The organism is Caldifarcimen microaerophilum (genome assembly GCF_055387105.1).
In genome coordinates, this window is record NZ_AP038914.1 from 973016 (window position 1) to 1885205 (window position 912190).

Sequence of the window (912190 nt, forward strand, 5' to 3'; positions counted from 1 at the left end):
CCTGCAAGAACGGGTGGGTGGACATCTCCGGTCTCCGGGCGTCCACCCTGAGGGAAGACCTTCGCCGCCGGGACTTCACCGTGAACGCCATCGCCTTTCGCCTTCCGGAGGGACGGTGGGTGGATCCCTTCCGGGGCCGGGAGGATCTCACCCGGCGGGTGCTCCGAACCCCACGCCTTCGCAACTTTCTGGACGATCCCCTCCGGATTCTCCGGGGACTCCGCCTTGTGGCCCAGCACGGGTTCTGGGTGGAGGCCTCCACCCTTCAGGCCATGATCCGGTATGCATCGGAGCTTCCCCGGGTGGCTCCCGAACGCATCCGGATGGAACTCCTTCGCCTGGCAGCCGGCGAAATGGCCGACCGTGCTTTCCGTCTGGGCTTTGAAAGCCGAATTCTGGACAGCGTGCTTCCCGAAGTGGCCGCCCTCCGGGAGGTTCCCGAAGTGGACGTGCTGGACCACACCCTCACCGCCCTCCATTATCTCGTTCGGGATCTCACCTTCCCCGAGCTTGCCCCCTGGGCATCTCTGGAACACGATCCGGGAGAGATCCCCCGGAACCTCCTGGTTCTCGGGGCCCTCTTTCACGACGTGGGCAAAAAAGACACGTACAGCCGGGATGAAAAGGGAATCCACTTCTACGGGCACGATCGCCTGGGGGCCCGCCTGACCCGGAAACGCCTGGAAGTCCTCCGCTTTTCCCGGGACGAACAGGACTGGCTGGCTTCCTTTGTGGAACGCCACATGTATCCCCATCTCCTCGCCCACAGCCGGGATCGAACCCCCCGGGCGGTGGCCCGGTTCATTCGCAAAACCGGAGATCTTCTGTTCCCTCTCCTGTATTTCGCCATCGAGGACGCCCGGGCCTCGCCCCATGTGGGCGGGGGCATCCAGGACCACCTTCAGCTCTTTCAGGAAGTGCTGGACATCTTGCACGCCCGGAAAAACCGCCCGCCCCGTTTGATCACCGGTCATGATCTTCTGGCCATGGGCTATCCCCGGGGCCCCCTTTACCGGAAAATCCTCACGGAAGTGGAAGAGCGGGTCCTGGCCGGCGAACTCACCACCCGGGACGAGGCCCTGGCCTGGGTGCGCACCCACTATCCCCTGCACAGCGATGAAACGACCTGAACCCCTGGTGATCCAGAAAACCGGAAGGGGGAGCCTGGTGTTCCTTCACGGAGCCGGCGGCAACCACTCCGTCTGGTTCCCCCTCTCCCGGATGGACTGGCCCCTGGACGTGGTGCTCCTGGACCTTCCCGGCCACGGACGCCTGCGAGATCATTCTCCCCTCCTGTCTCCGGAAGAGGCGTTCTCATGGCTTGAAGGTGTGCTCCGGGACCTTCCCGAACCCCGGGTGGTGGTGGGACATTCCCTGGGCGGTGCCCTGGCCCTCGGTGCGGCGCCGCGTATCCGGCTTGCGGGCGTGGTGGCCGTGGCCAGCGCACTGCGGTTTCCGGAACGCACCTCGCCGGGTCCGCCGAACATCGCCTGCCGGCGCCTTTTCCACCGGCCGGACTTCCGGAGGCGGTGTGAAGAGCATTTCGCCCGTTTTCTGGATCCCCGGACGGTGGAGGCCGATCTGCGTCTGGCCTCTCAACTGGACCTCCGGCCCGTGGCTCCCCGGGTCACCCCGCCCGTTCTCCTTCTCTGGGCGCGCCACGACGCTCTTCTCCCCTATTCCCTTGCGCTGGAGGCCCGAAACCTCCTGCCGGATGCCCGGCTTGAGGAAATCCCCGGAGGGCATATGGTGGTGCTGGAACATCCCGACCGCGTCACCGACGCCCTCCGGGCCTTTCTGGAGGAGATTCTTTGACGAAGCCCGCCTGGCTTGCTCACCTGCCCCGCTTTCTGGATGACCGGCCCATTCACCCCTGGCCCGATGTTACTCTACGCAGGGAGGCAGGCATCCTGGTTCCCCTGGGCGTGGATCCCGATGGGGGCGTGCATCTCATCTTCACCCGGCGAAGTCCGGACCTTGCCATCCATGCGGGGCAGATCTCCTTTCCCGGAGGCCAGCGGGAGCCGGGCGAAACCCTGGAAGAGGCGGCCCTGCGGGAAGCGGAGGAAGAGATCGGTCTTCCACCGGAAGCGGTGCGTCTCCTGGGTCCGCTGGGGAAAACCTTCTCCCCCTTTGACATCGCCGTTCAGCCCTTTGTGGGTCTCGTGGACCTTCCCCACCCCTTCTCGCCCAATGAAGAAGTGGCCGAAGTGCTGGTGATCCCCCTGGAAGCGGTGGAACGGGGGCGTCCCCGGGTGGTGGTGTGGCAGGTGTATGGGGTGGTGGTGCCGCTTTTTTCCTATCGGGTCGGAAAGAACGTGATCTGGGGCATGACGGGCCGGGTGGTGGCCGATCTTCTCATGCGGATTCGCCGTGCCCGGCAGGCCGTGTCCCCATCTTCCCGCCACTGAGGCGTTCTGTCTCTTTTTCCCGCAGAAAAGAGGCCCATCTCCGAGCGGTTTTGGAGAAGCAGATACGAACGGCACGAGCGGGTTTATTGCCTGGGCGGACAGCACGTGGAATCACATTCCGTTCGGCACCGGAACGAATGCCATCTTGAAGTTCCAGTTATGGTCGGGGAGGGGGGCTTGAAGTTTCGTGGAGAGACATTTAGGATTTGACACGGGGGGATAATGATGCGCAGACGATGGACGCTGGCTTCTCTTCTTCTTTTGGGTAGCCTCTGCCATTCACCCACCTGTCCGGATGTAGGGCAATCTTCCGAAAAACCCGGTCGAGTCATACCTTTTCCCGAAAATGCAGGCTTTATGGCCATGATAGGTGATCCGTAAGGACGGGAGGAAGAGATGAGGAAGGGCCTGGTTCTGGTGTTTCTGGCGGCAGGACTATCCGGAAGTCTTTGCCAGAAACCCACCGAAGAGGAGATCGTCACCGAACTTCCGGGTGTGAAACAGCTACAAAAGGAATGCGGATGGGTTGACAGTCTACTTCCTCCCAATTTCCCGCGCTACTATATCCAAGGAAGGTGCACGGGAAACATCTGGCGCTCTCCACATGTTTACACGCTTCTTAGTAACCCTGGAGGAAGTTTTGGAGACGGAGGGTACGCATACGGAGTGTACCGCTACACTTTGACAGATGATACACTTATCCATGAGGAACGAATATACCCCGTGGGAGATTCCGATACAGCTTATGTCAATCTTTTCGACATTTCTCCCGACGAGCGGTGGCTTGCAGTGACCCTTGGGCGGCTGGAAATGTGGGGAGATTACTGGAGAACCGAGTCCCTCAAAGTCGTCCTGGTGGACCTTCAAACCGGAAGAGAAGACACCCTTCCCTCTCTCTGTTCCCACATGCTGGACCCTCAATTTTCGGAAGACGGGAAGCGGTTGTATGTGTATGGGCGGTACAGCGAATACGATCTCTGGCCCTGTCAGGATGGGAGCATGGAAGGTGTGTGGGTGTGGGATCTTTCGGGAGGGGGATGGATGGGAAAGCTACCGTTGATGAAGGGGGACTGGCGGGGTTCAGCTTACGGGAGTTATATGGTGGAGCGGGACACAGCGTGGTCCAGCTGGGGATGCTGGGAGGGATTTGTTTTTCCCTCTGTGAATCCCTGGGATCGAGACCGTGTGGTAATGACGAGTTATTTTGGCGCCATGATGGGAGGGAGGCTCCTAGTCTGGGAGCGAGGGGAGGGGAAGATTTATGAGGTGGACATTCCAAAATCGGTGTTTTTCCCGTACAACCTGGACAAATGGGGGTCTGTTTTCTTCGCTCCGAAATGGATGAACGAAACCACGCTCGTGGTGTCTCACTGGATCAACGGGGGAGCGGAAGCGGGGGTGGGAGAGAATGGAATCTGGAAGATCGAACGTCCTGAACGATTTTACAAGGAGGTTCAGTCATGTTCACCGTAGGGATGTGGGTCCTTCTTGCCACAGCACCCGCCGAACGAGTGCTGTATCGGGTGTGGAGTGAACGTGATCTGGATACCAGGAATCGAGTCAAGTATATCAGAAACACGGGACTTTCTTTGTGATTCGCCGACTGGCTCAATTTGAAATTTCGAAGAGGTCGATGTAGGATTTCGTGATGATGACGGGATTTGTGTCTCTCCTCCTTCTTTCGGCCCTGCAGGTTCAGGGCGTGGCCGGGAAGAAGGGGGTGATGCTTGTCTTCGACGCCTTCGAGCCCGCAGGCATCCAGGAAGTGGGACTTCTGTTCCTTCTCTCACGGGGGAAATCCTCTGGCGATCCTCTGGCCCGGAAGGTGTGCACCCTTTCGGGGAAAACCTCTCCCATCTGTGCCCGCGCCCACACGGTGAGGGTGAAGCGTTTCCCTCTCCCTCCGGCGAGGCTTCAGGATACGGTGATGTGGGTGATGCGGGATGGGTGGAAGCGCGGGGCGGGAGAGGTGGGGTTGTGGGTTCGGGGAGTGGATGGGAACGTGGAGGTGGGGTGGTTGAAGGAAGGGGTGGGCTTGCAGGTGGTGGGGGACACCTTCCGCTGGCCTTTTGCGGGGTATGATCCGGGGCAAAGTTACACCTATCCATGGGGCGTGTATCCCGATGTGAACGTGCAGTGGTTCAAATTCTGGACATGGGGACATATGTTTGTGACCGAAGTGAAATCGGCGGTGAGTGATGGAAGGCTGTATATGGCGAATGGAGGGGAGGTGCTGGAGATGATGGATGTGGAGACGGGTGAGGTGGTGGATTCGGTGGAGATGGTGTCGAATGTGAATGCAGCGGTGTTGATTGGGGATTCGTTGCTGGTGGTGGCGAGCACGTTTGGGACGCTGGAGCCGGAGAAAGACACGACGCTGAAGCTGTTTCGTTTGCCGGATCTGGAGCTGGTGTGGGGGATGACGGGGTTGAAAGCGGTGCAGTCGGTGATGGTGGTGGGAGACACGATTGTGACGGGAGGAGCAGGAGGGGTGAGGGCGATCACAGTGGACGGGCGGATCATTCAGCGCTGGCCGTTGTTTGGATGGATTCAGGTTCCGGTGCTGGTGTCGGACACGGTGCTGGTGGGATGGGGCGAGGGGGGGAATCTGGTGTTTTACCGGTGGCCCACGGAGGATACGCTGTGGGTGGTGAATCTCAACATTGGAGGTGGGTGGCTTCGGGTGCTGCCTTCCTATCCAGATATCCTATGGGTGATGGAATACAGTGAGCCGTTGTTCGGCCTTGTGCCGGCGAGCCGCCAGATTCTGGAAATCCCTACATCTCCTGAAGTTGCGGTGGCCACGGTGGGATGGCGAGATACGTTGCTGGTGATGGAAGCGTTCTGGGAATGGAACAGTCACGTCCTGGGGAGCACCCTGAAGGTGTGGGTTCCAGAGGGGGAGGGATGGAGGCTCGGCAGAAAGGTGTATATGCACTTGGGAGCGGGAGGAGGAGGACTGCCTGCGCTCAGCGGTTTGGGGGATTCCAGCGGTGCACTGTGGGTCGTCGCGCAATACGGATATGTGGTGGACCCGCAGAGGTTCACGGTAAAACGTTTGGGAGAGATGCCTGGAAATTGGGATGACTGGCAATATGCCGTGCCCACCTCGTTTTTCTATCCGCTGTTCTATAAAGACCTTGTCATTCATGCCAACCGGATGGGGCGGTTTGTGTTGCGGGGGCAGACACAGCCTCCTCCGGGATGGGGGGAGGTGTCTCCGCCTCTCCGGCTGGTTTTCCTTTCCCATCGGGTTCGGGTGGAACACATGCCCGAAGCGTGGGAGGGGGCGTCCTTCTGGCTTCAGGACATGCTGGGTCGCAGGGTGGTTTCGGGAACGGTGCGGGGAAGGGTGCTGGAGGTGGGGCCGTTGAAGCCGGGGATGTATCGCCTTCGCATCGGCAACACCTGGATTCGGAAGGTTGTGGTTTTCTGAAACAGGAGGATGGTCATGAAAAGGGTGGGAGCGCGGGGGTTTGAATTTATGAGGATCTTTCTTTCATTCCAACATGGCAAAACGGTGGAGGGCTCTGATCCTGGTTCGGATGGTTCTTTCTCCTGACATGCGGGAGGAGGAAGGAAAGTGATGAAGCGCTTTGTTCCGGTGCTCGCGCTTTCGCTGATCTTCGGATCCTGTCAATACCTTCCCTTCTGGCCTTTCGGTCGGGAGGAAGAAAAACCGTCGGAAGATGTGGTGCATCTTGCGAGCAACTTCTGTGGCGTGCTCGTGCCCGATCGAGGAAAACTGTACGGTTGCAAATGGTATCGAGATTCAACCTATAACAATGAACTCACCCGATGCCTTGGCATATGGGAGCGGAATGTGGAGACCGGAGAAATGCGAGAGGTGTGGGGCGATACGACTTTCAACGTGATCGGATATCAGATTTCTAGAGATTTTCGTTACTTGATGTTTGTGGCTACGACCCCCACACTTCAGAATGTGATCTTTCTTCTGGACCTCAAAACGATGGAGATCGCGGATTCGGTTCATCCCGTTTTTGCTCCTGCAGGTCCCATTTATGAGATTTCTCCCTACACCTCGGAGGTTTTCTATTTCATTTCTTATGAAAATTGGGGGAACACTTCGGTATTGTGGAGACTGGATTTTCGCACACATGAGATGACATCGTTGAAGCGAGGGGGGCTTCAAACAGGGTATCATGTCCTTCCCGGGAAAGGGGACAGTGTTGTGAGCGTGGAAGGATGGGGAGGAATTCAAACGGCGAATCACAGATTGAAGCTGCTGGTAATGGATGGATGGCTTCCTGATTCGTTTTTGTTGAGAAATTACGAGACGGGAAAGATGTATCGTCTGGTGGCTGTACCTCCACGGGAAATGTACTGGTTTGCAGACAGGGACTGGTGGGTTCATGATCGGGATTCGTTGTTGATTTGTACGGATTGGGGGGGATATCATTATCCTAAGCGATATGATCTCTGGCTTATCAAAAATGTGACGAAACATTTACAGGAGGTGGTGGGATGACAGAAAAAAACTGGGAAGTCTCATTTCTTTTGATATGGATAATGTACACGATCTTCTCTATCGGGTGTGACTATACTCCGTGGAGAAAACAACGGTACGATGAACAAGGAGCTGAATCGCTGATCAAAAACATCGTGGGGGTTTATTTCCCTGAGAAAAACGAAGTTTACGGCTGTCGCTGGAGGGAAACAGAATGCTACGGGTTCTGGATCCAGAACATCTCGACAGGCGAATTGATTCCTGTTCGAGATACCGATCGTATGACCGGTGACTTTACGGTATCGGTAAATGGAGAATATCTCATCTATGTATCCTTCAAATGGGATTCAACCGGAGTACCTATGCGTACCTACTACCGTATCCAGGTGAATAATCCAGACCAAATTGTGGATTCAATTGTTGGAGTACCGGGCAGCGGAGCCGTTCCATCCCCAAGAGACCCCGAAATATACTATGTGGCGTCGTCATCACAATGGGGAGAAATAAAAATTCTATGGCAACTGGATTTTAAAAGAGACACGTTCGTAAGGGAAACAAGTGTAACGTTTCCTAAAGGAATGTTTATCATTCCCGGAAAACTGGGAGATAGCGTGGTGGTGATGGATGGACTTGGGACACTTCAACCGGTTGAATACACTTATGGACGCATTGCAGTGGATTTTACAGACAGAAGGTATCTGGTTATCTTGAACTACCGTACGGGAGAACGATATCTTTTAAATATCGATTTGTCCGCCCTGGAAGAAGACGCCATTTTCTCCGGCATCGAGTGGATACACGGCTATGATTCACTCCTCATTGATATGGAATATTTGGGCGGATCGGGTTTGAATCCTCAAGAAATTCACACCTGGTTGATTCCGAATGTAAGTAAACGGCTGATCCCGCTGGGTGAAACAAAAAAGAGGTAAGCGATGAAGCATCCACACTGGATGAACTATCTCCTGCACCTGTTATGGGCATCCAGTCTGTGGGCGGGTTTGCGAATTCAAACAAAGGTTGACACAGCGGGAACCAAAGTGGGACGCACCGCAACCTTTCACCTCAGCATTGAAGCTGTAGATTCGGCGGTTGGCCCTGTGGTGGTGGGGATGGTCCTCCCCGCGGGAACTTCGCCTGCAGGCGGTCAGGGGAGGAAAACCATGGCCCTTGCTGCAGGAGAGTCGGATAGTCTAAATGCCGTGGTCCAATTCAACCTCCCCGGTTACTATCGAATGGACTGGGTCATCATGCCTCTCAAAGACACCCTGGGTCCAGGTGAAGTCCTCTGGATTCCCACCTATCTCTGGGTGGACTCTCAGGGGGTGATGGTTTACGATTCCATGCCTGCAGAGATCCCTTCGGAGTTCTGGAACGCCTATCATCACCTCCCGGAATCCACAGGGGCGAGCGTTCAGTGGATTCAGGGTGGAGATGGGATTCTCCAGGGCAGGATAGAATACCCGTATCGTCAGGGGACTCGTCCTGCGCGGGTCAGAGTGTGCGCTGCTCGAATTGACGGGAGAGGCGAAAAGAGGTGCACAGAAACCGACAGTCTTGGCCGATACACTTTAAATTTGGGATCTAACCTACAGGGGAGATGGTTGTTTACGGTAGGCGCCAAACACGGGATTCATGAGGTTCATCGACCATGGAGGGTGGAAGTTTATACGCTCATTGTCGGAGGATACTATAAATTCAATGCATCCACAGGAGTTCGAAACTTGCTTACCGTGGAATTCTCCCCTTTAGAAAGCGAACCAGTGTACCTCGTCATTCGTGGGAGTGAAGAAACAAAAGCGGCTCACGCGCTTAAGGTACTTGAGCGGAATGAAAGGTTTATACGGTCACTTGGGTATTCAAATCCACCACGGATACAGGTGGATCTTGCGAGTGGAACCAAGATCTGTGTATGGGGGATATGCGGATGGTATGACTGGGGAGACGAGGCATTTGCTGTGGATTTTCGTGCAGCGAGTTACGTTATGGTGGAAATCCCCACCGGGATCCATATCACCCATCTGGACTTCGGACAAACCCCCTTTCATGCCGTGGTTTCGCAACTTAACCCAATAGAAGACCCATTTCCTGTATACAATCGTGTCCTCTCACACGAGATCGGTCATCTGGTCCAATTTTGGAGAATGGGACGTGTTCCTGCAGGAGATGTCCTCAATCCTCACACATGGTTTACGGTTTCTAATCCTGGCCACGCGTTTCGCGAGGGCTTTGCCGAGTTCTGGGCTTATGCACTATGGCCGGGTGACAGTGTGTACTGGAAAGCAGAGCATTTTTATGCTACATACAACGCTCGAACCGGGAGTTATGAACCGCTTTTCAAAGGAGAACCACCAGACTTTACAAACCCCGATGGAAGAGTGGTAGAAGGTGCAGTCACTCAGTTTCTATGGGATCTTATTGACAGTCCAGGTACCCGTGATAATAGACCTTTCCAGGACGACGAAGGTTTCCAGGTGCCATTACGTGCAATTTTGGACGCGCTATCCGATGTGGGTCAGGAGCTAACGGAGCAACACCCTGTCGGGATATCTTATCCTCCCGGCAACGAAAACCCTCCACTTCAGGTTGTCGTCACTGCCTGGCGGTTTCCAAATACCCCGAAGTTCCGATTTTTGGACGAACTCCGGGAGAAGATAGAAAATCGGATTCCTTCACTCAACACCACGACCCTATACAATGTGGTGGTGCATCCTTTTCAGGATACGGCGCGGTATCTCCTGGCTGCGCCTGTGATCTGGGGCGGAGGAGAAGAATCCGAAGGCGTGCGGGTGAACTGGAATCGGGTGGAAGGCGCGGGGATGTATACGGTGTCCTACCGGAGGCTCCCTTATGGGATCTGGCATACACTGTATGTTTCAGGCGAGTCCACGGGTGTGACGGTTCCGGTGTTTGCCGTTGGGGACTCGGTGGAAGTGTGGGTTCGTTACACGCTGGCCGATACATCCCCGTGGGTAAGAGACACGTTCGTCGTCAACCGCCTCACCCCTCCCGGCAATCCTCAGCTCACCATCACCGATTCGGGACTTTCTTTCACCTGGCTGGATCGCTCGTCCTATGAGACACAATATTCGGTGAGGTTCTGGTTAAGAACGTGGCGTGGAGACACCCTTGTGTGGGACGAGAAGATTGCAGATACGAACGGCACGAGCGGGTTCATCGCGTGGACGGACAGCACATGGAATCACATTCCGTCCGGCACCGGAACGAATGCCATCTTGGAGTTCGTTCCGCGGTCAGAGCGCGGGAGCTTGAATTTTCGGAAGTTTTTCTTTACCTTCCAGACATGACGAAAAGGTGGGGATGGTTGGTTCTGGTTTTGACGGTTCTTTCTCTCGGTATGCGGTGTTCTGCGCCGACGAAGGAGGAACCTTCAACGAATCAGGGCTGTCTGAACGGAGATCCCATCAACGTGTCGTGTGATACGCTATATTCCGCGTCTCCCGATATGGTTTCAGACTCGGGAGGGAATCTTTATCTCGTTTGGGGATCGACGACGTCAGCGTATGATTACGGCAATCTGAGGTGTGTTTTTCGTGCACGGATTCAGGGAGAATGGACAGATGTGGATACAGTTTCAACGGGACCGACATGGGGGTGTTTTGTCGCCGTGGACCGGTGGGGACGGGTGCATGTGGTGTGGGAGGAGGACAATCTTCAGGAAAACGTTTCCGCCGCGATGTATCGTATGAGGGATGAAACGGGCGTGTGGAGCAGTCCGTATCGGCTTTCAGAATGGAGCAACGATGAGAAGCAGGTTCGCGTGGGTGTGGATCCGACGGGGCGGGTGCATGTGATCTGGGGAGGGCATTATGCCTCAAGGTCGCCCGATGGGGTGTGGGATGTGTATGAAGAAAACGTTCCCATCGGACTGAATCCCTTCATGACCGTGGACTCAACGGGCGGGGTGCATGTGGTGTGGGGAGCCTCGGGGTTGGGGGATGTGCTTCAATATTCGGTTCGCACACCATCAGGAACATGGGAAACCTATCCGGTGGGGAGAATGGATGCGGCACCTCACGGGATCAGCCTGTTTCAGGGACGGGTGTGGGTTTGTGGCCTGCTCCGGGGTACAGATCCCACGCCGAGGGATGTGGAAGTGGTGTGTTACTGGGGGCAAAAGGGAGATTGGATCGAGGTGCCGAGACCGGCGAATTACGGGGCTTATGACGTGGCGACCGTGGGAGGAGAAAGAGAGGCCGTTGTGGTGTACTGGGGTCATGTGGAAGGGGCCGATGGGGATACGCTCAACATGGCGGTGCGATTTTTTGATGGATCAGGCTGGAGCCCTGCGCGGGTCATCCGGAAGTTTGATCAGGGAAGACCGCCGGTGGTGTTTCAACCGGCGTGGGATAGCGTGGGGAGGCGATTTGCGGTGGTGTGGACAGAAAATCTGTACGATGAGGCGGAACGGTTTGGGCAATGGGATGTGTTGTTGACGTTTGTGGAACCGGGAGGTACACCATGAGGTCATGGGGTGTGTCTGTCGGTATGCTCCTTGGAGGGATATCGATTCTGAATGCATGGAGTCTTCCCGAACACGTTTATCTTACATGGAAGACGCCCGAGGTATGGCAAAGTGTTGATCCTGAGTTCTACCAGGCCTTGATGGACCTGTGGAGTGGAGACTACTGGACTCGATTTAATGCGGTCATGACGTGGCACGCCTATCTGTGGGGGGCGATGTTGCCCGATCTTCTGGATGAAGCGAGTCAACGGGGAGCTGCGAAGATCGTGAAGAATTTGTATGAGATTCAGGCTCCGTGTGTGGATGTGGAGGCTCCTCTTCGGATCAAAGAGAACACCTATTCCACCCTGGTCGACAGGCAAAACACCAATCGGCTGCGGCTGATTCGTTTCAATGACCCCAATGATCCGCCGCCGAATGCCAACGTAGCCAGGTTATGGCAGATGGTGCAGTATGCGCGGTCACGCACGGACTGGTCCCCCAAGAAGAAGGCCCTGATTTATGGCGCCTATGCTCACGTGATTCAGGATTTGTTTGTGCATATGGTGTATCAGCCTGCTCATGCAGGTTATGGGTATAACCTTCTTGGGTTTGTTCCGGAAGACGGGAACAGTTTCCTTGAGATCTACGAGATCTTTTTTGAGACGATGTCGCCAAGTTTTATTCCTCCTTCGGAAGTGGCAACGCCATTGAAGCTGATGTGGATCAATCTGATTACCAATGGATCCATTGTTCCCGGGGAATACGGGCCGATGGAAGTGTACAGGCGCGATGGTCGGCACTGGATGTCCATGTATCAGGATACGATTCTTCCATGGGTGCAGGGTTTTGTGGAAGCATTTCATGGGGTGGGATATCGTGCGAGCGGGATGACAGCGGAGCGGTTGTCAGCTCTTCTTGAAGGTTCAGCGATTCTGGCATTTCTTGTCATGGGTTACGAGAAAACGAATGCAACAGATGTGACGAACGTGGGATGGGCGATGCTGCATCCGGAGTGGAGTTTTTGGGATGTGAAAGAACACGAAGCCAATCGTTTGGCTCCTTATGTGGGTACCAGTGATCTGTGTTGGGGTGCTCTGGTGGGATGGGTCTCGAGATTTTTGCCTCCGCCGTATTCAGGAGCTTTGGCTACCTTGGGTATGGTGGCGTATCTTGTGGACAAGCTTCTGCACGATGAGGTGATCGAATATGGTCTACGGAACATGACCCTTCCGATTCAGCCTTTTGCGTTGAATTTTGACTGTATTGATGATCTTCCTGGAGGGTGGATGAGTTATTTGTCGGACACGACCAAATTTGACCAGCTTGCGTCGTGTGCGGTGGATCTGGATCAGGAGGAATACCAGCGGTATCGACGACATATTGCAGCGTGGCAGCGTTACAGCACGGTGTTGCCTCCCAATCAGCGATCGAGTTATCAGGGGCAATATCAGCTTCTTCTTTCTCCGGGGTGGAAGGCGGTGTATATGGATCGTTTTGCGTCGGGGCCGTCATCGGAAAGGTATTTTGACTATAATGGGAGGTGGGTGTTTTCACGGAAAGCGGGGGTGCTTGGAGGGATGTGGGATGTGCAGGGGAATGTGTTTCCTCAACCGGGGGTTTTTCGTCTGGATTTTCGAAGGTATGATCCATCGTCGGGTCGGGCGAAGTTGAGATACACGAACACCCCTGTCTATGTGGAAGACACACAGAACTGGCGGAAGGAAGTTAGATTGAATTATGATCTGATCACGTTTGGTCGAACCAAGCTTTACGCGGTCACGTATTCCGGTGACACGCTTGCCGATACGCTCTTACGGGATCCTCAGAGGTATCGAGGAGAACTGGTGATGGATCTCTCGGGCTGGCTTGCCCCTCAGGGACCGCCTGCAAAAAGGGATACCTTGTTCTGGGAAGTGAAAACGGCGGAGATCAACAACTGGTCGGCCTTTCATCCTATGCTGAAGTCGGATTATCGTGGACCATATCAGACGCGTCCGGAGATCCACAACAACGTGTTTTATCAGACGTATTTCAAGAACGGTGACCCTGTACGTCGCCCGGGCGAAGATCCCCTTCGGGACCCGAAACACTACTGGCCCTACGTTCTTCCCGTGGAACCCAAACTCAATGCCCCCGGCAATCCTTCTCTCACCATCACCGATTCGGGGCTGGCGTTTTCGTGGATCGACCGTTCGTCCTATGAGACGCGGTATTCAGTGGCCTTCTGGTTGAGGACGTGGGATGGGGACACGATTGCGTGGGGTCAGAAGATTGCAGATACGAACGGCACGAGCGGGTTCATCGCCTGGACGGACAGCACATGGAACCACATCCCACCCGGCACCGGAACAAATGCCATCCGCATTGGCCTGTACGCTGCACGGGATGAAGCTGCCGACACCTTCTTCTCCGACGTGGTGTGGATCGATACTCTCATCGTCCCCAACCCCACCCTCGACGCCGCCACCATCACCGACTCCGGCATCCAGATCACCTGGAAAAACAAACCCTCCTGGGCCGTTCACGTCGCCGCAAGTCTCAAAATGGCCGGTGCGGAAAAAGGTGGCTATATCCTGGGCACCTCCTCTTCCGGAACCGGCACCATCCCCTGGAACATCCCCCTCTGGAACGCCTTCCCCACCCTGGATGACACCGTCATCCTCTACCTCTATTCCCGCCGACCCCTCGGCCCCAGCGGAAACCGCGTGCTCACCTCCGGACCTCCACCCACCCGCGAAACCCTCCGGATCCTCGACCCACCCGGCCATGTTCCCCTCTGGAGCAACTGCAGCGATTCCACGAAGATCAACATCCGGCTGGCCTATTACCCCAACGTTGCCAAAGGAAGCGGATTCGTGATCGAACGCACAACGCCGGGCGGGAGTTCCTGGAGCGTGATCGACACCGTATGGAGTTCCACGGCAACGCTGGTTCAGGACATCCTTTCGCCGGGCCAGGCCTTTGAATACCGTGTTCGGAGTTTCCGGGCGCTCGGGCCGGATACCGCGTTTCGGCTTGCGCTTTCGGGGCCCAATTTCCGGAACGTGGGGTATGCGGAACACGCCCTGGACGGAGAGATCGGCCTGCCCAGTGCCGAACGGTTCACAAGGAACGCCCTGGCCTTTGCCTGGGTCAACCAGAACGCACCGGCCTATTCATATTTCGGGTATCTCATGAGTTTCAAAAACAGCCGTCCCCGGTGTTTCAACTGGCCGGTGTGGGTGTCGGCAGGCGTGGCCACCCGGGTGGATTCCCCCTGGGTCCCCATCCCGCCTGTGGTGGCCGAGAGGCGCGATACCGTGTGGGCAGCCCAGCTCCTCGGGAACGGGAACCTCTATATCCGCCGGTACGAGCGGAACGGGAACACGTGGACGGGGGTGGCCGATACGTCCCTCCCCCTGACGGGGCTTTCCGGTGTTCGTGATCTGGGACTGGGTGTGGATGGACAGGGCCGGGTGTGGGCGGTGGTGAGCACCTCCACCAGGGTGGTCGGCATCGTGTGGGATGGAAGCACGGTGGGGTCGTCCACGTTGTATATCGTGCCATCTTCCGCATGGGAGATCAGCGGAACGGTGGGCGTGTGGAGCCGGGGCGGGCACGTCCTGGTGAGCGTGCCGGTGTATAAGGTCAGTGACACCAAAATCACACGGGTGGTCGTGGTGGAGGTCGGAGGAGGGAGGACCACCGTGGTGGACCAGGGAGGGTATGCGGGAGAACCCCGGTACCACTACACCGACGTGGTGGGCCTTTCTCCCGGGATCGGGGTGGTGTATGGCTCCTCAACGAACGGCTGGCACTATCAGACCGTGGGACAGACCCCCCTTCTTCTTCCTGGCTCTTTCCGTGCCTGTGATCTTGAGGAGGCGGTGGGGTATGCGGTCGTGGTGTGCTCGCCGGAAGATTCCACGGCCAGCGTCCAGGCCTTTGTGATCGATGTGGCAAACAACCGGGTGTATCGAACCGTGGACCTGGGCCTTCCGGGCCTGGCCCATGCTGAGGTTCAGCCGGTGTATGCGGGGATGGACTTCCGGACCGGACGGACCCGGTATCGCCTGGACCTTTTCACCGCCCGCCGCCGACCGGGCCTGTATGGCGGCGTGGCCATCGACAGCACAAGCCTTGGCTATGTCTGGAGCACCTCCCCCGCTCCAGCGTCTCGCCAGGAAGGGCCTCCTTCCCTTCTCGGCGGAAATCCCGATACGTCCTGGGTCGGGCTGTGGCGGGTGTCCACGCTGAACGATGGGGAAAACACCCGGCTGGTGGTGGAGGAAGCCGGGAAAGGCGGGTTTGTGGTGGCTGTGGCCCCCAGGATTCAGATCGGGACGGTGCTTCCGGACGATTCGGGTCTGGTGATCCACGCGGGCTTCGGCGGGGTGAAGGGGTCGATGGTGTGGGGCGATCTCCCTGTTCCCCTTGAAGGTTTCCGGACCGACCGGGTGGCGTATGAAGTGCTCGGTGGAGAAACCCCTTCTTCGTGGCTTGTGGCCCGGGACGGAACGTCCGGTGGGGAGGCGTTTGGACAGGACGTGGGGGATACGCTGGTGTATGGGATTCCGGTTTCGGGCTTTGAGGGCGTGGTGGATCTTTTGATGATGAAGGTGGAGAGCGACACGGTGTGGGCGGAAGTTTCGGGGTGTGGGGTGGAGGCGATCCCGGTGGAATCGGGTGTCTGGAAGGGCGTACGGCTGCCGGTGTGTGCAGGCGCGGGGGACACGCTGAGGCTCCGGTTGTGGGGTGAGGAGGGGAAGGCGGTGGGCCTTCGTCGGATTGCCCTGTTCGGGAGTGGTGAGGTTCTGGCGTCGGTGGGGCGTGGAGAAGAACGGAGCGGGGTGATGGATGAAGACGTTCGTCCGGTGATCCGGTTCGGGTGGGATCGGAGTCGGTTGATGAGGTCCGGTGTGCTGCGGGTGGGTGTGCCTGGAGGTGGGGAGGTGTTGATTCGTGTGTGGGATGTGGTGGGTCGGAAGCGGTTTGAGGAGCGTGTGGAGATGCGGGAAGGGGGGTATGTGGAGCGGGACCTCGGGAAAGTGCTGAAAGGCGGTGTGCACGTGGTGGAGGTGCGGTGGGGGGACCGTGTGGATCGGGGACGGATCGTGGTGCCGTGAGCGGAACAAAACACTCCGGAGAACCCAAGAGAGCGGGGGTCAGAGGCCCCCGCTTTTTCGATCCAGGCCTTTCCTTCAGGGCACGAAGATGCCCTTCAGCACGTCCATGCGTTCATAGGCCTGGAGAAAGGCCTCAAGGGAATCAAAAGAGAACCGGTGGGTGATGAGGGGGCGGGGGTCCAGGCCCTCCCGGAACTTTTCCATCGCTTCCTCCATCATCCGGAAGGGTGCGGAGTGGGTGCCGATCACCCGGAGATCCCGGTAGTGCAGGTCGTTGGCGGAGAGGGTGCCGTTTTCACGGTAATAACTGGAAAACAGCACCACCTGTCCCCCATGACGGGCATGGGCAAGGGCCTCGTGCAGGGCCTCCCGGGCTCCCGTGGCCACCACCACCAGGTCCAGATCACCGTCCGGCTCCAGCTGATTCACATAGGCGCGGGCCGTTTCTCTCCGGGAAGGACGGGGATCCACACCCGTGAGGTCCACACCCCACCGGGACAGCACCATGGCGTGAAGGAGACCCATGGGCCCCAGGCCCCAGATCCCGGCTTGCTCCACCTCTCCCCGGTCTACCCGCGAAAGGCCCCACAGCACTGTGGCGAGCGGCTCGGCGAACACAAACCACTCCGGGTCGTCCACCGGGGCAGGGACAAAGAGACGGGAGGGCGCCACCACATGGGTGGCGAATCCCCCGTCCCGGACGTATCCCAGACTCTGTTTGTTCTCACAGTGATGGGTGAGTCCCCGGGAACAGTTCCGACACCGCCCGCAAAACACGATGGGATAGAGGCTACCCCGTGTCCCTGGCGTCCACCGGCCGGTGGGATCGTCCACCACCTCCACTGCGATTTCGTGGCCGGGCACCACGCTGGAACGTACGGGCTTGAGTCCCAGATAAATTTTCCAGTCGGAGGCGCAGAAACCCGTGCGTAGCACACGGAACAGGGCTTCCCCCTCCCCCGGCGCCGGGATCTCCCGATCCACGACGTCCCAGTGTCGGGGATGCCGATGAACAATGGCCCTCACCGGTTATGCTCCAGGCGAAATTGAAGGACCGCCGTCTCCACAATGGGCCCCAGGGATTTGGAAGCCTGAACGGGAAGGCGAATGCAGGGGAAGGTGCGGGGTCCGAGCGCCATCGTTCCCCGCGAGAAGGTCTCCCGATCCGAACTCAGGGTGGTGGAAGGGATGTGCATGAGCTCCACGATGAGATCCACCCCCACCTCCTGCTTGATCCGTGCCCATCCAAAGAGCGCCTGCATATCCACCACCCCCAGCCCCCGGATTTCCGCCCGGGTGAGGAGTCCGGGGTCCCGGCTTCCGGAACGCCCCATCGTTTCTTCTGGCAGAAGAACGATCTCCACGAGATCGTCGGCCACGAAAAAATGGCCCCGGTGAAGGAGATCCAGGGCACATTCCGTTTTCCCCACCCCGCTCGGCCCCACAAGGAGGACCCCGATCCCGAAGACCTCCACCAGGGTTCCGTGAACAAACACCCGGGGAGAAAGAAGGGGGGCAAGTTTCCGGTCCAGGGAGGGAAAATCCAGAGAAGTTGCAAACACCGATGTCCCGGCGAACAATTGTTCCACACCCTCCACAGGCCGGTCCAGGATCACGACAGGCGGGCGATACGTTTCAAAACGTTCCCGAAGGAGAGGGATCTCCCAGGCCCGATGGGGCACATACCACCACCCGCCGGAAGGCGGTTCCACACCGGGAATCAGAGCGTGCAGGGCGTTCCAGAGAGGACCCGGGGGGAGCGGGTCAGATGTTGCCGAAAGGGCGTTCAACCCCACAGCCTCGAGATCGGTCCGATGCACCTCCGGGTGCACCACGGACACCACCGGCGTCCACCGCGCCTCCCCCGTGTCCATGCGACGTTGCGTCAGGCTCTTCTGCGCCGTTCCCGGAGCTTTTCGTTCTCTTTCTCAAGCTGGCGCTTCACAATGTCTTTGATTTCATCCACCAGCTCCAGGGGATCCTTCTTCCCGCTCGTCTCCACCTTCAGGGTTTTTCCTTTGATCTTGAGCAGAAACTCACCACCATACTGCCCGCGTTCTTCCCACAGGACGAGCTGGGGATCCCCCACCACCAGTCCCTGGGCATAACGCTCCAGTCCCGCAAGGCGTTTCTCGGCATAGGACTGGAGACCGGGCGTGATGTCCACATTGCGTCCGGTGATCCGGAGCTTCATCGCTTCACCTCCTGTCTCTCAAGATACCGCCGGGCCACCGCCGAGGCAAGGCGGCGCACCCGGGCGATATACTGGGCCCGCTCCGACGGGGAGATGGCTCCCCGGGCGTCCAGAAGATTGAACGTGTGAGACATTTTGATGACGTGATCATACGCGGGATACACCAGATCCTTTTCAAGGAGCCGGTGGCCCTCCCGCTCCAGCACATCAAACTGCTCCCGCAAGAAATCAATCGGTGCTTCTTCAAAGTTGTATACGGAAAACTCCCGCTCAAATTCCCGGTACACATCCCCCCAGGTCACCCCCTCGGTCCAGACGATGTCAAACAGACTGGATACCCCCTGCACAAACATGGTGACCCGCTCCAGCCCATAGGTGATCTCCACCGGAACGAGTTCGAGGTCGATGCCCCCCACCTGCTGAAAATAGGTGAACTGGGTGATCTCCATCCCGTCCAGCCACACTTCCCATCCCAGACCCCAGGCCCCGAGGGTGGGAGATTCCCAGTCGTCCTCCACGAAACGCACGTCGTGGCGGGAGAGGTCCAGTCCCAGGGTTTCCAGCGATGCGAGATACAGGTCCTGAACGTCTTCGGGTGCGGGCTTGAGGATGACCTGGAACTGGTAATACTGCTGAACGCGGTTGGGGTTTTCGGCATACCGTCCGTCCCGGGGACGGCGGGTGGGCTCCACATAGGCGGTCCGCCAGGCCCGGGGTCCCAGCACCCGGAGAAAGGTGGCCGGGTTGAAGGTCCCCGCCCCCACCTCGCTGTTGTAGGGCTGGAGGATCACACACCCCTTCTCCGCCCAGAAGGTCTGAAGCCGGAGAATCACGTCCTGAAACGTCAGCACCGGTGTGCGGGCCATGGGCTATCCCATCCGGGCGTCCATCCGGGCCTGGTCTTCCTGAGCGCACCGCTGACACAGGGTGGTGGTGGGAAGAATCTCCAGGCGCTCTTTTTCAATGGGGTTTTTGCAGCGCTGGCAAATCCCGTAGGTTCCCTCCCGGATACGACGAAGGGCCTCCTGAATCTCCTGGAGCTCCCGTATTTCCCGCTCGCTCAGCAGGCGAAAGATCTCCTCTTCCTGGGTGAAGGCGGCGACGTCCTCAAGATCCGAGGGCTCCTCCCAGTTCTCCAGGATCTGAGAGCCGGTGTCCAGTTTGGCTCTCAGGCGTTTGAGAATGGCCTCCCGCTCTTCCAGGAGGCGCCGTTCCATTTTCTTGACGAAGTTGCGATCAACCATACCGTCCCCTATTTTTTGAATTCCACGCCCATCTCCCGGGCAAAGTCCCGGAGAAGGTTCCGGGCGATCACAATCCGCTGGATTTCGGACGTCCCCTCATAGATCTCCGTGATCTTGGCGTCCCGGTAATACCGCTCCACGTTGAATTCCCGGCTGTATCCCACGCCCCCGTGAATCTGGATGGCCTTTCGGGTGATCTCCACCGCAGACTCCGAGGCAAACAGTTTGGCCATGGACGCTTCCTGGGTATAGGGTTCACCGGTCTGGAGGGACTGCATCTTTTTCCAGGCGGCCTGGAGGGTGAGGAGTTTCACCGCCTCCAGCCGGGTTCGCATGTCGGCAAGATAGAACTGGATGGCCTGAAACTGCCCGATCAGCTGGCCGAAGGCCTCCCGCTGGAGGGCATACCGGGCGGCTTCCTCATAGGCCGCCTCCGCGATCCCCCACGCCTGGGCCGCAATCCCGATCCGACCTGTATCCAGAATGTGCATGGCGATTTTGAAGCCCTGTCCTTCTTCCCCCAGCCGTTCGCTCACGTGGGCCCGGTAGTTCTCAAAAATAATCTCCCCGGAGTGGGCGGCCCGGATGCCCAGTTTCTTTTCCACCTTCCCCACCGAAAAGCCTTCCCGCTTCGTGTCCACGATGAAGGCCGTGATCCCGTGATGGCGTTTGGATTTGTCCGTGACGGTGAACACGATGATGTAATCCGCGTGGGGACCGTTGGTCACCCAGGCCTTCCGGCCGTTGATCACATACGCATCCCCATCCCGCACCGCGGTGGTGAGGAGGTTGGAGGCATCGGACCCCGCCTGGGGTTCCGTGAGGGAATAGGCCCCCAGCTTCTCACCGGAGGCGATGGGCACCAGGAATTTGCGTTTCTGCTCCTCCGTTCCGAACTTCCACAGGCCATAGGCCACCAGGGAGTTCTGGACGGACATGATCACCGCATGGGAGGCGCACACTTTCGCAATCTCTTTCAGGGCCAGAACATAGGAGATGGTGTCCGCCCCGGCACCGCCGTACTCCTCCGGGATCTCAATCCCCATGAGCCCCAGTTCCCCCATCTTCCGCACGGTTTCATGGGGGAACCGCTCCTCTTCGTCAATCTCCTTGGCGATGGGGGCGATCTCCCGCTCGGCAAACTCCCGGGCCATCTCCTGAATCATCCGCTGCTCTTCGGTGAGCCGGAAGTCCATCATTGCTCCTCCAGCACAAGATTCAGAAGATACCGGACCCCCTCATCCACCCGGGCTTCCGCACGGGCTTTGAGCTCTTCCACGCGGGCAAGGCCTTCCTTCAGGCGACGGGCGGCCTCTTCTTCAATTTCTTTTCGCGCACGTTCCAGATAGGCCTGGGCGGCCCGTTCGGCCTCTTCCTGCCCCCGCTCGAGTAAAGCGTGGGCTTCCCGATCGGCATCCTGCAGGATCCGCTGGGCCTTTTTCCGGGCCTCTTCCACCGCCCGGTCCACCTCCTTCTCCCGTTCCAGGAGTTCCGGAATGATGGTGGGCTCTTCAAAGCCGTTCGCGTGATGTCCACTCATGATCCTCGCCCCCAGTTTATGAGCCTTTCCACCGAAAGTTTCTCCACCTTCGCGTCCTCCAGGCCCGGGAGGGTGGGATCAAAGTCCTCCGGGACCACCAGGACCAGCACAAAATTGTCCACATCCAGATAGCGGCGGGCCGCGTCCCGCACCTGCTCCTTCGTGTAGTTCTGGCTCTCTTCCGCTTCTTTGATCCAGTAATAGTCGGGAAGCCCGTGAAGGGTCTGGTTCACCAGGGCTCCCAGGATCTGCCCAAAGGTCTCCGTCTGGCGGGGGAGACTGCCCAGGATATAGGATTTCGCATCCCGGAGTTCCTCCTCGGTGGGACCTTCTTCCCGGTAGGTCCGGATCACGTCCAGCATGGAACGCACGGCGTCTTTCGCCGTTTCGATCTTGGTCTGCATCCCTCCCCGGAACACACCGGGCACCAGATATCCGGGGTAGAAATAGGCATAAACTGAATAGGCATAGCCCTTTTCATTGCGCACGATCCGGAACAGACGGGAGGCAAATCCTCCACTTCCGAGAATATAACTCATCAGACGGACCAGGGGGTAATCCGGATCGTTCCGCCGGATCCCGAAGTGACCCAGGGCCACAAAAGCCTGGTTCACCTGCATGGGCACCACCACGATTCGCTTGCCGTGAATCTCCGGAAGGGGTGGAAGTTCGGGGTGGGACGGTGCGGATCCCTTCCAGTCTCCAAAGGTCTGTTCCACCAGCGACCGGACCTCTTCGGGGGAGAGGCTGGACACCACCACCAGGAAAGCGTTGCTGGGAACGTAATACCTCCGGTGGAAGGCCACCACCTCATCGCGGGTGAGGGCTTTCAGAGAAGCCGGGGTCCCCTCGGGCGGACGCCCGGCAGGATGCTGTCCATACAGGGCATAGTGGAAGGCATCATCCAGGACGTTGTCCGGATGGGAAAGGCTCTCCTGAATGGAGGCGATGATCCGGTCCCGGGTGTGCTCAAACTCCTCCTGGGGGAAGGTGGGATGGAGCACCACCTCCCGGAACAGAGCAAAGCCATCGGAAGCCTTGGGGGAGAGAACATCCAGGGTGATCTGGGTGGTGAAGGTGCCCACATCCACGTTCAGATTGGCTCCCAGCCCTTCCACCGCCTCGGCCAGGGCCTCGGCGGAATAGTTTTGCGTTCCCTCGGTGAGGAGTTCCCCGGTGAGATTCGCCAGACCCCAGCGGTCTCCTTCATCCCGGGCACCGGCAAACACCACCAGTCGGGCCAGGGTGAGGGGAAGGTCCTGCTTGGTGGCCACCACCACCCGAAGGCCGTTGGGGAGCTCAAACCGGGTGATGGGAAAAGGAGTCACGGTTGCCGCCATCATGATCCAGAATCCCTCCATTTCTGTCCTCCATCAACGGCGAAAGGTTTTGGACGCCGCTTCCTGCATCTTTTTCATATAGGCCTGCACGTCTTTCGGAGGCACGGGAATGAGTTCGCCCACCGTGATTTTGTCGGGGTCAAAATACGTTCCGGCCACCCGTTTCACATCTTCTGCGGTTACGGCAAAGAGCTTCTGGGGCCACTCCAGTGCGGCTTCGGGGTCTCCCGCCAGGATGTCAAACATCCCCACCAGGATGCCCTTGGACACCACAGACTGCTGGCGCCGAACGAAGGTGGCGGTCACCCGGTTTTTCGCCTTGTCGAGTTCCTCATCCGTGGGCCCTTCCTCCTCAAGACGGGAGAGCTCTTCAAACACAATGGATTCCACCCGGGAAGGATCTGCCTCGGGTTTCAGGACCACCCACACAAAGAACAGTCCGGGGTCTTTGTTCTGCTCGGCGAAAGCGGAGACGTTGATGGCCAGACCTTCATCTTTCACAAGCCGACGGTACAGCCGGGAACTTTTCCCTCCCGCCAGAATGTCCGACAGGATTTCCAGAGCGGGAAGATCCGGATGTTTGCCTTCCGGGATATGGAAGGCGCCCACCCACATCCGGGAAAAGCCTTCCCGCTTCAGGGCCACATAGCGACGGCCTTCCTGTTCGGGCTCCCGGGTGCGCACCGGGGGAGGATCCGGCCTGCGGGGGATTTTCCCGAAGGTCTTTTCCACCAGCCTGCGCACTTCGTCCACGGTCACGTCACCCGCCACCACCAGCGTCATGTTGTTGGGCACATAGTAGGTTCGGAAATACCGTTCCACATCCTCCCGGGTCAGGGCCTGCAGGTCGCTCATCCAGCCCACCACCGGATGGTGGTAGGGATGGGCGAGATAGGCGGTGGCACGCACGAGCTCATAGAGGGTGCCGTCCGGAGAGTTTTCCGTGCGCCACCGGCGCTCTTCCCGGACCACCTCGATCTCCGATTCAAACTCCCGGAACACGGGGTTGGTGAAGCGGTCGAACTCGATCTCCAGGATTTTCGGAAGATACTTCTTGTGGAGGACAGAAAAATAGGCGGTCCCGTCCTCAAAGGTGAAGGCGTTGTCGGTGCCTCCCCATCGCTGGATGGTGAGGGAATATTCCTCCGACGCCATCGTTTCCGTGCCCTTGAACATCATGTGCTCCAGAACGTGGGAAATGCCAGTGATCCCGGGCACTTCGTTCCGGCTTCCCGCGTGGACCCACACCTGGACCGACACCAGGGGGGCGCTGTGGTCCTCCACCACCACCACCTTCATCCCGTTGGGCAGGGTGAAGGTTTCCACCGGAAAGTCCAGACGAACCTGCTGGGCCAATGCCACCATCATCCAGAAACCTCCCATGGTTCCCTCCACGGTTCACACAAACCCATTGCTGGGACGGGTATTATACGAACTCCCGCACGTTCCATCAAAAAGGCAGCGCCCAAAGCCCCCGTCCTGCCTCTCTGGCTCCCATTCCTTCATTGTGAGGTTGTGCCCGAAAACCGCGCGAAGGTTCGATCTCCACGCCATTCCCCCTCAACCTTCTGGAGGTATCGGAACCAGGGGAACCCTGTCATGGAGGGATCTGCGCGAAAGCCGTTCCATCCGGGCAGAACGTATCCGGGAAAACGGTCAGGATTGCCGGCGTTTCGCAAGGCGTGCCCGGAGCTCCTCCAGGGACAGGGTGTTCCATATGCGCTCCGGCGGCAGCCAGGCTCGCCGGGCCTGCCCCACCCCCAGCCGCATCATCCACATTTGACCGTGGTGGTGGGCATCCGTACCCAGCACGAACTCCACCCCGGTGTCTTTCACCTGGAGGATGGACGTGTCGTTCAGGTCCATCCGCTCCGCATGGGCGTTGATCTCCAGGGCCACCCCCACCTCTGCCGCCTTTCGGGCCACCTTCTCCAGGTCCACCCGGTAGCCCTCCCGGCTGGCCACCAGGCGCCCGGTGGGATGGGCAATGGCGTGGACATAGGGATTGTCCATCGCCTTCAGAATCCGCTCGGTCACGTCTTCGTCCTTGCGCCACTGGTGAATGGCCGCCACCACATAATCGAGCTTCGCAAGCACCTCATCGGGATAATCCAGGCGGCCATCCGGGAGGATGTCCACCTCCGTTCCCGCGAGGAGCACCCGACCCCGGAGGGTCTCATTCAGTTTGCGGATTTCGGCAATTTTCTTCTCCAGACGCTCCACCTCCAGGCCCCGGGCGTATTTCACGGACCGGGAGTGATCGCACACCGCCACATAGGCATACCCCAGACGGCGGGCTTCTTCGGCGATCTCCTCCAGGGTGGAGTTGCCGTCGGAATAACGGGAGTGAACATGAAGGTCGCCTCGAATCTCTGCATAGTCCACAAGACGGGGCAACGCCCCCTGAAGGGCCGCCTCAATCTCCCCCCGATCCTCCCGGAGTTCCGGGGGAATCCAGGGCATCCCCAGGGCCCCATACACCTCCTCTTCGGTCGCACCGGCGATCCGATCGTTTCCGTGGAACACGCCGTATTCCGAAATCTTGAGCCCCCGTTCCCGGGCAAGGCCCCGCAGATGGACGTTGTGGTCTTTGGACCCGGTGAAATACTGGAGGGCTGCCCCCCACGATTCCGGAGGAACCACCCGGAGGTCAATCTGAAAGTCCTCCAGAATCACCGAACCCTTTGTGTCTCCTGCTGCAAGCACCTTCTCCACGCCGGGAAGGTTCACAAAGGCGTCCACCACGTCTTTGCCCCGGTTGCTGGCCACCAGCACGTCCACATCCCCCACCGTTTCCTTCATCCGGCGAAAGGAACCGGCCGGTGAAATTTGAAGAACGTGGGGATGATCGGCAAGGGCCTCCACCACCCGCATCACCAGAGGATACACCAGACCCAGGGGAATCCGTTCCCGTAGGCGTTTCACGAGTTCAAGACCCTGACGGATGTTTTCCACCTTTTTCGGCCCCATCCCCGGGAGACGTTCCACCTTCCCCGAATCCAGGGCCTGTTTCAGGGTGTCCAGGTCCACCACCCCCAGCTCTTTCCAGAGAAGGTGAACGGTGCGGGGTCCCAGCCCGGGGATATCCAGAAGGTCCAGCAGTCCCGGGGGAATCTGTTTCATCACCTCTTCGTGTTTGGCGATGCGCCCTTCGGTGAGATACTGAACGATTTTGCTCGCAATGCGCTCACCGATGCCGGGGATCTTTTCCAGTCCGGCAAGGCCTTCCACCTCATAGATTTCCCGGACATCCTGGGGGAGGTCCTGGAGGACCCGGGCGGCTTTGCGATAGGCGTTCACCTTGAAGGGGTTTTCCCCCAGGATTTCCAGGGCATCCGCCAGCTCTTCCAGCAGATGGGCGATTTTCCGGTTGGTGGTGGTCATCTCAGATCACCCGTTCTCGCATGAGGTCATGAAGATGAAGAATCCCCACAGGCCGGTGTTCGCCGTTCACCACGATCAGGGCGTTGATGCCGTGCTGGGCCATGCGCTGGGCGGCCTGGGCGGCCAGTTCCTCTGGACGGGCGGTCTTGGGGTTGGGGTTCATCACGTCCCGCGCCCGGAAGTGGAACACCTCATGCTCCCGCTCCAGAAGCCTTCGCAGGTCCCCGTCCGTGAAAACCCCCACAAGGCGGCCTGATCCGTCCACGACACTGGTGATCCCCCGTTTGGACGTCATTTCCAAGATTACGTCCCGCATGGGGGCATCTTCCGAGACGATGGGCACATGCTCGGGCCCCGTGAGCATGAGATCCCGGACCCGAAGCCAGATCTTCTTCCCAATGGCTCCGCCGGGATGGAGGGCCGCGAAGTCCTGAACCGTGAACCCCTTGATGCGCAGAAGCACATAGGCCAGGGCATCCCCCAGGGCCATGGTGACCGTGGTGGACACGGTGGGGACCAGGTTGCCCAGCATCGCTTCCTGATCGCCCGGGATCTGGAGCACCACATCCGCGTTCTTCCCCAGGTCACTCTCCGGATTGGCCGTGATGGCGATCACGGGGAGGCCAAATCGTTTCAGCAGGGGAATGAGGAGCTGGAACTCGTCGGACTGCCCGCTTTTGGAAATGGCGATCACCACGTCCTCGGGATGGACGATGCCCAGGTCCCCGTGGAGGGACTCGGTGGGATGGAGAAAGATGGCAGGGGTTCCGGTGCTCGTGAAGGTGGCGGCGATTTTCTTGGCCACGATGCCCGATTTCCCTACGCCTGTAAGAATCACCCGTCCCCGGCATCCGGCCAGGATCTCCACCGCCCGCACGAACCGTTCATCCAGAAGTTCCTCCAGACGCACGAGCCCCTGCCGCTCCGTTTCGAGCACTTCCCGGGCCCAGGCGAGGTACGTCTCCCTCATCTCCCCAGGCGAACGGTGTGGAGGGGCGTATACTGCGGTCCCCGGGGTGTGAGCACGCTTTTCACGAGCACCACTTCCTGAAGGGTCCATCGATAGTGACCTCCTGGATGTTCCGGGACGGGCCGGGGTCGCCCTTTCACCCGGGCAAAGGTAATGTGGGGGTGAAAGGGTTTGGAATCCCGGAATCCCAGCCGGGACAGACGGGTTCGGACGGCTTCGGCAAGGCGATAAAGTTCCGGAGGAGGAGAGGAGAGGGTGAAAAACCAGACCCGGGCGGCTTCCCTCGAAGGAAAACCTCCCGAACCCTCCACGTCCAGCGTGAAGGGGGGAATCCCCTTCACCGCCTCCTCCAGGGCCTGCACCACCAACGGCACCCGGGAGGCTTCCACATCGCCCAGAAAGAGGAGGGTGATGTGAAACTGCCCCTGCCGAACCGTTTTGGCACCCCGTGCCCCCATGTTTTCCAGCCACCCTGTCAGGATGCGCTGTCCCTCCTCCGGGACCCACAGGGCCACAAACAGCCTCAGAGGTGAGGGATGTTCAGAAATCATGGATGTGAGGAGGGCTTATTCCAGGTCTTTGCCAAAGAGAAGTTCGTAGAGGGTGGTTTTGTGCCGTTCCAGGTGGCTTTCTGAATCCAGAAGGCGTTCGTCCACGGTCTTCTGGAGTTCGCTCCGGATCCGCTCGTCCGGATACACAAGACGCTCAAAATCCTCTCCTTCCATCTCCAGCACAATGGCATCGGTGAGGGCGATGATGGAGGCGGTGCGGGGGATGTGATACATGGCCCCCACTTCCCCAAAGAAACTCCCCCGCTCGTGAAAGTTGGCCACGATTTCCATCTTTTCCCGGTCCACCCGGAGCACCACGGCCACCACGCCGTCGGCCAGGATGAAAAACCGGTGATCGTCCTCCCCCTGGCGAACGATGAAGGCACCTTTGGGGTATTTCCGGGCTTTGAAACTCCGGGCAATCTCCTCCAGCCGCTCGGTGGGAAGATGGGAAAACAACCGGTGCGTCCGCAGAAAATCCACAATCTTCATCCCTCACCTCCTTTGGACGTTCCCTCCAATTATACATAGACCCCGCTGGATTTTCAAATCAGCCCTTCTCAACCAGCACGTCCTGTTGAACCTGCGCCCGGATCCGGTCCAGCCGGTCCGCGCCATACCGCTCCAGAAGGGCATCGGCAAGAACCAGGGCCGTCATGGCCTCGGCAATGATGGCGATGGAAGGCGCCACGCACAGATCGCTCCGGACATAGGGCGCCCGGCGGGGCTCACCGGTTTCCAGATCAAAGGAAGGAAGACCATCCGGCTGGGTGGGAAGGGGTTTGACATAAAGCCTGAGAAACAGGGGCATTCCGCTGGTCATTCCGCCTTCCACCCCCCCGGCCATGTTGGAGGCCCGCCATCCGGAACCGTCAGGAAGAAAGGCGTCCTGAACCTCCCGGCCGGGTAAGGACGAAGCCCGGATGGCTTCGCCGATCTCCACACCCTTCACCGAAGGGATGGACATCAGCATCCCCGCAAGGCGCACGTCCAGACGGAGGTCCCACTGCATGAAACTTCCCAGCCCCACCGGAAGGTGAGCCGCCACCACCGCCACCACGCCTCCCAGAGTGGTCCGCCCGGACCGGGCCTGATCCACCGCCTTCTGAAACCGCGCGTTGGCCTCCGGCGTGAGGGCGAGGGTGGGTTGCTGATTCCGGGTTTTTCGATATGCCTCCAGGAGATCCGGGAGATCCCGGCGGTCCCAGGGCCAGGCAAAGGGGACCCGCTCCGGCCCCACGCCTTCCACATACCCCAGCACCCGGATGTCCAGGGCATGCAGGAAGAGAAGGGCAAGTCCGCCCAGGGCGGTTCGGATGGCCGTCTCCCGGGCGCTTCCCCGCTCGTTGGCCGGACGGATGTCGGAAAGTCCATATTTCCGCACGCCGGCAAAGTCCACGTGTCCGGGGCGGGGGACGGTCCAGGGATCCTCGGCTTCCACATCCCGGGCACCGCGGTTTTCGATGCGCAGGGCCACGGGAGCCCCCGTGGTTTTTCCCTGAAAAACGCCGGAGAGCACCTCCACCCGGTCTTCTTCCATGGCCCGGGCCCGCCCTCCCCGGCCATAGCCGGAACGCCGGAGGACCAGGAGTTCGTGCAGGGCCTCCGGATCCACCGGCACACCGGCAGGTAATCCGTCCAGAATGCCCACCAGATCCCGTCCGTGGGATTCACCGGCCGTGAGCACACGCAGATGGCGGAGCATCATGCAACCTTCCCGAGCACTTGTTCGTAGGGGATCTCCCCTTCCCTTCCCAGGAACACCACCTCCGGGAGGAGATCCACCCCCGTGGCTTCCAGAACCTTCCGGTGCAGCATCCGCACAAGTTCCACGACTTCGCGAGCCGTTCCCTCGCCCCGGTGGACCAGGAAGTTGGCGTGGACCTGGGAAACCTCCACACCGCCCACCCGGAACCCCTTGAAGCCCAAGGTGTCCAGGATCCTTCCGGCCGCGTCATGGGGCGGGTTCCGGAATATGCAGCCGGAGGAATGGATGCCGTAGGGCTGGGTGGACGTCCTGCGACGGTAGATCTCCTTCATCCGGGCCAGAATGGACACCGCATCCCCCTCCCGAACTCGGAGGGCCACCCGCCAGATCACACCCATGTGCCGAACGGCGCTGTCCCGATACACAAATCCCGCCTCATCCCGGGACACCCGCAGAAGTTCCCCTTCCGGCGTGATCACATCCACCCATTCCACCGCCTCGGCGATTTCCTGACCGAAGGCCCCTGCGTTTTTCGCCACCGCTCCGCCCACCGTTCCGGGAATGCCATACAATCCTTCCAGCCCTCCCAGTCCCAGATCGGCAAGCCTGCTTAAGAGACGGGTGAGCACCCAGCCCGCCCCCACGATGGCCAGGCCGCCTTTCACGGAGAAGTCCCGGGCACCGGCGGGATGGAGAATGGCTCCGTCGAACCCCTCGTCCGAAGGGATCACATCCGATCCCCCTCCCAGGGGATAATAGGGAAGTTCGGCTTCCTGGAGCACCCGGAACACCGCCCGGGTGGTTTCGGGATCGGGGAGATCGATCCAGAAGCGTGCCGGCCCCCCCACGCCCATGGTGGTGTGATGGCGGAGGGGTTCGTTTTCCCGAACCGCCACACCGGGGGGAAAGGGAACGACCTTCATGCCGGACTCGGGGTGAGGTTGCGCATGCGGAGGAGGGCCTCCCCGTGGCGATACACGGGTCCCGCGCCCAGGGTGAGGAGGAGATCCCCGTCCTGGACGGTTTCGTTCAACCAGCCGGGGACATCCTCCACCCGTTCCAGCACAACGAGACGGGAACCCAGAACGGGCTCGAGCAGGTCGCCAATGAGATGATGGCTCACGCCCGGAATGGGAGATTCCGCTGCGGGATAGATGGGCAGAAGTCCCAGAAGATCGGATTTCCCAAGTCCCCGGGCGAACACCTCCGCAAATTCTCGGAAAAGTTCCTGGGTTCGGGTGTAGCGGTGGGGCTGGAACAGAACCACCTTTCGTCCGGTGTGGAAGCGCGCCGCCGCCTCCAGCACCGCCTGGATTTCGGTGGGGTGATGTCCGTAATCGTCCACCCACACAAACGCCCCCCGGTGGCGGATGTCAAACCGGCGGGCCACGCCCTCAAACGAAGCCAGAGCCGAGGCCGCCTCCTGGAGATCCAGATCCAGCACCCAGGCCACGGACAGGGCGGCCAGGGCGTTCTGCACGTTGTGCAGGCCCGGAACAGCCAGGCGGACCCGGGCCACGTGCATTCCCCGGATCACCAGATCAAAGGACGACCCCAGTTCGGCAAGGCGCACGTTTTCGGCCCGGACCAGGGCATCCGGACTCTCCACGCCATAGGGGATCACCCGGCGCTCCACCTCCGGCAGAATGTCCCGGATATACCGGTTGTCCAGGCCCACCACCGCCGCACCGTAGAAGGGCACCCGGTTGAGGAAATCCAGAAAGGCTTCCTGGACCTTGAGGACGGAGCGGTAGGTGGCGAGATGCTCCCGGTCGATGTTGGTGGCGACGGCAATGGTGGGATAGAGTTTCAGAAAGGAGCGGTCCGACTCGTCCGCCTCCGCCACGAGGTACGGTCCACTTCCCACCACGGCGCCAGAGCCGTAACCCCGGAGAATGCCACCCACGATGGTGGTGGGGGCGAGGCCCATCCGGTGGAGCATGTGGCCGATCATGGAGGTGGTGGTGGTTTTGCCGTGGGCGCCGCTCACGGCGATGGCGTATTTCATCCGCATGAGCTCGGCCAGCATCTCCGCCCGGGGAATCACCGGAATCCCCCGGCGAAGGGCTTCCTGGAGTTCCGGGTTGGACAGGGGAACGGCGGAGGAATACACCACCGCCTGGGCATCCCCCACATGGGCGGCGTCGTGGCCATAGAACACCCGGACGCCCAGGCTCTCAAGCCGCCGGGTGGTGGGGCTTTCCTGGAGGTCCGACCCCTGGACCCGGAAGCCGAGATGGTGAAAGATCTCGGCAAGCCCGGACATCCCGGACCCCCCGATCCCCACAAAGTGGATGTGACGATAGCGTTCCGGAATCAGCATGGTGCCGTAAGGATAAAGCCCGGCTTCCGGTGCATCAAACGGACACCCTACACCGAGGGGCGGAACCGCCGGAGGGTGAGGGCGTTGGTGACCACACTCACCGAACTCAGGGCCATGGCCATCGCGCCCCAGGCCGGTTCAAACACCCGACCGGTGAGGAGATAGAAGCCCCCGGCGGCCAGAGGGATCAGGACGCCGTTATAGATCATGGCCCAGAACAGGTTTTCCTTGATTTTGCGATAGGTCGCCCGGGCAAGGTCCAGGGCGACCACCACCCCGGTGAGATCGTCCCGCATCACCACCGCATCCCCCGCCTCCACCGCGATGTCTGTGCCTCCGCCCATGGCGATGCCCAGATCCGCCTGGGCCAGGGCCGGTGCGTCGTTGATGCCGTCCCCCACGAACGCCACCCGGTGTCCCTTCTCCTGGAGTTCACGGACAATGCGCTGTTTGTCCTCCGGGAGAACCCGCGCGTGCACGGTGGAGATGCCCGCCTCCCGGGCCACGGCTTCCGCCGTTCGGGGATTGTCACCCGTCACCATCCGGACTTCGATCCCCCGTTTGCGGAGGGCCTCCACCACCCGGGGGGCTTCCTCCCGAAGGGGGTCGGCCAGGGCAAGCACACCCCGCATCGCGCCGTCCACACCCACCGCCACCACCGTCCAGCCCCGGCTCTCCATCTCCTGGATCGTGGAGCGAACCCCCTCTGTATCCCCAAATCCCAGCGACGCCAGAAAATCCGGTCGGCCCACCGCAACCCGGTGGTCCTCCACCCGTCCCACCAGTCCCTTCCCCCGGTGCTCCTCCACATCGCGGGGAGGCTCCAGATCCAGGCCCTCGGCCCGGGCTTTGTCCACGATAGCCCGTGCCAGGGGATGGGTGGAGGCCTGTTCGAGGGATCCTGCAAGACGAAGAATTTCAGGATCTGTAAAGGAAACCACTGCGGGCTTGCCCCGGGTCAGGGTCCCCGTTTTGTCCAGCAGAATCTCATCAATCCGGTGGGCCACCTCCAGGGCCTCCCCGCCCCGGAAAAGAACCCCCAGCTGGGCCGCCCGGCCCATGCCGGTGGTCACGGCGGCCGGGGTGGCAAGCCCCAGGGCACAGGGACAGGCCACCACCACCACGGCGATGAAGGTGAGAAAGGCCACGAAAAAGGACCCGGTGACCGCATACCAGACAAGCCCAGAAACGATGGCAATCCCCAGGACAACCGGGATAAACCAGGCGACGATCCGGTCCGCCAGGCGTTCGATGGAAGGACGGGCCGAAAGGGCCTGGCGAACCGCCTGAACCATCTGATCCAGGACGGTTTCGCCGGCCGGATGGGTGATCCGGATCCGGAGGAGGCCCGAAGTGTTCAGGGTGCCCCCCACCACGGGATCACCGGGACCTTTTCGCACGGGCATGGGCTCCCCGGTGATCATGCTCTCGTCCACAAAGGCTTCTCCCTCCATCACCTCTCCGTCCAGAGGGATCTGCTCACCCGCCCGGACCTCCACCACATCGCCCCGCCGGACATCCGTGACGAGCACCTCCACCACCCGGTCGTTGCGGACCACCCGGGCCTGACGAGGGCGGAGTTCCATGAGTTTCCGGATGGCTTCGCCCGTACGCTCCCTTGCCCGATGTTCCAGAAACCGGCCCAGGTTGAGAAAGGCGGCCAGAAAGACGGCGGACTCATAAAGAACATAGGAGGTGGGGATCACCCCGAAGGTGGCAAGCACACTCGCCAGGGTGGCCGCGGAAATCCCCAGGGCATACATCACATCCATCGTGAGGTTCCGGTGGCGCAGCGCCCCCAGGGCTTTCTGGAAGATGGGGCTCGCAATCCACATCAGGGTGGGCAGCGCCACAAGGGCCTGGATCCAGGGCGAGATTCCCATCCGCATGGCGAGGAAAAGCACCACCCCCGCCGCGAATCCTGCGGCAGCCCGAATGCCCAGCGCCCGGCTTTCCCGGGATTCTTCCGGCGCGCGTTCCTCCATGAGCCCCTCAAAACGATAGCCGATGTCCTCGATGGCACGGGCAAAGTCTTCCAGACGCACCCGGGATGGATCGAACACCACGGTTGCGGTTTCGGTGGCCAGATTCACCCGGGCGTCCTCCACACCGTCCACGGAAAGAAGGGCGCCCCGAACGGCCCGGACGCAGGCCGCACAGGTCATGCCTCCCACCCGGATCTCCACCTGTTCCCGGGGGAGTTCCGCCTCATAGCCCACTTCTTCCACGGCCCGGGCCAGCTCCTCCAGCCGGACCCTGGACGGATTCAGCACCACGGTGGCGGACTCCGTGGCCAGGTTCACCCGCACATCCTCCACCCCCTCCACATCCCGGAGCACGTGCTCCACCGTGCGCACGCATGACGCGCACGTCATCCCGCGAATCCGGAGCTCCTTGACCGTTTTCTGCCCACTCATTTCAGGAACCGGTTGAGGGTTTGCATGAGTTCTTCGATGCGACGGTTCCGCTCTTCCTCGCTCCCTTCTTCAAGGGCATGGACCAGATGCTCCCGGATATGGGCATCCAGGATCACCAGGGCCAGGCTTTCCAGCGCTCGTCGCACCGCCGTGATTTGCTGGAGCACCTCAATGCAATACCGCTCATCCTCGATCATCTTCCGGATGCCCGTCACCTGTCCCTCAATCCGCCGGATCCGGGGCAGGGCTTTTTCCTTCGCTTCTCTGGCCAGTCGCATGGCTCACCTCCCTGTACCTGTACAGGGTATGGCATGGGCCGGGAACATTCAAGTCCTCGCTTCCGGCTTCCGAGCTTCGGTGGGGCATTTCATTCCACTCTTATCCCCCCTGAAGTTCTGACGAGGGGAAGAGCGTGTGGACGTGGGTTGAAAGGACAGCCAGGAGACTGAACATTGATCTCCTGAATCCATTTAAGCCAGGCGCAGGATAAGGACCTTTATTCCGTATATCGCTGAAGGGGGTGCGTCATGATGCTGATGGCTTTTCTTCTTGCCCAGACGTTCAACATGGACCGGGGACCCTGTTTTCGCCTGATTTCCGGGGATGGAGTGGAAGTGACCACCTGGGTGCACGTGGAGAAGATGGACTCCGTCCGGTTCCGGTATGTGTATGGCGTATTCAATCACCCCCAATCCACTCAGTCGTTGAAATCTTTTGATTTGATCATGCCGGAGGCGGACACGATTCAGGACTTTCTCTTCGCTCGCCTTCCCTTCGACGAAGGGGATACCCTCTACCGTCCAGACTCCACGTGGAGAACTTATTTCACGGGATTCCGGTCCATTCCCCGGGTTCCGCCCTATCCGGTCCCCTTTGTCCATCCGGAGACGGGGGTCCGGGAATCCGTCATCGTCCTCCCCGAACCCCTCCCCGACTCCCTGAAACAGGATTCCCTGGGATGGTTTAATGGTATTCATCATTGGGCGTATCGTATCAGTGTCGACACCACGTGTCTTCCGCCGGGAGACACGGTGATCGGGTTCGGGGTGGTGGTGAACCGGCCGCCGGATGTGGGGAAGATCTATGTGGAAGGCTATCACCCTGCACCCTCCATGTGTGACGATGCGGATTCCATTCCATCCTATGTGCCTCCCGCCGACAGTGCGGCTCGTCTGATGCGGGCGTACCGCAACCTCACCCCCTACGGTCCCGGGAAAATCTATGCCGGCGTGGTGCCCGGTCACCCCATTCCGTCCTTTCCCGCTGCCTTCACGGATCTTCTGCGGATTTCGGCACGGGTGGATTCGGTGGGGTGGTATCTCGATCCGTCCCTCCGTCAGGAGGTGGACAGCCTGATCCATGCGGCCCACACCCACTGGAAGTTCCGCCGGTATATAGATGCCTATCGGGCGCTTTCCCTCGCGTACAGCAGGGTGGTGCCGGGGAGGGGAACGCGAATCACTCATGAGGGGTTTGTGGTGATGGGGTGGCGGTTGCGGGAGACCCGGGACCGCCTGCCCGGCCCCACGGCCATCGAAAGTCTGGACCGGCGGTGAGGGGACGGCTGGGGCTGGCATAACGGGCCAGCCCCCTCTTCCCCCTTTTCGGAGGGGAAGAAGAGAACGTCCGCAGGGTTTCCCGTACAGACGTTGAATATCCGGATGCGTCCAGAACCGCTGGGGGATATCCCTGTATTGCCCGCGCCCACGAGACACATTTTTCTCCGCACCCAGAAACCCGAACACGCGAAGCCTATCTCCTTAAACAGGATTCCCCGCGCTTTTGAAACAACCGCGCGGGGAGTTTTTCCAGGTTCCCCTGGCGTTCTTTCGGAAACCGGCGGGGAACTTACGGAGATTGTTTGCGAATCTCGATCGGCGAAGCCGGAAGTTTCTCCCTTGCCTCCAGAAAGCGGTAATACAGCACAAAGTATCCCAGATCGTTGATCCGCGTCCCTCGTCCGGCATTCAAGCGGTTCAGAGCTTGAGAGAGTTTCCGGAAGGCGTCCAAACCATTCCTGCGCTTATAGGCCTCATACGCCGCGTTCAGGTCCTGTTCCAGTTCTGTCCGGAGGGCAGAATCCAGAAACCAGCCCAGGGAATCCACCCGCTGGATGCGATCCACGAGATGTCCATAGGCCGAAGGCCAGCCCGGAACAGGCCAGCCGGGTCCCACACCATCATACACCTTCCCATCCCCATACGGCGTGAGATACCTCATGGAATCCTCGATGGCCATCTGGAGATCCGCCACCGACTCGGGCAACTCATCCGGTCTTTCCGCCCACAAACCCACCCCTTCCACCCTACCAAAACCCGATACGAACCAGTGGACATGGTCAGGCGGGTACCGGCTGAAAATCCGGAACCCTGAAAGGGAATCGCCTGGATGAACATCGTTGCCAAAACCCGCTGTCCACTGGATATACCCGTCCCGGACAACGCGCAGCAGGGGTTTCCAGAACTCGGGTGGGACGGGCACCCAGGCGGTCTCACCCGTGAGGGGATCGGTGTAGATCAGGGGCAGGGTGGTCTCAGGCGGTGTGCCCAGGGATGTGTCCACCACAAAATAGGGCTCCAGCGTGGGACACTGCCAGCCCGGTGGCGTGTGGACGGAGTCCAGGAAAGCAAACTTTGAATTCACGTCTTTCCATCCAATCTGGTAAAGCGCGAATTCCATCAGGGATTGCGAACTCGCAGGGTCGTTGGTCAGGGTGTAGGCGTACACGTAGGTGCTCCCCGACCGGGACACCTCCAGGCGGACATGCACCTCCAGCCCATCATCACTTTCCTCGTGAATCAGGGTGTCCCCGGCCGGTGTGACATAGACCAGACGATAGGTGGGCTGAATCTGCCCCACCAGAAGCGCAGTCAGAAGGATTGGGGCACACATTCCGGATGCCTCCTCATGTATTCCGCGAACCGATCCCACCGCCCATCCGACCCCCTCGGATGGAGCCACAGGTGGACGTGGGGACCGGTGCTGACCTTGCGTTCATTGGTGTAGAAAAAGCACACCTCATACTCTTTCATGTTTTGAAGGCGATCAAGTACATAGTTAATCTCAAAAATCGTGAGGGAAACACCCTGACGGGTTACGGGGTTGACCTTCCGGTAAGGGATGTCCACGTTGCGGAGGGTTCGATGGGTGAGATGAGGGCCTTCCCAGTCCCCGTAGATATCAAACCTCCCGCCCCAGGGAAGGGATGCGTCATTCACGGGGATCAGCCAGGTCAATCCAACCTCTGTCGTGTCCAGCTCAAAACACGGGAGAGACCCCCAGGTGGGGTCATCAATACAGTGGGGGTTGAAGCGGACCTGGGGAAACCCGGACAGAAAATTGAGAGCGCGGGCCATGGTCTGGGTGATTTTGTGAAAGAGAGGCCACACAAGAGGCGAAAGACCATGATTGAGATCGGTAAGACCGCACCGGGAAGGCCGGCCGGACCAGGGGGAGAGAGGGCCATAATGCTTGCACGTTCCCCCCACAAGAAGTTCATGGGGAGAAGGATAGATGTGCCCCGGGTTAGGGATACTTACCACGATATACTCGTGAAACACGTGTCCCACCGCCTCCAGCTGGACATCCACAATCCCGGCAAACTCCGGTGCCGCATAGAAGCCCACCCACTTCCCGCTATCATCCAGCGTGACGGTCAGCACCGAATGGAATCCCGTGTCCGTCACCAGGCCTCCCACCGGTTTGAGGTCCAGGTTTTCCTCCTGGTGGGAGTGGCCAAAGTAGTGAATACAAAAGGGTTCGGGATCGGTGTAGCATCCCAGCACATCGTTGAAAGGGAGAAGAGAGATTCTCACCGTGGCTCCCGCCATGGGCCAGCCCGTGTCGCGCACAGGATCATAAAACCAGCCCCCCACGGTGAAAAAACCTTTGCTCAAACTGTCCGAGTATTCCCACCCCATGGGATTGTCCCGCCCCCGAAAGGCACTGACCCTGTGAGACGTGTTCTCCATGTTGAGCGGCCGGGGAAGGATATAGGCATCGGGAGCCGGTAGCGGGGTGCTTTTCCACCCTCCAAGGCCCAGCGCTTTTGCCCGATGATCCATGTGCTTTCGCATCTTTTCGGCCCGCCCATAGAGTTCCTCCGGGGAAAGGGTCTTCCCGGGCGGGGAAGCCAGAGGCGCAAGACCGATGTTCACACAGGCATACACCGATCCATGAGGGACACAACAGTCTGCATCGGTGGGTGGACAGGCCTGAACCTTCCCCACCCGCACGGTGTCGTGATACACCGGACCCGCGAGACTCACCAGGACGCTCATGAGCACACCCATCATTCAGCCTCCTTTCTGAACCGTCCAGCCCTCACCGGAGGACCACCCATCGCCCTTTCCATGTGTGCTCCCCCTGCTTCACCTGCCAGAAATACACGCCCTTCACACCCCGGAAAGGTCTCTTCACCTCTTCCCCTCCCGGAACCCGGAAGGACATCACCTTCCGCCCCAGGGCGTTGAACACCGCCACATCTGCCGGACCGTCCGATGTCACCCGGAGAAAAGGCGCCTGATAGCGCACCTCCACCGGCCGCACCCGGCGCAGGTCATACGTTCGCCGGGCCATCACCTTTCCGCCGGACAGGATCTCCACCTCCACCCGGGCGTTTCCCCATCCTGTCCACACCACCGGGAAGTTCACCGCTTCACCCGGCGTCCACACCTCCCGGCTCTCCGGAATCCCCACCTCCACCGGACCCGAGGTGTGGACGCGGAAGGAAACGTGGGAAAGGGGACGGGGAGACTGAAGGTGGAGGACCAGGGTTCCCTCCGCCTCCTTTCCGAAGAGGAGGGGCAGGGCGAAGAGAAGATATCCCATGAACCACCTCCTGGTTGCACGGACGGTCTCAAGGATACGGGGGGGGGGGGGTAAATTGTCAAGGGGCTGTGTTTGCTGGCCTCCGGACAAGAGTTCAGTCCCCCATGGACCCCAGACGAACGTGGAGAGTTTGAGAGTTCTGGACAATACTCAATGCGCCGACACCCGTTGAGACACAACCCCGCCGTTTGACGAGCCGGGGGCAGACCTCTATGCTTGTCCTGTCCATACAGGAGGTTTTTCATGGTCCGGCCACTTCGCGGGCTCGTCATCCTGTTCGGTGCAGTGGCCCTGCACGCCCTCCCACCCCTCCAGGATGTGACCCTGACCCCGGAGGGTGCCTGGCTCACCTTTTCCGTCACAGTGACCGGAGACTCCGTGGTGCTGGACAGCCTCCCCTATCCCGTGGAAGAAGAGCGCCTTCGCTTTCAGGGACAGGGGGTTCAGGTGGAGGGCTGGCGTCTTGAAAGCCTCATGGCTCCACCCCCTCCGGTTCGGGACCTTGCCCGTCTTCGCCGGGAACTCACCCGCACCCTCCACGGCCTTGAAGATTCCGCCGAGGCCCGGAACCAGGCCCTTCAGGCCCTCAACCGTTATGCCACATCCGAGATCCGGTCCGTGGAGGAACTTCAATCCTATGTGAACTTTCTCCTGGAACGCAAACCCGTCCTGAAAGCCGAGCGCCGGGCCATCCGGGACCGGCTCAAGGAGGTAAGCGACCGCCTCCGGCAGATTCCCGACGTCCCCACCCGCATGACCCGCCTGGTGGTGTTTGCCCGGGGAAGAGGGCCCCTGCGCGTGCAGGTGTTCACCCCCCTCGCCGGGTTTTCGCCCCGGGTGCGTCTGCAGGTGGACCCCCGCACGGGAGAGGTCACCCTGATCCGGGAGGTGGAGGTGTGGCAGAACACGGGATGGACCTGGCGCAACGTGCCCTTCCTCCTCACCACCCGGGAAGCCTCTTGGGCCCTGGGGGATCCCCCTCCGCCCGCACCATGGGAGCCCTTCCCCATGCGCCACCCCCGGCGGAAGGATCTTTCGTCCGCTCCGATGTCCGAGCACCTCCATGCCCGAACTTCGCCGTCTGAAGTCGAGGCCGGCGCCGGACTGGACCTCCAGATCCGATTCCCCCGAAAAACCCTCCCTTCCTTTCGGCCCCTCCGCTGGGAGGTGGACCGTCAAACCGTGCGAGGGCGGGTGTTCGTGGAGGTTCGCCCCCAGGAAGACCCGAAGGGGTGGCTTCAGGTTCACGTTTCCAATCCTTTTGAAACTGCCCTTCCGGGCGGTGAGATCCAGATCGAGGTGGCGGGGACCTGGAGCGGACGGGGGAACATCACGCCCTGGCCCGCGGGGGCGGATCGGGATCTCCGGGTGGCGGAACTCCCGGAGGTGCGGGCGGGTTTCCGGAAGGTGGATCGCAAAACGGGACGATTCCTGAAAACAGCGCGCAACGTGTATGAAGCCTGGGTGGTTCACCCCCACGGAGAAGCACGGGAATACCGGATGGTCCTCTCCCTTCCCTCCCGTCTCTCCCGTCTCTCCCCCCAGGATCTTCATTTTGATCCCCGCCCGGATTCCCTTCTCCCCGGCGATCCCCGAACGGCGGTGTGGTGGAAAACCCTGACCCCCGGCGAGACCCTCCGGGTCCGCCTCAGCCTCCCCGAACCGGCGACTCCCCCGACGGGGGGTTGACAGAAAGGGGCGGGATGCCTATATATAGTTATGAGCAAGGAGGGACGCCATGAGACGGGTCCTGAAGAAGTGGGACGAGAAGGGCACCGCAGTCCTTGAATATGCGGTGGGACTGGCCATTCTGCTTTCCTTCACCTTCTTCACCTGGCGGCTTCTTCTGTGGGTGTATGCCTGGAACCTGTACATCATCCGCATGTCCGTGCAGGGGCCTCAGCCATGAAGACCCTCCAGCATCTTGTTCGGGACGAATCCGGGGTCACGGCGGTCGAATACGCCATGATCATCGGTTCCATTGCCCTCGCAGCCTACATGGTGGTCCGTTATGTCGGGGTGAAAGCCTCGCGGGCGCTCATCGAATATCTTGTGTATGAATACCTCTGGTAACGGGAGGGGAGCATGCATCGCCTGATGCGTCGGGGGAAGCAAAGAAAGTCCATGAGCCTCGGCCAGATCCTGGTTGAGGCGGCCATTGCCCTCCCGGTGTTCTTTTTGCTGGTGTTTGGAACACTGGAAGTGGGCAAGATCATCTTTCGGAAACTCCAGGTGTCCTATGCGGCCTACACGGTGACCCGGATGGCTGTGGTGAACGATGGCCAGTATATGGCAGAAGCCTTGAGACGGATTTCCCCGCGTCTGGACACCCAGTATGTGTCCATTCACCCCATTTATGACCCCGCCAACGACTTCTACTGGGTGACCCTGGAATACAAAGGTCCCGGAACCTGGCGGACCATCGGCATGGTGCCGGAACACACCTTCCCCATCATTGAGGCGGCGGGGATGAAACTGGGTTCCAGCCGGAACCGCCACGACACCCTCACCTATCGGGGGCAGAGTTCCTTCCCGGGCTACAACGGTGGCAACGTCACGGCCGTGCAGTATGAAATGTCCCGTCCCATCGCCCAGTTCGCTTCCTGGGAGACGAACGGAAGGAAGGACGGCCTTCCCGGCAACGGTGTGGTTAGCCGGTGGCGGCCACCGACCAGCCGTCTTCTCCAGTTTCAGGGCGGGTGGAATGGGATGTACTCGTCCTATGCATGGAAGGTGAACACCATGACAGCCACGGGCTGGAATACACCTCAACGTTCCCCAGATTGGGGGTGGAGCCAGCGCATGATGGGAGTTGTTTCCAGCCCTTATTATATGGGGCATCTTCTGGGGAAAAAAGGCCTTCAGGGGAACCCGGAGTTTATCGCAACCCTTTTCCCTTATATGACAGGAAGCGCTGTGGTTCAGGACTTCTTTAACCTCCTTTCCCTGTTTGGATGGCAAAATCCCTATGCGGAGTATCCCCTGGCCCGTGGCAGCATGGGTGCCGCGTACGGGAAGGGAAGGGACTACGGAGGTTACATGTGGACTTATACCTGGTTCGGGAAACCTCCGGTGGTTTACAAAGAAGGGCCGTGGGCGGATCCGTGGACATACCAGTCATATGCAATGCAAAAGGGCTGGAACACGGAAGGATTCATGTACCTGTTCGGCATGGGTGCGGTCGAATGCGTGATCGAAACGCCCTCTGGATGCATCTGGTATAACAATGATCTTCCCGGCCCCATCTGGGGTTACGGGTGGAGCGGTCAGGCGATCGGATGGGGTGGAAGCAGACCCCAGACCTGGAACTTCTACTGGGCAGCGTATTACACAGCGCAGGAAGTGGAGATCGTGAACAACGTGGCCAATCACCCTCACACCCACAACATTGGAAACAGCTGGAGTGACTACGAATACGTGTTCGATGTAGGGTGGGGAGGAGATCCCTGGGCCCCAGGTCAGGGAGAGTGGGAAACCTTTACGGGTTGTCTAGACGGTCCCTGTCGAAGTAACCCCATTGTCTCCACCCTTGAAATTTCCAACTATGACGCCCATCTGGATCAGAACATTCTGGACGAGAAAGGGCACGGATTCCACTGGTCCTATGTTGAAGACCGCAACGACCACACGGACCCCAGTCCGGGGTGGAGTCACTGAGGAGGGCGTCATGGTGAAGAGAAAACGTCAAAAAGGTTTCGTGGCGGCCATCGGGATCTTCATGATCGCCATTCTGGTGAGCACTCTGGCCTATATCTTTGAGGTGGGGCGCCTGCTTTCCGCCAAAATCGAGGCCCAGAACGCCGCCGACGCGGGGGCTCTGGCGGGGGCTTATGTGTTCGCCGGCCTTCGAAACACCATGATCCTGGAAAACGCCCTGATGGACCTCTGGATGGAGGTGGCCGAGAACGCCGCCCACAACCAGGCCAACTTCTTCTGGGCCGCCACGGGCGGCGTGGGGTTTGCTCCCGGGGCAGATTTTGTGCCGGGGGGCTATCAGCTTGCCGACGAAGACGTGGGGGATATGAATCGCGACTCTTTCCTGGTGGACATGCGCCGGATGTATCACCGGGCCTTCCGGGTCCAGGATGCGGCCGTGTCCCGGTTCCTGGCCGTCCATCAGACCCGGGTCCACCAGTTCCACAACGGTGTGGGGATCTATAACCCCGCCGAAATGCGCCGGGAACTCCGAACCTATGTTCAGGACGTGGTGCGCCTGAACATCTTCAAACCGGGGATGACCAACCCTTTCCGGTGGCTGGGTTTGCTGTTCTATCCCCAGCAGGGCCTCATGGACTTTGACATGGGTGGGTTTCCCAACTTTTACGATATCAGCGGGTTTACCCCGGGCTTCAACGTCTCGGTGAACCCGCCCAACCCTGCACCGGGCTGGGTTTCGGACAACAACTACCAGCACAGCTATCAGACCGAATTCAACCTGGACAGCCTGGGGCGGGTGTATGTCCGGGTGCAGGCCCCCCTCCAGCCCTCCACCATCATGCGTCTCATCCCCCTCAACTGGTTCGGAAACGCAAGCGCCATTCAGACCCCCCTCAACTTTCAGTTCGGCGGGTGTGCAAGTAACCAGCAAAACACAAGTTACCTGATGTTCCCCGGGTTTGTCTGGCGAGGGGGATACATGGTCCTTCCCCAGCGCAACCCTCTGACGAGCGCCCTCCCCGCACTCCTGTTCACCGCACCCAACAAGGTGTGCGCCGATGCGGCCGCGGGTGTGAAGAAATATACGGGAGGCTATCTCCGTTTGACCGACCTCCACCTCTACGCCAACTTCAACACCCGCTATTTCGGCCTCGGGCTACCCTTCGCCGACCGGAAGTGGACCTTCTGGCCCTGGGTGGCCCACTTCTTTGATTTCCTGCGTCAGGATCTCGGCGATGGGCTCGTCACCCGCCTGTTCTTCGCGGGCAACCCCCGGATCGACAACCTGGAGTGGTATCACGCCCAGCTCATCCCCACCGTCAAAACGGAATATGGGCCCATTTCGGACCTGGAACCCTATCACTGAGAGGGGGTGAATCATGAAACGCCAGAAAGGAAGTGCCCTGATTGAGCTTTTGATGGTTCTTCCCATCCTGTTTGTGCTCCTCGCGGGGGTGTTCCACGTCGGACGTCTGGTGTATGCCCATCAGAAGGTGATCATCGCCTCCCGCATCGCCGCCGAGCGGGCTGCCAATATGATCAATCCCAGCGCCGCCAACGCCCGGGGGGCCATGTTCTATCCGTACGATTACAATGGCGCACCTGTGACCCTGGCCCTCCGACTTTTCTTCCGTCGTCTTGCCAACATAGGTGGCGATCGGACCACGCCCCCCATGCTGGCGCAGGTGACAGATGTTACCGGCTGGATCGGTTTCCCGGGGAAAAATCCGGCCACCCAGATGGCCAGGCAATACCTTGCCTATTCTCTGGGCATTGACCCTTCCTGGGTGACGGTGGAATATCGGGCCGTCCCCTACATCAAATACCTCCGCAGGAACCGGAACGGTCCGGATTCCATCGCGGTTCAGCGTGGGGGAATGGCCAACAGCGTGGGGTATCTTCATCCGGGTGAGGTCCCGGACAATCAGGTGGACAACCTGACCCGCCGGTGGTGGGAAGAGGACGCACAGCGTGAAAACAGCGGCGGCGTCAACGATCCCCGCCGGATCACCCGATACGAACTTCCCTATGGTACCTGGCTGATCGCCGCCAAGGTGAGCGTGCGGTATCCGGTGACCCCCATGACGCGAGCCCTCATCGGGGCGGCCAGTGTCCTCCTTGGAGGCATTCAGCTTGCCCACAACGACGAGGTCATCATCTCCCACCTCACCGTGTTCCCCGCGCCCCTTTCCGCCATTGACATCATCGACGCCACCCAATCTCTGCGGCTTGCCATGTTTGACACGGATAGAGATTACCCGGACGATTTGGGCGTGATCAACTTCGCCAATCCACCGTCCACCTGGGACGAATGGTGATGCGCCGGATCCCTCTGCTCCTGCTCCTCATCACGGTGGCCAGCCTGAGCTGCCGTCGGAGGACGGGGGACACGGGGGACATCATCGGACCTCCTGGCGTGGGCACCATCCACCTTTATGTGGAAGAGCAGGTGGTGGGAGACTCGGTGGACGTGGCGCTGGTGTTTTCATCCGAGGCGTGGGGCAGGGGATCGGCCCGCGCAGTGAGATATGTTGAACTCAACGGAACACCTCTGTCCCCTATTGCTGACGGGTATTATTTTGTTGCTGTGCCTCTGTCGGTTCCATCAGCTCAGGTTTTGTTTGAATATGATGGAAACGAACACCGTGCCACAATCCCCATTGACACCCTTACACCACCCCGTTTTCTATCCCCCTCCACGGATACACAACTTTCAGCCGAAGACACCCTTCTTGTTATTCTTTCACGAGAGGCCTTTCTCCGTGTCGAAGACACCGCGGGACAGATCCTGTTTCAACTGGATTCTACAATGGACACCGTGTGGGTTCCTCTGAGCACACAAGGGCAATTTCGCCTGGAAGCGTATTTGTGGGATACGTTGCTCGTGACTGCCGCGGAGTGGGGGGGCATTGAGGCGCGAACGGGGGGATCGGAAATCCGCTGGGTAACCGTGGGTGACACTTCGACCTGGTCCATCGTTGCAGATACTCTGTCTCCGGGATGTTCTGGCGCTTTGCCTTGTTTTTCCTGGATTCCCGACGATTCTCTTCTGGCTTTTGGAATCTGGCGTGTTGTTCGTTCTAATCAGGAGGATCCCGTCTGGTATATTCAGGGGATCCGTGACCCTCAGGACACAACACAGCGAATTCCGTTTGCACCGCCTGTTGTGATGGGACGGGAGGATCCACTGCGTTATGAGGTGGTCATCGCGCTCCGGGACACGATCATCCCCGGTGCGCGCTATCGATTCTACGGCAACCGGAGTGGGGATGTCGTTTTTCTGGGAGAATGGCAGCGACCATGAAAGAAAACAATATTCATAAAAGGAGGTTGATCATGCGTGTGTGGCGCATGGTTGCATTGGGAATCCTGCTGACGGCAGGGGCGTGCTCTCGCCGTCAGCCAACCGGTTCGGTCCCCCCCCCTGTATGGGAGGGAAGCATCCATGTGAGCGAACAGGGAGGAGAATCTCTCGAATCTCCTCATGGTGTTCTGATCGGCGTGGAAGGGCTGGTTTTCCAGGATAACGCCGTTCTTGAAGCGACAGTAACCCCCGAATTACCCCCTGAATTGGCTTTTCTTGATCAAAATCAGGCTTCAGATGTGGTCATTCTTCGGTTTCGGCGTGGTGACCTTCTGTCGATTGCCCCCGATGTACTGGAAAACCTGATGTATGGAGTGGTTCTCTCCTTTCCTCTGAAAAAACCTATTTCCGCCGAATGGGGAAACGTTGTTGTTCTGGTCAACCATCGGTATTTCACTGCCATGCCTTTTGCAGAGGCAGCATCCTCAGGGGAAGAGGTGGCCGTTCGGCTTCCGGGAGGCTTTTTGCGGGATATGGCGACAGAAGATGTCAACGAACTCGTTGTCTTCTTTGTGGAAGGTGAAGAACCAAGGGTGAATTCTGAGCTGATCCTGAAAGGTCTCCCTTCTGAATTGCGAGAAAAGGTGAATCCCGTGCAACTCCAGGCACTGTGGGATCCTGCAGGTTACCCTTTCCGACTTGAAATTTCGGGGGGTCAAGTTAAAGTGGGGAACGGTATGATCCCTTACTCGGCCGGCATTGTGGTTGGAAAACGCTATGGTGTGTTTGATCCTGTGGCAGTTTTCTTTAGTGGTGGTTTAAACATCGCGGGGTGGCCCACGACGGTGAATCCGTATCCCTGTACACCGGGGTTTTGCGGAGGTGTGCACAAACAGCTCAACGCGATCTATCAGGCTCTCAAGAGGAATGTGATGGTGGACGAGCAAATCCTGAAAAAACTTGTCGGGTTTTATGCATTTGAGCACTCAGGGCACAGGGGTTTTCTGGAACCTGCGGAAGTTCTCTGGCAAAAAATGGAGCGCTCCTACATTGATGCAGGGGCACTGGACAATGGCTTCCGCGGTGTTGTTTTAACAGGCTTTTCAATGGGCGGTTTGATCTCCCGAGCTGCTGCAGCCATTCATCCTTTCCGGGTTACCGCGCTGGGATCGATCAACACCCCTCACCTGGGAAGCATCATTGCGGATCTGGTTACCTATCGGGACTCCAAGGGCGACCTGATTGACACCCTTGCTCGATATGTTCAGCGGAGGATGGGATGGACGCCTTCAGATCCGGGATACCGAAGTTTTGAAAACGATCTTAACGCTAACCCCCATCCTTTTTATCCTGTGGACATTTCCGATGCCAATGAAGTGTTCCGGTATGGTTCGATCGGAAACGTGATTTTGGCTCCGGCCGGTGCGGTCAAACCCCTGGTGTATCAGGAGCCGCAAGGTCACCCGTACATTCGCGTGTGCGTGGGTTCTGCGGGTCAGATCGTTTCGTTCCCCGACCCCCGTCCTGGAGACGAGGATGTTGTGACCCTTCACCGAGATGAAGAAATCGCTTATTCGGGGGGAACGGTTCAGCGTCCTCTCTACCTCTATATGACGGGCAATCTTCCCCGCCGTACGTCCTGGCCCCCCACAAGCGCTGTTCTCTGGGTTTTGGGGCGCTTTATGGGTGCCCTTGAATATTCTGCACCTTCCTGCAATGGCCTCTACCCCTCAAGCGATGCTTATTATAACAACGACGGCGTCGTCTCGAGGACATCCGGTCTCTTTCGGTATCCTGCGTACCGGGATCCTCTGTTTGCTGTCCAGGAGTTTTATAACTCGACCCGTCGCTTCCACCTTGATGCGCCGGAGTATCCTGACGAATATCGTAACTGGGCAGATCAACTCGCCATCGAGATTGAAGATTTCCTTCTCAACCGGTGGATGGTGGAGCATCACTTCCTGTATGAGGTGGCATGGGAGTACCTCTTTTCCACGTCCAGCATTGATGTGGAGTTCTATGCCCTCTTCCGGGATAACAACCTGACCCTGGATTATCTCCGGGCGGATCCCGTTCGCCGGTGGCAGGAGTTCTATACCTACAGCGGCATCGGTCAGGTGCGTCACGGGATGATCGGGACCGGGAGCTCCCGGAACGCAGGTCCAGAAGGTATTGCTCTGGAGCGGAATGCCACCACCACCCCCAAAGTGTACCTGGTGGCCGCCGTGAAAAACCCCCCATTGGTTTCGCTGGATCTCAAGGTGAAATTCCACATGTTTGAGAAGCCGAATGCCCGGAATCTCGTCGGTGTGAAGGACACCCTAATTGAGACCACCAAGCGGTTCACCCGCTATGCCAGCGACCTCTACTGGATCATCGGCGAACTGGACCAGTCTGGGAAATTTGTGAAGAAGATCGATCGCTGGGTGGGGGTGAAGGAGCTGGATGACACCACTCGGAACGGAAACGTCACGTGCTATTGGAAGGTGCGGGTGCTGGATTATCAGGATGCGAACGGGATGCCCATCAAGGACAACTACCCCATCCTCCAGCCCGGTCTTGCAGCCCCGGTTCAGCAGGTCCGGTGTGACACGGCGGCGGTTCAGGTGGCCGCACAGGAGGTGGCTCTCCACTGATGCGACGGATCGCGCTTCTGGCCCTTGTGGCCCTGGTGTTTTCCATGTGCCGGCGGGGAGGAACGACCTCCCCGCCGGGACCTCCGGGGGATGGTGGATCTGATTCAACGAGTGTACAGTATTTCGTGCTCTCCCACGCTCAACTCGTGGGACAGGATTCTCTGGCAGGATATATTGTTGTGTTGCGCGTGGGCGGAGACACCCTCCTTCCGAACCAGCTGTGGGTAGAAGAAGAAACCCTATCTGCGTTTGGAAACCTGTTTTTCTGGGGTCCGCTCCCCTTTACAGACACCCTCCATGTAGGCTTAAAGATGGGAGGCATGCAGGCTGAAACCTCCCTGGTCATGGCGAGGGTTCCTGCCCCTCATTTCCGCATACCTGGAGGTGATACCTCCATCCACCGCGGCGATACGCTGATCATTCACATCGCCACACAGATCCTACCTTTGCAATTCGTGGTCACCGATCCCGTGGCGCATCAGGTCGTGCTCGTTGATACAATTCTGCAGGATAGCATTTTCCCCCTACCTGACACCGTTCGAAACACGACAGGCCGTTATCGACTCGTGGTCGAGGGGTGGGACACTCTGTCAGACTTCGACCTCCAGGCCTTCCGTTTCATCAGCCTCATGGGTGGGGGCGAGGAGCGATATTTGGACGTTGTGGAACCACCGGGAACCGGTCTCACGCTCGTCGTGGATACCGCCGATCCTGATCCCACAGACACTCTGTACGTTCGCCCATCATGGCCCCTTATTCGCTGGACCCCCGATTCTGTGGGTGTCGATCGGCTTTGGGTGACCACGGTTACCGGGATTACCATGTGGGACATTTATGCCCTTGATTCCGCCACACTGATCCTTCCTCCGGTTTATTACGGACGCCATGGCACGTATGCCGTTGATCCTTGGTTTGATCCCCCCGATTCCCTCACGCCGGGGGACACGTTTTTGATCCGCGTGGAGCGCAACAACCAGGTGCTGGACTCCGTCCTCTACGTGCCGTGAAACCGCAGATTCTTCGGTGGGTGCCCTATGGGATGCTTGTCCTCGGGGCAGGTGTGGCGGGTGCGGTGGGGGGAATGGTGTATTCCCTCATGGGGATCCGCCTTGTTCTGGTGGTGGGGATGGTGTGGGCGGTGCTGGCCACGGCGCTGTGGGCCATGCACGTGATTCTGTGGCCATCCTTTGAGGGGACCCTCCCCTGGCGGTTTTTCTTTCGCCCGGCTGCCTGGATGGCCGGGCTTCTCGGCATCCGGATGGCCCTCCTGCCCCTCCTTCCCCCACCCTATTCCCCCTTCGTGTGGATTCCCGGTCTTCGCTGGCTTGCGCCCGCCACCGACATCCTGTGGATGCTGGGCTTTGTGGCGGCCTGGTGGGAACTTCGCCGGGCCCTGGAACCCGAACACGCCGTGGGCGTGCCCCTCGCCCTCTGGGGACTTGCGGGCCTGGTGATGCTCCCCGTCCTCTGAGATGCGACAGCGATTTCTTGCACTTCTTGTCCTGCTCTTCTTTGCGGTGGTGACACCGCGGATGCTCTATTTCAACCCCTTCGAGGTCCTCCGGCAGCCCACCCTGACCTTTCCCTTCCCCGCGGTGGACCTCAAGGGTGACACGGTGCTCCTGGTGCCCGCCCGGGATCGGCCCACCGTCCTGGCCCTCTTTCCTCCATCCATGGTGGAACGAAGGAACGAACTTCTGGCCCTTCTGGACAGCCTTCACCGGTATCCTCCGGAAAGCGTGGCGGTGGTGGTCCTCCTTTCCCCCGGCATTGCGGTGCCCGAAGAAGCCCGCACGGGAAAAGACACCACACTGCTTTATTTCTATGACAATTTCGGGGTGATTCGGCAGGTGGGGGACCCCCGCCATCCCACGATGGTGGTGGTGGACAGCACAGGCCAGATCCGTCAGCGCCTGGTGGTTCGATGATCCCCTCCTTATCCTTCCAGAAGATACGTGAACAGCGTGTCCTTTTTGTAATCGTTTCCCTGCTGTGGGGTATCTTCCTCGGATGGGAAGCAGGGCGATATCTAGTCCCCTTTCTATGGTTGCCTTTTCTGTATGCCCCTTCTTTTCGAGATCGTCTGCGTCTTATAGCCGGCGTTGCACTGGTGCATGTTCTTGCTTTTGAAGGATTTGCTTTCCATCCCGCTGCTCGAGCCCATGCTATAGCCTTTGTCTTAATGGTGCTGGTTGGCTTGCTGGTGGGTTTGCTTTATACGCTTTATCGCGTGTGGCCCGTACTCTTTTTTCCCCTTTCAACCAAGCATTCTGTCTGGAAGATGGCGATATGGCTGGGGTTGGCACTCCTCACGGAATGGTTTATGGAACGATACCTCAGCTCGATCGGTGTTCCTGTGTTTTTTCTGACAGATGCTGCCGGAATGAAACCTCTTTTGTGGGTATCCCGGGTTTGGGGCCCCTGGGCAGGGGTGTGGCTGGGTGCACTGGTCATATGGGGAGGCCTGTTTGCGCGTACCAGAGAAGGCCAATGGGCACTCTTCGTCGGTATGTTTGGGACTCTGATCTCCCTGGTTCTTCAACCTCCTTATGCCCTTAAGACCTTGCGAGGACACCGTCTGGTCTTCCTTTCCCCCGGAATCTTCTACCGCGCCCCCCTGGAAGCCTATCTTGAACGTTACCGGGACATGATCGATGCCCTGAACCGCACCCTCCGAGACAACGATACCCTGTGGCTGATTTTCCCTGAGAATACCTTTGGCCCTGCACCCCTCATGGGTTCCAGAGAGAAAAAGATTCTGGAATTTATTGAATGGATAGACCGCACTGTCCCATCTCCCCACGGGCAAGTCTGGCATACCATTGTGTGGACCCCCGAAGGCCTGCTTTCACGGGTGTACATCAAGTCACCCCAGGGAGATACGTCAATCTATCACAAGCGGCTGCTGTTTATTGGAGGAGAGAAATACGTTCCCGTTATCACAAGTTTCTTTGGCGTACGTCGGACAGGGGGGAACGTAGACGACCCCGGTTACCGCGTGATGGCCCCAGGGTGGGCAATGCATCTTCAGGTCTGCAATGAAGGCCTGTATCCCTATTTGACCAAACCCTCGCCCGTTGGCCGCGGCATGATCCTTTCGCCGGCCCAGTTTTCCTGGCTTCATGTCTCTGTGTTTTTAAGGGCTATTGAGGTACGTCACCGGCTGGTAAGTAACCTGACAGGACTGCCTCTTTGTACGGTACAGAGAGAAGGGGGAATGGCTTGCTATCTACCGGAGAAGAAAGGCATCCGGGTGATTGGTAACCCCTGGAGACAGGGGCCCGGTGTGTTTGCTCCTCCCCTGCTGGTGGGCAAATTCAATCCCTGGATGAGATACGCTTCCATTTTTTTCTGGATGTGGCTGGGGATTTTTGGCGTCGGTGCATCTCTGTTCCACATCACAGACATATTTCTACGGACTCGGGGTCTGCCTGCTCCTCACACCGGCAAAGGGATCCGGTCCAGGATCTCTTCCAGGATATAGGGCAGGGCCTCCCCTTCCACCGCCAGGAGTCGGTGGAGCAGCACAAAGGGGGCGAGGTGGCGGAGGTCTTCGGGAATCACGTAATTCCGATCTTCCAGCAGCGCCCAGGCCCGGGCCAGGGCCACCCACTGAATCACCCCCCGGGTGGACAGCCCCACCGCCAGACGGGGATCCTCCCGGAGGGCCTGGGCCACGCGGGTGGCATAGGCAAGGAGGCTTTCATCCACCCGCACCCGCGACGCCCGATCCTGCAGGTTCACGACGTCCTCTGCCGAAAGCACGGGGCTGAGGGCGCGGGCCTTTTCCATGGGATTCCCCATACGGAGGATGTCCAGCTCTGCCTGGGGATCGGGATAGCCGAGATGGAGACGGATGAGAAACCGGTCCATCTGGCTGTGGGGAAGGGGGAAAGTTCCGGCGGCATCCACCGGGTTCTGGGTGGCGATCACGAAAAAGGGGCGGGGGAGGGGATAGGTGTGGCCCTCCACCGTGACCTGACCCTCCGCCATGGCTTCCAGAAGGGCGGACTGGGTGCGGGGCGTGGCCCGGTTGATCTCATCGGCCAGGAGGATATGGGTGAAAATGGGGCCCTTCTGAAAGCGGAACTCCCCCGTCTGGGGGTCGGGCACCGAGGCCCCGAGAATGTCGGCAGGCAGGAGATCCGACGTGAACTGGATGCGCTGGAAGGACAGCCCCAGGGTTCGGGCGGTGGCCAGGGCCAGGGTGGTCTTCCCCACACCGGGCTGATCCTCAATCAGCACATGCCCCCGGGCGAGAAGCCCCGCAAACACCAGCCGCACAGCCCGGGATTTGCCCCGGACCACCCCCTCCACCTGTTCGATGGCTCGGGCAAGGGGTGTCATGGTGTTTTGATGATACAGCCCTCCTGATGAAATATCTGCCTCACAGGCCGGGTCCTTCAGAAATCGAGGGGAATGGCCTGGACGTCCCGCCCCTTGCGAAGAAGAAGGCGATGGCGGTCCTCCTCCCGCGTCCCCTCTGGGAACGGCTTGCCAAAGGGCACGTCCCACCGGGGGTGCTCCGGCGACACTTCCTGAACCAGCCGGGGCGTGCAGGCCGCCAGAATCAGACCCACCAGCCCCAACCACCGGCTCATCTCCGCACCCGCCTCCCGTCACACGTCCACGTCCGCGCATCCAGCGCCAGGGTTTTGAAGAGAAAGAAGATGCCCGTCGTATCCCCATAGGCACAGATGTGCAGGGTATCCGGATCGTTCTCCGCGTATTCGATTGCAAACACCGGTTTTCCCCGGTCTGCGTACCCCACCCGGAAAGTATCACACCAGCCTTCTTCAAAACAGCTCTCCAGAATGGCAAAATCAAAATCCTCGGCAAGGTCCCGGGCAAGGGACGGTGCATTTTTCTGAGCCACCCACAGACCTCTGCGGTGTGCCTGCTCGGCCACCCAGCGGTTATACCGGATCTGGTCTTCCCGTGAAAGGGGAAAGCCCGTGTTGTTCTCAAATCCGTCCATGTTGTCCGGATGGATGCCGTCAAACCCCTTATGGTGGGCAAGATCCAGTCTCCCCTCCATGATAGGTCCCAGGAGATCCAGACGTCGAATATCCAGCCATCGCTCACCGGGCCAGCCCGCATAGGCATTGCCCAGCACTTCGGGCGGAAATGCGTCCGCATCGGGACGCCAGTCTTCCAACGCCCCCACATTCACATACGCGATCACGACTTTTCCCAGACGATGGAGGCTGTCCACAACCTCCGGGGGCGTGCCGAAGAGATCCAGATCATACACCTCTTCCGGACGGGATAGATCCAGGGTCCCGGTATACTGGATGAAATAGGTCCTTCCGGGAAACGAAGGCGCGGGAATGCTTCCTGCCCGTGTGCAGGCAAGAACGGACACAAGCCCGACCGGGACTACAACGAGGCCGATCCGTCCCATCGCCATACAGCAACGGCCCATTTTGCCATGATGCGCTGGCGATGCCGCACGGCTTCTTCATTCCACGTATCGTATTCGGCAACCATTCGGGTGATCTCAAATCGACTCCTGCGATAAATCTCACGTTTTTTCTCAAAAGATAGGTTCTTCGCCTCTCGGTTCAGGTGTTCTTCCAGTAGCGTGAGGTTTCCAATGCGGTGAACCCATGAAACCCCTTCTTCCCTCCACGTTTGCTGCGGGAGAATATGCTCTACCGTGATTTTTGGATCATCCAGACTTTCCACTATGGGTGAAGGACTTTTGCGGGCATGGGCTTCCAGCCCCAGAAGCAAACGTTTGACAACACGGGAGGACTTTCGATTCGGGTTTTGCGCGACGGCAAAAGTTTCTTCAAAGGTCTCATCGTCCAGATAAACGTGGAACCCCAGGAGAACGCGAAAGATTCCATGGGCGTCGGTGGCCTGGTTTTGTCGCACAGCATAGGCTGCTCGCGTAAATGCCTTTTCCAGTTGATTTGGATTTCTTCGGCCAATGGTGAGATACCGCACGGTAACCACAACGGCAAGTCGGACCGCCTGCATCAGCACCTTCCGCCATCTTTCAGGATCTTCCAACCACTTTTCATACAGAGCCAGCAGCAGGGGTGCGGCCTGATGGGCTTGAAAAACATTCAAATCCTGTACGTGGGGAAAACCCCGCTCGGGAAATTCTGCCCAGACTTCGTGCTCGGGCGAAGAGAGGGCTTCGTAAAACCCCGCCACATGCTCCAGTCGTTCAAGGAGCTCCAGTGCATCCTGCGCAGAAATGATCGACTTTCGCAAGGTTCTGTATAACCGCTCCTTGCGCTCTGGATCTTTTCTCTGGCTGTTGACAAAATAGCGTAAAAACTTGGGGAAATCCCTTTCTCCCACAATACTCACGATTCGATTCCACTGCTCCTGCACGAGATCCAGGTCAGCCTCCTGCATCAGAGAAAACAGATAGTTTTTCAGCAGATCCGTGGGTGTGAGTGCAATCCCACGGGCATTGAGGGTTTCGAAAATCACATAGGCACTCAGATCATCGGGGGTGAGAATCTGAGTAAAAAGGGTGAGCTGAAGAACCATTTCCAGAAATGCTGCCACGTCACTTCCCGTATCCTCTGCGAAAGACTCTCGAACCTTCTTCTGGAAAAACTGAAACCCCTTCCACAGCAGTTTGTGAGATGGGTGTCGGGACTGCGTACCGGAAGGAGGCTTCTGGCGTTTCAAAATGTACTGGTTGAAAATCCCGTGATCGGTTCGATTCAGCCGCAGACGCGGTTGGAACAGAAGCTGCACAGGTTCTTTTTCCCCCACAAATCTACGTGTGAAAATCTCCCGACGCTCCCGATTTTTTTCAACATCCACCCCTTTCTGTTCCAGGTGTTCCAGAAAATCGATCACTCCAAGAGCCAGAAGTACAAAGGTTGCAAGACGTTGCTGGCCGTCCACCACCACAAGTGCATCCTGACTTTGCTGGAAGAGCACCACCCCGATGTAGTGATAGGGTTCTTCTCTCTGCCAAAGTCTCCAAAGATCTTCCCACAGGTCTTCCCATTGAGGCTCATCCCAGGAATAGTTTCGCTGGAAGGGGGGCACGTGATAACGCCGGGCATTGCCGAAAATCTCGTGAAGTGTCACCGTGTCCGCCTGAAGAAGGGGCACCGACATCACACGATCACCTTTTCCTCATACACCCCATACACCGATTTCAGGGTTTCGATGATCTCCCCTTCCGTGGCATACACCCGGACGGCATCCAGAATGAAGGGCATCAGATTCCGCCCCTCCTGGGCCGCTTTCTGGAGGTTCTCCAGCGCCCGCCGGACCGCATCGTTGTCCCGCTCGGACTTCACCTTCTGAAGAAAGGCAATCTGCTCCTTCTGAACCTCCATGGGGTCCACCTTGAAGGGCGGAACCTCGATTTTTTCATCGGGATCCACGTATCGGTTCACCCCCACGATCACGAATTCTCCGCTCTCCACCCGGCGCTGGAAGTCATAGGCCGCATCCGAAATCTCCTGAACGAAGAAGCCCTCCTCAATCCCCCTCAGCACGCCGTCCAGGAAGGAACCGTTCCCCATCTCCAGAATCCGGTCAAAATAGGCGTAGGCCTGGCGCTCCATTTCGTCCGTCAGCGCCTCAACGTAATAGCTTCCCCCCAGGGGATCCACCACCTGGGCCACACCAGACTCGTGGGCAATCACCTGCTGGGTCCGGAGGGCGATGGTCACCGCCTTTTCGCTTGGGAGCTGAAGGGCTTCGTCAAAGGAGTTGGTGTGGAGGGACTGGGTGCCCCCCAGAACGGCGGCCAGCGCCTCCAGGGCGGTCCGGACGATGTTCACCTCCGGCTGCTGGGCGGTGAGGGACACACCCGCCGTCTGGGTGTGGAACCGGAGCATCCAGGACCGGGGCTTTTTCGCCTTGTAGCGGTTTTTCATCTCCCGTGCCCAGATCCGCCGGGCCGCCCGGTATTTGGCGATCTCCTCAAAGAAGTCCATGTGGGCGTTGAAGAAGAAAGAGAGTTGCGGAGCGAAGTCGTCCACGTCCATGCCCGCGCGGATTCCAGCCTCCACATAGGCAAAACCGTCGGCCAGGGTGAAAGCGAGCTCCTGGGCCGCGGTGGAACCGGCTTCCCGGATATGATAGCCCGATATGGAAATCATGTTGAACTTCGGCGTGTGGGTCCGGGCAAAGTCCAGCATGTCCGTGATGATCTTGATGGAGGGCTCGGGCGGGAAAATCCACTCTTTCTGGGCGTGGTATTCTTTCAGAATGTCGTTCTGCAAGGTCCCCCGGAGTTTCTGGCTGGGCACGCCCTGTTTTTCCCCCACCAGGATATACATGGCATAGATGATGGCGGCGGGGGAATTGATGGTGAAGCTGGTGGACACCTGGTCCAGGGGAATGCCGTCAAAGAGCACCTCAAAGTCCGCCAGGGTGTCCACGGCCACCCCTTCCACCCCCACCTCCCCGTCGGCCATGGGGTGATCGGAGTCGTATCCCATGAGGGTGGGCATGTCAAAGGCGGTGGAGAGCCCGGTCTGGCCCTGCTCCATCAGGAACTTGAACCGGGCGTTGGTGTCCTTCGCCCGGCCAAAGCCCGCAAACTGGCGCATGGTCCAGACCTTTCCGCGGTACATGTTGTAATACACCCCCCGGGTGAAGGGGTATTCCCCGGGGAATCCCAGGTTTTCCAGATACCCCTTTTCCGACGTGTCCACATCCAGGGGGGTATAGAGGAGTTTCACCGGCACGCCGGACAGGGTGAGATACCGCGGCGCCTGATCCCGGGAGTTCTCTTCCCGGCGTTTCTTCCATGCCTCATAGGCTTTTTTCAGTTCCTCCATCCCGGAACCTCCTTCCTGCTTGCTTGAATTCAGAAACGAACCCGGATCTCCCGAACCGGTTTGTGTCCTCCCAGTTCGACGGGAAAGTTGTAGATCTCCATCACCCCTTCTTCCAGGGCGTGCTCCAGGAGATACCACCCCAGTGCCCACAGGAAGGGGATCTTGAACTCATAGGGTTTTTCCCAGTAGAGATGGACGGTGGCCCGACGGGCGAACTGGACCAGACTGGCTGCGGCCACCAGCCATCCCTCCATCCGCAGAAGGAAGAGTTTGAGCCACCCTTTCTGGGCAAGGAGGGGATACACCATGGAGAGAAAGGCGCGGTCTATGAAGGAAAGGTCCAGGGGATCCAGGAAGAGGTCCAGTGCCTCCATCACCGCACCCGGAGAGACCAGGATCTCGAGCTCCACATCCCGTAGGCGGGCGGCTTTCAAAAACTTTTTCCGGAGATGGTGGTTGCGGATCTGATAGGCGAGCTGATCCACGGATCCCACATCGCCGAGGCTGGAGAGCACCCGCACCTGACCGATGGCGTGGTTGTCGATGTTCTCCAGGGCCAGCGCCTCATCCCACACGGGCAGGAGGATCTCGCCCTGGGGATGTCCGGCCAGGGCCAGTGCATGATCCCACAACGCCCGGAGAGTGCGGGGGACGTCCCGGTTGGGAACGGGCAGGCGCCAGAGGGGCGAAAGGGGATAGGGCGCCAGCGCCGGAACCACCTTCCAGGTTCCGTCTTCGGCTTCCAGAAACTCAATCAGGAAATGCTGCTCCCCCACCCGGGTTTCGGCCCGGGCATGGAACAGGTCCCCCGTGTATCCATACAGATCCGCGGACATCCCCATCCACTGGGGGCTCATGGTGAAATACACCGCCTCCTCCTGGAGGCGAGAGAGCCCCTCCTCCCAGCGGGGGGCCACCTCCCAGATCTCATCCAGGGAAACCACACGGGAGAGATGGAGATTCATGGCCCTCAGAAGCGGAGATCCTCCGGCTTCAGACCGGGATTGAGTTTCACATCCCGGTACCGCACCTGGTGGGTCAGGTTCCCTTCCGCGTCAAAGGCTTCAAATCCAAGGGGAAGGTGGGTTTTCGCATCCAGATAGAGTTTCATGGTCGTCTCTTTGTACGGATTTTCCGGAATGCCCGTGGCGAAGAGCACCAGCGTGTCGCCTTTCTCCTCCAGGGCCACGCTGTCCGCTTTGTCCACATATTCTTTCCAGGAGTCCAGCAGGAAAAACCAGGACGTTTCGTCAATCCGGTGACCCCGGACACTTTTCACCCGTTTGTCATCCGGGGTGAGGGTGAGACGGACCACGGAGAGCAGACCGGGCTTCCGTCCCCGGACCTTGCCAGTGGTGGGATCATAAAAGGCTTCGCCCGCGGGTCCCTTGATGACCTTCATCTTGACATACCCGGGCTTCACAAAGGAATATTCATAGGTTTTCCGCTCTTCCTCCCCGTTGAATCCGAGGGCAAAACTCTCCAGAATGCAGGTGTAGGATTCCACGCCCGAAAGGGCCTGTTCCATGGCGGCCACGGCCTCCCGAACCTTCGCCCTCGGATCCGGAGCCGTATCCGATGCGGGGGCCGCTTCCTGCAGAGCGGCGAAAAGGAAAAGTGCGGTCAGGACTCCTCCCATGGTTCACCTCCTGTTGGGTCCGAACCGGACCCTTTCAGGGCCCGGAACCGTGTTTCGTCCAATCTCCCAAAACCATGTCTCATGCACCCGATCATCTTCCTGATCCCATGCACCCCCAGGGGAAAGAAGGTTCCCCGATGAGACAACGCTCCGTCCGGTATTCCCATGGGGAGCGCGTGAGATTGCAAACCCGGTGTCCCGTCGTCTTCCGCCGGAGAAAGAACCAGGCCCCTCTGCGGCGAGGAGAAGGGCAATCCCGCCAGCAAGGCCCTTCATTCTCTCTCCTCCGGATGATCCCCCCGCGCCCGGTTCACGAGCCACAGGCCCAGGGAAGCCACGCCCACCGCCACCCCCAGGGCAGCCCATGCGAGGATACGGGACGGCTTTTCTTCCCGCAGAGGGTCATAAAACACCCGGAGGACCATCTCATCGCCTTCCATCCGGGTCCAGACATGGGGACGGAGGGTGCTGGAATCCAGGAGCACCTCGTCGGTGATGTCCTCCTCCCGGTGGCGGAGGCGAAGGAGTGCCGCGTCCTCCCGCAGCACCTCCGGCTCGTTCCAGGAGCGAATTCGCCGAAGAAGGGCACTCCAGGTGAGGTCCTCCAGTCGGATCCCCCTCGCGACCTGGGGCGAGAGGTCGGCGATTTCCTCCCGGAGGGGATAGGAGCGGGACACCCTCCAGAACAGACCCCCGGCATCCCGGATCCAGGTTGCCCCTTCCCACGGTCCTTTCGTCACCCGGAAACGCACCTCGCCGATCCCGGGAAATTCCTCCAGAATGGCCTCCAGGCGAAGCCTGCCCCGCAGGGTCACACCTTCGGCGCGCACCCGGCAGGTGTATGGACGCAGAAGGTTCTGAGCGTTCAGCCGATCAACCACCGCGTGCATAGACCCTCCTCCCGGAAAGGATACTGGCTACCGCAAGAACTGTAAAGAAGGCAAGAGCCACCGGCCATCCCGCAAGGCTCACAAGAAGCACCACCCCCCCCGCGGTCAGCACCCCCAGGCTGAGGGCGAGAGCAGCCGGACGAAAGGGAATGCCCAGCACATGGGCCACCAGGCTCCCCGTATAGAGGCCGGTGACGGGTAGGGGCACGGCCACAAAGAGGAACAGCCCCACCAGGCCCCACCGGCGCACGCCTTCCGACTTTTCCCACGCCCTGCGCTCCAGCATCCTCCGGAGGGTGTGCCCTCCCGGAACACGGTCCAGCAGGGCAAACACCAGCCGCCAGCCGGGCAGCAGAAGGGGAAGGGGGAGCAGGTTCCCGAGAACGGCGAGACCATAGGCGGTGAGAGGATGGAAATCGTATCCCCACAGAGCCAGGGGAATGGCGCCCCGGAGCTCGGAGATGGGCAGTGCCGCGAGAACCAGAACCTGAAGGGCTTCAGGCATCCTCAAAGGTGGTCCCGGTTTCAAAGATCTTCTTGTAGCAATACACCACGAGGCCGATCACCACACCCCACGAGAGGAGCATGAACACCAGGGCATCCACACTCATGCCGTCACCTCCTTCCGGGAAAAGGCCCGGTGAACCAGAATTCCGCCCACAAGCAGGATGGTGAGAATATACCCCCGGGTGAGCCAGATGGCCGCGCTGGCCGTGGTCATTTTGCTCCACCATTCCGTGGCAAACCAGCCCCCGATGATGGCCAGGAGCATGAGGGGGGTGACGTATTTCAGGACGGGTTTGAAAAAGGCGGGCATGGGGATATCCGCGCCCTTTTCGATTTCCGCAAAGGCCCGTTCCGCACCGAAAATCCAGATGAAGACGATCACCTCAATCAGGGCGAACAGGGTGATGAAAAAGGTGCCCATCCAGAAGTCCAGTTCGTCCAGGGCTCCATTCACAAAGATGGGAAGATGGGCGGACAGAAACACGAAGGCTCCCACCGTCCAGGCGGCTTTTCTGCGGGAGAATCCGAGTTCGTCTTCCAGAAAGGCCACGGTGGGCTGAGAAAGGGCCACGGATGAGGTGATGCCGGCAAAGAACAGCAGACCGAACCACAGAAAGCCGAACACGTTGCCCAGGGGCATCTGGGAAAGGACGGCCGGCATGGAGAAGAAGCCCAGAGAGAAGGCACCGCTCTGAGCGATGGCCACCGCCCCGGCCACCCCAAAGAAGGCCACGGCTGCAGGAATGGCGATGGAAGCGCCCAGCACCACCTCCACAAATTCGTTCGTAGCCGCCGTGGTGAGACCGGAGAGAACGATGTCGTCTTTCTCCCGGAGATAGGAGGCATAGGTGTGGATGGCGCCCATGCCCACCGAAAGGGTGAAAAAGATCTGACCGGCCGCCGCAAGCCAGATCTTCCAGTCCGTGAGTTTATCAAACTGGGGTTTCCAGAGAAAGTCCATTCCCGTCCAGGGACTCACGTCCGGGGACACGGGATGGCCCAGGGTGAGCACCCGCACCGCCAGGATGATGGCAAACAGAAACAGCGTGGGCATGGCCACTTTGGCCAGGGCTTCAATGCCCTTCGAGATCCCCCGGGCAAGCACCCAGACGTTGAGACAAAGGGTGAGCACAAAAATGCCATAGGCCCAGAGTGAGGGGTGGGCGAAAAACCCGTCCCCGAATCCGGAGAAACTGAGGAAGAAGGCCTTGAACGGTTCAAGAACCTGGGTTACATCCGTGGTGGGGGGAACCTCAGGAAACTTTCCGAACAGAGAAAACAGGGCAAAGGCCAGGGTCCAGGATTCGATGTAGGTGTAATACACCACAATCAGGAGGGGCCCCACAAAGCCGATCACCCCCAGATATTTGGCCACCGGGTGTCCCCACAGGCGGTGGAGCATGCCCGGCGTGCTGCCGTGTCCGAAGGTTCCACCGTATCGCCCGATGGCCCACTCCACCCACATGAGAGGGATCCCCAGAAGGAGAAAGGACACGAAATAGGGGATCATGAAGGCGCCGCCCCCGTTCTGGGCGGCCTGGACCGGGAACCGCAGAAAGTTCCCCAGGCCCACGGCGTTCCCCGCCATGGCGAGGATCAGTCCGATGCGTGTGCCCCACCGCTGCCTCATGCAAACACCTCCCGTTTCACCCACCGGAACAGGGTATCCTTTCCGAGATGCAGAACTTCCTGAACCCATCCATCCTCAAAGGAGAACCGCACCCCCTCCATCCCAGGGCCTTCCCCTGCAATCCAGGGAGCGGAAAACCACAGCACTTCATCCACCACGTCCTCTGAAAGGAGGGACGTCGCCAGTCGGGGGCCCCCTTCCACCAGCACGCTCTGGACCCCCTTCTCTTCCGCAAGCCGACCCAGCACCTCCGGGAGGTTGTGGGGATCCATCGTCCAGATTTCCACACCCTGGGGCTTGCGGGAAGGGGAAGGTGAGATCCAAAGGGTGGGCGGTGGTGTCCGGAAGAGATGCAGGTCCGGAGAAAAGGACGACCCCCCCAGGAGGATTCGGAGGGGAGGACGGAAGGCATAGACAGCCCGGGGGGTGAGCTGTGGGTTGTCCGCCCGTGCCGTCCCGGCCCCCACCATCACCGCGTCCACCTCTCCCCGGAGCCGGTGGACAAAGGCCCGGGCTTCCCCAGAGGTAATCCACCGCCTGTGGGGGGAGGCCAGGCGTCCATCCAGGGTGACGGCGAGTTTCAGGATAACATAGGGGCGCTTTCGCTCGTGAAAGGTGAAGAAATACCGGTTCTGATAGCGGGCGATGGGATGACCCAGCCCCACCTCAACGGTGAGGCCTGCCTCCCGCAATTCCTGAACACCCCGTCCGGCCACGCGGGGATGGGGGTCCAGGGTGGCCACCACCACCCGCCGGATTCTGGCGTCCCGGATGGCCCGGGTGCAGGGCGGGGTGGTGCCGTGAAAGTTGTGGGGTTCCAGGGTGACGAACAGGTCCGCCCCCCGGGCGTGTTCCCCGGCCTCCTGGAGGGCCCGGATCTCGGCATGAAGATCGCCCTTCTGACGATGGTAGCCCACACCCACCACCCGGCCTTTCTGCACCACCACCGATCCCACCAGGGGGTTGGGAAACGTGCGGCCCCTCCCGAGTTCAGCAAGCCGAAAGGCAAGACCCATGAACTCGACGTCAGGTGACCAGGGTGAAGGCGGCCCGCTCCAGTTTGCCCACGCCCCGCCGGGGCCGGAGACGATCCAGCGGTCCAGGTTTGAAAAGCTTGCGGAGTTCATCCAGGTGTTCCTCGGCCTCCATCCGCCCTTTGAAATACAGATATTGCCAGAGATCAAATTCGTGCCAGGCCACATCCCCAAGTTCGGGCTGGAGGAGGAGATCGGCCTGGGAAAGGTCCTCCAGAACCAGACGTTCGCTGGCGAGATCCCTTACACGGTTCAGAATTTCAAACGCGGAAGAGAAGGTCTCCTGCAAGGGGGGATGATAGGAAACGTCCACGGCGAGCACCCGATCCGCTCCGAGAGACCGGGCAATCCGCACCGGAACCTTGGCCGTAATTCCGCCATCCACCAGGAGAAACCGGTCGATTTCCACCGGCGGGAAAATCCCCGGAATGGACATGCTGGCCAGGACTGCCCGGGCCAGCGGACCCGATCGGAAAACCACATCCCGGCCCGTCCGGAGATCCAGCGCCACCGCCGCGAAGGGAATCTTGGTGTCCCGGAAGGTGGCATGTCGGAACAGCATGTCCAGGCTGGCCTCCACCGCGGGGTCCTCCATCACCCCCTTTCGGGTGAGGGTGGGAAGAATCATCAGAAATCGCCGGGCAGACTCAAGAGGAGCGGTGACGGCCAGACCGGAACGGGGCGGTGGCTTCCGGGAAAGGCGGTCCGCCTTTCGGACCACGATCCGGAAAGTTTCCGAATGGAAGAGGGTGCGCAGACGAGCAAAGGCTTCCTGCACGCTCCCGGTGAGGGCATAGAGCCCCCCCACTATGGCGCCGATGCTCGTGCCGATCACCGCGTCCGGCTGGAGCCCCTCCCGTTCCAGCACCTCCAGCACCCCCACATGGGCCATTCCCCGGGCGCCCCCACCCCCGAGCACCGCAACCACGCCGCCAAACGGTCTAATGTCCTCCATGGCCCATCACGGCGATCACCTTCACCACGCCCCAGGCCAGCGCGAAGAGCACCAGCTGCCCCACCACATAGCCGACATTTTTCAGCCCGTCCATAGCCTGAACTCCTTTTTTCCCGATATTATACCCGAGGACCACCGGACCGTCGAGGGCAAGAGCTGAAGTTCACCCATGAGTTCGGACACCCCCACCGAATGCACTCCACGCGGTTTTCTTCGGAAAACCGCGTGGAGACTCCCGAACGTAGAGGATTTCTCCTGAACGCTAACGGGGTATCCCCCTCCCCTGGCGGGAGGGGCTGGGGGAGGGGGCCGTGAACGTCTTCGATCGCGAAATCCGGACCCGGATTGTGAGCATCGTATCCAAACACATGGTGAACTTCAGCCCGCAGTTCTTGACATTTCCTTATTGCTTCGATATCATATTAATTGACAAGAAACATCCACTGAACAAGGAGGTGAACCATGGCACGGGACATTTTTCCGGTGGATCCCTTCCGGGAGCTCATGAGCATCCGGGAGGAACTGGATCGTCTGTTCAACACCCTGGCCACGGGACGCCCGACCCGGGAAGGGCGGGAGGCCCTGTGGCTTCCGGCGGTGGATGTGGAGGAAACGGAAGATGCGGTGATCGTGCGGGCGGAGATTCCCGGGATGGAGAAAGACGACATCAAGGTGACCATCACGGACGACACCCTGGTGATCTCCGGCGAACGCCGGGAAGAGAAAGAGGAAAAGGAGAAAAATTACCATCACCGGGAGATCTATTACGGCAAGTTCTACCGGGCGGTGCGCCTGCCGGTGGACGTGGACCGGGAGAAGGCGAAAGCCTCCTACAAACAGGGCATCCTGGAGATCGTCCTTCCCAAGAGCGAGCGGGTCAAGCCCCGGACCATTGACGTGGAAGTGAAGTGAAGCGTTCGTTGCACGCGATGAGGGTGGGGTCCTGTGGACCCCACCTTTGTTTTGTGTGAGATAAATCACACACACGGCGGGCTCAAATGCGTATAATAGACACATCCAGATGGGTTCATGCTGTTGAGGGAACCGCACAAGGAGGTCACCATGCGAAGCGTTTCCCGAACCCTCTGGATCTCCCTTCCCCTCCTCGCAGGGGCACTTCTCACCGCGTGCAGAGGAGAGCAGCCCGCAGAAGAAACCTCGGAACCCTTCCGAACCCTCGGATACATGATCCTGGCCGGAACGGGCACCGGCGTTCGAGGAACGTGGACGGCGATCCCCATCCTGCTGCGAAACACCCGTGTCCTGACCGCGTGCGGCCTCCCCGCCGACACTCTGCAAATTCAGGATGGAGATGGAGACGGCCTTCCCCGGGAAAGCATCACCTTGCACGTACAGTGCGACACGCAGGTGGACCTGGACATGGGTCTGACCCTTCAGATCACCCTGGCAAACCCTTCCGGTGGCCCTGTCACCCTGTTGCTTCAGGATGACAACGATTCGCTGTTCGGCTTCGGACGCATTTTGTTGAGGGACACCCTTCAGGGATCGTATCGTCTTCTGGGGGGAGATTCCCTCGATGTGCAGGCAACGTTCCAGTTTGCTCCCGTGGACTCAGGAGGAGGTTGGGTTCTCAGCGGGTTGGAAGAAGACTCTCTCGGACCCTGGCTTGCCTATGAGACTCAGCGGTTGACCATCACCATGGATCCGGGATTCTCTCCGCTTCAGCATTTTGTCCTCCATCCCGACTCTCTGGTGATTCGCATCGCCCCCCAGCCGGATCGGGTGGAACCTTTTGAGGGCGCCCTCACCTTTTTCGTGAGTGGGAAACTTGGGGAGATCCGCCGCGGACCGGTGGGCGGACACCCGGAATACACCGCACAGGACCTCTCCATCAGGCTGCAGTCCCTCCAGGCCATGCCCACCGATTCCCGCGGCGTGGTGCAGGGAGGCACGGTCCGCATGGAAGTGATGCAGGGAGAATCGCGGACAATACGAGAAAGCGATATCTACGCGATCATTGAGAATGGATCCTCACAGGCTTAACCCTCCTGCAGGAGGCAGGGGCTTCAAACAAGGAGGTGGATGATGGTAGGGGTTGCCTCGCTCATCCTCCTCGCCTGGGGAGGGCTGTCGGGAGGGGAACGCGTCCTGGGAGGCGTCGACTCCCTCAACGTCCACACCGTCAGCACCTGGGGAAGCCGGGGAGGCCCCTATGCCCGGGTCGTGGATCCCGGAGGAACACGGCTGATCACCACAGCCAACCGAAGTGTGGAAATCTGGGATCTCACCCAGCCGACATCTCCCCAGCGAGTGGGAACGATTCAGCGGTGGCCGGTGATCCGCGGCGTGGCCTATGATGCTTCTCGAAATTTTCTCTTCCTCGCCCTTGAGGATTCCACCCTCGAAGCGTGGGATGTCTCCGACCCGGGTGCCCCCTCAAGGCTCACCGTTTTCTCCGTTCCCTACCTGCCGATGGACCTCGCACTGCTTGGAAACAACGGGGTTGTGGTGGTTGCAGCGGGAGACTCCGGTCTGCGCATCGTTCAACTGGTGGATGTCAACAACCCCTCCAACCCTCCCACAGAACTCGGATCCTGGCTCCCCTCGTCCGGTCTGGTGGTGCGGGTGGAAACCCTCGGGGACACCGCGGTGGTGGGAACGGCTTTTCCCGATCAGCTGAACACTGTGGACCTATCTTCGCCTGCTTCCCCCTCTCTGCTTGGTAGCCTTGCCCTCACCAACAGTCCGGTGGATATGGCGGTGTCCGGGACCAGAGCGGTGGTAAGCGGGACCACCGAACTCGCCATTGTGGACCTGAGCAACGTGAATGCACCTTCCATTGTGGGCACCTATTCAGGAAGCTTTGCCGACATTGCTCTCCGGGGGGACACCGTGTTCACCCGAAAGGCAGGCCAATACCCCTCACCGGATAGCCTTTTCGCACTGGATATCATCCATCCATCATCGCCCACGCCACTCTGGGCCCTGGAAGGAGGGTTCTTCTTCCTGCGTGTTCACCCCAGCGCCCCCGTGCTGTACGCAACGGAGTTTATCCCTTTGATCTCCTCCTATCGGATTGTTGCCCTGGATTTCTCGGGTGCACCCGTGGCCATCCAGCCCTTTGGCTCGCACATCGCCTCACCCGCCGGCGCTGCCCTTGGCGGAACCCGTGCTCTGGTGTGCGGCTATTATGATCCCTTCGTTGAAATCATCGACCTTTCCGACACGTCACAACCGGCGGATCTGGGGGGGTTCCAGACGGGCTTTCTGGCACAGTCCACCTGTGAATACGATGGCAACCGTGCGGCCATCGCTGGGTTCAAAAACGGCAATCTGGACGTGGAAATCTATGATCTTTCCAATCCCGTATCTCCTGCACTTCTCGGTTCCTTCTCCCTCCAGAACTCCAACGTTCTGGGCCTTTTCCTTCGAGGCAATCGGCTGTACGAAAGCGGAGATGCGGGCATCTTTATCTGGGACGTGACCGATCCTTCCCAGCCCACCCTCCTCGGTCAGTATCCGGTGGTGGGAGGGGTGGCTCAGCTCCGTTTCTGGAAACCTGACACCCTGGTGGTGGCTTCCTTCAATGGGGTGGTTGAGCTCGTGGACGTGAGTGATCCCACGTCACCGACCCAGGTGAGTGTGGCGTACAACGCGGGACAGCAGGTGTATCCCTTCTCGGTGGGGATCGATGGGAACCGCCTTCTCGTGGGTGTGGACACGGAACTGGTGGTGGTGGACATCTCCAATCCATCGTCCCCTCAACCGCTGGGGTCCACCGTTCTCCCCTACAGGCTGTACGATGTGCAGGGGGGTGGACATCCCGGTGTGTCCTATGCCTATGTGGCCGCAGGGGACTCTGGACTTCGGGTGCTTGACGCGTCCAGCCCTTCCGCTGTCCAGGAAGTGGGCCACTTCAGGGTGGGTTCTCTGTGGTTTGGGCGTCTCCTGAAGGTCCAGCCTTCTTTCCGCGTGTGGGTCTGGGGCGATATTCTGCATCTCCTGGGTCTGGATCCCACGCCGGTGGCGGAACGGGGACAGCGTTTTGAGGGGAAGGTCCAGGTGGTTCGGGGGGCTCTGACGGTGCAGGGCGTGCAGGAAGGGACCTTCTGGGTGATGGATGCGCTGGGTCGGAAGGTACACCGTTTGTCGCTCGAAGGAGCGGGTTCCCGCACCCTTCGCCTTGCACCGGGTGTGTATTTCTGGAAACTGGAAGGAAGGACGGGAGCTCGTCGAGGAAGGGCGGTGATTCTGCCCTGATGGCCATCCGGGGGTGGGGCCTTCGCCTCACCCCCCCTTCTCCGAACCGGATCGTTTGTTCAAACAAGGAGGTGTGAGATGGTCCGCAGAAGCCTGAAGGTTGGAGCCCTGATGCTCCTCGCCGCCCTCGCCGCCTGTCAGCGGGACACCGCACCGGAGACCTCCACGCTGGAGGAACCGTTCCGGACACTGGTGTTCCTCATCTATGAACATCTGGGGACCGGACTTCGGGGAACCTTCTTTGTTCCCGCCACCCTGGTGCGGGACCCCCGGGTCTGGCAACAATGCGGGATGGACAGTCTGGCCGTGATGGACCTGGACGGTGACGGCATCCCCCGGAACGCACGCTTTTCCCTGAACTGCCAGGGAAGTGTGCAGGATTCAACCGTTCAGGTGGACTTCACCCTCCGCGGGACCTTTGAGACCCGTGACAACGACAGCCTGTATGGCGAGGGGTGGATCCGTCCTGTGGACACCGTCCGGTTTTCTGCCCACATCCGGGTGGGTGACGTGGCGTGGAGTGATTCCGGTCAGGTGATCCCCCTGGATACCCTGGCCGGATGGTCGGTGGGACGACCGGAATACGGTGCCAATGAGATCGTGATCGGTGAGGATTCCGAAGGCCTCCGGTGGGAATTCTTTTTTGACCGCCTGGTGACTCAGCAGATGGGGGTGGATGTGGATTCGGTGAAACGCACTTTGTATGTGTATAAGGACACCACCCTCATTTCCCTGGACGACTTCTATCAGCCCCTTCAAAAAATTGACTTTCATATGGCCGGTCACATGCTGTCGATCCGCCGGGGCGACTACAAAGGAGATGGAGGATATGAAGGCGGTGACTTCCTCTTTCAGGTCTACTCGGTGGACGGTCCGATGCTCACCCGTGAAGCCGGCGCACCGTATGAAGGTCTGGTGACCCTGGGGGTGAACGAGCGCACGGACGGATCCGACAACGAAAACTGGCGGTTCATCGAGGGAGAACCCATCGTCCAGGATATGATCGAATGATCGGCAGGGCCGGGGACCTCCGGGTCCCCGGCTTCGTTTTTCAGAACGTCTTCTCTTTCTCCTCCTTCCCGTTCCCTCACGACGGTGGGGAAACATCCAGCGTTTCGGCACGCGTTCTGGGGGTCGTTTTCCCTTTCCCGACACCCGCCGGGCCCGTCTTTGAAGGTCTTTCCCGGGCGCGGTATACTTCCCCCCACACGGGAGGTGGACCATGGGATGGATGCTCACGGCCTGGTTTGTCGGAGTGAACCTTCAGGGGAGCACCTTTCAGGGTAACAGCGAGATGACGGTTCTGACCGCCCGGCTGGAAGGGGGCTATCAGGTGGGCCACACGAAGTTTTCGGGGTTTGTCCGAACCGGATACAGTGTCCAGGACACGGTGGTGGTGGCCAACGTGCTGGAAAGTGCCATACAGTTCGATGTTCCCCTCTCTTCCCGGATCGAACTTTTTGCCCTGGCAACCTATTACGCCGACCCCGTGGCCCGTGTGTCCTATCGAAGCGACGGGGGCGCCGGCCTGAAATACCGCTTTCTTGAGGCGCCGGACCGGGAAATCTCCCTGAGCGCGGCCCCTCTTTATGCGGTGGAAAAATACGCGGGCACCGAGCCGAGCCGGGACGTTCGTCTGTCCATCCGTCCCAAGGTGGAGTGGCAAACGGAACAGGGCGTCCGTCTGCTGGGACTTCTCTTCTATAAGCCGGCGGTCTCCACGTGGTCAGATTATCTCCTCCTGGCCACCCTCCGGGTGGAGGTTCCTCTCGGGGCAGGACTTTCCGTGAGTCTGGAGGCCGAGGACCGCTACACCTCCCGCGTTCCTGAAGGCGTGAAACCCAACGATCTCCGGGTCACGGCAGGGATCGCCTGGCGAATGGAACGGGAATGAGTGCCCCCCTGCGTGTGCTTTCCACGAGGGTTTCCCGGGTCGAGCGGGACGGAACCTATCTGCTCCTCGAACTGGAACACCCGGACTTCGGGTCCCTGCTGGAGCCGGGGCAGTTCGTCAACCTTGAAACCCGGGCGGCCGAAGCGCTGGATCCTTTCCTTCTCCGTCCCTTCAGCGTGATGGACGAGGAAGACGGGCGGATCCGGTTGCTGGTGCTCCTTCGGGGGCGGGGAACCCGCTTTCTTTTCGCTCGAAGGCCCAGCGACACCCTCCGCCTTCTGGCCCCTCTTGGGCGTCCTTTTCCCCCAAAGGGCCCCGTGGACCTGGTGGGGGGAGGGAGCGGCATCGCCCCCCTGGTGTTTTTCACCCGGCGGTATCCCGAACGGGTGGCCCGGCTCCGGGTGGGCTTCCGGACCGCACCCCCTGGATTTCTTCGCGAAATCCTGGACGGCCTTCCCGTGCCCGTGGAGATCACCACCGAGGACGGAACTGCGGGGATCACAGGCACCGTCCTGACGGGATGGGAACCCCGGAGTGAGGTGGTCTTCACCTGCGGTCCCCTCCCCATGATGCAGGCGGTGGCGAGGCATGCGGGTGATCGAGAGGTCTGGGTCTCCCTGGAAGAGACCATGGGGTGCGGTTTCGGCATCTGCATGGGCTGCGCCACACCCCTCCGGGAAGGCAGATATGCCCGGACCTGCACCACGGGACCGGTGTTTTCTGCTCACTCGGTCAAGCTTGAGGCCTTGTCCCATGGATAAGGAACGGTTTGCCCGGCAGATCGTTCTGGACGGTGTGGGGGAGGAAGGGCAGAAGCGCCTCCTTTCCGCCCGGGTGGCCGTGGTGGGTCTGGGAGCCCTGGGAAGCCTGCAGGCCGAGCTCCTGGCCCGATCCGGTGTGGGGCATCTGGTGCTGGTGGATCGGGATGTGGTGGAGCGAAGCAACCTTCAGCGCCAGCACCTCTACACGGAGGAAGATGTGGGACTCCCCAAGGTTCACGCCGCCGCCCGGCACCTCCGGGCCATCTGGCCGGAGGTGACCCTGGACCTCCACGCCGTGGATCTTTCGCCCGACAACCTGGACCTTCTTTCCGGCGTCCAGGTGATTCTGGACGGGACGGACAACTGGCCCACCCGGTGGCTTCTCAACGATTTTGCGGTGAGGGAAGGGATCCCCCTGGTGTACGGCGCGGCCCTCCAGCACGAGGGCCTGGCCATGCCCGTGCTGCCCGGTGAAGGTCCCTGTCTGGCCTGCGTGTTCCCTGAGCCCCGGGAAGGCGATGTGGACACCTGTGACCGGGTGGGGGTGCTGAACACGGTCACCACCCTGGTGGCCACCCTCCAGGTCCAGATGGCCCTGCACCTTCTCCTCGGCTGGCCCGTGACCCCCCGCCTGTTTCGGGTGGACCTGAAAACGCTGGAGATTCGCACCTACGGGGTGCATCGCCGGAAGGACTGCCCGGTCTGTGTTCACCACCGCTTTGCGGCCCTTGAGGGCCGGGTTCACGCCCGGAGTGTGTATCTCTGCGGACGAGACACCTTTCAGATCCGCCCCCCTCGCCCCCGATCCCTGGATCTTGCCCGGCTCCGGGAATCCCTCGCTCCCCACGGTTCGGTGGACCTGCGGGAAGGGGTGCTCCGGTTCCGGGTGGACGATGCCGAGATGCTGATTTTCTCGGACGGACGGGCCCTGATCCGTGCCCCTCACATCACGGAAGCCCGTGCCCGAAGCCTGTATCAGCGCTGGGTGGGAGAATGAACGTGATTTTTTTCACGTTCCGTTCGTCCGATCTCGCGTATCTTTTGATGGACGGCGAAAAGAAACAGGAGGATGACCATGCGTGGACTCACCCTCATCCTGCTTCTCCCCGCGGCCCTGCCCGCGGCCCAGACCTTTGACCCCGGAAAGGATCCCTTCCCGGTGGTGACAGAGCTTGCCCTAGGGACCATCGCAGGCCTTTCGGGGGGATTCTATGGCTATGCCTATGCCCGGGGCCGGTGGGGCCGGGGCGTGGACCGGTACAACGATCCCCTCTGGCGGTTTTTCTCCTCCACCGCGAGCATCGGGGGCTTTGCCATCGGCGAGATCTTCGGATCGTCCCTGGGGGTCACCCTCACCGCCCGCTACCTGTATGGCTACCGGTACGGCTCCTTCACCGAGGACTATCTCCGGGCCTTCGGCGGTGCCACAGTGGGAACGATTCTGGGCGCCTTTGCCGGCGCCACCGGGTATGATTCCCGTTCCCTCACCCTCCTCGTGACCGCCTTCATCCTGCCGGCCACCGGCGCCATCGTGGGCTATCACTGGGACTATTTCCGGGATGTGATCTTCGGAAGCGACAACACGTCCACCGGAAGCGGTTCGGTTCAGAACGCGAAGGGACCCATTGTGGTTCCTCTGTTCTCCGCACGGTTCTGATGATGGACCTCGTCGTGGGCGGAGGGGGGCGGACCCTGGAGGTGGTGGAGGCCCTCCTCCGCCAGGGTCGTTCGGTCCGACTCCTGGATGACTTCACCCGGACCCGGTGGGGCGAGGTGGAGGCCCTTCTGTCTCGCATGGGGGAGGGGGTGCGGCGAACGGACGGGGATCTCTGGGCGGTTTCCTGGGGCGAGGTGGCCCTGGAGATTTACCCCGTTCCACCGGACGATCCCTATCACATGGATAAGGTGCTCCGGGGAATTGCCCGGGCCATCTGGGTTCGTCCCATGAACGGCGCGCGGGGACTGTTTCTCGCCCAGGCCGAGCGCTTCTGGAGCCGGGTGCTGGAGGGGAAGGTGGAGGCCCTCTGGATCAGCCCTCCACCCCTTGCCAGACTCCTTTTCGGGGACCTCCCCATCCGGTTTGTGGACAGCCTGGATCAGGGGTCCCGGTAAAGAAGCCACAGGGCCAGAACGAAGAACAACCCGTTGGCCCACCACATCCCCACCACCGGCGGAATGAGCATCCGGTCTCCCAGCTCTTCCCCGGAGATGAGCAGCACATAATACACCACAAACACGAAAAACGCCACGCCGAAGGCCGTCCCGAAGCCGCCCCGCCGCAGGCGCACCGCAAGGGGCGCTCCCAGAAGGACGAACACCAGACAGGCCACGGCCAGGGCGTATTTCTTGTGCACTTCCACCCAGAGCTGAGCGATGCGCTTTTTGTGAATGTTGCGAACGTTGTCCGGAGCCGTGGCCAGTTTCTGTTCGCTCTCCCGGATCTCCTGCAGGAGCATGGCGGTGGTTTTCTCCCGGTCTCCCCGGTAGGCCCGTTCCCGGCGAACCATCCGGGTGTCCAGATCAATCCGGATGCGATAGTGCCCGAAGCGGACGGTGCGCAGGCGATCGGGCATGTCCACATCCGTCTCATAGATCTCCCCCCGGTAAAGGTCCAGGAAGATGGCCTCGTCCGGCAGGGTATAGAATTTCCCGGAATCGGCCATCACCACCCGAAGCCCCTCACCAGGAAGGGGAACCTCCACCACCACCCGCCGGAGCTCCTGGGTCCGCTCATCCACCTTTTCACTGTAGAGGTTCACCTCGCCGATCCGGACAAACACCCCCGGACGGAGCTGGGCCGCGGGCTTTTTCTGATGGACGTCCAGCAGGAGGTTTTTCAGACGGTGATTGGCTTCGGGGAGGATCCGGTCGTTGAAGAAGGCCATCCCCACCGCAAGCGTGATCCCCCAGAGAAGGGGGGCATTCAGCACCCTTCGCAGGGGGATTCCCGCCGCCTTCAGGGCCAGGATCTCCAGATCGGCGGCCAGACGCCCGAACACCAGAAGGGTGCCCACCAGCACCGCCATGGGTATGGTGAGGGCCAGGATAAAGGGGAGGGAATACAACAGGATCTGGAGGACCACCCCCACCGCCACCCCTTTCTTCAAAAACAGATCCAGGAGTTTCACGATCTGGTCCAGGAGGAGGATCATGGTGAACACCGCGAGGCTCCCCAGAAAGGGAAGGGGCATCATCCGGAGGAGATAGCGATCCAGGGTGGTGAACAAGGGGACCCTCACCGTGGACGGAAGAAGAAAAACAGCAGGTTCAGGATCACGGTGAGGAGAAGGGAGACCAGGATGGAGGTTCCCAGGGGAATCCAGACGGTGACCGTGTCCTTCCGGATCACGAAATCCAGCGGGAGACGGCCCCCGACCAGGGAGACCAACCACACCACCGCCCCTGCCAGGAGCAGGAGGGCACCCAGCGCCATGAGCCACAATCCGAGGGAGGTGCCTTCGTTCATCATGCCTCAAAGATAGCCGCTCGCAAGGGAACCGTCAAGGTCCACGCATTGAATGTTCACCTCCCGCGCCGTATCTTTCGGGGGCTATGCACGGAACCCTCACCCTCACCACAGCCCTGGGCGCAGGGGTGCTTTCCTTCCTTTCCCCCTGCGTGTTGCCCCTCATTCCGGGGTACGTGTCCTTCATTACAGGACTTTCAGTGGACGAACTCCGGGGTCGGCTGCCGTTACAGATCGTTCTGGGACGGGTGCTCCTCCGGAGCGTGACTTTCGTGCTCGGTTTCACCCTGATCTTCGTCCTCTCCGGTGCTGCGGCCACCACCCTCGGGCAGTTCCTTCAGGCCCACAAGACCCTCTTTGAAAAAATCGCCGGCGTGGTCATCGTGATCCTGGGCATCCACCTCACGGGCCTCATCCAGATCCCCTTCCTGAACTATGAGAAAAAAGCCTATCTCCAGGGCAACGCCGGCCTGCCCATGGCCTTTCTGGTGGGCATGGCTTTCGCCTTTGGGTGGACTCCCTGCATCGGACCCATTCTGGTGGGCATTCTGGGCCTTGCCGCCACCCAGGACACCGTGCTCCAGGGTATGGGGCTTCTGGGGGTCTATTCCCTGGGTCTGGGCATTCCTTTCATCCTCTCCGCCCTGTTCATCCAGGGATTCTTCGCCTTTTTCGCCCGTGCCCGCCGGTATCTCCGCTGGGTGGAAATCGGCGCGGGTGTGCTTCTTGTGCTGATCGGCCTGGCCATCTTTTTTGGCCAGCTCCAGGTTATCCTGGGATATCTCCCGTCCTGGACCTACAACTTTGTCAAGTGAATTCCGCGGAGGGGTGCCCGAGCGGACGAAGGGGCGCGATTCGAAATCGCGTAGGGGGCGAAAACCCCCTCGAGGGTTCGAATCCCTCCCCCTCCGCCTTCCCGTTCCATGAAGCGGGTTCTCGTTCTCAACGGCCCCAACCTGAACCTCCTGGGTGAGCGGGAGGTGGAGGTGTACGGCCGGGACTCCCTTGAGGCCATCTGCGTCCATCTGGAAGCGCGGGGTCAGGAACTCGGCCTTGCGGTGGAGTGCCGGCAGTCCAACCATGAAGGAGAGCTCCTGGACTGGATCCACCAGGCCCGGGGGACGTTCGACGCCCTGATCATCAATCCGGGTGGGCTTTCCCACACCAGTGTGGCCCTGCGGGACGGCCTCCTTGCCTTTCCCGGTGTGGTGGTGGAGGTCCATCTCTCCAATCTGTGGAAGCGGGAAGCCTTCCGTCAGAACCTTGTGACGGCGGGAGCCTGTGAGGGGGTGATTGCGGGCTTCGGTGCCCTTTCCTATGAACTCGCCCTCTATGCCGTGGCCCGCCGGCTCGGTCGGATGGGATGAAGCTGGGTCTCTCGTTCCTTCGTCCCCCCCGAGCCCTGCCCGAAGATGTGGACCTCCTGATCCTTCCCGCACGGGACACATGGGGGAAGACCTATGACGTGCCCCCGCATCCCCGTGTTCGAGCCACACTCTCGGTGTTCGCCGCCACTCCCCTGGTGAAAGGGGACCCGTCCTATCGGGCCATCTCCCGGGAGGGCCTGCCCGCTCTGCCCGGCGAGGCCAATCCCCGGGATGGCCTGGCCTGGGGATGGGTGTGTCCCCGCCATCCCACCTATCTGGAGGAATATATCCTTCCGGTGCTGGATGGGCTTCAGGTTCCGGTGATCCTCCAGGACTTTCAGTACCCGAAGGAAAACTACTGCTTCTGCGAGCGTTGCCGGGAGGCCTATGCCCGTCGGGGAGAGGTGGACGCCGTGCGGCAGGACACCCTCCACCAGGTTTTTGAGCTTCTTCGCGAACGGATTTCAGGCGAATGCTGGCTCACCCTCCATCCCGCCCCCTGCATTCTGGACCGGTTCGGGCTCCCTCTGGACCTTCTGGAGGCAGTGGACGGTGTGATCGTTCCCATCTATGACCTCACCTATCGCCTGACCTACTGGATGGACGACATCCTGTTTGCCCTTTTCCGGACGGTCCGGAAACCCATCTGGATCGAGATCTACGGGGTGGAGCCGCCGCCGGAGGGCCTGGCCCGGGCGATCGCCACCGTGGCCCGGTATCCCGTGGAGGGTGTGGTGATTTACGGGAACGATCTCAACCGGCTCCGGGAGGTGGGGACACGCCTTCTGGATGACCCCCGAGCGGAAAGGTTTGGCCCGGTCCTGCGGGGCGTGGGAGAGCGTCTCAAAAACCTTTCGCGGGCCTGACCGGATAGGTCCAGAACATCCCGAAAAAGAGCACCGCGATGAGCCCCACCGCGAGCAGGATCTGACCCGCGGGCACGGAGGCCCCGAGATAGCGGGAAAGCAGGGCGGCGAACAGGGTCCCCCCCGCGGTCAGGGACACCACCAGGAGACGCCAGGCGGGAAGCAGGCCCTGCGGAACACGGGTGCGGGCAAGAAAGGTGGCCGCCCCCATGTCCGAGAGAAGGAGGATAACACCCACCACCCCGGCAAGCCAGGACGGAAGGGTGTCCTTATGGGGGATCCAGGTCAGAATCCACAGACCCACGGTGAGAGGGAGAACCCCGAAAAGGAAGGTCTGGGCATAGCGGTTCTCCATCACGTTCATGTCAGCGCTCCCGGTAGGGGGAACCGGCGATTTCCACCGTGTAGTTGGGGGCTTCCCGGGTGATGAGGACGTCGTGGGGATGGCTTTCCCGAACCCCCGCATGGGTGATCTGGATGAACTGCGCCCGCTTCCGGAGCTCGTCCAGGTTCCGTGCCCCCACATAGCCCATGCCGGACCGCAGGCCTCCCACAAGCTGGAACACCACGTCCGACACATGCCCTCGATAGGGGACCACGCCTTCCACTCCCTCGGGAACGAACTTCTGGGTCCCTTCCTGCCCATAGCGGGCCGCACCGCCCTCCGCCATGGCTCCCAGTGAGCCCATGCCCCGGTAGGTTTTGAACCGCCGGCCCCCGATCAGGGCGACCTCACCGGGCGCTTCGTCCGTTCCCGCAAGCAGGCTTCCCAGCATCACGCTGTCGGCACCTGCCGCCAGGGCTTTCACGATATCTCCTGAATAACGGATCCCTCCATCAGCAATGAGGGGAATGCCCGCATCCCGAACCACGCGGGCCACGTCCATGATGGCCGAAAGCTGGGGCACACCCACCCCCGCCACCACCCGGGTGGTGCAGATGGACCCCGGACCCACCCCCACCTTCACCGCATCCACACCCAGCTTCACGAGATCCCGTGCGGCTTCCTCCGTGGCGATGTTCCCCACCACCAGATCCACGTGTTCGGGGAGCAGGGGCCGAAGTTTCTTCACCGTGTCCATCACCCGGCGGGAATGGCCGTGGGCGGTGTCAATCACGATGGCGTCCACACCGGCCATGAGGAGGAGGGGAACCCGCCGCTCCGCGTCCTCTCCCGTGCCCACTGCCGCCGCCACCCGCAGATGGCCTTCCCCGTCCAGGGAAGCGTGGGGGTGTTCCATCTTTTTGAGGATATCCTTCAGGGTAATCAGGCCCTTGAGCCGCCCTTCCGGATCCACAACGGGGAGTTTCTCAATGCCGTGCCGGATGAGCATGCGCTTGGCTTCGTCAATGGTGATCCCCTCGGGTGCGGTGATCACGTCCGTCTTCATCAGGTTGCGCAGGGGGGTGGATTCCTCCGTAATGAACATCACATCCCGGCGGGTCACCAGGCCCACCAGATGCCCGTTCTGAACGATGGGGATGCCGGAGATGCCCTTTTCCCGAATCAGACGCAGGGCATCCCGGACGGTGTGATCGGGGGAGAGGGTGTAGGGGTGTTCGATAATCCAGCTTTCCGAACGCTTCACCTTCCGGACCTCTTCTGCCTGACGTTCCGGTGAGAGATTCCGGTGGATGACGCCGATGCCGCCGAGCTGAGCAAGGGCAATGGCCATGTCCGCTTCTGTCACCGTGTCCATGGCCGCAGAAACGATGGGGAGATGCAGGGAAATGGACCGGGAAAAGCGGGTGGACACATCCACCTCTCCCGGAAGGACCTCTGAATAGCGAGGCAAAAGGAGCACGTCGTCAAAGGTGAGGCCGACCTTCATGGGAAAACGCTCCGGTTTGGAAAGGCACCCGTGGTGGCGGCGGGCGGATTCGAACCGCCGACACAGGGCTTATGAAACCCCCGCTCTGCCACTGAGCTACGCCGCCCCGTGAAAAGAGAGAAAAAAGAAATTGCGGTCAAAAAGGTTGCGGGGGCGGGATTTGAACCCGCGACCTCCGGGTTATGAGCCCGGCGAGCTACCTGACTGCTCCACCCCGCGATGTGTTGCATGGGATAGTATATGCGTTTCCCCGTGGAGCGTCAAGCCCCCGCATTGCCCCATTCAAAATCTACACGAAAAGGCACCGTTGCCTGCCTCATCCCATGGGAAAAAATCTGCGACTGTACCATGAAGCCCCGAAAAACATGTCCAATATTTTCGGACGTACACGTTTCGGGGTTTCCATCAAACTCTACCAGGAATTGCATGGGTAAGTGTATCGAAATCCTGCACGCCCGAAAAACCGTCCCCTTCCGCACCCAACAGCCCACGTATCCGGGCCGTCGCCACTCCCTTCCTCATCATCCAGCCAATGGGGTTCTGCCAGGGCGTTCACTCGGAGCCGGATTCCCTTCCGGAAACAGCACGGCACCACGCCTGAAGTCCGGACACTCCCCCCTCCCCCAGCATGGGCACCGCCACCCCTTGACAGAAACCGTCACCCCCGGTATAATTTAAACCTAACGGGAGGTTTAAGATGGAAAGGCGCTGGTCGGTGGGTGAGGTGGTTTCCTATCTGCGGAGGTGGTTCCCGGACGTGCGGGCCTCCCAGATCCGGTTCTGGGAGAAAGAGGGGCTCATCGAAGCCTATCGCACAGAAGGGGGGCACCGTCAGTATTGCCCGGAAAAGGTGGAACGGCTCCGGCGGATCCTTTTGCTCCGGCGATGGTTCCGGCTTTCCCTTCCCGAAACCCGCGAACTTCTTCCCCTCCTGGACGAGCCGGGAGGATGGCTTCTTCTCCTGGAAAAGGGCACCATGGGCATCACCGAGCGCCCGGAGAACGGAGATCGCCTGCGCAGGGGTACGGCGGTGCTGGAGGATCTGGGACTTGAACCAGTGTGTCCGGTGACGGGGGAACCTGTGGAGGAAACCCGCCACCTTGCCCCGGTGCTGGATCAGATCCTTGAAGAAAGCGCCCTCTCGGCGGAGGATTTTCGTCCATTTTTCCGCAAAATCCAGGAACTCGTGGAACTGGAAGCGAACCTTGCCCGTCGCTCCGGGATGGACCTGGAACGGTTCTGGGAGCTCCTCCGCAGGGTCCGGACCTGGGTGCATCTGTATTTTGTTCGCAAAAAACTCTTTGAAGCAAACGGGGTTCCTCAAAACCAGGGAGGTGAACCATGAAAGTTCAGGTCAAAAAGAACGGCCCCATCGTCATCATGACGAACGGGACATACGTCCTCCGGATCGAGGGACAGGAAAAGGTGGAGGAAAAGCAGGTGGTGGCCCTCTGCCGGTGTGGAGGCTCATCGAACAAACCCTTCTGCGACGGGACCCACGCCAGAATTGGTTTTGAGGCGCCCGAAGCGGAAATTGAAATTCAGTAAGCAGGAGGAAGACCCATGAAAACGTTGATTCTGGGACTGGTTGCCCTGTCCGTTTCCACCGGAACGGCGCTTGCGGAGCGCCTGCGGTTTGAAGTGGACCCCGCTCACACCAGCGTCACCTTCAAGGTCAAGCACATGGCCATTGCCACCGTGACCGGGACCTTTGACCGGGTGGAGGGGTGGATTGAACTGGATCCCGCCGATCCCACCACCGCCCGCGCGGAGGGGATCGTGGATGTGAACTCCATCAACACCCGAAATGCGAAACGGGATGCCCACCTCAAAAGCGACGATTTCTTTGCGGCGGACAAATACCCCACCATGAAGATGGTGCTCAAAAAGGTCTATAAGAAAGGGGACGAATGGTGGGCAGACGTGGATCTCACCATCCGGGGCATCACCAGAACCGTGTCCTTTCCCTTCACCCTGACGGGTCCCATCACCGATCCCTGGGGAAACAAGCGCATCGCCGTGGAGGGAAGCTTTACGATTGATCGCTTCGACTTTGGGCTCAAGTGGAACAAGGTTCTGGAGACCGGCGCCCTGGTGGCGGGGCGGAAGGTGAAGGTGGAACTCGCCGTGGAAGCCGTCCACAAAGCCCAGTAATCCGAACCCGAACGATTCTGCCGGGCGGGGCAATGCCCCGCCCGGTTTGTTTTTGGTCTGACGTTCGGGACCTCCGGGATGCTTCGGATCTCCTGACTTGACCGACCCCCTTCCTTCCCCTATCGTTTCTCCTGATTCAAACCGGGAGGTGGGGATGCGCTGGTTGGGCATGTTCTGGATCCTGTTCGCGGGATGCCTGTCCCTCGGGGATTATCGTGGAGCCCGCGTCCTTCCAGAAGACACCTGGGAAGTGGGGATGGGAAGTCCCCTGGTCATCTCGGTGGTGGACACCTCGGGGGTTGAGACAAGCCCGGGGGTCTATCCGGAGGTTTTCGTTCGCTATGGACTCCTGCACAACCTGGAAGTGGAGGGACGGGTGGTGACGCTCTTTCCCCTCACGGGCGCGCTGGGTGGAGGGTTTCGCTGGGGCCTTCGGGATTCGGGGGTGATCACCACCCTCGGTCTCCATGGCATGATCTTCGCCCTGGGCGACGCCACGTCTTCCTTCGCGCTGTTTTCCCTGTATCCGGGGATCTGGGTGGGGAAAGGGAACGTCCGTGCTTCCGCCCGCCTGCTGTGGCTTCTTTCTTCCGTCCAGGACAACACCACCGGGTCCACCGACTTTGCGAGCCCGGGACTTTTTCTGACGGCCGGACTTTCGGAGCTGGCCGACGTTCCTTTCCTCCAGCTCTATCCGGAAGTCACCGTGTTCTTGCCCTTTTCAGAACCCTGGTTCTGGATCACGGTGGGACTGGGCATGTCCTTCCGGGTCTCTCCCCCCGTTGACAAACACCCCTCCCGGGTGTATCTTTATCATGGAGCGAAACCGGGAGGTGGATCATGAAGAAGCGTGAAGAGGGAAGGAGTCTGCGGGAACTCTATGCCCTCCACCTCCAGCTCGGGTTCACCCTGGCCCTGGTTCTGGTGCTCGGTCTCTTCCTCACCGTACGGAACCTGGACGTCGCCCCCCTGAAACCCTCCCCTCCTCCGGACTTCCCCCGGGAATTCACGAACGTTCACATCCAGGACGTGGAGGAACCCCTTCCCCCTCAGTCGCGGCCTTCGGTGGACGAAGGGGCCGACGAGATCGAGGAAGGTCCATCCGAGACGGTCTCCGAAATCCCGGACCTCACGCCTCCCCCTCTGCCTGAGACGCCCCTGGCCGCACCTGCGCCTCCAGCACCCACCGAGCCCGTGCCCTATTACAAGCTGGAGGTGAAACCCCAGGTCATCCATCAGGTCACCCCCCGCTACCCGGAGCTCGCCCGGAGGATGGGCCTGGAAGGCCGGGTGGTGGTGAACGCCCTGGTGGGTGAGGACGGACGGGTGCTCCAGGCGGAGGTGGTGAAGGGGAGTCCACCGGGGGTGGAGGAGATTCTGGGGCCGGCTGCGGTGGAAGCGGTGCTTCAGTTCCGGTTCCGTCCGGGCATGCAGCAGGACCGCCCCGTCCGGGTGTGGGTGGCCATTCCCGTGGATTTCCGGCTTCGTTAAAAAACGGGGCGGGCGTTGCCCGCCCCGCACAGTCTCAATCGTTCTCCCCATCAGGGGAGTACAATGCGTCCCTCGTGCCGGGTGTCTCCCTGCACCAGACGCCAGAAATACGTCCCCGGCGCAAGATCCAGACGGACGCTCCGGCTTCCGGAACCGACAAAGGACCGGGAAAGCATCTTCCGCCCCAGGCTGTTGAAAAGCACCAGCCGGGCGGGCTCCGGAGAGGACAGGTTCAGGAGGAGGGTGCGACCGGCAAGCCGGAGGGTGGGGAAAGCCGGTGTGGAAGTCTCGGCCACGCCCGTCGTGGGGCACTGGGGTGCGTCATAGTTCACCCCGGTGACCACCACGTCATCCACATACCAGCCATCCGCCGTCACCGAAACATCCGTCACCAGCCGGAACCGGAGATACACCACACCGCCCGCAAAGGGCGTGAGATCCAGGTTCACCGTCTGCCATGCGCTCTGGGTTCCCGTGTAGGAGGCCAGGCGGGTCCAGGAGTTCCCGTCCGTGGAGGCTTCAACGTAGGCATAGTCCCAGCCATTTTCGATGTCATACTGGTGGGAGAAGGTCAGCGTCGCACCGGTGTAGCCGGTGAGGTCCACCGTGGTCCAGACATACGTGTCCCAGTTGTTGCTGTAGCTCCCCCCGGGAGAGTCCTGGAGGCTTGCGGATCCCGTGGCGCCGGGAGCGGCGGTGCCCCAGGCACCCCCCGTTCCCCCTGTGCTCCAGGAAAGTCCGGACTCAAAGCCCTCCGCAAGCAGCGTATCCGGTGTGGCCTGCCCCAGATTCAGGACAAGGGGATAGGGCTGGACCACCCCACCTCCCAGGTCGAAGTTCAGGACAAAGCGGTATTGCGCGGACGGCGTGGTGTCCTTCACCACCAGCGAAAAGGGAACCCACACCGAATCCGGAAAGGGCGACGTGGACACCGGCGCGGGAAGGTCCAGAACCTCCGAACAGCCCACGCTGGCCGGATCCGATGCCCCCGGATCCACCGAGGCCTGGGCCGAGACACCGCCCCCCACAAACAGGTTTTTCACGAGCACCTGGACGTTCACGGTGTCCCCGGGCTGATAGGCGGTGGGGCTGGCCTGCACGTCTTTGACTTCCAGATAGGGCCCAGCCGCCTTCATCACAAAGAGGTTCATGGGGAGGTTTTCGTTGAACTGCTCCACGATGATCGTCGTGTCCGGCTGCCAGAAGTCCTCCCCCACCTCCGGCGTGAAGGCAAACACCCTGGGGTGGGATGTGGTGTCGCCATACATCCAGTCGTCCGAGTCGCCGTTCACCGTGTAGAGGAGTTCCCAGCCGGTGCCGTAGGTGTAGCCGTTCGCCCGGGTCATCTCCTGGCTCATGGCCCGGAAGAGGGCATCGTCCGGGGCATACACACCGTTTTCGTAGCCGTACGGGAAAATCAGGAGATTGGAATAACTGTGATAGTTGAGGGCGATCACGGGCTGGGTGGCGTTCACCAGGTCCCGGATGGCCTGGGTCTCCGGCTCCGAAAAGGGACCGGTGCCCCGATACGTATTCGACGTCGGATCCGGAGACGATCCCACGTCATCATAGCCCCAGAGATAGCCGTAGTTCCGGTTGAGGTCCACGCCGTCACAGCACTCTTCAAAGATTCCGTTGTTGTCGTTGTCCCGCTTGTTTTTCCGCCAGTAGCCGCTGGAGGTTTCGTTGTAGGTGTACCCGTCGGGGTTCACGACGGGGACCACCCAGAGCACCCGGTGGTCCACCAGGAACCGGGCGGTGGGGTCGGTGGCGTAGTGATCCAGGAGCCAGGCGCCGAACTCCAGGGTGATATACGCCCCGATGGGTTCCCGGGCGTGGTGAACGCCGGTGAGGAGAATCGCGGGCTCCCCTTCATCGGCGTTCACATTGTCCGAGATCCGGAAGGCGAGGATGGGCCGGCCCTCCACCGAATAGCCGATCACCGTGTCCTTGATCAGGTTCTGGGGGCCATACTGGTTCACAAGCTGCTGGAGGCGGGCCTGGACTTCGGCAAAGGTGTAATAGGGGCCGAAGTTGATCTTGAAGTGCCTCTGCCAGGTGGCGGCGAGATCATAGTCCATCACCGTGTAGGTGAACCCGGCCTGCACGAGTTTCTCCAGGTCTCCGTCCTCCAGAATCACGTGGGCCAGGCCCTTCTCCAGGTTGACATAGGGTACATCGAGCCCCATGGAGATGAGATTCATCGCGTCCTGAGGGCTCTGGAGGGGGACCTCCACCCGCATGAGGGCAGCGACGAGCATCCAGATGTTCATCGAACATCCTCCTTTAAGGTTCAGGAAAATCGGGATAGATTTCGTCAACAATGCCGTTTTTATAAGGGATGAGTTCCCTTTTTAATCGATTCGCCACAATAGCACTTTCTTTTGTTGGCACTGTAGTTTGAATCACAAAAATACGCCGTCGCGATTTCAGGGGACGGGTATCCTGGCACAACGAAAGAAGAATACAGAAGCTTCCCCACATTTTCTTCACGTTTTCCTGTACGAACTCTACAAACTTTTCCGATTCGACATCCACAGCATAAATTTCTGTTTTTTCTACAAAGTGAATCTCATCCTGATCGGTAATTTCCAGCCAGTCGCAGTGTGGCAAACTGAATCCTGAACCTCCTTCAAACATACGGGATAGCTTTTCAAAGTCATACACCCCTGTTTCGATACATGAGATACGGTCCATCTTTCCCTTATGGCATCAAAATACGTTCCACCTCTTTCGACAGACGAACCGTATCCAAGTAAGGCCCTGTCAGGGTGCGATCATCGATCAGACGATCTCTGGAGGCTTCATAACACACCGGAAGAAGGTTTCCTTCTTTATCCCTCTGAATTTCCCATACACTCACGCGTTGATCCGTGATCTCCATCCACCGGTTGAGAGCGGCAACCAGAAGGTCTGAATGAGTCGCCAGAAACACCCTCGTACCCTTTTCGACAATATGGGAGAGAATCCCCACAAAACGCAAGATATATTCTGGGTGAAGGTGAACTTCCGGTTCATCGGCAAGAAAAACAGCATTCTGGAGCATTCCACCTTTCCCCAGCAGATAAAGCCAGCTCAAATTCTTCAATCCGGACGCAGCTCGCTCCGCTTTGAGTTTTTTCCCTTTTTCGTACACATAGATTCTCTCACGTTCGACAGAGAATTTCAAATCCTCTCCGAAAAGACGATGGAAGGTGTTCATGAATGACGGGTCCACATCTCCTTCTTCAGCAATGAGGATCATGCCAATTAGATCGCTCACCGCTTCGGAAATGACCCGCCACCTTGAGAAAGATTTCGACACAAAGGAAAGCGCTTTGTAATGGTCTCCAAGCCCAGCGGGTGAATAATATATCGGCATTGGGGATTCAAAACCCAGAGGAAGCTGTACGGTCCTTGCCGACTTAGGGAGGGGATACCGAAGATTGGTGACAACATCCCCCCATGAAAAACGGACCCAGAACCCCTCTTTTTTGGGTGTTCCCCATCGGCGCAGGTCATCGGACTTCCGCACAAGAAATGTGTCCAGGAACAGGTTCCCCAGGGAAAGAGAGCCCTCCTCCAATCGGGTCTGGGACCAGAGATATTTGTAGAAAACGTATAACGCAAGGAGAATATGCGTTTTCCCTGTGCGGTTGGGGCCCAGAATAAGGGTGATTGGAGACGCAGATTCCCACACGGCATGAGGAAACACAAGAAAGTTCTTGAATTCCAAGGTCAGGCGATCGCTGTTCACGGATTTAAGATAAAGGGTTTTGGATGAACCATCTCCAAAACCCGGGTTGAGCGAGCGTGCGCCCGCTCAACCCGGCAAATCCTTACCGCACCAGAATCACCTTGCCCGCCGCGGCAGCCGGACCTTCCAGTCGATAGAAATAGAGCCCCTTCGGCAAATTCAGTTCGAGGCGGTAATTCGTGTCCCCCGCCAGACGTTTCACGAACACCTTCCGCCCGGCCACGTTGAAGAGCACCACCCGCACAGGCGCCGTCGTGGAGGTGAGGAGCCGGAGACCCCGGGCATCCGGAAGAAGACGCAGGCGGAGTTCTCCTGACGTTCCGGGCGATTCGGACACCGCCACCGGACTCAGGAGGTATTCCGCGATGTTCTCCAGCAGGTTCACCGCGGTGGTCTGGTCGGTAATATAGAGGTAGGCGATGGACAGGAACACGGACGCTTCGCCGGTGGAGGGATTATGGTAGGCCACCAGACCCACATCGCTGGGGCTGGAGCTGGTGTTGTACACCACCATGGCATCGGCGGTGGGGACAAGGGCGTCATGATCACCATAACCGGTTCCAGACGAAAGAGGCAAATCGGTCAGAACGTTGGGATAGGAAGCGATGGGGTGGGCGGGACTTGCAAGCACGAGCTGAGTCCCGGCATCATCGGAATTCCAGTCGGAGATGTGCAGGGCCTGCTGGGCGAAGGTGAGGTCGTATGCCTGGGCGTCGTATCCCAGCTCCCCGCCTTCAAAGAACACGCGGCCGCCGCTGGCGAGATAGTTCAAAAGCGCCGCCCGCAAGGCGTCGGCATAGGCCGGTCCCCCCGAGCCGCTTGCCTGTCCCACACTGGTCACGTCTTCCCCTGAGCTCCACACGATGAAATCATAGCTGGTCCACTGATTGGTATCGGTGACCGCTGCATCTTCCTGGGTGACGGCAAAGCCGAGCTGGGTGAGCCAGGAGACCAGGGAGTCCGCGACTTCCCCTGTGGCGAATTTCCCGTACCCTGTGCCTCCCTTCTCCGGTGCCTTGCGGTCTCCGGAATCGTCGTTGATCACGAGCACCACACCCCGGGTCTGGACAATGGTGAACGTGTGGTAGCCCGTGGCTGGGTCGGTGGCCTGGTTGGCGTTGGAAGAAGCGTCCACCGCCACAATGCGATACTGGATCGTATCGCCGATGTTGACGGAGGCAAGGGGAAAGGCGCCCTCATACCATCCACCCGCGAGGGTGAGGCCGAAGGGGGCCTGGGCGGTTCCGTTGTGCATCCACTCCACAAACACCGTGTCCACACCGATATTGTCCGTCACCTGCGCCCGAACCACCGCAGGCCACTGGCTCTGGGGAAACTGGGACCGGATGGGGGTGTGGGTGATGGTCGGGGGCGTCACGTCCGCACCGACATGAAACTGGTGATAGGACGAAGGCGCACCGGCAGGATGGGTGCTGAAAGCCCCGGAGGTGTCCACGGCGTAGATGTAATAGAAGATATCCGCCTCCTGCCCCGGACCCGGAATCTGGGCGTGGAAGGAATCCGCCCCCACCGGGGGCATCTGCACGGAGGTGGTGGTGCCGGGGTTGAGGGACGTCCAGAAGAACAGGATCACGCTGTCAATGGGATGCGCTCCCGGAGTCACCTGGGCATACACGTCATAGGGTCCGTTCACGTTCTCGTTGTCCGGGAGGGGGGTGTGGGTGATGGTTGGCACATACTGACTCATGTCGATGAGTCCCCGGGCATCGAAGGCCGGAAGAATGAAAGAGAGGTGGGCCCCGCCGAAATCGGTCTGGTCCACCTGGATGATGGCCTGGGCCGCTTCGGGCATGGTGGCGCTGGACGTGAGCAGGGTGTGGTGTTTGAGCACCAGGTAGTCCATGATGTGGCGGGCGGAATCCACCGTGTAGCCGGCGTTGATCATGGCCCAGACCACGTCCAGCAGCGCACTGCACCACAGCTCGCCGTCCGCGTGCACGCTTCCCACCAGGCTGTCCGGATAGATCTTGCCGGTGTTGCACCGGCGTCCGGACCAGAACTCGTTGTGCCCGTCCCAGGTGAACACGTCATGCCACCGGAAGGTGTCCACGGACATGGACCAGGTGGTGGCGAGGTAGTCTCCAAACCCCTCACCCATGGCTCCGGCATCGCCCCCCGCTCCCCATCCGGGCACAATGTCGTCCTGGATGGCATGGCCGTATTCGTGGACGATCACATCGGCGTCCTCGGCATCGTCCACCCCGCCTTCTCCGAAGGCGATGTAATCCGACGACGGCACGTAATAAGAGTTGTCCGCACCGTTCAGCCCGTGAGGATCCACGTTCTGAGGCTCGGCGTTGGCAAAGGTGATGCCCAGGGTGGTCTGGAAATAGCGCTGCAGGCTGTCAAAGTGGAAATACACCATCACCGCTTCAAATTCCTGCTGGGACCGGGTGAACACAAAGGCGGTGGAGTCGGCCGGAGCGGGCAGAGGACTGTTGGGAGATTCGATGGACTCATCCAGCCAGGCCCAGGGGCCGCGAAGAACGTAGCCCCCCACATTGGCATCATAGGTGATCCCCCGCAGGGGAACCGTCACACGCTGGTTGTTCAGGGAGTCATTGTCCGCATCGTTGTTGTCCGCCCATTCGGGGGTATCGTTGTAGTAGTGTCCGGAGGTGGTGAGGGGATCGGGGAACCAGACCATTCCGGAACCGTCGGCGTATTTCGCCTGATCCCGGAGGAAAAACACCTCGCCGGTGTGGGCGTCCACGAAGATCTCCCAGTCCCCGATGGGGTCCAGGGAGGGGATGACCACCCGCCAGGCCAGGCGTCCCTTGCCTTCCGGATACACCACCAGTTCTGGATCCAGCCGTTTCTGGATCTGCTGGAAGGGAAGCTGTCTCTGAGCGATGGCATAGGCTTCCTGGGCCGAAACCTTCGGGGTGACATTCACGTCCAGGTTGGGGAAAAAGCGGCTGTGAACCCACATAATGCGCTTGCTCGTCGCCTCCCGCATCACCACCACTTCGCTTCCGAAGACGGGAACACCCCGTACCGTTTGACGGAGCCGAACCACCTCCGTGTTCCGGTGGGCGAGGGTCCGGGTCATCTGAAGATTCGGAACGGCCTCCGGTGGGATGCCGAAGGATGTCCCTTCCTGTTTGAGAAACTGCCGTACCGCATCGTCCACACGTCCTGCATAGACGGGACCGTGTTCCAGGCGCCGGGTGAGCACCCGACCGGGGGTACGCACCTCGCCTTTCCCGTACACCATCGGCCCCACCAGCGGATGGGACCGGTTCCGGAGGTCCCGATACGGATCCTCCGGTCCCCACGGCCTGGCCGCAAAGAGGGGGGCGGCCAGGAGCATCAACATCCATCGCTTCATCCTACACCTCCTGAAAGGATCACGTTTCAAAGATCACGGAATAGAGCATGGCGTTGTACCGCCGCGCTCTCTGATAGGCGTCCACCATGCTCCAGATCCAGATCACAGGAACGATGAGCAATCCGATGAGAACCAGGGCAAGAAGCCAGCCCACAAGGTAGAGCACAAGCATCAGGACGCCCATGCCGACCTCACCCATGACGATCTGCCCGAGGCCGGGAACAAAAAACGACAGGATCACGCCGACCCACTCGTTTTTCTTTTTGGATTCATACAGGGCCAGTTTCTGGGCCTCCGAGAGACCCTGGGCCTGACGCCTCAGCATGTCCATTTCCTGCGGGTTCATACCGTTCCTCCCTGTTCAGGGGACAAACAGCCGGAGGGTTCCGATTTCTCCCCCCGTATACCGGTACCGAAGGAGATACCATCCTTTCGGGAAACGGGGCGGCAAGGTGAGTCGCTCCACCCGCACCCGGTGATCCCGCCTTCGTCCCGAGGCATCCAGAAGGACAACGGTTGCCGGACGGGGGAACACCACGGTCCGGGATGCGAGCATCAGGCGCGGGCGAAGGGCGCTGGATCGTTCCCCCACGGGCGTACCCACATCCACACCCGCCATGGCCACCACCAGGGCCGCCACCCCCCGGATCACCTCCGTGGCATACCCCACGTCCATGCTGTCCATCACATCGTTCGGGGAATGATAGGCGGAATTCCAGTGGTATTCAAACACGCCGAAGGTGACATAGCCTTCGGCCTCCAGGGGCATGTAATCGGAGGCATAGATGGGACCGAATTCCACGCCCAGGGGCGTGTAGAGGGCATAGGCCTGGGCCAGGCTGTCCCCCAGGGCCTGGGAAGGGGCATCGTTTCCGGACTGCTGGTTCCCCTGGTCCACCTCCACGATGATGGTGTCGTTCACGTCATCTGCATCCCCCCCGATCATGTCGGCGTTGAGATAGAAGAGAAAGGCATCCCCTGCGGATGAGGCCTGCTGGGCATAGTGGCCGGAACCCACCAGACCCGGCTCTTCCGCCGCAAAGGCCACAAACTCCACTGTGCGTTTCAGAGGAACGTCCCGGAGAATCCGGAGGAGTTCAAGAAGGAGGGCCACGCCGGAACCGTTGTCGTCCGCACCCGGTGCGGTGATTTCAGGAGAGAGATAGGACGTGGCATCGTAGTGGGCGCCAATGACGATCCGGAGGCTGTCGGGGCACAGACCCGCTTTCCGGGCGATCAGGTTGGCCTGGGGATACCCGTTGTAGGTGAAGGGCTGTTCGAAGACCGTGTCGGCCCCTCTTTGCTGAAACTGAGAGAGAATCCAGCCACGGGCAGCCTGAAGGGAGTCGGTGGTGTAATAACGGGTGCCGAACTCCTGAAGGCGCTGGATCACCGCCCGGACGCTGTCCGAATCCACCGAAGCCACGAGGGGAGCGATCACCGAATCCGCGGTCAGGGGAAGGTGAAGGGTGTCACACAGTGACTGAGCTCCCACAATTCTCCCCGCCAGAAGGAGAAGAACCATCTGCATCCAGAATTTCACTACACAACCACCTTTTGTCTAAAAGGTACGGCCTGTTCCAGGACATGTCAAGGGCATGTGTCCCGGAACGAAACCTCTCATCCCGAACGGACATCCCGCATCTTTATTTGAAAGTCTGACATTCATGCTATAAAATTTTCTTACAACATCAACCAGGAGGTGGACCATGCGGTGGATGATCACACGGGATATGCTGGTGGACCTTCACAACGTGAGCGATGGGAAAACCCCGGTGGTGAGTGTGTATCTCTCCACGCTGCCCTACCGGGAAGATCCGGTGAAGCGAGGGGATGCCCTGCTCGTGAACCTGGACGGAAAGGGGGTGGAAAAGGAAATCGAGCGGATCCGGACCTTCCTCCATGAGGACCTCCCGGGACTGCTCAAGTCCCGGGAACCCTATGAGGTTCGCGGGCTTGCCCTTTTCGCCTCGGCGCCGAGAAACTTTTTCCAGGTCTATCCCCTGCCCCATTCCGTTCGGGACATGGCCGTGGTGGACACCACCCCTTATGTGCGTCCCCTTTCCACGCTTCTGGATGAGTACAAGCGGTATCTCGTGGTGGTGGTGGACCCCAAAAAGGCCCGCTTCTATGAGATGTTCCTGGGTGTGATCACCGATGCGGAAAAACTTCAGGGCATCCGGCCCTATGAGCGGGTGAAATCCCCGCCTCCCCGTCGTCAGCGCCATTATGACTACGCGGTGGCCGAGCACTACAGGTCCGTGGCCGAATACGTGGCGGACCTGATGTTCCGGAAACCCTACGATCTCCTCATCATCGGGGAGCCCCGTGCCCACCGGGGACGCTTTGAACTCTACCTCCCCTTTTCCCTCCGGAACAAAGTGGCGGGGACGTTTGAGGCGGATCCCACCGATGACATCGCGGTGATTCTGGATCGGGCACGGAAGGTGGAGCGGGAGGTGGAGAAGCGGGAAGAGGAGGCCATGCTGCAGACGTTCCGGAAAGCCCTGGAAGAGGGCGGGCCTGCGGTGGCCGGACTTCCGGCCGTTCTGGACGCCCTGATGCACAACCAGCTCCAGACCGTCCTCCTCGCGGAAGGCTTCCGTCGGGAAGGTGTGCGCTGCCCCTCCTGCGGTTTCCTCGGGCTCTCTGAGTCCACCTGCCCGGTGTGTGGAACGACCACGGTGAAGGTGCCCGACGTGGTGGACGACCTTGTGGAAGAGGCCTGGGTCCAGGGTGTGAACGTGGAGCACGTCCTGGACGGCGAACGCCTGAAGGACGTGGGATACGTGGGAGGACTCCTGCGGTTCGTGGAAGGATGAAGCCGGGGCGGGCGAAGGCCCGCCCCTTTTTCTTTTCAGGGCATGGGAACCACCAGGTGAAGGGCGAGGGTAGGGGTGGGGGTGTCAGGCTGAAAGGCCTCCCGGAGATAGGGCCAGGCATAGGTGACCGATGCCCCCACCGATGCGAAGAAAGAGGATGAGAGGAGCGCCAGAAACTTCCCTTCTCCCCGGGTGAGCATGGACGGGGGGATCAGGAGGGTTCCGAAAAACCCGCCCACAAAACTCCCGGCCAGCACGGAGGGATAGGTCACCCGGGCGGGAAGATCCATGAGTTTCCCGAAGGGATAGGCCACCAGGGACGCTCCGAAGGAGGCCGCCGTGGCCATGACTGTGACCGTGGCCATGTGCCGGATGAAGTTGTAGGGTTCGTCCTGTGTGGGAGAAAAGTTGGCGTGGGCATAGGCATAGCCCACCAGCCCCGTGGCCGCCCCACCCAGGGTGCACAGCACCACCGGACAGGCCACCAGATAGGGCACCGGATCCGGCTCCTCCATCGGAATCTGTGCGGCGAGAAGGAGCATGCCCAGCGGGATCATGGCTCACCTCAGGATGGTTTCCAGTTCTTCTTTGGAATCCGGAAAGGTGAAGGCTTCGTAGATGCGGTGTCCCTGATCCTTGTCCAGCACCCGGGGCCACAGGATGCGCACCGCCTCCAGCCGGTCGTCTTCAAAGGAGAACACGGGGAGGATCTGGAGGACCTGGTCCACGGTGAAATAGGAACGGGCGGCCACCGTCCGGAGCACCCGGAGCCGATCGTCCGAGAAAGACTCCTTCTTCAGGGTGGCGATCAACCCCTCGAGTTCCGGCTCGGAAAGTGGCCGGGGAGCCGGAGGGGCCTCCTCTTCCGGTTCCTCAATCCGGATCACCACCGTACCCGACGAGATATTCTCTTCCAGCAGAGCCACCATGGCCCGGAGTTCCCGGAGAAGTTGTCTCGCCCGGGGTCGCCGGGGCGCCGACATATAACGGACCATGTGTTCCAGTGCCTGGAGACGACGATCCATGGCACGGAGCACCACCTCCGGGGCGATCTCCGCCTCGTTCTCGTTCTCCGGAACCTCCACGTCCTCAAAGGTGAGGGTCACCTCCCCTTCTGGCGTGGTCACCCGGATCGTGGGTCCACTCAGGGAGAGAAGAAAGGCGAGCCACAGCATGTCCCCACCTCCTGCGTTTTTTCAGGACCGGGGCGCCCCGAACGGGGCGCCCCATCTCCTCAGCCCATGTGGTCAATGATGGCCTGGGCGTATTCGCTGCACTTGAGCTCCACCGCGTCGGTGACCCCTTCCGCCTTCCAGCCCCGCACCAGGTCATAGGTTCCCATGTGTTTGCTCAGGGTCTTCCGGATGCCCTCCTCGATGAGGGTGGCCGCCTCGTTCCAGCCCATATACTGGAGCATCATCACCGCCGAAAGGATGAGGGAGGAGGGGTTCACCTTGTCCTGCCCGGCATATTTGGGAGCGGTGCCGTGGGTGGCTTCAAACACGGCCACATAATCCCCGATGTTGGCCCCCGGAGCCATCCCCAGACCGCCCACCAGGGCCGCCCCTTCGTCGGAGATATAGTCCCCGTTCAGGTTGGGCGTGACGATGATCTGGTATTCCCCGGTGCGGGTAAGGAGCTGCTGGAACATGTTGTCCGCGATCCGGTCGTTGAGGAGCACCTTCCCCTCGGGGATCTCGCCGTTGTAGCGCTCCCACAGCTCGTCTTCCGTGATCACCCGTCCCGCGAACTCCTCTTCCTTCGCCACCTCATAGCCCCAGTTCCGGAAGGCGCCCTCTGTGAACTTCATGATGTTGCCCTTGTGCATGAGGGTGACCCGGTTGTAACCGTGCTCAAACGCCCAGCGGAGGGCCTTGCGGACGTGGCGTTTGGTGCGCTCCGGAGAAATCGGCTTGATCCCGATGCCCGCCGAGGGAACAACCACGTTCTCCGAAATCCCCAGTTCCTCGTGGAGAAACCGGATGACCTTGCGGGCCTCCTCACTTCCGGAAGGCCACTCCACGCCGGCATACACGTCTTCCGTGTTTTCCCGGAAGATCACCAGGTTGACCTTAGAGGGATCTTTGAGAGGGGAAGGGCTTCCCAGCCACTTCACAGGACGGACGCAGGAATAGAGATCCAGACGCTGCCGGATGGTCACGTTGAGGCTCCGGATTCCCCCGCCCACCGGAGTGGTGAGGGGCCCCTTGATCCCCACGATGTATTCCCGGAAGGCCTCCAGGGTCTCTTCGGGGAGATAGTTCCCGGTGGCCTGAAAGGCCTTTTCACCGGCGAGCACTTCCTTCCACTCGATGCGGCGCTTTCCGCCATACGCTTTCTCCACCGCCGCATCCACCACACGGATCATGGCCGGCGTGATGTCCACGCCGATTCCGTCCCCTTCGATGTAGGGGATGATCACCTCATCGGGCACCACCAGCCTGCCGTTTTCCACACGAATCTTGTCCGCCATGACTATTCTCCTTGTTCATCCAGCCATGCCTGAAGCAGTTCGTTTTCAAGGCGCCTGCGTTCGTCCGGGGAAAGGGGAACGCCCGGATCCTGCGCGGATCGGAATCGCCGGGCTTTTTTCCGCTGGCGGGGCGGTCCCTGGAGAAACACCCGGGGGGACATGATCTCGGCCCCCAGGGCGCGGGCCCGATCGGCCAGGGGCCGATCTCCTGTGACCACGACATACGCATGCCCCGGATGGTTCCGGATATACCGGATGATCCACTCATCCGCCGTGGATTCCCGGGCAAACACCGCCCCTGAGAACGCCGGCGGGAAGGGCACATCCTTCCGTCCGTCAAACACCACCAGCACCCGGTTCGGATGCCACACCCGGGCAAAAATCACCAGGGATTCCCGGGCTTTCTCCATGGGAAGTTCCCGGAGTTCACTCCCGAAGATCACGTTGTATCCGTCAACCAGCAGGAACCGCATCCCGGGTCTTCCTCAGGGTTTCCCTGTAAAAGTTTTCCACGGCTTTGGCCACCACATCCCAGGCATAGCGGGTGCGCACCACCCGGAACCCCACCTCCCGCAGACGATGGGCAAGATCAGGGTGTTCATAAAGTTCCAGGAGGGCCCGGGCCAGGTGGCGGGGGGAACGGGGCGGGACAAGGATCCCGTTTTCGCCATCGCGGATCACCTGGGCATAGCCGGGAATGTGGCTGGCCACCACCGGGGTTCCGCACGCCTGGGCTTCCAGGAGGACAATGCCGAAACTTTCGGCACCGGTGGCAGGGGAGACAAACACATCCGCGCTCACGTAATAGCGGGGGAGTTGATCCCGGGACACCCGGCCCACGAACACCACCCGGTTGCCGATGCCAAGACGGGCCACCTCCCGGTGATAGAAGGCCCGCAGCGGTCCGTCTCCCACCACCACAAGCCGGAGGGAGGGGATCCGATCCCGCAGGAGATACACCGCGCGCAACAGATACAGAAGCCCTTTCCGGGGTTCAAACCGCCCCACGAACAGCACATGAAAGGCCGGGCTCTGAGCCATCCAGGGGATGGGAGGAAGGTCAGAACGGAACCGCCGGATGTCCACCCCGTTGGGAATGATGGTGTATTCCCCGGGAAAATACCGTGACACGCTCTCGGCGGCCACCCGGGACACCGCAATCCGGCCGTGGAGTTTCCGGGCATACCGCTCCAGCACGTTCTGAAACACGTCATACAGAAACAGGTTGCGGTGGGCGGCATGGAAGGTCCCGATGTTCACGGTCTCCGAAAGGTGAAGGAGGGCCAGGGGAATGGACGGCGACAGGGGGGGATGAAGGTGAAGAATGTCATAGGGTTTGGCGTCCAGCACCTTTTTCAAACGGGCCAGAAGCCGGGGGGCCAGGGTGATCCGGCCGATGGACTGATTGATGGGCACCGGAATGGTCCGCCCGATCCGGATCACATAGGGGGGATCAGCATGGGGTTCCCGGGTGCCTGCGGTGACCACGTCCACGTCGTGGCCCCGGGCCCGGAGATATTCGGCAAGGTACGCCACATGCTCTCCGATCCCGCTGGGCATGGGCGGGAAATAGTCGCTGCCCAGGAGGATGCGGAGAGACATGGTGTGTTTATGGTACAGGCTGCGGACAAGACCTTCAAAACGGTGAATTCGCTAAGGTCGCAGGGGGAACCCCACCTCCACGCCCAGGGACCACAGAAGGCGACCGGCAACCAGCGTGCTTCCCCCAAGCCGCGTCTGAACGGTTTCCCCGAACCGGACACCCCCTGTGAAGACGGGATACACCCCGTCCGACGCCGCCCCGGAAAAGGAAAGGCGAAGCCAGGAAAGCCCCACCCCGCCCTCCAGAAACCGCCACCGCCCCCCCACCACGCCGTCCATCCGGGAGAGGCGCAGACTGGACCCCTCCACCCCCTGATACTGCACCATCCGCACGTTCAGGGCCAGGGGAGGACGACCGGCCTCCAGGGCAAGGGAGGCGCCCCCGGTGAGGGAGAGCGCGGACGAGATCACGGGCCAGAACCCCAGAAACACCCCGAAGCTCACGGCACCACCACCCGCAGGTTTCTCCCGTCCACCCGGAGAAGATACACCCCCGGACGGACCCGCCAGCGGACCTCGGTGCGCCCGGCTGCCGGGAGAACCCGGAGGGGAACCCGGCGACCTGTGGCATCCAGGGCGCGAACCTTTTGCACGGGAACCGAAAGCACAAGCCGGAGCCGGGAGACCTCCACCGGACGGAGGGATACTCCCGCCGGGCCGGCTTCCTCCACCGCCACGGAAGGATCCAGGGTTTCCCGGTTCAGAATCCAGTTCCCGTCGTCCAGGATCACCTGGCTCACCGTTTTCACAACAGGAACGCTGAAGGTCTGCTCCCGCACCGCGTCGTTCCACAGAACGAAGGTGGTGTCAGTGTTGTCGGAGAACACCACCCGGAACCGGATGGGCATTCGGAAAAAGGGGGCCGTGGAGGCCACCGTGGAATCCTGGATCTGGCGAATGGTGATGAAGAGATCGCCCCCGCTCTGGTTCCATCCCCAGCGGTAATGGGGAAAACCGGGACTCGTGATCCATTCATTGAAAAACCAGTCCAGGGGCGCGCCATACACGCTCTCCATCACCTGCCGGAAATCGTCCGTGAGGGCGTTTCCAAAGGCGAAGGTCTGCCCATAGAGCCGGAGACCTGCGAAAAAGGCCGAATCCCCCACCACCCCGCGGAGCATGTGGAGGACCAGACCGCCCTTCGTGTAGGTGTTGCACGAGGAAAACAGATAAGCCGGCGGGAGAATGGGATCACCCCAGCGGGACTGGCACTGGTTCAGGTAATAGCTCATTTCATCCGCCACGTAGTCATCATAGGCACCGGCGTTGGAGAGGCTGTCCCGGTGGCCGATGTAGAGGGCTTCGGTGTAGGTGGCAAAGCCCTCGTTGAGCCAGATGTGATCGAAATCTCCCAGGGTCACCCAGTCCCCCCACCACTGGTGCCCCAGTTCGTGGGCGATGATCCAGTCCCGCGCCCCCGGCGTGGAGGAAAGGCTTGCCAGATAGGCGGTCATGGTCTGGTTCTCCATCGCCCACCCGGAAAGAACGCAGGTGTGGCCGTATTTCTCCTCGTGGAAGGGATAGAGTCCAAACACGTCGGAGAGATACTGGAGCATGTCGGGGAGGTGGACGAATTCGGAGGACGCCCGTGACTGTTCGGAAGTGTAGACGTAATTCCAGATGGGGAGGGCCAGGGAGCCGTTGCCCGTGTCAATGACGGCAGTGTCTGTGAGGATAACAAAGTCGTTTGAGGCCGCGAAATGGATGAGGTAACTGGCAATGGGATACTGGCTCTGCCAGGTGTAGGACCACGTGGTGGGGTTGGTGGTGTCGGCAGACACCAGGAAGCCGTTGGCCCCCGCCTTCCAGCCAGAAGGTACCTCGACAGTGAGCTGAAGAAGGACCTTGTCGTCCGGTGCGTCCAGACCGGCAAGCCATTTTCTCAGCCCATAGGGCTCATCGTCCGTGAACACGGTGTGGACCGGGTTGCCTTCAAAATACATGCCACCCCCCAGCCAGGAAGGAGGCGGCGGTGCTCCCCGATACCAGATATCCACCGTGTCCTCCAGCGCACCGGACAGGGCGAAAAACAGGGTGTCGTTCCGACGGGTAAAGGAGGCATCCACGCCGTTCACCCGGAACGAGTCAATCGTGTAATTCATGACGAGCATGAGATAGGCCGAATCGGCAAACAAACGCTGGATCCGGATGCGGTTGTGGACCTGGATCTGCTGGAGAGAAGGGTCCACCTGGACGGTAGCCGTGTAACTCTGGACATCAAACCCGCGGTTTTGAGGTGTTTGCAGGGCTTCCCCCAGAATCCGGGTCCGGGCTTCCAGGTGAAGGGGAAACGCCATCCCGAGTTTCGCGAGTTTGTGGGGGGCAGGAATCCCCACCAGCAAAAGGGCAAAACCCAGCATGCTCAACCTCCGGTCTTTCCAAGGAACTGTCAAAGTATACAGGCCCCCGGGGGACGGGACAACGTGGGGACGGCAAAATCCGAAGGATGTTTCGGGCAAGGAAGCACGAAGGGCGAGGATAATCGCTCACTTCCCGGCCTTTCTCTTGTCCACAAGGGCAGGAAAAGATGAGACCATGCGGGGGCTTGACAATTTACCCCCCCCCCCCTTTTATAATTGACGCCAGCCGATGAATGGGTCTAAACAACCTAACAGGAGGTCGCATCATGAAAGTGCGGATCCTGGAGCGCCGGGAAGCGCCGACGGGTGTGGCCTTTGCCACGGTCTTGATCCTCACGGACGTGCGCGCATGCTGCTGTTGCAACTGCAACTGTAACTGCTGCACGTTTATTTCGTAGTCGGAGGAAGTGACAAGGCCCGGGTGGGTGGTGCTACTCATCCCGGGCCTTGCTGCAAGGGAGGTGATCGAATGAAATGGTGTGGAGTTCCAGGGTTGCGCATTATTGTTGAAAAGGGGCGAGTCGTGCTCGCGCGTGTCCCTCTGCACGCTTTTGAGATATCTTTCGACTCTGAGAAAACGCAGCGAGAAGTTGTGAACCTGCTGGAAACGCTGTTGTCAGGAGGTAGTATAGTAACATCTCGCCAGGAAGAGGTAAACTGGCTGGAATCTTTTGAAAAACAGGGTCTGGTCTATCATGCCGGTGACATCTGGGAGAAAATCCGAAACGAAGTGGAATTTGTTCTTTTGTGGGCGCAACAGCCTTCGGAGGTCGTTGAAAGGATCGAACGTCAAATTCATCTTCATGGAAGACTTCTCGAAGTAGCCGTTCCTCATGGGTGGTCTTTTACGAAATCCATGCCGTCGATCGTGGAATGGGTATCATGGGATCGGACCGATGCTCTTTTGTCTAAAATCGAAGGATCCAAACTGCCCATGATTGTCCTTGCACCCATGGGATCATTCCTCGTGGAGGTGGTGCAGAGTGCAATAAAAAACGAAAAGCAACTCATGCCTGTGACCTGGTTTGACGGGGGAACGCACTGGGTCATGGGGCCTGTGATCAAACGGGATGAACCGTGCTGGTATTGTTTCTTCCGACGCTACCTCTCTCACTCATCTATGGGTTCATTGATGGAGACGTTTCTCCATTCCCTTCCTTCCAGCAACCCGTGGGGAATCCAGGGGATTCTTGATATGTTTCTTCCTTCCTGGATCCTATGGGCATGTGGTTTAGACAGACTTCAGCTTACAGGACGGGTTCTTTTCGTGGATCGAATTTCCCTGGAAACCCGGGGTGAATCGGTCCTTCAGGTGCCCCACTGTCCGGTATGCGGGTATGAAACGGAGGATAAGGAGGGGTTCTGGAATGAAAAGCGCAGGCTCTACAGCATTTACGCTTACTGATGTGGTGGGATTGAATACGGGTATCGTCCGGAACCTGTATGTGGGGAAAGTCATGCCGGAGGATGTGGTGGTCTTTAATTATGGGGCGCACATGGCCAACACTGAGGTGTTGTGGGGACAAAATTGCAATCAACGCAACGGTGGCGCGGGATGGACAAAAGAGCAGGCCCTTGGTGCAACCCTGGGAGAAGCCCTTGAACGATATGCTTTGTCGTATTGTCCATATAAGTACCTTGTTTCCGCAACCTGGAAGGAGCTTCCCGACCGAGAGCGGCCTCCTCATCCCTCTCGATGGCCTCAATTTTCGGAAGAACAAATAGAAGAGTTCAGACTGAAAAACTCCCCATTCCAGCCTTTTCAAGAAGATACTTTCATCCGGTGGACGCTGGGATGGGATTTGTTTCGTGCTCGTCCTGCATGGATACCTGCTCAAACGGTATACATTCCCTACCGAAAAGCCTCTGATGAAGCCCATGTGTATTACGCGATATCCACAGGGGCGGCATTTCATGTATCTCTCGAAAAGGCACTTCTCACAGGTCTACTGGAGAACTTTGAGCGGGACGCATTTTCTATATGGTGGCATCGAAAAGTTCACGCCCCTTCGATCTCTGAAACGGATGTATTACGGATTTTCCCTCGTGCGGAGGAGATTTATCAAAAAGCGGACCGAATATGGGTCAAATACATCACGATGGATCACAGGATTCCCATTGTAGTCGTTTTGGTTCTGACCGATTACTATTTCCCTTTCATCAATCGGCGGAAAAAGGTTCTCTTAATGGGGGCCTCTGCGCGTATGACGCTCAGAGAAGCGTTATCCAAGGCGTTTCTGGAGATCGCACAGACAGGTCCCTTTTATCGTTACGTGGCCGTGCAGAATCCAGATCTTTTCTCCTCCATCATCCTTCCAGAACATATTCATAACTTTGACGATCATGTGAAATACTGGATACAGAACACAGATCAACACGTTGCGCACCTGGACAAATGGCTATCCAAGGGAGGAGAAGTGCACGAAAGAGAAATCGCCTCCATCCACGCGTCGGATGACCGAGAAGCGTTACATTCGCTTTTGAACGTTGCCCAAGAACTCGATATATCTCCTCTGTGGGTGGAACTTACCCCACAAGATATCAAACGGATCGGATGGGCGGTGAAAGTTGTTGTCCCTGAGTTTATGCCCCTTGAAGGCGCACATACATTAAGGTATCTGGGGGTCAGGCGCTTATGGGAAGTTCCCGAAAAAATGGGACTATTGTCTGAACGCGAACTCAATCCTTTACCTCATCCTTCTCCGTAAACGAGATTAAGTCCACGTCGCGAAGGGAGGGTTGAGATGAGGAGAAACCTGTCGCTACATGAATGGGTTAACCTTCTGGACGAAGGGCTTCCTGAAGATGCAGATCCCCGCGTGGGAGAAATGTTTATGGAAAACTCTTCTTTAACTCCTGAACGCGGAAAAATTCTTGGATTTCATATTGCCGCCCTTTCGAATCCGTATTTCAAACTACGGTTCTTCCACCCCTTCTGGTCCTTTCGAGGAGAAGAAATCGTACTGGAATATCATACAGAAGAAGACCTGCGGAACGCGAACGTTTTATCTGCGATTACTCGCCGAAGATCGCCTCACAAGGGGCTGAAAGATCGGGCTATATCGATGAAGAGCCTTGGCACTATACTGTTTTATTCGTATGGTGTTACGGGAAAAGAAGAGATTCACCTTGAAGGGGAAAAGGGTCAGCCGATCAAAGTGGAACGTCTGCTTCGTCCTATCCCTTCAGCAGGTGCATTGTATCCTTTGGAGATTTTCCTGGTGCCGATGCGGGTGGAAGGTCTTCATCCCGCACTCTATCACTATATGCCTGTTCGAAACACATTAACACGCGTTTCCGAATATATGAAACCCCATCACATAAAAACCCTTCTTTCTCTCATTCCTGGATTGCCTAAGGATTTCCCCTGGGCTGCTGTCATCCTGGTCTCTGCTGTTCCCATGCGCCAAACCCTGAAATATGGCGAGCGGGCCTATCGCTTCATCCTTCAGGAGTCAGGGCATCTTGCACAGAACATAGCGATTGTATCCACAGCCCTTGGCCTGTCTGTCCTTCCTGCGGGTGGATTTTACGATCGCGCTCTGCTAAGACTTCTTCACGACTGGATCGGAGAACCCGTTCCCATGAGGGTGATCTACCCCCTGGGACTGGGTACACCAGCTGGTAACGAACAGGAAATGGAGCGTGGAGATGCTGGAGAGATTGTATGACTTCGCAGCATCCATGTACGGCAAAGCACTGGAGGGTTTCTGGAAGCGTCAGTTCGAGGGATTAAGAAAGTCCATACGAGATACTTTGCAATCCATTCAGCCTCCAGAAGACGTGATGGTAGAAGATTCATGGACCATTCTGGATCTGGGTACAGGCACCGGGCTGGTCATTGACGTTCTGCACGAAATGTTTCCAGATAAACACCTTTTTGTTGTGGGGGTGGATTTCAGTGAACACATGCTGGAAGCGGCGGCACGAAGGTTTCGGCAATCTTCCAAAATCCACTTTGTTCCTCTGAAAGCCGACGTACGGGACGAATCAACATGGCGTCAGATTGATCGGGCCGTTCACGATACAAATCATGTGTTCGACTGGGTGTTCTCATTCTACATGCTCCACTGGTTGACGAACGAAGAGGCCTGCGACGTCATCCATCGATCTTTTGAACGGATCCGCCCCCGTGGACTTGTCGTGGGTTCAGCCATGGGATCCATGGAGTTCCAGGAAATCTGGAAGGACATGAAAGAAATTCTTCGTGTTTGGATGACCTCTCATGCGCTTTCTACACTTTTCAGCCCATGGAATCCAAAACCCCCAGGTTTTTTCTCAACGCTCCAAAATCCACGTTTATGGATTTGCCAGGAAATATCTTACCTTATGCGCACGGAATTGTCCCCTCACGAAGTCACATCGATTCTGCAATTTCAGTATCCCTTCTGGAAACTCCAACATAACATCTCCCCGGATAAAATCCTGGAAATGATCCGGGAAGACGGGCCACGCACGGTCACCCGCCATTTTATTCATTTTGCCTACTACACGGCATGAAATGGATTGTCCTTCGTCAGAATGTTCGGGTGTGGAAAGAGGGAGAGCGGTTTCTTGTTGAAGGGCGAGATGGCGTGGTGGTTGAACTCGATCCGGAGGCATGGGATTTTCTTCAGAGACTGCCCGTGAGTTCCCGGGAGGTTGGGGAAGAAGAGAAACCTGTGGTGGGGCAACTGGTGTCTGTGGGATGGCTTTCGGTATCTTCAGACCCCGCCTCTCACCGTCCGCTTCCTCCTCCCAGGACGTGTTCTTTACGGAAGGGACTGGGCATCCCTTCAGGCCTGGTGTGGGGTATCCTGTTCCTTACGTGGTTGTGGATCGGGGCAACCGGGTTTGCACTTTTGACCTACCGATCTCCCCGTTTCTGGGAATTTCGGGACCTTGCGGGTGGGTTTCTTCTCTCTTTCGTGTTCAATCTTCTCCACGAGATCGCCCACGCGGTGACACTGTTCGGCTATACGGGCGTTGTCCCCCCGATTCGTTTTCGCTTTTCCCTCTGGCCTCCCTTTCTGAATCTGCGAACCCGTATGTCCTTAACCCACTGGCTCCATGCTTCTCAGGTACGTACCGCCTTCATCGTGGGCATCCTCACCGATCTCATCACCGGGAGCGTTCTTCTCATTTTACTCCTCTTCTCCTCCGATCCACTTTTCGCCGTCGCTCTGCTGTCCCACCTGTTCTCTGTCGTCTCCAATGCCCTTCCTGCACCCCAAACCGATGCAGGATGGGCCCTGAAGTTCTCAGGACTTCCTGAACGCATCTTCAACCGATTACGGTGGGTCCGTGCTATCTTCTGGGGGGGCGTGGCCACCACCATGGTCCTGTTCGTTCCATCGATGGGGATCTGGATAGCCACGATCTTCATCGGCGTTTTCCTCTACCACTTCTTCCGTCATTTCTTCCGCCATCTACGAAATCCCAAAAGGTTCCAACTGCATTGACAAGAGAAGCAAAGAAAAGGGAGGGAAGAGGATGCTCGGGATCGCCCTTGTTGCGCTTGCGCTGGAACCCGTGTATTTTCCCGATACTTCAACGAATGCATGGGTTCCGGTTCGGCTTGAGGTTGACAGCACAGACGTCCAGGTTACACCTGTTCATCCCCAACGTCCCCCTCACCTCTACGCGCTTCCCCTGATCCTCGACCATGCGGTCTTCTTTCAGGGAAGTCCAGGAGGAAACGCCTGGGAGCAGGAATTTTCGCCGCTGGCCCGAAGACAGGCGGCTCTCGCCCTTCTGCGTTGCGGGTTTGTGGCTGCCGAAACCCTCGTATGGGTCTGGCCACGAACCCATGACGCCCTTTCCCTCACCCCGTACGGTCTGGAACAATGGAACCCTTTCATTTTCTTTCAAAAAGCCCCACCCGGTGCCGGAACGCCCGGTTCATTCTTCCAGGGTTACCTCTGGGTTTACGCCGATTCCTCCCCTTCCCTCAAGCACCCTTCGGCTTTGTGGACCGACGGGGTGGTCCAGGATACGGTGGATCTGGCGTTCACCCCCTCCCCACCTCAGAACACACCCTTCCGATTCTGGGTGCCCCGGGATCTTCGAGGCTTGCCTCCCTCTGACCCGATCCCCTGGATCTACCGTGCTTCGCTCCAGAACCCCTACAGTTTTCTCTCATCCGAACCCTGGCAGTCCGTCAGGATGGAAACTCCCCCTTACGAAGCCCTGAAACACACGCCTGCGAAGTTTGGAAGTTATACCGGATTCCCCGGACGCTGGCCCGGCCTTGCGGGATGGATGACCTTTCAAGAATGGCGAAAAGTTCTGGGCGATTGGGAAGCGCTGAAACGCGTCTGGCCTGAACACCTCATGGGCGTGGTCCTCTATGACCAGAACCCCTTCGAACTCCCCGATAGCCTGGTCTGTTCCAGCGTCGGTGTCCTTCGAACCCATCCATCCCCGTCTCTTGTATATCCTTCCTATCTGATCTGGCACGTCGATTCCCTCCCCTCCGGTGTCTTCTCTTACGGTAAACCTTCCCTTCTCATCCGAAACCTTCAGGACAGCCTCAATCCCTGGGGATTCCCTCAGCATCACGCCTTTTCGTCCCAGTGGAAACGGGGATTTATCCGGGATTCCTGCGTGATCGACACGGGCCTGACTCCTTCCACCCTGTGGGGTGCCGGAGCGGTCCTCACCGTCGGTCCAGCAGACAGCGGTCTGGATCTTCGCTTCCGGGATACCTTGATCTTTCAAGGGGTGACAACAACTCAGCCTTATCGCATCTACCTCCACAGCGCTGCAACGCCCCGGAAGGATTCCCTTCTTGTCCCTGAAGCCCAAGATACCACCCTGTATTTCCCCTTGAAAGGACCATGGGCACGCAACCTGTGGGCCATCGAAATCGTTCCCACTCAACCGGCTCAACACGCATCATTCTGTGTCCAGCAAGTTCGGGTGAATGAGCCGAACTTTTCTCTTCTGGCCCGGGTTCTCCGCGAGAAAACCGACCAGGTCAGAAACCTGGGTCCAGAAGGTCTCCACCATCTCAAAACTCTTGTGAAACTGGTTGAAAATGTACCTTCCCCGTCGGAGGAACTACGCTATGCAGGGGTGTACGCCATCTGGAGAATGCTTCCTCTCCTTCCAAAGAATGAACGAATATCCTGGATCCGTAAGGCCTTGAAGTGGACTGAAGCGTCTTTCAACATGGAAATGAAAGTCCTGCGGTATTCTCTCCTGGGGTGGCTTTCCTCCCTGTCCACATGGGAAGCGATCCGAAAAGGAGGGGAAATGAACCGGCTTGCAAAGAAGCTGGAGCAGAGTCAGAATCCCCGCGCCTTCCTGGTTCTGGGGGTTTCCAAACTGTTCACCCCCACCATGTTTGGAGGAGACCCGGAAAAGGCGGTGGAATATTTTCACAGTGCCCTTGAACAAATGTCTGGCTGCGAGGAACCGTTGTACTGCTGGGGAGAGGACGATGCCTATGCATTCCTTTCTCAGGCCTACAGGAAGACTGGACAGAGAGAAGCCGCACAAGACGTGCTCCGCGAGGGGCTTGCGCGTCACCCCGAATCGGGATATCTGTGGCGCCTCTTTTACGAACAGATCCTGGAAGACTGAAATGAAGGCAAGAACGTTGATTCTCCTTGCCCTCGTCTCTTGCCTTCGCGCCTGGGAAATTCACGGGGTGATCCAGGATTCTGATGGAAAACCTCTCCCCTGGGCTTCGGTTGAGATCGTGGGGCTGCGACGGGGGACCGCTTCCGACGAAAACGGCCGGTTTTTTCTGGATGTTCCGGACTCGCTGGGTTCCGTTGATCTGCGGATCAGCTATGTTGGATACCGTGCAGAAACACTCCGCGTGACCCCTCAGACCCCTCCTCTGGAAGTTACCCTCTCCCTCGACGTGGTCCAAACGGGAACCGTAACGAGTTATGCCTCCTACCAGCTCTCATCAGAAGAAAGCCGGGTGGAAGTGGAAGCCCAACCGATTGACGTGTACACCACACCGGGCTCAGCTGCAGACCCTCTTCAGGCCCTGAAAGCCTATACGCCGTTTGCAGGGAATCCAGACATTGCCGCCCTGGCCATTCGCGGAGGGCGCACCGATGAAACCCTGGTCGAAATCAACGGAATTCTCTATCCCCGCCCCTATATCTTCAGCCTCTCGACCGGTGGACTCTTTTTCTCCATCCCGGTCGAAGCCGTGAGAAAACTGGAAGCCTATCCCGGTATCATGCCGCCTTCCATGGGGTTCCACCTCGCAGGAGGCGTGACCATGGGATTGGAAACCCGGCCCCTTGCACCTTCCCTCACGCTGAGTACAGGGGGAGGAAACTTTTCCTTCTCGTCCCCTCTCGGAAATTTCTGGGGTCATGTGATGTCCTACCGGCTGATGGCAAAACTTAACGGAGATCCCGTCCGCTACTCCGTGTATCCTTCCTCCTATTCCGCAACGTGGGTTCTCGGGAAAGGGGGCAGGTTGGAATGGTCCGCCATCGCCCACGGAAACTACGCTTTATCCGAAGGAAGACTGAAGGGAGAGAGAAACTTTGGCAATCACGAACTTCAGGGCCTTGCGGGATTGCGTCTTGTCTGGAGCCCTTCGATTCGGACCCGGTATCGTATCGTTGTGGGAGGAACGCTGCGTCAGGACACGCTGGTATACCGTACACCCGAGCAGAGAATTGATCTCCATGAACGTCAGCGCACGTTTCAGATTCGAGGAGACATGATGCAATGGATGAATGAACGGCTTTTCTGGACCCTGGGAGGAGAGGGATTCAGGGTCAGCAAGCGCTTTTTCGGGGCGGCACGCTCCTCAGAGGATTCAACATCCTGGTCGGACGCCCGTGAAGATACACTGGTCGCAGGATTTGCTGCGCTGAACCTTGCGGGGGCGGATCAGGACCTTCGGGGAAGCGTGGGGGTCAGGATTGAGCGGCGAACGCATACTCCTTGGAAAAACACGCAAATCAGTCCGCGGTTGTTCCTTCAAAAACCTCTTGGATCCTGGTCGGTTCTGGTGAGTGCAGGGCGTCAGGCGCAGTGGCGAGAAGACGCATGGGTTCACGGATGGCTTGTGGAGAGCGGGGTGAGAAAAGATAACGTTCACCTGACTCTGTACCAAAGATGGTTTTCCGATCATCGGGATGTCACGGGGATGGAAGGGGGCTTCCCGGTTCCTGGAGGTGAGCTCCGATTCTCCTGGATGCAGGGGAAACAGAAAGGGCAACCTTTGCCCGAAGAAGTTCCGTGGAGGGTGATTTATGTGGCGCACGGTATGCTTGGGAACTGGTTTCGATGGGGGGTGAAGATTCATCTGGCTGAAGGAAGGCCCTATCAGGACGCAGAGGGGAACTGGAAACGCATGCCCTGGTATCGACGAGTGGATTTGCAGCTGGGAAGGGGTCTTATGTGGGGAGAGGGACGAGGATATCTCTTTCTCGAAGTGTATAACCTGCTGGACCATCCGAACGTCACCGATGTGGTGGTGGAAAACGGAGAAGAAGTTCCTGTGGTGATGATTCGGAGGCTATGGGTGGCGGGGATCGCCTGGAGGTGGTGACGCGCTGTGGAGCCCTGTTTCCCGTGAATCTCATCAACACCGCCTTCTTGGGACGTTTTTCCCTGAAGGCTGAACGCTTTTCTCCGTAGGCACGTCTCCGAACCTTAACATCTCGGAGGGTGCAGTTCATTGATGATTTTCTGACCAACCTCACGGTATCATAGCCCATTTTTAGCCTTTGCCTGCTTTCGGGCAGTGCCGTAAGGTACCCTGAAATGACTATTCACGGTCCTCCTTTTTGACAGACCGTTTTTGAATTCGTATACTCTTGCCATGCGAACGGTGCGCGTGGGCCTTGCCCAGCTCGAAGCCCCCCTCGGCCACATTCAGGGCAATCTCCAGTCCATCCTGGAAGCCTATGAACAGGCCGACGCCGCGGGGGCGGATCTGGTGGTCACCCCGGAACTGGCCCTCCTGGGGTTCGGGGCAGGCGACATTTATTTTGACAAGGTCCAGCAAAACCTGGAGGCCCTGGAGGTCATCCGGGAAACCTCCCGCTCCCGGCACGCCTGGATCGCCGTGGGCTTCGTGGAACGGGATGATCACGGCTTTCTGTATAACGCCGTGGCCCTGATCGGAAAGGGAGCGATCCACGGCATCCACCGGAAAGTCCAGCTCGTGAACTATCGCCTGTTTGACGAAAAACGCTATTTCCGGCGGGGACGGCGCTTTGAGGTTTTCTCCACCCCCTTCGGTCGGGTGGGCTTCCTGATCTGCGAGGACGCCTGGTTCAGCGAACCCGCACGAATCCTGGCCTTCCGGGGCGCCGATCTCCTGGTGGTTCCCTCCGCCTCCCCCTATGATCGGGGAAAACCCGAGGTCTGGGAAGACTTTCTCCGGGTCCGGGTGCTGGACAACCAGCTTCCCGTGGTGTTCGTGAACATGGCCGGCATCCAGGACGGCGTGGCCTATTGGGGAGGTTCGATGGCCTTTTCTGCCCGGGGCGACCGACTCTTTCAGGGACCTTTTCTGAAACCCCACCTGGAGGTGGTCACGGTGGACCTTGAGGAAAGCCGCCTCCTGCGGCGCCGGGACATCCGCCTGCGGGAGATCACCTCCGCCCTGGTGGACGATTTTGTCCGGGCCTACCGGGAATTTTCGGGAAAACCCCGTGATTGACCTCCACCTCACCGAGCGAGAACTCCGGGAAGTCCGGGAGGTGATCACCGCCTCCATCCGGAACCGGGTGGAGAAGGTGGGCCTTCAGGGGGCGGTGGTCGCCCTTTCGGGGGGCATTGACTCTTCCCTGGTTCTGAAACTTTCAGCCGAAGCCCTGGGTCCGGACCGGGTTCTGGCCCTTCTCATGCCCGAGATGGGGGTAACGCCCGACCGGGACCTCCAGGACGCCCGGGAACTCGTCCGTCTCCTGGGGGTGCCCCACCGGGAAATCCCCATCAACGACGCCGTAGAATGGTTTGCCCAGTTCCTTCCAGGTTCGCCGGAGGAAGGGGCCTTCCGGATGGCCCTGGCCAACGTGAAACCCCGCATCCGGATGATTCTCAATTATTTCTTTGCCAACCTGGACGCCCGCCTGGTGGTGGGCACCTCCAACAAGACCGAACTCCTCCTCGGCTACGGCACCAAATACGGGGATATGGCGGCGGACATCTATCCCATCGGAGACCTCTACAAAACCCAGGTGTGGCAGCTTGCGGAATTCGTGGGCATCCCCACCGACATCGTCCGGAAAGCCCCCACCGCGGGACTGTGGAAGGGGCAGACGGACGAGGCGGAGCTGGGTTACACGTATGAGCAAATCGACCGGGTGCTCTATGCCCTGGTGGACCTGGAACTTTCCATCCGGGAAGCCGCGACCCTTCTGAACCTTCCGAAAGAAGCTGTCCGGGACATCTTTCACCGTGTCCGGACGTCCGAGCACAAGCGAAAAATCCCCACCATCACCCGGATCTCCCGGATGTGCCTGGACAAGGACTGGCGCTACCCGGTGGAACGCTTCTGACATGCCCCTGGTTGAGGCCCGCCACCTCACCAAAATTTACCGCGTCCCCGAAAAAGACCCCGGATTCCGGGGAACCCTCCGCTATCTCATCCACCGGCGCCATCGGGATGTGCGGGCGGTGGTGGATGTGAGTTTTTCCATTGAGGAAGGTGAGGTTGTGGGGTTTCTCGGGCCCAACGGTGCGGGGAAAACCACCACCCTCAAAATGCTGTCCGGCCTGATCCATCCCACATCCGGGGAGGTTCGGGTGGCGGGGTTCGTTCCCTTCCGTCGTGAACCGGACTTTCTGCGGACCATCACCCTGGTCATGGGTCAGAAACAGCAGCTCCTCTGGGATCTCCCCGTGCTGGACAGCCTGCGGGTGAACGCCGCGGTGTATGAAATCCCGGAAGACACCTTTCGCGAACGGGTGCGCACGCTGGGCGAGATGCTGGACATCCTCCATCTCCTTCGCACACCGGTGCGCAAACTTTCTCTGGGCGAGCGCATGAAGGCGGAACTTCTGGCGGCGCTGCTCCACAGTCCCCGGGTGCTGTTTCTGGACGAACCCACCCTGGGTCTGGACGTGACGGCGCAGGTGGCCGTGCGGGAGTTCCTGAGGGAATACAACACCCGGTTCGGGGCCACCCTTCTCCTGACCAGTCACTATATGGCGGACATCGCTGCCCTCTGTCCCCGGGTGATGGTGATCCATCACGGAAAACTGATCTATGACGGTGCCCTTGCCTCCCTCCGGGAAAGGTTTTCTCCCTACCGGGAAATTTTCGTTGAGCTCGAAAATCCTGTGGAAGCCTCCGAGGTGAACGGGATCGGGGAAGTGGAGTCCTGGGAGGGGGTGCGGGGCCGGATTCTGGTGCGCAGGGAGAACCTCACCCGGGCGGTGGAGGCCCTGCTCCGGGCCTTTCCGGTTCGGGACTTTACGGTGCAGGATCCTCCGCTTGAGGAGGTGATTCGCCGGGTGTTTGCCACAGGCAATCACGAAGTGCAAACAGGCTGAACGCCCTCCCCCGCATTGCCTCCTCACACCCTCCCTGCCGGAGCGTCTCCACCAGTCCCCTGTCCCGTGCCCTGTGAAGGAGGGCATAGTCCACCCGGTGATGCGCAAGAAAGGCCAGGGCGCGGGATCCTCCCTGCGGGATCTCCTGGAAAGGCCGGATCACCTTTTGGGTGATTTCTTCCCATTCGTGATCGTTTCGGGCAATCCCGAACTGGAAGGTTCCATACATCCACTGAGAAAGCCGGGGGTTCAGCCAGCACAGGGTGTTGGCCACCTTGAGGGTGGCAAACACCCGACCGGGAGGAAGGGATTGGAGCGTCCACAAAAACGTTTCTGTTTCTTCCATCCCGGTGTAGCCTGTCCGGAGGAGGGCGGGGAGGTGCACACCCCATCCCACCAGGGCGAGAACGAGATGAATCACCACCAGGAACCGGGGAATCCGGAATCCTCTTCGGGCAAGACGGTGCCCCGCCAGCGCAGCCGCCGCATTCAGGGCCCAGACCACCTGCCGGACATGACGAATTCCCCCGATTCCGAACCCCACAACCAGGAGAGAGAGAAACAGATCCCACCGGGTGAGGGGCGCCGGGATGACGAGGGGAGCGAGGGAAAGCACAAAGGGCAGGCTCGCCACCAGTGCCACCAGCAGCAACGGCTCACCGTAGGTGTGCGAAAGATTTTGAACAACGGCCGGCAGGCTCTGCCACTCCCAGATAAAGGTGGGAGGATGGCGCAAAATCAGGACGTGGTCCACCCAGTTCTGGGGTGCATAGGGATGGAGAAGGGTGGCCACGAAAGACAGCCCGAGGGCGCCGGCAAGCACACGGGAAGGCCGCAGCATCAGCGCAAGGGTGATCATCCCCAGGGGGAGGAAGAATCCTCCCTGAAACCCCGCCCAGAGGAAGATGATCAGGGGGAGGCGCCAGAGGGTGGATCGGGGCGGCGTCTTCTCATCCAGGGCATCCCGGAGCCAGACGAGAAGCCAGAAAAACAGGGCGATAGCCCAGATCTGTCCCCGCTGGGTCTGTCCAGCCCAGGAAAGGGCGCCCACCCAGCCGATCAGGACCGCCCGCACCCAGGGATGCAGACCTTCCCGGACAAAGAGGCGCCAGAGAGCCAGCGCGGCCAGTCCGCCGGCCACCAGGGCATCCATCCACACCCACAAACGGGCTCCCCCCAGGGAGAGCCAGAGAAAAGTCCACAGGCCATACAGCCAGTCCGGATGGTGGAAGGTGTATCCCGAAAGGGCAAAGGAACCCAGCACCTCCCGGGGAATTCTCCCGGTCTGGAGCCATTTCCGGGCATAGCAGGCAAGCCACCACCCATCCCCGCCGGTCAGGGTGAGAAGACGGGCGTTGAGAAGCCAGAGGCCGGAAATCAGGAAAAGCTGGAGGAACCGGGGCAAATGGAGAACCCCCCGCACACCCACCTCGTCAGGGTTTTGCGGGGTGTGTGCGGGATACGGCGGACCGCCTCACGGGATCAGACCACTTTCTCCACGCGGCGGAGGCACTTGGTGCACACATACACCCGGGCCACTTTTCCGTTGATCCGGGCGCGCACCTTGTGGAGGTTGGCCTTGAACCAGCGCTTGTTCACCTTGTGGGAGTGGCTGATGGACCGTCCCGCAATGGAGTGCTTTCCACAAAGGGCACATTTCGCCATCGCTTCCCTCCGGGGTTCTGGATGCTGGCCTGAAGGATATGGGATGGATGCTGAATTTTCAACGAGGGGAGCTGGGGTTGACAACGTGGGCCCTGGGGTGTATGCTTGGTTCGTCTCTGGAAAACCTCGAGGATTTCACGAGACACAGGACGTACTCTCCCCACGGAGAGGAGTAAGATGGACCCGGCTGAGGCCGGGGAGCCCCGGAAGGGGGCTGGAGGATAGCAGGATGATGTACAGAGGACGCGTGAAATGGTTCAACGGGCGGAAAGGCTACGGCTTCATTGCCCGTGACGACGGCCAGGGAGAGGTGTTCGTGCACTTCTCCGACATCGTGGACCAGTATGGATACAAGACCCTGGAAGAGGGTCAGCAGGTGGAGTTCCGGGTGGAGAACACCCCCCGGGGTCCCAAGGCCCAGGAAGTCCGTGTGATCGGGTGAGGCAGCGCTTCACAACGACACAGGAGGGGCGGCCTTCGGCCGCCCCTTTTTGTTTCCATCCTTGATACACCCTGTCCTTCCGGGTATACTCATGCAAAAACAGGAGGGCATCATGCTTCGGGCTGTGGACATCATCCGGAAAAAGCGGGACGGAGAGAAACTTTCGGCTGAGGAGATCCGGTTCTTCGTGGACGGCGTGGTGAAGGGCACCGTTCCCGATTATCAGACCGCCGCCTGGCTCATGGCCGTGTTCTTCCAGGGCATGAACTTCGAGGAAACCACCCACCTCACCCGGTGGATGATGGAATCAGGCGAGGTCCTCCGGTTTGATCTCCCCGGTCCTATCGTGGACAAACACTCCACCGGGGGCGTGGGCGACAAAATCTCCCTTCCCCTTGCCCCCCTCCTGGCCAGTCTGGGGATGTACGTTCCCATGATCAGCGGGCGGGCTCTCGGCCACACCGGCGGCACCCTGGACAAACTCGAATCCATCCCCGGGTTCAACACCCGGCTCGCTCCGGAAGCGATGCAGCCCATCCTCCGGGAGGTGGGGGCGGTGATCGTTGGCCAGACGGAAGCCCTGGTTCCGGCGGACCGCAAGCTCTATGCCCTCCGGGACGTGACCGCCACCGTGGAAAGCATCCCCCTCATCGCCTCCAGCATCATGTCCAAAAAACTCGCGGAGGGGCTGGACGCCCTGATCCTGGATGTGAAAACGGGAAGCGGAGCCTTCATGGCCAAGGAAGACGATGCCCGCGCCCTGGCACGCACCATGGTGGAAATCGGCAAGGGTATGGGCGTGAAGGTCCGGGCCCTCCTCACCGACATGGACCGCCCCCTTGGCAAGATGGTGGGGAACGCCCTGGAGGTGGTGGAAAGCGTGGAGGTCCTTGAAGGAGGTGGACCGGAGGACGTGCGGGCGCTGGTGGTGGAACTCGCCGCCCACCTCTATGCCATGGTGGGGATGGGCGACGTGGACGAAGGGCGGAACCGGGCGAAGGAGCACCTGGATTCAGGAAAAGCCCTGGAGAAGTGGAACGCCATGGTCCGGGCCCAGGGAGGCGATCCTGATGCCATCCGACGGGAAGACTTCACGGCCGTGCGGTATGTGGAGGCGTTCACCAGTCCGGCGGACGGCTTCGTGGTGGGGATGGACACAAGGAAGGTAGGGCTTGCCGCCACGGTGCTGGGGGCCGGCCGGGCCAAAGCCGAAGACACAGTGGATCCAAAGGTGGGCCTGGTGGTCCACAGGAAAACGGGGGACGCCGTGCGCAGGGGAGACGTCCTTGTGGAAATCCGGGCCAACGACCCGGATCGGCTGGCGAGCGCGCGGAAACTCCTGGAAGAAGCCTACCGGTTTGGCGACACTTCACCTGCCCATCGGCCTCTTGTTCTGGATGTGATCGAATAAGCGGGAGGAGACCGATGGTGGCTTTTCTGATGGCGTGGATTCACGCGGGATGCGGTCTGGGTTACGCCACGTATGCGTTCGACACGGGTTTCGACCTGTTCAAGGTCGAGACGCAGGACATCGCGTGTACTTTGGAGGGTGGAAGGGAGATCTGGGGTCTTGCGGGCGTCCAACTCCTCCGGCAGCGCATCGAAATCGATACGACAGAGACAAACCAGAATCCCTATCAGATCACCCTGGGGATCGGGTTTCAAAAAGATTCGCTCCTTACCCGAATGGGCTTCCGGTATCGGGCACCCTATGATGACGCCCTTCGGGATCGGGAGGTTTTCGTGGATGTCCGCCAGAAGAGCGCCGGCTTTCTCGTGGCGGCGTGGGAGCGTCGGGGAACGGTGGGCGGGGTGGTTCGGATGGAACTGGAACATGCGGGATCTTTCGGCCCGGTTGTTCTGGGCGTCCGCTGGATTGCGGAATTCCGGAACCGCCGAACAGGGGAGATTCACAGCACGGGAAGCCTTCTTTCCTTTGCTCCATTTCTCCGCATGGAATCCGGACCGGGAATGGTGGAACTCGCCCTTCTTTCTCCTGGATGGGAAGGTCCGGTGGGGCTACCCGTGATCACCTCTGACGGACTGTTTTCAGACTTTTTCTGGGGGATCCGGCTCGCAGGCTCTTGGAGTTTTTCATGACCCGTTTCTTTTCGGAGATCCACCCATGAAAGGCCCGGATCGGTTGTCCGCCCTGTTCGTGCTGGGAATGATGGTTTTTCTCTTTTCGTCAGGCCGTCTCCAGGCCTATGGAGGGGATGGTGACAAAGACCCGATTGATCTCCAGCGGGAGGCCTGCATCGAGCAGAATCCAACCACCGTCGGGATGGTGGAATGCACGGTGGAGGCTATGGAAGCATGGGACCAGGAACTGAACCGGGTCTATCGGGAGCTTCTGAAACGTTTGCCCCCGGAAGATCAGGACGCCCTGCGCAAAGCCCAGCGAGCGTGGCTTGCCTGGCGGGATGCAGAGTTTCGTTTGATCGAACAGGTGTATGATCGTCAGGAAGGCACCATGTTTGTTTCCCTCATGGCTGCAGAAAAGATGAAGCTTGTTCGTGCACGAGCGCTGCAGCTTCGAAGGCTTCTCTGGCTTGTGGGAGAGTGAAGGAATCCGCATCAAACGCTGGCTCCCAGCGCAGGTTCCCGTGGATCAGGGCACACATGCGCGCGTACATACAGAATTACAGAAAGAAAGATTGGAGAATTGTGGAAGGAGGGGTGGGCGCCCTAAAGGAAAGAAATCCACGACCATCCCCGGTTGCAACCACGGCCTGCTTGACAGCTTAACAGATATACAGAAAGACAGAAACAGATGGGACACCGGAACACCATGCGCTCCGGAAATCAGAAATTCAGGGGGATGGCCTGGAAGTCCCGCCCCTTGCGAAGGAGAAGGCGATGGTGGTCTTCCTCCAGGAGGGGATGGTAAAAATGGAGGATCTCCGCACACCGGTCCCGCCACACCGGGTCTCTGCGGAGGGCGTACCGGTGAAGGGCCTTTTGGAGGCGTTGTTTGGGATAGGTGATACCCCAGGCGATTATCCCTGCACCAATTCCCAGTGCGAGTACTGTGCCCATAAAGCTAGCAGATTTTGCTGCTGCACAGGCCATGGCTTCCATCATTCCAATGAACAGTCCGACTCCGATCCAGGGGAGCCAGATCTCGGGAGATGTATCCACGCTTGAATCAGGTGGAGGAATTGGTGTCGGATCACAGGAGGAGGATGTCGCGTGAGCGACAAGGCCGAGGAAAGCGATCCCGCCGCCCATTCCAATGGTTGCAAGGGACTGAATACCGATCTGCCAGGGGAGATAGGAGTCAGGGAGACGGTAGGCCACACAATCCACTTCCGACAGGGCAAACGTCCGGTCCGCCACCTGAAGCCCGCCCTCCCGGGCCACCAGAGGTCCCACCCACAGCGTATCCCGGGCCACCACCATCCCCCGCGTCCCCTTCGGGAACGGCTTGCCAAAGGGCACGTCCCACCGGGGGTGCTCCGGCGACACCTCCTGAACCAGCCGGGGCGCACAGCCCGTAAGAAGAAAGCCCAGCAACCATCCGACGTAATGTTTCATGGGAACTCGTCCAGAGGCGGATAAAATTGCTTTCGGGAGGATTCGGGTTTGGCAGATACAGGAGGACGGCAGGGTTTCCCTCCTGGAAGTTTCACTACCCAGCGATTGAGATTTCGCCATGACAGGTTCCATTGTTTGATCGGAACTTCCATGGCTGCGGCGAAAGATCCCAGGAGTGCCGGGACAACGACCCACGCCCAGAGGGGATCGTTTCGATCCATGAGCAAGAGGGTGGGGATCAGTCCGAACAGGTATGCCCGAACCGGAGAAAAGTAGAAATTCATGGGAAACATTGGGTCTCCTGGTCCCCTCTCGACCATGCGGATCTCCCGAATGCTATCTCTTGAGAGTCGAATGACGCGCCCTCGTTCATCTCGTAGGAACAAAGTCCGATAGCCAAGCCGTTCCCAGGTTCCTGTCATCTCCTGTCCGTTGCAGAGAAAAATTCTGACAGAGGTTCCTTTGATCAGGGGCGAAAATCCGGAAATTCGGGGTAAGAGGGTGCCGGTCTCCATACGATCCAGCACCACCGGACGATAGATGCACCCGGTGAGCAACACAACCAGAAGGCCGGGCCATGCCCCCCACCGTCCTTTCATGGACAAAATGGTATGGTTTCGGTGCTGGACGGACAAGGGCGCTGTTGCCTTCTTCCTGGGTCATATCCCTTACAGACATTGCGCCGGGCAGGCAACAAAACCTTGGCCACCGGAGAAGGCATGGCCTTTCCGAATCCGAACAACCGTTGTGCGTGAAAGTCCCTATCGCCGGGGTTTGGGCCCCCGGGGCAGACGCCGGATGGTCGCGGCCAGTTCCGGATCGGGTTCCGGCAGGACTTTGCGGATGAGGGCTTCCACCAGGGTGTTCATGGTGGTGTCGGCCTTCAGGGCAGCCCACCGCAGCCGGTTGTGCACGCTTTCGGGCAGGTGGACGTTGATCCGCCGGGTTTTCCGAACTTTTCGGGCTTCCTCAAGATCGCCCTCCTCCAGATCGTCAAGGTGGGCGGACAGCGCCACCACCACGTCCCGGAGCGTTCGGTTCTCCACAAAGCAAAACACCGCAAGCCGTTTCCACCCTTCGGGACTCAGGATGAGGGTGGTGCTCACCGGAAGATCCTCACCAGCCGGACGGGACGGACCCTCCGGGAGTTTCTCCTGACGCGGGGGGCGCTGTCCTTCGTCGGCGGACGTGGGTCCAGGGTCCTCGTCCCCCACCAGGTGGGTGGCCGGGGTGTTTTTCCGGCGATGAAGGAGGCGTTTCAGAGCCTCTGGGTCCTGACGTTCAGACTTTTTGCGAGGCATACACACGCTCCTGGATTTCCCGGGCCAGGGCCCGGAAGTTTTCCGCTCCGGTGGAGGTGGGATCGTATTCCAGCACCGAACGGGTGAAGGCCACCGACTCCGGAATTCGGGTGTTGATCCGGATTTCCGTGGAAAGAACCCGCTCTCCATACACGTTGCGCAGGAGTTCCACCACCTCCCGGGTGTGCCGGGTCCGCACATCCACCCGGTTGAGCACCAGCCCCAGAAGTTCCACTGGCTTGCGGAGACGACGCTGGACCTTGGCAATGGCGTCCAGAATATCCTCGATCCCCATGATGGCCAGAGAATGAGGCTCCACCGGCACCAGCACCCGATCGGCTGCAGCCAGCCCGTTCAGGGTCAGGATCCCCAGGTTGGGCGGACAGTCGATGAGGATGAAATGATACCGTTCCCGATAGGCCCCCAGGGCTTCATCCAGCACGAGTTCCCCACCCACCTCACTCGCAAGATTCTTCTCCATCGCCGCCAGACGCCCCGTGGACGGAAGGATCTCCAGCCCTTCGGGAGAAAGGGCAAGGGGACGGGGCTGTCTCCCCTCCAGCAGGAGACTCACGTCTTCATCCGGCTCCCGGTCAGGCCCCAGAAGCCAGCGGGTGGCACTCCCCTGGGGATCCAGGTCCAGGAGAAGAACCCGAAATCCATCCAGGGCAAGCGCCGCCGAGAGATTCACCGCCAGGGTGGTTTTTCCCACCCCTCCTTTCTGGTTCGCCACAGCCATCACCATCCCGATCACCTCCTGTGCCTGTATGTGTTGTTTTTCCCGCGACCCGAACGCGTATCCCCCTCAGGGGACCGCGTGCACCGATCTTCCCAGCCGGATTCCGGTACCGATGGCCTTACGTCCATCCATGACCCAATCCTATCCGGCCTTCCCCGCACGCCCCATCAGGGGCCACCATCGCCGAGTTTGTCCTGCCATCCATCCCATTTCACCCCACCCATAACCACCCCCCTTCCGCGTCGTCCTCTTGCCCACCCCGCCACCCTGTCATTCTGCCACCTCGCCATTCCGCCGTTCTGCCTTCCTGCCATCCTGCCATTCTACTATTCTGCTCTTCTGTCCTTCTTCTTTTCTGTTTTTCTGCCTTCCTGTTTTTATTCCTTTCTGCTTCCATACCTTTCTTCCATGCTTGCTTTGTATCATCTTTCCTGTCTTTATGCATGTGTAGCTTGATTCCATGATGTTTTGCTTTCTTCTTTGAATGATGTAGGGATGTCTTCCATCGTTCCCTCATTTCTCTCTTGCTTCCTGTCAGGATGGATGTCTTTCATTCTTTCTTGCTGTCTGTATGATAAAGCCCGGGGGTGTAACCATCAAGCCCCTCCTTCCCGAGCTCCAGACATGGATTCGCACACCCCCGTCCCACCCCCAAACGCACCTCACGCGGTTTTCTCTGAAAAAACCGGGGACCCTTTGCGCGGGCGAGGCCCTGCCCACATCCCTCCCAGCCTGTCCCATGCCTATCATTCAGGACCTATCCTCCCATAAGCACACACTCTCTCCATACTACATGGTGCACCAATATTCACTGGAAAATAAGGAGGGAAAACATGCGAAAACTCGAGATCATCCTTGAAATCCTGATACTCCTGGATGCGATCTGTCTCGCCTGCGGATTGCTTCATGGGCATATAAGTCTCGGCCATCTTCTGCTATCTCTGTTTCTGCACGCTGCCAAGGCCTTTGTTGGGAGGCATGCGAGGGGAACGAGGTCACCCAAAGCAAACAGCAGGCAAGGGAGGCCGTAGGGCAACCACGGACAGAGGGTTTGTGCCTCAACGCGGGGCGTCTTCTCCCCCCGGGAAGGGACGGGGTGGGGGAAATGACCGAACGTCAGCATCTCTACAAGCACGCGGTGGAGCCTGTGCTGGAAGATCTGAAGCGGGGACGAAAAGAAGCAAAGCATAAGCCCCCACGGAAGCTCAGGAGATCTATGCCGAGGAAGACCCGCTGGAGCGCAACGGAACTAAGGTCGAGAACAGCCCCCCGAGCCCCATCCCCCCAAAATAGAGGGTGCCGGCCAGGCCCACCCGCCACGGCTCAACCAGCCAGAACCGGGATGGGCTTCCGGGGAGTGATGCGGAATCACCTGGAAGGAGGGCTGCAAGAAGGACAGCGCCAAGGAAATACGCCACCGAAAGGCCCCAAAACAGCGCCGCCCGCTGGGTCATGGGACGGGTTCCTCCAAACCGAAAGTCCAGAAACCGGTTGCCCACCAGGATCCAGAACCCCACAAAGGGCCAGAGATTGCCGACCAGAAGCACGCTGAACGTGCCCACCACCACCGCAAGAAGGGCCAGGACGCCCGCCACGGACGGGAGAGGCATCACGGGCGAACCATCCGGTCTCCGAAGTCCCATGGCATGGAGACCAGGGGCGATCTGGAGGGCAAACAGCTCCATGAGCAGGACGATGGAGAGCTCCAGAGCATGCGCCTGACCGAATCCCCCCGGATCCGTCCAGGCCCGGAGAAAAGGAACGGCAAACCCCAGGTCCGGAAGCACCCGGAGCATTCCGGAGAGTCGTTCGGTGCCGGGCATGGACCAAGCATACAGCCTGAAAGGGGAACGGTGAAGGCTTCTGTCAGGAACAGGATTGGGTACGGAGGGCAGGGTCCGAAAAACCCCCGGTATCTACTGGATTTCCGGGGTCTTGACAACCCGGTGCCATGAGATTATAATATATGTGCTCGCGAAGATTATCTGACTGGTCTTTGGAGGGAAGGTGAACGGAAGGGACGCACCGAACAGGAGGTGGAGCCATGAAAGGGACCCTGATGAAACGGGAAACCCTGGGCTACACCTCTCCGGTGTCCCTCATCCGGGAGATTGACCGGGCGCTGGACGATATCTTCCGCCGGTTCTTCGGAGCCTATGAACCGGCGGCGGTGACGGAGTCCGGTGAGATGGTGTGGACCCCTGCGGTGGATGTGGTGGAGACGCCCGATTCCTTCGAGGTGTACATGGTGCTTCCCCATGCGGATTCCAACTCCCTGAAGGTGCGGGCGCAGGACAATGCGCTGGTGATTTCGGGTGAGACCCGGGTGCCCTATGAGCTGAAGGACGACACCACGGTGCTCTATAACGAGGTGCTGTGGGGTCGGTTCCACCGGAGCATCCAGCTTCCGGCGCCGGTGAACTGGGACAAGGTGAAAGCCGAGTATCGGAATGGCCTCCTCCACGTGCATCTGCCGAAGGCGGAGGAGGTGAAGACCCGGGAGATCCGGATCGAGGTGAAGTGAGGTGGGGAGGATGAAAACCCAGGGGCGGGGCCTGTGGCCCCGCCCCTTTTGATTGAGGCTTTTCCAGAGTCCCCCATTCCCTGACAGACCGGAGCGTCCGGTGTATACTATCGGGCAAAAAGGAGCAGGCACATGAAATGGCCGTCCCACGTCTTTCGGAAATACGACATCCGCGGCATCGCCGGTGAAGAGATCACCGAGGACTTCGCCCACACCCTGGGCCTTGCCTTCGCGCAGTACGTCCGTCCCCGCAACGTGGAACGGGTCGCCGTGGGCGGGGACGTGCGGACCCACACCCCTCCCCTCAAGGAAGCCCTGATCCGGGGCCTGCTGGAGGGAGGACTCAACGTGGTGGATCTGGGGACGGTGCCCACGCCGGTTGTGTATTTCAGCCTCTTCCAGGGCGGAGTCCAGGCAAGCATCCAGGTAACCGCAAGCCACAACCCCGCCCCCTACAACGGCTTCAAGATGAACCTGGGTCCGAAAAGCATCTATGGGGACGCCATTCAGGAACTCCGGAGCCTGATGGAAGCGGGGCCTGAACGGGCCGCCACCCCCGGAAGCCGTACCCTCCGGGACATCGTTCCCCTCTATGTGGAGGACCTCACCCGCCGGGTGAACATCACCCGGGATCTTCACCTGGTGCTGGACACGGGCAATGGAGCCACCGGACCGGTGATGACCCGGCTTCTGGAACGGTTTCCCTCCGTGAAGGTGGACGGACTGTATCTGGAACCGGATGGGCGGTTCCCCAACCACCTGCCGGATCCCACCGTGGTGGAGTATATGAAGGACGCCATCGCCCGGGTGAAAAAAACCGGCGCCGACCTGGCGGTGGGTCTGGACGGAGACGGCGACCGGATCGGGGCCGTCACCCATGAGGGGACGCTGCTCTTTGGCGACCAGCTCCTGGGGATTTTCGCAAAGGACGTGCTGGAACGCTATCCGGGTGCCACGATCATCTTTGATGTGAAGTGCTCTCAGGGCCTGGTGGAGGCCATTGAGCGATGGGGCGGGAAGCCCCTGATGTGGAAAACCGGCCACGCCCTTCTCAAGGCCAAACTGGCTGAAACGCCCGAGGCTCCCCTGGCCGGAGAGATGTCCGGACACATCTTTTTCCGGGACAACTTTTACGGTTTTGACGACGCCCTGTATGCCACCCTTCGCCTGCTGGACATCCTCTCCCGCACGGGAAAAAGCCTTGCCGAACTTGCGGCCGAAATCCCGTCCTATCCCTCCACGCCCGAGATTCGGGTGGGATGTCCGGACGACCGGAAGTTTGCGGTGGTGTCGGACCTGGTTCAGCGGGTGAAGGAAGCCGGCTACCGGGTGATCGACATCGACGGGGCCCGCATCCAGTTCGACGACGGTTTCGTGCTGGTCCGGGCGTCCAACACCCAGCCGGTGCTGGTGGTCCGGGCGGAAGCCCGCACCCCGGAGCGTCTGGAGGAGCTCAAAGACTTTCTGAAGTCCCTTCTGTCCCGGTATCCTGAGGTGGATCTTTCGGCGCTGGAGGCGGTCTGATGCCTGCCCGCCGGCTTCGTATCGGCGTGCTCACGTCGGGTGGGGATGCCCCCGGCATGAACGCCGCCATCCGGGCGGTGGTGCGAACGGCCCTGGAGGAAGGCTTTCGCGTGTTCGGCTTTTTCGGAGGTTTTGAAGGCCTCGCAGAGGGGAGGTTCCGGGAACTGGAATATGAGGATGTGGGGGGCATTCTCCAGCGGGGTGGAACCGTTTTGTATACTTCCCGTTTCCCCAAATTTCGTGAAGAGGCCACCCGCCGGCAGGCCCTGGACGTGATCCAGGACCTTCAGCTGGATGGCCTTGTGGTGATCGGGGGGGAAGGGTCCATGAAAGGTGCGCACGCCCTGTCTCAGATGGGGGTGGCGGTGGTGGGAATTCCGGCCAGCATTGACAACGACGTGTGGGGAACAGACGACACCATCGGGGCGGACACCGCCCTGAACACCATTGTCCGGGCGATCGATCAGATCAAAGACACCGCAAGCTCCCATCACCGGGCCTTCGTGGTGGAGGTGATGGGAAACCGTTCCGGGTATCTTGCCCTGGTGGCGGCCATCGCCTCGGGTGCCGAGGCCGCTGTGATCCCCGAAGCGCCGGTGGACTTCGCCGCCCTGGCCCGGGAACTCAACCGTCGTGCCCGGGAGGGGAAAACCAATTCCATTGTGGTGGTCTCCGAAGCCGCCGCCACCGCCCAGGAGGTGATGGCCAAACTCCGGGAAAACGGGGTGGACTACGAACTCCGGGCCACCGTGCTGGGACACCTTCAGCGGGGTGGGAGCCCCACCTTCTATGACCGGATCATCGCAAGCCATTTTGGCATGCAGGCGGTCTTTGCCCTCCGGGACGGCCAGGCTGGCGTGATGATTGGCAAACAGCACCTGTCCTATGTCCAGGTCCCCCTGGATGAGGTGACCGCCCGACGGAAATCCATCCCTCAGGAATACCTGGCCCTGGCCCACACGCTGATGTGGGAGGCGTAACGTCCCGTGCCCCGGGCCTTTGGTTTCCTGGGCAAAGGCGGCGTGGGCAAAACCACGCTTTCTCTTGCCCTGGGTCGGGTGCTTGCCCGAAAGGCGCCCACGCTGGTGGTGTCCCTTGACCCCGCCCACAACCTGGGGGATCTTGCGGGGGTCGCGCTCACGGATGAGCCCCGCGAAGTGGCCCCGGGACTTTTTCTCCAGGAGGTGGATTTTGAGCAACGCCTTCAGGGGATTCAGGACGAAGTCCGCAGGCTGATCCGCACCCGCTTTCCTCGCCTTCTCTATCTTGCCGAACCGCTGAAGGAAGGGGTGGGATTTCCGGGAGACGAAGAAGAGGCCCTTCTTTCCGCCATGCTGGAAGCCGTGGACCGGGATGTGACCAATGTGGTGCTGGATATGCCCCCCACAGGCATGGCTCTCCGCCTGCTCCGGTGGGCTGACCAGCGAAAGGCCTGGTTGTCTGCCCTCCTGGCCTGGCGGAGCGACCTTGCAAGCCGTCGCGCACGGGTGAGCCGCCTGTGGGGAACGTCTCTGGAGGATCCCGTGCTCAACCGGCTGAAAGCCCTGCACGCCCGGGAGGAAGAACGGCGCTCACGGCTGGCCACCATCCAGTGGTGGGTGGTGGAAACGCCGTCTCCCCTCGCCCGGGAAGAAGCCCGGCGGATTCGGGCCTTTCTGGAACATCACCGCTGGAATCTCGCCGGCGTGGTGGAGAACATGAGCCCAACTGGGGTCCCCCCCTCCCCCGATCCCCTGAAGGCGGCCGAAACCTTCTGGAAGCAGCAAAACGTCTGATTCAGGCGCCCCCTTCCAGCCCCGCCATCTTTTTCGCATAGGGGGCCACGATGGGGATCTCAAACCACTTGCCCTGAAAGGCCTGAATCAAACACACGATCCAGAGCACAAAAGCCACGAGGGGGAGAAGAAGACCCAGAATCCAGCCCACCAGCGGCACAAACCCGATGACAAACTGCAGGATGAATAGGCTTCCGAAAGCGATGAGGGACTGGGCGGCGTGGAATTTCACGAACTCACTGTCCTTCTCGGCCAGGAAGAAGATGAGCCCCGTGACCCAGCCGAGTACATACGAGAGCCCCGCCGCGATGTTGGCCTCCATTCCCAGAGACGACTTCTTCAGCTCCATACCAGCCCTCCTGTTTTGAAAAACCCGTATGGAAGGATACAGGTCACGGGGGAACCTTGCAACCCGACGCATTGCCTCATTTAAAATCTACACGAAAAGCCATGGTTGCCTCACGAAAGAATCTACATGAAATCTCCCGTACCCTCTCTCCTGAAAAGCATCACCGACAAGGAGGGAGGGTACCATGCCGAACAAGGAGCCGGATCTCATGACCCGCAAAAATATCACCGTCCAACTCGCAAGGAGGTATCGGAAAGCCTCCAAAAAGGAAAAGTCCAGAATCCTGGACGAATTCTGTTCCCTCACCGGCTACAACCGCGCCTACGCCTCTTTCCTCCTCCGAAATGCCCGAAAAACCGTCACCTTCCATACCCCCAACGGCCCTCGCATCCGCGTCGTCGCTGACCCCCACATTCAAATCCAGCGAAAACGCAAACCCATCTACGGCGAAGACGTTCGAAAAGCCCTCGTGGCCGTATGGACCATCCTGGACTTCCCATGCAGTCGCCTCCTCAAGGCCGCCCTCCCCTGGATCATCCCCAAACTGGAAGAAGAAGGATACCTTAAGATCACCGATACCGTCCGACAGAAACTCTTCTCCATCTCCCACTTCGCACATCCGAAAAGCCCTCAAGATTTTTTCGGGGTCCCCACGAAATCTCCAAGAGATTTCGTGGGGTGATCCTGCCCGTCCGGGAAAACATCTCAAACACCAGATCCCCATCCGAACCTTCGCCGACTGGAACGAAGCCGAGCCCGGCTTCATCGAAATCGACCTGGTGGGGCATGATGGAGGAAGTGCAAAGGGCGATTTTGCCCTGACTTTAGTGGCAACAGACGTCCATACCGGCTGGACGGAGATGCACCCTGTGAAAAACCGCGCCCGGGTATGGACCCATCAGGCGCTGGAAATTCTTGTGGAGCGATTTCCTTTCCCCATCAAGGGCATTGACTGCGACAATGACAGTTCCTTCATCAACCATCATCTTATGACCTGGTGCAGGGAGAAGGGGATCACCTTCACCCGATCCCGGCCCTATGAGAAAAACGACAACTGCTATGTGGAACAGAAGAACGGCCATGTGGCGCGGAGACTGGTGGGGCATTTCCGGTATGACACGCCCCAGGCACTGGAGGTGCTGGAAGAGGTGGAGCGGTTGTATTCCATTTTCGTCAACTTTTTCAAACCGACGATGAAGCTGGTGGAGAAAGAGCGGGTGGATTCGAAAGTCCGGAAGAGGTATGACACGCCGAAGACACCCTATCAGCGTGTGCTGGAAGATCCGAGGGTACCGGAGGAGGTGAAGGAGAAACTTCGGGAGCGATTTGCTCAGCTCAATGTGGCTCAATTAAGGAAACGGATTCTCTCGCTACAGGAGCGTCTTTTCTCCCTTGCGACCCCTCCAGAGCCTGCGGAGGAAGATCTCCATGTGTTGGGATAGATTTTCTCATGAGGCAACGACTCAGGTTCGAATAGATTTTCTCGTGAGGCAATACGCCCGAGGCATCGGTTCCACATGACATTCTGTCCGTCCGCGCCCTGTCGTCCCCCCACTGTTCGGGAAGGGCAACATCGGGGAGGGAGACCACAACGCCGCGGATTTTTCTCCACCGGTTCGGTCCGGACAAAGGGGCGGCCGTTTCACAAATGAGACCTGACCGCCTGCCTTTTTCTTAACATTGGGACGTTTGGCACCGTTTCCCCTCTGGAACAGAATGTTCCAACCCCCTTCCCCGTGGCAACGTTTTTGCGGGAATTTTCTCGGAAAGCGAACAGGAGGTTTACCATGAGGGCACGCTCCTGGCTTCTGGTCCTTATCCTGGGTGTGACCCTTGGGGCGGTGGGATGTAAGAAGAGCGCCACCACCCCGGAACCCACCCTTTCGCCTGAAGAAACCCTTCCCACGTCCCTCCACGGAACAACCCGGGGCATGCAGTGGTGGTATGAACTGGCCAGCCCCCAGGGATTTGTCCAGTTCACCAACGTCCCCTATGATTCTCTGAACTGTTATTCCTGCCACATTGACGTGGAAGCCAACGGCTGTGCTCAGTGCCACGATACGCCCGGGGACAAACCTGCCCCGGACAAATGCTTTGCCTGCCACGGGCGCCAGAAGAAGGAAAGCATGTTCTATTCCGATGTCCACCGGGATGCAGGCATGGTGTGCGCCGACTGCCACAAAGGAGAAGAGGTCCACGGAGACGGGCACACCTACAACTCCATGTATGAAAGTCCCAACCATCCCGACTGTGAAGACTGCCATACACCTCCCGATACAGTCACGGAACACGCCCTTCATCTGGACGAACTGGACTGCACCGCCTGCCATGCCCAGAGCGTGATCACCTGCTACAGCTGTCACTTCCAGTCGGAGATCGATCACGAGATCAAACTGGCCTATGGCGTCCTCAAAGACTGGCTCTTCCTGGTGAACAACCCCGAAGGCAAGGTTCAGGCCGGGATCCTCATGCCCATTCAGATGGGCGCGGGCAAAACCTTTATGGCGATTGGCCGATATGTGCCTCACACCATTTCCCGGGAAGGCCGCCACTGCTCGGACTGCCATAACAACCCCGTGGCGCAGGAATATCTGAACACCGGCGAGATCGTCGCCACCTGGTGGGATCCCGATTCCGGGAAGATCATGCACAAGACCGGTGTGATTCCCATTCCTCAGGACTATGAGAACGCCATGAAATTCACCTATGTGGAATGCACCAGTGGGTGCGATGATCTCCAGGCTCCCCACACCTGGCAGCCCATCCAGCCGGAAGGGGTGACCAACGCCTGGCAGATGTTCTTTGCTTCCCCGCTGACCCAGGCCCAGATCCAGAAGCTCGCCGAACCCCACTTCTGAGACCATGTGGGTGCTCCTTTTCTCGGTCTGGACCGCATGGGGCACTCTCGGTCTGGAGGGAGAGGGATACGCCCCGGATGACTCCACCCATGCCGGGGTGCTGTCTCCCTCCCTCCAGATGGTGGTGTACCACCCCGCAGGCCTGCGCGCCTCTCTGAACCTTCGGGGCTGGGGAGGGGTGGGGATCACCCTCCCCTACCCGGATCTCCATGTGCAGGAGGCATGGATCGCATACACACCCCCGGCCCTTCCCTTCTCGCTGGGTGCAGGGCGGCGCTGGTCTCCCCTCGCAGGCGGGCTGATGGACGGGCTCCGCACCTCCTTTCACGGGTCCTGGATGGAACTCGTGGTTCTTGCCGGACGCCGTCGCGCAGGATTTCTTGCGCGAACATATGCCGACAGCCTCTTGGTGGAAGGCGATGTGATGGCCACACGCATCACGGTCCGGCCGATCCGTGAACTTCGCGTTGCCGCTCAATATCAAAATGACCCCGAGGGGCCCCGGGTGGACGTGGCCGCAAACCTGCGTGCCCGGCGATTTCAACTTCACATGGAAAGCCAGGGTGATCCCCGGAAGGGCTACGTGGAGGGAACCCGCGTCTTGGTGTCCTGGACGCAGGGGGACGTCCGGGTGTATGGAGGCTATCGGTACCGCGATCCCTGGAGGCTGTTCTCCCGGCTGATTTTGCCCGGGTGGTTGCGAGAAGACCCGAAGCGGTACAGTGTCCCTTCCCATCGGCTGGATGGGGAAGTTCTCTGGACCCGGGGATCACTGGCCACAGGCGTGGGCGGGGGATGGCTCTGGAATGCCCGGGATTCCCGGCCTCAACTCTGGCTTCGCGGACGGTGGAACCGCGCACGGGCAAGGTTCTGGCTGGAGAAGGAATGGGAAGGCACGGTGGTGGGGCTGGAAACGGGGATTGAAACCGAGTGGAAACAGCGCCTCACATGGGACGTGCATGCAGGATGGCTCAAAAGCGAACGCTATGACACCGGCGTCTGGACCGCCCGGATAGGCGGACGGATCACCCTTCCCCACGGAACCCTTCAAGGTGAACTCAGGGCGTGGCGCGGACCGGGCATCGATCATGAAATCCGGGGGTATCTGGCTCTCCAGGTTCCCTTTCGCTTTTCCGGGAGGACACCATGATGGGCATGGGCGGCCTGGTCCTTCTTCTCGCGCTGTTTCCCCACACACCCCACGTGGTGGACGAGGAGATGGCCTGCACCGACTGTCATGAAGCCACGACCAGTACATCGGCTCAGGACCTGCTCCTTCCGGCCCGGGATCTCTGTCTGGATTGTCACGAAGAAGAAGACATCGAACTCTATCAACCAGCGGCCCGGGAGGCATGGATTGCGGTGTTCTCCCACAAGGAGCACTGGAACCTCTCGGATCTTCGGACATGCACCGCATGCCATGCAGATTCCACCGATCCTGTCCTCCCCCGAATGGATGCGTGTGCCACCTGCCACGATCATGCACGGGCCCCGGCATCCTGCCAGACCTGCCATGGAAAGGAGGACCGTCGTCTGGTGTTCTATCATCCCGTCGGCTGGCGAGCGTTCCATGGTATGGAAGCGCGGGCAAATTCCAGCGCGTGTGTCATGTGCCACCGCCCTGCGATCGAAGCCAATCCCGCTGGTTCCTGTCTGGATTGCCATGAAGGAGACAACCTCCGGTTCACCGTCCATCCCCCCCAATATCGGTGGGCCCATGCCCAGGATGTGAGTCTTCGGAATCAGGCCTGCGAGACGTGCCACGCCGGGTTCGCGGACTGCCAGACGTGCCATCGTCATGAGGCCCCCATCCCCCAGGATCACCTGCTCCCATCCTGGAAGGAAGAAGATCACGGGATGGAGGCCCGGCTGTATCCCGATCGCTGCATCATCTGTCACAATACAGGGGAAATCACCTGCAAACGCTGTCACCGATAGGCCCCGGGGTGTGACCCCGGGCAGGAGGGGGTCAAGGAAAGGGAGATCACCGGTCGGTGGATCCCAGTCCCCTTTCTCCTCGGAGTTGAGCCCAGTCCTGCTGTGGACGCCCTTCTCTGAGTTCGACGGTCAGCACCCGCACAAACCGGATCTGGGCGATGGCCTTTCCCTTCTGGATGCGCTCTTCAAACCATTTCCGGGTGTCCTTCAGGTTGTGGACGCTGTGAAGAAGAACCCACAGAACCCCCCGGTAACCGGGATCAATCCGTCCGCCCACCGCGTCCACACCATCCCAGGCCGCACCGGACCGGCTCTCCACCAGGGCACCCACACCCGGCGGCAGGAAAAGGCGGAGGCCAGAATGGACCCGCACCCGAACACCGTGAGAGAATGACCGGAATTCGGCAATCTCCTCAAGCGGGGCCTCAGGGGCAAAGAGATCAAAGGCGAGATCTTCCCCCGGATGGGCCATCCGGGGCAACCTCGCGCCGGGGAGCAGGCGCTCCACGTGGATTGTCCCGTCCTGCATGGCCTCAAGGATACAGCCCGGGGGACGGATGGTGAAGTTCAGGAACGGGGAAAGGGGAAGCGGGGGGAAAGAAGACGTTCCATGCCCCGACCGGCCTTCCGGCGGGTTTTCCGGAGAAAACGGATGTAGGTCCGGGCAAGATCGTCAAACACGGGACCGTCAGCCGCGTTCATGCGATCCAGTTTCCGGAGGGTCCGCTCCAGCATCCGCTGGGCACGGGGGAGGTCACCTTTGTTCTGATAGATCCGGGCGCGCACCCGGCAGGCATGGACCCAGTCTTCCAGTCCGTCCACGGCCTCCGGAGACAGGGGCTCAAGAAGGCGCAGAGCCCGTGCGGAATCCCGCAGAGCGGCGGTCCACTCTTTCATATCCGCGAGCAGTTCAGCCCGTTCCAGCAACGCTGCCGCCAGATCCGCTCCCGCATCCGGACTACCTTCCCGCCGCCAGCGTTCCTGATGGATCCGAACCGAACGATCCAGGGCCCGTTTGGCATCCCCCATTTTTCCCACTGCCTGGAGGGCCAGGGCCAGGAGAAGGAGGCTCTGGGCATAGTCCCGCCGGTGAGGGGAGTTCCTGCGCCGGGCAAGGGATTTTCGGGCAACCACCGCCTTCTGCGCTGCATCCAGGGCAGCCGGCATATCCCCCAGAGCAAGGAAAATCAGCGCCTTCCGGTGGAAAAGATGTCCCGCCCACCGCCGGCGTTCTTTCCGGTCCCGGATCTGGTCCAGCAGGGGAAGGGCCTCCTGGAGATGCCGGAGAGAACGGCGAAGTTCCCCGTTTTCCCGCTCCACCCGCGAAAGGAGATCCAGCACCCGGATGCGGAGCAGGGTCCCCGCATCGGGGTCCCGGCGGGAGATCTGGCGGGCAAGCCGGAGGGCCTCCCGGAGATAGGGCAATCCCTCCACCGGAAACCCGTCGGCCAGGCTGATGTGCCCCAGCCGCAGCAGGAGATGGGCCTGCTCAAGACGAAAGGCCGAACGGACTGTTCGGCTGGCTTCCCGGAGGACCTCCTCCAGGACTTCCAGCGCAGAAAGATAGGTCTGGAGGGCTTCTTCCACCGCTCTCCTCTGGAATTGTGCCTCGGCATGGAGAGCGAGAAGCCAGGCCTGGAGACGCCGAGCCGGAAGACTCCGGGGGATGAGGGATTCAAGCAGGTCAAGTCCCTCGCCGGCATGCTTCTCCACCTCGTCCGGCCGGTTCTCCATGAGGGACAGGGCCGCCCGGGCTCCCAGAAGAAAAGCCCGGAGCAGGCGGGTGTGAGACGGGGAGAGGACTTCCAGATCCATCTGGTCTTCCAACGCGGTTATGGCCGTCCGGACCGCCGAAAGATTTCCCTCCTCCAGGGCATCCCGCACACGGGCCACGGATTGGCCGAGGGGGAAGAGTTCCGGTTCCCGGAAAGCCTCCTGAACAAGGGAAAGATCGGGAACGAGAAGGGCGTGATCCTTCACAGGTCAGCCTCCGGGAACGGGTTCCCCTTCATGGGAAAAGATTGTGGAGCATGGACGGGGGTCCTTCAAGCCCCACCCACCGCCCCCCCTCTTCAACCCTCAGAAAGCGCATCCGGAGATCGGCCCGCTCCAGAAGGTCCGGGGCCTTTTCCGCCCACTCCACCACCACATACCCCGCCGGATCGGAAAGGGCTTCCTCAAGTCCCAGAAGGGCGAGTTCTTCCGGATGGTCCAGGCGGTACAGATCCAGATGATACAGGCGCACGGGACGCCCCTCCCGCACACCCTGATGAACCATCATCACCACAAAGGAAGGACTCCGGATCTCCCGGATGCCCAGCGCCCGGGCCATTCCCCGGACCAGTTCGGTTTTCCCTGCTCCCAGTGGTCCGGAGAGGGCGATGAGGGCGGGTGGGGGAACGACCTCCACAATCCGCATCCCCAGATTCCATGTGGCCTCCACATCCTTCAGGAAGAGGGTGTGGTCCATTCCTGAAGAAGCCTCCTGTACACTTCGCGTATCGAAGGAGGAAGGCCCTCGTTCATCGCCTGCCTGCGCAGAACCTCCAGAAGGGGGTCCAGGGCTTCTCGCTCCGGTGGGACGGGGGTAAAGGGCTTCCCGGGCGTGGAGCGGCGACGGGCACGGAAGGCTTTCCGGTGCATGGCCCGGAGGGCCTGGAGGAACTTCTGGGTGGCCTGTTTCTGGCGTTCCACATCGGACCGGGAGAGATGGCCGGATCGGAGTTTCCGGAGGTTTTCCTCCAGCGCCCGGGAAAGATCTCCCAGCGCGTCCCGGGCGGGGCTGCCCTCCCCCAGTTCCTGACGAAGGGCTTCTGCCTGCTGGCGCAGGGCCTCCATCTCCCGGGCCAGCGCCTCCAGGGTCCCCTGACCTTCCCGGGGGATGGGGACGGGAAGGGGCATCATCCCCTCCATGGCCTGCTGGGATTGCCTCAGCCCCTGGAGAAGCTGCTGCACCATCTGCTCGAGACTCTTCGCCCCCTGGGCAGGTTGCTGGGCCATCTGGTTCTGGACCTCCAGCAGAGCCAGAATGGCAAGATGGACCAGGCGGCGGGCTGCGGGGTGGTTCCCCTGGTTGAGATCCTGCACCGCCTGGGCCAGGGCCTGCCAGACCCGGAAAGCCGAGAAAAACAGGAGAGGCGACGCCTCCCGCACCTCCCGGACAATGCCCTCCACCACCGTGGGGGCCACCCGGGTGGTCTCGGCGTGGAAGGACGCGAAACCCAGAAGGCGCCACCGGGCCTCCTCCAGCGCCCGGTGGGTTTGCTCCACCAGGTCTTCCGAACGCGCCTGCATTTGTCGTTCCATCGTTTTCTGTAAATTATCCAGCGCTTCACGGGCCTCCCGCGCGTGAACATTCGCCTGGTTTCGATCTCCCTGACGCATGGCGGTCTGGGCCTGCTCCATGGCCCGGAGGGCCTGATCCATCGCCCCTTTCAGGGAGTCTGGAAGGCGGGGTTTCATGCGGGCAGCCTGCCGGGCGATCTCCGCCTGACGGGCGTGGAGACTGTCCAGAGGTGTGTCTCCCAGCGTCTCGCTTTCCACCTGAAACTCCCGGTTCCGGAGTTCCCGGATCTCCTTGCTCAGCTTCTCCATCTCCCGGAACTGCCTGAGCTCTTGAAGGAGTTCTTTGAAGGCCTGGAGCCGTGCCAGGGTCTGCTCCTGGGCTTTCTCCAGGGTTTCCAGGGCCCGGCTCATCGCCTCCGGAGAAGGTTTTTCTCCCAGTTCCCGCCGGACATCCTCCAGCGCCTTCCGCAGTTCCTCCGTCATGGTCTCCCGGAGAAGTTCGGCCACCGCCTGGAGCTCCTGAACCAGCCGGGGATCCAGCTGCTGAAGGCGGGACAGGGCTTCCAGCGCCTGGGAAAGTTGCTCTGCCCGCTTCTCCAGGGACTCCACCACCTGTTCCTGCCGCTCTGCAAGGGATTCCAGGGCCTCCTGAGAGGATGGAGAAACTTCTCGCCGGGTGAGGATTTCTTCCCGGAGACGCCGGACCTCCTCCCGGGTGCGCTCCAGTTCGCTCTCCGGCGCGTCCAGATCCTGTTCATCGGGCAGTTCGGCCAGAGAAGCCAGATCCGGATACACCACCCGGAGGGTTTCCGGCGCACCCGTCTTGCCCGCCACATCCACCACCGCATAGATCCGGAACAGGGTGTCTCCGGGAAGGAGGGCCAGAGCGGAAAGGTTCAGCGTATCCCGGCCCTGCCACTCCGTCGCTCCGGGTAGACGCCGGACGCTTCGCCGGTTTCCCCAGGGCCCTTCCTCCTTCACCACCATCCGCCGCAACCCAAAGTCGTCCACAGCCACCAGATGAACCACCAGGGTCTCCACCTGATCGGCCCGAACAAAAACAGGGCTCACGGTGATCCGGGGGGGACGGTCCCGGAGGGTCCGGATCACAAGGGGCGGGGCTTCAAAGGGTCGGGGTCCCTCAAGGGACCACCGCAGGATCAAACTGTCCTTTTCCAGCGTCCGCAGAGAGAGGGTGTCTTCACAGGGACAGGACCACGTCCACACCGTGTCCATGGCCACCCGGAGTTCTTTCCACAACGTGTCGGTCACCCGGACGACCACCTGGAGGGTGGTCCCCTCCGGAAGATAGGCTTCACGACCCGCCCGATACCGCGAGGGGGAGAGCCCCGTATAGCGGGGAGGCCGGGCAAGAAGCAGCACCTGATCCAGGGAAGGCCGGGGAAGCACCCGGAGTTGAAGACGGGTGGTTCGTCCCTGAATCTCATACCATCCCGGGCCGGGGGGACGAAACCTGTACACCGCCCGCCCCTCCCGAAAGGAGGGGTGAAGTTCCCGCTCTCCCACCCGGATGGAGAGACGTTCCGGCGGCGTTCGCCAGATCTCCACCTCCTCCCCTTCCAGGGCCACCGGAGGGACAACCTCGATTCGCTCGGCATAGAACAGAACGTCGTCCTGAAAACGCTCCATGCGGGCACCCGCCCCCACGAGAGCGAGGCCCACCAGGAGTACGCCGAGTTCCCGGTGGAAGGGAGGAGGCACCCGATGGGGGAGGGGATGTTTTTCCATCAGACGGGCCAGATGCGCCCGAAACAGAGGAGGAGGCGGATGTTGCGCAAACTCCCGGGCGGTGGCCAGGAGATCCGCCCACCGGGGATCCCTCTCCGCCACCCGCCGGAGAAACACACGAAACCGGCTTTCCAGCCCCAGGGCCACAAACCCCAGCACCAGGTTCATCCCTCCCACAACCAGGGCCCCCTCCACCGGGAAGGTGAAGACCTCCAGAAAGCCCCCCAGCACAGCCCCAAAACCCACCCCCAGAGCCAGGCCGCGAAGCAGGAGTTCCCGAAGATACCGCCGGTAGAGCGGGTGGTTCATTCCTCCATGCCCCCCAGGTACGTCTTCGGCGCAGCAGGCCGTGAACATCCCAAAAGTTCGCCCAGCACCACGGAAAAACCCAGCCATCCAAAGTCCCGGAGGGTGTGGGAGAGGGGAGATCCCAGGTTCTGAAGGGCCATCTGGAAGGAAAGGGCCATCAGGGCCGAAAGACTGAGCACCGGGGAGAGCCGATCCAGGCGGGAAAGGCTCAAGGTATACACGGCATACACCAGAAGCCATGCCTTCACCAGGTCCGGGGGAAAGGCATAGAGCCCGAAGGACAGGGGAATGAGGGCAAGCATCTGGAGGATGTCCCGCAGGCGAATCCGCAGGCCCATGCTCTGGAGGACGGTGGCAATTCCTCCCGCCACCGCAAGGTCCAGTCCCACCACAAACAGGGCGATCAGGCGTCCTCCACCGGCCGAAAAAGCCTCCACATCCCGAATCACCACCAGGAGGGGAAGATGATAGAGCATGAAGGCACCGGCCAGGAGAAGGCCCGGAAGGCGGTCCAGGATGCACGCCATCCGCTCACGCACCTCCACCTCCTGCTTCCGCCGGCCGAACCTGGGGGCCCACCACCCGGTCCCGGCCAGCCCGTTTGGCCTGATACAGCCGCTCGTCCGCCCGCTGAAGGAGCATGCTCGGGGTGAACCCATCCAGGGGATACACCGCAAGGCCGATGCTCACTGTCACATGAAGGTCCTGAAAGGCGTTGCCCACCAGGATCCGGATGGGTTTCTCCCGCATCGCCTCCAGGATCCTTCCGGCGATGAGCCGGCCGCAGGAGATGTCGCAATCCGGGAGGATGAGGACGAACTCCTCGCCCCCATACCGGTAGAAAAACCGCTGGTCCTCATGGCGGAGCACACCCCACACGCGCTGAACAAATTCCCGGAGCACCAGGTCCCCCACCGCATGGCCGTAGGTGTCATTCACCGCCTTGAAATGATCCAGATCCATCATGAGCACGGCGAAGGGTTCCCCGTGGAGGGCCGACGTGGACTCCCGCTCCCGGAGGAGGCGGTCCAGGTCCTTCTCCATGTCTTTGCGAACCCGTGCCCCCGTGAGGGGATCCCGCTCCAGGGACGCCACCTCATACTGGGACAGGGCCATGGACTGGACAAAACGGAGATAGCGCTCCAGCAGGTGAAGGGTCCGGCTGGGAAGTCCCCGATCCCCTGGATGGCGGAAAAACAGGAGGTGGAGGACCTGCTGATCTTCCAGGGGGAGAGAAAGACGCCGGGCCAGGAGAAATCCCGCCGCTCCCATGCGGCCCAGAATTTCACCCACTTCCTCCCCGATTTTTTTAGGGAAATGGGGCTCACGCGTGGCAAAGGCGACCCGGCGCTGTTCGCCGGTGGCCAGGTTCTCGATCACGGCCACGGCAGCCGGAAGGGAGAAGAACTGGAGGGCATATTCCAGAAGCCGCCGGACGGTGAAGAAGAAATCCCGCTGGCGCCACAGACGCTGGAGTTCTGATAGAAGAACCAGGGTGGTTTCCAGACGCTCCCGGAGACGCTGGGTATGAAAGGCAAACACCAGACCCGCAGCCAGAAGACCGAAACTGAACAGAAAGAGCTGGAGCACGGTGGTCACGGGATCCCGGGCCAGAAAGCCCTGGAGCAGAAACTGCGGGGTCAGAAAAGCGAGGGAAAAAAGGATGAAATAGGGCTTGGCCTGGGGTTCGGACTGGGAGGCGATGAGGAGGAGGGCATAGAGGAGAAAGGCCCCGAACCAGAGGGTGGGGACACCGGGAGGGCTGTACCACAGGAGGAGCGAAATATGCAGGATGCCCAGGGCCGTCTCCAGAAGGTGAAAGGTGGACCGGTGGAGATCCGGCACCAGCCAGGAGAGTCCCCAGAGAAGTCCTCCCCCGGCCCACAGGGGCAGGATGGCCAGAAGCCAGAAGGAGGGATCCAGGGCGCCCACCCAGGCGATCAGGAACATCCAGGGAAGGAAAAACAGGGTGAGCCCCAGCACACCCCAGAGAAGGCCGGCGGCTGCCTCCCGGGGATGTTCCCAATCCACCGCTTTCCCGGCGTTGCGCAGCAGGAAAAGCCACGCCCACCGGATCCGCCGAACCGCCCGCCTAAGCTTGCGCAAGGATCCCCCTCAGTTCCGGATAGAGCGGAAAGGCTTCCACCAGTTCCCGGACCTCCTTCCGGATGCGCTCTCGCAGGCCTGAATTGTCCGGATCCTTCAGAATGGACGCAATCCAGCGACCGATTTGTTCCATCTCCGGTTCCTTCATCCCCCGGGTGGTGAGGGCCGGGGTGCCGATCCGGATCCCGCTTGTCACCGTGGGTTTTTCCGGATCAAAGGGAATGGTGTTTTTGTTCACGGTGATGCCCGCCTCTTCCAGCAGTTTCTCGGCCACTTTCCCCGTGAGCCCCAGGGGACGGAGATCCACCAGCATCAGGTGGTTGTCCGTTCCGCCGCTCACGAGACGAATTCCCTCCTCCTGGAGAATCCGGGCCAGGGCCCGGGCGTTCCGGACGATCTGGCGGGCATAGTCCCGGAACGCCGGCTGAAGGGCTTCGCCGAACGCCACCGCTTTGGCGGCGATCACGTGCATGAAGGGCCCACCCTGAATTCCGGGGAAGACCGCCTTGTCCACCACTTTCGCGTGCTCCGCATCCGTGAGAATAAACCCGCCCCGGGGACCCCGGAGGGTTTTGTGGGTGGTCCCGGTCACAAAGTGGGCGATCCCCACGGGGGAGGGATGTTCCTCTGCCGCCACCAGACCGGCAATGTGGGCGATGTCCGCCACGAGATAGGCCCCCACCTCATCCGCAATCTCCCGGAATTCCCGGAAGGGAATCACCCGGGGATAGGCGGAATATCCGGTCACGATCACCTTTGGACGGTGTTTGCGGGCGAGGTCCCGCACGAGATCCAGGTCAATGCGTTCTGTCTCGGGGTTGACGGTGTAATACACCACCTGATACTGGGTTCCCGCAAAGGACACCGGGCTTCCGTGGGACAGGTGTCCACCGTGGGAGAGGTGCATGGACAGAAGGGTTTCGCCGGGCTTCATCACGCCATAATACACCGCCATGTTGGCCTGGGTCCCCGAGTGGGGCTGGACGTTGGCGTGGTCGGCTACGAAAAGTTTTTTCAGGCGTTCCCTGGCAAGGTTTTCCACCTCGTCCACAAAGGTGCAGCCTCCGTAATAACGCCGGCCCGGATAGCCCTCAGCGTATTTGTTGTTCATGGCCTGGGCCATGGCGATGAGAACCGCCGGCGAGGCAAAGTTTTCCGACGCAATCATCTCCAGGGTTCCGTGCTGCCGTTCAAACTCCCGCTGAATGCTCCCGAACACCTCGGGATCCTGGGCCTTAAGAAGCCTGAAAAGATCCATGATGCACCTCCTCATAGGGTAAGGGCCAGGAAGGTAACGCCGATTCGGTCAGGGGTGACACGTCTCCCCGGCGGGAGAACCGGAGCCAGCCCGCCAGGGCGATCATGGCCGCGTTGTCCGCGCAAAACCGGGGTTCCGGTAAAAACACCCGGATGTTTTGTTCCTCACTCCAGCGCTGAAGTTCCTCCCGCAGGCGGGAATTGAGGGCCACCCCACCGGCCACCACCACGGAGGGAACGGGATACGCTTCATATGCACGGGAGAGACGGTCCAGAAGCTGGGCCACCGCGGCCTCCTGAAAGGCCGCGGCGATGCGGGGGCGTTCCGATTCCAGGTCTTCGGGCCTCAGGCGTTCCACATCATACCGCACCGCGGTTTTCAGACCGCTGTAACTGAAGTGGAACGCGGGGGTCCGGGGAAGGGGGAAGCGAAGATCTCCCGGATCCACCCCCCGGGCCAGCCGGTCAATCTCCGGGCCCCCGGGATAGGGCAATCCCAGCAGTTTGGCCACTTTGTCAAAAGCCTCTCCCACCGCATCGTCCAGGGTATGTCCGAGCAGTTGATAAGCGAACCAATCCTCAACCAGGAGGAGTTCGGTGTGGCCCCCCGAAACGATCAGGGCGAGAAAGGGAGGTTCGAGGTCGGGCTGGGTAAGCAGGGGAGAGTAGAGATGTCCTTCCAGATGGTGGACGCCGATGAAGGGTTTACCAAGAAGTCCGGCCAGGGATTTGCCGAAGGTGTGTCCCACCAGGAGGGCGCCGATGAGGCCCGGACCACGGGTGGCGGCGATGAGCTCGATATCTTCAAGTTGCACACCCGCCTCTTCCAGCACCTCGCGGGTCATCACCTCGATCACGTTCACATGTTCCCGGGCGGCGATTTCCGGCACCACGCCACCGTATTCGCGGTGGATCATCTGGGAAAGCACCCGCATGGAACGCAATCCATGCACAGACGACCACACCGCGACGGAGGTTTCGTCGCAGGATGTCTCAATGCCGAGCACGTACATGCGGGCTAATTCTATGGCGCGGGGCGGGATGCGTCAAGAATTCGCCCCCGGGATGGGGATCAGGGGCGTTCCCCGGTGGAAGACGGCCGGGACTGTTTGCGGGTTTTGGCCTGGTAGAGCCGGGTGTCCAGGCGGTGCAGAACCTCCCGGAGGTTGGTGTTGGGGGTGAGGGGGTCACTCACAGCAAGGGAGGCCCGAACCTGAATGGGCCCTGCCGAGGTCTGGATGGGATCCTGCAGAACGTCCCGAACCCGGTCTTCGGCGTCGGGAGCACGGGTGGCCACCCCAAACTCGTCTCCCCCATACCGGATCACCAGATCATCCATCCGGAAGCGATTTCGAAGCCGTGCCCCCAGCGCCCGAAGCACCTCGTCCCCCACCGCGTGCCCCCACGTGTCGTTCACCTTCTTGAAATCATCCAGGTCCAGGAAAACGAGACGATAGGGAATGCCCTTCCTGACCTCCTGCACCAGGAGCCGAAACCCGATCCGGCGATTCCACAGGTCGGTGAGGGGATCCCGTTCTCGTCGGGTGAATTCATGATAGAGAATGGATCCCAGAAGGGGGGTGATGCCCAGACCCCCAAGGTGGATCAGAAGAAGGTGCACCGGGACGGGAACCAGGAGATGAACAAGTCCAAGGAGGACCCAGCCATACAGGGTGAACAGGCCTGCCACCCGGGGATCCCAGATTTCCAGATGAACGCCGTAGAGGGAAAGGATCTTGAGATAGAGGATGAACAGGAACGGACTCTGGAGGCCCCCGTTGCGGAGAGGAGGGACACGATCAGGGCGCCATCCATCAGGAAGCCCAGGGGGTCCACCCAGGGGGGGATCGGGAGATGCAAGAAGGATGAGGCCCCAGAAGACCGCCGTGAGGGACCACAGAACCCCTGCACTTCCCGCCGGGGGATAGCCCAGAACATGAATCCCCGCAACCCCGATGCCCGCCCACAGCCAGGCCCAGCCCGCTCCCCGCCGCGCAACACGGTCGGATGGCCGAACCGGAAGAGGCGTCATGTGTGAATATTATACAGCCTGTTCTTGCGAACCCGCGAGCCGGGGGACTGAAGTTCACCCATGAGTTCGGACACCTGGGTATAGGGATTGGATGAACGTGTGGTGGACACGTTGAATCAAGGATCTCCATTCTTTGGGTGGCAATCGCCATTTCTTCTCAAGCAGGACAAAAGGCCCGGAGAAGCGTTTCCATCTTGCAGAGCCTGTACGACGGAGAAGTTCCTGGCGCACCTCTCCTCCAAGAAGCAGCACAATGCCGTAGACCAGGAGCATAAATCCTACCAGCTTTTCCATCACCGCTTGTTTCTTGCTCATCACATCTCCCAACCCCAGCAGGCTTTTCATGTCCCGGAACGATTCCTCAATCTCCATCCGCCTGCGGTACAACCGCAGCGCTTCTTCAGGCTCCAGTGTGGTCATCAGCCACAGGGGTTCCTTCTGGCCCCACTCCCACACCCCGATAACGTTGACCTCCACTTCCCCACGGTATCGCAGCCCCCGAAAGACCACTTTTTCTCCAACAGGACATGTGAGATGGACCTTTCGTCCCTCGGCGTCCAGAAAAACCGGAGGACGGGATCCCATTCTCAAGCGGATCACGAAATTCATCCCCGCTTCCCGCAGATGGCGCAGGAGAGTCGTATAGCTGAATTCCCGGTCCATCACAAGGGGACGATTTCCAATGAGCTCCTTCCAGGAAAGAAGCGTCTGGATGTGGACGGCATTTCGTGAGCTTCCCGTATCTTTGAAGGTTCTTGAAGAGAAGGTGGTCATGGCAAAGGGGATGGCGCGTCCTCGCAGAGGGGCGGCGAGAACGAGGAGCCAGAAGCCGCGGGTTTTGCCATCTTTCAGGGTTCCGACGTATTCTGTCTTGCGGGCCTGGGGTCTTTCGATTTCGGTGACGTCAGCGATCACGAAGGGAGCGGTTTCGGGGAAAAGCCTCCAGAGGGTTTCATGGGGATTAAAATGTTCGAGGAAGCGCTGGATACGCTTATACGCGGCGCTTTCAGAAACGCCTTTCATCTTGCGAGCCATGGAAGAGATACGGAGTGACCGGGCGTCCAGGAGAGCATATCCGATTTCCGTTGCTCGTTCTGCAAAGCGAGGATCCGGAAAAAGAACTTGCATGAACGACTTCAGGGGTATAAACTTCCTCATGGGGATCCTCCTTTCTTTTCGTTGTTTCTTGTTCAGCAGGGAAAGTATACAGCTTTCCCCCGGAGGATCCCCACCTCCCTTTCACCCCTGTCCGAACTCTTGTCCGGAGGTCAGGGGGGATGGGCAGGGTTCCCGGTTCCCGCGAAACCTGTGCGTGGTTCACCCTGCCTCCGGGATCAACAACGTGTCCAGTTTGGGGATCACGCCCGATCTGTCCCACGCCGGAACTCGACCGATGGACCGCGAGGGCACAAACACGGGATCCACAGCGGAAGAGAAAACTTCGCGGAACTTTCTTGACCGGGCACCGGAGAATGCCTACAATTGGGGGGATACCTGGGTCCAGCAACAACATACACTATGGACACAGATCGGGAGCGATGTGGAACATCTTCTTCTTCCTCTGGACGCAGCCCCTCCCCTGCACGGTGGACACCTTTGTGCTGAACCGGGTGATGGGGGATCGGAAAAGGCATGCCTATTTCGCAGGAAACGCGCTGTTTCTGGAAACAACAGTGGGCACGGCCATCTATTCCCTTGCTCCCCCCAGACCCGATCCCGTGGCCTTTCTTCGAGGATGGCATGTGTTCGCGCGCTCCTGGTTTCAGGGGTCCGAGATGCCTCCCGCAGTCTACCGGTACACCGGGGATCCACCGTCTTTACAGGTGGCCGAGGTGGATCCCCGAAGGGGCCTGATCACGGACAGGGTCACCGTACCCGGCATTCCCCTGGTGGATGTGGTGGAAGCCTTCCCCCTTCTGAACGACCGGTTTGTTCTGTCCATCCGCTCCCCTCTGCCAGGGGGCAGGTTCACCACCCGGTTTCTCCTTTTCTCCCTTCATCCGCTCCGGTTTCTGGACACCCTCACGATCGGCGCAGGCAAGCCTTCCTGGACCACCCCTCCCCGGATCTGGACGGAAAGTGCGGCCTGGATCCTGACCTCCCACGTTCCTTATAACCGGGGGAGGCCCGCCCGGGGATCCCGGGACGATCTGGGAAGCGCGATCCTCCTGTCGCCGGATGGAAGGGTGATCCGCTCCCGGCAGTTCCCCTGGCCCCTCTTTTCCATGCCCCATGTTCTGTGTCGCTTCGCGGAAAGCCATTGCGTGATGAGCGCCGTCCCCGTGTGGGCCAGTCCCCCCGGTCTCCCCACAAGGGTCTGGATCCTGCACCTTCCGGACCTGGCGGTGGAACGCTCCTTTGACCTGCCCGGCCAGGCTGTCGCCGCTCTTCTGGAGGACGGGATGCTCATCCTGGAGGTTGAGAAAGCCCGGGCCCGCATCCTCCGGGATGGAGAGACCCTGACCGTCCACCTTCCGGAGTCTCTGCGGGACGACGCCCTCGGCACCTCTCATCTGGACGGGAGGGGGGTGTGGTTTCTCCTCTGGGAGCGCCCTCCTCGCACACCTGACCCCCGGTGGACCGATGGACCGCCCCGTCGCTCGGACGTGCTGTATCTTTCCCCCAAGGGCTATTTTTTTCAGCGGTTTCCCTTCCTTTTCTCTTCCGCCTTTGTGCCCGAACCGGGTGTGCTCCTCCATCCCCTCCGCGTCTCATCCCGCCGCATCGAAATGGGACGTTTCGATTGTGCTTCGGGAGGTTCGCCATGATGCTCATCCTGGGACTCCTCGCGTTCTGGAGCGATCCCCTCCCCTGCACGGTGGACACGTTTGTTCTGGCCGGGGTGGGTGAGAGCACGGTCTGGCGCGTCTACACGGTGGACGATATCCTCTTCCTCGGATCGGATGTGGGAACAGCCTTTTATCGCCTCGGGGATCGGAAAGGGGGGCCTTTTGCCATCGTGGGGGGATGGTTTCCCCCCCTGATCCGGGGGTTTGTTCAGGAGGCCCTCCCGCCGGTGCTGGTCCGGTTTTCCTCCCAGCCCTCCTCTGCCCTCCACGTGGCCCGGGTGGATCCGGCGTCGGGGGTGATCCTGGACTCCCTTTCCATCCCCGGTGTCCCCGTCACCCCGGTGGTGGACGCAAGCCCCATTCTGGACGGTCGATTCCTGCTCATCCTGCGGGCGGTGACCCCGGAAAAGCGCTTTGTGACGCGGGCTTTCCTGTTCCGGCTGGACCCCTTCGCCCTCCAGGACACCTTTTCTCTCGGTGTCGGTGGAATCTCCTGGGGAACGCCCGTTCAGGTGTGGGAGGAGGGACGGGCCTGGGTGCTTGCGCCTGCCGTGCCCCACAACCGGGGCTATCCCGGCCGGGGGGGACGGGACGATCTGGGAGGTGTGGTCCTTCTCTCACCCGGGGGGCACATCCTCCGGAACCGCCTTGTGCCCTGGCCCCTTTTTTCCGTACCCTTCCTCTTCTGCACCCACCACCGGTGTGCGCTGAACGCGGTTCCCAGTCCCTGGACACCTCCGGGGGTGAAAGGTCGAATCTGGCTCGTCTCCCTCCCGGGTGTGGAGATCCTGGAGAGCCGGGTCACACCGGACCGGACCCTCTGGATTCCCCGGGAGGACGGAAGGCTGGAGGTGAACCTGGATCGGGCCGAGGGGCGATTTGTCCCCCGGACCGGCCGGGCCGTGACCTTCCCCCTCCCCATCCCCCGGAGACTGGCTCTCCTCGGTGCCAGACCGGACGAGGGAGGTATCTGGATGCTCCTTCGTCCCTCTTCTTCCCGGATCCGGGACCCCCGGAAGCCGGAAGGACCCCCACCTCATCTGTATCTTGTCCGTCTTTCGCCCCGGGGCACCTGGGCCCGGCGATTTCCACAGCCCAGGGCATTTCATCATTTTTCCCTCCGGAACAACAGCCTTCTCTGGGCAGGATGGCGCATCCCCCAGGGTATTCAGATGCGCCGGATCCGCTGTCCCTGATCCCCGAGGTCCCATCGTGGGACATCCCGCGGATACCGGTAAGCCGGGGCGGACCGTTCAAAAGTCAGCGCACACCGGGAAAATCGGGATCGATGCCCGCCCCACCCCTCCCGGTTGAAGCCCATCCGGGGGTTCCGTATAATTCCGGTGGCGCCCCGGGCCTCCGGGCGAAGGGAGACGGGACAACATGATCTTCCTGATGATGGCTTCTCTCTCCTGGTTTGCGGGCAGGGGGGTGAACCTGCCCGCGCCGGTGCTTCATCTCCACCTTCTCGGAGACACGGTGATGCTGGTCCAGCCCCGGGCCCTGGTGTGGGGGATCCCCGGGGACTCCTTCGAGATTTTTCACCGTGTGGACCTTCCCTTCCGGGTTCAGGGCGCCGTGTCCCTCGAGGACCGGGTGATCCTGGCCACGTCCCGGGGGGTGATGGTGCTGGATCCCCGGGAGGGGACGCTCGCGACGGTGGAGGTGGAACCGGTGGACACTCTGTTCACCGCCCTGGGAACCGCCTGGGTCCGGCGGGGCCTTCGCCTTCAGGAGGTGGCGGGGTCCCGCCACCTGTCCCTGCCGGAACCGCCCCGCTTTCTCTGGGGGCGGCCCTGTGGCATCGCGTGGTCTGGGGCTTCGGCCTTTGGCTGGAGTCCGGATGGCGCAACGGTGCACACGCTCCGGGTTTCCCCCTCCCCACGGGCAGCGTGGGACTGCTCGGGCGACACCCTCCTGTTCGCCTGGGGCGACTCTCTCGCCACCCGGGTCCTGGTGCGCACGGTGAATGGAGACACCCTCCTTCTGGACCGGGTGCGGGGGACCCTCCTGTGGGGGCAGTTTGTCGAAAGCACGCCCGTGGCTTTTTTCAAAGACACCCTCCTGTGGAAAATCTGGATCGAAGGGCGCCGGGTTTCCTGGCCCGCCCGGCTCCTGTGGTTCCAGCCCTATGCCCCCGGTGTGTGGTGGGGCATGGAGCTCTATCCCCTCCAGATCGTCCTCTTCCGCCCGGAACCGGGTCTTCCCGAAATCCAGGCCGAGGGAATCCATCTCTTTCCCCCCTACGGCTCCATGTATGCCCCCCTGGAGGTCCATGCCCGGGACCGGGATGGGGACGGAGACCTGGATTTTGCGGTGCTCATGCGGAGCACGGCCCGAATCCCCGACAGCCTGAAGGGACACGGCCTTCTTCTTCTGCGCAACATGCACCGGGAGATCCTGGCCTGGCAGGACAGCGTGGCCGCCTCCTTCTCCACGTCCTTCTGGCCCCCTTCCCGGGTGCAGGAAGACCTGCGCAACGCGGAGGTGGCCCTCTATTTCGGCCAGATGCTCTGGCCGGAGACCTGGAGGACCTGGTGGGACCGGCGCCTCCGTGCCCTCCGGGTGCTGCGGATGTACCGCTGGCTGGAGGAACTGCAAAAACGGGCGATCGGCTGGCTGATCGCTTTCGCCGCCGGACTCCTCCTCATGTTCTGGGTGGCCCACGAGGAGCGTCACAAACCCCCGCCCCCCGCCGAGGCCGTCCAGAAACTCCTGGGGGTGAAGTTCTTCCACGACATCAAATATCTCCTGCCGGAATACACCCTGGACGAAGGAACCGTCCAGCATCTGGACGCGGTGAGCCGGGAGATGATCGAAACCCTCCATCTGGTGAGTGGGGGATTCCGGGTGGCTTCCTGGCCCTGGCGATGGTGGCGGATCCGAACCCTCTGGCGGCTCTATTTCTTCCGCTGGTGGCTTCAGCATCCGGCGGTTCACCGCTGGATTTCTCCCGCCCGGATGTACCGGTTCCTCCTCTATTCCCGCAAAACCTGGAGGGATCTCCTTGCACAACCCGGGGTGATGGAGGACCTGCCGGACATTCTCCAGGAGGTGTCCACCCGACTCCAGGGGCTTTTCCCGGACGTGGACGTGGTCCTTCGCATCGGGGAAGCCTTTGAAACCTCCTGCATGTTCTTCACCTCCGACATCCGGATGCTCCGCCGCCTGCTTATGGCCCTCATGGAAAATGCCGTGGAAGCCGGCGCCACCACCCTGACGGTGGAAGCGGCGGCCACGGAGGAGGGGCTTGAACTCACCCTCACGGACGACGGGGAGGGGCTTTCCCCCGATCTTCTGGCCCTTCCCTCCCGGGACCGGGTGGTTCAGATTTTCACCTCCGGCTATTCATCCCGAAAGGACCAGGGCCTCCATCAGGGGCGGGGCCTGACAGAAGATATGCTCGCCTGGATGGAACAGCAGGGAGAAATCTGGATCGAACCCCGGGAGAACGGAGAACGGGGCACCCAGGTGGTGCTCCTCTTTCGCCATTGCCGGAAACGAACCTGAACCGGGAGGTTTGCATGGCAAGGCCACGCATTTATGTGCTGGACGACGAACCCACCCTCCCCCGTCTGGTCCGGGAGATCCTTCCCCACGCCTCGGTGGACCATTTCACCGCGGGGGAGGAGATGCTCCGGGCCATGGAACGGGTGTGGCCGGATGCGGTGGTGTGCGATCTCGCGGTGAACCGGCCGCGGGAGGGTTTTGAAGTGCTTCAGACCATCTTCACCCGCTGGGCCCGGCGCAAGATCTTTGCCCTGCTGGTCACCCGCTATTTCTCCCCGGACCTCTGGAAGGCGGTCCACCGGTGGGGGGTGGACGCCCTGGACATTTCGGACCTCAGCCTGGAGGGTGCGCGGGAAAAGCTCTCCCGGGCTCTGGCCCGGTTCGTGCCTGACACCTGGGAATTCCAGCAGCACCTGGTGGAGGTGTATGAGGAGGAGGGCTATATCGCCCGCTCCCCCCGGATGCTGGAACTGCTGGTGCAGCTCGAGCGGTGGAAGGACGGGGACCACCCCATCGTGCTCACCGGGGAAACCGGGGTGGGCAAAACCTTTCTCGCCCGGATCCTGGCCCGCCGCTCCCGCACGGGATCTTTTCTCGAGGTGAGCGGTCCCCGCCTGGGGGCGGACATGGCCCAGTTCCCCGTGGAGTTTTTCGGGGAAGAACCGGGGGTCCATGCCACCCGACCCGATCAGGAGCGGAAGGGCTATGTGGAAATGGTGGGCGAAGGGACCCTGATCCTGGAGGAGTTCTGTTCCCTTCCCCTGTCTCACCAGGCCATGCTCCTTCGCCTGGTGGAGGAACGCCGGTATGAAAAGCCGGGGTCCGGACGGGACCACCTCTTCATGGGCCGGCTCATCCTGATCACCGGTGCGGACCCGGGGCGTCTCGCGGCCGAAGGGCGCCTCCGGGCCGATCTGTGGAGCCGGCTCCAGGCCTACACGGTGGAACTCCCCCCTCTCCGGGAACGCCCCGAAGACGTGGAGCGCTTTCTGTTCCTCCACGGCAAACACCTGATCTGGAACGTGTCCGCCCGGGAGTTTTTGCTGTACGAATACCGCCATCCCTTCAACTTCCGGGGTCTGCGCCACCTGGTGGAACAGCTCACCCTGGAAGGGGCCACCCACGTGGGCCTGGACGACGTGCTGCGTGTCCTGGGGGCCGAAATGGCCTCATCTCCGGCCGGAGGCCCCACCGTTCCTGCGGGGGATTTTGTGGAACAGGTGATCGCCTGGATGACCCGGGAGGGCCTCACGGTGGACACCCTCAAAACCTTCCTGGTGCAGTATCTGGAACGCACCCGGGGCACCTTTGACCGCCATCCCAACCTGTATCGCAAACTGGGAATTTCCCGCTCCGCCTATTACCGGCACCGGGAGCAGAAAGGGCCGTCCCGCGTGTCCTGACGTCGACAATTCGCCCTTCATAGGGTATAATCCCCCGGATGTCGGGAAGGTGGTTCTGTGCGTGGAAACGGGAGGTTCCCAGTGTTCCGGTATGATGTGATCGTGGTGGGAGGGGGGCATGCGGGCGTGGAAGCCGCCCTGGCCGCCGCCCGGATGGGCGGACGGGTGCTCCTTCTCACCCTGAACCTGGACACCATCGGCCAGATGTCCTGCAACCCGGCCATTGGAGGCATCGGCAAGGCCCATCTGGTGAAGGAGGTGGACGCCCTGGGTGGGGAGATGGGGAAAGCGGCCGACGCCACCGCCCTCCAGGTCCGGATGCTCAACACCTCCAAGGGGCCCGCGGTCTGGTCCCTGCGGATGCAGAACGACCGCAAGGCCTATCGCACCTATATGCGCCGGGCAGTCGAAAGCGTGGACAACCTGCACCTCCTTCAGGAAGAAGTCGTGGAAATCCTTGCAAAAGACGGCCGGGTTCAGGGGGTGCGCACCCACACCGGCATGACCTATCACGCCCCGGCGGTGGTGATTACCACCGGAACCTTTCTCCGGGGACGGGGCCACATGGGCCCCACCCAGTTCGACACGGGACGGGCCGGTGAACCGCCCGCCCGCCACCTCTCCGCATCCCTCAAGGCCCTGGGGCTTGAACTGGGGCGGTTCAAAACCGGCACCTCTCCCCGGCTGGACGGCCGAACCATTGATTTTTCAGCGATGGAGCGTCAGGACGGGGATCCCATTCCCCGGGGGTTCTCTTTCCGGAACCCCGTCCTTGAGGGGCTGGAACAGATCCCCTGCTATGTCACCCGGACAAATCCGGAAACCCACCGGGTGATCCGGGACGTCCTCCACCTTGCGCCCATGTTCACCGGTCAGATCCGCTCCCCCGGTCCCCGGTATTGCCCGTCCATCGAACAGAAACTCGTGATGTTCGAACACCAGGAATCCCACCGCATCATCCTGGAGCCGGAAGGTCGGGACACGTGGGAGGTGTATGTCAATGGGCTTTCCACGTCCATTCCCGTGGAGGCCCAGTGGCGGATGCTCCGGACCATCCCGGGGCTGGAACATGCCCGGATCGTCCGGCCCGGATACGCCATTGAATACGATTTTGTCTTCCCCCACCAGCTCCACCATACCCTGGAAACCCGTGCGGTGCGGGGGCTTTTTCTCGCTGGCCAGATCAACGGCACCACGGGCTATGAAGAAGCCGCCGCCCAGGGGATCCTCGCCGGGATCAACGCCATGCGGTATGCCGCGGGAGAATACGGGATCGTCCTGAACCGCAGCGAAGCCTATATCGGTGTGCTCATTGACGACCTTGTCCGGAAAGGCACCGACGAGCCCTACCGCATGTTCACCTCCCGGGTGGAATTCCGGCTCTCCCTGCGGATGGACAACGCCACCGACCGCCTCCTTCCCCTGGGGCACCGTCTGGGACTGATCCGGGATGAGGAATACCGCGCATGGCGAGGAGAAAAGGAGCGGGTGGACGCCGTCCTTGCCCACCTGGAAAACACGCGGGTCCACGCCCGGGAGATCAATCCCCGCCTTCGGGACATCCCGTCTGCGCCCATCCACGATACCCTCTCCCTGGAAGCCCTCCTTCGCCGTCCGGAGATCCGGTATGAACACCTGGTCCGGTGGGGCCTTGCCCCGGACCTTCCCCTCCACCTTGCCGAGAAGGTGGAGATCGAGGTGAAATACCGGGCGTTTGTGGAGCGGGAAGAGCGTTCTCTTCGATTTTATCGCCACATGGAAAAAATCCGCATTCCCGAGGATCTGGATTTCTGGGCGCTTCCAAGTCTGAGTTACGAGGCCAGGGAAAAGCTGTCCCGGCTTCGCCCCCGAACCCTGGCGGAAGCCTCCCGGATCCCGGGGGTGTCGCCGGCCGATCTCCTGGCCCTTCATCAGCACCTTGAACGCACAGGAGTTTCCTCATGAATCGGGAAGATGAAGTGATCCGGACCCTTGTGCAATACTACGAACCCCATCCCCGCCTGCCCCTTCCGGCAGGGAGTGACGATGCGACCGTGATCACGGAGATTCCCGGGCGCAAACTCGCCCTGTCGGTGGATGCCCACATGGAAGGGGTCCACTTCATCCGGGGCATGATGGGATACGGCGACATCGGATACCGTGCCCTGGCCGCAGCCCTTTCGGACCTTGCCGCCATGGCCGCCCGTCCCCTGACCTTCCTGGTGAACCTGGAGGTTCCCCTGGACCTGTCCCTTGCCGACATCAGCGAGATCTATGAAGGGTTCCGGCCCCTGATGAAAAAGTTCTGCATTTCCCCATCGGGCGGAAACATCACCCGGAGCGAGCGGATCGGGCTTGTGATCACCGTGGTGGGGGAGTGCCTGGAGGGATCGGGTCTTCTGCGAAAAGCCCGGGAAGGCGATCTCCTGGCGGTGAGCGGGGACCTGGGCCGGAGCTTCGGCGGTCTCCAGATTCTTCTGAACCGCACCCTGGAAGGCCGGGTGGGGGAGCTTGCCCAGGACCTCATTGACAAGTTCCTCCGCCCCGTTCCCCGGATTGAAGAAGTCCTCCGGCTGTATGCGGAAGAGATCCGGCCGGTGGGGGGCATGGACATCTCCGACGGCCTGGGACTGGACGCCTTCCGGCTTGCCCGGGAAAACCACGTGGAAATCGTGATCGACGCCGATCGGCTCCCCATCCACGAGGCCACCCGCCGGTTTGCCGAGGTGGCCGGGCTGGATCCGGTGGAGGTGGCCCTCGCAAGCGGAGAGGAGTTTGAGGTGCTCCTCGTCATTGATCCGGAAGACCGCGAGCGGGTGGAGCGGTTCGGATGGACGGTGATCGGGGAGGTGCGGCCGGCCTTTGAACCCGGTGCCTTTGTGATCCGGGACGGACAGAAGCGGTCGGTGGCCCATCTGGGCTATGACCATCTCGTGGCCAGTCTTGAAGAAAACGGAGGAGAGGCATGGAACTCACCGTAAGCCAGCAAATTTTTGCGGAATTCCTGCAGGATCTCTCCCGGGTGATTGCCCCCCGGTCTCCCCAGACCGCCCTCCGCTATGCCCTGCTTTCCGCAAAGGGCGATCTCCTGGTGGGGCGGGCCACCAACCTGGAAGTGTATCTGGAAGAGCACATCCCCGCCCAGGTCCAAGAAGAGGGGATGGCCACCCTCCCGGCGAAGGAAGCCGCGAGTCTGGTGGCCACGCTGGAACCCGCCCTGCTCCGGGTGAAGGGAACAGAGGAGGGCATCCTGACCCTGGAGCACCCCGTGGGACACTATCAGTTCGCCGGTGTGGACCCCGCCGATTTTCCGGACTTCCAGCCGCCCCCGGAAGAGGACGGCGTGGTGGTGGAACTCGCCCCCTTCCTGGAGGGTGTGAAACGGGTGGATTATTGCCGGGCGCCCCGCACCCACGAACCCCAGTTTCTCGCCGGCATCCTTCTGGAGGTTCGCCCCGGTGAACTCCGGCTCGTGGCTTCGGACGGACATCGCCTGGCCCTCTATCGCCGGAACGCGGAAGGGGTGAACACCTCCTTTGACGCCATCGTCTATCCGGAAGCCCTCCAGTTCCTCCGCACCCGCACCGATCTGGCCGTCCGGATCCAGGTGAAAGGGCGGATGTGCTGGTTCCGGTTCGACAACGGGTGGGTGGCCAGCCGCACCCTGGAAGGACCCTATGCCCCCTATGAGCAGGTCATTCCCCAGGGGGAGGGGATGGTGCTGGAAGGTTCCACCGAGGAGATGGCCGCCCTCCTCCGCCGGATGGAGTTCTTCGCCGCCCCGCCTCTCCACCGGGTGATTTTCCGGTTCTCGCCGGACGGCGTGGAGGTGGAAGCCTCCAGCCAGGATCAGGGGCAGGCGGTGGAGCGGTTTTCAGGAACCTATACGGGTGAGGAGATGATGGTGGCCTTCAACCACCGGTATCTCCTGGATGCCATCCGGAACCTCCCCACCGAGCGGTTCCGCCTCACCCTGTATGAACCCCAGCGTCCCGTGAAGATCGAGCCCGTGGGGCTGGAGGAGGACGAAGAACTCCTCTATCTCGTCATGCCCATCGCCCTGGAGTGAGCCATGAAGGACTACGGAAAACTCCTTTTCGGTCCGGCGGGGGTTCCCCATTCCGCCCCGAAGTCGTCTTCGGAAGCCGGTGTGCGACAGGTTCACGCCCTGGGACTGGAGGCGATGGAACTCGCCTTCGTGCGCGGGGTGAAGATGGGAGAAAAGACGGCGGAAAAGGTGCGAAAGGCGGCGGAGGAAACCGGGGTGGTGCTCACCGTTCACGCCCCCTATTATATCAACCTCCTCTCCACCGAAAAAGACAAGGTGGAAGCCTCCATGAAGCGGATCGTGGATGCCGCCCGGGTGGGAAGCTGGTGCGGCGCGGTGAGCGTGACCTTTCATCCGGGAACCTACGGGCCCTACAGCCCGAAAGAAGCCCTCCACACTGTGGCGGAACGGATGCGGGAGATCCTGGACGTGCTGAGGGACGAGGGCATCGCGGTAGACATCCGCCCGGAAACCCAGGGAAAACCGGTTCAGTTCGGCTCCCTTGAGGAATTGCTGGAACTTGCCCAGCTCGTGCCGGGGCTTTCGGTGTGCGTGGACTTTGCCCACCTCCACGCCCGAACCAACGGGCAATACAACACGCCGGAGGAGTGGCACCGGGTGCTGGATCAGGTGGAGGAGGCCCTGGGACCGGAGGCCCTCAAAACCATGCACATCCACATCTCCGGGATCGTGTATTCGGCGAAAGGAGAGCGCCACCACGTGAACCTGGAGGAATCGGATTTTCGCTTCCGGGAGTGGATGGACGTCCTGAAAGAGCGGGACGTTCACGGGGTGGTGATTTCGGAAAGCCCCAACCTGGAGGGTGATGCCCTTCTCCTCCAGAAACTCTATGCTGCCAGCTAAATTCGTGTTGCTGCCTGCCCTTCTTCTTGGTCGAGGGCACTCCTCTGTCCCTGACCTGCGCCCATGGCTTCAGGAGATCCTTCGCCCTCCTCATCAAAGTGCCATAACCCTTTTCCCCGAAGCCATCCGTTTGCTGGTTCGTCAGGAGGCGTGCGGCCTCAGAATGCTGGACCAGGACGGAGACGGTTTTCCCCCGAAGGGGGGAGGAAATCTAACGTGCCACATGAAGGGGGAGGACCGGGGGCGTGGGCCAGAAGTGCAGGGGCGTGTACAGATCACTGATCAGGACACCTTACCGGGAAAAGCCTCTCTGATTCTGTTGAACAGTATGGCGACCCGGGTCGTATGGGACCATCGAGAGGTACGTTTTCGCTCCTGCAGGGGAGACACCCTTGCCCAATGGAAATACGAGGACGAACGTCGGGGACTGGTGGAGGTGAAATGGCAGGCATGTGGCCTTCAGACCCGCTGTTGCATCTTCGAGGGAAGCGGAACATTTGTGTTTTTCCCCACGAGTAGCACCACAGGATCAACCGCATGGCGTCTTCGGTTTCACATGGAAGGGGTGCTCCGTTTTCCCGGAAACGGTGCCTACGAGATCCGAATCATGGCCCCAGAACCTCTTGAAGTTTTCCCGGAAAATTCCCCAAAGGGAAGGGTCCTGGTGGCTTTTCGTTCTACTGGTGACAGGACCTGGAATTATCTTCATCTGGAAGATCCGTGACCATGCGCGTCCTTGTGTTCTCCAGCGGTCCGTATGGACAGGCGGTGCTGGAGCGGCTGGATGCAGAAGGGTTCCGGCCTGTGGGGATCGTCACCACTCCGCCGGCTCCCCGGGGCCGGGGAAAGAAACTCCAGCCCACCCCTCAGGCGGTGGTGGCCCGGGAGCGGGGACTCCCCCTCTTTGAGACCCGAAAACCCCACGATCCAGAGGTTCTGGAGGCCCTCTCCCGTCTGGAACCGGACTTCCTGCTGGTGTGCGACTATGGGGTGATCCTGAAGCCCGCGGTGCTGGAACTTCCCCGGCATCTCCCCCTCAACATCCACCCTTCCCTTCTTCCCCGCTGGCGGGGTGCAGCCCCCATGGAGCGAAGCCTTCAGGCAGGGGACGAGGCGGTGGGTGTGACCCTGATGGTGATGGATGAGGGGATGGACACGGGGCCCTGGCTGCTCATGGAGGGCTGGCCCCACGACGTTCACCTCACGAAAGGGGATCACTGGGACCGGTGGGTGGAGGCCGGGGCCCGGCTGTTTCTGCGGTATCTTGAACTCTTTCAGGCGGGCAGGGCCCCGGAGCCCATGCCCCAGGAGGGGGAACCGACCCTTGCCTCCAAAATCCGGCCGGAAGAGCGCTGGGTGGACTGGGGGGAAGACCCCGAAGCCCTGGCCCGGCGTATCCACGCCTTTTCACCCCAGCCCGGTGTCCGGGCCCGGGTGCGGGGAAAGGTGTGGAAACTTCTCCGGGTTCGGGTGATCCCCCGCGAAGGCTTCCCCCATCCGGGGGTGGGGGAGCCCGCACGGGTGGGGGATCGGCTGGTGCTGGGTCTGGAGGATCCGGACCGTGTGCTGGAAGTGCGGGAACTCCAGGTGGAAGGCAGGCGTGCCATGACGGCCGAAGAATTTCTGCGGGGGTTCCGGGGATGAAGGCGTCCATCACGGTGAAAGTCCGGCCGGGTGCGGGGAAAACCCGCATCCGTGAGATCCGGGAGGACGGGATGATCCTGATGGATGTGGCCGCCCCTCCGGAGAAAGGGAAGGCCAATCAGGAAGTCCTCCGCTTTCTGGCCCGGGTGCTCGGGGTGGACCGATCGGACCTCCATCTCGTGCCCTCCACCCGCACGCGAAGAGAAAAGGTCATTCAGGTGTCGGGGCTGTCGGCGGAGGCGCTGAAGGAGAGGATCCAGCGGGCGGTTTCCCGCTGATCCTGAGGGGGACAGGATGCTGTTCACGGTTGTCCTGCTTCTTGTCGAGTTGCAGCGTGATGCCTCGTCCCCTCCTCGACGCAGTGAACCCGCTTATTTTCGTGAAAAAGCAGTCTTTTATGAACGGCTTATCCCCTGGCATCGCCCCAATCATGTTTTATCGGATAACCACAACCTTTCGGGGGCGCACACGCCCCTTTTCGGAAAGCAGAAAATAAGAACCAGGCCTGAGATGAGAATGGCGGACCGGTCGGCCCAGAAGGTCCACAAGGCGGCCCCCATTGGGGAGGGACGCATCCTGTCGAAGAACCAGCGCATGAGGGATTTCCCGAACGCCCGTCTCTGTAAAGTGCAGGATCGCCATGCCCCGCTCGCGACGGGCAAGGTAAAGGTATGGAGGGACAAGAGCAACACGCTCAATCTCCCCTCCGTCACTGTACGAATTCAGTATCCGGGGATCTGCCGGATCCGAAATGTCCAGAAGATAAAACTCCGTGCGGTTCCAGATCACCCCATAGGGTGGGGCAACCTCCATCCCTTCGGCGGGCACAGGGAGATGGGCCACCTTGATGGGAAGAGTGGGGTTGACAAGGGAATACACCTGAAGTCCTGCTGATCCGTCCGCAATGTAAAGAACGCTCCCCAAAAGTGTTCCTGTGCGCGCTTCCCCGCCCGTATGGATCACGCTGAGAAGCTGTGGATGTTCGAGATCACGCAAACTCAGGATTCCGACCCCGGTGGTCCCGGCCATTGCCACACCCAGCGTGTCCTGGAGTGCAAGCGTACGGCAGGGAAAGGGGAGCGTGGCTTCGGCCAGCAGGGGGAAGGGGGGATTGGATTGGAGGGAAAACACCACAAGGGAATCCCCCCGCAGCACCACAAAGAGAGAGTCCCCCGAAACCGCGTATCCCTGGATGTTGAGGGGATAGGGGTCCAGGCTCCATTGCCCCGCGGGACCCGAGGTATCGCGGACGTCCAGCGCCACCAGTTTTGAGAAATACCCCATATCCGGATCAAAAGACCACACCACCGAAAACAGCCAGGGTCCGTGAATGGACAGATGGAACATATTGCCTCCGTAACTGGAAAACCAGCGTCCCAGGGATCGGGGCCATGCGGGATGGGAGAGATCCAGAATCTCAATGCCCGCTCCGCCTTCTGAGAGGTAGGCCCAGCCATCCTTCACCGCAAGATCCAGCGTTCCCCATCCCGGCGAAGGGAGATCACCGACAGATTGCAGGCCTTCCAGGATATGGAGGTTCCCATCCACCACAAACGCCTTGCCACCCGCAGCAACCACCCGCCGGGGAATCACCATCATCTGGTTGATGGCGCCGTCCAGAACGGAGACGGTCGGGAGCGTGGAAAGGTCCAGCAACCAGTACCCCGTCCACACTTCGATCCAGCCGCGCCCTCCCCCGCCTGCATAGGCGGTGTCTCCTGAGAGGGCCAGATGGGTGGCATACAGGAGAGGGATCTGATTCAAAAGCACGGGAGATGCCGGTTGGGCGATGGAATACACCGACAGGGTTTCGTTGGCAAGGACCAGCAAAAAGGTGTCCCGCAGGGCGAAATCGGGGCGATGGATCACCCATGCAAAATCCAGTGTGCCGGAGAGGGTCGGTTGATCGGGGTTGGAAACGTTGAGGAAATACAGGGTGGCACTCTGCGGTGAGGGGCTCCCCAGGAGAACGGCGATCGTATCCCGAACGTCAAGATCCACGACGGGCTCGGGCGGGGTGAAGGTCCCTCTCCAGGAAGGATTGGAAGGATCCGAGACGTCCATGATCTTCATGCCGGAGGTGCCCAGGGCAAGGTAAGCCAGAGACCCTTCAAGGTCCAGTGCATATCCCCTTTGAGGAAGTGACGTGCGGGAAAGAAGCCCGGGGGTTTCCGGACTGGAAACATCATAGATGTTCAGGGAAGAGGAGAGAACAAACAGGTGCTGGAGGGATGGATCCTGTTTCAGGTCGCCCACCACGTCCCCGATGTCCCGGATTTCGCCGATGCGGTGATAGGTGTTGCCTCCCGGGCTCTGGAGAACCCACACCCCGGCGCCTGAGCCAAGGAAGAGGGTGGAATCCGAAGGATCGGGGGCCACGGCGTTGAAGGCGGCGTAGGGCCAGACCCCCACCGGTTCGATCACCGCAAAGAGAACCATCCACATGGCCCACCTCCTGCTTGGTTCCAGAAAAGTATAGCCTCTGGAAGGAAAATCATCAAGGTTGAACCGAGATCGGGACAGCGAACCTCCCCGAGGGCCACGCCGGGCATCTTGAAACTCCGCAGGGCGCGGGATTTTACAACACACGGGGGGCTGCCGGAAATGTAGCGCTGTATAACGCCCTCGGACAGAAAATCCTCGACCTTCCCGTCTCCCACGAAACAAAAAGCAAGGTGATTTCTCTTCAGGGCCTCCCCTCCGGCGTGTTTTTCCTGAAGGTGGGCGGAAACGTCAAGGGAAAACTGGTTCTCCCCTGACCTGAATTGCGAAAGTATTTCTCCGGGGCGGGATTCATCCCGCCCCGGTTTGTTCAAGGGGGTTTTCTACCGGTAAAACTGCTGAAACGCCCTCAAGTTCGGACGTCAGGTCCCGATCGTGACCACACGGGAGGTGTGCTGTATACTAACGCCACACGGCACAACGCGGGAAGGAGCGGTGTATGCGCGAACATATCCGGAATTTCTGCATCATTGCCCACATTGACCACGGCAAGTCCACCCTTGCCGACCGGTTTCTGGAGATCACCCACACCCTCCACCTGGGGGAAGGGGAGGAGCAGGTCCTGGACGCCATGGACCTGGAGCGGGAGAAGGGGATCACCATCAAAATGCACCCGGTGCGGATGGAATACGAAACGGGTGGCCAGCGTTTCGTCCTGAACCTGATTGACACGCCGGGGCACGTGGACTTCACCTATGAGGTGTCCCGCTCCCTCGCCGCGGTGGAGGGGGCCATCCTGCTGGTGGACGCCACCCAGGGGGTGGAAGCCCAGACCCTGACCAACCTGTACCACGCCCTGGAACAGAACCTGGTGATCATTCCGGCCATCAACAAGATTGACCTGCCCAACGCCGAAGTGGACCGGGTCCGCCACCAGCTGGAGGACCTTCTCGGCGACGACGAGATCTATCTGGTGTCGGCCAAAACGGGCCAGGGGGTCCGGGAACTCCTGGATGCCGTGGTGAAAAAGGTCCCGCCCCCCCAAGGGGAGGAAGACGCTCCTCTCCAGGCCCTGATCTTTGACGCCCGGTTCGACGAATACGTGGGGGTGATCCCCTACATCCGGGTGGTCCAGGGGGTGCTGAAGCCCGGGATGACCATCCAGTTTGCCTCCACCGGAAAACGCTATGAGGTGACGGAGGTGGGGGTGTTTCGCCCTGGAAAACTGGAGCGCAAAGACGCCCTGTATCCCGGCGAAATCGGCTATTTCTCCGCGGCCATCCGGGAGATCCGGGATGCCCGGGTGGGCGACACCGTGCTGGATGCCCGCAACCCCACCGATCCCATCCCCGGTTTCCGGGAGCCCAAACCCATGGTGTATGCGGGGTTCTATCCCCTGGTCCCCTCCGACTTCCCCCTCCTCCAGAAAGCCCTGGAGAAACTGCGCCTGAACGACGCCGCCCTCTATTTTGAAGGAGAGAACTCCCCTGCCCTGGGGCTGGGGTTCCGGGTGGGCTTCCTGGGCATGCTCCACATGGAAATCGTGAAGGAACGCCTCAAACGGGAATTCGGCCTGGAGATCCTGGTCACTTCCCCCAACGTGACCTATCGGGTGAAAACCCGGAGCGGGGACCTGGTGGAGATCCACTCCCCCAAGGATTTCCCCAACGACTACAAGGAAGCCTATGAGCCCTTTGTGCATATGCAGATCATCACCCCGGCGGAATACGTGGGAAACGTGATGGAACTCGCCCACAAACGCCGGGGAGTGCAGAAAACCATGAACTACGTGGATGAGCGCACCGTTCTGCTGGAATACGAACTCCCCCTGGCCGAGGTGATCTTCGACTTCTTTGACAAACTCAAAAGCCTCACCCGGGGCTATGCCTCCATGGATTATGAGCCCCTGGATTTCCGGCCGTCCGACCTGGTCCGTCTGGACATCCTTCTCAACGGGGAACCGGTGGAGGCCCTGGCGGTGGTGGTCCACCGGGAGAAAGCCTATTACGTGGGCCGGGAACTGGTCTCCCGCCTCCGGAAGGTGGTGCCCCGCCAGCTCTTTGAGGTGAAGGTGCAGGCCGCCATCGGCAAAAAGGTGATCGCAAGCGAACGGATCCCGCCCCTCCGGAAGGATGTGACCGCCAAATGCTATGGAGGCGACGTGACCCGCAAGCGCAAACTCCTGGAGCGCCAGAAAGAGGGCAAAAAGCGTCTGAAGAAGATCGGGAAGGTGGAGCTTCCCCAGGAAGCCTTCACCGCCATTCTGGAGGTGGAGTCGGGATGAGGAAAAGCGAGGCCCTGCTTCTGCGTGCCCGGCATCTGGAAGAGCGGGGCGAGTGGCTGGAAGCCCTGAAACTCTATCTTCAGGCCGCGGACCTGGCCGAGGAAGAGAAGGCCCCCGTCATCCGGATCACCGCCTATTTCTCCCTGGCCGACTTCCTCTCCGAACGGCTGGGGGAATATTCCTTTGCCCTGAAGGTGCTGGGGAAAATCTATCGGGAAAACATGCCCGGAACCCGGAGTCGCCTGGGCTGGCGGGCCCTCCGGGCGGTGCGGATGATGCGGGACTGGTCCAAACTCCCCGCCTATGCCCGCTACACCCTCCACTACAGCCGGTTTGAACGCCGCCCCGGTTCCCGAATCCGGGCCCTCCGGGAGATCGGTCTGGCCCTTCTCGAGGGGGGATCCAGCGGCGGACTCTATGCCCTGGCCCGAACCCTCCAGCACGGCGTGCGCCTGCGGATGCGGCATCTGGTCCCTCTCCTGCGGGCAGACATGGCCATCGCCCTGGCCCTGGAAGGGCGCACCCGGGAAGCCCACACCATGATGGGGCGGGCCATCTCCCAGGCCCTCCGGCTGGATCACGATCCCCTTCTTGCCGAGGTGTATCTCCGGTATGCCCTTCTCAAACCCCATCCCTGGGAGGAACTCGGCCTGCGGCTGGCCCACCGCCTGCGCAACCGCCGGATGATGGACGAATACCACCATCTGCAGCGAGCCTTCGCCCGGCACCGGGCCGGAATCTGACCCCGTGAAACTCCTGGACCGCTATCTCCTGCGGCGGTTCTATTCCGTGTTCATCGTGGTTCTTGCGGGGATCCTCCTCCTCTATCTCGTGGTCCACTTCTTTGAGCGGATCGACACCTACATTGACAAAAAGGCCCATCCCCGGGATCTCCTGGTGTATTACGCCACGCTGGTGCCCTATCTTTTCGTTCTCCTCCTTCCCATGGGCGAACTTCTGGGTGTGTTCTTTTCCATTGGGGAAATGGCCCGGCGGTTTGAGATTCTGGCCATCCGCAGTGCGGGGGTGTCCACCCTCCGGATCTTCTTTCCCCTTTTTCTGGCCAGTCTTCTCCACACCCTCCTCGCCTTCGGGGTGGCCGACCAGATCACCCCCCGGGCCACCCGGTTCGGGGAAGACTTCAAAAACGAGCGGATTCTGAAGCGAAAAACCCCGCGGTTTCTCAAAGAGGCCCGGGAGGTCTCCTTTTTTGACCGGGCGGGACGCATCTATTATTTCGCCTATCTGGATGCCACGAAAAACTGGGGCCGGGGGGTGATGATCTATGAGATCCAGAACGGACGCCTCCACCGGGTGCTGGTGGCCCGGGAAGGCCGTTTCCAGCCCGATTCGGGCCACTGGCGCCTCTTCGCCGGGACCGTCCAGCACTACGGGGACACATCCTTCGTGGAGCGCTTTCCCGTCCGGGACTTTCCCGAACTCACCATCACCCCCGGGGAGATTCTGAAGCGCCCGGATGAACTGGAGGAACTCACCCTCCGGGAGATCCTGGACGTGATCCGTCTCAAACAGGCCGCGGGCCTGGAACGCCACGCGGAATGGGTGGCCTTCCACATGCGGATCGCCTTTCCCTTTGCCAACGTGATCCTGATGCTCTTTGCCTTTCCTCTCGCTCTGGAAAGCCGGGGGCGGGGACGCTCCTGGGGCTTCGGTGTGTCCCTGATCTTTGCCTTTGTGTACTGGACCCTGCTCCAGACCTCTCAGATCATCGGCCAGACCGGCCGGCTTCCCCCCTTCGTGTCCGCCTGGCTCCCCAACGGCGTGTTCTTCCTGCTGGGGGCGGTGCAGTTCTATCGCATCCACCGGAGGTTCTGATGGTTCGCCTCGCCCTCTGGGGCATGATGGGGACGGGCAAAACCACCGTGGGCCGTCGTCTCGCCTCTTTCCTGGGGCTTCCTTTCGTGGATCTGGACCGGGAGATCGTGCGCCGGACCGGGCGGTCCATCCCCGCCATCTTCCGGGAAGAAGGCGAACCCGCCTTCCGCAGCATCGAAAAGGACGTCCTCCGTTCGGTGCTGGACCGGATGGTAGACGGCGCGGTCCTCAGCCTGGGGGGCGGGACCCTGGTGGCCCCCGAAAACCGGGAAGCCCTGGACCGGGCGGGGTTTTCGGTGGTGGTGCTGGAGGCCCCCCTCTCCGTTCTCCAGAAACGCCTTGCCGGACGGAAAGACCGTCCCCTTCTTCCGAAACTGGAAGAGCTCCTCCACACCCGCCGGCCCCTCTATGCCCGCTATCCCCGGGTGGACGCTTCGGGCCCCCCCGTTCGTACGGGGGCTTCGGTGCTTGCCCGTCTGCGCCTCAAAGACGCCGAGACCGTCACCCGGGATCCCCACCCCGTGGTCCTGGGGGACCTGGAACGTCTTGACGGGATTCTCCTCACCCATCCCCACCTCCACCGCCTCTGGGCGGGGCTTCTCTCCGCTGAAAACGTGATCCTCTATCCCCCGGGAGAGCGGTTCAAATCCCTGCGGGGGGTGGAGCGGATCGCCGCCGAACTGGTCCGTCGGGGGGCGGACCGGCGCACGCCCTTCGTGGTTGCCGGAGGCGGGGTGCTGGGAGATCTGGGCGGGCTGGTCGGGGCGCTGTTTGCCCGGGGCATGCCGGTGGACCTCGTGCCCACCACCCTCCTGGCCGCGGTGGACGCCCACATCGGCGGAAAAACCGGGGTGAACCTCCGGGGGAAAAACCTGCTGGGCGTGGTGCGTTTCCCCCGGACGGTGCATGTGGACCCCCGGTTCTTTTTCTCCCTTCCCCGGGTATACTGGCTGGAAGGGGTGGTGGAACTGCTCAAGGGCCTGGCCCTCACCCGGTCGGATTTTCCGGACCTTGCGGAAGAGGTGGTGCGGGACCTCCGGCAGCCTTCCTATGCCGGTGCGATCCGCTGGGTCCCCCTGGCGGTGGAGGCGAAACTCTCCTTTGTCCGGAAAGACCCGTTTGAGGAGACCGGGGAACGCTTTGCCCTGAATCTGGGGCACACCCTGGGGCACGCCCTGGAGGCGGCGTCGGGTTTCCGGATCCGCCACGGCCATGCGGTGGCCTGGGGAATGGTGGCAGAAGCCCGGCTGGGGGTGGAGCTGGGGATGACCGATCCCGGAATTCCGGAGGTGCTGGAGGATCTCTTCACCCGGCTCGGTGTGCTCCCCGACGCCGACCGGAAGGGGGTTGCCTCCTTTGTCGGCATGGACAAGAAGCGCACCGGAGAGGAGGTGAGCCTTCCCCTCCTCCGGCGGTGGGGGGAACCCGTCCGTGTTCCCGTGTCGGTGGACACCCTCCGTGCGTTTGTTTCTCGGCCGGAAGTTCGGACATTTCCCCCTCCCCCAGCCCCTCCCACCAGGGGAGGGGAGAAAACACCTTGAAACCGTAGGTGGATTTGTACTCCCTCCCCCGTCGAGGGGAGGGTCGGGGTGGGGGGTCAGAACTTTTGTCGAAGGTCAGTTACCCTGGTTGAAAAGTCCGGGATGGGGATGTATGATTTTGCCCGGGAGGTGAGAACATGGGCAAGGTGACCATCCACATGCGAAAATATCTGGAAGAAAGGGTTCGGGACCTGTCGCGAAGGACCGGGATTCCGCTCAGTCAGTTAATCGCGGAGGCCGTGGAGAGGTATTTCCAGACCATCCAGCGGGAGAAAGCCCTTGAAAAGCTAAAAGCCCATGTGGGTTCGCTTCAACATATCAACACGGAAGAAATTCTTGAGGATCTGGAACGTGCATGCAACGATCGCAGAGTTTGACACAGGAATTCTGTGGATTTTGCTCACCGATCCGGATCGAGGGCAGAGAATCATGGATATTCTTGAACATCAGGAAAGGGCTCCTGTGCTTTCTATTTTGAGCATTGCAGAGTTTTACCGTATTGGCTTCCGTCAGGGTGTGCCAAAGAAGAAATTGAAAGAATTTGTGGACACAATTTCTCTGATTTTTCACATCGTGAAGATGGAGGATGGTGCTCTGGCTCAACGGGCCGCAGCCACATCTCACTCGTTACAGATACCCCTGATGGACGCACTAATTCTGGAGAGTCTCATTTATGGGGGAGCAACCGAGATCTATACCACGGACCGGGATCTTCTCAGGGCATCGAGGCGAGGGCTCCAAATCCAAATCATGTAGACTTTATGCTTCCCATGTTTCCGGGAAAGAAAAGAGATCGCTCGTTTCTTCATCCATGCCCTCTCCTGAAAAATGGGTGGATCACTCTATCCGCCTGTCCAGTGCCTGCGCCGCGATGGTTTTCTATCGGAAAAGCCATAAGGAAAAGGATTAGCTCCCATGCCCCGTAAGCGCATTCGGGACCTTCCCGCCTTCAAACGCCCCCGGGAGAAACTGGTGGAGCGGGGTCCGGAAGCCCTGTCCACGGAGGAACTCCTGGCGGTGCTCCTCCGAACGGGCGTGAAGGGGAAAAGTGCCCTGGACCTCGCCCGGACCATCGTGGAGAAGGCGGGCCCCGATCTTCCCCGGTGGCGGGTGGAGGACTTTGCACAAATCCCCGGCGTGGGAGAGACCAAGGCCGCCCAGATCGTGGCGGCCTTTGAACTCGCCCGTCGGTTCCAGGGGGTCCGTCCCCGCATCCTGAAACCCGAAGACGCCCTGCCCTATGTGTTCCACATCGCAAAGCGGAAGCAGGAGCACGTCCTGTGTCTCACGCTGAACGGAGCCCATGAGGTGCTGAACGTCCACGAAATCTCCCGGGGACTCCTGAACACCTCCCCCATCCACCCCCGGGAGGTGTTCGCCCCGGCCATCGCGGATCGGGCAGCAGCCATCATCCTGGCCCACAACCACCCCTCGGGGAGCCTCACCCCTTCCCGGGAGGACCTGGCCATCACCCGCCAGATGGTGGAGGCCGGAAAACTCCTGGATATCAAAGTGCTGGATCATATCATCGTGACCGCGGAGGGCTGGATCTCCTTCCGGGAACAGGGCTATCCCCCGTTCAACGCGTGAACGAATTTTTGATGGGACATCCAGACCTTGACAACCCCACATGCGCCGGGTATAATTGGGGCGATGGGCGATCACACCCGGCGTGAGGTCAGGAACAGGGACGAGGGCGTGTCCCATCGGACTTCTGTCGCACCGGATCACGAACCCCCCGGGAGGAACCCCGGGCTCCCGCTGGAAGAAATCCGCACCAGACTGCGGGCACTCCTTCCTTCGCTGCGAGAAAAATACGGTGTCCACTCCCTTGAAATTTTCGGATCATATGTGCGTGGAGAAGCAGGACCGCAAAGTGATCTTGACCTCCTGGTTACGTTTGAATCTGCCCCCACGCTATTCCAATTGATCGCCCTGGAGCTCTTTCTCAGCGAAACACTGGGAGTGAAGGTGGACCTTGTGATGAAAGAAAACCTCAAACCGGAACTCCGTGAATCCATCTTGCGCGAGGCGCAGGAAGTATGAGCAAGCAGCGCAACTTCAGGACCTACATACGAGACATGCTGGCAGGCGCTCAAAAAGCACTGAATTTCGTTGAGGGGATGGACTATGCGGCGTTTGAGGCAGACGAGAAAACCCAATTTGCGGTGATCAGGGCACTGGAAATCATCGGAGAAGCAGCCAAAAAAGTGCCCCAGGAATGGAAAGAACGTCACGCCGAGGTACCCTGGCGAGTAATTGCCGGAATGCGGGACAAGCTGATTCACGATTATGCTGGGGTGAATCTTAAGGTTGTATGGCGCACACTCCAGGAAGACCTTCCCGGTTTGATAGAAGCCCTGGAGAGAATGCTGGATGAACTCAACCACTGAAGCGGGGTGTTGTGCGTATATCCCGCAGACGTGGTTTTGCCGCGCGCCAATGTCGGAGGAATTTCGGGTGATGTTGGCTTCGCCAGCGGTGGTAACAGGACGGCGACGCCGCGCCGCTGACGCTGTTGTTGGACGCAATGGAACCATGGAGGCAAGTAATGCACAAAATTGATACAACACAGATGGTACCTTTCACAATCCACGAACTGAAAATTTTTGCTCCTGCCCGGGTGAATGGTCACGACACATTGGCTCAATTGGATACGGCTGCGACATTTGCGACTGTATCGCCAACGGTGGCAAGCGGATTGACACGAGAAGGAAAGGTTACAGTGCGCAGTGCATTTGGGGATCGAGACTTTGAGATGGTTTCTGTGGATATTGAGTTTATAGGGCTCACCTTGTCAAAGGTACGGGCACGAGTGTACAAAGACGAGGGCGTGCTTCCCTTTGAGGCCGATATCGTGTTAAGCGGGCAAGAATTGTTTGGTCAAGGGGTGATTTACGATTTCCGTCTTCTGGGGTGTTTGCCCTGTGAGAGAATTGAAGGCACAGGTTGGGAAAGAGTAGCGGCAGAGTTTCTCGAGAACGGCTTGTGTATCATAAAGATGGAGGCAGCGGGGAAGTCGGTCAATGCCCTGTTTGACACTGGGGCCGGGATATCGCTGATCAATCATGCTCGTGTCAAGGGAAATGACCTTCAAGCGGAGGCGGGGTATGAAATGGAGGTCAGAGATGCTACCGGTGCTCAACACATGCAGGTCATTCACTCGTATAGCGGATTACGGATGGGAGAGATTGAAATCCCCTCATTTGATGGAATTCCCGTGAACTTGAGCAATGTGGAGGAAGCAGTGCAACGACGGATAGATATCGTTTTTGGAGCAAATGCTATGCTAAAGAGTGGTTTGCGGTGGTGGTTTCATAAGCGGGAAGGGGAGGTGTTCGTTCTTGCGTAATTGCCCCACCCTGCGTGCAGCGGACGCGGCTGCGCCTGGCGCCAATGTCGGCGGCATTTCGGGCGATGTTGGCTTCGCCCATGGTGGTGGAAGGACGGCGACGCCGCGCCGCTGACGCCATGGTTAGGCTTATTGTACCTATGGGAGGAAAGGGATGGGCCTTTCAGATGAACACGTCAGGAGCTTTAACTTACCATCTCCTCGTAACCCTTTGCTCGAGAGAGCTCATCTGATACTGCAGTATACGCATGATTCTACTCGCGCATTGTTAGATGCTTTGCGAAAGGTAAGAAAGGAAAGGAAAGCTGGTCGTGGTGCATTGACTGATGAGGAGCAAGACCTTTTACGTGCCATGCTGGTGATGGCAGCCTCTGGCCTGGATGCCATGACAAAAGAAATTTTGCGGAGTGTACTTCCGTCTTTGTGCAAAAAGGAAAGGGAAGCGAGGTCTTCTTTTCAGAAGTTTGTTGAAAGGAGATTAAAAGGGGATAACAGTGAGAAGTTTTTGGCCCTTATACTAACGGCCGAGAACGTCCAAGAAGGTTTGATAGAACAGTATGTTGAAGAATTAACAAAGAATAGCTTGCAATCTGTAGAAGCATTGTCAAAAGCAGTAGATGCACTTGGGTTGTCTGGAGTGTTTGACCAAGAAAATGTGGGGCGCGATGATCTTCAAAGGATCTTTAGTGAACGAAACAGAATAATTCATGAATTGGATATCGATTTTGAGGCTCCCCGACGAAATCGTAGAAGTAGACGGATAGGCCACACAGTGCAGGATGCTAACAGGTTACTTGTAGTTGCGGAGAGAATTTACGAGAAGAGTAGGAAGAAATTAGAGGAATTGGCGGAAGTCCCTTAAGACATGCCTTTTCTGCCTACCCAACCCTGTGTCCTGCGGATACGTCTGCACCATGCCCGAAAGCCGCGGGATTAATGCCTGAAAAACACGCGCAGGTGACCATGGAAAGACAGTGACGCTGCACCGCTGGTGCCATCAACAGGAGGACACCCATGCAATTCACCATCTGCGTGCCCCATGTTTCCGACATGGAAAAGGCTCTGGCCTTTTATCGAGATACGCTGGAGCTTCCCCTGCGGTACACCTCGGAAGCCTGTGTGGAGTTCGACCTTGCGCCGGCCACGCTGGCCCTACACCCTACCGACCACCCTGAAGCGAACACTCGTGGAGTCGGGCTCTTCCTCGTGGTAGACAATGTGGACGCCTTTGCCGCCCAATTGCAAGAAAAAGGCCTGACGCCTATCCAACCCCTGACTGACCAGGAGTTCGGTTCCCGCACGGTTATGTATATGGATCCCTTTCACAACGGTCACACCGGCGATCCGGGACAAAACGGGATCACGATGTGAAAGAACGCCTGATCAGCAAGTCGGAAGCCCGCCGATTTCTCCTGGCGTATCACGGATTGTGGCCGCCGAGGGCGCTGCAGGGTCAGCAGGGAATCCTGGCCTTCCTGCGCAGGGTTGGCTGTGTTCAGTTTGACCCGGTGGACGTGGTGGGGAGAAATCCTGATCTCGTGCTTCAGTCTCGTGTTCGTGATTACCGCCCGGCCATGCTGGAAGAATTGCTTTATGGTTCACGTCAATTGTTTGACGGCTGGGACAAACAGGCGTCCATTTATCTCCGCGAAGACTGGCCCTATTTCGCTCCACAACGAAGGGCTTTCGAGGAGCGCTTTCAGCAGCAGGAGAGAAAGATTCACCAGTTCACTGACGAGATCCTGCGCCGCATCAAGGCCGAAGGACCGCTCAGTTCGCTGGACTTCAAAAGCACAATCAGGGTCGAGGAGGGCTGGGGGCGGACCCGGGCCGTTCGTATCACGCTGGAAGCACTCTACCAGACAGGGAAACTCGGCATTCATCATCGAAAGGGTCATCGGCGTTATTTCGACCTCATCGAACGATTGTTGCCGGAAGAATTCTTGTCCGCTCCCGACCCCCATGTGGATGAGCACGCCTACCACGACTGGCATGTCCTGCGACGTGTGGGAAGCATGGGACTTGCTGCCCCCAACGCGGGCGAGCACTGGTCGGGTATTGTCGGTGCCCAAAGCCGCGAGCGGAGGGAAGCGCTTGCCCGATTGGTGAAGCACCATCGACTCGTTCCGGTGAAAGTGCAGGGGATCAGCCGGTGGACGTTTTATATGCGTACGACCGACCTGCCCCTGCTGGAGCGGGTTCAGCAGCAGACACCCCCGGAGCCCCAGGTCGCGTTTCTCGCACCGCTGGATAACCTGTTGTGGAACAGGAAAATGATCGCGGCGCTGTTCGATTTTGAGTATGTGTGGGAAGCCTATGTCCCCAAAAGCCGCCGGCGATATGGACATTATACGCTTCCTGTCCTTTATGGCGAACATTTCGTGGCGCGTCTCGAATTTCAGTTTGACAAGAAGACCCGCTCTCTGCGGGTCAGACACTGGTGGTGGGAGCCAGACATCAAACCCTCCGCCCCCATGCGAACAGCCTTCGTGCATGCTCTGGAAGCGTTCGCCAAATACCTTGGCGCCCAGGATGTTCATCCCATTTCCACATTTCTGTAGCGACTCTGGTGTGAAACCTGTAATCCAGCGGACACTGCCCACACACCCGTGTTGCCCGAACAGAAGAGCAGCTTTTCATCCCCACCCCATCAGGGGCTTCCTCTATCCGGGGTTACCCGCTCTCCTCACGGCATGTGGGTGGGGGAGAGGACCCACACCTCCGTGGATTCAGGAAGATCGCCCTCCGACAGGGTGACCTTCCCTTCCGGATAGCGTTTCACCGGAACGCCGTGCTCTTCGGCGATCTTCAGAAAAGCCTCCACCCCCGCAATGGGGAAGTCCACGGCGGGCGTTTTGTAGTGCATGGGGATCACCACCTTCGGCTGGAGGGCTTCCACCACCTGCCAGGCCTCTTTCGCGTCAATGGTGAAGTGCCCGCCCACCGGCACAAGAAGCACCGCAACTGGACGGAGCTCCTTCACCTGATGTTCCGGAAGAAGATGGCCCAGGTCGCCCAGGTGGACCACCCGGAGGCCCTCCGCATCCAGCGCAAACACGATGTTGGGTCCCCGCTCTTTGCCCTGCGACTTATCGTGGAAGGTGGAAAACCCGATCACGTGAATGCCGTCCACCGTGTGTTCACCCGGTGTGTCCACGACGTTGGGATTCCCCGGAACCTCGTTCACCCCGTCATGATCGGCGTGGTGATGGCTCACCAGGGCCACATCGGCCGGGGTGGTGAGGGCGCGATATTTGAGGGCCCCTCCGAAGGCGTTGGGCCGGTAGGGGTCCATCACCACCACCTTCCCGGACGCCAGGGTGATGATGAAACAGGCATGGCCCACAAATTCAATGGTCATGGCACACCTCCTGTTCAGCGGAGAATCACGATCCGTTCACGCTCCCTCCAGTTCCTCCCCTCCACCTGAAGCACATACACACCCGGTCTCAACGCAAGGGGAAAGCGCACCCCTTCGGGTCGAAGGATCAGATGGGTCCTGCCCACAGCGCGCCCCAGCATATCCCAGACCTGGATGCGCACCGCTTCCTGTCCGGAAAGATACAGCCGGGGACCATTCATCCTGAGGCGCACCCTTCTTCTTTGCGCTCGCGTTTCCTCCACCCCCACCCCGATCTGCCAGTGCCGTGTGTCCTGGAGACCATCCAGACCGCCCCACACGGGAGGCGCAAGTTCAGGGTGAAGGGGATCCGTTCCCGATCCTGCATAAAAAGCCCGGAGTCCCAGCCCCACGAGCTGATGGAGTCCGAGGAGAAATCCCGTGTTCCAGACGGTGTCTTCCATCCCCACAAACCCGCCTCCCACCGCTTCCATCACCACGAACCGGAGGGTGTCCCCGGCTGCAAGATCAAAGGGTCCCGCCGAATGGTGGAAGCGGTGGTCGTAAGCCCCGAAATCAAAATAGGCCGGGTCAGGGGCGATGCGAAACCCTCCCCGGGGCTCCCAGATTCCTCGCATCATCTGGTAGACCACGGTGTCCGTGACTGGATCATTAACCCACGTCCACCACTGGTGGGCAAGGGGGCGGATCATCCGCCGACCTGCCCACACCGAATCCGACGGTGAGGGGGGCGCCCACAGGAGGGCGAACCCCACCGCACCGCTTCGTCCCCCTTCCAGCGAATCCCCTTCGGGTGTCAGGGGGTCATCGCCGTCCAGAATGATGGACACGTTCACAGGGATGAGATACCCCACCACCGTCACCGGCGTTCCGTTCCGGTTCACCACAAACGTATCCCCTTCCCCGGGGAGCACAAACTCGTCTGGATCATCCCCCCAGATGAGAAGGTGATCGGGGACGCCATCGGGTCCGGGATACGCCGTGTCTCCCAGAATCGTCCATTCGTCCTTCGGCGTGAAGGGCGAATCCCGCCACCCTTCATAGGTGACCCAGTCATCCCTCTGGGGCATGTTCAGATCGATCCCGCTCACGTCGGCGTCCATCGTCCATCCCACCACCACGTCCCGGAGGGTGTCGGGGCAAGAGGGCAGGGTGCATTCGGCAGGATCGTAAAAGACGAAGTATTCGTGGAAGTAGATCTGGCTCAGGGGCCCCTCACTCCAGTGAAGGGTGCGCATCCAGACGCCGATTCCCGTTCGATAGGGTCCCGGGTTGTATGGATTGTCGGCAAAGTCGTCAAAGGCCACCACCAGGTCATGGGGGCTTTTGCCAGGTCCTTCATAGGGGATGGTATCGGAGGGCCATCCCCACCGGGCAGGATCGGATGGCCCCCATCGCCAGTCGTTGTATTCGCAGTTCACCACCTGGAGAAAAGGTTCACCCACGGAGATCAGGAACCTCCCTTCCCAGAGGTGATAGTTGTTGAAGGACTGCGAGTCTCCCGGCCAGGTGAGGGAAGGAAGGACGCTGTTGGGGTCCCCCAGCGAGCAGTCATTGGACACCGTGTGGGCCACCTGGCCCCCGTAGATGGGTACCTTTGCCCGTGGAGGGCGGGCGGCAAAGAGAACCAGGGCAAAGAGAACGGTCATGGCCTTCCTCCTGTCAGGGGATCAGAACTTTCCAGACGCCCCGGGGCTGCTGCATCCGCACCACATACACACCCGGTCGAAGATCCACCCGCATCCCCGGCACACCCCGGGAAGAAAACCACACCTTCCGCCCGAGAAGGTCCCGAACCTCCACAGATCCCCTTCCCTGAAGCACCATGCCCCCTGGAAGAATCCGGAAGGGCAGGGCTTTTACCGTCTTCTGCTCCTGCACGCCCACACCGGAGAGCACCCACACCCACACCTGCCGGTCATCCCGAACCCGAACCTTGCCCGCCCGTGCACGGATCTCGGTGGGGAAACGCCCGGCAGGGAGAGGTAGTGCGCTTTCGTAGGAAAGATCCGGGACACGGAGAATGGCAACCTCCTCCGGAGGATCCAGGGCAAAGACATGACCCCCCTCCAGGGCCACATCCACCGGTGCGGAAAGGGGGAAGGAGGCGAGGTTCACAAGGCCCGTATCGTAGAGGGCCACACCCGCATAGGTGACCACCACGACATAGGAGGATTCCGCATCCACGCCCAGAAGGTCGGTTCCGGTGGTGATCCAGGAGGCCTGTGGCGATGCGGGATCGCGCCAGTCGATCCGAAAGAGGGTGTCCCCGCAGATCCCATAGGTGAAGGGCGGATCGTGGGCAAAATCACGGACATTGCAGGGGGCCGTGGCGTTGCCCGACAGAGAAAGGGTGGAAAGGTCCACGAGGTACAGGGTGGAACCGATGTTGCGTTTCACCACCGCCTGAGTCTGCTTGCCCCGGATCTGACCGGGCCTGATCCGGGATGACCAGATTTCCTGGGGGCTGGTGGGGTCCGAGATGTCCCACACGCGAAAATACAACAGATCTGCCGTTGCAAGATAGGCCCCGTTCCCGTAAACATAGACATCCCGGTAGAACGTGTCCGTTGGAGGAGGGGGAAGCCGGTAAAAAGGAGGGTTTTCGAGCGAGTCGTTCACAAGCAAAACTCCCCAGGATTTCACAGAAAACACCAGCGTGTTTTCCGCATCCATCGCAACGACCCGGGGAGACCGCAGGGCGTGTCCGGCGGTCGTTCCCACACATCCTCCCGACGCCGCCGCCAGCGTGTCCCCCAGAAACCCCATCACATCCGGCCGAACGGGAAGCGCAACATCGCCCATTCTGCACTGAAAAAGGTCCTCGAGAGGGATGCCCCCTATCTGAGGAAAGGGTACAGTATCCGCTTGATATAGGTCCGCACGTCCTCTGGAACCCCTCAGCACGGCAAGCTTGTTTCCTCGCGGAACCATGGAAAGAACGAAATCATTACCGCCAAACATTCTCATTCCCCGGAGAAAGGACCGGTCGCTCAGGCGAAATACGGCCACGCTGTCTGGCCAGAATGCGGCAAACAGAAGGGTATCCCCCACCGCAACACGCCGGGGTCGGAAGGACGGGTCCAGGCTCCAGCCTGCAGGATTCCCCCGGGGAAGCACCACCAGTCCCGAATCGGTGGCCACATAGAGCGACTCCGAAGTCACCGCCACATCCCGGATCCGGGAAGGCAGTGCAAGGGGGCCCAGGGGCATGAGGCCGGGCAGAGAAAACCGCAGGAGTTCGGATCCCATGGGAAGCCAGAGGGTGTCGGAGGTTGACAGCAGAAGAGCCCGGAGGGGATCCTCTGAAGGCGGAAGAGGAAAAGAAGCCGTCCAGTTGAGAACGGGATAGGTGCTCACGTCGGCCACGTACAGGGCGGGTTCATCGGTGAAAAGGACAAGGTAGGGATCGTGCCAAAGGAGGTCCACGGGTTTGCCCGTTCCGGGAAGGGGATAAAACCGCACCGGATCCACCAGGGTGTCCCGGAGGGTGTCCGCCCAGAGGGTCCGGTCCGTCGCTGCCCAGAGCACGCGACGCACGGTATCCACCTCCAGGGTGCGAAAGGGCGTGATGGAAAAATCGTACGCCAGGGCCAGGACCATCCCTATGAGGCCCATTCCCTCACCTCCTGCTTAAGGGACTGAACCGCCGGCCGGTCTCAAGGTCCAGAAACGTCCCCCGCCCCAGATAAAGGGCGGGGTCCATGGCTTCCACCACCAGGCCCCCCTCTTCGTCCAGCACCCCCGCGGTGTGAAACCCGTCCACCACTTCCCCCACCACAATCTCATGGTCTCCGGCAGGATAGCGTGCCTGGATGCGGCATTCCACCACCGCATAGGCTCCCCGGATCCAGAACCCCTCCACCGTTCGGGCCGGGGCGACGGGAAGATGAAACTGCTGGATTTTGTCCACCTCCCGTCCGCTCACCCGCCCCGTGCGCATAATCCAGTCCGCATGACGGAGGGGAAAGAACTGGATCACGAACGCGTCGGTTTTCTGGAGGAGTTCGTGGGTATACCGGGCATAGCCCACCGCCACCGCCCACATGGGAGGCTCGTGGGAGACCGGCATGTGCCAGCCCGCCGGCATCACGTTTCTCCGTCCCCCGGCTTCCACCGTGATGACCGCCACCACCCCCGGATAGGTGAATCGCAGAAGGCCCGCGAGTTCCTCCGGAGGTCGGGCCGCGGAAACCTGGACGTCTGTGGTGGGCTTCGTCTCACGGGCGGGGCGTTTTTTCCGCTTTTTCCGGGCCATCCTTCACTCCGGTTTCCGGGCCACCACCACCATCCGTTTCGCCGTGTGGTCATAGGGCGTTCGGGCCAGACTCCCATACACCGCGATGTCCTCAAACCCCGCATCCTCCAGCATATCCCGGAGTTCCCGGGCAGAGTAGAGACGAAGCCGAAAGGTGTATTCTCTGCGCTGTCCCTCCGGAGTGACCACGATCCAGCGGGTTCGTGCCCCCTCAAATCCGTTTTCGATCACCACGTCCTCAAGAAGCAGCGTGCCGTTTCCCTCATACCAGGTGGAAACGGCCGGACAGGTGCGGGCGAACACCTCTTTGCCTTTCATCTCCAGGAGCAATCTCCCGCCGGGGACAAGGGAGGCCCACAGGTTGTCCAGCACCCTCCGGTCCTCCTCCCGGGTTTCAAAAAAGCCGAAGGAGGTGAAGAAAAGAAAGGCACCGTCAAAGGCTTCTTCCCGGCGGAAGGCCCGCATGTCGGCCACCCCCCATTCGATGGCAAGCCCCTTTTCTTCGGCCCTGCGTCGACCTTCCTCCACATAGGCCTCCACCAGATCCACAGCCGTGACCTGGAAGCCCCGGCGGGCGAGCTCCAGGCTGTGCCGACCCACCCCGCAGGCCAGGTCCAGCACCCGCGCCGGTGGTCGAAGACCCAGAAGGTCCACGATGGCACCGGCTTCCTCCTTCCCCTGCTGGACTCGATCTTCGCTGAACAGAACCGGGCGAACCACCTCCCAGAAGGCCCTGTCTTCAAACCATGGGCCCTTCATGCCAGATACCAGTCCCTTCGATCCAGCATGCGATATTGCAGGGCTTCAGCCACGTGGGGCGTCTCGATTTGATCGCTTCCCGCCAGGTCCGCAATGGTCCGGGCCACTTTCAGGATCCGTCCATAGGCCCGGGCCGAAAACCCCAGCCGCTCCACCGCCTGAAAGAGAAACTGTTCGGTCTCGGGGGGCATCCGGACAAACTGTTTGATCTCCCGGGTGCCCATCTGGGCGTTGGCGTACATCCCTGGACGGTTCTTGAACCGGGCCAGCTGACGCATCCGGGCCTCCACCACCCGCTCCCGGATCACTTCCGAAGGCTCCCCGTCCTCCTTGCGACGGAGTTCCTCCACGGGCAGGGCGGGGACCTCAATATGCAGGTCAATCCGGTCCATGAGGGGACCGGAGATCCGGGCGTGATAGCGGTGGATCTGACCGGGCGTGCAGGTGCATTCCTTCACGGGATCGGTGAGATAACCGCAGGGACAGGGGTTCATGGCGGCCACCAGGGTGAACCGGGCGGGATACTGCACCGTCATTCTCGCCCGGGTGATGGTCACAAAACCGTCTTCCATGGGCTGGCGAAGGACTTCCAGCACGTTCCGGGAAAACTCCGGGAGTTCGTCCAGAAAGAGCACGCCGTGATGGGCTAGGCTCACCTCACCGGGTCGGGGAACGCTCCCTCCCCCGATGAGGCCCACGCTGGAAATGGTGTGGTGGGGCGCCCGGAAGGGACGGACGGCCACGAGCGGTCCCCGAAGGAGTCCCGCCACGGAATGGATCTTCGTGACCTCCAGGGCTTCCTCCAGGGTGAGGGGCGGAAGGATGGTGGGGAGTCTCCGGGCCAGCATGGTTTTGCCCGATCCCGGTGGGCCCACCATCAGCACGTTATGCCCGCCCGCCGCCGCGATCTCCAGGGCCCGCTTGGCGTGGAGCTGACCCTTGACCTCGGCAAAATCCACATCGTATTGCGCGGCCTCGGAAAACAGGGCATTCAGGTCCACCCGGACCGGTTCGGCCTCCTTCTCCCCCTGAAGGAAGTCCACCACGTCCGAAAGGTGATCAAAGCCAAACACCGTGGCCTGCTGGACCAGGGCGCCTTCGGGGGCCACGCGGCTGGGGGCCACCAGGGCATCCACCCGGTCGGCCAGTGTCAGGGTGATGGGGAGCATCCCCCGGACGGGCCGGAGACGCCCGTCCAGAGCGAGCTCCCCCACAAAGGCATGCCGGGATAGCGCGTCCTCGGGCAGGATGCCAAGGGCCGCGAGGATCCCCAGGGCGATGGGCAGGTCAAAGCCCGAGCCTTCTTTGCGCATGTCCGCCGGTGCCAGGTTCACCGTGATGCGCTTCATTGGAAGGCTGAACCCCGCGTTTTTCAGCGCAGCCAGCACCCGCTCTTTGCTTTCCTTCACCGCCCCTTCCGGAAGGCCTACAATCGTAAAGTTGGGAAGCCCCTGAGAAAGGTCCACCTCCACCGTCACGGGGATGCCATCCACCCCCTGCACCGTCGCAGAAAGCACCCGGGCATACATGATCAGGACTCGTCCGGAAGTCCCCCGTATCGCTCCATGGGGATCACCAGGTTGTGCTTTCGAGCTGTTTCGATGGCAATCTCATAACCCGCATCCGCATGCCGGATGACCCCGATGCCCGGATCGTTGGTCAGTACCCGCTCCAGGCGCACGTCCATCTCCTTCGTGCCGTCCGCCACGATCACCATGCCGGCATGGAGGGAATAGCCGATGCCCACCCCGCCTCCGTGGTGGAAGCTCACCCAGGAGGCCCCGCTTGCCACGTTGAGCATGGCGTTCAGAATGGGCCAGTCCGCAACGGCGTCCGAGCCGTCCTTCATGGCTTCCGTTTCCCGATAGGGGGAGGCCACCGATCCGGTGTCGTGGTGATCCCGCCCGATCACGATGGGAGCGTCCAGTTCACCCTTGCGCACCATCTCGTTGATGGCGAGTCCGAACTCCGCCCGTTCCCCCTGGCCGAGCCAGCAGATCCGCGCGGGAAGGCCCTGCCACTTCACCTTCTTCTGGGCAAGTTCGATCCACTTCCGGAGGTGGTCGTCGTGGGGGAAAAGCTCCAGCACCTTCCGGTCCGTTTTGAAAATGTCTTCCGGATTCCCGGAGAGGGCCACCCACCGGAAGGGTCCCTTCCCCTGGGCGAAAAGGTCCCGGATAAAGGCGGGCACATACCCCTGGATCTCAAAGGCGTCCGACACACCGTTGTCATAGGCCAGCCGGCGGAGGTTGTTGCCGTATTCAAACGTCACCGTGCCGTCCCGGAGATAGGCGAGCATGGCCTCCACATGACGGGCCGCGGATTCACCCACCGCCCGGAGATATCCCTGAGGGTCTTTCTTCCGGAATTCTTCCGCTTCTTCCACGGAGTAGCCGGAGGGGATGTAGCCGTTCAGGGGGTCATGGGCAGCGGTCTGGTCGGTGAGCACGTCGATTTTCACGCCCCGCCGGTGCATTTCGGGGAGCACATCCGCGATGTTCCCGAGAAGCCCGATGGAGAGAGGTTCTCCCTTGCGCAGGGCCTCGTCGGCAAGCCGTAGGGCTTCGTCCAGGGAATCGGCCCGGGTGTCCAGATAACCGTGCTTGATCCGTCGCTCAATGGCCCAGGGGTTCACCTCCACCGCGATCATCACCCCGTCGTTCAGGGTGGCCGCCAGAGGCTGGGCGCCCCCCATTTCCCCCAGACCCGCGGTGACCACCAGTTTGCCCCGGAGGGTGCCGCCGAAATGTTTGAGGGCTGCCGCATAGAAAGTTTCATAGGTCCCCTGGAGGATGCCCTGGGTGCCGATGTAGATCCAGGAGCCTGCCGTCATCTGGCCATACATGATGAGGCCCCGCTCCTCCAGTTCCCGGAAATAGTCCCAGGTGGCCCATTTGGGGACCAGGTTGCTGTTGGCGATGAGCACCCGGGGCGCCCATTCGTGGGTTTTGAAGATGCCCACCGGCTTGCCGGACTGCACCAGAAGGGTCTCGTCGGGTTCCAGTTCATCCAGGGCGCGGACAATCGCCCAGAAGGCCTCCCAGTTCCGGGCGGCCCGCCCGGTCCCTCCATACACGATGAGGTGGGCCGGGTCTTTGGCCACCTCGGGGTCCAGGTTGTTCATGAGCATCCGTTTGGCGGCCTCCGCATGCCAGGTTCTCGCGGTTTTCTCCCGGCCGCGGGGCGCCCGAATTTCATAGCGGACGGCCATGGATCATCCTCCTTTTGTCAAATTAACGAAACGTGCGGGCCACGTCCACCACCCGGAACCGGAGATCCCCCAGTGGGGTGGAGACGTGGGCAAACCCCTCCACTTTCAATCGGGCCGATTTTTCCCGGATGGCCCGGGCCAGGCCTGAGGAAAGGCGGGTCCAGGGGACAAACACGTCCAGGGAAAGATCCGCGCTTTTCCGGGGCTCCACCGCGAGCGGTTCGCTGGTTTCGCCCGTGGCGATCCGGACGTCGTTGCCATAGAGGTCAAAGGAGAACCGGTCCAGCACCGCCCGGACGGCGTTGGGGTTGTAGGCCGAAAAAGAAAGGCGCAAACGGGCCCCGGAGAGGGAAACCTCCTGAAGAGTGGCGGATGTGAAGGTAATCCGGAGATCGCGAACGGCGAGACGTTCCCGGAAGGCCGTGCAGGAAAGAAGCACCCCTCCTGAAAGAAGCAACACCGGAAGCATGCGTTTCATGTTATGATGCTATGCCGGGAAGGACGGACCTTCAAGGTGGGGGGCACTCCTCCAACCCGAACCCTTGATGGGCCGGAGCGGAGGCGGTATACTTATTCCGGAACCCGAAAAAACCGAAGGGGGTGAGTTGCATGACGGGTGTCCGGCTGAGGGACGGTGAGTCCTTTGACAGCCTGATGAAGCGCTTCCGGAAGGCCGTGGCGCGGGATGGCATTCTGCAGGAGGTGAAGCGCAAGTCCGTGTATGAGAAGCCTTCCGAACGGAGGAAGCGCGAGGAGCTTGCCGCACGGCGTCGGCTCCTGCGCAAACTTCGGCGCGAACGTGAACTTGCCTGAGGTCCTGGAACGCCTGGATGTTCCTCTCTGGATGAAGGACATCCAGGCGTTTGCTTTTTCGGAACGGGCCCGGCGGGATCTCGTCTCCTGGCTGCTGGATCCCGGGAAACGGGCCGAACGGGAAGAGCTTTTCCGGTCTTTCCAGGGGGTGGAGGACCTTCCCCCCTTCCACACCGTCCCGGATGTGGCCGGGATTCTGGACGAAGCCCGGAAAGAGAAGGTGCTCCCAGGCCAGGCCCTTCGCACCCTGGGCGTGTTCCTCTATGAATACGAAAAGCTCTTTGAGCGGATGATCTCCACCCCTCTTGCAGACCTGTTTCCCGATCCCCTTCCCCTCCGGGTGCTCCGGCGCACCCTGATGGAGAGTTTCCTTGACGACGGAAGCATCAACGAGCGAACCTATCCCGAAATCCGGAGGCTCCGGGAAAAGGCCCGGAAGGAGGAACAGGAACTCCTTGCCCGGCTCGAAGCCCTGCTGGACCGGTATGCCTCCCGGGGATGGGTTCGGGAACGGTTCGTCACCCAGCGAAACGGACGGTATGTGATTCCCGTGGCCTCCCACGTCTCCCCTCCCGGGGTGGTGCACGCCCTGTCCAACCGGGAAGCCACCCTTTTCGTGGAGCCCTTTGAGGTGGTGGACCTTCAGAACGCATGGATCCGGACCCGGGAGACCCTCCGGGAGGAAGAGCAGCGCATCCTGCAGGAGCGCTCCCGCGATGTTCACCGGGCCCTCCCCCTCCTTCTGAAGATCCACGAGGTGCTGGTGCAGGCGGAGCGGGTGAGCGTGCTGGTGCGCTATGCCCGGGAGCGGGGCGCCGTCTGGCCCGAGGAGGCGTCTTCCTGGGATCTTCAGGAGGTGCGCCATCCGGTCCTCCTGGTCCTCCAGGAGACCGTGGTGCCTTTCAGCCTGTCGGGGAAAGACGTTCAGGGCGTGGTGATTTCGGGTCCCAACGCGGGCGGGAAGACCGCCGTTCTCAAAACGGTGGGCCTGGCCGCCCTGGCCATCCGCCTGGGCATCCCCTTCCCGGGGAAACGGGTGGCCGGTCCGGTGTTTCAGGAGATCTGGACCATTGGCTTTGAAGACCCGCAGAACATCGCCTTCGGGGCCTCCAGTTTCACCGGGATTGCCCGGGAGATCCGGGAGGTGCTGGAACATGTGGCCCCCCCGGCGCTGGTCCTTCTGGATGAACCCTTTGCGGCCACGGATCCCCAGGAAGGCTCGGCCCTGGCCTATGCGGTGACCCGTTCTCTGCTGGATCGGGGCGCCCAGGTGTGGATCACCACCCACCTCTCACCCCTCAAGATCCTCCTCGGTCGGGACCCCCGGGTGATCCAGGCTGCCATGCAATTTGACGAAATCACCGGAAAACCCCTGTATGAAGTGGCCTGGGGCGAGATGGGTGCATCCCACGCCCTGGAAATCCTGGAACGGGAAGGCTTCCCCCCGGACATCCTGGAGGAGGCCCGGCGGGCCCTGGTGGCCATTGACGAGGAGATCGGGCGCCTCCGGGAGGAGATCCACCGGAAAGCCGAAGAGGCCCGGCGGATGCTGGAGGAGGCCGAGGCCACCCTCCAGCGGGCCCGGAGCCAGGCCGAAGAGATTGTGAGCCGGGCCCGGGATCAGGCCTACGCCCGCCTGGAAAAAGCGGATCGTACCGTGCAGAAGGCCCTGAAGGCCCTCCAGAAAGAACTCCGGACCCGGGAGGACCTGGAGCGCCTCCGGAAGGTGCGGAGAACCCTTCGGGAGGAAAAGCAGGAGTCCCTGGCCGTGGAGGAAGGGGAGGCGGTGGAACGTCCCGAAGTGGGACAGATCTACGCCGTCCGGGGATTCGGGCTGAGGGGGCGTCTTGTGGAGGTCCGGGGACGACGAGCCATTCTGGATGTGAACGGTCAGCGCATGGAAGTCGCGCTGGAGCTTTTGCGCACCGTACCCGCCTGAGGTTCCCGGGAGTTACCCATGGCGATGCAGGACCTGTATGAACGGATCCTGGAGCGAATCTCGCCTCTTGAGGTGTATGGGGAGTTTGTCCGGCTGCGCCGGTCGGGCAAGTCCTATGTGGGTCTGTGTCCCTTCCATGCGGAGGACACCCCTTCCTTTCATGTGGACCCGCAGCGGGGGCTCTTCCACTGCTTCGGGTGCGGAGAGGGCGGGAACCTCCTCACCTTTGTGGAGAAAATCCAGCGGGTTTCCCGTCAGGAAGCCCTGCGGTGGCTTGCCCAGCGGGCCGGGATTCCTCCGGAGGAACTGGAGGATCGCCGTCCGGCGGCCCGGCTGTCCACCCTGCTCCAGATGGCGACGGACATCTATCACCGGGCCCTTCTGGAACGCCCGGATCTGCTGGAATACCTTGGGAGGAGGGGCCTCTCCATGAACACGGTGGTGACCTTTCAGCTGGGCTATGCCCCGCCCGGGAACGAGCTTCAAAACCTTCTCCTCTCCAGAGGGTTCAGCCGGCGGGACCTGGTTCAATCGGGTCTCTTTGTGGAACGGGGGGGAAACCTTGTGGAACGGATGGCGGGGCGGATCGTGTTCCCCATCCGGAGTCCCTCGGGCCGGGTGGTGGCCATGGGGGGGAGGGTGGTTGACAAAACCGCCTCGCCGAAGTATATTAACTTTGAGAACACCCCTATTTTTGAAAAACAGCGCGTTCTCTATGGGTTCTGGGAAGGCCGACGGGTGGTGGAGGAACGGGAGTTTGTGATGGTGGTGGAAGGGTATATGGATGTGCTGGCCCTGCATGAAGCCGGAATCGGAGGGGCGGTGGCGCCCCTGGGGACCTTTCTCTCTCCCCTCCAGGCCGCGTTGTTGAAACGCGTGGTGGGGAAAGCCCGGCTGGTGTTTGACGGGGACGAGGCGGGTCGATCGGCCGCCCGGCGAAGCGCCGAGGTGCTGCTTCGATCCGGTCTGGAGGTGGAGGTGGTCCTCCTTCCCGAAGGGAAGGATCCGGCCGACCTCCTGGTGGAGGAGGGGTCAGAATCTCTGCAAAATCGGATTGCAGAGACGGTGCCGTTCTGGGATTTTTACACGGGACACGACTTTTCCCTTTCCGGGATCCGGAAGGGAATTACCCTGTTGCGGGAGGTGAAAAGCCCCGTGCTTCAGGAGATCATGCTGTCTCGTCTTGCGGCGGAGAGCGGCCTGGGTGTGGATACCCTCCAGAAAGAGCTTGCGGGGGTTCGTTCCGGGGTCTCTCGAAGGAAAGACCGTCAGGACCGCTTTCTTCCCTACCGGGTGGCTGCGCTGGCCTGTGTGGACGAAGGGGGGGACTTTCGTTCAGCCTTTGTGCAGGTGTTTGACCGGGTCCGCCCCTGGGTGATGCAGGACGAGCGGATGAGCGCCCTTTTCAGGATGCTGGAAGGGAATCGTCTGGACGATCCCTGGGTGGAGGCCCAGCTGGCCCGGGCACGGTTTGAGGAGATCCCGGCGGACGAAGACGAACAGTGGGATCTTCTCGTCCGGGCCCTGCGAGAGTATGTGCGGTTTCTTTTTCAACGAACACGGGATGAAACGTTGCTTCACCTTTATCAAACCATGGTGAGGGAGGGAATCCATGGCAGCAACCAAGAAGGCTAAGATGAAAATCCGGACCCGCCGGAAAGGGACCGGGGATTTGGAGACGGTCCTTCAGAACATTCTGGACTTCGCGAAACGGCAGGGGGGGATCCTGTCGGAACGGCAGCTCCTGTCCCTCCTGCCCACCCGGTTTCAGGCCGAGGAGACCCTTGGAGACATTGCCACCCGTCTGATCGAACAGGGGGTGGACATCCTCACGGATGAGGAATTCGAGGAGCGGGTGGCTCACCGGAAAATCCGGCGGACAGCCAACGGGGAAGACGATATTGAGATCCAGCTCTACGCAGAGGACGAAGACCTCTTCACGGGAGGCGATCCGGCCAAAACCTATCTGAAGCAGATCTCCGATCTCGGCCTTCTCACAAAAGAGGAAGAGCAGTTCTACGCCCGGGAACTCAACGAAGCCCGGAGAAACCTCACCCGCATGATCATGGAAACGCCGTTCGGCTGGCGCCACCTCCTGGAACTCCTGGACCGCGTTCCGGTGGATCACAGCCCCCGGGAAGGAGAGAAACTCCTGGAAGAGGTGGTGGAGGTGGATTCCCAGTTCTGGACCAGCCGGAAGGTGAACGAGCGTGAACGGGCACGGGTGCGGGAGGCCTTTGAAACCCTGCGCGAGACCCTCCAGGCCCTTCTTGAACTGGAAAAGGAACCCCCTTCCCGGAAGCGGGACAACCGGCGAAAGAAACTCCTCGAAGCCGTTCTCTCCACCCTCAATCTGGTGGGGGAAGAGGATCGAGAGCGGGGCATCATCCTCCAGTTCCATCCCGTTCTGGATATCATCGAAACCTTTCTGGCCAAAGCCCATGAAGCCCTGCGCCACCAGAGGGAAGGCCGCCTGGAAGAGGCCCGGGCTCTCAGTCAGGAGCTCGGTGTTCCCCTGGAGGATCTTGAGACCATGGTGCACACCATGGAACGGGAACTGGAGCGGTATAACCACGCCCGGGATACCCTGGTGAAGGGGAACGTGCGGCTTGTGATCGGGATCGCCAAACGGTTCTCCAACCGGGGTCTGGAGTTCATGGACCTGGTGCAGGAAGGGAATGCCGGGCTTATCAAGGCCGTGGAAAAATTTGACTACCGGAAGGGGTACAAGTTCTCCACCTATGCCACCTGGTGGATCCGCCAGTCCATCACCCGGGCTATTGCGGATCAGTCCCGGACCATCCGGGTGCCCATCCATATGATCGAACTCATCACCAAAATTTCCCGGGTGACCCGGGACCTTCTCCAGGAACTGGGGCGGGAGCCCACCCCGGAGGAGGTGGCCCGCCGCCTGAAGGTGTCCACCGAAAAGGTCCGCCAGGCCATGAAGGCGGCGAAAGATCCCATTTCCCTGGATCGTCCCATCGGCCACGACAAGGAAAACCACATTGCGGAGTTTGTGGTGGATGACGCCTCCCGGCGGCCGGATGAGGCGGCCTTCCTGTCCGTTCTGCAGGAACGCCTCCAGGAAGTGCTCAACGCCCTGCCCCTCCGGGAACGTCAGATTCTGGAGATGCGGTTTGGGCTCACCACCGAACGCCCCATGACCCTGGAAGAGGTGGGGGACCGGTTTGGCGTGACCCGGGAGCGCATCCGCCAGATCGAAAACAAGGCCCTGCGCATGCTCCGAAGCCCCGAAATCGCGAAAAAACTGGAAATCTTTTTGAAATACATCGATCAACTCTGAGGAGGGTAGGATGCTGACCCAGCAAAACACCCGGATTCTGCAGCTTCTTCTCCGGGCGGGGCGGATTTCCAAGGAGGATGCAGAAGGGGTCCTCCAGCGGGTCCGCTCCGGAAACATCCCCGTGTATGAGGCCATCGTTCAGGCGGGGCTCATGAGCGAGGAGGAACTCGCCAAGTTCCTGGCCCAGCAGCACCGGGTTCAGTATGTGGATCTCCAGAAATACGAGGTCAACGAAGAGTTCGTCAAGCGCTTCCCTCAGGACTTTCTCCGAAAGCACCTGATCGTTCCCCTCCGCCGGAAGGGCCGGCGTCTCACCGTGGCCGTGGCCGACCCCACCAACCTCCAGCCTCTGGAAGACCTGAAGTTCACCACGGGAGCCGACATCCAGATGGTGGTGGCCCGGCCCTCCGACATCCAGGAAACCCTGGACCGGATCTTTGGAACCGCTTCCGCTGACCTCGTGGAGGAGGCCCTTTCGGAGGCGGTCGCGGAAGAGGACATCGAAGTCACCGAAGAGGAGCAGGAAGTCGGAACCGTCGACATCCTCCAGCAGGCCCAGGCCGCCCCGGTGATCAAATTTGTGAACGGGATTCTGGCCCAGGCCATCAAACTGGGGGCCTCGGATATTCACATCGAACCCTATGAAAAAGACCTCCGGGTGCGCTTCCGCATTGACGGCGTGCTCCACGAGATCGCCCATCCCCCTCTCCGTCTGAAAGACGCCATCGTGTCCCGTGTGAAGGTGATGTCCAAACTGGACATCGCCGAACGGCGCCTGCCCCAGGACGGCCGGATCCGCATCAAGGTGGGCGGCAAAGACGTGGACATCCGTGTGTCCACCGTGCCGGTGGTGCATGGCGAGAAGGTGGTGATGCGTATCCTGGACAAGTCCGCCCTGAACGTGGACCTGGAAAAACTCGGGTTTGAGCCGGAGGCACTGGAACTCTTCCTGGAAGCCATCCACAAACCCTATGGCATGATCCTGGTGACCGGTCCCACCGGGTCCGGGAAATCCACGACCCTGTATTCCGCCATGCAGATCCTGAACAAACCCGAAGTCAACATCATGACCGCCGAGGATCCGGTGGAGTTCAACTTCCACGGTCTCAATCAGGTGAACATCCGGGAAGAAATCGGGCTCACCTTTGCATCGGCCCTCCGGGCCTTCCTCCGACAGGACCCCGACATCATCCTGGTGGGGGAGATCCGTGATCAGGAAACCGCCTCCATCGCCATCAAGGCCGCACTGACGGGGCACCTGGTCCTCTCCACCCTTCACACCAACGACGCCCCCTCCTCCATTCCCCGACTGGTGGACATGGGGGTGGAGCCCTTCCTTGTGGCCGCCTCGGTCATCCTGGTGGTGGCCCAGCGTCTCATGCGGAAGATCTGCACTAACTGCAAGCGTCCTGTGGAATACCATCCGGAAGACCTCCGGGAAATCGGCATCGATCCGGAATCCCTCCCCGGGGACCAGGTGTTCTACAAGGGCGAGGGGTGTGAGGTGTGCAAGAACACAGGCTATAAGGGCCGAATCGGGATCTATGAGGTGATGAAGGTCACCCCCGAAATCCGCGAAGCCCTGGTGGAGGGGGCAAGCGCCACAGAAATCCGGGAAATCGCGCTGGAACAGGGAATGATTACCCTGCGGGAAGCGGCCATCCGGAAGTTCCTGGCCGGAGTCTCCACCCGGGAAGAAGTTCTTCGCGTCACCATGGAGGAATAACATGAGCCAGACCCAGCTTCCGTTCACCATGCGCACCCTCCTGGAGGAGATGACCCAGCGCAAGGCCTCAGACCTCCACATCGTGGCCGGATCCCCCCCCATTTTCCGAATTGATGGAGACCTGGTGCGGTACGGAGACACCCGGCTCACCCCGGAGATGGCCCGGGCGCTTATCTTTTATCTCCTGAACGACGAGCAGCGCAAAAAGCTGGAAGACGAAAAAGAACTGGATTTCGCCGTGTCTGTTCCGGGCCTCGCCCGTTTCCGGGCCAACGCCTTCTTCCAGCGGGGAACGGTGGCCCTGGCCATCCGGTCCATCCCCTTTGAGATCCCGTCTCCGAAAGAACTTCGTCTGCCGGACATTGCCCTGGAACTCATCAAGAAAAATCAGGGGCTCATTCTGGTCACGGGGCCCACGGGCTCGGGAAAGTCCACCACCCTGGCCTCCCTCATCAACGTGATCAACGAAACCCAGAACAAGCACATCATCACCATCGAGGATCCCATTGAGTTCCTCCACCGCAGCAAAAAGAGCCTGATTTCCCAGCGCGAGGTCCACGTGGATACAAAAAGTTTTGCCAACGCGCTCAAGTCCGCCCTGCGCGAGGATCCGGACGTGATCCTGGTGGGGGAGATGCGGGACCTGGAAACCATCGGGGCCGCCCTCACCGCCGCGGAAACCGGTCACCTGGTGTTCGCCACCCTCCACACCCCCACCGCGCCGGAGGCCATCAACCGGATCGTGGACGTGTTTCCTCCCCATCAGCAGACCCAGGTGCGGGTACAGCTGGCCGCGGTGCTGGAGGCGGTGATCACCCAGCGCCTGCTGCCCACCCGTGTGGGGAAAGGAACCGGAAAGGGCCGGATCCTGGCCACCGAGGTCCTGCTCGGCACCCCGGCGGTCCGGAACATCATCCGGGAAAACCGGATTCACGAGCTCTACAGCGTGATGCAAACCAGCCAGAAAGAGGGCATGCACACCATGAACCAGTCCCTCTATCGCCTCTATCGGGAGGGACATATTTCCTGGGAAACCGCCATCCAGTACAGCCCCAACCCGGCGGATCTGGAGCGCCTGGGAAGCCGGGAGGGGCCGGTTCGGGCCGGCACACGCCGGATGTAAGACAACAAGGAGGCTGCCATGCCAACGTTTGAATGGGTGGGGCGTGACCCCTCGGGGAGGCTTGTGAAGGACACGATCCGGGCCGCCAGCGAAGACGAGGCCCGGGAACTCCTCCAGCGCAAAGGCATCTCCCCCCAGTCCATTAAGGCCAAGTCCCTCCTTCAGATGGAGCTTAAGCTGAGCTTCATGGAGCGGATCGGACTGCGGGATCTTTCAATCTTTGCCCGTCAGATGGCATCCATGCTGGACGCCGGGATTTCCGTGGTGGAGGCCCTGGCCATCTATGCCGATCAGGTGGAAAAGGAGAAGTTCAAGAAGATCGTGAACGAGATGCGGGCGGATGTGGAGGGAGGAAAACAATTCTGGGAGGCCATGGACAAACACAAAGACGTATTTGGTCCTCTCTTCGTGAGCCTGGTCCGGGCCGGGGAAGAAAGCGGAAACCTCCCCAAAACCATGCAGTCCATTTCACTCTATTTTGAGAAAATGGAAAAACTCATCGGGAAGATCAAATCCGCCATGGCCTATCCCATTCTGGTGCTCATTGTGGCCATCGCCGTGGTGATCGGGCTCATGACCTTTGTGGTCCCCCGCTTCGTCAAGATCTTTGAAGAGGCTGGCCAGGCGGATCAGCTCCCCGCCATCACCAAGGCCGTGATGGCCGTGAGCGCCTTCATGACCTCCAAGGGCATGATCGTGCTCATCGCTGCGGTGGTCGCCACCATTTTCGTGTTCCTGCGCTTCATTCGCACATCCCGGGGACGGGCCCTCTGGCACCGGTTCATCCTTCGCCTGCCCGTGTTTGGAGATCTGGTGATCAAATCCTCCATCGCCCGCTTCACCCGGACCCTGTCCATGCTGATCTCCGGGGGGGTGGATCTTCTCCACGCCCTGGAGATCACGGCAGAGAGTTCGGGGAACGTGGTGATCGGCAACGCCCTCAGGGAAACCCGCAAGGTCGTGGAAGAGGGGCGTCCCCTGTCCTCCGGACTCCGAAAATATCCCCGGCTCTTTCCGCCCATGGTGGTCCACATGGTGGCCATCGGGGAGAAATCCGGTCAAACGGCCCCCATGTTTGAGAAGATCGCGGACTTTTATGACGACGAGGTGGACCGGGCGGTGGAAACCCTGACCTCCCTGATCGAGCCCATGCTCATCATCTTTCTGGGAGGCATCGTGCTCGTGGTGCTCCTGGCTATCTATCTGCCCATTTTCAAAATGGCGGGAGCGGTCTCTGGAGGTGCCTGAGGTCCGTGCGGGAACTCCGCCGGTTTTTTGAACTCCTCCACCTGGGTGTGTGGGTCCTCCTGGGTGGAGGGGTTCTTTTCATCGGGCCCACCCCCTTCCGTGTGCTGTGCGTGACCCTCCCCCTGGGTCTGGGTCTCCTGGTCTTCCGGTTTCCCCATGCCATGAGCCGGTGGCTCCGCCTGGGAGCGGATCTTTTCGGAATCACGGGTCTCGTGGCAACCACGGGAATGGGAACGTCCCCCTTTGCCATGTTCGGTATCCTTCCCCTGGTGGAGGGAGCCTTTCTCTTTTCCCGATCCCTGGCCCTCCTGCTTCTCCTGGGGGCCCTCGGGTTCCTCGCCCTGGTGGACGGAGACCTGACTTCGCGGTATTTTCTTGCCGGACTGTATTTGCTGGCCACCGCCCTGGGCCTCTATATTCGGGAACGGGTCTCCACCCTGAGCACCCTGTACGAACGGATTCGGCTGGATCGCCGTGCCATCCTGGAAAGCCTGGAGAGCGGGGTCATGGCCTTTGACCGGGAGGGGAACCTGCTGTACGACAACCCGGCGGCCCGGAGGCTCTTGACCCCAGGGGCATTTGAGGCCTTTCGCCGGGAGGCACGCCGGGCTTTCCGGCAGGGGATCCGGGAGTCCGAGATCCGCGTCGGGGAACGGATCTATGGAGTGGGCTGGACCCCCCTCCCGGAAAACCGGGGGATCCTGGCCATTTTTCAGGACATCACGGAAAAGCGGGTCATGGAAGCACGCTTGCGGGACCTGGACCGGTGGGCCACGGTGGGGAGTTTTTCCTCCCACCTGGCCCACGAGATCCGTTCCGCCGTCATGACCCTCCGGGGAGCCCTGGAATTGTGGGATCGCTCTCCGGCCGAGCGGCAGGCCCGCTATCGTCACCACGTGGAACGGGCGCTGGACCGGCTCCAGAATCTGGTGGAGGCCTTTCTCACCTATGCACGGGTGGGGTCCTCCCCCTCCCTACAGGACATCGAACTGGACGAACTGGCCCGGCTTCTTTCCCGGGAGATCGGCTTCCCCCTCGAGCTTCAGGGAAGGGGAAGGGTGATCACCGACGTCCAGCGGGTGGGATGGATGGTCCGGAACCTGGTGGAGAACGCCCGCCGGTATGGGCGGAACGTTCAGGCGGTGGTGCTGGGTCCAGCGGCGCGGTTTTCGGATCCTCTCACCCAGGTTGAAACAAAACCCGAAACCTGGGCAATCCTGGTCCGGGATGACGGCCCCGGGATCCCCGAAGACCGGAAAGCCCATATCTTTGAGCCTTTTTTTACCACAGAGGCGGACGGGTTCGGCCTGGGACTGGCCATCGTGAAGGAAACGGCCGAGCAGCTCGGCGGAAGGGTGGAGGTTCACTCCCGACCGGGTGAGGGAACCCTCTTTGTGGTGACCCTTCCCGTGCACCCCTCCGCGTCCGCACCCTTCTCTCCCCGGGAGGTGGTTCATGCCCCGAACAGTGGTGATTGAAGACAGTGAAGGCATCCGGGATCTGATCGCCGATTTCCTCTCCGGTCATGGCTTCACCGTTCAGGTGTTCGCCCATCCCGAAGACGCCCTCAAGAACCTTGAGCAGGAAGGGCCGCCGGACTGGGTGCTCCTGGATCTCCGCCTGCCGGGCATGCACGGCATGACGGTGCTGGAGAAGATCCGCGCCCAGTATCCGGATCTTCCCGTCGTGATCATCACGGCCTATGCCGATCTCGAATCGGCCGTTCAGGCCCTTCGTCTGGGCGCCACAGATTATCTCCGCAAGCCTTTTGAGCTCAAAGAACTTCTGGTGGTCTGGGAACGCATTGAGAAAGTCCGGGCCCTCCGGGAGGAAAACCGCCGTCTCCGGCAGGGCCAGATGGCCTCCCGGTTCGTCCTCACCTCCCGCAACCGCCGGATGCAGGAAATCCTTGCCGAAGCCGAGCGGATCGCTCCGGTGGACGTGCCCGTTCTGATCCTGGGTGAGAGCGGAACGGGCAAAGAAGTCCTGGCACGCTATATCCACAGCCTTTCCCGACGCGCGGACAAGCCCTTTCTTCCCGTCAACGTCTCCGCCCTTCCCGCAGACCTCGTGGAGAGCGAACTCTTTGGATACCGGAAAGGCGCGTTCACCGGCGCCGACCGGGATAAGCCGGGCCTGTTTCAGCAGGCGGAGGGCGGGACCCTCTTTCTGGACGAAATCGGGGACCTGCCCCTCCCTCTCCAGCCCAAACTCCTCCGGGTCCTGGAAAACCGGGAGGTCCTCCCCCTGGGAGACACCCGTCCCGTTCCGGTGGACGTGCGGATTGTGGCGGCCACCAATCAGAACATCGAGGAGAAGATCACCCGGGGGGCTTTCCGCCAGGATCTCTTCTATCGCCTGAACGTGATCACCCTGCGCCTCCCTCCCCTTCGGGAACGCCTGGAGGATCTTCCCCTCCTGGTGGAGCACTTTCTGGATCTTCACAGCGAGCAATACGGTATGCCCCGCAAACGTCTTTCCCGGGAGGCCATGGAATTCCTCCGGGCCTATGAATGGCCCGGCAACATCCGGGAACTTGCCCACGTGCTCGCCCGGGCGGTCCTCCTTTCGGAAGGGGAGGAGATTCCCGCCCACCTGATCCGGCGGATTCTGGAGCGGGAGTCCCCGGGGGATGCGGGTCTTTTCCTGCCCCTCCGGGAACTGGAACGCCGCCATATCTTCCGGGTGCTGGATGCCGTGGGGGGCGACAAACGGAAAGCGGCGGAAATCCTGGGCATCGATCTTTCCACCCTCTACAGAAAACTGGATCGCTACAGGAAGGAGGGCCATGGCCCGGTTCAAGACACATAATCCCCGAACCGGTGAGGTTCTGGCGGAGGTGGAGGTCACCTCACCGGAAGCGCTGGAAGAAGCCGTCCGCCGTGCGGTCCGGGTTCAGGAAGTCTGGGCGTCCACCCCCCTTTCCCACCGCGTGGATCTCTTCCGGAACCTGCTGGACCGGCTGGTGGCGCATGCCGTGGACCTTGCGGATCTCATCTCCCGGGAAGAGGGAAAACCCCGGCAGGAAGCCCTCCTCGCCGATGTTCTGCCCGCTGCGGAGGGCGTGCGATACCTGATTCACCGGGGTCCGGACATCCTCCGGAGACGGCGGATGCCCCATGCCGTCCCTCTGTTTCGAAATCGCCGTGCCTGGCTGGAACTCCGCCCCACCGGGGTGTGGGGGGTGATCGCCCCCTGGAACTATCCCTTTTCCATCCCCTTCCTCCAGACGGCCACCGCCGTGTTGGCCGGGAACGCCGTGGTCCTCAAACCCTCTCCCCTCACCCCCCTCACGGGAGAACAGGTGGGGGCGCTCTTCCGGGAAGCGGGGTTTCCCGAAGGCCTGGTCACGGTGGTGCAGGGGGGAGCCTCGGTGGGGGAAGCCCTGGTCCGGCATCCGGATGTCCGGGGGATTCTGTTCACGGGAAGCGTGTCCACCGGAAAACGGGTGATGGAGCTTGCTGCCGGGGGACCGAAAAAAGTGGTCCTGGAGCTGGGAGGAAACGACCCGGCCCTGGTGTTCGGGGATGCGGATCTTCCCCTCACGGCGAAGGGGATCATCTGGAGCGCCATGACCAACGCGGGACAGACCTGTGCGGCGGTGGAACGGGTGTATGTGGAGCGCTCCGTGAGCCTGGAGCTTTTTGACCTTCTCGTGGAAGAAGCCCGGCGTATCCGGCCTGGAGAGGACATGGGTCCTCTGGTGGCGGAGTTTCAGCTTGCCAAGGTGGAAGCCCATGTGGAGGACGCCCGCGAAAAAGGGGCTCTGGTGGCCACCGGCGGGAAGAAACGGGAGGATCTGGGGCCCCTGTTCTACGAACCCACGGTCCTGCTCTATGCCACCCACGAAATGCAGGTGATGCAGGAGGAAACCTTCGGCCCGGTGGTGGCGGTTCAGGTGGTGGACAGCGAGGATGAGGCGGTTCGCTGGGCCAACGCGACACCCTATGGTCTCACCGCCTCGGTGTGGACCCGAAATTCAAAGCGGGCCCGGCGGGTGGCCTCCCGTCTGGAAGCCGGGGTGGTCACGGTGAACACCCACACAGACACCTTTGCAGAACCGGAGTTCCCCTGGGGCGGCGTGAAAGCCTCCGGCATCGGCCGGACCCACGGCGTGTGGGGCCTTCTGGAGGTCACCGAACCCGTGGTGGTGGACGTCCAGATCCCTCCCCGTCCCCTGGCCTGGTGGATCCCCTATCCCGCGTTTCTGGAACATCTGTTCCTGGATTATCTGGATCTCCTCCGTCTGGACGGTCCCCGCCGGGTGATGCGCTCCTACCGCTTTCTTCCTTATCTGGGATTCCTCCGCCGGCGGATCCCTGTGGGGGCTTTCCTTCGCTGGCTTTTCCGGGGACGCTAAGGGTGTTTTCCCGCGCACAGACCTTTCCCTTTCTTCTGTACGGGCTTTTGCTCTTCCTTCTTCTTCCCGCGGTCCTTCACCGCACGGGGGGAACCTGGGTGTATCCCCTGGACGATGCGTATATCCACATGGCCGTGGCCCGCCATTTCGCCGAAGACGGGGTGTGGGGTCTCACCCCCTACGCCTTTTCTTCCACCACGTCTTCCCCCCTGTATACCCTTCTTCTTGCCGGCCTGTTTGCCCTTTTCGGCGTGAAGATATGGATTCCTTTAATGGTCGGGATCGCAGGGGGTGTAATGACCCTCCTGGTGATGGACCGGATGCTTCGGGATCTCCCTCACCGTCTTCGGGGAATGGTGAGCATGGTCCATGTCCTGGTTCTGCCCCTTCCCGTCATGGCCGTGCTGGGGATGGAACACACCCTTCACATTCCGGCCATCCTGCTCTTCTTTTCCCGGGGTCTCGCGTGGCTGGAGGGCCGTTCCCGAACCCCGGTGGTGCTCTTCCTTGCGGCTCTCTCCACCGCCTTGCGGTATGAAAGCCTGTTTCTCGCCGCCGCGTTTGTGCTCCTTCTTTTCCTTCGGGGCCGGTTCCGGGATGCCCTCCTTCTCGCCGGCGCGGCGTGGCTCCCCGTGATCCTGTATGGCCTGGTGACCCTGGTCCACGGGTGGGGATTTCTTCCCCCCACCGTCCGGCTCAAGGGGGCCGTGCTCACCCTTCCCGGGATCCTGTCCAACCTGCTCACCAACGGGGAAAAAGCACCGGAACTTGTGGTCCTCCTGCTGGTCCTGGGCGGCGTGCTGGTCCGGCGGTGGAAGGAAACGGGAGGTCTCCTCCCCGTCCTGAACGACCGGACGGCTCAATCCGCCTTTTCGCTGGTGACCCTTCTTGTTTTCCACATGGCCCTGGCCCAGACGGGGTGGTTTTTCCGGTATGAGGCCTACTTGATCAGCCTGGGCTTCGTAGCCCTGGCACCCCTGTTCCCCGCGCTGCAACCACCCGCGCGCACCCTGTTCCTCCTGGGGCTTCTCCTGATCCCCTCCCCACGGATCCTGGCCCTATTCCTCACTCCCCAGGCCGCGGGCAACATCCACGACATGCAGGTCCAGACCGCCCGCTTTCTGCGGACTTATTACACCGGTCAACGCGTTGCGCTGGGGGACGTGGGGGCACCCAACTTTTTTGCCGATCTGGAATGTGTGGATCTCGTGGGGCTCGGGGATATCACGGTGGCCCGGATGCGCCTCGCGGGAGAACCCTGGCGAATTCCAGCGTATGTGGAGGAGAAGAGGGTGAAGGTGGCGATCTTTTATGAAAAATGGTTTCCGGAGCTCCGGGGGAGATGGACGCGGGTGGGAACCTGGACCATCCCGAACAATCTGATTGCGGGAGACAGCGTGATCTCCTTTTTTGCCGTGGATTCCACCGAACTTCCCCGCCTTCGGAAAGTGCTGGAGGCCTTCTCCCGGGACAGTCTGCCTCCGGATGTCCGCTGGCGCCTGGACCCCTGAGGTGGAGCCTCCGGGCCCCAACGTGTATGATAGCTCCACATCGAGACACATCATGAGACAAACGCCCATTGAGGAGGGAGTGGCCTTTGCCCGCCAGGTGTTTGGGCGGGCCCGGGTGATGGAGAAGCGCATTGTGGGCACCATGAGCCTGGTGGCCGCCCCCCTCTACACCTATTACGCCTGGATGGACTTTCTGGAAGGCTCCCGGCTGGTAGCCTTGCTCCAGGGAGCAATGATCCTTCCTTCTTTCCTTCTTCCCGTGGCTCTCTGGAGGGAGTGGCGCGCCGAACGTTTCCTCCGGTATCTCATGGTTTCCGGCCTGGCCCTGGTGTTCTATATGGCCATCTGGGATGAACTGCCCCACGACATCTCGTCCCTGGTGTGGCTTCCCGCGGTTCCCCCTGTGGCCTATCTGGGCCTCCGGAGGGGATGGCCCTTTGCCCTTCTTTTCGGTTTGCTGTATTACCTCACCGTGGCCGGGACCTATCTGGCTCGGGGCGTGGCGGTGGCCCATTTCACAGAGTCCATGTTCACGTACATCATCACCACCATCGCCCTGGAACTTTTTGCCCGGGTCACCGGGATGTATGAGGAGGCCTGGGTGGCCCTCGCCCACGCCGACGCCCTCACCGAGCTGCCCAACCGGCTGGCCTTCTGGGGAGATGTGGGCAGTCTGATCCGAAAAGGAACACACCCTCTCAGTGTGGTGATGTTTGATCTGGACGATTTCAAGCGCATCAATGACTCCTTCGGGCACGACCGGGGAGATGCCCTTCTCGTGGCCTGCGCCCGGACGGTCCGCTCTTTTCTCCCGCCGGACGCCCGGATCTACCGGTGGGGCGGTGAGGAATTCATGGTGCTGGTTCCGGTGGACCTTCCCGGTGCCCTGGCCCTGGCGGAGCAGATCCGTTCTGCCCTCGCTTCCCTCCGGATGGAGGGCCTGCCACCCGTCACCGGGAGTTTCGGGGTGGCCACGTATGTGCCCGGCGAGGAACTCCGGCGGTTGCTTTCCCGGGCTGACCGCGCCCTGTACCAAGCCAAAGGGGATGGGAAAAACTGCGTGCGGGTGGGCCGCGTGCTGGAAGGATGAAGGATCTTCTGATTCTGGATGGAAGAATAGGCGAAGGGGGCGGCCAGATGTTGCGCCTGGCGGTGGTGGTGAGCACCCTGACCGGGCTTCCCTTCCGGATGGTGCACATTCGGGCGGGACGGACAAAATCCGGGCTGAAACGCCAGCACCTGGCCATTCTGGAGATCCTCACCCGGTGGACCGGCGCCCGTGCGGAACCCCTTGAAGTGGGGGCCACCGAACTCACCTTCACACCGGGAAAGCCCGCTTCCGCTGACCTCTTCTTTGACCTTCACACCGCAGGCTCCATCCCCCTCGTTCTCCAGAGCCTGCTTCCCCTCGCCCTTTTTGCACCGGGACGGGTGCGGTTCCACCTCAAAGGGGGCACGGATGTGCCCTTCTCCCCCACCATTCTCTGGGTGAAGGAGGTGGTTCTGCCCTATCTCCAGGCGTGGGGAAGAGTGGAACTGGAGATCCGCCGGCACGGGTTTTATCCCCGGGGTGGAGGAGAGGTGGTGGTGACGGTGGATCCCCGTTCGGGCCCTGTCCCGCCCCTGGAGCTGTGTCATCCCCTGGATGCGATCGCCATCCGGGGCGTGTCGCTCGCAAGCGAGGACCTGGCGGGACGGAAGGTGGCCGAGCGCCAGGCCCGGTCCGCGCGGCATACTCTGTCCGCAACGGGCCTTCCCGTGGACATCGCCATCCGGTATGTCCGAACGCGCAGCCCCGGGACCAGCCTGACCCTCTGGGCCGAAACCCGGGATGGTCTCCGGCTCGGCGCCGATGCCCTGGGCAAACGGGGAAAACCCGCCGAAGGGGTGGGGGAGGAAGCCTCCCGAAAACTCCTGGACGCCCTTGCCCGGAAAACGGTGGACGAGCACCTGGCCGATCACCTGCTACTCTGGCTTGTTCTTCAGAGAGGATGTCTGACGGTGCCCCGGTGGACGGGACATCTGGAAAGCGGGGTGTATGTGCTGTCGCAGTTTTTCGGTCCCGGCGTCCTGATGCAGGAGGGCCAGATCCTCCGCTCGCCGGGGATTTCCGGGCACCTTAACCGGTCCTTCGCGTGAGGGGTGTATCCTGAATCCATCCAGCAGGGAGGAGGATGGAGAACAGGCCCGCACAGGGACGAAAAACAAAAATCCGGGTTCTCTTCGTGTGCACCCACAACAGCGCCCGGTCCCAGATGGCGGAGGGTCTTCTGAACGCCCTCCTGGGGGACCGGTATGAGGCCGCGAGCGCCGGCACCGAACCCCGGGGGGTCCATCCCCTGGCCATTCAGGTGATGGACGAGATCGGCGTGGACATCCGGCACCACCGGAGCAAATCGGTGGAAGAATTCCGGGACGAATGGTTTGACGTGGTGGTCACGGTGTGCGATCACGCCCGGGAGACCTGTCCCTTTTTCCCCAACGCCCACCGGCGGATACACCAGGGTTTTCCGGACCCTTCGGCGGTGGAAGACCCTCAGGAGCAACAGGAGGCATTCCGGAAGGTCCGGGATGCCATCCGGGACTGGATTCTCGCAACCTTCGGTTCATGAAGGACCTCACCTTTCGTGTCCAGGCCCGTGGGACAGGAAGCGAATGGAATTTCTCCACGTCCTGAAAGGCGAGAACGGAGATCTCCTCGCCCTCGCCCGCACGGCTGGGGGAACTTTGTAAGGCGCATCTTTTCCCTCCATCCTTCGTACGGCAAAGGTGACGTCCGTGACCATCCCCCTGAAGGGCAAGGAAAGCCAGGGAGGTCTCACGCATATCCGGACCGCAATCCTTGAACGTTCACGGGGGGGGGGTATATCCTTCTCCTGACCTTGAAAAAGGAGGAGGGCGGATGAAGCGGTGGATGCTGGTTCTGGGCCTGCTGACCGGGTTTGCGGGGTGTGGGAAAAAAGCACCCGTGGAAAACGGACCGGCTTCCGGTGCTCCGGAACCTGTTCAGGCCTATCTGGACAGCCTCCGTCAGAGTGAAGATTCCCTTTCGGTCCGTCTGTTTGAAGCCCTTGTGGAAGAGGGCCTGGGCGAGGTGCTGTTCTATCACCTCTTCATGGACACGGTGCTGCGGGATTTTGCGGATTCCGTTCTCTCCCCGGACCTTCGGGACAGTTTGCACGCCTTCCTGGCCAGTCCGCCTCCGGAGAGCCTCCAGGCCGCCTATGTGGTGGCGGTGGACAGCATCTGGGATGCCCTTCTCCACCCTCCCGCACCCAAGCAACCGCTCTATGATACGCTGGATTATGACAAAATGATCACCCCGGACCTCCTTCCCTTCCCCTACAATGTTCTCAAAAAGCTGGGCTTGTTGCGGTTCGGGAAAAAGATCGAGAAGATGGAGGACAGCACGTTTTCGGCTTGTTTCCGGATGAACAGCAGCCAGTATACCCGCCTGCGCTCCACCGTGGGGACCATCGTGTCGTGTGTGAACTATGGTCTCAAGTACCGAATTTTTAGTCCGCAACCTGGTGTGTACAAGCGATATCGTATGGGGATCCTCGATTTGTCACAAACACGCCTCACGATTTTGAAGGTTACTCCCCCCGGGTCCCCCTTCCCTATCACGAGCTGTGCGGACGAGGGGAGGGGGTGTGCGGGCTGGGTCAGAATCCTGGACCGGTGGATGACGCCCAACCAGTTCCATCCTTCTCAACCTCCTGAGAGTGATTTCTTTCTCACCTCACGGAAACGAATTCCCAAACTCCATCCCCTCGCCATTCTCTGTTCCGCTCTGGGAGGCGGCCTTTCCGGCATTGCCTGCGAGGTGTTCCGCGAACTTCGAGACGTTCAGATTCCCCCTGAAGACATAGAAATCTTCGGGTATGAGGCTGACGCCGTCCGCATGGGCACCATGAAGGACACCGTGGACTTTTACCCCCGGGATCCCATCGTGGACGAACTGATGCTCACCTGGCAGATTCATCTGTATCGCCCGCCCGACACGTCGGACTGGGTGATTCACTGTGATGTCCACAAGCAGTTCCGTGTCCCCGGGGGTCCCACGGATCCAACCCGGAGTCTGGAGTGTGCGACGCTGAAAGAAACAGGAGATAAAAACTCCCGTCGTTAAGAGGAAGCGTCCAGGCCGGAGGGATGGATCGTCACCCTTGGTGGTGAGAACCCGTAAGGTGTGGCCGTGGCCGCACACCCCACAGAGGCAAAATTTTCCCGCATCCGTCGGAGGAGGGGGTGGGGGTCTGAAGTTCGGACATTTCCCCCTCCCCCTGCCCCTCCCACCAGGGGAGGGGAGAAAACACCCCGTCACTTCAGGGAAAATTTGCATTTTCGGGGTCCCCACGCGGTTTTCTCCGGAAAACCGCGTGGGGTGCGTTCGGTGAGGGTGTCCTAACGTATATCCGGAGCTCTGCCCGCAGATCTTGAACATTCACCCTTTCCGGTTTATGGTTTTTCCATGCTGTTGCTCCCGATCCTCCTGATCCTCTCCGATCTGGGGGCGATCACCCTTCCCCGCGACGTGGTGGATTGGGAAGAGGGGAGCGGGTATTTCATTCACCTCCCCGACACCACCCTGGGTCCTTTCCAGGCGCTGGACCTGATGATGAATCCAGCCGACGAATGGGGTCCGCTCATCCCCGGTGTGATCCGCCCGTGGGGTTATGCCTTTGCCGCCGCCGACACGGGGCACGGGGCCTACTGGGTGGTGAGCCCCCGTGGATACCGTGGGCCTTTTGGCGCGGTCCTGTTCGTGGACCTCTCCCCCCGGGGGGACGTGGGGTTCACCTGGATTCCCCTCTCCGCCATGAAACGCTTCGGGAAATCCTCCGGGGGAGAGAATGTTTACCGTCCCTGGAAGGAGGTGGGACGAAACGTCCGGGTGCAGGTGGAAGACCGGGTGTTCGGCCCCTTTGACGATGCCTTCGGACCCTGGTTTTCCCCCGACGGACATCATATGGCCTTCCGCTATCGCCTGGGAGAGCAGGAGTTCGTCCGGGTGGACGGGGACACCTTCGGTCCCTTCTTCCCCCTGCCCTTGTACCAGCGCCGAACTCACCGATCGGCCAACCTCCTTGTCTCCGGAGAGCTCATCAACCTGGACCGAACCTATCTGGGTCTGATCGTGGCCCACGATACGTGGCATTTCATGGCAGAACCCTGGCTGTGGGATGCCCTGCTGGATGAGGCCATTCCGGTGGCGTGGAGCCCCGGCGGCGCCTTTGCCTTTGCCTTCCGGAAATCCCCCCACGCCCGGCGCGATAGGATCAGCCTGGAGGGTATGACCCCCGGACCCTACTGCATCTCGGACGTGTGGATCATGACCCCCCACGACACCCTGGGACCGTTCTATGTGGCTTATCCCGTCTGGGCCGGAGAGGACCTCCTGATCCTGGAAGAAGGCTGTCCCCACCTGTGCTGTTTTCCCACCGAGAAGATGCGTTTTGTCCTCCGGTGGAGGGACATTCCCATCCGCTGGCTGTCGGAAGTAGGGCTGGAGGAGATCTTCGAGACGGATTCCGCCCTTCTTGCTGTGGACCGTGCGCGGAAAGAGCGGGTGGAGGGCGCCACGCCGGCACCGGGAGGCTTCCGGGTTCCGGGAGGCGTGGTGATCGGGGGCCTTCGCCTCCCCTATGATCGGCTCCAGCTTGCGGGGGATTCGGTGCGAGCGTTTTCGGGGGATCGGGAAGTGGCCCGGTTTTCGCTCCGGAATCTCATTCGCGGAGATCTGCGGTGGTTCCTGGATTTCCGGCTGATGCGTCCGGAAGAACGGGGGGCGGTGATCCGGGTGGTCGCCCGGCCGGAAAACCTGGAGATTCCCGACCCCTCGGGCTTTCGCCTCCTCCACTGGGCGGTGTGGGACGGCGATTCCCGGCTGGTGAAGATGTTGCTCCGGGAAGGCGCTTCCCTTCTCTCCACTGTGGATCGACCGGAATCGCCGCCTGTTGCCCCTGACGTGTGCACGGAATTTGGTCAAGACTGCACTGACCGGGGGCCCGGCCTGGTGGTGGCCCAGGAGAAAGACGGCGATCTTGCCCGGCCGGTTCCCATCCCGCGAAAAAAATCCCTTCAGGGGTTCTCGGTGTTCAACCTCGCGGCCTATCGGGGGCACAAGGCATTGCTCCGGATGCTCGTGAGGAAGGCCATCCGGCAGGGGCATGGGAACTTTGTTGCGTTTGACGGAAAGAACCTGGTGCACTTTGCGGCCTTTGCGGGAGATACGGCGGCCATCCGGTTGCTGGTGGGCATGGCGGTGAACCCGGTGGAACGGGATCGGTACGGGAACACGCCCCTTCACCTCGCCGTGATGGGGGGAGAGAAAGCGGCCCTTCAGGTGCTCCGGGAACTCGGCGCGCAGGTCTCCACCACCTCCCTGTGCCGGAAGGCCCGAACCGGGGACATGCGCCGATTCTTGAGGTGCGGGAACTGACTCATCGCCGCCGCAAACGGGCGGCAAAGGCAAAGTCCGCCTGGAGCTGGTCTCCGGCGATCCGGTAGATCCCCGGTGTGACTTCCTCCACCCCTTCAGGAAGCTCTTTCACGGGTCCGGGGACAAACTCCGGATGGCGCCGGAGAAAGGCCTCCACCCGCTCCTCGTTCTCTTCCGGTTCCGTGGTGCAGGTGGCATACACCAGCAATCCCCCGGGGCGGAGGTGGTTGGCGGCGTTTTCAAGCAGTTTCTCCTGAATCCCGGCGAGTTCCTCCAGACGCCCCGGATGCATGCGGAGAAGCACCTCCGGCTTGCGCCGAACCGGACCCAGGCCGCTGCAGGGGGCATCCAGCAGGATCCGGTCAAAACCAACCCGGAAGGCCATGTTCGTCCCATCCGCCACCAGAAGACGCACGGACGAAAGGGCGTGAAGGCGGTTGAGGACCCCCCGCATGGCGTTCACCCGGGAGCGGTGGAGATCGGTGGCCACCACCCGGACCCGTCCTCCTGTCCGGGCCACGATGTGGGCGGTCTTCCCTCCCGGCGCTGCCGCCATATCCCAGATCCGCTCACCCGGCCGGGGGTCCAGCAGGTGGACGATGAGCATGCTGGAAAGATCCTGGAGATAATACCAGGACGGGGGAAGGTTCACCTCCCAGGGATGGAGATGCACCCGGAGGGCTTCGGGGAGAACGGTGTCCTCCACCGTCCCGCCCCAGGCTTCATACCACGCCCGGATCCGCTCTTTCAGGGCATCCAGACGGCCTTCCAGCGTGTTGATCCGGAGATACAGCGGGGGAGGGGCAGAAAGCCACGGGAGGATCCGGGGAAGCCATCCCCGATCTTTCCAGCGCCGATACAGCCATTCCGGGAGACCGGTCTGCACGGACGGTGGTGGGTCGGAGAAGGATGTGCGGGTGTAGGCGCGGAGCACCGCGTTGACCAGTATCGCCCCGCCCGGAGAGTGGCGTTTGGTGATGGACACCCATGCAGACACTACGGGGGGAGGCGGGTGGCCTTCCTCCAGTTCCGCCGCCCCCAGACGGAGCGCCGCCCGAACTGGCGGCTCCAGATCCGGAAGGGGCGTGTGGAGAAGCCGGGCCAGTTTCCAGTCCAGAAGGGGAAGACGCCGGAGGGCGGCATAGACCAGATGAGCGGCAAACCGCCGGTCCTCCGGAGAAAGATCGTCCAGGACGGCGGGGGCCAGGCGGTTCACCCACCGCCCTTCCTCCGTGGCGGCGAAAAACAGGGAAAACGCCGCCTCCCGCTTCCGCGGGCGGCGGCTCTTCCGGCGAGGGCTCATCCCGCCCGGACTTTCCGGAGTCGGGTTTCCACCTCCCGGATATATTCCTGGGCGGTGTACACCGCGATGGTGGCGTCTCCTGCCGCCGTGGTCACCTGACGGATGGGGGTGTTCCGGAGATCCCCCGCGGCAAAGATGCCCGGCACACTCGTGCGCATGTGCTCGTCGGTGATCACGTGCCCCTGCTCGTCCAGGTCCACCAGGCCCTTCACCAGATCCGTGTTGGGAATGTGTCCGATGAAGATGAACACCGCCTCCACAGGGATTTCTTTCACTTCCCCGGTTTTGAGATTCCTCACCCGCACGCCCCGCACCTTGGAATCGCCGAAAATCTCCTCCACCACGCTGTTCAGAACGAATTCGAACCTGGGGTTGTGTCGCGCCTGTTCCACAAAGATAGGGGCCGCCCGGAATTCGTCCCGCCGATGGATCAGGATCACCTTGCTCACGATTTTGGAAAGATACAATCCCTCTTCAAAGGCCGAGTCTCCTCCCCCCACCACCGCCACGGGCTGGTCCTTGAAAAAGGGGCCGTCGCACACGGCGCAATAGGAAACCCCCCGTCCTCCGAACTCTTTTTCTCCGGGAACGTTCAGGGTCCGGGGACGGGAACCCATGGCCAGGATCACCGCTTTAGCGTGATAAGGTTCTTTTTCCAGTCCCCACAGGTGGAAGGTCCCGTCGTCCAGGGGCTCGATCTTCTGGATCTCTTCCAGGACAACCCGGGCCCCGAAGTTTTCGGCGTGTTTGCGGAACCGGTGGATCAGGTCTGCCGCGGAAATCCCTTCGGGGAAACCGGGGTAGTTGTCCACCCGATCGGTGAGGGTGAGCTGGCCGCCGATGGTGCCCCGGTCAAAGATCACCGTGGAGAGCTGGGCCCGTCCGCCATACAGCCCGGCGGTCAGTCCGGCCGGTCCGGCACCGATGATGGCGAGGTCAAATTCCCGCTGTTTTTCCTCCACACCCGAAGGTCCGGCCTCGTCCACACGAAACTCCAGCATGATCCTCCTCCTCCTTGTTTTCTGTCTGTGTATATGTGCGGTGTGCAATTATGATACGGCTCAGGGTTCGGAGATGCAAACCTGTCGTCGACCTCCGGTGGTGCAAAAAGTCCGGGGGGTCGACGACAGGTGGGGGAGGGTGAGAAAATCCTGAAGGGAAGGGGTGTTTGACCTTTCCGGACTCAAACTATATGATAAGAAAACGCAGGGTCTTTTGAACTGAGAGTGGATGTGAGGAATCCCGCCGGGATCGGGGGTGCTGGCGGTTTCGAGCCTACCTATAAGGGATGGAAACCCCTGGGCAACGAGCACACCGGCATGCACCCGGTGTGTTTCGAGCCTACCTATAAGGGATGGAAACGGGGGCAATGCTTCCGGGGCTTCTTCCGCAAGCCGTGGTTTCGAGCCTACCTATAAGGGATGGAAACCCTTAAAGGATGCAGTTCCCAACGTCCAGATATTGAGTTTCGAGCCTACCTATAAGGGATGGAAACCGCGCCCGCGGGATGTTGCCCCTTGAACCACAGGAACTGTTTCGAGCCTACCTATAAGGGATGGAAACACGGTGTAAGGAACAAGGAAGGGCCGGATATAGAAAACGTTTCGAGCCTACCTATAAGGGATGGAAACGAATATCATTGTAGATGGCCTCCAGCCCCTTCTGTGTGTTTCGAGCCTACCTATAAGGGATGGAAACCCCTTCAGGGAAAGGAGGTAAGGCTATGGATAAGGAGTTTCGAGCCTACCTATAAGGGATGGAAACGAAATTCCCGGGATCCCGCGGAAGACGGAGAAGGTTGTTTCGAGCCTACCTATAAGGGATGGAAACTTTCAAAGGCCCGTTCGGCCGAAGAGCGGGTCCTGTGTTTCGAGCCTACCTATAAGGGATGGAAACATATACACCTCCATGGGAACCCTGACCCCGATGAGGTTTCGAGCCTACCTATAAGGGATGGAAACGCGTTTCCCCCGCCACAATCTCAAAGGACGTTAAGGGTTTCGAGCCTACCTATAAGGGATGGAAACCCGGATTGCAAAGACGTTCAGGTTTTCCGCTGCCCACCGTTTCGAGCCTACCTATAAGGGATGGAAACGAACGCCTGAAGGTGGTCCGGGTGGATCCGCCCGTTGTTTCGAGCCTACCTATAAGGGATGGAAACAAAGGCCGCAATGAAGTTCGGCCGGCAATCGGGATAGTTTCGAGCCTACCTATAAGGGATGGAAACCTGGTTTCAAGCCCGAGCAGCTTGTCCCGGCGTTCCGTTTCGAGCCTACCTATAAGGGATGGAAACACGGCACGGGTGGCCTTGAGACCGTGGTCCCGGGGACGTTTCGAGCCTACCTATAAGGGATGGAAACCAGTTGGTCTCCCATGGGACAACGGATGGTTCTGGGTCCGTTTCGAGCCTACCTATAAGGGATGGAAACCGGTATCCGGTTCCCCACCGCGTGGCTCGCACGGCAAGTTTCGAGCCTACCTATAAGGGATGGAAACCCCGCCCCAGCACGTCTTCCCACAGGAAGGTCCGATCCGTTTCGAGCCTACCTATAAGGGATGGAAACGTGTCATAACGACCCCATCCTCCGGACCCGGGCTGGTTTCGAGCCTACCTATAAGGGATGGAAACCGGAGCAGGAGATAGCGGAGGCGCGGCGGTCCATGCCGTTTCGAGCCTACCTATAAGGGATGGAAACTGCATATGCCATTCTCAACCTTATGACCGTGGCGAAGTTTCGAGCCTACCTATAAGGGATGGAAACCGCAGGGCGGTGTGCAGCGGCGCAACCTCCTCGGGGTGTTTCGAGCCTACCTATAAGGGATGGAAACCTTGCGAAAATCGGGAAGTGGATCGGGCTGGAAAAAGTTTCGAGCCTACCTATAAGGGATGGAAACCGCCTCCGTTCCTCAATTTCCGTCTTCCTATTCCGGTTTCGAGCCTACCTATAAGGGATGGAAACTGAAGTCAACCGGGGTGAGGAGCGCGACGTGCTCGGTTTCGAGCCTACCTATAAGGGATGGAAACGGCCCCGGCTTCCATAAGGCTTTGAAGAGCATCAAGGTTTCGAGCCTACCTATAAGGGATGGAAACTCACCTCCCACGTGATGATCCCGAGCCCAAACCCCAGTTTCGAGCCTACCTATAAGGGATGGAAACTGAGGTTTTGGCGTATGGCTCCGGGGGCGTGAAAGTGTTTCGAGCCTACCTATAAGGGATGGAAACCGTACACGGGATAGCCGAACAGCCGGGGGTTGGGCCGTTTCGAGCCTACCTATAAGGGATGGAAACGCCATGTCCGCACCTCCTTTTTCATCTTCGGCGTTCTGGTTTCGAGCCTACCTATAAGGGATGGAAACCCGCCTGCAGCACGTCGTCCGACAGCGTGCTGGAGGGTTTCGAGCCTACCTATAAGGGATGGAAACACTTAAATGTTTCGCGCTATGACAGCAACTTCGCATAGTTTCGAGCCTACCTATAAGGGATGGAAACAGATAGATCCTGAATCCCATCACCTCGATCACGATGTGTTTCGAGCCTACCTATAAGGGATGGAAACCGTACACCACCGCCACCAGGTCCCCCATTTCTGCCAGGGTTTCGAGCCTACCTATAAGGGATGGAAACCCGCCTGCAGCACGTCGTCCGACAGCGTGCTGGAGGGTTTCGAGCCTACCTATAAGGGATGGAAACACCGCTATGCTTCCGTCCCGGAGGTTCTATCCTGTGGTTTCGAGCCTACCTATAAGGGATGGAAACTGTATGAGGGAATGGAGGGCAAGGCGCACCTTTACCGGTTTCGAGCCTACCTATAAGGGATGGAAACGGTTGGATGGTTGCCCCGTGTGCGCTTGGTTGTGCCGCGTTTCGAGCCTACCTATAAGGGATGGAAACCAAAGAGTTCCCGCTTGGTATCCTCAAGAACCTTAGCCAGTTTCGAGCCTACCTATAAGGGATGGAAACGCAATCTCGCAATATTGCTCTGAAATATCAACACAAATAGTTTCGAGCCTACCTATAAGGGATGGAAACGCGAACTGACGACCGGCTACCTTAAGAAGGTTAGCAGTTTCGAGCCTACCTATAAGGGATGGAAACCCCAGCTCGATCGCAACGTGGGCCGAGGCGCTTGTTGTTTCGAGCCTACCTATAAGGGATGGAAACACCGCCGGGGCCAGGCGGATCCTTCCCTGTGGGCGGTTTCGAGCCTACCTATAAGGGATGGAAACAAAAGTGGCGGCGCAAGATCGGGCAGCGTTGCTCTGTGCGTTTCGAGCCTACCTATAAGGGATGGAAACTGGGTGAGGTGGGTGGCGCTTTGCGCGCGCGGGCGGAGTTTCGAGCCTACCTATAAGGGATGGAAACGTACGTGTTTGGCGTTGACTGGGGGCGGAGTAACGAGTTTCGAGCCTACCTATAAGGGATGGAAACCGCGGATGCTGGCGATGCTGGCAGGTCGGGCGCTGGGTTTCGAGCCTACCTATAAGGGATGGAAACTCGAAATATCTTTCCCATCTTACAACATCATCGTAGGTTTCGAGCCTACCTATAAGGGATGGAAACCTGACTTCCACGACGAACGGGTGGGAGAAGAAATCCGTTTCGAGCCTACCTATAAGGGATGGAAACCCCTCCAGGTCCCTCCATACGCCTCCGCGAAGGCAGGTTTCGAGCCTACCTATAAGGGATGGAAACGGTCGCGTGGATGCTTGGCAGTATGCACCGGAAGAGAGTTTCGAGCCTACCTATAAGGGATGGAAACTCCCGGCCACCACCACAAGGAGCACCAGGGCGACACGTTTCGAGCCTACCTATAAGGGATGGAAACCAAACTGGCCCGTCTAGGATGGCGCGGGATGGTCTGGTTTCGAGCCTACCTATAAGGGATGGAAACCAGGTGTTCACGGTTGACATCAAGCCCAACATCCTGCGTTTCGAGCCTACCTATAAGGGATGGAAACGGCAGTTCGCCATCCGCAACAGAAAGGACGACGGCCGTTTCGAGCCTACCTATAAGGGATGGAAACCGCGCCCGCTCTCGCTCACCCGGAGAAAGATCTGTCGTTTCGAGCCTACCTATAAGGGATGGAAACTCCTTTAGCCGCTCTTCCTGCTCCCGAACGAACTGGCGTTTCGAGCCTACCTATAAGGGATGGAAACTTCTCACAAATGACATAATGTCCACGGCAGGTATAACGTTTCGAGCCTACCTATAAGGGATGGAAACATCACCTCCCACCCTTTTTTCCCCCACCCCTGAATCACCGTTTCGAGCCTACCTATAAGGGATGGAAACGTGCAAGAGAAATCACATTCTTGACACGTCCTCTTGTGTTTCGAGCCTACCTATAAGGGATGGAAACGATACTAGACTCCCAAAATAAAATAAAAAGGAAAAGGTTTCGAGCCTACCTATAAGGGATGGAAACGACATCGGGATAACATTACCATCTTCATCAACAATCCGTTTCGAGCCTACCTATAAGGGATGGAAACGGCCGCGCCGAAGGTTTCAAGGGGGACGTGGTGGTGTTTCGAGCCTACCTATAAGGGATGGAAACAGCAAACTGGTGAGCATGCAAGGATCATGTTTCGGGTTTCGAGCCTACCTATAAGGGATGGAAACATATCCCCTTTGTCACACCACATGGCCGACCCTTCCGTTTCGAGCCTACCTATAAGGGATGGAAACGGGTGGCGGGTTGTCCGGTGTGATACCTTTATAAGAGTTTCGAGCCTACCTATAAGGGATGGAAACTCCATCCCGCGCGCAATGGCGGAAATGGGGGACCTGTTTCGAGCCTACCTATAAGGGATGGAAACCGTGGATGGGGTGAGGGTGGCGAAAGGCCCCATGCGTTTCGAGCCTACCTATAAGGGATGGAAACCCGAGAGTTAGAATGGGTTGTAAAGTACGGACGGCAGTTTCGAGCCTACCTATAAGGGATGGAAACGGGCCTCGAGCACATCTTGCAGGGTTGCGTTTTTCAGTTTCGAGCCTACCTATAAGGGATGGAAACCTGATCCTCCTTGTTTGAGCGTTGGTCTGTTGGACCGTTTCGAGCCTACCTATAAGGGATGGAAACCACAACAAGTGATGCAAATTCGCACAACAAGTTGTGCGTTTCGAGCCTACCTATAAGGGATGGAAACAAATTGGCGTGGACCGCATGGATGAGCGTGTGTTCCGGTTTCGAGCCTACCTATAAGGGATGGAAACACCAGTACGAACATTTCCATCAGGGGAAACAACAGCGTTTCGAGCCTACCTATAAGGGATGGAAACCATTACTGTCAGACCCGGCGACCGGCCGGCGCAGTTGGTTTCGAGCCTACCTATAAGGGATGGAAACCTTTTTTGAAGGGCGGGAGATGAAAGCGGAGGTTCTGTTTCGAGCCTACCTATAAGGGATGGAAACCGGATGGAACGCAGACTTTCCGCGTCCGGACTGAGCCGTTTCGAGCCTACCTATAAGGGATGGAAACCAGGGAGGCGCTTCAAGGATACCCTACAAACTCCGAGTTTCGAGCCTACCTATAAGGGATGGAAACCGTTTCGGGTTGTGCAGGTAGATGTTTCCCCTCCAGCGGTTTCGAGCCTACCTATAAGGGATGGAAACGAGGAACGGCGGGAACGCTATGGTCCTGAAAAAGTGTTTCGAGCCTACCTATAAGGGATGGAAACAAATACGAACGACGCCTTTCTTGTGGACGTGCTACACGTTTCGAGCCTACCTATAAGGGATGGAAACTACTCCACGAGAATCTTCCTCCGGCGGAAGGAAACCGGTTTCGAGCCTACCTATAAGGGATGGAAACTTGAACACGATCCAGAAACAGGGCGGATCCTTATCGGGTTTCGAGCCTACCTATAAGGGATGGAAACACTTTTTCACCTCTCCCAGCCTCCGCAGAAATTCTGCAGTTTCGAGCCTACCTATAAGGGATGGAAACCAAGGTCCTGAAGTTCCCGCTCCGCATCCAGAAACGTTTCGAGCCTACCTATAAGGGATGGAAACAGTAAATCTTTTTCTTTCTTTTTCCCTCGATTGTACGTTTCGAGCCTACCTATAAGGGATGGAAACTCCACGGCGACCTGGGTGATCATTCAGGTGTTGATGGTTTCGAGCCTACCTATAAGGGATGGAAAGAGCCACCCCACGAGGTTTTCAACACCAAAAACCTCGTGGGGACCCCGACATGAAAAAACATCCTGAAAACCGTAAAATCTCTGGAGTTTATCGGGGTCCCCGCAAAGTTTCTGACGGAACCCCCGTTCCTTGAAAGAACCATCCCTCCCCCCTATAATTTTCCCCGCACCACTGAGGAGAACGATGTCCAGGCGAACGCTGGTCACCAGTGCCCTTCCCTATGCCAACGGTCCTCTCCATCTGGGCCATCTGGCGGGTGCTTATCTGCCCGCCGACATCTACACCCGCTTTCTCCGGCGCATCGGAGAGGACGTGATCCACATCTGCGGCACCGACGAGCACGGCGCCGCCATCACCCTGGCCGCCCAGAAAAAGGGCATCTCCCCGAAAGAACTCGTGGACCACTACCACGAAGTGATCCGCAAAGATTTTGAGGACTTCCACATCGCCTTCACCCACTTCTCCCGCACCTCCCGCCCCATCCACCACGAAATGAGCCAGCAGTTCTTCCTCCGGCTGTATGAACGGGGGGACATCGAAAAACGCCCCGTCATCCAGTTCTACTGCTCCACGGATCAGGTGTTCCTGCCAGACCGGTATGTGGAGGGGACCTGCCCCTATTGCGGTGCCCAGGCCCGGGGCGATCAGTGCGAGTCCTGCGGGCGGTGGCTGGAGCCCTTTCAGCTCGTGGAACCCCGTTGCGCCCTGTGCGGAAACCCGCCCGAACCCCGGGAGACCTTTCACTACTACTTCCGGCTCTCCCGGTATGCTGAACCTCTGAGGGCCTGGCTGGAGAAGAAAACCCACTGGAAGCCCCACGTTCGCAACACCGCCCTCTCCTGGATCCGGGAGGGCCTGCAGGATCGCCCCATCACCCGCGACCTCTCCTGGGGCGTGCCCGTTCCCCTGGAGGAAGCCCGGGGCAAGGTCCTCTATGTGTGGTTCGACGCCCCCATCGGGTATATCTCCGCCACCCGGGAATGGAACCCGGAGGCCTGGGAAACCTGGTGGAAGGATCCCGACACCCGCCTGGTGCACTTCATCGGGAAAGACAACATCATTTTCCACGCCATCGTGTGGCCCGCCATGCTCATGGCCCACGGAGAGTTGGTGCTCCCGGCCGACATCCCGGCCAATCAGTTCCTGGTCTTCCGGGGGGGTGAGAAGTTCTCCACCAGCCGGGGCACGGCCATCTGGCTCCGGGATGCCCTTTCCGCCTATCCCGCAGACTACTGGCGGTACGTTCTCACCGCCATCATGCCCGAAACCAAGGACAGCGAGTTCGATCTGGACATCTTCCGGGAGCGGGTGAACAACGAGCTGGCCGATACCTTCGGGAACTTCATCCAGCGCACCCTCTCCTTCATCACCCGCCACCTGGGAGGAAAGGTGGAGGCGGTGGAATGGGGAAGCGAGGAGGTGGAGGCCCTGGGGCGCCTGCGGGAGCTGGGAACACAGATCCGGGAGGCCTATGGCGAGTTCCGCTTCCGGGACGCCCTCTTCGGGGTGATGGAGGTGGCCCGCCTGGGGAACCGGTATCTGGACCAGAAAGAGCCCTGGCGCCACCGGAAGACCGAACCCCGGAAAGCCCATCAGGCCCTCTACACCTCCCTCCAGATCCTCCGGGCCCTCATCACCTGGGCGGAGCCCGTTCTTCCGGAAACGTCCGCACGGGTGGCGTCCTGGCTGGAGATGGACCTTCCCGCGTTTGATGATGCGGCCATCCCGGACCCGGGGCTGGCCGGACGGACCATCCACGAACCGGAAGTCCTTTTCCCCAAAATTGAAGGGCCGGTGGTGATCGGCCAGAAGAAAGAGACGGCGCCGGCGAAGGAGGAGAAGACGGTGGAGCACAAACCGGAAATCACCTATGACGACTTTGCCCGGCTGGAGATCCGGATCGGGCGCATCCTTTCGGCCGAACCTCATCCCAACGCGGACAAACTCCTTGTCCTGAAGGTGTCGGTGGGGGGAGAGGTCCGGACTCTGGTGGCGGGGATCCGGGATGCCTATGATCCGGAAGCCCTGGTGGGCCGCCAGGTCCCGGTGCTCGTGAACCTCAAACCCCGGAAAATCCGGGGGGTGGAGTCCCAGGGCATGATCCTGGCGGCCACGGACCCGGAGGGGCGGGCCGTTCTCCTTTCGCCCGACCGCGAGGTGCCTGAGGGCAGCGAGGTGCGGTGAGTCCCGAAGCCCGGATGCATCAGTTCATGCGTTCCCTGCGGGATGGGCTTCCCGGGGATCGCGTGTTTGTGTTTCACGGTCCGGAGCGGTATATCTGGCGGAAGGCCCTGGAGTATCTCCAGACCCACACCGGAAAGGTCCTCACCCGCCTGGATGCGTCGGAGGCTGGACCGCAGGAGGTATCCCTGCATCTTTCTCAGGGACTGTGGGGGGATCTCCCCCTCCTGTGGGTGGACCACGTGGAGGCGTGGAAAGAACGGGAATGGACCGCAATGGCTCGTGTTCTGCTTTCCCCTCCCACCCACGTGGTGTTCACCTCCGAAAAGGAACTTCGCCTCCCCAGGGATTTTCCGGCTCAGGTTGTCCTTTTCCCGAAACTCTCCTATCGCTCCCAGGAACAATGGCTCCGGGCGGAAATCCGCCGGCGCAAACTCTCCCTTACCACGGAGGCCTATCGGCTTCTGTGGACCCACCTGCGGGGCGAGCCGCTGGAAAAGGCCGCCCGCGTTCTGGACGTCCTGGAACTCTATCGGGACACCCTGGATCTCCCGGCCCTCATGAACCTGCTTCCCGGTCTGGAAAGCCGGATCTATGCCCTGGGGGATGCTCTGCTCAACGGCGACGGTCCCACCCTGGCCCGGGTGCTGGAGGATCACGGGATGGATGAACAGGTGATCCCTGCTCTGAAGCACACCGCCCTCAAGGACCTCCTCGCTCGCAAGACGGGGCGGGAGGTCCGCCTTGCCTGGAAGGCCCGTGTGTATGAGCGGTGGAACCAAACCTACACGGAAAAGGACCTTCTTCGGCTGTGGCACCACCTTTCAGCCGTCCAGGTGGTCGCCCGGAACCAGGGCCGGTTTTCCCTGGCCCTCCGTCATACCCTGCTCGCCGCCCTGAACCGGCCCTTCCAGAACCTGACGGAAAAGGGATCATGACCGTATTTCTGTGGCTCCTCGTGCTTCAGGTGGACCCCATCACGGTCCAGCTGGATGCCGAAAATCTCCTTCAGGCCGGCAAATGGAAAGAAGCCCGGGCCCTCCTGGAGCGCGCCTTTCGGGAAACGAACGACCCCTATTTCCTGCGCATGCTGGCCGAGGCCGGATTTGACGCCCGGGATTACGCCTATGTCCTCCGGGTGGTGGAAGAGGCGGAAACCCGGGGGGATTCCATTCCCCCGGAGGCCTGGGACCGCGCCCTCCGCGCCGCGTTCATGCTTCAGAAGAAAAACTGGATTCTCAAGCGAGAAAAGCGCATCCTCGCCATGAACAACCCGGACCTCCTCCGTCTCCTGGCGGACATCCATCAGAACTGGGACGATTACGAAACGGCGGCCCGCCTTTACGGAAAGGTCCTGGAACACCAGGAAGATCCAGACGTGCTGAATTATCTGGGCTATGCCCTCCTTCAGACCGGCAAGCCGGACTCCGCCCTCGCGGTGTTTGAACGTCTCCGGGAAGCGGGGGACACCCTCCGGGCGGCCAAAGGGATGGCCCTGGTGTATGAGCGGACGGGGAAACTGGAGGCGGCGGTGCAGGCCCTGGAGGAGGCCAAACGGGCCTCGCCCGGGGATCCGGAGGTGCTCTATCGTCTGGGCCTTCTCTATGTGCGGATGGGAAAATATCAGGAGGCCTATCCCCTTCTCGAAGCCCTGGTGAACTTTGATCCCTTTGCCTATCCCTACCGCCTGCTTCTTGCCCGCACGTATTTTGAAGATCGGCGATACCGCCGGTCTCTGGAACACCTGTCGGTGCTCAAATCCTTTTATCCCCGGAGTGCCGAGGTGCGGGATCTCCTGGCCCGGACCCTCTGGAACCTCCGCCAGCCTGCCCGGGCCCTCGAGGAAGCCCGGGCGGCCGTTCGCCTGGCCCGCACACCGGAAAAACGACGGACCTACCGGACGTTTCTCGTGTTTCTTCTTCTGGCCACCCAGCAGCCCCGGGAGGCCATCCATCTCCTTTCCGGGATCCACCCGCCCTTCCTTTCGGACACGGAGATGATCTTTCTTTCGGAAGCCTACATCCAGGCGGGGAAACCCTGGAAAGCCCGGGAACTCCTCACCCGCGCCATCCGGTTCCGGAAGGACACGGCCTTTCTCGCCGCGGCGGCCGAGCAGCTCTATGCCATCCGGGCCTATCGGGAAGCCCAGGAGGCTCTGGACCGCCTGCTCGCCCTGGATTCCCTCAACACGCAGGGGCGGTTTCTCCGGGCCCTTCTGGCCACCGAGCAGGGGGATGTGGCCACCGCCCGCAGAATGTATGAAAGCCTGCTCGCAGACACCACCCAGACCGACTCGGCCCGGGCCACCTATGCCAACAACCTGGGATACCTGATCCTCACCACCGGAGGGGATCCGGAAGAGGCGAAGCCATACATCGAACTTGCCCTGAAACTCCGGCCGGATGTGCCCGCCTATCTGGATTCCATGGGGTGGTACTACTTTCTCGTGGGAGACCTGGGACAGGCCAAAGCCTATCTGGATCGGGCCTACGTGAACGGCGGCAAGGACGATCCGGAGATTCTGGAACACCTGGGGGATCTGTACCACCGGCTGGGAGATAGCCAAAAAGCCCGCCGGTATTACAGAGAGGCCCTCCGGGTGGCTCCGCCCGAGGACCGCTCCCGGATCGAGAAAAAACTTCAAGAACTTTCCACAGGAGAAGGAGGGCGATGACACGGCGCAAGTTCACCATCGGGATCACCGGAAACGCGGGGTCCGGCAAGAGCACCGTGGCCCGGATCTTCCGATCCTACGGGGCCTATCTGGTGGATGCGGACGCCCTCGCCCGCGAGGTCCTTGCCCGGCACGTTCCGGAGATCGTGGAAACCTTCGGGCCGGATGTGGCGGGGGAGCACGGGATTGACCGGAGAAAACTTGCGGAAAAGGTGTTTCTGGAAGGACGGGCCGATGAGCTCACCGAGATCCTGGCCGAGGACATCATTGAGGCCCTCCAGACCCGGGTGGAAAAGGCGCCCCCGGGGCCGGTGGTGGTGGACGCCCCCCTGATCTTTGAATATCGGATGGAGGACGCCTTCGACATCCTGGTCCTGGTCACCGCCCCCCGGGAGGTGCTCATCCAGCGCCTCATGGAACGGGCCGGATACAGCCGGGAACTGGCGGAAGCCATCCTGGCAAGCCAGATCCCGGATGATGAGAAGCGGGATCGGGTGGATTTCGTGATCACCAACGACGGAACACTGGACGACCTGGAGCGGGCTGCACGGAAGGTGTGGGAAGCCATCATGGAGGGGGACGGGGAGGAGGACGAAGACGAATACGATTTCTGAGGGCGGTGGGGAATGATGCTCTGGGCGCTCCTCCTGGCCCCACCGGCCTTTTCCCTTGAGGCTCCCGACCTGGAGATCCAGGCCCTCCACGGGGTCCGCGTGGTCGTGCTCCGGGGTTCCTTCCGTCTAGTCACCCCCGAATGGGTGCTTTCGGGGAGTCAGGGACGATACGTGGAAACCGGGGGAATCCACGAGGCGTGGGACGGGGTGTCTTTTGCGGACACCCTCCGAACCATCCGGGCCCTCCGGCTCCTCCTCATTCCCGACCGGGACACCTTCACGCTGTTCCGGGATTCGGTGATGTATCAGGACTCGTCCGTCGTGCTCCACACGGACTGTCTGGTCCTCGCCGGAAAAGAGGCCCGCTTTTCCCCGGTTCTTCTGGACGTTCCCCGGCACAACGCGCGGGTGGTGGGGCGGGAAGGGTGGCTTGTGGAGGGCGGCGTGTATGTGTGGGGCCTGCCTCTTCCGGAGATGCATCTGGTTTCCGGCGAAGAGACCCTGCGGGTGGTGGCAGGGGTTCTGAGACTTGAGGAGAACCGGGTCTTCGCCGATTCCGCCGTGGACGTGATTCATCCGTCCTATCGGGCCCTTGCGGTCAGCCTGATCTACGAGCCCGAAGAAGGTCGGGGAGAGCTTCTGGGAGACCCGGCGCAACTGGTGTATGGCGACGGGGAGGTGACGGGACGGCGGATCCGGTTTATCCTCAAAGACGGACGGGTGGAGGAGGTGGAGGTGGAGGAGAACGCCCGGCTTAAACAGGAGAACCTGGAGCTGACAGCGGACCGTCTGGTGGCCTGGTTTGCCCCGGATTCGGCCCGGGTGGCCCGGGTGGAGGCCCTGAACCGGGTGGAAGGCCTCTTCCAGCCCACGTCCGAGGAAGGTTTCCATGGCGACGCTGAAAGCCCTTGATCTCGTGAAGGTATACCGCCGCAAACGGGCGGTGGACGGGATTTCCCTCGAGGTGAACACCGGGGAGGTCGTGGGCCTTCTCGGTCCCAACGGCGCGGGAAAAACCACGACCTTCTATATGGTCATGGGCGTGATCCGTCCCACGTCCGGCCGGGTGCAGGTGGACGACGTGGATATCACGGGATGGCCCATGTATCGCCGGGCCCGACTGGGGCTGGGTTACCTTCCTCAGGAGCCCTCCATTTTCCGCAAACTTTCGGTGTTTGACAACGTGTACGGCGTGCTGGAGATCCGGGGGGTCCCGAAAGAAGAAGCCCGCGAGCGGGCAAAGGAAGCCCTGGAGCGCATGGGGGTCTGGCACCTCCGGGATCGGGTGGCGGAAGTCCTTTCCGGTGGAGAACGCCGGCGGGTGGAGATCGCCCGGAGCCTGGCCCTTTCTCCCCGTTTTCTCCTCCTGGACGAGCCCTTCACCGGCATTGACCCCAAAACCCGGGAGGAGATCCAGGACATCATTCGCCAGCTCGTCGACCTGGGCATCGGCGTTCTGATCACGGACCACAACGTGAGGGAAACCCTCCAGATCACCGATCGGGCCTATATTATCTATCAGGGCCAGATCCTGCTGGAAGGCCCGCCCGAACGCCTCATGGAAGACGAGCGGGTCCGGGAGATCTATCTGGGCGAGCGCTTTTCCCTCTGAGGTGGATCATGATCCGCTGTCCCCACTGCGGTGAGACCTGGCCCGAGAAGATGCGGTTTTGCGGGCTGTGCGGCACGCCTCTGGAAACCCTCCGGCAGGAAGAAGAACGCAAAATCGCTACGGTGATGTTTGTGGACGTGGTGGGCTTCACCCGCCTTTCGGAACAGATGGACGTGGAGGAGGTGGAGGCGCTGCTGGATCGCTTTTTTCAGGCGGTGGATCAGGTGGTGCGTGCAGAGGGGGGTGTGGTGAACAAAATGATGGGGGATGCCGCCCTGGTCCTGTTCGGCGCACCTCAGGCCCTGGAACATCACGCCCTCCATGCCGTTCGGGCGGCCTTTGCCCTCCGGACCTGGGCCGAAAGGGAAGGGATCGGCCTCCACTTCGGCATCCACACCGGGGAGGTGCTCCTCACCCTCATGGGAAGCGGGCAGGCCCAGGATTTCACCGTCCTGGGGGACACGGTCAACGTGGCCCAGCGCATCCAGAGTCTGTCCGGGGCCAACGAAATCTACATCTCCGAAACCACCCACGCCCTGGTGGAAGAGCGGGTCCAGGGAACGTTTGTAGGGGAGACGAGGGTCAAAAATCGGGAACAGCCTGTCCGGATCTTCCGGGTGGACGCCCTGGTGGAGCCCACGCGCCCCTCCCGCCGGTGGCGCCTTCCTTTCGTGGGACGAGAAAAGGAAGTGCAGCTCCTTCAGAACGCGCTGGATCGGGATCGGGTTCTGGTGGTGGTGATGGGGCCAGCGGGGGTGGGGAAAACCCGGCTGGTGGACGAGGCGGTAAAGAACCGGCCTGTTCGCCTTCTTCGAACCTTCCCTGGTGAGGAGGTTCTCCGCGCGTGGCTTGAAGCCTACCCCCGGGGTGTGATCTGGGTGGAAGACCTTCAGTGGCTGGATCGGCCCTCCACGGAAAAGCTGGAGCAAACTTTCTTTCACCTGGGCAGCCGGCCGCTTCGGGTGGTGGTCACCGTCCGTCCCGAAGGGGAAGACCTGGCTCGCCGCCTGGAAGGCAGCCTGGCCTTCCTGGGATTTGACACCCGGTGGGTCCGGCTGGAGCCCCTTCCCGCCGAAGCCATCGAACGCCTCCTCGAAGAGACGGATCTGAGCCCGGCGGAGCGGGAGAGCATCCTCGCTGAAAGCGGGGGAATTCCCCTGTTCGTGGAGGTGGCCCTTCAGGCCGCATCCCGGGACGGAACCCGGCGATCCTTCCGGATGGAAAGCATCTTTGCAAGCCAGGTGGACACCCTTCCCCGGAAGGAAAAAGAACTTCTCAAGCGGATATCGGTGCTGGGGGCCACTTTTTCCAGGAAGGATCTTTCCCTTCTGGATCTTTCGCCGGACGATCCCGTGTTTCAGGCCCTTTTGAACAAAGGGGTGATCCAGAAAGAAGGGGAAACCTATCGTTTCCGCCATCCCCTGTTGCGGGATGTGGTCTGGAACATGATGCTCCAGCGTGTGCGCAGAGAACTCCACGCACAGGTTTTTCATCGCCTTCTTCAGGGGAAAGGGGCTCCGGATCAGCTGGCCCTGCATGCCTTCCACGCCGGGTTATGGGACCGGACGGTCCTTTTCGGAGTGATGGCGGTCCGCCATCTTCTCAGGACAGGGGAAACCCGGCGGGCCATGCGCCTCCTGGAGGTGATTCGCAAAGCCCTGGAGGAACATCCCGATCCCGAGCGGGAACGGGAAATGCTGTATCTGGAAGCCCGGGCGCTGTATGGCCTGGGCGATCGGGAGAGGGCGTGGCAGGTGGTGAGGGACCTTCTCGGCAGGGGAGGAGTCTCTCCCCTCCTCCGGGAACAGGCCGCCCTTCTGGGGGCCGAACTCCTGGGGCTTTTCGGTCGGGTGGACGAGGGACTACGGTTTCTCGAAGAACACATCCCCCCGGTTCCGGCCCATCCCCACCGGGTGGCCCTGACCCGTGCCTCTCTCCTGGTGGAAGGCGGAAAGATCGAGGAGGCCCGGAAAATCCTGGAGGGACTCCGGGATGCCGGGGGAGGTGGGATGGCAGAAGACGTGTGGGTGGAACTCGCCCGGGTGTATGCCATCGAAATGGATCTGGATGCGCTGGAGGATCTCGTGCGGGAAGCGTTCCGGGGCAACCTTTCGGCCCGGGGGCAGGCGTATCTTCTCCACTGGCTTGCCTCCGCCCGACGCCTTCAGGGCAAGGTGGAGGAAGCCCTGAACCTTCACGCCCGGGCGCTGGAATTTGCCCGGGAACACGGGATCCGGGAATCCTGGCCCCTGTTTCTGTTTGAATACGCCCGGACCCTGCGAAAAGCGGGAAAGGTGGAGGAAGCGGAAGAGCTCTTCTGGCGGGTCGTTCGGATGGGAGAGGCGTATCAGGATCCCAAAATCGTGATCAAGGCCAAAATCGAACTGGGGATGCTCCTGATCAATGATCGCCTGGACATGGTGGGGGGACTGGCACTATGGGAAGAAACCCTTGAGAGCGTTCAGGGGGAGGATCCCTATTCTGAACTCGGCCTCTTACACAATCTGGGTATACTCTACCTGCTCGTCATGGGAGACCTGGATCGCGCACTTGTGTATCTTGAGAGCTGTTCCCGTCATCCTCTCTTTGAGGAAGATGTCACCATCCGTCAGGTCACCCGGATTTTTCTCGCCCTCCTCCGGAGGCTCCAGGGAAGTCCTTCGGAACCTCCACCGGATGCCCTGGCCTGGCTCGAGGAGGTTCCGAGCGTGGTGGCCCATTCCATTGTGGCCTGGGTTTTTGCCCTTCCCATGCCCCACGCCCTTCCTTTCCCCGAGCCTTTCACTCCGGAAAGGTGGCGGGAATTTTTGAGAGAACTCCTCGAACAGCGCCTGTTCCGGCTCCTCCGTTTTGCCCTGTGGAAAGCTCGGCACTCGGCTCCCCACCTCTCCCCCCTCCTCCAGGAGATCTTTGTCCAGGAGGTGAAGGCGTTCAGCCTTCCAGAGGATTACCTCAGGGATATCCCTTTCAAAACCCACCGGGTCCGGGATGCCGGATCCTCCACCACAAGCACATAACGCCCTGGAGGAAGCCTCAGCTCCCGCAGGCCCTTTCCGGAAAGCATATGTCTCCCCGAAAGATCCAGCACGTGGATCCGGTGGGCGGCCCTCACACCCTCAAGACGCATCCCTCCGGGGATCACCCGAAGCCGCACGGGGTCACCTGCTGCGGGGATGGGGTTTTCATGGACAGAAACGATATTGTCCAGCGCCATGCTGCTGTTGAACGTCTGGCTCTGCGCCGCCTTACCTCTTGCGACCAGGGGGGTGAGGGTGCGATAGACGGAGTCCTTCACGATGAAGCAGCCGGGGACCATCCAGTAGTGCCGGTCCAGGTGGAGAAGCATGTCCGAGCCGTCCCACATTCGCACCGTGTCTTCAAACACGAGGTGATATTGATGGACGGTGGAATCCGTGGGAACGCACGTGGCCGGATAGGGAACCAGACTCACAGGAAGGGTGTCCTCCAGAATCAGCGCAAAGGGCTCGGTTCCCGCGATCCAGATGGTGTCCCATTCTCCGGTTGCATACGTGTGGGTGGGATCCAGGAGAACCTGCAGGGGATAGGCCGTATCAAAATATCCCGCAAGGGGGAGGGTGTCCGGAAGGGGGTTTCCGACAGGGGAGAGTTCCATCGCCACGGGCACGTGAAGGCTGGCCGGGGACAGCGTGGTGTCCCGGACATCCATAAAGGGAAAGAATTCCAGGGTGAGCGTGGTGCGGAACAGGGTGTCCGTACGCATGGGTTGGTTGGAAAGGGAAAAGTTGAACCCGGGAAAGTTCGTTGTGTCGGAACGGGTGAGTGAGTACTCGTATCGCCCCTGAGCCTCATCCAGGACCATGCTGTAGAAATAACTCACCGGGCCCGTGTATACGGGCACGCCGCCTACGGTCAGGTTGGCAGTTCCCGTGTAGGAAAAGTTTTTCCCCATCAAATTGACGGAAAGCCCCGTCCAGAATTCCACCAGGGGATCCAGTTGGGCGTGCAGTCCCCCCGGTGCAAAAAGCAGAAACATCATCCACGCCATCCATTTCATACTCCACCTCCTGTTCGGATCGTCCACGTATATTATACGCAGATTCCCCCGTCCGTGCGTGAGGAATATCACACAAAAAGCGGGCGGGGCCAGAGGCCCCGCCCAACCGTGCCCACACAAGGGGATCAGAATGCCGTTGGGAGGGGGTTACCGTTGTAAGTCGCCGTCCACTGGTTGCAGGACGACCAGGTGATTTCCAGCACGTTTGCACCATCCGTGATCCGGAGGGTGCCTGCCACGGGATCACCCCCGCAGGAGGCCGAAAGCTGAAGGGGCACGGGGGTAGACACCGTGAGGGCCCCCACACCGTCCAGGGTCCAGGTGGCATTCATTGTCAGCTCTCCATCCGGGGTCTCGCTCTGACCCGGATTCCAGGTGGGATCCGAGGGGGTGAAGGTCAAACTGCCCTGGTAGGTCAGGGCAAGGGTTTCCGGGTTCATCCCGTCGTCCTGGCGCATATAAAGATCCATGTCCACCCGATTCCCAAACGTGTTCCCCTGATGGGTGGCTTCAACGAAACCTTGAATCCGGCTTTCCGAGGCGTAAGCGTATTGAGGACCTGTTTCTTCCATCAGCATTTCGAACGGTCCGTTCCCCCCCAACCCGGAAAAGGCCACCCGTCCCACCCAGGGATCGCTGTCGTTGGCGTCGGTGGCCTCCACTCGACCCCGAACCATCTGACGCATGGTATACATGGAATCCGCCATCGTGGTGTCGCAATCCACCTCCGTGCTCACGTTCACCGGAACCCCGTCCTGGTCCGCATCGGTGGTATCCCCCGTCCAGGTAATGCTGCACGCCTGGAGGGGAGCTTTCCCCGCGCCCCCCACGAACCCCAGCATCATGCCCGGACCAAGGGGTGTGAGGGGGAGATTCCCCGTCTGAAGATCCTGGACGATCTCGCTTGCCGCATCCTGGGTGAGGCCGCTCCCTTCAACCGGTGGCGTGGTTTTGTCCCCTTTCCCACATGCGGCAAGCGCCAGCCCTCCGAGGAGGATGAGGAGATATCCCTTCCTCCGCATGGCCATACCTCCTGTTTTTATATGGTGACCCATCATCGTGTTGTGTCAATTAAAAGTGTATGGCATGATCTCCGACCTGTCCGTGAGATTTGTCACGCGTTTCACCGGATGGAGCCAGGTTATGGCGCTGATGTTCACTCATGAATTTGAACATCACGTTCGCAGTTCCAAGGATGACGCAAGCGAAGACGTCCATGGCCCCCTCCTCCAGCCCCTCCCGTGAGGGGGAGGGGAGAAGACAGGTCTGAACTCGTGTCCAGAGGTCAGCACGAAGATATTTTGATGGTTTTTCAAGAGGGCCGTACAATTCCCCCATGCCCGGCGAAGCCTCTCCTGTCCGATCTGAACTTTCCCGGGACCTCACCACCTTCGACATCACCATGGTGGGGGTGGGCGCCATGATCGGTGCCGGGATTTTTGTCCTCACCGGCATCGCCGCCGGCACGGCCGGTCCTGCCCTGATCCTGGCCTTTCTCCTCAACGGCCTCATGACATCGGCCACGGCCATGACCTATGCCGAACTGGGGTCCGCCATCCCCGAGGCCGGGGGTGGGTATCTCTGGGTCCACCGGGGGCTTTCTCCTGCCCAGGCGTTTCTGTCGGGATGGATGAGCTGGTTTGCCCATGCGGTGGCGGGGAGTCTCTATGCCCTTGGGTTTGGCGCCTATTCCACCCTCATGCTCCGGGTGCTGGGCCTCCCCACCCCTCACGGAGTGGAGCTCCTTCTCCACAAGGTGCTGGCCGCCGGTGTGATCCTGCTGTTTGCCTGGATCAACTTCCGGGGTGTTTCGGAGATGGGGAAGGCGGAGAACATCGTGACCCTGGCCAAGATCGTGATTCTGGGCCTGTTTATCGCAAGCGGCCTGGCGGTGATCGTGAAGGACCCCTCCCGCCTCCAGCACTTTCGCCCCTTTTTTCCGAAGGGGTGGAGCGGCGTGTTGATCGCCATGGGCCTCACCTTCATTGCCTTTGAGGGGTATGAAATCATCGTCCAGGCCGGGGAGGAGGTGAAAAACCCGAAGAAGAGCATTCCCCGTGCGGTGTTTCTGTCTCTCCTCATCGTCCTTCCCATCTATCTCCTGGTGGCGTTCGTGAGCCTGGGGGCGGTCACCCCCGACGTGCCGGGCATGCCCACCTGGCAGTGGCTTGCAGAACATGCGGAGCTGGGGGTGGCCATGGCCGCCCGGCAGTTCATGCCCCTGGGGACCTATCTCCTCCTTCTTGGTGGCCTGCTCTCCACGGTGAGCGCCCTGAACGCCACCCTGTTTTCCTCCACCCGGGTGTCCTTCGCCATGGGGCGGGATGAGAACCTCCCTTCCTTCTTCGCCGACGTACATCCGAAAACCCGCGTGCCCCACCGGGCCCTCACCTTCTCCACCCTTCTCATGCTCGGGATGGCGGTGTTCCTCCCCATTGAGGATGTGGCGGCGGCCACGGACCTGATGTTCCTGCTCCTCTTCCTCCAGGTGAACCTGGCGGCGGTGCGCATCCGTCAGCGGTGGGGCAATGAACTGGATTACGGTTTCCGAACCCCCCTCTTCCCCTTCGTCCCCTATGCGGGAGCCCTGTCCCAGATCGTGCTGGCGGTGTTTCTCCTGTTTTATTCCCCTCTCGCCTGGCTTTCTGCCCTGCTCTGGGTCGGCGTGGGGGTGAGCCTGTTCTATCTCTGGGTTCGGCCCCGGATCCGGAAAAAAACCGCCACGCCGGTGGTTCTCCGGGAGGTGCACAGGGTGGAGGAGACCGCCCGGCGAAAGGTGCTCGTCGCCCTGGCCAATCCGGCCACCCTTCCCCTCCTCACCCGGTTCGCCGCATCCCTCACCCGGGACAACGAACCCGCCGAACTCATCCTCCTTCACGTGATCCAGGTGCCCCACCAGCTCCCCCTTCGTTCCGGTGAGCGGTATCTCCCCCGGGCCCGGGAGCTCCTGGAAACGGCGCGGGCGATCGCACAGGAGGCGGGGGTGGAACCCCAGCTCCTTGTGCGGATCTCCCATCAACCGGCACGGGCCATCCTGGACACGGTGGAGGAGGAAGGGGTGGACACCCTGGTTCTGGGCTGGCGGGGAGAGGGGAAAAGTTCTCAGTCCCTTCCCGGACGGGGAATGCTGGACATCCTTTCCCGGGCCGATGCCCACGTGATCGCCCTCCGCACGGGAAAAACCGCCCCCGCGCACTCCCGGAAGATCCTGATCCCCGTCTCCTATCCCCTCCAGCTTCTCCTGATGCTCCGGGCCGCCCGTGGAGCCTGCGAAACCTTCGGGGACTGCCAGACGGTGGAGGTGATTCACTTTTACCCCACCGATCTTTCCCCGGAAGAGCGGGAAAATCGGCGACGTGCCTTTGAAGCCACGCTGAACGAACACGCCCAGGGGCTTTTTCTCCAGTTCACCATGGAAGCCTCGGATCATCCCTTCCGGGAGATCCGTGCCCGGAGCGGGGATGCGGATCTCGTCATTCTGGGCACGGGACGTCAGCGCTGGCTGGAGCGGCGGGTCCTGGGACTGCCCCTGGCGCGACTTCTCCACGGGATCCAGGCCCCCGTGATCCTGGTCCGGGGGAAGCACGCCCCCTTTCTGAAACTCCTTCGGGAAGTCCGGATCTTCCTGTTCGGAGAGGATTGATCGTCCCTCCTCCTTCCGCCATACTGGATGCATGACACCCCGGGAACTGGGCGTCCTTCTCCTCCTGCTCATGGTGCTTCTCCTCGGCCTGGGGACGCTGGGTTGTCCCCTTGCCAACCGGCTGTTTCCCCGAAAGCCCGGTGTTCTTCGTTACACTCCCTGCTTTGTTCTCCGGAATTTTGCGGGTCTCTCCATCTCTCTCCTTCTCCCCTACGGCTACGGGGCGGTGGGGCAACGACCCCTTTCGGCCGGATGGCTCGCCCTTTTCGGCGCACTGGCCCTGATGTTTCTGTGGGCTCTGGTGGAAAGCCTTGCCGAGCGTTTTCACCTGACGGACAGCGGTCTCGTGATGTTCCGGTATGGAAAAACGGAAAATATATTCTGGTCAGATGTGGCCCGGGTGAGTTTTTCTCCGGCCATGGGGTGGTTTGTCCTGCACCTTCATTCGGGGAAACGCCTCCGGATCTCCCTTCTCCTCCAGGGCATCGAAGACTTTGCCCGCCATCTCCTCCAGCGGGTTCCTGCCGACCGCGTGGATCCCCATGCCATGGAGGTCCTCCAATCCACGGCCGAGGGGCACCCTCCTCTGCCCCCCGTTGCCCGGGGATAAACGCTTATTGGGCCGGAGAAGCCCCTTCCCCTGACAAAAGCTCCAGGATGGCCCAATGGGTGGCTTCCACGTCCGCCGCTTCCGCGGTGGAGTCCACCACAACGACCGTGACTGCGCCCTCAAGGGGTCTGCCTTCTCCGTAGAGATGGGGCCGGTCTTCTTCCCGCCGGTGAGACGCGCTCACACCCAGGGCCTCGTTGTTCAAACGAACCCTGCGGCGCCCTGGGACAACCGTATGGCGTTCCACATACACCAGCGGATCGGGACCTTCCACATCCACGTCCCACACCCCCCTGACCCGAATGGAACTGCCCCCAAAGGAGAGATAAACAGCGGGAAGGTCGGGCGGGATCCGGGAGAATAACCGGTCCACGATATAGCCCTTCAGAAACGCCGAAGGGTCCCACCGGCACCCTCCGCGAAACGTCCAGCGACGGGGGGCCGCTCGTGTCGCCGTGCACTCCGGCGTTCTGTAAAAGGGATCCACCACGTCCCCTGTTTGTTTCCGGATCACCACACTTTTCTCGAGCAATGTGTCCACCAGCCCCGATACCTCCAGAACCCCCTCAAGGGAGCGGAAATACAGCGGAGAGACCTCATCCACCACCTGTCGGGCTTCCTCATAGAGATCCTGCACAAGGTCGGAAAGCCGGGCGGAGTCCGGTCCCACCAGGGTGATCTCCAGGAGGGTGCCCATCAGGAAAAAGACCCGGGTCAGGGTGTCCGCCACCACGGCATCACCGGAAGAAGGAGAGGGTCACCAGCCCTCCCGTGAGCCCCACGCCCAGGATGAGGGAAAGCCCGCCCAGATATTTCACAAAAACGAGTCCCACCGGACCGTATCGCAAAAGCCAGGGATCCAGAAGGAGGAGGGTGATGCCCACCATCCCGAGAAAAAGGGCAAACCACCGCAGGTTTCGGGGGAAGGGGGTGTGGGGGAGAGGCCAGGCGAGGGCGGCAAAGAGGAGAGGCGCGATCATGGCGTGGAAATGGGACGTTTCGGCAAGTTGAAGGGGAGATTTGGCCATCCGGAAGGCATCGGGATTTCCCCGGTAATACTCAAGGAGTTCCCGGGGAAAATGGCCGATTTTGAAGGCGATGATCAGACCGGCAAACACAAGACCCGCCAGGGCACCGGAATACAGAAAGGCATAAAGCACCTTCCATTCGGCGGGCCACTCACGGGGGGGACGGTCCACCGTCTTTCCTCCTTTCGAGGAATTCAAGAAGCCACAACGCCCGTCGAACCCCATGGGTGAGGGCGTTCACCGAGATGGTGGCCCCGGCGATCCGGGGGATGTCCTTTCCGGGACGAAGGGGATGGCCGGAGGTTTTTCCCCGATACCGCTCCAGAAACCGGGGGTTCTGGATTTCTCCGCCATAGGGCTCCCGGTAAGCCAGCACCTCCACAAAACGCACGGTGTCGTTTTGGATCCCCACGGCAAAGGTGATGGGTTCGTGCTTGCCCAGCACGTCGTCCACCACCACCTTCAGGGTGTCCTCCTCTGCATGCGCCGTATACACCCACACCGTCTCCCGCAGGAAAGGGAGAATCCCCGCGTTCTTCAGGGATTCCTGGAGGGCGGGGGTGACCACCACCGGAAGGCTGTCCAGCACGGCCACCCCCGGGAGAACCCCCGCGACGAGAAGCCCGATCATCAGAACGTGATCCCCAGGATAGAACGGATCATCATCCGGCTGTGCGTTTCCACGTCTGTGAGCTGCGGGAATACGGTCAGTGTGGCCCACACTTTCGGTGCGGAATAGTGAAGAGAGGGGCCAATGAAGAGAGCGGTGTGCTCGGGAGAACCCCCGGGAAGCGTCCGATCGGGCCATTCCTGATGGGTCATGAATTCGAGTCCCAGGGCATAAGAGCGCGTGAGCGCAAATGACACACCTCCTGTGAGAGACAGCACCCCCTCTTTCTCCCGGTGCCGTTCAAACGCCGTCCCGGTGTTCTCCCACTCGGTTTCAATCTCCTGTTCCAGAATAAGGTTCAGCCCCGCGTTGACCCGGTCGGAAAACCATTTGCTCAGGATCAGCTTCTCCTCAAACTCCGTTTTGGCCCCTTCGTGCGTAACCTCCAGATAAAGGCCGCTTCCAACCCAATCGGTCCTCGGGTTGGTGAACCGTTGAAACGCCACAAAAGAGATGCCTTCAAAGGTGGACCGGGAAAGAGGGCCCGTGGTGGGGTCCACGGAAAACACCCGGGCACTGTTCAGATAAAGGGCAAAGGTGAGGGTGGGGGTGAAGGCGTACTCGATTTCCAGCCGGGTTTTCCATGCCCAGAAATCCAGCGTCCCCTTCCGTCCAGTTTCATAGGTCACCCAGGGCTCCACCTCCACAAGCCCCTTCGGCACCGGATCCGTGTCATACACGAAGGTCCACATCCGCTCATGGGCCTCACCCCATCCTGCAAGGAGCGCCACACCTGCCACCATCATCCACCGCTGCATGGTTCATCCTCCGTGTTTGATGTTTGTAACGGGCCTGCCACCGGTGGCAATCTTGACCCTCACAGTCAAGATTAAGGATACGCCTTCCGGTTCGTCCCGTCAAGGCAACAGTACGCCATATCTTGACCTTCCGATCTCCCCTGTGCAGAATGAATCCGTCGTTTGGAGGGGCGATGGTGGTGGACAGAGACGGCCGGGTGCGGGCCGAATCTCCCCACGGACCCGACCAGATCCTGGTGGTGGATGTCTGACGTCCGAAGCGTTATTCTTTCAGCCCGCTCCGGGCATAGCTTTCCATGATATGGCGCTGGGCGATGAAGAAGAGAATCACCAGGGGAAGGATGGCCAGGGTGGACGCGGCCATCAGGGCGGGATAGTTGGTGCTTTCCCCCTGGGCAAAATAGGCAAGCCCCACCTGAATGGGACGCATGTGATCGCTGTTCGTGACCATGAGGGGCCACATGAAGGCGTTCCAGGAGCCAATGATGTCAAAGATGATCACCGTCACAAGCACCGGACGGGACAGGGGAAGGAGAATCCGGACCAGGAAGTCCAGGTGGGAACACCCATCCAGCACGGCGGCATCAAAGAGATCCCGGGGAAGGCTACGGAAATGCTGCCGGAGGAGAAAAATGGTAAACACGTTCACCATCCAGGGCACGGTCAAAGCGGCAAAGGTGTCCATCCACCCCCAGCTCTGGATCATGACATAGAGGGGGATCACATACACGGGCATGGGAATCATCATCACCGCCAGAAACAGCATAAACAGGCTCTCCCGCCCCCGAAAATGAAGCCAGGAAAAAGCATAGGCTGCCAGGGTGGACGTCATCAGCACCCCCGCCAGGGTGAGGGCGGTCATGATGACCGATACCTGGATATACCGGAGAAAATTCAGTTTGGTGAAAAGTTCCCTGTAGCCATACAGGGTGAGCTGATGGGGCCACCAGGTGGGCGGAAACAGAATGGCCTCCGCCGGGGTTTTGAGGGACGTGACGAGCATCCAGTAGAAGGGAAGCACCATGAACACCGCGCCGGCGGTGACCACCAGATAAAGGACCAGGCGTCCGGCACTAAACCTCATAATACACCTTCTTCTCCAGATAGAGCTTCTGGAAGAGGGTGATGCCGATCATAAAGACGAAGAAGAGAAAGGCGATGGCGGAGGCATAGCCCACCTGGTATTCCTCCACCCCTTTCTGATAGAGATAATAGATCACGACGTTGGTGGACCCCAGAGGGCCGCCCGGCGGTGGGCCGGTCATGGTCCAGACGGGGGCGAACACCTGAAAGGACACGATGGTGGTCATCATCAGCACATAAAAGGTGGTGGGAGAAAGGAGGGGCCAGGTCACGTTCCAGAAGGTGTGCCACCGTCCGGCTCCGTCCACCTTCGCCGCATCGTAATACACATCGGGAATGTTCTTGAGCCCGGCGAGAAAGATAACCACGTTATAGCCCAGGGATTTCCACACGCTCATCAGGACCAGGGAGAAAAGCGCCAGGCTCGGCCCCTCCAGGAACCAGGGGAGATCCAGCCCCGTGAGGAGTTCCAGAAGCCCCCGGTGCTCCTCCAGCCACCGGGGATGAGGAGATCCGGGGAGGAAGGAGAGGAGATAGTTGAAAAGCCCTCGATCGGGGTGATAGAGCCATTTCCACACCACCGACACCGCCACGATGGAGGTGATCACGGGGAGGAAATACACGGTCCGGAAAAACCCCAGTCCCCGCAGGCCCCGGTTGAGGGCCATGGCCACGGCGAGAGCGGTGAAGAGGGAAAGGGGCACGGCCATGAAGGTGTAAAGGAACGTGTTCCAGACGGCCTTCCAGAAGAAGGGATCTTCAAGCAGCAGGCGATAGTTCGCAAGCCCCACAAACCCCCGGGGACCGGCGATTCCCCAGGCATAGAAACTGGTTTTGAAGGCAAGGAGGATAGGCCAGATCTTGAACACCAGGAGCAGAGCCAGGGCGGGAGCCAGAAAGAGAAGAGCAAGGATCAGGGTGCGGGCAGGGGATCGGTCCATCGCCTCACAGGATCTTCTGGATGATGAACAGGGTGACCAGGACCATCAGGATGGCAAACACCGACACCTGAAAGGTGAGGCCCAGGGTGAATTTCACGAGCAGGAGGTTGAGATGGACGGGGGGATCCAGCCCGAACACCACCGGCTTGAGAACCACCTCTTTCAGGGGACCCGCCGGCGCCAGGGCCAGAAGAATGCGGTTGGCGAGTTCGCCCACCACAAAGGCGAACACGATCAGGACAAAATGAACCGGATGATAGCGTCTCATTGCAGCCCCCTGCCGGGGGCGGGACTCGAACCCGCACGCCCTTTCGGGCAAGGGATTTTAAATCCCCAGCGTCTACCGTTCCGCCACCCCGGCGGAAAAAGAGGCGGCGGGGGGAATCGAACCCCCGTACGCGGTTTTGCAAACCGCTGCCTGGGCCACTCGGCTACGCCGCCCCGTGTTCCCCCATATTGTGAGGTTCCAACAGGGAATTGTCAATGTGCACACCCGTGTTGACCGTCCCCCCCGGGGCGTGGATCATAGCATCCGTATGGAGATCCCGAACTCGCCTTTTCTCTTCCTGATGGTGGGCCTTCCCGGTGCGGGAAAGAGCACCCTGGCCCGGCATCTCGCCGCATGGCTGGGTGCGCGGGGGGTGCATCTGGAATCCGATCGGATCCGGAAGGAACTCGCGGGGTTGGACCCGGCCAGGCCCATGCCTCCCGAGATGTACACCCCCGAACTCAACCGTCAGACCTTCCGCGTCATGGAGGATCGGGCCCGGCAGGCGCTCCGGCAGGGGCGTTCCGTTGTGATGGACGCCACCTTCCTGCGCAGGGCATACCGCAAGCCCTGCGAACGGCTTGCCCGGGAAGAGGGGGCCGCGTTTCTTGCCCTGTATGTTTGGGTGGACGACGAAACGGCCCACCGACGGCTCACCCACCCACGGGACGGCTTTTCGGACGCCACGGTGGAGGTGTATGAGGCGATGAAGGCCACGGCCGAACTCCCGCCGGACGATGTGCCCTTCCTCCACCTGGACGGACGCCGTTCTCCAGAGGAGAATCTCCGGATGATGCGCTGGGCCCTGCGATTTATCGGAGATCGGGCGGGTTCCAGGGCGCGATAACGATCAGGTTTCCTGGTTCGAAAATCTCGAACGCCTGATCTTTCTCCGGGAAAGGATAGAACCACCCCACAACCCTGTGAATGCCGAGGGCCAGCGGCTTTATGAAGGAAACCCCATGGGGCGCGTTTGGGATAGGTCTAGGGGAATTCCAAGACCCTCCATAACAACGTGACGAAATGCAGATCGGCGTCTGCGCTGCCCGGGTTCAAGGGGGGCCGTGGACCCCGGGACAAAGCCCATCAGGATCAGGTCTTTTCTTCCTCCTGCCCCGCACCTTGTGACCAAAGGATCCTGTATTCCTCCAGGAGTTCCTGGAGATCCGCAGGAGCTTTCTTCCGGGTGGTTTTCAGGAGATCTTCATACAGATCCACCAGTTCCTTCATCACTTTTTCGTTCACGGATCTGCCGAAGACCACGTGCGGAAGCAGTTTGCGAAGGCCCTCTTGAACTTCCTGCAGCGCTTTTCTGGGGGTTTGACTTTTCAGATAACTCCCGCGGTAGAGATACGCCCACCCATAGATGTTTCGTGCAAGAAAATCAAACTCGAGACCCTCTTCCACCAGGCGGGCACACTCCCGGGCATACCGCGCCGCTTGATCCTTTTTCCCCTGCCTGTCTTTCAGATCCACCAGCATTCCGTGGGCATGGGCAGCCTCCGCTCCGAACCCGGGGAGCCGCTGGGAAGGGAGGATCTCCCCCTGGCCAATCTGCCGATACACCCGAGCCGCTTGCTCCAGCACCTCCTCCGCTTCTTTCTCCTTCCCCTGCGTTAGCAAAAATTCCCCCCAGGCCACTTGGAGACGCGCGGAAAAGAACGCTTGATCGTCCGGTCCCAGAAGTTCCCCCGCCGGTCCCTCCAGCCAGGAACGCACCGTTTCCACCCGTGAAAGGACCCGTTCGTCCCCCTGTTCCCCATACACCATGGTCTCCTCTGTGGCCACCGCCACCGTCCAGAACACATTCTCCCCCACCCACTCCGGGTCCACCTCGGCATTTTTGAGTTTCAGCACCTCTTCCATCACCGGCCGGACCCGCTTCAGCGCTTGTACCGCCTTATCCAGGAGCCCCGCGTGCCGGAGGGCCCTTCCCTCGTACCACGCCACCTTCAGGACCCACAGAGACCAGTGGTCCTCAGGAAATCGCCGCCGAAGCCGATCCAGCGCCTCTTTTGTACGCTTCGTCAGCGGAAGGATCACTTCTGTTTCCTGAAGTTCGGAAAAGATCCACAGAAGGGGATCCACGACGAGCACAAACAGATTCCCTTCCGAAACAGTACGAAACCGGATGTCTTTCGCAAACAGAAGAAAAGACTCCAGATGGTCAACCAGCCCCCTCATATCATAATCCCGGCGGATGGCCACCACACCCAGCACGCCGTGGGCCAGGGCGGCCAGGCGCTTCTCCCGGGGCGTGAGAGGCCGGTCCAGCCTGGCCATTTCCTCCAGAAGCGCCTCAAACACCCCTGTCACCTCCTCAAGTTCCTCATCTTCGACCTCCTCGGGGTTCATCACCATCTCCATGGGTTTGTCCATGGCGATCAGCACTTCGGCCAGTGTCAGCGTGTATTCCAGGGAATCCATCCCGCGGAGACGGCGCAGGAGGCGTTCAACGTCCTCAGCGATGTCCTCAAAGGTCACCTCCCCTTTCATCATGCTTTCCACAAGACCCCGGATCCGGTCCGCGACTTTTCTGGCTTCAGGGGCTTTCCTCATCCGATCCTTCCTGGTCAGAAGAAACCCCAAGGTTTTTGTATTCCTCCAATCGCTTTGCGATGTCCGGCGGAACCTCTTGCCCGACCCTCTCGACCAGGGTTTCATAAAGCGCCACAAGGGCGTCGATCGCCTTGTCCCGATCCTCCTCCCCAATCGCAGCGGGCAGGACATACCGTACGGCTTCTTCCGTCTCTTTCAGAGCTTTCTGGATATCTCCTCCTTTCTGGAAATGGGTTGCTCGAAAGGTCCAGGCCCACGCATACAACCGATTCGCCCGTTTATCAAAATCCATCGCGTCTTCCACCATATCGGCACATGCCCGGGCATATCGCAATGCCTGATCGATCTGACCTTCCTGTTCATGGAGCCAGGCCAGCCACCGGAGCATTTCCCCTGCCTCAGCATGGAACCCGGGAAATATGGGAAACGTTTCTGCCTCCACGTTCTTGGTGTAGATTCCTGCCGCCTGTTCGAGTGCAGAAATCGCCTTTTTTCTTTCCCCTTTGAGGGCATGGAACCACCCCTGAGCTGCATCCAGGCGGGCTCGAAACATCGCCTGGCTTTCCGAAGGCAGATAGTCCCGGGCCAGATTCTTCAGCCAAGAGTGAACCTGTGCAGCATACGCAAGCACTCTCGCATCCCCCATTTCCCCATAGCACCCTGCAAGTTCTGTTCCCACCATCATTGCCCAGTGCATCAGATAGGCCCACCCTTCCGGATCCTCGCCCATGTCATAGGTATCCCGGATATCTTCGAGGTTTTCCAACACCGAAGGTGCCCCCTCCAGCACGCTGACTGCGCGGTCCACCTTGCCCTCCCCCCGCAAAAACCGCCCGGAATACCACGCGAATTTCAAAACCCACGGGAGCAGCCAGTCTTCCTCGGGAAACCGCGCAACGAGGATGTCCAGCGCTTCCCTGGTCCGTCCAAGAAGGGACCCGAACATCCATTCATCCCGCAGATTTAGGAAAAAGGCGAGAAATCTTTCCAGAATCTCCAGGAAAAGGAACCCTTCTTCCGGCCAGCGAAACCGGATGTTTTCCCCATAGAGATCAAACTGACGCACGTGCTCCATCATGGCGGTCAAATCGTAGTCCCGCTCCAGAGAGATCACGCCCATCATTCCATGAACCAGGGCGGTCAGACGCCTCTCCCGGAGTGTGAGAGGTCGTTCCAGCCGGGCAATCTCCTCCAGGAGATGCTCAAATATCGCCTTTATCGCTTCAATGTTTTCCCCGGCTTTCTGTGGCGACTCCAGCACCTTCAGCGGTTCGCCAAGGAGGATCAACACCTCCACCTCCGTGAGGGCATACTCCAGAGAATCCAGCGCGCGGAGGCGGCGGAGATGTCGTTCGTATGCTTCCCTCACGTCATCCAATGAAGCCTTCCCCTCCAGGACCCTTTCCACGAGATCGCGGACCTGATGGGCGACCTTCTTCGCTTCCGAAAGTCCTTTTGTTCTTTTAGCCTTTCCCATGAGTTTTCTTGCCCGTGAGCGCCCGGAGGCGAAGGTCTTCCAGGTCCTCCCGGGTGAACCGGTAAGCCTCCTTGCAGAATTCACACACCACTTCCGCACCCCCATCCTCCTCCATCAGCGACTGGATCTCCGTGGCCCCCAGGGCCACCAGGACCGCCTCTGCACGGGCTCGGGAGCAGGTGCACCGGTAAAGGATCTCCCCCCGGGCCTCCTCCACGATCTCAAAGCCTTCCGTGAAATGCTCGACCAGGTCCTCTTCGGACCACCCTTCGGCCACCCGGAGGCTCACCCCGCCCAGTTCCCGCACCCGGTTCTCCATCACCCGGATTTCCTCCTCCGGAACCGGCCCCAGACGCTGAAGGATCACCCCGCCCGCCGCCTGAACCTCCCCCTCACGGCCCACGAGCACGCCCGCCAGCACCGCCGAAGGGGTCTGCTCAGAAACCGCAAAATAATAGGCCAGGTCTTCCGCAATGCCCCCGGTCCGGAGTTCCACCACCCCGGAATAGGGCTCGCCCACCCCCAGATCCCGGGTGAGATAGAGAAAGCCTCGCCGTCCCACCGCCCCTTCCACGTCCAGTTTTCCTTCCGGCCGGGGCGGGAGATGCAATCCGGGTGGACGGATATACCCCCGCACATGGACGGCTTCTTCACCGCCCGGCCGGGCCTGGGCGAAAATCTCCCGGATCCACCCTTCGGAGAGGATCTGGAGTCCGATGCTTTCCCGGCCCTTGAGGGACGTGCCCATCAGCCCCACTAAGGTGAGGGCCCGGCCCAGGGCCGCGGCGGTGGTGGGGGCAAGCCCGAGACGTCTTCGGGCTTCTTCCACCCCATCCGTGGTCACCCCCGCCACCACCACCCAGGAGGCCGTCTCTCCGAACACCGCCCGGCGAAATCGCCCCACGTCAGGCTCCCTCCATCACGGCCAGCACCTCCTCCGGAAGATTTTGACGGAACTTCTCCATATAGGCATCAAACTGCTCTTTGAGCTGCTCCACCTTCTCCCGGTATTCGTGGAGGTCCTTCCAGGTGGCCCAGGGTTTGAGCACCTCATCCGGAACACCGGGAACCCGGGTCGGGATGGTGAGACCGAAATAAGGTTCGGTTTCGAAGGGCACGTCCCTGAGCTCTCCCCGCTGGACCGCATGGACCATGGCCCGGGTGTAGGGGAGGGGCATGCGACGTCCTTTCCCGTAGGGGCCACCCGTCCAGCCCGTGTTGAGGAGCCACACCTCCACACCGTGTTTGTCCGCAAGATCGGCCAGCATCCGGGCATAGGTCGCCGGATGGTGCACCAGGAAGGGCGCACCGAAGCACGCGCTGAAGGTGGGCTGGGGTTCCTTCACCCCCCGCTCCGTCCCCGCCAGTTTGGATGTGTAGCCCAGGAGGAAATAATACATGGTTTGCGCCCGGTTGAGTTTGGCGAGGGGCGGCATTACCCCGAAGGCATCCGCTGTCAGGAAGAAGATCTGCTTCGGGTGTCCGGCCCTTCCTGAAAGATCCACGTTTTCCAGGCGTTTGAGGGAAAAGGCCGCCCGGGTGTTTTCCGTGTAGCGGTCATCGTCGAAATCCACATAGCCGTCTTCGTTCATCACCACGTTTTCCAGGATGGAACCGAAGGCCAGGGAGGCCCTGTAGATCAGAGGCTCGTGTTCGGCGGAAATCCGGATCACCTTGGCATAGGAGCCCCCCTCAAAGTTGAACACACCGTCTTCCGCCCATCCGTGCTCGTCGTCTCCGATGATGGTTCGCTCCGTGTCCATGGACAGGGTGGTTTTGCCCGTTCCCGAAAGGCCGAAGAAAAGAGATACGTCGTTCTTGTCCTTCCCGTAGTTCGCCGAGCAGTGCATGGAGAGCACCCCCCGCAGGGGAAGTTCATAGTTGAGCACCGTAAAGATGGACTTTTTCACCTCCCCGGCGTAGGGGGTTCCCCCGATCAGGATCTCCTTCCTGCCCAGATGAAGAATCACAAAGGCCTCGGAGCGAGTTCCATCCAGGGCAGGTGTGGCTTTGAAATAGGGGGCGTGAAAGATGGTGTACTCCGCGTCAAAGTCAGGATCTTCGGTGGCCGGCACGATAAACATGTTCCGGGCAAACAGGGCGTGCCAGGCGGACTCTGTGACCACCCGAACCCGGAAACGATGGGCCGGATGGGCCCCCGCAAACACCTCTTCCACAAAGATCCGGGGCTGGGCCTGAAGATAGGCCAGCACCCGCTTGCGGAGTTCCAGGAAAGCCTGCTCGGAAAAGGGGCGGTTCACCTCCCCCCACCACACATGGTCCTTGCTGGAAGGTTCCTCCACCAGAAACTTGTCGTTGGGAGAACGCCCGGTGTAGGGCACGGTGTTGGTGACCACCGCACCCGTGGACGTGATGCGAGCCCGTCCCTGTTCCATCATGTATTCATAGAGTGGTCCCGTGTGGGGATTCCACACGATCTTGTCCCCGGGAAGACCCAGGGCCAGGAGTTCTTCTCGTTTCATCATAAACCCTCCTTGAGTTGTCGGCTTACGCAATGCTCTGCACTTTCCACCGCCCCTTCGGCATAGCCCACGAAGGGGCTCATGTGATCCCCTGCAAGACACAAACCGTCTTTTCTGAACGTCCAGAGGCTCCGGATCGTGTTCAGACCTCCTGGGGGGATGTGGGGATAGGCGTGGGGCCAGAACACGGCTTTCCCGGAGAGAAAACGGTCCGGGGCTTCCGGGAACATCCTGGAAACCTCCTCCAGCGCTCTCTGAACCTGGGCATCCGGATGGTTCGGCCAGCGCTTCTGGAAATCTCCGGCCACCCACACGGCTAGGATTCCGTCTTCGCCCTCCTGAACGTCTGTTTCATCCCACACCGCACTCACGAAGGGATCGGGGATGTCTCCTTCCGGTGCCCCTTCCCGCCAGAACCTCCGGTCAAAGTGAAGAAAGATCTTGAGCACGCCTCCATAGGGAAGGCGGAGACGGGAAAGCCCTTCCGGAATGCCCCGGATGTTCTGAAGGTCGGGAAGGGGGAGAGCCAGGATCAGGCGTCGGGTGCGGATCCGGTCGGTGGGGGTGTGGACCTCCCACCCTTCCTTCTTGGGCTCAAGGGCGAGCACCGGCGTTCGGGACCACACTGCGCCTCCTTCGTCCAGAATACGGGCCACCAGCTCTTCCACCAGGGCAAACAGCCCCCCCCGAACCTTGAACCGGGCGCTTTCTCCGGGATGAAGCTCATACAGCCGTTCCTGAAAAGCCGCCCCCCACGCGGAGACGCCGTCCGGTTCGGCGGCCTCCAGGTTCAGGCAATACACCCGGAGAAGATCCCGGGCTTCCGGTGAAAACCCCATCTCCCGGGCAAGATCCAGAAGGCTTGTCCGATCCAGCGCCCGGATCTCGTCTGGGGCCTTCCAGGGGCGGGTGGGATCGGGGATGGTTTTTCCCAACCTTTTCAGGTGCTCAAACAGGTTGTGAAAAGCTTCCCGGGCTCCCCGGGAGAACCGTCGAGGAAGGCGCATCCAGGCCTGACGCTCGGCGACCTCCAGTCCCAGCCGATGAGCCAGGGCAAGGATCCGGCTGTGGTTGGTGTCGAGAAATTCCGCCCCCGTTTCCGCATACCGCTCACCGAACCAGATCCGTCCGATCCGCCCACCGGGTTCGTTTTTTTCCACGAGGAGAACGTCCATCCCCTCCTGTACGGCCTGATAGGCCGCCAACAGGCCGGCGATGCCTCCGCCCACCACCACAAGATCCCGGATCATCCCCACCGCAATTTCATCCGGAGCACGTCAAGGAAGCCGGGCGCCCAGGAGGTGCGCAGGATCGAAAGCCCTTCCGGCCGGACCGACACCTGGACCCCGGATCCAGGGGCGAGCACACGCTGAATCAGGCCGTCGGCGAGCACCAGGACATTTTCCCCGTGCTTACTCCACGCCCGGATCTCCAGGGTCGCCTGACCGGGGAGGACCACCGGACGGGCACTGAGGGTGTGGGCGGCCAGGGGCGTGACCACCACCCCATGCACCCCCGGGAAGAGCACAGGTCCCATGACCGAGAGGTTATAGGCGGTGGATCCCGTGGGGGTGGCCACAATCACCCCGTCGGCAAAAAAGTCAAACAGCCGTTCCTCTCCCACTGTGATCCGAACCCGGACCAGCCTGGACGGTCGAACAGACCGAACCACCAGGTCATTGTAAGCGGTCAGCCTTTCATCCTCGATCTGGATGTCCAGGGCGCTTCGTGTTTCCTGGGTGAACGCCCGTTCCCGGATGGCCTGAAGCAGTTCGGCAAACTCGTCGGGTCCATAAAGGGTGAGAAATCCCAGGGCGCCCAGATTCACGCCGGCGAGGGGGCGCCCCCGCGCAAGATGGGCCGCCCGCAGAAAGGTCCCATCCCCGCCCAGCACCAGAAACACCTCGCCCTCCAGTTCCTCCGGTTCACGCCAGATCACTCCCCCGGGTGCCCCCTCCCCCTGAAGGGTGCGCGCCACATCCATCCGATCCGGGGGATACAGCCCTTCCTCCACGACCCTGCGAAGGAGGGCCCGGGCGTCCTCCCGATCCACCCCCACCACCGAAAGGCGCGGGGGACGGGGACCTTCACCGGTCACGACGATCCTGCGGACGCTCCTTTGCGGAACCGGGTCCACTCATACACCAGATTGACCACGACAAAGATGGAGGAATACGTCCCCACGACCACACCCACCGTGAGGGCAAAGGCGAAATCAAAGATCACCGCACCGCCCAGCACAAGGAGGGCGATGAGCACGAGAAGGGTGGTGCCGCTTGTGAGAATCGTCCGGGAGAGGGTCTCGTTCACCGAGCGATTCAGAATCCGTCCAAACTCTTCGATGGATGGGGTTTTTCGACCGAGTTTCCGGAGGTTTTCCCGGACCCGGTCAGACACCACGATGGAGTCGTTGATGGAATACCCCACAATGGTCAGGAAGGCGGCCACGATGGGGATGGTGATCTCCCGCCCGGCGAGAGTATAGATCCCCAGGGTGATGATCACGTCATGAAACAGGGCAAGCACCGACCCCACTCCGAAGAGGAGGTTGAACCGGAACCAGATGTAGGCCAGCATGAGCACGAGGGAAAGGAGGATGGCCACGAACGCCTGCTGGCGAAGTTCTTTCCCCACCCGGGGCCCCACCGTCTCCACCCGGTCCACCCGGATGGAGGTCCCCAGAGCTTCCTGGAGTTTCTGTTCAAAGTCCGATTCGCTTGTGATCACCCGGGCCGTGCGGACCAGAAACTCATGGGCCTCTCCGAAATTCTGGACCTCAAAGGCCTCCCCGGGAAAAGCCTGGGCCAGAGCATTTCTCAGGGTGGCGATGTCCACCGGCGCGTTGAGCTGGATCAGGGTTCCCCCGGTGAAGTCGATGCCGTACTTTACCCCCTTCACCGCGATCACGCCGAGGGAGAGAAGAACCAGAATGCCGGACAGGGCAAAGCCGAGATACCGCCGGCCAATGAATTCAAACTGGGGATTGGACAGGAACTGCATCGTGTGCCTCCTTTAGATGGCAACCGCTCTGCGGGTTCCGCGGGCCAGAAGCCCCTCAAACACCCACCGGGTGAAATAGATGGCGGTGAAAAAGCTTGCAACAATACCGATGGACAGGGTGGTGGCGAAGCCCCGGATGGGACCGGTTCCGAAACGCAGGAGGACCAGGGCGGCGATCAGGGTGGTGACGTTGGCATCCAGGATGGTGATGAAGGCCCGGGAATAACCCGCCTGCATGGCGGCATAGAAGGATTTTCCGGAACGGAGCTCTTCCCGGATGCGCTCAAAAATGAGCACGTTGGCGTCCACCGCCATCCCCACGGTGAGAATGAGCCCTGCGATTCCCGGAAGGGTCAGGGTGGCGTGGAAGGCGGCGAGAGCGGCCAGCACCAGCACCAGGTTGAGCAGGAGGGCAAGGTCCGCCACCAGCCCGGCGGTTCGGTAATAGAGGGCCATGAAGATCACCACCAGGATGAATCCCACCACCAGGGCGCGGGTTCCCCGTTCAATGGAGTCCTTCCCCAGGGTTGGACCCACCGAACGTTCCTCTATGATCCGAAGGGGTGCGGGAAGGGCACCCGCCCGGAGAATGACGGCGAGATCCCGGGCTTCATCCAGGGCGCCGATCCCCTCAATCCGGGCCGCACCGCCCCGGATGGCCTGCCGGATGACCGGTGCGGACTGGACCACACCGTCCAGCACGATGGCCAGGCGTTTGCCCACGTTTTCCTCGGTGAGGCGCTCAAACTTCACCGATCCCCGCGGGGTGAACTCCAGGATGACGATGGGCTGGTTGGCCGCGGTGGGATCCTGAGGGGACCCGATGGTGTGATAGGCGTTGGCGATTTCCGCCCCGGTGAGGGGAACGCGCTTCTTCAGGAGAAAGAGACGACGGTATTTCTCACCGGAGATCTCAAAGATCCGTCCCCAGCGAAACTCATAGCCCGGGGGGATGGCCCGCCGGATGAAGGGAAGGGAAAGGATCGTGTCCACCAGGGGGACGTTGTCCACGCTCACCACATAATCTCCCCCCACCTGCCCCAGAAGGGAGAGGAACGGGTGATCGGGCGAAAGGCGTTCCCGGGCGTCCTGGAGGAGAGTTGAGTCCTGATCCAGGGCCTCTTTCAGGGCCTGATCGATATCCCGCAGGGTCTGGAGGGTGAGGTCCTGGTCCGCCACGATCCGAAATTCCAGGAAAGCGGTTTTCCCGATCAGGTTTTTCGCCCGATCCGGGTCCATCACCCCGGGGAGCTGGACCAGGATCCGGTCCGTGCCCATTTTCTGGATGGACGGTTCAAACACCCCCCACTGGTCGATCCGGTTCCGGATGATCTGGATGGCCCGGTCCACCGCACCTTCCACGTCCCCCTCCTTGAGCTTTTCCCGGTCCACCTCCAGGAGAAGATACATTCCACCTTTCAGATCCAGCCCCAGGTTGATGGCCCGTTTCTGGAGGGATTCCAGCTCCGAGGGGGGCAGTTTGGCCTGCTCTTCGGGCTTCATGGTGTACAACCGATAGGACGGCCAGAGACTCCAGAGGGCTGCGCCCAGCACAACAAGAAAAAACACACCTCGAACCTGCCAGTTGCGCACCGTCTGTCCTCCTGTTCCCAGAACGTCTGTGCCAGTGTGGATTATACCCCATCCTCTCCGGACGCACAAGAAACGGGGATTTCCTTCCTCGCCCCCACCCCAAACACGGTTCGTTGTTCCCAAAATTGAAGCACAATTTTGGGCGTTTCGTCCCGACTTTTGGAATGGTGATTCTCGAAAACCTCGTTTCCAACAATCGTCTCCGGACATGCCGTTCTGGCAATATTTTTGCAACACTTCTGTGCTGAACCCTCTCTCACGCAGGAGGTGCGCGATGAAGGAACTCCGCTTTCACGGGCGGGGAGGGCAGGGGACGGTGGTGGCGTCCAAAATTTTTGCGTCCGCCGCCTTTCGTCAGGGATTCTGGGTTCAATCCTTTCCGCAGTTCGGTGTGGAGCGCCGGGGGGCACCGGTCCAGGCCTTTTTGCGCCTGGGTCAGCCCGGCGAGCCCTTTGTGCGTTCGGGGATCCAGAATCCCGACGTCATCGTGGTGCTGGACCCCACCCTTCTCACCCTGGGGATCCTGAACGATCTCCGAAAAGGGGGGCTGGTGCTTCTGAACCTGCCTGAACCCCCACAAAGCCTGGCTCTTCCTGAAAACGCCCGGGTCTTCTGGGTGGATGCCTCGGCCATTGCCCGGAAGCACCGGCTGGGAAGCCCAACGTCTCCCATCGTGAACACCGCCATGATGGGGGCCCTGGCCCGAATTCTGGACGTGGACCTGGACCACGTGCTTGCCAGCATCGCGGAAGAGGTTCCCGTCCGGGTGGAGGACAACCAGAAGGCCGCCCGGGATGCCTGGGAGACGGTGCAAGAAGCGCATGTGAACGTCCTTTCCTCCAACGGCACGCGCAAAAAACGTCTTCCCACCGTGGACGAGCTTCCGGACGTGACCATCTCGTCCACCAGCACCCGGGAAAACCGCACCGGTTTCTGGCGGAACATGCGCCCCGTGCTGGACGAAAAGGCCGGTCCCTGCGAGAAGGCCTGCCCCCTCGGGACCCCCATCCCCCGGTATATGAACGCCATCCAGCAGGGCGATCTGGAAAAAGCCGCCCGCATCCTGCTGGAACGGAATCCCTTCCCGGCCGTCACGGGGAGGGTGTGTCCCGCCCTCTGCGAGGTGGGGTGCAACCGCCGCAAACTCGAGGGAAGCGTGAACATCAAAAACGTGGAGCGGTTTCTGGGTGACCGGTTCGGCCATCTCAAGGTCCTTCCGCCCCGGGAGGAAACGGGCAGGCGGGTGGCGGTGGTGGGAAGCGGTCCTGCCGGCCTGACCGCCGCCTATTTTCTCCGGAAGGCCGGTCACGCTGTGACCGTGTTTGAGAAAGACGACGCACCGGGGGGCATTCTGCGGTACGGGATTCCCGAATATCGCCTCCCCAATTCCGTGGTGGATCAGGAAGTCGCCCATCTTGAACGCATGGGGATCACCTTCCGAACCGGGGTCACCGTGGGGAAGGACCTCACGGTGGAAGACCTCCAGAAGGACCACGATGCGGTGGTTCTCGCCATCGGGGCTCATGAGGAACGCCACATGGGGATTCCTGGCGAAGAACACACCCTGTCCGGTCTGGAATTCCTGCGGGCCGTGGCCCGAGGGACCTGGAAGGGTGAAGGCCGACGGGTGGCGGTGATCGGGGGTGGCAACGTGGCCATGGACGTGGCCCGGGTGGCAAAGAAGCTGGGGCTGGAACCGGTGGTGCTCTATCGCCGGACCCGGAAGGAAATGCCCGCCATCGAAGAAGAGATCGCCCACGCCGAAGCCGATGGGATTCCCTTTGAATTCCTGGTCCAGCCCGTGGCCATCGAGAAAACTCCCGACGGCCTGCGGGTTCGGCTCCAGAAGATGAAACTCGGCGAAAAGGACAAGAGCGGCCGTCCCCGTCCGGTGCCCATTGAGGGTGCGGTGGAGGAACGGACGTTTGACATCGTGATCCGGGCCATCGGTGAACGTCCGGCCTTCGGGTATCTTCCCAGCGAGCTCCTCGGGGACGACGGCTGGATCCAGGCCGATCGGCACACCGGCGCCACCCGGCTTCCCGGCGTGTTCGCGGGCGGTGACCTGGTGGAAGGGCCGTCTCTGGTGGTGAAGGCCATGGCCTGGGGCTACCGCATCGCCCGGGCCGTGGATCATTACCTGGCCACCGGCGAACTCCCCGCGAAAGAACCCGTGCGGAAAACGGCCAGCCTGGCCTTTATCCGGCTGGACGCCTTTCTCCCCAAACCCCGACAGGAAGCCGAACGCCAGATCACGGTGGATGAGCACGGCGAACTTGCCCTCGCCCGGGAGGAAGTGCTCACCTGGGATGAGGCCCGGGTGCTCGAGGAGGCCTCCCGGTGTTTTGTGTGCGGCACCTGCAACGGGTGCACGGTGTGCGCCACCTTCTGTCCGGACGCCGTGATCACCATGAACGGCAAACCCGTGATTGACTATGACCACTGCAAGGGTTGCGGGATCTGCGTGGAAGAGTGCCCGCGGGCGGCGCTCTCCATGGTGGACGAACGGGTGGAGGTGCGGCCATGAGTATCCATGAAAAGGCACAGGCCCGGGTTGCCGGGACCTGGAAGGTGTTGACCGGAAACCACACGGTTTCCCATGCCGTCAAGCGGGCGAGGGTCCAGGTGATTTCCGCCTATCCCATCACCCCCCAGACCCACATCGTGGAACTCCTTTCGGAAATGGTGGCTTCAGGGGAACTCCCCGCCCGGTTCATCACGGTGGAATCTGAACACTCCGCCATGGCTGCCTGCATCGGGGCGGCCGTCGGGGGTGCCCGCACCTTCACGGCCACCTCGGCTCAGGGACTGGCCCTGATGCACGAACTGCTCCACTGGGCCGCCGGTGCCCGTCTCCCCATTGTGATGGTGAACGTGAACCGTGCCATGGCTCCCCCGTGGTCCATCTGGACGGACCAGAACGACTCGCTGTCCCAGCGGGATACCGGATGGATGCAGGTGTACGCCGAGTCCAATCAGGAGGTGCTGGACCTGATCCTCCAGGCCTACCGGGTGGCGGAAACGGTGCTTCTTCCGGTGATGGTGATCCTGGATGCTTTCGTGCTCTCCCACACCGCCGAACCTGTGTATCTCTATGATCAGGAGGTGGTGGACGCCTTCCTCCCGCCCCTGGACTATCCCTATCGTCTGGACCTTTCCAACCCCCGGTCGGTCGGAAACCTTGCGGACCCCTCCCTCTATTTCGAGTTCAAGGTCCGGCAGGAACAGGCCATGCAGAAGGCCCGCAGGGTCTGGAAAGACGTGGGGCAGGCCTTCGGGGAACACTTCGGGACCGCCTATGAACCCCTGGATCTCTACCGGGTGGAGGATGCCGACACGGTGTTTGTGATCGCAGGCGCCACGGCCACCACCGTCCGGGTGGCGGTGGATCAGTTGCGGGAGCGGGGAGAACGGGTGGGCCTTGCAAAACTCCGCCTGTTCCGCCCCTTCCCCTTTGAGGACCTCCGGAATGCCCTGCGGGGCGCGTCCCGGGTGGTCGTGCTGGACCGGAACATCTCCTTCGGTCATCACGGGATCTTCTTCCAGGAAGTCAAGTCCGCCCTGTATGGTCTGGTGCCGGCACCGGACGTGTATGGAGCCGTGATCGGTCTCGGGGGACGGGACGTGACGGTGGACACCATCCTGACGGTGTATGACCGTCTGGATGCCTGGGATCCGGCAGACCCCATCCCCCATTTCGTGGGGGCGCGCTTTCGGGAGGACGGGTCATGAGCGTGAAAACCGTGAACACCACCCAGATCCATTACGGTCTCCTTGACCGGATCGGGCGGGATGAGCTCATGGAACCGGGCCATGTGGCCTGTCAGGGGTGCGGTGCCACCCTGGCCATGCGCCTGGCTCTGAAGGCTCTGGGGGAGCGGACGGTGGTCACCGTGCCCGCCTGTTGCTGGACGGTGATCGACGGCCCCTTTCCCCAGCACGCCCTTCAGGTGCCCCTTTTCCACACCGCTTTTGAAACGGCGGCCATTGCGGCCACTGGGATCCGGGCGGCCTTTGCCCAGCGGGGCGAAAACGATGTGACGGTGATGGCATGGGCAGGGGACGGCGGGACGTATGACATCGGTCTCCAGGCCCTTTCCGGGGCGGCCGAACGCAACGAGGACGTGCTGTATGTGGTGTATGACAACGAAGCCTATATGAACACGGGAATCCAGCGGAGCGGTTCCACGCCGGTGGGTGCCTGGACCACCACCACCCCTGACGGTGCCCGGCGTCACGTCCTCAAGAAGGACATCGTGAACATCCTGGCTGCCCACCGCGTCCCCTATGTGGCCACCGTTTCCCCCGCCTTCCCCGAAGACCTGGTGAGAAAATTCAAGAAAGCACGGGAGATCCGGGGATTCCGCTTCATTCAGGTGTTCTCTCCCTGCCCGCCCGGATGGAAGTTTTCCTCCGAAAAGACCGTGACCCTTGCCCGTCTTGCGGTGGAAGCGCTCGTTTTCCCTCTGGTGGAGATTGAGGACGGCAAGCGGGTGACCGTGAACTACCGGCCTGAGCGTCCCCGGCCCGTGGAGGACTATCTCAAAGCCCAGGGCCGGTTCCGGAACCTTCCCGACGAACTGAAGGCAGAGATCACCCGTCAAATTCTCGAGCGGTTTGAGGATTTTGTGGAAGCCCACCGGAGAACCCACGGCACGGACGAGAACATCCCCACCCGCATCTCCTGACCCATCGCAGGCCTGAATGAGGGCGGGGGCCTCTGGCCCCCGCTCTCTTGGGTTCTCCGGAGTGTTTTGTTCCGCTCACGGCACCACGATCCGTCCCCGGTCCACGCGATCCCTCCACCTCACCTCCACCACGTGCACACCTCCCTTCAACACCCTCCCCAGATCCCGCTCCACATACCCCCCTTCCCGCATCTCCACACGCTCCTCAAACCGCTTCCGACCCACCACATCCCACACACGAATCAACACCTCCCCACCGTCCGGCACACCCACCCGCAGCACACCGGACCTCATCAACCGACTCCGATCCCACCCAAACCGGACCACCGGACGCACGTCCTCATCCATCACCCCACTCTGTCCTTCGCCCCGCCCCACCGACGCCAGAACCTCACCACTCCCGAACAGGGCAATCCGCCGAAGGCCCACCGCCTTCCCCTCCTCACCCCACAACCGGAGTCTCAGCGTGTCCCCCGCGCCTGCACACACCGGAAACCGGACACCCTTCCAGACACCCGATTCCACCGGGATCGCCTCCACCCCACACCCCGAAACTTCCGCCCACACCGTGTCGCTCTCCACCTTCATCATCAAAAGATCCACCACGCCCTCAAAGCCCGAAACCGGAATGGCATACACCAGCGTATCCCCCACGTCCTGTCCAAACGCCTCTCCTCCCGTCGTTCCGTCCCGGGCCACAAGCCACGAAGAAGGGGTTTCTCCACCGAGCACTTCATACGCCACCCGGTCGGTCCGGAAACCTTCAAGGGGAACAGGGAGATCGCCCCACACCATCGACCCCTTCACCCCGCCGAAGCCCGCGTGGATCACCAGACCCGAATCGTCCGGAAGCACCGTCCCGATCTGAATCCTGGGGGCCACAGCCACCACAAACCCGCCTTTCCCGGCTTCCTCCACCACCAGCCGGGTGTTTTCCCCATCGTTCAGCGTGGACACCCGCCACAGCCCGACCCAGGACGTATCGGGATTTCCGCCGAGAAGGGAAGGAGGCCCTTCCTGGCGAGACGCTGGAGCGGGGGAGGTGCTCCAGACATAGCCAAGGCTTGTGCTGTCGATGGCCACGCCGCCATACAGGCCCGGTCGGCGGCGGGCGGTGAAAAGGTCCAGGCGATACCGGGTCCGTCCGGTCCGGAAGTCCATCCCCGCATACACCGGCTGAACCTCAGCATGGGCCAGGCCCGGAAGGCCCAGGTCCACGGTTCGATACACCCGGTTGTTTGCCACATCGATCACAAAGGCCTGGACGCTGGCCGTGGAATCTTCCGGCGAGCACACCACGACCGCATACCCCACCGCCTCCTCAAGATCACAGGCACGGAAAGAGCCAGGAAGAAGAAGGGGGGTCTGTCCCACGGTCTGATAGTGCCAGCCGTTCGTTGAGGAGCCATACACCACCCCGATCCCGGGAGAAAGGCCCACCACGTCGGTGTAGTGGTACCGGGGTTCTCCCGCATACCCTCCCTGGTCCACCACGGTGGTCCTCCCTCCTCCGACCTCCACCACGACCACCCGTGTGATTTTGGTGTCACTGACCTTATACACCGGCACGCTCACCAGGACGTGCCCGCCCCGGCTCCACACGCCCACCGCCCCGCTGATCTCCCATGCGGAAGATGGCACGATATACAACGTGGACGACCCCACCGTGCTTCCATCCCACACGATGCCGACCACCCTGGTGGAGGTGCTCACCACCGCCCACACCCGGCCCTGTCCATCCACACCCAGTCCCAGATCACGAACACCGGAAAGCCCCGTCAGGGGCAGGGACGTATCGGCCACCCCCGTCCACGTGTTCCCGTTCCGCTCGTACCGGCGGATATAGAGGTTCCCGTTCCCGAGGAGCTGGGCTGCCCACACGGTGTTCCCCTGTTCGGCCACCACAGGTGGGATGGGGACCCAGGGGGAATCCACCCGGGTGGTCACGCCTGCCGACACCCACACCGGCCAGTTGAAACACCGGGGACGGCTGTTTTTGAAACTCATAAGATAGCCGAAATATGAATAGGCCGGTGCGTTCTGGTTGACCCAGGCAAAGGCCAGGGCGTTTCTTGTGAACCGTTCGGCACTGGGCAGGCCGATCTCCCCGTCCAGGGCGTGTTCCGCATACCCCACGTTCCGGAAATTGGGCCCCGAAAGGACAAGCCGAAACGCGGTATCCGGCCCGAGCGCCCGGAAACTCCGAACACGGTATTCAAACGCCTGGCCCGGAGAAAGCACGTCCTGGACCAGTGTCGCCGTGGAACTCCACACGGTGTCGATCACGTTCCAGGAACTCCCACCCGGTGTTGTGCGTTCGATCACGAATCCGCTTCCTTTGGCAACGTTGGGGTAATAGGCAAGCCGGATGTTGATCCTTGTGGAGTCGCTGCAGTTGCTCCAGAGAGGCGTGTGGCCGGGTGGGTCGAGAATCCGGAGGGTTTCGCGGGAGGGGGGAGGTCCGGAGGTGAGTACACGGTTTCCGTTGGGGCCGAGGGGTCGGCGGGAATAAAGGTAGAGGATGACGGTATCATCCAGGGTGGGGAAGGCGTTCCAGAGGGGGATGTTCCAGGGAATGATGCCGGTTCCGGAAGAGGCGGTGCCCAGGATATAACCCCGGCCGGAGTCGGCCATCTGGATGCTTGCGGCCACGTGAACGGCCCATGAGGGTTTGTTGCTCCAGGTGATCTGAATGCCGGAGTCGGTGATGACGGCGGCGTCGAGGGTGGGACGGGGGAGAAGGATTGCTGTGGAATCTGCAGAGGAAGTATTGCCATATCGTACAGATTCCACTTTCACGAGGATACGACGGTAAGTTACGCCCGAAGGTAAACTGTCCCACAGAGCGTCGTTCCACGAAACAAACAGCGTATCCGTGTCAGGGGGCAAAAGGCGTATCAGCGTGTCTGCTCCTCCGCCCCATCTTTCGCAAATCCACGAGACCCGATATCCCGTTTCCGCGGTTGAGAGATCAAACCATCGAAGGGCCATGCCCTGAGGCGTGACATCCACTTTTTTCAGGTACGGCTGGACATATGGTCCTGTCCGAATGAGTCGTGGCGTCGCATCGTCAGCCAGACGGTAAGACAGGCCGATTTCCATGATGTCCCATGGATCCACGCTTACCGTGGTCGTCTCCCGATCAGGAAGGAGGAGAATCTTTGATGATCCACCGGTTGAAGCGTTGTAAAGGTTGATTTGATAGTGGCCTTCTCCCACATGGTCTCGCCAGATCAGGCGAAATGTCTGGTTATCAATTTGCCGAACATCAACCAGATCCAGAACAGGGAGAGGGTAGGGGTCTGTTGTGGAATATGGATGGACAACCACCTCATACAGTTCCGACTGTTTGAGTTCCTGGTTGTTCAATTCATCCTCCAGTGCACGGACGAAATCGGTGGAAAGTCCCTGAGGCGTTTGCACTTTGTAGCCTTTGGCACGGATCGTTACGCGCAGCACTTCGATCGATCCCACATAAATTGCTGTGTCAAGAACCTGGAAGTTCCCTGCATATTGAAGATCGTTCCTCATCCGGTAATGCGCCTGAAGAATTTCCTGCAGGCTGTGAGCAAACCCGTCATCGTCCCATCCGGGCGTGTTATCGTCCTCAGAAGGGTCGTCCAGCAAATCCCACAAATACTGCATCACCGCCCCTTCCACCTTACGACCGTCGGAATTTAGTCCCCGCTCTCCCCCGTACATAGGTGTTCCCTGCGGTTCGAAGAACTCCACCTCGGCGGGAATATCCATTTGTCCCCGCCAGGATGCGAATTCCCAGAATTCTGCAAACCCTTCCCGAAACGCATGCCCGGGATTGGTCACTTTCCTGTAATAATGTTCCCGATCCAGATCCCCATAGGGCATTTTGCCTCCCAAAAGCACATATTGCACCAGATGACCAATTTCATGACTCACTTCGAGAGAATAAAGCGGATCCCATACGGACGCATGTTCGTTGATTACGGCGATGGCTGGATGGGCATAATGGACCGAAGGGGACATGTCATACGTTCCCAGGACGGTCACCCGGAAAATGCCTTTTGCTCGCATATCGATGGCAAACGAACTCCCCATCTTCAGAGGGTAACATCCTCCAAGATTGGTAAACCGGATATCAAAGCACACCACGGCGCTGTCCGGATAGTTGATCTGAACCGGTTGCCAGGGAATTCCAGCACCTGCCACAATTTCCCCGTGGTGGCGAATCAGGTCGACGAGTTTGGCCAGACGGGCCTCTTTTGAATACCAGGGGAAGAAGAAATTGACGGTTACGCTATCTCCCCCGCGCAAATTCAGCCACCGATACCCCAGCGTATAAGTCCCCGGACTGAGTTCGAAGCGCCGTCTCACCCAGCCATCCACCAGACTGTAAACGTATTCCCCTCTCCATGGTTGATGGACTTCACCCCATGAATTGGCCGTGCGCACCCACACACGATAGGGCTCTGCAAAGAACGAAGCCCCCGGAATTTGGAAAGAATAACGCCCCTGACCATCCGTGTGAGTACAGATGATATTGATTCCCCACTCATCAAGACACACTTCGATTTGCGCGCCATCCACGTTTCCCTGTGGTGATTCAAATTGCACCGTTCCGGAGATTTTTATCCAGTTGACCGGTCCTTCTATGTGGGTCGAGTCAACCGACAGCACATTCTGCGCATGGTTCAGATCGTTGTACAGCCCGCCCTTCTGAAGGAGGGTTTTGATTTGAGACGAGTCCAGAAAATAGCCCGTATCTTCACGAGAAACAAAGAATGTGGTCAGGTAGAACGTTTCAAATGGTGTGACGGTGTCACGATCGGCCGGCAAAATCAACCACCCCACGCGATACACACCCGGTTGGTTGATCCGCAGGGTCATCTGGACGGAATCCCGATCCCCGGGTGAAAGTGCAAGGGTTTTCAGGGTGTCCCCACCAAGGAACTCGAGGCCTTCCGGAAGATACGGTCCGATTCGAAAGGGGGCCACCTGATCGGTGGCATGAATCCGAACTTTGAGATGCAGAGTCTGTCCTGTTTTGGGGATATTTCCTCCCTGCACACCCCCATCGAAGTCAAACTGGAGGCTTTCCTGTGCCATCAGCCATGCAGGGAAAAGAAGAATCATCAGGGCACGGCTCTTCATGGAAAAACCTCCTGTGGTACCTGCAACCCTTTTTTGTTCGAGTTACATCCTTCCGAAGTCTCCACCAGATAACGACTCAGATTTCGAATCAACCACGCCTCCAGACGTTTGGGTCTCCCGGAACTGGTATGAATCTTGGCATAGAAAAGAAAACTGTCCCGTGTCCCCACCCATCCGCTCCAGGGCCACCACTCCCATCCCATCTCGGGAATCTTTCGGCGTAATTCGGAGGAATACGTGTACACCTTCCCCGATTGGTAATTTCTGAATCCGCACTCGTACAAAAGATGCAGTGTGGGATTGGAAGGGATGGCGGCGTAGGTGCTGTCCACCACGACCACGCTGTCTTTTCCCTCGGAAGAGGGGATCACGTAAAATCCCTGCCACCCGATCAAACTCTCGGCGGCTGAAATCTCTCCCGTCAGAAAGTTAATGCGTGCAGCAATGCCGCAATCTCCAAAACAGTCCCAGGCCTTCATATAACCCACCACCGGGTTTTCCCAGGATGGAAGAATGTGGTACGCCAGATTGAGCGTGGTTTCCGGAAAGGAAGACACAATCCTTTCTTCGGAAATGTCAAAAAGCATGAGTCGCATGGAACCTCTGATCCCATAATCCCCCTGAATCAGGATGTACTGTTCGTTTGAAGACAGGCTCATGGTGAAGATTTCGAGGGGGGAGGTGAAGGTGTCCACGATGGGGGTCATTGAGTCCGATGCGGGATCGTATTTCCAGAGCCCCCTGCATCGTTCCATCCGCCATCCATTGAAGGGGGTGGTCCAGACACACCCATACATCTGGCCGGTGGAGGGAACCAGGATGCCGTAGAAGTTGGTTGCAAGGTGGATGACGTCCGGACCTTCCTCCTGTTGCCGGTTGTTCAGAGGCCAGAAGGGAAGATATTGACAGGAACTGAAGATCAGCGAAAGTGCGAGCACCGGGACGAAGCGTTTCATCTACTTTCCTCTCTCCTCCCGCATGTCAGGGGAAAGAACCATCCGAACCAGGACCAGCCACCCCCGCCGTTCGGTCATGTCTGGAAGGTAAAGAAAAACTTCCGAAAATTCAAGCCCCCGCGCTCTGACCGCGGAACGAACACCGAGATGGCATTCGTTCCGGTGCCGGACGGAATGTGATTCCATGTGCTGTCTGTCCAGGCGATGAACCCGCTCGTGCCGTTCGTATCTGCAATCTTCTGACCCCACGCTATCGTGTCCCCATCCCACGTCCTCAACCAGAATTTCGCTGAATATCGTGTCTCATACGACGAGCGATCGATCCACGAAAACGCCAGTCCCGAATCGGTGATGGTGAGAGAGGGATTGCCGGGTTTTCGGAGCTTGTATCCGATGTCGTAATTGCTTGTGTCCTTTGCCATCAGTCCAAGTTGACTTGTAATCACACGGACCAAAACCCTTATGTGCTTACTCGGGATAAAATTTATCTCCCACGGAAGTGAGTCTATAATTTCGGTCGCTTCCTGAGGATAGTGATATCCAATTCTATATGGAAACGTAGAACCTCCATCAGTGGAAAGTCGTGCTTCAACTACGTAAATCCCATTAACCGCCATGGCATGATATCTAATTTGGTAAATTTGCCCTTCTTTAACGCTAATCCCTGGATCCGATGGCCATAAAAGGTGAATTTCGGGAAGAGGAGGATGAACAACAACAATGGGGATCGTCATAGTTATTTTTTCCCCAAAATTGTTCGCAGGAAACGCTTGGACTGTGATGGAACATGAGTTGCATGGGTCTGAAAAGGTGTACGAGGCATTGTACTCTAAATATCCTGTTGGTGAACTTGTGTCCAAAATAGAAATGTTTCCGGAAGGGGTATTTACTAAAACGTTTACGGCGATTGCTTTCCCTGAATCGTGCTCAACAATCCCTCTTATCGTTTGAGGGAAACCTGTATAAAGTGTATCATTCTCCTGTGGAAATATAGGCTGGATTCGGATAGGAGAATGGAAGTAAATTTCTAACATAATAACATTCCGCGTTAATTTCGCGTAAGCAGGTATTGACAGGTCGTCCCATCCGTATTCGTTCATCCGTACCGCGAGATTAACACCTTCTCCGGAATAGTTTTGCCTTATTATGCGAATTCTTTCTGCTACTTCTGGCATTGATACCCTGATAGTCCATGTGGTATCAAACACGTAAAAACTATACCAACCGCTGGCGTTGGAATTAAGTACTCCGAGTTCTTCATAGATCGTATCTGCATACCCTGTAAGTCGCACGGTATCTACCATCCCGACCAATATTTCTTCCGGGAAAAATCCTTGTTTATCTCCGATGGGAAAAACCAACGAGGCGCTATCAATCACAATCCCTCGTGGAAGAAGGGTGGTGTCTGTAAATACATAGCCTTCCCATCGAATTCCAAGGCGATAGTTCTTTGCGGATCGTAGGGAATCAATGTGGAGGACCTCGTAACCTACAGTGTCGAGGCTTCCGCCAGGAATGAATCCATATGACGTATACATGTTCAAGGTGTCTCCACTATCATTGACAATGAGATTGTAAGTTTTCCACACGTTAACCATCAGGCCGTCAATCGTGCCTGAAGAATCAACCATAAGTACGAGTTTATACCGCCCTGGACCAAGAGTATCGACCCTTGCAAGTGTTTGTGCGTTTAGGTGAAAGGCAACTATAATACTTCCTGCGATGCCCCACAGCAACCGATTGTTCCTACCTACCATGATCACACCTCCTTTCAGAAGAATCAGAAAATAACCATTTTTTCTTTAAAACCCTCAAACCAAATGTAAATTATACCAGGACGCGGTACGGACATAGTTACGCGCCCCCGTACTCTCGCTGTTCCAACCTTTCTTCCGGAGTTATCCCATAAGACTAATGTCCGAATTTGGTCATCCGGAAACTCTATGATCAATGAACGTCTCCCTGGAATGATTCGGTAAGTTCTGTGTGCCCATTCTTCTGGAGGAACAAAAGAAGCTTGTAACACAAACCGCCCCATCCGGTTGGAAAGAACGACGAAGTTCCGATAAAACAGCGGATAAAAGGGCGAATACGATACCACGCCTCCCCATTGATCCCAGTCTCCCGGTGTACGCTCACGTGAACATAATAGACTTCCATCCCAGCGAAGTGCATAGACATGTTCGCCCGCAACCCACAGGACGTCTCCCGCCATTCCAGCCGCAGTTCCCCCCTTCCCAAGGTCCAGCAACGTATCCTGATGAAATCCCCATTCATCCAGGCGAAAAATGGTGGTTTGCACCCGTGATCCATAGTCCACAATTTCGCTCTTCACGATCCACCGCCCTCTGTTCATATCCCGACTTACGAACACCCCACGAAAGGGAAACTCCCGAAGGGTCTTCCCCGAGCGGAGATCCAGGGCACGGAGACGAGGGTCTTTGAGCCATACAACAGTATCTCCTTCGTGGTAAGCACCAAAAAAGTAAATCCCGGGCACAGCCCACCGAACCCGCCCTGAGGGGAACTCCCGGGCGACAATCCAGGATGTATCCCAGCTGCCCCGGGTATGGATCATCAGCGTATCACCGATCATGAGGGGCCCACCCCCGGGAATTTCGGTTTCGAGGGGGTCGACCTCCCATGTGGAAAGCCGGATGCGATACAGTCCCTGCCCCCATATCAGAAGGTCTTCCCCAACCGTGATCATGCCCCCGACGTAATGCAGTCGGAAACCACGGATTTCTTTCATTTCCGGGAGCTCAAAGATCCGAAGGGTGGTGTCCTCGTCTGGCGTGATTCCGATCGTACCTCCCACAGCAAGAAGGGAATCCCCTATCAGAGCCGCCGACGTAACCCATGACGCCATCTCGATCGAGGTGTCCAGCACTTCTCCCGTCTCCACGTCGATCACTTCCAGGACACGGTCACCCCCGGGCATGTAGAGACGGCCGTTATCCGCGGCAGAGACGTTCATGGTCACAAAGGTATGACTTGCTCTCCAAGGTCGAAACCACTGCACGTTCACATCGGGATACACGCCCCACGGATAGGTGTAACTCTGTCCCGGATCATAGCCCGCAAAAGGCCAGCGGAAGGTGTCCCCCACCACCTGCAAGCCCACCCCCTCCTTCAACCACCCCACCTCCACCTTCCCATCCACCCCTCGAACCCACAGCCCCACCTCTCCCGCCCCGCGCTTCCACCCATCCCGCATCACCCACATCACCGTGTCCTGAAGTCTCGCCGGAGGAAGGGGGAAACGCTTCACCCGCACCGTGTGGGCACGGGAACACACCGAAGAGGTTTTCCCCGAAAGGGTGCACACCTTCCGGGCCAGGGGATCACCGGAGGATGTTCCCTGAGAGGGGAGGAACAGGAGTCCCACTTCCTGAATGCCTGCGGGCTCGAAGGCGTCGAAGACAAGCATCACCCCCTTCTTCCCGGCCACGCCCTGAACCTGGAGGGTCGAGAAAAGGAAGAGAGGCACAAATCCCGTCATCATGTGAAATCCTACATCGACCTCTTCGAAATTTCAAGTTGTGCCCCCCAGTGGAATGCATCGAGTCAACCGGCAACCGGAGGACTCCTTCAAAATTGGAACCCTACGGAATCCACAACGAACAGGTTCTCCACATACGGTGGGGAAGCCACCAGCCAGATGAGACCCCATCCTATTGCACCCATCATTGAACCTCCTCCTGTTGGGCGATGTAGTTTCTCCAGTTCATTAGGAAATAAATACCCATGGAACTCTGTGCCATCGACTCTGCGTCTCCTCCTAAAAACATACAGAGCACGATGCCTTGTCCCAGCTGCGGTATTTCTGCCCATCGCACATAGCTTTCATAATGGGGTTCAGAATCCCATGGCGGGAAGGGCAAATCCAGGGTATAGAGCACCCTTCCCACCCGGTCCCACACCACAAGTCCTCCCGGCGCAACGCCTGCGGGTCCATAATACTTCTGCATCACCACGAAACGGCCTTCCCACGGATCAAGATCCGGAAGCACGTTCATATCCACCGGATCCCCCTGCACAATCCACGCCGAATCCCCTTCCAGAATATATCCCGTGTAAATCGACCATCCCCCGTAGCGCGGTCCACCTGTGAACGTCAAAACAGAATCCACGTGGCCTGTTTCCCGGTCGTACCGCCACAACGTACCCCGACAGCGTGGAGACGGCCCCGAGGTAGCCACAAAAATATACCGGCCGGATACTGAAAACCTCGGATCAATGTAGGAGGCACACCCCCAGTGGAGGGTGTCCAGACCTCCGGTTCTGAAGTCATAGAGCATGAGTTTGTGGAAGGGATACAGGGTTGTATCGTTGGGTGGGACGGCGTAGGGGACACCGGTTGTGAAGACCACGAGGCTTTCGGTGTCCGCAAACCAGAGGTCATAGAAATTCACGCAGTTGTCGGGAAAGGAGTCGATCAACGTGGTGAAATCCAGAATTTCACGGGCGGGCCCATCGGGAAGCTCTTTGACCCACAGGCGATCTCCACAGAGCAGATCCCCTGCCGCCCGGCCCTTCACGTAGAAAAGACGGTCTCTCTGGAGTTTTGGGACGATGGGTTCGTAGGGATAGGGGTAAGGAAATGTATCGACCGGAACAAGGCGAACCAGATCCGGATTGGGAGACGGTTTGTTCTTTTTGGGCCAGAAGGGAAGATACTGACACGAACCGAAGATCAGCGAAAGTGCGAGCACCGGGACGAAGCGTTTCATCACTTTCCTTCCTTCTCCCGCATGCCGATAGAAAGAACCGTCAGAACCAGGACCAGCCAACCCCACCGTTCCGTCATGTTGGAATACTGAAGAAGGATCCGCGAAAATTCAAGGCGAGTCCGCCTGCCCCATGCCCCACTTTTCCAATGAACCCCGGTTTTCCGATGCAGAATAAGGCGAAAGAGGAGAAGATTCCCGGGATCGGGACATTTTTTCAAAGGCCCGCGGTACGAAACGAGTGGCCCGAAGGCTTTTCCTTGTGTGGATGATGTACAGAAATACATGATGACATATATGGGTCCCGACGTCATTCCCTCTCCTCTCCGCAGGACCCGTGCATATCGTTCTTTTCCCGGGCTTTATACTATGTATGCTTCCGCGCGCCCTCGTAGCTCAGCAGGACAGAGCGGCGGCTTCCTAAGCCGCAGGTCGGAGGTTCGAGTCCTCCCGGGGGCGCATCTCCCCGGTTTTGTTCGGCCGACGCTTCGTCGTTCCCCTTGCCCTCACCAATTCCACCGGAATTCCACCACCCCACGAAAACCCCGAAAAACCTGAAAAATCCATCCATGTATCCAATCTGGTGGAATCTTGTTTTCCACCGGTTTTCCAGCTCCGCATCTCCCCACGGATCGTCCCATCTCTTCACATGCTTCCAACGAGGGTACGCCGCATCATGGAAAGGTGGTGGAATTTGATTTCCACCGGATCCCCTGTGCGCGAGGTTGTGCAACGTGTGGAGAGATTTTCTGGATTTCTGAGAGATTCCACAGGCATCCTGCATTGTTTACCACCGAACTTTTGCTGGATATCCTTTTTTCACCAGATTTCCACCGAATTGCCGCCTTTCAGGTGGATTTTTTCCCCACCGGAATTCCACCACCCAAACGTGTGTTTATCCGGCCTACGCATTTCTCGAACACGCATAACGAAGGAGGGTCCACACGCATTCCACCGCGAGGTGGTGGAATCCCAGTTTCCACCGCTTTTCCTTCAAAACCTTGACGGTTTTTCCGGAAAGGCTGTATCTTTTGCCCATGCGGAAGGGTCGGTGGACGGGTCCCGTCCTCTGGGCGCTGTGGAGTGTGGCCTGCGCCTATCCTTATCTGCGCACGCCTCCGTCGCCCCATCCCGGCCAGGGGGAGGTCGGTCTGGAAGGCGGGGCCACCCCGGTGCGGGAGATTGTATACAGTTACCCCTCCTGTTATGGCATGCCGGAAGATCAGCGCACCTGGCGGGAAACCTATCAGTGGGCAACCGGGAGGGTCTGGCTCCGGAAGTGGATGCATGATCCTCCCCGTCTGGGACTCCTGCTGGGCCTGGGACATCTCGCCCTGTGGAGAAATATCGGTTCTCCTTATGATCTCACCTTCTGGGAGCACGGGTGGTTTGTGGAGGGAGAAGTCCTGGTGCTCATCCCGCGGAGAAAGACCCTGTCGTTTTATGGAGGAGCCTCGGTGGATGTGTTTCTGCACCGAACGCGTCCTCCGGAGGGGACGCCCACACCAGGACTGGATATGTTTGCAACTTCAGCAATTCCAGGATTTTTCCTGGTTCCCCGGCTGGAATTGACGTCAAATTTTTCTGTGGCGGCTTCGTTTTTCAGTCCAGGACTGGCGTTTGTCTGGCACAGGGGACCGTTTCAGGTGTCCGGATACGCGTCCACCAACGTGTACGAATCCACCGGGTGGACAATTGTCCAGATTGCCTTTTTGCCTTTGTTCCTTTTCTTGCCAACCGTGAACGAGTTTGACCGCATGATCGGACCGTGGATGGGACTGTCCCTCTCCTATCACTGGGGGACCGGGACGTCCAGTCCATAGGTGTTCTGGGATAAGATTATCTTGTTTTTTTCTTCTCTTCTTCTCCCGGTGGAATTGGTGGAAAGGCATGGAAAAGGGGCCTGTGGAGAGGAAATCCCGGGTGTGGAAAGGGCGGTGGAAAAGTGATGGAATCCAGCGCACGGGGCCCGGTATAAAGAATCCACGGGTTCAGATGGTGGAAATCCGGAGCCTTTCTGGTGGAGTTGGGGAAGGGCGCGGTGGGAACATGCTGGAGAGGCGGTGGAAATGTCCGGTGGGGTTGTGTATGCTATGAGCCATGCAGGACGTTGACATCAGCGTGCTCATCACCTCCATGGAAGGCCGTTCCCGGTGGCTTGCGGAAGCCCTGGACAGCGTGGCCCGGCAAACCCGCCTGCCGGATGAAGTGGTGCTGGTCCTGGAAGGGAACGATCCCGGATGGCCGGCCGTCCTCAAAACCTACGACCCTCTCAACCTTCGGGTGGTCCAGGTCCTATCGGTTTCGGGACGGCCCGGCCCCGGAAAAAACCGGGCCCTTCGGGAAGCCCGGGGGAGGTTTCTCGTGCTTCTGGATGACGACGATCGGGCCTTTCCGGACCGGATTGAAGGGCAGGTGGCCTATCTGGAAGAGCATCCCGATGTGGACTTTGTGGCCGCTCCGATGGTGTATGAGGGAAGGGGAAAGGACGGAACCGTCTGGCCGGACCCCGGGGAGGCAGGCCCTCTCACGCTGGAAAGGCTTCTTGCGGGGAATCGAATCCTCTATTCCTCGGTCACCCTGCGAAGGTCCGCCCTTGCCGGTTTTCCGGGATTCCCCGAAGACCGGGTGGTGGGGGAGGACTACTGGGCCTGGCTGACACTTGTGGCCTCCGGGAAAAAGGGGGTGCTCCTTTCCAAACCGTCAGGAATCCGGCGTGTGCACGACCGCAACATGTCCACACCGGGAGGGATGGACCTGGAGTGGGCATCCATCCGGATTGCGGAGGCGTTTCAACACCGCCTGAAAGACCCTTCACGAGGAAAAGATATCATCGAAGCTCGCTGGAGGCGTCTTGCGAAGAGGTTGCGTGCGGAAGAACGGGATCGGGAAGCTTCAGAAGCGTTTCTGAAGACCTATCACCACAGCCGGCGCCCCGGTGATCTGGGGCGGGCCTGCTGGATGAGGGTGCGGTCATGGATCCGGAAATCTCAGTGGTGATCACCACCATCCCCGGGAGGACGGCGTTCCTGGAAGAAGCCCTGGAAAGCCTTGAACGCCAGAGTTTTCCTCCCGATGAAGTGGTGCTGGTGATGGAAGGGGAGGACCCGGCGTGGGATCGCCTGGAAAGATGGAAGTCTCGTCTTCCTCTCCGGACCGTGCATCGTCCGGAAGTCGCAGGCAGAGCCGGTCCGGCCAAAACTCTGGGCCTGCGTACGGCCCGGGGGAAATTCGTGGCCCTTCTGGACGATGACGATCTTGCCCTTCCCCACCGGCTGGAGGTGGAGCGGAAATTTCTGGTGGATCACCCGGAATACGGATGGGTGTGCGCCCGTGTGGAGATGTTTCAGGACCCCAGGACCCTGGGCAACTGGCCAGAAGACCCTGCCGGTCCGGTGGATCTTCCCCGGCTCTTTCGGGGAAACGTGGTGGCCTATTCCACGGTGATGCTCACCCGGGAAGCGGTGGAAGCCCTGGGGGGGTTCCGGGAAGACCTGCCTCTGGCACCGGATTATGAGGCCTGGATGCGCCTTGCAGCCCAGGGGATCCGGGGGTTTTTGCTGGATGAGGTGGTGGGGCGATATCGGCGCCACGGGGCCAACCTGTCCGCCCGGGAACGGGTGCGGGCGGAGGTGGTGGTGGACCTTCTTCGTCGCCATCGGGACGGCGTGGACTCAAATCTTTCCCGGGAGGCCCTCCGGCGCGCTCTGCGGGATCTGGCCCGGGCGCTGGAACAGGAGGGGAAGGGCCGGGATGCCGCCCGGATCTGGTGGGAGGCCTGGAGGGAGGGGCGGAAGCCCCGGGATCTTGCAAGGAGTGTGATCCGGTGGATCTTCGGGTGATCATGGTGGCTCCCGGATTTCCCCCGGAACGCCTGGGGGGAGCGGAGGTGCACGCCGAGCGCCTGGCCCGGACCCTGGAAGAGATGGGGATCCCGGTGGAGCGGCGCAGGCCAGGGGATCCCCTTCCGAAGCCCGGGAGAGGAACAGTGCTTCATCTCCATGCCGCATCCACCCTCCTCCTGCCGGTGCTGTCTCGCCTGTCCGGGGAGTGGGTTCCGGTGATCACCCTTCACGACGTGACCTTCGCCTGTCCCCAGCTTTTTTATGCCCGGGCCACCGGAGAGCCCTGCACTGCCCGGGATGCACGGGTGTGCCCGGTGTGCATGCACCGGAGTGCGCTTTCGGCAAAGATTTTCTATCCCTTCCGTCGGCTGGGCATCGCTCCCTTTCCGGGTGGGGCCATGAACCGGTTGAGGGCGTGGCTGGCTTACCGGGACACCCTCCGGCGCCTCCACACCGGAGGAGCGCGGTTCATCTTTCCGAGCCGGTTTGTTCAGAGAACGTTTCAGGAATTGCTCGGGGAGCCGCCCCAAGGGGTGTATCTTCCCAACCCGCCGGGGGTGGATCCGCTGACGCCCGGGGAGCCGTCAACCCCACCCCGGGTGTTCGGATGGCTGGGGGCGCTGAGCCCGGGAAAGGGGGTGGACCTTTTGCTCGCCGGGTGGAAACGGTGCGGGCAGGAACGCGATCCGCAGGGAAGGCTGGTTCTCTGGGGCAAACCGGCACCGGGGCAGGAAGGCTGGTGGGAGAGGGTGTTTCGGACGTATCGAAAGGTTCCCGGACTGGAATGGCGCGGGGGGTTTTCTCCCGAGGAGGAGGGGACTCTTCTGGACGGGATGGACGTTCTTCTGTTTCCCTCCCGTGTGGCCGAAAATGCACCGCTGGTCGTGGTGGATGCCCTGGCCCGGGGCAAACGGGTGCTGGCTGCGAATCGCGGGGGAATGCCGGAGATTCTTCCGGAGGAGGCCCTCTTCCCTCCCACGGTGGAGGGGGTGTGTGAGGCCCTCCGTCGGGCCGATCGTCTCCGGCCTCCGGGACTGCCGGAACACATCCCCACCCGCGAGACCTACGCCCGTCGTCTGGTCAGGCTGTATGAGGAGGTGGCCCGTGGCGCGTGAGCGGATCCGGGTGGCCATGGTGCCCGATTATCGGGGGGGCAATCCCTACCAGCGTCTGCTCGCCCAGGCGCTACAAATGGAAGGTGTGGAGGTCACCTTTCCCCCCGTGGGACGCCCCCGGGATCTCCTCCAGGTGGAAGGGGACATCCTCCACATCCACTGGCTTCCCTTCTGGTTTCCCCACGAAACCTGGAAAGTTCCCCGCAGGATTCGGGCGTTCTTCCGGGTCCTGGACGGACTGCGGGCGCGGGGGGGTCGGGTGGTCTACACGGTTCACAACGAAAGGGATCACGAAAGCGTTGTGCGTCCCTTCTGGGTCCGGTGGATGGAAGGGAAGGCAAGAAAGGCCCTCCATGCCCGGGTGGACGGTTTTGTGTTCCACTGCGGGGACGTTCTGTGGAAGATTCGGGAGGCTGTAAGCCGCCCTTCGGTGGTATATCCCCATCCGGATCTCTCACCCGCCTATCCGGAGAAGCTGGGCAAAGTCGAGGCCCGAAAGAGGCTGGGGTATGCCAAAGGCGAACGGATCCTCCTCGCCCTCGGGCAGATCCGGCCCTACAAAAACCTGGTCCGATGGGTTCGGGCGCTGGAAAGCGCCCCGTCCCTCCGGCTGGTGATCGCCGGCGAGTGCCGGCTTCCGGAAGGGTGTGACCCCCTCCGTCGTCCAGGGGTGGACCTGGTGGACCGGAGGCTTTCCGAGGAGGAGGTGACGACTTATCTGAGCGCGGCGGACGGCGTTCTCATTCCCCAGTTCCGGATGCTCACCTCCGGTGTGGTCTCCCTTGCCCTTGGCTTCGGAAAACCCCTGGTGGTTCCCCGGGTGGGGTGCAATCCGGAGACGGTGCCTCTCGATGCGGGAATATGGGTGGATCCGGGAGATCCCCGGGGGCCCGAGCGGGCGCTTGCGGCCTTTTCCCGCCTGGATGATTCGGCGCTGGAAAGGATGGGAGAACGGGGCAGGGGGTGGATCCGGCGCTGGACGTTCCGGCGGTTTGCGGAATTTCATCGCCGGCTCTATGAGGAGGTGCTGGGATGGTAAGGGTGGTGATGGACGTGACCCCTCTTGCCCAGCATCGGGGCATGGGACGGTATGTCCGGGAACTCCTGCGGGAATTCCTGAAGATGGAAGTTCCGGTTCGGGGGAGCATCCGGATGGGCCGCCCCCTCCGGGGAGATATGATCCGGTACTGGAAGACCGCCCGGAGGTATGGGGTTCCGGTGATTCCGGGATTCGGGTTGGGCTGGCCGGGAGCGGATCGGGTGGGGGACGTGTTTCACGCCGTGGAACCCTCCTCCTGGAGGAGAACCCGACTTCCCGGCGTGGTCACCTTCCACGATTTTGCCCAGTTTCGTTCGGCTTCTCCCCGGTTTGCGCGCATCCGCCGGCTCCTCGAAACCCATCCCCCGGTGCGGGCGGTGGCGGTCTCGCACTTCACGGCCCGGGAAGCCAGGACATGGTTTCCTCAACTGGGGGATCGTGTCCGGGTGGTGTATCACGGAGTGCGGCCGGAGGTGTATCATCCCCGCACTCCGGAAGAGGTGGAAACCCTTCTTCAACGATGGGGTCTCTCCTGGAAGGGATATTTTCTTTTCGTGGGCGAGGCGGACCACCGGAAAAACCTTGGAGTGTTGCGGGCGGTGGCGGAGGATCCTTCCCTTATGCCCCTTGTGGTGGTGGGAACCCGGCCGGAGCGCGTCGCATCCTTCCTGAATCCCGGGGCCCCCAACCTCCGGATTCTGCCACCCCAGCCGGAGGAGGTGCTGGCGGGGCTCTATGCCGGTGCGCTGGCCCTTCTGTTTCCCTCCCGGGAGGAAGGGTTTGGCTTTCCGGTGCTGGAAGCCATGGCATGTGGAACGCTGGTGGTCACCACACCCTGTACGGCCCTTCCGGAAGTGGGGGGAGAGGTCGCGCTGTATCTGTCGCCGGATGATCCAGACGCCTGGAGAGCGATGGCCCACGAACTCGCAAAGGATAGAGGAGAATCCCACGTGGAGCGGATTCAGAAAGGGCTGAAAAGGGTGAAGGAATTCACGTGGGAAAAAACGGCAAGGGCAACGCTTGAGGTGTATCGGGAGGCGCTGGAGGCGAGCCGGTGAGGGTGGGGATTCTCCGTCCAGACCGCCTGGGGGATACGGTGGTCACCCTGCCGGTGGCCGGGCTTGTGAAACGGGAGGTTCCGGGGGCCCGGGTGGTGTGGATCGCCCGGGAGCCCTGGAGGGAACTCCTCTCTGGGCATCCCTGGGTGGACGAAGTGGCGGTTGCTCCGGCGGAGCAGCCCTCGCCGAAAGAAGCCCGGTTGTTCCTTCGGGGACTTTCGCTGGACGTGCTGATCCTGGCCTTCAGCAAGCCCGGCTGGGCGTGGGCGTCCTGGCGGGCGGGAATTCCGGTCCGGGTGGGGCCGGATCGCCTGTATGGTCGGGTTCTCTTCACCCACCGGGCGCGGTGGACGTTTGAGACCCATATGGTGGAGCGGGGGCACCGGCTGGTGGCCGCCTGGCTGGGAAGGTCTCCCGAACCCCTGCTTCCCGTGCTGCCTGTGGACCCTCGAACTCGGGACGCCATTCGGTCCCTGCTCCCTCCTCCCCCCCGGGTGGTGGTCCATCCCGAGACGGGCGGGACAGCCCGCACCTGGCCCATGGACCGGTTTCGGGCTCTTGCTGAAAAACTGGAACGCACCGGTATACATGTAGTTTGGACAGGAAAAGATGCCGGAGCGGATCCGGGCGTGGGGACAGATCTCCGGGGAAGACTCTCCCTGAAAGAGCTTGTGGCCACCCTTTCCCTGGCCGATGGGGTGGTGGTTCCGGCCACAGGCGTGTTCCATCTTGCCTGGGCCCTGGGCCGTCCGGTGGTGGCCCTGATGGACGCCCGACACCGCCGCCACGTGGACCGGTGGGGAAGCCTCCATCCGGCCACCGTCCATCTGGACCTCACCGACACCGCGCCTTCGGTGGAAACGGTGTTTGAGCGGGTGAGGGTCCTCCTGGGAAGAAGGTCAGCGTGACGAAAGGCGGTCAGGCCGGAGGGCTGGAGGCGGCGGGATGTCCGAAGGGTGGCGAAGAAAGCGAAAACACCCCTGATAGGCCACCCCCGGGATTTTCAGGCGGGGGCGAAGCCGCATGGCCGAGAAGATCGGCCGATTTCCGGCCAGAGCTTCTTCCAGAGCCTCATAGAAGGCCTCAAATTCGGTCCGGACCGGTTCCAGGGGAAGGTCAAACACCCGGTCCGTCCGGGATAGGTAGTCCCGGATCCGGGAAGAAAGGCGCCAGCACCCGTCCCGATGCCCTTTCTGGGCGTGGATGAGCAGGGCACAGAGCTGGATGAGCCCTTTCAGGGCGTCTTTTTCCGGAGAAGGGGGGAGGGCTTTCCACACCTCCTCCCACACCTCATGGGCGTGCCAGAAAAACCCGCGCCAGTAGAGAGCAAGGCCCCGGTGAAAGGCGACCTGGAGGGATCCGTTCACGAAGGAAACACCCGTTTCCACAGGTTTTCCAGCAAACCCCCAACCCCCCGGGCGCCGTTGGACGAACCGTAGCGGTAATAACCGTAATACCGGTCATACCCGTAGGCTTCGGAGGGATCAGCTCCGTTCACCACCACCCCCCGGAGTTTCTCTTTCGGAATGCTTGAAATCACGTGGGCGAGGAGCCGGAGGGGTGTGACCCCCACCCGGACCACCAGGATGATGCCGTCCACCAGGGGAGCAAGGAGCCCCGCATCACTGGTCAGCCCCATGGGCGGGCTGTCGATCAGGACCACGTCGTGATCGTTCTGGAGGGACCGGAGAAGTTCCTGCAATCGTCCGGAGCGAAGAAGGGGTGTGGGCGACGGGGAGAGGTTCCCGGAAGGCACCAGCGTGATTCCGTCGTGGGGGAAGAGGATGTCGTCCAGCGAGACGGTTCCCTGGAGATATTCGGTGAGTCCCGGGGACTGGGGGATGTCAAAATAGAGGTGGACGTGGGGTTTCCGGAGGTCGGCCTCCACCACCGCCACCCGGTGGCCCATCTCCCGGAAGGCCAGGGCGGTGTTGGCCAGGGCCAGGCTTTTCCCCTCGTGGGCGGTGGCACTCGTCCAGAGAAGGGCGTGGCCGGACTGGAAAGAGGGGAGGAGGGCGGTGTAGAGCTTGAAAAAGGCCTCCTGAAACACGTTGTCTTCGGGCAGCGCGGAGATCAACCGCTGGTGGGGAGGAAGTTTCTCCAGGCGGGGGCGGTTCGGGATCACGGTGAGAATGGGGGCATCCGTGAGGGAAGCCACGTCCTCCAGGTGGTGGAGGGTGGGGCGGCTCCATTCCTGAAGGAGGGCAAAACCCAGCCCGGCGAACAGGGCCAGGATCAGGGTCAATCCCCCTTCCAGCGCCCGTTTAGGACGGATGGGCGAAGAGGGAACCCGGGCGGACTCCAGGATCTGGAGGGGAGAGGTCCGGGATTCCAGGGCAATCCGGAGTTCTTCCCGTTTTTCTGTGAGCATCCGGTAGATTTTTTCCGCGATTTCCCGGTCCCGGAGAAGCTGGATGTATTGCTGCTCCATTTCCGGAAGGGCGGCGATCCGGGAACGCAGCGTCTCCCGACGGGCTTCCCACCACGCGATCTGCGCGGAAAGCACCCGGGACTCCACGTCCAGCCAGAACAGGGCTGTCCGGAGGGTGTCCGCCAGGGAGAGGGCGTCCGGGCGGTGAAGGGTGGAGGCAAGTTTCTCCTGGAGGGCCGTCCTGAGGCGCTCGATCTCGGCCTGGAGGTCTTTCATCCGGGGCTGGTCCGGTGTGAACCCCTGGGCCAGGAGATTTTCATAGGTGACCGTGGCCTCCACCAGCCGGTCCTGGAGTTCCCGCAGTTCGGAAGAAGCGGCGAGGCCCGCGGAATCCGCACGCACGGAAAGGAAAGACGCCCGGCGGTTCTCCACCTCATCCAGACGGGCCTGGAGGTCCTGGATCCGGCTCTCCACCTCGGTGAGCCGGGAAAGAAGGGCCTCGGACAGGGTGGAAAGGGTGATGCCGCCGTGCTGGCGGCGGAACCCCAGAAGCCGCGCTTCGGCCTGATTCAGTTCGTTTTGATAACGGGCCAGCTGCTCCTCCACATACTTCAGGCTCTGGGCCACATCCCTGCGCCGGATCCGGAGGTCTTCTTCCACAAAGGTCTGCATGATGGTGTTCACCACGGCGGCTGCCACCACCGGATCCGGATGGACGAACCGGAGGGTATAGACCGAGCCCTCCCGGGAACTGGTGATGCCCAGGTTCTTCCGGATGGTCCGGGCGATCGCCTCCGGGGTCAGGGTGTCGCCGCGAGCCATCCGCGTTTTGATGGAGTCAGGGAGGGCTTCAGCCACCCGGAGGAGGAAATCCAGGCTGGACAGGCGCTCCTGCCGGTTGGCGAACTCTGCCCCCACCAGCGCGGAAGACCCCATGACGTTCTCGGGAAGGCCGATGGAGGGGAGGGAGGAGATGGAGAACAGCACCTTGCCTTCGGCCTGATACAGCGGGGTGGTGAGAAACAGGCGGAGAAAGCCGGCGGCGGCGAGGAGAACGAAAATCAAGACCACGGTGCGCCACCGGTGGCGCACCACGAGCACCAGATCGTGAAGGCTCCATTCCTGCATGGGGTGACCTTATCATACAGTGTAGGGCCCATATTGTCCACTTCTGGGCGGGTACCCTGCGAACGGATCCGGTTCAGCCTGCACGATTTGTCAAGGCCTGGGGCCCATGGGGGGCCAGCACCCATTCGCAACCTGGAACGAGCAATCCCTCACATACCTGTCGTGGGGAGATTCCCCGCTGAAGTTCGGATGTTTCCCCCTCCCCCAGCCCCTCCCACCAGGGGAGAAAATATACCGAAACCACAAATGGATGCTCCCTCCCTACCCCCTTGAGGGGGGAGGGTCGGGGTGGGGGTGTCCGAATTTATGTCCGGAGCTCAGATTTCCCAGCCCTTGACAAGATATACCATAGGGGGTATACTATCCTCGCGAGATCGAACCAGGAGGAAAGCCATGAAATCGTCCGGTGTGGCAGCGTATTACCTCACGGAGGAGGAGAAAAAGCGCCTCCTGGCCCGGGTCCGTCGCCTCAAGGGGCAGGTGGCGGCTATCGAGAAGCGGATTGAGGAGGGCGTGTGCGCCGACGAGCTCATTCAGCTCGCCCTGGCCGTCCGGGGGGCCGCCGGGCAGCTGGCTGCCGAAATGGCCGCCCTCCACCTGGCCGACTGCGTGAATTCCTGCATGGTGGAGAAAACCCCGGATCCCGAGAAACGGATCGCCCGCCTGGTGGAGGTGATCCGCCTTCTCGCCCGGAACACATGAGGAGGCAGGCCATGAAGACCCAACGCCTTCGCGTTCGGATTGAAGGCATGACCTGCACCCACTGCGAAGAAACGGTCCGAAGGGCCGCAGAAGAAACGGGAGCGAAGGTGTTTCACATATCCTGGAAGGAGGGACTTCTGGAGGCCGAGGGTGATCCAGACTCCATTCGGCAGGCCATTGAACGCCAGGGCTACCGGGTGGTGGCCGTGGAGGAAACACCCCCTGAGGGAGAAAAAACACTGGACGCGCCCCTCTACGTGATCGGGTCGGGCTCAGCCGCCTTTGCGGCGGCGATTGAGGCCCGGAAACACGGGGCCCGGGTGGTGATGGTCACCGGCGACCAGTTCGGGGGGACCTGTGTGAACGTGGGATGCGTGCCCAGCAAGTTCCTGCTCTTTGAAGCCCATACCGCCTACACCCTTCGCCATCCCGCCGCCCCCTTCAAGCCCTGTCCGGCCCCGGTGGATATGGGGGCCATCCAGGACCTCCGGGAAAGGTTGATCGAAACCCTCCGGCGGGAAAAATACGAGGACGTGGCCGAGGCCTGGGGCATCGAGCGCATCCCGGGAAAGGCCCGGTTCACTTCTCCCACCACCTTCGAGGTCAATGGGAGAACCTATGCCTTTGAGCGGGTGGTTCTGGCCACGGGTGCAGAGCCCTGGATCCCGCCCATTGAGGGGCTCGAAGAAGTGGGATACTGGACCAGCACCGAGGCCCTGGCAAGCCGGCGTCTTCCGGAACGCCTTGCGGTCATCGGGGCCAATGCGGTGGGCTTGGAACTGGCACAGGCCTATGCCCGGCTCGGTTCCAGGGTGGTTCTCATGGAGGCCCAGCCCCGCATCGCCCCCTTTGAAGAACCCGAAATCTCTGCGGCGCTCAAAGAGGCGCTGGAAGCCGAAGGAGTCCGGATCCTGGAAGACGTCCGGATCCGGTGTGTGGAAAAAACGCCAAACGGAAAACGGATTCTGTGCCAGGACAGTCTGGAACCGGTGGAGGTGGATGAAATCCTGGTGGCCACCGGCCGGAGGCCCCGCACCCGGGACCTGAATCTGGAAGCGGCCGGTGTGGAAACCGATCCGCGGGGAGCGGTTCGGGTGGATCCGTATCTTGCCACCACCCATCCCCGGATCTACGCCGCCGGCGACGTAACCCCCCATCCCCAGTTCGTGTATCTCGCCTCCCGCATGGGCCAGATTGCAGCCCGGAACGCCCTGGGCATCGCCCGCGAAACCTTTGATGCCTCCCTGGCCCCCCGGGTGATCTTCACGGACCCGGAGGTGGCCGCCGTGGGGCTTTCTGAGGCTCAGGCACGGGAGAAAGGGATCCCGGTGAACACGGTGAGGATGGATCTGGATGTGGTGGCCCGGCCCCGGGTGGAGGGCCGGTGGGGGCTTGTGAAACTTGTGGTGGAAGAAGGAACGGGCAGGCTGCTGGGGGTCCATCTCCTCATGCCCCGGGCGGGGGAGGTGATCTATGCCGCGCAGCTCGCCCTGAAAGCGGGCATGACGGTGGAGGATCTGGTGGACAGCTTCGCTCCCTATCTCACCTATGCCGAAAGCCTCCGCCTGGCCGCCCAGACGGTGGAGGTGGACGTCCACAAACTGAGCTGCTGCGCCTGAAGGAGGTCCGGAATGAAGCGGTGGAACCGAACATGGATCGCCGTGGGCGGGGCCATTCTCGCCGGGATCGGAGCGTCGGCCTGCTGTGTGCTTCCAGTGGTCCTGGTGAGTCTGGGGATCACCGGAGCCTGGCTTTCCCATCTTCGGGTTCTGGAGCCCTTTCGTCCCTTTCTTCTCGCGGGCGCCTGGCTTCTCTGGGCCATGGCCCTGGAACGGGAACGGCGCAAATCCCCGGTGTGCGAGGTCGACGGGGCGTGTCGTCCCCGGTCTTTCAAAATGTTCTGGATCTCCGGAATTCTGCTGGGGATCCTCACCCTGAGTCCGTATGTTCTGAACCTGGTGGCCTGAACAGGAGATGGATCATGCTGGCGTTTGTCTGGCTGGTGGTGGGGTTGTCGGCCGCGGCGCCAGACACCCTGGATCTGGTGGTGGACCACGTGACCTGCGCCTCGTGCGCGGTTTCCATCCGCTCCGTGCTGAAAAAAGCCAGCGTGGACATTCTGGACCAGAACCTTGTCGCACCCTACGCCCGGGTCCGGATCGCCCTCCGCGAAGCGCCCAGCCTGAAAAAAGCCTTCAAAACGCTGGAATCCATTGGATACCCCACGTATGTGGTCCTCCGGGATGTGAAAGAACTTCCCGAGACGACGATCCAGACGGTCGTGGTGGATCGGGAGACCCTCCGGGTGATCCCGGCCGAAACATGGCTTTCTCTTCATGGGACAAAAGCAGCACAGGAGGAAAGCCATGAAGATTGAACTCTTTCGTGCGAACTGCAAACTGTGTGACCGAACGGAAGTGATGATCCGTTCCATCCTGCCCCCCGGTGTGGAGATGGAGGTCCACCGGGCCGAGGAATGCCGGGATGGATCCTGCTGTCGCCGGGCCGAAGCCTATGGTGTTCGGGCGGTGCCCACCCTCGTGGTGGACGGAACCGTCCTTCAGGTCGGGATGCCGGATGAGGAGCGTCTTCGGGAGATTGAAGAGGTCTTGCAATCTTTTGCGTAGTGTGGACAGTTGGGGGTAGAACGCATGGGATGGTTCCTGATGGCGACATGCCCGGCCTGTCTGGGGCTGGTGGGGAACCCGGTGGGAGGAGTGGCAACCACCACCTTCCTCCGTTCGTGGGACGGTTTTGTGGTGGTGGATTATACCCGACAGGAACGCGATCCTTTCTGGAGAAATCTGGCCCTTGCTTCTCTCACCGTATATCGGAATTTGGGCGGATTTTCCATCGGATTTCAGGTCCCCTATGTTCGGGCCCGGGGATGGATGGAGGACCGGGCTCTCCATCGTGTGGACGCGTGGTTCGGCCTCCGTATCCTCTTGCGAAAGTTTTTTCTTATGGCCCCCCTTTCCCCTCGTCGTCCTCTGGTTTCGGCGACGCTTGGAATCCAGGTGCCCGCTGGCCGGGTGATTCATGAAGATCATCCTCAAATTGCACCCCCGTGGGGCGTGATGGTCGCAGCCGGAGCTTCCTGGTTTCCCGTGCGCCGGATGCTTTCGGTCGTGGAAATTCAGGGAAGCCAGTATATCCCTGGAGAAACCTATGCATTCGGACGGAGGTTCCGGGCGGAGGTCCGGGAAGGATGGTGGATTTCCGGGAGGCATCAGCAGGCCTGGTTGATCTCGGTGTATGCAGGTGTGGGCTGGGCGGAAGGGGATGTTGGGCTGGAAGAAGAGACCCCGGCCCGCACCCGGTATATATGGCTGGAAGGAGGCCCGGGGGTGAGCTTTTATGGTCGTGCCATCCGTCTGGCTCTGGATCTGCAAACGTTTCCCTGGTTTCAGGCTGGAGGTCTTCCTTTTCGATGGGGGCTGCGTGCGGGTCTGGCCGCAGGTGGCGGAGCGTAAAAGGGGGCCAACGGGGGATTTTCCCGGTCTTTCGGGATTCTCGTCCCGGTGCTCTGATCCCCCGCACCACGTTGTGGCGGGCCCCCTCAACAAACACCCCTCACGATTCCGAAAAAGAATTGTGTGGGAATCCAAAAAATGGAACGTTTTCCTGAACTCTGACGGGGTAGATACCGGGGTCCCCATGGGATTAATCCAAAATCTCATGATAAAGGCCCTCGCCCAAATGCATTCCAAATAGACGGTTTTCCCTGAACTTGCGGGGAACCGCATGGGGTGTCTTATCCCTCCCCTGGCGGGAGGGGCTGGGGGAGGGGGCATGGAGGCCTTCGATGGCAAGATCCTGAAAGGCCTGAAACCATGGATCGTGAACGTGATGTACGAACTTGTGGGTGAACCTCAGGGATAGGAACCTGGTTCTTTCGCCCACCAGGCTGTATCTTTTCCCTCCACCCATGATCCGCCTTCCGCCTGCCCTGCGTCATCGAAAATTTGCCCTGTTTTTCACCGGGATGCTCGTTTCGGTGGCGGGCTCCCGGATGCAGTTCTGGGGTCTGTTGTGGCACGTGCGCACCCTGTCCGATGCCCCCATTGCCCTGGGGCTTGTGGGCCTGTTCCGGGTGATCCCCATCCTGGTGTTTTCCCTTCCCGGTGGGGTGGTGGCCGACACCCTGAACCGGCGAAAGGTCCTCCTGGTCACGGAAACCCTCCTGGGGCTTGTCGCCGCCGCCCTGGGCCTTGCCACCCTCAGAGGGCAGGACAGCCTGCGTCTCCTGTATGGCCTGACCGCCCTGCAGGCCACGCTGTTTTCCTTTGAGCTGCCCGCTCGTCAGGCGGTGATCCCCAACCTGGTTCCTCCACGGGACCTTGCCAGCGCGTTCAGTCTGCAGTCCATGGCGTTTCAGCTGGGGAGCATTCTGGGTCCCATGGTCAGCGGGCTGGTGATCGCCCATGCTGGACAGGCGTGGGTCTATCTCGCCAACGCCCTTTCCTATGGCGTGCTGGTGCTATCCCTGATCCTGGTGGGCCCCATCGTCCAGGAAACCCGTGTAACCGGCGGGCCCCCTGTGGATCTCGCGGCCATCCGGGAAGGCCTGTCCTTCATTCTCCACCAGCCTCTCATTCTGTCCTCCATGGTGCTGGATTTCTTTGCCACCTTTTTCGCTTCAGCCAGCGCCCTCCTTCCCATTTTTGCCCGGGATATCCTGAAGGTGGGGGCCGTGGGCTACGGGTGGCTTTCGGCCGCTTCCTCTGCCGGTGCCCTGGGAGCGGCCCTGGTGCTGTCTCAGATCCCGGATTTCCGCAGGCAGGGTCTGTGGCTCGTGGGTTCGGTGATCCTGTTTGGCATGGCCACGGTGGTCTTCGGAATCTCCCGGAGTTTCTGGCTTTCCTTCGGGGCCCTTGCAGTGGCCGGAGCGGCCGATACGGTGAGCACCGTGATCCGGGCCACCCTGCGTCAGCTCCTCACCCCGGACCGATTGCGGGGCCGGATGACCAGCATCAACCAGATTTTTTTCCTGGGAGGTCCCATGCTGGGAGAGATGGAAGCCGGGGCTGCGGCCCAGTTTCTGGGAGCTCCCCTCGCCGTGGTCACCGGCGGGGTGGGTTGTGTGCTCGCCACCTTCTGGGTGGTTCGCCGGTGGCCGGAACTGCTCCGGTATGACCGGGCGAACGCCTGATCAGCGGGCGAAAAGCCCCTGCATGCGCTGGAAATACACCTTGAGGGTGGCCGCCACCGGAACGGCGAGCAGAAGACCGAGAAGGCCGAAGAACTTGGCCCCCACCAGCACCGAAAGGAGGACCAGAAGGGGGTGGAGCTGGACGCTTCCTCCGATGATCCGGGGAGAGATGGCGGCTTCCAGGATCTGATTGGTGGCAAACACCCCCAGAACCTTGAAGAGCCCCATCAGGGGATCGGGTTCGAGGAGGCCGAAGAACAGGGCGGGAACAAAGGCGATCCAGAAGCCGATGTTGGGGATCAGGTTGGTGATGGCCACAATGGCCCCGATCAGAATCCCTGACGAAAACCCCAGAATTTCCAGCGTCGTCCCCACATAGATCCCCAGAATGGCGGCCACCAGGAGCTGGCCCCGGAAATAGCGGCGCAGGATCAGACCCAGTTCTTCCAGAAAGGGTTTGGCTTCCGGAAAATGCTGGCGGAGGATACTCTGAAGAGACACACCCACCCGGGGGGCGTCCACCGCGACGTAATAGGCCACAATGAAGGAAATGAACAGATAGAACAGGCGGCTTGCCACCGTTCCGAGCCCCGACCCCAGGGTTTTCAGGTTATGGAGAAGGTTCTGTCCGATCTGCTGGACAAAGCTCAGGATGTTTTCGGAAAACCGGGTGAGATCCACTTCCAGTCCGGAGGGGAGGAACCGGGTGAGCCATCCCTGCCAGGACAGGCCCCCGGCCGAGATCCGGGCCAGGAGCCGGTTGGTCTCCTCCACGATCTGGACCACCACGCCGCCCCCCAGGGCCAGAATCCCCGCAAGGAGCAGGAGCAGGATGGCCACCGCACTCACGGCTTTGGGAATCCTCCAGCCCTCCAACCGCTGAACCAGCGGGGCCACCAGGAATCCCAAGAGTCCCCCCACCACGAAGGGAAGGAGGACGGACTGAAGAAGAGAGAGCAGGGCAAAGAGGAACAGGAAACTCGCCACCCGGATGCCCCAGGCACTCCGGGGGCGTTCCTCCAGAAGAAGGGCCGCCACGAGAAGGGCAAGAAGACCCGCCATCACCTTCCCAAAGAGGAGAAAGGCTCCCAGGACCACGAGGAGAAGGCCAAGAATCTGTCGAAGGTCGTTCATGCTATTCCGCGGGGACCGCCAGAATGCCCATTCCCCAGGGGCCGATGTGGGCGGTGATGGCGGAGGTGGCCTGACCGGTGGCCTGACGGCGAACCTTCCGGTGGGAGGCGACGGCCTCCATCACCTCGTCCACGAAGACACCCAGTTCTCCCGTGTGGACCACGGCGACATCGTAGAGGACATCCGGACGCATCCGGGCCAGGGCCTCTCGAATCAGGCGTTTCCGCGCGCTCTGGAAGGGAAGAACGCGGGCCACAGGCCGAAGGGTTTCGTCTTTCCCGGAAAATTCGAGCACGGCCTTCATCCGCAACACCCGGGCAACCCGGGAAGCGCCGCCGGAGAGTCGTCCGCTCCGGATCAGATAGGTGAGATCGTGAACGGAAAGCACGATCACACTCCGTCGGGCCCGATCCTCCAGAAGGGAGAGCACCTCGTCCAGATCCCGGCCCTCCGCGAGAAGGTCATAGGCCTGCCAGAGGAGAAAACCACCGGCGAAACTGATGAGGTGGGTGTCCACCACCCGAACCCGGTCTTCAAGTCCCTGACTTCGCACCACCTGCTCGGCAGCCCGGACTGTTCCCGAGAGTTTCCCGGAGAGGTGGAAGCTCAGGGCCGTTTTTGCACGCTCCAGGGCCTTGGCATAGGCCTGTTCAAGGGCATGGGGAGTGGGCTGGGAGGTTTTGAGGGTTTTCCCCTCCCGCTGGGCCCGGAGCACGTCTTCGGGATGGATGGTCACCCCGTCTTCATACACCCGGTCTTCCAGGATCACCTGGACGGGGATCCGGATCACGCCGAGCTTGAAGGCCACATCCGCCGGAAGATCCAGGGTGGTGTCCATGAGAAAGGCCGGAAGGTCCTGCTTTCGCTGGGCTTCCATGTCGTCGGCTTTCGTTTCCACCAGAACGCCAAAACGCTCCATGCGGGCGAACACCTCATCGGGTTCGCTGGTGTGGATGTGGACGTGGATCCACCGGGGGGTGGCCACCACCAGGAGGGAATCTCCGAGATCTTCCAGCGTCCGGGCAATCTCCTCCCGGGAAGGGGGTGCTCCCTGCGGGCGAACCAGGGCTTCGGTGCAGAAGCGATAGGTGAGGGATTCCCCTTCTTTGCCGCCCCGCGCAAGACCCTCCCGGCGAATCCGGGCAAGGAGGTGTTCCAGGGCCACCCGCTGTCCCCAGAGGGCTTCCTTCATCCCTTCCACGAACAGGGTGAAGGCCTGGGCCCCGGCATCCACCACGCCGTGCTCCTGGAGGACCGGAAGGAGGTCCGGGGTTCGGGAAAGGGTACGTCGAGCCCGATCCACCAGGCGTTCAAAGAAGTTCCGGACATCCCGGATCTGGATTTTTTGCGCCTCTTCCGCCAATTCCCGTGCCACGGTCAGGATGGTTCCTTCCACGGGAGTGCTCACCACCCGATAGAGTTCCCGGGCGGCCTGATCCATCGCACGGGCGAAAGCCGGGACATCCAGGGTCGGGCTTTTCGGCAGAGCCTGGGCCAGGGAGGCAAAATACTGGGCAAACAGCACCCCCGAATTCCCCCGGGCTTCCCGGACCAGGGATTCGGCCCATGCCTCCATGAGCTCCCGGACGTCCCGGAAGGGATGGAGACGTTCCCGCTCCCTCAACCGGAGAATGGCCCCTCCAAGGGTCTGGGCAAGGTTGGTGCCCGTGTCCCCATCCGCCACGGGGAAGACGTTGATCCGGTTGAGTTCTTCCGCCCGGGCGAGAACCCGACCCACGCCCCCTTCCAGGGCCTCCCGCACCGTCTTCACCGAAAGTCCCGACACCGCTCCTCCTCAGGCTCGCTCCCGCTGGATGCGGGACAGGAGTTTCTGGGCCGCATCGTCCGCGGGATAGCGTTTCAGGAGTTCCTGGAGATACCGCAGGGCCTCGTCCTGATCCCGGAGGATCATGTGGATCATGGCCAGATAATACAGCGCATCCCGGTTTCCCGGTTCCCGTTCCAGCACCATTTCCAGGATTTTCCGGGCCACGGTATACTGGTGCATCATGAAGGAGGCTTTGGCTTCCTCCAGGAGGTCTTCCACCGGTTCGGGGACGTTGTTTTCTTTCATAGCATAGACCTCAGCCGTTCCAGGTCCTCCACACTTCCCAGAACCACCAGGATGTCCCCTTCCAGGATGGGGTCATCCGGCCCGGGAACCACCACCTTTTCTTCCGGATACACCTCGCCGGTGGGTTCGTCCACCACGGGCACATACCGGCGGATGGCCAGCACCGAAACGCCATAGCGTTTTCGGAGATCCAGTTCCCGGAGGGTTTTTCCGAAAAATCCCGGTGGGGCTTTGATCTCCTCAATCCGGTATCCGGGGGCGAGTTCCAGGAAGTCGAAGGGGCCCTTCCGCTGGAGGGTTTCGGCGATCCGGCGGGCCATTTCCCGTTCGGGGAACACGATCCAGTCCACCCCGAGCTTTTCCAGGATGCGGGCGTGAAGTTCGCTGGCTGCCTTCACCAGAACCCGCCGGGCCCCCAGTTCTTTCGCGAGCATGGCGATCAGGATGGAGGATTCCAGGTCCTCCGTGATGGTCACGAGCACCCAGTCAAAATCCTGGATGCCCAGGTCCTGCAGGGTTTTCTCGCTGGCCGCGTCGGCGATCAGGGTTTCGTCCACAAAGGGCTCGATTTTTTCAAGCTCCGCCTCGTCTCGATCCACCGCCACCACCCGGTGACCCCGACCGGAGAGCTCCCGGGCGAGATAGCTTCCAAACAGGCCCATCCCGATAATGCAGAAATTCATCCGACCATCAGACTCCGTTTCAGATACCGGATGCGCCGGACACCCTCCCGCTCCACAAAGGCGGACATCACTGTGAGGATGCCGATCCGGCCCACCAGCATGGTGAGTATCATAAGGGATTTTCCAAAGACGGAAAAGTCGGCGGAGAAACTCACCCGGGGATCCTGAAGGGAGCCCAGGGAAAGCCCCACCGTGCCGAAGGCCGAGACCACCTCAAACACATAGCGATACGCTTCGTCCAGGGTGGCATGAGGGGCTTCCACGGTGAGCAGGAGACCGAGGGCGAGGGCCACCCAGAGGAGGGCCAGGGTGGCCACGGCGGTGGCCTGTTCCACCGTTTCGGGGGAGATTTCCCGTTTGGAGGCGACAGGGGGCCGTCCCCGGAGAAATCCGAAAGCGGTGAGAACCATGGTAAAAACGGTGGTGGTTTTGATGCCGCCGGCCGTCCCCCCCGGTGATCCGCCGATGAGCATGAGGAGAATGAGAAGGGTGATGGAGAAGGGTGTGAGGCTTCCAAGATCCACGGTGTTGAATCCGGCCGTTCGGGGGGTGGCGGCCTGAAAGAAGGCGTGGACCAGTTTCTCTCCCCAGGAGAGGGTGCCCAGCCCCCGGTGGGCTTCCATGATCAGAATCAGCAACATGGGGACAAAGAGAAAGAACAGCGTAAGGCGAAGGACCCATCGGGTGTGAAGGGAAAGGCGGCCGGTGGGGTGCCGGCGCTGGAACCACAGGTGGAGCTCATCCAGCACGAAAAACCCCAGTCCTCCCAGGATCAGCAGGGCGGCGATCACCAGGGCCACGCCGGGATGGCGTCCCCAGGTCACCAGGTTGTCCGAATAGGGGGCGAATCCCGCGTTGGCGAAGGCGGACACGGAGAGAAACAGGGCTTCGGGGAGGGCCTTCATTCCCCGGTCGGGGAAAAGAGACAGAGCGATCAAGGCAAATCCGGCGAGTTCAAACACAAAGGTATAGGTGAGCACCCGGGGAAGGAACTCCCACAGGGTGTAACGGGAGAGGGTGGGCAGGCTCTCCAGGAGCATGGTGCGGAAACGGCGGTCCCGTCGGGACATGAGCACGCCCATCACGAAGGCCGCAAAGGTCATGTAGCCCAGGGCGCCGATCTGGATCCAGAGCAGGATCACCCCTTTGCCAAACGGGGTCCAGAAGGTGGCGGTGTCTTTCACGATAAGCCCCGTGACACACAGGGCGGAGGTGGCGGTGAACAGGGCGTCCACAAAGGACACCGGTCCCCGCCGGGCCACGGGGAGCATGAGAAGAAATGCCCCCAGGAGGGAAAGCCCCACATAGCCCAGGAGAATCCAGAAGGCCGGACGAAATCGCCGTCTCATGTGGCGTTAGTATGGAGAAGATGGCGTGGATGTTCAAAGGAGAGCGCGCGTGCGACATCCACCCTGGATCCTTTCCGGGAATAAACGTGACCCGTGGACGGATTGGATCAAGTTTGACAGCCCGTACAAGCTTTCTCGCTCCGATGAAAAGAGCAAGGACCACCCTGTGAAGCATTGACCCTGCCTGTAAAGCGAGAGATTTTTCCCCAAACGAGTTCCGACGGGCGGGACGCTGAAGACCCGGGATGCGTCCAGAACTGCTGGGGGATATCCCTGTATTGCCCGCGCCCAGGAGACACCTTTTTCTCCACAGGATCCCCCGGAACCCCGAACGCACGAAATCGATCCTCACTTTAACAGGATTCCCCCCGCGCCTTTGAAACAACCGCGCGGGGAGTTTTTCCAGGTTCCCCTGGTGTTTTTTCGGAACCGGCGGGGGACTTACGGAGATTGTTTGCGAACCTCGATCGGCGAAGCCGGAAGTTTCTCCCTTGCCTCCAGAAAGCGGTAATAGAGCACAAAATACCCCAGATCGTTGATCCGTGTTCCCCGTCCGGCATTCAAGCGGTTCAGGGCCTGGGAGAGTTTCCGGAAGGCGTCCAAATAATTCCTGCGCTTATAGGCCTCATACGCCGCGTTCAGGTCCTGTTCCAGTTCTGTCCGGAGAGCCGGATCCAGAAACCAGCCCACCGAATCCACCCGCTGGATGCGATCCATGAGATGCCCATAGGCCGAAGGCCAGTCTGGCACCGGCCAGCCGGGTCCCACACCATCATACACCTTCCCATCCCCATACGGCGTGAGATACTCCATGGAATCCTCGATGGCCATCTGGAGCTCCGCCACCGAGTCGGGCAAGTTATCCGGAGGCTGAGTCCAGAGGCCGGCACCTTTCAGTTTTTGAAAGCCGCTCGCGAACCAGTGGACATGATCAGGCGGGTACCGGCTGAAAATCCGGAACCCTGAAAGGGAATCGCCCGGATGAACATCATTGCCAAAGCCCGCTGTCCACTGGATATACCCGTCCCGGATGACGCGCAGCAGGGGTTTCCAGAAGTCGGGTGGGACGGGCACCCAGGCGGTCTCACCCGTGAGGGGATCGGTGTAGATCAGGGGCAGGGTGGTCTCGGGGGGTGTGCCCAGGGACGTGTCCACCACAAAATAGGGCTCCAGCGTGGGACACTGCCAGCCCGGTGGCGTGTGGACGGAGTCCAAGAAAGCAAACTTTGAATTCACGTCTTTCCATCCAATCTGGTAAAGCGCGAATTCCGTCAGGGATTGCGAACTCGCAGGGTCGTTGGTCAGGGTGTAGGCGTACACGTAGGTGCTCCCCGACCGGGACACCTCCAGGCGGACATGCACCTCCAGCCCGTCCCCACTTTCCTCGTCAATCAGGGTGTCCCCGGCTGGTGTGACATAGACCAGACGATAGGTGGGCTGAATCTGCCCCACCAGAAGCGTGGTCAGAAGGATTGCGGCACACATTCCGGATGCCTCCTCATGTATTCCGCGAACCGATCCCACCGCCCATCCGATCCCCTCGGATGTAGCCACAGGTGGACGTGACGACCGGTATTTGCATTCCTCTCATCCAGATAGAGAAAACACCTTTTCCATTCTCTCATTTGTTTAATCCGGTCCAAGATAAAAGCAATATCGACGTCGGACAGGGGAATACCCTCACGGGTTACAGGGTTGACCTTCCGGTAAGGGATGTCCACGTTGCGGAGGGTCCGATGGGAAAGGTGGGGACCTTCCCAGTCCCCGTAGATGTCAAACCTCCCGCCCCAGGGAAGGGATGCGTCATTCACGGGGATCAGCCAGGTCAATCCAACCTCTGTCGTGTCCAGCTCAAAACACGGGAGAGACCCCCAGGTGGGGTCATCAATACAGTGGGGGTTGAAGCGGACCTGGGGAAACCCGGACAGAAAATTGAGAGCGCGGGCCATGGTCTGGGTGATTTTGTGAAAGAGAGGCCACACAAGAGGCGAAAGACCATGATTGAGATCGGTAAGACCGCACCGGGAAGGCCGGCCGGACCAGGGGGAGAGAGGGCCATAATGCTTGCACGTTCCCCCCACAAGAAGTTCATGGGGAGAAGGATAGATGTGCCCCGGACCGGGGATACTGACCCAGATATACTCGTGAAACACGTGTCCCACCGCCTCCAGCTGGACATCCACAATCCCGGCAAACTCCGGTGCCGCATAGAAGCCCACCCACTTCCCGCTATCATCCAGCGTGACGGTCAGCACCGAATAGAATCCCGTGTCCGTCACCAGGCCTCCCACCGGTTTGAGGTCCAGGTTTTCCTCCTGATGGGAGTGGCCAAAGTAGTGAATACAAAAGGGTTCGGGGTCGGTGTAGCATCCCAGCACATCGTTGAAAGGGAGCAGAGAGATTCTCACCGTGGCTCCCGCCATGGGCCAGCCCGTGTCGCGCACAGGATCATAAAACCAGCCCCCCACGACGAAAAAACCTTTGCTCAAACTGTCCGAGTATTCCCACCCCATGGGATTATTTCGATCCTGGAAAATCCAAACCCTATCTTGTTTGTTGAGCGGCCAGGGAAGGATATAGGCATCGGGAGCCGGTAACGGGGTGCTTTTCCACCCTCCGCGGCCCAGCGCTTTTACCCGACGATTCATGTGCTTTCGCATCGTTTCGGCCCGCCAATAGAGTTCCTCCGGGGAAAGGGTCTTCCCGGGCGGGGAAACCAGAGGCGCAAGACCGATGTTCACGCAGGCATACACCGATCCATGAGGGACACAACAGTCTGGATCGGTGGGTGGACAGGCCTGGACCTTCCCCACCCGCACGGTGTCGTGATACACCGGACCCGCGAGACTCACCAGGACGCTCATGAGCACACCCATCATTCAGCCTCCTTTCTGAACCGTCCAGCCCTCACCGGAGGACCACCCATCGCCCTTTCCATGTGTGCTCCCCCTGCTTCACCTGCCAGAAATACACGCCCTTCACACCCCGGAAAGGTCTCTTCACCTCTTCCCCTCCCGGAACCCGGAAGGACATCACCTTCCGCCCCAGGGCGTTGAACACCGCCACATCTGCCGGACCGTCCGATGTCACCCGGAGAAAAGGCGCCTGATAGCGCACCTCCACCGGCCGCACCCGGCGCAGGTCATACGTTCGCCGGGCCATCACCTTTCCGCCGGACAGAATGTCCACCTCCACCCGGGCGTTTCCCCATCCTGTCCACACCACCGGGAAGTTCACCGCTTCACCCGGCGTCCACACCTCCCGGCTCTCCGGAATCCCCATCTCCACCGGACCTGAGGTGTGAACGCGGAAGGAGACGTGGGAAAGGGGGTGAGGGGACTGAAGGTGGAGGACCAGGGTTCCCTCCGCCTCCTTTCCGAAGAGGAGGGGGAAGGCGAAGAGAAGATATCCCATGAACCACCTCCTGGTTGCACGGACGGCCTCAAGGATACGGGGGGGGAGTAAATTGTCAAGGCTTCGGGGCCTGTCAAAAATTGGGCGATGCACCTCACCCTCCAGAACGCGAAAGAAACTTGTCCCCAACCCGCCGGTGTGTGTTGGTTCGTGAAAAGGTTCGTATAATAACCCCGTCCGCAAGCGTGCGGAACCACGTCCCGAAGGAGATCATCATGGTGCGCAGGAACAAAAAGAGGAAAAACTACCGCAAAATCGAAAAGAGCGTGCGGGCCATTCTGGAAGCGGTGGGTGAAAACCCCGATCGTCAGGGGCTTCAGGGGACCCCCGAGCGGATCGCCCGGATGCTCCTGGACGAGGTGCTGGTGGGCTACGATCAGGACCTTGAGGACATCGTGAACAACGCCATTTTTGACATCGAATACGACCAGATGGTGGTGGTGAAGGACATCGACGTGTACAGCATGTGCGAACACCACATGCTTCCCTTTTTCGGGGTGGCCCACGTGGCCTATATCCCCAGGGGGAAGATCATCGGCCTGTCCAAAATTCCCCGGATTGTGGACCACTTCGCCCGGCGGCTCCAGGTCCAGGAACGCCTCACCGTCCAGATCGCCACCGCCCTTCAGGAACTTCTCCAGCCCCGGGGGGTGGCGGTGGTGATCGAAGCCATCCACCTGTGCTCCGTGATGCGGGGGGTGCGCAAGCCCCGGAACAAGATGGTGACCAGCGAGGTCCTGGGCCTGTTCCGTTCGGATCTCCGGACCCGTGAAGAATTCATGGCCCATATCGGCAGACACTTTACGCTGAACGATTGAGGAGTGCCATGGCCAGGAAACGGGAGAAAAACCCCTATCAGGACACCCTGAACCTCCCCCGCACGGACTTTCCCATGCGGGCCCGGCTCGCCGAGCGGGAGCCGGAGTTTCAGCGGTTCTTCAGGGAACACCGCATCTATGAACGCATGCTGGAACGGCGCAAAAACGCCCCGGTGTTTGTTCTCCATGACGGCCCCCCCTATTCCAACGGGCACATTCACCTGGGACACGCCCTGAACAAGATCCTGAAGGACATCTTCGTGAAATTCCACGCCCTTGTGGGCTACCGTGCCCCCTACGTTCCCGGATGGGACAACCACGGCCTGCCCATTGAAAACGCGGTCAAAAAAGAGAATCCCGAACTCCAGAAACTCCTGGAAGACCCCTCCCGGCTGGATGACACCGTACGTCTCAAAGTGCGGAAAGCCTGCCGCGCGTTTGCCCGCCGGTGGGTGGAGATCCAGAAAGAGGAATTTGAGCGGCTGGGGGTGTTCGGAGAGTTTGACCGGCCCTATCTCACCATGGATCCGGAATACGAGGGGCGGGAGCTCCTGATCCTGGCGGATCTGGTGGAAGAGGGGTATGTGTATCGCAAGCGGATGCCCATCCACTGGTGCCCTCACTGCCGGACCGCTCTGGCCATGGCCGAAATCGAATACCGGGACAAAACCTCCCCGTCCCTCTGGTTCCTTGCCGAAGCCCGGGAGGTTCCGGACGAACTCGCGCCCTTCAGGCCCTTTTCCCTGCTGGTGTGGACCACGACACCCTGGACCCTGTTTGCCAACCGGGCCTTCGCCTTCCATCCCGATGCCACCTATGTCCTGGTGGAGGCCGGGGGACGGCGCTTCCTCTTTGCGAAAGCCCTCCTGGAGGACCTGAAGGAGAAGTTCTGGCCGGATGAACCGGTCCGGGTTCTTGCGGAGGTCCCCGGACGGGTGCTGGAAGGAGCCCGGTTTGCCCATCCCTTCCTGGACCGGGAAAGCGTGGGGGTGCTTGCGGAGTTCGTGTCGCTGGAGGAGGGGACGGGCATCGTGCACATCGCCCCCGGCCACGGCCGGGAGGACTTTGAGGTGGGGGAGCGCTATGGCCTGGAGGTCTTCTCCCCGGTGGACGAGGAAGGACGATTCACAAAGGACGTGCCGGAATGGGCGCAGGGGCTCACCACGGACGAAGCCAATCCCCGGGTGATCCGGACCCTGGAGGAAAAGGGCACCCTCTTCCACGTGGGGGAAGTTCGCCACAGCTATCCCCACTGCTGGCGATGCCATAATCCTCTGATCTTTCGGGCCACGCCCCAGTGGTTTCTCTCTGTGGACCACAAGGACCTCCGGAAGCGGGCCCTGGAATCCATTGAGAAGGTCACCTGGTATCCTCCCCCGTCCAGGGAACGGATCCGGGCCTCTGTGGAGGAACGCCCGGACTGGGTGCTCTCCCGTCAACGAATCTGGGGAGTGAACATCCCCGCCTTCCGGTGTCAGGCGTGTGATGAGGTGATCCTGGATCCGGCCGTGATCCGCCATGTGGCCCAGATCTTCCGGAAAGAATCGGCGGATGCCTGGTATGCCCGCCCCACAAAGGAACTCCTCCCCCCGGGATACCGGTGCCCGAAGTGTGGAGGGGAGGCCTTTCAGAAGGAACACGACATTCTGGATGTGTGGTTTGATTCGGGGGCCACGTCCCTCATCGTGCTTCCCCTGTATGACCTTCCCTGGCCGTCGGACATGTATCTGGAGGGACCGGATCAGCACCGGGGCTGGTTCAACGCCTCCCTGATGCTGGCGATGGCCGAGAAGGGGGAACCACCCTACCGGGTGGTGATCACCAACGGGTGGACGGTGGACGAAACGGGCCGGGCCATGCACAAGTCCCTGGGGAACGTGGTGGCTCCCCAGGAGGTGATCGAGAAATACGGCGCGGAGATCCTCCGGCTCTGGGTGATCTCGGCGGATTACACCCAGGACATGCGGATGGGCCCGGAGATCCAGAAGCGGCTGGTGGATGCCTATCGCAAGCTCCGGAACACCCTGCGGTTTCTCCTGGGGAATCTGTATGATTTTGATCCCGAAAAGCACCCGGTGCCGCTGGATGCCCTGTTTCCGCTGGATCGCTACATGCTCCACCGCCACGAGACCTTCAAAGAAGACGTTCGGAAGGTGTATGAAACCTATGAACTCCACCGGCTTTTCCACCTGTTCATGAACTATATGGGGGTGGATCTGTCCAGTTTCTATCTGGACGTTCTGAAGGATCGGCTCTACACGTGGGCCCCGGATTCTCCCGGGCGGCGGAGCGCCCAGACGGTGCTGTGGGTCATTCTCCGGGACCTTCTGGTGATGCTTGCGCCGGTGCTCACCCACACCGCCCAGGAGGCCTGGGGCTTTCTCCCGGGCGCCCCTTCGGATAGCCCCTTCCTGGAGGACTGGCCCGCGTCCCGACCGGAGCACCGCGCTCCCGAACTGGCCGGGGACTTCGGGCGCCTTCTTGCGGCGCGGGAGGCTGTGCTCCTTGCGGTGGAGGAGGCCCGGCGGCAGGGGGTGATCCGGGATCGCCTGGAGGCACGGGTCCGTGTGGTGGCGCCCTTTGAAGAACTTTTGCGTCGCTATGAAGAGCACCTCCCCGAACTCTTTATCGTATCCCAGGTGACGTTTGAAGACGAGGATTTTCCGGTGTGGGTGGAGCGGGAAGGGGTGAAGGTGGGGCTCGGGAAGGCGCGGGGGGAAAAGTGCGTCCGGTGCTGGATGTGGCGGGAGGATGTCCATGAGGGGGTGTGTGGAAAATGTCGTCCGGTTCTCCAGTCGGTGAGTCCCTGAAAATCGCCGTGGTGGGCGCGGGTCTCCGGGCGGGCATCCTCCGTTCCCTGGTGCGAAAGGATTATACCCTGGTGGACCGCCCCGAAGAGGCCGATCTGGTCCTCGTGGACATGGGTCAGGCCGACGCCATAACCGTTCTCCGGCAGACCCTTGCACGTCACAGCAGGGTGGTGGCGGTGATGGATGCGGACGAAGCCCTGGATATGGGGGCCGGAGTGATCGAGATGGGGGTGGCCGGTGTGCTGTATGCCCCCTTCCGGTCCGAACAGCTTCACGCCCTCATCCGGCAGCTCTTTCTTCCCGAAACCCTTGAGGCGGAGGTGGAGGATTCCTTCCGGGCCCTCCGGGTGGCGGTGGCCCATCACGTGCTCAACGCCCTCACCCCCATCAAACTCAAGTCCACCTCCATCCTGCGAAGGCTCCAGAGCGGAGAAGCCATTCCAGCAAAGGAACTGGAAGAGACCTTTACCCGGTTTCTGCGGGCGGTGGAGCGGGTGGAGACCTTTGTCCGCGATCTCCGGGAAACCCAGGCGCGGGATCGGGAGACCTATCACGGTCAGGAAGACATGATCCGTATCCCCCGAAAAGACGAAACCCCATGATCTCCCGTCTCAAAGATCTCGAATCCACCCCCTTCGCCGGCACCACCGGCACAGTGGAGATCCGTCCGGGCCGGTTCCGGGAGGAGGCCGTGTTCGCCTTCCGGTGGAAAGGTGAGCTTGTGGCGTCGGGCCTTGCCTTTGCCGGTCGGGGATCCATCCGGCCCTGGCTGGATTTTGATTTTTTCCCGCCCAGTGAGTGGACGCGTGAGGACTGGCAGACCTTCTTTCGGTTCTGTGCCGGGGTGGTGGGGGAGGGTGGACGGGTGATGGTGGGGTATGAAGCCCTGCCTGACACCCTGAACGCCCTCCAGCGGGGGGTGCCCCCGGTGATCACGCCTCTCGGTGAGATCCTGGCGGAAGCAGGTTTCTGGGCCTTCAAGGACTGGTATTATCCGGAAGGCTGGGCAGAAGGGGGGCGGAAACTCCAGGCAGAGCGTCCCCTTGCCCGGGATCGAACGCGCTTTCAGCGCCTCCGTGCCTGGGAGGTGCGGGAAGCCCTTCCAGCTCTCCAGGGCGAGGATCGGGAGCGGGCGCTGAGATTCCTGAACAATCTTCCTCTGCAGGCCCGGATCGCGGGGGTGTATCTGGTCACGGATCCCCGGTATTTTTCGTCGGCCGAAGACTGGGTCCGAAAGATCGAGGCGGCCCTGGAGGGAGGCGTGGATCTCCTCCAGTTCCGGGTGAAGGACGAAAAGCACCTGTATGATCGGATCGGAGAGGTTCTTCGGGAACGGGCGGCCTGGTGGGGGGTGGCCTTTGTGGTGAACGACGATGTGGACCGGGCGGTGGGGCTGGATGCGGACGGGGTGCATGTGGGGGCGGAGGATCCGGATGTGGAGGAGGTGAAGGCCCGCTTTTCGGGGTTTGTGGGGGTGTCGGCCTATGGGGATCTGGACCGTGCCCGTCGTCTGGTGGCGAAAGGGGCGGACTATGTGGCCTTCGGGGCCGCCTTTCCCTCGCCCACCAAGCCGGATCGTCCCGTGCTGGACTGGACGGTTTTGCGCCGAGCCCGCGAGGATCTCCCGGTCCCCGTGGTGGCCATCGGCGGGATCCACGCCGGCAACGTGGAGGATCTCCTCCGGGCCACAGGTGTGGACGCGGTGGCGGTGATCTCCGGGATTCTCGCCAGACGGACCCCGGAGGAGGTGCGAGATCGGGCCCGGGCCCTCAAGGACGCCGTCGTCCGGTTTGTGCGGAAGGGATCAACCCCCTGATCCCGGCGCATGGAAGGTGATTGACGGGGCGAAACGGCAAATCCCGGATCGTCAGGCAAGCTGACCCTTCAGCTCCCGCAGTTTCTCCAGAAACTGTTTCTTCAAAGGAGAAAACACAGGGGATCGAATCTCCCTTTTCCAGATGGGCAAGCACCCCTGCAGCACCACTGTAAGCCCGGAGGTATAGCGTTCGATTTTCTCGATGCTTTCCAGCATATCGGCAAGGAACAGACGAAGATCCCGCTTCGACATGGACCAGATTTTCACGGACGCTCTGCCACAGGCGCGGTTTGCGACGTAAAGTCTCTTCGGTGACCAGGTCCACCGGGATGCCCAGCAATTTATCCGGGTCATCGTGCAGGTCCACGACTTCCCGGCCCAGGGGGTGCCCCGGTTCCGGGGATGTATACACGATGTTCATGAAACGACCCGGTTGCCAAGTCTTCCTCCATAAGTTTCAACGTTCCCCTGACGCCGGGCGGGTCCCTCCCTTCCATCCGAACACCACGACCGCGGCCAGGGCCTGGGCAAACACCACCGTGAATCCCGTGGGAAGATCCAGCGCAAAGGGAGCCTCTGGAACGCCATGCGAGGAGGTGGATCGTGCTGATCAGGCACAGGACCCGGGAGGATCAGACCATTCCCGCCCGGACGACCTGGCTCCGGCCCTTCTGTTTGGCGAGATACAGGGCGCGATCGGCCCGTTCCAGCCAGTCCCGGGGGGTATGGTCGGTGGGAAGGAGTTCGGCCACGCCGATGGAAACCCCGAGGGAGACCCCCGCATCCCCGAAGGTCCGCTGTTTGATCCCCTCGAGAAGGCGATGGGCCAGGCGGAGCCCCCCGGTTTCATGGGTGTTGGGGAGGAGGATGCAGAACTCGTCTCCCCCATACCGGAACACCAGATCCCCCCGGCGCACCGTGTCTTGGAGAAACCGGGCAAACTCCACCAGCACTGCATCTCCCACCTGATGACCGTGCTGATCGTTGATATCTTTGAAATGATCCAGATCCAGAAGAAGTAGGGTTGCGGGAATGCGGTGGCGGGCATGATGGGCAATGGCTTCCTGAAGACGATCCTCCAGATGGCGCCGGTTATACACCCCCGTGAGGGGATCCAGCATGGCAGCCTGCCGAAACTCTTCCAGCCCCCGCTGGAGCTCCCGGGCCACGTCCAGGGCGGCTTCGGCATTCACCCACAGGACCACCTCTCCCAGAAACCGCCGGTCAATCTTCACCGAACTGCGACGTTCCAGAACCACCACCCGGCGCCCATTCAGGAGACACCGGATCACCCGCATATCCGGGATCTGCAGGGGTAGGTGTTCATACAGGAAAACCTCGTGAAAGGGGAGTCCCAGAAGTTCCTCGTCCAGGTGGAACATGGAAAGGAGGGCCGGAGAATACAGGCGGATGGTTCCCCGCTGGTCCAGAAGAAGGATGCCTTCCTGAACGGAGTCGAACACCGCCTCCAGAACCCCGGGGCTGTCGGGCCGGAACACCTGATACCGCACCACCCCCACCGCGATGATCAGGCTCATGAGAAACGTGCCCACAAAGGCAAGGCCCGGGATGGGAAAGGTAACCCCGCTCACCATGCCCCACAGGGGAAGAATTCCGTTGATCAGGAGGGCAGGAACATAGGGCATCAGGGCGCCGGCGATGATGATCCAGATCTGTCGGCGCTGTTCATGGGAAAGGGTGGTCCGGGCTTTCTGGAAAAGCACCCATAACCCCAGCAGGGGAAAGATCCCGAAATATGCGGTGGCGAAGGGCCAGAGGATGCCCTCATTGACCGCCCATCCCCACCACATGGGACGGGGGTCCCGATAGAGGAGGTCGTCCACATAGGCCGAGGCAATGATCAGGAAGGGGAGAGCCCACAGCCACCGGAGCCACCGCGCCTTTCTCCAGGGGTGATGGGTGAATTCCAGGGAAAAGAGGAAAAAGAAAAAAGGGGGCCACACCCATGCTGCGGGGAGAAGGGTGGACCAGAACCGGGCGGCCCCCAGATCCGGAGCCGTCCGGAGTTCAAACTCCAGAAACCCCCAGAAGGCGGTGGTCAGAACGGTGAGGGCAAACAGGCGGGTGGCACGGTTGCGGGGCCCCTGGGAGAGCACCCAGAAGGCAAGCAATGCCGAAGCGACCGCCCCCACTCCTGACGAAGCCCAGACAAGAAAACGCAGCCCCTCCATACAATGAATAGCATACACAATGGGCGGGAGAACGTCAATGTTTGGGCGCGTGGTGCGGAAAATGCCGTTACTTTCAGGGGTTGCGTAATTGTTGACTTCCTGTGGGTCCCAGGATGGGATGCCTGTCCTGCTGTACCTTGCCAAGAGATGTGGACCCACCTGGAGGAGGGATGGATCCGAGCAGGGAGGTGGTTCATGAAATGGGTGGACCGTACGGCAAGAGAACTTCATAAACCTCCCCTGTACGCACAGGTGAACGTGAAACGTACAGGGGAGGTGAAGCCATGTACACGTATCAGGAGGTCTACACGATGATTCACAAAGATCCCAGAGAAGCTCTTCTTCAAGCCCGTATGAAACTCATCAAAGAACTCGAAAGCGGGAAAAGTATACGGCAGGTTGCGCGGGAGTACAAGGTCGGCCGAAACACCCTCCGTCGACTCTGGAGACGCTATCAGGAAGAAGGTCCTGAGGGGCTCTACGAGCGCTCCCGTAGACCCCACCGGATGCCCCGGAAGTCTCCCGAAGACCTGGAACAGAAGGTTCTGGAAACCGTCCGGAGCGAACCCACCTATGGATGCTTCCGCATCGCCGGAGAACTGGAATTCACGGTTTCTCCATGGACGGTCCGCCATATTCTCCGGAGGCTTCGTGAGAAGGGGCTTTTGCCTGCAAAAAAGAAGAAAAGGTCACGCAAAGGGTATCGGGACGAGCGTACGATTCGGGCATGGCGAAAGCGTATAGGCCTTGAGAACGCAGTATGGGTCCAGGTGGATCGAAAGACGATTGCAGACAAGAAGTCTCTTGGAAAGGAGCAGTATGGACATCTCAAGGAAGCGGGATTCCCCCTGTATCAGTGGACGGCCATCGTGGAGGATGCGCGGCTGCGGATTGTAGCCTTTTCGTACCGGGGAACGCAGGATGAGGGGCGGCTGTTTATGGTGCTGGTGGTGGCATGGCTGAGGTCCCTGGGGATTCGGAAGCCTATTGTGCTTCAGACAGATCATGGAGTGGAGTTTGGGTGGAAAGGAGAGAAGGGGATCCATGGCCGGTGGGAGATTCGCGATCTTGGGTTTCTTGGAGCGTACCATGTGCGATACCCTGTGGGGAAGAAGGAGTACAACGGGCGGGTGGAACGAAGGGGGTCCCCGAACGGTTTCGGAGAAACCGTTCGGGGAGATACTGGAGGAATTTTACCGTCAGAGGCTTCTGGAGTTTGGGGATGTGGACGAGTTTTTACGGGGAGCGCTGGAGTGGGTGGTGAAGTACAACGTGAGGCGGAAGCATTATGGAGTGGAGCGACGAAGACGCCTCTGGAGCGGTTCTGTGAGCTGTATGGGTGTCCGGAGGTGGTGGAATTTCCCGTGGTTTTGCTGGATGATTTAGCGACACAGTATGTCCTTACCTACCTCCCCTGGCCCGAAGAAGGGGGGTGGGTCCCTATGTGTCGGCAAAATACATGCCGGCTTGAACATTTCCCTCCGGATGTCTATACTTTCGCCCATGCGGGATGCGGCCCTTCTTGCCTGGACGCTGATTCCCGGGATCGGCCCCCGGCGGTTTGCCCACTTTGTCCACACCCTGGGACTTGATGAGATGGCCCGGGTGTTTGCGCACCCCCGCAGCCTCCGTGCGCTCCTGGATCTCCCGGGTGTGCGTCTGGACGAGCCCCCTTCCCGTTATCTTCGGGAAGCGGAACACCGGATCCGCCAGGCGGAGGCGCACGGGATCCGGTGGGTGTTTTATGGGGAAAAAGCCTATCCCCCTCCCCTTCAGGGACTCTCCACCGCGCCCCCCGTTCTTTTCTTCCAAGGCAATCCGGATGGACTGGAGCGTCCCCTTGTGGGGGTGGTGGGCACGCGGCGTCCCACCGACTATGGACGCACCCAGGCCCGGCGGTTCGGACGGATGCTCGCGGAGGCCGGCGTGGGGGTGGTGTCCGGCGGTGCCCGGGGGATTGATCGGGAAGTCCATGAGGCGGTCCTTTCCGCAGGAGGCTACACGGTGGCGGTTCTGGGCACGGGTGTGGACGTGGCCTATCCCCGGTCCCACCGGAGGCTGTTTGAGACCATCGTTCAGGAGGGAGGCCTCCTCCTTTCCGAGTTTTCCCCCGGGACCGGTCCGCAGAAGGAACATTTTCCCCGGAGAAACCGGCTCATCAGTGCCCTGTCCCGAGGTGTGCTGGTGGTGGAAGCCCCGGAGGCCTCCGGAGCCCTGAACACCGCGTCCTGGGCGGTGGAACAGGGCAAGGAGGTGTTTGTCCTTCCCGGGCCGGTGCACTATCCCACCTTTGCCGGAAATCACCGTCTCATCCGGGAAGGTGCACGGCTGGTTTCCTCTCCAGAAGAACTTCTGGAGGACCTGGGCCTGGCGAAGGGGAAGATGTCCACCCTTCCCTCCCTTTCCCCGGAAGAAACGGCGTTCCTTCGCTCGTGGCCGGTGGGGGAGGTCCTTCAGCTGGAAGACCTGTGCGATCACACCGGCATGGAGCCTTCCGCCCTCCTTCCCCTTTTGCTCAATCTGGAACTCAAGGGGAGGGTGAGGCAGCTCCCCGGAAAGCGCTTTGTTCGGGAGGTGTGATATGGCGGGAGAGGCGTTTCAGAAGCTCTGGGATCTGGTGGTCCGCCTGCGAGGTCCGGACGGGTGTCCGTGGGATCGGGCCCAGACCCTCGAGACCATGAAGAAGGAGCTGCTGGAAGAAGTGTACGAACTTCTGGATGCCGTGGACGGCGGGGATCTCCGGGCGCTGGAGGAGGAGCTCGGCGACGTCTTGCTCACCCTCACCATGATCCTCCGGATTGCCCAGGAGACCCGGGGGGTGGACCCGGAACGGGTGATGGAGGCCACCGTCCAGAAGATAATCCATCTCCATCCCCACGTGTTCGGAGAAGCCCGGGCCCGCACGGCGGAAGAGGCGCTGCGTCAGTGGGAGCGCCTCCGCCGTCGAAGCGGGAAAAAGCGCCTGATAGAGGTCCCGCGCACCCTTCCGGCTCTCCTTCGGGCCCAGAAACTGGGGGAGCGGGCGGCGCGTGTGGGGTTTGACTGGCCGGGCCCCAAAGAAGCCTGGGAGAAGGTCCGGGAGGAGGTGAAGGAGGTGGAACACGCCCCGCCGGAGCGCCAGCGTGAGGAGCTCGGGGATTTGCTGTTTGCCCTGGCCCAGTGGGCCCGGCTCAGAGAATGGACGGCGGAAGAGGTTCTCCACCGGGCCTGCGACAAATTTGCCGTGCGGTTTGAACGGATGCAGGCCATGGTGGAGAAAGCCGGAAAAAGTCTTGAGGAAATGGATCTCCCGGAGCTGGAAGCCTGGTGGCAGCGGACGAAAACCGGGGAACGTTAGACGTCGAACGCAAGACTTTCCGCAAAATCATAGAAGGCTTCCCGCTCCAGAATCCGCTCCAGGTCTTCCTCGGTGAGAACATGCAACCCCACGTCCAGTGGGGGGCCAAAGGGATAGCCCAGGAAGGGAAGCACCAGCACAAATCCCATCAACTCTTCCTCTTCCCGGATCCCCGCCGCCACGGTGTCGGTGGCGAGACGGGCCAGGAGAGCCCGGATTGTCTCCAGCGCCTTCACAGCCGGACGTCCAGGGTCCCGCCCGAGGCCGAAGCCACCTCGTTCAGGTCGGCCATCAGGGCATCCAGATCCTTCACGCCGTATTTTTCGGCGTTTTCCCGGATGGTGCCCCAGATGGGCGCACCGCAGGAGATGGCGGGAATGCCGTGCCGGAAAAACACCGACACCGTCTCGGGAAACCGGACCACCACTTCCTCGATGGTCATGTCCGGTGTGATCTTCATCGCGCTCATCCCGTGCCTCCCCGGGGGCGGGATGCCCCGCCCCCGACCGAAAGTTTATCCTTTATGGGTGCTGATGTTGAAGGGTTTGTAGAGCGGGCAGAAACCGATGGCACCGGTGAGAAGGGGCACAAGTCCCACGATGACAGCGATCCAGCGTCCACCACCCTCCAGGCCCAGGAATCCCCAGGCGATGAGGGCGAGACCCACCACGATACGGAGCACACGATCCCATCCCCCCACGTTCTTCATCATGGCGAACCTCCCGGTTCGGCCCCCTCAAGGGGCAGTTTCACCACCACCACGCCCCGAAAATCTCCCTTACGGTAACCCCGGGCCCGATCGTGGGGATACAGTTTCCGCAGGGCCCGGTCCACCTCCGGGGAAAGGTTCTCTCCGTGACACGTGAGGCACACCCCCTGCACGGTGAGAGGGCGAGCATACCGGAGCACCTTCTGACCGTTCAGAACCAGGGTATCCACCCATTCGGAAGGCAGTTCCCCCGATGCGGCGCGTTCTTCCAGCACCATGAGAAGGCTGTCTTCGTCGGGGGTGGGGATGTCGGCCGGGTTGCGCCACTTCCGGCTCACCCGACGAATGTAAATCTGTCCGTGGGCGCGGGATACCTTCTGGAGGAGAACCTGGGCGGTGTCCCGGCACACGGCGAGGGCCCCCACGGGCCCGTGGGTCTGGAGTTCGGCTTTCAACGTCGCCTGGAGGGTGGTCAGCAGGTCATTCACCGCCCTCCGGGCGGTCTCCACGGGCGAAACCATCACCAGGGCCACAAGCCACATCATGGCCGGGATACCTCCAGTTCCAGGGCTTTGAGAAAGGTGTTCACGGATTGCGCTCCCACCCAGGCTTGGCGAATCTGGCCCCGTTCCACATAGAGATAGGTGGGGGTGGCAAACACCCCGAGTGTTCGGGCAAGGGCCTGACGGCGAGAGAGGTCCACCTCCACCACCGGAAGATGTTCCCGCAGACGCTGGAGCATGGGCCGCTGGGCCTTGCACACCGAACAGGTGGGGGAATACAGGAAAAGAAGCGCCCGGGGCGGAAGCCCCCTCACCAGGGTGGGAGGCAGGGTTTTGCCCACCATCCCCTGGGCCCGGACGTGCTTGAAGCGCTGGATGAAGAGGATGCCACCTCCCACCACCGCAAGGAAGAGAACAAGGGCAAGGAAACTGCTCATCTCACGCACCTCCCGCGTTCAAACGTTGCACAAGTTCCTTCAGGGTGCTGTCCACCGGCAGAGGGCTCACCAGGTCCCCCTCATGGAGTCCCACCACCTTCCCCTGCGGGTTGACGAGATACACCTTCACGTCGTGGGCGAAGGCATAGCCGGTGTGTCCCGCATGGCCGGAAGATGCACGGTGGAGTTTCCGGAAGGAAAAGGAAAGGGACCGGGTGAGCTCCTGGAGGGGAAGTGCCTCCAGACGACCGAAGAGAAGCATGGAATCGGCCCGGAAACTCTCCGCATACGCCCGCAGTCGGGGAAGGGTGTCCCGCTCGGGATCAAAAGAGAGCAAGAGAAGCCGGATCCGGTCCGGACCGATGCCGCGGGCTTTCAGGCTGTCCCGGAGGACCATGAACCGCTGGGCGGTGAGAGGACACACGTCCGGGCAGTGCGTGTAGATCCAGCCCACCACCGTCCACCCTCCCCGGAAATCATCAGGGAAGGTGAGGGTGTTTCCGGTGTGAAGGACCACGGGCACCGGGGGCGCCTCGATGGACACCTTCTTGAACCCCCCTTCCTGGGGCCGGCTACACGCCGCGAGGATCAGGGCGAGGAGGAAGCCGGCACCACCAGTTCGAATCCGGCCTTCTGCCACTGCAGAATTCCTCCTGCATTGAACACGTGCTTGAAGCCCAGGTCTTCCAGGGTCTTCTTGGCAACCCCCGCCCGTCGCCCGCTCCGGCAATACACGATCACCGTGTCCTTCTCCGGGTCCACCTTCAGGGAATCCGTGAGAAGGGTGTAACGCGCTTTGAGCACCTGGAGGGGGAGAAGGAGGTCGGTTCCCTCAATGAAACCGGCCTCGTGTTCGGCGGGTGTGCGCACGTCCACCAGCACGAAGTGGGCTTTCCCTTCCTCGCGCGCCGCAAGCAGTTCCTGGAGTTTCCCCGGCGTCAGGTCCATCCCCCACAGGGGAAGGGCCAGGAAAAGTCCCAACACCGTCATGCCTGCACGTTTCATCCTTTGCCTCCTTGTGGAGTTTACCCCTACCCTTGTGCATCATTGTACACCTGGAGGAACAGACTGTCAATATTGACAAAGTGAAAATTTGAAGGCATGCGATGGGGCCTGTATACTCTGTGGCAATTCCAGCTCCGTGGAACAGGGAACAGTCATGGTCCTTGAGGTGGTGGGTGGCGTGACGGCCGGGTTTGTGGCGGTGGAGGTGGTGCGGTATGTCCGACATCTCCGGCATTTGGTGCAGATTCCCCACCGGATCCATGTGAACGGGAGCCGGGGGAAATCATCGGTTACCCGGTTGATCGGGGGAGCCCTGCGGGCGGGGCCTTTCCGGGTGGTGGTGAAGACCACCGGCACGGCACCCCGTTTCATTACCCCGGAGGGTCGAGAAATCCCTGTTTTTCGCCCCGGAAAGCCCAATATTATCGAGCAGATCAAGGTGGTCCGGGAGGCGGCCCGGCTCGGGGCGGATATCCTGGTGACGGAGTGCATGGCCATCACGCCGGAATACATCCAGACCCTGGAGGATCGTCTGATCCGGAGCACGGTGGGGGTGATCACCAACGTCCGGGAGGATCACCTGGACGTGATGGGACCGACGGTGTATGATGTGGCGGTTCACCTCGCCCTGAGCCTTCCTCGCAACGGGATCGCCTTCACCACCGAACGCCGCTTTTTCTCGGTGCTGGAGCGGGAGGCCCGCAAGCGGGGCACCCGTCTCGTTCCGGTGGAAGTGGATGTGACCCGTGAGGAACTGGCCCGGTTTTCCTACATCGAACATGCCGAAAACGTGGCGCTGGCCCTGGCGGTGGCCCGTCATTTCGGGATCCCCCGGGCGCAGGCCCTGGAAGGCATGCTTCAGATGCCCCCGGACCCCGGTGTCCTGCGGGAATGGGTGCTGGACCTCCATGGGCACACCGTGTGGTTTTTTGACGCCATGGCGGCCAACGACCCCGATTCCACGCTCAAAATCGCCGGGATGGCCCGCAACCGGCGTCCCGGTGTTCCGCTGGTGGTCCTGCTTGTCCTCCGTCCCGATCGGCCTCAGCGAACAGAGGCCTTTGCCCGCCTCCTCGGGGATCGGCTCCAGGCCGAACGGTATCTGGTGGTGGGATCTCCCACCGCCTATGTGGTCCGGGAACTCCGCCGGAAGGGGGTGGACGAACCGACCATCCAGGCCCTGGAAAAACCCGAGGGGACGGAGGTTGTGGAGACTCTGGGCCGGATGCTCCGGGGGGACACCCTGGTGGTGGCCATGGGAAACCATGTGGGTCTGGGGGAGGCCATTGTGGAAGAACTGAGCCGGTACCGTAAGGACGTTCAAAAAGCGGAGTCGTGCTGATGCAGGGACCTGTGTTGACCGAGGCGGTGGCCCTGGGCCTGCTGTTTTCCCTGTATGCGTCGGAAAGCTTGGGGTATGTGGCGGGGGGACTGGTGGTGCCGGGCTATTTCGCGGTGATCTCCACAAGCCCGGGGATGCTGGTGGCCACCCTTCTGGCAAGTCTCCTGTCCCTCGGTGTGCTCCGGCTCCTCTCCCGGGTGATGCTCCTCTATGGACGGCGGCGGCTCATGCTCGCCGTGCTCCTGGGGTTCCTGTTTGCCGAACTCTCCCGGAGGCTGGTGGTGTGGGCCCCCGAACCGTGGCTTCTTCATCTCCAGGCTTTCGGATTCATCATCCCGGGACTGCTTGCCTACTGGATGGACCGGCAGGGGGTGGGGGCCACCCTGGCGATGCTGGCGGTGAACGTCACCCTGATCCGGTTGGTGCTCATCCTGATCCACGGCGGGGAGGTGGTGGTCTGATGCGCATCTTCCGGAAACACCGGCTCACCCCTTCCGAACTCTTCCTCCTTGCCGCGGTGGGGGTGGGAATCATCGCCCTATCCGGACGGAGCCAGCAGGTGGTCCGGGTGTCCTCTTTTGATCTCCGGGTGGAGGCTGCCCGGAAAACCCGAAAGGCGTTTGAAATCCTGAAAGAAGAGCGTCTGCGCCGGGGAATCCCCATTGACGACTTCACCGATCCAGCCGAGAGTGGCCTGATCGGCGCCCACACGTCGCCCATCACCACCGTCCCCGGCGACTACACGGCCAAACTCACCACGGTGAACCCGAACTGGGCGGCCTTTTTCGTGGAGATGTTTGAAGAGGCGGGTCTGAAGCTCGGCGACACGGTGTGGCTCAGTTTCACCGGATCCTTCCCCGCCCTGAACGTGGCCGTCCTGGTGGCGGCCGAAACCTACGGTCTGGAGCCGGTTTGGGTGGCTTCCCTGGGCTCCTCCACCTATGGGGCCAACCATCCCGACTGGACCTGGGCGGACATGGAACACACCCTCCTCCAGAAGGGACTTCTTTCCCGGCGGGCCCTGTTTCTCTCTCTGGGAGGGAACAACAACGTGGCGGCGGAACTGGATTCCCTGGGACGGGCCCTCCTTGCCGACGCTGCCCGGCGGAACGGGTATGATCTTCTGATCCTCCTTCCTCTTCAGCGGGCGGTGGATACGGCCTGGGCGCGCCTGGAAGCGGCATCCGGGGGGCTCCCCCGACTGTTTGTGAACATCGGGGGAGGGGTCCTGGCGTTGGGAACCACGGAGGTGGGTGAGCGTCTGAGGGCCGGCCTCAACACCCCCCGGGTGCTGGGGGATCTGGACGAAGTGCCGGTGGAGGGGCTGGCAGTTCGGGCCCTTCGCCATGGAGTGCCGGTCCTTCACGTGGAGCGGGTGACCACCCTGGCCCGGCGGTGGGGGCTCCCGATCGCACCGGGAGCCCTGGCCTTGCCGGGGGAGGGACCGCTGTATGAGCGGGCGCGCTATCCCCTCGCCCTTCACGCCGGCCTGCTCGGGGCCTATGTGATCCTGATTTTCCTGACGGTGAACGGGTTTCTTGCCCGGTGGTTGCCCAACCCACGACACGAAGAGAATGAGGAGGAGATGCTATGAATCGCTGGATGGGCCTTCTGGTTTTGCTTCCCGTCCTGGCCCATGCGGACTGGGTGGACATCACAAAGCGAATGGAGGGTCCCCGGACGGGGGACGGAAAACACCTGGTGATCGCTCCGGGTCACCCCATTATCTACACCACCTCCCGCCGGGTCAGCCTGCGGTGGGTGTTCACCGTCACCCGGCCCGGTTCTCTTTTTGTTCTGAAAAACGGAGACACCCTTTCCCGGTTCTTTCTCCATCAGGGTCGTCAGGTCCGCCGGTTTGCGCTGGAGCCGGGGCGGTGGACCTGGGTGGGCCGGGCGGAAGGAGAGGCCCGGGTGTTCCGGTGGCGGGTCCGGCGCTGGAAGGCCCTCACCCCGGTGGGGGGCGGGTTTCCGGTGGTTCTGAAGCATCGTTCTGGAAGGAAATATACCTACAGCATTGTCCGGGCCGGGCAGTCTGTCCATTACCGGGTGAAAGGACCCAACCGGGCCCATATCCTCCTCCGTGTCCCCCTCCAAAAACGGGAAAAACGGGGACAGGCCACGGTAGACATCCTTTTGAACGGACGACTTCTCCAGCGGGTGGCGCTAAAGGAAAAACGCTCCCGCTCCATGGTGGTGAACGACAGGGGAAAACCCGTCTCCCGTGCCCGGGAAGTGGTGATCCCGCTTGACAAGGGAGTTCACACCCTGCAGGTTCGGGCGGTTCATGGGACGGTGTTGGTGAAGGCCTATCGGGAGAAGCGGAAAAAACACCGGAGGAAGCGCACCGGATTCAGGCCGGGTCTGCGGTGGTGGGGGCAGGTGGGGACAACCTATGATGACAATCCCTTCCGGTTCTCTCCAGCCGCCCGGGACACGTATGAACTGGGCGTGGCCCCTTATCGCTATCCCGATGTGGCAAGCCTTTCGGACATATGGCTGGACACGCGGATCGGCGTGAAGCAACAATTTCGCCGGTCCCGGTATCTGCAGGGGGACATTCGGGTTTGGTTCCCTCTTCGCAACCGGCGTCTTCTCCGGTTTTCTCTTGGGATCCGCGGACGCCGGGACCGCCTGGAGGGCGGGCTGGTGTGGGTTCCCCGCTTTCCCGTTCGCCCCACCTACGCCGGACCCCGAACCTATGTGATGCTGGAGGAGCAGGTGCTGCGAGGATGGACAGGCTTCCGGTTCAGTCCGTCCTTCCGGGTTCGGCTGGAAGGAGGGGCGTACCGGTTCAACGCCCCCTTTGACGGGCTGAACGCCCTGTTTGCCGGTGTGTCTCTCCCCCTCCGGAGGGGACCCCTGGGTCTGACCCTCGCGGTGCGGCGGGTGATGGATGGGGACACCGCTGGTGGAGATTTTTCCCACTGGCGGTGGGGGGTGCGCCTGTCCGCCCGTGCATCCCTGACGTCCCGTTTCCGATGGTCAGGATCAGCCCGGCTGGAGGGTTACACCTACACCGCCTCCCCGGGAGACCCCCGCCACGGGAGATCCGACCGGGTGGTGGAGATCGGGATCACGCCTGCCGTTCGTGTTTCCCCCATCCTGGACCTCGTTCTTCCGATGGGGTTCCGGACGCGGGCCACGTCCTCTCCTTCAACCTATCAGGACGTGTTCAAGGACTACAGCACCTGGTGGGTCGGGCTGGCCCTCCGGATGCAGAAGGTGTAACGCCCGCTCTCAATACCGATACCCTTCCCGTTCTTCTTCCGACTCCAGGGGAATTCCCAGACCCAGGACGATCCGGTTCACGAAGTTGAAATAGGCTGCGATCAGAACGACGTCCAGAATGGCCCGGTCGTCATAGCCCATCCCACGGAGCCGGTCCACGTCCTCCGCGGACATCCGGGCCGGCTGGAGGGTGAGCTTTTCGGCAAGCGTTGAGACAGGGGGCTTTTCCCGTACATCAGGGTGAGATAAAGCTCCATGTGGGCCACCAGGCTTTCAGGGGTTCAGGCTGTGGATCTTGTGGACCTCGGCCAGGCGCCCCCGTTTGGCCAGGGTCTCCTCATCGATGTCCCGGAGGCGGCCGGTGGCTTCTTCCGGCTGGATCCCCCGGATCCAGGGCTGGGATCGTTCGCGCATGCCCTGAATTGTATGGGCCCCGGCGTGAACGGACGAGAAATGAAAAAGGGGCGGCCGAAGGCCGCCCCGGATGTCTGTGCTGCTGGACGCTTGCTCAGGGAATCACCACGAAGCGCCGGGTCTCGGTGCGGTGGGGATAGTGCACCTGCAGGAAATAGACCCCCGCCCGGGTGGGGGCGCGGAGCCCCAGATGGGTTCGGGCCTGCCCCTCAAACACCACTCCCTGGCGCCGCCCGTCCACGGAAAGCAGGGTGATCCGGACCTGTTCCCGTGCGGGGAAGGTCAGGCTCAGCATCCCCCCGCGCCGGACCGTGGTGCGGTCAAGCCGCACGCCGGCCACCGGGGTGCTCTCCACCGGCTCCGCCACATCCGTCCATGTGGATGCCATGAACACCGCTTGAAACCCAAGGCCTCCATCCACGGCGAGGAATCCGTAGGCGCCTCCCCCCATGGAGACCAGGTCATGATCGGAAGCGGAAGTGAAATAGTCGTACGGGAAACTCCAGGGGGAACTCCAGGCCGCGTTGCCCACAGGGCGGGTGCGATAAACGATGGAGTCGGGCTCGGCGCCCGTGTTGATCCAGGAGACGGCAAAGGTTCCATCATGCTGAATGGCCCGGGGATACCCCTGAGATTCACCGGATGTGGCGATGTTCCCGCTCAAAAAGGACGCGGTGTCGCCGTACATGATGCGGTAGCGCACGTAATACGCGGCGCTGTCCGGGTTGTAATAGTCATACACCACGATCACGGTGTCAGCCTGCGCGGCCACCGCCGTCTGCCGAACACTGTTTACGGAGCCTCCCGTGAAAAAGGTTCCTCCAAAAGCCGTGCCCAGGGTCCTCCAGCGAACAAAGAGCGTGTCCCGGGCCGTGTTGGTGTAGGCGAAAAGCACCGGACCGATCTGTCCGCTCACATAGGTTCCGGAAAGCCCCCCCCTGCGTTGGTGACGCCGGTGGCATAATTGCTGAACGAGGGCGTGCTCAGGGAAGAGAAGTAGTAGTCCACCGTGCCATCGGTGTGGAGATAGAGGAAGTATCCCAGGTTGAACGAAGGGGAGGTGAAGGCGGAGAGTTCTTTCAGGGTGTCCGTGGCCGTGAAGATCGGGTTGTTGCCGAAAGCGATGTCGTAGTCCCCGGTGCTCATAGAAAAACGCCGGAGACGGGCGAGCTGGGTTCCGTAGATGTCCGCAAGATAAGCGTAGGTGGTTCCGGATACTTCGGCAAAGAAGGCGTCAATCTTGTAGGGGTACGCACCGGTCCAGTTGTAGGTCTCCACCCATGTGTTCCCTCCGTCGGTGGACATGAGGGTGAGCACGCGGTTCCAGGATTCGGAGGCCAGAAAGGCCAGCATGTTCCCGCTGGACGGGTCCACGACCAGCTCAACGTCCTGAACGTCCGTGGAATCCGAAATGGGGATGGGCCCTCCGTTCACATTGAGCCGGGCATAGGGTCGGGGCTGGAGATACTTCAGGCCAAACTCCGGAAGGGCCTTTCCGGCGGCCTCCAGCGCCTCAAGTTCTGCGCGGAAGGCATCCGCATCCTTCCGGTTCCACGCATCCTCCAGGGCCCGGAAGGCGGGATCGGGGTCGGGAATCACCAGATGGGTGTTCCCGAAATCCTGCGACATCCGGTCCAGGAGGGTCTGAGACAGAGACGGGGTTACCCCCGCCACCAGGGTTAGAAGAGCAACGGACAACATCATCAACCTCCAGTTTTGTTGGGGGAAAGCAAAGGGACAGACTTTCGCTCTGTCGACTCTGAATTCCCCTCCTTTGACCCAGTATACACTCCCGAGGAAAGTTTGTCAATGAAGGCAAACCGAGAGGCCCCCCCGCGGTGCCTCGGGACACCACGGGGGGTACACCCCCTCCTGCCCTCAGGGAATGAGGATTTTTCGGCGTTCCCAATGGTCCTGACTCCGCACCCGCAGAAGATACATCCCCGCCGGAAGGGCAAGGTCTTCCCGATGCGTTCCGGCCGGGACAAAGCCGAAGACCTTCAGCCACCGGAGCCGACCGGCCACATCCCGCACCTCCAGGGCCAGATACCCCGGTGCAGACGTGGTGAGGGCCACCGTCCGTCCCGTGATGGAAACCGCCAGGGGGGACGGGAGATCCTGTCGGCCTTCGGACACGGCAACCTCGCTCCCGGGAAGAAGGCTCACGAATCCCCGCCGGCCCGTGTTTCCGTTGCCATAGAAATACATCGGCGGGTTCTCCGCGAAGTTGGACGGAGCCCCCACGTACCCACCCACCACGAAACCGAAGGGAGAGAGATCCAGCCCGTTTCCCTGATCATAGCCCGAGGAAGCCAGCACCGCTGAACCGTGGTGGACCATGAGGGAGGTGTCCAGAACGGTCACATACACGTCCGGCCCCCCCAGGGTGCCGTAAATCTGACGATTCGGGGCAAAGGTCTGGGGATCATACACCTTTCCAGCGAGGATCACCCGATCGGCCGTGACCACCAGTCCGGTGGCACCGTTCCCGCTTGCCCCGGTGAGGACGGCCTGGTCCAGCACCTGAAGGGTGGGATAGGTTTTCACCACGAAACTCCCCCCAAACCCGGAGGGAGGAGGCCCGTGCACGTGGGCCTGGATACCGGTGAAAAGGGAGGCATCGGATGTGTAGCCCGCAAAATAGATCCAGCTCCAGCTGGGGTCGGGCACCACCCGCCGGCTGAATTCGTCCGCCGAGGTTCCCTCCACCCACGTATCCACGGAGGTGAAGTCGGTGGGGAGACTGGCGTAGAAGGCGTCGTATCCGCCGAGACTCCCGTTGTATCCCCACCCCGGAACCTGGGGCCCACCTGCAAAGGCCGAGTCGGCCGTGGTTTGTCCGGTGGCATAGAGGAAACCGCCCTGGGGTTCGCGCACCAGATCGTCCAGCTCCTCGTCGCTGGTGGCCCGTCCACCCAGAACAGCTGAGCTCATCAGGGTGGGGGCGGGGTCCATGGATAGGCTCACCACGAAGGCGTCCCGTGCCCCCACGGTGCCGAAGATGTGGGGAGCGGTGGACACGGGCACGTTGTTGCCATCCCGGGTGAACCCGCCGGCGTAGATGTGGACGTATTCGTCAAAATCCACCGCCCAGAACTGATCCGTGTCCGGGGTGGCCACGATGAAGGTGTGGAACACCTGGGAAAGGGCAGAATCCATCACCACCACGAAGGCGTCCTGGCCCCCCTGGCTTCCGAACACGGTGGGGTTGGTGGCGAAATTGTATGAATCATCCGTCCACCCGGCCACCGCCACAAAGGAACTTTCCACCGCGAGATCCAGGGCGACGTCGTTGAAGGAACTGGCGAGAACCACCGTCTGGAGGTGGGTGGAGAGATCCGCACTCAGGCGGGTCACAAAGGCGTCCGTGCAGGGAGGCCCGCATCCCGGCGAGTTTGTGGTGCCAAACAGCATGGGATTGACGGAAAAGTTCACGTCAGGATAGCTGTACACCCCGCCCGCGGCATACACGCTGTTGCTGTCCGTGGACACCTTCACGTCCTTCACTTCCACCGTGTCCGAACCGGTGATCACCGCGGTGATGGGGTCGATCACCAGGGGGAGGGAGGGATCATACCCAATCACGTCAAAAGCGAGGCGGTTGGACTGGACGCGCACGTGAAGAGAGCGTTCCTCAAGGCCCTGGAAGGCGCGGAAACCTGAAAGGTGCATCAGGGTGTCGGCCTCCCGGACCACCGCGATGTCCTCGTGGTGCTGGACCAGCGTGGCACCGTCCACACGCAGAAAGGCCCGGTCCGGATCGGCCCCCGGCGGCAGAAGAAACTGAACTTCCAGACGGTCCGGGGCCAGTCCGATCACCCGGGCTTCGAGATCTTCTGTTTTCCAGCGGAGGCCCCGAAAGGCGGGGAGTGTGTGATCGTCTCCCGCGCCCACAAAGCGAAAGGTTCCTTCGGGATGGATCCCCTCGGGTCGGGCCTCAACCGGGAAGTGCAGGGTGGCATCGTCCAGAAGAATACCGGTTTCGTTCGCCACGACGGGGCTTCCCACCGCGTGAAAGGTGGAGGGGTTTCCTTCCACAGGAAGGAAAAGACTTCGGGCTGGCCCGATGAAGGCCAGCATCATGAGACTGACAGCGTGCACGGGGCACCTCCTGGTTTCGGGATACCCTTCAGAAGGCGCCCTCTCAAAAGCGGGACCGAGAGAACCCCCCTCCTGAAGCACATCCGGCTGGTTTGTTGTGTATGCATGGCTCAAGGATACACGCTGTCGCCCGTCCCGTTTGTGAGAAATGTCACGGACCTGTGGATTGGGTCGGAAATCCAGATCCAGGGGCGCCCCCATATGGCCCTGAATCCGGGCATTTTTTCCTTCTCCGGACCTCTTCTCCAAAGGGAGCAAAATCCAGTACGCGCGGATCCGGCGGAGGAATTTAATCGTCCCGGCGGTGGACGTTTCCTGACGTCCTCTGTATCATGCCGTCAACGACATGAGTATCCCATGGGGCGGGATGTTCGACATTTGCGGTTTCTATAATCCGGATAATGCAAGTTGCTTTGACGATAACCGTACGTATGGAGGGCATGGACGTCATCGTGTGGGCCTGGAAGTGGACATCCTGGGTTCAGGGACAGACGGACACACATTGAACGACGAGGTCTTTGCCAATCTGTATTCATGCGTAGCATTCCGCCTCGGGTTAACCGTCAGGAATGAACCTTTTCATCACGTTGGCCATTTTTCACATCTGGATCTGGAGGTGGGTCTATGGGTACAGGGCTGCTCCTTATGTTCTTCGCTGTCTTACGGGTTCAGGTGGACTCCTTTACGGTCCGGAGAAAAATAAGTTTGAACTTGCGATCCATGTATCCTGTCACGACTCCGTGCGCGGGAACACAATTGTACATGTTAACGTACACGCTGGTAAACCTGCCTCTCAGTCGGCAACCGGTTCGTTATCTACAGTTTTTCTTTGTACCCTTAGAGGTTAGCGATCCCAACGCATACGAACGACAGTATGTCCACAATCTTCCTGCGGAGTGGCTTGGAGTTGCAGAAGCAGGTCAGGTTCGGGTCATGGACCATCTTGCTCAATCCGCGAACAGCGTGGATTTCGAAAGTTTCGGTCCCGGAGATACAGTGTATGTCACCCTTATCACAAGATATTTACCAGACATTGCTTTCTGGTATGTCCGAGGGAGCGATTCCATCGCACTGGTGGAAATTCATGGAGGACAATCCGAAGACGAGGCAATGTGGCTGGTGGACAGCGTTATTGCGCCCATGTATTACAGACAAACCCCCTTTGGACCCGGCAAATACGGGCGGACGGTGGGTCCGGGACCGTTGCCCCCACAATCCCTGGACTCCATGGTGATCCACCTCCAGATCCGGAACGACACGACGTTCGCCATCGGGTGGATGAGTGAACGGGCGCATGATCGTCTCGCCCGGCTTCTTCAGCAGGCCCTTCGGTGGGCACGGGAAGAACGCCTGGATCGCTATCGCGCCACGCTGGAACGGTTTCTCAACACCCTGGAGCGTCTTCATAACCAGGGGCACGTTCAGGACGAGGCATTTTATGTTCTGTATTACCGCGCCCGGTATATCCTGAACACTTTCCCTTCCCGGAGGGACCGCCGGGGCGGATGGAATAGCGGGAACGGGTGATCCCGAAGATTCCCGGTAGAGCGACCCGCGGAAGGTGGAGCGGTCCTGAGCCCGTGGGAAGGATTCGGGACGAAGGGTGCGGCGGGCTTTGACTGGCCGCGGTGTAGGGTGATGCGAGTTCTCCTTCGATCATACCGGGAGGGAAAGGATGAAGGCCTGGCCGGGGACTGTGCGTCAGGGTCGGAGCGGCAACCTTTGCACAGTCACGGTTTTTTTTGTATAATTCAAACATGCAGGTGCGAAAACTGTTTGCCCTCAAAGAAGGAGAAGCCCTCCAGCGGCTGTGGGAGCCCCGGGACCTCGTGGAGGTGGAAGATGTGGCCCTGCGGGTGGCCCGGATTCAGGGAGAGTACCCCTGGCATGTCCATCCGGAAGGCCCGGAGGTGATCCTGGTGCTGGAAGGAGAAATCACGCTGGACACGGAAGAAGGTGAAATTTCCCTGGCGCAGGGAGAGGCGGTCCTGATTCCTGCCAATGTGCCCCACCGTAGCCGGGCGAAACGCCCGGCGGTGATCCTCCTGGTGGAACCCCGGTGGCTCAACACCCGGGGGGTCCAGGTGCCCCGATGACCCTCTTCCTTCTCGCCCTCCCCTACTGGGTTGCAGGCGGTCTGTCTCCCGAAAAGGTGGAGGCGCTGGGAGGCCGAACCCGGGTGGTCCTGGCCGACACCCTGTTTTCCGCCTGGATTCCGGCATCCACCCCGGCTTTCTCTCGCATGAAACAGGCCTGGCCCGTGCGTCGGGCCCGGCTTCCGGTGGACGGACAGGTCGTTTCCCTGAAAGATCTTCCCTATGGAGACGGGCGGTCCGTTCTGGAGCAGATCCGGGTGGTGGAAGCCCACGAGGCGGGCTACACGGGATCCGGTGTTCGGATCGCCGTCCTGGATGCGGGGTTCGATTCCACCTATCCGGGGATCGCCCACCTCTTCCGGAACGGTCAGGTTGTGGCCACCTATGACTTCCAGAGCGGGGACGCCCTCCTGGTGGACACCCTGGTCTGGCCCTTCTTTGACACCCTCCGGTTTTATATCCAGGATTACGATGCCACCCCCGTGGGCGACGTGGTCCTCACCGGAGCGACGGAGGACGAACTCAACCAGGTGACCACAGGGGGCTGGCGAACCTATCTCCTGCGGTTCACGGGTTCGGCTTGGGTCCCTCCGGTGGAGCTTGCAACCGGCTGGGTGGGCGGGTTCTCCCCCCGGATCCTTCGCCGGAACGACACCCTCTGGATCGCGGTGCAGCGCTCCGCCGAACACCGTGTCTGGCGCATCGCACCGGGGGACACCCTGGTCGTCTCGGAGCCCTTTGTCCTCTTCTTCCCGCAAATGGATCTGCGGGGCGACACCCTGGTGCTCTGGGGCGTGGACGCCGCCGGTCGGGTGATGGAAGAACGGCGCCAGGCCTCCTCGCTGACCCTCCTGTCGCAGAATACGGGTCCCCTCCTGCCCGCAGGACTCCGGTCGGCTTGCGTGGGTGAGACCACCCGGGCCCTGGCCGGTGACAGCCTGATGATCTTCACAGGGAGCCCCCTGGACACGGTGATCCACGGGGTGGAGCATCTCGTGTGCGAAGGATCTCGCTTTGCTTTTGTTCGCTCCGGTGTTCTCTTTCTGGATGAGAACGGCCTGGGTTTGGTGGAAGGCCGACCGGTGGGACTCTCGGGCGACACGGTGCTGGTGGCGGGTCCCATCGCCCTGATGGCCGTGTATCCCGGCGGTCAGGACACGCTGATGTATGGCCTGGTGGACCGGGCTCTCCGGCGGGGAGGACGGTGGTGGTTCCGCCGGCGGGGAGACCCGGATGTCACGCCGGAAGCCGGCATCACCCAGCATGGAAGCCGGATGCTGTCCCTCATCGCGGGCTATGCCCCCGGGACCTGGGTGGGGGTGGCGCCGGGGGTGGAGGTGGTGCTTGCTCGAACCGAACGGGCCACGGACGAATTTGAACACCAGGTGGAGGAGGACTTCTGGGTGGCGGGCCTTCTGTGGGCGGCGGCCTGGAAAGCCCGGGTGGTGTCCAGCTCCCTGGGGTATGGCCGATCGTCTCAGGGGGCCTGGTATGGGCCCTCCGACATGGACGGGGTCACGCCGGTGTCAAGCCGGGTGGCCTCCTCCGCGGCCCGGGCCTTCAACCTCCTGGTTGTCACCGCCATGGGCAACACGCCCCATGGTGCCGTTCCGTCCCAGGGAGACACCAGTCTGGTGGCGCCCGCGGATGCCCGGGATATCCTGGCGGTGGGAGGCGTGGATGCGTCCGGTCAGCCCGTGCCCAACATGGGGTTTGGCCCCACGGCGGACGGAAGGATCAAGCCGGAGGTGCTTGCCCCCTACACCGCCACGGTCCCCGGTCCGGAGGGAAATCTCACCATTTCCGGGACGTCTGTGGCGACAGCCCTGGCGGCGGGGGTGGCGGCGCTGGTTCTGGAAGCCCATCCGGAACTCTCCGCCCTGGACCTGCGGGACCGCCTCCTTCAGACCGCCCGGCCCGTAGAGGGCTTCCCTTCACCCAGCAACATCACGGGATGGGGGGTGATCCAGGCCTGGCCGGCCCTTCACGATGCCCCGTCTTCGTCCCTCCCGGTGCTGGAACTGGAGGTCCCCTATCCTCATCCGGTTCCGGGCGACCGTCCCGTTTCGGTGGTGTTTCCCTATCGTTCGGATGCCCCCCGTCTGGCACGTTTGTATATCTTCCGTCTGGACGGCCGGCGGGTGGCCCATCTCATGGATCTGACCCTCCAGGTGGGTCGGGGGGAGATCGTCTGGCGCACGCCGGGCGGGCTGGATCGGGGGGTCTACTGGGCGGTGCTGGTGGGTCCGGATGCCCGAACCCGGCGCATGTTTCTGGTGAAATGAAAGGCGAACACGCTCCGGTGGTGGTGCTCACGGCGGCCTATGGAAGCGGCCACCTCATGGCTGCCCGGGCCCTGGAAGAGGCCTTTGAGGAGCGGGGGATTCCCATCGAAATCCTGGATTCCACCCGGTTCTCCCGGATGGAGGCGCTGGCCGCGCGGTTTTACAGCGAACTGGCCGATTGGGGCCATTACCTGTGGCTGGGCATCTATGTGCTCGGAAAGTTCGTGCCGGCGGGGATGCGGCTCTGGATCGTGGGATTCCGGAGCCGCCGGATCGGAAAGGCCCTGAAAACCCTCCGGCCCTCGGGGGTGGTGTCCACCCACCTCTTCGGCGGGGACGTGGTGAGTTACCTCAAGCGCCGGAAGCACATCACCCCCTATCTCATCACGGTGGTCACCGATTTTGAAGCCCATCCCGCCTGGATCAACCCGGGCACGGATCTCTATGTGGTGGGGGCGGAAGAAACCCGCGAGCACTATCTCCGGATGGGCGTTCCAGCCGACCGTGTCGTGGACTGGGGGATTCCCATCCGGAAGATGTTCCGGGAGGTCCGGTCGGTGGATCCCCGGGATCTCCGGAAGGACCTGGGCCTTGCCCCCGACCGGTTCACCGTGCTCTTCCTGGCCGGTGCCCTGGGGGTGACGCCGGTGGAACGCTTTTTCCCCTATTTCCGGAAGATCCAGGCCCCGGTGCAGTGGCTGTTTATCACCGGAAAAAACGAAACCCTTCGCGGGCGTCTCGCGGAGGCCCTCCAGAGGGAGGGTCTTCCCGGGAAGGTCTTCGGGTTCCGGGAGGACGTGGCCCGGTTTATGCAGGCGGCGGATCTCCTTATCACGAAGGGGGGTGGGCTCACGGTGGCGGAGGCGCTGGCCCTGGGCAAACCCCTCCTTTTCGTTCACCCCATGCCCGGACAGGAACAGGGGAACGCCCATTTTGTCCAGCGGCACGGTGCGGGCTATTATCTCAAAAAGAAAGACGAGCTCCCCCGGATGGTGGAACTCCTCGCCCGGGACCCGGACTGGTACGGTCGTCTGGCCGAACGGGCGGCCGCGCTGGGTCGGCCGGACGCGGCACCCCGCATCGTGGATCACCTGAGCCGGCATCTGTCCCCGGTGAGGTCATGATCTCCCTCCTGGTGGCCGCTTGCCTGGTCCTCTTTGAAGTCTATCCCAATCCGGTGGGTCCGGAGAGCGGGGCGGGAAGCGCGGGGGACTGCCGGGAGTTTGTGGAGGTGTTCAACGCCTGTTCGGTTGCGGTGGATGCGTATGGCTATCGCCTTGCCGACAACGCCGAAACGGACAGTCTGGTCCCCTTCCCGGACAGCGCGATTCTCTCCCTCCACGGCGTGGTGATCGGAACCACGGTGATCCCGCCTCGAAGTTTTGCCCTGGTGCTGGATCCGGAATACGCCACCCCCGCCTGCAGCGCCCATCCCCTCCTGCCCGTGGAGGGTGGTGTGGTGGTGCTGGGGGTGAAGGACACGGATCTGGGAAACGGTCTCTCTTCCACGGACACCCTCCGCCTCATCGCACCCTCGGGGGAGGTGGACCGGGTGGGTCCCCTGAATCCTCCGGAAGGGCACTCCCTGGAACGCTGGCGGGTGGAGGATACGGTGTGGATGGTGTCGGACAGCCTCTCGCCGGGTGGGTGGAACACCGTTTCCCGGGAGGTGGACCCCGTGGTGGTGGGTTTTTCTGTGGGAGAGAGCCTTCGAATTACGGTGCTTCAGCGAGGCACGCTTTCGGGGACCGCCCGGGTGGGTTTGTGGATCCGCGGAAGCGTGGTGGGGGAGGATTCGGTCTTTCTGAGCCCCATGGACACGGTGGCTGTCGAGTTCTCCCTTGCGGACGTGACCCCCTGGGCGGCGGGGGAGATCCGGGTGGGGATGGGTGAAGTGGAAAGGCGGGTGCCGGTGTATTTCCCTTCGGCCACCGAGGGGATCCGCATCACGGAGATCCTGCCGGACGGTACGGTCGAGTGGGTGGAGCTCACCAACCTCGCACCGGACACGGTGGAACTGGAAGGTGCATTCCTTCAGGACCGGGCGGGCGTGAAAAGCAGCCCCCTGCCTTCTCACCGCCTGGCACCGGGAAAGGCGGTCGTGGTGGTCTCCGATTCCCTCCGGTTCGTTTCCCGGTGGGGCAATGGACCGATCGTGGTGCCCGAGGGGGCAGCCTTCCCCGTGCTGAACAACACGTCCGAGGCCCTGGTGCTGGTTTTCCCCGGTGGGGTGGTGATGGACAGCGTGGCGTATGATCGCGCACCCGGCTATGACACCAGTCTGGTGCGAACCTCTCCGGCGATGCCGGCGACGGCCGGCTTTTTCAGGGTGGAAGGGACCCCTACACCGGGGACCTACACGCCGCCGTCCCTTCCCTCACCGGGAAGCCTGGAACTTTCGGCCAGGGTGTTCCGGCCCCCGCAGGAGGGGCTTGAGATCCGCTATGCCCTTCCGGCCGGGGAGCGCCTGAGGCGGGTGGTGATCTTCAACGACCGGGGCCTTCCGGTCCGCACCCTCCTGAATGAATCGGGTGCCCCGAGCGGCGTGCTGGTGTGGGACGGGCGGGGAGATGGAGGCCGGGAACTCCCCGCAGGTCTCTATCTTGTTCTGGTGGAGGGCACGTCCACCCGCCTCCGGAAGGTGGTGGGGCTGTGGACACGGTAGTGTGACCTTTCTCACGCCCTGAGCGTTCCTTCTCCCGTATCTTTTCCCCAGACGGAGGAACGCCGTGATCCGGATGGTGCTGGGAATTCTCGTGATCGTCCTCGCCTGGCTGGGGTGGTGAAGGCGTCTGCAGCGGCTTACGTTTTCCTGATCCCGTCCGCCCCTCATCCCTTGAAACATCCCCCCTCCCGGCGTATGATAGGGATATAACCGACCGATCGGTCTCTTCGGGAGGTTCGCCCATGAAACACCGCGTTTTGCCCGGGATCCTTCTCCTGGTCCTGGTGGGGCTTGCGGGATGGATGGCCTTCCGGAAGGAGGCAGGCCCGTCCTCCTATGCGGGCTATGTGGAAGCCGATCTCTATCTCCTGGGGTTTGAGCTCCCCGGAACAATCCTCCGGGTGGCCGTGGAAGAGGGGGATCGGGTGAGGACCGGAGACACCCTGGTGGTCCTGGACACCACCGACCTCCATCTGGAACGGGTTCGCCTGGAAGAGGAGATGGCCGCGGGAAAACAGGGGCTTGTGGCCCTGGACCTCCAGCTGGACCTGGAGCGGAAAACCTACGCCCGGTATGCGTCCATGGATACGGGGAGTGTTCCCGCCGTTCAGCTTGAGGCCATGGAGACGAAGATCCGGACCCTGGAGGCGAAACGGACGGAGGCCCGCCACCGCCTTCAGGCGCTGGGGACCGCCCTTCAGGGGGTTCAGGAACGTCTGCGCCGGGCCGTTCTCACCGCACCCCGGGACGGTGTGATGCTGGACGTCCTTGCGCGGGAAGGTGAAGCTGTCCTGCCCGGCCGTCCGGTGGTGCGTCTGGGCGTGACGGACACGGTGGAGGTGATCGCCTTTCTCCCCGAGCCGGATCTTCCCCGATACCGTCCCGGCGACACCCTGTGGATTCGGGCGGATGGAATGACGAAAGCGCTGCCGGGCGAACTGGTGTGGATCGCTCCGGAGGCGGAATACGCATCCGGCTATGTCCAGACCGAAGAAAGCCGAAAAGATCTGGTGTTTCGGGCACGGATCCGGGTGGCCAATCCGGAGGGTGTGCTCAAACTCGGCATGCCCGTGGACGTGTTCCCGGCCCGGCCGTGACCACCCCCGTCCTCCGTTTTGACGACGTCCGCGTCCGGTTTCCCGGTGTGGAGCTTTTTCGGGGAGGGCTTTCCTTCACGATCCACGCGGGGGAATGGCTTGCGGTGTATGGGCCCGACGGGGCGGGAAAGTCCACCCTGATGCGCCTGGCGGTGGGGGAGTGCCGCCCTTCCTCCGGTAGGGTGGAGCTCTTCGGAGACGATCCCGTCCACCGGAGGGCGGTGGGACGGTTCGGGTATCTTCCCCAGGAATACGCCCAGTATGAAGATCTGACCATCCGGGAGACCCTGGCCTTTGTGGCACGCCTCCAGGGGCTTGCTCCGGAGGTGTTTCACGCCCGGATGGGGGATCTCCTGGGACGGGTGGGGCTTGCCGGGTTTGAGGACCGGCGGGTGGCCCATCTTTCCGGCGGCATGCGAAAGAAGCTCGCCCTGGTCACCCATCTCCTGTATGAACCGGAGCTTCTCCTCCTGGATGAGCCCACCCTGGGGGTGGACCCCCTGTCCCGTGCCGAAATCTGGCGATTCCTGCACGAAATCCATGCAGAACATCCCCTCACCGTGGTGTTTTCCACGGTGTATGCGGAAGAGGCGGAGCGGGCCGACCGGATTCTGATCCTGGACCCCCAGGAGCCCCCGGAAATGCTGGACCCATCGGAACTGGATCGCCACGTGGTGGTGACCGTGTCTGTCCCGGTCCCATCCGGGAAGGTGGTGGAGCAGACCCCAACCGGACTTGCCGTGCTCCTGCCCCGCACCGAGCTGGACATGGGGTCCATGCCGCCCGGCTCCATCCGTCCGGCCACGCTGGATGACTGGGTGATCGCCCGGACCGGCGGGCTGGTCCTGGAAGAGGAGCAGGAAGCGGTCCCCGCCCGAAAGGAGGCCACCATCACGATGGAACACGTCACCCGCCGGTTTGGGGACTTTGTGGCGGTGGACGGGGTGACGCTCACCCTCCGTGCAGGTGAAATCACTGCCCTCCTGGGGCCCAACGGTGCGGGCAAAACCACCCTGATCCGGATGATGGTGGGGCTTCTGCCCCGTTCGGAAGGGGTGATCCGGATCCTGGACCGGGACCCCCAGGCGGAGGGGGCCCGGGTTCGGCGCCAGGTGGGCTATATGCCCCAGATTCTCTCCCTCTATCACGAACTCCGGGTGGGGGAGGTGCTCGATATCTTCGGGGCGTTCTATGGCCTCCAGGGAGTGGAGCGGGACCGGAGACTCCGGGACCTCGTGGAGGCCTTTGCGCTGGAAACGTGGTGGCATCAGCCCATTCAGGACCTTCCCCGGGGCGTCAAGCAGCGGGTGGGACTTTCCCTCGCCCTGCTCCCCGATCCGCCGATCCTCCTGCTGGACGAGCCCACGTCCGGGGTTTCTTCCCGAATGCGCCGGGTGTTCTGGGGGGTGCTCCGCCGCCTTGCCCGGGAGGGCAAGACCGTCCTGGTGACCACCCATGACCTGCGGGAGGCGGAACAGGCGGATCGGGTGGTGGCCCTCTTCCGGGGCCGGGTGATCGCCGATGGCGCGCCCGAAGCGCTGAAAAGGGAAGGGGAATGCCGGGTGCTCCGGTTCCCGCGAGAGCGGGGAGACGAACTTCCCCGGCATCCGGCGTGTGCGGTCCTTCCCCGAGGACGTCTGCTGGATGTGGTGGGTCCCCCTGGGGTGGTGGAATCCGTGTATGGGGGCCTGGGGGGTGAGCCGGTGGAGCCGGAGCTGGAACATCTGTTCGTGTGCTGGATTCTGCGCCATGCGCTGGAAACGACTTCTGCCCATCGCCCATAAGGAGGTCCTGCATCTTCTGCGGGACCCCCGATCCCTGGCCCTTGCGCTGGGGATGCCCGCCCTGCTCACCCTGCTTTTTGGCTGGGTCCTCCGACTGGATGTGGTGGGACTGCGCCTGGCGGTGGTGGACATGGAGAGAAGCCCCGAAAGCCGGCATCTCGTGCATACCCTGGCCCATCAGAAGGAGTTTCGGGACGTGAGGGTCCTTCCTCCCCGGGAAGCGTCTGATTTTGCCCGGGGGGACCGGTTCTCGGGTGTTCTCTGGATCCGTCCGGATCCCCACGACACCTTTCCCCGGCTGGACCTCTGGGTGGACGGGCGGGATCCCTTAAAAGGCAAGGCGGTGGTCCGGGTGGTGCAGGGGGTGGCGTCCGGCGCACGTCCGGGGGGTCGGCCTATGGGGGTCCGGGTGCTGTATAACCCGGAACTCAAAAGCCAGATCGCCATCATTCCCGGGCTTGTGGCCCTCATTCTCCTCCTCGTCGCGGCCCTGCTTCCTTCCATCACCCTGGCCCGGGAGTTTGAACACCACACCTTTTCCCAGCTCCGCCTGATGCCCGTTTCCCTCCTGGACATCCTGATGGGCAAACTCCTCCCGTACCTTGTGCTGGGCTATGGGGAAACGGCCCTGGTTCTGGCCATCGCCACCGGGGTGTTTGGGGTCCCCATCCGGGGGGACTGGGCGGACCTTGTTCTGTTCGTCACATTGTTCCTGCTCACCGCCATCACCCTGGGGATCCTGTTCTCGGCCCTCACGAAAAATCAGCAGGCGGCCATGCAGTTTACCTGGCTTGCCACCTTCCTCCCCTCCTTTTTCCTGTCGGGCTTCGTGTTTCCCTTAGAGAGCATGCCCCGGCTTCTCCAGGGGCTTTCCTATCTGGTTCCGGCCCGCTATTTCATCCGTGCCCTCCGGGGGATCCTCCTGCAGGGTGCCACCTTTCAGGACCTCTGGGGGGAAGCGGCGGGGATGGTGGTGTTGCTCCTTTTGTGGATGGGCCTTGCCACCCGGGCTCTCCGGAGGATGGGGCGATGATCCAGGCGTTGCTTGCCTTCATGCGCAAGGAGGCCCTTCAGACCCTCCGGGACCCCCGGACCCGGTTCATCGTGCTGGTCGCTCCTTTGATACAGCTGGTGGTGTTCGGGTATGTGGTCACGCTGGATGTGAAAAACCTCCGGATGGGCGTGGTGATGGGGGAAAACCGGGTGGAAGATCGAGAGGTGGTGAACCGGCTTGTGGGTTCTGGCGTGTTCCGGGAGGTGGTGGGGTTGTCCACCGTGGCGGAGGCCGAGGTGGCTCTCCGGCAGAACCGGGTGGATGCGGTATGGATTCACCGGGGTCGGCCCGCCCTCTGGATCAACGGGGTGAACGCCCAGGTGGTGTTTGCGGTGATGGACGCCTTCGCCCGGGCCTTTCCGGGGGCGTCCGGACAGCGCCGGGTGGACCTCCGGATCCTGTATAACCCCGAGCTGAAATCCTCGTTCTTCATGCTGCCGGGTGTGGCCCTGATGATCGTGCTGATTTCGGTGTCCCTTCTCTCGGCCGTCGCCCTCACCCGGGAAAAGGAGCGGGGCACTTATGAACTTTTGCGGATGACGCCCCTTTCCACCCATGAAATCGTGATGGGCAAACTCATCCCCTACGCCATTGCCGGGGTGATCAACGCCTCCCTGGTCCTTCTCCTGGCCCATCTTCTGTTCCACCTGCCCCTGCGGGGGTCTCCGCTGGAGGTCCTGGCGGGGATTGTGCTCTATGTGTGGGTGGCCGGCGCCGTGGCCCTCTGGGTGTCGTCGTTTTCCCACACCCAGCAGCAGGCCATGCTCACCATCATGGGGGTCCTTCTTCCCATGATCCTGTTTTCGGGGTTGTTCTTCCCCATCGAGAGCATGCCCGCCCTCTTTCAGGTGGTGGCGGAACTGGATCCCCTCACCCACGCCCTCCGGATCCTGCGGGGACTGCTTCTCGGAGGGTTTTCCGCCCGGGATTATGCCCTGTCCTATGGGATTCTGTTCCTGTCCGCCCTGTTCTTTTCCTGGCTGGGTGGGCGAACCCTCAGGCGGATTGTGGACTGACCTCGGGGGAATACACCACCTCTTCCAGCGTGAGTCCGCAGGCGGGAACCGCCAGGGGGCGGATGGGCACGGGAATCCCCTGAAGGGCCTGGCGGAGGCTTTCCGGAGGAAGCAGGCCCTCCCCGATTTGAAGGAGGGCACCCACCAGGAGCCGGACGCTTTTGTGGAAGAATCTCCGGGCCTCCACCACGACCTGGAGTTCGTCGTCCTCCACAAGGAGTTCCATCCGGAAGCCGGAGGTGCGGGGATCGGGGGGGGCGGGTCCCGCGTGGAAGGCGGAGAGGTCGGCTTCGGTGGGAAGGTCCCGGAGGGCTTCTTCCATCCGGGACAGATCCAGATCTTTCCGGAACCACCAGGCATACCGGCGGCGCAGGGGTGAGGACCGGCGCAGGATGCGATACCGGTATCGCTTGGACAGGGCACTGTACCGGGCGTGAAAGGGAGGACGCCGGCGAAGGAGGGCATGGAGGGCGAGGTCCACGGGAAGCCGGGCCTGCCAGGCTGCGAGGAGGGTCTCCGGCGGCCAGGGAGGATCCTCCGGGAGATGGAGGGAAATCCCCATCCGGCGGGCATGAACCCCTGCATCCGTCCGGGACGACCCGTAGAGCCGGAAGGGAAGGGGGAGGAAGGAGGCCAGGGTTTCCGTCAGAACGCCCTGAACCGTACGGCGGGCCGGCTGGATCTGAAACCCCGAAAAGTCCGTTCCGTCAAACTCCACCCACCCGAGAAACACCACGGGGAGGTCTTTCCAGTGGTTCATCCCCTCACCAGAAGGAACACCGCCGTGATGCCCGCCAGATTCATCCAGAACCCGACGCGAAAGAGGTCTGCCACCCGGACCTTTCCGCTTGCAAACACCAGGGCATTGGGTGGTGTGGCCACGGGGAGCATGAAGGCCAGGGAGACGGAGAGGGTGGCGGGGAGCATGAGAGAAAGGGGAGAAACGCCCAGGGCGGTGGAGAGGCTTGCAAGCAGGGGGAGGAACAGGTTGGCCGTGGCCGTGTTGGACGTGAGTTCCGTGAGAAGCACCAGGCCGGTAATCACCGAAAGACGAACGGCCCAGAAAGGCCAGTGGTGCAGGGCGTCCACGTGGTGGGCGATGTAGCTGGAGAGCCCCGACTTCCCGAAGGCCGACGCCAGGGCGAATCCCCCGCCAAAGAGGAAGATCACCCCCCAGGGGATGCGCTCCGCGTCCTCCCAGGTGAGGAGAGGTTCACCGTTCCGGTTCCAGATCATGAGGATCAGGGCGCCGGCCATGGCCAGGGTGGCGTCGTGAACGGAAAGTCCTGCACGAATCAGAAGGGGACGGGTCATCCATCCCAGCACCACCAGGAGGAACACCAGGCCCACCCGCTTCTCCTCGGGCGAGAGGGGCCCCATCTCGGCGAGGGATTGGCGGAGCAGGGCGCGATCCACCTGCCGGCGGGGAACCCGGAACAACCAGACGAGGAGAACATACGCCAGACCGAACAGGACAAACCCCACGGGAAGCCCGACCCGGAGGAAGGAGAAAAAGGAGAGATCCTGTCCGAACATCTCCCGGAGCACGCCGGCCAGGACCAGGTTGGGTGGGGTGCCCACCAGGGTGGCCAGTCCTCCAATGGAAGCCGCATAGGCGATGCCGATGAAGAGGGCCTTTTCCAGGTTGGGTGAGACTTCCATGGAAAGGAGGCTCAGGGCGATGCTCACCATCAGGATGGCGGTGGCGGTGTTGGACATCCACATGGAAAGGAGGGCGGTGGCCAGCATCATCCCGAAGAGGAGGCCCCGCTCCCCAGGTGGGGCTTTCAGGGTGATCCAGAGGGCGATGCGCCGGTGAAGGCGATGGCGCTCAAAGGCCCGGGCGAGAAAGAACCCCCCCAGGAACAGGAACACGTTGGGGTTGGCAAAGGGAGCCGCAGCGGCTTTGGGGGAAAGCACGCCGAACACCGGGAAGACAACGAGAGGGAGGAGGGCGGTCACAGCCAGGGGAACCACCTCGCTCACCCACCAGAGGGCCATCCACAGGGCGGTGCCGGCGGTGACCCGGGCGGGGAAGGCCAAATCCCCCGGCGCTCTCCACAGAAAAAGCAGGAGAAGGATCGGTCCTCCCAGGAGGATGACCCTTCGTTTCATGGCAAACCTTCAGGAGAATCGGGAAAGAAGCTCGGTTTCGTTTTCGAGTGCCTCCTGGGCATAGGAGAGCAGGGCGTCTATCAGGGAAAATCCCTCCTCCGTTGCCCGGAAACGGACATTCCGTGCAAGCACCCACAGCCCGTCCTCCCGGGTGAGCATCCACAGGAGGGCATCAGGACCCCGGTGTCCGGGAGCAAGGGAGCGGACCACGAGACCTTCACGGCCTGCGAGTTCCCCTTCCCCCTCTTCCGTCCACACCCGGAGCATGAAGGGATCGTCTTCGTGAAGAAGGAGGAGAACGGTGTCCAGAATTCCGGTGCGGTCCACATCCCCGCCGGTTCGGGGACGCCGGAGAAAATCCTGAGCAATACGGGCCAGCCGGCGAAGCCGATCCTCCCGAAACAACACCCGGGTGGGCTGGGGAGGGAGTGCGGTGGTGAGGAACACCTCCCGGGTGAAGGGGGTGATGCGCTTTTCTCCCACACACACGAGGGGCAGGCGGTGTTCCAGGGCCATGCCCAGGGCTTCCCACCGGTGGGGAGCGTCCACGGAGACCACGATCACGCCCTGGTGATCAGGGGATTCAGGAAAGGTGTTCCAGTGCACAGAGGAGAAGGGGAGATTGCCCGATGTCATGTCGTCGAGCAGATGGTCCTTCCCGAAGAGGTACAGGGTTGTGAGGTCTGCAGTGGACATATGTATAGGATATGCGCCCGGAAAGGGGATGTCAACTCAATCCCCGCCAGGGGCGTGCCGAAAACCCCATCCCCATCTCGGCCCAGAGGAGCAAAACAGAGAAGGGGCACGCCCACCCCCCATCAGGATTCTCCGGCGCCCGGGAAACCGGTGAACAGTCCATGAGCCAGAGGGTTGGGAAAAGCATCCCGCCCATGACCAGAAAATCCCCTCCATCCTACCGTAAGTTTTCAAAGACCAGGGGGCCCCCAGGGGGAGGAGGAGAAGCCCCAGCGTCCCCGGGAGGGCGCACCTTCCACGTGAGTTCAGCGAGGGGGTCATCCCCATGGGCATCCCTTTCATGTGGGGTACCTGTCCCGGATCTCTTGCGCAGATCGGGCGGCCTTTTTCTTCACATAGAGCACTTTTTCCACCTCGTCCGCCACCTGGACGGCGAAACGGGGTTGCACGGACTGGCCGCCTTCGGCTTCGTGCCGGATGGCCTTGATGTCTTCATTTCTGGCTTCGAGCGCATACAGGGGCATGGGCGTCGTGTTGTGGAACCGCATGGTTTGATGGATTTTCCCCTGTGCCGTACAATACTGCCACAACGTTCCCCACTCCGGGGCAAGGAGGTGAAACCACGGCGTGAGTTTTGAGGACCGGATTGTGGGTCATGCGCTCCTTCCGGACATTCTGCGTGTGCTGGAGGAGCACCATGCGCAGCGGGTGCTGGTGCTGGCGGTGGGGGAGGTGGGAGCGGGATTCGCGGATTGGTTCGTGATTGCGGAGGGGTACACGCCCGATCACCTGCTTGCCCTGCGGGATGCCCTTGCGGCCGATCTTCCGCCCACCCATCAGGAAGGAGGCCGGGGACAGGACTGGCTGGTTCTGGACTACGTGGACGTGGTGGTCCACCTCATGCTGCCGGAGGCACGGGAGTTCTATAACCTGGAGGGACTGTGGGGGGATGCCCCCTCCTGGTCACCTGAGGAATCCAGAGAAAAGGAGGTTGAGTCATGAAACGGCATATCCTTTGGGCACTGGGGCTTGCGCTCTGGGCCTGCGCGTCGGGCAATCCCCATCTCACCAGCATTAAGCTGTATAACCAGAACAAGAACTTTGAAAAAGCCCTGGAGGAGGCGGACGCCTGGGCAAGCGAGATGCCCGGCGATCCCGAACCCTTTTACTGGAAAGGCCAGATCTACATGGCTCAGGCCGCCAGCACCCCCGGACAGAACAAAAAGCTGGAACTCTATGCCAAAGCGGCCGAAAACCTCCTCAAGGCCTGGGAGATGGACAAGGAGGGGAAGGTCCGGAACCAGATGGGCAAAAACGAGGCCATCGTGGCCATGAACGGAGCGATCTATTACAACAACCAGGGGGATATGGACAACGCCGTCCGGTTTGCCGAATTTGCGGTGACACTGGATTCGACCAATCCCGATTTCTATCTGCGTCTTGCCAGCATGTATGCCCGGAAGGGGGACAACGATAAGGTCCGGTCCACCCTGGAGAAGGGGCTGCAGATTGCCCCCAACAACCCGGATCTCCTCTATTATCTCGCCCAGACCTATCTTCAGGAAGGGGATGTGGCAAAGGCAAAGGAGACTTTTCTCAAGGTCCTGGAGGTGGACTCCACCCGGGCCAAGGCGCACTTCGCGGTGGGAACCCTCTTTTTCAATGAGAAGGATTATGCCAAAGCGGCCCTTCACTTCCAGAAAGCCGTGGAGCAGGATTCCACCCTCACCGATGCCCTGCTGAACCTGGCCTACACCTATATGGCCATGGAGGATTATGAGCGGGCTGCGGATGCCCTGGCCCGGTATGTGGAAAAGGTGGACAACGACTCGGAAGCCTGGATGAACTACGCGCGGGTCCTCTTTCAACTCAAGCGGTATGAAGACGCTCTGGAAGCCATTTCCAAGGCTGAACTCCAGGATCCCAACAACCCCGAGGTGTATTACATCAAGGGCACCATCTATAAGGAACTCGGCAAAACCCAGGAAGCCCTCTCCGCCTTCAAAAAGGCCCAGAACCTGGAGCGGAACCGATGAACAAACGCGCCTTTCTCTCGGTGCTGGATCTCACGCCGGAGGAGATCCAGGAGGTGATTCGCCGGGCGGAAGGGTTCCGGCGTCGCCGCCGGGAGGGAGACCGCACGGACACGGTGCTCGAGGGCAAGGCCTTTGCCCTGGTGTTTGAAAAGCCTTCCCTTCGGACCCGGATGTCCTTTGAGGTGGGGCTGAGAGAGCTGGGGGCCCGGTCCGTGACCTATCTGGCTCCCCAGGACATCCGTCTGGGCAAGCGGGAGCCTGTGAAGGACGTGGCCCGGAATCTGGAGCGATGGGTGGACGGCGTGATTGCCCGGGTGTTTGAACACCGGGTGCTGGAGGAGATGCGGGATGCCACCACCCACCTCGCCGTGATCAACGCCCTGTCGGACCTGGAACACCCCTGCCAGGCCCTGGCGGATTTCCAGACCATCCACGAGATCGCCGGGACCTTCAGGGTTCACCTTGCCTTCATTGGCGACGGGAACAACGTGGCCCATTCCCTGGCCCTGATGGCGGCTTCTCTCGGGGCGGATTTCACCATCGCCTGTCCGGAGGGGTATGAGCCCTCGCCGGCCATCTGGGAGAAAGCCCTGGAGGTGGCCTCCCGCACCGGGGCTCACCTCCGGATCGTGCATGATCCCCGTGAGGCCGTCCGGAATGCCCAGTTTGTGTATACGGATGTCTGGGCCTCCATGGGTCAGGAAGAGGAAGCGGAGATCCGCCGGAAGGTGTTTGCCCCCTTCCAGGTCAACCGGGAACTGCTCTCCCATGCGCCTTCTGATGTCCGGGTGATGCACTGTCTTCCGGCCCACCGGGGCGAAGAGATCACGGAAGACGTGCTGGAAGGTCCCCATTCTGTGGTGCTGGAGCAGGCGGAAAACCGCCTCCACGCCCAGAAAGCCCTGCTCGCCTTTATGTTCGGTGATTGACCCCGACCCCCGGGGAGGAGGTTTCCATGCGCTGTCCAAATTGCGGTCAACTCCTCCCCGAGGGGATGCGGTTCTGCGGATACTGCGGCACCCCCCTCCCCACCCTGGAAAAGGAAGAAGAGCGGAAGCTCGCCTCCGTGATGTTTGTGGATGTGGCGGGTTTCACCCGCCTTTCGGAACAGCGGGATCCCGAAGAAGTCAGCGAACTGCTTGACCGGTTTTACCGCGTGGTGGACGACGTGGTCCGGCGCCATCAGGGGCACGTGGACAAGCTGATCGGGGATGCGGCCCTGGTCCTTTTCGGCGTCCCCCGGGCCCTGGAGAACCCTCCCTACCATGCCATTCAGGCCGCTCTGGAGCTTGTGGAGAAAACCCCAGAACTCGGCATTCAGGTCCATGTGGGCATTCACACGGGGGAAGTCCTGGTCACCCATATGGGCGAAGGGGTGGCTGCGGACTACACCGTGATCGGGGACACGGTGAACGTGGCCCAGCGCCTGGAAAGCCTTGCCCGGGCGGGAGAGATTCTGGTGAGCGACCGGACCTGGCGCATGGTGGAGGGCCTGTTTGAAGGGGAATCGGTGGGGGAACTCACGGTCAAGGGAAGGACCCAGCCCATCCGGGTGTGGATGATCCACGGGCGGGCCGGTCGGGTGCTGAGGCGGGGGCTGGCGCGCAAGGCCCCCCTGAGGGGGCGGGATCGGGAACTCGCCCTTCTCACGGAAATCCTACAGGAAGAACGGGATGCCCTTGTGGCGCTGGTCGCGGATGCGGGGTTTGGAAAATCCCGGCTCCTGGACGAGTTGAAGGTCACGCCGGATCTGTTTCTCACCGCATCACCGGATCGGCCGGTGGGCGGAATGTTCCGGGGTGTGGTGGACGTTGAATCCGATCTGGATGAGGAACGGGCCTTTGCGCGGGTTCTCGAAAAGGTGAGGAAGAAGCGCAACCTGGTGGTTCGGGTGGAAGACCTCCACTGGACGGACGATTTTTCTCTGGGGCTCCTGGAACGCCTGGTGGTGGCGTTCACCGGCAGGTTGCTTCTTCTCATGACCACCCGTCCGGATGGAGAGGACGTCCTGAACCGGCTGGTCCGGGCTTTCCGGATGCGGGAGGGACGGGTGGAAACCCTCCGCCTGGAAGGCCTTCCCCGCCCGGTTCTGGAAACCCTTGCCCAGGACCTCGCCCCGGATTTGCCGGAAACCCTCAAGGACGCATTTGTGGAACGTGCCCAGGGGAACCCCCTGTTTCTGGAGGAGATGATCCGGACGTGGCTGGAAGAGGGGCGGGAAGACCTTCCCGAACGGATTGAAGGACTCATGCAGGAGCGGGTGGACCGTCTGCCCGCCGAACTGAAGGACCTGCTCAAGAAGATTTCCGTTCTGGGCCCCCGGTTTGGGGAGCGGGAACTTGCCCTGCTGGACCTGTCTCCCCATGACTTTGCCTTTCGCCGCCTGGTCCAGACGGGATGGTTGAGAGAAACGGCAGAAGGATGGGCCTTCCGGAACCCCGTGGTCCGGGATGCCGTGTACCGGATGCTGCTCAGGCGAGAACGCAAAATCCTTCATGAGCGGATCCTGGAAGCACTGGAGAAAGAGGGCGCCCCGGCGGAGGTGCTGGCCTTCCACGCCGTGGAAGCCGGGGCATGGGAGAAAGTCCTTCAATACGGCCTTGAGGCCGCTGAAAGGCTTCTTTCTGTCCGGGCCATCCGGGATCTGGGGCGGGTGGTGCGCTGGATGGGAAAAGCGCTGGAACAGGGCGCAGGGGATGAAGAGCAACGGCAATGGGTGGCCTATTACCGGGCCGAGTGGTTGCGGAATACAGGTGAAAGACCGGAAGCGCTTCAGATCCTTGAGCGTATATTGAACAGGGCAAAGGGCGAGGTTCACATTCGCGCACTCATGCTGAAAGTCGACATCCTGGCCGCCATGGGGCGCACGGAGGAAGCCATGAAACTCCTTGCAAAGTTTCGCCCCGCCGATCCAGATATTGACTGGCTAAAAACTGACGCAACGGTTCGTCTTCTTCGGGGAGAACACCTCCGGGAGCTTGCCCTTCGTCTGGATGAGGAAGTGACCCGGAGGATGAAAGAAGGACGCAAGGACGAGGTGCAGGTTCTTGCCCTGCCCTTCCTCCAGGCCCTCCGCTATGCCGGCGAGGTGGACCGGGCTCTGGAGGTGCTGGACGCGTTGCATACTGTGCTGTCCGAGCAGGGGATGGAGGGACTCCAGGCCCGGCTCTGGCATGAACAGGCCGAAATCCTTCGCCTGAAAGGGCGGTTTGAGGAAGCCCGCGAGGCCTTTGAACGGGCCCTGGAGCGGGTGGAGACGCTGGGAGATCGCTCCCTCCTTGGATCTGTGCTCTTCGATTATGCCCGTCTCCTCCGGTATCTTGGGGAGCCCGCGAAGGCCCGGGAGCTTCTGGAACGGGCCCTCCGGGTGGGGAAATCCCTGGAGAGTTTCGGGATCCAGTTCCATTCCATGGTGAACCTGGCGCTGAATGCCCTGGACGAAGGCGACCTTCCAGGAGCCTATCGCTGGCTGGATCAGGCAGAGAACCTGGCCCGGCAGTCAGGAAACAAAAGATCGGAAGGGATGGTGCTCCATCTCAAAGGCGCCATCCGGATGCTCTTTGAGGGCGTGGTGGACGAACAGGTGAAGGAAAACTTTGAACAGGCCCTGAACATTGCCCGGGATTCCGAAGAAGCCCCGGGAGTCGCCTCCAACGCGGTGCTGCTGGGCTGGTATCACCTGATCCGGGGTCAGCACCCGGAAGCCCGCATGCATTTTCAGCAGGCGGACACGCTGGCGCACACCCTTTCTCCCACTGCCCGGGCAGCCCTGTGCTGGGGTGAGAACGCCCTCGGCATTTCGGGGAACTGTGATCTGCCCGAACCCCTCCGTTTTCCCGAAGACCCCGGGGAGGTCCGGGAATATCTGGCTTCCCTGTGGCCGCGATACAAAAATCTCTGGCGGCAGGCCATCTGGATCCTGATGCAGAAAAAAGGCGAGGGGGTGATCCCCCTCGCCCGCGATCTTGGTGTGGAAATCGGCGTGCCGCCCTTTCTCCTCGCGAACCTCCCCTTCAGAGTGCGGGATTGAAGGGCTGACCGTCCAGATACACCTCCCGCTGACCGCATCCCGTCCATCGCACGAGGAGCGTGTGCCGGCCATCCGTGATCTCCACCTCGCCCGACACCGGATCGCCGCCCATGCCGTCGCCGTCGCCGTCACAGGCGGCCTCCAGCCGGAGCTGGGTGGGGGTGCTCACCAGAAAGACCTCCTCCTGCCCACCCGTGTTGAGATACACCGTGTCGGAAAGGCCGAGGTTTCCGGAGACCACGCTGGAGGAATCGGGCGTCCAGGTGGTGTCGTCCGGGGCAAAACGCACGTGGGCATAACGAGCATACACAACCGTGGTGTCCGAAGGGCCAATCTGTGTCCGCTGGAGGTACGTGAGTCGGTTTGAAAGCCGGAACACGCCGGGATCGTGGAGTGCACGTGCGGTTCCGTTGAGGCCCACTTCGTCCTCAAAACGGCCGTACGGTGCGTGATAGAAGAAGCCCATATAGAAGAACTGCGCGGTGTCAATCCCGTTCATGGTGGCCAGGGCCGTCCAGGGATCCCGGTCGTCGGGATCCTGGAAGTGGACCTCACCCACCATCACCACCCGGAGGGTTTCGATGGTGGCGGCGTTGCTGTCCAGGTCGCCAATCACCGTGGTGTCGCAGGCCACCTGCACATGGAGGGAGACGGGCACCCCGTCAAGGTCCGCGTCCGTGGTGTCCGGCGTTCCGATGAGGGTCACATAAGGAGCACAGAGATCCTCACCCTGCTTGAATTTCCCTTTGGCCTTTCCAAAGGCGTCAAACTCGCCCTTCAGGCCCTGGGGAGAAGAGTAGTAGATGCTCTCATACCCCCCATTCTCCGCCACGATGGAGAGGAGGACCTGGGCGGTGGTGGGATCGGAAAGGCCTCCCTGCGGAGGATTCTCCTCCGTGGGTTTCTGGCAGTTCGCGGCCATCAGAAAGAGGGCCGCGGTACCGAGCATCATCCAGCGTCTCATGGCAAACCTCCTGTTGGTTTCCCTATAAAGATATACGCCCTGAAGGCCGTACGGTCTGTGAGAAATCTCACACACGGGTTTCTTCCAGAATCCAGAGGGCGGCTAGGTGGAGCACCGCACCGGTGACCACCCACACATGCCAGATCTCGTGGTGATGGGGAATCCGGGGCGTGGCATAGAACACGAACCCCAGCGTATAGGCGATTCCTCCGGCCAGAAGGAGGGCAAAAGCCCATCGGGGCATGGCCCGAAACAGTTTCGGCGCCACCAGGATGCCCACCCAGCCCATGCCCAGATACAGCCCATAAGAAAGCACCCGGAAGCGTTCACCGTTCAGAAACTCCAGGGTGATGCCGATTACGGCCAGCATCCACACGGTGGCCAGGAGAAGCCACCGCTCCAGGCCTTCCAGAACCCGCAGCAGAAAGGGCACATACGTCCCGGCGATGGCGAGATAGATGGCGCTGTGATCCAGTTTCTGGAGGTGGGCCTTCCACCGGGAACGGCTGGGAGTTCCGTGATACAGGGTGGACGCGAGAAACACCGTGACCAGAGAGAGGCCGTAGATCAGAAAGCCCAGAGAGAGGGTGGGAGGACGCAGGGGAAAATACCGGATAAGGAGGATCAGGGAGCCCACCAGCATCAGGAGGGCGCCGGTCCCGTGGCTCGCGGTGTTGAACACCTCCTCCCGGGGGATGGGAAGGGTGCGCCTATCCCTCGGCATAGGGAAATTCTTCCACGGGATGGGGGGCTTCCCGGTGGGAAAGGGAAAACCAGACGAGCAGGATAAGGGCGATGGAGATGGCGCTGTCCGCAAGGTTAAACACGGGCCACCGGATCTGCCCCACACCCACATCCACGAAATCCACCACCGCCCCGATCCGGAACCGATCCAGAAGATTCCCCACCGCCCCACCCAGGATCAGGCCATACACGATCCGGAACCGGCGATGGGGTTCCCGGAGGGAGAGAAACACGAGAAAACCAATGGCCGCGAAGGCGAAGGTGTAATACAGTTTCACCGAGGGGATGGGAATGCCCAGGACCGCATTGGGATTCAGAACAAAGGTGAGACGCACAAAATCCCCCAGAATTTCCCGGCTTTCATGGAGGACAAAAGTCCCCGCGATCCAGACTTTCACCATCTGGTCCAGGGCCACCACGACAGCGCCTGTGAGGAAGACGTCCAGCAGTCGTTTCATCCTGCTCACACCAGATGGAGCCAGTTGTGGAGGAGGAAGTACATCCGTCCGATGAGAAGGGACACACGGGCCATCACGGTGTAGCCGAAGGATGCCCCGAAGCCGATCATGATGAAGATGATCCCCAGCCGGGCGAAGAGTCCCAGCGCACCTCTGTGCTCACTTGAGAAGTAAAAGTACACAAGGGTGGTGAGGGTCCCCACAATGATCACCCAGTTGTTGAAGGTGGCGAGAAAGGACTTATCCACAAGAGGCAGGATGGTGGCCTGGATCTGGGGCACCAGAAACCCTTGGAGGGCACCGGTGATCCCGAGCCCCGCACCGATCCCCACGGTGAAAGCGATGGCCCAGCGGGAGATCCAGATGATGTCCGGTGCCACATAGGACAGGAGGCGGGTGAGCATCATGAGGGACAGGATGGTGGGGATGATGAGGAGCCACTGGGAGGTGGTGATGGCGTCAAACTGGCCGTGGAAGATCTTGGAGAAGAAGGGGGTCCAGAGTTTGGGCCACACGTTGAAATACCAGATGTAGACGAAGGTAAAGGCTGCCGATCCGCCCACAAACACATGTTCGGCAAACTGATAGAAGGGATTGTCCCGCCAGAGAAAGCTGAAAATGGCCAGGGTGAAAAAGGCCGCCACTGTGGTCCAGAAGATTTCGGCCATCATGGTGTGCGCCTCCGGGTGATGAAGAAGGCCACGTTGCCAAGGAGAATGAAACCGATCACGAGGAGATGCACCACGGACTGGGCAGTCATCCCCACCGAGGCGTTCCCCACATACCCCACCAGGGCCTCATAGTCCGCCGCGCCCTTGAGTCCACCGATGATGCCCACCACCTGTCCGGCTTGAAGATAGGGATACAGATCCGGGGCCACCACCGCGGTGGCTCCCAGAATCACGGGGAAGTTATAGCGTGCCTGGCCATATTGCACCCAGGCATCCCCCACCGCCCCTGCCTCCAGACCGATGACGGCGGCAAAGGCGCTGTAGTCTTTGACGTTTCGGGCCACGGGGAGAGAATCCAGCGGGGTGCCCCGATAGTCCTCTGCAAACACGCTCCGGAAGTCCTTTCCGAGGTTGACGATCACGGCGGCAATGCCGGGGCGATACCCCAGGAAGGCATAGTCCACGCCGTATTGTTTGCCCGCCCGACGGGCCTCCTCCTCCAGGGCCATCTGTCCCAGGGGAAGCCCCAGGGGCCAGTGGCCCATCATCAGGACCCTGTGGTTTTTCCGGAAAAGGTGACGGAGCATGGCGTGGAGCATGGGCTGGAGCTCGGGCATGCTGGCTGCGTCGTAGTCAATGGAAATCAGGAAAAGGGAGCCTTCCGGTTGCTTTTCGATGAACTCATAGGCCCGCCGGACCTCCGGAGAGGGGTGAATGGCCATCCGCCACTTGAGGAGCATGGGGATGGCCACGCCGAGGGCCACCACCAGATAGATCACCCGGCGGTCCAGATTCTGTATCCGCACCCAGAAGTTCATGGCCTCACCTCAGATAGGAGCGTTCCATCCCCAGGATCACCCGAAGGGAAAAGGCGATGGCACCCAGGGACATGCCCAGGAAGATCCCCCGCTTGGCCGCAAGCTGGGGATAGCCCATGATCCAGTCGGAGAAGGCGGGAATAAAGGGATGGATCTTGTAGCCCACCGGTGTGCGCCCCAGCATCAGGATGGTGGCGGAGATGAGAAGAAGGGTGGCTTCCAGGGTCCGGGCCCGGAAGGCCCGGAAAGCCGCCGAGGCGATGAAGAAGGCAAGCAGGGCGAACATGGTGGCCTGGAGAGGGACGAAGATGTAGGTGTAGTAATACTGAAGGAAGCTCGCGTTGGGGGCGAAGGGGCTTCCCACCTTCCACCAGGAATAGAAGCCCCAGATGATGGTGCCGAAGAGGCTCACCAGGAGGGCAGCGCTGTGGAACCACCCCTTCCGGCGGAACTGGATTTTCTGGGCGTGGTGAACGATCAGGCTATCGAGACCCAGAATCAGCGTGAAACCGGCCACGATCTGGAACCAGTCCAGGAAGGTCTGTTCCAGATAGGAAAGGGCGGGAACAAAGAAGGAAACCACCAGCAGGGTTCCCGTCACAAAGGTGATGAAAAGCGGCACTTCCCGTTGCATCATCGAACCTCCTCAGAACAGGGCGAAAAAGTCGCGGATCACGTGGATGCCCAGCGTTTCCAGCACAATTCCCAGCAGGATGACCACGATAAAGGCCATTTTTCCAAAATCTTCCGCCTTGATGCTCGCCACTTCCACCGGCTGACGGGTGAGATAGGCGCTTGCCGCATACATTTCCTCACCGATGAGCGTGTAGTCACAGGCGGCGATGAAAAAGGGCAGCTGGGTGATGGAAGTGGTCCCGGCCACCTGGATGGCTCCCACCGAAAACCCGGTCTCGGCCAGGATCAGGGATTCCGCAAAGAAAATCCCCTGCAGAAAGACCGCTCCGGGGCGTTCTCGCACCATGATGCCGTCCACACCGGCCGCATACCCGAACTGGTCCTTGGTCAGGAAGAACACGTCGTCTTCGTTGTACAGATCGGGGCGGCCCGCTTCCAGATAGGCTTCCTTCACCACCTCCTGGGCCGCGGTCATCACGATGGGATCATAGTTGGGCACGATCAGGCGGGTTTCGTATTCGGCCACCTTTTTCGCCACCCGCTTGAGAATGGCCAGGGAGGCGATGGTGGCAAGGTCCTGCATCTCCCCAAGGCCAAACGTATAGAGAATGGGTCGCCCCATTTCGGTGGCCCGCCCCACCGCGTCGTCCAGGGCGTCCAGTCCCGGGATGCGGCGGATGAAGAGGCGAGTGTCCGTCTGGGCCCGACCGTAAAGATAGAAGAACACCAGGGTAAAGAGGACGAAGATCACGAAAGCACTGATGCGGCCCCGGTGAAACCAGGAACGGCGAGGGATGCCTTCCACGGCTTCCGAAGCACGCTGGATTTCGCTTTCGCCGAGGGCATACACCGCCACCGCCCGGTACCGGTAGGTGCGGTTGGCCCGCAGGCCCGTGTCGTGGAAATCTTCTCCGGGGGAGGTCTCTCCGACCGTTTTCCAGGTGTTGCCTTCCTGACGCTGGATGAGGAGGGTGCGAAGGCCTGACGTGTCCTGAACCTCCGCCACAATCCGGAGGGCAGTTCCATCATCGTTGGGGATATCTTCCACCACGATCCGGGGTGGAGGAGGAAGGGGCGGTGCGGAATCCGGAACGTCCACCGGTTGGGCAAGAGCCTGTGCGGCAAACACCAGCCATAGGATCATGTTCGGCCTCCTTCAACGCCCCTGATGATAAAGCCCCGTGCGGGATGCATCAAGTGACACGGCACTGAAGTTCACCCATGAGTTCGGACACCTGGGTATAGGGATTGGATGAACGTGTGGTGCACACGTTGAATCAAGGATCTCCATTCTTTGGGTGGCAATCGCCATTTCTTCTCAAGCAGGATAAAAGGTCCGGAAAAGCGTTTCCATCTTGCAGAGCCTGTACGACGGAAAAGTTCCTGACGCACCGCTCCTCCAAGAAGCAGCACAATGCCGTAGACCAGGAGCATAAATCCTACCAGCTTTTCCATCACCGCTTGTTTCTTGCTCATCACATCTCCCAACCCCAGCAGGCTTTTCATGTCCCGGAACGATTCCTCAATCTCCATCCGCCTGCGGAAAACCCTCTCCCAACCCCAGCAGGCTTTTCATGTCCCGGAACGATTCCTCAATCTCCATCCGCCTGCGGAAAACCCTCCGCTTCTTCAGGCTCCAGTGTGGTCATCAGCCATAGGGGTTCCTTCTGGCCTCACTCCCACACCCCGATCACGTTGACCTCCATTTCCCCACGGTATCGCAGCCCCCGAAAGACCACTTTTTCTCCAACAGGACATGTGAGACGGACCTTCCGCCCTCGGGCATCCAGAAAAACGGGAGGGTGGGATCCCATTCTCAAGCGGATCACGAAATTCATCCCCGCTTCCCGCAGATGGCGCAGGAGAGTCGTATAGCTGAATTCCCGGTCCATCACAAGGGGACGATTTCCAGAGAACCTTCCAGGAAAGAAGCGTCTGGATGTGGACGGCATTTCGTGAGCTTCCCGTATCTTTGAGGGTTCTTGAAGAGAAGGTGGTCATGGCAAAGGGGATGGCGCGTCCTCGCAGAGGGGCGGCGAGAACGAGGAGCCAGAAGCCGCGGGTTTTGCCATCTTTCAGGGTTCCGACGTATTCTGTCTTGCGGGCCTGGGGTCTTTCGATTTCGGTGACGTCGGCGATCACGAAAGGAGCCGTTTCGGGGAAAAGCCTCCAGAGGGTTTCATGGGGATCAAAATGTTCGAGGAAGCGCTGGATACGCTTATACGCGGCACCTTCAGAAACGCCTTTCATCTTGCGAGCCATGGAAGAGATCCGCAGTGATCGGGCTTCCAGGAAAGCGTATCCGAGGGGAAAGTATACAGCTTTCCCCCGGAGGATCCCCACCTCCCTTTCACCCCTGTCCGAACTCTTGTCCGGAGGCCAGACACGGCAGGGAGATTCATCATGCATTCAGCCCCCAGACTGGAAGCGGTTAAGGCCCTCTGGGCAGGAAAGGCCAGAGGAGAAAAGGCCCTCCAATGCGCAGGGTTGCACTTTCTGATGGCAATCCGTATAATAAACACCGCACGCCCCCATCGTCTAGCGGCCTAGGATGCCAGGTTCTCAGCCTGGAGACCCGGGTTCGAGTCCCGGTGGGGGCGCCTCAAACGCTGGGGGATCGTCTAACGGCAGGACGCCAGACTCTGGATCTGGTAGTGGAGGTTCGAATCCTCCTCCCCCAGCCATTTTTCTGTTATGCTGGATCGTCAGATTTTGCGCACTCCCGAAGGCGTCCGCCGGCTGAAGGAAGCCCTTCGTCGGCGGGGGATGGATGTGTCCGTGGTGGAGCGCCTGGTGGCGCTCGATGACCGCTGGCGGGAGCTCACCCGGGAACTCAACGAACTCCGGAAGGTCCAGAACGAGAAAGCCCGTCAGGTGGGCCGGCTCAAGCGGGAAGGCAAGCACGAGGAAGCCGAGCAGGTGATTCTCGAATCCCGAACGCTCTCCGAAAAGATCAAAGTGCTGGAAGAGGAACTGCGGAGCGTGAGCGAAACCTTTGACCAGCAATGGCTGCTTGTTCCCAATATTCCTCACGAATCCGTCCCTGTCGGGGAAGACGAAACGGCCAACGTGGTGGTTCGGACCTGGGGCGAAATCCCGTCCTTTGATTTTGAACCCCGTCCGCACTGGGAGATCGGTGAAATTCTGGGGATCCTGGATTTTGAATCCCCCCGGGTGATGTCGGGGTCCCGTTTCGTGGGATACCGGGGGCTGGGCGCCCGCCTGGAGCGTGCCCTCATCCAGTTCTTCCTGGATCTCCATACCACCGAGCACGGATACACCGAGGTGTTTCCACCCGTGCTGGTTCGGGAAGAAAGCATGATCGCGTCGGGTCACCTGCCCAAGTTCCGGGAAGAGATGTATGAAATCCCCGCGGATGGTCTGTTCCTCATCCCCACCGCCGAGGTGTCCCTGGCCAATCTCCACCGGGACACCCTGTTTGCAGAAGAAGAACTTCCCCGGTATTACACCGCCTATACCCCGTGTTTTCGCCGGGAGGCGGGTGCCTATGGGAAGGACGTTCGGGGGATGGTCCGTCTCCACCAGTTCAACAAGGTGGAGCTCTTCAAATATACCCTGCCCGAGCAGTCGTATGACGAGCTGGAACGCATGCTGAAGGATGCGGAGCGGGTTCTTCAGCTTCTGGGGATCCCCTACCGGGTGGTGGCCCTTTCCACCGGGGATCTCGGGTTTGCCGCCAGCAAGACCTATGACATTGAGGCCTGGGCGCCCGGACTCGGGCGGTGGCTGGAGGTTTCATCTGTTTCCAACACGGAGGACTTCCAGGCCCGTCGGGCCAAAGTCCGGGTGCGTCGCCGGAATGGCGAGGTCCAGTATGTCCACACCCTGAACGGTTCAGGACTGGCCACGCCCCGAACCTTTATCGCCCTGCTGGAGAACTTCCAGCAAAAGGATGGAAGTGTGGTGATTCCGGAGGTTTTGCGCCCCTACATGGGGGGGCTTGAGGTGATCGAACCTGCCTGAAACAGAGGAGTGAAGCATGCCGGCACCCAAACGCAGACATTCTCGCGCTCGTTCCCGCAAGCGCCGGACCCACTACAGGGCGGAGGCGCCCACCCTGGTCCGGTGTCCGCGGTGCAACGAGTGGAAACGTCCTCACCATGTGTGCCCGAGCTGCGGGTATTACAAGGACCGGCCCGTGATCATCGTGACGGGCTCGGGCGACTGATGTCCCCATGAAGCGGGTGAGGGTGGCTCTGGATGCGATGGGAACGGACCGTGCGCCCGTTCCCGAGGTGGAGGCGTCCCTCATCCTTGCCCGGGAAAACCCGGATATTGACGTGATCCTGGTGGGCGAGGAGGAGGAGATTCGCCGGGTTTTCCGGGAGCGCCACGAAGTGGTTCGGTGCGAGATTGTCCATGCCCCGGAGCGGGTGACCATGGGGGACAAGCCGGCGGAAGCCCTCCGGACCAAACGCCAATCCAGCCTGGCTGTGGGGATGCGGCTTGTGAAGGAGGGGCAGGCGGATGCCTTCGTGTCCGCCGGCAACACGGGAGCGGTGATGGCCTTTGCGCTGAAGATCCTGGGTCGCCTGAAAGGAATCCAGCGCCCGGCGATCGCTGCGGTGTTCCCGAGCCTTCAGGGACCCGTTCTGGTGCTGGACGTGGGGGCCAACACGGACCCCCGTGCCCGGCACCTGGTGCAGTTTGCGGTGATGGGGGAAATCTTCGCCCGGTATATCCTGAATAAACCGGATCCCCGGGTGGCTTTTCTCTCCATTGGGGAGGAGGACGTGAAGGGGAACGAGCGGGTGAAGGAAGCCCGTCCCATGCTGGAGCGGATTGAGCACCTTCGCTTTATCGGGAATGTGGAGGGGAACCATATCCTGGAAGGCCGGGCGGATGTGGTGGTCACGGACGGGTTCACCGGCAATGTCCTTCTGAAGTTCGGGGAGAGCGTGGTGTCGGTTCTCAAGGAGAAACTCAAGAACCGGATCAAGCGGAACCCCCTGGCCCTGACCGGGGCCCTTCTCCTCAAACCGGCTCTGGAGGGCCTGAAGAAGGAGATGGATTACGAAGAATACGGAGGCGCCCCCCTTCTCGGTGTGAACGGGGTGGTGATCATCGCGCACGGACGCTCAGGCGGGGCTGCGATGGCCAATGCGGTGCGGGTAGCGGCGCGGTTTGCACGGGAGGGGCTCAACGAGAAGATCCTGGCGGATCTTGAAAAGGCCCAGACGGAGGAGGCATCATGAAGCTCAGGAAAGACTGGTTTCTGGAACTCCTTTCCATTCCGAGCCCATCGGGATTTGAGGAGGACTTTTCAAAGGCCCTCCTTGAACGATATGCCCCCTATGGAGATCAGGTGCTCCGGGACGCCCACGGCAACGTGGCTCTGGTGCTCAATCCGGACGCGACCTACACGGTGATGCTTGAGGGGCACATGGACGAGATCGGCTACATGGTCACCCACATTGACGATAAGGGGTTCCTCGCCTTTCAGCCCATCGGAGGCCCGGACCGTCCCACCACGGAAGGGCAGCGGGTTCGGGTCTACAGTGAGACCGAAAAGCGGTGGGTCAAGGGCGTCGTGGGAGGCAAACCCATCCACCTCAAGGAGCGGGACGAGCGGGACAAGGCCCGCAAATTCGAGGAAATGTGGATCGATGTGGGGGCGAAAAGCCGGGAAGAGGCCGAGGCCCTGTTCCGGATCGGCGCCCCCGTGGTCCTGGACTGGGATGCGGAAGAGCTCCTGAATGGACGGATTGTGGGACGGGGGATTGATGACCGCGTGGGCGTGTTTCTGGCCTTTGAAGCCCTGCGGGTTCTCCGGGAGCAGGGGGTGAAGGACATCCGGGTGGTGGCGGTGGCGGCCGTGCAGGAGGAGATTGGCCTCCGCGGAGCCCGCACCATTGCCTATGAGATTTTCCCGGATGTGGCCCTTGCCCTGGACGTGGACTTTGCAACGGACGCACCTTCCCATGAGAAGGATCAGAAGCGGGTGGGGAAGGTGGAGCTGGGCAAGGGCCCTGCCCTGATGCGGGGTCCGAACATCACCCCGGCGGTGTTTGAGCGCCTGGAGGAGGTGGCCCGAAGCGAGGGGATCCCCTATCAGATCGTGGGGGCTCCGGGGGTCACCGGAACGGATGCGGCGGTGATCCAGGTGGCCCGGGGCGTGATCCCCACGGGACTTGTGGGGATTCCCAACCGGTATATGCACACCCCTGCGGAGATGGTGGATCTTGCAGACCTTGAACACATTGTCCGGCTTCTTGTCGGGTTCACGAAGAGTTTTGAGTCTCCGGATCGCCGGATCGTCCGGGGTCTTTTGGAAGTGAAGGACTAAGGGAGGAGAGATCATGTCCAAACCTCGCAGGAACCTGTCCGCGTTGAAACGGGTGCGTCAGTCCGAAAAGCGGCGGCTTCGCAACCGGGCGGTGCGGTCCCGCATCAAAACCATGATCAAAAAATTCATGGCCGCCGAAGGTCGGGAGGAAAAGGAAGCCCTGCTGAGGGAGATCTACAGCCTTCTCGACAAGGCCGCCCGCAAGCGAATCATCCACCCCAACACCGCCGCTCGCCGGAAGGCCAAGTTGGCCCGACTTCTTGCGTCATAGTCTGTTTTGGGCGGTTAGCTCAGCTGGTGAGAGCGCCGGCCTTACAAGCCGGAGGTCGGAGGTTCGAGTCCTCCACCGCCCACAGAGGGGATCCATTTCCCGGACAGAAGCGCCACCGGACCTTCCCAGGGCGAAGGTGTGAATGAAGTCCAGCATTCCTCCCCTTGATTTCGTGTGTGTGGGGGCCCCAAAAGCGGGCACGACCAGTCTGCACGCGGCGTTATCACGGCATCCCGATCTGTTCCTTCCCCATGGAAAAGAAATTCTTTTCTGGCACGACGATTTTTCCCTGGACCACTGGGAGCATCTGGTCAAAAAGTATTATGACCATGAGCGGATTCAGAAGCGTCTGTCCCGGGGAGATCCCATCCGGATCGGGTGGGTGAATCCCCGATTCTGGCTGGACCCCCGGTTCCCTCAGAAACTCCACCGGATCTTCCCGGACGTTCAGGTCCTGATTCTTTTGCGCAATCCTCTGAAACGCCTGATTTCCCATTATCTGGAACATCTAAGTCTGGGGGATTATCCGTTTGATTTCCCGGAGTTTATGCAGGTGGCGATGGATCCTGCGATGCGTGCGCGTGCCCGTGAAAGTCATCGCTTCTTTATTTCGGGCGTCCCGGAATACAAACCTGCGTATATCTTTGAGGCCAGTCTTTACGCGGATAAAGTGGAAGCGTATTTCAACATGTTCGGGAAAGAACGCGTCCATGTCTTCATCCTGGAGGAGGTATCTGCAGACTCTGTGGTTTTTTTGATGGAAGTCCAGAAAGTCCTGGGCCTATCTCGAATCCGCCGGCTGGAACTTCCAAAACGCCATTCCCGGCAAGAAACCTCGGTGTTGCGCCGCAATCTTGCCCACCTGCTGGAGCGGGGGGCAAACGTTCTCAAGCGAAACCCGATCGCAAAGCGTATGGTGAAAGTTGTGCTGGGACGACGTATCTATGACTGGATGTACTGGATGAACGAGCACGCTCAGAGGCACCCTGTGGACCTCCACACACATCCTTCGGTGGCCGATATCCCCGAAGAGGCCCGGTCCTGGATCCTGGAGGATGTGCGCCGCTTGGAGGAACTTTTGGGGCGAGAACTTCCCTGGTGAGGTTGTCCTGTGAAAATCTGTGCCATCGTGGTGACCCGCAACCGGAAAGAGCTCCTTGTCCGGTGTCTGGAAGCTCTGCGGTCCCAGACCCGTCCGCCGGATGCGATCCTGGTGGTGGACAACGCGTCTTCGGACGGAACGCCGGAAATGGTTCAAAAGGCTTTTCCCGATGTGGAAGTCCTCCGTCTGCCGGACAATCAGGGACCTGCAGGTGCCTACCATGAGGGGCTCAAATGGGCGTGGGAGCAGGGTTTTGAAGCTTTCTGGACATTTGATGACGATGCGTACCCCGAAAAAAACGCATTGGCGTTTCTGCTGAACTTTTGGAAACAATGTGACGTGATCGCCCCCGCAAATATGTCGTACGAGGAGAAAATGTATGGAATCGGTATCTGGCGCGGAGGACTTCACCCGGTCGTCCCCCGATCCCCGAAAGACGTCGTTCCGGTTCAGATGTTCATGTGGTCCGGCGTGCTCATTCATCGAAAGGCCGTTGAGCAAGCGGGATTGCCTCGAAAGGATCTGTTTATCTGCCGGGAAGACACGGAATGGGCCTTTCGCCTGAGGCGGGCAGGTGTGCGCATCTGCGGGGTCAATCCGCCTGAAGGTGCGAGGATCTTCCACCCCGCGCCCACCCGGCGGGTTGTCCGGTGGGGACGGGTCCGTTTCCGGGAGGCTCACCCTCCGTGGCGATATTATTACGACACCCGGAACACCTGGATCATGCTTGGGGATCTTCCGGCATGGGAAAGGGTGCGGGAACGGACGAGATTCCTCTGGAGGCTTGTTCGAAGAAGCCTGGGCGATATCGTTTATGGAACAGAACCGGGGCCCCGCATCCGCAACCGCCTGCGGGGACTTCTCGACGGCATCCGCGGGCGCACTGGAAAACGTGATGATGTCTGAAACGGGGTTTCGGGATGTTTCATCCTTCTTCCTGTATGATTGAAGCATCCACAGAGCGTAGAGAAGGAGAGTGAGAAGCGCTTCATGAGCCGTGTCATCGTCATCGGAGGAGGCCTGGCCGGTTCCGAGGCGGCCTATCAGGTGGCGCGGTGGGGCATTCCGGTGGTGCTCTATGAGATGCGTCCCCGGAAGATGACCCCCGCCCACCGCACGGGGTATCTCGCCGAACTCGTGTGCAGCAACTCCCTCAAGTCGCTGGAACTGACCAGCGCCCAGGGTCTGCTCAAATGGGAGCTTCGGGAACTTGGTTCCCTCGTCCTTGAGGCCGCCGATCACGCCCGGCTTCCCGGTGGAAAGGCCCTCTCCGTGGACCGGGAGAAATTTTCGCGTTATATCACGGAAAAACTCGAAGAGCACCCCCTCGTGGAGATCCGGCGGGAGGAGGTGACCGAGATCCCGGAAGAAGGGATCGTCATCATCGCCACGGGTCCCCTCACGAGCGAGGCCTTCGCCCAGGCCCTCCAGAGGCTTGTGGGAGACTTTCTGTCCTTCTTTGACGCCGTTTCGCCCATCGTGGATGCGGAAAGCCTTGATTTTTCCAAACTTTACTGGAAAGACCGTCACGGGTGGGACGATGAAAGTTATCTCAACGCCCCCATGACAAAGGAAGAATACGACCGGTTCGTTCAGGCCCTTCTTGAGGCTGAGAAACACGAACCCCACGATTTTGAGAAGTCTCTTGGGTTCTTTGAGGGTTGCCTTCCCATTGAAGAGATGGCCCGGCGGGGGCCAGAGACCCTCCGGTATGGCCCCCTCAAGCCCGTGGGTCTCGAACATCCCGAAACCGGCGAACTCCCCTATGCCGTGGTCCAGCTCCGCCCGGAAAACGAGGAAAAAACGGCCTTTTCGCTTGTGGGTTTTCAGACACAGCTCCGGATTCGGGAGCAGGAACGGGTGTTCCGGATGATTCCAGGGCTGGAAAACGCGCGATTTCTCCGGTATGGAGCGGTCCATCGCAACACCTTCATCAACAGCCCCACCCTTCTTCTCCCCACCCTGCAGTTTCGCAAAGATCCGCGGATTTTCTTTGCGGGGCAGATCACGGGAACGGAAGGCTATCTTGCCGCGACCGCGGGGGGATGGCTTGCAGGGTTCAACGCCGCCCGTCTGGCCCGGGGCGAAGACCCTGTGCCCATGCCCGAACACACCATGATGGGGGCGCTCTTCCGGTATATCGCCACCAGCAACCCCCGGTATTTTCAGCCCATGAACCCCAACTTCGGGCTCATGATCCAGGTCCCCCGGCACATCCGGGGAGGAGCCCGCCGACGGTTCCTTGCAGAGCGAGCCCAGGAGGCTCTCCGGCGATGGAAGGAGATCTTTTTGAGCGCTTTCTCCACCACCTCCGGGTGGAACGAGGACTGAGCCCCAACACCGTTGCCGCCTATCGGCGGGATCTGGAGCAGTTCCGGACCTTTCTTGAGGACGAGGGGATTCCCGTGGAAGAGGTCACCGTGCACGATCTCCAGACCTGGCTGTTTCATCTCCACGAACAGGGGTATGCCCGCACCTCCCTCCAGCGAAAAGTGTCAGCGGTTCGCCGATTTTTTCACCACCTGGTGGTGGAGGGGATTCTTCCGGCCAACCCGGCCACCCTTCTCGAACCCATGAAGGCACCCAAAAAGCTTCCGGAGGTTCTGCGGGAGGAAGATATCCAGAAGGTCCTGGATGCATGGCAGCCCGGGGATCCGGTGGGGATTCGGAACAAAGCCCTGGTGGAGGTGCTGTACGGTTCCGGCATGCGGGTTTCGGAACTCGTGTCCCTGCGGGTCCGGGACCTGGACCTGAGGGAAGGGATCGCGCGGGTGCTGGGGAAGGGACGGAAAGAGCGCATCGTTCCCCTGTCACCGAAAGCCCTGGAAGCCCTGAAACGGTATCTGGACGTCCGCCGGGAGTTCTCCCCCCAGACGGATCATGTGTTTGTGAGCCGGAGAGGGCGGCCCCTTGCCCGGCAGCGGGTGTGGGAGATCCTCCGGGAGGTGTTCCGGGAGCTTGCAGACGTGGAGGGGGTGTATCCCCATCTCCTTCGCCACAGCTTCGCCACCCATCTCCTGTCACGCGGGGCGGATCTCCGGGTGATCCAGGAACTCCTGGGCCATGCCCGGCTTGCCACCACCCAGGTGTACACCCACCTCTCGATGGACCAGGTGAAGCAGGCCTTTCGGAAGGCCCATCCCCGGGGGAAGAAAGCATAGGGAAAGAGGACCTGTGAAGCTATATGATGCGATTTATGGTACGATTTGTATGAGTTATACGTGCTCTTTTCGGTTTTTCCCGGGTCCAGTATAATAGGGTCTGCATCGGACTCTGTGAAGGAGTGTACAGAGCGTGAATCAAGAAAAGCGTGGAGGATAAGGTGTTCCGAGAAGAGGTAGCATGGGTTTTTTCCGTTTTGCGGCGCCAGTGGAAATGGGGGGTTATGGGACTTGCGCTGGGCATAGGCCTGGCATTTCTCCTGCTGCTCGCTCTGCCACGGCGCTTTTCCACAGAGATGCTGTTCCATTACCGTGAATCTCCTCCCCTTCTTTCTCCCGCCCTACCTGTGGAAGGAATGGGTGGACTGGGGGGATTGGGTGCTCTGGGGGGCTTTTTGGGAGGGGGAGGAACACCTCTGGACGACGAAATCACATATCTTTCCAGTGTGGAAACGTTTCTGCGAGCTGTGGAAAAACTCTCGCCGGAGGATGTCGCGTCGCTCACGCGTTCCAGTCCTTTGCGAAGGCCTGTGGACAAAATCAAACGACTTCTTGGTCTTGCGGGCCCCCCCCGACCCCGGAACTATCGGGCTGCATATCGTCTTCGGAAGCGAACGGAGATCCGTCCTGTAGGGCTTTCTCGAACCTTACGTATTCGGTATACCGACACGGATCCCGATCGGCTCGTTCGGATCCTGGGAGCCATCAAAGAAGCCGTGCTCGAACGGGAAAGCCTTCGTCAGGTTGCGTATTTTGGCAAAGTGTATCAAGCCCTCGAGGATGTGCAGCCTGTTGTGGAGGAAAGTCTTCTGGTGACTAAACGAACCCTCCTGGCGTTTATGGACAGTTTGGACCTTGTCATGGAACCCTTTCAGCAGATTCAAGGGTTTGCCGAGGCCCTGATGGAAACCGAAACGAAACGAGCGGAACAGGTTGCGCTCCTTGCGTCCCTTCGGGCGCAACGAAATCCGATGGACTCCCTCCGTGTGACTTCACTTCTTTCTCTCCAGGATTCTTCGTCTCTCCAGACCTGGTCTGCTTTCGCACAGTGGGATTCTCTTGTGGGGCTGTACACGCAGTATTACCAGTTGCTCATTCAGGGGAAAGACACACTTGACGTTTCCATGCAGGAAATGAAGGCACGGATTCAGAGGGCAAAGAATCTTCTTGCGCAACAAATTCGCAGTGTTCAGAAAGGGGGCCGATTTCCTTTCCCTTCGGAAGTTTTCGACACACTGTCAACCCGATCTGCCATGCAAGCCGTTCTCGAAGCTTCGGTTCGGGCACAACTGGCCGCCATGGACCAGATCAGAGACAGCCTTCAGAAAGAAATCCGTCGTCTGGGCCAGCCGTTGCTGGATTATACGCTTTTGAAAGCACGATACACCTTCTTCTCGGGCCTTCAAACGGCGCTGGAAACGCAGGCCTTTCAATTTCGAACCATGCGCGACCATCCTGTGGGGGCGCTCCATATCGTCCAGGATATCCACCCCCCCCTGGTCCCGGAATTTCCCCGTCCCCTGATCTTTGCCCTTCTGGGGATACTTCTGGGTGTGGTTCTGGGTGCGGGTGGGGTTGTCACCGCAGAGATCTTCAATCCCCGGATGGATCAGACGACACTCCGGCGAATGGGGATACCGGTCCTGGGAACATACACGGGGGATGCGAGAGATTTTCTGGTTGTTGCTGGGAGGGCAATCCAGTGGTTGAGGGAACAAAAGCAACCCGGTGTTCTTGGGATCATCGGGGTATGCTCTCCGGAAGTGCAGCGGCATTTCCTTGAGGCCATTCTCCCCGGTCTTACAGAAGCATACGCCGAAGTCTGGATTCCAGAGGCCCTGGCACCTGATCTCTCTGAGCCCCTGAGGGAGCGCATTCACATGTACGCTCCTTCCTCGCAAGCCCTTTCCCGCATCGCGCACCCGAAAAGTCTCCCACGTGCGGTGACCTATTTTTCCCCAGCGTCCGATGCATGGCTGGGAAGTCTCCTTGCGTCTGTTGACGCTGTGCTGGTTGTGGCTTCCGATGTCCTTGCTTTCGAAACGGTGGTCTCATGGCTGAACCGAACGGAACACACGGGTACCCCCGTGATTGGATGGCTGGTCATCCCTGAAGGAAAGTAGGGCCTGGTTCGATCGTACAATACGAAGGCGAACCGACACAGCAACATAAAGCACCCAGATCACCGTGGATGTTCCGGCGACGTTGAAAATGGTGCGTTCGGCGAACGTATAGAGCGAGAGAAAGACCCACAGTGCAAAGACCCAGGGAGATTGAGCATAGAGAGAAAGCCAGGCGGTTCGCAACCAGTGAACAACGAACAGCCCTACCGCAATCGCCCCTCCACTCAACCAGAGTTCGAGGAGACCATTGTGGGAATGGGTGGGAATCCAGAAGCCGGGAAAGTGCCGCCAGACGTCAAGAAGGGCGGCCCCCTCTCCGGACCAGAAGGCTTCAAATCCATAGCCTGTCCAGAACTGTTTCTGAATGCTTTTCCACACCAGGAACCAGATCAGGGTCCTTCCCGTGAGGGAGGGATCTCTTCCCATGAGTTGAAGGATCTGGGGAAGGTGCTTCCAGACCCAGATCCCCAGTCCTCCAAAAACCACAAGACCAAAAAGTAGCAATCCCCCCTTTTTCCATCCCCGACGGGCCACGAGACGAGGCAGATAGGGGGCGAGTAGAAAGAGCAAAACGGTGACGGCCTGGGCTGCACGGGAATAGGAGAACCAGAGAAGTGCGCCTCCACCTATGGCGTATAAAATTCTCTCAATCCGGGAAAAAGCGGTGGGGGCATAAAGCCAGAAGAGGAAACCCAGCGCAGTGATCATACCCAGACTGTTTTTGTGAACAAGGGCCCCGCTCCACACCTCTCCCCGGGGTTCAATGTATCGCCCCATTCCGGGGACCAGCAGGGCCATCATCAGGCTCAGCAACATGGTGATCCAGACAAACCGTCCTGCGAGCTTTGCGATTTCGTCCAAAGTATAGCGTGTTCCCAGATAAAATCCAAAGAGCGTGGTGCCTGTGAGACCGGCAAAACGCACAAGGGTCATGGAGGGAACGGAGGACCAGAGGAGGGAGGCATACAGCCAGCTTAGGATGAGAAGAAAATCCAGATTCCGTCGAAGTGAACGGAGAATCCTGTCTCGATGAATGATGGCCAGGATCATCGAGAGAGCATAACCGGAGACCGTCACGATCCGGATGGACGGATCCACCGATTCCATGCCCCGGGCAATGCTGCTCATGGGGACATTCCGGGTGAAGAAGTTCACATAGAGAACACGGCCCAGGATCAAAAGGATGAGGACGGTGAGCCATTCTTCAATTTGTTGGGCAAGGTTTTGATACAGGGCAAATTTTTTTCGTAAGATTTTCAATGGGCGATGGGGTGCCTTGTTCTCCTCACCAACTCGGTTCATGATCCTCCACCGAAGAGTACGTTCAGATATTGCTGAACCATTGCCTCAAGAGAAAACGAAAGGGATCGCTCTTGTGCTGCAAGGCCAAGGGCATTCGCTTCTTCCGGGTGCCGGTGAAACCAGGACAGGATGGACACGATCTCAGCCACATCCAGGGGTGAAAAATAGCGGATAGTGTTGTTCGCTATTTCATGGAATACGGGAAGATCACTTGCAGCTATTGCACAGCCGGAGCGCATCGCCTCCACGAGAACGAACGAAAACCCCTCATCAAGGGAAGGAAGAACGAAGACATCAAGGGCGGCATAGAAGTGAGCTAGCATGTGCCGGGGGAGTGTCCCGAGAAAATACACGCGGGAATTAAGGCCTAGGGTATGGGTTAGGGTACGAAGGGCGTCTTCTTCCGGTCCCTTACCCACAAGAGCGAGCACAGCCTCGGGTACATTCAGGCGGGACAGAGCCTGGATTAACACCTGTTGATTCTTGTTTTTATCCATTCGACCGACATGGCCCACAATCCATGCATTGGGAGGTAACCCCAGTTGTTGGCGCGCTTCTTTTCGGGTCAAACACGTGGGAGTAAATTCAAGCCCGTTGTACACCACCACACTCCGCTTGAGATAACGGCGAGGCGCGCTGCGGTAACTTTCCTTAACTGCATGCGAAACAAACACATTAGATGTATACACTCCGGCAGTTCCCCACAGGATATCCAGAAAATCTGCGATGCGAGGGGTGAGCGTTCGTGTATTCCGCTGTGTGGCCATCCGGCGCGGGATTCCCGCAAGCAGGGCAAGGGGCTGGACCAGCACATTGGCGTAGTAGGTGTAGGTGATGACACCCGCGGGTTTTGCCTTCCGGAGAGCCCTGAAAACCCGCCACAGGAGCGAAAGGAGTTCCCCGGGACCCGATGGGCGTCGGGGGGAGAAGGACCGGACGTACGGGACCCCTCCAAAGGCGGGCAGTTTGGTGTAGAGAAACCACACTTCGGAGTCGTACCCCAATTCGCGAATTTTTCTTGCAACTTCCACCGCCGCATTCTGTGCTCCTTCAGGAGCCATCTGGGTCACCACATTCAGGATGAGCTTACGGGACGCTGTGGAAGGCATGAGTTAACGTATCCGTATACAATTTTTCCAGTTTTTCTGCCACATCCCGGATATCGAAACGGGAAACAACCCATCGACGAGCAGCCTCTCCCATTTGATGCCTGAGATCAGGATGGGAGAGGAGTTCCCGTAGCGCCCGGGTGAGGGCCTCCACATCGCCAGGGGGCAGCAGGAAACCCGTTTCTCCTTGCCGGACAACCTCCGGAATACCCCCGGTTGCAAAGGTAACCACGGGAGATCCGCAGGCCTGCGCTTCCAGAAAAACCATTCCGAACGATTCCGTCTGACCGGTGGATACCGGGATGGAGGGCATGGAAAACACCCAGGCTCTTTGCATCTCCTGTCGCACTCTTTCCGGCGGTTGAGTCCCCAGAAAGCGAACACGGTTGGGGAGATGTTTCTCTGCCCACGCTTCAAGTCGTGACCGCTCCGGACCATCGCCAACCATCACGACATGCAGGTTCGGGAACTCCGTGATGAGCTGGCGTGCAGCTTCAAGAAGAAGGTGGGGCCCCTTAAGAGTGACAAGCCGACCCACAAACAGGATGCGGCCAGGAACCACGGCTTCAGGCTCAGGAAAGAAAAACCCCGTGTCCACGCCGTGAGGAAGATGGAGGAGTTTGTCTTCCGGATATCCCCGCTCCACGGCGACATTCCAGAGAAAGCGGGAAGGGACGATAAACCGACGGGCCTCACGAAAGAGGCGCTTTTTCCGGAGAAGATAAAGACGATGGGTGGGATATGAAGAACGGAAAACGTGAGTTTCTTTCATCGTAATGTCTGAACCCAGGAGGCTCACGATGAGAGGGATACGGAAACGATGTGCCAGGGGAAGGGACAGCACTCCGTCAGGGGCAAAATGGGCGTGGATCAAAACAGGTTGATGGTGCCGAAGCCAGGCCGTAGCGTCGGAGGGAATGTATCCGAAAAATTTGAACAACGCCTCACGCAGGCTTTTCCCCGATTTCTGCAAGGTGAAGACGTGATCAGCAGGGATGGAGAAATTCTGGACCCCATCCCCTTGTGAGGCGAATTTGGATCCGAAAAATACAGGCTCAAAAAATCTGACCCATTGATAGGGGCGATATACAAACGTTTCGCTCACGGCGAACAGATGATCCCGAAACACAAGAATTTTCTTTCGCTTTTGCATGTTTTCCGCCCACGTCGGGAGATCGTGCTTATTGTACGGGAAGACGTTCAGACGTTCCCCGCCCGGAGGGCGGGGAACGTCATCACCAGACCACAACTTTGCGGGTGATCCGGGTTGAGGGTTCCGCTTCAACCCGGATCAGGTAGATCCCTTTCTGAAGGCGGAATTTGAGGTTTTGTGTCGGCTGAAGAGAACCGGAAAAATGGCGGATTCGTCGGCCATCCACCGTATATACCGAAACATCGAGCGACGGGATTTCTCCGAAGGGTTCGACCAGTAGGACCCCTGATCCTGAGCGGATCTGGAACGCAACCATTCCGGGGGAAGCATTTTCTTTCTGGGAGGAAGTGGTCGCGTTGTATCCGCTGCATCCGAACACCTCGACGCCATACCAGGGCGTGGAGTCGTTCAGCGTGTTGATTTCCCAGATTGTGGGGGTAAAAGGTCGGCGTGATTCCGTGGCGGACAACGCGTGACGTTTTCCGTCTGTCAGCTTGGGTATGGGGATATACCTCCGGTACACGAGGGTATCTTTGGGATTTCCGACGGGGTCGAGGGGATAAACCCGGATGCTGTCACATTCCCACCGGGTATGGAAGCGAACGGACCGGAGATACACCGGAAAATGACCGGGATCCATCACCCAGCCGTCCTGGGTCTGGAGGCCTTCGGGTTGCTGTCCTCCAAACGCTGCCAGGAGGTAGGTGGGGGTCTCCTTTGAGAAAAGCTTCACCATCTGGAACGAAGAACCGAGGGTGTCGGTGGGATCGGCCACAACCGTGAGGAATCCGAACCGGGCGGTGTCTCCCTGAATCTTGCCAGAAAAGAGGAAAGCCTGGTTTCCAGGGCTTCGAACGATGAAAACAGGTCGTGTGCTCGTATCGCGCCGGAACTCAAAACAGGGGAAACGATCATTGCACCATTTCACGGTATTGGGCTGGAGAACGTGAGGGTCAAAGCCCGTCCATGCGAAGTGCAATCTTGTGTCCTGTGCATAAAACAGAAGGTCAATGGCGGTGTTGATTTTTGCCGAATCAACGGAAAAGTCATTCCGGTCGTTCTCTTCGATGGGGGGCATATCACCCCGGATGAAGCTGAGGGCCGCCATGCGCTGGAGGATGAAATCCTGGGGATTGCCGATGATGTCAAACTCGTGAACCGTATGGGTGTCATCCGCGTAATAACTGTAGTGGTGATGCAAAATCGCGTGTCGGAGCATGAGGTCATAGCCTCGCAGGCCGGCGTAGAGGGGGATGAGGAGGCCCGTGACAAATTCGGAGAAGTTGAAGGCCGTGTGATCCCATTCTGTGAGGGCATGGGGTTTGTCCTGGCTTGCAACACGGTTCATGTGGGTGAAAAATTTATTCATGAAACCGTCAGCTTCCCCCGTGCCAAAAAACTTGAAGTGGTGGCCCTTGGGGTAGCCTCCAAAGCCAGGGAACGGATAGTCGTAATACGCGTGATCATCGGTCATGTCCACGTAATTATGGGAGGCGAAATAGATGAGGGGGGTCTGCCACCGTTCGGTGGAGATGAGAAGGCCTCTGTAGCCCGAACGGGTTCCTCCAAATGGGGGTTTTGCCAGTGTGGTCTCAGGTGGAGTGTAAATAACCGAATCCCGGAGATAGGTTGCGAGATCACGGTAAAAATCCTCCTCCAGGGAGTAGAAGAACCGGATGAAATCCTTATGCCGTGCAGGGCAGAACTGGAACCGGTCTCTCCAGTGGTTGAGGGTGTAGAAGCGCAGGGTTTCCTCCCGGGAGTCATAGAGCGCAGAGGGATCCACCTGCTGAAGGCGCACCCGGTCAATCCAGATTTTGCCTGTGTCTATGCCCAGATTGAACTGAACCTGGATGGAGGAGTCCGACATGGGAGCGGCGAAAAGGAACTCAAACACCCGGGGGACAGTGTATACGGTGTCTCTCCAGCCTGCATAGACTGTGTAGGGAGAATATGCTTTTTGAACGATCACCGCGAAAGCCCGTGCCCGGTTCCCCCGGGCCACAAAGGTGAGGCGATAGACCTTTCCGCTGTCAATCCGGATGATGTTGGAATCAGAAGGATTTGTTTTGAAGGCAAAGTGCCAACCCGGAGTCGTGAAGGCGTGGTTTTCGGCAAAAAAGGCAGGGGCACTGTCACCGATGTTGATGGAATCGATGCCCCAGGAATACGTTTCACACGGGGGTGTGTCCACCATATGGAGCATGCCCCACCCGTGAGGGAGGGGGTAGTGGCGTGTGGTTATCGTGTCTCCGATGGAGCATCGCAGGTCGGCGGTGGTGGTGTGATCCATTTCACCGTTCCGGATGAGGTTGGGGAAGGTGTCGGGAAGGGTGAAGGGGCAGGATTCCTGCCTTCTCCATGCGTCGGCGATGGTGAAGAAGCAGCCATCGTGGAGAAAACCGACCTGCGGGATTCCGTGGAGGTATTTTGAGGCTTTGTTTCGTGTGGTGTCGCAATACCTGGCCTCAAGCCAGTGGTTCCACAGGGTGTCCAGATAGTTCCGGAAATAGGCAGGAAGATAGTATTTGTGGCGGCCAAATGTCCTGTCGTTGGGATTGTCCCAATTGCTCCACCAGAGGGGATCCAGGAGGGTTGCTTCGTTGACGGTGACCAGAAACGCGAGGGCAGGATCCTTGCCCAGAGGGTGGGATCCTAATCCTACCGGCCCGCTCAGGAGGTTGGTCAGGTATTGTTTGAGAAGTTTCCTTGCGTTCCGATGGAACATGAAAATTCGCTTGTTGCACTGATTTGCGATGCACCTGAACCTGGCTGGAGGGAGTCCGTTGATAGTGTCTATAATTTGGAACCACATGGTAGAATCGATGGAAAAATAGTGATAATCTCCGGGTCTGAACTGCATGAACTGGAGGGCGTCCATCATCACATAGATGCCCCGGCGTTTCAGAGCCTGGAACACCCATTTGAGTCTTCTAACCAGATCTGGCTTCAGTCTGTCGCCGTGGATGTCGTCCTGAAGTGCAAACTCAAAGTTGGTTATGCGAACCAGGTTGAAACCGAGTTTGGCGATCATCGCGGCAAAGATTTCTGCCTGGGCACTGTCCTGAGGAAGCCAGATAGAATCTCCCACGGTTCCTCCGTAGAAACGAATGGGGGTTGTAGTATTTCAACAGATCTTGACCCGCCCCCTCTGGCCTCCGGACAAGAGTTCGGACAGGGGCGAAAGGGAGGTGGGGATCCTCCGGGGGAAAGCTGTATACTTTCCCTGCTGAACAAGAAACAACGAAAAGAAAGGAGGATCCCCATGAGGAAGTTTATACCCCTGAAGTCGTTCATGCAAGTTCTTTTTCCGGATCCTCGCTTTGCAGAACGAGCAACGGAAATCGGATATGCTCTCCTGGACGCCCGGTCACTCCGTATCTCTTCCATGGCTCGCAAGATGAAAGGCGTTTCTGAAAGCGCCGCGTATAAGCGTATCCAGCGCTTCCTCGAACATTTTAATCCCCATGAAACCCTCTGGAGGCTTTTCCCCGAAACCGCTCCCTTCGTGATCGCTGACGTCACCGAAATCGAAAGACCCCAGGCCCGCAAGACAGAATACGTCGGAACCCTGAAAGATGGCAAAACCCGCGGCTTCTGGCTCCTTGTTCTCGCCGCCCCTCTGCGAGGACGCGCCATCCCCTTTGCCATGACCACCTTCTCTTCAAGAACCCTCAAAGATACGGGAAGCTCACGAAATGCCGTCCACATCCAGACGCTTCTTTCCTGGAAGGTTCTCTGGAAATCGTCCCCTTGTGATGGACCGGGAATTCAGCTATACGACTCTCCTGCGCCATCTGCGGGAAGCGGGGATGAATTTCGTGATCCGCTTGAGAATGGGATCCCGTCCTCCGGTTTTTCTGGACGCCGAGGGACGAAAGGTCCATCTCACATGTCCTGTTGGAGAAAAAGTGGTCTTTCGGGGGCTGCGATACCGTGGGGAAGTGGAGGTCAACGTTATCGGGGTGTGGGAGTGGGGCCAGAAGGAACCCCTGTGGCTGATGACCACACTGGAGCCTGAAGAAGCGCTGCGGTTGTACCGCAGGCGGATGGAGATTGAGGACGTTTTGGGACATGAAAAGCCTGCTGGGGTTGGGAGATGTGATGAGCAAGAAACAAGCGGTGATGGAAAAGCTGGTAGGATTTATGCTCCTGGTCTACGGCATTGTGCTGCTTCTTGGAGGAGAGGTGCGTCAGGAACTTCTCCGTCGTACAGGCTCTGCAAGATGGGAACGCTTTTCCGGACCTTTTATCCTGCTTGAGAAGAAATGGCGATTGCCGCTCAAAGAATGGAGATCCTTGATTCAACGTGTCCACCACACGTTCATCCAATCCATCTACCCAGGTGTCCGAACTCATGGGTGAACTTCAGGCCCCTTCCATTGAAACAACCCCGGGAATTTCATATAATAGCCCTGTCATGGCGGAACGGATTGGGATCATCGGCACAGGAGCCATCGGGGTTACGGTGGGCCTCCACCTTGCAGAAGGTGGGGTGGAGGTGGTGTTTTTCACCCGGAATAAACGACGCGCCCGGGATATCGAACGGGAAGGCCTCCGCCTGATCGTGGACCACCGGCAGCTCCACCTTCATCCCCGGGTGATGCCCCTTCCGGATGCGGAACCCCTCCAGATCGATGGGGTGGTGCTGGCGGTGAAGGCGTATGACACCGCACGGGTGGCCGAAACCGCTCCGGACTGGATGATGGACCTGCCCTGGCTGTCCCTCCAGAACGGTCTCCATCACTGGACCGGGTTGCTGGAACGGCTGGAGGCCGAGCGGTTCTCCCTGGCCGCCACCAGCATCGCCGCCTATCGGGTGCTCCCCAACACCGTCCGGCAGACGGCCACCGGCACGACCTATCTCGGACCCTACACGCCGGATGCGGGAACCGAAGGCGCAGGGTTCTGGGCGCGGATCCTGCAGGAGGCGGGTTTTCCCACCATCCTGGTCCGGGATGTGTGGCCCCACCTCTGGCGCAAGCTCCTCCTCAACGCGGTGGTGAATCCCGTGACCGCCCTGGCCCGGGTGCCCAACCGGGGGCTGGTGGACGTTCCCGATCTCCGGGAGCTCGCCCGGGATCTTCTCCGGGAGGCCCATCCGGTGGTGGCCTCCCGTCTCCTTCCGGAGTGGGATGAACACACCCTGTGGGAAGACCTTCTGAACCTCCTCTCCGAAACGGGAGAGAACCGTTCGTCCATGTTTCAGGACCTCCAGTTCGGGCGGCCCACCGAAAGCCCGTGGATCACCGGGGTTCTCCTGGACGAAGCCGCCCGGAAGGGGGTTCATCTGGTGAGGCACGAAACCCTCCAGCGCCTCCTGGAAGGCCTCCAGGTGTGGCAGCAGGTGGAGGGGGTGCATGCGCGTTGATATCCTGACCCTTTTTCCGGAATATTTCCACGTTCCCCTGCGCATCGGTCCCCTCCGGAAAGCGCAGGAAGCCGGGGTCCTTCAGGTGTTTCTCCACGATCCGGCCCATTATGCGGATCATCCCAAAGCGGTGGATGACGTTCCCTATGGCGGTGGCGCCGGGATGGTGATGCGACCGGAACCCATTGTCCGGATCCTCCGGAAACTCCCTCCGGGGGGACGGGTGATCTATCTCTCGCCGCAGGGTGTGCCCCTGTGCCAGAAACGGGTGGAAGGGCTGGCCCGGGAGGACCATCTGGTGCTGATTGCGGGCCGGTATCTCGGCCTGGATGCCCGGGTGGTGGAGGCCTATGTGGATCTGGAAATCTCCATCGGGGACTATATCCTTTCGGGGGGCGAACCCGCGGCGCTGGTGCTTCTGGACGCGGTGGCCCGCCTCCTTCCGGGGGCGGTGGGCGATGAGGCCTCCCGGGAACGGGATTCCTTCACGGATACGGTGGGTGGTCTTCTGGCCGGTCCGGTGTTCACCCGACCACCGGAGTTTGAGGGCATGGGTGTGCCCGAGGTGCTCCAGAGTGGAAATCACGCGGCCATACGCCGGTTTCTCCGCAAAGAGGCCCTCCGCAAAACCCTTCACCGGCGCCTGGATCTTCTGCGAAAGATTCCCCTCACCGAGGAAGATCGGGCGTTGATCCGGGAGATCGCCCGGGAGGAAGGATGGTCGTTCTGAAGTCCCGTGAGGAACGCATTCGAGAGGTGCTGGCCCGCCGGCAGCCCACCCTCCGGGTGTTCATGGAGGAGGTGGTAAACGAGCACAACTTCAGTGCGATTCTGCGTACGTGCGATGCGGTGGGGGTGCTTCACGTTCATTTTGTCTATTCCCGGGGAAGGGACCTCCCCATCCATCCCCGGATCACTCAGGGGACCCACCACTGGCTGGTTCTTCATCGGGAGGAGGATCCGGTGGTGGCTCTCCAGCGGTTGCGTGGGGAGGGGTTCCGGATCCTGGTCACCCGGGTGGACGGAAACGCCCGGGATTACCGGGAGGTGGATTACACCGGTCCGACCGTGATCGTGGTGGGCAACGAACACGAGGGGGTGTCCCCTGAGGTGGCCGCGCTGGCGGATGAGACCCTGTGGATTCCTATGGTGGGCATGGCCCGGAGCCTCAACGTGTCGGTGGCCACCGCCCTGGTGCTGTATGAAGCCTTTCGTCAGCGGGAGGCCCGGGGCATGTATGCCACCCCCCAGCTCACCCCGGAGGAGGAGGAAGCCCTCTTCCACCGCTGGACGCTGGAACGCCGTATCCAGGAGCACCGCCTCCGGCAATCTTGACATAACTTTTCACGCCAATTATAATAAAATCTGACATTGACCGGGCCTCCCCGGTCGTCCATTCCCTGATCCGTGAGACGGGAGGGTGGCGATGGCCCGAAAGCACTGGACCCAGCGAATCAAGGAAGAGAATGCCATGCTGAAAGAGGAAAACGAGAAACTCCGGGAGGAGATGGAGTCCTGGAAAGACCGGTATCTCCGGGTGCTTGCGGATTTTGACAACTACCGCAAGGCCCAGGAACAGCGGTGGAAACTCGCCGTGGACACGGCGAACGAACGCCTGATCCGGGATCTCCTGGTGGTGCTGGACCACTTTGAGCAGGCCCTGCGAGCCATGGAACAGGCCTCGGACGTGGAGGCCATCCGGAAAGGTGTGGAGATGATCTACCGTCAGCTCCGGGACCTTCTCCTCCGGGAGGGCCTGGAACGGGTGGATGGGGAAGGGACCTTTGACCCCTCCGTCCATGAGGCGCTGGATGTGGTGAACCGGGAGGATCTTCCCGATGGCGCCGTGGTGGAGGTGCTCCAGCCGGGCTATCGCCTGAAAGGGAAACTCCTCCGTCCGGCGCGGGTTCGGGTGAATCGAAGACAAGAAGGAGGTGATCAACATGGCTGAAAAGATTATCGGCATTGACCTTGGCACCACCAACTCGGTGGTGGCGGTGGTGATGGGGAAGGATCCGGTGGTGATTCCCAACCTGGAAGGGGAACGCATCACCCCTTCCGTGGTGGCTTTCAAGGAAAACGAAGTGCTCGTGGGAAGTCAGGCCAAGCGGCAGCGGATGCTCAACCCCGAAAACACCATTTACAGCATCAAGCGCTTCATCGGTCGGCGATGCGATGAGGTGGAGGACGAACGCAAGCGGGTTCCCTACAGGGTGGTGTGCGGGAAGAACGACCGGGTGGAGGTGGAGGTGCCCGCCCTGGGCAAAACCCTCACACCCGAGGAAATCTCGGCCCGCATTCTGATGTATCTCAAAAAGGCGGCGGAAGAGTATCTGGGGGAGCCGGTGACCAAGGCGGTGATCACGGTTCCCGCCTATTTCAACGATGCCCAGCGCCAGGCCACCAAGGACGCGGGACGCATCGCAGGGCTGGAAGTTCTGCGGGTGTTTCCGGAACCCACGGCGGCCGCTCTGGCTTATGGACTGGACAAAACCGATCGGACCATCCGGGTGGCGGTGTATGACCTGGGAGGCGGGACCTTTGACATCTCCATCCTGGAACTGGATCAGGGTGTGTTTGACGTGAAGGCCACCAACGGGGATACCCATCTCGGGGGGGACAACATCGACGAGCGGATCGTGGACTGGCTGATCGAGGAGTTTAAAAACGAGACGGGTGTGGATCTCTCCCAGGACAAGGCAGCCCTCCAGCGGCTCAAAGAGGCAGCGGAACAGGCGAAGAAAGAACTCTCCATCCGGACGGAAACCACCATCTCCCTGCCCTTCATCGCATCCGGACCCAACGGTCCCCTTCACCTGGAGAAAACCCTCACCCGAGCCCGTCTGGAAGCCATGGCCCGGGATCTCGTGGAGCGGACCATCCAGATCTGCCGGAAAGCCCTGGAGGATGCGAAACTTTCGCCGGCCGATATTGACGAGGTGATCCTGGTGGGAGGACAGACCCGGATGCCCCTCGTGCAGCAGATGGTCCGGGAGTTCTTCGGCAAGGAGCCCCACAAGGGGATCAACCCGGATGAGGTGGTGGCCATCGGCGCGGCCATTCAGGCGGCCATCCTGGGCGGCGAATATCGGGATCGGGACATCGTGCTTCTGGATGTGGTGCCCCTTTCCCTCGGCGTGGAAACCCTGGGCGGCGTGTTTGACGTGGTGATCCCCCGGAACACCACCATCCCCACCCGGAAGACCAAGGTGTACACCACGGCGGAGGACAACCAGACGGTGGTGACCATCCGGGTGTATCAGGGGGAGCGGCCCATCGCGAAGGAAAACCGGCTGCTCGGAGAGTTCAACCTGGAAGGGATTCCGCCCGCTCCCCGGGGTGTGCCCCAGATCGAAGTGACCTTTGACGTGGACGCGAACGGGATCCTCCACGTTTCCGCCAAGGACAAAGCCACGGGCAAGGAGGCGTCCATCCGGATCGAGGCCCGAACCGGTCTTTCCGAGGAGGAAATCGAGCGGATGATCAAGGAGGCGGAGGCCCACGCCGAGGAAGACCGCCGGCGGAAAGAGCTCATCGAGCAGCGTAACCAGGCCGATGCCCTGGCCTACAGTGTGGAAAAAGCCCTGAAAGAGTTCGGAGACAAGGTGGATCCGGCTGACCGGACACGGGTGGAGGAGGCCCTGAAGGCCCTGAAAGAGGCACTCCAGAAAGACGAGCTGGAGGCCATCCGGGAGAAGAAAGAAGCCCTGGAAAAGGTTTGGGGTGAAGTGGCGGCGAAACTCTATCAGGCGGGTGAAGGTGCCCAGACCGGGGCCCAGACCGGAACCCAGGGACCGAAGGACGGGGGCGATGACTTTCGGGTGAGTGATGCATGAGAGAGGTGGGGGCACCCGGTGAAGGAGCATGAGGACCGTGAAACGGGATTATTATGAGGTGCTCGGCGTTTCCCGGGATGCCACGCCCGAGGAAATCAAGCGGGCCTATCGTCGTCTTGCCATCAAGTATCATCCCGACCGGGTGCCCCCCGAGCAGCGGGCCGAAGCCGAAGAAAAGTTCAAGGAAATCTCCGAAGCCTATGAGGTCCTGTCCGATCCGGAGAAGCGCCGGCTGTACGATCAGTTCGGCCATGCCGGGGTGTCCCAGACCTTCTCTGGGGGGGACTTCTCCTGGCAGGACTTCACCCACTTCGACGATCTGAGGGACATTTTCGGGGGAGGCTTTGAGCGGATCTTTGAGGAGTTCTTCGGATTCAATCCCTTCTCCGGTGGACGTGTCCACAGCCGGCGGGGGGGCCGGGTTCGCCGGGGGGAGGATCTCGTGTTTGAGATCCCCCTCTCCCTTGCGGAAGTGTACCGTGGCGCCCGCAAAAAGGTGGAATACACAAGGCTTGTGCGGTGTGAGCGGTGCGGGGGCCGGGGTGCCCTGAAGGTGGAGACCTGCACCACCTGCGGGGGACGGGGACAGGTCCAGCGGATGAGCCGGAGTTTCTTCGGCACCTTCGTCCAGGTCACCCCCTGTCCCTCCTGCGGAGGCACAGGCCGGCGGACGAAAGACGTGTGTCCGGTCTGTCACGGGGAAGGGCGGGTTCGGAAGCGGGAAGAGGTGGTGGTGGAGATCCCGCCAGGCGTGGCGGACGGCGAGGTGTTCACCTTCCGGGGGAGGGGCAACGAAAGTCCGGAAGGATCCCCGGGGGATCTGAAGATCGTGGTTCGCACCCGGCCCGAACCCGGATGGCAGCGGGAAGGGCTGGATGTGTACACCACCCTGGAGGTGGACTATCCGACCCTGGTCCTGGGAGGGAGCGTCCCCCTCACCACGCCCTGGGGGAAGACGGTGGAGCTCAGGGTGCCTGCGGGCACACCCTCCCACGAAATCCTCCGTATCCCCGGGGAAGGTCTGGTGCGGGGCGGGCGAAAAGGGGACCTCTTTGTGCAGGTGAAGGTCCGGGTGCCGGAGAAAGTGAGCCGGAAGGCCCGGAAACTCCTTGAAGAACTTCGCAACGAACTTTCATCCTGAAGGTGCGGACCTTTCTCGCGCGGGTGGAGGGTTCCACCGGGTGGCTGGAAGGAGAGGAATTCCACCACGCCATCCGAGTGGACCGGTTTGGGGAGGGGGATGAGATCCGGGTGCTGGATGGGAAAGGCGGGGCCTTCATCGCCCGCATCCTTTCGGTGGATCGAAAGAAGCGCATCGCCCGTCTGGAGATGCTCGCCCCCGCGCCCGTGCCGGCGATCCCCCGTGACGTCAGGCTTGCGGTGAGCGTCCTCCGGCCGGAACGGATGCGATTTCTTGTGGAAAAAGCCACCGAGGTCGGTGTCTCCCGCATCCGGTTTCTCCACTTTGCCCGGAGTACGGAGCGGAACCTTCCCCTCCGGCGTCTGGAGCGGGTGGCCTGGGAGGCGGTGAAGCAGTGCGGGCGCGCCCTTCCCCCCGTTCTGGAAGGGCCCGTTTCTTTCCACGATTTTCTCGAGGCAGCCGGTGAAGTTCCCGTGATCGTGCTGGATCAGGAAGGGGATCCCGCCCTTGCCTTTCCCGGGAGTCCGGTCTGGGTGGTGGTGGGACCGGAGGGAGGCTTCACCCCGGAGGAGCTCGCCCGCCTCCGGGCACACGGCGCTGTTTTTCTTTCCCTTGGCCCCACGGTTCTCCGGGCGGAAACCGCCGCCGTGGTGGGGGCGTGGCGGCTGATCTACGGCTGAAGCGCCTGCCACAGGTTGTTCATATTCCCCCAGCATCATTGCCTGGTGTTTCCGGGGAATGAGCACCATGGGAAAACGAAACCGTCCTGCCCTGACCTGCACAGTCCGGGGGGTGTCCGGGAACACCACCCGGGAAAGCTGTCGGACCCATTTCAGCCGGCGAAGCCAGGCTTTCAACGTATTACCGCTCCCCGTTCTTTCCACCGACGGTTGATGCGCTCAAAGAAAGGATCCACCTCCACCCGCTCGACGCCTTCCGGTACCGACGGAAGAGCGTACGCATGGGTGCCATCACGAATCCAAATTCGGCGCACCGCAACCAGGCTGTCACCGGAAAACAGTCCCACGTCCACCGGTTCATGAAAGGCCACCGCCCGTTCGGAATCCCCTTCCACCACCGACTTCCGGGCATCCACCGTGAGGACCACGGTGTCCCCGGCGCGGACCGCCTCCCGGAGCACCAGGTCATCGATCACCACTTTCTCGTGCCAGTCCTGGATGACCGGACGAAGGGAATCCGGTGTGCGGGCATAGAGAACATCGAGATAATCCAGCACCGACGGATGGGGCGGGGGATCGGGGAAAGCCGCGAGAAGATCCCGGAGAATCCCGGCGTACCTTTCGTGCCCCAGAAGGTCCGCCGTCGCATAGGTGATCACCGAACCCTTCCGGTAATACACCGCGGGGTCTGTGGAAAACACGATGGGGCGTTCTTCCCGAACGGCCATTCGCCGGGCGCGGAGATACCGGTCCAGTTCGTGCTTGAGAAACATGGACCGAACCTGTGGGGGACGGCCTTCCTCCATCACCCGGATGGCCACGTATTCGCTGAAACTTTCCGTGATGAAGTGGGCTCCCAGAACCATGGCGGGGATGACCTGGTGAGCCCACCACTGGTGCCCCACCTCATGGGCGATCACGAACACCGGAAAGGGAATCCGGCCGGGGCGCAGGCGGGAGAGGAAGCCCATGCTCTCGCCATAAGGGATGAAGGAGGCCAGACTCTGGGCGTAATCTCCGAAGATGGACGGGAACTCTGCAATCCGCAGGACCGGATGGGGATAGGCTCCATAATGGGACCGGTGATACCGGAGGGAAGCCTTTGCGCCCGCGAGAATGGTGTCCACGTTCCAGAGATGGTCGGGATGGGCGAAGAGCTCCAGCACCACCCCGTCCGCGGTGTCCCGGAACACCCGGTAGGGCGCGATGGCAAAGGTAAGGTTCCCGATCCCCCACATGGCCGGATGATCCCCGCGGAATTCCACGAACCGCCGTCCCCCTTCCTCCCAGGTCCGGACACGTTCACCCCCGGTGACCACCTCCTGGGGATCGTCCTCCGGCAGGGAGACCACCGTGTGAAAGGTGAAGCGGGGGAGGCCGAGAAAGTCCGCCCGGGGGGCGTCGGGAGGGATTTCCACCGGCTCCGGCGGAAGGCCGTGTTTCTTCCGGAGTCTTCGTGACCCGAGCTCATGTCCGTTGTCATACCCGAAAAAGAGAAGGGGTCCCACGTGCACCAGGCTCCCCCGGGGGGTGACCTCGCAGGCATACGGATCGTCCTCGGTGATCAGGGGCGGCCGGCAGGCGTAGGTTGCTTCCACCACCAGCGTTTCGCCGGGCTGGAGGGGCGGGGTGAGGCGCCAGAGTTCCACACGGGGCATCACGCCCGAGTCCACAACCTGATACGCTCTGGAGAGTTCAAGACGACGAACGCGAAAAGGCGGGCTCTCGGGACGTTCCACCAGGAGGCTGTCCACCGGGAGAGTATCCCGGTTGACATACACCGCCCGAACGCGGGCCTCATACCCCTTCCAGGACGGAAAAAGGTCCACCGTCGCCTCCAGATGGGCAAGCCGGGGCACGGGAGCGAGTTCCAGATGTTTGTATCGCTTTTCATAGGCCGCCGCTTCCTTTTGCCGGGTTCCCCGGTTCCGGAAAGGCCGTTTCACATACAGTTCACGGTACATCCCCACAAACAGGACAAGAAACGCACCCCCCAACACCCCCATCCCCACCCCGTCGAGCCGGCGAATCCGGAACGGCCAGGTTTGAAGGCGTTGCCACCACCCTTCCAGAGGGGGCGTGGCGTTCAGGGTATGGGCAATCCAGAGAAGCACCCCTCCGGCAAGACCCCACAGAACCCACCAGACCGGACTCTGGGGGACATAGGGGCCGAAGCCTGCGAGATCGGAAAGTTCGCCAAAGGGGCCGAAGGGAACGAAGCCAAACTGGAAAAGATCCTGTTCGATCCGGAAGCTGTCCGCAAACATCACGAAAAGAAAGAACCCGAGAAACACCATGTGGGCCAGAAACTTCCGGGGGATCAGGGTGTGGAGAAAGGTGGCCAGGGCGAGATAGGGGAAAATCGGTGCAGCCAGCATCATCCCCACCCATCCGGCATAAAGGGAAAGATGGAGGGGGGTGCGGAGCCCCAGCTGGGCCAGGATGCCCAGTCCGGCAAAGAGAAGCAGAATCAGGGTCAGGGCTGTGAAGATGGCCGCAAAACGGGCGGGGATGGAAAGGGGATGGGCCAGGGTGAGGGAGGTCCACTCCAGGAGCCCCCGTTCCCGTTCAGACTGGAGGAGTTCGCCAGTGAACACCGCAAGGAGGATCACCACCAGAATCAGGGCGTTCCCGCTCATCAGGTTCAGGATGCCCGCGGTGGTGGGAATCTCCAGCTGGGTATAGGCCCCCCGCCCGATCACAAAAAAGAACAGGAAGTTGATGAGAGTGGCGCCCACGAACAGGAGGGTGAGCACCCGGAGCACCCACGAAGAGAGAAGAAGCCGGAGGGAAAGGCGAAACTCCGCCAGGAAAGGATGGAGGGATGACACCGCCTGAGGGGCCGGGGGAAGGGACGAGGGAGCCTCCAATGCGACCGCGTCAGGAAGCGCCTCTTGTCCTTCCCGGGTGCGTTCGGGGAGGAGCCTCATCCGGAACCGGAGGGAGAGCCAGAAAAGCACCACCAGGGGAAGGGCCACCCACAGGACACGGGAGAAAAGATACGGCACCGAAAGGGGAAGAAGCCGGGTGTTGAGTTCGTGGGGGGTCCAGTACCGGGTGACCAATCCCACGTAGGAAAAGCCGAAGGGCTCCGTCCAGAAGGCCAGGTGTTCCAGTTCCAGATTGGAGAGGATGAGGCTGCTCGTCATGAACAGGAAAAACATCCCCACGCCCCCCGCGATGGCCGCCCGGTGGCTCCGTTTCCAGAAGGCAAGGGCAAAGAGCAGGGAACCCGTGGAGAGGAGTCCGGGGAGAAGGAAGGCAACCACGAGTTCCAGATAGGCATCCGGGCGGAAGGGTCCCACCTTGTCCGGGTCCACCCAGGGCATCCGTGCGCCCACCTCGATCCCCACGGGAAGCATGAGAACCACCAGGAGGGAGAGGAGAAAGGCTCCGGCAAAACGCCCCCAGAAAAAGGCCCGGGGGGATACGGGAAGGGAAAACTCCCAGTCCGCAAATCCCTCCTCAAAAGCCCGGGCGGCGGATCGCCCGAAAAACAGGCTGGTGGCAAAGAGGGAAAAGAGGAGACCGGCCAGCCCTGCCTGCAGAACGGCCACGGGGCTGTTTTTGAACACGGAGGTGGCTTCACCGGCAATCCGGATGGCCTCGGAGGCACTCACCAGGAACCCCACGAGGAAGAACACGAACATCTGGAAAAACAGGGCGCGGGTATATCGCCAGTAGGCGAGTTCCGCCCGGATCATCCGCACCAGATCCATGGGGCCCTCCTATGCGTAGGTGAAGCCGGTGTGGAAGAAATACGCCTCTTCCAGGGTGGGCTGGACGGGTTCAAAACCTTCCGGGGGCTGCTCGCTGTACACCACCGCCTCAAACAAACCCCGGCGGATCCGGACGTTGAGGAGGCGAAAGCGGGAAGCGAGATCCGGGATCTCCTCTTTGCGGACCACTTTCCGGAAGACGTTCCCCGAAAGGGGGCGGGTGAGGTCATCCGGAGCACTCCGGGCCACCACCTGACCTTCGTGGAGGATGGCCACCTCCTGGCACATCTCTTCCACATCCGCCACGATGTGGGTGGAGAGAATCACCACACGGTTTTCGGCGATTTCGCTCAGGATCCGGAGGAACCGCCGGCGTTCTTCCGGGTCTAGGCCGGCGGTGGGTTCGTCCACGATCAGGAGGTCGGGGTTCCCCAGGAGGGCCATGGCGATGCCGAACCGGCGGCGCATCCCGCCGGAAAACGCCCCCAGTTTGCGCTTCCGCGCTTCCCACAACCGCACCAGGTGGAGGAGGTTCTGAACCGCTTCGTCCCGCGCCTTTCCGGTGTATCCCTTGAGTTCTGCGTAGTGTTTCAGGAAGGCCTCCGCGGGCATGTGGTCATAGAGGCCGAAGTCCTGAGGGAGATACCCCAGGCGTTTGCGGAGTTCCCGGGGGTCCTGGTGGACGTCCATCCCGTCGTAGAGCACCCGCCCGGTGTCGGGCTCCAGAAGGGTGGAGACAATGCGCATCAGGGTGGTTTTCCCGGCCCCGTTGGGTCCCAGAAGGCCAAAGACGCCGGGCCGGATCTCCAGCGACACGTCCCGGAGGGCCTGCACCCCGCCGGGATAGGTTTTGGACACGTTTTCCACAGTGAGCATCCTGATCTCCTTGTTGGATTATCCTTTCCGCCTATTGTACGCCCTTCCTCCCGTAGAGTCCCCTTCACCATCCCGTCTGAATTCCCCACTGGATTTTGAACACCGCCCGCCCGGTGTGGGAACGTCCTCGGAGCGTCCGGTTCACCGCCAGATACACCCCGGAAAGGTACGCCGGCTCCCACGCCACCACCAGGTTCAGGTTCCATCCGTCCTCTCCTGCACCTTCACACACCAGACGCCCGTCCCGGCAGGTTCGCTCCCAGGCCAGATAGGGTTTCACAAACAACCGGGGCGAAAGGGCCCACTCCCCGTACAGCTGAACCACCAGGGGATTCTGGCCCACCGCGGGCAGCCACACCCGGAAGGCCTCAAGGCCCGCATTGAGCCCGTAGGGCAGGCTTCTTCCCAGGGAAAACGCGGCATTGTAGGCCGCCTTCCCGCCATACCGCCCGAAGTCATACTGCACCTGCACCCGGTCCCATGTGCCTCCCTCCCGGTTCAGGTATACGCTGAAAAGGAGAAGGCGCGTGTCCGACAGGCCATATCCTTCCCGGAGATAGGCCAGGTCTTCCAGCGACACGCCGCCGCCCACCACCCAGGGATAGGGGCCCGCGAACCCTCCGATCCAGGCCTGACGGGAGAGCGCCTGGCCGGTGGACTTCACCCAGCGTCCGCGGAGGCTTCCGTTGAGACTGGCAAGCCACAGGGGGCGTTCCTGCACCGTCCAGGTCTGGTTGAACCAGACATCGCCCCGGACCATATCGTCAAAATAGAATTGGATCCGGTTGAGTTCCCCGAGAAACCCGGGATCCACCAGTTCCACATAGCCCCCGCCCTGGAAACCCATGAATGCGCTCCGCCACACTCCCACTTTCACATGGTTGCTCCGGCTAAGGAATTGTCGGGACACCTGCATATTGCCCGAAAGGCTCCATCGGGAGAGGGTCCAGGAAACATCCGCGGCCCCATAGGCCTCCCCGTTGTCACTCACGGCGCCGAACGTGCCCAGCGTGAGCGCCGGGGAAGGCCGGTACGTGTAGCGGAAAAGATCCGCATGGTAATATGCGGCGGTGTCGGTGATGAAGTTGGTTTGAAGGGCCAGGGCGATGAAGCTGGAGCGGGGGGTTGTGGCGTAGAACTTGGCGCCCCATTCGGGGAGATAGAAGTTCCTCGTGCGCACCAGGTCCCGGGGCTGGTCCAGAAAGGCCCGCCCTTCCACAAAGAACGGGCGCTTTTCCGGGTAGTTGACAGGAAGGAGCGAGAGGTCAAACTGCTGAATGTCCACGTCCACTTCCGAAAAGTCCGGGTACAGCGTGCCCTCAAACAGGCTTTCCTGCGAGCGGCGCGCCCGGAGGGTGAGCCCGGCCCGCAAACGGCTTTTTCGGAGGTCCGTCGTATCCGCCTCCAGACGAAGGGTGGGAATGGCAATGAGATGCAGCGTCCAGGGCCGCTGAATCCGGGAGAAGTCCATCTCCATTTCCGCAACCTGCGTGAAGTCCTCAAAGTTCTCCCGGGGCGTGAGGAGCTGGACGGCGCTGTTCGCATACACGATACGGGCGAAGTCCACGCCCCACGCGGTGCGGGCATAGGCCAGGTTCCGGAAAGGGATCTGCAGCAGCACCTCCCATCCCCACGGATGGATCCGGGTGTCCACGTGGACCTCCGTATCCCATTCGCCACCGCTGGAAAAGTCCGCATAGGCCCCCCGGGGATTCACGCTGATGAAATACAGATCTCCGCCCCGCCCGCTCGGCGCCAGGGCCACCGTGAACACATCTTCTTTGCCATACCGTATCCCCAGGGCATCCCGCCTGCGGGAAGGGGCATTGGGAGGTTTCATCTGATAACACCGGGCGTGGATCACCAGTTCCGAGGCGGTGTACCCGATGTGGACCACGGTGGAGTCCTCCGGGAAGGAGTCCCGGGTGGGGAAGACCTGGACCAGACGCACCGGGGTCCCCTTTTCGGCGACTTCCCGGGGATCCCCCAGATACGCCGGCCTGAGGGTGAGATGGGCAAGGACCATCATCCAGACCATCGTGAACCTCCGGGGTGCGAAGGATTTGGCTAAGATGCGTAATATACGACAAACGGGACCGGAGTGCTCCAGAAAATCAGGTCTGCTGATGATGGGTTATCCAGGGCCTTCATACCGTCTCACCAGGCGTTTCAGCCAGATCCGGCTCGCCCATATGTAAGCGAAAGGCAAGGGAAACAGCAAGATCAGGTATTCAGGATGGTGAAACGCTTCCACCGGAACGTTCGCAAGCCAGAGAAGGGGAATGCCCAGCAGGAAAAAGGCTTTCCAGAACGTGGAAGGAAGAATGTCAGCAGGATACGATCCATACGTGTAAAAGCTCTCCACCAGCGATCGCAACGTGTCCACACGAACCCAGAGAAGGGCAAGGCTTTCCACGAAAAGCGCCGTGGCATACCGCATCATCAACCCGAGAAACACCCCCACGCCAAAAAGCATCAGATTTTTCCAGTTCAGGATCCACGCAGAACGGGGCAAAGCGTACCCTGCAAGCAGGCATCCCACCAGTGCGGAGACCATACCTTCAAAAGACCATCGGCCGAGACTGATCATGACCTGAAGATCCACCGGGTAAAGCAACAGGCGATCCAGCGAACCTTCCCGGATATGCCTGGAAAAGTACCGGAGGTTGGGGGCGAAGAACGCCTGATACAAACCCTCCACCATCTGCAGGGTGCCCACAAGGACCAGGATCTGAGCGTAAGTCCATCCCCGAACGGTGGGGACATGTTGAAACAGGGCGTGGAAAAACACAAGGCTTGCAATCAACCAGGAAAGGTCCGAGGCGAGCCCAAGTCCGAAACTGACCCGGAACATGCTCCGTGCACGGAGATTCAGGACCATGTGTTTTCCAACCACCCGAAGTGTGCGCATTTCACCCCCCCGTTGCCGTATAGACCCGCAATCCCTTACGCCATATCATCCAGGCAAGAAGGACGCTTAGACCAAGCCATCCGGCGATCACAAGACCCACCTCCTGAGGAGCACGATTTCCGAGGGCCACCTGAATGGGATCATACACCATCCAGCGAAAAGGGAAAACGGCTGAAAGCCACGCGAGGGGTGCAGGAAGCAGGTCCAGAGGTATCACGAGTCCTGAAAGAAGGGGCACCGCCAGGTTCACGATCCGTTGAAGTCCCCACACATCTTCGAGAAAAAACGCGAGAAAACTCAGAAGCAAACTCAGCGTGATGCCCAGAAGCCATGCAGGGAAGAAAACAAGGAAAAAGCCGACCAGACCGTTCCAGGAAAGTGCCCAGTAAGAGCGAAAGCCCAGAACAAGGGCGAAGGTGATGGAGGTCACCACCATAAGATAGATGAGATGACCGCCGAGAAGAGAGAAGAAAGCGTACAGAGGGTAGGGGTAAGGGCGAAGGAGATGGGAAGAAAGCCCTCCCCATTTGATATCCTCGGCGATCTCTGCACGGACAGAGGGGAACGCAAAGTCATGGAGAAAAAGGGCAAGAACGTAGTACGTGACCAGTTCCGGAAGATGATAGGAACCGATGGTGTCTGTATTTCCTGTCACCGCTTTCCAGAAAAAAACTTGCAGGAAGAAGGGGAGGGCAATCACAAGGAAACTCAGCGCGAAATGGACGCGATAAGCGGAGAGGTCCCGGATGGTGAGGGTGAGGACCTTCCATCCCACCCGGAGTATGCGTAACCGGTCAGAGGTGAGCATGGTTTTCCTGCAAGAAGCGGGGAAGGACGATATCCAGTCCAGGATCTTCTTCCCGAATTTCGAGAAGCGTTCCTTCCTTCATCCACGTATCGATCTGTGCCTGAATGTTTTCCTTCTGGAGTTCGACACGTACATCGCGAATCTCTCCGCTGACGATGAGGCGTGCGCGGAGGATCCGCAGGTTCTGGAAAGGTCGGAGCAGATCCATCAGAGCGCCATCGAACAGGATCTGACCTTCGTGGATAAGAATCACACGGGAACACAGCGCTTCCACATCGGCAAGGATGTGGGTGGTGAGGAGGAAGGTTTTGCGGTGATCTCGATTGTATTCCCGAAGGAACGCCCGGATGGATTGCTGCGCAAGGATATCCAGACCGATGGTCGGTTCGTCGAGAAACACAACTTCCGGATCGTGGATCAGCGCGGCGATCAGTTCCATTTTCATCCGTTCTCCCAGGGAGAGGTTGCGCAGGGGTACATCCAGCAAGTCCTTCACCCGAAGACGTTCGGCCAGTTCATGGATTCTCCGGTTGAACGCCTGATCCGGGATGGCATAGATCTCTTTGAGGAGGGCGAAGCCGTCTTTTGGGGGAAGGTCCCACCAGAGCTGTTTTCGGCTCCCCATGACAAACCCGATACGGTGGAGAAAGGCGGGCTGGCGTTCCCAGGGAGTGTAGCCCAGAACCTGCACGGTTCCGGAGGTCGGATGGAGAACTCCGCTCAGGATTTTCAGGGTGGTGGTTTTCCCGGCGCCGTTGAGGCCGATATAGCCGACAAATTCCCCTTTCCGGACGGAAAAGGAAATTCCCCGGAGGGCAGAGATTTCCTCGTAGGAAGGGGCAAAAAGATCTTTCCAGAAGCCCTGGCTTTTCCGACGGCGGTAGATCTTGACCAGGTTGTCCACCCGGATGGCGACATCAGGTTCCATGGCTTCCTGAAAGGCGGGCATGGGTGGGTGTGAACGGAACCGTGTCACCGTGTCCCCTCCTCCCGATCCAGAAGGGGAAGGGTTTTCCCCTCGGGCGTGACGACGTATCCCGACAGGCGGTCACCTGAAAGCTCCAGGCGGAACCGCTCGGTTCCTTCGGGATCGTGCAGGGAGAACACCAGATCCCCCTGATCGGTGCGGGCCAGGGTGAGACGGGGAACGTGCCAGCGATCCCCGTAAGTTTGCTGGATCTCCTGCTCCACCGCCTTCCGCTGTTCGGGCGTGGACGCCTGCGCCATTTTCTGGATCAGCGCCTCAAACCCCTCCGGGTCCACCGGACGATCCACGAGATCAAACCGGACCCACCGTTTGCCGTTCAGCTCAGACACGCCAAGGATCAGCACCTCATTCTGGAGGTAGGGATCCACGCTCAACCGCCAGAACTGATGCCAGTCCTCTCCCTCTTTCCGGCCTCCCCACAGGAGTCCTCCCTGTTCCGTCCCCTCTTCGTTCAGGAAGAGAAAGCCGGCCGGGTCGAAGTCTCCACCGCCACTCCGCATCTCTGCAGGATAGAACTTTCCCCGGATCACCGGACCGGGGAGCTCTCTGCCGGCCGCCAGCACCAGCCGGGGGATATTGTGCTCGTCCACCAGGATCAGCTTCCGTAGGGTGAGATGGTGTTGCATACGACGGATCCGGTACAGGGCATAAGCCGAAAGTCCAGCAGACAGAAGGGCCAGGGCAAAAGCAAGAGCGATCCAGATCATCGGGGCACCTCCTGTGTGGTCACAGTCCCTTCCACCAGGAAGAAGACACCCGATGCGATTGCTTCAGGAATCACACGAGGACCTCCCACAACCCTCTTTTTCGGGGTCTCCACGGCGTTTCCGTTGGAAATGCTGTGGGGCAATTCTTCAGGGCCGGCGATCCCGTACACGTTGTCCCATCCCGCGGTTCGCTGGATGGTCCACAATCCGGATATGGATGGTGTCGCCTTGGGAGTTCGTGATGTCCATGCTTTCGCCCAGGCGGGGATCGTCCAGGAACTTGAGCAGTTGGTTGCGTTCCTCTGGAGAAAGTCCTTCGATTTCACCGTTTTTGAGCACGTTTCGGGCCACATCCAGATTGGCAAGAAGTCGAACGTTTTCCCCGTCGTTCTTTCCGGTCATTTCCAGACAGGGGCAGTGCATTTCAGGCGTTCCCATATACATGAGCACACGTTCAGAATCCCCTTCCACCCGGAAGAATCCGCCCCGGAAGGATCGGAGGGCGACCTTCAGGCTGTCCCAGTTGATGCGGGTGGCGCTGGTGTCTTCGCTTTTTTCCGCGAGGACCTTCAGGATGTCCATGCCCACTTCCATCCAGGCCAGGGGGATCTGGATGCGGGTGGTGTCGTCCGGTTCTTCGATCACAATGGTGAGATGGGTTTCTTCCTTCCCGGAGCGGCTTGTTTCACCCGTTCCCCCGCAGGCAAGGGCGGGGAAGAGGAGGGCCACCAGGCCCACGAGAGACACACGTTTCATGGCGTTTCCTCCTGATTCATGGAACTTTGCCCATCCGGGCGGTCACCTGCACGCCCTCTGCGGGTACCCTTACCAGCTTCACATCGCCCATATCCACCGAACCGCGTACCCTTTTCCCTTCCCGAACCCGGATGTCCCCCATGTTTACGGAAAAGGCAAGGTCCTGGACCCGGGTTGCGGTGAGGTCTCCCATGTTCAGCGCCACGTCCGCCTCCAGGATATCTTCCAGATCCACGTCCCCCATGTTGAGTTTCGCTTCCAGCATTCCGACGTTGTGTGCGGTGAGGTCTCCCATGTTGAGGGTGAGGGTGAGTTTCCGGAGGCGCGTTGCCTCCACGTGCCCCATGTTCACAGTGGCCACCAGCCGGGCGGTGTCTCCGCCCGTTACTGCAAGATTTCCCATGTTCACCGTGGTCTGGCCGGAGGCAGGGGTCAGCAGGGTGGCATCCCCCGCCCGGAGGATGAGGTCATAGGGCCGAGCGGGTCCGATGATCACCACCTGGATGCTGTCGGTTTCTTTCAGGGGAGGGCGGTGTTTTCCTCCGAAAAACCAGCCCAGCCAGCCGAAAGCGATCCGGAGACCCTCGATGAGCCCCGTTTTTCTTCGGTATCCCCGTTCGGCTCCCTCCATGTACACCCGGAGGGTCTCCTGCTCCAGGTGAACATCGTACGCCATGGTGTCCTCTCCGAGGACCACCCGATCCGGGAGGGTGTCGGGTTTGTGAATTTCCACCCGGATCAGGGTGTCTTCCCGGTGCCGGATCTCCACGTCTCCCACCGCCCAGATGACCTGGAGGCGCGCCACATCCCGGGCGGGGAAAGTGAAGACCTGACTCCAGGCAAGCAGCAACAGCCCCATCATGGCAGCCCTCCTGTGGGGAGTTCAAAACGGTAAAACCGTTGATGGACCTGGAGATACGGTTGCCCCGGATAGAAGCGAACAGCCCATGGGGTATAGTGACAGAGGAACGGCATAAAGAAAAAGGGCGGGAAGAACTTTCGGGGAGAAGAACAGGATTCCAGGGCGATTTCCGGAAGTTCAGGAAGTTCAAGGGCAAGCCATCCCTGAGGGGTGACCGCATAGAGCCGGGAGGGCGTGACCAGAAGGCTTTCCTCATTCACCGGGATCAGCAGGCTTTTTTCAAACATGAGGGTGGAACGCCGCGGAGGCACGACCCTGCGAAAGGTGAGCGTGCCCCTCCTGCATTCCGGAAGGATGCGCACGGAGGAGGGTACGGTGAACGTGGTCTCCCGCACCCCCTGATCGGAAAGGATGGCAAACCAGCGCTGATCCACGGAAGGGAAACTCAGGATGGCCTGTTCCCCGCAGATGCCGGCGGTGAAAGGGAGCGGATCGGTCACGAGGAAATCCGCAGACAACCCTCCTGGCGGAGAAAAGGGATAAATCCCGGAGGCGCAGATCCAGTACACGGTGTCCCTGAACGTGTCCCAGGGATAGTTCAGGAGGTATCCGGCGGGAAATTCTGCCAGGAGAAGGCTTCCCCGGGGAAAGCGCAGGGTGTCTTCTCCGGCGGAGACCCTCCACTGGTGATCCGCTTCAACAAAATCCAGATGGAGGAGCCATCCGTTTTTGGATAACAGAGTATCTCTGTGCTTCGCCACAGGAACCTGACGGGGGAAAACAGGGGGGCTGGAAGCCGGGTGATAGCGGACAGGAAAGGCGTCTGCAGGTGTGACCCGGATCCGGTGTTTGCGGGTTTTTTCGTTATCCCGGATTTCAAGGAGATGCCAGCCTGGAGGAAGATCCAGGGTGAGATGGTGGACGAAAGCCGTTTCGGGAAGGCGAACCGTCAGGGAACCGTCAACGGACAGCACGGCCGGGATGGGATTGAACGTGTCGGGGGTGATGGAGTAGGTCTTCATGAACAGGGGAAACTCCAGTGTCCATCCACCCCGTCCGCCCGCTGCCCCGACCACGACCTCCACGGGAGAGGTCACCCACGCCGAGTCCGGAGGTTCGAGGATCTTGACCTCCGTGTTGGTTTCGGGGACACCCAGAGCCACACAGGACAGGAGGAAATGGGCGGAAAGCACAATCAGCCCTGTTCGCCGCATCATGATGTTCACACCTCTGCCCGCCAGATGAAGAGTCCGAGCAGGCCTGCAGTCCACAGAAGGCCATAGACGCCCATGCCCAGGGCATATCCCAGTCCCGATTCGATCAGGTGGAACCTGTCAATTCCCACATCGAACACGCGAACCCACAGATCCATGAACCGGAACAGGCCATAGCCGTACGCCACAAACCCCAGAAGCACAACGAGCCCCCGGAAGCGGTTTACCAGCTTGCCGAACAGGGCATACAGGGCGGAGGCCCCGGACAGGAGCAACCCCATCAGGGCGAGGATCCCGGCAAATCGCAGGTGGATGGAGAGGACATTCTCGGCCTGGTATTTCTCAATGAGTTTCCGGGCTTCTTCCAGCGAACTCCCTGCGGATGTAACCTCCCTCATCACCACAAAGGCCACATACCGGTCCATGAGTTTCCAGGTGAGCAGGGCAAAGGCAAAGGTCAGGAAAGCGAAGAGAACGTAATGCACCAGGATTTTCACGGTGTAGGTCCACCCGCGGGGTACGGGGAGGGAAAAGAGGAAGGAAACGGTCTGCTCCCGCCATTCCCGCTGGAAACTGGCTCCCAGACCGAAGAAGAAGGTCATGGAGAGCACGGGGGCAAACACGAAGGGAATGAGCGCACTCCGGATGACGCCGGGCCGGACCACCACCCAGAGGTCCAGGAACAGCAGAACCAGGGCCACGGCTCCATAGAGCCGCATGTCCTCCCGGAATTCCTTCCAGGCCAGGGCCCGAAACTTTTGCCAGGTCATGCGTACACCTCCCGAAAGATCTCTTCCAGGGATTTGCCATAGGAAGCCCGGAGGTCGTCGGCGGCGCCGGAAAGGACAATCTCTCCTTCTTTGAGGAACATGACGTCGTCCAGAAAGGTTTCCACATCCCGGACCAGATGGGTGGAGATCAGGATGGTCTGTTCGCCGAACCGGTATTCCCGCAGGAGAAGATCCAGGATGTCCATCCGGGAGGCCGGGTCGATGCCGGAGAGGGGTTCGTCCAGGAGGAGGAGATCCGCGGGCCAGGCGAAGGCCAGGACGAGCTTCAGCCGGGCCCGCTGTCCTTTGGAGAGTTCCCCGATCCGCACGTCCGGGTGAAGGCGGACCCGGGAGAGGAGCTCCATGGCCTTGTCCATATCCCATCCCTCATAGAAGGCGCTCGCGAAGCGGAAGAGTTCGGGGATCCGCATCCAGCGATAAAAGGTGTCCACCTCCGGAAGATAGGCGATGCGGGCACGGGTTCGCCAGGACGGCGGTTTTCCGAACACGCGAACCTCCCCGCGGGTGGGTCGGGCCAGGCCCATGAGGATCCGGAACAGGGTGCTTTTGCCCGACCCGTTTTCCCCCAGGATCCCCACCACCTTCCCTTCGGGCACAGAGAAACTCACGTCCCGGAGGGCCCAGGTGTGGGGATATTTTTTCCACACGCTCTGAACCTCAATCACGGCCATGGGAATCCTCCTGGTTTTCAAGCAGGCGACAGAAGAGGAAGAGCCCGTCCGGACCGATCCCGAGATCGTTCAGGGTGGTGCGGACCTCCCGAGCCAGGTTCCGCAAAATGGCTTCCCGTTCCCGCTGGATGTCCTCGGGGGTGGCCTGAATAAAGGTGCCCTCGCCCCTCCGGGTCTGGACCCATCCCATCCGTTCCAGTTCCTGAATGGCCCGGGCGACCGTGTTGGGGTTCACCCGGAGTTCCTGGGCCAGAACCCGGATGGAGGGGAGCCGATCCCCTTCCTTCCAGACCCCCCGGATGGTCTCCCGGATCACCCATTCCACGATCTGCTGATAGATGGGCCGATCTTCTCGGAATTCCGCCATGTCCCGCTCCGGTTCAGTGTACTAATATGATAGTACACTATGACGGTGGGTTTGTCAAGGGCGGGAACCTGTCGGGGAGGAGGTGCGTCTATACCGGTGGACGAACCCAAAACGAACAGGAGGACAAACCATGAAACGCCGCACCATCCTGAGTCTGGCCCTCCTCCCCCTCCTCGCGGGCCTGGTGGCCTGCGAGAAGAAGGACGGCGCGGTCCTCTCGGATGAGGACGCCATCCAGGCGGCCGTGGAGGAAGACCTCTCCTTCCTCCTGGATGACCTGGGCAATCTGGTGAACGAGGATTCCACCTATGGCGGACTGGCCGCGGTGGGGCTCGCGTCACCCATCGAAGGCCAGCTCCGGGTGTGGTATCGCCGCATGGATCCCCGCACCCGCTCCCTGGACCTCCAGATCCATATCCAGAACGATACGGCCTGGGTGGACATCGGACGGCGTCACGAAGGAACCTTCAACCTGTGGTACAGCCCGCCCGGGGATACCGGTGCACCGGACACCCTGATTCGTTACAGCAAGCCTCTGGCGGACACCCTTTTCCGGGAGGTGATGCTGGTGCGCCGGGGTGCCCCCTCCGACCGGCACCGGGGCTGGCAGATCGAGGCCTACACCATCGGTCAGGGACACGCCCTTCCTTCCACGAATCTCCGGATCGACTCCGTGGTGGTCACCTTCTATGACAGCGTGACGGTGGAGGATGCGGACACCACCGATGGCCGGGTGGATCGGATCGTGTGCACCGGGAACGTCCTCCAGACCCTGGTGATCGAGGATCCCTCGGCGTGGATTTTCCGGGACAGCGTGCCCCGGGTGCCGGCCCGTTCCTGCGCCCAGGTGAAGCTCTACGGAAGCCCCGCCGGTGTGGCCCGGGCCTTTCTCCACTTCAACAACCGGGTGGACCGCCACGTTCGCCATCCCTTCGTCTGGGACGCGAACGAGAACGCCTGGGTGGGCCAGTGGTTCACGCCCTTCTTCATCCCCGGCACGTCCAACCGGTTCCACGTGGCCTTTGATCTGATTGCGGAGGAGTCCTTCACGGACGACGCGGCACCCTATGACGCCACCTTCTGGTTCATGCCCTACTGGGTGGTGGCGCCCTGAAGAGCGTGTCTGAAAATCGATGCGGGGCGGGGCCTGTGGCCCCGCCCCGCAGGTTTTTCACAAGGGGTTCACCCCCTCAGGGGGTTTTCTCTTTTTCCGTCGTTCCGGCCGGGAAGACCCGACGGGGATGGAGATAGCCGTATTTCAGGCCCAGGACGTCCAGGTATTTCGGGTCCTGAAGCAGTTCCAGACGGCTTTCATAGAAGATCCGCAGGCGATCCAGCCGGGCGATCTCCCGCTTCAGGGTGTGCATCCGCCACCAGGTGATGGCAAGCCCCGCCACCGCACCCACGGTGAAATACAACAACCACACCACCAGCACACCCCGGAGAAACCGGAGCATCACCGCCTCCGGATCAGGTCAAACCCCATATACTCGGCGTCTTCGCCCAGTTCCTCCTCGATCACCAGGAGGCGGTTGTATTTGGCAAGCCGGTCGGAGCGGGAGAGAGAACCGGTCTTGATCATACCGGTCCGGAGGGCGACGGCGAGGTCGGCGATGGTGGTGTCTTCTGTCTCCCCGGAGCGGTGGGACACCATGGCGCCATAGCCGTTGCGGAAGGCCATCTCCACCACCTCCACCGTCTCGGAAAGGGTGCCGATCTGGTTGGGTTTGATCAGGATGGCCGTGGCCACGCCGCCCGCGATTCCCCGGGCAAACCGTTCCGGGTTGGTCACGAACACGTCATCTCCCACAAGCTGAACCCGGTTCCCCAGGGCGTCCGTGAGGGCCTTCCAGGTCTCCCAGTCCTCCTCGGAGGCCGGATCCTCGATGCTCACCAGGGGATAGTTCGCCACGAGGTCTTCAAAAAACCAGATCCAGGCGTCCCGATCCAGACGCTTCCCTTCCATCCGGTAGTGCCCGTCGTCGAAGAGCTCCGTGGCGGCCACGTCCAGGGCCAGGGCGATGTCCTCCCCGGGACGGTATCCGCTCTGTTCAATGGCGGTGAGAAGGAGATCCAGCGCCTCCCGGGCGGAGGAGATCGGAGGGGCAAAACCCCCCTCATCCCCCACCGCCGTGGAAAGGCCTTTCTCTTTCAGGAGTTTCTTCAGGGTGTGGAACACCTCGGCGCCCCACCGGAGGGCTTCCCGGAAAGACGGCGCCCCACCCGGCACGATCATGAACTCCTGGATGTCCAGGGGGTTGTCCGCATGGGCCCCGCCGTTGATCACGTTCATGAACGGCGTGGGGAGGGTCCGTCCCCGTTCCCCGCCAATATACCGGTAGAGCGGGAGCCCCAGGGCGTTCGCCATGGCGTGGGCGGAGGCGAGGGACACCCCGAGGATGGCGTTGGCACCCAGCCGGGACTTGTTGGGGGTGCCGTCCAGGGCCCGGAGGATCCGGTCCACCTCAAAGAATCCGGAGACCTCCATCCCCACCAGGGCATCCCGGATCTCCCCGTTCACGTGGGCCACGGCTTTCAGGACGCCTTTGCCGTGAAACCGCTCATCCCCGTCCCGGAGTTCCAGAGCCTCAAAGGTCCCGGTGGAGGCACCGGAGGGCACCGACGCCCTTCCCCACCCCTCATCCAGATACACGTCCACCTGCACGGTGGGATTGCCCCGGGAATCCAGAATTTCCCGGGCTTCCACGTGCTCGATGAGAAACATGTTCCTCCTCCTGTCAGGAAACGGGTTTGAGCACCAGGGGCCGGTAGTCTTTCACCCCGCGGGGATCGGAGAGTTCCCGCTGGATGTCCCGGAGGAGGACCTGGAGAACGGTCTGGGCGTGACGGAGGGTGTAGCCCCGGAGGTCCAGGGTGGTGTCGGCCGGCGCCTCGTGGAGGGTTTTCTGGATGAGATAGACCGCCCGTTCCAGGGCGAAGGGTCCCTTCACCGTGCTGTCAGCCGGCAGGCCATAGATCAGGCTTGCAAGCTCCAGATCCAGTCCCAGTCCGGGCACGGGCTGGCGAAGCCGGAATTTGGGGGTGTGGACCACCTCCGGCCGATAGGCGGTGAGGGCTTCCTGCACGTCCTCAAAAGACTTTCCTTCCTCCAGGAGCTTCCGGGCCGAATCCATCAACGCGAGGGCTTTTTCCTTTTTGAGTTCCCGCACAAGATCCCGGACCACCCGGTCCTTCACGCTGTCCAGGGGAGGAATGCCGCCTGGGTCCACCTCCTTCAGGATGGCCACGGCGTAGCCACCGGAGAGCTCAAACACGGGGGAACGGTCCCCCACCTTCGCTCCGGCAAGCCAGGACAGCACGTCCGAACGGGCGCCGATCTGGGGGACATAGCCCCCATCCGGCGGAAAGAGGGGTGTGGTGAAGGTCCGGAAGCCCTTCTCTCCTGCCAGGCTGTCCAGGGCTTCAAGAGGGGTGGACTTCACAAACTCGGAAAGGGCGGTGTAGAGGCTTTCCCGGGTGGTGGAAGAGGGCTCCACGGCCACCGCAATGGCATACACCGCCACGCTGTCTTTCCCGCGGGGTTCGGCTCTGAACAGGGCATAACCCGGCGGGAAGGCCAGGGGTCCCACCATCTCACCCGGCCGGGCCAGGAGTTTTTCTTTCAGCGTGTCCGGAAGGGGGAGGGCGTCCCGGGCAAACACACCCATCAGGCCGTTCCGCTCTTTGAGCTGGGGCACTTCGGCGTAATACCGGGCCACCTCGCCAAAATCCCGCCCCTCCTTGAGCTCATCCAGAGCGGCCTGGATCTTCTCCCACGCCAGGGCGGAATCTTCGGGTGAGGGGGTGAAGGGGGCCTCCACAAGAAGCAGGCGGACCCGCTTTTTCTCCCGATAGCGTTCCCGGTTGCGGGTGTAATAGGCCTGGAGGTCTTCGTCGGTGTAGGAGACGGCCGAATCCGGCATCCGGTCATACACAAACCGGAACACCGACGCCTGCATCAGGGTGTTTTCCATCACCGCCCGGAACCGGAGCTCCTGGGGTCCATAACTCACGGCGGTGGCGAAATCCGTCCAGGTGATCTGCTGGGGAATCTCCTCCCGGAGGCGCATCTCGTAGTTCACGAAGAAGGGAGCGGCCTGCGGGTTCTGGAGGAGGGAGAGATAGGCCTGGTAATTGAAGCCGGTGGAATCCCAGAAGGTTGAGTCCTGCTGGATCTCCGGTGGGGGAATCCGGCGGATAAGTTCCAGCACGGTGGGATCGGACAGGGCCAGGCCCCGCTCCCGAACGAGTTTCTGGAGACGAACCCGGGTGAGCAGATCGGTCCACACCCCTTCGGCGATCCGGATCCGGTCGGCCGGTGTCACGTCCCGACCCCACGCCTTGGCCGAATCTTCAATGGCCTGCTGGAGCATCCGGGTGTAGATCTCATAGGTCACGGGTTCCCCCTCCACCTCCGCCACGATCCCCTGTTCATAGGGCTTGCCTCCCACGTTCAGCCGGAAGATGTCTGCGCCCAGTTCAAAGAGAATCCAGGCGACAAATCCCGCCATCACCACCCACAGGAAGGTTTTGGTCTGTTTGCGAAACCATCGCATCGTCATGCCCGTTTCCTCCTCCTTCTGCGCACAGGTTTGGGCGTTTCAGCCATCAGGTAGCGGTCAAACCACCCCTTGATTTCCTGCAGACGTTTTTCCCGGTTCAGGGGTCGTCCGGACCGGGAGAGTTCGTGGGATTCTCCCTCAAACCGGATGTAGCGGACGGTTTTTCCGAGCACCTTGAGGGCGACGAAAAGCTGGTCGGCCTGTTCCACCGGACAGCGGTAGTCCTCCTCGGAATGGATGATGAGGAGAGGCGTTTCCATCTGGGGGGCATAGGCGATGGGGGAGCGTTTCCAGAACTCCTCCAGGTTGTCCCAGGGAAGGCTTCCGACTTCCACCTTCGCGAAAAGCCAGCCGATGTCGGAGGTCCCCCAGAAGGAAAGGAAGTTGGAGATGCTCCGCTGGGTCACGGCCGCCTTGAACCGGTGGGTGTGGCCCACGATCCAGTTGGTCATGAACCCGCCATAGGAGCCTCCCGTCACCCCCAGACGGTCCGCATCCAGGTTTTTGTAGCGTTTGAGGGCGGCGTCCACGAATTCCATGAGGTCCTGATAGTCCCGCTCTCCGTAGTGCCGGGTGACCGCTCTGGCATAGTCCATCCCGAAACCGGCCGAACCCCGGGGATTGGTGAAGAGCACCGCATAGCCGTGGTGGGCCAGGAAGTGAAACTCAAAGATGAAGCTGTAACCATAGGTGGTGCGGGGTCCGCCGTGAATCTCAAGAATCGCCGGGATTTTTGAGGGTTTGCGGCCTTTGGGGAAGAGGACGAACCCGGTGATCTCCTGCCCATCGGATGCCTTGAAGGTGAACGCCTCCGGTTCGTGAAAGCCGAACTTCTGGACCACCTCGTCGTTGTAGTGGGTGAGCTGGATGGCCCGGGTTTTTCCGGGGGTGTAGAGATACACCTCGGTGGGGTGGGTGAAGTCCATCTGAGAAAGGAGAAGCCGGTCCCCGGACAGGGCAAGGCCCTCGATGGAGGCCCGGGGGGCATAGAGTTTCTGGAGGCTCCTGCTGTCGAGATCCAGGGCATACAGGGCGGAGGCCACCCCGTCCTGGATCACCATGAAGAAGCGTCGGTTTTTCCGATCCAGCACCACCTTGTGCCCGGCACCGCCCCGAACGTCGCTGTTCAAAGTGTTGCCGATGCTCCGGTCCAGGCCCTCCATCAGGTCCCGGGCCTCGCCCTTCGGATCCAGGAACCACAGGTGGGTGGGGGCGGCGAATTCGGCGCCTTCCAGCCGGGGGCTTCCGGCAAACACGATCCCGTCCTCCAGCCACCAGACCCGATCGATGTGTCCGTTCCAGTGGAGGACCTTGACGGGTTTGCGCCGTCCGCGCACCGAAAGGCGATACAGGTGGGTCACCCAGTCAATCATACCCGCATCGCCGTCCAGGTTACCCACCAGAAGGAGGTAGTTGCCGTCGGGACTGAAGGTGAGGGAGAAGAGGCTTCCGGGATAGGAAGACGTGAAGCGCCGGACGGCTTTCCGGGTCTCGAGATCCAGGATCACCACGTCCACTTCCTGGTCGTGGAGATAACCCCGGGTGTCCAGTTTGTGAAACAAGGTGTGGATCTCTTTGAAGGTGGGCCGGGGCTTTTTATCATTTTCCTTTCGCGGTTTCCGACCCACCAGAAGGGCCAGGGTTTTCCCGTCCGGACTGAAGGCGTGATCCATGATGCCACCTTCAGGCTCATACACCTTCTCCCGTTCTCCCGCCCGGTCCGGGGCGATGCGGTAGAGCACCGGGGGTTTGTTCTCCCCGTCTCTGGAGGAGAGAAAATACACCCATCTCCCTTCCGGATCCACAAAGGGGGCGAAGTCCCGGAAGGGACCGTCGGGCTGGGTGAGGGGACGGGTGGTGCGGTCCGTGAGATCCAGGAGTTCCAGGTGGGAGGGGTACCGGTTGTTCTCAAAGTCCAGGCGGGAGAGGGGGAACACCGCCCACCGCCCGCCGGGATCCGCCGCCACACCGCCCACCAGGCGGAAGGATGCAAGATCCCGAATCTGCACACGTCTTAAAGGCATGAAACGACCTCCTGTTATGTTTCGTCCGGGGAAATTTCTTTCGCAATGGAAAACACGTAGGTCTGCACCACGGGCCGGGCCAGGGCCTTCACCGTGTCTGTGGGCAGAACCTGGGAAATCTCCGCCACGTTTCCGGAGCGGAGAAGAACCCGGATGGGACTTTCCTCTTCGGGAGTATAATAGCGATAACCCACCTCAAACGCCCGTTTTTCCACAAGGTAATACCGGGGATCCAGGCCCCGCTGCTCCAGCGTGCGGGACAGAGCAAGAATCTCTCCGGGTGTGGGGTTTTCCAGGGTTCGGGGCAGACGCCGGCGGAGATACCGCCAGGCGAGATCGGCGAGCACCGGATCATCCGAACCCGACCACATCTTGATGCTCACGTCCACATCCGAATCGTCAATCATCACAAAGGCATCCAGAACGTCGGGATGAACCGGTTTCCCGGGATGGGCGTCCCACGCGTCAAGAAAGGCCTGAAAGGCGGGGGTCAGGGGAACGGGAAAACCTTCGGCCCGGAGATCCCGAACCCGGCGGAACATGGCCTCAATCAGCCCCTGGGCCGCCAGATTGGTTCGGTGATAATACACCGCCCAGTACATCAAATACCGGGCCATGAGATAACTTTCCACCGCCGTGGCCCCTTTCTCTTCCACCGCCAGGACTTCCCGGCCCCGTTCCGTGGCGGTGGTGAGGGTCTGGAGGATGCGGGCAATGTCCACCAGGCCGTGGGTCAGGCCGCAGAAAAAGGAATCCCGCCGGAGATAGTCCAGGCGGTCCACATCCAGCTGTCCGTCCAGAAGCTCATGAAAGAAGGGACGATCCGTTTCCCCCTTCAGAAACGCGAGGGCGCGATCGGTGAGGGTGTCGCCCACCACCGGGCGGACCATGCGGTCCATCAGGGCATAGGTGAGCTCCTCATGGGGGAGATCCACCAGGGTGTGTTCCAGGGAATGGGACAGGGGACCGTGGCCAAGATCGTGAACCAGGGCGGCAAGACGGAGGGCGTCCGCCTCTTCCCCGGAGATGGACACCCCTTTGTCCCGGAGCGTGTGGAGGGCCCGTCCGGCCAGATAGAAGGCGCCCAGCGCGTGCTGGAACCGGCTGTGATCCGCCCCGGGATACACCAGGGCCGCCGTGCCCAGCTGCTTGATTCTCCGAAACCGCTGGAAGAACGACTCCTCCACCACGGAGAGGAAGGGCTCCTCCAGAATGATGAAGTCCTCATACAGCGGATCGCGGATGTATTTACGTCGCATGAACAAGCTCCAGTATGGTGTGCCGGGGAGGGCGCTCCCCGGTGGCAAAGGACAGAATGCTCTCCACCACCGCCTGAAACATCCGGCGGCGGGTGGTCACCGTGGCACTTCCCAGGTGAGGAAGGAGGACGGTTCGGGGGTGGGACCGGAGGCGTTCGGGAACGAAGGGCTCCCGGGCATACACATCCAGCCCCACGCCGGCGAGGTGTCCTTCTTCGAGAAGGTCCATCAGGGCCTCCTCATCCACCACCGCGCCCCGGGCGGTGTTCACCAGGATGCTCCCGGGTTTCATGCGCATCAGGCGCTCCCGGGACAGAAGCCCCCGGGTTTCCGATGTGAGGGGAACGTGAACCGAGACGATGTCGCTCTCCTCAAGGAGCGTATCCAGGTCCACGAATCGCGCGCCGGTTTCCTTCTCAAAATGGGGTTTGGGAGTGCGAGCGGTGTAGAGGATGGAGAGGCCGAAGCCCACCGCCCGGCGCCCCACCGCCTGACCGATGCGCCCGGCGCCCACGATCCCCAGCGTTTTGCCCGCAAGCTCCATGCCCAGGAAGGCCCCCACCTGCCAGCCCTTCCAGGCTCCGGACCGTACGAAACGGTCCGCCTCCACCACCCGCCGGGTCGTGGCCAGAATCAAAGCCCAGGTGAGGTCAGCGGTGGCATCCGTCAGCACATCCGGTGTGTGGGTGGCCCAGATCCCCCGTTCCCGGAGGGCAGAAAGATCCAGGTGATCGTATCCCACCGAATAGGTGGCCACAAGCTGGAGGCGGGGAGCGTGGTTCAGAACTTCCCCGTCAATCCGGTCGGTGAGGGTGCACACGAGAATGTCCACGTCCCGGAGGCTGGAAAGAAGTTTTTCGCGGGGAAGAGGGGCATCCTGCTGTTCCATGCGGACGGACAGTTTCTCCCGTACGGGAGTCAGGAGATCCTCAAAGGGGAACGCCCGGGTGAAATACACCACCATCATGAGACTAATTGTACGGGAGATGAAAAGTAGCATCAAACGGAAGGAGGCCGTAAAAAAGGAGAAATTTCATGGTGATTCATCAATCTATTCCACCCTCAGGAGCTCCAGAAATAACTCATAAAGATCCTCATCACGATGATTGTATCGATACTCCAGTTCTTTCAAATAATACGGAAACCACCGAGATGATAACCCATGAAACTGCATCAGCCGTTCCTTCGCATAACTCCAGAAACCCTCAATCCCGTTGATATACACCTTCCCGTTCTTAAAACGCTTCCCATGGTCGATTCGCTCATGACGAAATCCGTACATCACCAGGCTGTCATAGCCTTTGAACTGATCCGTGTACACCAGACTTCCCCTTTTCACCTTCCGAATCGCCTCCCTTAACAACGTTTCTGCCTTCACATCCTTCACCACCTCCACTTTCACCTTCCCACCACGCTCCAGAATCCCAAACACCGGAATCTTCCCTTCCGCCCCCCTCCCTCTCTTGCCCTTCCTCCGACCTCCAAAGTAACTCTCATCCATCTCAATCTCCCCCCACAAAAGATCGTCTTTCGTCGCCTCTTCCACAATCTTCTTGCGAAAAAGCATGTACAAACGCCTCACCGTGTTGTACGCAAGCCCCAACTCTTTCGACGCACGCAAGACAGGAATCTCCAGCTCAAACATTTTCAACGCCAGCAAAAACTGGCCATATTTCACACCGGATCGCTCCAGCACACTCCCCTTCCTCACCCCCCATTCCCGCTTACATCCATAGCACTTATACGATTTCCTCCGCGCACGCTTCACCTTGTCGCTCCCGCAGTACGGACACGTGCGAAACGTCTTGAGAATTCCTTTCTCCCGTAAAAACGCTTCCGCCTTCTTTTCGTCCGATGCAATCTTGCTTAATTGAACCAGGTCCATCGTTTCCCTCTTCTGTTGCCTTTTAGTATACACTAATGGACCCGTTTAATCAATCACCAATTTCATTTTGGCACGGGCACGGGGTCGCCGGCCTCAGGATGGTTTGTGCCTTGGCCGTCCTGTGAGGGAGAGCGTCCGTCCCTCCACCCTTCCTTGCGGGGTCCCCGGGGATACCGTATCATAAAGGAAAATCCGAACGAAGTGGAGCGTTGCAGCCGATGAACCTTGAACGTCTGCCTCTTCCGGCACGGGATGAAATCTGGCGGGTGGAGGGAGAGGAGGTGCTGGTGGAATCCTGCCAGGTCAATGAACTCTGGCTTGCCCGGACCGCGCTGGTCCCGGCCGCCCTGGAAGGTAAAGGGTTCTGGGAGCGCCTTCACCCGGAAGATCGGGAGTCTCTTCGGCGACTTCTGAGGAGTGGTCGGGGGGAAGCTTTTCTTCGCCTGCAGGACAGGGAAGGGCGGTGGATTCCGGGGCGGGTGTATGTTGCGGCCCGGAAGAAAGGGGACGGGACGTTCCGGGTCCTGTCGCTCCACGCCTTTGAAAGTCCGGAAGACATCGAACAGTTTCTCGAATCGCCTTTCCGCACCGATCCCCTCACGGGTGCGCTGAACCGGGGGACCTTTCTGGAAGTGCTGGAAGGTTATCTTGCCCATGAGCCGGAATTCCTGCCCATCCTGGTGATGGACATCCATCGGTTCCATGAAATCAACGCATCGCTGGGTGTGGAGGTGGGTGATCAGGTCCTCCGGGGCGTGGTGGAGCGTCTGCGGGATGTCGCGCCGGACCAGGCACCCGTGGGGCGTCTGGGGCCCGACGAGTTCGGGATTGTGCTCACAGGGGTTCCCCATCTTCCGGCTCTCCTGAAAACGCTGGACGAACTGGATCGGGCTTTTGACCGCCCCCTGCCGGGGGACGAACCCGTCTATGTTTCCCTTCATATGGGGGTGAGCATCGCGCCCTTTGACGGAGAGGATGCCCACAATCTGGTTCGCCGGGCAGAGCTGGCGCTCGCCAGCATCAAACCCATGAGAGAAAAGGGAGTGGCCTTTTATTCCCGGCGGATGGAAAAAAACCTTCTGGAAGATGCTTCTCTGCGGAGTTTTCTGGTGGAAGCTGTCCACAACGAGACCCTGGACGTCCATTATCAGCCGATTTTCGACCTTGCCACACAGAAGGTGGTGGGTCTGGAGGCCCTTCTCCGGTGGCACCATCCGTATGTGGGCAATGTCCCTCCGGATCGGTTCATTCCCCTTGCGGAAAAACTCGGGCTGATGAGCGCCATCACCCGGTTTGTGATCCGAAGGAGCTTTGAAGATCTCCGGAAGATGGATCGGGATCTGTGGGTGAGCGTGAACTTTTCCCCCTCACAGTTTCACAGCCGTCAGGTTCTTTCGCTGGTGGAGGCCACCCTGGACAGCACCGGGGCGGACCCCCGGAGGCTGGTGGTGGAGATCACGGAGGCCACCGCCATGCGGGATCCCCTGCAGACCCAGAGCGTGTTCAGGGGATTCAAAGAAAAGGGGATCCGCATTGCGCTGGACGACTTTGGAACCGGGTATTCCTCCATGAGCCATCTCATCGATTTTGATCTCGACAAGATCAAGCTGGACCGAACGTTTGTAACCAACCTTCCCGAGAACCCGAAGGCCTTTTATGTGGCCCGGACCATTATCCAGCTCACCCACAGCCTGGAAGCCACCGCCGTGGCGGAAGGGATCGAGACAGAGGACCAGCTGAACCTTCTCCGGGAGTGGGGGTGTGACGAGGGGCAGGGGTTCCTGATGGGCCGTCCCATGCCTCTGGATGAACTGCAGGCGTTCCTGCGTGCCCATTGAGGACCCCCGGATCTTGACATCTCTTCCCGCACCGTCTATAATATGGGGGCTTACCGAAGCCGATCTTTATCAACTGAGGGTAAGCGTGGGTGAGGTATCGGTGATTGAGACAGGATTTCCCTATGGAGGGTTTGATCCTGGCTCAGGGCTAACGCTGGCAGCGTGCCTTAGCCATGCAAGTCGAGCGGGGGTTGTTCTCCTAGTGGGAGCAACCTTAGCGGCGGACGGCGGAGTAACACGTGACCAACCTGCCCCCCGGAGGGGGACAACCCTGGGAAACTGGGGCTAATCCCCCATACAGCCTCTGTGGGGCATCCCATGGAGGTGAAAGGGGGCCTCTGCGAAGCAAGCTCCCGCCGGGGGAGGGGGTCGCGGCCCATCAGGTAGTTGGTGGGGTAATGGCCCACCAAGCCGATGACGGGTAGCCGGCGTGAGAGCGCGGCCGGCCCGAGGGGCACTGAGACACGGGCCCCACTCCTACGGGAGGCAGCAGGCTGGAAATTTGGGCAATGGGGGAAACCCTGACCCAGCGACGCTGCGTGGGGGAAGAAGCCCTTCGGGGTGTAAACCCCTGTCAGGGAGGACGAAGGGAGGCAGGGCGAACAGTCCTGTCTCTTGACGGTACTCCCAGAGGAAGCCCCGGCTAACCCCGTGCCAGCAGCCGCGGTAATACGGGGGGGGCGAGCGTTGCCCGGAATCACTGGGCTTAAAGGGGGCGTAGGCGGCCGGGTGTGTCGGGTGTGTAATCCACCGGCTCAACCGGTGGGCTGCATCCGAAACTGCCCGGCTAGAGGGCGTCAGAGGGGACCGGAACGCCCGGTGTAGCGGTGAAATGCGTGGATATCGGGCGGAACGCCGGTGGGGAAGCCGGGTCCCTGGGGCGCGCCTGACGCTGAGGCCCGAAAGCCAGGGGAGCGAAGGGGATTAGATACCCCCGTAGTCCTGGCCGTAAACGATGCCCACTAGGTGTGGGGGAGAGAAGTCTCCTCCGTGCCGAAGGGAAACCGATAAGTGGGCCGCCTGGGGAGTACGCCCGCAAGGGTGAAACTCAAAGGAATTGGCGGGGGCCCGCACAAGCGGCGGAGCGCGTGGTTTAATTCGATGCTAACCGAAGAACCTTACCCGGGCTTGACATGCCGGTGGTACCCTGCCTGAAAGGGTGGGGGACCCCTTTGGGGAGCCGGCACAGGTGCTGCACGGCTGTCGTCAGCTCGTGCCGTGAGGTGTTGGGTTAAGTCCCGCAACGAGCGCAACCCCTGCCCTTAGTTGCCACGGCGGCTATAGGCCGGCTGGGCACACTAAGGGGACTGCCGGCGATGAGCCGGAGGAAGGTGGGGATGACGTCAAGTCCGTGTGGCCTTTATGCCCGGGGCTACACACGCGCTACAATGGGTGGTACAGAGGGAAGCGACCCTGTGAGGGGGAGCGGATCCCTAAAGCCACCCCCAGTTCGGATCGCAGGCTGCAACTCGCCTGCGTGAAGCCGGAGTCGCTAGTAATCGCCGATCAGCAAAGCGGCGGTGAATACGTTCCCGGGCCTTGCACACACCGCCCGTCACGCCATGGGAGCCGGCTTCACCCGAAGACGGCCCGCCCAACCCGCAAGGGAGGGAGGTCGTTGAGGGTGGGGTCGGTGACTGGGGCGAAGTCGTAACAAGGTAGCCGTACGGGAACGTGCGGCTGGATCACCTCCTTTACAGAGAAACTCCCCTCCTCACCTGCGCTTACCCTCAGTTGATCTTTTTTCTTTTCTGGTCTTTGTAACCGGGTTCCCGACACGGGTTATACCTGTTTGTCGGGGTCCCCACGCAAAAATCTGGGATTTTTGCGTGGGGTGATACAAGCGGGGACGTAGTTCAGCCCGGTTAGAACGCCGGCCTGTCACGCCGGAGGTCGCGGGTTCAAATCCCGTCGTCCCCGCGTTTTTCTTTTTGACCCTACCCTCCCTGTGACAGGATTCCGGCATTCCCATGACCTTCCTGCCCATAAGGTTCCCGTACGTTCTGGTTAGGGCAGTGCGGATCGGGATGGTTCCGCTGCTTCCGGAGGGATCAGGCCCCGCCCCCGGCCTTCCTCTTACGAATGCATGTCAGACCGGGGTTGTACGCCGTTGTTCCGACAGGGGAGGGGAAAAGAGGGCACACGAGATTTGAGCGGAAGAGCCCTTTGGCTATCCTGATCTTTGCGGACGGAACGGGCTCTAACTCGCCCGCCCCAGACACCACCTCCACAGCACGCAGGTTTCGCACCGGGGGCGGGGGCGGCAGGACGTCTGGGCATGGATGACAAACTGGGCGTGGAAATCCTGATAGATCGCCACATCCCGCGGAATCTGCGCCTCCACCCATGCCCGCAGTTCATCGTATCTCATCTTCAGAAATCGCCCCTCGCCATACAGCCGGGCAAGGATGCGCCGGGTGTAGGCATCGATCACAAAGATGGGACGATGGAAGGCATAAAGGAGAATGCTGTCCGCCGTCTCCGGACCGATCCCTTTCACATCCAGGAGAGCCTGTCGCGCCTCCTGAAGGGAACGTTTGGGGAGTTCGGGGAAAAGCCGGGCCAGGGCTTTCAGCGCTCCAGCCTTCCGGGCCCCGCTTCCCAGGGGACGGAGCAGGACCGCAAGCTCCTTCTCCGGGATGGCCAGGATTTCGTGGGGATTTTTCAGGAAGGGGTGGGTTTGAAGGAGACGGGCCACCCGTTTCCACTGGATGTTCTGGACCAGGATGGCCCCCGCCGCGATTTCAAACGGCGCTTCTCCCGGCCACCAGAACCGGTGACCATAGCGCTGAAACAATCGGAGATAGAGAAGGGGCAGGGGGAGCATCACCCTTCCCGGAGGGCGTCCACCACCTCCATCCGGGATGCCCGGAGGGCCGGATAGAAGGAAGCCAGAAACGCCACACCCAGAGCCACCACCCAGCTCGTGAGAATGTCCTGCAGGGAGAACCGGATGAACAGGTGCTCGATGAAATACACATCGGGAGGCAGGCGATACACCTGAAAGGTGTTCTGCACCCACGCCACCGCCAGGCTCAACCCGGTCCCCAGCAGAATCCCCGCTCCTCCCAGGGCAAGGCCCACCAGCACGAACACCCGCAGGATGGTCCGGGGTTCCACCCCCAGCGTGAGAAGCACCGCGATTTCCCGGGTGCGTTGCATCACGAGAAGCATCAGGGTGGACAGCATGGTGAAGGACGCCACCAGGGTCACCAGGGAAAGGATCAGGAACATGGCGATCTTCTCGAGTTTCAGAGCGGAAAACAGGGTTCGGTTCCACTCCTGCCAGGTGGTGATGCGGAAGGGATAGGGAATTTTCTCTCGGAGGGCTTCCGCCACCCGGTTGGCTTCCATGGGATCCTGAAGGGCGATCTCCACCCCGTGAACCCGGTTGCCCAGGCCCAGAAGACGCTGGAGGGTCGCAAGGTCGGCCAGGGCCAGGGTGCTGTTCAGGTCATAGAGCCCTGCGTCAAAAATCCCCACCACCTTCAGGGGAACCCGGCGAAACACCCGGCCGATGGGGGTGGCGAGGTTGCCTTCCAGCGCATAGAGGATCACGGTGTCCCCTGCGCCCACGTGGAGGTTGGAGGCCAGAACGCTTCCAAGGACGAGGCCCTTCTCTGGACGGAAGGACCCTTCCACCGTGAAGTGTTCAAAAAAGTCCCGGTGGATCATCTGCCCGGCGTCCACGCCCTTGACGATGAGTCCTTCCGTGGCGTTGTCGTGGCGGGCCAGCGCCCGGAGGATCACGAAAGGACCAAAGGCCCGGATGCCCGGGGTGGTCTGGATGGCGGCCAGAAGGGTGCTTTCGGGCGTGAAGGGCTCCTGGAAGAAGCGATCCACGGTGATGTGGGGCTGTGCCCCCAGGATCCGGCTTCGCACCTCGGCCTGAAACCCCTCCATGATGCCGTTCACGAGAAGGAGGGAGGCCACCCCCACCGTGATGCCGGTGAGGGCAAAGGCCCCCAGAAAGGCCACAAGCCCCCGGCGGGCGAGGCGAAGATAGTGTCCGAGGAGAAACCGTTCCAGCGGGGCGATCATTCCGGAAGGGTGAGGAGGGTGAGGCGGTCGTTGGTGTAGATGCACATCTCCGCGGCGATGAGGAGGGATCGCTCCACGATGTCCCGGGCGGAAAGATCGGTGTTGCGATACAGGGCTTTGGCCGCTGCCTGGGCATAGGGTCCCCCGGAGCCGATGGCCACGATGGGTTCTTCCGGCTCCAGCACGTCCCCACCCCCCGTGACGAGAAACATCCGTTCCGGGTTGAGGAGGATCAGGAAGGCCTCCAGCCGACGGAGGATGCGGTCCGAGCGCCACTGCTTGGCAAACTCAACCACCGCCTTTTCCAGGTTCTGGGTGCGCTCCAGAATGCGTTCAAAGTGGTCAAACAGGGTCAGGGCGTCCGCCACCGCCCCGGCAAATCCGGCGAGAACTTTGCCTCTGGCGAGTTTGCGCACCTTCCGGGCGGTGTGCTTCACAATCATGTCGTCATAGGTGACCTGTCCGTCTGCCCCGATGGCGGCCTGTCCGTCCCGGATCACCGCAAGCACCGTCGTTCCGTGCATGGCCATCCTCCTGTGATGCTGGGGATTATATAGCCCCCCCTGCGGTATTTCAGGCGCCCCCTTGACATCCCCTCCCCCAGGGTCTATCATAAAGACCGACCGGTCGGTTCACACGGCAGGAGGGTATCATGCGAGATCCTGAAACCACCCGGCAGAAGATTCTGGACGAGGCGTATCGGCTGTTTCTTCGGCACGGTTATCACGGAGCCAGCATGTCTCGACTGGTGGAGGCCACGGGTCTCTCCAAAGGGGCCATCTATCACCACTTCCGCTCCAAAGAGGAGATCTTTGTGGAGGTGCTCACCTCCCGGGTCCGGGAACTGATCGCGGAACTCAGAAACGTGCAGGACGGAGATCCCCGGGAAACTGCCCGGAAACGGTTTCACACCCTGGCCCACCGGTTCTTCACCCACCGGGAGGATATCCATCTCTTTGCCATCCACAGCCAGAATCTCCCCACCGCCCTCATCCAGGATGTGATCCGGGCCCTGAAGCCCCTGTTTGAAGACATGCTCAACCTCCTTTCAGAACCCCTGGCCGAACTGTATACCCGGAAGGAAGCCCGGCTTTTTGCCATTTTCGCCATCGGGGCCCTGCGGTTTTCCTTCATGCCCCACAACGCCAGGGAACTCCCCGAGCATTTTGAAACCTACTGGAAAACCTTTGAAAAATTTCTGGGAGGGATCCTATGATGTGGCTCCTGCTCTTTGCCCAGATGCAGCTTTCAGAGGCCGGGGCCGTGGAGATGGCCCTCGCGAACCATCCCCTGCTGGAGGTTTCCCATCTTCAGGTGGTCTCCAGCAAGGAAGATCGGTTCAAGGCCTGGAGCCGACACCTCCCCTTCGTGTCTCTCAACGGCCAGTTTCGCCACTCCAACTTCGAACTCACCATCACCCAGCCTGTGATCGTTGGTTTTGACCCCCAGACCGGCCAGCTCATCTATCGGGAGCAGCAGATCACCTTCGGCTATAAGGACAACTACAACCTCACCCTCCAGACCTCCCTCCTCCTCACCGGTTTCGGGAAGTCCCTGTATGCCGCCTGGATGATGGACAAACTGGTGAAGGCCCAGGAGGCTCGATCCCGCGCGGATACGGTGCGCCTGGCGGTGAACGTGCGCCAGGCCTATCAGGGCGCCCTTCTCGCCCGGGAGAATCTCGCCCTGGCCGAGGAGATGCTCCGGATCCAGCACCTCCACCTGGAGGATGCCCGAAAGCGCTATCAGGCCGGCCTGATCGGCGAAGGGGAGCTCCTTCGGGCGGAGCTGGCGGTGCGCAACGCGGAGGTGGAACGAGATCAGGCCAAAGCCCAGTATACCCAGGCCCTGGCGGCCCTCAGGGGGGTGCTGGCCCTGCCGGATACGGTGGAAATCGAACTTGTCGACTCTCTGAAGCCCTATCCTTATCCCGAAGACCCGGACAGCCTCCTGACCCTTCTCGATGCGCGTCCAGATTTTCGGGCCATGGAACATCAGATCCAGGCGATGGAGGATCAGCGGAAGATGCACCGGGCCCGGTATTTGCCCACCCTTTCGGCCTTTGCCTTTGCAACCTATCAGAAACCCTATGGCTTTGAGAACAAGTGGGGGGATCAGGAAGGCTATGGCCTTCAGCTCTCCTGGAGTCTGTTTGAAGGGGGAGGCATCCTCTCCGATTACCGGAAGGCCCGGATTCAGCGGGATATCCTGAGGAAAACCCTGCACTTTCAGAAGGTTCAGGCACGGAACGCCTTTCAGGGAGCCTATGAGAAGGTGAAGACGGCGTGGGAAGCCCTGAAACAACGGGAGGAGATGGTGAACTCGTCCCAAAGAATGCTGGAACTCACCCGGGAAGCCTATGAGAACGGCCTTCTCCGGGAGGTGGACTTTCAGGATGTGGCCCTGGCCTATCGCCAGGCGCAATTTGGTTATCTTGCCAGCATTGTCCAGTTCAATCTGGCCGTGCTGGACCTGGAGATGCTCGTGAAAGGAGGTGGAGCCCCATGAACCGGAACCTCGTTCGGACCGGGTTGATCATCGCCTTCCTTGGCGTGGTGGTTTCCTGCCGACCCTCAGGCCGGGACGAGGAGAAGGCCGAAGGACAGGCGCTCCGTGCGGCGGTGGTGAAGGTGGCCCGGGTGGACTCGGGGGAGGTGATCCGGCGGGTGACCTTCACCGGAACGGTGGTGGGAAGCCGCCAGGCCACCCTGATTCCGGAAGTGGCGGGGAAAATCCTGGAATTTCGCGCGGATGAAGGGGCACGGGTGCGCAAAGGGGACACGCTGGCGCTGCTGGACCGATCCCTTCCCGGCATGACGTATGAACCCTATCCGTTGCTGGCTCCCCTGTCCGGACGGGTGCACTGGGAGGTGCTCACCCCCGGCGAACCGGTGGGACCCCAGCGGCCGGTGGGTGTGATCGTGGGGGAACCTCTGGAAGTGCACTTCCGGGTGCCCGCAAGTGCCCAGGTCCGGGTGGGTGATCCTCTGGAGGTGACGGCCAAGGGCACGCGCCTTTCCGGACGGGTGGTCTGGGTGTCCAGTGTGGTGGATCCCCGGACCCAGACCCGGCTGGTCCGCGGCCGGGTGGAGGGGAGTCTGGACCTTTCTCCCGGTGCGGTGGTGAAGGTCCGGGCCGTTGTGGCCCGCGAAATGGGGTTGCGTGTGCCCCGGCAGGCCCTGCTCTATTCCCCCACCCCGTATGTGGTCCGGGTGCTGGAAGGAATGGCCCATCGCCAGCCGGTGGACCTGGTCCTTCTGGGCGATCGGTTTGCCCTGATCGCGGATGGCCTCCAGGAAGGTGACACGGTGGTTGTGGTGGGTCAGCGGGTGGTGGAAGAGGGTCAGCCGGTTCAGGTGGAGGCTTCGCCATGACCCGGTTTGCGGTGGAACGCCCCATCACCACGGTGGTGATGTTCGTGATCCTTCTGGCGCTGGGGGTTCTGGGGCTTTTGCGCCTGCCGGTGGACCTGTACCCCAAAATCTCCCTCCCCACAGCCACGGCCATCTTCTTCTATCCCGGAGCCGGTCCGGAGGAGATTGAGCAGAAGGTGATCAAGATTGCGGAAGACGCCATCGCCTCCGTGGCCGGGGTGAAGGAAATCCGCTCGGTGGCCTATGAGGGGATCGGGGCGGTGATCGTGACCTTTGACTATGGTACGGACATCGACAACGGGGTGAACGATCTGCGGGCCAGTCTGGACATCGTCCGCCGCCTGTTCCCTTCGGATATGGACCCGCCCACCATCTTCAAGTTTGACATCTCCCAGTTTCCCATTCTGGCCATCACCGCCACCACATCCGATCCCACCCTGAACCTCCGGGAGATCTATGAGCGGGAGCTGGCCGATGAGTTCAAAGCCATCCCCGGCGTGGGAGAGATCCAGTTCTGGGGAGGGGGACGAACACGCCAGATCAACGTGGAAATTCCTTTGGAGAACCTGGAACAGCACAACCTGAGCCTCCAGGAGATCGTGGGGGCGCTGAAGGCGGCCAATCTCAGCCTTCCTGCGGGCGAACTCTCCCGGGACGGGGTGAAATACCTCATCCGGGTTCCGGCCGACTTTCAGTCGGTGGAGGAAATCGGAGATGTGGTGCTCCGGGGAGGTGTGCGTCTCCGGGACATCGCCCGGATCACGGACGGCTATGCGGACACCAAAACCCTGGTACGGGTGAACGGGGAAAACGCCATCTTTTTTGCCATTTTGAAGCAGTCGGATGCCAACACGCTGGACGTGGCGCGGCGGGTGAAGGCTCTGCTTCCGGAGATCCAGAAACGCTATCCCGGCATCCACTTTGTGGTGGTGAACGACTTTTCCCGGTTTATCGCCTCCTCGGTTCAGAACCTCACCCAGAACGTGTTTTATGGTGCCTTCTTTGTGGTGCTTGTAACGCTCCTTCTCCTGCGCAATTTCACGGGAAGTCTCATCATTACCATGGTCATTCCCGTGTCCCTCATCGCGGGGTTTCTCCTGCTGTGGCTTGAGGGTTCGTCCATCAACCTGATTTCCCTCTCGGCCCTGGCCATTGCGGTGGGCATGGTGGTGGACAACGCCGTGGTGGTGCTGGAAAACATCTTCTTCCACCGCGCGCGGGGCGAGTCCCGGAAGGAGGCTGCCCTGTTTGGAACCCAGGAGGTGGGGGAAGCCATTCTCGCCTCCACCCTGACCACCGTCGCCATCTTTATCCCCATCGTCACGGCCAAAGGGTTCATCGGGGTGTTTTTCCGGGAACTCGCCTATATGGTGAGTTTCACCCTGTTCGTGTCGCTGTTCTCCGCCTATATGCTGGCGCCCGCCCTTGCCCGCCTTTTCCTGAGGCGCCCCCGTCCGGCCACCACCGCCTTCGGCCGCTGGATGGAGCGGTCGTGGGAGGCGCTGGAAAGCGCCCACCGGCGGACCCTGGCCTGGTCGTCCCGGCACAGGTGGGTGGTGTGGGTGCTGGGCCTGGGGCTTTTCGGGGTGAGTGTGGGTCTGTTTGCAACAGGAACGGTGAAAACCGAGTTCATGCCCTCTCAGGATACCGGAGAGTTCCGGGTCCAGCTTCAGCTTCCTCCGGGAACGCCCCTGGAAGTGACGGACTCGGTGGTGCGGATCGTGGAAGGCTGGGTGAAGGAGATTCCGGAACTCCAGCACTATGCGGCCCGGGTGGGACCCACGGAGTCCGGGTTCGGGGTAATCATGGGCTCCGCGGAAGGTTCCCATGTGGGCATGGTGTTTGTGCGGACGGTTCCGGTGGAAAAGCGGTCCCGCCGGATCGAGGAGATCGCCCGGGAAGTGGACCAGCGGGTCAAAAGCCTGCCTGGACTGGAGGCGGGGGGTGCCATGACGGGGAATGTGGGGAACCAGATCCTGTTTGGTTCCGGGAGCCCTATTGAGATCCGGATTTTTGGAGAGGATACCCGAACCACGGACTCCCTGGCCCGCCAGATGGTGGAGGTGCTCCGCTCGGTTCCCGGGGTGCTGAACCCCCAGATCCAGCAGCAGACGCCCCAGCCGGAGTGGCGCGTGGAGCTGGATCGGGACCGCATTGCCCGGCTGGGTCTTGTGCCCGCCTCGGTGGCCATGGAACTCCGGGCGGCCTTTCTGGGCGCGGAAGCCGGAAAGCTCCGGATCCGGGGAGAGGAATATCCCATTGTGGTGCGCCTTGCGAACGATGATCGGGAGCGGGATGACGTCCTTGAGGGTCTCACCGTGCCCAACAACGAGGGTCTGCGGATTCCCCTGGTGGAGGCAGCCCACCTCCGCCCCGCCGCGTCTCCCTCGGGCATTGAGCGCCTGAACCGGTTCCGGGTGGTGCGGGTCACGGCGGATTATGCCGGCCGACCCCTCGGGGAGATCATGAAGGATCTCTTCCGGGTGATGGACAGCCTGAGGGCACCCCAGGGCATCCGGTTTGAACTCGGGGGTTCCTTTGAGCAGCAGCGGGAGGCCTTCGGAGATCTCTCCATCGCCCTGATTCTGGGAATTCTCCTGGTCTATCTCGTGATGGTGGCGCTGTTTGAATCCTTCCTGATGCCCTTCGTGGTGATGTTTGCCGTTCCCTTCGGCATTGCGGGTGTGGGATATCTCTTTGCCCTCACCGGTGTCCCCCTGTCGGTGAACGCCTATCTCGGGATGATCATGCTGGTGGGGATTGTGGTGAACAACGCCATCGTGATGCTGGATTACATCGAACTCCTCCAGCACCGCGGGCGGGATCTCCTCACGTCGGTGGTGGAGGGGGCAAGCCGGCGCCTGCGTCCCATTCTCATGACCGCCTTCACCACCATCGGGGGCCTTCTTCCGCTTGTGATCTTCAGAACCGAGGGCTCGGAAGTGTGGCGGCCTCTGGGGCTTGCGGTGATCAGCGGTCTCATCTTCTCCACCTTCGTGACCCTTGTGTTCGTGCCGGTGGTGTATCTCACCTTTGAAGGAGCCCGCCGGCGCCTTGCCGGAATCTGGAGGCGTGGGGCATGAAACTGCTCTGGATCGTGTTTGACGAAGCCTTTGAAGACCAGGTGCTGGAAGCCCTGAAGAAGGAAGGGGTGGTGCACTTCACGCTCATGCGGGGAGCGATCGGCCAGGGGGCAAACTCCGAACCCCGGTGGGGCACCCACGTGTGGCCGGGTCACAACGATGTTCTCTGGATCTATCTTTCCGACGAGGAGCTTGCCCGGATCACCCCCACCCTTCAGAAGCTCAAAGCGTCCCTGAAGGGCCGGGGGTTCAAGGCCATCGTGTGGGAGGCCCGGGAGGTTTAGGGCAGCCGGAGCACGGGCATCCTGTGCCGTCCTTCGGGGGTGTGAATCACCACCCGATACCCCCCGGACCTGCATCCAGCACGAGGGGGTGGGTCCCCGGTTCCAGACGGAAGGCCCGGGAGACCCGCCCCATGGGGTTCAGAATCCGTGCGGGATAGGACCTCCCGGAACAGTTCTGGATCCACACCCTTCGTTGACGGTTTGCCGGGAGCCAGAGTCAATCTCCTCAGGTGTGCTCCACGATCCGGAAACGCGTTGTCGGCACAGCATGGGTGTGAAGGAAGGCAAAGCCTTGCGTGCGTTGCGTGGATGTGGACTCAGAAGAGAAAGGGATCACGTATCATTGTTCCGGAATAAACCGCCGACCGGTTTCGTCTTCCAGGACGTCGTGTTCGATGAAGGTCAGCACCTCTGAACTTCCGTCATCGTATACGAGAAACACCTTCCGGCCGATCACGAAAAAGGTTCCCCCCTGATTCCCATACCCCCCGGCCGCCATGCCGGGATCGCTTGCCATGGCCGCCCCCTGGAAGGTGAACCGGCCACTTGCGTCAAACGTATACCGCCATTCGGCGGAGGAAGAGAATTCGTTCAGCACATCGGTATAGCCGGATGCGGCCACCCAGGTGGTTCCGGCAAGGCGGGACGCCCCCTGCGGATCGGGCCGGGCAAGCTGGACGCTCCGGGCAATGGCGTCCATTTCCGGCTGGATCACAGAAAAGCTGGACGCTTCACACACCCCCAGAAGAATCACCCCAAAATGAGGCCCTTTGATCACATACACCCGGCCCCGGCTGGATTTTCCCTGAGCCTGTTCCTCAAAATCCCGATAGGCCCGGAGGACCTCTCCCCGGTCCTGCACCGTCCAGTCTCCGGTGAAGCGCACCTGGGGAAAGGCCTGCTGGAGGTCGGCGTCAACCCGGGAAAGGAAAGACGCTCCCCTTTCGGTGCCCCCAAAAGGTTGAAGAAGGACGGTGGCATCGTAGGCAGGGGTTCGCTGAAGCACATAGATCGGCTGGACGTCCTGCTGGATCACACGGGCTTCCCAGTTCGCGGGATAGGTGAGAGTGTAGAGGCCATTGGGTTCCTGGAAGGTCCCTGCCTTCAGGAAACCTGCCAGGACCAGGCCCGCGAAGATGAGAGCGCGATCCATGATCCCCCTCCTGTTGAATGCCCCACGGCGTTGTTTTGCGGGACCGCAGGGACGCCCGTTTTTCAGTTTCCCGTCAAAAACCGGATCCCCAGGGCGTGGGCATCCCCCACCACGCCCAGAGAGAGCCAGGAATAGGCGATTTCGTATCCCCGAATCCGGAATCGCACATGGGCGCCCAGACCCGCCAGGATATCCCCCCCGCTTCCCGTGGAAAAATCCCGGAGCCAGCTCCGGAAAGAAAGTCCCACCCCAAACTGGGGGTGAGGCCACCACAGGGCACCCGCGCCCACCCCGCTCTGGCTGGCCACGCGGAGAAGGAGATGGGCCCGGGTGGTGGGGCGGGAAAACTCCATGCCGAGAAGGGCTTCGGGCGAAAGGGAGAGAGAGCGGGAGAAACGGGAGTAGATTTCTCCCCCCAGGGGTCCCGCATACAGCACGGCGTCCAGAGGAACCGGGGGGAACATCCGGGTTCGAAACCCTCCGCCCACCGCCAGAGCCACGGCGGCATCGGGCCCGATCCCTTCATACAGCACCTGGGGTTCCAGCACCGCCAGAATATCTCGCTCCTGAAAGCGAAAACGATGAAAATACGACCCCGCAAGCCACACAAAGGAATACCGCACAGAGCCCACCAGGGCCCCGCTTGCGTCCCGCTGATCCAGAGAGGGGGTGGTGGAGCCCTGGAGGCTGAACCCGAGATCCCGGGTGTGGAAGCGCACGCGGAGGGCAGGGAGGTTGTCCGGATAGACCACCGTGGAAATCAGGCGCTCCATGGGGGAAGGAAGACGGGTGGACGGATGGAAAATCTCCCAGGGCCCGAAGGGGATCTGGGTGGCCAGAAAGCCAGCGGCGGCAACGATAAACAGTGTCATGGTCTCTCCAGCTGGGGCGGGAGGATTCGAACCTCCACGAAGGGATCCAAAGTCCCTCGTCCTGCCATTAGACGACGCCCCAGCGTCCCATCTATTGTACACAGCCCACACAAAACCGTCAACGGGCGCAGGGGAGGACCTTTCAGGGATAAGGGTGTATAATCCCCTCACACGGAGGGAAAAGATGAGTTCGGTGTGGCGCGTTCGGATGGATGCAGGAGAAAAAGAGGTGGAACTTCCCGAGGACCGGATGCGGGTGGATGCCCTGCTCCGGGCATTGAACCTCCGGCTGGAAGAGTATATCGTCATACGCAACGGTGAGGTGCTCACGGAAAAAGACTGGGTGTCCCGGGAAGATGACGTGGAACTCGTCCGGGTAATTTCGGGAGGATAGCGGTGTTTAAACGTCCCCGCAAACCGCAGGAACTCATGGAACAGCCGGACATCCCGGAAGGCCGGTGGATCAAGTGCCCGGGGTGTAAACATCTCCTCTATCGCACCCAGCTGGAGCGGGCCCTCTGGGTGTGCCCCTTCTGTGGCCTCCACTTCCGGATCCCGGCCGAAACCTATGCCCGGATTCTGCTGGACGAGGATCCCCCGCCGGAAGCCACGGATTTCGGGCTGGTGTCCGTGGATCCCCTGGGTTTTCCGGAATACGGTGAAAAGCTTGCCCGGGCGCAGAAACGCACGGGGCTCCGGGATGCGGCCATGGTGTATGGAGGAAACCTGGGTGGCATCCCGGTCGTCCTGTTCACCACGGATTTTCGGGTGCTGGCTGGCTCCATGGGGAGTGTGATGGGGGAGGTGTTTGTGCGGGCGGCCCGGAAAGCCATTCATGAGCGCAAACCCTTCCTGGCCCTGACCGCTTCCGGTGGAGGCGCCCGGATGCAGGAGGGGATTCTGGCCCTGATGCAGATGGCTAAAACCACCGTGGCCGTGCGGGAACTGAACGAGGCGGGAATCCCCTACATCAACATCCTCACCGATCCCACCATGGGCGGTGTGATGGCTTCCTTTGCCTCCCTGGGGGACCTTCTGATTGCCGAGCCCGGTGCCCTTCTGGGGTTCGCGGGCCCCCGGGTGATCCAGCAAACCATTCGCCAGAAACTTCCCAAAGGCTTTCAGCGGGCGGAGTTCCTGCTGGAGCACGGGATGCTGGACCTGGTGGTCCCCAGACACAAACTGAAAAACACCCTGAAAACGTTGCTGGAACTGGTGTGGAATCATGGCGGAAGTTCGGCTTGAGCAGGTGACCAAACGGTTCGGGGATGTGGTGGCGGTGGATCACGTGACCTTCACTGTCCCCGACGGGTCCTTCACCGTGATTCTGGGTCCTTCCGGCTGCGGGAAAACCACCACCCTCCGGATGATCGCGGGACTGGAGACACCCACCTCCGGCCGGATCTATATCGGTGGAGAGGATGTCACGGACCTCCCCCCGAAAAAACGCGACATCGCCATGGTGTTTCAGAACTACGCCCTCTATCCCCACATGACCGTGTATGACAACATGGCCTTTGGCCTCCGGATGCGGGGGATTCCGAAAGACGAGATTGACCGCAGGGTCAGGGAAGCCGCCCGGATCCTTGGGCTGGAGGGCCTTTTGAACCGCAAGCCCCGGGAGCTTTCCGGTGGGCAGCGCCAGCGGGTGGCGGTGGGACGGGCCATCGTCCGCCATCCCAAGGTGTTTCTCTTTGATGAGCCCCTGTCCAACCTGGACGCCAAGCTCCGTGTCCGGATGCGGGCCGAACTCGCCCGGATTCACCGGGAACTCCGGGCCACGTCCGTGTATGTCACCCACGATCAGGTGGAGGCCATGACCCTGGGGGATCAGATCGTCCTGCTGCGGGATGGAAAGATCCAGCAGGTGGACAGTCCCCTCCGGCTCTATCACCAGCCGAAAAACCTCTTCGTGGCAGGCTTCATCGGCTCTCCATCCATGAACTTTATCCGGGGCAGGGTGGAAAGGGGTCAGTTCGTCCACCCGGATTTCACCCTGGAGATTCCGGAGACCAAGCGTGCGCGGCTTTCGGAAGGAGACGTCATCCTGGGGTTGCGCCCGGAGCATTTTGTCCTGGTGCCGGACGGACCCATTCGGGCAGAGGTGGAGTTTGAGGAAACCCTGGGAAGCGAAATTTTCCTCTATGTGCGGCTTCCGGGTGGTGATTCCCTGGTGGTGCGCATCCCTCCGGAAAACCCGCCGAAGGCGGGCGATGTCGTTTCCCTTCGGCCCGAAATGCATCGGGCCCACTTCTTTGACCCCCAGACAGAGGAAAATCTCACCTATGAAGAAGCCGAAGAAACTGCTCCTCTTTGATCTGGACGGAACCCTGATCCTTTCGGGCGGTGCGGGGAGCCGGGCGATGGACCGGGCCTTTCAGGAGCTTTTTGGGGTGGAACAGGCCGCCCGGCACGTGATTCCGGATGGGAAAACGGATCTTCAGATCCTCCGCGAGATTTACGGGAAGGTGGTGGGACCGGACGCAGACCGGCATCTTCCTGCGCTGCGGGATGCCTATTTGAAGTATCTGGCGGAGGAGGTCCCCCGGTCCCCGGGATACCGGGTCCTTCCCAGAGTTCCGGAGGTCCTCCATGCCCTCCGCGACCGGGAGGATGTGGTGCTGGGACTTGCCACCGGAAACCTGGAAGAAGGCGCGAAAATCAAACTCTCCCGCACGGATCTGTGGCCGCTCTTTGCCGGGGGAGGATTTGGAAGCGATGCGGAAGACCGGGTTCAGATTCTGTGGGCGGCATACTGGAAGCTCAGAGATCAGGGTCCTTTCACCGAGATCTGGATCATCGGCGACACGCCCCGGGACATCTGGGCGGCCCGGCGGGCGGGCTACCGGGTGGCGGTGGTTCCCACCGGCCACTACCCCCTGGAGGAACTTCTTCGCTGGGAGCCCGATGAGGCCGGGGAGGATCTCGAGCAGGTGGTGAACCGGATTCTGGAAGGCGCAGGATCTGAGGCCGAACCTTCCATTCCCGAGGTGTCCCATGAATAAATCCTCCGCTCCGGGTCTTTTCACCCGTCTTCCCCGGAATGTGTGGGTGTTTGTGGGTTACGTGTTGCTTGCGCTGGTGTTTTATGCTCCGCTCCTTCCTTCCGATGTTTCCCCTGTGGCCTATGATCAGCGTTCGGCCGGCTATGCCCTTCGGGACTTTATGATTGAGGGGTGGAGACAGGGGGAGATGCGATGGTGGAATCCCGGGCTGGAGGGAGGAATGCCGACCGTTTCCGGACTTACGTTTGAGCTGTTTTACCCGGATCACCTCCTCTGGCTCCTGACTGACATTGACCAGGCCTTCAAATGGTCCTTTATCCTCCACACTGCACTGGCGGCCTTTCTCCTTTTCTGGGTTCTCCAGCGTATGGGGGTGTCATTCGTTCTTGCTCTGGCGGGGGGAGCGGTGACGGGGTTTGGTTATATCCCCGCCCAGGCCTATGCAGGTCACTTGGCCAAAGGCATTGTCCTCACCTGGCTCCCTCTCATTCTCTACTTCGTTGTGGAGAGTGTGCGCCGGAACTCATGGTGGCGGTCTCTTCTCTGGGGAGGGCTTCTCGGGATGCTCATCGGGGTTCAGCAACTGCAGATGGTCTATTACACCTATCTTGCCGCGGGTCTGGCCTTTCTCATGGCACTGATCCTGTTTGAGTCCCCTTCCCTTCTCTCGTGGGGCTCACGGGCGTTGAAATTCGTGGGTGGAGCCGTTTTCAGCCTTTTTCTGGGGGCAGCCCAGTGGTTCCCCGCGCTGTTTTACATTCGGCAGTTCACCCTTCGTCAATCCATGGGTATAGAGTATGCCAAGTCCTGGAGTGCGGACGTTCAGGATGTGCTTTCCCTCTGGTTCCCCCTTTTCTCGGGGATTTCCATTCCTTCTCCTCATTACTGGGGAAGCAATCCTTTTCGGCATGATGTGGCCTATCTCGGTGTCCTTGGATTTGCGGGAACCCTTGCGGTCGTTTATTTTCTTTGGAAACACTCTCCCCTCTTGAAAAGTGAAAACGGCCGGTGGATGCTTCTCGCGTTTGTCTCCGGTCTTTTCTTCCTCCTCGTCTCCATGGCAGGACGCACGCCTCTGTTTTACCTTCTGTATCATGGGCTCCCAATGTTTTCGAAATTCCGTGCCCATTCCCTGGCCCTCGGGTTTGCCCAGGTGTTTTTTGTCATGGGCGCGTTTCTGGCCCTGGAGATGTTAAAAACCGATGATCGGGCGAAGGGCTGGAAAGGGTGGTGGATCGCAGGGAGCATCCTGCTTGTTCTTGCGGGGATCGGGCTGGCTTCTCCAGGAAGTCTTGCGGGGATCCTGAAAACGCTGTTTCATTTGGCACCCGAAAAAGTCCGGGCCCTTCGCCTGCACATTCCACACCTGTCCCTGGCGCTCGGATGGGTGGGCCTTGCCACGCTCGTTCTGCCGCGGGCGCTTTCTTCCTGGGGCTGGCTTTTCCCCCTGGCCATTTTCGGCGAACTTTTCCTGATCACCCGGCCTTTTCTTCAGCCCGCACCTGCATTGAACAAAGAGATCCAGTCTATCCTTGCCCTAAAACCGTACTTTCCTCAGGAAGATAAGGAGGATCCCCTCCGCATTCTGCCGCTTTTCTATGAAACGGAAGGCTTCAACTGGTTCTATGCCGGTTTTCAAACAGCGGGTGGCGGTTTTCCCTTCGCGTCTCGTTATTATCTCCAGCTCATCGGCGCCCAGGGATTTGTCCTGTCGCCCGCCTCGTTTGGAAATCTGTATCGGAATCCGTATCTTCTCCCGGTGATGGACGTGGACCGGGTGCTCATGCCCATGCTTCCGGACACCGCCACCCTGGCCCGCCAGTATGGGCAACACCCTGCTTTTCCGCTCCTGATGTCCCTCAAGATGTTTCAGGATCAGTTGCTGCAGGAACGCCTGCTGAATGTGGGAAGACAGCCGATGGGCGTGTTTTCTCCACCGGAACCATCCCGCCGGGTGCGGTTTTACCCGGTGGCCGTTCGGCTTCCTGAGCGGGATACCCAGGCGGTGTTTACCCTGGTGCTTGCGGGACGAGGGGTTCTGGACACGCTTTATGTGTCCGCGGACACCGTGCTTTCGCCGCAGGCTTCCGATTCGGGACAGGTGACGGTGGAATCCTACCGTCCCGGCAGGGTGGAGGTCCGGGTTCAGTCCGGTGGAGGATGGGTGTTGCTGGCCGAAAACTACACGGATCAGTGGAAGGTCCGGGTGGATGACGGCCCCTGGGTTCCCGCGTATCGGGCTTTTCATGCCTTCATGGCCTATCCCGTTCCCCCCGGAGATCACCGGGTGACCTTCCAATATATCCCTTCCCGGGAGAAGCAGGGCTTTGCGATCTCGTTGATCACACTGGTTCTGGGGGTTGCGCTGGCAGGATTTTCCTGGAGAAGAGAGGGCTGAGGAACGCCTCCCCTTCAGTCCTTTTCAGGTGATGCGTTTGTTCTTCAGGAGTTGCTGATAGAGTTCCGCATACCGGCGGGCAACGTTCTCGGGAAGAAACGATTGGGCGTATTGCTTCCCCGCTTCCCCCATTTCCCGTGCCCGGTCAGGATGGCCAAGAATGAGGGAAAGTTTCCCGGCAAGGTCTTCCACGTTTTCGGGCTCAAAAAGAAACCCGGTTTGCCCCTCTTGCACAATTTCTGCGGGTCCCCCCATGCGGCTTGCAATGACGGGTGTGCCGTGAAGCATGGCTTCCACCAGGACGAGCCCAAGACTTTCCACCGAGACCCGAGGATCGCCCCGGGAAGGAAGAACCACGACAGACGCACGGGCGTATTCTCCGGAAAGCCTGTCCCCTCCAATCCATCCCAAAAATGTTGCCCGAACGCCCAGGTTCTGAGCCAGACGTTCCCATTCCGGTCTGGCTGGTCCATCCCCTGCGAACACCAGATGAAGATCCATCCCCCTTTGCTGCAACCTGTGGGCCGCCTGGATGAGAAGATCGCCCCCTTTCCAGTATACGGCGCGTCCCACAAAGAGAACCCGGTTGGGCTCGCGAGGAACACCGGCAGGCACGCGGGGCGTCCAGCCCACGGGCATAGGTATCACGGCTTCCTCCCCCGGGAGATCCCCAAACACCTCATGAAACCGTTCCCGGGTGAATCGGGAGTTGAACACCCGGATCGCGGCTTTCTGGATTAACTTTCTGAAGGGTTTTTTCAGAAAAGGGAACTTTTGAACCAGGGCGATTTCAGAGTGGTGAAAAGAAAGAATCCAGGGCCGTTCCGAGAAGGGGAGAGCCCAGAGAAGGTTGGGAACAGGCCAGTGGACATGGACAAGATCGGGCAGGAAGTGTCGGCGGAGTCGCCAGACCCGGATCATGCCTGCCGCCAGAAACTCCGGGACCTGAAGATACCGCCACTTCTCCAGCCGGATCCGCTCATAGGCAGCCACCTCGTGGGTCAGGTTTTCGATGGACTTTGGGGCATACCGGAAGCGGTAGACAGGGATACCTTCCCACGTTTCATCTCCCCGCCCGCGGTATGCGGATGTGAAAACCCGGACGTCGAATCCTTCCTGCTGGAGAGCCCGGAGGGTGGAAAGAAGCCAGGGGGTCACGTGGGGTGCATCTTCCGTGGGAAATGCGGTGGCAATGCACAAAACCGTGGGGGAAGCGGGCATGGTCAGGGATTTTTCTCGGCAAGGATATAGCTGGAAAATTGAGAGGAGCGCAAAGCAAAACCGTGGGATTGCAGGATTTCCTGAGCTCGCTGTCGCACAGATTCTTCCAGGGCTTCCATAACCACAAACCGGGTTCGCTGAAGGACTTGCTGACCGCCTTCCAGTGCCTGGATTTCTGCCCCCTCAACATCCAGTTTGATCAGGCCAATGCGTTCATAGGGTTCCAGAAGATCATCTAGGGTGATGGTTTCCACATCGCCGGAGGAAGAAGAATCGATGGAGGCCATGCCGAACTGGGCTTCAGGAGACCGGATCTGAACCCTGAGACCGGATTGATGCCACACAGCGCGATGAACAGGGGTCACGTTGTCGCACTGGTTCAATCGCAGGTTTGCAACAAGACTCTCAAACGTTTGAGGATGGGCCTCGACCGCGAGAGTGGGGATCCCCATGCGGGAAGCAAGGATTGTATAATATCCCACGTTGGCGCCCACATCCACAAACAGAGACCCCTCAGATCGAATACGTTTCAGAGCTTCCCGAATAAACAACTCTACGTCTCGCTCTCGCCAGGGCATCATAAAATAGAGGTCATCAGAGTGAGGTCGGGTGCGGAAGCGGACACCACTCGTGGTCCGGAGTTGGAGAGGAGGGTCCGCCCATGGGTTCCGGAGTGTTCGTGGATGTCGCAGGACCCGGGCGAGATCTCTTACAGATGCACCCAGGAGGGCCATCTCGTCACGCCACGTTTCTCCACGTATGCGCAACAGGATTAACAACCACCGCCCCCCAATGGAGATGAGAGGAACGCCCGCAAAATGCCGGGCCAAAAACCCGACAATCTGGTGAAATCGTGAGCTCACGAAACCTCCTGTCCTACCGGATTTTGAGACGCCACCAGTCCTGGGGGAAGGTGAGCTGGGGCGTCACGCCCAGTCCCACATAGAGATAGTCTCCCACAATTCCCCCGATCAGATTGTTGCGGCTTCCACCAGGAAAAGGAGGAAGCGGATTCCACTGATTCCGGGAGATGGACAGGTAATAGTATTGATTGGTAAATGCGTCGTAGGGAATGTGACCGCCAAGAAGGAAAAGGTGATCTCCGGATGCGATGGCCCAGGCATCATAGGTTGCGATGGGGTAATCGGCGAGCTGTTCCCATTGTCCGGTGGACAGGTTATACCGATAAACGTCTGAAAGATAGTCTCGAGAGGGCGTTCGTCCCGTTCCCGCGTAGAGATAGCCCTGATGATAAACCAGAAAAGGTCCCCATCGCCCCACCCCAGGAAGGGTCGTCAGGGTGTCCCAGCGGTTCTGTGAAGGGTCATAACGTAGGATGACGTTTTGCAGGGCGCCCCACATGTTCATGCCACCGAACACGTATCCATACGTTCCATCGCTGGTTCCGGGCGCGCCACTCAAGGCATAGGGGAGGGATGCCACGCCCTGCCAGGTGTCGGTGGAGGGGTCATACACATAGACGTCCTGGTAATAGGGTCGCAGGAGAAGGGAATCCCCACCTCCCACATAGATTTTGCCGCTAATCACAAAAGAAAAGGCCAGATTCCGGGGCTTGCCCGGGAAATCCGTCAACCTTTCCCACGAATCCGTGGAAGGATCATAGCGCCACCAGTCGTTATAGGCGTAATCGTTGTCGTTGCCGAGGCCCAGATAAATCATGCCGTTGACCGTTGCCACAACGTGGTTATTTCTCCCGGGGAGAGTCACCGGGGGTTGGGAGAGACTTTCCCATTGCCCGATGGACGCGGTGTCTCCTCCACCCCCTCCACCGCCACCATCACCTCCGCTGTCCGTGGGTGTTGTGCAGGTGGATCCATACCAGAGGAGTCCTCCGAAGAGGACCAGGGTGAGGGCAACCCGCCGCATGGTCAACCTCCTGTTTGGGCCTCCCTGAAGATACGGGGGCTTTTCGGGACCGTCAAGGATGGGCTTGACCGGCACAGGGGGGGTCTGCCTCGGATTTGGTCATTCCAGCCGGAACCGCCACCCGTCCACCGGGAAGGACATGTCCGGTGTCACCCCCATCCCGGCATACAGAACCCCGCCCACGAAACCTCCTTTCAGGTTGTTGCGCTCCCCGCCCGGGAAAAGCGCCATGGGGCACCAGGTTTCGGGGAGGAGGTTTTTGAGATCCAACGTATGGAAAGGATACAGGTAATTCAAGGCGGCCCGGGTTGCTCTCTGAACCGACGACCGGAAGGTTCTCAAGGTGTCGTTGACAGATTATAAAATATGCATTACCATTTTTGTGTTCAAAGGGGGTGGAGGATGCTGGAAAGGGTGCGGATCCGGGTGCTGGATTGGGCGGTCCGGGGGTTCCTGGCCTGGATGGTCTGGGTGGGTGGAGAGGTGATGCGGGCGCTGGGTCGGACGATGGCCCTTGCGGGATTTCTGCCGGGGCGGTGGTTCGCCCAAAGCGTGGCGTTCGTTCCGGCAGGGGGCGCCCACCGAAGGATCCAGGCCCTTCTGTCCCATCCCGCGGGCATACGGGCGATGGGACATGTTCTTGCTTCCTTTCCGGCGGGTGGACTGGTCTGGGATGCCCTTCGGGGACGGCTGGCTTTTGGAGTTTTCTCGGGGAAATGCACGATCGTCCCCGGGGGCTTCAAACAGGGAGGGAGTCTCATGGAGGAAAAACGGAAAATCCTGGAAATGGTGGCGTCGGGAAAGATCTCCCCGGAGGAGGGCGTGAAGCTCCTGGAAGCCCTGGAACAACCCGCCCGGCAGGCCATGAGCAACACCCGGGAGGGAAAAGGGAAGTCCCTCCTCATTGAGGTGCACGACCTTGAAGATGGTGACCATGTGATGGTTCGCCTGCCCCTGTCGCTGGTTCGGTGGGCGGTGAAGGCGGGGGTGGGGTTCAAATATCTCGCGGCCCGACAGGTGGAGGACCCCGAGGTCCGGGCACAGGTGGAACAGGCTTTTGACGCCCTCAACGAGCTGGATTTCGACCAGATCGTTCGGGACGCACAGGAACTGGGGGAACTGGTCCGGGTAGATTCCGAGGACGCTCAGGTGGTGGTCCGGATCGCGTGAACGCATTCCCCTTTGATCCGGTGAACCCGGGGAGGTTCGCGTGAAACCCATCTCACACGCCCCCGGCCTCTGTCCCTTCTGCGGTGGATCCCTCCACGCAGAGGTGCTCCGATGTTCCCGGTGCCGGACGCGGTTTGAAGGGCGGTTTGACCTTCTGCCTCTCCACCGGCTTTCCGGAGAGGAAGTGCAGTTCCTGCTCCGGTTTCTCCAGCACTGGGGAAATCTCTCCCGCCTGGCCCGGGAGATGGGGGTGTCCTATCCCACCGTGCGGGCGCGATACCGGGAGATTCTCCAGAACATGGGGCTTGAAACGGCGGAGGAAGAAGAGAACGGGCCAGAATCTTCTGCGGCAGAGGTGCTTGCCGCCCTGGAGCGGGGAGAGATCACGGTGGACGAGGCGCTGAAGCGCCTTTCGGGAGAGGGGTAAACTTTACCTCGGGCATCCCGGAGAAATGCGGAGTGGGTGAGGTGTTATCTCGATGTGGGGAGTTGTCGCATATCCTTGCAGCGGCACGGCTTTTGGATCGCTGGTGCCTATGGACTTTCGTTAAACACGTTGAACAAGCGATGTGCTGCGGGGCGTCGTTCAGACGGGAAAGATACCTTTGATGCAACATTCTGCACCCCTAATAAGGGAATCTTGACCTGAACTGACGGGGTGTTTTCTCCCCTGGTGGGAGGGGCTGGGGGGGGGGAAATGTCCCATTCAGTCGACAACCATCCAGGGGTATCTTTTCTCAGGCTGCACCCGAAGGCGGGGGCAGTGGTGCAAAGAACGGGGACAGGTTCAGCGTGAACCGGGTGGGCGGAAAGGAAAATGAACGTCCCCATCACCGGGACATGCGCACGTGGCGGACCTTCCGCCACCATTCCCGGACCTTTTCGATGGGTTCGGTGTAGCGCTGCTCCTCCCAGGGATCCCCGATGAGGTGATAGCCCCGCTCCTCCCAGAACCCGGGGATCAGATCGTCCAGAACCACCAGTTCCGTCACATATTTGGCGCTTTTCCAGGCATAGAGCTGGGGCACCACCAGCCGGGCGGGTGCGCCGTGCTCCTGGGGAAGCCAGGACCCGTTCAGCTTCAGCGCCAGAAGGCTGTCTTCTTCAAACAAAAACTCCAGGGGGATGTTGGTGGTGTAGCCGTCCAGAGAACGGGCCATCACCTGAACGGCACCCTCTCTGGGCCGGGCCTGTTCCAGAATCCAGGCGGTGGGGATGCCCTCCCACACCAGCGCCCGCTTGGACCAGCGAGTCACACAGTGAAAATCCGCCACCACCTCCACACCCACTTCCTCCAGAAGGCGTTCCAGGTCCTGAAACGTCCAGGAAAGGGGATGTTCCACAAGACCCGAGACGTCAAACCGGTACGTTGCCCGATCCACCTGCGGCCCGCCGGGAAGGATGTCATACACGGGGAAGGTGTCCACATACTGCTGGCCCGGCGGCAGGTCTTTCCGGAGGGTGACGCTTTGAATGCGACGCTTCGGCATGGGCTGATGATACGTCCACCGGGGCGAACCAGCAACTGTGGCCCCTCACCGCCGGACAAAAGCCGGACATTTTCCTTTTCGAGATTCCGCGGGGTCTTTGAAAGAGACCGGGGCACGATCTCATTCTGACTCCAGACGGATGATCGCCGAACGTCAGGCTCATGGGGTTCCTCCAGAGGGCGCACGATGTTTTTTGTCAAACCTGACACCCGCGCGCGCCAAAGTTTTCCCAGATTTGAGACGGACCTGGCCGGGAGGAAGACGGTTGGGGGCAGAACGAAAGGGAGGATACACGAATTTTGCGAACGAGGAGGATCTGGCAATGATCTTGCGGTTATGTTCGTAGCCTATATAGGCACAATGAACACAAAGGAGTGAAGCCATGAAACGCGTGGTGATCCTTGGAGGTGGCACCGCGGGAACCATGGTGGCCCATCGCCTTTCCCGGGAACTTTCCCCACGGGAGTGGAGCATCACCGTGGTGGATTCCAGCCCGGTCCATTATTACCAGCCGGGGTTCCTGTTTATTCCCTTTGGCATGTATGAGCCGAGGGATGTGATGAAACCCCGGAAATCCCTCTTCCCTCCGGAAGTCCGGTATGTCCAGAGTGAGATTGAGGCGATCGAGCCAGACAAAAACCGGGTTCGGCTCCGGGGAACCCCTGAGGCCCTGCCCTACGACTTTCTGATCATCGCCACCGGATCTCACCCCCGTCCCGATGAAACCCCCGGCCTTCTCGGAGACGCCTGGCACAAATCCATCTTTGATTTCTATACGCTGGAAGGGTCCACCGCCCTTCACCACGCTCTGGAACGCTTTGAGAAAGGGCGGCTGGTCCTGAATCTCGTGGACATGCCCATCAAGTGCCCGGTGGCTCCCCTGGAGTTCCTCTTCCTTGCCGACTGGTATTTCCGGGAGCGGGGCCTTCGGGAGAACGTGGAGATTGTGTATGTCACCCCTCTGCCAGGCGCCTTCACCAAGCCCCGGGCTTCCCAGATTCTGGGAGGCGTGCTGGAAGAGCGAAACATCCAGATCGTGCCGGAGTTCTATGTGGAACGGGTGGAAGCGGACAAGAAGGTGCTCGTCTCCTATGAGGAGGAAGAGGTTCCCTATGATCTCCTGGTCACCATCCCCATCCATTATGGAAGCGAAGCCATCCAGCGTTCAGGCATCGGGGATGAGCTCAACTACGTCCCGACGGACAAGCACACCCTGAAGGCCCGGGCGTTTGACAACATCTTTGTGCTGGGGGATGCCACGGACACGCCGGCCTCCAAGGCGGGGTCGGTGGCCCACTTCATGGTGGACGTGTTCGTGCCCAATTTCCTGCGCTATATTCGGGGCCTGGACCTCCTGCCCACCTTTGACGGGCACTCCAACTGCTACATCGAATCCGGCTTCGGCAAAGCCTTCCTCATTGACTTCAACTATGAGGTGGAGCCTCTCCCCGGCAAGTTTCCCCTTCCGGGGGTGGGTCCCTTCGCCCTCCTTCAGGAGTCCCGGATCAACCACTGGGGCAAACTCCTCTTCCGGTGGATCTACTGGCATGTGCTCCTGAAAGGCAAGCACCTTCCCATCCCGGCCCAGATGACCATGGCCGGGAAATGGGCGTGAGGAGGAGACCATGAGTGCCACGGGAAACCCGACACCGAGCCTCTCGCTGGAAGAGCGGCTGGATGCCCTCTCCCGGGATGTGGCGGAGATCGCCGCCTACATCCGGGAGGAGCGGGCCCGGCGGGAATCCCAGCGGGACCTGATGCGGGACCTGGAGCACATCCTGCCCGAGGTGTATGAGGTTCTGACGCAGGAGCTTCAGGATCTTGAAGGTTTTGTCCAGCTGGAGGATCTCGTTCACCTGGGCCGGGTCTTCCTCCGGAACGTCCGGAATCTGATCTGGCTTCTCGAGCAGCTGGAGAGCCTCCGGGATCTCCTGCGGGACGGTGAGCTCATCGTCCACGAAGCCGTGCCGGCCCTGATTCAGGAACTGGACAGCCTGGAGAAGCGCCAGTATTTTGCCTTCTTCAAAGAGGCTCTGCGGATTCTCGACAACATCCTGACCCACTATACACCGGAAGATGCCCGCCTCCTTGCGGACAACATCGTGCTCATCGTGGACACCATCCGGGAACTCACCCAGCCGGATGTGATGACCCTTCTTCAGGAGTTCACCGACACCTTCCGGGAAGTGACGGAGCAACCGGAGGCGGTGGATGTGTCCATACGGAACATTTTCCGGTTGCTCCGGGATCCCCATGTGCGCAGGGGGCTGGTGATCACCATGCAGACCCTGCGCCTGATTTCCATGGGGCGGGGCCAGATGCCCAAGCAGGCCCTTGCCTCTGGTAACGGTAAGGAAACCCCAAAAGAGGATTAAACAAGGAGGAGCCATCATGGCCACGAAGATGATTGCCAACAAAGAGGTGGAAGTCAACGATGAGGGGTATCTGGTGAACCCCGATGACTGGACGGAGGACATCGCCCGGGCGATGGCGGAAGAACTGGGGATCGAACTCACCGATCGCCACTGGGAGGTCATCCGCTTCGTCCGGAACTATTACAAAGAGCACGGCAAATCGCCCACCATGCATCAGATCAGCAAAGGGGCGGGGATTCCCACCAAAGAACTTTTCAAACTCTTTCCGAAAGGACCCGCGAAAAAGGTGGCCAGGATTGCCGGTGTGCCCAAGCCGGAGGGGTGCATCTAACGCTCCGGGAGAAACCAGCTGAAGCTGGTTTCTCCCGGAAAATGAGGGAGGGACACCATGGCTGAAGAAAGTGCCCGGAAGATGGCCTTCATCTGCTCCAAGGGGAACCTGGATATGGCCTATCCGGCCCTCATCATGGGGTGGGCCGCCCTCACCGAAGGGGTGGACGTCACCATCTTCTTCACCTTCTGGGGGCTGGATATGGTCAACAAGAAACGGGTGGACCACCTGAAGCTTCCTCCGGTGGGGAACGCCAGCATGCGCACCGGGATGATGGGCTTTCCCATTGACTTCGGGATTCCCCAGTGGATGGGCATTCTCCCCGGCATGACGGAACTGGCCACTGCCCTGATGAAGAAGAAGATCGCCGAAGTGGAAGCCCCGCCGGTACGGGAGATGCTGGAGATGCTCCACGACGCAGGAGCCGAGATATATGCCTGCAAGATGACGGTGGACATGATGGGGCTCAAGAAAGAGGATCTTCTGGACGTGGTGGACGACATCGTCACGGCCGGCCAGTTCATCGAGATGACCGAAGGAGCCCAGATCATCTTCATCTGATGCCCCCGGTGGGGGGCCTGTGAACCCGGGGCGGGGCGCGTTGCGCCCGCCCCGGTGTTCTGTTCCGATGAGAAGGTGTACAATATGCATGCGATGCATCCGGGAGTGGAACACCGCACCCCGGAATCACGCGGATGACGAGAGAAGCAGGCAGAAAGGACGGGCCGCACAGGAAAACCGTTTCAAAAGCCCGGACCCGTGCGCTGGATTCCTCCTGAGAACATGAAGGGAGAGCCGGGGGTGGACGATGTGTGAACGGGATCTTTTATTCTGCATGTTCTACTACCTTGGTTATGTCGCCCTGAGTGGGGCGGTGGTTGCCGGCCTGCTCATTTTTTACGACGGGTTCAGACGGAAGACAAACAGGGATCACCATGATGACGAGGAATAAGAACCTGGCAGAGATTGCCCGTGAAATCGAGACAGATCTTCAAAGGGGTCTATCGGAGCAAGAGGTTCGCGAAAGGCTAAAGCAATACGGCTTGAACGAGATTCCCGAAAAAGAGGAACCGCTGTGGCGCAGAATTGTTCGCCGTTTTTGGGGGCCCATCCCCTGGATGATCGAGACGGCTGCACTGCTTTCGGCGGCTGTGCAAAAATGGGAAGATTTCACCATCATTGTGATCTTGCTTTTTGTGAACGCTGGGGTTGATCTCTGGCAGGAGCACAAAGCCCTGTCCGCGCTGAAAGTGTTGAAAGAAAAACTTGCCCGAAAAGCCCTCGTTTTGAGGGACGGGGAATGGAAAGAAGTGGATGCGAAGTTCGTCGTTCCGGGCGACGTTTTGAAATTGAAAATTGGGGATATCGTGCCCGCGGATGTCAAGCTGGTCGCGGGGGACTTCATCCTTGTGGACCAGTCGTCTCTGACCGGAGAGTCTCTGCCCGTGACCAAAAAGGTTGGAGATCTTGTCTATGCAAACTCCATTGTGAAACAGGGAGAAATGATTGCCGTTGCCGTTCAAACAGGACAGAACACCTATTTTGGGAAAACGGTGAAGCTCGTTGCCAGAGCGGAGCGAGAGCAACATTCCCACTTTCAGGAAATGGTCGTGCGGGTTGGGAACTTTCTCATCATGCTGACCGTTCTGATCGTCGCCATCATGGTGCTGGTGGAGTTGAATCGAGGGGCAGACTGGAAAGAACTTCTTCGATTTACACTGGTTCTCACGGTGGCCTCCATCCCCGTGGCGCTCCCCGCTGTTTTGACGGTGACGATGGCTGTGGGGGCGCTGTATCTGGCCAGAAGGCGGGTTATTGTCAGCAGGCTGGCCGCCATCGAGGAACTTGCTGGCGTGGACGTTCTCTGCTCGGATAAAACGGGAACACTCACCCAGAATCGCATGACCATCGCGACCCCGTATACCCTGGAGGGATATACGATCGAAGATCTGATGGTGTATGCCGCTCTTGCTTCCAAGGAGGAGAACCATGATCCCATCGAGGTTCCCATTTTTCAGTGGTTGTGGGAGCATAAGGTCTATGAAAGGTTGAAACGCTGTGCGCAGGAGAAATTCGTGCCCTTTGATCCCGTGAGAAAGCGAACAGAGGCGCTTGTCCGCTGTGAGGGCAGCACCATTCTGGTCACCAAAGGTGCACCCCAGGTCATTCTTGACCTCTGCGACGAAACAGAATTGGATAAGGCGGGTGTTTATGCAAAGGTGGAGGAATTTGCCCGCAAGGGATTTCGAACCCTGGGGGTGGCCCATAAAACTGTGGATGAGGAAACATTCCATTTTGTCGGGCTAATCCCCCTCTTTGACCCTCCCCGTGAAGATTCCAGACAGGCTGTTCAGGAGGCCAAGCAATACGGCATCGATGTGAAGATGATCACAGGAGACAATATCGCTGTCGCAAAGTACATTGCAGGTGTCCTTGGAATTGGAGACAGGATCAAAAGCGCGAGGGAATTGAGAGGGGAGCCTTATGACGAGTATGCACTGCTGGCCCGCATTTTCGCGAAGGCGCTCCTGAAGGTTGAAGAAGGTCTTTCAGACGAAGAGGCCGATCAACGTGCGAAAAAAGTCGCGGAACTTGTGGGAGAAGAGGTGAAAGAGCGGAAACTCCTCGCCGGGTTCGTCAAGCATCATGAGTCGGAAATCATCCGAATGCTTGAAGAGGCGAACGGATTCGCCGAGGTCTTCCCCGAAGACAAATACTTCATTGTGGACAAACTCCAGAAAGCCGGCCACATTGTTGGCATGACGGGGGATGGGGTGAACGACGCGCCGGCGCTCCGAAAGGCCGATTGTGGCATCGCGGTTTCCAACGCCACCGATGCAGCCCGGGCAGCGGCTGATCTTGTCCTCCTGGCCCCGGGGTTGAGAGTGATCGTTCGATCCATCGAAATTGCCCGTCAGATTTTCGGGAGAATGGAAGCGTACACCATTTACAGGATTGCCGAAACGATCCGCGTCGTTTTCTTTATGGCGCTTTCCATCATGATTTTCCAGTTTTATCCGGTGACCGCTCTCATGATTATTCTGCTCGCCCTGCTCAATGATCTTCCCATTCTGTCCATTGCGTATGACAATGCGAAAGTCCATCCACGGCCTGTTCGGTGGGACTTTTACGAAATGAACATGATGGCGTTCTGGCTTGGCGTTGCGGGTGTGATTTCCTCATTTGTTCTCTTTTTCTTGCTGGAAACATACTGGAAACTCCCCCAGGACCTTATTCAGTCCATCCTTTTCACAAAACTCGTTGTTGCAGGGCACGGGACCATCTATAACACACGCATCAAAGACTGGTTCTGGAAACGACCCTGGCCCTCACCGATTTTGTTTGCGGCAACGTTCGGGACAAGGTTTCTGGGGACGGTGATCGCCGTTTATGGTTTTGGGCTCATCACACCGGTGGGATGGGGGTGGGCGCTGTTCATATGGGGATATGCCATGGTATGGTTCTTTTTCAACGACATCGTGAAAATGACGATTCTGACAATGTACAGGCAGAAAAAAATCGCTGGGCGTGTCCTGGGCTGACGCTCGCGGTTTCCATCATGCCGGGGTCTCCGGTACAATGCGGAATTGTGCTTTTTATGCCAGATCACATCCTTTAGGGAATCCGGGTCTGCTTGTTAGAGATCCTTAAGGGAACATTTCCATACCCAACCGCGATTACGCAGCATCTTTGTGATCCAAAGAGCGAAGGGACCCCTTCACCGGAAACTCCAGGAACGACCGTCCGTGCTCGCGGTTGTTCCTGAAGGAGCAGAAAAGGAGGAGGTGCGGATTGCTTCCGAGCGGTGCGTGTGGGTGGCGGCCGCCCTGCTTGAGCCCCGCGTCAGACGCCTGCCCCCCTTGCCGTGAACTCCCGTCCGAGAACCAGCAGCGCCATGATGTGAAGCGGCCAGACGGGCAGCGACCATCCCAGAAAGGAAGCGAAAAGGGGATGCCCTCGGTCCACACCCTGGACAACCATGGTATGAAGCCGGCTGAGGCCCGTCATGAGGAGAAAACCACCGAGCAAAAGATCAAACCATACGCGGGAATCCCGGTGCGCGTTCCCTTGCCAGAGCCGGAGTCCCGCCACAAACCCAGTCCATTCCATCACCACAAGGGGGAGAAGAAGCCAGGTTTGAGGGATGCCACTGGTTATGTTCATGAAGTAAAAGTCTCCGTGTGATCCCCGGAGGAGGGCGAGTCCGTCAGGAATCCAGCGCAAGCCGTTCACCAGCAGGAGAAGCACACCAAGGTCACGCTGGCGTGGGGTTGACCCCCGCAGGGCAAGCACCAGGCCCCCCAGGATGAGCACGAGATGTATGAGAGGTCCGGCCAGGAGGGTAACGAACCATTCCCCCTTTGCAAGATTCCGGGACAGACGGAACCACCCTTCTCCCACCTCGGGAAAGGATGCGTGGATCCAGCGCTCCGGATGAAGCGGAGGGTCGTTCCACTTCTGGACCAGCCCCAGCGGTCCCATCACCGGACGGGCCCCCAGCACCTGGAGCACCAGAGCGTGTCCGCCCTCGTGGAGGGCGATGCTTCCATAGATCACCGCCGCCACCACGAGGAACGCACGCATGCGGTGCTTCATGGCTTGATCAGGAGCCGGGCCACACCTCCACCCGATGGTCCACCGGGGGCAGACTCATCAGGTAGTCATAGATGGCGCCCAGGTCTTCCTCCGTCATGCCCGCGTAAAAAGACCAGGGCATCACCGTGTTAACCTCCACCTTCTGGCTGTGAAGGTGCTCCGGTGTCCGGCTCTTGAACAGGGCGATGAACTGATCCCGGGAGAGATGGCCGATCCCCGTTGTGGGATGGGGGGTGATGTTGGCGGAACGGACCTTCTGACCGCTGTGCAGGGTGAACTCATGGCCTCCCGCAAATTCAAGGCCCGGCAGGGGTCGTCCCCGGTCATCCATGGGGGTGTGACAGGTTTTGCAGCTTGCGAGGGTGGCGAGATATTCCCCATACGCCAGGCCGTCTTCGGGTTGGGGCGTGGATGCTTTGAGGGTCGCTGGCCGGGGAAGGGTGCGCAGGATGAAGTTCATGGGAAACTGGACCTGGCTTCGGGGAACGTCCCGGACACAGGGCTTGAGGGTGCGGAGATAGGCCAGGATGGCCCAGGCGTCTTCACGGGAAAGATGACGATAGTTTTCGTATGGCATGAACGGAAAGAGGGGCCTTCCGTTTCGATCCACCCCTTCGGTGATGGCCTGCAAAATCTCTCCGTCTGTCCAGGATTTCAGAGCATGGGGCGTGATGTTGGACGGGTAGATTTCTCCCGGGAATCCCTGTTCCGGACCGAAGCGCTCGCCCCCACACCCTTCGGTGCCCGGAAGGATGGGGGCGGTGAAGACCTGCCAGTCCCGATCTCCATGGCACTCCATGCAGGCGGCCACATGGTTGACCAGATAGGCCCCCCGTTCCACCCGTTCAGGCGTGACATCCACGGTGATCTCGTGAGGCGGTCCCACCCGGGGAAAGGTGAGATGGAAAATCCCCAGAACCCCCGCCCCTGCGAGCACGACCAGCCCTGCCACCACCAGGGCGCCCTTCACGGCGGTGTGACGTTTCATATCCCCCTCCTGGTTCGAGTAACCCTCGGCAAAGCATACACCCTTCCCGGGGCTTTGTCAAATTTGCGCATTGCCTCATTTAAAATCTACACGAAAAGACATGGTTGCCTCACGAAAGAATCTACATGAAATCTCCCGTACCCTCTCTCCTGAAAAGCATCACCGACAAGGAGGGAGGGTACCATGCCGAACAAGGAGCTGGATCTCATGACCCGCAAACATATCACCGTGCAACTCGCAAGGAGGTATCAAAAGGCCTCCAAAAAGGAAAAGTCCAGAATCCTGGACGAATTCTGTTCCCTCACCGGCTACAACCGCGCCTACGCCTCTTTCCTCCTCCGAAATGCCCGAAAAACCGTCACTTTCCATACCCCCAACGGCCCTCGCATCCGTGTCGTCGCTGATCCCAACATCCAAATCCAGCGAAAACGCAAACCCATCTACGGCGAAGACGTTCGAAAAGCCCTCGTGGCCGTATGGACCATCCTGGACTTCCCATGCAGTCGCCTCCTCAAGGCCGCCCTCCCCTGGATCGTCCCCAAACTGGAACAAGAAGGATACCTCAAGATCACCGACACCGTCCGCCAGAAACTCTTCTCCATCTCCCCTTCCACCATCGATCGCCTCCTCGCCCCCGTACGACAGAAGTCGACTCTGAAGTGCAAGTACCGAACCCGCCCTGGGAAACACCTCAAACACCAGATCCCCATTCGAACCTTCGCCGACTGGAACGAAGCCGAACCCGGCTTCATCGAAATCGACCTGGTGGGGCATGATGGAGGAAGTGCAAAGGGCGATTTTGCCCTGACTTTAGTGGCAACAGACGTCCATACCGGCTGGACGGAGATGCACCCTGTGAAAAACCGCGCCCGGGTATGGACCCATCAGGCGCTGGAAATTCTTGTGGAGCGATTTCCTTTCCCCATCAAGGGCATTGACTGCGACAATGACAGTTCCTTCATCAACCATCATCTTATGACCTGGTGCAGGGAGAAGGGGATCACCTTCACCCGATCCCGGCCCTATGAGAAAAACGACAACTGCTATGTGGAACAGAAGAACGGCCATGTGGCGCGGAGACTGGTGGGGCATTTCCGGTATGACACGCCCCAGGCACTGGAGGTGCTGGAAGAGGTGGAGCGGTTGTATTCCATTTTCGTCAACTTTTTCAAACCAACGATGAAGCTGGTGGAGAAAGAGCGGGTGGATTCGAAAGTCCGGAAGAGGTATGACACGCCGAAGACACCCTATCAGCGTGTGCTGGAAGATCCGAGGGTACCGGAGGAGGTGAAGGAGAAACTTCGGGAGCGATTTGCTCAGCTCAATGTGGCTCAATTAAGGAAACGGATTCTCTCGCTACAGGAGCGTCTTTTCTCCTTTGCCACACCTCCAGAGCCTGCGGAGGAAGATCTCCATGTGTTGGGATAGATTTTCTCATGAGGCAACGACTTGGGTTCGAATAGATTTTCTCGTGAGGCAATACGATTTGGGAGTGTGTGCCCTTGACCGGTCCCCGCCCGGCCTCTACCATTCCTTCGTGGGGGACTTGTGGTCTGGGTTTTCATCGCCGGGGGGATGCCCGGGTGTTTGCCCTCACGTTCGGGGCGTTTGGGGCGTTGCTCCTGTGGGTGGGATGGTCGGTGGGGGATGGAAGCCTCTGGGGCATGGTGGATGCAGTGATCCCCTTCGTTGTGGGCGGAGGCATGGTTGTGCTGGGTGTGGGGGTCCTGATCGGCACCTTTCAGGAGGGATAAGATGCGCTGGATGTTTCTGGGTGTGGGGGTGGTCCTGGCCGTCCTGGCGCTTGCGCGCGCCCGGGGGCGGCGGGCTCTTGTGCTTTTTGCCTCCGTGTTCTTCCTTGTGGGGATGCTCGTCATGGGCTATGGGCTGGAGACCTTCTGGCTGTCCATGAGCGCCCGGTCCTGGCCCACCGTGAAGGGGTCCGTCGTGTCCTCATGGGTCCAGGAAGAAAAGGATTCCGACGGGGATATCACCTATCGTCCCGTGGTGGAGTATCGCTACGCGTATCGGGGGAAGACCTTTACCTCCCGGCGTCTCTGGGCGGGAGGGGGATTGAGTGGAAGTCAGTACTGGGCGGAAAAGGTGGTGAGCCGCTATCCTCCCGGCAAAACCGTACGGGTGTATGTCCGTCCGGGTCATCCGGACTATGCCGTGCTGGAGACCGGGGCCACGCCGACGGGTGGTTTTTTCATCCTTTTCGGACTGGTGTTTGCCCTTGTGGGGGGCGGCATGCTCGCCTTTTTCACACTGTCGGATCGTGTCCGGATCGCCCCTCAGGATATGCCTTCTCTGTTCCTCACCGGTTTCGGCTTTCTCTGGCTTCTCATGACCCTGCCCCTTGCCCTGGAGACGGTGAGCAAAATCCGGGATGGACGGGTGGATCTCCTGGTGTTTGTTGGAATCGGCGTGGTTCTCATCGGGGTGGGGGTCCTGGGTGTGGGAGGCACCATGCTGGTTCGTCGTCTTCGGGGGTGGTCCATCGAGATTCAGGTTCCGGAACCGGTTCATCCGGGGGACGAGGTGTGCGCCCGGATCGTGCTCCCTCCGGGAAGGTTTGAACGGGCTCGGGTGCGCCTGTCCTGTCTGAGCCGCATCGTTCGGAAAACCAGCGACGGGTATACCACGGAGACGATGACGCTGTGGTCCCAGGAGAAGGTTGTGTTTCCCCACCAGGCTGTCCGGGGAACACGGGGAAGCCATGTGGAAGTGTGTTTTCTTCTTCCCTCCGATCTTCCCCCTTCCGGCGAACAGCCCCTGTCCGAAGCCACGCGCAGCATGTTGCTTGAAAACATCCGGAAAACGATGGAAAAGGTGCCCGGCGCTCTCCGGAATCTGGTCCCTGATCCGGAGTCCCTTCTTCCAGAGAAAGAAACCATCCTCTGGACGGTGGAGGTTCGGGTGGAACAGGGAGGCCCGGATGCCGTGAAAACCCGGATCCTCACCGTGATTTCTTGAAGGTTCCCGACCTGCTGAATATAATTGAACCATCACGTGCGCCGCTAGCTCAACTGGCAGAGCAGCGGATTCTTAATCCGCGGGTTCCAGGTTCGAGTCCTGGGCGGCGCACGTTTTTTGTTTTTCACGAATAACCGTAAGGAGGTTGTCATGTGGTGGATCCTTCCCGCCGTGATTGTCGTGGTCCAGAACGGCACCACCAACCAGCCCGTGCCTGATCAGCGGGTGATGATCCTCAAACCTTCGCCTCAGGGACCCCCGCAGTTTCTGGACACCCTCATCACCAACAAAAAAGGGATGGCCCGAACGGCGATTCAGCCCGATTCCATGACGCTGGTTGCGGCCGAGTATCTGGGAGAGCTCTATGCCCATCCCCTTCTTCCCGGCCTGGACACCCTCTTCCTCACCGTGTATGACACAGGGGCAGCCACCCTTGGAGCCCTGTCCTATCAGGGACTCTTTCACGCCCTGGGAGACACCCTTCCGGGGTATTTCATGATCGAGGCCCTGGAAATCCGGCTGGTGGAGCCCGTGCGGGGACGGGTGGAGGGGATCGCCTTTCCCATCCCCGAGGGAGCGCAGGTGCTCCAGGTTCTGCCCCAGGCGGGCTGGGACATGACGGATTCCGCCCTGGTGTTTTCGGGATACATCAACCCCGAACAACCGGTTCTTCAGATCCAGTGGGTGTGGCAGGAAAACACCCGGACCACCCTTCGCCGGCGCTTTCCGAAAGCCCTGAGCAGCGGTACCCTGTATGCCCAGCCGGGGTTCACCCTGAAAGGGGATGCCCTTGAGGGAGGCAAGGAGGTGACCTTCCCCCAGGGTACTTTCATACAGTATTCGGTCAAGCCGGTGGACGCCTTCACCCTGGAAATTCAGCCGAAGGGAGGGATTCCGGCCGCGCCCTATGCCATCCGGTGGATTCTTGGGGTGGGAGGCGGCGTCCTTCTCGCCCTGGCCCTCCTCCTCGCGCTTCGGAAACGATATGCGCAAGGTTCGGGTGAAGGGGAGGCCTGAGGCCTACGCCCTCCATCCCTGGATTTTCCGCCCCAGTCTGGTGGGGCCGGAGGTGGAGGCGGGGGAAGCGGTGGCGGTGTATACCGCCCGGGGGAAGCTCGTGGGGTCCGCCTTCTATGCCCCCACCAGCTTCATCGCCCTCCGCCTCTACAGCCGAAAAGAAGAGCCTTTCACCTTCCTCACCCTGAAGGAGCGTCTCCTGGAAGCTCAAAAACTCCGGGAACGCCTCTATCCGGGGTCCACCACCTATCGGCTGGCCTTCAGCGAATCCGACGGTCTGCCCGGCCTCATCGTGGACCGGTATGGCGAGGGGGTGGTGTTTCAGATCAACGCGTGGGCTTTTGAGGTGCGACGCCGGGATGTGGTGGACGCCCTGGTGGACCTGCTGGATCCGGCTTTCGTCTATGAAGACAGTGAATCCGCGGCACGAAAAAAGGAGGGCCTTGCTCCCCATCAGGAACTCCATCACGGCCACCTTCCCGAACGGCACACCTTCGAACTGAACGGGTTCACCTGGGAGATCACCTTTGAGGGAGGACAAAAGACCGGGTTTTTCCTGGATCAGCGGGACAACTACCGGGAAATCGAACGGCTTTCCGACGGCCGGCGAGTTCTGGACGTGTTCTCCTATGTGGGCGGGTTCACCCTCCATGCCCTCCGGGGTGGTGCGATGGAGGTGTATGCGGTGGACGTCTCCGAAGAGGCGCTGAACCGTCTCAAAGCCAATGTGGCCCGTCACTTCGAGAATGCACCCGTGCTCACCTTTCCCGGCAATGCCTTTGATGTGCTGGACCAGCTCATCCTCACCGGGGAGCGCTTTGACGGCATCATCCTGGATCCGCCTGCCTTTGCCAAGGAGAAAAAGGCCGTTCCCCGGGCGATGATGGGCTATGACCGCCTTCACGAAAAGGCCATGCAGCTCCTGGCACCCGGCGGGTGGCTGGCCACCTTCAGCTGTGCTTTCCAGATCAAAGAAGAGCATCTCCTGGAAAGTCTGGAGCGGGCGGCCGTGAGGACAAAAAAACGCTTTCGCATGCTGAAACGCCTCACCCAGGCAGGGGATCATCCGGTCCTTCTGGGGTTTCTGGAAAGCCACTATCTCAAAGGGGTGGTGCTTGAAGTTCTGGACGGGTAACCCTCACTCCATCTGAAGGGACACGCCTCCCATCAACATGCCCATTTTCCAGAAATCCCTGACGGAGGGGGGATCACCTTCCACGTCCGGATATCCCCAATACAGAGGCGGCATGAAAAAGAGCTGGAGATGGCCCCGGGGAAAGGACCAGGACAGGCCGCCAAATCCGGGGGCGGGCACGAGAAGGGGGTAGAGGTGGAGGTTTGGGGTGACGGCCAGGTCCGGGAGGAAGGACAGATACAGGCCAACCGGGAAGAGGGGGATGCGAAACAGGAAGGGGCTTGCCGGTCCAAGCCGGGAATCGGGCATGGGGGTTGTGCCCAGGGGGAGCATGATCCCCACGTCCATGGCCATGCCTCCTCCGGAGGGGTTTTCCAGGAACAGGGACAGGCCGGCGCGGGAGACGGACGTGACATCCCAGAAGGTGTGGTTGATGGGATACCCGGCGCTCCGCCACACGCCCTGGATGGCGGTTCCAGCGGAAAGGCCCAGGTGGACATGCCCGCGGCGCAGGATCCAGGTGCGTCCCCAGATTTCTGTGGCCGCCATCTGCCGGCGTTCCCGCCAGACGTAATATTCGGAATCTCCCGAACAGCCGGGCCGGGAAGAATGGCTGTCCAGGGAAACCTGATGGATCCCGCCGGCGGCCCCCCACACCCCGGCTTCGGTGCCAAACCGCGGATCGGGGGGTGGGATCACATAGGGGAAGGTGCAGCCCGCAGACCAGGCAAGCCAGAGAAAGGGTCCGAACCACCAGCCCGCTCGCAGGCGCATGGCTTCATGATAGCCAGCGGGAAAAGATCTGTCAAGGGTGCGTCTGTGTCCTGTCTGTCTCAGTCTGAAATTTCTTCCAGCATCTTCACAAAATGCTCACGGAGAGGCGGAATCTCCCGCGTGACGGGATTCCCGCAATAAAATCTTCAATGTCTTCGATGGAGGAAACAATGTCCAGGAGATAATCCTTGAACGTGCGTTTCATGCGGGAATCGCTTCTTTCATGATGTTCTGGAAGAGCCGAACACGGCCAGGAATCGAACATCGTACCGTTCTCTCAATTCCTCCCTGTGTTCAGCCGGGATCTTCCGGATGCTTTCGAGCGCATCCATCGACACGCTTCCTCCTTTTTGCGGGCATGCATCGTGTATAGGGTGCGTGCCGGGTCTGTCCGTCCTTGTCTCTCATTCCACTTCGGGGCGGGGGTGAAAAATTGGTTTGGGCTTTCCGTGAAAAGATTTGTGCGCCCGGCACGAAAACCCGGGATGAGACAGGATCCTCTGAAGGTTCGCCCGCGAGCGCCTATCCTTTTTCCATGATGCGATATGTGCGGATCTTGCAGGTGTTCTGGAGCACCGCCCTGCAAATGCACATGGAATACCGGGGGAATTTTCTCCTCGCCCTCCTCACCAGCCTGGGCATGTTCGCCGGGAGTTTCCTGACGCTGTCCGTGATGTTCCTGCACACGCCCCAGCTGGGCGGATGGAGCTTCGCCCAGGCCCTTGCCGTGATGGGCACCTTCATGGTCCTGAACGGCCTGTCCCTCTCGGTGTTCTCCCCCAACCTGAACCGCATCGTAGAACACGTCCAGATGGGCACGCTGGATTTTGTGCTCCTCAAACCGGTGGACACCCAGTTCTGGCTGTCTTTTCGCTATCTTTCCATCCAGGGCTTCCCCGAAATCCTCCTGGGGGGAGGGGTGGTGGGGGCGGTGTATGCCCACCTTCGCCCGGGGCTCTGGCCCACCCTGGCCGGCGCTCTCCTGTTTGTTGCGGCGGCGGTTCTTCTTTATAGCCTCTGGTTTGTTCTGGCATCCCTCTCCATCTGGTTTGTGAAGATCTACAACATCACCGCCGTGCTCCAGACCCTGCTGGAGGCGGGGCGGTTTCCGGTGAACGCCTATCCCCTGTTCTGGCGCTTTGTGTTCACCTTTTTGATCCCGGTGGCCTTCATCACCACCTTTCCGGCGGCCATGTGGGTGGAGGGTCCGTCGGGGCGCATGGTGCTCGCGGGCCTCGCGGTGGCCGGTGGAGCGCTCATGGCCTCCCGAAAGTTCTGGCTGTTTGCTCGAAAATATTATACGTCCGCATCAAGCTGAGGAGAAGTCTATGGACGTGAAAACCTATGTGGCCCGGGGACTTGCCCATCGGGTTGAGCGTCCCCCCGAGGGCTATGTGACGCTGGGTGAAGCCCACGAGGGCGGACACCGGGTGGCATTCTATGCCCGGGAAGAAAACGGGATCCTCAAGCACGTGGTGTTCACATCCACCCGGCGGTGCAAGAAACTCATGGCTCTGGCCGATCGAGTGTGCGAAATCCTTGAGGGTCAGCGGGCGGACACCCTGTCCCTCCAGCCCGAAGCGGTGCTCGCCTTTTTCGGTGAGGAGCGAGAACAGGACAAACTCCGAAAGCGGATGGATCTCATCCTCCGCGCCCTGCACCGGGATCAGGGGAGGAAGTGGTAGGGACCGTGTTCCCCGAATGCGGAAGGAGATGTCTATGGCCTGGAGACGGGCGCTCATCCTGGTCGGCCTGTTCCTCCTGGCGGGGCGTTGCGACAGCCCATCCCGCCCATCCGCTCCTCCCGAGGGATGGGTTGCACTCCTTCCTTCCGACACGTCTACGCATGGGATCTTCATCCAGGATCTGATTCCCCGCGCCTCCGATATCCTCGTGGGAGGTGTGCTCTCCAGCCATCAGGGGGTGCGGGCCTGGATCCGGAAACTCACCTGGTCGGGAGAATGGCTCCCCATGGACACACTGCCTCAGGGAATCGATCTTACCCGTATCGTCCCTCTTGGTGGGAACCGTTATGCCCTCACCAGCTTTTTCAACGAGGGATTTCCGTGTTTCGCCCCTGTGGTGGATGCCGAGGGTCGCTGGGTGGACACTGTGCTCGTTGTAGACCCACAGGCCTACACGTGTACCATTCTGGATGTCCTGCAGACGTCCGACGGGTGGATTGCCACAGGGTTCTCAGGAAACCTTTTCGACACCAGCCAACTCTTTGTCGCTCATGTGGCACGAAACCGCCAGTTCTGGTTTGTCCGAAAGGTCCATGGGTCGAACACGTTCAATGTCGGGGGACTCCTTCTCTCGACTCCCCGGGGATATGGGGTGGTGGGGGTCACCGGTGATCACCCGGGAGGTCAGAGCTTCCTCTGGCTCCTGGAAATCTCTCCTCAGGGAAGTGTGCTCCGGGATACCCTGCTGGCGAAGAACGAGATCACAAGTCTTGTTCGGAGGGAAAGCGCGGTGATGGGCGTGGCCCTTTCTCCTCAGCCATCCCTCTTTGCCTGGGATTTTCAAACCTTTTCTCTCGTATGGGATCGGCCCCTGCCTTCTGAAACCTGGATCGCCCTGATGGATGCAGAGGAAACATCGCCTCTTGGAACGCTGGTATGGATGGACGATTCTTCGGCCCTCTGGACGGCCCGGGTGGACGTTCGCACGGGTCAGATGCAGGGAAACCGGAAACTCTATGATCGGGCGGGATGGCTGATGCAGCTTCGGGAGGACTCCCGGGGGCTTCTCCTGAACATGTTGTTTCTGGACAGCGTTCATGCGTATACCGGCGTGGTGTTCGTCCCCCACGGGGGGGTACCGCCAGATCTTCCTGACTCCATCCTCCCATTGAACCGACCGGCGGTTCCCTTCCTTCAGCACGTCCAACCCTGGGTGTTTCGAGGAGGAACGGTCCCATGAGGTGGATTTTTCCGTTTATCTTTGCCCTGTTGCTTGGGGCGTGTCACCGGAACACGGGCCCCTCCAGCCCCCCTGTGGGCTGGTTCACGCCTGTTCGGGGATCTGACTCGACCTGGGGGTTGCTGGTTGCGGACTATCTCGTGGAAGGCGATGGCGTTGTGCTCTCCGGTCCGGGTTTCCTGGGCAAGCTCGCAGGACCTGAAGACTGGGCGTTCTTCGTGGACCTGTATCCATTCCATCCCACGCGCATCCGGGACCTGGCGGGCGTGTACGCCGTGATGGGGGACCACGGTTTTCTGGAACCTCCCTGCGAGATTCTGTTCTTTGATCGGACGGGTACGTTGATCCGCACGTTAACCCTCCCCGCCGACACAAGCCCCAACTGCAATGTCCTGGACGCCCTGGCGCTGGATCATGCCCTTTTCGTCACGGGTTTTGTGGGAGATCTGTACGGGCTGCGGGAGGTCTTCCTCGCCCGGTTTGACGGGAGTCCCTCGGCAGGCTACACCTTCACCTGGATGCGCCGGTTTCACCGGGGCTCAAACCCCTGGCAGGCGGGGATCCTGCTGGATACGGTGGGGAGCAGGATCCGTATCGTCGGTGGAACCGGAAGGGATTCATACGGAGGGGATTCTCTCTGGGTGATCCAGACAGATCTTCAGGGCAACCTCCGGAAAGATAGCACGTATGCTCTGGATATTCCACATCCATGGCATGGGGTTCGGGTGTCAGGGAGTCTGGTTCTTCACCTGTGGGATACGGGGCAACTGATCTGGCTCTCGCCGTCCGGGGAGGTCCTCCACCTGATGGAAGGCCCCTTTGCGGCTTTTCACGGATGGGACAATCGGGGTCTTGTGTCACGGTGGGAGGATTCGACATTTGTGGTGGAATTCCTTGATCTTTCGCGTGCTCGGATCACGGGAACGCTTAAAAAGATACAATCCGATCCTTACTGGGGTCTGGATCTCCGTACCGGACCATCCGGGTATGCCATCCTGTTTATTGACAACATCCCGACTTTCCACCTTCTTTTCGTCCCCTGGGGTGGGACCTGGCCTGAGCTTCCACCGGCGGAGATGACGGACAGGCGTCCCGTTCTCAAACGCCCGGTGACCTTTGATCCGCTCGGGAGGAGGGTGGGCTGAACGGCGCGTTTTCTTGATGGTCCGGAGGGGTCGGTGTACCCTTTCCCTGCATCCATCACGAAAAGGAGAAAGGTATGGTTCGTGTGCGATTTGCCCCGTCACCGACGGGATATCTTCACGTGGGCGGAGCCCGCACGGCGCTGTATAACTGGCTGTTTGCCCGTCACCACGGCGGACAGTTCATCCTCCGGATTGAGGACACCGACCGTACCCGCTTCGTGGAAGATGCGGTGGAAGACATCCAGGAGGGCCTGCGGTGGCTGGGCCTGGAATGGGATGAGGGACCGGTGTTCCAGTCCGATCGTCTTTCGCTGTATCGGGAACACGTGGAACGTCTGGTGGCTGAAGGCAAGGCCTATCCCTGTTTCTGCAGTCCGGAGCGCCTGGAAGCTCTGCGAGAGGCGCAGCGCCGGGCCGGAAAGCGCCCGGGGTATGACCGCCACTGCCGGTTTCTCCCTCCCGAAGAGCGGAAGAAACGCCTGGAGGCCGGGGAGCCCCACGTCATCCGTCTTGCCGTCCCTCTGGAAGGCGAAACCCGGGTGATGGACGCCCTCCGGGGCGAGATCGTGTTTGACAACCGGGAACTGGAAGACATCGTGCTTCTCAAATCCGACGGTTTTCCCACCTATCACCTGGCCAACGTGGTGGATGACCATCATATGGGCATCACCCACGTGATGCGGGCGGACGAGTGGATTCCGTCCCTTCCCTATCACGTCCTCCTCTATGAGGCCTTCGGGTGGAAGCCCCCGGTGTTTGCCCATCTCCCCGTCATCCTCTCCCCCGACGGCAAGGGGAAGCTTTCCAAGCGGCACGGCGCCACCAGCGTCCGGGAGTTCCAGCGGATGGGATATCTTCCGGAAGCCCTCCGCAACTATCTCGCTCTCCTGGGATGGTCCCCCGGCGACGATCGGGAAATCCTCACGCTGGACGAGATGATCGCGCTGTTTGATCTGGACCGGGTGCGAACGGCGCCCGCACGCTTTGATTATCAGAAACTCCTCTGGATGAACAGCGTGTATATCCAGAACATGGACGAGGAAGAACTCGTCCGGCGGGTTCGCCCCTTTGTGGAGGAGGCCGGATACCAGCCCGAAGACCAGGACCTCCGGGCGATGGTCCGCCTTTTGAAGGACCGGGTAAAGACCCTCCGGGAGTTTGTGGAATTCGGGCGGTATTTCTTTGAAGATCCGCAGGAATATGATCCGGACGGGGAGAAAAAGCACTTCCGGGACCCGGCGGCTGTGGCCGAACGGCTCCGGAAACTCCTGGAACGGTGGGAAGACCTGGGTCGATTTGATGCCGAAACCCTGGAGACCACCCTCCGGGACCTGGCCGACGAACTGGGCGTGAAAGCGGGAGCCCTCATCCACCCCGTTCGTCTCGCCGTGACCGGCTTCCGGGTGGGACCGAGCCTGTTTATCCTGCTCGAGGCACTGGGTCGGGAGCGGGTGCTCCGGCGCATGGAAAAAGCCATCCGCTATCTGGAGGAAAAGACCACCCATGAAGTGTGAAGTGTGCGGACTTCGGAGCGCCACCCATATCTTTGTGGAGGTGACCCGGGAGCACCGCCTGGAACGGCGGGTGTGCGAAACGTGTGCCTGGAAGCTGGCCATTGCCCTCCCCGAAGAGGCCGTCCTCCAGCCCGAACCCCGGAAGCGCCCACCTCTGCCCCCGGGGAAGGAGGAACTGGGTCAGCGATGTCCCCGGTGCGGACGGCCCTACACGGAGGTCAAGAAAACCCTGATGGTGGGGTGCGCGGAATGCTATGCAGCCTTTCTGGAAAATCTGAAAGCCTTTCTCAAGAAACTCCACGACACGGATGTGGTGTATAAGGGCCGGGCGTATGTCCACGATCCCCGAAGGCGAACCCTGATGGAGGAGCGCCAGAGCCTCCTGGAGCAGCTGGAGACGCTCATTTCGGAGGAGCGGTTTGAAGAAGCCGCACGGGTTCGGGATCGCCTCCGGGTGATTGAGGAAGAACTGGGATGGACTTCCTCGAAAAACTGAAAGAGCAGACCCCTTCCTGGCTTTCGGCCGAAGGGCCTTACCCGGAAACCATCCTGAGCACACGGATCCGGGTGGCCCGGAATCTGGAGGCGTACACTTTCCCGACGGGGGCAGGGGAGGACGAACTTTCCCGGGTGTGGGAACTCGTTCACGACATTCTTCCCGGGGTGATGGGGGACCTCACCTTTTTTGAAAACCTGACGCTTTCGGACCTGGAGCGCCACTTTCTGGTGGAACGGAAGCTGGCTTCCCCGGATCTGATCCGCCGAACGTTGCCCGGTGTGGGCGGGGCTTTCACACCGGACGAGCGGGTGTCTGTTCTCGTGAACGAGGAAGACCACCTCCGGATCCAGGTGTTTCGCCCGGCCTTTGCCCTGGACGAGGCGTTTCAGGAAGCCCTGGATCTGGATCGCGAGATCGGGGACCGTGTGGAATACGCCTTCCTGGGGGATTTCGGATTTCTCACCACATCCCTCACCAACACGGGCCTGGGGCTTCGCATCTCCGTGCTGGCCCATCTTCCCGGGATCGTGCTGTCCAAGAAGATCCCGGAGTTTGTGAACATTGTGCAGAAGGGCGGACTTTCGGTTCGGGGCCTGTATGGGGAGTGGAGTCAGGCCCGGGGCAACCTTTTCCAGATCTCCTCGGCGGAGACCCTCAACCGCTCGGAGGAGGAACTTCTGGAGCGCTTTCGCCTGGGCATGTCCCGGATCCTCAAACTGGAAAAGCGTACCCGGGAAGAACTCCTTGGGGACTATCGCCTGGCGGTGGAGGACAAAATCTATCGGGCCCTGGGCGTGCTCAAGCACGCCCGCTCCATCTCCTTTGACGAAGCGGCCATCCATCTGTCTTTTCTCCGCCTGGGGGTGGGGCTGGGACTCCTCATGGACCTCCCCCTCTCGGCTCTGAATGAAATGCTCTTGTTCAGTCAGCCCGCCCATCTCCAGATGGTCCTGGGTCCCACGGAGAGTGTGGAGGAACGGGATGCCCGGCGGGCAACCTATCTGAGAAGCAAGCTTTCGGCCTATTCCCTTTGAGTTTGACAAACAGGAGGTTGGATCATGCTGCAGATTGGAGACCGTGCGGTGGACTTCTCCCTTCCCGGTGTGGACGGGAAAACCTACACCCTGAAGGACTTCAACAAAAAACTCCTCGCCGTGATCTTCAGCTGCAACCACTGCCCCTACGTCCATGCCTGGGAAGACCGGATCATCCAGATCGCGAAGGACTATGCCGAGCATATGGACGTGGTGCTCATCAACGCAAACGATCCGGATCAGTATCCCGAGGATTCCTTGGAGAACATGAAGAAGCGGGCGAAAGAAAAGGGCTATCCCTTCCCCTATCTTTTCGACGAGTCTCAGGAGGTTCCCCGGGCCTATGGAGCCACCCGGACGCCGGAGGTGTTCCTGTTTGACGAGGAACGGAAACTCCGGTATCACGGGGCGGTGGACGACAGCACCGATCCGAACGCCGTGAAACAGCATTACTTTCGGGATGCGGTGGAGGCCCTCCTGAAAGGTGAAGATCCCCCGGTGGCGGAAACCCCGCCGGTGGGCTGCACCATCAAGTGGCGGCGATAAGGAGGCTGGACCAGTTTCTGGTTCGGGCGGGGGTGGTGAAGCGGCGCACCCTCGCCCAGAAACTCCTCAAAGAAGGGCTGGTGGAGGGGCCCGAGGGGCCTCTCAAACCCTCCACATCCCCCCGGGAAGGGATGGAGATTGCCGTTCACCGGGGGGTGTGGGTGGAGCGGTTCCGCATCCTTTCCGTGGATCCTCCCCGGGTGGAGAGTCTGGGGAAGTCCCGGAGCGAAACCCCACCCGTACGCCGCAAGCTGGACGAGCTTTTTGAACTCCTGGAGGAACCCTTCCTGCCCTGTGAAACGGATGAGGAATCATCATCATGAGCCGTACCGAGCACCCCACGCGGTTTTCTCTGGAAACTGGATGGGGTGTTTTCTCCCCTCGCCGGGTGGGAAGGAACATGCTGAAATCAACCCATGATGCGTAAAACTTCCCGGTTTCGTCTGCGCCGCCAGGCCCGGATCCGGCTCACCAAGGCGGGGTGGCTGTATGCCGCGTCCACCCTGGGGATCGGCCTTGCCGCGGTGAACACGGGGGACAACCTGCTGTATCTCGTGACGTCCTTTCTCCTGGCCGTGATGGCCACGGCAAGCCTCTGGGCCTGGCTCAACTACACCGGTCTCCGGGTGCGGGTGGAACTTCCCCAGGAGGCTTTCCGGAACCGGCCGATCCAGGCAGAGGTGGTGCTGGAAAACACAAAGCCCCTGCCTTCCTTTCTCATCCACGTCCTCCCCCGGGCACGGAAGGTGGGAACATCCCGACGGACGGAACCGAACAGCTCCGGGGAACAGGTGATGGAGACCGGGGGAGCCTGGGTGTTCCGGGTGCCTCCCGGAGGGTCTGCCCAGGTGGGCCTGCGCCTCCGGTTTCGCACGCGGGGACCTGTGGATGTCACGGCTGTCCGGGTGCGGTCGGCCTTTCCCTTTGGCCTGGCCTATCGGGAGGAGGTGCTCCCCGCACCGATACGCCGGGTGGTGGTGTATCCCGCCGTCCACCCCGTTCAGGGGGATCTTCCGGATCGCTTTGTGGCCCGTGCCTTCGGTGAGGAAAGCACGGGGCGGGAAGGTTCTGGTGGGGACTTTCTGGGGCTTCGGGCGTTTGTGCGTGGAGATTCCCCCCGGAGAATCTACTGGCGGGCCTTTTTCAAAGAGGGAAGCCTCCAGGTCAAGCGCTTTGCGGAGGAAGCGTCCCGGACGGTCATCCTCCACGTCCCCCGGCAGGCGAGGGAAGCCGAACTGGAGGAGGTGGCCTCATGGATCGTCCACCTCCTTGCGGCGGGTGATCGGGTGGGGCTGGTGGTGGAGGATACGGGTGAGACCTTCCCTCCGGCCTCGGGAGACCTCCATCGGCGTCTCCTCCTCCGGGCCCTTGCCTTCTATCCCCATCCCCTGGGGCTGCGGTCGCGAACCCATCCCACAGGGAGGTGAACATGGAGCGGATCAGGGTCCGTGCGGGGTTTGCCGACATTGTGGGGCACGGTGTGCTGTGGATGGTGCTCTCGGTGGTCACGCTGGGGCTGGCCTTCCTGGTCTGGCCCTATTACGCCTTCCGGTTTGTGCTGTCCCGGTCGGTGGTGGTGGATCCTTCAGGAAAGGAAGTGGGGCGCATGGAAGTGGAAGGAGGCTTTTCGGGCTATCTGGGGCATGCCATCCTCTGGATGCTCGGCATCCTGATCACCCTGGGCCTTGCCGCCCCGCTCTGGATCTATGATGTGTACCGGAAGGTCCTGTCCGAGACAAAGGTGGTGCGGGAGGGGTGATTAAAACAACTTCGCCCGCACTTTCATCCGCAAAAGCCAGTCCGTTGACTCCAGCCGGATGTTGTGATCCCGTTCCAGAAGAACGTAAGCTCCGGCAAGTCCTTTTTCATACGCCAGGTAGACGTAGTTTCGCCCACCGCTGTACAGGGCACTTAACGCAGGATCCGTGGTCAGCACATGAGAATATCCGATCTGGATCTGGCTTCCTGAAAGAGGGCTGAATCGCACCATCACCTCCCCCCGCCAGACGGGATGCTCTCCTGAAAATTGCTCATACGACACGCTCGAGCGAAACCGAAGGCCGGTTGCAAGAAGAAGGTTCCAGCTTGTCTGAACGGCGCTCCGGGAGGCGAGCGTATAGGTCCGGTAGTTCATATCCCGGCTGGTCCAGGAGGCGTTCAGGGTAAAGGTGTGGGGGGAGAGGTTCCAGCTTGTGGAAAGATGTCCTCCCCACGCCCGAAAGGCGGTATCCTTAAAGCTGCCGGTGGAAAAGTCCAGGGAGTACGCAGACGACTGCCCTCCGTTCAGGGCAAGGGAAAAGGTATGGCCGGAGGACGTAACGCCGAAAAGATTGACCGTTCCTTTCACCGAGGGGGAGAGGATTTCTTCGTCCCAGTAGTGGACCCCCGCGGACGCGGAAAGACTCATGAAGGGACCCTTCCGGTACCAGGTAGGTCCACCGCCAGCCTCGAAAAACCGGAGGTTTTGGTATGGGAAGAACGCAAGGTGAGATGCAGCCCACGCGCCGTTCAGATATGCAGTCCGCAGGAAAAATCCCCAGAAGGGGGAGGCGTATTGCACCGCCCCTCCGGCAAACCACGCGGTATCGCTGATCCCGCCCAGAACGTTCCACTGAAAAGCTTCCTTTTGCCCCACCTCATAGGCAAGAATCTGGCGTTCGTTGAGGGTATCCCGGCGATACAGACCAGCCTGGATCCCCATGACCCCGAGGGCCCCGGCTCTTTTGAGGGCCGCGTAGAAAAAATCTTCCGGAATTTCCGTCCGGGCATAGAGGACGCCCCCCATCCAGGGACCTCCCCGAAGAAGGCCCTTGGCCCCGCCGATGAGGGGGACCCGGGTGGTGGGTGCGGTGGAAAAGCCGGCCATCCCTGTGGCGGTGTCGCCAATGGCACGGGTGTAGAAGAAATCCATGAGGGGAAGTCCCGGAATGATGGGCGGGCGGAAGAGTTCGGCGTCATCGGTGAAAAAAGCACGGCGTTCCGGAAGATAGACGGCAAACCGGTCCAGCGTCACATACACCGGATCCACATCCGCCACGCCGTAATCGGGGAAGAGGGTGACCTGGAACCGGTGGAGATCCACCTGAAGGGTGGCATCCAGGCCACCCTGCCCCCGAATGTTCTGGTGAGGGCTCATGCGGCCTGTCACATGGGGATAGGCCTGAAAGGTGATGCGCAACGGAAGGTGAAGCCGAAGGAGGAGCAACTGTGGGCGCATCTGACCCGGTGGCGTGGGGGCAAGGGCACACACGGTTCCGGTTTTTGCGATATTCCGGATGACGTTGAAGCCCCAGGTCCCGCGGTGATAGGGAAGGCTCTGGAAAGGGATACGGAAGACCACGGTATAGGCCTGATCCGTCTGCTCGGGTTCTGCCTCCCACAGGGTGTTCCAGAAAGGATCCCACACGCCATTCTGAATGCGCTGGTCTTTCATGTTCCCTGCAGGGTCGGCACCCAGCCAGTAATAGGTTTCTCCACCGGTACCGGCGGGATCCAGCAGGACGGCGACAAAGTCCGGCCCCAGCCGATCGCGCTGTGTTTTTTCCACCACAAAGGGGCCTTCTGCGTGCACGCGGACCCAAAAAGCCTCGCGGGTCTGAAAGAGCTCCACGCTGGTGGGATAGGGGCACGGGTCGCCAAAGGTCGGAAATTCCGTCTGGAAGGGCCTCTCCAGATGGAGGGCTTCATCCCATTGAGGCGTGTCCAGGACAGGAACCGTCTGGATGCTGAGGAACATTAAAAGAACCATGGAAATCGCTCCCGGTTTCGGAGAAACCTTTCAAGCCAGGTGATTTCTTTCAAATTCATGGATGCGATCGACTGGATGGCCACGACCTTTCCGTGATATACGAGAATGAGGGCGGGCATCTGCGTCCACGGATTCCCACCCAGCATCCCCTGGAGAAGGGGAAGGGCGTGGGGAGGGGAAACCGTCTGGACAGGAAAAGGAAAGTTCATGGAACGAAGCCACAGAGACGTTTCAGGGAGGTCAGGGCGTGCAATGATCCAGCCAACCATTGGAACCCGGTGTTGCTGAACAAGGTTCATCAGGGCGTCCCAGGTTTGAACGTCCACAGCACACATATGGGGGCTGGTGACAAAGAGGAAAAAGGGATCTTCCTGAGCGGAAGAAGGGAGGATGGAGAGGTTCACAGGAGGAGCGTAGGCAAGAAGGTGATCCAGCGCGCGGGTTCGATGATACAGGAGAATTCCTGCCCAGATGGCAAGAAGAAGGATGGCTGTATCAGGGACGACGTCCTTCCACCGTGAGGGTGTCCCGTTTCCCTGTCTGATCCTGAACCACAAGGGACCAGCCTCCCTTTTGCCTTACCCAGCCTTCCACGTTCGGAAGACCGGTTTCCGGATAAACAGGGCGTTCCGGGTCGGCTTCGGGGATGCCAAGTTTTTTCTGAAGACCGCAGGAGATGGAGCGGACAGGTCCGGAGGGAAGGGCGATGTCATACACACAATCGCCGATGTTGAACACGGCCCAGATGCGGTTTGAATCCACCGTCACGATGTGCACGTGGAAGCCCCCCCTCCATCCCAGGCGGCGTATGGCCTCCGGAACGGGAAGGAGGGAGTGAAGAAAACGACCGGTGGTATCGTACACCTGAATCCAGGTCCCCCAGTTCGCCTGTTCCCGGATGGAGGGATCGTGGCGGTAAGCGACCATCACCCAGTAGGGCCCCGTCTGGATCATGGAGAAGGGTGGGGTGTGGTCCGAACGGATGAAGAACTTTCTGTGGATTTGCCAGGATCGGTCGAGAACGTAGATCACCCGGTAGTTCGCGTCGCCCACAAAGGTGAAGGAATCGGAGCATCCGGCTGTATACAGACGGGGCCGGGGTGCGGGGATGTCGGGATAATCGGGTGCCACGTGGAGGGGACCTTTCACAAGTTCCGAAGAGCGCTGTTGAAGAAGGCTCATCACTGAATCCGGAGGAGAAGGACAGGAAAAGGCCATCATAAACCAGAGTGCTACCATGGCTTGCTCCTTATGGGATCTTCGCGAAGCGCCCCGGAAGGGGCGCTTCGCGGGTTTCTATTTTACGGGGTCAAGGATGAACGGGTCACTCACGTCTGACTCCCGCCATCGATGGGAGCGATGATGCAAGCACAGTTCCCAACGCTTGTGGGGCAGAAACAACCGGCGCCTGATCCCCATCCAATATAGACGGTCGGAGGTTTCTGGGCGGCGTGGAGATAGGGGATGGCGACCTGGACACCGATGCCCCCGAGGAGGGCGAGGAGGGTGAGGATGCGGAGCATGGCACGCATGGTACACCTCCTGTTTATGGGATACCCCCGAAGACGAGCATGATTATATACCCCCCCCCCCCCCGTGATGTCAAGGTCCCGATATGCTCCCAATTCAAACTTTGTTGGAAATCCTGATTGCAAGGGCTAAAATTGAATCTGCAGGGATAGGAGAGGGGGTTTTCAAAAAGGGAGATATCCGCTCTTTTCCTCACCTCACAAAGTCATTCACGATTCTGTTGGTGAAGCGTGATGAAAAGATTATCCCCCGCCCTTATGATCCCTGACTCGTCGGCTATGAGGCGCCTTCCGGGCGTTCCCGATAGGCCCGGACCACGGCGATCACGTCCTCGTTGCCGTAGCCCGCGTTTTCCATGTTCTGATACAGCCCGAAGGCGGCGGCCCCCAGCACCATGGGAAACCGGTGGTTGAGGGCTTCCTGGAGAATGAGACGCAGATCTTTCGCCATGAGCCGGAGCCCGAACTGCTCTGAGAAATCACCCCGGAGGAGTTTGTCTCCCTTGATGGCAAGGTAGGGGCTTGCCAGGGCGCTTTCCTTCAGGGCCTCCACAAACCAGGCGGGGTCCAGCCCGAAACTCCGGGACAGGGCAAACCCCTCCGCCAGGGCGCCGTTCACCAGGGCGATCATCAGGTTGAGTTTGAGCAGGCACCCGTTGCCCAGGACGCCTGTATAAACCACGTGCTTGCCGATGGCCTGGAAGTAGGGTTTCAGGGGTGCAAGGCTTTCCTCGTCTCCACCGGCGAGGAGCACCAGGGCCCGGTTCTCCGCCTGTGGGCGGCTCCCCAGCACCGGGATGTCCACATAGAACCCGCCCCGCAGGATCACTTCCCGGTGAGCCTCCCGGGCCCATGCGGGCGGGTTGGTTCCGTGGTCCACCACCCAGACCCCTTCCCGGAGTCCCGAGAGCAGTCCGTCCTCGCCGTGGAAGACCGTCCGGGTGACCTCGTGGTTGGCGAGCACCACCCCCACGACATCCACGGAGGAAGCCAGTTCCCTGGGTGTGGCGGCCCAGCGGGCCCCCTCTTCCAGAAGAGGTCGGGCCTTGGCCGGGGTTCGGTTCCACACAAACACGTCAAACCCCGCCTTGAGGAGATTCCGGGCCATGGGAAAGCCCATCACACCCGTTCCGATGATGCCAACCCTCATGATGGATTCCCCCTGTTTTTGCGTAACCTGGGCAACATGCGCGCCTTGAGCCGGCGGATTTCCTGCATTTCGTGAGGATCCAGGGCGGCAAGCCCCCCTTCCCGAAGGCCTCCCAGGCCAATGGGTCCGAAACGGATCCGGACAAGCCGCTCCACTTCCAGTCCCAGGACCGCAAAAGCACGGCGGATCTCCCGTTTGCGCCCTTCCGTGATCCCCACCTCCACCGCCCGGGCCTCCAGAGGGTGGGCGAACACGGGCTTGAAAGGACCGTCCTCCAGTTCGAGACCCTCCCGGAAGGCCCGGGCCACATCTCGGGCATGCCGGTCCCCGGAAAACCAGACGCGATAGACCTTCAGCACCTCAAACCGGGGATGGGTGAGGATGTAGGCCAGGTCCCCGTCGTCCGTGAGGAGGAGAAGCCCCTCCGAATCCCGGTCCAGCCGGCCCACGGGCACCACCCCCCGGAGACTGTCGGGGAGCACGTCTTTCAGGGTGAGGGCCGCGTGACGATCCCGGAGGGTGGTGGTCACGCCGCGGGGCTTGTAGAATTTGAAATACCGGAAATATCGCCGGCGGCGCACCGGCTTTCCGTCCACCTCCACCCGATCGTTGTCGCCCACGTCCACCCAGGGTTCCCGGACCACCTTTCCGTTCACCCGCACCCGCCCGGCAAAGATCAGGGCATCGGCCTTCCGGCGGGAGGCCACACCGGCCTGCTGAAGATACCGGTTCAGGCGCATGGTACCTCCCTGAGATCTGTGAGTACAGTCCGGACCAGATTCCCCACGCGCTCAGGTTCAAGATCCCGCAGGCACGCGTGATCCCCGCGCCGGCAGGTCCCTTCTCCGTGAAGGCTGCAGGGCCGGCAGGCAAGGGGGAGGCCCAGGGAAAACACCGGTCCCCGGCCCACAGGGCGCATGCCCAGCACGGGATGGGTGGGTCCCCAGAGTTCCACCACCGGCACGCCCAGCGCCGCCGCGATGTGGGCGGCGGAGGTGTCCACCGTCACCACCAGCCGGGCGCGCTGGAGAAGCCCGACAAAATTCCGGAGATCGGTCCGGTTCAGGAAATTTCGGGACGGATCGGGCCAGTCCATCCCGGGGCCCTGTCCCGCCAGGGTTGCTGGAATGCCCTGATCGGTTAGATCTACGGCAAGCCGATACACATGGACAGCCGGCCAGTTCCGGAGAGGACGGCCTCCGAAGGGGACGATCACCACCCCCGGATCGTCGTGGGGAGAGGGATAGGATGGGATCAGGCGGGGGGGGGAAAAGGGGGCATCGGGGTGAAAACGGCGCAGCACCGCGTGCATCCGGAGGGACATGGGAATTTCCCGGGAAGGGACGCGGCGACGGATCAGCCACCACCGCCGCCGGAGGCTTGCTTTGCGGAGGGTTCCCTTCCGGCGGGCAGGAAGGTGCAGGGTCACCCACCGGGACAGGATCTTTCCGTGGAGATCCAGAAGGAGGTCATAGGGGCCGTTCTTTCGCAGATCCCGGATCACCCGGTCCATCCCCTCCCATGTTTTTCGGGAAAAATGCTCCACCCCTTCGATCCGGGGATCATCTTCCAGAAGGGGAGCGATGGCCGAATCGGTGAGGTAATGAACCCTGTAGCCCAGCTGGACCAGAGACTCCACCACACCGGTGGTCTGGACCACGTCCCCCAGAGCGGAAAACCGGATGATCAGGGCCTTCACTCCACCTCCTCCCCGAACTGCCACCAAGGTCCCGTGTTGTGCAGGAGTTTCCAGGCCCGGACGAGGTTCCGGCCGAGCTGTTCGGCATAGCGACGGGCCCAGACGTCTTCGTCCAGCGTGCGCCCCACCACATAACTGAAGCCGTAAGGGGGAACCCAGATTCCCATGTCATTCAGAATGAGGAAAAGGTGCTGGATCAGGGAGGGGGCGCCACCTTCCTTGCCGCTTGCCACCACGCCGGCGATTTTGCCGTCCAGGAGCTTTCCCGTGTTTTCCAGGGAGGTCAGGCGGTCCAGAAAAGTTTTGAGATGACCGGGAAGGCCATACCAGTAGACAGGGGTGGCGAAGAGAAGGACGTCGGCCAGGAGGAGTTTCTGGTGCAGGCCCTTCATGGCATCGTCCAGCACGCCGGTGGTGCACTGGCGGGGGTTGCAGGATGCGGGGTCTTCGGAATAATAGCCCATGCACGGTCGGATGGGGAAGTCAATGAGGAAGAGCTCCTCCACGCGGGCGTCTGGAGCCCTTTCTTTCAGGGCGTTGAGCACCAGCCGACCCAGGCGGGTGGAACGGGCGTGCTCCCGCCGGGGTGAGGCGAAAAGGGCAAGGACGGAAAGGACTTCCATTCAAAACAAACGACCCCACCGCCGGGCGGTGAGGTCCGGGAAGATTCCATGGGGAGGTTCAGGAGCGACGACGTTCGGGAATGCGAGCCGCCCGTCCGTAGCGTCCCCTGAGGTAATAGAGGCGGGCGCGGCGCACCCGGCCATGGCGGACCACCTCAATTTTGGCCACCACGGGGCTGTGGAGGGGAAAGGTCCGTTCCACCCCCACGTCACCGGAAATTTTGCGCACGGTGAACGTGGCTGAAAGGCCACTTCCCCGACGGCGCATCACCACACCCTCGAACACCTGGATGCGCTCCACCGTTTCATACGCCTTCTTTTTGCTGTTCCACCGGCGCTCCCGAATGCGGACGTGGACCCGGACCGTGTCACCGGGACGGAACTCCGGAATATCCTGACGCAAAAACTCCTGCTCGATCTCCCGGATCACCTGATGGGACATCGCCAACCTCCTCGCTTGATGTGGCGCAAAGTATACGCAACACACAGGGGTCTGTCAAGGTGCGGTGTCGAGAAGAAGGGGGGAATAAATGGAACGGGATCCCCGGCCGTTTTGCCCCCTGTTCAGCATTTGGGATTGTTCTGAGCCGCTTTCGTCCAGGATCGTATTGCCTCACGAGAAAATCTATTCGAACCCAAGTCGTTGCCTCATGAGAAAATCTATCCCAACACATGGAGATCTTCCTCCGCAGGCTCTGGAGGTGTGGCAAAGGAGAAAAGACGCTCCTGTAGCGAGAGAATCCGTTTCCTTAATTGAGCCACATTGAGCTGAGCAAATCGCTCCCGAAGTTTCTCCTTCACCTCCTCCGGTACCCTCGGATCTTCCAGCACACGCTGATAGGGTGTCTTCGGCGTGTCATACCTCTTCCGGACTTTCGAATCCACCCGCTCTTTCTCCACCAGCTTCATCGTCGGTTTGAAAAAGTTGACGAAAATGGAATACAACCGCTCCACCTCTTCCAGCACCTCCAGTGCCTGGGGCGTGTCATACCGGAAATGCCCCACCAGTCTCCGCGCCACATGGCCGTTCTTCTGTTCCACATAGCAGTTGTCGTTTTTCTCATAGGGCCGGGATCGGGTGAAGGTGATCCCCTTCTCCCTGCACCAGGTCATAAGATGATGGTTGATGAAGGAACTGTCATTGTCGCAGTCAATGCCCTTGATGGGGAAAGGAAATCGCTCCACAAGAATTTCCAGCGCTTGGTGGGTCCATACCCGGGCGCGGTTCTTCACAGGGTGCATCTCCGTCCAGCCGGTATGGACATCCGTTGCCACCAGGGTCAGAGCAAAATCTCCCTTTGCGCTTCCTCCATCATGCCCCACCAGGTCGATTTCGATGAAGCCGGGCTCGGCTTCGTTCCAGTCGGCGAAGGTTCGGATGGGGATCTGGTGTTTGAGATGTTTTCCCGGACGGGCAGGATCACCCCACGAAATCTCCTGGAGATTTCGTGGGGGCCCCGAAAGTAAGGGGGTCCCCGTGGTGTTTCCTTGAGGAAACAGCACGGGGTGAAGGCTGCACGGGAAGTCCAGGATGGTCCATAGAGCAACGAGGGCTTCCCGAACGTCTTCGCCGTAGATGGGTTGCGTTTTCGCTGGATTTTGATGTGGGGATCAGCGACGACACGGATGCGAGGGCCGTTGGGGGTATGGAAAGTGACGGTTTTTCGGGCATTTCGGAGGAGGAAAGAGGCGTAGGCGCGGTTGTAGCCGGTGAGGGAACAGAATTCGTCGAGGATTCTATACGCTCACCCCATGAAATTCCTGGCAGAATTTCATGGGGACCCCCGAAAAGCAGGCAAAGATTGATTTTTACGGGCCCCCCTGCGTTTCCGCGCGGAAACGCAGGGGGTGAAAGAAGGGTACGGGAGATTTCATGTAGATTCTTTCGTGAGGCAACCATGTCTTTTCGTGTAGATTTTAAATGAGGCAATGCGAGGATTTGACATCGATGTGGACAAGCCTGTATAATTTTACTGTAGAGAGGCGAAGGGTCGACTTCGCTTCTCTCAACGTTCAAACCAGCAGGAGGGGGCTTATGAAACAACCCAAACTGGGGCTCTTCGCAGCCCTTCTCCTCCCCGCTGTGCTCCCCGCTCAGGCCTTTTTCCAGGCCCGGTGGTCCGGCGTGGCGGTTCAGGCGTTTGCCGCACCGGACTCCTATTGCATCAACGGCTTCCAGGTTACCGGGCCGGATGGTCAGGGTTATGTGGAGCTCATCGCCCTGGGCAGTGACGGGTCGAGCGGGTCGGTGCTGCGGGCACGGTGGCAGGACGTGTCCGTTCAGCCCTTTGCAGGGGGAGGATGTCTGGTGGGATTCTCCGTGAGCGGTCCGGACCCGCAGGGATTTGTGACCCTCACGGCGCACGCGTCCGGAGGTGCAAGCGGTGACATCGTGATGACCCGGTGGCAGGGAATTGCCTTTCAGGGATACACCGCGCCGGCGGGTGCGGTGATCCAGGCTCTGTTCACGGGAGGACCGGACGGAAACGGCTATGTGACCCTGTCCGCGGACACCGTGGATGCGTCCACCGACGTGGATGAGGACGACGGGCCGGCGGTGGTGTTCGGCTTTGCTTCCCTCCCGGGAGTTCTTCGGGGGCGCACCACGGTGTCCTTTGGGCTCCCGGCGGAGAGCGATGTTCGTCTGGAGGTGTTCAACGCCCTGGGCCAGAGGGTGGCGACGCTGGCCCGTGGCAGGTTTTCGGCCGGGCTCCACGAGGTGGAGGTCCGGGCAGATGAAGTTGGGCGGGGGACCTATTTCCTTCGCCTTTCCACCCCCGATCGGGTGGTGGCCCGCAAGGTGATCTTTGCGGGTCGTTAAAAAAACAGGAGGGGAACCATGAAACGTTTGAGCCTTTTGGGTTTGACCCTGGTCCTTGCCATGCCCCTCAAGGCCCAGTGGACGGAGGGTGGGGCAAACATCGGTGCCAACCTGGATTCACTGAAGGTGACCTTCCAGGGATTGGGGACCGTTCTGGAACTTGTGTCCTCTAACAACGCAGGGTTGCTGATGGTGCTGGATCCGACGAACCCTTCCGCTGGGCTCTATATGCACGGAAACTACAACGATGGGGGCCGTATCGCACTGAGTGGTCCATATCCCATTGTTTTCCGGAGCTACACCACTTCTTTTGACCGCGTGGAACTCCCCCAGGATGCCATTCAGTCGTTTGAAATTTCCAACGAGGCTGGGGTGGTGTCCAGTTCGGAGGGGGTGAGCAGCGTTGGGCTTTCAGGTGGGGGCAGTCGGGACACGCTTCTGTTCCAGACCATCACCGCGCCCGACACGGGTTTTCTCCTGATCACTGGATCGGCACAGATCACCGTGAACCACACCAACGGTTCTTCGTCATCCGCCGATTTTGGCCTGATGGTGGATGGAACGGCTCCAGACAATCAGGATGTGGCCCTGTCTCTCACCAGTAATGCAGCCTCAGGGATTTACCGCTTTCCGGTGACGGTGCATCTGCTGGTTCCGGTTAGCGCAGGATCCCACAACGTGGTGTTCTGGGGAGATCAATGGTCAACAGGGGGGACATTCACCGTCTATGACATGCAGCTTTCGGTGGTGTATCTCCCCACGGCGTATGGGACGGTGGCGAAGGTGAGCACAAACAACGTGCCGGACGATCAGGCCCCCCGCCGGGTTGCGTCCGTGCCTGCCCATCAGATCCGTGCCGAAAGCCAGGCGGCCAATCAGGCCCGCATCCAGGCGGAACTCCAGCAGATCCGGGCGCGCCTGGCCGAGCTTGAGGCGGAAATGAAGGCCCACGAAACGCGATAAACAGGTGGAGGGGGCCGGCGGCGAAGCCGCCGGCCAGGAGGTGTGTGCGGGGGCGGCGAAAGCCGCCCCCGCCTTGTTTTTTGCTGCTTTTTACGTATGCTCGTTTCCCTTCTGATCCCCCGCCGGGATGTCCATCCCCGGGCCATCCTGTATGATTTTCTCCGATGAAGGATCCTCGTCCCCCGGGCCATCGCCGTGGCACCGCCGACCTTCCCCTCCACGGAGGGAAGGCCCCCCGGTGGCTGTTCCAGCGTATGGTCCGCCTGTCCCGGGTGATGGTGGAGGCCCTGGTGTCCGAGTTCGGACCGGAGGCCTTTCTCCAGCGCCTTGCGGATCCGGTGTGGTTCCAGTCCTTCGGCTGCGTGCTGGGATTTGACTGGCACTCCTCCGGTCTCACCACCACCGTGACCGGCGCCCTGAAGGAGGCGTTGAAGGACCTCCGGATCGGGGTGTATGCCGCCGGGGGCAAAGGGGGCACGGCCCGGAAAACCCCGGAGATGATCGTCCGCGTCGCGGAACGCACCGGACTGGACCCGGATCCCCTGATCCGGACGAGCCGGCTGGTGGCCAAGGTGGACAGCGCCGCCCTCCAGGACGGGTATGACCTCTATCACCACGTCATGTTCTTCACCGCACGGGGATCCTGGGCCGTGGTCCAGCAGGGGATGAACCCCGCCAACCGCATGGCCCGCCGGTATCACTGGCTTTCAGAAGGCCTGTCCTCGTTTGTGGACAACCCCCACAGCGGCATTGCGGCCTGGAGAAAGGAACGGCGCGTGGTGAACTTCATCACCCCCCGGGCTCGATCCGCCCGGCAGGCCCTCCTGACCCTGGTTCGGGACCATGCGCCCGAAGCGGTGCTTCAAACGTATGCAAAACTTCAGAAACGGAAACTCGTGATGCCCGCTCCCCACCCTGTGGGCGAGAAAGACGTGAATCCCCGGTATCTCCGGAAGGTGCTCCTCTCCACCTATGCCCGCCCTCCGGCCCAGTTTGAGGAACTTCTTCTAACGCCGGGGATGGGTCCGGCCTCCCTGCGGGCTCTGGCCCTGGTGGCGGATGTGATTTATGGCGCCCGGCCCTCTTTTGAAGATCCCGTGGTGTATACCTTCGCCCACGGGGGCAAAGACGGCTACCCCTATCCCGTGAACCGGGCGGTGTATGACCGGACGGTGGAGGTGCTGGAGCAGGCCCTCCGGGAAGCGAGGCTGGGGAGGAGGGAAAAACTCGAAGCCCTGAAGCGCCTCGCCCTTCTGTCCCGGGTGTGATTTCCGTTGACAATTCCCGAAAGGTTCTGCACACTTAAGCCATGTTGCGGGATATCGTCTGGTTTCTCGGGGGATATTTCGTGGGCGGGATCCCCTTTGGTCTCATCCTTTCCCGGTTGATCAAGGGGGTGGACCCGCGCACGGTGGGTTCGGGCAACATCGGAGCGACCAACGTCATCCGGGCTGCTGGTCCTGCAGTGGGCATCCTCACCGGAATTCTGGACATTGCGAAAGCGCTGGTTCCCGTGCTCCTGGCGAAACGATTCGTCGGTCCGGAGCTGGCCATCTGGATGGTTCTCGCGGCCGTCCTGGGGCACTGCTTCACCCCCTACCTGAAATTCCGCGGAGGCAAGGGTGTGGCCAGTGCTTTCGGGGCGTTTATCGCCTTTGACATCCGGATTGCCGCCCTGGCCTTCGGGATCTGGCTCGTGTTCCTGCTGGTGTTCCGGTATGTGTCCCTGGCGTCCCTGGCCGCTGCCCTCACCATGTTCCTGGCGACCCTCTTCCTCTATCCTTACGATCTGCGCTTCCCCTGGGTGGCATTTGCCGTGGCCCTGGTGATCTGGATCCGTCACCACAGCAACATCCGCCGGCTTCTTCAGGGGGTGGAACCCCGGGTGGGACAGAAGAAGTCATGAACGCGTGTCCGGTGTGTGAAACCCCCCTGCACGGGGGGCGGTGTTCTTCGTGTGGACTGCAGAAGGTCCTGGATCACGGGTTTGTCCGCCTGGTGGATTTCATGGGAGGGGATGGGGCGGTGGTGCAGGCGGCCCGGGTGTCCTATGGTCAGGGGAGCAAGGGAGAGGAAAGGGATCGCCGGCTGATCCACTATCTGATGCGCCACGATCACGGAACCCCGTTTGAAATGGCCGTGTTCAAATTCCACGTGAAAGCGCCGATTTTTGTCGCCCGCCAGTGGTTCCGTCACCGGATCGGCTCCTTCAACGAGATCAGCGGACGCTACACTGTGTATGAGGACACGGAATTTTATCTGCCGGATGTCCTCCGCAAACCCTCGAAGGAAAACCGGCAGGCCAGTGTCCCCACCGCGTTTGAAAACGAAACCCATCTGAAGACCCTGATGGAACAGGCCATCCGTCAGGCCTTTGCCGCCTATCAGGCTCTCCTGGAGGCGGGGGTGGCCCGGGAACTTGCCCGGATTGTGGTCCCCATGGCCACCTATACTCAGTTCTACTGGGGCGTGAATGCCCGAAGCCTCATGAACTTCCTGCGCCTGCGCCTGGCTCCCGACGCCCAGTGGGAAATCCGTCAGTTTGCCCGGGCGGTCTGGACCGTGTTTCAGGAGCGGATGCCCTGGACGGCCGAGGCCTTTCTCGAACGTCATCCCGAGCTTGCGGAGGCCCTCCGTGAACTGTCTGTCCGTGCTTGAGGACCACCGGACCGTGCGGGGCTTTCTTCCGGACCCCGTCCCGGAGGAGGACCTCAAGCGCATGCTTGTGCTTGCCCAGCGGGCTTCCACGGACGCCACGGCCCAGCTCTACAGCTTCATCCGGATCACCGATCACCGGCTGCGTCAGGAGATCGCAGATCTTGCGGGAGGCCAGCGTCACGTGCTGGAAGCGCCGGAGTTCTTCGTGGTGTGCGCCGACGTCCACCGTCTGGAACGCCTCCTTGCCTTTCGGGGCGTGGAGATGGCCTCCATCCCCCGGATCGCCTTTCTTTTTGGGGCGGTGGACGCCTCCCTCGCCGCCCAGAACCTGGCCGTGGCGGCGGAGACGCTGGGATACGGCATCGCCTTCATCGGAGGCATCCAGAACCGGGCGGACGAACTGGTGGAACTTCTCCGTCTGCCCCGGGGGGTCTATCCGCTGGTGGGACTGTGCGTGGGAAAACCCGCCCGGAGGCCGAATCGGAAACCCCGCCTTCCTCTGGAGGCCGTGCTTCATGAAAACGTCTATCATCCCTATGACGAAGACCAGCTTCAGCGCATGTTTGAGGCCATGGCTCCCGTTTCCCGAACGGGAGACTGGCTTTCCATTCTCCGGCGTTATTTTGGCAGGGGTGGACAGATGGATCAGAGAGAAAAGGTTGTGACCAGGGCGCTTGCGCGCCAGGGATTTGGTTAAGAGGAGGGCACCATGGAGTCACTCTGGCAGGAGATGATGGTTCGGTTTTACCGGGGGGAATCGCTGATTTCCACCCTGGCCTGGATCCGCTCGGCGCTGGAACACCTCTATCCCCTCCGGGGATGGGCCTTTCTCATGGACTCTGCGGACCTCCGGGAGGAGGTTGCCGCCATTCCCCAGCAGGATGTGCCCATCTCCATCGTGATGCGCCTTCGGGACACGGAATATCCGGAAATGGTGGTGGAGGAGCAGACCAAATATCTCCTCCTTCCCGTGAAAAGCGGCAAGCTCCGCCTGGGCAACGTGATCCTGATCTTCTCGGCCGGGGAGCTTCCTGACCCGGAACAGTGGATTCCCTTCGCGTCCCTTCTCTTTCTTTTCCTGGCGAGAAATCTCATTCATGCCCTCCAGGAAAAGGGCGGGGTGGTGGATCCCCTCACGGGACTCTATACCCGGAGCTATCTCCACCGCCGGCTGGAAGAGGAGCGCAAACGGAGTTTGCGGGGACAGACGGTGTTTTCCGTGGGACTGGTGGACATTGACCATTTTCAGAGTGTGGTGCGCTCCCACGGACCCTTCGTGGGGGATGAGCTCCTGGTCGCCGTGAGCGAGCTCCTGCGGGGGCACTTCCGGTCGACGGACATCGTGTTCCGGTATGAGAACGACCGGTTTGCCATTCTGTTCTCCGACACCTCTCCGTCCAACGCCTTTCACGCCATGGAGAGCTTTCGCCGCCTCATAGAAGAGAACCAGTTTGACCTGGAGGCCCTGGAAGAACCCATCCGGATCACCGTTTCGGGCGCCATCGTCGGTTTTCCTTCCCATGGCCTCACGGTCCAGGAACTTCTGGAAGAGGTGGAACGCGCCCTCCAGGAAGCCAAGAAGGCCGGGGGAAACCGCGTGGTGGTTCCGGAGGTGAGCCTCTGAAGTCGCCCATGGCCCGAAGACAGCCGCCCCCCCAGGAACGGGTGATCACCCTGGGATGCCGGGTGAACCAGTGGGATGGTGCCTGGATCGCCCGGATGCTGGAAGAAAGCGGGAAGGACGTGTGGGTGCTCAACACCTGCGCCGTCACCCACAAGGCGGTGCGGGACGGCCGGAAACTCCTTTCGCGAATCCGCCGGAAATATCCCGATGCCCGGGTGGTGGTGACAGGATGTGCGGCCCGGGTGGAGGACTGGGGGAAAGCGGAGGTGGTGGACAAGGAAGACCTCCCCCGGTTTCTCGGGGTGCGCCGGCCCTCCATCATCGATCCCCTGGGACACCGGACCCGTCCGGTGGTGAAGGTGCAGGATGGGTGCGACTTCCGGTGCACCTTCTGCATCGTGCCCCACGTTCGGGGGCGCTCTCGATCCCGGGTTCTTGAAGAGATTCTGGCGGAGGTCCGGAATCTGGTGGAACACGGCTATCGGGAAGTGGTGCTTGCGGGTGTGGAGCTCGGGAGCTGGGGGAAAGAGTGGCGCAGGGGGCTGGTGGATCTGGCCCGGGAGGTGGCCCGTCTGCCCGGGGATTTCCGGGTGCGGTTTTCCTCCCTTCTCCCCATCCACGTCACCGGGGATCTCGTGGCCCTGATGGCGGATCGGCCGGATCGCTTCGCCTGGCACTTCCATCTCCCCCTCCAGAGCGGTTCCGAGCGGGTCCTCCGGGCCATGAAGCGTCCTTATCACCTCCGGACCTATGTCCGGAAACTGGAGATGATCCTGGACCGCCTGTGGCCGGTGGGCATCGGGGTGGACGTGATCGCGGGCTTTCCCACCGAAACGGATCGGGACTTTCAGGAAACCTATGATTTTCTTGCCCGGTATCCCTTTGCCTATTTTCACGTTTTTGAGTTTTCCCCCCGGAAAGGGACGCCGGCGGCCGAACTTCCGCCCCTGCCGGACCACGTCCGCAGGGCGCGCATCCAGGCCCTTCTTGCCCTTTCTCGGGAAAAACGAAAAGCCTTTTTGCAGGACCTTGTGGGGCGGAAGGTGGACGTGGTGGTGGAACGCAAGAATCCGAAGGGGTTTGAGGGAACCACAGGAGAATACGCCCGGGCACGTCTTCCGGAAGGTGTCCCCGGAGCACGTCTCCGGGTCCGGGCCACCCGGGTGGACGAAGAAGAACTCGTGCTGGTGGCAGCACCGGAGTAAGGGAGGACGACCATGGAACAGAAGCGCCGAATCCTGGGCTTTGTGCTTGTGAGCCTCTTCACCTGGCTTGTGTATTTCATTTCCACCGCGCCCACCGTGGTGTTCTGGGATGTGGGCGAATTCCTGGCCGTTTCGGCCAACTTCGGCATTCCCCATCCTCCCGGAACCCCCTTCATGGTCATTATCGGACGGTTTCTGGGTTTGCTCCCCTTGCCCCTTGCTCCGGTGTACGAGCTGCTCACGGGATATGAAGCCAACAACTTCGTGCTGAAGGTCACCCAGGTGTCCATGATTCCGGGAGCCCTCTCGGCGGGTCTCCTCTATCTCATTGCCCTGGAGGTGATGGACCGGTGGGAGGGTTTTCGGGATCTTCCCTGGGGGATTCGCCACGGGGCGGCGGCGACCGGCGCCCTCCTGGGGATGTTCACGGCCACCGTGTGGAAAAACTCCATTGAAGCCGAAACCTACACCCCCACCTTCTTCACCCTGGTGCTCATCATCTGGATGGGCTTCAAGTTCTGGGACCTTGCCGACACCCGGAAGGGCCTGGCCTATCTTATCCTGATGCCCTATGTGTTTCTCCTGTCGGCGGGGATCCACCTCTCCATCGTGCCTTTCCTCCTGGGCTATCTCGTGCTCATTCTGATCGTTCGCAAGGAGCTTCTCCTCAACCTGGACACCCTGGCCGTCCTGGGACTCGGGTTTGCCTTTCTCACCTCCCTTTATTTCCCCTATGAGTTCACCGGACGCCTGGCCACCCTCCACCTGATCGCCCTGGGGGTGTCTTTCTTTGTGCTCACCCGGCGCACCGCCGACCTGGCCGGCGTGGGAACCCTGCTGTTCCTGCTTGGAGCGGTGGTTCAGTTTGTGGGAAGGGAGCACGCCACCGTGGTGCTGGCGGGCTATGCTCTGCTCCTCGCCGGCTATTACATCCAGACCGGTTTCTGGCGGGACTGGAAGGGCATTGCCCTCCTGATGGTCCTCCTGGCTTTCACCCCCCAGTTTTTCCTCATCAGCCGGGCCTATTACCTCCACTTCCATCCCAACGCCGCGTGGATCAACGAAGCGGATCCCTGGAACTGGCGGGCCTTTATGGACGTGCTCACCCGGAAACAATACGGTCCCACCGAGTTCTTCCCCCGGCGCATCCCCTGGGTGGACCAGTTCCGGGTGCTGGGTCTTTATCTTTCCTGGCAGTTTCCCAAACTCCTGTATCTGCCGCTCCTGCTTCTGGCCCTGTGGGGTCTGGTGGAAAGCTATCTCCGGGACCGGAAAACCTTTGTGTACGTTCTGACTTTCACCCTGATCGCCTCCGTGGGCATGGTCTTCCTGCTCAACCTGAAGGATTCCCCCACCTCCCCCGTGAATCCGGAGCATGTGCGGGCCGGTCTCACCGAGGTGCGGGACCGGGACTATTTTTATGCGTATTTTTACAGCCTTCTGGGCCTCTACTGGGCCTTTGCTCTGGCGGGCCTCATGGAACTTGCCTGGCGCCACGCCCGGGCAGGTCTCCGGCGGCTCGTCCAGTTCGGGGGCTATGTCGTGATGGCGGGGCTGGTGGCCGGCCAGCTGGGCATGACCTGGCCTTATGTTCACCGGCAGAACAACTACATCGCCGAAGACTATGCGTATAACCTTCTCATCTCCCCCTCCACAGGCGGCGTGATGTTCACCAACGGGGACAACGACACCTTCCCCCTCTGGTTCCTCCAGGAAGCCATGGGATTCCGTAAGGACGTTCTCATCGCCAATCTCTCCCTCCTGAACACGAACTGGTATGTCCGCCAGCTCAAGGCCTGGGGTGCACCCATCTCCTTCACGGACGAGGAGATTGACAGCCTGCCCCCCGCCATGCTTCTGGGGCGAAACCAGGTGATCTTTCTGCGGGATCTCGTGATCCGGGACATGATCGCCACCGCCACCGGATGGCGGCAAACCCTGACCGACCAGGATTTTGTCCTGGTCAAGGGGGTGCGGATCCCCCGGATGTACTTCCGGCCCATGGAAGTGTTCCGGGACAGCGTGCTCGCAGGGCGCGAGTTGTCCATCCCCATCTATTTCTCCATCACCTGTTCGCCGGAGGTGTATGCGGGGCTGGAACCCTATTTCCTGATGGACGGCATGGTGTTTGCCCTCAAAACCACGCCCCAGCCCATGGTGGAATTCCCGCCCTATCGTCTGGAAGCCGTGAACGTGGAAGAAACCCACCACCACCTCCACGACGGCATGGATCCGGAGGCGTTCTTTGCCCAGTACAGCGACACCCCTCACCCCGACTCCACGGTGTGGCGCTACCGGGGGATTTTTGATCACCGGCTCTACAAGGATGACACCCATCTGAAACTCGCCGTGAACTATGCCAACGTGGCCGTTCGGCTGGCCTTTTTCCATCAGAGCCGGGGAGAGCATGCGCAGGCGGTGAAGATGTATCTCCTGGCCCGGAAGTTTTACACGGACACCCAGAAGGAACTTCCAGAGCGGTATCTCCAGCAGGGTGAGCTTCTGGCCCTCCAGGCCGTCAATGCGGCGGTTGCGGGTGGGCTGTGGGATGAGGCCATCCGGATTGCGGAGGAAGCCCTCTCCGAAGGCGGACGTCCGGATTTCAACCTCTTCCTGGCCCAGGGATATCTTGGCAAAGGTGATACCACCCGGGCCCTTCAGGTGCTGGAAGGGCTGCGGATGACCGGCAGCCCTCCGGCGGATGCCATCCAGCTCCTGGCGGAGGTGTATGCCAGCCGGGGTGATACCGGTCGGGCCCTTCAGGTTCTGGAACAGTATCTGGCCAACCCCTCCCGGGACACCCGGAAGGACGCGCAGTTGAAGGGGCTGCTCCAAACCCTCCGGGGCTCGTCATGATCGTCGTCCCGCAGAACAAGGAACTCCGGATCAAGATCGTGTATTACGGCCCGGTGATCAGCGGGAAGACCACGAACGTGCTGTTCATCTCCAAATATTACCCCGGGCCGAAAGGACAGCTCGCCCAGTCGGAAGGGATCAAGGGCATGACCGTCGTGTTTGACCTCCTTCCCATTGAGGTGCCCCTGGTGAAAGGCTACCGTTCCCGCGTTTTCCTCTATACGGTGCCGGGGCAGTATTTCTTCAAGCCCATCCGGCGGATGGTCCTTCGGGGGGCGGACGGCGTGGTGTTCGTGGCAGACTCCCAGATGGACCGCATCGAGGAGAACAAACGGTCGCTCCTGGAGCTCTTTGAGGGGCTCAAGGCGTATGGGCTCACGCGGGTGCCCATTGTGCTCCAGTATAACAAACAGGACCTTCCCAACGCCCTGGCGCCGGCAGAACTGGACCGCATCCTGAACCCCTACCACTTCCCCAGCGTGCCCGCCGTGGCCACCAAGGGGAAGGGGGTGTTCAAAACGCTGGAGACGGTCCTCAAATACGTGGTCCGGTATGGCGTCATCCCCGCCATGCGGAAGACCCAGGGCACGTCAAGGACGACAGGCAAGGAGGCCGCCCGATGAAACGGTGGGTTTTCTGGATGTTTCCGGTGTTGCTTGCTTCCTGCATGCGCATTTATGTGTATGAGGGGCCGCCCCCGGCGCCCCGCAAGGCCGAAACAAAGAAGAAAGAAGAAAGGCCTCAGCGCTACAAACCCTGGTCAAAGGTCACGAAAGACGCGACAGAAGAGAAAGGGTTTCTGACCACCTATCTCAAGCCGGACCAGACCCTTCTTGTGGCCATTCCGAAGGATCTCCTGGGCAAGGATTTTGCCCTGGTGATGCACCTGGAGCGGGGGGCAGGGGACCTCAACCTGATCGAGGGCCTTCCTTTCAGCGGAACCCAGCTCCTCACCTTTGAGCGGAAAGGCGATTACGTCCTTCTTGTGAGGAAGAATCCCCGGTTCACCGCGGAGGGCGAGCCCGCAGCCCGGCACGCCCTGGAAGAAAACGTGAGCCACGTGGTGATCGGGCGGTTCAAGATCCAGAGCGAACATCCAGAGACTGGCGATTTTCTTGTGGACTTCACCTCTTTTCTCCTCTCCTATCCGGATTTTTCCCGCTACCGCTTTCTCTTTGAGGGGGGGAGCCCCTCGGTGGACCGGGACCTGTCCTTTGTGGAGCGGGTGCTCAACTTCCCGAAAAACACCGAGATCAGCGTGACCTATACCCTCCGGCTTCCCGGCCGGCCCCGGTGGGGGGGCGAATCCCTGGTGGATCCGAAAAGGGTGAGCATCGCCCTGCGCTGGTCGTTTTTTGCCCTTCCGGACGAGCCCATGATCCCCCGGTTTGCGGATGAGCGGGTGGGCTATTTCCTCACCACCGTGGAGGATTTTTCCCAGGACACGTCACTCTATCCCTATCGCCACATGATCCAGCGCTGGCGTCTGGAACCGGAGGACCCCCGGCTTCCGGTGAGCCGCCCGAAGAAGCCCATCGTGTTCTATCTGGACCCCTCCATTCCCAAACGCTACCGCAAATACGTCCGGGAGGCCCTTTTAGAGTGGAACCGGGCCTTTGAAGCGGCCGGTTTCAAAGACGCCATTGTGGTGAAGGATGCACCGGAGGACTCCACCTGGAGCCCGGAAGACATCCGGTATTCCACCATCCGGTGGACCTTTGCCCACCGGATGGGCTATGCCATCGGACCGTCCCAGGTGGACCCCCGCACCGGGGAAATCCTCAACGCGGACATCCTTCTGGACTGGAGCTTTATCCGGGGCTGGGTGCTGGATTTTGACGCCGAGGTGGACCCCCTGTCCCTGGTGGAGGAAGAGGAAAAACTCCGGAAGCTTGCCCGCGTGCTGGGCGAAGACCGCCTGTGCACCTTGATGCTGGGGATGCGCACACAGATGGCCATGGCCTATCTGGATCTCCTTGCGGCGGGCCGGATCCGCCCGGGCGAGCCCCTTCCAGAAGAGTACATCGGTGCGGCCATCAAGGACATCGTTCTCCACGAGGTGGGACACACCCTGGGGCTTCGCCACAACTTCAAAGCATCCAGCCGCTATCCCTTCGAGGCGCTGAAAGACACCGCCTTCACCCGCCAATATGGGATTGCGGCCTCGGTGATGGACTACATCCCCCTGAACCTGATGGCGGACAAACCCCAGGGGGACTATTTCATGACCGTCCTGGGGCCCTATGACATCCACGCCATCCGGTATGGCTATGCGCCCGTCCGGGTGGAGAAGGGACATGTGAAGGAAATCGTTACCGATCCCTGGAAGGAACTGGACACCTTGCGGGCGTGGGCCCGTCTCACCGATTCCACCCTGGCCTTCGGAACCGATGAGGAGACCGGCACGCTCTCGCCGGATCCCTACACCGCCCGGTGGGATCTCTCCTCGGACCCCCTGGCTTATGCCCGCAACCGCCGGAAGGTGGCCGAGAAGATCTTCCCCCGCCTGGAGAAGCTCTTCCTGAAGGGTCCGGAAGGATACCGCAATCTCCGGATCGCTTTCGGGGTGCTCTGGGCGGACCGGTATTACGCCTACAACCGTCTGGTGAAATACATCGGCGGGATCCGGATGGACCGGGTGAAGCCCGAAGACGGGATCACGCCCTTCCGGCCCGTGCCGGCCGACCTCCAGCGCAAAGCCCTGAAGGAGATCCTTGCCGGCATCTTTCCCCGTGAACTTCCAGAACTTTCCGGCGATCGTTTGCTCAAAATGGCGCCCAATTTCTTCGACACCTGGGCCCGGCCCATGGAGCCCCCCTATGAGTTTTCGCCCATGCGGGGCCTGGGTACGATCTATGCCTCCTACCTTTCGGATCTGTTCCATCCCGCCCGGCTCAATCGCCTGGTGACCTATCGCTACATTGCCCCCGGAGGTCTCACGCCGGACGAGGTGATGAGCCGGGTGGAGGATCATCTCTTTGGTGATCTTTCGGAAGTCCCGCCCCATCTCATGGTGGCGCAGGACCTGTATCTCCGGGTGCTGGCCCAGCTGGCCTATGGGACGGTGTCGTTCACGTCTACACCCTCTCCTGAAGTCCGGGCGCTGGCCCGGGCCCATCTGAAAGACCTGAGCCGGAAGCTCCGGAGCGCGGCGGAGAGAACGCCGGACCGTGCCCTCCGGGCCCACCTGGATGCCCTCGCGGACTTCGCTGACAAAGCCCTGAACCTCCAGATCCAGATGTCCCTGCCCGGCTTTGCCTCCTGGTACGATCCGGGGCGTTTCTGATGCTTTTGTTGATGCTTGTCACCCTGCCCTATCTGATCCCCCATGTCCAGGTGGTGGGGGAATCCCTTGAGGTTCGGGTGGCGTCGGATGAAAATCTCACCCATCTCCAGGTGTGGGTGGACCCGATGGACACCACCCTGAAGTCGCGGCATCGCCTTCCCTACCGGGACGATGCGGCCTGGGAGTTCTGGGATCGTAAAAACCGCACCGCCAGAGAACTTGTCCTGCGCTTTCACGTTCCGCCGGGGCATTACCGTCTGCAGGTGGCCGCCACCCGGGAGAACGGGGAGCGAATTCACTCCCGGTGGTACGCCTTTTCCTGGAACGGAAAGGTTCCGGGACCGGCCCTGGATCTCGGGCCCTATCTCTTCTATCCCGCATCCGACACCGCCGCGATCCGCACACGGTGGGTGAACGCTCGTCGGGCGTATGTGGAAACCCCGGAGACACGTGTGGATCTTCGTCCCACCGGAGAGTTTGGTTTTCAGGAAGCCCGGATTCCGGTGCGGGCGGGAAGGGTTCTGCGCTACCGGGTGTGCGGAGAAGGGGCCTTCCGGGTGTGTTCGGGGTGGTATGATGCCGAAACGCCCCCTCTTCCCGGTTCCCCCGTGGTGTTCGGTGCGCTGGGCGACACCCGGAGCGGCTGGCTGAACCCCGCCTCCACCGCCCGGATGAACCAGATCAACATGCCGGTCCTGCGGCTTGTCGTGCACACCCTGTACCGGGAAGGTGCCCAGGCCCTGTTTGCCCTGGGGGACCTGGTCCACGGCTACACGGAGGACACGACCTTTGTGCGCCTGCAGTATGAAACCTGGCTCCAGGCCACCGAGCCCGTGAGCGGTCTGATCCCCCTCTTCCCGGTGGTGGGCAACCATGACGCCACGGCCCCCTTTGTGCGCCTGCCGGGAAGAAACTTCCGGTGGCGGGAAGGTCCCTGGGCACCGGAACGGGTGTGGGCGAAGTTTTTCGTCCTTCCCGAAAACGGTCCTCGTGCCGGGAAGGAAATGCCGCCCTACCGGGAAAACGTGTATGCCGCCCGGTGGGGGGATGTGGTGTTCGTGGCGCTGAACTCCGATTATCGCTATGAACGGCTGGAAGGGAAATATACGGCCCGACGGGTGGAGGAAACCCAGCGGCGGTGGCTTCAGAAGGTGCTGACGAGCCTTCCTTCGAAGGTGATGCCGGTGGTGGGGGTGCACGAGCCTCTGTTTCCCACGAGCCGACACGTGGGCCGGTCCCTGGATGCCTGGCCGAAAGACCGGGATGCCCTGCTGGAGATCCTGCGCAAGTTCCGGGTTCCCGTGGTGTTTTCCGGACACGAACACCTGTATGCCCGTCTGGTGATTCCGGGGGAGGTGCCGGTGGTCCAGATCATCACCGGACGGGGAGGATCCCCCCTCTATCGGGACATCCTGGGCCCCCTTCAGGTCCCCTATCGGGACTGGGTGAAGGCCCGCTCTGCGGATGAGCACGGGGTGCTGTGTGAGGTCCGCCCACCCCACCTGTCCTGCCGGGTGGTGAACACGGCGGGGTTTGCGGTGGACGCCTTCACCGTGGATCGACCCTGAGATCCCCGTACCGCTGCTCGGTGGACCCATCCATATCCCCGATGCGGATACTTGACTGACCGGTCAGTAAGGTGTATGATAGGGGTATGATGGATGATTCGGGCCTCATCCTTCTCCGGGCAAATTTCAGAGATCTCGACCAGGAGGGCCGGGCCCGTATCCTGGATGCCCTGAACGCCCATCCTCCCGAGACCCCCCATGTTCTCCTGGCCACCTGCTATCGCGTGGAACTCTATGGGTTCTCCTTCCCGCCGGCCTACCGGGACCTTCCCTTCCAGGTGGAGCGCGGTGCGGTGAACGCCTTTCGTCATCTGGTTCGGGTGGCGGCGGGGATGGACTCGCCGGCTGTGGGCGAACCCCAGATCATGGCCCAGGTCCGGGAGGCCTTTCGGCGGGCCGGTGAACTTCCGGAACTCCTCCATCAGCTGTTTGAACGCGCCCTGGCGGCGGCCAAGCGGATTCGGACGGAAACGGACATTCAGAAGGGGGATCCCTCGGTGGTCACCCTGGCTTACCGGGAGGTCGTCCGCCGGGGATGGGGGGGGCAGGTGATGCTTGTGGGCACCGGCGAAATGGCCTGGCTTTCCGCCAAAGTTCTGACCAAACGGGGTATGCGCCCCGCCTGGGTGGTGAGCCGAACCCGGGCGCGGGCGGAGCAGCTTGCCTCCCAGATCGGGGCCGTCCCCCTTGTGCTCTGGAGTGAGGCCTTTCACCGGGCCCTTCGGGAGGCGGACGGTCTGTGGCTTGCCACCACATCCCCCCATCCCCTCATCCGACCGGAAGACTTCCCCGAAGGCTCTGAAATTCCCTGGATGGTGGACCTGTCCCAGCCTCCCGTGGTCCACCCCGATCTGGTTTCGGACCGGACCCTTTTCCTGGACTCTCTCCTTACCTCTTATGAGGCGGTTCGGGCGGCCAAAGCCCGGGCGCTCGAAGAAGGCGAGCGGATCGTGGGGGAAGAGACCGGAAAGTTCGTGGCGTGGCTGCGAAGCCGGGAGCGGCGCCACCTTCTGCGGGCCCTGGAAGAAAAGTCCCGGGTCCTGGAAACCCAGTTGCTGGAGGTTCTGAACCGCCAGTTTGACCTTCCCCCGGACCGGGCGGCGCCCATTGTCCGCCGGTATGTGCGCAAAGCCCTGTATCCCGCCATGGCCCTGCTGCGGGATGAGGACCCTGTGGAGGTGCTGGAGCGATGGCGTCTTTCGTGATCGCAGCGCGAGGGAGCCGTCTCTCCCGGATCCAGGCGCAGACCGTCGGCTCCCTTCTGGAGCGCCAGGGCATGGCGGTGACGTACCGCTGGGTGACCACAACGGGCGACCGGGACCGCTCCACTTCCCTGTCCGGGGTGGGGATCTTCGTCAAAGAGATCCAGCAGGTCCTCCTGAGAGGAGAGGCTGATCTGGCGGTGCACAGTGCCAAGGACCTCCCCACCGCATCTCCTGACGGTCTGGAGGTGGTGGCCTTTCTCCGGCGGGATACCCCCTGGGACCTCCTGATCCACCGGGATGGCTTTCGCCGGATCGGCACATCCAGTGCCCGGCGAAAAGCCCTTCTTGCCGGGATGTTTCCTCATGCCGACATCCATCCTCTCCGCGGGAACGTGGACACCCGGCTGCGCAAACTCCGGAAAGGGGAAACGGATGCGGTGGTTCTTTCGGCGGCGGGGCTGGAACGGCTGGGGCTGTGGCGGCCCGATCAGTCGGAGGTGGAGGGCTTCCCCGTTCAGGTGCTGAAGCCCCCGTCCTTCGTCCCTGCTCCTGCCCAGGGCGTGATCGCCGTGGAAATGCGGCAGGACCATCCCCAAAAGGACAACCTTCGCGCGCTCCTGAACCACCCCGAAACGGAAGAGGCGGTGCGGATGGAGCGCCATCTTCTCGCCGTGGCCCGGGCCGGGTGCCACGCCCCCTTCGGATGTTTTGTCCGCCGTACGGATGAGGGCTATGAGGGCCATCTGTTTTATCACACGCCCGAGATGCGCATCCACGTGACCGAACGGGCGGTGCGTCTGGATCTTTTGAGGGCACGACTGGAGGCAGCACTCCATGCGCATCAGGGATAGAGATGTCCTGCATCTCCCGCCCGACTGGCCTCCGGAACTTCTTCCGGAACCGTTGAAGGAGAGCATCCGGAGGGCTTCTGCCGTGGTGGCCGAAGAACCCACTCCCCTTCTCCTCCTTCACCCGGATGTTCCCTGGTTCATCGGGAACGTACCCGCCCCTTCACCGGGGCAGGTGGTGTTTTCACGGAAAAGTGCCTGGCGGGCTCCCGTTCTGCCGCGGGGCCCCCGCGTGGCCCTGTTCCGGGCGATGGACGACGCCCTTCGCACCGGGCTGAGCCTCCGGCTTGCGGGGTTCACACCGGTGTATTTTCCCCTTCTGCGCTTTCGCTTCCTTCCCGCCCCGCCCGATCTACCCAGGATTCTCGCCGAAATGGAGATGGCCTTTTTCACAAGTCCCCGGGGCGTGGAGGGTGTGTTCCGGTGGCTCCGGAATCTCGGCATTCCCTGGCCGTCCGCCGTGCGTACGGTGGCCATCGGTCCCTCCACCCGCAGGGCCCTGGAGGGATGGGGGGTGTTCGGGGTGTATCTCCCGGAACGGTTTTCGGCCGAGGGCCTGGTGGCGCTTCTGGATCATCTGGATGTTCGCGGAAAAACGGTGGTTCTGTTCCGGACCGGCGGGCGTGAACTCCTTCCGGATGCCCTTCGTGCCCGGGGCGCAGACGTCCGGGAGGTCCGCTCCTACGAAACCCTGCCCTTTCCGGACGATCGTCTTCATCCCTTTGAGCCCGATCTTCTGTCGGCCGAGCACTGGCTGTTCACGAGCCCCAGCACGGTGGAAGGAGTGGAGGCCTATCTGGCTCGCCGGGGCCTGACCCTTCCCCCGGGGGTGACCCTGTGGGCCATCGGCCTTGCAACCCGAAAAGCCCTGGAAGAACGGGGCTGGCCCTTCCGGGAAAGTCCGGTTCACACGCCCGAAGGGCTTGTGGAAGCCCTCATCACCCACCTTCAGCAAGGAGGTTCATGATGTTTCCGGTGGAACGACCGCGGAGGCTTCGCCGGAGTCCCGTCCTCCGGCGCATGGTCCGGGAGACCCATCTCTCCGTGGACGATCTCATTTATCCCCTTTTTGTGCAGGAAGGTCAAAACGTGGTGCAGGAAATCCCCTCCATGCCGGGGCAGTTTCGCTATTCTCTCGACCGTCTGGTGCCGGCCGTGGAGGAGGTGGTGCGTCTGGGGATTCCGGCGGTGATCCTGTTCGGGATCCCCGCCGAAAAAGACGAGGTGGGAAGCGGGGCCTATGCGGAGGAGGGGATTGTCCAGAGAGCCGCCCGGGCGCTCAAGGACGCTTTCGGGAAGGACCTGGTGGTGATTGCGGATGTGTGCCTGTGTGAATACACCTCCCACGGACACTGTGGCGTGATCCACGACCACGATGTGGACAACGACGCCACCCTGGAGCTCCTGGCCCGAACGGCGGTGAGTCTGGCGGAGGCGGGCGCGGACATGGTGGCCCCCTCGTCCATGATGGACGGGCAGGTGCAGGCCATCCGGGACGCCCTGGATCGGGCGGGGTTGGCCCACATCCCCATCATGAGCTATGCCGCCAAGTTTGCCTCTTTCTTCTATGGTCCTTTTCGGGAGGCGGCGGCGTCGGCCCCCCGTTTGGGGGATCGCCGGGGCTATCAGATGGATCCCGCCAACGGCCGGGAAGCCCTGCGGGAACTTCTCCTGGATGACGAAGAAGGGGCGGACATTTTGATGGTCAAGCCGGCCATGCCCTATCTGGACGTGCTGGCCCGGGCCCGGGAGGCCACCCTCAAGCCCCTGGCCGCCTATCAGGTCTCCGGGGAATACGCCATGCTCAAGGCGGCTGCCCGGAACGGGTGGCTTTCGGAACGGGAAGTGGTGATGGAAAGTCTCCTGTCCATCAAACGGGCGGGAGCCGATCTGATTCTCACGTATTTTGCGAAGGAGGTGGCAACGTGGCTGAAGTGAGGGTGCACGCCTTTGTCTATACCGAGCTGGACCCCCGAAACCTCAGCCGGAACGCGGTGGCCTCCACCCTGGAGACGCTGGAGAACCTTCCGGGGATGGTGGCCCTGTATCTGTACGATCTGGAAGGCCTGTATCCGGGGATGAACACCGGATTCTGGTTTGCCCTGGAGGACCTGGACGTCCTCCAGAAAGCCGGATGGACGATGCGCAGGGCGGGATGGCCCCTCCGGGAGAGCCTGTGGGGGTTCGTCCGACCCTCCCGCTACACCGGAAAGACCGGCATCAGCGTGCAGGTTCCCGGACCCCGCCTCCGGTATCTCGTGGTGTATCCCTTTGTGAAAACCCACGAGTGGTATCAGCTTCCGCCGGACATCCGCCGGGTGATGATGCAGGAGCACGCCCGGGTGGGCCACGCCTACAGGGACATCGAGCAGATTCTGGTGTATGGCATGGGCCTTGCGCCCTGGGAGTTCGTGGTGGGGTATGAGACGGACGATCTCGTCCGCTTCAGCGACCTGGTGATGGAGATGCGACAGACCCGCGCACGGATCTATACGAAACGGGACACCCCCATCTACACGGGGCGGCTTGTGGAAAAGGACGAATGGCTGGAGCGGTTCGCGTGAAACACCCTCACGGTGCCTCATCCCGGGTTCAACCGGTGCTCGCGGGCCCCGAACCCTATGAGGGGTTTGTGTTTCAGGAGGCGCCCCAGAACATCTACTGGGAGGTCACCCGGGCCTGTGACCTGGTGTGTCAGCACTGCCGGGCGGACGCCCAGGTGGAGCCCCATCCGGACGAACTGACCTTTGAAGAGGGGAAACGCCTTCTGGAGGACATCGCCGGAATGGGGAGCCTCCTGATCTTCACCGGCGGCGATCCGCTGAAACGGCCGGATCTGTTTGACCTCATGGCCCACGCCCGATCCCTGGGGATCCCCTTCGGGATCACCCCCAGCACCACACCCCTTCTGACCCGGAAGGTGCTTGCTCGCTTCAGGGAGCTTGGCGTGATGGCCCTGGGCCTTTCGCTGGACGGGCCCACGCCGGAGGTTCACAACGCCTTCCGGGGCTTTGACGGGGCGTTCCGGCGTGCGCTGGAGGTCCTGGGATGGGCGCGGGAGGTGGGCCTTCCCGTGCAGGTGAACACCACGGTGACCGCCCGGAACATCCACCTCATCCCGGATATGCTGGACATCCTTGTGCCCTTTGCCCCTCCGGTTCGCCGGTGGAGCCTGTTCATCCTGATCCCGGTGGGCCGGGGGGTGACCCTGGGGATGCCCGATCCGGAGGACCTGGACGCGCTCTTTGACTGGGCGGACCGGGCACAGCACACCGCCCCGTTCCACATTCGTACGGTGGAGGCCCCCCACTACCGGGTGCGCCTTGCCCGGGACCTTCACCATCTTCCCTCCGATGCGCGCAGAAAGCGTCTGCGGGCCATCGGTGCAGGGATTCGGGACGGGAACGGCGTGATCTTTGTGTCCCACACGGGGGAGGTGTATCCCTCCGGTTTCCTTCCCATCCCCGTGGGGAACGTGCGGGAACGCCCGCTCTCGGAGATCTATCGCACCGCACCCGTTCTCCAGGCCCTCCGGGATCCCGACCGGTTCACCGGGAAGTGCGGGCGGTGCGTGTATCGCTATCTCTGCGGCGGCTCCCGGGCCCGGGCCTGGGGCCTCCACGGGGACATGCTGGCGGAAGAGCCCCTGTGCACCGTGTTTGAACCCGATCCCGCCCGGGTTCCATCCGGATGAACCTGAAAGACGCCATACGGGAACGCCTGGAAGAGACCTCCATCCTCACCCTGGCGGTGGTGGATGAGCGGGGTCCCTGGAGCGTTCCCGTGATCTTTGCCTTTGAGGAGACGCCGCAGGGCTTTGTGCTCTATTTCATGTCCCGGACGGACACCCGCCACGTCCGGGCGCTTCTTCAGCATTCCTGGATGGCGGCTTCCCTGCATCCCGGAACCACCCGTCCCCTCCGGGGGCTTCAGATGGAGGGACCGGTGGAGGCCATTCCGGCGAGGGATCTCCCGCGGGTGCTGGCCTGCTATGGCCGGCGTTTTCCCCGGGCCCTCCCCCGGATCCCGAAGGACCTCCTTGCTGCGGGGCGTCTCCGGTTTTTTGCCTTCCGGCCGGTGTGGTTCGGGGTGCTGGACGAAGAGCGATTTGGCTGGGGGGTGCGCAAAGTCTGGGAGGTTCCCGCATGATCCTTTTTCTCCATGTGGTGGCCGCGGCCTACTGGGTGGGCGGGAATTTGCTTTTCTTTGTGGCCCTGCGCCGGGCCCGGCCAGAGGATCGCCCCCTCCTCTATCAGGCGCTGGGCAGACCCTTCCGGACGTCTTCCTGGCTGGCTGTGGCGGTGCTCGTGGCCACCGGCCTGGTGCTCCTGCAGGATTTTCCGGCCCATCTGTACCGGACGAAGTTTGTGCTGGTGGGGCTTGCGGTGGCCCTCAAGGCCCTTCACGACTTCGGGGTGGCCCCCCGCGCCCGTAAAACGGGCCGGCGCCGGTCGGTGCTGGTTCTGGCCTACACCCTTCTCATCCTGGAACTCTGGATCCTCTTTGAAGCCATGAACGTGTGAGGAGACCATGAAGGATCGGCTGCTTCGTGCCCTTCGGGGCAAACCGGTGGACACCACACCCATCTGGATCATGCGCCAGGCGGGGCGATATCTCCCGGAATACCGCAAACTCCGGGAGCGGTTCTCCATGATCGAACTGTGCCGCCGCGTGGACCTTGCGGTGGAGGTCACCCTGCAACCCCTTCGCCGGTTTGATCTGGACGGGGCCATTCTGTTCTCCGATCTCCTGGTTCCCCTCTGGGGGATGGGGTGGGATTTTGAACTGGTTGAGGGAAAAGGCCCGGTGGTGCGGCCCGTGGAGCGGGTGGACGACCTCGCCCCCCTGGATCTTTCCCGGCTGGACTTTGTGTTTGAGAGCATCCGGCGCCTCAAGGAGGTCCTGGAGGTCCCCCTGCTCGGGTTCACTGGAGCCCCCCTCACCTTTGCGGCCTATCTTCTGGAAGGGCGGCCGAGCCGGGACTTCGCGCAGGTCCGGGCCCTCTTTTATCGGGACCCCGAGCACTTTCACGCCCTGATGGGGTTTCTTTCCCGGGAGCTGGGGCGATATCTGGAGGCGCAGGTGACGGCCGGGGTGGACGCGGTCCAGATCTTTGATTCCTGGGCGGGAAGCCTTCCGCCGGAGATCTTTGAGGCGCTCCTTCCCCACATCCAGGCCATGGTGGACCGCCTTCCGGTCCCGGTGATCTATTTTTCCACCGGGACGTTCCACCTTGTGCCCTATCTCTCCCGGCTCCGGGGGGTGGTGCTGGGTGTGGACTGGCGGATGCCCCTGTCGGCGTATCGAGATCGGTGGTCTGGGCCCATCCAGGGCAACCTGGACCCGGCCATGCTCCTTGCCCCTCCCGAACGGTTTGACCGGGCCGTGGAAGCGGTGGTGGAGGCCGGCAAAACCTTCCCCGGGCACGTGTTCAATCTGGGGCACGGAATCCTTCCCCACACCCCGCCGGAGCATGTGGCCGCTCTGGTGGAGGCGGTGCACCGGTATGGAAAACGATCCCAACAGGAGAACGCGTCATGAAACAGGGTGTGCTGGTGATGGCCTATGGCGCTCCCCGGAGCGTGGATGTGGAGGAAATCCGGGCGTATTACACCCATATCCGGCGGGGACGCCCGCCTTCGGAAGAAGACCTGATGGAGCTCGTGGAGCGGTATCGCCGGATCGGCGGGAGTCCCTTCATGCGCCTGACCACCCGGCAGGTGCAGGGGCTCCGGGATCGTCTGGAGAAGCGGGCGCCGGGCGTCCGGCTCTACAGCGCCATGAAGCACGTCTCCCCCTTCATTCCGGACGTGGCGCGGAAAATGGTGGAGGACGGGGTGGAGCGGGTGGTGGCGCTGGTGCTCGCCCCCCATGAATCCCGGATGATCATTGACGAATATCTGGACTATGCGCGGGAGATCTTTGAGGAAGCGGGGGTGGAGGTGGTTCCCATCCGGACCTGGCATCTCAACGAGGGATATCTGAACGCCCTCACCCGGCGGATCCGGGAACGCCGTTCGGCCTTTGAGGGAGAGCCCTTCGTCCTGTTCACCGCCCACAGCCTGCCGGAGCGGATCTTGACGTGGAAAGACCCCTATCCCGAGCGTCTCCGGGAGACGGCGGAAGCCCTGGCGGCGCGGGCCGGCCTCACCAAGTGGCGTGTGGCCTATCAGAGCGCCGGGAAAACGCCCTTCCCCTGGCTGGGTCCGGACATCCTGGAGGTGCTGGAAGACCTTGCTGCTTCCGGCGAACGGGAGGTGCTGGTGGTCCCCATCGGGTTTGTGAGTGACCATCTGGAGGTGCTGTGGGACATTGACATCGAGGCGCAGGAGAAGGCGCGGGAGCTGGGCATCCACCTGGAGCGCACGCCGTCCCTCAACGACGATCCGGAATTTCTGGACGGGCTGGTGGAGGAGGTGGTGAAGAGGCTGGAGGGTGTGGGCGGAGCAACCCCAAAGAAAGGGAGAAACTGACTAAGGGAGAATATGTTTGATTAAGGATAGCATGCGATAGTTAAGTATCCAGTCTAGCTCTTTCATGGCGCGTAGTAAGGGTTGTTTCATTTTATGCCATGCGGGACCATCTGTTATCCATAGGAATTCTACATTGTGTTTTTTGGCTACTCTGTGCATTTCAATATAGCTTTCCGCTATGGAGATAGGTTTGCTTCCTGTTGTGTTATAAAAGTTGAATTCACCTATAAGAACGGGTTTGCCATTTTTATAAATTACCACATCATGAGTTTTCCCTTTACTTCTACCTTTTATAACTACAGGATACAATGAAAAACGCGGGTCGTTGTTTACCACTTTATATCTTTTTCCAATAATTTTCTCAATTTTTTGCTGGCACATATTTTCAAAAATATCACCACTCCTGTTTTTTCTTGCATTTGTATCTAATCCCACCTCCACACCTAGGAGGTAGTCGTGAATATCTTTTACTTCTCCAAACAGATCCATAATCCCCGTTTTAGTGCAAAAATTGATTATTTGAGGGATAGTTTTTACATTGACTTTTGAACGCTCAAATTCAAAACTTATGAATGCCTCTATTTCGGGATCAAAAATATCAATCTTTCCATTTTCGACTCTTTCAGCAATAAGAAGTGGGATGACTTCCACTATTTGCGGATATTTCCTTAGCAAAGAGCCAAGATGCTCAACCCTACTAGACGCATCAATTTTCGTAAGTGAATTTAACAATGATAATTCATCCAGGTGTTCGTTAACAGCGCTTTTCACTTTATCCCAATCAACGAAATATTCGTAAGTCTTGTTAGATGGTAGCAAAGTACCAAAAAATCTTTGCTTATAATCCTCAAAACTACTAAATCCAAGTTCTTTAAATTTCACCATTTCACCACCACCTTACGCTAAACTTATACTTTTTAACCTCTCGTTCACTTTCTGGTTTACGAAGCACAAAAACATGCTCATGGGCAATTAGGTAAAAATCATATTCTTTAGCGCGCCATCGTTCCCTTGTAGCTTTCATGTTCCATTGTAATTTTATGATGTCTTCTTTCAAAATAAAGCCAACGTCCAAGAATGCCTGAAGGACCCGAAGGGCTATTGGGACATAGTGTTTATGCTTTCGTGTGTCTCCAATGAGAATAGCACAGATTTTACCCGGCTTCAACACACGGAATGACTCCTCTGCAACTTTATGCATTTCCTCAAGGTATTTTTCAAACGGCAGTTGAGAGAGATCGTTAGAGAGTTTCTTTTTTTTCGTGTATGAGATTATACTGGCATATGGCGGATGTGTTGCCACAAGATCGATGCTGTCGTCCTCGATTTCATTAAGGTTTCTGGCGTCTCCCCAGAAGGTTTTAATTATAGGTTCATCGGACTCTGGAAATAGTGGATTATAGGAGAAGTTCAGTCTATCCCGTGCAATCATCACAGCGTCAAGATTAACGTCTACGCCGATTGCATTCCTCCCCAAAATTTTTGCTTCGACGAGCGTCGTTCCACTACCCATCATCTGATCAAGAACCCAATCCCCCTTTTGCGTATATTTCAATATTAGGTTTCGGGGAATATACGGAGACCAGTTCCCCCGATAATTCCCCTTGTGTGTCGCCCAATCTCCCCGATCCGGGAAGCTCCAAACAGTCGTACGTTCTGGGACGTAGTCGTTGGGGGGGCCGTAGGAGGTGATCTTCCAATCTTTTTGAAGTTTTATTTTTACATCTTCGATTACTACACTGTCATGTTCTTTTACAAACTCCAGATAATCTTCGTGAGTTATTTCCTTCATTTCGGGATATCCTTTCTCCATAGCCTTTCCTCAGTTTCGATGAGTGGACCCCAGAACCCATCTTCTGTTTTTACAAGATCCACAAAAGCACGCTGGAGCTAAGCAGTGCCTCCATCGGTTTGTGTGCCGAGAACGATATAGAGTCGCCCCCGGACCTTCAACCCTCCACCCCGCCGCCTACATCGGGCCTTTCGCCCCTCCACGTTCAACCACACCCGGAAGGATCGCCGGGCATGGCATGGCGGGCAAAGCGTTCATCGCCGTATCCGATTTTCAAGACAACGCCCCGGTGCCTCTGGACAGGCCCGGTGGTTCGCATGCCGGGCCATACAATACACACCGCACAGGAGGTGAGCATGAAAGTCCTGGGTCCCTTTGTGCAGGTGGCCAGTCCCACCCCGGACGGCCGGGTGCGGGTGATGGCGCAGGCCGGAATTGCAGTGGATGAGGAGGGATGGATCCGGTGGGTGGGCCCGTGGAAGGAACGTCCGGAGGGTCCGGTGGTGGAGCCTGCGGGTCCGGCGGTGGTTCCGGGGTTTGTGGACCCCCACACCCATCTCGTGTATCCGGCGGACCGGTTTGAGGAGTTTCTTCTGCGCCGGGAGGGGAAAACCTATGAGGAAATCCTCCAGGCCGGCGGGGGCATCCTTTCCACCGTCCGGAAACTCCGGGAAACACCGGTGGATGTCCTGGTGGACGACGCCCGGAAACGCACGGCCGAAATGCTGGCGTATGGAACGACCACCGTGGAGATCAAAACCGGCTATGGCCTTTCCCTCGAAGCTGAAGGGCGGATGCTGGAGGCGATCCACCGCCTGGCGGCACAGATTCCCCAGCGGGTGGTGCCCACCTTTCTGGGAGCCCACGCCTTCCCGCCGGAGAAGTCCAGAGCGGACTATGTCCGGGAGGTGGTGGAGGCGATGCTTCCGGCCTTCCGGGGACAGGCGGTGTTCTGCGATGTGTTTGCCGATCGGGGTGTGTTTTCGGTGGAAGAAGCCCGGCACATTCTCAGCCGGGCCAGAGATCTGGGCTACAAACTCAAACTCCATGCGGATGAACTGGCCTTCACCGGAGCAAGCCTTCTGGCTGCCGAACTGGGGGCGGTGAGTGCCGATCATCTGGATCAGGCCCCCCGGGAAGTGTTTCCTCGCTTGAAAGATGCCGGTGTCACCGTGGTGCTTCTGCCCACCGTCAGCCTGTTCCTGGGAGGCAGATTTGCGGACTATGCGGGAATGAGGGAAGCGGGGGTGCGGGTGGCCCTGGCCACCGACCTGAACCCCGGGTCGTCCCCCTATTATTCCATGCAGACGGTGATGCGGGAAGCCGTCCGTTCCTATGGCATGACCTTTGAGGAGGCATTGATGGCCGCCACCTGGCATGCCGCCTGGGCGCTGGACCTCCAGGAAGAAGTGGGCAGGATTGCCCCGGGGTTCCGGGCCGATCTCGTGGTGCTGGACCGTCCGGACTGGCGGTATTTCTTCTATGAGCCTGATCGGAACCCGGTGGCCGAGGTGTGGATGGGGGGAGAGCGGGTGTTTCGCCGGCCTGATCTCTCATGAAGCCCCGGAAGACACGCATTCCCTGGGTGACCCATCCCGAATACGGGGTCTTTCGCCGCCGACTCAACCGGTTTGCCGCCCTGGTGGAACGGGAGGGGCTTGAAGAAAAGGTGTTCCTCCCCAACACCGGACGGCTGGAGGACCTCCTGGTGCCGGGGCGGAAGGTGCTTCTGGAGAAACGGAGAGATCGGGGGAAAACCCGGAGAGACCTCCTGGCCATCCGGGTTCCCGGGTATGACGGCAAGCCCATCTGGGTGGGACTGGATGCCCGCATGAGCGGGCCCCTCCTGGGGGAGGTGTTTGGCGGGGCCACCTCCAGTCCCCGCCGGGGCAAGAGCGTGCTGGATCTCTTCTTCCCGGAGACAGGAAAGGTGGTGGAAGCCAAATCGGTGAATCTCCTGGATCGGGAAGGGACGGCCCGGTTTCCGGATGCCCCCACCCTGCGGGGTCAGCGCCATCTTCAGGAACTTCTGGAGGTTGCCTCCCGTGGCGAGCCGGCGGGGCTGTGGTTTGCGGTGTTCCGGGAGGATGCCCGATCCTTCTGTGTATTCGGGGAACGGGATCCGGCCTTTGCCCGGCTGTATGAAAGGCTTTTTGAGGCGAGAGTGGATGTGCGGGCCTTCCGCTTCCGGGTAACGCCCACCCACCTGATCTTCCTGGGAGAACTGCCGGCCTGCCGGCGGGTGACGCCCTTTCCGGGCTACTGGATGCCGAGTTCCCGAAACAACAGCACCTGAAAGGCCAGAAAAAGAAGGCCGATCTCCAGCCTCTGGCGCAGGCCCCGGCTTTCGTCATAAGGGATGGCCAGGAGCACGGGCCAGGGGGCGTGGCGGAGGATCTGGCTTACCACGATCAGGCCCAGAAGGGGCAGAAGCAGGCCTCGTGCGTCTGCCCAGAGAAGGGTCATGCCAAGGGTTCCCACCCCGTTGAGCTGGACGCCGGCGTTGTGGTAGGTCTGCTCATACACGGCCTGAGGAAGAGCCGAAAACAGTCGCCGGAATTCCGGCACCGTTTCATCGAACAGAATGATCAGAACAAGTCCCACCACAGCAAGCGCTGTGCTTGCCGCCATCAGAAACGCACGCCATCCCTCAAGGCTTGCAAACACTGCATACCCAGAAAGCCCCAGACTCGCCGCCCAGAGAAAGAGCCCCCCTTTCACCCATCCACCCCTCTTTCCCCCGGCGGCATAGGTGGAAACACCGTCCCGGACGGGAGAAAGATCCGGGTCCCGGTGTCCCAGGAGAAGGAGGCCTGCGCCCAGCCAGGAGCAGGTCAGCGCGATGGGAATCATTCGCCTTCCACAAAGAGTTTTCGGAACTGCTCAATGTGTTCCGGCGAGCCCATCACCCACAGCACATCTCCCGCCTGGAGGGGCATGTGGGGATCGGGGTTGAAGAGGAGCTGGCCCCCCCGGACGACACCGATCACCATGGCACCGGCGCGCTGACGGACGTTGGCCGAAGCCAGGGTTTTGCCCACGATGGGCGCGTTCTCAGGAAGACGGAATTCGTCCACCCGGAGAAAGATCTCCTGACCGGAGGAGACCACGTCCAGGATCTCCACGAAAGAAGGCGAAAACATCTCCATGGCGATCCGCTGGGCGGAGGTTTCATACAGGGGGATCACCCAGTTTGCCCCGGCCTGGAGAAACTTTTTCTTCGCTTTCTCGTCCACCACCTTGGCATAGATTTTGACGCTGGGATCCAGCCCCCGGGCGGTGAGCACCAGATACAGGTTCTGGGCGTCGGTTTCCAGAAGGGCAGCCACCCCCCGTGCCCGGTGGATGCCGGCCCGCTCCAGCACCTCTTCTTCCGTGGCGTCCCCGTGAACAAAGGGGAAACCGTCTTCGTCCGCCACCAGGAGGGCGTCGGGGTCCTGATCCACCACCACCACCCGGGCCCCCATGCTGCGCAGCCGCTGGGCCACCAGGCGACCCGTCCGCCCGTACCCGCAGATGATAAAATGGTCGTTCATCTTTTGAACCTCCCTTTCCTTCCGCCGGAACCGGAGGATGGAAAACACTTCCTCCTCCAGAAGGAGCTGGCCTATCCGGGAAATCAGATAGCCGGCTGTCCCCACCCCGGCCACGATGAGGAAGATGGTGAAAACCTCCCCGGCGGGAGAAAGAGGCTTCACCTCTTCAAACCCCACCGTGCTCAGGGTGATGATGGTCATATACAGGGCATCAATCCAGGAGAACCCTTCAAGGATCCGGTATCCGACGGTTCCGAGGCCGGTGAGGGCGAGAAGGAGACCGGCGGCGAGGGCAATCCGGCGGCGGAGGGCCTTCAGCGCGTCCAGTGACCCGGAAGGACCTTGTGGCATTCGGGGCATCGCCCGTCCTTCACCCGGTTTTCCAGCACCACCCATCCGAACCGGTACACGAGGGGGGCCTCACAGTGAGGGCAGAAGGTGTTTTCCCGGGGATTGCCCGGGAGGTGGTCCACATACACGAAGGGAAGAGTTCCCGAAAGAGCCTCGGCGATCTGGATCAGGAGGGAAGCCGGGGTTCGGGGGTGGAACTGACGAACCACGTGGAAGGGGGTGTCGGGCGTCAGGGTTTCGGTGAAGGTTTTGAGGAGCGTTCGCAGGTCCCGGGGCCGGAGTTCGGGCGGTGGAACAAGGGCCACCTCCACCCACACGCCCCGGTTGCGCAGCCAGGCCCCCTCATACAGGATTTTCCCCCATCGCTCCCGGTTCCCCTCGTCCAGGATCAGAAACACGGCCGTGGCCAGAGAGGGAACCAGGCCGAGAATGGGAGAGGTCCAGAGGCCCCGGGAACGCCACAGCACACCCTTCCCCTCTTCCCGGGCTTTCCAGGCAAGGTTGGCGTGGAGATCAAAGGCCCAGGCCACCTCCGGATCGCCGGAGGCCACCGCCACCACATCATCCGGGAGGTCGGGGGGATTCTCGGCCGAACGGGATTCGCCCCCCACCCAGTAGGTCCACACCCGGGACGCCGGCATCAGGTGGAAGAACCCCCGGCGTTCGACGGGTTCGATCTCGGCGACCCGGATGGTTCCCATGAAGTTTACGTGATCCCCACTGCGCTTCCGGACCCCGCAGGGCCCCACCTCCCCATCGGCGAGCCTGCACAGGTGCCGGCACGCCTGACATACCAGAAACGCCCCCTCCTTGCGGGTGAACACGGTGTTTCCCGGTTATCCCCCATAGGCTTCCAGGCCGGTGATGGCCTTCCCCACGATCAGGGTGTGAATGTCATAGGTCCCCTCATAGGTCAGGGTGCTTTCCAGATTCGCGGCGTGGCGCATGCTGTGGTATTCCGCCGTGATCCCGTTGGCTCCCAGGATCTCCCGGGCACTCCGGGCGATCTCCAGGGCATATCGGGTGGCCTGGCGTTTGAAGAGGGAGATGTGATGGTGCTGGGCCGTGCCGCTGTCCATCATCTGACCGACCCGGAAGGCCATGAGCTGAATGCTTGTGAGCTTGGCCAGCATGTCCACCAGACGCTGCTGGATGATCTGGAAACTCGCGATGGGGCGACCAAACTGGATCCGTTCTTTCGCATAGGCGAGGGCCTCCTCAAAAGCCGCCTGGGCGGCGCCCACCGCCCCCCACGCCACACCGTATCGCCCGTGGTTCAGAACCCGCAGGGGGGCCACAAGCCCTTCGGCCAGAGGAAGGCGGTTCTCGTCCGGAACCCGGACCTCGTCCAGGGAAAGCTCCGAGGTGATGGACGCCCGGAGCGAGATCTTGGTTTTGATGTCCTGGGCGGTGAACCCCGGTGTGCCCTTTTCCACCAGAAAGCCCCGGATCACCCCTTCCCGATCTTTGGCCCAGATCACCGCGACGTCGGCGATGGAACCGTTGGTGATCCAGAGTTTGGTCCCGTGGAGCACCCAGGAATTCCCTTCCCGGAGGGCCACGGTGCGCATGCTGCCGGGGTCCGATCCCGCATCGGGTTCCGTGAGCCCAAAGCAGCCCAGCATCTCCCCACGGGCCATGGCCGGGAGGAACCGCTTTTTCTGCTCATCCGAGCCATAGAGATAGATGCTGGTCATGGCGAGGGAGCTCTGGACGGAGGCAAAGGAGCGCACGCCGGAATCTCCCCGCTCCAGCTCCATCATCATGAGCCCGTAACTCGTGTAATCCAGGTTCTGCCCCCCGTATTCTTCGGGAAGGGTGGGGCCGAAGAAGCCGAGTTCGGCCATACGGGGAACGAGATGCATGGGAAATTCACCCTTCAGCCAGTATTCTCCGATGATGGGCAGGACCTCCCGATCCACGAATTTCCGGACCATGTCCCGGATCATCCGCTGATCTTCCGAGAGAAGGTCATCCAGCCTGAAAAAGTCCATTCACCATCCTCCTGTAGCGTGATTGCAACGACATTTAATCCGTGTACACACAGGAATCGTTTACTTCTCCTTCTTTTTTCCTTCCCAGAGAACCTTACCAAAGATTGAGTCCGGGTAGAGTCCAATAACGGCTTTTTGGAGAAGCAAGGGACCGCTCTTGGTTTTCCCTTCCCGAAGATATCCTATGATCGCCTGTCCGGGAGCACCTGAATACTTCTCATAGATCCTCCTCGGGATCGCTCTCTTCAAACAATCTATGGGTCGGCCCTTATGTCCGTTTTTGTACCTTTTGCGAGCCCGATATGGAAAGCGACGGTTTTCGTCCTTGAGGTAAAAATACCAGATATCGAAATCCTTAATGCCCACGCTGGGATCGAGATAATGGGAAGCGGCTCCCTGAGCCAGAACAATACCGATCAGGGCATTGCCGTAAGCTTCTTTCAGGTGGGAATTCCTCTGGAAGAACGCTTCGTGTTCTTTAAGAGCAAGTTCTTTCAGCGCTTCCAGGTCTTCGGGTGTGAGAGGTTCATACAACCTATCCATGATAGCCCTCCTGTGTTGTTATGTCGCACCGGAAGATGCCTCCACAAGCCGTCGCAGGCCTTCCTGAATGGCCGCCCGCTGGGCGGGGAACACGTGGGTCTGGACCGCTTCAAAAAGCAGGGGAAGGGCGTCGGTCAGGGCTTCGGGCGGGACGGGTGTCCCTTCTGCCGTTCCCTGGATTTCCACGATCCGCCCGTCTTCCCCAAATACCACGTTGAGATCCATGTCCGCGCCCTGGTCCTGTTCGTAGTCCGGGTCCACCACCCACCGGCCGTCCCGGTGGGCGGCGGCCACCCCTCCCACAAGCTGGCGGATGGGGAAACGCTCCAGGAAACCCTGCAGCGTCAGCCGATGGGCCGCCAGCGCAAGGGCCACCATGCCCCCGTTCACGGAAGCGATACGGGTCCCTCCATCGGCCTGAAGGACATCACAGTCCACCACCCAGGTGGTTTCTTTCAACGCCGTCCGGTCCACCGCCGCCCGGAGCGCGCGCCCGATGAAGCGGCCGATCTCCACGATCCGTCCGTCGGGATGCAGGGATTTCCAGGTCCGGGTTCGTCGCTGATGGGTGGACCGGGGGAGCATGTCGTATTCCGCCGTGACCCACCCTTCCCCGGTGCCGTGGAGAAAGGAGGGCACACCCATCTGAACGCTCACGGTACACAGCACCCGCGTGTTGCCCGCCACCGACAGGCATACCCCTTCTCCCCAGGAAGGGAACGTGGGATCCAGTCGCACAGGGCGCATGGTTTGCACTCAGGCCAGAATTTTCCGCATCTCTTTCACGGCGTTCTGAAATCGGACCCGGGCCATTCCGATGTTCACACCAGCCCGGGGGAGCATGGCCACATACACCCAGGAACCCACCTGGGCGCCGAGAAGGTGAAAACGCTCCGTGGTGAGGGCAAAATCCTCCACCCGACCCAGGTCCCCTTGAAGAGACATCTGAAAAGCGGCATCAATCCATCGGGAAAAAGTCTCCTGAAGGGCTTTCCCCTTGATGGCACCGGTCACCACACGGCCCGCGGTGTCCACCAGCACGTGGATGCCGGTCACCCCCGTGGACTTGGCGAACCGCTTCATGAGAGCCTGAAGCTGTTCGAGTTTTTCGGGAGGCGGGGCTTCGGGCGAAGGGGCCGGAGCAGGAGCAGGCTCAGATTCAGGCGCAGGCTGGGGCTCCGGAGCGGGCTCGGGGGGGGCTTCAGGGGGCGGTGCCGGTTTCTCTTCCTGGATTTCGTAGGCCGGGGCTTCCTGAATGTCCATGGAAGGTTTTTCTTCAGCCCGCTGGTCCTCTTCCAGCACCTCCTGAATTTCTCTCTGGAGGTCTTCCGAAAGGGGCGTGGGGGGCTCTTCTCCAGAAGCCCGCTGGAGCTCTTCCACCTCCCGCATCACCCGATCCTCTTCACCCCCTTCCCCTTCCAGAACAGCCTCAAGGTCGGTTTCTGGAACGTCCTCGGGAACGGCCTCCGGTTCCTCGAGGGAGATTTCATCGAGGGAGGGGAGTTCTTCGTGCTCTTCTTCCATGACCTCCTCGACGGAGATTTCACCGATGGAGGAGGGGGTTTCTTCCTCGAGTTCAACGGGTGCTGGTTCTTCAGGGATTTCCACGACTTCTTCTTCAGGTTCTTCGCCGAGGCCTTCGAGGGAGATTTCATCGAGGGAGGGGAGTTCTTCGTGCTCTTCTTCCATGACCTCTTCAACGGAGATTTCACCGATGGAGGAGGGGGTTTCTTCCTCGAGCTCAACGGGTGCTGGTTCTTCAGGGATTTCCACGACTTCTTCTGCAGGTTCTTCACCGAGGCCTTCGAGGGAGATTTCATTGAGGGAGGGGAGTTCTTCGTGCTCTTCTTCCATGACCGGGGTGTCCACCCCGCCCAGCAGTTCGGACTCCAGTTTGCCCATGTCCTCCGTGCGGGCCTCATTTCGCATACGCACCACTTCGAGGAGCAGGGCATAGAGGGGCTGGTGGATGTTCCGGTCCACATCCACCGTGTCCACCCAGTCCATCTGGAACTGGACGTTTTCGTGGCGCAGAATGTGGAAAAAGGCCTCTTCTCCTCGGTGATTTCCGATCTCGGCGAACCAGAGTTCGCCGTCTTTCACCCACAGCACGCCCGGACCTTCGGGCGTTTGCACGGTGAATCGGGCACTCCGTCCCTCCATCGCCACGAGCTGGAGGACGTCCATCAGGTTCCATTCCTGAAGGGTCCCCGCAGCCCCTTCCTCCTCCATTTCCTGGATGACGGTGAGGAGCTGGTCAAAATCGAAGGGCTTCTCCAGATAGCTGATGGCCCCCCGCTGAAAGGCTTCGTTTTTGAGTTCTTCGTTGCCATGGGCGGTCATCACGATGGCCCGGATCTGAGGCTGAAGTTCCCGGGCTTTGAGAAGAAGATCGATCCCGCTGATGTCAGGCATTCGAACATCAGTGATCAGGAAATCAAGGTCTTTGGCGGACTGGAGGATCTGCAGGGCCTCGGTTCCGCTGCTTGCGGTGAGAATCTCCCAGCCGTGGCGGCTGAGCTCCTCGGAGAGGCCCCACAGGATATCTTCTTCGTCGTCCACAAGAAGGATCTTCAGGGACATGCTTTCACCCCCCTTCGTCTCCAGGTATCATATATAGGATAAAGCGTGTGCCGTGATTTTTCTTGCTTTCCGCCCGGATGAGGCCACCGTTGCGGGTCACAAGCTGATGGACGATGAAAAGCCCCAGTCCGGTTCCCGACGGTTTGGTGGTGAAAAAGGGAACAAAGATGTGTTCCAGCTGTTCGGGGGTCATCCCTACCCCGGTATCCTGGACCACGATTTCCACCCACCGATCCCGCTCCATCCGGGGAAGTTTCTGACGAACCTCCCGGGCCGAGACGGTGAGGGTCCCCTTGTGGGGCATGGCCTCGATGGCGTTGAGCATCAGGTTGAGCAGGATCTGCTCAAACTGGTTCCGGTCCGCCCGGATCTGGATGGAATCGGGAACCTCCACGTTGAAGGTGATCCGGTGCTTCATGAGCTGGTCTTTGATGAGGGGATAGAGGTCGTCGATCACCTCCCGCACCCGGATGGACTCCGGCAGGGGCTCTTTGGGCTTCACATAGGAGAAGAACTGTTTGATCAGGGTGTCAATGCGGTCGATCTGGCGAAGCATCCGTTCGAGGGCTTCCCGATCGCGCTCGTCCTCCAGGCGTCGGGCCAGATTCTGGGCAATGAGGCGCATGCCGGCCAGAGGGTTTTTGATCTCATGGGCCAGACCGGAAGCGAGGACCCCGAAAGACGAAAAACGGTCCAGACGGACCAGGGTTTCCTGAACCCATTTCTTTTCGGTGATGTCTTTGATCAGATACAGCCATTCCTTGTGGGATTTGTCACCGGCGGGATAGACGGAAACCCCCAGAAACCGATCTTTCCAGGGGATTTCCGCCGGTTCGTTCTTTTTGCGGATTCGCCAGAATTCCCTGGGAAGCACGGAAAGGTTCTCATCAAACAGGTGCCGGGCGTACCGGTTGGCATATCGAATCCGCCCCCTGTCATCCACCAGCAGGATTCCCACATCCACGCCGTTCAGAATCCGCTCCACCACGTTTCGAGAACTCCGGACGGTGAGGATGGCGTATCCCCGCGGCTGGTTGTTCACCCGGAGGAGCACCAGTCCGAGGCTTCCCGTCACCATCTTCCCCGAGCGGGTCCGCACCCGGACGGGCATCTGGAGGCGCATCTCCTTTCCCCGGAACGCCCCCAGGGTCTGGTCCAGCACCGGGCGATAGGCGGGATCAAAAATCTCCGAAAAGGGGCGACCCGTGATGGCGTTTTCCTGATAACCCAGTTTCCGGATGGCCCGGTTGACGAAGCGGACGATCCAGCCTCCCCGTCCTTCGTCCCGTTCGAGGAGAAAGAGGATGTCCGGGGTCAGGGCAAGGAGTGCGCGAAAGTCCAGTGTGCGGGGAATGCCCTCCACCCGGCTCACGACGACGCTTCTCCCGGAAACAGTGTGATCACCACCGAAGAGTTGGAAAACCCCCGGGGCTGACCTTCCACCCGGACGACCTCTCCATAGGTGTTCAGACCGATGTACGGCGTTTCGCCAAAGAGTTCGCGAATTTTCTCCATTTCCTCTTGAAAACCTTCTTCGCCCAGCGCGAAGGTCCGGGAGAAGCCATGGAGGACGGTGCCAAACATGGGCGGAGCGGTCAGGGCATCCCGGGCTGCCTGAAAGGCCTTTTCGATGGCGTCCAGCATCCGGTCTTTCCGGGCTTCCAGGATCCAGATGGTGGCTTTGTCCGGAACCTCACCGGCCAGACGGATCCCCCCATCCTCCGTGATGCCCAGGGGAAGTCGAATTTTGGACGCTCCCCCCTGCAGGGGATCGGGGATGGCAAACTGAAAGCGTGCCAGAGCCTGGCCGAATTCTTCCAGGGAATCGCCCACCTGAACTTTTTTGCGTTTCAGAAACTCTTTCCAAACCTCGATGGCGGGACGTTCGTCCAGCTCCTGGATCACCGTCCCGGAAACCCGGGTTACCCGCCGGGGAACCAGGGGGAAAAACCCATGGCGGGCGCCCACCCCCACCGGGCTTTCGGTGAAAAAGCCCAGCACCAGGATTCCGTCATGGATCAGTTCTCCGTTATACACGAGGGCACTCTGTTCAGACCCCTCTTCGTCCACAATACCGCCGAACACGGGAATGCGCTCGTCAGGCAGCTCCCGCGCGATGGCCTCCAGAAGGATTTCGCCGTTGGTGAAACGGTCCACAAGGAAAAAGAGAGAAAGATGGGGGCGCCCCTGGGCACGCTGACCTTCCCAGGCATCCAGTACGGGCTGAACCGCCTGACGCACGGATCCCCAGAGATCCTGGCTCAAACCGGTTCCCAACCCGGCCTCCACGTGAAACTGCTCTCCTCCCAAGGCCAGGACACCCACCCCCGGGCGTGCGACCTCGTGGTTGTCGAACACATAGCCATACGTGGTGGCCCCCACCAGGGGAACCTTGGATCCGAGACCGTAGGCTGCGCCCTTGAGGACCATGTTGAGATCGTGCTCGGCGGTCATGAAAACAATGCCGATTTCGATGTCTTTGCCTGCCGCTTCTTTGGCTGCACGAGCTGCCTGGAGTCCGGCCATCCAGGAAGCGTCCACACCGGACACACCGGTCCCCACCCCGTGACCTTCCTGGACCTTCACCCGTTTGCGGGATGTGACCACCCGGGGTTGCCGGCGCTGACGGGTTGAACCTTCCGTCATCCGGCGCCACCAGCCACCCTCAACAAAAATGGCTCATCCTCCTTTTTGGATGCTGGACCGCTATATTGTAGGGCTTTCCTGTCCGCATGTCAAGGTGCCGCATTGCCTCATTTAAAATCTACACGAAAAGACATGGTTGCCTCACGAAAGAATCTACATGAAATCTCCCGTACCCTTCTTTCACCCCCTGCGTTTCCGCGCGGAAACGCAGGGGGGCCCGTAAAAATCAATCTTTGCCTGCTTTTCGGGGGTCCCCATGAAATTCTGCCAGGAATTTCATGGGGTGAGCGTATAGAATCCTGGACGAATTCTGTTCCCTCACCGGCTACAACCGCGCCTATGCCTCTTTCCTCCTCCGAAATGCCCGAAAAACCGTCACTTTCCATACCCCCAACGGCCCTCGCATCCGTGTCGTCGCTGATCCCAACATCAAAATCCAGCGAAAACGCAAACCCATCTACGGCGAAGACATTCGGGAAGCCCTCGTTGCTCTATGGACCATCCTGGACTTCCCATGCAGTCGCCTCCTCAAGGCCGCCCTCCCCTGGATCGTCCCCAAACTGGAACAAGAAGGATACCTCAAGATCACCGACACCGTCCGACAGAAACTCTTCTCCATCTCCCACTTCGCACATCCGAAAAGCCCTCAAGATTTTTTCGGGGTCCCCACGAAATCTCCAAGAGATTTCGTGGGGTGATCCTGCCCGTCCGGGGAAACACCTCAAACACCAGATCCCCATCCGAACCTTCGCCGACTGGAACGAAGCCGAACCCGGCTTCATCGAAATCGACCTGGTGGGGCATGATGGAGGAAGTGCAAAGGGAGATTTTGCTCTGACCCTGGTGGCAACGGATGTCCATACCGGCTGGACGGAGATGCACCCTGTGAAGAACCGCGCCCGGGTATGGACCCATCAGGCGCTGGAAATTCTCGTGGAGCGATTTCCTTTCCCCATCAAGGGCATTGACTGCGACAATGACAGTTCCTTCATCAACCATCATCTTATGACATGGTGCAGGGAGAAGGGGATCACCTTCACCCGATCCCGGCCCTATGAGAAAAACGACAACTGCTATGTGGAACAGAAGAACAGCCATGTGGCGCGGAGGCTGGTGGGGCATTTCCGGTATGACACGCCCCAGGCACTGGAGGTGCTGGAAGAGGTGGAGCGGTTGTATTCCATTTTCGTCAACTTTTTCAAACCGACGATGAAGCTGGTGGAGAAAGAGCGGGTGGATTCGAAAGTCCGGAAGAGGTATGACACGCCGAAGACACCCTATCAGCGTGTGCTGGAAGATCCGAGGGTACCGGAGGAGGTGAAGGAGAACCTTCGGGAGCGATTTGCTCAGCTCAATGTGGCTCAATTAAGGAAACGGATTCTCTCGCTACAGGAGCGTCTTTTCTCCTTTGCCACACCTCCAGAGCCTGCGGAGGAAGATCTCCATGTGTTGGGATAGATTTTCTCATGAGGCAACGACTCAGGTTCGAATAGATTTTCTCGTGAGGCAATACGGGTGCCGGTTCTGATCTCCGGACAAGAGTTCGGACAGGGGTGAAAGGGAGGTGGGGATCCTCCGGGGGAAAGCTGTATACTTTCCCCTCGGATACGCTTTCCTGGAGGCCCGATCACTGCGGATCTCTTCCATGGCTCGCAAGATGAAAGGCGTTTCTGAAAGTGCCGCGTATAAGCGTATCCAGCGCTTCCTCGAACACTTTGATCCCCATGAAACCCTCTGGAGGCTTTTCCCCGAAACCGCTCCTTTCGTGATCGCCGACGTCACCGAAATCGAAAGACCCCAGGCCCGCAAGACAGAATACGTCGGGACCCTGAAAGATGGCAAAACCCGCGGCTTCTGGCTCCTCGTTTCGCTCTCCTGCGAGGACGCGCCATCCCCTTTGCCATGACCACCTTCTCTTCAAGAACCCTCAAAGATACGGGAAACTCACGAAATGCCGTCCACATCCAGGCGCTTCTTTCCTGGAAGGTTCTCTGGAAATCGTCCCCTTGTGATGGACCGGGAATTCAGCTATACGACTCTCCTGCGCCATCTCTCACCCCATGGCGTTTCCTTCAGGAAACGCCATGGGGACCCCGGAAAGTATTCGTTAGTCAACGTGGGCGTGGGGGCGGGTGACCTTGATGGGATGACCACACTGGAACCTGAAGAAGCGGAGGGTTTTCCGCAGGCGGATGGAGATTGAGGACGTTTTGGGACATGAAAAGCCTGCTGGGGTTGGGAGATGTGATGAGCAAGAAACAAGCGGTGATGGAAAAGCTGGTAGGATTTTTGCTTCTGATCTACGGCATTGTGCTGCTTCTTGGAGGAGAGGTGCGTCAGGAACTTTTCCGTCGTACAGGCTCTGCAAGATGGAAACGCTTTTCCGAACCTTTTATCCTGCTTGAGAAGAAATGGCGATTGCCGCCCAAAGAATGGAGATCCTTGATTCAACGTGTCCACCACACGTTCATCCAATCCCTCTTCCCAGGTGTCCGAACTCATGGGTGAACTTCAGGCCGGTTGACCGGACTTTCTTCCGGGTCTATAATCCATGACGATCTGCTTTCCCCATCACCTTCTGTGGATGTTGGGTTCATGCGAAGTGGGAAGGGGGTGTGAGATCGTATCGTTCGGGCCTGCTCAACAAGGAGTGCGCCGATGATTGAGGTGCAGGGCCTTTCTCGACGCTACGGTGATGTCCTGGCCGTGGATCGCATTTCCTTCACGGTGGAACGGGGGGAAATTGTGGGACTCCTGGGCCCCAACGGGGCCGGGAAAACCACCACCCTCCGGATGATCACCGGATACCTCTACCCCACCGAAGGCACCATCCGGATCGCAGGCATATCCCTCGCCGAAGATCCCCTGAGGGCCAAGCGAAACATGGGCTATCTTCCCGAGGACAACCCCCTCTACACCGACCTCACCCCGCGGGAATACCTCACCTTCCGCGCCCGGATCTACGAAGTGGAGGACACAGGGGCCATTCCCCGCGTGGCGGAGACCACGGGCATCGTGGACGTCCTGGATCGCCCCATCGCCCACCTGTCCAAGGGATACCGCCAGCGCGTGGGTCTGGCGGCCGCCCTTCTTCACGACCCCGACATCCTGATCCTGGATGAGCCCACCACCGGACTGGATCCCCTTCAGATCCTGGAGATCCGGGGACTTATCCAGCGGCTTGCTGAGAAGAAAACCGTGCTGTTTTCCACCCACATCTTGCCGGAAGTCCAGGCCCTGGCCCGGCGGGTGATCATCATCCACAAAGGCCGGATTGTGGCCGAAGGAGATCCCCGCACCCTGGCCGAGCAGGCTGCAGGGGCCCGGGTGTTCGCCCTGGTTCGGGGAGAAGGCATCCAAGAGGCCCTGGAGCACTTCACCGCGGGCCAAAACCTCCAGGTGGAAGAAACGGAGGACGGCGTGCGTCTTTCGTTCCTGCCTGAGGGTACCGGCACCGATCCCCGGGAGGCGGTGTTCCGCTGGGCGGTGGAGCACAACCTCACCCTGCTGGAGCTCTATCGGGAAACCTTCTCCCTCGAAGACGTGTTCGTGCGTCTCACAAAAGAGGAGGTTTCCGCATGAAGGCCTTCCGGGCGGTTTTTCTCAAGGAGTTTATGGATTATCTCCGCACACCCATGGGCTATATTTTCCTGGTGATTTTCCTGGTGGTGAGCCAGTGGATCTTCTTCCGGGACTTCTTTGTCCAGGGCGCGCTGAGCCTCCGGGCCTTCTTCCAGATGTTTCCCCTCCTGTTTGTGCTTCTTCTCCCGGGCCTCTCCATGCGGTTGTGGGCGGAGGAACACCGCCTGGGCACGCTGGAACTTCTTCTGTCGGCCCCCATCCCCCTCCCCGCCCTGATTCTGGGGAAATATCTGGCGTCAGTGGCTTTTCTGGGGCTGGGGCTCCTTCTCACCCTGCCTCTTCCCCTCACCCTCACCTTCCTGGGACCGCTGGACTGGGGGGTGGTGGTCGGGCAATATCTGGGGGCTCTGCTCCTGGGAGGTGCTTATCTCGCCCTGGGGAGTTTTCTCTCCAGCCTCACCGCCAGTCAGCTCTCCGCCTTTCTCCTCACCATCACCGCGGCCTTCCTGATTTTCCTTCTGGGCTACGGTGGGCTGGTCCAGAGCTTCCCTCCGGCGGTGGGACGGGTGATCGCGGCCCTTTCCCTCCAGGGCCACTTTGATGCCCTGTCCCGCGGCGTGCTGGACCTCCGGGATCTCTTCTATTTTGCGTCCTTTATCGGGTTTTTCCTGTATGCCAACTTCTGGAGCCTGGAGCTTCGGCGATGAAAGGGATGAAGAAAGAAGCGGCACTTTCTATCGTGCTTCTCCTGGTGGTGCTTCTTGAGGGGGGGCTGTTGCTCCGCCATTTCCCCCTGCGTCTGGACCTCTCCCGGAACAAGCTGTCCACCCTGTCGCCTGCGACGACGGAGGTGCTCCACTCCCTTCAGGGGACAGTGAGGGCGATCTTCTATGTGAGCGGCAATCTCCCTCCGGCCCTTCTCCCCATCCGCCAGGCCACCGAAGATCTCCTGAAGGAATACGCCGCCCGCAGTGGAGGCCACTTCGTGTTTGAGGTGGTGGATCCCCTCAAAGACAAAGAGAAAGAGCGCCAGGCCCGCCAGCACGGGGTGAGCCCCATCCAGTTTAACGTGATGGAAAAGGACGAACTCAAGGTGGCCAACGGCTATCTGGGCCTGGCCCTTCTGTATGCCGATCAAAAATCGGCCATCCCCGCCCTCACGGAGGTGGAGAACCTGGAATATGAGATCACGAGCCGGATTCTGAAGATGAGCCAGGAGAAGGAGAAAGAGGTGGGGATCCTGGTGGCGCAGGCGAGTTTCGGCCGAAGTATCACCTTCCTTGAGGATTACCTCCGCCGAACCTACCGCGTCCGTCGGGTGTTTCCCCCGTCCATCCCGGAGGATCTGGATCTCCTTCTGGTGGTGGGATGGCGGACCATGGACGATTCCACCATGCAAAAACTCCGGGCCTTCGTGGCGTCAGGCAAACCCCTCCTGGTGTTCACCTCCTCCACGAATCCGGTGGATCTCGAGCGGCTTTCCGCCATTCCCCTGCCTGAAGCGGCGCTGGATAGCCTGAAGGCCCTTCTGGGGGTGAGGCTCGAAAACCGTCTGGTCAAGGATGTGGTGTCCGATCTCGCCACCTTCCAGCAGGGCTTTCAGGTGTTTGCCGTCCGGTATCCCTTCTGGATCGTGGTTCAGCGGGAGGGCCTTCTCCGGCATCCCGTGACCCGGGGGCTCCAGTCCGTGGTCCTTCCCTGGGTTTCGCCGGTCGATACGGCCGGTGCCGAAGGGGAGGTCACCGTGCTCCTTGCTTCCAGTCCCCGGGCCTGGGTGGTTTCGCCGCCCTACAACCTGATGCCGGGAACACGGGAGAACCCGCCGTCCACCTTTGCGCAGTATCCCCTGGCGGTCATGATCACCCGGGAGGACAGCGCGGGTGAACAGCGGATGGCCCTGGTGGGGAGCGTGAACATTCTGCAGAACGAATTCCTTTCCCGGTATCCGGAAAACCTGGTGTTCGTGGCCAACCTGGTGGATCACTTTGTGTTCGGGGATCTCCTGGCCCAGATCCGGGCCAAATCCGCCACCTTTGTGCCTCTTCCGCCCCTTTCGGACCGTGCCCGCTTCTGGATCAAGTTCCTGAACACCTTCGGGATGGCGCTGGTGGTGGCCCTGTGGGGTGTGGTCTTCCTTCGCCGTCGCAGCCGGGGAGGTGAAGCATGAAACGCCACAGCCGTGTTCTGTTCCCCCTTGCCGTGGTTCTGGGGATCGTTCTTGTGGGGGTGGAGTTCACCCTCCGGCGGTCTTCCCGCGCCCTGGAGGAAAAGGTCGTCTGGTCCTTTTCTCCGGCGGAAGTGGACAGCCTCCGCTGGGGGAAAGGCGATTCCCTCTCGGTGGTGCTGGTCCGGAAAGACGGCCACTGGTGGGTTCGGGTGGATAGCCTTCTGTATCCCGCGGACGAAAACCGGGTGAACACCCTGGTGGAGGACCTGTCGCGGGTGAAGGGCGTGGTGTGGGCCCGGGGGGATCTCGCCCGGTATGAGCTGGATTCCACGGCTCTGACGGTGGAGGTGTTCGCCCGCACGCCCCTCCGGATCGTGGTGGGCAAAACCGGTCCTACGTTTGACCAGACCTTTGTGCGGTTGGCCGATTCGGATGACGTGCTTCTGGTGCGGGGGAACTGGAAGCCCCGCTTCATCGAAAACTCCACCGCCTGGCGCAGGAAAAAGCTCTTTGACGCCACGGTGGATGAGGTGCAGCGCGTCCGGCTGGGCGACCGCCTGGATCTGGTCCGCACAGACGAAGGGTTTGTGGTGAACGGCATGCCCGCCGACAGCCAGAAAACCACCCTCTGGCTCAAGCGACTGCTGGGGCTCTCGAGCTTCACCTATCTGGACACGCTCGATCGGGATACGCTGGGACTGGACGATCCGGCCTACCGGGTGGAGGTGATCACGGCGCAGGACACCGAACGCCTGCTGGTGTCCGATCACGCCGTGGGACCCAACCGGTCCTATCTGCCCGCCGTTCGGGAAGGAGACCCTTCCCTCTACGGGGTGAACCGTCCTCACTTTGAGGGGAACATCTGGATTCTGCCCGACAGCCTGGTGGCGAGGGATACCACACAGGCGGAGACGACAGGGGAAACATCGGGTGAGCACGGATCTTAAGGGACATTACACAGCGGTGGTGGTGGGGGCGGGCCCCGGGGGGAGCACGGCCGCCCGGGTGCTCGCCCAGGGGGGCGTGGATGTCCTGCTTCTCGAAAAGTCCAAGGACGTGGGAAAGAACTTTCTGTGTGCGGAAGGCATTTCCCGACAGTCCCTGACCGCTTTTGTTCCGCCCGACCCCCGTTTTGTGGCCACGGAGATCCACGAGATCCGAATGGTGGGGCCGGACGGTTCGGATTTCACCATCCGGGCGCCCCATGCGGGGTATGTCCTGGAACGGGTGATCTTTGACCGGTACCTGGCGGAAGAGGCTGCCCTTGCGGGGGCGGACCTTCGCACGGGCGCCACCTTCAAAGAGATCCGGCGAGAGGGACAAACATTCCGCCTGTGGGTGCTGTATGAGGGAGCGATACGGGAGATCACGGCCGATCTTGTGATCGGGGCGGATGGTCCCGCCTCCCGGGTGGGCCGTCAGCTCGGCCTGGATGTGGAAACTGGAGAAAACGACGTCCACTACGCCTCCCAGGTCCTGATCACCCACCCCTCCATTCGGGCCAACCGGATGGAGTTTTTCGTAAGCTATGAACTTGCCCCCTTCGGCTACGGGTGGGTGTTTCCCAAGCGGGACGGGGTGGGGAATGTGGGGCTGGGGGTGCTCCCCCCCCACCGGAGTCAGCCCCTTCTGGAGGCGATGCTTGCCCGGTATTTTCCCGGGGCCCGGGTGGTGTGGCGGCTCAACGGTGCCATCCCCACGGGAGGTTACCGGATGAAATTCTGGGGGGATGGGGTGATGTTGGTGGGGGATGCGGCCCGGCTGGCCGATCCGGTGAGCGATGGCGGGATCCCCATGGCCATGTTTTCGGGGAAGATGGCAGCGGAAACCGCACTGGAAGCCCTGGAAGCGGGGGACCTTTCGGAGAAACGCCTGCGGGCCTATCCCGACCGCTTCTGGAGCACCTTCGGCAGGGACTATCAGCTGGCCTTGAAGATTCGGGATTTCTTCTTTACACTATCGGAGGAGGACCTCCTCCATCTTCACCGCATCCTCCAGAAACACCTGGATGGATTGCTTCTCACAACGCTGGATCCTTGGGAGATTTTCCGGATTGTGATCCGGAGTGCGCCGGATCTCCTTGGGTTCGTGGCACGACGGGGGCAGAAGGCGATTGTCGACCTTATACAGAGCGCTCTTTGACCCACCGCGCCGGGGGGTGTTCGTTCTTCTGGATCCCGACCGGGATCACCATTTGAGGGAACTCGCTGGAATCCTTGCCCGCCCCGGAGTCCGCAGGGTGGTCCGGGGGGTGCTGGTGGGAACGAGCTTTCTGGAGCGACCGGATTATGGAGCCTGGGTGAAAGAGGTGCGATCCATGCTGACCGGTTATCCCCTGCTGCTCTTTCCGGGCGGAAGCTATCAGCTGGTGCCGGATGTGGATGCGGTGCTGTATCTATCTTTGCTTTCCGGGCGCAACCCCCGCTATCTTATCGAGGAGCAGGTGAAGGCGGCCCCCTGGGTCCGGGCCATGGGGCTGGAAGCCATCCCCACCGCCTATCTGCTGGTGGGCGAAGGGGTGGACACCAGCGTGAGTTTTGTCACCGGAACCCGCCCCATCCCGTCCGCCAAGGCCGAACTTGTGAGCGCCCACGCCCAGGCCGCCGAGATTCTGGGGTTTCGGCTCCTGTATCTTGAGGCGGGGTCCGGGGCAGGACACCCCATTCCTCCGGAAGTGATCCGGAAGGTGCGAAACAGCGTGGCGCTTCCCATGCTGGTGGGAGGCGGTATCCGGACGGTGGAGGAGGTGGACCGGGCCCTGAAAGCGGGGGCGGACGGTGTGGTGCTGGGCACGGTGGTGGAGGAGTCGCCCGGAATCCTTGAAGAGCTGGAGGACAACCTTGCGCATTACACTGAAGGAAGTTAAGGCCAATCCCAAGGTCCACCTTTTGATCCAGAAGGCGGATGACAATCTGGCCGCACTGGGCTACACCGAGCACGGCTTTCGTCACCTTTCCGTCGTGGCCCGCTGGGCGGGGATGATTCTCCGGGAACTGAAGTTTCCAGAGCGCAAAGCGGAGCTTGCGGAAATCGCGGGCTATCTCCACGACATCGGCAACGTGTTCAACCGGGACCACCACGCCCAGACCGGTGCCATCCTGGCCTATGAAATCCTCACCGAAATGGGGATGAGTCTGGATGAGGTGGTGGAGGTGGTGCGGGCCATCGGAAACCACCACGAGGAGGACGGTTATCCGGTTTCGGAAATCGCTGCTGCCCTGATTCTGGCGGACAAGGCGGATGTGCACCGATCCCGGGTGCGGCCCATCGGGGACATCCGCCAGGATATTCACGATCGGGTGAACTATGCCGCCACCAATTCGGAGATCCAGGTGGACGCAGAGCGGCGTGTGGTGCAGTATCGGATCGAAATTGACACCGACATCGCGCCGGTGATGGAATATTTTCAGATTTTTCTTTCCCGGATGCTCATCGCGTCCAAAGCCGCCAAGGTTCTGGGTTGTGAGTATGAACTCTATGTAAACGGGGTGAAGATGTCATGAGCGAAGTTCGTGAAAGTCGGGGAACGGTGAACCTTTCCCTGAAAGACCTGCTGTCCAAGCGGGTGGTGGAACTCTACGAAATGGCCAAGGAGCTGGAAATTCCCTCCTATGCCAGCCTCCGCAAACACGAGCTCGCAGAGCGGATCCTGGAGAAACTTCTGGAAGCCCAGGGGCTCGAGCTGGTGAGCGGGGTGCTGGAGGTGGTTCACAAATCGTCTTCGGAGAATTTTGGCTTTCTCCGACGCAAGGAGAACGATTTCTATCCGGGGCCTGGCGACGTGTATGTCGCTGCGTCCCAGATCAGCCGGTTCAACCTTCGCCGGGGTGATTTCATTGTGGGGTTTGCCCGCCGTCCCAGAGACAAGGAAAAATTCCCGGCGCTGGTGAAGATCGAATCGGTGAACGGCCTCCCGCCCGACGACCCCGTGCTGAAGTCTCGCCCGCTGTTTGAAAACCTGACACCCTTTTATCCCACTGAGCGTTTTGTGCTGGAGATTTCCGAGGAGAACGACCCCAGCCTGCGGATTGTGGACCTGTTTGTGCCCATCGGAAAGGGTCAGCGGGGACTGATCGTTTCGCCGCCCCGGGCCGGGAAGACGGTGCTTCTCCAGAAAATTGCCCATGCCATTTTGAAAAATCACCCGGAAGCCCGGGTGATCGTGCTCCTCATTGATGAGCGGCCGGAAGAGGTGACCGACTTTGAACGTCAGGTGGATGCCCTGGTGATCTCGTCCACCTTTGACCAGCCTCCCGAACGTCATACCCGGGTGGCGGAAACCGTGCTGGAATATGCCAAACGGCTGGTGGAACAGGGGGAGGATGTGGTGATCCTCCTGGACTCCCTCACCCGACTCACCCGGGCGTACAACGTGACCACTCCCCACTCGGGGCGGACCCTTTCGGGCGGGATCGATTCTACCGCCCTGGTGAAGCCCAAGAAGTTTTTTGGCGCAGCCCGGAACATTGAAAATGGCGGGAGCCTCACCATTCTTGCCACGGCCCTCATCGAAACCGGATCCCGGATGGACGATGTGATCTATGAAGAATTCAAGGGAACCGGCAACATGGAGCTCATCCTGGATCGCCGCCTCGCCGAGCGGAGAATCTTCCCGGCCATTGACCTGAACCGGTCCGGCACCCGCCGGGAAGAAATGCTTCTGCCCCCCGATGTGCTGAAGGTGGTCTGGAGGGTCCGGAAGGCCCTGTCGGGGAAGGATCCCGTGGATGCCATGGAGATCCTCCTGCAGTATATCAAGACCACCAAAAACAACCAGGAATTCCTGGCCCAGTTCAGCGGCCAGGAAGCCGAGGCCTCCAGAGCGGACAACCATCGTCTTTCACCCTGAACCCCGGTGTGGTTCCGGGGGAATTTGGGCAGAAACAACAAGGAGGTTGCAATGAACGTCCGCTCGGTTGCCCTTGTGGGTCATCAGGGATCCGGAAAGACCACCCTCGGTGAGGCCATCCTCTTCAAAACGGGGATCACGAACCGCCTCGGGAACCTCCAGGAAGGAACCAGCGTTCTGGCTCATCATCCCGAAGAAGTCAAGCGCAAAATCAGCCTCCGGATGTCCGTGGCCACCACATCCTTTGAGGATCACCGGATCTATCTTGTGGACACACCCGGCTTCTTCGATTTTGAGGGGGACGTTCGTCTGGGCCTTGCCCTGGTGGACAACGCCCTTATCGTGGTGGACGGGACCTCCGGTGTGGATGTGGGAACGGAACGCACCTTTCAGTTTGCCGCCGAGATGAACAAACCCCGCGCCTTCGTGGTCACCAAAATGGGGGCGAGTGACGAGATCAACTGGCAGGAGGTGGTGAACCAGATCCGGGAGACCTTCGGCAACCGGGCGGTCCCCTTTGTGTATCCCGTGGGGGTGGGAAGCGCCTTCACGGAGGTTCTGCCCCTTCTCAAGGCCGATCCGGACAGTCTTCCTGAGGCGGCCCGGGTCTACCGTACGGAGCTTCTGGAAGACGTGGTGGAGCACGACGAGGAACTCATGGAAAAATATCTCGCGGACGAACCCATTTCCCTGGACGAGCTGGAGCCCGTGATCTGGAAGGCGATGGACGCGGGGGAACTGTTCCCCATTCTCTTTGTGGACAGCCTCTCGGGGGTGGGTGTGGACGAACTCCTTCGCTTCATCGTTCATGACTTCCCCGGGCCGGATCAGGCCAACCTCCCCCGTGCCGAAAAGGACGGCGAGGAGGTGGAACTCCGGGCCGATCCGGACGCCCCGGTGGTGGCCTATGTGGGCAAGGTATTTTATGAGCCTCACCTGGGCGAACTGTATGTGGTGCGGGTGTTCCAGGGAACCCTGAAGGCGGGTTCGGAGGTGCTGAACGTTCAGGTGGATCAGAAGGAGCGGGTGAACCAGGTGTATGAACTGGTGGGGAAAGAGCGAAAAGAGGTGGACGGCCTCTCTTCTGGGGCCATTGGCGCCCTGGTGAAGCTCAAGCACACGAAGGTGGGCCACACCCTTACGGCTCCGGATTTTCCGGTTCGTCTGCCGGAGGTTGCCCTTCCCGAACCTCTGGAAGCGGTGGCCATTGTGCCGGAGACGAAGCAGGACGAGGAGAAGGTCTCCAACGCCCTTCACAAACTCAACGAAGAAGATCCCACCTTCACCTTCGGCTATGAGCCCGAGCTCAAACAGACCATCCTCCGGGGTCTGGGGGACACCCACCTGGACGTGATTCTCTCCCGTCTGCGGGAGGAGTTCGGCGTGAAGGTGTCCACCCGTCCGCCCCGAATTCCCTACCGGGAAACCATCCGCAAACCCGCTCAGGGTGAAGGCAAGTACGTCAAACAGACCGGTGGCCGGGGACAATACGGCTGGTGCTTTATCCGGATCGAGCCCCTGCCCCGTGGAGGTGGCTATGAGTGGGTGGACGAGATCTTCGGCGGCGCCATTCCCCAGAACTTCCGTCCCGCGGTGGAAACCGGTGTGAAAAAGGCGATGGAAAGCGGCGTGCTTGCCGGGGTGAAGGTGGTGGATGTGAAGGTGACGCTGTATGACGGAAAATACCACCCCGTGGACTCGTCCAACCTGGCCTTCGAAATTGCAGGGAGTCTGGCCTTCAAGGATGCGGAGGCCAAAGCCGACCCCTATCTTCTGGAGCCCGTGTATTACGTGGAGGTGGTGGTCCCGGAAGCCTATATGGGGGATGTGATGGGGGAGCTCAACGCCCGTCGGGGCCGGATTCTGGGGATGGAGGCCGAAGGGAAATACCAGCGCATCAAAGCCCATGTTCCCCTTGCGGAGATGCAGGGCTTCGGGTCCCGTCTCCGGTCCCTCACGAAGGGGCGGGGATTTTATACCATGCGGTTTGACCATTACGACGAGGTGCCCCGGGAGATCGCATCCCGGGTGGTGGAACAGCTCAAGAGGGAGCGGGAAGAAGAAGCCTGACAGGAGGTGGGTATGGAAGAGCGGATGGATGCCCGCCTGCGGGAGCGCCTCCGCCAGACTCAGCAGGCGGGCAAGGGGGAGGAGAAGCCCCGTCCTCCGGTGGGGAAACTCCTCCTGGTTTTTCTCCTCCTCGGTGGCCTGGCCTATGGGGTTTGGACGGTCCTTTCCGTTCAGCGTGGCCCCACCATTTTCCTCCAGGTTCGGACTTCTCCCCCTGTGAAAGACACGCTGCTGTTCGTTCAGCTGAAGACGTTTGATGCCTCGTCGGGTCCGGAGCGAACCGATTTCTCGGTGGAGGTGTATGATCCATCCCGGGATGCGGAAGAAGTCCCACAGGGGCGGCCGACCTGGGCAGGATGGATGGGCGAACCCGTGGAGCTTCCTCCGGGGCTTTACGGAGTGTTTTTCCGGAGCAATCCCACCGTGCCCGTGGCCCGGATTCCTCTTCCGCCGGCTCTGGACGGTCAGGTAAAGGACACGCTGGTGGAGGTGTGCCTGGTGGATGTGCTTCTCCCTTCGGAGGCGCAGATGTTCTTTGAAAAGCGCCCGGTGGAGTGCACCTCCAACCCCTGCCCCTTTCCCCGGCAAGGGGTGCTCCGGATCCTGCGAAACGGCCAACAACCCTACACCGTTCAGGTGAACGGAACCTCTCAGAAGTCGGTGGTGGACCTCAAGACGTGTGAGGGGCGTCTGGAAATCCTGTTCCCCGGTCACAAGCGCTCTGTCCGGGAGACCGCCTCCCCTGCGCCGGCCCGGAAGGGTGGGACTGCTCGCCCAACGCCTACGCGGAAACCTTCCCGGCCCCGCACACCGTCCCTCACCCGAGTTCTGGAAACAGGGGATGTGGCGGGACTGGCTCGTCTTCTGGATGAAGGGGTGATAACCCTTCGATACAAAGACAAGAACGGCCTGACTCTCCTTCATCTCGCAGCGGTGGCCAACCAGCCGGACCTGATTCGCTTTCTGGTCCAGGAAGGCCTTCCCGTGGATATTCGGGACCCGAAAGGGAATACGCCCCTTCACTATGCCGCCTTTTACGGAAAGCTCCAGGCGGTGAAAACCCTTCTGTCTCTTGGCGCCGATCTGAACGCCCGGAACGTTCACAGGGGAGAAACGCCCCTCTTCTCGGCGATTCGTGGCAGACAAACGGCGGTGGTGCGCTATCTCCTCCAGCGGGGTGCCCGGGTGGATCTCCGGAACGCGGAGGGGCTCACCCCCATCCACGTGGTGGCGTGCTGTGCCATGGGGGCCACGGATATCCTGGACCTCCTGGTTCGGGCGGGAGCCGATCCCCAGGCGCGCACCGCGCGGGCTCTCCGCAACGTGCCCGCAGGGGCGTCCGCCCTGGATGTGGCGGAGGCCTTTGGAAACACCCTGGTGGCTCAGGCTCTGAGCCGGTATGGGGTCCGGCGGGGGGCCTATGGGAGAATCCCCTGAAATGCGCATCCTCCAGGTGTCCGATGCGTATTACCCCTTTCCCGGGGGCGTTTCAGAACACCTGCGGGGGCTGTCCCAGGCCCTGCGCAAACGGGGCCACCAGGTGGAGATCCTGACCGCCCGGTATCCCGAACCCGTGGAGGACCCTCCCTGGGTTCACCGGATCGGCCGGGTGTGGGTGCTCCCCTTCAACCAGACCCGGATCACCCTGACCGTCCATCCTTTTCTGCCTCTGCGGGTACGCCGGTTTCTTCGCCACAACCGGTATGACATCGTCCACACCCACGGCCCGCTGGCTCCCAATCTTCCGGCCCTGGCAACCCTGTTCTCCCCCTATCCGGTGGTGAGCACCTTCCACACCGCGTTTGCTGGACGCCGGAACTGGTACGGCGTGGCCCGGTGGTTTTTTCGTCCGGTCTGGAAAAAGGTCCGGGTGGCCATCGCGGTTTCCCGGGTGGCCCGGGACGTGATGGCCCCGTATTTTCCCGGCGATTACCGGATCATCCCCAACGGCGTGGATCTGGAACGCTTCACCCCGGACGGGCCTGTGCACCCGATCTACAGCCATGTGTCAGGTCGAACGGTCCTGTTCCTGGGCCGGCTGGAGCCCCGGAAAGGGCCCCATCTGCTGCTTGAGGCCTTCCTTCTCCTGGCCCGGCGTCTCCCGGATGTTCACCTGGTGATGGGAGGGGACGGGCCCATGCGGGAGACCCTGAAGGCGGGCGTTCCGGGGGATATCCGGGGCCGCGTGCATTTTCTGGGCCGGGTCCCTTACGAAGATCTGCCGGCCCTCTATCGCGGGGCCACGGTGTACACGTCTCCCGCGGTGGGCGGAGAAACGTTCGGACTGGTGCTGCTGGAGGCCATGGCCTGCGGGGTTCCGGTGGTGGCTGCCTCCAACCCGGGATACCGGGAAGTGATCCGGAATGGAGAAAACGGTCTGCTGGTGGATGTCCGGAATCCGGCCGCCTATGCGGCAACCCTCGAACGGGTTCTCATGGATGGAGCGTTCCGTGAGGGGCTGGCCCGACATGGGTTGGACACGGCGCAAAGGTACAGCTGGGATGCGGTGGCGGAAAAGGTGGAGGCGGTTTATCGGGAACTTCGGGTGGGGGGGGTTGACAGGAACCCCTCTGGAGCGTATATTAAGATACAGGAAAAGGAGGAAGACGATGATCCGAACCCGTGATCTTCTTCTCATGGCCCTCCCCTTTGTCCTGGCGGGGTGTGACCAGCGTACCAATCCTCTGAATCCCGATGCCATCGTGACCGTGCGGGACGTCCGGGAGATCAACACCATCATCGGTCTGGAGGAGCAGTTCATTCAGGACCCATTTGGGAACGTTTATTTTGTCTGTCAGGTGGAGATCGACCCGGGCCGCGTGGAGGTGGTGTTTCAGGAAGAATACGGAGGACAGTGGGCGACCGTTTATCAGTATGAAGTGGAATATCTCGATGATCAGTTCAATCCCATCGGTCTGACCCCCCTCTGGGGAACCACCAGTGTGCGTATCCCCCCTCGGGGCGAGGCTTCTGTCAACGTGGGCCTTGTGACTGAGCAGGTGCTCAACGAACTGATCACGCAGAATCAGACGGTGGTCAAGGCCAGATTAACCCTCCGGGTGAAGGGGGATTATCAGGGAGAAACCACAGGAGGGGCCGGTCTTGACTATACGTTTACCTTTTATCATGACATTTTCCTTCAGTACCGTTTTGGACCCGATTGCTGAAATCAAGGGGACCTTTAAACAAGGAGGTGGACGATGCTGTGGACACGTCTCATCCTGGAGGAAGAAGGGGCCACGGCGGTGGAGTATGCCATGATCATTGGGCTCATCGCCCTGGCCACCTTCGCGGTGTACCGGGCCGTGGGTCAGAGGGTCTTCTCCATCCTGGACCGGATGCAGCAGTCTCTGAACACCGCGACCGAGGTTTACACGCCGAGCTGAGGAAGGAACATGGGGGGAGGGGGGGCACCTCCCCTCCCATGAACCTATGGAACTGCCCTTGTGGGGAAAAGGGATATTGAGTCTTGCCATAGGGTATGGGATATGGACGGACTGGAGATCGTGGAAAATCCGGAATCACCTGACGTTCCCTCTTCTCCTGGCAGGAGTTCTGATTCAGGGGTGGCGGGGGATGTGGGGGGATGTGGGGGTGGGATTTCTTCTGGGGTTTGTTCCCCTGCTTCTCCTGTTTATGCTCGGTGGGATGGGGGCGGGGGATGTCAAGTTTGGGGCGGCGCTGGGGGTGTGGCTGGGAGGGGAAGGCATGTTGCGGGCCTATGCCTTTTCAGGCCTGGTACTCTTTTTCTATCTTCTCCTTTCGGGCCAGCTCCTGGCTGTGGTTCGCAATCTTCTGCCTGCGCTGAAGGCGCTCACCGGGCAGAAGGGGCAAACCCGAACAACCCGGATTCCTTATGGTGTGTTCCTGGGACTGGGGGCTGGTGTGAGTCTCTGGATGGGAGGTTGATCCCATGGATACCCTGATTCTGATTGTCGCGGGCATGGTGACGGTGGGATTCTGGACCTTCCTGCTCGTGCAATTCCTTATCGAGCGTGTGATCGGAAAAGGCGAACCCGCCGGAAACATTCTGTATTTCAAAACCACCCGTCAGATCGGTCTGTTTCGCACGTTTCTCTACATCGCCCTGCCCCTCTGGGGCATCTATGCGGGTCGGATCAGCATCATCAACCAGATCATCCTGGCTCTTTTCGGTTTCATCGCCGCCCATTTCCTGGGCCTGTGGATCCTCAAAAAGCTCCGGGAAATGTGGGTTGAAAAGTTTGACGATCAGCTGGAGGAGGCTTCCCGTCTGATTGCCAACTCTCTGCGGGCCGGGCTCGGCTTCATGCAGGCCATGGAGTTTGTGTCCCGGGAAATGCCCCCTCCCCTTCGGGACAGGTTTTCCGACGTGATCACCAACGTCCGGTTGGGGATGCCCGTGAAGGACGCCATGGTGGAACTTGAAAAAAGTGTACCGGAGAGCGAAGAACTCAAGAACTTCACCACAGCGGTGGTGATCCAGCTCCAGACGGGGGGCTCTCTTGCGGAGGTGATGGAACAGGTGGCCAAAACCATTGCCACCCGGCGGCGACTGCGGCGACGGATCCAGTCCCTCACGGCGGAGGGACGTCTTTCCGCCATGGTGATCGTGGCTCTGCCCTTCTTCATGGCTTTCATGATGAACCTGATGGACAAGGAATACATGCGGCCCATGTTTGAACACTGGTCCGGATTGCTGGTCTGGGGTGTGATCATCGGGCTGGATGCTCTGGCCTGGTGGATCATTTCCAAAATCGTGAACATCGAGGTGTGACATGGTCCTGTTGATCGTGCTTCTTGCCATGATCGCTGCGTTTGTGTGGGGATATTTCCTCATCACCCTGGTCCCCCAGAAGGAAGAGGTGGCCGTTCGTCGTCGCTTGGAGCGCCTCCGGATGCGCCGGGCTCTGCGGAGCGAGGAGGCCATGTCCATCCGGGCAGAGTCCATCGCGGATCGTGTGGGTTTCTGGATCTATCAGGGGGTCTGGCCGGTTCTTTCCCGGGTGCTTCCGGCGGGATACATTGACTTTCTCAAGACCAAACTCACCCAGGCGGGACGCTATGACCTGACCATCGGCCAGCTTTTTGCTCAGAAGCTGGGGGCCTTTGTCCTGTTCGGTTTGATGGTCGGCGCCGCATCCTGGCTGGTGTTTGAGGCCACACCCCGGGGAATTCTTCTGGCGACCCTTGTCGGGGGGGTGCTGGGCTTTTTTCTGATGGATCTCCAGATTCTGAGTGCGGCGGGTCGCCGGCGGACCCTCATTGAGCGCCAGCTTCCGGATTTTCTGGATCAGCTCATTGTGACCATCCAGGCGGGACTTGCTCCCAATGCGGCCATCCAGTTCACCACCCGCCGGTTCCGCCCGGGTCCCCTCCGGGAAGAATTTGAAATTGCCCTTCAGGAAATCATGCTGGGGGCTCCCCGGATTGAAGCACTCCAGCGTCTGGCCCAGCGGACCCAGCAGGAAGACATCCGGCGTCTGGTGATGATGCTTGCCTTCGGGGAACGCCTGGGCATTCCCCTCACCCAGACCCTGGCGGCTGTGGCGGAAGATCTCCGGAACAAACGGTGGGAGAGGGGAGAGAAGTTGGCCCACGAGGCACCGGTCAAGATCGTGTTCCCCACGCTGGTTCTGGTGTTGCCCACCATCATTCTGATCATCTTTGCCCCCATGGCCATCAACTATTTCCTGAAACGGGGGCTTTATGGGGGAGGAACCCCCTGACGGGTGAAAAACAAGGAGGTTTGCCATGTTGTGGCTTGTGCTGATGATGGGCTGGCTGGACCTTCCCGCCGCCCGACCGGTGGCGGAGGATCTCTTCTGGTCTGCTCGCCTTGAGCTGAACATCAAGGAGCACAACGAAATCCGGAACCTCAAGGCCGTTTATCCCGGCGTGGCTGGAGGTGCGGTGGGGTTGCTGGGCCCCCGTTTCTTTGTGGAAGCCGGGTTCTTCCCGGAATATCAGGGGGTGGTCACCGCCCTGTATCAGGCCCCCATTTCCGAGCAGAGCACGTTTTTTGCCGGGATTTACCGGCTCTTTCTCCCCTCCATGGAATCGGAGGCCACGGAGAACGACACGGCTGCATCCAGTTTTCTCCGGATTCCCTTCGTTCTGGGGGTGACCGGGACCCCGGTGCGGGGGCTGACCCTGAACGCCGGGCTGGGAACGGGATTTTTCGGCTATGACTTCTTTGAAAACAAGGTCGGTGTGGGTGGATTTCTCGGTCTGGCGGTGGAACCTGTTCCCGGGCTGGAGATCTTTTATGAGGGTGTGTGGCCCCGCTTCAAATTTTACGGAAAACGGAACCTGGGGGTGAGCGTGGGCCTTCCTGCCCAGGGCCTCAAACTCCGGATGGGCTGGCGGTATGTGGACTACACCACCGATCAGATCACCGGGGATCACATCTTTGTGTCCGTGGGCTATTCGGGCCGCATTGCCCGGGAGAGAACCGTCAAGGAAAGGGCGCCCCAGAAACCTGCCCAGCCCGAACAGGTGGTGATTGCCGGGGTGGTGAGCGATGCCACCACCGGCCAGCCTGTACCGGGTGCCATTGTGTATAAGAAGGGGGCCCGGCGGGGTGTCCGTACGGACCGGTATGGCCGCTATGTCCTCCGGTTTCCACCCGGGGAATACACCCTCGTGGTTCAGGCCTATCCCCGGTATCTCACCCAGGAGATCCCCGTGACCCTCACGCCCGACAACCCCCGCATCACCCTGAACGTGCAGCTCAAGGTCAATCCGGTTTATCTCCAGTATCAGGCCAAGATCCGGGAGGCGGAGCAGGCCCAGTCTCAGGGGGATCTCCGGGCTGCGCTGCTGGCGTATGAAGAGGCGCTGAAACTTTTCCCCAAGGGCTCGGAGGCCCTGGCCGGTCGGGATGCCGTGCGCCTCGAGATCCAGAAGAAGGTCAAGACGCTGAAGGTTCAGGCCAAGGCGGCGGAACGGGCGAAGAACCTGCGCAAGGCTTTGTCCCTCTGGGAGCAGGTGCTCGCCCTGGATCCGGAGGACGAAGAGGCCCAGGCCGGGCGGGCCCGGGTTCGTCGGGCCATGGCGTCCCGCACCCGGACCCCTGCGCGGACCCAGCCCTCTCCCCAGCCGCGGTCGTCTGCCCGTCCCCAGCCCGCAAAGGAAAACGTGGATGAGTTGATTGAAGAAGGGAAAAAGGCCTTTCTCGCCGGAGACTATGCCCGTGCCGTCCGGCTGTTTGAACGGGCCCTTCAGATCGACCCCAACAACCGGACGGCCAAACGTTATCTTGAGAAAGCGAAAACCTATCTGAAAGGCACAGGAGGTTGAGAGGATGGGGCGCCTGCTCGTTCTGCTTTTCGTGAGTGGTCTTGCCGCTCAGGAAGCTCAGCCTGTGGTGGTTCTGGATGACACCACGCAGGAAACGGTGGCGGTTGCCGTTCCGGAAACCACACGGGTTCCGGAAACACCGGAACCTGCTCAGGAAACGGCGGTGATCCCTGTGGACACGGCTCAGGCGGTGCCCGTCCCGGTGGAGGAAGCACCGGTGCCGGTTCCTGCCGAGGAAACCGTGCCCGTTCCTGCGGAGGCAGCACCGGTGCCGGTCCCTGCCCCGGAAACCCCCGCCCCGGTCCTTCCGGAGATGGGAGGCCCGCCGGTTCTGGAGGAGGCCGCCACCTATCGGCCAGAGGTTCTGGTGATTCCGGGTCTGGAAATCGAAATGGACGCGGGATTTTCCCGCCTGTTCTATTCACCGGCGCCCCTGTCCCGGGTGTTTGTGGGGGATGAGCGGGTGATTGATGCCCAGCTCGTGAGCCCCGAAGAGGTTCTGGTTCTGCCCCAGCGCGTGGGGGTATCCAACCTGATTTTGGAAACCACGGAGAGGGAGCGCTTTGAATTTCAGATCCGGGTTCGGGCGGCGGATGCCCGGAAGCGGTCCCGCCGGAGCATCTCCCTCCAGGTGTATGTGGTGGAAATCCGCCGCCAGGCGGGGGATCAGTACGGTGTAAAGTGGACGACGGGTGGAGATCTCTTCGCTCCGGAGGTGTCCGAACTCCCGGCCCTCTGGCGGGAGGATCGGGACGATGTGTACAGCATCCGGGAGCTCGGTCCCATCTATCGCCTCACCCCCTTCACCGCCAAGGCCATTCTGGAGACCGCCCGGGGGGAGAGCCGCCTGCTCGCCGCTCCCACCCTGGTGGCCCTGGAAGGAGACTCTTCCACCTTTCACGTGGGGGGTGAGATCCTGGTCCCCACCGTGTCAGGTCTGGGAAGCGGGCAGGTGGAGCGAATCCAGTATGGGATGAAGCTTTCCTTCACCCCCACGGTGGACGTGGATCAGAGCATTGTGCTCAACGTGCATGTGGAGGTTTCTCAGCCCGATTTCACCCAGAGAGTGCAGGATGTGCCTGCCCTGCGTACCCGGCGGGCAGATGCTGTTCTCCGGGCCCAGAGCGGGGAGGTCATTGGCCTGGGTGGGCTGATGCTCCGCCAGGATCAGGTGATCTCCACAGGCCTGCCCCTCCTCTCCAGCATCCCTCTCCTGGGCCATCTGTTCAAGCGGACCCTTTCGGTTTCGGAGTATTCCGATGTGGTGGTGCTGGTGATCCCCACCCTCCTCCCCCGTTCCCGGAGCATGGTGCGGGTGTGGGAACGCCTGAAGGTGCGTAATCTGGAAATGCCCATCCGGGAGGTGAACGGGGAGGTGCTGGTTCCCGTGAGGGAACTGGTCCGGGCCCTTGGAGGAGGGGTGACGGAAAAAGAGGCTTCCCTCATCGCCAAATACGGCGGGCGTTCCATGCTGTTTGATCTGGAGGGGCAGACCCTTCAGTTTGGCTCGGAGGTGAGGGGAACGCGTATTGAAAACTATTTCGGCATCTGGCAGGTCCCCCTGCGGGATCTGGAACCCCTGTTTGGAGATCGGATGGTGTTTCTCTGGGATCGTGGGCAGAACATCCTCCACGTGATGAAAGGGATTCCCAAACCGTGAGGAGGATGGGGTGAAGAAAGTTGCCTTCGGGACGAGCAAGGGTGGGACCGGGGTCACCTTCCTGGCGACCAATCTGGGGGTGTATCTGGCGAAGAAAGGGCGGAGGGTCCTGCTTGTGGACATGGAAATGGACCACGCGGATGTGGCCACCGCCCTGAACGCCACCCCGCGGATGGATTTTGGTATGTATTTCATGGCCCTCCAGCGGGGAGAGACCCCCAAACTGGATCCCTTCGTGAGCCCTGTGGAGGTGGTGGAGAACCTCTTTTTGCTGAGCCCGGACATGCTTCCCCAGCGAACCCCGGTGGTGGTGACACCGGACATGGTGATGAGCCTGTTCACGGATCTGGCAGGTCAGGATCCTCCCTTTGACTATGTGATCTTTGACGGGCTGGACCTCCTGACTCCGGGGAACGTCCAGGTGCTGGATTCGTCGGACCACGTGTTTTTTGTGCTCACGCCGGAGATCAGCTCCCTCAACGCCCTCCAGGCCAAGCTCAGCGTGTTGAAGCACATGTATTTCGCGCCCCAGAAGGTCCGCCTCATTCTGAACCATGTCCATCCGGAGAGCATGATCCCCACCGAGGAGATCGTCAAGGCCGTGGATCCTTTCATCCTTCTCCTGGAGATCCCCCATGGGGGGGATCGGGTGCTGGAGAGCCTGGAGTTCGGGGAGCCCCTGATCCTCACAGACAAGGACAATCCTGCCATCAAGGTCCTCCGGGATTTTGCGGAATTCCTGGAGGGGACCATCAGCGAGGATGAGCTGGTCAAGCGAGGCCAGAAGAAGAAAGGATTTTCTCTTTTTGGAAAGAAGAAGTCAGCCCCGGCCCGTCGGACCTCACCGGGCCCGGCCCAGGCCCCGTCCGGACAAGAGGACCTGGATGCCCTTCTGTCCGAGGCGCTCCAGATGGCCCAGATGGAGGAAACGGGAGGGCCCACCACCCTGGAAGAGGGGCTGGCGGCCACCCAGGACGAACCGTCCCCACCTCCCAAAGATGGAGAAACGTCCCGCATTTCCCGGGCCCATGAAGTCTTCCGTGTGGCCCAGAAGCGAAGCGAAGAGTGGATCCGGTGGAAGGAGCAGATCCACAAGCTCCTCTTGACCCGGATCAACTGGAAGGAATTCGGCCAGGTTCAGCGGGATTCGGAGGCGGGGCACGAACTCCGCCGGAAGGTGGAATCCCTGGTGCTGGAACTCATGGATATGGTGGGGGTGGCCATCACGGACAAGGCCGAGCGTCAGGCCTTTGTTCAGGAGGTCCTGGATGAGGCCCTGGGCTATGGCCCGCTGGAGCCCCTTCTTCGGGATGAAACCATCACGGAGGTGATGGTGAACGGTCCCTTTGACATCTATATTGAGCGGGGCGGAAAAATCTACAAAACCGATGTCCATTTCCTGAGTGAGGAGCAGCTCCGGGTGGTGATCGATCGGATTCTGGCACCCCTCGGGAAACGGGTGGATGACTCCATGCCCTATGCGGATGCCCGTCTCCCCGACGGTTCCCGTGTGAACGTGATCATTCCCCCTCTCGCCCTGAACGGGGCGGTGGTCACCATCCGGAAGTTTTCCAAAAAGAAGCTCACCGAGACGGAGCTTATCGAGCTGGGAAGCCTCACTCCCAACATGGTGAAGTTCCTCAAAGCCGCGGTGTATGTGCGCAAGAACATTCTGATCTCCGGGGGAACCGGGACGGGGAAAACCACGTTCCTTAACATGCTTTCCCGGTTTATTCCGGAGGGGGAGCGGATCGTGACCATCGAGGACACGGCAGAACTCCAGCTCCAGCAGGAGCACGTGGTGCGGCTGGAGGCCCGTCCTCCCAACGTGGAAGGAAAGGGGGAGGTGACCATCCGGGATCTGGTTCGGAACGCCCTGCGAATGCGCCCGGACCGGATCATTGTGGGGGAGTGCCGGGGTGCCGAAGCCCTGGATATGCTCCAGGCCATGAACACCGGTCACGATGGCTCCATGACCACCCTTCACGCCAACTCACCCCGGGATGCCCTGTCCCGACTGGAATCCATGGTGCTGATGGCCGGAACCGAACTCCCCTCCAAGGCCATCCGTCAGCAGATCGCCTCCGCCATCCAGCTTATTGTTCAGCTTTCGCGGTTCCGGGACGGTTCTCGAAAGGTGGTGGCGATCTCCGAGATCACGGGCATGGAAGGGGATGTGATCACCATGCAGGACATCTTTGTCTTTCGGCAGACCGGTGTGGATCCCGAGACCGGAAAAGTCTTGGGCAAGCACACGGCCACGGGGGTCCGGCCCACCTTCTATGAGGAACTGGAGGCTTCGGGTGTCCAGCTTCCGCCCGATCTCTTCCATCCGGACCCCGAATTTGCCCAGGCGCAGTTTGAATTTTGAACCCTAAGCCAAAGGAGGCTGCTGGATGAACAGTCGGATCCTCAGCGTGGTTGGCCTGGTGGTGGGCCTCATCCTGATGGGCTTTCTGTATCTCACCCTTTCGGGGGCCTTCAGCCGGTTTCAGAAAACCTGGGTGGAGGAAGAACTCCGTTCCCGCCTGGACGTCCTCGCCAGGGCCACCGCCCAGTCCCTGGTGACCTGGCTGGTGGAGAACGACGATCTGGAGGCCCTCCGGATTCTTCAGGATCTCGTGTCCCGCACTGAGGGGGTGTATCAGGCCGTGGTGGTGGATCGGGAGGACCGGGTGTTCGCAGCCTATCCCGAGCGGGACCTGGAACCCGGTGCCACCTTTATCCCGGAACAGCCTGCCCTTCGTCAGACATCCCAGCGCGTTGTTTTTGGAACTCTGCCGACCAAAGGAAATGCCGGCACGCTCTATTTGATCGGTGTTCCCATTTCCACCCTGGTGCGGGGCCAACCCCAGCGGATCGGGGCCCTGTATGTCCTCGTTACCGATCGGTTTGTGTCCCAGTCGGTCCTCCAGGCCTATCACACCCTCCGGGGACGGGTGATCTCGGTGACCCTGGGATCCTTTGTGGTGCTTCTCCTCATCCTCCTTGGGGTGATGGTGGCGGGTTCCGGAGGTGGTCAGCCCGTGGTGGCCCGCATGCCCCGGCTCTCCGGTCTGGTCATCTCTCCCTCCGATTCTCCCGAACACGTTCAGGAGATTCAGGCTGCCCTGGGTCGGCAGGGGCAGACCGCGGTGGACACCGCCGGGCTCCACGTGGAGCTCCAGACGTCGGACAACGGAGCCCTGGTGGAAAAGCCCGGTTCGTCCTTCTTTGGTGGCGCGGGATTTGCGAAGCGAGACACGGCCCACATTCTGGCTTATGAGCTCCTGACCCGGACCCTCCGTCTGCGCCTGCCGGAAGAAGACGATCGCTCGGTGACGGAAGTGATGGAAACCCTGGACCTTTCTCTGGATTTCCTGGACATGGACGATCCCGAACTGGTGATGGTGATCGGGAAAGGGGGACCGGAGGTGGAGATTGCAGCGGTGGGTGAGGTGTTCGCCTTTGTGGTCCGGGAAGGAGCCGATCAGGCTGAGGTGATCCGGCTGGGGTCCCGTGAATCCAGGCTATCCCTGGCGTTTGCCCGGGCGGTGGAAAGCGAACCCCTCCGTGTGGACCGGAAGGACCTTCTTGGACTCGTTCTCGCCGCCTTCCCCGTGGCGGTGTTTGCCCCTCGCATCACCCAGATGGCTGCCTCCGGTCGCATTCCGGTGGAGGAAGTGGAATCCCTGGTCCAGGAAGGGGCCTTTGAATGGGTGGTTTCCGTGGAGGGAGGTGAGGGGTGATCGGGGTGTATGCCCGGGTGCTGGAGGCCTTCGACCTGGGAGACCATGTGTTCCCGGCGGAGAAATACAGAGAACTGGCCCGGATTCTGGAAGGGCGGGGATGGCGTCTCCTTCCGGTGGAGGAACCGGTATCCTTTGAAGACCTTCTGCTCGTGCACACGTCGGAGTATCTCGACGACCTCCGGCATGCCCGCTGGACCCCCCGCACCCGCTTTTCAGAAATCCCTCTGAACCAGGCCATTGTGGACGCTTTCCGGTATATGGCGGCGGGAACCCATCTGGCGGCAGAAAAAGCGCTGGAACACGGCGGATCTCTCCACATCGGGGGCGGATTTCACCACGCTTATCCCGACCACGCGGAGGGATTCTGCTATGTGAATGACCTGGCCTACGCCATCCGCAGGCTCCAGCGGGAAGGTCGCATCCGCCGCGCGGCGGTGGTGGATCTGGACGTCCACCAGGGGAATGGAACCGCCGCCATCTTTCAGGGAGACTCGAACGTCTTTACCTTCTCCATGCATCAAGAGGACCTCTATCCTGTCCCCAAAGAGAAAAGCGACCTGGATGTGGGGTTGTTCCGGGGAGCGGGGGATGAGGCGTATCTGGAGACCCTTGCCCGCCATCTTCCCCGGGTCTGGGCTTTCGATCCGGATCTGGTGCTCTATCAGGCAGGTGTGGACCCCTATGAAGAGGATCTCCTGGGGGGGCTGGCCCTTTCAGCCCGCGCCTTGCGGGAACGGGACCGGATGGTGATCCGGGGTGCTCTGGAGCGCCAGATTCCGGTGGTCATCACCCTGGGTGGGGGATATGCCCGGAATCCCCAGGACACGGTGCGTCTCCACCTTCAAACGGCGGAGGTTCTGGAGGAGGCCCTCCGGGGGTTGACAACCTCCGGGTCGGTGCCTATATATAACCTGAACGGCAAAACGGGAGTGGTGGAATGAGCCGAACGATGATGTTTTTGATCGCGATGGGGCTCTCCATTGTCACGGCCCTTCTCCTCTGGTCCTACACGGAGGAGCAGAAGAAGAAACTCCTGCAGCAATACCAGACCGTGGAAGTGGTGGTGGCGGCGGACGATATCCCCGCCCGGACCCGCATCACCCCGGATCTGCTGGCCACAGAGGTGGTCCCCATGCAGTTTGTTCAGCCAGGGGCGATCTTCACCCTGGAAGAGGTGGTGGGCAAAATCACCCTTGTGCCCATCAAGAAGGGAAGTCAGATCCTTTCCGACCTCATCGTGAGTCCGGAGATGCTGGGTGGACTTTCTGCCGTGCTTGAGCGGGGCACGCGGGCCATCACCATCCGGGTGGATGCGGTTCGGGGGGTGGGCGGCATGATCCAGCCCGGTGATTTTGTGGACGTGTTTGCCGTGCTTCCAGATCAGCAGAAGCCGGACCGGAGCTGGATCGTGGTGCCCTTCCAGAACCTTCAGGTGGCTGCGGTGGGAGGCCGCCTGCGTCTTGCCACCGCGGCGGAACTCCAGCAGCAGGGGATGATCACCCCCGAGGCCGCGGGCGCCATCGGAACCATCACCCTGATGGTGGACCCCCAGACGGCCCGGGATCTCATCGCCCTGAACCAGGTGGCCATCACCGTTCTTTCCCTCCGGGCGGTGGGCGATCTGGATTCCCTGTATCTTGAGCCGGTGCGGGTTCGGGACGTGGTGGCCAAATACAAACCGAAGGTGCGTTACCGCCCCCGTCCCAAGCCCCGGGAAGTGGAACTCTATGTGGGGGTGAACCGCAAGCGCTACAAGGTGGTGGGGAACCAGGTCGTCCTGGCCGGGGAGGAGAAAGGCTTTCGTGAGGCGGATGTGCCATCCCCCGGTGGGGTTCAGGCTCCGCCCGTTCCGAACTTTGCGGGCATTGCCCAGCAGGTCCTTTCCCAGCTTCCCAGCTTGATGGGACCTTGAGGCGGTTTCCCGAGACCGCCCTCTCCCTGCTCCGATCCCTGGAGGAGGCTCCCTGGGAGAGGGCGGTCTGGTCCTTTGCGGGGGCCGTGTATCTCCGGAACCTTCTGGAGATGGCCCTGGAGATCCCCCACACCCTTCGCTTTCCCCTCTGGGATGCCCTGCTTCAATATCCCGCCTTCTATCTCCTGGTGGACCTAGGCTTTGCCTGGATTTTACGATGGGCGGGCTATGCCCGGGACAGCCTCCGGATCCTGAAGGTCCTGTTTTTTGCCCAGTGGATTGTGCTTGTGACCCCCCTGGTGGACGGATTTCTGGCCGGTCCGTCCTTTCCCGCCTATTTCCGGGATCCTCTGGAGGTGCTCCACAAGTCCCTCTATGTGTTTGTGTTCTGGACCCACACGCCGCCCCTCACGGCCGGGATGAAAACCCAGATTTTGCTGGCCCTGGGCGCCATCTGGGTGTGGGGGGGGCTGGTGGGGGTGGGCTGGTTTCGCCGGCTTCTCGCCCTGTATGGCCTCTTTCTCTGGATGATCCTCACCGGGAGCCCGCCGGCCTATCTGTATCCGCCCTCCATCCCCTGGGTGTTCACCCGGAAAGAGCACATCACCACCGCCTTTTTCCTGGTCCTTCTTCTGGGGGCGGCGTTCGGGTATGGCCGGGCGTGGAAACACCTCCGTTCGGCCCCGCCCCTCTGGGCAGCCCTGGGATTTCTTGTGGGGGCGCTGGAGATCCGGTTTTTCCCCTGGCAAGCAGCACTCGCCGGACTTCTTCTTCCTATGCTCTGGGCCTGGGCGGGATGGCATTTAACCGAGCGTCGGTACATGCTTGCAGTTGCCGCAGTGGTTCTGTCCGTCGGAACCTTCTATCAGGCTGTCCCTCTGGTGCTGGCAGGTGGCGTTGCCCTCTGGGGCGCCCTAGAAGCAGAGCTTCTGCCAAAATTTCCGGGAAAGGCCGTTCTGAACTGGATGGCCTTTCTTTCGGGCCTCGCCCTCTGGCGAGGCCATTATCTCTTCCTGGACCATCCCCTGATCGTCGTAGGATCCTTCATTCTGGCCCTCGTGTCCGAATTTCTGCCCCGGGGTTTCCGGTGGCTTCCGGTGGTTCTCCTGGGGGTGGCCTATGCCCATCCCGATGGGGATGTGGCCGCCCTTCACCGGTTTTTCTCTCTGGGGGAGGCGGACACCACCCTTCGGGTTTCTCTTCAGCGTCTTCCCGATGGAAAGGGCAACCACGAGCCCTGGATGCGTCTTGCCCTGGCCGATGGCTTCCACGAAATCTGTCGCTATGAGGAGGCGCGTTCCCAGCTCCTTCATCGGCCGGGGGAAACGTCGCCCCTGTGGGGGCGATACCTTTCCCTGTGGGGACAGGACCCTTCCCTTCCCTCCACCTTTCCGGGAACCTATCCATCTCCGGAGAACACCCTTCCGGTGGTGGAGATCCTTTATCGTCTGGCCTTCCAGGATCCGGAGGCGGGCCTGGCCTGGTTTGGGCGGATGACCCGGCTGGGAGCCCTTTCTCCCCGGAGCGGAGCCGGTCCCCTGGTGGACTTTCTGCTGCTGCGTGCCCGCCCCAACCTTGCCCGGGATTATCCCCTTCCGGATCAGGCGCCGGAGCCCTTCCAGTGGGTGGCCCTGTATGCCCGGCTTCTGTCCGGGGACTCCCGTGCCCAGGAAGCCCTGAAACAGTGGTTTGAGGAAACCCCTCCGGGAGCCTATCATCCTTTTGTAGCGACGGTGCTGGATTCTCTCCTGGGGCCTGATTCCACCCGGTGGATCCGCCTGGCCCCGGACTGCCCGGTGCCCTGGCTGGTGGTGTTCCGCGGAGGTCCCGTGTGTCCCTGTCGGGAAGGCTCCTGACCCTCTTTCAGGCCACGCGCCTCCTGAAACTCCCCTATTACGTGGCCCTTCTGGGTCTGGGGAGCCTGATGGCCCGCTGGGAAGGGCACGATGTGGACCCCCTCCGGTGGCTCGCGGTGCTGGGATGGTTTGTGGTGCTTTATGAATCTTTCGTGTTCCTGAACGATGGGGTGGATGCACGGCGAGACCCCCCGACCGCCCCCACCTGGGTCCGGCTGGGACTCTCTCCCCGAACGCTTTTCGGGCTTTCCGCGGTGGGGATCCTGGTTTGTGAAGCGTGGCTGGGGTTTTTCTTTCGGGATGTGCTGGTCCTGGGAAACGTCGTGGTGGTCCTGGGTCTCCTGTATCATCTCCCCCCCTCGAAGCCCCTGAAGCGGATCTGGCCAGTGGGGCTTCTCCTTCTTGCGGGGATTGGCATGGGCGTGATCCTGGCGGGGTACGGCATTTCCGGTGTTTGGCCCTCCCCCCGGGCCATAGAGGTGGCCTTTGAAATTGGGGTGTGCCTGTTCCTGGTGTTCGGGAACAAGGATCGGAAGGATGGGGAGGGTCTCTGGGCCCTTCTTCCGGATTCCACCGCCCGGAACGTCCAGGCGGTTTTCGCCTTCCTGGCCTTTCTCCTTCCCCCTGTGTTCTGGGGGGGAGGGGTGGGGTATGGCCTTCTCGCCTTCGTGCTTGGACTGTTTGCCCTCGGGCTCTCCCTTCGTGACCCGTACCGGGAAAGTCTTTTCTGGCTTCTTTTCTTCCTCTATGCCGTCCCCACCCTCCTGGTCCTCCGGCATCACGTTGCCGGAGGATGATCACAGGGTGACGTCCACCCCCGCGGTGATCAGATGCTCCTGTTCCCTGTGGATGGCGTCTGTGGACAGGGCATCCCCCTGAACCTCAAGAAACACACGGGCGTTGCGATAGAGGTAATAGCTCAGGTTCAGCGCCACCGTCTGAGTCCAGATGGCCCGATAAGACGGATCGTTTTCCGGTGAATCCACATAGTTCACAAGGAGGGACACCACCACCGGATAGGATTTCACCCAGTTCAGCCCGGCAAATCCTCCATAGAAGGTCTTTTTCACCCCGTTGGCCTGATAAAAGGGATTGTCATCCTGTCCCCACAGCGCCTGAGCAAACACGTCCCAGGCACCGGCGTCATAGGCGAGGTCCACCCCCGCCCGGAGAAACCGGTTGATCCGGTTGACGCCGAGAGAGTCCACCATCCCATCCTGACCGTACAGTCCGAAGAGCCCCACGGAGAGCGAGGGAATGGGAAGAACCAGGTGTCCGAAAAACGCCTTGTCGGTGTTGTTGTCAAAATCACGATAGGGACGGGCAGCCCCCACCGTTCCGATGGGCTCGGCTTCCCCAATGCCGTTTCCGTTCACCACCCCCAGGGTGGTGGACAGAAAGGGAAGCCCCACCAGAACCCCCCGGTGGTAGGTGAGGGCAAACCCGTTGGCTGCCGGTGCCACGCGATAGATCATGTAATCCGACCGGGTGAGGCGCACCTCCCGCATGAACATCAGGTCCGAGATCTGAAACTGCCCGAGGGTGACCGAAAGGTCCCCGGGGAGTCCCATGAGTTCCACCCAGGCGTCCTCGAACTTCGGCGGTTCCCCTTTCTCAAAAATCACATAGGAATAGAACCGCACGTGTTCCCCCAGGGGCGCACCCGCCAGGATCTTGGCGAAATAAGGTGCCTGGATGTCCGCTTGGGCTTCCCCGAAATTGCGGCCCTCCACCCAGTGGATGAACCGGAAGGCCACCGGCGGATATTCCGGGAGATGCAGTTCGGGATCTCCGGTCGCGAGCGTGCCCTGGTCCACGTCCCCGAAGATATACCCGCCTTCAGCGAATCGGTGTCCGAAGGCGTTGAGATGGGGGACCGCCTTGTGACAGGCGTTGCAGGAGATCCCGTATTTCCGGGCGAAGGCCGGAATGGCCCTTGCGGGGGCCGGAAGCATCATCCATGCGACCGTGAGCCACAGTCCATACCGTTTCATCCTGTTCCTCCTGTTTTCGCTGTGGCCATGGGTACCGTACATCCGGCGAACAGGGTGTATGGACGCACCTGTCCCCTTTCAGTCCAGTTCGTCGTGATCCTCTTCTTCGTCCCCACCGGGGAGGAGGGGGTGACCTCCTCCCCCTCCTCCACCTTCACCACGTTGCTGGTCCTGGACAGAGGGTCTCAGGGGGTGGGCAATCTGGCCGCCCAGGTAACCCGTGTACGTAACGGATGCCGAGAGAAGAAGGACGCTCACCAGGGCCAGATAGCGCAGCCCCCGGGCAAAGGATTCGGCCCATGCAAGAAGCGCACCCAGGACAAAGAGGGAAGCGGTGAGAACCCCTCCCCTTTCGTGGAGTTCCACAAGCTGTTCAGCAATGCCCCGGGCTTCGGCCCGTTCTTCGGCCTGTTCACCTGTAAAATAGGCAAAGACAGCAAACAAGGCGCCCACAAGCAGAACCCAGCGAAGCTCCATGCGGGCCCTGCGGTCTCTGAGGCTCCAAAGGGCCAGAACCAGCGCTCCATACGCGAGAACGATGGGGAAGTGAACAACGGCATTGTGCAGATGCTCGAAAAGGTGATGCATCCAAGCCCTCCGGTTTGATTCAAAGGATACAGCGGGAACCTTAAGACAACCTTAAACAGCAGGGAAGGAAACCCAAACCCGGTAGGATTCCCGGGAGGAAGCACGCCGGATGGTCCACCCGTGCATCCGGGCCACTTCCCGGATGACTGCCCACCCCAGTCCATGGGAGGCCGTGGGAACCGGTTCTGCGCTCACCGTGTTTTCCAGCCCCAGGGTGTTGCCCTTGAACCAGATATGGACGGAGCCCCCTTCCGGGGTGTAGCGGAGGGCGTTGTCCACAAGGTTTTGAAGCATTCGATCCAGAGCATGGGGATCGGCTTCCACCCGGAGCATGCCGGGCTCGCCCAAAAGGGTCACGGCAAGGCGTTTCAGACGAATTTCTTCCTGAAAGAGATCAAGCGTTTCCTTCACCCGGGAGAAAAGGTCCACCGGTTCACGAGGAGAGGAAGGAAAGGAGCCTTCCGCAAGAAAAAGGATATTCTCCGAGAGATGTTCCAGTCTGCGGACCGCTGCCTGCATCCGTGTTCGGGAGGGGGCGGATTTGCCCAGTTCCAGCCGGAGAATGGACAGGGGGGTTTTGAGATCATGGGCCCCCTGGAGGAGGATGTGGTCATACCGCCTCAGGGCGTTGTCCACTTCCCTGAGACTCCATCCCGCATACACCCATCCCACGGCCAGCCCCACCAGTGCGGCAAGGGGCAGGAAAAGCAGAATTTCCAGTGCGGAACGCTGGAGGATCTGACGGATCTGAAGAGGGAGAGGATATGACACACGGAAGGTGAAGGTCCCAAGGGAAGGTTCCGTCCAGGTCATGTCGTAGAATAGAAGGGATGTGGACGAATCGGATAAGGGCGTCCCCCCGGAAGCGACAGGTGATCCGTCGAGGGACCGCATCTCCCATGTCAGGCCGTGGGGCAAAGGAAGACGCCGTAATCGCTCCAGGAAAGCGAGGGTGTCTCCCGACTCCAGGAGGTGTTCGTGGGATTCCACTGCAGAAAGGAGAGTGAGCGTGGTCTGCTGCAGCAGACGTTCCACTTCGTGGCGGGCATAACGAAGGTGGTTGATTCCGTGGACCAATTCAATGGTCACCACGGCAACGGCTGCGGTCAGGGCAAACAGTCCGGCCACACGCAGCCGGGACTGGACAAACCTACGCCTTAAGGCGGTACCCCAGATGGCGAACATTTTCGATCCGGTCCCGACCCAGGATTTTTCTCAGATGACTCACGAACACCTGGAGACTTGCCCGGTTTCCGGGTGTTTCTTCCCCCCACAGAACGCGTTCGAGATGGGCATACCGGACCACGCGATTGCGACGTTTCCACAGTTCCTGGAGAAGGAGACGTTCTTTCTGAGGGAGGGTATAACGTTCCGAAGGGGTGCGTACCGTTCCGTCCGAGAGATCCACCTCCACATCATCCAGGCGAAAGCGTGCGTGGAGGGTGTAGGTTCGGCGAAGAAGGGCAAAAATCCGGGCGAGGAGTTCCCGGGGCTCAAAGGGCTTCACCACATAATCATCCGCCCCCAGGTCCAGCGCCTGCACCTTGTCCTCCACCCTTTGCCGGACGGTCAGGAAGATCACGGGGAAAAGGGGATCTGCTTCCTTGAGGGCTTTGAGGACATCCAGTCCACGACCGTCCGGGAGCATCCAGTCCACGACGGCCAGGTCTTTTCCATCGATGCCTTCGCCCCGTGCCTGGAGCACTGAGCGTGCCCACACCACCTGAAAGCCTTCGCTTTCGAAAAAGTCTCGCAGCCCATCTCCCAGGACCGGATCGTCTTCCACGAGGAAAAGGGTCCAGGGACCGGGGAGCATCTACACAAGCCGGCTCAGGAAGAAGTTGATGATGGAATAGAGGAGGGCGCCGAAAAAGGAACTCCAGAACCCCGCCACCTCAAAACCCGGGACAAACCATGCGGCCAGGGAAAACATGGCGGCGTTGAGGACGAGAAGGAAGAGCCCCAGGGTGAGCAGGGTGAGGGGAAGGGTGAGGAGGACGAGCAGGGGTTTCACCAGGGCGTTGAGGAGCCCCAGGACCAGCGCTCCACCGAACAGGGCCAGGGGACCGGAGATCTCCATCCCCGGAATGAGAAAGGACACCACCCACAGCGAGAGGGCGCTCACCAGCCATCGGGCCAGGAGTTTCATCGGGGAACCTCCTCGTTTGACATGAAGTATACGGACGGTTCATCGAACCGTCCGTGAAAAAGAAAAAGGGGCGGCCGAAGGCCGCCCCTCCTGTGTCGTTGTGAAGCGCTGCCTCACCCGATCACACGGACGTCCTGGGCCTTGGGACCCCGGGGAGTGTTCTCCACCCGGAACTCCACCTGCTGACCCTCTTCCAGGGTCTTGTACCCATGCTGGTCCACGATGTCGGAGAAATGCACGAACACCTCTCCCTGGCCGTCTTCACGGGCAATGAAGCCGTAGCCCTTCATCCCGTTGAACCATTTCACCTGTCCTTTGTACGTCATCCTGCTATCCTCCAGCCCCCTGGGGGCTTTCCGCAGCACGCTGCGGGCCATCTTTTCCGCTCATGTGAGCGTACGGTTGAGTCTCGGGGAATCCTCGAGGTTTTTCCAGAGACGAACCAAGGATACACCCCGGGAGGCACCCTGTCAAATCTTGCGTCTTATCCCACGAAACCCGACATCCCCTCCTTCATCCCGCGGGCGTTCGGACGGTGGAAGCACATGTCCCCGCGTGTTCATCTCCTCAGGAGGAGACTCCGGACTCGAGGCGCTGTCTGGCGGTCAGGACCCGGTGAAGGGCCTCGTCGGGGGTGATTCCCGTGGCGGTGAGATGTCCCATTTTCCGTCCCGGACGGGGATCCCGTTTCCCATAGAGATGCAGTTTCACATAGGGATCGTGAAGCACGCGATCCCAGGCCGGTTCGCCCCCTGCCCAGAGATCCCCAAGGAGGTTGGCGATGGCCACCGGGCGATAGAGTTCGGGGGAACCGAGGGGCATACCTGTGATGGCCCGCACGAGTTGCTCGAACTGGGAGGTCACCGCGGCGTCGAAGGTCCCGTGGCCCGAATTGTGGGGGCGTGGGGCGAGTTCGTTCACCAGAATCTTCCCCTCCCGGCTGATGAAAAACTCCACGCAGAGAAGTCCCACAAGTTCAAGATCATCCGCAAGGCTTCCTGCAATCTCCTGGGCTTCCCGCTGGAGTTCGGGGGGAATCCGGGCAGGCATCACCGAGGTGTCCAGGATATGGCGGTGATGGGTGTTTTCGGCAACGGGGAAAACCTCCTCTTCACCCCGGACGTTCCGGGCCACGATCACCGAACACTCTCCGGACAGTTCCACAAAGGCCTCCAGAACGCAGGGGACCTTTCCGAGGGCCTCCCAGGCGGGATAGGCTTCCTCGGGGGATTGAAGAAAGACCTGTCCCTTTCCATCGTAGCCGCCTGTCGCGGTTTTGAGAACCGCCGGAACGCCCACCTTCTGGACGGCTTCGTGGAGATCGGAGTCCGTGCGCACAACATGGAAGGCGGGAAGGGGGTAGCCCCTCTCCCGGAGGAAGGTTTTTTCCCGGATTCGATCCCGGGCGATGGCCACCACCTCCGGAGAAGGGAAAAGGGGACGGAGGGAAGCCACGGCTTCGAGAACGTCTCCGGAGATATGCTCAAACTCAACGGTCACCACGTCACTGGAGCGGGCCACCTCCAGGGCCGCTTCCACGTTGTCATAGGTTCCCACCACCAGACGGCTCACCCTCCCCGCCGGGGCATGGGGATCGGGTGCAAGGGTGACCACCTCATAACCCATCCGCTGGGCCGCGATGGCGGTCATTTTCCCCAGTTGCCCCCCGCCGAGCACCCCGATGGTTTTTCCGGGCGGGAGGGGGGTCATTCGTCAGCCTCCGGATGGGGCTTTTCCAGCACCCGGGCCGTCTGATTTTCCCGGAAGGCGCGCAGACGCTCCCGGATCTCGGGATATTTGTTCCCCAGAATGGAGGCGGCCAGCAACGCCGCATTGATGGCGCCGGCTTTTCCGATGGCCAGGGTTCCCACGGGAATCCCGCCGGGCATCTGGACAATGGAGAGCAGGGCGTCCAGACCGTTGAGGGACGTGGCGGGGATGGGAACACCCAGCACGGGCAGAAGGGTTTTGGAAGCCGTCATGCCGGGCAGATGAGCCGCCCCACCCGCCCCGGCGATGATCACTTCCAGTCCCCGACGTTCCGCCGTCTCGGCATATTCAAACATCCAGTCCGGTGTGCGGTGGGCGCTCACGATGCGCACCTCATAGGGAATATCCAGGGATGCCAGCGTTTCGGCTGCATGTTTCATCACAGGCCAGTCCGACTGACTCCCCATGATGATCCCCACAAGCGGCTTTTCCATGGAACCCTCCCCGTTGTGAACGGTCGTGGTGACATCGGGCCCCTCCATGGCCCCGTTGCTCAGAACGCCCCAATTATAACCGGATCCCCAGAAACCGGCAAGGACACCACGAACGTTTGACGGTACGAAGACGTTTGCGTATCGTTACAGGTGCCCATCCGGCATACGTTCCAGTTCAATTGCGTTCACATTCGCATTCACGGAGACAGAAAATGGAAACCATGGGTTCGGTGCTTGTCCAGAACGTGCCCAATCCGCCCATCCTGTTCTTTTTCCTGGGCATGCTGGCGGTTTTTCTGCGGAGAGGGTGTGAGGGATGAAAAGCCTGATCCTGACCCTGGATACCGGACGGGCGGCCCTGCTGGAGGTGGAGAAGGATCTCCGGCGGTTCGTGTTCTTTGACGCGGACGATCTCCAGGGCCCCTGGATCTTGGAAGAACAGGGAGAATCCCGGGGGTTCTCCGGAGAGATCCGGGGGAGCTCCCGCACGGTGCGGATGGATTTCCGGGTTCGGGAAGATCGGGAGCGGATCGCCCCGCCCTGGCGGTTTGCGGTGGTCAGGGTGGAGGGTGTCCTGGAGGTGGACGGTGAGGTGTTCACCTTTGAGGGGGGGCGCCACGCCCTGCGAGAGGCACCGGACGACCCTCCCCTGTATCTCTCCCTTTCTGCCCACCGCTTTGAACACGCCCGGACCGGCAGTTTCTCCGCCCTTCTGTTTCCCCGGCGGGGACTTCTTGCCACCCGCTATGAGGGAGATCTCTCCTGGCACACCCCGGACTTTCACCTCCAGAACGCCACAGGACGCCATCACGTCCGGCCTTTTCGCTGGCGGTATGTGTTTCAGGGGGAGGAAGGCCAGTTTGACCTGGAGTGCTGGGCACCGGAGCGCCATCTCGTGGAACTCGCAACCCCCCGCGGATTTCGCTATGTCTCGGCCATCGCCCACGCCTTCCTGGTCCGCCGTGCCTCCGGTCGGGAAACCCACCGGTATTACGCCCACCACACCCTCTTTCTGGACGTTCACACCGACCGCCGGATTCCCCTCCAGGGCTACGAAGGTCAGGGTCCCCTCCGGTGATGCGTCTTCTGGACACCCTGATGCTCCTTCGCCCCACGTTGCTTCTTCCCGTGTGGGCCCTTCTCTTCTGGGGCTATGATCTTGCCCGTCCGGAAGGCTTTGTCCGGACGTCCTTCCCTCCCCGGTTCTGGCTGGGGCTCCTGTCCTATTCCCTTCTCCTCGGGGGTGCCTATGTCCTGAACCAGATCACGGATCGGGAATCCGACCGGGTGAACCGGAAACTCTTTCTCCTTGCGGACGGTCTTGTGCCCCTTTCATGGGCCTGGGGGGTGTTCTGGATCACCACGGGGTTGTCCCTCCTCATCGGACTTTTTCTCCCCCGGATCTATCTCGTGCTGTGGGGGATTTCCTTTGTCATGGGGGTGCTGTATTCCTGGCCCCCCTTCCGGTTCAAGGGACGGCCCTTTCTGGACCTTGCATGCAACGCCCTGGGTTATGGTCTGGTGAATTTCCTGGTGGGCTGGTCCCTGGCCGCGCCCCTCACCCGGCGAGCGTTCGCGGAGGCCCTGCCCTTCGTGTTTGCGGTGGGGGCGGTGTTTCTGAACACCACCCTGCCGGACATCCCGGGGGACCGGGCGGCGGGGCTTTGGACCACGGGGGTGAAGCTCGGACCCCGCCGGACGGCCTGGCTGGGGTTCGGGATGCTGTGGCTTGTGGTGCTGTTTTCCGCGCGGGTGGGGAATTTGCCGGTACTTGCGGTGTCAGCCCTTTCCCTGCCCCTCTTCGCGGCGGCGGGGTTTGATCCCGCCCGGTTTGACAAGCTCTCCTACCGGGTGGCCGGAGGGCTTTTTGGCCTTCTCTCGGGGATCCGGTTCCCGCCGTACCTTGTGCTGGGCCTTCTCACCTTCCTGGCCCTTCGCCTGTATTACCGCCACCGCTTCGGCCTGGTGTACCCATCCCTCCGGGGGCGGTGAAACCCTGAAAGAACGTGCCCGGTGCTTCAGAATTCACCGGTACACAAGATCAGGGAGGGTGTTATGCGAACCCGTTTTCGGACCCACACGTGCGGCGAACTGTCGGTTGAACATGTGAACGAACGGGTGACCCTGGCCGGATGGGTGGCGAGCCGGCGGGATATGGGTCCCTTCGTGTTCCTGGTCCTGCGGGACCGCTATGGCACCACCCAGGTGGTGGTGGAGGACCCGGAGCTGGTCCAGCAGGCGAAGTCCTTTCCCGAAGAGTCGGTGATCCAGGTGGAGGGCACGGTCCGGAAACGTCCGGAGAAGGAAATCCGCCCCGGCAGGACCGGTGCGATTGAGGTGGTGGCCGAACGGATCGTGGTCCTGAACACCACTCGGCCCCTTCCCTTCCCCATCCGGGACGATGTGGACGCCTTTGAGGAAACCCGCCTGAAGTGGCGTTTTCTGGACCTTCGCCGTCCGGTGATGCAGCGCTATCTGGAAACCCGGCACCGGTTCATCAAAGCGGTGAGGGATTTTCTGGACCGGGAGGGGTTTCTGGAGATCGAGACCCCCATCCTGACCCGGAGCACGCCGGAAGGAGCCCGGGACTTCCTGGTTCCTTCCCGCCTTCACCGGGGCAAATTCTATGCCCTGCCCCAGTCCCCCCAGCTCTACAAGCAGATCCTGATGGTGGCGGGATACGACCGCTATTTCCAGATTGCCCGGTGCTTCCGGGATGAGGACCTCCGGGCGGACCGCCAGCCGGAATTTACCCAGATTGACCTGGAGATGAGCTTTGTGGATATGGAAGATGTCCTGTCCCTCACCGAACGGATGATGCACCATGCCTTTCGTGCCGTGGGGGTGGAGCTTTCCGTCCCCTTCCCCCGCCTGACCTTTGAAGAGGCGATGCGGCGGTTCGGCACGGACAAGCCGGATCTGCGGATTGTGTACCCGGAGCTGGCGGATCTCACGGACGCGCTGGCCGGTCGGGGGTTCCGTGTGGTGGATGGGGTGGTGGAGCAGGGGGGACGGGTGATGGGCCTGTTCCTTCCAGAAACCTTCAGCCGGAAGGAGCTGGATGCCTTCACGCAGCTTGCGAAGGATTTCGGGGCGGGGGGTCTTCTGTGGGCCCGCCTGGAAGAAAACCGCTGGACTTCAGGACCCCTGGCCCGCTGGCTTTCGGACGTTCAGCTCCCGGTGGCTCCGGAAGGGGGGACCGGAACCCTGTTCGCGGTGGCGGACTTCGGCTGGCTCCCCCACCGGATTCTCGGGGAAATCCGCAGGCGGGTGGCCCACCAGCGGAAACGCCTCCGGGAAGGGTTTTTCGGCCTGTGGGTTACCCACTTCCCCATCCTGGAATGGAACGAAGACGAGAGGCGCCTGGAACCCGCTCACCACATGTTCACCCAGATCGTGGAGGAAGACCTTCCCCGGTTCCGCGAACTCAAACCCTGGCTTGAGGCCCGGATGGAGGGGCTCCGGGCCGGCGACCGGAGGACGCTGGCGGAGGTGGAGGCCCATCTCCTGAGGATCCGGGGCAAGCAGTATGATCTGGTCCTGAACGGATGGGAGGTGGGGTCGGGATCCATCCGGATCCACGAGCGGGCCATGCAGGAAGCGGTGATGGATCTCATCGGCCTTCCTCCGGAGGAGCGGGAGCGCCGGTTCGGGTTTCTCCTCAGGGTGTTTGAATACGGGGCGCCTCCTCACGGGGGGATTGCGCCGGGGGTGGATCGGATCGTGGCCCTCATCGTGGGGGCGGACTCCATCCGGGACGTGATCGCCTTCCCCAAAACCACCAGCGCCCAGGCGCTTTTTGAGGGTGCACCGTCCGAGGTGGACGACCGTCAGCTGGAGGAACTGGGGATCCGGGTCGTGAAGGAGGGAGATGCATGAGCACGCTGAACCTTGCCTATGAAGTCCGCGGGGAGGGGCTCCCCGTGGTGTTTCTCCACGCCTTCCCCCTGAACCGCAGGATGTGGGATGGGGTGGTGGCGGGTCTTGAGGGGATGAAGGCCATCCGGGTGGACGCGCCGGGCTTCGGAGAGAGCCCCGTGCCGGAAAAGCCCTATGATCTTGCGGATGTGGCCCAGGCGGTGGTGGACATCCTGGACCGGGAGGGGGTGGAGCGGGCGGTGGTGGTGGGCCTGTCCATGGGAGGCTACATCGCCTTCCGGCTGTACGATATGTTCTGGTCAAGGGTTTCGGGGATGGTCCTTGCGGACACCCGGGCGGAGATGGACGGACCGGAGGCCCGTGAGGCACGGGAGAAAGCCATCGCCCGGATTCGTTCCGGAGATCGGGAAGGCTACCTGGCCGATCTTCTTCCCCGGCTTGTGGGCCCCACCACCCTCAGGACCCGTCCGGAGGTGGTGGAGAAGGTGCGGCGCTGGATGGAAGAAGCGCCAGATCAGGCCCTGGTGCTGGCCCTCACGGCGATGAAAAACCGGCCGGACTCGGTGTCCATGCTTCCCACCGTGGAGGTCCCGGTTCTGGCCATCGCGGGAGAAGAGGACGAACTCACGCCGCCGGAGGTGATGGAGCGCATGGTGAACAAAATGCCCCACGCCCGTCTTGAGGTGATTCCCGGTTCCGGTCACCTGTCGGCCGTGGAAGATCCCGAGGGCTTCCGGGAACGGCTGGTCCGGTTTCTGAGAGAAATCGGCTGACCGATCAGGCGTTCTTTCTCATCAGACGGTGGACCACAGCGTCGGGCAGGCGCCCGTATCGCAGGGTCAGGTGGGTGGGGTCCTCCAGCCGGGCCACCCCGGCTTCCAGGGCCCGGAGCGCCCATAACCCCACGCCCAGCGCGGTGGGTTGAAGGGGGGTGGGGACAAGACGTGCCGGGTGATCCGGGAAATACCGGGCCACTCCCGATCCCGCGGCCAGGGGCGTGGAGATCTCAAGGCCCTCCACCGGGACGATGGACAGGTCCTCCACCACGTCGGGAAGTTCCCGGGTTTTCCGCAGAACCGAACGATACACTTCCCGTTTCTGGGCATCCAGAAGCACCGTCACCACCGCGCCTTCCGGGAGGGGAAGGTCCATCACCAGGGCTTCCGGCGTGGGGACCAGCACCACCCGTGTGCCGTGGACCAGGTGCTGGGCTTTGGCGAACACGAAGCCGATTCGCAGAGCGGTAAAGTATCCCGGTCCTCCGGAGAGGGCGATCCCGTCCACGGCCCCGGGGTCCACCCCTTCTTCCTGGAGGAGATCCAGCACGAAGGTGGGGAGGAGGTTGCTGTGGGCAAAGCGGTGAAAGGAACGCCGAAAGGCCCGGGCCTGGCCGTCCACAAACAGGGCCACCGAGGTTTCCGGTCCGCTCGTTTCCAGCGCAAGGAGAACAGCTGGGAGAGACATAGAAATCAAAAGGCGGAGGGGGAGGGATTCGAACCCTCGGCCCCGGTTTTAGCCGGGGCTACGGCTTAGCAAGCCGCCGCCTTCGACCACTCGGCCACCCCTCCGCGCTTCATGCGCCGAACATGTCTTCCGCGCTTTCGCGGGTTTCCAGAAAGCCCTGGCGCCGGAGCTCCAGGGCTTTGGGATCCGTGGCAAACCGCAGGGCGTCTTCGTAGGTGATGAGGTCCTCGTCCAGATATTTGAGGAGCATGTCGTCAAAGGTCTGCATGCCTTCCACAGAGGCATCCCGGATGAGATCCCGGATCATGTGGGTTTTCTCGGGGTCTTTGATGTATTCCTTGATGGTGGACGTTCCGAGCATCACCTCCACCACCGGCAGGCGTCCTTTCCGGTCCTTCCGGGGGATGAGCCGCATGGAAATGATGGCGGAGATGGTGAGGGAGAGCTGATAGCGGATGTAGTCCTGCTCGTGGGGCTCAAACATGGAGACGATCCGGTTGATGGTTTCCACGGCGTCCGTGGTGTGGACGGTGGACATCACCAGATGGCCGGTTTCGGCGGCGGTGAGGATCAGGCTGGCGGTGTCCCGATCCCGGATCTCACCCACCAGAATCACGTCAGGAGCCTGCCGGAGAGACGCTTTGAGTCCCTGGAAGAAGCTGGGGGTGTCCCGGCCCACCTCCCGCTGGGTGATGGTGGCTTTCTTGTCCACGTGGAGGAACTCAATGGGGTCTTCAATCGTCACGATGTGGACCTTCCGGTGACGGTTGATATAGTCAATCATGGCGGCCAGGGTGGTGGATTTCCCGGAACCTGTGGTCCCCGTCACCAGAATCAGTCCCCGGGGGATCAGGGAGATCTTGGCCAGGACGGGTGGAAGATGGAGTTCCTCAAAGGATTTGATTTCCTGGGGGATATACCGGAACACATAGGCGATGTAGCCTTTCTGGAAGAAGGCGTTCACCCGGAACCGGCCCACGCCGGGGAGCTGATAGGAATAGTCCACCTCCCGGTTTTCCACCAGGGCCTTCCGGCGGTCCTCCGGGAGCATGACCTTCGCCCAGGCCACGAGATCTTCCGGGTCCAGGGCCCGGCCCAGAAGGTTCACGTGCTGAACCTCGCCGTGGACCTTGAAGACCGGGACATACCCCGCCTTCAGGATCAGGTCGGAAGCATCCCGGCGGACCTGCTCCCGGAGCAGCTGGTGAAGCTCTTCTTTTCCAAAAACGGGCATGGTTCTCTCCACGGAGGGTGAGGGATTCGAACCCCCACGGGCTTGCGCCCAGCGGATTTCAAATCCGCCGCCTTCGCCGTTCGGCCAACCCTCCGTGCCGTTCATTATACAAGACCGAACCGAAACCATCAAGATGGGGGGCTGAACGATTGTGCAAGAACAACCGCGGGGAGAAGCAGGGAGGACTGAATGTCAGGATTCGGCTTCGGCCAGAAACCGGTCCACCCACGCGGAGGGAATGCCCCGCCGCCAGGCCCGTTCATAGAGTTTCCGCCGTCCCCGGGGATCGTGCTTCAGGCGCTCCCACCAGCCCTCCAGCCGTGAGCGGGCCCGGCGATAGGCTTCCTCCTCGTCAAACACCTCGCCGACGGCTTCCCGGGCCACCTCCGGTGTGACGTGGAACCGGTGAACGAGTTCCTTCACGATGGCCACATCCCCCATTCCCCGGACCATCCGGGTTCGGGCCCAGTCCCGGGCAAAGGCCGCATCGTCCAGAAGGCCGCTCGCTTCAAACTGCGCAAGCACCCGCTGAACCTCTTCCGGGGGATAGCCGTGCCGGAGAAGACGCGCTTCCATCTCCCTGCGGCTTCGGGGGCGAACCTGCAGGAGCCGCAGGGCATAGGCGTCAATCGGAAGGCGGCCCCGTTTTCTTCCGGGCAAGGGACGTGTAATCTCCCACAAGACCGGTGAGCTTCAGGTCCCGGATGTGGACATGACCGCCCACCAGGGCATATTCCAGTTCCGTGTTCAGAAGGTGGACGTTTTCGTGGAGCACCGCATGGCGAATCTTGCTTTTCTCCAGGACCGAACCTTCCCCCACGCTCACGAAGGGCCCGATCTCCACGTCTTCCAGCACCACCCCGTCGGGAATGACCACGGGCGGAAAAATCTTGGTCCGCCCCCGAATCACGACGTTGTCACCGATATGGGGATGGCGCTCACACCAGAGTTCGTGGGTTTTGAGGAGGGTTTCGGGAACGCCCGCGTCATACCAGCCCTCAATGGGTTCGGCGTACAGGGGGACGTTCCACTGCTCCACCAGAACCTCCAGGGCGTCGGTGAGCTGGTATTCCCCCCGGGTTTTCACCCCCCACTCCATGAGGGTCCGGATGGCCTCCTTGAGGGGGTAAGCCTGGGTGAAGTAATAGATGCCGACAATGGCCAGATTGCTCGTGGGGTTTTCGGGTTTTTCTTCCAGTTCGGTGATCCGCCCCTCCTCGTCCGTCCACACCACCCCGAACCGCCGGGGATCGTCCACCTCCTTCACGCCGATAAAGTTCACCTGTTTGCGGAAAATTTCCTGAAAATCCACGTCAAACAGGGTGTCGCCCACGGAGATGAGAACGTGGTTCAGATCCTCGCCGAGGGCCTCCAGGCCCACCAGCACCGCATGTCCCAGTCCCAGGGGTTCTTCCTGCACGGCGGGAACCACCCGGACGCCCCGGGGTTCCCAGTGCTCCCGGGACCAGGCCACGATCTGCTCTCCCTGTTTGCCGGGGCTCACCACCGGCACCACCGTGTCCAGGTCGTACACGCCGAAGATCTCATAGATCCAGAAGAGAAGGGGTTTGCCTGCCACATGAATGAGGGGTTTGGGGCGACCGAGGGACAGAGGACGCATGCGTTTGCCTTCACCGGCGAGAGGAAGGATGAGTTTCACCCTTCTTCCTCCTTCTTTTGGAGCCGTGTTTTCAGGGAGGTGATCCGGGGGATGGCGACGGGATCTTCCTCATAGGCCCGGGCGAGATACAGGCTCATCCAGTCTCCCACCCAGAGGCTCCAGAGGATCCGGGCCTCCGGCGTGGGACCCTCGGCTTCCACCACGTTCCATCCGAGAACGTCCTCATAGACGAGGTCGGCGGTGTGCTTCACCCGATCCCGGATCCGGGGATGATCGTCGGGAAACACCAGGAAGGTGACCCAGGAAGCCACCAGAACCCGGTGGGGATGATGGAGTCCGGCGATCTCGTTGTGGTTCATCTCCGGAAGGGGGGCGGTGTGGGCCAGGGCCTTGGCGTTCTCGTTGATCTGGGCCCGCCACCGTTCCACCACCGGGAAGAACCGCCGGGAAGCATAGAGAAGGGGCAGGCGAAGGTAATATTTCTCCGCAAGTTCCCGGGGAAGGACGTCTTCGCGGGTCATCGCCTCTTCCTGCGTGGCAAGCCACCGGAAAGCCTCCACCAGCCGATCCGGCGCGCTTTCGGGGAGGACGTTCATCCGGGCGAGGAGATGGGTGAGCAGGGCGAGCATATAGCCCAGCGCGGCCCGGGGCGCATACCCCTCCGGAAGGGCGATCCAGGGAACGGCCTCCCGGGCACGGTTCCGGAGGGCTCCGCCGCTTGAGGCTGCCACCACCGGATAGCCCCGGGATCGGGCTTCTTCAAAGGCCGACAGGGTTTCTTCCGTGTTTCCGGAATAGCTCACCGCAATCACCAGTGTTCCGTCAGGCAGGGGCGGAAGGCCATAATCCCGGTTCACAAAGAAAGGAACGGGCAGGTCGGGCTCAAAGAGGATGCGAAGGAGATCCCCTCCCACGGCCGAGCCCCCCATCCCCGCCACCACCACCGCGGGGAAAGGTCCCTGAGGCAGGGTGTTCGGGAGATCGGGGGTCCACAGCCCCTGCCGGGGAAACTCCCGGATCCACTGCTCCATCTGCTCATATCCGGTCATGTCACGACTCCCGTGGGGTGGCAAGAAGGTTCCGGGCTTCTTCCACGATCCGTTCGGGGGTGAAGCCGAAGTGCTTCATGAGATCCCGGAAGGGTCCGGATGCACCGAACCGGTCCAGGGCGATGACCTTCCCCACATCCACGATCCGTTCCCATCCAAAGGAAACCCCGGCTTCCACGGCGAGTTTGGGGACACCGGGGGGAAGGACCTCCCGGCGATAGGCCTCGTCCTGCATGAAGAAGATCTCAAAGGAGGGAAGGGACACCAGACGGATGGCCATCTCGTTTTCCAGCACCTCATAGGCCTGTGCAGCCAGCGCCACCTCCGAACCCGTGGCCACCAGAATGAGTTCCGGATGGGGGGCGTTTTCGGCCAGCACATACCCACCCCGCAGAAGACCTTTCGGGTGGGCGAACCGTTTCCGGTCCAGCACGGGGACCCCCTGCCGGGAAAGGGCCAGGGCCACAGGACCTTTCTGGTGCTTCAGGGCGAACACCCAGGCCCAGGCGGTTTCCGCCGCGTCCGCCGGCCGGATCACCACCAGGTTGGGCATGGCCCGGAGGGACGCCAGATGTTCCACCGGCTGGTGGGTGGGACCGTCTTCCCCCAGCCACACGCTGTCGTGGGTGAACACATAGATCACATGGAGCCCGGAAAGGGCTGCGATGCGGATGGAGGGGCGCATGTAGTCGGAGAAGACCAGGAAGGTTCCCCCGTAGGGAAAAAAGCATTCGGTGTAGGCCAGGCCGTTGAGAATTCCCCCCATGGCGTGTTCCCGGACACCGAAGTGGATGTTCCGTCCCCGGAAATCCCCTTTGCGGATGGGCGGGCTTCCTTCGATCCGGGTTTTGTTGGAGTCGGTGAGGTCGGCGGATCCTCCGATGAGGTTGGGGATGTGGGGGGCCAGGGCGTTCAGGACCTTGCCGCTTGCCGCCCGGGTGGCGATGCTCGTTCCGGCCTCGAATTCGGGCAAACGGTGTTCAAGATCGGGCGGGAGTTCTTTGTGAATCCACCGCAGAAAGGCCTCATAGTCCTCCGGATACCGGACGCGGTAGTCCTCCAGGCGGTCCATCCACTCCCGCTCCAGGGCCTCGCCCCGCCGCCGCATCTCGTCCCGGAGGGCCAGGACGTCGTCGGGGACAAAGAACATCTCCCTGGGCCAGCCGTAAAACTCCCGGGTTTTCTCCCAGTTTTCCGGTCCCAGAGGGGCACCGTGGACCTTCTCGCTGTCCTGAAGGGGACTTCCATAGCCGATGTGGGTGCGCACCCGGATCAGGGTGGGCCGGCTTTCCTCTCTTTGGGCGTCCGCAAGGGCCTCGCGGAGCGCCGTGAGGTCATTCCCGTCCTCCACCTCCAGCACCTGCCAGCCATAGGCCTCAAACCGCTTCCGAACGTCTTCGCTGAAGGCGAGATCCGTGGGCCCGTCAATGGAGATCCGGTTGTCGTCGTAGAGGTAAATCAGGTTACCCAGCCCCCAGTGCCCTGCAAGGGAGGCCGCCTCGTGAGAAATGCCCTCCATCAGGTCGCCATCCGACACAATCCCGTACACCCGGAAGTCTATGAGGGGAAGGTCTTCCCGGTTGAAACGATCCTGGAGGATGCGGGAGGCCAGGGCCATCCCCACGCCGTTGGCAAACCCCTGTCCCAGGGGACCGGTGGTGGTCTCCACACCCGGGGTGAGGCGGAATTCCGGGTGGCCGGGGGTACGGCTTCCCACCTGCCGGAAGGCTTTGAGGTCCTCCAGGGTGAGGTCATAGCCGGAGAGGAAGAGGAGGGCATAGAGGAGGGCGGATCCGTGGCCGGCGGAGAGGACGAAGCGGTCGCGGTTGAGCCAGCGGGGATTGGCCGGGTTGTGTCGCAGGGTTTCAAAGAAGAGGACATAGCCCATGGGAGCGGCCCCCAGGGGCATGCCCGGATGGCCGCTCCGGGCGCTTTCCACCATATCCACGGCAAGCATCCGGAGGGCGGTGATGACGTTTTCGGGTTCCGGCATGGCCTGCTCCTTTTCGTTTCGGCGCTATTATACACGCTTTCAGGCGAACAAAGGGAAAAAAGCGCGCCCATAGGTTGACCGTCCTTTCCGGACTCTGTACCTTTCCTGCCGTATGTGGGGGAAAGTCGGGGTTGCCCTTGGGCTTGCCGGCCTCGTGGGAGCCGGTCTGGTTCACGCCCTCTCACCCGATGCTCCTCCGAAATGGGGCGAGTGGGTCACGAGCCGGGAATGCGCGGTGTGCCATCCCCTTCATCACCAGTCCTGGGCCCGGACCTATCACCGCACCATGACCACCCCCGCCACCCCCGAACACGTCCGGGCCCCCATTGACGACACCACCCTGACGGTGTACGGCATCCAGGTCCGTTTTCATAGAAAGGGAAACCGGTATTTCGTCACCCTCCCGTACCTGGACGGCAAGGTCCACACCTTTCCCCTCCGGTTTTTCATTGGATCCCACCGGATGCAGCAGTTTGCCATTGATGTGAATGGCGTCATTCACCGGATCCCCGTGTTCTACAGCATTCAGGACCAGCGCTTCTTCCCCATTCCGGAGGCCTTTTTCCGCAGGGAACGTCCCGCGGGACTTGCGAGTTTTCTGGATGGATATGGCCTCTGGAACGTGAACTGCATTTTCTGTCACAACACGGGCCCCCATCCCAACCTGGACCCTCAGCTCAAAGTGTATCGCTCCACTGTGGAGGAACTCGGCATCGCCTGTGAGGAGTGCCACGCCCCGGGAAAAACCCATGTCCGAAAAAACCGGAACCCCCTGCGCAGGCTGCTCTACACCTACCTTCGCCGGGACGACCCCACCATCGTCCACCCGGAAAAACTCCCTCCTCTGCGGGCGGTGCAGGTGTGCGGGCAGTGCCATGGCCAGCGCCTCCCCCATCCCCTGGACCGGATCGGGGAGCTCATCACCCGGGGGGATCCCTATATCCCCGGAGAGGACCTGTTCGAGTATTACAAACCTCTGGAACCCACGGACACGCTTCCGGATTACAAACTCTTTTATCTTCGCTTCTGGAAGGACGGCACGCCCCGGCTCACGGCCTATGAACTCCAGGGCGTGCTCATGTCTCCCTGCTTCGTGAAGCAGAAGCCCAGCGAGCCCTTCACGTGCACCACCTGCCACAAAGCCCACGAGGGAGATCCGGCGGGGATGATTCCCTCCCAGATGCGCACCGATCTCGCCTGCACCCAGTGCCACGGGGAATACGCTGACGCATCCGCCCGGAAGGCCCACACCCACCATCCGCCGGAGGTACGGTGCCAGGACTGCCACATGCCGGCCATAGTGTATGGGGTGATGTCTATCCATCCCAGTCACCGGATTGAAAACCCCGATCCGGTTGCCACAGCCATGTGGGGACGGCCCAACGCCTGCAACCTGTGTCATCTGGACAAAAGCGTGTTCTGGGCGGCAGAGGAGACCCACCGTCTGTGGGGGGTGCCCACCATGGGACCGACGGACCCCCGCTTTCAGATGCCGGAAGGACTCCGGGGATTCGGAGAGGGGGATGTGGTGTACCGGGTGATCCTGGTGGAGCATCTGAAACGGTGGAACCTGGGCGAGCCCTGGGTGCAGGCCATTCTGAAAGAAGCCCTGCGGGACCCCTATCCCATTGTGCGGACCTTTGCCCGCCGGGTGCTCAGGGAAAAGGGCGTGGCGCCTTCGCAGGTGGAGGCGTGGGCGGCGGGGGTGGAGGCAAATCCGGAACTTCAGACCCTTGTGGCCACACGACAGGAGGAAGAGTTTGAATTTGGAGAATAGGTCCCCGGAGGTTTCCTGGATCTGGTGGTGGATGGGACTGTGGCTGGTTTTGGGGCTCGGGCTGGAGGCGCTTCACGGCTTCAAGATTTCGGCCTATCTCGCTCAACCCGTCCGGCGTCTCATGTGGACGCTCGCCCATGCCCACGGGCTGCTTCTCTCTTTCCTGTATCTTCTGATTTCGTCCCATCTGGGCAGGCCAAACCGCACCTTTGTCGCCGGCGTGGTGCTCCTGCCGCTGGGCTTTTTCCTGGGCGGGATCGCCCCCACCGAGACCGATCCCTTTGTGGGGGTGTATCTGGCGCCGGTGGGGGCCCTGCTCCTTCTGTGGGGCTATGGGCAGATGGTGTGGAACGCCCGGCGAGGGAAAAATCCGAAACGCTCCCGGAGAAAAGTCAGGAACTGAAGTTCTGAATCCGTTCTCTTTGTTTTTCTCAGGGCAGGGCGTGGTGACAGGAAGGCTGTTCTTTTGTCGTGGGTGGATCAGGAAAGCCCGGAACCTGGGTGTTTATGCGACAGGGGCTGATGTTCGAGAAGGGTCTCCCTTTCCCCCGGGTCGGGGAGAATCATCCCCCGAACTTTTCTTTATGTTCGGCATGGAAACGGCATGCTGCACATGAAAGAGTGTCCGAAGGGATCCATTCAGATTCTGTGCTCTGGTGAACAAATGCGCTATGGCGTGGACAGCGTTGGATAGTTTCTCTCCATGCCTGTATACTGTTGGGGTGATGGCTGTGAAATAACAGGAAGGGGCGTGTGACCAGAACACTGACCCTGACCCTTCGAACCCTCACTCCCCTCTGGACCGGCGGCGTGGATGGCACCATGGACCGCCTTCATGAAACAGGTCTTCTTGGTTCCTTGCGCTGGTGGTATGAGGCCATCGTGCGGGGACTGGGCGGAAGTGCATGCGATCCGACGGAGCATACATGCTCTTTTGACGTTGAGAAATATCGCAATAGCAAGGCCACGGATGAACGTCAACGCTTGCACGACGCAGGCTTGTGCGATGTGTGCCAGGTGTTCGGGGCGACGGGATGGAGGCGGCGGTTTCGGCTGAGAATTATTGAAGATAAAACTCAGCTCATCTGGACGCCCAGGGAGAAGACTCTTAATATCCGTCCCCCCCGGCGTCAACGGGGCTGGTATCTGATGCCGGGCCACATGGGCGAATTGATATTTTCATTACAAGGCGATGCACAGGTGATTTCCATGCTGGCCTGTTTGCTGCTGTGGCTGGAGAAGTTTGGCACGCTTGGGGCACGGCCCCAACTGGGGTACGGCGCATTCACCATCGTGAACCGTGAGGAGGTGCTAAACCAGGCCCAAAAATGGCAATGGAGGGTTTTAGGCCAACAAGAAAGTAGCAGAGACAGTACCGAATTGCCCGATCTGCGCCGCTTTCTTTTCTTCCGGTACATATTCAGCCCCACCAGGCCGGGCTGGTGGACGCAGGTGCCAGGCGTGGGGCGCGTTGGTGGCCAGGTGCAGCCGCTGGTCAGTCGGTGGGGGACAGTTCCGACCACACCATCTCTGAAAAACGAGTGGCGGTTTAACCGCTGGCAGGGCTCCCGCGAGGAAGAGATGAAAATTTTTGGTACACTGCGCCCGGACCGGCGCCGGGGACGCATCGGTGCAACCTGGGCTTATAGAAAGGATGCCCATTGGGAGATTCACGGCTGGGTGTGGATGCCTGTCGAGAATGGGACGGCCAGCCAGCTGTGGACTATCCTGACAAATACAAGCACCTGGAACCAGGTTCTGGGGGGGCAAGGTAATCTGCAGATTTGGCCCGCTGCCCGGAATTGGCAACCCTGGAAGACCCAAGAGGTGCAGCAATTTCTCCAGGGAGCATGCGCATGATTCGGCGTCTTGTTGCTCATCGTTTCCGGGGCATTCGGGAAGGTGTGCTGGACGACATCGGCAAAATCAACCTCCTTATCGGCCCAAACAACAGTGGTAAGACCGCTATTCTGGAAATGCTTTATCTGGCGGGTGTGAGCGGACGGGAGTGCAGTGTGCTTATTCCGGATGTGGAACCGAGTGCATGGACCGCGCACACCCTTAGCCGTAATGACTTTCTGGGTGAAGAGCCCATGCCTCGCCTGCGTGCTCGTCATGGCATGCCCCGAAAATGGAGCGAATCGCCGGCGGTGCTGACCGATGAATACAACCTGGATGTGGTGCTGAAAGACTTGCCTGACGAATATCCTTTCCGGAGGTTTAGTCTTTCTGCACCTCCAGAGGAAGGTGGCCGGAAGCGGGTTTTTTTCAAGAAAGACGAAAGCGCAGTATCTCTCTTTCGTCTTTTTCCACAAACAGACATAGCCATACCGCCTGGGCCCATGATGCCGCCTTTCTTCAATAAGGAAGGGGTCGCCTTGGAAAACACATATTGGATATATCTCTGGGAAGAAGAATGGGTGTACAGGTGGGCGCAGAGAGAACCTATTGATCACTTTGCTGTATGGGCGATTGAGGGTGAGATGCCAGCAGCGAATAATATCTTGTTGTTTGACTTTCATACAACCGACAGACATTTTGAGAATAGCTTTGCGAAGAAGATGTATAGAGAGGTAACTGGTTGGGAAGACCACATTGCAAAGAGGCTGAGCCGGGTTTTTCCAGAATTGGAAGGGACTAAAGTCAACTTAAAGCCTTATATCCGAGATCAGTGGACAGGTTTTATCGAGTGGGCCGATAAAAAGCCGATTCCGATTGATCATTTTGGCGACGGCGCCCGGCACGCCTTTAAAATCCTGGCGGCGCTGATTGCCCTCACAGAAACTGTCACTAAGGAACAGCCGGGGGTACTCCTGTGGGAGGACCCGGAACTGTTTATGCACCCGGCGACACTTAGTCGTTTACTCAATGAGGTACTTGATCTGGTCAAAGGCAAACCGATTCAAGTGTTTCTCACATCCCAAAGCATTGAGCTTACCACACTTCTGACCTTACATGCGGAAAAAGTCGGAATTAAAGAGGGTTTTAGAGTGTTCCGTATGGGCTTAAGAAATGGACAGCTTCTGGCCGCGACGTTTAAGTTTGAGAACATTCGTGCCTGGCTTGAAGCCGGAATGGATCCGCGATTCTGGATACCTGAGAATAATCCTCTCAGATATATGTTGGATTCGTCTGTGGGGGGAGATGCATGAATGGCAAAAAATTCGTTGTATTTCCTTTTGGTGAGGGTATCACAGAGAAAGTGATTTTCGACTTCCTGATGAGGACTTCCCATTTTAACGGGACTTTTCAGCCCTTCCAATCCGTAGGTGGGAAGAAGAGCTTTCGGCAGAGGATGTTAGAACTTTTACAAGGCCAATTGCAACCCGGAGTGGATATACGCGTTCTTGTTTTCCGGGATGTGGATGAAGGCGAAGACGAAGAAAGGATACGTCAATCTTTTCAAAACATAATAAACGCCCTTATTTCTGGATTTCAGATGCAACCTGACCAGGTAGGTGCCTCGATTTACGTGTGGGACCATGATAAAAACTTCAGATTCCGCCTGGTGCTTCACCTGGCCCATCCACCCGTGAATGAAAATCTTGGGATGGTGCTCAGGAATCGGACGGCGGATGGGTATATCTTGGCCATCGGCCTGCAAGAGGCCGTGCTTTCCAGATTTGCGGAGGATATTCATGGTCAACCCGATAGCGTAAAATTGCTTGTACAAAACGGAATTCCGTCAGTTATCAGAAGCAATGGAATAGACTTTGATGAAGATAAGGATTTTTTAGCTGCCTATCTGGTGGCTGTTCGATTTTGGAAAGTGAAACGCACTGAAGAGAAAGCCAGATTAGCCAGAATAATCTTAGACCGAGGATGGAGATACGCTGAGGAAAGCGCAAAAGAAATTTTGAGCTCATGGATTAAAGCTTTGGAGGTGACAGTGCGATGAACCGTGAATTTCACGCCCAATTCCCCTTTGCCCTCAAAGACAGCCTCACCCAGGGGTTCGCCATCGCTCGGCTCGTTGGCCAATCCGCAAGATTGCCCAAGGCATGGCCGGAGATCGCCCAGATCAGTGACGACTGGGCGTGTATAGAGATTCTCTCTCAAGCCATTATCACCCCTCGCAAAGAAGAAGCCCGCATGGGCACCCGACGGATGGCTGGGGGACTGCGATACTGGATTGAAAAGCGATCGGCTCAGTTTCTGGAGGAACGCACGAACCTGTATCGGGAACTGGGCCTGCTCCCTCCCCTCCCTGACCTTTCCTCCTTCCCTCCCGGTTCGTGGGCCGTGCAACTCACCTTTATCCTTCGCAAGCCCTACATCAGCAAGGACGATGTGGACTTCTACATCCTGGACAACCCGGTGAAGAAGGAGTGGGTGTTCAAAGTGCCCTACGTGGCACCGAGCCAGTGGAAGGGCGCCCTGCGGGCGGCGATGGTGCGAGAACTGGTGGACGCCTTGCAATCGGGCAAAAAAGATGAGAAAGATTTCGTAGAAGAACGCCTGCGTCTGCACCGCCTCTTTGGAAATGAGAAGGATGGCACGGTCGATTTTCTCAACCGGGCCTGGGCTTTGCATCGGGTTGGCCCTCCGCCGGAAGATAAGCAACAAGCAGAAGAATGGAAACGGCGATTCCAGGAGACGATCAAACAAGTTGCAGATGAACTTGAAAATCGCCTGCGAAAGGAAGAATATCGCGTTGGAGACATCGAGGGTTTCCAGGGCCGCCTGCACTTCTATCCCTCTTTCTTTGACCGTATCGGCCTGGAGGTGATCAATCCCCACGATCGCAAAACCGGCACGGGCAAACATCCCATCTACTTTGAGTGCGTGCCCGCGGGTACGCAGGGCACCTTCACGCTGCTTTATGTGCCTCTGGACCTGAGCGATCACCCCGAAGAGGCCCAAAAGCAAGCCGAAGACGACCTGAAAGCCGTCGCCGCGGGCCTCCGCGCCATGTTCACCGTGTACGGCTTCGGCGCCAAAACGAGCAGCGGATATGGGGTGACGGATGTGAAGGAGCAGGCCATCCAAGTTAAACCTGAATCCTGGAGGAAAATCTTTTTGCAGGGATGGCGAGCAATATGCAAAGACACACCAACGACCTGAACGCCCAACTTCGCGCCATCGCCGAGGCGTATGCCCGGGCCCTTCAAAAAACCCTCGGCAAGCAACTCGTCTCCGTGGCCCTGTTTGGCTCCGTGGCACGCGGAGAGGCCGGGCTCTATTCCGACATTGACCTGTTCGTGGTGCTGGGAAAAGCCCCTCGCGGGATGACCCGCCGCCGTGCCCTGCTTGAACCCGCGCGTGAAACCATTACGCCCCTGCTCGAGCCCCTATGGGACCGCGGGGTATATACCGATGTGGTGGAAATCATCCGTTCTCGTGAGGAAGCCCGACGCTTTCACCCTGTTTATCTGGATATGACAGAAGAGGCCGTGTTGCTTTACGACAAAGACGGCTTCCTGGCGGGCGTGCTGGAGCGGCTCCGCCGACGCCTCCGTGAACTGGGCGCCCGGCGCAAACGCCTGGGCAGGCTATGGTACTGGGACTTAAAGCCCGATTTCCGTCCGGGTGAGGTGATTGAGCTATGAAAATGAAACCGCCTCGCCACCTTGTCTGGAGCACGGATCGCATTGACCTGACCGACCCCGTCCAGCGCCGCTGGTATATCCGTCAGGTGCTTCTCCACGGCCGTGAAGAGGACATTCGCACCCTGGATCTCCGGGAAATCGCCGAACTCCTGGACGACCTGAACCTGCCCGAACCTGTCTACCGGTTGTGGAAGGCGTTTCTGAAGGGGAAGGGGTATTTACCCGCAACTCCCCGAACCGGAGGATAACCATGCCCGATTTGCAGGAATTGGTCAAACACCGGAAGGACATCCTCCTGGCTGAAGTGGCCGCGTGGTTGCATGATGTGGGGAAATGCGCTGATGCCTTCTTACAACCCGGAGGAATCGGTTTTGATGCATCCACTTGTCAGGGAAACCCTCGGGTAAATCCACATAAAGCTGTATTTTCTCCTAATGAGTTGAGACAACTACCTTACTGGTCGTCTTTGATCCCTCAACGTGGACAGTGTTCACGCCTGGAAGAAGCGCAGCACCCTACAGCTTTGTGGCGTACCCTAAATGCTCTGAACGTCAAACTGCCGTCTGATATCGTTGCATTGTCTTGCTCAACCCAATCAGATTATCCATCCCTGCCTGAGCTCGTTCTTTGGGGCAGACCTCTCGTTGCGGACCGTTATGCAGCATTTCAGGGGATTCTTGGACAACCAAGAGCACTTCTCGCGGCCGTGCTTGGTTGGAGCCACAAGATTGCCCACATGGAGAAAGAAGACAAAGCCGATGGAGGACAGGGAAGATTTATAGATACCCCCTTTGGATTCGCACAATTCCAACTGCAGAACCTTAACCGCAAACTCGCCTGCGTGGTTTCCGCTATACAGAGCACTCGGCACTCTCGGAGAGAAAGACTCCGCTTTTTGCGTGAAAACTATGTTAGAGCCCCCGGCGACACGCGTCGCCCCATCAACGAGGTTACTCTCTGGGATTGGTCTTCCATCGTGGCTTCGCTCTATAAGGCCGAGATCGCTCGGTGCGTCCTCACAGACCAGCAGCGCCAACCTCAGGATATCGCCTGGCGACTCCTCTCCATCCGCACCGACGGTCTGGGATACCTTTTTGCAGCACCTTCCATCCCCGACCTGCTGGCCCGGAAAGACCTGCTCACCGACGCCTGGAACCGGGTGCAAAAGGTGCTGGAAGAAGAATACCCCCTGGGCCTGGAAGTGTATCGGGATGAGAACGGACCGGTGTTCGTGGTGCCCGATCTGGACAATTTGCTGGGCCTCTCCAACAGCGCCGACAACCACAAAACGTTGCGGGAATCCATCCTTGACGCCTTTCGCCAGGGGACTGTGAAAGACGATCCGCGCCTGGCCATAGATGGCGAAATCGTGCCTCAACTGGATGTGTCTGATGCATGGTCAGGACAAAAAGACCCGAACACGGGCCGATTCGACTTGCCTCCCATAGGTCAGATGCTCAAAGATACGCCCCCATTGCAGCCTGACCCCACATCCATTGCTCAGCAGTGGTGCAATCTACCCAGGCCCGAAGAAGTATGCACGGTCTGCGGCCTGCGCCCTCAGGGGCCGGGGAAGAAGGCCAAGGACCGCAGGATGTGCAATGTCTGTGAAGAACGCCGCGCCGACCGGGCTAAAGCCTGGGCCGCGAACATTGGCCGAGCATTTTTTGCCACCATCTGGCTGGACGAAGTGGCCGACAAGAACGGCCGCCTGGCCCTCATCGTGGGCACCTTTGACCTGAGGCACTGGCTGGACGGTACCCTGGTACGCTCTCTGGCCGTGCGAACACCGAACGACCAGAACGGCCACACAGAGGACAAAGTCGCCAAAAACCCCTCCTTTGCCCGCCTGCGCCGCGTCTGGGAGACCACCCGCCGCTTCTGGCAGGATGTGGCACCCACCGACGCGCCGCCAGAGGAACTCGTAACCTTCTGCCAGAATCACAATCTGAATCTGCAGGACCTCTGGGAAGGTCCCCTGAGCCTTGAGGAATCGCTGGCCGGCCAGGCCATCGGCGAAAAACGCTCCCGCCTGTTCCTCAAAGGCACATTGGTAGTCGGCGACGTCAGTCCCTTCCACGCCTACGAGATGATGGTGCAGGGCCGCAAGGTGGCCGTGCTCTGGGTGCCGCCGGATGCTGTAGATGAGAAAGGCAACCCACTTTCACACCGCGGCGGCTTCTGGGTGATTGAAAACCTGGCCTATCTGGAAGGAGAAAATGTTTTTGGGCGCCCAATAGAGCAAGTCCTTCAACGAAACCGCACTTATGAGATTTATGAACCCACCGAATACGGAAAGCCGGGAGAGAGGGCCGCTCGGTTTACTTTGGAGGGACATCCTCAAAGAATAACCGAAAACTACACCCCCCTCATCCCCATCCTTGCCGAGCCGCGCACCTTCATGGCGCTGGTCCCCGCGGACAAGGCCGTGGATGTGGTCCGGGCCATCAAGGCCAAATACGAGCGAGAAATGGGCAAGGTGCGTAACCGCCTCCCCCTGCACCTGGGCATCGTCTTCGCCGACGCCCACCAGCCCCTGCGCACCATTCTGGATGCGGGACGGCGGATGTTGAAGCAGCGGGGAAATGAGTCCGGTTGGAAAGTCAACGACGTGCGCAAACAGCCTGACGGTGGCGGAGTGTTGCCTGAACGCTTGGAGGACAACATCAGGGGTCAATTTGCCGAGTGGTACGAAGTAGATCTTGAGAAAAACGGTTGCAGAGTGATCTGGTATGTCCCCGCCGTGATGGGCGACGGACAAACCGAGGATCACTGGTATCCCTACGTCTTCTGGCAACGGGATAACGATGGCAAAACCGACCCCGGCAATGCTACGGAACCACGAACGCGCTACTACTCATCGCCCAACCCCTTTGACCTGGATCAAAATGGCAATCCGCGATCTGGCTGGCTTGTCCACGCGGGCGAACTCCGGCCCGGTGACACCATTTACTTCACCCCCGCCACCCTGGACTTCATCTTTCTGGATCACGCCGGTCGGCGCTTTGAAATCGCCTATGACGATCGGGGCCGGCGCCGCGGCATGCTGCGCCGCCCCTACCTGCTGGACGAACTGGAGGACCTGGTCCAGTGCTGGAAACTCCTGGCAGGTGACCGCGAAAAGAAGATACGCCGTCTGAGTACCACACAACTCCATGCCGTGCGGGACCTTGTTGAGAACAAACGCATGGAATGGTTTGAGAACCCCGAGGACTCGCTGACCGACGAAACCTTTCGCCGCTTCTGTGAATCCGTGTTGCAGAACGTTGAATGGCAAACCAGGCCGACGGAGAGCGAATTTGCACGCCTCACCCACTGGGCCGTCACCGGTCTGCTGGCCGACGCGGTGGAACTCTTTTACCATATCCTGAAAGAACGTCCAGTGGGCGAAGAGGAGGGTATGCCGTGATTCGCGACGAACAAGCCTGGCGCCAGTGGGAAGCCGAATGGCAACGCAGCACCCCTGCGGACCCCGAGGCCAACCTGCGGGTCTTCTGGACCCTCCTGGAAATGGCCCGCGCCGCAGGTGCCTGGCCGCCCGACGATCCCCTGGAAGGTCTTGAGAACGATATCCGGCTTGCCCGGAGGATCAACACCCATGTCCCACCTCCTGGCGAAACTGGCGAAAATGCTTGATGAACGGGATATCCCCTATATGGTGATCGGGGGACAGGCCGTGTTAATGTACGGTGAGCCTCGCCTCACACGTGATATTGACCTCACCCTTGGGGCAACACCGAGCGATTTGCCGCGGGTTCTGAACGTTGTTTCCCATCTGGGACTGCGTGTGCTGGTGGAGAATCCTGAAGACTTTGTCCAGCATACCTGGGTTTTGCCAACCCTGGATCCCGAAAGTGGTCTGCGCGTGGATTTCATTTTTTCATGGACGCCGTATGAACAGCAGGCCCTCCGGCGTACACGTACGTTCTTCATCGAAAACCATCCGGTACGCTTCGCTGCACCGGAAGACGTGATCGTTCACAAAATCCTGGCCGGGCGACCGCGGGATCTGGAAGATGTCCGGAGCATTTTGCGCAAGCAGGATGTGGATGTGGCTTACATCCGTTCATGGTTAAAACAGTTTGAAGAGGCACTGGGGAAGCCCTTTGTGGAAACTTTTGAACGTATGCTTCATGAGGAGGTGTCCGATGGGGACGCATAACCCGCAAACCTGGCGTTTTTTCCTGATGACCGTGGATCCCGTGCATGTCGGTACGGGGGGGGCCCGGCTGGGACGGGTGGATAACCCTGTCGCGCGGGAAGCTGGAACACATTTGCCCAAAATCCCCGGAACAGCCCTTCACGGAGCCATCCGCCATTACGTGGCCCATCGCTTCGGCAAACCGCAGTGTGCGGGCCAGGGCAAATCCCACTGTGGCCGTCCCACCTGCCCCATCTGCTATACGTTTGGCTATGCCCGTGACAAGGGCGGAGGTCGTGCTGGTGTGGTCGCCATCTCTGATGCCCATATCCTGTTCTTCCCCGTGTATTCCATGGTGGGACCGGTGTGGGTCACCAGCCCGGCAGCCCTGGAAGCGGCCGGATTCGGGAAACACACCGTTCTCCCGGATAAGGCCCGATGGGGGGGCGGAAACAGTGAACTTCCCACAGATAAGCCCATCAACCTGGGCTGGCTCATGGTGGAATGGGAAGGCGATTTGCCGAACCTTAATGTGCCCGCCACAATTCCGGAGCAAATCCGCAAGCGCGTGGTTCTGGTTTCCGACAAACTCTTTTCGCAGATTGTGAACAGCAACCTGGAGGTGCGCACGTCGGTGAGCATCAACCCGGAAACGGGTGCGGCCGAAGAAGGCGCGCTCTTCACTTATGAAGCCATCCCCCGCGCCACCATCCTGTGGATGGATGTGGTGGTGAACGATTATCGGAGAACGTTCCCTTCCCGGGACTGCATGGAAAAGGCTCTCAATCCGTGGCTTCCTCATATTACCCCGCAAACCGTGAAGGAATTTCTTGAACAATCGGGCCAGCATCCCCCCTGTACGTCTGTCGAAGAAACGTGTCGAACCGCACTGAAAAGTTTAGGATACATGGTCGAGGAAAAGGTGGACCGTGAACAGCTTCATCAATGGTTGATCAAATCCGTGAAAGACCTGTATCGGTACGTTGAATCCGGTGTGCAATGGAAGCATGCCGTTGACGTGGTCGAGGCCGGTCTCGAGTGGGCCGAGCACCTGGGCGTGGGTGGCATGGGAACGCGGGGATTCGGGCGGATTCGGAACCTGGCGCATCAGGAGGTGAAGGACGGAGACCGTTCCAGCCCGGAAAATGCACACAGAGACACGGAGAGCACAGAAGAGCGGAGGGGCGAACCATGAGCAAAGTCAAGACCCTGGATTACCTCGCGGCCAAAACCGCGCACAACATGGTGGAAGAAGCGACAAAATCGAAAGACCAGGGAGGACCAGGGGTCGCCCCCAAGGAACTGGAAAATCTGATCACGAAAGCCCTCGGTGTTCTCCAGGCGCAGGGGGTATACGCGATGTTTTTGTTCCTGTACAGCCAGGCAAACCCAAACCATCCTGCCTCGGTGGTTCTGCTCCATTTGTGGAATATGCTAAAAGATGACGATGTCGCCGTCCCCCTTCCCGGAAATGTACGCGTGGTTGGGCTTCAGAATAGGAAGCTTCTGTTTTGTGAGCCTGGAGCGCTACGGAGTGTCACAGAAAAATCTCACAGGGATCAATCGAAGGCGCAAAAAGCGGTGGAAGAAGCAAACCGGTACGTTGAACTGGTGAAGGAGCACATCCATTTCTGGGAGCAAAATCGGGAAAAATTACCAGAACTCAAAGATAGGGACTTGAGCGACCTGAAAAATCTGAAGTATGAGGTATCCGCTGGGGATAACAGGAATTGGAGGGTACAGGTGAGCGATCCAGCGTTACACGAGAGATTTGCACAACTTCCCTCCGCCCGCGAAATCATCCTGGCTAACATCCGCAACCTCACTGCCGATCTCGACATTCTCCTCCTGGTTCGAGATCTGTATGAGCAGACCCTGATCTATGCCCGGTATCATGCCAAAGCCCTGACAAAAAACGCGTGAGTTTCGGGGAGGTGTGGATGGGCTGGAAGCATAAGGTTCTGGTGTATCGTCTCATGAGTCCGGTGCATATCGGCTATCGCAAAACGGGCAATTTGATGCAGACCCGTCCGTATGTGCACTGGCGTGTGTGGGGAGGTGCCTTTACGGTGGCGCTGGTGCGCGGTTTTTCCAGGCCTTCCGGGGAAGATTACCGCCGTGTGGGGAGCGCTCTGGAATCCCGGTTCCGTTTCGGGTATGGCTGGCCCGCTGCGTTGAAGGAAGGGAAACACAACGTTTCATCCCTCGAGGACCTCGAAATGGGTTTTGATCTGTGGAAAAAGGACCGGGAGGCCTTTGAGTATCGTTTTCTGAACGCGCGGGCGGGCACGGCTCTGGAGCCGGAGGGCACAGCACGGGAGGGGAGCCTGCACCATGTGGAATACCTCTCTCCCTTCACACGGGACACGGGCCAGCCCGTGTTCCTGGTTCTGGATCTCTGGGTGAGAGACCCTCTGGAAGTAAGTCAAGAACGTGAGGATATCCAGGAGGCCTTGAAGGCATGGGAGGAGCACACGCAGCTCCTGCAGATCGGAGGGGAGCGGGGGTATGGATGGGGGCGGGTGGAGCGGGTGCCTGTGGAGGAGCAGGGAGGCAAGAAGACCGTTGTGGGGGGCCTGACGTGGGAAGAGCGAAACGGTGAGGTCAGGGTTCAGTTGCCCGAAGGGGCGGTGCTTCCCTTTCACGTGAAGGTGGAGGGGGGGATTTCGGTGGCCGGTCCGGTGGAAGTGCTGGCGGGCTACCGGTATGAGGGAAAGCATCTCCTGATCGAGTCGCCGCCGGTGGTTTTTGCCCCCGGGTCAAAGGTCTTACAGGACTTGTGGGTGGTTCCGGATCCAGCGTGCGGATTCCGTGTGTAGGTGTTTCCATCCATACCCCCAGGGAAGGGGAAAAAACACCCCATCCGTGCAGTTCCCAGGAGGGTTAAGGATGAAAATCGCGTGAGAGGAAGAGAGGGAGACCTGTTGAACAGGGCTTTCTGGTGCGCGATCCTGGGATTGCTCCTCACCGTAAAGAGGAAGCCCACCCCGCGAGAAAATCGGAGATTTTCTCGCGGAAATAAAAAGCGGCGGGGCAGGCGCCCCGCCGCCCTACCGTTCCAGCCTGCCTATGTTCAGAACTTCACTTCCGCATTCAGCCGGAAGACGGTATCGCTCTTCAGGTTGCTGTCCTCATAGGACACCTGGGACACGTTCAGGGCCAGGGTCACGTTCTTCGTGGACTGGACGAACAGGCAGGGGTGGACGAACACGCCGGCCGTGAGATAGTTCACGCCGTCGTTGGTGACGTTGCTGTCCGTGTTGGGATCCACGATGTCATACCGGAAGAAGAGCCCGAAGGACTTGAAGGGGTCGCCCTCCTCACCCATGAGTTTGCCGAGATCCAGGGATCCGTGCACGGAAATGACCTGACCCTTGACCTTCGCATTGTCCGGACCATCCTCGGTCATGGCAAAGTTCCCCATCAGGCGGAAGAAGGGCGTATTTTCGGAGAGAGCCACGATGTAGCGGTTGCGCACCAGCCCGGAATCCGGCGTGCCCAGCTGACCGTACACGTGGAGCCCAAGCCCCGAGAGGAACACGTTGTCCTCATTGCCTGCGAAGGGGAAGAGGGAAATCCGGCCCATTACGTCCTTGTGCTTGCTCACCTCGGGCTTGTGGTAGCCTTCCCCGTTCACCACGTTGAACGCCAGGTCCAGGAGTTTGGAGGGATGGGCATAGAGCACACCCAAGCCCCGATCCGTGGAGGACATGTATCCGAACTTGTCCACCGCCACGGGGTCTAGGAAACGAAACCCCCAGATACGATCTTCATGCACGATCCAGGGCGTGGGGACCTGTCCAAAACGGACCTTGAGCCCGGGGGCAAATCCGCCGAGTTCGAGATAGGCGTATTTCACGAAGGTTTCGTAATACCCCTGGCCGTTGATGTCCTTCGAGTCCAGGGTGATCCTGTAGCCCCAGTAGGCATCGCTCCCTTCCGCGAATTTGTTACTGCCCTTGGCCCCGAAATAAAATCGCGTGAGGCCAAAAGCGTTGGCCCCCTTCGTGGTGGTGGTTCCGTCCGTGAGGTCATAGGTATACTGGATGTACATCTTCCCGTTGACCCTGGGTCCTTCTGCCCCCAGTCCGGTCACCATGCCAAGGACCGCCAGCATCATCCATCCTCTCATCATGCAACCTCCTGTTGGTTTGAAACCCGTTGACAGCGGGTGACGTAATATGCGCCATACCGGTTAAGGTTCGTTGAAGGCCTCATGGAGTGAATCTGCCTGTCTGGCAAAAACGTTGACATTTGAGGGGACCAGTGAATCCACAAAACTCTCCGGGAATTCCGTGGAGACCGACAGGTCCCGAAGACGAAGGGGCTGGAGCCTGCATGGAATATTTCCGCGCGAAGTGGAGATTGTGAGATAGTGCAAAGGGCAGAGAAGCCTCTTACTCCCTTTGGATAGAGACATACAGCTGCGCGGGGCATTATTCTGGCAACGTTTTTGCAGAATGCTCGTTGATGAAGGTGGTCGGCATGGTTCTGGCAGGCGGGCGTTCCTCCCGGTTCGGGGAGGACAAGCGGTTTGCACGCCTCGCAGGGGAGACCCTCCTCCAGCGTGCCGTCCGCCACATGCAGGCGGTCACACCGGAGGTGTGGGTTTTGGTGGAACCGGGATTTACCCTTCACCTCCCGGGGTGTATCCTTTTCCACGACCCGGAACCCCACCGGGGACCGGCGGTTGCGCTGGCGGCTTTGATCCAGCATCTGATCCATGGGGGTCCCCACGAAGTTTCTCCAGAAACTTCGTGGGGCGATGAAGTGGAGGCCTTGCTGATTGCACCGGTGGATATGCCCTATTTGAACGAAGTGGTCCTGGCTTTTCTGAGAGACCGAGGGAAGGAACATCCCGGTGTTCTCTGGACGCTGGATGCCCGGCATCCCCTCCCTCTCTTTCTCCCCCGCACCCGCTTTGCCTCCTGGGTGGAGGTCGTGGAAGAAGGGGCTGTGAGCCTCCGGGCCTGCCTGGCCCGTCTCCCTCACCGGGTGGCCCCCCATCCCTTTGAACCGAACGTGTTCCACAACGTGAACCGGAGAGAGGATCTTGCTTCGTGATCCCTTCGGCCGGCCCTTCACCTATGCCCGGATTTCCCTCACCGACCGGTGCCAGCTGCGATGCACCTATTGCATGCCCGCCATGCTTCAGCTTGCACCGCGGGAGGACATCCTCACCTATGAGGAACTCCTGTTTGTGGTGGACGAACTGGTGAGTCTCGGGGTGGAGAAGATCCGGTTCACGGGCGGCGAACCCCTCCTTCGCCGGGGGGTGGAAGATTTTCTCACCCGGGTGCGTGCCCGCCATCCGCACCTCTCCCTGGCCCTGACCACCAACGCCCTTCTCCTTCCCCGGTATGCGGAACGTCTGCGGGATCTGAAGGTGTCGGTGAACGTGAGCCTGGACACCCTCCGCCGGGAGACCTTCCTGCGTCTTACCGGGGTGGATCTCCTGGACGAGGTGCTCCGGGGAATCGAAAGGGCCCGGAAGGTGGGCCTTCCCTTCAAACTCAACACCGTGCTCCTCAGGGGCGTGAACGAAGACGAACTGGCGGACCTTGTCCGGTTCGCCCGGGATCTGGAGGTCCCCATCCGTTTCATCGAATACATGCCCGTGTCCACAGCCAGCGATTTCCATGCGCGTTTTCTGAGCGAAACCGAAGCCCGGGCGCACCTTGCTGAACACCTGGACCTGGTGCCCGATGGCACCACCCCCACCGCCCGGATGTTCCGGGACCGGAAGGACCCTCGCATCCGGGTGGGGTTCATCTCCACGGTGAGTGCGCCCTTCTGTGAGGGGTGCACCCGCCTGCGGCTCACGGCCACCGGGAAACTGGTCCGTTGCCTGTTTGATCCGGAAGGGGTGGATCTCAAACCCGCCCTGCGACCGGAGCCGGACGTCCCCACCTTCCGAAGGATTCTGGAACGGGCCGTGGCCACCCGGCCCCCCGGCTTTGCCGCCCTGAAGGAGACCTTTGAACAGACGGGACGAATCAGCACCGAGGACCGGCCCTTTTCCATGCGAAATCTGGGAGGATAGCATGCGCGTGAAGATGTTCGGACGCTTTGCGGAGATGCTCGGGGGCGAACTGGATGTGGATGCGACCACCGTGGGAGAACTCCTGGAACGCCTTCGCGCCCAATATCCAGTCCTCCGGCGGGAATCCATCCTGGTGGCGGTGAATCACGACCTGGTGCAGAACCCGGACCATCCCCTCACCGATGGAGACGAGGTGGCGGTGTTTCCCCCTGTGGCCGGAGGATAGGCATGGACGTTCTCCTCACCGAACAACCCCTTTCTCCTGACCAGGCGTATGAACATCTGGGAACACCAGGCCCGGAAGAGGGCGCCACGGTGGTGTTTCTGGGAACGGTTCGGGCGGATCGGGTGGGGGAGGATCGGGTGGTGGGAATCCATTATGAGGCCTATGCCGAGATGGCCCGGCATCAGATGAAAGCCATTCTGGAAGAGGCCCAGGGACGCTTTGGCGTGTTGAGGGGCTGGATGGCTCACCGGATCGGGTTTGTTCCGGTGGGTGAAGTGGCCTTTGTGGTCGCCCTCCGGGCATCCCACCGGCGGGAAGCCTTTGAAGCCCTTTCCTGGATCACCGACGAGGTGAAACGCCGGGTGCCTATCTGGAAAAAAGAGATGCTGGAAAGCGGCGAGACCCGCTGGAAGGAGGAAGACGGATGATTGACATCACGCCGAAACGTCGCACCTTCAGGGAAGCCACCGCCCGGGCACGGGTGGAGATGGACCCCGAAACCCTCCGCGCCATCCAGGAGGGGAGGGTTCCCAAGGGGGACGTGCTGGAGATCTCCCGGAGCGTGGCCTTTCACGCAGCCAAATTCACCCCCCATCTTCTTCCCTTCACCCATCCGGTGGACCTCACCCATGTGGCGGTGGACTATGTTTTTGAAGACCGGGCGCTCGTGATCCGGGTGACCTGTCGGGGACTGGACCGCACCGGCTTTGAGGTGGAGGCCATGCACGCGGCGGCTGCGGCGGCCCTCAACGTGTATGACATGATCAAGCCCCTGGATGCCACCGCCCGCATCGCGGAGATCGTGCTGGAGGAAAAACGCGGCGGGAAGAGCACCTTCCGGGATCGTCCGCCGGAGGGCATGCGGGCTGCGGTGCTGGTGGTGTCCGATTCGGTGGCGGCGGGGAAGAAAGAGGACCGTGCGGGGAAGACCATCCGCACGCGCCTGGAAGAACTCGGCGTTTCCGAGATCGCCTATGCGGTGGTGCCGGACGAACCGGATCTCATCCGCGAGAAGGTGGAGGCCTGGATCCGGGAAGGACGGGAACTGGTGATCACAACGGGTGGAACGGGCCTTTCCCCCCGGGACCGGACGCCGGAGGCTTTGCGGGGTCTTCTGGAGCGGGAAATTCCGGGTGTGGCGGTGGCGTCGCTGGTGTATGGCCTGGAGCGCACCCCCTATGCCATGCTCTCCCGTACCCTGTGCGGGGTGACGGGAAACACGGTGATCCTGGCCCTTCCGGGCTCTTCCCGGGGGGCACGGGAGGCGATGGACGCCCTGTTTCCCCATCTTTTTCACCTCTACCGCGTTCTGAAGGGCGCGCGGCATGATGGATCCTGAGCGTATCTCTTAACCCCTGTCTCACCCCTTTTCGGAAACAAAAGGACCATGGACCCCCTGAGGGGGTGAAGTGCCTGTCTGGCAGCGCTATTTCGACGGTCCCACAAATGAAATAGAAAAAGACCCTAAAATCTCATTTTTGGGATAATATTGTTTCTGCGAACATATTATCTCCCTCCCGTTCCCTCCGTGGATCAAAGGGAATCCACCGGTCACGCCGACTTTTCAGGCAGAATCACGATCCACAGGACCATTCTGGCAACGTTTTTGCCGTGCCCCTCCCCACACCAGGAGGTGAACGATGGGAGAGAACCGGGTGGATCTCACCAGAAGGACGCTCCTCAAACGGATGGGAGCGGGGCTGATGGCGCTGGGGGCAGGGCCCCTGTTCGGGGAGACCTTCTCCCTGTTTGAACCGTTCCGTACAGATAACCCTCTTGCTCACTATCCAAACCGGGACTGGGAAAAGGTCTATCGGGACCTCTGGAAATACGACTACGCCTACACGTTTGTGTGCGCCCCGAACGACACCCACGAATGCCTCCTTACCGCACAGGTGAAGCACGGCACGGTGGTTCGGATCGCACCCACCTTCCGGTATCATGAGGCCACGGACATTTATGGTAACCGGCCTTCCCGCCGATGGGAACCCCGATGCTGCCAGAAAGGACTGGCCCTCCCCCGCCGGTTTTACGCAGACCGCCGGGTCAAATATCCCGTGATCCGAAAAGGTTTTCTCGAGTGGTTCCGGGACGGCTTTCCCCGGGAGGCGGACGGACGGGTTCCGAAGAAATACGTGGAAGGCCGGGGACGGGAGCCCTTCATCCCCATCACCTGGGAGGAAGCCTTTGAGATCACCGCAAAAGCCCTGAAAAATATCGCCGAAACGTACAGCGGAGAAGAGGGGAAAAAACGACTGCTGGCTCAGGGGTACGATCCCCTTATGGTGGACGCCATGGAGGGTGCGGGCACACAGGTGCTGAAATTCCGGGGGGGCATGCCCCCTCTCGGTGCCATTCGGGTGTTTGGCATGTATCGTCTGGCCAACAACATGGCTCTCCTGGATGCCCACATTCGGAAAGTGGGACCCGACAGGGCCCGGGGTGGACGGGGATGGGACAACTACTCCTGGCACACGGACCTTCCTCCTGGACACCCCATGGTCACAGGCCAGCAGACGGTGGACTGGGATCTCGCCTGCGTGGATCACACGAAAAACATCATCGTCTGGGGCATGAACTGGGTGACCACCAAGATGCCCGATGTCCACTGGCTCACGGAGGCAAGACTCAAAGGTGCTCAGGTCACCCTGATCACCTGTGAATATTCGTCCACCGCTAACAAAGCTGATCACGTACTCGTCATCCGACCCGGCACGGATCCCGCCCTTGCCCTCGGGTTTGCTCACGTGATCCTCAAAGAGAAGCGCTATGATGAAGCGTACATCAAACAGTACACCGACCTTCCCATGCTGGTCCGGATGGACACCCTCAAGTTTCTGAAACCTGAGGATCTGGATCCCGCCTACACCCCCCGAAATCTGGAGAGTGTTCAGGTGTTGAAAAAGGGGGAAAAGGCTCCCCCCATGACGGAGCAGCACAAACCCATCATCGCGGAAGAGATGCGGCGTGCGTGGAGCGACTATGTGGTGTGGGATACACGTGAAAACGCTCCCCGGGTGATTTCCCGTGACGAATACGGGAAAAACGCTCCTCTCCATGTGGCGCTGGAAGGATCCTTCACGGTGAGGCTTGCCGATGGCAAGGAAGTGGAAGTTCGACCGGTGTTCGACCTCCTCAAGCAGTACGTGATGGACAACTTTGACCCGGACACGGTGAGCGAACTTACCTGGGCGCCAAAAGAGGCTATTGTCAAAATCGCCCGGGACCTTGCAAACTATGCTGGCAATACCCTGATCGCTGTGGGGATGGGGCCCAACCAGTTCTTCAACAACGATAACAAAGACCGGGCCATCTTCTTCCTGGCCGCCCTCACCAGGAACATCGGACGGGTGGGAGCCAATGTGGGAAGCTACGCCGGAAACTACCGCGCCGCTTTCTTCAACGGCCTTCCCGTGTATATCGCCGAAGACCCCTTCAACATCCAGAAAGACGGGCAGGGGTCCATCGCGGTAAAGCGGTATTTCCAGCCCGAGTCCGTCCACTATTTCAACGAGGGAGACAAGTATCTCAAAATAGGAAAGAAGGTGGTCACCGGTCGCACCCACATGCCCACCCCCACCAAAAGCATCCTGGTGTCCAACTCCAACTCTCTTATCGGTAACGCCAAGTGGCATTACGACACCGTGATGAACGTGTTCCCGAAGATCGAGTTCATCGGAGTGCTGGAGTGGTGGTGGACGGCCTCCTGCGAATATGCCGACATCGTGTTTGCGGTGGACTCCTGGGCGGAGTTCAAATCGGTGGATGCCACCATTTCGGTGACCAATCCCTTTCTCATGATCTTTCCCCGGTCGCCTCTGCCGCGGATCTTCAACACGCGAGGGGATCTGGAGGTTCTGGCGGGCATCGCCCGGGCGCTCGCGAAGGAAACCGGCGACGAACGCTTCAGGGACTATTTCCATTTTGTCCACGAGGGCAAGGCCGAAGTTTATCTCCAGCGGATTTTTGATCACAGCAACGCCCTCCGGGGCTACGATGTGAAGGAGCTGGAGGAACGGGCGAAGCAGGGCATTCCCGCCCTCCTCATGACCCGGACCTCCCCCAAATGGGTGGGATATGAGCAGATGGAAGAAAACCGACCCTGGTACACCAAAACGGGGCGGCTGGAGTTTTACCGGGATGAAGATGAATTTCTGGAGCACGGAGAGAACCTGCCCGTCTATCGGGAGCCCATTGATTCCACCTTCTACGAACCCAACGTGATTCTGGCCCGTTCCCATCCGGCGATCCGCCCCAAGCGGCCCGAGGACTGGGGGGCCTCTTCAGAGGACCTCTCGGCCCACACCCGTCAGGCGCGCAACGTGGTGAAATCCTGGGAGGAACTTAAGAAAACCCGGCATCCGCTGCATGAAAAGGACCGGCGATTCCGGTTTATCTTCCACACGCCCAAGTTCCGTCACGGAGCCCACACCACCGCCGTGGACACCGACTTCATCGCGGTGCTGTTCGGCCCTTACGGGGATATTTACCGGCGGGATCGGAGGATGCCCTATGTCACGGAGCTTTTTGTGGACATCAACCCCCTGGATGCGAAGGAACTGGGGATCGAGGACGGGGATTACGTGTGGATCGATGCGGATCCCGAAGATCGACCCTTCCGCGGCTGGCAGAAAGCGGAGAAAGAGAAGGTGGAAGTGGCCCGGTTGATGGCGCGGGCCCGGTATTATCCCGGAACTCCCCGTGGCGTTCTCCGGATGTGGCACAACGCCTATGCCTCTACGTTTGGCACGGTGGAAGGCATGAAGCAAAACCCCACCGGGATTGCGCTGAACCCCCGCACGGGATATGTCTCGCTTTTCCGACATGGCTCGCATCAGAGCTGCACGCGGGGCTGGATCAAACCCACCCATATGACGGATTCCCTGGTTCGCAAGGGACTGTTCGGCCAGAGGGTGGGACAGGGGTTTGCACCGGATATCCACTGTCCCACGGGTGCCCCCCGGGAGGCTTTCGTGAAAATCGAGAAGGCCGAACCCGGAGGAAGGAACGGCAAGGGGGTGTGGGAGCCGGTGAAAAAAGGAATCCGCCCCACTTATGAGGACAGAGACTTCAAAAAATACCTGGATGGGGAGCTTGGCTAAGGAGGTGGATGATGGCCAAAGTGTACAACTGGCAGCTGGATCGCAAAATGGACTACATTTACGAGGAGTCCAGGCCACAGCGTCAGGTGGCCTGGGTGTTTGACATCAACAAGTGCATCGCCTGTCAAACCTGCACGGTGGCCTGCAAAACCACCTGGACCTCCGGACCCGGTCAGGAGTACATGCTCTGGAACAACGTGGAAACCAAGCCATATGGAGGGTATCCCCTCCGCTGGGATCTGACCCTTCTCAAGATGCGAAAGGAACTTCGGGCTGAACACAAGACCATCTTTGAAGCGGCGGGGATGACCGAACGGGCCCTGGGCTATCTCCCTGAAAGCGACGACTACATGTATCCCAACATCGGCGAAGATGAGTGTGCCGGTATCGTGGAAAAAGGCGCCTTCTTCAGCGGAATCCATCAGGTCTGGATGTTCTATCTGGCTCGAATCTGCAACCACTGTACGTACCCTGCCTGTCTTGCCGCCTGTCCCCGTCAGGCCATTTACAAGCGACCGGAAGACGGCATTGTGCTGGTGGATCAATCCCGGTGCCGGGGATACCGTGAATGCGTGAAGGCCTGCCCCTACAAAAAGGTGTTTTTCAACGTTGTCACCCGTATTTCCGAAAAATGTATTGCCTGCTATCCCCTGATTGAGCGTGGAGAACAACCCCGTTGTGTCCAGACCTGCATTGGAAAAATCCGCCTCCAGGGCTTTCTGAACCAACCGGATCGCCCGGATCCGGAAAACCCGCTGGATTACCTGGTGTATGTCCGAAAGGTGGCCCTTCCCCTGTATCCTCAGTTCGGACTGGAACCCAACGTGTATTACATTCCCCCGGTACACGTGCCCCGAAAATTCCTCTATCAGATGTTCGGAGGCAAGGACGCCGTGGAACACGCCATCGAGACCTATCGCCAGGCCCGGGAGGACAAAGAACTGCTGGGGGCCATGCTCCTTTTCGGGGCCACGGAGAAGATCATCCACCGCTTCCGGGTGGACGATCAGTTTGCCTACGGTTTTGACGAGCAGGGAAATGAAATCTGCCGGGTCCCCTTTGAAGAACCCATCCACTTCCGTCCCCTCTTTGATCGGAATCGAAAGGTATACCGTTTGAACATCACCTGAGGAGGGGTGCTATGCGTATTCTGGTCTGGTTGCTGGTCCCCGCGGTGATGGGGGCTCAGGAAATCGTGGCCCGCTATGTCCCGGACATCCCCTTCCGGGACCCTGAAAGCAAAATATGGAGATCCGTTAAGCCGGTAACGGTGAAACTCCTTCCGCAGACGATCATCTCTCCTCATCTGAACCGTCAGACGGTGCAGGAAATGCGGGTGCGAGCCGTATACAACGATCTCTGGGTGGCGTTGCTCCTTGAATGGAAAGACAACACCCGGGACGTGTATACCCTCCCGGATGGTTTTCCCGATCAGGTGGCGGTTCAGTTTCCGGTGAAACTTATCAATGGAAGTCCCCCAAGCTTTATGATGGGCAATCCCGGTGGACGGGTGCACATCGTGCAGTGGAAGGCCATCTGGCAGGAGGATGTGGAGAAAGGCTATGTGAGTCAGCGGGACCTTTTCCCCAACATGTGGGTGGATCAGTACTGGTTTGTTGACGCGCCTCAGCGGGGACCTCGTCGGGAAGTCCCGCCCTACCCTCCGGACATTGAGGAGTTTCGCGATCCCCGTGCGTTTGAATGGGTTCCCGGGTATCAGGCACACAATCCCGATGTTTCGTTTTCCCGAAAGGAACCGGTTCGCGAGTTCTCCGCAGAGGGGTTTGGAACCCTGGCGGCTCAGCAAATCCAGGAAGCCCGGGGGTGGGGGGTGTATGACGAAAAACGCCGGATGTGGCGGGTGGTGATCGCCGTGCCACGGGTGAGCGAGGATGCGAACAATGCGAACTTCCCCCACCGGACTTTTGTGAGTTTTGCCGTGTGGAATGGAAGTGAAGAGAACAGGGGTTCCCGGAAAGCTTATGCTCCGTGGATCCCCCTGATCCTGGAGGGCATGCCATGACGGTGGCAAAAGAAGAACTTTTGAAATCGGCCGATCGGTACCGGTTTTTCAGCCACGCTTTCCGGTATCCCGATGGAGAAGTGCTCCGGGCTTTTCTCGATGAACTTCGCGAGGTATGGCCCGAGGCTTCAGATCTTTCACGCTCTCTTCAGGAAGATCTCCCCCGTCTTCAGGAATTCTATATGCCTCTTATGAAGGGCGAAATTCCCCTTTCCCGGGTGAGTTACACCCTGCAGGTGGCCGCGGATCTCCAGGGGCTGTACCGGGTTTTTGGGGTTCAGCCCCGGAGTGGTGAAAACCCGGATGCTCTGCCCGTTGTTCTGGAATTTGCCGCCTTCATGAAGACCAAAGAAGCCCTGGCACCTGACCGGGAACGGGCGGAGATCGCCCGGGAGGGCTACCGGAAACTCCTCGAGGACCTTCTTCTCTGGATCCCTAAATTTTCCTCCCGGGTACGGGAGCATCTCTCCGGAACGTTCTATGCCCGGTGCGCGGTTACCCTTGAGCGTTTCGTTCATGAAGAAGCCCGGGCGCTGGGGTTCCAAACCGAATCGGAGCCGAACCCATGACGATGTGGGTGGCGTTTTTCATCGCGCTGGGCGGATGGGATGGCGCTTTCCGGGTCCGCATGGAAAGCCGTAAGGGATGGGATCGTACGCCGGTGCTCATGCGGACCCGGGTGGGCTGGACCTGGAGTGGTGGGCACACTCGACTGTTTGTGCAGGTGCAGGACTCCCGCCAGATGGGGGAGGAGTGGAATACCCTTGCCGATGGAAGCGCCGATCAGATGGACCTTCACCAGGGATTTGTTGAGGTACAGGGCAAGCGTCATCCCTGGAGACTGAAGATCGGCCGGATGGAGGTGAAATATGCCAACGAGCGCCTTCTGGGGGCAGTCGGCTGGGATAACATCGGACGGAGTATGGATGGCGGGATTTTCCGGTACGGAACGGAAGATTGGGTGGATGTCTTTGGTTTTGTCCTTCGGGACGTGGACAGCCTTCGTCTCCGGCTGGGCGGTGTCTGGGCAAAGCGGGGTCCTTTCCAGATGTTTGCCATTCTGGAGAACCGGGGGGATCAGGTGGACTGGAATCGGTTGACCGTTGGAGGGCTGGGAGAGACGAGGTGGTCGGATACCCGACTGTCTGTGGAAATGGCCTATCAGGGCGGCCGCTGGGTGCAGAATGTCTCTGCCTATATGCTCTCCATGTCTATGGGACATCCCTTCGGTTGGGGACAGGGAAAGGTTGCTGTGGATCTTCTGAGCGGTGATGATCCCTCCACGGCAGATGTGTCGGAAGTTTTCCACACCCTCTATGCCACCAATCACAAGTTCTACGGGTTCATGGATTTCTTCCTCAACATTCCCCGGGATACGGAAGGGAAAGGCCTCGTGGACGGGTATGTTACCTTCGAGACAAGAGACCTTGCCGGGGCACCGGTGGCCCTCCGTCTGGATGTTCATCATTTCCGCGCCCATCGGGGGGGAGGTGTGTGGGGAAACGAGGTGGATTTGACGTTGAAATCCCGTCTGGATCGAGCATCTGTTCAGGTGGGGGCATCGGCCATGTTCCCCGGAGAACTCGGGGCATCCCGCTGGGGAGAGGGTGTACACTGGTGGACCTACGCGATGGTGACCGTGGTGTTCCGTTCTTCGGGAGAGAAAACATTTCCTGAGGGGTAACAGGGAGAAAAACCATGCGTACGTTGATTGGTGGACTGGTGGCGGTGATTCTGGTGCTGGGCTTTTTGCTGGTTCTGAGCTTTGGGAGTCGGGGTATTGTGGCGCGCAGAGCGCTGGAGCAAGGACGTCCACCCAATGTCCTGGCGGATAGCCGGGATGCGTGTGTGACCTGTCACCGGAAGGCCACGCCGGGCATCGTGGAGCAATATGGGACCAGTCGTAAAGCGGTTCAGGGGGTGTCCTGCCGGGATTGTCATGAGGTGAAGCAGGGGTATCCCGGTAGTGTGGAACACGAGGGAACGTGGGTGCTTGCAACGCCCACCACGGCTGTGTGTGAAAAGTGTCATGGGAAAGAGGTCCGGGAGTTTTATCAGAGCCGCCACGCCCTGCCTGCGTATGTGGCTTATGCGGGAACCCAGGGCCTTTCACCGGACCTCCTGGAGATGTATCGGAACATTCCCGAAGGAGGTTTTCAGCCGGATCGTTCCCGGAACGCTTTGTTTGCCCTTGAGGGCCCGGAGATCACCCGGTTTGCCTGCCAAGGGTGTCACGATATTGGGAAGCCCGCACCGGATGGATCGGTGGGAGACTGCAGCAAATGTCATCTGCGCCATGAATTCAGCCTGGAACAGGCCCGCAAACCCGAGACGTGCAACGCCTGTCACATTGGACCGGATCACCCTCAATGGGAGATCTATCAGGAATCTCCTCACGGGATCGCTTATCTAACACAGGGGCATACCTGGAACTGGGGGGCGAAGGCCGGGACCCTCACGCCGGCGGACTTTCCAGCTCCCACCTGTGCGACCTGTCACATGAGCGGATTTGGAGGGACGGCCACCACTCACGACGTGGGAGATCGCCTCACCTGGTTTCTCTTTGCTCCCATAAGTCAGCGCCGACCCGCCTGGCAGGATAACCGGGTACGGATGCAGAGCGTGTGCAGGGCCTGTCACAACAAGCGTTTTGTGGAGGAGTTCTATGAGGCTGCAGATCAGGCGGTGATGGCGGTGAACCGGCGGGTCGAAGAGGCCCGCAAGATCATGACAGGTCTTGGCCGCGAGGGCCTGCTCACCCCGGAACCCTTTGATGAGCCGGTTGATTTTGTGTATTTTGACCTGTGGCATCACTGGGGTCGAACCGCCAAATTCGGTGTGTGGATGCAGGGACCGGACTATGTTCAATGGCACGGCATTTATGAGCTCATGAAAGAGATGGTAGAACTCCGGGAACTGGCGAAGGAAAAACGTCACGCGACCCGGAACCGCAAGTGAGAAAGGCCGGAAACGCTGCTCTTCGGATGGGAGGTAAGAATGGAACTTTTGAACCGTTTTGGGCGGGACCAGTGGATGATGCTTCTTGTGTCGCTTGGGGAAATGGGGCTTGGGGTGGAGATCGGTCTGGCCCATCTGGAAGACGGCCATCTTTCGCTCTGGGAGTGGGTTCCTGTCATCGGGGGGGTGCTCATCGGCGGGATGCTTTTGCTTGCGGGATGGTTATCGCTGAGACGGTATCGCCTGGCGGTAGGGGTTGCATCGGTTGCTCTGGTGTTAGGGGCTGTTCTCGGGATGGTGGGAGCTTATTTTCACGCGGTGCGGGCGGGTGTGGTGAGCGGTTCCTGGGTGGCGCGGCCGGATGTGTTTGTCTGGGCTCCGCCCATCATGGGCCCTCTGGCCTATGTCATGTTTTCTTGGCTGGGGTGGAGCGCTCTGGTGCGGGAAGATCCGCCAGGAAGCGGGTGTCTGGAGGTGTTGGGACGGAAAGTGTGTTTGCCCTACAGCAAATCCCGGGCGTATTGTTTCATTGTGAGTTTCGGGACGCTCATTGCAGTGGTGAGCAGCGCCCTGGATCACGCGCGTGCGGGGTTCGGACATCCTTCCACACATGTTGCCCTGGGTGTGGGCGTGTTTGCCACGGTGGTGGCTGCCCTCATGGGCTGGATGAAAAACCCTAGGCCGGGAGATATTCGTACCTATGTTCTGTCCATGCTCCTGCTCATTGCAACGGGGGTTTGGGGCAGCGTGCTCCACATCCGGGCGAATCTGGAGGGAACCGTGGCCCTGGTCACGGAACGATTTATGCGGGGAGCCCCACCGCTCGCCCCCCTGCTCTATTCTCTCATCGGAGTGATGGGTCTTCTGGTGCTCTTCCCTGAAAAACCTGGAGGGATAGAAGCCCGTGGGAAGTCTGGGCCGGGCATGGACTGAGACGTCGCTCCGTTGCGAATATCGGGGGTAATGGATCGCTGTTTCGGGATGGATGGAGTTCGGGAGGGGAGAGGTTCCTGAGAAAGCGGCCTGATCTCGCCCCTGGGTTGTGCCAAACGGTACGGAACCCTAACGACTCCCATCGAACTTTTGTCGTCATTCATGGAGGACTTTATGCTTTGGGAAAATCCTGCAGGAGCTCTGCAGGGGAAGGAGATCCGAACGATCGGCCTGAATGGGTTGCTATTGCGAAGAGAGAAGCGTACAATTGAGACCCATGGATACCCTTTCTCCCCTGTGGTTTCCGGTGTTCTTTCTGGTGGCGGTGCTCTACAGCATGGTGGGTCTGGGAGGGGGAAGCGCCTATGTAGCGTTCCTCACCCTGGCCGGACTTCCCTACGACCGGATTCCCGGCACGGCCCTGGGGCTCAATCTCCTGGTGACCACCCTGGGATTCGCCCTTCACCGGAAGAACCTCCCGTCCGGAAGCAGGCGGCTTGTGCTTCTGTATGGTCTTGCGATCACGGGAGCGTTCCTGGGCAGTCAGATCCACCTTTCGGCGCAGGCCTTTTATCTCCTTCTCGGGTTCACCCTGGTGGGATCGGCCCTGCTCAATCTTTTCCGGATCCGCAGGGAAAGACAAGGAGAACCCCGGTGGGTCCCCGTGTATCCCTTTGCCTTTCTCTTCGGATTTCTGGCGGCACTGGTGGGGATCGGGGGTGGCATTTTCCTCGCGCCCATCCTGCTTCTTGCCGGATTTTCCGCCAGGGAAAGCGCGGGGATCACCTCCCTCTACATCGCCCTGAACTCCCTGGTGGGATTCGCGGGGCACACCCTTGCCGGACGGGTTTCCCTGCCCCTTCTGGGGGTGCTGGGCGGGGTGGTGGTGATGGGTGCGGTGGTGGGGGCCACCCTGGGGTCCCGCCGCCTTCCCGAACGGGTGGTGCGAACGGCGTTGATCTTTCTGGTGTTGGCCATCGGTTTGCGGATCACCTGGATGGGAGTGCGCACATGATTTCCTTTCACGAAGCCCGGAAACGCCTGAAAAAAACCTGGTTTCGTCTGCCGGCGGTGAGCCGGAGCCTGAAGGAAGCTTCCCTCCATGTCCTGGCTGAAGACGTGGTGGCACCGGTGGACCTTCCCCCGTTCACCAACGCGGCCATGGACGGGGTGGCCGTGGCTTTCCCTCCAGGTCAACGGATCCTCCCTGCCGGAACCACTGTCCGGGTGGTGGGGGAGGTCCGGGCGGGGGAGGTGTTCCGGAAGCCGATCGGTGCGCTGGAAGGGGTGTGGATCTTCACGGGCGCACCGGTGCCGGAAGGGGTGCATGCCGTGGCCATGCGGGAAATTCTGGATGTGGGGGACGGATGGGTGCGCCTCCGGAAAGCCGTTCGGCGGGGAGAGCACGTCCGCCCCCGGGGAGCGGAAGTCCGGAAAGGTGCGCGGGTTCTCCGGTCAGGCACGCTCCTCACGCCCCTGGAACTCGGAGGTCTTGCCTCCCTGGGGATCCGGGAGGTCCGGGTGTTTCGCAGGCCCCGGGTGGCGCTCTTGACCACCGGAGATGAGGTGGTGGAACCCGGAAGGTCCCTGGCCCCGGGAAAGGTGTACAACGTTCACAGCACAAGTCTCCCGCTTGCGATGGAGGGGTGGGTGGAGGAGGTGGCCCACCGGCATTTGCCGGATACCCGTGAAGCGGTGGAAAGGGCGCTGGAGGACGCCCTGACGTGGGCGGACGTGGTGATGTTTGCAGGAGGGATTTCGGCAGGGGATTACGATTTTGTCCGGGATGTGCTGGATGCCCGGATGGAGCGAGTGTTCTATAAGGTGGCCCAGAAGCCGGGCAAACCTCTGTATTTCGGAAAAGCCCGGAACACGCTGGTCTTTGGCCTCCCGGGCAATCCTTCGTCGGCCATGGTCACCTTTCTGATGTATGTGTTTCCCACCCTCCGGGCACTGGCCGGGCATCCCCGGCCGGATCTTGAGGCCGTCCGCTTGCCTCTTGTGAAGGAATTCCGGAAAAAGCCGGATCGCACCTGGCTGGTGTGGGCGCGTGAAACGGCGAGGGGACTCCGGGTGTTTCCCGAACAGGCTTCCCACCGGCTTGTGAGCTTTGGGGGAGCCACCCACCTGGCCCTTCTCCCCGCCCGGCGGGTTCGCTTCCGGGAAGGGGAGGTGGTGCAGGCCTTTCGCCTTCCGTTTGTGTAATCGTCTGCCCTTTCCCGTTCACCCGGCAGGCTTTATGATGGGAACCCACAGGAGACGGAAGGATGCTGAACCTTGTGTTGCTTGTGAACGATGACGGGGTGGAGGCGGAAGGCCTGCGGGTGCTGGAAGAGATGGTCCGCCCGCTGGCCCGCAGGGTGGTTGTGGTGGCCCCCCGTCATGAGCAGAGTTCCCGCAGCCACGCCATCACCCTCCGGAAAGCCCTTCAGGTGGAGCACCATGGCCCGGACCGCTACAGCGTGGACGGCACACCCGCCGATGCGGTGCTGGTGGCCCTGTTTGGCCTTCTGGAAGCACGACCGGATCTGGTGCTTTCGGGGGTGAACCACGGACACAACCTGGGAGAGGACGTGTTCTATTCGGGCACGGTGGGAGCAGCCCGGGAAGCGGCCCTGTACGGGATTCCCGCTGTGGCCATTTCCCAGGGCCCCCAGAACGGGTCCTTTCCCTTCCACACCACCCGGGAGGTGCTCCGCAGTCTCCTTCCCCAGCTTCTGGGGTTTCCCCCCTTCCGGTTGCTGAATATCAACATCCCGGGGGTGGAACCCGGTGACGTCCACGGAGTCCGGGCGGTTCGGCTGGGAAGCCGCGTGTATGAGGATCCGGTGGAGCAGGTGGGGGAGGACCGGTTTCAGATCGGAGGATCTCCCCGGTGGCATCCCCAGGAAGGAACGGATTTGTGGGCCATTGAACAGGGGTATGTCACCCTGACCCCCCTCACGCTGGATCTCACGGACCATGAAGGACTTTCCCTCTTTCAAACCGTCCGCCTTTGATTTTGAGGCGGAACGCCGGCGGATGGTGGAACAGGACCTGAAGGCACGGGGCATCCAGGATCCCCGGGTGCTCCAGGCCTTTCTGAAGGTTCCCCGGGAGCGCTTTGTCCCGCCCCGGGAGCGGGCGCACGCCTATGCGGATCGTCCCCTCCCCATCGGTTTCGGACAGACCATCTCCCAGCCCTACATGGTGGCCGTGATGCTGGAAGCCTTGGAACTCACCGGGAGGGAAAAAGTGCTGGAGATCGGCACGGGCTCGGGCTATCAAACCGCCCTCCTTGCCGAGCTCGCCCGGGAGGTCTTCACGGTGGACATCATCCCGGAACTGGTGGAACAGGCCCGATGGGTTTTGCGGGACCTGGGATACCGGAACGTTCACTTCCGGGTGGGGGACGGGGGAGAGGGATGGCCTGAGCATGCTCCCTATGACCGGATCATCGTGAGTGCGGCCATGCCGGAAGTTCCGCCGCCTCTCCTGGAGCAACTCGCCGATGGCGGGATCCTGGTGGGTCCCGTGGGAGCCCTCCTGGAGCAGGACCTCATCCGGATCCTGAAAAAGGGGGACGAATTCGTAACGGAACGGCTGGGACGGTGCGCCTTTGTGCCGATGCGGGGAAAGTGGGGTGTTTAGGGTTGCGTGGTGGGTGAGAGCAGCCCGGCCTTGCGGGCTTCCCGAAGGAGGGGATCCGGAAGGCGAAACTCGATGTTCTCGATTTCCCCTTCAAGTTCGATGAGTTCTCCGCCCCCCAGATTCAGGAGTTTGTCCACGGCTTCCTGAACGATCTCTTCCGGTGTGGAGGCTCCGGCCGTGATGCCCACGGCGCGAATACCCTCAAGCCAGGCGGGGTCCACGTGGTGGATGTTTTCCACAAGGAAGGCCCGGGCGCCGTGGCGTTCGGCCACCTCCCGGAGGCGGTTGGAGTTGGAACTTTCCCGGGAGCCGAACACCAGAACCACATCCACCATCTGGCTCATTTTCTTCACGATGTCCTGACGGTTCTGGGTGGCATAGCAGATGTCGTCCGCGTGGGGTTTCCGGAGCTTCGGAAACCGGCGGGAAAGCACCTCAATGATTTCCCGGGTCTCGTCCACGGAAAGGGTGGTCTGGGTGAGCACGGCCACCTTTTCGGGATCGGGCACGTCCACTCGCTGGGCATCCTCCAGCGTTTCGATAAGGATCATGTGGTCCGGGGCCACGCCCATGGTACCCTCCACCTCCACGTGGCCGGCATGACCGATGTACAGGATGGTGTAGCCCTCCCGGGCATACCGCAGGGCTTCCAGGTGCACCTTGGTCACGAGGGGGCAGGTGGCATCAATGACCTTCAGGTTACGTTTCCGGGCGGCTTCCCGCACGGCGGGCGACACCCCGTGGGCTGAGAACACCACCACCGAACCTTCCGGGATCTCGTTCACGTCCTCCACAAACACCGCGCCCTCGGCGGCGAGATCACTCACCACCTTCCGGTTGTGGACGATGGCGTGGCGGACATACACGGGAGGCCCATAGAGCTGGAGGGCCAGACGAACAATGTCAATGGCCCGATCCACTCCCGCACAGAATCCCCGGGGTCGGGCGAGCACCACGTCGAAAGTGTTTTTGTTGACCTGCATGGTCAAGATGATACGCGTTCCCACAGGTTCCGTCAACCTCCGGGACCATTCGGTCACATGGAGGTGAAGGGCGGGTGGGCGGATTGAACAAAGCGGGGGCGACAGCGCCGCCCCCGGAATACGCACAGGCAGGGCGTTTTTCTTCAGGCTTCCAGGGCTTCGGCCAGGATCTCGGCGAGATCCTTCACCTGCGCCTGACCCTGGAGCGAATTCACCCCGTCCGTGATCATCCGCTGACAGAAGGGACAGCCCGTGGCGATCACCTCCGCACCGGTCCGGAGCGCTTCTTCCGTGCGCTCCACGTTGATGGCTTTGGTGCCCTTCTGCTCCTCTTTGAACATCTGGGCTCCGCCCGCACCGCAGCAGAAGCTCCGGTTGCGGGAACGCTCCATCTCCACCACATCGTCCGTGAGGGTTTTGAGCACGAACCGGGGTGCATCGTATTCTCCGTTGTGCCGGCCCAGATAGCAGGGATCGTGGAAGGTGACCTTTTCGGCAAGCCGGGTCTTCACCTTCAGGCGTCCGGATTTCAGGAGCTCCTCCAGGAACTGGGTGTGGTGGATCACCTCGTAGTGCCCGCCGAAGTCGGGATATTCGTTTTTCAGGGTGTGGAAGCAGTGGGGGCACAGGGTCACGATCCGCTTCACCCCGAACCGGTTCAGGGTTTCCACGTTTTCCACCGCCCGCATCTGGAAGAGATATTCGTTTCCAGCCCGGCGGGCAGGATCTCCCGTGCACCGCTCGTGCTCGCCGAGCACCGCATAGTTGACGCCCGCGGCTTCAAAGATCTTCACCAGGCTCCGGGCGATCTTCTTCGCCCGGTCGTCCGTGGAGGCCATGCACCCCACCCAGAAGAGCACGTCAAAATTGGGGTTCTCCTCCACCGTGGGCACCGAGAGCCCCTCCGCCCACTTCATCCGCTCGCTCCAGTGGACGTTCCAGGGATTCGAAAGACGCTCGATCCCCGTCATCATGGTGTTGAGCTCGGCGGGGAACTGGCTTTCCATCAGCACCCGGTCCTGGCGGATCTGGAGGATGGTGTGCATCTGTTCATTGCCCACCGGGCAGACCTCCACACACGCCCCGCAGGTGGTGCACGCCCACAGGGCGTCGTCGTTGATGGCGTATTCCATCAGGGGTCGGGTGGGCTCACCGGACGCCACCTTCGCCAGGGTTTTGTTCACCTCATACCGCATGTTGATGATGAGGGCCGCGGGCGAAAGAGGTTTTCCGGTGGCATAGGCCGGGCACACCTCCTGACAGCGGTTGCACATGATGCACGCATACAGGTCCAGCACCCGTGCAGGATGGAGATCTTCAAGACGGGCCGCACCGAACTGTTCCACCGTTTCGTCTTCCAGGTTCAGAGGTTCCAGATATCCCAGGGCCGGAAGATCCAGCCGATAGGCCCATTTCACCGGTGCAAAGAAGAGATGGATGTGCTTGGAATAGGGGAAATACGGGAAAAACGCCAGAATCAGCCCTAGGGCAAGCCACCAGGCGCCGTGATGGAGAAGGGTGAGCAGCTGGGGGGAAAGTCCGGAAAGCGTCTGAGCCAGGGCGGCCGCGAAGGGCATCCAGGTCTCACCGTTGGGGTGGAGGGCCAGGTTGGCCGACTCCGAGAGGAGACGCCCCCCCACGTGGAGAAAGATGAAGCCCGCCACAATCAGAGAATCCCGGGGAATCCCTTCCCGGACCGCGGGATGAAGGGGCACGTTCTCCCGGAAAGAAAGCCGGGGATCCCCCACCACAAACCGGCGGACCACGAAATACACGATGCCCACCAGGGCCAGCACGGACAGGATGTCGGCCGACAGGTCAAACACGTGCTGAACAGGGGTGGTTCCGAAAAGAAGAAAGCCGTCTGCAAACCCCCGGATGGCGTCCTGGAGATTCACCAGGGCATAGACCAGAAAGGCATAGAAGATGAAGGCGTGAAAAAGACTGGTGAAGAACCGGGCTTTGAACACCGGAACCTGGAGGAGCACCAGTTCCAGTGCTTTTTCCCAGCGGGGTTTGCGGTCTCCCAGGGGACCCCGGATCAGCCGATCCAGGGCATCCACCCACCACCAGCGTCCTTTCGGCCGTGCGTCCTCCGGAAGGGGGCGCATGAGCACCCGGAGGATGTGTCCGAACCCCCGGAGGGTGAACCCGGCCGAGAGCACCACTGCCAGCACAAAAAGAATCCGTTCCACAAAACTCAGCATGGCCTTACCTCCTCAAAGCACCTGAAGATCCTTGGGAAATCTGGTCAGGTTTTCCACACCCGTCTCGGTCACCCGGACCATGTCTTCGATCCGGATCCCGAACTTTCCGGGAAGATACACACCGGGCTCCACCGTCACCACCATGTTGGTCTCCAGAAGGGGATTGTCCGGGTTGTGCACGGACAACCCGGGGTATTCGTGGATCTCCAGACCCACCCCGTGGCCAAGGCCGTGGGTGTAGAACGATTCAAGTCCCGCTTGACGGAGAACTTTTCGGGCCTGTTCGTCGGGAACCCGGCTTCGCACCCCATCCCGGATCACCTGGATGGCGATTTCCTGGGCTTCCAGCACGGCCATATAGGCTTTTTTGAACTCCGGATCGGGGCGTTCAGGACCCACCCAGAAGGTTCGGGTCATGTCGGAACAATACCCTTCCACCACCGCCCCCACATCCACGAGAAGCACGCTGTTGGGCTGGATGGGTACGGGTCGGGACTGGGCGTGAGGCACCGCGCTCTCCGGACCGGAGGCGATGATGGGATCGAAGGAAACGTCGTCCGCACCCCGCTTTTTCAGACGATACTGGAGTTCCACCGCCAGGTCCCTTTCCAGCGTTTTCCCCGGGGTCAGTTCCCCCAGAAGTTCCGCCACCACCTCCTCAATCATCTTCTGGGCTTTCTTCATCCGGGCAATTTCGTCCGGTTCCTTATGCGCCCGTACGTATTCCAGAAGGGACCCCACCCGCACCCGCTGAAGGTCCTTCTTCCGGAAGACCTTCTGGATCCGCATCCAGCGCTCCACGGACAGATGCCAGGACTCCAGGCCCACCCGGACCCCCACGGGGAGAAGATCCACCGCCACGCTCCAGAGATCCTCCCCCGGGGAGATGATGTGAACCTGGACACCGGGGAAGGCCTCTTCCTGGGCCCGACCGCTATAGCGCCCATCCGTGATGAGATGAACGTCCTCCTGGGTGACCACCACCATCCCCGAGGTCCCGGAAAAGCCCGTGAGATACCGGACGTTCACCCGGGAGGTGGCCACCAGGGCAGAGATCTTGTAGCGGGCAAAACCAAGACGAACCCGATTCCATCGTTCCATTCCCGTCCTCCCTTATGCGTGTACGGGTTGCGTTCGTTCCAGGGCCCACACCAGTTTGGACCGGCCTTCCGGGTGAAGACCGGTGAGGCGAGAAAACAGATGAGAAAAGGACCGGACCAGGCGGTCCGGGCCTTCCATTTCCAGGAAAATCCCCCGTTCGGTCCCCACCCACACCTCTTCCCGATGGAACACGCCCACCTCACCTTCCCGAACCACCGTCTGTTTCCCCCGTTCTCCCACCAGATCCACCACCACCTCCAGGCGGTCCAGGGGCGGGAGCATCGCTTTCAGACGGGGCGGGAGATCCCGGGGGTCGGGAGTCTTCAGAAAGCGTAGGGCCTCCCGGTAGGGCACGGCCACTTCTTCTTCCCTCCGGATCACCCGGTCCGGGAGCACCCGCTCCCCTCCTTTCAGAGTCCACACCGCCCGGCGGGCGAGGCGCAGACGGAGGGCCAGGCGGTGCCGGGCGAGTGTCCGATCCGGCGTGTCCCAGTAGAGATCCCGATAGGAAAACCACGAAACCTCTCCCGGTATGCCCCCCCACAGGGTCAGGATCTCCCGGATCCAGCCGGGAGGAGGCATGCAGTCCAGACGAAATTTGACCTCAATCTCCTGCATGGGTTTTGAGCAGTGCCCAGGGGATGAGCACGAGGAAGGCGATCACCGAGAGGAACACGTTGATCACCGTGTCCCCCCGGAGAAGCAGGAGATGGCTGGCCAGAATCATCAGGGTGGCCAGGCCGATGAGCACCCAGGTGGTTCGGGTGTAGCGGGGGGCCAGATAGGGCCGCTCAGGGGTTCTCGACGGCGCTTTGCGTGGCATCCTCCTCCTCCTTGTCAGGCTGGGTGATCCAGAAAGACTTCGGGGGCCGGAACACCCAGGTGGATGAAAGTCCATAAAAAGCCCGGCGAGCGTGAAGGACCAGGGCGAGTTCCAGTCCGTTCCGGGGTTTCGCTTTCAGGGCCTCCCGGAGCATCCATCCCACATCAAAGCCCCGCAGGGCAATCCGATCCATGTCTTCCCGGTATTGCCTGCGATAGGCACTCCGGGCAGCACGGCGGGCACGGGAAAGTTCCTGCCAGCCCTCCATCAGGGTTCCCCAGGCCGCATATCCGGGAGGGGGTACTCCCCGGGTGTGGGGAGGGAGAATCCAGAATCCCGGCAGACTGTCCTGAGCGTGGGCCTGGGTGATCCATTCCATCACCTCGCTTTCGGCGAGCACCACCACCCAGGGGGGGGAAACGGTCCGCACCAGATCCAGCTTTTCCAGCACGGAACTGGTGCGGTGGTCCATGGGGAACAGACGGACCACCACCTCCGCCGAATCCCGGCCGGGAATCACCCGGGGCAGCATCCGTTTCAATCTCCTGGCCAGCACTTCATAGGGAGGCTGTTCAAACAGGACAATCACCGTTTCGGCCTGCACCTCCTGAAGAAGCCGGGCCGCTTCCTCCACAAAGCGCAGATCCGCCGAAAGGTGATAGAGGATCCAGGGAGGGGTGGGCTTCATGGGTGCCATGGAGAGGGGAAGAATGCTGGGGATCACGTCTTTTTCCAGGAGGGGATACAGCGGCCCCACATCTCTGGAGAGAAGGGGACCCACGAGAACCAGGGGAGGGGTGTTCCGGAGCACGAGTTCCGGGTGCTGACCGCTGGAGACCCGGAGACGATAGCCCGCCTCCCCCAGGCCCAGGCGGAGACCGCGCACAAAGGCGCGGCCCACCGGGTGACGCTCCCCCCCGAAGGGGAGCCAGACCAGGAGGTCCTGTGTTTGTTCCCGGGCACGCCGGCGAAAGGCCGGGTTCTGGAGCCATGCAAGGGCCCGGGCGGTGTCCACCCCCCACAGATCGGCCATCACCCCCGCCATTTTGGCCTGAAGATCCCGGGTTTCTGCATCCTCAAACCCGGACACGAGCAGCCGGAAGGAGGCAAGACGGTCCCCCAGCACCCGGGCCGATCGGGCCCCCGCATAGGCCACGTATCCCCGGCGGGTTCCCCGGGGATAGGTCTCGAGAAAGGCCTGACTTGCCTCCACCGCTTCCTTCCAGCGCTGGAGCTGATACAGACTCAGCACCTCCAGATAAGCATAGGCTTCCCGGACCTTCGGATCCAGGGCAAAATCCTTTCCCTGCCGGGCGTATTCCAGCACCCGGGCATACTGCCCCTGCCGGAAAAGGGTCCGCACGCTGTCCAGCGTGACCGGTCCGGCAGCCAGCAAAAAGACGAGAATGTGTAACACGTTCTTCCCTTTTAGGGGAGGGGGTCACCCCCCTCCCCGAACGCCGGTTCAGCGCACCTTTTCGGAAACGCTCTTGCCCTGCAGGAAGAGGAGGAGATAGTCCCGGCCGCCCGCCTTGGAGTCCGTTCCGCTCATGTTGAACCCGCCGAAGGGATGGACGTCCACCAGGGCGCCCGTGCACTTCCGGTTGAAATACAGGTTCCCCACGTGGAATTCCCGGCGGGCTTTGGCGATGTGCTCCCGATCCAGGGTATAGACCGAACCCGTCAGACCATACTGGGTTCCGTTGGCGATCCGGAGGGCCTCGTCAAAGTCTTTCGCTTTGATCACAGCAAGCACGGGGCCGAAGATCTCTTCCTGGGCGATCCGGGCGTTGGGGTCCACATCCTTGAAGATGGTGGGCTGGATATAGAAGCCCGGCAGATCTTCGATCTTGCTTCCACCATGCACAAGCGTCCCTTCCGATTTGCCAATGTCGATGTAGGAGAGGATTTTGGCCTCGGCGGAGGCGTTGATCACAGGACCCATGAAGTGATTTTCGTCTGCGGGACCGATGGAAATCTTTTTCACCTCTTCCACCAGGGCCTCAAGGAACCGATCGTGAATGGACTCCAGGAGAATCAGCCGGGAAGCGGCGGAGCATTTCTGACCCTGATAGCCGTAAGCGGAAACCGCCACCGCCTTCACCGCCTCTTCAAACAGGCGGTCGTTCAGGCGGTCATCCACGATGATGGCGTCCTTCCCTCCCATCTCTGCAATCACCCGCTTAAGCCAGATCTGACCGGGCTGAACTTTGGCGGCTTCTTCATAGATCCGGATGCCGACGTCCCGGGAACCGGTGAAGGCCACAAACCGGGTGCGGGGGTGTTTCACCAGGGCCTCGCCCACCACCGACCCCGAACCGGGGAGATAGTTGAGCACGCCCGGCGGAAGTCCCGCTTCCTCAAGGATTTCGACCAGCACGAAACCGATGGCAGCCGAATCACTTGCAGGTTTGAGCACCACCGTGTTGCCGGCGGCGATGGCACCCACGCTCATCCCCGAAAGGATGGCAAGGGGGAAGTTCCAGGGAGGGATCACCGCGCCCGCACCCAGGGGGATATAGAAGTATTCGTTGATCTCACCGGGGAAGGGGGTGAGGGGCTGGGGTTCGGCATACCGCACGGCTTCCCGGGCATAGAATTCCAGATAGTCAATGGTTTCGGCCACATCGGCGTCGGCTTCCGCCCAGTTTTTGCCCACTTCATACACCATGAGGGCCGTCACTTCCGCCTTCCGGCGACGAAGGATGTGGGCTGCACGGATGAGCAGGGACGCCCGCTCCAGGGCGGGAAGCCGGCTCCAGGTTTCAAAGGCTTTCCAGGCGGCATCCAGGGCTTTGTTGACAAGTTCTTCGTCTGCTGCATGAATCTTCGCGACCACCTCGTCTTTCCGGGAGGGGTTGATGGACGTGAAGGTCTTGCCGGTGTGGATCCGTTCCCCGTTGATCACCACCGGGATCTCCAGGGGGAACCGGCCCCGCACCTCCCGGAGGGCATCCTCCATCGCCTTTTTGCTGGCGGGGTCGGCAAAGTTGGTGAAGGGCTCGTTGCGGAAAGGTTCAAACATGTCAGGCCTCCTGTTTGGTTACGGATGAAAACACCCTCTGTTCCAGTTCCTGCAGGGTTTTCTGAAAACGCTCCCGATCTTGAATGGATCCCCCCAGAACCACCACGGACGAACCGTACACCATGAAGGACGTCATGTGGAGGTTGAAATCTTCCACTATCCGGGTGAGAAAGTCCAGGGGGAGGTCTTTTTTGTCGGTGGCCAGACCCACCAGAAGGATGTTGTCTACCTCCCGCTCCAGCATCACGGGAGCATCTTTCTGGAAATGTTCCCGGAGGAGGTCTTCGGCGAACAGGATCTCCTCCACGATCAGGCTGGGAGAGAGAGAAAGGCGCTGGAACGCGTTCATCGCATAATAAAATTTCCGGGCAAACTGGGGAGTCACCTCCCGGTCCTGAAGGATCCGAAGAACCTCGTCCAGCTTGCGGGTGTCCATCTGACGCATCCCGCTGTCAAAGTCCCGTACCTCGTTCACGAGTTCCTGAAGGGCTTCCCGCACCCGGACATACACGTTTTCGTGCTCCTCCGGGCTTCCGGAGATCAGGAGGTCCACCAGGATATACACCACCGGAACCGTTTCCTCTTCCACGCGAACCGGGAGGGTCCGGGGTGGGTGATACCCGGTCACATGAACCCCGGGAATCCGGTTCAGACGGTCCACCAGGGCGGTGAGGAGGGGGGAGCTCTGCCGGCGGAACACTTCCTCCGGCATGGAGATCACCAGGGTGGACCGGACGGAGTCCTCTTCCACCAGCTGGGGCAGAAGGAGCATCTGGGGAATGCGGGTGGTTCCCGCCTCTTCCACCAGGCGGGGCACCACCAGTCGCCCGATGAGCTCGGCACCGGGTGGGGCACTCCAGCGATGACGTCCGCGCCGGAGCCGGTTCAGGAGATGGCGTTTCAACGCGGGGTGAGATGACGGGGGATAGGGACGGTTTTCGGCGTCGGTGATCTCCAGGCGAATCACGGCAATGCCGTCGGGGGTGACGAATTCTTTGTCGTATTTCCGGCGGAAGCCAGAGTCGTATTCCCGGAGGGCGTCCATCACCGCGTCCAGCGAGATTTCCCGGTCCAGCCCCACCACGGTGATGCCGGTGAGATGTTCCCCTTCCGGCTGTTTCCGGGTGGTGAGGTTGTGGATATCCACGAAGATTCCCCGTCCTTCCCGGCGGAGGGTTTCCTGAAACCGCCAGTTGGTCCACACGATGTGGGCCAGATCTTCCGGGGAGCGTTCCAGCAGATAGGCTTCCGAGCGGGCATGAACGAAATAGGCCACCTCCCGGGAGCGAATGAGGGCGTCCCGTTCCCGCTCATCCAGCATCCGGCTCAGGGCACGGATGATTTCCTGGTGGACCCGGAGTTTCCGGGTCCCCACCAGCAAAAGTTCCCGGAGCTGCTCTCCGCTCTGAATGATGGTGGGAAGTTCGCTTTCCAGAACGGGGAGGAGACGCTCGCCGGTTTCGCGGTCGGGCAGAAGGGCCTCCACATAGATGCCGGACAGGGCGAGATCTCCCTCTCTTCGTAAGAGAGATGCCACGATGAGGGAGAGGTTGATGTCCAGGACGTGGAGATAGGTGGTGACGATATCGAGAAGGCCGGCCCAGTCCCGGGAAACCACCGTGATCACGAGCCGGGGAGGGGTGTCCTCCACCGAGACGTGAACGTGGGGATGACCCTTCTTCTTCCACGCCGCCTCCAGAAGGTTCTGGAGCACGGGACGACAGCGCTCGGGAAAAGAATGGAACGGGTCACCCGCCATGGCGTTCTCCTTGATTGGGTGAAGTATACAGACCAGCCTGTGAAGGTTCAAGAAAAACGGGCATTCATCGGTGTTTTTCGGGATGTCGCAGGGTTTGCTGGCCTCCGGACAAGAGTTCGGACAGGGGCGAAAGGGAGGTGGGGATCCTCCGGGGGAAAGCTGTATACTTTCCCTGCTGAACAAGAAACAACGAAAAGAAAGGAGGATCCCCATGAGGAAGTTTATACCCCTGAAGTCGTTCATGCAAGTTCTTTTTCCGGATCCTCGCTTTGCAGAACGAGCAACGGAAATCGGATATGCTCTCCTGGACGCCCGGTCACTCCGTATCTCTTCCATGGCTCGCAAGATGAAAGGCGTTTCTGAAAGCGCCGCGTATAAGCGTATCCAGCGCTTCCTCGAACATTTTAATCCCCATGAAACCCTCTGGAGGCTTTTCCCCGAAACCGCTCCCTTCGTGATCGCTGACGTCACCGAAATCGAAAGACCCCAGGCCCGCAAGACAGAATACGTCGGAACCCTGAAAGATGGCAAAACCCGCGGCTTCTGGCTCCTCGTTCTCGCCGCCCCTCTGCGAGGACGCGCCATCCCCTTTGCCATGACCACCTTCTCTTCAAGAACCTTCAAAGATACGGGAAGCTCACGAAATGCCGTCCACATCCAGACGCTTCTTTCCTGGAAGGTTCTCTGGAAATCGTCCCCTTGTGATGGACCGGGAATTCAGCTATACGACTCTCCTGCGCCATCTGCGGGAAGCGGGGATGAATTTCGTGATCCGCTTGAGAATGGGATCCCGTCCTCCGGTTTTTCTGGACGCCGAGGGACGAAAGGTCCATCTCACATGTCCTGTTGGAGAAAAAGTGGTCTTTCGGGGGCTGCGATACCGTGGGGAAGTGGAGGTCAACGTTATCGGGGTGTGGGAGTGGGGCCAGAAGGAACCCCTGTGGCTGATGACCACACTGGAGCCTGAAGAAGCGCTGCGGTTGTACCGCAGGCGGATGGAGATTGAGGAATCGTTCCGGGACATGAAAAGCCTGCTGGGGTTGGGAGATGTGATGAGCAAGAAACAAGCGGTGATGGAAAAGCTGGTAGGATTTATGCTCCTGGTCTACGGCATTGTGCTGCTTCTTGGAGGAGAGGTGCGTCAGGAACTTCTCCGTCGTACAGGCTCTGCAAGATGGGAACGCTTTTCCGGACCTTTTATCCTGCTTGAGAAGAAATGGCGATTGCCGCTCAAAGAATGGAGATCCTTGATTCAACGTGTGCACCACACGTTCATCCAATCCCTCTTCCCAGGTGTCCGAACTCATGGGTGAATTTCAGTTTTCCCAAATTGATGGTCCCATGCGGGTTCTGTATACTCAACACCATGCGAGGGATCCTTACAGGGGTAGTGGTCGTTTTTCTCGCGGGGGCCTGCACACCGCCTCCTCCACCTGTTGCCTATGGTGGTTTTGAGGAACTTGTCTGGATCCGGCCACCCGAACTCGCCTTTCTCGATTCCACCGTCCAGCAGTTGTTCTCCCGAACCTATTACACCCCCCACGAAGACCCCCTCTTCCGGATCACGGTGATGCCCTCTGACTCCTTCCTGAAAGACCGGAAAGGCTATCAGCAGATGCTCTGGGCCACCCTGGCCACCGCCCCCGATTTCCCCTCCTTCCGGACTCTCCTCCAGGCCGAAGAACCGGGCATCCACATGCGCCGGAACGTCTTCACCCGAAATGCCTTTCTGGTGGGTCTCCTCGGGAGCCGGCCGGAAGGGCTGGCCTCTCTCCTGGAACGCCACGCGCCGGAAATCCGGGAAACCCTCCTTTCCAACGTCCTCACCAACCTCCGCCGGGCCGTGTATTACGCCGGACGAAACAGCCGGCTGGAGGCCAAAATCCGCGAACGGTATGGCCTGAATCTGGAAATCCCCACGGGCTATGCCCTGTTTCTGGAAGACTCCACCGCCTTTGGACTCGCCAAACACAACCCTTCCCGCTTTTTGGCCGTGTTTCGTCTGCCCGCCCCCGATTCCCTCAACAGAGATGTCCTCATCGCCCTGCGGGACAGCCTGGCGGACGTGTTTTATGAGGGGGATCGGGTGCTCAAAGAACGCACGGTGCTGGAGCAGGGCAAACTCGGGGATCGAACCGTCTGGGTCCTGACCGGACCCTGGCAGAACGACCGGGAAATCCGGGGCGGGGCCTTTCGCCTGTACGCCTGGGTGGATGGGGACACCCTGTGGCTGGTGGACACCGGGGTGTATGCCCCTGATCGCCGGCACAAATGGCCCCTCCTGCTCCGGCTTTACGTGATCGTTTCCACCCTGAAGGAGGCCTGACATGGGATATCCAGCGGAGCCTTATCGCATCAAAACGGTGGAGGCCATCCGGAGGCTTCCGGTGGCCGAACGGCGTCATGCCCTTGAGCAGGCACACTTCAACACCTTCCTCCTCCCCCACGAGGCGGTGTTCGTGGATCTGGTGCACTTCCGCGGACTCCACGCCATGAGCGACCGGCAGTGGTCCGGAATGCTCCTGGGCGACGAAGCCTATGCCGGAAGCCGGAATTTCTATCATATTCTGGAACAGGTGGAGCGGGTTTTCCGGAAGTCCTGGGCCGTCCCGGTCCACCGGGGACGGGGCGCGCTGAACCTCCTCGCCCACGGGTATCTCAACGGGGACACCGCCCTCGTGGCCGGCCCCCTCACCCCCCTGGAGCGCTTCCATCTCACCCGTTTCGGCGCCCGCCTTTCCCTGCTGCCCTGGGATATTGGTCCCGAGGGACGGGTCCGGATCCATCTGGATGACCTGGAACTTCCTGAGAAGGGGGTGCTGTACTGGCGGATTGTGTCAGAAGAAGCCGGATTTCTGCCCACGGATCTCGAGGACCTTCGCACACTTCTGGAACGGGCGCGGGAGAAGGGACTCCTCACCGTGCTCAACGTGAGCAGTGCTCTCCTGGCCTATGGCCCGGATGCCCTGGCTCCCCTTCTGGACCTTGCCGACCTCCTGATCTATAACGCCCGGGAGGACGGCCTGGTCCACACGGGCGGTCTGGTGATGGGGAACCGGGAAGAAGATTATCTCACCTTCCGCACCTTCGTGGTGGTGTTTGAAGGCCTCCACACCTATGGCGGGCTCGCCGGGCGGGACATGGAAGCCCTGGCCCGGGGACTTGCGGAAGCGGCCGAGGGCCATGTGTTTGAGCATCACCAGGCGGTGCTTCACACCCTCCGGGAAAACCTCCGCAACGCCGGGTTCCCCCTTTCTCCCCATCAGGGGATCTGGGGGGTGAGCCTGTCGCCGAAAGACCTTGCACCGGCGCTTTCACCGGAGACCGCCACCTTCACCCTCCTGGCCGGGCTGTTTCTCCTCTCGGGCGTTCGGGCGGGACGTCTCGGAAAAGAGCTCTGGCTTGCCCTGCCCCTCCGGCGGTACACCGCGGATCACCTGGACTACGTGGTGGGCGCCCTGGAAATCCTCCGGGACCACGCCCCCCTTCTTCCGGACCTGGAGTGTCTCAACGTTCCCCGACCGGGCTTTGAGAACGAGGATGCCCACTTTGTTCCCACCCGTCCCTTCCTCCCCCGGCTGGATGGGGAGATCCTGGACCTGGGGAACATTCCTCCCTATCGCCTGAAACACGTGGAGATCGCCGTTCAGAAACCCCGGGAGCGCCGGGAGGAGGCCATCCGGGAAGCGGGATACAACACCTTCCTCCTCAAGAGCGACGATGTGTATATTGACCTTCTCACGGATTCGGGAACGTCGGCCCAGAGCTCCAAGCAGTGGAAAGCCCTCATCGGAACCCCGGAATCCTGGAACCACGCCCGGGCCTTTGAGCTCTTCAAGGAGGCGGTGGAAGAGGTGTTCGGCATGCCCTATGTGGTGCCCACCCATCAGGGCCGGGCGGCGGAGCACATCCTCTCCCAGACGCTGATCCGGCCGGGCCAGTACGTGATCAACAACATGTATTTCACCACCACCCGGGAGCACCAGGAGCGGGCCGGCGGCATCTTTGTGGACCTCATCCGTCCGGAGGCCCACGACCCGACGAATCCCTATCCCTTCAAGGGGGACATGGACCTCGAAGCCGTCCAGCGGTTCATTGAAGAGAAGGGCCCGGAGAACATCGCCTATATCTGTCTGGAGATGAACGTGAACATGGCCGGCGGCCAGCCCGTCTCCCTTGGGGCCACCCGGAAACTTGCGGAAATCGCCCGGAGTTACGACATCCCTCTCATTTTTGATGCCACCCGTTCGGCGGAAAACGCCTATTTCATTCAGCAGCGGGAGCCCGGACAGGAAGGCCGTCCGGTGCGGGAGATCCTCCGGGAGCTCATGAGCTATGCGGACGGTCTCACCTTCTCGGCCAAAAAGGACGTCCTGGTGAACATCGGCGGGTTTGCGGCCCTGCGGGATGAGCGGATCTACCGCCGGATGATGCGGTTCATGCGCTATTTTGAAGGCGAAGAAGCCAACGGCGGCCTGGCTGCCCGGGACCTGGTAGCCATGGCCGTGGGGATGAGGGAAATGGTGGAGGATCAGTATATCCGATCCCGGGTGGAACAGACCCAGCGTCTGGGGAAAGCCCTGCTGGATGCGGGGATTCCCATTGTGGTCCCGGTGGGCGGGCATGCAGTGTATCTGGATGCCAGACGTTTCCTTCCCCACCTTCCGCAGGACCAGTTCCCGGCCCAGCGCCTGGCGGCGGAAATCTATGTGGAAAGCGGCGTCCGGACCATGGAGCGGGGCACGGTTTCCGCGGGACGGGACCCCAGGACGGGGGACCACCGGTACCCCAAACTGGAACTCGTTCGGGTTACCCTTCCCCGGCGGGTGTATACCGCAAGCCACATGGACGTGGTGGTGGAAGGCATCCTGGGCGTGTGGGAACGGCGGGAATCCATCCCGGGGCTGCGGATGGTGTATGAGCCCCCCACCCTCCGCTTTTTCACCGCACGGTTTGAGAGTCTGTGATGTTGCGACGAACCCTGAAGGGGCGGCGACTCGCCCGTGCGCTGGTGGTGGAGGCCCTGTATCGCCGGGATGTGGTGGGAGGGAAACCGGAAGACCATCTCCATGAGGTGATTGACCGGGAACAGGTGCCTCCACCCTTGGCCGAATTTGCCCGGGAGCTCCTCCAGGCCTATCTCCGGAGTGCCGAAAGCGTGGACGATCTCATCCGGCGACATCTGGAGGGATGGACCTTTGAGGAACTGCGCCCCCTGGAGCGCTCCATCCTCCGGATGGCCACAGCCGAACTCCTCCATCTGGACACCCCGGTGCCCGTGGTGATCAACGAGGCCATTGAACTTGTAAAAACCTTTTGCGGAGAGGAACCCAGGGCCCTGGTGAACGGGGTGCTGGACGCCATCGCACGGGAGCGAAACCTCACATGATCTGGGGCGTGATTGCGGATATCCACGGCAATCTGGAGGCCCTTCAGGTCGCCCTGGAACACCTCCTCCATCGGGAGAAGGTGGACGGCATTTTGTTTCTGGGGGATGCGGTGGGCTATGGTCCGGATCCGGAAGAGGTGGTGGAAATCCTGGAAGACCTCGCCCGGAGAATGCCCTTTGTGGGGGTGCTGGGCAACCACGACGAGGCGGTTCTTTCCCCCGAAAAAGACCGGTTCTTCAACCCCGTGGCCCGGGAAGCCATCCGGTGGACGCGGGATCAGCTCTCCGAACGGGCTTTTGCCTTCCTGGAATCCCTCCCCTACCGGGTGGAGATGGAAGACGGAACGGTGGTGGCCCACAGCACACCGGAAGACCCGGACCTCTGGATCTACCTCACCCAGGTGGAGCAGGCCCGGGCGTATTTTGAAGGGACGGATTTCCCCCTCGCTCTGTTTGGTCACACCCACCTTCCCACCGTGTTCGTGGCCGATCAGAAAGGTGGGGTATGGGAGTGGAAAGCGCGGGGTGTGGTGCGCCTTGCAGGGGACCGGCGGTATATGATCAATCCGGGGAGCGTGGGTCAGCCCCGGGACGGCGATCCCCGGGCGGCCTGGGGCGTGCTAAACACGGATCGGAAAGAATTCCGGTTTTTCCGCTCGGAATATCCGGTGGACGTTGTGGCGGGCAAAATCCTTCAGGCAGGCCTGCCCCTCTTTCTGGCCGAACGGCTGTATGAGGGCTATTGATGAAGGTGTTCGCCGAAAACCGAAAGGCCCGGTTTGATTATGAAATCCTGGAGACCTTTGAGGCCGGCCTGGTCCTCACCGGTACGGAGGTGAAATCCATCCGGGAAGGACGGGTCTCCCTGAAGGACGCCTATGTGGACGTGCGGGATGGCGAGCTGTACATCGTGAACATGTATGTGGCGCCCTATCCCATGGCCGCCGAGATGTTCCAGCACGATCCGGAACGACCCCGGAAACTCCTCCTGCACCGGTACGAAATCAACCGGATCATCGGAAAGCTATCCCAGCGAGGCCTCACCGCCGTGCCTCTCAAGCTCTATGCGAAAGGTCCCTGGATCAAGGCCGAGATCGCTCTGGTTCGGGGAAAACGGAAATACGAAAAGCGCGAAACCATCAAGCGGCGGGAACTGGAGCGCGAGATTGAACGTGTCCGAAAACGTTACGCTTGAGGCCCGCCGGGTTCTGGTGGTGAACGATGCCCATCTGGGCCAGGATCTGGACGTTCCGAGCCGGGAGCGGGAACGCCGGCTGATTGCCCTGCTGGAGGAGAAAGGGGAAGACGCCGATCTCGTGGTCCTTCTGGGCGACATCTTTGACTTCTGGTTTGAGTATCGCACGGTGATCCCCCGCCACTTTTTCTCCCTTCTTTCCACCCTCGCCCATCTCACCCGGTCCACCCGGGTGGTGTTCGTGGAGGGCAACCACGATCTGTGGATGGAAGATTTTCTCCCCGACGTGCTGGGCATCCCGGTGGTGCGGGTGGGGGTGAACCTTGAGATGGGAAAGGTCCGGGCACGCCTTGTTCACGGGGATCTCCTGGACGGGTTGAGTCTGGGGGGCAAAACCACCCGCAGACTTCTGGGCCATCCCCTTTTGAAAACCTGTTTCCGGTGGATCCATCCCGATGTGGGGATCGCCCTGGCCCATGCCGTGGCGCGTCTGTCCCGATCCCGCTCCCAGAACGAGGAAATCCCCGAAGACCGCATGGAAGAAGGGGCCCGGCGGGTGCTGGAAGAGGGCTACCATCTTCTCGTGATGGGCCATCTTCACGAGGTGGTGGCCCGGAAGGTGGGCAAAGGTTTTCTGCTCGTGACCGGCGACTGGATGCGCCACTTCACCTATGGGTGGCTGGAGCCGGACCGGTTTGAGATCCGCTCCTTTCCGTCCCACCAGGTGGTGGCCCGCCTGCCATGAGCCCCTTTGTCGAACTCGCATCGTTTCACGCCTCTCCACGTGCCCATCGCAGCGCTTCCCTCACCACCTCTTCCGGAGACCAGACCTCCAGGCAGGCATAGGTCTGAAGGGGGCAGAGCCGGCGGTGGCAGGGGCTGCAGGAGAGGGGGCGATAGAGCACCCGGACCCGACGCCCCAGCGGGCGGCTCCACCCCGGATCCGTGGAGAAGAAAAGGGCCAAGGTGGGGGCTCCGGTGGCGGCTCCCAGATGGGTGATGCCGGAGTCGTTGCCCACCACCACCGACGCCCGGGAGAGGATGACCGCCACCTGCCGGAGGGGGGGGAGACCCACCCGGTTCAGCACCCCGGGGATTCCCTCAAATATCTCCGCCTTCCGTCGCTCCCGGGGACTCCCCACCAGAACCACCGGAAGCACCCTCCCCAGGCGCTCCAGGAACCCGGCCACGTACCGGAGAGGCCAGGCCTTGGCCGGACCATAGGCCACAAAGGGCGCCACCACCGCATAGCGCTCCGGAAGGTCCCACCGCCGGAGAATCCGGTCGGCTCCTTCCCGTTCCTCGTCCGTGAAGGGGAAGGAGATCGCTTCGGGGAGTTCCGGATCATCCAGAAGAAGCCGGAGATAGCCCAGGGCCTTGTGCTCCGTTTTCCCTCGGTGCCGCCTGCGGTGGGTGGCGAACCACCCGGCGGGTGAGGCGAAGGCAATCCGTTTCCGCGAACCGGTCAGGGCCATGGCAAGCCCCGAAGAAAAACTCTCCGGGAAGTTCACCCCGGCATCCAGTCTGCGCTTCCGGAGGGAAAGGGCCGTCTGAAAAAGCTCTTTACGGGTATGAAAGGGAATCACCTCGCCCAGCGCTGTGAAGAGGGCGGCCGAGCGCGCGTGGGCCAGAAAGGTGACCGAGGCAGCCTCCCGCGCGATGATTTCAATGGCGGGAAGGGCCATCACCCCATCGCCCAGCCAGTTGGGGGGACGGATAAGCACGTGCTTGCCCGTGAAATCGAAAACGCTCACAGGGACGGAGGGGACGTGTTCAGCCAGGAACGTACCCGCCGGATCTCCCCGGCCCAGATCTCATCGCCGGGAAAGGGCACCTGAAGCCCCTGGTTCCGCGCCCAGGAAAGGAGGCGAAGGATTTTCGGTGCGGGGATCTCTTCCCGCTTTTCCCGGATGGCCACCGCCTGGAGCCCCACCAGGAGTTCAATGGCCAGGATGTCCCGGAGTACGTCCACCACTTCCAGCGCCCGATAGGCCGCATTGGTGGCCATGGGAACCACGTCTTCCTGTTCCCCGGATGTGGGGATGCTGGAAAGGGAGGAAGGATGGGCAAGGTCCCGCAGGCGTCCCACCAGGGCGGCCTGGGTGACCTGAACCATCATCAGACCGGATTCCACCCCCGGCCGTGCGGCGAGAAAGGGGGGGAGGCCGCTGGATAGTTCGGGGGTGAGCATCCGGAAGGTCCGCCGTTCGCTCACCACCCCCAGACCCCCCAGGGCCACCACCAGGGTATCGGCCAGAAGGGCCACGCTGTGGCCGTGAAAGTTTCCACAGGAGATCACGTGGGGAGGGTCCAGAAACACCAGCGGGTTGTCCGTCACCGCGTTGATTTCCTCTTCGAGCCCTGACTTCAGGTGGTCCAGCATCCAGGCCACCGGGGCGTGGATCTGGGGCGTGCAGCGAAGGCTGTAGGCATCCTGGACCCGGGAGGCGTCCCGGGGGATGCGGGAACCTTCCAGCCCCTCCCGGAGGATCTTCCCCACCCGATCCACCCCGAATCCCCGAAGGTCCAGGGCCCGGCTGTCCAGGGCGTCCGGGAGGGCGGCAAGGGCTTCAAAGGTCGTGAGGGTGATGAGAGGAAGCCAGGCCAGCAGGTGTTCAGCCTGAAAGAGTGCCCACAGGAGAACGGCGGTGGAATAGGACGTTCCGTTGATGAGGGCCAGTCCCTCCTTGAGTCCCGGCTTCCAGGGGGGAAGTCCCAGGGCCTGGAGGGCATGCCGGGCCTGCACGCGCTGACCCTGCATCCAGACCTCCCCTTCCCCCATCAGGGTGAGGGCCAGATGGGCGAGGGGCGCCAGGTCCCCGCTCGCCCCCACCGACCCCCATCGGGGAATCACCGGAACGACATCTTCGTTCAGAAACCGCTCCAGATAAAGAAGGGTCCGCCAGGCCACCCCGGAATACCCCCGAAGGAGCATGGAGAGGCGCAGAAGCAGGGTGAGGCGAACCACCGGAGGCGGAGCGGGTTCTCCCACCCCCACCGCATGGCTCCGGAGAAGGTTCACGGGAAAGGCTTCCAGATCCTCCGGTGAAATGCGGGTGGTGGCGAGTTTCCCCACCCCGGTGTTGATCCCATACGCCGGTGGACCTTCGGCCAGTTCCCGAACCTTCCGGTGGGCTTCCTCCACCCGGGAGCGAGCCTGGGGAGAAAGGCGCACCCGCGTCCCTTTCAGGAAGGTGCGCACGTCCTCCAGGGTGAGTCGCCGTTCACCAAGAAGGAGTTCGCTCACCGGGCACTCCGGGATTACTGGCGTTTGCGAACGTCGGCCAGGGGGGAGGGGACACGAACGTAATGCTGGAAACGATCCGGAACGTCCCTCAAAAGAAGCTCCCTCCCCGGCGGATCCTGGATCTCGTCCTTGCGCAGACGGAGCTTCGCAGGTCCCACGCTGTAGAGGGGCTCGACCCCCTCCACCGGGGCTTCCCGGAGCATGGCAAAGGCTTCCAGGATGGCCTTCAGACTCTCTTCCAGCTCCGCACGTTCCTCAGGTTCGAGCTCCAGACGGGCCAGGTGGGCAATGGACTCCACCGAGACCTTCACAGGAGCTCCTCCACCTTGTTCTTCAGCACGTGATAAGGGACCGCTCCGATGAGGCGATCCACTTCTTTCCCGCCCTTGAAGAAGATCAGGGTGGGGATGCTCATCACACCAAACCGGGCGGCGACTTCCGGATTTTCGTCCGTGTTGAGTTTCCCGAGAACCACGCTGTCGTATTCCTGAACCAGCCGCTTGAGGTGGGGTTCAATCATCTTGCAGGGATGGCACCAGTCCGCCCAGAAATCCACCACCAGGAGTTCATCCCGGAGGTCTTTGAGGGCACGGTCAAAGTTTTCTGTCGTGAGTTCCAGCACCCGATCATCCGCCATGTTCAACCTCCTTCGTCCACACTTCCGTTTCCGGGGGGATGCGGGCATCTTTCAGCACCACACCTGGATAGAGCACCGCCCCCTCCCCCACCCGGGTTTTCCCGAGGAGCGCCACCCCCGGATACACCACCACATCCCGGGCGAGCTCCACGTCCTGCTCAATGTACACACTCTCCGGATCCAGAAAGGTCACACCTTCCTGCATCCAGCGTTCCACAATGCGACGGCGCATCACCCCGTGGGCCAGGGCCAGATCCTTGCGAGTGTTGACACCCAGGCTTTCCTGCCAGTCTTCCGCCCGAAAGGCAAACACCCTGCCGGTTCGCCGCTGAAGAATGGCAATGGCATCGGTGAGGTAATATTCCTGCTGCTTGTTCTCCGGGCGGATATCCTCCAGCACCTCAAACAGGAGCGGAATTTCAAACACATACACGCCGGCGTTGATCTCCCGAACCTGCTTCTCCTCCGGGAAAGCGTCGGCTTCTTCCACAATCATGAGAAGACGGTTCGGGTTTTCGGGGGAGCGGATCACCCGCCCATATCCCGTGGGATCCGGGACCTCCGCCGTCATCACGGTGGCGGTTGCCTCATGACTCCGGTGAAACTGGACCAGACGGGCCAGGGTTTCGCCCCGAAGGAGGGGGGCATCCCCCGGGAGAACCACGAGCTGCCCGGGTTTATCCTCCAGGAGCGGACGAAGGCGCTTCACCGCATCCCCCGTCCCCAGGGCCTGATCCTGGATCACCACCTCAAAGGGCGTGTCCGGAAAGACCCGGGGAAGGTACGCCTCGGATGCAGGGGAAAGAACCACATACACCCGGTCAGGCTCCACCGCCTGAAGGGCCTCCAGGGGATAGGACAGAAGGGGGCGTCCGCAGAGGGGATGAAAGATCTTGCTCGTCCGGCTTTTGAAGCGCTTGGACTGACCACCGGCAAGAATGGCTCCAAACAGGGGCATCTCACACCTCCCGGAACTCCACGGGCAGATCCGTGTATTCCCGAATGACCGCCACCAGGTCATCCACCCGGTTCCGCGGGATCACGGTGGAAAGCATGTCGGCGGTGGCGCTGGTCATCTCCACGTTGATCCCGGCGATGGAAAACCAGGAAAAGATGGTGGCGGCTGTCCCCACCTCCCTTGCGCCGTCGTCAGCGTAAAAGTTCACCAGTGCAGCGTTTCGATCCCAGTCCACCCGATGGGCTCCCACCGCCTCCAGTTCTTCTTCCAGCGCCTGCACTTCCGAAGCGAAGGCCTCTGGAAACACAAGGCCCAGGTCTGTCTTTCCCTGGCGGCTGGGGCTCTGGGCGATGAAATACAGGGGAATCCGGTGCTTTTCAAACAGGGCAAAGAGCTCATACCCCATGCCGGGGCGATCCCGCACGTCCCGAAGCACCGCCTTGAGAACCCGCCGGTTGATGTGGACTTCCCGGATCATCCCCGAACATCCTTGAGGAACTGCACCAGGGCCTCCATCTCGTCCGGTGTGCGTTTCTCCGTCACCGCAATCATGAGCCAGTTTTCGGGATAGCCCCACCGGTCCATGGCCACGCCGGGGAGGATGCCCCGCTCGGCCCCCCGTTCCACGACCTCCCGGGCAGGACGGCGGAGTTCCACCACGAACTCCCGGAAAAAGGGCGCCCGAAAGACACGATGGGCAATGTTTTCGTCCTCCAGACGCCGGAGAAGGGCCACGGCCTTGCGGTGGGAATTCTCGGCCACCTCCCGGAGCCCATGGGGACCCAGAAGGGAGAGATAGACGGCCACCGCCAGGGCCATGAGCTGCTGGTTGGTGCAGATGTTGGAGGTTGCCTTCTCCCGGCGGATGTGTTGCTCCCGGGTCTGGAGCACCGACACATAACCGGTGCGCCCCTCCACATCCTCCGTTTTGCCCACAATCCGCCCCGGAAGCTGGCGGATATACTCTTTCCGGGCGGCAAGAAGCCCAATGTACGGTCCACCGAAGCCCAGGGGAAGGCCCAGGGACTGACCCTCCGCCACGGCGATGTCGGCCTTGTATTCCCCGGGAGGCGCGGTCAGGGCCACCGAAACCGGATCAAAATAGGTGATCACCACCCCTCCGGCCCGGTGAACCTCCCGCTGGAAGGTGTAGGGGTTCTCCAGAACACCGAAAAAGTTTGGCGTCTGCATCACCACAGCAGCCACATCCTGGCCCAGGTGATTCCGGATCCACACCTCGTCCATCTGACCCGTGTACGGGAGATAGGGAATCTCTTCCACCACCACGTCCTGCCCCGAAAGATAGGTCTTCACCACTTCCCGGGCATGGGGATGGAGGCTCTGGGGCAAAAGGACCCGGTTCCGCTTGCCCTTCTGGATGCGGAGGGCCATGAGGACCGCTTCCGCCAGAGCGGTGGGGCCATCATACACCGAACCCTGCACCACCTCCATCAGGGTGAGGCGGGCGATGAGGCTCTGAAACTCATAGAGCACCTGGAGGGTTCCCTGGGAGGCCTCCGCCTGATAGGGGGTGTAGGCGGTGAAATATTCAGGGCGGGACAGGATGAAATCCACAGCCGAGGGGGTGTAGACGTCATAGGCGCCTGCACCCGCAAACACCACAAGGCGCCGGTTTTCCTCCGCGAGGGATGTCACATGAGAGACAACCTGGGGTTCGGTCAGCGCAGGGGGAAGGGGGAGATCACCCTCAAACAGCAGGTCCTTCGGGATGTGGTCAAAGAGCTCCGCGATGGAGGATTTTCCCAGCGCGCGGAGCATGCGTTCCCGGTCCCGGTCGGTGTGGGGGGTGTATTTCATGCGTTTTCGATGAGTTTCTTGTATTGTTCCGGCGTGAGAAGACCCTCAAGCTCGCCGGGGTCGGAAAGCTCGATCCGGACCATCCACCCCTGGCCATACGGATCCTGGTTGATCGTTTCAGGTGCGTCTTCCAGGGTGGAGTTTACTTCCACCACCTTGCCGGAGACCGGGCTGTACACTTCCGCGACGGTTTTCACCGCCTCCACGGTGGCGATCACCTCCCCCTTTCGCACCTCTTTGCCCACCTCGGGGAGTTCCACATACACGATGTCCGAAAGTTCCGACTGGGCAAAGTCCGTGATCCCCACCTCCACCCGCTGGTCGTCCAGCACCCGAACCCACTCGTGCTCTTCCGTATATTTTAGATCCTCAGGAATGTGGCTCATGGTTCGCCTCCTTTCCGGGGATGGAATTATACATGGCGCCCGTTGAACCATCAAACATTGAACATCCCTCTGCCGTGCCCTACGATTAGGGGAAACGGGAGGTGTGGGATGATCTGGTTGATGATTGCACAGACCGTGACGTTTCTCCATCTCAACGACACCCACCACCATCTCTTCCCCTTTGCCGCCGGTGCGGGATATGCCCGCCTGGCCTTTCTCCTGGATTCCCTGTCCGGTGCCCTGCCCAACCCCGTGCGGGTTCATGCGGGGGATGTGAGTGTGGGCGATCTTTCCTTCAGTTTTGACGCCATCCCCGGCCGGGCCGAGTTTTCCCTCCTGAAACGCATGGGCTTCCGGTATATCACCGTGGGCAACCACGAACTGGACCTGGGGGAACAGCACCTGCTGGACCTGCTTCAGGACGTGGGACTTCCGAACGACACCGCCCGTCTTCTCTCGGCCAATCTCGATTTCGCCACCCATCTCCTCGGCAATCTCGTTCAGCCCTATGACACTTTCCGGGTGGGCGGCAAACTCATTGGCATCTTCGGACTCACCACCACCATGCCCACCAACATCCTTCCGGAGCTGGGCGACTCCATCCAGGCCACCGACCCCATTCCCGCCGCTCAGGCCATGGTGGACACCCTCCAGGCGCTGGGGGCGGGCGCCATCGTCCTTCTTTCCCACCTCGGACTTTCCGTGGAACGGGAGGTGGCCCAAAGTGTGACAGGGATCCACCTCATCATCGGCGGACACTCCCACACCTATCTCTCTCAGCCCGATATCGTCCTGGACCCCAACGGCGACACCACCTGGATTGTGCAGGTGGGCTCCTTCGCCCGGTGGATTGGCATCACCCAGCTGGACCTCTCCGGGGCTCGTCCAACCCTGGTTTCCTACACCCCCCTTCCCGTCTCCCCCGGCACGGTGGACGCAACCATCCAGAACGCGCTGGACAGCCTGAAGACCGAAATTGCCGCGGTGTATGGACGGGATCCCTACAGCACGGTTCGGGCCACGGTGGTGGACACGGTCACGGCCGACTGGGACACCCTTCTCGCCTTCCAGGACACCCCCCTGGGCAACTTCGTGTCCGACGCCATTCAGGACACCCTCTCCCGTCTCCGGAACACCGACGCCTCCCTCATTCCCCTGATGCTCCTCTCCGATCCCCTGTACCCGGGACCCGTGACCGAAGCCGATCTCTTTCGGGCTTCTCCTTACGGGTATGATCCGGTCACCCATCTGGATTCCCGGCTGGCCGTGGCGTATATCCGGGGGAACGCTCTTCGCCAGGCCCTTCTCTTCACCCTTCTGGTGTATCCGGACATGCTGGCCCAGCCGTCCGGGATGACCTTCCGTTTCACCCGGGTGCCCTCCCCTCAGATTCTCTCGGTCACTGTGGGAGGACAGCCTGTTGTGGACACAGCGCAGTATGTGATCGGACTTGACGTATGGAGCCTTTGGGGAATCACCAGCCTGATGGGTCTCCCGGTGGACAGCGCAGAAACGCTCGGCATCACCGTGGCCGAAGCCATCTGGGCCTATGCCTCCAAACTCGGAACCCTTCAGTATTCCCGGGAAGGGCGGGTGATCCGGGAGGACAACGTGGATGTGGCCGAAGACGGAACACGTCCGGTCCTCCGCTTTTCGGTTCGGCCCCGCCTGCTTCTTCTCGAGGCTTCTCCCGGAACGCCTTTTGTGGTCCGGGATCTCCTGGGCCGGACGGTGGCGGCCGGGAAGACCCCCGCCCGGCTTGCTTTGCGTCCGGGGCAATATGTCCTCCACATGAGGGGAAGCCGGTCCAAAGTCGTGATCCCATGAAAATCCCCTCCCTCCGGACCTTTCGGGAACTCCTTGCGGTGCAGTATGCCTATATGAACGCCTATCGGGCGGAGATTTTCCTGTGGATGCTCACCGGGATTCTCCCTTTCATCCTGATGGGTCTCTGGATGGAAATCGCCCGTCAGGGTCAGGTGGGATGGCGCCCGGTGGACTTCGCCCGGTATTTCTTCGTGGTGTTTCTCGTCCGCCAGTTCACCGTCACCTGGGTGATCTGGGATTTCGAAGCCTCCGTGGTGGAAGGCCGTCTTTCCCATCATCTGCTTCGCCCCATGGACCCGGTGTGGTGGTTCCTCTCGGCGCATCTTGGCGAACGCCTGTCCCGTTTGCCCTTCCTTCTCCTGATCTGCGCCCTGTTCTTCCTGCTGTATCCCGCAGCCCGGTTTGCTCCGCCCCTGTCCCATATCCTGCTCTTCAGTGTCCTGGTCTTCCTTGCCTTTGCCCTCCGGTTCCTGGCGCAATATACCCTGGCGTTGCTCGCTTTCTGGATGGAGCGGGCCTCCAGTCTGGAGGGGCTGTGGCAGATCTTTTACCTCTTCCTCTCCGGAACCGTCGTACCCCTGGAGTTCTTCCCCCGCGTGCTCCGCGAGATCATCTTCTGGACCCCTTTCCCCTACATCGTGGACGTCCCCGCCCGCGCCCTTCTCCGGGGTGAGGTGTCGCTGGAGGCTCTCGCGGCCCTTTCAGCGTGGATCCTGGGATTCGGGGTGCTCAACCGTCTGCTGTGGCGATGGGGAATCCGGCAATATTCCGCCATGGGGGCCTGACCGTCGTTTCCCCCTTTCCGGGGGATTGGCGGGAAGGAAGCGCACCCCCCAACAACGTGTTCCTCCGGCGGGCGCTTGAGGCCCGGGATCTCTTGAAAGCCTGGATCGAACCTCCACAGGTCCCCACCTTCCCCTGGGCATCCCGCTGGCTTTTTGCCCACTGGTACCGGTTTCTTCTCTCCCGACCGGACATCCCGGCGGTCCGGGATGAGGGGGTGCTTGCCCTTTCCCCGGCCCTGTATCCAGCCCTGCGAAAAAGCCGCTTTGTGATTCTGAAAACCTTCGGGTTTGACATGTTCTTTCAGGGGTGGCTCTATCGCCTCCGGATGCCGGATCTCCGGTATGTCCTCCGCCATCCCCCGGATGCCTGGATCCTCACCGACGATGGCTCCCATCCGCCCGATGTGCTGGAGCGTCTCATCGGCTATCCTCGGGAACGAACGCTGGTGGTGCGAAACGCCCGGCCTTCCCGGGATCTCTTCGCGCCCCTCCCCCCTCCCCCGCTCCGGATCCTGTTTGCAGGGCGTCTGGACCGCCTGAAGGGGGCGGATCTCCTGGTGAAGGTCCTTTCGTCCCTTCTGGAACGGGACGATCTGGAGGTCTGGGTGGCCGGCCGGGGTCCCTATGCCGAAGCCCTCCAATCTCTGGCTCACCGGTTCCCCCGAATCCGGTATCTCGGCTATCTCCCCTGGGAAAAGCTCCTGGATACGTACCGGCACGTGCACCTGGTGCTCCATCTTGCCCGCCATGCCAACACCACCCTTCCCCTGGTGGAAGCCCTGGCCGCCGGCCGGGGGGTGGTAGGTCTTCCGGCCTATCCCGACTGGGTTCAGGTGGATGAACGCCACGGCGTGCGCTGGTTTTCCTCCCTCCGGGACCTTGTCCTGGGGATCCGGACCCTGTCCATGAAGGAGGTGGAAACGCTTTCCCGGAACGCGTATCATCAGGGGCGAACCCTCTTTCCCACCTGGGAGGAAGAGACCGAACGGGAAGTGGACTGGATTCAGCACAGGATGGAGGTGTCTGGATGAATCGCCTTTCAGATTTTCGCTCGGACACGGTGACCCGACCCACCCCGGCCATGCGGGAGGCCATAGCCCGGGCGGAGGTGGGGGACGATGTCCTGGGGGACGATCCCACCGTGAAAGCCCTGGAGGAGGAAGTGGCCCGGGTTCTGGGGAAGGAAGCCGCGCTGTATGTGCCTTCCGGAACCATGGCCAACGCCATCGCCCTGAAAGCCTGGATGCAGGAGGGCGAAGAGGTCCTCCTTGAGGAAAAGAGCCACATCTTCAACTTTGAGAGCGGTCATCCGGCTCTGATCTCCCGGGTGATGGCCCGTCCCCTCCCCTCCGATCGGGGCAAAATCCCTCTTGAGATTCTCCGGGAGCATCTGGAGCGGCGCAAACGGCCCAACATCCACCGCCCCCTTCCCACCCTTATTGCCCTGGAAAACACCCACAACTTTCACGGTGGGGCGGTGCTTCCGGTGGACTACCACCGGGAGGTGTATGCCCTGGCGCAGGAATACGGCGTGCGGGTCCATCTGGACGGAGCCCGGCTGTGGAATGCCGCCGTGGCGCTGGGGGTTTCGGAGACCGCCATCACGCAGTATGTGGACTCGGTGAGCGTGTGCTTCTCTAAGGGCCTGGGGGCGCCGGTGGGTTCGGCGGTGGTGGGCCCCCGGGACTTCATTGAGCGAGCGCGAAAGATCCGGAAGCTTCTGGGCGGAGGGATGCGTCAGGCGGGGATCATCGCAGCGGGAGCCCTTCATGCCCTGCGCCATCACCGGGCACGCCTTGCGGAGGATCACCGGCGGGCCCGTGCTATCGCGCAGGCACTGGAAGAGATCCCCGGACTGGAGCTCCTCCACCCGGTGGAGACCAACATGGTGTTTGTCCGCACCCATCCGCCCGAACGGGCCGGTGCATGGGTGGAGACCCTGCAACAACAGGGTATTCTGTTCTATGAGGTGACACCCGGGGTGGTTCGGATCGTGACCCATCTGGACGTGACGGATGACGATGTGGACCGGCTGGTGGAGGCCACCCGGGCCTTTTTCGGCGTTTCATAGATGAAAGGACAGGATCCGGAGATCCGGAAGGGCCTGGCTTATCTGGAAGCGCGTTTTGGCGTCCCGCCTGAGGTCTTTGAGGAGTATGCTCTGATCATGGTAGGGGGTGACATCTGGCTCACCACCCCGGAGGCTGCCGGGTTTGAGGGACCGAAAGTGCGCCGCCGGGGAATCCGTCTTCTGCGGGCGCAAAAAGGTGGGCGGTTCAAACTCACCACGGCAGGCATGCAGGCCCTTCAGCGGTTCATCACGAAAAACGTGATCCAGGTGTCGGTGGAAGAAGCGGAGGCTTTCGTGCGGGGAGAGGACCTCCGTCTTTCCGGGATTCCGGAGGGGTGCACACCCGGCCAGGTGGCGGTGGCATTTGGGGGAGAGATCCTGGGGTCCGGCCTTCTCTCCCGGGACGGCCGGATCAAAAACCAGATTCCCTCCGGCCGGCGCCTTCCCCGGATGGTGGTCGCTGGGGCCCATCGAACCACAAAAACAAAAGGGCGGGGGCATCCGCCCCCGCCCTGACCAGACAATCTCTTCCTGGTCTCAGAATCGCATCCCCAGTCCGAACCGGTGGGACTTCATGAAGTCGTTCCGGGCGTAATAGGCGTAATCTACCTGGAGAGGACCATAGAACACCGTGGCACCGAACCCGTAGACACCGGGGATGTTGGGCGCTGTGGCCACCTGTCCCTGCTCGTCCAGCGCGTGCATGGAAAGAGGCTTGCGGTACCCGCCCCGAAGAACCAGATAATCCATGATGTTGATCTCCGCGCTCCCACCAATGGAGGCATACTGGTCCGAAGCATCCGATGAAGTGAGTCCCATCCAGCCTAGGTCCATGTTCAGGGCAAAATAACCAAAGGAAGGATTCCGGTAGATATAACTCACTCCGGCTCGCGCTTCCGAAGGGAGAGGGAAACGCGTCTGGACGAACGCGCTGCTGATGCCGGAACTCAGACCCGGACCCAGGTTCCGGATCACGAACGAAAAGGCATAGGTGGGATCCACCGCATAGAGGAGTCCCATGTCAAAGGCATATCCCGTGGCGCGATCCTCATCAATGTTGTCCAGAATCCATTTTCCGGTCAGGCCTCCGTAGATACCTTTGTAGAGCACACGCCCCGTAGAAAGAGCCAGCACCGTTGCCCGGGCGTCATACATGCCCAGGAACTCTCCGTCCTGGTTACGCCGCTCAAAGCCACCCGCAGCCAGCTGCATCACCGAAAATCCGAAGCTGATGGCAGAAAGTCGCGGTTTTTCCCCTTCTGGGACTTTGGCATAGGGACGGAAGGCGACACCGGCCACAGAATACTGGATGCCGTCCAGCCACTCCATATAGTTGGCTTCAAACTGGAACCGGTGAATCCGGCCCAGGGCAGCGGGGTTGGTGAGGGCATCCAGGGCAGAGTTGCCCAGGGCAATCCCCACCTCCCCCATCCCGGCCAGGCGAACCGAGGGTTCCAGTTTCAGATACGCTGCGGAAGGGAAGGCCCCCGCCGGAGCGACAAGGGCCACCATCACCGAAACCACAAATACATGAAGAAGCTTTTTCATGGCCAACCCCCTTATTTCACCACGGCAACCCGTTTCACAACCTGTTCATCCCCGGCTTTCACCCGGAAGACATACACCCCCCGGGGAACCCGTGCGACATCCCAGCGAACCTGGTTCAGACCCGGCTGGACGTTCTTGAGAATCCACTGGGCCACGGGGTCGCCGGCGATGTCATACACTTCCACGGTCACCTGATCGGGAATGGGTTTCCCCGCATCGGGATTCAGGAAGAAGGCGAAGGTGGCATACCGGACATTCCGGATGGGGCTGGGGGCTGCAAACACGTTGGCTTTCGGTAAAAGCGCCAGAGAATCAGCGGCCACATACCGCTCCACAAAGAGGAGCACAGCGGTGTCCTGGAGGGAACCGGAGAGTTTCACCGTCACCTGGTTGGTTGACGCGTGGGGCTCCGCCTCGCCAACGATCTCCCCGGAGAGATCCACCGCCCGGAGCATGTCCTCGTTCATTCCCTGGACGTCGGCGTCGCTGTATTTCAGGGTGAGCCGGGCCGGACGGTTCAGTGTCGCCGGGCCGATGATTTCGATAAAATGACCGGTGAAGGGATCGTCCCCCCCGGGCTGCGGACGGTTATAGGGCATGGACAGCCCGATCCGGGCGTCCCCGTTCAGGGCCCCGGCCGGAACCTCCATCCGGAAGGTGTTATCCTCATACACCTCACCGTTCCCCACCCACGCGATCACCTTCACATAGTGGGGTGCATCGGGTGAGCCGTCCCGCACCACCGTCCCTTCTTCGTTCACCACCTCGACGTAATAGTCAATCCCCTGGAGACCCACTTCATCTTTCGGGATGGTGGCCGTCATGGGGTTGGAGGATGTGAAGGGCAGCACCCGGTAATTGTCTTCATAGTGGCCCTTGTAATAGAGATAGGCCTCCACATTCCGGCTTCCCCCCGTGGTGATGGTCAGGGTGAGATCCTGACCCACCACGGCGGTTTCCACAGGCTGATGCACCAGAACGGGCTGAATCACATCGATGGCAAACCAGGCCCCTGCGGTGATGGTCGTGCCCACATTGCCCGCGGCATCCAGGCCACGGAAAAGGAACCGGGCCCGTGCATCTCCGGTGGAGCCATCCACCCGAAGAGACGCTGTGAACTCGGTGTCGGAGACCTGCTGGACCGCGAGGAGCACCGTGTCAAACCCTTCCGGCACGAAGGCCAGATACGGGGCGGAAGACAGGGGCTCAGAGGTGATGACCCGAACGGTGTAATCCGTGTTGGGCACCACAATGTCCACCACGTTGCCGACAGTGTCCTCGATGGCCAGCCGGGCGGTGGGTGGGGTGTTGTCCACGGTGAAGCTCACGGTCTGGGAATCGACCAGCCCTGCGGCGTCCACGATGGTGGCCGTCACCGTACCGGCGCCATCGGCATAAGCCCGGGTGTCCACCGGAAACGCATAGGTGCCGCTTGCCGCGTTGAAGGAAGCCTCCACCGTGCCCAGGCCGGCCAGGACCCCTCCGAAGGTGAAGCGGACGGACCGAACCTGGATGTTGTCCGATCCGGTGGCCTGGAAGGTAAACACCCCCTTCACAAACGAACCGGGATCCGGAGAAGCCACCGAAACCGCGGGAGGCGTGTTGTCAAACACAAGATCCACCGACGTTTCGCTGGTTGCCCCCGTGGTGGAGACCGCCCGTACCGTCATGGTGTGATTCCCTTCCTGGAATCCTGCCGTGGAAAGTGTTGCTGTGAACGTGTCGCCTGCCACCGGGGTCATGGGGAAGAAGCTTCCGCCGTCCAGGGCATAGGAGACGTGATCGATCCCCGCGTCGTCATAGGCCCGGACGAACAGGTTCACATCCCCCGTGACCACCGAACCCGCAATGGGCGCGAGCACCTGCACGGCTGGTGCTGCGTTATCCACGGAGAAATCGACGATGGCGGTGGAGGTGGAGAGGCCCGCTGCATCATAGGCCACCGCCTGGACGCTGGCCGCACCGTCGGCAAAGGCGGCGAGGTCCACGGGGAATTCGTAATATCCGGTGGACGGATTGAAGGTGGCCCGCTGGGTACCCAGAGAAGCCAGCACACCGCCGAAAACCAGATTCACGCTGTCCAGCGCGATGTTGTCCGAGGCCTGGACCTGGAACACCACATTCCCGGACAGAAGGGCACCGGAGGTGGGCGTGACCACCGCCACGGTGGGGGCCGTGTTGTCGAAGTTCACGTTCAGCGTGGTGGTGGTCACACGGCCTGCACTGTCGGTGACGGTGAGATCGAGGGTATGGGCCCCATCGCTGTAGGCTGCGGTGGGGACCAGAATCTCATAGGTGCTTCCTGACGTGTTGGTCAGGGCGAGGGGCGCCCCACCGTCCACCCGGAGGTCCACCGAGGCGATGCCGTTGGCGTCGGTGGCATCCACGCGTACGGTCAGATCCCCTGAATAGGTCCCGCCCTCCTGCGGGGCCAGCACCTGGAGGGTGGGATCCGTGTTGTCCACCCAGAAATTCACGGTGGCGGAGGCGGAGGAGAGGCCAGCCTTATTAAACACGGTGGCCTGCACCGTGGCCGGCCCGTCCTGGAAGAGGGCGGTGTTCACCGTGTAGGTGTAGGTTCCGGTGGAAGCATCATACAGTGCCGTCACTGTGCCAAGGGAAGCAAGGCTGCCCCCAAAGGTGAGGGTCACGTGATCCACCGCCAGATTGTCCTGAGCCTGGATGGAGAAGGTGGCCGAGCCGCTCACATAATCCCCGTCCGCGGGGGTCAGAACGCTGGCCGTGGGCGGGGTCTGATCAAACACCACCGTAATGCTCTGGGTGGTCACGTTTCCGGCCGAGTCTTCGGCTGCAAAGGTGATGGTGTGGGGTCCATCGGTGTAAGTTGCGGTGTTGATGGACGCCTCGTATTTCCCTGTCCCCGCGTTGTAGGTCATGGCCACCGGTGCATCTCCGTCCACCGAAAGGGTCACGGATTTCAGGGCAATGGCGTCAAACGCATTGGTGGAGAACACCACCGTTCCTGTCACAGTGGCTCCGTCCAGAGGGAAGAAGGGGCCCACCGTGGGCGGGGTGTTATCCACCGTGATGTGCACACTGTCTGTATCGGTGAGATTTTCGTTGTCTGCCACAACCGCCCAGAGTGTATAGGGACCGTCTGGAAGCGCCCGGGTATCGTAGGTGTTCACGTATTCCCAATCCAGCGTTCCGTTCGGATCGAGCGGGTTCTGCAACCAGTTCTGCACCGTCCAGATTCCTCCGTTGCTATCCTCCACATAGACATAAAGCTGCTGTGTTCCGGTTGTCCGGATGCGGATGGGAAACGTTCCTCGAATGAATCCCCCACCTGTGGGCGAAACAATCTGGACCGTAGGGACAAAGGCAACGGTCAAACGCCAGCTCCACCATATATCAAAGTTCCCTCCAACGTTTGTCACTGTCGTGATCCAGTCCCCGCTGAAGAGCTGTCCCTCCCACAGGTTGGACGGGCCAGGGTTGTCCACGTTTTCGTCATAGGTGTACTGGAAACTCTGCCCGTTGTGTGAAACCGTCACCTCAAATTGAGCTCCGCCCGAGGTGCTCATTTCATGGACGATGGACGCCGGCGTAATGGATACATCCTGGATCAGGAGGGATCGGTTCACAACCGTATAGGTGTCCGTCGCCGTCTGGTTGGGAGACAGAAAAGCAGCTACGTCAATCCAGTCTGTCTGGTAGATCCCCCCTTCGAGCGGCCCCGAAAGGAGCCATCCCATCAACACCAGACCACCTCTACGGACCAGCCTCTTCATGCATGCACCTCCTGTTTGACCGACCGTTAAATATTATATATTGCACTTTTTGTACTATCAAACAAGCCTAATTCAACAAACCGGAATTTGATCCTGCGTCTGAACAATCTATGGGTAAAACAAAAGGGCGGGGGCAAGCGCCCCCGCCCTGAAAGGTCTTCACACCGCTCGGTCACCGCACCAGGATTTTCTCCCGGTAGGTCCGGGACCCTGCCTCCACCCTCAGGAAATACACCCCCGACGGCGCGCCCGCAAGAACGAGCCGCAGCGGATGCACACCCGCACCCAGCACACCGTAATCCTCCCTCACCACCACACGTCCCAGCGCATTCATCACCTTCACACGCACCGGCACCGCACGCCCAAGCACCAGACGCACCTGCGCCACATCATCCACCACCTTCCGCGCAAGATACACACCCTCACGCTCCACCGTCATCCCCGCAACACCTCCCTTCACCGCACCCGGGCTGAACCGAATCGTCAACCCCTGCTCCGGATGCCCACTGTACGAACCGTTATACGTCACCTGCAATCCCGTTCCGCTTCCCCCCTGAATCCCCACCGTCGCACTCGTCACCGTCCCGCTCATCCGTCCATACGAAAAATGCACCGTCCCGTTCGCATCCAGAATCACTTCAAACGTGTAACTCGCCACATCGTCCCGGTACCGGTGCAGATTCTCAAACAGAAACACCACACGGCTCGAACTCACCGCCTTCGCATACACCCGGCTCCCTCTCGAATTGTACGCCGTCAGATCATCCCAGAACGGCGCAAGAAAATAGCTGTACGACCCGTTCGGAATCGGACCGTTGCTGTACGGATCCGCCGCCGTCGTGAAAAACATCACCCCGTTCGACGACACGTACACCCGGTTGAAACTCTGACCGTAAAAGTTCACGCTGAAGGGCAGACTCACCCACTTGCCCACATCGTCCCCGTTGATCCCCAGATCCGTCCACGTGTTGTCCCGGTTGTACCACAGATAGCCCGGACCTCCCGGAATGTGCGAGTCGATCCACGTGTAGCCCCCCGCATCCGGACCACCCTGGTGCCCCGACGAACTCTTCGGCGCCTTGAAGTAAATCGTGCTTCCCGCATCCGGATGCCCACCGTTCGATCCATTGTACGTCACCTGCAGCGCAATCGATCCGTCCTGAATCCCCACCGTCGAACTCGTCACCGTCCCCGAAAGCGTCTTGTACGAAATGTACACGTCCCCGTTCTTCACCAGAATCACCTGGAAGGTGTAGCTCACCGTCGAATCCCCGTACCGACGGGCATTCCGCCACTCAATCACAAACTTGTCCGATCCCACCGAGCCATAGTACACATAGCTCCCCTGACTGTTGTGCACCGTCAGATCATCCCAGAAAGCCGCAATCATCCGCCCCGCCGAGCTCATGGGAAGCTTCGAATTGCTGTACGGGTTCACCGACGCCGGATTCCCAAACTGCAGCACGCCGTTCGACCCCACGATCACCTGGGTGAAGGTCTGCCCATAAAAAGGAAAGGCAAAGGGCAGGTTCAGGGTCACCTCGGCATCATCCCCGTTCAGCGACGACCGGGTGCTCACCGTGTACCAGGTGAACTGCGGCCCACCTGACGTGTGGGAATCAATCCAGGTGTACCCAAACTTGTCCGGACCACCCTTGTGGTTGCCCTGATTCGGCGGGGGAGGCGGCGGAGGCGGGTTGTTTCCGCCTCCCTGAGCAGCCTGAACGGCCGCATAGGCATCCACCCGACCATACCCAAACTGACGGTCCCAGCCGGACGGGCCGAGGTCCACCGCCGTGTTCCGGAGGATATCCCGGGCCTGCTGGTTGGTGAGGCTGGGGTTGACGGAGAAGATCAGGCCGGCCACACCCGCCACATGGGGTGAAGCCATGGACGTTCCGGACATGTTCTGATATCCATTGGGATAAACCGTGGACAGGATATTGCTTCCGGGTGCCACCACTTCCTGGGCCGAACCGTAGTTGGAATAGGAGGCCAGGGACGTGGAGGACGCCAGGGCACCCACGGCCACCACCGAAGAGTAGGCGGCCGGATAGGACACGCTGGAACGGCCGTCGTTTCCGGAAGCCGCGATCAGGAGAACCCCGTTGTTGTACGCATAATCACAGGCACTCTGGAGGGTAGAGTTGCTGTAGGGGCCTCCCAGACTCATGTTGGCGGCCTTCACACCATACTGCACCGTCGCCCGGATGGCATCGGCAATGTCCGTGTAAGAACCCGAACCGGACTCACTCAGGGCACGGAAGGACAGAAGGGTCACCCGGGCCATGCCGGCAATCCCCGTCCCGTTGTTGATTTCCGCTGCGATGGTTCCCGCCACGTGGGTACCGTGGTCCTCGTTGGAGGCATCCGGATAGGGGTCGGAGTCCCTGTCCACAAAGTCATAACCCTTGGTGGAACCAAAGCTGGGCGCGAGGTCCGGATGATCATACTGAACGCCCTGATCAATGACCGCCACCTTCACACCGCGGGAGCCCAGCGTGATGTCCCAGGCCTGAGGGGCGTTGATGGCCTGGGGTCCCCACTGCTGACTCCAGTACGAATCGTTGGGCGTGAGAAAAACGGTGGCCCACATGTCGGGCTCGGCGTATTCCACCCGGGGATCCTTCATCACCCGTTCCAGATAGGCCAGGGCGGTTTCCTTGTCCGCCTTGGGCAGACGAACCACCACCCAGTTCCCCCCCGTGCGGGAATATTTCACCACTTCCACCGCCCCCGCTGCAAGGAGGAAGCTTTCCACCTGCGCCTTGGACTGGGCCACGGGATAGTCATCCCGGAATTTCACAACGATATGATCCGGGATGGCGTGGGCCCAGAAGTCTGGATCTGCCGCGTGCTGATAAACGGGCAGATCCTGCGCCTTCTTCAGGACGACCGGATCGGAGATGTTCCATCCCGCCGCGGCGAGCAGGATGGCGAGATAGACAGACCCTACCATGGACAACCTCCTGATTTGAAAGGGCCCGAAAAAAACGATAGGCCACGCTTCATCATTTTTTAATATAGTCATTTCCCCCCTGTTTGTCAACCCCCCTCCTCCGGCGGGAGGGTCCGGCAGAGCCCCTGAAAGACCGATGGATCGGGCAATTTCTTGACATTTTCCCGCCCAGCGTGTATCCTTCAGCATCCCCCAACAACAAGGAGTGGAATCATGCATCGGGTCAAACTTTTCATTCCGGGTCCCACCGAGGTGCGGGAGGAGGTGCTGGAAGCCCTGCACCATCCCATGATCGGGCACCGTTCTCCGGCTTTTTCCGATCTCATGGATCGGGTGCTCACCAAGCTCCACCGTGTCCTCATGACCGATCATCGTATCCAGATCCACACATCATCCGGATCAGGACTCATGGAAGCGGCCATCCGGAACTTTGTGGAGAAGGACGTCCTCGTGACCACCATCGGCGCCTTCGGCGAGCGCTGGGCCCGCATCGCCCGGTCCAATGGGAAAAACACCGACGTTCTCTCGGTGGAGTGGGGGAAGGCCATCTCGCCGGAGATGCTCCAGGATGCGGTGAAGAAAAAACACTATGAGGCGGTGTGCATCACCCACAACGAAACGTCCACCGGGGTGATGAACCCCCTGAAAGAACTGGCGGACGCCGTGAAGGACGTGTCTCCAGACACGCTCATCCTGGTGGATGCGGTGAGCTCCATGTTCGGTGCCCCCCTCTATTTCGGGGACTGGCAGCTGGATTTTGTCCTGACAGGGTCCCAGAAAGCCCTGGCCCTCCCTCCGGGTCTTGCCATTGGCGTGATCAGCGAGAACGCCTTTGAAAAAGCCCAGACGGTGAAGGACCGGGGCTATTATTTTGACCTGGTGGAGATGCAGAAATACATCGACGAACGTCGCCAGACGCCCACCACGCCGGCCGTTTCCCTCTTCTATGCCCTGGACGTCCAGCTGGACCGGATTCTGGAAGAGGGGATGGAAGCCCGATGGGAACGCCACCGTCAGATGGCCGAGATCACCCGGGAATGGGCACGCAAATATTTTGATCTGTTTGCCGATCCTGAGCATCTTTCCTGGACGGTGACCACCGTGGCCAACACCAGGGGGATCTCCGTGGCCGAACTCAACCAAGAACTCGAGAAGCGGGGCTTCACCATTTCCAACGGGTATGGGAAACTGAAGGAAAAGACCTTCCGGATCGGGCACATGGGAGACCTCACGCCCGCTGAGGTCCAGGAACTCCTTCTGAACATCGAATCCATCCTGGGACTGGAGTGAGACCATGGCCCGTGTCCTGGTGTCCGATCCCGTTCATCCCGACGGGCTGGCCCGGCTCCGGGAGCAGGGTCACGAGGTGGTTCAGGTTCTCTCCGGAGATGTGGACGATCTCGTCAAGGCCCTGGAGGATGCCGAGGCCTGGCTGGTCCGGAGCCGAACGAAAGTCACCGCGGATCTTCTTGCCCGTGCCCCCCGGCTCAAGATCATCGTGCGGGTGGGGGTGGGGCTCGACAACATCGATGTGGATGCCGCCTCGGAGCGGGGCATCCTGGTGACCAACACGCCCCGCGCCACCACCGTCTCTGTGGCGGAGTTCACCCTCGCTTTGATGTTCTCCCTCCTTCGAGAAATCCCTCAGGCCACCTGGAGTCTTCGGGAGGGGCGGTGGGAAAAGAAGCGCTTGATCGGCGCGGAACTTCAGGGAAAAACATTGGGGATTCTTGGCCTGGGACGCATCGGTCTGGAAGTTGCCCGGCGTGCACGGACGCTGGGAATGGACGTTCTGGGATACCGGCGGTCTCCCCTTTCCCCGGACGAAATCCGGATAGGCATTCGCCCGGCATCCCTGGATGAGCTTCTTTCCGGGAGCGACATCGTCTCCATCCATCTCCCCCTTACCCCCGAAACCCGGCATCTTCTTTCGCGGGAGCGTTTCCAGCAGATGAAACGGGGGACGTGGATCGTGAACACATCCCGGGGAGGGATCGTGGACGAACACGCGTTGCTCGAAGCCCTTGAAAACGGGACGGTGGAAGGAGCTGCCCTGGATGTGTTTGAAACCGAACCCCCGCCCCCCGACCATCCCCTTCTCCGTCACCCCCGGGTGATCGCCACCCCCCACATCGCGGCCCAGACCGAAGAGGCCCAGCGTCGGGCAGCCCTCGAAGCGGCCGAGAAGATTATCGCCACGCTCGGGGGGGACGATGCCCTCGGTTGAGCCCCTCTCAGGGGTCTGGATCGCACACCGTTCGGATTTCCCCTTTATCCGCCTGGAGGACTATTACGACACGTTGAGTCAGTCTCCCCCGGATGCCTGGGTGCGTGTGTTCCACTCGGGCTTTGAAGCAGAGGGATTCTCCCGGATCTCCGAGCCCGCGGTGATCCTCCACGAGCATGCTTTCCGGGTGGGGCGATCCCACCATTTCCGGGTGAGCCTGTGGCTCTCCTATCGGTTTGGAGAAGGCACCTTCCGTCACCAGAATCACGAGAAGACCTTCCCGGAGGGCGTGGCCACCTATGCCAGGCTCTATCAGGAGATGGGCTCAATTCCCGACGGGGTGTTCCTCCTGGCAGACATGGAATACGCCGAGGTGGAACAGCTTTATCACCAGGCCCGCAGCACCTCCCCCTTCCTGGACTTCCGGGACCGCTTTGGGGAGCGCCATCGCTTTTTCCTCCTCCCCGCACGCGTGTGGGACCGCTTTGCCCTCAAACCCACCCTGGTGGTGGCTGACGGTCACCACCGGATGGCGGCGAGTGAGCAGCTGTTTCAGGAGGGCTATGAGGTGCGCCGACCGGTGGCTCTGGTGAGTCTGCGGGATCCGGGCCTGGTGATTCTGCCCACCCATCGGCTCATGGAAGGGCCTCTGTCCACCGACCTGATGGAACGCCTTTCTCCCTGGTTTGAGGTCCGGGAACACCCCGAACCCGTTTTTGAAGCCAAGAAACGAGAACTCTGGTTCGTCACCCGGGAAACCGCCTGGCAGATCCGGGAAAAGCCGGGGCTCCCCCACCGCGAGCATATCCCGGGTCGCCCCGACACCTATGTCCGTCTGGAGACCGCCGTCCTCCACGAGGTGATCCTGCCCCTCCTCGAGGCGCAGACGGGCACCCCCTACCGGTGGGTGGCCCTTGGGAGAGACCCCCACTCCCTGTGGGAAAAGATGCAGGAAGGCCAGTTCCTTGTGGTGCTTCCTCCCACGCTGCCCCGGGAGGTGTATGAGATCGCCCGGGCGGGACTCACCATGCCTCCCAAATCCACCGACTTCTATCCGAAACTGGTGGCCGGAGTGATCTGGGCACCGCTCTCCCGGTGATTCTCACCGCACCGCCCGTTTCCGTTTCTTCTCAAGAAGAGCCTGGTCCAGCTTCGAAAGGGTGGGCGCCACATCATCGGGGGTTTGCAGGGGGCCGGACACCACGATCGTCGCCCCCACCTGAACCGGACCGCGAGAGGTGGTCACCGGGTTTGCAAAGGCTTCTTCGGCCCGCCTGCGGGGATCGGGGGCACCCGTCACGATGAGAAATTCGTCCCCACCATACCGGATGACGAGGTCTTTTCCCTTAAACCGGGAAACGAGACGCTCGGCCACCGCCCGGAGAACCTCGTCCCCCACCTCGTGCCCCAGGCGATCGTTGATGGCTTTGAATCCATCCAGATCAAGAAACAGGAGAAAAGGGCGTTCCCCTTCTTTCAACCGTTCCCGCAGAAGGGCGAAACCCCACCGCCGGTTCCAGACCCGGGTGAGGGGATCCCGTTCACGAAAAGCGATTTCGTGATGAAGAAGATATCCCAGAAACAGGGTCAACGCAAGCCCACCCGCATGAAGAAGAACCTCCCGCCAGGGTGTCCCTGATCCCACCGACAGCATCAACAGGATCCATCCGTACCCCACGAGGAGGACAGACCGGCGCCAGGACCAGAACGACAGATGGGTCCCATACAGGGAAACCACCTTGAGATACAGGAGAAAAAGAAAGGGACTTTCCAGCCCCCCTGTCAGGCGGAGCAGGGAAACGATCAGTGCACCGTCGACAAACAGGATGGCCCACCGGAGAAAACGCTGCGGAAGTGCAAAAAAGACGAGAACCATGCCCCAGAGAACGTTGCACCCTGCGAGAACAAGGGTTTTCCCAGGAAGGGGGTACCCCAGAAGGTGAAGGAGGGCCAGCCCCCCACCGCCCACCATCCACACAAATCCCGCCAGCTTCTGCCCCTCCCGGGAAAGGAACTGCATGGCTTCTTCAGAGGATATAGCGCTCCGCTTCTTCCGGTCCCGTGAGCATCTGAAGCCGTTTCTCCACGAATGCTGTGTCAATCCGGATCTCCAGGGTCCCCGGTTTGGGAAGGTCAAAGAGGAGATCCTCCATCATCCAGCCCATCACGGTGTGGAGACGCCGCGCACCGATGTTCTCATGGCGCTGATTGGCCTCATACGCATAGGCGGCGATTCGGCGAAGGGCATCCTCCGTGAAGGTGAGATCCACCCCCTCCACCCGGAACAGGGCCTGGTATTGCCGAACCAGGGAGTTGTGCGGTTCGGTGAGAATGCGAAAGAGATCCTCTTCAGACAGAGGCGACAGTTCCACCCGGAGGGGAAGACGCCCCTGAAGTTCCGGGATCAGGTCGGAAGGGCGACTCTGCTCAAAAGCCCCCGCGGCGATAAACAGGATGTGCTCGGTGTTCACAGGTCCGATGCGCGTCCGAACCGTGGTCCCCTCCACAATCGGGAGAAGATCCCGCTGCACCCCCTCCCGGGACACGTCGGCCCCCACCACCTCTCCCCGTCGGGTGATCTTGTCAATCTCATCCAGGAAGACGATGCCCGCATTTTCCGCAAGTTCCCGGGCTTCTTCCCGGAGGGTGTCAGGCCGGACGATCTGATCCAGCGCCTCTTCTTCCAGGAGTGCCCGGGCTTCCCGCACCGGCACTTTCCGGCGCTCCCGCATTGGAGGGAAGAGGCCACGCAGGTTTTCCATCAGGGTTTCCTGAAATTCTTCCATCCCCGGGGGAGCCATCATCTGGAAGGGCGGCTCACCGGTCACCTCCACCTCCACCAGCACGTCATCCAGGTCGCCTCGCCGGAGCTTGTCCAGGAGTTCCCCCTGGGTGAGGGACGCAAAGGAGGGGTCCCGGGAAAGGCCCGCGAGAAGGCGGCGTTCGACCTCGGAGCGAACGGTCTGGGCATGGCGCTCCTTCTGGACTTTGCGCACCAGGTGAAGGGCGGCATCCGCAAGATCCCGGATGATGCTTTCCACGTCCCGCCCCACATATCCCACTTCCGTGAACCGGGTGGCCTCCACCTTGACGAAGGGGGCCTGGACGATCTGGGCGACCCGTCGGGCGATCTCGGTCTTGCCCACCCCCGTGGGGCCGATCATCAGGATGTTGCTGGGATAGATTTCCCGTGCTTCCTCCGGAGGGAGCTGAAGGCGGCGCCAGCGGTTGCGAAGGGCCACCGCGACGGTTTTCTTCGCGGCGTCCTGACCGACGATATAACGATCCAGCGCCGCGACGATCTCGCGGGGCGGGGGAACGGAGAATCGCAGGGCCATCAGCGACGCTTTCCGGAGGCGAGGCTCCGCTTGATGAAACTCCGAACCAGGAGTTTGATCATGGCCTCCAGGGTTTTGAACACCCCCTTGCCCTGCACGGCCACCGCTTCAAAGGCGGGAAAACGATAGGGATTGAGACGCTTCTGAAGTTCATCCAGAGGCATGGCGTCCGGAATGTCCCGCTTGTTATACTGGATCACGATGGGAATCCGCACCAGACCATAGGCCTTCAGGGTTTCCACCAGCTCCTTGAAGGACTGGACGTTATCCCGCAGACGGGCCCGGGAAGAGTCCACCACAAAGATCACACCGTCTGCTCCCTTGAGCACCATTTTCCGGGTGGCTTTGTAAAAGTACTGGCCGGGAACCGTATAGAGATAGAAACGGGTTTTGAATCCCTTGATGATCTCGATCTCGATGGGGAGAAAGTCAAACACCAGCGTTCGTTCCCCTTCCGTGTCGATCGTCACGAGATCCCCCTTGGGACCGGGATAGCGGGCGTGGATCTGCTTGATGTTGGTGGTCTTTCCACTCACCGCAGGGCCGTAATACACGATCTTGAATCGGATTTCGCGCTTTCGGGCGTCAATGATCATGGTCAGGATTCCTCGCCGAAGAGATCTCCCTCATCCTCAGAAAGGGCAAAGTCCTCAATGAAGCGCATGAGCTCTTCTTCTTTCCATTCGCCGAAGAACTGCTGGAGGTCCACGTTGGCCGGAGCGAAGGCCTCGATCTCCTCAATCTGGCGGGCGGTGCGTTTGGCCTCCGAGAGAATCAGTCCCAGACGGACGTCATTGGAGGTCACCAGGAAAAGAAGGGTGTCTTCACCGGCTTCCAGAATGAGCACCATGCGGTCATCCCCGCGGATATAGACTTCCTTGAGCGTCCCCCCCTTGAGCTCGTTGAGCACGTTGCCCCCCAGGGCGGAAATGGCGGCGGAAAGGGCCGCAAGGGTTTCCTCTTCCACCCCGGGCCTGAGCACGGAGGCCGCGCAGATGCCCTGCGCCGTGATCACCGCGGCGGATTCCACAACCGGGTTGCGCTGGACAAACTCTTTCAAAATGTCTTCGTAGGTCATCTCCGCCATAGCGGTACCTCCCCGTTTCGCGTCCGACCTTTATTATACGCACATCGCATCCCCCTGTCAAGAATCGCCCGGGACGTTTGGAATTTTCACCCGCGGGACCGTATAATTCTCGGCGATGACAAACCTGAAAGCACTGGATTTGCCGGAACTCGTGGAATTCTTCCGGGCACGGGGTGAACCCGCGTGGCGGGCCCACCAGGTGTTTCGCTGGATCTGGCGGAAAGGGAGCACAGATCCTCTGGAGTGGACGGACCTCCCCCGAACGCTCCGGGAAAGCCTGGCCCAGGGCGTCCGGGTGTCCGTCCTGAAGGCCGAACACGCCGCTGCATCCCGGGATGGGACAGTCAAGTTCATGTTTGCTCTGGAGGATGGAAACCGGGTGGAAACCGTCTGGATTCCCGACGGAGATCGCCGAACGGTGTGCGTCTCCTCCCAGGTGGGATGCGCTCTGGGATGCACCTTCTGTGCGACGGGTCTCCTGGGCCTCACCCGCAACCTGAAAGCCCACGAAATCGTGGATCAGGTGCTCCAGGCAAGCCTCCTCATGAAGGAACGCGCCACGAACGTGGTGTTCATGGGCATGGGGGAACCTTTCCAGAACTGGCCGGAGGTCCGGAAAGCCCTGGTCATGCTCATGCGTCATATCGGGCTCAATCTGGGCGCCCGCCGGATCACGGTCTCCACCGTGGGGATTCCCCGGGTCATCCGGGAGTTCGCCCGTTTCCCCCGTCAGGTTCGCCTCGCCCTCTCCCTCCACAGCGCCATCCAGGAAAAGCGGGAGCAGATCATTCCCCTGGCCCGCCGCTTCTCCCTGGATGAGATTCTGGATGCCCTGTGGGACTATTACGAGACCCAGCGGCGGTGGGTGACCTTTGAATACATCCACCTCCCCGGTTTCAACGATGGACCGGAGGACATCGAGGCCCTGGTTCGTGCCGGTCGGAAGGTCCCCAGCAAGGTGAACGTCATCCCCTTCAACCCCTACCCGGGGCTTCCCTTCCGCGCTCCGGATCTCGAAGAGACAGAAGCCTTTGTGGCCCGACTCCGCCGGAAGTTTCCCCATCCGGTCACCTTTCGCCGTCCCCGGGGGCGGGACGTGTTCGGAGCCTGTGGCCAGCTGGCCCTCACCGTCCGGAAGCAGGAGGTTTCTTCGTGAACACCGTCATGACGGCCCTGGTGGTGGCGATTCTGTTTGTGCTGGGCTATGTTGTGTTCCTGTATAACCGTCTGGTGACCTGGCGCCAGCGGGTCCAGAACGCCTGGTCCCAGATTGACGTTCAGCTCAAGCGCCGGCGGGACCTCATTCCCAACCTCGTGGAAACCGTGAAGGGGTACATGAAACACGAGCGGGAACTCCTGGAAAAGATCGCCGAACTCCGGAGCCAGGCCCTTCAGGCCCGAACCATGCAGGAACTCGGGGAAACAGAAGGCCAGATTTCCGCCCTCATGGGCCAGCTGTTCGCGGTGGTGGAGAACTATCCGGAGCTCAAAGCGAGCCAGAACTTCCTCCAGCTCCAGGAAGAACTGGTCCACACCGAAAACAAAATCGCCTTCGCCCGGCAGTTCTACAACGATTCCGTGATGCGCTACAACACCCTTCTGGAGGTGTTCCCCTCCAATCTGATTGCTCGAACCTTCGGTTTTCAGAAGGCCGATTTCCTGCTCTTCCCCGAAGACCGGGGAACGGTGGACGTGAGGTTCTGAGATGGAAGACCTGTTCTCTTCTCGAACCCTCTGGATCGTGGGGGGTGGAGGGCTTCTGGGCCTCATCGTGTCTCTCTTCTGGTATACCGGGGGCCAGATCCAGGCCCTCCGCCAGAAGGCGGAAGAAGAACGGCAGCATCTCCGGGAACTCATGCACCGGACCATCGCCGTGGCACGAAAGCTCCTGAAGCTCATGGAACCCTATCGGGAACACTTCACGGAAGAGGAAACGCGCATCTTCCGGTCCATGGAGGAGAGTCTCCACAACCTTTCCCGGATGAAAGAAGACAGCGAGTTCCGGTTCGCGGAGGAGGCGTTTCTCCAGGTGGCCGTTGCGGTGGCGATGGAGGTGGCCTCCGCCCACAGGCACCGGTTCACGAAGCAGGACGAGCAGGAAACCCTGGCCCAGCTCCTCCAGGAATGGACCTATCTGGACGACGCCCTGGATGTGGCCGAACGGGCATACAACCGGGCGGCCCGGGCCCACAACACCTGGTGCACGCTTTTTCCCTTCAGCCTGGTGGCCTTCTGGACCGGCGCCCGGCCCCTGCCTCTGTTTGAGATGGAGGGGGACGTGGAAGGTTCCTTTCGCCTCGCCTATCGGAAGGCCCACCCGAGCTCTCCCGAGAATCGGGGTTGACCATGGCCCGGTTCCTGACGGTCAACCTGTATGAGATTCAGGACCGGAACCGATGGCGGACTTTCTTCCTTCTGTTTTTCTTTATGGTGCTTCTGGGGCTTCTCGGATGGACGGCCGACCAGTATGCGGGTTCGGGCGGCGCCCTCACGGTGTTCGCCCTCCTGTATGCGGGCATCCAGAGTCTGGTGAGTTATTTCTGGGGTGACCGAATGGTTTTGAAGATGGTTTCGGCCGTCCCTGCCAATCCCGGCATCCCCAAGGAACGGGAACTCCTCCACGTGGTGGAGGAGATGGCCATTGCCGCGGGACTCCCCATGCCGAAGGTCTATGTGATCCCGGATCCCTCGCCCAACGCCTTTGCCACCGGCCGGGACCCCGAACACGCCTCGGTGGCCGTCACCCAGGGGCTTCTGGATCTCATGAACCGGGAAGAACTGCAGGGGGTGATCGCCCACGAGATCTCCCACATCCGGCACCGGGACATTCTGGTGATGACCCTGGCGGCCACCCTTGCCGGCGCCATTGTGGTGCTTGCCGATCTCATGCGGCGCTGGATGTTCTATGCCCCTCCCCGTCGTTCCCGATCTTCCCGGAGGCAGGGAGGCGGCGGGGGAGGCCTGGTGATCCTGGCCCTGATTCTGGTGGTGCTCGCACCCCTCATCGCCCGGCTTCTGGCTCTGGCCGTCTCCCGGGCCCGGGAATACCTGGCAGACGCCGGCGCGGCCGAACTCACCCGCAACCCTCTGGGACTTGCCCGTGCCCTGGAAAAAATCGCCCTTTCCCCTCCCATGAAAATCTCCACCACGTCCACTGCGCACCTGTTTATCGCCGATCCCACTCACCGCGGGCTTTCCAGCCCCCATGGTTCTCTCTGGTCCAGCCTGTGGACCACCCATCCTCCCATCACGGAACGCATCGCCCTTCTCAAAGCCATGGCCGGCATGCAATCGGTGGGAGATCGCGAAACAGGAGGTTCATCATGATGTTTCTTGCCTTCCTGGTGGGTCAGATTTCCCTCTGGGGAAGCCAGACCTATCCCGGAGCCACAGGCGCATCGCCGTATTCCGATTTCACCGGAGACGGGGTGATCGATGTGGTCGCCACATACACCGATACGTCCACATATGCGCTGGATTCCCTCGTGCTCTATGACGCGCTCACCCTCAACCACCTGGGCACCTATCTGCCCGATCCGGGTTACTCCAGCGGGTATCTTTCACCTCTTCCCGGCGCGGGACGGGTGCTGTTTGTGGAATACGATTACACCTATCCCACCTATGGCCTCCGGTTCCGGGTGTATGAAAACTTTACCCAGCCCGTGTTCACCTCTCCCGACTTCACCGCCGACCGGTCGGTGATTCTGTGGGTGGGCGATTTCACCGGCGACGGGGCGGTGGACATCGTGGTGTCCCTGGTGAACTCCGCAACGGGCGCAGAGGTCCGGGTCTACACCACACCCTGGACGGGCGTGACGGAAAGGACACCGCAGGTGGGGGAATCCCGGAAGGATGTGGCGCTGCGTCGCGGAAGTCCCTTTCCCCTTTTGGGAGCAGGCCGGCTGGTGGTCCTGGATTCGGAAGGGCGAAAAGTTCTGGATCGGCATGGTTCGGGGGGGCAGGGACTGCTCCCCGTGAACCTTCCGCCGGGTGTGTATGTCTATACCCTTGAGCAGCAGGGAACCCTCAAAGGAGGCCGGCTTTGGGTGGCACCCTGATGTGGATGCTGGTGCTGGACCTCGGGTGGTCTGGCATGGTGGGCCTTCAGTCTTCTCTAGCCTTCTGGGATGATGAGGGACAGGTGGTGGAGCGCCGGATGGACATCCAGCGGGTGGCGGCCGGCATCTGGGGCTACGGCCTGGATGAAGGGTATGTGGACTGGGGGGTGTACCTCCAGGGGATGTGTTTCAAGATCGACACGACATCCACCTGTTCCGGAGAATGGGTGGCCCTCCAGTATTCCCGTGCCCTTCCCCTCGCCGATCAGATGATCCTGTTGCGATTTCTTCTCGGATGGGATCTCTTCCAGCAGCCCTACCAGATGCGGGCCCTTCAGCACACCAGTTCGTCCGTCAACCAGTCCTGGCTGGACCGGTTTCAGGATTACCGTCAGGGGGCCGCCTTTCTGGGGCTTTCTTCCCGCTGGCTCTTCACCACGGATCCGGCCCACCGGTTCTTTGCCGGGCTGGATGTCCTGTTCAACTTCCCGGAGGGCCAGATCGGCCGGGAAACCCGCCTCTACGGATTTCTAGAAGGCTCCATCGGGGAGCGCGTGGGGGCGGGGGTCCGGATGGGCATGGCCTATCAGGCCGCTGAAGACCTGGGGACCTGGCTTCTGGAAGACTCCCTGGGGAACCAGGACACCGTGGAGATCCTGCTTCCCTCGTCCCGGGTGTTCTATGCCGTCCCTTACGTCTTTGCCCGGACCGACTTCGGCGAAGTGCGTCTCTGGTTCGGCCTTCCCGGAAGGATTCCCTACACGGTGGAGGGACCGGGGTTTGCCGGGATGGGCATGCCGCGGCAGACCTGGGGCCTTTCGCTGGAGGTGATCAAAAGTCCGCTTTTTGCGGAATTCCGGAGGGGAAGGTGGAAGTGAATCGGGGCGGGCGGATTCGAACCGCCGACCTCCTGGTCCCGAACCAGGCGCGCTAACCAGGCTGCGCTACGCCCCGGATGCCCTCTCATGATAGGGGCAGGAGAGGGAACTTTCAACTTTCGGGCGGCGAAAACAGACCGATCAGGATACGCGCCTGGGCCCTGTTCTCCACAGACCTCAGGACGACGTAAAGCGACCCCGGTGGCAGAGACGTAACAACAGGCTGGGCCATCGGCGACAGGACCTCACCGTATCGGGGCGGCCCGGGATCCCCCTGAAGATACCGACGGTATCCCTCCTCATTCATCCACATGCCGTGGATACCCTGTCCCTCCACGAAGATGACAAAGTCCCGGACATCGCTGAACTCGGTATCGCGGATGTGGGAAAAAGGGGATGTCACCAGCGAGTCCATCCAGATCTCTCCCGTCGGAGCGGAAAGCAAAACCTCACGAAAATCGCCTTCCCGATAGCCCTCTGGATCTTCCCACACCCAGCTCACTGTGACCGGCTCTTCAGGATGAAACCGGGCGGCCTCCAGCCGTATCCACAGATCGAATGTCTCGCCCGCCCGAAACGGGCGTTCATAGACCACAATCCAGGTCGTGGTTCCCTGCGTAAAGGAGATTTCCTGAAGCACGCCCGCATGATCCCCATAGAGCCGGAGACGGATGAACCCGAAGGAGGGATAGAGCCATGCACCTCTCCAGTGCACCCAGCTCTCTGGGCCCATGGGCGGGCATCCCAGCAACACCAGTGCCACAAACACCCCTATCCCACGGCCCCAGCGCATGGAACTCCTCCTCGTTGTGTATTTATATCCTCTGGTCTGCGCGGGGAATTGTCAAGGACAAACCCTCTGAAGTTCACCCATGAGTTCGGACACCTGGGTAGATGGATTGGATGAACGTGTGGTGGACACGTTGAATCAAGGATCTCCATTCTTTGAGCGGCAATCGCCATTTCTTCTCAAGCAGGATAAAAGGTCCGGAAAAGCGTTTCCATCTTGCAGAGCCTGTACGACGGAGAAGTTCCTGACGCACCTCTCCTCCAAGAAGCAGCACAATGCCGTAGACCAGGAGCATAAATCCTACCAGCTTTTCCATCACCGCTTGTTTCTTGCTCATCACATCTCCCAACCCCAGCAGGCTTTTCATGTCCCAAAACGTCCTCAATCTCCATCCGCCTGCGGTACAACCGCAGCGCTTCTTCAGGCTCCAGTGTGGTCATCAGCCACAGGGGTTCCTTCTGGCCCCACTCCCACACCCCGATAACGTTGACCTCCACTTCCCCACGGTATCGCAGCCCCCGAAAGACCACTTTTTCTCCAACAGGACATGTGAGATGGACCTTTCGTCCCTCGGCGTCCAGAAAAACCGGAGGACGGGATCCCATTCTCAAGCGGATCACGAAATTCATCCCCGCTTCCCGCAGATGGCGCAGGAGAGTCGTATAGCTGAATTCCCGGTCCATCACAAGGGGACGATTTCCAGAGAACCTTCCAGGAAAGAAGCGTCTGGATGTGGACGGCATTTCGTGAGCTTCCCGTATCTTTGAAGGTTCTTGAAGAGAAGGTGGTCATGGCAAAGGGGATGGCGCGTCCTCGCAGAGGGGCGGCGAGAACGAGGAGCCAGAAGCCGCGGGTTTTGCCATCTTTCAGGGTTCCGACGTATTCTGTCTTGCGGGCCTGGGGTCTTTCGATTTCGGTGACGTCAGCGATCACGAAGGGAGCGGTTTCGGGGAAAAGCCTCCAGAGGGTTTCATGGGGATTAAAATGTTCGAGGAAGCGCTGGATACGCTTATACGCGGCGCTTTCAGAAACGCCTTTCATCTTGCGAGCCATGGAAGAGATACGGAGTGACCGGGCGTCCAGGAGAGCATATCCGATTTCCGTTGCTCGTTCTGCAAAGCGAGGATCCGGAAAAAGAACTTGCATGAACGACTTCAGGGGTATAAACTTCCTCATGGGGATCCTCCTTTCTTTTCGTTGTTTCTTGTTCAGCAGGGAAAGTATACAGCTTTCCCCCGGAGGATCCCCACCTCCCTTTCGCCCCTGTCCGAACTCTTGTCCGGAGGCCAGGGGAAAACCCTTGTCACGACCACGGAAAAGGTATATACTTTAGGCGGAAGGAGGTAGAAATGCGGGCATCGGTTTTGAAACGACTGATGGAGATCAAAGATGAGCACCTGAGGGGGGTGCTGGTGGATGTGGTGGAGGAAATCGAACGGGAGCTGGCCACGAAAGAGATGCTGGAAGCCTTCATCCAGCGAACGGATGAGAACTTCAAACGGGTGTGGGATGCCATTCACGAGCTCGCCGAAGCGCAGAGGCGAACCGAACAGCGGGTCGAAGAGCTGGCCGAAGCGCAGAGGCGAACCGAACAGCGGGTCGAAGAGCTGGCCGAAGCGCAGAGGCGAACCGAACAGCGGGTCGAAGAGCTGGCCGAAGCGCAGAAGCGAACTGAACAGCGGGTGGAAGAGCTCGCGGCTGCCCAAAAACAAACGGAAGAGCGCCTTGACCGGCTGGAAAAAGCTGTGGAAGAGCTGGCGGAGGCGCAGAGGCGAACCGAACAGCGGGTCGAAGAGCTGGCCGAAGCGCAGAAGCGGACAGAAGAAGAGTTGCGGAGTCTGGCCCGGGAGGTTGGTGAACTCAAAACGGCGTTCTGGGGAGAGAAGGGCCGTATGGAGGGAGAGCGGTATGAGCGCCGGATCGTTCAGTCGGCCCGCCGGATCCTGGGTCGGGGCAGAGGCGGGAGCCCCTCCACCCTTGAGGTTCAGCGTATGCTGGACGATATGCTGGGGGATCTGGACGTGTCGGCACGGGCAAGCGATGAGGACCCTTATCTTGCGGATCTGATCTGGGTAAAGGATGGCGTGGTGCTGGTGGCGGAGATTTCCCTGGTGGTGGACCGGAAGGATGTGGAACGGGCATGGAAGCGAGCCGGAACCCTCCGGCAGGCAGGGGTGGAGGTCCGACCCGTGGTGATCGGGGAGCGATGGGCGGCGGAGGATACGAAAGATCTCGCACAGGATAAAGGCGTGGCGTGGTATGTGGAACAGGTGTTTTCGCCGGAGTTCATTGAACTTCGAAAAAGGGCGTGACCCGATCTGCTGTTCGTCCCAATACACGGCCCCCTCATCCTGCCTACACGTCACGTTATGAGCGCTCGGGAGGCGTTCACTCTGTTGGGTGAAAGCTCACAAGCCCCCGCGCAATTCCGCACAGGGCTTTGATCCGTTCTTCGTGGTCTTTGATGTCGTTTGCGATGTTTAAAGCCTGCTCCACTTCTCCCCGTCGGGCAAGTTCTGCACGGATCTCTCTAAGAAGTTCATCACGCCAGTACATGGAGATTTTTTCCGCAGCATCCAGTGCCCCTTTCGCATCGCCGATATCCAGAAACGCATTTCCTATTTCGAAATACTCCCATTGGCGATCCTTTTCAAACAAAACAAACTCAGCGTCTTCCAGCGCTTTGTAGAGCAACGCTCTGCCTTTCTCCTGTTCTCCCAGCTTAAAGAACAAAGGTCCGATTTTGCGGAAAATCAACGTCCGACTTTCCACATCGTCACTACCCTCTCCAATTTTCAGCGCATCTTCCAGTATTTCTCTTGCCCGGTCTGTGTCCCCTGCTTCCATGAAAACTTCTGCAACTTTCATCATGCCAAAGGCGATGTCCTCCGGTGGATCGAACTCTATTCTCCGAATTCCTCTCAAAGCTCCTTGCAGAAAGGATTGACCAAGGGTCCTTTCTCCCACCACAAAGGATGCCCGGGCGATTTCCAGATAAGCCTCCAGCCGAGCATCTTGATACCGAATTCGGCGTGCCACCTTCCATGCCCGCTCCAGGATCCTGATGGCCCTTCTCTTTCTTTCCTGTTCCATGAGGTCATTCCTCCTGTTTTTCTCAACCTCTCAGGACTCTTTTGACTCCCTTACCCTGGTGACAGGTTTGCCAATAACCTGTCCACCCATCCGGGCAAAATGGATGCAGCCTGGCCGTGATGCACCTCCTCCGCAAAGCCGTCAAAAGGGGTGGGGTCCAGGTTGATCACCACCACCCGGGCACCCCGGCGGTGTGCCTCGTGGGGAAGGGCGGCCGCCGGATAGACCTGGCCGGAGGTCCCCACCACCAGGAACACGTCGCCTGGTCTAAGGTTTGCCACAAAGGAAAAGGCCCGTTCCAGGGCGTGTGCAGGAAGGGCCTCCCCAAACCAGACCACATCGGGACGAAGGAGACCCCCGCACCGGGGGCACCGCGGCGGAAGGGCCTCTTCATCATACACGTCTTCCGAGGTCCGGGTGAACCCGCAATTCACGCACCGTTCCCGGAAGATGTTGCCGTGGAGTTCCACGATGCGGGTGTTGCCCGCCCGCCGATGGAGGTTGTCCACGTTCTGGGTGATGAGGAGGAAGCGATCTGCGAGGGCCTGTTCCAGGCGGACCAGGGCTTCGTGGGCGGGGTTGGGTCGGGCCTTCAGGATGATCCGCCGTCGCCAGACATACCAGGACCACACGAGCACCGGGTCCCGGGCAAAGGCCTCCGGCGTGGCCAGCTCCTCCGGGCGATACTGCTTCCACAGCCCATCCTTCCCGCGGAAGGTGGGGATCCCGCTTTCGGCGGAAATGCCGGCTCCCGTGAGAACGGCGACATTCATGGTGATACCCTTCCTGTATCCTGCCACGGAGGATTAAAATGAATCGTGCCACCATCAGCGATTTGACTCCATTTCGCAGAGTTCAAATCAAGTTCTGCAATTCGTTGCCCAGAACGCAGGGAAACGGTGATCCATGGGTCCTTGGGAAAAACCCTTTCAGCCTGGAAAAACCCTTGCAGAAAGGTATCAGCATACCAGATTCCATCTCGACGAAACACGATGGCGAGAATTTCTGTTACCCCCTGTCGGCGGAGTTCTTCAGGATAAGGCTCTTCGGGTTTTTCTGGTTCGATAAACGTGAAAACAACGGAGGAGTCTCCATAGGTAACCCAGTATCGTCCCCTTCCTTCGATGAAAATCCGATACCCCGACGCGGAATAAAGGGAGAATGGGTCAAATTTGAACATCCCGAGATCCCATACACGTACCCAGAAGCGACCGAGAGAATCAATAAAGCCACCGGTGAACGTATCGCGAATACACCACGTTAAAACCCCTCTGGAGGTGAAATAGCATGCGACCTTAGGGGAAGGTGCCTCGACAGAAGGATGTTCCAGACAGTACTGCAGATACAGGACGTTTGTGCTGAATTCTTTGATATAGGGGAGAGAGGGATAGGGATTACAATCTTCTGATGGCTCGCCTCCCAGTTTCCGAAACGTATACTGATGGAGAGTTTTTCCGTTCTGGATGAACGCAATGCCATCGGGGAGAGGATGAACTTCCACCCCGTTTTTGAGGACAAAAACTCTGGACTTCGGCAGTGTTCCCGCCGTCGGCGGTTCGGCGACCATCATCCATACCCAGAGCGCAAGAATCACCTCAAACCTCCTGGTTTTCCGTTAAGGATACAACAGCGATTTCGCGCTGTAAAGTTGGCCTGTGCTGTGACGGAGCGAGCCCTGTTGATCGGGATATGCCCGGCATCGTGGACAGCGTCCCGGAGATACTCCGGCAAGGGATGTTCTCCGGGCGTTCGGGATCAGGAGTCTCTCCACCCTGGACGATCTCACGGACCCCCCGGCATCTTGACATGCCGGTTTAGATTTTCTATAATTTATACGCTTAACGAATTCTGTATTCATCCTGCACGCCTTTTTTCCATCACGCGTGGCACCGTGGAAGAGGTGTGGGTGAGACCAAACGCTCAAACGACACCAAAAACAGGAGGTGGCTCATGAAGATCAAACCGCTGGCAGACCGGGTGGTGGTTCAGCGGATCGAGGAGGAAGAGGAGAAGAAGGGTGGCATCATCATCCCCGACACCGCGAAAGAGCGTCCCCAGAAAGGCAAAGTGATTGCCGTGGGTCCCGGCCGGCTCAACGACAAGGGCGAGCGGATGCCCATGGAAGTGAAGGAAGGTGACGTGGTGCTCTTTTCCAAATACGCCGGGACCGAGGTCAAGGTCGGGGATGACGAGTATCTGGTGATGCGTGAGGACGAAATCCTGGCCATTCTGGAAGAATAAAAGGAGGAGATGACGATGGCTGCCAAGGAAATCCTTTACAACGACGAAGCCCGTCGCGCGCTGCTTCGGGGTGTGGAGAAGCTTGCCAAGGCCGTCCGGGTGACCCTGGGACCCGCCGGACGGAACGTGGTGCTGGAGAAGAAGTTCGGGTCTCCCACCATCACCAAGGACGGTGTGACCGTCGCCAAAGAGATTGAACTTCCCGATCCCTTTGAGAACCTGGGCGCCCAGCTGGTGCGGGAAGTGGCGTCCAAGACCTCCGATGTGGCCGGTGACGGAACCACCACCGCGACTGTGCTGGCCGAGGCCATCTTCCGGGAAGGCCTGCGCTTCGTGGCTGCGGGTGCCAACGCCACCGAGGTGAAGCGGGGCATTGACAAGGCAACGGCCCGGGTGGTGGAAGAGCTCAAGAAGCTCTCCAAAGAGGTGAAAGAGTCCAAGGAAATCGAGCAGGTAGCCACCATCTCGGCCAACAACGACAACGAGATCGGGAAGAAGATCGCCGAGGCGATGGAGAAGGTGGGCAAGGACGGCGTGATCACCGTGGAAGAGGCGAAGGGTGTGGAGACCTATGTGGACGTGGTGGAGGGGATGCAGTTCGACCGCGGATACATTTCCCCCTATTTCATCACTGACCCCGAGAAGATGGAGGCCGTCCTGGAGGACGCCTTCATCCTGATCCATGACAAGAAGATCTCCGCGGTGAAGGATCTTCTTCCCATCCTCCAGCGTGTGGCCGAGGTGGGCAAGCCCCTCCTGATCATTGCCGAAGATGTGGAGGGGGAGGCGCTGGCCACCCTGGTGGTGAACAAGCTCCGGGGCGTGCTCCAGGTGTGCGCGGTGAAGGCACCCGGCTACGGTGAGCGTCGGAAAGAGATGCTCCGGGACATCGCCATCCTCACTGGCGGTCAGGTGATCAGCGAAGAGACCGGCATGAAGCTGGAGAACGCCCGTCTGGAGGATCTGGGGCGTGCCAAGCGGGTCGTGGTGACCAAAGAGCACACCACCATTGTGGAAGGTGCCGGGAAGAAAGAGGAGATCCAGGCCCGCATCGCCCAGATCCGGAAGCAGATCGAGGAGACCAAGTCGGACTATGACCGGGAGAAACTTCAGGAGCGCCTGGCCAAGCTCGCGGGCGGTGTGGCCGTGATCTATGTGGGTGCGGCCACCGAGACCGAAATGAAGGAGAAAAAGGCTCGAATCGAGGACGCCCTCCACGCCACCAAAGCCGCGGTGGAGGAGGGGATCGTCCCGGGTGGCGGAACCGCCTTCATCCGGTCCCTTCCCGCCCTGGATGAGCTGGAGAAGGAACTCGAGGGCGACCAGAAGATCGGCGTCCAGATTGTGAAGAAGGCCCTGGTGGAGCCCCTCCGGTGGATTGCGGAGAACGCGGGCTACAACGGCTATCTCGTGGTGGAAGAGGTGAAACGCCGCAGCGGCAACGAGGGCTTCAACGCCCTGACTGGCGAGTATGTGGACATGTTTGAGGCCGGCGTGATCGATCCCACCAAGGTGGAGCGGACGGCGCTCCAGAACGCGGTGTCCATTGCGGGGCTCCTCCTCACGACTGAGGCGCTGGTGACGGAGATCAAGGAGAAGAAGAAAGAAGCCCCGGCTCCCGGCGGCGGCGACTTCGACGAGTTCTGAGGCCGGGTGACCGGCGGGGGGCCCAGGCCCCCCGCCTATTTTTGTAAGGAGAGGAGGCAGACCATGCCCATCTACACCTACCGCTGTCGGAAATGCGGCCATACCTTTGAAGATCTCATCCTGAAGCCGAGCGATGTGCCCACCGCCTGCCCGGTGTGTGGAGGAGAGGTGGAACGGACCTTTTCCGGAAGCGTGGGGCTGGTGTTCAAGGGTTCCGGGTTCTACATCACCGATTATGCCCGGAAGTCTTCGGGAAGCAATGGGAAGGGAGACGCATCGCCGAAGTCCTCATCGGCGTCCTCGGAAACTTCTTCGCCCGCGGGGAAAAGCAGCAACTGATTCCGTAGGGTGAGCCATGCTCATTTTTGATCCGGTGTATTTCCTCTTCATTCTCCCCGGTCTGGCCCTGTCTCTCTGGGCCTCGTTCCGGGTGAAAACGGCCTTTCACCGGTGGTCCCGGGTGCCGGTGTCTTCGGGCATGACCGGTGCCCAGGCGGCGGCCTGGCTTCTCCGTCAGGCCGGCGTGGACGGGGTGCGGATTGAACGGGTGGGAGGCATGCTCACCGATCACTATGACCCGGTGCACCGGGTGCTCCGCCTTTCCCCCGATGTGTATGCGGGGCGTTCGGTGGCGGCGGTGGCGGTGGCCTGCCATGAGGCAGGACATGCCATTCAGCATGCCCGGGCCTATCTTCCCCTCCACCTTCGTTCCTGGCTGGTTCCTGCCACCCAGTTCGCCACCAACGCAGGGTATGGGGTGATGCTCCTGGGGTTTCTGTTCCACCTTATCCCCATGATCCTGTGGGGGGCCCTCCTCACCTTTGGCCTCACCCTGATCTTTCAGTTGGTGACGCTTCCGGTGGAGTTTGACGCGAGCGCCCGGGCGAAGAAACTTGCCCTGCGCCACGGTCTCGTTCAGTCCCCCGAAGAACAGAAAGGCATGGAAGAAATGCTCTCGGCTGCGGCCCTCACCTATGTGGCGGCCGCCGTATCCACCCTATCCACACTCCTCTATTATCTCCTCCGATTCGGAGGATACCAGAGCGAACGCTGAGGGTGTACGCCTCGGGGAGGAAGGTTGTCAGAGTTTTAACGGGAACACGTAAAACCAGGGCGTGGTGTACCACTCCAGACCTGGACTCCCCAGAGGGCAATGATAAAGGGATGCATGGATACGGGTCCATGACATGAATGTTTCCAGAGGCTGCCCCCACCAGTTCAACCACACCATTCGGTCAAAAATCATCCAGCTTTTGGGAAGAAGAACAGAAACCACGAGAAACGCAGTAACCAACGGATAAGGAATTGTTCGCACCGCATCTCGATTGCCCCAGATCAGGAAAAAGGACGGAAGAAACGTTATGAGATTGAAAACCCGTGGAGGATCACCTGTCAGCATGGTGATTCCGAGAGCGAAAGCTGTTACAACCCCTCCTTTCCAGAGCGGACGAAACCACGGCACCAGGAACCACGCCCACTGCAGGACACTCCACCACCATATCGGCGTGGACTTCGCAAGTCCCTTCATCCAGGGGCTGTAGATCCCTGCATGTTTGAACCGGAGGGCTGGATCGATTCCAAACACGCTGGAGAGAAGCCACATCAGCAAAATTTTTCCCATCATCAGCCCCGCCAGCACGGGGAAGATGCGTCGAACCTGCGCGGGATGCTTTGGGGATGCGAGGACCACCCCCGCCAGGGCCAGACCAGCCAATGCGGTTTCGAAATGTTGAAGTCCAAGAAGAATCCCGATCCCCATCCCTTCCATCCATTCCCTTCGAGATAGCGAACGATCACGTGTGAGATAAAACAGCGCCCACACGAAAAAAAGATAGGTGAGTGTCTCTTCTCGCATATAGGGAAAGAATGCCCCGGATGTCCAGGCGAAGGGAAAGAGAAGCATGATCGCGAAAGCCTTGGGCGCCAGGGTTTCGATCCGTGAACGAAGGAGCAACCATACACTACCCAGAAAAAGAAACCACAACAGGAAGTGGAAGGAAAACAAAAGAGGAGGGGATAAGACCAGACCTCCATAGATGGCCAGAAGGAAGCCGGGGAGAGATTCCACGACGGTCAAAGTGCCTCCGGGAAGGATCTCTCCCCACCGGTGCAGATGATGGGCAAGGATCGAAGGAACGGTTGAGGGAAAGCCCCTCATCGGGTTCCTGGCAAGCATGATCGCCTGAAGCGCAAGCACAGGGAGAATCAAAAGGACGTAGCTACGTCGCGAGGCGAGAAAGCTCCAGAACCCGCGCATACAGCGTCTCCGTCCAGGTCTGGAGGGTGGATTTTTCACGGTCCGGTGGGGGAGGAAGGGGCTCTCCATAGAACACCGTAAGGGGCGCTTTGCGGGTGAGCCAGGCGCAGGGACCGGCCTGAACGCCCCGGTGGATATAGACGGGCACCGTGGGGGCACCGGTGAGCGCGGCCAGAAGGGCTGTCCCCGTCTGAAAGGGGAGAAGCACCCTTTCGGTGAAGTTCCGTTCACCTTCCGGGAAGATCACCAGCGCGTGTCCCGCCTCCAGCACCTTTCGGGCGCGCTTGAGCGCGGCGGCGGGTTTCGCGGGATCGGCGGGCAAAGCCTGATAGGCGGTGATGAGCCACCTCAGAGGCGCACCCCACCGGGGATGATGAAAAAGCCCTTCAGACGCGAAGAAAAACGAAGCACGGGGGAGGGGGAAGGCGATCCAGATGGGGTCCCAGTTGCTGTAGTGGTTGGACGCCAGAATCACCGGCCCCTCCCGCGGAACGTGTTCCACACCAAACGCCCGAAAGGCGAATCCCCACCGGGCAAGGGGGGCCACCGCCACCCGGGTCAGCCACCAGTGAGGGGGTTCCCGCCCCGGATGAAAAGGGAGAACGTGTTTCCATAGGGGGGAGGGCCTCACCGTGCGAGCTCCTGAACGATCTCCCGGGCGATCCGGCGGGCTTCCTCATCCGCTTCCAGATAACCTTCCAGATCCGTGGGGTGCCGGACGGGCAGGCGGCCCAGGGTTTCCTCCACCACCCGGTAGATGTCCAGGAACCCGATCCTACGGTTCAGAAAGGCGTCCACCGCCACCTCATTGGCTGCGTTGAACACCGCGGGGGCGGTTCCTCCCTCTCGAAGCACCCCATAGGCCATCTGGATGGCAGGGAAGGTCTTGTGGTCCACGTCCTCAAACCGGAGGTCCAGAGGGAAGGAGAGCTCCCGGGAGGGGCAGGGGAGGCGGTCCGGATGGGTGAGGGCATACTGGATGGGGAGGCGCATATCCGGTGGTGAGAGCTGGGCGAACCAGGCTCCGTCCGAGAGGCGCACCATGCCATGGACCACCGACTGGGGATGGACCACCACGTGGATCCGTTCGGGAGGTAAGGAAAAGAGGCGGGCGGCTTCGATCACCTCCAGCGCTTTGTTCATCAGAGTGGCCGAATCCACCGTGATCTTGGCTCCCATGGACCAGGAAGGGTGCCGGAGGGCCTGTTCGGGGGTCACCTGCCGGAGCTCTTCCCGGGTTTTTCCCCGGAAAGGCCCCCCGGAGGCGGTGAGCCAGAGTTCCTCCACGTGCTCCCGGTGGGCAAGCCAGAGCTGGAACAGCGCCGAATGCTCCGAGTCGACGGGAATCAGTTCGCCGGGTGCGCGCTGGAGGGTCTCCATCACCACAGGTCCGAAGGAGACCAGAACCTCTTTGTTGGCGAGGGCCACCCGTTTTCCGGTCTTCAGGGCTTCAAGGGTGGGAAAGATCCCGATCACGCTGGTGGTGGCCACCACCACCACGTCCACCTCGGGATGGCGGGCCATCTCCACCAGAGCTTCTTTCCCCTTTCCGGTCCGGATTCCCGGGAGTTCTGGAATGTCCACCGTGGAATCGCTCCAGGCAAGCCAGGGTATGTCAAACTCCCGGGCAATGGCCAGGAGGGGTTCGATCCGCCGGTGGGCGCTGGCCGCCACCACCCGAAAGCGCTCCGGGTGGGCCCGCACCACATCCAGGGTCTGACGGCCAATGGAACCGGTGGCCCCGAGAAGGGCGATGCGGACGGGATGGGTCACCCCTCAGGAACCCTCCGCGTGGCCGGTTTTTTCGGACAGGAGTTTCTGGATCCAGCCTTCAAAGTATTCCCGGGGATGATATCCCACCGCCCGGGCCCGGATTTTTCCTGAAGGGTCCACGACGAAGGTGGTGGGAAGCCCCATGATCCCGCCGAATGCCTTGCCCTCCCTTCCGGATCGCCCCACTGCGATGGGATATTCAATGCCCATCTTCTCAATAAACGCCCGCACTTTCCCGGAGGGTTCGTCCAGGTTGATCCCGATCACCACCACGCCGCTGTCCCGATAGGTTTTGTACAGTTCGTTGAAAAAGGGCATTTCGGCCCGGCAGGGCGGGCACCAGGTCGCCCAGAAATCCACGATCAGCACCTTTCCTTTGAGTTCCGACAGGGCAAGGGTTTCTCCCTTGAGGGTCATGAGGGAGAGATCCGGGAGAGGTGCTCCCACCGGATTCGCCCCCACAAGACTCCAGATCAACAGCGCGTTCATCCCGCACCTCCTTTCTGCCAGGATGGTGTCCGTTTTTCAAGAAAGGCCCGGAATCCTTCCTGCGCCTCCGCGCCCCGGCGGATCCGGGCAAGAAGCTGTGCCGTATACAGGGGTAGCTCAGACGGAGCCAGGCTCTGGACGGTCCGGATCAGACGCTTGGCTTCCTTCACCGCCTCCGGCCCGTTTGCAAGAAGGGTGTCCACAAAAGCCTGGACTCTCTGATCCAGTTCCTCAAGACCGTCCGCCACCCCATGAACCAGTCCCAGTTCGCGAGCGGTTTCTCCGTCAAAGATTTCTCCTGTGAGGAAAAAGCGGCGGGCATGGGATACGGGCAGTTTCCGGAGGACATAGGGAGAGATGGTGGCCGGCACAAGGCCAATCCGGACTTCGGTGAAGCCCATCCGGGTGGATCGTTCGGCCACCACGATGTCGCTTGCCGCCACAAGCCCCATGGCGCCTCCCAGAGCGGCTCCGTGCACCCGCGCCACCACCGCCTGAGGAAGGGTGTCCAGCCGTTCCAGCACCTTCACAAGAAGCAGGGCGTCCTCCACCGCCTCCTCTTCGGGGAGTTCCCCTGCCCGTTTCATCCAGTTGAGATCCGCTCCGGCGCAGAACACTTTCCCCTCTCCCTGAAGCACCACCACCCGAAGGTGCGTGTTCTGGGCAAGGTTTTCCAGCGCGGTGAGAAGTTCCCGAAGGGTCTGGTCGGAAAGGGCGTTCCGGACCTCCGGCCGGTTGAGCACCAGCCGGGCCACCGCACCGTCCCGGTCCAGTCGAAGATGTTCAAACGTCATGGAGATCCTCCTTACATCCGGAACACCGGATAACGGATTTCGTCCTCGATGGGCGCGTTCAACGCAGCCGACAGAGCGAGGCCCACCACCTCCCGGGTCCGGGCCGGTTCGATGATGCCGTCGTCCCAGAGCCGGGCTGTGGCGTAATAGGCGTCGGATTCCACTGTGTATTTTTCAAGAAGGGGCTTCCGGATTTCGGCGGCTTCTTCCTCGGTGAGGGGTGGAAGTCCTTTTCGTGCCCGCTTCTGGTTTTCAATGATGACCATCACTTCCGCGGCCTGCTGGGGGCCCATCACGGCGATCCGGGCGTTGGGCCAGGTGAAGAGGAATCGGGGTCCATAGGCACGGCCAGCCATGGCGTAGTTCCCGGCACCGAAAGAATTCCCGATGATCACCGTGATTTTGGGCACCCGGGCGGTGGCCACCGCCTGAACCATCTTGGCTCCGTCTTTGGTAATTCCGCCGTGCTCATAGCGTTTGCCCACCATGAAGCCCGTGATGTTCTGGAGAAAAATGAGGGGAATGCCCCGCTGGTTGGCCAGCTCGATAAAGTGGGCGCCTTTCAGGGCGGCCTCGCTCATCAGCACGCCGTTGTTGGCCAGAATCCCCACCGGATAGCCCATCCACCGGGCGAACCCCGTGACCAGGGTGGTGCCGTAATTGGCTTTGAATTCGTGAAAACGGGATCCGTCCACCAGCCGGGCGATCACCTCCCGGACGTCATAGGGTCGGGACGGATCCTTCGGGATGATCCCGTAGATCTCGTCCGGATCGTACAAAGGGTCTTCCGGTGGGTGAAGGTCCAGGTCCACCCGCTTCACCCGGTTGAGGTGGGCCACAATGGATCGCGCAATCTCCAGGGCCTCTTCGTCGTTTTCGGCCATGTGATCCGTCACGCCCGAAAACCGCGAATGGACCTCTGCGCCGCCCAGTTCTTCAGCGGTCACCTCCTCCCCCGTGGCCGCTTTCACCAGGGGCGGACCACCCAGATAGATGGTTCCGGTTCCCTTCACGATCACGTTCTCGTCCGACATGGCGGGGACATAGGCCCCTCCCGCCGTGCACATCCCCATCACCACGGCGATCTGGGGGATCCCCAGGGCTGACATCCGGGCCTGATTGAAGAAGATCCGTCCAAAGTGCTCCTTGTCCGGGAACACCTCGGCCTGCATGGGGAGGAACACCCCTCCGGAATCCACGAGATAGATGATGGGGAGCCGGTTCTCCAGGGCGATCTCCTGGGCGCGAAGGTGCTTCTTGATGGTGATGGGGAAATAGGTGCCGCCCTTCACCGTCGCGTCGTTGGCCACGATCACCACCTCTTTCCCGGCGACCACCCCGATCCCGGTGATGATCCCCCCGGAGGGAACCTGATGGTCGTACATGCCCCAGGCGGCAAGGGGGGAAAGTTCGAGAAAGGGGGTGTCCGGATCCAGGAGTCGTTCGATCCGTTCCCGGGCCAGGAGTTTGCCCCGTTTGCGGTGGAGTTCGATGGCGTGGGGAGGGCCACCCTTTCGCACCTCGGCAAGGCGCCGGCGAAATTCCTCCAGCAGACCCTTATGATGGGCGTAGTTTTCCTGGAATTCCGGGCTGTTTGTCCGGACCTGGCTTGCAAGAACCCGCATGGTCTTAAAGATAGACGCTCCAGTGCGGCTTTTCAACAGGCGGCCGGAACGGCCATGCGGATATTTGAAGGTTCTTCCGGAAGTCCTTACACTATGGGTCCATTTTCCCTGTGGTGATGCGAGTGGGTGGGCGGTGGAGGAAAAGGCGGTGGGGTGTTCGTTGAACGACACGGAACGAACGCGATTCAAGGAGGCCTGAATGCTTGGGTTTCTGGTGGTCTTTCCCATTCTCGGTGTGCTCGTGCTCCCCTTTCTCTCCGGAAAAAGGGGAGCCCTCTGGGGGTTTGCCACCCTGTGGTCGGGGGTGACCTTCCTCGCCTCCCTCACCCTTCTCCAGGCGCCTCCGGATGCGCAGGCCTTCACCCTCCAGATCCCCTGGATTCCCCAGATCGGCGCGTCCATCCACCTTGCCACCGACGGCCTTTCCACCTTCCTGATCCTGCTCACCACCGGCCTGGTGTTCCTGGGCTTTCTCTCCTCCTGGACCTATATCCGGGACCAGATTCCCGCCTACATCGCGGCCATGCTGGTGCTGGAAGGCCTGATGATCGGCGTGTTTGCCGCCCAGGATCTCCTGCTCTTTTTCCTGTTCTGGGAACTCCAGCTCCTTCCCATGTTCGTGCTGATCGGGGTGTGGGGGCACGAACGGCGGCGGTATGCAGCCTTCAAGTTTCTCCTCTACACGATGGCGGGAAGCGTCTTCCTCCTGGCAGGCATCCTCTATCTGGGGTTCCGTTTCCACACCTTTGATCTTTCCACCCTCTTTTCTCACGCCCCCTCCCTGCCCCTCAAAACCCAGGCGTTGCTTTTCTGGGCCTTCATGATCGCCTTCGCCATCAAGGTTCCGGTCTGGCCCTTCCACACCTGGTTGCCCGACGCCCACGTGGAGGCGCCCACCGCTGGTTCGGTGATCCTTGCGGGGGTGCTGCTCAAGATGGGGACCTACGGGATGCTCCGGTTTGCCCTCCCCCTGTTCCCGGAGGCCGCCCGGGCCTATGCGGAGGTCTGGATGGCCCTGGGGGTGGTGGGCATCCTGTATGGGGCCTGGATGAGCTGGGTGCAGAAGGACATGAAGCGCCTCATTGCCTATTCCTCCGTGGCCCACATGGGGTTCATCGTGCTGGGGATTTTCTCCTTCACCCTCTATGGCCTTCAGGGCGGCATGCTCCAGATGATCAACCACGGCATCACGACGGGGGCGCTTTTCTTCGCGGTGGGTGTGCTCTATGAGCGGCGGCATTCCCGGCTGATGGAGGCCTATGGCGGTGTGGCGAAGGACATGCCCACCTTCGGGCTCCTCCTGGGGATTGCGGTGTTTGCGAGCATCGGCCTTCCGGGGCTCAACGGCTTTGTGGGGGAATTCCTCGCCCTGTTTGGAAGCTTTCAGGTGAAGCCGGTGCTCACGGTGTTTGCGGTGTTCGGGGTGGTGTTTGCCGCTGTGTATCTCCTCCACATGACCCGGCAGGTCCTTTTCCTCACCCCTCACACGCCCCGTGATCCCCTGCCCGATCTGCGTTTGAGAGAAATCCTGGTGTTCCTTCCCCTTGTCGTGATGATGATCTGGATCGGGGTGTATCCCCGTCCCTTCCTCCGCCTCACGGAGCCCTATGCCCAGCGTCTTGTCACCCTTCTTCAGGTTGAGGACCGAACTTCCGGCCATGAGATACCGGAAGGGCCGTCCCTTCATGAGGAGGTTCACCCATGAACCTGCTCGCACCGGAACTGTTTCTTGCCGGAGCGCTCCTCGTGAGTTTGCTTGGCGCCGCTTTCTCCCGCCGGGTTCCCCGGCTGATCAGCTATCTCGCCATCCTCGGAGCCCTGGTGCTGGTGGGCGGGAGTTTCTATGCCGCGTCGGACGGTGTGCTCTTTCATGCCCTAAGTGTGACCCCCTTTGTCCGGTTCTTTGATCTCCTGGTTCTGGTTTCGGGGTTGCTGTTTCTCCTCTTGATGCCTCCTTCGGCACCCCGGGAGGTGGACGTTCTCCTCCTGGCCACCCTGCTGGGGATGCTGTTTCTTTCCAAGAGTGTGGACCTGGTGGCCGCCTTTTTCAGCCTGGAACTCATCACCTTTGGTTTCTATTTCCTGGTGGGTTATCTCCGGTCGGATGCTCGGAGCACAGAGAGCGTGGTGAAATATTTTCTCCTGGGGGCCTTTTCGTCCGCCCTGATGGGGATGGGCATCGTCCTCCTCTTTTTCCTCACCCGCACCACCTTTCTCCCGGATATCCTTCGCCTCTTCAATCCCGAGCCCCTTGCGGTGGTCGCCGTGGTGCTCCTCGCGGCGGGGGTGTTTTTCAAAATCGCCGCCTTCCCTCTCCAGTTCTGGACCCCGGATGTGTATGCGGGCGCTCCCACCCCGGTGGTGGCGTTTCTGAACGCTGCGCCCAAGGCGGTGGGGTTTCTCCTTCTCGTGCGCGTGTTCCTGGCCACGGCGGACAGCACCTTCTGGAAGCAGGCCCTTCCCTGGATTGCGGTGATCACCATGTTCTGGGGGAACTGGGTGGCCCTGCGACAGACGGAACTCAAGCGGATGCTGGCCTATTCCACCATTGCCCACGTAGGATATCTCCTCCTGGCCCTTCTCGTCTCCCCGCCCGTGGCCGGTCTCCGGGCCATCGGCTTTTATGTGGCCACCTATGTGCTCATGAGCTTCGGGGCCTTTGGGAGCCTCCTTTTCATCGCGCCGCATCCCACCCTGGAAGATCTCCGGGGGCTTGCCCGGCGCCATCCCTATCTCGCGGTGGGGCTCTTTCTGTTTCTCGCTTCTCTTGCCGGCATTCCCGGGACGGCGGGGTTCTCGGCCAAAGCCATCCTCTTTTATGAAGTGTTCCGGTCCGGTCACATCCTCCTGGGGATCGTCGCCCTGGTGAACGGGGTGATCTCGGCCTATTACTACATGCGTCCGGTGGCCGAGATGGTCATGGAGGCGGAAGGGAAAGGCCATGCGTCCTTCGGGGTGCTCCCCGTGTCCGTGGTGCAGGTGATGGCCCTGGCGGTTCTGTATCTCGGACTCTATCCCTTCCCTCTCCTCTATCTCGTGGAGCGGGCCCTTGCCGGATAAGGATCTGAGGCTCTACAACACCCTGACCCGCCGGGTGGAGGCGGTTCCCGCCCCGAAGGTCCGGTTCTATATGTGCGGCATGACCGTTCAGGACTCCCCCCACATGGGCCACGTCCGGACCTTCCTGATGGCGGACATCCTGCGCCGGGTGCTGCGCTTTCTGGGCTATGAGGTCACGTATGCTCAGAACTTCACGGACATCGATGACAAGATCATCCAGCGGGCCCACCGGGAAGACACCGACTGGCGGCGAATCGCCGACCGGTTCATCGAGGAATACCTGGATGTTGCCCGAACCCTCAACTTTCTCCCCGCCGATGTCCACCCCCGGGCCGCCCTTCACGTCCAGGAGATCGTGGAGCTGACCCAGAGGCTTCTCTCCCTCGGGGTGGCGTATGCCACGCCGGATGGGGTGTTCTTCTCTGTGGAGAAATTTCCCACGTATGGCAAACTTTCCGGGAAAAAGCTGGACGATCTCATTGCGGGCGCACGGGTGGAACCTTCCCCCCACAAACGAAACCCCCTGGACTTTGCTCTCTGGAAAGCGCGGAAGGAGGGGGAACCCTACTGGCATGCACCTTTCGGAGAAGGCCGGCCAGGATGGCACATCGAATGCTCGGCCATGTCCACCCACTATCTTGGTCAGCCCTTTGAGATCCACGGAGGGGGAACGGATCTCATCTTCCCCCATCACGAAAACGAAATCGCCCAGTCTGAAGCGGCATGGGACCGGCCCTTTGCCCGGCTCTGGTTTCATGTGGCCATGCTGCAGCTTTCAGGGGAGAAAATGTCCAAGTCCACCGGGCTCTTTTTCCGGGCGAAGGAGGTACTTGCCCATCATCCCCCCGAGGCCGTTCGCCTCTATCTCCTGCAGCACCACTACCGCACCCCCATGGACTATACGGAAGAGGGGCTTCAGGCAGCCCGGAAGGCCTGGGACCGGGTGGTCCGGTTTGTGGAGGACCTTCCCGAATTTCCGGAGGGACCGGTGGATCACGCAGTCCTCGCGGCGTTTGAAGAAGCCCTCCGGGAGGATCTCAACACGCCCCAGGCGGTGGGGGTGATGTTCTCCACACTGGATCAGGCTCAGGTAGCCTTTCGAGAAGGGGATACAGATCGGGGCGCCACCCTGGCCCGGGCCCTCTTTGTGATGCTGGACGTGCTGGGTTTCCGGGTGGAGCGCCGGGAGCTTGCGGCATCCGCCCGGGCGCTGGTGGATCTCCTGGTGGAGGTCCGGGCCGAACTCCGGAAAGCCCGCGCCTTTGATCTGGCCGATCGGATCCGGGATCGGCTTGGAGAACTGGGGATTCTCCTGGAAGACACGCCGGAGGGGACCCGGTGGAGGATGCGTTTGTGAACGCATTCCCCGAGTTTCTTGATGCCGTGGAGCGTGGCGCGTTTCATCGCCTCCCCGAAGAGCTGGAACGAGCGACAGGTGTTCCTTCTCTCCTGATTCTGATGCACCCTCCCCATCATCCCACCCGCATGGTCTGGAGCTCCCCGGGGTTCTCTGGTCGTCCGCCGGAGGAGTATTCACCGGAGCAAATTCGGGAAGCCTTTCGAGAGGATGTTTTTCGTGTGTTCCCGGTGATCCACCGGGACATCCTCCTGGGTTGGTGGGTGGTGGAGGGCAAGCCCCCTGCGAAACTTCCGGCCCTGCTTCCTCCCCTGGCTGCCGCCTGGCGCCTTCACCTGGACGAAACGCTGGATCAGAAGATTCTTCGCCTCACCGAAAGCATGCGGGATCGGGTGTCCCGGATCCGGCGGGGCGTGCTTCCACCGGGGGATGTGTTCGGGGTGGAATGGCTTCGGGAGATGGAAGAACTCTTTCCGGGAGCCCACGTGTTCTTCCTCCGCCTCACCTCACCCGAGGTGTTGGAAGTTCGGACACCGGAGCGGGTCTGGACGGAGAACCTCGTTTCTCCGGTGCACCTCCCGGAAAGTCCCGTGATGGTGCATGCGGGAGACATGCACCCCGGCTTTCCCGCCCTCTTTCAGGAGGTGCTCCGGGCGAATGCTCCCCACAGCTGGATGCTTCTGCCCCTCCTTCAGGAACCCCACGCGGAAGCGCTGGTGATCGCCTTCTCTTCGCCGCCCCATCCCCTGACCCTCTCGGCCCTGAACGATCTCTACGTTTCCCTTTCCTGGGCAAGGATGGCCGTCCAGCAAATCGAACGCCTTTCCACCCACGAAGCCCAGCTGGATCGGTTTGTCCGGCTTGCCCGTTCCTTTCAGGATATCCAGCATGCCCGGTCCTTTGTGGTCCACCTGCTGGATCTTTTTCTGGACCTGTGTGCCACCCCCACGGCTGCGGCCCTGCTTCTCAGCCCGGATGGCCGGGAACTGGAAGTGGTGGAATCCCGGGGGGCATGGCAGGATCTCAAAGGGATGCGCTTTCATCGGCATCAGGGCCTTGCGGGGCACGCCCTCAACCGGGGGAAGATTGTGGTGTCCGAAAACTATGAGCAGGACCCCCGTCTGGGGTCGTCTCCGTATGTGAAGGGCCTCCGGTTTGGTGTGGGCATTCCTCTGGTGTTGCCCTCGGGCGAGCCGCTGGGCGTGATTGCGCTGGGTTCTGCCTATCCCATGGCATGTGTGGATGACCTCGACTTCCTGGAAACCCTCACCCACGTGGCCATGCACATGTACGACCGAATGAAAAAGGACCGGGAACTCCTGCACAGTTATCGGGACATGCTCAACCTTCTGATGCGAACCCTGGCCATTCGGGAGCACGGAACCCACGAGCACACTGCCCGGGTGACTGCTCTGGCCCTGGCCCTTGGAAAAAAGGTGGGCCTTTCGGACGAGGATCTCCTCACCCTCTACTGGGGTGCCATGCTCCACGACATCGGGAAGATTGGTATTCCCGATCACATCCTACAGAAGCCCGGTCCCCTCACCGAGGAGGAATGGGCGGTCATGCGACGGCACCCTGTGCTTGGAAAGGAGATCCTTCACGACCTCGAGTTTTTGCGGGAAGCCCTGGAGGTGGTGGTCCATCACCATGAACGGTTTGATGGCAAGGGGTATCCGGACGGTTTGAAGGGAGAAGAAATCCCCTATCTGGCCCGGATTTTTTCGGTCGTCGATGCTTTTGATGCCATGATTTCGGACCGCCCGTACCGGAAGGGCATGCCGGTGGAGGAAGCCCTACGGGAACTCGCCCGAAACCGCGGGAGTCAGTTCGACCCCAACATCGTGGATGCCTTCATCCAGCTCCTTCAGGAACGACCGGAGCTTGTGGAAAACCCCAACTCGGTGTATGAAGGGCTTTCGTCCATCGTTCAACTCTATCAACTGTTTCTGCGACATTGATTCCGGCTCTGCTTTTGTCCCTGGTGTTCCTCTTCGGCGTGCTTCCCCTCTCCACGCCTCAAAGCGGTCTTCCCATGGACAAGGTTTTCCATTTCCTCACCTTTTTCTGGATCGGATTTTATGTGCGGAGGGATCAAGGACCCCTGAGGGGGGTCCGGGGTCTCGGGCTGTATGGGCTTGCGGGGCTTGGGCTGGAATTCGTTCAGGGTTTCCTTCCCCAGCGAAGCTTTGAGTGGATGGACTTTGGGACGGATCTTGCCGGGCTTCTCATGGGCGCGGTGATTCCCCTTTCGGTGGGGACAATCATCGAGCGCGCCGTGCTTCATCTGGGTGCAGGCAAAATTCCCATGGCTCCGGCCACATGGGGGTCGCTTCTGGCCCTTGGCATCTACTGGTTCTATCCCCTTCCCTACCCGGGAATGGTGGGCGCGGTGCTTTTTGGGCTGGTGGTGGGCTGGGCAGCCTACCACCGGACGAGAGACGAAGAAGACCCCCCCTGGGTGATCCTGGACGAGGCGCTGGCCTTCTGGGCTTTTGCACCCCTCCTCCCCCACACCCTCCCGGCCCTGTTCCTCTATTTCTTCCTGTTCCGGATCACGGACATCGTCAAACCCCTCGGAATCCGCGCACTGGAGCGTTTGCCCGGCGGTGTGTTCTGGGATGATGTGGGTGCGGCGGCCCTTGCGGTGGTGCTGGCCCGGGGTGTGCTGAGTTTCTTCTAATCCAGGGCCTCGAGACGTCCGCCCGCCAGCTGGATGCGGGTGGCTCCTGCCGGGATCCGCTCCGTGATATGGCTCACCAGGATCACATGCGTGCCCCGTGCAACCTGATCTTCAAGAAAATTCCAGAGAGTTTCCCGTGATTCCACGTCCAGGGCGGAAAAGGGCTCATCCAGCAGGAGGAGATCCGGCGCGTGGAGCAAAGCCCGGATCAGGGCGATCTTTTTCTTCATCCCCGCAGAATATTCCCGCACCGGGCGGTTCCAGAAGGAGGTCACCCCGAGGGATTCGGCAAGGGATCCCAGGACGTCCGGATGTCCTCCCTGGAGTCGCCGGAAAATCTCCAGGTTTTCTCTCCCTGAAAGGGAAGGGTACAGCCCCGATTCATGTCCGGCATATCCCACCCGTGCCCGAACCTCTTCTGACGTCCAGGGATCGTTCCCCAGCACCCGGACCGTTCCCCGTGTGGGTCGGGAAAGTCCGGCGAGGAGGCGGAGCAGGGTGCTCTTGCCCTGGCCGTTGGGACCCGTGATGAGGAGGAAACCGCCGTCCCAGGAAAACTCCAGACCTCGGAACACCCAGGTGCGCCGGTAGCGTTTGCCTGCCTTCAGGAGTTCAACCACAGCCACAGTCCAGCACCTCCCAGTCCGGCGAAGAATCCCGACAAAGCGTTGACGCCGTTGTTATCCAGCCATCGCCATCCCCGAACATGGATGGCTTTCTGGCCGCAGTGCCAGGAAGTCTCCACCTCCTTCCCGCACACCCGGCACCGCCATCGGCCCTGGAGTCTTGCCCCCAGAAGGGAGTCCACCACGTTTCCAGCAAAACCGGCCAGGGCAGCGGTGAGAAGGACCATTCCCGGAAGGGAGAGCACAGCCCCGCTCGTGGCGACGAGAAGACTCCCCACAAGGGCGCCCAGGAATCCCTGATGGGTGACCCCTCCGCTTGTGCCCCGGGGGACGGGATGTCCGGTGAGAATATCCCGGGGGCGAGGCCCTCCGGTTTCGGTGGCCAGCGTGTCCGCGGCCGCCTCACACACGCCGGAAAGAAACCCCACCAGATAGGCGGGATGGGGATGCAGGTGGTAAAGAAAAGCGAAGAGACCAGCCACCCACCCGTTGGCGAGGACCTGCACCGGCGTTCGGATCTCCGATCGCTCTTTTCGACGGAGGCGGGTGGCCAGACTCCCCAGGGCGAAAAAGAGGAGGATGGGAAGGGCAAGAGGCCACCGGCCCACACTCCAGATGAGAAGCCCCAGCACACCTGCGGCCACCGAACCCCGGAGGGTGAGGGCCCGAAAACACCAGGCCACCAGCGCCACCAGCGTGGCAAACGCGAGCCCTTCATAGAGCGTGGATGGATGGGTCCGGAGGGTGTCCACCCACAGGGCGAGGAGAAGGGGAACCAGGAGATTGTCCAGACCCCGGTCACTCACCGCTTCCGTGAGCGTGGCAAGGCCCGCGAGCAGGGCGGCTTCCATCGGGTTGAAGAAGGGTAGCCCGATCAGGAAGGACGTGAAGAAGAAGACCAGGCTTCCCCCCAGGCTTTTGGGCCCCATCGGGCGGAGGGGAAAGAGCTTGCCCGTAAAGGAAGCCAGAGGGTCTGCGAAAAACATGACGGAAAGGGCATAGAAAAACACAGAATCCTGAGGATGAGTCCAGGCAAGCCAGGCCACGGCCACCGGGAAGAGCACGGTTCCCCAGGAATCCGGTTGAGATCGGGACACGGAGGTGAAATGCACCAGGCGTTCGATGAGGTTCAAAAAGGCAAACCCGAGAGCAATCGCGATCAGGGTGTCCCATGGTCCGGTCCGGGCATAGAGCAGCACGAGCCCCCCCACCCCCATATGGAGGAGTTTCCGCGCCACCCAGGCAGGGAGCCAGCCGCTCCGTTCCGTCACTTCAAGGAGAACCACCAGCAGGAAAATCCCGAGGACAAACCACACCACCGCGTTCATGATGGGCAAAGGATACAGCCCGGGGACTGAATTGCCAACGAGCACCCGTGGTGTCAGGGTTTCACGCGCAGATTGTGCGGGAAAAATCCCTTACAATCACAATCCATGGAATCTATTGCACACCCTCGGTTTGAGCGAATTCGGATCCTCGGGGTGGAGGTGGAACTGCTCACGCTGGAGGATCTCCAGAGGGCGGTGGGGGAGGGTGTGGACGCGGGACGCCCCTATATTATTGCCAACCACAACCTTCACAGTGTGTATTTGTTTCACCACCTTCCCCGTTTTCGGGAGTTTTATGCCCGGGCCGATCGCATCCACATCGATGGCATGCCTCTGGTGTGGCTGGCCCGTCTCAAAGGTTTTCCTGCCCGGCCGGATCACCGGGTGACCTATGCGGACTGGGTCCATCCTCTCATGGAACTGGCGGCATCCCGGGGATACCGGGTGTTCCATCTGGGAGGGCGGCCGGGTGTGGGGGAGCGGGCATCCCTTGTCCTGAAACGCGCGTATCCTGATCTCCAGATCCAGACCCATCACGGGTATTTCGATGTCCACGGGCAGGATAACGAGGAAGTCATCCACCGCATTCGTTCCTACGCCCCCCACATCCTCATGGTGGGCATGGGCATGCCCCGTCAGGAGCTCTGGGTGCTGGACAATCTGCACCGCCTCCCTCCGGCGGTGATATTGCCTTCAGGGGCGTGCATGGACTATGTGGCAGGGGCGGTTCCCACCCCTCCCCGCTGGGCGGGGCGACTGGGGCTTGAGTGGCTGTTCCGCCTGCTCACCGAGCCCCGGAGACTGTGGCGGCGGTATATCCTTGAGCCCGTGCTCCTTATGCCCCGGATTATCCGGGACCTTTTCGAGAGGTAACTCCGAAGTTTTGCACTGCCCCCGTCTTCCCCAGCCGTGAGATGCCTCCCGCTCCGGACCCGCTTGCGGGGATTGACAAATCCCATAGATATGTCTATAATATAAACAAGTCTGCCAGAAAACAGGAGGGACGCCATGAGACCGCATGCCTATCCTGATGCCCTCTATCAGGCCCGGGCGGCCTGGTGGGAGGATGGGGTGCCGGAGCTTGTGGGCGGTGTGAGCATGGTGCTCCTCGGGGGTGTGGGGCGAGTCGCCTGGATGCCGGGAGCCCCTGGATCCTGGAAGGTTGCCTGGATGGCCGTGCTCTCCCTGACCGTGTTCTTCACCTGGTTCGCCATTCAGTGGGTCAAACGATCCATCACCTGGAAACGGACGGGCTACAGCAAGCCCCGTCGTGCCACCCACCCCGTCGCATGGATGGCGCTGGGTGCGGCGTTCACGGGATTCCTGATGTTCTTTCTCTCCTCCTGGCCTCTTCTTCAGACGCTGGGTCTTGGACTCTTCCTGGCTGGCGTGGTAGGTTCGGTGTCCTGGCATACCCGACGCGTTCGGTTTGCGGTCCTGGGAGGGATCGCCTTCGTCTATGGCATTGTTCGCGCGATCGGGGGACTGCCTCTTGAGCTTCTGGTCCACGAGATCCTGATCCTTCTGGGCCTGGGATATATCCTTTCGGGGGGCGTCCGTTTTGCCCGGGTGCTGCGCCTTCCGGTGGAGGAGCAACATGACTGAAAAGCACCTGCCCCGAAAGCTCGTGGAACTGGATCGGGTGGTCCACGAACCCGCCCGCCTCGCGATTCTTGCCACCCTCCTGGGCGTGGAAGAGGCGGACTTCACCTTCCTCCACCGGCAGACGGGACTCACCCGGGGAAACCTCTCGGTGCATCTTGCCAAACTGGAGGAACACGGTCTGGTTGAGATCGAAAAGCGATTTGAAAACCGGCGCCCCCGGACCCTGGTGCGTCTGACGAAGGACGGCCGAAAGGCCATGGACACCTATTTCCGGGTGATGGGCGAGCTTCTCCGCACGGGAGAACAAAAGCGTTCCGGCTGAATCGCTGGCCTTCCTTGGCCGCTGCATGCCCATACAGTAAGTGTCCGTGTTTTGCCGAAGGTAGGTCCCCCGCCCCGACAGGTTGCGAACACCCGAAGATTTCGCGGTATGTCTTTTCCGCGCGCCGATACGGCGCCGGAATTTCCGTGCCGACGCCGGCGCCCTGCGTTGCCGGGCATGGGTTCGGACACCCCCACCGTCGCGTGCGCGAAAAATGCCGATTTTCCCACGGGACTTTCTCGATAGGGGGCCTTATTTATCCCCCCTTGACAAGTTCTGTGTGAAACCATATACTTTGTATTGCATAGTAAAATCCCGAACAAAGGAGGATACGATGGACGCACGGGAAAAGGAACTCCGGGAACTCCTCGCCACGGTGGATGCCCTTCGACTGGTGGCCTATCGTCGGGAGAAGGAACTCCCGCAGGTGAGCTGGTATTTCGGGGTGTGGGGCCTCTACGGCGCGGTGAACATGGCCCTTGCCCTGAGGGGACGGGGGCTGTGGGCTGAACTGCTTTTCCCCGCTTTCTTCCTCTCCACCCTCCCTGTGGCGGGATTCTTTCCTTCCCTGCTCGCCTGGGGGCTTGCGGCCCTTGTGACCTGGGGAGGGTATGCCCTGTTCGGAGGGTGGGCGGCCCTGGCCCTCACCGTCCTTTCCGCGGTGGTCGCCTATCTCACCCTGTATGGGCACGGACGGCGAACCGGACGGTTCAAGCCCACGACCAGCCTTCGTAATGCCCTCGCCCCCTGGATCGGATGGGCATGCGGGTTCATGGCCGCCGGCATGGCCCTGACCTTCAACGCCCTCTACGCCCGGAACGCCCTGAGTCCTGAACACCTGGGCGTGGCGTCTCTCCTTCTGTGGGGATACATGACCTCCGTCATGCTCATGCTCTGGGGGGTGTATCATCCGGCCATTTTTGTGCTGGGCGTGGGCAGCCTGTTCGCCATTCCTCTCGCGACGCTCGTTGCGCCGGTGGCCGGTCATCTTGCCTATACCCTGGTGTTTGCCGTGATGGGGCTCGTGGGGTTCGTGCTCTTTGCACGGGGAAAGAATCATGATGGATCCCGGAGTCTTTGATCCCCTCCTCCACGAGCGGGTGCGCCTTGCCATTCTGGGCATCCTGCTCCAGCGGGAGGAGGCGGATTTCAACACGCTGAAAGAAGCCCTGGAGGTTTCGGACGGAAACCTGGCTTCCCACCTCCGGACCCTGGAGAAGGGGGGCATCATTGAGGTGGAGAAGACCTTTCAGGGGCGGCGACCCCGCACCCTTTACCGCCTTACCCCGGAGGGGAAACGCCGGTTTCTCCAGTATCTTGACAACCTGGAAGCCTTTTTGAAATCCATCAAACAGGAGGAGGCGTGATGGGTACGCTGCTTTTGCTCCTCGCCGCCGGTGGGTTCGGCGGCTTCTATGTGGGAGGCGTCTGGTCGCCCCAGACGGACCTGTCCGACCGGCTTCAGCAGGGACGAGGGGTCAGCCTTCCCGACATGCTGCTGGGGCTTGGCGGGGGAGGCTATGGCTACACGGAAACCTGGATCATCGGAGGGTTTGGCTATGGCGCCAGCCGGAGAGTCTCCGGGACGGACCTGGTGGTGGATTATTCCGTGGGTCAGGGGTTCTTTGAGGTGGGGCGGTTGTTCCCGGTGGGTCCCTCCCGTCTGGGTGTGACCGCCCTTCTCGGAGGAGGAGGGTATACGGTGAAACTCTTTCCCCGCCTGGCGGACCCCACCATGGACGAACTCCTCCAGGATCCCGGTCGCTTCTCCGTTCTGAGAGCCGGAGGGTTTGCTGGAGGTGTGGGCGTGGTGGGATTTGTCCCCCTCACATCCTGGCTCATGCTCGGGCTCCATGCCTTCGCCGCCTATACCCTGGATGACACGTGGGGACTGGAGGAGGGACGGCTCCTGGACGCTCCCGCCTTTCGCCCCGCAGCGGGAGGGATTCAGGTGTTCCTGGCCATGGGAGGGGAAGAGACGGAAGAATGATCAGCGGGCATACCGGTCCAGCAGGCGGTTGAAGAGTTCGTGGGACCGGATCTTCCACCACCGGGGCGTGTCCCCGGTGGTGGAACTCAAGGCCTCCACAATCCGTTCGTTTCCCCGGAGAAAGTTCTCCAGCACCAGAAGGTTTTCATGGGGGGAGAGGTCTTCTTCGGGATGAAGGAAGTGGCGTACGGCCAGGGCCCGCGCCACATCCCACACCATTCCCCACGGAAGGAGGCGATCCCGGAACAGCCGGACCCGGAACCACGCGTCCTGTGCGAGCCGCAGTTCCCCTTCCACAGGCGGGAGGCTCTCCAGAACCTCCAGGACCAGCTCGCCTTCCATATCCCGGAACGTCCGGTCCAGGAGCTCCACAAAACGCCGCCGCAGCACCTTGCCCATGGCCTCCACCCGCGGCGCAAGGGCGGGGTCAAGGGGGCGGATCCAGGCGGAAGAGTATTCCCCGCTCCGGGCATTTCGCCCGGGGGCGATGTGAAAGGGGAAAAATCCCTGCCGGCGCCAGAAACGAACCAGTTCCGGCGTGAGTCCGAAGGACGTGCCGATCCAGGCGTATCCTCCGGCCTCCTCAAGGTATCCCGCGAGCAGGGCACTGCCCAGGCCTTTCCCGAAGTGATCGGGGTGAACCGCGATCCGGACCACCCGCATGCCCGGCTGCCGGGGGATTTCGATTTCTCCGTAATACCGGATCATGAGGGCGGGGAGGATATGGCCCTGGAGGCGCTGGTGGGCGTCGTAGTCGGTCAGGAGCTCGGCGATCACGTCTTCCGGGAGCCCCCCTTCCCGGGCAAGTTCCAGGGCTCCCGCCAGGGTGTCGCCGGCATACAGGGCCCACGCCTCCACATGGGGGGCATCGGCAAGGAGGAGGAGATCGTTGGGTTCGTTGCGGTAATGGGCGTGAACATAGATGCCCACGAAACTCCGGAGGGTGGATTCTTCCCGCGGATCCAGGAAAAGCCGCTCCCGGTTCAGCGAAACCACCCTGCGGGGGGCGTTCACGTCTTTAAGCGGTTCGGGTTCGGCATCCAGGAGGAGGGTGCGATAGAGCCAGGCCTCCACCGGATCACCGGGGGCATAACGGATGGGTTCCTGGAGTTCCACCACCCGGCCCCCCTCTTTTTCCAGCATTTTCCGGAACCGCAGCGTGAACCCCCTTCCGGTCCCTTCGTATCCGTGGACGGTGGTGGCGAACACCGCGCGGGGGGCGCTGTGAGCCAGACGCATCAGGTGAGGGAGCGCGATGCCGGCCGCTTCGTCCACCACCAGGAGGTCGAAGCCCGGCGGAATGGGATCGGCGGGAGAAAACACCTGCCCCCGCACCAGCCCCGCCTCGAAGGCGCCGTTGTTTCGGGAAAAGGCTGTATGAACGTACCGACACGCACGCACCATCCCAGCAAAAAGGCTTTTGAGCCCTTCTTCGTTGGGAATGATGAGGGCCACCTGCAGGGGGCGCACCCCTCCCCAGAGCCCCAGGGCAAGGCCCAGGACATAGCTTTTCCCCCTTCCACGGTCGGCGAGCAAAAGAAGGTGGCGGTGTTCCCCGGTTTCCAGAAAGGCATGGAGGGCTTCCAGGGCCCGAACCTGATCTTCAGTGGCGGCCAGGGGATGATCCGGAGGGGTGCGGGGAGGCGGGGGCGGGGGATCTTCATAGGCAAACCAGCCTTCATCTGTGTGGATTTCCATGATCCCGGGTGCCTGGAGTCGTTCCAGGAAGAAGCGCTCAAACACCCGGGGAACGTCCTCCGGACGGTGGGGATAGCTGGTCACGTATTCCTGATTTTTGAGCACCCGAGCGAGCCACACGTCTTTGCGGGGAAAAAGGAGAAAAGCAAAGCCCCGTCCCCGGAGGGTTTCCATGATCATGCCCATCCGGTTGGGCCAGATGGATTCGGAAAGGTCCAGCACCAGGATTTCGTTGGTGGTGCCCAGGCGGGTCCAGGCCCGTTCCCACACCACCTCCCGGAGAAAGGTTCGGGCTTTGTGGTGGGGGGCGGGAAGCTGGCGGTAAAAGTGCTTTCGGAAGGTCTGAAAGGAAGAGGAGAAGGTGTCGGCGAGATACACGCAGGTGAGGCTGCGCCGGGTTTTCCGTGTGTTCCGATAGGCGACCGTCCCGGCGAGGATTCCGGCAAGGGTATACCGGTTTTCCCCGAAAAGGGCCACCACCCGGCGGGTGTCCTGTTCCCAGGTTTCTTGAAGCCACCGGAGAAACACCTCGCCCGCTTTGCGGGTGAGGTCGTCCGGGAGGCGGCGCATCAGGCGGGTTTCCATGATCGGAGGATCTCCCGTGCGCGGGGGATGAGGCGTTCGGCCGGGAGGAGTTCGTGGAAGATGCCGAGACGGTGAGCTTCTTCGGCCGGAATCCGGCGACCGGTGAACAGCAGGAGCCTGTAGCGCCGGCCCAGCGTGCTGGCAAACCAGAGGGTTGCGCCCATCCAGGCGGGAAGAAGCCCCAGCCGGAGGGCGGGGTGGGCGATGAAGCTCGTGGGGGTGGCAAGACGGATGGGGGCGGCCAGGGCGAGTTCCAGGGCACCGCCCACCGCAGGCCCGTTCACACAGGCCACAACGGGAAAGGAAGCAAGGGCGATACGGGTGAGCACCCGTGCCCCCAGACGGGCATAGGCCTCGGCGTCCGACGGCGTGAAGCGGGACATTTCGGCGAGATCGGCTCCCGATGCAAACACATCCCCTGTTCCGGTGAGGATCAGTCCCCGTACGCCTTCGGCTTCCGCCCGGTCCATGAGGTCAAGGAGGCGGTGCAGCACCTCCCGGTTCAGGGGGTTCCGGACTTCCGGGCGGTTGAAGGTCGCAAGCCAAACGCCGTCGTGTGTCTTCACCTGGATCATGGGGTGGCTATTGTACACAGGGGCGCGCTAACCGTCAAATGGGATTTCGATGCCCTGTATGGAACATGGGTATGCTCCTCCTGCTCCGGGATTCATCGCATCAAGTGGACCTGCCCTGATTTGAGTCAATAGGTGGTTGACAAGCTCCCACTTTTGTACTATATTAATCATACGATGAGGTTCAGCTCACAGCAAGCAACCACAACGCGGGAATCGGGGGGGCTCCCCGGGAGGGGAGGAGCAGGGCTTCTTTTCCCTACCCCCCCCCCCCCGAAATCCGCTCTGGATGCGGAAAAAATGGATTCCTGGCGGTAAGCGTAGTATGGCGTTCGCTTTCAATGACGTCCCCTTTTCGTTGCTGTTGAAGTGGGTTGTTACGGAAAAGGTCACGGGACGTCTTGTGTGCTCATCACCAGAACATGCAGGGGTTGTGATGATTGACGTTGTGGCAGGTAGCGTAATTCGAGTTACGGGGACCTGGGGATCCGGTCTCCAGGAGATCCGCCGTCTTCTGTCCTGGAAGCACGGGCAGGTGTTGATTCGCCCTCTTCCCCAGGACCTGAAGCATTCCTACCGCATCGCGACAGACGAAAGAGTGCACATTGATACCGATTTTCTCCGCTCACGGTCCGACATTCCCACGGATCCTCCTGGTCTTCTTCTTTTTCGGAAAGCTGTTGAAGATCTTCCAGGTATTGAAGGAGTGATTGTGTGGGACAACCGTATGGCAACATGGCGTGAAGATCTGTTTTTCCCTTCCACCGTCCCCTCCATCGTCTCCGAAAACAATCTCGTTTGGCTTCGTTCGTTGATTGGTTTTATCTTCCGGAATCGTATGACGTTTGTTCGCATACAGGCAGGCGGAAGGACTCTGCTGCTTTCGCGACATTTCCCCCCTTTTGCCGTAGTTCTCCTCGGAGCGGAGGAGATGAACCCTGCGCTGATAAGGGCTTATCTCCAGGTTGTCAGCCAGGAGAAGGGAAATGGAAACGGAAAGTTCGGCTGAAATCCTGGGATTTCTCCGCAACATGTCGCCCTACACCGTGCTGAAAGCCATTGAGCAGGAAGGGATTTCCTGCGTGGTTGAAATCGTAGGGGATGAGGACCATCATCATGGTGAGGTTGTTTTTGACAATGGTGAGGTCATCCATGCACGAACGGGTTCACTCGAGGGAGAAAAAGCCCTGCGAACCATCCTGGCCTGGGATGAGGTTCAGGCTACATTAAAACAGCTGCCAGAATCTCCTCTGACACGAACCATCCATGCTGGACTGGATCTTTTGTACCTGGATGTGTTGAAGGATCTGGACGAGAGCCATAAACTTATAAACGACGACAATCCGGCATTCCGGATGGAGGAGGTTCAGGAGAAAGTGAGGCAGATGGTGGGAAGTGACGGGGTCGGGACTGAACAAGGAGGAGGAATCATGGCCAGTCCGGTGGAAAAAGTCCTGGAAGGTCTTGCCGGCATCGCAGGATTCGAGGGGGCGGCGGCCATCTCCGAAGAAGGACTCGTGCTGGCAAGCCGGTTCGTTGCGGACGTGGATGAGGAGAAGTTCGCTGCCTTTGTTCAGGAGGCCGTGACCATGGCCCAGAACGTGGTGGACACCATGGGATGGGGCGTTCTGGACAACATGACCATCGAAAGCGAAGACAAACACAAACTGGTCCTGTATCGGACCAAGTTCGGCTTTGTCGCTTTGATCGGGAACCAGTCCCTGAACCTCGGGATGGCCCGGATCAAGGTGGACGAAGCCGCGGAAGAGCTTGAAGAAGAGATCTGACCCTCCTTGGCATAGAACCGCTCCCCCGGGGAAACGCCCGGGGGATTTTTTTATTCTTGGCTCCTAATGGTGGATGGGGGGATCTCCATTGAATTCGCACCTGAAGTCGGACCGTTGCGATAAGTAGATTTTCTCCAGGAGGTTGTTCTGTCCTCGTTCACCGGCTGATGTGTTGGTTCGTGTGAGGGTTCGTATAATAGACCCATGCGATATGCGGATGGGGGGGTTCATCTTGACGCCGCCCGCCGGTGGGTGTCGTGGTTGCGTTCGCGGGCGGGGGAGGTCATCGGTCCCTTCGCCGCAGGCATTCCTCTGGATGACGAAACCCTCCTGGTGGGGACCACCGACGGGGTGGGGACCAAAATCCTCCTCCTCCACCAGCATCAGAAATGGGATGTGGCTGGGCGGGACGGTGTGGCCATGTGCCTCAACGATCTCTATGCCATGGGGGCGGTTCCCGTGGCCTTCTATGATTATCTCGCCCTCCCCTCCTTCCAGAACGAAGAACCCATCCGGAAACTCATGGAAGGAGTGTTTTCGGCCCTGGAGGAAGCCCGCACGCCCCTCCTGGGGGGAGAAACGGCCGAACTCCCCGGGTTCTTTCAGGAAAACGTGCCCTTCGACTTCGCCGGATTTGCCCTCGGAAAGGTCACCCGAACGGTGCTTGCCCGGCGAAAAACTGTTGAGCCCGGGGATCTTCTCCTGGGCCTTCCCTCCACAGGCCCTCACAGCAACGGATACAGCCTGATCCGGAAGATTCTTGAGCATGCAACACCCCCGGAGGAGGTTCTGCGTTCCATTCTTGCCCCCACCCGCCTGTATCCCCGTGTGCCTGAATTGTTTGCCTCAGGAGCCGTAAAGGCGGCCGCCCACATCACGGGTGGAGGATTCGAAGAAAACATCCCCCGTGCCCTGCCGGAGGGTTTGGGGGCGGAGATTCATCTGGACGACATTCCGGAGGTGTTCCGGTGGCTGATGGAGACGGGGAACGTCCCCTTTGAGGAAGCGTCCCGGGTGTGGAACCTGGGGGTGGGGTTTGTGCTTGTGGTGGAACCCTCTTCCGTGGAAAAGGTGCGGGAAGTGTATCCGGAGGCCCAGGTGATGGGGAAGGTGGTGGAGAAGGAGGGGGTTCACATAAACCGGGAGGTTGGCCATGCCTGATCGGTATGCCCGGAAGAAGATGAAGATCCACCGACCCAGCCGGGGGGTCATGACCATACCGGAAATGTTTGAAAGGAGTGCGCAGGAATTCAGTGATATCGTGCTGTTTCGGATGCGGGCGGCCGACGGAAAGTCCTGGCGGGAATACACATACCGTCAATCCCTGGAGATCGTCCAGAAACTGGCCTGGATCCTGGTGAACCGTTTTGGCCTGAAACCCGGGATGCACGCGGCGGTCATCGGAGAAAACCGTCCGGAATGGGCCTTCAGCTATCTCGCCATTCAATGGGCCGGGGGGGTGGTGGTCCCCATTGACGCTCGCCTCACTCCCACCGAGATCCGCCACATCCTGGACCACAGCGAAAGTCATCTGATTCTGGCCCAGGAAAAGTATATCTCGTCCCTTCTGGACATTCAGGAGAGCGTGCCCACCCTCAAACATGTGATCTCCCAGGATCCCTATCCCGATGTGCCCGACCTCTGGAGCCTGGTGAACCAGGCCGAGGGGCTTCAAACGCGCGTCCCCCGGAATCTGGACGACCTGGCCCTGATCCTCTATACCTCCGGGACGACGGGGAGTTCCAAGGGGGTGATGCTCACCCACCGGAACATCATGTCCAACGTGAGCGACGTGTATCAGTGCATTCCCTTCCAGCCCGGGGAGCGGGTGTTCTCCGTGCTCCCCATCCACCATTCCTTTGAGGGCACGGCCGGCTTTCTCACGCCCATCTATGGGGGACTTTCCATCACCTATTCCCGGTCCATCCTCCGACCCCGGGAGATGCGGGCGGACATGATCGACACCCGCCCCCACATGTTTCTGGTGGTGCCCCTCCTTCTTGAGAAAATCGTGATGGGGATTTTCCGGGAGGTCAAAAACGCCCCGGCACCCCGGAAGGCGATTTTCTGGACCCTGTGGAATCTCTCCCGTTTTTCGGGAAGGAAGCTCGGTAAGGTCCTCTTCAAACCCATCCGGGCCAAACTGGGACTGGACGAACTCAAATATCTGGTCTCCGGAGGTGCCGCCCTTCCGCCCTGGGTGGCTGAAGCCCTGGAGACCATGGGATTCCCCCTGATTCAGGGGTACGGTCTTTCGGAGACTTCTCCGGTGCTCACCGCCAATCCGCCGGACGCGCCCCGCAACGAATCGGTGGGGCAGGCCCTCCCCTCCGTGGAGATCCGGATTGTGAACCCCAACGAGGAGGGGATTGGCGAAATCGCCGCCCGGGGGCCCAACATCATGAAGGGTTATTACAAGAACCCCGAAGCCACCAAGGAAATCCTGGACGACGAGGGCTGGCTCTACACGGGGGACATGGGCTATCTGGACGAGGACGATTACCTCTATATCACCGGCCGGAAGAAATATGTGATCGTCTCCAAGGGCGGAAAGAACATCTATCCCGAAGAGGTGGAGAACGTCCTGGGCCAGTCCCCGTTCATTGAGGAGATCCTGTGCCTGGGCTACAAAACGCCCGATGGGGACGAAGAGATCCACGTGATCGTGTATCCCAACTATGAAAACCTGGATGCGTATTTCAAGGAGAAAGGGGTGGCCAACCCCCGGAAAGAGGACGTGGAGGAGGTGATCCGGCAGGAACTCCGGAAATACAGTCAGGAGCTTGCGCCTTACAAACGCCCCCGGACCTTCAGCATCCGGGAAGAAGAGTTTGAGAAAACCACCACCCGGAAAATCAAACGGTTTCTGTATATGCAGAGCCCGGTTCCGGTGGAAGAACGGAGGTCACTGTGATGATGGTGATGCTGGTTGCATCCATTTTTCCCCTCATGAACCCGATTGCCCCCACCCGGACCCCGGAGTGGAACGTGTCCATGGCCTTCAGCGACATCACCCGGGGCGTGGGGGGATTCACCCTTTCGGGGGGAGGACGGTGGCGGATGGGTCCGTCCACCACCCTGGGCCTGCGGGCTGGCACCGGCTTCAGTAAGGGCGCCCTCCTGGGCCTGGAAGGTGACATGAGCTTCCTCCTTCACCGGAAGACCCGGGACATCCTCTTTGATTTCGGTCTTGTCCCCTCCGTGGGCATCTGGATCGGAGACGGGGTGTTCCTTGTGATGCCGGCCGTGCACGGGCTCCTGCACTGGACCTTCCGTCTCGAAGATGTGCGATCTCCGGTGCGGGTGTATGTGGGTCCGCTGATTGGTGGCTATTTCTATTCGGTGAGCACGGGCCAGGGCCGGGCAAGCGGTGGGGACATCGACGGGGGTGTGGTGGCCGGGTTCACCATGGATGCCACCCGTGCCCTGGGCTGGGGGGTGGAGGCGGTGTTCACCCGGTTTGCCATTGCCTTTGCCGCAAGCATGAGGATTTTCTGAGACAAAACCGAACCCGAGGAGGTGCACCATGGCCTATCGTGTGGTGATCCTGGGCGCTGCCGGAAGGGATTTTCACAACTTCAACGTGTTTTTCCGCAACAATCCCGATTTCGAGGTGGTGGCCTTCACCGCAACCCAGATCCCGGACATTGAAGGCCGGCTCTATCCCCCGGAACTCGCTGGCGAGCGCTATCCGGACGGGATTCCCATCCTCCCGGAGGAGGATCTTGAGAATATCGTCCGGGAAAAGAAGGTGGACTATGCGGTGTTTGCCTATTCCGACGTGTCCCACGAGCACGTGATGCACCTGGCCAGCCGGGCCCATGCCGCAGGCGCGAGCTTCATGCTCCTGGGACCGGAGCACACCATGCTGAAATCCTCAAAGCCCGTCATTGCGATCGGAGCTGTGCGGACAGGCTCCGGCAAGTCTCAAACCACCCGCCGGGTTGCGGACATCCTGAAAGGGATGGGGAAAAATGTGGCTGTGGTGCGCCATCCCATGCCCTATGGGGATCTCCGGAAGCAGATCGCCCAGCGCTTCGCATCCTATGAAGACCTGGATCGCTACAACTGCACCATCGAAGAGCGGGAAGAATATGAACCTCATCTGGATCGGGGGAACGTGGTGTTTGCAGGGGTGGACTATGAAAAGATCCTCCGGATGGCGGAAGAAGAAGCGGACGTGGTGCTGTGGGACGGCGGGAACAACGACTTTCCCTTTTTCAAACCCGATCTCTTCATCGTGATTGCCGATCCTTTCCGGGCAGACCATGGTTTGCGGTATCATCCCGGGGAGACCAACCTCCGCATGGCGGACGTGGTGGTGATCAACAAGGTGGATTCGGCATCCTTTGAAGATGTCCAGCGGGTGAGGGACATCGTGGACCGGCTGAACCCCCGGGCCGAGGTGATCGAGGCAGCGTCCCCCATCTTTGTGGAAGATCCGGACGCCATCCGCGGGAAGCGGGTGGTGGTGGTGGAAGACGGTCCCACCCTGACCCACGGAGAAATGAGTTTCGGAGCAGGCTACCTCGCCGCCCGGCGGTTTGGTGCTGCCGAGATCGTGCCGCCCTTTGAGTTTGCGGTGGGCACAGTCCGGGCGGCCATGGAGGCATGGCCCCAGGTCCGGAAGGTTCTTCCGGCCGTGGGCTATTCCGAACAGCAGCTTGCCGACCTTGCCGAAACCCTGAACCGCGTGCCCGCCGACGTGGTGGTGAGCGCCACCCCCATTTCCCTGGCGCGGGTGGTCCAGGTGAACAAACCCATTGTGCGGGTGCGCTATGAACTGCAGGAAATCGGCCGGCCCACCCTGGAAGAGGTGCTGGGTCGTGCCCTGGGAGGTGGATGATGGGTGGCTTTGCTTTCACCCTGATTCTCCTGCTTTTGATGGTTCTTGCCTCCATGCTCCGGGTCCTCCGGGAGTATGAGCGGGGGGTGATCTTCCGTCTGGGCCGGTTTGTGGGTGTGAAGGGCCCGGGGCTGATCATCCTTTTGCCGGTGATTGACAAAATGGTCAAGGTGTCTCTGCGGACGGTGGTGCTGGATGTGCCCCCGCAGGACGTGATCACCAAGGACAACGTGTCCATCAAGGTGAATGCGGTGGTGTATTTCCGGGTGATGGATCCGGCGAAAGCGGTGCTGGAGGTGGAGGACTTTCTCTATGCCACCAGTCAGATCTCCCAGACCACCCTCCGGAGTGTCCTGGGGGAGGTGGAACTGGACGAGGTGCTCTCCCACCGGGAAAAGCTCAACGAACGTCTCCAGACCATCATTGACCGTCAGACCGATCCCTGGGGGGTGAAGGTCTCGGCGGTGGAAATTAAACACGTGGACCTCCCCCAGGAAATGCAGCGGGCCATGGCCCGTCAGGCAGAAGCCGAACGGGAACGCCGGGCCAAAATTATCGCCGCCGAGGGGGAATACCAGGCATCGAAGCGTCTGGCGGAAGCGGCCGAAATTCTTGCGAAAAACCCCATCACCATCCAGCTTCGCTTCCTCCAGACCGCCACGGAACTTGCCACCGAAAAAACCACCACCATCATCTTTCCCCTCCCGGTTGAATTGTTTGGCGGTTTGCTGGAGAAAAAGGAAAAAGAGGAGAACAAGGAGGTATGATGTGCGCAGGTATGTGGGGCTCATAGTGCTTGGAACGGTCCTGGCTGTTTCTGGCTGTCTACGTCCGAAACAGCATGTCGCGGGGTGGGACACCCGGCTCCAGATCCCCATTGACACCGTGGTGCTCCTCCGGGTGGCCCTGGACTCACTCAAGCAGTACACCGTGGTGGAGCGGGGGGACACCCTGGCCCTCGCCCAGTCCGCGGACACCGTCAACATCCCCCTTCCTCCGCCCATCCAGATTCAATTCAGCAAGGGATGGCCGGATCAGCTGGACTCCACCCGGACTCGTCTTCACACCCGGATCGTGGGGGTTCGGGCCCTGGGCTATGCCCGGGTGGTAGGTCCGCAGAACAGTGACGCCACCGTGACAGGAAGACTTTTTGTGGTCTTTACGTCCGGAGACACCATTGACACCACCCTTCAGATCGCGGTTCCGCAGGGCCAGACCCAGGACATCACCGTGTTCCGAACCTTTGATGTGCCCCTTTCCCCCTATGACTTCCGCTTTGACATCTCCTCGAACGTGAATCCTCTGGATCCCGCCTATGCCGACACCGCCTATGGGATGCTGGAGATCCCCCTGGCCATCCATTACAGGGGAGACACCATTGTCACCACCCTTCAGACGGTGGACATTCCGGAAGACGTGTCCCGGGCCGCGGATCCGGCTCGGGCGGATTCGTTCGGGCTTTTTATCCGGCGGGCGTACCTCTATATCACCGTGGTGAACCAGGCGCCGGTGGGCGCGTCCTTCCGGGCCTGGCTTTTCAATCCGGGTCGCACGGACAGCACGAAGATCATTGACGACACGCTGAGTTCGGCTCAGCTGGACAACCGGGGATTCGTTTCTGCACCGGCCTATGACACCCTCCGGGTGGAGCTCACCCAGGCGCTCCTTTCCAGCTATCTCACCCAGGACAGCCTCCGGATGATTGCGGAGGTGGAACTCCCCGCCCTCAACGACACCGTGTATGTCTCGGTGAACGACCAGATTGCCTTTTCCGGATACCTGGAGTTTGAACTTTCCGTGACTCCGGACAGTCTGATGAAGCGGTGAGGAGGAACCGATGAACGTGCTGCTCGTTGTGACACAGCTTGCGTGGGGATTGGGGCTTCCTCTCGGGGAGGGCCAGGGTCTTGCGGGCAACACCACCGTGCTTTCGTCCCCTGCACTGGCCAATCTGGGTCTGGGGTATGCTCCCCGCTGGAGCCTCTCCCTCCTTGGGGCACAGGCCGGGTATCACCAGAACTGGCTTGCCATCCAGGATGTGAACCTGATCATGTCTGCCGACAGGCTGGCTTCCTCCACGGTTCAGGATTTTCTTGACAAGCTCCCCGACGGTCCTGTGGAGCTCACGAGTTTTGCGGATCTCGCTCTTCTCTCCTTTTCCATCGGACGATGGGCCCTGTCCATTCGTCCGACGGCCCGCGCACAGGTCCGCCTTCCCTCCGATCTGGCCCGCCTGGCCTTTGAGGGGGTGCTCATCAACCGGACCTATGACTTCACGGACCTTTCGGCCCAGGCCCTGCTCTACACCGCCATCGGGACAGGCTACAGCATCCCCCTCCGGATGCGGGATTTCCTGGGGGTTCAGGACGTCCGGGAGATCGAACTGGGAATGAACCTGGACTTCCTCTGGGGTCACGGTGTGTTTGAGGTGGATCCGGGGAACCGGTATGTGGCGGTCTCCCAGCGGGGCTACACCTATCGTGCCGATTCGTCCCACTTCCGCTCCGCGGGGCTCCTGACCTTTGATTCCACGGGTTCAGTGGCCCCCTCCGGGGTGGGGATGAACCTGGGCCTTTCGGCGGCAACGGAAGTGGATGCCCAGCTCAGCCTGAGCCTGTCTCTTGAAAACCTGTTCGGCTTCATCAACTGGTACCGGAATGTGGTGGAGGGTGTGGCGCTTCTGGAACCCGACTCCATCCGCACGGGGGACTTCCAGGGGGGGACCCTGGACAGCCTGGATGCGTTTTTCGAGCAGCGTTTCCGGGACACGGCCTACACACGGGAAGGCACCCCCTTCCAGACCCGTTTCTCGCCGGTTTTGCGGGTGGGTGCCCGGCTCAAGCCGGTGTCCTATCCGCAATTTGTCCTCCACGCCACCTATACCCAGGGCTTCAAGAAGGACCTGTTTGCCACCACCACACCCCGTCTGGACGCCGGCGTGGAATATGCCCTGGCGCCCGCTCTGCCCCTCCGGCTGGGTGTGACCCTGGGGGGTCGCGTGGGCTTTGGTCTCGGACTGGGGGCCGGGATTCATGCCGGTCCCGTTACCATTGATCTGGGGTACACCTCCCTTTCAGGATTTGGTTATGGGGCAAAAGGCGAGCACCTGTATGCCCATCTGGGACTGGTGGGGCCGGTCACGGGCACCTTCCGGGGCAAGGTGATCGACTCCCTCCTTCAGAAGCCGGTGCTGGCGCGGGTGACCGTCTATACCCGGACGAAGGAGATCCCCGTTCAGGTGGACAGCGCGGGCGAGTTCTCCCTTGCCGTCATGGGACCCATCCGGGTGAAGGTGGAACACCCGGATTACGCTTTCCGGGAATACGCCTTTGAGGTTCCGGCGGGCAAGACCGTGGAGGAAACCCTGAAACTCCGTCCCATCACGGCACCGGTGGTCCTCCACTTTGTGGACAAGGAAACGCAGAAACCGGTGGCGAGGGTGGACTTTACCCTGAACCTGGTGGGTCGGGCTCCGATCCAGGGACGGTCGGACTCGTCGGGGACCTGGAAGGGCAAACTCCGGGAGGGACGGTACCGTGTGGTGGCCCGCCATCCCGACTATTTTGAACATGCTGACGAGATTTTTGTGCGGGGCGGGGAACCTCTTGAGAAGACCTTTGCCCTCCAGCCCCTCTTTGGCACGCTCATCGTGAAAGTGGTGGATGCGGAGAAGGCCACGCCCCTCCAGGCGCACGTTGTGTTGAAGAAAGGAACGGGTGAGGTGCTGATGGACACCACCACAGATGCTCAGGGCGTGGTGCAGTTCCGTCTGAGGGAAGGGGTGTATCGTCTGGAGGTGGACAAGCCCGGAACCCGCTATATCAAGCGTCAGGCAAGGGTGGAGGTGAAGGGCGGGGCCACGGTGGAGAAAGAAATGGCCCTCCTCAAGAAAGCCATGGTCTTCACCTTCCGCAACATCTACTTTGACTTTAACAAGGCCACCCTCCGACCCGAATCCTATCCGGTGCTGGACTCCATCGCCCAGATGCTTCTTGAGAACCCCACGGTGAAAGTGGAAATCGCGGGTCACACCGACACCCGGGGATCCTTCTCCTATAACCTCCGGCTCTCCCAGGCACGGGCGGAATCCGTCCGGCGTTATCTCATTTCCAAGGGAGTGGAACCCGAGCGGCTGATTGCGAAAGGCTATGGCGAATCCCGGCCCATCATCAAGAACGCCCGGACGGAAGCCGAGCACCAGCAGAACCGGCGGGTTGAATTCCGGATCCTGGGCGAGATCAAACGCTGATGGAACCGTACCGGATCAAGATGGTCCAGGCGCTCCCCATCCTCTCCTTCGGGGAGCGCCTGGAGGCCATCGAACAGGCTCATTACAACGTGTTTTTTCTCCCCGCATCCCGGGTGATGGTGGATTTCCTCACCGACTCGGGAACCGGAGCCATGAGCGACCGACAGTGGAGTGCCCTGATGCTGGGCGACGAGTCCTATGCCGGCGCCGACAGCTTCTTCCGGTTTGAGGCCGCTGTTCAGACGTTCACCGGCAAACGGGAGGTGATTCCCGTCCATCAGGGGCGGGCGGCCGAGAAGATCCTGGCCTTTTCTCTCCTGGAACCGGGAGACCGGGTGATCTCCAACACGCTGTTTGACACAACCCGGGCCAATTTCCTGTATCGCGGGGTGGACATCGTGGACTGCCCCCACCCGGAAAGCCGGAACCTGGACTCGGCACACCCTTTCAAAGGCGATGCCGACCTCGAGGCGATGGAACGGGCGCTGAAGGAGAAAAGGGCAAAGCTCATCGTGATGACCCTCACCAACAACACGGCCGGCGGTCAGCCCGTCTCCCTGGAGAACCTCAGAGCGGTGCGGGATCTCGCGGGTCGGTACGGTGCCCTCCTGGTGGTGGATGCGGCCCGGATTGCCGAAAACGTGTACCTCGCCCGGGCGCACGATCCGGAACTCCGGGGCCTGTCCATTGCCGAGGGTGTGCGGGCGTATCTTGCCCTTGCGGACGTGGTGGCCATGAGCGCCAAAAAGGATGGGCTCGGGAACATCGGAGGATTCCTGGCCACGGATCGGGAAGACCTTGCCGAAACGTTCCGGAATCTCCTGGTGGTCTTTGAGGGATTCCCCACCTATGGAGGGCTTGCCGGGAGGGACCTGGACGCCCTGGCGGTGGGGCTTGAGGAAGTGGTGGACGAGCGGTATCTCGCCCACCGCGTCGGGCAGGTTCGCCGTCTTGCCACCCGCCTGAAAGGGGCAGGCGTTCCGGTGCTCTGGCCGCCCGGAGGACATGCGGTGTTTGTGGAAGCGGCTTCCTGGATGGAGCACATCCCCCGGGAAGCCTTTCCGGGTGTGGCGGTGACGGTGGCCCTCTATGTGCTGGGAGGGGTCCGGGCGGTGGAGGTGGGAGGGCTCATGTTTGAGGACCTTCCCTATGAATGGGTGCGTCTGGCCATCCCCCGGAGAACCTATACGGATGGGCATCTGGACTGGGTGGCCCGGACGTTTGAGGCTCTTCACGGAGCCCGCACCCGGGTGAAGGGCATGGAACTTGTCCATGCTCCGAAGCTGCTCCGCCATTTTCGGGCCCATCTTGCCCCCAGGGACTGGCACCCCCGGGATCTGGCGGATCTGGCGCTGGAGGTTCCCGATGCGTGAGAAAGAGTCCATCACCCCCGAGGTGCTTGCAGAGGGGTTGCTCTCGGGTGTGTTTCGTCTGGCGCAGGAGACGGAGGATCCTATCCGGGCTGTGCTGGACTGGAGTGAGGAAGGGGCGTCCCTTGTGGTGATGGAGCTCGTGTTCTTCGGGCTGTTTTTTCTCTCCTTCCACCTCGTGGCCACCCCTCTGGTGAAGGACGATGTGGCGACTCAGGTGGTGGAGGGCATGTTTCGCCATCTCATGGAGAGCCTGGAGCCTCAGAGTGCAGAGGAAATCACCCTTCTCCGGGAGCATCTTCAGCATGGGCTTGCGGAGTATCAGACCCAGCTTAAGGCCTGGATTGAGGGAGAGGAGGGGCGTCTCGGAGAGACGTTTCTGGCCCGTCTGGGCCTTGAGGGGGAGGAGGACGTGGTGAGCCGGGTGGAAATGCTTCTGGTTGCTTTTGCGGATGCCCTGCGGGAATGGCTTGCCCAGATTCTGGAAACCTATGAGGTGAAAGAATGACGGTCTTTCGTTTTCCGGGGGACCGCCACATCGCCCACATGGCCCTCTTTCTCGCTGCGCAGTCTCCCCACGAAAGCCGGATCCGCAATCTGCCCCCTTCCCGGGAGGTGGAGATCACCCTTCGGGTGCTGGAACAGCTGGGGATCCCGGTGGAGCGCGGGGAAAACGAAGTCGTGGTGCGTCCCCGTTCCCATGCCGTGATTCGGGAACCCCGGGATGTGCTCCATCTCTCCGATTCTCTCCCCACCGCCACCCTTCTTCTCGGGTATCTTGCCGGTCATCCGGTGACCGTGCTCCTTTCCGCATCCGGTGCCCTTCAGGAGCGGGACTTTCGCGACCTGGTGCATCCCCTTCGGATGATGGGGGCCATGATCCTTGGACGGGACCGGAACCGCCGGTTTCCCATGGCGGTGCAGGGCAGTGCCCTTCAGGGGATGGTGGTGGAGCAGATCTATCCCGATGCCTACATGAAGGCCGCCCTCATGCTGGCCGCCCTTCAGGCCATGGGGGAAACCCGGATCTCCGAACGGGTCAAGGCCTGGGACCACATGGAGCGACTGCTTCTGCGGATGGGTGTGCCCTTTGAGATGCGGGGGACAGAGATCACCCTCCAGGGGGAAGCCCTGCCGGGGCTGGAGGTCACCCTTCCCGGGGATTTTTCCCTGGCCGTTCCCTTCCTGACCGCGGCCCTTCTGCTTGAGATCCCGGTTCGGGTGGAGGGGGTTCATCTCAACCTCACCCGCACGGGATTTCTCCGTATCCTCAAGCGGATGGGAGCCACGGTGCGGATCGAACTTTTTCCGGAGGAAGGTCCGGAAGCGGTGGGGGCGGTGGAGGTGGAGCCCGCAGAGCTCACGGGGGTCACGGTGAGGGAGCGGGAAGCTCTGCTCATGCCGGAAGAACTGGTGTTTGTCCTTCTCCTCGCTTCCCGGGCCCGGGGGCTCACGGTGATCGAAGGGCTTTCGGCCATGAGCTTTCCGGACCTCATGCGTCTCTTGCGGGCGGCCCAGATGCTCCAGGCCCGGGGAATGAACCTTTCCCAGTCCGCCTATCGTCTTGTGATTCAGGGGCCGGTTTCCCTGGGTGACGGCCCTCTCCGGGCCTATGGAGATCCCGTGCTGGCCATGTTTGCAAGTGTTCTCCGCCTTCTGGAGGGTGGGGAGCCGGAGGACGTCCAGGCCAGGAAAAAGGTGGTGGATCGGTTTCCAGAGTTTTTTGCCCGTATGCGTCAACTCCAAAAGGAGGGTAGGGGATGACCCGTGACGAAATCCTCGCGCTGGTGCGCGAGAAGGACATCCAGATCGTCCGTCTGTGGTTCACCGACATCCTGGGCTTCGTGAAGGGGTTCAACCTGGCGGTGACGGAACTCGAACGGGCCCTGGATGAAGGGGTGGTGTTTGACGGCTCCTCGGTGGAGGGGTTTGTCCGGATCGAAGAGTCCGATCTCGTGGCCAAACCCGATCTGAACGCGGTCTATCTCTGGCCGGAGGAGGTCTCGGGGGACCGTTCGCTGGTGTTCTTCTGCGACATCTTCTATCCCGACGGCCGGCCCTTTGAAAGCGATCCCCGGCAGGTGCTCCGTCGGGTCCTGGAGCGGGCGAAGGAGGAAGGGTTCACCTTCTATGTGGGCCCCGAACTGGAATATTTCTATTTCCCCACCGCGCAGAACCCCTCCCCCCTGGATGCCCAGGGCTATTTTGACATCCTGCCCTTTGATGCCGCTTCTCAGGCCCGGTGGGAAACCCTCCGCCATCTCGAGGCCATGGGGGTGCATGTGGAGGCCACCCATCACGAAGTGGCCCAGAGCCAGCACGAAATTGACTTCCGCTATCAGGACGCCCTCACCATGGCCGACATCCTCCAGCTCACCAAACTCCTTGTGAAGGCGGTGGCCGAAAAGCACGGGATCTATGCCACCTTCATGCCCAAGCCGGTGTTCGGCATCAACGGTTCGGGGCTCCACGTCCACCAGTCTCTGTTTCGGGGAGATGAGAACGCCTTTTTCGATGCGGAGCATCCCTACAACCTTTCGGAAACCGCCCGGGGCTATCTCGCAGGGCTTCTGAAATATGCGCCGGAGATCACGGCCATCACCAACCAGTGGGTGAACTCCTACAAGCGGCTGGTGGTGGGCTATGAGGCACCCGTCTATATCGCCTGGGGTCGGAAGAACCGTTCCGCGCTGGTTCGGGTTCCTGCGTTCAAGAAGGGCAAATCGAAATCCTGCCGGCTGGAATACCGGGCGCCTGATCCGGCCACGAACCCCTATCTTGCGTTTTCCGCCATGCTGACGGCGGGACTCACAGGAATTGAGGAGGGACTGGAGCCGCCCGATCCGGTGGAGGAAAACATCTACGCCATGCCGGAGGAGGTGATGGAGAAATACGGCATCGGGGCGCTGCCCGATTCCCTTCTCACCGCCATCCGGATCATGGAGCAGAGCGAGGTGGCCCGCCGGGCGCTGGGAGACGAGCTCTTTGAGAAGTTTCTGCGGAACAAGAAGGCGGAGTGGGACCGGTTCCGGACGGCGGTCACGGATTTCGAGATCCGGGAATACATGCCGCGGCTCTGAACACACCGGGAGGCGGGGGCTCTGCCCCCGCCTCCCAACGCATGGTTCCCTTCCAGAAGTGGTGAACATCTCCCGTTTTCCCCACGGGGCATTGGGCGTCATGGAAAAAACCTTCCGGCCCTATTTGAAAAAACTTCCTTAACAAACCAGAAATTGGCAGGAGCCGGACGATGGCAAGGAAAAGAAAGCGGAACGTCCCGAATCGAAGTGAAATCCTGGCACAGGTCCGTCGGGAAATTCGGGAGACCCTTAATGCGTTGGAGGGCGAACTTTCCCCTCTTCAGTATATGCTGATGCAGTACGGCATAGATGAAATGTTCGAGGTTCTATCCCCTTCGGAAAAAGCTCATCTGCGTGAAAAGATCCTTGACCATCTCCTGAACGCCTCTCCTTCAGCCTGGGCGGATCTTCCCATTCAGGAAATTCATGTGCTGCTTCAGATTCTGATAGAAGAAATGCTTACTGCACTGGAAGATCCCGATTTCGATCTGGCCGAGCGCTACTGGATGATGGGAGACCGGATACTCAAGACCATGACCCCGCCTGAGGGAGATGAGGATCGCTGGCGACAGAACTATCTGAAGGCGATGTGGCTTCTCCAGCGAGTGAAGCTCTTAAGACTTCAGGGAAATATTGTGGAAATCCAGAAAATTCTGGAGGATCTGGACCCCATGATCCGACACCTTCGCCAGACTGCCCGTCCACAGGGGAAGGCTGAAGATCTGTATGGAGAGTTTTTGACGGAGGAGGGATATCTTTTGCTTGCATTCGGCAAGGCGAAACAGGCGCGTAACCGGCTGGAGCGTGCGGTGAAAGCTCTGCGCCGTGCAGGCGATAAGAGTCTGCGAAAACCCTTTGAACGTCTGAGACTTGAAGGGGAAGCCCGCCTTGCCCTTGTACGGGCCTCCCTTGAGTGCGCGGATTTTCAAACTGCCCGTCGTGTGGCTCAGGACATCATCGATACAAAGGGTTTCTTTGTCCCCGCGTTTCATCTTGAGGCCTATCGTCTTCTCGCACAGGTTGCGTTGCAGGAAGGGAATCCGCAGGAGGCAAGGGAAATACTTGGCAAAGCTCTTGACCACGTCCCCGAGGCCCCAAAACTTCCGTCTTCGTTGCTTCCGGCGCTACGGGATGCGGTGGAAGAATATATTGCTCTGGCTGAATCCCGTGAGGATCGTCGGGCAGCGGTGGAGAAGATCGGTGAGGCCCTTGCGCGAGCTTTTCGGGCCGCGGGTATGCATCCGGTGGATCTTGAGCACCCCTCCCTTCTCCGCCCCTTCGTTGAACAGGCCCTTCGTGAGCTTTTGGAGCGCTATCACGCGCTTGTCTCTGAATTATCCCCTGAGGTCGAAATTCATCCCGATCTTGAGGAGTGGCTGGAGGAATATCCAGGATAGCGGGACTACGGCCTCCTTCGCGGCTCATTTGTCTTCGGGGTTTTGGAAGGTTTGGGATTTCTTACAGCAAGCAGAAGTCGCGCCATGTTTTCCACGAACCGCAGGCGATCCGCCACCGACAGGCGGCGAAAGGCCTGGACCTGCTCGCGGTTCACGGCATAGGGCAGATATCTATGCTTCTTCATCGCTTTGCTGAAGGAGTTTCAGCGCTTCCACATCTGACCGATCCACCGGTCGTCCGGTCCGGGCTTTCAGGGCCATGAGGTCCTCCACCGCCGGCACGGGAATGCCGAAATCCCCGGTGTGGAACACCCGACGCCGGGAGAAAACCTCCTGAAAGGGGAGGGGTTCTTCCATCAGGATGTCCACCACTTCCAGCGGGTCGCTGGGGTTTTCAAAGGTGATCACCCGGGCGTGTTTCTCCTGAAGGATCTGGTGTCGGAAGGTGGGATCGGTGACCATCTCCAGGCTCACGGGCTGGCGGGGACGAAGGCCCAGATCTTCCAGGCATCGCCAGAGTCTAGTGAGGTTCTCGGGTGTGAGGCGAACCATCAGGTCCAGGTCCACCGTGGTCCGGGGAATCCCATACAGGGCCACCGCCACACCACCGATCACCACATAGTCCACATCACATCCCCACAGGGCCTGAAGGATTCTCTGCATCGGGGGAAGGATACGGAAGGAAGGACGACCTGTCCATGACCACCCCACGAGAAAATCGGAGATTTTCTCGTGGGGATCCCTTTCGTAGAGAAATTCTGTGGACGCTGGCTCTCGAAAAACATGTCAGATGGTTCTCGATGCATTCCCGGCTACCGGATATCCGTATATCCTCGCGCGTGTGCTGCAGACGCTCACCTTATTCTTCTGTATGCCGTTCCCACCGTTCCGGATTTTTGAAGAACGGGGAAAAGGTTTCGATGTCCTGCCATGGCTTTAAGGTTTCGATTTCATCGGTTTTGAAAATTGAGAGAACATAGTTTAGAAACTCACGGAGGATGACAATTCCGCCTATTATATAATGTCCCTATGATAAGAATTTTCCATGCACAAAGTGGATTTTTGGCGCATCGAATAGGCAAATCGAAATAATCCCAAAAAGGCAAAGGTTCATGAGGAACTGGAAGAAACCATAAAGGTAGTGCTACACCCGCTATGAGAAGGAATGCAGCCCATGAAAGAAGAAGTCGGAGGAATCGATCCCACTGTTCCATGGCGGCTTTTAAGGCTTGATGTTCTTTTAAAAACTCCGTAATGCGCATTGCAAGTGACCGTGCTTCGGCGTAAAGGGGATCTACATTTTCTTTCTCCCATCTATGGGATTTCTGTAACTCGGCCTCCTTTTGTTGAGACACTATCAAACTTGGAGTGATTTGTTGCTCCCTCTCGCAGATCGATTGAAATTCTCTCACCACGATCTCAGGGCTGTCGTATTTTGAAAACTTGTATTTTTTGCACAATGCGTTTACGCTGCCTTGAGATTGTATCAATTTTAGGTCCTCTTGTAAAATCTCAGGATGATAGTGGGATTGAAGCCACACGAGGGCCTGTTTCCGAACCCGCGCGACATGATCTGGAAGATTTAAGAGATCGATTCTGTCTTTCAAACGCTGTGCTTCTTTGGTCAGATTTCGGGCTTCTCTCAAAAAATCGCCAGCCCGTTCCCGGACAAACTGAGAAACGGTAAGAGCAATCGCCATCACAATCCCAACCAGCGCTGCAATTGACTGGGCCAGGGCTGAGAAGAACCAGTTCCAGTCCATGACGCAACCCCCTGGTTCTCATCTTCAGTATAAAATTATACCAATTGGCGTATATCATACCCTTCAGAGCTGGAACGTTCTATAACCTTTGGAAGTTCGGACATTTCCCCCTCCCCCAGCCCCTCCCTCCAGGGGAGGGGAGGAAACACCTCGAAGCCGTGGATGGATGGTCACTCCCTCCCCCCTTGATGGGGGAAGGACGGCGGGTGTCCGAACGAATGACCGGAGCTCGGTGTCCCCCTCTGGACCGTTCTTTTCCCGTGGACTACACTATGATTCAGAATGGAATCCCCTGCCGGAACGGCCTGGATTTTTCTGCAGGATATCGGCGCTTTCACCACCCTCACCGAACGGATGGAACGTGCAGGTCCGGAGGGGGTGGAGTGGCTGGGGCGGACCATCCGTTCCTTTTTTCGCCGGGCTGAGGAAATCCTCCAGCGGCACGGAGGCCGGGTGGTCAGTCTGGTGGGGGATGCGTATTGGGGCCTCCTCCCTCCGGATCTTCCCGGAGACACCGTCCACACCCTGGCCCGGGAACTCCTGGATCTGTCCGCATTCCGGAAGCAGGGACTCTCCTCGCGGGTGATCGCGGTCCGCGGACCCGTGCGTCTTGCGACCTGTCCATCGGGGAGCGGAATCAACCGGGTCCTGGAAGGCCTGGGTGTGGATCTGGCCCGGGAACTGGAGGAAACCACGGAAGCCGGGCACGTGGTCGTGCAGGAAATGCTGTCCACATCGCCGCTCGTTCTGCCGGAACCCCCTCCTTTTTCCCTCCCTTCCTATCCCTTGCGTCTGCTTCCACTGGTTGTCGCTTTCGTTGAGATCCCGGAGAGGGAAGACCTGGCTCAGGTTCTTGCGTTTTTTCAGGATCACGACCTCTGGCTGGCCAAGTGGATCCCTTTCGCAAGAAACCGCCTTGCCCTGGTGGTGGGTGGATTCCCCTACGCCACAGGGGGAGAAGTGCACCGCATGATCCGGGCCCTGGCGAAAGGACGTCAGGACGGCTTTGTCCTCCGTGCCGGTGTGAGCCAGGGACAGGTGTTCACCGGGCGGATCCGGGGACAGACCTTTGAGGAGATCCTCCTGATCGGCGATGCGGTGAATGTGGCATCCCGGGTGTTGGGTCTTGCGGGAGAAGGAGAGATTCTCCTGGGAAAGGCGGAGGTGGAGGACGAAAGCGTTCGCTGGCTGGGCACGGTTCGGGTCAGGGGACGGGACCAACCCGTTCGTCTGGGATTTCTCGAGCGGACCGTGCCCCTCCGGCCTCCCCTGCGTCTTCCCTTTGTGGGAAGGGACAAGGAGGTCCGGTGGCTTCAGGAACATCTTGCCCGTGGCGGGCGGGTGGTGGTGAAGGGTCCGGCCGGTGTGGGGAAAACCCGTCTGGTGGAAGAAGCGCTTAAAAGGATGGATCTTGCTGCCGTATGGATCCGGGGCTACACCGGGCTTGCGCCCCTTTCGGGATTGCGGGCTCTCACCCGATCGCTTCCGTCTCCCCCTTCGGTGGTTCGGGCGTATCTTGAAGGAAAAACACCGGTCCCCCGGGACGAGGCGGTGGAGGCTGTGAGAGCATGGCTTGAATCCTATGCCCCCTTTGTGCTGGTGCTGGACCATGTGGATGGGCTGGATGAAGCCAGTCGCCGGATGTTTGAGACGATCCTTTCCCGTCTGTCCCATGAGATTCCGGTGGTGCTGACCCTCCGGAATTCTCCCTTTCCCGTGTCTTCCCCCGAGGTCGTGTCGCTGGACCCCCTTGCGGAAGCCTCCCAGCGGTCCATCATCCGTGCCGTTGCTCCGGAACTTCCTCCTGACCGGCAGGAAGCTCTCATTCGCCGGTGCGGTGGGAATCTGTTCTGTCTTGAACTTGCCCTGGCTGCACGAAAGGCAGGCCATACCGATCTTCCCACCATCCCCTTTCTCTCCGCCGTCCAGCACCTTTCGTCAGGAGCCCTGCGGGTGGTGGAGTATCTCGCCTGTGCCGGGATCCCCTTGAGGGAAGAAGAACTCCCGGAATGGACAGAGCGGGTGCGGGAGGAACTTGTTTATTCCGGGGTGGTCCGGATCACCGCTGAAGGGATCACCCTCCAGGGGGAGCCCCTGGAACGGGCGGTCCTGTCCTCCATCCCCCCTTCCCGGCGCCGCCGGCGTTACCGGATGCTTGCAGATCGGGCGGCTTCGCTGGGGGTTCGGGGTTCCGAAGAGCTTGCCCGGTGGTACACCCGCGGCCGTGCCCCCGGCAGGGCGGCCTCCTTCTGGCAGGATGTGGTGGATGAGCGCTATTTTCAGGCCCTGCACGAAGAACTCGACCGGGTGGAGAGGTTTCTTGAGGGCCAGGGAGGGCGTTTCCGGACCCTCGCCCGGCTGGTCCACGCCCGGCGGGCCATGCGGGAGGGGCGATATCACGAAGCCGAACGCGTTTTTCGGGACGTTGCCCGGCGCCGAACGTTCCGCAAGATCGCCCTGCTCAATCTTGTGGAACTCTACGACTGGTGGGAGCGGTACGATTTCATGAAACAGTGCCTTGTCGCCCTGTTCCCCCATCGCCACACCATGACGCCCCGGGAGCAGGTGTTCTACCGGGAGGCGCTGGGGATCTGGCACGACATGCAGGGAGAGCATACCAGAGCCCTGGACTGGTATGAACGGTGTCTGGCCTTTGCCCGTAAATACGGACTTCAGGATGCGGAGTCCACAGCTCTGTACAACATCGGATGGATCCATCAAAAGGAAAAGCGCTGGGAAGAAGCCCGGGCGTTCTATCTGGCTTCCCTTGAAAAAGCCCGAACCCGGTATGACCAGGCGGCCGCCTTTCTTCGTCTTGGTGATCTCCACCTTTTCCAGGATCGGCTGGAGGAAGCCCGCCATCTGTATGAACAGGCGCTGAGACTGTTCCAGGAAATCCGTTTCCCCTTCTGGGAAACCATCACCCTGCGGAACCTCTCTCTGACCGAAGCCTTTCTGGGGCTCACGGAGGAAGCGATGGCCCACGCCCGGAGGGTTCAGGCGCGGGAGGGTGAGCCCTGGCCCTTCCTGGTCGCGCTGGTTCTGGGGGACTGGAAGACGGTCCAGGAACACCTGGATGAGGTGGATGAACGCTTGCGCATCCTGGGCGAAGTTCTGCTGGGGCGTCGATCTCCGGAGAGCCTCCATCGGGATCAGCATGGGCCGCTGATGCAGAAGGTGGTGGATCGGGTGATGGCCCACGTGGCGCAGGGCAGGGAAAGACCCTGACTCCGCGCATTGTGCTCTTTGCTTCTTCGGGTGTTGCTTTTCCGGGTGCTTTCCTGTATCCTGAACCTGTCTGCCTCCCCATCTAACGGGGGGCTTTTTTCTGCTTTCTCCCACGTTTTTCCCCTGTGCTTTTCAGGATGGGCCCCGGTGGGGCTGTGGTTTTTTGGGGAATATGCGCAAAAAGGAGGTGGAGGATGGACTGGTTTCCGGCCTATCTCTTTCTCGGAGGCTGGGAAAGCCTTTCGGAAGAGGATTTCCGGCATGCTGGAAAAATGCTCCCGAAGGTGATGCGATCCGGGACGTTGTCAGCGATTGTGGCGCAGGATCACCCCGCGGCACGGAATCTCCTCAACGCCCTGGCCGTTTCGGTGATGTGGGTGGAGGATGTGTCTGATGCCCTTCGCCATCTGGGTGTGCAGCGCCGCGGGGACCGTGGGACCATGGGAGACGAGGAGGTGACGTATGTGTATGGCCCTCTGAACGGTTCTTTCGTGAGGCCTTATGAGAACGTGGAGGGAAGGCCGGTGGGCGTTTTCCAGGGAATCACGGGTACACAGAACCGGGCGGTGCTCTGGGAGGTTCGGGCGAGGGTCCTGGAGGCGCCGGACCGAACAGAACGCCTCGTGCTCCTCTTCCACCCGGGGATGGACGAATTCCCGGAATGTCTGGATGCCCGTGTCATGGAGCACGTGCTGGAAGGGTGGGTGGACGTTCGGGGAAGCCGGATCAGCACCCATCCGCTGTGGGTGATCCTGGACCTTGAGCCCGTGGAGGTCTTTCCGGTGGGACCATCGTCCCTCTGCTCCATGACGGCTTTCGCCCTCCGGGTGGGGATGGGCTGGGTGGCCGATCGTGCAGACCGTTGAGCATCCGAACAGGAGGGCTTACCCTATGGCCATGGCCAAAGCCAAAGTCAAACTCATTTCGGTGGGTGAGATTCAGGATCGAGGGTTTCGTTTCTTTGTCCCCTCCTATCAGCGGGGATACCGCTGGACAGAGCGAGAGGTCACACAGCTCCTCGAAGATCTCTGGGAATTTGCGAACAGCGCGGATCAACACCAGGATCCGTACTATTGCCTCCAGCCCCTCGTGGTCCGCAAGCGTTCAGACAAGGAGAAAGAGTATGAGGTGCTGGACGGACAGCAGCGCCTCACCACCCTGTATATCCTCATGAAAGCTCTGCGAGAGCACTTTGACGATCAGGAATGGGAGCCGCAGTTTGAAATTGACTATGAAACCCGGGAACGCTCCAGGGAGTTCCTGAAGGACCTTCCCAACAAAGGGCGTGACGAAGCAGAGGCCAATCCTGATTTCTTCCACATGTGGCATGCCTATCAAACGGTCCGAACGTGGCTGGAGAAGAAAGAAAAAGAAACCTCCCGAAGCCTGTCCAGGACGAGATTTGAAAGAAAGTTTGAAGAACTTCTTCGAGATTATGAATTTCGTGACGGAAGGGATGTCGCGCGCAACACGCGGTTCATATGGTATGAGCTGGAACCTCAGGGAGAATCATCCCACCGCATCTTCGTCCGCCTGAACTCCGGAAAGGTCCCCCTGACCGATGCCGAGCTCATTCGGGGCCATCTCCTGCTCCTCACACGGAAACATGATCCGTCGCGGTTTAAGGAACGGGCGCGCCTTCTGGATGATCTGCGGCTTGCCTTCGAAGAAGATCCCTTCTGGTTCTTCATCTCCACAAGGGATTATCCCACCCGGCTGGATCGGCTCTTTGAGCTCTTTGAGGGTGCACCGGTTCGGGACGACCGGTATACCCTTGCCCACTGGTTTCTTGAACAGCACAGGGATGTGACGGATCTATGGAACGTTATCCAGAGCATCTTTGCGTATCTCCGGTTTCTTTATGAAAACGACGAATTCTACAATCTTGTGGGATGGACGGTGGCCCTTCGGGAGAACCCGGCCAAAACACAGGCCTACCTTCGCAGTGTCCTGAAAAAAGCCCGCACGGAGCCCAAATCCTCCCTCCGGGCGTATCTGTACAGGGAAGCCAATTGCGTGCATGGCCAGCCATGGCTTGAAAAAAATGGAACCGAGATCTGGATCCACAGATTGAGGGATGTTCGGGATTTGCGGTATGCGGGCAGTCAGGAAGGGATTCATCTCCGGCGGGTGCTCCTTCTTCACAACGTCCTTGCCTTCTTCCCCGTGGAGGCGCCGAAAAAGTGGGATGAAGGGCGTGTCCGGGGGCGGTTTCCCTTCCACCGGTATCACGCGGAGCGGTGGTCGCTCGAGCACATCCATCCGCAGGCACCCACCGGGTTCCACGGAGGCGATGCGGAGAAGTGGCTTAGTAAAATGGAGAAGGCTTTGGATCTATTGATCCAGGCGGAAAAAGAAAAAGGAAGAAAAAGGGAAAAGATCCAGGAGCTGGAAGGTTTGCTTAAGAAGGTGAGGGATCTGATCGACGAGGCGAAAAAAGCAAAAAAAGAGGGTCAATTCAAGAAATTTATGGAAAAGCTCCCGCCTGTTGCCGAAAAGGTGTTTCAGCAATTTGGTGCAGGGGATGTGCATGACATCAGCAACATCGCCCTTCTTCCCCAAGACCTCAACAGCAGACTGTCCAACCTTCCTTTTCCCGTGAAACGCCAGGTGCTTCTTGTGGAAGAGGAATCCGGCGCCTTTGTCCCTCCCCGCACAAGGGATGTCTTTCTCAAGGCGTTTGAAGACACGCCGAAGGATTTTCTCGTGTGGGGCCCTGAAAGCCGGGAAGCGTATGAAAACCATATCGTGAAGACCCTGGAAGCCTTTCTGAACGCCATTGAGAGGTTTTCCGCGCCACAGGATTGTGAAAAGGAGAAAACAAAATGAGTTCGGAGCAGTCCAGGACGTTGACGTTCTGGCGCCTGCTGGAGCAATATTCCATCAGAATCCCCGAGATTCAGCGGGACTACGCCCATGGCCGGGACGATGCAGAGCCGGTTCGAGAGGCGTTTATCCGGGATCTTCTGGAAAGCCTGAAAAACGCCCGTCCCCATCCCATGGATTTTGTGTTCGGAATCGTGGAGGAAAAGACCGGGACCCTCATCCCCATTGACGGTCAGCAGAGACTCACGTTTCTTTTCCTTGTGCACTATTATGCGGCTCTGCGCGCCGGAAAGGTTACGGATGATGAGGTGCAGAAACGCCTTCGAAGGTTCTCCTATGCGGTTCGAGAGACGTCCAGAGATTTTGTGGAGAGGCTGGTGGACCACATGGCGGACGTGGCGCAGGCGCTGTCAGAAGAATCCCTCAGAGCGTGGATTGAAGATCAACCCTGGTTCCTTCCCATGTGGCGGCTTGATCCCACCGTTCAGTCCATCCTTACCGTCCTGGACGATCTCCGCCGGGAAGTCCATCAGAAAGCCCGGGACCTCCAGGATTGGGAAAACATCTGGAAAGACCTTGTGGAAAACGACCGTGTGACCTTTGATTTCCTTGAGATGAACGATCTTTCCCTGAGCGATGAGATCTATATTCGGATGAACGCACGGGGAAGGCGTCTTTCGGCGTTTGAAGTCATCAAAGCCCGCCTGCTCGGGTATCTTGAGGAAAAAGGGTTCGAGAATGTTCAATTCTTCGAGCAGAAGATGGATGGAGAATGGCTGGACGTCTTCTGGACAAAAGCGCGTGAGAAAAAGGGCAAAGAGAACAAAGAGAACAACCGCCGGGGTCCGGAAGAACTTGCAAAGGACACGGATCAGGCTTTTCTGAACTTTCTGCGGTTCTTTCTGGACATGCTCGCCTATCGGAACATGAAACGCGAACACGATTCTTCGAAAGCTTCACGGGAGGGGGAAAACAGCATCGAGGACCTGGCACCGGAGGATCTCTTTCCCCTTGCCCTCGGGGCACCGAACGATCTCGACCTTCTGTCCCACGCCCTGGATCGTCTTCACAAAACGAAAGAAGATCCGGCACTGGACCTCCGGATTTTCTGGACCGGTGGGGGTCGTCTCTTCCGGACCCTTCGGGAGGGACTGGAACAGGTGGTCATGGGTTATCACGGCCCCCAAGGGAGACCCGCTTTTGGGCTCCGGATTCTGCTCTTCCTGTATTTCCTGTGGACCCATCAGGGCATGAAAGATCAGGAACTTCAGCGTCATCTCCGCACCGCACGCAACCTTCTCAACCGGATGGGCGTCCGTGGTTTTTATGCGTTTGAGCGACGCATCCAGGCCGGGAAAGTTCCGGAAATTCTCCGGTTGTTTGAACGGGGTGTACCGCTGGACGGGGACCGGCAACCGGAGGTGAGCACCCCGGGGGGCTCCGGGATCACCAAAGAAAGTTTCCAGCACGAACGGCAAAAACACCAGTGGCTCAAGGATCACCCCGACCGCAAAGAGGATCTGGAAGCCCTGGAGGATCACGTGTACCTCCAGGGAGATCTGCGCAATCTCTGGACAGAAGCGGGACCCGTGGTGACGTTTGAGACTTTCCGGACCGTCTTCGGAGAGAGTGAAGAGATTGAACGTGTGTGGCAGCGCACGCAGGGTGCACAGGTTCTTTCGAAAGAAGATCGGGACAAGGTTCAGGCGTTTGCAAAGCGGGATGGGTATCTCGCTTCGGTTCTTCTTACTTTGGATTCTTCGGACAATGGTTATCCCCGGAAGGATGCATCGGGAGTCCGGCGGTTTTTCGGAAGAACCGGATACTGGCACGTGCTGCTCACCGATCCGGGGATGAAGCCCACCGATCCGAAGATGGAGCCCGTCTGGCGTGCGTTTTTCCGGCACCTTGAGGAAAAGAACTGGAATCTTGGCGATTTGTGGGACAAATGCAAAAAGGATTTCAAGGATCCGAAAGACTGGAAATACTATTACGTGCGCTATCCGGAGTTTTACGATGACCTTCTTTCCCAATACGCGAGCGAGATTTTCAAGCACACATACGGTCGGGATGCGAACATCTTTGTCTGGCCCTGGCCTTCGCCGTATCTTGCGGAGAAAAATCGGACCACGGAGAAAACATCGGAACACGTGAGCCCTTTCCTTTATGTTGTGTGGAAAAAAGTGCGGGAGAAGCTGGAAGAAGAGCGGAAAGAAAAGGTTCGGCTTCGCACGGGGGAGGGAGCCTATGGAAAGGAAGAGTATGCTTCACGCCTGGTGCTTGAGGGCAAATTCAGCGTCCGGGTGGACCGGAAAGACGAAAACCCCGTGTGGAGCATTGAAGTGGAGAAATCGTTTGCCCCGGAATTTCAGCGGGTGCTTCGAGAGAAGGGATGGTGGGACGAACGTTCATGGGATGAAAACCAGTTGTCTTATATTCTTCCCTTCGAGGATGAGGATATGATTGCGAAACTCGTGGATTTTCTTTGCTTTTTCCTCAAGCAGGAGGGATCCCATGAACCCCACAGATGAACTCCTGCGAGCGGTTCAGGCGCAGGATGTCGAACGGGTGCAGGCGCTTCTTGAAGCAGGCGCGGATCCGGAGGTCGCGGATGATGCGGGCCTTCCGGCGCTGTTCCATGCGGTGCTCACCGGCAATCCGGACCTGGTGCGTCTCCTGGCAGGCCATGGGGCCGATGTGAACCGGGTGGCGCCGTATGATGTGGCCGACGACGGGGACCCCACACCGGTGACCCCCCTGATGCTCGCCGTCGCCCGGGGCGCTTCTCCCGTGGTGGACGCCCTCATCCAGGCCGGTGCGGACCCGAATGCCCGGGACCCCTACGATTCCACCGCCCTCCATTATGCCTGCTGGTATCAGGATCAGGTGGAACCGGTGCGCGCCCTTCTGGAAGGAGGTGCGGATCCCAACGCGACCTCCGCCTCCGGTTTTCTCCCCATCCACTTCGCGGTGATCGCGCAGGATGCCCATCCAGAGAAAGACATGCGGGGCGTGATCCGTGAGCTTGCCCCGGTTTCAGACCTCTCGGTGCGGGATGGGCGAAAGGATGCCACACCGGGGGACTACGCCGCCCATTTCCTGCTCGAGCACCTTGCATCCATCCAGGAGGACCCGGACGCGCTCACGGAAGAAACCCGCCGTGTTGTTCTCCGGTGGCTGGAGATCCTGTCCACCCTGGCCCTCCATGATCCCGAAACGGCCAGGAAACTCGGGGAAATTCGGGAAGCCCTGGACGAACGGCTGGAAGAATAAAAAGCGGGGCTCCCGGAGGGAGCCCCGCAAAGGTCTCGTCGTTCCGGTTCGTTAGCGAACCACCACAAATTTGCGCAGGGCCTCCCTGTGCCCATCCCCATAGCGCAGGAGATAGATCCCGGGAGGCAGGGCCGGGAGGTTGATGGCGTGTCTTCCAGGTCCGAGCGTACGGTTCCAGGCCCACCGCTTCCGTCCCAGAACGTCGTGGAGGAGAAGGCGAACCTGTCCTCCCTCCGGAAGGGCAAGCTGCACCCGTCCTTTCTCCAGGCTCAATCCAAAAGCCACGGGTGGGACAGCCCCCTCATCCACGGATGTGGTGGGGGAGGGCGTGAAATACACCCCATGGCCGGCGGTGATGGGGTAGGCGTGGGGGTGATAGGTTCCATCCAGAAGAACCTGGATCCCGTCGGTTTCCGCCCGGTTTTCGATGCCGATGGTCACGGAGCTTCCCAGGTAGGAGGAAGAGGGGGTGTCTTTGTAGAGGAAAACGATGGAGGAATCGGAGAACCGCAGCCAGAGCTGGAAGCTCACGGTGTCGGTTGCATCCACGTAACGGCCCACCCGGCTCCACTCCACAAGCAGGGTGCTGTCGGATGCGCGATACAGGGTATAGATCCCGCCATTGGTGCCGTAACTGGCAAACTTCAGGTCCTTCCAGAGCACGGCGAGCACGCTTTTGCCATCCGCGGTGGGAATGGGGTCTGGTGAGTAATCCGAAGTGCCGGGATCGCCTCCCAGGACCGCCCATCCGTTGGTGGAAACCCAGAGGGTATCGAACAGGGCGCCGTCATAATAAAAGGGCATGGGAAGGGCAATCCATCCCCGGCCGTCATCTCCGCTCCCCGAAGCAAGGGCAAGAAGGGTTCCGTTCCCGCCATAATCGGGGTCCAGTTCCTGCCAGGTCAGGGCGGGCATCCAGTAATCGGTGGAGTCGCCAGGCTCAATTCCCGTGTAGCCCATCCCCACCATCAGACTTTCCGGACCTCCGGGCGGGGGTGGGGTGAGATCGTCCACGAGGGTCCACGACGCGATAAGGGTGTCCGTGTTCACGGGGGAGGTCACGATCAGCCGGAGTTTCAGTGTCTCACCCGGTGTTCCGGTGGAGTCCAGAGAAAGGGTGAACTGGAGAGAGTCGGTGGCAAAGTCGGCCAGGGTGGCCAGAGAGTCGGTGGAATCTGCGAAGTGGACGGCGCTGCACAGACCGTTGCCCGTTTCCAGACAGGAAAGCACGCCCTGAACCGGGCCGGTGGCACTGCCGGCATTGTGCACAAAAGCGCGCACGGTCACCGAAGGATCGCCCGCGGCGCCGGGCTGGTTGTCCGAGCCGTCCAGCCACCGCATGGAGTCCGCGAGGACCGGACCGCCCGAAGGCGGGGCGTCGTTGAGGAGTGCCCAGGAAGCCACCAGGGTGTCCTGACTGAAAGGAGACCGGACCACGATTTCGAGTTTCAGCGTTTCTCCCGGCATCCCGGTGGAATCCAGCGAGAGGGCAAAGTTCAGCTGACCGGATGCCCCGGCATCCAGCACCCCCAGGGTGTCCACCGAATCCGCAAAATGGACGGCGCTGCACAGGCCGTTCCCCACGTCCACGCACGAAACCGTCCCCCAGACCGGACCGGTGGTGGCCCCGGCGTTGTGGACATAGGCCCGCAGGGTGACGGAGGGATCGCCTCCTGCCCCGGGGGCACCGTTGTTCCCATCCAGCCACTGTGCGGAGTCGGCCACCACCTGATAAGGTCCCCCGGGAAGGGGAACGAGCCGTATGGCCCGCTGATCTCCGAGAGGATACACAAAGGGCCGGTAGGTGACGGATCCACCCCAGGTGTCCATGTAGGCCAGGGTGGCCCCGTTCTGTCCCGTTGCATCCTGAAAACCCACGTCTCCCAGGTTGGGAAAGGCGCTGACCGTCTGGTATTGCCACAGGATTTCGTCATCCGAGGGATCGGAAGGGTCACCATAGTCCAGGATGAGCTCAAAGGCATAGCCTGCCTCGGTCCACTCCAGGACCCACCGGCTTGCGTCGGCATACACATAGCCAAAGTCATATGAATTGTACGGCGCATAGAGCACATGGAAAAGCGGGACCGGGTCACCGTTGGGAAGGGTGTCTCCCACGCTGGGGGACGTGCCGGTTCCCAGAATGAGCCAGCCTTTCTGCCCCACCCGGACGCTGTCATATTGAACGCCCTGGAACGTGAAGGGTTGCGGAAGGGGCAGCACGGCCTCTCCGGAAGTGAAGGCAACGGGACTTCCCAGAGCCTGGGCGTCCACCCAGGAAAAGGTGGGGTGTTCGGCGTAGTGATCATCGGTGTCGTCGTACACCGTGAAGACGGGGGTGCTGCCCACCTGAGGCACCACGTGGAGCACCGTGTCCTTCATGTCGAAGGTGTCGGTGAGCCCGGCGCTGATCCACAGATGGAAGGAGTCCCCGGATGGCTGAAGGACAGCTCCAAAGGACGTGGTGAGGGTGTCACCGGGGGCAAGACCGGTCAGGGTGGTGGTGGAGTCCAGAAGGGAGAGTTCGGTGCATGTCGTGCAGGAAAGGTAAACGTTCAGATCTCCCTGTCCCCCTTCAATGTGCCAGTGCCACCGAAGGAAGAGGTTCCCCGTCGCAGGGTCTCCTTCGGTGTTGGGCAGACCGTCCCCTCCATCGTCCCAGACGAGACGGTCCAGCACGAGATAAGGAAGGAGATGGAAGCGGGCCACACTGGCCACCCGTCCGGAGGTATAGGCCGCGCCGGCCACCACAGGATCGCTCCCCACCGCAGTCACGTCCCAGGCGCCCTCTCCCACCGGGCCATACAGAAAGTCGTGATACAGTTTGCGTCCTGTTGGGGAGAAGGCGATCACAAACCCGGTGGTGTCGAACGACCCCGGATCTTCTCCCACCGCGAAAAGGTTCCCGAAGGTGTCCGCCGCAGCACCGTGAAACCGGATGCCCGAATAGGTGGTCCGGTCCCAGAGCAATGAGCCTCCTGTGTTCACAGCGACCGCGTAGCCCGGAGCGGTGTAGTCGCTTCCGGCGTTCCCCACCGCATAGATCAGGGTGTCCTGAATGGCAAAGGCTTCGGTACGGAAATCGGAGGCGTGAAGATAATCCCAAAGGATGGTTCCGGACAGATTGATGGCTGTGGCGAACATCCGGTAGGTGAGCCCTCCATGCCATTCGGTGCCCACAATCACCCCGTTGCCGGAGGGGTCCAGACCCAGCCCCAGCACCTTGTTTTCCACCAGAACTTCGTGACCGAGCGATTGTTTCCAGACCAGCGTTCCGGAAGATGTCAGGCGATAGGCATAGGCGGTGTCCTGGAAAACCGCCGCCACCATCACATCTCCGCCGGACAGGCAAACCCCGTCCCGGGCCGCGTTGGTGGCGGGAGAGACGTCCGTGAATTCCCAGAGGACGGAGCCGTTCACAGGGTCCAGGCCCACCACCAGGAGGGTGTCGTTCAGATTGGTTTCCACCTTCCCGAGGGCGATCACGACCCCGCCACATTCCAGCACGGCATAGGCGGTGTCATCGTCCCCGCTGTACACGTTGGAGGCGGGACGAACGTAGCTCCACAGGGGGGAACCCGAAGGGCTCAGCGCATGAACGACGAAATGGGTGGCACTCCCGTCGTCATACGCCCCCGACACCAGCACCCCTCCGGAGAAGGTCGTCAGGTCATGGGCCCAGCTCAGCGACAGTCCTGTGTGGGTCCAGAGCACCGTTCCCGAGCCCGCATCCAGTTTCTGAACAGCCCCGTTTCCCGCGACCAGCAGGGCGTTTCCGCTGTGCCGGACCTGTTCCCACCGGCTCAAGGAGCCCTCCTGCTGTTCCCACATGAGCTCCTGCCCGGCGAGAGGGGTCACCAGGACCGCCAGCGTCAGCCACCACCGGAGACCACGTCCACGAGTCATCCATACCCTCCTGTTACGATATGCGAATATGGGTATCATACAGGTCAGGAGACGGAGCATCTCAAACGTTGAAGGTCGTGCCCATCTCCGGTATAATTCCCCTGCCGGCAGGGGAGCTGTCGGTTTTTCTCTTGTTCAGGAGCGTCAGAGATGTCCATGTTTGTGGAAGCGCTGAGCCGGTTTGGCATGATCGAGGCCGCCGAGGAAACGCCCTGGGGACTCAGACTTTACATCCGGTTTTATGAGCCCCGTACCCGGTCCATGGAAGAGCTCACCAACTGGCTCTACACCCGTGGTTTCTGGCCGGTGATCCAGCCGGTGCAGGACGGTCTGTGGTCGGTCACCCTCCAGAAAGCCCCTTCCCGCCAGCCCATTCGCTGGTGGGTTCCCGTGGGCCTGCTCCTTGCGACCCTGGTCACCACCTTTTTGGCGGGCCTTTTTCACTCCGGTGGGGAACCCACCACCGCCTTCGCCTTCGGGTTTTCTCTCATGGCCATCCTGGGGACCCATGAACTGGGCCATTATATGGCGGCCCGGCGCTGGAAGGTGGACACCACGCCGCCCTATTTTATCCCCTTTCCCAATCCCCTTCTGGGGACGCTGGGCGCCTTCATCCGGATTCGCTCGCCCCTTCCTCACCTCAAAGCCCTGCTGGACGTGGCGGCGGCAGGACCGTGGGCGGGTTTCGTGGTTGCGGTGCTCGTGAGCTGGATTGGCCTGAACCTCTCCCACTTTGTCCCGGTGGATTCCACCCAGGTGGGCCTTCGGCTGGGAGAGAGCCTGATCTTCAAGGCCATGGCCTTTCTAGTGAAGGGACCGGATCCCCCCGGTCAGGAACTCCTCCTCCATCCGGTGGCCTTCGCGGGATGGATCGGGTTTTTCGTCACCGCACTGAACCTTCTCCCCATCGGACAGCTGGACGGGGGCCACGTGATCTATGCCCTGTTCCCCCGTCATCACCGGGTGTTCGGGCTTCTCACCCTCATGACCCTCCTGGGGCTGGGGTTTTTCTGGCAGGGATGGTGGATGTGGATGGTCCTGGTCCTCATCCTGGGGATCGGCCATCCGCCGCCCCTCAACCCCTATCTCCCGCTGGACGGGCGACGGAGGCAGTGGGCCTGGGCCACGGTGCTCCTGTTTGTGATTACCTTCGTTCCCGTGCCCTTTTCAGCGTAACAAACGCGGAAGATCACGCCGGCCAGAGTTTCCGGAGTGCTCCGGCCAGCCTCCTGGCCTGAACCTCCGGGATTTCCCGGGGCTCCACACCCTGACGGATGAGGGTGCGGCCGTCGGGAAGGGCAATCTCGCGGAGGCGCTCCGGGTGAGATAGTCCCATGAGGCACCCCCACAGGGGCCAGGTGGTTCGATCCTCCCGGAGGAGAAACCGGGCCGCCGCCTCGGGTGAAGAAAGTTTTGCAAGCACCGGGACACGCTCCAGGATCCGGCGCTCTTTCCGGGAAATGTACGAAAGCTTCGGCGGGGGGGTGCCTGCAGCTCTGTACAGCAGGGCAAAAAACCAGATCCACCCTTCTTCCTTTCGAGGTGCCAGACGGTCCACACAGGCGAGAAGTTTCGGGGGAATGCGGGTGCGGGGCACACCCAGGCCACGCCGGGCGATCCGGTCCACCATCACCTTTCGGCGTTCCTCCACCGCCATCCGCATCCATTCCCGGCGCGCCCGGGCAAAGGAGATCCTCTCCAGAAGATAACCCCACGCCCGCGCCTGGCGGTTGAAGGACGAAGAAAGGCGGAAATCCAGTCGAACGGCATAGCGGATACCCCGCAGAATCCGGGTGGGATCGTCCCGGAAACTCTTTCCGTGCAGGGGACGGATGATCCGCCGTTCGAGGTCCTGAAGCCCCCCCGTGGGATCCACCAGATCTCCCCATGCGGGACCGGACAGGGGCACGGCCATGGCGTTCACGGTGAAATCCCGCCGCCATAGATCCTCTTCCAGGCGCTCCGTGAAGGTGACCTCGGGCAGGGCACCCGGTTCGGGATACACTTCCCGGCGAAACCGGGCGATGTCCACTTCTCCTTCCGGGGCCCGGAGCTTCACCGTCCCCAGGGGACTGGTCTGAACGATCGCCCCCCATCCGGCTTTTTCCAATCTCCGGGCAATCGGAAGGGGATCATCTGGAGTGGCAAAATCCCAGTCCGCGGAAATCCTTCCCGAAAGCAGCACATCCCGCACCCCTCCTCCCACCCACACCAGGGGCAAACCCTCCTCATGGATGAACCGGAGGAAGGGGTGTTGAAGGATGAGGGATGGGAAATCGGGGACGTTCATGGTGCGGATCCGATCCGGAATCGGTAGCCCAGGGCGATGCCGATCATGGGTGTGAACCGGACGTCGGTTCGGGCCACGGCGGACTGCCTTTCGGGATCCCAGGTGGCCGTTCGTTCAAACTGAAACAGGGGCGTAAAGGCCAGGCGGGCGAACAACCCTTCTTCGGGCGGTTCATACCGGTAGCCCAGAATCAGGGCCTCGATGGTCCTGGTATCCGGGTTTCCGCCGAACAGGTCGGTGGTGATCATGGATGCCAGCCCCACCCCCACTTCCAGATGGTGATTCTTCTTCGGATCGCTCAGCACGCTCACACTGGCCACAAAACCGGAAGCAAACAGGGCAGCAGCCAGTCCAAAGCGTACGGACAGGGCGGGGTGCACCACACGACCTTCCGCGTTGAGGGAGAAAAGTCCCGGACCTCCTGCTTCGAGATAAAGGCTTGCGGAGCGCATGGGGTTGGGTCTCCCATCAGGTTCGCCCGCAGCAAGAAGGGCCAGGACAATCCACGTCCACATCCTTCATCGGGGCATATGCCCTTTCTTTTCGATTTCGGAGACCACGCGCTTCATGAGGGAAAGGTGATCCGGGAGCTTCCTGAACAGTTCTTCGGCCAGAAGCTCACGGTCGGTGTGAACGGTGAGGTTTCAGTTGTCCACCATGGAAAACAGACGTTCAAGCTCATCTTCGCTGACATAGCCGTTGTGAAACAGCGCGCGCATGCAGGATTTGGGTGAATGACAATCCTCTCCTTCCATCACCCGCATGGCGGTTTTCACGAGTTTCCAGAAAATTTCAAACGTGAATTCAAAGCGCTGAATGGAAGAGTCCCGGAGGAAAGGGTAGAGTTCCGTATTCCGGACGTTCGCAGTTTGTTCAAGGGCCTCGTCCAGTCGCCGGGCTGCCCGATGAAAATCGTTCAGCTGTTGTTCAAGACGATCCACAGGATGCCTTCCTCCATGACATGCTTCCGGAATTCAGGGGCCACCCGGGAGAGGTCCACCACGTCCACCCGGAAGGGAACGTGGGACTCCTCGAGGGTTTCGCGAAGCACCGAAAGTTCGAACCGGATATCTTCATCGGAGAGAAAACCGAGATCCAGGTCACTCCGGGGGGTGTGATCCCCCCGTGCCCGGGAACCGAAGAGAAAGACCTTCACCTTCTTCCCCGAAAAGAGTTCGGTGATCGTCCGGCGGATGTTTTCCACGGTCCGGATGGGCCGGGTGTTCATCGTCAGAACCCCGCGAGTTTCCCCAGTTTCTCCCGTATTTCCCGGGCCAGGGCACTTCGGGGGAGGGTGTAGAGAAGGGCCTGCTCATAGTGCCGGCGGGCCGCAAGGGTGTCCCCCTCCATCAGGGCGAGATCGCCGAGAAGGGCATGGGCATCGTCCAGCAGGACGGTGGGTCCTCCCAGCGCCACAAGTCGCTCCAGACGCTTCCGGGCTTCTTCGTAATCCCCTGCGTAATAGAGTTCGGTGGCCTTTTCAAACAGGGCATTGCCATAGGCCCACAGGGCGTCGGCGTTGTCAAACCGTTTCAGACTGTCGCCCAGTTCCAGCAGGCGATCGGTCTCGCCGAGTTCATACAGGATGGGAAAATACAACCCCGCAATCCGCTGGAGAGACCCCCCTTCTTCGAGATAGCGCTCCAGATGGTCCCGTGCCCGGGCATACTGGTTCCACTCCCATGCAGTTTGTGCCAGGAAAAGCAGGCCGTCCAGCCCCACCGCTTCGGGGCGGATGCGGTCCAGGAGTTCATAGGCCCGCTGGGCCACCCGCTCCAGCCGGAGTTTCCGGGCGGTGTCGGCGAGAATCCACAGGTGCTGGATGAGGTCGTCCTGAAGGGAGGAATCCGCGGAGGCCTCTTCAAAGGCCTGAAGGGCGTTCCGCCATTCCCCTTTGCTCATGGCGAGCACCCCCCGCCAGTAGGCAGCCCGGAGCGGGGCCTCATCCATGTGGCCCAGGATCAGGCGTTCGGCTTTCTCGTATTGTTTCTGTTCAATCAACTGCTGAACCTCTTTTTCCCACGCGTTCCCGCAGGACAGGAAAAAGATCACGAAGAAGAAAGCCGCACGCCGCACGGGTCAGCCTCCCTGGGGAAAGGTGCGCAGGGCCACGCCGGCCTGAAGGAACCAGCCCCGGAAACGGAAGCGGGGCACCCCCTGCACCTCACCCCCATACCGGTGTTTCCAGGGCGGATTCTGAACATCGTATACATACCCGGCCGATAGGGCCACACCCGCGAAGGGAGGCATGTTTCCACCCGAGGGAGCCCAGAGGAAGAGCACGGCGTGCAAACTGGCAAACAGCCGGGGGCTTTCCACAATGGACAGGTTGCCGCCGGTGAAGAGATCCTCATACTGGTCTGTGGCCGTGGAAGTGAGGATCAGGCGGGGGGAGACCTTGCCGAGGCCGGTTCCACCGGCGAAGGTGGTGTAGGCGTTGAAATCCAGCACGCCTCCCACCCAGAAGCTCCAGGCGGGGGTTTCAATCCGGGCGGAAGGCGCACCTTCAAAATGCTGGGATCCGTCCATGCGCTGAAAGGCCACAAAGGTGTTGCCATAGAACATCCCCACCATCCACGTGGATCCCATGAGCACTTCTTCGTGGCTTGCCGTGCGGGAGGCCAGGTCGTTCACCAGGGCGGAGGCTTCGGGATGGAGTCGTCCGGCTCCCCAGAATCCGGCAAGTCCCCCCTGAGCCACAAGGAAGAGAAGCATCACGGCAGGTCCTCCAGGTTGAAGGTGTGAGGCAACAGGTCCTTCAGGCGAAACACCCGGTGTTCCTCACCCCGGACCACCACGACCTCCATGTCCGGAGAAAACTCGGCCAGCACCTGACGGCATGCCCCGCAGGGGTAAGGCCAGGCGGGGGGATCGGACACGATCACGATGCGGGCGAAATCCCGGGCCCCCTCGTTCACCGCCCGGAACACCGCGGCACGCTCGGCACAGATGGTGAGCCCGAAGGAAGCGTTTTCCACGTTGGCGCCCCGGAACACCCGGCCGTCGGTGGAGAGCAGAGCCGCGCCCACCCGGAACCGGGAATAGGGGGCATAGCTTCCCTTCAGGGCTTCCCGGGCTTCGGCGATGAGGGTCTCCAGACTCACTCGATCCGCTGCCATTTGCGATAGGCCTTGCGTTTGAGGACTTCGGCCCGCCGGGATTGAACGTCAGCATACTGGGCCCATTGAGTGTTTTCCGGTACGATCTTCAGCGCCTGCTCATAGGTCTCCTGCGCCTGCGCGTAAAAATCCATTGCCATTTTGTATTTCCGGTTCTCAAAAGCTCGGTCACCTCGTTTCATCAGAATGTCCCCCAGGAGATTCAGAGCAATGGTGCGAACCTTCGGTGTCGGTTTCTGGGAAAGGGCCTTACGAATATACGTTTCCGCTTGATCCAGACGCTCTCCCCGATCGGCAAGAAAGCTTGCAGCCTGAAGACATCCCTGAACGCTTCCCACTTCTTCGCACAACGCTGCGTTGGCTTCAAGCATCAGGGTGGTATCCCCGCTTGCTACCCCCAGGTCCCGTCTCATCAGCAGAATCCAGTATCGTTCATCCGGCGCCACCTTCTCCCATTCCGCGAGCATCTGCCGGGCGCGGTCAAATTGCCTTGCATCCAGATAGGCCTGGGCCAGCGCCTCCAGAAAGCGGGGATCTTCCCTGTAGCGAACGTAATGCTTTTCCAGGTGGGGAAGGGCGCTGTCGGGGCGGTGCATTTTGGCATAGAGCATCCCCACGGCCGCGTCCATGATGGGTACGGGATTTTCACGGTAACGGGCTTGGATGTAGTGCAGGGCGGAATCAGGCTGGTCCCGGCGCAGAAGGATCTCAGCGATGCCCAGGTGGGCCAGATAGGATCGGGGATCGTGCTGAAGGACTTCGTGAAAGGCGTCCCAGGCCTCGTCCAGGTTGTCGTGGCGGAGGGCATGCAGACCTTTGAATTCCAGCGCCGTTGCGGGTTCAAATGCCTTCCAGCGCTCGATCAGGGCCTCCACCGAGTCTTCCTGTCCGTTGAATTCGTAATGCACCAGCAGAGCCATCCAGGCCTGGCGGTCGTGGGGATCCACCTCCACCGCCCGATAAAAGAACCGGAGGGCGCGAGTTGTATCCCCCTGTTGAAGGGCATCATATCCGAGACGATACCAGGTACTGCTCTGGGCCAGGAGGAGCACCGCCCAGATCATCCAAGCACCTCCTCAAGGGGTGTGTAGGGCAGGCCAAAGGCTTCCGCCACCGCCTGATAGGTGACCGCTCCCCGCACCAGGTTCACGCCTTTGGCCAGCGCGGGGTTTTCCCGAACGGCCCGTTCCCAGCCTTTCTGGGCCAGTTCGATCACATAGGGCAGGGTGGCGTTGGTGAGCCCCCAGGTGCTGGTCCGGGGAACCGCACCGGGCATGTTGGCCACGCAATAATGCACCACGCCGTCCACTTCGTAGACCGGGCTGTCGTGGGTGGTGGGGCGGCTGGTTTCGGTGCTACCGCCCTGATCAATGGCCACGTCCACGATCACGGAGCCGGGTTTCATGGTGGTGAGGTGCTCTTTGCGGATGAGTTTCGGTGCTTTGGCGCCCGGCTTGAGGACCGCGCTGATCACCAGGTCGGCCTGGGGCAGGAGTTCCCGGATGGCGTATTCCGTGGAATAGAGGATCTTGACGTTCCGGGGCATGATCTCGGCCAGTTCCCGGATCTTCCGGGGATTGATCTCCAGGACCGTCACGTCCGCACCCATCCCCGCAGCGACCCAGGCGGCGTTGCGTCCCACGGTGCCTCCGCCGAGAATCAGGACGTGCGCCGGCGCCACACCCGGGATCCCACCCAGCAGAATGCCCAACCCCCCCTGCGGACGCTCCAGGTATTTCGCGCCTTCCTGAGGCGCCATACGCCCGGCCACCTCGCTCATGGGGGCAAGCAAAGGCAGCTCTCCGTCGGGTGTTTCCACCGTTTCATAGGCGATCCCGATGATCTGACGCTCCATGAGAGCCCGGGTGAGCTCTTCGGAGGCGGCGAGGTGGAGATAGGTGAACAGGACCTGACCGGGTCGAAGGCGTTCGTATTCCACCGGCTGGGGTTCCTTCACTTTCAGAATCATGTCTGCCTCAGCGAACACGTCCTCCGGACGGTCCAGGAGAACGGCCCCTTCCTTCGCATAGGCTTCGTCCGGGATGCCCGTGCCCAGGCCGGCCCCTTTTTCCACGAAGACCTGATGACCCAGGCCCACCAGGGCGTGCACGCCGGCGGGCGTGAGGGCCACGCGATATTCCTGGGTTTTGATCTCCTTAACCACGCCGATCTTCATGGGTTGCCTCCTTGCTTGAAAGGTTCTGAAAAGCTTTCTGGGACTCAAGGAAATCCGTGAGCCGCCGGCCGTGGGACGACACCTCCTCCAGCTGGGGCACCAGCACCCACAGATTTTCCCACGGTTTGCGAAATCGAACCCAGTCTTTTTCCGTGGTCACGATGGGGGCATTGCCTGCCCACTGGCGAAGCTCCTCCAGCTCTTCTTCGCGATAGAAATGATGGTCCATGAACACCCGCACGCCCCGAACGGGGATGTCCGCACGTAGGAAGGTTTTCACAAAGCTTGAGGGGTCCGCAATGCCACAGAAGGCATACACAGGCTCCTCCCATTCTTCCAGGGGCACAATCTGTCCGCTTGCGGGGTGGCGAAGAAACAGGCCGGTGTATCGCACGTGAAAAATGGGACGGCCAAACGTTCGTAAAGGTGCCTCCAGCGACAGGTCCACCGGTGCGGTTTTGTGATTGATCACGAAAGCATCCGCCCGCACGGCCTGGGAAAAGGGTTCGCGGAAACTTCCCGCGGGGAGAAGCACACGGGGAGCCCGCAGGCTCCGGGCATCAAAGAGGAGAAGGGAAAGATGAGGACGGATGGCGCGATGCTGGAAGGCATCGTCCAGAATCACCACATCGTAGGAACCGAGGTGCTGTTGAAAAAGACGGACGCGGTTCTTTGCAACCCACACGTCCACGCCGGGGAGTTTCTCATGGAGCATCCAGGGTTCGTCCCCCACCTGTTCAGGGATATGATGAGACTGGACCCGGAGGGGATGGGATCCCTTTCGCCCATACCCCCGGCTCGCGATGGCAACCCGGAGCCCCCGGAGCCGGAAGAAGGAAGCAAGAAACGCCACAAGCGGGGTTTTCCCCGTACCTCCCACCGTGAGGTTGCCCACACCGATGGTCCATACGGGAGGCGTGTAGGGACTTCGGACCTTCCAGGAGAGGTGCCAGAGTCCCCAGGCCAGGGCATAGAGGGGGACGCCCGGGAGGAGCAGGGGAAACCACCAGCCTTCTTCGGCGACCCGGCGCCCCACAGCCTCCCGAAGCGCCCCCCCCATGTTCAAGCCTCTCGATCCTGAAGGGCGGCCCGTCCGGCCGCCAGGCGGGCCACAGGGACCCGGAAGGGAGAGCAGGAAACGTAATCCAGTCCTGCCTGATGGAAGAAGGTGACGGAATCCGGGTCTCCGCCGTGCTCTCCACAGATGCCCACCTTCAGATCCGGACGGGTGGCCTTGCCGTTTTTCGTGGCCATGGCCACGAGTTGTCCCACCCCTCGGGTGTCCAGTCGCTGGAAGGGATCGTGGGGCAGGATACCCTGTTCGATATAATAGGGCAGGAATTTCCCGATGTCATCCCGGGAGAACCCAAAGGTGGTCTGGGTGAGGTCGTTGGTTCCAAAGGAGAAGAACTCGGCGACCTCCGCAATTTCGTCGGCGGTGAGGGCCGCCCGGGGGATTTCGATCATGGTGCCCACCTTGAAGGGAACCCGAATCCCCTTTTCGGCAAAGACCTCTTCCGCCACCCGTTCCACAAGTTCCCGTTGCCGGCGGAGCTCCCCGGCGGTGGACACCAGGGGGATCATGATCTCCAGGTGGACGTCCACCCCTTCTTCTTTCACCTCACAGGCGGCTTCCAGCATGGCCCGGGCCTGCATTTCCGTGATCTCCGGATACACCAGACCCAGCCGGACCCCCCGGAATCCCAGCATGGGGTTCAGTTCCCGGAGGGCGTCCACACGCTCCCGGATCTTCTCCACCGGAACACCGAGTTTTTCGGCCAGGGTTCGCTGCGCTTCAGGCTCTTTGGGGAGAAATTCGTGAAGGGGAGGGTCCAGGGTCCGGATGGTCACCGGAAGGCCATCCATCGCGCGGAAAAGGCCCTTGAAGTCTTCTTTCTGATAAGGGAGGAGCTTGGCCAGGGCCGCCCGACGGGCTTCGGCTGTGTCCGCCAGGATCATTTCCTGCATGGCATAGATGCGTTCCCCTTCAAAAAACATGTGCTCGGTTCGGGCCAGACCGATGCCTTCCGCTCCAAAGGAACGGGCACGCTTTGCATCTTCCGGCGTGTCCGCATTGGCCCGCACCTTCAGGCGACGGAATTCATCGGCCCAGGACATGAGTTCCCCAAATTCGGGGAAGTCCGGGGAGGGGGGAAGGGTGGGCACCTGACCGGCATAGACTTTGCCGGATGTCCCGTCAATGGAAATCCAGTCGCCCTCCCGGAGCACCAGACCATCTTTCCCCCGCACCTGGATGGTTCGGGCCTCTTCGTCAATCACCAGGGCTTCGGCCCCCACCACACAGGGTTTGCCCATGCCGCGAGAGACCACGGCGGCATGGCTTGTGGCGCCACCTCGAGCGGTGAGAATGCCCTCAGAGGCGGCCATCCCCCGGATATCGTCCGGAGAGGTTTCCGGACGCACCAGGATCACCTTTTCGCCCTGTTCCGCCATCTTCTGGGCGGTGAGGGCATCCAGGGCGATTTTGCCCACCGCGGCACCCGGAGAAGCGGCAATCCCCTGGGCCACGGGCTCTCCGTCATGGGAAGGATCCAGCATGGGATGAAAGAGTTCCTCCACCTTGTAGGGATCCACCCGCAGAAGCGCCTCTTCCCGGGAGATTTTTCCTTCGTGCACCAGGTCCACGGCAATCTTCACCATGGCCCGGGCGGTGCGCTTGCCCACCCGCACCTGCAGGAAATAGAGCTTCCCTTTCTCCACCGTGAACTCGAGATCCAGCATGTCCCGGTAGTGATTTTCCAGCATGTCCGCATACCGGACGAGCTCTTCGTAGATGTGGGGGAACTGCGTTTTGAGGGCATCGATTTTGAGAGGGGTGCGAATGCCGGCCACCACGTCCTCCCCCTGGGCGTTGGGGAGATATTCGGCATAGAGCTCTTTCTCGCCCGTGGAGGGGTTGCGGGTGAAGGCCACACCGGTCCCGGAATCGTCCCCCATGTTCCCGAACACCATCGTCACCACGTTCACCGCCGTCCCCAGGTCGTCAGGGATGTGGTGAATTTGCCGGTACGCAATGGCCCGGGGGTTGTTCCAGGAGTCAAACACCGCCCGGATGGCCGCCCAGAGCTGCTCCCAGGGATCCTGCGGGAACGCCTTACCTTCTTCTTCATAGACCCTTTTGAAGGCCTCCACGAGTTCCTGGAGATGGGGAGCCGAAAGTTCCGAATCGGCCGTCACCCCAGCGTTCTCTTTGGCTTCCTCAAGAAGGTGTTCAAATTTTTTCCGGGAGATGCCCATGACCACATCGCCGAACATCTCCAGAAACCGGCGGTAGGCATCCCAGGCAAAACGGGGATTGTCGGTGGCCCGGGCCAGGGCCTCCACCGTCTGGTCGTTCAGGCCCAGGTTGAGTACCGTGTCCATCATGCCGGGCATGGAAATGGGTGCCCCGGAGCGTACGGAAACCAGGAGAGGCGGGTCTCCACCGAAATGTTTGCCCGTCCACCGCTCCAGCATGTTCACCGCGTCCCGAACCTGTTCGGTGAGCCCTTCCGGGAATCCGCCGGTCTGGAAATAGGCGATGCAGGCACGGGTGGTGATGGTGAACCCGGGAGGCACGGGAATCCCGATGCGGGCCATTTCGTGAAGGCCGGCCCCCTTGCCCCCCAGGAGGTCCTTCATGTCGCCCCGACCGTCCACACGGTCCGGACCGTAGAGATAAACCCACTGTTCCATTGCCGGGAGCCCCCTGTTCGGTTAAATGCGCTCGAAAAGACCTGCGCCGCCCATACCGCCGCCCACGCACATGGTCACGATACCAAACCGGCTGTTCCGCCGCTCCATCTCGTGCATCAGCGTGACGGTGAGCTTGGCGCCGGTGGCCCCCAGGGGGTGTCCCAGGGCGATGGCGCCGCCGTTCACGTTCACCTTTGCCATGTCCAGTTCCAGCTCCCGGATCACAGCGAGGGACTGGGCGGCAAATGCCTCGTTGAGCTCAATGAGGTCAATCTCGTCCAGGGTTTTCCCGGTTTTCTTCAGGAGTTTCCGGACGGCCGGGATGGGTCCAATGCCCATGATCTCGGGAGGAACACCGGCCACCTGGAAGCCACGATAGAGGAGTCGGGGTTTGAGGCCGAGTTCCTCGGCTTTTTTCGCCGACATCAGGAGGACGGCGGCCGCCCCGTCGTTGCGGGGGGAAGAGTTTCCGGCGGTCACCGTGCCGTCTTTCTTGAAAACGGGTTTGAGTTTGGCCAGTTTTTCCAGAGAAGTATCGGGGCGCACGCTCTCATCCTGCGTGAAGGTGATGGCCTCGATCTTCTGACTCCCGTCAGGAAGGACTCTCCGGACCCGCGTCTGGACCGGGACGATTTCGTCGTTGAATTTGCCTTCCTGGATGGCTTTCCAGGCCTTCATGTGGCTTTCATAGGCGAACCGATCCTGGTCTTCCCGGGAGACGTTGAACTTTTCCGCCACGTTTTCGGCGGTCAGGCCCATGTTGATATAGACTTCGGGGTAGTTGGCGGTCAGGTGGGGATTGGGCGAGAAGTTAAATCCACCCATGGGAACGTAGCTCATGGACTCCACACCGCCGGCGATGGCGACGTCAACGGCCCCCACCATGATGCGCTCGGCGGCGATGGCGATGGCCTGAAGCCCCGAAGAGCAGAACCGGTTGATGGTCATCCCGGGAACGTCCACGGGGAGACCGGCCCGCAGGAGAACGTTCCGGGCCATGTTCATGCCCTGTGCCGCTTCGGGAAAGGCGCAGCCCAGGATCACGTCTTCCACCAGGGCGGGGTCGATGCCGGTGCGCTTGAGAAGTTCCTGGATCACCAGGGCGCCCAGTTCATCGGGACGGGTGTCTTTGAGGGAGCCCCGGGGGGCTTTTCCAACGGGGGTACGAACACCTGCAACAATGACCGCATCTTGCATGGCGAAAGCCTCCGTTTCTCTAAATCCCGGATGCCATAGGGTAAACGCAGGCGCAGGAACTGTCAAAGGTTCAATTCTCTGACCTCCGGATAAGTTTTCCAACACCTATCCTCCTTCCCCTGAGAGAGCCGGTGGAAACCGGAGATCTTGACATCTCCCAGGGAGGAGCATACACTAATGAGGGCAAGGTGGAGGAACGATGCTGGATGCGTATTCGTATGGCCAGGCGCCTCTTCTGGTGTATGTGGTGGACCGGGAGGGGGTGGTCCAGGACGCCTGGGGGAATCCGGCCCACCTTTCGGTGTCCCGGACGGAGGACCTGAAGGGCAAACCTCTCGCTTCGTTTCTTCCGGGAGAAACTGCCCCCCTGTTTCAACAGGCGCTGGACGCCGTGTTCCGGACGGGAAAACAGGTCCGGTTTGCCCATGTGATCACCACGGACGGGCTTCCCGTTTATCGGGAAGAAGTGCTTCATCCCCTTGAAAAAAATGGAGAGGTCGTCGTGCTGGGGGTGGGGTGTGTCGGGGCTGTTCCCACCCTGGTGCTCCTGGACACGCAGGTGCGGGACTGGATGCTTCTGGCGCTCGGGGCGGATTACAGTTATGTCCTCCGGACAGGTGCCGGTGGAGAGGAACCCGTATGGGTCTCACCCAACCTCCTCCGGGAGTTCGAAACGGAAGCATGGAAGGGCTGGTCGGATCTCGCCCTCCCGGAAGATCGGGAACGGGTGAGGAGCCATCAGCAAATGGCACGGGAAGGCACATCCCATGAAGCCCTGTTCCGTGTACGAGATCGGGAAGGGAACGTCCGGTGGATCCGGGATTTTCTCCTTCCCCAGAAGGAAGTTCCGGGCGGTGTCACGGTGCTCTACGGTGCGTCCCAGGACGTCACAGCCCTCAAGCGTTCGGAAGAACGGCTGGAACGTTTGCTCCGGCTTTATCGGTTTCTTTCTCGTGCCAATCAGGTGCTCGTCCAGGAATCCGAACCCCACCGGTTCCTCCAGGACATCTGCGTTCTTGCCCACCGCGAGGGGATGGCCCGGGTGGCCTGGGCGGTCCTTCGGGATCAGGCGGGGGTGTTTCGGGTGCTGGGATATGCCGGGGTGGACGAAGAAACCATCGTCCTCTTCCGGAGTCTCGTGGAACATCGGGACATGGTGTGCCCCCTCACCCGGGAGGCGCTGGAAACCCGGGACCTGGTTCACAGTCCGGATGTGGAGACCGATCCCCGGGCGGAACTCTGGCGGGGGATGGCGCAGAAGGAAGGAATTCGGTCCATGCTGGTAATCCCCATGCTTCGGGAAGGCGAGAGCGTGGGTGCCCTGGTTCTCACCTCCGCCGAGTCCCGGGAGCTGGATCCGCAGGAAAGGGAGGTGTACCGGACGCTGGGTCAGGACATTGGCCTGGCCCTGGAGGCGTTTGAAGAACGGGAACTCCGGCAGAGGATGGAAGCGGACCTCCGGGAACGGGAAGAGATGTTCCGGACTCTGGCGGAAACCACCTCCGTGGCCATCTTCGTGTATCAGGGGGAACGGTTCGTGTTTGGCAACCGGGCCTGTGAGGAAATCACCGGGTATTCGCGGGAAGAGTTCCTGAACCTTCGCTTCTGGGAACTGGTCCATCCCGATTTCCGGGAGATCATTCGGGAGCGGGGGCTTGCCCGGCAGCGGGGTGAACCCGTGCCGAACCACTATGAATTCGCCATTGTCCGCAAGGACGGGGAGGTCCGGTGGATTGACTTCACGGCAGGAAAAATCGTGTGGAAGGGAGAGCCAGCCGCCATCGGAACGGCCGTGGACATCACGGAACGAAAGAAGGCGGAGGAGGAACGTCGAGAACGGGAAGCCCGGCTCCGGGAAATTGCGGAAAACATCGGCGAGGTGATCTTTCTTGCGCCGCCGGATCTTTCCCGGGTGCTGTATGTGAACCCCGTGTATGAGCGTGTGTTTGGGCGTCCTGCTTCAAAGCTGTTGAAGAGCTTTCAGCCGTGGAGGGAAGCTGTCCATCCGGAGGATCGAGAGCACGCGTTTCCTCATCTTCCCGTGAGGGAGCCGTTCGTGTCGGAATACCGGATTCTTCGTCTGGATGGGGCGGTGCGCTGGATCCAGATGCGATTGAACCCGGTGAAGGGACCCGATGGGAAGGTGGTCCGGGTGGTGGGGGTGGCGAGGGATGTGAGCGAGTTGAGGGAAGCAGAGAAAACCATTCTTCGACTCACCTTCTTTGATCCCCTCACGGGACTTCCCAACCGGGCCCATGCCATGAGAACCCTCTGGCAAAAGTGTGAGGAAGCTTCCGGGGAAGAGAAGATCGCACTCCTGCTGATAAATCTGCGCCGGTTCCGGGAGTTCAACGAGACCTATGGTCATGATGTGGGGGATGCCCTCCTCCGGGAGGTGGCCCGGAGACTGGAAGAGGCAGCCGACCCGGAGGATTTTGTGGCCCGGATGGGAGCAGATGAGTTTCTGGTGATGGTGACGGGGGATGTGCGGGACATTGCCCGGAAGGCCCTGCTCTTTCGGTCGGCCATCGAGCGGGAACCCTTCCCCATGGGGATCGGAAGCCACACGGTCAGCGTGGATGTGGGCATTGCCGTGTTCCCGGATGATGGTGTGGATGCCGGTGAGCTCTTCAAAAAGGCCGAAGTGGCCATGGAACACGCCCGCCAGAGAAGAGAAGGTGTCGCGTTTTATCGCGAGGATATGGGGGCCCTGCTCCAGAGGCGTCTGGAAATCCTTCGGAAAGTTCGTGAGGCTCTGGACAGGGAAGCCTTTGTCCTCCACATCCAGCCCGTGGTGTCCCTTGAAACGGGGAAGCTGGTGGGAGGTGAGGTGCTTCTTCGCTTTCCGGATGAAGGGGACCGCCTCCTGTATCCCGACGCCTTTCTGGAGGCAGCCCTGGAACGGGGATGGGGGGATGAGATCACCCTGGGCGTTCTCCGGGAAACCGCCCGGTGGCTCCACCGGTGGAAAGCCATGGGGCTGGAGATTCCCGGACCCTTTTCCATCAATGTGACACCCCAGGATTTTCGGGATCCGGCGTTGTTTGAACGGTTTGCGGCCGTGATCGAGGAGGAACGCGTTGCTCCTTCCTGGATCGGTGTTGAAATCACCGAGAAGGGCGTGATGGAGGATCCGGAACAGGCGGCGGCGATGCTCCGGACCCTTAAGGCCATGGGGGTGGTGCTCCTTCTTGACGATTTTGGCACGGGATATTCTTCCCTTGCCCGCCTGAAGGCCCTTCCTCTGGACCGGATTAAGATTGACCGGGAATTCGTTCAGGGGATGACGGAGAACCCCAACGACCACGCCATTGTTTCCGGGATTATCGCCCTGGCCCTGTCTCTGAAGCTGGAGGTGGTGGCGGAGGGGGTGGAGACAAAGGAACAGGCCCAGATGCTGCGGACGCTGGGGTGTGATTATGCCCAGGGATTTTATTTCGGAAAGCCGGTCCCTCCGGAGACGTTCGAGGCGCAGTGGCTGAGGGCTTCCCCGGAAAACCGGAAACCGGAATAAAATCCCGACCCCATCCATCGGAGACAGGCCCTGGGGTTTGACACTTCCGGACAGGAACCGTACAATAGCCTCCACCCCTCCGAGGAGAGGGGAGTGGTGTGTTGCGGGAAAAACAAGGAGTTTTTGCGGATGAAGACGGTTCTTGCGAAACCCGGTGAGGTGGAGCGTGCGTGGTGGCTCGTGGACGCCGAAGGGCAGGTCCTGGGGCGTCTGGCCACCCGTATCGCGAAAATCCTGATGGGCAAACACAAGCCCATCTATACGCCCCATGTGGACACGGGAGATTTCGTTGTGGTGGTGAATGCGGACAAGGTGGTTCTGACGGGCAAGAAGTGGGAGCAGAAGAAATATTACCGCCACTCCGGCTATCCCGGTGGGCTCAAGATCCGCACCGCCCGGCAGATCCGGGAGACCCACCCTGAACGGCTCATCCAGCTGGCCGTTCGGCGCATGCTCCCCAAGAACAAACTCGGCCGGAGAATGCTCAAGCGGCTCAAGGTGTATGCCGGGCCCACCCATCCCCATGAGGCCCAGAAACCCCAGGTGCTCAAGCTGGAGGACACCCCATGGCTGAAGTGAGAGAGGTCCACGGGAAAACGGTGGTGTTTGCGTCCGGTTCGCGCAAGCGGGCCCGGGCTCGTCTGCGTTTGAAGCCTGAGGGCCATGGCTGGATCTATGTGAACGGGCAGCGCCCCCTGGAATATTTCAAGCGGGAAGATCTGGTGATTCACGCCCTGGAGCCCCTCCGGGTGGTGGGCATGGACGGCAAGGTGGATGTGGTGGTGAAGGTGGAAGGCGGTGGAATTTCCGGGCAGGCCGGTGCGGTTCGTCACGCCCTTGCCCGTGCCCTGGAAGCCATGGATCCCGGTCTTCGCCCCACGTTGAAAAAATATGGATTCCTGACCCGTGATCCGAGGGAAAAGGAGAGGATGAAGTATGGAAAGACCAAGAGACGCCGCGCCTGGCAGTACTCCAAGCGGTGAGCTTTCCCTGGTGACCCTTCTGGAAGCGGGCGTGCATTTTGGCCACCGCCGGCGTCGGTGGAATCCGAAAATGGCGCCTTACATCTACACCGAGCGGAACCGGATCCACATTATCGACCTCCGGAAGACCATGGAGCATCTCGAGCGGGCGCGGGCGTTTCTGCGGGACGTTGCGGCCAGGAAAGGGTATGTGCTCTTCGTGTGCACCAAGCCTCAGGGGAAAGATGCGGTTCGTGAGGAAGCGGAGAGGGCGGGAGCTTTCTATGTGGTGGAGCGCTGGCCGGGCGGGCTTCTCACCAATTTTGACGTGATTCAGACGCGCCTGCAGTATATCCGGACCATTGAACGGATGCGGGATGACGGCACCTTCGAGAAACTCCCCAAGAAGGAAGTCGTCAAGCTCATGAAGAAATACGAGAAGCTCATGCGGATCTTCGGGGGAATCCGGGATATGGACCGCCTTCCGGATGCGCTGGTGGTGATTGACGTGGTGCGGGAAAACATCGCCGTGCAGGAAGCCCGGAAGCTCAACATCCCGGTGGTGGCGCTGGTGGACACGGACGGCGATCCGGAGATGGTGGATTACCCCGTGCCCGGAAACGACGATGCCATTCGCTCCATCCGTCTCATGGCACGGCTCTTCGCCGACGCCATCATTGAGGGCCGCCAGGGTGAGGATGCGGCCATGCTCCGGAAAGCCGAGCCATCCGGAACGCAGGAAGCGTCCGAGCCCTCCGCACCTGCTGAAGCCGCCTCATCTGGGTCTGCCGACGCGGAGGAGCCCGTGAAAGAGGTCACCGAGCCGAAAGAAACGGAGGAGGAAACCCATGGCGGATAAAGTTTCCATTGAACTCATTAAGGAACTTCGGGAACGCACTGGGGCAGGTGTGCTGGACATCAAAAAGGCCCTGGAAAAAACGGGCGGAGACGTGGAGAAGGCGGTGGAGGAACTCCGAAAGATGGGGGCGGCCAAAGCGGCCAAGAAGCTGGATCGCTCCGCCAAAGAAGGGCTGGTGTATGCCTATATCCATCCGGGGAACCGGGTGGGCGTGCTGGTGGAGGTGAACTGCGAGACGGACTTTGTGGCCCGCACGGAAGACTTCCAAAAATTCGTTCATGAGGTGGCCCTCCAGATTGCGGCCATGCGTCCCATCGCGGTGCGTCGGGAAGACATCCCCCCTGAAGTGATCGAGAAGGAGAAAGAGATCACCCGGGAACAGTTCAAGGACAGCGGCAAGCCCGAGCACGTGATCGAAAAGATCGTGGAGGGGAAGCTGGAAACCTTCTTCAAAGAGAGGGTGCTGCTGGAGCAGGATTATATCCGGGACCCCAGCAAGACCATCAAAGACCTTCTCATGGAGCTCATTGCCAAGCTGGGAGAGAACGTGGTCATCCGGCGGTTCTGCCGGTTTGAGCTCGGAGAGGGGTGATGGAGGGGGGAACCCCCTCGCGGATTCTCCTGAAAATCTCCGGCGAGATTCTCGGAGGGGATGAAGGACGGGGGCTGGATCCCTCGGTTCTTCAGGCCCTGAGTCGTGAGATCCGGGACGTGGTGGAGGAAACCCGGATCCAGCTTGCCATTGTGGTGGGCGGGGGGAACTTCATCCGGGGAACCCAGGCCCGTGCCCTCGGGATCGATCGGGCCACGGTGGACTATATGGGGATGCTGGCCACCGTGATGAACGCCCTGGCCCTCCAGAGTGCCCTGGAGGCGGAGGGTCTGGAAACCCGGGTGATGACGGCCATTGAGATGCGGGCTGTGGCCGAGCCCTATGTTCGTCGCCGGGCCATCCGCCATCTGGAAAAAGGCCGGGTGGTGATTTTCGGGTGTGGCACGGGCAATCCTTTCTTCTCCACCGACACCGCCGCCGTTCTCCGGGCGAGTGAGATCGGAGCAGGGGCTGTCTGGAAAGGGACCAAGGTGGATGGCGTGTACACCCGGGATCCCGTCGCCCATGAGGATGCGCAGCGCTATGAAACCACCACATTTGACGAACTTCTTGCCCGAAATCTCCGGGTGGTGGATCCCACGGCTGCGGCCCTGTCCAGGGAAAACGGACTCCCCATGGTGATCTTTCGCCTTGCGCCGGGCAATCTTCTCCGGCTTGCCCGGGGCGAGCGGGTCGGCACCCTCATTCTCCCCGAAGCGTCGCCCAACCCCGTGGACCTCTGAGTCCTCAAAAGAGAAACCAGGAGGAAAACCATGGATGTGCCCGCCCTGCTTCAGGATGGTGAGCGTCGGATGGAAAAAAGCGTGGAATCCCTGGACAAGGAATTCCGACGGCTTCGTACAGGACGTGCCACGCCTGCACTCCTCGAAGGAATTCAGGTGGACTATTACGGCAACCGGGTTCCCCTTCAGCAGATCGCATCCGTGATGGTGCAGGGGCGCACCCTGGTGGTGAAGCCCTGGGACAAATCCGTGATCGGCGAAATCCAGCGGGCCATTCAGGCTTCGGGGCTGGGGCTCACCCCCCAGAGCGACGGGACGGTGATCCGGATTCCGGTGCCTCCCCTCTCGGATGAACGCCGTCAGGAACTGGTCAAACTCGTTCGCAAGCTTGCGGAAGAGGCACGCATTGCTGTGCGCAACATCCGCCGGGACCTCATGGAGACCGTTCGGGGCTGGGAGAAGGAGGGGAACCTTTCCGAGGACGACCGGCGGCGGGCGGAGGACCAGATCCAGAAGCTCACCGATCGTTATATTGAAAAAATCAACGATCTGCTCGAGCGCAAAGAAAAAGAAATTCTTGAAGACTGATTCTGGCCGTTCTGTTCTGAAGCACGCCCCCGTTCCTGAAGGGGATGTTTCGGGTCCCAGCCGACTTCCCCAGCATGTGGCCATCATCATGGACGGAAACGGGCGATGGGCCCGGAGGAGGGGGTTGCCCCGTGTGCTGGGCCATCGCTTCGGCGTGGAATCCGTTCGGGAGGTGATCTGGACCACGGCGGAGCTGGGGATTCCCTATCTCAGCCTGTTTACCTTTTCCACAGAGAACTGGCAGCGTCCTCCGGAAGAAGTCCGGTTCCTCATGAACCTCCTGACCCATCTCCTCTATCAGGAAGTGGCCAACCTGAAGCGCAAAGGGGTTCAGCTGTGCACCCTGGGGAAGGAAGAAACCCTTCCGCCGGAGGTCCAGGAAGCCCTTGCTTTTGTGAAGAGGGAGACGGCAGGTGGGGACCGCCTCCGGGTGTATCTTGCCCTGTCCTATGGGGGGCGCCTGGAAATCCTGGAAGCCGTGCGAAGATTGGCCCGGAGGGTGCAGGAAGGAAGCCTTCGGCCCGACGAAATTGACGAAATGGTTTTTCGACAGGCCCTTCTTGCGCCGGAACTCCCGGATGTGGACCTTCTGATTCGCACGAGCGGGGAATACCGGATCTCCAACTTTTTGCTCTGGCACATCCCCTACGCGGAGCTCTATATCACCGAAACGCTCTGGCCGGATTTCCGGCGGGAAGCCTATCTGGAGGCCCTGGAGGCCTATGCCCGCAGAGAGCGGCGATTCGGAACCGTTCCGGAATCCTCATGAGCCCTCCACCCCGGGATCTGGGTCCCCGTATCCTTACAGGCCTTGTGTTTGCGTCCACCTTCATCGGGGCGCTGGCGGTGGGAGGCTGGGTTCTGTGGGCCTATGTCCTGGCGGTGCTTTTGCTCGTGGGATGGGAATATGCCCGTCTGTCCGGATTCCCCCGGACTGTGGAGTTCGTGTTTCTTGTGGCGCTCGGGGGATTTTTTGGTTTTGTGAGTGTGGGGCGGATGCTGGGGGCGTGGCTGTTTCTCCAGTGCGCGGTGCTGGCGCTGGCTCTCCTTTTCCTCCCCCGCTGGCCGGAGGTCCGGTTCGGGATCCTGGCCCGGGCGGTCTTTGGCCTTGTGTATTTCGGTCTCCCCATGGCCTGGTTTGTGGAAATGGCCGGGCACTCTGTCTGGCATGTTCTTGCCTTTTTTATCCTGCTGTGGGCATCGGACACGGGAGCCTATGTGACGGGACACCTGATGGGGCGCCGTCCCCTCCATGAGCCGATTTCGCCCGGGAAGACAGTGGAGGGCTTCTGGGGGCGTCTCGTGTGGTCGCTGGTTGCAGGGGCGGTGGTGATGCGGGTGATGGACTGGACGGCCTGGACCTTTCTTGCCGCCCTGGCGGTGGGGGTTTTCTCGGAAGTGGGAGACCTCCTGGAATCGGTGTGGAAGCGGGAAAAAGGGGTGAAGGACAGTTCCAATCTTCTTCCCGGGCACGGCGGTTTTCTGGACCGTCTGGACAGCGTGTTTGCAAGCCTTCCGGTGTTCTGGATCCTATGGAAAACGCTCCTCAGGGGCTGAGTTACCGCTGGGCACGCCTCCTGGCCCACGCCCTCCGGCGCCAGGGACTTGGGGAGGCGGTGGTGATCCCGGGTTCCCGGTCCACGCCCCTTGTGGCGGCCCTGGAAGATGAGGGGGTCCACCTTGTGTCCGTGCACGATGAACGGGTGGGCGGGTTCTTCGCGCTGGGGCTTGCCTGGGCTCGGCGGAAGCCCGTGGCGGTGGTGACCACTTCCGGGAGCGCGGGGGGACACCTCCTCCCGGCCGTGATGGAGGCCCATGAATCCGGCGTTCCCCTTCTTCTCCTGACGGCCGATCGCCCTCCCCACCTTGTGGGCTCGGGCGCCTCTCAGACCACAGACCAGACACGCTTTTGGGAAGGTCATCTCAACGCCCGGTTTCTTCTGCCTCCCCCCGAAAGCATCCCGCCGGCAGCCCTGATCCGGATGGCGCTTCAGGCCTGGCGAGCGGCCATGTCCGGTCCCCGGCCCGGTCCCGTGCATCTCAACGTGCCCCTTGTGAAGCCCCTGGAACCCGCTCCGGTGGAGGAGGGGGATGTTCCTCCCATCCCGCAGGTGGTGGGCTCCCCGATTCAGGAGCCTGTGATGCCTGCGGACCTGGATCTTGCGGATGTGTTCGGAGGCTGTGAACGGGTGCTTGCGGTGGTGGGCGAAAGCCCACCGCCCTTCGCCCGCCGGTGGCTTGCGCAGCTTGGGGAGCAGGTGCCCGTGGTGGCCTCACCCCTGGCTCCCCTGGAGGGAGCCATCCGGACCTACGGGCTCCTGGCCCGCCATCCCCGGCGGGAGGGGCTGGCTCCCGATGGGGTGATCCAGGTGGGACACCTGCCCCTGGACCGGGCATGGCTTGCCTGGATGGGGACGTGGACGCCGAAGGTGTGGGTTCAGATTGCTCTGGATGGGCGGTGGAAGGACCCCTTTCACCGGACGACCCACTGGGTTCCGGAAGGGCTTCCCTCGTCGGGCGATGTCCCCGGTGGAACGGCCTATCGCAACCGGTGGAAAGAGAGCAACCGCAGGCTTGCGTCCTGGCTGGACCGGAAACTGGAAGAGGAAGAAGGGGTGTGGGCGGGTCTTCGCAGGCTTCTCCGGGTTCTGCCCCGGGGGGCGTGGGTTCACATCGGGGCGAGCCTCCCCATCCGGGATCTGGAATGGGTTGCCGGCGCCGTTCCGGATCTTCCCCGGGTGTGGATGAACCGGGGGCTCAACGGGATTGACGGGCTGGTGTCCACGGCGATGGGGGAGGCCATGGGGGCGGGACCGGGGGTGCTGTGGCTGGGCGATATGGCGTTTTTCCACGACGTGGGAGCGCTTTTTGATCTGGTTCGTCTGCGCCTGCCCCTCCTTGTGGTGGTGGTGAACAACCAGGGGGGGAGGATTTTTGAGGAACTCCCCATCCGGGAATTTCCGGAGGTGATGGTGCCCTATCTCATCACACCCCACGAGATGTCCGCCGCCTCCGTGGCTTCAGGGTTCGGTCTTCCGTCCCGGGAGGTTCGACGGGTGGATGAACTCCTGGATGGGGTGGAGGACCTGTGGGGCGACCTGCCCGCCGTGATCGAGTTTGTGGTGGATCCTGACGAGGAGCGCGCCCGGCGGGAGGCGATGGAGCGGGAACTTGCGGAGGTGGAGCTAACCCCTTAGACCTCTGTACTATCAGGAGATCTATACGAGGCGGGGACATTCAAGATACGAGCCAGTAACCGTCTCGGATACAATGAAGCTTTGAGGATTTTCTCCAGCTGTTCGACGGGGTAGATTTCTCCTTCGCGATGCACAAAAGGCCATTGTTCCCGCCACACCGCTCGGGTGATCCTGTCCACCTTCGGCCTGTAAGGTCGGAAGGTCTCAGGTTTCAAAGCGTCTGCCCGTTCGATTCCGAAGGTGGTACGATGGACGTCTAAACGAATCAAGCCCCGTAGCCCGTAGGATAGGGTGCCTCCTTGGGGAAATCGCAAGCGCGTATACCAGGTGAGATGCACTCCTCCGTATATCCCCTCCTCATCAAGTTCACCTCGCCTTCCTTTGACGTCCACCTCCTCGGAGATTCGCATCACCGGGGAACGCTGGCCTGGGCCGATTCGTAAAACTTGCTCGGGGCGCTTTGGGCGCAATCGGTGCGTTTTGATGAGGCCCACAGCATTTTTCAGCAGTTTATCTTCAAGGCGGTTCTCGTTAGGCTCATCCAGATGTGGACCTAAAATTTTGGCCGCCCTTTTACGCCACTTATCCAGAAAGAAGAGTGGGCCGTCTACCAAGATGAACGCATCGGGGTGCTTCTTTCGAAATTTCGCCAACACGGCGAATTCCAGCCGCTGCCGCAGGGTCGCGACCCGCCCCTGAGCCCGGGATCGGATCAGTCCCTCTTTAAACAGCTCGTCCCCGAGCAGGGCGCCCTCGCGCCGCTCACCCCGTTTTTCCTCGGTTCCCCGGAAGGTGGTGTCGCACACGATCCATTTGGTCATCTCATCAGGGAAGGCAAACGTTCGCTCGTCCGTGTCCCACACGATATTGTTGTTGCTTTCAAGGATCATACCTCCAGCCTCCTGAATGCCCTGAAAAGGTCCGAGCAGGAGCAGGCGGGCGGCGACGAGATCGGGCTCCATGTAGAGGTGGCCCCTCTCATCGCGAAGGAGGACGCCAGCAGCGATGTGGGCTATGTGCAGGGGCACCTGTGCCCCATTCGGCAAGGGTATCCGGTAGGGGAGCATCATGGTTCGCTGCACACCATCAAGAAATGCCGTGAGCACGAGCTCTTCCCCTTCCGATCCCGGGTCTACCGCGAGGGGTTCCCATGACTCGGCTTCCACGGAGGCATACTCCCGCTCATCGATGAAGGTGGAGGGAAACGCCTGTTCCTCTTCGGAGAGCTCCGCCCCCGCCGTGAGGACACCTCGCCTTTTCAGCTCTTGAAGGAAACCTTCGATGGGTTGTGGAATCCAATCTCTCATTGTCTCCCACCGCTCCTATTGGCTTCAATCTCCTTTGTCAAATGATGCAGGGGCATGGGGAAGTGCACCAGAACCGGGCGATTGTGCAACGTATGCCAAAGTAGCATCCAGCCCTTATCCAGGAGGGTCGCCTTCTGCTTGAGTCCTTCGGCCAGCCATCCATAGGGGGGTTTGCGGATTTCCACAGGATGGCTCCGGCCGACCGCAAAGGTGGAGGTGTTGGCCAGCACCTCTTCGTCCACCTTGGAGGCGAGCTGCTGGGCCCCAAGGAGGGAGAGGCCTACGCTGCGCCCCCGCGCAGCAATCTCCACGATCTCCCCCTTTAGAACAGAGAATTCCCGCCCGGATGGAACGAACTTGTTAAGTTCGTCCACGAAGATCACCACGTGTCTGGGATAGTGCTGGAGATCCGAGTCATCAAGACGCCCTGTAATCTCCGCTGCTTTCCGCTCTTCCAGCAACCGGAAGACTGTGCGCACAACGGTTTGAAAAACGAGCCGCTGCCCCTTATCGCTGAGTTGGGTGATGTCCACCACCCAGAGCTGGCCAGGCCGCAGTTTTTCAAGGGGGATGGGGTGGTCGGTGTTTTCCACTTTCAGCACAACCCCTCTCAGTTGATTATCCAGGGCGTGCTGCAGGCGGTTGAGGATCTTGTTGGCCGTGGCCCTGTGGTGTTGCATGCCGTCCAGCTGGAACCAATCTCCCCTAGTTTGGCCCTGCCGCATCGCATTTCTGACCCCTTGTATCAGGCCCTCAAAGGTAAAGCTCCTCTGCTTGGCCACATCCGCCATGGAGGCGATGAGCGCAAGGGCTTTCTCATCCAGATCACTGGGATCGAAAAGGGCGTACAGGGCTCCGACTCCGGCTTTTATGAGCGATTGTAGGCCGTAGCTGAAGGCTTCTGCATCGCTTCGCTGGCTGAGGACTCCGCCCTCCGGGCGGTAGTGCATTGGGGCGAAGAATCGGAATTGCCCTTCGTGGGCCCAGCGGATGGGGTCAATGCCGTAATCTTCCTTGGCCTGTCGCCAGAGCCGAACTGAGGGCCCCCAGCGGGGGTGATCTTTCACTGAGTCAAGCTCCTCCCAAGTGGGGAGGTCGTCAAGGAACATTAAGTCAGCCTCCTTCACGTTGAAGGCAAGGGCAGCAACCCCGCCGTTGTGTTGTTCACTGTGGGCCAAGAGTGCATAGAGGAGGAATAGGGCGTAGCTCGTCTTCGTGGCCACCCCCGAGGCCCCAGAGATGTTGACGTGCGCTGCCTCGTAGCCCACCACATATCGAGCATCCAGCCCGATGGGAACCGGATCCCGTCGATCATCATAGGTGAACCCAGCGAGGACCTCGTGCTCTGGGGAGATTTGGGCTCCATAAGCTTCTCGGATTTCTTTTGCGCTGGCAAAAGCCACCGGCCAGGTCCCTCGGATAGGTTCCATCCGGCCGTCGCTGCGGCGGACAACCTCGGCCCTTGCGCTTATGACCACCGGGATCTGGGTCGGCATCTCGATCTCCGGGCGGCCGAAGGCGTGAGCGTAGAAGCTGTCTAACACCTCTCGGACGTCGCTGACGGCCTGAACGTCGGTGACCAAACCCGTTACCCGAACACCCCGGTTGTGGGCGGTGACAATGCTGCCTACCTCGACATGGATGTTCTCGTTATCCTCCACCCAGAAAGTGAAATCCCCGGGTGTACTAGGGCTCCGCAGCGTGGGGGCAACTCGTCCAATCCACTGCGTCTCTTTCTCTTTGGCCTCCTTTGGCGTTTCCGTCTGAACCGTTGTAGCCGGTTTCTCTGTTGCGGTTTCCGGTTCTGGTGCGGTGAGCTCTGCAGGAAGCAGGACACGGACGCCGAGGCGCTGCTCGAAGAACTCTTGGATGTCCTGCAGGACCTCTAGTTCGTCATCCCTGGCATCTTGCAGCCGAAGCGCCAGCTCATCGGCAATGCGTGTCAAAGTGGGGTTCTTGATTTGGGCGATAATAGCTTCCAATGCCTTTCTGCGCTTTTCCCGATCGTAGCTGGCCTTGGGATAGTGGCTGATCCTTTTCTCCCGCTTCAGCCAGCGGTCGAACTCCCTGTTCTCCCCGACCAGTTCTTCAATGTCCTCCCTTTGAAGCTGCTCGGCAGGATCTTTCCATCGGATCATTGGTTTTCACCTCCCGATTCCATTTTACACTAAACTCCTCATCTCATAGATACTCATCAAGCGCGCCGTTAACCAAGCCTCGGTTTCAGCAATAGGGAACAGCTCAGTAAGCATTCTGCTTGGGTTGGCTGCTGGCACAGGCCAGCGTTCTACAATAATTGACTTTAAAATTCCTTCCAACATGTTATGACGTTGCCTGCCCCGCTGAGAATCAGCAAAGATTTCTTCGTCATTAATTGTGTGCCACGAATTGCGTAAGTCGTCTTCCAACAGGGATGGCATAGGAATATCAAAACGCGCAATTCCACTCACTGGTGACCACAAAGCAGGAATTTCATGTGTCAATTCCCGCCTTAACCAAACAAAGGCTGAAAGCACCTCTTTTGCAACCGCATCATCTTCTTCAATGACTTCTCCAAATTGGTAAATAGGGACAAGAAAGCGCGGCCCATGGCTTAGGCACGTCTCTAATCCTGCTGATGGCACGATCTGAACCCTCTTCACTGCCCCGACAACATGACGAAGAAAGTCAAAAGCCACATCGAGGCGAGCAATCTCCTCTAAACCCTGAAGATCAGGGGCTACAAGTCGTCCATATTTAAGAGGCGGTGCAACAGGACCATCCAGTAATATCCAATCGTTTGGATGGCTCCTTCTCAACTCCCACACGACTCCTACTTCCATAATCCTCAGTAATTCTTTAGCACGATTGAGCGCCTTTTGGCGTACCTCCCCAGTACGAACCAGATCCCCCGCCTGGAGTAAAACGCTAGGGCGTCCGCTCCGGTCTAGACGTAGACTCACTGAAGTATCCGAATAGAAGAGATCACCACTCTGGATCTTGTTGTAAATGTCGCCTTGCCAATTAAGTTCCTGACCGGAAGGAGTTCGAGCAGACCATCTCGAATCGGCTGCCTGCAAGGCCTGCAGAGGGAGGAGGAACACGAGAGCTTCCCGAGCGATGAAGGGTCGGAGTTCTTTCTCGACCCTTTCCATAGCGCCGGCGATAAGATGCGTAACGTGTACAGGTACCCGAACATTGCCGACGATAACTTCTGCCACCGGCACCGTGCGTTGTACTCCATCAACGAAAAAGCGAAATAACGGTGAGACTTGCGGGGAGGGTTCGATCTCCACCCTTGTCACCTCACGCGCAGGAGAAGACGAGGTTGCGATCACGAGATCGGGTGATCGCTCCTCCGGTACATCACTGGGTGGAAGAGGCCTCGCATCGACGGCTTTCAAGTAGTCCTTTAATGCCGTTAGACGATTTGCCCTCATCCTAATCCCCCTACGGTCTCATCTCGTGCAGTGGCGTTGGAAACCAGAAGATAAGCGGTGATGGGTAAACTGGATGCTTGAGAATAAGTTGGCCCTTCTTTAGATTTGGAACTTGGTCTCGAAGATCGCCGAGGTACTTATAGATAGAGCTGGTGAGTTCAGACTCGTCTGTGTAACCGACGACCTTTGTCTCAGAGTTGCCATATACCTCCTCATCTACTCGGGAGGCAAATTGCTGTGCCCCGATTAGGGTTAACTGGAGATCCCGACCGCGAGCCACAATGTCTATGATCTGTTCCTTCATAGGAGACCGCGCACCGCTCGGGGCATACTTATTCAGCTCGTCGGCGATCACTAAGATCCGGTCCACATGCCTTTGCGGCCCCTCAAGTCCCTGAGAAATTTCTCTAATAACAGCGTTGACGACTAAGCGCTTTTCCTCGTCAGACAGGCGGTACAGTTGGACGACATGAAGCGCATTGGGCTGTAGGGAGTTGAATTGAATAGGGTGTCCATTTGGCTGATTGCGCTCCACAACGTGCGATGCGCGACTGAGAAAGGCCTCCACTCGGCGCCGTAGTGCCGGAGGAACACCATTCATCCAAGAGCCCTCAACTCCCGGCACCCGGACTTCGTTGGTGCCTGGCACTCGAGTCAAGTTTCTGCGGTCCAAATCCTGGAGCATTTGCTCGAACGAGGTTTCTTGTCCAAGCTTGGCCTCCAGGTAGGCCGTAAGAAGAATTACTTGCGGATCGGTAGGATGATAGGCAGCAGTGAAGAGAGCTGCTTCAAAATCCCCTCTTTCAAGGTCATCAAAACCATAGCTATAAATTTGCGGTTGCTGCATTGCGCCCGCATCCGGGTCGCCCTGGTAGGTGAAGTACCTTACGGGAACCTGAAGCCGAATAGGATCCACACCTTGCCGCCGTGCCTGTCGCCACATAGCCATTACCCGAGACGCCAGAGCAGGCTCTCCAATACCTCGTGCCCATTGTCGGCACCATCGTGGGGCCTCCCTCCAATCTTGCGGCAACTGGTGGAGATGCAAAAAGTCACGCCGCTTTACATTAAAAAGAACGACCGCCACTCGCTCGCCAACTCGCCGTGCCCACGCAAGGACCGCATAGCTGAGAAAGAGAGCGTAACTGCTTTTGGTTGCCAAGCCCGTAGCACCTGTGATATTAACATGAGCCCCTTCTGGGCCAAGTAAGAATTGCGCGTGAGCGAACACGGGCAACCAACTCGCCGGATCGGTCTCATCGGCGCCCACGGGCAAGAAACCCGCCAGCACTCGATGTTGCTCAGGAATTCGCTGGGCAAGTAGGTTTACATCCCCAGCTTCGGCAAAGCGAACCTTCCATCGTCCCGTCGGTGGAGAAGCAACAGAAGGATCTCGATACAGTACCCGGAGCTTGGCCAATCGAATGAGCGCTGGTCGAGTTGGTGGATCAACGGTAGGGTTGCCATATCCGCTTCCGTAAAACTCTAACAGGTGATCCGAAGCCGAGCTTGTGCTCTGCATGTCCTCGACGATGAGCAGTGCCTTATCGCCGCTGTCGCTCTCAGAGACCAAAATGCTCCCGATCTGCACCGTGTTCACGAGTGGGTCATCCTGGAGCCAGCACCAAAATTCATAGGGTTTGGCTGGCTCACGTTGAGTAATCAACACCCGTCCAATTACGGACATGGTAACACCTCCTATCCACCGGTTTCTTCATACTCCCCGTACCTAGGGTCTGTCCACAACTTCTTGATGTACTGTGCTTCTTCATCATCAATCAAGCGTGAACCTAAATGTTCTTGTAGTTGTGAAAGCTCATAGAAAAGCTTTCTTCTGACTTCCAAGGTCAGCCGACCGGGTTGTCCATTTGGACGATAGTAACGCGACTCAGGAGAAGACGTGACTCGCATGACACGTTCGCGAAACTCCATTAAGGGTCGTAGATGGGCCCACTCATCACGATAGACGAGCTTTGCCATCGCCTTATCCTGCCGCACCACCGTGCACATCCAGCAACCAAATCTTGTCTCTCGTCCGTTATACACCTCAAACTCAAGGCGATGCGTTGGATAACCCCAAGAAGGAGCGTGAAAATTCAGGAAATCCCATACGTCACATTCCTTCCAGTAAGCGATTGGGGCAAGATAAGACACTTTCATCCGCGAACTATGCTTCATCCATACGCCCTGCCCACATTCACCGCCACGGCGGCAAGATGCATAGAGTCGCTTATCACGTGTATGGGATTCACCAAAGCGAACACCTGTCACAATGACGGTTCTTCCAGGTTGGATAATGTTCCGAAGATGTGCTTCTACAGGCTTTATCTTTAATCTTTTAGTACACCATCGGAACCGCTGATGGGGCGGGGGGTATCCTTTCCCTAGCAAGCACACCCAAAACCTATCTTCCAATGCGGGACGTACAATATGAAAGTTCAAAGGCAAAGAGCGAAGACGCTCGAGTTGCTCCAAATCGTTTAAAAAACTAATCGCATGTTGATGGATCACTGGTATTTCCAAAAGCGTATCCGAATAGACCACATCTATACGTTCAACATGTAGTTTTTTCTGTAGGGCGGTTTCTAATGCTAACACAAGTGTTGTCGTAGAATCTTTCCCTCCTGAGAAGGTGAGAACCCAGTGTGTAAGCCCCCCTTCTGTAATTGATGCCATCGCCCGAGCCGTTTCTTGTATTCGCGCTTCTAACGTTGCAGTTTTTTTGTCTTTGAGAATCATTTTTGTCACTTTACTCATTTTCTCCTCTAACGGCGTTCAGTGACACTTCGCAAAATCTCGTTCCTCTAATGAGTGCATCGCAATTGTATTCAAAAAATATTGGCATGTCAACAAACCGTTTTAGAGTCCCGGTAATGAATGAACACTCGCTATGTCTCCCCCATCCCCCACACCGTCACGGTGCAGGCGGCGTCCACGGCTTCGCCGCGTCCCACAGGTCCCACCTTTTCGCCGGTTTTGGCTTTGAGGTTCACCCGGTCCGGCGGGAGGTTCAGGAGCCGGGCCAGGTGCTGACGGATGGCTTCTTTGTGGGGTTTGAGTTTCACGACTTCCAGGAACACCGTGCAGTCCACGTGGACCACCCACAGTCCCCGTCGGTGAAGCATCCGCAGGGCCTCCCGAAGGAACCCTTCGCTGTCCGCACCTTTCCACCGGGGGTCCGTGTCCGGAAAGTGCTCCCCAATATCCCCAAGTCCCGCCGCCCCAAGGAGGGCGTCCACCAGGGCGTGGAGGACCACGTCCCCATCGGAATGGGCTTCCACCCGGAAGGGACAGGGGATCGCCCGTCCCCCCAGACGGAATCCCTCCCCGGGAGCCAGCCGGTGCCGGTCAAATCCCGTGCCCACCCGGATGCCCCCGATCCAGAGGGCTTTCAGGCGATCCAGGTCCTCCGGATAGGTCACCTTGAACATCCGCTCATCCCCGGGCACGGTGTGAACGGGAAGCCCCAGCGTTTCCGAAATGAGCGTGCTCTCGTCCCGGAAGAGGCGTCCTCCGGCCTGTTCCAGAGCCCGAACATACAGGTCCCGCCGGATTTTCTGGGGGGTCTGCACCCGAGCCACCACCGACCGGTCCACCTCCTCGCCCAGGCGATCTCCGGAGATCCGGCGAAGGGTGTCCGGCACGGGCAGGACGGGCACCACCACCTCACCGGGATGGGCGAGAAGGTCCTCCACCACCCGCAGGCTCACCCACGCCCGTGCGGCGTCATGGACGAGCACAACGTCATGACGGGCCTGAGCCACGCCGTTCCGGACCGAGTCCTGACGCTCGGCACCCCCGGCCACCACCTCCACCGACGTATTCCCCTCAAGGAGATCCCGGGCCTCGTGCACCCGATCGGGGTGGACGACGAGCACCACCTGGCCCACCGCCGGGTGGGCGAGAAACCGGGTGAGGGGATACCACCAGAGGGGCCGTCCCCCCAGAGAAGTCCACACTTTGTCCCCACCGAACCGCGTGCCTTTGCCGGCGGCCACCAGGACAACGGAGCAGGGACGAACTTCTGTTTCCCCGGACATGCCCATAGTCTACACGCCTGCAGAAAAACTCTCAAGAAGCGCGGTGTTCCGGACACGGTTATGAATGCCCAAGAAATCATGGCAGGGCGTTCGCCTCAAAGGAACAACGCGTTACAGGACCGGTCATCCGGAATGGGGGGTCCGGCTGGACAGTTCACGCCGTGGGCTGCATCCTGTGAGGGTCGGGAAGAGGTCCCGGATCCCTTCCCGGGTTCCTGGCTTGACAGGGTGGGGGTGGGTGTGTATAATTCTCCACCACCCGAAATGGTAGGGCCGTAGCTCAATTGGCAGAGCTCCGGATTCCAAATCCGGCGGTTGGGGGTTCGAGTCCCTCCGGCCCTGCTTTGGTGTGCACGGGTGGGAGACGAAGGTCGAAGGAGGTGAATCATGCGTGTCATCGTTTCGCTCGTTTGTGAGGAGTGCAAGTCCCGCAACTATACCACCACCAAAAGGCGGGAGAATCGCGAGAAACTCCAGCTTCGGAAATACTGCAAGAAGTGCAGGAAGCACACCCTGCACCGGGAGGGGAAGGTCAAATGAGCCGTGTGCGTGAGGTCGTTCAGTTTGTCCGGGAAAGCTGGGAAGAATTCCGGCGTATGACCTGGCCCACCCGGGAAGCCCTCTGGGGCGGGACCCTGGCGGTGCTGTGGATTTCGGGCTTCCTGACCGTCTATATCTGGATTTCGGACATGATCTCTTCCTGGCTCATCCGAACCCTGACGGGGCTCATGCGATGAAGAAGTGGTTTGTCTTCTGGACTCCCCACGGTCGGGAGAAAAAGGCCAAGAAAATCCTTGAGCGTGTGGTGAAAGAAAAGGGCCTGGAGGACAAGGTCTATCAGATCCTGGTCCCCACCCTGGCCTTTCCCCGGGGCGGAAAGATCGCGGAAAAGCCGCTGTTTCGGGGGTATATCCTGATCGAGATGGAGCCGGATCCTGAGGTGCTTCAGGCCCTCCTCTCGGTGGGAAGCGTGCGGGCGCTCATTGACCGGGAGGCCTTTCAGGCCGCCAACGTGCGGGAGTTCTCCGAGGTGATGACCACCCTCACCGAAGAGGAGGTGCAGCAGATTCTGGCCGTGGTGGAGCAGGAGGAGAAGAAAAAGCAGGAAGAGGTTCCCTTCCTCCCTGGAGAGCAGGTCCGCATCATTGAGGGGCCCTTTTCGGGCGTGATCGGGAAGGTGGAGGAAGTGGATCGGGAACACAAAGAGCTCAAAGTGCTTGTTGAGATTTTTGGTCGAACCACACCGGTCACCCTGAGCTTCACGCAGGTGGAGCGGTATCGGTAAGGAGGCGCTGTCATGCCACCCAAAAAGAAAAAAGAAGTGATTGCAGAGATCAAACTTCAGCTTCCCGCGGGACAGGCTTCGCCCGCGCCCCCGGTTGGCCCGGCCCTGGGTCAGCACGGGTTGAACATTATGGATTTTGTCAACCAGTTCAACCAGCGCACGCGGGATAAGGCGGGATATGTCATCCCTGTGGTCATCCGGGTCTACAAGGACCGCAGTTTCGATTTCGATCTCAAAACGCCTCCGGCATCGGATCTTCTCAAGAAAGCCGCGGGGATTAACAAAGGGTCGGGCGAGCCCAACCGCGTGAAGGTGGGTAAGATCACCACGAAGCAGCTCCGGGAAATTGCCGAGATGAAACTCCAGGATCTCAACACCCGGGATATCGAGGCGGCCATGCGCATCATCGCGGGCACAGCCCGGAGCATGGGCATCGAAATCGTGGAGGACGGTCATGCCTAAGCGGGGAAAACGCTATCGCGCCCTTCTGGAGCAGTTCGATCTTTCCCGTCCGTATCCGCTGGATGAGGCGGTCCGGATTGCCAAATCTCTGGCGACGGCGAAGTTTGACGAGTCCATCGATCTGGTGGTCCTTCTCGGTGTGGACCCGCGCAAGCAGGATCAGAACATCCGGGGCTCGGTGGTGCTTCCTCACGGAACCGGGAAAACCGCGCGGGTTCTGGTGTTCACCCGCGGGGACGAGGCGGAAGAGGCCAAAGAGGCAGGTGCGGATTACGTCGGCTTCAAGGAGTATATTGAAAAGATTCAGCAGGGGTGGCTGGATTTTGACGCGGTGGTGGCCACACCCGACGCCATGCCCGAAGTGGCGAAACTGGGGCGGATTCTGGGGCCCCGTGGCCTGATGCCCAGCCCCAAAACCGGAACGGTGACGAAGAACGTGGGGCAGGTGGTGAGGGAACTCAAGCGGGGGCGTGTGGAGTTCCGGGTGGACCGGTATGGGAATGTCCATATCCCGGTGGGTCGTGCCTCCTTCCCCGAAGAGCATCTCGTGGAAAATATCCTGGCCGTGTTCCGGACCCTCCAGGATCTCCGTCCCGAGGGGTTCAAGGGGACCTATATGAAGCGTGCTTTCATCTCCCCCACCATGGGACCGAGCGTGGAACTGGATCTCAACGATATCTTTCGTCGCATGAAAGTGGCGGCATAGGAGGATTTCCATGGCCCTGACCCTTGAGAAGAAAAAGGCGATTGTGGAAGAGGTTTCCGGCGTCCTTCCCCAGGCCAAGGCCGTGTATCTTGTGAATTTCATCGGCCTCAACGTGGGCGAGATCACCGAACTCCGGGCACGGATCCGGGAGGCAGGGGGCTATTTCAAGGTGGTGAAGAACACCCTGCTGCACCGGGTGTTTGAGGGGACGCCCTATGAGGCCCTGTTCTCCTATCTTGAAGGACCCAACGCCCTCCTCCTTGCCCTGGAGGACGAGGTGACGCCCCTCAAGGCCACCATGGAGTTTTTCAAGGAAGTGGAGAAGGGTGAGGTCCGGGTGGGACAGATCGGCGATGAGGTGGTGGAAGGACCCGCTCTGGAAGCTCTCGCCAAACTTCCGGGTGTTCAGGAGCTCCGGGCTCAGGTGGTGGGGGCCGTCGGTGGGCCCCTCTATGGCCTGGTCTGGAGCCTGAAGGGATTGCTGTCCCAGCTTGTGTGGACGTTGAGTGCCATTTCGGAAAAGAAAAACCAATAAAGGGAGGTTTTTGTCATGGCCAAGCTCACCGTTGAGGAGATCGTCACCGCCATCGAAAATCTGTCGGTGCTGGAGCTCTCTCAGCTCGTCAAGGAACTCGAGGACCGGTTTGGCGTGAGCGCCCAGATGCCGGTGGCCGCGGTTGCGGCTGCGCCTGCAGCGGGTGGCGCGGCGGAGGCGGCGGAGGAGAAAACGGAATTTGACGTGATCCTCAAGGCCTTCCCCGCAGACAAGAAGATCGCTGTGCTCAAAGAGGTGCGTGCCCTCACCGGCCTCGGCCTCAAGGAAGCCAAGGAGCTCATCGAGAACCTTCCCAAGCCCCTGAAAGAAGGCGTGTCCAAGGAAGAGGCCGAACAGATCAAGAAGAAACTCGAAGAAATCGGCGCTGAAGTCGAGGTCAAGTGAGTCTGTCGTGTTCTCGGCCCGTTCCCGGGGGACATCCCCCGGGGGCGGGTGTGTATCCAGCATTGATTGAAAGATCCTGACCGAGAGGAGTCGGACAAGGGGGTATTGCAGGATTCTCCCAAATCTCTGAAGAGGAGGGAAATTTTCATGAATAACGTGCTTCCCACCCGCATCGGGATGCCCAGGGAACGGTATCCCATGCCCAATCTCCTGGTGATTCAGCGGGAATCCTTTGAGGATTTCCTCCAGGAGAACGTCCCTCCCGAGAAGCGCAAAAACCGCGGCCTTCAGGCGCTCTTTCACGAGATCTTCCCCGTCGAGGATCTCAAAGGGGAATACCGCGTGGAGTTTGTGAGCTACCGGGTCGGGGAACCCCGGTTCACCCCGGAGGAGTGCAAGCGGAAAAATCTCACCTATTCCGTGCCCCTGTGGGTCACCCTCCGCGTGGTGCGCCTGGAGAACGGAGAAGTGGTGGACCAGAACGAGCAGGAAGTGTATTTCGCCGACTTCCCCTACATGACGCCCTGGGGCACCTTCATCGTCAACGGCGTGGAACGGGTGATCGTGAGCCAGATTCACCGCTCGCCCGGGGTGTATTTTGAGGTGGAGACCCGGACGGCGACAAGCTGGCGCGCCCTTCTGGTGCCCTATCGGGGCCCCTGGGTGGAAACCTATATCGACGGATCCAAGCAGATGGTGATCGTGGTGTCCAAGCGCCGGAAGATCCCCGTGACGCGGTTTGTCCGGGTGCTCGGATACAAGTCCCACCAGGACGTGCTCCACGTGCTCTATCCACCGGAGGAAAAGACCCTTGAGGAGCTGGAGTCCTCCGAAGGGTCCTGGCTGCTGGCCGAAGAGCTGGTGGACCAGGAAACGGGGGAGGTGGTTTTCACCCTTCTGGAAGAGATCACCCCGGAGGTGCTGGACTGGGCGCGGGACCACGGCAAGACCACCTTCAAGGTGTATGACGCTTTCAACCCCCGTGTGGAGGTGCTGGTCAACACCTTCCGCCACGACCGGATCAAGGATTACGATCACGCGGTGACCAACATCTACCGTACCCTCCGCTATACCCCGCCCAACAGCGTTTCGGAGGGGGAGGCGTATATCCACGATTTCTTCTTCAATCCCCGGCGGTTTTTCCTGGACACCGTGGGGCGTTTCAAGCTGAACTCCCGCCTCCGGCACGACGAACTGGGTCTGGAGGTCCCGCCGGAAGACCTGGAAACCCTGCACATCAACGACTTTATCGCCATTTTCCGCCGGGTGTTTGAGCTCTATATGGGCAACGAGCGGGAAGACGACGTGGACGATCTCTCCAACCGGCGCGTGCGCCGGGTGGGCGAGCTCCTCTCCGAACAGTTTCTCCTTGCCCTTCAGCGGGTGGTGCCCTATATCCGGGAACGCATCCTGATGGAGAAGGAAAGCGCCCGGGTGGTGCCGCGGAAACTCATCAACCCCCGGCAGATCACGGCCATTATTCTTTCCTTCTTCACCACCGAGCGCCTTTCCCAGTTTCTGGATCAGACCAACCCTCTGGCCGAACTCACCCACAAACGGCGAATTTCCGCCCTGGGTCGGGGCGGGCTCACCCGTCAGACGGCCGGGTTTGAAGTGCGGGACGTGCATCCCTCCCATTACGGGCGGGTGTGCCCCATTGAGACACCGGAAGGGCAGAACATCGGGCTGATCCTCTCCCTCACCACCTATGCGAGCATCGATCCCCTCGGGTTCATCACCACCCCCCTCATTAAGGTGTCCCGGGGACGCCTGAAACGGGACAAAAACGGGAACTGGGAAATCCACCGTCTCACCCCCTACGAAGAAGCCCAGTTCAAGATCGCAGCGGCCGATACCCCTGTGGATCCCGAAACCGGCAAGATTCTGGCGGATGAGGTGTGGGTGCGCCACGCCGGGGGATATATGCTGGCCAAACCCTCGGAAGTGGACTTTATCGACGTCTCCCCGCGCCAGATTCTTTCCCCTGCCACAAGCCTGATTCCCTTCCTGGAGCACGATGACGCCAACCGGGCCCTCATGGGGTCCAACATGCAGCGCCAGGCCATTCCCCTCCTGGCTCCAGAACCTCCCCTGATCGGAACGGGCATGGAGGGGAAGGTGGCCCGGGATTCCGGGGCGGTGATTCGGGCCCGGCGGTCCGGCGTGATCCGGTATGTGGATGCCACCCGGATCGTGGTGGAAGCCGAAGAGACGGATCCGAACGCCCTGGAAGGTGAAATGGATGTGTATGAACTCACCACCTTCAAGCGGTCCAACCAGGATACCCTGATCCATCACCGGCCCATCGTGAAGCCGGGCCAGCGGGTGGAAGCCGGCCAGGTGCTGGCGGATGCTTCCGGTACCCACCGGGGTGAACTCGCCCACGGCCGAAATCTGCTGGTGGCATTTCTTCCCTGGTATGGATACAACTTTGAGGATGCCATCGTTCTCTCCGAACGGGTGGTGCGGGAGGATCTCCTCACGTCCATCCACATCCTGGAACTGGAGGTGCAGGTCCGGGAAACCAAGCTGGGACCGGAGGAGGTCACCCGGGATCTCCCGTATGTATCGGAGGAGATGGTGCGGAATCTGGATGAATACGGAATCATCCGGATCGGCGCGGAGGTGAAACCCGACGACATCCTGGTGGGCAAGGTCACGCCGAAAGGGGAGCGGGAACTCACGCCCGAAGAACGACTTATCCTGTCCATCTTCCAGGAAAAAGCCAAAGACGTCCGGGATACCTCCCTTCGGGTCCCTCCCGACGTCCACGGTGTGGTGGCGGATGTGGTGGTTCTCTCCCGCCGGAAAGACGATCCCCTCACCCACAAGCTCATGCAGGAGAAAAAACTCCAGGTGGAGGAAGAATTCCGGGAGAACCTCTCCATGGTGCTCCGGACCTTCCAGGAACATGCCCGACGGCTCCTCGTTGGGAAGCGCCTTGCACGGGACTGGGTGGATGTGTATGGCCGGACGCTCATGAAGAAGGGTGAGGTGATCACGGAGAAGTTCCTGGAAGAACGTCCCTTCTTCAAGCCCATGAGCAGCACGGTGGAGGTACCCTTCTCGGCGGACCTGCTGGAAGATAAGGAGGCGGGGACGCTGTTTGAGCGGGTGATGGAGCGGACCCGGAAGGAGCTGGAGCGGCTCACCGGGCGCTATGAAGAGGAGCTGGACCGGATCGAGCGGGGGGACAACCTGCCGCCGGGTGTCCTCCAGATCATCAAAGTGTACATCGCCCAGAAACGGAAAATCCAGGTGGGTGACAAGCTCGCAGGGCGCCATGGAAACAAGGGGGTGGTGTCCATCATTGCCCCCCTGGAGGACATGCCCTTCATGGAGGACGGAACCCCGGTGGACGTGGTGCTCAACCCTCTCGGTGTGCCCTCCCGAATGAACGTGGGCCAGATCCTGGAAACGGTGCTCGGTCGGGTGGCGGTGGAAGGGCGCAAAAAGCTTCGGGAGATGCTGGATCGGGGCGCACCGGTGGAGGGCATCCGTGCCCTGCTCCGGGTGCTCTATGAAGATCCCCGTCATCCCGAATATCTGGAGGCCATCCAGAACATGACGGACGAGGAGGTCCTGGCCCATGCCCGCCGGCTGGCCGAGGAAGGGATCTATTACGCTGCCCCCGCCTTTGAGAGCCTGTCCATTGAGGACATCCAGAAGAAGCTGGAAGGGCTGGGGCTGGATCCCTCGGGCAAGGTGCCTCTCCGGGACGGGCGTTCCGGGGAGTATTTTGACGCCCCGGCCACGGTGGGGAACATGTACATCATGAAGCTCGTCCACATGGTGGAGGACAAGATCCATGCCCGCTCCACCGGTCCCTACTCCCTGATCACCCAGCAGCCCGTGGGTGGGAAGTCCCGCTTTGGAGGCCAGCGGTTTGGGGAGATGGAGGTGTGGGCGCTGGAAGCCCATGGGGCTGCTTATGCTCTCCAGGAAATGATCACGGTGAAATCCGACGACATTGAGGGCCGGAAGGAGCTCTATCGTTCCCTGATCAAGGGACAGGAGCCGCCTGAGCCCAAGATTCCCGAGTCCTTTAACGTGCTGGTCAAACACCTCCAGGGGCTGGGTCTCTCGGTGGAGATCCTGACCCGGGAGGATGAGAACGACGAAAAAGGGGGGTCTCCTGAATGAGTCCCGATCTTCGGAGTATTCGTCCCAGGGATATGGTGGGGATCCGCCTCCGGCTCGCCTCGCCGGAGGAAATCCGGTCCTGGAGCCGTGGAGAGGTGACCAAGGGCGAGACCATCAACTACCGGACGCAGAAGCCTGAACCCGGGGGGCTTTTCTGCGAAAAGATCTTCGGCCCGGTGAAAGATTACCAGTGCAGCTGCGGCAAATACAAGGGTCCCCGGTTCAAAGGCATCACCTGCGACCGGTGTGGCGTGGAGGTCACCTCCTCCCAGGTGCGCCGGGAACGGATGGGCCACATCGAACTTGCGGTGCCGGTGGCCCACATCTGGTATTACCGGGTGACGCCCTCCCCCATCGCCCTCCTCCTGGATATGAAGGTGAACGATCTGGAGGCGGTCCTTCACTACGACGCCTATGTGGTGGTGGACACCCGCAGCGAGTGGGACAACGCCTTCTTTGAGATGCGGGACCTCCTGAACCTCTATGTCCACCGTCTCCGGAACGAGGGCCTGTTTGACCTTGCGGACAAGTTTGCGGCCAAAGCCAGCCGGATCCCCGAGAAGGAAGTCCACGAGGCCATGGTGCTGAAGGAGTGGGAATACCGCCTCCTTCGCCATGGTCTTCGGGCCTATATGGCCGAGGAAATCGCCGAACTGGAGAAACTCTCCGAATCCCATCCGGGCCTCCAGGATATCGTTGAAGAGCTCAAGAACCATATGGGTTATGACGTGAAGGCGGAGATGGGGGCCGAGCCCATCCGGAAGCTCCTTGCCAAACTCACACCGGAACGGCTGCTTGAGATCCAGGCAGAACTCCGGAGCCAGCTCCAGTTTGAGAAGAAAGCCACGGAGCGCACGCGCATCCTCAAGAAGATCAAGGTGGTGGACGCCTTCATCCAGTCCGGGAATCGTCCGGAGCACATGATCCTCACCGTGCTTCCGGTGATTCCGCCCGATCTCCGGCCCCTGGTGCCCCTGGAGGGGAACCGGTATGCCACGAGTGACGTGAACGATCTTTACCGCCGGGTGATCTCCCGGAACAACCGGCTCAAATATCTGATGGAGATCCGGGCTCCCGAACTCATTCTGAACAACGAAAAGCGCCTCCTTCAGGAAGCGGTGGACGCCCTCCTGGACAACGCCCGGAGGCGGCGTCCGGTGACGGGCAAGGGGGGTCGGAAGCTCAAATCCCTTTCGGACAACCTCCGGGGCAAGAAGGGATTGCTCCGCCGGAACCTGCTCGGGAAGCGGGTGGACTATTCCGGCCGAAGCGTGATCGTGGTGGGGCCCCATCTGAAACTCCATCAGGTGGGTCTGCCCAAGGAGATGGCCATCGAACTCTTCCGCCCCATGGTGGAGCGTAAGCTCGAGGAAAAGGGGATTGCGGCGAACATCCGGGAAGCCCGCCGCATGCTCCAGGAGAGGAACGAGGAAATCTGGGCCATTCTGGAGGAAATCACCCGGAACCATCCGGTTTTCCTGAACCGTGCGCCCACCCTGCATCGCCCCTCCATCCAGGCGTTTGAACCGGTGCTGGTGGAGGGCAAGGCCATCCAGCTCCATCCCCTGGTGTGCACGGCGTACAATGCGGACTTTGACGGTGACCAGATGGCGGTGTTCGTGCCCATTCTCCCGGAAGCCCAGCTTGAGGCCTATATGCTCGTGCTCTCCCCCCACAACATCATCTCACCAGCTCACGGTCGCCCCCTGGCTTCGGCAAGCCAGGACATGGTGATCGGCATCAACTATCTCACCAAAATCCGTCCGCGGGCGAAGGGCGAGGGCCGCATGTTCTACAGCGTGGAAGAACTTGCCCGGGCGGTGGAGCAGGGACGGGTGGATCGCCTGGCGAAGGTGAAACTCCCTGCCACCGAGCCGTTCTTCCGGAAGCACCGGGTGCTCCACACCGGGAGGAACGAATCTTCCTCCATGCCGGAACAGGGGGTGATCGAGACCACCTTCGGGCGGATCCAGTTCAACGAGATCATCCCCGAAGACCTGGGCTATTTCAACTATGAGTTCGGGAAAAAGGACATCTCCAGCCTGGTCCTTCAGGTCTTTCGCAAACATGGCACCCGGCGGACGGCGGAATTTCTTGAGGCCATGAAGAACCTCGGGTTCTTCTATGCCACGAAGAGCGGCCTCACCTTCGGCATGACGGACATGGTGGTCCCGAAGGAGAAGGAGGCCATCATCCGGGAGGCCTTCAAAGAGGTGGAGAAGATCGAACGGGCCGCCCGGAAGGGGATCATCTCCAAGGCTGAACGGTATCAGAAGATCCTGGACGTGTGGACGCGGGCCACGGATCAGGTGAAGGACGCCATGATCCGCGCGATGGCCCAGGATCAGGATGGGTTCAACCCCATCCACATGATGGTGCACAGCGGTGCCCGAGGCAATGTGGATCAGGTCCGGCAGGTGGCGGGGATGCGAGGCCTCATGGCCCGTCCCACCAAGTCCAAGGATATGCTGGGCGATTTCATTGAAACGCCCATTATCTCCAACTTCCGGGAAGGCCTGTCGGTTCTGGAATACTTCATCTCCACCCACGGTGCCCGGAAAGGGCTCTCCGACACGGCCCTCAAAACGGCGGATGCCGGCTATCTCACCCGGAAGCTCGTGGATGTGGCCCATGAAGTGGTGGTGGTTGAGGAAGACTGCGGCACGCCCCAGGGTCGCCGGATGCGGGCCCTCAAAGATGGGGACGTGATCATTGAGCCCCTCTCCGAGCGGATTGTTGGGCGGGTGGCTGCCGCGAGCGTGCGTCACCCGGAGACCAAAGAGGTGATCGTGCCCGAAGGGGAAGTGATCACGCCCGAACTTGCGGAGAAGATCGAGAAGGCCGGTGTGGACGAGGTGGTGGTCCGTTCGGTGCTCTATTGTGCCTCCCGCCGCGGTGTGTGTGCCAAATGCTATGGGTGGAACCTGGCCACGGGCCGCATGGTGGAGATCGGAGAAGCCGTGGGGGTGATCGCCGCCCAGTCCATTGGGGAACCGGGGACCCAGCTCACCCTCCGGACGTTCCACACCGGTGGTGCAGCCGAACGGGTGACCCAGGAGCCCCTGATCCGTGCACCTTTCTCCGGCACCGTCCGGTTTGAAAACATCCGGGTGATCGAACGGAGGGATGGGGAGCGGATTGTGCTCTCCAAACAGGGGCGGTTGATTCTGGAGAGCGAGGATCGCAAGAGAGCGTTTGACATCCCCCATGGTGCCTTTTTGCGGGTTTCCGATGGAGAGCACGTGGAGCGGGGCACCATCCTTGCGGAATGGGAGGTGTATGCCCTTCCGGTGATCGTGACCCAGGAAGGGATTCTGCGGTATCACGGTCTTGTGGAAGGGATCACCCTGAAGGAGAGTGTGGAAGCCGGCCGGGTGGAGCGGATTGTCCAGATTGACCGTCAGCGCCGGCACTTCCCTGAGGCCCATGTGGTGGATCCTCAGACGGGTGAAGTGCTGGAGGTGATCCCTCTCGTGGAAGGGGCCCGTCTCATCGTGGGGGATGGAGAGGAGGTTCATCCCGGTGATGTGATCGCCCGGCTCCCCAGGGAAGTGGGCCAGACCCGGGACATCACGGGAGGACTCCCTCGCGTGACCGAACTCTTCGAAGCCCGGACGCCCAAGAACAAGGCGCTCATTGCGGAGATTTCCGGTCGAGTCAGGGTCACGCTGGACCGTGAAAAGAAGGTGTATGTGGTGCAGATCGTGGGACGAAACCGGCAGAAGGAATACACGGTTCCCTATGGACGCTATCTCCTGGTGGCAGACGGAGAATGGATCGAAGCCGGCACGCCCATCACCACCGGGCCGGTGGATCCCAAGGATCTCCTCCGGGTGAAGGGGAAGGCCTTTGTCCAGGAATTCCTTATGGACCAGATCCAGCAGGTGTACCGCACGTCCGGTGTGTCCATCAACGACAAGCACATCGAGGTGATTGTCCGGCAGATGTCCCGGAAGGTCCGGGTGGAGAAGCCCGGGCACACGCCCTTCGTCACGGGGGATATCGTGGACCAGGCGGTGATCCAGGAGATCAACCGGAAGGTGATCCAGCAGGGGGGCAAACCCGCCCAGACCCGGCCCATTCTCCTCGGCCTTTCCCGAACGGCCCTGAACACGGAAAGCTTTATCTCGGCGGCCAGCTTTCAGGAGACCACCAAAGTCCTGGCCCAGGCCGCGATTGCCGGGAAGGTGGACCATCTGCGTGGTCTCAAGGAGAACGTGATCGTGGGGAATCTGATCCCTGCGGGGACAGGAACCCGGGCCTTCCAGCGGATCCAGGTGGAGGTTCCCGACGAGGTCAAGCAGGTGGAGGTTCTGGACTTCGAGATCGAGGAAGAGAAAGAGGTGGCATGAGACCATCGGGGGTGGGGGAGGCCCCACCCCCGGCATGCTGATGAACACGCTCATCCACCGGGAGTTTTCACCGGAAGAGCTTGAAGCCTTCCGGAAAGCCATCGCCCGCAGGATTGTCTCCATGCGGCTGGGGGTTCCAGCCGTGGTGATGCTGGAAGCCTCCCTTCCCCTCTCCTTTGCTTCGTCCCAGCTCCTCGTGGCCATGGCGCCGTTTCTGGAAACCTTTGCGCCGGGATCGGAGGGCCTTGCCAAGTTCCGGGCGATCCTGGAAAATCGAGAAGAGATCCGCAAACTCATCGAAGAAATCGAGCGACTCGAAAACGGAGAGGACGATGGACCTTCCTGAAGAGCTGGCTTCTTCCCCTCCGGACCGGGTGGTGGTGGACACCAGCTTTTTCACCAATCCAGAAGCCCGGGGAAGTCTGGGAGAGACACCCACAGAAGCCCTGAACCGGTTTGTGGCGCTCGTTCGGGACCGGAGAACGGTGGAACTGTATATGCCTCCCTCCGTGTTCGACGAACTTCTCCATTTTGTGGATCGAGAGGCCCTCCCCGGAGATTTTGAGATTGTGGTTCGCCTTCGTTCCCCCCGGCGGTTTCAGATCATGGTGCCGGGGTTTCTCCTGTATGAACTCATTGACGAGGTGAGAGAACGTATCAACCGGGGACTCCGGGTGGCGGAGGAAGCGGTGCGGGAAACCCGTCAGCGAGATCCGGAAAAGATCATCACCATGCTCCGGGAGCGATACCGCAAGGCCCTCCGGGAAGGCATCATTGATTCCAGGGAAGATGTGGATCTCATTCTCCTTGCCCTGGAGCTGGACGCCGCCCTCCTCACCGCAGATCAGGGCATCATCCGCTGGGCGGAACGGATTGGTTTGCGGTTGCTCCACCCCCGGGCGATGGTGAGCTATCTGCAGGGCGAAGACTGACCTCTCCGGCGTGTGATTTTTCTCACATTGCGTTCGGGGGCATTCCTATATCTTTTTCCCTGATCCAGGATGTCAAGGGATGGGAGGTATGGAGATGTACGAGTTCTTTGTCAGTCTGCCGGAAGATGTGGCACGGGATCTCATGGATCGGGCAAAGCCCCGGGACGTTCAGCCAGGAGAAGTTGTGATTCAGCAGGGGGTGTCTCCAGGAGCCCTCATGTGGGTGGAGCGGGGTGTCCTTGATGTGGTTCGTGAAGGAACGGCGTTTCCCCTCGCCCATGTCGGCCCTGGAGAGGTTCTGGGAGAGATCTCGTTTGTCACCGGAGATGTCGCCGTGGCCAGCGTGGTAGCCCGGGAGCCTTCCCGTGTGTATCGGATCCCCTTTCCAGAGTTACTCGCCTGGCTTGACCGCCATCCTGAAAAGGCCTCCCGTTTCTATGCATCGCTTTCGCAGATGCTGGCCCATCGGCTGAAACAAAATCTGGAATATCTCCCACCTGTGGTGTTCCCTCCAGAGTTTTCGGAAGTGATTCAGGAGATCAAACACGAGCTCCCTATCCTGGATCGAGAAATCCGGAAAAAAGGATGGAAAGAGGCAGAAGAATCGGTGGAAAAGGGGAAACGGTTGTTTTTCCGGTTGCATGACTTTCTTCACAAGATGGCCCACGCGCTTGAAATGGATGATCACGGTTTCCATGGGTCCATTGCCCGTTCGATTCGACGGGAATTCTATCCATGGGTGCTCCATACGGACCTTCTGCGTCGCGCCCTGGAGAAACCCCGGGGTTATGCGGGGGATTATGCAACCATTCTCAAAATCTATCGTCGGGAGAGTCTTGCCCGGGAACCCATCGGACGAGTTCTGGATGAGGGGGCGCTGGAAATTCCCGCTTCCCGAGCGGTACGAAACCGGAAGGGCCTGATGAGGGAAGTTATTCTGCACACGGTGAATTCTGCTCTCTCCTTCCCCGTCCGGGTGGTGAGTCTTGCCTGCGGACCCGCTGAAGAGATCTGGGATCTTCTGGAAACCCATCCTGACCTGCCCATCGAATTTCATGCGGTGGATCTGGATGCTGAGGCCCTGGCGTATGTGCAACAGCGCGCTGCACACGTGAACATCCCCGTGTCGACCTATCAGCAAAATCTGCTTCAGGTGGTTTTTGAAAGGGAAAATTTCGGGTTTCCCCAGGCAGATCTTGTGTACAGCATCGGTCTGATTGATTATTTTCGGGACCGCTTTGTGATCCGTCTTCTGAACCGGGTGTATGAGCATCTGAAACCGGGAGGCAAAGTGATCCTGGGAAACTTTCACCCCCGCAACCCTTCCCGTGCCCTGATGGAATGGCTGGTGGACTGGCATCTCATTCACCGAACCGAAGAAGACATGGCCCACCTGTTCGAAAACAGCAGGTTTCAGTCGCGCCCCATCGTCACGTTTGAGGCCGAGGGGATCAATCTGTTTGCGTCAGCAGTTCGGTGAGAGGGGCATACGAATACACGGGCCCGACGCTCCTCCATACCCGATCGTTTCTGACCAGGAAACGCCCCTCAAACTGGATGGGAATGCCGCTTTCTGTCTCCGGGTGGACGGCATGGATGTGGAGGTGGGGTTCCGTGGTGTTGCCGGAATTTCCCGCATGCCCCAGAGGTTCGCCGGCCGTGACCGTGTCTCCGGTGGCCACCCTGACGCTGTTTTGCCGGAGGTGGGCGAGAATCACGTGGGCGGTTCTGGATCCGAAAGAACATTCAAGGATTACGTGGTTTCCTGCGGGATTCAGGGTATCGCGAACGTCCATGGAAGGCTTGCGATCCGGAAGCCCGTCCACGGCCCGGATCACCCTTCCCGTGCAGGGGGCCAGAACCCGATCGTTCCAGATGGCATACCGCGCGACATCCTGGGGATACAGGCCCTTGGCACGGAAGCCCCACGAATTCAGTTTCACGATGTCCAGCGCGTAGCGCTGTGTTCTGGAGGGATAATGGTAATTGAGCAAAACGTTGCTCCCTCCGTGGGCGATGGCATAGGATCCACAGCACAGGGGGAAATGGAGGGAAACGGCCTGTTCTCCGGGGGCGCGACGGCCCTGCACATCCAGGGCGGTGAGCACACCAAAAACCGAAGCCAGGGCAAGGATGCCGATGAGGGAAAAGCCGCGTTTCCGGGTGAAGGGCGTGTATGCGGGGAGCTGGCGTACCCTTATGAAAAATCGAGCAAAGACGAGGAAGGTCAGAATCGCAAGGAGCATCCGGATGGGGTAGCCCAGCCAGTCCCATCGCAGACGCAGCAGGGCATCCAGGATATAGAAGCCGACAAACGCGCCGTGCGCCGATGCATCCACCCGGTCCTGAAAGGCCCCGCGCCACAACTGGAACAGCAGGGCCGCAGGAAGGACCACCCCCAGGATCAGAAGAAGGAATCCTGCCCCCATGGGGAAAGGATACAGTTCTCGGGTGGGAGGTTCCACCGGACACCATCCGGGACTGGGTGCCCTTCCAGGGCACCAGGCTTGGCTGACGTGGATGATGTGGAAAGGCGGGCACAGTTGGGAGCGATGGGGCAGATTTTTGTTATGCTTTGACGGGGAGAGACTTCACCCCCCGGTGATGGGGATGTTTCGGTGAAACACGTGTATACTATACCGGAACATCGCCATAACGGGTGACGGAAATTCATGGAATCCCGTCTGTATCTCCTTCGACCTGCGGAGCTGGTGCTGAAATCCACACCGGTGCGGCGGCGGATGATGCGCCGCCTTGCGTCCAACCTGAAAGCCGGCCTGAGGCGGAAGGGGATGGCCTTCGTGCTTCAGGAACAGTGGGATCGGTTTCTCCTGGAGGCGCCACCGGAGGCGGAGGCCGTCCTCCGCCGGCTGTTTGGCCTTCGCTCCTTTTCTCCCATTGTCCGGATCCCTTCCACGGAGAAGCACGTGATTCTGGAGAAAGCCCGGGGGGTGTTTGCCCCCCATGTGGTGGGCAGCACCTTTGCCGTTCGGGCCCGGCGAAGTTCCTCGGTGAAACTTTCAAGCCGGGAGGTGGAGCGGGAACTTGGAGCCCGCCTGGTGGAGGCCGGTGGAAAGGTGGATCTCACCCATCCAGATGTGACCTGCCATGTGGACATCCGGGAGGGGGAGACCTATCTGTATCATGAGCGGATCCCGGGGCCGGGGGGACTTCCCCTGGGTGTGGATGGGGCCACCCTGGTGCTCCTTTCGGGCGGGTTTGATTCGGCGGTGGCAGCCTGGGAGATGATGCGCCGGGGTGTTCCCGTACGGTTTGTGTTTTTTGAGCTGGGGGGGTGCGCTCACCGGGCAGGGGCTCTCGGCGTGGCCCTCAAACTGTTTGAAGACTGGATGTTTGGAGATGAGGAGGCCTGGGTGGAGATCGTCCCGGGCACGCCCATTGTGGAACGCTTGCGGGAGGAGGTGCCGGAGCGTTTCTGGAATGTGATGCTCAAGCGGGTGTTTTATCAGGTGGGCCGGAGGATTGCGGAGAGGGAAGGTCTGGTGGGCCTTGTGACGGGAGAGGCGGTGGGGCAGGTTTCCTCCCAGACTCTGACAAATCTTGCTGCCGTGTCGGTGTCCTTTGATTTTCCGGTGTGGCGGCCCCTTCTCACGATGGAGAAAGAAGAGATCATCCACAGAGCCCGGGACATCGGAACGGCGAGCCTTTCGGAAAAGGTTGCGGAATATTGTGCCATCACTCCGCGAAAGCCCGTCACGGTGGGCAAGCCCGATCGGGTGCGGGCCTATGAGGATCGACTGGGGCGGTCCTGGTATGAGGAACTTGCCCGGGCGGGGGAGCGGGTGGCGCTCCGGGACCTGGACTGGGTGGACATCCACCATCTGGAGGTTTCGGTGGATGAACCGCCTCCAGATGCGGTGTGGATTGACCTCCGCTCTGAGGGCCCTCCCCTTCCGGTGGACGCGCTGCGCCTTTCCCCTCAGGCGCTTCAGCAAAACCTCCCGTCCCTGGATCCGTCCCGGACGTATGTTCTCGTCTGTCCCCGGGGAACTCTGTCCGCCGATCTGGCTCACCTGATGCGGACCCACGGGTTCCGGGCGTACTCCTATCGGGGGGGAGCGAAACGGCTTTTGCAAAGGGCGGGAGTTCCAGGAAATCGTGCCCTATGAAGGATTTGCGTTTAGCGTTTCCTGAATCAGCACTTCTTCCAGGGATTCCTCCGGAGATTGGAGATACACGGTTTCCCCATCCAGATGGAGAGGCCTGCACGCGCACTGGATCATCTGGAACAGAGCAGGAGGCAGCGGAAGGTCCTTTTCGTGAAGAACGAGGTGTGCCCGCTGGAAAAGGGGGCGGAGATAAGCAATCCGGTCTGCCTTCCAGTCATGGATGCCATACAGGCCGATGTGGAGACGTTCCCGTGTGAAATAGGCATAGACCACGGAACGTCCCCGGCGCTTGAGGAAAGGGAGCAGTCCGAGCGCGTCAAAGAAACGCTGAAGGTGGTGCTCATTTTGGAACAAAATTACGACATTTCGGCGGGCGGGGACATGGCCTTGCGAAACGGTCTCTTCGGTGGAACGGAGAATGCCGCGGTCACACCACAGGCACAGGGTGCGCATGATTTCAAGATCGGAACGAGGATCTCCATCGAGTAAATCCATGAGGGAACGGGGTGTATGCAGAAGTTCGAAAAGGCGCTGATCCTGAGGAGAAAGCGTGCGGATGTCCTCTTCCCCGTGGAGGCGGAAAACGGCCGAAAGGCTGAACCCACGGGTTCTCAGCAGTGTCCAGAACTCGTCGTTTCGGGCCTGGACTTCCAGGAGATCCAGTTCCCCAAAGGAGAACTCCCGCGATGGTGGGGGATCCAGCTGGAACCGAACTTCGCCTTCCTGGGTGCTCCACCAGATCCGTTCCAGCGCCTTAATCCCGGTCCACCGTCCCGTTGTCGCCCCAACCACTTTACCCGTCTCCACCCACAGCTGTCCATGAGGTGTGGTGAGGATACCGTCCTCGCCCAGAAGGAGGGCAAACTGGACGGCTTCAAAAATCGTCACACGTCCTTTGATCAGACGCAGGCGAAAAAGATCCTCGCCCATGAATTATTCCTGAAGCGCTTTCTCAATCTCAGATGTATATTTTTTAAACACCGCCCGGACCAGGCCAAGCTGGGATTGTGGACGGACGGTGATGCCTTGATAAAAGTCGCCGGAGAGCCGGAAAAGGATGATGATAACCTCGGGCCCGGAAAGGATCATCTCATCCAATCGGCCCCATCCGCTATAGTCAAACGCTTTCTGCGTCGACTGGAAAGCCTGGGTGAACATGCCGGCAGGGACTTCCAGATCGATGCCTGGATCACTCACATAGCCCGCCACCGGCAAACCGTCCTCCAGCGAAATGAGCCCGCAGGCGATCACATGAGGAATATCCCGGGCCATCGCTTCCTGCAAACCGTTGAGTTTTTCGATATTCATCGGTTCCCCCTTGGTTTGGAATGAAGGCCTACTTTTCTATTATATGGAGTTTAAAAAGCGCCTGCAACGTTGACTGAAGGGCTCAAATTAAGGTTGGGCATGGGGGGACAGGTGCGGACCGGGAGAGAAGATGTTCAACGTGAAGACCCGAACCGGTTTCTCTTTCCCTCGAAGGGTGAAGGTTCCCACCGGGATGGCATCATCGCAGCATGGGGCAAAGTCCTCGGTGAACAGGATGGGGAATCCCGTTTGTTTGCTCAGTTCCTGGAGCCGGTGTGCCACGTGCACCACATCCCCGAACACCGAATATTCCCTTCGATGGGGTGGCCCGAAATGACCCACCAGGGTGGTTCCATAGGCGAGGGTCACACCGGCACGCACACCGTATTCGGATTGAAGAACCGCCAGACGAGCGAGTAGCTCCCGCGCACATCGAAGGGCCACGCAGGGGGCCTCTGGCAGAGGGTTGGGGTCGCCGAACACCACGAGCACCCCATCCCCCACAAATTTGCCACGGTTCCGCGATGGGCATAGACCGTTTCCACCACCAGCGCGTAGTAGCGATCCAGAAACTCCCCGATGGTTGAAGGATCATGACGCTCGGCAAAGCCGGTGAACCCTCGAAGATCCACAAACATCACCACGAGTTCCCGGAGGTGAGCCCGGGTGAGGCGTTCGGGAGATTCACGGAGAAGTTCTTCCAGTACCACTTCAGACACATAGGCCCGGAAAAGGTTGGCAAGATAAGCCCGTTCCCGACGCTGCTCCCGGAACCGGAGCAGCCAGGCATTCATGCCCATGACGGTGACCATCCCCACGGGCCACACCTGAGGCCAGATCCAGCCCAGGCGCAGGCCCGTGAACACCTGGGCGCTTAATGCAACGAGAACATAAACCCCAAGCCATCGCCAGGCCCCAGCTGCGGCGAGTCCCCACAGGATCAGGATATGAACCAGAAGAAAGAAACGCGGTGCCGATCGGGGGCCATAACCCAGCGAGGCGTGGTGGGCACCGATATGGGCAAGGACCCCGGGGGTTTTCCTCCCCCATAAAGGAAGTTCGTCCTTCAGGGAAGAAGCGGTGGCCCCGATCCAGACACGCTTCCCGTGAAAGACCTCAGGAGGGACCTGACCATCCAGTACTTCAAGAAAGGAAACGTGGGGAATGTCGGCAAGTTGAAGGGGAGGTATCCAGCGGGGGGAAGGTGGTGGATCCGTGGCCCCGCAGAGGGCGAAGGCCCCCAGGGTATCCACGCCTGATATCACATGAGACAGGGAACGCCGGAGAATTCCGTCCCCATCCAGCAAAAATTCCACGAAGCCCGCGGCAAGAGGGGCAAAGACAGGTGCAAGAGGGTGGGGGGAGAATGTGGGGATCTCTTGAGGCCCGGGGGCTGAAAAGCCCAGGAGGGCCAGGGCCCCTCCCCGTACCCAGCCCACAGGGGGATGCAGGACCCCGGAGCCGGGCAGGCAAATCGGAAAGGGCATGCGGGTGAGATTCAGGGCCACGAGAGAATCTCCCGGATGGGGGTGCAGGAAGAGAATATCGATCCACACGGTATCGGGACGGGCGGGATGCATGGCCTCAAGGAGGTCCACCCAGACCCTGCGGTCCCACCGGGGAGGTTCGCCCAGCCGGGCAAGGGTCTGTTCATCAATGGTGATGAGGATGTCGTGATTCAGCACATCCGGAGGGACGGCGCGGGGAACCACCGGATTCTTGAGCATCCCTTCCACCATCGCAGGATAGGTCGGGAAAAGCCAGAGGAAGACGGAATAGAGCAACCCGGTCAGGGCGACCGCGAATCGCCCCTCAGGGTAGGCGAAGAATTTGGACATGCTGACGAAGGGGCTCGCTCTCAAGCCCCAGGGAATCCCGTCCAATCCATTCCAGGGTATATTCTCCCGGTTCCAGAGAAATCGGAAGGGTTCCTGACGAAAGGAGGGTATCCATCAGGATGGCTTCGGGGGAAAGCACCCGCAACCGGACGTCTCGAAGGTGATCACGTTTCCATCGAAGGAGCAGGGGAACTTGAGATGCCCCGGCAATGAGAATCCTGCGGGGAAGGGGCGAGACCGTGGGAGGGGGAGGAAGGGGCTGGGGTGGGAGCGGGGGTTCCTGGGAGCGGACCAGGGTTCCGGTCCCTTCCGGAAGGTCCACACGTCCTGCAGGGTTCTGGATGGAAACCTTGCCCCGGAACACCATGTTTCGTGTCACGGTGTCGGTGACCTTCAGAGATGTCCAGGTCCCCCGAATGCCTCCTGTGGCACTGGGTGTGACAACGTCCACTTCTTTGGAAAGCCCTGCCAGGCGTCTCAGACGGACTTCGATCGCACCGTGAATCACCCGGATCAGGGCTTTGAGATCAAAGGGATCCACCCGGCGCAGTTTCTCGATGACCACCCTCCCGGGTCCCTCCCACTGACCCGGGAACCATCCGAAAAAACGGCCACCACCCGGGCAAGGGTATCCAGCGTGAGGGTGTCCCCTTCCTTCAGAAAGGCCCCGGGCTGGAGAGGCACATCGGCCGGTGTGCGCTGCGCCCGCCCCACCACGACCAGGACTTTCGCTTCGGCTGGAATTTCCGGGACCTGAATCTCATCTGAGGGACGGGGCTTGTCCGGGTTGGCTTTTCTCAGGGCAGTGACATAGTCCCGGCTTCCATACAGTCGCAGGGAAAGAGATTCCCAGGTGTCTCCCGGGCGGGCGAACACCGTTTGTGCCAGAAGAACGAGCGCCCATCCCATCATGGGACGATCTCCAGGTTGAGGATGGCCATTTTCCTGGCGGTTTCTGTTGTGTTCCGAATCTCCAGATCCACGTCCGTTTCGGCCGGAAGGTGTTCAAAAAGTGTGCGGACCACGGTGAGGGCACGCCACCGGGCCAGGTGTTTGTTGAGTGCGGGATCACCCTCCGGCGTCGCGGTGCCCATCACCACACCTCGGACCCTCCGGGGGGCGGGAGAGAGCAGGGTGCGAAGTGCTTCCAGGCGTTTCTGGCTTTCCGGTGTGAGGATGAGGAAGGAAGAGAAGAAGAGGGTATCCTGAATGACCTTTCGAGATGGGGATGGGGCGGAAGCCTTCTCAGCAGGCTGAGAAGAAGGTGGGGAAGGAGAGGGACCGGAGGGTGAGGCAGGTGGAGGGGAGATCGGGTGAGACGAGGGTGAAGAAAACGCCACAAGGTCCACGGTGTCCGTGTCACCCAGATACAGCGCCAGGGTCTCGTTTCCCACCACCACGGTCCACAGGGCCTGCATCGCTTCATCTGGACCAGCGAAAACAGCCCATGTGTCCCGTTCTTCTTCAGGCCACACCCCGGGGGGCGGGAAGATAACTGTCCCCGGACGAACGTGAATCCCGACCCGCCGCAGGTGCACCATCTGTTCCTCCGGTGGATGGGCATGGAGGGAGACTGGACATGCGGCCGTCAGGATCAGGCCAATTCCCCAGAATCCCCACGGACGTCTCCTGTTTCCTCGCATGATGTTTTTCTGGAGGGGATCCTGGCGCCTACCTTGAGGCCCCAGTCCGGGTGAACGGATCCCCTCGATGACACATATTCTGAACAGACGAGCGGAACAGCGGCCCCATCCCGCCCAGCATCATACGGTCATAAAATTCCTGCGTGAGATCGGGCGATGTGTGGACCTGGGCCACATACGCCATGTTCATGGCCGCGGCGGTGGCTCCCGGCATGAAGAAGATGGGGAGTTGCTGTCCGTTTTCCCACTGTGAGAAAAAACATCCTTCATATTCTGTCGTGGTTGCAAGGGAAAGACGTTCTCCGGGTTCAAATTCCACAACGCGCCAGTCGCCGAACCCGAGGGCCTTTGCTACCGCGGCCGTGGCGAACACAAAGTGTTCGGGTTCCGGCAGACCGCCTGCCATGGAGCGAATCTTGGGGTCCAGCAGGAGGTTGGAGAACGTGTTAAAAACGCAGACATGTCCGCTTTCTTCCAGAAGTTCGGCCGCTGTGGATGCCATGTCCCGACTGGACTCCAGAATGGCCAGGTAGAAGTCGGCGGAAATGCCGGCATAATACCGGGCAAGGTGGCGGGTGACATACACCCGGAAACCCTGGATGAGTCCCCGTTCGTCGCCTGCAAGTCCATCGGCGATTTCAGTGAGGTTGCGGGTGAAGGTGTCCAGATCAAGCCCGGACGGAGCCGGCAGAGAGGGAGGGGCAGTGGGTTCGTTGATCGTTTCCCACATCCCGGCTCCCAGACAGGGACGAACGTTCAGCGGATGATCCGCAGGGCGGACGAGAAGGAGGAGTTCGGGGTCCCCCAGAACGGGCGTTGCTGTTTCTTCAGCGGTGGATGTTCCGGGAGGATGATCGTGGGCCACGTCCCAGAGGGCCGCCACGTATCCCCGGGCGAAATAATCCACCCCCCGGTCCCGGTGCATCCTTCCCCGGTATTTGCTCACCCATCCCGTGCTGTAGTGGGAGACTCCCTTGAAGGTTGCCTCGTTTCCCTCCCGGGAGGCAAGGACAAGTTTCCCCTGGCCCAGATAGGAAAAGAGATCCAGAAATGCCTGGATTATCGCTTCGGGGTCCTGAAGGTTCAGCGCCTCCCGGGCGCGGGAAAGAAGGCAATAACTGGCTTCGTAGGCGTTTTGAAAAAGGATTCGCCGTCCGGGAATATAGGGGGGGTCTTCCACCGTCTGATCCAGGAAAAGGTTGAAGTGATGACAGTGGAGCACCACAGGCTCACCAAACAGTGTCGCGTAGCCCAGCTCGTGGTTTCGCTCCAGATAGTCTTTCCACGTGATCTGCATCACGCATTCTCCTCGTTGAGAGACTCCTGGAGATTCACACCCAGGATGTTTTCCATATGGCGAAGGACACGGTGAAATTCTTCGTCGGAAAGGTTCCCGTCCATGATGCGCTGCTCGGGAACGCCGGAGCGCAGGGCCACCCGTTTGAGGAGGAAGGCGGGATCCGGGGCGTGATGCTGGATAAACGAAAGAATTTTCGGCATGTCCTTAGGTGTGAGCTCCTGGGTAGGGGGTTTCTGTGGAGGGGAAGAGGGGCTTGCCTGAGCGGTGGTCACTGAGTGCTTTTGAACCGCTTTGACCTTTTGGATGACCTCTGTGCGAAGTTTCTTTAATCCCATCCGGGCCAGCCCCAGGGCCGTGTCTTCCGGATAGGCCACGATCAGGAGGTGATTCCCCAGGGGAAGCATCATGATGAGATATTGATCCGTGGGCAGAATGACTTCTCGAGGAGAGGCATGAAGTTCGTTTTCAAGCGCCCTTTTGAGGGAAAGATAGCCGAGAAATACGACGGAAGCGAAATATTCGGTGTCGCCATACTGGCGTCCCCCGGAAAGAACAACCAGACCTTCTTCGTCCACCAGAATCCAGAGGATGGGTTCCATCATCACCTCCTATGCTGAAGAGACCCGAAGGATTTTCATCTCAAGCCATTGGGGTAGAAACGTTTCGAGGATGATGCTGTCCGGTTCAGGGAAAAGATCAAGGAGGTCCCGCAGGAAAAGGGGGCGGGATCGTTTCCGGGCAAGGGCAACCAGGGCTTCAAGATGGGGGTCCTCCATAAGGCTCACCGGATCCGCCCGGGAGAAGTCCACCGTAAGCCGGCTTTGAAGACCCAACCCCTTTTCTTCGAGCCACTTTTCTATAGATCGCATACGTTTGAAGAGGGATGAGAGCTCGCTGGAGCGAAGAGAAAGGCTTTGACCGGGGAGAGAAATGTGTTTCAGGGTTCCGTTGAGAGGATGAAAGTCCAGGAAAAGGCGCTCCAGGGCTTTGATGCCCACAAGGTCCCAGAGTTGAACGTGGGTCAGCTTTCCTGCGAGACCACCCAGCACCACAAGATCTCCCTGAAAGACCCAGGGCTGTTCTTCCTCCGCCCAGTCAAGAAGTTTTTGTTCCAGTGTGAGCCGGTCACTCAAAAAATGGTTTTCGCGTTCAGCCCTTCCCACAACGTTGGGGAATTGCCTCTTCTCCCGCTCCATTCAATCCCTCCTGCCGGTCCTGTTTGCTCCTTTTTCAGTTCCGGAATGCATACTATAAGGTTCGGAAAGTGTTCGTTCAAGGGCGCGGACCCTGGATGAAATTTCAACACGGTCAACGGAAACCGTACAGATGCCACGTTGCTTTGCTCCCTGCGAAATCCATCAAGATACATCTTCCCGGTGTTGCTGGTGGACACAGACACCGACTTGCTGATCCACGTTCAGCACATGGGAAACAAGCCATTGACCGAGTTCATGGTGAAGGCGCTGTGCAAACGATTTCAGGCTGTCGAGCTCGTCAGGAAGCGTTCGAAACCCCTCATACATTTTCTGGAACCGCTGGACAAACTTCTCGTGGGCGCTCTTGTTGACCGGGGCGATGGGGCAGTGATAACATTCGGCCACCTCCTCTTCGCGGGAGAAATGCCAGGAAGCGTAATGCTGGAGGAACAGAAGGATTTCCTGGATCGTTCGGCGGGACACGGCGTCTGTTTCGAGTGCTGCCTCGAATTCGTTGAACGTCCGGACAAGAACCTTATGGTGGACGTCAATCGCTTTGATCCCGATCTCAAACTCCGGTTTCCATTCGATCATGACGTCATGACCCCCCCGTCTGCTTTATCATCATTGTGAATTACGTACATAAGCATAATGAACCTATTTCCAATTATATGCGGTTTCTCGAAGTATGTCAATTTTCCGAGTGTGTCAATCGGGGCTCTGGAAGATCCTCCTCGCATTCGGACACTCCTGCCCCATGGGGGGCTCCCTCAAGAGAGAAATGGAGAGGGTTGTACCGGCCACAACAGGGTGAAAGTGGTTCGTTCGTGGAGAGAAAGGGGCTGGGTTCGGGGGGTGGACTTGCGACAGGACAGCCGGGCTTGCAGCTTCCCCGAAAATCCTCTATAATACCCACCGAAACTGAGGTTCGGAACGGGGCCGGATCGGGAACAACGCCACTCCCCATGAGGGGGAGAGGGTTTGTTATCAAAGGATTCTTGTGTCCGCTGTGCGGATGGCAAACCATTGAAAGGAGGTCAGGGCGCATGCCGACCATTCAACAGCTTGTGCGGCTTGGCCGCAAGCCGAAAAAACGGAAGTCCAAGTCGCCTGCACTGGAAGGATCTCCCCAGAAGCGGGGGGTGTGCATCCGTGTGTACACCACCACGCCCAAAAAGCCCAATTCGGCGCTCCGGAAGGTGGCCAAGGTCCGTCTGTCCAACGGTCGTGAGGTGATCGCCTATATCCCGGGTGAAGGGCACAACCTCCAGGAACACTCCGTGGTGATGGTCCGCGGAGGCCGTGTGAAGGACCTCCCGGGTGTGAAATATCATATCGTTCGTGGGAAATACGACACCGCAGGTGTGGAAGGCCGGCGTTCCTCCCGTTCCCTTTACGGAACCAAACGGCCGAAACAGTAAGGAGGCCAGGCGATGAGACGGAGACGTGCACCGGTCCGGGACGTTCCCCCCGATCCCGTGTTCAATTCCAAGGTGGTAACCCGTTTTATCAATAACCTGATGTGGGATGGAAAGAAATCCCTTGCTCAGAAGATTTTCTATGGGGCCATGGATCGGATCCGGGAGAAAACGGGTGAGGATCCCATGAAGATCCTGGAGCAGGCCCTTCAGAACGTGAAGCCCGAAATTGAGGTCCGGCCCCGCCGGGTGGGCGGTGCCACCTATCAGGTGCCGGTGGAGGTCCGCCCCCGGCGTCAGCTTTCGCTTGCCATCAAGTGGATCATCCGGGCGGCCCGGAACCGGGGTGAGCGCCGGATGATCGATCGGCTGGCCAACGAAATTATGGATGCCGCCCAGGGGCGGGGCGAAGCGGTGAAAATCCGGGAAAACACCCACCGAATGGCCGAAGCCAACAAGGTGTTTGCCCATTACAGGTGGTGAGGCATGAAGCAGACGATCCGTTCAGATCAGGATCTCGCTCGGGTTCGAAACATGGGCTTTGCCGCCCATATTGACGCGGGCAAAACCACCACCACCGAGCGGGTCCTGTTTCTGACGGGTCGCGTTCATCGCCCCGGGGAGGTGGATGAGGGAACCGCCCTCACCGACTGGATGGTTCAGGAGAAAGAGCGGGGGATCACCATCACCTCGGCGGCCACCTATTGTGTCTGGAAAGATCACGAAATCCACATCATTGACACGCCGGGCCATGTGGACTTCACGGTGGAGGTGGAGCGGAGTCTCCGGGTCCTGGACGGTCTGGTGGTGATTTTCTCGGCAGTGGAAGGGGTGGAACCCCAGTCGGAAACCGTGTGGCGGCAGGCGGATCGTTATCAGGTCCGGCGGATTGCCTTCATCAACAAGATGGATCGGATGGGGGCGGATCATGTGGAAGTCCTCCGGATGATGCGGGAGCGCCTCGGCGTGCGCCCGCTTTTGCTCCAGTGGCCGGTGGGGATCGAGAAGGATTTCCGGGGGGTGGTGGATTTTGTTGAACTCAAACGTTATCTGTGGGACGAGGAAGGGATGGGGGAGCGGTTTTCGGTGGAGAAGGTGGAGGTGGAACCGGAATGGCAGACTGCGTATGAGGAGTTTCTGGCCACGCTGGGCGAGTTTGACGATGAGGTGATGGAGGCCTATGTGGAAGGCCGTCATCCCGATCCTGCCCATCTCAGGAAGGTGATCCGGCGGATCACCCTGGAACAGAAAGCCGTCCCCGTTCTTCTTGGTAGCGCCCTGGCCTTCAAGGGCATCCAGCCCCTTCTGGATGCCATCGTGGATTACCTTCCTTCCCCCCTGGATATGCCGCCGGTGGAAGGGACCGACCCCCGCACCGGGGAGCCTGTGGTTCGCAGACACAGTGTGGACGAACCCTTTTCGGCCGTGGTGTTCAAAATCCAGGTGATGGATGGCCAGCAGAAGCTCTTTTTCGCACGCATTTATTCCGGAAAGATCCGTGTCAATCAGAAAATTCTCAACACGGTGACAGGGAAGTTTGAGCGTCCCAACCGGATCTATCGCATGCACGCCAACCGGAAGGAGCAGCTCCAGGAAGCGTATGCCGGGGATCTTGTGGCGTTTGTGGGGCTCAAGCACACCATCACGGGTCACACCCTGAGCGACCCCGATCGGCCGGTGGTCTATGAAGGCATGATCTTCCCTGAGCCCGTGGTGTCGGTGGCGGTGGAGCCCCGCACCCAGGCGGATCTGCCGAAACTTGAAGAGGCCCTCCGTCTGATGGCTGAGGAAGATCCCACCTTCCGGTTCCGGCAGGATGAAGAGACGGGTCAGTTTATCCTCCAGGGCATGGGAGAGCTGCATCTCGAGATCCTGGCCGACCGTCTGAAGAGGGATTATCGGGTGGATGTCCGGACCGGCCGACCCCAGGTGTCCTTTTTGGAGACCGTGACGAAAACTGCGGAAGCTGCCCGGAGCTTTGCCCGTATGCTGGGTGAGGGGATGGAGCGGGGTGAGGTCCGGGTTCAGGTTACACCCGACGAGCGGGAAAAGCCCCCGGTGGGACTGCCGGACGACCTTCCGGAGGCTTTCCGGGAGGCCCTTCTGGAAGCGGTGGAGGAGGCTTTTTCGGCAGGCCCCCTCATGGGCTATCCGGTGGTGCATGTGCGGGTGGACGTGCTGGAAGTTCAGCTGGAAGGCACCACGCCTCTGGGGACGCGGATTGCGGCCCTTCATGCCCTTCAGGACGCCCTGACGCAGGCATCTCCCCAGCTCCTGGAGCCCATCATGGAAGCCCACATCACGGTACCGGAGGATCATCTGGGCGATGTGATCGGAGATCTCGGCCATCGGGGCGGGGAGGTGCTTCTGATCGAGCCCATGGGGAAGGGCCTTCAGCAGGTAAAAGCCCTGATTCCCCTTCGAAAGACCTTCGGGTATGCGGTGCGTTTGAGGGGATTGACCGCGGGGCGCGGGCAGGTGTGGATGCGGGTTGCCCGGTTTGCCCCGGTGGAGGAAGACATTTTTGAAACACAGGAATTTTAACCACAAGGAGGTCGGAGATGTCCCGTCCAAAATTTGAGCGGAAAAAGCCCCACCTGAACGTCGGAACCATCGGGCACGTGGACCACGGGAAGTCCACCCTGACGTCCGCCATCACCAAATACCTCTCCCTGAAAGGGATGGCGGAGTACCTCCCCTACGATCAGATCGACAAGGCGCCTGAGGAGAAGGCCCGCGGTATCACCATCCAGCTCGCCCACGTGGAATATGAGACCGAAAAGCGCCACTACGCCCACATCGACTGCCCCGGTCACCAGGACTACGTGAAGAACATGATCACCGGTGCAGCCCAGATGGACGGGGCCATCCTGGTGGTGGCCGCCACGGATTCCGTGATGCCTCAGACCCGTGAGCACGTGCTTCTCGCCCGTCAGGTGAACGTGCCCTACATCATCGTGTTCATCAACAAGGTGGACATGGTGGACGATCCCGAGCTCGTGGACCTGGTGGAGATGGAGGTCCGGGATCTTCTGAACCAGTATGAATTCCCCGGTGACGAGGTGCCCGTGATCCGGGGTTCTGCCCTCAAAGCCCTGGAGTGCGAGGATCCGGATTGCGAATGGTTCAAGCCCATTCAGGAACTTCTTGATGCCATGGACACCTATATTCCTGAGCCTCAGCGTGATGTGGACAAGCCTTTCCTTATGGCCATTGAGGACGTATTCAGCATCACCGGACGGGGTACCGTGGTCACCGGCCGTGTGGAACGCGGAATCCTCAAACCGGGTGAGGAGGTGGAGATTGTGGGTCTGCGGGAGCGGCCCATCAAGACGGTGGTTACCTCCATCGAGATGTTCCGGAAGATCCTGGACGAGGCCCTTCCCGGGGACAATGTGGGACTTCTCCTTCGGGGTGTGAAAAAGGAAGAGGTGGAGCGCGGGATGGTGGTGGCCAAGCCCGGGTCCATCACGCCCCACACCAAGTTCAAGGCGCAGGTGTACGTGCTCAAGCCAGATGAGGGTGGGCGGCACACGCCCTTCTTCAACGGATATCGGCCTCAGTTCTATTTCCGGACAACGGACGTGACGGGCACCATCAAGCTCCCTGAGGGGCGTGAAATGGTGATGCCCGGGGACAACGTGGAGCTCGAGGTGGAACTCATCAAGCCGGTGGCCATTGAGGAAGGACTCCGCTTCGCTATCCGTGAGGGTGGGCGCACCGTGGGCGCCGGTGTGGTAACGTCCATCGTTGAGTGATCATGGAAGCCTCCATCCGCATCAAACTCAAATCGTTCGATGCAGGGGTAATCGACCGGTCGGCCCGGAGAATCGTGCTTGCCGCACGCGCCACGGGGGCACGGGTCTCCGGGCCCATCCCCCTGCCGGTGAAGCGCACCATGTTTTCGGTGATCCGCGGACCTCACGTGCACAAGCGCTCGCAGGAGCAGTTTGAGCTTGTGGTCCACAAGCGCCTCATCGAAATCCACAACGCCACGCAGGAAACCATTGACAAGCTCTCCCGTCTGGACCTCCCCGTGGGGGTGGACGTGGAGATCAAGCTGCTTGCGAAATAAGGAGATCAGGGATGATCGGACTCATTGGTCGAAAGCTGGGGATGACCCAGATCCCGACCGAAGACGGCGCGATGACCGCGGTCACGGTCATTGCCGCCGGCCCCTGCACCGTCCTTCAGGGGAAGACGGAAGATAAGGACGGATACTGGGCCCTGAAGCTGGGCTTTGGGGAGGTCAAAGCCCGCAAGCTCAACAGGCCTCTCCTCGGGGAGGTGGCCAAAGTGCTCGGTGAGCGGGAGACCTATCCCGTGGAGGTTATCCGGGAGTTCCGGGTGAGCCCCGAGGAGGTGGAACAGTTTGGGCCCGGCACGGTTCTTACTGTTGCAGATGTTTTCCGGGAAGGGGACATTGTGGATGTGATCGGGCGGTCCAAGGGACGGGGCTTCCAGGGTGTGGTGAAGCGCTGGGATTTCGGAGGAGGCCCCCGCAGCCACGGCGCAAAGCGCTGGCACCGTCGTCCCGGTTCCATCGGACAGTCGGCGGATCCCGGTCGGGTGTGGAAAGGGAAGAAGATGCCCGGACATATGGGGGCCCGTCGGGTGACCGTGAAGCATCTGAAGGTCCTGAAGGTGTATCCGGACCGGCATCTCCTTCTGGTGAAAGGCGCGGTGCCCGGACCTTACGGGGGAATTGTGCTCGTGCGGAAAGCCCATGTTCGGGAGGGTGTGGACCTTGCGAAACTGGAGGCCAGGAAATGAAAGCACCTCTCTTTTCTGCGAAGGGTGAGCGGATCGGTGAGATTGACCTTCCCGACGGGATCTTTGGTCTGGTGCCCAAGCGCCATGTGCTGTGGGAAGCGGTGAAGATGTATCTTGCCAACCGCCGGGTGGGCACCCACCATGCCAAAACCCGCGGTGAGGTGAAAGGGTCCCGGAGCAAAATCTGGCCCCAGAAGCACACCGGTCGCGCCCGTCACGGTGATCGGTATGCCCCCATCTTTGTGGGGGGCGGCAAGGCCCACGGTCCGCGTCCCCGGGATTATTCCTATGAAATTCCCAAAAAGGTGCGCCGCCTTGCCCTGAAGCACGCCCTGTCGGATCGCGCCCGGGAGGAGCGGGTCTTCGTGGTGGAGACCTTTGAATTTCCCCGTCCGAAAACGAAAGATATGGTGAGCCTTCTTTCCGCGATGGGTGTGGACGGTGAACGGGTGATCGTCGTTCACGAAGGCCTCCCGAATGTGGTTCTTTCCGGACGGAATCTCCCCCGCGTGGAGGTGCGTCGTGCTCAGGATCTCAACGCATATGACGTGCTCTGGAGCGAACGGGTGGTGATGAGCCAGAAGGCTCTGGAACTTCTCAAGGAGCGGCTGTCATGAAGGATCCCAGGGACATCATCATCCGTCCGGTGCTGACGGAAAAGGCCATGCGTCTGATGCGGGATCACAACCAGTATACCTTTGAGGTGCATCCCACGGCCACCAAGCCTGAGATCCGGTATGCGGTGGAGCGCCTGTTCAACGTGAAGGTGAAAAAGGTGCGCACCATTCGGGTGAAAGGCAAGCCCCGTCGTCTCGGATTTGGACTGTTCGGTCGGACCCGTCAGTGGAAGAAGGCCATTGTGACCCTGGAAGAGGGTCAGAGCATTCCCATTGGAGGTGTGTGATGGCGATCAAGCGATACAAGCCCTACACCCCTTCCCGGCGATACATGACGGTGGTGGACTATTCGGTTTTGACCAAGAAAGAACCTGAAAAATCCCTTATCGAGCCCAAGAAGTCCACGGCCGGCCGGAACCATCACGGCCGGATCACCGTCCGTCACCGGGGAGGTGGGCACAAGAAGTTTTACCGGATTGTGGACTTCCGGCGGGACAAAATCGGTGTGCCGGCGAAGGTGGTTAGCCTGGAATACGATCCCAACCGGACGGCGTTCATTGCCCTTTTGCAGTATGCGGACGGTGAGAAACGGTATATTCTGGCGCCCAAGGATCTGAAGGTGGGCGACACCGTGATGTCCTATCCGGAGGACGCCCGGGATCCGGAGATTAAGCCGGGCAACGCCATGCCCCTTGCCCTCATCCCGGAGGGGATCCCCATCCACAACATCGAACTGGTCCCCGGCAAGGGGGGTCAGCTCGTGCGTTCGGCGGGGACCCTGGCCACCATCATGGCGAAAGAGGGCAACTATGCCTTTGTCCAGCTCCCCTCCGGAGAGGTGCGCCTGATCCATCTCCGGTGCCGGGCCACCATCGGTCAGGTGTCCAACGAAGACCATCAGAACGTGGTGATCGGGAAGGCCGGACGGATGCGCTGGATGGGCATCCGGCCCACCGTCCGGGGTGTGGCCATGAACCCCGTGGACCATCCCCATGGTGGGGGTGAAGGGCGCCAGAAGGGATACAAAGCTCCTGTGTCCCCCTGGGGTCTTCACTCCAAGGGGAAGAAGACCCGGAACAAACGCAAACCTTCCAGCCGGTTTATTGTGAAGCGCCGGCTTTCGGCCCGTGAAGCGAGGAGGTAAACATGGGGCGCTCCCTTAAAAAGGGTCCGTATGTCGACCCGAAACTTTTGAAGCGCATCCGGGAAATGAACGAAAAGGGGGAAAAGCGGGTGATCCGCACCTATTCCCGGCGTTCCACCATTGTGCCGGAGATGGTGGGCCACACCATCGCGGTGCACAACGGACGCCGGTTCATTCCCGTGTACATCACCGCGCAGATGGTTGGCCACAAGCTCGGCGAGTTTGCTCCCACCCGCACCTTCCACGGACACAAGGGCTCCCAGAAAGCGGCCAAGGTGAAAGTGCGCTGAGGAGGCGATCATGACCGGACGCGCGTATATCCGAAACCTGAAGGCATCGCCGAAAAAGCTCAAACCTGTGCTGGATCTCATCCGGGGCAAAAGCGTGACGGAGGCCGAGGCCATTCTGAAATTCAACCGAAAGCGAAAATTCGGGCCGATGCTTCTGCGGATTCTGCAGTCTGCGGTGGCGTCCTATGAGGACAAAGCCCGGAAGGCCGGAGAACTTGTGGTGGACCACGACGACCTGGTGATCCGCACCGCGAAAGTGGACAAGGGCATCACCCTGAAGCGGATTCGCCCGGCCTGGCGGGGACGGGCGGTGCTCATCCGCAAACGCCGGTCCCACGTCCTCATCGAGGTGGAACCGAAGGAGGAAGCCTGATGGGTCAGAAAGTTCATCCCATTGGATTTCGTCTGGGCTTTATCAAGGACTGGAACGCCCACTGGTATGCCCAGGGGAAGCAGTATGCCCGGAAGGTCGGGGAGGATCTGGCCATCCGGAAACTCGTGGAGAAGGAATTCAAGCGGGCGGGGGTTTCCCGGGTGGTGATTGACCGGGCGGGCAACAAGGTGAGCGTGAACCTGTATGTGGCACGTCCCAGCATTGTGATCGGACGCAAGGGTGCCACCGTGGAGGCCTTTCGGAAAAAGCTTGCGGAGATCCTTCCGGGGCAGGAAGTGCGGGTGAACGTTCGGGAAGTGCGGGTGCCGGAGGTGGATGCCCAGCTCGTGGCCCAGAACATCGCGGAGCGGATTGAGCAGCGTGTGTCCCACCGGCGGGCGATGAAGCGGGCGGTGGAAATGGCCATGCGGATGGGCGTGGAGGGAATCCGTGTCCAGTGCAAGGGCCGTCTAGGGGGCGCCGAGATTGCCCGGAAAGAGGGCTACATCCGCGGCCGGGTGCCCCTTCAGACCATGCGGGTGGACATCGATTATGGCTTTGCGGTGGCTCTGACAAAATACGGGACCATCGGTGTGAAGGTGTGGATCAACAAAGGTGAGGTGCTGGAACGCCCCACCTTTGGTGAGGAATCCTGAGGAGTGGCACCATGCTTTTGATGCCGAAACGCACGAAATATCGGAAACAGCAGCGGGGCCGGATGCGGGGCAAGGCCAAACGGGGCTTCAAACTGGTGTATGGGGAATACGGTTTGAAGTCCCTGGAGGCGGCCTGGATCACCGCCCGGCAGATTGAGGCGGCCCGTGTGACCATCCAGCGGACGGTGAAAAAGGGCGGCAAGCTCTGGATCCGCATTTTCCCGGACAAACCTGTGACCAAGCGACCGCCGGAAACCCGGATGGGGAAAGGGAAAGGGAACGTGGAATATTACGTGGCGGTGGTGAAGCCCGGCCGGATTCTGTTTGAGCTCGCCGGTGTGCCGGAGCACGTGGCCCGGGAGGCTTTCCGGAAGGCCTCCCACAAACTCCCGGTGGCCACCCGGTTTGTGTCGTCGAAGGAGGGTGGAGTATGAAGATCCATGAACTTCGGGAACTGTCGGATGACGAACTCCGGGCCCGTCTGGATGAGCTGAAGGAAGAGCTCTTCCAGCTCCGGTTTCAGAAGGCGACGCAGGCGGGGGCGGTGGACAAACCTCACCGCTTTCGTGCAATCCGGCGGGAGATCGCCCGGATCAAGACCGTCCTGAACGAACGTGCCCGTGAAAGGAGTTCATGATGGAGAAGAAACGGGGACAGCGAAAGGTTCGAATCGGCGTGGTGGTTTCGGACAAGATGGACAAGACCCGCGTGGTGCTGGTGGAACGGATTGTCCAGCACCCGCAGTATAAGAAATACATCCGGAAGCGGAAGAAGTTCTATGCTCACGACGAGAACAACGAGACCCGCGTGGGGGATGTGGTGAAGATCATGGAAACCCGTCCCCTCTCCAAGCTCAAGCGCTGGCGGATTGTGGAAATTCTGCGCCGGGCACCTCAGCTTGAGGAAGATCTGAGAGAGGAGGCCACGTCATGATCCAGGAAACCACCTGGGTCAAGGTTGCGGACAACAGCGGTGCCAAAGAGGCGCGGGTGATCAAGGTGCTCGGGGGGAGCCGTCGGAAATACGCCTCCCTCGGAGATGTGGTGGTGGTGACGGTGAAGGATGCCATCCCCAACTCTCCCGTGAAGAAGGGGACGGTGTCCCGGGCAGTGGTGGTCCGGGTGGCGAAAGAGGTCCGTCGGGCTGACGGCACCTATGTCCGGTTTGAGGACAACGCGGTGGTCCTGCTGGACGACCGGGGCGAGCCCCGCGGCACCCGCGTGTTCGGTCCTGTGGCCCGTGAGCTTCGCGAGCGCGGATTCATGCGGATTATTTCCCTTGCGCCGGAGGTGGTGTGATGGCGGCGAAAATCAAACGAGGCGACACGGTTCTGGTGCTCACCGGAAAGGATAGGGGGACCATCAGCACGGTGAAACGGGTGTTCCCCCGGAAAGGTCGGGCCATTGTGGAGAACGTGAACGTGGTGAAGAAGCACCAGCGGGCCCGCCGGGAGGGGGAGGTGAGCGGGATTGTGGAAATCGAGGCCCCCATTCATCTCTCCAACCTGATGCTCGTGTGCCCCCGCTGCCACGAACCCACCCGTGTGGGTTTCCGTTTCCGGGACGACGGCCGGAAGGTCCGGTACTGCAAGCGGTGCAAGGAGGACATCGATGAGTAAGGCAGAAGCGGTGAAGGCCCTGTTTCGGGAGATTCCTTATGAAGGGAGCGGACGGCTGCTCCGGTATTACCGCGAGGTGATTGTCCCGGAATTCATGAAAACCTATGGCTATTCCACGCCGATGGCGGTGCCCCGGATTGAGAAAATCGTGGTGAACGTGGGTCTGGGGGAAGCGGTGGAAGATCCCCGGCGTCTGGATATCGCCGCCCAGGACCTGGCCCTCATCACCGGCCAGAAGCCCCAGATCCGCCGGGCCCGGAAGTCGGTGGCCGGGTTCCATCTCCGGAAAGGCATGCCCATCGGCCTCCGGGTGACCCTCCGGAAATACCGGATGTACGACTTTCTGGACAGGCTTATCAACGTGGCCCTTCCCCGGGTGCGGGACTTCCGGGGCGTGTCCCGGAACTCCTTTGACGGTCGGGGGAACTACAACATGGGCCTTGCCGAACACACGGTGTTTCCGGAGATTGATCCGGACAAGGTGCAGTTCGTGTTCGGGATGGACATCGCCATCGTGACCACGGCCGAGACGGATCAGGAAGCCATGCGTTTGCTGGAAGCCTTTGGCTTCCCCTTTGAACGGGAGTAAACCATGCCGAGAAAAGCGCAGATCGAGAAGGCCAAACGCCCGCCGAAATTCAAGGTCCGCAAGCGGAATCGCTGCCAGCGCTGTGGCCGTCCCCGGGGGTATATCCGGCGGTTCGGACTGTGCCGGATCTGCTTCCGGGAACTGGCCCTTGCGGGCGAGCTTCCGGGGGTGAAAAAGGCCTCCTGGTAACAGGAGTGGAGAACGATGATGATGGATCCGATTGCCGATATGCTCACCCGCATCCGGAATGCCCTCCGAGCCCGGAAAGAAGAGGTGGAGATCACCCCCATCTCCAGAATGAAGGTGGGGATTCTCCAGATCATGAAGCGTGAAGGGTTTATTGAGGATTTCCAGGTGGTGGAAGGGCCCCGTGGCGGGAAAATCGTGGTGAAACTGAAATACCTTGCCGGGAGACCTCCCCGTCCCGTGATCACGGACCTCCAGCGGGTGTCCAAACCCAGCCGCCGGGTGTATGTGGGGGCCGATGAAGTTCCCTGGGTGAGAAATGGTCTGGGAATTGCCATCCTCTCCACATCCCGGGGGCTCCTGACGGATCGGGAGGCCCGCCGCCTGCGGGTGGGGGGAGAGGTGCTCCTGTACGTCTTCTGAGGAGGAACATCATGTCGCGAGTTGGACGACAGCCCATTCCGATTCCGAAAGGGGTGACGGTGACCCTCAAGGACGGGGTGATCACCGTGAAGGGCCCCAGGGGGGAACTTTCTTTCCGGATCCATCCGGAGATGAAGGTGATTGTGGAGGAGGACCAGATCCGGGTGGAACGTCCCAGTGACCGGAAGGTTCACCGGGCCCTCCACGGCACCACCCGTCAGATCATCGCCAACATGGTTCATGGCGTGACCCAGGGCTACGAAAAGGTGCTCAAAGTGGTGGGCAAGGGATACCGCGTGCAGCAGCGTGGAAAGGACATCGTCTTCAACGTGGGATTTGCCCATGAGGTGGTGTTCACGCCGCCGCCGGACGTTCAGGTGACCGTGGAAGGACAGGACACCGTGCGGGTTTCCGGGATCGACAAGCAGCGCGTGGGACAGGTGGCCGCCAACATCCGATCCATCCGACCCCCCGATCCCTACAAGGGCAAGGGAATCCGGTATGAGGGCGAGGTCCTCATTCTGAAACCGGGTAAAGCAGGAGCCAAGGCATGAAGCGGGAAGATAAGGTTTTTCGCAGAAAACGGCGCCATCTCCGGGTTCGCAAGAAGGTGGTGGGCACGCCGGAGCGTCCCCGGCTGGTTGTGTACAAGTCCCTCAAACACATCTATGCTCAGATTGTGGTGGATCCCCCGGTAGGGCCCTCCCGGGTGATCACCGGTGCGTCCACCCTTTCGCCCGAGATCCGTGAGGAGGTGAAGGGGCTTTCCGGCAAGATCGAGAAAGCCAGGCTCGTCGGGAAACTCATCGCCCAGCGCGCGCAGGAGAAAGGGATCAAAAAGGTGGTGTTTGATCGGGCAGGCTACAAATATCACGGTCGGGTGAAGGCCCTGGCCGAGGGCGCCCGCGAAGCCGGACTGGAGTTCTAAGGAGGAAACGATGAGCCGAGCCGTCGAAGAGTTTCAGGGAGAACTGATTGAGACCATTGTGTCCATCTCCCGGGTGACCAAGGTCACGAAGGGCGGGCGGAACTTCCGTCTGTCCGTGTGGGTGGCCGTGGGGGATGGAAACGGCCGGGTGGGCATCGGTCACGGAAAGGCGGTGGAAGTTCCCGATGCCATCCAGAAGGCCCTCCGTCAGGCGCGGAAGAACATGCGCCGGGTGCTGGTGTGGCAGGGCACGGTGCCCCATGAGGTGATGGCCAAATACGGTGCGAGCAAAATCCTGATCAAACCCGCGGGACCGGGTACGGGGATCATTGCCGCTCAGCCCGTGCGTGCCATTCTGGAAGCCGCCGGTTACCGGAACGTGCTCACCAAGTCCCTGGGTTCCCACAACCCCATCAACCTGATGAAGGCAACCCTCAAGGCCCTGGAGATGCTCAGGGATCCCCATGAGGTGGCGAAAGCCCGGGGTCTTCCCCTCTCCGTGATTTACAGGAGGTTCAGAAGTGCCGAAGCGGTTGAGGATTAAGCAGGTTCGCAGTCTCATTGACCAGCACAAAAAGCGCAAGCGCACCATGATCGCCCTGGGGCTGGGGAAGATCGGCAAGGTGGTGGTGCACAACGACACCCCCCAGATCCGGGGTATGCTCCGTCTGGTGCGGGACCTGGTGGAAGTGGAAGAGATTGCCGAAGAAGGAGGCAAGTGATGTTTACCCTTTCGAACATTGGACCGAAGCCCGGTGCGGTGAAGAAGAAAAAGCGGCGGGGACGGGGCGACAAAACCGCCGGAAAGGGGACCAAGGGTCAGAAGGCCCGGAGCGGTGGTGCCAAGCCCGTGTGGTTTGAGGGCGGTCAGATGCCCCTTTATCGCCGCCTTCCCAAGAAAGGTTTCAAGAATCCCTTCGCGAAAGTGTACGAAGTGGTGAACCTTGCGGACCTGGACGCCCGGTTTGAGGCGGGAACGGAGGTGACGCCGGAACTCCTCCGGAAGGCCCGTCTGGTGCGGCGCAAGCTCCCGGTGAAGGTCCTTGCCCGGGGAGAGATCACCAAAGCCCTGACGGTCAAGGCGCACGCGTTTTCTTCCAAGGCGAAAGAGAAAATTGAGGCCGCCGGTGGCCAGGCGATCGTGATTGAAGCGGGAGAGGGCTCCTCATGATGCGGATGGAGAGCCTGGCGGCCCTGCCCGCCATCAAGGAGCTCCGGGACAAGATCCTGTTTACCCTCGGCGTGATCTTTCTCTATCGCCTCGGGACCCACATTCCCCTGCCGGGGGTGAACGCCCACGCCCTCCTGGAGTATTTCCGGACCGCCCTCCAGGGGACGGCCTTTGAAATCTATGACATCTTTGCCGGAGGGGCGCTCTCCCGGGCCTCCGTGTTCGGCGTGGGTATCATGCCCTACATCTCGGCCTCCATTATCATGCAGCTCATGGCCACGAGCGTCCCCTCGGTAGAGCGTCTCCAGAAAGAAGGGGAGCACGGGCGGCGGAAGATCAACCAGTGGACCCGTTATCTCACCATTCTGGTGGCGGGCATCCAGTCCATCGGGGTGACCATCTTCCTTTCCAATCTGGTCACGCCCACCGGGGTTCGGGTGGTCCCGGATCCCAACTTCGGTTTTTATCTCTCCACCATCGTGGGGCTGGTGGGGGGAACCATGCTCCTCATGTGGATGGGGGAGCAGATCACGGCCTATGGCATCGGAAACGGCATCTCCGTGATCATCTTTGCCGGGACCCTGGACACCCTCCCCGGGGAAATCGTGAACACCATCCGTCTTGTCCGCACCGGATCCATTTCTCCTCTGGCTCTCCTCTTTGCCCTGGTGGTGATGGGGGCCCTCACGGTGGCCACGGTGGCCATCACCCAGGCCCAGCGGCGTCTTCCCATCCAGTATGCCAAGCGGGTGGTGGGGACCCGGATGTACGGCGGGCAGACCACCTATCTTCCCCTCACGGTAAACACCGCCGGCGTGATTCCCATCATTTTCGCCCAGAGCATCATGATGTTTCCCCAGACCATCTTCACCTTTGCTCGGTTTCCCTTCCTGGAATCGGCCAAGGCCTGGGTGGATCGCTTTTTCGTCCCGGCAAGCCCTCCCTATGACATCGTGTATGCCCTTCTCATCATCGTGTTCGCCTATATGTACACCTCCGTGGTCATCAACCCCCGGGACCTTGCGGACAACCTCCAGCGGTATGGCGGGTTCATCCCCGGCATCCGCCCCGGTGAAAAAACGGCGGAATACATTGACCGGATCCTGGCCCGGATCATCCTGCCCGGTGCGATTTTCTTTGCCCTGGTGGCCGTTCTCCCCTCCCATCTCATGAAATGGACCCATGTGCCCATCTATTACGGTGGAACCCGCCTGCTTATCATCGTGGGAGTGGCGCTGGAGCTCATCCAGCGAATGGAGGCCCATCTGGTGATGCACCAGTATGAAGGGCTGATCCGGCGGGGCAAAATCCGGGGCTGGCGCGGATAACCGGGAGATCGGGATGGTTTCGGTGGAACGGATTGTGTTTCTCGGCCCCCCTGGAGCCGGGAAAGGCACCCAGGCGGATCGGGTGGCGGCCCGGCTTGGCCTTGTGAAACTGGCCACCGGTGATATTCTCCGGGAAGCCGTTCGGGCGGGCACACCCCTGGGGAAAAAGGTGGAAGGCTACATGAAGCAGGGGGTGCTGGTGCCGGATGAGGTGATCCTGGAGGTGATGGGGGAGGCGATGGAAAAGGCGGGGTGGCGGTTCATTCTGGACGGGTTTCCCCGCACGGTGGCCCAGGCCGAGGCCCTGGACGGCATGCTGAAAAGCCGGGGCATGGGGCTGGATGGGGTGATTTTCCTGGATGTGCCGGATGAGGAAATCGTGGAGCGGCTTTCCGGTCGGCGGGTGTGTCCCAAATGCGGGCGCACCTATCACCTTCGGTATGATCCGCCCCGGAAGGACGAGGTGTGTGATGTCTGTGGGGTGAAGCTGGTGCAGCGGCCGGACGATCAGGAAGAGGTGATCCGGAAGCGCCTGGAGGTGTATCGGGCCCAGACCGAACCGGTTCTGGGCTATTATGAACGCACCGGTCGCCCCCCGCTCCGGGTGGACGGTGTGGGGGAAGTGGAAGACGTCACCCGGCGCATCCTGGAAGCCCTGGGTGTGGCCGTGGGATAACGGCCCCCAGCCACCGAACCCGGGCCGAATGCAGAAGGGGAGGAGGGACCCGCGGTTTTCGCGGTGAAGGGATTGCAGAGGTTGGGGCGATTCCTCCTTTCTTCGGTGTGCGCGTTGCCTTTTCCCTGAAATCTTTGATCCGAACCGGGATCCACGGTACGCCGGCATCTGTACCTCCCACCCACGCATCAGGACCTCAACCGGGCAAGCTTCCGAGGGATATCCGCAGCGTTGTGCAGGGCACGGTATGAAAGGGAGGGAAGGGGTGGTTTCGCAAAGACCCCGGCTTGACTTTCTGGGAATCGGGACACCCCGGTCGGGAACGACCACTCTCCATGCCGTGCTGTGTCGCCATTCCGCCCTGTCCCTTCCTCCCGGAAAAGAAATCCTGGAGCCCGCCTGGGGGGCGTGGACGCGCTTTGAGGAACTTCTCCGGACCTGGTCCCGCCCCGGAACCCTTACCGGGATGCTGGTTCCCCAGTTCTGGACGGAACCCCATCTTCCTCGTGCCTTTCGTGAGCGGTATCCGGACCTGAAACTCGTCCTTCTCCTCCGGGATCCCGTGGAGCGGGTGTGGTCGGCCTACCGGATGCGCTGGCGCCGGGGATGGGAAGATCGCCCTTTTGGGGAATTTGTACGGGCAGGGCTGGATCCCCGGGCGCTGGACCGGGCACGCCGGACGAGTTTCCTCCGGGAAGGAGGGGACCCCGCCCCTTTTGTGGTTCTGGGAAGCCGGTATGCGGAGATGCTAAACCGGTGGGACAACGCCTTCCCGGAGGAGCAGATCCACGTGATGGTGCTGGACGATCTGCTCCGGAACCCGGAACGGGAACTGGTGCGGTTGTTTGCCTTTCTGGGCGTGGATCCCCTGCCTGTGCCTTCCCTTCCCCGGGAAAACACCGCCCATCCTGGCGGAGGCCGGATGCTGGCCCGGCTGGTGTATGCGGTCCACCGCCGGTGGCTCCAGGACCTGCCCCGACGTCTTCCACCCCACTGGGCGCTGGGCTATAACCGCATGCTATTCTGGGTGTCCAGTCATCTCCGTCTTCGCCCCGATCCCCCGCCTCCGGATCCGGCGGTCCTGGCGCGGTTGTGGGAGTTTTTCCAGGACGACCTCGCACGCCTGGAAAAACGGCTGGGGCGGACTCTGCCCTGGCGAGAGAGAAAAGATGGCCCCTGACCGAAAGGAGCTTAACAAGGCGCCTGAGAAACGGACAGCGCCACGCAGGTTGAGCAGGAGAGGGCATGGGGTGCGCCGTGAGCTCCGGACATAAGTTCGGACACCCCCACCCCAACCCTCCCCCGTCAAGGGGGAGGGAGTAACTATCTATCCACGGCTTAAGGTATCTTCTCCCCTCCCCTGGTGGGAGGGGCTGGGGGAGGGGGAGCATGGACATTTTCGACTTCCTCATCCAGATCGGGAATGTAATGTCCGAACTTTTGGGTGAACCTCAGTGCGCTGTAGCATTACAATACATACTGACCCACCCCCCGAAGTGGCCGAATACAGCAGGAACGTGTGGATGTGGGTTGAAAGGACAGCAGAGAAGCTGGACATTCACCCCCTGAGCCGGTATGAACCAAACTCAGGGGGTCAAGATGATCGTAAGCGCCGTCACCTACAAGGAGCTGGTCGCCATGAGTAAAGATCCAACCTTCCCCAAACGCAAGGTGATCGAAGTCTATCAGCGCACAGGAAGTATACGGGAGACTGCCCGAATCTTCTCCATGTCCCGAAACACCGTCCGCACCATCATCCGGGAATACGAACAACACGGCGAAGCCTCCCTTCTTCCCCAATCCCGTCGCCCTCACCGATCTCCCCGCAAAACCCCTGAACACATTGAGAAAAAGGTCCTCGAATGGAAATCCGCCCATTCCTCCTGGGGCGTCCAGCGGATCGCCAAACAGATCGCCCACGACGAGGGAATTCAAATCTCTCCGGTCACCGTCTGGCGTATCCTGAAACGCACGGGTGTGAAGATCTCCCGGAAACGCAGGAAGAATTCGGGCGGTGCTGCGCCTGCTGTATGGACGTGGGAACGGTATGAAGACCGGGAGGGCGTGATCCTGCTCCAGGTGGACTGGAAATACATCCTGGACAAGAAGGCGCTGGGAACGAAGCGGTATGACCACATCCGAAAACGGAAACTCCCCCGATTCCAGTTTACCGTTCTGGAAGCGCGGAGCCGTCTGCGTCTGATCTTCTTTGCCTATCGTCTGACGCGGGAGAACAGTCGTCTGGGGATGGTCCTTGCGGTGATGGTGCTGCGCATGCTGGGGCTTGAGGGATGGATGGTGCTCCAGACGGATCATGGAGAGGAATTTGTGTCCCGTCCGGCTATATGTTTACATCCGGAAGGGGGGAGTCGGTTCATGATGGCCTCCCGGATGCTTTGATGGCTTCAAAAGCTGGAATGACAACCTCTCCTCTGTACACCTCCTCCGGTGTCGCATACCCCAACGCCTCGTGAGGACGATCCGTGTTGTACAGCCTGATCGCCTCTTCCACCGCCCGACGCAACGACCCCTCGTCCGGAAATCCCTCCCCAAGCCCATACTCCCCCTTCAACGTCCCAATCGCCCGCTGGGCCCCCACGGCGTTTCCTTCAGGAAACGCCGTGGGGTACTCTACGCATTCCCCTTCCGACCCATGCTCGCCTGAATTCCCTGCCTTTCCAGATACTCCACGTACCGCCGGTTCGTGTACTGCACCCCATGGTCGCTGTGATGCACCATCCCCTCCCGCTTCCACAACGCGCCTTCCACCGCCATCTGCAGTGCCTCCAGCGCATAGGTCCCCTCCAGGCTCCGACCCACCCTCCATCCCACGATCTTCCGGCTGTACAGGTCCATTACAACAAACAGATACCGGAAATCCCCGCCCACCGGCAAAAACGTGATATCTGCCACCCACACCTGGTCCGGACCCGTGACCCAGAAACCCTTCAGACGATTGGGAAAAGTCTGATCTCCGGATCTTGTGGTCCGAACCCGGGATCGCGGGGATGGCACCGTCAGATCCGTCTCTCGAAGAAGGGCATACAGCCTGTCCCGTCCCATCCGGATCCCTTCTCGTTCCAGAAAGGGCTTCAACTTCACAAGAAGTTTTCGCCCGCCCATCCGGGGGTGCTTCCTCCGGATCATCTGGACCATGAAGATAACCTTCTCTTCCTCTTCTCGCCTTCGTTTCTCCCGACGCTTCTTCTGATAGTACGCCTGGCGGGTGATCCCCATGGCTCTGCATACGGCTTCCACCGTCACCCCCGGTCCTCCTTTTTCTCTCGCCCGTTCGATGATCTCCGTCCGTTTTTTTTCGCGAGGTCCTTTCCATACGTCTCCTGATAGATCTCCAGGGTACCTTCCAGAACGGCCTTTTCCACGGCCAGATGGGCGATGGTTTTCTCCATCCAGGCGATCCGGCGACGGAGTTTCCGGATCTCGGCTTCGGCGTCGTTTTCCGTTCCCGAAGTTACAGGTGGATGCACGCTGTATTGCTCAATCCACCGCTTGATCGTCATGGTGCCTCCAATGCCATACTTCCTCCGGAGGGATGATAGCGAAGCCCCTTCCTCATATTCCCGGACCACCTGAAGTTTGAAGGCTTCCGTGTACCGTTTTTTCTTGCTTTTTCCAGACATTTCTTCTCCTCCCCCGACCCCCCTATGATACACCCAAAAATGTAAACGTTTTTCCGGACGGGTCATTGGAGGGACGAATCCGGATCGTCTGGCCCAGATCAATTTGAGGGATCTGTTGCCGGTGGGAGCGCAGATGGTGAGGTATCCGATGGGACGGAAGCAGTACAATGGCCGAGTGGAGCGGAGCCACCGGATGGATGATGAAGAATTCTACCGTCCAAAAATTCTGGAGGTAAGGGATGTGAAAGAGTTTCTCCGAGCGGCATCAGAGTGGTCGTGGTTTTACAACATGGAGCGGGTGCATCTTGGGTATGGGATGGAAGGGAAGACGCCATGGGAGGCATTTCAGGAGATTTACGGTGTGTCTGGTGTTGATCCCTTCTTCCCGGTGGTCCTTCTGGATGACCTGGCTGTGCTGTACACCACACAGTTCCTCCCTGAAATGGAAAGGGTGGGTCAAGATCTGTTGAAATACTACACGCCATCTTGACAATCTCTCCTCCACCCTGTATCTTCCCGGTGATTGGTCCAAACAGGAGAGTTGTCATGATTGCCTTAAGCCTCATGCTCCTCTCCTCTCCTCTCCTCTCCTCCTCATCACCCAGACCCAGCCATACACGGATGACGAATGGCTGTGCGCCGAAGTCTTTGACACCACCCAGCAGATAAATGCCCCTTCCCTCACCAACATCAGCGATGCCCATCGTCATCTCATTGTGGTGGCCGGCATTGATGTGGATTTTGATACCAGTGGCTTTTCCACCGCCCTTCCCCCTGCCTGGGACTCTCTTCTCATTCCCTGGCCCTTCGACACATCCCTGCTCCATGTGGGATCGTACCGGTGGAGTCTGTCCAGTTTCTGGTACTGGGCATCCCAGGGGCGGTGGAAAATCGCGGGGGAACTGGCCGTGGACACGGTGATCCTCCTTCCCGATGTCTACGGTGATGGAAACACCTTTAACCGGGGCCGGTTCGTCCGGGATGTGCTGGAGCTTCTGGATCCCTGGATTGACTTTTCCCGGTACGATCGGGATGGAGATGGCACGGTGGATAAGGGGGCCATCACTGTGGTGATCCCCCGGTACCGGTTTCAAGGCTATGTGGCCGGTCATCCCAACCTGGGAACGACCTATGTGACCCAGGACGGGGTGACCGTTGAGTCCGGAAGTGGAACCACCCTGAGCTATGCCCGCAACCTGCGGAAGTTGTTCGACCCGGAGGGCATCCAGAACCTCAAATACGGAGCAGCCCATGAATACGGCCATCATTTGGGCCTGCCGGATCGCTATGACTTCGGCGAAGGACGGAATCTGGCCCAGTGTCAGGTGGAACATCCCCACAGCAAGAGCAGCCGGGAAGGGATCTATTCCCTCATGGTCACCCTGAAGCCCCGGCCATTTCCGAAGCTGGTTCCCCTGAGTCCCTGGGACCACTGGTTGTTGCAGGAGGTGTTTGGCGGATCGTCCCCCTTTGTGCCCGTGATGGACCTTTCTGGAGAAAACGCGTTGCAGAACCTGGTTCTTCCGGACCTCTATGCTTCTGGAGGTGTGGTGTATCGCATTCCCATCCCGGTCCCGGCGGAGTTCAACGTGCCGGAGCAGTCGTTGCTGCTGGCGGCCTATTTTCAGGACACCACCACCTTCACCCGGCCCCTGATGGACGAAGGGGGTTTGCTGGTGCAGCTCGCCAAAGGGCAACCCGGGCTTGGTAGATGGGATCTGGAGAAGTATCCTGTGTCGGACAATTTGCTGGCGGTAGGGTTGTGGGACACGACGGGGGTGGCTCTGCCGGGTTCCTTTGAGGATCCGGTGTGGGGCTATGATCTTCACGATGTGGGCATTGCGGAATGGGGCTATCTCCCGGAAGGTTTCGGCAATTTCGTGGCCGATCACGTGATTGACCACAATCCCGATTACAGCGCCTCCTCTCCCTATGACCTCTTTCCCACGGAGATCAACACGGAATTTGGGAACATCATCCGCACAGCGCTGACGGACTTCACGAACCCCTCCTCAAGGGGCTATGCCGTGGCCGAATACACCTGGCCTTCCCGCCTGGACACCCTGATGTATCATGGCTATGTTCGGAGGGATTCCTTCCCCGGAGGGGTGCTGTATGACAGCACAGCACGGGACACCTGTGGCCACACCTACACCTATCTCCCCTACAAGGAACGCAACATCGCCCGTCTCCTGGCCACCCACGTCGTGATCCGGAACGTCAGAGTGGATGAGCAGAATCGCCAGGTCATGCTGGACCTGTACACAAACTTCATCCAGACGGATCGGGACAGTGCCTTGGGTCATCCCCAGGAGCGCCGTCTGTTGGCCGGCGGGCCTTCCTGGGGCGACACCCTGTTCATGCTTTATCAATCCGGAAATGTGATCTATCTCGCCCGGGCCACCGGAGCCCCGGACGACCTGGGATGGACCTGGGAGGCGGGCTGGCCCATGGACACCCTGGGCCACCATCCCGCCCTGGCCCGCTTCACGGAATGGATTTCCACCGACCCCACCGCCTCCCTCATTCCCGTCCGGCGGCTGTGTGCGGTGTATGTCCGGGAAACCCATCTGTTCCGCTCCTGCTGGTGGGAAGACACCACCGGCAGCAGCACGGTGTGGCGCTGGGTGCCCCGGGAAACCCTCCGCACCTTCACCCTGCCCATCGTCTTCCACACCCTCACCACCACGGACACCTTCCTCCATCATGTTGTGCTTCTTCAGGAAGGCACGGCCATCGGTGTGTACTGGCTGCAGAGCGGGCCCCAGGAGGTGCACCACCAGGTGCTGGTGGACCGGTTTGAAGGCAGTCCGGGCGAGGCCGACGTGGCGGCGCTGGACAGCGGGCGGGTGGCCCTGGTGTATGCCAAAGGACCGGAGATCTGGGCGGCCTTCCGTTCCGGTGGCACCTGGAATCGTCTCCTCCTTTCCACCTCCGGCACCACGCCCCTGGTGGACACCCTGGCGGGAGGTTATCTCTTTGCTTGGCAGGAAGGGGACTCCATCCGGGTGGTCTGGCGGGATGATCGGGGCAAGGGGGGAAGCCCCTATGGACTCACGAACGGAACCCTGCTGGCCCTGGAAGGCGGGGTGGTGCTGTATCGGCGTTCGCCTCTCCAGCCGCCTGCGTCAGGCCTGTTCAAACGGGTGTATGACGGGACATCCTGGGGTCCAGAGGACTATCTCATGGACCCGGGCAACCTCACCGGCTTCCACATCGCCCCCACCGGAGATGGCCAGATCCGCATGGTCGCCGTCCAGCCCACGGGGTGGGACCCTTCCAATTTCCCCGGGTCGCCTCCTTATCGTGTGATCGACTTTGCGGAAACGGGGGTGGGCGGATCCCAGGCCGGGGAGGTGCGGGTGCATCCCGTGCTGGTGGTCCGGCCTCTTCCGGGGGGTCTGGCGGTGCAGGTGGGGAGCGGATGGCCAGGGGTGCGGTATGCCCTGTTTGACGTGGCGGGTCGTCGGGTTGCCGACGTTCGGGTGGAAGGAATCCGGGCGGTTCTGCCAGTGCCCCGTTCGGGAGTGTATGTCCTCCGGGCCACGCTGCCGGATGGGCGCGCCCTTCAGAAGAAGGTGGTGTTTGCACGATGAATGGGTGGGGGAGGGGCCTCCCCTCCCCCGGAAGGAGCGTGCCATGCTGCTTGTGTTGTTTCTGGCCCAGCCTCTGCTTCCCCCGGTGGATGCGGCCCACAACGGGTGGTGGATGACCCACCGGGGGAGTCTGGGGTTGACGGGGGTTCAAACGGCACCCGGGGAGGACCTCCGTCAGGTGGCCGTGGCCTTTCGGGATACGTTTGGAACTGGAGAGGGACTGGTGGAGGCTCTGGTGGGGGACATCAACGGAGATGGTCAAAATGAGCTGGTGGTGATGCATCACGAAGAGATCTACGCGGTGAATGTGCCTGCGAACACCCTTCTCTGGCGCTTCTCTCCGCCGGACTCTGCGCGTTTTGGTGGATATTGCCACTACAACACTCCTTCCCTGGGAGACGTGGACGGGGATGGGGTGCTGGAGGTGGTGGCGGGAGAAGACTCCAGCCGGGTGTGGATTCTGGACGGGCGGGATGGGCGGGTGGACCACATGATCCGGCTGCCGGTGTTTGACCCCATTCCCGAGGCCTGCCCCCGGAGTCCGCTGTATGCGGTGGATCTGGAAGGGGATGGCACACCATGCATCCTGGTCGCCGGTCAAAGCCCCGGAGGAAGCGCCTGGTTGTATCACATCCACCCGTGCTTTGCTCCGGGCTGCTCGGACACCACCGTATGGACGCACAAGTCTTACACCTACCGTGTGTTTGCCCCCTTCGCCGATCTCAACGGGGACGGACCAAAAGAGGCGCTTCTCTGGTCCCGAAATGACCAGCTCCTTATCGCCATGCAGGCCACCGGAGACACGCTGTGGAGCCGGATGCCGTTTGGTGGGGACAGTATCCTGACCCCCGCTGCCATCGTCGACTGGGATGGGGACAGCGTTCCTGATGTGATCGCAGGGGGAAGCGCCGGGTTTCTTATTGGTCACACCTATGTGCTGGATGGTCCCACAGGAAACCTCAAGGAGGATTTTGTTCTGTGTGCAAGTGCGGCCTATGCGGATGTCAATCGGGATGGCCGTCTGGAGATGCCCTGCTGGGTGGGGTTCAAAACCGTCCGGCTGGTGGATGACACGGGTGGGCTCATCTGGGAGCGAACATTGCCGGAATCGGAATACATCGTGGGCCGGTTGCTGGTGGGCGATTTTTCACCGGATTCGGGCCTGGAGATCTTTGTCTGCACCACGAACAACCAGTATCTTTTGAGTGCTTGGGGGGACATTCTGTGGGGTCTTCCATACAGTGGAGCGGGGTCGTGCCATGCCAGCGCCGGGGATGTGGACAACGACGGAAAATCGGAGATCGTGATGAGCAGTTCGGCAGGGGTGTGGGTTCTGGACCGCCCCACCGACGTGGAGGAAACCCGTCCCGAACCCGGAAACGATCATGGTTTTCGCCTGATTCCGGGAGGGTTCGCGTTGCGTCAACCCTATCCCGTAGTGGTCTATGACCTGACAGGCCGGAAAGTTTTTTCGGGGAAAACCCGCACGCTCCGACTTCTGCCTGGCGGGTATGTGGTGAGCCTGCCGGAGACAACCATCAAGATGGTGGTGGGGAAATAAAATTCCAAAAACAGGAAGTGAACCATGTTGAACCCATACCGTAAAAAGGTCGAAGAAGCTGTGGAAAAGGCCCGCGAACAATTGCAAATCTGCCTTTTCCCTATCAAGGAAAGGCCATCCTGCGGGTGAAGTCCAGGAGGGTGTGAGGTCCTGAAAGGTCGCGGGAAGGGGTGTATCATGAACGCATCCCATGACTCGCTCTGCATTGATCCGGTTGAAAACACCCGAGGAAATCGCCCGTATACGCCGGGCCGGTGCGGTGGTGGCGGAGGTGCTCCGCCGGGTACGCCGGTGGCTCAAACCCGGCATCGCCACCGCCGACCTGGATGCCCGCATTGAGGCCTTCATCCGGGAGCGGGGCGGCATTCCTGTCTTCAAGGGCTATCACGGCTATCCCGCCGCAAGCTGCATTTCCATCAACGAGGAAGTGGTTCACGGCATCCCCCGAAAAGACCGGAAAATCCGGAAAGGGGACCTGGTGAAGGTGGATGTGGGGGTGAAGCTGGACGGATACATCGCGGACGGGGCCTGGACCTTTGCGGTGGGAAAGGTGTCTCCTGTGGCCCGGAAACTCATGAAAGTCACCCGCAAGGCCCTTGAGGCCGGAATCCAGGCAGCGCGGGTGGGGAACCGGGTGGGCGACGTGTCCCATGCGGTGGAACGGGTGATCCGGGAACACGGCTTCTATCCCATCATGGAACTCCAGGGGCATGGGGTGGGCGTGGAGCTTCATGAAAAACCGGATGTGCCCAATTACGGGCGTCCGGGCACGGGTCCCCTTCTTCAGGAGGGGATGGTGATCGCCATCGAGCCCATGGTGAGTGTGGGCACCGAGCACGTGTTTTTTGCCCGGGACGGCTGGACGGCCATCACCGTGGACCGGTCGCTCGCCGCCCACTATGAACACACCGTGGCTGTGGGACCGGAAGGCGGCATGGTGCTCACCCGTCCGATGGATGAGAGGGAACCAAACCGGGAGGAGAAGAATGACGGTGGAAGAGGTGTTTGAAAAAATTCCGGAGAAGGTGCGGGAAAACCGGGAAGCATTTGAAGGGATCTCCGGGAATTTTCGTTTTGTGGTGGGGGAAGATGCCTATTGCGTGAAACTCCCCGAAGGCGAGGTCGTGAAAGGCTGCGAGGGAGGTGACGTCACGGTCACCCTCACGCCGGAGAATTTTCTTGCCCTCGTTCAGGGGAAACTCAACCCGGTGACCGCCTATATGATGGGTAAAATCCGGGTGTCCGGCCGGATGAACCTGGCCATGCAGCTGGCCAACGTGCTGAAAGCCCTCGCATAAAAACGCTTCGTGAAATTTCGGAAGAATTTCACCGGCCGAAGGAAAAAACCATGGTGGTATTCAAGAGAGGTCGATGTGGCCCGGTCAACCTGATATCCTTCCCTGAAAATACGACAAATCCTGAACCCCACCGCAGGATACCGGACCATCCACCGGCAATTGCTGGATCGAGGTATCCAGATTTCTTTGAAAAGGGTGTATCGGATCGATCGGAAACTGGGACTTGCTCTTCCACGGAACAGGAAAGCAGGGAGAAAACCGAAGGATAGCTCACGGGCCCGTACCCTCTGAGGGAAGAGAATGCTGTAATGCAGAGAAGAAAGAAGCTGGTGCGCTCACGTTTGGAAGACCTGATCGTCCTTTGCTTTTTCGGGATCCCCTGAACGGTATCGCAGAACGGCACGGATGAATTCACGCATGGCGGTTTTTTCGATAGGTGATTGATTAAACGGGTCCATTAGTGTATACTAAAAGGCAACAGAAGAGGGAAACGATGGACCTGGTTCAATTAAGCAAGATTGCATCGGACGAAAAGAAGGCGGAAGCGTTTTTACGGGAGAAAGGAATTCTCAAGACGTTTCGCACGTGTCCGTACTGCGGGAGCGACAAGGTGAAGCGTGCGCGGAGGAAATCGTATAAGTGCTATGGATGTAAGCGGGAATGGGGGGTGAGGAAGGGGAGTGTGCTGGAGCGATCCGGTGTGAAATATGGCCAGTTTTTGCTGGCGTTGAAAATGTTTGAGCTGGAGATTCCTGTCTTGCGTGCGTCGAAAGAGTTGGGGCTTGCGTACAACACGGTGAGGCGTTTGTACATGCTTTTTCGCAAGAAGATTGTGGAAGAGGCGACGAAAGACGATCTTTTGTGGGGGGAGATTGAGATGGATGAGAGTTACTTTGGAGGTCGGAGGAAGGGCAAGAGAGGGAGGGGGGCGGAAGGGAAGATTCCGGTGTTTGGGATTCTGGAGCGTGGTGGGAAGGTGAAAGTGGAGGTGGTGAAGGATGTGAAGGCAGAAACGTTGTTAAGGGAGGCGATTCGGAAGGTGAAAAGGGGAAGTCTGGTGTACACGGATCAGTTCAAAGGCTATGACAGCCTGGTGATGTACGGATTTCGTCATGAGCGAATCGACCATGGGAAGCGTTTTAAGAACGGGAAGGTGTATATCAACGGGATTGAGGGTTTCTGGAGTTATGCGAAGGAACGGCTGATGCAGTTTCATGGGTTATCATCTCGGTGGTTTCCGTATTATTTGAAAGAACTGGAGTATCGATACAATCATCGTGATGAGGATCTTTATGAGTTATTTCTGGAGCTCCTGAGGGTGGAATAGATTGATGAATCACCTTTCGATAAGGCGTAGGGGGTAGATGTTGCCCCGGCTTATTTTATGCTCGCGGGAGGACCGCTGAACCATGAAGCCCTTTCGCTTCCTGGCGATGGTGGGGGGACTGTTCGTCTTTTCCTGCATCGAAAAGGTGGAGACACCCTCCGGACCCGGGGAATTCCTTCGGCCAGAAGGAAACACCGTTCTCTTCGTGCTCAACACCCTCTCCGAAGACCTTTCTCTCGTGGATGTGGACGGGGATTCCCTCCTGGCCCATCCCTGGGCGAGGGCGGGACTGTGGACCAACCGGATGGCCTGGGATTCCCTGTACAGCAGGCTCTGGGTTGTGAACTCCGGCGACAACGGCCTCCAGGTGTTCTGGCTGGATTCTGCCCGTGTGGACACCGTGTCCCTGGGCGAGGGGCGAAACCCCTATGACCTGGCCCTCTCCACCCGCTATCGCCGGGCCTATGTCACCAACTGGCTCACCCACACCCTTTCCGTGGTGGACCTGGACAGCCTGCGGGTGGTGGACGAGGTGGGGGTGTGTTTCAATCCCCAGGGGGTCACGGTGGTGGGGGACCGGGTGTTCGTCGCATGTGTGGACTTCCTCCACAACTACGCCGGAGGCGGCATCCTGGCCCTGGATGCCCTGACGCTGGATTCCCTGTGGTTTCGCTCCTTAGTCACCAATCCCCAGGCAGTGGTGGTGGATGCCGAAGGGGATCTCTATGCGGTGGCCACCGGCGATTACAGCAGCGTGGAAGGACGTCTGTATCGCCTGGACCTCTCAGGAAACGTTCGGGATACGGCGTTTCTCGGAGGTGCGCCAGGAAATCTGTCCCTTGCGGACGGCGTGCTGGTGATCACCGGATTTTCCGGTGGGGTGGTGCTGTGGGATGCCTTTCGGGAAGAAGAAATCCGCCGGTTTCAGGTGAGCAACGTGGCAGACGGTGTGCTGGTGGGCGGGAAACTCTACCTTGCCCTCTTTGACCGGGATCAGGTGGTGGTGATGGACACCTCCTCCGGAACCGTTCTTCGCACCTTCTCCGTGGGCGACGGTCCCGTGGACCTCCTGGTGGTTCCTTTCTGAAACCCCACCTGACCTCCGGACAAGAGTTCGGACAGGGGTGAAAGGGAGGTGGGGATCCTCCGGGGGAAAGCTGTATACTTTCCCTTCTGAAGGAGAAACAACGAAAAGGAGGATCCCCATGAGGAAGTTTATACCCCTGAAGTCGTTCATGCAAGTTCTTTTTCCGGATCCTCGCTTTGCAGAACGAGCAACGGAAATCGGATATGCTCTCCTGGACGCCCGGTCACTGCGGATCTCTTCCATGGCTCGCAAGATGAAAGGCGTTTCTGAAAGCGCCGCGTATAAGCGTATCCAGCGCTTCCTCGAACATTTTAATCCCCATGAAACCCTCTGGAGGCTTTTCCCCGAAACCGCTCCCTTCGTGATCGCTGACGTCACCGAAATCGAAAGACCCCAGGCCCGCAAGACAGAATACGTCGGAACCCTGAAAGATGGCAAAACCCGCGGCTTCTGGCTCCTCGTTCTCGCCGCCCCTCTGCGAGGACGCGCCATCCCCTTTGCCATGACCACCTTCTCCTCAAAAACCCTCAAAGATACGGGAAGCTCACGAAATGCCGTCCACATCCAGACGCTTCTTTCCTGGAAGGAGCTCATTGGAAATCGTCCCCTTGTGATGGACCGGGAATTCAGCTATACGACTCTCCTGCGCCATCTGCGGGAAGCGGGGATGAATTTCGTGATCCGCTTGAGAATGGGATCCCGTCCTCCGGTTTTTCTGGACGCCGAGGGACGAAAGGTCCATCTCACATGTCCTGTTGGAGAAAAAGTGGTCTTTCGGGGGCTGCGATACCGTGGGGAAGTGGAGGTCAACGTTATCGGGGTGTGGGAGTGGGGCCAGAAGGAACCCCTGTGGCTGATGACCACACTGGAGCCTGAAGAAGCGCTGCGGTTGTACCGCAGGCGGATGGAGATTGAGGAATCGTTCCGGGACATGAAAAGCCTGCTGGGGTTGGGAGATGTGATGAGCAAGAAACAAGCGGTGATGGAAAAGCTGGTAGGATTTATGCTCCTGGTCTACGGCATTGTGCTGCTTCTTGGAGGAGAGGTGCGTCAGGAACTTCTCCGTCGTACAGGCTCTGCAAGATGGAAACGCTTCTCCGGGCCTTTTGTCCTGCTTGAGAAGAAATGGCGATTGCCACCCAAAGAATGGAGATCCTTGATTCAACGTGTCCACCACACGTTCATCCAATCCCTCTTCCCGGGTGTCCGAACTCATGGGTGAACTTCAGAAACCCCACATCTTGACACGGCGGGGTGGATCCTGTATGGTGAACAGGTACCATGCAGGAGGTGGGGGGTGGGGGAAAAGCTTATTGCGATTCTCTCACGCTTTCGAAGACCGCGTCTCACAGGTCCCTTTCCCGCTTCGCTGTGCCCTTCCTTGATCTGTTCCCTTGCTTTCCGTTTGGGGTTGGGCCGTTCGGCCCGAAACAAGGAGGTTCCACCATGAAGCGATGGGGATCGGATGGGGCCCTGATCCTGGGGCTCCTGACCGGAATGCTCGCACCCCTCCGGCTCCATGCCGTGAACTACTGGGTTCATGAACCTGTCGACACCCTCCAGTCCATTGTGGATCCTTCCCTTGCACTGGACGAAAGGGACAACCCCCACATTGCCTATGTCCGCTCGGATTTCTTCACCGGAGAACTCAACTATGCTTATCGTTCGGGGGTGTCATGGATCGTGGAATTTGTGGACTCTGTGGGCTACAATGGGCGTGCTTCTTCGCTTGCCCTGGATGCCAGCGGTCATCCCCACATCAGTTATTACGAGAGCATCAACGCGGCTCTCAAATACGCGTATCGGTCAGGGGGAACCTGGTTCGTGGAATTTGTGGACACCGCCGGCGTGACGGGATACGCCTCTTCCATCGCAGTGGACGCGAACGGCGATCCCCATATTGCGTATTATGACTTCACGAACGGGGATCTCAAATACGCGCACAAGGAAGGGGGCGCATGGATTGTGGAGACCGTGGACACGGCGGGGGACGTGGGCCGTGCGCTCTCCCTCGCTCTGGATGCCATGGGAAATCCTCACATCGCCTATTACGATCTCACCAACGGGGACCTGAAGTATGCGGTCAAAACCCCGGGATGGCAGATTGAAACGGTGGACACGGCCGGAGACGTGGGACAGGACGTTTCCCTGGCCCTGGATGCCCGCGGTGTCCCCCACATTGCCTATTACAATGTGAGCGACGGCGATCTGAAATATGCCTACAAAGCGGGAGGGACCTGGCAGATCGTCACACTGGATACCACGGGTGTCGTAGGATGGACGCCATCCCTTGCCCTGGATGCCGGCGGCGATCCCCACATCACGTATTTCGATTACACCAATGGAGACCTGAAATATGCCCACAGATCCGGAGGGGTCTGGACCTTTGAACGGGTGAACGTCCCCGGGACGGCGGGTGAGTACTCTTCCCTTGCCCTGGACGCCATGGGCAATCCTCACATTGCGTACCCCTGGAGTTCCGGTGGCCTCGAATATTCCACCACGGCCATCCGACTCCTTTCCCCCAACGGCGGGGAGGTCTGGCATCCCGGAGAAACCCGGACCGTCCGGTGGGTGGGGGCCGGCCCCGTGGATATCTATTTCTCTCCCGATGGGTTCAACTATCAGATCCTGGCCCGTCAGGTCTCCGGTGGTGCCTTTTCCCTCACGGTTCCCGGCGTTCTCACCGAGGGTGCGTTCATCAAAATCCGGAGAGATTCCTTGCCTTCCAGCGAAGACGTGAGCGATGGGCCCTTCAGCATCCGCAAGGCCATCCCCACCGGCGCCTTTCACAAAGAGACTGTGGATACGGCGGGTGATGTGGGGATTTACAACGCCATTGCCATGGATGCCCGGGGAACGCCACACATTGCATATGCGGACAACGGACGCAACGACCTTCTTTACGCCCAAAAAACGGGCAGCACCTGGTTGACCGTCAGGGTGGACACCACCGGCCTGGTTGGGGACGAGTGCGACCTTGTCCTGGATGCAGGGGGACATGCGCACATCAGTTATTTTGACGTCACCAACGGCAATCTGAAATATGCACGTCAGGTCTCCGGAACCTGGCAGATCGAGGCCGTGGATACGGCCGGAAATGTGGGGGGGCACACCTCCATCGCCCTGGACGCAGGAGGCAACCCCCACATCAGTTACCGTGACCACACCGGCGGAAACCTCAAATACGCCCATAAATCGGGAGGGACCTGGCAGATTGAGACCGTGGATACGAGCGGAGATGTGGGCTGGTTTTCTTCCCTGGCGCTGGATGCGGACGGTAACCCTCATATTGCCTATTACGATAACACCGGCCAGGATCTCAAATACGCCCGCAAATCGGGAGGGACCTGGCAGATTGAGACCGTGGATGGCGTGGGAAATGTGGGGCAATATGCCTCCCTTGCCCTGGACGGACAGGGCCGTCCTCATATCGCCTATTACGATTACACCAGCGGCGATCTCAAATATGCTCGCAAGGTGGGAGGCGGATGGCTGGTGGAAACCGTGGATCAGGGGGGCGATGTGGGAAGGTACGCTTCCCTTGCCCTGGATTCCAATGGAGACCCCCATATCACCTATTACGATTTGACCAACGACGACCTCAAATACGCCCGCAGATCGGGGGACACCTGGATGATCGTGACCCTGGACAGCCAGGGAGATGTGGGCCGGGGCACGTCCATTGCGGTGGATGCGCTGGGCAACCCCCATATCGCCTATTATGACTTCACCAACGGAGACCTCAAATACGCCAGCACCGCCCTGACTCTTTTCAGCCCGGTGGGTGGGGAAACCTGGACGGTGGGAGCCGGGGCCACCCTCCGGTGGGGGGGTCCCCGAAACGTGGACGTGTATCTTTCGCTCCAGGGAGGAGACGCCTGGCAGCCCCTCTTTCAGGATATTGCCGGGACGCTGAACGGAGATCGGTGGGAATACACCTTCCAGGTTCCTCATCTTCCCACTCACTACGCCCGGGTTAAAATCGTTTATGCCGGTTATGACCCCACTCAACCCCTCTATACTGCTGTTTCGGACAGCTTTTTCAGCATCAAGGCGACCGTGGTGCTCCTCCAGTTCAACGCCGAAGTGAAGCAGGACAGCCGGATCCGGCTTGTGTGGTCCTCCCGCCCCGGCCCGGAGGATCTCGCAGGCTTTCACGTGTATCGCCTGCGGACCGATGGGACCGAAGAACGCCTGACGGAGACCCCCATCCGGGATACGGTGTTTGAGGATCAGGCCGTTCCTTCCCTTGCAGGATACGCCCTGGGTGCCGTTAACGGACTGGGACAGGAAGTCCGGGTTGGAGAAATCCCGGTGGTGATCACGCCCCTGGGCCTTCGGATGCAGGCCGATGGCCGAACCACCCTCCATTTCTTCGTTCCCAACCTTCAGCCGGGGATGCCCGTGCCCGTCCGTATCCTCCTTCTGGATGTCTCTGGCCGAAGAATCCAGACGCTGGTGGAAGGCACCTATGCGCCGGGTCTTCACACCCTCCGGGTTAACCTGAGGGCTCTCCCCCGGGGGTCCTATTTCCTCTGGATGGACGCCGGGGGATATCGCCGGCGGGCTCGGTTTGTTCAGGTCCGGTGAGGCCCCCGGGCGGGAGGAATGTGATGAGAACCTTCGTCTGGATCGGGGTGCTCGTCCATCCCCTGTGGGCCTATCTGGATCTGGTGACGGTCACGGGGGAAATCTGGCGCACCACGGACGGTTCCACCTGGAGCCGTCTTGCCCAGATGGGCTATACCCATCCGGTGGGGTATGTCACCGGCAGCCCCTCCTTTCTTCTCACACGTGATGGGGTTCTGCTTTCCTCTTCGGATCAGGGAGCCACCTGGGTGGTGCGCAAACACTACACGTTTTCAGACGGCGTCGCGCTGGTCCGTGATCAGGGGAGCGGGAAATTCCTGGCACTCACCCGCTCCGGAGCAGTCTATCGGGGGGATTCTGCCACAGGCCTAACGCCCGTGGGGCGCCTCCCTGCCAGCGATTGCGTGGACCTTGGGGTGAAAGGTGGCCTTCCGTCCCTCCTTTTCGCGCTGACGGCCTCGGGAGATGTGTACCGATCGTCCGATCTCGGTGCAACCTGGCAGCTTGTTGGAAACACCGGAACGCCTTCCGCACAGGCCATGACCGTGAGGCAGGATACCCTTCTCGTGCTCACCTATGCGGGAGACGTGTTTCGCTCTGTGGACACGGGGAAAACCTGGACGGGCTGGAAAGTGCTGTCCCAGGTGGGCGCAGTGGACCTTCACGATGATGGAGCCGGTGGGCTGTTTGCCGTTCTTGAGACGGGGGAGCTGGCGAAATATGATGGAAATACCGGCACATGGACATGGCTATCCACGCCTTCCCAGATGGGCGTGGTTCTTCTCACCACAGGAGGGGTGGCCACCTTTGAAGATGAAAGCGCATCCTCTCCAGAATCCGACCCGCGCATCCGGCTTTTCCCGGGAGGGGTGCTTCTGTCCGGTCTTCCGGAAGGACAACCCTTTCAGGTGGTGGATGGAGCAGGCCGTGAGGTGATGCGGGGTCGAACCCGGATCACCCTTGTGATCCCTCTGTCGGAACCGGGGATTTTCTTTTTCCGGATGGCAGACCGCACGATTCCTCTGGTGGGTATTCGGTGAAGAAGAGAAAAGATCCGAAGGGGCGGGGCGTTCGCCCCGCCCCTGGAATTTCAGTGGAACGATAGCCCAGAAGAATATCTCCTGCCGTACTTCCACAGTCTAATCGTGTGCCAAACTGCCAATCCTCACCTCCCCCCGTCCACGGGGATTTCGCGGGCGGTGATGTAGGTGTTGCGGGCCAGCAGAAAGGTGATCACCTCGGCGATGTCGTCGGGTTCGCCGATCCGTTTCAGGGCCAGGCCCTGGCGGAGGTCTTTCTCCAGATCCTCCACCGACCGGTTCTGGAGGCGGGCCTGAGCCTCAAGCCACCCCTGAAGGCGCTCGGTCCGGATGTAGCCCGGTGCCACCGTGTTGATCAGAATCCCCTCCTCCCCCCACTCCCGGGCGGCAGTGAACAGGGCGTTGGTGAGGGCCGCCCGGAGGGCGCTGGACAGCGCCATCCCCGGAATGGGATCCCGAACCGTGAAGGACGTGATGGCCACCACCCGACCCGGGTGGGCTTGGGCAAGATAGGGCCGCAGCACCCGAAGAATCCGCAGAGGACCCACCACCATCACCTCAAACCACGTCCGCCAGACGTCGTCAGGGAGTTCCTCCAGCGGTCCCACGGGCGGTCCCCCGTGGTTGAGGAGAAGGGCGTGGACCACACCCCGTTCGGACGCCCACGTGGCGATCCGTTCGGCCGTTTCGGGATCTTCCACCCCTCCGGAAAGGACCTCCACCGTGATCCCCTCCTCCCGCAGACGCCGGGCTGCATCCTCCGGATGGCGACTCACCAGGAGGAGTGCATGCCTCTCCTCGCCGAGTTTCCGGGCCACGGCAAAGCCCATGCCTTTCGATGCACCGAGAAGCACGGCAAACCGTTCCATGATGTCCTCCGTGGGATCAGATACCCTTCAGTGTACGCGGTTTTCATCGAACGGGCAAGGTCCAGATACGTGGATTTGACACGCTTTTTCCTCTGCGGTATACTCCATATGGATAGCCCCATCCAGAAACCGAAACTGATGCAAAACGGAGGCATGGTTGCAAAATGAGGGCGTTGACACAACGGGAGATGGCGGAGATCCGGAAGCAAATCAAAGAAGTCATTGAACATGTCGTTGAGGCCCATCAATTATCGCTGCTTCAGGTCATACTTTTTGGATCCCGCGCTGAGGGGCGGGCAACCTCCGAGAGTGACTGGGATATGATGGTGATTCTGAAAGAATCACTGGACCCACGGGAGAGGAAAACATTGTGGCTTGAAATCCACAAAAATCTGCACAGGATCCTGCCCGGCCATTCGTTTGATCTGTTCATCAAATCCAGATCCGAATATGAGGCTGAAAAACACGTTGTCAACACGATGGCGAATGAAGCGCAGGAAAATGGGGTGGCCCTGTGAGTGAGAAGAACAGCGTGGTCCGACGATGGGTTCAGAAGGCGGAATCGGATCTGAAAACGGCAAACATACTGATGGAGGCAGGGGATGCTCCCACCGAAGCGATATGTTTCCATGCGCAACAGGCGGTTGAAAAGTTTCTCAAAGCCTATCTCACGTTTGTCGAGGTCAGAGCGGGCAGGACCCATGACATTGCAAGCCTCCTTGAGAAATGCATTGAAAAAGACAGAGATTTTGAGCACCTTGACAGAGATGCACTGGAAGAACTTACGTTTTATGCCGTGGGGATAAGATACCCCGAGAGTCTTTATGTTCCCTCAGTGGATGAAGCCCGGGAAGCTGTCAGCCTTGCTGAAGAGGTGAGGGATTTTGTGTTGAAAAAATTGGAAGGGGTCATTTCCTGAGGGGAGAGTGGACTCCCGGGCCCTCCTGACCGAGTTTCCGGGCCACGGCAAAACCCATGCCCTTCGTCACGCCGAGAAGCACGGCAAAACGATTTACGCGGATTTCTCCTCGCATAACTTTTCCAGTCGCTCCAGCCAGGTGTTGAAATGGGGACATCGGCTTCGAAGCGTCGGTATGCCAATCCGCTGGACGACCCGTGGACCATGCAATGCTTTACGGTATTCCGGGAAATGTTTTAGAATCCGGGCCGCGGGGTGGGTCTGGTGTCCTTCGTTTATTTCTTCGGGCGGAAGTTCAGCGATGTCCTGTTCCAGCCGAGAAAGACTGTTCGCATGCTGAGGGAATACCTGGGCCAGATGATGGGGTTCCACCAATACAAATGCTTCGAATTCGTGCAGGACCAGAAACGGAAGGAAACGAGGGTTTCCAATGTCTTGTTGAAAGGCCTGTTCCAGATGTTGTACCCGCTGATATGGTGTTCCTTGGGGAAGGGTGCCTTTCCCCGGGAAATCATCGGGGAGGCCATAAACGTCAATCATGGTGGTCACGCGGACTGCGCTGGTATCTTTGAGGAGTCGGAGGATGTCCCTTTTAACCTGCTGGTAAGAATTGATCCCCCCTTTGAAGGTTTGCCCGCTTTTCGTCCGTTTGGTCCGGGCCAGCGTAGGGACTAAATGTATATGGCATCGTTGCCAGAAATAAGGAGCCAGCACATCTCGGACAAATGTCTCTTCGGTTTGCCCTTCCACATAGATCAGAATTTTCTTCACAGCGAGGGACGGCCACCGAAAACGTTTTTCTCCCACAGGTCACCCAGTCCGTAATCGTCCAGCCACGAGGCGATTTCCTTTTCAGAAAGGCGGCGGAGGATGGTTTTGCCTTCCACGCGATCGACAACCAGGATATCTTCCGGTTGAAACTGGTTGACCAGCGTGACAGACTGGGTAGCCAGAATCACCTGTCTATGTGTGGAGACGCTTTTGATCATTTCAGCCAGCAGGGCAATGGCATAGGGATGAAGACCGAGCTCGGGTTCGTCAAGCACAATGGTTGCAGGGAGACGGTCCCGTGGCTGCAGAAAGAGTGTGGCCAGGCAGATAAAGCGCAGGGTCCCGTCAGAAAGAGCATGGGGTCCGAAAAGCATGTCTGCTCCCCGTTCTCTCCACTCCAGACGGATCTTTTCGGGATTGAACGGTGAGGGACGAAGGACGAAATCGCCGAAAAAGGGGGCGGCCATGCGAACCGTTTCCACGATATTCCAGTAGTGGTCTTCGTGGGTTTCCCGCAACATATACAGATAGGCGGCCAGATTGGAGGCATCCGGGCGCAGGAAGAGGTTGTCGTGAATGTCACCGGTTTGCTTCACCTTTGCAGATGGGCTGGTGTCGTGAAAGTGATAAACTTCCCATGAGTTCAGCGCGTGAAATACATAATACGCCACACCGTCTTCGTGTTTCCATTTCGGCATTTCGGTTTCCCGATGAACATAAGGAGCCTCGCGGCTAATATACGGGCGGTCGTATTGTTTTCGATCGTGGAAATAGACCGCTTCGTATTCAAAGATCAGGAGATCATCGGAGGTGGGAACAAGGGTGGCCTCATAACCGTTGGCCAGGTGATCCTGCCGGGAAAACCAGAGTTCAATATGCAGGCGGTCTGTTGTTTTTCGGCCGTAATGCAGCAGTTGATCCGCCCCCCCAGCCTGAGCCACGAAAAGCTGCATTTCCTGGTTGACAACCCGGCGCATGAAAGAAAAAATGCTGATCAGATTGGATTTCCCCGACCCATTGGCTCCAATCAATACGTTGATGGGGCGGAGGTCGATGTCCGCCGCTTCGATAGATTTGTAGCCTTGGAGGATGACACGCTCTAACATTCCCCCTCTCCTTCACTCTGGCTCGTTCTGGGTGCTCCTGGATACCGTTGCGCTTCGCCTTTACTGCTTTACTGTTTTACTGTTTTAATTATGGGGACGGAGTGTCAGATTGTCAAAGTGTTCTTTCACGTGTGGACCTGTACAATTTTCAAAAAAACATAGGGGAGGATGGGGATGAGCCGGAAACCTGAGGAGCGGACCACCCTCTCGGGGATTCCTCTCAAGGTCTTTTATCGCCCGGAAGACATCCAGGACCTGGACTATGACCGGGACCTGAACGATCCCGGCAGGCCACCCTACACCCGCGGCGTGTATCCCACCATGTACCGCGGCCGGTTGTGGACCATGCGCCAGTACGCGGGGTTCGGCACCGCCGAGGAAACCAACGCCCGCTTCCGCTATCTCCTCTCCCAGGGTCAGACGGGCCTGTCCGTTGCCTTTGATCTTCCCACCCAGCTCGGGTATGACCCGGATCATCCCATGGCCGAGGAGGAGGTGGGGAAGGTGGGGGTTTCGGTGTGGAGCGTGGAGGCCATGGAACGGGTGATGAAGGAGATCCCCCTGGATCAGGTCTCCACCTCCATGACCATCAACGCCACCGCCCCCATCCTCCTTGCCTTTTATCTCGTGGTGGCCGAACGGCGGGGGATTCCCTGGGATCATCTGCGGGGAACCGTCCAGAACGATATTCTGAAGGAGTTTGCCGCCCGGGGGAACTACATCTATCCCGTCCGGCCCTCCATGCGCCTGGTGGGGGACCTGATCGAGTTTGCCGCAGAGCACGTCCCCCAGTGGTATCCCATCTCCATTTCGGGGTATCATTACCGGGAGGCCGGTGCCACGGCCGTCCAGGAACTTGCCTTCACCCTGGCCGACGGCATCGCCTATGTGGAGGAGGTGCGCCGGAGGGGCCTGGACGTGGACGCCTTCGCTTCCCGTCTTTCCTTCTTCTTCGCAGCCCACAACAACTTCTTTGAGGAGATCGCCAAGTTCCGGGCGGCCCGGAAGCTCTGGGCCCGGATCATGCAGGAACGCTTTGGTTCAAAAGACCCCAAATCCTGGCGTCTGCGGTTTCATACCCAGACGGCGGGCTCCACCCTCACCGCCCAGGAACCCCTGAACAACCTGATCCGGGTGGCCTATCAGGCCCTGGCCGCGGTGCTGGGAGGTACCCAGTCCCTCCACACCAACGCCTATGACGAAGCCCTGGCCCTCCCCACGCCGGAATCCGCCCGGCTGGCCCTCCGGACCCAGCAGATCCTGGCCTATGAGACGGGTGTTCCCGATGTGGCGGATCCCCTGGCCGGGAGTTACTTCGTGGAGTGGATCACCCGGGAGATGGAGAAGCGGGTGGAGGAGAAGCTCCGGGAGATTGACGCGATGGGCGGGGCGGTGGCGTGTGTGGAAGCCCGGATCTTCCAGCAGGAGATTGAAGAATCGGCCTTCCGGGCCCAGGAAATGGTGGACCGGGGGGAACTGGTGGTGGTGGGGGTGAACCGGTTCGCGGACCCGGAGGCCACAGAACAGGATGTGCCGATTTTTGAAGTATCCGAAGAAATTGCCCGAAAGGAGGGGGAGGCGGTGCGGGCTTTCCGAAGAAAACGGTCGCAGGAACGGGTTCAGAAGGCGCTGGACGGCCTGAAGAAAGCCGCGTCCCGGGAGAATGAGAACCTGATGCCCCATATTCTCGAGGCGGTGCGAGCCCACGCCACCCTGGGGGAAATCTCCGACGCCCTCCGGGAGGTGTGGGGCACCTTTGATGAAGGATAGGCCCTGTGCTCACGATCCTTGCCTGGGTTCTGTCTTTCTTCCGTCAGTTTCGGGGATATCTGGCCCTCATTGTGCTTGCCCTGACGTTTGCCGTGGTGTATGTCTGGATGAACGCCCGGGTGGTCCCCCGGCTCCGGACGGATCCCCCGACCTCCCCGGTTGAGAAAACGGCCTCTCCCGATCCGCTGGCCCGGGTCCTGGAGGACGCGGTTCGAGAGGTTCGGGCGTTTTCCTTCCTGTTCGGGGAGTTTCCCGCACTCAAGCCCAATCCCTGTGAGGGGCGATGTGCGTTCCGGGGACATGCGCCGGATGCCTGGGTGGCCTTTCGCCTTCCCCCGGAAGTGAAGATGATCCTCCAGCCGGTTCACTGCCCTTCGGGGGAGGGCGTGCGCGTCCGGGTGGAGCGAGATGGGCGGGCGGTGGAACGTGTGCTGTGCGGATGGTAAGAGGAGGTGCAGGATGGACGCTGAGGGGATTTTGATCGGGAAAAACGGCCGGCAGGTGAAGCTGAATCTCCGGTATGCCAACCGTCACGGACTCATCACCGGAGCCACGGGAACGGGCAAGACCGTGACCATGCAGGTGCTGGCGGAGGGATTTTCCCGCGCCGGGGTTCCGGTGGTGATGAGCGACGTGAAGGGGGACCTCACGGGGATGGCCTTCCCGGGGAAACCCCATCCGGAAGTGGACCGGCGGGTTCGCCACATCGGGATCCAGGACTTTCGCTTTGAGGGGAATCCGGTGATCTACTGGGACGTTCTGGGCGAGGACGGCCATCCGGTTCGGGCAACCCTGACGGACATGGGACCGCTGCTCCTGTCCCGCCTTCTGGACCTCAACGACACCCAGACGGGGGTGCTGGAGATCGCCTTTGCCCTTGCGGACGATGAGGGACTTCTCCTGCTGGATCTCAAGGACCTCCGGGCCCTCCTGGGCTATATGAGGGAGGAACGGAAAGCGCTGGAGGAGACGTATGGCCTCATTCATCCTTCTTCGGTTGCGGCCATCCAGCGCCGGCTTCTGGGGCTTGAGCGGGCAGGGGGAGACCGGTTCTTCGGGGAACCGGCCCTGGATATCCGGGACTGGCTGGAGGTTCTTCCGGACGGGAGAGGCCCCATCCATCTCCTGGTGGCCCGGCGTCTTCTGGAAAATCCCCGGGTGTATGGGGCTTTCCTTCTCTGGCTTCTTTCGGAATTGTTTGAGGAGCTTCCCGAGGTGGGAGACACGGACCGCCCCCGTCTGGTGTTTTTCTTCGACGAGGCTCACCTTCTCTTCAAGGATGCGCCCCGCGTCCTTCTTGAGAAGGTGGTGCAGGTGGTGAAACTCGTGCGGTCCCGGGGTGTGGGTCTGTTCTTCGTGACCCAGCATCCCCAGGACCTTCCCGAAGAGGTGCTGGCGCAGCTCGGAAACCGGGTTCAGCATGCCCTGCGGGCCTATACCCCCAAGGAGCGGAGGGCGGTGCGGGCCGCCGCCCGGGCGTTCCGGGACAACCCGGATCTCCCGGATCTTGAGGAGGTGATCACCCAGCTGGGCGTGGGGGAGGCGCTGGTTTCGCTTCTTGAAGAAGGAGGCGTTCCAGGAAAGGTGGAGCGGGTGCTGGTCGCCCCGCCCCGGTCCCGGATCGGTCCGGCGACACCGGAGGAGATGAAGGACGTCCTCCGGAAAAGCCCCTTCCGGGGGAAATACGACACGCCGGTGGACCGGGAATCCGCCTATGAGCGGCTTCAGGTCCGGGTACGCCGAACCCCGCCGGTGGAAGCAGCGCCGTCCCGACGCACCGTTCGGCGTTCATCTTCACGGCGCAGGACCTCGTCCCGGCGCCGGGGGAGGAGACGCCAAAGCGTGGGAGAGGCCTTTCTCAAAAGCGTGGCCCGGAGCATCGGCTATTCCCTGGGGCGGACGATTGCCCGGGGAATCCTGGGATCCCTTTCCCGGCGGTAATCCCCACCCCGGGATTTGCATTTTGCAATTCCTTCTGCGTTCTGCAAGGCGTTCCCCGGAGGGTGTGTGCGTGGGATGGGGACATGGGGTCCCTCCCGGATCTGGCAATGGTTTTGCAGAATCCGGTGGCAGGGCGTAACACAGGAGGGAACCCATGACACGCGCCATTCTGATGCTGGTTCTTGTGGGGAGTCTGGGAGGGGTGGGGCTGGAGGAACTGCCGGGGTGGCCTTTTGAGGGGAGCAGGTTCACCCGGGCGGAAGACACCCTGCGGGATCTGATCTTTGCAGGGTTTGGGGGCGGTGTGGTGATCGGGCGTATCCGTTCAGCAGATACGAGTTTTGAGGTCATTTCGGATCGGATCCGGGCGAGAGGGCTGGTGGTGGATCTGTCGTATGATCCCGTGGGACAGAAACTTGCCCTGGCGGTGGTACCGGGGCAGGTGGAAATCTGGGATGTGTCAGACCCGGCGATGCCGGTCCGGATCCAGGTTCTGGATGTGGGGCCATGCTTCCGCCCGGGATGGATCCTGAACTGGGGTGGTGTGGCCCTGGGAGCGGGATGGGTGCTTGTGGCCTGTGGGGAGCGGGGGCTTCTGGGCGTGGAGCCGGTGCCCTTCACACGTCCGGTGGTTCTGCTTGAAGGGACGTTCTGGGATGTGAACCGGTGGGGGGAGAACAATGTTCTGGTGGTTGGAGATTCGGGACTTGTGGTGCTGGATGTGACCCGATGGCGGAATCCGGAATGGGTGGGTTTTGCGAATGCGGGTGGTCAGCGGATTGTGTCGGGAGACACATGGGTCGCTGTGGCGGACTGGACGCGTTATCGCACGTGGGGGGTGGATCTGGGGGATCCAACGCATCCCCGGGTGTCGTGCGATTTTCACCAGGGGACCTATGATCTGGGTCCTTATACCGTTGCGGGGGGTGTGTGGTCCGACAGCGTGTTCTGGACGTCGGGCCGGGACTGGGTTCGGGGGTTTGTGTGCAGGGATACCGCGCAGCTTGTGGAGGGGCTTGCCCTCCCCGACAGTTCACAGGGATTGCCCAGAATGATGGCGCGTTCCGGGGAGGGAATGGCCATATTTGGATCCCCGCAGTTTCGTGCCCCGTATGTTTATTCCCTGCCTTATCCCCTCTGGGTTCCGCCTTCCCGGGATACGGTGGTGTGGCTGAAGGGCTATCGTCTTCCAGGCTATGCCTTCCGGGTGGACCGGGTGGGACGGTGGTATGCCCTTGCCGGCGAAGGCGGAGGAGTTCGGGTGTTCCGGGAAGAAAATGGAGAACTGGTGGAAGTCCCCACGCCGGATGTGTATCCTGTGGATGAGGTGGTGTGGGTGGATTCCACCCTGCTGCTTGCTTCGGCGGTATGGAGCGTGGGCAAGACATGGGTTTTGCAATGGACCGGTGCGGGATTCGAAGTGGTCTCCACCTTACCGCGAGCTTGCCGGTGGATGGTGGGCGTGGGGGATGGTCAGCATGTGGTGTGTGAAGGCCCTTATGAGAACCCACTCATGTGGTTTTATCTTGTAAACGTCCAAGATCCCCTTCAACCGGTGGTGGAGGACAGCATGATGGATGGGTTTCTGTGGGGGGATATGAAGCGGGTGGTACACGGAAACGAGGTGTGGATCTATCTGCCGGACGGGCGATTTGATCCTTTCGACATGGGCGGTTCCCGGGAGACGTTTCAGGTCTGGATTGGAGCATCTGGGTTCACGTTTGGAAACGGGTGGTTTATTACAGGTCCCGAGATCCCCTACGAGGTGTTTGTGTACCCCATGGACACCTCCGGCGTTCCGGAGGGAACGCCTTACGTGATTTTCAACATTCCACCCAGTTACTCTGACATTCTCCCCTGGGATATGGAACTCGTGGGATCCCTTCTGTTTCTCCCCTGTGGGGGGGCATCGCGCTCTCCGTGGGGATTGTGTGCCTATGATCTTTCCGGGCTGCCCGATCCACCAAGGATGCTGGATCAGGAGATCGGAGATTACTTCCTGGATCTGGATGCTTATGGGGATACGCTGATCATGGCGGGGGTGGGGTTACGCCGGTTCCGGGTTTCCGGAGTGGATGTGGAGGAGCGCCGAGGTTCCGGTTCGTCCATCCGTCTCCTGCCTGTGCCGGGCGGGCTGCGGGCGGAGGGTCCTGCGGGGACCTGGATGGAGGTGGTGGACGGCCTGGGCCGGCGGGTGAAGCGGGTGCGGCTTTCGGAGAGCGGTGGGAAGGTGGTTCTTCTTCCCAGGGGAGTCTATGGCGTCCGGATGCACACTCCCCGGGGATGGGTGACCCGGAAAATCCTCGTTCCGTGAGGAAGCGCCCCACCGCTTGTTTGGAAGCGGTGGGGCGCTTCCTGTATAATTCATCTGATGAAAGAGGAATCCCTTCCCCTGCGTTTGCGCCCGAAAACGCTGGATGAGGTGGTGGGGCAGGAGCACCTCACTGGCGAGGGGAAACCCCTCCGGGTGCTGTATGAGGAAGGCCGGGTCGTTCCCATGATCCTGTGGGGACCGCCCGGTTCCGGAAAAACCACCCTGGCCCGCATTCTCATCCAGCGGGCAGGCCTCCCTGTGGAGGAGCGGAGCGCGGTGTCCACCACCCTGAAGGAAATCCGGGACCTCAAGAAACGATACGACGGACCGTTTGTGCTCTTTCTGGACGAAATTCACCGGTTCAACCGGTCCCAGCAGGCGGCGTTCCTCCAGGACGTGGAAGAAGGGCGGATCATCCTGATCGGTGCCACCACCGAAAACCCTTCCTTTGAGGTCATCCCTCCCCTGCTCTCCCGGATGCGGGTGTATCGCCTGCGCCCTCTTTCGGCGCCGGACCTTGAGAAAATCCTGGAACGGGCCTTTCGGGACAAGGCTCTTGAGGGCCTTTCTCTGGACGAAGCGGCCCGGATTCGTCTGCTGGAAGCGAGTGGCGGAGACGCCCGGAGTCTTCTGTCCACCCTGGAACTTGCCGCCCGCTTTGCCCGGAGCGCGGGGCGAACCGTCATCACGGCGGAAGACGTGGAGGAAGCGGCCGGGGCGGTTCAGGTGCGCCATGATCGGGCCTATGATCTTCACTACGATCTTTTGTCCGCCTACATCAAATCCCTTCGGGGGAGCGATCCGGACGCGGCCATGTATTATCTCGTGCGCCTTCTGGAAGGGGGAGAGGATCCCAAGGTGGTGGCCCGGCGCCTGGTGATCCATGCGGCGGAAGACGTGGGCCTTGCCGATCCCATGGCCCTGGTGGTGGCGGTGGCGGCCTTTGAGGCGGTGGAAAAGGTGGGGCTTCCCGAGTGCGCCATTCCCCTTGCGGAGGCCACCCTGTATATCGCGGGGGCCCCCAAAAGCAACAGCGCCTATCTCGCCCTGAAACGGGCCCGATCCTGGCTTCGCAAGTTCCCCACGGCGCCCGTGCCCCTCCACCTGCGCAACCCGGTCACGGGGCTCATGCGGCGGGAAGGCTATGGGAGGGGTTACCGCTATCCCCACGACTTTCCCGGTCACTTTGTGCACCAGGTGTATCTGCCCAAGGGGATGGAGAAGGCGGACATCTATTATCCCACCGAAGAAGGTCAGGAGAAGTTTCTCGCGGGCCGCCTGCGGCGGCTCTGGAAGGACGCCAAACCCCACCTCTTTCGGGTGGATCCCGGGAAAATCCGGAAGACCTGAGAAGGATTTTCTGGCGCCCTTGCACCGGCGCTGTGAGTCCCTCCTGTCTCTGGATACAGACTCATGGGCTCTGCCTCCCTGTGTGAGATTTGTCACACCCTGATCGTGGGAGAGACTGTACCTTATCCACGAGCAGAAGGAGTCCTCAAACAGGAGGTGCGAGATGGGCTGGCTGGCGGTACTCCTCGCTTTCTCCCTCCAGGTGGTGAGGGAGAGCACCATCGTCCGGACGGACACCCTCGATGTCTTCGGGGGAGTCGTGGCCGGGTCCCGCGGTGGACTTCCTTATGCGGCCATCCTGAACACCACGGGCGGGGATGTTCACCTGATTCGGACCGCCACGGATACGCTGATCCGGTTTCTCCCGACAACCTCTCTGAAAGCGGTTGATCCGGAAGGCTACGTCCTTGGTGTCTCTGTACCGGTATCGGACACGCTTGTGTTTATGGGGATTGACCCTGCGGGAAATGTATCGGAAGATACGTTGAGTCTTCCCGCAGGATGGTCGTTCTTCGGTGGGCAGATTACCCCATGCCGTGATCCTGGATCATCCGCCCATCTGTTCTGTATTGTAGGCCAGTTAAACGACGGCACAAATCTGATTTACCGCCTCTTTGTGTGGGAGGTCTCCGGTTCGGGGCTTTTCCTTCATCAAACCGTCGATCTGGATACGGTGGGAACCAGTTCCTGGTTCACCCGGCTCGTTGCCCTTCCTTCCGATGTTCCCGTCAACGCCTGGACGCAATATCCCACCCTGCTCGTTCAGTACGATAATCGAGATGTGGATTCCTGCTATGTCCGGATGATCCATCCCCTTTCCGGGGAAGTCGGAATGTGGTCCTATGCATGTACGTTGGTGTTTTCCCCATCCAGCGATTACATCCTTCCCCACGTTCGCTCCGCCGACACCCTTCTTGTGGACATTGTCATGTCTTCCGCCCTGGACACAACGGTTCGGGTTCTGCTTGAAGTTTCGCAGGGAGGGGTGAACGAAGTTCGCAGGGATACCTTTCTCATGGGCACGATGAAAGCTCTGTCCAGCTTTTACAGCACAACTGAGGGGGATTTTCTGTGTGTGGTAGGACCGGATCCAGGTACGGGTGACCAGATGGCTTACGCCCTTCCCCTTGGTACAGGGCCGGTAATCCAGGCCAACGTTTCCTCAACCATTTCATCAGTTCAGTTTACCGTATGGCCAACGGGAGAAGACGACAACGGATGCATCGTGCTGGACGTCTCTTCGAGCCAGTTTGTAGGCTTGCAGGTCAGCGGGGGATCGATCGTGACAGTATCTGGAAGTCCTTCAGACAACAGTGCCATGTACACGGTGGAATCCATGGCGGTTGGAGGGCTGCCCGGGAGCGGTACGATCTGGTGGAATAAGGTCGATTTCTCGACCCATCAGGTGATGATCGGTGCAGCCAACATCCAGGATCTCCTTACGGGAAGCGGTACCCGTCTGGTGGATGACTCCCTCTGGATCACTGGACCCATGAACGGAACCGTCAACCTTCTTCACGTGCTGGGTGACACGCTCGCACTGGGTGTGGGCTGGGCTGGTGGAGCTCCCGAAGTGATGGTGTGGGATACGTCCTTAGCAGCCCTCTGGAACCGCACCCTTGGAGGTTACGATACCACCCTGTTCGGCGCTCCGTGGATCTGGATGGTCAATTCCACGTACACGCTGCTCAGCCTGGACCGTAGCACGGGATCTCTCCGACCCGGGTCTTACACGCTGATGTCAGCATCCAGTGTGTTCTGGCCTTCGAGTGAAGAGGTGAAGAACGACACGATCTTTTTCTGCTACCGGACCACGTCGAACGAGATTGTGGCGCTGCTTCTCGATGTGGGGTCCTTCTCCGTGCTGGACTCCTTTGCCGTGAGCGATCCCGATGTTCCTTTCGGATTTTGCCGATGGGACGGAGATCTCCTGGTGGTGGCGGGATCGCGCACATCCACAGATTCCACCCATGTGGTGGTGTATGACCGATCGGTGTCCGGTATCACGGTGGACACGCTTCTGGAAGGAACGCTCAATAACGCGTATCTCTGGGGGAACGTTCTGGGAATGGTTCTGGCCCGTTCCAGTGCGTCCACACGGGATTACCTCCAGTGCACCATCGGATCGTCCCTTGCCTGCGAGACCTGGTCGCAATCCCTCACCTTCTCCTTCAACGCCATCCATTACGATGGCAACCGGACGTACATCGGGGGCGGTGACGGGACCACCACGGGGCTGTATGTGCTGGATCCCGCACTTTCTCTCGTGGAATACAGGGACCTGGGTGTCTCCTTCAGCTGGGTTGCGGATGTGGTGTCCGTGGACACGCTGTATGGAGCTGCCTTCACCGCCCCTGGTGGGACCATCATCCGATGGTTTGCCCTGGGTGAGTCCTCCCCCCTGGATGAATACCTTCTCCCGAACGTCAATGTGGTTCGTTCTGTTCTCGTGGATCATGCGGGAGAGATCCGGTGGTACCTTGGAGGGAACGTAACACCCTATGGAAGTCAGATCCCCTATGTGGCAGTGGTGGGAATCGACACAACCACCGCTGTGTCGGAAGGACCGGCGCTTTCCCGGGGCGTGAGGGTGGTGATGCGGGGACCCTGGCTTGTGCTGGAAGGTCGGGGGACAGTAGATGTTGAAGTGTTCAACGCCCTGGGACGGAAGGTGATGGGGTATCGTGGAGAGGTGCGCGGTGAGGTGCGTATGGGCCGCCTTCCGGTGCGGGGCGTGTATGTGGTGAGGGATCGTGAGGTGGGTAGGGCACGCAAGGTTCTGTGGGTCGGGCGCTGAGAAAGCGACCGGAAGGCAGCCAAGGGGCGGGGGCGAAGCCCCCGCCCGCTCTTTGAGGGATAACATCCTGTCCGAGCCGGGAGGATCCGGACGTGAACCGATGGGATCGTACCTTAATCCGTTGGGGAGTTCGGAGGGTTCCCCTTTTCCCTGGCACGGGATGGGGATCTTTGATGCATATAGAGGAGAGCTCATCTCCAGAGACCCGATGAAGAACGTTGACAGGTTCTTGCGGGTAAGGTATAATTGACATGCCATGAACTGGGAAATCGTGCTGGAACTCTGGAAGGATGAACGGGTGCGCCGGTTCGTGTGGACCGGCGTGGGGGTGATCGTGCTCCTCCTCGGATACGCCTTCTACAAGGAAAGCCAGAAGCCCCGTCACGCACCGGAAGCAGAACTCACCCTGCTCCAGGCCATGAGCATGCTCTCCAGTCCACAGAACCTGCCCATCGCCGACAGCCTGCTCCAGGACGTGCTCCAGCGCTATCCGAATACAGTGGAAGCCCATCGCGCCCGGTATTATCTGGGGTATCTAAAGCTTCAGCAGGACAGCCTGGATGCGGCAGAGCAGGCCTTTCAGGCGGTCCTCCGGAGCAACCTGCAGGATCCGGTGTTGCGGGCGGAAGCCCACGGACACCTGGGAACCGTTTATGCAGCAAAAGAGCAATGGGACCAGGCCCTTGAGGCGTTCCGGAACGCCGAGGCCCTGGCTCCCCTCAAGAGCATGAAGGCGCTGTATGTGTTTCGTCAGGCCGAAGTGGCCTTTGCCGCCGGCCGGTACGGTCAGGCGGTGGAGATTCTGGATCGCATGGAAAAAGAACACGGCCGGTCCATCCTGTTTACCCAGGAGGGTCGGACGTTGAGAAGCATGGCCAGAGGACTCAAGGAGGCCTCTGGGGGGTGAGAGAGGATGTTTATTAACGACAGGTTCACGGAACGAGCCAAAAAGGTGCTCTCCCTGGCGAGGGAGGAAGCCATCCGGCTGATGCACAACTACATCGGGACCGAGCACATTCTGCTCGGTCTTGCCCGTGTGGGAGAAGGGGTTGCGGCGACGGTGCTCACCAGCCTGGGGCTGGACCTGGAGGATCTCCGGCGTGCGGTGGAGGAAGCCGCGCCACCCGGACACACCGCCATCACCCTGGGGGAAATCCCCCTCAACGCCAGCGCCCGGCGGGCCATCAACTTTGCCTTTGACGAGGCCAGGAAACTCGGACACAACTTCATCGGCACCGAGCACCTCCTCCTCGGAATCCTCCGGGAAAACCGGGGACTGGCGGCCCGGATCCTGGTGCGTATGGGCGTGGATCTTGAGGTGGTTCGGGTGGAGATTCTCAAGACCCTGGGCCGGACGGCCGGGGAAGAGGATCGTAAACCGCAGGCCCGAACCAAGACGATTGAAGCCTTTTCCACCGATCTCACGGAACTCGCCCGTCAGGGGAAGCTGGATCCGGTGATCGGGCGGGAGCGGGAGATCGAGCGGGTGGTTCAGATCCTGCTGCGGCGGAAGAAGAACAATCCCGTGCTGGTCGGTGAACCCGGTGTCGGGAAAACGGCCATCGTGGAGGGCCTGGCCCAGCGGATCGTGGCGGGAGAAGTGCCCGAAGTCCTGCGCAGGAAGCGGATCCTTGCCCTGGACATGGCCTCCGTGGTGGCTGGAACCAAATACCGCGGGCAGTTTGAGGAGCGTCTGAAGGCCATCATCACCGAAGCCATCCAGGCGCCGGATGTGATTCTGTTCATTGACGAGCTCCACACTGTGGTGGGGGCGGGTGCGGCCGAAGGTGCCATTGACGCGTCCAACATTCTGAAGCCTGCCCTGGCCCGGGGGCAGATCCAGGTGATCGGAGCCACCACCCTGGAGGAATACCGCAAATACATCGAAAAAGACGGTGCCCTGGAGCGCCGGTTCCAGATGGTGATGGTGGAACCGCCCACCGTGGAGGAGACCATCGAAATTCTGCGGGGCCTCAAGGAGAAATACGAGGCCTTTCACAACGTGGAATACACGGATGAGGCCATTGAGGCGGCGGCCTATCTTGCGGACCGCTACATCACCGAGCGCCACCTCCCGGACAAGGCCATTGACCTTCTGGACGAGGCGGGTGCGCGGTCCCAGCTCGCCACGGAGGAGAATCCCGAACTCGCTTCCCTGGAACGGGAGCTCATGGAGGTCCGGCTGGAGAAGGAACAGGCCATTGACCGCCAGCAGTTTGAGCGGGCGGCCCGTCTCCGGGACCGTGAAAAGGCCCTGGAGCAGAAAATTGCCGAACTCCGGGCCCAGATTGATCTTCCCGAACGCCGCCGGATCACCCGGGAGGAGATCTCCCAGGTGGTGTCGGTGTGGACGGGGATTCCGGTCTCCCAGCTGTCCCGGAGTGAGCAGGAACGACTGCTTCACATGGAAGAGGAACTCCAGAAGCGGGTGGTGGGGCAGGATGAAGCCATCCAGGCCCTGGCCAAAGCCATCCGCAGGAGCCGGGCAGGGATCAAGGACCCCCGCCGTCCTATCGGAACCTTTATCTTCCTGGGTCCCACGGGGGTGGGCAAGACCGAGACGGCCAAAGCCCTGGCGGAGTTTCTCTTCGGAGACCGGGACGCCCTGATCGAAATCGATATGTCGGAATATATGGAGCGGTTCAGCGTTTCCCGCCTGGTGGGTGCACCTCCGGGCTATGTGGGCTATGAAGAAGGTGGACAGCTCACCGAGGCGGTACGCCGCCGTCCCTATTCGGTGGTGCTGTTCGATGAGCTGGAAAAGGCCCATCCGGACGTGTTCAACCTCCTCCTCCAGGTGATGGAGGAAGGCCATCTCACGGACAGCCTGGGCCGCACGGTGAGTTTCCGGAATACGGTGATCATCTTTACCTCCAACATCGGGATCCGGGAGCTCAAAGCCCGGAAAGTGATGGGCTTCGGGACGGAGCAGGGCGAAGCCATCGATTATGCCGACATGCGGCAGTTTCTCCTGGAGGAACTCAAAAAGACCGTGCCGCCCGAGTTTATCAACCGGGTGGATGAGGTGATCGTGTTCCGGCCCCTGGAGAAGGCCCACCTCCAGCAGATCGTGAACATTTTCGTGGAGGAGCTTGCCGAGCGTCTCCGGGATCGCCGGATCCAGCTCGTTCTTTCGGAGGAAGCCCGGGCCTTCCTGGCCGAAAAGGGATATTCGGTGGAATACGGAGCCCGACCCCTCCGTCGGGCCGTTCGCAAATTCGTGGAAGAACCCCTTTCGGAGGCCATTCTTGCCGGAAAGATCCACGAGGGAGACGTGGTGGAGGTGGTGGTCCGGGAGGATGGCGAGGGGCTGGACTTTCGGGTGAAACCGCCGCGGCCTGTAGGGACATCGTCCTGAACCTCGCGCAGGCCTGTCTCGATGAAGGAGTCGCGCGACCATGATGATGGGTGTGTTCTTGCTTTTTGCCAGTGCGGTGCGTCTTGAAGGTCAGTTTGTGTCTCCGCCGTCTCTTCTCCTTTCCATTCTGGGACTGGAAACCTCCGCCACGCCGACGTTTGTGGAACTCCGAACCGCCCTGAAAGAGGCCATTCGGCGGGGCGTGCTGGAGGATGTGGTGGTGGATCGAGAAGGCGATACCTGGATTCTGCAGGTGGTGGAAGCGCCCCGGTTGCGGTCTGCTTCCTTCGTGTTTGAGGACCACCCCGAGGCCGCCCACATCGGCGCCCTCTTTGTGAAAGGGGATCAGCCCTTCACCCGGAAAGACCTCCAGGACACCCTGGGCCTTCATGCCGGGATGCGCCTTCCCTCCTGGCGGATCCGGGTTCTTCAGGACAGTCTGAAGAAGCTCTACCGGAAGAAAGGCTATGTGGGGGTCCAGGTGAAGGTGGACGTGGACACCCTGCGGGCGGGAGAGGTGGCACTGCGCTTCCGGATTCGCAAGGGGGATCGCCCCTGGATCTCCCGGGTGATCCTCCACGGCGTGAAGGCCTTCCCGAAAAGCCGGATTCTCCGGGTCATGCAGAACAAGCCCCGCAACTGGCTGCGGTGGGGATATTTTGACGAAATCAAATGGGCGGAAGACCCGGATCGGATTGAAGCCTTTTATCACAACCACGGATATCCTCAGGCCCGGGTGGATTCGGCGAAGGTCATCCGGGAAGACGGTACCGTGGCGCTGGAACTTTTCATCACGGAGGGGAAACGGTATGTCTTTGGTCCATACACGGTGCGGGGGGACTTCGACATTCCCGAACATCTCCTCAAACGCCTGATCCGGTTCCGGGAAGGGGAGCCCTTCTCCAGCGAGAAACTCCGGAACACGCTGGTGGAGCTTCAGGGGGTGATGGCCGACTCGGGCTATCTCTATGCTCAGGTTCTTCCCATGGAAAGCGTGGTGGACGACAGCGTGATCGTTCTGCAGATTCGCCTGCGGAAGGGTCCCCGGGTGCGCATCCGCAAAATTGACGTGGTGGGAAACACCAAGACCTATGACCGGGTGATCCGGCGGGAGCTTCTCATCTATCCGGGGGACTATTTCTCCCGGGCCCGCCTGATCCGGAGCCTGCGCAATCTCTATTTCACCAACTTTTTCAAGAACATCAACCCCACCTTCCAGCCCGCCGAGGACTCTTCCTGGGTGGATCTGGCCATTGAGGTGGAGGAGAAGCCCACCGGTCAGATCGGAGCGGGCGCCAGTTATTCCCCGGTGTATGGGGCGTCCGTCTATCTCCAGGTGCAGGAGCCCAACTTCCTGGGGCGGGGGCAGACCGTTTCGGCGCAGGTGAATTATGGCGGGCAGTATCGCACCTTTCAGTTTTCCTTTCTGGAGCCCTGGTGGCGGGGCAATCCGCAATCCATCGGGGCGAGCGCCTATTATCTCCGGAATCTCTATACCCTGGATTATTCGGATGAGCGTGCCGGGGGAAGCGTGACCTGGGGCGTGCGGGCGCTTCGGAGTTTCTGGAGTGTGAGCTTCAAATACAGCCTGGAGCGGGTTCGTCTTCTGTCCGTGTCGTCGGAATTTGAGAACCTCCCGGACGTCCAGCGACTCCTCGCGGGACCGCAATGGTCGTCGTCCATGGCGGTATCCCTGGCCTGGGATTCCCGAAACCGCCGGTTCAACGCCTTCCGGGGCACCCGCCTTTCGTCCACCACCACCCTCACGGGGGGGCCTCTCCAGGGAGATCTTCATTATTACAAAGAAGAGGCCGAAGCCGGCACCTATGTTCCCCTCTGGCAGATCGACCGGGTGAACAACGCCTATCTCCTCCTTGCCTTCCTGGCCCGGGGCGGGTATGCGTGGGGGCTCAGAAAGGCGGAGGACCTGCCCTTTTATGAGCGGTTTTTCCTGGGGGATGTGTCCACCTTTTATGCCCTGCGGGGCTATGAATACCGCTCGGTGGGACGGGACATCGACGGAGGCCGGATGTTTCTTGTGCTGACCGCCGAACTGCGGGTCCGCCTCAACGAGCAGTTCTATGCCCTGGGGTTTGTGGAGGGCGGAAACACCTGGTTGAGTTTTCGGGACTTTTATGACACGGCACGGAGCAAAGATCAGCTTCTTCTGCGAAAATCCTTCGGTGTGGGCGCCCGGTTTGAGATGCCCATGCTGGGGGTGATCGGGCTGGACCTTGCCTGGCCGCTCACGCCACTTGCGGGGCAGGGGCGGAAGATGATGACCCACTTTGTGTTCGGATTCACCCGGTTCTGAGAGGAAGCGGTGGCCTGGGGACTTGCAGGGGGCTTGCTGTGTCTTGCCTGTGAGATCCTTCATTTCCCGTATGGCCCGGTCCTGAAACCCGCGTTCCTTCCCACACCGTGGTCCTCCTTTGCCCTCCCCTATGCCTTTCAGGTGGGTGCCTTTTTCCCGGATTCCTCCTTTGGCAGCACGCGGCCCGAGGCGATGCTCCAGTCGGTCCGGATGGATGAGGGGCGATCCCTGGTGATGCTCCGCTACGGTCAGCCGGTGTGGTGGGGCGTGTCCGCTTGGGGAGGGTTTGCCGGAAACACCGGAAGCGGAGAGAAGATCTGGGGTGTGGGGATGGAGTTTCCAGGAGGCGAGGCGTTTTTCGGGGCGTGGGATGTGGCTTCCCTTTTCGGGGATAGCCTGCGGTATGCCTGGGGGGGCCTGGCGTATACCAACCGCTTTCTTCAGGTTCAGGGGATGGTGGAGGAGGGGGGCGGGTTTCTGGATGTCCGGACGGGGCCCGCTGCGTTCTGGTGGTGGCGGGACGATGGACGGGTGGGGGCCGGTGTGCGTTTTTTCCGATGGGGTGTGCTGGGGGCCTGGGTCCGGGAGAAGCGGGTGATGCCCTGGGTGGAGATCCGCACGAAGGGGCTGGAGGCAGAAGGTGTCATGCTCCCAGGGTCTCTGGGGGGGTATCTTTTCCACGGAAAAACGCAATGGGCCTTTCCGGGCGGGAAGGTGGAGGGAGGCGGATTTGTTCGGCTTTTTGCGGCCGATACGGTGGGTGGGGGGTGGCTTCGGGGTGCGGTCACCTGGCGGTGGCTGTGGGGCGAGGGCGTGGCGATGGCCGTTGCACCGGCGGGGGTGCTTCCCGGCTTCCCCTATGGGACCGAGGCCCTTGTCGGGCTCCGGTATGTCCGGGAAGCCCATCATCTCCGGGTGGGGGGCGGCGTGCTCTGGATGGGCGGGGATGTTCTGCGGGCGGACCGCCTGTTCGGGTTGGGGCGGGTGGATTATCGGTTTGGTGATGTGTTCTGGCTGCGGGGCGATGGAGGCTGGGGGGTGTGGCTGTCCCGGGATGCCCGGGGGGTTCCGGATCCCACCTGGTTCACCCGGGTGGAGGTGGGCGCATGGATTGCCGATTGAACCGTTCGCGGGGGTGGGTGTACAATAAAGCGGGATAGGGAAGGAGAAAACGCATGCGGGCGTCGGTGCTGAAGCGGTTGATGGAGATTGAGGATGAGCGCCTCCGGGGGGTGCTGATGGAGGTGGTGGAGGAGCTGGATCAGGAGTTTGCCACCCGGAGGATGCTGGAGTCTTTTCGGGATGAGGCGAGATCGTGGTTTTCAAGGGTGGAAGAGGCTCTTTCGAAACTTGCGGAAGCGCAGAAGAAGGCAGAAGAACGTCTGACGAGGCTGGAGGAGACGGTTGCCGGGCTTGCCGAAGCACAGAAGAAGACAGAAGAGCGTCTGACGCAGCTGGAAAAGACGGTTGAGCAACTCGCAGAGGCGCAAAAGAAGGCAGAGGAACGTCTGACACGGCTGGAGGAAACGGTTGCCGAGCTTGCCGAAGCGCAGAAGAAGACGGAAGAGCGTCTTTTGCGGCTGGAGGAGGTGGTGGAGCGCCTTACGGGGGTGCTGGAGCGTCTTCAGCGACAGGTGGGTGGGCTCTCCCGGTCGGTTGCGTATGCCCTGGAGAACGAAGCGTACCGTTATCTTCCGGGTCTTCTCAAAAAGCGTTTTGGGATTGAGGTGGTGGAGCGGATGATCCGGACGGAGGTGGATGGGAAGGAGGTGAACCTCCTTGCCCGGGCGCGTCAGAACGGAGAAGAGGTGATGGTGGTCGGGGAGGCGGTGCTCCGGCTGGATGATTTTTCCAAACTTGCGCAGGTGGAGGAGGCGGCCAGGGTGGTGGAGGAAGCGTATGGCGTTCGGGCGGTGCCGGTTCTGGTGTGTCATTTCGCCCGGAAGGCGCTCCTTGAGGCCGCGGAGCGGGCAGGCATCCGGGTGATCCAGAGTTTTGAGTGGCAGTGAGGTTTGCAGGATGCAAACGCACTTTGCATCTTTCAAAGGCTTCGTCATGAAAACCCCGCTCTTGAAGCCGATTTCATTCTGGCAATGGTTTTGCAGGAAGGCAGATGTCTGGCTGGATCTTTGAAAACAAGGGCTCAACAAACCCAAAAGGAGGTCGGAGCCATGAGGAAGTTCCACAACAAAGGGAATCGGGGCTTCACGCTGGTGGAGCTCCTGGTCGTGGTGGCGATCATCGCCATCCTGGCGGCCATCGCGCTGCCGCAGTTCGCGCGCTATCGTCAGAGCGCCTATCGGAACGCCGTCCGGAGTGACATCCGGAATGCGGTCAGCGCCATCGAGGCGTTCACCGCGGATTATGGGCAGTACCCTGATGTAACCCTCAACGGAGGGTCTTGTACTTTTGCTACTTCGCCCTGCGATCTCGAAGACAGTGACGGGAACGTGGTCAATGATGCAATTCGTGTCTCTCGGAACGTGACGCTGAACTTTACTTATGACGCTACTGCGTGTAATGGAGGACCCCAGTACATCATTCAGGGAACGCATTCTCAGCTGGGAACGTGGAGTGCTTCGTATAACTCCTGTACCGGGGAGTATACAGGGTTCTAATTGCAGGTTCCCGATTCCTGCACGCGGGGGGGCCGGAAGGCCCCCCGCGGTGTTTTTTACAACCCCAAATCGCACCCGCCACCGGGCGTTTCTATAGTGATTTGGCGTATTGCAACGGTGGGGCTTAGCTCCCGTGAATACTTCACACCGATGTTCTGCAATATCTCAGAGCAATTTGCAAACAAAAGGGCGGGGGCGAAGCCCCCGCCCTCTACGGGGTTACGGGATCTTCCCCGATCAGGGGATCACAAGGCGAAGACGCCGTGAGGACGCTTTCCCCTCGGGGGTGAGGGGCTGAAGCCAGAACAATCCCCGACCGAGTTTTTTCGCAAGATCTCTCCCCTCAAAGATACCCAGAGACCGTCCCACCGGGTCAAACACCACAAACCTTTCGCCAGAGCGATTCAGACTGGAAAGGGAAATTGCGCCGTCGCTGGGTTGAAGACGGTCAATTTGACACTTGCGGCATATGGGGAGAGTGAAACGTGGAAATTGGGCAAGTAGGACTCCGGATGTGTCACTATGTGAGCCGAAGAGGTAAATCCATCCATTAGAGGAAAAATGATCCAGGGCAAGACCGTGAGTGATTGCAGAATCCACGATCCAGACCTGTTCGGGCAGGCCGGATGGGCTTAGCCGGATTAAACGCATTTTTCGAGGGTTCGTATAATCCCTGTGTACAGCGTAAATTCTTCCATCCGTGGGATGGGCTTGGATGGGGCGATAAACGCCGTATGGATTATGATCTGGAAGATTTCTTCCTGTGTCGCGGACGACCCTGACAACGCCGCCAGAGAGCCGATCTACGGTAACATAGGTTGTAAAAGCGTTTGGAGTAGTGTGGGGATGATGGCTTGCCGCAATGGCGTACAGGTAGCTTCCCTCCATTGTAAGCCCCAACGGGATGTCCTGGAACCAGATGCCCTGTAGCGTGTCATCAACCCACACATCCCACCCCAAGGATGCCGTGGAGAAATCTGCATCAAAGATGTATATGTCGTCTGAAGTGATGTTTCCGGCTCCTGTGGTATCCCATCCAGCATTCGCAAGGGCGTAGGCATGGTTTTCTATCGCGACAATGTCCTTTGGGACTGCCCCTGGATAACGGCCCATAACGCAACCAGTATACGCACCATCAGAAGTAAAGTGACATACAGAGGGGTGGTTGTTATAAGGCCAAGCAGAAGATTGAATCCCGCCGCCGACGAAAACCTCGCCATTTTCGTTCACAGCAACCCGAGATGGGTTACCGAAGAACACAGAAGGAACGGGACGAGCCCATTGAAGGCTCGTAGGAGAAAATTTGAAAACGGAATCCGATGTGAGGACAACCAGGTTTTCGGAAGCGTCCATCACCGCATCTATTAAGGATAGAGAAGAAATAAGGTATTCGCGTTGGACTGTGCCATCACGTGCAATTTTCCAGACCCGTAAAACACGTGCGTCTCCGTCTCTTAAGACTACCCATAGACCAGCGTCCTGCGTAGGATAGGGGTACATGGGTACGATCGTGTCGGGATCTTGAAGAGGGTCGATTCCGACGTTTGTGACAATCACACCGTCAAGCATCCCATCTTCTGTAAGGAAAACGAAAACCGCGTTGTCATACAGACCACTTGGGCAGTATTGGGTAGGAGATGCATTGTCCACCCATAGCCCAACGAACACCCTACCATCGGCTAAACTGGCCACACCCCCGGGCGCAGCAAGCCCTCCGCAGGGATTTATAAAGCGCTCCCAGGTCTGGCCCTGGAGAGGGACCGCGAGCCCCACGATTGTGAGGAGCATCATGAGTCTGGACATGCCCCATCCTCCTGTTTTGAAGTATGAACCCACAGTTAACGGCAATGATAATACCCCCCCCCCGCGAATTTTCAACCTTCGTGCGTGTCTCCAGAGGACCGATGCGCCATCTTGACATCCCATCTCCGGGCGCGTATACTTTTTCCGTGAACGAAGATCAGGGCGGGCGTAGCTCAGGGGTAGAGCATCAGCTTCCCAAGCTGAGGGTCGCGGGTTCGAATCCCGTCGCCCGCTCCACCCATTTCCCCCCTGATCCAGGGCCGTACTCCCCATGTGGGAGGAGTTGTTTGGAGGTTGTCTCATGAGTAAGCTGTATGGCACGGTGAAGTGGTTCAACGCCCGGAAGGGCTACGGGTTCATCACCCGGGAAGACGGTCAGGGGGAAGTGTTCGTGCACTTCTCCGACATCACGGGCCAGATGGGCTACCGCACCCTCGAGGAGGGGCAGCGGGTGGAGTTTGAGGTAACGGACACGCCCCGCGGTCCCAAGGCACAGAACGTTCGCGTCGTTTCCTACTGACAAACGACGGCGAAAATAAAACGCGGGGGGCATCGCCCCCCGCGTTGTTTTTTGACCCCGATTTCAGGCTTCCTTTCGCTCGATTTCCACAAGAAGATCACCCCGGTCCACCACACTCCCCTCCTCCACCTCCACCCGGAGAACCTGCCCGGCCATGGACGCCCGGATTTCGTTCCGCATCTTCATGGCCTCCATCACAAGAAGCAGGTCCCCCTCTGCCACGTCCTCGCCGGGCCGGACGTTCACCTCCACCACCCGCCCCGTCATCGGGGCGGTGATCCGGAGGCGGGAGGGTGCCTGACGGAGGTTCCGGAATGCCCGGGGCACCGAGGAGAGGGGCAGGGGACGGAGCCAGGCCCGGAAAGGCGCCAGGATCTCCAGGCGCTCCGGGGTGCGGAACACCACCATCCGCCGTTCTCCGATCTCAACCTCAAAAAAGTCCGGTTTCAGGGCTTTGACCCGAACCGGTGCCTCAGAGGATCCCACCCGGGCCCGGAAACCCTCCCCTTCCGGTCGAAGGTGAACCGGGATCTCCTCGCCATCCCGATCCACATACCACATCAGTATCCGCTCCAGGGATAAATGCCCCGTTCCGCCACCCGTTCGGCCACGGCCCGCAGCATCTCCCGGGAAGAGGGGAGAAGATACCAGCGGGTGAACTTCCGCAGGGCTGAAAGGAGCATCCGGAGTTCGTCCCCCTCTTTGATGGAGGAGAGGATTTCCTCAGCGAGCAGGGCGGCCTGTTTCAGGCGGAGTCCGGTGTAATACCGGAGCATGCCCCGCACGAGATCATCCCCTGCATGGTGTTTCTGCACGCGCAGGAGGGTGCTTTCCACACCGTACACCCACATGGTGAGGTCCGCCAGGGCGGCCAGGATTTCCTGCTCTTCCTCCAGGGCCTCCCCGAACTTCTGGGCAGCCAGCCCGGCCACCATCAGGGTGATTTTCTTCAGGACGTTCAGGGCCTCTTCTTCTTCGCCGAAGTCGCCCGTTCCGGGCTGAGGCGTGTAGGTGATCACCTCCCCGGCCACCTTCGCCACGGCGGGCATGAGGGGAAGTTCCCCTTTCATGGCTTTGCGCAGCAGCATGCCGGGGATGAGCATCCGGTTGATCTCGTTGGTTCCCTCCCAGATCCGGTTGATCCGGGCATCCCGATAGGCCCGGGCCGCCGGATATTCCTCAATGAAGCCGTATCCACCGTAGATTTGCACGGTTTCATCCACCGCGAAGTCCAGCATTTCCGAGCCATAGACTTTCAGGATGGAGCTCTCCACGGCAAATTCGGCCACGGCCTTCAGGGGATCTTCAATCACCTCCAGGGCTTCGTCCATCAGGCCCGCCAGGCGATAGGCCATGCTTTCGGTGACGAAGATCTCCAGCGCCATCCGGCCGATTTTCTGCTGGATCAGGGGGAACTGGAGGATGGGTTTGCCGAAGGCGGTGCGTTCAGCCGCATACTGGACGGCGTTTTGAAGTGCCCGTTTCGCGGCACCGACGGCGGCCACGCCGAGTTTGTAGCGCCCGATGTTCAGGATCCCGAAGGCGATCCGGTGGCCCTTGCCGATCTCACCCAGCACGTTTTCCAGCGGGATCTGCGCCTTCTCCAGGAAAAGGGCACGGGTGGAGGAGCCCTTCACCCCCATCTTCTTCTCTTCTTCTCCAATGGTGAGCCCGGGGGTGTTCCGCTCCATCAGGAAGCCGGTGAAGTGCTCTCCGTCCACCTTGGCGAAAACCGTGAAGATTTCGGCGAGTCCCGCGTTGGTGATGAACTGTTTCTGCCCGGTGAGAAGCCAGTATTTCCCGTCTTCGGATTTCACGGCCTTCGTTTTGATGTTCATGGCGTCCGAACCGGCATGGGGTTCGGTGAGGGCATAGGCACCGATCCATTCCCCGGTGGCGAGTTTGGGGAGATATTTTTGCTTCTGGTCCTCTGTGCCGAAAAAGACGATGGGCAGGGTTCCGATCCCGGTGTGGGCGCCCCAGGTGGCGCCGAAGGACCCTTCCACCGAAACGTTCTCCGCGATGAGCATGGAGCTCACCTTGTCCAGTCCCAGCCCGCCATAGGCCTCCGGCACATCCGCCCCCAGAAGGCCCAGTTCGCCGGCTTTCTGCATGAGTCCCCGCAGAAGTTCAAAATCCTGCTTCTCCAGTTTCTCCGCGTGGGGGAGGACCTCCTTTTCCATGAAGTCCCGGGCGGTCTGGGCGATCATCCGCTGCTCTTCGTTAAAATCCTCCGGGGTCATCACCTCTTCTGCCGGTGTGGCAGAAAGGAGAAATCCACCGCCCTTTTTGTGGAGCCGTTCTTCTGCCATGGACATGGTTCAACCTCCTTTCGTGACCTGGTGATAAGGATTGTACAGACCTCGTCCCGAAGGTTCCAGCGCCTGGGACGCAGGACGGAATTCGATGTAGAAGGATATCCAGGGCTGGATGGCCTGAAGGGTTACTGGAATAGAGGCACCTGCCAGCGGCGCGATCGTGAGGGGTGCGATGCCGCCATTCAGGGCACAGGATACATAGGGTGGTGTGAGCCGAGTGACGTATGCGTTGAGGGTTTCGGCCGGGAGGGTGAACAGGCTGGCGCCCGCTGGAAGAAGGGTGTCTCCAAAGAGCAACACGGATGTGGTGCTGTCTGCACAGTAAAAATTCCAGAGCAGATAGGGCGACACACCGGAGTCATGGGGCTCCCACCGGAGGACCAGATCTTCCGGGAGGGGAACCGTCAGGGTGGTCTCTGCCGGCGTGATGGACTGGAGAGGCTGGGGGAGACGGAAAGTCCCCCGGAGGCGATACTTCACATCCGCTTCGATAAGGAGTTCCACATCGGTCCGATCTCCGAAGTGGGGTACGTGAGCAAGATACCCGTAGGCCTCCCAGGTCGGAATTTCATACGGGAGTCCGATCTGCCTCACCGTGGCCCACCGGATGGTGTCGGTCTCTTCAGTCCCATCCGGTGCCTTCCACCGGTAGATCACGCGAAGGGCCGAGGTGTCGAGGGTCCGGTCATACCAGGACGGCGCGATAGGGATCATCTGCAGGCGCGTATAAAGTCCGGTTCCCTGGACGAGAAGGTGAATCTGAAACGGTGGGGTCATGGGTCCAGGGGTTGTGGGTGCCGTGCATTTGGCGGAAAGAAGGGCCAGCATCAGAAAGGGGAGGAGCCTGGATCGTTTGCCCATGTTCAACCTCTGGTTTGGAGACGCGAAAACCCCCAAAGGACCATTATCTTATGGGTGATCCACCCGGAAGGGTGACCAGGTGTTTGGAACAGGCGCAGGACATATCATGGATACTTTATGCCGGCGGAACCGAACGGTCAATTGAAATCCGGAGGTCCGTTGGTGTGTTTGGGCACCCTCGCCGTCATGCCTGTGGAAGAATCTGCGGTTTCCCCGCGAGGCCTTTTCGCATGTCTTTGCAAATTGTTCAGGAAATCGTCGGGGTGTTTTTGGGGATGTTCATCCCTCCCACACAAGGTCGTGCAGGAGATGGAGGGGGATTTCTTCGGTCCTGCCATCCTGGAAGACCACCTTGAGGGCGTGGGGGGAGAGAACGTCCAGAACCCTTCCAGCCACAGGCTCCCCGGAAATATAGCCCCGAAAGGATCGAACCTCATCCAGCCGGGCTTTCCATGCCTCAAGGAGCCCGGGATCATGGAGACGGGAAAGGAGATCGCTCAAACGGTCCAGGAAGGCATAGGCCAGATGGAGGGGCGGCAGGACCACCCCGAAATCGGCGAGCTTGCAGGCCTTTTGCTCCAGATCTCCCGGCAGGGGGTTGGTCACGTTCAGTCCCACGCCCAGCACCGTGTGGGTGTTCCTGCGTTCCACCAGCACCCCTGCAACCTTTCGCCCCGCGAGATACACGTCGTTGGGAATGCGAATCCGGGGGGCAAGCCCCCGTTCCTCCAGCACGTCCACCACCGCGAGGGGGCCATAAAAGGAAAGCAGGAGCGCCTCTTCCACAGGCATGCGAGAGATGCCCACCGAAAGCCAGAGCCCTCCTGGAGGGGCCACCCAGGCATGCCCCGCCCGTCCCCGCCCCTGTTCCATTCGCCGGGCCATGACCGCCACCCGGTCCACCCTCTTGTCGAGATATGCAAACGCCAGGTCGTTGGTGGATCCACAGGACTCCACCAGGACAAACAGGTCCCAGATCGGTCTGTTCATGCTGGCTCCCGGGTGGCAAGGGCCACACCCCCGAGAAGGAGCAGGGCCCCCAGAAGATGCTGCCATGTCCAGGTTTCTCCAAACATCGCAACCGAAAGCACCCAGGCAAACACCACCTCAAGGAGAAGAACCAGGGAGGAAAGGAAAGGGGTGATGCCTTCCAGGCCCCAGGTGTAGAGAAGATAGGCCATCCAGGTGCACACCACCGCCAGATGGATCACCACCCCGATGGCTACCGGCGTCCCAACCCAGAAGGGACGGGCTTCCATCAGGGCGAAGGGGATGAACAGGAGTGCGGTCCAGGCAAAGATCACCCCGTTGATTTCCACGGGATGAAAGCGTGCCAGGCTCTTTTTGAGAACCAGGATATACACCGCCCACACCCAGGACGCCCCCAGGATCAGGAGGTCTCCCGTGAAGATCTCGGGAGAAAGGGGGGTGGACAGGAGAACAAGGCCCGCAAGGGCAGGAATGAGGGCCAGAAGCTGGGTGCGGGATGGGGGTGTGCGCAGCCAGAAGGTCTGGAGAAGGGGAATCCACAGCACATACAGGTTGATGAGAAGGGCGGTTCGGCTGGCCAGGGTGAACTGCTGACCGATGAACTGGAAGGCGTAGCCCAGGGTGTTCAGGAGGGCAAGGAGAAGAAGGGATCGGTCAGTCCAGGCTCCCCGCCGGAAGGGAATCCAGCGCATGAAGAGAGGAAGCAGCAGGCTGGCGACGAAGAACCGCCAGAAGGCAAAGGTGAGGGGGCTCCAGGAATCCAGACCCAGACGGATGGCCGGAAAAGAGGTGCTCCAGAAAAAAGCCGCCAGCACCAGTGCGCCGATCCGGACACGGCGGTTTTCAACACCTGTCGTCATAGCGTGTAGGCGTAGGCGATTTTGAACGCTCCCTGCATTTCCACAGGCTTGCCCTTTTGCCGAACCAGCGGATGGAGCACCAGGAAGAGACGGCTCCGCCCACCCCATTCCAGGGAAAGGATGGTCTGGAGTTCCAGATAGGGGAACCATCCGGAGGGATCCAGGGCATGCTGGAGAAGGGTTTTGACATACAGCCGGTCGTGCCGGAAGGAGATCTGGAGGGATGCGGTGCGCTTGAGGGCTGTCACAAAGTCGTTGCTCCGCCATTCGGTGATCTCCCCGCCCAGGTCAAAGGGGCCGGTGGCCCATTCGGCTTCCATCTGCGCTCGCCACATCGGCGTTCCCCCTTCATGTCCCCGTTCGATCTTGAGTTGGAGATTTCGACCTCCGGTGAAAAACAGACCGGTCCGAAAACCACCAAAGGCGTAATAGGTGCTCCGGTCGGTCCCGTTCGGGGTGGTCGCGGCAAGGCCATAGAAGCGGTAAGAAAGCCCCACAAACCATGGATGCACGGGGGTGGTTCGGAAGAACAGTTCCGGGCGGAGGAAGCGGATCACCGTGTCGCCCTCGCGAAGATCCCCCCAGAGGAGATCGGTCCCGAGGGTCACGTTTTTCCAGACGTTCCGGGGCCATTCGAGCCGGACGCCGGTGTGGATGCCCCCGTTGGTCACATCTCCGCTGTAGGTCCGGAAGAGGGTGGGAAATTCCAGTCTCCGGGAAAGATGCTGCGCCCAGAAAAAGGCCCAGGTTTCGTGGAGGTTTTGCTGATATCGAAGGCCTGCTCCCGTATACACCCCAAAGCCTCCCCGGTCGGTGCCACCCAGCTCCATGCGAAAAGACCGGCTGCTCCGGCTGTAGCGGATGCTTGAGAAGGCAAGCACGCTGTCGGCGAGGACCACGCCCAGTCGGGGGCTCCAGACACCCTCCCGACCCCACGCAAGCCCTCCCACATCGCCGAGTTCCCGGTCCCGCACCCAGAATCCCTGGAACCGATCCGTGCCTTCCCTTTCGGCTTTCACCGCGGCATCCACGCTCAGGAAGCGCCGGGTATAGAGAGGGCGAAGGTAGGTGTTGAAAAAGTCCAGGCCCTCATAGAAAAAGGGGCGCTTTTCCGGGAGATACAGCAGGGCATAGGGGTCTTCCAGGATCTCGGGGACGTCCACCTCCACATTGGCGAAGTCGGGAAGGAGGGTGGCGGCAAGGCGGAGCCCGGGTCCCTGAAGGGTGAGGTCCATGCCGATGCGGTATTGCGCCAGGCTGTCCCCACCCCACCGAAGAACATGGTAATCGAGGGGGACGAAGGGATGGGCATACACCAGCGTGAAGGTGGGAAGAAGGGTTCCACTCCACCTGGAACGGGTCATGTGTTCGAGGCGTACGGGCGGCAGGGTGTTCAGTTCCCGGTAGCGCAGAATGGAAACGGGATGCCAGGCGGACAGCTGGACATACCCCTCTTCGGCGGGCAGGCTCATCCGGTGGAAAACCTGGAGACCGAAGGTGGCGGGCAGGGCGAGGGAGGAAAGGGGAAGGGCGAGCTCCACCGTCCAGACGGTGTCATTCTCCCGAGAGACCGCGACCTGCCAGTCCGCGTCCCAGCGATAGGAGCGATCGGTGTTCTGGGTGATCTGGGCGTCGGACAGGGCACCGGCAGGGTTCACGGCAAAAGCATAGCCCCGGGAAAAAGGAGCCGGCGGGAGACCGATCACGATCTCGAAAAGATCATCCATTCCCCTGTGCGCCTGGTCTCGCTGGAGGTTTTCCGCCCGGATGCCATAGGGCGCGGGAAGCTGGGCACCGATATATAAATGTGTCCCATCGTGGAAGAGGCGAACGGTGGCCACGCCCCGCGGTGAGGCGCCCTCTTCCGGGATCAGGACATGATGGGTCTGGAGGGTGGGCGCATGCGTCCAGACGGCCTCATCCAGCCGTCCATCCAGGTGGACGGGACCTGCCAGATAAGGGATCACCAGAAGGAGGGTGTCCATGATCTCACTCCTTGGTTCCAGGGTGCAGGTCTTTCATGCTATACGGTCAGGAAAGAACCTTCAACGGATGAAGCTGCTAACCTCCGGACAAGAGTTCGGACAGGAGTGAAAGGGAGGTGGGGATCCTCCGGGGGAAAGCTGTATACTTTCCCTGCTGAACAAGAAACAACGAAAAGAAAGGAGGATCCCCATGAGGAAGTTTATACCCCTGAAGTCGTTCATGCAAGTTCTTTTTCCGGATCCTCGCTTTGCAGAACGAGCAACGGAAATCGGATATGCTCTCCTGGACGCCCGGTCACTCCGTATCTCTTCCATGGCTCGCAAGATGAAAGGCGTTTCTGAAAGCGCCGCGTATAAGCGTATCCAGCGCTTCCTCGAACATTTTAATCCCCATGAAACCCTCTGGAGGCTTTTCCCCGAAACCGCTCCCTTCGTGATCGCTGACGTCACCGAAATCGAAAGACCCCAGGCCCGCAAGACAGAATACGTCGGAACCCTGAAAGATGGCAAAACCCGCGGCTTCTGGCTCCTCGTTCTCGCCGCCCCTCTGCGAGGACGCGCCATCCCCTTTGCCATGACCACCTTCTCTTCAAGAACCTTCAAAGATACGGGAAGCTCACGAAATGCCGTCCACATCCAGACGCTTCTTTCCTGGAAGGAGCTCATTGGAAATCGTCCCCTTGTGATGGACCGGGAATTCAGCTATACGACTCTCCTGCGCCATCTGCGGGAAGCGGGGATGAATTTCGTGATCCGCTTGAGAATGGGATCCCACCCTCCCGTTTTTCTGGATGCCCGAGGGCGGAAGGTCCGTCTCACATATCCTGTTGGAGAAAAAGTGGTCTTTCGGGGGCTGCGATACCGTGGGGAAGTGGAGGTCAACGTTATCGGGGTGTGGGAGTGGGGTCAGAAGGAACCCCTGTGGCTGATGACCACACTGGAGCCTGAAGAAGCGCTGCGGTTGTACCGCAGGCGGATGGAGATTGAGGAATCGTTCCGGGACATGAAAAGCCTGCTGGGGTTGGGAGATGTGATGAGCAAGAAACAAGCGGTGATGGAAAAGCTGGTAGGATTTATGCTCCTGGTCTACGGCATTGTGCTGCTTCTTGGAGGAGAGGTGCGTCAGGAACTTCTCCGTCGTACAGGCTCTGCAAGATGGAAACGCTTCTCCGGGCCTTTTGTCCTGCTTGAGAAGAAATGGCGATTGCCACCCAAAGAATGGAGATCCTTGATTCAACGTGCGCACCACACGTTCATCCAATCCATCTACCCAGGTGTCCGAACTCATGGGTGAACTTCAGATGAAGCTGGAATTGAAGATTCCGGGGCAGACGCCTATACTCTCCACATGATCCGACACGAGGGGGTGGGGTGGAAGGTGGATCTTGCGGGGTTCACCCGTTTTCTGGAACAGCGTCAGGAGCGGGGTCGGGAAGGTGCAGAAGAAGTGGCGGTGGCGGTGACCCGAACGTTTCTTCCCCTTGTTCATGAGGTTCAGGCATTGAACGGTGTGTTGATCGGATTTGGAGGAGATGCCTTGACCGCCTGGTTTCCCCTCCACGCACGAGAAGTTTTCCGGTCCTTCAGCGAAGGGGTGAACCGGAGGATCGGGGAAGTCCCCCTCCCTCTTCAAGCCCGCCAGATTTTTCAGCGGGGCGTGCTCCATGTGCATACCCTTCCTCTCCCCGCAGGAGATGGGCGTTCCTTCACAGCCTATGCCGGACCGGGCATGCAGGCCCTTGCCCGGCGGGAAAAACAGGTGCACATGGGAGAAGTGTGGCTTCATCCCCGAATTCTGAGGGTCCCTAACGACACACTTCTGAATCCCGATCTTCCCTCTCCCTGGGTCCCCCGGCATCTTCTCCAGGAACCCAGTCGCTTTCAGCCCCTCGCCGCACTGTTTGTGGAGGTCCGGGGGACGGCAGAGTCACGTCTTCGCCGGACCTTCCAGAAGCTTGTGCGGGCTGTGGGCTGGGTGGAAGGGGAGATCATCAAAGGGGACACCACACCGCATGGGTATCGCTGGCTGGTGGTGATCGGTTTCCCCTGTCCCTGTGTAGACTGGGAAGAGAGGGTGGGAGAAGTTGCCCGGACGCTTGAAGGGCCAGGGATCCGGATGGGTGGGGCCTTTGGCGTGGCGGTGAACCTTCGCATTGCGAATTTTGTGGATTTTATGGGGGATTGCCTCAACACCGCCGCCCGAATCTGCGGAGCCGCACCGTGGGGGGAGGCGTGGATGGCGGAAAAAGAGGGCAGGCCGGTGGAACTTTCCGGAAAGCGAAGGGCCGTGGAGGTGGTGTCGGCACGGACAATCCGGAGCCCGAGAAGTGAACTTCCCCTCGTGGGTCGGGAAAACGAACTCCGCCTTTTGCGAGAAATCCTTCGGCGATTTTCAACAGGAGACAATGTTTCCTTCAGCCTGGTGGGCCCTCCTGGGGTGGGCAAGTCCCGTTTGCTTCAGGCATTCCTGGAAGAAATGAAAATACTGGGGATTCCTTTCCGGGCCATCCGCATGCCTGAACGAACGCACCCCCCCTGGTCTCTGGTCCGGCGATTGCTTCTCTCCGAGATGGGTGTGGAGAACTATGTTCCGGTGGCCCGACTTCGGTCTGCGCTTAGAGGATGGGGAATCCCTTTGACGTTTTTACCCGCACTCCATGCTGTGGTGAACGAACGCGAGGTTTCCCCGGAGGCGGCCCAGACCATTCCACGGATGCTGGAAAAGGTGTTTTGCGCCCTTCCCCGAAGGTTGTGGGTGGTGGAGGACGCCCAGTGGGCCGATGGGGCGTCCCGGTCCGTGCTTGTGCGACTTCCCTCGTTCGGGCACACCATCCTCTGGGTGATGCGGACGTCGGGTGCTGCCCTCCCTGTGGATCAGGAGATCCACGTGCTTCCCCTGGATATCGAAAGCATGCGCCGCCTGGTCCGGTTTGTGCTTCTGGAGGACGGGCCGGTGGACGAGATCGCCCGCCGGGCGAAGGGAATTCCGCTGTTCGCCCTGGAAATGGCCCGGGCCTGGCTGGAGGGTGAGGCCTGGCTCACGCCCCGGCTGGAGGTTCTGGTGCTGAACCGGTTGCTCCGGCTGCCACCCAACCTTCAACAGGCCCTGCGACTGGCCGCCGTTTTTGGGGATGGCATGCCGGTTTCTCTCCTCTCTGCGTGGATTCCGGATTTTGACGCCCGGGCCCTTCGGATTCTTGAGGACAGGGAATGGCTGGTGCTGGAAGGAGAAACCGTCCGGTTTCAGCACGATCTTTTGAGAGAAGCGGTGTATGGAGGGATGCTGGCCCGCCATCGCAGGAGGCTTCATGGGCGCATTGCCCGCTATCTGGAAACGAATCAGCCGGATCGTCTTGAAGAGATCGGCCATCACTGGAAAGGGGCGGGACGGTTCGCCCGGGCCGCGACCTGTTTCCAGGAAGCAGCCCGACGGGCTGCGAACCGCGGAGCCCTGGATGAAGCGCGGAGTTTGTTCAAAGAAGCGGAACATTGCCTGGAGAAGGGGAGTCCTGAACGGGCGATGGTTCGGTGGGAAGCTCAGGAAATCCTGTTCTGGCGAAAGGGGGATCTGGAAGGGATGGCCCGGGCGCTCCGGGCATTCCAGGAGGCGGAAGAGCCCCGGCGCCATACGCAGGTTCGGGTGTTTCTGGCCCTCCGGGCCTGCGCACTTGAACGGGAACGGGGGAAAGAGCATCCCGGGAAAATACTGGACGAGGTGGCGCACCTGGTTGCGGCGATGCCCCGGGACCTCCAGCGGGATTTCTGGATGGAGCGGGGCTTTGTGGCTTCTCACACCGGGGCGTATCGGGAGGCGGTACGGTGTTTCCTGAAGGCCCGCCGGATGGATGCAGGTCATGCGAGTGAACGTATCCTTCTGCACCTTGCCGTGGTGCTGAATCGTGTGGGATGGAGCCGCATGGCCCGGAGAATCCTGGAACGTCTGCTGGAGACGGTCCCACCGGACCGGATTTCTTTGCGGATCCATGGCCTGAACTTTCTGGCAAATCTCCTCAAGGATCGGGATCCTGTTCGGGCCCGTCGGGCTTATGAGGAGGCGCTGACGCTGGCGCAGCAGCACAGCGGTCCCTATGAACTTGCCATGTTGCTGGGCAATCTTGCCAGCCTTGAGGAAGTCCTTGGGGATTTTCCATCGGCGCGGAAGCGCTATGAGGAATCCGTGGAGATTTTCCGGGAGATCGGGCATCTCCGGGGGGTGGCTTACATGCAGGGGAGTCTGGGGATTGTGCAGAAATACATGGGAGATCTTTCCGCCTCCCGCCGCAACCTTCTGAAAGCTCTGCGCCTGGCCCGCAGGCTCCACCACCATATTCTCACCGTGCGATACCTCAACGCTCTCGGAGGATGGTATGTTCTTGCGGGAAACCCAGCCCGGGCACGAAAGCTTTTTCTCCTTGCGCTTGGCCAGGATCCCGTTCCCGTGATGCGAGCCATCATCTTCGTTAACCTTGCCCTCCTGGAAATGGAGAGTCTCCGTCTTCGGGAGGCTCGGGCATGGATCCAGAAGGCACGGGAAGCCCTTTCCCGAAACCGGGTTCCTCTTGTGGAGGGATATATCCACTGGGTGGAAGCCCTGCTCTCTCTCCGGGCAGGAAGGCATGGCCTGGCAGAAGCGTTGCTGGAGAAAGCCCGCCGTGTGTTTGTGCGTCAGCACCACCGATCGGGCGTTTTTTATGTTCGGGCGGTGGAGTGGTTGAGATGGGGAAGGGGGGACCGGAACGCGCTTGAAGCCGAACTCCAGGATATGGGTGTGGGTGAGCACGGAGAGCTGCGGCATGTGCTGAGGCTCCTGGATCGGCTGATCATCCGTCAGACCGGAGAAGGGACCGGGCCCCAGGGGTGAAGAGCGCACCTCACGGCGCGCGTTCCCGGGGGATGAGGGCAGGGCTTGACAGGGTGGGGGTAGAGCCGTAACCTATATATACTTGCAGATGATCTTTTGAAGCGGGACGGAAGGGGCACTTGACAGACCCGACTCCCTTCCATATACTAAACCCCGCGCTGAAGCAAAACCCTGTTCACGATCTTTGGCAAGTAAGGTTGGGTGTGGTTTGATGAGAGACAGGAAGCTACGAAGGGCGTCAGGTGGATGCCTAGGCGCCGGGCGGCGATGAAGGGCGTGGCAGGCTGCGATAAGCCCGGGGGAGCCGCGAGCAGGCTGTGATCCCGGGATGCCCGAATGGGGAAACCCGGCCGGGGTAAACCCCGGTCATCCCTCGGGGGTAACCCTGAGGGAGGCGAACCCCCCGAAGTGAAACATCTCAGTAGGGGGAGGAAAAGAAAGAGACATCGATTCCCTGAGTAGCGGCGAGCGAAAGGGGAGGAGCCTAAACCGCTGTCGTGCCAAGGCCAGGGCCGTTGCGGCAGCGGGGTTGTGGGGCACGGCCGGAGGGGGCCCTGGACCCCTCAGGGAGTTACAAATCTCACCTCTAGCCGAACCGTGCTGGAAAGCCGGGCCATAGAGGGTGACAGCCCCGTAGGCGAAAGAGGTGAGACTCCCGGGGCCGTGTTCCCGAGTACCACGGGGCACGTGGAACCCTGTGGGAATCCGGGCGGACCACCGCCCAAGGCTAAATACGTCCCGGCGACCGATAGTGCATCCAGTACCGTGAGGGAAAGGTGAAAAGCACCCCGGAAGGGGAGTGAAAAGACCTGAAACCTGGCGCCTACAATCAGTCGGAGGGTCCCGCGTCTCCGGACGCGGGCCTGACGGCGTGCCTTTTGCATAATGAGCCCGGGAGTTGCCCTCACCGGCGAGGCTAAGCCCTTCAGGGGCGGAGCCGGAGGGAAACCGAGTCCGAACAGGGCGCATAGTCGGTGGGGGCAGACCCGAAGCCGGGTGACCTACCCATGGGCAGGGTGAAGGTGGGGTAACACCCACTGGAGGCCCGAACCGGTGGGCGTTGAAAAGCCCTCGGATGACCTGTGGGTAGGAGTGAAAAGCTAAACGAACCCGGTGATAGCTGGTTCTCCCCGAAATGCATCTAGGTGCAGCCTCGGGAATGAGTGTGCCGGGGGTAGAGCACTGGTTGGGCTAGGGGGCAACTCCGAACCCTTCCAAACTCCGAATACCGGCACATGCTTCCCGGGAGTGAGGCCGTGGGGGATAAGCTCCATGGCCGAGAGGGGAACAACCCAGACCGCCGGCTAAGGTCCCCAAGTGCGGGCTAAGTGGTAAAGGAGGTCGGGGCGCGAAGACAGCTGGGATGTTGGCTTAGAAGCAGCCATCATTTAAAGAGTGCGTAACAGCTCACCAGCCGAGTGCCCCGGCGCCGAAAATTTAGCGGGGCTAAGCCCGCCACCGAAGCCGCGGGTCGGCAGTGCCTCCGGGCGCTGTCGGCGGTAGGGGAGCGTTCCCAGCGGGCTGAAGGCGTCTCGTGAGGGGCGCTGGACTGCTGGGAAGTGAGAATCCGGGCATCAGTAGCGATAAGGGTGGTGAGAATCCACCCCGCCGTAAGCCCAAGGTTTCCACCGGAAGGGTCGTCCGCGGTGGGTTAGCCGGCCCCTAAGGCGAGGCCGAAAGGCGTAGCCGATGGGAAGGGGGTTAACATTCCCCCGCCACCCACGTGGAGCCCGGGGGGTGACGCAGGAGGGAAGGGCCAGCCGGGTGATGGATGTCCCGGTCTAAGCCTGTAGGGCGATGACGGGCCGAGGGAAATCCCGGCCCCGAGCCTGAGGGGTGATGGGGACCTGTCCCTACGGGGACAGGGAACTGGCCCGGACCACACTGCCGAGAAATAGCCTCGCGGGTGTTGAAGCGTGGGTGACCGTACCGCAAACCGACACAGGTGGGCGGGATGAGCATTCTAAGGCGCGCGGGTGATCCCTCGCCAAGGAACTCGGCAACTTGGCCCCGTACCTTCGGAAGAAGGGGTGCCCTGAGTACGTGAAACTCCTCGCGGGGAGTAGCGGAAAGGGGTCGCAGCGGAGAGGGCCTGGCGACTGTTTACTAAAAACACAGGTCCCTGCGAACTCGAACAAGAGGACGTATAGGGACTGACGCCTGCCCAGTGCCGGAAGGTTAAGGGGAGGGGTGCAAGCCCCGAACCGAAGCCCCGGCAAACGGCGGCCGTAACTATAACGGTCCTAAGGTAGCAGGTGCTGCCTGAACCCGGCTGTATGCGGGAAAGCCCTGAGAGCCCTGACTACGAGGCTGGGGTGTATCCCCGGGCCCGTAACAATGTCAGGGATTGGGTAACCCGCAGGAAACCCCGGATGGATTCCGGGGGATCCTCAGAGGCCATACGCCGGGCGCAGGGTTCCGAAGGAGGAGTGCGATGGAACTCACACCGGACTGGGTGGTAGGGTTTGTGGACGGCGAAGGCTGTTTCCACATCTCCATTTTGCGCCACCCGGAGATGAAGGTGGGATATCAGGTGCTACCCGAATTCACGGTGGTCCAGCACAGGCGCGATGTTCAGATTCTGTATGCCCTCAAGCGTTTCTTCGGTTGCGGTGTTGTGCGGCGCAACCACGGAGATCGATGGGCCTACAGAGTCCGGAAGCTCGAATGCCTGGAGCGGATCTGCGAGTTTTTTACAAAGCATCCGCTCAAGACCCGGAAGCAGGTTGATTTTATCCGGTTTCGGAGGGTTGTCCAAAAGATGCGGGAAGGACAGCACCTCACGCCGGAGGGTCTGAGGGAGATTGTGGACATTGCGCTTCGTATGGGAACCGGGAAACGGGAAGCACTCCTCCGGATCAAAAAGGACCTGGGAACCCTGTGAAGAGATGGTCCACCCCCGGACCGAAAGGCCGGGAGAAAGGTGAGCGAAATTCCTTGTCGGGTAAGTTCCGACCTGCACGAATGGCGTAACGACTGGGCCGGTGTCTCGGCGAGGGGCCCGGCGAAGTTGTAGTGGTGGTGAAGATGCCACCTACCCGCGGCGGGACCGAAAGACCCCGTGGACCTTTACTGCAGCCTGGCGTTGTCTCTTGGCACATCCTGTGCAGGATAGGTGGGAGCCTGTGAAGCGGGGGCGCCAGCTCCCGTGGAGGCGCCGGTGAGATACCACCCTGGATGTGTCGGGGGACTAACCCACCTGGCTGGATCGCCAGGGGGGACAGCGCTTGGTGGGCAGTTTTGCTGGGGCGGCAGCCTCCTGAAAGGTAACGGAGGCGTCCAAAGCTCCCCTCAGCACGGACGGCAACCGTGCGTGGAGTGCAAGGGCAGAAGGGGGGCTGACTGCGAGGCCGACAGGCCGAGCAGGGGCGAAAGCCGGGCCTAGTGATCCGGCGGCTCCGGGTGGAAGGGCCGTCGCTCAGCGGATAAAAGGTACCCCGGGGATAACAGGCTAGTCGGGCCCGAGAGTCCACATCGACGGCCCGGTTCGGCACCTCGATGTCGGCTCAGCCCATCCTGGGGGTGAAGAAGCTCCCAAGGGTTGGTCTGTTCGCCCATTAAAGGGCTACGTGAGCTGGGTTTAGACCGTCGTGAGACAGGTCGGTCCCTATCCGCCGTGGGCGCAGGGCACTTGAGGGGGGCTGCCCCTTGTACGAGAGGACCGGGGTGGGGGGACCTCTGGTGTACCTGTCATCGCGCCAGCGGTGCAGCAGGGTAGCCATGTCCCCAGGCGATAACCGCTGAAAGCATCTAAGCGGGAAGCGCGCCCCAAGATAAGGTGCCCCGTCTCCCTTCGGGGAGACTAAGGCCCCCGGAAGACGACCGGGTTGACGGGCGGCAGGTGGAAGCCCCGCAAGGGGTGGAGCCGAGCCGTTCCGATCGGCCGAGAGGCTTCCTGTCCTCATCAACCACACCCAACCTTTTGTTTTGATAACCCCGAGGATAATCCTATCGAATTCGCAGAAACAAAGAGGTGTCTTTATCGGGGTCCCCATGAAATTCGCTTGACGAATTTCATGGGGTGAGCATTTCACCCGGGCTGCCATGCCGGCGGGGAAACACCCGGCCCCATTCCGAACCCGGAAGTTAAGCCCGCCAGGGCCGATGGTACTGCCCCCGCAAGGGGGTGGGAGAGTAGGTCGCAGCCCGGGTGTTTTTTATTTTTAGAGAAATTTTATACGCGCCACGATGAAGGGGAAGGTCTTCAGTGGAGTCATCATCGGACTTCTGGCCAGCGGTTGTATCTCTGGTCTGCAGATCTATCTGGCTGAACCCGCATCAGCTGTCCCCAAAGGCCCTCCCGAGCAAAGGATTCAGGTGGGTGGAGGTGTGGATCAGTGGATAGAGCTGGGAACCCTCACCACTGCCTTTGCACTTGAAGGAGGCTACAGGCACGCCGTTGGCTACTATGAGCCGGAACAAGCCGTCACAGCTGAAATGGGTTTCGAAGTCCCCGGAGCCATAATGATCTTTGAAGAGGCTGCGGCTGCGGGTTTTGAGCTTATTCCAAGGGCATACTGGAAGATAAGCCTGGGATCCCGGAAGTTCCGGCTGGGATACAAACAGGTTCAGGGTATAGACTTCTATTTCATCCATGGGTCCAGTGTCTACGTGTCCGGATTTTCGGAATCAGCAGTTTTCCCCAGTTTTGGATTTTCTATCCTCTTCGGTTTCGGCTCACCCGAGGTGTTCACGCTTGCGTTTACACTCCCTGATCTGATTCTCTCGGGGGCGTTGCACACGGACAGGTATTCGGTCTTTGGGGCGTTGAGGACTGCTTCTCGTGGAACAGATTCCTGGGTACGGTTGCGTGGAGGGGTGCAGTTTCGCTTTTGAGGTTTCCATGGGCCTGTGAAAAATCAAAGGCCGGGGCGCATGCCCCGGCCTTTTTTGTTGTACCACTTCCCGGTCAGAACGTCAGCCGGATGTCATCCGACTGTGGATCCCCTCCCAGTCCGTCTCCATTCCCGTCCAGGGGAAGTCCGTCCCGGGAGGTGATACGGTGTGAAAGGAAAACCTGGTGGAAAACGGCTTCAGGGCGGGAAAGGAGAACGTCCACCTGCTGCCCATCGGGGGCCCACTGGAGACGGACGGACTCTCCCGTCCAGATGCCGTTCGCCATGGCCCGAACCTGGAAGTCGGGGGCAACGAACGCTGCGGTGTCCATGGGGACATCGAAGTACAGGGTGATCACGTTGCCGTTCCGGGAGCTGCCTGTGAGGTGAGGGTAGGAGGGAGGCGTCCCCAGGGTATCGGTCGCGGTGGTGAATCGGACGATGAGCGAGTCGTGAAGTTCGCGTTCGCCGTTGTCGTTCCCGTCCAGAGGGTTCTCCGCGGTGTCGCGAATGCCCGGCGTGAGGACCAGTTCATAGCCCCGAGCATGGACAAGTCCGTCGTAGAAAAACACCGCCTGAACCCGTGCCCCTACCGTATCCACCCGCACATATGTGAGGTTCCCCTCCGGCGTCCCCTCAGGGTAGGTCCGGAAGAACACGTTGCCGGCAAGGCTTGCCGGATCCAGATCCACCCGGTCAAACTCGATGCGGAGGGTATCGCGGGTGAGCAGATTTCCGGGATAAAACCAGGGATTCCGGAAGTCGGTCCACAGGTTTCGGACGCGTGGTCCCTGGAGATCCAGGTCGTAGACGGGATCGCCGCCGGGAGCAGGAGGACCCCAGAGGAGTTCGATCACCGTGTCCAGCGTGTCATCGTTCTCACCGTTGCCATTTCCGTCCAGGGGGTTTCCGGCCAGGTCGCGGACACTGGGGGTGATGCGCAGGACATACGCGGTGGATTCCCGGAGCCCCACCTGTGGGAGGATCCAGGCGCGCCAGGCTTCCGGGTCATACGTTACAGTGACCGGGATGTTTCCCGTCTGGACGCCGGCCACACCTTCCAGAACAACGGCACCCTGGAGGGTGGCTTCATCCACAGGCCCGCTGAAACGGACCAGAATGCGGTCCTGCACGTCAGCCTGGGCGGTGTCCAGATCCTGAAACCGGTTGCGGCTGGGATTCACGCCGAGATAAAACGAGTAGGTTTCCACCCGGATCACCTGCACCGGCGTGGTGTTGTCCCAGACGGGGGGAAAGGAGAGATCTCCCCTTCCCGGGGCGTTCACCTTCTTGCAGGAAAGAAGGGCCGAAAAAGCGAGAATCCACAGGCTCTTTTTCATGATACCCCTCCTTTCACGGAATCCAGGTCACGCTCACCCGCCATCCCCGGAGATCCGTCAGGGTAGCAAAGCCCATCACTTCAAACAGAAAATGCTGGCCGACGGGGAGCGCGGCGCCATAGGAAAACTCAAGGGTGGAGGAGAGATTCCGGGTGACCTGCTGGAGGGTCGCGAGATCCACCGGTGTGTTTTGGAGGGTGGTGTCTCCGGCGTCGGTCACCGTCTCAACGGTGCGTGGAGAAGCGGAAAGTCCCTCATCCGTCAGAACATCCCGGGTGTAATGGAGGGTGTACAGCCCGCCCAGCCGGAGAAGGATGGGCGCCTGATGGTGTGGACGGATCTCCAGGGCCACGGGAAGGTGAAGCTGGACCTCTTCCAGGGTGTGGGTGCGTTTCCGGGATTCCGTGCGATGCGTGGTCCGGGTGAAATCGTCGGGATCCTGAGGGACCCCGTCTCCATCGGTCACACGCTCGGTGAGGGTTTCCGTATAGGTGAGATCGGTGTTTTCTTCTGTCCGGAGGTAATTCACGCCCACCCCTGTGGCAAAGAGGCCACGATCATACCGGTAGCGCTGACTCCACCCGGTGAACACCCCCATCACCGTTTGATTCCCGGAGAAAGAGGTGTCCGCCACGAAGTGGAGGCGGTTGATGGCCGTGTCCACCAGGAGTTCTTCCTGGCTCCACAGGGTGTCCAGGGCTGTGCGGGCATCCCGGAGGTTTCCCTTCTGCACCAGCACACCCAGGCGCCCGGTCCCCGCCCAGCGTTTTCCTTCCCGATCCATCCGGAGTTCGGCGAACACACTGGTCCCCGTGATGGGGCGCTCATCCCGGAAGGTTCCCCGCCGGATCACCCGGTTGAGAGAGCCTCCGGGATTGAGGTCTTCGGTTCCGCTGTACCGGGCTGTGTCTCGTGCGGTGATACCGGGGAAGGCCAGACCGGCCGTCACCCGCAATCCCGGCGTGAGACGATATCCTCCGAGCACAGCCCAGAGACGGGTTTCAAAGGCATTCTGGGCCTGGCCCTCGATGGTCCGGGAATAGAGGGGCGTGCCCGAAGGATGATCAAACAGCGTGTAGGAGAAAGAGAACTGACCGAAAGGCGAGAGTTCCGTTCCGGTGGGAAGGGTTCGCTGCACCGTGGCCGTGTGGAGCAGATAGAGCCCCCCTTCTTCCCGTGCAAGACCTGCCATCACGGCGCGTTCGGTGAGGAAATCGTAGGTTTCTTCCGTCATGCGGATTTCTTCCCTGCGGTCCGGTGGATTGCCCGGTCCCAGCGTGGAAAAGTAGTGCAGGGAGTCCAGGGTGTATTCTCCCGGAAGGCCCCGGGTGGTCAGGAGAGGGGTCCGAACGTTCCGGTACATGCCCAGTCCGACGGGTCGACCGAAGGAGAGAAGGGGTCCGCTCCCCGCCAGCACCCATCGCCCCAGACTGGCGTTGTTAAACAGTTGTTCCTGGAGGAAAAGGTCGGAGAGGGCTGTGTACACCCGCTGCCCTTCCACCGTTCCGGCCACGGCCGGGTCCAGAAGCCGGTCCAGATCCCCTTCCAGAAGGGATGCGGTGGAGGCGAGACGATAGGAGGAGACGGGAAGGAGGAATCGTTCGGTGAGGGGGGCGTTGACCTGGGTCCATCCCACCCCCGCCAGGATGAGGAGCCACCCGCCACGTTTCATCGAATACCTCCTGTTCCTTGTGCGAACAGGGGAAGTATACGGGATCGAGAGGGGAACGACCAGGTTCACGGGATCCCCACGATCTCCGGGAAAGAAGACCTGCGACCGATGGGGATTCGGTCAGGCAACAGCGCCACAGAGAAATCGCGAAAGGAGGTCAACCGAGAAGTTCGGCTTCGACACCCAGGGAACGGAGTTTGCCGATGAAGTCTTCGTATCCCCGAATGAGGTGCTCATACCCCCACACGGTGGTTTCTCCTTCCGCCACCAGGCCCGCGATCACAAGGGCTGCTGTCGCCCGAAGGTCCCGCCCTTCCACCTCTGCACCGGTGAGCTGGGACACGCCCTCGATCCAGGCGGTCCCGTCTTCCACCTCGATGTGGGCCCCCAGGCGACGCAGTTCTTCCGCATGATGGAACCGGGTGGGATATATGGTGTCCCGCACCCGGCTGGTCCCGGGAACGCGGGTAAGGAGAACCGTGATCTGGGGCTGGAGGTCCGTGGGAAAACCCGGGAAGGGTTCGGTAACCACCCGGAGAGGCTGGAGATCGCGAGGGGCTTTTCCCTGAACCCGGATGCCCCGGTGTGTTTCTTCCACTTCGATTCCGGCTTCGGAGAGTTTCTCCAGGACGGTGGGAAGGAGGGCTTTGGTCACCGGGAACACCTCCACCTCACCTCCGGTGGCGGCACCGGCGATCAGCCAGGTTCCGGCTTCAATCCGGTCAGGGATCACCCTCCATGAACCGGGACTGCGGAGACGTTCCACCCCGTGAATCACAAGGCGATCGGTGCCGATCCCTTCAATGCGGACACCGGCGGCATGGAGGAATTCCAGAGTGGTGGACACTTCCGGCTCCTGGGCCACGTTTTCCAGCACCGTCGTGCCTTCGGCCACCGCGGCAGCCAGGGCAATCTGGATGGTTGCGCCCACCGATTTTCGATCAAAGGCAAAGTGGGTCCCCTGGAAGCGCCTGATACGGGCGTGGATTTTCCCGTGGGCCACATCCACCGAAGTCCCCAGCGCTTCCAGGCCCTTCAGATGGAAGTCAATGGGGCGGGGGCCAAAGGCACATCCGCCGGGATATCCCACCCTGGCCTGCCCGAACCGCGCCAGAAGGGGGGCAAGGACATAGATGGACGCCCGCATTTTCCGGACCGCCTCCTCCGGGGCCTCAAACCGGGACAGGGAAGAGGCATCCACCGTGATTTCCCGGGCTGCACGGTTCCAGGAGATCCGGGCGCCCAGGGCGGTGAGGACCTCCACCATCACCTCCACGTCCCGGACCGCGGGAACGTTTTCAAGCATGACCGGTCCGGGGATGAGGAGGCTGGCAGCAAGCAGCGGAAGGGCTGCGTTTTTGGCCCCCTGGACCTCCACCGATCCGGAAAGACGAACCCCTCCCCAAACCCGGATGGCCCGGGGGTCAGAAGCGGAAGGCATAGACGGGATAAGGTGTGGATCGAAGCACCTGTTCGGTGGTGCTGCCCATCAGACTTTTGAGCACACCATGGCGCCCGTGGGTTCGCATCAGAATGAGATCCACCCCCAGTTCCCGGGCTTTGTCCAGAATAGCCGGTGCAGCGCTGAACCGGCGTTCCACGTGGAGGGAAAGCTGGCCATGCGGGTGGATTTCAGGAAGGTGCTGACGAATGATCCGCCAGATCTCTTCCTGAAGGAGGGTCTGAACCTCTTCTTCGGAGATGCTCTCCAGGAGTTCCACCACGTGCAGGACATCCACATGGGCATGGTCCATCATTTCGGCGAGTTCCAGGGCGCGGGGGATGGCCTGAAGGGACACGGGGGAGAGATCCACGGGAACAAGGATACGGGAAAGGCGGGGCCCAGAAGCGGTGTGGGGGACGGCCAGCACGGGCTGAGCGGTTCCGGCAATGATCCGGTAGGCGGTGCTTCCAATGAATCCCCCTTCTTCCCCTTCCCGTTCTCCCCGAATGCCCAGCACCAGAAGGTCGGCCAGAGCGGACGTTTCCACAATCCGCTCCACCACCCGTCCCACCTGGATTTCTCCGGTGACTTCAAGCCCCTCTCCCCGGAACCGCTCCACCAGATCATCCATGAGCTTTTTCCGGGCTTCGACCGTTTCTTTGAGCGCCTGTTCCACCCGTTCCTGAACGGTGGGCACAGGATGGACGGTCGGCGCCGGGACCACGTGGAAAAGGTGGAGGTGGGCCCGGGTGTGGCGGGCGAAAAAGGCAGCCCATTCCAGGGCTTTTTGAGCGGACGGAGAAAAATCGGTGACGGCAAGGACGGTACGCATGGTTATCCTCCGATGAGCACCTCACCCCGATCCCGGACCTTCAGAGCAAGATCGCTCCCTTCGGAAAGGAGTTCTTCCCACTCTGCGGGGGTGTAGATCAGAAATTCCACGGGCTCGGGCAGGCTCTGGAGGACGTCCAGGAGATCAAAAATACGCTCCTCAAAAGGACGGTCGGTTTCCCGGATCACGACGGCCAGAAACGGACTCTCACCCCCCCCGCGGGCTTCTTCATCGCTCACATAGAAATAGACTTTCTGGACGTCCATGCCCTCAAGCTGCGACCTGAGGGCTTCCTTCAGTTCCTCGTGCGCCATAGTCCTTCCTCCAGTTATGGAGCATCTGTCCAAGGAGCCTGGCCCCATCCGTGGAGATGAGGGGATGAACGGCCCGCTCCGGGTGGGGCATCATGCCCAGGACGTTCCCCTGACCGCCCGCAATCCCTGCGATCCGGCCCAGAGAACCGTTGATGTCTTCTGTATAGCGGAAAAGAATCCTGTCCTGTTCTTCCAGTTGCCGGAGGACATCCGCATCCGCAACAAACCGTCCTTCTCCGTGGGCGACCGGAAGGCGGAGGCGCTCCCCGGGCACCAGTCCCCGGAGAAGGGGATGATGGGAAGAAACTTCCACCTCCACCACCCGGCACAGAAACATTCCGGACGCGTTCATGGCCAGGGCGCCCGGGAGAAGGTGGGCTTCGGTGAGAATCTGAAAACCGTTGCAGATGCCCAGAACCACATGGCGGGGATCCTGAACAAACTCACGAAGAGACTGGACAAGACGGGAAAACCGGGCGATGGCCCCGGCCCGCAGATAATCTCCATAGGAAAACCCACCCGGAAGCACCACCCAGTCCACGTCCTCCGGCACAGGGTCTTCGTGCCAGAGGAAGCGCACCGGCACACCGTGGGATTCAAAGGCACGGGCGGTTTCCCGCTCACAGTTGGTGCCCGGGAATACCCCGATCCCCACGACGGGGCGGTTCATTCCTTCGCCTCCAGGGGACGAAGTTCAAAGGTTTCGATCACGGGATTGGCCAGGAAGTTTTCGGCAAGTTCCTGGAGTTTCTCCCGGTTTTCGGGTGTGTCTTCCATGGTGATCCGGACGGCCCGACCCACCCGGACGTCCTCCACGGCAAGGCCCAGTTCTTTCATGGCTTCCCGAACGGCCCGGCCCTGAGGATCCAGCAACCCTTCTTTCAAATACACGCACACTTCAAACTGACGAACGCCCGACATATCCCACCTCTCACGTGACGGTTTCGGAAAGGATTGTACAGGTTGGATCCAGATGGTTCAAGGTACCCCGGAGAATGACCTCCACCGTGTCCGCTCCATAGAGTTTGTGGATCTGGTATCCTGCCCGGAGATCGGGATCCCTCAGGACGGCCTTCATGATGGCCTCAAGGACTTCGGGATCTGCCCGGTGGCTCCATTCCGGATGAAGCCACACCACGGCGTCCTCCCTGCGTTCTCGGATCACCGCAAGGCCGCGTTCAATATCTTCCGGTTCGGTGATAATGAGCTTGATCTCATGGGCCGTTCGGATCACCTCCGGCAGGGCCGGGAGGGCCCCCGGAAAGGTTTTGGGAGAGACGGTGATCCAGTCCACGCCGGATGGAACAGGATGGTGGCCTGCGGTTTCGATGTGGACCGGAAGTTCCAGCTCCCGGTGAATCGCATCCAGGAGTTCTTCCAGGGGGTGCAGGGTGGGTTCCCCGCCGGTGAGGAGCACAAAGGCACTCCGTTCCCGATGGGGTGCCAGCAACGTCACGATCTCCTTTGCGGTGAGCCGGGGGAGATGGGAAGGACGGAAGACGGGGTCCCAGGATTCCCGGGTGTCGCACCAGGAACATCGCTGGTCGCATCCCCACAGCCGAAGGAGTAAACAGGCTTTCCCGAGGTGCACCCCTTCCCCCTGAAAGGTGTGGAGGATTTCCACGACGGGAAAGCGCACGCCTTCACCGCTCCTCATATTCTGCCCACGCCTTCTCCGTCTCATATACGCGCACCTTCACCAGTTGAGGAAAATGCTCTTTCCAGGTCTCATAGATGAATCGGGCAAGGTTCTCCGCCGTGGTGGGATAGGGCATAACATCGTTGAGATTCCGGTGATCCAGGGTTTCGTTGATCCATTTCTTGATCACGTTGAGCTCTCCGAAATCCACCACAAAACTTCGCTCGTCCAGGATCTCGGCTTCCAGATACACGATCACCCGGTAATTGTGCCCGTGGAGGCGTTTGCATTTGTGCCCTTCCGGAAGCTGATCCAGCTGATGGGCTGCGGCAAAATCAAAGGCTTTGGCGATGCGATACATCGCGAACCTCCTCATAGATGGTGGGATCGGGAACACCCGCTTTGCGAAAGGCTTCTTTTCGTTCCAGGCAGGTGGGGCACACCCCGCAGTGGCGTTCTCCTCCGCGATAGCAGGACCAGGTGTCTTCAAAGGGCACGCCCAGACGAGCCCCGAGCGCCACGATCTCCTCCTTCTTCATGTTCACGAAAGGTGCGAGGATCCGGAGGTCGGAATCCGTGGCGATCCGGACCATGTGTTCAAAGGCCTGAACGAAGGAGGGCCGGCAGTCCGGATAGACCGGGTGATCACCCGCATGGACCGCCAGGGCCACACCTTCAAAGCCGATGGAGAGGGCGTAACCCGCAGCAATGGAGAGGAAGATCGCATTCCGGTTGGGGACCACCGTGTGGTGCATGGTCCCCGGGGCATAGGGTCCTTCGGGGACCGGAATGTCCGGGGTGGTGAGGGCGGATCGAAGAAGTCGGGAGACGTCCTGGATGTTCACCACTTCGTGAGACAGTCCGAGACGTTCGGCCGTCCTGCGGGCGAACTCGATCTCTTTCCGGTGGCGCTGTCCGTAATCAAAGGTGAGGAGGGCCAGTTCATGCCCTTCCGCCCGCAGGGCATACACCATCACCGTGCTGTCCAGCCCGCCGCTTGCGATGGCCACGATCTTCATGCTCAAAGTGTATGCGTCCGGAGGGGAACCTTCAATGGGCGGCGATTTGAAGGTTTTGGGCTCCTCGTGTACAATTAGGCCATGTTGTTCCGCGGGCCATGAGGGCGGTCCCTCAACAGGAGCGACACGATGCCCAAAATCGTTCTGAACGGGAAAGAGGTTGAGTTTCAACCCGGTGAAACCCTTCTTGAAATTGCCTGGCGCGAAGGTTATCCCGTTCCTGTGTTCTGCTATCATCCTTCCCTGGGTGAAGGTGTGGCCACCTGCCGGATCTGCCTGGCGGAGGTGGAAACGGGAGGCCGGAAGGGTCTTCTTCCCACCTGCACCACCAAAGCCGCCGACGGCATGATCGTGAACACCGAATCCCCGGAGGTGCTGGAACGAACCCGGAAGGGTGTGCTGGAGCTTTTGCTTGCGAACCATCCTCTGGACTGCCCGGTGTGCGATGCGGGAGGGGAGTGCGACCTTCAGGAACTCACCATGAAGTGGGGCCCGGACCGGTCCCGCTATGTTTTCCCTCGGCGGGAGATCCCCCGTCGCCGTCCCGGTCCCTTCATGGAGCTCTATCCCAACCGGTGCGTCCACTGCGACCGGTGCGTCCGTTTTTATCAGCAGATTGCCGGCGGTGGGGACTGGGGTGAATTTGAGTGGGGCTGGTATGTGATGGTGGGACCGGCCCAGGAGAAGATTCTGGAGTCCCTCTATTCCGGAAACATGGTGGAGATCTGTCCCCTGGGGGCCATCACCGGACGGGACTATCGCTTTAAGGCCCGTCCCTGGGAAATGGAATACACTTTCGGGGTTTCCCCTGTCTTCTCCACAGGGGACACGGTGAAGATCTACACCCGCCGGAAGGGACTCATGAGCCGGGGTCCCTTCACCGAAGGCGGGCGCCGGAAGGATCTCCATGAGGTGATCCGGCTGTATACCCTGGTCAACCCCGAAACCAACGGATTTTTCCTGGACGACGCGACGCGGTTCACCTTCGATTTCCCGCAGTCCCGGGAGCGTCACCTCTCTCCTCAGATCCGCAAAGCCGACGGCCTGGCTCCCGTCCTCTGGGATGAGGCCCTGGACCGGGTGGAAGAACGGTTGCGGGAATTCGTGGGGAACGGAGAACAGGTGGCCTTTCTCGCAGGCGGGGTGGGCACCACGGAAGGGGCGTTTCTTTTCGAGTATCTTGCCCGGAGCGTGCTCCGCTCGCCCCACCTGGACAGCCGGCGTCCGGAAGGGGGAGACGAGGCCGGCGATCCTCTCCAGGAAGCGATGGATGCAGCCGTTTCGCCCGCAACCTTCCGGGATCTTGAAGAAGCAGACTGGATTCTCGCGTGGCGTACCGACATTCTCCACCGGTGGCCGACCCTGGGACTTCGCCTGGTCCAGGCCCGGAACCGGGGAGCCCACATTCTCTCGGTTTCTTTTGTGGATGAGTCCGAAAGGCCCTGGAAACCGGTGTCCTTTGTCGTGCATCCTCAGGAGGAACCCCGCCTTCTTCAGGAACTTCTCGAGGGGAATCTGCCCGAAGCCTTTCAGGGCCTTCCGGAGGCGAAGCGTCCCGTCCTTGTGATCAACGATGCCCTCCCTGCAGCCGTTCAGCGGGCTCTGCTCTCCTTTGCCCTGGATTGGGGACTGAAGGTGCTCTATCTCCGGTTTGCCCCCAACGGTCAGGGATTTGTGGATGTGGGGGTTCATCCCGGCCTTCTCCCGGGACACGTGCTCTCCCCCCGGCCGGGGATTCCGGTGGCGAAGATTCCGGAGGCCATTCGTTCCGGGGATATCCGGGCGCTGGTGTTGTGGGGTGTGGATCCCCTGGTGGAGTTTCCGGATCGGGATGCGTGGGAAGAAGCTCTCCAGGCGCTGGACTTTCTCCTGGTGGTGAAGGATATGAAGTCCCCGGTGGATGCCTTTGCCCATGTGGTCCTTCCACAGGCGGTGCCTTTTGAGATGGAGGGGCGGTGGGTGAACACGGTGGGATTTGTTCAAAAGAGCCAGGCCGCCCTTTCTCCCGCCGGTCTTTCCAAACCGGACTACGTCATCTGGGCTGAACTCCTCCGGCGGTTCGGGGAACAGGTTCCGGATACGGCGGATGGGGTGTGGGAGATGATGCAGGCCCGGATTCCCTTTTATGCCGGCATCTCCGGGGTTCTCCGGATCGAGGAGAAGCCCTATCCGCGGTATATTCCCACCGTGGCCAATTACCGGGACGTGGCCCATCCGGAGCGTGCGGCTTACCGCTGGCATCCCCGGAAAATCCAGGTTTCCCTCGAGCCCGCCGAATCGCGGGCGGGGTATGTCCTTGTGGCCACAGATCACGCTTTCAAGGCGGGGCTTTATACCTGGCGGGGCGAACTCATCCAGCAGGCGCTGGGCGAGCTGGACCTCCGGGTGGTGGCGGAGACGCATCCCGACACCGCCGAAGCCCTGGGTGTGGTTCAGGACGGGACGTGGGTGCGGTTTCTGCGGGATGGTCGGGAAGTCCGCCTGCGGCTGCGCCGGAACCGGGAGGTGCCCCCGGGTGTGATCCGGGTGTTCCGGAACTTCTATGATCACGAAGCCAACCGTCTCCTTCCGTCCGAGGGGTGGTGTGTGGTGGAGGTGAAAGAGGTCGTTCCGGAGGAAGTCCAATGAACGAACTTTTGCTGATGGCCGGTCTTGCACTGGGACTGTTTCTGGGGCTCACGGGACTTGCCGCGTATCTGGTGTATGGCGAGCGGAAGCTCCTGGCTTATGTCCAGGACCGGATCGGTCCCAACCGGGTGGGACCCTTTGGGCTCCTTCAACCCATCGCCGACGCCCTGAAGCTCCTGTTCAAGGAAGACTTTACCCCGGCCCATGTGGATCGCCTGCTCTATACGCTGGCGCCTGCCCTTCCCCCCGTGTTCGGACTCACCGCCTTCACCCTTATGCCCTTCCATCCCGCCTGGCCCCTGGCCGACGTGTCTGTGGCTCTCGTTCTTCTTTTCGCCATGGTTTCCCTGGGGGGATACGGGGTGATCCTGGCTGGATGGTCGTCCCACTCCAAATATTCCCTTCTGGGGGCTCTCCGGAGTGCGGCGCAGACCATCAGCTATGAACTTCCCATTGCCCTGGCCTTTGCCAGCGTGATCGTGCTGGTGGGGTCCTTTTCCCTCCTGGACATCGTGCAGTTTCAGCAGAAACACGGGTGGCTGATCCTTCCCAACCTGATCGGATTTGTCCTGTATCTTGTGGGCGCCTTTGCGGAGACCAACCGGGCACCCTTTGACCTTCCGGAAGCCGAAAGCGAGCTGGTGGCGGGTTATCTCACCGAATACTCCTCCATGCGCTGGGCCCTCTTCTTTCTGGGGGAGTATATCAACATCACCGTGGCCGCATCCCTCATGACCGTTCTTTTCCTGGGGGGATTTGATGGGCCCTTTGCCGACGGGATCTGGTGGTTTGCCTTCAAGGTGGGCCTCATTATCTTTGTGTTCATGTGGGTGCGGGCCACCTTCCCCCGCCTGCGGTATGACCAGCTCATGAACTTCTGCTGGAAGGTCCTGGTCCCCCTCGGGATCCTCAACCTCGTCTGGGTGACCTGGTTGAAGTTCGTGGTGTTTTGAGGGGGAGGGGCTCCTGTTCCCGTGTGTCATGGATCCTGATGGTCAAGGATGCCTCTTTGTGCGAAGAATCCGGATATTCCCCCCTATGAAAAGAAAAATGTCTTCTTGAGGGTTGGGGGAAACGGGGCCACCCAGTCTACGACGCTGTTCATATCTCCCCCCGGGTACTTTGAGGATTTGGTTCAACGGCAGACAGTACGTTTAAATGTTCCCGGTGCCAGCGAAAGGTCTGACCGGTTTCCGGATGGAGGGGATTGCCCAGGGTGAGGGCAGGATCCAGGACGAAGGCGCGTTGCGCAAGGAGAGGATGGGGCACCACGAGATCCGGCATCCGGATCACCCGATCGCCATAGAGAAGGAGGTCCAGATCCAGGATCCGGGGACCCCACCGCTCTTCCCGTATTCTTCCCGCCCTTCGCTCCAGCATCTGTAAGACGTCCAGCACCTCCCGGGCACTCCGGTAGGTCCACCCCCGAACCACCCAGTTCCAGAAAGGTGGCTGAAAGGGATTTCCCCAGGGAGGGGTTCGGAAAGGAGGAGAGATCGTTATCTCACAGAGGATCTCCCGAAGCGTTTGAAAGGCCCTGATTGCGGCTTCTTTGGTTCCCGGGAGATTGCCCCCCACGCCGATCCAGACCGGGATTTTCATCCCATCCGGAATCGTGCCCGGACGCTGTGAAGGAACCACATCCGCCGGGCTTCTTCAATCGCTTCCCGGCGCCGGAGGGTGGCTTCATACCCCAGACGCGCGATCTCCAGACCCCGATCGAACTGGGCCGTGCCGTATTGCCGGGCTTCGTCCAGGTCCAGCAGGAGTTCCGGTGGATGCTCCTCCAGAATGGATCCCACCACCCGGCGCTGGAGCATATAGAAGGACTGGGTGAGAATGTCCACAAGGTGGGGAGATTTGCGGGCTACGTCGGGTTTTTCTTCAAGGGTCACGTGCCGGAGGGGAAGGGGGGTAAGGACGTTGGCCGCCAGGACGGGGTCATGAAAGCGCTTGCGGGCGGAGGGGATGGGAATGGGCTCCACCAGACCCCCGTCCACCAGCACCCGTCCGTTTTTCTCAAGGGGTGTGAACACGCCGGGGATGGCGATGGACGCCCGGATGGCGTCCAGAAGAGGTCCCCGATCCAGGATCACCACCTCCCCTGTGTGGAGATCCGTGGCCACGGCGGCGAAGGCGATGGGCAGGTCCTCGATCCGGGGATTCCCGCCCACCAGATCCCGGAGGATGTCCATCACGCCTTTTCCATCCGTGATCCCCTGAAAGGGAAGGGTGGGACGAAAGATGGCCGCCCAGTCCAGGGGATTTAGACGCCGCAGGGTTTCCTCCATCGCCTCCGGGGACACACCTGCGGCGAAGAGTCCACCCACCAGCGCCCCCGCACTGCAGCCTACGATGCCGTGGATGGGGAGTTCCAGTTCCTCAAGGGCCCGGAGAAGTCCGACAAAGGCAAAACCCCGGGCTGCCCCGCCCGATAGGGCCAGCACCCATCGTTCTTCCAGCAGGTTCATGGGAGGGATAGGAGAAGCGCCTGCACCCCGGGGGAGGGGACAACCTCCCAAAGGGGATGATCGTGAGGAGAGAGACCTTTCAGCGCTTCGGGCAGATCCGAAAGCCGGTTCAGGGTTTCTTCTCGCAGGGTGTGGAGATCCGGAAGGTCCAGGATCTCGCCCTTCTGCATCACAGGTGCAAGGAGGGGTTCTCCCTCCACCGGTTCGTCCACAAGTCCCACCACGTCCTTTCCGTCCTGACGGTACACCTGTTTCCTCCCCGGAAGGGTCTGTTTTCCCGGCGAGCGCTTCACCCGGGGCGCGCCTTCGTATTCCACGAGTTTGTACACGCCGCCGAGATACGGGGCATCCGAAGACGTTCCCATCCGGGTCCCCACCCCAAAACTGTCCACGGAAGCTCCCTGTTCAAGGAGTTCGGCGATGCGGTATTCGTCCAGATCTCCTGAAAGCAGGATCTTCACCTCCCGGAGTCCGGCTTCGTCCAGCATGGATCGGGCCATACGGGAGAGTGCCACCAGATCCCCGGAGTCGATCCGGATGCCGAACACCCGGATGCCTTCCTTTTCCAGGATACGGGCGGCTTCGATGGTGTGTTCCACCCCCTGGCGGACGTCATAGGTGTCCACCAGAAAGATGGGTCGGGCGGGATATTCCCGGGCAAAGGCGAGAAAAGCCTCCAGTTCCGACGGGAACGCCATCACATAGGCGTGGGCCATGGTGCCGAACACGGGAATTCCAAAAATCCTGCCTGCAAGCACATAGCTTGTGCCCATGCAGCCCGCCAGATAGGAGGCCCGGGCCACCTTCAGGGCCGCGTCCACGCCGTGGTCCCTCCGGGGGGAGAAGTCCACCACCCCCCGACCGCGGGCAGCGAGAATCACCCGGGCCGCTTTGGATGTGATCAGGGTCTGGAAGTTCAGGGTGTTGAGAAGAAAGGTCTCGATGATTTGCCCTTCGATCAGGGGCGCCTCCACCCGGACCAGAACTTCGCCGCCGAACACGATCTGTCCTTCCCGCACGCTGTACACATCCCCCCGGAACCGGAAGTTGCGGAGATAGTCCAGAAAATCCTCCCGAAAAAGGCCGAGGGATCGGAGATACGCCAGGGCTTCGTCGGAGAACCGAAGGTCCCGGAGACCGGCGAGGAGGGTTTCCAGGCCGGCAAACACGAGAAAGCGGCGGGTGGGCGGCAGGTCCCGGATAAAATAGTCAAACACCGCCCACCCGTTCATGCCCCGGTGAAAATAGCTCTGGGCCATGGTGAGCTCGTAGAGATCCACCACCAGGCCCAGATCGTCCGAAAGGGTGTAGCCGAAGTCCGGGCTCATCACGGGATCATGGGAAAAGCTCGCGCTCATAGAACACCTCGGCCACCCGCTCCAGCGCCAGGATATAGGCGCCGGTTCGGAGATCGGCCCGGTATTCCTGCGCCTTCTCATACACGTCCCGGGCGGCTTTCCGGAGCTTTTTCTCCATCCGGTCAAACACCTCCTCGAGCTCCCAGTAATAGCCCATCCGGTCCTGGACCCACTCGAGATAGGACACCAGCACCCCGCCGGCGTTTGCCAGGATATCCGGAACCACCATGACCCCCCGCTTGAAGAGGATGTCGTCCGCTTCGGGGGTGGTGGGACCGTTGGCGCCCTCCACCACATACCGGGCCCGCAGAAGTGGGGCGTTATCCTGGGTGATCTGGTTTTCCATCGCGGCGGGGACCAGAATGTCCACATCCAGCCCCCAGAAATCCTCGGGAGAGAGGGCTTCCACGTTGGGAAAGTCTTTCACGCCCGGGATCTTCCCCTTCTCGTGGTGTTTTTTCTGTTCGGCCACATAGTCCACCAGTTCCTGGACGGGAAGGCCTTCGGTCCGGTATACGGTTCCGGTGAGGTCCTGGACGGCCACAACCTTCGCACCGAGTTCTTCCATATAGATGGCCGCGTAGCTTCCCACGTTGCCGAATCCCTGAACGGCCACCCGTTTGCCCTCCAGACTGTCACCCCGGAGTTTCAGAATCTCGTCCGCCACGATGGCCACGCCCCGACCCGTAGCTTCCCGACGCCCCTCGCTTCCCCCAATGATTCGGGATTTCCCGGTCACCACGCCCGGCTCGGAATGACCTTTGAACACGCTGTAAGTGTCCATGATCCAGGCCATGGTTTTCTCGCCGGTGAACATGTCGGGGGCGGGGATGTCCAGATCCGGACCCAGAAGAGGCATGAGTTCGTAGGTGAACCGACGGGTGAGACGCTGGAGTTCGCTTTCCGAAAGTTCAAAGGGATTGCAGATCACGCCCCCTTTGGCACCACCGAAGGGAATGTCCACCACCGCACATTTCCAGGTCATCCAGGCGGCCAGGGCCTCCACCTCTTCTTTGGTCACATCCGGGGAAAAGCGGATTCCGCCTTTGAAGGGCCCCCGGAAGTCGTTGTACTGACAACGGAAGCCCTTGAACACCCGGATGCTCCCGTCGTCCATCCGGACGGGGATGGACACTTCCACCATTCGCTTGGGATGGCGGAGGATTTCGAGAAGGTCCGGATCAAGGTTCATCACCTTCGCAGCTTTTTCAAGCTGCATCCGGGCCACCGTCGCGGGGTCGTGGTTCATCGCTCCTTCTCCTTTTTCAGGGGACGGACAAAGATGATCCGTCCCGCATCGGTCTGCAGTACGGTGACCACCTCGGCTTCAATGGTTTCACCAATCAGGTGTTCGCCTTCTTCCACCACCACCATGGTTCCATCCTCCAGATAACCCACGCCCTGACCGGCTTCCTTCCCGGGGCGCTGCACGAGAAGCCTCATGCGATCCCCGGGGAGATACTGGGGCCGCAGTTCCTGCGCCAGGGCGTTGAGGTTCAACACCGGGACCCCCTGAATCTGGGCGGCTTTGTTCAGGTTATAGTCCACGGTCACCAGTTTCCCCCTCCGGCGTTTGGCCACGGCGATGAGCTTGTGGTCCACCTCCCGGATCCCCGGCACCTCATCCGGAATGATGTGCACCTTCACCCCCTTCATCTCCTGAAGCTCTTTCAAAAGGTCCATGCCCCGACGACCCTTGGCCCGGCGGAGGGGATCTTTGGCGTCGGCGATCCGCTGGAGTTCTTCTACCACGAAGCGGGGGATAATGAGATCTCCTTCCAGAAAACCGGTTTTGACCACACCGATCAGCCGGCCGTCAATGATGGCGCTGGTGTCAATGATCTTGGGCGAACATCCACGGGGCATCCGGAAGAGGGTTCGGGCGAAACGGAAACGCTCCCGGTGGTGATAGAAAAAGCTCCCGAAGAAATAGATCCCCACCAGATTCCAGAACAGAAACCACAGATCCGAAATCTTCCGGAGGGGATGGAAGGCCACGAGGGTGAGTCCCGCCACCAGGTTGGCCACCCCGGACCCCAGAAGAATGCCGATCCCCAGAGCTGCGAGATCCCGGGGAGACAGGCGGAAAAAGACATGCTCAAACAGCACCACCAGGGATGCCATGAGGGCGGCCACAATGGCCGAGAGCACGGGACTCCATCCCAGTCGAAGCCCCATCCAGACTCCCAGGAGTACAAGCAGAACCCAGACAATCCCTCTAACCCAGCGCATGATTCTTCAACTCCCCCAGGTGCCGAACCACCCGGATTTTGAGACCCGAAATCTTTTTGGTGGGTTTTTCCGGAACCAGAGCGACGCGAAAGCCCATGCGGGCCGCTTCCTGAAGCCGGAGGTCCAGGGCAGGAACCCTGCGAACCCCTCCGGCAAGATCCACTTCCCCAATGGCCACCAGCCCCGGAACGGGGGGGCGTTTTTCATACGCGGAGAGGATGGCCGTCACCACGGCGAGATCCCCCGCCGTGTCCATCAGGCGGAATCCCCCCAGAACCTGAAGAAACACGTCCCGCTGGCGGATTTCGGTGTCCAGGTGCTGGTCAAGGATGGCCAGGAGCATGGAAAGGCGCCGGGCATCGTATCCCGTGACGGTTCGCTGGGGCACCGGAAAGGGGGAATACGCAAGGAGCGCCTGAACCTCCACCAGGAGCGCACGCTTGCCCTCCAGAGGCGCCGCAATGGCCCGACCCGGAACGCTGTCCAGCGAGGTATCCACGAACAGGGCGCTTGCATCCCGAACTTCCTGGAGCCCTTCCTGGGTCATCTCCAGCACCCCGATCTCGTTGGTGGAGCCAAATCGGTTTTTCACACTCCGCAGAATCCGGAGGCCCAGGAGGTTTTCCCCTTCCAGATAGAACACGCCGTCCACCATGTGCTCCAGCGTCCGGGGACCGGCAAGGGACCCCTCTTTGGTCACATGGCCCACGGCCACCACGGTGATGCCGTGCTCTTTGGCAAGGCGCAGAAGGGCGGTCCCGCATTCCCGGACCTGATTCACCGACCCCGGCGAAGAGGGAACTTCGGGGTCCAGCACCGTCTGGATGGAATCCACGATGAGGAGATAGGGCTTCAGGGTGAGGGCGGCGTCCTGGATTTTGCGGATGTCACTTTCGGCAAGGAGATACAGGTTGGGTTCCAGGGCCCCCAGGCGCTCGGCCCGCATCCGGATCTGCTCCAGGGATTCCTCCCCGCTCACATACAGCACCGGGTGGTCAGAGGCAACCGCAGCGGCCACCTGGAGAAGGAGGGTGGACTTGCCGATACCCGGATCCCCTCCGACGATCAGAAAACTCCCGGGGACGAATCCGCCCCCGAGCACCCGATCCACCTCCTCCATCCGGGACGAAAACCGGGGGGTTTCTTTCGCGGCCACCTGGACCACCGGGATGGGGGACACGTCTCCACCGCCCTCCACCCAGGAGCGGGCTTTCTGCTCCACCACCACCTCTTCCATGGTGTTCCACTGACCGCACCGGGGACACCGACCGTACCACTGGGCCGACGTGTAGCTGCAGGCCCGGCACCGGTATCGCGTTGTGCGTCTGGCCATCAGAAGAGACTGAAATGGACGTATCGTTTGGGATGCTTCCGGAGATCCTCCAGAAGGCTGTCCAGGCTCTGGAGGGTGCTCCGGAGATCCCGATACAGGGAGTCTTCTTTCAGAAGTCGCTGAAGGGTCCCCTCTTCGTGCTGGATCATGGCGAGCACGCTGTCGGTTCGCAGACTCAGCGCCCGAATGGCCTGAAGGGTGGAGTCCACCGAGCCCTGATTTTCCACAAGGGCCCGTTCCACCACCTTCACAAGACGTCGAAGATCGGAAAACCCTTTCTGCAGAGAATCCATCACGGCGGTGAGATGGAAGGTGGTGGTGTCCAGGGTGGCCTGAACCCGGGTGAAGATGGTGTCCATGCCCTGAAGGAGTTCACCCACCCCGGAGAAAAGTTGATCCAGGCCAAAGGGGTTTTCGCCGGGAATCACAGTTCCATCGGGGAGTTCGGGGCCCGTTCCGGGGAAAAGGGTGAGACGATATTGTCCCACCAGGCTCTGGGTTTCCACCTGGGCCCAGGCGCCTTCTTTCAGGCGGGTGTTGTCCAGGTGAAAGTGGACAAACACGGATTCCCCCCGCACCTCCAGGCGGTCGATCAGGCCGCGGGGGACCCCCATGATGGTGACCACCCCTCCCTGGGTGAGACGGGTGATGCCCTTGAAGGCGGCCACGTAATGATGACGGGTTTTCCCGATCCGGTATTGCCGGAGAAACATGTATCCCCCTGCAAGAAGCACAAGGCCCAGAAGGGTCACCAGTCCCACCTTGAAGTAGGTCGCTTTGTCCATCATCGCCAGAACCTCAACAGGATCACCTGGCCTTGCCGGAGGATCCGCAGGGCAATCCGCCGGGACCGGAGAGCTTCCGGAAGGTCCTCCGGACGTTCCATTTTCTGTCCGTTCACCTCAAGGATCACGTCATCTTCCCGCAGGCCCATGGCGGAAAGGGGCGAACGGGGAGAAAGGGATTCCACAAGAAGTCCATAATCCACGGGCAAATCCAGATACCAGGCCACCTCCCGGTTCACCGGACGCACCCTGGCGCCCAGAACTTTTTGCGCGCTGGGCAAACGAAACTCGGGGAGAACGAACGAAAATGGCAGGGTCTTCCCTCCCCGGACCACGGTGCCCCGGATCCGATCTCCCACCAGAAGGGCATAGGTCCGGTCCCGAAAATCCCCCTCGTTCCGGATGGGGGCTCCGTTCACTTCCACCAGGATATCCCCATCCCGCAGAAACCGGGCGGCGGGATGTCCCGGAAGGACGTCCTGGACCAGAACCCCGCCCCGACCGCCATACCCCAGGGCCTCCCGGAGTTCGGGGGTGAGGGGCTGAACCCGAAATCCGAGAAGTACCGGACGGATTTTCCCGTGGGTGCGGAGTTCCTTCACGATCCGCCGGGCGGTGTTCACGGGAATGGCGAAACCGATCCCTTCCGATCCTCCGGAGGAGGAGAAGATGAAGGTGTTGATCCCCACCACCCGTCCGTCAAGGTCCACCAGGGGACCACCGGAATTTCCCGGGTTGATGGCGGCATCCGTCTGGATCATGTCGTAATATTTGCGTTCGGGCTTGCCCTTCAGAGTGCGGTGGAGGGCGGAAATCACCCCCGCCGTCACCGTGGGTTCCAGATCTTCCAGGAGGAAGCCAAAGGGGTTGCCGATGGCGATCACCACCTGTCCGATCCGCAGGCTGTCCGAATTCCCGAGTTTTGCATGAGGAAGGGGACGCGGCGCATTCACCTTGAGAAGCGCGAGGTCATAGGCTTCTGCCACCCCGAGGATTTTCGCGGGATACTGTTCACCGGAAGGAAGGGTCACGGTGATGGAATCGGGATGTTCCCCCAGCACGTGGGCGTTGGTGAGGACCTCCCCGTCGGCGGTGAGAATCACGCCGGAGCCCAGGGAATGGACCTGGCGCTCCAGAATCTGGGGGGGAAAGAAAAAGTTCCAGAAGGGATCCTGGGCGAAAGGAGAGGCCGAAACATAGGTTCGGGAGGTAACGGTGATGGACACCACCGCGGGACCCACGGTCTGAACCGTCCGGATCAGGGCCTCCTGCAAGGCAGAGGCAGGAAGGGCCAGAAGAAAAAGCAGGGTCATGTTATGCAGGCTGGGTCAGGCGTTCCTGCACCTTTTTCCAGTCTTCCAGGAACTTTTCCAGTCCAATATCGGTGAGGGGGTGTTTCACCAGCTGACGGAGGACTTTGGGTGGGACCGTCACGATGTGGGCGCCCATCCGGGCAGCCTCCAGGACGTGGATGGGGTGACGCACCGAAGCCACCAGGATTTCGGCTTCAAATTCATAGTTTTCCATGATGGTCACCAGGTCCGAGAGCATGTCCAGGGCGGGGGTGGCGATGTCATCCAGGCGTCCCAGGAAGGGGGAAAGATACCGTGCTCCCGCTTTGGCGGCGAGGAGTGCCTGAAGGGGCGTGAAGATCAGGGTCATGTTCACGCGGATTCCTTCCCCGGAGAGCACCCGGGTGGCCTTCAGCCCTTCCACCGTCATGGGGATCTTCACAACGATGTGGGGATGGAGGGCGGCGAGTTCCCTGCCCTCCCGGATCATGCCCTCGGCGTCCGTGGCCACCACCTCCGCGGAAACCGGCCCCTGGACGGTCTCGCAGATCTGGACCAGGATTTCGTGGGGATCCCCTTCCTCCTTCGAGAGAAGGGTGGGATTGGTGGTCACGCCGTCCACCACGCCCCAGGAAGCCAGGTCCTGAATTTCTTTCAGATTGGCCGTGTCCAGGAAAATTTTCATCCCACACCCTCCTTTTTGGTGTTAATTATACGCCCCTGAAGCGGGAACTTCCAAAAAATGAGTTCCTGGCGTTTTCGGAGAGATCGCGGGTGGAAAGGATGAAAGAATCCATGGAGCGGCCCGGATCGGGTCGCGGCAACGTTCACCTTCCGACCACAATTTTCACCGTGGTTTCGGGCAGTGTGATCAGATATTCCCCCGGCGGGAGAAAAAGGGTTCGAACGTTTCCCGAAAAAACTTTCCGTCCGGTAAGATCAAAAACCGTCACGGGACGGGAGCGCCGGAAGGCCAACCCTCCCGGAATCAGGCGAAAACCGTGATCGTTTCCAGGTTCGGGACGGGTTTCCTCCACATCGGTGGGGCGATCGAAAATATAGGTGCCATAAAGAATGGAGTTGACCACAAGCTCCGAAAGACCGTCTCCGTCCACGTCTCCTGCAGCAAGGGCACAACCCGAGGTGTTCAGTGTGGTGTCGGACCAGAGAACCTTCCCGGTGGACGATAGCAGGAAAAGCCCTTCGGATACCGTGCAGAACACGCTTTCCAGTCCCGGCGCAGGGGAAAAATCTCCCACAATGGGACCCTGCAAAAGGAATCCTGCTCCACTTGCGGTGGGCAGGGCGGTTTCCCAGATCAGGTATCCCTGAGATGTCAGGGCTCGCGCGATGAATCCACCCACACCGCACACAATTTCCATATTCCCATCGTTGTTGATGTCCGCAAAGGCCTGAAGGTGCCCCATGCACTGAAAATACTGGTTTTCAAGGGTGCCTGTGGCTCCATCCAGGACATATGTCCACTGAATGAACGGCCCACCTGCTGCTCCCGTCGCCAGCACCTCCCGCTCTCCATCCCCAACCAGATCCAGAACGGCAAATGGGCGGGCAATGTTGTCATTGTTTGGATAGGGAACCCTCCACAACGTGTCTCCAGAGGCTGTATACACAATGATGTGCAAGGCTGAACCCCACCCTTCTGCAAGCGCGAACTCTATTGCTCTGTTTCCGTCAAGGTCTCCAAAAGGAATCCAACCAGGTTCGATAAAGGGTTCGCGATACCATACCACGCTGTCCTGACATGTTCCTCCGGAACGGGAAACGCAGGCGAGAATGTAATAAATCCGTGTCGCATGGTCTGAATGAGGAGATTGTCCTCCCACCACAATGCCCGGCGTGCCATTCCCCTCGAGATCCACCACATACATGTGGGTTTTGGGACAGGTGAGACCAGGACTCCGAAAGAATACCGGCAGCTGGATCATCCCGTCCACCGCCTGGCGGGCGGCATCCAGAATCCAGATGCGATGGGAATCCTCCATCGCCACGATCTCCACCACCCCGTCCCCATCCACATCCCCCAGGGCAGGGGTGTTTCTGCAGAAACGTGCCGAATCCGGCAGGGGAAAGCGCCACTCCGCCCTCCGATGGGGAACATCCAGCACCTGAAGTTCCAGGGCCTTTTGCACGACCACTTCATTGATCCCGTCCCCATCCACATCCCCATCACCGGCTGCCCAGCCGCTGCTCCCCCCACCGTATCCATCCAGAAAAGCACCATTTCCGCAAGATCCTCTCCTGTCTGGGTTTGCACTGCACGCCGGGAGAGTGCCCCCTGATCCACCATCCACCACCCCTCCTTCGCCACCTCCACCGGCGGAATCATCTGGGCGATCAGGATCCACATCACCATGGGAACCCCCGTCCAGCACGTCAAACATAGGGGAGAACAGAGGGGATGTCAAGGGAAGACCTTGAAGTTTCTCTGCCCATCGTTTATCATTAGGGGGCGATTCTCAACGGAGAGGAGGTTGCGATGCGCGTCAAAACCGGGTACACTCGCAGACGTCGGCACAAAAAGATCCGCAAGATGGCCCGGGGCTATTTTGGCCAGAAGTCCCGGACTTTCCGGAAGGCCAAGGAAGCCGTGTTGAAATCCCTTCAGTATGCCTATGCCCACCGGAAAGAGAAAAAGCGGAATTTCCGGAGCCTCTGGATCATCCGGATCAATGCGGCAGCCCGTCAGCACGGACTTTCTTACAGCGCCTTCATGGGAGGCCTGCGCAAACTGGGTGTGGAAATCAACCGGAAAATGCTCGCTGACCTTGCGGTCCAGGACCCCGATGCCTTTGGTGAGCTGGCCAGCCGGGTGAAGGAGACCCTGCGGGCATGAAGGTGGCCATGTTCCGATGGAATGGGAAAAACTTCTCCGCGAACTTGAGGCGGAAGAGCGGGATCTGCGCGAAGCCCTGGAAAAGGTCCGGAAACCTGAAGAACTTCAGCAGTTAAAGGCCCGGTTTTTAGGGAAGAAAAGCCTTCTTCAGGAGAGGCTTCGCGCTTTGCGTTCTCTCCCCCCGGAGGTCCGTCCGGAGGCGGGTAAACTCCTGAATGAAAAGAAGCGGCACTTCCAGGCGCTGATTCAGGAAAAACTCCAGGCCCTTCAGGCCTCCCGCCGTCACGAACTGGATCCCACCCTCCCCGGACGCCGTCTCCCCCGGGGAGGCTACCACCCCCTCCATCTTGTCGCGCAGGAGATTCTGGACATCTTTGTTCGGATGGGATTTGAACGGGTGGAAGGGCCCCTGGTGGAGCACGACTGGTACAACTTTGAAGCCCTGAACATCCCCAAACATCACCCCGCCCGGGATATGCAGAGTTCCTTCTTCATCGAAGAGGGCATTCTGCTTCGAACCCACACCTCCTCCGTCCAGATCCGGGTGATGGAGAAGCGCAAACCTCCCCTGCGGGTGGTGAGCCCGGGGCGGGTGTTCCGGGTGGACGAGTTCGACGCTTCCCATGCCCCCGGATTTTTTCAGATGGAAGGGCTGTATGTGGACCGCCATGTCACCTTTGCCAACCTGAAAGGAACCCTGATCACCTTTCTTAAGGCTTTTTTCGGCCCTGAGATCGAAGTGCGGTTTCTCCCTTCCTATTTCCCCTTCACCGAACCCTCGGCGGAGGTGGCGGTGCGGTATCGCGGGGAATGGCTGGAACTCCTGGGATGCGGGATGGTGCACCCCAACGTTCTCCGGGCGGTGGGAATTGATCCTGAGGCCTGGCGGGGATACGCCTTCGGGCTGGGGCTGGATCGGTTTGCCATGATCCGGTTCGGGGTGGATGACATCCGCCGATTCTATCAGAGTGACCTCCGCTTTCTGGAGCAGTTCCAATGAAAGTGCTGTTTCGCTGGCTTGCAGAACATGTTCGTCTTCCTTTTGAACCGGATGAACTCCCGGATCATCTCGCCCGGCTGGGGATTGAAGTGGAAGATGAGAGAGATCTCCGGGAGGGACTTGAGGGGAAGGTGGTGGTGGGAAAGGCCCTCCGCGCCTATCCTCACCCCGATCAACCCCGCCTCCGGGTTCTGGACGTTTCGGTGGGAGAGGACACGCTGACCCTGGTATCCGCCGCGCCCAATGCCGAAGAGGGCAAAACCTTCGCCGTGGCCCTGCCCGGTGCCCGCCTTCCTGGTGGGCAGGTGGTGGAACCCCGTGCCTTCGGGGCGGTGGTCTCCCAGGGGATGATCCTGTCAGAGGCGGAACTGGGGCTGGCGGCCCATTCCGAGGGGCTTCTGGAGCTTCCCGATACCCTGGAGCCCGGGACGTCACCCCTGGCCTATCTCCAGATGGACGACGTGCTGTTGGATCTCTATATCACTCCCAACCGACCGGATCTCATGGGGATCCGGGGTCTTGCCCGGGAACTCGTCCTGGTGGGAGGGGAACTCCTTCCCGTGGATCTTTCCTTTGAGGAGTCCACCGACCGGACGTTCCCGGTGGAGATTGAACGGTTTGAGGATTGCCTCCGGTATCTCGGTCGGGTGGTGGAGAACGTTGCACCGGAGACCTCCCCGGCCTGGATGCGGTATCGCCTGGCCCTGTCGGGTATCCAGCCTCGCAACGTGCTGGTGGATGTGACCAACTATGTGCTTCTGGAGATGGGGCATCCCCTCCACGCCTTTGACCTTTCGCGACTTGAGGAGAAGGTGGTGGTACGCCGCGCCCGTGCGGGGGAGCGGATTGTCACCCTGGATGAGGAAGAGCGGGAGCTGGATGAGGAAACGCTGGTGATCGCGGATCGCCGGCGCCCGGTGGCCCTGGCCGGCGTGATGGGTGGACTGGAGAGTTCGGTCCAGGAAGACACCTCCGCCATCTTTCTGGAAAGCGCCCTGTTCGATCCGCCACGGGTGCGCCATGCGGTTCTCCGGTATCACCTTCACACCGAATCCGCCCACCGGTTTGAGCGCGGATTGTCTTTCCCCTCCGTGGAGGAAGGATCCCGCCGGGCGCTGCATCTCTATCATCGCCTGCTCCCGGGATGCCGGATCGGGCCGGCGGTGGACGTGTTTGAACGAGAGCCGGAACCCCGGAGGATCCTGATTTCCCGGGAGAAGTTTGTTCAGGTTTCGGGGCTCTCGATGGGTGAAGAGGAACTCCGGGAGATTCTCTCCCGGGTGGCGGACCGGGTGGATGACGCGCCAGGGGGGCTCCTGGTCCAGGTGCCTCTCCGGAGGGTGGACCTGTCTCTCCCCGAGGATCTCGTGGAGGAGGTGCTCCGGGTGGTGGGCTATGACCGGGTGCCCGAGGAGATGGAAGTCTGGGGCATGCCCGGCCATCCCCACGAGCGTTTTCCGGAACTTCTCCACGCCATCCTGCACCAGTATGGGTTCACCCAGACCTTCCATCTCGAGTTTGTGGCGCCGGAGGACAACGTGCGGTTCGCCCCTCCCCCCTATGTGACCATCCAGAATCCGCTGGGGCACGCCTTCTCCGAGCTCCGGGCAAGCCTGCTCCCGGGTCTCCTGCGTGGGGTGTCCCACAATCTCCGGCACGGCCAGTCCTGGATTGGATTGTATGAAATCGGCCCCACCTTCCATGCCACCCGTCCGGGGGAACTCCCCCGGGAAGTGTGGCGGCTGGGCGTGGTCCTGTCCGGGCGAGAGGAACGGCGGGTTCACTGGGGAACGTGGAAACCGGATTACACCTTCGTGAAAGGCGTGCTGGATGAAATCCGGGAGCGGTTCCGGCTGGAGGTTTCCTTTGAGGATCCTCCGGCCTTTCTGGAGGCAGGGGCGGGCTTTGTGTGCGGCGGGAAGAGGGGATGGATCGGTATCCTCTCCCGTGAGGTGCTTCGCCCCTACGACATCAAAGTGCCTGTGGTGGCGATGGAGTGGGAACTCCCGGATCTCTCCCGGAGTCTCCGGTTTGTTCCCTATCCCCAGACGCCCATTCTCTATCGGGACCTTTCCCTGCTGGTGGCCCGGGAGGTCCGGTATGTGGATGTCCTGAAGGTTTTTGAAAACCGTCCCCATCTTGTGAAGGTGGACCTGGTGGATGTGTATGAGGGGGATCCCCTCCCTCCCGATCGCCGATCCCTCACCTTCCGGCTGGTGTTCCAGCATCCGGAAGAGACCCTGACGGATCGGGAGGTGGATGAGGTGATGGAATCCCTCATGCGTGACTGTGAGGCACGGGGCTATCAGGTTCGAGGACGATGAGGAAGGAGGCTTTCCATGGGAACCGAGATTTTGACCGCAATTCTTGGCATTTTTCTGGGTATTCTTGCGGGTGGGTTTGCCGTCCGCACCTGGATGGTTCGGCGTTTTCGCGCCGAGTTCTTTCGCCGGCTCGAAGAGGCCCACGGTCGGGCCCAGGATATCATTGAGCGAGCCAAACTCGAGGCGGAAAAGCACCGTCAGCGGATCCAGAGCAAGGCGGAGTCCCAGGCCCGAAAACTCCGGAAGGATCTGGAGCGCCAGAAGCGGGAGTTTGAGCAGGAAGTCCGGAACACCCGGAAAAACCTGGACGAAAAAGAGCGCCAGTTAGAGAAGAAGGCCGAGAGTCTTGCGCGCTGGGAGAGGGAACTCCGGAAAACCGAAAAAGATCTGGAAGAGCGGCAGAAAGCCCTGGAGGCCAAAGAAAACGAACTGGAACGGCGGATCCAGGAAACCACCCGGCGCCTGGAAGAAGTGGCCCGCATGACCCAGGAAGATGCCCGCCGGGAACTTCTGCGCCAGGTGGAAATCCAGGCCCGTCACGAGGCGGCCCAGCTCATCTATAAGATGAGGGAAGAAGCCCGGCAGAAGGCGGAGCGCGAAGCCCGGGAACTCATCGCCATGGCCATTCACCGCTGTGCCGCCGCCCACACCGCAGAAACCACTGTGACCGTCGTACCTATCCCTTCCGACGACATGAAAGGGCGGATCATCGGGCGGGAAGGGCGGAACATCCGGGCCTTTGAAAATGCCACAGGAGTGGAAGTGATCATTGACGATACGCCGGAAGCGGTGACCCTCTCCAGCTATGATCCCGTTCGCCGGGAAATTGCCCGCCTTGCCCTGGAGCGTCTCGTGCAGGATGGCCGGATCCACCCCGGGCGGATTGAGGAGGTGGTGAACAAGGTGAAGGAGGAGTTTGAGGAGCACCTCATGCGGATCGGCGAGGAGACGGTGGCCGAGCTCGGGATTGCGGCCCTTCACCCCGAACTCACGAAATATGTGGGCCGGATGAAATTCCGGACGAGTTTTGGCCAGAACCTGCTGCAGCATTCCATCGAGGTGGCGCGGCTGGCCGGCGTGATGGCGGCGGAACTTGGGTTGAATGTGGAATATGCCAAGCGGGCGGGGCTTCTCCATGACATCGGAAAGGTGGCACCGGATGAACTCGGGGGACCCCATGCCCTGGTGGGAGGCCAGCTTGTGAAACGCTACGGTGAAAACGATATCGTCACCAATGCGGTGGCCGCCCACCATGGAGACGTGCCCATGCAGAGCCCCATCGCCTTTGTGGTGGCGGCGGCGGACGCCATCAGCGGTTCCCGTCCCGGTGCCCGTCGGGAGAGCATAGAGCACTATATCCGCCGGATCGAGAAGCTGGAGGAGATCGCCTATGCCCACAAGGGCGTGGAGCGGGCTTTTGCCATCCATGCCGGACGGGAACTCCGGGTGATGGTCCAGGCGGAGGAGGTGAACGACACAGAGGCCTTTGAACTTGCCCGATCCATTGCCCAGCGTATTGAAGAAGAGATGGAATATCCCGGACAGATCAAGGTGCTGGTGATCCGGGAAACCCGCGCGGTGGAATATGCCCGCTGAGGCCGATACCTTACGTATTCTGTTTCTCGGAGACGTGGTGGGCCGTCCAGGCCGCCATGCGGTTCGGGAGCTTCTTCCCGAACTCCGTGCGCGCTTTACCCCGGATGTGGTGCTGGCCAACGGGGAAAACGCAGCGGGCGGCAAGGGAATCACGGAGAAGTCCTACCGGGCCTTGCTCGAAGCCGGGGTGGACGCCCTGACCATGGGCAACCACACCTTCGACAACCGGGAGATCTTCAAATTTATCGAGCGGGCGGATCGGATGGTGATCCCCGCGAACTGGCCTCCGGGTGTCCCGGGACAGCGTTTGCTTTTCCTGGAGCGAAAGGGGGTCTCGCTTGCCGTCCTCAACCTCCACGGGCGGCTGTTCACCGGCGCGTTCCTGGATTGCCCGTTCCGCACGCTGGAGCGACTTCTCCCGGAGATCCACGCCCGCACCCGGCTGGTGTTCGTGGACTTCCACGCGGAAACCACATCGGAAAAACTCGCCTTTGGATATTTTGCGGCCGAGCGAGGCGTTTCGGCGGTGGTGGGCACCCATACCCATGTTCAGACATCGGATGCCCGGATTCTTGGAGAGGGAACGGCCTATATCACCGATGCGGGCATGTGCGGGGGGCTGGGTGGGGTGATTGGCGTCCGGAGGGAGGTTGCGCTCCAGAATTTCCTGTATAATCTGCGGGGAGGGATGGAGGTGGAGACCCGGGGGAAAGGGGTGGAGGGTGTGGTGGTGGACCTGGATGTGAAAACCGGAAAGGCAAAAGCCATTCAGGCCTTTCGGATGGAGATGGGCAAAGGTGGAACAGACTGAACTCCTCAAAGAGGTGAGTCGGGCCTTTCGTTTGGCCCTGAAGGAGGGGGATTGGGCTCCCGTGCTGGACGTGTTTTCCCGCCATCTGGGACTGGATCTCAGGGTGGTGGATCAGTCGGACGGAGACGGTGTCCTCTTCCCTGTGGAGGATCCCTCCGGTCAGACCCGGGGCTATCTGGAGGCCCGGCCCGGTGAAAAGGCGATGGAAGCGGCCGAATCCCTCCACTTTGCCGCGCAACTTCTGGGCTGGCTGTTCTATACCCGGGAGCAGGAGGAGGTGATCCACACCGCCCAGGACACCTCCCTTTCCTTTCTGACGGGAGAGGGGGAGGACCTTTCCCGGTTTCTGGATCTTCTCCGGGTGCGTCTGGACGTGGATGCGCTGGTTTTGTGTGAGGTGGTGGAGGACCGGGTTCGGGTCCAGGCCTGGACGGGCACCTGGCCTCCCCAGGAAGAGCTGGTGGAGGATGCGGTGCTCCGGGCCCGGGAGGCCCCTGGTGATCTGGTGGAACTCCCCCCCGAGACACTGCTTCTGCGGTTCACCTCTTTCCGGCGGGCCTGGGTTTTCCCCCTGCGGGATCCGGAACAAAACCCTCTTGGAGCCCTGCTTCTTCTCTCCGAACGATCCCTTCCCCTGGCTCATTCTGAACTTCTCGAAGGATGGAAAAACTTTCTTCTTCTCGGGCTGGACCGCAGGCGGTGGGCCCGCATCACCCGGTCCACCCTGGCGAGCGTGGTGCTCTCCATGGTGGCACTGGAGGAGATGCGGGATCCCTACACGCGGGGGCATTCGGAGCGGGTGGCCCGGTATGCCACCGAGATCGCACGGAGACTGGGGTATCCCCCGCAAAAAATCGAAAAGCTCTATTTTGCAGCCCTTCTGCATGACATCGGAAAGGTGGCCATCCCGGATATTCTTCTCCTCAAGCCCACTGCCCTCCAGGAACACGAGATGGAGATCATCCGGTCCCACGTCAACCTGGGCTATGAAATCCTCCGTCACCTCCGAGCTTTCACCGATGTGGCGGAGTGGGTCCGGGCCCACCACGAGCGATGGGACGGCACCGGCTATCCCCGGGGTCTGAAGGGGAAGGAAATCCCCCCGGAGGCCCAGATCCTTGCCCTTGCCGACGTGTTTGATGCCCTGACATCCACCCGGCCCTACCGCCGGGCCTACACCCGCGAAGAAGCCCTCAAAATCCTGCAGGAGGAAGCGGGGAAGGCCTTTGATCCGGAGCTGGTGCCGGTGGCGGTGGAAGTTCTGAAGGCAACGCCTTCCCGTTCCCCGGAAAAGCCCACGCCCCTCCTGTATCTCTATCTGGACCGGGTCCGGAAAGACTCGGCTTTGTCTTTTGCCGAGACCGGTGTTCTCATGAACGCGGTGCTCCGGTTCTGGGGGGAGGAGCCCCTGGAGGAGATCCTCTCGGATGTGCTGGACACCACCATACGGATTTTCCATTTTGACGGGGGATTTTTCCGGGCCGTGGAAAACGATGAGTTTGTGATCCATATTGCACGTGGCATTTCGGAACGTTATGTGCAGGAGCATCTTCGCGTGCCGGTGGCTCCCTTCCAGGGGTGGATTGAGCGGGGCCTTCAGGAAGGGCATCTCTTTTTTGAAAACGTGGGTGAGTCGCCCATCCTGCGGCGGTTTTTCCGGGGGCTGGTGGAGGAGGGGGTGGTCTCTCTCCTGGTCATTCCCCTCTATGCTCGGCACCGGAAAGAACGGATTCACGGATATCTGTCCTTTTTTAACCGGGAAGTCCGGGAAGTTCCCCCGGAGCAGATCAAGCTCCTTTCCCAGATTGGCCGGCATCTGGGGCTTCTCCTGGATTATCGGGAACGGGAGGAGCGGGAGGAACTCTATCAGCGGACTCTCCTGGAAGTTCTGGATATCCTCCGGGCCAGCCGGAACCGGGGCCGGGTGGATCTTGCAGGCCTCGTGCGGTTTCTGGGGGAACGGGCGGGATTGCCCCGCCCACGGATCCGGGCACTGGAGCATCTCCTGGCCTTTGTGGACCTTGAAAATATCCTGGCTCCGGATCTCCTGCGGATCAAGGTCCTCCAGGGTGTGCCCCTTTCGGAGGATGAAAAGGCCTTTCTTTCCCGTCTTCAGGAGGAAGCCCGAAAGGTTGTGGAGCGGCTCCATCTTCCGGAGGACTGGAAGGAAGTGCTGCGATCGGTGTATGATGGGGAACCCCTCACGGTGGAGGCCAAAATTCTGTATCTTCTGCGGGTGTTCCGGCGGGCAGGAGAGCGTGTCGAAGCCGTGGAGCGGGAAGCGGGTGACCGCATTCCCCTGCGGCTCGCTCAGGACTTCAGGGAAGGTCTGGCCCGTTTCACGAAACTGCCGGAGGAGGCCCGGCAGACGGTGTATGAGGACCTGTATGCCTTTCTCCAGGAAATTTCGGTGCTCTATGAAATTGGTGCACACCTGGAGGACATTACGGATGCGGCTTCCTTTGCTGAGAAGGTTCTGGAGAGCGTGGGGCGGGCAACGGGCGCGGACAGCCTGTTCCTTCTGGCCCGCCAGGATGGCGTTTTGAGGGTTCTGGCCGCTTGGGGTTTCCCGAAAGACGTGCTGGGCCAGGAGATCCCCGAAGACCAGGGTCTGGTGGGCCGGGCGGTCCGGACCGGCGAACCCGTTCTGGTGGAGGATACCTCCCGGGACCCGGAATACATCCCTCCGGCCGGGAGGCCCATGGGATCGGCCCTGATGGTCCCCCTCCTCCTCCGGGATGAACTCGTGGGGGTGCTGGCGGCCGAGAACCAGGATCCCCGCTCCTTCACGCCTCAGCACGTCCGGTTTCTCCGGATGCTCTCCCGGTATATCGCTCCTGTGGTATATCTTCTGATCCAGAAGGCCTGAATGACCCGCCTGCTCCTTACGGGCGTGGTGTTGCTGTCTCTCCTGGAGTTGCTGGTCCCTTCACCCTCTCGGGACATCCTTTTTCTCCTGCGCCTGCCCCGGGTGCTGAACGCCCTGTGGGTGGGGGTCCTCCTCGGGGCCTCCGGGGCGGTGTTCCAGAGCACCCTCCGAAATCCTCTGGCCGAACCGTACACCCTGGGGTTTTCCGCATCCACGGCCATGGGGGTGCTGGTGAGTATGGCGCTGGGGGCACCGCTTCCGATGAGTGTCCTGGTGGGGGTCCTTTCGGGCATCGGGGGCATGTTCGTCCTTCTCCGCCTTGCCCGATCGTCCCTGGAACTCATCCTGGCCGGTGTGGCCCTGAACTTTTTCGCGGGAGCCCTCCTGGTGGTGCTCCAGAGTCTGGTGGAACCCTTTCGGGTGTATGCCATGGTCCGCTGGAGCATGGGGAGTCTTTCCACCGTGGGATGGGCCTTGCCCCTGGGGGCCCTTGTTCTCACCCTGATCTGGTGGGCCTGGGTGTACCGATCCCGGTTTGTCCTCATGCTTGCATCCCTTGGGGAGGAATCCGCGCAGGCGCTGGGCCTGGACTGGGTATCCTGGATGCGCCGGATGGTGATGGTCACGGGGGTACTCCTTGCCCTTTCTGTGGCCCGGGTGGGGCCCATTGGCTTCGTGGGGCTTGTGACCCCCCATCTGGTCCGCCTGGCCGGGACCCGGGATGCGGGAAGCCTCCTCATCCGTTCAGGTTTGCTCGGAGGCTTGATGCTTCTCGTTGCGGATTTTCTGGCCCATCTGGGACCCCGGGAGATTCCCGTCGGAGCCCTCACGGCCCTGATGGGAACGCCGGTCTTTGTCATGCTTTTGATCCGGTATGCCCGAACGGGAGGTGGCTCATGACCCGGGAAGAAGCCCGAAAACTTCTGGACGAATGGGTGGAGAGCGACACCCTCAAACGCCATATGCGGGCGGTGGCGGTGTGCATGGAAGCCTATGCCCGAAAATTCGGCGAAGATCCGGAGCTCTGGTATGTCACCGGTCTGCTCCACGATCTGGATTACGAAAAATACCCCGAGGAACATCCGGACCGGGCGGTTTCGTTTCTGAAGGGACGACTTCCGGATGAGGCGGTGGAGGCCATTTGGGCTCATGCCAGGCCAGACCGACCCAAAAACACCCTGCTGGCCCGCACCCTGGTGGCCGTGGATGAACTGACGGGCTTTCTCATTGCGGTGGCCCTGGTTCAGCCGGGCAAATCCTTTCAGGAGATCACGAAGTGGAAGTCCATCCGCAAGAAGTGGAAGGACAGGGCCTTTGCCCGGGGCGTGGACCGGGAGGAGGTGGAGCATGCGGTGGAGGCCCTGGGTGTGGATTTTCAGGAACACGTGCTCTTCATGCTGGAGACCCTCAAAGCCCGGGAAGATGAGGTGTGGAACGAGACAAGGAGGGGAGCATGATTCTGATCCTGCTTGCGGTGTGGTACACCCAATCCGGTGTGGCTCTGGGACAGTGGGGCCTGGGGGGGGCTCTGAATCCCGCGGCCTATGGAACGGGGAAAACCCAGGTCACCCTGGGATTTCAGGGGAGCCGGATCTGGACGGATCTCTCCCTCTGGGGCCAGGGGGTGGGGCTTTCCTATGACACCCTGACCCGCAAGATATCCTGGTGGCTTCCCACCGCGTTTGGACGGGAGGATGCAGCGGTGGGCTACCGCTACCTCCACACGCTCTACGGCTCTCAGCACGAGCTGGGCGTGCTTCTCAGGCCCCGGGGGTGGCTTTCCCTGGGAGGGGTGGCCGAATACGCCCGGGGAGGACTGGACAGCCTGAAAGCCGGGCTCGGTCTTCGCCCTTTCTCCTGGCTGGTCGCCTTCGGCGATGTGATCCATGCCTACGGTTCGGACACGCTGGGATACCGGTTCGGCCTGAGCCTTCGCCCCGTGGAGGGGTTGTGGATTGGCGGGGTATCGGATGGGGAAAACCTCCGAGGAGGTCTGGCCCTGAGTCTGGGATCGGTGGTGGTTCAGGCGGTGGGGGATCGGGATTCCCTGAACGTCGGGGTTTCCTTCTTGATGCCGGGTGCACCGCCCGTCTATACCCCCGCCCGCCCGGTGGTCTGGACGGTGGAAAGGGGGGTCGGCGAAATTCCGGAAAAGCCCCTGTTCGGTTCCCGGCGGCCGTCATTTGCCGAAGTGGTTCAGCGTCTGGAGGCCCTGGGAGAAGACCCCCATACCCCTGCCCTGCTCGTGAAACTCCGGAATTTCCCCTGGGGATACGCCCAGACGGAGGAACTCCGGGAGGCCCTTCTCCGACTCCGGGCCCAGGGAAAAAGGGTCTGGGTGTATGCGGAAAACGTGGGGGTGCGGGAGCTGTTCTTTGCCTCCGCCGCCGACCAGGTCTTCCTGAATCCGGAAGGGATGGTGATCGCACCGGGCATCTATGCCCAGCGTTTCTATCTCAAAGGCATGCTGGACAAACTGAACATCCAGGTGGAGGCGGACCGGATCGGCAAATACAAATCGGCGGTGGAGCTCCTCACCCGGACCTCCATGTCGCCTGAAGACAGCCTCCAGCATGCGGAGTTTCTGGAAGACGTGTGGGGAACGGTGGTGGAAGCGGTGGCCGAGGGCCGGAACCAGGACCCGGATGAACTGGGCACCCTGCTTCTGGAGCGGGGCGTGTTCACCGCCCAGGAAGCCCTGGCGGCGGGACTGGTGGACGGGGTGCGGTATGAGGACCAGGTGGACTCCCTCTTCCGGAAAACGTTTGGAAACATCCGGCCCCTCACCTTTGAACCCCGAACCCAGCCGGACCGGTGGCGGGATGACCGGCCGGTGGTGGCGGTGGTGGTGGCCCAGGGGGACATCGTGGTGGGCCGGAGCGCGCCGCCTTCTCCCCTCCCCCTTCCCTTTTTCTCTTCTCGAACCGTGGGGTCCTGGTCACAGAAAGCCCTGTGGGAAAAACTCCGGAAAGATCGCCGGGTGAAGGCGGTGGTGTTCCGAATTGACTCCCCGGGCGGTTCATCCCAGGCAAGCGAGGACATCTGGCGGGAAGTGAGTCGCACGGCAAAGGAAAAACCCGTGGTGGTGAGCATGGGGAACATCGCGGCTTCCGGTGGATACTACATCGCGATGGGGGGCCAGAAGGTGTTTGCGGACGCCACCACCCTCACGGGCTCCATCGGGATTCTGTGGGTCAAACCCGTGGTGGCCGGGTTTTTTGAAAAGATCGGCATCACCCGGGATGCGGTGCGGATCGGGGAGCACGCTGATGCCCTCTCCCCCTTCCGGGGCTACACGGAGGAGGAACGGGCGGCCCTCCACAAAATCCTGGAAGAGGGATACCGGACCTTTCTGCGACGGGTGGCTGACAACCGGCACATGTCGGAAGAAGCGGTCCACACCCTGGCGCAGGGACGGATCTGGAGCGGCAAAAGCGCGAAGGAGGTGGGCCTGGTGGATCGGCTAGGCGGCGTGATGGATGCCATACGGGAAGCCGCACACCTTGCGGGACTTTCCCGTTATCGTGTGGAGGTCTTCCCCGTGGAACGGTCGTCTCTTCTCCCCGGGAGCGGGATGAGTGCCCTGTCCTCCCGGTGGGAACTGTTTGCAGAACCCTATCTCTTTCGAACCACGGTGGAAGGGATCCGTCCCTGATGGACTATTACGGATTTCCCGTTCTCCGGGAGCTCGCTTTTGTCCTTCCGCCCCTTCTGTTTTTCCGGGAAGCCGCCCTCCGGGTGATGGAGGAGCGGCTTCCCCCCGCCCCCCGGACGGTTCTGGATGTGGGGTGTGGCACGGGGTTCACCACCCGTCGACTGGCCCGTCGGTTCCCCCGGGCCTCCGTGCTGGGCGTGGACCTTTCCCCATCCATGATCCGGCTGGCCCGAACCGCTTCACGGTTTCCCAACGTGCGTTTTGAGGTGGGGGATGTCCGGACGATGGAGGGGACGTTTGATCTGGTGGTGGCCTTCTATGTGTGGATGCTGCTTCCCGGAGGGGATCTCTCGCCTCTTGCCCGCCTGCTTGCCCCCGGAGGGCAGGCCTTTCTGGTGCTCACCTCCCCCACGCTTTTTACCCGCCTTCACCGGTCCTTCTATCGCCTCACGGGAGGGGGGGAGATCCTGCTTCACGCTCCGGACTGGTGGGTGAGACGGGCAAAGGAGAAAGGCTTTCAGCCATCGGTGGTGCCCATCCATTCTCTGGAGGGGAGTTTTCTGCTGCGACTGCGGGGTCTTCCGGAAGGCTGAGCAACAAAAAGGGGGAGGCCGAAGCCTCCCCCTCTCCATACCGAAGTGCCTTCCCCGTCAGAAGCTCACGTGGACGGAGAGGGTGTTCACGAAGGGCGACATGTTCCCGAAAAGGAAGTAGGGGCCGTTGTAGAGAATGTGGGGCGCGATGGTCGCGTCGAACCGGACGTTCCGCACCGCATAGGACAGGCCCAGCACATAGGAGATGGGGAACTGGGAGATGAACGTGCCTTTCAGATCGGGGGTGTTGTTATTGTTGTTGTCGGGCTGCTCGGTGGAGGCGAAGGTCAGGAGGTTCTTCACGAAGGCCACCCGGCCGGTGAGGGCGCCGGTGAGGCGACCTTCCACGCCCACAATCCCGTCCAGGTTAAGGATGGAGCACTTGTTAGCAGCAGGGTCAAAGGCGATGCAGGCGGTGTGGGCGGTGTAGGACCCGAAGCCCAGGCCAAAGCCTCCCACGAACAGGATGTTCTCAGCCGGCATCGTGTTCAGGCCTCCAAGAAACCCAAAGGTCATGGCCTTCTGGTTGTCCACGTCGGTCTTGGTTCCGTTGTTGTCCTGGGTGTAGCTCTGGTCGGTCATGCCGAAGTTCAGGGCGAAGATCATCCGGGAAGCCTCGGAGCGCTCCATGAAATAACGGAAGTTGGCCGCGATCTGGGGCTTGGAGGAGGAAACCTCCTGATAGTTGTTGCCAGCGTCCACCCGGTCTTTATACATGGGGAAGGCGATGTTCAGGGCAGCGTCAAAGGCCGAACCGGAGGCACCCAGGGTGAGGCCGAAGGCATAGAGGTTTGTGGTGGCCGTGTTGGCGGGGTTGGCGTCGTCCTCGGTCTTGGTGCTGGAAAGGCCCAGATCCAGGGCATAGCCAAACTTCGTGTCGCCGCCGAAGGCACCGGCATACCGGAACCCGTAAGCGGTGGTGCCCATGAAGTCCAGCACCGGGAAGTTGGCGTAAAGACCATAGGCGTAGCCCTCTTTCGCCTTGAAGAGCTTGGCATAGCCGGTGGGCGCACCGCTCGTGAGATCCCCGAGGGTGCGGAGTTCCAGCACGCCGATCTGGCCGAACTGGAAGAGGAGCGAGGGGTAGCGCTCCACGAGCGCATCGTCATCAAACAACAGATCCACCTGGCCTCCCAGGCCGGCGATCCGGCTTTCCGTCGCCATGAGGGGCGCGACGAGGATCAGACCTGCAAGCAGTGCCTTGCGCATATGCGTCCTCCTGTTTGGGTTACCTGCGCAACCGGCTATCATTATACGTCCTGGCAAAGGGATTTTCAATTTTTCTGCAAACCGGAGCGGTTCAGAACCGCCAGCGTCCGAAGGAATAGGGGAAGAGCCGGGAAGAAACCCAGGTGATCACGGCGAAAATGGGTGCCATAAGAACGAAGAAAAGGCCCAGGGATCGCCAGACCGGCGCGGGCACAGCGAAGGGATCATGGGGAACCAGTACAGAACGTTGAGGATGGTTGGGGTCAAAATACACCCGCACGAGCTGACCGGCCCGATAGCGGTTTCGGGCCTCCAGGGGGGCGGTGTGGGAGAGGGGACTGTAGCGGTCAGACGTGTAGGTTTTCCCCCAGACCCGATAGGTGTAGGTGATCCGGACGCTTCCACGGGAGGAACGTCGTCCGACAGGATCCCGAACCTCCACCTTCACCACCCGGCCGGTGGTGGTTCGCCAGGATTTGACCCGCTGAAGGCTCCAGGATTCATACCAGCCATACGCCATCCATCCCAGTCCCAGGAGCACGAAAAGGACGGTGAGGCGCAGGATTGCCTCGAGAGGCGGTGCATCCCTCACGGGATCCCACGGTTTCCACAGCATGGCTCCACCCCTCAGACGGTGCGCTCGAAAAGCCCCGCGGCTTTCAGAAAGGCCCGGAAAGCCGGATGGGTTTCCGAAAACGCCTGGTCCACCGGGATGTCCACCGCAATTTCCCCTTCCTCCAGGAGGATGATCCGGTCGGCCACCCGCAGCGCACTCACCAGATCATGGGTCACCATCACGCCGGTCACATCGAGCTGCTCTTTGAGATAGAGCATCAGATCGTTGATCCGGTCGGCGGTGACGGGGTCCAGGCCGGAGGTGGGTTCGTCGTAGATGAGATAGTCCGGACGTCCCACGATGGCACGGGCGATGCCAGCCCGTTTGCGCATTCCCCCGGACATCTCTGCGGGATACAGGTCTTCCGTTCCGGACAGCTCCACCATCTCCAGAGCCCACCGGATGGCTTCGTCCATCGCCTGGCGGTCCCAGCCCCGTTCACGAAGAGGAAGGGCCAGGTTTTCATACACGGTCAGGGAATCGAACAGGGCCGCTCCCTGAAACACATAGCCGAATTTCCGGCGAAGGGCGTTGAGGACCTTCCGGGGAGCACGGGTGACATCCACATCCTCCACCATCACCCGACCCCGGTCCGGTTTGAGAAGCCCCAGGATATGCTTGATGGTCACGGTTTTGCCCGTGCCGCTTTTGCCCAGGATGGCCACCATCTCCCCCGGGTGGATGGTGAAGGAGATCCCCCGCAGGACCACCCGGTCCTCAAAAGATTTCCACACGTTGTCAAACCGGATCATCCGTAGATCAGGGTGCCCAGGATATAATCTGCCGCCAGAATCAGCACGGAGGAGCTCACCACGGCTTCGGTGGTGGCCCGGCCCACACCCGTGGCTCCTCCTTCGGCATAGTAGCCGTGGAAGGAACCCATCAGGGCGATGATCCCTCCGAACACCACGCTTTTCAGGAGGCCGCCCCACAGATCCACCGGTGCGAAGAACATCCGGATGCCGGAGAAATAAAGGGACATGGGCACAAACAGCAGGTATTTGCTCACCACCGCGGCGGCCATGATGGCAGAAAACTCCGCAAACACGGTGAGGAGGGGAAGGGAGACCACCCCGGCCATCAGGCGGGGAAGGACGAGATACCGCACCGGATTGATCCCCATCACGGTCAGGGCATCAATCTGCTCGGTCACCCGCATGCTTCCAATCTCCGCGGCAATCCCTGCCCCGCTTCGCCCCGCCACCACCAGGGCGGTGATCACCGGACCCAGCTCGATGAGAACCGCTTTCGCAATCCCCACACCGAGATACTCCAGGGGCACAAAATCCTTCACCTGATAGGCGGTCTGGACGGCGGACACCATCCCGATAAAGAGGGATGTCAGGATCACCACGGGCAGGGAATTGACCCCGATTTTCTCCATTTCCTGGATGGCCAGGCGGGGGGTTTTGTGGATTTCGGGCAGGGCAAGGAGGGCCTCATAAAACAGGTGGGTGAGCTGGCCCAGTTTGACGATCCAGGGGGTGAGGAGGTTCATGGTCCGGAGAGGATTTCGTCCAGGAAATGGGTGTGGATGGCCCCGCTCTGGAACCCCGGGTGCTCCATGATCTTGCGGTGGATGGCCGCAGTGGTGGGAAATCCGATGAGATACCATTCATCCAGCGCCCGGATCATCCGGCGGATGGCTTCTTCCCGGGTTTCTCCCCAGGCGATCACCTTGGCGATGAGGGAATCATAAAAAGCCGGAACGGTGTAGCCGGCGTAGATGTGGGTGTCCACCCGGATGCCGGGTCCCCCCGGAAGGTGGAGGGCTTCGATTTTCCCGGGGGTGGGGGAAAAGTCCTGAAAGGGGTCTTCGGCGTTGATCCGGATCTCAATGGCATGGCCCCGGAAGGTGAGATCCTCCTGGCGGAAGGGAAGGGCCTCCCCCCGGGCGATGCGGATCTGCCATTTGAGAAGATCCAGCCCCGTGATCATCTCGGTGACGGGGTGCTCCACCTGGATCCGGGTGTTCATCTCGATGAAATAGAACTTCCGGGTTTTGTCGTCAAACAGGAATTCCACGGTGCCGGCGGAGTCATACTGGATGGCCCGGGCGGCCTTCACGGCGGCCTCGCCCATGGCTTCCCGGAGTTCAGGGGTGAGGGCGGGGGAGGGCGCTTCCTCCACCAGCTTCTGGTGCCGCCGCTGGATGGAGCATTCCCGTTCGAACAGGTGGATCACGTTGCCGTGCCGGTCGCCCAGGACCTGGATTTCGATGTGACGGGGACGGTCAATGTATTTCTCCACATACAGCCGGCTGTCCCCGAAGGCGGACTGGGCTTCCGATCGGGCCATATCATAAGCTTTGGGGAGTTCGGCCGGTGTGTCCACCCGTCGCATGCCCCGGCCGCCTCCCCCTGCGGCGGCTTTGAGCAGGATAGGATAGCCGATCTCCCGTGCCAGGGCCGCCACTTCGTCAAGGGAGTCCAGGGCGTCCAGGGAGCCGGGAACCACGGGGACCCCCACCTCCTGCATGCGTTTTTTGGCGGCGATCTTGTCCCCCATCAGGGCGATGGCCTCCGGATGGGGGCCGATGAAGGTCAGGTTGTGGTCCCGGGCGATGGTGGCGAAATCGGGGTTTTCAGCCAGAAAACCGTAGCCAGGATGAATGGCCTGGGCACCGCTCACCAGCGCGGCGCTGATCAGGTTGGGGATGTTGAGGTAACTCTGGGTTGCCGGAGGTGGCCCGATGCAGATGGCGTAGTCCGCAAGCTGGACGTGAAGGCTGTCCCGATCCGCCTCGGAATACACGGCCACCGCCTCAAGACCCAGTTCCTTGAGGGCGCGGATCACCCGGACGGCGATCTCTCCACGGTTGGCGACCAGCACCCTCCGAAAGTTCATGGCATCGCCTCCGTGGGAATCACGGTGGTGGGGTCCCGGAGCAGGAGGGAGGCCTGATGACGGGCGGCGTGGATGATGCTCACCAGCGCTTCCACCGCGTGTTTCAGATCGTCGTTCAGAATCCAGTAGGTGTATTCCCGGGCGTGGGAGAGTTCGTCCAGCGCCCGGTCCAGGCGGGTCTGGAGTTTTCCGGGCTCCACCCCCCGCTGAATCAGGCGCTCCCGCAGAGTCTGGAGGCTTGGGGGAAACACGAAGATGCTCACCACCTGCCGGGGAAACAGGGCTTCCAGCTTGCGCTTGCCCACCACGTCCAGGTCCAGGATCACGTCCTGACCCTGTTCAAAGGCCCTCCGCACCGGGTCGGCCGGGGTTCCGTAATATTCGCCGTAAATCTCCGCCCATTCCAGCAGGGCGTTGTCCCGGATCCAGGCTTCAAAGGTTTCCCGGGGCACGAAGTGATAATCCACCCCGTCCACCTCCCAGGACCGCCGGGCCCGGGTGGTGGCGGACACGGAATAGAAGAGGTCCGGAACCCGGTCGCGGGCTTCCCGGCACAGGGTGGTCTTCCCCGCACCGGACGGCGCGGAAACCACAAACAGAAGCCGTTCGCGAAAGGTCTTCCAGGGGTCCATCATGCCGTGATGATACACTCTGGAGAATGAACCGTCTTCCCTGCGCAGGGTCGGGTGAAAAGCGGGTCTCTGTTGTCGGCGATCGACTCTTTGCCATAGGCCATGTTTGAGTGATGCGTCCGAAGTTCTGAGATGCCCCCCTCCCCCAGCCCCTTCCGCCAGGGTTGGGGACCCCGGGTAATGCTCCCCGAAATCTGTACAGTGGAAATGTGAGGGAGGGCAGGGGTGAGGGAACGCGAAGGATGCTGTACGGTAAAGGAACAAACAAGGAGGTGAACCATGGCACGGCGTTCGAAATTCACACCGGCTCAAGCAACACCCCACGGGATTTTCGAAGAAAATCCCGTGGGGACCCCGAAACAAACGAGAAAAAGAAAAGGTGATTGATTAAACGGGTCCATTAGTGTATACTAAAAGGCAACAGAAGAGGGAAACGATGGACCTGGTTCAATTAAGCAAGATTGCATCGGACGAAAAGAAGGCGGAAGCGTTTTTACGGGAGAAAGGAATTCTCAAGACGTTTCGCACGTGTCCGTACTGCGGGAGCGACAAGGTGAAGCGTGCGCGGAGGAAATCGTATAAGTGCTATGGATGTAAGCGGGAATGGGGGGTGAGGAAGGGGAGTGTGCTGGAGCGATCCGGTGTGAAATATGGCCAGTTTTTGCTGGCGTTGAAAATGTTTGAGCTGGAGATTCCTGTCTTGCGTGCGTCGAAAGAGTTGGGGCTTGCGTACAACACGGTGAGGCGTTTGTACATGCTTTTTCGCAAGAAGATTGTGGAAGAGGCGACGAAAGACGATCTTTTGTGGGGGGAGATTGAGATGGATGAGAGTTACTTTGGAGGTCGGAGGAAGGGCAAGAGAGGGAGGGGGGCGGAAGGGAAGATTCCGGTGTTTGGGATTCTGGAGCGTGGTGGGAAGGTGAAAGTGGAGGTGGTGAAGGATGTGAAGGCAGAAACGTTGTTAAGGGAGGCGATTCGGAAGGTGAAAAGGGGAAGTCTGGTGTACACGGATCAGTTCAAAGGCTATGACAGCCTGGTGATGTACGGATTTCGTCATGAGCGAATCGACCATGGGAAGCGTTTTAAGAACGGGAAGGTGTATATCAACGGGATTGAGGGTTTCTGGAGTTATGCGAAGGAACGGCTGATGCAGTTTCATGGGTTATCATCTCGGTGGTTTCCGTATTATTTGAAAGAACTGGAGTATCGATACAATCATCGTGATGAGGATCTTTATGAGTTATTTCTGGAGCTCCTGAGGGTGGAATAGATTGATGAATCACCAAAAGAAAAGACTCCCCCACTTGTCCAGGTTATACGGGAAAAACACCGATTTCGGGATGTCCACCTCATAAATCTTCCCCTCCCCGCGCTCCCAGACCAGGAGCCTCCCTCCTATTGTGGCCCCAAAATAACTCGTCATCGCCACACGATCTCGATCCCAGGGATTCACAGCAGGGAAAACAAACCCCTCCCAGCACCCCCAGCTGGACCACGCTGTGTCCCGCTCCACCATATAACTCCCGTAAGCTGAACCCTGCCAGTCCCCTTTCATCAACGGTGGCTTTCCCATCCATCCCCCTCCCGAAAGGTCCCACACCCACACACCTTCCATGCTCCCATCCTGACAGGGCATGAGTTCATAATCACTGTATCGCCCATACACATACAACCTCTTCCCGTCTTCCGAAAATTGAGGGTCCAGCATGTGGGAACAGAGAGAGGGAAGGGTGTCTTCTCTTCCGGTTTGAAGGTCCACCAGGACGACTTTGAGGGACTCGGTTCTCCAGTAATCTCCCCACATTTCCAGCCGTCCAAGGGTTACCGCAAGCCACCGCTCGTCGGGAGAAATGTCGAAAAGATTGACGTACACTCTTCCTGAATCGGGCAGCGTAACGGGATAAACCCGCTCTTCCTGCGTGATCGTGTCTCCTGACACAGTGTACCGGTAAATGGCCCCTCCATACCCCGCCTCCGGGAAAGGCTCCCCCACATCGCTTAGCAAAACATACAAATGGGGTGGACGCCACACCGGTCGATCACACCTTCCAAAGTCCGGTGGAACCCATGGAGGCAAAAGACTGTCAACAAGCCCACACCTGTAAGCCACTCGTTTCACACCCGGAAGTTCGGTGATGATCTCCTCTTCGGTGGGCTTCCGGCAGAGGCTTCCAGAGAAAAGGAGAAAGAGCGCAATCCCCACCCTTCTCATCATGTCACCATGCCCCCCGATGCCTCGAAACTGCACCCCCGATGCTGCTGAAGAAAGCGTTTTCCGGTGGCTGTCAGCCGGCCAGGACGCGTTCGGTGAGGAAGGACACAAGGAGGATCAGGCCAAACATCCCGAGAAGGAGCAGCGCACTTCCCCGGCGGGCGCGAAGTTCGGCGAGGATGGCGCCCGGTCCGGTGGTGAAGCCTTCCTGAACCACGCCATCGTCCAGAAACCGCCCTGCAAGCATCCCTGCCCCCACACACGCCGCAAACCCCGTCAGGTTCCACCACAGCCAGGACACGCCCGGTGCCGTGGAGGAGATCAGGAAATTCAGGCCCACACCGGCAAGAAGTCCAACAACGGCGCCCCGTTCCCCGGTGCGGGTGACAAGTCCAAGGAAAAACACCCCGAACACCGGTCCATAAAAGAGCGAACCCAGCCGGTTGATGATCTCAATCACCGTTTCTCCCGTGGAGAGAAGAGAAAGGGCAAATCCCGTGGCGAAAAGGCCCCAGAAAACCGTAAAAATCCGGGACAGCACGAGCTCCGTTCGGGGGGAGAGGGACGGAAAACGGGGGAGGCGCTTGAGCACATCCTCCAGGGTGGCGGCAGACAGGGCGTTCATCGCGCTGTCAATGCTGGACATCGTGGCGGCGAACACACCCGCCAGAAAGAGCCCACGCAGCCCCACGGGAAAGTGCTCCCGGACGAAAAAGGGGACAAGGTCGTCCGGTCGGGAAAGCATCTCCACCACCGAAGGGTGAGCGTGGAGATACCCCGCAAGGAGAATTCCCACCAGGCTGTAGGTGAACACCAGGGGGAACCGGAGCAGACCGTTCAGCAGAAGGGCCTGCTGGGCTTCCCGGGCAGAGGAGGTGGTGAGGAGCCGCTGGGCCTCGCTCTGGTCGGTTCCGTAATAGGACAGATACAGGAAAAAGCCGCCGAGCAGCATGGGCCAGAGGCCATACGTGTCGCCCGAAAAACCCCAGTGTTCAGGGAAGAACACCCGGAACCGTTCCGGATCGCGGGGAAGGGTGCCGCCGGTGTCCACCCAGAGAAGTCCCACCATCAGGAGGGCGGTGAAGAAGAGCACGCCGAGCTGCAGGATGTCGGAATAGATGTCGGCCGCGATGCCGCCCAGGGTGGTGTAGAGGATGGTCACGAGAGCCACCAGAAGGAGGGTGTCCTGCACAGGCCAGGACAGAAGTCCGGCCAGCACCACGCCGGTGGTGAAGAGGATCACGCCGGAAGCCAGACCCCGGGACAGAAGAAACACCCCGCTCACAAGGGTGCGTAGAACGGGACCGAATCGCCCTTCCAGATAGTGATAGATGGTCACGGCACCGGTGCGGTGAAACACGGGGATGAGGGTAACCATGAGGGCGATCATGGCGAGGGGCACGGCAAATTCGTATTGCCACCACCGCAACCCCCCGCCGGACTTCAGGGCAATGAAGGCCGGAGCCCCCACCAGACTCACCGCACTCACCTGGGTGGCCACGAGGGACAGGGCCACGGGAAGACTCCCCATCCGGCGACCTGCCAGAAAGTAGTCCTGGGTGTTCTTCTGGCGCCGGGCAAGGAACGCCCCCATCCCCACCATCCCCGCAAGATAGAGCGCCACCACGCCCCAGTCCAGAAGGGTCATGGCTCGTTACAGGGCCTGTTCCACCTTTTTCATCAGGGCCTCATGACCCTTCCGTACGTCGTTCAGGATCTGTTCGCCCGCCTCCAGAAGGGCCTCACCCTCCTTTCCGGCATCCGGTGCGTTGATCCGCACGTTCAGCCAGGCCCCCCGGGTCGCCGCGAAAAACTGCTCTCCGGCCACACCCAGATCCGTGATCACCCGGGGGGATGTCCGGTCCAGGAGCTCGAGGGCGCGGGACACGCCGTCCCGGGCGCGTTCCATCACCCGGAGAGGCACCTCCATCGCACCGACGGCTGCCTGCTGGATGGCCTCCCGATCTTTGGAACGATAGGCCTGCCGGAGGGCCTCAAAGGCCTCGGCGTCTTCCCTCACCAGCCGGTGGGCTTCGGCAAGGCGCTCAAGGCACCAGGACCGGTCTTTCTGGAGGGTTTCATGATGGGAGGAAAGCCGGGAGGAGCGAAGGGAAATCCCCGTCACCATGGAGAGAAGGGCAAATCCCTGGGCGAGGGAAAAGGCGCTCACCGAGCCTCCCCCGGGTGCGGGCGTATCCTCCGCCACCGAAAGGAGATAGCCCATCTCCGGAGGCATCTTCTCCTGAATGCGGGCTTCCACGGTCTGGTTGGGCTGAAATCCCTCGAGCTGGAGATAAAAGTCCGCCACGTCCTGGAGTGCCTTCTGGGGAACCAGTCCCACGATTTCCGAGCCCACCACAGGGACCCCGAAGCGACGGGCATAGAGTTTCACGAGTTCAAAGGCCGCATAGATGGGGCTTTTCTCATAGTCCACCAGGTTCATGGACACCTGGACCAGGTTGCGCTCCTTGATCTCAAACCCGAGGGCCTTGACGGCGGAGAGCCCTCCACCCCGTGCCCGGACCCGCCGGGCAATGGCTTTGGCGATCTTGACATCGGAGGTGCCCAGGTTCACGTTGTAGGCGATCAGGAATTTGCGGGCTCCCACCGCCACCGCACCGGCAGTGGGATGCACCCGGGATGGGCCGAAATCGGGTTTGCGGGCTGGGTCCTTCTCGATTTCTTCTCGCAGGGCTTCAAACTCCCCTCGCCGGATATTGGCGAGGTCTTTTCGTTCGGGAAGGCGTGCCGCCTCGCCATAAAGATACACCGGAATCTGGAGTTCCCGGGCGATTCGTTCGCCCAGACGTTCGGCCAGGGCCACACAGTCCTCCATGGTCACGCCGGAGATGGGCACGAAGGGGATGACGTCGGTGGCACCGATGCGGGGGTGTTCCCCCTTGTGCTTGCGGAGATCAATGAGTTCGGCGGCTTTCACCGTGAGCCGGAAGGCCGCTTCCACCACTGCATCCGGCGGCCCCACAAAGGTGATCACGGAGCGATGGTGGTCCGGGTCGCTCTCCACATCCAGAAGCACCACGCCCGGAACCTGTTCCACCTCACGAACGATGGCCTGGATTTTTTCCGGATCCCGCCCTTCGGAAATGTTGGGCACACATTCCACAAGTTTCATGATCCTTCCTCCTCCGGTTGTTCAAGCCATGAACGAAAGTCCGGGTCCTCCAGAAGCAGGAAAAGGGGGGGTTCGGCGAGTTTCTGGGCCCATCCATAGGCCAGAATCGCCCAGGGAAGCCAGTAGAGCCGATCGGCGAGGGGATGACCCGCAAAATCGGCCCCGCTCCAGAGAAGCCAGAGCGGCACAAACAGAAGCATCTCATAGGTCTGATAGAGCAGAACCTCTGTGGTTACCAGGGCGAGGAGGACCCACCCCAGCGCAGCGAGGGGGTGCAGAAAAAACAGTCCCCCCGCCACGAAAAGGGTGAGGATCTTCCATCGCCAGGGAAGCACGGGATGAAGAAGGAGAAGGGCAGCGGACGCCCCCAGACTTTCCGGAAGGCCCCGGCGGGCCAGAGCCACAAGGAGCGCAAGCCAGACGAGTTTGTAGAGCGCGTCGGCCAGCCCCACCCAGGGTCCGGGGGACGACCGGGTTTTCCAGAACGCTCTCAGCCAGGATTCATGGCGTGCGGTGAGCCGTGTCCACCACGACATACGCACGGAGCCTCTCCAGGGTTTTCCGACCGATGCCCGGAACACGGAGAAGATCGTCAACGCTGCGATAGGGACGGTGGGCAAGAATGGCCTGCGCCCGTTTTGGACCCACACCGGGCAGGAGAAGGAGGTCTTCAAACGGAGCACGGTTGAGATCAATCCGGAGGGGCCGGAACGTTTCCGGTCGGGGGTGGGGCAGGGGGAACAGGTGCTGACCCACACTCCCCACCATCACAGACAGGAGGATCACGATCCAGGCCCGGCGTTCAAGACTCGTCATGCCCGTGCTTGATGATCTTGCCCTCCACCATGAAGATCACGTCTTCGGCCACGTTGGTGGCAAGATCGCCCACCCGTTCAAGATCTTTCGCAATCTGAATAAGTTTCAGGGCCGGTTCCACCACCTGAGGGCGGGCCGCAATATAGGTGATGAGCTCCCGAACGATCTGGTCCCGGAGGGCATCCACCTCATCGTCCCGTTCCAGCACGGCTTTGGCCTTGGCAGAATCCCGCTCCACAAAGGCGTCCAGTGCATCGTGGAGCATGCCCTGGGCGATCCGGGCCATACGGGGGATGTCAATAAGCGGTTTCACCGGTGGATAGGCAAGCAGGTCCAGAGAGGCATAGGCGATGTTTTCGGCGTGATCCCCCACCCGCTCCAGATCGTTGTTGATTTTGAGAATCATGATGGCCGTTCGGAGGTCTTCCGCTTCCGGATGGAACAGGGCAAGGAACCGCACGACTTCCTCTTCGATCTGGACTTCTCGTTCGTTCACCTGTACCTCTCGATCCAGCACTTTCCGGGCCAGGTCGCCGTCACGCTGAACCAGGCTTTCCACCGATTCCGCAAGCTGAGATTCCACCAGGGACGCCATCTCCAGAAGCCCCTTTCGAAGCTGAACCAGGGCTTCAGACTGTCGCTTCATGGAAAACCCACCTCCCGTTCACCGTCACCCCCACAACGGGTGACTGTTCGTCAAACACCCAGGACGACAGGAGATCCTCTCCATCCAGGGGCCGGCTCCGGAGCACAACCAGATCGGCCCAGAATCCCGGTTCCAGAAGCCCCAAACGATCCATGGACGCCGCGAGCGCACCACCCCGGGTTGCGTCATACAGGATCCGGGGAAGGCTTTCGGCTTCCACAAGATAGGCATGGCGGATCACGGAAAACATGTTGTAGGTCCAGCCGGCCCCCACGTCACTCCCCAGTGCGGTGCGAACACCGTGGGCTCGCAGGGCCTTTCGGGGAAGGCGCCCGCTGTGGAGAAAATCGTTGGCGGTGGGACAGTGAACCACCACGCTCTGACGCTCCCGGATCGTCTCCAGTTCCCGCCCCCAGAGATACACGCCGTGGGCCAGAAACGTCCGATCCGAGAGGAGACCGGCACGGTCATACACTTCGGTATAGGACGAGGCATCAAACCGGCGCAGAACTTCCCGAACCTCGTCGGGGTTTTCGGAAAGATGCGTGTGGGCATACACACCGAATTCCCGATGGAGTTTTCCGGCCTGCTTCAGGCATTCTTCCGAACAGGAGAGGGCGAACCGGGGGGCGACGGCAAAGAACGTCCGGTTTTCTCTCTCGTGCCAGAAGGCGATCTGTCGGCGGGCCTGGGCCTCATATTCCTCCACGGGTCGGGCAAAGGTTGCGGGTTCTTCCATCCACACCCAGCCCAGGATGGCCCGGATGCCGGCATCCTTTGCCGCCTCAAAGGCCACATCCAGAATTTCAGGATGGGCGGAGAGAAGTCCGGCCACCAGCGTCGTTCCCTGGCGAACCATCTCCGAAAAGGCCTCCCGGAGCACCGTCTCGGCATACAGGGGATCCTGGAACCGGGCTTCCTCCGGAAAAACATATCGTTCCAGCCAGGGGAGAAGGGCCAGCCCCGCCCGTCCCCGGATGCGATGCTGAACGGGATGGGTGTGAAGATCCACCAGCCCGGGCATCACCCAGGCCGGACGGAGGTCCACCACCGGCACCCCCTCGGGAAGATCATGGGCCGGAACCACCGCGGTGATCACTCCGTCCCGGATTTCCAGAGCAAGGTCCTTCCGGAAACGGGCTTCGGTGGGTGCGGGAAAGTCCACCCCGTGGGCCACCAGGAAAAACCGGTCGGCAGGGATCACCGGGATGGAGCCTCCTCCTGGGTTTTCACCTTCAAGATGCTTCCAATGAAGCCCGCAAACACGGGATGGGGGGCCAGGGGCCGGGATTTGAACTCGGGATGGAACTGGGTGGCCACGAAGAAGGGGTGACGGTCCGGTGGAAGTTCCACGATCTCGGCAAGATCCCGGACGGGCTCCACGCCGGAGATCACAAGTCCGGCCCTCTCCAGTTTTTCACGGTATAGCGGATTCAGTTCATACCGGTGGCGATGGCGCTCCAGCACCACCTCCTGCCCATACAGGGTTCGGGCAAGGGTTCCGGGAAAGAGCTGAACCGGAGACGCACCCAGACGAAGGGTTCCGCCAAATCCCCGATCCTCGGCTCCGTGTTCGGGAAGGAGATCCACCACCGGATGGGGCGTGTCTTTCCTGAACTCTGTGGAATGGGCTTCCGGAAGGTTCAGGACATGACGGGCATATTCGATCACGACAAGCTGCATGCCCAGACAGATGCCGAAGAAGGGGATGCGGTGTTCCCGGGCATACCGGATGGCGGCGATTTTCCCCTCAATGCCGCGTTTGCCGAACCCTCCAGGAATCAGGACGCCGTCCGCCTCCGAAAGCCGTTCTTCCGGAGGGGTTTTCTCGAGTTCTTCCGAATCCACCCAGTCCAGTTCCAGCCGAACCCCGTGATGGGTGGCGGCATGGGTCAGGGCTTCGGCAATGCTCTTGTAAGCATCCCGGAGGTGGACGTATTTGCCCACCACAGCCACCCGAAGACTCCGTTCAGGGTGCTTGAGGCGGTGAACAAAAGCGCTCCACTCCTCCATGTCCGGTTCAGGCGCGGTAAGCCCCCAGGACTCCAGAATGAACCGGTCCAGCCCTTCTTCGTGAAGGAGCAGGGGGACTTCATAGATGGTGGACACATCCGGGGCGGTGAACACCGCCCGAATGGGAAGGTTGGAGAACAGGGCGATTTTGCGACGGGTTTCGGGAGGAAGGGGACGGTCCGTCCTGCACAGCACCGCATGGGGCTGGATCCCGATCTCCCGGAGTTTCTGGACGCTGTGCTGGGTGGGTTTGGTTTTGAGTTCCCCTGCCGAGGGGACGTAAGGAACCAGGGTCACATGGAGAAAGAAACTCCGATCCGGCGCATCCAGGGAAAGCTGACGGATGGCTTCAAGGAAGGGGAGGCTCTCGATGTCCCCCACCGTTCCCCCCACCTCCACCAGGATCACATCGGCGTCTTTTTCCAGGAGGTGGATCCGATCCTGAATCTCCCGGGTGAGGTGGGGAATGACCTGGACGGTCTGGCCGAGATAGTCCCCGCGGCGCTCCTTTTCGATCACCGCGCGATACACCTGACCGGACGTGACGTTGGAACGGGCCGAAAGGTTGATATCCAGGAAACGCTCGTAATGTCCCAGGTCCAGATCCGTCTCCGCACCGTCTTCGGTGACATAGACCTCGCCGTGCTGATAGGGGTTCATGGTCCCCGCGTCCACGTTGAGATACGGATCAAACTTCAGGGGAACCACCCGGAGCCCGCGGTGTTTGAGAAGGAGGCCGATGGAGGCGGTGGTGATGCCCTTGCCGAGGGAGGACACCACGCCACCCGTGACGAAAAGATAAAAGGGTCCCTGTTTCATGGTGTGATCTCAACTCCCTGTTCGGGGGTTTCCCAGAGTTCCAGGCGTTCAACCACCAGATCCGGGGGAAGGATTTCCTGAATCTGTGCAAGGAGGACAGCCCCCACCCGTTCCACCGTGGGGGGATCGGCGATCTCCCGCAGATCCCGGCCCTCCAGTCGTTCAAGGATGGGCTGGATCCGGCGTTTCATGTCCACGAAATCCCACACCACCCCATCCTCCCGGAGAGGTCCCCGGATTCGCACATTCAGGGTGAACCGGTGGGCATGGGGCTCCTCCTCCACACCGCCCAGGGTGACGGCATGGATGGCCTCAAAGGTGAAGCGGTGGATCAGGGTGTAGTGCATGTTAGACATCCAGGATCACAAAGGCACGATAGCCTTCGGGGGTTTTGTTCACGGAAAGTTCGTGATAGGTCACGCTTTTGACATGGTGGTTCATTCCATGCCGCTCCGGATCAAAAGGTTCTCCTTCCAGCTGGCCCTCCACCACCACGCCTTCTTCTCCGACCTGCACCGAAAGATGCCGGGGCCTGTAGATTTCGCCATAGGCATCCAGGAGAAAAATGATCTCCGATAGCGCGCAGTGCAGGGCGTCCTCCAGCGTGCTTTCTTCACACCGAAAGGTCCGGGTTTGCTCCGGGCGGATGGCATCCGGGTTGCGCACAAGCACCCCCACCAGGGCGGTGAGGGCGTCATGAAACACCTCCTCCAGCGTCCGCCCTTCAATTTCAAAGGCCAGATCTGCCGTGTGGTCCACCTCCCGGAAAGGCATCGCTTTGATTATACGCCCTGTGCCTCGAATGGGAAAGGACGGGACAGAGAGAGACGCTCCCGTCATAACCCCCCACGACGTTTGGGCGTCCGGAGCCCGGGTCACAGCGTGGAACCGGATTCACCCGGTGGGACGGGTGCTCCCGACGCGTGAGACCATCTCGTTCTGGAGAATCTGGCCGATGAGATGAAGGGAGCCTGTCACCACCACCACACGTTCGGAAGGGGAGGCCTGGAGTGCCTGGTTCAGCATGTCTTCCGGTGTGCCTTTTCCTCCCCATCGCAGGCCGGGAAGGCGCGTCATCAACGCGTCCGGCGGAAGGCCCCGGGGAGGACCCGGTGAGGTGGCCCAGAAGCGGGCAGGCCAGGTTTCGAGTTCTTTTCGCACCGGTGGGGTGAGTTTGTCCCGCTGCATCCCCAGAACCACCTCCCAGGGAGGCGGGAAAATGCGGGCGAGCGTTCGGCGTAACGTTTGCAATGAGAGGGCGTTGTGCGCCCCGTCCAGCACCACCGGTCGTCCGGCGAAGGAAATGACCTGAAACCGGCCTTCCTGAAGCGTCGTCACCCGGGAAGGAGGTAGACACCCGGTGAGAAGGTAGGATGCAAGCAGTGCTATGGCGAAATTTTCCCCCTGATGCCCCCCGATCTGGTTCGTCCTGAACCTGCCCTCCACCATCCCTTCAAGCACGACCTCTGTCCCCTGAAGGGACGGGGTGACGTCACGGATGTGCAGGTCCCGACCCACCGCATAAAGGGGCACCTCATAAAACGCCGCCATGTCCCGCAGCAGGGAGATAAGGAAGGGCCGCTGGGGCCCCGAAATCAGTTCCCCCTGTCGGGGTTTGAGGATCCCAAGTTTTTCCCGGAGGATCATGGGAAGGGCGTGTCCGAGGATGTCGGCGTGATCATAGCCGATGGGTGTGAGCACGGTCAGGTCCTGGCGGAACACCGCGGTGGCATCCAGCCGTCCGCCCAGGCCCGCCTCCAACACCGCCACATCCACCCCTGCATCCAGAAAGATCTGGATGGCGGCAAGGGTGAGGAGTTCAAACACGCTGCGGAAACCGCCCCGGGAAGAGAGGAACCGGTGAAGATCCAGCACATAGGATGCGAGAATATCCGGTTCCACGGGTTCCTGGTTGATCCGGACCCGCTCATGATAGCCGCGGAGATGAGGGGAAACAAAAAGCCCCACCCTTGTTCCTGCCTCCTGAAGGAGGGCGGCAAGGTGGAAGGCGGTGGAGCCTTTGCCTTTGGTCCCCACCACATTCACCACAACCGGGAGCATCAGATGGGGATTCCCGAGGAGGCGCAGGGCTTCTCTGAGATTTCTCAGGGTGGACGGCCCCTGACCGGAACGCTCCAGGTTCACCATCCGGTCAAAGAGGTCCAGCATCTCCTGATAGGGGCGACTCACGGTGCCCTTCTCCTCAGGGTGAACGCCCCACCGTGTTCGGTCGGCTCCCAGGGGATCCCCTCAAGCATAAACTCAAGGTCATGGGTGCGATAGGGTTCAGGCAGGGGACGGGGAGGAAGCCCCCCGAAGGGAGGGCGTACTTCCAGGGGAACGACCTGAAAGCGAAGAGAATCCGGAAAAACCGTGACCTGCACAAGGGCCCCCTGAGGTTTGACCGAACGGCTTCCGAACAGGCCGTTTCCCAGGGAATAAAAAATGGCCTGACCCCTGTAGATCTCCACCGGCTGGATCACATGGGGATGGTGTCCGATGACCAGGTCGGCACCTGCATCCACGGCCTCGTGGGCGAGGGCAATCTGATAGGGGCGGGGTGCGGGCCAGCGTTCCCGTCCCCAGTGAAAGAGCACCACGACGAACGTTGCCTGCTTTCGTGCTTCGGAGACGTCCTTCCGGATCCAGGCGGCGTGGCCAAAGGCAGTGCCGGGGCGGTTGAGCGTGGCCCAGTAGGCTTCCGGATAGGTCAGGGAATACGCGAGAAATGCCACCCGCTCTCCCAGCGTGTCCAGGATAAACGCTCTTCGAGCCTCCTTCACGTCCAAGCCTGTGCCCACATAGCCGATCCCGGTACTCCGGAGGGTTCGGTGGGTTTCCTCAAGTCCCAGAACCCCGAAGTCCATGATGTGGTTGTTGGCCGTGGTCACGAGCCGGATATTTCCTGCTTTCAGGATTCGGACATACCAGGGATCCACCCGAAAGAGGAAGGTTTTGTCCGGAATCATGGGGGTGGACGTGCGGGTGAAGGGGGCTTCCAGGTTCGCGACCACGATGGAGGAATCCAGGAAAGTCCGCAAGCAGGTCCATGGAGCACCTGCTCCATACCGGTCTGCAAAGGATGCGGGGTGGAAGGCGAGCATCACGTCGCCCAGAAAGGTAAGCCGAAGCAGTGCGAAAAGAAGCAGAGTCATCCCAGCACCACGTCCAGATAGAGCATCACCACCGCCCCGATGACGGTCCCGAAAGTGGCCAGGCGCTCATGACCTGCCCGGTGGGTCTCCGGCACGATTTCGTCGCTCACCACATAAATCATGGCACCGGCGGCAAACCCCATGGCGTAGGGAAGAAGGGGCTTCATAAAGTGTACAGCGACCGCCCCGAGAAAAGCGGCGGGGATCTCCACTGCGCCCGAACGAATCCCGGTCCACACGGCGTAAAACTTCCGTCCATACCCCAGACTGAGGGCCGAGAGGGCCACGGAAAGCCCTTCGGGGATGTTCTGAATGCCGATGGCCAGCGCCAGGGTGAGACCTTCCTTAAAGTGTCCGGAACCGAAGCCCACACCGACCGCAAGGCCTTCGGGGAAATTGTGGAGGGTGATGGCGATGATGAAGAGCCAGATCCCGCGGATGCGCTTCAGTTCCCGTCCTTCCTTCCCCCGGATGGCGTGTTCGTGGGGGAGAAGGTGGTCGGCGAGGTCCATCACCCCCGCCCCCAGGAGGATACCCAGGATCACGGGGATCACGCCTCCCCGTTCAATGCCCGGAAGGATGAGGCTTGTGAAGCTTGCCGTGAGCATCACGCCCGCTGCAAACCCCAGGGAGGCATCCATCACCTTCTGGCTGGGCCGGGGCCAGAGCAGGACGATCACCGCCCCCACCAGGTTCAGGAAGGTGATGAACAGACCACCCAGAAAACCACCCCACACCGGGTGGATTTCCATCCAGTGTGCCATGATTCAGGCTCCCGTTTTTGAAGAAGCGGGTTTAATCATACACCCCGAGCGCTGAACCGTCCTCACCGGGGATCCCGTTGTGCCCTCACGACAGGTTGATGCTCGGCGCCGGACACGATTTTCGATATGTGGTGGACCTGGATTGGGGAGTGTTCGAACGTATGTTTGGAAGGCAGAACCTTCCCTTGCTGTGCCGGAGCGGGGGCTTTATCATATCGCCGTCATGCTGATCCTGTTTGATAGCGAGGCGCACCTGGAACACGCCTGGAAGGTTTTGCATTCCTGGGGTCTGGAGGCGGAACGGGTGAGCACGACGCCTCCTCTCCTTCGCCTCCGGGAGGGAGGCACCTTTCCCCGGGACCGTCTACGGGGGCTTCCCGGTGTTGTGAATCTGCTCCCCCTTTCCACGCCCTATCCCCTGGCCGCCCGGGGCGAACGCCCGGACACGGTGATCGAGGTGGACCGGGAGCGGATCGGCGCCGGTCTCACGCTGATGGCAGGGCCCTGCGCGGTGGAATCCTATGACCAGGTGGAGGAGATCGCCCGGTTTCTTTCCTCCCGGGGTGTCCGGTTCCTCCGGGGCGGGGCGTTCAAACCCCGCACCTCTCCCTATGCCTTTCAGGGACTGGGCGAAGAAGGACTGCGAATTCTCCGGGACGTGGCCGACCGGTATGGTATGAAGGTGGTGAGTGAGGTCCCCGACGCGGCTCATGTGGATCTTGTGGCCGCCTATGCGGACATCCTCCAGGTGGGCGCCCGGAACATGCAGAATTTTCCCCTTCTGGAGCGCCTGGGAGAGCTGGACAGGCCCGTTCTTCTCAAACGGGGGATGGGAAACACGGTGGAGGAGTGGCTTCTAGCAGCCGAGTATATCCTTCGCCGGGGAAATCACCGGGTGATCCTGTGTGAGCGGGGCATCCGAACCTTTGAGACGTCCCTGCGTTTCACGCTGGACGTGGGGGCCATTGCCTTTGCCCGGAGGGCTTCCCATCTGCCCGTGTTTGTGGACCCCTCCCACGCGGCCGGCCGAAGGGAATACGTGATTCCCCTCGCCCTTGCCGGGGTGGCCGCCGGAGCGCAGGGGGTGATCGTGGAAGTGCACCCCCATCCGGAAGAAGCCCTTTCCGATGGTCCGCAGGCCCTGACACCGGAGGATTTTGTGGAACTCCAGGCCCGTCTGGAAACCCTTCAGAGCGTCCTGGAACCTTCCCCTGAAGGTCTTTCCACCGATTGAGATGCTCACCCTCCGGGTGGTGCCCGACAAATCCATTTCCCACCGTGTGCTGTATTATGCCCTCCTCGCCCGGGGAACGTCCCGGATTCGCGAACTCTCACCTGCCCTGGACGTGCAGCGCACCCTCCGGGTGGTCCGTGCGCTGGGAGCCCGCCTCCGCTGGAAAGGCGAAACCCTGCACGTGGAAGGGACCGGTGGAAACCTTCGGGAACCGGGCCGGCCTCTGTATGCAGGCAATTCCGGAACCACCGTCCGCATCGGACTGGGGGTGGCGGCCCTTCTTCCCGGGACCACCGTGTGGTATGGGGACGCCTCCCTGCACCGAAGGCCCATGGACCGGGTGATTCGGCCGCTCGTGGAGCGCGGGGCTGTGGTCCTGGCCCGGGAGGACCGTTTCCTCCCCCTGGCGTTGCGAGGGGGGCGTCCGGCGCCTTTCGCCGGGAGGCTTCCGGTGGCGAGTGCTCAGGTGAAGTCCGCCCTTCTCTTTTCCGGCCTGTTTGCGGAAGGTCCCACCCGGGTGGAAGAACCCGCCCCCTCCCGGGACCATACCGAACGGTTGTTCCAGCACGCGGGTCTTCCCATCACCATCAAGAACGAGACCACCGTGGAACTGAAACCGGTGGGGGAACTCCCTCCCCTGGATCTCACCGTGCCAGGAGATCCTTCGTCCGCCGCCGTGTTTGTCACCCTCGCCCTTCTTGCGGGCGTGCCCATCCGGTTTGAACATCTCCTCCTGAATCCCCGTCGCACCCGGTTTTTTGCGTTTCTTGCCCGGATGGGGCACGACGTACGCAGGGAGCAGGAATTTCACGATCCGGAGCCCATGGGCCAGCTGGAGGTTTCGCCGGGAGCACGCCTCCGCCCCGTGGAGGTCCTTCCGGAGGATGTCCCCCGGGTGGTGGATGAGGTGTTTTTCCTGGCTCTCCTTGCAAGTCAGGCGGAGGGAACCAGTCGCTTCACGGGCCTTTCGGAACTCCGGGTGAAGGAGAGCGATCGCTTTCGCTCCACCCTCCGGATTCTGCGGGCAGCCGGACTGGAGATCCGTGAGCTTCCGGATGGATGGGAGGTTCCCGGTCCGCAGAAGATCCGGAGACCCTCGCACTGGATCCCGACCCGGGATCACCGGATGGTCATGCTCCAGGCGGTGATCCATGCCGTGTCAGGAGGGAGCGTGGACCCGCGTCTCCTTTCCCCTGCCAGGATCTCGGACCCCTGGTTTGTTCGGAATCTTGAGACATGCGTTCGCGCTTTGGCATCCTTGGATATCCGCTGAAGCACAGCCTGTCCCCTCGTTTCTGGGGGCGGTATTTCGCCCTCCGCCATCGTCTGTATCGCTATGACGTGCTGGAAGTTCCAGCGGATGCCCCTCTGCCGGATCTCTCACCCTATCGGGGATTGAACGTGACGTCGCCCTGGAAGGAGCGGGTTCTGGAAAGGGTGGAAGAGATGGACCCGGTGGTCCGGAAGATTCGGGCGGCCAACGTGCTGGCGTATGATGTTCGTCGTGGAATCTGGCGGGCGCACAACACCGACGTGGAGGGGTTTCTGCTGGGGTTGCGCGCCCTTTCGGTTGTGCCGGGAAAAGCCCTTGTTCTGGGAACGGGCGGGGCTGCCCGGGCCGCCGCGGTGGCGCTGGAGCGGGCGGGATTCCGTGAGGTGATGCTGGTGAGCCGGAACCCGGAGAGCAAGAACCTTCCCTGGCCTGTGGTGGCCTATCAGGATCTGGATGACGTTCGGATCTGGGAAGGTCTGGATCTCATCGTCCAGGCCACGCCCTTATCCTGGGAAGGCAAGGCGCCTCCTGTGCCCTGGGAGCGGGTGCCCCGGGGTGTGGCAGGGTATGAGATGGCCTATGGGCGCTGGACGCCCTTTCTGGAGATCATGAAGGACCGGGGACCGGTGGTGGATGGGGCCCTCATGCTCCTGGGACAGGCCCTGGAAGCCGGCCGGATCTGGCTGGGCGATCGCTTCGACGCCCGGCTGTTTGAGGAGATTTTTTATGAAGTGGTGCCCGTTTTGCCGGGAAGGGGGTGAGGGGCATCAGCCCCCAATGGAATTTCTGTCCAGTTGATCCAGAATACCCTCAACTTGCTCGACCAGAGAAAACAGGTCTCCCCAACGTTCAATTTCGCCATTGCGTTGTTGGTTACGTGTTTCGTGATTTTGCCCTGTATTGCTTCTGTGAATCAGACTTTTTGGATGAGCGAGTTTGTCGCGCAGATCTTTTAGTTTCAGATTCCATCGTTCATCCGTAAAAGCCCTCTCAGGGAATACACACCGAAACAGTTCGATCTTCTCTATGAGGTTGAGAGGCTGGATATAGCTTCCGGCGTCTTGGGCCCATCTTTCATATCGATTCTTGTTTTGATAAACTGCACGGATTTTCGCTCCGCACTCTGCGTTAACTCTGTCAGGGTTTTCTGCGCAAGCCATCTCGATCCACCGTGTGATTTCCATCTCCAGGAGGGAAAGAAGTCCAAAAAAGTACATCCGCGCCGCAACTTTTTGAAAGTCCCCGGGTGTGACAATTCCGATAACCTGATGGGTTTCCAGAACGAAAAGGAACGGCCATATCTCTCCGCTATCCGAAAAGCGTTGAGCCATCCAGCGTACCACTTCACGAAGAGGGGTGGATGATGCAATCAGCCGTGACGGAGAAATGGGTTTTAAAAGGGTTGGGTTCTCACGAACAAGGGATTTGAGGGATCTGTCTTCCTTCACGGGCGTATTTTGGAGATCTTTTTTCAGAACGTAATGGTCATATCCCTTGTTGCAATGACTTTAACGGGAATATGCTCCACAACGTTCCGGAGTTCATGCACGGAGCTTTTGAGGTGTTTTGAGGCGCTCGAACCCGGACGACACACCACGATTTCACGGGAATCCATGGATGAATCCATCCGTTTTCCTCACTTCACCACCATCAACCGGCCCCGGGCGCGGGCACCCGTGGTGAGATCCTCCACCACCCAGATATACAGCCCCGGTGCCGCTTCCAGACCGTGCTCGGTGAGGAGGTTCCAGGTGGCACGGGACGTGGTGGGATCGTTGTGCTCATACCGCCACACCCGCTCCCCTGAGAGGGTGAAGAGCTGGATCCGTGCCCGCGGCGGAAGGTTGTCGAACACCACCACCCGGTCGAACACCGTGCTTCCGTCAAAGATGGAAGAAAACCGGTAGGGATTGGGATACACCCGGATGTGGAGTTGCCTTCGGGACACGGGCGCAGGGGCAATCACCACCGTGGTGGCGTTCTGGAGCCGCGAACTCTCCAGGCTCGAAAGCCCCAGTTCAGGATTGCCCCGGTCAAAGGAGGTCACCGCATACGTATAGGTGAACCCGTCCTTCACCCCTTCGTCCACAAAGCGATACCACCCCGCAAACTCCCCGCTCCCCACCTTTGGCGGGAGTCCCGTGTTGAAGCCCATGTCGTCCACCACATCGAATTCCGCAAGCAGGACCCACCCGGAATCCTCGGCGCTCACTTCGCCGCGGCGGCGCCAGATGCGGTACCCCTCAAAGTCCTTTTCGCCCGTGTTGGGATCCACCGCATCCTCCGGCGAGGGATCAAAGAAAAGTTCCGCCCGGTTGCGGTCCGTGCGGACCACGAGATGGGGGGAGGGCGGCGGCGCAGGGAGGACATACCGGGAAAGAAACGCCCGCTTCGCCCATTCCGCATTGGCGAACAGGTTCTCTTCAGGGAAGGCGGTTCCCTCCGTCCCTCCCACAAAGGCAAACACCACGTGGAGGGTCTCGCCCACCCCCACGAAGTCAAAAGGCCCCACCTTCAAAAACGCAACCGGATCGGGATAGGGATTGTTCTGGAGATACGCATCGTCCACGTTGGGAAACACCGTATCCTGGAGGGTCATGTAGTTGTCCCACCACCAGGAATCCGGGAGAGGCGCGGGGCGTTGCCCCGTCTCCCATGGCCACCAGATGAAGACCACATCAAAGGAATCGGCGGGGATATACCGGTCCCCCGAAATCGCCCCCAGAAACTGGACGCCCCCAAAACCGGTGGCCAGCACGTCCGTTCCGTCATTTCGCTCATAGACCAGTTTGAGGGAATCGTGATAAAAAATGCGTTTGTGCTGGAAGAAGGGGGTGCGGGCGAAGTCGTCCCCCCAGAAATCCCGGTTGCCCGAAACCAGTTCGGCGTACATCCCCACATACACCTCCCGCCAGGCGCCGGCCGTTCCCAGGTTCACGATGGTGATGTCGGCGATCACGATGTCGTCAATGTAGGAATAGCTCCAGGCCAGGGTTTTCATCTCCACATACGCCCCAAGAGGCCGGTGCTCAGGGGGCGGACCCGTGGGCCACACGAAGTCGTTGAACCGGATCACAAAATCCTGCTCGGAGATGGCGTTGGCGGGATCGTAATGGGAAGACGTGGGAAGGATGGACCGCTCGGTGATGGTGTCCATGGGGGAGAACTCAAACCCCTGACCGGCCGGTGTGAAGGACGGACTGTTGTACACGGCGGTGGTCATCCGGACGGAGTCCGTGTCGTTCACCTTGGCCGCAATCCACAGACCCGCTTTGTCCAGGCGCTCGGTGTGGCTCCCCCGGGGATATTCCCAGGACACCTGGCCGGGCACGTCAAAACTCGTCCCGATCATGCCGAAGTTGGACACGGTGAGCAAACTGTTCCCGATGTTCACCGTGCGATAGGTCACACTCTGGGCGCTCAGGGGCAAAGCCATCAGCCAGATCGCCTTCCACGTTTTCATGTGAACCACTCCTGAAGTGTCGTATAGACTTCCTGAAACGAAGAAGACTGGCACCTTTGCCAGTCCCGACGGGAGGAACGCATGGCCACCTTTTCATACAGCATGGACGATTTTCTCACCTGGAGCAAGCGAAGCACATCACGGATTGAGGCTTTGGGATCTTCGGGTTTTGAGGGGTCTCCTGTGTGTTGAAAGGCCTCGCGGATTTGTTGAACAGAAAAACTTTTCCCGGTATGTTCTTTCAACGCTTCTATCCAGTGTCCACGACCCACTCCCCATAACCAGGACTCCACTTCAGGATCAATGATGATGAGCTTTCCCACGACATCGGGAGCACGAACGCGAAGGAGGGTTTGGAAGTCCTCTTTCATCCGATCTACTTCCTTAACCTGCTGACCGCTAACTTTTCGATCCGTGATCACCAGGCAGTGGGTCCATGGAAATCGTTTCCTGATGCGTATCAATTCTTCCACGGTGTTTTCCAGCCGAAAGAGCAGTGTGTCAAAAACCCCACCGGCGGTTACACTCCGGACCTGATCCTCAACGTTTTTGAGATGAGCAAGGAGTTTTTTACGAGTCATGGCGTGTATCAAGCCCATCATCACACGTTCGATATCATGGTCTGCCGCGAACAACAAAAGCTTCTTGTCAGAGGGAATCATGAACGGGCCAGCTCCTGAAGATCAAGAAGCCCCGATACCATAAGGTCAGCCAGATTGTTTTTCCATCGCTGAAGAATGGGAAGATCTTTCCCTTCCAGGATTTGCGTTTCCCCTTCATGCAAACGAACGAGCAGAATTTCTTCAGGACGGGCATATTGAAGGAAGAAAGGCGAGTGGGTGGTCACCAGAACCTGACCGTCATAAACGGAAGAAAGCGCATCGTACAGGTGCTGAATAACCCGCGGATGAACCCCGTTTTCCGGTTCTTCAATCAGGTAGATGCCCTCTTTCTCTGGATAAAAGGCAAGGGCTGTCAGAGCAAGAAACCGCAGGGTGCCGTCAGAAAGAAGCCACGCCGGGAACTCCTTCCTCCCTCGAAATTGAAGACGCGTGAAAAGGTAATTGTCGACCTCTCTTGGCTTGACTTCCACCGCTTCAAGATCCGGAAGGAGTGTCTGCAGATGATGTTTCCATTCCACCGCCCGATCCGACTGGAGCAGCCGCTTAACCAGAACGTGGAAATGCTCGCCCCGTCTTCCCATAACAGGTGGGGCATCAGGACGACTCGGTGTTCGTAGAACCTCGGGCTGGAGATGGACCCAATGGAGGCCACGACGCACAAGCGATCTCATCCATACAAGAGAAGGGAACTTTCGCATATCTTCCGGGACATTCTGAAGGGCAAGCTGATCGTTCGGGAGGGCAAAAGGCATGGTCCACGAAGACATCTCTCCATAGAAATAGGCTCGTTCTCCTTTCCTGCGAAGGATACGGCGCCACCCCCGATCTGTCCTGAGAAGGGATTTTCTCCTGCCCCATTGGGATCGGTGGAACGATGTCTCCGACAAACCGTAGAGGTGTTCGGCTCTCACGGAGCGAACCCCTTCAGCGTCCATGCCCACGGCAAGGGCATATCGAAGATAAGCATGGGGGATGTTGTGCTTCTCACGAACATCCGACGGAATCTTAAAAACCCACGCCAGCTCAAAGCCATCACCTTTCCTTTGAAATATCAGATCTCGAAGGGAAGATCCGCGGAGGGCAATGGCATGATCCAGATCATGGCGGAGCGTGTCGCTCAAAAAGCTGAGAGCCTCGAGAACATTTGACTTTCCACTGGCGTTCGGGCCGATGAGAATATGAAAAGGCTGGAGATGGACAGTGACACGGCGAAGACTCTTATAACCGCGTGCTTCAAAAAGTACGATCATGGTCCTTCATACCCCGGATCGTATTCGGGAAACTGGGGGATCTGCGGGGTTTCATAGCGCTCCAGCCGCCCCGCATAGCCCGCCCAGATCCGCTTGCCATCCGCGGACATGGTCACACACCAGGGTTCAAGACTGTCCGGAGAAGCAAAGGTCTGGAGAAAACGTCCGTCCTGCGAAGAAAAGATCTGCATCCGCCGGTTGCCGAAATCCGCCACCACCAGCCGGCCGAACAGGTCCCCTGCCCCATCCCGGGGAAACCACAGCCGGCCCGTATCGCTCCCACCTTCTCCCAGGGAGTCTCCCACATGACCGAGGAGGGCCGGGGGCGGACTCACGCTCACCCGGTTGGCCCAGTGTTTTTCTGACGAAACCACCCACAGGGTGTTCTGATAATCCAGAAACATCCCGGCCGGACCCCGGGCGTTCAGAAAGCCCTCACCGGGGGAAAGAAACGTGTCCCGGTGAACGCCCGTGCTGTCCAGGGTATAGCGGAACACCATGTCCAGCGCCGAGTCCGCCACAAAAATGGCATCATCGGTTGCTTCAATCCCCCGGGGAGCCACCCAGTCCGTGTCCACCAGCACGGTTTCGGGGGTGGAGCTCCCGTCGGACGGATAGGACAGCACCGCCCGGAGAGCCTCGTCCACCACAAACACTTTTCCGTCGCTACGCCGCTGGGTGAGGGCGCGTCCCCGCACGATCCCGCCGAACACCGCATCGCTGAAGGATCCGTCAAACCGGAGCTTATACAGGGAATCCGGGGTCAGAACGAACAGCCCATCGCCGAAGACAACGTCCACCAGGGTTTCACCGGGAAAGTCCACCACCTGCACCCGGACGAAGGACGAATCGGTGAGCAGGAGACCCTCACTCCGGGGAGGGAGGGGCATTTTCGTCCCGCACCCGAGGGCAAACGACACAGTGAGCACCACACCCATCCAGCGATTCACGGATTCACCTCCAGCCCCATCCGGTGAACGCCGCCCAGAATCCCCATGTCCGTGAAGGCATAGTCAAGGCGAAGGGGTTTGAGGGTCAGGGAAAACCCGCCAGCCCATCCCGTGAGTCCGCTCCCCACCGGACGGTTGTTCAGGGGGAGACCGGCCCGCACCGTGAGATAGGGGTGAACGGCCCACTCACCCCCAACCCGGAAGGTTTCCGCCTGGTCCACGGGTTTCTCCACCTGGGCGGAGAGGAGGAGGCCTTCCGATGCCCGTCCGGCCACCCCCGCCCGGAAGGTGACAGGAAGGGGAAACCGCCCCCCTCCCCGCACCCCCGCGTCCGGACCGATGTTGAAGATCCCCATGCCGATCCGGATATCCCGGAACCCCACCCAGTAATAGGACGCAAGATCCAGGGCCACCCCCATCATCTCATCCCGATCCAGCACTTCCTGAAGGAGTTTCAGGGTGACAGAAACCGCATAGCGGCTGGAAAGTTTGCGGGCGTAAAAGGCACCCACGGCGATGTCCCGGAAGGACACCGCCTCCCCCGTTCCATCGGGATGGTATTCATCCGTGCGTTCAAAGTCCGGCATCGTGAGGGCTTCGGCAAAGACCCCCGCCCGGGCATAGGGGGAAAGGGGGAAGGAAAAGGCGGCATAACTCAGGGTGAAATCCACCAGATAACGCGCCACGGTGGTCCCGAACTGAAGTCCATCCACAAAGGCCATGGACGCGGCGTTGAGGGCGGCACCCGGGGCGTCCTGACCCAAGGCCACATACGCCCCTCCCAGGCCCGCCGAACGGGCCCCCACATCGATTTTCAGGAAGGAAAACACCGTGGTTCCCACCTTGATGTTCCCGAGATTTTCAAGAAGCTGAACCCTTCCGGTCCCGGGGAGAACCAGCAGGCCCAGCAGGATCCAGGCGAACTCAGAACCGGAGGGACGCTTCCACATACACGCTTCTCCCTTCCGTGTATCGGGCCGGGTTGAGATAGGCGATCTCAAAGCTCCGGGGAGGAAGCGGATCGCCCGGCTCATAGGGTTTCCCGGTCAGCGGGTTCACATAATACGCGTTGCGCCAGTTGAACACGTTCCGGATTTCCAGCCGGAGACGAAGGTCCTGCCCCCAGAGGACGAAGTCCCGGGACAGGGTGAGATCCACCCGTTTCCAGGGCGGCCCGAGTTTGCTGTACCGCTCACCTCGATTGCCCTGATCATCCACCGGGGTGTAGCGCCGACCGGCCATGAGGGACATGGACACCGCGGCATACAAGCGATCCGGCAGGAACCCGATACGCTCACCTTCCTGTGTGCGGTAGGCCACATGGGCATAGAGTTTCCAGGGCCGATCCCACCGGAGGAACTCCTCCCGGAGGGTCCGCTCCTGAGGTCGGAACAGCGCATCTTCGGCAGAGGACGAGCGCCCTTTGGCCTGAGACAGGGTGGCCTCCAGCCGATAGGAAAGGTGGGGATCAAACCGGCGGGACAGGGCGAATTCCAGGCCCAGGGACCGGGCATAGTCGCTGTTCACATACATCCAGAAGGAGGGGTTCGGCGGAATCCCCGGCACCCGAATGGCGGTGGGATAGTTGAAAATGTCCTTGGCATAGGCGTTGACTTCCATCACCGTATAGGCGTCGAAGGCGTGCTGGAAGCCCGCCTCATAGGCCACGGTCAGCGTGGGCCGAAGAGCCGGGTTGCCAAACAGTTCATAGGAAGACGTGGTACGGTCACCGAGATGGGTGTAGACGTATTTCAGGTCCGGAAGCTGAGAAAACCGTCCGTAGGAGAAGAAAAACTTGTCCCGGTCGCTGATGGGGAAGGACACCCCGAACCGGGGGGAGAGGTAGAGGCGGACACGCTGACCTGCGAGGGTGGGGACCTCGTTCAGAAATTGCTCAAACTGGTCCCGAACGAAGGGGTGGAGTTCGGGGTCCTGGAGTCGCGACCGCACCGCGTCCTCCAGATAGCGGCCCGGCGCCCAGCCATCCAGTCTCAGGCCCAGGTGGGCCACCATCCCGGCAAAGTGGATGCGGTCCTGGACATAGGCGGCCCCCGTGTAGGTGTGGACGTTGAACAGGTCATGGTTGAGCCCCAGCCCCTCGGGATCGTAATACCAGGGATACTGAATGTCCAGCCACTGGAGATTCATCCAGTCCAGCTGGAGACCGGCTTTGATCTGGTGGATGGTGGAAAAGAACCAGGTCCAGTCCAGCTTGCCGGTGAAGGTTTCGGCAAAGTGGTCATGCCAGAAGGGCGCATCGCCCGTGTCCCAGAACCATCCGTCCCCCCCTTCCCCTCCGCGAATGTTGTCCACCACATCGTCAAAGGGCTGATATTCTGTCCAGTGCTTGCCGTTCACATCCAGCCGGAGGTGGGAGAAAAAGCGGGACAGGCGGAGTTCCGTGAGGGACTTGCTCGTGATCCGGAAGATGCCCAGGATGGTGGAGATGCCCTCCCGGCTGAAAACCGGATAGCCTTCCAGATGGTACATATAGCGATAGGGAAACCGGTAGGCAAAGGGATAGTCGTAGCGGGAATACTCATATCCCTGCGAGACGTCCCCGGTGAAGGTGTGGGTGAGGGTAAACTTCCAGCGGGGAACGGGATGCCAGGTGAGTTTGCCCACGACGGAAAAGGTGTTTTCGGCGAAGGGGAAGGTGGTGCCAAACACGCTGCTCTTCAGGCGATCCCGGGAAGGGAGATAGGTGTTGTTTCCCTCAAACCGGAAGGCAGAAAAGAAAGACAGGTTGCGAACGGGGAAGGGACCTTCCAGGGAGAAATCCACCAGATGGTGGCGTTTAAACGTCCAGAGGAGAGGGGAATCGGTGCGCAGGCGCAGGCGTCCCGCGAAACGGTCGCTTCCCTCCCGGATGTTGAGCCGGATCACGCCGGACATGGCGTTGCCGTATTCCGCCTGATACCCGCTGATCAGGGCTTCCAGTTCCTCCAGGGCTGTGGTGGGAAGATCCAGGGTGAGGGCCGAACCCGACAGAGGGTCCCGGACGGGAATACCGTCCACCACCAGGGCCACCTCGTTCCCCCGTCCCCCGCGGATGTGGATGGCCCGTCCTTCCACCTGCACACCGGAGAATTTTTCCAGCACGTCCTGAGGGGTCTCCGTGGAAGGAAGGCTCTGAATTTCGTTGAGGGAAAGACTCCGAACCGTGGTCACTTCTTCCTGCGCCACGAGGGGCTGGGCGGTGACCTCCACCTTCTCCACCTCAATCACTTCCTGAGGAAGATAGAAGTCCACCCGTCGGGTCTCTCCCCCTTCCACCTCCACAATCTGGCGTTTGGTCTGGTAGCCCACCATGGAGACCTGCAGGGTGTGCCGGCCGGGGGGGACCCGGAGGACATACGCACCGTCCAGATCTGTCGCCGTGCCGATCCGCAGGGAATCAATCAGGACGTTGGCGCCCACCAGGGGTTCCCCCGAGACGGCGTCATACACGTAGCCTGCAATGATCCCTTTTGCAGTGGTCTGAGCGACAAGCAGGACAATCCAGATCATGGCTCTCGCAGAACTCCCGTGTGGACAAGAGGATACGCGAAGGACTTTAAGCCCCGGTTAAGCCTCATCGCCGGAGAGCCTCGGCGGGTTTGAGGGATGCGGCCCACCGTGCGGGGAAAAGTCCCCCCAGGAGAGAGAGGAGAACCACCGCACCGCAATACAGGGCAAGAATCGTCCAGTTCATCCGGGGATACACCACGGGCTCCCAGGCGATTCCCGCGAAAGACACCGATGAGGTTTCGCCCATGAGCCACCGGAAATCCACGCCCGTGTGGCCGGTGATGGCCGCGGTCAGGACGGTGAGGGCGCTCCCCACGAGCATGCCCACGGCACCGAGAAGGATCCCTTCCGCAAGGACCAGACGGAGAACGGTTGCCCGTCGCAGGCCGAGGGCACGCAGAATCCCCCATTCCCGAACCCGTTCCAGCGCGCTCATAAACATCACGTTCAGCATGCCCACAGCGACGATCAGAAAAATCAAAACGTTCATGAGGATCAGGTTGGCGTGGTCCATGGCGATGCCGCTTTTGAGTTCAGGCATGGCCTCCTCCCATCGAACCGCCTCCAGGTCGGCCTCCGGGAGAACCGCCTGCACCTTCGCGAGAAGCCGGGGCACCCGCACGCCTTTCCGGGCCATGATGGCCACCTCGTGCACCTGGCGCGCATCTCCCAGGAGAGAAGCCAGGAAGGTCCGGTCCACAAACACGGCGCCTCCATCCAGTTCCGGGACGCCGGTGTGAACCACGCCGGACACCCGGAAGAGAAGGCTTGTGAGTTCTCCCTCAAAATCCTGGAGCACCACCACAAATTTTCGGCCTTTTTGAAGGCCGAGCGCCTCTGCAAGGTCCGTGCCGACCACCGCTTCCCGGGCTCCCGGCAGAGAACCGCGCAGGCCCTTCTGGAGGAAGGGGTGGGTGGCCATGTCTTCCTTCTCCAGGGCGATGATCATGGCAGCCCGGTTGGTCCGAAAGGAACGGGCGAGGCCCGGGGCATAGAGCCGGGGAAAAACGCCTTCCACCTCCGGCAGGGCTTTCAGGGAATCCAGCCAGGGTCCGAGGGCGAAATGGAGTTTGAATTTCCGTTCTTTCAGATATCCTTTCCGGTATATGGCGACATGGCCACTTCCGGTTCGCACACCCATCCGGATGATGTCCTCGTATTCGCCCATGGCCAGATTCTCAAAACAGGTGGAAAGATACACCGCCCCCGAGATGGCCAGAACCTGGAGCAGCGTCCGTCGGCGGTTCCGCCACAGGTTTCTCCACGCCAGAAGCCACATCGCCCTCATCAGAGACGCACCTCCCGGATCACCTGAGGAACGTTGATCTTCCGGAGTCTTCGTGCGGGGAACAGAACAAGGAGCACGGCTTCCGCAAAAAGGAGGAGCACCGGAATTCCCACGCTGTAGGCGTTGGGGATGGCGAAGATGCGCGGGGGGATCACCGCGCCGGCATATCGCACCGGATCCAGCCACCGGGACAGATCCACGGGATGGAGGTGGAGCACCAGGGCCAGGAGATAGCCCAGAACACCCCCGAGGAGGGACGCAAGACCGGCAAGCCACACGCCCTCCAGAAGGATCATCCAGAAAAGGTTCCGCCGCCGGAGCCCCATGGCCATCCACACCGCAAACTCATACACCCGCTCAAAGAACATCATATAGAGGGTATTGAGGGAAACGAGCACCACGGCAAAATAGAACAGCATCCCGAAGAAAGTTTCGCTGGCCCGCCAGATCTGAACGATGTGAGCAATGGCCGGGAGAAAATCCATCCAGCTTTTCACCTCCAGATGGAGTTTTTCCAGTTCCAGGCTGTGGAGGGCCTTCCAGGTGCCCACCGCCATGGGATCCCGGACCCGGAGCACAAGGGTGTGCGCCTTCCCCGGGAGCACCAGCAGCCGCTGGAGTTCCCGGATGTGAAGAATGGACGCCTGACGATCCAGCAGGGGGTTGCCCGAACGGAACACAGCCGTGACCACCAGGTTTTCGGCAAGGAGGGATCCGTCCGCCGCCTGGCCCAGAATCCCCACCGTGTCGCCCACCCCCACGTCCAGACCCCGGGCGAGATCCACCCCCAGCGCGATCTCTCCAGCGTTCGGGAAGGATCCGTCCTGGATCAGGGTGGGAAGCAGGGAGACCTTCCCCTCACGTTCAGGATCCAGCCCCAGAAGGCGTCCTGCAGAGGAGGTTTCTTTTCCAAGGAGCAGTACCCAGGTTTCCAGCCGGGGAGCCACCCCTTCCACGTCCGGAAGGGCCCTGAGGGAGTCGGCAAGACGCTCCGGAAGGGTTTTCCAGACAACGGGGTGAGAGAAAAAGCCCTTCTGCGCCACCTGAAGGTGGCCATAGTAGGTCCGGGTGACGGAGGTCAGGGTGTCGTCCATCATCCCTTCCCACGCGGAAAGCATGAGGATCAGGAACCCCACGGAAAACACCATGGCCGAGAGGGTGAGCAGGGTGCGGCGGCGGTTCCGCCAGAGATTTCGCCAGGCAAGTCGGGCAAGAAAGCCCAGCATCCTCAATCCCCCAGGGTCTGGGGGGAGAACATGCGGGAAGGAATGGGCACGTCCAGCTCCAGACGTTCATACACCACTTCCGTGTATTCGTCCCGTCCTGCCGGCTCAAGGCGCATCCGGAAGGGAATCCACCGGTTTTTCACCCGGCGAACGTCGGAAAAGGTCATCACCCGGGCCAGGTTTCCCTCCTCATCGTAATACTCCACCCGGAGGGGGATGAGCCGGTCCTGGAGGAGGGTATAGACGATTTTCCCCCACACCACTGGTGCGTTTTCCCGGGGGATGCCTTCCAGAACCAGTGTGTCCCCACTTTCCTTCAGAACACGGAACACATACAGGGACTCGATGCGGGTCTCCTTCACCATGTCGTCATAGGTGAAATGGCTTCCCATCCAGGACTCGGCAAGCATCCCTTCCGTGATTTTGATTCGGCGACGCAGACGGGGAATGGAATTCCAGATCACGTGGCCGATCTGGAGGGTGGTCACACCCCGTTCTTTGGGCGGTTCCAGAACCACGATCCGTGCGGTGTCCCGTCCCCGGGACCACATCTCAAGTTTCAGGGTACGGTGCCAGGCTTCGGTCTGGATTTCCATCCGGGCGATGGCATGGGCGGTCTGGCCCCGATAGAGGTTTTCAATCCGCGCCACGATATCGGCGGGATTTTGCACGGCGACGAACACAAGAAAAAGGTTCATCCGTGCTCCTCCAGGACACACAGGACGTTTTTGTCCGCCCCCTCAAAACGATCCCGGGTTTTCCGGATGACCTCCGCATAATAGTGCCAGCGGCGCCACATTTCCCGGATTTCGCCGGGGAACTGGCGCTGAGGGGCAGGATAGAGAAGGGGGACCGGAATTTCCACGATCCGGGCACCTCCCCGGGCAAGGCGGAGCCAGGCTTCCAGGGGCATGGCATACCCCGGCTCCTGGATGTCCTGAAGGAGGGCGAGGGCCCGGGGGGTATAGGCCTTGTAGCCGCAGAAGGCGTCCGTGATGGGAAGGCCCCAGAAACGACGAAGATAAAAGGTCATCCACCGGTTCACCCGCCGGCGTTCGGGAGGTGGGGCGTCGAGACGCAGGGACAGGGGGTGATACCGGCTTCCGGAAACCACGTCCGCACCGGTTTCTTCCAGAACCTGGAGGAATCGGGGAATCCAGTCCGGAGGGTGCTGACCGTCGGCATCCAGGGTGATGAGGACATCCACACCGGTTGCCAGGGCATACTGGAAGGCGGTTTTGAGAGCAGCACCGTATCCCCGGGGTTCGGGATGGCGGATCACCCGGGCGAAGCGACGGGCGATCTTCGGGGAGGCGTCGGTGGAGGCGTCGTCCACCACCAGGATTTCACAGCCGGTTTTCCGGCATCCTTGAAGCACCGCCTCCAGCGTGGCCTCTTCATTTCGAACGGGGATGGCAGCAAGAACGCGCATGGTTTAAGGATACACCCTGGGCGGTGAAGGGTCCATTCATTCCATCGTTGCGCCGACCCTGCAGAAACGCGATCCACCGTGGCGCAAGGTACACGCCTGGCAGGTTTTTGGGGTGCGAGAGGGTCCCGAACCCCTCACCATCAAAGGGTGAGACCCTCCGAAGTCCGAACGAGAACAGGGATGCGCGTTCGATATGTGGAAATCGTGTGGGAAGATTCGGAATGCGGGCGCCCCTTGTCGAACACGAGCAGTCCATCGTGCGGGTGTATTGCGGAGACAAAATCGAGAAGGAGGCCCAAAACGGCTGAATCGGCTGGTGCTGTGGTCGCCTATCCTCCCACCCGGCAGGGGAAGACCGGAACCTGGGCCATTCCGATCCTGGATGGGATTCAGCACGGTCTGTGGCAGAAATAAGCGGACGTTTCGTCCCGGATTCCGTATCATTCCCCCATGCCGCGATGGTCTGACGTACTGAGGGCCCTGGGGCTTCCCCGTCCGGATCAAGACGCGGAACTTCAGGAGGTCACAGACTGGGCGGACGATGCCGGTCCGGGTGTGCTCCTCGTGATCCGGCGGGGGGTGCGACATTCCGCCCGCGACATCGCGCATGAAGCCGTCCGTCGGGGTGTTTCCGCCATCCTCAGCGAAGAGGCGCTGGACGTGCCCGTGCCCCATGCCCACCGCCCTCTCACCCCTGAGGACCTCCTCACCCTCCGGAATCTCTTCTATCCAGAGATCTCCCGCCTCACCCTCATCGGCGTCACGGGCACCAACGGCAAAACCACCACCACCTATCTCATCCACCACATCCTGAGCTCTGCCGGCTGGAAGGGTGCCCGTCTTGGCACGCTGGAATACCGTCTTCCGGACGAGGCGCTCCGGGCTTCCCACACCACCCCCCCTCCCCTTCGTCTTGCCCGGCTCCTTGTCCGAACCCTCCGGCAGGAAGGGTCCTTTGCCGTGATGGAGGTTTCCTCCCACGCCCTGGATCAGGGGCGCACCCAGGGGCTTCTGTTTGCTCAGGGGATTTTCCTCAACCTGACCCGGGACCATCTGGACTATCACCGGACCATGCGCAACTATGCGGAAGCCAAGGCAAAACTCTTTGCACAAAGCGAAACCAGCCTGGTCCGGCTGGGGCCGTGGAGCGATTTCATGATCCGGCACGCCCGGGGCCGGGTGGTGCGCCTGGGCAGGGGAGGGGATTACCACGCCCGCATCCTGAAACGAACCCCACGCGGACTCGAAATTTCGGTGAACGGCCACCGGGTGTTCCTTCCCCTCATCGGGGATTACAACCGGGACAATCTCCTTGCAGCCGTGGCCTCTGTCCGGGAACTGGGGGTTGCCTGGGAGGTCATTCAGGAGGCGGTTGCCACCTTTCCCGGGGTTCCCGGCCGGATGGAGATGTTCCTGGGGCCAGGGGATCGGGTGGCGGTGGTGGACTATGCCCACACCCCCGACGGCATTCGCAAGGCACTTGAAAGCCTGCGAAAGCACTTTTCCACCGTGTGGATCGTGTTCGGTGCGGGCGGAGAAAAAGACCGGGGGAAACGCCCCCGGATGGGGCGGATCGCGGAACGCCTGGCCCATCGGGTGGTCCTCACCCTGGACAACCCCCGCGGGGAAGATCCGGAGCAGATTTTTCGGGACATCCTTTCGGGGATGGAGGGGAATGCCACGGTGATCCCGGATCGGCAAACGGCCGTGCTCCATGCCCTTCGGGAAGTCCCTCCCGGTGGATGCGTTCTGATTGCCGGGAAAGGCCACGAGGATTATCAGGAGATCCGGGGAACCCGGTATCCCTACCGGGATCAGGACGTGGTTCGGGAAGGGGGATTCAAACCCCTACGGGACCGATGAGTCAGGCCGCTTCCGCCAGATACCCGTACCAGGGATGGTTCAGGAGGGAAGGCTTCAGGCGTTCCGGCGTCCAGGAGAGCACAAAGGCATAGATTTTCCGGGCCTTCCATTCGAGGCGGGCGCGCATTCGGGGGTTCTTGTCCATCATCTTGTTCAGGAGATCCAGCCATTCACTCCAGGGAAGGTGGTGAGGCAGATGCCGCAAGATGTCTTCAGGATCCACCTCTTCCAGGTCCCATCGCCAGAGAAAGAACAGCTTCCGGTAGTGTGGCCAGGCATCCCAGGACCGGCGGGCCAGCGCAAGGCCGGCCGGACGGCCGACTTCCATGAGAAGATGGGCGAAGTCGTCCATCAGATATGCCCGGGAGGCATGAAGTCCAAGACGCCAGGCCAGGGTGCTTGCTTCGCTCATCGCCCGGAGCATTTCGTCCGTGTTTCCTTCCCCTTTGGCGATGAAAGCCTGGAGCCAGTGTCCATACATTTGATCCCGGCGATAGCCTGCTTCTGCACTCATGGTCCTGTAGTGTTCCAGATCCCTCCGGGCTTGCCGAAAGGCCCCCACCTGGGCAAGAAGCCATGCCCGGTTATAGATGGCCAGAGCCTCCTCCTTCCGGTTCCCCAGGTCTCGAGCGCTCTCAAGCACCTGGTTGAGGTGGTCAAAAGCTTCAGACACAAACCCCCGGTCCATGAGATGAACGATCAGGGCGTTTCGTGCCTGCTGAGCGTGGCTGTTCAGGTTGTGGGCTTCCGCGATGCTCAGGGCTTCCCGGCACAAACGGATCCGTTCCTTCACCTGGGTGTAGGGGAGGGTGTCGAGGCGAAGAAGGAGGGCTTCCACCCGGGTCAGGGGATCTTCCGATCGGGTGAGATGGGCAAGTTCTGACCAGAGAGCCTTCACATCCTCTGTTCGTCCCGAAACGGAAGAAAGGCGGAGGAGGGTCAGGGCCTGCCTGCGCCTGAACCCAGGGTCTTCGCTCTGAATACGCGAGAGACGTTTATGGGCTTCCCTGAAGTCTCCGAGTTCTTCAAGGATTTCGGCTTCGAGCAGGTATGCATCCAGGTCATCCGGATGGTCATTCAGGAAGGCCTCCATCATGTTCAGGGCCTTCCCGCCCGAACCGGTTTTGAGACGAATGCGGATCTGGGTCTTCACGAGCTCCCGGGCCGTATCTTCCTCCACATCGTTCTCAATTCCGTTGAACATGGCGATGAAACGGGAGGCCTGACCCCAGTCACCGATCCGGGTGAGATCCTCAAGAGCCTCAAGGAGATGTCGGGCGGCCTTTTCTTTTTCCCCCGCCAGCCATGCAAGGCGCGCGCAGAGCTGGGACCTGGAAAAGCCCGGCAGAGAGGGTTCCTCCTCCACAAGATACATCAGGGTTTGCGCATAGTGCCTCAGGCGATCCCGGGGAAGACTGGACAGCACGGCTTCCTGAAGGAGCACGTGTCGGAACGCGAGTTCGTCCGACGGCTCGGCGAGGCGATTGCCGGGGTCCAGCATATGATGACGTTTCAGGAGGTCCAGAACATCCTGCCCTTCCCGATCGGAGTATCCCAGGGCCCGGATCACGAGTCGAGGGGGAAACACCGGACCCATCAGGGATGCGCACTCCAGAAAACGCTGGGCGGAGGCGGGGAAGTCATTGAGCCTCGCTCGGAAAATGTCTCCCACGCGGTCCGGCAGGTCCTGGGAGGAAAAGTTTCCGTTTGTCAGCAGCCGATGGATTTCCTCAAGGAAGAGCGGAATGCCCCCGCTCCGCTGCAACGCCTCCTCAAACGCCTGTTCGTCGGGAGCCATGTCCGACAGGACTTCCCAGAACAGCCAGGATTCTTCCCGGGTGAAAGGCTGAAGGCGGATCACGGTGGAGGGAATTTCCCGTTCCATTTCCTCAAGGGCATTTTGCCAGACGGTTTGACCGGGGTCCGGTGGACGGGCCCCCACCAGGAAAAAGAGGGGGAGTCTCCGGTGAAACAGCTCCCGGATCACGTCGAATGTGCGTTTGTCCGCCCACTGGATATCGTCCAGGACGAGAATCCGGGGTTCCATGAGAAGAGAAGTAAAAATGCCCACCAGGACCTGCACCGCCTCATCCGCATCTTCCGGGAGAAGATCCCGAGCATAGGCCTGGATCCGGCTCGCGATGTTCGGGTTTTCCCCAAACAACGATGTGGCAAGGTCCTCGGACTGGGTGGAGAGGGCTCTCCGGAGGGCATGGAGGATGGGTCCGGAAGCGGGCATCCCGTAGGGAAGGGCACGGGCCACCAGCACACGGTTGGGAGGGACACGGGAAAGAAACTCCAGCATGAGACGGGTCTTGCCCACGCCGGGTTCACCCTGGATCCGCATCATCACCGGGTGGTGATCCCCGGCTTCAAACCGGGCCCAGGTTTTTTCGAGCACCAGAAGCTCCCGTTCCCTGCCCACAAACACCCTTCCCGGTGTGTTTCTCCAGGTGGGATTCAGGGTGTTGGCCCCTTTGAGCGCGAACACGTTATGATGGCCGAAGCCTGGAACCTCAACGGAGCCGAGGGGATCAAAATGGAAGGCGTGCCGGGCACGCTCAAATGTGGTGACATCGGTGAAAAACTCTCCCGGTCCGGAAAGTCCCTCCAGGCGTGCGGCGAGATTCATCACCTCCCCCACAAAGCGAAGTTCTTTCCCGGGGACCACCAGGACTTTCCCTGTGGCCACACCTCCGTGAACCTGAAGGTCCGGATCCACCTCACCGAGACGATCCTGGAGAGAGAGGCAGGTCTGGAGGGCCTGAAGAGCAGAGTTTTCCATCACCCGGGGATAGCCAAACACGCAGAGGGCCCCGTCTCCCAGTTTTTGATAGACCATTCCCCCGGATGCACGAACCACATCGTCGAGAAGTTCAAAAAAGGCGGTGGTGATGGCGGCCACGTCTTCAGGGGATCGGGTCTGCACCAGCCGGGTGTAGCCCACGATGTCCACAAACATCACCGAGACGGGATGATAAACATCGCGGATCCGCTCCACCCGCTCACCGCAATAGGGGCAAAACAACGCCCCTTTCGGAAGTTCCCCTCCGCAACTACGGCAGGTTTTCATGGTTTCTCTCAGGTTGCCTTCATCATACGGTCCGGCGCCCATCCTGTCAAAAACCCTGTCCGGTTGTAAGTCTTTCCCGGGTATCGTATAATCACCCCGCAAGCAAACGAGGAGGTGAGATCGTGCTCAGTCGACCCGTGCATCCGGATGCCAAAAAGGCCCGCCGGGAGGTGACGGTGTTTGTTCCTGGCGAGCGCATTGACGAAGAGCGCCGGAAACTGATCCGGCTTTATCAGAAACACCTGAAACTTCCGGGATACCGGAAGGGCCACGTGCCCCCCGAGGTGGTGGCCGATGTCCTGGGGGATGAACTGGACCAGGAAGCCTTTGAAAAGGCTCTCAAAGAGGTGGTGAAACAGGAACTGGACGAGCGGGGCCTTGAGCCCATCTCCCGATTGAAGATCGAAGAGAAAAACGAGGAAGAAGGTGGTCAGCGGGTTCGCCTTTCCTTTGACGTTCTTCCGGATTTTGAAATGCCCGACTTTTCCAGTATCACGGTGGAAAAGCGGATCCCCCCGGTTCAGGACCAGGAGGTGGAGGAGGTTCTTCAGCGGGAGGCCATCCGCCACGCCACCCTGGAGGCCGTGGACCGGGAGATCCAGGAAGGGGACGCCATTCGTGCGGACATCGTGCTCAAAACCCCTTCCGGACGGCGCACCCTCAAAAAGAACAAAAATGCCCTCCTCTTTGTGGACAATTCCCAGCCCCCTGCCGTGAAAGAGGCCCTCATCGGGAAAAAGGCGGGGGATACGGTGGAAGTGGATGTGGAGCGTGGAAAATACCGGATTGTGATCCACCAGGTGTTTGCCCAGGTTATCCCTGAAATCAACGACGATTTTGCCCGGACGCTGGGGTATGAATCCCTGGAGGCCCTCAAAGAAGCCGTCCGGGAGCGCCTCCGGAAAGTTCATGAGGAGGAGGCGGACGATCAGGTGGTGCATGCGATGATCGAGGAGATTTACAACCAGGTCCAGTTCGATCTTCCCGAGTCCATGGTGCAGGACGAGCTGGACGAGCTGGAGGAGCGCTTTCGGGAAGACTACGGTCTGGACGAAATTTCGGACGACATCCGCTCGGAACTTCGCCGGATCGCGGAGCACCGGGTGAAGCAGGCCATCATCCTGACCCGGGTGGCCGACCACCTGGGCCTGGAGCCCACGGAGGAAGAGATCCAGAAAGAGGTGGAGATCCTTGCGAGGGAACTGGGCTATCGCCCGGAAAACCTCCTTCCCCGTCTCAAGGCCTCCGAGCACTGGGGAGACTTTGTGGAACGCATCCGTCAGCGGAAAGCCCTGGACTATCTCAAACAACAGGTGAACGTCCAGGTGATTCTGGGGTGAGACCATGAAAGAACTACGCAACCAGTATGTGCCCATTGTCATTGAACAAACCGGCCGGGGAGAACGGGCGTATGACATCTATTCCCGGCTCCTCAAAGACCGGATCGTGTTCCTGGGCGCACCCATTGACGATCATGTGGCCAACCTTGTGGTGGCCCAGCTCCTGTTCCTTGAGGCCGAGGATCCCAACAAGGACATCTTTCTCTACATCAACTCTCCGGGAGGGTCCGTGACAGCAGGCCTGGCCATCTATGACACGATGCAGTATATCAAGCCCGACGTGGTCACGGTGTGTGTGGGTCTTGCGGCGTCCATGGGGGCGGTTCTGCTGGCCGGCGGTGCCCCCGGGAAGCGCTATGCCCTGCCTCACGCCAAAATGATGATCCACCAGCCCTGGGGTGGGGTGCAGGGGCAGGCCAAGGACATTGTGATTCACGCCAAGGAGATCGCCCGCACCCGGGACACCCTGAACCGGATTCTGGCCAAACACACCGGCCAGCCGCTTGAGAAAATCGAGCAGGACACGGACCGGGATTTCTTCATGACGGCCGAAGAAGCGGTGGAATATGGCCTTGTGGACAAGGTGCTGGAGCGTCAGGAACGGGAAGGCTCATGAGTCGTCTTCGGAATGATCGCCCCCGTCTCCCCCGCTGTTCCTTCTGCGGACGGACGGAGCGGGAGGCCGGGATGCTGGTGGGTGGAACCGGTGCGTATATTTGCCGGAATTGCGCGGAGATGGCGCTGGAGATCATGCGGGTGAGCGAGGCGTCCACCGAGCCCCTCAAAATCCATCTCCCTCCTCCCCGTGAGATCAAAGCCTTTCTGGACGAATATGTGGTGGGTCAGGAATACGCCAAGAAAGTCCTGTCCGTGGCGGTGTATGCCCACTACCGCCGTATCCAGAGCGGGGAGCCCTTTGAAAAAACCAACGTGCTCCTGCTCGGACCCACCGGGGTGGGGAAGACCCTCCTGGCCCGGACACTGGCCCGTCTTCTGAGGGTGCCCTTTGCCATCTACGACGCCACCCCCCTGACCGAAGCCGGATATGTGGGCGAGGACGTGGAAAATATCCTGGTTCGCCTCCTTCAGGTCGCGGACTATGATGTGGAACGGGCGCAGGTGGGGATTGTGTATCTGGACGAGGTGGACAAACTCGCCCGAAAGGGCGATTCTCCCTCCATCACCCGGGATGTCTCCGGGGAAGGGGTGCAGCAGGCTCTCCTCAAGATTCTGGAGGGGACGGTGGCCAACGTTCCCCCTCAGGGAGGGCGGAAGCACCCCGAACAGCCCTTCATTCAGGTGGACACCACCAACATCCTCTTTATCCTCGGGGGTGCTTTTGAGGGGGTCGAGGAGATCATCCAGCGGCGGCTGGGTCGGCAGGGGATCGGGTTTCTGAAAGAGCACGCCCGGGAGGAGAAGGAGCGGGAATTTCTCCTCCGGCATGTGCGTCCGGAAGATCTCGTGAGTTATGGTCTGATTCCGGAACTCGTGGGGCGGATCGGATTGATCGCCCCCCTGCATCCCCTCACGGAAGAGGATCTGGTCCGGGTGCTCACCGAACCCAAGAACTCGCTTCTGCGCCAGTATGAGCAGTATTTCCTGCTGGAAGGTGCCCGTCTCGTGTTCACCGACGAGGCTCTCCGTGCCGTTGCCCGCAAGGCGCGTGCCCGCGGCACCGGTGCCCGTGCCCTCAAGTCCATTCTGGAGGAAATCCTTCTGGACACCATGTTTCTCCTTCCCTCACGGCCGGATGTGGAAGAGGTCATCGTGGACGAAGCCTGTGTGGAGGAAGGAATTCCTCCTCACCTCATCGTGCGCAAAAAGCGCGAAGCCCAGTGAGCCGAACCATGCGTTTTGATGGAACCCCGGTGATCCCGGTGCGGGGAGGTGTGGTTTTTCCCAAGCAAATCATCCCCGTTCGCTTCTTCCGGGATATGGCCCGGCGGGCCCTCCAGGCGTCCATGCCCGATGAGGAAGGGCTGAACCTGGTGGTGCTTGCCGTCCAGCGGGACCCGGAAAACGATCACCCCTCGGGCACCGACGATTTCTATCCGTGGGGTGTGATGGCGGCCGTGGTGGAGCGGGCTGCCCCGGGCGACGAGGCGGTGGTTCATGCATCCGAGCGGGTGCGCATCCGCCGGATCTGGATGGATGAAGAGGGCGTGCTCCGGGCGTCGGGGTCTCTGAAGCCCTATCCCCTTGGGGCCCGCAGGAACCGGATTGAGGCCCTCTTTCGCCAGTTGCTGGAAATCGTCACCCGGATGGGCGAACTGGATGACCGTCTGGCCACCCTGGCGGAGGACCTTCGGGAAATCCCTCCTGACGATCCCTTTGAGGCCCTGTATCTGCTCGGGACCTTTTATCCCGAATGGGATGTGCCCCAGCGGATGCGCCTTCTTTCGGCTCCCACCCTTGAAGAAGCCCTGGGGCTCCTTCTGCGGTGGCTGGAGGAAGACCTGGGCCGGATGGAGCTCCGGGTGCGGATCTCCGAACGTGTTCATGAACGGATGGAGCGCCAGCAGAAAGAATTTTTCCTTCAGCAGCAGCTTCAGGAGATCCAGCGGGAGCTGGGGCTCACGGAGGAGGCAGAATACGCCCGCCTTGAGGAACAGATCCGGGCTGCCGGCATGCCCGAAGAGGTTCAGGCCAAAGCCCTGCAGGAACTCAACCGCCTTCGCCGTATCCCCCCCATGAGTCCAGAGTCCGGGGTGATCCGGTCCTATCTGGAATGGCTCATTGCCCTGCCCTGGAACCGGCGAAGCCCGGATCGGCTGGATTTGAAACACGTACGACAGGTACTGGATGAAGACCACTATGGTCTGGAAGAGCCCAAAGAGCGGATTCTGGAATATCTCGCCTCACTGAAACTCAAAGGGGAGGTTCGGGGTCAGGTGATCTGCTTTGTGGGACCGCCAGGGGTGGGCAAGACCTCCCTCGCTCGCTCCATTGCCCGTGCTCTGGGAAGGCCGTTTGTGCGCATGTCCCTCGGAGGTGTGCGGGACGAAGCCGAAATCCGGGGACACCGGAGGACGTACATCGGCGCTCTCCCCGGACGCATCATTCAGATGATCCGGCGGGCAGGTGTGAAAAACCCCCTGATGCTTCTGGATGAAATTGACAAACTCGGGCGGGACTGGCGGGGGGATCCTTACGCTGCCCTCATGGAGGTCCTGGACCCCGAGCTCAACAGCCAGTTTCAGGATCATTATCTTGAAGTGGACTTTGATCTTTCCGAGGTGTTTTTCATCACGACGGCCAACAATCCTTTTGCCATTCCCCGGCCCCTCTACGACCGTATGGAAGTCATTCCCATCCGGGGATATCTGGAGACCGAAAAATTCTTCATTGCCCGCCGGCATCTCATCCCCAGAAAACTCCAGGAGGTGGGGCTTCCGGAAGGGGCCATTCACATCACGGACGGCGCCATCCGGCGGATGATCCGCGCCTACACGCGGGAGGCGGGCGTGCGGGAACTGGAGCGCCAGATTCGCCGACTTCTGCTTAAAGTGGCCCGGAAATACGTGGAAAATCCTGAACCCGTGCGCATCAGCCAGCGAAACCTCCCGGCGTGGCTGGGGGTGCCCCGGTATGAGGAGCTCAAAGCCGACACCTCCCTTCCTCCGGGGGTGGCGTATGCCATGGCCTGGTCGGAAACCGGGGGGGCACTCCTGCGGATTGAGGTGAGTCTCTATCCTGGCAAAGGCGCCCTGATCCTGACCGGGAGCCTGGGGGATGTGATGAAGGAATCCGCCCAGATTGCCCTTTCCCTTGCCCGGACCCTCATGAACCGGGAAAAACCAGGAACCGCGCTGGACGGCGTGGACATCCACATCCACGTTCCCGAAGGAGCCATTCCCAAAGACGGACCGTCCGCCGGGCTCCCCATCTTTGTTGCGCTGGTTTCTGCCCTCTCGGGGCGGCGGGTTCCGGGAACGGTGGCGTTCACCGGAGAGATCACCCTCACCGGGAAGGTTCTTCCCGTGGGTGGGCTCCCGGAGAAGCTGGTGGCCGCCCGACGGCAGCGGATTCAAAGGGTATTCCTTCCAGAGGCGAACCGTCCCTGGCTGGACGAAGTCCCCGACGCGGTGAAAGAAGGCTTGGACATCGGCTTTGTGCGGGATGTGAGCGAGGTCCTCCGCGATCTTTTCGGAGATCGCCTGTTTCAGCAGCTTGAGGTTCCATGGACGATCAGGGCCTGACCCGGCAACCGGAACGGGTGCTTCTTGTCGGCCTTGCGCGTTCCTCGCGGGAACGGACGTTCAAGGCCGAGTTTCTGGACGAACTGGCGCAGCTCGTGGAGACGGCCGGCGGAGAGGTGGTGGAAAAGATTCTCCAGATCCGGGAAACCCCGGACCCCGCCTTCTATATTGGGGAAGGCAAAGTGCGGGAAATTCGAGGCTATGTGGAACTTCTGCAGATTGACACGGTGATCTTTGAGGGTCCCCTCTCCACCGTTCAGCGGCGCAATCTCGAGCAGGTCCTGGGGGTGAAGGTGCTGGATCGAACCGAATTGATTCTGGACATTTTTGCCCTCCACGCCCGGTCTGCCGATGCCAAAATCCAGGTGGAACTGGCTCAACTTCAGCACAGGCTGGCCCATCTCAAGGGGCGGGGAGAAGCCCTGTCCCGTCTGGGCGGAGGCATTGGAACCCGGGGACCCGGGGAAAAGAAACTGGAAGTGGATCGGCGAAGGATTGTGGAGCGGATACGGTTTCTCAAGAAGAAACTGGAGAACATCGAACGAACCAAATCCATTCATGCCCGGGCCCGCAGGGGCAGGGTCTTTCAGGTGAGCCTTGCCGGCTACACAGGTTCCGGGAAATCCACCCTGATGCGGGAGCTCACCCGTGCCGAGGTGGAGGTCTCCCCGCAGCTCTTTTCCACCCTGGACACCACCACCCGTTTGCTTTATCTTCCTGACACCCCGCGCCCTGTGGTGCTCTCCGATACGGTGGGTTTCATCCGGGATCTCCCGCCGGAACTGGTGGCCTCCTTCCATGCGACGTTGAGCATCCTGAAAGAGGCGGACCTGATCCTCCACGTGATCGACACGGCAGACCCCTATCTCGAGGAGAAGATTCAGGTGGTGGAACAGGTGCTGGAGGAAATCCTTGATCACAGGAAGACCCCCATCCTTCGGGTGTTCAACAAGATCGACATGGTGCTGGAACCCCGCGTTCTGGAGCGGTTGCAGGAACGGTATGCCGGTCAATCGGTGTTTGTTTCGGCCCTGCTGGGCTGGGGTCTGGATGAACTGAAAGAACGAATCCGGGAGGTGCTGATTGGCGAAGGTGCTCGTGGTCATTCCCACCTATAACGAAGCCGAAAACATCGAGGCCATCCTGGATGCGGTTCTGTCCGTCCATCCGGACGTGGAAGTTCTGATCGTGGACGACAATTCTCCGGATGGAACGGCCCGGATCGTCCGGCGCCGGATGGAGAAAGATCCCCGGATTCACCTCCTGGAGCGTCCCGGGAAAATGGGCCTGGGGACCGCGTATGTGACGGGTTTCCGATGGGCCCTTGAGCAGGGCTATGACTATGTGATTCAGATGGATGCGGACTTCTCCCACAATCCCCAGGACATCCCCCGGCTCCTCCAGATGCTCCAGACCCATGATGTGGTGATCGGCTCGCGCTATACGGAAGGGATTAACGTGGTGAACTGGCCCATGAAGCGTCTGCTTCTCTCGTATTTTGCCAACATTTATGCCCGGTGGATCACCGGGGTGCCCGTTCGGGATCTCACCGGTGGTTTCAAGGGGTGGCGCCGGGAGGTCCTCGCCGCCATCGGACTTGACGAAATCGTTTCGGATGGCTATGCCTTTCAGATTGAAATGAACGTGAAAGCCTATAGTCTGGGGTTTTCGGTGGTGGAGATCCCCATCGTGTTTGTGGAACGTCGGGCAGGCGTGTCCAAGATGTCCAAACGCATCATCTGGGAAGCCCTGTTCATGGTGTGGCGTCTTCGGTTCTGGCGCTGGTTTCGGGCCCCGGCCCGGAGAAAGGCCCTTCGGAAAGAGAAGGCCTCCGTCTGATGGCCCGGAGAAAGCGTCGTCTCGGGCAGGTTTTCCTTGTGGATCGCTCCATTCAGGAGCGGATCGCCGACACGGCGGACGTTCAGCCCGGCGAGTGGGTGATGGAGGTGGGCCCCGGTCTGGGGCACCTCACCCAGGCCCTGCTGGAACGGGGGGCCCGGGTGATCGCGGTGGAGGTGGATCCCGAGCTTGCCGGATTTCTGAAAGAGCGCTATCCCCTCCACATGAACTATGCCCTGTTCCTGGTTGAGAACGATTTTCTCAAAACGGATCTTCCCGGCCTTTTCCGTGAACTGGGGGTGGAAGGTCCGGTGAAACTCGTGGCCAACATCCCCTATTACATCACCACCCCCATTCTGGAAAAACTGGTGGAACACCGCCGGCTTTTTTCCCGGATCGCCCTCACGATGCAGAAGGAGGTGGCCGAGCGGGCCACCGCCCGGCCGGGGACCTCAGCGTGGGGAGCCCTTTCGGTGTTCATTCAGATGTACTTTGAGCCCACCTTCCGGTTCACCATTCCCCGCCGGTTTTTCCGCCCGGTGCCCCGGGTGGATTCGGCGCTGGTGGAACTCGTCCCCCGCACCGAACTCCCCGTGGATGTGGGGGATGAACGGATCTTTTTCCGTCTGGTCCGGGCGATTTTCCAGGCCCGGCGCAAGACCATCCGGAGGGTGCTGCAGGCGGCGTTTCCGGACCTGGATGTGGACGAATTTCTGGACGCCACAGGGATGAACCCCCGTCTGCGGGGAGAAACCCTGGATCTGGAAGGGCTTGCCCGTCTCGCCCGTGCCCTCCAGGCTCACGGCGTTCCATCCGGGGGGAACCACCCGGCGGAATAAGCCACCGTCCTCCATCGGGAAGCCCCCTGACCACGTTGTTTCTCCAAATCTCCTGCTTGCCCCGTTCCCCGGCAAGGGTTTCCTCCCGAGATGGAGCGGAGGAGACCGGCGTATTTCCCCTGTGGAACGCTGGCATACCTCCATCGCCGAAGGCTTCTCTGTGTGCGTTTTCCCCTCTCGTGGGGAATGAGGCACCGAGTAATCCTGGCGCGGGAACGTCTGCAGGAAAATCTCCGATTGTTCCCCAGGGGGTCATGGCAAAATCATCCCGGCGGATGGGCTCGCCTTCAAACCATCTGACCTTCGGACATGAGTTCGGACAGGGGGGGCGGATGATCGTTCGAGGTGGATACGGTATGGATTTTTAGCGAACAGGAAGGAAAAAAGGAGGTGAGGAAATGGCGAGACTCCATCGTGTCCCTCGACCGATTTTAAAAAACTGTTCAAAAACATCTTTCCCAACGCTGCGGATGCTGAACGGGCTACAGATATTGCCTATGTGCTGATTCACTCGGAGGAACGTTTTCCCCGGATTTCTTCACGGAAATCAAGAGACCCCAGGCACGCAGGACAGAATATGTCGGAACACTCAAGGATGGGAAGACTCGTGGATAAAGGCTCCCTCCTTGCCACGCCCTTCCAGGGTCGTGAATCCACCCCAAAAAGTCTTTGGTCCAAGACGCTTGAGGATACAGGGATATCGCGGAATGATGTTCACGCCGAAGCTCTTCTTGCTTTCAAGGATCTTATTGGGGAGCGTCCGCTACTCTACGCTCCTTCGTCATCTGAAGGCTGCGGGAATGAATTTTGTCCTTCGTTTCTTTGATCTTTCACAAATCCGGGGTCCCCACGAAATTCCGCAGGAATTTCGTGGGGTGGAAAGAGGAACTTCGCCAGGAACTTTTCCGCCGGAAGGGATCTTCAAGATGGAAAAGGTATTCGGGACTTTTCATTCTGCTCAAAATCGAAAGACCGTTACCTCCGCCAGATCTAAGGCATGTGTTCCAACGTGTTCTCGACACGTATCTACAGGCCCTTTACCCATGTGTCCGAACTCATGGGTGAACTTCAGAAACCATGGGTTGATGATCCCGGCCCCAAACTGTAAATTATTTGCACTTGCAAAGGAGTTGCACATGAAACGGAGCCTGTATCGGGAAAAGATTCTGGAGATGCTGCAGGACGGGCAGCACCGGACCGCCAAGGAGATCTTTGAGATCCTTCACAGAGAGTTGCCGGCCCTGTCCCTCGTGACCGTGTATCGAAATCTGGATGCCCTGGAAAAGGCCGGACTTGTGCGAAGGATCATGCTGGGCGAGGAGGCTCTGTGGGAGCGTCGAAATCTTCCCCCTCACCTTCATTTTCAGTGCCGGGTGTGTGGGAAGGTGGTGGATCTTCCCGTGAATCTCACACCCCTTGCCGAATTTGCCCGGGAGGTGGGCACGGTGGAGACGGTGCATGGGGTGGTGGAAGGGGTGTGTTTTTCCTGTGCCGGGAGGAACGGAGATGAAGCGTCTTCCTGAACGTCTGGCACCACTCCTGGAGCTGTTTCAGCAGCATCCAGGCCTGTATCGCCTTGTTCTGGATCTCGAAAGCGCGCCCCCGGCGTGCGAACTTCTCGTGGATCCTGTCCTGGATCCCCGGTCCCGTTCCGAACTCGTGGAAAACGCCAAGAAGGTGCTCCAGGACCTTGCACCGGAACTGGATGCGCTTGCTGAAGGCAAATACACCAACACGCACTGGGTGTTGATCCGGGAAGGACGCCACATCCGGGTGGAACGCCTTTCGTCCCCTGCCGAGGGGTTTGTCCTTTCCTTCGTCCTGCCCGAATTCTGGGTAGCCCTCGAGGACGCTGAGGGCAGAAAAACCCGCCTCCAGATGTCCCTGCTCACCCTCGCCACCCTCCTCTTTACCCTCCTGGGGGCTCTTGCCCAGCGGTTTCGTCCAGAGGCTGCATGGGTGCTGTACGGTCTTGCGTATGTGGCCGGGGGCTATTTTCCCCTCGTGGAAGCCCTTCGTTCCCTGCGTTCCCTCGTGCTCAACGTGGACTTCCTGATGGTGATCGCTGCACTGGGGGCCGCCTATCTGGGCCATCCGCAGGAAGGCGCCATTCTCCTCTTCCTGTTCACCCTTTCCAGCACTCTGGAAACCTTTGCCACGGATCGGAGTCGCCGGGCCATCCGGAGCCTGCTTGAACGGACACCGGATCGTGCCGAACTCCTTCTTCCAGACGGATCCTCGGTGGAAGTGGTCCCCGAGGTGCTCCAGGTGGGAGATCGAATCCTTCTTCGCCCGGGAGCAAGGGTACCCACGGATGTGAAACTCCTGAAAGGAGAAGGGCATTTCAACGAAGCGGATATTACGGGCGAGTCGGTCCCCCGATTTCACCGGGCCGGGGATCGAATTCCGGCCGGCGTGGTCGTGGTGGACGGGAGTTTTGAGGCCGAGGTACTGCGTCTGAGCCGGGAGTCCACCCTGACCCGAACCCTGACCCTCATCCAGGAAGCCCGCGCGCAGAAAGCCCGGGCCCAGCGGATTGCGGACACGTTTGAGCGGGTGTACACCTGGGGCGTGGTGGTTGGAGCCGTTCTGTTTTACCTTTTCTTTCTGAAGGTTCTCGGATTGCCCCATGCCCAGGCGCTGTACCGAAGTCTGGTTTTTCTGGTGGTGGCGTCTCCCTGCGCCGTGGCCCTTTCGGCTCCCACCGCCGTCCTCTCCGCCATTGCCCATGCAGCCCGGAAGGGGATCCTCTTCAAGGGAGGGATCTATGTGGAAACCCTGGGTGCGTCAGACACGGTGGCGTTTGACAAAACCGGCACCCTGACCCGGGGGGAAGTGGTTCTGGAAGGAATCACCACCCTCAACGGCTTTTCGGAAGAAGAGGTGCTTTCTCTGGCAGCGTCTCTGGAGAGCCGGTCGGAACATCCCCTTGCCCGGGCGGTGGTCCAGTTCGCCCGAAACCGGGGGGTGGACATCCGGCCCCCCGAGTCTTTCCGGTATGAGGTGGGACGGGGTGTGATCGGAAACGTTCAGGGGCATGAGATCTTTGTGGGGAAACCGGATCGCGCCCCCGGAGATCACGAAGGGTTCACGGTGGTGGAGGTCCGGATTGACGGAAAGCCTGCGGCCCTCCTTTCCTTCCGGGACACCCTTCGCCCTGAAGCCCCGCGGGTCGTGGAGGCCCTCAAGGCCATGAATCGGAAGGTCGTGATCCTCACCGGGGATCACCGGAGTGTGGGAGAGCGGGTGGCAAAAGAGCTGGGCGTGGATGAGGTGTATGCGGAACTTCTTCCGGAAGACAAGGTGAGGGTGGTGCGAAAACTCCAGTCGGAAGGGCGCCGGGTGGCCATGGTGGGGGACGGGGTGAACGACGGTCCCGTGCTGGCTGCGGCGGATGTGGGGCTTGCCATTGGGGGCGCGTCCACGGATGTGGCCCTGGAGGTGGCAGATGTGGTGCTGATGAAGGAAGGACTTGAATATCTTCCCTACGCCCTTCGCCTCTCCGCAAAGGCCCGGAGGATCATCTTCCAGAACTTTGCCTTTGCTTTCGGGATTATCTTCACCATGGTGGTGGTGAATGTGTTCATGAATGTCCCCCTCACGCTGGGGGTGGTGGCCCATGAAGGTTCGACAGTGGTTGTGATCCTGAACGGCCTGCGTCTGCTTGCACCCCTTCGAGCGTCGTCATGAAGTGGGTTCCGGTTTATCGCTGTGGGAGTTTTGAGGAGGCATCCATTGTTCTCGGGCTCCTGAAATCGGAGGGGATCCCGGCGCAGCTCGGCTATGAAGCGTGGGAGCGGGTGGTGGGCCTTCAACTTTCTGGAGTCGAAGTTCTGGTCCCGGAAGATCAGGTGGAGGAGGCGCTGGAGATCCTGAACAACGCCGGGGATTTTCAGGACAGCCCGTAAATTTCCCGGATCGCCTGCCGGATCTCCTTCAGGGCCTCTTCAAACGGCAAAAAGGGAACATCTCCCATCCAGCCCCGGAAAAACCGGAGTTGCTGACGGGCGTATTCCCAGGTCCGGCGTTTGACCCGGCGGATGGCTTCCTCTCGTGAGATTTTTCCTTCAAAATAGGGCAGGAGTTCCCGATACCCTGTGGTCCGGAAGCCCGGGGCATCGGGAGGATAGCGCTTCAAGAGGACTTGGGTTTCTTCAAACAGTCCGTCCCGCACCATGTCGTCCACCCGATCCTCAATCCTTTTGCGCAATTCAGGATAGGGGCGGTGAATCCCCACCACCACGGGCTGGAATCGGGGCTGGAGAGGGAACCGTTTCTGGAGCAGACTCATGGGCACGCCGGTCTGATAGAACACCTCCAGAGCACGGAGAATCCGGACGTGATCGTGGGGATGGAGTTTGCGGGCGCGCGGGGGATCCACCATCTGGAGCATCCGGTGGGGAAGGTTCGGATGTTCCCGGGCCCGTCGCTCAAGGTGCTGGCGCAGCGCAGGATCGGGCGGGGGAGCGGGGAAAAGCCCCCGGTGGAGGGCGATGAGATAAAGCGGCGTTCCCGCCGTGATAAGGACCGGATCCCCCTGTTCGAGAAAGCGCTCGACCAGGTTCCATGCTTCCCGGGCAAACCGGTGAGCATCCCACTGCTCGGAGAGATTCAGGAGGTCCACCATGAAGGCGTTGACCCCCCGGATGGATTTCGGGGGTTTCGCCGTTCCGATCTCCAGTTCCCGGTAGAGTTTTCGGGAGTCGCAGAAGATCACCCGGAGATCGGGGAATTCCTCCAGAAGGCGCAGCACCAGGTCTTTCTTGCCGGATGCTGTGGGGGCAAGCAGAACGGGTAGACGAAGGTCGGACATGGGTGAAGGGAAGTCCAGGGTTCAGATTCGCTGTGGCCCCAGGGGGACTCGAACCCCCACTTCCGCCTTGAAAGAGCGGTGTCCTATCCCTTAGACGATGGGGCCACAGGCGGTGGCTATTATAGCGAGTCCGGTGAGAAATGTCAACGTTTCGGGCCGGGAGTGCACCGTCCCTCCACTTCACACACAGCGTTTCCTCTGCACGGGGCTTTCTCCGTGGACCCCGAAGCTCACGTTTTCAAAGAAATCTTGGGAAAAGTTTTTTCCCGTTCAGGGTGTGTTTTCAGGAACCCCACGGGAAAATCTCGATTTCCGTGGGGTAAGTTAGGCACCCATGCTTTTTCATGTAGATTTTGCATGAGGAGTGCGACCGTTTGACCCTTCCACGGTCAGGATGTACAATTCAGATGCCATGACGATGCTGCTGCTTCTTTTCGCCGTACTGCCGAAGCACGAACTCCTTCCGCCGGAGGTGCCGGAAGGGGTGGCGGTGGTGTGGGATGGACAATCGGTCCATCTCCTCCTGTCCTTCACCGAAAATCTCGTCGCCGGCATGCGTGGTCGGCCCCTCACCCTTGAGATCGCTTTTCAGGCCAAAGGAGCCCGTCCCTCCGCAGGGTTTCTCGACGAAACCCTCACGCCATCCTCGGAAGGCAGGCTGAACCGGGACCTGGTTCTCCCCGTGAAACCCCAGGAGCGAACCGTGGATCTTTCCGTCACCCTCTATGACCGCACCCGCAACCGCACCCTCCTTCGCCTGGATCGAACCTTCCCCACGAGCCCCCTCGCGGTCTTTGCTGTGGATGGAGCGGGCAACCTCCGCCTTCCCGTGTTCACCACGGAGGACACCTTTCGCTTCGGTATCCGGGTTCCCAAGCCCGGTCCCGTGTCCCTTTCGGTCCTGAACGACGAGAAAACGCCGGTCCTTCAGGACTCCATAGTGGTGGACTCCTTGACCTTCTTTGCTCTCCCCGCATCCGGATTGCGGGACGGAGAATACGTTCTGGAGGCCCGGATGGACAGTCTGGAAAGCCGGCAGACCTTTGCGGTCTGGGGGCTCCGGGGCCTTCCAGATCGGACCTGGAAAGAGATCGTGTTTCTCCTCCAGATGGCCTTCCCCGACAGCGGTTTCAGCGGATTCCTGGATCTCTCCCCGGAGGGGCGCCGGGAACGTTTCTGGCAGGCCTGGCGTTCCACCGATCCCAATCCGTCCACGCCTGTGCTCGAACACTACGATCTGTTCCGGCGAAAGATCCGGGAGGTCAACCGGCGGTTTGGCGTCGGGAATCTTCCGGGATACCGGACCCATCAGGGGCTGGTGTATCTCAAATACGGCCCTCCCGACTGGGTGGAACGCCGGCCCTTTGAACTCAACGCACGGCCCAGTGAAGTGTGGATCTATGAGGACACCCCCCGCCGGATGATCTTCGTGTTTGTGGACCGACAGGGAACAGGAGTGTATACCCTTGTGGACACTGATCCTCCTGGCCTTTTCCCCTGAACACGTGGGGCTTCAAACCTCTGCGGCCAGGCTTTTCTATGTGGAACCCGCCCGGTTTTACACGGCACCCGACACCTGCCGTTTCCAGCTCACGCTGGTGGTCCCCGGTGAACCGGACACCTATCGCTTCGACGTCCAGATGGGGGAACGCTCCCACACCTGGACCCGCGCGCTGGCTTCCCAGCACGAGTTTTTCATCGAACCGGTCCAGCTGACCCTGCCCACGGGCATGCATCCGCTTCTCCTCAGGGTGCGGTCTTCTCGCGGCGGGGATTCCCTGCTCTTTTCCGCCCGGTGCCCCTCCTTTTCAGGTGACCTCACACCCTCCAGTCTCCTCATCCTTCAGCCGGACGGGAAACCCAACCCCCTCCACCGGGTGAACTGGACCCACGACACCCTGCACTATTACCTGGAACTCTATGCCCGGCCTCCGGACACCGTCCTCTTGTTCACGTTTGTGATGGACTCCACCGGTGCGCTGGTGAAAGAACTCCGTCCCCTCCGGGTTCCCCTTCAGGCCTTCCGCACGCCCATCACGGGCCGCGTCCCCCTGCACGACCTGACCCGGTCGGGGCTGTATGCCCTCCAGGTGATCCTCCAGGGGGCCTCCACCCGGCGAACACTGCGTGCCCTCTTCCGGTATGAGGCGCCGCCCCTTTCGGATACCCTGATGGAAGCCCTGGCCTATTTTCTCCCCGAAGACCTGCGGAAAACCTTCCGCACCCTGGACCGGACCCAGAAGGTGTTTTTCCTCCGCCGGCACCTTTCCTTTCTCTCCCCCGAGGTGTTCGCCACCTTCCAGGAGCGCCTGGCTTATGTGAACGAGCATTTCCGGGAACCCGGGAAACCTCCCTATCTCACCGATCGGGGCCGGGTTTATCTCGTGTTCGGACCGCCGGACCGTCGGCTGTTTTATTCCGAGCTCCGGAATTACCCGCCCCAGGAACACTGGATCTATTATCAACCCGCCATGGCCTTTGTGTTCATCGACATCAGCCGGTCGGGCGTTTATCAGCTTGCCTATTCCACCGAGCCCCAGATCCCGGTGACGCCGGGGCTGGAGCGGTATGTGTATGACGAAGAAGGGCTCCTGCCCAAACGCACACCCTGAGGAGGACCCCATGATGATGCTCTTTTTGCTCGCCTTCGGAACCCCTGTCCGGGAGATCCCCTTTGAGGTGATTGCGGAAGGGAAGGTCTCGGGTCTCAGGGAAAAGCAATTCCAGGTGATTGACGATCCGGCCACGTGGGATTCGGTGTGGACCCTGATTACGGAAGGGAAAACGCCTCCTCCCGAACAACCCGCCGTGTCCTTTGAAAACTCCATGCTCATCCTGGTGGCAAGCGGGTCCCGCGGTGTGATGAATCGGTCTGTCCGGGTGCAGAAAATCGTTGCGAAGGGCAACACCCTCACCGTGTTTGTGGAAATCTGTGAGCCGCCTGAAGGGTCCATCGTCCTTCCCGCCTTCAGCCAGCCCTATCAGGTGGTGCGCATCCCCCGCTTTGAAGGGGAGGTGGCCTTCGAGGAAGTGCCCTGCAGAGGGGAAGAACCATGAGAATCACCCGGGTCTACACCCGTTTCGGCGATGCGGGAAACACCCAGATCGGGGGAGGGAAGGTGGTGTCCAAGGGATCGCTCCGGGTGGAGGCGATGGGGACGGTGGACGAACTCAACGCCTTTGTGGGGGTGGTCCGGAGTTTTCTTCGAGATCCGGACCTGAACCACCGGCTGGAAGAACTCCAGCACGAGCTCTTCACGGTGGGGGCGGACCTGGCCATTCCCCTCCCGGGGGAAGGCCCACGGGTGGCCTCCGGGCATGTGGAGCGTCTGGAGCAGGAAATGGATCGCTGGAATGAGGGACTTCCCCCTCTTCGTGAGTTCATTCTTCCTGCGGGGACCCCGCCAGTTGCCTTTCTTCATGTGTGTCGCACGGTGTGCCGGAGGCTGGAGCGGGTGGTGACCCGCCTCGCGGGGGAAGAGGATATCAACCCCCAACTGATGGCTTATGTCAACCGTCTGTCGGACTGGTTTTTCGTCCTTTCCCGGGTGGTGGCCCATCTGGAACACACGGAGGAGACCTATGCCCGATTTTCCCGGAGATTTCGGCCCTCTCGTTGATCCTGTGGGGCGGTTTCTGTCCCGCCTCCTCGAGATTTCTCCCCACAGCGACGATGTTCTTGCGGAGATGGAGGAGGTGGCCCGCCAGGAACGTTTCCCCATTGTGGGGCCGGTGGTGGGGCATTTCCTCATGCAGATCACCCGTCTCCTTTCTCCCCAGAAGGTGATGGAACTCGGAAGCGGGTTCGGCTATTCGGCCTACTGGATGGCCAAGGGCATGCAGGAGGGGGAAATTCTCCTCACGGACTACGACACGGACCACCTGCAGCGGGCCCGGTATTATCTGGAACGGGGGGGATTCCCGGTCCGGTTCACCTTTGTCCGGGGAGACGCGGTGGAGATCCTGGAGACTCAGCCGGACGAAAGCCTGGATCTCGTGTTCTTCGATCACGAAAAAGCCCGTTATCCCCAGGCGTTTCAGCACGCCCGCACCCGGATCCGCCCCGGAGGGGTGCTCCTGGCCGACAACGTGTTTCTGGGGGGGCACCTTTTCGACGACGAAGGGGACGAGCGGGTGTCCGCCATGCGGCGGTTCCTTTCCGATGTGTTCCACGACCCCGGATGGCTTGCCACCATCTATCCCGTTCGGGACGGGGTGCTCTTTGCCATCCGGCTTTCGGATTAGAGGTCGGGCACTTCTTTTCGGCGAAGATACAGGACCAGGGGATACAGGATCCCGACGCCGATCACCACGGCAAGAAGCAACACGAATCCCCAGAGAGGGGGAGCCTTCAGGAATCCCATCAGAATGAGCACGGCGCCGGTGCCCATCATCCACACGCCCCCCACCTGGTGCGTCTTTCGCCAGATCCGTTCGGACGCAAGGGTCCATGGGGTCCGGATGCCCACGAAGAAATTGCGGGGGAGGCGGGGAAGGAGGTTCCCCAGACCGATGAGGAGCGCTCCGTACACAAACAAAATCCAGTGGGGGTCCCAGACACCCTGCACACCGGCAAGAAGGGTGAGCCCATAGAACACCCCCAGGATCGCAAGCATCACATCCCGCAGGGCAAGGATCACGTCATACCGCTCCCGGATGCGCTGCCAGAAAGGATCGATCCGGGGAAGAAAGGTCATCAGGACATAGATCCCCACGAGAATGCCCAGCCACAGGGCCACCGCCCGGGGCGTGGAGGCGAACCCATCCGCCACACCGTGAATGTTGAAGTGAATGGGGAGTTCTTCTCCCAGGTGGGGCCATGCAACAGCCGTGAACAGCCCGGAAAATCCCAGGGCAAGCAAACCCTTCCAGTCCCGCCGTATCCAGTTCATGGTTTCTCCTCCTTGGGGTTGTTTCTCAACGCCATGAGATAGGCGATCAGAAGGTCCAGGGCACTCATGTCCAGAGAATAGCGGATGTAACGCCCATGTTTGCGTGCCCGGACCAGACCGGCCTGCTGGAGCCGGGCCAGGTGATGGGACAGCGTGGGCTGGGACACCGTCACCCGCTCAAGAAGTTCCGAAGGGGTGAGGTCTTCCTCCCGGAGAGCCTCCAGGATTGCCCTCCGGGTGGGATCTGCCAACGCCCGGATCACCTCCTGAATCCGCATGTCCCCTCTCCAATATTTTGATATTTTTAAATTCATCAATATTTTGGAGGCCGGGGTAAGTTTTGTCAAGGGATCGCGCGGTTCTTCGCGCCTGGGTCGCCACAGCGTTCGCCGTCCCCATAAGGAGAGCACCCGGTTGGTCCCGGGAAACGTTCGACAATTTTGCGGCCCTGTGTGCCGGAATTCGGGGGCAAAAAAACGCCGGGGACCCGTGGTCCCCGGCGGAAAAATGATTCGCTTCCTCACCCGATCCTTACGGAAGCAGGAGCACCTTGCGCGTTTCCGTCGTCACGGGACTCTCCACCCGAAGGAAATAGATCCCGCGGGGAAGATGGGGCACGGGGAGGGTGTGGACCCCGGCTGAAAAGGTTTCCTTCCGGTGAAAACGAAGACGACCCACCCCATCCACAATCCGGATCCGGAGGTTCATGGCTGAGGGAAGGACAAGACGGAGGGTTCTTCCCCGGGGTGCAAGCCGGACCGAAAATGTCCGGACATCGGCAAGGTCTTCCTCCACGGGCACGCTCGCCGGACGGGGACGGAAGAAGACGAAGTGTCCGGCGGTGAGGGGATAGGCATAGCCGTGATACGTGCCTCCATACTCCACGGAGATGGCATCGCTGCTTGACCAGTTTTGAATGCCCACGCTGCTGGATGGGAGGATGCTGTCGGGAAGAGCGTTGCGATACACAAAGGCCACGGACGAGTCTCCTTGACGGAACTGGATCTGGAAGTTCAGGGTGTCGGCCGTGTTGTCGTAGCGCTGCACGTTGGCCCACTGAATCACCATCAGAGAGTCCTGAAGATCCACGTAAATCCCCTGTCCTGTGCCGTAATTTTCAAAAATCAGGTCGGTCCAGAAAGGCGCAAGGATCCCGGGCACGGTGGGACCCGGAAGAGAGTCCGCAGAATAGGTGTCCGTCCCCGGATCGCTTCCAAAAACCGCCCAGCCGTTGGTACACACCCACAGGGTGTCCAGACCCAGGCTGTCGTACACAAACGGCACCGGCAGCACCGTATGCCCCCGGCCATCGTCCCCATCACTCACCGGCAGCAGGCTGCCTGTTCCGCCCGAGTCGGGATTCAGCTCAACCCAGGAGAGGCTGGGGACGGGGAGATCGGTGGAATCCCCTGGCTCCAGCCCCACATAGTCCATCCCCACCATCACGCTTTCCGGGAAGGGAATGACCACGGTGTCCTGCACAAGCACAAATCGCGTTCGGAAGGTGTCCTCCCGGATGGGGGTGGTGATCACCGTCCGGAGGGTGAGCGTATCGCCCACCCGACCGGTGGAATCCAGAATCAGGGAAAGTGTTGGGGTAACGGTGCGGGATTTGTAAACGAAAGAATACGTCTGGAGGGTGTCGGTGGGCTGGGGGAAATGGACCGCACTGCACAGGCCGTTCCCTGTCTCCTCACACGACAGATCGAACTGAACGGGTCCGGTGGAGCGGGACGAATTTTGCCACTCAAAACTCACCTGTGCGGTGTCCCCCCACGATCCGGGCCGGTTGTCATTGCTGTCCGCCCAGGCCACACCCTGCGGGACCAGCGCGTGGAAGGGCGACAGGTCCGGGATCAGGGTATAGGCACGTTGGGGGGCAGGAGGAGGAAATGAAGGCGGAGACGTTGCCCCATCCCACAGCATCCGGCCGGTGTATCCGTTGTTGTAGGGGAACTGAAGCCCCACGCTCACGGTGGTGTCCGTGAGCGTCTGATACTGGATCAGCAGAAGGTCGTCATCGCTCCGGGTGGATAGTCCATAGTCCAGCGTGAGTTCCGCCCGGGCTTCCACACCGTCCCAGATGACGGTCCAGAGGCTGCCCGCCTGCACCGTATCCAGCGTGGCATCCAGGCGAGGCTTACGTGCCACAAACACCATCCCGTGGCTCAGGGGAAGACCGGGATCAGGAAGCGTTCCCCCGAACCCTGCCAGGGTATCCCCAAACATCAGCCAGCCGCTGGTGCCCACCCACACGGAATCATAGGCCACACCCCCATACACAAAGGGGGCCGGAAGGGGCAGGTGGATGGCGGTATCTCCGGCCGGAAGGGCGCTGGTGGAGGTGGTTTCAATCCAGCTGTAAAGCCTGCGTTCCGGGTGGTGGACATCGGCTTCATCCAGGACGGTGTAGAGTTCGGTGAGGGTGGATTCGGGAACCACCTGAAGGATGCTGTCCGCCACGGAGAGCGTGTCAGTTCCCAGAACCTGCAGCAACTGAAGATGGAGGGCGGCACCACCCGGAGCAAGGGCGGCCGGGAAGAACACGGTGAGCGTATCCCCCTCCACCAGCCCGGGGAGCATCTGCAAACTGTCCTGAAGGGCGAGCGTCCCGCAACCGCCACAGCGAAGCAAAAGCTGGGGTTGCATGGTGTCGCCATGGGACTGCATCCGGTAGGCAAGCCGCAGGGAGTCGCCGGCGAGGGGATCTCCCTCGGTGTTCGGGATGCCGTCGTTCCCATCATCCCAGACAAAGGTCAGCAGAGAGAGATAGGGCAGGATGGTATAGCGTCCCGCCGTGGCCTGCGCAGCATCTCCGGCAACAATTACATCGGTTCCAATCCAGGTGAGGCCATAGATGCGGGTCCCGCCGAAAAGGGGCCCGGCGTACCGGAGAATCCCGTCGCGAGTGAATGACAGGAGGGCTTCCCCATGGGGATAGGGGAGAGCCCCACCCGCGAGCAGGTTTCCGGCGCTGTCCACACCGGCATCGTATATCATGAGATCCATGGAGACGCTTTGTTCCCACAGAAGGGTGCCCGTGGAGATGTCACGACGGGCCACCAGCACACTCCCTCCACCGCCCCGGATCGTGTACAGGAGGGTGTCCTGAACCGCAAGGCCACGGGCCGTACCTGAGGCAAGTGAACTCCATCCCACCGTCCCGGTGGTATCCAGAAGGGCCACCAGCGCCTGGTTGCCGACTGATGCGGTCACAAGGACCTCTCCACCCGGCAGGAGAGCCATGCCCGGAACGTTGTACAGGCTGGACGGCCATGCGCCCGGGGAAATCACGGTTCGCCAGACCACCTGTCCGGAATCCGGCGTGAGACGGAGCACCACCACATCACCGTTGTTCACGACACCGGCGGCCACCACATCCCCGGAGGGCAACACGGCCAGCTGGCGAGCCCCGTACGTCCCGCTTCCTGCCTCCTGGTGGGTCCACAGCGTCTGTCCGGTCGTGAGATCCACGGCCATGACCCAGAAATCATAGGTGGATGCCCCGGTGCGCCGTCCACCGGAAACCACGGCTTTCCCTGAGGTATACACGATCCTTTCCACGTTTGCATCCACATTCTTGTAGGAGGCGTGAAGAACGCTGCCCGCGGTGTCCACGAGAAAGATTTTGACGCTGTTCCCGTAAGCAAATCCGTTCCCCACCAGCACCCCCTCCGGTGCCGGAGCGAGCACGGGAATCCCCCCCTGGGTGGTCAGATTGGTTGCCCAGATTGTGGCCCCTGTGTTCGGATCGAGCCGGGAGACATAGCCGTTGCCCGTGCCGTCGCGCGGCGTCAGGAAAAGGGCTCCGGAAGGGTGCTGCACGATGTCTGTGTAATCAATCCGGCTCACGGTGGTCTGCCATCGGGTCAGAACCTGGGCCAGAGCCGTGTTGAGGGGAATCACCAGAGACAACAACAGCCACACCACACTTCGCACCGCCATACATCCTCCTCCGTTCAGGTGAGGAAAGGCCGATGGGAAGGGACTCGCCTCACGGGATGGGGGAGATCGAAATGATACCTGACCTCCGCACTCAACATTATGCGGGCTCCGGGGGACGCTGTCAAGCCCGCACAGGTTGCCGGATTATCGTGCAGGGCGTATAATTTAGCCATGAATCCAGTCCGAGATATCCTTCTCTGGGCATCCCAGAATGGCAAACTTCGGGATATGGTCAGCCGGGGGGGTGTGTTTGCCCGTCTTGCGCGTCGGTTCGTGGCCGGGGAGGACGAAGAGGAGGCCCTGGCGGTGGTTCGCGCCCTCAACGAACGCGGATTCGCGGTGACCCTGGACTTCCTCGGCGAAAACACCACCAGCCTGGAAGAGGCCCGACGTGCCCAGCAGGAATACCTGCGTCTCCTGGACTTCATTGAAGAAAACGACCTGAACGCCAACATCTCCATCAAACTCACCCAGCTGGGCCTGGATCTGGGAGCGGATGTCGCCCTGAACAACGTCCTTCCCCTGGTGGAAACCGCCCACCGAAAGGGGAATGAGGTGGAAATTGACATGGAGGCCAGTCCGTATGTGGAAGACACCCTGAGCATCTACCAAACCCTCCAGTCCCGGTTCCACAATGTCGGCATCGCCCTCCAGGCGTATCTCCACCGCACCCCCGCCGACGTGGAACGCCTGATGGACCTGGCCCCCAAAATCCGTCTGGTGAAAGGCGCCTACAAGGAGCCCCCGGAAATCGCCTACACCCGGCGAAAAGACATCCAGGAAGCCTTCAAACGACTTCTGGATCGCCTGCTCTCCAGAGAAGCCGTCTCGAAAGGCGTTCGCACCGCCATTGCCACCCACGACGAAACCCTGGTTCAGCATGCCCTCACCCGCATCCAGGAAGAGAGCATTCCCTCGACTTCCTATGAATTCCAGTTCCTCTACGGCGTTCGCAGGGAACTCCAGGACCGCCTTCTCTCCCGGGGAGAACCTGTGCGGCTTTATGTCCCCTTCGGCACCCACTGGTACCCCTATCTGATGCGCCGACTTGCGGAAAAACCCTCCAACCTGATGCTCATCCTGACCAGCCTGGTGAAGGGATGAAAAAGAACACCTTTGTGGATGTGGTCACCATCCGGGTCCGGGCCGGGGACGGAGGAAAAGGTATGGTTCATTTCCTCCGGGAGAAATACCGTCCCCGGGGAGGTCCGGACGGGGGAGATGGGGGAGATGGCGGAAACGTCTATCTTGTGGGAGATCCCGGACTCAAAACCCTTCTGGACTTCCGGTACAAACGGGAGTTTCACGCCGAGGACGGCCGACCCGGAGGAACCAACCGCAGGAAAGGCCGTTCCGGCAAAGACCTGGAGATCCGGGTGCCCCTGGGGACGGTGGTGTATGACGAGGTGACCGGAGAAAAGATCGGAGAAGTGCTGGAACCCGGGGAGCGGCTCCTGGTGGCCCGGGGTGGGCGGGGCGGACGGGGGAATGCCCGGTTCGCCACCTCCACCCGACAGGCCCCCCGCATCGCCGAACCCGGAGAGCCCGGAGAAGAACGGATCCTCCGCCTGGAGCTCAAACTGATCGCCGATGTTGCCCTGCTGGGGCTCCCCAACGCCGGCAAAACCACCCTGCTCCGGGCCCTCACCGGGAGCGAAGCCCGGGTGGCTGATTATCCCTTCACCACCCGCATTCCCAACCTGGGAGAGACCCGGCTGGACTGGGGGCTTCGCCTCACGGTGGTGGACGTTCCGGGTCTCATCCGGGGAGCCCATGCAGGACGGGGCATGGGACTGGCGTTTTTGAGGCACATCGAACGGACCCGTCTCCACCTGTACGTTCTGGATCTCACCGGCGATCCGGCGGTGGATTTCCTCACCCTGGAGGAGGAACTCCGTCAATATTCTCCTGAGCTTCTCCAACATCCCCGCTGGATCGTTCTCAACAAGGCGGACCTGGTTTCACCCGAATCGGTGGATCAGCACCGGGCCCAGATGGAAAACCTGGGGCTTCCGGTGTTTGTGGTGTCGGCCCGGTTCCATCAGGGTGTGGAAACCCTCAAGGAGGCGCTGCATCAATGGCTACAAGAAAACGAAAAACCGGAACGTCCCGAAAGTCCCGGGAAGCCACCCCAAAGGCCGCGGACGAACTCATCGATCGCCTGAAGTCCCGGGACCTCCGGGAACGATTTGAAGCCATCGAGGAACTCGCCCGCCAGGGCATGGTCGAGGCTCTTCTGGATGTCCTTCACCACGAGAGCTGGTATACCCGGGAGAAAGCAGCCGAAGCCCTGATCGGCCTGGGGGAACCGGTGGCGGAGAAAGTGGTTCCCCTCCTTGATGAAGGCTACTGGTATACCCGGGCCATGGCCCTCCGCGTGCTGGGGAAGGTGGGGCATGCCGAGCACGTTTCTCTCCTCCTTCAGCACCTTTCCGAACGGAATCAGGCGGTGAGAAAGGAGGCGGCGCTTGCCGTGGTGGCCATGCTGGAACGGTTTCCCGATCTAAAGAGTGAACTCTCTTCCACGGATCGCCAGGCAGTGGAGCGGATTCTGGCCGAGCATAAAGAGGTGGAGGCCCTCCAGAGCTTCCGGAATCTTCTCGGGTAATTCATGCCCCCCCGCATTCTGATTTCCGCGGGCGAGCCCTCCGGTGATGTTCACGCCGCCCATCTCGTGCGTGCCCTCCGGGAAAAGTTCCCGGATGCCCGGTTCTTTGGATTCGGCGGAGAACATCTCGCCCGGGAGGGGGTGGACCTCCTCTTCCGTCACGAAGAGCTGAGCGTTGTGGGCGTTCAGGAAGCCCTGCGCACCCTTCCCCGCTTTGCCCACATGGTGCGCCGTCTTCTCCAGGAAGCCTCCGCTCAAAACACCGATCTCGCCATCCTGGTGGACTACCCCGGATTTCACCTTCGTTTTGCCCGTTATCTTCAGGCCCAGGGCATCCGGGTGGTGGACTACATCGCTCCGCAGGTGTGGGCGTGGGGGTTCTGGCGGGTTCACCTTCTGCGCAAATACTTCGAGTCCGTGCTGGTCATTCTCCCTTTTGAAGAGGCCCTCCTTCGTCGCTTCGGGGTTCGCGCCCATTATGTCGGACACCCCCTGCTCGAACAGCTGGATGAACAGATTCCCCCTCTGGATCTCCCGGAGGGTGCACCGGTCTTTGCCTTTCTGCCCGGTTCCCGCTCCCAGGAGATCCGGCGACATCTCCCCCGGATGACGGCCCTCCACCGGTCCCTCCACCGGCGTTTTCCCGGCGCGGTGTTCGTCTATTCCCTGCTGGATCCGCGCTGGCGTTCCATGCTTCAGGACCTCCCTGGAGAGACCGTGACGGTGGAAGGTGAGGCCAAGCGATGCATCCAGAGCGCCGATTATGTGATCGTGGCCTCCGGGACCGCAAGTCTGGAAGCCGGGCTTCTGGGCAAACCGGCAACGGTGATCTATATGCTCTCCGAACTCAGCTGGCACCTGGCCCGTCGCCTCTCCCGCGTCCGGTATGCAAGCCTGGTGAACCTCCTCCTGGATGAACCGGTCTATCCGGAATACATCCAGCACTGGCCGGTGGAACGGGTGGCCCAGGAGATCGAACACCGGCTCGCTCCGGAAAGGCGAAAGAAGATCGAAGCCCGGCTCGGTCATTTGCGGGAAATTCTTCGTCCGGATAAACAGGCTTCCCGGGAAGCCGCCCTCCGGATCGCCGATCTCCTCCGGGAACGCCCGGAGCGTTCCCCCTATCCCTTTGTTCCCTTTCCAGAAATCGCCTGAAGAGAGGAAAGGATTCGGGCCCCGTTGAGGTCTCCCCACACGTTGACCGACGTTCGCAGCATATCCAGAAACCGGTCCACACTCACAATGAGTGCAATGCCCTCCAGGGGAAGGCCCACGGAGGAAAGGACCAGTGTCATCATCACCAGGCCCGCCGAAGGAACGGCCGCCGCGCCGATGGAAGCGAGGGTCGCCGTGAGGAAAATCACGAGAAGCTGGGGAAAAGACAGCGCGATGCCATACGCATGGGCAATGAACACGGCAGCCACGGCTTCGTACAGGGCCGTTCCGTCCATGTTGATGGTGGCACCGAGGGGGAGGACAAACCGGGCCACGCGGGGAGACACGCCCGCATCTTCGGCCACCGACAGGCTCACCGGAAGGGTGGCTGCACTGGAGGCCGTGGAAAAGGCAAGGAGCAGCGCCTCCCTCACCTTCAGGAAAAACGTGATGGGATTGTATCGCCCCAGAACCCACCCCAGAAGGGGAAGGGTCAGGCCTCCATGGACGAGAAGCCCCAGAACCACAGTGAGGGCATACCCGACCAGCTCCTTGAACACACCGAGCCCCTCCCGTGCCACCAGGGAGGCCACCAGGGCAAACACGCCCACCGGCGTGAGCTTCACCACAAGACGGGTGAGCTCGATGAGAACTTCGTAAAAGCTCTCCATCGGGGCAACCAGATTCTCCCGGTGACGGTTCGAAAGCCTCCGGCTCACCGCACCGAGAAGCAGGGCAAACACGATGATCTGAAGGGCGTTTCCTTCAGTCAGACTCCGGAAAATGTTGGTGGGAACAAGGGAAAGGAGAATCCCGGAAACGGTCTGCTGGGGGAGCTGGGGAGCCGGGCCGTGTACGCTGGACGAGACACCCGGACGAAAGATGGAGACAAGCACCAGCCCGGTGATCACAGCCAGGGCGGTGGTGGTGAGATAATAGAGAAACGTGAGTCCTCCCAGACGCTTCAGATCACCCCGGTCCTCCGGTGTGGCAACGGCCACAAAGACGGCGGCAAAGACCAGAGGAACCACCACCATTTTGAGAAGACGGAGGAAAATCTCCCCGAGCATCGCCAGTTTCATCGAAAGCGCGGGCATCCACCACCCGGCAAGAATCCCGGCCACGATGCCCAGAAGGGTGAGGTTTTCCAGGTTCAGTTTTTTCATGATGTCCTCCCGAACCGGCGGTCCAGTTCCTCTCGCGACAGTTTCCAGATCACCGGTCGCCCATGGGGGCAGAAATAGGGAACGTCACAGGCAAGGAGATCCGAAAGAAGCCTGCGGGCCTCCTCGGGATGGATGGGATCCCCCGCCTTGATGGCGGCCTTGCACGCCAGGGTTTTGAGAAGCCGATCCGTCCGGGTCCATCCCCCCTCCTGCTCCACCTCCTCCAGCATGGCCCGGAGGGTTTCCCGGTCCACCCGTTCCAGAAAGTCGGGTACGGCATCCACCACAATTTTGCCCGGGCCAAAGGAACGGAACCGGAATCCCCGCTCTTCCAGCACCTCCCGGTGCTCTTCCATCCGGGCAGCCAGATCCGGGGGAAGGTGAAGGATCATGGGAAAAAGCAGGGACTTTGACCCCACCGGCTCACGCTGGAGCCGTTCATACAGAATGCGTTCATGGGCTGCGTGCTGGTCCACCAGCCAGAGCTCCCCCTCCCGCTCAAACACCAGATAGGTCCCGAACACCTGGAGAAACCGGAACGCCTCCTTCGGAACACCCAGAAGAGGCGCGGGTTCTCGAACTTCAGGGGACGAGGAAGAGGAGGAAGAACGTTCCGATGGCATGTCCCAGGGGAGATGGGCGGGGGGCGCCTCCTCGTCCAGGTGTTCAGGCGGACCCGCCCGGAAAGACTGGAGTTCCCGGAAAAGGAGACCCCGGAGATTCAGGGCGCGATCAAACCGGACCTCCCGCTTCTGAGGATGGACATGGAAATCCACCCGTGCAGGATCCACGGTAAGATACACCAGGAAGCGGGGGTGGCGTCCCGGGGGAAGGCGGAGGGCCTGGTAGATGGCCGTTCGGATCTCGTCGTGGCGGATGGGCCGTCCGTTCAGAAAAATCCACTGCTCGGGCCGTCCCTGAACCGCAAGTTCCGGTGGAGAGATCCAGGCCAGCACCCGGCCCCAGTCGGCGGAGATTTCGATCCGTTCAAGCGTCTCCAGGACGTCGTGGCCGAGAAGATCCGCAAGCCTTGCTTCCAGCGTATCCCTGGCCCCAAGATCCAGCAAAACCCGATCGCCTTCCCTCACTTCAAAAGCCACTTCCGGGTGACACAGGGCATAGGCGATCACCCCGTCCACCACCCGTCTCCGCTCGGTTGCAGGGGATTTCAGGAAATTTCGGCGGGCGGGAAAATCCCAGAAGAGATCCTGCACCTCCACCCGGGTCCCCCGGCGCACCGGCGCCGGTTTCATCTCCACCATCCGGGCCTGTTCAAACCGGGCGATCCATCCCGTCTCCTCTCCCTCGTGGTGGGTGTGGATCACCATCCGGGCCACGGACGCAATGGCATGGAGGGCCTCCCCCCGGAACCCGAGGGTGCGGATCCGGAAAAGATCGTCCACCGAGGCGATTTTGCTCGTGGTGTAGCGCTCCACCACATGGGGAAGGTCCTCACCGGGAATCCCGGATCCGTCGTCGTCCACCACGATGAGGTCCCTCCCCCCCTCCCGAAGGATCACCCGGATCCGACGGGCTCCGGCGTCCAGGGCGTTTTCCACAAGTTCCCGCACCACCGACGCCGGGGAGTCCACCACCTCCCCGGCCGCGATGCGTCGCACCACTTCCGGAGGGAGACGATGAAGGGTCATCCGTTCCCGGACGATTCCCCAAGTTTTGCCTTCACAGCCGTCTTTTCCACCTTCACCACAACGTCCCGGGCCACCCGGAGATTGACGGTTTTTTCTTCCACCCGTGTGACCTCTCCGATCAGGCCGCCCACCGTCACCACTCGATCGCCTTTCTTGAGGCTTGCCAGCATCTCCCGGTGCCGCTTTTCCGCCCGGGACTGGGGAAGGATCACCAGGAGATAAAAGATCCCCAGAATGATGATGAAAGGCAGAAGCATCTGGAACAAACTGGGCTGCTGTGCCGTTTGTGTGAGGAGCATCTGGATCATCTCTTCCTCCCTTTTGAAATCTCAGAAGTCAGGACCAATGGAAAACACCCACCGCCAGGGATACGTGGTCCCGTCTCCCCGATATCCCCTGGCCGCATCCACCTTCAGGAGCACAAGTCCCCCCAGATTCAGGCGCAACCCCGCGCCCACATCGGCGTACAGATCCTCCATCTGAACGTTCTGAATGCTCTGCCTGGCTGTCCCTGCATCGGCAAACAGAACCCCCCGCACGTTGGACAAAAAGAGAGGCAGGACATCCATCTGAAGGCGCCGGATAAAGGGGAAGCGAAACTCCAGATTGACAAATCCGGCGGTCTTCCCCACGATGCTGGCATAGTCAAATCCCCGAAGGTTGGACGGACCGCCCAGGGCATAGGGCCAGGCATCCCGACCTCCCGACGTGGCCCCCACGCCTCGAAAGGCCACCAGCACCCGGGGGGAAAGTTTCCAGTAGAACCGGAGGTCCCCCAGGGCCGCCCAGTAACTCCGGTAGCCCCCCGATCGCTCCAGGCCCGGAATGGATGTACCCACGCCGTGGATCCGCGCCCGCATGCCCGAAAGGGGACCGAGGGTTTCGTAGCTGTACACCACGTTGTCCATCACCCAGCCAGCAAGCCCATACAGGTTCCAGTATTCCGTCTGGTCCACAAGGTAAAAGCCGGGAGCGAGGGTGGGATGGTTGAAGGGAATTTCCACCACGCCATAGTAGGTGGGCCACTCCAGACCGCCCCCCAGTTCAATACGCTGAAAACGGGACAGGGGAAAGCGCACACCCGCAAAGAACACCCGCTCCTGGGCCAGGGCAACATAGGGAACCAGGACACCGTCCACAAGGGCATACCCCTGAAACAGGAGTTCCGGATACTGGGTGTAGAGGAAGGTGTAGTCCTCCAGACGGGCGAGATAGTCATACTGGAGGTGGAGATAGATGTCCCGAAGGGACTGATTGAAGGAATAATACGCCTGGAGGCCCACCAGGATCTGGTGGTTGCCCAGAACATCCGACGCACCGAGATACACCACCCCGCCCGCTGAGGTGTAGGGATCGGTATAGGACACCTGGGTGACCGCCCAGTCCAGGGAGAACCCGGAAAGGGGGCGATAGGCCACCGCCGGACCCAGGGTGTCCAGAAGCGCCACCGGAGGGGACCAGGAGGCAAGGGGAAGGGAGGGTTGGGGGATGGAGTCGGGGAGGAACAGGAAAACGTTGTATCCTCCCTGATAGAGGCTGGAAAAGGCCCATCGTTTGCGGTCCAGGGTGGCGCTCACCTCCCGAACCCCGCTCCAGAACTTCACAAGAGGGGCATATTGTTTCGTCTCCGGATCATAGACCACAAGCTGCGGAACCTCCTCCGGTCCCGGCGTGTACACAAAAAACACCACCGAATCCCCGGGGATGGGGTGGGCGATCTCATACAGGGGGGGCGTCAGGGTGTCCACGGCTCCCGTCTCCAGGTTCCGGCGCACCAGACGATAGCCCCCGAAAGCGAAAGCGTTGTCAGACAACGTGGCACCGTCGGTGACGTAATACAGCCAGACCCCATCCGCGCTGAACACCGGATCCCGATCGTCCGCAAGGTCATCGGTCAGGGCTTCCCATCTCCGGCTCACCCGATCAAAGAGATACAGATCCGATCGTCCATGGTGAATGCCCACCAGGACAATCCGTTCCCCGTCCGGGTGCCAGGCCGGCGTGGCCAGGGCATCCACGTCCGGAGGGGCGGGATACCTCTGCCGTTTCCCGGTCTGGATGTCCAGGATATGGAGGAGATCTCCGTTCTGAGCCTGGGAAACAAAGGCAAGTTCCTGGCCCGTGGGCGAAAAGGCGAGGGAGGGGCGGAGAAGATGGAGGTTTTCAAGATCCGGCGTGCGCTCACCGGCCACCAGTTTCCGGATCACCGAGCCGTCCACCCCGGAGAGAAGATAGATGCTGGCGGTGAGATCCCGGTCCGAGATCACGGCGAGATAATCCCCAGCCGGGCTGAGGGTCGGACCCAGGTTGAGAAACCCCTCCCCTTTTCGGTGATCGGTGAGTCTGCGAAACAGGGGGGGACGGGGGAAAACGTAGTGGGCGGTGCGCGGGTAATACCGGGTTTTGACATCCAGAACAAAGAGATCGTTGAGTTTGTCCACCGACAGGCCAAACGTCCTGCGCACCGCCCGATCAAAGCTCCGGGTTCGCACCAGGTTATACAGGAAGGATGCGATGCTTTTGCGCCCAAATTCCTGATCCAGAAAGCGATACAGGGCCTGCCCTTCCTTATAGACCACATAGCCCCCCATCTGATTCAGCACGGAAATAGGAAGGAGGTTGTCATGGAACACCTGATCCCGGAGAAAGGCCTCACCATCGGGATCCCAGGGCCGGGCCAGGTATTCTGCCATCCCCTCCATCACCCAGAGGGGGGGAGAAAACCCCATGATGTTGGTGAGGGTCCGGAGGCCCTTCCGCATCACCTGATACTGGAAGGCGTGGACGAGTTCGTGGCGAAGCACATGGCGAAATTCCGTATAGGATCCGGTAAAGGGGATGACCATCCGGAGTTTGAAAAGCTCGGTAAAGCCTCCCACCCCCTCGGGCAACAGCTGGGGGGTCACGTTGGTTTCCTGAAAATCTTTCGGCGCGTTGTACAGGATGACCGGAATGCGTCCATCAAACCGGATGTTGAAGAGTTCCTGGTATTCTTCAAACGCCTCCTCCAGGACGGTGGCGGCGAATCGCGAAGGGAACTCACCGCCATCGTAGAAATAGATGGTGAAATGGGGTGTCTTGACATACTGAAAGTGATACGGCTTATGCTGGATTTTGTTCTGCCCGAAGGCCAAAAGAACCAGAAGGGCAAAGGGCATTTCAGTCGTAAAAGAGGTGATCGGGGATCATGAACTGGAGGGGGTCCACCGCCTTGCCCCGCACATGCACCTCATAGTGCACATGGGGTCCGGTGGAACGTCCAGAGTTCCCCACCAGCGCAATCACATCGCCCCGGCGCACTTTCTGCCCCACTTTCACCAGGACCTTGGAATTGTGGGCATAGATGGTCTTGATCCCGTTGCGATGGGCGATTTCCACCACCAGTCCGTACCCGTCCCGGTCAAACCAGATGCGGTCCACCACGCCGTCAGCCGTGGCCATCACCGGCGTTCCCACCGGTGCTGAAATATCCACCCCTTTGTGCATTTTGCGCGTCCCGGTGAACGGATCCCGACGAACGCCGAAGGTGGATGCAATATAGCCACGAACCGGCCAGATGGAAGGGGTGTACTGGAGTTCTTCCAGGCGTCTGGACGCCACATTTTGAAGGCTGTCGTAACTTCGTTTTTCCAGTTCAACAAACTTCTCAAGACGTTCCACCCGGCGGGAAAGGAGATACAGGTCGCGCTCCTTCGCGGAAGCCTCCCGGGGCAGGCGAATGGCGCCCCCGATACCCAGCACCTCCGACGTGAGACGGGGATACTGCTCCCCGAGGAGGGTTCGGACGGCAAGATCTTTTTGATAAAGGGTGTCCAGCGCAAGGTCCAGGGCACGCACCCGTGCCGAGAGATCCTGAAGGGAAGCGTGAAGACGGGCGTTTTCCCGTTCCAGTGTGACCAGGCGAGCCCGAACGGCACCGTAGCGTGCGAGGCTTGCCCATCCCAGGACCGCAACACCTCCGGCCAGGACCCCAAGTCCCAGGACCAGGGCCACCATCCAGGGACGCACCCGGAGTTCTTTCCCTCCCGTACCTCCTTCAGGGATCCACTTGAGATATCCGCCTCTCATGGCCCCTCTTCCGGTGTGATGCCTGCTTTTTCCATGACATCGTTGGACACCATGATGGGGGTCTGGGTGCGAAGGGCCAGGGCGATGGAATCGGAAGGACGTGCGTCAATGCTCACAATGCGGGGAGGATCGGAAGGCTCCCGGAGAACAATGCGGGCAAAAAAGGTGCTGTCCTCCAGGCGGTTGATCACCACCAGCTCCGACTTCATGGACGAGGCATCGAGAAGCAGTTTGAGAAGGTCGTGGGTGAGGGGACGGGGTGGGGACTCTCTTTCGATGGCGAACAGGATGGCATAGGCCTCATTCTGGCCAATCCAGATAGGAAGGACCCGGTCCCCGGAGGACTCCCGCAGCAAAACCACATAACTCTGGGAGGTCTCGTCCAGGAGGATGCGTCCCACCTCCACAGGGACCAGGCCTTCCAGGTTCATGCCTCTTCCTCAGATGCCGGGATGTTCTCCTCCGGTGGTTTGCCTTCGCCCTGGATCTCCTCGACCGGGGATTCACCGGTTTCACCGGGTGTCTCCTCAGCCTTCTGGGCCTCCACCTCCGGCTGGATCTCCACCACCACCACAGCGGTCACCTCGGGATAGAGACGAAGGGTGACCTCGTGACGTCCCACAGTCCGGAGAGGAGACCGGAGGCGCACCATTCCCCGGGAAAGCCCCTGAAACCCCTTTTCTTCAAGCGCTTTCAGGATATCTGCCGTGGTCACCGAACCAAAGGGCTTGCCCTCCGGGCCCACCTTGAGGGTGAAGGAAATGGCCGTTCCGTCAATTTCCCGGGCAAGGGCCTCGGCCTGCTTCCGCTCCCGCTCGAGCTTGCGCCGTTTCTGGCGGCGTTCTTCTTCCCACGCCTTCAGGACGGATGGCGTCACCGCTTTGGCAAGACCCCGGGGGATCAGATAGTTGCGGGCATACCCGTCCTTGACCCGCACAATTTCACCCTTCAGACCGAGATTTTCCACATCCTGAAGGAGCAGCACTTTCATGCGTTCACCTCCTCACAGCACATAGCGCTCTTCAAAGGGAAGAAGGGCAATCTGCCGGGCACGCTTGATGGCTTTGGCAAGTTTACGCTGGTGATAGGCGCAGGTACCGGTCTGGCGACGGGGAAGGATTTTCCCCCGCATGGAAAGGTATTTCCGGAGACGATCCACGTCCTTGTAATCAATCACGTCAATACCTTCCCGGCAAAATTCACATCCCTTGCGACGCATAAACCTCCGCATCGTGATCCTCCTTAAAAGGGCAGTTCCTCATCCGGTTCTTCTTCATCCAGGACATCGACCGTTGCATCCGATGTCCCTTCACCCATCTTTTCCAGGACCTGGATTTTGCGGGCCACCACCTCCACCGTGGAACGGCGAAGGCCCTCTTCCGTTTCCCAGGAGCGGGACCGGAGATACCCCTCCACCAGCACGGGAGAACCCTTGCGAACCTGGTTCTGCATCCGCTCGGCCAGGGCCCTCCAGGCAATCACGTCAATGAAGAGGGTTTCCCGCTGCCACTCCCCGGTCTGGTCCCGGTAGGGACGGTCCGAAGCAATGCGGATCCGGACCACCGGAACACCCGAAGGCGTGTAGCGAAAATCGGGATCCTGGACAAGGCGCCCCGCAAGAAACACCACATTCAGGTTGGGCATCCGGAGATCCGCCATCAATCCTCCTCCCGGCGCACGATGAGATACCGCATGAGCCCCTGGATGCGGGAGAGGGGCCAGCGCACGTCCACCGGCAAGGGCGGGGGCGCCTGGAAATGGAAGATCATATAGAAGGCTTCCCGCTTTTTCCGGATGGGATACGCCAGGGTCCTGCGACCCCATTCCTTTACCTCTTCGATCTTCGCCCCGTGCTTCTCCAGCGTCTCCCGGATCCGGTTCAGGGTTTCCTCCATTTCGGGCGAAGACAAACCCGGATCCAGGAGGGCGACCATCTCGTAGGGCCGGACTTCACCGTTGTTCATCGCTCCCTCCTTGTTTGTCCCTGGACCCACCGCTCGGGTGGGGGCCCCACTGCGGGCGTTAGTGTACACGAACCACGACGGATTGTCAAAATCCCCGTGTCACTACATCCACGAACCACGCAATTTGAAAGGACCAGGCGGCTCCTGTATGATTACACCAACCGTTTTTTCCTTCAAAAACCGGGGAGTGATCATGGACGTCCTTCAGTATGACGTGGTCATTCTGGGTTCGGGACTGGCCGGGCTCCGGGCAGCGGTGGAAGCGGCCCGGACCCGAACGGACATCCGCATCGCCCTGGTGTCCAAGGTCCAGGTGATGCGGTCACACTCCGTGTGCGCCGAAGGCGGTACCGGCGCGGCCCTCCGACCGGAAGAAGGCGACTCGCCCCTCCTTCACGCGTGGGACACGGTCAAAGGAAGCGATTTCCTGGCGGATCAGGATGCCGTGTTCCGGTTCGTGGAGATGATGCCTCAGGAAATCCTCCAGCTGGACCACTGGGGCATTCCCTGGAGCCGGCGTCCGGATGGAAAGATCAACCAGCGCCCCTTTGGCGGTCACTCTTTCCCCCGCGCGGTTTTCGCCTCGGACAAGACCGGGTTCTTCGAGATGCAGACCCTGTATGACACCCTCCTCCAATACGATCACGTGGACATCTTCAACGAGTGGTTCGTGTTCAAACTCCTGATCCGGGACGGGCGCTTTCAGGGCGTGGTGGCCTGGGAACTCCCCACCGGCAAGCTCTTCACCATCCATGCCAAAGCCGGCATCATCGCCACCGGCGGTGCCGGACGCCTCTATGCCTTCACCACCTTTTCCCACATCGTCACGGGCGACGGCATCGCCATGGCCTATCGGGAGGGGCTTCCCCTCAAGGACATGGAGTTCATGCAGTTTCACCCCACGGGGATCGTTCCTTCGGGGATCCTGGTCACCGAAGGCGCCCGGGGAGAAGGGGGGTATCTCCTGAACAGCAAAGGGGAGCGTTTCATGGATCGGTATGCGCCGGAGCGCATGGAACTCGCTCCCCGGGACGTGGTTTCCCGCGCCGAAATGACCGAAATTCTGGAAGGTCGCGGGTTCAAGGGCCCCAACGGCCTGGACTATGTCCATCTGGATCTCCGCCACCTCGGTGCGGATCGGATCAACGAACGCCTGGGACTTGTGCGGGAGGTGTCCATCAAGTTCGCGGGTGTGGATCCCATCGAAGCCCCCATCCCGGTTCGCCCCGTTCAGCACTACACCATGGGCGGTATCCACGTGGATATCGACGGGAAAGTCCCCTCCGTGGAGGGGCTGTGGGCGGCCGGGGAAGCAGCCTGCGTGTCCATCCACGGGGCCAACCGGCTCGGCTCTAACTCCACGGCAGAGTGCCTGGTCTGGGGACGGATCACCGGAGAGCAGGCCGCTCGATTTGCGGCCAGCGCCCGCCACGAGACGCTGGATAAAGAGGCCATGAAAGCCGCCCAGGCCTATCTCCAGAGCATGCTGGACAAAAAGGGCAACGAAAGCCCCTACGCCATCAAGCACGAACTCCAGCGAACCATGGACCGCTTCGTGGGGGTTTTCCGCTCAGGCGATGAGCTGGAAGAAGCCGTGCGCGTCATCCGGGATCTCCAGAAACGGTATGAGAACATCCGGGTGGTGGACACGTCCCTGGTCTATAACCAGGATCTTCAGACGGCCATTGAAACCGGATTCCTTCTGGACCTTGGCCTGGTGGTGGCCGAAGGGGCCCTTCGTCGAACCGAATCCCGGGGGGCTCATTCCCGGAGGGACTATCCCGAACGGGACGATGAAAACTGGCTCAAACACACCCTGGCCACCTGGACACCCGAAGGTCCAGAATTTTCTTATATCCCGGTGACCATCACCTACTGGAAGCCCGTGGAACGGAAATACTGAGGAGGTCATCATGGCCCGGAAAGGACGGCTTGGTCTGTGGGGATGGGTGTTTGGAGGGCGTCACAACGTTGAGCGCTTTCTCTATACGCTGCACCGGATCACCGGCGTCCTCCTGGTTCTTTACCTGATGGCCCACATTCTGGTTGTGGGATCCCGGGCGTTTGGAGAAGGCGCCTGGGAGACCGCCATGCGCATGGTGGGATCCGGGAATCCCGTGGTTCGCTTCCTGGAATACCTGCTCGTGGTGATCGTGGCTTTCCATGCAACCAACGGTATCCGGCTGGTCTTTGGGGAACTGGGGATTGGCATTGGCCGCCCCCGGCGCCCGGTTTATCCCTATCCCAAAGAGAGCATCCGCAAACCCCGGAAGTGGATCCTCGTCCTTGAAGGCCTCGCCACCGTGTATCTTCTGGTGGCCGCCTATTTCTTCTTTGCCCATCACTAAGGAGGACATGCCATGCGAGAGGGAGTGGCCTGGATTCTGCATCTTTTTGCCGGTGTGGTGCTGTTTTTCCTCCTTCTCTTCCACGTGACCCAGATGCACGTGGCCATTTTCCCCGGATGGGGTGAAGCCGCTCTGGAATGGGCGAATGTCGTGGCACGGGCCGGCACCCGGGGATGGAAGATCCTGTATCTCATCTTTCTCTCGGCAGCCCTCTATCACGGGTTCTTTGGCCTCCGCAACGTGCTCATCGAAATCTCCTTTCTCCGGAAGCGGGTGAATGAGGTGACCATTCTGATCTCCGCCCTGGGTGTGATCCTGTTCGCCTATGGATTTTACACCACCCTGGCCACCCCGAGCCCCATGCCGGGCCTTCCCTGAGGAGGCAAGCGATGGCCGCGAAAACCCAAGCCATTCCCGACACCTACACGGTTCAGGTGTTTCGCTATGCACCTGGAGACAAAAAGCCTCGCGTGGACACATTTGAAGTCGCCGTGCAGCATCCCGGGATGACGGTGCTGGAGGCTTTGATCTATATCAAGGAGAACCTGGACCCGACCCTGGCGGTTCGCTATTCCTGCCGGATGGCGGTGTGCGGCTCCTGCGGCATGTATGTGAACGGAAAAGGTGTTCTTGCGTGCCACACCCGCCTGGCCGAATTCCCTTCCGGGAAGATCAAGGTCGAACCCATGCCCAACTATCCGGTGGTCAAGGATCTCATGACAGACATGACCGAATTCTTCACCCACCACCGGGAAGTGAAACCCTATATCATCAACCCCGAGATGCGGGCGGAGATCGAGCGACCCACCCGGGAATTCCTCCAGACACCGGAAGAGCTGGAAGAATACCTTCAGTTCAGCTATTGTATCAAGTGCGGTCTGTGCGTTTCCGCCTGTCCCACCGTTGCAAGTGATCCGGATTTCCTGGGTCCTCAGGCCCTCATGACGGTGACACGGTATAACCGGGACACCCGGGACGGAGGCCAGGTGTATCGTCTGGAAATTGTGGATCGTCCTCACGGGGTGTGGAACTGCCACTTCGCGGGCGCGTGCACGGAGGTGTGCCCGAAGGGTGTGGACCCCGCGCTGGCGATCCAGTATCTGAAACGGGAAGCCGTGGTGCACGGGCTGGGGCTGGATCGCCTGCCCTTCTGGCCCAAACGGAAAACCGCTCCCATTGCGCCCCCGCCCAAACCCGCCCCCCGGAAAGGGATTCCCGCACCACCACCCCGCACGGTTCCAGAATCCTGAATGGACCGTTTCAAAGCGCGATACGAGGCATTACGCGGGATTGTAGAACAGGGTCTTGAGCGTTTCCTCCCGGAGACAGGGGAAGGTCCTCCCCGTCTTCGGGAGGCCATGCGGTATTCTCTGTTTGCAGGCGGGAAGCGTCTTCGTCCCGTGCTGCTTCTTGCGTCCTATGAGCTCCACAGAGGTGTACGCATGGAGGAGGAGGCCCTGCCCCTCGCCTGTGCCCTCGAGATGATCCACACCTTCACCCTGGTCCATGATGATCTCCCGGCCATGGACAACGACGATTTCCGGAGAGGGCGTCCCACCAATCACCGGGTGTTCGGGGAGGCGATGGCCATTCTGGCAGGCGATGCCCTGTTCAACCAGGCCTTTGTGACCACCCTGCGGGCCGACCTTCCTCCGGAGCGCATGGTTCGCGTCCTGGAGATCCTCACGGAGAAATCGGGCCTTGAGGGGGTGATCGGGGGGCAGGTGTATGACCTGGAGGGAGAGGGAACAGAACCCAATCTGGAGAAGGTGCTTCAAATCCACGAGCGGAAAACGGCGGCCCTTATCCAGGCGCCCCTCATGATGGGAGCGGTGGCCGCGGGAGCAGAAGAGGCAATGATCCGGCGCATGGAACAGGTGGGCTATCACCTGGGACTCGCCTTTCAGATTGTGGACGATGTGCTGGACGAGGTGGGGGATGCGGCGACCCTGGGGAAAACACCCGGAAAAGACCGGGCCCAGGGAAAGCTCACCTATCCCGCCGTCCGGGGGGTGGAGGGTGCCCTGGAGGACGCGCGCAAAGAGGTGGAAAAAGCCTGGAACCTCCTTGAGGCGTATGGAGAAGGAGCGTGGTTCCTCCGGGACCTTGGAAAGTTCATTCTTGAGCGGGTTTCGTGATGGAGGCGTTTCTCACCAATCGCTATTTCTGGGTTCCCCTGCTCACGGGCTTTTTTGCCCAGCTTCTGAAAGCTCTGCTCTTTGCCATTCAGCGACGCCGGTTTGACTTCCGGTGGCTCATCACCACGGGGGGAATGCCCAGCAGCCACTCCGCTTCGGTCATGGCCCTGTCCACGCTGGTGGGGCTCCAGGAGGGATGGGGTTCTCCCCTGTTCGGGGTGACCCTCTATTTCAGCGTGATCGTGATGTACGATGCTGCCGGAT

Annotated in this window: 835 protein-coding genes, 18 tRNA genes, 3 rRNA genes, 6 pseudogenes and 1 CRISPR repeat array (2 of these 863 cut by a window edge); of the genes and pseudogenes, 491 read left to right on the forward strand and 371 right to left on the reverse strand. The window is 60.6% G+C overall.

Annotation, left to right across the window (positions count from 1 at the left end):
* From AC6HU3_RS04570 to AC6HU3_RS04615, 10 genes are all read left to right on the forward strand, one after another.
* A protein-coding gene (locus tag AC6HU3_RS04570; RefSeq protein ID WP_497536107.1) for a CCA tRNA nucleotidyltransferase crosses the window boundary here: on the forward strand, positions 1-1130 show its 3' portion. The gene continues 223 nt to the left of window position 1, outside the view; only the last 1130 of its 1353 coding nucleotides appear in the window; its start codon lies beyond the left edge, outside the window; the stop codon is at positions 1128-1130.
* Positions 1117-1815 carry an alpha/beta fold hydrolase gene (locus AC6HU3_RS04575; RefSeq protein ID WP_497536108.1) on the forward strand — a complete coding sequence of 233 codons (699 nt, stop codon included), beginning with the start codon at positions 1117-1119 and terminating at the stop codon, positions 1813-1815. The genes AC6HU3_RS04570 and AC6HU3_RS04575 overlap by 14 nt, the downstream gene beginning before the upstream one ends.
* Positions 1812-2411 carry an NUDIX hydrolase gene (locus AC6HU3_RS04580; protein ID WP_497536109.1) on the forward strand — a complete coding sequence of 200 codons (600 nt, stop codon included), beginning with the start codon at positions 1812-1814 and terminating at the stop codon, positions 2409-2411. Before AC6HU3_RS04575 ends, AC6HU3_RS04580 begins: the two co-directional genes overlap by 4 nt.
* Positions 2412-3134: 723 nt before the next feature.
* Complete coding sequence (locus AC6HU3_RS04585; RefSeq protein ID WP_497536110.1) at positions 3135-3884, forward strand: hypothetical protein; 750 nt, start codon at positions 3135-3137, stop codon at positions 3882-3884.
* Between the two features lie 175 nt (positions 3885-4059).
* Positions 4060-5847 carry a hypothetical protein gene (locus AC6HU3_RS04590; RefSeq protein WP_497536112.1) on the forward strand — a complete coding sequence of 596 codons (1788 nt, stop codon included), beginning with the start codon at positions 4060-4062 and terminating at the stop codon, positions 5845-5847.
* A gap of 150 nt (positions 5848-5997) precedes the next feature.
* On the forward strand, positions 5998-6900 hold the full coding sequence (locus tag AC6HU3_RS04595) for a hypothetical protein (protein WP_497536113.1): 903 nt from the start codon (positions 5998-6000) through the stop codon (positions 6898-6900).
* Positions 6897-7811 carry a hypothetical protein gene (locus tag AC6HU3_RS04600; protein WP_497536114.1) on the forward strand — a complete coding sequence of 305 codons (915 nt, stop codon included), beginning with the start codon at positions 6897-6899 and terminating at the stop codon, positions 7809-7811. The genes AC6HU3_RS04595 and AC6HU3_RS04600 overlap by 4 nt, the downstream gene beginning before the upstream one ends.
* Positions 7812-9512: 1701 nt before the next feature.
* Complete coding sequence (locus AC6HU3_RS04605; RefSeq protein WP_497536115.1) at positions 9513-10187, forward strand: hypothetical protein; 675 nt, start codon at positions 9513-9515, stop codon at positions 10185-10187.
* A gap of 320 nt (positions 10188-10507) precedes the next feature.
* Positions 10508-11365 carry a hypothetical protein gene (locus tag AC6HU3_RS04610; RefSeq protein ID WP_497536116.1) on the forward strand — a complete coding sequence of 286 codons (858 nt, stop codon included), beginning with the start codon at positions 10508-10510 and terminating at the stop codon, positions 11363-11365.
* Positions 11362-16452: a hypothetical protein gene (locus AC6HU3_RS04615; protein ID WP_497536117.1), complete on the forward strand. Its 5091-nt coding sequence runs from the start codon at positions 11362-11364 to the stop codon at positions 16450-16452. Before AC6HU3_RS04610 ends, AC6HU3_RS04615 begins: the two co-directional genes overlap by 4 nt.
* A gap of 75 nt (positions 16453-16527) precedes the next feature.
* Here AC6HU3_RS04615 and AC6HU3_RS04620 read toward each other — a convergent pair whose 3' ends face one another.
* From AC6HU3_RS04620 to AC6HU3_RS04705, 18 genes are all read right to left on the reverse strand, one after another.
* Positions 16528-17478, reverse strand: coding sequence for a zinc-dependent alcohol dehydrogenase (locus tag AC6HU3_RS04620; RefSeq protein ID WP_497536118.1), 951 nt, complete (start codon positions 17476-17478; stop codon positions 16528-16530).
* On the reverse strand, positions 17475-18326 hold the full coding sequence (locus AC6HU3_RS04625; RefSeq protein WP_497536119.1) for a hypothetical protein: 852 nt from the start codon (positions 18324-18326) through the stop codon (positions 17475-17477). The genes AC6HU3_RS04620 and AC6HU3_RS04625 overlap by 4 nt, the downstream gene beginning before the upstream one ends.
* Before the next feature lie 11 nt (positions 18327-18337).
* Positions 18338-18646: a ribosome hibernation-promoting factor, HPF/YfiA family gene (gene hpf / locus AC6HU3_RS04630; RefSeq protein WP_497536120.1), complete on the reverse strand. Its 309-nt coding sequence runs from the start codon at positions 18644-18646 to the stop codon at positions 18338-18340.
* Entirely contained in the window at positions 18643-19494 is an 852-nt protein-coding gene (locus AC6HU3_RS04635) for a glycine--tRNA ligase subunit alpha (protein ID WP_497536289.1), read from the reverse strand. The genes hpf and AC6HU3_RS04635 overlap by 4 nt, the downstream gene beginning before the upstream one ends.
* A gap of 21 nt (positions 19495-19515) precedes the next feature.
* The gene (locus AC6HU3_RS04640; RefSeq protein WP_497536121.1) at positions 19516-19863 is read right to left on the reverse strand and encodes a TraR/DksA family transcriptional regulator; all 348 of its coding nucleotides are present in this window, start codon (positions 19861-19863) and stop codon (positions 19516-19518) included.
* A gap of 35 nt (positions 19864-19898) precedes the next feature.
* Positions 19899-21086, reverse strand: a complete 1188-nt coding sequence (locus AC6HU3_RS04645) for an acyl-CoA dehydrogenase (protein WP_497536290.1) — start codon at positions 21084-21086, stop codon at positions 19899-19901.
* Positions 21086-21430: a V-type ATPase subunit subunit G family protein gene (locus AC6HU3_RS04650; protein ID WP_497536122.1), complete on the reverse strand. Its 345-nt coding sequence runs from the start codon at positions 21428-21430 to the stop codon at positions 21086-21088. The genes AC6HU3_RS04645 and AC6HU3_RS04650 overlap by 1 nt, the downstream gene beginning before the upstream one ends.
* Positions 21427-22791: a M16 family metallopeptidase gene (locus AC6HU3_RS04655; protein ID WP_497536123.1), complete on the reverse strand. Its 1365-nt coding sequence runs from the start codon at positions 22789-22791 to the stop codon at positions 21427-21429. Before AC6HU3_RS04655 ends, AC6HU3_RS04650 begins: the two co-directional genes overlap by 4 nt.
* Before the next feature lie 12 nt (positions 22792-22803).
* Positions 22804-24138: a M16 family metallopeptidase gene (locus tag AC6HU3_RS04660; protein WP_497536124.1), complete on the reverse strand. Its 1335-nt coding sequence runs from the start codon at positions 24136-24138 to the stop codon at positions 22804-22806.
* A 288-nt stretch (positions 24139-24426) separates the two neighbouring features.
* Entirely contained in the window at positions 24427-26154 is a 1728-nt protein-coding gene (gene polX, locus AC6HU3_RS04665) for a DNA polymerase/3'-5' exonuclease PolX (protein WP_497536125.1), read from the reverse strand.
* A 1-nt stretch (position 26155) separates the two neighbouring features.
* The gene (locus AC6HU3_RS04670) at positions 26156-27124 is read right to left on the reverse strand and encodes a KpsF/GutQ family sugar-phosphate isomerase (RefSeq protein ID WP_497536126.1); all 969 of its coding nucleotides are present in this window, start codon (positions 27122-27124) and stop codon (positions 26156-26158) included.
* Entirely contained in the window at positions 27121-27675 is a 555-nt protein-coding gene (thpR, locus tag AC6HU3_RS04675) for an RNA 2',3'-cyclic phosphodiesterase (protein ID WP_497536127.1), read from the reverse strand. The genes AC6HU3_RS04670 and thpR overlap by 4 nt, the downstream gene beginning before the upstream one ends.
* Positions 27676-27690: 15 nt before the next feature.
* Positions 27691-28167, reverse strand: coding sequence for a cyclic nucleotide-binding domain-containing protein (locus AC6HU3_RS04680; protein ID WP_497536128.1), 477 nt, complete (start codon positions 28165-28167; stop codon positions 27691-27693).
* A gap of 58 nt (positions 28168-28225) precedes the next feature.
* The gene (gene aroC, locus AC6HU3_RS04685) at positions 28226-29383 is read right to left on the reverse strand and encodes a chorismate synthase (RefSeq protein WP_497536129.1); all 1158 of its coding nucleotides are present in this window, start codon (positions 29381-29383) and stop codon (positions 28226-28228) included.
* A complete protein-coding gene (murB, locus tag AC6HU3_RS04690) occupies positions 29380-30306 on the reverse strand; it encodes a UDP-N-acetylmuramate dehydrogenase (protein ID WP_497536130.1) in 927 nt (308 codons plus the stop codon). The genes aroC and murB overlap by 4 nt, the downstream gene beginning before the upstream one ends.
* Positions 30303-31706, reverse strand: a complete 1404-nt coding sequence (murC, locus tag AC6HU3_RS04695; protein ID WP_497536131.1) for a UDP-N-acetylmuramate--L-alanine ligase — start codon at positions 31704-31706, stop codon at positions 30303-30305. Before murC ends, murB begins: the two co-directional genes overlap by 4 nt.
* Positions 31707-31753: 47 nt before the next feature.
* Entirely contained in the window at positions 31754-34123 is a 2370-nt protein-coding gene (locus AC6HU3_RS04700) for a heavy metal translocating P-type ATPase (protein ID WP_497536132.1), read from the reverse strand.
* Positions 34120-34401 carry a metal-sensitive transcriptional regulator gene (locus AC6HU3_RS04705; protein WP_497536133.1) on the reverse strand — a complete coding sequence of 94 codons (282 nt, stop codon included), beginning with the start codon at positions 34399-34401 and terminating at the stop codon, positions 34120-34122. Before AC6HU3_RS04705 ends, AC6HU3_RS04700 begins: the two co-directional genes overlap by 4 nt.
* 249 nt (positions 34402-34650) lie before the next feature.
* Here AC6HU3_RS04705 and AC6HU3_RS04710 point away from each other — a divergent pair, with 249 nt between their 5' ends.
* Entirely contained in the window at positions 34651-35679 is a 1029-nt protein-coding gene (locus AC6HU3_RS04710) for a hypothetical protein (RefSeq protein WP_497536134.1), read from the forward strand.
* Between the two features lie 292 nt (positions 35680-35971).
* On the opposite strand, the gene AC6HU3_RS04715 is transcribed toward AC6HU3_RS04710, so the two are convergent.
* The 3 genes from AC6HU3_RS04715 to AC6HU3_RS04725 are packed head-to-tail and all read right to left on the reverse strand — an operon-like array spanning position 35972 to position 38953.
* The gene (locus AC6HU3_RS04715) at positions 35972-37015 is read right to left on the reverse strand and encodes a hypothetical protein (RefSeq protein ID WP_497536135.1); all 1044 of its coding nucleotides are present in this window, start codon (positions 37013-37015) and stop codon (positions 35972-35974) included.
* Entirely contained in the window at positions 36994-38418 is a 1425-nt protein-coding gene (locus tag AC6HU3_RS04720) for a hypothetical protein (RefSeq protein ID WP_497536136.1), read from the reverse strand. Before AC6HU3_RS04720 ends, AC6HU3_RS04715 begins: the two co-directional genes overlap by 22 nt.
* 28 nt (positions 38419-38446) lie before the next feature.
* A complete protein-coding gene (locus AC6HU3_RS04725; protein ID WP_497536137.1) occupies positions 38447-38953 on the reverse strand; it encodes a T9SS type A sorting domain-containing protein in 507 nt (168 codons plus the stop codon).
* Between the two features lie 243 nt (positions 38954-39196).
* Here AC6HU3_RS04725 and AC6HU3_RS04730 point away from each other — a divergent pair, with 243 nt between their 5' ends.
* The 12 genes from AC6HU3_RS04730 (at position 39197) to AC6HU3_RS04785 (ending at position 52034) form a co-directional block, all read left to right on the forward strand.
* Positions 39197-40642 carry a DUF4139 domain-containing protein gene (locus AC6HU3_RS04730; RefSeq protein ID WP_497536138.1) on the forward strand — a complete coding sequence of 482 codons (1446 nt, stop codon included), beginning with the start codon at positions 39197-39199 and terminating at the stop codon, positions 40640-40642.
* Positions 40643-40691: 49 nt separating this feature from the next.
* Complete coding sequence (locus AC6HU3_RS04735) at positions 40692-40862, forward strand: hypothetical protein (protein WP_497536140.1); 171 nt, start codon at positions 40692-40694, stop codon at positions 40860-40862.
* Positions 40859-41026, forward strand: coding sequence for a Flp family type IVb pilin (locus tag AC6HU3_RS04740; protein ID WP_497536141.1), 168 nt, complete (start codon positions 40859-40861; stop codon positions 41024-41026). The genes AC6HU3_RS04735 and AC6HU3_RS04740 overlap by 4 nt, the downstream gene beginning before the upstream one ends.
* A 12-nt stretch (positions 41027-41038) precedes the next feature.
* On the forward strand, positions 41039-42610 hold the full coding sequence (locus tag AC6HU3_RS04745; RefSeq protein WP_497536142.1) for a TadE/TadG family type IV pilus assembly protein: 1572 nt from the start codon (positions 41039-41041) through the stop codon (positions 42608-42610).
* 10 nt (positions 42611-42620) lie between these two features.
* Complete coding sequence (locus AC6HU3_RS04750; RefSeq protein ID WP_497536143.1) at positions 42621-43976, forward strand: pilus assembly protein TadG-related protein; 1356 nt, start codon at positions 42621-42623, stop codon at positions 43974-43976.
* 13 nt (positions 43977-43989) lie between these two features.
* On the forward strand, positions 43990-44928 hold the full coding sequence (locus AC6HU3_RS04755) for a TadE/TadG family type IV pilus assembly protein (RefSeq protein WP_497536144.1): 939 nt from the start codon (positions 43990-43992) through the stop codon (positions 44926-44928).
* Positions 44928-45914 (forward strand): hypothetical protein, encoded by a 987-nt coding sequence (locus AC6HU3_RS04760; protein WP_497536145.1) that lies wholly within the window; start codon positions 44928-44930, stop codon positions 45912-45914. Before AC6HU3_RS04755 ends, AC6HU3_RS04760 begins: the two co-directional genes overlap by 1 nt.
* 143 nt (positions 45915-46057) lie before the next feature.
* Entirely contained in the window at positions 46058-48550 is a 2493-nt protein-coding gene (locus tag AC6HU3_RS04765) for an alpha/beta hydrolase family protein (protein WP_497536146.1), read from the forward strand.
* The gene (locus tag AC6HU3_RS04770) at positions 48550-49557 is read left to right on the forward strand and encodes a hypothetical protein (protein WP_497536147.1); all 1008 of its coding nucleotides are present in this window, start codon (positions 48550-48552) and stop codon (positions 49555-49557) included. Before AC6HU3_RS04765 ends, AC6HU3_RS04770 begins: the two co-directional genes overlap by 1 nt.
* Positions 49554-50021 carry a hypothetical protein gene (locus tag AC6HU3_RS04775; RefSeq protein ID WP_497536148.1) on the forward strand — a complete coding sequence of 156 codons (468 nt, stop codon included), beginning with the start codon at positions 49554-49556 and terminating at the stop codon, positions 50019-50021. The genes AC6HU3_RS04770 and AC6HU3_RS04775 overlap by 4 nt, the downstream gene beginning before the upstream one ends.
* Before the next feature lies 1 nt (position 50022).
* Positions 50023-50478 carry a thioredoxin domain-containing protein gene (locus AC6HU3_RS04780; protein WP_497536149.1) on the forward strand — a complete coding sequence of 152 codons (456 nt, stop codon included), beginning with the start codon at positions 50023-50025 and terminating at the stop codon, positions 50476-50478.
* On the forward strand, positions 50475-52034 hold the full coding sequence (locus AC6HU3_RS04785; RefSeq protein WP_497536150.1) for a hypothetical protein: 1560 nt from the start codon (positions 50475-50477) through the stop codon (positions 52032-52034). The genes AC6HU3_RS04780 and AC6HU3_RS04785 overlap by 4 nt, the downstream gene beginning before the upstream one ends.
* Here AC6HU3_RS04785 and AC6HU3_RS04790 read toward each other — a convergent pair.
* From AC6HU3_RS04790 to AC6HU3_RS04845, 12 genes are all read right to left on the reverse strand, one after another.
* Positions 51989-52897: an AAA family ATPase gene (locus tag AC6HU3_RS04790; RefSeq protein ID WP_497536151.1), complete on the reverse strand. Its 909-nt coding sequence runs from the start codon at positions 52895-52897 to the stop codon at positions 51989-51991. The two genes, AC6HU3_RS04785 and AC6HU3_RS04790, sit on opposite strands and share 46 nt — an antisense overlap.
* 56 nt (positions 52898-52953) lie before the next feature.
* Positions 52954-53151, reverse strand: a complete 198-nt coding sequence (locus AC6HU3_RS04795; RefSeq protein WP_497536152.1) for a hypothetical protein — start codon at positions 53149-53151, stop codon at positions 52954-52956.
* Positions 53148-53915, reverse strand: a complete 768-nt coding sequence (locus AC6HU3_RS04800; protein ID WP_497536153.1) for an endo alpha-1,4 polygalactosaminidase — start codon at positions 53913-53915, stop codon at positions 53148-53150. The genes AC6HU3_RS04795 and AC6HU3_RS04800 overlap by 4 nt, the downstream gene beginning before the upstream one ends.
* A gap of 14 nt (positions 53916-53929) precedes the next feature.
* The gene (locus AC6HU3_RS04805; protein WP_497536154.1) at positions 53930-55645 is read right to left on the reverse strand and encodes a DUF262 domain-containing protein; all 1716 of its coding nucleotides are present in this window, start codon (positions 55643-55645) and stop codon (positions 53930-53932) included.
* Positions 55645-57324 (reverse strand): acyl-CoA mutase large subunit family protein, encoded by a 1680-nt coding sequence (locus tag AC6HU3_RS04810; RefSeq protein ID WP_497536156.1) that lies wholly within the window; start codon positions 57322-57324, stop codon positions 55645-55647. Before AC6HU3_RS04810 ends, AC6HU3_RS04805 begins: the two co-directional genes overlap by 1 nt.
* Positions 57325-57353: 29 nt before the next feature.
* Positions 57354-58289, reverse strand: a complete 936-nt coding sequence (locus tag AC6HU3_RS04815; RefSeq protein ID WP_497536157.1) for a GNAT family N-acetyltransferase — start codon at positions 58287-58289, stop codon at positions 57354-57356.
* A 5-nt stretch (positions 58290-58294) separates the two neighbouring features.
* The gene (locus AC6HU3_RS04820) at positions 58295-58963 is read right to left on the reverse strand and encodes a LolA family protein (RefSeq protein WP_497536158.1); all 669 of its coding nucleotides are present in this window, start codon (positions 58961-58963) and stop codon (positions 58295-58297) included.
* Between the two features lie 272 nt (positions 58964-59235).
* Positions 59236-59853, reverse strand: a complete 618-nt coding sequence (locus AC6HU3_RS04825; RefSeq protein ID WP_497536159.1) for a hypothetical protein — start codon at positions 59851-59853, stop codon at positions 59236-59238.
* A complete protein-coding gene (locus AC6HU3_RS04830) occupies positions 59837-60358 on the reverse strand; it encodes a COG2426 family protein (RefSeq protein WP_497536160.1) in 522 nt (173 codons plus the stop codon). The genes AC6HU3_RS04825 and AC6HU3_RS04830 overlap by 17 nt, the downstream gene beginning before the upstream one ends.
* Positions 60359-60460: 102 nt before the next feature.
* Positions 60461-61990 (reverse strand): sodium:neurotransmitter symporter family protein, encoded by a 1530-nt coding sequence (locus AC6HU3_RS04835; RefSeq protein ID WP_497536161.1) that lies wholly within the window; start codon positions 61988-61990, stop codon positions 60461-60463.
* Positions 61987-63117, reverse strand: a complete 1131-nt coding sequence (gene ribD / locus AC6HU3_RS04840) for a bifunctional diaminohydroxyphosphoribosylaminopyrimidine deaminase/5-amino-6-(5-phosphoribosylamino)uracil reductase RibD (protein ID WP_497536162.1) — start codon at positions 63115-63117, stop codon at positions 61987-61989. Before ribD ends, AC6HU3_RS04835 begins: the two co-directional genes overlap by 4 nt.
* Complete coding sequence (locus AC6HU3_RS04845) at positions 63017-63979, reverse strand: patatin-like phospholipase family protein (RefSeq protein ID WP_497536163.1); 963 nt, start codon at positions 63977-63979, stop codon at positions 63017-63019. The genes ribD and AC6HU3_RS04845 overlap by 101 nt, the downstream gene beginning before the upstream one ends.
* 462 nt (positions 63980-64441) lie before the next feature.
* Between AC6HU3_RS04845 and AC6HU3_RS04850 the strand changes: the two genes are divergently transcribed.
* The 9 genes from AC6HU3_RS04850 (at position 64442) to AC6HU3_RS04890 (ending at position 72967) form a co-directional block, all read left to right on the forward strand.
* Complete coding sequence (locus tag AC6HU3_RS04850; protein WP_497536164.1) at positions 64442-64891, forward strand: Hsp20/alpha crystallin family protein; 450 nt, start codon at positions 64442-64444, stop codon at positions 64889-64891.
* Between the two features lie 150 nt (positions 64892-65041).
* Positions 65042-65983, forward strand: coding sequence for a hypothetical protein (locus AC6HU3_RS04855; RefSeq protein WP_497536166.1), 942 nt, complete (start codon positions 65042-65044; stop codon positions 65981-65983).
* A 42-nt stretch (positions 65984-66025) separates the two neighbouring features.
* A complete protein-coding gene (locus AC6HU3_RS04860) occupies positions 66026-68200 on the forward strand; it encodes an LVIVD repeat-containing protein (RefSeq protein WP_497536167.1) in 2175 nt (724 codons plus the stop codon).
* Between the two features lie 78 nt (positions 68201-68278).
* Complete coding sequence (locus tag AC6HU3_RS04865) at positions 68279-69211, forward strand: hypothetical protein (protein WP_497536168.1); 933 nt, start codon at positions 68279-68281, stop codon at positions 69209-69211.
* 211 nt (positions 69212-69422) lie between these two features.
* The gene (locus AC6HU3_RS04870) at positions 69423-70094 is read left to right on the forward strand and encodes a DUF481 domain-containing protein (protein ID WP_497536170.1); all 672 of its coding nucleotides are present in this window, start codon (positions 69423-69425) and stop codon (positions 70092-70094) included.
* Entirely contained in the window at positions 70091-70855 is a 765-nt protein-coding gene (locus tag AC6HU3_RS04875) for an iron-sulfur cluster-binding protein (protein ID WP_497536171.1), read from the forward strand. Before AC6HU3_RS04870 ends, AC6HU3_RS04875 begins: the two co-directional genes overlap by 4 nt.
* Positions 70848-71852 (forward strand): ThiF family adenylyltransferase, encoded by a 1005-nt coding sequence (locus AC6HU3_RS04880; RefSeq protein WP_497536172.1) that lies wholly within the window; start codon positions 70848-70850, stop codon positions 71850-71852. Before AC6HU3_RS04875 ends, AC6HU3_RS04880 begins: the two co-directional genes overlap by 8 nt.
* Before the next feature lie 78 nt (positions 71853-71930).
* On the forward strand, positions 71931-72512 hold the full coding sequence (locus AC6HU3_RS04885) for a hypothetical protein (RefSeq protein WP_497536173.1): 582 nt from the start codon (positions 71931-71933) through the stop codon (positions 72510-72512).
* Entirely contained in the window at positions 72512-72967 is a 456-nt protein-coding gene (locus AC6HU3_RS04890; RefSeq protein WP_497536174.1) for a hypothetical protein, read from the forward strand. Before AC6HU3_RS04885 ends, AC6HU3_RS04890 begins: the two co-directional genes overlap by 1 nt.
* On the opposite strand, the gene lptF is transcribed toward AC6HU3_RS04890, so the two are convergent.
* Positions 72952-74082 (reverse strand): LPS export ABC transporter permease LptF, encoded by a 1131-nt coding sequence (lptF, locus tag AC6HU3_RS04895; RefSeq protein ID WP_497536175.1) that lies wholly within the window; start codon positions 74080-74082, stop codon positions 72952-72954. The two genes, AC6HU3_RS04890 and lptF, sit on opposite strands and share 16 nt — an antisense overlap.
* A gap of 8 nt (positions 74083-74090) precedes the next feature.
* The gene (locus AC6HU3_RS04900) at positions 74091-74324 is read right to left on the reverse strand and encodes a DUF2905 family protein (RefSeq protein ID WP_497536176.1); all 234 of its coding nucleotides are present in this window, start codon (positions 74322-74324) and stop codon (positions 74091-74093) included.
* An 83-nt stretch (positions 74325-74407) separates the two neighbouring features.
* On the opposite strand from AC6HU3_RS04900, the gene AC6HU3_RS04905 reads away from it, so the two are divergent.
* The 4 genes from AC6HU3_RS04905 to AC6HU3_RS04920 all read left to right on the forward strand — a co-directional run bounded on the left by AC6HU3_RS04905 (position 74408) and on the right by AC6HU3_RS04920 (position 76554).
* Entirely contained in the window at positions 74408-75136 is a 729-nt protein-coding gene (locus tag AC6HU3_RS04905) for a cytochrome c biogenesis CcdA family protein (RefSeq protein ID WP_497536178.1), read from the forward strand.
* A gap of 7 nt (positions 75137-75143) precedes the next feature.
* Positions 75144-75232 (forward strand) — tRNA-Ser (locus tag AC6HU3_RS04910).
* Between the two features lie 12 nt (positions 75233-75244).
* Complete coding sequence (aroQ, locus tag AC6HU3_RS04915; RefSeq protein WP_497536179.1) at positions 75245-75688, forward strand: type II 3-dehydroquinate dehydratase; 444 nt, start codon at positions 75245-75247, stop codon at positions 75686-75688.
* Positions 75685-76554 carry a hypothetical protein gene (locus AC6HU3_RS04920; RefSeq protein ID WP_497536180.1) on the forward strand — a complete coding sequence of 290 codons (870 nt, stop codon included), beginning with the start codon at positions 75685-75687 and terminating at the stop codon, positions 76552-76554. The genes aroQ and AC6HU3_RS04920 overlap by 4 nt, the downstream gene beginning before the upstream one ends.
* Here AC6HU3_RS04920 and AC6HU3_RS04925 read toward each other — a convergent pair.
* From AC6HU3_RS04925 to AC6HU3_RS04940, 4 genes are all read right to left on the reverse strand, one after another.
* A complete protein-coding gene (locus AC6HU3_RS04925) occupies positions 76532-76918 on the reverse strand; it encodes a hypothetical protein (RefSeq protein ID WP_497536181.1) in 387 nt (128 codons plus the stop codon). The two genes, AC6HU3_RS04920 and AC6HU3_RS04925, sit on opposite strands and share 23 nt — an antisense overlap.
* A 1-nt stretch (position 76919) precedes the next feature.
* The gene (gene guaB, locus AC6HU3_RS04930) at positions 76920-78386 is read right to left on the reverse strand and encodes an IMP dehydrogenase (protein ID WP_497536182.1); all 1467 of its coding nucleotides are present in this window, start codon (positions 78384-78386) and stop codon (positions 76920-76922) included.
* Between the two features lie 31 nt (positions 78387-78417).
* A tRNA-Met gene (locus tag AC6HU3_RS04935) sits at positions 78418-78492 on the reverse strand.
* A 39-nt stretch (positions 78493-78531) separates the two neighbouring features.
* Positions 78532-78605 (reverse strand) — tRNA-Met (locus AC6HU3_RS04940).
* A 478-nt stretch (positions 78606-79083) separates the two neighbouring features.
* Between AC6HU3_RS04940 and AC6HU3_RS04945 the strand changes: the two genes are divergently transcribed.
* The 5 genes from AC6HU3_RS04945 to AC6HU3_RS04965 all read left to right on the forward strand — a co-directional run bounded on the left by AC6HU3_RS04945 (position 79084) and on the right by AC6HU3_RS04965 (position 82031).
* Positions 79084-79731, forward strand: a complete 648-nt coding sequence (locus AC6HU3_RS04945) for a MerR family transcriptional regulator (RefSeq protein ID WP_497536183.1) — start codon at positions 79084-79086, stop codon at positions 79729-79731.
* Positions 79728-79934, forward strand: coding sequence for a CDGSH iron-sulfur domain-containing protein (locus AC6HU3_RS04950; protein ID WP_497536184.1), 207 nt, complete (start codon positions 79728-79730; stop codon positions 79932-79934). The genes AC6HU3_RS04945 and AC6HU3_RS04950 overlap by 4 nt, the downstream gene beginning before the upstream one ends.
* A gap of 15 nt (positions 79935-79949) precedes the next feature.
* The gene (locus AC6HU3_RS04955; protein ID WP_497536185.1) at positions 79950-80540 is read left to right on the forward strand and encodes a YceI family protein; all 591 of its coding nucleotides are present in this window, start codon (positions 79950-79952) and stop codon (positions 80538-80540) included.
* Between the two features lie 154 nt (positions 80541-80694).
* Positions 80695-81384 carry a hypothetical protein gene (locus tag AC6HU3_RS04960; protein ID WP_497536186.1) on the forward strand — a complete coding sequence of 230 codons (690 nt, stop codon included), beginning with the start codon at positions 80695-80697 and terminating at the stop codon, positions 81382-81384.
* Entirely contained in the window at positions 81381-82031 is a 651-nt protein-coding gene (locus AC6HU3_RS04965; RefSeq protein ID WP_497536187.1) for an energy transducer TonB, read from the forward strand. The genes AC6HU3_RS04960 and AC6HU3_RS04965 overlap by 4 nt, the downstream gene beginning before the upstream one ends.
* Positions 82032-82081: 50 nt before the next feature.
* Here the strand turns inward: AC6HU3_RS04965 and AC6HU3_RS04970 are convergent, their stop codons facing one another.
* The 6 genes from AC6HU3_RS04970 to AC6HU3_RS04995 all read right to left on the reverse strand — a co-directional run bounded on the left by AC6HU3_RS04970 (position 82082) and on the right by AC6HU3_RS04995 (position 90662).
* Positions 82082-84304, reverse strand: coding sequence for a M14 family metallopeptidase (locus tag AC6HU3_RS04970; protein WP_497536188.1), 2223 nt, complete (start codon positions 84302-84304; stop codon positions 82082-82084).
* A 13-nt stretch (positions 84305-84317) separates the two neighbouring features.
* Complete coding sequence (locus AC6HU3_RS04975; protein WP_497536189.1) at positions 84318-84728, reverse strand: hypothetical protein; 411 nt, start codon at positions 84726-84728, stop codon at positions 84318-84320.
* Between the two features lie 7 nt (positions 84729-84735).
* Positions 84736-85767, reverse strand: a complete 1032-nt coding sequence (locus AC6HU3_RS04980) for an AAA family ATPase (RefSeq protein WP_497536190.1) — start codon at positions 85765-85767, stop codon at positions 84736-84738.
* An 82-nt stretch (positions 85768-85849) separates the two neighbouring features.
* On the reverse strand, positions 85850-89119 hold the full coding sequence (locus AC6HU3_RS04985) for a M36 family metallopeptidase (protein WP_497536191.1): 3270 nt from the start codon (positions 89117-89119) through the stop codon (positions 85850-85852).
* A gap of 19 nt (positions 89120-89138) precedes the next feature.
* Positions 89139-89465: a hypothetical protein gene (locus AC6HU3_RS04990; protein WP_497536192.1), complete on the reverse strand. Its 327-nt coding sequence runs from the start codon at positions 89463-89465 to the stop codon at positions 89139-89141.
* Positions 89466-89480: 15 nt separating this feature from the next.
* On the reverse strand, positions 89481-90662 hold the full coding sequence (locus AC6HU3_RS04995) for a M28 family metallopeptidase (RefSeq protein WP_497536193.1): 1182 nt from the start codon (positions 90660-90662) through the stop codon (positions 89481-89483).
* A 166-nt stretch (positions 90663-90828) separates the two neighbouring features.
* Here AC6HU3_RS04995 and AC6HU3_RS05000 point away from each other — a divergent pair, with 166 nt between their 5' ends.
* Positions 90829-91941, forward strand: coding sequence for a baeRF10 domain-containing protein (locus AC6HU3_RS05000; protein ID WP_497536194.1), 1113 nt, complete (start codon positions 90829-90831; stop codon positions 91939-91941).
* Positions 91942-91976: 35 nt separating this feature from the next.
* Here AC6HU3_RS05000 and AC6HU3_RS05005 read toward each other — a convergent pair whose 3' ends face one another.
* The 7 genes from AC6HU3_RS05005 to AC6HU3_RS05035 are packed head-to-tail and all read right to left on the reverse strand — an operon-like array spanning position 91977 to position 98376.
* Complete coding sequence (locus tag AC6HU3_RS05005) at positions 91977-92498, reverse strand: hypothetical protein (RefSeq protein WP_497536196.1); 522 nt, start codon at positions 92496-92498, stop codon at positions 91977-91979.
* A gap of 3 nt (positions 92499-92501) precedes the next feature.
* The gene (locus tag AC6HU3_RS05010; protein ID WP_497536197.1) at positions 92502-93116 is read right to left on the reverse strand and encodes a proline and serine-rich protein 1 family protein; all 615 of its coding nucleotides are present in this window, start codon (positions 93114-93116) and stop codon (positions 92502-92504) included.
* 59 nt (positions 93117-93175) lie between these two features.
* Positions 93176-94414 carry an isocitrate dehydrogenase (NADP(+)) gene (icd, locus tag AC6HU3_RS05015; RefSeq protein ID WP_497536198.1) on the reverse strand — a complete coding sequence of 413 codons (1239 nt, stop codon included), beginning with the start codon at positions 94412-94414 and terminating at the stop codon, positions 93176-93178.
* A 2-nt stretch (positions 94415-94416) separates the two neighbouring features.
* A complete protein-coding gene (locus AC6HU3_RS05020) occupies positions 94417-94887 on the reverse strand; it encodes an NYN domain-containing protein (RefSeq protein WP_497536199.1) in 471 nt (156 codons plus the stop codon).
* Positions 94868-96016 carry a glycosyltransferase family 4 protein gene (locus AC6HU3_RS05025; protein WP_497536200.1) on the reverse strand — a complete coding sequence of 383 codons (1149 nt, stop codon included), beginning with the start codon at positions 96014-96016 and terminating at the stop codon, positions 94868-94870. Before AC6HU3_RS05025 ends, AC6HU3_RS05020 begins: the two co-directional genes overlap by 20 nt.
* 51 nt (positions 96017-96067) lie before the next feature.
* Entirely contained in the window at positions 96068-96460 is a 393-nt protein-coding gene (locus AC6HU3_RS05030; RefSeq protein ID WP_497536201.1) for a hypothetical protein, read from the reverse strand.
* Positions 96457-98376: a M1 family metallopeptidase gene (locus AC6HU3_RS05035; RefSeq protein ID WP_497536291.1), complete on the reverse strand. Its 1920-nt coding sequence runs from the start codon at positions 98374-98376 to the stop codon at positions 96457-96459. Before AC6HU3_RS05035 ends, AC6HU3_RS05030 begins: the two co-directional genes overlap by 4 nt.
* A gap of 469 nt (positions 98377-98845) precedes the next feature.
* On the opposite strand from AC6HU3_RS05035, the gene AC6HU3_RS05040 reads away from it, so the two are divergent.
* From AC6HU3_RS05040 to AC6HU3_RS05085, 10 genes are all read left to right on the forward strand, one after another.
* Positions 98846-99781: a hypothetical protein gene (locus AC6HU3_RS05040; RefSeq protein WP_497536202.1), complete on the forward strand. Its 936-nt coding sequence runs from the start codon at positions 98846-98848 to the stop codon at positions 99779-99781.
* Positions 99744-101084 (forward strand): YcaO-like family protein, encoded by a 1341-nt coding sequence (locus AC6HU3_RS05045; protein ID WP_497536203.1) that lies wholly within the window; start codon positions 99744-99746, stop codon positions 101082-101084. The genes AC6HU3_RS05040 and AC6HU3_RS05045 overlap by 38 nt, the downstream gene beginning before the upstream one ends.
* Positions 101085-101120: 36 nt before the next feature.
* Positions 101121-102047 carry a SagB family peptide dehydrogenase gene (locus AC6HU3_RS05050; RefSeq protein ID WP_497536204.1) on the forward strand — a complete coding sequence of 309 codons (927 nt, stop codon included), beginning with the start codon at positions 101121-101123 and terminating at the stop codon, positions 102045-102047.
* Complete coding sequence (locus tag AC6HU3_RS05055) at positions 102028-102876, forward strand: class I SAM-dependent methyltransferase (RefSeq protein WP_497536205.1); 849 nt, start codon at positions 102028-102030, stop codon at positions 102874-102876. Before AC6HU3_RS05050 ends, AC6HU3_RS05055 begins: the two co-directional genes overlap by 20 nt.
* The gene (locus tag AC6HU3_RS05060; protein WP_497536206.1) at positions 102873-103817 is read left to right on the forward strand and encodes a hypothetical protein; all 945 of its coding nucleotides are present in this window, start codon (positions 102873-102875) and stop codon (positions 103815-103817) included. The genes AC6HU3_RS05055 and AC6HU3_RS05060 overlap by 4 nt, the downstream gene beginning before the upstream one ends.
* Before the next feature lie 31 nt (positions 103818-103848).
* Positions 103849-105942, forward strand: coding sequence for a tetratricopeptide repeat protein (locus tag AC6HU3_RS05065; protein ID WP_497536207.1), 2094 nt, complete (start codon positions 103849-103851; stop codon positions 105940-105942).
* A 1-nt stretch (position 105943) separates the two neighbouring features.
* Positions 105944-107890: a TonB-dependent receptor gene (locus AC6HU3_RS05070; RefSeq protein WP_497536208.1), complete on the forward strand. Its 1947-nt coding sequence runs from the start codon at positions 105944-105946 to the stop codon at positions 107888-107890.
* A gap of 273 nt (positions 107891-108163) precedes the next feature.
* Complete coding sequence (locus AC6HU3_RS05075; protein WP_497536209.1) at positions 108164-109009, forward strand: carbon-nitrogen hydrolase family protein; 846 nt, start codon at positions 108164-108166, stop codon at positions 109007-109009.
* On the forward strand, positions 109002-109850 hold the full coding sequence (locus AC6HU3_RS05080) for an NAD+ synthase (protein WP_497536210.1): 849 nt from the start codon (positions 109002-109004) through the stop codon (positions 109848-109850). Before AC6HU3_RS05075 ends, AC6HU3_RS05080 begins: the two co-directional genes overlap by 8 nt.
* A gap of 1 nt (position 109851) precedes the next feature.
* Complete coding sequence (locus AC6HU3_RS05085; RefSeq protein WP_497536211.1) at positions 109852-110847, forward strand: ABC transporter ATP-binding protein; 996 nt, start codon at positions 109852-109854, stop codon at positions 110845-110847.
* Here the strand turns inward: AC6HU3_RS05085 and AC6HU3_RS05090 are convergent.
* Both AC6HU3_RS05090 and rpmB read right to left on the reverse strand, forming a co-directional pair.
* Positions 110768-112252: a hypothetical protein gene (locus AC6HU3_RS05090; protein ID WP_497536213.1), complete on the reverse strand. Its 1485-nt coding sequence runs from the start codon at positions 112250-112252 to the stop codon at positions 110768-110770. The two genes, AC6HU3_RS05085 and AC6HU3_RS05090, sit on opposite strands and share 80 nt — an antisense overlap.
* A gap of 77 nt (positions 112253-112329) precedes the next feature.
* The gene (gene rpmB, locus AC6HU3_RS05095; RefSeq protein WP_497536214.1) at positions 112330-112512 is read right to left on the reverse strand and encodes a 50S ribosomal protein L28; all 183 of its coding nucleotides are present in this window, start codon (positions 112510-112512) and stop codon (positions 112330-112332) included.
* A 229-nt stretch (positions 112513-112741) separates the two neighbouring features.
* Between rpmB and AC6HU3_RS05100 the strand changes: the two genes are divergently transcribed.
* The 4 genes from AC6HU3_RS05100 to AC6HU3_RS05115 all read left to right on the forward strand — a co-directional run bounded on the left by AC6HU3_RS05100 (position 112742) and on the right by AC6HU3_RS05115 (position 115520).
* Positions 112742-112954, forward strand: a complete 213-nt coding sequence (locus AC6HU3_RS05100) for a cold-shock protein (RefSeq protein ID WP_497536215.1) — start codon at positions 112742-112744, stop codon at positions 112952-112954.
* Positions 112955-113066: 112 nt separating this feature from the next.
* Positions 113067-114365, forward strand: a complete 1299-nt coding sequence (locus tag AC6HU3_RS05105; protein WP_497536216.1) for a thymidine phosphorylase — start codon at positions 113067-113069, stop codon at positions 114363-114365.
* Positions 114366-114379: 14 nt separating this feature from the next.
* On the forward strand, positions 114380-115054 hold the full coding sequence (locus tag AC6HU3_RS05110; RefSeq protein WP_497536217.1) for a hypothetical protein: 675 nt from the start codon (positions 114380-114382) through the stop codon (positions 115052-115054).
* A 25-nt stretch (positions 115055-115079) separates the two neighbouring features.
* Entirely contained in the window at positions 115080-115520 is a 441-nt protein-coding gene (locus AC6HU3_RS05115; protein WP_497536218.1) for a lysozyme inhibitor LprI family protein, read from the forward strand.
* 239 nt (positions 115521-115759) lie between these two features.
* Here the strand turns inward: AC6HU3_RS05115 and AC6HU3_RS05120 are convergent, their stop codons facing one another.
* The 5 genes from AC6HU3_RS05120 to AC6HU3_RS05140 form a co-directional block, all read right to left on the reverse strand.
* Positions 115760-116491 carry a hypothetical protein gene (locus AC6HU3_RS05120; protein ID WP_497536219.1) on the reverse strand — a complete coding sequence of 244 codons (732 nt, stop codon included), beginning with the start codon at positions 116489-116491 and terminating at the stop codon, positions 115760-115762.
* Positions 116492-117252: 761 nt separating this feature from the next.
* Positions 117253-117792, reverse strand: coding sequence for a hypothetical protein (locus AC6HU3_RS05125; RefSeq protein WP_497536220.1), 540 nt, complete (start codon positions 117790-117792; stop codon positions 117253-117255).
* Positions 117773-118531, reverse strand: a complete 759-nt coding sequence (locus tag AC6HU3_RS05130) for a ParA family protein (RefSeq protein ID WP_497536222.1) — start codon at positions 118529-118531, stop codon at positions 117773-117775. The genes AC6HU3_RS05125 and AC6HU3_RS05130 overlap by 20 nt, the downstream gene beginning before the upstream one ends.
* Before the next feature lie 270 nt (positions 118532-118801).
* Entirely contained in the window at positions 118802-118993 is a 192-nt protein-coding gene (locus AC6HU3_RS05135; RefSeq protein ID WP_497536223.1) for a hypothetical protein, read from the reverse strand.
* Between the two features lie 752 nt (positions 118994-119745).
* Positions 119746-120354, reverse strand: coding sequence for a hypothetical protein (locus AC6HU3_RS05140; protein WP_497536225.1), 609 nt, complete (start codon positions 120352-120354; stop codon positions 119746-119748).
* A 221-nt stretch (positions 120355-120575) separates the two neighbouring features.
* Here AC6HU3_RS05140 and AC6HU3_RS05145 point away from each other — a divergent pair, with 221 nt between their 5' ends.
* From AC6HU3_RS05145 to AC6HU3_RS05160, 4 genes are all read left to right on the forward strand, one after another.
* Positions 120576-121055: an Hsp20/alpha crystallin family protein gene (locus AC6HU3_RS05145; protein WP_497536226.1), complete on the forward strand. Its 480-nt coding sequence runs from the start codon at positions 120576-120578 to the stop codon at positions 121053-121055.
* 132 nt (positions 121056-121187) lie between these two features.
* On the forward strand, positions 121188-122579 hold the full coding sequence (locus AC6HU3_RS05150) for a phosphomannomutase/phosphoglucomutase (protein WP_497536227.1): 1392 nt from the start codon (positions 121188-121190) through the stop codon (positions 122577-122579).
* Positions 122579-123559 carry a 6-phosphofructokinase gene (gene pfkA / locus AC6HU3_RS05155; RefSeq protein ID WP_497536228.1) on the forward strand — a complete coding sequence of 327 codons (981 nt, stop codon included), beginning with the start codon at positions 122579-122581 and terminating at the stop codon, positions 123557-123559. Before AC6HU3_RS05150 ends, pfkA begins: the two co-directional genes overlap by 1 nt.
* Before the next feature lie 6 nt (positions 123560-123565).
* The gene (locus AC6HU3_RS05160) at positions 123566-124354 is read left to right on the forward strand and encodes an ArsA family ATPase (RefSeq protein ID WP_497536229.1); all 789 of its coding nucleotides are present in this window, start codon (positions 123566-123568) and stop codon (positions 124352-124354) included.
* A gap of 1 nt (position 124355) precedes the next feature.
* Here AC6HU3_RS05160 and AC6HU3_RS05165 read toward each other — a convergent pair whose 3' ends face one another.
* A complete protein-coding gene (locus AC6HU3_RS05165) occupies positions 124356-124703 on the reverse strand; it encodes a DUF4870 domain-containing protein (protein WP_497536231.1) in 348 nt (115 codons plus the stop codon).
* A gap of 184 nt (positions 124704-124887) precedes the next feature.
* On the opposite strand from AC6HU3_RS05165, the gene AC6HU3_RS05170 reads away from it, so the two are divergent.
* The 5 genes from AC6HU3_RS05170 to AC6HU3_RS05190 all read left to right on the forward strand — a co-directional run bounded on the left by AC6HU3_RS05170 (position 124888) and on the right by AC6HU3_RS05190 (position 129499).
* Entirely contained in the window at positions 124888-125385 is a 498-nt protein-coding gene (locus tag AC6HU3_RS05170) for a transposase (protein WP_497536331.1), read from the forward strand.
* 82 nt (positions 125386-125467) lie between these two features.
* Complete coding sequence (locus AC6HU3_RS05175; protein ID WP_497536292.1) at positions 125468-126145, forward strand: integrase catalytic domain-containing protein; 678 nt, start codon at positions 125468-125470, stop codon at positions 126143-126145.
* A gap of 345 nt (positions 126146-126490) precedes the next feature.
* The gene (locus AC6HU3_RS05180) at positions 126491-127561 is read left to right on the forward strand and encodes a cytochrome c3 family protein (protein WP_497536232.1); all 1071 of its coding nucleotides are present in this window, start codon (positions 126491-126493) and stop codon (positions 127559-127561) included.
* Positions 127562-127565: 4 nt separating this feature from the next.
* Positions 127566-128711, forward strand: a complete 1146-nt coding sequence (locus AC6HU3_RS05185) for a hypothetical protein (protein WP_497536233.1) — start codon at positions 127566-127568, stop codon at positions 128709-128711.
* Positions 128708-129499 (forward strand): cytochrome c3 family protein, encoded by a 792-nt coding sequence (locus tag AC6HU3_RS05190; protein WP_497536234.1) that lies wholly within the window; start codon positions 128708-128710, stop codon positions 129497-129499. The genes AC6HU3_RS05185 and AC6HU3_RS05190 overlap by 4 nt, the downstream gene beginning before the upstream one ends.
* Positions 129500-129545: 46 nt before the next feature.
* On the opposite strand, the gene AC6HU3_RS05195 is transcribed toward AC6HU3_RS05190, so the two are convergent.
* The 10 genes from AC6HU3_RS05195 to AC6HU3_RS05240 are packed head-to-tail and all read right to left on the reverse strand — an operon-like array spanning position 129546 to position 141365.
* On the reverse strand, positions 129546-130028 hold the full coding sequence (locus AC6HU3_RS05195) for a hypothetical protein (RefSeq protein WP_497536235.1): 483 nt from the start codon (positions 130026-130028) through the stop codon (positions 129546-129548).
* Between the two features lie 38 nt (positions 130029-130066).
* Positions 130067-131479 (reverse strand): tetratricopeptide repeat protein, encoded by a 1413-nt coding sequence (locus AC6HU3_RS05200; protein WP_497536237.1) that lies wholly within the window; start codon positions 131477-131479, stop codon positions 130067-130069.
* A gap of 28 nt (positions 131480-131507) precedes the next feature.
* Positions 131508-131969, reverse strand: coding sequence for a tRNA (adenosine(37)-N6)-threonylcarbamoyltransferase complex ATPase subunit type 1 TsaE (gene tsaE / locus AC6HU3_RS05205; protein WP_497536238.1), 462 nt, complete (start codon positions 131967-131969; stop codon positions 131508-131510).
* Entirely contained in the window at positions 131948-134842 is a 2895-nt protein-coding gene (locus AC6HU3_RS05210) for a coiled-coil domain-containing protein (RefSeq protein WP_497536239.1), read from the reverse strand. Before AC6HU3_RS05210 ends, tsaE begins: the two co-directional genes overlap by 22 nt.
* A complete protein-coding gene (locus AC6HU3_RS05215) occupies positions 134839-135381 on the reverse strand; it encodes a hypothetical protein (protein WP_497536240.1) in 543 nt (180 codons plus the stop codon). Before AC6HU3_RS05215 ends, AC6HU3_RS05210 begins: the two co-directional genes overlap by 4 nt.
* On the reverse strand, positions 135374-136948 hold the full coding sequence (locus tag AC6HU3_RS05220; protein ID WP_497536241.1) for a GGDEF domain-containing protein: 1575 nt from the start codon (positions 136946-136948) through the stop codon (positions 135374-135376). Before AC6HU3_RS05220 ends, AC6HU3_RS05215 begins: the two co-directional genes overlap by 8 nt.
* A complete protein-coding gene (gene glyA, locus AC6HU3_RS05225) occupies positions 136935-138206 on the reverse strand; it encodes a serine hydroxymethyltransferase (protein ID WP_497536242.1) in 1272 nt (423 codons plus the stop codon). Before glyA ends, AC6HU3_RS05220 begins: the two co-directional genes overlap by 14 nt.
* Entirely contained in the window at positions 138184-139218 is a 1035-nt protein-coding gene (gene tsaD, locus AC6HU3_RS05230) for a tRNA (adenosine(37)-N6)-threonylcarbamoyltransferase complex transferase subunit TsaD (protein WP_497536243.1), read from the reverse strand. The genes glyA and tsaD overlap by 23 nt, the downstream gene beginning before the upstream one ends.
* Before the next feature lie 59 nt (positions 139219-139277).
* Positions 139278-140237 (reverse strand): GGDEF domain-containing protein, encoded by a 960-nt coding sequence (locus AC6HU3_RS05235; protein WP_497536244.1) that lies wholly within the window; start codon positions 140235-140237, stop codon positions 139278-139280.
* Between the two features lie 54 nt (positions 140238-140291).
* A complete protein-coding gene (locus tag AC6HU3_RS05240) occupies positions 140292-141365 on the reverse strand; it encodes a transposase (protein ID WP_497536245.1) in 1074 nt (357 codons plus the stop codon).
* A 410-nt stretch (positions 141366-141775) separates the two neighbouring features.
* Here AC6HU3_RS05240 and AC6HU3_RS05245 point away from each other — a divergent pair, with 410 nt between their 5' ends.
* The 10 genes from AC6HU3_RS05245 to AC6HU3_RS05290 all read left to right on the forward strand — a co-directional run bounded on the left by AC6HU3_RS05245 (position 141776) and on the right by AC6HU3_RS05290 (position 154752).
* The gene (locus tag AC6HU3_RS05245; RefSeq protein ID WP_497536246.1) at positions 141776-143005 is read left to right on the forward strand and encodes a hypothetical protein; all 1230 of its coding nucleotides are present in this window, start codon (positions 141776-141778) and stop codon (positions 143003-143005) included.
* Positions 143002-144222: a hypothetical protein gene (locus AC6HU3_RS05250; RefSeq protein ID WP_497536247.1), complete on the forward strand. Its 1221-nt coding sequence runs from the start codon at positions 143002-143004 to the stop codon at positions 144220-144222. Before AC6HU3_RS05245 ends, AC6HU3_RS05250 begins: the two co-directional genes overlap by 4 nt.
* Positions 144223-144409: 187 nt before the next feature.
* The gene (locus AC6HU3_RS05255; RefSeq protein WP_497536248.1) at positions 144410-146536 is read left to right on the forward strand and encodes an ATP-binding protein; all 2127 of its coding nucleotides are present in this window, start codon (positions 144410-144412) and stop codon (positions 146534-146536) included.
* 14 nt (positions 146537-146550) lie between these two features.
* Positions 146551-147939, forward strand: coding sequence for a sigma-54-dependent transcriptional regulator (locus tag AC6HU3_RS05260; protein WP_497536249.1), 1389 nt, complete (start codon positions 146551-146553; stop codon positions 147937-147939).
* Positions 147940-148020: 81 nt separating this feature from the next.
* Positions 148021-149883 (forward strand): tRNA uridine-5-carboxymethylaminomethyl(34) synthesis enzyme MnmG, encoded by a 1863-nt coding sequence (gene mnmG, locus AC6HU3_RS05265; RefSeq protein WP_497536250.1) that lies wholly within the window; start codon positions 148021-148023, stop codon positions 149881-149883.
* Positions 149880-150899 (forward strand): thiamine-phosphate kinase, encoded by a 1020-nt coding sequence (thiL, locus tag AC6HU3_RS05270; protein WP_497536251.1) that lies wholly within the window; start codon positions 149880-149882, stop codon positions 150897-150899. The genes mnmG and thiL overlap by 4 nt, the downstream gene beginning before the upstream one ends.
* Positions 150884-151987: a DNA polymerase III subunit beta gene (gene dnaN, locus AC6HU3_RS05275; RefSeq protein WP_497536252.1), complete on the forward strand. Its 1104-nt coding sequence runs from the start codon at positions 150884-150886 to the stop codon at positions 151985-151987. The genes thiL and dnaN overlap by 16 nt, the downstream gene beginning before the upstream one ends.
* A 3-nt stretch (positions 151988-151990) precedes the next feature.
* Entirely contained in the window at positions 151991-152830 is an 840-nt protein-coding gene (locus AC6HU3_RS05280) for a TIM barrel protein (protein WP_497536253.1), read from the forward strand.
* 726 nt (positions 152831-153556) lie between these two features.
* Positions 153557-154474 carry a methionyl-tRNA formyltransferase gene (locus AC6HU3_RS05285; RefSeq protein WP_497536255.1) on the forward strand — a complete coding sequence of 306 codons (918 nt, stop codon included), beginning with the start codon at positions 153557-153559 and terminating at the stop codon, positions 154472-154474.
* Positions 154471-154752, forward strand: a complete 282-nt coding sequence (locus tag AC6HU3_RS05290) for a DUF167 domain-containing protein (RefSeq protein ID WP_497536256.1) — start codon at positions 154471-154473, stop codon at positions 154750-154752. Before AC6HU3_RS05285 ends, AC6HU3_RS05290 begins: the two co-directional genes overlap by 4 nt.
* Before the next feature lie 157 nt (positions 154753-154909).
* Here AC6HU3_RS05290 and AC6HU3_RS05295 read toward each other — a convergent pair whose 3' ends face one another.
* Positions 154910-156919: an LVIVD repeat-containing protein gene (locus AC6HU3_RS05295; RefSeq protein WP_497536257.1), complete on the reverse strand. Its 2010-nt coding sequence runs from the start codon at positions 156917-156919 to the stop codon at positions 154910-154912.
* Positions 156920-156987: 68 nt separating this feature from the next.
* Here AC6HU3_RS05295 and AC6HU3_RS05300 point away from each other — a divergent pair, with 68 nt between their 5' ends.
* From AC6HU3_RS05300 to AC6HU3_RS05365, 14 genes are all read left to right on the forward strand, one after another.
* Positions 156988-157233, forward strand: a complete 246-nt coding sequence (locus AC6HU3_RS05300; RefSeq protein ID WP_497536293.1) for a T9SS type A sorting domain-containing protein — start codon at positions 156988-156990, stop codon at positions 157231-157233.
* Between the two features lie 182 nt (positions 157234-157415).
* A complete protein-coding gene (gene lepA, locus AC6HU3_RS05305) occupies positions 157416-159200 on the forward strand; it encodes a translation elongation factor 4 (RefSeq protein WP_497536258.1) in 1785 nt (594 codons plus the stop codon).
* Positions 159197-159943 (forward strand): hypothetical protein, encoded by a 747-nt coding sequence (locus AC6HU3_RS05310; RefSeq protein ID WP_497536259.1) that lies wholly within the window; start codon positions 159197-159199, stop codon positions 159941-159943. Before lepA ends, AC6HU3_RS05310 begins: the two co-directional genes overlap by 4 nt.
* 4 nt (positions 159944-159947) lie before the next feature.
* Positions 159948-161036, forward strand: coding sequence for an LptF/LptG family permease (locus AC6HU3_RS05315; protein WP_497536260.1), 1089 nt, complete (start codon positions 159948-159950; stop codon positions 161034-161036).
* Positions 161036-162577, forward strand: a complete 1542-nt coding sequence (locus AC6HU3_RS05320; RefSeq protein WP_497536261.1) for a bifunctional shikimate kinase/3-dehydroquinate synthase — start codon at positions 161036-161038, stop codon at positions 162575-162577. Before AC6HU3_RS05315 ends, AC6HU3_RS05320 begins: the two co-directional genes overlap by 1 nt.
* Positions 162578-162714: 137 nt before the next feature.
* Positions 162715-162954 carry a ribbon-helix-helix domain-containing protein gene (locus tag AC6HU3_RS05325; RefSeq protein ID WP_497536262.1) on the forward strand — a complete coding sequence of 80 codons (240 nt, stop codon included), beginning with the start codon at positions 162715-162717 and terminating at the stop codon, positions 162952-162954.
* Entirely contained in the window at positions 162929-163333 is a 405-nt protein-coding gene (locus AC6HU3_RS05330) for a type II toxin-antitoxin system VapC family toxin (protein WP_497536263.1), read from the forward strand. The genes AC6HU3_RS05325 and AC6HU3_RS05330 overlap by 26 nt, the downstream gene beginning before the upstream one ends.
* 159 nt (positions 163334-163492) lie before the next feature.
* Positions 163493-164167, forward strand: a complete 675-nt coding sequence (radC, locus tag AC6HU3_RS05335) for a RadC family protein (protein ID WP_497536264.1) — start codon at positions 163493-163495, stop codon at positions 164165-164167.
* A gap of 63 nt (positions 164168-164230) precedes the next feature.
* Positions 164231-164623, forward strand: a complete 393-nt coding sequence (locus AC6HU3_RS05340) for a nucleotidyltransferase family protein (protein ID WP_497536265.1) — start codon at positions 164231-164233, stop codon at positions 164621-164623.
* The gene (locus AC6HU3_RS05345; RefSeq protein WP_497536266.1) at positions 164620-164970 is read left to right on the forward strand and encodes a HepT-like ribonuclease domain-containing protein; all 351 of its coding nucleotides are present in this window, start codon (positions 164620-164622) and stop codon (positions 164968-164970) included. Before AC6HU3_RS05340 ends, AC6HU3_RS05345 begins: the two co-directional genes overlap by 4 nt.
* Before the next feature lie 158 nt (positions 164971-165128).
* Complete coding sequence (locus tag AC6HU3_RS05350) at positions 165129-165929, forward strand: aspartyl protease family protein (protein WP_497536267.1); 801 nt, start codon at positions 165129-165131, stop codon at positions 165927-165929.
* A gap of 154 nt (positions 165930-166083) precedes the next feature.
* Complete coding sequence (locus AC6HU3_RS05355; protein ID WP_497536268.1) at positions 166084-166791, forward strand: HEPN domain-containing protein; 708 nt, start codon at positions 166084-166086, stop codon at positions 166789-166791.
* A gap of 152 nt (positions 166792-166943) precedes the next feature.
* Complete coding sequence (locus AC6HU3_RS05360; protein WP_497536269.1) at positions 166944-167300, forward strand: VOC family protein; 357 nt, start codon at positions 166944-166946, stop codon at positions 167298-167300.
* Positions 167297-168490, forward strand: coding sequence for a winged helix-turn-helix domain-containing protein (locus AC6HU3_RS05365; RefSeq protein WP_497536270.1), 1194 nt, complete (start codon positions 167297-167299; stop codon positions 168488-168490). The genes AC6HU3_RS05360 and AC6HU3_RS05365 overlap by 4 nt, the downstream gene beginning before the upstream one ends.
* 125 nt (positions 168491-168615) lie before the next feature.
* On the opposite strand, the gene AC6HU3_RS05370 is transcribed toward AC6HU3_RS05365, so the two are convergent.
* From AC6HU3_RS05370 to AC6HU3_RS05405, 8 genes are read right to left on the reverse strand one after another with little or no spacing between them, the layout of a single operon-like run.
* Positions 168616-169290 carry an MBL fold metallo-hydrolase gene (locus tag AC6HU3_RS05370; RefSeq protein ID WP_497536271.1) on the reverse strand — a complete coding sequence of 225 codons (675 nt, stop codon included), beginning with the start codon at positions 169288-169290 and terminating at the stop codon, positions 168616-168618.
* Between the two features lie 14 nt (positions 169291-169304).
* Positions 169305-170939 carry a hypothetical protein gene (locus AC6HU3_RS05375; RefSeq protein ID WP_497536272.1) on the reverse strand — a complete coding sequence of 545 codons (1635 nt, stop codon included), beginning with the start codon at positions 170937-170939 and terminating at the stop codon, positions 169305-169307.
* Positions 170940-170952: 13 nt separating this feature from the next.
* Positions 170953-172908 (reverse strand): LVIVD repeat-containing protein, encoded by a 1956-nt coding sequence (locus AC6HU3_RS05380; RefSeq protein ID WP_497536273.1) that lies wholly within the window; start codon positions 172906-172908, stop codon positions 170953-170955.
* A gap of 4 nt (positions 172909-172912) precedes the next feature.
* Positions 172913-173548, reverse strand: a complete 636-nt coding sequence (locus tag AC6HU3_RS05385; protein ID WP_497472758.1) for a flavin reductase family protein — start codon at positions 173546-173548, stop codon at positions 172913-172915.
* A gap of 3 nt (positions 173549-173551) precedes the next feature.
* Positions 173552-174307: a class I SAM-dependent methyltransferase gene (locus AC6HU3_RS05390; RefSeq protein WP_497472759.1), complete on the reverse strand. Its 756-nt coding sequence runs from the start codon at positions 174305-174307 to the stop codon at positions 173552-173554.
* Positions 174304-175836: a YifB family Mg chelatase-like AAA ATPase gene (locus AC6HU3_RS05395; protein WP_497472760.1), complete on the reverse strand. Its 1533-nt coding sequence runs from the start codon at positions 175834-175836 to the stop codon at positions 174304-174306. The genes AC6HU3_RS05390 and AC6HU3_RS05395 overlap by 4 nt, the downstream gene beginning before the upstream one ends.
* Positions 175837-175838: 2 nt before the next feature.
* Entirely contained in the window at positions 175839-177518 is a 1680-nt protein-coding gene (hutU, locus tag AC6HU3_RS05400) for a urocanate hydratase (protein ID WP_497472761.1), read from the reverse strand.
* 22 nt (positions 177519-177540) lie between these two features.
* Positions 177541-177996 (reverse strand): LEA/WHy family protein, encoded by a 456-nt coding sequence (locus AC6HU3_RS05405; protein ID WP_497472762.1) that lies wholly within the window; start codon positions 177994-177996, stop codon positions 177541-177543.
* A gap of 131 nt (positions 177997-178127) precedes the next feature.
* Between AC6HU3_RS05405 and rpsU the strand changes: the two genes are divergently transcribed.
* From rpsU to AC6HU3_RS05485, 16 genes are all read left to right on the forward strand, one after another.
* Positions 178128-178331, forward strand: coding sequence for a 30S ribosomal protein S21 (rpsU, locus tag AC6HU3_RS05410; RefSeq protein ID WP_497472763.1), 204 nt, complete (start codon positions 178128-178130; stop codon positions 178329-178331).
* Positions 178332-178362: 31 nt separating this feature from the next.
* Positions 178363-180270: a MutS-related protein gene (locus tag AC6HU3_RS05415; RefSeq protein WP_497472764.1), complete on the forward strand. Its 1908-nt coding sequence runs from the start codon at positions 178363-178365 to the stop codon at positions 180268-180270.
* An 18-nt stretch (positions 180271-180288) separates the two neighbouring features.
* Positions 180289-181905, forward strand: a complete 1617-nt coding sequence (gene dnaG, locus AC6HU3_RS05420; RefSeq protein ID WP_497472765.1) for a DNA primase — start codon at positions 180289-180291, stop codon at positions 181903-181905.
* 1 nt (position 181906) lies between these two features.
* Positions 181907-183577: a sigma-70 family RNA polymerase sigma factor gene (locus AC6HU3_RS05425; protein WP_497472766.1), complete on the forward strand. Its 1671-nt coding sequence runs from the start codon at positions 181907-181909 to the stop codon at positions 183575-183577.
* A 10-nt stretch (positions 183578-183587) separates the two neighbouring features.
* Positions 183588-185303, forward strand: a complete 1716-nt coding sequence (gene pilB / locus AC6HU3_RS05430; RefSeq protein ID WP_497472767.1) for a type IV-A pilus assembly ATPase PilB — start codon at positions 183588-183590, stop codon at positions 185301-185303.
* 1 nt (position 185304) lies between these two features.
* The gene (locus tag AC6HU3_RS05435; protein ID WP_497472768.1) at positions 185305-186426 is read left to right on the forward strand and encodes a type IV pilus twitching motility protein PilT; all 1122 of its coding nucleotides are present in this window, start codon (positions 185305-185307) and stop codon (positions 186424-186426) included.
* An 18-nt stretch (positions 186427-186444) separates the two neighbouring features.
* On the forward strand, positions 186445-187674 hold the full coding sequence (locus tag AC6HU3_RS05440; protein ID WP_497472769.1) for a type II secretion system F family protein: 1230 nt from the start codon (positions 186445-186447) through the stop codon (positions 187672-187674).
* 5 nt (positions 187675-187679) lie between these two features.
* Positions 187680-189152, forward strand: coding sequence for a two-component system sensor histidine kinase NtrB (locus AC6HU3_RS05445; RefSeq protein ID WP_497472770.1), 1473 nt, complete (start codon positions 187680-187682; stop codon positions 189150-189152).
* Positions 189130-190485, forward strand: a complete 1356-nt coding sequence (locus tag AC6HU3_RS05450; RefSeq protein WP_497472771.1) for a sigma-54-dependent transcriptional regulator — start codon at positions 189130-189132, stop codon at positions 190483-190485. Before AC6HU3_RS05445 ends, AC6HU3_RS05450 begins: the two co-directional genes overlap by 23 nt.
* Entirely contained in the window at positions 190463-192034 is a 1572-nt protein-coding gene (locus AC6HU3_RS05455) for an aldehyde dehydrogenase family protein (protein ID WP_497472772.1), read from the forward strand. Before AC6HU3_RS05450 ends, AC6HU3_RS05455 begins: the two co-directional genes overlap by 23 nt.
* Positions 192035-192036: 2 nt before the next feature.
* Positions 192037-193545, forward strand: a complete 1509-nt coding sequence (locus AC6HU3_RS05460) for a DUF8728 domain-containing protein (RefSeq protein WP_497472773.1) — start codon at positions 192037-192039, stop codon at positions 193543-193545.
* 52 nt (positions 193546-193597) lie between these two features.
* Positions 193598-194635, forward strand: coding sequence for a GGDEF domain-containing protein (locus AC6HU3_RS05465; RefSeq protein ID WP_497472774.1), 1038 nt, complete (start codon positions 193598-193600; stop codon positions 194633-194635).
* A complete protein-coding gene (gene rtcA, locus AC6HU3_RS05470; RefSeq protein ID WP_497472775.1) occupies positions 194632-195684 on the forward strand; it encodes an RNA 3'-terminal phosphate cyclase in 1053 nt (350 codons plus the stop codon). Before AC6HU3_RS05465 ends, rtcA begins: the two co-directional genes overlap by 4 nt.
* Before the next feature lie 35 nt (positions 195685-195719).
* On the forward strand, positions 195720-196157 hold the full coding sequence (locus AC6HU3_RS05475; protein ID WP_497472776.1) for an arsenate reductase ArsC: 438 nt from the start codon (positions 195720-195722) through the stop codon (positions 196155-196157).
* Positions 196158-196447: 290 nt separating this feature from the next.
* Positions 196448-197677, forward strand: a complete 1230-nt coding sequence (locus AC6HU3_RS05480; RefSeq protein WP_497472777.1) for a hypothetical protein — start codon at positions 196448-196450, stop codon at positions 197675-197677.
* Between the two features lie 342 nt (positions 197678-198019).
* Entirely contained in the window at positions 198020-199990 is a 1971-nt protein-coding gene (locus AC6HU3_RS05485; RefSeq protein WP_497472778.1) for an ankyrin repeat domain-containing protein, read from the forward strand.
* 1 nt (position 199991) lies between these two features.
* On the opposite strand, the gene AC6HU3_RS05490 is transcribed toward AC6HU3_RS05485, so the two are convergent.
* On the reverse strand, positions 199992-201293 hold the full coding sequence (locus AC6HU3_RS05490) for an RsmB/NOP family class I SAM-dependent RNA methyltransferase (protein ID WP_497472779.1): 1302 nt from the start codon (positions 201291-201293) through the stop codon (positions 199992-199994).
* The gene (gene trxB, locus AC6HU3_RS05495; protein ID WP_497472780.1) at positions 201290-202294 is read right to left on the reverse strand and encodes a thioredoxin-disulfide reductase; all 1005 of its coding nucleotides are present in this window, start codon (positions 202292-202294) and stop codon (positions 201290-201292) included. Before trxB ends, AC6HU3_RS05490 begins: the two co-directional genes overlap by 4 nt.
* Before the next feature lie 265 nt (positions 202295-202559).
* A CRISPR array of direct repeats spans positions 202560-208442; the repeat unit is 30 nt; unit sequence GTTTCGAGCCTACCTATAAGGGATGGAAAC.
* A gap of 183 nt (positions 208443-208625) precedes the next feature.
* Here trxB and metG point away from each other — a divergent pair.
* The 7 genes from metG to AC6HU3_RS05530 are packed head-to-tail and all read left to right on the forward strand — an operon-like array spanning position 208626 to position 218540.
* A complete protein-coding gene (metG, locus tag AC6HU3_RS05500; RefSeq protein ID WP_497472781.1) occupies positions 208626-210626 on the forward strand; it encodes a methionine--tRNA ligase in 2001 nt (666 codons plus the stop codon).
* Between the two features lie 26 nt (positions 210627-210652).
* Positions 210653-211561, forward strand: a complete 909-nt coding sequence (locus AC6HU3_RS05505; RefSeq protein ID WP_497472782.1) for a DNA polymerase III subunit delta — start codon at positions 210653-210655, stop codon at positions 211559-211561.
* Positions 211558-213297 (forward strand): tetratricopeptide repeat protein, encoded by a 1740-nt coding sequence (locus AC6HU3_RS05510; protein ID WP_497472783.1) that lies wholly within the window; start codon positions 211558-211560, stop codon positions 213295-213297. The genes AC6HU3_RS05505 and AC6HU3_RS05510 overlap by 4 nt, the downstream gene beginning before the upstream one ends.
* Positions 213294-213911: a dephospho-CoA kinase gene (gene coaE / locus AC6HU3_RS05515; protein ID WP_497472784.1), complete on the forward strand. Its 618-nt coding sequence runs from the start codon at positions 213294-213296 to the stop codon at positions 213909-213911. Before AC6HU3_RS05510 ends, coaE begins: the two co-directional genes overlap by 4 nt.
* Before the next feature lie 12 nt (positions 213912-213923).
* Complete coding sequence (locus tag AC6HU3_RS05520; RefSeq protein ID WP_497472785.1) at positions 213924-214823, forward strand: hypothetical protein; 900 nt, start codon at positions 213924-213926, stop codon at positions 214821-214823.
* The gene (gene lptB / locus AC6HU3_RS05525; protein WP_497472786.1) at positions 214801-215523 is read left to right on the forward strand and encodes an LPS export ABC transporter ATP-binding protein; all 723 of its coding nucleotides are present in this window, start codon (positions 214801-214803) and stop codon (positions 215521-215523) included. The genes AC6HU3_RS05520 and lptB overlap by 23 nt, the downstream gene beginning before the upstream one ends.
* A gap of 8 nt (positions 215524-215531) precedes the next feature.
* Positions 215532-218540 (forward strand): adenylate/guanylate cyclase domain-containing protein, encoded by a 3009-nt coding sequence (locus AC6HU3_RS05530; RefSeq protein ID WP_497472787.1) that lies wholly within the window; start codon positions 215532-215534, stop codon positions 218538-218540.
* On the opposite strand, the gene AC6HU3_RS05535 is transcribed toward AC6HU3_RS05530, so the two are convergent.
* Positions 218471-219559, reverse strand: coding sequence for a hypothetical protein (locus AC6HU3_RS05535; protein ID WP_497472788.1), 1089 nt, complete (start codon positions 219557-219559; stop codon positions 218471-218473). The two genes, AC6HU3_RS05530 and AC6HU3_RS05535, sit on opposite strands and share 70 nt — an antisense overlap.
* Before the next feature lie 125 nt (positions 219560-219684).
* Positions 219685-220581, reverse strand: a complete 897-nt coding sequence (locus AC6HU3_RS05540; RefSeq protein ID WP_497472789.1) for a hypothetical protein — start codon at positions 220579-220581, stop codon at positions 219685-219687.
* Between the two features lie 314 nt (positions 220582-220895).
* Here AC6HU3_RS05540 and AC6HU3_RS05545 point away from each other — a divergent pair, with 314 nt between their 5' ends.
* The gene (locus AC6HU3_RS05545) at positions 220896-223202 is read left to right on the forward strand and encodes an amino acid permease (protein WP_497472790.1); all 2307 of its coding nucleotides are present in this window, start codon (positions 220896-220898) and stop codon (positions 223200-223202) included.
* Positions 223203-223233: 31 nt separating this feature from the next.
* The gene (locus AC6HU3_RS05550; protein ID WP_497472791.1) at positions 223234-223812 is read left to right on the forward strand and encodes a hypothetical protein; all 579 of its coding nucleotides are present in this window, start codon (positions 223234-223236) and stop codon (positions 223810-223812) included.
* A 4-nt stretch (positions 223813-223816) separates the two neighbouring features.
* Here AC6HU3_RS05550 and AC6HU3_RS05555 read toward each other — a convergent pair whose 3' ends face one another.
* From AC6HU3_RS05555 to AC6HU3_RS05595, 9 genes are all read right to left on the reverse strand, one after another.
* The gene (locus AC6HU3_RS05555) at positions 223817-224542 is read right to left on the reverse strand and encodes a hypothetical protein (RefSeq protein ID WP_497472792.1); all 726 of its coding nucleotides are present in this window, start codon (positions 224540-224542) and stop codon (positions 223817-223819) included.
* Between the two features lie 7 nt (positions 224543-224549).
* Entirely contained in the window at positions 224550-225011 is a 462-nt protein-coding gene (locus tag AC6HU3_RS05560; protein WP_497472793.1) for an Aq_1264-related membrane protein, read from the reverse strand.
* On the reverse strand, positions 224992-225471 hold the full coding sequence (locus AC6HU3_RS05565; RefSeq protein ID WP_497472794.1) for an FMN-binding protein: 480 nt from the start codon (positions 225469-225471) through the stop codon (positions 224992-224994). The genes AC6HU3_RS05560 and AC6HU3_RS05565 overlap by 20 nt, the downstream gene beginning before the upstream one ends.
* The gene (locus tag AC6HU3_RS05570) at positions 225471-226268 is read right to left on the reverse strand and encodes a DUF6662 family protein (protein ID WP_497472795.1); all 798 of its coding nucleotides are present in this window, start codon (positions 226266-226268) and stop codon (positions 225471-225473) included. Before AC6HU3_RS05570 ends, AC6HU3_RS05565 begins: the two co-directional genes overlap by 1 nt.
* A gap of 262 nt (positions 226269-226530) precedes the next feature.
* Positions 226531-227352: a carbohydrate ABC transporter permease gene (locus AC6HU3_RS05575; protein WP_497472796.1), complete on the reverse strand. Its 822-nt coding sequence runs from the start codon at positions 227350-227352 to the stop codon at positions 226531-226533.
* Positions 227342-228292 carry a carbohydrate ABC transporter permease gene (locus AC6HU3_RS05580; protein WP_497472797.1) on the reverse strand — a complete coding sequence of 317 codons (951 nt, stop codon included), beginning with the start codon at positions 228290-228292 and terminating at the stop codon, positions 227342-227344. Before AC6HU3_RS05580 ends, AC6HU3_RS05575 begins: the two co-directional genes overlap by 11 nt.
* 4 nt (positions 228293-228296) lie before the next feature.
* Positions 228297-228560 (reverse strand): DUF4321 domain-containing protein, encoded by a 264-nt coding sequence (locus AC6HU3_RS05585; protein ID WP_497472798.1) that lies wholly within the window; start codon positions 228558-228560, stop codon positions 228297-228299.
* A gap of 10 nt (positions 228561-228570) precedes the next feature.
* Positions 228571-228653 (reverse strand) — tRNA-Leu (locus AC6HU3_RS05590).
* Between the two features lie 8 nt (positions 228654-228661).
* Positions 228662-228733 (reverse strand) — tRNA-Cys (locus tag AC6HU3_RS05595).
* Between the two features lie 95 nt (positions 228734-228828).
* On the opposite strand from AC6HU3_RS05595, the gene AC6HU3_RS05600 reads away from it, so the two are divergent.
* Positions 228829-229407: a P-loop nucleotide/nucleoside kinase family protein gene (locus AC6HU3_RS05600; protein ID WP_497472799.1), complete on the forward strand. Its 579-nt coding sequence runs from the start codon at positions 228829-228831 to the stop codon at positions 229405-229407.
* A gap of 245 nt (positions 229408-229652) precedes the next feature.
* On the opposite strand, the gene AC6HU3_RS05605 is transcribed toward AC6HU3_RS05600, so the two are convergent.
* The 8 genes from AC6HU3_RS05605 to secD all read right to left on the reverse strand — a co-directional run bounded on the left by AC6HU3_RS05605 (position 229653) and on the right by secD (position 239672).
* On the reverse strand, positions 229653-231119 hold the full coding sequence (locus AC6HU3_RS05605) for a tetratricopeptide repeat protein (RefSeq protein ID WP_497472800.1): 1467 nt from the start codon (positions 231117-231119) through the stop codon (positions 229653-229655).
* A complete protein-coding gene (locus AC6HU3_RS05610) occupies positions 231103-232488 on the reverse strand; it encodes a hypothetical protein (RefSeq protein WP_497472801.1) in 1386 nt (461 codons plus the stop codon). The genes AC6HU3_RS05605 and AC6HU3_RS05610 overlap by 17 nt, the downstream gene beginning before the upstream one ends.
* 94 nt (positions 232489-232582) lie before the next feature.
* Positions 232583-233500 (reverse strand): Hsp33 family molecular chaperone HslO, encoded by a 918-nt coding sequence (locus AC6HU3_RS05615; protein WP_497472802.1) that lies wholly within the window; start codon positions 233498-233500, stop codon positions 232583-232585.
* Between the two features lies 1 nt (position 233501).
* Positions 233502-235082, reverse strand: a complete 1581-nt coding sequence (gene pckA, locus AC6HU3_RS05620; RefSeq protein ID WP_497472803.1) for a phosphoenolpyruvate carboxykinase (ATP) — start codon at positions 235080-235082, stop codon at positions 233502-233504.
* The gene (locus AC6HU3_RS05625; protein ID WP_497472804.1) at positions 235079-236329 is read right to left on the reverse strand and encodes a flavin monoamine oxidase family protein; all 1251 of its coding nucleotides are present in this window, start codon (positions 236327-236329) and stop codon (positions 235079-235081) included. Before AC6HU3_RS05625 ends, pckA begins: the two co-directional genes overlap by 4 nt.
* A complete protein-coding gene (locus AC6HU3_RS05630) occupies positions 236326-237177 on the reverse strand; it encodes an NAD(+)/NADH kinase (protein ID WP_497472805.1) in 852 nt (283 codons plus the stop codon). Before AC6HU3_RS05630 ends, AC6HU3_RS05625 begins: the two co-directional genes overlap by 4 nt.
* Positions 237174-238079 (reverse strand): protein translocase subunit SecF, encoded by a 906-nt coding sequence (secF, locus tag AC6HU3_RS05635; protein WP_497472806.1) that lies wholly within the window; start codon positions 238077-238079, stop codon positions 237174-237176. The genes AC6HU3_RS05630 and secF overlap by 4 nt, the downstream gene beginning before the upstream one ends.
* A gap of 12 nt (positions 238080-238091) precedes the next feature.
* Positions 238092-239672, reverse strand: a complete 1581-nt coding sequence (gene secD, locus AC6HU3_RS05640; protein WP_497472807.1) for a protein translocase subunit SecD — start codon at positions 239670-239672, stop codon at positions 238092-238094.
* Between the two features lie 274 nt (positions 239673-239946).
* On the opposite strand from secD, the gene AC6HU3_RS05645 reads away from it, so the two are divergent.
* From AC6HU3_RS05645 to AC6HU3_RS05655, 3 genes are read left to right on the forward strand one after another with little or no spacing between them, the layout of a single operon-like run.
* Positions 239947-242199 (forward strand): NAD(P)-binding protein, encoded by a 2253-nt coding sequence (locus tag AC6HU3_RS05645; RefSeq protein WP_497472808.1) that lies wholly within the window; start codon positions 239947-239949, stop codon positions 242197-242199.
* A complete protein-coding gene (gene porA / locus AC6HU3_RS05650) occupies positions 242196-243404 on the forward strand; it encodes a pyruvate ferredoxin oxidoreductase (protein WP_497472809.1) in 1209 nt (402 codons plus the stop codon). Before AC6HU3_RS05645 ends, porA begins: the two co-directional genes overlap by 4 nt.
* Positions 243401-244360 carry a thiamine pyrophosphate-dependent enzyme gene (locus AC6HU3_RS05655; protein ID WP_497472810.1) on the forward strand — a complete coding sequence of 320 codons (960 nt, stop codon included), beginning with the start codon at positions 243401-243403 and terminating at the stop codon, positions 244358-244360. The genes porA and AC6HU3_RS05655 overlap by 4 nt, the downstream gene beginning before the upstream one ends.
* A 75-nt stretch (positions 244361-244435) precedes the next feature.
* Here AC6HU3_RS05655 and AC6HU3_RS05660 read toward each other — a convergent pair whose 3' ends face one another.
* From AC6HU3_RS05660 to AC6HU3_RS05680, 5 genes are all read right to left on the reverse strand, one after another.
* Positions 244436-249487 carry a hypothetical protein gene (locus tag AC6HU3_RS05660; protein ID WP_497472811.1) on the reverse strand — a complete coding sequence of 1684 codons (5052 nt, stop codon included), beginning with the start codon at positions 249485-249487 and terminating at the stop codon, positions 244436-244438.
* Complete coding sequence (locus AC6HU3_RS05665; RefSeq protein ID WP_497472812.1) at positions 249484-250443, reverse strand: hypothetical protein; 960 nt, start codon at positions 250441-250443, stop codon at positions 249484-249486. Before AC6HU3_RS05665 ends, AC6HU3_RS05660 begins: the two co-directional genes overlap by 4 nt.
* Before the next feature lie 74 nt (positions 250444-250517).
* On the reverse strand, positions 250518-252200 hold the full coding sequence (locus AC6HU3_RS05670) for a hypothetical protein (protein ID WP_497472813.1): 1683 nt from the start codon (positions 252198-252200) through the stop codon (positions 250518-250520).
* A 23-nt stretch (positions 252201-252223) separates the two neighbouring features.
* Positions 252224-253945 carry a WD40 repeat domain-containing protein gene (locus tag AC6HU3_RS05675; protein ID WP_497472814.1) on the reverse strand — a complete coding sequence of 574 codons (1722 nt, stop codon included), beginning with the start codon at positions 253943-253945 and terminating at the stop codon, positions 252224-252226.
* 184 nt (positions 253946-254129) lie between these two features.
* The gene (locus tag AC6HU3_RS05680) at positions 254130-255176 is read right to left on the reverse strand and encodes a hypothetical protein (RefSeq protein ID WP_497472815.1); all 1047 of its coding nucleotides are present in this window, start codon (positions 255174-255176) and stop codon (positions 254130-254132) included.
* A gap of 382 nt (positions 255177-255558) precedes the next feature.
* Between AC6HU3_RS05680 and AC6HU3_RS05685 the strand changes: the two genes are divergently transcribed.
* The 8 genes from AC6HU3_RS05685 (at position 255559) to AC6HU3_RS05720 (ending at position 263138) form a co-directional block, all read left to right on the forward strand.
* Positions 255559-255632: transfer RNA gene (locus tag AC6HU3_RS05685), tRNA-Arg, on the forward strand.
* Positions 255633-256210: 578 nt separating this feature from the next.
* The gene (locus AC6HU3_RS05690; RefSeq protein ID WP_497472816.1) at positions 256211-256996 is read left to right on the forward strand and encodes a hypothetical protein; all 786 of its coding nucleotides are present in this window, start codon (positions 256211-256213) and stop codon (positions 256994-256996) included.
* Between the two features lie 277 nt (positions 256997-257273).
* Positions 257274-258173 carry a glycosyltransferase family A protein gene (locus AC6HU3_RS05695; RefSeq protein WP_497472817.1) on the forward strand — a complete coding sequence of 300 codons (900 nt, stop codon included), beginning with the start codon at positions 257274-257276 and terminating at the stop codon, positions 258171-258173.
* Complete coding sequence (locus AC6HU3_RS05700) at positions 258149-259015, forward strand: glycosyltransferase (protein ID WP_497472818.1); 867 nt, start codon at positions 258149-258151, stop codon at positions 259013-259015. Before AC6HU3_RS05695 ends, AC6HU3_RS05700 begins: the two co-directional genes overlap by 25 nt.
* Positions 259000-260133: a glycosyltransferase gene (locus AC6HU3_RS05705; protein WP_497472819.1), complete on the forward strand. Its 1134-nt coding sequence runs from the start codon at positions 259000-259002 to the stop codon at positions 260131-260133. The genes AC6HU3_RS05700 and AC6HU3_RS05705 overlap by 16 nt, the downstream gene beginning before the upstream one ends.
* Positions 260123-261172, forward strand: coding sequence for a glycosyltransferase family 4 protein (locus tag AC6HU3_RS05710; protein WP_497472820.1), 1050 nt, complete (start codon positions 260123-260125; stop codon positions 261170-261172). Before AC6HU3_RS05705 ends, AC6HU3_RS05710 begins: the two co-directional genes overlap by 11 nt.
* On the forward strand, positions 261166-262230 hold the full coding sequence (locus AC6HU3_RS05715) for a glycosyltransferase family 4 protein (RefSeq protein ID WP_497472821.1): 1065 nt from the start codon (positions 261166-261168) through the stop codon (positions 262228-262230). The genes AC6HU3_RS05710 and AC6HU3_RS05715 overlap by 7 nt, the downstream gene beginning before the upstream one ends.
* On the forward strand, positions 262227-263138 hold the full coding sequence (locus tag AC6HU3_RS05720; RefSeq protein WP_497472822.1) for a glycosyltransferase family 9 protein: 912 nt from the start codon (positions 262227-262229) through the stop codon (positions 263136-263138). The genes AC6HU3_RS05715 and AC6HU3_RS05720 overlap by 4 nt, the downstream gene beginning before the upstream one ends.
* On the opposite strand, the gene AC6HU3_RS05725 is transcribed toward AC6HU3_RS05720, so the two are convergent.
* Both AC6HU3_RS05725 and AC6HU3_RS05730 read right to left on the reverse strand, forming a co-directional pair.
* Positions 263130-263597 (reverse strand): DUF309 domain-containing protein, encoded by a 468-nt coding sequence (locus AC6HU3_RS05725; protein WP_497472823.1) that lies wholly within the window; start codon positions 263595-263597, stop codon positions 263130-263132. The two genes, AC6HU3_RS05720 and AC6HU3_RS05725, sit on opposite strands and share 9 nt — an antisense overlap.
* A complete protein-coding gene (locus tag AC6HU3_RS05730) occupies positions 263594-265729 on the reverse strand; it encodes a GumC family protein (RefSeq protein WP_497472824.1) in 2136 nt (711 codons plus the stop codon). Before AC6HU3_RS05730 ends, AC6HU3_RS05725 begins: the two co-directional genes overlap by 4 nt.
* A 393-nt stretch (positions 265730-266122) precedes the next feature.
* Here AC6HU3_RS05730 and AC6HU3_RS05735 point away from each other — a divergent pair, with 393 nt between their 5' ends.
* From AC6HU3_RS05735 to AC6HU3_RS05765, 7 genes are all read left to right on the forward strand, one after another.
* Positions 266123-266431 carry a metal-sensitive transcriptional regulator gene (locus AC6HU3_RS05735; RefSeq protein ID WP_497472825.1) on the forward strand — a complete coding sequence of 103 codons (309 nt, stop codon included), beginning with the start codon at positions 266123-266125 and terminating at the stop codon, positions 266429-266431.
* Positions 266432-266442: 11 nt separating this feature from the next.
* Positions 266443-268050 (forward strand): mercury(II) reductase, encoded by a 1608-nt coding sequence (gene merA, locus AC6HU3_RS05740; protein WP_497472826.1) that lies wholly within the window; start codon positions 266443-266445, stop codon positions 268048-268050.
* 12 nt (positions 268051-268062) lie between these two features.
* On the forward strand, positions 268063-268398 hold the full coding sequence (locus tag AC6HU3_RS05745; protein ID WP_497472827.1) for a mercuric transporter MerT family protein: 336 nt from the start codon (positions 268063-268065) through the stop codon (positions 268396-268398).
* Between the two features lie 14 nt (positions 268399-268412).
* Entirely contained in the window at positions 268413-268808 is a 396-nt protein-coding gene (locus tag AC6HU3_RS05750; RefSeq protein WP_497472828.1) for a hypothetical protein, read from the forward strand.
* The gene (locus AC6HU3_RS05755; protein ID WP_497472829.1) at positions 268798-269058 is read left to right on the forward strand and encodes a thioredoxin family protein; all 261 of its coding nucleotides are present in this window, start codon (positions 268798-268800) and stop codon (positions 269056-269058) included. The genes AC6HU3_RS05750 and AC6HU3_RS05755 overlap by 11 nt, the downstream gene beginning before the upstream one ends.
* A 24-nt stretch (positions 269059-269082) precedes the next feature.
* Positions 269083-269904, forward strand: a complete 822-nt coding sequence (locus AC6HU3_RS05760) for a hypothetical protein (protein ID WP_497472830.1) — start codon at positions 269083-269085, stop codon at positions 269902-269904.
* A gap of 455 nt (positions 269905-270359) precedes the next feature.
* Entirely contained in the window at positions 270360-271583 is a 1224-nt protein-coding gene (locus AC6HU3_RS05765; protein ID WP_497472831.1) for an MFS transporter, read from the forward strand.
* Here the strand turns inward: AC6HU3_RS05765 and AC6HU3_RS05770 are convergent, their stop codons facing one another.
* From AC6HU3_RS05770 to AC6HU3_RS05805, 8 genes are all read right to left on the reverse strand, one after another.
* A complete protein-coding gene (locus AC6HU3_RS05770) occupies positions 271584-272717 on the reverse strand; it encodes an AI-2E family transporter (RefSeq protein WP_497472832.1) in 1134 nt (377 codons plus the stop codon).
* 1 nt (position 272718) lies between these two features.
* Positions 272719-274503 carry a DegV family protein gene (locus AC6HU3_RS05775; protein WP_497472833.1) on the reverse strand — a complete coding sequence of 595 codons (1785 nt, stop codon included), beginning with the start codon at positions 274501-274503 and terminating at the stop codon, positions 272719-272721.
* A gap of 9 nt (positions 274504-274512) precedes the next feature.
* Positions 274513-274791, reverse strand: a complete 279-nt coding sequence (locus tag AC6HU3_RS05780) for a tetratricopeptide repeat protein (protein WP_497472834.1) — start codon at positions 274789-274791, stop codon at positions 274513-274515.
* Positions 274788-275474: a potassium channel family protein gene (locus tag AC6HU3_RS05785; RefSeq protein ID WP_497472835.1), complete on the reverse strand. Its 687-nt coding sequence runs from the start codon at positions 275472-275474 to the stop codon at positions 274788-274790. Before AC6HU3_RS05785 ends, AC6HU3_RS05780 begins: the two co-directional genes overlap by 4 nt.
* Complete coding sequence (locus tag AC6HU3_RS05790; protein WP_497472836.1) at positions 275471-276823, reverse strand: TrkH family potassium uptake protein; 1353 nt, start codon at positions 276821-276823, stop codon at positions 275471-275473. Before AC6HU3_RS05790 ends, AC6HU3_RS05785 begins: the two co-directional genes overlap by 4 nt.
* Before the next feature lie 441 nt (positions 276824-277264).
* The gene (locus AC6HU3_RS05795; protein ID WP_497472837.1) at positions 277265-278308 is read right to left on the reverse strand and encodes a hypothetical protein; all 1044 of its coding nucleotides are present in this window, start codon (positions 278306-278308) and stop codon (positions 277265-277267) included.
* Positions 278287-279702 (reverse strand): polysaccharide deacetylase family protein, encoded by a 1416-nt coding sequence (locus AC6HU3_RS05800; protein WP_497472838.1) that lies wholly within the window; start codon positions 279700-279702, stop codon positions 278287-278289. The genes AC6HU3_RS05795 and AC6HU3_RS05800 overlap by 22 nt, the downstream gene beginning before the upstream one ends.
* A 28-nt stretch (positions 279703-279730) precedes the next feature.
* Positions 279731-280237: a T9SS type A sorting domain-containing protein gene (locus AC6HU3_RS05805; RefSeq protein WP_497472839.1), complete on the reverse strand. Its 507-nt coding sequence runs from the start codon at positions 280235-280237 to the stop codon at positions 279731-279733.
* Positions 280238-280452: 215 nt separating this feature from the next.
* Here AC6HU3_RS05805 and folE point away from each other — a divergent pair, with 215 nt between their 5' ends.
* From folE to thiE, 4 genes are read left to right on the forward strand one after another with little or no spacing between them, the layout of a single operon-like run.
* Entirely contained in the window at positions 280453-281055 is a 603-nt protein-coding gene (gene folE, locus AC6HU3_RS05810; protein WP_497472840.1) for a GTP cyclohydrolase I FolE, read from the forward strand.
* A gap of 8 nt (positions 281056-281063) precedes the next feature.
* Positions 281064-283865: an isoleucine--tRNA ligase gene (gene ileS, locus AC6HU3_RS05815; RefSeq protein ID WP_497472841.1), complete on the forward strand. Its 2802-nt coding sequence runs from the start codon at positions 281064-281066 to the stop codon at positions 283863-283865.
* On the forward strand, positions 283823-284467 hold the full coding sequence (locus AC6HU3_RS05820) for a hypothetical protein (RefSeq protein WP_497472842.1): 645 nt from the start codon (positions 283823-283825) through the stop codon (positions 284465-284467). Before ileS ends, AC6HU3_RS05820 begins: the two co-directional genes overlap by 43 nt.
* The gene (thiE, locus tag AC6HU3_RS05825) at positions 284464-285681 is read left to right on the forward strand and encodes a thiamine phosphate synthase (protein ID WP_497472843.1); all 1218 of its coding nucleotides are present in this window, start codon (positions 284464-284466) and stop codon (positions 285679-285681) included. Before AC6HU3_RS05820 ends, thiE begins: the two co-directional genes overlap by 4 nt.
* A 51-nt stretch (positions 285682-285732) precedes the next feature.
* On the opposite strand, the gene AC6HU3_RS05830 is transcribed toward thiE, so the two are convergent.
* On the reverse strand, positions 285733-285933 hold the full coding sequence (locus AC6HU3_RS05830; protein ID WP_497472844.1) for a hypothetical protein: 201 nt from the start codon (positions 285931-285933) through the stop codon (positions 285733-285735).
* A 380-nt stretch (positions 285934-286313) separates the two neighbouring features.
* A complete protein-coding gene (locus AC6HU3_RS05835) occupies positions 286314-287873 on the reverse strand; it encodes a histidine kinase N-terminal 7TM domain-containing diguanylate cyclase (protein ID WP_497472845.1) in 1560 nt (519 codons plus the stop codon).
* Between the two features lie 353 nt (positions 287874-288226).
* Here AC6HU3_RS05835 and AC6HU3_RS05840 point away from each other — a divergent pair, with 353 nt between their 5' ends.
* Genes AC6HU3_RS05840 through mazG form a run of 3 tightly spaced genes read left to right on the forward strand, consistent with a single transcriptional unit; the run spans position 288227 to position 291210 of the window.
* A complete protein-coding gene (locus AC6HU3_RS05840; RefSeq protein WP_497536294.1) occupies positions 288227-289465 on the forward strand; it encodes a helix-turn-helix domain-containing protein in 1239 nt (412 codons plus the stop codon).
* Positions 289377-290453, forward strand: coding sequence for a DNA-processing protein DprA (gene dprA / locus AC6HU3_RS05845; RefSeq protein ID WP_497472846.1), 1077 nt, complete (start codon positions 289377-289379; stop codon positions 290451-290453). Before AC6HU3_RS05840 ends, dprA begins: the two co-directional genes overlap by 89 nt.
* Before the next feature lies 1 nt (position 290454).
* Complete coding sequence (mazG, locus tag AC6HU3_RS05850; RefSeq protein WP_497472847.1) at positions 290455-291210, forward strand: nucleoside triphosphate pyrophosphohydrolase; 756 nt, start codon at positions 290455-290457, stop codon at positions 291208-291210.
* Here the strand turns inward: mazG and AC6HU3_RS05855 are convergent.
* The 7 genes from AC6HU3_RS05855 to AC6HU3_RS05885 form a co-directional block, all read right to left on the reverse strand.
* Positions 291207-291446: a hypothetical protein gene (locus tag AC6HU3_RS05855; protein WP_497472848.1), complete on the reverse strand. Its 240-nt coding sequence runs from the start codon at positions 291444-291446 to the stop codon at positions 291207-291209. The genes mazG and AC6HU3_RS05855 overlap by 4 nt on opposite strands.
* Positions 291443-291679, reverse strand: coding sequence for a DUF1858 domain-containing protein (locus AC6HU3_RS05860; RefSeq protein WP_497472849.1), 237 nt, complete (start codon positions 291677-291679; stop codon positions 291443-291445). The genes AC6HU3_RS05855 and AC6HU3_RS05860 overlap by 4 nt, the downstream gene beginning before the upstream one ends.
* Positions 291680-291724: 45 nt before the next feature.
* The gene (locus AC6HU3_RS05865; protein ID WP_497472850.1) at positions 291725-291922 is read right to left on the reverse strand and encodes a YgaP family membrane protein; all 198 of its coding nucleotides are present in this window, start codon (positions 291920-291922) and stop codon (positions 291725-291727) included.
* Entirely contained in the window at positions 291919-292464 is a 546-nt protein-coding gene (locus AC6HU3_RS05870) for a Tll0287-like domain-containing protein (RefSeq protein WP_497472851.1), read from the reverse strand. The genes AC6HU3_RS05865 and AC6HU3_RS05870 overlap by 4 nt, the downstream gene beginning before the upstream one ends.
* On the reverse strand, positions 292461-292859 hold the full coding sequence (locus tag AC6HU3_RS05875) for a thioredoxin family protein (RefSeq protein WP_497472852.1): 399 nt from the start codon (positions 292857-292859) through the stop codon (positions 292461-292463). The genes AC6HU3_RS05870 and AC6HU3_RS05875 overlap by 4 nt, the downstream gene beginning before the upstream one ends.
* Before the next feature lies 1 nt (position 292860).
* A complete protein-coding gene (locus AC6HU3_RS05880) occupies positions 292861-293382 on the reverse strand; it encodes an SCO family protein (protein ID WP_497472853.1) in 522 nt (173 codons plus the stop codon).
* 65 nt (positions 293383-293447) lie between these two features.
* Entirely contained in the window at positions 293448-293864 is a 417-nt protein-coding gene (locus tag AC6HU3_RS05885; RefSeq protein WP_497472854.1) for a rhodanese-like domain-containing protein, read from the reverse strand.
* Positions 293865-294018: 154 nt separating this feature from the next.
* On the opposite strand from AC6HU3_RS05885, the gene pgsB reads away from it, so the two are divergent.
* The 4 genes from pgsB to AC6HU3_RS05905 are packed head-to-tail and all read left to right on the forward strand — an operon-like array spanning position 294019 to position 298437.
* Positions 294019-295206 carry a poly-gamma-glutamate synthase PgsB gene (gene pgsB, locus AC6HU3_RS05890; protein ID WP_497472855.1) on the forward strand — a complete coding sequence of 396 codons (1188 nt, stop codon included), beginning with the start codon at positions 294019-294021 and terminating at the stop codon, positions 295204-295206.
* Positions 295206-295667, forward strand: a complete 462-nt coding sequence (gene pgsC / locus AC6HU3_RS05895; RefSeq protein ID WP_497472856.1) for a poly-gamma-glutamate biosynthesis protein PgsC — start codon at positions 295206-295208, stop codon at positions 295665-295667. The genes pgsB and pgsC overlap by 1 nt, the downstream gene beginning before the upstream one ends.
* Positions 295667-296800 carry a poly-gamma-glutamate system protein gene (gene pgsW, locus AC6HU3_RS05900; protein ID WP_497472857.1) on the forward strand — a complete coding sequence of 378 codons (1134 nt, stop codon included), beginning with the start codon at positions 295667-295669 and terminating at the stop codon, positions 296798-296800. The genes pgsC and pgsW overlap by 1 nt, the downstream gene beginning before the upstream one ends.
* A complete protein-coding gene (locus AC6HU3_RS05905; protein WP_497472858.1) occupies positions 296797-298437 on the forward strand; it encodes a hypothetical protein in 1641 nt (546 codons plus the stop codon). The genes pgsW and AC6HU3_RS05905 overlap by 4 nt, the downstream gene beginning before the upstream one ends.
* A gap of 9 nt (positions 298438-298446) precedes the next feature.
* On the opposite strand, the pseudogene AC6HU3_RS05910 reads toward AC6HU3_RS05905, so the two are convergent.
* From AC6HU3_RS05910 to AC6HU3_RS05925, 4 genes and pseudogenes are all read right to left on the reverse strand, one after another.
* Positions 298447-298851: pseudogene (locus tag AC6HU3_RS05910) on the reverse strand (carboxymuconolactone decarboxylase family protein).
* Positions 298852-298945: 94 nt separating this feature from the next.
* Entirely contained in the window at positions 298946-299767 is an 822-nt protein-coding gene (locus tag AC6HU3_RS05915; RefSeq protein WP_497472859.1) for a hypothetical protein, read from the reverse strand.
* Positions 299764-300552, reverse strand: a complete 789-nt coding sequence (locus tag AC6HU3_RS05920; RefSeq protein WP_497472860.1) for a hypothetical protein — start codon at positions 300550-300552, stop codon at positions 299764-299766. Before AC6HU3_RS05920 ends, AC6HU3_RS05915 begins: the two co-directional genes overlap by 4 nt.
* Positions 300553-300729: 177 nt before the next feature.
* A complete protein-coding gene (locus AC6HU3_RS05925; protein ID WP_497472861.1) occupies positions 300730-302952 on the reverse strand; it encodes a T9SS type A sorting domain-containing protein in 2223 nt (740 codons plus the stop codon).
* Between the two features lie 933 nt (positions 302953-303885).
* Here AC6HU3_RS05925 and AC6HU3_RS05930 point away from each other — a divergent pair.
* The 9 genes from AC6HU3_RS05930 (at position 303886) to AC6HU3_RS05970 (ending at position 314949) form a co-directional block, all read left to right on the forward strand.
* On the forward strand, positions 303886-304479 hold the full coding sequence (locus AC6HU3_RS05930) for an FIMAH domain-containing protein (protein WP_497472862.1): 594 nt from the start codon (positions 303886-303888) through the stop codon (positions 304477-304479).
* Positions 304480-304709: 230 nt separating this feature from the next.
* Positions 304710-305048, forward strand: coding sequence for a cupin domain-containing protein (locus AC6HU3_RS05935; RefSeq protein WP_497472863.1), 339 nt, complete (start codon positions 304710-304712; stop codon positions 305046-305048).
* Positions 305045-307333 (forward strand): S8 family serine peptidase, encoded by a 2289-nt coding sequence (locus tag AC6HU3_RS05940; protein ID WP_497472864.1) that lies wholly within the window; start codon positions 305045-305047, stop codon positions 307331-307333. The genes AC6HU3_RS05935 and AC6HU3_RS05940 overlap by 4 nt, the downstream gene beginning before the upstream one ends.
* On the forward strand, positions 307330-308457 hold the full coding sequence (locus AC6HU3_RS05945) for an MGDG synthase family glycosyltransferase (RefSeq protein WP_497472865.1): 1128 nt from the start codon (positions 307330-307332) through the stop codon (positions 308455-308457). Before AC6HU3_RS05940 ends, AC6HU3_RS05945 begins: the two co-directional genes overlap by 4 nt.
* Positions 308454-309998: a lamin tail domain-containing protein gene (locus tag AC6HU3_RS05950; protein ID WP_497472866.1), complete on the forward strand. Its 1545-nt coding sequence runs from the start codon at positions 308454-308456 to the stop codon at positions 309996-309998. Before AC6HU3_RS05945 ends, AC6HU3_RS05950 begins: the two co-directional genes overlap by 4 nt.
* Positions 309999-310240: 242 nt before the next feature.
* Positions 310241-311095: an HlyD family secretion protein gene (locus AC6HU3_RS05955; protein ID WP_497472867.1), complete on the forward strand. Its 855-nt coding sequence runs from the start codon at positions 310241-310243 to the stop codon at positions 311093-311095.
* Positions 311092-312879 carry an ATP-binding cassette domain-containing protein gene (locus tag AC6HU3_RS05960; protein WP_497472868.1) on the forward strand — a complete coding sequence of 596 codons (1788 nt, stop codon included), beginning with the start codon at positions 311092-311094 and terminating at the stop codon, positions 312877-312879. Before AC6HU3_RS05955 ends, AC6HU3_RS05960 begins: the two co-directional genes overlap by 4 nt.
* Positions 312845-313912: an ABC transporter permease gene (locus AC6HU3_RS05965; RefSeq protein ID WP_497472869.1), complete on the forward strand. Its 1068-nt coding sequence runs from the start codon at positions 312845-312847 to the stop codon at positions 313910-313912. Before AC6HU3_RS05960 ends, AC6HU3_RS05965 begins: the two co-directional genes overlap by 35 nt.
* Positions 313909-314949 carry an ABC transporter permease gene (locus AC6HU3_RS05970; RefSeq protein WP_497472870.1) on the forward strand — a complete coding sequence of 347 codons (1041 nt, stop codon included), beginning with the start codon at positions 313909-313911 and terminating at the stop codon, positions 314947-314949. The genes AC6HU3_RS05965 and AC6HU3_RS05970 overlap by 4 nt, the downstream gene beginning before the upstream one ends.
* Here the strand turns inward: AC6HU3_RS05970 and AC6HU3_RS05975 are convergent.
* From AC6HU3_RS05975 to AC6HU3_RS05990, 4 genes are all read right to left on the reverse strand, one after another.
* Positions 314930-315709 (reverse strand): tRNA pseudouridine synthase A, encoded by a 780-nt coding sequence (locus AC6HU3_RS05975; RefSeq protein WP_497472871.1) that lies wholly within the window; start codon positions 315707-315709, stop codon positions 314930-314932. The genes AC6HU3_RS05970 and AC6HU3_RS05975 overlap by 20 nt on opposite strands.
* Positions 315706-317064, reverse strand: a complete 1359-nt coding sequence (locus AC6HU3_RS05980; RefSeq protein WP_497472872.1) for an SLC13 family permease — start codon at positions 317062-317064, stop codon at positions 315706-315708. The genes AC6HU3_RS05975 and AC6HU3_RS05980 overlap by 4 nt, the downstream gene beginning before the upstream one ends.
* A gap of 9 nt (positions 317065-317073) precedes the next feature.
* Entirely contained in the window at positions 317074-317760 is a 687-nt protein-coding gene (locus AC6HU3_RS05985) for a hypothetical protein (protein ID WP_497472873.1), read from the reverse strand.
* A 338-nt stretch (positions 317761-318098) separates the two neighbouring features.
* Positions 318099-318308, reverse strand: coding sequence for a hypothetical protein (locus AC6HU3_RS05990; protein WP_497472874.1), 210 nt, complete (start codon positions 318306-318308; stop codon positions 318099-318101).
* A gap of 79 nt (positions 318309-318387) precedes the next feature.
* Here AC6HU3_RS05990 and rsfS point away from each other — a divergent pair, with 79 nt between their 5' ends.
* Genes rsfS through AC6HU3_RS06010 form a run of 4 tightly spaced genes read left to right on the forward strand, consistent with a single transcriptional unit; the run spans position 318388 to position 323826 of the window.
* Positions 318388-318762, forward strand: coding sequence for a ribosome silencing factor (rsfS, locus tag AC6HU3_RS05995; RefSeq protein WP_497472875.1), 375 nt, complete (start codon positions 318388-318390; stop codon positions 318760-318762).
* Positions 318759-319796 (forward strand): tetratricopeptide repeat protein, encoded by a 1038-nt coding sequence (locus tag AC6HU3_RS06000; protein WP_497472876.1) that lies wholly within the window; start codon positions 318759-318761, stop codon positions 319794-319796. Before rsfS ends, AC6HU3_RS06000 begins: the two co-directional genes overlap by 4 nt.
* Positions 319793-320725, forward strand: a complete 933-nt coding sequence (gene argF, locus AC6HU3_RS06005; protein WP_497472877.1) for an ornithine carbamoyltransferase — start codon at positions 319793-319795, stop codon at positions 320723-320725. The genes AC6HU3_RS06000 and argF overlap by 4 nt, the downstream gene beginning before the upstream one ends.
* Before the next feature lie 26 nt (positions 320726-320751).
* On the forward strand, positions 320752-323826 hold the full coding sequence (locus AC6HU3_RS06010; RefSeq protein WP_497472878.1) for an adenylate/guanylate cyclase domain-containing protein: 3075 nt from the start codon (positions 320752-320754) through the stop codon (positions 323824-323826).
* Here the strand turns inward: AC6HU3_RS06010 and AC6HU3_RS06015 are convergent.
* The 9 genes from AC6HU3_RS06015 to AC6HU3_RS06055 all read right to left on the reverse strand — a co-directional run bounded on the left by AC6HU3_RS06015 (position 323810) and on the right by AC6HU3_RS06055 (position 330379).
* Entirely contained in the window at positions 323810-324790 is a 981-nt protein-coding gene (locus tag AC6HU3_RS06015; RefSeq protein ID WP_497472879.1) for a hypothetical protein, read from the reverse strand. The two genes, AC6HU3_RS06010 and AC6HU3_RS06015, sit on opposite strands and share 17 nt — an antisense overlap.
* 67 nt (positions 324791-324857) lie before the next feature.
* Positions 324858-325514 (reverse strand): PAQR family membrane homeostasis protein TrhA, encoded by a 657-nt coding sequence (trhA, locus tag AC6HU3_RS06020; protein WP_497472880.1) that lies wholly within the window; start codon positions 325512-325514, stop codon positions 324858-324860.
* On the reverse strand, positions 325501-325992 hold the full coding sequence (lspA, locus tag AC6HU3_RS06025; protein WP_497472881.1) for a signal peptidase II: 492 nt from the start codon (positions 325990-325992) through the stop codon (positions 325501-325503). Before lspA ends, trhA begins: the two co-directional genes overlap by 14 nt.
* Before the next feature lie 5 nt (positions 325993-325997).
* Complete coding sequence (locus AC6HU3_RS06030; protein WP_497472882.1) at positions 325998-326663, reverse strand: hypothetical protein; 666 nt, start codon at positions 326661-326663, stop codon at positions 325998-326000.
* Complete coding sequence (locus AC6HU3_RS06035) at positions 326660-327481, reverse strand: hypothetical protein (protein WP_497472883.1); 822 nt, start codon at positions 327479-327481, stop codon at positions 326660-326662. The genes AC6HU3_RS06030 and AC6HU3_RS06035 overlap by 4 nt, the downstream gene beginning before the upstream one ends.
* 4 nt (positions 327482-327485) lie before the next feature.
* A complete protein-coding gene (locus tag AC6HU3_RS06040) occupies positions 327486-328115 on the reverse strand; it encodes a hypothetical protein (protein WP_497472884.1) in 630 nt (209 codons plus the stop codon).
* Between the two features lie 12 nt (positions 328116-328127).
* On the reverse strand, positions 328128-329261 hold the full coding sequence (locus tag AC6HU3_RS06045) for a DUF6754 domain-containing protein (RefSeq protein ID WP_497472885.1): 1134 nt from the start codon (positions 329259-329261) through the stop codon (positions 328128-328130).
* Positions 329262-329332: 71 nt separating this feature from the next.
* The gene (locus AC6HU3_RS06050; RefSeq protein ID WP_497472886.1) at positions 329333-329623 is read right to left on the reverse strand and encodes a hypothetical protein; all 291 of its coding nucleotides are present in this window, start codon (positions 329621-329623) and stop codon (positions 329333-329335) included.
* Between the two features lie 123 nt (positions 329624-329746).
* Positions 329747-330379 carry a hypothetical protein gene (locus tag AC6HU3_RS06055; protein WP_497472887.1) on the reverse strand — a complete coding sequence of 211 codons (633 nt, stop codon included), beginning with the start codon at positions 330377-330379 and terminating at the stop codon, positions 329747-329749.
* A gap of 265 nt (positions 330380-330644) precedes the next feature.
* Between AC6HU3_RS06055 and AC6HU3_RS06060 the strand changes: the two genes are divergently transcribed.
* The 13 genes from AC6HU3_RS06060 (at position 330645) to AC6HU3_RS06120 (ending at position 341081) form a co-directional block, all read left to right on the forward strand.
* Positions 330645-330717: transfer RNA gene (locus tag AC6HU3_RS06060), tRNA-Glu, on the forward strand.
* A gap of 10 nt (positions 330718-330727) precedes the next feature.
* A tRNA-Gln gene (locus tag AC6HU3_RS06065) sits at positions 330728-330801 on the forward strand.
* Between the two features lie 10 nt (positions 330802-330811).
* Positions 330812-332101, forward strand: coding sequence for a serine--tRNA ligase (serS, locus tag AC6HU3_RS06070; protein WP_497472888.1), 1290 nt, complete (start codon positions 330812-330814; stop codon positions 332099-332101).
* 16 nt (positions 332102-332117) lie between these two features.
* Positions 332118-332306: a 50S ribosomal protein L32 gene (gene rpmF / locus AC6HU3_RS06075; protein ID WP_497472889.1), complete on the forward strand. Its 189-nt coding sequence runs from the start codon at positions 332118-332120 to the stop codon at positions 332304-332306.
* Between the two features lie 7 nt (positions 332307-332313).
* Positions 332314-333333 (forward strand): phosphate acyltransferase PlsX, encoded by a 1020-nt coding sequence (gene plsX, locus AC6HU3_RS06080; protein ID WP_497472890.1) that lies wholly within the window; start codon positions 332314-332316, stop codon positions 333331-333333.
* Entirely contained in the window at positions 333330-334424 is a 1095-nt protein-coding gene (locus AC6HU3_RS06085; protein WP_497472891.1) for a M42 family metallopeptidase, read from the forward strand. Before plsX ends, AC6HU3_RS06085 begins: the two co-directional genes overlap by 4 nt.
* A 13-nt stretch (positions 334425-334437) precedes the next feature.
* Positions 334438-334695, forward strand: a complete 258-nt coding sequence (gene rpsT, locus AC6HU3_RS06090; protein WP_497472892.1) for a 30S ribosomal protein S20 — start codon at positions 334438-334440, stop codon at positions 334693-334695.
* Positions 334696-334703: 8 nt separating this feature from the next.
* A tRNA-Val gene (locus tag AC6HU3_RS06095) sits at positions 334704-334777 on the forward strand.
* A gap of 60 nt (positions 334778-334837) precedes the next feature.
* A complete protein-coding gene (locus AC6HU3_RS06100) occupies positions 334838-335797 on the forward strand; it encodes a sulfotransferase family protein (protein ID WP_497472893.1) in 960 nt (319 codons plus the stop codon).
* 9 nt (positions 335798-335806) lie between these two features.
* A complete protein-coding gene (locus AC6HU3_RS06105; protein ID WP_497472894.1) occupies positions 335807-336703 on the forward strand; it encodes a glycosyltransferase in 897 nt (298 codons plus the stop codon).
* Between the two features lie 84 nt (positions 336704-336787).
* Complete coding sequence (gene trmFO, locus AC6HU3_RS06110; RefSeq protein ID WP_497472895.1) at positions 336788-338128, forward strand: FADH(2)-oxidizing methylenetetrahydrofolate--tRNA-(uracil(54)-C(5))-methyltransferase TrmFO; 1341 nt, start codon at positions 336788-336790, stop codon at positions 338126-338128.
* Positions 338071-338958 carry a site-specific tyrosine recombinase XerD gene (gene xerD / locus AC6HU3_RS06115; RefSeq protein WP_497472896.1) on the forward strand — a complete coding sequence of 296 codons (888 nt, stop codon included), beginning with the start codon at positions 338071-338073 and terminating at the stop codon, positions 338956-338958. Before trmFO ends, xerD begins: the two co-directional genes overlap by 58 nt.
* A 161-nt stretch (positions 338959-339119) precedes the next feature.
* Positions 339120-341081: a GumC domain-containing protein gene (locus tag AC6HU3_RS06120; protein WP_497472897.1), complete on the forward strand. Its 1962-nt coding sequence runs from the start codon at positions 339120-339122 to the stop codon at positions 341079-341081.
* Here the strand turns inward: AC6HU3_RS06120 and AC6HU3_RS06125 are convergent.
* From AC6HU3_RS06125 to AC6HU3_RS06140, 4 genes are all read right to left on the reverse strand, one after another.
* The gene (locus tag AC6HU3_RS06125) at positions 341010-342383 is read right to left on the reverse strand and encodes an O-antigen ligase family protein (protein ID WP_497472898.1); all 1374 of its coding nucleotides are present in this window, start codon (positions 342381-342383) and stop codon (positions 341010-341012) included. The genes AC6HU3_RS06120 and AC6HU3_RS06125 overlap by 72 nt on opposite strands.
* Positions 342380-343492: a glycosyltransferase family 4 protein gene (locus tag AC6HU3_RS06130; protein ID WP_497472899.1), complete on the reverse strand. Its 1113-nt coding sequence runs from the start codon at positions 343490-343492 to the stop codon at positions 342380-342382. The genes AC6HU3_RS06125 and AC6HU3_RS06130 overlap by 4 nt, the downstream gene beginning before the upstream one ends.
* Complete coding sequence (locus AC6HU3_RS06135; protein ID WP_497472900.1) at positions 343470-344645, reverse strand: glycosyltransferase; 1176 nt, start codon at positions 344643-344645, stop codon at positions 343470-343472. Before AC6HU3_RS06135 ends, AC6HU3_RS06130 begins: the two co-directional genes overlap by 23 nt.
* 82 nt (positions 344646-344727) lie before the next feature.
* On the reverse strand, positions 344728-347736 hold the full coding sequence (locus AC6HU3_RS06140) for a T9SS type A sorting domain-containing protein (protein ID WP_497472901.1): 3009 nt from the start codon (positions 347734-347736) through the stop codon (positions 344728-344730).
* Positions 347737-348403: 667 nt separating this feature from the next.
* On the opposite strand from AC6HU3_RS06140, the pseudogene AC6HU3_RS06145 reads away from it, so the two are divergent.
* The 9 genes and pseudogenes from AC6HU3_RS06145 to AC6HU3_RS06185 all read left to right on the forward strand — a co-directional run.
* Positions 348404-348667: pseudogene (locus AC6HU3_RS06145) on the forward strand (transposase); the annotation flags it as partial.
* Positions 348668-348719: 52 nt separating this feature from the next.
* The gene (locus AC6HU3_RS06150; RefSeq protein WP_497536325.1) at positions 348720-349010 is read left to right on the forward strand and encodes a hypothetical protein; all 291 of its coding nucleotides are present in this window, start codon (positions 348720-348722) and stop codon (positions 349008-349010) included.
* A 55-nt stretch (positions 349011-349065) separates the two neighbouring features.
* Positions 349066-350016, forward strand: a complete 951-nt coding sequence (locus tag AC6HU3_RS06155) for a ketopantoate reductase family protein (protein WP_497472902.1) — start codon at positions 349066-349068, stop codon at positions 350014-350016.
* The gene (trmD, locus tag AC6HU3_RS06160; RefSeq protein WP_497472903.1) at positions 350006-350746 is read left to right on the forward strand and encodes a tRNA (guanosine(37)-N1)-methyltransferase TrmD; all 741 of its coding nucleotides are present in this window, start codon (positions 350006-350008) and stop codon (positions 350744-350746) included. The genes AC6HU3_RS06155 and trmD overlap by 11 nt, the downstream gene beginning before the upstream one ends.
* Positions 350734-351351: a TrmH family RNA methyltransferase gene (locus tag AC6HU3_RS06165; protein WP_497472904.1), complete on the forward strand. Its 618-nt coding sequence runs from the start codon at positions 350734-350736 to the stop codon at positions 351349-351351. Before trmD ends, AC6HU3_RS06165 begins: the two co-directional genes overlap by 13 nt.
* 91 nt (positions 351352-351442) lie before the next feature.
* Entirely contained in the window at positions 351443-351967 is a 525-nt protein-coding gene (locus AC6HU3_RS06170) for a nucleotide exchange factor GrpE (protein WP_497472905.1), read from the forward strand.
* The gene (gene dnaK, locus AC6HU3_RS06175; RefSeq protein ID WP_497472906.1) at positions 351960-353852 is read left to right on the forward strand and encodes a molecular chaperone DnaK; all 1893 of its coding nucleotides are present in this window, start codon (positions 351960-351962) and stop codon (positions 353850-353852) included. Before AC6HU3_RS06170 ends, dnaK begins: the two co-directional genes overlap by 8 nt.
* Positions 353853-353880: 28 nt before the next feature.
* Positions 353881-354993 (forward strand): J domain-containing protein, encoded by a 1113-nt coding sequence (locus AC6HU3_RS06180; RefSeq protein WP_497472907.1) that lies wholly within the window; start codon positions 353881-353883, stop codon positions 354991-354993.
* A 2-nt stretch (positions 354994-354995) separates the two neighbouring features.
* Positions 354996-355673 (forward strand): RsmE family RNA methyltransferase, encoded by a 678-nt coding sequence (locus tag AC6HU3_RS06185; RefSeq protein ID WP_497472908.1) that lies wholly within the window; start codon positions 354996-354998, stop codon positions 355671-355673.
* Between the two features lie 173 nt (positions 355674-355846).
* Here the strand turns inward: AC6HU3_RS06185 and AC6HU3_RS06190 are convergent, their stop codons facing one another.
* The 13 genes from AC6HU3_RS06190 to AC6HU3_RS06250 form a co-directional block, all read right to left on the reverse strand.
* Positions 355847-359392 carry a hypothetical protein gene (locus AC6HU3_RS06190; protein WP_497472909.1) on the reverse strand — a complete coding sequence of 1182 codons (3546 nt, stop codon included), beginning with the start codon at positions 359390-359392 and terminating at the stop codon, positions 355847-355849.
* A gap of 9 nt (positions 359393-359401) precedes the next feature.
* A complete protein-coding gene (locus tag AC6HU3_RS06195; protein ID WP_497472910.1) occupies positions 359402-360268 on the reverse strand; it encodes an ABC transporter ATP-binding protein in 867 nt (288 codons plus the stop codon).
* Between the two features lie 64 nt (positions 360269-360332).
* On the reverse strand, positions 360333-362306 hold the full coding sequence (locus AC6HU3_RS06200) for a DOMON domain-containing protein (protein ID WP_497472911.1): 1974 nt from the start codon (positions 362304-362306) through the stop codon (positions 360333-360335).
* Between the two features lie 96 nt (positions 362307-362402).
* Positions 362403-363179, reverse strand: coding sequence for an ABC transporter permease (locus AC6HU3_RS06205; protein ID WP_497472912.1), 777 nt, complete (start codon positions 363177-363179; stop codon positions 362403-362405).
* A gap of 1 nt (position 363180) precedes the next feature.
* Entirely contained in the window at positions 363181-363987 is an 807-nt protein-coding gene (locus AC6HU3_RS06210; protein ID WP_497472913.1) for an ABC transporter permease, read from the reverse strand.
* On the reverse strand, positions 363974-364963 hold the full coding sequence (locus AC6HU3_RS06215; protein ID WP_497472914.1) for an ABC transporter ATP-binding protein: 990 nt from the start codon (positions 364961-364963) through the stop codon (positions 363974-363976). Before AC6HU3_RS06215 ends, AC6HU3_RS06210 begins: the two co-directional genes overlap by 14 nt.
* Positions 364960-365682: a hypothetical protein gene (locus AC6HU3_RS06220; protein ID WP_497472915.1), complete on the reverse strand. Its 723-nt coding sequence runs from the start codon at positions 365680-365682 to the stop codon at positions 364960-364962. Before AC6HU3_RS06220 ends, AC6HU3_RS06215 begins: the two co-directional genes overlap by 4 nt.
* 147 nt (positions 365683-365829) lie before the next feature.
* Positions 365830-366438, reverse strand: coding sequence for a hypothetical protein (locus AC6HU3_RS06225; protein WP_497472916.1), 609 nt, complete (start codon positions 366436-366438; stop codon positions 365830-365832).
* 16 nt (positions 366439-366454) lie between these two features.
* Positions 366455-367300 carry a DUF4097 family beta strand repeat-containing protein gene (locus AC6HU3_RS06230; RefSeq protein WP_497472917.1) on the reverse strand — a complete coding sequence of 282 codons (846 nt, stop codon included), beginning with the start codon at positions 367298-367300 and terminating at the stop codon, positions 366455-366457.
* Positions 367297-368517 carry a hypothetical protein gene (locus AC6HU3_RS06235; protein ID WP_497472918.1) on the reverse strand — a complete coding sequence of 407 codons (1221 nt, stop codon included), beginning with the start codon at positions 368515-368517 and terminating at the stop codon, positions 367297-367299. Before AC6HU3_RS06235 ends, AC6HU3_RS06230 begins: the two co-directional genes overlap by 4 nt.
* 5 nt (positions 368518-368522) lie before the next feature.
* A complete protein-coding gene (locus tag AC6HU3_RS06240) occupies positions 368523-369284 on the reverse strand; it encodes a hypothetical protein (RefSeq protein WP_497472919.1) in 762 nt (253 codons plus the stop codon).
* Positions 369281-369976, reverse strand: coding sequence for an ABC transporter ATP-binding protein (locus AC6HU3_RS06245; protein WP_497472920.1), 696 nt, complete (start codon positions 369974-369976; stop codon positions 369281-369283). Before AC6HU3_RS06245 ends, AC6HU3_RS06240 begins: the two co-directional genes overlap by 4 nt.
* The gene (locus AC6HU3_RS06250; protein ID WP_497472921.1) at positions 369963-370343 is read right to left on the reverse strand and encodes a GntR family transcriptional regulator; all 381 of its coding nucleotides are present in this window, start codon (positions 370341-370343) and stop codon (positions 369963-369965) included. Before AC6HU3_RS06250 ends, AC6HU3_RS06245 begins: the two co-directional genes overlap by 14 nt.
* 130 nt (positions 370344-370473) lie before the next feature.
* Between AC6HU3_RS06250 and AC6HU3_RS06255 the strand changes: the two genes are divergently transcribed.
* Positions 370474-371457 carry a hypothetical protein gene (locus AC6HU3_RS06255; RefSeq protein WP_497472922.1) on the forward strand — a complete coding sequence of 328 codons (984 nt, stop codon included), beginning with the start codon at positions 370474-370476 and terminating at the stop codon, positions 371455-371457.
* A gap of 76 nt (positions 371458-371533) precedes the next feature.
* Here AC6HU3_RS06255 and AC6HU3_RS06260 read toward each other — a convergent pair whose 3' ends face one another.
* The 7 genes from AC6HU3_RS06260 to AC6HU3_RS06290 form a co-directional block, all read right to left on the reverse strand.
* The gene (locus AC6HU3_RS06260; protein WP_497472923.1) at positions 371534-371800 is read right to left on the reverse strand and encodes a LapA family protein; all 267 of its coding nucleotides are present in this window, start codon (positions 371798-371800) and stop codon (positions 371534-371536) included.
* Positions 371800-373068 (reverse strand): phosphopyruvate hydratase, encoded by a 1269-nt coding sequence (gene eno, locus AC6HU3_RS06265; protein ID WP_497472924.1) that lies wholly within the window; start codon positions 373066-373068, stop codon positions 371800-371802. Before eno ends, AC6HU3_RS06260 begins: the two co-directional genes overlap by 1 nt.
* A gap of 13 nt (positions 373069-373081) precedes the next feature.
* Positions 373082-374905, reverse strand: a complete 1824-nt coding sequence (locus AC6HU3_RS06270; RefSeq protein WP_497472925.1) for a peptidyl-prolyl cis-trans isomerase — start codon at positions 374903-374905, stop codon at positions 373082-373084.
* A complete protein-coding gene (locus AC6HU3_RS06275) occupies positions 374902-376929 on the reverse strand; it encodes a S9 family peptidase (protein ID WP_497472926.1) in 2028 nt (675 codons plus the stop codon). The genes AC6HU3_RS06270 and AC6HU3_RS06275 overlap by 4 nt, the downstream gene beginning before the upstream one ends.
* Before the next feature lie 14 nt (positions 376930-376943).
* Positions 376944-378188: an HD domain-containing protein gene (locus tag AC6HU3_RS06280; protein ID WP_497472927.1), complete on the reverse strand. Its 1245-nt coding sequence runs from the start codon at positions 378186-378188 to the stop codon at positions 376944-376946.
* Positions 378178-379155 (reverse strand): 2-hydroxyacid dehydrogenase, encoded by a 978-nt coding sequence (locus AC6HU3_RS06285; RefSeq protein ID WP_497536295.1) that lies wholly within the window; start codon positions 379153-379155, stop codon positions 378178-378180. Before AC6HU3_RS06285 ends, AC6HU3_RS06280 begins: the two co-directional genes overlap by 11 nt.
* A gap of 84 nt (positions 379156-379239) precedes the next feature.
* On the reverse strand, positions 379240-380073 hold the full coding sequence (locus AC6HU3_RS06290) for an IS1595 family transposase (protein WP_497472928.1): 834 nt from the start codon (positions 380071-380073) through the stop codon (positions 379240-379242).
* Between the two features lie 218 nt (positions 380074-380291).
* On the opposite strand from AC6HU3_RS06290, the gene AC6HU3_RS06295 reads away from it, so the two are divergent.
* From AC6HU3_RS06295 to AC6HU3_RS06305, 3 genes are all read left to right on the forward strand, one after another.
* Entirely contained in the window at positions 380292-381911 is a 1620-nt protein-coding gene (locus tag AC6HU3_RS06295; protein WP_497472929.1) for a putative bifunctional diguanylate cyclase/phosphodiesterase, read from the forward strand.
* A 119-nt stretch (positions 381912-382030) separates the two neighbouring features.
* Positions 382031-383607: ribosomal RNA gene (locus AC6HU3_RS06300) — 16S ribosomal RNA — on the forward strand.
* 149 nt (positions 383608-383756) lie between these two features.
* Positions 383757-383831 (forward strand) — tRNA-Asp (locus tag AC6HU3_RS06305).
* A gap of 280 nt (positions 383832-384111) precedes the next feature.
* Here the strand turns inward: AC6HU3_RS06305 and AC6HU3_RS06310 are convergent.
* The 3 genes from AC6HU3_RS06310 to hslV are packed head-to-tail and all read right to left on the reverse strand — an operon-like array spanning position 384112 to position 386482.
* The gene (locus tag AC6HU3_RS06310; protein ID WP_497472930.1) at positions 384112-384738 is read right to left on the reverse strand and encodes an endonuclease III domain-containing protein; all 627 of its coding nucleotides are present in this window, start codon (positions 384736-384738) and stop codon (positions 384112-384114) included.
* Positions 384738-385952, reverse strand: coding sequence for an ABC transporter permease (locus AC6HU3_RS06315; RefSeq protein ID WP_497472931.1), 1215 nt, complete (start codon positions 385950-385952; stop codon positions 384738-384740). The genes AC6HU3_RS06310 and AC6HU3_RS06315 overlap by 1 nt, the downstream gene beginning before the upstream one ends.
* Complete coding sequence (gene hslV / locus AC6HU3_RS06320; protein WP_497472932.1) at positions 385949-386482, reverse strand: ATP-dependent protease subunit HslV; 534 nt, start codon at positions 386480-386482, stop codon at positions 385949-385951. Before hslV ends, AC6HU3_RS06315 begins: the two co-directional genes overlap by 4 nt.
* Positions 386483-386604: 122 nt before the next feature.
* Between hslV and AC6HU3_RS06325 the strand changes: the two genes are divergently transcribed.
* Genes AC6HU3_RS06325 through AC6HU3_RS06345 form a run of 5 tightly spaced genes read left to right on the forward strand, consistent with a single transcriptional unit; the run spans position 386605 to position 392693 of the window.
* Positions 386605-387168, forward strand: coding sequence for a TetR/AcrR family transcriptional regulator (locus tag AC6HU3_RS06325; RefSeq protein ID WP_497472933.1), 564 nt, complete (start codon positions 386605-386607; stop codon positions 387166-387168).
* Positions 387165-388460: a TolC family protein gene (locus AC6HU3_RS06330; RefSeq protein WP_497472934.1), complete on the forward strand. Its 1296-nt coding sequence runs from the start codon at positions 387165-387167 to the stop codon at positions 388458-388460. Before AC6HU3_RS06325 ends, AC6HU3_RS06330 begins: the two co-directional genes overlap by 4 nt.
* Positions 388457-389326, forward strand: coding sequence for an efflux RND transporter periplasmic adaptor subunit (locus AC6HU3_RS06335; RefSeq protein WP_497472935.1), 870 nt, complete (start codon positions 388457-388459; stop codon positions 389324-389326). Before AC6HU3_RS06330 ends, AC6HU3_RS06335 begins: the two co-directional genes overlap by 4 nt.
* Positions 389323-392409 (forward strand): efflux RND transporter permease subunit, encoded by a 3087-nt coding sequence (locus AC6HU3_RS06340; protein WP_497472936.1) that lies wholly within the window; start codon positions 389323-389325, stop codon positions 392407-392409. Before AC6HU3_RS06335 ends, AC6HU3_RS06340 begins: the two co-directional genes overlap by 4 nt.
* The gene (locus AC6HU3_RS06345; protein ID WP_497472937.1) at positions 392406-392693 is read left to right on the forward strand and encodes a PG0541 family transporter-associated protein; all 288 of its coding nucleotides are present in this window, start codon (positions 392406-392408) and stop codon (positions 392691-392693) included. The genes AC6HU3_RS06340 and AC6HU3_RS06345 overlap by 4 nt, the downstream gene beginning before the upstream one ends.
* Before the next feature lie 340 nt (positions 392694-393033).
* Here AC6HU3_RS06345 and AC6HU3_RS06350 read toward each other — a convergent pair whose 3' ends face one another.
* The 3 genes from AC6HU3_RS06350 to AC6HU3_RS06360 all read right to left on the reverse strand — a co-directional run bounded on the left by AC6HU3_RS06350 (position 393034) and on the right by AC6HU3_RS06360 (position 394800).
* Positions 393034-393846 (reverse strand): hypothetical protein, encoded by an 813-nt coding sequence (locus tag AC6HU3_RS06350; protein WP_497472938.1) that lies wholly within the window; start codon positions 393844-393846, stop codon positions 393034-393036.
* A gap of 62 nt (positions 393847-393908) precedes the next feature.
* Positions 393909-394718 carry a hypothetical protein gene (locus tag AC6HU3_RS06355; protein WP_497472939.1) on the reverse strand — a complete coding sequence of 270 codons (810 nt, stop codon included), beginning with the start codon at positions 394716-394718 and terminating at the stop codon, positions 393909-393911.
* Positions 394719-394729: 11 nt separating this feature from the next.
* Positions 394730-394800: transfer RNA gene (locus tag AC6HU3_RS06360), tRNA-Gln, on the reverse strand.
* Positions 394801-394902: 102 nt separating this feature from the next.
* Here AC6HU3_RS06360 and AC6HU3_RS06365 point away from each other — a divergent pair.
* From AC6HU3_RS06365 to AC6HU3_RS06385, 5 genes are read left to right on the forward strand one after another with little or no spacing between them, the layout of a single operon-like run.
* A complete protein-coding gene (locus AC6HU3_RS06365) occupies positions 394903-395112 on the forward strand; it encodes a MoaD/ThiS family protein (RefSeq protein ID WP_497472940.1) in 210 nt (69 codons plus the stop codon).
* 2 nt (positions 395113-395114) lie between these two features.
* The gene (gene accD / locus AC6HU3_RS06370; RefSeq protein ID WP_497472941.1) at positions 395115-395963 is read left to right on the forward strand and encodes an acetyl-CoA carboxylase, carboxyltransferase subunit beta; all 849 of its coding nucleotides are present in this window, start codon (positions 395115-395117) and stop codon (positions 395961-395963) included.
* Positions 395944-397035, forward strand: coding sequence for an ABC transporter ATP-binding protein (locus tag AC6HU3_RS06375; RefSeq protein ID WP_497472942.1), 1092 nt, complete (start codon positions 395944-395946; stop codon positions 397033-397035). The genes accD and AC6HU3_RS06375 overlap by 20 nt, the downstream gene beginning before the upstream one ends.
* Positions 397004-397723 carry an HAD family hydrolase gene (locus AC6HU3_RS06380; RefSeq protein WP_497472943.1) on the forward strand — a complete coding sequence of 240 codons (720 nt, stop codon included), beginning with the start codon at positions 397004-397006 and terminating at the stop codon, positions 397721-397723. The genes AC6HU3_RS06375 and AC6HU3_RS06380 overlap by 32 nt, the downstream gene beginning before the upstream one ends.
* Positions 397716-400121: a YfhO family protein gene (locus AC6HU3_RS06385; protein WP_497472944.1), complete on the forward strand. Its 2406-nt coding sequence runs from the start codon at positions 397716-397718 to the stop codon at positions 400119-400121. Before AC6HU3_RS06380 ends, AC6HU3_RS06385 begins: the two co-directional genes overlap by 8 nt.
* Before the next feature lie 24 nt (positions 400122-400145).
* Here the strand turns inward: AC6HU3_RS06385 and AC6HU3_RS06390 are convergent, their stop codons facing one another.
* From AC6HU3_RS06390 to AC6HU3_RS06405, 4 genes are all read right to left on the reverse strand, one after another.
* Positions 400146-401342, reverse strand: a complete 1197-nt coding sequence (locus AC6HU3_RS06390) for a glycosyltransferase family 4 protein (RefSeq protein ID WP_497472945.1) — start codon at positions 401340-401342, stop codon at positions 400146-400148.
* 2 nt (positions 401343-401344) lie between these two features.
* Entirely contained in the window at positions 401345-402205 is an 861-nt protein-coding gene (locus tag AC6HU3_RS06395; protein WP_497472946.1) for an FkbM family methyltransferase, read from the reverse strand.
* 13 nt (positions 402206-402218) lie between these two features.
* Complete coding sequence (locus AC6HU3_RS06400; protein WP_497472947.1) at positions 402219-403229, reverse strand: Kelch repeat-containing protein; 1011 nt, start codon at positions 403227-403229, stop codon at positions 402219-402221.
* Positions 403230-403328: 99 nt separating this feature from the next.
* Positions 403329-403499: a hypothetical protein gene (locus tag AC6HU3_RS06405; protein WP_497472948.1), complete on the reverse strand. Its 171-nt coding sequence runs from the start codon at positions 403497-403499 to the stop codon at positions 403329-403331.
* A gap of 132 nt (positions 403500-403631) precedes the next feature.
* Here AC6HU3_RS06405 and AC6HU3_RS06410 point away from each other — a divergent pair, with 132 nt between their 5' ends.
* Together AC6HU3_RS06410 and AC6HU3_RS06415 are read left to right on the forward strand one after the other, a co-directional pair.
* The gene (locus AC6HU3_RS06410; RefSeq protein WP_497472949.1) at positions 403632-404399 is read left to right on the forward strand and encodes an SHOCT-like domain-containing protein; all 768 of its coding nucleotides are present in this window, start codon (positions 403632-403634) and stop codon (positions 404397-404399) included.
* A 40-nt stretch (positions 404400-404439) separates the two neighbouring features.
* Entirely contained in the window at positions 404440-404826 is a 387-nt protein-coding gene (locus AC6HU3_RS06415; protein WP_497472950.1) for a DUF2089 domain-containing protein, read from the forward strand.
* A 403-nt stretch (positions 404827-405229) separates the two neighbouring features.
* Here AC6HU3_RS06415 and AC6HU3_RS06420 read toward each other — a convergent pair whose 3' ends face one another.
* Positions 405230-405889 (reverse strand): molybdopterin-dependent oxidoreductase, encoded by a 660-nt coding sequence (locus AC6HU3_RS06420; protein WP_497472951.1) that lies wholly within the window; start codon positions 405887-405889, stop codon positions 405230-405232.
* Between the two features lie 382 nt (positions 405890-406271).
* Here AC6HU3_RS06420 and sqr point away from each other — a divergent pair, with 382 nt between their 5' ends.
* The 5 genes from sqr (at position 406272) to AC6HU3_RS06445 (ending at position 412137) form a co-directional block, all read left to right on the forward strand.
* On the forward strand, positions 406272-407504 hold the full coding sequence (gene sqr, locus AC6HU3_RS06425; RefSeq protein WP_497472952.1) for a type III sulfide quinone reductase, selenoprotein subtype: 1233 nt from the start codon (positions 406272-406274) through the stop codon (positions 407502-407504).
* 10 nt (positions 407505-407514) lie between these two features.
* The gene (locus tag AC6HU3_RS06430; protein ID WP_497472953.1) at positions 407515-408264 is read left to right on the forward strand and encodes a helical membrane plugin domain-containing protein; all 750 of its coding nucleotides are present in this window, start codon (positions 407515-407517) and stop codon (positions 408262-408264) included.
* A gap of 16 nt (positions 408265-408280) precedes the next feature.
* Positions 408281-408595: a TusE/DsrC/DsvC family sulfur relay protein gene (locus AC6HU3_RS06435; protein ID WP_497472954.1), complete on the forward strand. Its 315-nt coding sequence runs from the start codon at positions 408281-408283 to the stop codon at positions 408593-408595.
* A 57-nt stretch (positions 408596-408652) separates the two neighbouring features.
* Positions 408653-409156: a DsrE/DsrF/DrsH-like family protein gene (locus AC6HU3_RS06440; RefSeq protein WP_497472955.1), complete on the forward strand. Its 504-nt coding sequence runs from the start codon at positions 408653-408655 to the stop codon at positions 409154-409156.
* 377 nt (positions 409157-409533) lie between these two features.
* Positions 409534-412137 carry a plasma-membrane proton-efflux P-type ATPase gene (locus AC6HU3_RS06445; protein ID WP_497536296.1) on the forward strand — a complete coding sequence of 868 codons (2604 nt, stop codon included), beginning with the start codon at positions 409534-409536 and terminating at the stop codon, positions 412135-412137.
* A 301-nt stretch (positions 412138-412438) separates the two neighbouring features.
* Here AC6HU3_RS06445 and AC6HU3_RS06450 read toward each other — a convergent pair whose 3' ends face one another.
* Both AC6HU3_RS06450 and AC6HU3_RS06455 read right to left on the reverse strand, forming a co-directional pair.
* Positions 412439-413179, reverse strand: a complete 741-nt coding sequence (locus tag AC6HU3_RS06450; protein ID WP_497472956.1) for a hypothetical protein — start codon at positions 413177-413179, stop codon at positions 412439-412441.
* A 19-nt stretch (positions 413180-413198) separates the two neighbouring features.
* Positions 413199-414179, reverse strand: a complete 981-nt coding sequence (locus tag AC6HU3_RS06455; RefSeq protein ID WP_497472957.1) for a c-type cytochrome — start codon at positions 414177-414179, stop codon at positions 413199-413201.
* 183 nt (positions 414180-414362) lie between these two features.
* Here AC6HU3_RS06455 and AC6HU3_RS06460 point away from each other — a divergent pair, with 183 nt between their 5' ends.
* The 6 genes from AC6HU3_RS06460 to AC6HU3_RS06485 all read left to right on the forward strand — a co-directional run bounded on the left by AC6HU3_RS06460 (position 414363) and on the right by AC6HU3_RS06485 (position 419307).
* A complete protein-coding gene (locus tag AC6HU3_RS06460; protein WP_497472958.1) occupies positions 414363-415607 on the forward strand; it encodes a DDE-type integrase/transposase/recombinase in 1245 nt (414 codons plus the stop codon).
* A 155-nt stretch (positions 415608-415762) separates the two neighbouring features.
* A complete protein-coding gene (locus tag AC6HU3_RS06465; protein ID WP_497472959.1) occupies positions 415763-415933 on the forward strand; it encodes a hypothetical protein in 171 nt (56 codons plus the stop codon).
* A gap of 1 nt (position 415934) precedes the next feature.
* The gene (locus tag AC6HU3_RS06470) at positions 415935-417155 is read left to right on the forward strand and encodes a DUF3592 domain-containing protein (protein WP_497472960.1); all 1221 of its coding nucleotides are present in this window, start codon (positions 415935-415937) and stop codon (positions 417153-417155) included.
* A 38-nt stretch (positions 417156-417193) separates the two neighbouring features.
* Positions 417194-417266: transfer RNA gene (locus AC6HU3_RS06475), tRNA-Lys, on the forward strand.
* 39 nt (positions 417267-417305) lie between these two features.
* Entirely contained in the window at positions 417306-418172 is an 867-nt protein-coding gene (locus tag AC6HU3_RS06480; protein WP_497472961.1) for a hypothetical protein, read from the forward strand.
* Positions 418141-419307: a class I SAM-dependent rRNA methyltransferase gene (locus AC6HU3_RS06485; RefSeq protein WP_497472962.1), complete on the forward strand. Its 1167-nt coding sequence runs from the start codon at positions 418141-418143 to the stop codon at positions 419305-419307. Before AC6HU3_RS06480 ends, AC6HU3_RS06485 begins: the two co-directional genes overlap by 32 nt.
* Before the next feature lie 3 nt (positions 419308-419310).
* Here the strand turns inward: AC6HU3_RS06485 and AC6HU3_RS06490 are convergent, their stop codons facing one another.
* Positions 419311-420081, reverse strand: coding sequence for a hypothetical protein (locus tag AC6HU3_RS06490; protein ID WP_497472963.1), 771 nt, complete (start codon positions 420079-420081; stop codon positions 419311-419313).
* A 535-nt stretch (positions 420082-420616) separates the two neighbouring features.
* On the opposite strand from AC6HU3_RS06490, the gene AC6HU3_RS06495 reads away from it, so the two are divergent.
* The 11 genes from AC6HU3_RS06495 (at position 420617) to AC6HU3_RS06545 (ending at position 429503) form a co-directional block, all read left to right on the forward strand.
* Positions 420617-421399 carry an ABC transporter permease gene (locus tag AC6HU3_RS06495; protein ID WP_497472964.1) on the forward strand — a complete coding sequence of 261 codons (783 nt, stop codon included), beginning with the start codon at positions 420617-420619 and terminating at the stop codon, positions 421397-421399.
* A 10-nt stretch (positions 421400-421409) separates the two neighbouring features.
* Entirely contained in the window at positions 421410-421766 is a 357-nt protein-coding gene (locus AC6HU3_RS06500) for a nicotinate phosphoribosyltransferase (protein WP_497472965.1), read from the forward strand.
* A gap of 34 nt (positions 421767-421800) precedes the next feature.
* A complete protein-coding gene (locus AC6HU3_RS06505) occupies positions 421801-423006 on the forward strand; it encodes a hypothetical protein (RefSeq protein WP_497472966.1) in 1206 nt (401 codons plus the stop codon).
* On the forward strand, positions 423003-424151 hold the full coding sequence (locus tag AC6HU3_RS06510) for a hypothetical protein (RefSeq protein ID WP_497472967.1): 1149 nt from the start codon (positions 423003-423005) through the stop codon (positions 424149-424151). Before AC6HU3_RS06505 ends, AC6HU3_RS06510 begins: the two co-directional genes overlap by 4 nt.
* Positions 424152-424225: 74 nt before the next feature.
* Positions 424226-425665 carry a glutamate--tRNA ligase gene (gltX, locus tag AC6HU3_RS06515; RefSeq protein WP_497472968.1) on the forward strand — a complete coding sequence of 480 codons (1440 nt, stop codon included), beginning with the start codon at positions 424226-424228 and terminating at the stop codon, positions 425663-425665.
* The gene (locus tag AC6HU3_RS06520) at positions 425655-426161 is read left to right on the forward strand and encodes a UvrB/UvrC motif-containing protein (protein ID WP_497472969.1); all 507 of its coding nucleotides are present in this window, start codon (positions 425655-425657) and stop codon (positions 426159-426161) included. The genes gltX and AC6HU3_RS06520 overlap by 11 nt, the downstream gene beginning before the upstream one ends.
* Positions 426140-427198: an ATP--guanido phosphotransferase gene (locus tag AC6HU3_RS06525; protein ID WP_497472970.1), complete on the forward strand. Its 1059-nt coding sequence runs from the start codon at positions 426140-426142 to the stop codon at positions 427196-427198. Before AC6HU3_RS06520 ends, AC6HU3_RS06525 begins: the two co-directional genes overlap by 22 nt.
* Positions 427199-427222: 24 nt before the next feature.
* Positions 427223-427744 (forward strand): thioredoxin family protein, encoded by a 522-nt coding sequence (locus tag AC6HU3_RS06530; protein WP_497472971.1) that lies wholly within the window; start codon positions 427223-427225, stop codon positions 427742-427744.
* Entirely contained in the window at positions 427732-428067 is a 336-nt protein-coding gene (locus AC6HU3_RS06535; protein ID WP_497472972.1) for a S4 domain-containing protein, read from the forward strand. The genes AC6HU3_RS06530 and AC6HU3_RS06535 overlap by 13 nt, the downstream gene beginning before the upstream one ends.
* Before the next feature lie 93 nt (positions 428068-428160).
* Positions 428161-429171, forward strand: coding sequence for a DUF58 domain-containing protein (locus AC6HU3_RS06540; RefSeq protein ID WP_497472973.1), 1011 nt, complete (start codon positions 428161-428163; stop codon positions 429169-429171).
* A gap of 2 nt (positions 429172-429173) precedes the next feature.
* Positions 429174-429503, forward strand: a complete 330-nt coding sequence (locus AC6HU3_RS06545; protein ID WP_497472974.1) for a DUF6693 family protein — start codon at positions 429174-429176, stop codon at positions 429501-429503.
* Here AC6HU3_RS06545 and AC6HU3_RS06550 read toward each other — a convergent pair whose 3' ends face one another.
* Together AC6HU3_RS06550 and AC6HU3_RS06555 are read right to left on the reverse strand one after the other, a co-directional pair.
* Positions 429504-431492, reverse strand: coding sequence for a DUF5916 domain-containing protein (locus tag AC6HU3_RS06550; protein WP_497472975.1), 1989 nt, complete (start codon positions 431490-431492; stop codon positions 429504-429506). It lies immediately after the preceding gene.
* On the reverse strand, positions 431480-431827 hold the full coding sequence (locus AC6HU3_RS06555; RefSeq protein ID WP_497472976.1) for a hypothetical protein: 348 nt from the start codon (positions 431825-431827) through the stop codon (positions 431480-431482). The genes AC6HU3_RS06550 and AC6HU3_RS06555 overlap by 13 nt, the downstream gene beginning before the upstream one ends.
* On the opposite strand from AC6HU3_RS06555, the gene AC6HU3_RS06560 reads away from it, so the two are divergent.
* A complete protein-coding gene (locus AC6HU3_RS06560; RefSeq protein WP_497472977.1) occupies positions 431828-432013 on the forward strand; it encodes a hypothetical protein in 186 nt (61 codons plus the stop codon).
* On the opposite strand, the gene AC6HU3_RS06565 is transcribed toward AC6HU3_RS06560, so the two are convergent.
* Positions 431988-432731: a hypothetical protein gene (locus AC6HU3_RS06565; protein WP_497472978.1), complete on the reverse strand. Its 744-nt coding sequence runs from the start codon at positions 432729-432731 to the stop codon at positions 431988-431990. The genes AC6HU3_RS06560 and AC6HU3_RS06565 overlap by 26 nt on opposite strands.
* Positions 432732-432820: 89 nt before the next feature.
* Positions 432821-433024, reverse strand: coding sequence for a hypothetical protein (locus AC6HU3_RS06570; RefSeq protein WP_497472979.1), 204 nt, complete (start codon positions 433022-433024; stop codon positions 432821-432823).
* Between the two features lie 104 nt (positions 433025-433128).
* Between AC6HU3_RS06570 and AC6HU3_RS06575 the strand changes: the two genes are divergently transcribed.
* Positions 433129-433290, forward strand: a complete 162-nt coding sequence (locus AC6HU3_RS06575; RefSeq protein ID WP_497472980.1) for a hypothetical protein — start codon at positions 433129-433131, stop codon at positions 433288-433290.
* 8 nt (positions 433291-433298) lie between these two features.
* On the opposite strand, the gene AC6HU3_RS06580 is transcribed toward AC6HU3_RS06575, so the two are convergent.
* The 6 genes from AC6HU3_RS06580 to AC6HU3_RS06605 all read right to left on the reverse strand — a co-directional run bounded on the left by AC6HU3_RS06580 (position 433299) and on the right by AC6HU3_RS06605 (position 437996).
* Complete coding sequence (locus tag AC6HU3_RS06580; RefSeq protein ID WP_497472981.1) at positions 433299-434171, reverse strand: NAD(P)-dependent oxidoreductase; 873 nt, start codon at positions 434169-434171, stop codon at positions 433299-433301.
* The gene (locus AC6HU3_RS06585) at positions 434168-434911 is read right to left on the reverse strand and encodes a pseudouridine synthase (RefSeq protein WP_497472982.1); all 744 of its coding nucleotides are present in this window, start codon (positions 434909-434911) and stop codon (positions 434168-434170) included. Before AC6HU3_RS06585 ends, AC6HU3_RS06580 begins: the two co-directional genes overlap by 4 nt.
* Complete coding sequence (locus AC6HU3_RS06590; protein WP_497472983.1) at positions 434902-435870, reverse strand: glycosyltransferase family 9 protein; 969 nt, start codon at positions 435868-435870, stop codon at positions 434902-434904. The genes AC6HU3_RS06585 and AC6HU3_RS06590 overlap by 10 nt, the downstream gene beginning before the upstream one ends.
* Positions 435867-436493: a flavodoxin family protein gene (locus AC6HU3_RS06595; RefSeq protein WP_497472984.1), complete on the reverse strand. Its 627-nt coding sequence runs from the start codon at positions 436491-436493 to the stop codon at positions 435867-435869. The genes AC6HU3_RS06590 and AC6HU3_RS06595 overlap by 4 nt, the downstream gene beginning before the upstream one ends.
* Before the next feature lie 58 nt (positions 436494-436551).
* A complete protein-coding gene (gene rplS / locus AC6HU3_RS06600) occupies positions 436552-436935 on the reverse strand; it encodes a 50S ribosomal protein L19 (protein WP_497472985.1) in 384 nt (127 codons plus the stop codon).
* Positions 436936-437153: 218 nt separating this feature from the next.
* A complete protein-coding gene (locus tag AC6HU3_RS06605) occupies positions 437154-437996 on the reverse strand; it encodes an integrase catalytic domain-containing protein (protein ID WP_497472986.1) in 843 nt (280 codons plus the stop codon).
* 532 nt (positions 437997-438528) lie between these two features.
* Here AC6HU3_RS06605 and AC6HU3_RS06610 point away from each other — a divergent pair.
* From AC6HU3_RS06610 to hemH, 22 genes are all read left to right on the forward strand, one after another.
* Positions 438529-439314: a T9SS type A sorting domain-containing protein gene (locus tag AC6HU3_RS06610; RefSeq protein ID WP_497472987.1), complete on the forward strand. Its 786-nt coding sequence runs from the start codon at positions 438529-438531 to the stop codon at positions 439312-439314.
* An 18-nt stretch (positions 439315-439332) separates the two neighbouring features.
* Positions 439333-440277, forward strand: coding sequence for a hypothetical protein (locus AC6HU3_RS06615; protein WP_497472988.1), 945 nt, complete (start codon positions 439333-439335; stop codon positions 440275-440277).
* A 164-nt stretch (positions 440278-440441) separates the two neighbouring features.
* A complete protein-coding gene (locus AC6HU3_RS06620; protein ID WP_497472989.1) occupies positions 440442-441545 on the forward strand; it encodes a DUF763 domain-containing protein in 1104 nt (367 codons plus the stop codon).
* Between the two features lie 41 nt (positions 441546-441586).
* Positions 441587-442183 (forward strand): glycerol-3-phosphate 1-O-acyltransferase PlsY, encoded by a 597-nt coding sequence (gene plsY, locus AC6HU3_RS06625; RefSeq protein WP_497472990.1) that lies wholly within the window; start codon positions 441587-441589, stop codon positions 442181-442183.
* Positions 442184-442284: 101 nt separating this feature from the next.
* Positions 442285-442935 (forward strand): FAD-dependent thymidylate synthase, encoded by a 651-nt coding sequence (thyX, locus tag AC6HU3_RS06630; protein WP_497536297.1) that lies wholly within the window; start codon positions 442285-442287, stop codon positions 442933-442935.
* Positions 442913-443632 carry a nitroreductase family protein gene (locus tag AC6HU3_RS06635; protein ID WP_497472991.1) on the forward strand — a complete coding sequence of 240 codons (720 nt, stop codon included), beginning with the start codon at positions 442913-442915 and terminating at the stop codon, positions 443630-443632. Before thyX ends, AC6HU3_RS06635 begins: the two co-directional genes overlap by 23 nt.
* 12 nt (positions 443633-443644) lie before the next feature.
* Complete coding sequence (locus AC6HU3_RS06640; protein ID WP_497472992.1) at positions 443645-444559, forward strand: GGDEF domain-containing protein; 915 nt, start codon at positions 443645-443647, stop codon at positions 444557-444559.
* An 8-nt stretch (positions 444560-444567) separates the two neighbouring features.
* The gene (locus AC6HU3_RS06645; protein WP_497472993.1) at positions 444568-445764 is read left to right on the forward strand and encodes a MiaB/RimO family radical SAM methylthiotransferase; all 1197 of its coding nucleotides are present in this window, start codon (positions 444568-444570) and stop codon (positions 445762-445764) included.
* 12 nt (positions 445765-445776) lie between these two features.
* Positions 445777-448620: a protein O-mannosyl-transferase family gene (locus tag AC6HU3_RS06650; RefSeq protein WP_497472994.1), complete on the forward strand. Its 2844-nt coding sequence runs from the start codon at positions 445777-445779 to the stop codon at positions 448618-448620.
* Entirely contained in the window at positions 448617-449243 is a 627-nt protein-coding gene (locus tag AC6HU3_RS06655; RefSeq protein ID WP_497472995.1) for a GTP-binding protein, read from the forward strand. Before AC6HU3_RS06650 ends, AC6HU3_RS06655 begins: the two co-directional genes overlap by 4 nt.
* A complete protein-coding gene (locus AC6HU3_RS06660) occupies positions 449240-451906 on the forward strand; it encodes a zinc-dependent metalloprotease (protein ID WP_497472996.1) in 2667 nt (888 codons plus the stop codon). The genes AC6HU3_RS06655 and AC6HU3_RS06660 overlap by 4 nt, the downstream gene beginning before the upstream one ends.
* Positions 451907-451917: 11 nt before the next feature.
* The gene (locus AC6HU3_RS06665; RefSeq protein WP_497472997.1) at positions 451918-453474 is read left to right on the forward strand and encodes a metallophosphoesterase family protein; all 1557 of its coding nucleotides are present in this window, start codon (positions 451918-451920) and stop codon (positions 453472-453474) included.
* An 86-nt stretch (positions 453475-453560) separates the two neighbouring features.
* Entirely contained in the window at positions 453561-454679 is a 1119-nt protein-coding gene (locus tag AC6HU3_RS06670; protein ID WP_497472998.1) for a glutamyl-tRNA reductase, read from the forward strand.
* Positions 454664-455530 (forward strand): hydroxymethylbilane synthase, encoded by an 867-nt coding sequence (gene hemC / locus AC6HU3_RS06675; RefSeq protein ID WP_497472999.1) that lies wholly within the window; start codon positions 454664-454666, stop codon positions 455528-455530. The genes AC6HU3_RS06670 and hemC overlap by 16 nt, the downstream gene beginning before the upstream one ends.
* The gene (locus tag AC6HU3_RS06680) at positions 455514-456494 is read left to right on the forward strand and encodes a uroporphyrinogen-III synthase (RefSeq protein ID WP_497473000.1); all 981 of its coding nucleotides are present in this window, start codon (positions 455514-455516) and stop codon (positions 456492-456494) included. Before hemC ends, AC6HU3_RS06680 begins: the two co-directional genes overlap by 17 nt.
* A complete protein-coding gene (gene hemB / locus AC6HU3_RS06685) occupies positions 456491-457465 on the forward strand; it encodes a porphobilinogen synthase (protein ID WP_497473001.1) in 975 nt (324 codons plus the stop codon). Before AC6HU3_RS06680 ends, hemB begins: the two co-directional genes overlap by 4 nt.
* The gene (locus AC6HU3_RS06690) at positions 457453-458091 is read left to right on the forward strand and encodes a chlorite dismutase family protein (protein WP_497473002.1); all 639 of its coding nucleotides are present in this window, start codon (positions 457453-457455) and stop codon (positions 458089-458091) included. Before hemB ends, AC6HU3_RS06690 begins: the two co-directional genes overlap by 13 nt.
* Positions 458088-459221 (forward strand): TIGR04053 family radical SAM/SPASM domain-containing protein, encoded by a 1134-nt coding sequence (locus AC6HU3_RS06695; RefSeq protein WP_497473003.1) that lies wholly within the window; start codon positions 458088-458090, stop codon positions 459219-459221. The genes AC6HU3_RS06690 and AC6HU3_RS06695 overlap by 4 nt, the downstream gene beginning before the upstream one ends.
* Entirely contained in the window at positions 459218-459676 is a 459-nt protein-coding gene (locus tag AC6HU3_RS06700; protein ID WP_497473004.1) for a pyridoxamine 5'-phosphate oxidase family protein, read from the forward strand. The genes AC6HU3_RS06695 and AC6HU3_RS06700 overlap by 4 nt, the downstream gene beginning before the upstream one ends.
* Complete coding sequence (locus tag AC6HU3_RS06705; protein ID WP_497473005.1) at positions 459673-460050, forward strand: hypothetical protein; 378 nt, start codon at positions 459673-459675, stop codon at positions 460048-460050. The genes AC6HU3_RS06700 and AC6HU3_RS06705 overlap by 4 nt, the downstream gene beginning before the upstream one ends.
* Before the next feature lie 7 nt (positions 460051-460057).
* Complete coding sequence (gene hemE / locus AC6HU3_RS06710) at positions 460058-461068, forward strand: uroporphyrinogen decarboxylase (protein ID WP_497473006.1); 1011 nt, start codon at positions 460058-460060, stop codon at positions 461066-461068.
* Positions 461065-462000, forward strand: a complete 936-nt coding sequence (hemH, locus tag AC6HU3_RS06715) for a ferrochelatase (RefSeq protein ID WP_497473007.1) — start codon at positions 461065-461067, stop codon at positions 461998-462000. Before hemE ends, hemH begins: the two co-directional genes overlap by 4 nt.
* Here the strand turns inward: hemH and AC6HU3_RS06720 are convergent, their stop codons facing one another.
* A complete protein-coding gene (locus AC6HU3_RS06720; RefSeq protein ID WP_497473008.1) occupies positions 462001-462885 on the reverse strand; it encodes a DpnII family type II restriction endonuclease in 885 nt (294 codons plus the stop codon).
* A 1-nt stretch (position 462886) separates the two neighbouring features.
* Complete coding sequence (locus AC6HU3_RS06725; protein WP_497473009.1) at positions 462887-463813, reverse strand: DNA methyltransferase; 927 nt, start codon at positions 463811-463813, stop codon at positions 462887-462889.
* 335 nt (positions 463814-464148) lie between these two features.
* Between AC6HU3_RS06725 and hutI the strand changes: the two genes are divergently transcribed.
* Together hutI and AC6HU3_RS06735 are read left to right on the forward strand one after the other, a co-directional pair.
* Complete coding sequence (gene hutI / locus AC6HU3_RS06730; RefSeq protein WP_497473010.1) at positions 464149-465351, forward strand: imidazolonepropionase; 1203 nt, start codon at positions 464149-464151, stop codon at positions 465349-465351.
* Positions 465348-466088: a DNA/RNA nuclease SfsA gene (locus tag AC6HU3_RS06735; RefSeq protein WP_497473011.1), complete on the forward strand. Its 741-nt coding sequence runs from the start codon at positions 465348-465350 to the stop codon at positions 466086-466088. Before hutI ends, AC6HU3_RS06735 begins: the two co-directional genes overlap by 4 nt.
* Here the strand turns inward: AC6HU3_RS06735 and AC6HU3_RS06740 are convergent.
* The 9 genes from AC6HU3_RS06740 to AC6HU3_RS06780 form a co-directional block, all read right to left on the reverse strand.
* Entirely contained in the window at positions 466052-466645 is a 594-nt protein-coding gene (locus tag AC6HU3_RS06740) for a hypothetical protein (protein ID WP_497473012.1), read from the reverse strand. The genes AC6HU3_RS06735 and AC6HU3_RS06740 overlap by 37 nt on opposite strands.
* A complete protein-coding gene (locus tag AC6HU3_RS06745) occupies positions 466642-467679 on the reverse strand; it encodes a potassium channel family protein (protein ID WP_497473013.1) in 1038 nt (345 codons plus the stop codon). The genes AC6HU3_RS06740 and AC6HU3_RS06745 overlap by 4 nt, the downstream gene beginning before the upstream one ends.
* Entirely contained in the window at positions 467643-468380 is a 738-nt protein-coding gene (locus AC6HU3_RS06750) for a hypothetical protein (protein WP_497473014.1), read from the reverse strand. The genes AC6HU3_RS06745 and AC6HU3_RS06750 overlap by 37 nt, the downstream gene beginning before the upstream one ends.
* A gap of 135 nt (positions 468381-468515) precedes the next feature.
* Positions 468516-469673 (reverse strand): acyl-CoA dehydrogenase family protein, encoded by a 1158-nt coding sequence (locus AC6HU3_RS06755; protein WP_497473015.1) that lies wholly within the window; start codon positions 469671-469673, stop codon positions 468516-468518.
* Between the two features lie 60 nt (positions 469674-469733).
* The gene (locus AC6HU3_RS06760) at positions 469734-470216 is read right to left on the reverse strand and encodes a hypothetical protein (protein ID WP_497473016.1); all 483 of its coding nucleotides are present in this window, start codon (positions 470214-470216) and stop codon (positions 469734-469736) included.
* Between the two features lie 18 nt (positions 470217-470234).
* Positions 470235-470963 (reverse strand): ribonuclease PH, encoded by a 729-nt coding sequence (rph, locus tag AC6HU3_RS06765; RefSeq protein ID WP_497473017.1) that lies wholly within the window; start codon positions 470961-470963, stop codon positions 470235-470237.
* Positions 470964-470972: 9 nt separating this feature from the next.
* Positions 470973-472799: a response regulator gene (locus tag AC6HU3_RS06770; protein ID WP_497473018.1), complete on the reverse strand. Its 1827-nt coding sequence runs from the start codon at positions 472797-472799 to the stop codon at positions 470973-470975.
* 4 nt (positions 472800-472803) lie between these two features.
* Positions 472804-474171: an ATP-binding protein gene (locus AC6HU3_RS06775; protein ID WP_497473019.1), complete on the reverse strand. Its 1368-nt coding sequence runs from the start codon at positions 474169-474171 to the stop codon at positions 472804-472806.
* Positions 474168-475445: an FIST signal transduction protein gene (locus AC6HU3_RS06780; RefSeq protein WP_497473020.1), complete on the reverse strand. Its 1278-nt coding sequence runs from the start codon at positions 475443-475445 to the stop codon at positions 474168-474170. Before AC6HU3_RS06780 ends, AC6HU3_RS06775 begins: the two co-directional genes overlap by 4 nt.
* A 360-nt stretch (positions 475446-475805) precedes the next feature.
* On the opposite strand from AC6HU3_RS06780, the gene AC6HU3_RS06785 reads away from it, so the two are divergent.
* From AC6HU3_RS06785 to AC6HU3_RS06925, 29 genes and pseudogenes are all read left to right on the forward strand, one after another.
* Entirely contained in the window at positions 475806-476903 is a 1098-nt protein-coding gene (locus AC6HU3_RS06785; protein ID WP_497536298.1) for an integrase catalytic domain-containing protein, read from the forward strand.
* A gap of 187 nt (positions 476904-477090) precedes the next feature.
* Entirely contained in the window at positions 477091-477351 is a 261-nt protein-coding gene (locus tag AC6HU3_RS06790) for a hypothetical protein (RefSeq protein WP_497473021.1), read from the forward strand.
* Positions 477352-477456: 105 nt separating this feature from the next.
* Positions 477457-477648 (forward strand): hypothetical protein, encoded by a 192-nt coding sequence (locus AC6HU3_RS06795; RefSeq protein ID WP_497473022.1) that lies wholly within the window; start codon positions 477457-477459, stop codon positions 477646-477648.
* A gap of 14 nt (positions 477649-477662) precedes the next feature.
* Positions 477663-477953, forward strand: coding sequence for a hypothetical protein (locus AC6HU3_RS06800; protein ID WP_497473023.1), 291 nt, complete (start codon positions 477663-477665; stop codon positions 477951-477953).
* 150 nt (positions 477954-478103) lie between these two features.
* Complete coding sequence (locus AC6HU3_RS06805; protein ID WP_497473024.1) at positions 478104-479027, forward strand: ABC transporter ATP-binding protein; 924 nt, start codon at positions 478104-478106, stop codon at positions 479025-479027.
* Complete coding sequence (locus tag AC6HU3_RS06810) at positions 479024-479734, forward strand: ABC transporter permease (protein ID WP_497473025.1); 711 nt, start codon at positions 479024-479026, stop codon at positions 479732-479734. The genes AC6HU3_RS06805 and AC6HU3_RS06810 overlap by 4 nt, the downstream gene beginning before the upstream one ends.
* On the forward strand, positions 479731-481194 hold the full coding sequence (locus tag AC6HU3_RS06815; protein ID WP_497473026.1) for a GldG family protein: 1464 nt from the start codon (positions 479731-479733) through the stop codon (positions 481192-481194). Before AC6HU3_RS06810 ends, AC6HU3_RS06815 begins: the two co-directional genes overlap by 4 nt.
* Positions 481191-482141, forward strand: a complete 951-nt coding sequence (locus tag AC6HU3_RS06820) for a DUF4340 domain-containing protein (RefSeq protein ID WP_497473027.1) — start codon at positions 481191-481193, stop codon at positions 482139-482141. Before AC6HU3_RS06815 ends, AC6HU3_RS06820 begins: the two co-directional genes overlap by 4 nt.
* Positions 482125-483336: an NAD(P)/FAD-dependent oxidoreductase gene (locus tag AC6HU3_RS06825; protein WP_497473028.1), complete on the forward strand. Its 1212-nt coding sequence runs from the start codon at positions 482125-482127 to the stop codon at positions 483334-483336. The genes AC6HU3_RS06820 and AC6HU3_RS06825 overlap by 17 nt, the downstream gene beginning before the upstream one ends.
* A 16-nt stretch (positions 483337-483352) precedes the next feature.
* Positions 483353-484060, forward strand: coding sequence for a geranylgeranylglyceryl/heptaprenylglyceryl phosphate synthase (locus tag AC6HU3_RS06830; protein ID WP_497473029.1), 708 nt, complete (start codon positions 483353-483355; stop codon positions 484058-484060).
* Positions 484035-484697, forward strand: a complete 663-nt coding sequence (locus AC6HU3_RS06835) for an HD domain-containing protein (RefSeq protein WP_497473030.1) — start codon at positions 484035-484037, stop codon at positions 484695-484697. Before AC6HU3_RS06830 ends, AC6HU3_RS06835 begins: the two co-directional genes overlap by 26 nt.
* On the forward strand, positions 484694-486043 hold the full coding sequence (gene rho / locus AC6HU3_RS06840; RefSeq protein ID WP_497473031.1) for a transcription termination factor Rho: 1350 nt from the start codon (positions 484694-484696) through the stop codon (positions 486041-486043). The genes AC6HU3_RS06835 and rho overlap by 4 nt, the downstream gene beginning before the upstream one ends.
* 51 nt (positions 486044-486094) lie before the next feature.
* Positions 486095-488113, forward strand: a complete 2019-nt coding sequence (fusA, locus tag AC6HU3_RS06845) for an elongation factor G (protein WP_497473032.1) — start codon at positions 486095-486097, stop codon at positions 488111-488113.
* 12 nt (positions 488114-488125) lie between these two features.
* The gene (locus tag AC6HU3_RS06850) at positions 488126-489550 is read left to right on the forward strand and encodes an ankyrin repeat domain-containing protein (protein WP_497473033.1); all 1425 of its coding nucleotides are present in this window, start codon (positions 488126-488128) and stop codon (positions 489548-489550) included.
* Position 489551: 1 nt separating this feature from the next.
* Positions 489552-490739 (forward strand): glycosyltransferase family 4 protein, encoded by a 1188-nt coding sequence (locus AC6HU3_RS06855; protein WP_497473034.1) that lies wholly within the window; start codon positions 489552-489554, stop codon positions 490737-490739.
* The gene (locus AC6HU3_RS06860) at positions 490723-491280 is read left to right on the forward strand and encodes a hypothetical protein (protein WP_497473035.1); all 558 of its coding nucleotides are present in this window, start codon (positions 490723-490725) and stop codon (positions 491278-491280) included. The genes AC6HU3_RS06855 and AC6HU3_RS06860 overlap by 17 nt, the downstream gene beginning before the upstream one ends.
* Before the next feature lie 33 nt (positions 491281-491313).
* Positions 491314-491499, forward strand: coding sequence for a Flp family type IVb pilin (locus tag AC6HU3_RS06865; RefSeq protein ID WP_497473036.1), 186 nt, complete (start codon positions 491314-491316; stop codon positions 491497-491499).
* A gap of 76 nt (positions 491500-491575) precedes the next feature.
* Positions 491576-492022 (forward strand): prepilin peptidase, encoded by a 447-nt coding sequence (locus tag AC6HU3_RS06870; protein ID WP_497473037.1) that lies wholly within the window; start codon positions 491576-491578, stop codon positions 492020-492022.
* Positions 492023-492026: 4 nt separating this feature from the next.
* Complete coding sequence (locus tag AC6HU3_RS06875) at positions 492027-492869, forward strand: type II secretion system F family protein (protein WP_497473038.1); 843 nt, start codon at positions 492027-492029, stop codon at positions 492867-492869.
* 1 nt (position 492870) lies between these two features.
* Positions 492871-493821 (forward strand): type II secretion system F family protein, encoded by a 951-nt coding sequence (locus AC6HU3_RS06880; protein WP_497473039.1) that lies wholly within the window; start codon positions 492871-492873, stop codon positions 493819-493821.
* Between the two features lie 25 nt (positions 493822-493846).
* Complete coding sequence (locus AC6HU3_RS06885; protein WP_497473040.1) at positions 493847-495394, forward strand: carboxypeptidase regulatory-like domain-containing protein; 1548 nt, start codon at positions 493847-493849, stop codon at positions 495392-495394.
* A gap of 4 nt (positions 495395-495398) precedes the next feature.
* Positions 495399-497054 (forward strand): secretin GspD/PilQ domain-containing protein, encoded by a 1656-nt coding sequence (locus AC6HU3_RS06890; protein ID WP_497473041.1) that lies wholly within the window; start codon positions 495399-495401, stop codon positions 497052-497054.
* A gap of 10 nt (positions 497055-497064) precedes the next feature.
* A pseudogene (locus AC6HU3_RS06895) lies at positions 497065-497610 on the forward strand (CpaE/TadZ family protein); the annotation flags it as partial.
* Between the two features lie 354 nt (positions 497611-497964).
* Positions 497965-499425 (forward strand): TadA family conjugal transfer-associated ATPase, encoded by a 1461-nt coding sequence (locus AC6HU3_RS06900; protein ID WP_497536299.1) that lies wholly within the window; start codon positions 497965-497967, stop codon positions 499423-499425.
* Between the two features lie 25 nt (positions 499426-499450).
* Positions 499451-500782 (forward strand): hypothetical protein, encoded by a 1332-nt coding sequence (locus tag AC6HU3_RS06905; RefSeq protein WP_497473042.1) that lies wholly within the window; start codon positions 499451-499453, stop codon positions 500780-500782.
* Positions 500779-501726 (forward strand): histone deacetylase family protein, encoded by a 948-nt coding sequence (locus AC6HU3_RS06910; protein WP_497473043.1) that lies wholly within the window; start codon positions 500779-500781, stop codon positions 501724-501726. The genes AC6HU3_RS06905 and AC6HU3_RS06910 overlap by 4 nt, the downstream gene beginning before the upstream one ends.
* Positions 501723-502697: a Flp pilus assembly protein CpaB gene (cpaB, locus tag AC6HU3_RS06915; RefSeq protein ID WP_497473044.1), complete on the forward strand. Its 975-nt coding sequence runs from the start codon at positions 501723-501725 to the stop codon at positions 502695-502697. Before AC6HU3_RS06910 ends, cpaB begins: the two co-directional genes overlap by 4 nt.
* Positions 502694-504553 (forward strand): hypothetical protein, encoded by a 1860-nt coding sequence (locus tag AC6HU3_RS06920; protein WP_497473045.1) that lies wholly within the window; start codon positions 502694-502696, stop codon positions 504551-504553. Before cpaB ends, AC6HU3_RS06920 begins: the two co-directional genes overlap by 4 nt.
* Positions 504529-505350, forward strand: a complete 822-nt coding sequence (locus AC6HU3_RS06925; RefSeq protein ID WP_497473046.1) for a hypothetical protein — start codon at positions 504529-504531, stop codon at positions 505348-505350. The genes AC6HU3_RS06920 and AC6HU3_RS06925 overlap by 25 nt, the downstream gene beginning before the upstream one ends.
* On the opposite strand, the gene AC6HU3_RS06930 is transcribed toward AC6HU3_RS06925, so the two are convergent.
* From AC6HU3_RS06930 to purE, 8 genes are all read right to left on the reverse strand, one after another.
* Complete coding sequence (locus AC6HU3_RS06930) at positions 505351-506547, reverse strand: hypothetical protein (RefSeq protein ID WP_497473047.1); 1197 nt, start codon at positions 506545-506547, stop codon at positions 505351-505353.
* A 78-nt stretch (positions 506548-506625) separates the two neighbouring features.
* Entirely contained in the window at positions 506626-507135 is a 510-nt protein-coding gene (locus tag AC6HU3_RS06935) for a DUF2231 domain-containing protein (RefSeq protein ID WP_497473048.1), read from the reverse strand.
* 51 nt (positions 507136-507186) lie between these two features.
* A complete protein-coding gene (locus AC6HU3_RS06940) occupies positions 507187-508263 on the reverse strand; it encodes a sensor histidine kinase (protein ID WP_497473049.1) in 1077 nt (358 codons plus the stop codon).
* 22 nt (positions 508264-508285) lie between these two features.
* Complete coding sequence (locus AC6HU3_RS06945) at positions 508286-508951, reverse strand: response regulator transcription factor (protein ID WP_497473050.1); 666 nt, start codon at positions 508949-508951, stop codon at positions 508286-508288.
* A complete protein-coding gene (locus AC6HU3_RS06950) occupies positions 508952-509284 on the reverse strand; it encodes a phage holin family protein (RefSeq protein WP_497473051.1) in 333 nt (110 codons plus the stop codon).
* Between the two features lie 113 nt (positions 509285-509397).
* Positions 509398-509610, reverse strand: a complete 213-nt coding sequence (locus tag AC6HU3_RS06955; protein ID WP_497473052.1) for a cold-shock protein — start codon at positions 509608-509610, stop codon at positions 509398-509400.
* Positions 509611-509851: 241 nt separating this feature from the next.
* Positions 509852-510994: a 5-(carboxyamino)imidazole ribonucleotide synthase gene (locus AC6HU3_RS06960; protein WP_497473053.1), complete on the reverse strand. Its 1143-nt coding sequence runs from the start codon at positions 510992-510994 to the stop codon at positions 509852-509854.
* The gene (gene purE / locus AC6HU3_RS06965) at positions 510991-511488 is read right to left on the reverse strand and encodes a 5-(carboxyamino)imidazole ribonucleotide mutase (RefSeq protein ID WP_497473054.1); all 498 of its coding nucleotides are present in this window, start codon (positions 511486-511488) and stop codon (positions 510991-510993) included. Before purE ends, AC6HU3_RS06960 begins: the two co-directional genes overlap by 4 nt.
* Positions 511489-511804: 316 nt before the next feature.
* Between purE and AC6HU3_RS06970 the strand changes: the two genes are divergently transcribed.
* From AC6HU3_RS06970 to AC6HU3_RS06985, 4 genes are all read left to right on the forward strand, one after another.
* Complete coding sequence (locus AC6HU3_RS06970) at positions 511805-512566, forward strand: hypothetical protein (RefSeq protein ID WP_497473055.1); 762 nt, start codon at positions 511805-511807, stop codon at positions 512564-512566.
* Positions 512566-513480, forward strand: coding sequence for a UbiA prenyltransferase family protein (locus AC6HU3_RS06975; protein WP_497536300.1), 915 nt, complete (start codon positions 512566-512568; stop codon positions 513478-513480). Before AC6HU3_RS06970 ends, AC6HU3_RS06975 begins: the two co-directional genes overlap by 1 nt.
* Before the next feature lie 63 nt (positions 513481-513543).
* Entirely contained in the window at positions 513544-515367 is a 1824-nt protein-coding gene (gene aspS, locus AC6HU3_RS06980; protein WP_497473056.1) for an aspartate--tRNA ligase, read from the forward strand.
* On the forward strand, positions 515364-516140 hold the full coding sequence (locus tag AC6HU3_RS06985; protein WP_497473057.1) for an alpha/beta fold hydrolase: 777 nt from the start codon (positions 515364-515366) through the stop codon (positions 516138-516140). Before aspS ends, AC6HU3_RS06985 begins: the two co-directional genes overlap by 4 nt.
* Positions 516141-516144: 4 nt before the next feature.
* Here AC6HU3_RS06985 and tsaB read toward each other — a convergent pair whose 3' ends face one another.
* The 8 genes from tsaB to tkt all read right to left on the reverse strand — a co-directional run bounded on the left by tsaB (position 516145) and on the right by tkt (position 522728).
* On the reverse strand, positions 516145-516831 hold the full coding sequence (tsaB, locus tag AC6HU3_RS06990) for a tRNA (adenosine(37)-N6)-threonylcarbamoyltransferase complex dimerization subunit type 1 TsaB (protein ID WP_497473058.1): 687 nt from the start codon (positions 516829-516831) through the stop codon (positions 516145-516147).
* Positions 516832-516844: 13 nt separating this feature from the next.
* Positions 516845-516935, reverse strand: a tRNA-Ser gene (locus AC6HU3_RS06995).
* 5 nt (positions 516936-516940) lie between these two features.
* The gene (locus AC6HU3_RS07000) at positions 516941-518065 is read right to left on the reverse strand and encodes a type IV pilus twitching motility protein PilT (protein WP_497473059.1); all 1125 of its coding nucleotides are present in this window, start codon (positions 518063-518065) and stop codon (positions 516941-516943) included.
* Positions 518066-518076: 11 nt separating this feature from the next.
* A tRNA-Ser gene (locus AC6HU3_RS07005) sits at positions 518077-518159 on the reverse strand.
* A gap of 98 nt (positions 518160-518257) precedes the next feature.
* On the reverse strand, positions 518258-518725 hold the full coding sequence (locus AC6HU3_RS07010) for a regulatory protein RecX (protein WP_497473060.1): 468 nt from the start codon (positions 518723-518725) through the stop codon (positions 518258-518260).
* A complete protein-coding gene (locus AC6HU3_RS07015) occupies positions 518691-519725 on the reverse strand; it encodes a sugar phosphate nucleotidyltransferase (RefSeq protein WP_497473061.1) in 1035 nt (344 codons plus the stop codon). Before AC6HU3_RS07015 ends, AC6HU3_RS07010 begins: the two co-directional genes overlap by 35 nt.
* Complete coding sequence (locus AC6HU3_RS07020; RefSeq protein WP_497473062.1) at positions 519722-520735, reverse strand: bifunctional phosphoglucose/phosphomannose isomerase; 1014 nt, start codon at positions 520733-520735, stop codon at positions 519722-519724. The genes AC6HU3_RS07015 and AC6HU3_RS07020 overlap by 4 nt, the downstream gene beginning before the upstream one ends.
* Before the next feature lies 1 nt (position 520736).
* The gene (gene tkt / locus AC6HU3_RS07025; protein WP_497473063.1) at positions 520737-522728 is read right to left on the reverse strand and encodes a transketolase; all 1992 of its coding nucleotides are present in this window, start codon (positions 522726-522728) and stop codon (positions 520737-520739) included.
* A 112-nt stretch (positions 522729-522840) separates the two neighbouring features.
* On the opposite strand from tkt, the gene AC6HU3_RS07030 reads away from it, so the two are divergent.
* The 14 genes from AC6HU3_RS07030 to AC6HU3_RS07095 all read left to right on the forward strand — a co-directional run bounded on the left by AC6HU3_RS07030 (position 522841) and on the right by AC6HU3_RS07095 (position 537014).
* On the forward strand, positions 522841-524505 hold the full coding sequence (locus AC6HU3_RS07030) for a cytochrome c3 family protein (protein WP_497473064.1): 1665 nt from the start codon (positions 522841-522843) through the stop codon (positions 524503-524505).
* A gap of 31 nt (positions 524506-524536) precedes the next feature.
* The gene (locus tag AC6HU3_RS07035) at positions 524537-524908 is read left to right on the forward strand and encodes a hypothetical protein (protein ID WP_497473065.1); all 372 of its coding nucleotides are present in this window, start codon (positions 524537-524539) and stop codon (positions 524906-524908) included.
* Positions 524909-525258: 350 nt separating this feature from the next.
* Positions 525259-526365, forward strand: a complete 1107-nt coding sequence (cmr1, locus tag AC6HU3_RS07040; protein WP_497473066.1) for a type III-B CRISPR module RAMP protein Cmr1 — start codon at positions 525259-525261, stop codon at positions 526363-526365.
* Positions 526362-527657: an ATP-binding protein gene (locus tag AC6HU3_RS07045; RefSeq protein WP_497473067.1), complete on the forward strand. Its 1296-nt coding sequence runs from the start codon at positions 526362-526364 to the stop codon at positions 527655-527657. Before cmr1 ends, AC6HU3_RS07045 begins: the two co-directional genes overlap by 4 nt.
* Positions 527654-528403 carry a hypothetical protein gene (locus AC6HU3_RS07050; RefSeq protein WP_497473068.1) on the forward strand — a complete coding sequence of 250 codons (750 nt, stop codon included), beginning with the start codon at positions 527654-527656 and terminating at the stop codon, positions 528401-528403. Before AC6HU3_RS07045 ends, AC6HU3_RS07050 begins: the two co-directional genes overlap by 4 nt.
* Complete coding sequence (locus AC6HU3_RS07055; protein WP_497473069.1) at positions 528400-529569, forward strand: RAMP superfamily CRISPR-associated protein; 1170 nt, start codon at positions 528400-528402, stop codon at positions 529567-529569. Before AC6HU3_RS07050 ends, AC6HU3_RS07055 begins: the two co-directional genes overlap by 4 nt.
* The gene (locus AC6HU3_RS07060) at positions 529545-530054 is read left to right on the forward strand and encodes a nucleotidyltransferase domain-containing protein (RefSeq protein ID WP_497473070.1); all 510 of its coding nucleotides are present in this window, start codon (positions 529545-529547) and stop codon (positions 530052-530054) included. Before AC6HU3_RS07055 ends, AC6HU3_RS07060 begins: the two co-directional genes overlap by 25 nt.
* On the forward strand, positions 530051-530302 hold the full coding sequence (locus AC6HU3_RS07065) for a hypothetical protein (RefSeq protein ID WP_497473071.1): 252 nt from the start codon (positions 530051-530053) through the stop codon (positions 530300-530302). Before AC6HU3_RS07060 ends, AC6HU3_RS07065 begins: the two co-directional genes overlap by 4 nt.
* Positions 530303-530304: 2 nt before the next feature.
* Entirely contained in the window at positions 530305-533463 is a 3159-nt protein-coding gene (locus AC6HU3_RS07070; protein WP_497473072.1) for a hypothetical protein, read from the forward strand.
* A complete protein-coding gene (locus AC6HU3_RS07075; protein ID WP_497473073.1) occupies positions 533460-533690 on the forward strand; it encodes a hypothetical protein in 231 nt (76 codons plus the stop codon). Before AC6HU3_RS07070 ends, AC6HU3_RS07075 begins: the two co-directional genes overlap by 4 nt.
* A complete protein-coding gene (locus AC6HU3_RS07080) occupies positions 533653-534216 on the forward strand; it encodes a nucleotidyl transferase AbiEii/AbiGii toxin family protein (protein WP_497473074.1) in 564 nt (187 codons plus the stop codon). Before AC6HU3_RS07075 ends, AC6HU3_RS07080 begins: the two co-directional genes overlap by 38 nt.
* Entirely contained in the window at positions 534203-535390 is a 1188-nt protein-coding gene (locus tag AC6HU3_RS07085; RefSeq protein WP_497473075.1) for an RAMP superfamily CRISPR-associated protein, read from the forward strand. The genes AC6HU3_RS07080 and AC6HU3_RS07085 overlap by 14 nt, the downstream gene beginning before the upstream one ends.
* The gene (locus AC6HU3_RS07090; protein WP_497473076.1) at positions 535387-536118 is read left to right on the forward strand and encodes a hypothetical protein; all 732 of its coding nucleotides are present in this window, start codon (positions 535387-535389) and stop codon (positions 536116-536118) included. Before AC6HU3_RS07085 ends, AC6HU3_RS07090 begins: the two co-directional genes overlap by 4 nt.
* Before the next feature lie 17 nt (positions 536119-536135).
* Positions 536136-537014 (forward strand): RAMP superfamily CRISPR-associated protein, encoded by an 879-nt coding sequence (locus tag AC6HU3_RS07095; RefSeq protein ID WP_497473077.1) that lies wholly within the window; start codon positions 536136-536138, stop codon positions 537012-537014.
* Between the two features lie 254 nt (positions 537015-537268).
* Here AC6HU3_RS07095 and AC6HU3_RS07100 read toward each other — a convergent pair whose 3' ends face one another.
* Positions 537269-538327: a hypothetical protein gene (locus tag AC6HU3_RS07100; RefSeq protein WP_497473078.1), complete on the reverse strand. Its 1059-nt coding sequence runs from the start codon at positions 538325-538327 to the stop codon at positions 537269-537271.
* A 338-nt stretch (positions 538328-538665) separates the two neighbouring features.
* On the opposite strand from AC6HU3_RS07100, the gene mobA reads away from it, so the two are divergent.
* From mobA to AC6HU3_RS07180, 16 genes are all read left to right on the forward strand, one after another.
* Positions 538666-539259 carry a molybdenum cofactor guanylyltransferase gene (mobA, locus tag AC6HU3_RS07105; RefSeq protein ID WP_497473079.1) on the forward strand — a complete coding sequence of 198 codons (594 nt, stop codon included), beginning with the start codon at positions 538666-538668 and terminating at the stop codon, positions 539257-539259.
* Complete coding sequence (moaA, locus tag AC6HU3_RS07110; RefSeq protein ID WP_497473080.1) at positions 539249-540238, forward strand: GTP 3',8-cyclase MoaA; 990 nt, start codon at positions 539249-539251, stop codon at positions 540236-540238. The genes mobA and moaA overlap by 11 nt, the downstream gene beginning before the upstream one ends.
* Before the next feature lies 1 nt (position 540239).
* On the forward strand, positions 540240-540464 hold the full coding sequence (locus AC6HU3_RS07115) for a MoaD/ThiS family protein (RefSeq protein ID WP_497473081.1): 225 nt from the start codon (positions 540240-540242) through the stop codon (positions 540462-540464).
* 2 nt (positions 540465-540466) lie between these two features.
* Positions 540467-540892: a molybdenum cofactor biosynthesis protein MoaE gene (locus AC6HU3_RS07120; protein WP_497473082.1), complete on the forward strand. Its 426-nt coding sequence runs from the start codon at positions 540467-540469 to the stop codon at positions 540890-540892.
* Positions 540889-541803, forward strand: a complete 915-nt coding sequence (gene moaCB, locus AC6HU3_RS07125; protein ID WP_497473083.1) for a bifunctional molybdenum cofactor biosynthesis protein MoaC/MoaB — start codon at positions 540889-540891, stop codon at positions 541801-541803. The genes AC6HU3_RS07120 and moaCB overlap by 4 nt, the downstream gene beginning before the upstream one ends.
* A 301-nt stretch (positions 541804-542104) precedes the next feature.
* Positions 542105-545566, forward strand: a complete 3462-nt coding sequence (locus AC6HU3_RS07130) for a molybdopterin-dependent oxidoreductase (protein ID WP_497473084.1) — start codon at positions 542105-542107, stop codon at positions 545564-545566.
* Positions 545567-545577: 11 nt separating this feature from the next.
* Entirely contained in the window at positions 545578-546696 is a 1119-nt protein-coding gene (locus tag AC6HU3_RS07135; RefSeq protein WP_497536301.1) for a 4Fe-4S dicluster domain-containing protein, read from the forward strand.
* Between the two features lie 11 nt (positions 546697-546707).
* Positions 546708-547589 (forward strand): ethylbenzene dehydrogenase-related protein, encoded by an 882-nt coding sequence (locus tag AC6HU3_RS07140; protein ID WP_497473085.1) that lies wholly within the window; start codon positions 546708-546710, stop codon positions 547587-547589.
* The gene (locus AC6HU3_RS07145) at positions 547586-548158 is read left to right on the forward strand and encodes a molecular chaperone TorD family protein (protein ID WP_497473086.1); all 573 of its coding nucleotides are present in this window, start codon (positions 547586-547588) and stop codon (positions 548156-548158) included. Before AC6HU3_RS07140 ends, AC6HU3_RS07145 begins: the two co-directional genes overlap by 4 nt.
* Complete coding sequence (locus tag AC6HU3_RS07150) at positions 548155-549273, forward strand: alginate export family protein (protein ID WP_497473087.1); 1119 nt, start codon at positions 548155-548157, stop codon at positions 549271-549273. The genes AC6HU3_RS07145 and AC6HU3_RS07150 overlap by 4 nt, the downstream gene beginning before the upstream one ends.
* Positions 549274-549287: 14 nt before the next feature.
* Positions 549288-550547, forward strand: a complete 1260-nt coding sequence (locus tag AC6HU3_RS07155) for a multiheme c-type cytochrome (protein ID WP_497473088.1) — start codon at positions 549288-549290, stop codon at positions 550545-550547.
* Positions 550548-550622: 75 nt separating this feature from the next.
* On the forward strand, positions 550623-551480 hold the full coding sequence (locus AC6HU3_RS07160) for a hypothetical protein (RefSeq protein WP_497473089.1): 858 nt from the start codon (positions 550623-550625) through the stop codon (positions 551478-551480).
* Positions 551481-551757: 277 nt separating this feature from the next.
* Positions 551758-552495, forward strand: a complete 738-nt coding sequence (locus tag AC6HU3_RS07165) for a sulfite exporter TauE/SafE family protein (RefSeq protein ID WP_497473090.1) — start codon at positions 551758-551760, stop codon at positions 552493-552495.
* Positions 552492-553685 (forward strand): molybdopterin molybdotransferase MoeA, encoded by a 1194-nt coding sequence (locus tag AC6HU3_RS07170; protein ID WP_497473091.1) that lies wholly within the window; start codon positions 552492-552494, stop codon positions 553683-553685. The genes AC6HU3_RS07165 and AC6HU3_RS07170 overlap by 4 nt, the downstream gene beginning before the upstream one ends.
* 62 nt (positions 553686-553747) lie before the next feature.
* Entirely contained in the window at positions 553748-554479 is a 732-nt protein-coding gene (surE, locus tag AC6HU3_RS07175; RefSeq protein ID WP_497473092.1) for a 5'/3'-nucleotidase SurE, read from the forward strand.
* Complete coding sequence (locus AC6HU3_RS07180) at positions 554442-555110, forward strand: protein-L-isoaspartate(D-aspartate) O-methyltransferase (RefSeq protein WP_497473093.1); 669 nt, start codon at positions 554442-554444, stop codon at positions 555108-555110. The genes surE and AC6HU3_RS07180 overlap by 38 nt, the downstream gene beginning before the upstream one ends.
* Here the strand turns inward: AC6HU3_RS07180 and ispH are convergent.
* From ispH to AC6HU3_RS07220, 8 genes are all read right to left on the reverse strand, one after another.
* Entirely contained in the window at positions 555107-556093 is a 987-nt protein-coding gene (ispH, locus tag AC6HU3_RS07185; RefSeq protein WP_497473094.1) for a 4-hydroxy-3-methylbut-2-enyl diphosphate reductase, read from the reverse strand. The genes AC6HU3_RS07180 and ispH overlap by 4 nt on opposite strands.
* 143 nt (positions 556094-556236) lie before the next feature.
* A complete protein-coding gene (locus AC6HU3_RS07190) occupies positions 556237-558300 on the reverse strand; it encodes a (Fe-S)-binding protein (protein ID WP_497473095.1) in 2064 nt (687 codons plus the stop codon).
* A 12-nt stretch (positions 558301-558312) separates the two neighbouring features.
* Complete coding sequence (locus AC6HU3_RS07195) at positions 558313-559401, reverse strand: M24 family metallopeptidase (RefSeq protein ID WP_497473096.1); 1089 nt, start codon at positions 559399-559401, stop codon at positions 558313-558315.
* A 12-nt stretch (positions 559402-559413) separates the two neighbouring features.
* The gene (locus AC6HU3_RS07200; protein ID WP_497473097.1) at positions 559414-560019 is read right to left on the reverse strand and encodes a CYTH domain-containing protein; all 606 of its coding nucleotides are present in this window, start codon (positions 560017-560019) and stop codon (positions 559414-559416) included.
* Positions 560006-560224 (reverse strand): hypothetical protein, encoded by a 219-nt coding sequence (locus tag AC6HU3_RS07205; protein WP_497473098.1) that lies wholly within the window; start codon positions 560222-560224, stop codon positions 560006-560008. Before AC6HU3_RS07205 ends, AC6HU3_RS07200 begins: the two co-directional genes overlap by 14 nt.
* Positions 560193-561641, reverse strand: a complete 1449-nt coding sequence (locus tag AC6HU3_RS07210) for a hypothetical protein (RefSeq protein ID WP_497473099.1) — start codon at positions 561639-561641, stop codon at positions 560193-560195. Before AC6HU3_RS07210 ends, AC6HU3_RS07205 begins: the two co-directional genes overlap by 32 nt.
* A 48-nt stretch (positions 561642-561689) precedes the next feature.
* The gene (gene pruA, locus AC6HU3_RS07215; protein WP_497473100.1) at positions 561690-563249 is read right to left on the reverse strand and encodes an L-glutamate gamma-semialdehyde dehydrogenase; all 1560 of its coding nucleotides are present in this window, start codon (positions 563247-563249) and stop codon (positions 561690-561692) included.
* Between the two features lies 1 nt (position 563250).
* The gene (locus AC6HU3_RS07220; protein ID WP_497473101.1) at positions 563251-565008 is read right to left on the reverse strand and encodes a hypothetical protein; all 1758 of its coding nucleotides are present in this window, start codon (positions 565006-565008) and stop codon (positions 563251-563253) included.
* Between the two features lie 704 nt (positions 565009-565712).
* Between AC6HU3_RS07220 and AC6HU3_RS07225 the strand changes: the two genes are divergently transcribed.
* From AC6HU3_RS07225 to AC6HU3_RS07260, 8 genes and pseudogenes are all read left to right on the forward strand, one after another.
* Positions 565713-566321, forward strand: a complete 609-nt coding sequence (locus tag AC6HU3_RS07225; protein ID WP_497473102.1) for a transposase — start codon at positions 565713-565715, stop codon at positions 566319-566321.
* A 53-nt stretch (positions 566322-566374) separates the two neighbouring features.
* Positions 566375-567334: a DUF4837 family protein gene (locus AC6HU3_RS07230; protein ID WP_497473103.1), complete on the forward strand. Its 960-nt coding sequence runs from the start codon at positions 566375-566377 to the stop codon at positions 567332-567334.
* 166 nt (positions 567335-567500) lie between these two features.
* A pseudogene (locus tag AC6HU3_RS07235) lies at positions 567501-567644 on the forward strand (beta-eliminating lyase-related protein); the annotation flags it as partial.
* Between the two features lie 954 nt (positions 567645-568598).
* Entirely contained in the window at positions 568599-569975 is a 1377-nt protein-coding gene (locus tag AC6HU3_RS07240; RefSeq protein ID WP_497536302.1) for a tryptophanase, read from the forward strand.
* Positions 569975-570397: a transcription antitermination factor NusB gene (gene nusB / locus AC6HU3_RS07245; protein ID WP_497473104.1), complete on the forward strand. Its 423-nt coding sequence runs from the start codon at positions 569975-569977 to the stop codon at positions 570395-570397. The genes AC6HU3_RS07240 and nusB overlap by 1 nt, the downstream gene beginning before the upstream one ends.
* A complete protein-coding gene (locus AC6HU3_RS07250) occupies positions 570394-571143 on the forward strand; it encodes a metallophosphoesterase family protein (RefSeq protein ID WP_497473105.1) in 750 nt (249 codons plus the stop codon). The genes nusB and AC6HU3_RS07250 overlap by 4 nt, the downstream gene beginning before the upstream one ends.
* Entirely contained in the window at positions 571143-571592 is a 450-nt protein-coding gene (gene smpB, locus AC6HU3_RS07255) for an SsrA-binding protein SmpB (RefSeq protein WP_497473106.1), read from the forward strand. The genes AC6HU3_RS07250 and smpB overlap by 1 nt, the downstream gene beginning before the upstream one ends.
* Positions 571570-572337, forward strand: coding sequence for a UDP-2,3-diacylglucosamine diphosphatase (locus AC6HU3_RS07260; RefSeq protein WP_497536303.1), 768 nt, complete (start codon positions 571570-571572; stop codon positions 572335-572337). Before smpB ends, AC6HU3_RS07260 begins: the two co-directional genes overlap by 23 nt.
* 25 nt (positions 572338-572362) lie before the next feature.
* On the opposite strand, the gene AC6HU3_RS07265 is transcribed toward AC6HU3_RS07260, so the two are convergent.
* Genes AC6HU3_RS07265 through gcvH form a run of 8 tightly spaced genes read right to left on the reverse strand, consistent with a single transcriptional unit; the run spans position 572363 to position 578638 of the window.
* Positions 572363-573346, reverse strand: coding sequence for a glycosyltransferase family 9 protein (locus AC6HU3_RS07265; RefSeq protein WP_497473107.1), 984 nt, complete (start codon positions 573344-573346; stop codon positions 572363-572365).
* Positions 573343-574839 (reverse strand): HAL/PAL/TAL family ammonia-lyase, encoded by a 1497-nt coding sequence (locus AC6HU3_RS07270; RefSeq protein ID WP_497473108.1) that lies wholly within the window; start codon positions 574837-574839, stop codon positions 573343-573345. Before AC6HU3_RS07270 ends, AC6HU3_RS07265 begins: the two co-directional genes overlap by 4 nt.
* Before the next feature lie 14 nt (positions 574840-574853).
* A complete protein-coding gene (gene gatC / locus AC6HU3_RS07275) occupies positions 574854-575150 on the reverse strand; it encodes an Asp-tRNA(Asn)/Glu-tRNA(Gln) amidotransferase subunit GatC (RefSeq protein WP_497473109.1) in 297 nt (98 codons plus the stop codon).
* Positions 575147-575476: a thioredoxin gene (gene trxA, locus AC6HU3_RS07280; protein ID WP_497473110.1), complete on the reverse strand. Its 330-nt coding sequence runs from the start codon at positions 575474-575476 to the stop codon at positions 575147-575149. Before trxA ends, gatC begins: the two co-directional genes overlap by 4 nt.
* A complete protein-coding gene (locus AC6HU3_RS07285) occupies positions 575466-576434 on the reverse strand; it encodes an NTP transferase domain-containing protein (RefSeq protein ID WP_497473111.1) in 969 nt (322 codons plus the stop codon). The genes trxA and AC6HU3_RS07285 overlap by 11 nt, the downstream gene beginning before the upstream one ends.
* Before the next feature lies 1 nt (position 576435).
* On the reverse strand, positions 576436-576912 hold the full coding sequence (locus tag AC6HU3_RS07290; protein WP_497473112.1) for a hypothetical protein: 477 nt from the start codon (positions 576910-576912) through the stop codon (positions 576436-576438).
* Complete coding sequence (gcvPA, locus tag AC6HU3_RS07295; protein ID WP_497473113.1) at positions 576909-578252, reverse strand: aminomethyl-transferring glycine dehydrogenase subunit GcvPA; 1344 nt, start codon at positions 578250-578252, stop codon at positions 576909-576911. Before gcvPA ends, AC6HU3_RS07290 begins: the two co-directional genes overlap by 4 nt.
* On the reverse strand, positions 578249-578638 hold the full coding sequence (gcvH, locus tag AC6HU3_RS07300) for a glycine cleavage system protein GcvH (protein WP_497473114.1): 390 nt from the start codon (positions 578636-578638) through the stop codon (positions 578249-578251). Before gcvH ends, gcvPA begins: the two co-directional genes overlap by 4 nt.
* Before the next feature lie 108 nt (positions 578639-578746).
* Between gcvH and AC6HU3_RS07305 the strand changes: the two genes are divergently transcribed.
* Genes AC6HU3_RS07305 through AC6HU3_RS07325 form a run of 5 tightly spaced genes read left to right on the forward strand, consistent with a single transcriptional unit; the run spans position 578747 to position 583837 of the window.
* Entirely contained in the window at positions 578747-580465 is a 1719-nt protein-coding gene (locus tag AC6HU3_RS07305) for a bifunctional metallophosphatase/5'-nucleotidase (protein WP_497473115.1), read from the forward strand.
* Complete coding sequence (locus tag AC6HU3_RS07310; protein WP_497473116.1) at positions 580462-581250, forward strand: ABC transporter permease; 789 nt, start codon at positions 580462-580464, stop codon at positions 581248-581250. Before AC6HU3_RS07305 ends, AC6HU3_RS07310 begins: the two co-directional genes overlap by 4 nt.
* A gap of 56 nt (positions 581251-581306) precedes the next feature.
* The gene (locus tag AC6HU3_RS07315) at positions 581307-582281 is read left to right on the forward strand and encodes a glycosyltransferase (RefSeq protein WP_497473117.1); all 975 of its coding nucleotides are present in this window, start codon (positions 581307-581309) and stop codon (positions 582279-582281) included.
* Positions 582278-583321 carry a low-specificity L-threonine aldolase gene (ltaE, locus tag AC6HU3_RS07320; protein WP_497473118.1) on the forward strand — a complete coding sequence of 348 codons (1044 nt, stop codon included), beginning with the start codon at positions 582278-582280 and terminating at the stop codon, positions 583319-583321. The genes AC6HU3_RS07315 and ltaE overlap by 4 nt, the downstream gene beginning before the upstream one ends.
* Positions 583322-583837: a methyltransferase RsmF C-terminal domain-like protein gene (locus tag AC6HU3_RS07325; RefSeq protein WP_497473119.1), complete on the forward strand. Its 516-nt coding sequence runs from the start codon at positions 583322-583324 to the stop codon at positions 583835-583837.
* Between the two features lie 21 nt (positions 583838-583858).
* Here AC6HU3_RS07325 and AC6HU3_RS07330 read toward each other — a convergent pair whose 3' ends face one another.
* The 3 genes from AC6HU3_RS07330 to AC6HU3_RS07340 all read right to left on the reverse strand — a co-directional run bounded on the left by AC6HU3_RS07330 (position 583859) and on the right by AC6HU3_RS07340 (position 591580).
* A complete protein-coding gene (locus tag AC6HU3_RS07330; protein ID WP_497473120.1) occupies positions 583859-584869 on the reverse strand; it encodes a PorV/PorQ family protein in 1011 nt (336 codons plus the stop codon).
* Between the two features lie 11 nt (positions 584870-584880).
* The gene (locus tag AC6HU3_RS07335; RefSeq protein WP_497473121.1) at positions 584881-588621 is read right to left on the reverse strand and encodes an Ig-like domain-containing protein; all 3741 of its coding nucleotides are present in this window, start codon (positions 588619-588621) and stop codon (positions 584881-584883) included.
* Between the two features lie 172 nt (positions 588622-588793).
* Positions 588794-591580: a S8 family serine peptidase gene (locus AC6HU3_RS07340; protein ID WP_497473122.1), complete on the reverse strand. Its 2787-nt coding sequence runs from the start codon at positions 591578-591580 to the stop codon at positions 588794-588796.
* Positions 591581-591793: 213 nt separating this feature from the next.
* Here AC6HU3_RS07340 and AC6HU3_RS07345 point away from each other — a divergent pair, with 213 nt between their 5' ends.
* Genes AC6HU3_RS07345 through AC6HU3_RS07355 form a run of 3 tightly spaced genes read left to right on the forward strand, consistent with a single transcriptional unit; the run spans position 591794 to position 594906 of the window.
* Positions 591794-592870, forward strand: coding sequence for a pyridoxal-phosphate-dependent aminotransferase family protein (locus tag AC6HU3_RS07345; protein WP_497473123.1), 1077 nt, complete (start codon positions 591794-591796; stop codon positions 592868-592870).
* A gap of 4 nt (positions 592871-592874) precedes the next feature.
* The gene (locus AC6HU3_RS07350) at positions 592875-593807 is read left to right on the forward strand and encodes a hydroxyacid dehydrogenase (protein ID WP_497473124.1); all 933 of its coding nucleotides are present in this window, start codon (positions 592875-592877) and stop codon (positions 593805-593807) included.
* The gene (locus AC6HU3_RS07355; RefSeq protein ID WP_497473125.1) at positions 593794-594906 is read left to right on the forward strand and encodes a DUF1015 family protein; all 1113 of its coding nucleotides are present in this window, start codon (positions 593794-593796) and stop codon (positions 594904-594906) included. Before AC6HU3_RS07350 ends, AC6HU3_RS07355 begins: the two co-directional genes overlap by 14 nt.
* Positions 594907-594909: 3 nt before the next feature.
* Here the strand turns inward: AC6HU3_RS07355 and AC6HU3_RS07360 are convergent, their stop codons facing one another.
* From AC6HU3_RS07360 to AC6HU3_RS07375, 4 genes are read right to left on the reverse strand one after another with little or no spacing between them, the layout of a single operon-like run.
* A complete protein-coding gene (locus tag AC6HU3_RS07360; protein WP_497473126.1) occupies positions 594910-595827 on the reverse strand; it encodes a diguanylate cyclase in 918 nt (305 codons plus the stop codon).
* Positions 595828-595834: 7 nt separating this feature from the next.
* Positions 595835-597145, reverse strand: coding sequence for an ATP-dependent protease ATPase subunit HslU (hslU, locus tag AC6HU3_RS07365; protein ID WP_497473127.1), 1311 nt, complete (start codon positions 597143-597145; stop codon positions 595835-595837).
* A complete protein-coding gene (locus AC6HU3_RS07370) occupies positions 597145-597741 on the reverse strand; it encodes a GTP-binding protein (protein WP_497473128.1) in 597 nt (198 codons plus the stop codon). The genes hslU and AC6HU3_RS07370 overlap by 1 nt, the downstream gene beginning before the upstream one ends.
* A 2-nt stretch (positions 597742-597743) precedes the next feature.
* Positions 597744-598232, reverse strand: coding sequence for a roadblock/LC7 domain-containing protein (locus tag AC6HU3_RS07375; protein WP_497473129.1), 489 nt, complete (start codon positions 598230-598232; stop codon positions 597744-597746).
* Positions 598233-598347: 115 nt separating this feature from the next.
* Here AC6HU3_RS07375 and rlmN point away from each other — a divergent pair, with 115 nt between their 5' ends.
* From rlmN to AC6HU3_RS07405, 6 genes are read left to right on the forward strand one after another with little or no spacing between them, the layout of a single operon-like run.
* Positions 598348-599388 (forward strand): dual-specificity RNA methyltransferase RlmN, encoded by a 1041-nt coding sequence (gene rlmN / locus AC6HU3_RS07380; protein ID WP_497473130.1) that lies wholly within the window; start codon positions 598348-598350, stop codon positions 599386-599388.
* Positions 599385-599936, forward strand: coding sequence for a LemA family protein (locus AC6HU3_RS07385; RefSeq protein ID WP_497473131.1), 552 nt, complete (start codon positions 599385-599387; stop codon positions 599934-599936). Before rlmN ends, AC6HU3_RS07385 begins: the two co-directional genes overlap by 4 nt.
* A 1-nt stretch (position 599937) precedes the next feature.
* Positions 599938-600576: a hypothetical protein gene (locus AC6HU3_RS07390; RefSeq protein ID WP_497473132.1), complete on the forward strand. Its 639-nt coding sequence runs from the start codon at positions 599938-599940 to the stop codon at positions 600574-600576.
* A 2-nt stretch (positions 600577-600578) separates the two neighbouring features.
* The gene (locus AC6HU3_RS07395; protein WP_497473133.1) at positions 600579-601559 is read left to right on the forward strand and encodes a M48 family metallopeptidase; all 981 of its coding nucleotides are present in this window, start codon (positions 600579-600581) and stop codon (positions 601557-601559) included.
* Positions 601556-602290 (forward strand): hypothetical protein, encoded by a 735-nt coding sequence (locus AC6HU3_RS07400; RefSeq protein WP_497473134.1) that lies wholly within the window; start codon positions 601556-601558, stop codon positions 602288-602290. The genes AC6HU3_RS07395 and AC6HU3_RS07400 overlap by 4 nt, the downstream gene beginning before the upstream one ends.
* Positions 602275-603168: a hypothetical protein gene (locus tag AC6HU3_RS07405; RefSeq protein WP_497473135.1), complete on the forward strand. Its 894-nt coding sequence runs from the start codon at positions 602275-602277 to the stop codon at positions 603166-603168. Before AC6HU3_RS07400 ends, AC6HU3_RS07405 begins: the two co-directional genes overlap by 16 nt.
* Before the next feature lies 1 nt (position 603169).
* Here the strand turns inward: AC6HU3_RS07405 and AC6HU3_RS07410 are convergent.
* The 4 genes and pseudogenes from AC6HU3_RS07410 to AC6HU3_RS07425 all read right to left on the reverse strand — a co-directional run.
* Positions 603170-603244 (reverse strand) — tRNA-Pro (locus AC6HU3_RS07410).
* A 36-nt stretch (positions 603245-603280) separates the two neighbouring features.
* Positions 603281-603961 carry a hypothetical protein gene (locus AC6HU3_RS07415; protein ID WP_497473136.1) on the reverse strand — a complete coding sequence of 227 codons (681 nt, stop codon included), beginning with the start codon at positions 603959-603961 and terminating at the stop codon, positions 603281-603283.
* A gap of 73 nt (positions 603962-604034) precedes the next feature.
* Positions 604035-604325 carry a hypothetical protein gene (locus AC6HU3_RS07420; protein WP_497536326.1) on the reverse strand — a complete coding sequence of 97 codons (291 nt, stop codon included), beginning with the start codon at positions 604323-604325 and terminating at the stop codon, positions 604035-604037.
* A gap of 52 nt (positions 604326-604377) precedes the next feature.
* Positions 604378-604701 (reverse strand): annotated as a pseudogene (locus AC6HU3_RS07425) (hypothetical protein); the annotation flags it as partial.
* 606 nt (positions 604702-605307) lie between these two features.
* Here AC6HU3_RS07425 and AC6HU3_RS07430 point away from each other — a divergent pair.
* Entirely contained in the window at positions 605308-606270 is a 963-nt protein-coding gene (locus tag AC6HU3_RS07430) for a hypothetical protein (protein ID WP_497473137.1), read from the forward strand.
* Between the two features lie 76 nt (positions 606271-606346).
* Here the strand turns inward: AC6HU3_RS07430 and AC6HU3_RS07435 are convergent, their stop codons facing one another.
* The 3 genes from AC6HU3_RS07435 to AC6HU3_RS07445 are packed head-to-tail and all read right to left on the reverse strand — an operon-like array spanning position 606347 to position 608645.
* Positions 606347-607051: a tetratricopeptide repeat protein gene (locus AC6HU3_RS07435; protein ID WP_497473138.1), complete on the reverse strand. Its 705-nt coding sequence runs from the start codon at positions 607049-607051 to the stop codon at positions 606347-606349.
* Between the two features lie 50 nt (positions 607052-607101).
* Complete coding sequence (locus AC6HU3_RS07440; protein ID WP_497473139.1) at positions 607102-607824, reverse strand: NAD-dependent deacylase; 723 nt, start codon at positions 607822-607824, stop codon at positions 607102-607104.
* Positions 607821-608645, reverse strand: coding sequence for a hypothetical protein (locus tag AC6HU3_RS07445; RefSeq protein WP_497473140.1), 825 nt, complete (start codon positions 608643-608645; stop codon positions 607821-607823). The genes AC6HU3_RS07440 and AC6HU3_RS07445 overlap by 4 nt, the downstream gene beginning before the upstream one ends.
* A 356-nt stretch (positions 608646-609001) precedes the next feature.
* On the opposite strand from AC6HU3_RS07445, the gene groES reads away from it, so the two are divergent.
* The 4 genes from groES to AC6HU3_RS07465 all read left to right on the forward strand — a co-directional run bounded on the left by groES (position 609002) and on the right by AC6HU3_RS07465 (position 611993).
* Complete coding sequence (gene groES / locus AC6HU3_RS07450; protein ID WP_497473141.1) at positions 609002-609292, forward strand: co-chaperone GroES; 291 nt, start codon at positions 609002-609004, stop codon at positions 609290-609292.
* A gap of 15 nt (positions 609293-609307) precedes the next feature.
* Positions 609308-610939 (forward strand): chaperonin GroEL, encoded by a 1632-nt coding sequence (groL, locus tag AC6HU3_RS07455; RefSeq protein ID WP_497473142.1) that lies wholly within the window; start codon positions 609308-609310, stop codon positions 610937-610939.
* Positions 610940-611002: 63 nt separating this feature from the next.
* Complete coding sequence (locus AC6HU3_RS07460) at positions 611003-611278, forward strand: FmdB family zinc ribbon protein (RefSeq protein WP_497473143.1); 276 nt, start codon at positions 611003-611005, stop codon at positions 611276-611278.
* Positions 611279-611294: 16 nt separating this feature from the next.
* Complete coding sequence (locus AC6HU3_RS07465; protein WP_497473144.1) at positions 611295-611993, forward strand: zinc metallopeptidase; 699 nt, start codon at positions 611295-611297, stop codon at positions 611991-611993.
* A gap of 27 nt (positions 611994-612020) precedes the next feature.
* Here AC6HU3_RS07465 and AC6HU3_RS07470 read toward each other — a convergent pair whose 3' ends face one another.
* From AC6HU3_RS07470 to AC6HU3_RS07495, 6 genes are all read right to left on the reverse strand, one after another.
* On the reverse strand, positions 612021-612842 hold the full coding sequence (locus AC6HU3_RS07470; RefSeq protein ID WP_497473145.1) for a hypothetical protein: 822 nt from the start codon (positions 612840-612842) through the stop codon (positions 612021-612023).
* 316 nt (positions 612843-613158) lie between these two features.
* A complete protein-coding gene (locus AC6HU3_RS07475; RefSeq protein ID WP_497473146.1) occupies positions 613159-613827 on the reverse strand; it encodes a lysophospholipid acyltransferase family protein in 669 nt (222 codons plus the stop codon).
* Positions 613824-614969: a 1-deoxy-D-xylulose-5-phosphate reductoisomerase gene (dxr, locus tag AC6HU3_RS07480; protein WP_497473147.1), complete on the reverse strand. Its 1146-nt coding sequence runs from the start codon at positions 614967-614969 to the stop codon at positions 613824-613826. Before dxr ends, AC6HU3_RS07475 begins: the two co-directional genes overlap by 4 nt.
* Before the next feature lie 3 nt (positions 614970-614972).
* Positions 614973-615458 (reverse strand): TlpA family protein disulfide reductase, encoded by a 486-nt coding sequence (locus AC6HU3_RS07485; protein ID WP_497473148.1) that lies wholly within the window; start codon positions 615456-615458, stop codon positions 614973-614975.
* Positions 615455-616252 (reverse strand): enoyl-CoA hydratase-related protein, encoded by a 798-nt coding sequence (locus AC6HU3_RS07490; RefSeq protein ID WP_497473149.1) that lies wholly within the window; start codon positions 616250-616252, stop codon positions 615455-615457. The genes AC6HU3_RS07485 and AC6HU3_RS07490 overlap by 4 nt, the downstream gene beginning before the upstream one ends.
* Before the next feature lie 11 nt (positions 616253-616263).
* Complete coding sequence (locus AC6HU3_RS07495; RefSeq protein ID WP_497473150.1) at positions 616264-617877, reverse strand: carboxyl transferase domain-containing protein; 1614 nt, start codon at positions 617875-617877, stop codon at positions 616264-616266.
* A gap of 199 nt (positions 617878-618076) precedes the next feature.
* On the opposite strand from AC6HU3_RS07495, the gene AC6HU3_RS07500 reads away from it, so the two are divergent.
* The 5 genes from AC6HU3_RS07500 to AC6HU3_RS07520 are packed head-to-tail and all read left to right on the forward strand — an operon-like array spanning position 618077 to position 624977.
* Positions 618077-619582: a complex I subunit 4 family protein gene (locus AC6HU3_RS07500; protein WP_497473151.1), complete on the forward strand. Its 1506-nt coding sequence runs from the start codon at positions 618077-618079 to the stop codon at positions 619580-619582.
* Complete coding sequence (locus tag AC6HU3_RS07505) at positions 619579-620937, forward strand: NADH-quinone oxidoreductase subunit N (protein ID WP_497473152.1); 1359 nt, start codon at positions 619579-619581, stop codon at positions 620935-620937. The genes AC6HU3_RS07500 and AC6HU3_RS07505 overlap by 4 nt, the downstream gene beginning before the upstream one ends.
* On the forward strand, positions 620927-622294 hold the full coding sequence (gene cysS, locus AC6HU3_RS07510; RefSeq protein ID WP_497473153.1) for a cysteine--tRNA ligase: 1368 nt from the start codon (positions 620927-620929) through the stop codon (positions 622292-622294). The genes AC6HU3_RS07505 and cysS overlap by 11 nt, the downstream gene beginning before the upstream one ends.
* On the forward strand, positions 622276-624255 hold the full coding sequence (locus AC6HU3_RS07515) for an HD-GYP domain-containing protein (RefSeq protein WP_497473154.1): 1980 nt from the start codon (positions 622276-622278) through the stop codon (positions 624253-624255). Before cysS ends, AC6HU3_RS07515 begins: the two co-directional genes overlap by 19 nt.
* A complete protein-coding gene (locus tag AC6HU3_RS07520) occupies positions 624252-624977 on the forward strand; it encodes a phosphatidylglycerophosphatase A (RefSeq protein ID WP_497473155.1) in 726 nt (241 codons plus the stop codon). The genes AC6HU3_RS07515 and AC6HU3_RS07520 overlap by 4 nt, the downstream gene beginning before the upstream one ends.
* Here AC6HU3_RS07520 and ccmA read toward each other — a convergent pair.
* Both ccmA and AC6HU3_RS07530 read right to left on the reverse strand, forming a co-directional pair.
* Positions 624974-625603: a heme ABC exporter ATP-binding protein CcmA gene (gene ccmA, locus AC6HU3_RS07525; protein ID WP_497473156.1), complete on the reverse strand. Its 630-nt coding sequence runs from the start codon at positions 625601-625603 to the stop codon at positions 624974-624976. The two genes, AC6HU3_RS07520 and ccmA, sit on opposite strands and share 4 nt — an antisense overlap.
* Positions 625582-626931, reverse strand: coding sequence for a DUF92 domain-containing protein (locus AC6HU3_RS07530; RefSeq protein ID WP_497473157.1), 1350 nt, complete (start codon positions 626929-626931; stop codon positions 625582-625584). The genes ccmA and AC6HU3_RS07530 overlap by 22 nt, the downstream gene beginning before the upstream one ends.
* Before the next feature lie 105 nt (positions 626932-627036).
* Here AC6HU3_RS07530 and AC6HU3_RS07535 point away from each other — a divergent pair, with 105 nt between their 5' ends.
* The 6 genes from AC6HU3_RS07535 (at position 627037) to AC6HU3_RS07560 (ending at position 630848) form a co-directional block, all read left to right on the forward strand.
* Complete coding sequence (locus tag AC6HU3_RS07535) at positions 627037-627804, forward strand: WecB/TagA/CpsF family glycosyltransferase (RefSeq protein ID WP_497473158.1); 768 nt, start codon at positions 627037-627039, stop codon at positions 627802-627804.
* Positions 627805-627939: 135 nt separating this feature from the next.
* The gene (locus tag AC6HU3_RS07540; RefSeq protein WP_497473159.1) at positions 627940-628536 is read left to right on the forward strand and encodes a hypothetical protein; all 597 of its coding nucleotides are present in this window, start codon (positions 627940-627942) and stop codon (positions 628534-628536) included.
* The gene (locus AC6HU3_RS07545; RefSeq protein WP_497473160.1) at positions 628529-628858 is read left to right on the forward strand and encodes a winged helix-turn-helix domain-containing protein; all 330 of its coding nucleotides are present in this window, start codon (positions 628529-628531) and stop codon (positions 628856-628858) included. The genes AC6HU3_RS07540 and AC6HU3_RS07545 overlap by 8 nt, the downstream gene beginning before the upstream one ends.
* Positions 628859-629192: 334 nt before the next feature.
* Entirely contained in the window at positions 629193-629939 is a 747-nt protein-coding gene (locus AC6HU3_RS07550; protein ID WP_497473161.1) for a hypothetical protein, read from the forward strand.
* Positions 629917-630225 (forward strand): winged helix-turn-helix domain-containing protein, encoded by a 309-nt coding sequence (locus tag AC6HU3_RS07555; RefSeq protein ID WP_497473162.1) that lies wholly within the window; start codon positions 629917-629919, stop codon positions 630223-630225. Before AC6HU3_RS07550 ends, AC6HU3_RS07555 begins: the two co-directional genes overlap by 23 nt.
* Positions 630225-630848 carry a hypothetical protein gene (locus AC6HU3_RS07560; protein ID WP_497473163.1) on the forward strand — a complete coding sequence of 208 codons (624 nt, stop codon included), beginning with the start codon at positions 630225-630227 and terminating at the stop codon, positions 630846-630848. The genes AC6HU3_RS07555 and AC6HU3_RS07560 overlap by 1 nt, the downstream gene beginning before the upstream one ends.
* On the opposite strand, the gene AC6HU3_RS07565 is transcribed toward AC6HU3_RS07560, so the two are convergent.
* Together AC6HU3_RS07565 and AC6HU3_RS07570 are read right to left on the reverse strand one after the other, a co-directional pair.
* A complete protein-coding gene (locus AC6HU3_RS07565; protein WP_497473164.1) occupies positions 630849-633131 on the reverse strand; it encodes a GNAT family N-acetyltransferase in 2283 nt (760 codons plus the stop codon). It abuts the gene before it with no gap.
* Positions 633116-633706, reverse strand: a complete 591-nt coding sequence (locus AC6HU3_RS07570) for an enoyl-CoA hydratase/isomerase family protein (RefSeq protein WP_497473165.1) — start codon at positions 633704-633706, stop codon at positions 633116-633118. The genes AC6HU3_RS07565 and AC6HU3_RS07570 overlap by 16 nt, the downstream gene beginning before the upstream one ends.
* A 433-nt stretch (positions 633707-634139) precedes the next feature.
* Between AC6HU3_RS07570 and AC6HU3_RS07575 the strand changes: the two genes are divergently transcribed.
* The 14 genes from AC6HU3_RS07575 to AC6HU3_RS07640 all read left to right on the forward strand — a co-directional run bounded on the left by AC6HU3_RS07575 (position 634140) and on the right by AC6HU3_RS07640 (position 650432).
* A complete protein-coding gene (locus tag AC6HU3_RS07575; RefSeq protein ID WP_497473166.1) occupies positions 634140-634712 on the forward strand; it encodes a hypothetical protein in 573 nt (190 codons plus the stop codon).
* A complete protein-coding gene (locus AC6HU3_RS07580) occupies positions 634690-635490 on the forward strand; it encodes a roadblock/LC7 domain-containing protein (RefSeq protein WP_497473167.1) in 801 nt (266 codons plus the stop codon). Before AC6HU3_RS07575 ends, AC6HU3_RS07580 begins: the two co-directional genes overlap by 23 nt.
* A 204-nt stretch (positions 635491-635694) precedes the next feature.
* A complete protein-coding gene (gene purM / locus AC6HU3_RS07585) occupies positions 635695-636651 on the forward strand; it encodes a phosphoribosylformylglycinamidine cyclo-ligase (protein WP_497473168.1) in 957 nt (318 codons plus the stop codon).
* Complete coding sequence (locus AC6HU3_RS07590) at positions 636644-638404, forward strand: AMP-dependent synthetase/ligase (RefSeq protein ID WP_497473169.1); 1761 nt, start codon at positions 636644-636646, stop codon at positions 638402-638404. The genes purM and AC6HU3_RS07590 overlap by 8 nt, the downstream gene beginning before the upstream one ends.
* Positions 638404-638988 carry a hypothetical protein gene (locus tag AC6HU3_RS07595; protein ID WP_497473170.1) on the forward strand — a complete coding sequence of 195 codons (585 nt, stop codon included), beginning with the start codon at positions 638404-638406 and terminating at the stop codon, positions 638986-638988. The genes AC6HU3_RS07590 and AC6HU3_RS07595 overlap by 1 nt, the downstream gene beginning before the upstream one ends.
* Positions 638989-639016: 28 nt before the next feature.
* Positions 639017-640336, forward strand: coding sequence for a cyclic 2,3-diphosphoglycerate synthase (locus AC6HU3_RS07600; protein ID WP_497473171.1), 1320 nt, complete (start codon positions 639017-639019; stop codon positions 640334-640336).
* A complete protein-coding gene (locus tag AC6HU3_RS07605) occupies positions 640336-641103 on the forward strand; it encodes a slipin family protein (RefSeq protein ID WP_497473172.1) in 768 nt (255 codons plus the stop codon). Before AC6HU3_RS07600 ends, AC6HU3_RS07605 begins: the two co-directional genes overlap by 1 nt.
* A 1-nt stretch (position 641104) precedes the next feature.
* Positions 641105-642163 carry a hypothetical protein gene (locus AC6HU3_RS07610; protein WP_497473173.1) on the forward strand — a complete coding sequence of 353 codons (1059 nt, stop codon included), beginning with the start codon at positions 641105-641107 and terminating at the stop codon, positions 642161-642163.
* Between the two features lie 10 nt (positions 642164-642173).
* Positions 642174-644585, forward strand: coding sequence for a DUF5723 family protein (locus AC6HU3_RS07615; protein ID WP_497473174.1), 2412 nt, complete (start codon positions 642174-642176; stop codon positions 644583-644585).
* A 20-nt stretch (positions 644586-644605) separates the two neighbouring features.
* Positions 644606-645958 carry a tryptophanase gene (locus AC6HU3_RS07620; RefSeq protein WP_497473175.1) on the forward strand — a complete coding sequence of 451 codons (1353 nt, stop codon included), beginning with the start codon at positions 644606-644608 and terminating at the stop codon, positions 645956-645958.
* Entirely contained in the window at positions 645951-646463 is a 513-nt protein-coding gene (locus AC6HU3_RS07625; RefSeq protein ID WP_497473176.1) for a hypothetical protein, read from the forward strand. Before AC6HU3_RS07620 ends, AC6HU3_RS07625 begins: the two co-directional genes overlap by 8 nt.
* Positions 646460-647719 (forward strand): 3-phosphoshikimate 1-carboxyvinyltransferase, encoded by a 1260-nt coding sequence (locus AC6HU3_RS07630; protein WP_497473177.1) that lies wholly within the window; start codon positions 646460-646462, stop codon positions 647717-647719. The genes AC6HU3_RS07625 and AC6HU3_RS07630 overlap by 4 nt, the downstream gene beginning before the upstream one ends.
* Positions 647716-649035 carry a glutamine synthetase family protein gene (locus AC6HU3_RS07635; RefSeq protein ID WP_497473178.1) on the forward strand — a complete coding sequence of 440 codons (1320 nt, stop codon included), beginning with the start codon at positions 647716-647718 and terminating at the stop codon, positions 649033-649035. Before AC6HU3_RS07630 ends, AC6HU3_RS07635 begins: the two co-directional genes overlap by 4 nt.
* A 170-nt stretch (positions 649036-649205) precedes the next feature.
* On the forward strand, positions 649206-650432 hold the full coding sequence (locus AC6HU3_RS07640) for a hypothetical protein (RefSeq protein WP_497473179.1): 1227 nt from the start codon (positions 649206-649208) through the stop codon (positions 650430-650432).
* 5 nt (positions 650433-650437) lie between these two features.
* On the opposite strand, the gene AC6HU3_RS07645 is transcribed toward AC6HU3_RS07640, so the two are convergent.
* From AC6HU3_RS07645 to AC6HU3_RS07655, 3 genes are all read right to left on the reverse strand, one after another.
* The gene (locus AC6HU3_RS07645) at positions 650438-650617 is read right to left on the reverse strand and encodes a hypothetical protein (protein ID WP_497473180.1); all 180 of its coding nucleotides are present in this window, start codon (positions 650615-650617) and stop codon (positions 650438-650440) included.
* Positions 650604-651095 carry a nucleotidyl transferase AbiEii/AbiGii toxin family protein gene (locus AC6HU3_RS07650; RefSeq protein ID WP_497473181.1) on the reverse strand — a complete coding sequence of 164 codons (492 nt, stop codon included), beginning with the start codon at positions 651093-651095 and terminating at the stop codon, positions 650604-650606. Before AC6HU3_RS07650 ends, AC6HU3_RS07645 begins: the two co-directional genes overlap by 14 nt.
* A 326-nt stretch (positions 651096-651421) precedes the next feature.
* Positions 651422-652195, reverse strand: a complete 774-nt coding sequence (locus AC6HU3_RS07655; RefSeq protein ID WP_497473182.1) for a hypothetical protein — start codon at positions 652193-652195, stop codon at positions 651422-651424.
* 282 nt (positions 652196-652477) lie between these two features.
* Here AC6HU3_RS07655 and AC6HU3_RS07660 point away from each other — a divergent pair, with 282 nt between their 5' ends.
* The 5 genes from AC6HU3_RS07660 to AC6HU3_RS07680 all read left to right on the forward strand — a co-directional run bounded on the left by AC6HU3_RS07660 (position 652478) and on the right by AC6HU3_RS07680 (position 661522).
* Positions 652478-655423 carry a tetratricopeptide repeat protein gene (locus AC6HU3_RS07660; protein WP_497473183.1) on the forward strand — a complete coding sequence of 982 codons (2946 nt, stop codon included), beginning with the start codon at positions 652478-652480 and terminating at the stop codon, positions 655421-655423.
* Positions 655424-655617: 194 nt separating this feature from the next.
* Positions 655618-656289 carry a hypothetical protein gene (locus AC6HU3_RS07665; RefSeq protein WP_497473184.1) on the forward strand — a complete coding sequence of 224 codons (672 nt, stop codon included), beginning with the start codon at positions 655618-655620 and terminating at the stop codon, positions 656287-656289.
* A 25-nt stretch (positions 656290-656314) separates the two neighbouring features.
* Positions 656315-658252: a DUF262 domain-containing protein gene (locus AC6HU3_RS07670; RefSeq protein WP_497473185.1), complete on the forward strand. Its 1938-nt coding sequence runs from the start codon at positions 656315-656317 to the stop codon at positions 658250-658252.
* Positions 658249-660780 (forward strand): DUF262 domain-containing protein, encoded by a 2532-nt coding sequence (locus AC6HU3_RS07675; protein ID WP_497473186.1) that lies wholly within the window; start codon positions 658249-658251, stop codon positions 660778-660780. The genes AC6HU3_RS07670 and AC6HU3_RS07675 overlap by 4 nt, the downstream gene beginning before the upstream one ends.
* Complete coding sequence (locus tag AC6HU3_RS07680; RefSeq protein WP_497473187.1) at positions 660764-661522, forward strand: ankyrin repeat domain-containing protein; 759 nt, start codon at positions 660764-660766, stop codon at positions 661520-661522. Before AC6HU3_RS07675 ends, AC6HU3_RS07680 begins: the two co-directional genes overlap by 17 nt.
* Before the next feature lie 51 nt (positions 661523-661573).
* Here AC6HU3_RS07680 and AC6HU3_RS07685 read toward each other — a convergent pair whose 3' ends face one another.
* Entirely contained in the window at positions 661574-665425 is a 3852-nt protein-coding gene (locus AC6HU3_RS07685) for an NIDO-like domain-containing protein (RefSeq protein ID WP_497473188.1), read from the reverse strand.
* A 150-nt stretch (positions 665426-665575) separates the two neighbouring features.
* Between AC6HU3_RS07685 and AC6HU3_RS07690 the strand changes: the two genes are divergently transcribed.
* A complete protein-coding gene (locus tag AC6HU3_RS07690; RefSeq protein ID WP_497473189.1) occupies positions 665576-666601 on the forward strand; it encodes a site-2 protease family protein in 1026 nt (341 codons plus the stop codon).
* A 13-nt stretch (positions 666602-666614) separates the two neighbouring features.
* On the opposite strand, the gene AC6HU3_RS07695 is transcribed toward AC6HU3_RS07690, so the two are convergent.
* From AC6HU3_RS07695 to AC6HU3_RS07750, 12 genes are all read right to left on the reverse strand, one after another.
* On the reverse strand, positions 666615-667715 hold the full coding sequence (locus AC6HU3_RS07695; protein ID WP_497473190.1) for a tRNA nucleotidyltransferase/poly(A) polymerase family protein: 1101 nt from the start codon (positions 667713-667715) through the stop codon (positions 666615-666617).
* Positions 667712-668230: a hypothetical protein gene (locus tag AC6HU3_RS07700; RefSeq protein WP_497473191.1), complete on the reverse strand. Its 519-nt coding sequence runs from the start codon at positions 668228-668230 to the stop codon at positions 667712-667714. The genes AC6HU3_RS07695 and AC6HU3_RS07700 overlap by 4 nt, the downstream gene beginning before the upstream one ends.
* A 129-nt stretch (positions 668231-668359) precedes the next feature.
* On the reverse strand, positions 668360-668656 hold the full coding sequence (locus AC6HU3_RS07705) for a nucleotidyltransferase substrate binding protein (protein ID WP_497473192.1): 297 nt from the start codon (positions 668654-668656) through the stop codon (positions 668360-668362).
* On the reverse strand, positions 668632-668943 hold the full coding sequence (locus tag AC6HU3_RS07710; protein WP_497473193.1) for a nucleotidyltransferase family protein: 312 nt from the start codon (positions 668941-668943) through the stop codon (positions 668632-668634). The genes AC6HU3_RS07705 and AC6HU3_RS07710 overlap by 25 nt, the downstream gene beginning before the upstream one ends.
* Positions 668944-668945: 2 nt before the next feature.
* Positions 668946-669791: a tetratricopeptide repeat protein gene (locus AC6HU3_RS07715; protein ID WP_497473194.1), complete on the reverse strand. Its 846-nt coding sequence runs from the start codon at positions 669789-669791 to the stop codon at positions 668946-668948.
* 3 nt (positions 669792-669794) lie between these two features.
* Positions 669795-670433 carry a hypothetical protein gene (locus tag AC6HU3_RS07720; protein WP_497473195.1) on the reverse strand — a complete coding sequence of 213 codons (639 nt, stop codon included), beginning with the start codon at positions 670431-670433 and terminating at the stop codon, positions 669795-669797.
* Positions 670430-670819, reverse strand: coding sequence for a cytidine deaminase (cdd, locus tag AC6HU3_RS07725; RefSeq protein WP_497473196.1), 390 nt, complete (start codon positions 670817-670819; stop codon positions 670430-670432). The genes AC6HU3_RS07720 and cdd overlap by 4 nt, the downstream gene beginning before the upstream one ends.
* Positions 670816-671898 (reverse strand): tetratricopeptide repeat protein, encoded by a 1083-nt coding sequence (locus AC6HU3_RS07730; protein WP_497473197.1) that lies wholly within the window; start codon positions 671896-671898, stop codon positions 670816-670818. Before AC6HU3_RS07730 ends, cdd begins: the two co-directional genes overlap by 4 nt.
* Positions 671895-673010, reverse strand: coding sequence for an alanine dehydrogenase (gene ald, locus AC6HU3_RS07735; protein WP_497473198.1), 1116 nt, complete (start codon positions 673008-673010; stop codon positions 671895-671897). The genes AC6HU3_RS07730 and ald overlap by 4 nt, the downstream gene beginning before the upstream one ends.
* Positions 672991-674070, reverse strand: a complete 1080-nt coding sequence (gene lpxK, locus AC6HU3_RS07740; RefSeq protein WP_497473199.1) for a tetraacyldisaccharide 4'-kinase — start codon at positions 674068-674070, stop codon at positions 672991-672993. The genes ald and lpxK overlap by 20 nt, the downstream gene beginning before the upstream one ends.
* Before the next feature lie 2 nt (positions 674071-674072).
* The gene (ppdK, locus tag AC6HU3_RS07745; RefSeq protein WP_497473200.1) at positions 674073-676706 is read right to left on the reverse strand and encodes a pyruvate, phosphate dikinase; all 2634 of its coding nucleotides are present in this window, start codon (positions 676704-676706) and stop codon (positions 674073-674075) included.
* Between the two features lie 21 nt (positions 676707-676727).
* The gene (locus AC6HU3_RS07750) at positions 676728-677903 is read right to left on the reverse strand and encodes a thiolase family protein (RefSeq protein WP_497473201.1); all 1176 of its coding nucleotides are present in this window, start codon (positions 677901-677903) and stop codon (positions 676728-676730) included.
* A gap of 199 nt (positions 677904-678102) precedes the next feature.
* Between AC6HU3_RS07750 and AC6HU3_RS07755 the strand changes: the two genes are divergently transcribed.
* The 10 genes from AC6HU3_RS07755 to menD all read left to right on the forward strand — a co-directional run bounded on the left by AC6HU3_RS07755 (position 678103) and on the right by menD (position 688358).
* Positions 678103-681417, forward strand: coding sequence for an EAL domain-containing protein (locus tag AC6HU3_RS07755; protein ID WP_497473202.1), 3315 nt, complete (start codon positions 678103-678105; stop codon positions 681415-681417).
* 129 nt (positions 681418-681546) lie between these two features.
* Positions 681547-681996 (forward strand): 50S ribosomal protein L13, encoded by a 450-nt coding sequence (gene rplM / locus AC6HU3_RS07760; RefSeq protein ID WP_497473203.1) that lies wholly within the window; start codon positions 681547-681549, stop codon positions 681994-681996.
* The gene (gene rpsI, locus AC6HU3_RS07765) at positions 681984-682400 is read left to right on the forward strand and encodes a 30S ribosomal protein S9 (RefSeq protein WP_497473204.1); all 417 of its coding nucleotides are present in this window, start codon (positions 681984-681986) and stop codon (positions 682398-682400) included. The genes rplM and rpsI overlap by 13 nt, the downstream gene beginning before the upstream one ends.
* A complete protein-coding gene (gene rpsB, locus AC6HU3_RS07770; RefSeq protein WP_497473205.1) occupies positions 682354-683238 on the forward strand; it encodes a 30S ribosomal protein S2 in 885 nt (294 codons plus the stop codon). Before rpsI ends, rpsB begins: the two co-directional genes overlap by 47 nt.
* Positions 683228-683830, forward strand: a complete 603-nt coding sequence (gene tsf, locus AC6HU3_RS07775; RefSeq protein ID WP_497473206.1) for a translation elongation factor Ts — start codon at positions 683228-683230, stop codon at positions 683828-683830. Before rpsB ends, tsf begins: the two co-directional genes overlap by 11 nt.
* Positions 683830-684573 carry a UMP kinase gene (pyrH, locus tag AC6HU3_RS07780; RefSeq protein ID WP_497473207.1) on the forward strand — a complete coding sequence of 248 codons (744 nt, stop codon included), beginning with the start codon at positions 683830-683832 and terminating at the stop codon, positions 684571-684573. The genes tsf and pyrH overlap by 1 nt, the downstream gene beginning before the upstream one ends.
* Positions 684574-684603: 30 nt before the next feature.
* The gene (gene frr, locus AC6HU3_RS07785) at positions 684604-685161 is read left to right on the forward strand and encodes a ribosome recycling factor (RefSeq protein WP_497473208.1); all 558 of its coding nucleotides are present in this window, start codon (positions 684604-684606) and stop codon (positions 685159-685161) included.
* Positions 685162-685237: 76 nt separating this feature from the next.
* Positions 685238-685930 (forward strand): polyprenyl diphosphate synthase, encoded by a 693-nt coding sequence (gene uppS, locus AC6HU3_RS07790; protein ID WP_497473209.1) that lies wholly within the window; start codon positions 685238-685240, stop codon positions 685928-685930.
* Positions 685927-686718, forward strand: a complete 792-nt coding sequence (locus tag AC6HU3_RS07795) for a phosphatidate cytidylyltransferase (protein WP_497473210.1) — start codon at positions 685927-685929, stop codon at positions 686716-686718. Before uppS ends, AC6HU3_RS07795 begins: the two co-directional genes overlap by 4 nt.
* On the forward strand, positions 686694-688358 hold the full coding sequence (gene menD / locus AC6HU3_RS07800) for a 2-succinyl-5-enolpyruvyl-6-hydroxy-3-cyclohexene-1-carboxylic-acid synthase (protein WP_497473211.1): 1665 nt from the start codon (positions 686694-686696) through the stop codon (positions 688356-688358). The genes AC6HU3_RS07795 and menD overlap by 25 nt, the downstream gene beginning before the upstream one ends.
* On the opposite strand, the gene AC6HU3_RS07805 is transcribed toward menD, so the two are convergent.
* The 6 genes from AC6HU3_RS07805 to ispF all read right to left on the reverse strand — a co-directional run bounded on the left by AC6HU3_RS07805 (position 688355) and on the right by ispF (position 697124).
* Positions 688355-689665 carry a hypothetical protein gene (locus AC6HU3_RS07805; RefSeq protein ID WP_497473212.1) on the reverse strand — a complete coding sequence of 437 codons (1311 nt, stop codon included), beginning with the start codon at positions 689663-689665 and terminating at the stop codon, positions 688355-688357. The two genes, menD and AC6HU3_RS07805, sit on opposite strands and share 4 nt — an antisense overlap.
* On the reverse strand, positions 689662-691803 hold the full coding sequence (locus AC6HU3_RS07810; protein ID WP_497473213.1) for a hypothetical protein: 2142 nt from the start codon (positions 691801-691803) through the stop codon (positions 689662-689664). Before AC6HU3_RS07810 ends, AC6HU3_RS07805 begins: the two co-directional genes overlap by 4 nt.
* 24 nt (positions 691804-691827) lie before the next feature.
* Positions 691828-693084, reverse strand: a complete 1257-nt coding sequence (locus AC6HU3_RS07815) for a hypothetical protein (RefSeq protein ID WP_497473214.1) — start codon at positions 693082-693084, stop codon at positions 691828-691830.
* Positions 693085-693094: 10 nt separating this feature from the next.
* Entirely contained in the window at positions 693095-694771 is a 1677-nt protein-coding gene (locus AC6HU3_RS07820; protein ID WP_497473215.1) for an ATP-binding protein, read from the reverse strand.
* Positions 694772-694782: 11 nt separating this feature from the next.
* Complete coding sequence (locus AC6HU3_RS07825; protein ID WP_497473216.1) at positions 694783-695841, reverse strand: phosphoadenosine phosphosulfate reductase domain-containing protein; 1059 nt, start codon at positions 695839-695841, stop codon at positions 694783-694785.
* Positions 695842-695972: 131 nt separating this feature from the next.
* Complete coding sequence (ispF, locus tag AC6HU3_RS07830) at positions 695973-697124, reverse strand: 2-C-methyl-D-erythritol 2,4-cyclodiphosphate synthase (RefSeq protein ID WP_497473217.1); 1152 nt, start codon at positions 697122-697124, stop codon at positions 695973-695975.
* A 269-nt stretch (positions 697125-697393) separates the two neighbouring features.
* Here ispF and AC6HU3_RS07835 point away from each other — a divergent pair.
* The 13 genes from AC6HU3_RS07835 (at position 697394) to AC6HU3_RS07895 (ending at position 711424) form a co-directional block, all read left to right on the forward strand.
* Positions 697394-697466: transfer RNA gene (locus AC6HU3_RS07835), tRNA-Trp, on the forward strand.
* A gap of 45 nt (positions 697467-697511) precedes the next feature.
* Entirely contained in the window at positions 697512-697664 is a 153-nt protein-coding gene (gene rpmG, locus AC6HU3_RS07840; protein ID WP_497473218.1) for a 50S ribosomal protein L33, read from the forward strand.
* Complete coding sequence (gene secE, locus AC6HU3_RS07845; RefSeq protein ID WP_497473219.1) at positions 697661-697861, forward strand: preprotein translocase subunit SecE; 201 nt, start codon at positions 697661-697663, stop codon at positions 697859-697861. Before rpmG ends, secE begins: the two co-directional genes overlap by 4 nt.
* Positions 697858-698409, forward strand: a complete 552-nt coding sequence (gene nusG, locus AC6HU3_RS07850) for a transcription termination/antitermination protein NusG (protein ID WP_497473220.1) — start codon at positions 697858-697860, stop codon at positions 698407-698409. Before secE ends, nusG begins: the two co-directional genes overlap by 4 nt.
* 12 nt (positions 698410-698421) lie before the next feature.
* Entirely contained in the window at positions 698422-698871 is a 450-nt protein-coding gene (gene rplK, locus AC6HU3_RS07855) for a 50S ribosomal protein L11 (protein WP_497473221.1), read from the forward strand.
* Entirely contained in the window at positions 698864-699577 is a 714-nt protein-coding gene (gene rplA, locus AC6HU3_RS07860; RefSeq protein WP_497473222.1) for a 50S ribosomal protein L1, read from the forward strand. Before rplK ends, rplA begins: the two co-directional genes overlap by 8 nt.
* A 10-nt stretch (positions 699578-699587) precedes the next feature.
* Positions 699588-700112 carry a 50S ribosomal protein L10 gene (rplJ, locus tag AC6HU3_RS07865; RefSeq protein WP_497473223.1) on the forward strand — a complete coding sequence of 175 codons (525 nt, stop codon included), beginning with the start codon at positions 699588-699590 and terminating at the stop codon, positions 700110-700112.
* 15 nt (positions 700113-700127) lie between these two features.
* Positions 700128-700517 carry a 50S ribosomal protein L7/L12 gene (gene rplL / locus AC6HU3_RS07870; RefSeq protein ID WP_497473224.1) on the forward strand — a complete coding sequence of 130 codons (390 nt, stop codon included), beginning with the start codon at positions 700128-700130 and terminating at the stop codon, positions 700515-700517.
* Between the two features lie 147 nt (positions 700518-700664).
* Positions 700665-704660 (forward strand): DNA-directed RNA polymerase subunit beta, encoded by a 3996-nt coding sequence (gene rpoB, locus AC6HU3_RS07875; protein WP_497473225.1) that lies wholly within the window; start codon positions 700665-700667, stop codon positions 704658-704660.
* Complete coding sequence (rpoC, locus tag AC6HU3_RS07880) at positions 704657-709012, forward strand: DNA-directed RNA polymerase subunit beta' (protein ID WP_497473226.1); 4356 nt, start codon at positions 704657-704659, stop codon at positions 709010-709012. The genes rpoB and rpoC overlap by 4 nt, the downstream gene beginning before the upstream one ends.
* A gap of 34 nt (positions 709013-709046) precedes the next feature.
* A complete protein-coding gene (locus AC6HU3_RS07885; protein ID WP_497473227.1) occupies positions 709047-709358 on the forward strand; it encodes a hypothetical protein in 312 nt (103 codons plus the stop codon).
* A complete protein-coding gene (locus tag AC6HU3_RS07890; protein ID WP_497473228.1) occupies positions 709345-709944 on the forward strand; it encodes an RNA ligase partner protein in 600 nt (199 codons plus the stop codon). The genes AC6HU3_RS07885 and AC6HU3_RS07890 overlap by 14 nt, the downstream gene beginning before the upstream one ends.
* A gap of 79 nt (positions 709945-710023) precedes the next feature.
* The gene (locus AC6HU3_RS07895) at positions 710024-711424 is read left to right on the forward strand and encodes a cyclic nucleotide-binding domain-containing protein (protein WP_497473229.1); all 1401 of its coding nucleotides are present in this window, start codon (positions 710024-710026) and stop codon (positions 711422-711424) included.
* On the opposite strand, the gene AC6HU3_RS07900 is transcribed toward AC6HU3_RS07895, so the two are convergent.
* Positions 711396-712373, reverse strand: coding sequence for a M23 family metallopeptidase (locus tag AC6HU3_RS07900; protein ID WP_497473230.1), 978 nt, complete (start codon positions 712371-712373; stop codon positions 711396-711398). The genes AC6HU3_RS07895 and AC6HU3_RS07900 overlap by 29 nt on opposite strands.
* A gap of 243 nt (positions 712374-712616) precedes the next feature.
* Here AC6HU3_RS07900 and AC6HU3_RS07905 point away from each other — a divergent pair, with 243 nt between their 5' ends.
* Positions 712617-714074, forward strand: coding sequence for a tRNA sulfurtransferase (locus AC6HU3_RS07905; protein ID WP_497473231.1), 1458 nt, complete (start codon positions 712617-712619; stop codon positions 714072-714074).
* Here AC6HU3_RS07905 and AC6HU3_RS07910 read toward each other — a convergent pair.
* The 11 genes from AC6HU3_RS07910 to AC6HU3_RS07960 all read right to left on the reverse strand — a co-directional run bounded on the left by AC6HU3_RS07910 (position 714069) and on the right by AC6HU3_RS07960 (position 721953).
* Complete coding sequence (locus AC6HU3_RS07910) at positions 714069-715004, reverse strand: hypothetical protein (protein WP_497473232.1); 936 nt, start codon at positions 715002-715004, stop codon at positions 714069-714071. The two genes, AC6HU3_RS07905 and AC6HU3_RS07910, sit on opposite strands and share 6 nt — an antisense overlap.
* A gap of 3 nt (positions 715005-715007) precedes the next feature.
* Complete coding sequence (locus AC6HU3_RS07915; protein WP_497473233.1) at positions 715008-715382, reverse strand: roadblock/LC7 domain-containing protein; 375 nt, start codon at positions 715380-715382, stop codon at positions 715008-715010.
* Positions 715383-715469: 87 nt separating this feature from the next.
* Entirely contained in the window at positions 715470-715763 is a 294-nt protein-coding gene (locus AC6HU3_RS07920) for an adenylate/guanylate cyclase domain-containing protein (protein ID WP_497473234.1), read from the reverse strand.
* Positions 715748-717220, reverse strand: coding sequence for a CHASE2 domain-containing protein (locus AC6HU3_RS07925; protein WP_497473235.1), 1473 nt, complete (start codon positions 717218-717220; stop codon positions 715748-715750). Before AC6HU3_RS07925 ends, AC6HU3_RS07920 begins: the two co-directional genes overlap by 16 nt.
* Positions 717195-717785, reverse strand: a complete 591-nt coding sequence (locus AC6HU3_RS07930; RefSeq protein ID WP_497473236.1) for a FecR family protein — start codon at positions 717783-717785, stop codon at positions 717195-717197. Before AC6HU3_RS07930 ends, AC6HU3_RS07925 begins: the two co-directional genes overlap by 26 nt.
* Positions 717734-718132 (reverse strand): tail protein X, encoded by a 399-nt coding sequence (locus AC6HU3_RS07935; RefSeq protein WP_497473237.1) that lies wholly within the window; start codon positions 718130-718132, stop codon positions 717734-717736. Before AC6HU3_RS07935 ends, AC6HU3_RS07930 begins: the two co-directional genes overlap by 52 nt.
* Positions 718129-718638, reverse strand: a complete 510-nt coding sequence (locus tag AC6HU3_RS07940) for a hypothetical protein (RefSeq protein WP_497473238.1) — start codon at positions 718636-718638, stop codon at positions 718129-718131. The genes AC6HU3_RS07935 and AC6HU3_RS07940 overlap by 4 nt, the downstream gene beginning before the upstream one ends.
* Positions 718639-718891: 253 nt before the next feature.
* A complete protein-coding gene (locus AC6HU3_RS07945; RefSeq protein WP_497473239.1) occupies positions 718892-720160 on the reverse strand; it encodes a hypothetical protein in 1269 nt (422 codons plus the stop codon).
* Entirely contained in the window at positions 720160-720765 is a 606-nt protein-coding gene (locus AC6HU3_RS07950; RefSeq protein WP_497473240.1) for a roadblock/LC7 domain-containing protein, read from the reverse strand. The genes AC6HU3_RS07945 and AC6HU3_RS07950 overlap by 1 nt, the downstream gene beginning before the upstream one ends.
* A 6-nt stretch (positions 720766-720771) precedes the next feature.
* The gene (locus AC6HU3_RS07955; protein WP_497473241.1) at positions 720772-721359 is read right to left on the reverse strand and encodes a hypothetical protein; all 588 of its coding nucleotides are present in this window, start codon (positions 721357-721359) and stop codon (positions 720772-720774) included.
* Positions 721360-721521: 162 nt separating this feature from the next.
* On the reverse strand, positions 721522-721953 hold the full coding sequence (locus tag AC6HU3_RS07960; RefSeq protein WP_497473242.1) for a bacteriohemerythrin: 432 nt from the start codon (positions 721951-721953) through the stop codon (positions 721522-721524).
* 452 nt (positions 721954-722405) lie between these two features.
* Between AC6HU3_RS07960 and rpsL the strand changes: the two genes are divergently transcribed.
* The 29 genes from rpsL to AC6HU3_RS08105 all read left to right on the forward strand — a co-directional run bounded on the left by rpsL (position 722406) and on the right by AC6HU3_RS08105 (position 739949).
* Positions 722406-722780 (forward strand): 30S ribosomal protein S12, encoded by a 375-nt coding sequence (gene rpsL, locus AC6HU3_RS07965; RefSeq protein ID WP_497473243.1) that lies wholly within the window; start codon positions 722406-722408, stop codon positions 722778-722780.
* 12 nt (positions 722781-722792) lie between these two features.
* Entirely contained in the window at positions 722793-723260 is a 468-nt protein-coding gene (rpsG, locus tag AC6HU3_RS07970; RefSeq protein ID WP_497473244.1) for a 30S ribosomal protein S7, read from the forward strand.
* A gap of 3 nt (positions 723261-723263) precedes the next feature.
* Positions 723264-725321: an elongation factor G gene (fusA, locus tag AC6HU3_RS07975; RefSeq protein WP_497473245.1), complete on the forward strand. Its 2058-nt coding sequence runs from the start codon at positions 723264-723266 to the stop codon at positions 725319-725321.
* Between the two features lie 17 nt (positions 725322-725338).
* Positions 725339-726535, forward strand: a complete 1197-nt coding sequence (gene tuf / locus AC6HU3_RS07980; RefSeq protein WP_497473246.1) for an elongation factor Tu — start codon at positions 725339-725341, stop codon at positions 726533-726535.
* Between the two features lie 2 nt (positions 726536-726537).
* Positions 726538-726852 carry a 30S ribosomal protein S10 gene (rpsJ, locus tag AC6HU3_RS07985; protein WP_497473247.1) on the forward strand — a complete coding sequence of 105 codons (315 nt, stop codon included), beginning with the start codon at positions 726538-726540 and terminating at the stop codon, positions 726850-726852.
* An 11-nt stretch (positions 726853-726863) separates the two neighbouring features.
* On the forward strand, positions 726864-727550 hold the full coding sequence (gene rplC / locus AC6HU3_RS07990; RefSeq protein ID WP_497473248.1) for a 50S ribosomal protein L3: 687 nt from the start codon (positions 726864-726866) through the stop codon (positions 727548-727550).
* Complete coding sequence (gene rplD / locus AC6HU3_RS07995) at positions 727547-728167, forward strand: 50S ribosomal protein L4 (protein WP_497473249.1); 621 nt, start codon at positions 727547-727549, stop codon at positions 728165-728167. Before rplC ends, rplD begins: the two co-directional genes overlap by 4 nt.
* Entirely contained in the window at positions 728164-728454 is a 291-nt protein-coding gene (gene rplW / locus AC6HU3_RS08000; protein WP_497473250.1) for a 50S ribosomal protein L23, read from the forward strand. The genes rplD and rplW overlap by 4 nt, the downstream gene beginning before the upstream one ends.
* The gene (rplB, locus tag AC6HU3_RS08005) at positions 728454-729311 is read left to right on the forward strand and encodes a 50S ribosomal protein L2 (protein WP_497473251.1); all 858 of its coding nucleotides are present in this window, start codon (positions 728454-728456) and stop codon (positions 729309-729311) included. The genes rplW and rplB overlap by 1 nt, the downstream gene beginning before the upstream one ends.
* Before the next feature lie 2 nt (positions 729312-729313).
* The gene (rpsS, locus tag AC6HU3_RS08010) at positions 729314-729601 is read left to right on the forward strand and encodes a 30S ribosomal protein S19 (RefSeq protein ID WP_497473252.1); all 288 of its coding nucleotides are present in this window, start codon (positions 729314-729316) and stop codon (positions 729599-729601) included.
* Positions 729602-729611: 10 nt separating this feature from the next.
* Positions 729612-729974: a 50S ribosomal protein L22 gene (gene rplV / locus AC6HU3_RS08015; RefSeq protein ID WP_497473253.1), complete on the forward strand. Its 363-nt coding sequence runs from the start codon at positions 729612-729614 to the stop codon at positions 729972-729974.
* A complete protein-coding gene (gene rpsC, locus AC6HU3_RS08020; RefSeq protein ID WP_497473254.1) occupies positions 729974-730630 on the forward strand; it encodes a 30S ribosomal protein S3 in 657 nt (218 codons plus the stop codon). Before rplV ends, rpsC begins: the two co-directional genes overlap by 1 nt.
* An 11-nt stretch (positions 730631-730641) precedes the next feature.
* Entirely contained in the window at positions 730642-731064 is a 423-nt protein-coding gene (rplP, locus tag AC6HU3_RS08025) for a 50S ribosomal protein L16 (protein WP_497473255.1), read from the forward strand.
* A complete protein-coding gene (rpmC, locus tag AC6HU3_RS08030) occupies positions 731061-731267 on the forward strand; it encodes a 50S ribosomal protein L29 (RefSeq protein WP_497473256.1) in 207 nt (68 codons plus the stop codon). The genes rplP and rpmC overlap by 4 nt, the downstream gene beginning before the upstream one ends.
* Complete coding sequence (gene rpsQ, locus AC6HU3_RS08035) at positions 731267-731563, forward strand: 30S ribosomal protein S17 (protein WP_497536304.1); 297 nt, start codon at positions 731267-731269, stop codon at positions 731561-731563. Before rpmC ends, rpsQ begins: the two co-directional genes overlap by 1 nt.
* A complete protein-coding gene (gene rplN, locus AC6HU3_RS08040) occupies positions 731560-731928 on the forward strand; it encodes a 50S ribosomal protein L14 (protein WP_497473257.1) in 369 nt (122 codons plus the stop codon). Before rpsQ ends, rplN begins: the two co-directional genes overlap by 4 nt.
* Positions 731928-732248, forward strand: coding sequence for a 50S ribosomal protein L24 (gene rplX, locus AC6HU3_RS08045; RefSeq protein WP_497473258.1), 321 nt, complete (start codon positions 731928-731930; stop codon positions 732246-732248). The genes rplN and rplX overlap by 1 nt, the downstream gene beginning before the upstream one ends.
* Positions 732241-732837, forward strand: a complete 597-nt coding sequence (gene rplE / locus AC6HU3_RS08050; RefSeq protein ID WP_497473259.1) for a 50S ribosomal protein L5 — start codon at positions 732241-732243, stop codon at positions 732835-732837. The genes rplX and rplE overlap by 8 nt, the downstream gene beginning before the upstream one ends.
* A gap of 3 nt (positions 732838-732840) precedes the next feature.
* A complete protein-coding gene (locus AC6HU3_RS08055) occupies positions 732841-733026 on the forward strand; it encodes a type Z 30S ribosomal protein S14 (protein WP_497473260.1) in 186 nt (61 codons plus the stop codon).
* 15 nt (positions 733027-733041) lie between these two features.
* Entirely contained in the window at positions 733042-733446 is a 405-nt protein-coding gene (rpsH, locus tag AC6HU3_RS08060; protein ID WP_497473261.1) for a 30S ribosomal protein S8, read from the forward strand.
* Between the two features lie 11 nt (positions 733447-733457).
* Positions 733458-734000, forward strand: coding sequence for a 50S ribosomal protein L6 (rplF, locus tag AC6HU3_RS08065; RefSeq protein WP_497473262.1), 543 nt, complete (start codon positions 733458-733460; stop codon positions 733998-734000).
* Positions 733997-734374 carry a 50S ribosomal protein L18 gene (gene rplR, locus AC6HU3_RS08070; protein ID WP_497473263.1) on the forward strand — a complete coding sequence of 126 codons (378 nt, stop codon included), beginning with the start codon at positions 733997-733999 and terminating at the stop codon, positions 734372-734374. Before rplF ends, rplR begins: the two co-directional genes overlap by 4 nt.
* 10 nt (positions 734375-734384) lie before the next feature.
* A complete protein-coding gene (rpsE, locus tag AC6HU3_RS08075) occupies positions 734385-734918 on the forward strand; it encodes a 30S ribosomal protein S5 (protein ID WP_497473264.1) in 534 nt (177 codons plus the stop codon).
* On the forward strand, positions 734896-735096 hold the full coding sequence (gene rpmD, locus AC6HU3_RS08080; RefSeq protein WP_497473265.1) for a 50S ribosomal protein L30: 201 nt from the start codon (positions 734896-734898) through the stop codon (positions 735094-735096). The genes rpsE and rpmD overlap by 23 nt, the downstream gene beginning before the upstream one ends.
* Positions 735096-735545, forward strand: a complete 450-nt coding sequence (rplO, locus tag AC6HU3_RS08085; protein WP_497473266.1) for a 50S ribosomal protein L15 — start codon at positions 735096-735098, stop codon at positions 735543-735545. Before rpmD ends, rplO begins: the two co-directional genes overlap by 1 nt.
* A complete protein-coding gene (gene secY / locus AC6HU3_RS08090; protein ID WP_497473267.1) occupies positions 735542-736873 on the forward strand; it encodes a preprotein translocase subunit SecY in 1332 nt (443 codons plus the stop codon). Before rplO ends, secY begins: the two co-directional genes overlap by 4 nt.
* 13 nt (positions 736874-736886) lie before the next feature.
* Positions 736887-737549: an adenylate kinase gene (locus tag AC6HU3_RS08095; RefSeq protein ID WP_497473268.1), complete on the forward strand. Its 663-nt coding sequence runs from the start codon at positions 736887-736889 to the stop codon at positions 737547-737549.
* Between the two features lie 265 nt (positions 737550-737814).
* Entirely contained in the window at positions 737815-738729 is a 915-nt protein-coding gene (locus tag AC6HU3_RS08100) for a sulfotransferase family protein (protein WP_497473269.1), read from the forward strand.
* Between the two features lie 419 nt (positions 738730-739148).
* Entirely contained in the window at positions 739149-739949 is an 801-nt protein-coding gene (locus tag AC6HU3_RS08105) for a helix-turn-helix domain-containing protein (protein ID WP_497473270.1), read from the forward strand.
* On the opposite strand, the gene AC6HU3_RS08110 is transcribed toward AC6HU3_RS08105, so the two are convergent.
* The 3 genes from AC6HU3_RS08110 to AC6HU3_RS08120 are packed head-to-tail and all read right to left on the reverse strand — an operon-like array spanning position 739924 to position 741190.
* Complete coding sequence (locus AC6HU3_RS08110) at positions 739924-740148, reverse strand: integrase core domain-containing protein (protein WP_497473271.1); 225 nt, start codon at positions 740146-740148, stop codon at positions 739924-739926. The genes AC6HU3_RS08105 and AC6HU3_RS08110 overlap by 26 nt on opposite strands.
* Positions 740149-740180: 32 nt before the next feature.
* Complete coding sequence (locus AC6HU3_RS08115) at positions 740181-740813, reverse strand: IS3 family transposase (RefSeq protein ID WP_497473272.1); 633 nt, start codon at positions 740811-740813, stop codon at positions 740181-740183.
* Positions 740810-741190, reverse strand: a complete 381-nt coding sequence (locus AC6HU3_RS08120) for a transposase (RefSeq protein WP_497473273.1) — start codon at positions 741188-741190, stop codon at positions 740810-740812. The genes AC6HU3_RS08115 and AC6HU3_RS08120 overlap by 4 nt, the downstream gene beginning before the upstream one ends.
* A gap of 148 nt (positions 741191-741338) precedes the next feature.
* Between AC6HU3_RS08120 and AC6HU3_RS08125 the strand changes: the two genes are divergently transcribed.
* The 11 genes from AC6HU3_RS08125 to AC6HU3_RS08175 all read left to right on the forward strand — a co-directional run bounded on the left by AC6HU3_RS08125 (position 741339) and on the right by AC6HU3_RS08175 (position 755692).
* Entirely contained in the window at positions 741339-741680 is a 342-nt protein-coding gene (locus AC6HU3_RS08125; RefSeq protein WP_497473274.1) for a hypothetical protein, read from the forward strand.
* A 229-nt stretch (positions 741681-741909) separates the two neighbouring features.
* The gene (locus AC6HU3_RS08130) at positions 741910-744786 is read left to right on the forward strand and encodes a metallopeptidase domain-containing protein (protein ID WP_497473275.1); all 2877 of its coding nucleotides are present in this window, start codon (positions 741910-741912) and stop codon (positions 744784-744786) included.
* A 43-nt stretch (positions 744787-744829) separates the two neighbouring features.
* Positions 744830-746347 carry an FG-GAP repeat domain-containing protein gene (locus AC6HU3_RS08135; protein WP_497473276.1) on the forward strand — a complete coding sequence of 506 codons (1518 nt, stop codon included), beginning with the start codon at positions 744830-744832 and terminating at the stop codon, positions 746345-746347.
* A gap of 190 nt (positions 746348-746537) precedes the next feature.
* Positions 746538-747356 (forward strand): type I methionyl aminopeptidase, encoded by an 819-nt coding sequence (gene map / locus AC6HU3_RS08140; RefSeq protein ID WP_497473277.1) that lies wholly within the window; start codon positions 746538-746540, stop codon positions 747354-747356.
* Positions 747334-747645, forward strand: a complete 312-nt coding sequence (locus AC6HU3_RS08145) for an SCP2 sterol-binding domain-containing protein (RefSeq protein WP_497473278.1) — start codon at positions 747334-747336, stop codon at positions 747643-747645. The genes map and AC6HU3_RS08145 overlap by 23 nt, the downstream gene beginning before the upstream one ends.
* Positions 747646-747765: 120 nt before the next feature.
* Entirely contained in the window at positions 747766-747936 is a 171-nt protein-coding gene (locus tag AC6HU3_RS08150) for an IS3 family transposase (RefSeq protein WP_497536305.1), read from the forward strand.
* A gap of 202 nt (positions 747937-748138) precedes the next feature.
* On the forward strand, positions 748139-748972 hold the full coding sequence (locus AC6HU3_RS08155; protein ID WP_497472928.1) for an IS1595 family transposase: 834 nt from the start codon (positions 748139-748141) through the stop codon (positions 748970-748972).
* 82 nt (positions 748973-749054) lie between these two features.
* Positions 749055-750059 (forward strand): YncE family protein, encoded by a 1005-nt coding sequence (locus AC6HU3_RS08160; protein WP_497473279.1) that lies wholly within the window; start codon positions 749055-749057, stop codon positions 750057-750059.
* Positions 750060-750207: 148 nt separating this feature from the next.
* Positions 750208-751281 (forward strand): transposase, encoded by a 1074-nt coding sequence (locus AC6HU3_RS08165; RefSeq protein WP_497473280.1) that lies wholly within the window; start codon positions 750208-750210, stop codon positions 751279-751281.
* Positions 751282-751505: 224 nt separating this feature from the next.
* A complete protein-coding gene (locus AC6HU3_RS08170) occupies positions 751506-754652 on the forward strand; it encodes a hypothetical protein (RefSeq protein ID WP_497473281.1) in 3147 nt (1048 codons plus the stop codon).
* A gap of 23 nt (positions 754653-754675) precedes the next feature.
* On the forward strand, positions 754676-755692 hold the full coding sequence (locus tag AC6HU3_RS08175; protein ID WP_497473282.1) for a WD40/YVTN/BNR-like repeat-containing protein: 1017 nt from the start codon (positions 754676-754678) through the stop codon (positions 755690-755692).
* Positions 755693-755817: 125 nt separating this feature from the next.
* Here the strand turns inward: AC6HU3_RS08175 and AC6HU3_RS08180 are convergent, their stop codons facing one another.
* On the reverse strand, positions 755818-756561 hold the full coding sequence (locus tag AC6HU3_RS08180) for an SDR family oxidoreductase (protein ID WP_497473283.1): 744 nt from the start codon (positions 756559-756561) through the stop codon (positions 755818-755820).
* A gap of 188 nt (positions 756562-756749) precedes the next feature.
* On the opposite strand from AC6HU3_RS08180, the gene AC6HU3_RS08185 reads away from it, so the two are divergent.
* The gene (locus AC6HU3_RS08185; protein ID WP_497473284.1) at positions 756750-757079 is read left to right on the forward strand and encodes a nucleotidyltransferase domain-containing protein; all 330 of its coding nucleotides are present in this window, start codon (positions 756750-756752) and stop codon (positions 757077-757079) included.
* Positions 757076-757480, forward strand: a complete 405-nt coding sequence (locus tag AC6HU3_RS08190) for a HEPN domain-containing protein (protein ID WP_497473285.1) — start codon at positions 757076-757078, stop codon at positions 757478-757480. Before AC6HU3_RS08185 ends, AC6HU3_RS08190 begins: the two co-directional genes overlap by 4 nt.
* Before the next feature lie 93 nt (positions 757481-757573).
* Here AC6HU3_RS08190 and AC6HU3_RS08195 read toward each other — a convergent pair whose 3' ends face one another.
* Both AC6HU3_RS08195 and AC6HU3_RS08200 read right to left on the reverse strand, forming a co-directional pair.
* Entirely contained in the window at positions 757574-758251 is a 678-nt protein-coding gene (locus AC6HU3_RS08195; RefSeq protein WP_497473286.1) for a DUF4276 family protein, read from the reverse strand.
* Complete coding sequence (locus AC6HU3_RS08200) at positions 758248-759357, reverse strand: AAA family ATPase (protein WP_497473287.1); 1110 nt, start codon at positions 759355-759357, stop codon at positions 758248-758250. The genes AC6HU3_RS08195 and AC6HU3_RS08200 overlap by 4 nt, the downstream gene beginning before the upstream one ends.
* Positions 759358-759531: 174 nt before the next feature.
* Between AC6HU3_RS08200 and AC6HU3_RS08205 the strand changes: the two genes are divergently transcribed.
* The 12 genes from AC6HU3_RS08205 to AC6HU3_RS08260 all read left to right on the forward strand — a co-directional run bounded on the left by AC6HU3_RS08205 (position 759532) and on the right by AC6HU3_RS08260 (position 777819).
* On the forward strand, positions 759532-761127 hold the full coding sequence (locus tag AC6HU3_RS08205; RefSeq protein ID WP_497473288.1) for an acyl-CoA mutase large subunit family protein: 1596 nt from the start codon (positions 759532-759534) through the stop codon (positions 761125-761127).
* A gap of 5 nt (positions 761128-761132) precedes the next feature.
* Entirely contained in the window at positions 761133-761573 is a 441-nt protein-coding gene (locus tag AC6HU3_RS08210; protein ID WP_497473289.1) for a hypothetical protein, read from the forward strand.
* A gap of 13 nt (positions 761574-761586) precedes the next feature.
* Positions 761587-763068: a helicase HerA-like domain-containing protein gene (locus tag AC6HU3_RS08215; RefSeq protein ID WP_497473290.1), complete on the forward strand. Its 1482-nt coding sequence runs from the start codon at positions 761587-761589 to the stop codon at positions 763066-763068.
* Positions 763069-763222: 154 nt separating this feature from the next.
* A complete protein-coding gene (locus tag AC6HU3_RS08220) occupies positions 763223-765382 on the forward strand; it encodes an LVIVD repeat-containing protein (protein WP_497473291.1) in 2160 nt (719 codons plus the stop codon).
* Between the two features lie 57 nt (positions 765383-765439).
* Complete coding sequence (locus AC6HU3_RS08225; RefSeq protein ID WP_497473292.1) at positions 765440-766732, forward strand: replication-associated recombination protein A; 1293 nt, start codon at positions 765440-765442, stop codon at positions 766730-766732.
* 163 nt (positions 766733-766895) lie between these two features.
* On the forward strand, positions 766896-769529 hold the full coding sequence (locus tag AC6HU3_RS08230) for a hypothetical protein (protein WP_497473293.1): 2634 nt from the start codon (positions 766896-766898) through the stop codon (positions 769527-769529).
* Between the two features lie 256 nt (positions 769530-769785).
* Positions 769786-770436, forward strand: coding sequence for a tetratricopeptide repeat protein (locus AC6HU3_RS08235; protein ID WP_497473294.1), 651 nt, complete (start codon positions 769786-769788; stop codon positions 770434-770436).
* A 6-nt stretch (positions 770437-770442) separates the two neighbouring features.
* Entirely contained in the window at positions 770443-772887 is a 2445-nt protein-coding gene (locus tag AC6HU3_RS08240; protein WP_497473295.1) for an ATP-dependent Clp protease ATP-binding subunit, read from the forward strand.
* Between the two features lie 40 nt (positions 772888-772927).
* On the forward strand, positions 772928-775201 hold the full coding sequence (gene bamA / locus AC6HU3_RS08245; RefSeq protein ID WP_497473296.1) for an outer membrane protein assembly factor BamA: 2274 nt from the start codon (positions 772928-772930) through the stop codon (positions 775199-775201).
* 9 nt (positions 775202-775210) lie between these two features.
* On the forward strand, positions 775211-776323 hold the full coding sequence (locus AC6HU3_RS08250; RefSeq protein WP_497473297.1) for a hypothetical protein: 1113 nt from the start codon (positions 775211-775213) through the stop codon (positions 776321-776323).
* Positions 776324-776376: 53 nt separating this feature from the next.
* A complete protein-coding gene (locus AC6HU3_RS08255; RefSeq protein ID WP_497473298.1) occupies positions 776377-777210 on the forward strand; it encodes a DUF8196 domain-containing protein in 834 nt (277 codons plus the stop codon).
* Positions 777211-777372: 162 nt separating this feature from the next.
* Positions 777373-777819, forward strand: a complete 447-nt coding sequence (locus AC6HU3_RS08260) for a type IV pilin protein (protein ID WP_497473299.1) — start codon at positions 777373-777375, stop codon at positions 777817-777819.
* Positions 777820-778056: 237 nt separating this feature from the next.
* Here the strand turns inward: AC6HU3_RS08260 and AC6HU3_RS08265 are convergent, their stop codons facing one another.
* The gene (locus AC6HU3_RS08265; RefSeq protein WP_497473300.1) at positions 778057-779622 is read right to left on the reverse strand and encodes a hypothetical protein; all 1566 of its coding nucleotides are present in this window, start codon (positions 779620-779622) and stop codon (positions 778057-778059) included.
* A 162-nt stretch (positions 779623-779784) separates the two neighbouring features.
* Here AC6HU3_RS08265 and AC6HU3_RS08270 point away from each other — a divergent pair.
* Together AC6HU3_RS08270 and AC6HU3_RS08275 are read left to right on the forward strand one after the other, a co-directional pair.
* Positions 779785-779859 (forward strand) — tRNA-Gly (locus AC6HU3_RS08270).
* Positions 779860-779923: 64 nt separating this feature from the next.
* On the forward strand, positions 779924-780142 hold the full coding sequence (locus AC6HU3_RS08275) for a cold shock domain-containing protein (RefSeq protein WP_497473301.1): 219 nt from the start codon (positions 779924-779926) through the stop codon (positions 780140-780142).
* A 63-nt stretch (positions 780143-780205) separates the two neighbouring features.
* Here the strand turns inward: AC6HU3_RS08275 and AC6HU3_RS08280 are convergent, their stop codons facing one another.
* The 6 genes from AC6HU3_RS08280 to AC6HU3_RS08305 form a co-directional block, all read right to left on the reverse strand.
* On the reverse strand, positions 780206-780703 hold the full coding sequence (locus AC6HU3_RS08280) for an acyl-CoA carboxylase biotin carboxyl carrier protein subunit (RefSeq protein WP_497473302.1): 498 nt from the start codon (positions 780701-780703) through the stop codon (positions 780206-780208).
* Positions 780703-782454 carry an acyl-CoA dehydrogenase FadE gene (locus AC6HU3_RS08285; protein WP_497536306.1) on the reverse strand — a complete coding sequence of 584 codons (1752 nt, stop codon included), beginning with the start codon at positions 782452-782454 and terminating at the stop codon, positions 780703-780705. Before AC6HU3_RS08285 ends, AC6HU3_RS08280 begins: the two co-directional genes overlap by 1 nt.
* Positions 782455-782463: 9 nt before the next feature.
* Entirely contained in the window at positions 782464-783321 is an 858-nt protein-coding gene (locus AC6HU3_RS08290; RefSeq protein ID WP_497473303.1) for a hypothetical protein, read from the reverse strand.
* Between the two features lie 279 nt (positions 783322-783600).
* Entirely contained in the window at positions 783601-784311 is a 711-nt protein-coding gene (locus AC6HU3_RS08295) for a biotin--[acetyl-CoA-carboxylase] ligase (RefSeq protein ID WP_497473304.1), read from the reverse strand.
* The gene (locus AC6HU3_RS08300) at positions 784308-785171 is read right to left on the reverse strand and encodes a DMT family transporter (RefSeq protein ID WP_497473305.1); all 864 of its coding nucleotides are present in this window, start codon (positions 785169-785171) and stop codon (positions 784308-784310) included. The genes AC6HU3_RS08295 and AC6HU3_RS08300 overlap by 4 nt, the downstream gene beginning before the upstream one ends.
* Positions 785168-787156 carry a DUF5916 domain-containing protein gene (locus AC6HU3_RS08305; protein ID WP_497473306.1) on the reverse strand — a complete coding sequence of 663 codons (1989 nt, stop codon included), beginning with the start codon at positions 787154-787156 and terminating at the stop codon, positions 785168-785170. The genes AC6HU3_RS08300 and AC6HU3_RS08305 overlap by 4 nt, the downstream gene beginning before the upstream one ends.
* A 220-nt stretch (positions 787157-787376) precedes the next feature.
* Here AC6HU3_RS08305 and AC6HU3_RS08310 point away from each other — a divergent pair, with 220 nt between their 5' ends.
* The 5 genes from AC6HU3_RS08310 to AC6HU3_RS08330 all read left to right on the forward strand — a co-directional run bounded on the left by AC6HU3_RS08310 (position 787377) and on the right by AC6HU3_RS08330 (position 796853).
* Positions 787377-788450 (forward strand): transposase, encoded by a 1074-nt coding sequence (locus AC6HU3_RS08310; RefSeq protein ID WP_497473307.1) that lies wholly within the window; start codon positions 787377-787379, stop codon positions 788448-788450.
* Between the two features lie 54 nt (positions 788451-788504).
* Positions 788505-792017 (forward strand): ATP-binding protein, encoded by a 3513-nt coding sequence (locus tag AC6HU3_RS08315; protein ID WP_497473308.1) that lies wholly within the window; start codon positions 788505-788507, stop codon positions 792015-792017.
* 219 nt (positions 792018-792236) lie between these two features.
* Positions 792237-795917: ribosomal RNA gene (locus AC6HU3_RS08320) — 23S ribosomal RNA — on the forward strand.
* Between the two features lie 134 nt (positions 795918-796051).
* Positions 796052-796168: ribosomal RNA gene (gene rrf, locus AC6HU3_RS08325) — 5S ribosomal RNA — on the forward strand.
* Positions 796169-796205: 37 nt separating this feature from the next.
* Positions 796206-796853, forward strand: coding sequence for a hypothetical protein (locus AC6HU3_RS08330; protein ID WP_497473309.1), 648 nt, complete (start codon positions 796206-796208; stop codon positions 796851-796853).
* A gap of 73 nt (positions 796854-796926) precedes the next feature.
* Here AC6HU3_RS08330 and AC6HU3_RS08335 read toward each other — a convergent pair whose 3' ends face one another.
* The 10 genes from AC6HU3_RS08335 to queC all read right to left on the reverse strand — a co-directional run bounded on the left by AC6HU3_RS08335 (position 796927) and on the right by queC (position 805112).
* The gene (locus AC6HU3_RS08335; protein ID WP_497473310.1) at positions 796927-798192 is read right to left on the reverse strand and encodes an Ig-like domain-containing domain; all 1266 of its coding nucleotides are present in this window, start codon (positions 798190-798192) and stop codon (positions 796927-796929) included.
* Positions 798193-798205: 13 nt separating this feature from the next.
* Positions 798206-799864: a hypothetical protein gene (locus AC6HU3_RS08340; RefSeq protein ID WP_497473311.1), complete on the reverse strand. Its 1659-nt coding sequence runs from the start codon at positions 799862-799864 to the stop codon at positions 798206-798208.
* Between the two features lie 157 nt (positions 799865-800021).
* Positions 800022-801305: a UDP-N-acetylglucosamine 1-carboxyvinyltransferase gene (gene murA, locus AC6HU3_RS08345; protein WP_497473312.1), complete on the reverse strand. Its 1284-nt coding sequence runs from the start codon at positions 801303-801305 to the stop codon at positions 800022-800024.
* Complete coding sequence (locus AC6HU3_RS08350; protein WP_497473313.1) at positions 801289-802140, reverse strand: universal stress protein; 852 nt, start codon at positions 802138-802140, stop codon at positions 801289-801291. The genes murA and AC6HU3_RS08350 overlap by 17 nt, the downstream gene beginning before the upstream one ends.
* A gap of 2 nt (positions 802141-802142) precedes the next feature.
* Entirely contained in the window at positions 802143-802406 is a 264-nt protein-coding gene (locus tag AC6HU3_RS08355; RefSeq protein ID WP_497473314.1) for a hypothetical protein, read from the reverse strand.
* 4 nt (positions 802407-802410) lie between these two features.
* A complete protein-coding gene (gene purQ / locus AC6HU3_RS08360; protein ID WP_497473315.1) occupies positions 802411-803124 on the reverse strand; it encodes a phosphoribosylformylglycinamidine synthase subunit PurQ in 714 nt (237 codons plus the stop codon).
* Positions 803121-803375 (reverse strand): phosphoribosylformylglycinamidine synthase subunit PurS, encoded by a 255-nt coding sequence (purS, locus tag AC6HU3_RS08365; protein WP_497473316.1) that lies wholly within the window; start codon positions 803373-803375, stop codon positions 803121-803123. The genes purQ and purS overlap by 4 nt, the downstream gene beginning before the upstream one ends.
* Positions 803376-803385: 10 nt before the next feature.
* On the reverse strand, positions 803386-804093 hold the full coding sequence (locus tag AC6HU3_RS08370) for a 7-carboxy-7-deazaguanine synthase QueE (protein ID WP_497473317.1): 708 nt from the start codon (positions 804091-804093) through the stop codon (positions 803386-803388).
* Positions 804094-804097: 4 nt separating this feature from the next.
* Entirely contained in the window at positions 804098-804454 is a 357-nt protein-coding gene (gene queD, locus AC6HU3_RS08375; RefSeq protein ID WP_497473318.1) for a 6-carboxytetrahydropterin synthase QueD, read from the reverse strand.
* Complete coding sequence (gene queC, locus AC6HU3_RS08380) at positions 804429-805112, reverse strand: 7-cyano-7-deazaguanine synthase QueC (protein ID WP_497473319.1); 684 nt, start codon at positions 805110-805112, stop codon at positions 804429-804431. Before queC ends, queD begins: the two co-directional genes overlap by 26 nt.
* Before the next feature lie 129 nt (positions 805113-805241).
* Between queC and AC6HU3_RS08385 the strand changes: the two genes are divergently transcribed.
* Together AC6HU3_RS08385 and nuoH are read left to right on the forward strand one after the other, a co-directional pair.
* On the forward strand, positions 805242-807740 hold the full coding sequence (locus AC6HU3_RS08385; RefSeq protein WP_497473320.1) for a molybdopterin-dependent oxidoreductase: 2499 nt from the start codon (positions 805242-805244) through the stop codon (positions 807738-807740).
* Entirely contained in the window at positions 807737-808693 is a 957-nt protein-coding gene (gene nuoH, locus AC6HU3_RS08390; protein ID WP_497473321.1) for an NADH-quinone oxidoreductase subunit NuoH, read from the forward strand. Before AC6HU3_RS08385 ends, nuoH begins: the two co-directional genes overlap by 4 nt.
* Positions 808694-808841: 148 nt before the next feature.
* Here nuoH and folK read toward each other — a convergent pair whose 3' ends face one another.
* The 10 genes from folK to AC6HU3_RS08440 form a co-directional block, all read right to left on the reverse strand.
* Positions 808842-809342 carry a 2-amino-4-hydroxy-6-hydroxymethyldihydropteridine diphosphokinase gene (folK, locus tag AC6HU3_RS08395; RefSeq protein WP_497473322.1) on the reverse strand — a complete coding sequence of 167 codons (501 nt, stop codon included), beginning with the start codon at positions 809340-809342 and terminating at the stop codon, positions 808842-808844.
* Entirely contained in the window at positions 809339-810211 is an 873-nt protein-coding gene (locus AC6HU3_RS08400; protein WP_497473323.1) for a patatin-like phospholipase family protein, read from the reverse strand. The genes folK and AC6HU3_RS08400 overlap by 4 nt, the downstream gene beginning before the upstream one ends.
* Complete coding sequence (locus AC6HU3_RS08405) at positions 810208-811569, reverse strand: nicotinate phosphoribosyltransferase (RefSeq protein WP_497473324.1); 1362 nt, start codon at positions 811567-811569, stop codon at positions 810208-810210. Before AC6HU3_RS08405 ends, AC6HU3_RS08400 begins: the two co-directional genes overlap by 4 nt.
* Positions 811547-812818 (reverse strand): Glu/Leu/Phe/Val family dehydrogenase, encoded by a 1272-nt coding sequence (locus AC6HU3_RS08410; RefSeq protein ID WP_497473325.1) that lies wholly within the window; start codon positions 812816-812818, stop codon positions 811547-811549. The genes AC6HU3_RS08405 and AC6HU3_RS08410 overlap by 23 nt, the downstream gene beginning before the upstream one ends.
* On the reverse strand, positions 812815-813801 hold the full coding sequence (locus AC6HU3_RS08415) for a PIN/TRAM domain-containing protein (protein WP_497473326.1): 987 nt from the start codon (positions 813799-813801) through the stop codon (positions 812815-812817). The genes AC6HU3_RS08410 and AC6HU3_RS08415 overlap by 4 nt, the downstream gene beginning before the upstream one ends.
* Positions 813788-815134, reverse strand: a complete 1347-nt coding sequence (gene radA / locus AC6HU3_RS08420; protein WP_497473327.1) for a DNA repair protein RadA — start codon at positions 815132-815134, stop codon at positions 813788-813790. The genes AC6HU3_RS08415 and radA overlap by 14 nt, the downstream gene beginning before the upstream one ends.
* Entirely contained in the window at positions 815134-815922 is a 789-nt protein-coding gene (locus AC6HU3_RS08425) for an MlaD family protein (protein WP_497473328.1), read from the reverse strand. The genes radA and AC6HU3_RS08425 overlap by 1 nt, the downstream gene beginning before the upstream one ends.
* Entirely contained in the window at positions 815919-817232 is a 1314-nt protein-coding gene (locus AC6HU3_RS08430; protein ID WP_497473329.1) for a trypsin-like peptidase domain-containing protein, read from the reverse strand. The genes AC6HU3_RS08425 and AC6HU3_RS08430 overlap by 4 nt, the downstream gene beginning before the upstream one ends.
* Position 817233: 1 nt before the next feature.
* Entirely contained in the window at positions 817234-817896 is a 663-nt protein-coding gene (gene fsa, locus AC6HU3_RS08435; protein WP_497473330.1) for a fructose-6-phosphate aldolase, read from the reverse strand.
* Between the two features lie 142 nt (positions 817897-818038).
* Positions 818039-819367, reverse strand: a complete 1329-nt coding sequence (locus AC6HU3_RS08440) for a hypothetical protein (RefSeq protein WP_497473331.1) — start codon at positions 819365-819367, stop codon at positions 818039-818041.
* Between the two features lie 341 nt (positions 819368-819708).
* Here AC6HU3_RS08440 and rplT point away from each other — a divergent pair, with 341 nt between their 5' ends.
* Genes rplT through AC6HU3_RS08490 form a run of 10 tightly spaced genes read left to right on the forward strand, consistent with a single transcriptional unit; the run spans position 819709 to position 832913 of the window.
* On the forward strand, positions 819709-820065 hold the full coding sequence (gene rplT, locus AC6HU3_RS08445; RefSeq protein ID WP_497473332.1) for a 50S ribosomal protein L20: 357 nt from the start codon (positions 819709-819711) through the stop codon (positions 820063-820065).
* A 16-nt stretch (positions 820066-820081) separates the two neighbouring features.
* A complete protein-coding gene (gene pheS / locus AC6HU3_RS08450) occupies positions 820082-821065 on the forward strand; it encodes a phenylalanine--tRNA ligase subunit alpha (protein ID WP_497473333.1) in 984 nt (327 codons plus the stop codon).
* A complete protein-coding gene (gene pheT / locus AC6HU3_RS08455; RefSeq protein ID WP_497473334.1) occupies positions 821062-823389 on the forward strand; it encodes a phenylalanine--tRNA ligase subunit beta in 2328 nt (775 codons plus the stop codon). Before pheS ends, pheT begins: the two co-directional genes overlap by 4 nt.
* Before the next feature lie 15 nt (positions 823390-823404).
* Positions 823405-824985: a ribonuclease Y gene (gene rny / locus AC6HU3_RS08460; RefSeq protein ID WP_497473335.1), complete on the forward strand. Its 1581-nt coding sequence runs from the start codon at positions 823405-823407 to the stop codon at positions 824983-824985.
* Positions 824975-825796, forward strand: a complete 822-nt coding sequence (locus AC6HU3_RS08465; RefSeq protein WP_497473336.1) for a TIGR00282 family metallophosphoesterase — start codon at positions 824975-824977, stop codon at positions 825794-825796. The genes rny and AC6HU3_RS08465 overlap by 11 nt, the downstream gene beginning before the upstream one ends.
* Complete coding sequence (locus tag AC6HU3_RS08470) at positions 825783-828665, forward strand: HD domain-containing phosphohydrolase (protein ID WP_497473337.1); 2883 nt, start codon at positions 825783-825785, stop codon at positions 828663-828665. The genes AC6HU3_RS08465 and AC6HU3_RS08470 overlap by 14 nt, the downstream gene beginning before the upstream one ends.
* Entirely contained in the window at positions 828666-829565 is a 900-nt protein-coding gene (locus AC6HU3_RS08475; RefSeq protein WP_497473338.1) for a FecCD family ABC transporter permease, read from the forward strand. It begins immediately after the preceding gene.
* A complete protein-coding gene (locus AC6HU3_RS08480; protein WP_497473339.1) occupies positions 829562-830122 on the forward strand; it encodes an HD domain-containing protein in 561 nt (186 codons plus the stop codon). The genes AC6HU3_RS08475 and AC6HU3_RS08480 overlap by 4 nt, the downstream gene beginning before the upstream one ends.
* Positions 830119-832320, forward strand: coding sequence for a signal peptide peptidase SppA (gene sppA / locus AC6HU3_RS08485; protein ID WP_497473340.1), 2202 nt, complete (start codon positions 830119-830121; stop codon positions 832318-832320). Before AC6HU3_RS08480 ends, sppA begins: the two co-directional genes overlap by 4 nt.
* Complete coding sequence (locus AC6HU3_RS08490; protein WP_497473341.1) at positions 832320-832913, forward strand: class I SAM-dependent methyltransferase; 594 nt, start codon at positions 832320-832322, stop codon at positions 832911-832913. The genes sppA and AC6HU3_RS08490 overlap by 1 nt, the downstream gene beginning before the upstream one ends.
* Positions 832914-832970: 57 nt before the next feature.
* On the opposite strand, the gene AC6HU3_RS08495 is transcribed toward AC6HU3_RS08490, so the two are convergent.
* The 6 genes from AC6HU3_RS08495 to gmk all read right to left on the reverse strand — a co-directional run bounded on the left by AC6HU3_RS08495 (position 832971) and on the right by gmk (position 838220).
* Positions 832971-834122 (reverse strand): hypothetical protein, encoded by a 1152-nt coding sequence (locus AC6HU3_RS08495; RefSeq protein WP_497473342.1) that lies wholly within the window; start codon positions 834120-834122, stop codon positions 832971-832973.
* 91 nt (positions 834123-834213) lie between these two features.
* A complete protein-coding gene (locus tag AC6HU3_RS08500) occupies positions 834214-834738 on the reverse strand; it encodes a DUF3592 domain-containing protein (protein WP_497473343.1) in 525 nt (174 codons plus the stop codon).
* A gap of 11 nt (positions 834739-834749) precedes the next feature.
* Complete coding sequence (locus AC6HU3_RS08505) at positions 834750-835490, reverse strand: ABC transporter ATP-binding protein (protein ID WP_497473344.1); 741 nt, start codon at positions 835488-835490, stop codon at positions 834750-834752.
* Positions 835487-836236 carry an MlaE family ABC transporter permease gene (locus AC6HU3_RS08510; RefSeq protein WP_497473345.1) on the reverse strand — a complete coding sequence of 250 codons (750 nt, stop codon included), beginning with the start codon at positions 836234-836236 and terminating at the stop codon, positions 835487-835489. The genes AC6HU3_RS08505 and AC6HU3_RS08510 overlap by 4 nt, the downstream gene beginning before the upstream one ends.
* Positions 836233-837585, reverse strand: a complete 1353-nt coding sequence (accC, locus tag AC6HU3_RS08515) for an acetyl-CoA carboxylase biotin carboxylase subunit (protein ID WP_497473346.1) — start codon at positions 837583-837585, stop codon at positions 836233-836235. Before accC ends, AC6HU3_RS08510 begins: the two co-directional genes overlap by 4 nt.
* Entirely contained in the window at positions 837582-838220 is a 639-nt protein-coding gene (gene gmk / locus AC6HU3_RS08520; protein ID WP_497473347.1) for a guanylate kinase, read from the reverse strand. Before gmk ends, accC begins: the two co-directional genes overlap by 4 nt.
* A 433-nt stretch (positions 838221-838653) precedes the next feature.
* Between gmk and AC6HU3_RS08525 the strand changes: the two genes are divergently transcribed.
* A complete protein-coding gene (locus AC6HU3_RS08525; protein WP_497472928.1) occupies positions 838654-839487 on the forward strand; it encodes an IS1595 family transposase in 834 nt (277 codons plus the stop codon).
* 9 nt (positions 839488-839496) lie between these two features.
* Here AC6HU3_RS08525 and AC6HU3_RS08530 read toward each other — a convergent pair whose 3' ends face one another.
* The 14 genes and pseudogenes from AC6HU3_RS08530 to AC6HU3_RS08595 all read right to left on the reverse strand — a co-directional run bounded on the left by AC6HU3_RS08530 (position 839497) and on the right by AC6HU3_RS08595 (position 851775).
* A complete protein-coding gene (locus tag AC6HU3_RS08530; RefSeq protein WP_497473348.1) occupies positions 839497-840432 on the reverse strand; it encodes a hypothetical protein in 936 nt (311 codons plus the stop codon).
* Between the two features lie 70 nt (positions 840433-840502).
* Positions 840503-842077, reverse strand: coding sequence for a sodium:solute symporter family transporter (locus tag AC6HU3_RS08535; protein WP_497473349.1), 1575 nt, complete (start codon positions 842075-842077; stop codon positions 840503-840505).
* 6 nt (positions 842078-842083) lie between these two features.
* A complete protein-coding gene (locus AC6HU3_RS08540; RefSeq protein WP_497536307.1) occupies positions 842084-842665 on the reverse strand; it encodes a cyclodeaminase/cyclohydrolase family protein in 582 nt (193 codons plus the stop codon).
* 3 nt (positions 842666-842668) lie between these two features.
* Positions 842669-843565: pseudogene (gene ftcD / locus AC6HU3_RS08545) on the reverse strand (glutamate formimidoyltransferase); the annotation flags it as partial.
* Positions 843559-844098, reverse strand: a complete 540-nt coding sequence (locus tag AC6HU3_RS08550) for a hypothetical protein (protein WP_497473350.1) — start codon at positions 844096-844098, stop codon at positions 843559-843561. The pseudogene ftcD and the gene AC6HU3_RS08550, both read right to left, overlap by 7 nt.
* Complete coding sequence (locus AC6HU3_RS08555; protein WP_497473351.1) at positions 844064-844378, reverse strand: ComEA family DNA-binding protein; 315 nt, start codon at positions 844376-844378, stop codon at positions 844064-844066. Before AC6HU3_RS08555 ends, AC6HU3_RS08550 begins: the two co-directional genes overlap by 35 nt.
* Positions 844365-845024: a phosphate signaling complex protein PhoU gene (gene phoU / locus AC6HU3_RS08560; RefSeq protein WP_497473352.1), complete on the reverse strand. Its 660-nt coding sequence runs from the start codon at positions 845022-845024 to the stop codon at positions 844365-844367. The genes AC6HU3_RS08555 and phoU overlap by 14 nt, the downstream gene beginning before the upstream one ends.
* Positions 845008-846228: an amidohydrolase family protein gene (locus AC6HU3_RS08565; RefSeq protein WP_497473353.1), complete on the reverse strand. Its 1221-nt coding sequence runs from the start codon at positions 846226-846228 to the stop codon at positions 845008-845010. Before AC6HU3_RS08565 ends, phoU begins: the two co-directional genes overlap by 17 nt.
* The gene (gene pyrG, locus AC6HU3_RS08570) at positions 846225-847856 is read right to left on the reverse strand and encodes a CTP synthase (protein ID WP_497473354.1); all 1632 of its coding nucleotides are present in this window, start codon (positions 847854-847856) and stop codon (positions 846225-846227) included. The genes AC6HU3_RS08565 and pyrG overlap by 4 nt, the downstream gene beginning before the upstream one ends.
* Complete coding sequence (locus AC6HU3_RS08575; RefSeq protein ID WP_497473355.1) at positions 847853-848203, reverse strand: 6-pyruvoyl trahydropterin synthase family protein; 351 nt, start codon at positions 848201-848203, stop codon at positions 847853-847855. Before AC6HU3_RS08575 ends, pyrG begins: the two co-directional genes overlap by 4 nt.
* Position 848204: 1 nt before the next feature.
* Positions 848205-848630 (reverse strand): archease, encoded by a 426-nt coding sequence (locus AC6HU3_RS08580; protein WP_497473356.1) that lies wholly within the window; start codon positions 848628-848630, stop codon positions 848205-848207.
* 120 nt (positions 848631-848750) lie between these two features.
* Positions 848751-850046 (reverse strand): bifunctional folylpolyglutamate synthase/dihydrofolate synthase, encoded by a 1296-nt coding sequence (locus AC6HU3_RS08585; protein ID WP_497473357.1) that lies wholly within the window; start codon positions 850044-850046, stop codon positions 848751-848753.
* Positions 850043-851011: a CapA family protein gene (locus AC6HU3_RS08590; RefSeq protein WP_497473358.1), complete on the reverse strand. Its 969-nt coding sequence runs from the start codon at positions 851009-851011 to the stop codon at positions 850043-850045. The genes AC6HU3_RS08585 and AC6HU3_RS08590 overlap by 4 nt, the downstream gene beginning before the upstream one ends.
* The gene (locus AC6HU3_RS08595; RefSeq protein ID WP_497473359.1) at positions 851008-851775 is read right to left on the reverse strand and encodes a ZIP family metal transporter; all 768 of its coding nucleotides are present in this window, start codon (positions 851773-851775) and stop codon (positions 851008-851010) included. Before AC6HU3_RS08595 ends, AC6HU3_RS08590 begins: the two co-directional genes overlap by 4 nt.
* Positions 851776-851998: 223 nt before the next feature.
* Here AC6HU3_RS08595 and aroF point away from each other — a divergent pair, with 223 nt between their 5' ends.
* Genes aroF through AC6HU3_RS08610 form a run of 3 tightly spaced genes read left to right on the forward strand, consistent with a single transcriptional unit; the run spans position 851999 to position 855043 of the window.
* Complete coding sequence (gene aroF, locus AC6HU3_RS08600; RefSeq protein ID WP_497473360.1) at positions 851999-853009, forward strand: 3-deoxy-7-phosphoheptulonate synthase; 1011 nt, start codon at positions 851999-852001, stop codon at positions 853007-853009.
* Between the two features lies 1 nt (position 853010).
* A complete protein-coding gene (gene aroA, locus AC6HU3_RS08605) occupies positions 853011-854282 on the forward strand; it encodes a 3-phosphoshikimate 1-carboxyvinyltransferase (RefSeq protein ID WP_497473361.1) in 1272 nt (423 codons plus the stop codon).
* Positions 854246-855043 carry a shikimate dehydrogenase family protein gene (locus AC6HU3_RS08610; RefSeq protein ID WP_497473362.1) on the forward strand — a complete coding sequence of 266 codons (798 nt, stop codon included), beginning with the start codon at positions 854246-854248 and terminating at the stop codon, positions 855041-855043. Before aroA ends, AC6HU3_RS08610 begins: the two co-directional genes overlap by 37 nt.
* Before the next feature lie 6 nt (positions 855044-855049).
* On the opposite strand, the gene AC6HU3_RS08615 is transcribed toward AC6HU3_RS08610, so the two are convergent.
* From AC6HU3_RS08615 to AC6HU3_RS08665, 11 genes are all read right to left on the reverse strand, one after another.
* Positions 855050-855730, reverse strand: a complete 681-nt coding sequence (locus AC6HU3_RS08615; protein WP_497473363.1) for a hypothetical protein — start codon at positions 855728-855730, stop codon at positions 855050-855052.
* Positions 855731-855918: 188 nt separating this feature from the next.
* Positions 855919-857745 carry a hypothetical protein gene (locus tag AC6HU3_RS08620; RefSeq protein WP_497473364.1) on the reverse strand — a complete coding sequence of 609 codons (1827 nt, stop codon included), beginning with the start codon at positions 857743-857745 and terminating at the stop codon, positions 855919-855921.
* Complete coding sequence (locus tag AC6HU3_RS08625; RefSeq protein WP_497473365.1) at positions 857742-858326, reverse strand: hypothetical protein; 585 nt, start codon at positions 858324-858326, stop codon at positions 857742-857744. Before AC6HU3_RS08625 ends, AC6HU3_RS08620 begins: the two co-directional genes overlap by 4 nt.
* Before the next feature lie 77 nt (positions 858327-858403).
* Positions 858404-859618 carry an AAA family ATPase gene (locus AC6HU3_RS08630; RefSeq protein ID WP_497473366.1) on the reverse strand — a complete coding sequence of 405 codons (1215 nt, stop codon included), beginning with the start codon at positions 859616-859618 and terminating at the stop codon, positions 858404-858406.
* The gene (locus AC6HU3_RS08635) at positions 859615-860568 is read right to left on the reverse strand and encodes an NHL repeat-containing protein (protein ID WP_497473367.1); all 954 of its coding nucleotides are present in this window, start codon (positions 860566-860568) and stop codon (positions 859615-859617) included. Before AC6HU3_RS08635 ends, AC6HU3_RS08630 begins: the two co-directional genes overlap by 4 nt.
* Entirely contained in the window at positions 860565-861518 is a 954-nt protein-coding gene (locus tag AC6HU3_RS08640) for a PorV/PorQ family protein (protein ID WP_497473368.1), read from the reverse strand. The genes AC6HU3_RS08635 and AC6HU3_RS08640 overlap by 4 nt, the downstream gene beginning before the upstream one ends.
* Positions 861493-864078: a TonB-dependent receptor gene (locus AC6HU3_RS08645; protein ID WP_497473369.1), complete on the reverse strand. Its 2586-nt coding sequence runs from the start codon at positions 864076-864078 to the stop codon at positions 861493-861495. Before AC6HU3_RS08645 ends, AC6HU3_RS08640 begins: the two co-directional genes overlap by 26 nt.
* A gap of 64 nt (positions 864079-864142) precedes the next feature.
* Entirely contained in the window at positions 864143-865366 is a 1224-nt protein-coding gene (locus tag AC6HU3_RS08650; RefSeq protein ID WP_497473370.1) for an ABC transporter permease, read from the reverse strand.
* The gene (locus AC6HU3_RS08655; RefSeq protein ID WP_497473371.1) at positions 865366-866592 is read right to left on the reverse strand and encodes an ABC transporter permease; all 1227 of its coding nucleotides are present in this window, start codon (positions 866590-866592) and stop codon (positions 865366-865368) included. Before AC6HU3_RS08655 ends, AC6HU3_RS08650 begins: the two co-directional genes overlap by 1 nt.
* A 2-nt stretch (positions 866593-866594) precedes the next feature.
* Positions 866595-867290 (reverse strand): outer membrane lipoprotein-sorting protein, encoded by a 696-nt coding sequence (locus AC6HU3_RS08660; RefSeq protein ID WP_497473372.1) that lies wholly within the window; start codon positions 867288-867290, stop codon positions 866595-866597.
* Positions 867287-868024, reverse strand: coding sequence for a glycosyltransferase family 2 protein (locus tag AC6HU3_RS08665; RefSeq protein ID WP_497473373.1), 738 nt, complete (start codon positions 868022-868024; stop codon positions 867287-867289). Before AC6HU3_RS08665 ends, AC6HU3_RS08660 begins: the two co-directional genes overlap by 4 nt.
* A 450-nt stretch (positions 868025-868474) precedes the next feature.
* Between AC6HU3_RS08665 and AC6HU3_RS08670 the strand changes: the two genes are divergently transcribed.
* Positions 868475-869887, forward strand: coding sequence for a UDP-N-acetylmuramoyl-L-alanyl-D-glutamate--2,6-diaminopimelate ligase (locus AC6HU3_RS08670; protein WP_497473374.1), 1413 nt, complete (start codon positions 868475-868477; stop codon positions 869885-869887).
* A 1-nt stretch (position 869888) separates the two neighbouring features.
* Here AC6HU3_RS08670 and AC6HU3_RS08675 read toward each other — a convergent pair whose 3' ends face one another.
* Positions 869889-873002, reverse strand: coding sequence for an AAA family ATPase (locus tag AC6HU3_RS08675; RefSeq protein ID WP_497473375.1), 3114 nt, complete (start codon positions 873000-873002; stop codon positions 869889-869891).
* 80 nt (positions 873003-873082) lie between these two features.
* Here AC6HU3_RS08675 and tig point away from each other — a divergent pair, with 80 nt between their 5' ends.
* The 10 genes from tig to AC6HU3_RS08725 all read left to right on the forward strand — a co-directional run bounded on the left by tig (position 873083) and on the right by AC6HU3_RS08725 (position 885088).
* Positions 873083-874300: a trigger factor gene (gene tig, locus AC6HU3_RS08680; RefSeq protein ID WP_497473376.1), complete on the forward strand. Its 1218-nt coding sequence runs from the start codon at positions 873083-873085 to the stop codon at positions 874298-874300.
* 4 nt (positions 874301-874304) lie between these two features.
* Positions 874305-874916 carry an ATP-dependent Clp endopeptidase proteolytic subunit ClpP gene (clpP, locus tag AC6HU3_RS08685; protein WP_497473377.1) on the forward strand — a complete coding sequence of 204 codons (612 nt, stop codon included), beginning with the start codon at positions 874305-874307 and terminating at the stop codon, positions 874914-874916.
* Entirely contained in the window at positions 874913-876142 is a 1230-nt protein-coding gene (clpX, locus tag AC6HU3_RS08690; RefSeq protein WP_497473378.1) for an ATP-dependent Clp protease ATP-binding subunit ClpX, read from the forward strand. The genes clpP and clpX overlap by 4 nt, the downstream gene beginning before the upstream one ends.
* Before the next feature lie 8 nt (positions 876143-876150).
* Positions 876151-878502, forward strand: coding sequence for an endopeptidase La (gene lon, locus AC6HU3_RS08695; protein ID WP_497473379.1), 2352 nt, complete (start codon positions 876151-876153; stop codon positions 878500-878502).
* On the forward strand, positions 878484-879620 hold the full coding sequence (gene hflX, locus AC6HU3_RS08700) for a GTPase HflX (RefSeq protein WP_497473380.1): 1137 nt from the start codon (positions 878484-878486) through the stop codon (positions 879618-879620). Before lon ends, hflX begins: the two co-directional genes overlap by 19 nt.
* Positions 879586-880341, forward strand: a complete 756-nt coding sequence (locus AC6HU3_RS08705) for a polyprenol monophosphomannose synthase (RefSeq protein ID WP_497473381.1) — start codon at positions 879586-879588, stop codon at positions 880339-880341. The genes hflX and AC6HU3_RS08705 overlap by 35 nt, the downstream gene beginning before the upstream one ends.
* On the forward strand, positions 880341-881180 hold the full coding sequence (rsmA, locus tag AC6HU3_RS08710) for a 16S rRNA (adenine(1518)-N(6)/adenine(1519)-N(6))-dimethyltransferase RsmA (protein ID WP_497473382.1): 840 nt from the start codon (positions 880341-880343) through the stop codon (positions 881178-881180). The genes AC6HU3_RS08705 and rsmA overlap by 1 nt, the downstream gene beginning before the upstream one ends.
* 1136 nt (positions 881181-882316) lie before the next feature.
* Positions 882317-882703, forward strand: a complete 387-nt coding sequence (locus tag AC6HU3_RS08715) for a Fur family transcriptional regulator (protein WP_497473383.1) — start codon at positions 882317-882319, stop codon at positions 882701-882703.
* Positions 882687-884870: a heavy metal translocating P-type ATPase gene (locus AC6HU3_RS08720; protein ID WP_497473384.1), complete on the forward strand. Its 2184-nt coding sequence runs from the start codon at positions 882687-882689 to the stop codon at positions 884868-884870. The genes AC6HU3_RS08715 and AC6HU3_RS08720 overlap by 17 nt, the downstream gene beginning before the upstream one ends.
* On the forward strand, positions 884867-885088 hold the full coding sequence (locus tag AC6HU3_RS08725; protein ID WP_497473385.1) for a putative signal transducing protein: 222 nt from the start codon (positions 884867-884869) through the stop codon (positions 885086-885088). Before AC6HU3_RS08720 ends, AC6HU3_RS08725 begins: the two co-directional genes overlap by 4 nt.
* Here AC6HU3_RS08725 and miaA read toward each other — a convergent pair.
* Positions 885073-885993 carry a tRNA (adenosine(37)-N6)-dimethylallyltransferase MiaA gene (gene miaA / locus AC6HU3_RS08730; protein WP_497473386.1) on the reverse strand — a complete coding sequence of 307 codons (921 nt, stop codon included), beginning with the start codon at positions 885991-885993 and terminating at the stop codon, positions 885073-885075. The two genes, AC6HU3_RS08725 and miaA, sit on opposite strands and share 16 nt — an antisense overlap.
* A gap of 33 nt (positions 885994-886026) precedes the next feature.
* Positions 886027-886098 (reverse strand) — tRNA-Glu (locus AC6HU3_RS08735).
* A 307-nt stretch (positions 886099-886405) separates the two neighbouring features.
* On the opposite strand from AC6HU3_RS08735, the gene AC6HU3_RS08740 reads away from it, so the two are divergent.
* From AC6HU3_RS08740 to AC6HU3_RS08760, 5 genes are read left to right on the forward strand one after another with little or no spacing between them, the layout of a single operon-like run.
* Positions 886406-887494, forward strand: a complete 1089-nt coding sequence (locus AC6HU3_RS08740; RefSeq protein WP_497473387.1) for a GWxTD domain-containing protein — start codon at positions 886406-886408, stop codon at positions 887492-887494.
* On the forward strand, positions 887460-888605 hold the full coding sequence (locus AC6HU3_RS08745) for a GWxTD domain-containing protein (protein ID WP_497473388.1): 1146 nt from the start codon (positions 887460-887462) through the stop codon (positions 888603-888605). The genes AC6HU3_RS08740 and AC6HU3_RS08745 overlap by 35 nt, the downstream gene beginning before the upstream one ends.
* A 10-nt stretch (positions 888606-888615) precedes the next feature.
* Positions 888616-889050 carry a protease complex subunit PrcB family protein gene (locus tag AC6HU3_RS08750; protein ID WP_497473389.1) on the forward strand — a complete coding sequence of 145 codons (435 nt, stop codon included), beginning with the start codon at positions 888616-888618 and terminating at the stop codon, positions 889048-889050.
* Positions 889047-889613: a cob(I)yrinic acid a,c-diamide adenosyltransferase gene (locus AC6HU3_RS08755; protein WP_497473390.1), complete on the forward strand. Its 567-nt coding sequence runs from the start codon at positions 889047-889049 to the stop codon at positions 889611-889613. Before AC6HU3_RS08750 ends, AC6HU3_RS08755 begins: the two co-directional genes overlap by 4 nt.
* On the forward strand, positions 889576-890238 hold the full coding sequence (locus AC6HU3_RS08760) for an O-methyltransferase (protein ID WP_497473391.1): 663 nt from the start codon (positions 889576-889578) through the stop codon (positions 890236-890238). The genes AC6HU3_RS08755 and AC6HU3_RS08760 overlap by 38 nt, the downstream gene beginning before the upstream one ends.
* Here the strand turns inward: AC6HU3_RS08760 and AC6HU3_RS08765 are convergent.
* From AC6HU3_RS08765 to AC6HU3_RS08775, 3 genes are all read right to left on the reverse strand, one after another.
* Complete coding sequence (locus AC6HU3_RS08765) at positions 890235-890885, reverse strand: SdpI family protein (protein WP_497473392.1); 651 nt, start codon at positions 890883-890885, stop codon at positions 890235-890237. The two genes, AC6HU3_RS08760 and AC6HU3_RS08765, sit on opposite strands and share 4 nt — an antisense overlap.
* Positions 890882-891163, reverse strand: coding sequence for a metalloregulator ArsR/SmtB family transcription factor (locus tag AC6HU3_RS08770; protein ID WP_497473393.1), 282 nt, complete (start codon positions 891161-891163; stop codon positions 890882-890884). Before AC6HU3_RS08770 ends, AC6HU3_RS08765 begins: the two co-directional genes overlap by 4 nt.
* Positions 891164-891416: 253 nt before the next feature.
* Positions 891417-894830 carry an NIDO-like domain-containing protein gene (locus AC6HU3_RS08775; RefSeq protein WP_497473394.1) on the reverse strand — a complete coding sequence of 1138 codons (3414 nt, stop codon included), beginning with the start codon at positions 894828-894830 and terminating at the stop codon, positions 891417-891419.
* A 171-nt stretch (positions 894831-895001) separates the two neighbouring features.
* On the opposite strand from AC6HU3_RS08775, the gene AC6HU3_RS08780 reads away from it, so the two are divergent.
* From AC6HU3_RS08780 to lpxB, 4 genes are read left to right on the forward strand one after another with little or no spacing between them, the layout of a single operon-like run.
* Positions 895002-895934, forward strand: coding sequence for a proline dehydrogenase family protein (locus AC6HU3_RS08780; RefSeq protein ID WP_497473395.1), 933 nt, complete (start codon positions 895002-895004; stop codon positions 895932-895934).
* Positions 895931-896995, forward strand: a complete 1065-nt coding sequence (gene obgE, locus AC6HU3_RS08785; RefSeq protein WP_497473396.1) for a GTPase ObgE — start codon at positions 895931-895933, stop codon at positions 896993-896995. The genes AC6HU3_RS08780 and obgE overlap by 4 nt, the downstream gene beginning before the upstream one ends.
* A complete protein-coding gene (locus tag AC6HU3_RS08790) occupies positions 896908-897438 on the forward strand; it encodes a HEAT repeat domain-containing protein (RefSeq protein WP_497473397.1) in 531 nt (176 codons plus the stop codon). Before obgE ends, AC6HU3_RS08790 begins: the two co-directional genes overlap by 88 nt.
* Before the next feature lie 3 nt (positions 897439-897441).
* Positions 897442-898593, forward strand: a complete 1152-nt coding sequence (lpxB, locus tag AC6HU3_RS08795; RefSeq protein WP_497473398.1) for a lipid-A-disaccharide synthase — start codon at positions 897442-897444, stop codon at positions 898591-898593.
* On the opposite strand, the gene AC6HU3_RS08800 is transcribed toward lpxB, so the two are convergent.
* Genes AC6HU3_RS08800 through rpsF form a run of 10 tightly spaced genes read right to left on the reverse strand, consistent with a single transcriptional unit; the run spans position 898560 to position 907440 of the window.
* On the reverse strand, positions 898560-899759 hold the full coding sequence (locus tag AC6HU3_RS08800) for a dicarboxylate/amino acid:cation symporter (protein WP_497473399.1): 1200 nt from the start codon (positions 899757-899759) through the stop codon (positions 898560-898562). The two genes, lpxB and AC6HU3_RS08800, sit on opposite strands and share 34 nt — an antisense overlap.
* Positions 899756-901408 (reverse strand): DNA mismatch repair endonuclease MutL, encoded by a 1653-nt coding sequence (gene mutL, locus AC6HU3_RS08805; RefSeq protein WP_497473400.1) that lies wholly within the window; start codon positions 901406-901408, stop codon positions 899756-899758. The genes AC6HU3_RS08800 and mutL overlap by 4 nt, the downstream gene beginning before the upstream one ends.
* A complete protein-coding gene (gene yajC / locus AC6HU3_RS08810; protein WP_497473401.1) occupies positions 901405-901716 on the reverse strand; it encodes a preprotein translocase subunit YajC in 312 nt (103 codons plus the stop codon). Before yajC ends, mutL begins: the two co-directional genes overlap by 4 nt.
* Before the next feature lie 21 nt (positions 901717-901737).
* Positions 901738-904566, reverse strand: coding sequence for a peptidase MA family metallohydrolase (locus tag AC6HU3_RS08815; protein WP_497473402.1), 2829 nt, complete (start codon positions 904564-904566; stop codon positions 901738-901740).
* A 1-nt stretch (position 904567) separates the two neighbouring features.
* On the reverse strand, positions 904568-905476 hold the full coding sequence (locus AC6HU3_RS08820) for a peptidoglycan DD-metalloendopeptidase family protein (protein ID WP_497473403.1): 909 nt from the start codon (positions 905474-905476) through the stop codon (positions 904568-904570).
* Positions 905473-905907 carry a bifunctional nuclease family protein gene (locus AC6HU3_RS08825; RefSeq protein ID WP_497473404.1) on the reverse strand — a complete coding sequence of 145 codons (435 nt, stop codon included), beginning with the start codon at positions 905905-905907 and terminating at the stop codon, positions 905473-905475. The genes AC6HU3_RS08820 and AC6HU3_RS08825 overlap by 4 nt, the downstream gene beginning before the upstream one ends.
* On the reverse strand, positions 905904-906467 hold the full coding sequence (gene rplI / locus AC6HU3_RS08830) for a 50S ribosomal protein L9 (protein ID WP_497473405.1): 564 nt from the start codon (positions 906465-906467) through the stop codon (positions 905904-905906). The genes AC6HU3_RS08825 and rplI overlap by 4 nt, the downstream gene beginning before the upstream one ends.
* A 12-nt stretch (positions 906468-906479) precedes the next feature.
* On the reverse strand, positions 906480-906707 hold the full coding sequence (gene rpsR / locus AC6HU3_RS08835) for a 30S ribosomal protein S18 (protein ID WP_497473406.1): 228 nt from the start codon (positions 906705-906707) through the stop codon (positions 906480-906482).
* Positions 906708-906718: 11 nt separating this feature from the next.
* Positions 906719-907135, reverse strand: coding sequence for a single-stranded DNA-binding protein (locus tag AC6HU3_RS08840; protein ID WP_497473407.1), 417 nt, complete (start codon positions 907133-907135; stop codon positions 906719-906721).
* Complete coding sequence (gene rpsF, locus AC6HU3_RS08845) at positions 907135-907440, reverse strand: 30S ribosomal protein S6 (protein ID WP_497473408.1); 306 nt, start codon at positions 907438-907440, stop codon at positions 907135-907137. The genes AC6HU3_RS08840 and rpsF overlap by 1 nt, the downstream gene beginning before the upstream one ends.
* A 193-nt stretch (positions 907441-907633) precedes the next feature.
* Here rpsF and AC6HU3_RS08850 point away from each other — a divergent pair, with 193 nt between their 5' ends.
* The 6 genes in view from AC6HU3_RS08850 to AC6HU3_RS08875 are tightly spaced (at most 12 nt apart) and all read left to right on the forward strand, a layout consistent with a single transcriptional unit that may run on beyond the window.
* Positions 907634-909343 carry a succinate dehydrogenase/fumarate reductase flavoprotein subunit gene (locus AC6HU3_RS08850; RefSeq protein ID WP_497473409.1) on the forward strand — a complete coding sequence of 570 codons (1710 nt, stop codon included), beginning with the start codon at positions 907634-907636 and terminating at the stop codon, positions 909341-909343.
* Between the two features lie 10 nt (positions 909344-909353).
* Positions 909354-909788: a succinate dehydrogenase/fumarate reductase transmembrane subunit gene (locus tag AC6HU3_RS08855; RefSeq protein ID WP_497473410.1), complete on the forward strand. Its 435-nt coding sequence runs from the start codon at positions 909354-909356 to the stop codon at positions 909786-909788.
* A 12-nt stretch (positions 909789-909800) separates the two neighbouring features.
* A complete protein-coding gene (locus AC6HU3_RS08860; protein ID WP_497473411.1) occupies positions 909801-910166 on the forward strand; it encodes a succinate dehydrogenase/fumarate reductase transmembrane subunit in 366 nt (121 codons plus the stop codon).
* Between the two features lie 11 nt (positions 910167-910177).
* Positions 910178-911038: a succinate dehydrogenase/fumarate reductase iron-sulfur subunit gene (locus AC6HU3_RS08865; RefSeq protein WP_497473412.1), complete on the forward strand. Its 861-nt coding sequence runs from the start codon at positions 910178-910180 to the stop codon at positions 911036-911038.
* A complete protein-coding gene (locus AC6HU3_RS08870) occupies positions 911039-911926 on the forward strand; it encodes a polyprenyl synthetase family protein (RefSeq protein ID WP_497473413.1) in 888 nt (295 codons plus the stop codon).
* Positions 911926-912190 carry the 5' portion of a divergent PAP2 family protein gene (locus AC6HU3_RS08875; RefSeq protein WP_497536308.1) on the forward strand. The gene runs 173 nt beyond the window's last position, so 265 of the gene's 438 nt are visible here — the first part of the coding sequence; the start codon lies at positions 911926-911928; its stop codon lies beyond the right edge, outside the window. Before AC6HU3_RS08870 ends, AC6HU3_RS08875 begins: the two co-directional genes overlap by 1 nt.

What these genes read in the sequence shown, in the direction of transcription:
- AC6HU3_RS07460 (WP_497473143.1), top strand. Translation starts at nt 611,003, where the DNA reads ATGCCCATCTACACCTACCGCTGTCGGAAATGCGGCCATACCTTTGAA.
- AC6HU3_RS07250 (WP_497473105.1), top strand. Translation starts at nt 570,394, where the DNA reads ATGATCTGGGGCGTGATTGCGGATATCCACGGCAATCTGGAGGCCCTT.
- AC6HU3_RS06970 (WP_497473055.1), top strand. Translation starts at nt 511,805, where the DNA reads ATGAAAAGCCTGATCCTGACCCTGGATACCGGACGGGCGGCCCTGCTG.
- AC6HU3_RS05985 (WP_497472873.1), bottom strand. Translation starts at nt 317,760, where the DNA reads ATGTCCACTGCAGACCTCACAACCCTGTACCTCTTCGGGAAGGACCAT.
- AC6HU3_RS06490 (WP_497472963.1), bottom strand. Translation starts at nt 420,081, where the DNA reads ATGCGCCTGCGAGCGGGCTGGTGGTTCGGACCCTTTCTCTGGCTTGCC.
- AC6HU3_RS08145 (WP_497473278.1), top strand. Translation starts at nt 747,334, where the DNA reads ATGACGGTGGAAGAGGTGTTTGAAAAAATTCCGGAGAAGGTGCGGGAA.
- AC6HU3_RS06885 (WP_497473040.1), top strand. Translation starts at nt 493,847, where the DNA reads ATGTTGTGGCTTGTGCTGATGATGGGCTGGCTGGACCTTCCCGCCGCC.
- AC6HU3_RS05385 (WP_497472758.1), bottom strand. Translation starts at nt 173,548, where the DNA reads ATGGCCCGGAAAAAGCGGAAAAAACGCCCCGCCCGTGAGACGAAGCCC.
- AC6HU3_RS06620 (WP_497472989.1), top strand. Translation starts at nt 440,442, where the DNA reads ATGAAGGATCCTCGTCCCCCGGGCCATCGCCGTGGCACCGCCGACCTT.
- AC6HU3_RS06240 (WP_497472919.1), bottom strand. Translation starts at nt 369,284, where the DNA reads ATGACCTGGCAAAAGTTTCGGGCCCTGGCCTGGAAGGAATTCCGGGAG.
- thiE (WP_497472843.1), top strand. Translation starts at nt 284,464, where the DNA reads ATGATCTCCCGTCTCAAAGATCTCGAATCCACCCCCTTCGCCGGCACC.
- trhA (WP_497472880.1), bottom strand. Translation starts at nt 325,514, where the DNA reads ATGCCGAGGGATAGGCGCACCCTTCCCATCCCCCGGGAGGAGGTGTTC.
- AC6HU3_RS04890 (WP_497536174.1), top strand. Translation starts at nt 72,512, where the DNA reads ATGATGGACCTCGTCGTGGGCGGAGGGGGGCGGACCCTGGAGGTGGTG.
- AC6HU3_RS08300 (WP_497473305.1), bottom strand. Translation starts at nt 785,171, where the DNA reads ATGACGACAGGTGTTGAAAACCGCCGTGTCCGGATCGGCGCACTGGTG.
- AC6HU3_RS06750 (WP_497473014.1), bottom strand. Translation starts at nt 468,380, where the DNA reads ATGGGAACCATCCGGGTCGCCGAGATCGAACCCGTCGAACGCCGGGGG.
- AC6HU3_RS06045 (WP_497472885.1), bottom strand. Translation starts at nt 329,261, where the DNA reads ATGATCCTATGGCTGGTGTTTGCCGCACAGGCTCTTGCCCAACCGGTG.
- AC6HU3_RS07420 (WP_497536326.1), bottom strand. Translation starts at nt 604,325, where the DNA reads ATGAAAAGCCTGCTGGGGTTGGGAGATGTGATGAGCAAGAAACAAGCG.
- lspA (WP_497472881.1), bottom strand. Translation starts at nt 325,992, where the DNA reads ATGAAACGACTGCTGGACGTCTTCCTCACAGGCGCTGTCGTGGTGGCC.
- AC6HU3_RS05425 (WP_497472766.1), top strand. Translation starts at nt 181,907, where the DNA reads ATGAAAATCCGGACCCGCCGGAAAGGGACCGGGGATTTGGAGACGGTC.
- AC6HU3_RS06790 (WP_497473021.1), top strand. Translation starts at nt 477,091, where the DNA reads ATGGCTCGCAAGATGAAAGGCGTTTCTGAAAGTGCCGCGTATAAGCGT.
- AC6HU3_RS04900 (WP_497536176.1), bottom strand. Translation starts at nt 74,324, where the DNA reads ATGATGAACGAAGGCACCTCCCTCGGATTGTGGCTCATGGCGCTGGGT.
- AC6HU3_RS04795 (WP_497536152.1), bottom strand. Translation starts at nt 53,151, where the DNA reads ATGAGCCGGTGGTTGGGGCTGGTGGGTCTGATTCTGGCGGCCTGCACG.
- rplC (WP_497473248.1), top strand. Translation starts at nt 726,864, where the DNA reads ATGATCGGACTCATTGGTCGAAAGCTGGGGATGACCCAGATCCCGACC.
- AC6HU3_RS07140 (WP_497473085.1), top strand. Translation starts at nt 546,708, where the DNA reads ATGCGTATTCTGGTCTGGTTGCTGGTCCCCGCGGTGATGGGGGCTCAG.
- AC6HU3_RS06285 (WP_497536295.1), bottom strand. Translation starts at nt 379,155, where the DNA reads ATGATGGTGGTGTATTTCACCCGGGCGTTCCCCTTTGAGGATCTCCTG.
- AC6HU3_RS07690 (WP_497473189.1), top strand. Translation starts at nt 665,576, where the DNA reads ATGTCCATGTTTGTGGAAGCGCTGAGCCGGTTTGGCATGATCGAGGCC.
- rpoC (WP_497473226.1), top strand. Translation starts at nt 704,657, where the DNA reads ATGAGTCCCGATCTTCGGAGTATTCGTCCCAGGGATATGGTGGGGATC.
- rplM (WP_497473203.1), top strand. Translation starts at nt 681,547, where the DNA reads ATGAAGACGGTTCTTGCGAAACCCGGTGAGGTGGAGCGTGCGTGGTGG.
- AC6HU3_RS07650 (WP_497473181.1), bottom strand. Translation starts at nt 651,095, where the DNA reads ATGCAGAGAATCCTTCAGGCCCTGTGGGGATGTGATGTGGACTATGTG.
- AC6HU3_RS08155 (WP_497472928.1), top strand. Translation starts at nt 748,139, where the DNA reads ATGGACCTGGTTCAATTAAGCAAGATTGCATCGGACGAAAAGAAGGCG.
- rplN (WP_497473257.1), top strand. Translation starts at nt 731,560, where the DNA reads ATGATCCAGGAAACCACCTGGGTCAAGGTTGCGGACAACAGCGGTGCC.
- AC6HU3_RS08205 (WP_497473288.1), top strand. Translation starts at nt 759,532, where the DNA reads ATGAGCCGGAAACCTGAGGAGCGGACCACCCTCTCGGGGATTCCTCTC.
- AC6HU3_RS07000 (WP_497473059.1), bottom strand. Translation starts at nt 518,065, where the DNA reads ATGCCCGTTTTTGGAAAAGAAGAGCTTCACCAGCTGCTCCGGGAGCAG.
- AC6HU3_RS08820 (WP_497473403.1), bottom strand. Translation starts at nt 905,476, where the DNA reads ATGAGAGGCGGATATCTCAAGTGGATCCCTGAAGGAGGTACGGGAGGG.
- AC6HU3_RS07590 (WP_497473169.1), top strand. Translation starts at nt 636,644, where the DNA reads ATGCCTGATCGGTATGCCCGGAAGAAGATGAAGATCCACCGACCCAGC.
- AC6HU3_RS06810 (WP_497473025.1), top strand. Translation starts at nt 479,024, where the DNA reads ATGAAGGCCTTCCGGGCGGTTTTTCTCAAGGAGTTTATGGATTATCTC.
- rsmA (WP_497473382.1), top strand. Translation starts at nt 880,341, where the DNA reads ATGGCCCGGAGAAAGCGTCGTCTCGGGCAGGTTTTCCTTGTGGATCGC.
- ppdK (WP_497473200.1), bottom strand. Translation starts at nt 676,706, where the DNA reads ATGGAACAGTGGGTTTATCTCTACGGTCCGGACCGTGTGGACGGTCGG.
- AC6HU3_RS06055 (WP_497472887.1), bottom strand. Translation starts at nt 330,379, where the DNA reads ATGGCTCGCAAGATGAAAGGCGTTTCTGAAGGTGCCGCGTATAAGCGT.
- AC6HU3_RS04960 (WP_497536186.1), top strand. Translation starts at nt 80,695, where the DNA reads ATGCGCTGGTTGGGCATGTTCTGGATCCTGTTCGCGGGATGCCTGTCC.
- AC6HU3_RS05715 (WP_497472821.1), top strand. Translation starts at nt 261,166, where the DNA reads ATGGTAAGGGTGGTGATGGACGTGACCCCTCTTGCCCAGCATCGGGGC.
- AC6HU3_RS05830 (WP_497472844.1), bottom strand. Translation starts at nt 285,933, where the DNA reads ATGTCGAAGCGGGATCTTCGTCTGTTCCTTGCCGATATGCTGGAAAGC.
- AC6HU3_RS07795 (WP_497473210.1), top strand. Translation starts at nt 685,927, where the DNA reads ATGAGCCCTCCACCCCGGGATCTGGGTCCCCGTATCCTTACAGGCCTT.
- AC6HU3_RS04715 (WP_497536135.1), bottom strand. Translation starts at nt 37,015, where the DNA reads ATGTGTGCCCCAATCCTTCTGACTGCGCTTCTGGTGGGGCAGATTCAG.
- sppA (WP_497473340.1), top strand. Translation starts at nt 830,119, where the DNA reads ATGATTCTGATCCTGCTTGCGGTGTGGTACACCCAATCCGGTGTGGCT.
- AC6HU3_RS04735 (WP_497536140.1), top strand. Translation starts at nt 40,692, where the DNA reads ATGAGACGGGTCCTGAAGAAGTGGGACGAGAAGGGCACCGCAGTCCTT.
- hslV (WP_497472932.1), bottom strand. Translation starts at nt 386,482, where the DNA reads ATGGCCATGCACGGAACGACGGTGCTTGCGGTGATCCGGGACGGACAG.
- rplP (WP_497473255.1), top strand. Translation starts at nt 730,642, where the DNA reads ATGCTTTTGATGCCGAAACGCACGAAATATCGGAAACAGCAGCGGGGC.
- AC6HU3_RS06470 (WP_497472960.1), top strand. Translation starts at nt 415,935, where the DNA reads ATGCGCTGGATGTTTCTGGGTGTGGGGGTGGTCCTGGCCGTCCTGGCG.
- lpxB (WP_497473398.1), top strand. Translation starts at nt 897,442, where the DNA reads ATGCCCCCCCGCATTCTGATTTCCGCGGGCGAGCCCTCCGGTGATGTT.
- AC6HU3_RS06505 (WP_497472966.1), top strand. Translation starts at nt 421,801, where the DNA reads ATGGCCTGGAGACGGGCGCTCATCCTGGTCGGCCTGTTCCTCCTGGCG.
- AC6HU3_RS07465 (WP_497473144.1), top strand. Translation starts at nt 611,295, where the DNA reads ATGCTCATTTTTGATCCGGTGTATTTCCTCTTCATTCTCCCCGGTCTG.
- AC6HU3_RS05100 (WP_497536215.1), top strand. Translation starts at nt 112,742, where the DNA reads ATGATGTACAGAGGACGCGTGAAATGGTTCAACGGGCGGAAAGGCTAC.
- AC6HU3_RS07925 (WP_497473235.1), bottom strand. Translation starts at nt 717,220, where the DNA reads ATGTCCAAATTCTTCGCCTACCCTGAGGGGCGATTCGCGGTCGCCCTG.
- AC6HU3_RS07600 (WP_497473171.1), top strand. Translation starts at nt 639,017, where the DNA reads ATGGCCTATCGTGTGGTGATCCTGGGCGCTGCCGGAAGGGATTTTCAC.
- AC6HU3_RS05115 (WP_497536218.1), top strand. Translation starts at nt 115,080, where the DNA reads ATGAAAGGCCCGGATCGGTTGTCCGCCCTGTTCGTGCTGGGAATGATG.
- AC6HU3_RS08800 (WP_497473399.1), bottom strand. Translation starts at nt 899,759, where the DNA reads ATGAAAAAACTGAACCTGGAAAACCTCACCCTTCTGGGCATCGTGGCC.
- AC6HU3_RS05700 (WP_497472818.1), top strand. Translation starts at nt 258,149, where the DNA reads ATGGATCCGGAAATCTCAGTGGTGATCACCACCATCCCCGGGAGGACG.
- AC6HU3_RS05395 (WP_497472760.1), bottom strand. Translation starts at nt 175,836, where the DNA reads ATGTATGCCCGGGTGCTTTCTGCGACGGTGCAGGGGGTGGATGGCATC.
- gcvPA (WP_497473113.1), bottom strand. Translation starts at nt 578,252, where the DNA reads ATGAAATACACCCCCCACACCGACCGGGACCGGGAACGCATGCTCCGC.
- trxB (WP_497472780.1), bottom strand. Translation starts at nt 202,294, where the DNA reads ATGCTGGAGTTTCGTGTGGACGAGGCCGGACCTTCGGGTGTGGAGGAA.
- AC6HU3_RS04705 (WP_497536133.1), bottom strand. Translation starts at nt 34,401, where the DNA reads ATGCGACTGGCCAGAGAAGCGAAGGAAAAAGCCCTGCCCCGGATCCGG.
- AC6HU3_RS07085 (WP_497473075.1), top strand. Translation starts at nt 534,203, where the DNA reads ATGGGGACGCATAACCCGCAAACCTGGCGTTTTTTCCTGATGACCGTG.
- AC6HU3_RS05605 (WP_497472800.1), bottom strand. Translation starts at nt 231,119, where the DNA reads ATGAGGAAAGCCCCTGAAGCCAGAAAAGTCGCGGACCGGATCCGGGGT.
- AC6HU3_RS07470 (WP_497473145.1), bottom strand. Translation starts at nt 612,842, where the DNA reads ATGCTTCTCTTTCCCTTCGCCTGGACATCCGGGGCATTCTTTCCCTAT.
- AC6HU3_RS06170 (WP_497472905.1), top strand. Translation starts at nt 351,443, where the DNA reads ATGGCCCGAAAGCACTGGACCCAGCGAATCAAGGAAGAGAATGCCATG.
- groES (WP_497473141.1), top strand. Translation starts at nt 609,002, where the DNA reads ATGAAGATCAAACCGCTGGCAGACCGGGTGGTGGTTCAGCGGATCGAG.
- AC6HU3_RS06130 (WP_497472899.1), bottom strand. Translation starts at nt 343,492, where the DNA reads ATGCCTTCCACAGCGTCCCGTAAGCTCATCCTGAATGTGGTGACCCAG.
- AC6HU3_RS07620 (WP_497473175.1), top strand. Translation starts at nt 644,606, where the DNA reads ATGGTCCAGGCGCTCCCCATCCTCTCCTTCGGGGAGCGCCTGGAGGCC.
- AC6HU3_RS07630 (WP_497473177.1), top strand. Translation starts at nt 646,460, where the DNA reads ATGACGGTCTTTCGTTTTCCGGGGGACCGCCACATCGCCCACATGGCC.
- AC6HU3_RS08385 (WP_497473320.1), top strand. Translation starts at nt 805,242, where the DNA reads ATGCCCAAAATCGTTCTGAACGGGAAAGAGGTTGAGTTTCAACCCGGT.
- AC6HU3_RS06500 (WP_497472965.1), top strand. Translation starts at nt 421,410, where the DNA reads ATGGACGTGAAAACCTATGTGGCCCGGGGACTTGCCCATCGGGTTGAG.
- AC6HU3_RS07090 (WP_497473076.1), top strand. Translation starts at nt 535,387, where the DNA reads ATGAGCAAAGTCAAGACCCTGGATTACCTCGCGGCCAAAACCGCGCAC.
- AC6HU3_RS08590 (WP_497473358.1), bottom strand. Translation starts at nt 851,011, where the DNA reads ATGACTCTGCTTCTTTTCGCACTGCTTCGGCTTACCTTTCTGGGCGAC.
- AC6HU3_RS04640 (WP_497536121.1), bottom strand. Translation starts at nt 19,863, where the DNA reads ATGGAACGGCGCCTCCTGGAAGAGCGGGAGGCCATTCTCAAACGCCTG.
- AC6HU3_RS06155 (WP_497472902.1), top strand. Translation starts at nt 349,066, where the DNA reads ATGGCGGAACGGATTGGGATCATCGGCACAGGAGCCATCGGGGTTACG.
- AC6HU3_RS05550 (WP_497472791.1), top strand. Translation starts at nt 223,234, where the DNA reads ATGACACCCCGGGAACTGGGCGTCCTTCTCCTCCTGCTCATGGTGCTT.
- AC6HU3_RS05040 (WP_497536202.1), top strand. Translation starts at nt 98,846, where the DNA reads ATGAAATGGTGTGGAGTTCCAGGGTTGCGCATTATTGTTGAAAAGGGG.
- AC6HU3_RS07170 (WP_497473091.1), top strand. Translation starts at nt 552,492, where the DNA reads ATGATTTCCTTTCACGAAGCCCGGAAACGCCTGAAAAAAACCTGGTTT.
- purM (WP_497473168.1), top strand. Translation starts at nt 635,695, where the DNA reads ATGCGATATGCGGATGGGGGGGTTCATCTTGACGCCGCCCGCCGGTGG.
- AC6HU3_RS07050 (WP_497473068.1), top strand. Translation starts at nt 527,654, where the DNA reads ATGAATGGCAAAAAATTCGTTGTATTTCCTTTTGGTGAGGGTATCACA.
- AC6HU3_RS04850 (WP_497536164.1), top strand. Translation starts at nt 64,442, where the DNA reads ATGGCACGGGACATTTTTCCGGTGGATCCCTTCCGGGAGCTCATGAGC.
- AC6HU3_RS05140 (WP_497536225.1), bottom strand. Translation starts at nt 120,354, where the DNA reads ATGCCCGGCACCGAACGACTCTCCGGAATGCTCCGGGTGCTTCCGGAC.
- AC6HU3_RS08755 (WP_497473390.1), top strand. Translation starts at nt 889,047, where the DNA reads ATGAGAATCACCCGGGTCTACACCCGTTTCGGCGATGCGGGAAACACC.
- pgsC (WP_497472856.1), top strand. Translation starts at nt 295,206, where the DNA reads ATGCAGGGACCTGTGTTGACCGAGGCGGTGGCCCTGGGCCTGCTGTTT.
- AC6HU3_RS05730 (WP_497472824.1), bottom strand. Translation starts at nt 265,729, where the DNA reads ATGCAGGAATGGAGCCTTCACGATCTGGTGCTCGTGGTGCGCCACCGG.
- AC6HU3_RS05235 (WP_497536244.1), bottom strand. Translation starts at nt 140,237, where the DNA reads ATGACGCCTCTTCCGGTTCGGCCATCCGACCGTGTTGCGCGGCGGGGA.
- AC6HU3_RS08645 (WP_497473369.1), bottom strand. Translation starts at nt 864,078, where the DNA reads ATGATCTGGATTGTCCTGCTTGTCGCTCAGACCACTGCAAAAGGGATC.
- AC6HU3_RS08770 (WP_497473393.1), bottom strand. Translation starts at nt 891,163, where the DNA reads ATGCGGATTCAGGAGGTGATCCGGGCGTTGGCAGATCCCACCCGGAGG.
- AC6HU3_RS06480 (WP_497472961.1), top strand. Translation starts at nt 417,306, where the DNA reads ATGTGGTGGATCCTTCCCGCCGTGATTGTCGTGGTCCAGAACGGCACC.
- AC6HU3_RS06455 (WP_497472957.1), bottom strand. Translation starts at nt 414,179, where the DNA reads ATGAAACGTCACACCGCCGTGAAGGGCGCCCTGGTGGTGGCAGGGCTG.
- AC6HU3_RS06235 (WP_497472918.1), bottom strand. Translation starts at nt 368,517, where the DNA reads ATGATGCGGCGAACAGGGCTGATTGTGCTTTCCGCCCATTTCCTCCTG.
- AC6HU3_RS08295 (WP_497473304.1), bottom strand. Translation starts at nt 784,311, where the DNA reads ATGAACAGACCGATCTGGGACCTGTTTGTCCTGGTGGAGTCCTGTGGA.
- AC6HU3_RS08775 (WP_497473394.1), bottom strand. Translation starts at nt 894,830, where the DNA reads ATGGCGGTGCGAAGTGTGGTGTGGCTGTTGTTGTCTCTGGTGATTCCC.
- AC6HU3_RS04760 (WP_497536145.1), top strand. Translation starts at nt 44,928, where the DNA reads ATGCGCCGGATCCCTCTGCTCCTGCTCCTCATCACGGTGGCCAGCCTG.
- AC6HU3_RS04720 (WP_497536136.1), bottom strand. Translation starts at nt 38,418, where the DNA reads ATGATGGGTGTGCTCATGAGCGTCCTGGTGAGTCTCGCGGGTCCGGTG.
- AC6HU3_RS06960 (WP_497473053.1), bottom strand. Translation starts at nt 510,994, where the DNA reads ATGACCCCCCTCCCGCCCGGAAAAACCATCGGGGTGCTCGGCGGGGGG.
- AC6HU3_RS06660 (WP_497472996.1), top strand. Translation starts at nt 449,240, where the DNA reads ATGAAACGGTGGGTTTTCTGGATGTTTCCGGTGTTGCTTGCTTCCTGC.
- AC6HU3_RS05530 (WP_497472787.1), top strand. Translation starts at nt 215,532, where the DNA reads ATGATCCGCTGTCCCCACTGCGGTGAGACCTGGCCCGAGAAGATGCGG.
- radC (WP_497536264.1), top strand. Translation starts at nt 163,493, where the DNA reads ATGCCCCGTAAGCGCATTCGGGACCTTCCCGCCTTCAAACGCCCCCGG.
- AC6HU3_RS07305 (WP_497473115.1), top strand. Translation starts at nt 578,747, where the DNA reads ATGATCTGGTTGATGATTGCACAGACCGTGACGTTTCTCCATCTCAAC.
- AC6HU3_RS07335 (WP_497473121.1), bottom strand. Translation starts at nt 588,621, where the DNA reads ATGAAGAGGCTGGTCCGTAGAGGTGGTCTGGTGTTGATGGGATGGCTC.
- AC6HU3_RS07190 (WP_497473095.1), bottom strand. Translation starts at nt 558,300, where the DNA reads ATGCTGAGTTTTGTGGAACGGATTCTTTTTGTGCTGGCAGTGGTGCTC.
- AC6HU3_RS07030 (WP_497473064.1), top strand. Translation starts at nt 522,841, where the DNA reads ATGTGGGGGAAAGTCGGGGTTGCCCTTGGGCTTGCCGGCCTCGTGGGA.
- AC6HU3_RS08655 (WP_497473371.1), bottom strand. Translation starts at nt 866,592, where the DNA reads ATGCTGGGCTTTCTTGCCCGACTTGCCTGGCGAAATCTCTGGCGGAAC.
- glyA (WP_497536242.1), bottom strand. Translation starts at nt 138,206, where the DNA reads ATGGATCTTTTCAGGCTTCTTAAGGCCCAGGATCCCGAGGTGTTCGGG.
- AC6HU3_RS04745 (WP_497536142.1), top strand. Translation starts at nt 41,039, where the DNA reads ATGCATCGCCTGATGCGTCGGGGGAAGCAAAGAAAGTCCATGAGCCTC.
- AC6HU3_RS05210 (WP_497536239.1), bottom strand. Translation starts at nt 134,842, where the DNA reads ATGAACCACCCGCTCTACCGGCGGTATCTTCGGGAACTCCTGCTTCGC.
- hutU (WP_497472761.1), bottom strand. Translation starts at nt 177,518, where the DNA reads ATGGCCGTCCGCTATGAAATTCGGGCGCCCCGCGGCCGGGAGAAAACC.
- AC6HU3_RS06150 (WP_497536325.1), top strand. Translation starts at nt 348,720, where the DNA reads ATGAAAAGCCTGCTGGGGTTGGGAGATGTGATGAGCAAGAAACAAGCG.
- ald (WP_497473198.1), bottom strand. Translation starts at nt 673,010, where the DNA reads ATGAAGATCGGCGTGGTTAAGGAGATCAAAACCCAGGAATATCGCGTG.
- AC6HU3_RS05480 (WP_497472777.1), top strand. Translation starts at nt 196,448, where the DNA reads ATGAAGCGGTGGATGCTGGTTCTGGGCCTGCTGACCGGGTTTGCGGGG.
- rpsI (WP_497473204.1), top strand. Translation starts at nt 681,984, where the DNA reads ATGGCTGAAGTGAGAGAGGTCCACGGGAAAACGGTGGTGTTTGCGTCC.
- AC6HU3_RS04755 (WP_497536144.1), top strand. Translation starts at nt 43,990, where the DNA reads ATGAAACGCCAGAAAGGAAGTGCCCTGATTGAGCTTTTGATGGTTCTT.
- nusB (WP_497473104.1), top strand. Translation starts at nt 569,975, where the DNA reads ATGTTGCGACGAACCCTGAAGGGGCGGCGACTCGCCCGTGCGCTGGTG.
- AC6HU3_RS08290 (WP_497473303.1), bottom strand. Translation starts at nt 783,321, where the DNA reads ATGGGCAAACGATCCAGGCTCCTCCCCTTTCTGATGCTGGCCCTTCTT.
- AC6HU3_RS05415 (WP_497472764.1), top strand. Translation starts at nt 178,363, where the DNA reads ATGAAGGACATCCAGGCGTTTGCTTTTTCGGAACGGGCCCGGCGGGAT.
- AC6HU3_RS06015 (WP_497472879.1), bottom strand. Translation starts at nt 324,790, where the DNA reads ATGAGACGCTGGATGATGCTCGGTACCGCGGCCCTCTTTCTGATGGCC.
- AC6HU3_RS08670 (WP_497473374.1), top strand. Translation starts at nt 868,475, where the DNA reads ATGCCGCGATGGTCTGACGTACTGAGGGCCCTGGGGCTTCCCCGTCCG.
- AC6HU3_RS05840 (WP_497536294.1), top strand. Translation starts at nt 288,227, where the DNA reads ATGAAACTCATCAAAGAACTCGAAAGCGGGAAAAGTATACGGCAGGTT.
- fusA (WP_497473032.1), top strand. Translation starts at nt 486,095, where the DNA reads ATGAACGTCCGCTCGGTTGCCCTTGTGGGTCATCAGGGATCCGGAAAG.
- AC6HU3_RS06035 (WP_497472883.1), bottom strand. Translation starts at nt 327,481, where the DNA reads ATGAACTTCTGGGTGCGGATACAGAATCTGGACCGCCGGGTGATCTAT.
- AC6HU3_RS06250 (WP_497472921.1), bottom strand. Translation starts at nt 370,343, where the DNA reads ATGGCGGAATTCCGAGAAGATCGGCCCATCTATCAGCAGATCGTGGAA.
- ribD (WP_497536162.1), bottom strand. Translation starts at nt 63,117, where the DNA reads ATGAACTCCGCAAGCTTTTCAAACCTGGACCGCTGGATCGTCTCCGGC.
- rpsJ (WP_497473247.1), top strand. Translation starts at nt 726,538, where the DNA reads ATGGAAGCCTCCATCCGCATCAAACTCAAATCGTTCGATGCAGGGGTA.
- lepA (WP_497536258.1), top strand. Translation starts at nt 157,416, where the DNA reads ATGCGCGAACATATCCGGAATTTCTGCATCATTGCCCACATTGACCAC.
- AC6HU3_RS07635 (WP_497473178.1), top strand. Translation starts at nt 647,716, where the DNA reads ATGACCCGTGACGAAATCCTCGCGCTGGTGCGCGAGAAGGACATCCAG.
- AC6HU3_RS06525 (WP_497472970.1), top strand. Translation starts at nt 426,140, where the DNA reads ATGGACTTCCTCGAAAAACTGAAAGAGCAGACCCCTTCCTGGCTTTCG.
- AC6HU3_RS05930 (WP_497472862.1), top strand. Translation starts at nt 303,886, where the DNA reads ATGGACCATCTTGCTCAATCCGCGAACAGCGTGGATTTCGAAAGTTTC.
- AC6HU3_RS07065 (WP_497473071.1), top strand. Translation starts at nt 530,051, where the DNA reads ATGAAAATGAAACCGCCTCGCCACCTTGTCTGGAGCACGGATCGCATT.
- AC6HU3_RS04590 (WP_497536112.1), top strand. Translation starts at nt 4,060, where the DNA reads ATGATGACGGGATTTGTGTCTCTCCTCCTTCTTTCGGCCCTGCAGGTT.
- AC6HU3_RS05010 (WP_497536197.1), bottom strand. Translation starts at nt 93,116, where the DNA reads ATGCTGTGGCTCGCCTTTCTTCTCTCCCTGAGTGGACCCACGATCCGG.
- AC6HU3_RS07155 (WP_497473088.1), top strand. Translation starts at nt 549,288, where the DNA reads ATGCGTACGTTGATTGGTGGACTGGTGGCGGTGATTCTGGTGCTGGGC.
- AC6HU3_RS04885 (WP_497536173.1), top strand. Translation starts at nt 71,931, where the DNA reads ATGCGTGGACTCACCCTCATCCTGCTTCTCCCCGCGGCCCTGCCCGCG.
- AC6HU3_RS06890 (WP_497473041.1), top strand. Translation starts at nt 495,399, where the DNA reads ATGGGGCGCCTGCTCGTTCTGCTTTTCGTGAGTGGTCTTGCCGCTCAG.
- AC6HU3_RS06985 (WP_497473057.1), top strand. Translation starts at nt 515,364, where the DNA reads ATGAGCACGCTGAACCTTGCCTATGAAGTCCGCGGGGAGGGGCTCCCC.
- sqr (WP_497472952.1), top strand. Translation starts at nt 406,272, where the DNA reads ATGAAACGCGTGGTGATCCTTGGAGGTGGCACCGCGGGAACCATGGTG.
- AC6HU3_RS05285 (WP_497536255.1), top strand. Translation starts at nt 153,557, where the DNA reads ATGCGCGTCCTTGTGTTCTCCAGCGGTCCGTATGGACAGGCGGTGCTG.
- AC6HU3_RS05535 (WP_497472788.1), bottom strand. Translation starts at nt 219,559, where the DNA reads ATGAAATGGATGGCGTGGATGATGTTTCTGCTTTTTGCACCGGGGGGA.
- AC6HU3_RS05440 (WP_497472769.1), top strand. Translation starts at nt 186,445, where the DNA reads ATGCCAACGTTTGAATGGGTGGGGCGTGACCCCTCGGGGAGGCTTGTG.
- aroA (WP_497473361.1), top strand. Translation starts at nt 853,011, where the DNA reads ATGCTCACCCTCCGGGTGGTGCCCGACAAATCCATTTCCCACCGTGTG.
- AC6HU3_RS07820 (WP_497473215.1), bottom strand. Translation starts at nt 694,771, where the DNA reads ATGTCCGTAATTGGACGGGTGTTGATTACTCAACGTGAGCCAGCCAAA.
- AC6HU3_RS05920 (WP_497472860.1), bottom strand. Translation starts at nt 300,552, where the DNA reads ATGTTGTCCGTTGCTCTTCTAACCCTGGTGGCGGGGGTAACCCCGTCT.
- AC6HU3_RS08135 (WP_497473276.1), top strand. Translation starts at nt 744,830, where the DNA reads ATGCTGCTTGTGTTGTTTCTGGCCCAGCCTCTGCTTCCCCCGGTGGAT.
- AC6HU3_RS04625 (WP_497536119.1), bottom strand. Translation starts at nt 18,326, where the DNA reads ATGGACACGGGGGAGGCGCGGTGGACGCCGGTGGTGTCCGTGGTGCAC.
- AC6HU3_RS07205 (WP_497473098.1), bottom strand. Translation starts at nt 560,224, where the DNA reads ATGCCACGCAAAGCGCCGTCGAGAACCCCTGAGCGGCCCTATCTGGCC.
- AC6HU3_RS07500 (WP_497473151.1), top strand. Translation starts at nt 618,077, where the DNA reads ATGCTTGGGTTTCTGGTGGTCTTTCCCATTCTCGGTGTGCTCGTGCTC.
- AC6HU3_RS04650 (WP_497536122.1), bottom strand. Translation starts at nt 21,430, where the DNA reads ATGAGTGGACATCACGCGAACGGCTTTGAAGAGCCCACCATCATTCCG.
- ltaE (WP_497473118.1), top strand. Translation starts at nt 582,278, where the DNA reads ATGAATCGCCTTTCAGATTTTCGCTCGGACACGGTGACCCGACCCACC.
- gltX (WP_497472968.1), top strand. Translation starts at nt 424,226, where the DNA reads ATGGTTCGTGTGCGATTTGCCCCGTCACCGACGGGATATCTTCACGTG.
- AC6HU3_RS06390 (WP_497472945.1), bottom strand. Translation starts at nt 401,342, where the DNA reads ATGCCCGCTTCCCCCACGGTTTTGTGCATTGCCACCGCATTTCCCACG.
- AC6HU3_RS05805 (WP_497472839.1), bottom strand. Translation starts at nt 280,237, where the DNA reads ATGGGATATCTTCTCTTCGCCTTCCCCCTCCTCTTCGGAAAGGAGGCG.
- rplL (WP_497473224.1), top strand. Translation starts at nt 700,128, where the DNA reads ATGGCCAAGCTCACCGTTGAGGAGATCGTCACCGCCATCGAAAATCTG.
- AC6HU3_RS04870 (WP_497536170.1), top strand. Translation starts at nt 69,423, where the DNA reads ATGGGATGGATGCTCACGGCCTGGTTTGTCGGAGTGAACCTTCAGGGG.
- dprA (WP_497472846.1), top strand. Translation starts at nt 289,377, where the DNA reads ATGCGGGATGCGGCCCTTCTTGCCTGGACGCTGATTCCCGGGATCGGC.
- AC6HU3_RS07440 (WP_497473139.1), bottom strand. Translation starts at nt 607,824, where the DNA reads ATGAATGTCGCCGTTCTCACGGGAGCCGGCATTTCCGCCGAAAGCGGG.
- AC6HU3_RS06520 (WP_497472969.1), top strand. Translation starts at nt 425,655, where the DNA reads ATGAAGTGTGAAGTGTGCGGACTTCGGAGCGCCACCCATATCTTTGTG.
- AC6HU3_RS08240 (WP_497473295.1), top strand. Translation starts at nt 770,443, where the DNA reads ATGTTTATTAACGACAGGTTCACGGAACGAGCCAAAAAGGTGCTCTCC.
- AC6HU3_RS07625 (WP_497473176.1), top strand. Translation starts at nt 645,951, where the DNA reads ATGCGTGAGAAAGAGTCCATCACCCCCGAGGTGCTTGCAGAGGGGTTG.
- AC6HU3_RS07490 (WP_497473149.1), bottom strand. Translation starts at nt 616,252, where the DNA reads ATGACGTTTGAACATCTTCGACTGGACCGGGACGGTGCGGTGGCCCGG.
- AC6HU3_RS06530 (WP_497472971.1), top strand. Translation starts at nt 427,223, where the DNA reads ATGCTGCAGATTGGAGACCGTGCGGTGGACTTCTCCCTTCCCGGTGTG.
- AC6HU3_RS08055 (WP_497473260.1), top strand. Translation starts at nt 732,841, where the DNA reads ATGCCGAGAAAAGCGCAGATCGAGAAGGCCAAACGCCCGCCGAAATTC.
- AC6HU3_RS05255 (WP_497536248.1), top strand. Translation starts at nt 144,410, where the DNA reads ATGATCTTCCTGATGATGGCTTCTCTCTCCTGGTTTGCGGGCAGGGGG.
- AC6HU3_RS05990 (WP_497472874.1), bottom strand. Translation starts at nt 318,308, where the DNA reads ATGCGGTTCCACAACACGACGCCCATGCCCCTGTATGCGCTCGAAGCC.
- AC6HU3_RS04810 (WP_497536156.1), bottom strand. Translation starts at nt 57,324, where the DNA reads ATGGAGGAACTGAAAAAAGCCTATGAGGCATGGAAGAAACGCCGGGAA.
- AC6HU3_RS08185 (WP_497473284.1), top strand. Translation starts at nt 756,750, where the DNA reads ATGGCGGAGATCCGGAAGCAAATCAAAGAAGTCATTGAACATGTCGTT.
- trmD (WP_497472903.1), top strand. Translation starts at nt 350,006, where the DNA reads ATGCGCGTTGATATCCTGACCCTTTTTCCGGAATATTTCCACGTTCCC.
- fsa (WP_497473330.1), bottom strand. Translation starts at nt 817,896, where the DNA reads ATGAAAATTTTCCTGGACACGGCCAATCTGAAAGAAATTCAGGACCTG.
- AC6HU3_RS06755 (WP_497473015.1), bottom strand. Translation starts at nt 469,673, where the DNA reads ATGGACTTTTTCAGGCTGGATGACCTTCTCTCGGAAGATCAGCGGATG.
- rpsB (WP_497473205.1), top strand. Translation starts at nt 682,354, where the DNA reads ATGGAAAGACCAAGAGACGCCGCGCCTGGCAGTACTCCAAGCGGTGAG.
- smpB (WP_497473106.1), top strand. Translation starts at nt 571,143, where the DNA reads ATGAAGGTGTTCGCCGAAAACCGAAAGGCCCGGTTTGATTATGAAATC.
- AC6HU3_RS08595 (WP_497473359.1), bottom strand. Translation starts at nt 851,775, where the DNA reads ATGGCACACTGGATGGAAATCCACCCGGTGTGGGGTGGTTTTCTGGGT.
- AC6HU3_RS06555 (WP_497472976.1), bottom strand. Translation starts at nt 431,827, where the DNA reads ATGTGTGCTGTGGACGTTCAAACCTGGGACGCCCTGATGAACCTTGTT.
- AC6HU3_RS05860 (WP_497472849.1), bottom strand. Translation starts at nt 291,679, where the DNA reads ATGAGCGCGATGAAGATCACACCGGACATGACCATCGAGGAAGTGGTG.
- AC6HU3_RS08160 (WP_497473279.1), top strand. Translation starts at nt 749,055, where the DNA reads ATGAAGCCCTTTCGCTTCCTGGCGATGGTGGGGGGACTGTTCGTCTTT.
- AC6HU3_RS06610 (WP_497472987.1), top strand. Translation starts at nt 438,529, where the DNA reads ATGAAACAACCCAAACTGGGGCTCTTCGCAGCCCTTCTCCTCCCCGCT.
- AC6HU3_RS07100 (WP_497473078.1), bottom strand. Translation starts at nt 538,327, where the DNA reads ATGAGAGGATGGATGATGCTGGCGGTCCTTGGCATGGTGACCGGACTG.
- AC6HU3_RS05190 (WP_497536234.1), top strand. Translation starts at nt 128,708, where the DNA reads ATGATGGGCATGGGCGGCCTGGTCCTTCTTCTCGCGCTGTTTCCCCAC.
- rplB (WP_497473251.1), top strand. Translation starts at nt 728,454, where the DNA reads ATGGCGATCAAGCGATACAAGCCCTACACCCCTTCCCGGCGATACATG.
- AC6HU3_RS08870 (WP_497473413.1), top strand. Translation starts at nt 911,039, where the DNA reads ATGGACCGTTTCAAAGCGCGATACGAGGCATTACGCGGGATTGTAGAA.
- AC6HU3_RS07645 (WP_497473180.1), bottom strand. Translation starts at nt 650,617, where the DNA reads ATGAAGAAGCATAGATATCTGCCCTATGCCGTGAACCGCGAGCAGGTC.
- AC6HU3_RS06410 (WP_497472949.1), top strand. Translation starts at nt 403,632, where the DNA reads ATGCTGGAAAGGGTGCGGATCCGGGTGCTGGATTGGGCGGTCCGGGGG.
- AC6HU3_RS08340 (WP_497473311.1), bottom strand. Translation starts at nt 799,864, where the DNA reads ATGAAACGTGGCGGGTGGCTCCTCATCCTGGCGGGGGTGGGATGGACC.
- AC6HU3_RS08620 (WP_497473364.1), bottom strand. Translation starts at nt 857,745, where the DNA reads ATGAAAACGTGGAAGGCGATCTGGCTGATGGCTTTGCCCCTGAGCGCC.
- AC6HU3_RS05545 (WP_497472790.1), top strand. Translation starts at nt 220,896, where the DNA reads ATGCCCGGCGAAGCCTCTCCTGTCCGATCTGAACTTTCCCGGGACCTC.
- plsY (WP_497472990.1), top strand. Translation starts at nt 441,587, where the DNA reads ATGTTGCGGGATATCGTCTGGTTTCTCGGGGGATATTTCGTGGGCGGG.
- AC6HU3_RS05800 (WP_497472838.1), bottom strand. Translation starts at nt 279,702, where the DNA reads ATGATGGGTGTGCTCATGAGCGTCCTGGTGAGTCTCGCGGGTCCGGTG.
- rplA (WP_497473222.1), top strand. Translation starts at nt 698,864, where the DNA reads ATGCCTAAGCGGGGAAAACGCTATCGCGCCCTTCTGGAGCAGTTCGAT.
- AC6HU3_RS08665 (WP_497473373.1), bottom strand. Translation starts at nt 868,024, where the DNA reads ATGCGCGTTCTTGCTGCCATCCCCGTTCGAAATGAAGAGGCCACGCTG.
- rny (WP_497473335.1), top strand. Translation starts at nt 823,405, where the DNA reads ATGGGAACCGAGATTTTGACCGCAATTCTTGGCATTTTTCTGGGTATT.
- rpsE (WP_497473264.1), top strand. Translation starts at nt 734,385, where the DNA reads ATGAGCCGAGCCGTCGAAGAGTTTCAGGGAGAACTGATTGAGACCATT.
- AC6HU3_RS07505 (WP_497473152.1), top strand. Translation starts at nt 619,579, where the DNA reads ATGAACCTGCTCGCACCGGAACTGTTTCTTGCCGGAGCGCTCCTCGTG.
- AC6HU3_RS07910 (WP_497473232.1), bottom strand. Translation starts at nt 715,004, where the DNA reads ATGGGCGAGGATCTTTTTCGCCTGCGTCTGATCAAAGGACGTGTGACG.
- AC6HU3_RS07290 (WP_497473112.1), bottom strand. Translation starts at nt 576,912, where the DNA reads ATGATCCGGGAAGTCCACATCAACCGGCGGGTTCTCAAGGCGGTGCTT.
- AC6HU3_RS05185 (WP_497536233.1), top strand. Translation starts at nt 127,566, where the DNA reads ATGTGGGTGCTCCTTTTCTCGGTCTGGACCGCATGGGGCACTCTCGGT.
- AC6HU3_RS07900 (WP_497473230.1), bottom strand. Translation starts at nt 712,373, where the DNA reads ATGGGGGCAGGATTCCTTCTTCTGATCCTGGGGGTGGTCCTTCCTGCG.
- obgE (WP_497473396.1), top strand. Translation starts at nt 895,931, where the DNA reads ATGAAAAAGAACACCTTTGTGGATGTGGTCACCATCCGGGTCCGGGCC.
- radA (WP_497473327.1), bottom strand. Translation starts at nt 815,134, where the DNA reads ATGGCCAGACGCACAACGCGATACCGGTGCCGGGCCTGCAGCTACACG.
- AC6HU3_RS06310 (WP_497472930.1), bottom strand. Translation starts at nt 384,738, where the DNA reads ATGCTCCCCCTGCCCCTTCTCTATCTCCGATTGTTTCAGCGCTATGGT.
- AC6HU3_RS07530 (WP_497473157.1), bottom strand. Translation starts at nt 626,931, where the DNA reads ATGAACGCGGTGGTGTGGTTTGTCCTCGGGATTTTCCTGCTGGTGGTT.
- AC6HU3_RS07815 (WP_497473214.1), bottom strand. Translation starts at nt 693,084, where the DNA reads ATGAGGGCAAATCGTCTAACGGCATTAAAGGACTACTTGAAAGCCGTC.
- AC6HU3_RS06955 (WP_497473052.1), bottom strand. Translation starts at nt 509,610, where the DNA reads ATGACGTACAAAGGACAGGTGAAATGGTTCAACGGGATGAAGGGCTAC.
- AC6HU3_RS05735 (WP_497472825.1), top strand. Translation starts at nt 266,123, where the DNA reads ATGAAATCGTCCGGTGTGGCAGCGTATTACCTCACGGAGGAGGAGAAA.
- murB (WP_497536130.1), bottom strand. Translation starts at nt 30,306, where the DNA reads ATGAAGGTCGTTCCCTTTCCCCCCGGTGTGGCGGTTCGGGAAAACGAA.
- hslU (WP_497473127.1), bottom strand. Translation starts at nt 597,145, where the DNA reads ATGGCCCTGCGATTCTCCGTTCCCCCGCCCCGCGAGATCGTCGCGGCG.
- AC6HU3_RS05950 (WP_497472866.1), top strand. Translation starts at nt 308,454, where the DNA reads ATGATCTCCCTCCTGGTGGCCGCTTGCCTGGTCCTCTTTGAAGTCTAT.
- AC6HU3_RS04845 (WP_497536163.1), bottom strand. Translation starts at nt 63,979, where the DNA reads ATGGAGGACATTAGACCGTTTGGCGGCGTGGTTGCGGTGCTCGGGGGT.
- AC6HU3_RS06770 (WP_497473018.1), bottom strand. Translation starts at nt 472,799, where the DNA reads ATGTCCCTGAAGATCCTTCTTGTGGACGACGAAGAAGATATCCTGTGG.
- AC6HU3_RS07605 (WP_497473172.1), top strand. Translation starts at nt 640,336, where the DNA reads ATGGGTGGCTTTGCTTTCACCCTGATTCTCCTGCTTTTGATGGTTCTT.
- AC6HU3_RS06100 (WP_497472893.1), top strand. Translation starts at nt 334,838, where the DNA reads ATGAAGTCCAGCATTCCTCCCCTTGATTTCGTGTGTGTGGGGGCCCCA.
- AC6HU3_RS04780 (WP_497536149.1), top strand. Translation starts at nt 50,023, where the DNA reads ATGCGACAGCGATTTCTTGCACTTCTTGTCCTGCTCTTCTTTGCGGTG.
- AC6HU3_RS05145 (WP_497536226.1), top strand. Translation starts at nt 120,576, where the DNA reads ATGAAAGGGACCCTGATGAAACGGGAAACCCTGGGCTACACCTCTCCG.
- porA (WP_497472809.1), top strand. Translation starts at nt 242,196, where the DNA reads ATGAGTATCCATGAAAAGGCACAGGCCCGGGTTGCCGGGACCTGGAAG.
- AC6HU3_RS07060 (WP_497473070.1), top strand. Translation starts at nt 529,545, where the DNA reads ATGCAAAGACACACCAACGACCTGAACGCCCAACTTCGCGCCATCGCC.
- AC6HU3_RS04955 (WP_497536185.1), top strand. Translation starts at nt 79,950, where the DNA reads ATGAAAACGTTGATTCTGGGACTGGTTGCCCTGTCCGTTTCCACCGGA.
- pckA (WP_497472803.1), bottom strand. Translation starts at nt 235,082, where the DNA reads ATGATGAAACGAGAAGAACTCCTGGCCCTGGGTCTTCCCGGGGACAAG.
- AC6HU3_RS04990 (WP_497536192.1), bottom strand. Translation starts at nt 89,465, where the DNA reads ATGAACCCGCAGGAAATGGACATGCTGAGGCGTCAGGCCCAGGGTCTC.
- AC6HU3_RS05025 (WP_497536200.1), bottom strand. Translation starts at nt 96,016, where the DNA reads ATGTCTCTCCGCATCCTCCTGGGCAGCGACTATTTCCCGCCCATGCCC.
- AC6HU3_RS08765 (WP_497473392.1), bottom strand. Translation starts at nt 890,885, where the DNA reads ATGAACTGGATACGGCGGGACTGGAAGGGTTTGCTTGCCCTGGGATTT.
- rpmC (WP_497473256.1), top strand. Translation starts at nt 731,061, where the DNA reads ATGAAGATCCATGAACTTCGGGAACTGTCGGATGACGAACTCCGGGCC.
- AC6HU3_RS08505 (WP_497473344.1), bottom strand. Translation starts at nt 835,490, where the DNA reads ATGATCCGGTTTGACAACGTGTGGAAATCTTTTGAGGACCGGGTGGTC.
- AC6HU3_RS06865 (WP_497473036.1), top strand. Translation starts at nt 491,314, where the DNA reads ATGCTGTGGACACGTCTCATCCTGGAGGAAGAAGGGGCCACGGCGGTG.
- AC6HU3_RS08265 (WP_497473300.1), bottom strand. Translation starts at nt 779,622, where the DNA reads ATGTCCAGACTCATGATGCTCCTCACAATCGTGGGGCTCGCGGTCCCT.
- AC6HU3_RS06085 (WP_497472891.1), top strand. Translation starts at nt 333,330, where the DNA reads ATGAAGCTCAGGAAAGACTGGTTTCTGGAACTCCTTTCCATTCCGAGC.
- AC6HU3_RS07115 (WP_497473081.1), top strand. Translation starts at nt 540,240, where the DNA reads ATGCGCGTGAAGATGTTCGGACGCTTTGCGGAGATGCTCGGGGGCGAA.
- AC6HU3_RS07700 (WP_497473191.1), bottom strand. Translation starts at nt 668,230, where the DNA reads ATGTGGACGTGGATTGTCCTGGCCCTTCTTGCTGCGGGCGAACCTGAT.
- AC6HU3_RS08625 (WP_497473365.1), bottom strand. Translation starts at nt 858,326, where the DNA reads ATGACTCGTAAAAAACTCCTTGCTCATCTCAAAAACGTTGAGGATCAG.
- pruA (WP_497473100.1), bottom strand. Translation starts at nt 563,249, where the DNA reads ATGTTTGAACCTTTCCGCAACGAGCCCTTCACCAACTTTGCCGACCCC.
- AC6HU3_RS05245 (WP_497536246.1), top strand. Translation starts at nt 141,776, where the DNA reads ATGTGGAACATCTTCTTCTTCCTCTGGACGCAGCCCCTCCCCTGCACG.
- AC6HU3_RS08530 (WP_497473348.1), bottom strand. Translation starts at nt 840,432, where the DNA reads ATGATGAGAAGGGTGGGGATTGCGCTCTTTCTCCTTTTCTCTGGAAGC.
- AC6HU3_RS06295 (WP_497472929.1), top strand. Translation starts at nt 380,292, where the DNA reads ATGAACCTTGAACGTCTGCCTCTTCCGGCACGGGATGAAATCTGGCGG.
- AC6HU3_RS05760 (WP_497472830.1), top strand. Translation starts at nt 269,083, where the DNA reads ATGGGATGGTTCCTGATGGCGACATGCCCGGCCTGTCTGGGGCTGGTG.
- secE (WP_497473219.1), top strand. Translation starts at nt 697,661, where the DNA reads ATGAGCCGTGTGCGTGAGGTCGTTCAGTTTGTCCGGGAAAGCTGGGAA.
- AC6HU3_RS04680 (WP_497536128.1), bottom strand. Translation starts at nt 28,167, where the DNA reads ATGAAGATTGTGGATTTTCTGCGGACGCACCGGTTGTTTTCCCATCTT.
- rho (WP_497473031.1), top strand. Translation starts at nt 484,694, where the DNA reads ATGAGCGAAGTTCGTGAAAGTCGGGGAACGGTGAACCTTTCCCTGAAA.
- serS (WP_497472888.1), top strand. Translation starts at nt 330,812, where the DNA reads ATGCTGGATCGTCAGATTTTGCGCACTCCCGAAGGCGTCCGCCGGCTG.
- rtcA (WP_497472775.1), top strand. Translation starts at nt 194,632, where the DNA reads ATGAAGGATCTTCTGATTCTGGATGGAAGAATAGGCGAAGGGGGCGGC.
- AC6HU3_RS05750 (WP_497472828.1), top strand. Translation starts at nt 268,413, where the DNA reads ATGCTGGCGTTTGTCTGGCTGGTGGTGGGGTTGTCGGCCGCGGCGCCA.
- tkt (WP_497473063.1), bottom strand. Translation starts at nt 522,728, where the DNA reads ATGCCGGAACCCGAAAACGTCATCACCGCCCTCCGGATGCTTGCCGTG.
- AC6HU3_RS08175 (WP_497473282.1), top strand. Translation starts at nt 754,676, where the DNA reads ATGAGAACCTTCGTCTGGATCGGGGTGCTCGTCCATCCCCTGTGGGCC.
- rplW (WP_497473250.1), top strand. Translation starts at nt 728,164, where the DNA reads ATGAAGGATCCCAGGGACATCATCATCCGTCCGGTGCTGACGGAAAAG.
- AC6HU3_RS08170 (WP_497473281.1), top strand. Translation starts at nt 751,506, where the DNA reads ATGAAGCGATGGGGATCGGATGGGGCCCTGATCCTGGGGCTCCTGACC.
- AC6HU3_RS07200 (WP_497473097.1), bottom strand. Translation starts at nt 560,019, where the DNA reads ATGCAGGAGATTGAGGTCAAATTTCGTCTGGACTGCATGCCTCCTCCC.
- AC6HU3_RS08310 (WP_497473307.1), top strand. Translation starts at nt 787,377, where the DNA reads ATGCAAGTTCTTTTTCCGGATCCTCGCTTTGCAGAACGAGCAACGGAA.
- AC6HU3_RS07565 (WP_497473164.1), bottom strand. Translation starts at nt 633,131, where the DNA reads ATGGAAACCCGCCTGATGCGCCGCCTCCCGGACGACCTCACCCGCAAA.
- AC6HU3_RS05505 (WP_497472782.1), top strand. Translation starts at nt 210,653, where the DNA reads ATGCGTTCCCTGCGGGATGGGCTTCCCGGGGATCGCGTGTTTGTGTTT.
- rplR (WP_497473263.1), top strand. Translation starts at nt 733,997, where the DNA reads ATGAAGCGGGAAGATAAGGTTTTTCGCAGAAAACGGCGCCATCTCCGG.
- AC6HU3_RS04925 (WP_497536181.1), bottom strand. Translation starts at nt 76,918, where the DNA reads ATGAACGTGATGGAGAACCGCTATGCCCAGACCTTCCTTTTCGGGGTT.
- AC6HU3_RS06375 (WP_497472942.1), top strand. Translation starts at nt 395,944, where the DNA reads ATGGCGGAAGTTCGGCTTGAGCAGGTGACCAAACGGTTCGGGGATGTG.
- AC6HU3_RS07230 (WP_497473103.1), top strand. Translation starts at nt 566,375, where the DNA reads ATGCGAGGGATCCTTACAGGGGTAGTGGTCGTTTTTCTCGCGGGGGCC.
- AC6HU3_RS04860 (WP_497536167.1), top strand. Translation starts at nt 66,026, where the DNA reads ATGGTAGGGGTTGCCTCGCTCATCCTCCTCGCCTGGGGAGGGCTGTCG.
- AC6HU3_RS08725 (WP_497473385.1), top strand. Translation starts at nt 884,867, where the DNA reads ATGAAGTGGGTTCCGGTTTATCGCTGTGGGAGTTTTGAGGAGGCATCC.
- AC6HU3_RS06820 (WP_497473027.1), top strand. Translation starts at nt 481,191, where the DNA reads ATGAAACGCCACAGCCGTGTTCTGTTCCCCCTTGCCGTGGTTCTGGGG.
- rlmN (WP_497473130.1), top strand. Translation starts at nt 598,348, where the DNA reads ATGACAAACCTGAAAGCACTGGATTTGCCGGAACTCGTGGAATTCTTC.
- clpX (WP_497473378.1), top strand. Translation starts at nt 874,913, where the DNA reads ATGAGTCGTCTTCGGAATGATCGCCCCCGTCTCCCCCGCTGTTCCTTC.
- mobA (WP_497473079.1), top strand. Translation starts at nt 538,666, where the DNA reads ATGAAGGTGGTCGGCATGGTTCTGGCAGGCGGGCGTTCCTCCCGGTTC.
- AC6HU3_RS08105 (WP_497473270.1), top strand. Translation starts at nt 739,149, where the DNA reads ATGATCGTAAGCGCCGTCACCTACAAGGAGCTGGTCGCCATGAGTAAA.
- AC6HU3_RS08335 (WP_497473310.1), bottom strand. Translation starts at nt 798,192, where the DNA reads ATGAAAAAGAGCCTGTGGATTCTCGCTTTTTCGGCCCTTCTTTCCTGC.
- AC6HU3_RS05570 (WP_497472795.1), bottom strand. Translation starts at nt 226,268, where the DNA reads ATGCAGCGGTGGATGATGGTGGCAGGTGTGGCGCTCCTTGCAGGATGG.
- trmFO (WP_497472895.1), top strand. Translation starts at nt 336,788, where the DNA reads ATGAGCCGTGTCATCGTCATCGGAGGAGGCCTGGCCGGTTCCGAGGCG.
- AC6HU3_RS06365 (WP_497472940.1), top strand. Translation starts at nt 394,903, where the DNA reads ATGAGTTCGGTGTGGCGCGTTCGGATGGATGCAGGAGAAAAAGAGGTG.
- AC6HU3_RS08630 (WP_497473366.1), bottom strand. Translation starts at nt 859,618, where the DNA reads ATGATCGTACTTTTTGAAGCACGCGGTTATAAGAGTCTTCGCCGTGTC.
- AC6HU3_RS07575 (WP_497473166.1), top strand. Translation starts at nt 634,140, where the DNA reads ATGATTGACGTTGTGGCAGGTAGCGTAATTCGAGTTACGGGGACCTGG.
- AC6HU3_RS05680 (WP_497472815.1), bottom strand. Translation starts at nt 255,176, where the DNA reads ATGAAACGCTTCGTCCCGGTGCTCGCACTTTCGCTGATCTTCGGTTCG.
- AC6HU3_RS08350 (WP_497473313.1), bottom strand. Translation starts at nt 802,140, where the DNA reads ATGCGTACCGTCCTTGCCGTCACCGATTTTTCTCCGTCCGCTCAAAAA.
- AC6HU3_RS06875 (WP_497473038.1), top strand. Translation starts at nt 492,027, where the DNA reads ATGGATACCCTGATTCTGATTGTCGCGGGCATGGTGACGGTGGGATTC.
- AC6HU3_RS08355 (WP_497473314.1), bottom strand. Translation starts at nt 802,406, where the DNA reads ATGGACGTCCAGAAAGTCTATTTCTATGTGAGCGATGAAGAAGCCCGC.
- AC6HU3_RS05150 (WP_497536227.1), top strand. Translation starts at nt 121,188, where the DNA reads ATGAAATGGCCGTCCCACGTCTTTCGGAAATACGACATCCGCGGCATC.
- rplX (WP_497473258.1), top strand. Translation starts at nt 731,928, where the DNA reads ATGGCGGCGAAAATCAAACGAGGCGACACGGTTCTGGTGCTCACCGGA.
- dnaN (WP_497536252.1), top strand. Translation starts at nt 150,884, where the DNA reads ATGGAACTCACCGTAAGCCAGCAAATTTTTGCGGAATTCCTGCAGGAT.
- AC6HU3_RS04655 (WP_497536123.1), bottom strand. Translation starts at nt 22,791, where the DNA reads ATGGAGGGATTCTGGATCATGATGGCGGCAACCGTGACTCCTTTTCCC.
- pgsW (WP_497472857.1), top strand. Translation starts at nt 295,667, where the DNA reads ATGCGCATCTTCCGGAAACACCGGCTCACCCCTTCCGAACTCTTCCTC.
- AC6HU3_RS06270 (WP_497472925.1), bottom strand. Translation starts at nt 374,905, where the DNA reads ATGACGATGCGATGGTTTCGCAAACAGACCAAAACCTTCCTGTGGGTG.
- AC6HU3_RS07810 (WP_497473213.1), bottom strand. Translation starts at nt 691,803, where the DNA reads ATGATCCGATGGAAAGATCCTGCCGAGCAGCTTCAAAGGGAGGACATT.
- AC6HU3_RS06000 (WP_497472876.1), top strand. Translation starts at nt 318,759, where the DNA reads ATGAAACGGCATATCCTTTGGGCACTGGGGCTTGCGCTCTGGGCCTGC.
- AC6HU3_RS08430 (WP_497473329.1), bottom strand. Translation starts at nt 817,232, where the DNA reads ATGACCCTGCTTTTTCTTCTGGCCCTTCCTGCCTCTGCCTTGCAGGAG.
- AC6HU3_RS04830 (WP_497536160.1), bottom strand. Translation starts at nt 60,358, where the DNA reads ATGCCTGAAGCCCTTCAGGTTCTGGTTCTCGCGGCACTGCCCATCTCC.
- AC6HU3_RS07035 (WP_497473065.1), top strand. Translation starts at nt 524,537, where the DNA reads ATGGGACTGTGGCTGGTTTTGGGGCTCGGGCTGGAGGCGCTTCACGGC.
- AC6HU3_RS08275 (WP_497473301.1), top strand. Translation starts at nt 779,924, where the DNA reads ATGAGTAAGCTGTATGGCACGGTGAAGTGGTTCAACGCCCGGAAGGGC.
- AC6HU3_RS05975 (WP_497472871.1), bottom strand. Translation starts at nt 315,709, where the DNA reads ATGAACCACTGGAAAGACCTCCCCGTGGTGTTTCTCGGGTGGGTGGAG.
- AC6HU3_RS06950 (WP_497473051.1), bottom strand. Translation starts at nt 509,284, where the DNA reads ATGAAACTCCTGGCCCGATGGCTGGTGAGCGCCCTCTCGCTGTGGGTG.
- AC6HU3_RS05790 (WP_497472836.1), bottom strand. Translation starts at nt 276,823, where the DNA reads ATGAGACGGCGATTTCGTCCGGCCTTCTGGATTCTCCTGGGCTATGTG.
- AC6HU3_RS07935 (WP_497473237.1), bottom strand. Translation starts at nt 718,132, where the DNA reads ATGATGGGATGGGCGCTCGTTCTTCTGGCACAAACGGTGTTCGCCCGC.
- AC6HU3_RS04825 (WP_497536159.1), bottom strand. Translation starts at nt 59,853, where the DNA reads ATGCACGCGGTGGTTGATCGGCTGAACGCTCAGAACCTTCTGCGTCCA.
- AC6HU3_RS05540 (WP_497472789.1), bottom strand. Translation starts at nt 220,581, where the DNA reads ATGCGGAGGAAGGGATATCTCCTCATCCTCCTCGGAGGGCTGGCGCTT.
- gcvH (WP_497473114.1), bottom strand. Translation starts at nt 578,638, where the DNA reads ATGAGCCACATTCCTGAGGATCTAAAATATACGGAAGAGCACGAGTGG.
- AC6HU3_RS06815 (WP_497473026.1), top strand. Translation starts at nt 479,731, where the DNA reads ATGAAAGGGATGAAGAAAGAAGCGGCACTTTCTATCGTGCTTCTCCTG.
- AC6HU3_RS05390 (WP_497472759.1), bottom strand. Translation starts at nt 174,307, where the DNA reads ATGAAGGGCCCATGGTTTGAAGACAGGGCCTTCTGGGAGGTGGTTCGC.
- mazG (WP_497472847.1), top strand. Translation starts at nt 290,455, where the DNA reads ATGGCGGGAGAGGCGTTTCAGAAGCTCTGGGATCTGGTGGTCCGCCTG.
- AC6HU3_RS07395 (WP_497473133.1), top strand. Translation starts at nt 600,579, where the DNA reads ATGGCCCGGTTCCTGACGGTCAACCTGTATGAGATTCAGGACCGGAAC.
- AC6HU3_RS04740 (WP_497536141.1), top strand. Translation starts at nt 40,859, where the DNA reads ATGAAGACCCTCCAGCATCTTGTTCGGGACGAATCCGGGGTCACGGCG.
- AC6HU3_RS07570 (WP_497473165.1), bottom strand. Translation starts at nt 633,706, where the DNA reads ATGATCCAGGTGAAGACACACGACGGCGTTTGGCTTGCGACCTTCAAC.
- AC6HU3_RS05170 (WP_497536331.1), top strand. Translation starts at nt 124,888, where the DNA reads ATGCCGAACAAGGAGCCGGATCTCATGACCCGCAAAAATATCACCGTC.
- AC6HU3_RS05250 (WP_497536247.1), top strand. Translation starts at nt 143,002, where the DNA reads ATGATGCTCATCCTGGGACTCCTCGCGTTCTGGAGCGATCCCCTCCCC.
- AC6HU3_RS06125 (WP_497472898.1), bottom strand. Translation starts at nt 342,383, where the DNA reads ATGAACCGAGTTGGTGAGGAGAACAAGGCACCCCATCGCCCATTGAAA.
- AC6HU3_RS05875 (WP_497472852.1), bottom strand. Translation starts at nt 292,859, where the DNA reads ATGAGCAGTTTCCTTGCCCTTGTTCTCTTCCTTGCGGTGGTGGGAGGT.
- AC6HU3_RS05955 (WP_497472867.1), top strand. Translation starts at nt 310,241, where the DNA reads ATGAAACACCGCGTTTTGCCCGGGATCCTTCTCCTGGTCCTGGTGGGG.
- AC6HU3_RS06935 (WP_497473048.1), bottom strand. Translation starts at nt 507,135, where the DNA reads ATGCATCACCTTTTCGAGCATCTGCACAATGCCGTTGTTCACTTCCCC.
- AC6HU3_RS04645 (WP_497536290.1), bottom strand. Translation starts at nt 21,086, where the DNA reads ATGGACTTCCGGCTCACCGAAGAGCAGCGGATGATTCAGGAGATGGCC.
- AC6HU3_RS07195 (WP_497473096.1), bottom strand. Translation starts at nt 559,401, where the DNA reads ATGGAACGATGGAATCGGGTTCGTCTTGGTTTTGCCCGCTACAAGATC.
- AC6HU3_RS05585 (WP_497472798.1), bottom strand. Translation starts at nt 228,560, where the DNA reads ATGAGACGCTATCATCCGGTTCATTTTGTCCTGATCGTGTTCGCCTTT.
- AC6HU3_RS05580 (WP_497472797.1), bottom strand. Translation starts at nt 228,292, where the DNA reads ATGGACCGATCCCCTGCCCGCACCCTGATCCTTGCTCTTCTCTTTCTG.
- AC6HU3_RS07045 (WP_497473067.1), top strand. Translation starts at nt 526,362, where the DNA reads ATGATTCGGCGTCTTGTTGCTCATCGTTTCCGGGGCATTCGGGAAGGT.
- argF (WP_497472877.1), top strand. Translation starts at nt 319,793, where the DNA reads ATGAACAAACGCGCCTTTCTCTCGGTGCTGGATCTCACGCCGGAGGAG.
- AC6HU3_RS05045 (WP_497536203.1), top strand. Translation starts at nt 99,744, where the DNA reads ATGAAAAGCGCAGGCTCTACAGCATTTACGCTTACTGATGTGGTGGGA.
- AC6HU3_RS06785 (WP_497536298.1), top strand. Translation starts at nt 475,806, where the DNA reads ATGCCCGAAAAACCGTCACTTTCCATACCCCCAACGGCCCTCGCATCC.
- AC6HU3_RS08465 (WP_497473336.1), top strand. Translation starts at nt 824,975, where the DNA reads ATGCCCGCTGAGGCCGATACCTTACGTATTCTGTTTCTCGGAGACGTG.
- rpmB (WP_497536214.1), bottom strand. Translation starts at nt 112,512, where the DNA reads ATGGCGAAATGTGCCCTTTGTGGAAAGCACTCCATTGCGGGACGGTCC.
- AC6HU3_RS05370 (WP_497536271.1), bottom strand. Translation starts at nt 169,290, where the DNA reads ATGACCATTGAATTTGTGGGCCATGCCTGTTTCATCATCACCCTGGCG.
- AC6HU3_RS05375 (WP_497536272.1), bottom strand. Translation starts at nt 170,939, where the DNA reads ATGACCGTTCTCTTTGCCCTGGTTCTCTTTGCCGCCCGCCCTCCACGG.
- AC6HU3_RS07225 (WP_497473102.1), top strand. Translation starts at nt 565,713, where the DNA reads ATGGACCGGGAATTCAGCTATACGACTCTCCTGCGCCATCTGCGGGAA.
- AC6HU3_RS08750 (WP_497473389.1), top strand. Translation starts at nt 888,616, where the DNA reads ATGATGATGCTCTTTTTGCTCGCCTTCGGAACCCCTGTCCGGGAGATC.
- AC6HU3_RS05945 (WP_497472865.1), top strand. Translation starts at nt 307,330, where the DNA reads ATGAAAGGCGAACACGCTCCGGTGGTGGTGCTCACGGCGGCCTATGGA.
- AC6HU3_RS06230 (WP_497472917.1), bottom strand. Translation starts at nt 367,300, where the DNA reads ATGATGGGGCTGTTGCTGCTTGCCTGGAGTCAGGTCTTCACTTTCCCC.
- AC6HU3_RS08495 (WP_497473342.1), bottom strand. Translation starts at nt 834,122, where the DNA reads ATGCGCAAGGCACTGCTTGCAGGTCTGATCCTCGTCGCGCCCCTCATG.
- AC6HU3_RS07710 (WP_497473193.1), bottom strand. Translation starts at nt 668,943, where the DNA reads ATGAACACCCGGCCCATCCGGACCGTGGAAAACATCCGCCGGACGATC.
- AC6HU3_RS05795 (WP_497472837.1), bottom strand. Translation starts at nt 278,308, where the DNA reads ATGTGTGCCGCAATCCTTCTGACCACGCTTCTGGTGGGGCAGATTCAG.
- dnaK (WP_497472906.1), top strand. Translation starts at nt 351,960, where the DNA reads ATGGCTGAAAAGATTATCGGCATTGACCTTGGCACCACCAACTCGGTG.
- AC6HU3_RS07360 (WP_497473126.1), bottom strand. Translation starts at nt 595,827, where the DNA reads ATGCAGTTCCTTTCCCGGGAGGGGCAGAAGCTGGCGGGATTTGTGTGG.
- AC6HU3_RS05935 (WP_497472863.1), top strand. Translation starts at nt 304,710, where the DNA reads ATGCAGGTGCGAAAACTGTTTGCCCTCAAAGAAGGAGAAGCCCTCCAG.
- pilB (WP_497472767.1), top strand. Translation starts at nt 183,588, where the DNA reads ATGCTGACCCAGCAAAACACCCGGATTCTGCAGCTTCTTCTCCGGGCG.
- AC6HU3_RS05905 (WP_497472858.1), top strand. Translation starts at nt 296,797, where the DNA reads ATGAATCGCTGGATGGGCCTTCTGGTTTTGCTTCCCGTCCTGGCCCAT.
- AC6HU3_RS06560 (WP_497472977.1), top strand. Translation starts at nt 431,828, where the DNA reads ATGGGGGCTGGTGACAAAGAGGAAAAAGGGATCTTCCTGAGCGGAAGA.
- AC6HU3_RS08220 (WP_497473291.1), top strand. Translation starts at nt 763,223, where the DNA reads ATGACACGCGCCATTCTGATGCTGGTTCTTGTGGGGAGTCTGGGAGGG.
- AC6HU3_RS07640 (WP_497473179.1), top strand. Translation starts at nt 649,206, where the DNA reads ATGGCAAGGAAAAGAAAGCGGAACGTCCCGAATCGAAGTGAAATCCTG.
- AC6HU3_RS07330 (WP_497473120.1), bottom strand. Translation starts at nt 584,869, where the DNA reads ATGAAAAAGCTTCTTCATGTATTTGTGGTTTCGGTGATGGTGGCCCTT.
- AC6HU3_RS07755 (WP_497473202.1), top strand. Translation starts at nt 678,103, where the DNA reads ATGCTGGATGCGTATTCGTATGGCCAGGCGCCTCTTCTGGTGTATGTG.
- AC6HU3_RS08095 (WP_497473268.1), top strand. Translation starts at nt 736,887, where the DNA reads ATGGTTTCGGTGGAACGGATTGTGTTTCTCGGCCCCCCTGGAGCCGGG.
- purE (WP_497473054.1), bottom strand. Translation starts at nt 511,488, where the DNA reads ATGGAAAAGCCGCTTGTGGGGATCATCATGGGGAGTCAGTCGGACTGG.
- AC6HU3_RS05000 (WP_497536194.1), top strand. Translation starts at nt 90,829, where the DNA reads ATGCGGTGGATGATCACACGGGATATGCTGGTGGACCTTCACAACGTG.
- AC6HU3_RS05600 (WP_497472799.1), top strand. Translation starts at nt 228,829, where the DNA reads ATGGAGATCCCGAACTCGCCTTTTCTCTTCCTGATGGTGGGCCTTCCC.
- AC6HU3_RS06795 (WP_497473022.1), top strand. Translation starts at nt 477,457, where the DNA reads ATGGACCGGGAATTCAGCTATACGACTCTCCTGCGCCATCTCTCACCC.
- AC6HU3_RS05060 (WP_497536206.1), top strand. Translation starts at nt 102,873, where the DNA reads ATGAAATGGATTGTCCTTCGTCAGAATGTTCGGGTGTGGAAAGAGGGA.
- trxA (WP_497473110.1), bottom strand. Translation starts at nt 575,476, where the DNA reads ATGGCGGATGATCGGGTGCTGGAACTCACGACAGAAAACTTTGACCGT.
- AC6HU3_RS04700 (WP_497536132.1), bottom strand. Translation starts at nt 34,123, where the DNA reads ATGAGTGGGCAGAAAACGGTCAAGGAGCTCCGGATTCGCGGGATGACG.
- AC6HU3_RS08410 (WP_497473325.1), bottom strand. Translation starts at nt 812,818, where the DNA reads ATGAACCACGACCCCGCGACGGTGGCCCGGATGCAGCTTGAAAAAGCT.
- AC6HU3_RS08825 (WP_497473404.1), bottom strand. Translation starts at nt 905,907, where the DNA reads ATGAACCTGGAAGGCCTGGTCCCTGTGGAGGTGGGACGCATCCTCCTG.
- AC6HU3_RS05455 (WP_497472772.1), top strand. Translation starts at nt 190,463, where the DNA reads ATGGCCCGGTTCAAGACACATAATCCCCGAACCGGTGAGGTTCTGGCG.
- AC6HU3_RS05940 (WP_497472864.1), top strand. Translation starts at nt 305,045, where the DNA reads ATGACCCTCTTCCTTCTCGCCCTCCCCTACTGGGTTGCAGGCGGTCTG.
- AC6HU3_RS08740 (WP_497473387.1), top strand. Translation starts at nt 886,406, where the DNA reads ATGACGATGCTGCTGCTTCTTTTCGCCGTACTGCCGAAGCACGAACTC.
- AC6HU3_RS06800 (WP_497473023.1), top strand. Translation starts at nt 477,663, where the DNA reads ATGAAAAGCCTGCTGGGGTTGGGAGATGTGATGAGCAAGAAACAAGCG.
- AC6HU3_RS07400 (WP_497473134.1), top strand. Translation starts at nt 601,556, where the DNA reads ATGATGTTTCTTGCCTTCCTGGTGGGTCAGATTTCCCTCTGGGGAAGC.
- rpmF (WP_497472889.1), top strand. Translation starts at nt 332,118, where the DNA reads ATGCCGGCACCCAAACGCAGACATTCTCGCGCTCGTTCCCGCAAGCGC.
- AC6HU3_RS04670 (WP_497536126.1), bottom strand. Translation starts at nt 27,124, where the DNA reads ATGAGGGAGACGTACCTCGCCTGGGCCCGGGAAGTGCTCGAAACGGAG.
- AC6HU3_RS07345 (WP_497473123.1), top strand. Translation starts at nt 591,794, where the DNA reads ATGCATCGGGTCAAACTTTTCATTCCGGGTCCCACCGAGGTGCGGGAG.
- AC6HU3_RS04595 (WP_497536113.1), top strand. Translation starts at nt 5,998, where the DNA reads ATGAAGCGCTTTGTTCCGGTGCTCGCGCTTTCGCTGATCTTCGGATCC.
- AC6HU3_RS08555 (WP_497473351.1), bottom strand. Translation starts at nt 844,378, where the DNA reads ATGACGAGTCTTGAACGCCGGGCCTGGATCGTGATCCTCCTGTCTGTG.
- ispF (WP_497473217.1), bottom strand. Translation starts at nt 697,124, where the DNA reads ATGTCCGGGGAAACAGAAGTTCGTCCCTGCTCCGTTGTCCTGGTGGCC.
- AC6HU3_RS06050 (WP_497472886.1), bottom strand. Translation starts at nt 329,623, where the DNA reads ATGAAAAGCCTGCTGGGGTTGGGAGATGTGATGAGCAAGAAACAAGCG.
- AC6HU3_RS06495 (WP_497472964.1), top strand. Translation starts at nt 420,617, where the DNA reads ATGATGCGATATGTGCGGATCTTGCAGGTGTTCTGGAGCACCGCCCTG.
- rpsQ (WP_497536304.1), top strand. Translation starts at nt 731,267, where the DNA reads ATGGAGAAGAAACGGGGACAGCGAAAGGTTCGAATCGGCGTGGTGGTT.
- AC6HU3_RS06550 (WP_497472975.1), bottom strand. Translation starts at nt 431,492, where the DNA reads ATGGTTCTTTTAATGTTCCTCAGCATCCAGACGGTTCCTGTCCTGGAC.
- AC6HU3_RS04770 (WP_497536147.1), top strand. Translation starts at nt 48,550, where the DNA reads ATGCGACGGATCGCGCTTCTGGCCCTTGTGGCCCTGGTGTTTTCCATG.
- AC6HU3_RS07145 (WP_497473086.1), top strand. Translation starts at nt 547,586, where the DNA reads ATGACGGTGGCAAAAGAAGAACTTTTGAAATCGGCCGATCGGTACCGG.
- AC6HU3_RS07655 (WP_497473182.1), bottom strand. Translation starts at nt 652,195, where the DNA reads ATGGACTGGAACTGGTTCTTCTCAGCCCTGGCCCAGTCAATTGCAGCG.
- rpsL (WP_497473243.1), top strand. Translation starts at nt 722,406, where the DNA reads ATGCCGACCATTCAACAGCTTGTGCGGCTTGGCCGCAAGCCGAAAAAA.
- AC6HU3_RS05340 (WP_497536265.1), top strand. Translation starts at nt 164,231, where the DNA reads ATGGGCGATCACACCCGGCGTGAGGTCAGGAACAGGGACGAGGGCGTG.
- AC6HU3_RS08280 (WP_497473302.1), bottom strand. Translation starts at nt 780,703, where the DNA reads ATGTGGTATGTGGATCGGGATGGCGAGGAGATCCCGGTTCACCTTCGA.
- AC6HU3_RS08200 (WP_497473287.1), bottom strand. Translation starts at nt 759,357, where the DNA reads ATGTTAGAGCGTGTCATCCTCCAAGGCTACAAATCTATCGAAGCGGCG.
- miaA (WP_497473386.1), bottom strand. Translation starts at nt 885,993, where the DNA reads ATGTCCGACCTTCGTCTACCCGTTCTGCTTGCCCCCACAGCATCCGGC.
- AC6HU3_RS04920 (WP_497536180.1), top strand. Translation starts at nt 75,685, where the DNA reads ATGAAGCTGGGTCTCTCGTTCCTTCGTCCCCCCCGAGCCCTGCCCGAA.
- murC (WP_497536131.1), bottom strand. Translation starts at nt 31,706, where the DNA reads ATGCTGATTCCGGAACGCTATCGTCACATCCACTTTGTGGGGATCGGG.
- AC6HU3_RS08660 (WP_497473372.1), bottom strand. Translation starts at nt 867,290, where the DNA reads ATGAACCTTTTTCTTGTGTTCGTCGCCGTGCAAAATCCCGCCGATATC.
- AC6HU3_RS08415 (WP_497473326.1), bottom strand. Translation starts at nt 813,801, where the DNA reads ATGCGCTGGGTTAGAGGGATTGTCTGGGTTCTGCTTGTACTCCTGGGA.
- AC6HU3_RS05885 (WP_497472854.1), bottom strand. Translation starts at nt 293,864, where the DNA reads ATGAAACGTGCAGGCATGACGGTGTTGGGACTTTTCCTGGCCCTTCCC.
- AC6HU3_RS06445 (WP_497536296.1), top strand. Translation starts at nt 409,534, where the DNA reads ATGACGAGGAATAAGAACCTGGCAGAGATTGCCCGTGAAATCGAGACA.
- rph (WP_497473017.1), bottom strand. Translation starts at nt 470,963, where the DNA reads ATGCGCCCTGTGCGACTGGATCCCACGTTCCCTTCCTGGGGAGAAGGG.
- tsaB (WP_497473058.1), bottom strand. Translation starts at nt 516,831, where the DNA reads ATGTCTCTCCCAGCTGTTCTCCTTGCGCTGGAAACGAGCGGACCGGAA.
- AC6HU3_RS06705 (WP_497473005.1), top strand. Translation starts at nt 459,673, where the DNA reads ATGATCCTTTTTCTCCATGTGGTGGCCGCGGCCTACTGGGTGGGCGGG.
- AC6HU3_RS05065 (WP_497536207.1), top strand. Translation starts at nt 103,849, where the DNA reads ATGCTCGGGATCGCCCTTGTTGCGCTTGCGCTGGAACCCGTGTATTTT.
- AC6HU3_RS06850 (WP_497473033.1), top strand. Translation starts at nt 488,126, where the DNA reads ATGGAAGAGCGGATGGATGCCCGCCTGCGGGAGCGCCTCCGCCAGACT.
- AC6HU3_RS06355 (WP_497472939.1), bottom strand. Translation starts at nt 394,718, where the DNA reads ATGACACTGTTTATCGTTGCCGCCGCTGGCTTTCTGGCCACCCAGATC.
- frr (WP_497473208.1), top strand. Translation starts at nt 684,604, where the DNA reads ATGGATGTGCCCGCCCTGCTTCAGGATGGTGAGCGTCGGATGGAAAAA.
- AC6HU3_RS06280 (WP_497472927.1), bottom strand. Translation starts at nt 378,188, where the DNA reads ATGCGACGTAAATACATCCGCGATCCGCTGTATGAGGACTTCATCATT.
- secF (WP_497472806.1), bottom strand. Translation starts at nt 238,079, where the DNA reads ATGCAGTTCCTGTCCAATCCCCAGTTTGAATTCATTGGCCGGCGGTAT.
- AC6HU3_RS07375 (WP_497473129.1), bottom strand. Translation starts at nt 598,232, where the DNA reads ATGGCGGAGATGACCTACGAAGACATTTTGAAAGAGTTTGTCCAGCGC.
- AC6HU3_RS08255 (WP_497473298.1), top strand. Translation starts at nt 776,377, where the DNA reads ATGCGGGCGTCGGTGCTGAAGCGGTTGATGGAGATTGAGGATGAGCGC.
- AC6HU3_RS05260 (WP_497536249.1), top strand. Translation starts at nt 146,551, where the DNA reads ATGGCAAGGCCACGCATTTATGTGCTGGACGACGAACCCACCCTCCCC.
- plsX (WP_497472890.1), top strand. Translation starts at nt 332,314, where the DNA reads ATGAAGCGGGTGAGGGTGGCTCTGGATGCGATGGGAACGGACCGTGCG.
- AC6HU3_RS08260 (WP_497473299.1), top strand. Translation starts at nt 777,373, where the DNA reads ATGAGGAAGTTCCACAACAAAGGGAATCGGGGCTTCACGCTGGTGGAG.
- AC6HU3_RS07430 (WP_497473137.1), top strand. Translation starts at nt 605,308, where the DNA reads ATGCGGGCATCGGTTTTGAAACGACTGATGGAGATCAAAGATGAGCAC.
- AC6HU3_RS05380 (WP_497536273.1), bottom strand. Translation starts at nt 172,908, where the DNA reads ATGGGCCTCATAGGGATGGTCCTGGCCCTGGCGTACGATTTTTCCATC.
- AC6HU3_RS04865 (WP_497536168.1), top strand. Translation starts at nt 68,279, where the DNA reads ATGGTCCGCAGAAGCCTGAAGGTTGGAGCCCTGATGCTCCTCGCCGCC.
- AC6HU3_RS06205 (WP_497472912.1), bottom strand. Translation starts at nt 363,179, where the DNA reads ATGCGCACACTTCGGGTGGTTGGAAAACACATGGTCCTGAATCTCCGT.
- AC6HU3_RS05485 (WP_497472778.1), top strand. Translation starts at nt 198,020, where the DNA reads ATGCTGTTGCTCCCGATCCTCCTGATCCTCTCCGATCTGGGGGCGATC.
- AC6HU3_RS05780 (WP_497472834.1), bottom strand. Translation starts at nt 274,791, where the DNA reads ATGAAAGAAAACAACGTCCCCGAACCGGTGGAAGACCTCCTGGAGGAA.
- AC6HU3_RS07915 (WP_497473233.1), bottom strand. Translation starts at nt 715,382, where the DNA reads ATGAATATCGAAAAACTCAACGGTTTGCAGGAAGCGATGGCCCGGGAT.
- fusA (WP_497473245.1), top strand. Translation starts at nt 723,264, where the DNA reads ATGAAGCAGACGATCCGTTCAGATCAGGATCTCGCTCGGGTTCGAAAC.
- murA (WP_497473312.1), bottom strand. Translation starts at nt 801,305, where the DNA reads ATGCCTTCCGCTTCTGACCCCCGGGCCATCCGGGTTTGGGGAGGGGTT.
- AC6HU3_RS06545 (WP_497472974.1), top strand. Translation starts at nt 429,174, where the DNA reads ATGGAGCGGATCAGGGTCCGTGCGGGGTTTGCCGACATTGTGGGGCAC.
- AC6HU3_RS04615 (WP_497536117.1), top strand. Translation starts at nt 11,362, where the DNA reads ATGAGGTCATGGGGTGTGTCTGTCGGTATGCTCCTTGGAGGGATATCG.
- AC6HU3_RS05350 (WP_497536267.1), top strand. Translation starts at nt 165,129, where the DNA reads ATGCACAAAATTGATACAACACAGATGGTACCTTTCACAATCCACGAA.
- hemE (WP_497473006.1), top strand. Translation starts at nt 460,058, where the DNA reads ATGAAGGATCGGCTGCTTCGTGCCCTTCGGGGCAAACCGGTGGACACC.
- rpoB (WP_497473225.1), top strand. Translation starts at nt 700,665, where the DNA reads ATGAATAACGTGCTTCCCACCCGCATCGGGATGCCCAGGGAACGGTAT.
- AC6HU3_RS07340 (WP_497473122.1), bottom strand. Translation starts at nt 591,580, where the DNA reads ATGGTAGGGTCTGTCTATCTCGCCATCCTGCTCGCCGCGGCGGGATGG.
- AC6HU3_RS08550 (WP_497473350.1), bottom strand. Translation starts at nt 844,098, where the DNA reads ATGTCGTGGTGGACACGGCTCACCGCACGCCATGAATCCTGGCTGAGA.
- queD (WP_497473318.1), bottom strand. Translation starts at nt 804,454, where the DNA reads ATGTATCGCATCGCCAAAGCCTTTGATTTTGCCGCAGCCCATCAGCTG.
- AC6HU3_RS06040 (WP_497472884.1), bottom strand. Translation starts at nt 328,115, where the DNA reads ATGCAACGGGAAGTGCCGCTTTTCATCACCTTTGTGACGGGAACCCTG.
- menD (WP_497473211.1), top strand. Translation starts at nt 686,694, where the DNA reads ATGGAAAACGCTCCTCAGGGGCTGAGTTACCGCTGGGCACGCCTCCTG.
- AC6HU3_RS06380 (WP_497472943.1), top strand. Translation starts at nt 397,004, where the DNA reads ATGAAGAAGCCGAAGAAACTGCTCCTCTTTGATCTGGACGGAACCCTG.
- AC6HU3_RS06930 (WP_497473047.1), bottom strand. Translation starts at nt 506,547, where the DNA reads ATGAAACGGTATGGACTGTGGCTCACGGTCGCATGGATGATGCTTCCG.
- AC6HU3_RS08720 (WP_497473384.1), top strand. Translation starts at nt 882,687, where the DNA reads ATGAAGCGTCTTCCTGAACGTCTGGCACCACTCCTGGAGCTGTTTCAG.
- AC6HU3_RS05770 (WP_497472832.1), bottom strand. Translation starts at nt 272,717, where the DNA reads ATGAACGACCTTCGACAGATTCTTGGCCTTCTCCTCGTGGTCCTGGGA.
- AC6HU3_RS05965 (WP_497472869.1), top strand. Translation starts at nt 312,845, where the DNA reads ATGCGCTGGAAACGACTTCTGCCCATCGCCCATAAGGAGGTCCTGCAT.
- AC6HU3_RS07495 (WP_497473150.1), bottom strand. Translation starts at nt 617,877, where the DNA reads ATGCGGGTTCTTGCAAGCCAGGTCCGGACAAACAGCCCGGAATTCCAG.
- AC6HU3_RS05675 (WP_497472814.1), bottom strand. Translation starts at nt 253,945, where the DNA reads ATGACGGGATTTGTGCCTCTCTTCCTTTTCTCGACCCTCCAGGTTCAG.
- AC6HU3_RS08575 (WP_497473355.1), bottom strand. Translation starts at nt 848,203, where the DNA reads ATGCACTACACCCTGATCCACCGCTTCACCTTTGAGGCCATCCATGCC.
- AC6HU3_RS07695 (WP_497473190.1), bottom strand. Translation starts at nt 667,715, where the DNA reads ATGAACGTCCCCGATTTCCCATCCCTCATCCTTCAACACCCCTTCCTC.
- rpmG (WP_497473218.1), top strand. Translation starts at nt 697,512, where the DNA reads ATGCGTGTCATCGTTTCGCTCGTTTGTGAGGAGTGCAAGTCCCGCAAC.
- rplS (WP_497472985.1), bottom strand. Translation starts at nt 436,935, where the DNA reads ATGTCCCATCAGGTGATCCGGGAGATCGAGCAGGAGTTTTTGCGTCAG.
- AC6HU3_RS06460 (WP_497472958.1), top strand. Translation starts at nt 414,363, where the DNA reads ATGCCGAACAAGGAGCTGGATCTCATGACCCGCAAACATATCACCGTG.
- AC6HU3_RS06385 (WP_497472944.1), top strand. Translation starts at nt 397,716, where the DNA reads ATGAATAAATCCTCCGCTCCGGGTCTTTTCACCCGTCTTCCCCGGAAT.
- AC6HU3_RS07950 (WP_497473240.1), bottom strand. Translation starts at nt 720,765, where the DNA reads ATGATGGAACCCATCCTCTGGATTCTGGTGGACGAAGAAGGTCTGGTT.
- AC6HU3_RS05325 (WP_497536262.1), top strand. Translation starts at nt 162,715, where the DNA reads ATGGGCAAGGTGACCATCCACATGCGAAAATATCTGGAAGAAAGGGTT.
- AC6HU3_RS06195 (WP_497472910.1), bottom strand. Translation starts at nt 360,268, where the DNA reads ATGCTCACTGTGGAAAACGTGTCCAAAACCTATCCCGGCGGGGTGCAG.
- AC6HU3_RS05110 (WP_497536217.1), top strand. Translation starts at nt 114,380, where the DNA reads ATGGTGGCTTTTCTGATGGCGTGGATTCACGCGGGATGCGGTCTGGGT.
- AC6HU3_RS05670 (WP_497472813.1), bottom strand. Translation starts at nt 252,200, where the DNA reads ATGGTAGGTAGGAACAATCGGTTGCTGTGGGGCATCGCAGGAAGTATT.
- AC6HU3_RS08840 (WP_497473407.1), bottom strand. Translation starts at nt 907,135, where the DNA reads ATGGCGGATCTCCGGATGCCCAACCTGAATGTGGTGTTTCTTGCGGGG.
- AC6HU3_RS07545 (WP_497473160.1), top strand. Translation starts at nt 628,529, where the DNA reads ATGACTGAAAAGCACCTGCCCCGAAAGCTCGTGGAACTGGATCGGGTG.
- AC6HU3_RS06640 (WP_497472992.1), top strand. Translation starts at nt 443,645, where the DNA reads ATGGAGTCACTCTGGCAGGAGATGATGGTTCGGTTTTACCGGGGGGAA.
- AC6HU3_RS06670 (WP_497472998.1), top strand. Translation starts at nt 453,561, where the DNA reads ATGATGGATGATTCGGGCCTCATCCTTCTCCGGGCAAATTTCAGAGAT.
- AC6HU3_RS07080 (WP_497473074.1), top strand. Translation starts at nt 533,653, where the DNA reads ATGTCCCACCTCCTGGCGAAACTGGCGAAAATGCTTGATGAACGGGAT.
- AC6HU3_RS05755 (WP_497472829.1), top strand. Translation starts at nt 268,798, where the DNA reads ATGAAGATTGAACTCTTTCGTGCGAACTGCAAACTGTGTGACCGAACG.
- AC6HU3_RS06945 (WP_497473050.1), bottom strand. Translation starts at nt 508,951, where the DNA reads ATGCTCCCCGGTCCCTGGACCCTTTTCCTCGTGGAAGACGATCCGGTC.
- groL (WP_497473142.1), top strand. Translation starts at nt 609,308, where the DNA reads ATGGCTGCCAAGGAAATCCTTTACAACGACGAAGCCCGTCGCGCGCTG.
- AC6HU3_RS08790 (WP_497473397.1), top strand. Translation starts at nt 896,908, where the DNA reads ATGGCTACAAGAAAACGAAAAACCGGAACGTCCCGAAAGTCCCGGGAA.
- AC6HU3_RS07730 (WP_497473197.1), bottom strand. Translation starts at nt 671,898, where the DNA reads ATGATCTGGGCGGTGCTCCTCCTGGCCCAGAGCAGTACCTGGTATCGT.
- AC6HU3_RS04970 (WP_497536188.1), bottom strand. Translation starts at nt 84,304, where the DNA reads ATGAACATCTGGATGCTCGTCGCTGCCCTCATGCGGGTGGAGGTCCCC.
- AC6HU3_RS07890 (WP_497473228.1), top strand. Translation starts at nt 709,345, where the DNA reads ATGGACCTTCCTGAAGAGCTGGCTTCTTCCCCTCCGGACCGGGTGGTG.
- AC6HU3_RS07220 (WP_497473101.1), bottom strand. Translation starts at nt 565,008, where the DNA reads ATGGCGGGTGACCCGTTCCATTCTTTTCCCGAGCGCTGTCGTCCCGTG.
- AC6HU3_RS04975 (WP_497536189.1), bottom strand. Translation starts at nt 84,728, where the DNA reads ATGGACCGTATCTCATGTATCGAAACAGGGGTGTATGACTTTGAAAAG.
- AC6HU3_RS07825 (WP_497473216.1), bottom strand. Translation starts at nt 695,841, where the DNA reads ATGAGTAAAGTGACAAAAATGATTCTCAAAGACAAAAAAACTGCAACG.
- AC6HU3_RS04815 (WP_497536157.1), bottom strand. Translation starts at nt 58,289, where the DNA reads ATGAATCTCCATCTCTCCCGTGTGGTTTCCCTGGATGAGATCTGGGAG.
- tsaE (WP_497536238.1), bottom strand. Translation starts at nt 131,969, where the DNA reads ATGGACCACACCCTCTTCCTGAAGGATGTGGAGGCCACATGGAATCTG.
- AC6HU3_RS08525 (WP_497472928.1), top strand. Translation starts at nt 838,654, where the DNA reads ATGGACCTGGTTCAATTAAGCAAGATTGCATCGGACGAAAAGAAGGCG.
- AC6HU3_RS07945 (WP_497473239.1), bottom strand. Translation starts at nt 720,160, where the DNA reads ATGCAGATCACGTGGAAAGACTATCTGGAGCGAAACCACGAGCTGGGC.
- AC6HU3_RS05465 (WP_497472774.1), top strand. Translation starts at nt 193,598, where the DNA reads ATGAGACAAACGCCCATTGAGGAGGGAGTGGCCTTTGCCCGCCAGGTG.
- rpsF (WP_497473408.1), bottom strand. Translation starts at nt 907,440, where the DNA reads ATGAACAACGGTGAAGTCCGGCCCTACGAGATGGTCGCCCTCCTGGAT.
- AC6HU3_RS08225 (WP_497473292.1), top strand. Translation starts at nt 765,440, where the DNA reads ATGAAAGAGGAATCCCTTCCCCTGCGTTTGCGCCCGAAAACGCTGGAT.
- AC6HU3_RS06880 (WP_497473039.1), top strand. Translation starts at nt 492,871, where the DNA reads ATGGTCCTGTTGATCGTGCTTCTTGCCATGATCGCTGCGTTTGTGTGG.
- AC6HU3_RS06180 (WP_497472907.1), top strand. Translation starts at nt 353,881, where the DNA reads ATGAGGACCGTGAAACGGGATTATTATGAGGTGCTCGGCGTTTCCCGG.
- AC6HU3_RS06220 (WP_497472915.1), bottom strand. Translation starts at nt 365,682, where the DNA reads ATGATCTGGATCGCTCTTGCTTTTGCCCTGGCCCTTCTGTCTGCTGGA.
- AC6HU3_RS08860 (WP_497473411.1), top strand. Translation starts at nt 909,801, where the DNA reads ATGCGAGAGGGAGTGGCCTGGATTCTGCATCTTTTTGCCGGTGTGGTG.
- lptB (WP_497472786.1), top strand. Translation starts at nt 214,801, where the DNA reads ATGGCGACGCTGAAAGCCCTTGATCTCGTGAAGGTATACCGCCGCAAA.
- AC6HU3_RS06855 (WP_497473034.1), top strand. Translation starts at nt 489,552, where the DNA reads ATGCGCATCCTCCAGGTGTCCGATGCGTATTACCCCTTTCCCGGGGGC.
- AC6HU3_RS06200 (WP_497472911.1), bottom strand. Translation starts at nt 362,306, where the DNA reads ATGGTCTGGATGATGGTCCTTGCCCATCTCACCCTCAGGCCGGCGTAT.
- cpaB (WP_497473044.1), top strand. Translation starts at nt 501,723, where the DNA reads ATGAGCCGAACGATGATGTTTTTGATCGCGATGGGGCTCTCCATTGTC.
- AC6HU3_RS08580 (WP_497473356.1), bottom strand. Translation starts at nt 848,630, where the DNA reads ATGCCTTTCCGGGAGGTGGACCACACGGCAGATCTGGCCTTTGAAATT.
- moaCB (WP_497473083.1), top strand. Translation starts at nt 540,889, where the DNA reads ATGATTGACATCACGCCGAAACGTCGCACCTTCAGGGAAGCCACCGCC.
- AC6HU3_RS08510 (WP_497473345.1), bottom strand. Translation starts at nt 836,236, where the DNA reads ATGAACCTCCTCACCCCCTGGATCGTCAAACTGGGCCAGCTCACCCAC.
- hpf (WP_497536120.1), bottom strand. Translation starts at nt 18,646, where the DNA reads ATGAAGCTCCGGATCACCGGACGCAATGTGGACATCACGCCCGGTCTC.
- AC6HU3_RS05125 (WP_497536220.1), bottom strand. Translation starts at nt 117,792, where the DNA reads ATGCCTCGCAAAAAGTCTGAACGTCAGGACCCAGAGGCTCTGAAACGC.
- lpxK (WP_497473199.1), bottom strand. Translation starts at nt 674,070, where the DNA reads ATGGGGGGGGCGCTTCGGGAGGCTGTGGGGCGCCGGGTCGCCGAAGAA.
- surE (WP_497473092.1), top strand. Translation starts at nt 553,748, where the DNA reads ATGCTGAACCTTGTGTTGCTTGTGAACGATGACGGGGTGGAGGCGGAA.
- rplO (WP_497473266.1), top strand. Translation starts at nt 735,096, where the DNA reads ATGTTTACCCTTTCGAACATTGGACCGAAGCCCGGTGCGGTGAAGAAG.
- AC6HU3_RS05970 (WP_497472870.1), top strand. Translation starts at nt 313,909, where the DNA reads ATGATCCAGGCGTTGCTTGCCTTCATGCGCAAGGAGGCCCTTCAGACC.
- rplD (WP_497473249.1), top strand. Translation starts at nt 727,547, where the DNA reads ATGAAAGCACCTCTCTTTTCTGCGAAGGGTGAGCGGATCGGTGAGATT.
- guaB (WP_497536182.1), bottom strand. Translation starts at nt 78,386, where the DNA reads ATGAAGGTCGGCCTCACCTTTGACGACGTGCTCCTTTTGCCTCGCTAT.
- AC6HU3_RS05195 (WP_497536235.1), bottom strand. Translation starts at nt 130,028, where the DNA reads ATGCAGGACGGGACAATCCACGTGGAGCGCCTGCTCCCCGGCGCGAGG.
- AC6HU3_RS07535 (WP_497473158.1), top strand. Translation starts at nt 627,037, where the DNA reads ATGGAATCTATTGCACACCCTCGGTTTGAGCGAATTCGGATCCTCGGG.
- merA (WP_497472826.1), top strand. Translation starts at nt 266,443, where the DNA reads ATGAAGACCCAACGCCTTCGCGTTCGGATTGAAGGCATGACCTGCACC.
- AC6HU3_RS06900 (WP_497536299.1), top strand. Translation starts at nt 497,965, where the DNA reads ATGGCCCAGATGGAGGAAACGGGAGGGCCCACCACCCTGGAAGAGGGG.
- AC6HU3_RS04835 (WP_497536161.1), bottom strand. Translation starts at nt 61,990, where the DNA reads ATGAGGCAGCGGTGGGGCACACGCATCGGACTGATCCTCGCCATGGCG.
- icd (WP_497536198.1), bottom strand. Translation starts at nt 94,414, where the DNA reads ATGGCGGACAAGATTCGTGTGGAAAACGGCAGGCTGGTGGTGCCCGAT.
- aroQ (WP_497536179.1), top strand. Translation starts at nt 75,245, where the DNA reads ATGAAGCGGGTTCTCGTTCTCAACGGCCCCAACCTGAACCTCCTGGGT.
- AC6HU3_RS07070 (WP_497473072.1), top strand. Translation starts at nt 530,305, where the DNA reads ATGCCCGATTTGCAGGAATTGGTCAAACACCGGAAGGACATCCTCCTG.
- AC6HU3_RS05280 (WP_497536253.1), top strand. Translation starts at nt 151,991, where the DNA reads ATGAAGGACTACGGAAAACTCCTTTTCGGTCCGGCGGGGGTTCCCCAT.
- AC6HU3_RS05050 (WP_497536204.1), top strand. Translation starts at nt 101,121, where the DNA reads ATGAGGAGAAACCTGTCGCTACATGAATGGGTTAACCTTCTGGACGAA.
- pgsB (WP_497472855.1), top strand. Translation starts at nt 294,019, where the DNA reads ATGGTCCTTGAGGTGGTGGGTGGCGTGACGGCCGGGTTTGTGGCGGTG.
- gmk (WP_497473347.1), bottom strand. Translation starts at nt 838,220, where the DNA reads ATGATGGACCCCTGGAAGACCTTTCGCGAACGGCTTCTGTTTGTGGTT.
- rplI (WP_497473405.1), bottom strand. Translation starts at nt 906,467, where the DNA reads ATGAAAGTGCTGCTCCTTCAGGATGTGGAAAATCTCGGTCTGAAGGGT.
- thyX (WP_497536297.1), top strand. Translation starts at nt 442,285, where the DNA reads ATGGGAGGGGATGGGGCGGTGGTGCAGGCGGCCCGGGTGTCCTATGGT.
- AC6HU3_RS06030 (WP_497472882.1), bottom strand. Translation starts at nt 326,663, where the DNA reads ATGATGGCCGAAATCTTCTGGACCACAGTGGCGGCCTTTTTCACCCTG.
- AC6HU3_RS06010 (WP_497472878.1), top strand. Translation starts at nt 320,752, where the DNA reads ATGCGCTGTCCAAATTGCGGTCAACTCCTCCCCGAGGGGATGCGGTTC.
- AC6HU3_RS04730 (WP_497536138.1), top strand. Translation starts at nt 39,197, where the DNA reads ATGGTCCGGCCACTTCGCGGGCTCGTCATCCTGTTCGGTGCAGTGGCC.
- AC6HU3_RS08780 (WP_497473395.1), top strand. Translation starts at nt 895,002, where the DNA reads ATGAATCCAGTCCGAGATATCCTTCTCTGGGCATCCCAGAATGGCAAA.
- AC6HU3_RS05405 (WP_497472762.1), bottom strand. Translation starts at nt 177,996, where the DNA reads ATGAAACGCATGCTTCCGGTGTTGCTTCTTTCAGGAGGGGTGCTTCTT.
- AC6HU3_RS08120 (WP_497473273.1), bottom strand. Translation starts at nt 741,190, where the DNA reads ATGTCTGGAAAAAGCAAGAAAAAACGGTACACGGAAGCCTTCAAACTT.
- AC6HU3_RS04600 (WP_497536114.1), top strand. Translation starts at nt 6,897, where the DNA reads ATGACAGAAAAAAACTGGGAAGTCTCATTTCTTTTGATATGGATAATG.
- AC6HU3_RS05345 (WP_497536266.1), top strand. Translation starts at nt 164,620, where the DNA reads ATGAGCAAGCAGCGCAACTTCAGGACCTACATACGAGACATGCTGGCA.
- aspS (WP_497473056.1), top strand. Translation starts at nt 513,544, where the DNA reads ATGCGAACCCGTTTTCGGACCCACACGTGCGGCGAACTGTCGGTTGAA.
- AC6HU3_RS08535 (WP_497473349.1), bottom strand. Translation starts at nt 842,077, where the DNA reads ATGACCCTTCTGGACTGGGGCGTGGTGGCGCTCTATCTTGCGGGGATG.
- AC6HU3_RS06255 (WP_497472922.1), top strand. Translation starts at nt 370,474, where the DNA reads ATGAAACGCCGCACCATCCTGAGTCTGGCCCTCCTCCCCCTCCTCGCG.
- AC6HU3_RS06645 (WP_497472993.1), top strand. Translation starts at nt 444,568, where the DNA reads ATGGCCCGAAGACAGCCGCCCCCCCAGGAACGGGTGATCACCCTGGGA.
- AC6HU3_RS06335 (WP_497472935.1), top strand. Translation starts at nt 388,457, where the DNA reads ATGAACCGGAACCTCGTTCGGACCGGGTTGATCATCGCCTTCCTTGGC.
- rpsC (WP_497473254.1), top strand. Translation starts at nt 729,974, where the DNA reads ATGGGTCAGAAAGTTCATCCCATTGGATTTCGTCTGGGCTTTATCAAG.
- AC6HU3_RS05475 (WP_497472776.1), top strand. Translation starts at nt 195,720, where the DNA reads ATGGAGAACAGGCCCGCACAGGGACGAAAAACAAAAATCCGGGTTCTC.
- AC6HU3_RS06275 (WP_497472926.1), bottom strand. Translation starts at nt 376,929, where the DNA reads ATGCCTTTAAGACGTGTGCAGATTCGGGATCTTGCATCCTTCCGCCTG.
- rpsT (WP_497472892.1), top strand. Translation starts at nt 334,438, where the DNA reads ATGTCCAAACCTCGCAGGAACCTGTCCGCGTTGAAACGGGTGCGTCAG.
- hutI (WP_497473010.1), top strand. Translation starts at nt 464,149, where the DNA reads ATGAAAGTCCTGGGTCCCTTTGTGCAGGTGGCCAGTCCCACCCCGGAC.
- AC6HU3_RS05360 (WP_497536269.1), top strand. Translation starts at nt 166,944, where the DNA reads ATGCAATTCACCATCTGCGTGCCCCATGTTTCCGACATGGAAAAGGCT.
- AC6HU3_RS05120 (WP_497536219.1), bottom strand. Translation starts at nt 116,491, where the DNA reads ATGAAACATTACGTCGGATGGTTGCTGGGCTTTCTTCTTACGGGCTGT.
- thpR (WP_497536127.1), bottom strand. Translation starts at nt 27,675, where the DNA reads ATGATTTCTGAACATCCCTCACCTCTGAGGCTGTTTGTGGCCCTGTGG.
- hflX (WP_497473380.1), top strand. Translation starts at nt 878,484, where the DNA reads ATGGACGATCAGGGCCTGACCCGGCAACCGGAACGGGTGCTTCTTGTC.
- rpsS (WP_497473252.1), top strand. Translation starts at nt 729,314, where the DNA reads ATGGGGCGCTCCCTTAAAAAGGGTCCGTATGTCGACCCGAAACTTTTG.
- AC6HU3_RS07550 (WP_497473161.1), top strand. Translation starts at nt 629,193, where the DNA reads ATGGACGCACGGGAAAAGGAACTCCGGGAACTCCTCGCCACGGTGGAT.
- AC6HU3_RS08235 (WP_497473294.1), top strand. Translation starts at nt 769,786, where the DNA reads ATGAACTGGGAAATCGTGCTGGAACTCTGGAAGGATGAACGGGTGCGC.
- AC6HU3_RS04855 (WP_497536166.1), top strand. Translation starts at nt 65,042, where the DNA reads ATGCGAAGCGTTTCCCGAACCCTCTGGATCTCCCTTCCCCTCCTCGCA.
- AC6HU3_RS04945 (WP_497536183.1), top strand. Translation starts at nt 79,084, where the DNA reads ATGGAAAGGCGCTGGTCGGTGGGTGAGGTGGTTTCCTATCTGCGGAGG.
- AC6HU3_RS06350 (WP_497472938.1), bottom strand. Translation starts at nt 393,846, where the DNA reads ATGGATCGCGCTCTCATCTTCGCGGGCCTGGTCCTGGCAGGTTTCCTG.
- pheS (WP_497473333.1), top strand. Translation starts at nt 820,082, where the DNA reads ATGGAATGGGAAAAACTTCTCCGCGAACTTGAGGCGGAAGAGCGGGAT.
- AC6HU3_RS05690 (WP_497472816.1), top strand. Translation starts at nt 256,211, where the DNA reads ATGCGGAAGGGTCGGTGGACGGGTCCCGTCCTCTGGGCGCTGTGGAGT.
- AC6HU3_RS06345 (WP_497472937.1), top strand. Translation starts at nt 392,406, where the DNA reads ATGAAACTGCTCTGGATCGTGTTTGACGAAGCCTTTGAAGACCAGGTG.
- queC (WP_497473319.1), bottom strand. Translation starts at nt 805,112, where the DNA reads ATGAAGATCGTGGCCATCGCAAGCGGCGGGCTGGACAGCACGGTGATG.
- AC6HU3_RS05075 (WP_497536209.1), top strand. Translation starts at nt 108,164, where the DNA reads ATGCGAACGGTGCGCGTGGGCCTTGCCCAGCTCGAAGCCCCCCTCGGC.
- AC6HU3_RS06735 (WP_497473011.1), top strand. Translation starts at nt 465,348, where the DNA reads ATGAAGCCCCGGAAGACACGCATTCCCTGGGTGACCCATCCCGAATAC.
- AC6HU3_RS07435 (WP_497473138.1), bottom strand. Translation starts at nt 607,051, where the DNA reads ATGGAACAGGAAAGAAAGAGAAGGGCCATCAGGATCCTGGAGCGGGCA.
- AC6HU3_RS08865 (WP_497473412.1), top strand. Translation starts at nt 910,178, where the DNA reads ATGGCCGCGAAAACCCAAGCCATTCCCGACACCTACACGGTTCAGGTG.
- folK (WP_497473322.1), bottom strand. Translation starts at nt 809,342, where the DNA reads ATGAAAATCCCGGTCTGGATCGGCGTGGGGGGCAATCTCCCGGGAACC.
- AC6HU3_RS06245 (WP_497472920.1), bottom strand. Translation starts at nt 369,976, where the DNA reads ATGGCCGTGATTGAGGTTCAGAGCGTGTGGAAAAAATATCCCCACACC.
- AC6HU3_RS07160 (WP_497473089.1), top strand. Translation starts at nt 550,623, where the DNA reads ATGATGCTTCTTGTGTCGCTTGGGGAAATGGGGCTTGGGGTGGAGATC.
- AC6HU3_RS04710 (WP_497536134.1), top strand. Translation starts at nt 34,651, where the DNA reads ATGATGCTGATGGCTTTTCTTCTTGCCCAGACGTTCAACATGGACCGG.
- AC6HU3_RS08180 (WP_497473283.1), bottom strand. Translation starts at nt 756,561, where the DNA reads ATGGAACGGTTTGCCGTGCTTCTCGGTGCATCGAAAGGCATGGGCTTT.
- tsf (WP_497473206.1), top strand. Translation starts at nt 683,228, where the DNA reads ATGGCGGATAAAGTTTCCATTGAACTCATTAAGGAACTTCGGGAACGC.
- AC6HU3_RS06400 (WP_497472947.1), bottom strand. Translation starts at nt 403,229, where the DNA reads ATGCGGCGGGTTGCCCTCACCCTGGTCCTCTTCGGAGGACTCCTCTGG.
- AC6HU3_RS04965 (WP_497536187.1), top strand. Translation starts at nt 81,381, where the DNA reads ATGAAGAAGCGTGAAGAGGGAAGGAGTCTGCGGGAACTCTATGCCCTC.
- AC6HU3_RS07370 (WP_497473128.1), bottom strand. Translation starts at nt 597,741, where the DNA reads ATGATCATTGACGCCCGAAAGCGCGAAATCCGATTCAAGATCGTGTAT.
- AC6HU3_RS05835 (WP_497472845.1), bottom strand. Translation starts at nt 287,873, where the DNA reads ATGGAGGGGCTGCGTTTTCTTGTCTGGGCTTCGTCAGGAGTGGGGGCG.
- AC6HU3_RS07560 (WP_497473163.1), top strand. Translation starts at nt 630,225, where the DNA reads ATGGGTACGCTGCTTTTGCTCCTCGCCGCCGGTGGGTTCGGCGGCTTC.
- AC6HU3_RS04750 (WP_497536143.1), top strand. Translation starts at nt 42,621, where the DNA reads ATGGTGAAGAGAAAACGTCAAAAAGGTTTCGTGGCGGCCATCGGGATC.
- eno (WP_497472924.1), bottom strand. Translation starts at nt 373,068, where the DNA reads ATGTTTCTCATCGAGCACGTGGAAGCCCGGGAAATTCTGGATTCCCGG.
- AC6HU3_RS05865 (WP_497472850.1), bottom strand. Translation starts at nt 291,922, where the DNA reads ATGATGAAGAACGTGGGGGGATGGGATCGTGTGCTCCGTATCGTGGTG.
- AC6HU3_RS08850 (WP_497473409.1), top strand. Translation starts at nt 907,634, where the DNA reads ATGGACGTCCTTCAGTATGACGTGGTCATTCTGGGTTCGGGACTGGCC.
- AC6HU3_RS05870 (WP_497472851.1), bottom strand. Translation starts at nt 292,464, where the DNA reads ATGATGTGGCTTGTGGCCCTGGTGATGGTTTCGCCCGTGGAGACCGCC.
- AC6HU3_RS07540 (WP_497473159.1), top strand. Translation starts at nt 627,940, where the DNA reads ATGAGACCGCATGCCTATCCTGATGCCCTCTATCAGGCCCGGGCGGCC.
- AC6HU3_RS08650 (WP_497473370.1), bottom strand. Translation starts at nt 865,366, where the DNA reads ATGAGGGCGATGTGGCTTCTGGCGTGGAGAAACCTGTGGCGGAACCGC.
- AC6HU3_RS07285 (WP_497473111.1), bottom strand. Translation starts at nt 576,434, where the DNA reads ATGCCCCTGTTTGGAGCCATTCTTGCCGGTGGTCAGTCCAAGCGCTTC.
- AC6HU3_RS06860 (WP_497473035.1), top strand. Translation starts at nt 490,723, where the DNA reads ATGATCCGAACCCGTGATCTTCTTCTCATGGCCCTCCCCTTTGTCCTG.
- AC6HU3_RS05745 (WP_497472827.1), top strand. Translation starts at nt 268,063, where the DNA reads ATGAAGCGGTGGAACCGAACATGGATCGCCGTGGGCGGGGCCATTCTC.
- AC6HU3_RS05020 (WP_497536199.1), bottom strand. Translation starts at nt 94,887, where the DNA reads ATGCGGTTCCTGCTGGTTGACGGATACAACGTGATCTTCGGGAGTGAA.
- yajC (WP_497473401.1), bottom strand. Translation starts at nt 901,716, where the DNA reads ATGATCCAGATGCTCCTCACACAAACGGCACAGCAGCCCAGTTTGTTC.
- AC6HU3_RS06580 (WP_497472981.1), bottom strand. Translation starts at nt 434,171, where the DNA reads ATGAGGGTTGGCATCATCGGAACGGGTGTGATGGGCTTTCCCATGGCC.
- AC6HU3_RS07415 (WP_497473136.1), bottom strand. Translation starts at nt 603,961, where the DNA reads ATGCGCTGGGGCCGTGGGATAGGGGTGTTTGTGGCACTGGTGTTGCTG.
- pyrG (WP_497473354.1), bottom strand. Translation starts at nt 847,856, where the DNA reads ATGAAACAGGGACCCTTTTATCTTTTCGTCACGGGTGGCGTGGTGTCC.
- purQ (WP_497473315.1), bottom strand. Translation starts at nt 803,124, where the DNA reads ATGAACCGCCCCGTCGTGGGGATCGGGGTATTCCCGGGCACCAACTGT.
- polX (WP_497536125.1), bottom strand. Translation starts at nt 26,154, where the DNA reads ATGACCACCACCAACCGGAAAATCGCCCATCTGCTGGAAGAGCTGGCG.
- AC6HU3_RS04725 (WP_497536137.1), bottom strand. Translation starts at nt 38,953, where the DNA reads ATGGGATATCTTCTCTTCGCCCTGCCCCTCCTCTTCGGAAAGGAGGCG.
- AC6HU3_RS05660 (WP_497472811.1), bottom strand. Translation starts at nt 249,487, where the DNA reads ATGAAGAGCCGTGCCCTGATGATTCTTCTTTTCCCTGCATGGCTGATG.
- ispH (WP_497473094.1), bottom strand. Translation starts at nt 556,093, where the DNA reads ATGCAGGTCAACAAAAACACTTTCGACGTGGTGCTCGCCCGACCCCGG.
- AC6HU3_RS07350 (WP_497473124.1), top strand. Translation starts at nt 592,875, where the DNA reads ATGGCCCGTGTCCTGGTGTCCGATCCCGTTCATCCCGACGGGCTGGCC.
- purS (WP_497473316.1), bottom strand. Translation starts at nt 803,375, where the DNA reads ATGTCGGGCGTTCGTCAGTTTGAAGTGTGCGTGTATTTGAAAGAAGGG.
- AC6HU3_RS05355 (WP_497536268.1), top strand. Translation starts at nt 166,084, where the DNA reads ATGGGCCTTTCAGATGAACACGTCAGGAGCTTTAACTTACCATCTCCT.
- hemB (WP_497473001.1), top strand. Translation starts at nt 456,491, where the DNA reads ATGATGTTTCCGGTGGAACGACCGCGGAGGCTTCGCCGGAGTCCCGTC.
- AC6HU3_RS04785 (WP_497536150.1), top strand. Translation starts at nt 50,475, where the DNA reads ATGATCCCCTCCTTATCCTTCCAGAAGATACGTGAACAGCGTGTCCTT.
- xerD (WP_497472896.1), top strand. Translation starts at nt 338,071, where the DNA reads ATGGAAGGAGATCTTTTTGAGCGCTTTCTCCACCACCTCCGGGTGGAA.
- AC6HU3_RS07355 (WP_497473125.1), top strand. Translation starts at nt 593,794, where the DNA reads ATGCCCTCGGTTGAGCCCCTCTCAGGGGTCTGGATCGCACACCGTTCG.
- clpP (WP_497473377.1), top strand. Translation starts at nt 874,305, where the DNA reads ATGAAAGAACTACGCAACCAGTATGTGCCCATTGTCATTGAACAAACC.
- AC6HU3_RS07955 (WP_497473241.1), bottom strand. Translation starts at nt 721,359, where the DNA reads ATGGAGCGGGAGAAGAGGCAATTCCCCAACGTTGTGGGAAGGGCTGAA.
- AC6HU3_RS05490 (WP_497472779.1), bottom strand. Translation starts at nt 201,293, where the DNA reads ATGAGCCCTCGCCGGAAGAGCCGCCGCCCGCGGAAGCGGGAGGCGGCG.
- AC6HU3_RS07580 (WP_497473167.1), top strand. Translation starts at nt 634,690, where the DNA reads ATGGAAACGGAAAGTTCGGCTGAAATCCTGGGATTTCTCCGCAACATG.
- AC6HU3_RS06805 (WP_497473024.1), top strand. Translation starts at nt 478,104, where the DNA reads ATGATTGAGGTGCAGGGCCTTTCTCGACGCTACGGTGATGTCCTGGCC.
- AC6HU3_RS08540 (WP_497536307.1), bottom strand. Translation starts at nt 842,665, where the DNA reads ATGCCTCCGGAGATGGGCTATCTCCTTTCGGTGGCGGAGGATACGCCC.
- AC6HU3_RS06510 (WP_497472967.1), top strand. Translation starts at nt 423,003, where the DNA reads ATGAGGTGGATTTTTCCGTTTATCTTTGCCCTGTTGCTTGGGGCGTGT.
- aroF (WP_497473360.1), top strand. Translation starts at nt 851,999, where the DNA reads ATGCTGATCCTGTTTGATAGCGAGGCGCACCTGGAACACGCCTGGAAG.
- AC6HU3_RS05180 (WP_497536232.1), top strand. Translation starts at nt 126,491, where the DNA reads ATGAGGGCACGCTCCTGGCTTCTGGTCCTTATCCTGGGTGTGACCCTT.
- AC6HU3_RS04875 (WP_497536171.1), top strand. Translation starts at nt 70,091, where the DNA reads ATGAGTGCCCCCCTGCGTGTGCTTTCCACGAGGGTTTCCCGGGTCGAG.
- AC6HU3_RS07680 (WP_497473187.1), top strand. Translation starts at nt 660,764, where the DNA reads ATGAACCCCACAGATGAACTCCTGCGAGCGGTTCAGGCGCAGGATGTC.
- AC6HU3_RS06975 (WP_497536300.1), top strand. Translation starts at nt 512,566, where the DNA reads ATGCGTCTTCTGGACACCCTGATGCTCCTTCGCCCCACGTTGCTTCTT.
- rpsU (WP_497472763.1), top strand. Translation starts at nt 178,128, where the DNA reads ATGACGGGTGTCCGGCTGAGGGACGGTGAGTCCTTTGACAGCCTGATG.
- lon (WP_497473379.1), top strand. Translation starts at nt 876,151, where the DNA reads ATGCGTTTTGATGGAACCCCGGTGATCCCGGTGCGGGGAGGTGTGGTT.
- AC6HU3_RS07685 (WP_497473188.1), bottom strand. Translation starts at nt 665,425, where the DNA reads ATGACTCGTGGACGTGGTCTCCGGTGGTGGCTGACGCTGGCGGTCCTG.
- AC6HU3_RS07055 (WP_497473069.1), top strand. Translation starts at nt 528,400, where the DNA reads ATGAACCGTGAATTTCACGCCCAATTCCCCTTTGCCCTCAAAGACAGC.
- AC6HU3_RS04790 (WP_497536151.1), bottom strand. Translation starts at nt 52,897, where the DNA reads ATGACACCCCTTGCCCGAGCCATCGAACAGGTGGAGGGGGTGGTCCGG.
- AC6HU3_RS08640 (WP_497473368.1), bottom strand. Translation starts at nt 861,518, where the DNA reads ATGTGGAAGCGTCCCTCCGGTTCTGAGTTCGCCTGGATCCTGCTGGGC.
- folE (WP_497472840.1), top strand. Translation starts at nt 280,453, where the DNA reads ATGGTGCGCAGGAACAAAAAGAGGAAAAACTACCGCAAAATCGAAAAG.
- AC6HU3_RS06725 (WP_497473009.1), bottom strand. Translation starts at nt 463,813, where the DNA reads ATGGAGAAAGGATATCCCGAAATGAAGGAAATAACTCACGAAGATTAT.
- AC6HU3_RS07885 (WP_497473227.1), top strand. Translation starts at nt 709,047, where the DNA reads ATGCTGATGAACACGCTCATCCACCGGGAGTTTTCACCGGAAGAGCTT.
- AC6HU3_RS06210 (WP_497472913.1), bottom strand. Translation starts at nt 363,987, where the DNA reads ATGCTCACCTCTGACCGGTTACGCATACTCCGGGTGGGATGGAAGGTC.
- AC6HU3_RS07130 (WP_497473084.1), top strand. Translation starts at nt 542,105, where the DNA reads ATGGGAGAGAACCGGGTGGATCTCACCAGAAGGACGCTCCTCAAACGG.
- AC6HU3_RS05510 (WP_497472783.1), top strand. Translation starts at nt 211,558, where the DNA reads ATGACCGTATTTCTGTGGCTCCTCGTGCTTCAGGTGGACCCCATCACG.
- AC6HU3_RS07020 (WP_497473062.1), bottom strand. Translation starts at nt 520,735, where the DNA reads ATGACCGGATATGAGCAGATGGAGCAGTGGATCCGGGAGTTTCCCCGG.
- AC6HU3_RS05450 (WP_497472771.1), top strand. Translation starts at nt 189,130, where the DNA reads ATGCCCCGAACAGTGGTGATTGAAGACAGTGAAGGCATCCGGGATCTG.
- AC6HU3_RS08125 (WP_497473274.1), top strand. Translation starts at nt 741,339, where the DNA reads ATGGGACGGAAGCAGTACAATGGCCGAGTGGAGCGGAGCCACCGGATG.
- AC6HU3_RS06780 (WP_497473020.1), bottom strand. Translation starts at nt 475,445, where the DNA reads ATGACGGAAGGTTCAACCCGTCAGCGCCGGCAACCCCGGGTGGTCACA.
- AC6HU3_RS07165 (WP_497473090.1), top strand. Translation starts at nt 551,758, where the DNA reads ATGGATACCCTTTCTCCCCTGTGGTTTCCGGTGTTCTTTCTGGTGGCG.
- AC6HU3_RS08500 (WP_497473343.1), bottom strand. Translation starts at nt 834,738, where the DNA reads ATGCTGTGGAAACCGTGGGATCCCGTGAGGGATGCACCGCCTCTCGAG.
- map (WP_497473277.1), top strand. Translation starts at nt 746,538, where the DNA reads ATGACTCGCTCTGCATTGATCCGGTTGAAAACACCCGAGGAAATCGCC.
- AC6HU3_RS04905 (WP_497536178.1), top strand. Translation starts at nt 74,408, where the DNA reads ATGCACGGAACCCTCACCCTCACCACAGCCCTGGGCGCAGGGGTGCTT.
- AC6HU3_RS06325 (WP_497472933.1), top strand. Translation starts at nt 386,605, where the DNA reads ATGCGAGATCCTGAAACCACCCGGCAGAAGATTCTGGACGAGGCGTAT.
- AC6HU3_RS07905 (WP_497473231.1), top strand. Translation starts at nt 712,617, where the DNA reads ATGGAATCCCGTCTGTATCTCCTTCGACCTGCGGAGCTGGTGCTGAAA.
- AC6HU3_RS08215 (WP_497473290.1), top strand. Translation starts at nt 761,587, where the DNA reads ATGGACGCTGAGGGGATTTTGATCGGGAAAAACGGCCGGCAGGTGAAG.
- AC6HU3_RS04985 (WP_497536191.1), bottom strand. Translation starts at nt 89,119, where the DNA reads ATGAAGCGATGGATGTTGATGCTCCTGGCCGCCCCCCTCTTTGCGGCC.
- AC6HU3_RS05310 (WP_497536259.1), top strand. Translation starts at nt 159,197, where the DNA reads ATGAGGAAAAGCGAGGCCCTGCTTCTGCGTGCCCGGCATCTGGAAGAG.
- AC6HU3_RS05575 (WP_497472796.1), bottom strand. Translation starts at nt 227,352, where the DNA reads ATGAGGTTTAGTGCCGGACGCCTGGTCCTTTATCTGGTGGTCACCGCC.
- AC6HU3_RS06430 (WP_497472953.1), top strand. Translation starts at nt 407,515, where the DNA reads ATGAGTGCCACGGGAAACCCGACACCGAGCCTCTCGCTGGAAGAGCGG.
- rpsG (WP_497473244.1), top strand. Translation starts at nt 722,793, where the DNA reads ATGAGACGGAGACGTGCACCGGTCCGGGACGTTCCCCCCGATCCCGTG.
- AC6HU3_RS08305 (WP_497473306.1), bottom strand. Translation starts at nt 787,156, where the DNA reads ATGGACACCCTCCTTCTGGTGATCCCTTATCTGGCAGGTCCCGTCCAC.
- AC6HU3_RS06585 (WP_497472982.1), bottom strand. Translation starts at nt 434,911, where the DNA reads ATGCGCCTGAACCGGTATCTTCAGCAGGCCGGTGTGGCCTCCCGCCGG.
- pfkA (WP_497536228.1), top strand. Translation starts at nt 122,579, where the DNA reads ATGCCTGCCCGCCGGCTTCGTATCGGCGTGCTCACGTCGGGTGGGGAT.
- AC6HU3_RS06260 (WP_497472923.1), bottom strand. Translation starts at nt 371,800, where the DNA reads ATGCTCCGGTTTCTCCGGGGTGTGCTGGTGGTGTGGTTGTTGTATTTC.
- AC6HU3_RS06485 (WP_497472962.1), top strand. Translation starts at nt 418,141, where the DNA reads ATGCGCAAGGTTCGGGTGAAGGGGAGGCCTGAGGCCTACGCCCTCCAT.
- AC6HU3_RS05645 (WP_497472808.1), top strand. Translation starts at nt 239,947, where the DNA reads ATGAAGGAACTCCGCTTTCACGGGCGGGGAGGGCAGGGGACGGTGGTG.
- AC6HU3_RS08400 (WP_497473323.1), bottom strand. Translation starts at nt 810,211, where the DNA reads ATGAACCTGCTGGAAGAACGATGGGTGCTGGCCCTATCGGGCGGGGCA.
- AC6HU3_RS06330 (WP_497472934.1), top strand. Translation starts at nt 387,165, where the DNA reads ATGATGTGGCTCCTGCTCTTTGCCCAGATGCAGCTTTCAGAGGCCGGG.
- AC6HU3_RS08315 (WP_497473308.1), top strand. Translation starts at nt 788,505, where the DNA reads ATGATCCGACACGAGGGGGTGGGGTGGAAGGTGGATCTTGCGGGGTTC.
- AC6HU3_RS06135 (WP_497472900.1), bottom strand. Translation starts at nt 344,645, where the DNA reads ATGCAAAAGCGAAAGAAAATTCTTGTGTTTCGGGATCATCTGTTCGCC.
- AC6HU3_RS08405 (WP_497473324.1), bottom strand. Translation starts at nt 811,569, where the DNA reads ATGAGCGCGAGCTTTTCCCATGATCCCGTGATGAGCCCGGACTTCGGC.
- AC6HU3_RS05980 (WP_497472872.1), bottom strand. Translation starts at nt 317,064, where the DNA reads ATGAAACGAAGGGTCATCCTCCTGGGAGGACCGATCCTTCTCCTGCTT.
- AC6HU3_RS06650 (WP_497472994.1), top strand. Translation starts at nt 445,777, where the DNA reads ATGGAACAGAAGCGCCGAATCCTGGGCTTTGTGCTTGTGAGCCTCTTC.
- AC6HU3_RS08330 (WP_497473309.1), top strand. Translation starts at nt 796,206, where the DNA reads ATGAAGGGGAAGGTCTTCAGTGGAGTCATCATCGGACTTCTGGCCAGC.
- AC6HU3_RS04880 (WP_497536172.1), top strand. Translation starts at nt 70,848, where the DNA reads ATGGATAAGGAACGGTTTGCCCGGCAGATCGTTCTGGACGGTGTGGGG.
- AC6HU3_RS07660 (WP_497473183.1), top strand. Translation starts at nt 652,478, where the DNA reads ATGGAATCCCCTGCCGGAACGGCCTGGATTTTTCTGCAGGATATCGGC.
- AC6HU3_RS08475 (WP_497473338.1), top strand. Translation starts at nt 828,666, where the DNA reads ATGACCCGCCTGCTCCTTACGGGCGTGGTGTTGCTGTCTCTCCTGGAG.
- AC6HU3_RS08815 (WP_497473402.1), bottom strand. Translation starts at nt 904,566, where the DNA reads ATGCCCTTTGCCCTTCTGGTTCTTTTGGCCTTCGGGCAGAACAAAATC.
- AC6HU3_RS06315 (WP_497472931.1), bottom strand. Translation starts at nt 385,952, where the DNA reads ATGATCGCCCCGCTGGAACGGTTTCTCCTCGGACACTATCTTCGCCTC.
- AC6HU3_RS08490 (WP_497473341.1), top strand. Translation starts at nt 832,320, where the DNA reads ATGGACTATTACGGATTTCCCGTTCTCCGGGAGCTCGCTTTTGTCCTT.
- AC6HU3_RS07485 (WP_497473148.1), bottom strand. Translation starts at nt 615,458, where the DNA reads ATGAACGCGCTGTTGATCTGGAGTCTTGTGGGGGCGAATCCGGTGGGA.
- phoU (WP_497473352.1), bottom strand. Translation starts at nt 845,024, where the DNA reads ATGAAGCGACAGTCTGAAGCCCTGGTTCAGCTTCGAAAGGGGCTTCTG.
- AC6HU3_RS07180 (WP_497473093.1), top strand. Translation starts at nt 554,442, where the DNA reads ATGAAGGACTTTCCCTCTTTCAAACCGTCCGCCTTTGATTTTGAGGCG.
- rpsH (WP_497473261.1), top strand. Translation starts at nt 733,042, where the DNA reads ATGATGATGGATCCGATTGCCGATATGCTCACCCGCATCCGGAATGCC.
- AC6HU3_RS05625 (WP_497472804.1), bottom strand. Translation starts at nt 236,329, where the DNA reads ATGATCCGGGATCTTGTGGTGGTGGGCGGAGGCATCGCCGGCCTGTTG.
- coaE (WP_497472784.1), top strand. Translation starts at nt 213,294, where the DNA reads ATGACACGGCGCAAGTTCACCATCGGGATCACCGGAAACGCGGGGTCC.
- AC6HU3_RS05665 (WP_497472812.1), bottom strand. Translation starts at nt 250,443, where the DNA reads ATGAAACGCTTCGTCCCGGTGCTCGCACTTTCGCTGATCTTCAGTTCC.
- AC6HU3_RS06570 (WP_497472979.1), bottom strand. Translation starts at nt 433,024, where the DNA reads ATGCGTGCCATGCTCCGCATCCTCACCCTCCTCGCCCTCCTCGGGGGC.
- rplV (WP_497473253.1), top strand. Translation starts at nt 729,612, where the DNA reads ATGACCGGACGCGCGTATATCCGAAACCTGAAGGCATCGCCGAAAAAG.
- AC6HU3_RS07895 (WP_497473229.1), top strand. Translation starts at nt 710,024, where the DNA reads ATGGGAGGTATGGAGATGTACGAGTTCTTTGTCAGTCTGCCGGAAGAT.
- AC6HU3_RS06720 (WP_497473008.1), bottom strand. Translation starts at nt 462,885, where the DNA reads ATGGTGAAATTTAAAGAACTTGGATTTAGTAGTTTTGAGGATTATAAG.
- AC6HU3_RS05005 (WP_497536196.1), bottom strand. Translation starts at nt 92,498, where the DNA reads ATGATCCCGCTGGGCATGCTCCTTCTCGCCGCACAGATTCCGATGGAG.
- metG (WP_497472781.1), top strand. Translation starts at nt 208,626, where the DNA reads ATGTCCAGGCGAACGCTGGTCACCAGTGCCCTTCCCTATGCCAACGGT.
- AC6HU3_RS07805 (WP_497473212.1), bottom strand. Translation starts at nt 689,665, where the DNA reads ATGAGAGATTGGATTCCACAACCCATCGAAGGTTTCCTTCAAGAGCTG.
- AC6HU3_RS05785 (WP_497472835.1), bottom strand. Translation starts at nt 275,474, where the DNA reads ATGAATTTCTGCATTATCGGGATGGGCCTGTTTGGAAGCTATCTCGCC.
- rplK (WP_497473221.1), top strand. Translation starts at nt 698,422, where the DNA reads ATGCCACCCAAAAAGAAAAAAGAAGTGATTGCAGAGATCAAACTTCAG.
- AC6HU3_RS06595 (WP_497472984.1), bottom strand. Translation starts at nt 436,493, where the DNA reads ATGGAAGTCCTTTCCGTCCTTGCCCTTTTCGCCTCACCCCGGCGGGAG.
- AC6HU3_RS08760 (WP_497473391.1), top strand. Translation starts at nt 889,576, where the DNA reads ATGCCCGATTTTCCCGGAGATTTCGGCCCTCTCGTTGATCCTGTGGGG.
- AC6HU3_RS07675 (WP_497473186.1), top strand. Translation starts at nt 658,249, where the DNA reads ATGAGTTCGGAGCAGTCCAGGACGTTGACGTTCTGGCGCCTGCTGGAG.
- AC6HU3_RS06225 (WP_497472916.1), bottom strand. Translation starts at nt 366,438, where the DNA reads ATGAAACGTGTGTCTCTCGTGGGCCTGGTGGCCCTCCTCTTCCCCGCC.
- AC6HU3_RS05295 (WP_497536257.1), bottom strand. Translation starts at nt 156,919, where the DNA reads ATGTGGATGGTTCTCTTTGCGGTGATCGAACCGGTGGGGGTCTGGCCC.
- AC6HU3_RS07325 (WP_497473119.1), top strand. Translation starts at nt 583,322, where the DNA reads ATGAAAGGACAGGATCCGGAGATCCGGAAGGGCCTGGCTTATCTGGAA.
- nuoH (WP_497473321.1), top strand. Translation starts at nt 807,737, where the DNA reads ATGAACGAACTTTTGCTGATGGCCGGTCTTGCACTGGGACTGTTTCTG.
- AC6HU3_RS04820 (WP_497536158.1), bottom strand. Translation starts at nt 58,963, where the DNA reads ATGGGAGGAGTCCTGACCGCACTTTTCCTTTTCGCCGCTCTGCAGGAA.
- AC6HU3_RS07665 (WP_497473184.1), top strand. Translation starts at nt 655,618, where the DNA reads ATGGACTGGTTTCCGGCCTATCTCTTTCTCGGAGGCTGGGAAAGCCTT.
- AC6HU3_RS07095 (WP_497473077.1), top strand. Translation starts at nt 536,136, where the DNA reads ATGGGCTGGAAGCATAAGGTTCTGGTGTATCGTCTCATGAGTCCGGTG.
- AC6HU3_RS06420 (WP_497472951.1), bottom strand. Translation starts at nt 405,889, where the DNA reads ATGCCGAAGCGTCGCATTCAAAGCGTCACCCTCCGGAAAGACCTGCCG.
- AC6HU3_RS05655 (WP_497472810.1), top strand. Translation starts at nt 243,401, where the DNA reads ATGAGCGTGAAAACCGTGAACACCACCCAGATCCATTACGGTCTCCTT.
- AC6HU3_RS06680 (WP_497473000.1), top strand. Translation starts at nt 455,514, where the DNA reads ATGCGCATCAGGGATAGAGATGTCCTGCATCTCCCGCCCGACTGGCCT.
- AC6HU3_RS08165 (WP_497473280.1), top strand. Translation starts at nt 750,208, where the DNA reads ATGCAAGTTCTTTTTCCGGATCCTCGCTTTGCAGAACGAGCAACGGAA.
- rplJ (WP_497473223.1), top strand. Translation starts at nt 699,588, where the DNA reads ATGGCCCTGACCCTTGAGAAGAAAAAGGCGATTGTGGAAGAGGTTTCC.
- AC6HU3_RS05105 (WP_497536216.1), top strand. Translation starts at nt 113,067, where the DNA reads ATGCTTCGGGCTGTGGACATCATCCGGAAAAAGCGGGACGGAGAGAAA.
- AC6HU3_RS06565 (WP_497472978.1), bottom strand. Translation starts at nt 432,731, where the DNA reads ATGGTAGCACTCTGGTTTATGATGGCCTTTTCCTGTCCTTCTCCTCCG.
- AC6HU3_RS06540 (WP_497472973.1), top strand. Translation starts at nt 428,161, where the DNA reads ATGATGCGTAAAACTTCCCGGTTTCGTCTGCGCCGCCAGGCCCGGATC.
- AC6HU3_RS04805 (WP_497536154.1), bottom strand. Translation starts at nt 55,645, where the DNA reads ATGTCGGTGCCCCTTCTTCAGGCGGACACGGTGACACTTCACGAGATT.
- AC6HU3_RS05130 (WP_497536222.1), bottom strand. Translation starts at nt 118,531, where the DNA reads ATGGCTGTGGCGAACCAGAAAGGAGGGGTGGGAAAAACCACCCTGGCG.
- AC6HU3_RS08715 (WP_497473383.1), top strand. Translation starts at nt 882,317, where the DNA reads ATGAAACGGAGCCTGTATCGGGAAAAGATTCTGGAGATGCTGCAGGAC.
- rpsR (WP_497473406.1), bottom strand. Translation starts at nt 906,707, where the DNA reads ATGCGGAGGTTTATGCGTCGCAAGGGATGTGAATTTTGCCGGGAAGGT.
- AC6HU3_RS07670 (WP_497473185.1), top strand. Translation starts at nt 656,315, where the DNA reads ATGGCCATGGCCAAAGCCAAAGTCAAACTCATTTCGGTGGGTGAGATT.
- AC6HU3_RS06700 (WP_497473004.1), top strand. Translation starts at nt 459,218, where the DNA reads ATGAACCTGAAAGACGCCATACGGGAACGCCTGGAAGAGACCTCCATC.
- hemC (WP_497472999.1), top strand. Translation starts at nt 454,664, where the DNA reads ATGGCGTCTTTCGTGATCGCAGCGCGAGGGAGCCGTCTCTCCCGGATC.
- AC6HU3_RS06905 (WP_497473042.1), top strand. Translation starts at nt 499,451, where the DNA reads ATGAACAGTCGGATCCTCAGCGTGGTTGGCCTGGTGGTGGGCCTCATC.
- AC6HU3_RS07135 (WP_497536301.1), top strand. Translation starts at nt 545,578, where the DNA reads ATGGCCAAAGTGTACAACTGGCAGCTGGATCGCAAAATGGACTACATT.
- rplF (WP_497473262.1), top strand. Translation starts at nt 733,458, where the DNA reads ATGTCGCGAGTTGGACGACAGCCCATTCCGATTCCGAAAGGGGTGACG.
- AC6HU3_RS08285 (WP_497536306.1), bottom strand. Translation starts at nt 782,454, where the DNA reads ATGGCAGAAGAACGGCTCCACAAAAAGGGCGGTGGATTTCTCCTTTCT.
- AC6HU3_RS05085 (WP_497536211.1), top strand. Translation starts at nt 109,852, where the DNA reads ATGCCCCTGGTTGAGGCCCGCCACCTCACCAAAATTTACCGCGTCCCC.
- AC6HU3_RS04660 (WP_497536124.1), bottom strand. Translation starts at nt 24,138, where the DNA reads ATGATGGTGGCATTGGCCCAGCAGGTTCGTCTGGACTTTCCGGTGGAA.
- AC6HU3_RS07310 (WP_497473116.1), top strand. Translation starts at nt 580,462, where the DNA reads ATGAAAATCCCCTCCCTCCGGACCTTTCGGGAACTCCTTGCGGTGCAG.
- AC6HU3_RS05695 (WP_497472817.1), top strand. Translation starts at nt 257,274, where the DNA reads ATGCAGGACGTTGACATCAGCGTGCTCATCACCTCCATGGAAGGCCGT.
- AC6HU3_RS06165 (WP_497472904.1), top strand. Translation starts at nt 350,734, where the DNA reads ATGGTCGTTCTGAAGTCCCGTGAGGAACGCATTCGAGAGGTGCTGGCC.
- AC6HU3_RS05565 (WP_497472794.1), bottom strand. Translation starts at nt 225,471, where the DNA reads ATGATCGGGCTTCTCGTCGCGGGGGTTCTCCCGGGGGTGGCCGTGCTG.
- AC6HU3_RS05240 (WP_497536245.1), bottom strand. Translation starts at nt 141,365, where the DNA reads ATGCAAGTTCTTTTTCCGGATCCTCGCTTTGCAGAACGAGCAACGGAA.
- AC6HU3_RS06615 (WP_497472988.1), top strand. Translation starts at nt 439,333, where the DNA reads ATGAAACGTTTGAGCCTTTTGGGTTTGACCCTGGTCCTTGCCATGCCC.
- AC6HU3_RS06190 (WP_497472909.1), bottom strand. Translation starts at nt 359,392, where the DNA reads ATGGATCTGGTGCGGATGATCCGGGCGGAACTCGCCTACTGGCGATAT.
- AC6HU3_RS07960 (WP_497473242.1), bottom strand. Translation starts at nt 721,953, where the DNA reads ATGATCGAATGGAAACCGGAGTTTGAGATCGGGATCAAAGCGATTGAC.
- AC6HU3_RS06760 (WP_497473016.1), bottom strand. Translation starts at nt 470,216, where the DNA reads ATGGATAGGTTGTATGAACCTCTCACACCCGAAGACCTGGAAGCGCTG.
- AC6HU3_RS07120 (WP_497473082.1), top strand. Translation starts at nt 540,467, where the DNA reads ATGGACGTTCTCCTCACCGAACAACCCCTTTCTCCTGACCAGGCGTAT.
- AC6HU3_RS07615 (WP_497473174.1), top strand. Translation starts at nt 642,174, where the DNA reads ATGAACGTGCTGCTCGTTGTGACACAGCTTGCGTGGGGATTGGGGCTT.
- AC6HU3_RS05035 (WP_497536291.1), bottom strand. Translation starts at nt 98,376, where the DNA reads ATGCTGGGTTTTGCCCTTTTGCTGGTGGGGATTCCTGCCCCCCACAAA.
- AC6HU3_RS07750 (WP_497473201.1), bottom strand. Translation starts at nt 677,903, where the DNA reads ATGCAAGATGCGGTCATTGTTGCAGGTGTTCGTACCCCCGTTGGAAAA.
- AC6HU3_RS07555 (WP_497473162.1), top strand. Translation starts at nt 629,917, where the DNA reads ATGATGGATCCCGGAGTCTTTGATCCCCTCCTCCACGAGCGGGTGCGC.
- rplE (WP_497473259.1), top strand. Translation starts at nt 732,241, where the DNA reads ATGAGTAAGGCAGAAGCGGTGAAGGCCCTGTTTCGGGAGATTCCTTAT.
- AC6HU3_RS05765 (WP_497472831.1), top strand. Translation starts at nt 270,360, where the DNA reads ATGATCCGCCTTCCGCCTGCCCTGCGTCATCGAAAATTTGCCCTGTTT.
- accC (WP_497473346.1), bottom strand. Translation starts at nt 837,585, where the DNA reads ATGAACTTTCGGAGGGTGCTGGTCGCCAACCGTGGAGAGATCGCCGTC.
- AC6HU3_RS08230 (WP_497473293.1), top strand. Translation starts at nt 766,896, where the DNA reads ATGGGCTGGCTGGCGGTACTCCTCGCTTTCTCCCTCCAGGTGGTGAGG.
- aroC (WP_497536129.1), bottom strand. Translation starts at nt 29,383, where the DNA reads ATGATGCTCCGCCATCTGCGTGTGCTCACGGCCGGTGAATCCCACGGA.
- AC6HU3_RS07390 (WP_497473132.1), top strand. Translation starts at nt 599,938, where the DNA reads ATGGAAGACCTGTTCTCTTCTCGAACCCTCTGGATCGTGGGGGGTGGA.
- AC6HU3_RS05520 (WP_497472785.1), top strand. Translation starts at nt 213,924, where the DNA reads ATGATGCTCTGGGCGCTCCTCCTGGCCCCACCGGCCTTTTCCCTTGAG.
- thiL (WP_497536251.1), top strand. Translation starts at nt 149,880, where the DNA reads ATGAATCGGGAAGATGAAGTGATCCGGACCCTTGTGCAATACTACGAA.
- AC6HU3_RS05320 (WP_497536261.1), top strand. Translation starts at nt 161,036, where the DNA reads ATGGTTCGCCTCGCCCTCTGGGGCATGATGGGGACGGGCAAAACCACC.
- dnaG (WP_497472765.1), top strand. Translation starts at nt 180,289, where the DNA reads ATGGCGATGCAGGACCTGTATGAACGGATCCTGGAGCGAATCTCGCCT.
- pheT (WP_497473334.1), top strand. Translation starts at nt 821,062, where the DNA reads ATGAAAGTGCTGTTTCGCTGGCTTGCAGAACATGTTCGTCTTCCTTTT.
- AC6HU3_RS05135 (WP_497536223.1), bottom strand. Translation starts at nt 118,993, where the DNA reads ATGGAATCAAGCTACACATGCATAAAGACAGGAAAGATGATACAAAGC.
- AC6HU3_RS06340 (WP_497472936.1), top strand. Translation starts at nt 389,323, where the DNA reads ATGACCCGGTTTGCGGTGGAACGCCCCATCACCACGGTGGTGATGTTC.
- AC6HU3_RS08855 (WP_497473410.1), top strand. Translation starts at nt 909,354, where the DNA reads ATGGCCCGGAAAGGACGGCTTGGTCTGTGGGGATGGGTGTTTGGAGGG.
- ileS (WP_497472841.1), top strand. Translation starts at nt 281,064, where the DNA reads ATGGCCAGGAAACGGGAGAAAAACCCCTATCAGGACACCCTGAACCTC.
- AC6HU3_RS06655 (WP_497472995.1), top strand. Translation starts at nt 448,617, where the DNA reads ATGATCGTCGTCCCGCAGAACAAGGAACTCCGGATCAAGATCGTGTAT.
- secY (WP_497473267.1), top strand. Translation starts at nt 735,542, where the DNA reads ATGATGCGGATGGAGAGCCTGGCGGCCCTGCCCGCCATCAAGGAGCTC.
- AC6HU3_RS04950 (WP_497536184.1), top strand. Translation starts at nt 79,728, where the DNA reads ATGAAAGTTCAGGTCAAAAAGAACGGCCCCATCGTCATCATGACGAAC.
- AC6HU3_RS08610 (WP_497473362.1), top strand. Translation starts at nt 854,246, where the DNA reads ATGCGTTCGCGCTTTGGCATCCTTGGATATCCGCTGAAGCACAGCCTG.
- AC6HU3_RS06745 (WP_497473013.1), bottom strand. Translation starts at nt 467,679, where the DNA reads ATGCCACAAGGTCCTTCCGGGTCACTGGACGCGCTGAAGGCCCTCCGC.
- AC6HU3_RS06665 (WP_497472997.1), top strand. Translation starts at nt 451,918, where the DNA reads ATGCTTGTCACCCTGCCCTATCTGATCCCCCATGTCCAGGTGGTGGGG.
- AC6HU3_RS05165 (WP_497536231.1), bottom strand. Translation starts at nt 124,703, where the DNA reads ATGGAGCTGAAGAAGTCGTCTCTGGGAATGGAGGCCAACATCGCGGCG.
- AC6HU3_RS05055 (WP_497536205.1), top strand. Translation starts at nt 102,028, where the DNA reads ATGCTGGAGAGATTGTATGACTTCGCAGCATCCATGTACGGCAAAGCA.
- AC6HU3_RS06440 (WP_497472955.1), top strand. Translation starts at nt 408,653, where the DNA reads ATGGCTGAAGAAAGTGCCCGGAAGATGGCCTTCATCTGCTCCAAGGGG.
- AC6HU3_RS08675 (WP_497473375.1), bottom strand. Translation starts at nt 873,002, where the DNA reads ATGGGCGCCGGACCGTATGATGAAGGCAACCTGAGAGAAACCATGAAA.
- AC6HU3_RS07940 (WP_497473238.1), bottom strand. Translation starts at nt 718,638, where the DNA reads ATGCAGGCCCTGTGGACCGTGGTGGTGGGAAACGAGACCCTGGCGCTG.
- AC6HU3_RS07150 (WP_497473087.1), top strand. Translation starts at nt 548,155, where the DNA reads ATGACGATGTGGGTGGCGTTTTTCATCGCGCTGGGCGGATGGGATGGC.
- bamA (WP_497473296.1), top strand. Translation starts at nt 772,928, where the DNA reads ATGATGATGGGTGTGTTCTTGCTTTTTGCCAGTGCGGTGCGTCTTGAA.
- mutL (WP_497473400.1), bottom strand. Translation starts at nt 901,408, where the DNA reads ATGACCCTTCATCGTCTCCCTCCGGAAGTGGTGCGACGCATCGCGGCC.
- AC6HU3_RS08480 (WP_497473339.1), top strand. Translation starts at nt 829,562, where the DNA reads ATGACCCGGGAAGAAGCCCGAAAACTTCTGGACGAATGGGTGGAGAGC.
- rplT (WP_497473332.1), top strand. Translation starts at nt 819,709, where the DNA reads ATGCGCGTCAAAACCGGGTACACTCGCAGACGTCGGCACAAAAAGATC.
- tsaD (WP_497536243.1), bottom strand. Translation starts at nt 139,218, where the DNA reads ATGTACGTGCTCGGCATTGAGACATCCTGCGACGAAACCTCCGTCGCG.
- AC6HU3_RS08425 (WP_497473328.1), bottom strand. Translation starts at nt 815,922, where the DNA reads ATGATGGACAAAGCGACCTACTTCAAGGTGGGACTGGTGACCCTTCTG.
- tuf (WP_497473246.1), top strand. Translation starts at nt 725,339, where the DNA reads ATGTCCCGTCCAAAATTTGAGCGGAAAAAGCCCCACCTGAACGTCGGA.
- pyrH (WP_497473207.1), top strand. Translation starts at nt 683,830, where the DNA reads ATGGAGGGGGGAACCCCCTCGCGGATTCTCCTGAAAATCTCCGGCGAG.
- AC6HU3_RS05290 (WP_497536256.1), top strand. Translation starts at nt 154,471, where the DNA reads ATGAAGGCGTCCATCACGGTGAAAGTCCGGCCGGGTGCGGGGAAAACC.
- nusG (WP_497473220.1), top strand. Translation starts at nt 697,858, where the DNA reads ATGAAGAAGTGGTTTGTCTTCTGGACTCCCCACGGTCGGGAGAAAAAG.
- AC6HU3_RS04575 (WP_497536108.1), top strand. Translation starts at nt 1,117, where the DNA reads ATGAAACGACCTGAACCCCTGGTGATCCAGAAAACCGGAAGGGGGAGC.
- AC6HU3_RS06740 (WP_497473012.1), bottom strand. Translation starts at nt 466,645, where the DNA reads ATGATTCCCATCGCGCTGACCTGCTCCTGGCTGGGCGCAGGCCTCCTT.
- AC6HU3_RS07595 (WP_497473170.1), top strand. Translation starts at nt 638,404, where the DNA reads ATGATGGTGATGCTGGTTGCATCCATTTTTCCCCTCATGAACCCGATT.
- AC6HU3_RS06450 (WP_497472956.1), bottom strand. Translation starts at nt 413,179, where the DNA reads ATGCGTGCGTTCCTCGTGGTGGCGGCGGTGATCTATGGAAGCATCGCC.
- AC6HU3_RS06290 (WP_497472928.1), bottom strand. Translation starts at nt 380,073, where the DNA reads ATGGACCTGGTTCAATTAAGCAAGATTGCATCGGACGAAAAGAAGGCG.
- AC6HU3_RS06435 (WP_497472954.1), top strand. Translation starts at nt 408,281, where the DNA reads ATGGCCACGAAGATGATTGCCAACAAAGAGGTGGAAGTCAACGATGAG.
- hemH (WP_497473007.1), top strand. Translation starts at nt 461,065, where the DNA reads ATGAAACAGGGTGTGCTGGTGATGGCCTATGGCGCTCCCCGGAGCGTG.
- AC6HU3_RS05070 (WP_497536208.1), top strand. Translation starts at nt 105,944, where the DNA reads ATGAAGGCAAGAACGTTGATTCTCCTTGCCCTCGTCTCTTGCCTTCGC.
- AC6HU3_RS05435 (WP_497472768.1), top strand. Translation starts at nt 185,305, where the DNA reads ATGAGCCAGACCCAGCTTCCGTTCACCATGCGCACCCTCCTGGAGGAG.